This is a genomic window from Frigoribacterium sp. NBH87 (assembly GCF_014217665.1).
GTDB lineage: Bacteria > Actinomycetota > Actinomycetes > Actinomycetales > Microbacteriaceae > Frigoribacterium > Frigoribacterium endophyticum.
In genome coordinates, this window is record NZ_CP043650.1 from 285,780 (window position 1) to 1,199,580 (window position 913,801).

The following is a 913,801-nucleotide window of genomic DNA, read 5'->3' on the forward strand; positions in this document are numbered from 1 at the left end:
CAAGCTGGTCGACTGCCGGTCCAACGACGTCGCGAACAGCGAGCTCTTCATCGTCGAGGGCGACTCGGCCCTCGGCACGGCCAAGCTGGCCCGCGACAGCGAGTTCCAGGCGCTGCTGCCCATCCGCGGCAAGATCCTCAACGTGCAGAAGGCCTCGGTCAGCGACATGCTCTCCAACGTCGAGTGCGCGTCGATCATCCAGGTGCTCGGGGCGGGGTCGGGGCGGTCGTTCGACCTCGACGCGGCGCGCTACGGCAAGGTCATCATCATGAGCGACGCCGACGTCGACGGGGCCCACATCCGGACGCTGCTGCTCACGCTCTTCTTCCGGTACATGCGCCCGATGATCGAGCAGGGGCGCGTCTTCGCGGCCGTGCCTCCCCTCCACCGGGTCGTGGCCATCAACGCCGGCAGCAAGCCGAACCAGACCATCTACACGTACTCCGAGCAGGAGCTGAAGGGGGTGCTGGCGGGTCTCCGCCGGAGCGGCAAGCGCTACCAGGACCCGATCCAGCGCTACAAGGGCCTCGGCGAGATGGACGCCGAGCAGCTGGCGACCACCACGATGGACCGCAAGGGGCGCATGCTGCGCCGGGTCAGGGTCGACGACGCGGAGAACGCGGCGCGGGTCTTCGAGCTGCTGATGGGCAACGACGTGGCCCCCCGCAAGGAGTTCATCATCGACGGGGCCGGCCTCAGCCGCGACCGCATCGACGTCTGACGCCGCCGCCGGGGTCGGCCCGACCGCTCGCCGCGGGGGAGCCCCGCCGGCCTGGCCGGGCCGGTGGCTGCCCGTCGTCGGTCAGTCGACCGGCTCGGCCCCGGCCTCGGCCCCCGTGGCCGAGTCGGTGACGTGCGCGACCGAGGCCCCCACCGACGCGACGACGGCCGGGAGCGGTGCCCCCGAGGCGTCGCGCCGCACGAGCTCCTCGGGCAGCGAGCGCACGGCGCCGTCCGCCGCGACCGCCCGGGCGGGTCCCGGCCCCACCCAGGCGAGCGAGAGGCCGCCTTCCCCCTTGAGGAGGGCGTGGGCGCGGACGCCGCCGGTCGAGCGGCCCTTGGCCGGGAACTCGTCGAAGGCGCTGAGCTTCGCGCGGCCGGGGTCGACGCCGTCGATCGAGGCCGCACTGGTCGACACCGTCGCGACCACCGCCTCCTGCCCCTCCGGCACGGCCCCGAAGAAGAGGACGCGGGCGCTGTCGGGCAGGCTGACCCCGGCCACGCCGCCGCCGGCCGGTCCCTGGGGCCGGACGGACGCTGCGGGGAACCGGAGCAGCTGGGCGGCCGACGTGACGAAGACGAACTCGTCGTCGTCGGTGCCCTGCGCCACGCCGACCACCGAGTCGCCCGGCTTGAGCGTGACGACCGGGAACTCGGGCTTGGCCGGCCACTGGCCGGGGGCGACCCGCTTGACGACGCCGCGTGCCGTGCCGAGGGCGACCGGGCGGTCGGCGGTGAGGGAGACGAGCGCCAGCACCTTCTCGGTGGCGTCCGGCAGCCCGAGGTACTCGCGCACCGGAACGCCGGCCCCGAGCTGGACCGAGGTGGGCGGGACGGAGGGCAGGTCCACCGGCGTGAACCGGATGAGGCGACCGGTCGACGTCACGGCGCCGACCTCGCTCCGCGTGGAGGTGTCGATCGACGAGAGCACCGCGTCGTGGCTCGTGCGTCGGGCCGGGGGAGTCGGGGCCGCGGAGCCCGGCTCGGGGTGGTCGACCCTGAGGAGGCGCCCGGTCGTCGAGAGGAACACCCGCGTGGGCGTGTCCGCGATCTCCAGCACGGGCGCCTTGCGTCCACGCCCGGCCGTCGCGACGCTCGGGGCGGCCTCGGTGAGCAGGGTGCGTCGCGGGGTGCCGAACTGCTCCGCGATCTCCGCGAGCTCGGACGACACCAGCGCGCGCAGCCGGGCCGGGTCGGCCAGGAGGGCGCGGAGCTCCTCGATGGCGGCGACGAGCTCGTCGCGCTCCGACTCGAGCTCGATGCGGCTGAACTTCGTGAGCCGGCCGAGGCGCAGGTCGAGGATGTACTCGGCCTGGATCTCGCTGAGGTCGAAGACCTCCCGGAGCCGGGCCCGTGCGGCGGCCGAGTCGTCGCTCGTGCGGATGACCTGGATCACCTCGTCGATGTCGAGGATGGCGACGAGGAGGCCCTCGACCAGGTGGAGGCGGTCCTCCTTCTTGCCCAGGCGGTGGCGGCTGCGGCGCGTGACGACCTCGAGGCGGTGCCCCACGTAGACCTGCAGCATCTCCTTGAGGCCCAGCGTCCGGGGCTGGCCCTCCACCAGGGCGACGGCGTTGATGCTGAAGCCGTCCTCCAGGGGCGTGTAGCGGTAGAGCTGCTCGAGCACCGCCTCCGGGCTGAACCCGGTCTTGATGCCGATGACGAGCCGGAGCCCGTGCGTGCGGTCGGTGAGGTCGGTGACGTCGGTGATGCCCGTCAGCTTCTTCGCCTGGACGCCGTCCTTGATCTTCTCGATGACCTTCTCCGGGCCGACGAGGTAGGGGAGCTCCGTGACGACGAGCCCGGACTTGCGGGCGGTGATGCTCTCGACCTGGACCTTGGCCCGCGTCTTGAACGAGCCCCGCCCGGTCGCGTACGCGTCGCGCACCCCGGCGAGCCCGGAGATCGTGCCGCCGGTGGGGAGGTCGGGGCCCGGCACGAAGGCCATGAGGTCGTCGAGGCTGGCCCCGGGGTGGTCGATGAGGTGCCGGGCGGCACCGACGACCTCGACGAGGTTGTGGGGCGCCATGTTGGTCGCCATGCCGACGGCGATGCCGCTCGCGCCGTTGACGAGCAGGTTGGGGAAGGCCGCGGGCAGCACCTCGGGCTGCATCAGCTGGTTGTCGTAGTTCGGGACGAAGTCCACGACGTCCTCGTCGAGGCCCCGGGTCATGGCCAGGGAGGCCTCCGCCAGCCGGGCCTCGGTGTAGCGCGGGGCGGCGGGGCCGTCGTCGAGGGAGCCGAAGTTGCCGTGGCCGTCGATCAGCGGCACGCGCATGGTGAACGACTGGGCCTGGCGCACCATGGCGTCGTAGATCGCCGTGTCGCCGTGGGGGTGCAGCTTGCCCATCACCTCGCCGACGACGCGGGCGCTCTTGACGTGCCCGCGGTCGGGGCGGAGCCCCATCTCCGACATCTGGTACAGGATGCGGCGCTGGACCGGCTTGAGGCCGTCGCGGGCGTCGGGCAGGGCCCGCGAGTAGATCACGGAGTACGCGTACTCGAGGAACGACCCCTGCATCTCGAGGGAGACGTCGATGTCCTCGATCCGCTCACCGTCGCTGGCGCTGCTCATGTCGTTCGTCGTCGTGGTCATGCACTTCTCGCGGGAAGGAGGCGCGGGGCGCCTCGGCGGGGCCGGCACCCGGCTGCGGGGCGGCGGGACCGGCCAGACGGCGCTGTGCCAGACTGGTGCCGATGACGACCATCGTACCGGCGCGCCCGACCGGAGCCGTGAGCCTGGCCGACGTCCTGGAGTCGTCCGTCGCCGCCCTCACGGGCCAGGTCGGCGCCCTCCCCCTCCCCCCCGCCCGCTCGGCGGTCGTCCTCCTCGTCGACGGCCTCGGCTCGGCCTCCCTGGGGGCCCGCGCGGGCCACGCGCGCACCCTCACGGGCCGGAAGGGCAGCATCTGGTCGGGCTTCCCGACCACGACGGCCGCCGCCCTCGCGACGCTCACGACGGGTGCGCTCCCCGGCGAGCACGGGCTCGTCGGCTGGTCCGTCCTCGACGCGGAGAACGACCGGGTCGTCAAGCAGCTCTCCGGCTGGGACGACCGGATGCGCCCGAGCACCTGGCAGCGCCGGTCGACCGTCTTCGAGCGCGGCTCCGCGGTCGGGGTCCGCAGCTTCGCGGTCGGGCCTCGTCGCTACGCCACCTCCGGGCTCACCGAGGCGATCCTCTCCGGCGCCGACTACGTCACCGCCGAGACCGTGGCCGAGCGCTTCGCCACCGCGCGCTCCCTCGTGGCCGCGCCCGGCGCCTCCCTCGTGTACCTCTACGTGCCCGAGCTCGACATGATCGCCCACCGGGCCGGGTGGGAGTCGGACGAGTGGACGGCGGCCCTGGAGGAGCTCGACGGAGAGGTGCGGCGCCTGGACGAGGCGCTCGGCGCCGACGAGGGGCTGCTCGTCACGGCCGACCACGGCGTGCTCGACGTGGCCGAGAAGGGCCGCGTCGTCTTCGGCGGCCAGGCCGCGCTCGTCGACGGGGTGCGCCACGTGGCGGGGGAGCCGCGCTGCCTCCAGCTGCACTTCGAGCCCGACGCGAGCGACGCCCTGCGGGCCGCGACCGTCGCGGCCTGGCGCGAGGCGGAGTCGCACCGTTCCTGGGTCGTCACCCGCGAGGAGGCGGTGGAGGCCGGCTGGTTCGGCCCGGTCGACGAGGCGGTGCTGCCTCGCATCGGCGACCTGCTCGTCGCCGCCCGCAAGGGGGTCGTCTACTACGACGGCCGCTCCACCGGCGGTGCCGCGGGCAGCATGATCGGCCAGCACGGGTCCTGGTCGAGCGAGGAGACGCAGGTGCCCCTGCGCCGGTTCGGGGCCTTCGCCCGCTGAGTCAGGCGGGGCCCTCGTCGTCCGTCCGGGCACCGAACACGATCTCGTCCCAGCTCGGCATCGACGCGCGCCCCCTGCCCTTCTTCGGCGGGGTGGTCGTGGCGGAGGTCGGGATCGGGTCGCGACCGCGGCCTCGACGGGCCGAGCCGATGGACCGGGGCTCGGCCGGGGCGGGGGCCGGCGGGTCGACCTTCTCGGTCTCGTCGTCCCGGGGGGCGGGAGGGGCGCCCTCGGGCAGGCCGAAGTCGGTCAGGGGGACGTCGATGACCCGCATCGACCCCGTGGACGGGTGCGCCGAGCGCTCGTCGTCCGTGAAGCGGGCGGCCTCGCGCTCGCCCCGACGGCGGCGCAGGGCCTCGAGCAGGTCGGCCGTCTGGGCCTGCGACGACGGGGAGGTCGGGGCGGAGTCGCGGTTCGTGGCGGCCAGGGAGGCGGCGGACCGCGGGTCGACGCGGGGGCGCTCGGCGGCCGGGGACTCGACGACGGTGTCGTCGACGACGTCGGAGCGGTCGGGGGCGATCTCGAAGGCGCCGGTGTCGAAGCGGCCGCCGGCGTCCGAGTCGGCGTCGGACGAGTGGCCCACCGCGCGGAGGCGCGGGACGAGGGGGCCCGGGTCGGCGGAGTGGCGGGACAGCACGTGGGCGTCGCCCGAGTGGGGCGCCAGGGCGGTGCGCTTGGGGTCGAAGCGCCAGACGGCGTCGCGGGCGACCTCCTGGGTGACGTAGGAGACCCGCACGACCCAGCCGTGCTCGCCGTCCTTGTAGCTCGTCCACTCGCGGTCGGTCGCGTCGGCGGCGTCGAGGCGGGACTCGATGACCGCGCCGAAGGTGCCGGAGCCCGTGGAGGGAGCCACCTCGGTGGCGACGGAGACGGCCACGCGGAGGGCCGTCTCGAGGACGAAGGCGCGCTCCGCGAGGACGGGGCCCTCGAAGCGGTGGACGAACTCGACGTCGGCGCCGGTGAGCGCGGCGACCTCGGCCGACGAGAGCCCGGAGCGCACGAGCGACTGGATCTCGCGCGGCGGGGCTTTGCGCGTCGTGGCGGGCGTCTCGCCGCTCGCCGTGCGCAGCTGCGCGCGCAGCGAGTGCGTGACGGGGAGGCGGTACTCGACACCGGCGTCGGTGGTCAGGAGGAGCGCTCCGTCCTCGACTCCGTTGACCCTCAGATCCTGCATGTGGCACGCCTTTCGCCGTCGTGTTCCCGGGAGAAGAATCGCACGTCAGAGGCCGTCTGCCGGGAATGCGACGGGCGTGCCGCGGGTTCCACCGAGGCGGCCGAGAGGCCCCCCGCGGCGGGTTTGCTATTCGACAACGAGTGATGCAAACTGTGCCCGCCGAATCGGGCAACGATCAACACGAAGACTGGATGGGCATGGCCACCGACTACGACGCACCTCGCAAGAACGACGACGACTCGGAGTCGATCGAGGGCCTCAAGGAGCGCACCCCTGACAAGACGACCGGCGTCATCGACGACGACGCCGACAACCCCGGCTCGTTCGAGCTGGCCGGGCAGGACCTCTCCGACCTCGACCTCGACGTCGTCGTCCTCCCTCCCCAGGTCGACGAGTTCACCTGCGTGGAGTGCTTCCTCGTGAAGCACCGCTCGCAGCTCGACCACGAGACCAAGCTGGGCGCTATCTGCCGGGAGTGCGCCGCCTGAGCTCCTCCACCCGGCGCACGACCTCGTCAGGTCGTCGCGTCGACACCAACCAGTAAGGAGCGGGGTCGGACTCGTCGGTCAGCGTGATCTTCACGACCGGCCCCACCCAGCCCCGGAATAGGGTCCAGGCTCGCGCGTCGAGCCCGGGCCCTCTCTGCGTGGTGGCGGCGGAGCCCGTGAACCCCGTCACCTCGCCGATCTCGTCGGGGTGCAGCCGGGCCCGGCCGGCGTGGAACCCCTCGTCGTCCACACGGACGACCGGCGAGCTGACCACGAGCGCCACGACCGCGGCCGCGTAGAACAGCACGGCCACCACGACGCCCACGACGGGGTCGATGGGCAGGAAGACCAGCAGGGTCGCGGGCACCAGGAGCGCCGAGGCGAGGAAGACGGTGAGCGGCGGCAGCAGCCGTTCGCGGTAGGGGTTCATGGGTCCATTCGACCAGACTTCTGCAGTACCCTCGACACGTGACCCAGAGCCTCGACGTCCCCCTCACGGCCCGGAGGTCGCCCGCCGACCCGTCCACGGGCACGGCCGCCGTCGACCACACGCCGCGGTACGCCCACCCGGGCGACGCCGGCGCAGACCTCCTCGCGAGCGAGTCCGTCGTGCTCCTGCCCGGCCGTCGTGCCCTGGTCGGCACGGGGGTCTCGATCGCGCTGCCCGAGGGCCACGCGGCCTTCGTCATGCCCCGCAGCGGGCTCGCGGCCAAGCACGGCGTGACCGTCGTCAACAGCCCGGGCACCGTCGACGCGGGCTACCGTGGTGAGATCAAGGTCGCGTTGTTGAACACCGACCTCGAGGCCGAGCACCACGTCGCCGTCGGCGACAAGATCGCCCAGCTCGTCGTCATGCCCGTCGTCCGGGCCGAGTTCCTCCCCGTCGACGCCCTCCCCGAGAGCGTCCGCGGCGAGGGGGGCTTCGGCTCCACGGGCTACGCACACACCACCGGAGGCACCGCATCATGAGGAAGTCGAAGCGCGAAGCGCAGCAGCTGGCCACGACCGAGGTCGAGGTCGAGACCGCTGACCTCGACGACGTCGAGGTCAGCATCGAGTCCCTGGAGGACGCGGAGGTCGAGGTCTTCGACGACTCCAAGTCCGCTCCTGCCGACCGTGCCGACACGGGCCCGCTCGACGAGACCGAGGCCAGCCCCGTCCGCCCGTACGTCGACCTGGGCGGCGTGAAGATCCTGCCGCGCGACGGCCTGCACCTTCGCCTCGAGGTCGAGGAGGGCAGCAAGCGCGTCGTCGCCGTCGGGCTCGACTTCGCGAAGTCCACGCTCCAGGTGCAGCCGTTCGCCGCCCCCCGCAGCACGGGCCTGTGGAACGAGATCCGCGAGCAGATCACCGAGCAGATCCAGCGACAGGGCGGCACCACGGCCGAGGTCGACGGCCCGTTCGGCCCCGAGGTCAGGGCCGAGATCCCCGTGATGGGCGGCGACGCCAGCACGACCCGCCGAGCCCGCTTCATCGGCGTCGACGGCCCCCGCTGGTTCCTCCGCGGCGTCATCGCCGGCGAGGCGGCGGTCGACCCGGAGGCCGCGGAGAAGATCGAGGAGCTCTTCCGGAGCGTCGTCGTCGTCCGCGGCAGCACCCCGATGGCCCCGCGTGACCTCATCCCGCTGACCATGCCGAAGGCCGGCCCGACCGACGCCCCCAGCACGACGCCCTCGCGCGTCTGACGCGACCGAGCCCGTGAGCACGCCCGGCCTCGGCGACGCCGACGACCTCCGCGCGACCGGCACGCCCGTCGGCGACGGCGAGGCGTCGCCTCTCGACGACCCTCGCGTCTCGCTCTCGGCCCAGCTCCTCTCGGCGGCGCAGCGTGCCGGCATCGGGCAGGTCGCGCCCGGCGAGGTGCCCACGGCGTCGGCGCTCCTCTCGGCGATCGGCGGCGTCCGCGGCCTCGTCGAGTCGATCGTCCCCGGCCTGGGCTTCGTCGTCGTCTACGCCGTGACGCGCGACGTGCTCCCGTCGGTGCTGATCCCGGTCGTCGTGGCCTTGGCCTTCGTCGTCGCCCGCGCCGTGCAGCGGGGCCCCGTGGCCCAGGCCCTGGCCGGCGTCCTGGGCATCGCGATCTCCGCCGCGATCGCCCTGCTCAGCGGTCGCGCCGAGGGAAACTTCGTGCCCGGGCTCGTCATCAACGCCGTGTCGCTGCTCGCCCTCCTCGCGAGCGTCGTGGTCCGCTGGCCGCTGATCGGCGTCGTCGTCGGCCTCCTGACCAACGAGGGCTCCGCCTGGCGCGGCGACCGCGCCAAGCGTCGCGTCCTCACCCTCGCGACCGTCCTGTGGGCGGGGCTCTTCGCCGCCCGGCTGGCGGTCCAGCTCCCGCTCTTCTTCGCGGGCCAGATCACCGCCCTCGCGACCCTGAAGCTGATCATGGGCGTGCCCCTCTACGCGGGCCTGCTCTGGGTCACGTGGCTGCTCGTGCGGACGGTCTACCGCGGCCGAGCCGAGGCCGAGGTCGGCGACGCGGCCGCCGAGGGCGATCCGCAGCGCTCCTGACCGCTGTTCCGCGACTCCTGGTGGTACCGTTGTCTCGACATCGAGATACATCGACGGCCACGGCCGCTCGCGGTCGATCGACTTAGGCTGGCCTCGCTGGTGCGGCTCCGGGTCGGGCGACCATGATGAGGGCGTAGTCAGCAAGGGAGACGGCACGTGTCTGCAATCAACAGCTTCAGCTCGAAGGACAGCCTGACGGTCGGCGCGACCGAGTACGAGGTCTACCGCATCGACGCGGTCGACGGCTCGGCCAGGCTCCCGTTCAGCCTCAAGGTCCTCCTCGAGAACCTCCTCCGCACCGAGGACGGCGCCAACGTCACTCGCGATCAGATCACGGCCCTGGGGGAGTGGCAGCCCACGGCCGACCCCGACACCGAGATCCAGTTCACCCCGGCGCGCGTCGTCATGCAGGACTTCACGGGCGTGCCGTGCATCGTCGACCTCGCCACCATGCGCGAGGCCGTGTCGGCCCTCGGCGGCGACCCGACGAAGATCAACCCCCTCGCCCCCGCCGAGCTGGTCATCGACCACTCGGTCATCGCCGACCTCTTCGGCAGCGAGAACGCGCTCGAGCGCAACGTCGAGATCGAGTACGAGCGCAACGGCGAGCGGTACCAGTTCCTCCGCTGGGGCCAGACGGCCTTCCAGGACTTCAAGGTGGTGCCGCCCGGCACGGGCATCGTCCACCAGGTCAACATCGAGTACCTGGCCCGGGTCACGTACAGCCGCGACGTCGCGGTCGAGGGCGGCGGCACGGTCCTGCAGGCCTACCCCGACACCCTCGTCGGCACCGACTCGCACACCACCATGGTCAACGGCCTCGGCGTGCTGGGCTGGGGCGTCGGCGGCATCGAGGCGGAGGCCGCGATGCTCGGCCAGCCCGTGTCGATGCTGATCCCCAAGGTCGTCGGCTTCAAGCTCCGCGGCTCGATCCCCACCGGGGTCACCGCCACCGACGTCGTCCTGACGATCACGCAGCAGCTCCGGGCCCACGGCGTCGTCGGCAAGTTCGTCGAGTTCTACGGCGAGGGCGTCGCCGAGGTCCCCCTCGCGAACCGCGCCACGATCGGCAACATGAGCCCCGAGTTCGGCTCGACCGCCGCGATCTTCCCGATCGACGACGTGACCCTCGACTACCTCCGCCTCACCGGGCGCTCCGACGAGCAGATCGAGCTCGTCGAGAAGTACTCCAAGCTCCAGGGCCTCTGGCACGACCCGTCGGTCGAGCCGGTCTTCAGCGAGTACCTCGAGCTCGACCTGGCCACCGTCGTGCCCTCGATCGCCGGGCCGAAGCGCCCGCAGGACCGCATCGAGCTCACCGCGGCCAAGAGCCAGTTCGAGGTCGACCTCGAGAACTACGCGAAGACCGACCACTCGCACGTCGACGCCGCGGTCGAGGGCACCTTCCCGGCCTCCGACCCCATCGGCTTCACCGCCGAGGACGACGACGAGGCGCAGCCGCACAGCATCTCGCACACGTCGCACGCCCCGGCGAAGGTCTCGAAGCCGACGTCGGTCGAGCTGGGCGACGGCTCCACCTTCACCCTCGACCACGGCGCCGTCGCGATCGCGGCGATCACCTCGTGCACCAACACCTCGAACCCGTCGGTGATGCTCGCCGCGGGCCTGCTGGCCCGCAACGCCAGCCAGAAGGGCCTCAAGGCCAAGCCGTGGGTCAAGACCACCCTCGCGCCCGGCTCGAAGGTCGTCACCGACTACTACGAGAAGGCCGGCCTCACGACCTACCTCGAAGACCTCGGCTTCTACACCGTGGGCTACGGCTGCACGACCTGCATCGGCAACTCGGGCCCGCTCCTCGACGAGATCTCGTCGGCCGTGCAGGAGAACGACCTCGCCGTCACGGCGGTCCTCTCGGGCAACCGGAACTTCGAGGGCCGCATCAACCCCGACGTCAAGATGAACTACCTGGCGAGCCCCCCGCTCGTCATCGCCTACGCGCTGGCCGGCTCGATGAACTTCGACTTCGAGTCCGACCCCCTGGGCACGACGCCGGAGGGCGACGACGTCTACCTCCGCGACATCTGGCCCGACGCGGCCGAGGTCCAGTCGACCATCGACTCGTCGATCGACACGGGCATGTTCACCCACGAGTACGCGGGCGTCTTCGACGGCGACGAGCGCTGGAGGTCGCTGCCGACGCCCACCGGCGCCACCTTCGAGTGGGACTCCGAGTCGACGTACGTGCGGAAGCCCCCGTACTTCGAGGGCATGACCCTCGAGACGACGCCGGTCCGCGACATCAGCGGGGCACGGGTGCTCGCGAAGCTCGGCGACTCGGTCACCACCGACCACATCAGCCCGGCGGGCTCGATCAAGGTCGACAGCCCCGCGGGCCGGTACCTCGACGAGCACGGCGTCGACCGCAAGGACTTCAACTCCTACGGGTCGCGACGCGGCAACCACGAGGTCATGATCCGCGGCACGTTCGCGAACATCCGCCTGCGCAACCAGCTCCTCGACGGGGTCGAGGGCGGCTACACCCGCGACTTCACGCAGCCCGACGCGCCGCAGTCGTTCATCTACGACGCGAGCGCGCGCTACCAGGAGCAGGGCACGCCCCTGGTCATCCTGGGCGGCAAGGAGTACGGCTCCGGCTCGTCCCGCGACTGGGCGGCCAAGGGCACGAGCCTGCTCGGCGTCGCGGCGGTCATCACGGAGAGCTTCGAGCGGATCCACCGCTCGAACCTGATCGGCATGGGCGTCGTGCCGCTGCAGTTCCCCGCGGGCGAGAGCTGGGAGTCGCTCGGGCTCGACGGCACCGAGTCGATCAGCATCTCCGGCCTCGAGCAGCTGAACGAGGGCGTGACGCCGAAGACGGTCCGTGTCGTCGCCGAGCCGACCGAGCACTCCGCCGCCGGCGCTCAGACGATCGAGTTCGACGCCGTCGTTCGGATCGACACCCCCGGTGAGGCCGACTACTACCGCAACGGCGGCATCCTGCAGTACGTGCTGCGCAGCCTGGTCTAGCCCGCACGAGGAGCCCCCACCCGCGTCGCCGACGCCCGGTGGGGGCTTCCGGCGTTCTCGCCGGGTCGACGCATAAACTGAGCCCGGCTGCCTCCGGGTAGGCGGAAAGGAAGCCGGCATGAGCATTCTCGAGACGATCAGCGGTCCGCGTGACCTCCTCGCGTTGACCGACCAGCAGATGGTCGACCTCGCGACGGAGATCCGGGCGTTCCTCGTGGCGGAGGTCAGCAAGACCGGCGGCCACCTCGGGCCGAACCTCGGGGTCGTCGAGCTGACGTTGGCCATGCACCGCGTGTTCCGCTCGCCGCACGACGCGTTCGTCTTCGACACGGGCCACCAGTCGTACGTGCACAAGCTCGTGACGGGCCGACAGGACTTCAGCGGTCTCCGCCTCCGGGGCGGACTCGCGGGCTACCCGCAGCGCAGCGAGTCGGAGCACGACATCGTCGAGAGCTCGCACGCCTCCAGCAGCCTCTCGTGGGCCGACGGCATCTCGCGCGGCTTCGGCCTCACCGGCCAGTCCGACCGCCACGTCGTCGCCGTCGTCGGCGACGGCGCGCTGACCGGCGGCATGACGTGGGAGGCGCTGAACAACATCAGCGACGACAACGACCGCCGCCTGATCATCGTCGTGAACGACAACGGTCGGTCGTACGCCCCCACCATCGGCGGCATGGCGCGCTTCCTCAACACGGTGCGCACGCGGAGCACCTACCGCGAGATGCACATGGGCAGCGAGGCCATGTTCGACCGGCTCGGCCACCCGGGTCGCGCGTTCTACCGCGGCGTGCGGGGCGGGCTGCACGGCTTCCTCAGCCGCTTCACCAACAACGAGGCGCTCTACTCGAACCTCGACATCAAGTACATCGGCCCCGTCGACGGCCACGACCAGGTCGCGATGGAGGAGGCCCTCCACCAGGCCAAGAACTACGGGGCGCCGGTCATCGTCCACGCCATCACGGAGAAGGGGCGCGGCTACGACCCCGCCCGCGCCGACGTGGCCGACCAGTTCCACGCGGTCGGCCAGATCGACCCCGAGACCGGCGAGCCGCTCGAGACGACCGCCGCGCCCTCGTACACGAGCGTCTTCGCGGACGAGATGGTCGCCGTCGCCGCCGAGGACGAGACCGTCGTCGGCATCACCGCCGCGATGCTGCGGCCGGTCGGGCTGCACAAGATGGCCGAGCGGTTCCCCGAGCGGGTGCTCGACGTCGGCATCGCCGAGCAGCACGCGGTCACCTCCGCCGCGGGGCTGGCCTACGCCGGGCTCCACCCGGTCGTCGCCCTGTACGCCACCTTCGTCAACCGCGCCTTCGACCAGGTCCTGATGGACGTCGGCCTGCACCGGGCGGGCGTGACCTTCGTGCTCGACCGGGCGGGCGTCACCGGGCCGGACGGCCCGAGCCACCACGGCATCTGGGACTTGGCGCTGCTCCAGATCGTCCCGCACATCCGGCTCGCCGCGCCCCGCGACGCCACGCGCCTCCGGGAGGAGCTCCGCGAGGCCGTCGCCGTCACCGACGCCCCGACGGTCGTGCGCTTCTCGAAGGGCACGGTCGGCACCGAGCACGAGGCCGAGCGCCGGCTCGACGACGGCGTCGACGTCCTCTCGAGCGACGAGCGCCGCGACGTGCTGCTCGTCTGCGTGGGGCCGATGGCCTCCGTGGGGCTCGAGGTGGCCGAGCGCCTCGCCGCACAGGGCATCGGCGCCACCGTGGTCGACCCGCGCTGGGTCGTGCCCGTGGCCCGGTCGATCGTCGACCTCGCCGCCGACCACCGCCTCGTCGTCACGATCGAGGACGGCGTCCGGGTGGGGGGCATCGGCACCCGGGTCCGACAAGACCTCCGACAGGCGGGCGTCGACACGGCCGTGACCGAGCTGGGCCTGCCCGACGAGTTCCTCGAGCACGGCTCACGGGCCGAGATCCTCGAGGAGGCGGGCCTCACCCCCCAGCACATCGCGCGGGACGTCGTGGCGCAGGTCCTCGGGAGCAAGATCCCCGTGGCCCGCCCGCTCGACGACGCCGACGAGCGTCGGGTGGACGCCCAGCACGACTGACCGACACCGGCGTCCGCGCCGGCTCGGCTCTCCTTGGCGCCCGTCCGGCCTCGGCGGGCCGCGCCGACAGCGTCGGAGGGCCCGCCACGACCGTCGTCGTGGCGGGCCCTCCGATCGCCGTGCCCCGTGGCGTCAGGCGTCGACGTGCTCCGGCCCGACGATCATCGGGTCGTGGAATGTCGTGCCACGCACGCGGCGGGTCGCCCCCACACGGTCGAGGTACGGCGTCACCCCGCCCATCTGGAACGGGTACCCGGCGCCCAGGATGAGGCAGAGGTCGATGTCCTCCGCCGCCGACACCACGCCGTCGTCGAGCATCCGGCCCACCTCGTCGGCGAGGCCGTCCTCGATCCGGCGACGCAGCTCCTCGTCCGTCATCGCGGTGCCGGGCCCCGCGGCGAGGGCGACCGCCTTCTTGTCGAAGCCCTTGCGGCGGCCCTTGGAGTCCCGCTCGAAGATCGTTCCGTGCTCGGCGAGGCGGTGCAGGCCGTCGCTGGCGAAGAAGCGGTCGGGGAAGGCCGCGTGGTGCGTGTCGAGCACGTGGGCGCCGACCGTGAGGCCGACGAGCTCCAGGAGCTCGAACGGGGTCATCGGGAGGCCGAACGGGGCCGTCGCGCGGTCGACGACCTCGAACGGGGTGCCCGTCTCCACCGCGTGCATGGCCTCACCGAGCAGCTTCGCCAGGATCCGGTTCACCACGAACCCGGGGGTGTCGGCCGTGATGACCGCGTTCTTCCGGAGGGCGGCCGCCGTCACCATGGCGGTGCTGAGGGTGGCCTCGTCGGTGGCGGGCGTGCGCACCACCTCGACCAGGGGCATCACGGCCACCGGGTTGAAGAAGTGGAAGCCGACCAGCCGCTCGGGGTGGCGGAGGCGGGCCCCGATCGCCTCCACGCTGAGCGACGAGGTGTTCGTGGCGAGCACGGCGCCCTCCGCGACCACCGCCTCCACCCGCTCGAAGACGTCCTGCTTCACGCCGAGCTCCTCGAAGACGGCCTCGATCACCCAGTCGCAGTCGGCGAAGTCGGAGAGGTCGGTCGTGCCGGTCACGAGCGCGGAGAGCCGGTTCGACTCGTCGCCCGAGATGCGGCCCTTCGCCGCGAGCTCGACGATCTCGCCGCGGATCCGCTCGACGCCGGCGTCGACCCGGGCCTGGTCGAGGTCGGTGATGACGACGGGCACCTGGAGACGACGGACGAAGAGCAGGGCGAACTGGCTGGCCATCAGGCCCGCGCCGACGACGCCGACCTTGGTCACGGGCTTCGCCAGGTCGCGCGGGGGAGCGCCGGCCGGCTTCTTGGCCCGCTTCTGGACGAGGTCGAACGAGTACATGCTCGCGGCGAACTGGTCGCCCGCGACGAGCCCGGCGAGGGCCTCGTCCTCCGCGGCGAAGCCCGTGGCCCGGTCGGTCGACCGGGCGGCCTTCAGCAGCTCCAGGGCCGCGTAGGGCGAGCGCGCCACCGTGCCGATCTTGCCCTCGAGCGACTTCCGGGCGATCGAGACGGCGGCGTCCCACTTCACCGCACGCTCCAGGCGTCCGGGCACGTGGGGGCGGGCGACCTTCGTCGTGCCGGCCACGACGCCGTCCGCCCAGCGGATCGAGTCCTCGAGGAAGGCCGCCGGGCCGAACGCCACGTCGACGATGCCGAGCTCCAGGGCCTGCGCCGGCTTCAGCGTCCGGTTGTTCTTGAGCGGGTTCTCGATGACCACCCGGAGGGCGGCCTCGATGCCGATGAGGTTCGGCAGCAGCCACGCGCCTCCCCAGCCGGGGACGATGCCGAGGAAGACCTCGGGCAGCGCGAGGGCGGCGGCGGACGTGTCGACGGTGCGGTAGTCGGCGTGCAGGGCGATCTCGAGGCCGCCCCCGAGCGCGAGCCCGTTCACGAAGACGAAGGTCGGCACGCCGGCGTCGTGCAGCTTGCCGAGGGTGGAGTGGCCGAGTCGAGCGAGCTCGCGGGCGACCTCGCGGCTGGGGATCTGGCTGACCTTGCTGAGGTCGGCCCCGGCGGCGAGGAAGTAGGGCTTGCCCGTGACGGCGATCGCGGCGACCTCGCCGCGCGACGCACGCGCCCGGAGCTCGTCGAGCGTCGCGCCGAACTCGAGCAGCGTCGCCGGCCCGAGGGTGCTCGGCCGGGTGTGGTCCCGGCCGTTGTCGAGGGTCACGAGCGCGAGGACCCCGCCGGAGGGGAGGGGCACGTCGCGGACGTGGCTGTGGGTCACGACCTCGTCGTGGCTGAGCTCGGTGAGGGCCTCGAGGGGGGCGTTCGTGGTCGTGCTCATGCTCGTGCGGCCTTCCGGTCGAAGTGCGGGTTCTCCCAGATGACGCTGCCGCCCTGGCCGAGGCCGACGCACATCGCGGTGAGGCCGTAGCGGACCTCCGGGTGCTGCTCGAACTGGCGGGCGAGCTGGATCATCAGCCGCACGCCGGACGAGGCGAGCGGGTGGCCGACGGCGATGGCGCCTCCCCACGGGTTGACCCGCGGGTCGTCGTCGTCGACGCCGAAGTGGTCGAGCAGCGACAGCACCTGTACGGCGAACGCCTCGTTCAGCTCGAAGAGCCCGATGTCGTCGATCGTGAGCCCCGCCTTGCGGAGCGCCTTCTCGGTGGAGGGCACGGGGCCGATGCCCATGATCTCCGGCTCGACCCCGGCGTAGGCGAAGCTGACGAGACGCATCTTCGGGGCGAGGCCGTACTCGCGCGCGGCGTCCGTCGAGGCGAGCAGGCTGACGGTCGCGCCGTCGTTCAGCCCCGACGAGTTGCCCGCGGTGACCCGCCCGTGGGGGCGGAAGGGCGTCCGCAGGCCGGCCAGCGCCTCCATCGTGGTCTCCGGGCGCGGTGCCTCGTCCCGGGTCACGAGGCCCCAGCCCTCGGCCGACGGCACGGCGACCGGCACGAGGTCGGGCTGGATGTGCCCGGCGTCGTAGGCGGCCGCGAGCTTCTGCTGCGACCGCATCGCGAAGCGGTCGGAGCGCTCCTTCGTCAGCTGCGGGAAGCGGTCGTGGATGCGCTCCGCCGTCGACCCCATGTTGAGGGCGTCGCCGCTGACGAGCTTCTCGGTGAGGAACCTCGGGTTGGGGTCGGCGGCGAAGCCCATCGGGTGGCGGCCCATGTGCTCGACGCCCCCGGCGACGGCGACGTCGTAGGCGCCGAAGGCGATGCCGCCCGCGAGGGTCGTCACGCTCGTCATCGCGCCGGCGCACATCCGGTCGATCGCGAAGCCGGGCACCGACCGGGGGAGGCCCGCGAGGAGCGCCGTCGTGCGCCCCAGGGTCAGCCCCTGGTCGCCCTGCTGCGTGGTCGCCGCGACCGCGACGTCGTCGACGCGGTCGAGGGGGAGGGAGGGGTTCCGCTCCAGCAGCCCCTTCATGGCCTTGACCACGAGGTCGTCCGCCCGGGTGCCCCAGTAGACGCCCTTCTCCCCTGCCCGGCCGAACGGGGTGCGGACCCCGTCGACGAAGACGACTTCTGTTCTCTCGGCCACGTTGCCTCCAGTGCTCGGAACTGGTCCGATCCTAGGGAGGCGGCGGGGGCGGGCAGAATCCTTCGCGGATTGCTACGAAGGCTCGGCGGGCTGCGTCTCGGGCTCTTGGTGGGCGTCGACAAAGGCGTCGGCGAGGGGCCCGGCGACGGCCTCGACCTGCCAGGCGCGCGCCCCGAGCTCGGTGAGGGCCGCGGCGAGGGCCTCGGGCTCGAAGGGGATCGGCGGCTCCCAGCAGACCCGGCGGAGGAGCTCCGGCGTGAGGAGGTTCTCGACCGGCAGGTCGAGGCGCTCGGCGATCGCCGCCACGACGGGGCGGGCGTGCCGGTACCGGGCGTCCGCCATCGGCGACTTGTCGGCCCAGCTGCGCGGCGGGGGCAGCGTGTCGCCGGCCGGCCCGCGGTGCGAGGGCAGGTCGGCGGTCGCCTGGCCGCGCTCGACGGCGGCCCACCACCGGTCGAGCTCGCTCCGGCTCGCGCGGCCGACGAACTCGCGGAGGCCCGCCAGGGCGCGCTTGTCGGCCGGCAGCGCCTTCGCGGCGGCGACCAGGGAGGAGTCCGGCACGAGCCGGCCCGCGGCGGTGTCGACCTGCCGGGCGTAGTCGTCGCGCGCGGTCCAGAGTTCACGGGCGACGGCGAGGCCCCGCGACCCGCGCACGGTGTGCAGCCCGGTGAGGCGACGCCAGGGCTCGGCCTTGGCCGGCTTGACCTCGCGGGCGACCGTCGCCGCGAACTCCTGCCGGGCGATGTCGAGCTTGCCGTCACGCTCGAGCAGCTCGGCCATCGCGTCCCGGAGGTCGACGAGCAGCTCGACGTCGAGGGCCGCGTAGACCAGCCAGCTCTGGGGGAGGGGCCGGGTCGACCAGTCGGCCGCGGAGTGCTCCTTGGCGAGGTGGACGCCGAGGAGCTGCTCGACGACCGCCCCGAGGCCCACCTTCGGCAGCCCGGCGAGGCGGGCGCCGAGCTCGGTGTCGAACACGAGGTCGGGGTCGAGGCCGACCTCGCGCAGGCACGCCAGGTCTTGGCTGGCGGCGTGCAGCACCCACTCCTCGTGGCCGATGACTGCCTGGAGCTCGTCGAAGCGGCCGATGGCCGGCGGGTCGAAGAGGAAGACGCCCGAGCCGCGGCGGAACACCTGGATGAGGTACGCGCGCTGCGAGTAGCGGTAGCCGGAGGCGCGCTCCGCGTCGATCGAGATCGGCCCCGTCCCGGCGGCGATCGCCTCGACCGCGGCCAGGTAGCCGTCGCGGTCGTCGATGACGTCCACGTGCCCGTGGGCGGAGTCCGCCGTGGCGACGACGGGGGCCACGGTCACTCGGGGAGCGGCGGCGGCCTCGGGCGAGGGCGTCTCGCTCGGGTCGGGGGTGACGGTGTCCATGTCTCGGCGGTCCTGTTCTCGGCTCGGAGGTGTCGCGGTGGGCGACGGGTCAGTCGCGCCCGACGCGGCGCGACGCGAGGAGGGTGACGCCCTCGACGGTCGGCGGCAGGCCCGCGAGGGTGCAGATCAGTTCGCTCCAGGCCTCGAGGTGCGGTGCGAGGTCGGTGCTCGTCGGCGTCCAGGAGGCGCGCAGCTCGAGCTGCGCCCCCTCGCCCTGGTCGGCGAGGTCGCCGTAGCCGGTCGAGAGGACCTTCGTGGCGGTGCCGGAGGCGGAGTGGTGGGAGGCCCCGCCGGCGGCGAGGGAGTCGACGAGCCACGACCAGGCGACGTCGGCGACGAAGGGGTCGAGCGCGAGGTCGGCCTCGAGCGGCGCCTGGGCGAAGCAGACGACGCGGAAGACGCCGCCCCAGGCCTCCGGGGCCGACTCGTCGTACAGCAGGACGAAGCGGCCCGTGCCGAGGTCGGGGTCGGCGCGGCCCGAGGCGCCCACGACGTCGCCGGCGAGGGCGAGGGCGTGCGGCGCGAGGCCGCCCGGAGCGGGGATCTCGCTCACGGCGAGGTCGTCGCGGGCGACGGCTCGGCGCACGGACTCGACCGCTGCGGCGAACGCGGACGGGGTCGTCGGCGTCGAGGGGGTGTCGGACACCCCAGCAGACTAGGCTCCCAGCTGATCCCGAGGTGGGCGGCACGCCGCGTCCGCCCGCCGCCCCGTCGATCGGAGCTCCCGTGACCCGCCCCTCGACTCCGTCCCCCGACCTCGGCGCGCGTCGCGCCCGGGGCGTCGGCCTCGTGCTCTCGGCCTCCGTCGTCGCCACGGCCGTCGTCTCGGCGGCGGCCGTCGTCTCCGGCGCCCTGGTCATGGCCGACAAGGTCGTGACGCCGGCCCGGCGTCGCGCCGACGGCGTCCGGGTGCTCGGGCACGACCCGGCCGTCCCCTCGGTCACGCTCAGCTCCGACCCCGACACCCGCCTGCCCGGCCGCTACAGCTTCTGGTTCGACCACGGCCGGGGCCACGCCCGCGTCGGAGAGGTGCTGAGCGACGACGGCCATCGGGTGGTCCGGTCGGTCGAGGCCGTCGACGCGGGCGACCTCGCGTCGGCCCGGCGGGGGCGACTGGGGGGCTGGCTGTGGCGCACGCCGGCCGACGCCGGCCTCCCCGTCGTCGACGTCGAGGTCGGCACCCCGGTCGGGCCCGCCCCCGCCTGGCTCGTCCCCGCTCCCGGCGGCACCGACGGGCCGTGGCTGATCAGCGTTCACGGCCGGGGCGTCACGCGGGCCGAGACCATCCGCGCCGCGCCGGCCGCGCACCGCGCGGGCTGGACGTCGCTCCTCGTCTCGTACCGCAACGACGGGGAGGCGCCCCCGTCTCCCGACGGCCGCTACGCCCTCGGCGACCAGGAGTGGCGCGACGTGGAGGCCGCGATGGAGCACGCGGTCTCCTCCGGCGCGACCGCCCTCGTGCTCATGGGCTGGTCGATGGGCGGCGCGACCGTCCTGCAGGCCGTCACGCGCGCGAAGCACGGCGACCGCGTCGTGGGCGTGGCCCTCGAGTCGCCCGTCGTCGACTGGCGGACGACGCTGCGCTTCCAGGGGCGGGCCATGCACGTCCCGCGCCTCGTGCAGGAACTCGCGCTGCGCCTCCTGCAGTCGCCCGCGGCGGCGCGGCTCGGCCGCCGCGACGGGCCGATCGACCTCGACCGTCTCGACCTCGTGGCACGGGCCGACCAGCTCGACGTGCCGGTGCTCCTGCTGCACAGCGACGACGACGGGTTCGTCCCGTCGACCGCGTCGCACGCGCTGGCCGAGGCGCGGCCCGACCTCGTGCAGCTGGAGGTCTTCGCCGTGGCGCGCCACACGAAGATCTGGAACTACGACCCAGAGCGCTTCGAGCGGGTCATCGGCGAGTGGCTGGGCCGTCTGCCACGAGCCAGCGCGCGTACAGCGCGTCGTGGTCGTCCTTCAGCAGCTGCCTGAGCGAGAGGCGCGCGGGGTCGAACCTCTCGCGGCCGAAGACGGGCAGGCCGCTGCCGATCGCGACGGGGGAGGTGCTGAGGCAGAGCTCGTCGACGAGGCCGTCGCGGAGGAACTGCCCGGCCAGCGACGGCCCGCCCTCGCAGACGAGCGAGAGGAGGCGGTGGTCACGCAGCCGCCGGAGCACCGTCGCGGGGTCGAGACGCCCGTCCACGTCGTCGACCACCAGGACGGTCGCCGCCTCGGCGACCGCCGGCCCCAGGCTCGCGGCCACGGCGTCGGTCGCGCCGGCGGGGCACACGACGACGACGCGCTCGGCCTCCGCGGGGTCCATCCGGTGGCCCGACAGGTCGCCGGACGACGTGACGACGACGAGCCGGGAGGTCTTGGGCACCCGGTAGCCCTCGGCGCGGACGCTGGCGGCGCCGACCACCACGCCGTCCGCGAGGTCACGGACGACCGCGAGCACCGCCCGGTCGACCGCGTTGCTGAGGGTGTCGGAGGTGCCGTCCTCGCCGGCGGCGTCGCCGCTCACCGCCGCGATGAGGTTGAGGCGCAGCCAGGTCTCGGCCGGGGGAGCGTAGAGGCCCCGGAGGGTCTCGCGCCCCCCGTCGCCGTCGCCCTCCACCGGGACGAGGTCGCCCGCCGACGCGAGGGAGGCCGGGGCGGCGGTGTGCAGGACCCGGAGGCTCACGCGCCCGAGGCCCCCGGGGCGCCGGCGGTGTCGGCCTGCGCCGTCTTCTCGGCGATCTGGCGCTTGGCCCGCCCGAGGAGGGCGGTCATGCCCCGGACCCGCAGCGGGCTGACGGCCTCGACCAGGCCGATCGTCTGGGGGTAGTCGTCCGGCACGTCCCGGAGGACCTGCTGGGCGGTCAGGCCCGTGAGGCCCTGCGCCAGGATCGACGCGAAGCCGCGCGTCGTCGGCGCCTCACGGGGGGCCGTGGCGTGCATCGCGACGACGCCGTCGACGACCTCGACGAAGATGAAGACCGGCGACTGGCACTCCTCGACGCGCTCGAGCAGGTCGGGATGGCCCTCGTACTCGGCGGGCAGCGCCGGCAGCTCGTTCGAGAACTCGAGCAGCAGCTGGAGGCGGTCCCGCACCTCGAGGGCGAGGAACTCGTCGCGGATCTCGGCGAGCGAGGCGGGCAGGTCGCCCGCGCCGGCCGCGGTGTCGGCCACGGCCGTCATCGAGCCGGGACGGCGCCGGGCTCGGTGCCCTGCACGATCGGGACGCGCACGGCGCTGCCCCACTCGGTCCACGAGCCGTCGTAGTTCCGGACGTCCTCGAAGCCCATCAGGTGGTGCAGCACGAACCAGGTGTGGCTCGACCGCTCGCCGATGCGGCAGTAGGCCACGACGGAGTCCCCGTCGGCGAGGCCGGCGCCGTCGCGGTAGATCGCGTCGAGCTCCGCGCGCCCGCGGAAGCGGCCGTCGTCGGCCGCGGCCTTGCCCCACGGCACGTTCTGGGCGCTGGGGATGTGGCCGGCGCGCAGGGCGCCCTCCTCCGGGTAGGCGGGGGCGGTGGTGCGCTGGCCCGAGTACTCCTCGGGGGAGCGCACGTCGATGAGGGGCCGGCCGAGGTGGGCGAGCACGTCGTCCTTGTAGGCACGGATCACGGTGTCGTCGCGCTCGACCACGGGGTAGTCGGTCGGCTCCGGGCTCGGGGCCTGGGTGGTGTACTCACGGCCCTCCGCCTCCCACGCGGCGCGGCCGCCGTCGAGCAGGCGCACGTCCTCGTGGCCGAAGAGCGAGAACACCCAGAGGGCGTAGGCCGCCCACCAGTTGTTCTTGTCGCCGTAGACGACGATCGTCGAGTCGCGCGTGACGCCGCTGCGCGACATGAGCGCCGCGAAGGCCTCGCCGTCGACGTAGTCGCGCTGCACGGGGTCGTTGAGGTCGAGGTGCCAGTCGATCTTGACGGCGCCGGCGATGTGCCCGGTCTCGTAGAGCAGCACGTCCTCGTCGGACTCGACGACGACGAGCCCCGGCGTGCCGAGGTGCTCCTGCAGCCAGTCGGTGCTGACGAGGCGCTCGGGGTGCGCGAACTCCTGGAACTTCGGTGCTGCGTCGTGCTCGACGACCATGGGTGCCTCCTGCTGTGTCTCTCCGTCGCGGGGACGGAGCGCCGCCGGCGACGGCGGACGATCTCGGGTGCAGCGCGGCGGGCGCTGCGGTCGGGCGCCGGTGCCCGGTGGCTAGACTCGGGCCCGGGTCACCGTCGAGGCTACGCACACGGCGTGAGCGTCGTCCGGGCGCCCCTCAGACTCTGACACAGATCGCCCCGACGCACACCGCGGCCAGGCCCCCGACGTGCGTCGCCCCCTGGTCCCCTGCCTGCGAGGTCGCCCGATGTCACCCGATCCCCTCACCGCCCGCGTCGCGCTGACCGAGCGCGCCCCCACGATCACGGGCGCCGAGATCGTCGCCGAGCTCGTCCCGCCCCGGCAGTTCGACGGGGCGTCGCTCGAGAACTACGTGCCCGACGCGGCCTTCCCGTCGCAGGCGGAGGCGGTGGAGGCGGTGGCCGGCTTCGGCGGCGCCGCCGAGCGTCCCGCACGACGCGGCCTGTTCCGCCGACGCGCGGACTCTCCCGACGTGCTCCCCGGCCTCTACCTCGACGGCGGCTTCGGCGTCGGCAAGACCCACCTGCTCGCCGCCCTCTTCAACCGGACCACGGGGCGCCGCTACTTCGGGACGTTCATCGAGTACACGGCCCTGGTCGGCGCCGTCGGGTACGCGGGCGCCGCTCGCCAGCTGGAGGGCGCCTCCCTGGTCTGCATCGACGAGTTCGAGCTCGACGACCCGGGCGACACGATGATGATGACGCGGCTGCTCGGCGACCTCGCCGAGGGCGGGACGCGGATCGCCGCGACCTCGAACACGCCGCCGGCGGCCCTCGGCGAGGGCCGGTTCGCGGCGGCGGACTTCCTCCGCGAGATCCAGGGGCTCTCCGACCGCTTCCGCACCCTCCGCATCGACGGTGACGACTACCGCCGTCGGGAGGTCGAGGCGAAGGCCCACACGGTCGACGACCTGGACGCCGCGGTGGCCTCCCTGCCGGGCACGGTGTCGGTGGACGACTTCGCGGCCGTCGTCGCGCACCTCTCGTCGGTGCACCCGAGCCGGTACGTCAAGCTCATCGACGGCCTCGACGGGGTCGCCCTGCGCGACGTCCGGCCGTTCACGAGCCAGACGGACGCGCTCCGCTTCGTGGCCTTCGTCGACCGGCTGTACGACGCGCAGGTGCGCGTCGTCGCGTCCGGCGCACCGCTCGACACGGTGTTCAGCGACGAGATGCTGGCCGGCGGCTACCGGAAGAAGTACCTGCGGGCCACCTCGAGGCTCGTGGCGCTCACGTCGGCGCACTGACGTCGGGGGCGCGCGGCGACGTCGCCCCCTGGGCCCCGACCTCGGAGGCCTTCCCGAGGCGGGCGAAACACGTTGTTCACAGTCGCGCGATACGTGTTACATCCCCGAAACACGACGGCACACGACCCGAAACACCTCGTCGAGACACTGAGGGCGGCACCACCCGCATCGTCCCGCACAGCCCGTGGCACCCCCACGGTCGGGGCGGCCGGTGCCTCCCTGGCTTGTCAGAACTCGAGAGGTGACACACACATGGATCAAGGCAACACCGCCTTCATGCTGATCTGCGCGGCACTCGTGCTGCTCATGACGCCCGGCCTGGCGTTCTTCTACGGCGGCCTCGTCAAGGCCAAGAGCGTGATCAGCATGATGATGCTGAGCTTCGGGGCCATGGGCCTGATCGGCGTCCTCTGGGTGCTCTTCGGCTACTCCATCGCGTTCTCGAACGGCCCCCAGGGCCCCGCGGGCACCGACACCTACATCGGGTGGGACGGCGTCTTCGGCTTCGACCCGTCGATGTTCAGCCTCGACTCGCTCTTCCAGGAGAGCGCGGCGCCGGTCGGTGACTACCCGACCATCGCCTTCGCCGCCTTCCAGGCGACGTTCGCGATCATCACCGTCGCCCTCATCTCGGGCGCCATCGCCGACCGCGCCAAGTTCGGCGCGTGGATGATCTTCGCCGGCGTCTGGGCCACGGTCGTGTACTTCCCCGTCGCGAGCTGGGTCTTCAACTTCACCCTCGGCGAGGACGGCTCGGTCGTCGACGGCGGCTGGATCGCCAGCATGGGCGTCATCGACTTCGCCGGCGGCACGGCCGTCCACATCAACGCGGGCGCCGCCGCCCTGGCCCTCGCCCTGGTGCTCGGCAAGCGCGTCGGCTTCGCCAAGGGCGCCGACAAGCCCCACAACCCGCCCTTCGTGCTGCTGGGCGCCGGCCTCCTCTGGTTCGGCTGGTTCGGGTTCAACGCCGGCTCGGAGCTCGCCGCCGACGGCGTCGCCGCCCTCGCCTTCCTCAACACGATCGCCGCCCCCGCGGCCGCCATCCTCGGCTGGCTCGTCGTCGAGAAGGTCAAGGACGGCAAGGCCACCTCGGTCGGCGCAGCCTCGGGTGCCGTCGCCGGCCTCGTCGCGATCACGCCGGCCTGTGCCGCCCTGTCGCCGTTCTGGGCCATCGTGCTCGGCGTCGTCGCCGGCGCCGTCTGCGCCCTGGCGATCGACCTCAAGTTCAAGCTCGGCTTCGACGACTCCCTCGACGTCGTGGGCATCCACCTCGTCGGCGGCCTCCTCGGCACGCTGTACCTCGGCTTCTTCGCCAACGGCTCGGGCCTGATCTTCTCCGGCTCGTTCCGCCAGCTGGGCATCCAGGCGCTCTCCGCCCTCGCCGTCATGGCCTACTCGTTCGTGCTCGCTTTCCTGATCGGCCTGGCCATCGAGAAGACGATCGGCTTCCGCGTCAAGAACGAGGACGAGGTCGCGGGCATCGACCTCGCGCTGCACGGCGAAGAGGGCTACGTGCTCGAGAACTCGCGCGCCTAGCTCGTCACCGCTGCTCCACCAGGACGGCCCCGGTCACCACGACCGGGGCCGTCCTTCGTCTGTGGGTGGGGGAGCCCCGAGCCGCGCAGGCGGGCTGCTGCGCCCCGGAGGAACGCCGGGAGGCGCGCGAGGCCACCCGAGGGCGTTCGGTACGACGAGACATGCGGCGGACACGGCTGAGGCGGCTGAGGCGGACGGTGCCCTCGGGGGAGGACGGAACGCTCCTCGGAGGCCGACAGCCCATGAGATCGAGGAAAGCCCTCGGGAACGAACCAACCCCCGGGAACGACGAAAGCCCCCGGCGAACCGGGGGCTTTCTCTGTGTGAGCGATACTGGGATCGAACCAGCGACCTCTTCCGTGTCAGGGAAGCGCGCTACCGCTGCGCCAATCGCTCATGCATGTCGCCGAGGCGACGTATTCAGTTGATCACGACATCATAGACCGGAGTCTTGACGACATGGAGGTGGAGACGGGATTTGAACCCGCGTGAACGGCTTTGCAGGCCGGTGCCTCGCCTCTCGGCCACTCCACCATACGAGCAGCTCCCAGAGGGGGAGCCACCAGTCGGTGGACCACCCTCTGGTGAGCATTACACTCGAGCGGATGACGAGATTCGAACTCGCGACCCTCACCTTGGCAAGGTGATGCGCTACCACTGCGCCACATCCGCATTTCGCTTTGCATTTCTGCGTGCAAAAGAACAATACCCAGACCCGGGGCAGAATACAAATTGAGGCATGTTCGTGTCTTGGGGGCCCTGATCAGCAGGGTCGGACCTGCCCGCGCCGGGGCCTCGAATGGCGCCGGGCCGCCCCGATGCACTAGCATCGACGAGTCCCACAGGGGCGATTGGCGCAGTTGGTAGCGCGCTTCCTTCACACGGAAGAGGTCATCGGTTCGAGCCCGGTATCGCCCACACAGAACACCTCTCGACAGAGCATGTCGACAGAACCCCGGTCCGCCGGGGTTTTTTCATGCCCTCACCCGACATCACGGCCAGCCGCCCGTCACGGCGTGGGCGACTGCGGCGCCAGGAAGACGTCGGTCGACCGATCGGCCCCGTACGTGACCGAGATCGGCACCGCCTCCGCCGCGCTCCGCACGAGCGGGACGGGCACGTACTGCCCCGCCCACCACCAGCGCTGGTGCGACGCCGTCTCGACGCCCACCGTGTAGCGACCGCTCGGCACGATGAACTGAGCCACCTTGCGGGGGGAGCTCGTCGCGTCGAGGGCCTGCGTCATGACGGCCCCGGTCGCCGTGTCGGTGATGGTCACGACGGCGCCGTCGAGGTCCGGGCCCGGGGCGTTCACCGGGTCGGGCTCGTCGACGACGACCTGGAGGTCGTACGTCGTGTGGACGTACCGGGGAGCCGCGGCGACGTGGCTCGCCGGCGTCGTGGCGGTCTCGGCCTCGACGTCCTGGCGCCACACGGTCGGCACCGCACCCGGGGCGGCGACGACCGTGGCCGTGTAGAGGTCGGTGGGCATGCCGGAGAAGAAGTAGCGCCCCTCGGCGTCGGTGACGGAGGTGAGGGAGGTGCCGGTCCGGTTGCCGTAGACCTCGACCGTGAGCCCGGCCGGCGGCGTGGGCCACGGGCCGACCAGCCGGCCGCCGAGGGTGCCCCCGACGGGGAGCGTCACGTCGACCGCCGTCGGTGCGTCGGCCCGGACGGTGAGGTCGGTCGTCATCACCGGTGTCCGGCGACCGTGACCGGCGGTCGGCGGCGGGGTCACGGAGAGCCAGTAGCGCGAGCCCACGGGCACGTCGGCGAAGGTCAGGGCCCCGGTGGAGTCGGTGGTCGCGTCCCGCTCGAAGGGCCAGGCGCCGACGAGGCGGACCGCAGCCCCGGGAAGGCCGAGCGCCGTGCCCGACGACCGCAGCAGCCTCACGGAGACCGTGCCCGTCGCCGTCGTGGCCGGCACCGCGGCGGCCGACGACACGAGAGGCGGAGGCGCGGCCTGGGCCGAGGCCGGGGCGAGAGCTCCGAGGCCGACCGCGGCCACGAGCGAGAGCGAGACGACGAACCTGTCCACGGGGACCCCCTGTGCGTGCACCGGCCCGGCACGGTGCCGAGCCCGCCGGGTCCGGGCCTCCGGTGGCAGGAGCCTAGGCCCGCGGTGCCTCCGCCGCACCCGTCGTGGTCACCACGGCTCGACAGCGTCCACCGGGCGGGCCGACGTCGGCGCTCAGCCCTCCTTCGCGGCCCGCCGTCGCCGGATCGCCAGCACGGTCCGCACGCCGTAGACCACGGCGATGACCGCCCCGACGACGATGGTCACCCACGAGCCGTCGGGGGAGAGCAGCGCCTCCGCCGCGAAGACGAGGCCGAGGAAGGCGATGCCGGCGGTGATGGCCAACGACGCGGTGGTGGGGGCGGGAGGGGGCGTGTCGCTCATCCCGTGACCGTACCGTCACCCGCTCCGGGGGAGCAGCATCGGAGCATGCCCGCCGCCCCGCCGCTGCCGCACCGCCCCGTCACCCAGCACGACTGGCGCGACGTCGTCGGCCTGCACTGGGCGGTCGACCCCGCCCTCGCGGCGCCGCTGGTGCCCCGGGGCACGAGGCCCGACCTGCACGACGGGGCGGCCTGGGCGAGCCTCGCCGCCTACCGCTTCGTCGACAGCACCGTGCCGCCGCTGCCGCGCCTGGGGCGGCTCGGTACCATGACCGAGATCGTCGTCCAGCTCGCGACCGTCGACGACGAGGGCCGTCGGGGCATCGCGTACCGCTCGATCGACACCCAGCACGCGCCCGCCGTGGTCGCGGCTCGGCTGATCGGCCTGCCCTACGTCTGGGCCCGGGCCGGGAGCCGGGTGCGTGACGACGACGTCGCCCACCGCACGCAGCGCCGGGCAGGAGGCGCGGGCTCGGTCGTCCGGGTCGCCCTCGTCCCCGAGACGGTCGCCCCGCGCACGGCCGACGCCGACGAGACGACGAGGTTCCTCTCCGACCGCTGGGGGGTCCACACCGCACGCCGCGGAGTCACCGGCTGGTGGCGTCGCGCGCACGAGCCGTGGACCTTCCGCACGGGCACGGTCACGCGCCTCGACGACGGGCTCCTGGCCGCGGCGGGCCTGCCCGGCCTCGCCGAGCGCGAGCCCGACCGCGTGACGGTGTCACCGGGCGTCGTCGTCCGCTACTCGCGGGGCTGAGGGCGGCCCGCTCGGACGGCCACCCGGCGTCCACCGTCCCGTCACCGGGGCGCCGCCTCCTCGTCGTCCTCGCTCCCTACGGTGCTCGCGGGCCGGTCAGCACGACCGGCCGCACGACCGGCGGCCGCCCGCGGCCCCGCACCTGGAGGACACCGTGACCCCGACCCGCCCCCTCGCCGCCGCCGCGGCGCTCACCGTCCTCGCCCTCGGCCTCGCGGGCTGCACAGCCGCCGACGCCGCGGGCGACGACGCCGCCTCCGGCACCGCCGCGACCGCCACCAGCGCGGAGGACCTCGGGGGCATGGACGCCCTCGTCGCGGCCGCCGAGGCCGAGGGCGAGCTCAACGTGATCGCCCTGCCCGACACCTGGGCCAACTACGGGAAGATCATCGACGCCTTCGAAGCCGAGTACGACATCACGGTCAACAGCGACAGCCCCGACGTCTCGAGCGCGGAAGAGATCACGGCGGCGAAGAACCTCGCCGGGCAGGACACCGCGCCCGACGTCTTCGACCTGGGCTCGGCCGTGACGCTCGCGAACCTCGACCAGTTCGCGAAGTACAAGGTCGCGACGTGGGACGACATCGCCGACGACCACAAGGACGCGGACGGCGCCTGGGTCTACGACTACACCGGCCTGATGTCCGTCGGCTACGACGCGGACGCCGTGCCCGAGCCGGAGACCCTCGACGACCTGCTGGGCTCCGAGTACAGGGGGAAGGTCGCGATCAACGGCGACCCGACCCAGGCCGGCGCGGCCGCGGCGGCCGTCCAGTGGGCGGCGCTCCAGGACGGCGGCAGCGCCGACGACGTCAGCGCCGGGGTCAGCTGGTTCGGCGAGCTCGCCGACGCGGGCAACTTCCTGCCCACCGACCCGACCCCCGCCACGATCGCCTCGGGCGAGACGCCCGTCGTCTTCGACTGGAGCTACAACAACCTCGCGGCCGCGGCCGACGCGGGAGGGCGCGACTGGAGGACGGCCGTGCTGCCCGGGACGGCGCTCGGCAGCTACTACAACCAGGCCGTCAACGTCGACGCACCCCACCCCGCCGCCGCGCGCCTGTGGCAGGAGTTCATCATGAGCGACGAGGCCCAGAACCTGTACCTCGCCGCCGGGGCGTACCCCGTGCGCCTGGCCGCGATGACCGAGGCCGGCACCGTCGACCAGGACGCCCTCGACGCCGTCGGCGAGCAGCCGGCCGACACCGTGCAGCTGACGACCGAGCAGACCGAGGCCGCCTCCGCGCTGCTCGCCGGCACCTGGGCGCAGGCGATCGGCTGATCGTGGTCGCGCTCGTCGAGGGGAGGCCCCCCGCGGCCGACCGCGACCGCGTCGACGGCGCCCGGCCCCCTCGGGCCCGGCGCCGTCCGGCGGCGTGGTGGGCCCTGACCCCGTTCGCGGTCTACGTCCTGCTCTTCCTCGCCGTGCCCTGCGTCGTCGCGCTGGGCACCGGCTTCGTGACGGGCGACGGCCGACCCAGCCTCTCGGCGCTCACCGCCCTCGGCGAGCCCCTCGTGCTCCGCGCCTTCGGGAGCTCCGCGCTCGTGTCGGGGATCACCGCCGTCGTCGGCGCGGTCGTCGGCGCCGTCGTCTGCTGGGGACTCACCGCCCTCCGCCCGGACGGCCTCGTCCGCAGCCTCGTCGACTCGGCCGCGAGCGTCCTCGCGCAGTTCGGCGGCGTCATGCTCGCCTTCGCCTTCACGGCCACCATCGGGATCCAGGGCGTCGTCACCCAGCTGCTGCTCACCCGGCTGGGCGTCGACGTCTTCGCCGGCGGCGTCTGGTTCTACCAGGTGCCCGGGCTGCTGCTGCCCTACGTCTACTTCCAGGTGCCGCTCATGGTCATCACCTTCATGCCGGCCGTCACGGGGCTCAAGCCCCAGTGGCAGGAGGCGGTGGCCACCCTGGGCGGGACGCGGCGCGAGCACCTGCTCCGCGTCGTCGTGCCCGTGCTCGCACCGGCCTTCGTCGGCAGCGTGCTGCTGCTCTTCGCGAACGCCTTCTCCTCGTACGCGACCGCCGCAGCGCTGATCAGCCAGGGCGCCCAGATCGTGCCCCTGCAGATCCGCGCGGCGCTGGTCAGCGAGACGGTGCTGGGCCGCGAGAACGTCGCCGGCGTGCTCGCGCTCGGCATGGTCGTCGTCATGGTCGTGCTCATGACGCTCTACTCGCTGCTCCAGCGCCGCACGGAGCGGTGGCAGCGGTGACCCGCCGACGCGGGGAACCCGGGACGGCGCTGCGGAAGGCCGTCCTCGCCGTGGTCGGCGCCGTCTTCGCCGTCCCGATCGCGGCCATGGTCGCGTTCTCCCTCCGCTCGGCGGACGGGACGGGCCACGACCTGGGGCACTGGACCGCCCTCGCCGCCCCCGAGAACGAGAGGGCGTACCGCTCCCTCGTCGAGGGCGTCACGAACAGCCTCGTCCTCGCGGCGGTGACGGCCGTGCTCGTGCTCGTGCTGCTCGTGCCGACGATGGTCGTCGTGCACCTGCGGTACCCGGCGCTGGTGCGGCCCCTCGAGTTCGTCTGCCTCGTGCCCGTCACGGTGCCGGCGATCGTGCTCGTCGTCGGGCTGGCCCCGGTGTACTCGGTCGTCTCGCGGGTCGCCGGCTCGGGGGCCTGGACCCTCGCGCTGGCCTACGGGGTCACCGTCCTGCCCTACGCGCACCGCGCCGTCCAGGCCGACCTGGCCGCCACCGACCTCCGCACCCTCACCGAGGCGGCCCGGACCCTCGGCTCCGGCGGCGTCGCGACCCTCCTCCGTGTGGTGGTGCCGTCGCTCCGTCGCGGGCTCCTGGCCGCGGCGTTCATCACGGTGGCCGTCGTCCTGGGCGAGTACACGATCGCCAGCCTGCTGAACCGGGTGACGCTGCAGACGTCGCTCGTCCAGGTCTCGCGCAGCGACCCCTTCGCGGCCGTCATCCTCGCCCTGCTCGCCCTCCTGCTCGCGTTCCTGCTGCTCGCCGTCGTCGGCAGGGTCGGCTCCGCCGGCGCGGGCCGCCCCGTCCTCCCCGGCCGCGACGTCGCGGCCCCCGCCCCAGCTCCCGCCCGGAAGGCCCTCCCGTGACCGCCACCGCCCCCGTCGACCCGACCACCGCCTCCTCGGCCCCGTCACCGACCGGTCGAGGCTCCGCGGCCGCGGGCGCCCGGACGACGTCGACCGCGGGCGCCGCGGTCGCCCTCCGCGGCGTGGTCAAGGAGTACGCGGGCCACGTCGCGCTCCGCGGCGTCGACCTCGACCTCGCGCCGGGGGAGCTCGTCGCCCTCCTCGGCCCCTCGGGCTGCGGCAAGACGACGGCACTGCGCACCCTCGCGGGGCTCGAGACGGTCACCGAGGGCCGCATCACGGTGGACGGGCGCGACGTCGTCGACGTGCCGACGCACCGCCGGGACGTCGGCATGGTCTTCCAGGCGTACTCGCTCTTCCCGCACCTGACGGTGCAGCAGAACGTCGAGTTCGGGCTCCGCACGCGGCGCGTGGCGCGGGCCGAGCGGGCGACCCGCGCCGCCGAGATGCTCGACCTGGTGGGCCTCGGGGAGCTGGGCGGCCGGTTCTCTCACCAGCTCTCGGGCGGCCAGCAGCAGCGCGTCGCCCTCGCCCGGGCGCTCGTCACGCGGCCCCGCGTGCTGCTGCTCGACGAGCCGCTCAGCGCGCTCGACGCGCAGGTGCGGGTGCAGCTGCGCGAGGAGATCCGTCGTCTGCAGCGCGAGCTCGCCATCACGACCCTCTTCGTGACGCACGACCAGGAGGAGGCCCTGGCCGTCGCCGACCGGGTCGCCGTGATGCGGGCCGGCGCGATCGAGCAGATCGGCACGCCCGAGCAGCTGTACTCGGCGCCGGCGACGCGGTTCGTCGCGGAGTTCGTCGGGTCGAGCAACCGGCTGCGGGCCGAGGTCGTCGACGGGCGGGTGCGGCTGCCCGGGCAGGAGGTCGCCGCCGTCGGCTCCCCGGACGACGGGGAGGCGTGGGCCTACGTGCGCCCGGAGGACGTCACGTTCGCCGACCGCGGGGTCGCGGGCGTCGTCGAGTCGGTGTCGTTCCTCGGCGCGGTCTGCCGCACGAAGGTCCGGACGTCGCCCGACGACGTCGTCGTGCTCGACCACCGCGCGCACGAGCGGCGCGAGGTCGGCGAGTCCGTCCACGTGGCGTTCACGCCGCGGGCCGTCGCCGTCGTGCCGTTCGGCTGACGGCGCCGGCGGCCCCCGGGGTCAGGAGGAGGACGAGGGCTCGGTCGAGCCCGTGCCCTTCTTCGCCGCGATGGCGTCGCGCTCGCCCCGCAGCGAGCGCACGGTCTCGGGGTCGAGGAAGTCGACGAACGGGTTCGGCTGACCGGTCTTGTCGGCCACGACCAGCGTGTACTCGGCGGCCGCCTGGCGCACGCGCTCGGTGGCGCGCCCCGCTTTCTTCGCCGAGAGCGGCCGGTCTCCCATCACCTCGCCGTGGTGCTCGAGGGCCTTGACCAGGGTCTTGAGGGCTGCATCGATCTTCTTGCTCACGGGGGCATGGTGGCACACCGAGGTGAACGGGCGAGCCCGGGGCGCAGGAGCGGTCGTCCGCCGGGAGGACCACGGTGGTCCTCCGGGCCGATCCGGGGCGGGCGTCGCCGCCCGTAGCGTCGCCGACATGCCCGCCACGCCCGCCTCCGGCCCCCTGCCCGCCGGCTCCCCGACCGCGGGTCGCCGAGCGCCGTCCCGCGACCGGGCCGTCGAGGCCCTCCGCGACCTCGTCGCCTTCGCGGTGCAGCAGGCCCTCTCCTGCGCCTTCGCCGTCGCCGTGCTCGTCGGCCTCGCCGTCACCTCGGTCGTCGACGTGGGGATCCCGCGGTACGACGCGATGCTCGTCTGGTGCGTCGCCGTGCAGGCGGCCTTCGTCGTCGGGCGGCTCGAGAGCCGCCGCGAACTGCTCGTGATCTGCGCCTTCCACCTCCTGGGCCTCGGCCTCGAGGTGGTCAAGGTCGCCGTCGGCTCGTGGTCCTACCCCGACGAGGGGGTCCTCCGCGTGGCCGACGTGCCGCTCTACAGCGGCTTCATGTACGCGGCCGTCGGGAGCTACGTCTGCCAGGCCTGGCGGCGCCTCGACCTCCGGGTCGACCGCGTGCGGACGGGCCCGGCGCTGGCCCTCGCGGCCGCCTTCTACCTGAACTTCCTCACGAACCACTGGCTGCCCGACGTCCGGTGGCCGCTGATGGCGGTGGCCGTCCTCCTCCTCGGCCGGCACCGGGTCGCCTTCACCGTCCGGGGGAGGGTCCGTCGCATGCCGCTCCTCGTCTCGTTCGCGCTCATCGCCGTCTTCATCTGGCTCGCGGAGAACGCGGCGACCCTCGTCGGGGCCTGGGCCTACGCCTCCCAGGCCGACGGCTGGTCGATCGTGCACCCGTCGAAGATCGGCTCGTGGACGGTGCTCGTCGTCTTCAGCGTGGTGCTGGTCATCTGGCTGCACCAGCGCGCCGACGACGCCGCGGCACGGGCGGCCGCCTCAGGCGACGCCGCCACCGGCGAGGCCGAGGCGCCCCGTCGCGAGGACGGCGTCGAGCACGAGGTGCGCCACCTCGTCCTTCGTCCCGGCCAGGCGGCCGGCCTCCTCGCCCCCGGCGCCCAGCACGACGACGTCGGAGTCGTCGGTGCCGAACCCGGTCGACCAGCCGACCGGGTTGAGCACCAGCAGGTCGCAGCCCTTGCGGGCGAGCTTCCGCCGCCCGAGGTCGAGCAGCTCCTCGGGCGACGTGGCCGTCTCGGCCGCGAAGCCGACGACGACCTGGTCGGCCGGGCGTGAGGCGCTGAGGGCCGCGAGCACGTCGGTCGTCCTGACCAGGCGGAGCGTCAGCTCGTCGCCCCGGTCGTCCTTGCGGATCTTCGACGCGGCCACCTCGACGGGGCGGTAGTCGGCGACCGCCGCCGCCATGACGACGACGTCGGCCCCGATCGAGGAGGCGGTGGTCGCGTCGAGCAGCTCGCTCGCGGTGCCCGCCGCCACGACCTCGACGCCGGGGAGGAGCGCCGCCGCCCGGGCGACGTCGTCGTCCAGGTGCGCGGCCACGAGGGTCACGGCCGCCCCGCGGGACGCAGCGGCCCGGGCCAGGGCGAGCCCCTGTCGACCGCTCGAGCGGTTGCCGAGGAACCTCACGGGGTCGAGGGGCTCGCGGGTGCCGCCGGCCGTCACGACGACGCGGCGACCGGACAGGTCGCGGGGGCGCGCCTCCGCGACGACGGCCTGGGCGACGGCCGCGAGCGCGGCCTCGACGATCACGTCCGGCTCGCTGAGACGACCCGGCCCGCTGTCGCCGCCGGTGAGCGGCCCGTCGTCGGGGCCGACCACGACCACGCCCCGCGAGCGCAGCAGCTCGACGTTCGCGACGGTGGCGGCGTTCCGCCACATCTCGGTGTGCATGGCCGGGGCGACGACCAGGGGAGCCGTGCTCGCGAGGATCGTCGTGCCGAGGAGGTCGTCGGCGAGCCCGTGCGCGATCGCCGCGAGGGTGTGGGCCGTCGCCGGCGCGACGACGACGAGGTCCGCCGCCTGGCCGAGCGCGACGTGGCGCACCTGGGCGACGTCGTCGAAGACGGAGGTGTGCACCGGGTTGCGGCTGATGGCCTCGAAGGTGGGCAGGCCCACGAACCGCAGGGCCGCCTCCGTCGGGACGACGTGGACGTCGTGGCCCCGGACGACGAGGCCGCGGACGACGCTGACCGCCTTGTACGCGGCGATCCCGCCCGAGACGCCGACCACGACCGTGAGGCGCCGGGCGCCCTCGCCGTCGTCGTCTCGTCGGTGCTGGCCACGGTCGGTCTGTCCGGTCACGGTTCCCCTGACGTCGGGGGCCGTCGGGGAAGCGCCGGCGGCCCGGTAGCGTTGCTGCCTCCACGATGCCCCATCCCGGGGTGGTCGCGCCCCCGACCCGGCCGAGGAGCCTCCCCGTGTGCACAGTCGTCGTCTCCGTCGCCCCGTCCGGCCCCTGGCCCGTGGTGTTCCTCGGCCTCCGCGACGAGGCCGCCGACCGCCCGTGGGATCCTCCGGCCGCCTGGTGGCCCGAGCTCGGCGAGCGGGTGCAGGGCGTCCACGACCGGGAGGCCGGCGGTGCCTGGCTGGCCACGGCGACGGGCCCGGCCCGCGCCTCCGTCGTCCTCAACCGGCACGAACGGCCCCCGGAGCCGGAGGGCGGGTGGGAGACCCGGGGGGTCCTGCCGCTCCGCGCGGCGGCCGACGGCGACCTGCCCGTCGGCCGCCCGCGCCAGCGTCCCTTCACGCTCCTCACGGCGGACCGGGAGGGGGCGTCGGTGACCTCGTGGGACGGCTCCGCCCTCAGGGCCGAGCGGCTCGCCCCGGGAGTGCACGTGCTCACGCACGGAGCGGTCGACGACGCGGCGGTGCCGCGCGTGGCTCGCTGGGCCCCGTCGTTCCGCGCGGCGGAGGCGCCCACGGGGCCGCCGCCCGCCGAGGGCCGGGCGGACGGGCTCGGCGGTCTCGACGCCCTCGCCGACGCGGGCTCCTCGTGGGGGCCGTGGCTCGACGTGCTCCGCGAGAGCACGGCGCTCGACGAGCGCGACCCGGAGGCCCTGGTGCGCTCCGACCTGCTCGACGGCCGCTGGCTCGGGTCGCTGTCGCTCTCCCTCGTCGCGGTCGCCGACGACGACGTCCGGCACGTGCACGTGAGGCTCGACGACGAGACGCGGCGTCATCGGGAATCAGCGGGGGCGACGCGCGGTTAGTGTCGGGAGCCACGCCCGACCCGGGCGCAGGAGCACCCCCGACCAGGAAGTCCGACGTGAAGATCACCGCGCCCCGCACCCGCCTCGCCCGCACCGTCGCCCTCACCGGCGTCGTCGCCGCCTCCGTGCTCGGCCTCAGCGCCTGCGCCCCCGCGTCGACCGACGGCGTCGTCAGCGCGCCGACCGGCAGCAGCAGCGCCGCGGCGGGGGAGGGCACGACCCTTGCCGACGTGCAGGACGCCGGGAAGCTCGTCGTCGGCACCGAGGGCACCTACAAGCCGTTCACCTTCCACGAGGACGGCTCCGGCGAGCTCACCGGCTACGACGTCGAGGTCGTCACCGCCGTCGCCGAGAAGCTGGGAGTCACGCCCGAGTTCCAGGAGACCCAGTGGGACGCGATCTTCGCGGGCCTCGACGCGGGCCGCTTCGACCTCATCGCCAACCAGGTCTCGATCACCGACGAGCGCGAGGCCAAGTACGACTTCTCGGCCCCGTACACGGTGAGCCGCGGCGTGGTCATCGTGCCGGCCGACGACACCTCGATCACGTCGCTCGCCGACCTCGACGGCAAGACCACCGCGCAGTCGCAGTCGAGCAACTGGTACACCACCGCCAAGGACGCCGGCGCCGACGTCGAGGTCGTCGAGGGCTGGGCGCAGTCGATCGCCCTCCTCGAGCAGGGGCGCATCGACGCCACGGTCAACGACGAGCTGACCTTCCTCGACTACCAGCAGACCGACCCGACGGCCGCGGCCGCGGTCAAGGTCGGCGCCACCACCGACGACGTCTCCGAGAGCGCCTTCGTGGTCGCGAAGGGGTCCGACGACCTCGTCGCCGCGATCGACGACGCCCTCGACGAGCTGCGCGCCGACGGCACGCTCGCCTCGATCTCCGAGAAGTACTTCGGCAGCGACGTCAGCGAGTAGCCCGTGCCGTCGTCCGACCTCTTCTGGCGGTCGCTCTGGCCGATCGTGTCGGGCGCCCTCGTGGCCTCGATCCCGCTGGCCCTCGCCTCGATGGCCATCGGGCTCGTCATCGCCCTGGTGGTCGCCCTCATGCGGCTGTCGCCCACGCGGTGGCTGCGGTGGCCGGCCCGCGTCTTCGTCTCGGTCATCCGGGGCACGCCGCTCCTCGTGCAGCTGTTCGTGGTCTTCTACGGGCTGCCGTCGATCGGCGTGCGCCTCGACCCCTGGCCGAGCGCGATCATCGCGTTCTCGCTCAACGTGGGCGGCTACGGCGCCGAGGTGATCCGGGCGGCGATCCAGTCGGTGCCGCGCGGCCAGTGGGAGGCGGCGCACACGATCGGCATGTCGCGCTCGCTCGCGCTGCGGCGCGTCGTGCTGCCGCAGGCGGCGCGCGTCTCCGTGCCCCCGCTCTCGAACACGTTCATCTCGCTCGTCAAGGACACCTCGCTCGCCTCGCTGATCCTCGTCACCGAGCTCTTCCGGCAGGCACAGCAGATCGCGACGGTCTCGAACGAGTTCATGCTGCTGTACCTCGAGGCCGCCCTGGTCTACTGGGTCATCTGCCTCGCCCTGTCGACCGGCCAGGGCGCCCTCGAGAAGAAGCTGGACCGCCATGTCGCCCGCTGACGCCTCCGCCGCCGGCCCCGCCCGCGCCTCCTCGTCCGCCCCCGCCGTGCTGACCGTGACCGGGCTCACGAAGTCGTTCGGGGGCACGGCCGTGCTTAAGGGCATCGACCTCTCCGTCCGCCGTGGCAAGGTGGTCGCGATCATCGGGCCCTCCGGCTCGGGCAAGACCACGGTGCTGCGGTCGCTCAACAGCCTCGAGGTGCCCGACGGCGGCACCGTCGCCCTCTCGACCGGGCAGGTGCTCGACTTCGGGGCGGGGGCGTCGAAGCGCGAGCTGCTCGCCCTCCGCGACCGGTCGTCGATGGTGTTCCAGCACTTCAACCTCTTCCCGCACATGACCGTGCTGCAGAACGTCGTCGAGGGGCCGATCCGCGTCCAGGGGCGCGACCCGAAGGAGGCGCGGAGCGAGGCCCGGGGGCTGCTCGCGCGCGTGGGCCTCGGCGGCCGCGAGGATGCCTACCCCGTCGAGCTCTCCGGCGGGCAGCAGCAGCGCGTGGGCATCGTGCGCGCGCTGGCGCTCCGGCCCGAGCTGCTGCTCTTCGACGAGCCGACCTCCGCCCTCGACCCCGAGCTCGTCGGCGACGTGCTCACCGTCGTGAAGGAACTGGCGGAGGAGGGCTGGACGATGATCGTCGTCACGCACGAGCTCGAGTTCGCCCGGCGGGTGGCCGACGAGGTCGTCTTCATGGACGACGGCGTCGTGGTCGAGCGCGGCACGCCGGCCGACGTCCTCAACCGCCCGCGCGAGGCGCGCACGCAGCAGTTCCTGCGACGGGTGCTGCGGCCGCTCGACGACTGACGCCGACCGCGGCGTGCGCGGGCCGGGCGGCCTCCGGGAACACACGGCGCCCCCGCGTCGTTGCACGACGGTGCCGTGGTCGAGCCTCGGTACGATCGGCGAGAAGGGACACCGTGACCACCACCTCTACGACCGCCGGCCCCCGGGCCGCCGCGACGACCGCCTCCCCGGGGCCGCTCTCCGACGACGAGGCCGCGCGCCTCCGCGCCGACTTCCCGCTCCTCGCGCAGGAGGTCTCGGGCGAGCCGCTGGCGTACCTCGACTCCGGCGCGACCGCGCAGCGGCCCCGTGCCGTGCTCGACGCGGAGCGCGCCTTCCTCGAGACGACCAACTCGGCCGTGCACCGCGGCGCGCACACGCTCGCCGCCCTGGCGACCGAGGCCTTCGAGGAGGCGCGGGAGACCGTGGCCGGCCTGCTCGGCGCCTCCGCAGACGAGGTCGTCTGGACGGCGAACGCCACGGACGCCCTGAACCTCGTGGCCTACGGAATGGCGAACGCGACCCACGGCCGCGGCGGCGAGCCCGCCCGGAGGTTCGCCCTCCGGCCCGGCGACGAGATCGTCGTCACCGAGGCGGAGCACCACGCCAACCTCGTCCCCTGGCAAGAGCTAGCGGCCGTGACGGGAGCGGTGCTCCGTGCCGTCGCGGTCGACGACGACGGCGTGTGGACGGCCGCCGACGCCGCGGCCGTGATCGGGCCCCGGACGCGCGTCGTCGCCGTCGCCCACGTCTCGAACGTCACCGGGCTGGTCGCCCCCGTCGACGAGGTCGTCGCGCTCGCACACGCGGTCGGGGCCCTCGTCGTGCTCGACGCCTGCCAGTCGGTGCCCCACCGCCCCGTCGACGTCCGCGCCCTCGACGTCGACTTCCTCGCGTTCTCGGGCCACAAGATGCTCGGGCCCACCGGCATCGGGGTGCTCTGGGGGAGGGCCGAGCTGCTGGGCGCGCTGCCGCCCTTCCGCACGGGCGGGTCGATGATCACCACCGTCACGCTCGACTCGGCCGAGTACCTGCCCGCCCCGCAGCGCTTCGAGGCCGGCACGCAGCCGGTCTCGCAGGCCGTCGCCCTCGCCGAGGCCGTCCGGTACCTCCGGGCCGTCGGGCTCGACCGCGTCCAGCAGCACGAGGAGGCGCTGGCCGAGTCGCTCGTCAGGGGCCTCTCCGCGATCCCCGGCGTCCGTGTCGTCGGGCCGCCGGCGGGCGTGGCCCGCTCGGGCCTCGCCAGCTTCGTCGTGGACGGCGTCCACGCCCACGACGTCGGGCAGTACCTCGACGCCCAGGGCGTCGCGGTGCGCGTCGGGCACCACTGCGCCCAGCCGCTGCACCGCCGGCTCGGCGTCACCGCGACCACACGGGCCAGCACGTACCTGTACACGACCACGGAGGACGTGGCGCGGCTGCTGGCCGGGGTCGCCGGGGTCCGCGCGTACTTCGGCGCGGACGACGGCGTGGCGGCCCCGGCCGGGGAGGGAGACCGATGAGCGGCGCCCTCGACTCCCTGTACCAGCAGGTGATCCTCGACCACGCCAAGGCGCGGCACGGCGACGGCGACCTGCCCGGGGCCGGCGCGGAGCACTACGAACGGAACCCCACCTGCGGCGACGAGATCACCGTGCGCGTCGCGCTCGTCCCCGGCACGGACCGCGTCGAGTCGCTGCGCTGGCAGGGCGCCGGCTGCAGCATCTCGATGGCGTCGGCGTCCGTCCTCGCCGACCTCGCTCCGGGCCTGACGCTCGACGAGCTCCGGGGCCGGGTGGGGGCGTTCCGCGACATGATGCGGTCCCGCGGGGCGGGCGAGCCCGACGACGAGCTGCTCGGCGACGCCGTCGCCTTCCACGGCGTCTCGAAGTTCGTCATGCGCGTGAAGTGCGGCATGCTCGCCTGGGTGGCGGCGGAGGCCTGCGCCGTCGAGCTCGCCGCGTAGCGGGGAGGGGCGTCGCCCGCCGCTAAACTGGCCGCCGTCCCCCGAACGTCAAGGAGCACACGACCGTGTCTGACCAGCCTGCCCCCGACGCCAGCGTCACCCCCGACAGCGGCGCCACCGCCCGCCCGGAGACGGTCGAGGTGACGCAGACGACGACCGGCCTCGAGCTGTTCACCGACAAGGCCGTCGTGGCGATCCGCGTGGCGGGCGAGCTCCGCGACCTCGCGTCCGAGGTGCACGCCGGCGACGTCGTCGAGCCGGTCCTGATCGACTCGCCCGACGGGCTCTCGATCCTGCGGCACTCGGCGGCCCACGTCATGGCCCAGGCGGTGCAGGCGATCAACCCCGAGGCCAAGCTCGGCATCGGGCCGCCCGTCACCGACGGCTTCTACTACGACTTCGACGTCGCCGAGCCGTTCACGCCCGACGACCTCAAGGCGATCGAGAAGGGCATGGAGCGGATCATCCGCCAGGGCCAGCGCTTTCGCCGTCGCGTCGTGACCGAGGCGGAGGCCCGGGAGCTCCTGGCCGACGAGCCCTACAAGCTCGAGCTCGTGGGGCTGAAGGGCGGCACCGACGGCGTCGGCGACGACGGCGAGTCCGTCGAGGTCGGAGGGGCGGAGCTCACCGTCTACGACAACGTCGACCCGAAGACCGGCGACGTGGTCTGGTACGACCTCTGCCGCGGTCCGCACCTGCCGAGCACGCGACTCCTCGGCAACGCCACGAAGCTGATGCGCGTGGCCGCCGCCTACTGGCGCGGCTCGGAGAAGAACCCCCAGCTGCAGCGCATCTACGGGACGGCCTGGCCCACGAAGGACGAGCTGCGGGCCTACCAGGCCCGCCTCGAGGAGGCCGCGAAGCGCGACCACCGCAAGCTCGGCGTCGAGCTCGACCTGTTCTCGTTCCCGGACGAGATCGGCTCCGGGCTCGCGATCTTCCACCCGAAGGGCGGCATCATCCGTCGCGAGATGGAGGACTACTCGCGCCGGCGGCACGAGGCGGCCGGCTACGACTTCGTCTACACGCCGCACATCACCAAGGCCAGCCTGTTCGAGACCTCCGGCCACCTCGGCTGGTACAAGGACGGCATGTTCCCGGCGATGAAGCTCGACGAGGCACGCAACGACGAGGGCGAGGTCACGCGCCAGGGCGCCGACTACTACCTCAAGCCCATGAACTGCCCGATGCACATCCTCGCGTACCGGTCGCAGCCTCGCTCCTACCGCGACCTGCCGCTCCGGCTCTTCGAGTTCGGCACGGTCTACCGCAACGAGAAGTCCGGCGTCATCCACGGCCTCACGCGCGTCCGCGGCATGACCCAGGACGACGCCCACATCTTCACGACCCGCGAGAAGATGAAGGAAGAGCTGACCGGCACGCTCGCCTTCGTGCTGTCGCTGCTCCGCGACTACGGCCTCACCGACTTCTACCTCGAGCTCAGCACGAAGGACCCGGAGAAGTACGTCGGCGACGACGACATCTGGGAGACCGCGACGTCGACCCTGCGCGAGGTCGCGGAGGAGTCCGGCCTCGAGCTGGTGCCCGACCCGGGCGGGGCCGCGTTCTACGGCCCGAAGATCTCCGTCCAGGCCCGCGACGCCATCGGCCGCACCTGGCAGATGTCGACGGTGCAGCTGGACTTCAACCTGCCCGAGCGGTTCGAGCTGGAGTACGCGGCCGCCGACGGCACGCGCCAGCGCCCGGTCATGATCCACCGGGCCCTCTTCGGCACCATCGAGCGGTTCTTCGGCGTGCTCACGGAGCACTACGCCGGGGCCTTCCCGGTCTGGCTCTCGCCCGTGCAGGTCGTCGCGATCCCAGTGGCCGACGAGTACGGCGACTACCTCGACGGCGTCGTTGCGCAGCTGAAGGAGAAGGGCGTACGCGCCCAGGTCGACCACGGCGACGACAGGTTCCCGAAGAAGATCCGCACGCACACGAAGTCCAAGGTGCCGTTCCAGCTCATCGCCGGCGAGGAGGACCGCGCCGCGGGGGCCGTCAGCTTCCGCTACCGCGACGGCTCCCAGGAGAACGGCGTGCCCGTCGCCGACGCCGTCGCGAAGATCCTCGAGGCCATCGAGACGAAGGCCCAGGTCTGAGGGTGACGGCGAGCACGCCCGCCGGCTCCGGGGGAGAGGGCGCGACGCCCGCCCCCGGGGAGTCGGCGGGCGACTTCGCGGGCGTGCCCGACGCCTTCCAGCGACTCTGGACTCCGCACCGCGCCGTGTACGTCGCCGGCGGGCAGGGCGCGCACGACGACGACTCGTGCCCGTTCTGCCGTGCGCCGTCGCAGGCCGACGAGGAGGCGCTGGTCGTCGCCCGCGGCCGCCACGCCTACGTCCTCCTGAACCTGTTCCCGTACAACCCGGGTCACCTGCTGGTCTGCCCGTACCGGCACGTCTCCACCTACGACCTCGCGACTCCCGAGGAGGTCGCGGAGATCGGGGCGCTGACGCAGACGGCCATGCGCGTGCTCACCGAGGTGTCCCACGCGCAGGGGTTCAACCTGGGCATGAACCAGGGAGCCGTGGGCGGCGCGGGGATCGCGGCGCACCTCCACCAGCACGTCGTGCCGCGCTACGCGGGCGACTCGAACTTCTTCCCCATCGTGGCGGGCACGAAGGCGATCACGCAGCTGCTCGGCGACGTCCGCACCGCGGTCGCCGAGGCGTGGCCGCACGACGAGGCCACTTCGGCACCGGCGGCGTCACCGGGGCCCGCAGCCTGACGAGTGCGCCTAAACTAGGCGCATCATGAGCGACAGCACCCCGACCTCCGTCCCCACCTCCGCCTCCTCGTCGACCGCCGCCGGCACGACCGGCTCCGACCGGGTCAAGCGCGGCCTCGCAGAGATGCTGAAGGGCGGCGTGATCATGGACGTCGTCGACGTCGAGCAGGCGAAGATCGCGGAGGAGGCCGGCGCCGTCGCCGTCATGGCCCTGGAGCGCGTGCCCGCCGACATCCGCTCGCAGGGCGGCGTCGCCCGCATGAGCGACCCCGACATGATCGACGAGATCATCGCCGCCGTCTCCATCCCCGTCATGGCCAAGGCCCGCATCGGCCACTTCGTCGAGGCGCAGGTCCTGCAGACCCTCGGCGTCGACTACATCGACGAGTCCGAGGTCCTGAGCCCGGCCGACTACGTCAACCACATCGACAAGTGGAACTTCACCGTCCCCTTCGTCTGCGGCGCGACGAACCTCGGCGAGGCCCTCCGCCGCATCACCGAGGGCGCGGCCATGATCCGCTCGAAGGGCGAGGCCGGCACGGGCGACGTCTCCGAGGCGACCAAGCACATCCGCACCATCTCGAAGGAGATCGCGCAGCTCAAGGGCCTCGCGAAGGACGAGCTCTACGTCGCCGCGAAGGAGCTCCAGGCTCCGTACGAGCTCGTCGCCGAGATCGCCGCGACGGGCAAGCTGCCCGTCGTCCTCTTCACTGCCGGCGGCGTCGCGACCCCGGCCGACGCCGCGCTCATGATGCAGCTCGGCGCCGACGGCGTCTTCGTCGGCTCCGGCATCTTCAAGTCCGGCAACCCGCGTGAGCGGGCGGCCGCCATCGTCAAGGCGACCACGTTCTTCGACGACCCGCAGGTCGTGGCCGACGCGTCCCGTGGCCTGGGCGAGGCCATGGTCGGCATCAACGTGCCCGACCTGCCGGCGCCCCACCGCCTCGCCGAGCGTGGCTGGTAGCCCCTCGACGGAGGCGCGGGCCCCCCGGGTGGGGGTCCTCGCCCTCCAGGGCGACTTCCGCGAGCACCTCGCGGTGCTCACGGCCCTCGGTGCCGAAGCCGTGCCCGTCCGTCGCCCCGACGAGCTGGCCTCGGTCTCCGGCCTCGTCATCCCCGGCGGGGAGTCCACCGTGATGGACAAGCTCTCCCGGACCTTCGGCATGGCCGAGCCCCTCCGTGCCGCGGTGGACGGCGGCCTGCCCGTCTACGGCACCTGTGCGGGCCTCATCATGCTGGCCGACCACGTCGTCGACGGCACCCCCGGGCAGCGCACCATCGGGGGGCTCGACGTCTCCGTCCGCCGCAACGCGTTCGGCGGCCAGACCGACTCCTTCGAGACCGACCTCGACGTGCCCGTGATCGGCGGCCCTCCCGTGCACGCGGTCTTCATCCGCGCCCCCGTCGTCGACAGGGTCGGGTCGCTGGCCACCGCGGTGGGCGTGCTCGACGACGGCCGCGTGGTCGCGGTCGAGCAGGGCTCCCTGCTCGGCACCGCGTTCCACCCCGAGGTCACGGCCGACTACCGGTTCCACGCCCGGTTCCTCGACAAGGCCCGCGCCTTCGCCTCCCGCTGACCTCTCCGGCGGCGACGGCCGGTACACTGATCCGGATCATCTGCCGTAGGTAAGGAGCACCGTGTCCGGGCATTCCAAGTGGGCCACGACCAAGCACAAGAAGGCCGTCATCGACAGCCGTCGCGCGAAGTCGTTCGCCAAGCTCATCAAGAACATCGAGGTCGCCGCCAAGCAGGGCGGTGCCGACATGTCGGGCAACCCGACCCTGGTCGACGCGGTGCAGAAGGCCAAGAAGACCTCGGTGCCGAACGACAACATCGACCGCGCGATCAAGCGCGGCGCCGGCCTCAGCGGCGAGGTCGTCGACTACCAGACCATCATGTACGAGGGCTACGGCCCGAACGGCGTCGCCCTGTTGATCGAGTGCCTCACCGACAACAAGAACCGGGCCGCCGCCAACGTCCGCACGGTCATGTCGCGCAACGGCGGCACCATGGCCGACCCCGGCAGCGTGGCGTACAACTTCAGCCGCAAGGGCGTCATCGCGGTCATGAAGACCGACGAGCTGACGGAGGACGACGTCCTCGCCGCCGTCCTCGACGCAGGCGCCGAGGAGGTCACCGACCGCGGTGAGGGCTTCGAGATCGTGACGGAGCCGTCCGACCTCGTCCCCACCCGCACCGCGCTCCAGGACGCCGGCATCGACTACGACTCCGCCGACGTGGAGTTCGTGCCCGGCCTCAAGATCGAGGTCGACCTCGAGACGGCCCGCAAGGTGTTCCGGCTCGTCGACGCGCTCGACGACGACGACGACGTCCAGAACGTCTACGCCAACTTCGACGTTCCCGCCGACGTGCAGGCCGCGCTCGACGACGACGACGAAGACTGACGAGGCCGTGCCGCTGCGGGTGCTCGGCATCGACCCCGGCCTGACGCGCTGCGGCGTCGGCGTGGTCGAGGTCGACGCCCAGCGGCGCGCCACCCTCGTCGCCGTGACGGTCGTCCGGTCGGGCGTCGACGAGCCTCTCGAGCAGCGGCTCATGACGATCGGCCGGGGCATCGAGGCCCTCGTCGACGAGCACCGGCCCGACGCGATGGCGATCGAGCGCGTCTTCGCGCAGGACAACCTGCGCACCGTCATGGGCACCGCGCAGGTCAGCGGGCTCGCGCTGCGTGCCGCCGCCGAGCGGTCGATCCCCGTGGCGCTGCACACCCCCTCCGAGGTGAAGGCCGCCGTCACCGGCTACGGGTCCGCCGACAAGGCCCAGGTCGCCGCCATGGTGGCCCGGCTGCTCGGCCTCGCCGAGCCGCCCCGTCCGGCGGACGCCGCCGACGCCCTCGCCATCGCGATCTGCCACGCCTGGCGTCGCGACGGTCGCACGACCACCGTGCCGTCCGGCTCGTCCTCGGCGTCGGGCGGCACCGGAACGGCCGCCGGGCTGACGCCCGCCCAGCGGGCGTGGCGCGACGCGGAGAAGCGCCAGCGGGCTCCTAGGCTGGGGGCATGATCTCGTCCGTCCGGGGAACCGTGCTGTCCGCCTCCGGGACGACCGTCGTCGTCGAGGTCGGGGGAGTGGGCCTCCGCGTCGGCGTCACGGCCCAGCTGGCCCTGACCCTCCGGCCCGGCGAGACGGCGATGCTCCACACTGCCCTCGTCGTCCGGGAAGACGACCTCTCCCTCTTCGGCTTCGCCGACCGCGAGGAGCTCGAGGTCTTCGACCTGCTCCGCAGCGTGACGGGCGTCGGCCCGAAGAGCGCCCAGGGAGTGCTCGGGCACCTCAGCCCGTCGCAGGTCGCCCACGCCGTCGCCGACGACGACGACGCGGCGTTCCGTCGCGTCTCGGGCATCGGCCCGAAGACGGCGAAGCTGATCGTCCTGTCGCTGGCCGGCAAGCTCGACGTCGCGGCGTCCGCGCCCAGCGTCACCGCCGCCTCCAGCACGGCCGCCGACGTCCTCGTCGCGCTCGTCGGCCTCGGCTGGTCGGAGCGCGAGGCCCAGGCGGCGATCGACTCCGTCGTGGCCGCCCGGGGCGACGACGTCGCCGCGGCCGTGCCGCAGCTGCTCCGGGCGGCGCTCGGCCACCTCGGGCCGCAGAAGTCGCTCGGCGCCCGCTCGTGACCGACGCCGACCTGACCCGGCCCACCGTCGAGTCGGAGGCGGAGCTCGCCTTCGAGGGCGCGCTCCGTCCGACCTCGCTCGGCGAGTTCGTCGGGCAGGCGAAGGTCCGTGGGCAGCTGGAGCTGCTCCTCAAGGCCGCCGCGATGCAGGGGCGGTCGCCCGACCACATCCTGCTGGCCGGTCCGCCCGGGCTGGGCAAGACGACCCTGGCGATGATCGTGGCCCACGAGAGCGGCCGCCCCCTGCGCATGTCGTCCGGGCCGGCCATCCAGCACGCCGGCGACCTCGCCGCCGTGCTCTCGGCCCTGGTGCCGGGCGAGGTCCTCTTCATCGACGAGATCCACCGCATGGCGCGCTCCGCGGAGGAGATGCTCTACCTCGCCATGGAGGACTACCGGATCGACATCATGGTCGGCAAGGGCGCGGGGGCCACGAGCATCCCCCTCGAGCTCTCGCCCTTCACCCTGGTGGGGGCGACGACCCGCAGCGGGATGCTGCCGAACCCGCTCCGCGACCGCTTCGGCTTCACGGCCCACCTCGAGTTCTACGACGAGGCGGAGCTCGCCGAGGTGCTGCGACGCGCCGCCTCGCTCCTCGGCATCGCCGTCGACGGAGAGGCCCTGGCCGAGATCGCGGGCCGGTGCCGCGGCACGCCGCGCATCGCTAACCGCCTGCTGCGCCGGGTGCGCGACTACGCCCTCGTCCACGGCCGTGACGCCGACCTCGCGACGGTGCGCGCGGCGCTGGAGCTCTACGACGTCGACGACCTGGGGCTCGACCGCCTCGACCGGGAGGTCGTGAAGACCATCCTCACCCGGTTCGACGGGGGGCCCGTCGGGCTCGGCACCCTCGCGGTCTCCGTGGGGGAGGAGGCCGACACCATCGAGTCGGTCGTCGAGCCCTTCCTCGTCCGGGTGGGCCTCCTGGTCCGGACCCCGCGCGGGCGGGTGGCCACCGCGACGGCGTGGCGGCACTTCGGCCTGTCGCGCGGCTCAGGGGCGCTGTTCGGCGATGAACTATGATCTCCGGAGGTCGGTGAGGCCAGGGGCCCCCGCAGCACCGCCGCCGACGACAACCTCCTAGCTCCGAAAGGCAGTTCCTCATGGACGCCACATCGCTCATCATGGTCCTCCTCCTGGTGGTCCTCGTCTTCTTCATGTTCCGCAACAAGAAGAAGCGCGACCGCCAGCAGGCCGAGCTGCAGACAGCGCTCGTCCCCGGGGTCGAGGTCATGCTGACCTTCGGCGTCTACGGCACCATCGTCTCGATCGACGACGAGACCACCACGGCCGAGGTCGAGGTCGCCCCGGGCACCGTCCTGAAGGTGCACCGCCAGACCCTCGGCCGGGTCGTGACGCCCCCGGTCGCCGCCGACGACGAGACCGTCGTCGACGAGGCCGACGACGTCGACGGCCGTCCCGCCGCCGCACCGGTCGACCTGACCAAGCCCGCCTTCGGCGAGCGTGCCCCGGGCGACCGGGTCGACACCTCGGCCTCCGACGACGAGAACCCCCGCACCGTCTAGACCGCCGTCGCGGGGCCACGACGTGGCCTCGCTCGACCACCGGCGCGCGCTCCTCACCAGGGCGCGCGCTCCCATGAGAAAGCAGACTCCTCCGTGGCACGCTCGACGCCGGTCAAGAAGGCCCTTCGTTCCCTGACCTGGTTGTTGGTCATCATCGCGGGGCTGACCGCCCTCAACGGCACCGCCACCCTGCTGAACGGCAAGGCCGACTGGGCCGCCGGAGCCAGCTGGGTGCCCGAGCTCGCGCTCGACCTGCAGGGCGGCACGCAGATCACCCTCGCGGCACAGCTCGCGAGCGGCGAGTCCGTCTCGAGCCAGCAGCTCGACCAGGCCGTGACGATCATCCGCCAGCGCATCGACTCGGCCGGGGTCTCCGAGTCGGAGATCACCCGCCAGGGCTCGCAGAACATCGTCGTCTCCATCCCCGGCCGGCCCGACAACGCGACCCTCGAGCGCATCGAGGCCTCGGCGCGCCTGACCTTCCGCCCCGTCCTGTACACGGAGGCCGTGAGCACGGCCGCCGTCGGGGGCGACGACACCGACGGCGCGTCGGCGAGCCCGTCCGCCACGCCCTACACGCCGAACCCCGAGCTCAACTCGACCCCCACCGCCTCGCCGACCAACGCCTCCGACCTGGCGTGGATCACCGAGCAGCTGGCCGACGAGTACACGAACTACCAGTGCGCCGCCGACAACGACCTCGCCACCGCGCCGGACGACGAGCCGCTCGTCACCTGCTCGACCGACGGCACGTCGAAGTTCATCCTCGGCCCGGTCGAGGTGCAGGGCAGCGACATCAGCGACGCCACCAACGGCCTCGCCACCGACTCGCAGGGCAACTCGACGAACACCTGGGCCGTGAACCTCGAGTTCAACGGCCAGGGCTCGCGCGAGTTCAGCGACGTCACCTCCCGCCTCGTGACCCTGCAGGCGCCGCAGAACCAGTTCGCGGTCACGCTCGACAACCAGGTGATCACCGCCCCGTCCGCCAACGCCGCGATCACCGACGGCAAGGCGCAGATCACCGGCTCGTTCACGCAGGACACCTCGAAGACCCTCGCCGACCAGCTCAAGTTCGGCGCGCTGCCGATCAGCTTCACGGTGCAGAGCAACGAGAACATCACGGCGACGCTCGGCCAGACCCAGCTCGTCAGCGGCCTCATCGCCGGCCTGATCGGCCTCATCCTCGTCGTCATCTACTCGCTCGTGCAGTACCGGGCGCTGGCCTTCGTCACGATCCTGTCGCTGGTGATCGCGGCGACCCTGACCTACCTCGTCATCGCGATCCTCTCGTGGCGGGAGGGCTACCGGCTCTCGCTCGCCGGCGTGACGGGGTTGATCGTGGCCATCGGCATCACCGCCGACTCGTTCATCGTGTACTTCGAGCGCATCCGCGACGAGCTCCGTGACGGGCGCATCCTCGAGTCCGCCGTCGAGTCGGGCTGGCGTCGGGCCATCCGGACGATCATCGCGTCGGACACGGTCAACTTCCTCGCCGCCATCACGCTCTTCATCCTCGCGGTGGGCAACGTGAAGGGCTTCGCGCTCACGCTCGGCATCACGACGGTCATCGACCTGATCGTCGTGGCACTGTTCACGCACCCGATGCTCCAGCTGATCGCCCGCACGCGCTTCTTCGGCGAGGGCAACCCCCTCAGCGGGCTCGACCCCAAGGCCCTCGGCGCGGTCTACCGCGGCCGGGCACAGTTCCGCACCCCGGCACCCGTCGGGGCTCGCAAGGGCGCCGGTGGCCGCGAGGCCGCCAAGCGCCAGACCATCGCGGAGCGCAAGGCCGCCGAGAAGAACGGCGACCGTGTCGACGACACGACGCGCACTGACGGGAAGGACTCCTGATGGCCAGTTTCTCGAAGTTCGGGAACGACCTCTACACGGGGGCTCGCTCCTACGACATCGTCGGACGACGCCGTACCTGGTACATCGTCGCCGTCGTCGTCCTCATCCTGTCGGCCACGGTGCCCTTCCTCCGCGGCGGCTTCCACTTCGGCATCGAGTTCACCGGCGGGTCCGAGTTCCAGGTGGCCCAGCCCGCCTCCCTCGACCAGGACGTCGCGACCGAGACCGTCGAGGCGGCGGCGCCCGGCTCGACCCCCCGCGTGACGCAGGTCGGCTCCGACACCATCCGCGTGCAGACCTCGCAGCTGGAGCCGGCGCAGACGAACGACGTCGCCGACGCCCTGGCCGAGGCCTACGACGTCCCCGCCGACCGGGTCACGTCGTCGTTCATCGGGGCCTCGTGGGGCGCCGACATCACGGGCCAGGCCATCAAGGGCCTCGTGATCTTCCTCATCCTCGCCGCGATCGGCATGACGCTCTACTTCCGGACGTGGAAGATGTCGCTGGCCGCCATGGCGGCCCTGCTGCACGACCTCGTCCTGACGGCCGGCATCTACGGCATCGTCGGCTTCGAGGTCACCCCCGCGGCCGTCATCGGCTTCCTCACCATCCTGGGCTACTCGCTCTACGACACGGTGGTGGTCTTCGACAAGATCCGCGAGAACACCACGGAGGACGGCGAGAGCTCGAGGCGGACCTTCGCGCAGTCGGTCAACCTCGCCGTCAACCAGACGCTCGTGCGGTCGATCAACACGTCCGTGGTGGCCCTGCTGCCCGTCGCGGCGATCCTGTTCATCGGCGCGTTCGTCCTCGGGGCCGGCACGCTGCGCGACATCTCGCTCGCCCTGTTCATCGGCATCCTCGTGGGCACCTACTCGACGATCTTCATCGCGTCGCCGCTCTACGCGACGCTGCGGATGCGCGAACCGGCCCTGGCCGACCGCGACGCGAAGAAGTCGGCGGCCTCCGCCCCCGTCACCGCCGACGAGCGCGCCGAGGTCGGCTCGTGACCGCCGCGGCCGGCTCGTCCGACTTCCCCGACGTCACCGCCTCGGAGGCCGTCGCCCTCGTCGCCGACGGCGGCTATCTGCTCGACGTCCGCGAGCGCTCCGAGTGGGACGCCGGCCACGCGCCGCAGGCCGTGCTCGTGCCGCTCTCCGAGCTGGGGGAGCGCCTCGACGAGGTGCCGACCGACCGTGACGTGCTCGTCGTCTGCCACTCGGGGATGCGCTCGATGCGTGCCTCGGCGGCGTTGCGTCGGTCAGGTCGCCGCGCCGTCAACGTCGAGGGCGGCATGCTCGCCTGGCGCGACGCCGACGGCGAACTGACCCGCGACGGCGGGGGCCCGGCGTCGGTCGACTGACCGCGAGAGGGTAGCGTTGTCGGAGCGGGCCACCGCCACGGCCACCACCCACCCGACGGGGCCGAGGAGGCCCCAGGACGAGAGCGAGGCGCGGTCGTGACCGAGATCACCACGAGGAACGACGCGCCGCCCGAGCCTCAGGGCACGGCGTCGCTCCGCACCCTGCTGCCCCGGCTGTTCTCCCGCAGCCAGCCGGCCGGCGCCGTCGACCGCCTGGTCAAGACCGTCCGCATGCACCACCCGAAGGCCGACCTCGTGGTCATCGAGAGGGCCTACAGCGTCGCCGAGCGCGCCCACCAGGGGCAGCTGCGGAAGAGCGGCGAGCCGTACATCACGCACCCCGTGGCCGTCGCCCAGATCCTCGCCGACCTCGGCATCGGCTCCAAGACGGTCGCCGCCGCCCTCCTGCACGACACCGTGGAGGACACCGACTACACGCTCGACATGCTGCAGCGTGACTTCGGCGACGAGATCGCGATGCTGGTCGACGGCGTCACCAAGCTCGACAAGCTGAAGTACGGCGACAGCGCCCAGGCCGAGACGGTCCGCAAGATGGTGGTCGCGATGTCGAAGGACATCCGCGTGCTCGTCATCAAGCTGGCCGACCGCCTCCACAACGCGCGCACCTGGGGCTTCGTCGAGTCCGAGTCGGCGACGAGGAAGGCCACCGAGACCCTCGAGATCTACGCGCCGCTCGCGCACCGGCTGGGCATCCAGGCCATCAAGTGGGAGCTCGAGGACCTCTCCTTCGCCGTGCTCCACCCGAAGCTCTACGTCGAGATCGACAACCTCGTCAAGCAGCGCACCCCGCAGCGTGAGCAGTTCGTGCAGAACGTCATCGACGCGGTGAAGTCAGACCTCAAGTCGACGAAGATCCGGGGCGACGTCGTCGGCAGGCCGAAGCAGTACTACTCGATCTACCAGAAGATGATCGTGCGGGGCCGCGAGTTCGACGAGATCTACGACCTCGTCGGCATCCGGGTGCTGGTGAACTCCCTGCGCGACTGCTACGCCGTGCTGGGGTCCATCCACGCCCGCTGGAACCCCCTGCCGGGTCGCTTCAAGGACTACATCGCGACGCCGAAGTTCAACCTCTACCAGTCGCTGCACACGACGGTGATCGGGCCGAAGGGCCGACCGGTCGAGATCCAGATCCGGACGCACGAGATGCACCAGCGCGCGGAGTTCGGCGTCGCCGCGCACTGGAAGTACAAGCAGCGGATGAACGGCGGGCGTGACGACTCCAGCACGGGCGCGCGCACCGAGACCGACATGGCCTGGCTGGCCCACATCTCCGACTGGCAGGCCGAGACGGCCGACCCCGGCGAGTTCCTCGACAGCCTGCGCTTCGAGATCGGCGCCAAGGAGGTCTACGTCTTCACGCCGCAGGGCAAGGTCATCGGCCTGCCCTCCGGCGCCACGCCCGTCGACTTCGCGTACGCCGTGCACACCGAGGTGGGCCACCGGACGATGGGCGCCAAGGTCAACGGCCGCCTCGTGCCGCTCGAGAGCGTGCTCAACAGCGGTGACGTCGTCGAGGTGTTCACCTCGAAGAACCCGGACTCGGGCCCCAGCCAGGACTGGCTGAGCTTCGTCAAGAGCCCCCGGGCCCGGAACAAGATCCGTCAGTGGTTCACCAAGGAGCGCCGCGACGAGGCGATCGAGCAGGGCAAGGACGCCATCGCGCGGGCGATGCGCAAGCAGAACCTGCCGCTGCAGAAGCTGATGAACCAGGACTCGATCGCCGAGGTCGCCTCGCAGCTTCGACACGACGACGTCTCGAGCCTGTACGCCGCCGTGGGCGAGGGCCACATCTCGACGCAGTCGGTCATCGAGAAGGTGCTCGCCGCGGTGCAGCAGCAGAACGAGGTCGACGAGGGCGAGTTCGAGTTCCCGAGCAAGGCCGTCACGCGTCCGCTCCGCAACAGCGACTCGGGCGTGCTCGTCCGCGGGGCCCCCGACATCCTCGTCAAGCTCGCCAAGTGCTGCACGCCGGTGCCGGGCGACCAGATCGTCGGGTTCGTCACGCGGGGCCAGGGCGTCAGCGTGCACCAGGCCAACTGCCACAACGTGCAGGGACTGATGAAGGAGCCCGAGCGGATGATCGACGTCGAGTGGGCGCCGTCCTCGAAGAGCGTCTTCCTCGTCCAGATCCAGATCGAGGCCCTCGACCGCAGCGGCCTGCTCTCCGACGTGACCCGGGTGCTCTCCGAGCACCACGTCAACATCCTCTCCGCGAGCGTGTCGACGTCCGACGAGCGTCTGGCCCTCAGCCGCTTCGTCTTCGAGATGGGCGACACCACGCACCTCGACCGTGTCCTCAACGCCGTGAGGCGCATCGACGCGGTCTACGACGTCTACCGGGTGAGCGCCGGCTGACGGGCCTGCCCTCCGTCGACCCGGTGCCTCAGCCGAGCACCGGGTCGACGAGGGCTCGCAGGAGCGCCTGCGCCCGGGCGCGACCGACCGCCGACGAGTGGCGCCGCGAGAGCGACAGGACGGTACGCGGCTCCACCTCGTGCTCTGAGAGCACGCGGAGGGCGAGCTGCTCCGACCTTCCGCTGACGTCGTCCAGCCGGAGCAGGTCGAGCACCGTCCGCGCCGGCGACGTCACGAGGGCTCCGCCGAGGTGGACGACCTCGTCGTCGTCGATCCGCACCTCCGACACACGGCTGCCCGACGGGGCCCCGCGGCTCCGGGCCGACGACGACACGAGGCACTGGAGGTCGTGGGGAGGCGCGGCGCAGGCACCCCAGATCCAGGCAGCGGTGCGGCGGGCCGCGATCGTCCTCGACGACGACTCCGACAGGACCGACCGGGCCCGCGCCTCCGCGTCGTCGGGGTCGGCCACGGACGACCAGCGGTCACCGAGCGCGTAGAGCTCCCCGTCGAGCACGGCCGCCCGCAGCTCGGCCTCGGGGAGGTCCCGAGGGCTGAGGAGGCGGGGGAGCGGTCGGCGCACGGGCCCAGCCTGGCGCACCGGGGCCGCGACGACGGACCGCCCGCGCTCTCCTGTGGAGAGGGCGGGCGGTCGTGGTCGATCGGGGCGACGCGTCGCGGGCCGGTCAGGAGCCGAGTGCGTCCAGCCACACCCGGCGGGCGTCGAGGGCCTCGCGGGCCTCCTTGACGCGACGCGCGTCGCCGGACGCCTCGGCTGCCGTCAGCTCCTCTTGGAGCTTCGTGATGGCGTCCTGCAGCTGGCTCGCGAGGCCCTCCGAGCGGGCCTTGCGCTCGGGGTTGTTCTTCTCCCAGAACTGCTCGTCGAGCTCGCGCACGTGCGACTCGACCTTGCGCAGGCGGTCCTCCACCGAGCGGAGCTGCTCGCGGGGCACGCGGCCGATCTCGTCCCAGCGCAGCTGGACGGAGGTGAGCTGCTCGCGGGCCGGCACGCGGTCGGTCACCGTGAGGATCCTCTCGGCCTCGTCGAGCAGGGCCAGCTTGGCCGCGAGGTTGCCCTCGTACTCGACGTCGTCCTGCGCGGCGATCTCGCCCTTGGCGGCGTAGAGGACGTCGCCGGCGCGCTTGAAGCGCGCCCACAGGGCGTCGTCGTACTTCTTGCCGGCGCGGCCCGCGCGCTTCCAGTCGTCGAGCAGGTGGCGGTACTCGGGGATGCCGTCCGCACCGCGGGCCGCCAGGGCGTCCGCGGCCTCGACGAGGGCCTGCTTGCGCTGACGGGCCTCGCGGTGGGTGGAGTCGAGCTCGGCGTAGAACGCCTTGCGGTGCTGGTCGATGGTCGACCGGGCCGCGCGGAAGCGCTTCCAGAGGTCGTTGCCCTCGCCCTTGGGGATTCGCGGTCCGTCCTGCTGGTGCTTCTGCCAGCGGGCGAAGATGTCGTCGACCGAGGCGGTTACCTGCTTCCACTGCACGCGCGCGGGATCCTGCGCGGCGAGCGTCTCGGCCTCGACGACCAGCGACGTGCGGTAGGCGACGGCCTCGGTCAGCGCCTCCTGCGCCTCGGCGCTCTGCTTCTCGGTCATCTCGCCGACGGTCGAGTCGAGGGCGGCCACGCGCGTGCGCAGGGCCTCGATGTCGCCGACGGCGCTCGGCTCGACGAGCTGCTGGTGCAGGGCCTTCACCGTCTTCGCCACGTCGGAGGCGGAGGCGCCGCGCTTCACCCGCTGCTCGAGCAGGGTGACCTGCCCGTTCAGCTCGGTGTACTTGCGCTCGTAGTAGGCGAGGGCCTCGGCGGGCGTCGCGTCGGGGTACTGCCCCACGGCGCGCTCGCCCTCGCCCTCGCGCACGTACACGGTGCCGTCGTCGTCGACTCGGCCCCAGGGTGCCCGATCGTCAGTAGCCACTGTCATCCCTTGCTGGAGGTGCTCGTCGCGGCGCTCAGGACGAGCCCCCGCGATGGGTGCCCAGCCTATTGCACGAGGAGGCGCGGAGGACTACTCCAGGGAGGCGGACGTGATGGTGGTCGGCACCACCGGCGCGCCGTCCGTCTCGCTGGTGCCCGGCGTGAGCCCGGCGTCGGTGATGTTCGCGGTCAGCTGGTCGAGGCCGCTCGTCACCCGGCCCACGACCGTGTACCCGCCGGTCGAGGCGTCGAGGTAGGTGTCGCCGTAGGTGACGAAGAACTGGGTCGACTGCGAGTCGGGGCTCTCGCCCCTGGCCATCGCGATCGTGCCCGCCGGGTACAGGCCGTCGGACGGCACGTTCTCGAGCGGCCCGAAGGTGAAGCCGGCGTCGCCCGTGCCGTCGCCGTTCGCCGAGCCGCACTGGAGGAACTCGGCGGAGTCGGCGTCGCTCATGCGGTGGCAGCTCGTGCCGGTGTAGAAGCCCTTCCGCACCAGGTCGACCAGCACGGAGGTCGCCTGCGGCGCCGCGGCGCCGTCGAGCTCGACGCCCAGCTGCACGTCGTCGTTGAGGTCGAACTGCCCCGTCCAGGTGCGCCCCTCGGCGATCTCGGCGCTCGGGACGTCGCCGGTGCCGGTCGCCTCGGCCGTCGACGAGGCGCTCGGCGAGGGGGTCGACGCCGCCGTGCCGGGGTCGTCCTGGCCCCACACCACCTGCGTGAGCACGGCGAGGCCGACGACTACCACCACGGCCACGACGGCGAGGACGTCGTCGCGGCGGCGCCGGGCGACCTGGGCGGCGTGCACCTGCTGCCGGGCGGTGTACCGCCGCAGCCTGTCGCGGGACTCCCGGTCGTTCTTCGTCGCAGCCACGCGTGTCCTCCGTGCTCGGTCGTCGCTCGGCCCCGTGCGGACGAGCTCGTGCGGTGGGATCGACTGTATCGGGGCGGACGGCGGCGCCGACGACCGCTCCCGTGTCGGGGGCCCGGTCTAGCATGGGTGCCCATGAGCCCGCTCCCGCAGAGCTCGACCCCACTCGCGGTCCGCATGCGCCCCACCAGCCTCGACGAGGTCGCCGGCCAGCGACACCTGCTGCGGCCCGGCTCGCCCCTCGTCACCCTCGCCTCCGACACCACGGGGGAGCAGGGCGCGGTCTCGGTCATCCTCTGGGGCCCGCCCGGCACGGGCAAGACGACCCTCGCGCAGGCCATCGCGCACAGCTCCGGCAGGCAGTTCATCGAGCTGTCCGCCGTCACCGCGGGCGTCAAGGACGTCCGTCAGGTGATGGAGAAGGCGCTGACGAACCGGGACCTGTACGGCACGACGACGGTCCTCTTCCTCGACGAGATCCACCGCTTCACGAAGGCGCAGCAGGACGCCCTGCTGCCCGGGGTCGAGAACGGCTGGGTCATCCTCATCGCCGCGACCACCGAGAACCCCTCGTTCTCGGTCATCACGCCCTTGCTGTCGCGGTCGCTCCTCCTCACGCTCGAGCAGCTGAGCGACGACGACCTCGGCGACCTCGTCCGTCGCGCGGTCCACGACCCCCGGGGCCTCGACGACCGGGTCGTCCTCGACGACGAGGCGCTGTCGACGATCGTCCGGCTCGCGTCCGGCGACGCCCGTCGGGCGCTGACCGCGCTCGAGGCGTCCGCCCACGCCGCGACCGCGACGACGGCCGAGCTCACCGCCGCGGGCGCCGCGACCGAGGAGGTCGACGCCGACGCCGACTACGACCCCGACGCCGAGTACGGCGACGACGGCGACGGGGGCGACGGCCGACCGGTCATCACCGCCGAGACCGTCGCCCAGTCGGTCGACCGCGCCCTGCTCCGCTACGACCGCAACGGCGACGAGCACTACGACGTCATCAGCGCGTTCATCAAGTCCGTCCGTGGCTCCGACGTCGACGCCGCGCTGCACTACCTCGCCCGGATGATCGAGGCGGGGGAGGACCCTCGCTTCATCTGCCGGCGCATCATCGTCTCCGCCTCGGAGGACATCGGGATGGCCGACCCGAACGCGCTGACGGTGGCCGTCTCGGCGGCGACGGCCGTGCAGATGATCGGCATGCCGGAGGGGCGCATCCCGATGGCCGAGGCCGTCGTGTACCTCGCCACGGCGCCGAAGTCGAACCGCTCGTACAGCGCCCTGGACGCCGCCATCGCCGACGTCAGGGCGGGAGGCGCCGGCCCCGTCCCGAAGCACCTCCGAGACGCGCACTACCCCGGGGCCCGCCGCCTCGGGCACGGCAAGGGCTACAAGTACGCGCACGACTCCGAGTTCGGCGTGGTCGAGCAGCAGTACCTCCCCGACGAGATCGTCGACCGCACCTACTACGACCCCACCTCGAACGGCAACGAGCGCGACGTCGCCGCCCGGCTCGAGAAGCTGCGCCGCATCACCCGCGGCCGCTGACGCCCGAGCGCGACTCGCCGCCTCGGTCCTGTCGCGCAGCCGCAGCCGCTCCTGTATGCTCGTGGGGTTGCCTAGAACTCGGGTGTCGATGCGCGGCTGCTGAAGACGTCCCCGAGAGAGGTGCGACGACCTGTAGCCGGTCGCCACCGCGGCACTCACCCCTCTTGTTACGCCTGCCGGCGCTCGCGCGCTGGGCCGGCCCTCCATGATCCACGACAAGAACAGGACGACCGTGTCGACCAAGTCACGTACCCGCAGCAAGACCCGTCTCTCGCGTGCCCTCGGCATCGCGCTGACCCCCAAGGCCGCCCGCTACCTCGAGAAGCGTCCCTACGCTCCCGGCGAGCACGGCCGCACCAAGCGCAAGACCGACAGCGACTACGCCGTCCGTCTCCGTGAGAAGCAGCGCCTGCGTGCCCAGTACGGCATCCGCGAGGCCCAGCTCCGCATCGTCTTCAACGAGGCCCGCAAGGCCTCGGGCCTGACCGGTGAGAACCTGGTCGAGCTGCTCGAGACGCGTCTCGACGCCCTGGTCGTCCGTGCCGGCATCGCCCGCACCACGGCCCAGGCCCGTCAGATGATCGTGCACCGTCACATCCTCGTCGACGGCAAGCTCGTCGACCGCCCCTCCTTCCGTCTGAAGGAGGGCCAGATGATCCACGTCAAGCCCAAGAGCGAGAAGATGGAGATCTTCCAGGTCTCCGCCGCCGGTGGCCACGTCGACCTCCTCCCCAAGGTGCCCGCGTACCTCGAGGTCGAGATCGACAAGCTGCAGGCCCGCCTCGTGCGTCGCCCGAAGCGCGCCGAGGTCCCCGTGACCTGCGAGGTCCAGCTGGTCGTCGAGTACTACGCCGCCCGCTAGCACCTGCTCCACAGCGACTCCGGAGGGAGCGCGCCGCTCACGTGGCGCGCTCCCTTCGTCGTCCCCGGCGGCCCGGGGCCCGCGGCGGCGGGACCGCCCGCCGCAGGCCCCGTGCCCGACCGCCCGACCGTTCGAAGTAAGCTGACGTGTCGACCCGCGCCGTCCCGGCGCAGACCCGTGAGGAGCACCCGTGAAGAGCCTGATCCTGCTGTCCGTCGGCGTCGCCCTCGGGCTCGGCATCGCTCACCTCGCCGTCCGCACGGCCGGGGGGCAGCGCCTCCTCGACGACATCGACGGCAGCGTCACCTCGTTCCGCGCCGCGGTCGTCGACGGCTACAAGACCCGTGAGGCCGAGCTGCGCTCGGCGACCGACCCCACGACCGAGGGCTGACCCGGCCGGGGCCCCGCGCCTCCTCGTCCGCCCCCGCACATCACCGCAGCACCCCTGGGAGAACCATGCAGACCGCAGAGATCCGCCGCCGTTGGCTCGAGTACTTCGGTGAGCGAGGCCACACCGTGGTCCCGTCCGCCTCCCTGGTCAGCGACGACCCGTCGCTGCTCTTCACGGTCGCCGGCATGGTGCCGTTCATCCCTTACCTCACCGGCCTCGTGCCGACGCCCTGGCCCCGGGCTACCAGCGTCCAGAAGTGCATCCGCACCAACGACATCGAGGAGGTCGGCAAGACGCCGCGGCACGGCACCTTCTTCCAGATGAACGGCAACTTCTCGTTCGGCGACTACTTCAAGGACCGCGCGATCGAGTACGCGTGGGGGCTGCTGACCTCGAGCGAGGCCGACGGCGGGCTGGCCTTCTCGCCGGACGACCTCTGGGTGACCGTCTACGAGGAGGACGACGAGGCGATCGAGCTCTGGAAGCGCATCGCGGGGCTGCCCGACGAGCGGATCCAGCGCCTCGGGAAGGACACGAACTACTGGCACACCGGCCAGCCCGGCCCCGCAGGCCCGTGCTCCGAGATCTTCTTCGACCGGGGCCCGGCCTACGGCGTCGACGGCGGCCCCGCCACCGACGACGACCGCTACGTCGAGATCTGGAACCTCGTGTTCATGCAGTACCAGATCGAGAACGTGCGCTCGAAGGTCGACTTCGACATCGTGCGCGAGCTGCCCGCGAAGAACATCGACACCGGCATGGGCCTCGAGCGTGTCGCGTTCCTCAAGCAGGGCGTCGACAACATGTACGAGATCGACCAGGTCCGCCCCGTGCTCGACGCCGCCGCGGAGCTGTCCGGCCGCCGCTACGGGGCCGTGCACGACGACGACGTCCGCATGCGGGTCATCGCCGACCACGTGCGGAGCGCGCTCATGCTGCTCTCCGACGGCGTCCGTCCGTCGAACGAGGGCCGCGGCTACATCCTGCGTCGCCTGCTCCGCCGCGCCGTGCGGTCCATGCGCCTGCTGGGCGTGGAGGGGGCCACCTTCCCGGTGCTCTTCGCCGCTTCGCGGGACGCCATGAAGGCGGCCTACCCCGAGGTCGAGACCGACTACGACCGCATCTCGCAGCTCGCCGTCGGCGAGGAGGAGACCTTCCTCCGCACCCTGTCGGCCGGCACCGACATCCTCGACATCGCCGTGGCCGACACGAAGCGCCGCGACGAGGGCTCCGGCTCCCCGCGACTCGCGGGCGACACGGCCTTCCTCCTCCACGACACCTTCGGCTTCCCGATCGACCTGACGCTCGAGATCGCGGAGGAGAACGGCCTGACGGTCGACCGCGAGGCCTTCGACCGCCTCATGAGCGAGCAGCGGGCCCGCGCCAAGGCCGACGCGAAGTCGCGGAAGACCGCCCTCGCCGACCTCAGCGTCTACAGCGCGTTCCGTGCCCACGGCGAGACCGTGTTCACGGGGTACGACGTGCTCGACACCGAGTCGACCGTCCTCGGCATCATCGTCGACGGTGCCTCCGTCGACCGTGCCGTCGCGGGCGACATCGCCGAGGTGATCCTCGCGGAGACCTCGCTCTACGCGGAGTCCGGCGGGCAGGAGGCCGACGCCGGCAGCATCGTCGGCACGGGCTTCGACCTCGAGGTGCTCGACGTGCAGAAGCCGGTCAAGGGCCTGATCAGCCACCGCGTGCAGGTGCGCTCCGGCGAGGTCGGCGTCGGGGACGCCGCCACGAGCGTCGTCGACCCCGTGTGGCGCCGCGGCGCGACGCAGGCGCACTCGGCGACCCACCTCGTGCACGCGGCGCTCCGCGAGGTGCTCGGGCCGGAGGCGCACCAGGCTGGCTCGTACAACAAGGCCGGCTACCTGCGCCTCGACTTCAACTGGAACCAGGCCCTCAGCCCCGCCACGCGGTCCGAGATCGAGGAGATCGCGAACCGTGCCATCCGCGACGACCTCCAGGTCGTCACCCGCGAGATGCCCCTCGACGAGGCCCGGGCGATGGGCGCCATGGCCCTCTTCGGCGAGAAGTACGGCGAGACCGTGCGGATGGTCGACATCGGGGGCCCGTGGTCGCGGGAGCTCTGCGCCGGCACCCACGTCTCGACGAGCTCGCAGGTCGGGCTCGTGAACCTCGTGAGCGAGACCTCCGTGGGCTCGACCAACCGCCGGGTGGAGTCGCTGGTCGGCCTGGACGCGTTCCGCGAGTTCGCATCGGAGCGCGCGATCGTGGCCCAGCTCACGTCGTCGCTCAAGGCGCCGCGCGAGCAGCTGCCCGAGCGCGTGGGCGACCTGGTGGCGAGCCTCAAGGCCGCCGAGAAGCGGATCGCGGAGTTCGAGTCCGCCCAGCTCGCGACCCGGGTGCCCTCGCTCGCGGCGACGGCCGCTCCGGTCGGCGAGCTGACCGTCGTGGCCGAGGACGTCGGCGCGCTGCGCACCACCGACGAGCTGCGGTCGCTCGTGACGTCCGTGCGCGAGCGTCTCGGCTCCTCGTCCTCGTCCGTCGTCGCCCTGGCGGCCGACGTGCAGGGGAAGCCCGCCGTCATCGTCGCCACGACCGACGGGGCTCGTCGGGCCGGCGTGAAGGCGGGCGCCCTGGCTCGCGCGGCCGCGGGCGTGCTCGGCGGCGGGGGAGGCGGCAAGGACGACCTCGCGCAGGGCGGCGGCTCCGACGTGGCCGCCGTGCCGGCGGCGCTGGCCGGCATCGTCGCGGCCCTCCGGGGCTGAGGGTGCGTCGCGGGGTGCGGCTCGGCGTCGACGTGGGCCGTGCCCGCATCGGCGTCGCCCGCACCGACCCGGACGGCATGATCGCGACCCCGGTCGAGACCGTGCCGCGGGCGGCGGACGGCACCGCCGACGTCGACGCCATCCTCGCCCACGCCGCCGAGGCGTCGGCCTTCGAGATCATCGTGGGCCTGCCGTTGTCGCTGTCGGGCGGGGACACCCCGTCCACCACCGACGCGCGCGACTTCGCCGCCCTCCTCGCGGGCCGCAGCGGCGTCCCGGTCCGTCTCGTCGACGAGCGGTTGTCCACCGTCAGCGCACAGGGAGCACTGCGGGCCTCCGGGCGCAAGGGCCGTCGACAACGATCCGTCATCGATCAGGTCGCCGCTGTTATCATCGTCCAGCACGCGCTCGACCTCGAGCGGTCGAGCGGTCGCCCGCCCGGTCACCTCGTGGGCGCACCCGGCCCCGACGACGGCGCCGGGGCCCTCCCCGCACCCGACGAAGGACGATGACCGTGGCCGACGATCCCCAGTGGGACGACCTCTTCGCGTCGCCCCCGCAGTCCGACCCTCCCCGCGGCGCCGACGGCAGCCGCGCCTCCGCCGGTGCCCTCCGAGCCGGGGTCGCCACCGCCGAGCCCGCCGAGGAGGTGCCGGCCGCCTCCCGTCGTGAGCAGCGCGACCGGGAGCGCTCGCCCCGGGGTCGTGAGAAGCGCCCTCGCGGCAGCAGGAAGGGCGGCATCGTGCTGCTCGTGGTCCTGCTCGTCGTCGTGGGCGGCGGCGCCGCGGGCGTCGCCGCGGCGTGGGGCGCCGTGTCGCCCCTGATCGAGAAGCTCCAGGGCGAGCCCGCCCCCGAGGACTTCTCCGGCACCGGCAACGGCACGGAGGTGCAGTTCGCCGTGACCAGCGGGGAGAACGGCTCCGACATCGCGACGAACCTCAACGACGCCGGCGTCACGAAGAGCTACCAGGCCGCCTACTCGCTCATGCTCGCCGACCCCACCATCACGTTCCAGCCCGGCAGCTACACGCTGCAGCAGGAGATGAGCGCCGCCTCGGCCCTCGCCGCCCTGCAGGACTCCTCCAACCGGGTCACGGACCGCGTCGTCATCCCCGAGGGGACGGCCGCCGTCGACGTGTACACGCTGCTCGCCGACGCCACGGGCATCCCGCTCGACCAGGTCCAGGCCGCGGCCGCCGACCCCGCGTCGTTCGGCCTCCCCGCCGAGGCGACCAGCCTCGAGGGCTGGCTCTTCCCGGCGACCTACGAGCTCGACCCCGGCCTCGACGCGCGGGGCTACCTGCAGCAGATGGTCGACACGATGAAGGAGCGCCTCGCGGCCGCCGGCGTGCAGCCCGCCGACCAGCAGCGCATAGTCGTCTTCGCCTCGCTCATCCAGCGCGAGGCGGGCCTCGCGGCCGACTACCCGAAGGTGGCCCGGGTCTTCCAGAACCGCCTCGACCAGGGGATGCTGCTGCAGTCCGACGCGACCGTCGCCTACGGCACCGGCAACACGCACCGCGTGACGACGACGGACGCGGAGCGCGGCGACGCCGACAACCCCTACAACACGTACCAGCACGAGGGCCTCCCCGTCGGCCCCATCTCCAACCCGGGCGACCTCGCGATCGACGCGGCCGTCGCCCCGGCCGACGGCTCCTGGCTCTACTTCGTCACGACGAACCTCGACACCGGCGAGACGGCGTTCTCGACGACGTTCGCCGAGCACGAGGAGGCCGTCGCCGTCTGGCAGGCCTGGATGCGCGAGCACCCCGAGTACCAGTAGGCCCACGGCCGCGCCGTGCCCGCCGCCCGTCCTCCCCGCCCGGGGCGGCGGGCGGCGGACGGCCATGTCCTCGGCCTGTGCGAGGATTGCCGCATGCTTCGTTGGTTGACCGCAGGGGAATCTCACGGCCCCGAGCTCATCGCCGTCCTCGAGGGGCTGCCCGCGGGCGTGCCCGTCTCGATGGACGCCGTCCGCACCGACCTCGCCCGGCGGAAGCTCGGCTACGGCCGCGGCTCGCGCATGAAGTTCGAGCAGGACGAGCTGGCCATCTCCGGCGGCGTCCGCCACGGCCTCACCATGGGCAGCCCGGTCGCCCTCCGCATCGGCAACACGGAGTGGCCGAAGTGGGAGGAGGTCATGAGCCCGGAGCCCGTCGAGGTCAGCGACGCCTCCCGGGGGCGCAGCGCCCCGCTCACGCGGCCCCGCCCCGGCCACGCCGACCTCGTGGGCATGCAGAAGTACGGCTTCGACGAGGCCCGCCCCGTGCTCGAGCGCGCGAGTGCCCGCGAGACGGCCGCGCGCGTCGCCCTCGGCGCCGTGGCGCGCTCCTTCCTCGCCGAGCTCGGCGTCGAGCTCGTCAGCCACACGCTCTCCATCGGCCCGGTCCGCGTGCCCGAGGGCGCCGACCTGCCGCGACCGGGCGACGTCGACCGGCTCGACGACGACCCCCTCCGCTGCTTCGACCCCGCCACCTCCGCGCTCATGGTCGACGAGGTCGAGTCCGCGAAGAAGGACGGCGACACCCTCGGCGGCGTGGTCGAGGTGCTCGCCTACGGCGTGCCGCCCGGCCTCGGCTCGCACGTGCACTGGGACCGCCGGCTCGACTCCCGTCTGGCGGCCGCCCTGATGGGGATCCAGGCCATCAAGGGCGTCGAGGTCGGCGACGGCTTCGAGACGACGCGTCGCCGCGGCAGCGTCGCGCACGACGAGCTGCACCGCCAGGGCGGCGTCATCTCCCGCGACACCGACCGTGCCGGGGGCACCGAGGGCGGCATGAGCACCGGCACCGTCCTCCGCGTCCGCGCCGGCATGAAGCCCATCGCCACCGTCCCCCACGCCCTCGCGACGATCGACGTCGCGACGGGCGACGAGAGCAAGGCCCACCACCAGCGCTCCGACGTCTGTGCCGTGCCCGCCGCCGGCGTCGTGGCGGAGTCGATGGTCGCGCTCGTCCTGGCCGACGCGGTGCTCGAGAAGTTCGGCGGCGACTCCCTCGCCGAGACCTCGCGCAACCTCCGGGCCTACCTCGAGTCCATCCCCGAGACCCTCCGCACCGAGGCGGCGGCCTCCGGATCGTGACCGGTGCCCCGGAGGGCACGGCGTCGGGGCCTCCGGCCGCCGAGGCCGGGCCCGTCGTGCTCATCGGCCCGATGGGCGCCGGCAAGAGCAGCATCGGGAAGAAGCTGTCCCGGCGGCTCCACCTCCCCTTCGTCGACACCGACCGCGTCATCGTCCGTCGGCACGGGCCCGTCGCGGAGATCTTCGCCGTGCACGGGGAGCCCCGGTTCCGGGAGCTCGAGCACGACGTCGTCGCCGAGGCGCTGACCAGCCCCGGCGTGGTCTCGCTCGGCGGGGGAGCGGTGCTCCACCCCGACACGCGCGAGCGGCTCGCCGCGACGACCGTGGTGCTGCTGACGGTCACGCCCGAGGCGGTGGAGGCGCGGATCGCCGGGTCCGCTCGCCCGCTCCTGCAGACCGGCGGCATGGCCGCCTGGCGCGCGATCGCCGACGAGCGGGCGCCCCTGTACCGATCCCTGGCCGACGTCGAGCTCGACACGTCCGACCGGCCCGTCTCGACCGTGGTCGACGACATCGTCGTCTTCCTGGCCGGGCGCACCGACCACCAGACCGAGAGGCCCGCATGAGCGACACCCGCCCCCACGACAGCGCCCCCCAGGACAGCGCCCTCCACGGCGACTCCGCCCGCCACGACGACGACTCGACGACGATCCGCGTCGGCGGCGACGCCCCCTACGACGTGGTGCTCGGCCGGGGCGTCGCCTCGCGCATCCCCGCGCTGCTGCCGAGCGGCACCGCCAAGGTGCTGATCGTCCACGCGCCCACGCTCGGCCGGAAGGCCGGCGAGCTGCGCGAGAGCCTCGTGGCCGCGGGCTACGAGGCCCTCATCGCCGAGGTCCCCGACGCCGAGGACGCCAAGCGCGTCGAGGTGGCGGCCTTCTGCTGGCAGGTGCTCGGCCAGGCGGACTTCACGCGCACCGACGCCGTGATCGGCCTCGGCGGCGGCGCCGTCACCGACCTCGCGGGCTTCGTCGCCGCGACCTGGCTCCGGGGCGTCGCGCTCGTCCAGGTGCCCACGACCGTCCTCGGCATGGTCGATGCCAGCCTGGGCGGCAAGACCGGCATCAACACGGCCGAGGGCAAGAACCTCGTCGGCGCCTTCCACGCGCCCGTCGCCGTCGTGGCCGACCTCGACATGCTCGACACCCTCGGGCGCAACGAGATCCTGGCCGGGTTCGCCGAGGTCGTGAAGGCGGGCTTCATCGCCGAGCCCGAGATCCTCGACGTGATCGAGGCCGACGTCGACCGGGCGGTCGACCCGACGACCCCGGAGTTCCGGCGGGTCCTCGAGCTGGCCATCGGCGTCAAGGCGCGCGTGGTCGCGGCGGACTTCACCGAGCAGGGGCTCCGCGAGATCCTGAACTACGGGCACACCCTCGGCCACGCCGTCGAGCACGCCGAGCGCTACCAGTGGCGGCACGGCGCGGCCGTCTCGGTCGGCATGGTGTTCGCCGCCGAGCTGGCCCGCCTGAGCGGACGGCTCAGCGATGAGGTCGTCGACCGTCACCGCCGCATCCTCGAGTCCCTGACCCTGCCGACGAGCTACCCGCTCGGCCGCTGGAACACGCTGCTCGCGACGATGCAGCGCGACAAGAAGTCCCGGGCGGGCATGCTCCGCTTCATCGTCCTCGACGACGTCGCGAAGCCCACCGTCCTCACCGGCCCCGACGCGAGCCTGCTCTTCATGGCGTACCAGGAGATCGGCTCCTAGGCAGGCGCGTCCGCCCGTCGCCCTCCCCGCCGGAACGAGCGCGTCCGGTAGACTCGCTCGTCGGCCGGTCTCGGCCGCCTCACCAAGAACTCGGAACGGACCCCGCACGCATGGCGACCACCAACGACATCAAGAACGGCGCCGTCCTCAACCTGGACGGCCAGCTCTGGAACGTGATCGAGTTCCAGCACGTCAAGCCGGGCAAGGGCGGGGCCTTCGTCCGCACCAAGATGAAGAACGTCATGTCGGGCAAGGTCGTCGACAAGACGTTCAACGCCGGCACCAAGATCGACTTCGCGAACGTCGACCGCCGCGAGTACACGTACCTCTACGCCGAGGCCGACGGCTACGTGTTCATGGACACCAGCGACTACGACCAGATCAACGTCCCGGCGACGATCGTCGGCGACGCGAAGAACTTCATGCTCGAGAACCAGAACGTGCAGATGGCGCTCCACGACGGCACGCCCCTCTACATCGAGCTGCCCGCCAGCGTCGTCCTCGAGGTCACGTACACCGAGCCCGGTCTGCAGGGCGACCGCTCGACCGGCGGCACCAAGGCCGCGACGGTCGAGACCGGCTACGAGATCCAGGTCCCGCTCTTCCTCGAGACCGGCACCAAGGTCAAGGTCGACACGCGCGACGGCGGCTACCTCGGCCGCGTCGCCGACTAGTCGGCGCCGACAGCCTCCGTGAGCGCACGCACCAAGGCGCGCAAGCGCGCCCTCGACGTCCTCTACGTCGCCGACGTCCGACAGATCAGCATCAGCGACGCCCTGGTCGCCGAGACCACGCGGGCGATGGCCCAGCCCGAGCGCAGCTCCAGCTGGGGCTACGCCCGCGACCTCGTCCAGGGCGTCGTCGAGAACGGCTCCGAGATCGACGAGCTCATCGAGACGTACTCGCAGGGCTGGCCCCTGAAGCGCATGCCCATCCTCGACCGGGGCATCCTCCGCATCGCCATCTTCGAGCTGCTCCACGCCGACGACGTGCCCGACCACGTCGCGATCAGCGAGGCGGTCGAGCTCGCCGAGTCGCTGAGCACCGACGACTCCGCCACCTTCGTCAACGGCCTGCTCAGCAGCGTCGCCGCCAGCCGCTAGGCTGGCGGCACCGCGTCGCGGCCTGCGGGCCGGGTCGCGACGCACCACCCCGACGTCCTTTAAATTCCGTCCCGAGAGGCGGGGAAGGAGGTCCGATTGAGCACCCGTACCGTGCTGAGTCAGGCTGACATCACGCGCGCCCTGACGCGCATCTCCCACGAGATCCTCGAGTCGAACCGGGGCCCCGACGGGCTCGTGGTCCTCGGGGTCCCGACGCGGGGCGTCGCCCTCGCCGAGCGTCTCGGAGCGACCCTCTCGTCGATCGCCGGCGTCGTCGTCCCGGTCGGTGCCGTGGACGTCACGATGTACCGCGACGACCTGCGGCGAAACCCGACGCGGGCGAGCCACCCCACGAGCCTCCCGCCCGGCGGGATCGACGGCGCGGTCGTCGTGCTCGTCGACGACGTGCTCTACTCGGGCCGCACCGTCCGGGCCGCCCTCGACGCGCTCAGCGCGCTCGGGCGACCGCGGGCCGTCCGCCTCGCCGTCCTCGTCGACCGGGGCCACCGCGAGCTGCCGATCCGGGCCGACTTCGTGGGCAAGAACCTGCCGACCTCCTCGTCGGAGCGCATCTACGTGCACCTGTCGGAGGTCGACGGCGACGACGGCGTCGCCATCGAGGGAGGCGCGGGCGACGAGCCCGGCACCGCCTCCGCCGGGCAGACCGGAGGGCCCACCTCGTGAGGCACCTCCTCAGCACGGCCGACCTGAGCCGCGACGACGCCCTCCGGGTGCTCGACGTGGCCGAGGACATGGCCGACGTCGCCACCCGGCAGGTGAAGAAGCTCCCCACGCTCCGCGGCACCACCGTGGTCAACCTCTTCTACGAGGACTCCACCCGCACCCGCATCTCGTTCGAGGCCGCGGCCAAGCGCCTGAGCGCCGACGTGATCAACTTCGCGGCGAAGGGCTCCAGCGTGTCGAAGGGCGAGTCCCTGAAGGACACCGCCCAGACGCTCGCCGCGATGGGAGCCGACGGCATCGTCCTCCGGCACCCCGCCTCCGGCGCCCCTCGCGTGCTCGCCGACAGCGGCTGGGTCGACGCCGGGATCGTCAACGCCGGCGACGGCACGCACGAGCACCCGACGCAGGCGCTGCTCGACGCCTTCACGATGCGTCGTCGCCTCCACGGCGCCGCCAGTCGTGGCCGCGACCTCGACGGGGTGGAGGTGCTCATCGTCGGCGACGTGCTGCACTCCCGCGTGGCCCGGTCGAACGCCTGGCTGCTGCGGACGCTCAGCGCCCACGTCACCGTGGTCGCTCCGCCGACGCTGCTGCCCGTCGACGTCAGCCGCTTCGGGGTCGACGTCCACTACGACCTCGACGAGGCCATCGCGGCCGTGCGGCCCGACGTCGTGATGATGCTGCGCATCCAGCAAGAGCGCATGCACGAGGCGTTCTTCCCCAACGCCCGCGAGTACGCCCGCTCCTGGGGCCTCGGCGCCGCGCGGTTCCGCACGCTGCCGGAGACGACGATCGTCATGCACCCCGGGCCGATGAACCGCGGCCTCGAGATCAGCGACGAGGCCGCCGACTCGCCCCGCTCCACCGTGCGCGACCAGGTGACGAACGGCGTCGCCGTCCGCATGGCCGTGCTCTACCTGACCCTCGCCGGCGACCGGGAAGGGACCCCGTGACCACCACCTCCTACCTGATCCGCTCCGTCGAGGCCCCGGACGGCGGCCGCACCGACGTCCTCGTCCGCGACGGCGTCGTGGCCGAGCTCGGCTCCGGGCTCAGCCACCTCGGCGCCCGGGTCGTCGACGGCGACGGGCTGCTCGTGCTCCCCGGTCTCGTCGACCTGCACACGCACCTCCGCGAGCCCGGCGGCGAGGGCAGCGAGACGGTGCTCACGGGCTCCCGCGCGGCGGCGGCCGGGGGCTACACGGCGGTCAACGCCATGGCCAACTCGTCGCCCGTGGCCGACACCGCCGGCGTCGTCGAGCAGGTCCAGGCCCTCGGCGACCGAGCGGGCTACGTGACCGTCCGGCCGATCGGCGCGGTGTCGCAGGGCCTCGCCGGCACGCACCTCTCCGAGATCGGCGCGATGGCCCGGTCGCGCGCCGCCGTCCGGGTCTTCTCCGACGACGGCCACTGCGTCTCCGACCCGCTGCTGATGCGCCGCGCCCTGGAGTACATCAAGGGCTTCGGGGGGGTGCTCGCGCAGCACGCGCAGGAGCCGCGGCTGACCCAGGGCGCGCAGATGAACGAGGGCGCCCTCTCCGCCGAGCTCGGCCTGGGCGGCTGGCCGGCCGTCGCCGAGGAGGCGATCATCGCGCGCGACGTGCTGCTCGCCGACCACGTCGGGGCCCGCCTGCACGTCTGCCACGTCTCGACGGCCGGCAGCGTCGAGGTGGTCCGCTGGGCGAAGTCCCGGGGCATCGCCGTGACCGCCGAGGTCACGCCGCACCACCTGCTGCTCACGGAGGAGCTCGTCTCGAGCTACGACTCGCGCTACAAGGTGAACCCGCCGCTCCGGCGGCAGGAGGACGTCGAGGCCCTCCGCGCGGCCCTCGCCGACGGCACCGTCGACATCGTCGCCACTGACCACGCACCGCACACCTCGGAGGCGAAGTGCTGCGAGTGGGACGCCGCGGCCAACGGGATGGTCGGCCTCGAGTCGGCCCTCTCGGTCGTGCACCGCACCATGGTCGAGACGGGCATGATCGGCTGGGCCGACGTCGCCCGCGTCATGTCCACGGCCCCGGCCGTGATCGGGCAGGTCGCCGGCCAGGGCCGCCCGCTCGCGGTGGGGGAGCCCGCCGAGCTCACGCTCTACGATCGAGGGGTGACCCGCACCTTCGGCCTCGAGCACCTCGCGGGCAAGAGCACGAACTCGCCGTACCTGGGCGAACGGCTCCCCGGGCGGGTCGAGGCGACCTTCCACCAGGGCTACGCGACCGTCCTCGACGGGTCCGTGATCGACGCCGAGGCCGTCGCCCGGTCCGCCGCCGAGGTCTCGGCTCGCGCCGTGCTGGCCGCGGGGGAGGCGACCGACCGGTGACCTACTGGCTCATCGGCGCCGCCGTCCTCGTGCTCCTCGGCCTCCTCATGGCCGCGATGGTCCGCGCCTGGCGCGCCCGCGGGCGACGACAGTCGGAGGTGCCCGCCCCCGAGCGCGCCCCCGACGATCTCGGGCCCGCGAGCGTCGAGCGCGACGGGTTCTACGTCGCCACCACCCGGGCCGGCGACCCCCTCGACCGGATCGTCGTCCACGGCCTCGGCTTCCGCGGTCGCGCAGTCGTCTCCGTGCACCCCGAGGGCGTCCGGCTGGCCATCGCGGGCGAGCCCCCGGTGCTGATCCGCGCCTCCTCGGTCCGCGCCGTCGAGCGCGCCACCTGGGCGATCGACCGCGTCGTCGAGACCGACGGCCTCGTGGCGGTCACCTGGAGCCTCGGCGACACCGTCGTCGACACCTACCTGCGCTTCGCCGACGACCCCCGACCGGTCGTCGACGCCCTGCGCCCCCTCGTCCCCCCGGCCCCCGCGGCCGGCACCCCCACAGGAGAGAAGACCATTGACTGACGCGTCGAACACCCCCCGGGCCGTCCTCGTGCTCGAAGACGGGTCGCGCCACGGCGGCCGCGCCTACGGCGCCGTCGGGCGCACCCTCGGCGAGACCGTCTTCGCGACCGGCATGACCGGCTACCAGGAGACCCTCACCGACCCGTCGTACGCGGGCCAGATCGTCGTGATGACGGCGCCCCACGTCGGCAACACCGGCGTCAACGACGAAGACCCCGAGTCCCGCCGCATCTGGGTCTCCGGCTACGCCGTCCGCGACGCCAGCCGCGTCGTGTCGAACCACCGCGCCCAGGGCAGCCTCGACGACCAGCTCGTCGCCGACGGCGTCGTGGGCATCCGGGGCATCGACACCCGGGCCGTGACCCGTCGCCTCCGCGACGTCGGCTCGATGCGGGGCGGCATCTTCAGCGGGGCCGACTTCGACCTCGCCGACGACGAGCAGCTCGCCCTCGTGCGCGACTCGGCCGACATGCGCGGCCTGAGCCTGTCGAGCGAGGTCTCGACGACGGAGCGCTACGTCCTCCCGGCGGAGGGCGAGGCCGTCGGCACGGTCGCCGTGCTCGACCTCGGGGTCAAGACCTCGACCCTGCGCTACCTCGCCCAGCGCGGCTTCGAGGTGCACGTGCTCCCGCAGGACACGACACCCGAGCAGCTCCGCGAGCTCGCCCCCGACGCCCTGTTCTTCTCGAACGGCCCCGGCGACCCCGCGGCCAGCGACGCCCAGGTCGAGCTGCTCCGCGGCGCGCTGCGCGACGGGGTGCCCTACTTCGGCATCTGCTTCGGCAACCAGCTCTTCGGTCGGGCCCTCGGGTTCGACACCTACAAGCTGCCCTTCGGCCACCGCGGCATCAACCAGCCCGTGCTCGACAAGACCACCGGCCGGGTCGAGATCACCAGCCAGAACCACGGCTTCGCGGTCGACGCCCCGATCGAGGGCGTGCTCGACTCGCCCGCCGGCTTCGGCCGCGTCGAGGTCAGCCACTTCAGCCTGAACGACGAGGTCGTGGAGGGGCTCCGCGCCCTCGACATCCCGGCGTTCTCGGTGCAGTACCACCCCGAGGCCGCCGCGGGCCCGCACGACAGCAACCACCTCTTCGACCGCTTCCGCGAGGCGGTCGTCGCCCGGAAGTCCGGCCAGCCCGTCGACTTCGGCTCCGACCTGGAAAGCAGCAACTGATGCCCAAGCGCGCAGACATCAACTCCGTCCTCGTGATCGGCTCCGGGCCGATCGTCATCGGCCAGGCGGCCGAGTTCGACTACTCGGGCACGCAGGCCTGCCGCGTGCTCCGCGAGGAGGGCGTCCGGGTCATCCTCGTCAACCCGAACCCGGCGACGATCATGACCGACCCCGACTTCGCCGACGCGACGTACATCGAGCCGATCACGTCCGAGGTGCTCGAGGCGATCATCGTCAAGGAGCGCCCCGACGCGATCCTGCCCACGCTCGGCGGGCAGACGGCCCTCAACGCCGCCATCGCCCTCGACGCCGAGGGGATCCTCGCGAAGCACGGCGTCGAGCTGATCGGCGCCAAGGTCGAGGCGATCCAGAAGGGCGAGGACCGCCAGCTCTTCAAGGAGCTCGTGCTCGAGTCCGGAGCCGACGTCGCGAAGTCGTACATCGCGCACACGGTCGACGAGGCGATCGAGTACGCCGAGGACCTCGGCTACCCGCTCGTCATCCGCCCGTCCTTCACGATGGGAGGCCTCGGCTCGGGCTTCGCCTACACGCGCGACGAGCTCGTGCGCATGGTCACCGACGGCCTGCACCAGAGCCCCACCACCGAGGTCCTCCTGGAGGAGAGCATCCTCGGCTGGAAGGAGTACGAGCTCGAGATGATGCGCGACACGGCCGACAACACGGTCGTCGTCTGCTCGATCGAGAACGTCGACCCGGTCGGCGTGCACACCGGCGACTCGATCACCGTCGCCCCGGCGCTGACCCTCACCGACCGCGAGTACCAGAACCTCCGCGACATCTCGATCGACATCATCCGGCGCGTGGGCGTCGACACGGGCGGCTGCAACATCCAGTTCGCGGTCGACCCGACGAACGGCCGCGTCATCGTCATCGAGATGAACCCCCGCGTCTCCCGCTCCAGCGCCCTCGCGTCGAAGGCGACGGGCTTCCCGATCGCCAAGATCGCCGCGAAGCTCGCCCTCGGGTACCGGCTCGACGAGATCCCGAACGACATCACGAAGGTGACCCCCGCCTCCTTCGAGCCCACCCTCGACTACGTCGTCGTCAAGGTGCCGCGCTTCGCCTTCGAGAAGTTCCCGGCGGCCGACACCACGCTGAGCACGACGATGAAGAGCGTCGGCGAGGCCATGGCCATCGGCCGCAACTACGCCCAGGCGCTGCAGAAGGCCCTGCGCTCGCTCGAGAAGCGCGGGTCGAGCTTCCACTGGGAGGGCGAGCCGGGCGACGCGGAGGCGCTCCTCGCGCTGGCGCACACCCCCACCGACGGGCGCATCGTGACCGTGCAGCAGGCGCTGCGTGCCGGCGCGACGGCCGAGCAGGTGTTCGAGTCCACCGCCATCGACCCCTGGTTCATCGACCAGGTGGTCCTGATCAACGAGGTCGCCGACGAGGTCGCCGCGGCCGCGGAGCTGGACGCCGACCTGTTCGCCCACGCGAAGGACCACGGCTTCAGCGACGCCCAGATCGCGCAGCTGCGCGGCCTCGGCGAGCAGGAGGTCCGCGAGCAGCGCTGGGCGCTCGGCGTGCGCCCGGTCTACAAGACCGTCGACACCTGCGCCGGCGAGTTCCCGGCCCTCACGCCGTACCACTACTCGAGCTACGACGTCGAGACCGAGGTCGCCCCGAGCGACCGCCGCAAGGTGGTCATCCTCGGCTCCGGCCCGAACCGCATCGGCCAGGGCGTGGAGTTCGACTACTCGTGCGTGCACGCCAGCTTCGCGCTGAGCGACGCGGGCTACGAGACGATCATGGTCAACTGCAACCCCGAGACGGTCTCGACCGACTACGACACCAGCGACCGGCTCTACTTCGAGCCGCTGACCCTCGAGGACGTCCTCGAGGTCGTCCACGCCGAGTCGCAGAGCGGCGAGCTCGTCGGCGTCGTCGTGCAGCTCGGCGGCCAGACGGCGCTCGGCCTGTCGAAGGGCCTCGAGGCGGCCGGGGTTCCCATCCTCGGCACGACCCCCGACGCGATCGACTCCGCCGAGGAGCGCGGCCTGTTCTCGGCCATCCTCGACCGGGCGGGCCTCCTCGCGCCGAAGAACGGCACGGCGACCGACTACGAGAGCGCCGTCGCCGTCGCGGAGGAGATCGGCTACCCCGTGCTCGTCCGTCCGTCGTACGTCCTCGGCGGCCGCGGCATGGAGATCGTCTACGACAGCCCGTCGCTGGCCGACTACTTCGTCCGCGTGCAGGACGCGGCGATCATCGGGCCCGACGCGCCGCTCCTCGTCGACAGGTTCCTCGACGACGCGGTGGAGATCGACGTCGACGCGCTCTACGACGGCACCGAGCTCTACGTCGGCGGCGTGATGGAGCACATCGAGGAGGCCGGCATCCACTCCGGCGACTCGAGCTGCACGCTGCCCCCGGTCACGCTGGGCAAGGGCGAGATCGACCGCGTCCGCGAGGCGACCCTCGCGATCGCGCAGGGCATCGGGGTCTCCGGCCTGCTGAACGTCCAGTTCGCGATCGCCGCGGGCGTGCTCTACGTCATCGAGGCGAACCCCCGGGCCAGCCGCACGGTGCCCTTCGTCTCGAAGGCCCTCGGCATCCCCCTCGCGAAGGCGGCCTCGCTCGTGATGGTCGGCACGTCGATCCGCGAGCTCGTCGAGAGCGGCCTGCTGCCCGAGCAGGACGGCTCCGACGTGCCGCTCGACTCGCCGATCTCCGTCAAGGAGGCCGTCCTGCCCTTCAAGCGGTTCCGCACGAAGGAGGGGCAGATCGTCGACAGCGTGCTGAGCCCCGAGATGCGGTCCACCGGCGAGGTCATGGGCATCGACCGCGACTTCCCGCGCGCCTTCGCGAAGAGCCAGACCGCCGCCTACGGCGGGCTGCCCACGTCGGGCACGGTGTTCGTGTCGGTGGCCGACCGTGACAAGCGGGCCATCGTGCTGCCCGTGCTGCGCCTGCAGCAGCTCGGCTTCCGGATCCTCGCGACCGAGGGCACCGCGACCGTCCTCGTGCGCAACGGGATCGCGGCCGACACCGTGGCGAAGTTCAGCGCCGGCGGCGAGAGCGTCGTCGACCTGATCAACCGCGACGAGGTCGATATCGTGATCAACACGCCGAGCGGGTCCAGCGCGCGGGCGGACGGCTACGAGATCCGCGCCGCCACCGTCGCGGCCGACAAGGCGCTCTTCACGACGATCGCGCAGCTCGGCGCCGCCGTGGCGTCGATCGAGGCCGTGCACACCGACCTCGAGGTGACCAGCCTGCAGGACTACGGCATCGCCCGGGCCGCTCGCCGATGACCCCGACCGCGCCAGCGGCGCCCGCCCCCTTCGGCGACCGGCTCGCCGACGTCATGGCGAGCGTCGGTCCGCTCTGCGTGGGCATCGATCCGCACCCCTGGCTGCTCGACGAGTGGTCGCTGCCCGTGAGCGCCGCAGGCGCGCGGGAGATGGGCCTCCGCGTGGTCGAGGCGACCCGGGGAGGCGCGGGCATCGTCAAGCCGCAGGTCGCGTTCTACGAGCGGTGGGGCTCCGCGGGCTTCGCCGCCCTCGAGGCGGTGCTCGCCGCGGCCCGCGACGCCGACCTGCTCGTCGTGGGCGACGCGAAGCGCGGCGACATCGGCAGCACCATGGACGCGTACGCCGAGGCCTGGTTCTCGCCCGACTCGCCCCTGCGCGTCGACGCGCTCACGGTGTCGCCCTACCTGGGCTTCGGGGCCGCGGCCGGCACGATCGCCCTGGCCCGCGCCTCCGGTGCCGGGGTCTTCGTGCTCGGCGCGACCTCGAACCCCGAGGCGCAGGGCGTGCAGCGCGCCGGCTCCGCCGGGGCGGACGGGCGCGTCGTCACCGTCGCGGGCGGTATCGTCGACCACGTGCTCGACGACAACCAGACCGCGGGGGAGACCCGCCTCGGCTCGGTCGGACTGGTGCTCGGCGCCACCGTCGACCTCGCCGCCACCGGCATCGACGTCGCGCGGCTGACCACGACGCCCGTGCTCGCCCCCGGCTTCGGCCACCAGGGCGCCCGGTACGACCAGCTGCGCAGCCTGTACGGCCCCGCGGCCGACGCCGTCGTCGTCTCGACGTCGCGGGGCGTGCTGTCGGCCGGCCCCTCGGGCGTGGCCGCCGCTGTGCGCCGCGACCAGGAGGAGGTCCGCTCGTGCCTCGCATGACCCCGCCCCCGGTCGACCGGGCCGCCGCCGCCCGTGCCGCCGTCGCCGCCCGTCGGGCCCGCGCCGCCGTCAAGGCGTCGATCGCGGAGCGTCGTCGATCGGCGCTCGACGTGGCCGAGTCGGCCTGGGCCGGCGAGGCCACCGAGCCCGAGGCGACGCTCCGCGTCCGCGAGCTCCTCACGAGCATCCCCGGCATCGGGCCGACCCGGGTCGCGCGCATCATGGCCGACCTCGGCATCGCCGAGTCCAAGCGCGTCGGCGGCCTGGGCGTGCGGCAGCGCCGCATCCTCGGCGACTGGCTCGCCCACCGCGAGGCGAAGGGCCGGCAGCGGTCGCGCCTCGTCGTCCTCGCCGGCCCGACCGCCGTGGGAAAGGGCACCGTGTCGTCGTACATCCGCGACAACTACCCCGACGTCCACCTCTCGATCTCCGCGACGACGCGGTCGCCCCGCCCCGGCGAGGTCGACGGCGTGCACTACTACTTCGTCGACGACGCCGAGTTCGACCGCATGATCCGCGAGCGAGAGCTGCTCGAGCACGCCGTCGTCCACAACTCCTACCGCTACGGCACGCCACGGCCGCCGATCGACGCCGCGCTCCAGGACGGCCGGAGCGTCCTGCTCGAGATCGACCTCCAGGGGGCGCGCCTCGTCCGGACGGCGATGCCGGAGGCGGTGCTCGTCTTCCTGCTGCCGCCCACCTGGGACGAACTGGTCCGCCGTCTCATCGGCCGCGGCACGGAGGACGCCGCGGAGCAGCAGCGTCGCCTCGAGACCGCCAAGGTCGAGCTGGCCGCCCAGGACGAGTTCGACGTCAAGGTCGTGAACCACGACGTGGCAGAAGCGGCTCGTGAGGTCGTAGACTTGATGACTGCGTCCTGACCAGGCCGCCCCGCGCCTGACCGGCGCCACGATCTCCCGCCCCGGCCCCGGCCGCGGCGGCACCGCCACACGCAGCACCGCCACACGCAGCACTGCGACATGACAAGAGGAGCACCACATGGCCGACAAGAACCAGGGCATCATCGATCCGCCCATCGACGAGCTGCTCTCGAAGGTCGAGTCGAAGTACGCGCTCGTCATCTTCGCGTCCAAGCGCGCCCGCCAGATCAACGACTACTACGCCGACCTGCACGAGGGCAGCCTGTTCGACAACGTCGGACCGCTCGTCGACAGCACCATCGACGACAAGCCCCTCTCGGTCGCCATGCACGAGATCAACGAGGACAAGCTCGAGGTCAAGCCGCTCGCGGCGCCCGCCGAGTAGCGCCCCTCCCGCCGACCGCCGTCATCGACGGTGGTCGGTCGTACCATCAGACGAGGCCCCGCAGGAGTCGATCCCGCGGGGCCTCGCCCCGTCCCCGGGCACCCCCGGGGGCCCGTCCCGACACCCGGAGGACCCGTGACCCTGACCGACCAGACCACCAGCAGCCCGACACCGGCCGCGAGCAGCCTGCGGCTGTTCACGTCCGAGTCGGTCACCGAGGGCCACCCCGACAAGATCTGCGACCAGATCTCCGACGGCATCCTCGACGCCCTGCTGGCGGTCGACCCGGCGAGCCGGGTCGCGGTCGAGACCATGGTCACCACCGGGCTCGTGCACGTGGCCGGCGAGGTGACGACGAAGGGGTACGTCGACATCCCCACGATCGTGCGCGACCTGATCGTCGGCATCGGCTACGACTCGAGCGCCGTCAGCTTCGACGGGCGCACCTGCGGCGTCGAGGTCTCGATCGGCGCGCAGTCGCCCGACATCGCCCAGGGCGTCGACACCGCCCTCGAGGCGCGGGCCGGCACCTCCGACGACGTCCTCGACCGTCAGGGCGCCGGCGACCAGGGCATCATGTTCGGCTACGCGACGAACGAGACGCCCCAGTACATGCCGCTGCCCGTCTGGCTCGCCCACCGTCTCGCCGAGCGCCTCGCGCACGTCCGCAAGTCGGGCGAGCTCGACTACCTGCGCCCCGACGGCAAGACCCAGGTGACGGTCGGCTACGACGGCGTCGTGCCGAAGACGGTCGACACCGTGGTGGTCTCGACGCAGCACTCCCCGCGCGTGTCGATGGAGCAGCTCGAGGCCGACGTCATCGCGCACGTCGTGCGGCCCGTCCTCGACGAGGCGGGCCTCGACTCCCGCGAGACGCGGTTCATCATCAACCCCACGGGCCGCTTCGAGATCGGCGGCCCCCAGGGCGACGCCGGCCTCACGGGCCGCAAGATCATCGTCGACACCTACGGCGGCGCCAGCCGGCACGGCGGCGGCGCGTTCTCCGGCAAGGACCCGTCGAAGGTCGACCGCAGCGCGGCCTACGCCATGCGGTGGGTGGCGAAGAACGCCGTGGCCGCCGGCCTCGCCGACCGCATCGAGCTCCAGGTCGCCTACGCCATCGGCCGCGCCGCACCGGTCGGGCTCTACGTCGAGACCTTCGGCACGGGCCACGTCCCCGACGAGACCATCATCGAGGCCGTCACGGCGGTCTTCGACCTCCGCCCCGCGGCGATCATCCGCGACCTCGACCTGCTCCGCCCGATCTACGCCGCGACGTCGACCTACGGCCACTTCGGCCGCGAGCTGCCCGAGTTCACGTGGGAGGCCCTCGACCGGGTCGACGCCCTGCGGGCCGCCGCCGGGCTCTGACGGGTCCGACGGGCGTGGCGACGGCAGCGGTGTCCCCGTCGGCGGAGGAGCCTGCGTCGGGCGGGTCCGTCGACGTCGCCGCGCCCCGGGCGGTGGCCCGGGTCCTGGTCGAGTCGCCCCTGCCGCAGCTCGACCGGCTCTTCGACTACGCCGTCCCCGCTCACCTCCGCGCCGACGTCGCGCCGGGCGTGCGCGTCCAGGTGCCGCTCCGCTCGGCGGGGCGCATCGCCGACGCGTTCGTCGTCGAGCTCGACACGACGAGCGACCACCGGGGCGAGCTCAGCGACCTGGAGGACGTCGTGTCGACGGTCCCCGTGCTCGCCCCGGAGGTCTACCGCCTCGCCCGGGCCGTGGCCGACCGCGCCGGCGGCTCCGCGAGCGACGTGCTGAGGCTCGCGGTCCCGCCCCGGCAGGTGCGGGTCGAGAAGGCCCACCTCGCCGCCCTCGAGGAGGCCGCGGGCGTCGAGCCGGTCGCCGACGAGGCCGTCGAGGCGCACGCCGTGACGGGGTACTCCGCCGACGCCCTGGCGGGCCTCGTGCCGGCCAGGGGCCGCGCCGCCGTCGACGCCGTGCCGCTGCTCGCCGAGCTCCCCGACGGCACGTGGGTCGGCCGCTGGGCGGTCACGGCCGCCGAGCTGGCGACGGTGGCCCTCGCCGCCGGCGACGACGCGATCGTCGCCGTGCCCGACCACCGCGACGAAGACCAGGTGCTGCGCGCGCTGGCGGCCGTGCTCCCGCCCGACCGGGTCGTCCGGCTCGACTCTCGCCAGTCGAACGCCGATCGCTACCGGGCCGTCCTGCGGGCCCGGGGCGCGACTCCTCTCGTCCTTGTCGGCAACCGGTCGGTGCTCCTGGCGCCGTCCGAGCGCCTCGGGCTCATCGTGGTCTTCGACGACGGCGACCCGCTCTTCTCCGAGCCGCTCAGCCCCTACGTGCACGCCCGCGACACGGCGCTGCTGCGGCAGGCCCAGCAGGGCACCGCGCTGGTCTTCCTCGGGCACACGCGCAGCACCGACGTGCAGCGCCTCGTCGAGATCGGCTTCCTCGCCGAGGTGCGCCCCGACCCGCGCTACCAGCCGCACGTCGTCCCGACCTCGCAGCAGGCGGCCCGCGACGGCTTCGCCGCGCAGGCCCGGATCCCCTCCACGGCCTGGACGGAGGCACGGGCCGCGGTCGAGCACGGGCCCGTGCTGATCCAGGTCGCCCACCCGGGGTACTCGCCACGACTCGCCTGCACGGAGTGCGGCGACACCGCCCGGTGCCTGCGCTGCAACGGGCCCCTCGTGCAGCGGTCGCAGGGCGCCCAGCCGGCCTGCTCGTGGTGCGGCGCCCTGGCCGTCGGCTGGCGCTGCCAGACCTGCGAGGGCACCGTGATGAAGAGCGTGGGCACGGGCGCCTCGCGGACGGCCGACGAGCTGGGCAAGGCCTTCCCCGGCGTCCGCGTCATCGTCTCCGACGGCTCCCGCGAGATCGTCCGGGTCGACGACGAGCCGGCCATCGTCGTGGCCACCCGCGGGGCGGAGCCGATCGCCCCGGGCGGCTACCGCGCCGTCCTCCTCCTCGACGGCGAGCGGATGCTCGCGCGGGAGAGCCTGCGCGTCGCGGAGGACTGCCTCCGCTGGTGGGCCAACGCGACGGCCCTCGCCGCCCGCCGCGCGCCCGTGGTGCTCGTCGGCGTCGGGGGGGCGCTGGCCTCGGCGCTCGCCACGTGGCAGCTCGCCCGCTACGTGTCGGGCGAGCTCGCCGACCGGCGCGAGCTGCGGTTCCCTCCCGCCGTCCGCGTGGCCACGGTCACCGGCACCGTCGACACCGTCGCCCAGGCCCTCGAGGCGCTCCCGCCCGAGGTCGGCCGGGAGGTCCTCGGCCCGGTCGAGGTGCCCGACGCCGGCGTCCGGGCCATCGTCCGGTTCGACTTCGCCCGGGGCGCCGAGGTGGCCCAGGTGCTGCGCTCCCAGGTCATCCGCGCCGCGACCGGTCGACGCAAGGCGGTCGCAGGTCGTCGCGGCCGACCGCTCCCTACACTCAGGGTGCGCTTCGACGACGTCGAGCCGTTCACCGACTGACCCGGCCGCCGGCTGACCGGGCCGCCGTCCGGGTCGGCCCCGCGCCTCCCCGGTGCCCCGTCCGTCAGCAGCCCGTCACCTTCCGCCCACCGCCCACCGCCCACCACCACCGACCCCCAGGACCCCTCGTGCGCCTCGTCTTCGCCGGCAGCCCCGCTGCCGCAGTCCCGTCCCTCACCGCCCTCGCGGCGAGCGAGCACGACGTCGTCGCCGTGCTCACCCGCGACGACACGCCCCAGGGGCGACGTCGCGTGCTGACCGCCACCCCGGTCGCCGTCGAGGCGGAGCGGCTCGGCCTGCCGGTGCTCAAGGCGCGCCGGGTCACCGACGAGGTGACGGCCGCGATCACCGCGCTCGACGCCGACCTCGGCGTCATCGTCGCCTTCGGGGCCCTGCTCCGGGAGCCCCTGCTCTCCGCCCCGCGTCTCGGCTGGGTCAACCTGCACTTCTCGCTGCTGCCCCGGTGGCGCGGAGCCGCCCCGGTGCAGCGCGCCCTCATGGCCGGCGATCCCGTCACGGGAGCCGCCGTCTTCCAGCTCGTGCCCGAGCTCGACGCCGGCGAGGTCTTCGGCACGGTCGAGCGCCCCCTCGGCGGCGACGAGACCGCGGGCGAGCTCCTCGCCGAGCTCGCCGCCAGCGGCGCCGACCTGCTCACCGGCGTCGTCGACGCCCTCGCCGCCGGGAACGCCGTCGGCACGCCGCAGGTCGGCGAGGTCACGACCGCCCCCAAGCTCACGCTCGACGACGGCGCCCTCGACCTCGCGGCCCCCGCGCCCGCGGTGCTCGACCGGTGGCGCGGCACCACGCCCGAGCCGGGGGCCCACCTGCCCCTCGGCGAGGGCCGCCTCAAGGTGCTGGAGGCGCGGGTCGACGACACGGACGCGCCCGCCCCCGCGCCGGGCCGGCTCGAGCTCCGTGGTCGACGTCTCGTCGTCGGCACCGCGAGCTCGCCGGTGGAGCTCGTCCGCGTGCAGCCTCCCGGGAAGAAGCCGATGCCGGGCGCCGACTGGTGGCGCGGCCTGGCGTCCGACCCGGGGCCCCTGCTCCGCGCCGCGGCCCCCTCCGCGTCCGCCTCCGCCGCTGCCCCTTCCGCGTCCGCCCCCGCCGATGCCTCGACCCCCACAGGAGGACCCGCGTGAGCCGCGTCCAGCCCGCCCGCCAGATCGCCCTCGACGTGCTGCGGGCGGTGGACGAGGACGACGCCTACGCGAACCTCCTCCTGCCGCAGCGGATCGCCCGGGCCCGGCTGCAGCCCGCCGACGCCGGCCTCGCGACCGAGCTCACGTACGGCACGCTCCGGCTCCGGGGGTACTACGACCGCGTGATCGCGCTGGCCGCCCGGCGGCCCGCCGACGCCGTCGACCCCGCGCTCCTCGACGTGCTCCGCCTCGGGGTGCACCAGCTGCTCTCGACCCGGGTCGCGGTGCACGCCGCCGTCGACGAGTCCGTCGAGCTGGCGCGACAGGTCGGCAGCCGGTCGGGCACCGGGTTCGTCAACGGGGTCCTCCGGGCGGTCTCGCGCAGCACGCCCGAGGAGTGGCGGCAGCGGGTGCTCGACGCCGCCACCAGCGACGACGACCGCCTGTCGGCGGAGTGGTCGCACCCGACCTGGGTGATCCGGGCCTTCCGCCGGGCCCTCGCCGCGGAGGGCCGCGTCGACGAGCTCGCCGACCTGCTCGCGGCCGACAACGACGCCCCCCGGGTCAGCCTGGTCGCCCTGCCCGGCCTCGCCGAGGTCGACGAGCTCGGCCCGCCGAGCGGGAAGCTGTCGCCGCTGGCGGCCACGAGCGCCGGGGGAGACCCCTCGCAGCACCCGGCCGTCCGCGCCGGGCGCGCCCGCGTGCAGGACGAGGGCTCCCAGATGGCCGCGCTCCTCCTGAGCCGGCACCACCCGGCCGCGCCGGGCGAGCGCTGGCTCGACCTCTGTGCCGGCCCCGGGGGGAAGGCGGCCCTGCTGGGGGCCGAGGCCGCCCGCGCCGGAGCGACGCTCGTCGCCAACGAACTGGTGCCCGCGCGCGTCGGGCTCGTGCGGCAGGCCCTCGAGGTCGTGCCCGGGGGCGTCGAGGTGCGGGAGGGCGACGCGAGGCGCTTCGGCACGGAGGAGCCCGGCTCGTACGACCGCATCCTGCTCGACGCGCCCTGCACCGGGCTCGGCGCCCTGCGGCGGCGGCCGGAGGCGCGCTGGCGGAAGCAGCCGAGCGACGTGGGCGACCTCACCTCCCTCCAGGCCGAGCTCTTCGCGAGCGCGCTCGACGCCCTGGCCCCCGGCGGGCTCCTGGCGTACGTGACGTGCTCGCCGCACCTCGCCGAGACCCGGGCGATCGTCGAGACGGGCACGGCCCGCCGCGACGACGTCGAGGTCCTCGACGCCACCGCGACGCTCGCCGAGGTGGCCGGCCGGCCCGTCGACCTCGCCAGCGCGCCGTACGTGCAGCTCTGGCCGCACCGCCACGGCACCGACGCGATGTTCACGGCCCTGGTCCGCAAGCTCGGCTGAGGGGCGGCGGGGTCGGGGCCCTGCCGGGAGCGGGCCGGTAGGCTCCTCCCGTGCCCGTTCGCATCAGCCCCAGCATCCTCTCGGCCGACTTCGCCAACCTCGAGCGCGACCTCGGCCGCATCGCGACCGCCGACCTCGTCCACGTCGACGTCATGGACGGCCACTTCGTGCCGAACCTCACGATCGGGCTGCCCGTCGTCGAGCGGCTGCGGCAGGTCAGCCCCGTGCCGCTCGACGTCCACCTCATGATCGACGACGCCGACCGCTGGGCGCCCCGGTACGCCGAGCTCGGCGCCTTCTCCGTCACGTTCTCCGCGGAGGCCGCGGCCGACGCCGTGGCGACCGCCCGGGCGATCCGCAGCTCGGGCGCGCGCGCGAGCATCGCCGTGAAGCCCGGCACGCCGGTCGAGCCGTACCTCGAGACCCTCGACGAGTTCGACATGATCCTGGTGATGACCGTCGAGCCCGGCTTCGGCGGCCAGTCCTTCCAGGCCGACACGATGCCCAAGCTGGCCCGCGCCCGGGAGGCCGTGCGCGCCTCCGGCCTCGACGTCTGGCTCGAGGTCGACGGCGGCATCGACACCGAGACGATCGTGACGGCCGTCGCGGCCGGGGCCGACACCGTCGTCGCCGGCTCGGCCGTCTACGGGGGCGACCCCGCCGAGCGCATCGCGGCACTGCGGGCCGCCGCCGCGACGGTAGCCTTGTCGTCGTGAAGTCCTTCGACCAACTGTTCGCCGAGCTCAGCGACAAGGCCCGTGACCGGCCCGCGGGCTCCGGCACCGTCGCCGAGCTCGACGCCGGCGTCCACCAGATCGGCAAGAAGATCGTCGAGGAGGCCGCCGAGGTGTGGATGGCCGCCGAGTACGAGGGCGACGTCGCCACTGCGGAAGAGATCTCCCAGCTGATCTACCACGTGCAGGTGCTGATGATCGCCAAGGGCCTGACGCCCGACGACGTGTGGCGACATCTCTGAGCTCGTCCCCACCACCCGAGTCGCGCCGCCGGGCACGCCCCCGGCCGACCAGCAGCTCGCCGCCGACCCGCGGCGTCAGATCGGAACGACCCAGACCATGCTCCGCGTAGCAGTGCCCAACAAGGGCTCCCTCAGCGAGACCGCCTCCGCCATGCTCAGCGAGGCCGGCTACACCGGCCGTCGTGACACCCGCACCCTCCACGTGGAGGACCCGCGCAACGGCGTCGAGTTCTTCTACCTGCGCCCCCGCGACATCGCGACCTACGTCGGCTCCGGCGCCCTCGACGTCGGCGTCACGGGCCGTGACCTGCTGCTCGACAGCCACTCGCCGGCGCACGAGGTCGCCGCGCTCGACTTCGGCGGCTCCACCTTCCGCTTCGCGGGCCCTCCCGGCCGCTTCGGCGACGTCCGCGACCTCGAGGGCACCCGCGTCGCCACGAGCTACGCCGGTCTCGTCGGGAGCTTCCTCGAGCAGCACGGCGTCTCCGCGACGCTCGTGAGCCTCGACGGCGCGGTGGAGAGCGCCGTGCAGCTCGGCGTGGCCGACGCGGTCGCCGACGTGGTCTCGACCGGGGGCACCCTCCGCGCCGCCGGGCTCGAGATCTTCGGCCCGGTCATCCTCGAGTCGACGGCGGTGCTGATCGCCAGCGACCCGGCCGTCGAGGGCCTGAGCGTGCTGCACCGCCGCCTCCAGGGCGTGCTCGTCGCCCGCCAGTACGTCCTGATGGACTACGACGTGCCGCTCACGCAGCTCGAGGCGGCGACCGCGGTCGCGCCGGGCATGGAGTCCCCGACGGTCTCCCCGCTGCACGACCGCGACTGGGCGGCCGTGCGGGTGATGGTGCCGCGCGGCGACACCAACCAGGTCATGGACGCCCTCTACGACCTGGGCGCCCGGGCCATCCTGGTCAGCCCGATCCACGCCGCGAGGCTCTGACCGTGACGGCCTCCGATCCGTCGCTCGCCGTCCGGGTCATCCCGTGCCTCGACGTGGCCGCGGGCCGTGTCGTCAAGGGCGTCAAGTTCCTCGACCTGCGCGACGCGGGCGACCCCGTCGAGCTGGCGCGCACCTACTACGAGCAGGGCGCCGACGAGATCACCTTCCTCGACGTGACCGCCACGGTCGACGAGCGCTCGACGACCTACGACGTCGTGCGCGCCACCGCCGAGCAGGTCTTCATCCCGCTGACGGTGGGCGGGGGAGTCCGCTCCGCCGACGACGTCGCCCGGCTGCAGGCCGCCGGCGCCGACAAGATCGGCGTCAACAGCGCCGCGATCGCGCGCCCGGACCTCGTGGGCGAGATCGCCGACCGCTTCGGCGCCCAGGCGGTCGTCCTCTCCCTCGACGTCAAGCGATCGTCACGGACGGCGTCCGGCTTCGTCGTGACGACGCACGGCGGGCGGACCGAGACCGACCTCGACGCCGTCGCCTGGGCGCGAGAAGCGGTCGAGCGGGGCGCGGGCGAGCTGCTCGTCAACTCGATCGACGCCGACGGCACGAAGCAGGGCTTCGACCTCGAGCTCATCCGCCTCATGCGCGAGAACAGCCGGGTGCCCGTCGTGGCGTCCGGAGGCGCGGGTGCGGTCGAGCACTTCGCCCCGGCCATCGCGGCCGGTGCGGACGCCGTCCTCGCCGCCTCCGTCTTCCACGCCCGCGAGCTGACCGTCGGCGACGTCAAGCGCGAGCTGGCGGCGTCCGGCGCCGTCGTCCGATGACCCCGGGAGCCCCCATGACCGACCAGCCCACGCCTCCCGCGGACGGCCACGACGACCGCGCCGGCACGACGCTCACCCGAGAGACCGTCGAGCCCGTGGTCGCCCGCGCGCGCTTCGACGACGCCGGCCTGCTGCCCGCGATCATCCAGGACGCCGTGTCGCGCGACGTCCTCATGATGGGCTGGATGGACGCGGAGGCGCTCCGCAGGACCCTGACGGAGGGGCGGGTGACCTTCTGGTCGCGCTCCCGACAGGAGTACTGGCGGAAGGGCGACACCTCGGGCCACGCCCAGTTCGTCCGTGCCGCCGCTCTCGACTGCGACGACGACGCCCTGCTCGTCACCGTCGAGCAGGTCGGGGCGGCCTGCCACACGGGCGCCCGGTCGTGCTTCGACGTCGACCCGCTCGACCCCGTCACCGCCTCCGCCCCGGCCGCCGCGACCGGGCCGTCCGACGGAGCCGCCGCGTGAGCGGGCGCACCTCGACCACCCGGCCGGCGTTCGACGCCCTGCTGCCCGACCACCGGGTGGTGCCGGTCGTCCGTGACCTCTTCGGCGACGGCGAGACCCCGGTCGGCATCTACCGCAAGCTCGCCGCGGGCCGCCCCGGCACCTTCCTCCTCGAGTCCGCCGGGCAGGGCGGCATCTGGTCGCGCTGGTCGTTCGTCGGGGTCTCCTCGTTCGGCGTCCTCACGACCGAGGCCGGGCGCCCGCGGTGGCTCGACCACGGCCTCTCGGAGGAGCGAGCCCTGGGCGGCGCCACCGGGGCGCCCCTCGAGGTGCTGAGCGCGCTCCACGACCGGTGGGCGACCCCGCGCATCGACGGGTTGCCGCCCCTGACCGGCGGTCTCGTCGGCTTCGTCGGCTGGGAGGCCGTCCGTGAGCTCGAGCACCTGCCCGACGCCCCGCCCGCGGAGTTCGAGGTGCCCTCTCAGGCCCTCAGCTTCGTCTCGGAGCTCGTGGCGCTCGACCACCGCACCGGGGCCGTGCTCCTCATCGCCACCGTCCTGGCCGACGGCACCGACGACGCCGACACGCTCTGGGCCGACGCGCAGGCGCGGCTCGACCGCCTGCAGGCGGAGCTCGCGGTGCCCACCGAGGCGCACCTCTCCGACGTCGACCTCACCGTCGAGCCGACGCCGGTCCGCCGCTCGACCGACGAGGAGTACGCGGCCGCGATCGAGCGGTCCAAGCAGTTCATCCGCGACGGCGACGTCTTCCAGGTCGTGGTGTCGCAGCGCTTCGACCACGAGCTGACCGCCGAGCCGCTCGACGTGTACCGGGTGCTGCGCACGCTGAACCCGAGCCCGTACATGTACCTGGTCAGCCTCGCCGACGCGGCGGGGGAGCCCTACTGGATCGTCGGCTCGTCGCCCGAGGCCCTGGTCAAGGTGGAGGGCCGCCGCGTGTTCACGCACCCCATCGCGGGCTCCGCGCCCCGCGGCGACACGCCCGAGGCCGACCTCGCCTTCGCCGACCGCCTCGAGCACGACGAGAAGGAGCGCGCCGAGCACCTCATGCTCGTCGACCTCGCCCGCAACGACCTGCTCAAGGTCTGCACGCCGGGCACCGTCGAGGTCACCGAGTTCATGCAGGTGGAGAGGTTCAGCCACATCATGCACCTCGTGTCGAGCGTGGAGGGCGACCTGGCCCCCGGCCACGACGCCATCGACGCGTTCCGGGCGACCTTCCCGGCCGGCACGCTCTCGGGGGCGCCCAAGCCCCGTGCCCTCGAGATCATCGACGAGCTGGAGCCCGCCCAGCGCGGCGTCTACGGCGGCGTCGTCGGCTACTTCGACTTCGCCGGCTCGGCCGACGTCGCGATCGCCATCCGCACGGTCCTCATCCAGGGCGGCGTCGCCCGGGTCCAGGCCGGGGCGGGGCTGGTGGCCGACAGCGACCCGGTCGCCGAGAACCAGGAGGCGCGCAACAAGGCCGCGGCGCCCCTCCGGGCGGTCGCCGTGGCCAACGCCATGACGAGGCTCCGCTGATGCGGGGCGGGCGCCTGAAGCTCGTCTCGATCCTCGCCGGAGTGCTGTTCGCGGGCCTGGCGCTGCTCGCCTGGACCCAGCCGTGGTTCGACCTGGTGGTCCAGTCGCCGCAGGGCGGGGAGCTCCGGCTCACCGCGGCGGGCGACGTCGCCGCCGCTCCGCTCTCGGCCCTCGCGCTGGCCGTGCTCGCCTCGGCCGGGGCCCTGACGATCGCCGGTCGTGTCTTCCGGGTGGTCCTCGGCGCCCTGCAGGTGCTCCTCGGGGTGAGCATCGCGACCACCGCCTCCGTCGCCCTCGGCGATCCCGTCCGCGCCGCCGGCAGCGCCGTCACCGACGCCACGGGCGTCGACGGCGACGAGTCGCTGCACCAGCTCGTCTCGAACGCGGTGGCGACGCCGTGGCCGGCGGTGGCGCTGGTCGCGGGGGTCCTCGTCGCCGTGCTGGGCGCCTCCGTCGTCCTGCTCTCCGGGGCCTGGCCCCGGGCCGGGCGCAAGTACAGCGCCACTCGGCTCGTCGCCGCCGACCCCGCCGACGACCCGGCCGCCGCCTGGGACTCGCTGTCCGGGGGCGACGACCCCACGGGCGGGAGCGCCGACGAGGGCGTGGACGGCGACCCCCTGCGGCGTCCTGACCTCCCGGGGCACGACCGGTAGAGTGGGCCCGTCCCGTCTTGATCCAAGGAGCACCGTGAGCACGCAGACGAAGAACGACAGCACCGAGACCGCCGACGACCTCGGCCACGGCAACTCGCCCGCGGCCTGGACGGCCGTCGTGATCATGCTCGTCGCGTTCTCCATCGGCACCGTGGCCTTCTTCTTCGCCGTCGAGTGGGTCGTCTGGGCCGCCGCCGGCCTCGTCGTCGTCGGCCTGGTCGTCGGCCTCGTGCTCAAGCGCGCCGGCTACGGCGTGGGCGGTCACCGCTACGTGCCGAAGGCGCACAACTAGGTGCTCGACGACCTCTTCGCGGGCGCCCTGGCCGACGCCGAGGCCCGCCGCGCCACGCTGTCCCTCGAGCGGGTCGAGGCCGCTGCCCTCGCCCGCCCGCCCGCCCTCGACGCCCGGGCCGCACTGGCCCCGGCCGAGCGCGTCAAGGTGATCGCCGAGGTCAAGCGCGCCAGCCCGTCGCGCGGCGACCTGTCGGCCATCGCCGACCCCGCCTCCCTCGCCGCCGCCTACGCCCGCGGGGGCGCCAGCGCCATCAGCGTCCTCACCGAGGGGCGACGCTTCAAGGGCACGCTCGCCGACCTGGAGGCCGTCCGGGCCGCCGTCGACGTCCCCGTCCTCCGCAAGGACTTCATCGCCGAGCCCTACCAGGTGCTCGAGGCCCGAGCGGCGGGCGCCGACATCGTCCTGCTCATCGTGGCCGGCCTCGAGCAGGCCCGGCTCGTCGAGCTGCACGACCTCGTCCGCCAGCTCGGCATGACGGCCCTGATCGAGACCCACTCGGCCGACGAGGTCGCCCGCGGCCTCGACGCCGGGGCCGAGGTCCTGGGCGTCAACGCCCGCGACCTGGCCACGTTCGAGCTCGACCGCGACCTCTTCGGCCGCCTGTCCGGGCTCGTCCCCGACGGCGTCACCCGCGTCGCCGAGAGCGCCGTGGCGTCCCCGGCCGACGTGGCCCACTACCGCCGGTCCGGTGCCGACGTCGTGCTCGTGGGCGAGGCCCTCGTCACGCACGGCGACCCCGCGGCCGCACTCACCAGCTTCCTGGAGGTCTAGATGGCACTGCGCGACGAGACGGGGCCCTACTTCGGCTCCTTCGGGGGCCGCTTCGTCCCCGAGTCCCTGGTGGCGGCGCTCGACGAGCTCGACGCCGCCTACAAGGCGGCGGCGGTCGACCCCGAGTTCCAGGCGGAGCTCAGGGCCCTGCACGCCACCTACACCGGCCGCCCCTCGATCATCACCGAGGTGCCCCGGTTCGCCGAGCACGCGGGCGGCGCCCGCGTCATCCTCAAGCGCGAAGACCTGAACCACACGGGCTCGCACAAGATCAACAACGTGCTCGGCCAGGCCCTCCTGGCCCGCAAGCTGGGCAAGACCCGGCTGATCGCCGAGACCGGGGCCGGCCAGCACGGCGTCGCCACGGCGACGGCCGCGGCCCTCTTCGGCATGTCGTGCGTCGTCTACATGGGCCAGGTCGACACCGAGCGCCAGGCCCTGAACGTCGCCCGCATGCGCCTGCTCGGCGCCGAGGTGGTCTCGGTCACCACGGGCTCGCGCACCCTGAAGGACGCCATCAACGACGCGATGCGCGACTGGGTCGCCAGCGTCGACACGACGCACTACGTCCTCGGCACGGTCGCGGGCCCGCACCCCTTCCCGGCGATGGTGCGCGACTTCCACAAGATCATCGGCGAGGAGGCGCGTGAGCAGGTGCTCGCCCTCACCGGCGCCCTGCCCGACGCCGTCACGGCGTGCGTCGGCGGGGGCTCGAACGCCATGGGCATCTTCCACGCGTTCCTCGACGACCCGTCGGTCGAGCTCTGGGGCTACGAGGCCGGCGGCGACGGCGTCGAGACCGGCCGCCACGCCGCCTCGATCACGCTGGGCCGGATCGGCAACCTCCAGGGCACGAAGTCGTACCTCATGCAGGACGAAGACGGCCAGACACTCGAGAGCCACTCCATCTCCGCGGGGCTCGACTACCCGAGCGTCGGGCCCGAGCACGCCTGGCTCGCCGAGAGCGGCCGGGCGCACTACGAGCCCGTGACCGACGCCGAGGCCATGGCCGCCTTCAAGCTGCTCACGCAGACCGAGGGCATCCTCCCCGCCATCGAGACGGCCCACGCCCTGGCCGGCACGATCAAGCTCGGCCAGCGCCACCCTGACTGGACGATCCTGGTGTCGATGAGCGGCCGCGGCGACAAGGACGTCGCGACCGCCAGCCGGTACTTCGGGGTCCTCGACGAGGAGGCGCAGCAGCTGTGAGCGACGTCGCCTCCGCCCCCGAGACGGCCAGCAAGGTCTCCGCCGCCATCCGTGCCCGTCGCGACGCCGGCACCGGCGCCGTCATCGGCTACCTCCCGGTCGGCTTCCCCGACCTGCAGACCAGCATCGACGCCGCCGTCGTCCTCGCCGAGAACGGCGTCGACGTCATCGAGCTGGGCCTCCCGTACTCCGACCCCGTCATGGACGGCCCGGTGATCCAGGCGGCGACGCAGCGTGCCCTCGCCGAGGGCTTCCGCGTGCGCGACGTCTTCACCGCGGTGCGCGAGATCACCGCCCGCACCGCGGCTCCGGTCGTGGTCATGACGTACTGGAACCCCGTCGAGCAGTACGGCGTCCAGCGCTTCGCCGACGACCTCGCCGCCGCCGGCGGGGCCGGGCTCATCACGCCCGACCTCATCCCCGACGAGGCGGGCGCCTGGCTCGAGGCCTCCGAGGCCGCGGGGCTCGACCGGGTGTTCCTGGCGGCTCCGTCGTCGAGCGACGCGCGCCTCCGGCAGTCCGTCGAGCGCAGCCGTGGGTTCGTCTACACGGTCTCGACCATGGGCATCACGGGTGCCCGCACCGACGTCGACTCGGCGGCGCACACCCTGGTCGACCGACTGCGGGCCGCCGGGGTCGAGAACGCCTGCGTGGGGCTCGGCATCTCCACGGCGCAGCAGGTGCGCGAGGTCCTCGAGTACGCCGACGGGGCCATCATCGGCTCGGCGTTCGTCCGGGCCCTCGCCGAGGGTGGCCTCGACCGCCTCGCGACCGTCGCCGCCGACCTCTCCTCCGGCGCCGCCGTCCGTCCCTGACGGACGGCCGCGCTAGAGTCGTTCCGCGTCGGCCTGCCGACGTCCTGTCGTTCCCCCTGAAAGGCGCCCCCGCCCGTGTTCGTCCCCCTGAGCATCCCGAGCCCGTCCGCCGACTGGCAGTACTTCGACCTCACGAACTGGATCAACTCGACCTTCGGCGCCTCCGTGCCCGGGTCGCTGCGCATCCACGCCTACGCCATCTGCATCCTCGTGGGCATCGTCGTCGCGGGCCTCATCACGAACCAGCGCCTGCGCGCCCGCGGGGCCGAGAACGGCGTCGTCATCGACGTCATGCTGTTCTGCGTGCCCCTCGGCATCGTCGGGGGCCGCTTCTTCCACGTCGTCACCCACCCCGCCGACTACTTCGCGGGTCAGCCGCTGTGGCACGTGGTCGCGGTGTGGGAGGGCGGGCTCGCCATCTACGGAGCGCTCCTCTTCGGGGCCGTCGGGGTCTGGCTGGGCTGCCGGGCGACGGGTCTGCGGTTCTCGGTCTTCGCCGACTCGCTGGCGCCGGGCCTCCTCGTCGCCCAGGCCTTCGGGCGGCTCGGCAACTGGTTCAACCACGAGCTGTTCGGCACGCCGACCGACCTTCCCTGGGGCCTCGAGATCGAGCAGAGCAACGCCGCGTGGCCCACCGGGCTGCCCGAGGGCACGCTGTTCCACCCCACGTTCCTCTACGAGATCATCTGGATGCTCGCCGGCGTCGCCGTCCTGCTGCTGATCGAGCGTCGCACGCCGCTGCAGTGGGGCCGCGGGCTCGCCTTCTACCTGGTCTGGTACGGCATCGGCCGATCCGTCTTCGAGTCCATCCGCACCGATCCGAGCCTCCTGTTCCTGGGCATCCGCACCAACGTGTGGATGTCGTTCGCGGCGATCGTCCTCGGCGTCGTCATCTGGGTGGTCGCCTCACGCCGTCACACCGGCCGGGTGCCCGGCGCGTACCTCCCCGGGCGGTCGCCGGCCGAGCGTCAGTCTGAGGTAGACTCCTCCGACACGTACACGGAGGACGACGAACCCGAGCTGGTCTCCGCGGGGTCCTCGGCCGACAAGACCGAGACCACGCCACGTTCCTGAGCTCCGCGGGGCCGGTGCCGCCACAGGCACCTCCCGCTGACTGCTCACGAGCATCCTCCGCGTCGCACACCGCCTCACGACCGCCACAAGCGGTCCCGGGAAGCCTCTGCTGCGCCGCACGCCAGACGACCACACCTCGTCCGGCCAGCACCGCCGGCGTCTCGCGCTCTCGCGACGACGCCGCCCGCCCGGGCCGACGACGTCCCGACTCGTACAGGATCTCTTCGTGAGGACGGATCACATGGCGCTCACGCCAGCCCACCAGCAGTTCAGCACGGTCCCTGCGGCGCAGGGTCTCTACGACCCCCGCAACGAGAAGGACGCCTGCGGCCTCGCCATGGTCGCCACCCTCCGCGGCACCCCGGGCCACGACATCATCGACGCCGCCCTCGGCGCGCTGCGCAACCTCGAGCACCGCGGAGCCATCGGCTCCGACGCCGGCACGGGCGACGGCGCCGGCATCCTCTGCCAGGTGCCCGACGCGTTCCTCCGCGAGGTCGTCGACTTCTCCCTGCCCTCCGCCGGCGAGTACGCCGTCGGCATCGTCTACCTGCCGCTCGACGACCAGGAGCGCGCCGAGATGAAGACCGGCATCGAGCGCATCGCGGACCTCGAGCAGCTCGACGTCCTCGGCTGGCGTGAGGTGCCCGTGCGCCCCGAGCAGCTCGGCACCCTGGCCCGCAACGCCATGCCCGCGTTCGAGCAGGTCTTCGTCAGCAGCCGCCGTCGCGACGCCGACGGGGCTCCGCTCGCGGGCGTCGCCCTCGACCGTCAGGCGTACCGGCTGCGCAAGCGCGCCGAGGCGAAGCTGTCCGCGTACTTCACGTCGCTCGGAAGCCGCACCATGGTCTACAAGGGCATGGTCACGACGCTGCAGCTCGAGCCGTTCTACCCCGACCTCAGCGACGAGCGCTTCGCGTCGAAGCTCGCCATCGTCCACTCGCGGTACTCGACGAACACGTTCCCGTCCTGGCCGCTCGCCCAGCCCTTCCGCATGATCGCCCACAACGGCGAGATCAACACCGTCCGGGGCAACCGCAACTGGATGCGCGCTCGTCAGTCGCAGCTCGAGTCCGAGCTGATCGGCGACCTCAAGCCTCTGCTCCCGATCGTCAGCCCGGGCGCGAGCGACTCCGCGTCGTTCGACGAGGTGGTCGAGCTGCTCAGCCTCACCGGCCGCTCGCTGCCCCACTCGGTGATGATGATGGTGCCCGAGGCCTGGGAGAACCAGGTCGACATCGACCCCTCCCTCCGCGACTTCTACGAGTACCACTCGATGCTCATGGAGGCGTGGGACGGCCCCGCGGCCATCACGTTCACCGACGGCTCCGTCGTGGGCGCGACGCTCGACCGCAACGGCCTGCGCCCGGGTCGGTACCTCGTGACCGACGACGGGCTCGTCGTGCTCGCCAGCGAGATCGGCGTCCTGCCCGAGCTCGACCCCGCGAAGGTCGTCCGCAAGGGCCGTCTGCGCCCCGGAAAGATGTTCCTCGTCGACACCGAGGCCGGCCGCCTGATCGAGGACGACGAGATCAAGGCGGAGCTCGCCGCGTCCGCTCCCTTCGGCGAGTGGCTGGCCGAGGGCCGGATCCACCTCTCCGACCTGCCCGAGCGAGAGCACATCGTGCACACCCCCGCCTCGGTCACCCGGCGCCAGCGCACCTTCGGCTACACCGAGGAGGAGGTCCGCATCCTCCTCACCCCGATGGCGAAGACGGGCGCCGAGCCCCTCGGGGCCATGGGCAGCGACACCCCGATCGCCGTCCTCTCCGAGCGGCCCCGCCTCCTCTTCGACTACTTCACGCAGCAGTTCGCGCAGGTGACGAACCCGCCGCTCGACTCCATCCGCGAGCAGGTCGTCACGTCGTTGGCGCTCGGGCTCGGTCCGGAGAGGAACCTCCTCTCGGCGACCCCCGAGCACGCTCGCCAGGTGATCCTCGACTTCCCGGTCATCGACAACGACGAGCTCGCGAAGATCCAGCACATCGACCCCAGCCCCGGCTCGCGGGTCACGACGACGATCCGCGGTCTGTACCGGGCCGACAAAGGGCCGCGCGCCCTCGAGAAGCGCATCGCCGCGATGTGCAACGAGGTCGACGACGCGATCGAGGCGGGCGCGCAGTTCATCGTCCTCTCCGACCGCGACTCCAACCAGGACTTCGCTCCCGTCCCGTCCCTGCTGATGATCGCCGCGGTCCACCACCACCTCATCCGGACCGAGAACCGCATGAAGGTCGGCCTGATCGTCGAGGCCGGCGACGTCCGCGAGGTGCACCACGTCGCGACCCTGATCGGCTACGGCGCCTCCGCGATCAACCCCTACCTCGCCATGGAGACCTGCGAGAACCTCGTGCGGGCGGGCATGATCACCGGCATCACGCCGGAGGACGCCGTCCACAACCTGATCAAGGCGCTCGGCAAGGGCGTGCTCAAGATCATGTCCAAGATGGGCATCTCCACGGTCTCCAGCTACGCTGCCGCCCAGGCCTTCGAGGCCGTCGGCCTCAGCCAGGAGTTCGTCGACACGTACTTCACCGGCACGTCGACGATGCTCGGCGGGGTCGGCATCGACGTGATCGCGGCCGAGAACAAGGACCGCCACACGAGCGCCTACCCGACCGACGGCTCGGTCATCGCCCACGAGCGCCTCGCGACCGGCGGCGAGTACCAGTGGCGCCGCGAGGGCCCGCGCCACCTCTTCAACCCCGACACCGTCTTCCGACTGCAGCACGCGACCCGGACGCGTCGCTACGACATCTTCCGCGAGTACACCAAGCTCGTCGACGACCAGGCGGAGGAGCTCATGACGCTCCGCGGGCTCTTCACCTTCAAGCACGGCGTCCGCACCCCGGTGCCGCTCGACGAGGTCGAGCCGATCGAGTCGATCGTCAAGCGGTTCTCCACCGGGGCGATGAGCTACGGCTCCATCTCGAAGGAGGCGCACGAGACCCTCGCCATCGCGATGAACCGCCTCGGCGGCAAGTCGAACACCGGCGAGGGCGGCGAGGACGTCGAGCGGCTGCTCGACCCCGAGCGGCGCAGCGCGGTGAAGCAGGTCGCCTCGGGCCGCTTCGGCGTCACGAGCATGTACCTGACGCACGCGACCGACATCCAGCTCAAGATGGCCCAGGGTGCGAAGCCCGGCGAGGGCGGCCAGCTCCCGCCGACGAAGGTCTACCCGTGGGTCGCCCGTACCCGCCACGCGACCCCCGGCGTCGGCCTCATCTCGCCGCCGCCGCACCACGACATCTACTCCATCGAAGACCTCAAGCAGCTGATCTTCGACGTCAAGCGGGCCAACCCGGCCGCGCGCGTCCACGTCAAGCTGGTGAGCCAGTCCGGCATCGGAGCCGTCGCGGCGGGCGTCACGAAGGCCCTGGCCGACGTCGTGCTCGTCTCGGGCCACGACGGCGGGACGGGCGCCAGCCCCCTCAACTCGCTCAAGCACGCGGGCACACCGTGGGAGATCGGCCTCGCCGAGACCCAGCAGACGCTCATGCTGAACGGCATGCGCGACCGCGTGGTCGTGCAGGTCGACGGCCAGATGAAGACCGGCCGCGACGTGGTCATCGCCGCGCTCCTCGGCGGGGAGGAGTTCGGGTTCGCGACGGCCCCGCTGATCGTCGAGGGCTGCATCATGATGCGCGTGTGCCACCTCGACACCTGCCCGGTCGGCGTCGCGACCCAGAACCCGGAGCTCCGGGCCCGCTTCTCCGGCAAGCCGGAGTTCGTCGTGAACTTCTTCGAGTTCCTGGCGCAGGAGGTCCGCGAGATCCTCGCGTCGCTCGGGTTCCGGAGCCTCGACGAGGCCATCGGCCGCAACGACGTCCTCGACGTCGACCGCGCCGTCGACCACTGGAAGGCGTCGGGCCTCGACCTCGCCCCCGTCCTCGTCGGCCCGACCTTCGACGACGACGAGCCCCGCCGCAACCTGCGGGGCCAGGAGCACGAGCTGGACCAGCACTTCGACGTGGCCCTCATCGCGAGGAGCGCCGACGTGCTCGAGAACGGCGGCCACGTCGAGATCGACCTCCCCATCCGCAACACCGAGCGCGCCGTGGGCACCATGCTCGGCCACGAGGTCACCGTCCGGCACGGCGAGAACGGGCTGCCCGAGGGGAGCATCGAGGTGACGCTGACCGGGTCGGCCGGCCAGTCCCTCGGAGCGTTCCTGCCCTCCGGCATCACGCTCCGCCTCGAGGGCGACAGCAACGACTACGTCGGCAAGGGGCTCTCCGGCGGGTCGATCGTCGTCCGTCCCGACCGCGCGAGCACGTTCGTCGCGGAGGAGAACGTGATCGCCGGCAACGTGATCGGCTACGGGGCGACCCGGGGCAGCATGTTCATCCGTGGGATCGTGGGTGAGCGCTTCCTGGTCCGCAACTCCGGCGCCAGCGCCGTGGTCGAGGGCGTGGGGGACCACGCGCTCGAGTACATGACCGGCGGCCTCGCCGTCATCCTCGGCGACACGGGCCGGAACCTCGGGGCGGGGATGTCGGGCGGCACGGCCTACGTGCACCGGCTCCGCCCGGAGAGGGTCAACACGGAGTCGCTCGCCTCGGGCGAGCTCCAGCTCCACGACCTCGGCAGCGCCGACGTCGAGATCCTCTCCGACCTGCTCGCCCGGCACCTCGCCGAGACGGGCTCCCCGGTCGCGGAGCGCATGCTCGCGGACCTCGAGACGACCGTCTCCGAGTTCGTCAAGGTGCTGCCCCGCGACTACGCCGCCGTCCTCGCCACCCGGCAGACGGCCGTCGACGAGGGTCTCGACCCCGATGGCGACGAGACCTGGAAGAGAATCCTGGAGGTGACCGGTGGCTGATCCGAAGGGGTTCCTCAAGACCCAGAAGCGCGAGCTCCCGAAGCGTCGTCCCGTGTCCGTGCGGCTGATGGACTGGAAAGAGGTCTACGAACAGCAGGAGAGCGGCGAGCTCCGTCGCCAGGCCGGCCGCTGCATGGACTGCGGCGTGCCGTTCTGCCACCAGGGCTGCCCGCTCGGCAACCTGATCCCGGAGTGGAACGACCTGATGTGGCGCGGCGAGGGCCGCCAGGCCGTCGAGCGCCTGCACGCCACGAACAACTTCCCCGAGTTCACCGGCCGGCTCTGCCCGGCGCCCTGCGAGTCGTCGTGCGTGCTCGGCATCAACCAGCCGCCCGTGACCATCAAGCAGGTCGAGGTCAGCATCATCGACCAGGCGTTCCAGTCGGGCTGGGTGACTCCGCACCCCCCGGAGCGCCTCACCGGCAAGACCGTCGCCGTGGTCGGCTCCGGGCCCGCGGGCCTCGCCGCCGCCCAGCAGCTGACCCGCGCGGGGCACACCGTGGCCGTCTACGAGCGCGAGGACCGGATCGGCGGCCTGCTCCGCTACGGCATCCCCGACTTCAAGATGGAGAAGAAGCAGATCGAGCAGCGGCTCGCTCAGATGACCGCCGAGGGCACCCGCTTCCGCGCCGGCGTCGAGATCGGTCGCGACATCACCTGGGACGACCTGCGCGCGCGCTACGACGCCGTCGTGGTCGCCACCGGGGCGACGGTCCCGCGCGACCTGCCCATCCCGGGTCGCGACCTCTCGGGCATCCACTTCGCCATGGAGTACCTGGTCCAGCAGAACAAGGCCGGGGCCGGCGACACGGTGAGCGACCAGATCACGGCCGAGGGCAAGCACGTCGTCGTCCTCGGCGGCGGCGACACGGGCGCCGACTGCATCGGCACGGCGCACCGCCAGGGCGCCCTCTCCGTGACGAACCTCGCGATCGGCCAGCAGCCCCCGGAGGAGCGCCCCGAGGCCCAGCCGTGGCCCATGTTCCCGACCCTGTTCGAGGTGGCCAGCGCGCACGAGGAGGGCGGTGAGCGCATGTACCTCGCCTCCACCGTCGAGTTCCTGCGCAACGAGGTCGGCGAGGTCCGCGCCATCCGCGTCGCGGAGACCGAGTACGTGGACGGTCGTCGCGTGCCCCGCGCGGGCACGGAGCGGGAGATCCCGGCCGACCTGGTGCTGCTCGCGCTCGGCTTCACGGGCCCGGAGCGCGACGAGCTCGAGGCGCAGCTGCGGCTGCCCTTCGACGGCCGCGGCGTCCTCGAGCGCGACGCCCGCTACCAGACGACCCAGCCGGGCGTCTTCGTGACGGGCGACGCCGGTCGTGGCCAGTCGCTGATCGTCTGGGCCATCGCCGAGGGCCGGGCCACCGCCTCCGCCGTCGACGCCTACCTGGAGGGCACGACCGTCCTGCCGTTCCCCGTGAAGCCGACGGATCGCTCCCTCTCGGTCTGAGTCCGTCCACCAGCGGGAATAGGGTGGTGGCACGGGCCGGATCGTCCCACCACCCTCACCCCACCAGTAAGGAACCCATGAGACGCGCAAAGATCGTCGCCACCCTCGGGCCGGCGACGTCGAGCTACGAGAACATCCGAGCGATCATCGACGCAGGTGTCGACGTCGCGCGGATGAACCTCAGCCACGGCAGCTACGACGTCCACGAGGCCGTGTACGGCAACGTCCGCCAGGCCGCCGACGACGCGGGGCGGCCCGTCGCCGTCCTGGTCGACCTCCAGGGCCCCAAGATCCGCCTCGGCAAGTTCGCCGACGGCCCCCACGACCTCGCCGTCGGCGACGTCTTCAAGATCACCGTGGAGGACGTCCTCGGCACGAAGGAGCTCTGCGGCACGACCTTCAAGGGCCTCCCGCAGGACGTCGCCCCCGGCGATCCGCTGCTCATCGACGACGGCCGCGTCAAGCTGCGCGTCCTCGAGACCGACGGCACGGTCGTGACGACCGAGGTCGTCGTGGCCGGCACCGTGTCGAACAACAAGGGCATCAACCTGCCCGGCGTCGCGGTGAACGTGCCGGCCCTCTCCGAGAAGGACGAGGCCGACCTCCGCTGGGGCCTCCGCCTCGGCGCCGACTACATCGCGCTCTCGTTCGTCCGCGACGCCGACGACGTCACCCGCGTGCACGAGATCATGGCAGAGGAGGAGCGACGCGTCCCCGTCATCGCCAAGATCGAGAAGCCCCAGGCGGTCGACAACCTCGAGGCCATCATCGAGGCCTTCGACGGCATCATGGTCGCCCGCGGCGACCTCGGCGTCGAGCTGCCCCTCGAGGCCGTCCCGATCGTGCAGAAGCACGCGGTCGAGCTGTCACGCCGCATGGCCAAGCCCGTCATCGTCGCCACGCAGATGCTCGAGTCGATGATCTCCAGCCCGATCCCGACGCGGGCAGAGACGTCCGACGTCGCGAACGCCGTGCTCGACGGCGCCGACGCCGTCATGCTGAGCGGCGAGACGAGCGTGGGGGAGTACCCCGTCATCACGGTGCAGACCATGGCCCGGATCGTCGCCTCGACGGAGGAGCACGGTCTCGAGCGCATCCAGCCGCTCGGCACCCGCCCGCGGACCCAGGGCGGGGCCATCACCCTGGCCGCCGCCGACGTCGCCGAGTTCGTCGAGGCGAAGTTCCTCTGCGTCTTCACCGAGTCGGGCGACTCCGTGCGACGCATGTCGCGCCTCCGCCACCCCATCCCGATCCTGGCATTCTCGCCCAACGAGGCGACGCGCCGTCGCATGGGCCTCAGCTGGGGCGTGCGCTCGTTCCTCGTCGAGAACGTCACCCACACCGATGCGATGTTCGACCAGGTGGACGACATCCTGCTGGGCAACGACCTCTGCGCCGCCGGCGACAAGGTCATCGTGATCGCCGGGTCCCCTCCCGGGATCGCCGGCTCGACGAACGACCTCCGGGTGCACCGAGTGGGCGACGCCCACGGCGAGGCGGCTCCGGCCTACGCGGCCAAGACACCGCCGCCCGTCTCCTAGGCGGCACCGCACCGACCGTGAGGCCGGGTCCGAGAGGGCCCGGCCTCACGGTCGTCAGGGGGGCGGTCGACGAGGTCGATCGCCGAGGAGGTCTTCCTCTCGTCCGCCGGGCCCCGCAGTCGACGGGCGTAGTCTGCGCCCATGCCCCTCCCTCCCGGTCACCCCCGGTGCTTTCGCCTCGACGGGCGGCTGTTCGTCGTGCCCACGTGGAGCGACGTCTCCGTGGTCGAGGCCCGGGACGCCTTGTCGAGGTCGCTCTCGGTGGCGCGCCGTCCTCCACGGGGCACGCGCCGACGTGAGCGCTGGGGCCCGTCCGGGGCCGTGGTCGGAGCGGGGGCGATCGTCGTGGTCGCGGTGGCGGCGTGGCAGGTGACCTCCCTGCTCGGCCTCGCGGCGACGGGCGCATCGGGGGCCCTGGTCGGGGGAGTCCTCGCTGTGGGCGTCCGCCGTCTCGTCGTCGACGCAGGGGCCGGCGCGGCAGCCTCGTCGACGAGAACGGGGGACGCGGGGAGCGTGTCGACGAGCGACGGACAGGGACGCGGCGCCGGGGTGGCGGCGGTGGAGGTCCCCGACGACGTCGCGGCGTCCGCCCCCGACGACGCGACCGGCGACGAGCTCGCCCTCTGGTCGGCTCTGGTCATGAGGTACCGCGACGCCCGCGAGGCACTGCTCAGCGGTGCACGTCCCGGCTCCGCGGCGGACGACGCCGACACTGATCCCGCGGACGCCACGGCACGCATCCGCCGGGCCGAGGCCGACCTCCGATCAGCGGAGGCCGACTACGAGCCGGTCGCGCGCCTCCTCGGGCTCCCTGCCCCCTGAGGCCGCGGCCCGTCTGGCCCCGAGCGGCCGAGGGCATGCAAGAAGCCCCGACCTGCCGGAGCAGATCGGGGCTTCGTGTCGCTGACGACCAGGTCGTCGGCTGTCGGCGTCTCAGTGGACGCCGCCGAGTCAGATGACGCGGATGTTCTCGGCCTGGAGGCCCTTGTTGCCCTGAGCGGTCTCGAACTCGACCTTCTGGTTCTCCTCCAGGTTGCGGTAGCCGTCGCCGGCGATCGCGGAGAAGTGCGCGAAGACGTCAGTGGATCCGTCGTCGGGGGTGATGAAGCCGAAGCCCTTTTCGGAGTTGAACCACTTAACGGTACCTGTAGCCATTTTTCTTGTTCCTTCAATCAGAGTTGTCGATCCCGACTTCGGGATCGCTCGTCGCGGTGCCTTTTTGTCCGCTCCCTCTGAGAACGCCGCAGCCAGACCGTGCCCCTCGAGAGGAGCTCGCCCCGGCACGTCGCGAGATACAAATGCGTAACACAACAACCAGTCACTCCAGCGTAGTGCACGAGACCCCCGAGAACACCAACTCGGCCGACAAAGTCGTGGACGGGACCGACTCGGACAGTGCGCGTCGCTCACTGGACAGAGAACGAACCACGGCCAAGAGCGCCGGACACGCCCGGCCCAGAGGAGCGGAGGCGGGCCGCCGAGGTCACGAGGACGACTCGGTGCGGCCTGGTCGCGACGGTGCCGGATGCGGGGGTCGAACCCGCACGCCCTCTCGGACAGAGCATTTTGAGTGCCCCGCGTCTGCCATTCCGCCAATCCGGCTCACGACGACCGGGTCGAGAATACCGTAGGCTCTGCTTCGTGAGTGACCAGGAAGCAACCTCAGCAGCACCCCGTCGCGTCGTCGTGGCCGAAGATGAGTCCCTCATCCGGCTCGACATCGTCGAGATCCTCCGCGACAACGGATTCGAGGTGGTCGGCGAGGCCGGAGACGGCGAGACGGCCGTCGCCCTCGCCACGGAGCTCCGCCCGGACCTCGTCATCATGGACGTCAAGATGCCCAAGCTCGACGGCATCTCCGCCGCCGAGACGCTCAGCAAGAACCACATCGCCCCCGTGGTCCTCCTGACGGCCTTCAGCCAGAAGGAGCTCGTCGAGCGGGCGAGCGAGGCCGGAGCGCTGGCCTACGTCGTCAAGCCCTTCACCCCCAACGACCTGCTGCCCGCGATCGAGATCGCCCTCTCGCGCTACACGCAGATCATCACCCTCGAGGCCGAGGTCGCCGACCTGGTCGAGCGCTTCGAGACCCGCAAGCTCGTCGACCGGGCCAAGGGCCTCCTCAACGAGAAGATGGGCCTCACCGAGCCGGAGGCCTTCCGCTGGATCCAGAAGGCCTCGATGGACCGCCGTCTGACCATGCACGACGTGGCGCAGGCCATCATCGAGCAGCTCAGCGCGAAGAAGTAGCTCCACCCGGCTTCCCTCGACGAAGGGCCCGCCCCCACGGGGCGGGCCCTTCGTCGTCGAGGGGCGCCGAGCTCAGCCGCGGGAGTCGGTGAGGTAGTTCGTGATGCGGACGGTCGAGAGCAGCCGCCCGTCGTCGTCGGTCATGACCACCTGGTGCGTCGTCAGCGTGCGCCCGAGGTGGACCGCCGTGCACGTGCCGGTCACCCAGCCCGTCGCGGCCGATCGGCTGTGGCTGGCGTTGAGCTCGATCCCCATCGCGAGGCGCCCCGCGCCCGCGTGCACGTTCGCGGCCACGGAGCCGAGGGTCTCCGCCAGCACGACGTGCGCCCCGCCGTGCAGGATCCCCACCGGCTGCGTGTTGCCGGCGACGGGCATCCGGCCCACGGCCCGCTCCGCGCTCATCTCGAGGATCTCGATCCCCATCTTCTCGGCCAGGGCACCGACGCCCCGGCGACGGAACAGCTCCACGGCCTCGTCGCTGAGCACCGCCTCGGAGGACACGGTGCGGTCGGCGTCGGAGGCGGGCGCGGCAGGACGGGGGGAGGCGGGGGTCGCGTCGGTCACGGGGCTCCGGTCGATCGGGGGTCGGCCTCGGCGGAGCTCGTGCTCACGGACTCGGAGGCACGGACCCGGAGGCGCGGCCCGGACGACCGGGGAGCCTGTCGGACCTGGCCGCTAGGCTGACGGGGTGTCGGACGAAACGAAGCCTACCCTCCTGGTCATCGACGGTCATTCCCTGGCGTTCCGGGCGTTCTACGCCCTGCCCGTCGACAGCTTCGTGAACCGGGAGGGCCAGCACACCAACGCCATCCACGGCTTCATCTCGATGCTGCTGAGCCTGCTCAAGGCGGAGAAGCCCACCCACCTCGCGGTCGCGTTCGACATCTCCCGCTTCTCGTTCCGCACCCGCGAGTACCCCGAGTACAAGGGCACGCGGTCGGAGACCCCGGTCGAGTTCGTGGGGCAGATCCCCCTCCTGCAGGAGGCCCTCCACGCGATGGGCATCACGACCATCACGAAGGAGGACTTCGAGGCCGACGACATCCTCGCCACCCTCGCCGTGCGCGGTCGCGGCGACGGCTACCGCGTCCTCGTGGTCTCCGGCGATCGCGACGCCATCCAGATGGTCAACGACGACGTCACCCTCCTCTACCCGTCGGCGCGCGGCGTCAGCGAGCTGACCCGCTACGACCGCGACAAGGTCTTCGAGCGGTACGGCATCGAGCCCCACCAGTACCCGGAGGTCGCGGCCCTCGTCGGCGAGACCAGCGACAACCTCATCGGCGTCGACAAGGTGGGCGAGAAGACCGCCGTCAAGTGGATCACGCAGTACGGCAGCCTCGACGAGGTCATCGCGCACGCCGACGAGATCAAGGGCGTCGTCGGCGGGAAGCTCCGCGAGCAGAAGGAGCGCGCGATCCGCAACCGCCGCCTCAACCGCCTGGTCACCGACGTCGAGCTGCCCGTGGGCCCCGCCGACCTCGAACGCCGCCCGGTGGACGACGAGGCCGTCCGCGAGCTCTTCGACAAGCTCCAGTTCCGCACGCTGCTCGAGCGCGTGCTCAAGCTCAGCGAGGGCGAGGGGCCGGCCCGTCCCGACGGCTCCGCCGAGGGCACGGTCGTCGCCGCGCCGGCGGGCCTGCCCGTGGTGCGCACGCTGGTCGACGAAGAGCTGGCTCACTGGCTGCGGAAGAACGCCGCCGACCCGTCCTCGCCCGTCGGCCTCGCCGTCGAGTACGGCGCCGACGGCGTGGTCGGCCTGGGCATCTCGTCGCACGACGAGTCCGCGTACGTCCCGTGGGCCACGGGCCGCGGCGACTACGTGGCCCTCGAGGCCTGGCTCGACGACGCGTCGCCGAAGGTCCTGCACGACTCCAAGCGCGCCTACAAGGCCCTCTCCCGGGCGGGCCTCCGCCTCACCGGCATCGTCGGCGACACGCGCGTCGCCGCGTGGCTGCTCCGACCCGGCCGCACGTCCTTCGCCCTGACCGACCTCGTCTACGAGCAGCTGGGCGAGACGCTCCCCGTCGCCGACCCGAACCAGCTCGTCCCGGCCGACGAGCAGGTCAGCGTCGCGACGGAGGCCTGGTACACGCTCCGCCTCTCCGAGTCCCTCACGGAGGCGCTCGACGAGGGGTCGCGGTCCGTCCTCACCGATCTCGAGCTGCCGCTCGTGCCCGTCCTCGGCGACATGGAGCTGACGGGGGTCGCGGCGGACCGCGACGCGCTCGTCGCCCTCTCGAGCCGCCTCGGCGAGAGCGCCGGCGAGTTCGCCGCGGCGGCCTTCGCGGAGATCGGACGCGAGGTCAACCTCGGGTCGCCCAAGCAGCTGCAGGAGGTGCTCTTCGAGCAGCTGGAGATGCCCCGCACCCGGGCCACCAAGACGGGCTTCTCGACCGACGCCGCCTCGCTGGCCGACCTGCAGGAGAAGCACCCGCACCCGTTCCTCGGGCTCCTCCTGCAGCACCGCGACGTGACGAAGCTCCGGCAGATCATCGACACCCTCGAGAAGTCCATCGCCGACGACGGCCGCATCCACACGACCTACGACCAGACGGGCACGACGACGGGGCGCATCTCGTCCGTCGACCCGAACCTCCAGAACATCCCGGTCAAGGCCGCCGTGGGCCGGGAGATCCGGTCGACCTTCGTCCACGGGCCCGAGTACGAGACCCTGCTGACGGCCGACTACTCGCAGATCGAGATGCGGATCATGGCGCACCTCTCCGGCGACGAGGGGCTCATCGAGGCCTTCGCGGCGGGGGAGGACCTGCACCGCTTCGTCGGGGCGCGGATCTTCCACGTCGAGCCCGCCGACGTCACGCCCCTCATGCGCACGAAGGTCAAGGCGATGTCGTACGGACTCGCCTACGGCCTCAGCGCCTTCGGCCTGTCCAAGCAGCTGCGCATCGAGAGCGGCGAGGCGAAGCAGCTGATGACCGACTACTTCGCGCGCTTCGGCGCGGTCCGCGAGTACCTGCGCAACGTCGTCGAGAAGGCCAGGGAGGACGGCTACACCGAGACGATCTTCGGCCGCCGCCGCCCGTTCGCCGACCTCAAGTCGCCCAACCGGGTGCTCCGCGAGAACGCCGAGCGCGCCGCGCTCAACGCCCCGATCCAGGGCTCGGCGGCCGACATCATGAAGCGCGCGATGCTCGGGGTCCGGGCGGAGCTCGACCAGCGGGAGATGGCGTCGCGCGTCCTGCTCCAGGTCCACGACGAGCTCATCGTCGAGGTCGCCTCCGGCGAGGTCGACGTCGTCCGCGACATCGTGGAGCGCCGGATGAGCGGCGCGGCCGAGCTCCGGGTCCCGCTCGACGTCAGCGTCGGGCTCGGCGAGAGCTGGGACGCGGCCGCGCACTGACGTCACGCCCTCCGGGGCCTGACCCGCGACTCCTCTGCGTCCTGGCCGTCGGCGTGGGCGCAGCCACGGCCCTGGCCCTGTGGGGGACCTGATCTGTACCCCGAACCGGGCACGATCGGACACGACACGCCCGGGGAGCTTGACCTCCGGACCCGAACGGACTTGTATGACTCCGCCGGTCACGACCGGCGGGGCCGCGCCCCACCATCGCGCCCCCTTCCCTAAACCCCCTCACGGGCCAGCACGTCCGACAACGGAGTCCCGATCCATGTACGCACCCGAGCGTCACCAGCAGATCCTCGACACGGCGCGTCAGCGCGGCCGCGTCGAGGTCGCCGGCCTCGCCCGGGAGCTCTCCGTCACGCCGGAGACCGTGCGTCGCGACCTCACGGCCCTCGAGCGGCGGGGCGTCCTGCGCCGCGTGCACGGGGGAGCGATCGCCGTCGAGCGGCTCGGCATCGAGCGCCCCGTCGCCGACCGCGTGGGCTCGGCGGCCGTCGAGAAGGAGCGCATCGCGAGGGCCGCCCTCGACGAGCTCCCCGACGGGGGCTCCGTCATCGTCGACGCCGGCACCACCACCGTGCGGTTCGCCGAGCTCCTGCCGGACGACCGCGAGCTGACCGTCGTGACGCACTCGCTCGCGGTGGCGAACGCCCTCGTGGGCCGGTCGACGATCACGCTCCACCTCCTCGGCGGGCTCGTCCGGGCGAGGACCCTCGCCGCCGTCGGCGAGTGGACGCTGGCCCAGATCGCCGAGGTCTTCGCCGACGTGGCCTTCATGGGCACGAACGGCATCTCGGCCGAGCGGGGCCTCACCACGCCGGACATCGCGGAGGCGCGGGTCAAGAAGGCCCTGATGGCCGCCTCCCGGCGCACCGTCGTCCTCGCGGACCACTCCAAGTTCGGACGCGAGGACTTCGCGAGGGTCGCCCCCCTGAACGAGGTCGACACCGTCGTGACCGACGGCGCGGTCGACGCGGACCTCGCCGACGACGTCGAGCGCTCCGGCCCCCGCGTGGTGATCGTGTGACGCGCCCCGCGCGTCCCGTCGCCCCGTCCCCCTGACTCCCACCCCACCGCACCACCGCACCCTGCAGCACCGCACCACCCCACCCGCACCCCCATCGACACTCCGCAGTGAGCACGAAGGAGAACTGACAACCATGTCCGAATTCACCCCCACGGTCTCCGGGACCGGCGTCCGAGCGCGCGTCCAGCGCTTCGGAGGCTTCCTCGCGGGCATGATCATGCCGAACATCGGCGCGTTCATCGCCTGGGGCCTCATCACCGCCCTCTTCATCCAGACCGGCTGGACCCCGGTGCCCCAGCTCGGCGGCTTCGGCGAGATGTCCGACGGCACGCCGTGGCCCGGCCTCGTCGGTCCCATCATCAAGTACCTGCTGCCGATCCTCATCGCCTACACGGGCGGTCGCATGATCCACGGCCAGCGCGGTGCCGTCATCGGCGCCGTCGGCGTCATGGGCGTCATCGTCGCGACCGACGTGCCGCAGTTCCTCGGCGCCATGATCGTCGGCCCCCTCGCCGCCTGGCTGCTGAAGCAGTTCGACAAGCTCGTCGACGGCCGCATCAAGTCCGGCTTCGAGATGCTCGTCAACAACTTCTCGCTCGGCATCATCGGCGCCGCCGTGGCGGTCGGGGCGTTCTTCGGCCTCGCCCCCGTCACGACCTGGCTGACCGGCGTGTTCGGCTCCGGCGTCGACTTCCTCGTCGAGCGCGGGCTGCTCCCGCTCGCGTCGATCATCATCGAGCCCGCCAAGATCCTCTTCCTCAACAACGCGATCAACCAGGGCGTGCTGACCCCCCTCGGCGGCATCGAGTCGCAGGAGACCGGCAAGTCGATCCTCTTCATGCTCGAGTCGAACCCCGGCCCGGGCCTCGGCATCCTGCTCGCGTTCCTCTTCTTCGGACCGCGCGCCATCCGCCCCTCGGCCCCGGCCGCGATCGTCGTGCACTTCTTCGGCGGCATCCACGAGATCTACTTCCCGTACGTGCTGATGAAGCCCGTGCTGCTCGTCGCCGCGATCCTCGGCGGCGCCACCGGCATCACGGTCTTCTCGCTCTTCGGCGTCGGCCTGGTCGGCCCCGCCTCGCCGGGCAGCATCATCGCCTACACGCTCGTCGCCGCCCGAGGGGACATCCTCCCGATCTACCTGGGTATCCTGCTCTCGGCTGCGGTCTCGTTCGTCGTCTCCGCCTTCCTCATGGGCTTCGGCCGCAAGGAGAACCGCGAGGCGGCCGCCGAGGACGCGGCAGCGCAGGAGCAGGCCCTGGCCGACGCACAGGCGGCCACCGCCGCCAACAAGGCCACCAGCAAGGGGACGTCGGCACCGACGTCCAACTGACACCGCGGGGGGCCGGCCGATCGGCCGGCCCCCCGACCCCGATGAAACAAGGAGACTGACATGGCAACCCTCGACGGTTCCTCCATCAAGAAGCTCATCGTCGCGTGCGACGCCGGCATGGGCAGCAGCGTCATGCTCGCCTCGACGCTGAAGAAGCAGCTCAAGAAGAGCGGCGTCACCGTCGAGCACTCGCCCGTCGCCAGCATCCCGGCCGACGCCGACGTCGTCGTGACCCAGAACAACCTCGCCGAGCGCGCCCGCGGCGTCGTGCCGAACGTCCCCGTCGTCCCGTTCCAGCTCTTCATGGGCGACCCGAACGTCGCCAAGATCGTCAAGGCGATCCAGGACGGCTCGACGGTCGAGGTCTGAGCGTGAGCGACGAGCAGGCCCCGGCCCTGACGGCCCTCCTCGCGGAGTCGTCGATCCGCCTCGACGAGACCGCGGCCGACCGTGACGAGGCCATCCGGGCGACCGGTCGGGCCCTCGTCGAGGCCGGAGCCGTCGACGAGAGCTACGTCGACGCGATGTTCCAGCGTGAGCAGAGCGTCTCGACCTACGTCGGCGAGGGCGTGGCGATCCCGCACGGCACGCTCGCCGGCAAGGACAGCGTGAAGGCCGACGCCCTCGTCGTCCTGCGCTTCCCGACCCCGGTCGACTGGGACGGCAACGAGGTCAGCGTCGCGGTCGGCATCGCTGCGAAGGGCAATGGCCACATCGCCATCCTCAGCCAGCTGGCGAGCATCCTGATGGACCCCGACTCGGCCGCCGCCCTCCGCGGGGCGACGACGTCCGCCGAGGTCTACGAGCTCCTCGCCGCGACCGACGACGACGACGACTGACCCACGACGCCCCACCCCTGACGGCCCCGGCCGTCCACCCGACCGACGACCCGACCGGCTCGGTCGCGACCAAGGAGAAGAAATGCCCGAACGTACCGTCACCATCGCCTCGAGCGTCGGGCTGCACGCCCGTCCCGCCTCGCTCTTCAGCCAGGCCGCCGGCAAGACCGGCGCCAAGGTCACGCTGACGACCGCGGCCGGCAAGAGCGTCAACGCCGCGAGCATCCTCGGCGTGCTCTCGCTGGGCATCGGCCACGGCGAGCAGGTCACGCTGGCGACCGAGGGCGACAACGCCGACGCCGCCCTCGAGGAGCTCGCCGCGCTGCTCGAGACGGACCTCGACGCCGAGTAGCGCCACCCGCCCCGGAGGGCGTCGACGACCCCGGTCGTCGGCGCCCTTCGTCGTCCCCGGCCTGGCTAGGCTCGGCGCATGACCGTCGAGCCCACGCCCCCCGCCCGCCGCGCGCCCACGCAGGTCGACGCCGTCGCCGAGGGCTGGGTCGACACGCTGGTCGACCTCGACCCGACCGTGGCGACCTGGATCGGCCGTGAGGGCCGGACGGGCGAGTACGGCGACTACTCGCCCCGGGGCCACGAGCGCCGCGCGGAGGCGGTCCGCGCGGCCCTCCGCGACCTCGAGGCGGCACCGGCGGTCGACGACGTCGACCTCGTGACGCGCGACGACCTCCGGAGCGAGCTGGAGCTCGACCTCGAGCAGGCCGAGCAGCGGCTCGAGCTGCGTGACCTGAACGTGATCGCGTCCCCCGCCCAGGGCATCCGTGAGGTCCTCGACCTCATGCCGACCGACAGCGCCGAGGAGTGGTCCGACGTGGCCTCGAGGCTCGCCGGGGTCGACCGTGCCGTGGCCCAGTACGTCGAGACGCTCCGGCTCGGGGTGCGGGAGGGCGTCGTCCCGGCCCGTCGCCAGGTCGAGGCCGTGGCGGAGCAGTGCGCGCGGATCGGCGATCCGGAAGGCTTCTTCACCGAGCTGACCGCCCGACCTGTCCTCGCCGACGGGAGCGGCGCCTCCGACGGGCTCGTCCGAGACCTGCAGGAGGGCGCGCGCTCGGCGGGGGCCGCCTACCTCGGCCTGCGGTCCTTCCTGCTCGACGAGCTGCTGCCCGCCGCGGGCGTCGACGACGCCGTGGGCCGGGACGCCTACGCCCTGCACTCGCGACGTTTCCTCGGCGCGACGATCGACCTCGACGAGACCTACGAGTGGGGGCTCGACGAGCTCGCGCGCACGGCCGCCGAGCAGGAGGCGGTGGCCGGGCAGATCGAGCCGGGTGCCTCGGTGGCCCGGGCCATCGCCGTCCTCGACGAGGACCCCGCGCGGCAGCTCGAGGGCACCGACGCGCTCCAGCAGTGGATGCAGGGCCTCAGCGACCGTGCGGTGGCCGAGCTGGCGGGCACCCACTTCGACGTCCCGGAGCCCCTGCGCCGGCTGGAGTGCCGCATCGCGCCGACGAAGGACGGCGGCATCTACTACACGGGTCCGAGCGACGACTTCTCCCGGCCGGGCCGCATGTGGTGGTCGGTGCCCGAGGGCGTCACGCGGTTCAGCACCTGGCGTGAGACCACCACGGTCTTCCACGAGGGCGTTCCGGGCCACCACCTCCAGATCGGGCAGGCCGTCTGGGCCCGGGGCACGCTCAACACCTGGCGCCGTCAGCTCGCCGGCACCTCCGGCCACGCCGAGGGCTGGGCCCTCTACGCGGAGCGGCTGATGGACGAGCTCGGCCACCTCGCCGACCCGGGCGACCGCCTCGGCATGCTCGACGGGCAGCGGATGCGGGCGGCGCGCGTCGTCATCGACATCGGCGTGCACCTGGGCAAGACCGTCCCGGGCACGACGCAGCGGTGGGACCACGCCCACGCCCTGCGGTTCCTCACCGAGAACGTCTCGCTCGACGAGTCGTTCGTGAGGTTCGAGGTCGACCGGTACCTCGGCTGGCCCGGGCAGGCGCCCTCGTACAAGGTCGGGCAGCGCATCTGGGAGGAGCTGCGGGCCGAGCGGACGCGCCGCGCCGGGGGCTCCCTCGACGTCGTCGCCTTCCACCGCGAGGCGCTCCAGCTCGGGGGAGTGGGCCTCGACACGCTCCGACGCGCCCTCCTGCGCTGACAGGTGTCGGCCACCCGGGGGAGGCGCGGCGCGCGGGGCCTCGGTCGTTGCCGCGTGCCCGGGCACGGAGCTATGATGTGGAGGCGCTTCCTGCGCCGATCTGTCCGCCCGCCGTGGCCGACTCCCCCCGACGAGACACTCCTCGGGACGACCGCGGCCCGATCCATGCTTTCACTGGAGCACTAACTACATGACAACCGTAACGACCAAGGCACCCAAGCAGGTCGCCATCAACGACATCGGATCCGCTGATGACTTCCTGGCCGCGGTCGAGAAGACTCTGAAGTTCTTCAACGACGGCGACCTCATCGAGGGCACCGTCGTGAAGATCGACCGCGACGAGGTCCTCCTCGACGTCGGCTACAAGACCGAGGGCGTCATCCCCTCGCGCGAACTCTCGATCAAGCACGACGTCGACCCCACGGAGGTCGTCGAGGTCGGCGACACCGTCGAGGCCCTCGTCCTCCAGAAGGAGGACAAGGAAGGCCGTCTGATCCTGTCCAAGAAGCGCGCTCAGTACGAGCGTGCCTGGGGCGACGTCGAGAAGATCAAGGACGCCGACGGCGTCGTCACCGGAACGGTCATCGAGGTCGTCAAGGGCGGCCTCATCGTCGACATCGGACTCCGGGGCTTCCTCCCCGCGTCGCTCATCGAGCTGCGCCGCGTCCGCGACCTCACGCCCTACCTGGGCCAGGAGATCGAGGCGAAGATCCTCGAGCTCGACAAGAACCGCAACAACGTGGTCCTGTCGCGCCGTGCGCTCCTCGAGCAGACGCAGTCCGAGAGCCGCACCACCTTCCTCAACAACCTCCACAAGGGCCAGGTCCGCAAGGGCGTCGTCTCGTCGATCGTCAACTTCGGCGCCTTCGTCGACCTGGGCGGTGTGGACGGCCTCGTGCACGTCTCCGAGCTCAGCTGGAAGCACATCGAGCACGCCAGCGAGGTCGTCGAGGTCGGTCAGGAAGTCACCGTCGAGATCCTCGAGGTCGACCTCGACCGTGAGCGCGTGTCGCTCTCGCTCAAGGCGACGCAGGAGGACCCGTGGCAGGTCTTCGCCCGCACGCACGCCATCGGCCAGGTCGCGCCCGGCAAGGTCACGAAGCTCGTGCCGTTCGGTGCGTTCGTCCGCGTGGCCGACGGCATCGAGGGCCTCGTGCACATCTCCGAGCTGTCGGCGAAGCACGTCGAGCTGGCCGAGCAGGTCGTCGCCGTCGGCGACGAGGTGTTCGTCAAGGTCATCGACATCGACCTCGACCGCCGTCGCATCTCGCTGAGCCTCAAGCAGGCCAACGAGGGCGTCGACCCCGAGGGCACCGAGTTCGACCCGGCGCTCTACGGCATGCTCACCGAGTACGACGAGCAGGGCAACTACAAGTACCCCGAGGGCTTCGACCCGGAGACCAACGAGTGGCGCGAGGGCTTCGAGACCCAGCGCGAGAAGTGGGAGCAGGACTACGCTGCCGCCCAGGCTCGCTGGGAGGCCCACAAGAAGCAGGTCGCGGCGTCGCTCGCCGAGGAGACCACCTTCGACGTGCCGTCCGGTTCGACGTTCTCGAGCGAGTCGGCCGGCGCCGGCACGCTCGCCGACGACGAGTCGCTCGCCGCTCTGCGCGAGAAGCTGTCGAACAACAACTAGTCACGCCGCACCTGACGGTGCAGCAGACCTGACCACGAGGCGGTCCCCGAGAGGGGGCCGCCTCGCGGCGTTCCCGGGCTCGCCGGTGCCTCTCCGGGTAGCCTCGGCGGATGTTCGTCTGTGGGCTGACCGGGGGCATCGCCGCCGGCAAGAGCGTCGTGTCCCGTCGTCTCGCGGAGCGGGGCGCGGCCGTGGTCGACGCCGACCTCCTCGCCCGCGAGGTGGTCGAGCCCGGCACCCCCGGCCTCGCCGCGATCGCGGAGAGGTTCGGCGGCGGCGTCCTGGCTGCCGACGGCAGCCTGGACCGTCCGGCCCTCGGGGCCCTGGTGTTCTCGGACCCGGGGGCCCGCCGTGACCTCGAGGCGATCACCCACCCCGCCGTCCGGGAGCTCTCTCGCCGGCGCATGGCCGAGGCGGTGGCCGACGACCCCGCCCGAGTCGTCGTCTACGACGTCCCCCTGCTCGTCGAGACGCGGGGAGCAGGGGAGTTCGACGTCGTCGTCGTGGTCCACGCCCCTGCCGAGGACCGCGTCGCCCGGCTCGTGCAGCTCCGCGGGATGCCCGAGCAGGAGGCGCGGCGCCGGGTGGCGGCGCAGGCGGGCGACGACGAGAGGCTCGCCGTCGCCGACCTGGTCGTCGACTCCTCGGGGTCGCTGGAGCAGACCCTGCAGCAGGCCGACGCCGTGCTCGACCGGCTCCGTTCGCTGTCAGCGGCGAAGGCGGGGGCCGCCCCCGGGCCGTCTGTCGGTGGCGACTCGTAGACTCGGAGGCATGGAACCGACCCGAAGTGTCCGCCCGTTCGAGGTCGTCAGCGAGTACGAACCGAGCGGCGACCAGCCCGCGGCCATCGCCGAGCTGGCGGGTCGCATCAACGCCGGTGAGACCGACGTCGTCCTGCTCGGCGCGACCGGCACGGGCAAGTCCGCCACCACCGCGTGGCTCGTCGAGCAGGTGCAGCGTCCGACGCTCGTGCTCGCCCACAACAAGACCCTCGCGGCCCAGCTCGCCAACGAGTTCCGCGAGATGTTCCCGCACAACGCGGTCGAGTACTTCGTCTCGTACTACGACTACTACCAGCCCGAGGCCTACGTCCCGCAGACCGACACCTTCATCGAGAAGGACAGCTCGATCAACGCCGAGGTCGAGCGGCTCCGCCACTCGACCACGAACTCCCTGCTCAGCCGCCGCGACGTCATCGTCGTCAGCACCGTGTCGTGCATCTACGGCCTCGGCACCCCGGAGGGCTACCTCGAGGCCATGATCGCGCTCCAGGTGGGCCAGCGCATCGACCGTGAGACGCTGATCCGCCGCTTCGTCTCGATGCAGTACCAGCGCAACGACATCGACTTCTCGCGGGGCAACTTCCGCGTGCGCGGCGACACCATCGAGATCATCCCGATGTACGAGGAGCTCGCCATCCGCATCGAGATGTTCGGCGACGAGATCGAGGCGCTGTACGCCCTGCACCCGCTCACCGGTGACGTCGTCAAGACCCTCGACGCCGTCTCGGTGTTCCCCGGCTCGCACTACGTCGCGGGCACCGACGTCATGCACCGAGCGATCGGCACCATCAAGGAGGAGCTGGCGGGTCGGCTCGCCGAGCTCGACCAGCAGGGCAAGCTGCTCGAGTCCCAGCGCCTGCGGATGCGGACGACGTTCGACCTCGAGATGATGGAGCAGATCGGCTTCTGCAACGGCATCGAGAACTACTCTGCGCACATCGACGGTCGCGGTCCGGGGGAGGCGCCCCACTGCCTCCTCGACTACTTCCCGGACGACCTCCTGGTCGTCATCGACGAGTCGCACGTCACCGTGCCGCAGATCGGTGCCATGTACGAGGGCGACGCCTCGCGCAAGCGCACGCTGGTCGACCACGGCTTCCGCCTGCCCAGCGCTCTCGACAACCGGCCCCTGAAGTTCGAGGAGTTCCTCGACCGGGTCGGCCAGAAGGTCTACCTCTCCGCGACGCCGGGCAAGTACGAGCTCGGCATCACCGACAGCGTCGTCGAGCAGATCATCCGCCCGACCGGCCTCATCGACCCCGAGATCGTCGTCAAGCCGTCCGAGGGCCAGATCGACGACCTCCTGGAGGAGATCCGCACCCGGACGGAGCGCGACGAGCGCGTCCTCGTCACCACGCTGACGAAGAAGATGGCAGAGGAGCTCACCGACTTCCTCACCGAGGCCGGGGTCCGGGTCCGGTACCTCCACTCCGACGTCGACACCCTGCGTCGCGTCGAGCTCCTCACCGAGCTGCGTCAGGGCGTCTACGACGTCCTCGTCGGCATCAACCTGCTCCGTGAGGGGCTCGACCTGCCCGAGGTCTCCCTGGTCGCGATCCTCGACGCCGACAAAGAGGGGTTCCTCCGGTCGTCGACCTCGCTGATCCAGACCATCGGCCGTGCAGCCCGCAACGTCTCCGGCCAGGTGCACATGTACGCCGACGTCATGACCGCCTCCATGAAGCAGGCCCTCGAAGAGACCGATCGACGTCGCGACAAGCAGATCGCGTACAACACCGAGCACGGCATCGACCCGCAGCCGCTCCGCAAGAAGATCGCGGACATCACGGCGGCGCTGGCTCGGGAGGGCGCCGACACGGCGGCCCTCCTCGCCGGGCGCGACGGCAAGAAGCGGTCTCCCACCCCGAACCTCAGGCGCGAGGGCAAGGGCGCGGCGGCGGCCAACGGCATCGAGTCGATCATCGCCGACCTCAACGAGCAGATGCTCCAGGCCGCGGCCGAGCTGAAGTTCGAGCTGGCCGGGCGGCTCCGCGACGAGGTCGCCGACCTCAAGAAGGACCTGCGACAGATGGAGGCGGCGGGCCATGTCCGCTGACCGCCTCCGAGTCGTCGTCACGGGTGCGACCGCGGGGCTGGGCTACTTCGCCGCCGAGCGCCTGGCCGCCCAGGGGCACCGGGTCGTCCTCGCCGCCCGTGACCCGGAACGCGCCGTCCGCGCGGCGGACGCCGTCCGTGAGCGCGTCGCGGGGGCGGACGTCGAGACGGTCGACCTCGACCTCGCCGACCTCTCCTCGGTGCGCTCGGGGGCGGACGCCCTCGCCGCAGGCGGCCCCGTGGACGTCCTGCTCGCCAACGCGGGCGTCGTGGGCCAGCGGCGACGCCAGACGACGGCCGACGGCTTCGAGCTGCAGTTCGGCACGAACCACCTCGGCCACTTCGCCCTCGTCTCGCACCTGATGCCCGCGCTCGACGCAGCTCAGGCCGGCCGCGTCGTCCACCTCGGCAGCATCAGCCACCGGTGGGTGCGACTCGACCTCGACGACCCGATGATGGTGTCGAGCTACTCGAGCTACGTGGCCTACGCGCGGTCGAAGCTCGCCGTCATGTCGTTCGGCTTCGAGCTCGACCGTCGGCTCCGTGCCGCGGGGTCGAGCGTCACGAGCGTCGTGGCGCACCCGGGCTTCGCCTGGGAGAGCCTCAGCGATCCCCGCCCGCCCGTCGTCGAGCCCCGCCGCCCGCCGGCCGTGGTCACCTCCATGATGCACACCTTCTCGCAGGGCAAGGAGGTGGGGGCCGAGCCGCTCGTCCACGCCGCCACGGCCCCCGACGTCGTCGGAGGGGAATACTGGGGTCCGGCCGGCTGGTTCCAGCTGACCGGGGCGCCGGCCAGGGTCCCCGCGAAGCGGCACGCCCGCGACCCCCAGGCGGCCGAGCGGCTCTGGGCCGTCTCCGCCGGCCTCACCAAGACCCACCCCGCCCTGTGACGCAGGGCACGTCCTCCCACGGAGCAGGCCGACCGGCAGTGTCGGTGGTCTCCGTAGAATGGTAAGAGTGTCAATCTCTCCCGTAGATGGTTCCTCCGTGCTCAGCGTGCGCGGCGCCCGAGTCCACAACCTCGACAACGTCGACCTCGAGATCCCGAGAGACAGCCTCGTGGTCTTCACCGGCCTCTCCGGCTCAGGCAAGTCGTCGCTCGCGTTCGACACGATCTTCGCCGAGGGCCAGCGCCGCTACGTCGAGTCCCTCTCGGCGTACGCCCGGCAGTTCCTCGGCCAGGTCGACCGCCCCGACGTCGACTTCATCGAGGGCCTCAGCCCCGCGGTGTCCATCGACCAGAAGTCGACGAACCGCAACCCGAGGTCCACGGTCGGCACGATCACCGAGATCTACGACTACATGCGCCTGCTCTGGGCCCGCATCGGCATCGCGCACTGCGCGGTCTGCGGCGAGAAGATCAGCCGGCAGACCGTCCAGCAGATCGCCGACCAGCTGATGACCCTCGAGACGGGCACGCGCTTCCAGGTCCTGAGCCCCGTCGTCTCGAAGAAGAAGGGCGAGTTCGTCGACCTCTTCGCCGAGCTCGCGGCCGCGGGCTACTCCCGCGCGATCGTCGACGGGGAGCAGGTCCAGCTGTCCGCGCCCCCCGCCCTCAAGAAGCAGGTCAAGCACGACATCTCCGTCGTGGTCGACCGGCTCGTCGCCTCGCCCGAGGGCCTGACGCGCCTCACCGACTCGCTCGAGACGGCCCTCCGCCTCACCGACGGCCTGGTCACGGTCGACTTCGTCGACACCGACGCGGGCGCGGCGGGCAAGTACCGCACCTTCTCGGAGAAGCTCTCCTGCCCGAACGGCCACCCCGTGCAGCTGACCGAGGTGGAGCCGCGCACCTTCTCGTTCAACGCTCCCTTCGGGGCCTGCCCGGAGTGCTCGGGCATCGGCACCCGCATGTCGGTCGACACCGACCTCGTGCTGGGCGACCCCGAGCTGAGCCTGGCCGAGGGCGTCATCCTGCCCTGGACCAACTCGGGCAAGGGCCTCTACAACTACTTCCAGAAGCTCCTCGAGGGCCTGGCGATCGACCTCGACTTCAGCCTGCGCACGCCCTGGAAGGACCTGCCCGAGCGCATCCGCGAGGCCGTGCTCCAGGGCAACGACTTCGAGGTCACCGTGAAGTGGAAGAACCGCTTCGGCCGTGAGATGAAGTACTCGACGGGCTTCGAGGGCGTGATGCCCTACATCGAGCGCAAGTACGCCGAGGCGGAGACGGACAGCCAGCGCCAGCGCTACTCCGAGTACCTCCGCGAGATCCCGTGCACCGTCTGTGGCGGCAAGCGCCTCAAGCCGGAGGTGCTGGCGGTCACCGTGGCCGACCAGAGCATCGCCGACGTCGCCGACCTCAGCCTCGCCGACGCCTTCGCCTTCATGAACGGCCTCACCCTGACTCCGCGCGAGGCACGGATCGCCGCCCAGGTGCTCCGCGAGATCCGCGTGCGGCTCGAGTTCCTCCTCGAGGTCGGCCTCACGTACCTCTCCCTCGCCCGCTCGGCGGGCTCCCTCTCGGGCGGCGAGGCGCAGCGCATCCGGCTCGCGACGCAGATCGGCTCAGGCCTCACCGGCGTGCTCTACGTCCTCGACGAGCCCAGCATCGGCCTCCACCAGCGCGACAACCGGCGGCTCATCGACACGCTCGTCAAGCTGAAGGACCTCGGCAACACGCTCATCGTCGTCGAGCACGACGAAGACACCATCAAGACCGCCGACTGGGTGGTCGACATCGGTCCGGGCGCCGGGGTCAACGGCGGCCACGTGGTTCACTCCGGCAGCTACGAGGACCTCCTCGAGAACCGCGAGTCGTACACCGGCGACTACCTCTCCGGCCGCCGCTCGATCGAGACGCCGACGAGCCGTCGCCCCGTCGACCCCGACCGGGTCATCACGGTCGTGGGCGCCAAGGCGAACAACCTCAAGAACGTGACCGTCGAGTTCCCGCTCGGCGCGTTCGTCGCGGTCACCGGCGTCAGCGGCTCCGGCAAGTCGACGCTCGTCAACGACATCCTCTACAAGGTCATGGCCAACAAGCTCAACGGCGCCCGCCAGATCCCCGGCAAGCACCTCCGGGTCACGGGCCTCGAGGCCCTCGACAAGGTCGTGCACGTCGACCAGGCGCCCATCGGTCGCACCCCCCGGTCGAACCCGGCCACCTACACGGGCGTCTTCGACCGCATCCGCAACCTCTTCGCCGAGACGGTCGAGGCCAAGACGCGGGGCTACCTGCCGGGCCGCTTCAGCTTCAACGTCAAGGGCGGCCGCTGCGAGAACTGCGCCGGCGACGGCACGATCAAGATCGAGATGAACTTCCTGCCCGACGTGTACGTCGCGTGCGAGGTCTGCGGCGGTGCCCGCTACAACCGCGACACGCTCGCCGTCCACTACAAGGGCAAGAACATCTCCGAGGTGCTCGACATGCCGATCAGCGAGGCGGCGGTCTTCTTCGAGCCCATCTCGGCGATCTCGCGCTACATGAAGACCCTCGTCGACGTCGGCCTCGGCTACGTCCGCCTCGGCCAGAGCGCGACGACCCTCAGCGGCGGCGAGGCGCAGCGCGTGAAGCTCGCCACCGAGCTGCAGAAGCGCTCCAACGGCCGCAGCGTCTACGTGCTCGACGAGCCGACGACCGGCCTCCACTTCGAGGACGTCCGCAAGCTGCTCCTCGTGCTCAACGGCCTGGTCGAGAAGGGCAACACCGTCATCACGATCGAGCACAACCTCGACGTGATCAAGTCGGCCGACTGGCTCATCGACATGGGCCCCGAGGGCGGGGCGGGCGGCGGCTCCGTGCTGGCCACCGGCACGCCGGAGCACCTCGCGACGGTGCCGGAGAGCCACACGGGGGTGTTCCTCGCCGAGATCCTCGAGCAGGGCCACGCCGCACCCGGCCCCGCCGCCGCGAAGCGGCGCCAGGGAGCGGCCGCACGTCGCCGGGAGGCCGTCGAGGCCCGATGAGCAACACCGTCTCCTGGCGCCCCCCGGCGGGCGAGATCCCGACCGACCCCGGGGTCTACCGCTGGCGGGACGAGCGCGGCCGCGTCCTCTACGTGGGCAAGGCGAAGAACCTCCGCGCTCGTCTCAGCAACTACTTCGCGCCGCTGCCCACCCTGCACGAGCGCACCCGGCGCATGGTGCTCACCGCGCGGTCGGTGGAGTGGACGGTCGTCGGCAGCGACATCGAGGCGCTGCAGCTCGAGTACACGTGGATCAAGGAGTTCGACCCGCCGTTCAACGTCAAGTTCCGCGACGACAAGACGTACCCGTTCATGGCGGTGACCCTGGGCGACGAGGCGCCGCGGGTCATGGTGACGCGCAACCCCAAGATCAGGGGCGCGAAGTACTTCGGCCCGTACCCCAAGATCTGGGCCGTCCACGACACCATCGACCAGATGATCAAGGTCTTCCCGATCCGCACCTGCTCCGACAGCAGCTACAAGAAGGCCATGCAGACCGGCAAGCCCTGCTTCCCGGGCCAGATCGGGCGCTGTGGTGGGCCGTGCTCGCACCGGGTCTCGATCGAGGAGCACCGGGTCATCGTCGACGAGTTCGTCAAGTTCATGGGCAGCTACGACAAGCGCGTCATCGCCGAGAAGCAGAAGGCGATGAAGACCGCGGCCCTCGAGCAGCGCTACGAGGACGCCGCCCGGTACCGCGACCAGGTGCAGGCCCTCGAGGCCGTGCTCGACAAGTCCGCCGTCGTGCTCCGCGACTCCGCCGACCTCGACCTGTACGCCCTGGCGGAGGACGAGCTCGCCGCCGCCGTGCAGCTCTTCACCGTCCGCGGCGGCCGCATCCGGGGCTCGCGGGGCTGGGTCGTCGACAAGGAGATCGACATCTCCTCCGGCGACCTCGTCGAGCAGGTCCTCCAGGGCAGCTACCCGGCCGGAGCCGAGGTGCCCCGCGAGATCGTCGTCAGCGCCGTGCCCGACGACGTCGAGGCCCTCGAGGCCGTGCTGGGCGACGTCCGGGGCCGAGGGCGCGTGCAGGTGCGGTCGGCCCAGCGGGGGGAGAAGGCCGCGCTCATGCAGACGGCCATGCTCAACGCGCAGCAGTCGCTGATGCTGTACAAGACGCGACGGAGCGCCGACTTCGCCACGAGGTCGACCGCCCTGGCGGACATCCAGGAGGCGCTGGGCATGACCGAGGCGCCGCTGCGGATGGAGTGCTACGACGTCTCGCACCTCTCGGGCACCAACATCGTCGCGTCGATGGTGGTCTTCGAGGACGGCCTCCCGCGGAAGGACCAGTACCGCCGCTTCAGCATCCCGCAGTCCACCGACGACACCGAGTCGATCTACCAGACGCTCAGCCGTCGGCTGGCCCGCCTCGACGACGAGCTCGCCCCGGTGGAGGAGGTCGGCGAGCAGCGCAAGCGCTTCGCCTACCGTCCGAACCTCCTCATCGTCGACGGTGGCCAGCCCCAGGTGGCCGCCGCTCGCCGTGCCCTGGACGACGCCGGCGTGACCGACATCGCCCTCTGCGGCATCGCGAAGCGGCTCGAGGAGATCTGGCTGCCCGACGACGACTTCCCCGTCATCCTGCCCCGCAACTCCGACGCCCTGTTCCTCATCCAGCGCATCCGGGACGAGGCGCACCGGTTCGCCATCACGTTCCAGCGCCAGCGACGGAAGCGCGACGTCGCGACGCAGCTCGCGGAGATCCCCGGCCTCGGGCCCGCTCGCGTGGCGGGGCTGCTCAAGCACTTCGGCTCCGTCAAGCGGCTCAAGCAGGCCGACGTGGAGGAGATCTCGTCCATCCGGGGGATCGGCCCGACCCTCGCGGCGGCCGTCGTCGGGCGGCTCGGGTCGACGAGCGACGCCGAGGTCGCCGAGGCGGACGACGCCCGCCCCGAGCCGGACCAGGCCACCGCGGCCGTCTAGGATCACACCCACCCCGTGCCGACACGATCGAAGGTCACCTCCCCATGAGCGACGCGTCAGAACAGCAAGAGGTCCTCATCGTCTCCGGCATGTCCGGGGCCGGTCGCTCGACCGTCGGCAACGCCCTGGAGGACCTGGGCTGGTACGTCGTCGACAACCTGCCCGCCCAGATGCTCCGACCGCTGCTCGACCTCGCCGAGCGTGCGGGGGACTCCCTCCCGAAGATCGCCGCCGTCGTCGACGTCCGGGGCGGGCGCCTCTTCTCCGAGGCCCAGGAGGCGGTGCGCACGCTCCGCGAGAGCATGCCCAGCAAGGTGCGGGTCCTCTTCCTCGACGCGACCGACGCCGTGCTCGTGCGTCGGTTCGAGCAGGTCCGCCGGCCGCACCCGCTCCAGGGCGACGGCACGCTGCTGGACGGGATCCTCGCCGAGCGGGCCCGGATGGAGGAGCTGCGGGAGACGAGCGACGTGATCATCGACACGTCCGAGCTCAACATCCACCAGCTCGCGACGGCCGTGACGGAGCGCTTCGCTGAGTCCGAGCGACCCGGCGTGCAGGTGACCGTCCTCAGCTTCGGCTTCAAGTACGGCCTGCCCGCGGACGCCGACAGCGTGGGCGACGCGCGATTCCTCCCCAACCCGTTCTGGGTGCCCGAGCTCCGCTCGCAGAACGGTCTCGACGAGCCGGTCACGAGCTACGTGATGGCGCAGGACGGCGCCCGCGAGTTCGTCGACTCCTTCGCGGCGGCCCTCCGCCCGGTGCTCGCCGGCTATCAGCGCGAGAACAAGAGACACGCTACGATCGCCATTGGCTGCACGGGCGGCAAGCACCGATCGGTCACCCTCGTGGGCGAACTGGCTGCGATCCTGCGTGACCTCCCCGGCGTCGCCGTCAGCGTGAAGCACCGCGACCTCGGTCGTGAGTGAGCCGGCGTCCGCACCGACGGGCACCGGCCGTCCGTCCGACCTGACGGCGTCGCCACCAGCCCGACACCCCTCGACGACCGAGCCCCGGAGGCACGCCCCCGTGGCCTCGTCGACCATCGACAGAGACAAGGACCCGCACCTGTGGCACAGACCGCCGACGTCAAAGAAGAGCTCGCCAAGGTCGAGGTGACCCGCACGACCGTGCGCGCCGCCGAGGTGGCGACGATCCTGCGGTTCGCCGGCGGGCTGCACGTCATCTCGGGGCGCATCGCGGTGGAGGCCGAGCTCGACAGCCCTGCCATCGCCCGACGGGTCCGCAAGGACCTCGCCGAGCTCTACGGCGCCCGGAGCGACGTCTCGATGATCGGGGCCTCCGGTGCCCGGCGCACGGCGCACTACCTCGTGCGCGTCCACGAGGCGGGCGAGACGCTCGCCCGGCAGACCGGCCTGATGGACCAGCGTCGTCGTCCCGTCCGCGGGCTGCCGAACCGGCTGACGACGGGTTCGCGCGACGACCTGGCCGCGATCTGGCGCGGAGCCTTCCTCGCCCAGGGGTCGTTGACCGACCCCGGGCGCTCCGCCTCGCTCGAGGTGGTCTGCCCCGGCAACGAGGCCGCGATGGCCCTCGTCGGCGCGGCGGGTCGGCTCGGCGTGCCCGCGAAGGCCCGCGAGGTCCGGGGCGTGCACCGCGTCCTCGTCCGTGACGGCGAGGCGATCAGCGCCATGCTCGCCGTCATGGGAGCCCACAAGAGCGTGGGGGAGTGGGAGGAGATGCGCCAGCGCCGCGAGGTGCGTGCCACCGCCAACCGCCTGGTCAACTTCGACGACGCCAACCTGCGGCGCTCCGCCGAGGCCGCCGTAGCCGCTTGCGCCCGCGTCGAGCGCGCCATGCAGCTCCTCGGCGACGACATCCCCGAGCACCTCGCCTACGCGGGCCGCCTGCGCCTCGCCCACCGCGACGCCAGCCTCGACGAGCTCGGCCACCACGCCGACCCGCCGATGACGAAGGACGCCGTCGCCGGCCGCATCCGTCGCCTCCTGGCCATGGCCGACAAGAAGGCCTCCGACCTCGGGGTCGCCGGCACGGAGGCCAGCCTGCCCTCCGACCTCGACCTCCGCTAGGGGCACGGCCGGGGCACGTCTCATCACGACGCACACGCACCCCCGGCTGGTACTGTGACAAACGGTCCGGCTCCCCGACCGCACTGGTCTGAGAGCCCTCCGAGGGCCTGGTCGCCCGCCCCCTCCACGCGTCCCCGTGACGCCTGATCAACAGGAGTTCCCTTGACCGTCAAGATCGGCATCAACGGCTTCGGTCGCATCGGCCGCAACTACTTCCGCGCAGCGCTCGCCAAGGGCGCCGACATCGAGATCGTCGCCGTCAACGACCTCACCGACAACGCGGCCCTCGCGCACCTCCTCAAGTTCGACTCGATCACGGGCCGCCTCGACGCCACGGTCGAGCTCGACGGCGACTCGATCGTCGTCGACGGCAAGCCGATCAAGGTCCTCGCCGAGCGCGACCCCGCGAACCTCCCCTGGGGCGAGCTGGGCGTCGACATCGTCATCGAGTCGACCGGTTTCTTCACCAAGGCAGAAGACGCGCGCAAGCACATCACCGCCGGCGCCAAGAAGGTCCTGATCTCCGCGCCCGCCACGGGCGACGACGCGACCATCGTGCTGGGCGTCAACGAGGGCATCTACGACCCCGCCTCGCACCACATCATCTCGAACGCCTCCTGCACCACGAACAGCCTGGCGCCGCTGATGAAGGTGTTCCTCGACAACTTCGGCGTCGAGCGCGGCCTGATGACGACGGTGCACGCGTACACCGCCGACCAGAACCTCCAGGACGGCCCCCACAAGGACCCGCGTCGCGCCCGCGCCGCGGCCGTCAACATCGTCCCCACCTCGACGGGTGCGGCCAAGGCCATCGGCCTGGTCATCCCCGAGCTCGCCGGCAAGCTCGACGGCTACGCGCTGCGGGTCCCGGTGCCGACCGGCTCGATCACCGACGTCACCCTCGAGACCTCGACCCCCGTCACGGTCGAGCAGATCAACGCCGCCTACAAGGCCGCTGCCGAGGGCGAGCTGAAGGGCATCCTGGCCTACTCGGAGGACCCGCTGGTCTCCAGCGACATCACCACCGACCCGCACTCGTCGATCTACGACTCGGGCCTGACGAAGGTCATCGGCAACATGGTGAAGATCACGTCGTGGTACGACAACGAGTGGGGCTACTCGAACCGCCTCGTCGACCTCACCGAGTACGTGGCCGACCGCCTCTAGCCGGTCAGCGAACACCCCCAGCACGAACCCCCCGGAGGCGGTCAGGCACGAGCCTGACCGCCTCCGTCGCAGAGAAGAGAACGAGAATGACCCTCCGTACCCTCGATCAGCTCGGAGACCTGGGCGGGAGGCGCGTCATCGTCCGGTGCGACCTCAACGTCCCCCTCGCGGACGGCGAGATCACCGACGACGGCCGCGTCCGCGCGTCGCTGCAGACCCTGAACCAGCTCCTCGACCAGGGAGCGCGAGTCGTCGTCATCTCCCACCTGGGCCGACCCGACGGTCAGCCGGTCGAGAAGTACAGCCTCCGGCCCGTGGCCCAGCGGCTCAGCGAGCTGCTCGGCAAGAGCGTCGGCTTCGTCGCCCAGACGGTCGGCGACGAGGCCACCGCCGCGGTCGACCAGCTCGAGGACGGTCAGGTGACCGTCCTCGAGAACCTCCGCTTCAGCGCCGCCGAGACGTCGAAGGACGCGGGGGAGCGCCGTGCGTTCGCGGAGCAGCTCGCACAGCTGGGCGACGTCTTCGTCTCCGACGGCTTCGGCGTCGTGCACCGCGAGCAGGCCAGCGTCTACGAGCTCCCGCAGCTGCTGCCGAGCGCCGCGGGCACGCTCATCTCCGCCGAGCTCGAGGTCCTGGAGCGCCTGACCGAGAAGCCCGATCGCCCCTACGCCGTCGTCCTCGGAGGCTCGAAGGTCAGCGACAAGCTCGGCGTGATCGAGCACCTCCTGCCGCGCGTCGACTCGCTCCTCATCGGCGGCGGCATGCTCTTCACCTTCCTGGCCGCCCAGGGGCACCCGGTCGGCAAGAGCCTCCTGGAGGCCGACCAGCTCGACCGCGTCCGCGGCTACGTCGCCGAGGCGCAGGAGCGCGGGGTCCGCCTCGTGCTGCCCACCGACGTCGTCGTCGCCTCGGCCTTCGCCGCCGACGCCGAGCACACCACGGTCGCCGTGGACGGCATCGAGTCGTCCGAGCTCGGCCCGGAGGCCCTCGGGCTCGACATCGGGCCCGACACCGCGGCGGCCTTCGCGGAGATCATCTCCTCGTCGTCGACGGTCTTCTGGAACGGCCCCATGGGCGTCTTCGAGTTCGACGCCTTCGCCACGGGCACCCGCGTCGTCGCGCAGGCGCTGACGGAGGTGGACGGGCTGGCCGTCGTCGGCGGAGGCGACTCCGCCTCCGCGGTGCGCTCCCTCGGCTTCACGGACGACCAGTTCGGACACATCTCCACCGGTGGTGGAGCCAGCCTCGAGTTCCTCGAGGGCAAGAAGCTCCCCGGACTGGAGGTCCTCGGATGGTGACCACGCGCACGCCCCTCATCGCCGGCAACTGGAAGATGAACCTCGATCACCTGCAGGCGATCGCCTTCGTCCAGAAGCTCGCCTGGAGCCTGAAGGACGCCAAGCACGACTTCTCCTCGGTCGAGGCGGTCGTCTTCCCGCCCGCGACCGACCTCCGCAGCGTGCAGACGCTGCTCGACGCCGACAAGCTCGAGCTGGGCCTCGGCGCCCAGGACCTCTCGAGCCACGACTCCGGCGCCTACACCGGCGAGATCTCCGGGGCGTTCCTGCGGGCCCTCGACGTGCAGTACGTGCTCGTGGGGCACTCGGAGCGTCGCACCCTCCACGCCGAGGGCGACGACGTCGTCGCGAGCAAGGTCGCGGCGGCCCACCGCCACGGCCTCGTACCGATGATCTGCGTCGGCGAGACCGCCGCCGACCTGGAGGAGCACGGTCCGAGCGCGGTCCCCGTGGCCCAGCTCCGCGCCTCCCTGGCGGAGGTCCCCGCCGACTCCGAGATCGTCGTCGCCTACGAGCCGGTCTGGGCCATCGGCTCCGGTCAGGCTGCGACGCCCGAGCAGGCGCAGCAGGTCTGCGCCGCCCTGCGCCAGGCGCTCGTCGAGATCGCCGGCCCCGACCGGGCCGCCTCGACGCGCGTCCTCTACGGCGGCTCCGTGAAGTCGACCAACATCGCGTCGTTCCTGCGGGAGCCCGACGTCGACGGCGCCCTGGTCGGCGGAGCCAGCCTCGACGTCTCGGAGTTCACGAGCATCGTCCGCTTCCGCTCGCACGTCGGCGTCTGACGGGACGTCGGGTTCGGCAGCCCGCCCGCGCGGGCGAGCCGCCGGACCCGACGCTCCGGTTATACTCGTCTACGGTCTCACCGCATCGAAAGGCGTTCCGTGGAAATTCTCCAGGTCATCCTGCAGGTGTTGCTCGGCATCACGAGCCTCCTGCTGACCCTGCTCATCCTGCTGCACCGCGGTCGCGGCGGCGGTCTCTCCGACATGTTCGGCGGCGGTGTCACGAGCAACCTCGGGGCGTCCGGCGTCGCCGAGCGCAACCTGAACAGGATCACCGTGTTCCTCGGCCTGGTGTGGATCACCTGCATCGTCGTCCTCGGCCTCATCACCAAGTTCTCGGCGGTGAGCTGATGGCCTCCGGCGGCAGCGCGATCCGTGGCTCCCGCGTCGGTGCGGGCCCCATGGGCGAACAGGACCGAGGCTTCCACGCCGAGCGGGTCACCATCTCCTACTGGGACGCCCTCGGCAACGAGGTCGTCCGTCACTTCGCGGCCAACGTGCCCGACGACGAGATCCCCGAGACCGTCGACTCGCCGTCCACGGGCCTGCCCGCCGGTCGCGACAAGGAGAACCCGCCGACCGTCGCCAAGCTCGAGCCCTACAAGACGCACCTCGCCTACGTGAAGGAGCGTCGCACCGAGGAGGAAGCCGCTCAGCTCCTCGAGGAGGCGCTGCAGCAGCTGCGCGTCCGCCGCGGCAAGGCCTGACCCACCAGCGACACCACGACGAAGCCCCCTGTCCCGTCGGACAGGGGGCTTCGTCGTGGTCCGCGCCTCCCCGGCGGCGGGCGCCACGCCCCGACGAGGAGCGGACGCAACGACGCCCCGCCCCCCGCGAGGAGGGACGGGGCGTCGGCCGTGTTCCGTGTCAGTACGTGGAGGCGATGAGGTTCTCGGGCACCTCGGCGGCGGCGTCGCGGTCGACGAAGAAGACCGTGCGCTTCCGGCCCTTGACCCCGGCGACGGGCACCTGGTCTGCGCCGGCGCCGGCGAGGGCGAGCCCCAGCGACGAGGCCTTCTCGGCCCCGGCGAGGATCATCCAGACGCGCTGCGACTCGTTGATGACCGGCAGGCTCAGCGTGAGCCGCACGGGCGGGGGCTTGGGGGAGTCCTCGACGACCAGGACCGTGGGCTCCGTCATCCGCACCTGCGGTGCGTCGGGGAAGAGCGACGCGACGTGGCCGTCGGGGCCGACGCCGAGCAGGGTGATGTCGAAGCGCGGAGCGAGGTCGTCAGCCTGAGCGTGCTCGTGCAGCTCTCGGCGGTACAGCTCCGCGGCGGCCTCGACGTCGGCTGCGTCGCCGACGGCGGCGAACCGGTGCACGTTCTCGGGCAGCAGCCCGATGTGGTCGAGCAGGTCGATGCCGGCCTGGTGGTCGTTGCGGTCGGGGTGCCCCGCCTCGACCCACCGCTCGTCGGCCCACCAGATCGAGACCTTCGACCAGTCGACGCTGTCGCGGGCCGGCGACGCGTTGATGGCGGCGAGCACGAGGGTGCTCACCGAACCTCCGCTGACCACGACCGAGGCGTAGTTCTGCTCTTCGATCACGTCGATGATCTTGGTGATGAACCGCGCGGCCACCGAGGCGCCCAGCGATTCCTTGTCAGGGTGAACCAGCACCCGGCGTTCGTTCGTCACAGTGTCAGTCTGCCCTAGTTGCTCTCGACGGGGACGTCCAGCAGACGGACCCCGTTCCTCACGACGTTCCCGAAGAGGTCGTCGGCGTCGAGTCTACGGAGTTCCTCGGCGAGGCAGTCACGGAGCGACCGGCGTGGCAGCGAGAGGTCGTGCGTCGGCTGGCCGGGCTGTGTCAGCGTCGCCACGTCGACGACGGAGCGCTCCAGCTCGATGACGCCGGAGTCGCGGACGAGACGCACGCCGTGGATGCCGCTCGAGCCGGTGGCGCCGATCGTCTCGTCGCCCTCGACGGTCACCTGGAGCTGCAGGCGCAGCCACGCCGCGAGCAGCACGGTCGAGGGGGAGTCGGGCGCGCCGCTCACCTGGACTCCGATGACGGGCTCGTAGGGCGGCTGGTCCAGCACGGCGGCGAGCTGAGCGCGCCACAGCGTGAGCCGCGTCCAGGCGAAGTCCGTGTCGCCGGGGGCGTAGGAGCCGCCGAGGTCGATGATCGACTGTCGAGGGTCGGGCTGGCTGGCCGCGTCGGTGATGCGCCGCTGCGCGATGCGCCCCAGCGCCGACTCCGACACGACGTCCGGGTGCTCACGGGGCCACCACACCACGACGGGCGCGTCGGGCAGGAGGAGGCCCGTCACGAGGCCCTCCTCGTCGCTCGCGGTGTCGCCGTAGGCGCGCAGGAGGATGACCTCGCTGGCCCCGGCGTCGCCGCCCACGCGGATCTGCGCGTCGAGGCGCGCGTCGTCGGTGGTCTCCTCGCGGGACGTGGAGATGACGATGACGCGCATCGGGTGCTCGCGGGAGGCCTCGTTGGCCGCCTCGATGGCCTCTTCCTCCTCGCCGAGGTGGGTCGAGATGATGAGGGTCAGCACACGGCCGAGAGCGACCGCACCGCCCTCCTCGCGGATCTTGACCAGCTTCTTCTGGACGCGGCTGATGGTGCTGTCGGGCAGGTCGACGATCACGGACGCCTCCAGGTTCGGCCGTCACGGGCCATCAGGTCATCGGCGGACTGGGGGCCCCAGGTGCCGGGGCGGTACTGCTCGGGCTGGCCCTGGGTCGCCCAGAACTCCTCGATCGGGTCGAGGATGCGCCAGGACAGCTCGACCTCCTCGTGACGGGGGAAGAGCGGGGGATCGCCGAGCAGCACGTCGAGGATGAGTCGCTCGTACGCTTCGGGGCTCGCCTCGGTGAACGCGTGGCCGTAGCCGAAGTCCATCGTGACGTCGCGCACCTGGGTCCCGATGCCGGGCACCTTCGAGCCGAAGCGGAGGGTCACTCCCTCGTCGGGCTGGACGCGGATGACGAGGGCGTTCTGGCCGAGCGAGGTCTGCGTCCCGAAGATGTTCTCGGGGACCTGCTTGAAGACGACGGCGATCTCGGTGACGCGACGGCCGAGGCGCTTCCCGGCCCGGAGGTAGAACGGCACGCCCGCCCACCGCCGGGTCGCGATCTCGAGCTTGACCGCCGCGAAGGTCTCGGTGACGCTCTCGGGGTTCATGCCCTCCTCGTCGAGGAAGCCGAGGACCTTCTCACCGCCCTGCCATCCGCCGGAGTACTGGCCCCGCGCTGTGCCGGCCGCGATGTCCTCCGGGATGCGGACGGCCGAGAGGACCTTCTCCTTCTCGGCACGGAGGTGCGAGGCCTCGAACGTGACGGGCTCCTCCATCGCGGTGAGCGCGAGGAGCTGCAGGAGGTGGTTCTGGATGACGTCGCGCGCGGCGCCGATGCCGTCGTAGTAGCCGGCCCGACCGCCGACGCCGATGTCCTCGGCCATGGTGATCTGCACGTGGTCGACGTAGTTCGAGTTCCAGAGGGGCTCGTACATCTGGTTGGCGAAGCGCAGGGTCAGGAGGTTCTGCACCGTCTCCTTGCCCAGGTAGTGGTCGATCCTGAAGACCGAGTCGGGGTCGAAGACGCTCTCGACGACGGCGTTCAGCTCGCGGGCGGTCCTGAGGTCGCTGCCGAAGGGCTTCTCGATGACGACACGGCGCCAGGCACCGTCCTTCTCCTCCGCCAGGCCGGAGTTGCGCAGCTGCTCCGTGACCATCGGGAAGGCCTTGGGCGGGATCGACAGGTAGAACGCGTGGTTGCCCATCGTGCCCCGCTCACGGTCGAGCTCCTCGATGGTGTCCTTGAGCCGCGTGAAGGCCTCGGCGTCGTCGAAGACGCCCTGGACGAAGCGGAACCCCTCCTTGAGCTGACGCCAGACGTCCTCGTCGAAGGGGGTGCGCGCGTACTGCTTCACAGCCTCGTAGACGACCTGCTCGAAGTCCTGGCCCTCCCATTCGCGACGTGCGAAGCCGACCAGCGCGAAGCCCGGGGGCAGGAGGCCCCGGTTGGCGAGGTCGTAGACGGCGGGCATCAGCTTCTTGCGGGAGAGGTCTCCCGTGACCCCGAAGATGATGAGTCCGCTGGGGCCCGCGATGCGAGCCAGACGGCGGTCGGAGGGCAACCTCAGCGGGTTGGACTCCGGCGTGATCTCCACCGGTGACATCTGTCTCTCGTTCCTTGGTGATCGTGGTGTGCGTGCCGCTGACGGGTGGGCGGGCGCCGCGGCGCCCGCCCACCGTCAGCGGAGAGCGCCCCGCAGCGCGGGGAGCAGGGCCGACGGGTCGTCGACCGTGAGGGTGAGCACCGGCCGTCCGTGGGCGGCCAGCACCTCAGCGTCCCCCGCCGCCTGCGCGTGGAGGAGCTCGCCGAAGGTGAAGGGCGCGCCGGGCACGGCGAGGTCGTCCTCGGTGCCCTGGACGATCTGGAGGAAGACCCCCGTCGCCGGACCGCCCTTGTGGTACTGGCCCGTCGAGTGGAGGAAGCGGGGCCCCCAGCCGAAGGTCGTCGGCCGCTCGGCGCACTCGGCGGTCCACTCGCGGAGCGCGAGCAGGTCAGCGTGCGCGTGGCGGTCGACGTAGGCCTGGATCGCGACGTAGCCGTCCGCCGGCAGCTCCGCGAGCAGGGCGGCGACGGCGGACTCGAGCGAGCCACCGACGACGAGCCCAGACGAGGCACGCACGGCGACGCCGCCCGAGACGAACGCGGGGGGCACGGTCTCGGGCCGAGCGGTGAGCAGCTCCCGGGTGGCCTCCTTCGCCGACTCGACGTCGGGCTGGTCGAAGGGGTCGATGCCCAGGAGACGACCCGCGACGGCGACGGCGTACTGCCAGAGCAGGAAGTGGCCGCCCAGCGACGCGGAGACCTCGACCTCGCCCTCGGCCACGTCGAAGGTCTCCAGCTCGTCCGCCACGAGGCGGATGATCTGGACGTCGGCGAGATCGCCCCGGACCTCGCGACCACCAGGGCCGACGACGACGGGGAGGAGGCCGCGCCCGCGCTTGCCCGTCGACTCGGCGAGGAGCTGCTCGGCCCAGTCGGCGAGCCCGATGATGTGCGTCCCGTCGGCGACAAGCGCGATCTTGTCGCGGAGGGGAGAGGTGCCGGCGAGCACCGCGCCGAGCACGAGGCCCGGGTTGGTCTCGTCGTCCTGCGCCAGCTCGACCGAGACCGCACCGGCCTCGGACAGCAGCGACCGGACGTCGGCGCCGGCGAGACCGGCCGGGACGAGGCCGAAGGCCGTGAGGGCGGAGAAGCGACCGCCCACCGTGGGGTCGGCCAGGAACACGCGGTGCCCGGCCTCGCGAGCCCGGGCCTCCAGGGGAGACCCCGGGTCGGTGACGACGACGATGCGCTCGGCAGCGTCGAGGCCTGCCGCGTCGAACGCGGCGGTCCAGGCACGGAGGTGCGCGTCGGTCTCCACCGTCGAGCCGGACTTCGACGACACCACGAGGACGGTGCGGTCGAGACGATCGCCCAGGGCCCGTCGTACCTGCCCCGGTTCCGTGGCGTCGACCACCGTGAGCTCGACGCCCGCGGTCCGGGCGATCACCTCGGGAGCGAGGGAGGAGCCACCCATGCCCGAGAGGACGACATGGTCGAGACCACGAGCGCGGAGCTCCTCACGGAGCGACTCGATCTCGGCCAGGAGCGGCGTCGAGACGGCGACGGCCTCGGTCCAGCCGAGGCGCCGCGCCGCCTCGGGCTCCGCCTCGGGCCCCCACAGGGTGGGGACCTGAGCCGTGATGCCCGAGGCGACGAGGTCGCCGACCAGCTGCGGGACGATCCGCTCGACCGCGGCCGCGGCGTCGCCGCGGACAGCGATCGAGATGGTCACTCGGCGGAGCCGGCCGTCGGGACGGCTGCCTCGAGGGCAGCGCTGACGGTGTCTAGCAGCTCGTTCCAGGAGACGATGAACTTCTCGACGCCCTCCTTCTCGAGCAGCTCGGTGACCTCGTCGTACGAGACGCCCTGGGCCGCGATCGCGTCCATGACCTCGTTCGCCGAGGCGTACGACGACGAGATCGTGTCGCCACGGATCTCGCCGTGGTCGAACGTCGCCTCGAGCGTCTTCTCCGGCATGGTGTTGACGACGTCCTGCGCGACGAGCTCGACGACGTAGGTGGTGTCGAGGACGGCCGGGTCCTTGACGCCGGTCGACGCCCAGAGCGGACGCTGCTTGTTGGCGCCGGCGGCGAGCAGGCCCGCGGCACGCTCGGTCGCGAAGGCCTGGGTGTACACCTCGTAGGCCAGCTGGGCGTTCGCGACGCCCGCCTTGCCCTTGAGGGCCGTGGCCTCGTCGGTGCCGACGGCGTCGAGGCGCTTGTCGATCTCGGTGTCGACACGCGACACGAAGAAGGACGCCACCGAGTGGATCTCGCTGATGTCGATGCCGGCGGCCTTGGCCTGCTCGAGACCGGTGAGGTAGGCGTTGATGACGGCGCGGTAGCGCTCGAGGCTGAAGATCAGCGTGACGTTGACGCTGATGCCCTGCGCGATGACGGCGGTGATGGCCTCGAGGCCCTCGACGGTCGCCGGGATCTTGATGAGCGCGTTGGGGCGACCGACCTTGGCGGCGAGCTTGATCGCCTGATCGACGGTGCCCTTCGCGTCGTGGGCCAGGCCCGGCTCGACCTCGATCGACACGCGGCCGTCGAAGCCGTTCGTCGTGTCGTAGATCTCGCGGAAGATGTCGCTCGCGCGGGTGACGTCGTCCGTCGTGATCTCGAAGACGGCGTCGGTCACGCTGACGCCGGTCTTGGCGAGGAGGGCGACCTGGTCGTCGTAGGCCTCGCCCTTGGCGAGGGCCGAGGCGAAGATCGTCGGGTTGGTCGTGACGCCCACGACGTTGCGCTCGGCGATGAGCTTCTGCAGCCCGCCCGAGTTGATGCGCTCACGCGAGAGGTCGTCGAGCCAGATGCTGACGCCGGCGGCGGAGAGCTGTGCGGTGTTCGAATCGGTCATGTCGTTCTTCTCTTTTCTGCCGGCGCTCAGAGAGCGGCCAGCGAGTCCTTGGCGGCGGCGACGGCGGCTTCGGTGGTGATGCCGAACTCGCGGTAGAGCGTCTTGTAGTCGGCCGAGGCACCGAAGTGCTCGATCGACACGCTGCGACCGGCGTCGCCGACGATGCCGCGCCACGGCATGGCCACACCGGCCTCGATCGAGACGCGGGCCTTGACGGCCGCGGGGAGCACGGCCTCCTTGTACGCGGCGTCCTGCTCGTCGAACCACTCGAGGCTCGGAGCCGAGACGACGCGGGCGTTCACGCCCTCGCCACGGAGGACCTCACGGGCCTCGACGGCGATCTGGACCTCGGAGCCGGTCGCGATGAGGATCACGTCGGGCGTGCCGCCCGGGGCCTCGGCGAGCACGTAGGCGCCCTTGGCGACGTTGGCGGCGGAGGCGAAGGTCTCGCCCTCCGCGTCGCCGGTGCCGCGCTCGAAGACCGGCAGGTTCTGACGGCTCAGCGCCAGGCCGGCGGGGCCGCTGTGGCGGTCGAGGATGGTCTTCCAGGCCCACGCGGTCTCGTTGGCGTCGGCGGGGCGGACCACGTCGAAGTCGGGGATCGCGCGGAGGGCGGCGAGCTGCTCGATCGGCTGGTGGGTCGGGCCGTCCTCGCCGAGGGCCACGGAGTCGTGGGTCCAGACGTAGGTGACGGGCGACTTCATCAGCGCGGCGAGACGCACGGCGGGGCGCATGTAGTCGCTGAAGATGAGGAAGGTGCCGCCGAACACGCGCGTGTTGCCGTGCAGGGCGATGCCGTTCATGATCGAGCCCATGGCGTGCTCGCGGATGCCGAAGTGCAGGACGCGGCCGTAGGGGTTGCCCTGCCACTCGTGGGTGGACCACTCGGTGGGGACGAACGAGCCGCCGCCCGCGATGGTCGTCAGGTTCGACTCGGCGAGGTCGGCCGAGCCGCCCCAGAACTCGGGGACGACGCCGGCGATGGCGTTGATCACCTTGCCGGAGGCGGCACGCGTCGACACCTCCTTGTCGGCGGGGAAGACCGGGAGGGCCTCGTCGAGCCCCTCGGGCAGCTCGCCCGTGAGGACGCGGTCGAGGAGGACCTTCTTCTCGGGGTTGGCCGTGGCCCACGCGTCGAAGGAGGTGCGCCACTCGGCGTGCTGCGCCTGGCCACGCTCGACGGCGCCGCGGGTGTGCTCGAGCACGGCGGGGTCGACGTCGAAGGTCTTCTCCGGGTCGAAGCCCAGGACCTCCTTCAGGCCCGCGAGCTCCTCGGCGCCGAGCGCCGAGCCGTGGATCTTGCCGGAGTTCTGCTTCTTGGGCGAGGGCCAGCCGATGATGGTCTTGAGGACGATCAGCGAGGGCTTGCTCGTCTCGGCCTTGGCGGCCTCGATCGCCTCGAAGAGGGCGGCGACGTCCTCGACGTACTCGCCGGTCTTCTTCCAGTCGACGACCTGGACCTGCCAGTCGTAGGCCTCGTAGCGCTTCTGGACGTCCTCCGTGAAGGCGATGTTCGTGTCGTCCTCGATGGAGATCTGGTTGCTGTCGTAGATCACGACGAGGTTGCCGAGCTGCTGGTGGCCGGCGAGCGAGGAGGCCTCGCTGGTGACGCCCTCCTGCAGGTCGCCGTCACCGGCGATGACGTAGACGAAGTGGTCGAACGGCGAGGTGCCGACGGCGGCCTCGGGGTCGAAGAGGCCGCGCTCGAAGCGGGCGGCGTACGCCATGCCCACGGCGGAGGCGAGGCCCTGGCCCAGGGGACCGGTCGTGATCTCGACGCCGTCGGTGTGGCCGTACTCGGGGTGGCCGGGGGTCTTGCTGCCCCAGGTGCGGAGCGCCTTGAGGTCGTCGAGCTCGAGGCCGTAGCCGCCCAGGTAGAACTGCACGTACTGGGTCAGCGAGCTGTGGCCCACCGAGAGCACGAAGCGGTCGCGACCGATCCACTCGCTGTCGCTCGGGTCACGACGCATGACCTTCTGGAAGAGGAGGTACGCGGCGGGCGCGAGGCTCATCGCCGTGCCGGGGTGGCCGTTGCCGACCTTCTCCACGGCGTCGGCCGCGAGCACGCGGACGGTGTCGACGGCCTTGTTGTCGATGGATTCCCATTGCAGATCTGCCACTGGAAGTTGACCCTTCTTGTTGCGAACTGCGCGGGGTCGATGCGGACCCGCGCGGACATGCGCCTGCCGAGACGTCGTCGGCTGCGGCCGCACGTTCACAACGATGTGGAGATCAGGACAGGGAGGTGTTCGTTCCGGTGTCGGGAATCCAGCGCGGAGCAGACGTGCAACTGGCAAGCACCTGCCAGTATAGGGACGTACCGAGGTCGCGTGCCCGCAGGTGACGCCCGGTGCCGTGTCAACGCGGACGTTCATCGCCTAGACTCTCCTGGCACCCCGTTCGTCTCGTTAGAGGACTCATGACCGCAGCCATCGACACCCGCCCCGACACCGCACCCCGGGGCTTCCGTCGCAAGGCTCGAGCGTACGTGGCCCTCACCAAGCCCCGCGTGATGGAGCTCCTGCTCGTCACGACGGCCCCGACGATGTTCCTGGCCCAGGGCGGCGTCCCGAATCTCTGGCTCGTGCTCGCCACCCTCGTCGGCGGGGCGCTCAGCGCCGGCTCGGCCTCCGCGTTCAACTGCTACATCGACCGCGACATCGACCGCATCATGAAGCGGACCCAGGGCCGCCCCCTCGTCACCGGCGAGGTGACCGACCGCGAGGCGCTCGTCTTCTCGTACGTGGTGGGCGTCGCCTCCATCGTCTGGCTGGCCCTCACCGTCAACCTGCTGTCGGCGGCCCTCTCGCTCGGCGCCATCCTCTTCTACGTCGTCGTGTACACCCTCTGGCTCAAGCGCCGGACCCCGCAGAACATCGTCTGGGGCGGCATCGCGGGCTGCATGCCCGTCCTGATCGGCTGGGCTGCCGTGACGAACGACCTGAGCTGGCCTCCCGTCATCCTCTTCATGGTGATCTTCCTCTGGACGCCGCCGCACTACTGGCCGCTGTCGATGAAGTACCGCGACGACTACGCCGCCGCCGACGTCCCGATGCTCGCCGTCGTGCGGGGTCGTTCGCTGGTCGGACTCCAGGTCATCCTCTACGCCTGGGCCACGGTCGCCTGCTCGCTGCTCCTCGTCCCCGTGGCCGGCATGGGCGTGCTCTACACCGTGGTCGCCGCCGCGAGCGGTGCCTGGTTCATCTGGGAGTCCCACCGCCTCTACAGCCGTGCCATCCAGCAGGTCGCCGAGGTCCGTCCCATGCGCGTCTTCCACAGCTCCATCACCTACCTGACGCTGCTCTTCCTGGCCGTGGGCGTCGACCCGCTCCTGCCCTTCTAGGCCCGTGCCCGCCCCCGGCTGGTCCACGCGTCCGGCGCGCCCCGGCGACGTCGACGCCCTGGCCGACCTCAAGCTCCACGCCCTCCGCGACGACCTCGAGCGGGCGGGCGTCTGGCGCCCGTCGTACAACCGCGCCCGGTTCGTCCGCGAGTTCGTCCCGTCCGAGACCACCGTCGTCGTCGACGCCGAGGGCCGTGTCGTCGGCTGCCTCGCCGTCCACCCCGAGGGCGGGACGACCTGGCTGCGCCACTTCTACCTCCGTGAGGAGGCGCGCGGCCGGGGCCTCGGCACCCGTCTCGTCACCGAGGCCGTCGCCGCCGTCACCACGCCCACGGTCACCCTCGACGTGCTGACCGGGAGCCGCGTCGAGACGCTCTACCGCCGCCTGGGATTCGTCCCGGTCTCGGACGACGGGGTCGACACGATCATGCGGCTGGACCTGCGCCGCTGACGACGACGGCGCCCCGCCCCGAGACCGGGGCAGGGCGCCGAGGAGGCGGTGCGGGCGTCAGACGCGGAGCTCGGCCTCACGGACGGGCGCCTCGACCTCGTCGGGCTGCTGGTCGTTCGTCAGGGAGAGCAGCACGGCCGTCATCGCGGCGACGAGGAGCGCGGCCAGCACCATGTGGCTGCCGACGAGCACGGGCGGCAGCCCCGTGCGGGCCTGGAGCAGCCCGACGGCGATCTGCACGACCTCCACGGCGAGCAGCAGGAGCGGGAAGCGCCGGGGGAGGCCCGCGCGGAGGGTCCAGGCGACGAGCGCGACGGTGAGCAGCAGGGTCGCGTAGGCGGGCCAGCTGTGCACGTGCTCCATGACCTCGGGAGCGAGGCCGTTGCGGGGGGTCGCGGCGTCGCCGGCGTGCGGCCCGGCGCCGGTCGTGAGGATGCCGACGACGACAGTGACGGCCACGACGACGGCCGCCGCCCGCGCCAGGAGGGCGTAGCCCCGGGGAGTCGCGGCGCGGGTGCCGCGAGGACCGTGCAGCACCCGGTACACCAGCACCGTCGTCAGGGCGACCAGCACGACGGACACCACGAAGTGCGCCCCCACGATGTACGGGTTCAGGCCCGTCAGGACGGTGATGCCGCCGAGGACCGCCTGGAACGGGATGCTGAGTCCCTGGACGAGGGTGATGCGGAAGAGCTCAGGGCGCACCCTGCGGATGCGCAGCACGGCGAGGAAGGCGAGGATGACGACGAGCGTGAGCACGAAGGTCAGCAGCCGGTTGCCGAACTCGATGACGCCGTGGATGCCCATCTCGGGCGTCGACACGAAGGAGTCGTCGGTGCAGCGCGGCCACGTCGGGCAGCCCAGGCCGGACCCGGTGAGCCGCACCGCGCCTCCGGTGCCGATCAGCAGGACCTGGCAGACGAGCGACGCCCAGGCGATGAAGCGCACCCGCGAGTCGACCGTCGTGGGCAGCCACGCCCAGGCTCTCGACAGCACGCCCGGGGTGGTCTGGTCTGCCTTGCTCACAGTCTCCTGCCTTTCGTCGATTTCAGGACTCCGCCCTGTAGAATCGACGGGTTCAGGAACACAACCCGGCACGGCGTCGACGGAGACGCCGCGAGACAGCTGAGGCGGACGAGCACCACGGGGTCGAGAGGCACCGGGTGCGGGTCACAGTCTAGGCAACGCACCCTGGCACTCCGCTCGCGGAGGGCCCGCCGACCACCCGCGACGATCATCGCCCCGGGGGGCCGTCGACGGGGCGGCGATCGTCACGCGGACCGGGGTGTTCGACTCGCACCGCGAGGAACGGCCCGTCGTCGCCCGCGGCGAGCACCATGGGAATGGTGGCTCCGCGCACCGCGTTCGGTCCGTCAGAGAAAGAGGTACACATGTCAGACGTGCTGATCGACCGCCCCGAGCTGGACGGCCTGGGACAATACGAGTTCGGCTGGTCCGACTCCGACGCTGCTGGCGCCTCCGCGCGCCGCGGCGTCTCGCCCGAGGTCGTCACCGACATCTCGAACCTCAAGAGCGAGCCCGAGTGGATGCTCAAGAACCGCCTCAAGGGCCTCACGCTCTTCGAGCGCAAGCCGATGCCGACCTGGGGCGCAGACCTCTCGGGCATCGACTTCGACAACATCAAGTACTTCGTCCGGTCGACCGAGAAGCAGGCCACCACCTGGGACGAGCTGCCCGACGACATCAAGAACACCTACGAGAAGCTCGGCATCCCCGAGGCCGAGCGCAACCGCCTCGTCGCCGGCGTCGCCGCCCAGTACGAGTCCGAGGTCGTCTACCACCAGATCCGCGAGGACCTGGAGCAGCAGGGCGTCATCTTCATGGACACCGACACGGCGCTGCGCGAGCACCCCGAGTTCTTCCAGGAGTACTTCGGCTCGGTGATCCCCGCGGGCGACAACAAGTTCGCGGCGCTCAACACGGCGGTCTGGTCGGGCGGCTCGTTCGTCTACGTCCCCAAGAACGTCCACGTCGAGATCCCCCTGCAGGCCTACTTCCGCATCAACACGGAGAACATGGGCCAGTTCGAGCGCACGCTGATCATCGCCGACGAGGGCAGCTACGTGCACTACATCGAGGGCTGCACCGCCCCGATCTACAAGAGCGACTCGCTGCACTCGGCCGTCGTCGAGATCATCGTGAAGAAGAACGCCCGCGTGCGCTACACGACGATCCAGAACTGGTCGAACAACGTCTACAACCTCGTCACCAAGCGCGCCATCGCGCACGAGGGCGCGACCATGGAGTGGATCGACGGCAACATCGGCTCCAAGGTCACGATGAAGTACCCGTCGATCTACCTCGCGGGCGAGCACGCCAAGGGCGAGACCCTCAGCGTCGCCTTCGCCGGCCCCGGCCAGCACCAGGACGCCGGCGCGAAGATGATCCACATGGCGCCGTACACGACGTCGTCCATCGTCTCGAAGTCCATCGCCCGCGGCGGCGGTCGTGCGGGGTACCGCGGTGAGGTCCGGGTCGACGACTCGGCGCACCACAGCGCCAACACGGTGCGCTGCGACGCGTTGCTGGTCGACACCATGTCGCGCTCTGACACGTACCCGGCCATCGACATCCGCGTCGACGACGTGCAGCTCGGGCACGAGGCCACGGTCTCGCGCGTCAGCGAGGAGCAGCTGTTCTACCTGATGTCGCGCGGCATGGCGGAGGACGAGGCCATGGCCATGATCGTCCGCGGGTTCATCGAGCCCATCGCGCGGGAGCTCCCGATGGAGTACGCCCTCGAACTCAACAAGCTCATCGAGATGAGCATGGAAGGATCCGTCGGCTAGATGTCCGCCGTAGCACCCACCACAACGAGCACGACCCCCGAGGGCGTGCAGCACGGCGCGAAGGCGCACAGCGACGGAGGCTGGGGCGTCGTCCCGGTCCAGACCCGTTCCGAGCGCTTCCGCAGCACCGACCCGGCCGCGTTCCCCGCGGTCACCGGCCGCGAGGTCGACTGGAAGCTCAGCCCGGTCGAGCGTCTGCGCCCCCTCATCGACGGCCCCCTGGACGGGTCTCCCTACGCGTACCTCGCGCGGGAGACCGCCGGGGCGACGGTCGACTGGGTCGACCGGAGCGACTCCCGCGTCGGCCGGGCCGGCCAGCCCGAGGACAAGGCCTCGGCCTCGGCCTGGGCCGCGACCGAGAAGGTGCTGCTCGTGACCCTGAGCGGCGACGAGCCCTCGACCGTGACGATCGGGCGCTCCGGCCTCGACACGGCACCGCGTGCCGGCCACACCCTCATCCACGCGACGGCGAACTCGACGTCGCTCGTCGTGCTCCGCAACACGGGCGCCGCCCAGCTCGTCGAGAACGTCGAGATCGTCGTCGACGACGGGGCGCACCTCACCGTGGTGACGCTGCAGGAGTGGGACGACGAGGCGGTCCACCTCGCCAGCCACTTCGCGACCATCGGGCGCGACGCGCAGCTGAAGCACTTCGTGGTCTCACTCGGCGGGTCGGTCGTGCGGGTCAACCCCTCGGCGCACCTGGCCGGGCAGGGCTCGGACGCCGAGCTCTACGGCGTCTACTTCGCCGACGCCGGTCAGCACCTCGAGCAGCAGGTCTTCGTCCACCACGACGCGCCGAACAGCCGGAGCCGCGTCAACTACAAGGGCGCGCTCCAGGGCGAGGGAGCCCGCACCGTCTGGATCGGCGACGTCCTCATCGCGCGGACGGCGCCCGGCACCGACAGCTACGAGCAGAACCGCAACCTCGTCCTCAGCGAGGGCACTCGGGCCGACTCCATCCCGAACCTCGAGATCGAGACGGGCGACATCGCCGGGGCGGGCCACGCCAGCGCCACCGGCCGCTTCGACGACGAGCACCTCTTCTACCTCCAGTCGCGGGGCATCGACGAAGCCGAGGCCCGTCGCCTCGTCGTGCTCGGCTTCCTCAGCGAGGTCGTCCAGAAGATCGGCGAGCCCGAGCTGCAGCAGCGCCTCATCGACGCCCTCGAGGTCGAGCTGACCTCCGGCCCGTCCGTCGTGGAGCCCACCGCATGAGCACGCGCGTCTGCTCCTCCGACGAGATCACGCCCGCGCAGGCGCTCCGCGTCGTCGTCGACGGCGTGGCCGTCGCCGTCGTGAAGGACAGCGCCGGGGTCATCCACGCCATCGGCGACACCTGCACGCACGGCGACATCTCGCTCTCCGAGGGCTTCGTCGAGGACGACACCCTGGAGTGCTGGGCGCACGGCTCCAAGTTCGAGCTCACCTCGGGCAAGCCGTTGACCCTCCCCGCCTACGAACCCGTCCCGGTCTTCGCCGTCTCCGTCGTCGACGGCGACGTCTTCGTCGACACCACCGCGTCGCCCGCCGGCGTCGCACAGTAAGGAATGAACGCATGAGCACTCTCGAGATCCGCGACCTCAAGGTCAGCATCGACACCGACGCCGGCCCCAAGCCGATCCTCAAGGGCGTCGACCTGACCATCAAGGAGGGCGAGATCCACGCCGTCATGGGCCCCAACGGCTCCGGCAAGTCGACCCTCGCCTACACGATCGCCGGCCACCCGCGCTACAACGTCGACGGCGGCTCCATCCGCCTCGACGGCGTCGAGGTGCTCGACATGAGCGTCGACGAGCGCGCCAAGGCGGGGCTCTTCCTGGCGATGCAGTACCCGGTCGAGATCCCCGGGGTCACCGTCTCGAACTTCCTCCGCACGGCGAAGACCGCCCTTGACGGCGAGGCCCCGGCCATCCGTGGCTGGATCAAGGACCTGCGCGAGTCGATGTCGGCGCTCAAGATGGACTCGGCCTTCGCCGAGCGCAACGTCAACGAGGGCTTCTCCGGCGGCGAGAAGAAGCGGCACGAGATCATGCAGCTCGAGCTCCTCAAGCCGAAGTTCGCCGTCCTCGACGAGACCGACTCCGGTCTCGACGTCGACGCGCTCAAGATCGTCTCGGAGGGCGTCAACCGGGCGAAGGCCAACACGGGCCTGGGCCTCCTGCTGATCACGCACTACACGCGGATCCTCCGGTACATCAAGCCCGACTTCGTCCACGTGTTCGTCGACGGCCACGTCGCCGACGAGGGCGGACCGGAGCTCGCCGATCGCCTCGAGAACGAGGGCTACGACCGCTACGTCTCCGCTGCGGCGGCTGCGGCGGCCGTCGACGCCCCGGTGGGCAGCTGACCGTGGCGGTCGCTCTGGCCCCGGAGAAGTTCGACCAGGTCGCGGAGGCGCTCAAGGAGGTCGTCGACCCCGAGCTCGGGGTCAACATCGTCGACCTCGGCCTCATCTACGACCTCGCGATGGACGAGGAGCACGAGAACGCCCTCATCATCAGCATGACCCTGACCTCGGCCGGCTGCCCGCTGACCGACGTCATCGAGGCCGACACCGCGAACGCGCTGGACGGCGTCGTGGACGCCTTCCGGATCAACTGGGTCTGGATGCCGCCGTGGGGTCCCGACCGGATCACGGACGACGGGCGCGACATGATGCGCGCCATCGGCTTCTCGATCTGATCCACCCCGGCCGACGCCGGACACGACGACGGGCCCCGGTCTCCTGACCGGGGCCCGTCGTCGTGCGTCGGGGCAGCTGCGCTCAGCGCTCCAGGCGACGGAGCCCGCGCCACGCCAGGGGCAGCACCGAGGCGGCGATCAGCCACTTCGCCACGCCGCCCACGATGAAGGGGACGACGCCGACGGTCAGGACGGTCGCGAGGGTGACCTCGACCCCGAGGCTGCTGAGGACGACCGCGAGGTACGGCAGGCCGACCACGAAGGGCACGAGGCTGGCGAGGAAGAACGCGACGACCGACAGCAGCCACTTCTTGTCCCAGTCGCGCTGGGAGAGCCAGCCCACGAGCGCCGCCGCCGGGATGAACCCGACGATGAAGCCGAAGCTGGGCTTGAGGACGCTGAGGGGGCCGCCGGTGAACTCGGCGAAGATCGGGAGGCCGACGACGCCCAGCACGAGGTAGGTCAGCATCGACAGGGCCCCACGACGCGCCCCGAGGGTCGCACCGACGAGCATCACCGCAAGCGTCTGGCCCGTGACGGGGACGGGCCAGAGGGGAACCTGCACCTGGGCGAGGGCACTGGTGAAGGCCGCTCCGCCGAGGACGAGGGCGACGTCGGTGGCCCAGTTCCTCGTGACCAGGCGGTCGGCGAGGACCGGCCGTGAGATCGGTGCAGCAGTGTTCGTCATGCAGTCTCCTAGAATGGGTAGGTTGATCGGCCGAGCGGCTGGTCGGCAGCGCAGTGCTGCGACCCCCTCCACGCGATGTCTCATCCTAGAGGCGGCCCCTGCTCGGGCTGCGTTGTGGACATCCTCCCAATCGATTGGAATATTGCTGTGCTCTCCGTGCACGACCTCGAGATCCGCGTCGGCGCTCGCCTGCTGATGGCCGACGTGAACTTCCGCGTCGACAAGGGCGACAAGATCGGTCTCGTCGGGCGCAACGGCGCCGGCAAGACCACCATGACCAAGACGCTGGCGGGGGAGACCCAGCCGACCGACGGCAAGATCGAGCGCGGCGGCGAGATCGGCTACCTGCCGCAGGACCCCCGGAGCGGCAACCCGGAGGACCTCGCCCGCACGCGCATCCTCGACGCCCGCGGCCTCGGCCAGCTCCTGCTCGGCATCCAGGAGGCGACCCTCCTCATGGGCGACCCCGACGCCGACGTCGCCGCCCGCGCCATGAAGCGGTACGGCGACCTCGACGACCAGTTCAACGCGCTCGGCGGCTACGCGGCCGAGGCCGAGGCGGCGTCGATCGCCAGCAACCTCAGCCTGCCCGACAGGATCCTCGACCAGCCGCTCTCGACCCTCTCCGGCGGCCAGCGCCGACGCATCGAGCTCGCGCGCATCCTCTTCTCGGCCGCCGACACGATGATCCTCGACGAGCCCACGAACCACCTCGACGCCGACAGCGTGGTCTGGCTGCGCGAGTACCTCAAGACGTACCAGGGCGGCGTCATCGTCATCAGCCACGACATCGAGCTGGTCGAGGAGGTCGTCAACCGCGTCTTCTACCTCGACGCCAACCGCCAGGCGATCGACATCTACAACATGGGCTGGCGGAACTACCAGCGCCAGCGCGCCGCCGACGAGGAGCGCCGCAAGAAGGAGCGCTCGAACGCCGAGAAGCAGGCGTCGGCGCTGCAGAAGCAGGCCGCGCGCTTCGGCGCGAAAGCGTCGAAGGCCGCGGCGGCCCACCAGATGGTCGCCCGTGCCGAGAAGCTGCTCTCGGGCCTCGAGGAGGTCCGTGCCGTCGACCGCGTCGCCAAGCTGCGCTTCCCGACGCCGGTGGCCTGCGGCAAGACGCCCCTGATGGCCTCGAACCTCTCGAAGAGCTACGGCTCGCTCGAGATCTTCACAGCCGTCGACCTCGCCATCGACCGCGGCTCGAAGGTCGTGATCCTCGGTCTGAACGGTGCCGGCAAGACCACGCTGCTGCGCATCCTCGCGGGCGTCGACGAGCCCGACACGGGGCAGCTCGAGCCGGGCCACGGCCTGCGCGTCGGCTACTACGCCCAGGAGCACGAGACGATCGACGTCGCGCGCAGCGTGCTCGAGAACATGGTCTCGTCGTCGCCGAACATCACCGAGATGGAGGCGCGGCGCGTGCTGGGCTCGTTCCTCTTCACGGGCGACGACTCGGCCAAGCCGGCCGGCGTCCTCTCCGGTGGCGAGAAGACCCGCCTCGCCCTGGCGATGATCGTCGTCTCCGGCGCCAACGTGCTGCTGCTCGACGAGCCCACGAACAACCTCGACCCCGCCAGCCGCCTGGAGATCCTCGACGCCCTCGCCAACTACGAGGGGGCCGTCGTCCTGGTCAGCCACGACGAGGGAGCGGTGGAGGCGCTGAACCCGGAACGCGTGCTGATCATGCCCGAGGGCACCGAGGACCACTGGACCAAGGACTACAGCGACCTCATCAACCTCGCCTGACCGACGGGGCGGCACGCCGCCCGCGCCGGGTCAGTGGCCGGCGGCGTCGAGCAGCTCGTCCTCCGCGTCGTTGTCGGCGAGCGGCCGGGCAGCGCGCCGGCGGGCACGCTCGGCCTCCCGGACTCGGGCCTCGTCGCCGTCGGCGCCCTCCTCGTCGAGGGCCCGGTTGCGGCGCTCCTGCCGGAAGACGTAGAAGAGGAAGGCGAAGGCGCCGACCGCGAACATGATCCACTGCACGAAGTAGGAGAGGTTCAGGCCCGTGTCGATCTCGGGCGCGCTCGCCTTCACGGGAGCCTCGGCCGGCGCCGGCGTCTCGCTCTGCAGCAGGCCGTACGAGGCGCTGTAGATCGTGCCGCTCACCCGGGCCTGCACCTCGCTGAGCTGCACGGTGGCGATCTGGTTCGTGCCGGGGACTCCGGTGCGCGACCCCAGGGCGGGCTCGCCCGGCTTGAGGCGGGCGGTCACCGTGACCTCGCCCGCCGGGGGAGCGGGGACCTCGTCGGGGGCGTCCTGGTCGTTGCCCGTGGGCACCCAGCCGCGGTCGACGACGAAGACGTCACCGCCGGTGACCCGGAACGGCACGAGCACCTCGAAGCCGGGCTGCCCGTTGAGGGGCCGGTTGCGCACGAGCAGGGTCTCGTCGGCGGCGTACGTCCCGGTCATGCTCACCGGCTGCCACTCCAGCGCGGGGTCGTAGGAGTCGAGCGCGGGCAGGGCCTCGTCGAGGGGCACGGGGGCCGCGTCGTAGCGCTGCTCGAGCTGGTGGACGACGGCCATCTTCTCCTCGTGACGGCTCCACTGCCAGTGGGCGAGGAAGCCGCAGACGACGGCGAAGACGACGACCACGCCGAGGTAGCCCAGCCACTTGCGGGCGCCGGTGGTGCGCGCGTCGCTCACCGCGCCTCCTCGGGGACCCGGTCGACCGTGACGCCCGCGGCCGTCACGACGACGGGGAAGTCGCGCGCCCGGAGGAACTCGGCGAGGAAGTCGACGTGCTCGGCGCAGGCCGACCAGACCTTCACCCGGTCGAGCCCGTGGATCTTCGGGTTCCGCCAGTTGACCGCGGAGGCGGCGGAGGCGGTGCACCCGGCGCGCGAGCACTGGACGTCACCGGGGCCGTCGAGACCGAGGCCGAGCATCAGCGGAGGACGCCGTCGGCACCCGCCACGGGTGCGTCGTCGTCGGGCTCGTCGTCGACGACGACCGGCCGGACGGGCTCCGGGGCGGGGGCCTCGGCCTCGGGCTGCCACGCCGGGTCGGGACCGCGGTAGAGCTCGACGCCGCCGGGGCGCTCGACCTCCTGCCCGGACTCGTGGCCCACGTTGGCCAGGACGACGGCGACGTAGGGGATGACCACGGCGCCGAGGACGGGGAGCAGCGTCCACCAGGAGAGCGGGATGACGAAGCACAGGGCGATGCAGACGATGCGGATCCCGGTGGCCAGCAGGTAGCGGCGCATGCGGGAGTGGCGATCGTCGGTCGGCGACGGGGGGAGGGAGGTGATCGGCTGGGAAGTCTTCATGCACTCACGGGCTCAGAGCGCCACGGGCGGCGCGTGAGCCGATCTTAAGCCCGACAGCCGACAGTAGGCTGGTCGGCGGCCGCGAACGGCCACGACCTCCGGTCGCCCCCCACGCTGCGCCCGACGCACGACCCCGAGGAGACACCATGACCACGCCACGCACCGTCCTCGTCACCGGCGGAAACCGCGGCATCGGCCGCGCCATCGCCGAGGAGTTCGTCGCCCAGGGCCACCGCGTCGCGGTGACCGCGCGCAGCGGCCAGGGCCCCGAGGGCACGATGACGGTCGTCGCCGACGTGACCGACTCCGCCTCGGTCGACGCCGCCTTCACCGCCGTCGAGGCCGAGCTCGGCCCGGTGGAGGTCGTCGTGGCCAACGCCGGCATCACGAAGGACGGACTCCTCATGCGGATGACCGAGGAGGACTTCACCTCGGTGGTCGACACCAACCTCGGCGGCGCGTTCCGCGTCGTCAAGCGCGCCTCGAAGGGCATGCTCAAGGCCCGCTTCGGCCGGATCGTGCTCGTCTCGAGCGTCGTGGGCCTCTACGGCGGCCCCGGCCAGGTCAACTACGCGTCGTCGAAGGCCGCGCTGGTGGGCTTCGCGCGGTCGCTGACCCGCGAGGTCGGTGCCCGGGGCATCACGGCGAACGTCGTGGCCCCCGGCTTCATCGAGACGGACATGACGGCGGTGCTGCCCGACGAGCAGCAGGCCGAGTACCGCAAGACCATCCCCGCGCAGCGCTTCGGCACCGCCGGGGAGGTCGCGAAGACCATCGCCTGGCTGTCGAGCGACGACGCCGCCTACATCTCCGGCGCCGTCATCCCGGTCGACGGCGGCCTGGGCATGGGGCACTGACCCCGACCCCCGGAGGACGGGGCGTCGCGGCGGGGCCGGTCAGCCGCGGAGCCCCATCAGGGGCAGGAGCTCCGCGAGGTCGCACCGGGCGACGACGAGGTCGGCCTGCTCGCGGACGCGGGGCTTGGCGTTGAAGGCCACGGAGAGCGCGGCGGCCCGCATCATCAGCAGGTCGTTCGCCCCGTCGCCGACCGCCACCGTGTGCTCGAGGTCGACCCGCGACTCCTCGGCCCACTCGCGGAGCGCGGCGGCCTTGCCCTCGGCGTCGACCACGGGGCCGCTGACGCGACCGGTCAGCACGCCGTCGACGACCTCGAGGCGGTTGGCCCGCCAGTGGTCGAGCCCGAGGCGCTCGGCGACCGGGTCGAGGACCTCGTGGAAGCCGCCCGAGACCACACCGATCACGCTGCCGTGGGCGTGCAGGCCCGCGATCAGCTCCTCGGCGCCCTCGGTGACGCGGACCTGGGCGACGGCGTCGGCGAAGACGCCCTCCGACAGGCCGGCGAGGGTGGCGACGCGAGCCGTGAGGCTCTCGGCGAAGTCGAGCTCGCCCGCCATCGCCCGCTCGGTGATCCGGGAGACCTCGGCGTGCGACCCCGCGGCGTCGGCCAGGAGCTCGATCACCTCGTTCTCGATGAGCGTGGAGTCGACGTCGAGGACGGTGAGGAAGCGCGGCACGCCCCCACCATAGTGAGGGCGGGCCGCCCGCCGCGGACGCTGAGGTCACACGGCGTAGCGGCCCGCCCTCCCGGAACGGTCCCGGCCCCTACTGGTCGACGCGGACGCCCTTGCCCACGACGGTGATGCCGGAGGGCGTCACGGTGAAGCCCCGGGCCCGGTCGACCTCGGCGTCGACGCCGACGGAGGCGCCGGCCGAGATGACGACGTCCTTGTCGAGGATCGCGCGCTCGACGACCGCGCCCGGCCCGATGTGGGCTCGCTCGAAGACGATCGAGTCGACGACGCGTGAGCCCGAGTCGAGCGTGCACCAGGGCCCGAGGACGCTGCGCTCGACGTGCGCGCCCGACAGCAGCGACCCGAGGGAGACGACGGAGTCGATGGTCGTGCCGAGGTTGCCGTGCGCGTCTCGGACGAACTTCGCGGGCGGCGAGTTGAGCTGCTGGCTGAAGATCGGCCAGTCGGTGTTGTACAGGTTGAAGATCGGCAGCGCCGAGATCAGGTCGCGGTGCGCGTCGTAGAACGAGTCGATCGTCCCGACGTCGCGCCAGTAGTAGCGGTCACGCTCGGTGGCCCCGGGGACCTCGTTGCGGTTGAGGTCGTAGACGGCGGCGTCGCCCCGCGAGACGAAGTCGGGCACGATGTCGCCGCCCATGTCGTGGTTCGAGTCGGGCTTCTCGCCGTCGCGGAGCACGGCGTCGATGAGGACGTCGGCGTCGAAGACGTAGTTGCCCATGGACGCGAGGATCTCGCCGGGGGAGTCGGGCAGCCCCGTCGCGTCGGTCGGCTTCTCGAGGAACCGGCCGATGCGGGTCGGGTCGTCGCCGTCGACCTCGATGACGCCGAACTGGTCGGCGAGCGAGATCGGCTGGCGGATCGCGGCGACCGTGACGCCGGCGCCCGAGGCGACGTGCGCCTCGATCATCTGCGAGAAGTCCATCCGGTAGACGTGGTCGGCGCCGACCACGACGACGATGTCGGGCTTCTCGTCACGGAGGAGGTTGAGGCTCTGCAGGATGGCGTCGGCGCTGCCGGCGAACCAGCGCTTGCCGAGCCTCTGCTGGGCGGGGACGGACGCGACGTACGCACCGAGCAGCCCCTCGATCGACCAGGTCTGCGAGACGTGGCGGTCGAGGCTGTGCGACTTGTACTGCGTCAGCACGACGATCTGGCGCAGCCCCGAGTTGATCAGGTTGCTGAGCGCGAAGTCGATGAGGCGGTAGTTGCCACCGAACGGGACGGCCGGCTTGGCGCGGTCCGCGGTCAGCGGCATCAGGCGCTTGCCCTCGCCACCAGCGAGCACGATGCCGAAGATCTTCTTTGATGCCATGGGGCCAGGATGGCACGATTCAGCGCCGCGCGACTACGGTGATCAGCGTGCGAGTCGATGTCATCACCAAGGAATACCCGCCCAACGTCTACGGAGGGGCGGGAGTCCACGTCTCGGAGCTCGTGAAGGCGCTCCGGTCGTCGATCGACGTGCAGGTGCGCGCGTTCGGCACCGTCGACGCCGAGCCGGGCACGACCGGCTACCCCGACCTGGCCGAGCTGGCCGACGCCAACGGAGCCCTGCGCACCCTCGGCACGGACGTCCGCATCGCGCAGGACGTCGGCGGGGCCGACGTCGTCCACAGCCACACCTGGTACGCGAACGCCGCCGGCCAGCTCGCGCAGATGCTGCACGACGTGCCCCACGTGCTGACGGCCCACAGCCTCGAGCCGCTCCGGCCCTGGAAGGCCGAGCAGCTCGGCGGCGGGTACCGCGTGTCGAGCTGGATCGAGCGCCAGGCGTACGAGACGGCCGACGCCGTCATCGCCGTCAGCGAGGGCATGCGCCGCGACATCCTCCGGTCGTACCCGGGCATCGACGAGCAGAAGGTCAGCGTCGTCTACAACGGCATCGACCTCGACGGCTGGCAGCGCGTCGACGACGCCGAGGTCGTCCGGGGTCTGGGCATCGACCCCGACCGCCCCGCGGTGGTCTTCGTGGGCCGGATCACCCGCCAGAAGGGCCTGCCCTACCTGCTGCGCGCCGCGAAGCTGCTGCCGCCGGAGGTGCAGCTCGTGCTCTGCGCGGGGGCGCCCGACACCCCGGAGATCATGGCGGAGGTCACCGCCCTCGTCCGCGAGCTCCAGGAGGAGCGCAGCGGCGTCGTCTGGATCGAGCGCGTCCTGCCCCGCCACGAGCTGAGCGCCGTGCTCTCGGCCGCCACGACCTTCGTCTGCCCCTCGGTCTACGAGCCCCTGGGCATCGTGAACCTCGAGGCCATGGCCTGCGGCGTGCCGGTCGTCGGCTCCGACACCGGCGGCATCCCGGAGGTCGTCGCGGACGGCCTCACCGGCCGCATCGTGCCGCTGGAGCAGGTGCAGGACGGCACCGGCACCCCCCTCGACCCCGACCGATTCGTCCGCGACCTCGCCGGGGTGCTGACGGAGGTCGTCGGCGACCCCGGGCTCGCCCGGCTGATGGGCCGCGCGGGCCGGATGCGCGCCGAGGCCGAGTTCAGCTGGGGCCGGATCGCCGAGCGCACGCTCGGCGTGTACGAGGGGCTGCGTCGCTAGGCTGATGAGCATGTCGACCGTGTTGCAGCTCACCGATGTGTCCGTGGTCCGTGGAGGCTCTCCCGTCGTCGACGGCGTGAGCTGGTCGGTGCAGTCCGACGAGCGCTGGGTCGTCCTGGGGCCGAACGGAGCCGGCAAGACGAGCCTCCTGCAGGTCGCCGCCGCGCAGAGCCACCCCTCGTCGGGCACCGCCGAGGTGCTCGGCTCCGACCTCGGGTCGGTCGACCTCTTCGACCTCCGCCCCCGCATCGGCTTCGCCTCGACGACGGTTGCGCGCCGCATCCCGGCGAAGGAGAAGGTCGTCGACGTCGTGCTGACCGCGGCCTACTCGGTCACCGGGCGCTGGAACGAGGAGTACGAGACCGTAGACGTCCGCCGCGCGCACCGCGTGCTGGAGGAGTGGAACCTCGACCACCTCGCCGACCGCACGTTCGGCGAGCTCAGCGACGGCGAGCAGAAGCGGGTCCAGATCGCCCGCTCGGTGATGACCGACCCCGAGCTGCTGCTGCTCGACGAGCCCGCGGCCAGCCTCGACCTCGGCGCCCGCGAGGAGCTCCTCGGCATGCTCTCGGGCTACGCGTCCTCCGACGACTCGCCCGCCATCGTCATGGTCACCCACCACGTCGAGGAGATCCCGCGCGGCTTCACGCACGCGCTCCTCCTCGACCGCGGCCACGTCGTCGCCGCCGGGCTCCTCGACGAGGTCGTCACGGCCGAGACCCTCGGCGCCGTCTTCAGCCTCGACCTGACGGTCACGTCGGCGGACGGCCGGTACGCGGCACGCGCTGCCGGCTGACCCCCGCCTCCTGCGATCCGGGCCGCCCGTCTGGTATCGTTGACAGCTGGTCCGGGGCGTTCGTCGCGCCGGGTCCCCCCGACTCACACCACCACTCATCCGCTAGACCTAGGACTCTCATGAAGACCGACATCCACCCCGAGTACAAGCAGATCGTCTTCCGCGACCTCGCATCGGGCGCCACGTTCCTCACGCGCTCCACGACGACGAGCGACAAGACCATCGAGCTCGACGGTGAGACCTACCCGGTCATCGACGTCGAGATCTCGTCCGAGTCGCACCCGTTCTACACGGGCAAGCAGCGCATCCTCGACTCGGCCGGTCGCGTCGAGAAGTTCAACTCGCGCTACAAGAACTTCGGCAAGTAAGCAGCAGCTCTCAGCCGACAGAGGCGGTCCACTCCGGTGGGCCGCCTCTTCTGCGTCCGCCCACGGGGCGGGCCGTCGGCAGCCCCGGGGGAGTCGCGGGTCGACTGCCCGGGGGAGTCGCGGGTCGGCTGCCTGCGGGAGGCCGGCTCAGACGCCGGGCAGCGACCGGTGCGGCCACTCGCCCGACGCGGTGAAGGACGGGTCCTTCGTGCGGCGCATGTACTCCTGGAAGCTCGCGGCCTGGGTGCCGCACCAGCCGACCTGGAGGTCGTGGAGCTCGGTCGACGGGACGTCGAGACGGTCGGGGAACTTCTGGGCCATCGCCTGCGCCACCCGGCCCGCCGCGACGGCGTCCGCCCCCGCGTCGTGGGCGTCGTCGAGCACGACGCCGTAGACGCCCGCGGCGGCCTCGAGCGTGCGCTTGCCCTTGCGGTAGGTGTCGACGGCCTTGTCGATGACGAGAGGGTCGACGACGCAGCCGATCTCGCCGACGTCGCCGAGCGGCTCGAGGCCGTGGCGCCGGGCCTCACGGTCGAGCAGGGTGAGGTCGTACGGGGCGTTGTAGACGACCAGGGGCACGCCGCGCGCGAACACCGCACGGAGAGCGGCGATGATCTCGGCCACGACCTCGACCGCTGGCCGCCCCTCGAGCCGGGCACGCTCGGTCGAGATGCCGTGCACCGCGCTCGCCTGCTCCGGGATCTCGATGCCGGGGTCGGCGAGCCACTCTCCGTGGGCGATGCTCGCCCCCGTGGCGTCGATGAGCCCCACGTGCGCCGTGACGATGCGCGCCGTCTCGACGTCGATGCCGGTCGTCTCGAGATCGAAGACGCCGAGCGCCTTCCACCACGACGACGGGACTGGCCCCGGCTCGACGAGCCCGGCCGTCGCGGTCGCGGTCGGCTCAGGGGCGGACGGCGCGCCCGCGGAGACGGACGAGGCCTGTTCGGTGCTGCTCACGCCCCGAGCCTAGGAGGCGCCACCGACAGCCGGGCGCGTCACGACGGGCACGTCGCCGATGTGCAGCCAGAAGAACGCCTGGGTGCCGAGCGTCAGCGTCACGCGGCCCTCCTCGTCGAACGACGGGAACTGCGCTCCGCCGAACAGGTCGGTCAGCGTGCGCCCCGCGAACTCGGGTGCCGTGACCGTGACGGAGACGGGGTTGTGCGCGAACGAGAACACGCAGAGCACGTCCTCCGGCAGGTCGCCGACCTGCGAGCCGCTGCCCTCGTAGCTGCGCACGAAGGAGAGCACCGACTCGTGGTCGGACTCGACGACCTGCATGGTGCCGAGGCCGAAGGTCGGGTGGGCCTTCCGCACGTGGATGACGTTGCGCACCCAGTGCAGCAGCGAGCGCGACTGCGCCAGCTGCGACTCGACGTTCACGAGGTTGTAGTTGTAGACGAGCGACTGGACGACGGGCAGGAACAGCTTGCCCGGGTCGGCCGTGGAGAAGCCGGCGTTGCGGTCGGGCGTCCACTGCATCGGGGTGCGCGACGAGTCGCGGTCCGGCAGCCAGATGTTGTCGCCCATGCCGATCTCGTCGCCGTAGTAGAGGAACGGGCTGCCGGGCAGGGCGAAGAGCAGGGCGTGCACGAGCTCGAGCTCCGCACGGCTGTTGTCGAGCAGGGGCGCGAGTCGACGGCGGATGCCGATGTTGGAGCGCATCCGGGGGTCGTAGGCGTACCAGCCGTACATGGCCTGGCGGTACTCCTCGCTGACCATCTCGAGGGTCAGCTCGTCGTGGTTGCGGAGGAAGACGGCCCAGGCGGCGCCCGGCGGCACCTCGGTCGTCTCGGAGAGGATGCGGGTGAGCTCCTGGGCGTGCTGCGCGCGCAGCGAGTAGAAGATGCGCGGCATGACGGGGAAGTCGAAGGCCATGTGGCACTCGGGCTCCTCCTCCGTGCCGAAGAACGCGGCGGTCTCGGCGGGCCACTGGTTGGCCTCGGCGATGAGCACGCGCCCCGGGAACTCGTCGTCGACCATCCGGCGCAGCCGCTTGATGAAGTCGTGGGTGGCCGGCTCGCCCTCGCCGTTGCCCTCCTCCGTCTCGAAGAGGTAGGGGATGGCGTCGAGGCGCAGGCCGTCGACGCCCAGCGAGAGCCAGTGGCGGACGACGTCGAAGACGGCCTCCTGCACGGCGGGGTTCTCGAAGTTCAGGTCGGGCTGGTGCGAGAAGAAGCGGTGGAAGAAGAACTGGCGCCGCACCGGGTCGAACGTCCAGTTGGACTCCTCGGTGTCGACGAAGATGACGCGGATGTTCTTGTACTCCTCGTCGGTGTCGCGCCAGACGTAGAAGTCGCCGTACGGGCCGTCCGGGTCCTCGCGCGACTGCTGGAACCACTCGTGGGCGTCCGAGGTGTGGTTGAGCACCATGTCGATGACGATGCGCATGTTGCGCTCGTGGGCCTTCGTCACCAGGTCGCGGAACTCGTCGAGCGTGCCGAACTCGGGGAGGATCGCCTTGTAGTCCTGGATGTCGTAGCCGCCGTCACGCAGCGGCGACTGGAAGAACGGCGGCAGCCAGAGCGCGTCCACCCCCAGCCACTGCAGGTAGTCGAGGCGCGAGAGCAGCCCCTGGAGGTCGCCGGCGCCGTCGCCGTTGCTGTCGACGAAGGACCGCACCATCACCTCGTAGAACACCGCACGGCGGTGCCACTGGGGGTCGAGGGTCAGTCCGGGCTGCTGGATCGGGGCAGTGAAGCTCACCCGGCCAACTCTAGGACGCACGGGGCCCCGGCGCGCACCCTCTCCCGCGCGTCGGCACCCGCGCCTCCGTAGACTCGGCGGGTGATCGTCCGAGAGCCCCGCGTCGTCTCGCCCTACCGGGCCCTGCTCGCCGCCGTCCCCGTCCGCGAGGACGTCGTCCGCGTGGCCGGCAGCGAGACGCACGTCTGGACGTACGACCCCCCGGGGGGCGAGGAGGCGCGGGTCACCGTCGTCGCCGTCCACGGCTTCCGCGGAGACCACCACGGCCTCGAGCCGGTCGTGGCGCACCTCACGGGCGTGCGGGTCGTCATGCCCGACCTGCCCGGCTTCGGCGAGTCGACGCCGCTCGACGGCGAGCACAGCGTGGCCGCCTACGCGGCGTGGCTCCGCGAGCTCGTGGCGGCGCTGGGGCTGGGGCCGGACGTCGTCGTGCTGGGGCACTCGTTCGGCTCGATCGTGGCGTCGGCCGCGGTGGCCGGCGGGCTCCGCGCCTCCCGCCTCGTCCTGGTCAACCCGATCGCCGCGCCCGCCCTCTCCGGGCCCCGTGGGGTCCTGACGCAGCTGGCCGTCGCGTACTACAAGGCCGGCGCGGCACTGCCGGAGGCGGCGGGCCAGTCGGTGCTGCGGAACGCCGCGGTCGTCCGCATCACGAGCCTGGCGATGGTCAAGACCCACGACCGGGAGCTGCGCCGCTGGATCCACGACCAGCACGACTCGTACTTCTCGCGCTTCGCCGACCGCCGCGTCGTGCTCGACGCCTTCCGCGCCTCCGTCTCGAGCGACGTGAGCACGTACGCCGCCGACGTCGGCGTGCCGACCCTGCTCGTCGCCGCCGACCGCGACGACATCACGGCGCTGCCGGCGCAGCACGTGCTGCAGGGGCTCTTCCCCGACGCGCGGCTCGTCGTGGTCGAGGGCGTGGGGCACCTGATCCACTACGAGAAGCCCCGCGAGGCGGCCGCCTCGATCGAGGAGTTCCTCGCGTGAGGCTCGTCGTCGACTGCCGGTACGTGCGCGTGGGGCGCCACGACGGCATCAGCCGCTTCACCGCGGGCGTCGTCGGTGCCCTGGCGGAGCGGCACCCGCTGACCATGCTCGTCAGCGACCCACGGCAGCTCGAGTCGCTGCCCGACCAGCCGCACCTCCTGGTCAGCGACCCGACCAGCGTGCGGGAGCCCTCCGTGGCCCGGCAGGTGAACCGGCTGCGGCCCGACGTGGTCTGGTCGCCGATGCAGACGATGGGCTCGTGGGGCCGTCGCTACCGACTCGTGCTCACGCTGCACGACCTCATCTACTACACGAACCGGACGCCGCCGCCGGAGTTCGCGCCGCCGATCCGGCTGCTCTGGCGGCTGTACCACCTCGCCTGGTGGCCGCAGCGGCTGCTGCTCGACCGGGCCGACGCGGTCGTGACCGTGAGCGAGACGACGAAGGCCGAGATCGCCCGCCACGGGCTGACGCGCCGCCCCGTCACGGTCGTGACGAACGCCGCCGACCCGGTCGACGCCGCCCCGGAGCGGAGCCGCCCCGCCGGCCGCGAGCTCGTCTACATGGGGTCGTTCATGCCCTACAAGGACGTCGCGACGCTGGTGCGCGCCCTGCCGCTGCTCGACGGCGCACGCCTCCACCTGATGAGCCGGGTCTCCGACCGCGAGCGAGCCGCGCTCGTCGCGCTCGCCCCGGCCGGCTCGCTCGTCTTCCACGACGGGGCCAGCGACGAGGAGTACCGGGAGGTGCTGCTCTCGGCCACGGCGGTCGTCACGGCGTCCCGCGCCGAGGGCTTCGGCATCCCCCTCGTCGAGGGCATGGCCCTCGGCACGCCCGCGGTGGTGAGCGACATCCCGATCTTCCGCGAGATCGGCGGCGACGCGGCGCTCTTCTTCGACGTGGGGTCGCCCGCCTCGGCGGCGGCGGCCGTGCGGCGCCTGGAGGGCGAGTGGGAGGCGCGGTCGGCGGCGTCGCGCCGCCAGGCCGACCGGTTCAGCTGGCGCCGGTCGGCCGACGTGCTCCTCGACCTGCTCGAGCGCGTGGCCGGGTCGTCGAGCCGCTGACCTCCGTCGCACGACGGATGTCGCCTCGCCGTGCGGGCTCGTAGCATCGCTGCATGACCGCGACGCCGACCGACCTCGGAGCCCGCACCGAGGAGCTCTTCCGCCTCCTCGCCGACGACGACGTGGCCGCGGTGCGGTCGCGCATGACGCCCGGCACGGCCCGCGCCCTGACCCCCGAGCGGCTCGACGGCGTGTGGAAGCAGGTCGTGGCCACGACCGGCCCCCTGCGCGCCCTGCGCGACACGACGGCCACGACGCGCGACGGCCGGAACGCCCTCGCCCGCCTCCTGGCGTCGCGCTCGACCGGCACGGTCGTGCAGACGACCCTCGTGCACGAGGCGGGGGAGTGGACGGGGCGTGCGGCGTTCGACGGGCAGGGCCGCGTCACCGGCCTGCTGATCGTCGAGCCGGGCAGCACCGACCTGCCGTTCTGACCGCGGCGCCGCGGGCCTCGTCGGTCGGGCGTCGTCGGCGGGGCCTCGTCGCTCAGACCTCGTCGCTCAGGCCTCGTCGCTCAGGCCTCGTCGGCCGGCCCCTCGAGGGCGTTCTGGTACTCGAAGGCGTAGCGCCCCGCGCGCTCGGACTCCTCCTCGACCGGGTCGTCGAAGGTCCGCAGCTGGAGGCCGCCCTCGACGAGCTCGAAGGAGTGGATCGACCCGTTGCGGATCGGCACGCCCAGGTCCGCGGGCTCGTCGCTCGAGACGTGGTTGACGACCGCCCTGATGACGGCGCCGTGCGTCGCGACGACCACCGCGCCTCCCTCGCTCCGACCCGCGGCCTCGACGAGGGCGGGGAGCACGCGGGCGAGCAGCTCGCGACGGCTCTCTCGCCCGGGCACGCGGGTGCCGGCCGGGAACCTCTCCTCGACCTCGGAGCCGGTGAGGCCCTCGGCCTCGCCGTAGCGTCGCTCGGCGAGGTCCGCGACGTGCTCGGGGGCGGCCAGCCCGAGACGCGCGGCGATGATGGCCCCGGTCTCGGCGGCGCGGCTCAGCGGGCTGGCGACGACGGCGGAGACGGTGCGGCGTGCGAGCAGGTCGCCCGCCTCGGCGGCCTGACGGCGGCCGAGGTCGTTGAGGGGGATGTCGGTGGCGCCCTGGATGCGCCGGGCGCGGTTCCAGTCCGTCTCGCCGTGGCGGACGAGGTAGAGCAGCGTCATGGTGGCCTCCGGGTCGGCGCCCGCGTCAGGAGAGGCGGCGCGCCAGGGCCGTCAGCGTCTCCGACGTGCCCGCGTCGATCTTAACCGTGGCCCGGGGGTCGCCCTTCGTGACCCCGCGGTTCACCACGACGACCGGCATCTTGCGGCGGGTCGCCTGGTCGAGCAGGCGGATGCCCGAGTTGACGACCAGCGACGACCCGGCGATGAGCAGCGCGTCGGCGCCGACGACGAGCGAGCGCGCCTCGGCGAACCGCTCCACGGGCACGAACTCGCCGAAGAACACGACGTCGGGCTTGAGCATGCCCCCGCACACGGTGCACTCCGGCACGATGAAGGCGTCGATGTCGGCGACCTCGACGTCGCCGTCGGGCGCCAGGCGGACGCTCTCCGGCTCGTCGAGCCAGGGGTTCGCCGCGGAGAGGCGGGCGGCGACCACGTCACGGGCGAACGACTGGCCGCAGGTGAGGCAGACGACCCGGTCGACGGTGCCGTGCAGGTCGACCACGCGACGGGAGCCCGCCCGCTCGTGCAGGGCGTCGACGTTCTGCGTCACGACGCCGTTCGTGACGCCGGCCGCCTCGAGCTGCGCCAGGGCGCGGTGGCCCTCGTTGGGCGTCGCCGCGCGGAACGACCGCCAGCCGAGGTGGCTGCCGGCCCAGTAGCGCTTGCGGTAGCGCTCGCCCGACAGGAACTGCTGGAAGGTCATCGGGTTGCGCACCGGGGCGCCCTCGCCCCGGTAGTCGGGGATGCCGGAGTCGGTGCTCACGCCGGCGCCGGTCAGCACGGCGACCGTGCGCCCGCCGAGGAGGGCGACCGCCTCGTCGAGGGCGGCCGCGTCGAGTGACGGGGGCGTGGCGTTCGACACGGGCGGTGCTCCTTCGGGTGCGTGACGTTAGCCTAGACGTCGTCTCTGCCCCTCCCGTCCTCGTCGGTCGACCGACCGGGCGCCGCCCCCTGGAGCGCCGTGCGCATCACCCGCATCACCGACCTCGACCACGACGCCCTCGCCGACTACGCGAGGCTCACCGACGTCGCGCTCCGCCGCGTCACCGAGCCCGAGGGCGGCCTCTACATCGCCGAGTCGTCGAAGGTGATCGAGCGGGCGCTGCGGGCCGGGCACTTGCCGCGCTCGGTGCTGATGACCGAGCGCTGGCTCGCCGACATCGAGCCGCTCGTCGCCGACCACGACGGCGAGATCTTCGTGGGCGACGCGGCGCTGCTCGAGACCCTGACCGGCTACCACCTGCACCGGGGCGCGCTGGCGGCCATGCACCGGCCCGTGCTCCCGTCGGTCGAGTCGGTGATCGAGGGCGCTCGTCGGGTCGTGGTGCTCGAGGACATCGTCGACCACACGAACGTGGGCGCGATCTTCCGGGCCGTGGCGGGGCTCGGGGCCGACGCCGTCCTCGTGACGCCGCGGTGCGCCGACCCGCTCTACCGCCGGAGCGTCCGCGTGAGCATGGGGACGGTGCTGCAGGTGCCGTGGACGCGCCTGCCCGACTGGCCCGAGGGCGCGGACCTGCTCCGCGCCTCCGGCTTCGAGGTGGCGGCCCTGGCCCTCTCCGACGACGCCGTCGCGCTCGACGAGTACGCCGCGGCGCCCCCGGAGCGGGTGGCGCTCGTGCTCGGCACGGAGGGCGACGGGCTCAGCCCGGCCGCGCTGCGCGCCTCCGACCGCGTGGTCACCATCCCCATGCTGCACGGGGTCGACAGCCTGAACGTCGCCGCCGCCAGCGCGGTGGCGCTCTGGGCCCTGCGCGTGCCGGCCCCCGCCTCCGCCGCCGGGGCGGACGCCGCGTGAGCCGCGGCGCCCGACCGGCCCGACGTCGCCGACACGGCGTCCGGGCCGTGGTCGCGGGCGCCCTCGTGGTCGTGCTGGCCGCGCTCGTCTACGTGCCCGTCGTCCTGCTCGCCCCCCTCGCCCCGGCGACGGCCGCGGCGGCGGAGTGGACGGCGCCGGCCCAGCCGGGGGCCCAGCTGACGTTCCCGAGCTACGGCGCGACCGCCGTGCAGGCCGTCGGGTGGGACGAGAGCCTGACGACGAGCGGATCGACCACGCCCCTGCCGATCGCGAGCATCAGCAAGGTCGTCACCGCCCTCGTCGTGCTCGACGCCCGGCCGCTCGACGGGGGCGACGGTCCGTCGCTGACCCTCGACGCCGACGACGTCGCCCTGTACGAGGCCTACCGGTCGCAGGACGGCAAGGTGGCGCCGATGACCCTCGGCCAGCAGCTGACCGAGAAGCAGATGCTGCAGGTGTCGCTGATCGAGTCGGCCAACAACTACGCCGACGCCCTGGCCCGGTGGGCGTTCGGCGACACGGCCGGCTTCGTCGCCGCCGCGACGGCCTGGCTCGCCGAGAACGGCCTCACCTCGACCACGCTCGTCGAGCCGACCGGCATGTCGCCGTCGAACACGAGCACGGCGACCGACCTCGTGCGGCTCGGCGAGATCGCCCTGGCCGAGCCCGAGGTCGCCGCGATCGTGGCGACCCCGACGACGACCGTGCCGGGCGTCGGCGTCATCGAGAACTCGAACGAGCTGCTCGGGCTCGACGGCGTCGTCGGCATCAAGACGGGCACCCTCGACGAGGCCGGCGCCTGCCTGCTCTTCGCCGCCGACTACACGATCGCGGGGGAGCCCGTCACGGTCGTCGGGGTCATGCTCGGCGGCGTCGACCACGACTCCCTCGACGCCGACGTGCAGCGGCTGCTCACGAGCGTCTCCGGCGCGTTCCAGACCGTCACGGCCACGACGGCCGGCGACGTCTGGGCGTCGTACGAGCTGCCCTGGGGGGCGGGCACCGAGGCCGTCGCCGCGACGGACGCGAGCCGTCTCGTCTGGGGCGACGTGACGGTGACGGCCTCGATCGAGACCGAGTCGGTGACGACGGGGGCGGCGGGCGACGACGTGGGCCGGGTGCGGTTCCAGATCGGCGACGAGGAGGTCGACGTGCCGCTGGTGCTCGACCGGGCCCTCGCCGAGCCGGACGCGTGGTGGCGGCTGACCCACCCCGACGAGGTGCTGGCGGCGGGCTAGGGCTCGTCGCGGTACAGCACCGACGCGGCCTCGGGCCGCTTGGGCTGCACGCCGTCGCCGGACGACTGGTGGCGGAGGCGCCGGACGACCCACGGCACGAGGTACTCCCGGGCCCACCGGCGGTCCTCCGTCCGAGCCTGCCGCCACGGTCGAGGCGGCAGCGGCTCGGTGCGCCAGGGCTCGAGGTCGTTCTCCACCGCGAGGGCCTGCAGCACGGCGCGGGCGATGGTGTGGTGGCCGAGCGGGCTGAAGTGCAGACGGTCGGGCGCCCACATGCGGGGGTCGCCGAGCTGACGGAGGGCCCACATGTCCGCCACGACCGCGTCGTGCCGGAGGGCGATGGCGTGCACGTGCTCGTTGTAGATGGCGACCTTGCCCCGCAGGCGGCCGAGCACGGGCGTGAGGCCGATGTCGGGGCCGGTGAAGACGACGACCGTGGCTCCCTGCGACCCCAGCGTCTCGACGAGGCCCTCGAAGCCGGCGGCGACGGCGTCCGGGTCGGTGCCGGGGCGGATGATGTCGTTGCCTCCCGCCGACACCGAGATCAGGTCGGGCCGGAGAGCGAGGGCGGCCTCGGCCTGCTCGTCGATGATCTGCTGCAGCAGGCGCCCGCGCACCGCCAGGTTCGCGTAGGCGAAGTCCTCCGTCGACGCCCCGAGCACCTCGGCGACGCGGTCGGCCCAGCCCCGGTGGCCGCCCGGGGAGCGCTCCTCCGGGTCGCCGATGCCCTCCGTGAACGAGTCGCCGATCGCTACGTAGCGCGACCACGGGTGCTGCTGAGTCATGGCCTCCACGTTACCGCCCGCCCTCCGGCGGGCCGAGGGACTGACGCCCGGGGCCGCGCGTGGCTAGCCTCGACCCCGTGACCCCGACCACCCCGCCGACCTCGACCGCCTCCAGCCCCACGGAGGAGAGCCCCGAGGAGACGAGCCCCCCGCAGACGAGCCCCGAGGACATGCTGCCGGACGACCTCCTCGAGCGCTTCCGGGCCCGCGCCGCCGGCCTCGACCGGGAGGGCACCTTCCCGCACGACGACCTCGCCGAGCTGCGCGAGCGCGGGTACCTCCGCGCGTTCGTGCCCCCGGAGCAGGGAGGCGCGGGCTGGGGGCTCGAACGCGTCGCCGCCGCGCAGTCCCGCCTCGCCGCCGCCGCCCCGGCCACCGCGCTGGCCGTCGGCATGCACCTGGTCTGGACGGGCTGCGCCGCGGTGCTCGCGGCCCGCGGCGACCGGTCGCTCGACCTCGTGCTCGACGACGCGGCCCGGGGCGAGGTCTTCGCGTTCGGCGTCAGCGAGCCGGGCAACGACGCCGTGCTCTTCGACTCGCTCACCCGGGCGGAGCCGACGGGCGACGGCGGCTGGCGCTTCACCGGCGTGAAGTCGTCCACCTCGCTCTCCCCGGTCTGGACGCGCCTCGGCGTCTTCGGGCGCGACGACACGGACCCCGAGGCCCCCGTGCTCGTGCACGGCTTCGTCCACCGCGACCAGCCCGGCCACTCGTCGCTCGAGGACTGGGACACGATCGGCATGCGGGCGACGCAGAGCCACAGCACCCGCCTCGAGGGCGTCGAGGTGCCCGCCGAGCGCGTGGTGCGCGTGCTGCCCGTCGGGCCGAGCGGCGACCCGCTGGTCTTCGCGATCTTCGCCGTCTTCGAGACCCTCGTCGCCGCCGTGTACCGCGGCGTCGCCCGCCGGGCCGTCGAGCTCGCGGTCGAGAGCGCGACCGCCGGGCGCTCGCACCGGGCCGGCGGCGCTCCGCGCTCCCACGACCCGCTGGTCCGCTGGCGCGTCGCCGACGCGGCCGTGCTGCTCCAGGGCATCGAGCCCCAGGTCGACGCGGTGGCCCGCGACGTCGACGGGCTCGTCGACCACGGGGCCGCCTGGTCGGCGATCGTCGTCGGGCTCAAGACCCGTGTCACCGAGACCGCCCGGGCCGTCGTGGACCAGGCTGTCGCGGTCGCGGGCGGGGCGTCGTTCCGCTCGTCGAGCGAGCTGGGGCGGCTGCAGCGCGACGTGCTGGCCGGGCGGTTCCACCCGTCGAGCACGGACTCCGCCCACGCGACGGTCGCGAACTGGCTCCTCGGCCCCGACCACTGACCACGCGGGCGACCGGGCGGACCGGTCGTGGACGACGGCCGGACAGCCGGGGAGGCGCCCGCCGCCCGACGCTGTCGGTGGTGCGTGTGAGGATGCTCGGGTGAGCAAACAGGACGGCAGCGGGCGGCTGGTCACCACCGTCCCCACCGACGACGTGTCGGCCCCGATCCTGCACGTCGACATGGACGCCTTCTTCGCCTCCGTCGAGCTGCTCGACCGGCCCGATCTCCGGGGCCTGCCGGTCGTGATCGGCCAGAGGTCCGACCGCTCGGTCGTCACGGCCGCCACCTACGAGGCCCGCAAGTTCGGGGTGAACTCGGCGATGCCGATGGCGATCGCCCTGCGCCGGTGCCCCCAGGCCGTCGTGCTCGAGCCGCACTTCGAGAAGTACCGGTACTGGTCGCGTCGGGTGATGTCGATGTTCGACGACGTCACGCCGCGGGTCGAACGACTCGGCATCGACGAGGCCTTCCTCGACGTCTCCGGCGCCGTCCGGCTCATGGGGTCTCCGTTCGCCATCGGCACCGAGCTCCGCCGGCGCGTGCACGCCGAGACGGGCCTGCGCTGCAGCGTCGGGGCGGCGTCCACGAAGTTCGTCGCGAAGCTCGCCTCCAGCGTGGCGAAGCCCGACGGCATCCTCGTGGTGCCGCACGACCAGACCGTCGCCTTCCTGCACCCCAGACCGATCAGTGCCCTGTGGGGCGTCGGCGGCAAGACCGAGGAGGTCCTGGGCAACCTGGGGCTGCGCACCGTCGGCGACGTCGCCACCGCGTCGCTCGACACCCTCGTCCGGGCCGTCGGGCCCGCGGCCGGCGCCAAGCTGCAGGACCTCGCGTGGGGCCGCGACCCGCGTGTGGTCACCACGGGCACCGAGGAGAAGAGCGTCGGGCACGAGGTGACGTTCTCGACCGACGTCGTCGACCCCGAGGTCATCCGCCGCGAGCTGCTGAGGCTCAGCGACCGCGTCGGGTCGCGGCTGCGCGACGCCGGGCTGAGCGGCCGCACCGTCGTGCTCAAGCTCCGCACGTCCGACTTCACCACGATCACCCGGTCGCGCACGCTCGCCGACCCGACCGACCTCGGTCGCCGCATCTACGACGAGGTGCGCTCGGTGTACGAGACCACGGGCAAGCAGCACGAGCGCATCCGGCTGGTCGGCGTCCGCGTCGAGCAGCTCGGCGCCGGGGGAGGGGGCGGCTCGCTCGCCCTGTGGGACGACGACGCGGGCTGGCGCGAGGCCGAGTCGACGATGGACGCCCTGCGGGCCAAGTTCGGCTCGACCATGCTCACCCCGGCCTCCCTCCTCGGCGCGCGTCGACGTGACGGGCTCTCGGGCCCCGACACGGGCGCCGACGCGCGGGCGCCGCGGCGCGGCGCCTCGTCCGGCGAGGGCCGCGACGCGCCCGGGCCCGCGGGCCACGGGCCCCGTCGACCGGCCCCGCGGCCCGACCACCCCGGCCACGGCGAGTAAGATCGGGTCGAGTGAGCACAGCTAGCGCAACCGACCCGGCCGGGGGTGACGACACCGGCCAGCACGACGAGCTCGACCTGGGCGAGGTCGGCGCGACGGCCGGCAACTCGGCCGCCGAGCACCTCTCGCCGGCTTTCCCCGAGCGGGCTGCCTGGGGCACGGCCAGCAAGCTGCGCGCCTGGCAGGCCGAGGCCCTCGAGCAGTACTTCGCGACCTCGCCCCGCGACTTCCTCGCGGCGGCCACCCCCGGCGCCGGCAAGACGACCTTCGCCCTGCGGCTCGCCACTGAGCTGCTCTCGCGCGGCGAGATCGACCGCGTCGTGGTCGTCGCGCCGACCGAGCACCTCAAGCGGCAGTGGGCCGACGCGGCCGACCGGGTGAACCTGCGCCTCGACCCGATGTTCAAGAACGCCGACGTCACGTTCGGGCGGCACTACCACGGCGTCGCCGTCACCTACGCGCAGGTCGGCATGAACCCGCAGGTGCACGCGGCGATGACGGCGGCGGGCCGCACGCTCGTCATCCTCGACGAGGTGCACCACGGCGGCGACGCGCTCAGCTGGGGCGACGGGATCCGCGAGGCCTACGGCCAGGCGACCCGCCGGCTGTCGTTGACGGGGACGCCCTTCCGCTCCGACACCGCGCCCATCCCGTTCGTCACGTACGCCCCCGACGAGCACGGCATCCGCACGTCGAAGTCCGACTACGCCTACGGCTACGGCCGTGCCCTGGCCGACGGGGTGGTGCGGCCCGTGCTCTTCATGGCCTACGCGGGCCAGATGCGCTGGCGCACCCGGATGGGCGACGAGATGAGCGCCTCCCTCGGCGAGGCCGTCACGAAGGACATCACGGCCCAGGCGTGGCGCACCGCCCTCTCGCCCCAGGGCGACTGGATCCCCGCCGTGCTGTCCGCCGCCGACAAGCGCCTCACCGAGGTCCGCCGAGGCGTCCCCGACGCGGGCGGCCTCGTCATCGCGACCGACCACACCGCCGCCCGGCAGTACGCCGCGGTGCTGCAGAAGCTGACCGGTGAGCGGCCCACCGTGGTGCTCTCCGACGAGAAGGCCGCCTCCGACCGCATCCAGGCGTTCTCGGACGGCGACGCGCGCTGGATGGTCGCGGTGCGCATGGTGTCCGAGGGCGTCGACGTCCCGCGGCTCGCGGTCGGGGTCTACGCGACCAGCGCCTCCACCCCCCTCTTCTTCGCCCAGGTCGTCGGCCGGTTCGTCCGGGCCCGGCGACGGGGTGAGACCGCGTCGATCTTCCTGCCGAGCGTGCCCAGCCTGATGGCCCTCGCGGGGCAGCTCGAGCTCGAGCGCGACCACGCGCTCGACCGGCCGGAGACCGCGGACGACGGCATCTTCGCGCCCGAGGACGACATGATGGCGGCCGCGAACCGCGAGGAGAAGGCCTCGAGCCTGCTCGAGCAGCAGCCGTTCGAGGCGCTCGACTCGCAGGCCTCGTTCGACCGCGTGCTCTACGACGGCGGCGAGTTCGGCACCGGCGGCGAGATCGGCAGCCTGGAGGAGCTCGACTTCATCGGCATCCCCGGGCTGCTCGAGCCCGACGAGGTGCGAGCACTGCTGCGGCAGCGCCAGGCGAAGCAGGCCAAGCGCTCGGCCAAGAACGGCATGCCCACGACGGCGCCGGTCGAGGAGGCGCGGCCGATGTACCAGACCATCAAGGAGCAGCGGCAGGAGCTCAGCCGCCTCGTCTCGATCTGGTCGCGGCACTCCGCCGAGCCGCACGGCCTCATCCACGCCGACCTCCGCCGGATCAGCGGCGGGCCGGCGGTCGCTCAGGCCAGCACGGAGCAGATCCAGAAGCGCATCGACGTCCTGCGCGGGCGGATCGGCAACCGCAAGTAGCGCTGCCCGACCCGCACCCGGCCGCCCTCGCCGGGGCGCGCCTAGCGTGGGGCGGGTGCAGACGTTCCTCCCCTGGCCCGATCCCGTCGAGACCGCCAGGAGCCTCGACCAGGCCCGGCTGGGCAAGCAGCGGGTCGAGGCGCTGCAGGTGCTGCGGGCCGTCACCCTGCCCGGCTACGGCTGGCAGAGCCACCCGGCCATCGCCATGTGGCGCGGCCACCTGCCCGCCCTGACCTCGTACTCCCTCGCCATCACCGACGAGTGGCTCGCCCAGGGCCACGCCGACACCGTCCGGCCGCAGATCGCGGAGTTCGCCCCCGAGGTCGACGGCGTCCCGTTCGCGTCGCTCGAGCTGCCCCCGTGGCTCGGTGACGAGTCGGTGCACCGCAGCCACCGCTCGAAGCTCGTGCAGAAGCAGCCCGACTGGTACCGCGCGCGGTTCCCCGACGTGCCCGACGACCTCGACTACGTGTGGCCCCCGGCCGACCCGGCGGCGCCGCTCCCGTCGGACGAGCCGGCGCTGACGGCCGAGCGCCGAGCCTGGGTCGTCAGGCCGCTCACCGCCCGGCAGCACGACGACTGGGTCGACGCCGGCGTCGTGACCCTCGCCGAGTCGTCGCCCCGCGGCAAGGTCGGTGCCGTCTGGCAGGCCCAGGTCGAGCGCTTCACGACCCTTCCCGACGGGTCCGAGCTGCTCGTGCCGGATCGCGCACAGCAGTCGTTCCGCCGTGGTCGCGTGGTGGGGGAGGTCGTCTCGGCCCTCGACGACGACCGGGCGCCCGTGCTCCTGCGCCGGGTCGCCTTCGACGACTCCTCGCTCAGCCGGTCCGAGCTGCCCCGACCCGCCCTCGCGCAGGACCCGCGGTCGCTCTTCCCGATCGCGCTCGCCTGACCGGCCGCGTCGGTAGCATCGGAGGATGCTCGACCGCGCCGACGACGACCGACTGCTCGTCCGTGCCTCGCCGGAGGCGCCTCCCGAAGCCGTCGTCGAGAGGTTCGGCGGTGGCTGGCGCCTGACCCGGTGGTCGGTCGACCGGGCCGGCGACGAGTCGCTGGGGGTCTACACGGCCGCCGAGCTCGCCGAGGCGGCGTGGTGGCGGCACCTGGACCGCGACCGCGGTCAGCGGACCGCCACGCGCTCCGAGGCCGCCCGGCGGCTCGGCGACGCCTGACCGGCGGGCGCGACGGCGAGGGCCGCCATCGCCGACGCCGGGGCGGGCACGCCCGTCGGGGCCGTCTCGGACGCTCCGACGTCGGTCAGCACGTCGACCCCGTCGTCGGTGCAGGTCGCGACCGCACGGACGCCGCAGGGGCGGTCGTCGAGGCTCCGGAGCAGGGCGTCCCGCCACGCAGTGTCGGAGGCCCTGACCGCGCGGCTCCCGGTCCGCTCGACGACGAAGACCACGCGCGACGCCCCGAACTCGCGCGCCACGGCCTCGACGGCGTCCGCCCACCGGCCCACGGCCTCGGCGGCGGGCCGGAGCGGGATGCCCTCCAGGGGCACGACGACCGGCAGCGGGGCGTCGGCGGCGTCGAGGAAGAGGGTCCAGAGCTGACGCCGGATGGCCACCGGGAAGAAGTGCGTGAGCAGACGGTGCAGGTCGGGCGTCGTCCGGAGGGGCCGGTGGAGGTCGAGGGCGGGGCTGGCGGTGTCGGTCATGGGCACAGCCTCGCGGGGGAGCAGGCCGACACTGCCGTTCTCCCCAGCCCGGCCCCTCCGGCCCGGGCGGGAGCCCCCTGGGGAGGGACGGCGCGGTCCCTCCCCGGCGACGCGGTCGGCCTCAGGGCCGCGTGACGAAGCCCTTCTCGACCATCCAGTCGAAGGCCACGTCGGCGGGCTCCTCGCCCTCCACGTCCACGCGGCGGTTGAGGGTCCGGAGCTCCTCGTCCGTGAGCGACGGCGAGATGGCGTCGAACACGTCGGCGAGCTCCGGGGTCTCCTCCAGCGCCTCCGCCGAGAAGACGGGCGCGACGTTGTACGCGGGGAAGAAGCCCTGGTCGTCGTCGAGCACCGCGAGGTCGAGCGAGTCGATGCGGCCGTCGGTGGTGAACACCTCGCCGAAGTTGCAGCGACCACGGTCCGTGGCCTCGTAGACGGTGCCCGTGTCGAGGATGCTGACGTTGCTCGTCGGCACGCCGTCGGCCGCGCCCAGCTCCAGGCCGTAGCGCTCGAGCATCGGCGCGAAGCCGTCGGCCCGCGAGTTGAACTCGGCCTCGACGCAGAAGGTCCGCTGCTCGACGGGCAGGGCCGCGATGTCGCTCAGCGAGTCGACGTCGCCCAGCTCGGGCACCGCCTCCGAGCGGACGGCCATCGCGTACGTGTTGTTCAGCGGAGCCGGCGGGAGCCACACGAGGCCGTTCGCCACGTCCGCGTCGCGCACGGCGAAGTACTGCTCCTCCTGGTCGGGGATCCCCGCCGCCTCGCCGAGGTAGGTGAGCCACGCCGTGCCGGTGTACTCGTAGGTCATGTCGGCGTCGCCGTCGAGCATCAGCTGGCGCACGGCCACGCTGCCGGGCACGTTCGTCATGTCGGTGACGTCGAACCCCGCCGCCTTCGCGGCGAGGACGGCGATCTTGCCGAGGATGAGCTGCTCGGTGAAGTTCTTCGTCGTGACGGTCAGCGAGGCGTCGTCGGGCAGCCCTTCGATCGCCTCGATCGAGCCCGGCGCGACGGCGGGCACGAAGGCGGTGGCCGGCTGCAGGCCGCAGCCGGCGAGGAGGGCCGTCGAGGAGGCGGCCACGAGGGCCGTGAGGGAGGCGCGGCGCAGTCGGCGGCGCGGGGTCGCGGTGGTCGTCATCAGAGTCCCTTCGGACGGGCGACGTGCTCGACGACGCGGCCGAGCCAGTCGATCAGGAGCGCCAGGAGGGCGATCAGCAGGGCGCCCGAGACGAGGACCCGGGGCAGGAAGAGGTTGACGCCGGTCGTGATCAGCAGGCCGAGGCCGCCGGCGCCGATGAAGGTGGCGAGGGCGGCGGAGCCGACCAGCAGGACGAGCGCCGTCCGGATGCCCGAGAGCATGACCGGGACGGCCAGGGGCAGCTCGACCCGGAACAGCACGGCGAGCGACGACATGCCCATGCCGCGGCCCGCCTCGACCAGACGGCCGTCGACGCTCTGCAGCCCGATCATCGTGTTGCGGAGCACGGGCAGCATCGCGTAGAGGACGAGCGCGACCACGGCGGCCCAGAACGAGAAGCCCAGCCAGAACGCCAGGAGCACGACGAGGCCGATGGCCGGCGCGGCCTGGCCGAAGTTCGCGATGGCCAGGATCGGGCCCGAGACCCGGCGGAACGGCCCGCGGGTCAGCACGACGCCGAGCGGCACGGCGATCACGAGCACGATCACGGCCGAGACGAAGGTCAGCGCCAGGTGCTCGCCGGTGTAGCCGAGGAGGTCGGAGGGGTTCAGCGTCGTGCGCTCCGCCGTGGTGAGGTCGGCGGTCGTGAGCCACACGACGAACGCCCCGAGGGCGAGGAGCACGGCGACCGGCTGGACGACGAGGCCGAGCAGCCCCGGGCGGGCGGGGCGACGTCGCTCCGGCCGGGCCGGGGCGGCCACGGCGGGCTCCACGGCGGCGCTCACGCGACGTCCCGCGGGGCGGCCACGTCGGTCTCCGACCCGGCCGAGCCCCTGCCGCTGCCGGTGCCCCCGGCGACCGGCTCGGGGAGGACGGAGAGCGGCCCGGTGTTCGTGCCGACCGGCGCGTCGGTCGCGGCGATCGCCGCGGCCTTCCTGGCCCGGGTGATGGCGTCCATGACGACCTCCACGGTGATGACGCCGACGAACGCGTCACGACGACCGGTGACGAGGGCCGCCCCCGCGCTCGAGACGAGCATCGTGTCGAGCGCGTCGTTGAGGGTGGCGCCGCTGCCGACCACGGGCAGGTCGGCGTCGGGCGTCGCCGGGACGACGTCGACCCGCCGCAGCTGCCTCAGGGAGGGCCAGCTCACGGGCCGGTCGCGCTCGTCGACGACGACGGCGTGCGCGTGCCCGGCGGCCTCGACGCGGGCGACGACCTCGACACCGGGCTCCCCGGGGCGCGCGACCACCGCCTCCGCCAGGTCGACGTCGCCCACGCGGGCGAGGGTCAGCTGCTTGAGACCCGCCCCGGAGCCGATGAAGTTCTCGACGAACTCGTTCGCGGGCTCGGCGAGGATCCGCTCGGGGGTGTCGTACTGCACGATGTGGGCACCCTCGGAGAAGATCACGATCCAGTCGCCGAGCTTCACGGCCTCGTCGAAGTCGTGCGTGACGATGACGATGGTCTTCTGCAGCTCCTCCTGGATCCGCAGCAGCTCGTCCTGGAGGCGCTGCCGCGTGATCGGGTCGACCGCGCCGAAGGGCTCGTCCATGAGGAGCACGGGCGGGTCGGCCGCGAGGGCACGGGCCACGCCGACGCGCTGCTGCTGGCCGCCGGAGAGCTCCTTCGGGTAGCGGTCGCGGTAGGTGTCGGGGTCGAGCGACACGAGCTCGAGCAGCTCGTCGACGCGCGCGGCCACGCGCTCCCTGCTCCAGCCCAGCATCTTCGGCACGATGGCGATGTTGGCCGCGACCGTCATGTGCGGGAAGAGCCCGCCGGCCTGGATCACGTAGCCGATGCGCCGGCGCAGCTCGTCGCCGTCGATGCTCGTCACGTCGTCGTCGCCGAGGACGATGCGGCCCTCGGTCGGCTCGATGAGGCGGTTGATCATCTTCAGCGTCGTCGTCTTGCCGCAGCCCGACGGGCCGACGAGCATGACGATCTTGCCGGCCGGGATCTCGAGCGTGATGCCGTCGACCGCGGGGGCGGACTGCCCCGGGTAGCGCTTCGTGACGGTGTCGAGGAGGATGCTGCGGCCGGAGACGCCGGAGTCGGCGGTCGCGGCGGCGGGGGAGTCAGTTCTGGACACGGATGCCTCTCGGGATGGTCAGGCGGCCGAGGCCGACGAGGAGGAGGTCGAGCACGAGGGCGAGGACGACGACGCCCACCACCCCGGTGACCACGGAGGCGAGCGCGTTCGCGCCGCCGAGCCGGGAGAGCCCGGAGAAGATGAAGCCGCCGAGGCCGGGGCCGAGGGCGTACGCCGCCACGGCCGCGATGCCCATCACCATCTGGGCGCTGACGCGCACGCCGGTGAGGATGATCGGCCAGGCCAGGGGCAGCTGCACCTGGACGAGCGTGCGGAACCGGCCCATGCCGATGCCGCGCGCCGACTCCACGATCGCGTCGTCGACCTCGGTGAGGCCCACGACGGCGTTCCGGAGGATCGGCAGCGTCGCGAAGAACGTCACGACGATGACGGTCGGCAGGACGCCGAAGCCGACCGGGGCGATGAGCAGGCCGACGACCGCGAACGAGGGCAGCGTGAGGCCGACCGCCGAGACGCCGTTGGCGAGGCCGCGCAGCCACGGCACGCGGTGCACGAGGGCGGCCACCGTCACGGCGATCACCACGGCGAGCAGGAGGCACTGCACCACGAGCGAGAGGTGCTGCCAGGAGGCGAACCAGATCTGGTCCCACCTGTCGCTCACGTAGTCCCACGCCATGTCGTCTCGCCCCTCGTCACCAGTAGTCGTCCCGTTCACACGAACGCCCGGCTGAGCCGGGCGGACGACTACGACCATAACCACGACGCCCGTCGCTGTCACGGTGACGGGCGCCGCCGACGGGGTGCGGACGGCGTCGTCGTTACCGAACGAGTGTCGGAGAAGCCCCGGTCAGGAGGGGGTGGGCCGGAGGGGCGGCGACCGGAGTGTAACGATGTGGGGGACAACGCCGGAGGCGCGGTGCAGGACGTCCCGCACCGCGCCTCCCGAGGGCCCCTGCCTCACTCCGCGGCGGCTCGCGACCCCACCTTGTAGCGCGACCCGTGGTGCTCCGCGGGCAGCCGGTCGCCCCGGCCGAAGAGCTTCTGGCGGAGAGTGCCCGGCTCGTACTCGGTCGGGTAGACGCCCCGCGCCTGGAGCACGGGGACGACGTGCTCGACGATGTCCTCGAAGGTGCCGGGCGTGATCGCGTAGGCCAGGTTGAAGCCGTCGACGTCGGTCTCGGCGACCCACTCCTGCAGCTGGTCAGCGATCTCCTCGCCCGACCCCACGATGCGCGGCCCGAGCCCGCCGATGCCCGCTGCCTCGGCGATGTCGCGGATCGTCCACTCCTTCCCGGTGTCGCCCTCCTGGGCCTGGAAGTTCGCGAGCGCCGACTGGATGGCGTTGCTCTCGACGTCGCCGACCGGGTCGTCCAGGGAGTAGCTCGACAGGTCGACGCCCATCCAGCCCGACATCAGCGTCAGGGCGCCCTCGTGCGAGGCGTACCGGCGGTACTCCTCGTGCTTCGCCCGCGCGGCCTCCGGCGTCGCGTCCGTGATGATCGTGAGCAGCGTGTAGATGCGCGCCGAGTACCGGTCGCGCCCGGCCGCCTCGAGGGCGTCGCGGAGCTTCGTCACGGTCGCGGCGAGGCGCTCCTTCGTCGGCGCCGCGACGAAGATCGACTCGGCGTTGCCCGCCGCGAAGGCGATGCCCCGGGGCGACGCGCCGGCCTGGTAGATGACCGGCGTGCGCTGCGGGCTCGGCTCGGCGACGTGGATGCCGGGCACCTTGTAGTACGTCCCCTCGTGCCCGATGTCGTGCACCTTGCTCGGGTCGGTGAACACGCCGGTCTCGCGGTCGCGGACGACGGCGTCGTCCTCCCACGAGCCCTCCCAGAGCTTGTAGAGCACCTCGAGGTACTCGTCGGCCTGGTCGTAGCGCGTGTCGTGGTCGAGCTGGTCGTCGGCGCCCATGTTCCGGGCGGCGCTCGGCAGGTAGCCGGTCACGACGTTCCAGCCGACGCGGCCCTCGGTGAGGTGGTCGAGCGTCGACATGCGGCGCGCGAAGGGGTACGGGTGCTCGTAGGCCGTGCCGGCGGTGATGCCGAAGCCCAGGTGCTCCGTCGCGGCGGCCATGGCCGACACGAGGAGGATCGGGTCGCCCACCGGCGTCTGGGTGCCGTTGCGGAGGGCCGCGTCGTGGTCGCCGCCGTAGACGTCGTACGTGCCGAGCACGTCGGCGATGAACAGCCCGTCGAACCGGCCCCGCTCGAGGAGGCGCGCCAGGGAGGTCCAGTAGCTGAGCTTCGTGTAGTCGGGCGAGCGGTCGTCAGGGTGCCGCCAGAGCCCGGGGGACTGGTGCCCCACGCAGTTCATGTCGAAGGCGTTGAACCGGATGCGTCGAGTCATGGCTCGATGGTGGTCGACGACGGCCGCGGCCGCCTCCCTCGCGACACACGGCGTCACACTCCGGCCGTACCCTGGAGTCGTGCCCCGCCCCACCGACCCCGCCGCCGCCTCCGACCCGGCGGAGGCCCGGGGCACCGCCGCCGACGCCTCCGCCGACGACACCGCCGAGTCGAGGCCGACGGTCCGCCCGCGGCTCGGGCGCGACGTGGTGGTGCTCGGCGTCATCGCCTTCTTCGTCATGGTCGGCTTCGGCGTGGTCGTGCCGGTGCTGCCCGTCTACGCGCAGAGCTTCGGCGTCGACCACGTGCTCGTCGGCGCCGTGCTCTCGGCCTTCGCCCTGATGCGCCTCGTCGCGAGCCCCTTCGTCGGCCGACTGCTCGACCTCGCCGGCGAGCGGGTGGTGCTCAGCGTGGGCATCGGCATCGTCGCCCTGTCGAGCGCCCTCGCGGGCCTCGCCACCGACTACCCCCAGCTCCTGCTGATGCGCGGCCTGGGCGGCATCGGCTCCGCGATGTTCACGATCTCCGCCATGACCCTCCTGCTCGCGTCGACCCCGCCGACCCGACGGGCCCGCGCCGTGGGCTTCTACCAGGGCGGCTTCCTCGTCGGGGGCATGGCCGGGCCGGCCATCGGCGGCGTGCTCTCCACGATCTCGCTCACGGCCCCGTTCTTCTTCTACGCGGCGACGCTCGCCGTGGCCGGGCTGATCGGCGTCGTGCTGCTCAAGCCGGTGCCGCGCGGCGCGGCCGCGGAGAAGGCGGAGCCGCCGACCCCGCTCCGCGACGTGCTGGCCGACGTGCGGTTCCGCGCCGCCTGCATCGCGAACTTCGCGCAGGGCTGGTCGTCGCTCGGGGTCCGGAGCGCCCTGGTGCCCGTGCTCGTCGTCGAGGTGCTCCGCGGGCCGACAGCCTGGACGGGCGTCCTCTTCGCCGTCGCGGCCGTCGCCCAGACGGTCGCGCTCGCGCCGGCCTCGCGCTTCGTCGACACCGTCGGGCGACGCCCCGCCGTGATCGGCTCCTTCGCGGTCGCCGCCGTCAGCCTCGCCGCGGTTCCGTTCGCCTCGCACGTCGTCGTGCTCGGCGCCCTCCTCGCCGTCTACGGCGTGGCGACGGCCTTCATGGGCACGGCTCCGGCGGCCCTCGTCGGCGACGCCGCGGGCGCCCGCGGCGGCCGGCCGGTCGCGATCTTCTCGATGTGCTCCGACGTCGGGGCCATCGCCGGGCCCCTGGTGGCGGGCCTGCTCGTCGACGTGGCGTCGTTCCCCGTCGCGTTCGGCGTAGCGGCGCTCCTACTGGCGGCGGCCTCGCTGGCCGCCGTCCGCATCCCGCGCGAGCCACGCCCCGCCCTGGCCTGACCGACACGACGACGGAGGCGCGCCCCGGTCACCCGGGACGCGCCTCCGTCGTCTGCCTCGTCGCCCGCGGGCGAACCGACTACTTCGCCGGAGCGGCCTTCGCGGGGCTGGCCTTCGCCGAGCCCGCCCCCGCGTCGTCGCCCTTCGGCGCCACGACCGGGGTCACCTTGAGGAACCCGGCGCGCGGGTCGGCCAGGCCGACGAGCGGCGTCTGGTCGCGCCCGCCGACGAAGTTGGTGACCCAGCCGGTGAGGATGCGCCACTTGCGGTTGACCGTCGGCATCGCGTACAGGTGGTAGCCGCGGTGGGCGAGCCACGCCGCGACGTTCTTGACCTTGACGCCCTTGAGCACGCCCGCGCCCTTGCCGATGCCGTAGCTCGCGACGGTCCCGACCGACGCGTGGCGGTACTCCGCGAGCGGGGCGCCCGAGAGGGCGGCGATCACGTTGTCGGCCACGGTCACGGCCTGGCGGACGGCGTTCTGCGCGTTCGGCGGGTAGAACGCGGGCTGCTTCTCCGCGAGGAGGTCGGGCACCTGCGCGACGTCGCCGAGCGCCCAGATGCCGTCGAGCACCTGGCCGTCGTCGGTCTGCACCTGGAGGGTCGCCTTGACGTCGACGTGGCCCTTCGGGCCGAGGGGCAGGCCGAGGTCGGCGACGACGGGGTTCGGCTTGACGCCGGCCGTCCAGACGATCGTGCCGGCGGGGATGGTCTCGCCGTCGCTGAGGACGACGTCGCCGTCGATGCACGACGGCATCGTGGTGCCGAGGCGGATGTCGATGCCACGGCCGCGCAGGTGGCCGAGGGTCCACTTCGAGAGCTCGGGGCCGACCTCGGGGGCGACGCGGTCGAGGGCCTCGACGAGCACGAAGCGGAGCTCGTCGCGCGACAGGGTCGGGTACTCGTCGACGGCGGCCTTGGCCGCGTCGTCGAGCTCCGCCATGGCCTCGACGCCGGTGTAGCCGCCGCCGACGAAGACGACGGTGAGCAGCTTGCGCCGGGTCGCGGCGTCCTGGACGGAGGCCGCCTCGGCGATGTTGCCGAGGACGCGGTCACGGACGTACTGGGCCTCCTCCACGCTCTTGAATCCGACGCCGTTCTCGGCGAGGCCGGGCGTGGGGAAGGTGCGCGTGACGGCGCCGAGGGCGACGACGAGCTGGTCGTAGGGCAGCTCGGAGGCCACGCCGTCGGCGGTCGTGACCGTGATGGTCTTCGAGTTCGCGTCGAGCGCCGTCACGGCGGCCTCGACGACCTTGGTCTTCTTCAGCGCCTTGCGGAGCGGCACGGTGACGTCGCGCGGCGCGATGTGGCCCCCGGCCACCTCAGGCAGGAAGGGCTGGTACGTATAGTACGGAGACTGGTCGACCAGCGTGATGCTGGCGCTCTGCGGCGGCTGGCGCTTCTGGAGCTCGAGTGCCGTGGTGAGCCCGGCGGCGCCGCCGCCGAGGATGATGATTCGCTGTGTCATGGTTGTGTTCCTCCCTGGGTCGACCGTACTAGAGACACGCGGCGACGACCCGCCCTCCCGGGGGAGTCGCGGGTCGTCGCCCCGGGGACCGTCAGCGGTCGGCCGGGTTGTCCGAGTCGGTGTACGAACCGTCGGCCTCGCCGTCGTGCGGTCCGGTGGTCTCGCCGCCGTCGGCGGGGATGTCGCTGTCGACGTACGAGCCGTCCTGCTCGCTCGTGACGTCGGTGATCGTCGTCTCGACGTGCTCGGTGTGGACGTGGTCCTCGTGCTGGTGGTCGGACTCGTTGCCGTGGTGCTCGGTGCCCATGCTGGCGCCCTCCGTTCTGTCAGGTCGCGGAGCGTCGTCGCCCGCGTGCGGCTCACACTAGACGTGTGGGGGCGGCGCGGGTCAGAAGCCCTCGTTCTCCCTCGTGACGTACGGCGACTCGAGGGCGTCGAGCTCGTCGTCGGTCAGCCACAGGTCGACCGAGGCGACGGCGTCGTCGAGGTGCTGCATCTTCGTGGCGCCGACGATGGGCGCGGTGACGACCTCCTGCTGGCGGACCCAGGCGAGGGCCACCTGTGCGCGGGAGACGCCCCGCGCCTCCGCCACCGTCGCGACGGCCGCGGCGACCTGGCGGTCGGCGTCCTCTCGCTGGCGGTAGAGGGTGCCGCCGAACTGGTCGGTCTCGGTGCGGGCCGTGGTGTCGTCCCAGTCCCGGGTGAGCTTGCCCCGCGCCAGCGGCGACCAGGGGATCACCCCGACGCCCTGGTCGAGGCAGAGGGGGTGCATCTCGCGCTCCTCCTCGCGCTGGACGAGGCTGTACTGGTCCTGCATGGAGACGAAGCGCGTCCAGCCGCCGAGGTCGGCCGTGTGCTGCGCCTTGGCGAACTGCCACGCCCACATGCTCGAGGCGCCGATGTAGCGGGCCTTTCCCGACTTCACGACGTCGTGCAGCGCCTCCATCGTCTCCTCGATCGGGGTCTCCGGGTCCCAGCGGTGGATCTGGTAGAGGTCGACGTGGTCCGTCCCGAGGCGGCGGAGGCTGTCGTCGATCGCGCTCATCACGTGGGCCCGCGAGAGCCCCGCGCCGTTCGGGCCGGGGCGCATGCGGTTGAAGACCTTCGTGGCGATGACGACCTCGTCGCGGCGGGCGAAGTCGGCGAGGGCGCGCCCGACGATCTCCTCGCTCGTGCCGTCGGAGTAGACGTCGGCGGTGTCGAAGGTGGTCACGCCCTGCTCGAGCGCCCGCTGGATGAACGGGCGGGACTCCTCCTCGGGGAGGCTCCACGGGTGGGCGCCGCGCTCCGGGACGCCGTAGCTCATGCAGCCGAGGACGACGGCCGAGACCTGCAGCCCGCTCGATCCGAGACGTGTGTACTCCATCGTGTTCCCTCTCTCTGTCCGGTCGACTGCGACAGTAGACCGCGCGGGGGGTCGGGAACCGGACGACGACGACCGACGCCGCCCACGACGCCCACGACGCCACCGCCGGGAACGACATGGCAGGCGAAGGCACGGCCGGGAACGACGAAGGGCCCCGCCGGAGCGGGGCCCTTGCCGTGGTGCTGCACTGTCTCAACCAGTGTGTCGATCCGAGGATCGGTGTCCGAGGGGGGACTTGAACCCCCACGCCCTATACGGGCACTAGCACCTCAAGCTAGCGCGTCTGCCATTTCCGCCACCCGGACTGGATGGTGCCTGCCGAAGCCGACCACGAAACATTAGCACGGCTCCGAGGGCCTCGATGACCACGGGCAGGAGGGGGGCTCCGGGTAGCGTGGTCGGCATGACGACGACCCCTGAGTCCGAGCCCGCCACGACCGACCGCGAGGTCGAGCTCGACGAGACGGCGACCATCGCGCGCGACCTGATCCGGTTCGACACGTCGAACTACGGGGGCGGTCGGTCGAACGGCGAGGCGGACGCCGCCGAGTACGTGGCCGACGCGCTCCGGGCGCTCGACCTGGAGCCGCTCGTGTTCGAGTCCGAGCCCGGCCGCGTGAGCGTCCTCGCCCGGGTCGAGGGGGCCGACCGCTCCAAGCCGGGGCTCGTCGTGCACGGGCACCTCGACGTCGTGCCCGCCGACCCGGCGAACTGGTCGGTCGACCCGTTCGCGGGCGTCGTCCGCGACGGCATGCTCTGGGGCCGCGGCGCCGTCGACATGAAGAACATGGACGCCATGATGCTGTCGTCGCTCGGCGACATCATCCGGGCCGGTGAGCGACCCGCCCGCGACCTCGTCGTCGGGTTCCTGGCCGACGAGGAGGCCGGGGGAGTCCTCGGCTCGCACTTCCTGGTGACCGAGCACCCCGAGGTCTTCGAGGGCGCCACGGAGGCGATCAGCGAGGTCGGCGGGTACTCCACCTTCATCGACGGCCGGCGCTCGTACCTGCTGCAGACAGGCGAGAAGGCCCTCATCTGGATCAAGCTCCGAACCCGGGGCACGGCCGGCCACGGGTCGCAGATGATCGTCGCGAACGCCGTGACGCGGCTGGCCGAGGCCGTCGCGGTGCTCGGCCGGCAGCAGTGGCCCATCGCCCTCACCGACACGACCACGGCGCTCCTCTCCGAGGTGGCGCGCATCCTCGACGTCGACCTCGAGCAGACGTCGCCCGACGAGCTCGTGCTGCACACCGGGACGGCGGCCGGCTTCATCCGCGGGTCGCTGCGGACGACCACGAACCCCACGATGCTCACCGCGGGCTACAAGCACAACGTGGTGCCCGACACGGCGGAGGCGCTGGTCGACATCCGCTGCATGCCCGGCCAGGAGGAGGCCGTGCTGGCCGAGGTCCGCGCGCTGATCGGCGACGACGTCGAGATCGAGACGATGCACACCGACATCGGCCTCGAGACCCCCTTCTCGGGCCCCCTCGTCGAGGCGATCACGGGCACGCTCGAGCGGCACGACCCCGGGGCCCCCGTGCTGCCCTACCTGCTCTCCGGCGGCACCGACAACAAGGCCCTGAGCCTGCTCGGCATCGCGGGCTACGGCTTCGCGCCGCTGCGGCTCGACGAGGGGATGGACTTCCCCGCCATGTTCCACGGCGTCGACGAGAGGGTGCCGCTCGACGCACTATCCTTCGGGAGTCGCGTCCTCCGGGACCTGCTGGCGACGTACTAGCACCCCCGCACCAGAAGGGCCCCCGCGTGGAGCATCTCCTCCAGGCACTCCTGCTCGGCCTCGTCCAGGGCCTCACGGAGTTCCTCCCCGTCTCGTCGAGCGCCCACCTGCGGCTCGTCGGCCTGTTCTTCTCCGAGCCCGGCTCGGCCGCCGACTTCGACCCCGGCGCGACGTTCACCGCGATCACGCAGCTGGGCACCGAGCTGGCCGTCGTCATCTACTTCTGGCGTGACATCACGCGCATCCTCACCAAGTGGTTCCAGGGAGTCACGGGCAAGATCCCGAAGGCCGACCCCGACGTGCGCATGGGCTGGCTGGTCATCATCGGCACGGTCCCGATCGTGCTGGTCGGCTACCTCGCCCAGGAGTACATCCGCACGGTCTTCCGGTCGCTCTGGATCGTCGCCGTGGTGCTGATCGTCTTCGGCCTGCTGCTCGGGCTCGCCGACCGCCTCGGGCGCAAGGAGCGCTCCTTCGAGCAGATGAGCTACGGCCACGGCATCGCGGTCGGGGTCGCCCAGGTGCTCGCGCTGTTCCCCGGGGTGTCCCGGTCGGGCGCCACGACGACGACCGCGCTCGCCCTCGGCTACTCACGACCGGCGGCCGCCCGGTTCTCGTTCCTGCTCGCCGTCCCCGCGGTGTTCGGCAGCGGCCTCTTCGAGCTCGTCCAGAGCTTCAGCGACCCCGGCCCGTACTCGCTCGGCGAGACCCTCGCCGCGACGGTCGTCGCTTTCGTGGTCGGCTTCGTGGTGATCGCGTTCTTCATGAACTACATCTCGAAGCGCAGCTTCCTGCCCTTCGTCGCCTACCGCATCGTGCTCGGCGTCGTCCTGCTCGTCCTGCTCGGCACGGGCGTGGTGGCCGCGTGAGGGCCTGGACGCGGCCGACGGTCCCGGCGCTGCCCGGCTCGGCGCCCCTCCCCGTCCTGCACGACACCGCGACGGCCGAGCGCCGCCCGACCCGCGTCGTCGACGGCGCGGCCTCCCTCTACGTCTGCGGCATCACGCCCTACGACGCCACCCACCTCGGCCACGCGTCGACGTACCTCGCCTTCGACACCCTCGTGCGGATCTGGCTCGACGCCGGGGTCGCCGTCACCTACGCACAGAACACGACCGACGTCGACGACCCGCTGCTCGAGCGCGCGGCCGCGACCGGCGTCGACTGGCGCGACCTGGCCGCCTCGCAGACCGATCTCTTCCGCAGCGACATGCAGCACCTGCAGGTGCTCCCGCCCGACCACTACGTGGCCGTCACCGACGTCGTCTCGGACGTGGCCCTGGCCGCGGCGCGCCTCCTCGACCTCGGGCTCGCCTACCGGGTCGACACGCCCGGCTCGACCGAGGGCGACGACGTCTACTTCGACGTCAGGGCCGCCGAGCGGTCGACGAGCTGGCACCTGGGGCTCGAGAGCCGGTACGACCTCGAGACCATGACCCGCTTCTCCGCGGAGCGCGGCGGCGACCCCGACCGCCCCGGCAAGCGGGACCCGCTCGACCCGCTCCTCTGGAGGGCGGCGCGGGACGGCGAGCCCTCCTGGCCGTCCGCGCTCTCCGCCGGCCGCCCGGGCTGGCACATCGAGTGCACCGTCATCGCGCAGGCCCACCTGGCCGCTCCGATCTCCGTCAACGGCGGCGGCAGCGACCTCGTGTTCCCGCACCACGAGATGAGCGCGGCGCACGGGACGGCGATGACGGGCGAGCCGTACGCCGACCTGTGGGCGCACACCGGGATGGTCGCCTACCAGGGCGAGAAGATGAGCAAGTCGCTCGGCAACCTCGTCAAGGTGAGCGAGCTCGTCGCGGCCGGCCACGATGCCCGCGCCGTGCGGCTGGCCGTCGCGGGCCACCACTACCGGTCCGACTGGGAGTGGTTCGACGCCGACCTCGAGGCGGCCGAGGCCCGGCTCGACCGCTGGGCCCGCTGGGCCTCGGCGGCCGACGACGCGGCAGCCGACGACGAGCCGACGCCGCTCCTGGCCGCGCTCCGCCACGCGCTGGCCGACGACCTCGACACGCCCTCCGCCCTCGCGGCGGTCGACGCCCGGGTCGCCTCCGGCAGCACCGCCACCGCGGTCGACCTGGACGCGGTGCAGGCCCTCCTCGGCGTCGACCTGCGCCGCTGACCCGGCCGCGGCCCGCGCGGGCGGTGACGGAACCTCGCGACACATGACCGTCTGACATACTGACGGGGATGTCCTTCGTCGTGCCGCCTCCCCAGGACCCCGGGAGCGTCGATCGCCCGAGGCGTCGCCTCACGCGCCGCGACGCCCGGGTCGACGCCCTCGTCGCCCTCGGCCTCCTGGCCCTCGGGGCGCTCACCGCGGTGCTCGCCCTCGTCGTCGTCGACGGCGAGCCGACCGCGAGCACGGCCCCGGCCGAGACCTTCGCCTGGCTGGTCGCCCTGTGCGCCCCGGTGGCCCTGCGACGTCGACGCCCCCTGGTCGCCATGGTCGTGGTGGCCGCCGTCGTGGTGGGCGCCTCGCTCCGGGGCTACCCGGACGACCTGGCCCCGGCCCTCGCCCTCTTCCTCGTCATCTCCACCGCCAACGCCTGGGCCGCCTCCCGCCGTCGGGCGCTCGTGACGAGCGTCGTCGTCTCGGCCGCGCTCTTCGCCCTGCTGGTCGTCGGGCTCGCCCGGCGGGCGGGGGAGGTCGAGGGCGTGCCCGTCGGCCCGCTGACCGCCTCCGTCGTCTACTCCGTGGTGTTCACGGCGCTCTTCTTCGCGGGGGCCGTCCTGGTCGGGCGCTCCTCCCGCGTCTCGGCCGCGCGCCTCCACGCCCTCGAGCGGGCGGGCGTCGACCTCCGGGCGGCGCAGGAGGTCGTCGCCGACCAGGCCATCGACGAGGAGCGCTCCCGCATCGCGCGCGAGCTGCACGACGTCGTGGCCCACAACGTCGCCGTGATCGGCATCCAGGCGGGCGCCGCGCGTCGCACCCTCGACCGGCCCGACGTGGCCCGCGGTGCCCTCAGCGCCGTCGAGGCCACGGCGCGCACGACCGTCGAGGAGCTGGAGCGACTGCTCCGCGTGCTCCGCACCCGCGACGGCAGCTGCGCCGCCCCGGCGGGCCTCGCCGACCTCCCGCAGCTCGTGGACGACACCCGTCGGCTCGGGCTCGACGTCCGCTGGGGCGTGGAGGGCGACGTCGCCGACGTGCCCGAGAGCACGGGGGTGACGGTGTACCGCGTCGCCCAGGAGGCCCTGACCAACACGCTGAAGCACGCCTCCGCCTCCGTCGCGGTCGTCCGGCTCCGGCGTCACGACCGCACCGTCGAGATCGAGGTCGTCGACGACGGTCGGGGCTCCGGCGACCGCGGGTCGCCCGGGACGACGTCCGCGACGGGCGTGACGGGCACCGGGCTGGGGCACCGGGGGATGCGCGAACGGGTCGACCTGCACGGCGGCGAGCTCGAGGTCGGGCCGCTGCCCCGCGGCGGCTACCGCGTCCGGGCGGTCCTCCCGGTCGCGTCGTGCGCGGTGCCCGGCCGCGAGCCCACGCCGGCGAGCCCCGCGCCCCGGTCGTCCGGGGTCGCCCGGTGACGGCCCGGCAGCCCGTCCGCGTCCTCCTGGTCGACGACCAGGAGCTCGTCCGGGCCGGGTTCCGCATCATCCTCGACACGGCCGACGGACTCGAGGTCGTCGGGGAGGCCCGTGACGGGCTCGAAGCGGTCGACGTCGCCCGCGAGACGCGGCCGGACGTCGTCGTGATGGACATCGAGATGCCGCGCCTCGACGGGCTCGAGGCCACCCGGCGCATCCTCGCCGAGCGCCCCGTCGACGGACCCGCCGTGCTCGTGCTCACCACCTTCGGGCACGGCGACTACCTCTTCCGGGCGCTCCAGGCGGGGGCGAGCGGGTTCCTGCTCAAGACCTCGGGCCCCGAGGAGCTCATCGACGCGGTGGGCGTCGTGCACCGCGGCGACGCGCTGCTGGCCCCGGAGGTGACCCGCGACGTCGTGGCGCGCGCCCTCGCGGGGCCGGAGCGCCGCCCGCCGGCCCCGAGCTCGCGCCTCGCCCTCCTCACCGAGCGGGAGCGGGAGGTGCTCGACCGGCTCTCCGTCGGCGAGTCCAACGCGGAGATCGCCCGGGCGCTCTACCTCGGCGAGGCGACCGTCAAGACGCACGTCTCGAACGTGCTCGGCAAGCTCGCGCTGCGCGACCGGACGGCGGCGGTCGTCTTCGCCTACGAGAACGGCGTGGCCGTCCCCGGCGAGAAGCGCTGACGGCCCCGCCTCGCCGGGGCCTCGCTCAGACCGCGGGCGGGAACCGCGGGTCGTCGCGGCCGTCGCGCCCGTCGCCGGCCTTGCCGTCGCGTCGGCGCAGGTACCGCTCGAACTCCTGCGCGATCGCCTCGCCGCTCGCCTCGGGGGAGTCGACGGTGTCGCGGGCCTGCTCGAGCTGCTCGATGTAGCCGGCCATGTCGTCGTCGTCGGCGGCCAGAGCGTCGATGCCCTGCTCCCACGCGGCGGACTCGGCCTCGAGCTCGCCCCGGGGCACCTGCACGTCGGCGACCTCCTCGAGCTTCTCGATGAGGGCGAGGGTCGCCTTCGGCGACGGCGACGCGTGCACGTAGTGCGGCACGGAGGCCCAGATGGCGAGCGTCGGCACGCCCGCCTGCTCGAGGGCGTCGCCGAGCACGGAGAGGATGCCCACCGGGCCCTCGTAGCTGCTGCGCTCCAGCCCGAGCCGCGTGCGCACGTCGTCGTTGTCGCTGCTCACGAAGACGGAGATGGGCCGCGTGTGCGGGACGTCGGCGAGCATGGCGCCGAGGAAGACCACCGACGTGACGTCGTGCACGTCGACCAGGTCGACGATCTCGGCCGCGAAGCTGCGCCAGCTGCGCGACGGCTCGGCGCCGAGCAGCACGAAGACCTCGGTGCCCGGGGCGTCGACCGGGGCCGCCGCGAGCGACGTCGAGGAGTCCGGCGTGGCGTGCAGCTGGATGCGCGGCCAGACGAGGGAGCGCCCGCCGTCGTCGTCGAGCCCCACCTGGGGCCGGTTGAACTGGTAGTCGATGTACCGCTCGCCGTCGAGCTCGGCCACCGCCTCGAGCGACAGCGACTCGATGACGCTCCTGGCGACGCCGCTGGCGGCCTCGCCGGCGTCGTTCCAGCCCTCGAAAGCGACGACCAGGAGTCGTCCCGTCGCGAAGTCAGACGTGTCAGTCACCGTGTCCTCACCGAGTCGGGGAGAGGCCCTCGACGTCTCGGACCACGATAGACCGAGCACGAGGAGGCGCGGGTCGCCCGCCGGGGGAGCCCCCTCCCGTAGACTCCTCCGTCGTGACCGATCTCCTGCCTGCCGCCGTCCTCTGGGACATGGACGGAACCCTCGTCGACACGGAGCCCTACTGGTTCGAGTCCCAGGTCGCCCTGGTCGGCTCGTTCGGCGGCACCTGGACGAAGGCCGACGGCGACACGCTGATCGGCTCCGGCCTCTGGCACTCGTCGCGCGTGCTGCAGCAGCACGGCGTCGACATGTCGGAGGACGCCATCATCGACCACCTCACGACCGCGGTCCTCGAGCGCTGCGCCGTCCACGTCCCGTGGCGCCCGGGCGCGAAGGAGCTCCTCGCCGAGCTGCGGGCCGCCGGCGTGCCGACCGCGCTCGTCACGATGTCGATCCGCCGCATGGCGCTCTTCATGGTCGACGCCATCGAGTTCGACGCCTTCGACGCCGTGGTCGCGGGCGACGACGTGGAGCACGCCAAGCCCCACCCGGAGGCCTACCTCCGGGGGGCGGAGCTGCTCGGCGTCGACGTCGCCGACTGCGTCGCCGTCGAGGACAGCGTCCCGGGCCTCGCCTCCGCCGTCGCGGCCGGCGCGGTCGCGCTCGGCGTCGAGCACCACGCGCCCCTCGCCGACGACGCGGGCTACGTCCGCCGCACCACGCTGGTCGGCACCACCCTCGCCGACCTCCGCGAGCTGCACGCCGCGGGGCGCCGCCTGCGCGAGCAGCGCACGACCGACTCCTGACCCCCGGGGCGCACCGCGCGCCTCCTCGACGCCCCGGCCCGCCGGGCCGCGCACCGACCGAAAGCAGCACCGCATGACCGCCACCCGCCGCCAGTCCGGGCCGTTCCTCGAGGGCGACAAGGTCCAGCTCACCGGGCCCAAGGGCAAGATGAACACGGTCGTGCTGACGCCCGGCGCCGTGTTCCACACGCACCGGGGCATGATCGCCCACGACGACATGGTCGGCCTGCCCGACGGCTCGGTCGTCGCGAGCACCACCGGCGACGAGTACCTCGCCCTCCGGCCCCTGCTGAGCGACTTCGTGATGTCGATGCCCCGGGGCGCGGCCATCGTCTACCCGAAGGACGCCGCGCAGATCGTCGCCTTCGCCGACGTCTTCCCCGGAGCGACCGTCGTCGAGGCGGGCGTGGGCTCCGGCGCCCTGTCGCTGTGGCTGCTGCGGGCGATCGGCCCGGAGGGCCGGCTCGCCTCCTTCGAGCGCCGCCAGGAGTTCGCCGACGTGGCGCTCGGGAACGTCACGAGCTTCTTCGGCGCCGAGCCCGAGAACTGGTCGGTGACCGTCGGCGACCTCGTCGAGAGCCTGCCCGACGTGATGCCCGACGGGACGGTCGACCGCGTCGTGCTCGACATGCTCGCGCCGTGGGAGTGCGTGGAGGCGACCACCGCGGCCCTGAAGCCCGGCGGCCTGGTGATCTGCTACGTCGCCACCGCCACGCAGCTGTCGCGGGTCGCGGAGGCCCTCCGCGCCTCCGGGGCGTTCACCGAGCCCGACGCCTCGGAGACGCTCGTGCGCGGCTGGCACGTCGAGGGCCTGGCCGTGCGACCCGACCACCGCATGATCGGCCACACCGGGTTCCTCATCACCGCTCGTCGGCTCGCGCCCGGCGCGGTGCTGCCGCAGCTCAAGCGCCGCCCGTCGAAGTCGGACTACTCCGACGCCGACGTCGAGGCCTGGACGCCCGGCGCCCTGGGCGACCGCTCGGCCAGCGACAAGAAGCTCCGCAAGACGGCTCGTCAGGCACGCACCGCCGCCGACGCCGCGATCGGGGCCGCCGAGGCCGTCGCCGCGGGCAGCGCGCCCGACGCCGAGGCCGCAGCCCCGGCGAGCGAGGCGACCGACCCCTCGCGCGACGCCCAGTAAGCTGTCCGACGCATCCCGCGGCTCCCGGCCGCTCCTCGCGGCCCCGCCGCCCCCGAAGCACCCGCGGCCCGGCCGCACCATGGAAAGAGGCCCCGTGCGCACCATCCCCGCCCTCGTCGTCGCCGTCGGCCTGCTGGCCTCCCTGACCGCGTGCGCCGGCGACTCCGGACCGGGTTCGTCGGGCTGCCCGCCCACGGGCGACGCCGCCTCGGTGGTCACCGCCACCGGCTCGTTCGGGGAGAAACCCGACGCCGATGTGCCGAGCCCGATCGTCACCACCGAGACGCAGGTGTCGACCCTCATCGAGGGCGACGGCGAGCGTCTCGTCGACGGGTCGCCCGTCATCATCGACTACACGCTGTACGACGGCGCCACGGGGCGCGAGGTGGAGGACAGCGGCTACGACGGCACCGCCGCCAACCCCATCACGGTCGGCGGGCAGGCCCTCGCCCCGCTCGCGGCGGCGCTCGAGTGCTCGACCGTGGGCTCCCGCGTCGTCGTGGCCGTCAAGGCCTCCGAGCTCTCCGCCTCGATCCAGGGCTCGGCCGTCGAGCCGACCGACGACCCCGACGCCGCGTACGTCGCGATCGTCGACGTCAAGCAGGCCTTCCTGCCGAAGGCCGACGGCCGCCCCGTGCCCGGCGAGAGCGGCCTGCCGGCCGTCGTCACCGCCCCGAGCGGCGCTCCCGGCATCTCCGTCCCCGACTCCGACGCGCCGACCGCGCAGGAGACCCACCTCGTCCGTGAGGGCTCGGGCCACGAGCTGACCGCCGACGACACCGCCGTCGTGCAGTTCACGGCCGTCACCTGGGCCACCCCCTCGACGGTCTCGGCCTCCACCTGGAACAACGGCGACACGGCCACGACCGTCGACCTCGGCGACCCGGCCCTCCCGGCCTCGATCCGCGACGCGCTCGTCGGCCAGCAGGTCGGCTCGCAGGTCATGACGGTCATCCCGGCCGCCGAGGCCGGCGGCGCGGACAGCTACGTGTACGTCTTCGACGTGCTCGGCTCCCTCTGAGCCCGTCCGCGGCCCCGGAGGTCGGTGCCCCGCACGGCGGGTCGCCGACCTCGGCCGTGGCCTAGGATCGATCGCGTGCCCGCCGCCCGCGCCCCCCGGATCCCCGTCGAAGAGCGCCTGTTCAGCCTCGTGCTGGCCCTGCTCGCCACCGACACCGGGCTGACCAAGTCGGAGGTCCTGTCGACCGTCCAGGGCTACCGGCAGAAGTACTCCTCGGCCGGTGACAACGCCGCCCTCGAGCGTCAGTTCGAGCGCGACAAGGACGACATCCGCGAGCTCGGGGTCCCGCTCGAGACCGTCGACGACCCCGCGGCCTCCGGCAACAACCAGCTGCTCCGCTACCGGATCCCGCGCGGCAGCTACGAGCTGCCGCTCGACATCTCGTTCTCGCCGGAGGAGACGGCCCTGCTGACCCTGGCGGCCATGGTCTGGCGTGAGGGCACGCTCTCGGGCGAGTCCCGCCGGGCCCTCCTCAAGCTCCGCTCGCTGGGCGGGACGGCCACCGTGCCCGAGCTCGAGTACGCGCCGCGCATCCGGTCCCGCGACGCCGCCTTCGAGCCGCTCCGCACCGCCCTCGACCGCGGGGTCGTCGTGCGGTTCGACTACCTGAAGCCGGGGGAGGCCCTGCCCCGCCGCCGCGAGGTCGCGCCGTTCGCGCTCGTCCAGCACCAGGGGCGCTGGATGGTCCCGGCGATCGAGCCCGACACCGGCTCGCGGAAGAACTTCCTCCTCTCGCGCATCGTCGGCCCGGTGACGGTCACCGGCCGCTCCTTCCCGCGGCCGGCGGACGCGACCGCCGACTCCGCCCTCGCGGGGCTGGAGGAGCTGCGCCGGTCGAACACCGCGCTCGTGCGCGTGGTCGAGGCGTCGGACGCCGAGACCCGGCTCTCGAAGCGCCGGGGGACGGAGTCCCGGGGCGCCGACGTGCTGGCCGTCCACTACTCCGACGCGTCCATCCTCGCCGAGGAGCTCTCCTCGTTCGGCCCGGAGGTCACCGTCCTCGAGCCCGCGAACCTCCGCGAGCTGGTCGTGCAGCGACTGAGACGCCTGGTCGCCGACCACGACGACGACGCAGCGCGGCCCGTGGGCTCCTCGACCGAGACCGGGGCCCGATCGTGAGCGACCGCCGACCCGCCCTGCAGGCGACCGACAAGCTCGCCTTCCTGCTCGCCCTCGTCCCGTGGCTGATCGACCACGAGCGCGTGAGCGTCGCCGAGGCGGCCGAGCACTTCGCCGTCAGCACGGCGGAGATCCGGCGGGCGGTCGAGCTGATCGCGGTCTCCGGCATCCCCGGAGAGACATCGCAGTACCAGCACGGCGACCTCTTCGACATCGCGTGGGACGACTTCGAGCAGAACGACGTGATCGTGCTGACGAACCTCGTCGCCATCGACGAGTCGCCGCGGTTCTCGTCCCGCGAGGCGGCGGCGCTCATCGCCGGGCTCCAGTACCTGTCGTCCCTGCCCGACCACGCCGACCGGGCCGCCGTCGCCTCGCTCACCGCGAAGCTGTCCCGAGGCGCGTCGAGCGAGCCGAGCCAGGTGGCCGTCGCCGAGAGCGAGTCGGACGAGGCCCTCGCGGTCGTCGGCCGTGCGGTGGAGGCGGGGGTCCAGCTGGAGTTCGACTACGCCGGGGTCCGCGGCCGTGCCGAGCGTCGACGGGTCGACCCGCTGCGGGTCGAGTCCCTGGACGCCGACTGGTACCTCCGCGCCTGGGACCACGTGCGCGAGGGGCTCCGCACCTTCCGCGTCGACCGGATGTCACGACCGGCGCTCACCGACGCGCCCATCACGCACCGCGCCTCCGACCTCTCCCTCCCGGACACGCTCTTCGAGGGCTCTCCCGACGACGTCGTCGTCACGATCGAGATCGACGACGCAGCCGCCGCCCTGCTCGACGACTGGTCGCCGACCGACGTCGAGCGGGCGGACGAGGGCCGCACGCGCCTCTCGCTCCGGGTGTCGCACCACGGGACGGTGGCCCGCCTGGTCGCCGGGCTGCCGGGGCGGGCCTGCGTCGTGGCACCGCCGGAGGCGCGGAGGGCCGTCGCGGAGTGGGCACGTCGTGCCGCGGCCGAGTACGACGCCGAGGGAACCGCCGCGGGCTGACCGAGGCCGCCCAGGGACGGCACGGTACACTTGCCACTCATCCGTCCCGCGAGGAGGACCTCATGCTCGGCAACCTCACCGGCTTCCACCTGATCATCATCCTGGCGATCATCCTGCTGCTCTTCGGTGCGCCCAAGCTCCCCGGGCTCGCGAAGAGCATCGCCCAGTCGATGCGCATCTTCAAGAACGAGATCGGCGACGACAAGAAGACGGCCGACGACGACGTCCGCCGTCCGACGGTCGACGACGCACCGCGGTCGACGTCCTCGACGACCACCCGCCCCGTGCACGGGGACGATCTGCCGCCGAAGCTCTAGCGCGTGGCCGCGACCACCAGCACCGGCACGAGCGAGGGCGGCGGTGCTCCCCGTCAGCGGTCCCGTGACGGCCGGATGTCGCTCGGCGCGCACCTCGTCGAGCTCCGCAAGCGGCTGTTCCGGTCCGCCCTCGCGCTGATCCTCGCCAGCGTCGCCGGCTTCGCGCTCTCCTCCTGGGTGCTCGACGTGCTCCGGGGGCCCATCACGCAGATGGCGGTCGCGCGGGGCACCGAGGCGACGCTCAACTACCCGACCATCGCGGGCAGCTTCGACCTGCGCCTGCAGATCGCGGTCACCGTCGGCGTCATCCTGTCGAGCCCCGTCTGGCTCTACCAGGTCTGGGCGTTCATCGTCCCCGCGCTCGTCCGACGTGAGAAGGTCTACGCGGTCAGCTTCATCGGCTCGGCCATCCCGCTCTTCCTCCTGGGCTGCGCCAGCGGCTACTACGTCCTGCCGCACATCGTCGAGGCGCTCACCGGCTTCGTCGCGGCGGAGGACGCGGCGATCATCGACGCAAAGCAGTACTTCGACTTCGTCCTCAAGCTGATCCTCGCGGTGGGCATCGCGTTCGTCCTGCCGGTCTTCCTCGTGCTGCTCAACTTCGTCGGCGTCATCTCCGCCGTGGGCATCATCAAGGGCTGGCGCGTCGCCATCCTGCTCATCGCGCTCTTCACCGCGATCGCGACCCCGGCGGCCGACGTGTTCTCGATGTTCCTGCTCGCGATCCCGATGGTGGTGCTCTACTTCGCCGCGGCCGGGGTCGCCTGGCTGCACGACAGGCAGGTGGCGAAGAAGGTGGCGGCCCTCGACGCCGAACTCGCGGGAGGATAGCCAGATGACCAGCAGCGACCTCAGCCCCGCCGAACGGTTCGCCGCCTCGAAGACCCGGGTGCGGTCGCCGCAGCTGCAGTCGTTCCGCTCCCGTCTCGGCTTCGCGCTCGATCCCTTCCAGGAGGCCGCCTGCGCCTCCGTCGAGGCGGGCAACAGTGTGCTCGTGGCCGCGCCGACCGGGGCCGGCAAGACCCTGGTCGCGGAGTTCGCGATCCACCTCGCCATGCAGCACCCCCGCGACAAGGTCTTCTACACGGCGCCGATGAAGGCCCTGAGCAACCAGAAGTTCCAGGAGCTCGTCGCCGAGTACGGCGCCGGCGAGGTGGGGTTGCTGACCGGCGACACGAACGTCAACGCGCGGGCGCGCATCGTGGTCATGACGACCGAGGTGCTCCGCAACATGCTCTACGCGGGCTCGGAGATGCTCGACGACCTCCGCTACGTCGTCCTCGACGAGGTGCACTACCTCGCCGACCGGTTCCGCGGCGCCGTGTGGGAGGAGGTCATCATCCACCTGCCCCTCGACGTCCGCCTGGTGTCGCTGAGCGCGACCGTGTCGAACGCGGAGGAGTTCGGCGACTGGCTGCAGACCGTCCGCGGCGGCACGGACGTCATCGTCAGCGAGGACCGCCCCGTCCCGCTCGACCAGCACGTGCTCGTCGGGGGCAAGTTCCTCGACCTCTTCGACTCGAGCGGGCAGGCCGCCACCAACCGGGTCAACCCGGAGCTCCTGCGGGCGACCTCCATGTCGCGGCGGGGCGGAGGGCCCGGCGGGCGGGGCCGCGGCACGAGCGACCGCTGGTCGGGGCGCAGCCCCCGAGGCCACGTCGTGCCGCCGACCCCGCACCAGGGCGGCCGCCTCGACCGGTGGCGGATCGTCGAGATGCTCGACGACCAGAACCTGCTGCCCGCCATCTTCTTCGTGTTCAGCCGGGTCGGCTGCGACCAGGCCGTCAAGCAGGTGCTGCGCTCCGGCATCCGCCTGACGACCGCCGAGCAGCGCGACGAGATCCGCGAGATCGTCGAGGCCCGCTGCCGCACCCTCCGCGACGAGGACCTCGCCGTGCTCGGCTACTGGCAGTGGCTCGACGGGCTCGAGCGCGGGGTCGCCGCCCACCACGCGGGCCTGCTGCCCGCGTTCAAGGAGGTCGTCGAGGAGCTCTTCCAGAAGAAGCTCGTCAAGGTCGTCTTCGCGACGGAGACCCTGGCGCTCGGCATCAACATGCCCGCCCGCACGGTCGTGCTCGAGAAGCTCGAGAAGTTCAACGGCGAGGCCCGCGTGCCCATCACGCCGGGGGAGTACACGCAGCTCACCGGCCGGGCCGGCCGCCGTGGCATCGACGTCGAGGGCCACTCGTTGATCCAGTGGCAGCCGGGGCTCGACCCCCAGGCGGTCGCGAGCCTCGCCTCCCGCCGCACGTACCCGATGAACTCCAGCTTCCGGCCGACGTACAACATGGCCGTCAACCTGATCGAGCAGTTCGGCCGGTCGCGCACGCGCGAGATCCTCGAGACCTCGTTCGCGCAGTTCCAGGCGGACCGCGCCGTGGTCGACCTCGCGCGGAAGGTGCGAACGCAGCAGGAGAGCCTCGACGGCTACGCCCGCAGCATGACCTGCCACCTCGGCGACTTCGGCGAGTACACGCTGCTCCGGCGTGAGCTCGGCGACCTCGAGAAGCAGGGCGCGGCCCGCGCCGAGGCCCAGTCGCGCGGCGAGCACGACAAGCGCCAGCGGAAGCTCACCGAGCTGCGCAAGCAGCTGCGCCAGCACCCCTGCCACGCCTGCCCCGAGCGCGAGCAGCACGCCCGCTGGTCCGAGCGCTGGTTCAAGCTGAAGAAGCAGACCGACCAGCTCTCGGCCCAGATCCGCAGCCGCACCGGCGCGGTCGCGAAGGTCTTCGACCGCGTCACCGACGTGCTGCTCGACCGCGGCTACCTCGTGCCCGCGGCCTCCACCTCGGCCACGCCCGCCAGCCGAGGAGGCGCGGGGCGCGACGGGCGCACCGCCGAGGTGGCCGTCGCCCCCGCCGGCCGCACGCTCCGCCGCATCTACGGGGACCGCGACCTGCTCGTCGCCGAGTGCCTCCGGCTCCGGCTCTGGGACCAGCTCGACGTGCCGTCGATGGCCGCCATGGCCGCGACCCTCGTCTACGAGCCGCGACGCGACGAGGGGCAGCTGTCGGAGCGCTTCCTGCCGCGGGGCGCCTACCGCGAGGCCCTCGACGCGACACAGCTGCTCTGGGCAGAGCTCGACGACCTCGAGCAGGAGCACCGGCTGCCCGGCAGCACGCCGCCGGCTCCCGGCCTGGCCCTGGCCATGCACCGCTGGGCCCGGGGCGCGAGCCTCGACTCCGTGCTGGAGGACGCCGACCTCGCCGCCGGCGACTTCGTGCGCTGGACGAAGCAGACGATCGACCTGCTCGACCAGCTCTCCGTCGTGGCCGACCTCCCGGTGGGCCCCGTGGCGCGTCGGGCGCTCGACGCCGTGCGGCGCGGCATCGTCTCGTACTCGGCCGTCTGAGGCACGGGGCCGGGCGCCCGGGCCGACCCGCGCCTCCCAGCGACGGCCACCTAGAATCGCACGGTGCCCACCCGAGTGACCGCCCTCCGTCTGCCGCTCTGGCTCGCCCTCGTGGTCGCGGCCGGGTCGGGCGTCGTGCTCGACGCCGGGTTCCCCGACGGCGACGTGTGGCCCCTCACGTTCGTCGGCATCGGCCTGGTGCTCCTCAGCCTCCGCGGCCGACGGGCCGGGTCGGCCTTCCTGGTCGGGCTCGTCGCCGGGCTCTCGTTCTACCTCGTCCACATCTCGTGGACGAGCCTGTACCTCGGAGCCCTGCCGTGGGCGGCCCTGTCGACGCTCGAGGCCCTGTTCTTCGCCGGGGGAGCGGTGCTCGTCACGCTCGCGTACCGCTGGGTGCCCCGCATCTGGCCCGGGGCCGTCGGCACGACCGTGCTCCTCCCGGTGGTCGTCGCCGGCCTCTGGACCCTGCGCGAGTTCGTCGCCGGCAACTGGCCCTACGGCGGGTTCGCCTGGGGCCGTGTGGCCCTCAGCCAGTCGCAGAGCCCCTTCGGCCCGCTCGTCGCGTGGGTCGGCATCTCCGGCCTCTCGTTCCTCATGGTGGCGCTCGTGGCGGCGGTCCTCGAGCTGGCGCTCCGGGCCGACGTGCGGGCGTCGACGCGGGTCCTCGCCGGCGCGGTCGCCGTCACGGCCGTCCTCGCCGTCCCCGCGTGGCCGACGACGTCGTCGGGCACGGCCACGATCGCCGGCGTCCAGGGCAACGGGCCCGCGGGCTACTTCGACGAGCGCGAGCCCGGCGACCTGCTCAACTCGCAGGTGCTCGCCATGTCGGGGCTGCCCGCTGGCTCCGACCTCGACCTCATCGTGTGGCCCGAGGGCGGCAGCGACCGCGACCCCACCCGCGACGCCTACGGCCGCTACGTCTTCGACGCCGTCAGCGACGGGTACGACGCCCCGCTCCTCTCCGGCGTCATCACCCAGTCCGACGACGGCGAGGAGGCCTGGAACTCGTCGATCCTCTGGGAGGACGGCGCGGTCGCCGGCCAGTACGACAAGAAGCACCCCGTCCCCTTCGGCGAGTACGTGCCCGACCGCTCCTTCTGGCGGCCCTTCGCCCCCGACCTGATCGACCTCATCGCTCGCGACTACACGCCGGGCACCCGCCCGGAGGCGATGCCGATCGGCGACTTCGTCGCCGGCATCTCGATCTGCTTCGACATCGTCGACGACCAGCTCATCACGAACATGATGCGCGACGGCGCCCAGGTGATCGTCGCCCAGACCAACAACGCCGACTTCGGCGACACCGACGAGAACGCCCAGCAGCTGGCCATCACGCGACTGCGGGCCCTCGAGACGGCCCGGCCCGTGGTCAGCGTCTCCACGGTGGCCTCCAGCCGGGTCATCGACGCCGACGGGCAGATCGTGGCCGGCGTCACCGACTTCACCGCCGGCACCATGGTCCACACCGTCGACCTGGGCACCGGCACGACGCCCGCCGTCGTGGCCAGCCGCGCCGTCGAGCTGTTCGTCTCGTTCCTCGGGCTGGCGGCCCTCGTGCTCGCCCGGGTCATGATCGGTGGTCGCCGGTCGCGCCGACGCCGCGCCCTCGAGACCGCGGCCTGGCCCGAGCTGGCCGACCCGCGCCTCCGCCCGGGCCGTCGGCCGCGCTCGCTCGACGAGGAGCTGGACGACCCGAGCCAGTTCGACCTCCCTGCCCGGCGCTGACCATCCCGGCACCGACCGCCCCCGGGCACGACGACGCCCGGCCACCGTACGGTGACCGGGCGTCGTGGGGGAGCGGCGTCAGGCGCCGATCGTCGGGCGCCGAACTTCAGGCCCCGATCTTCACGCGCCGATCTTCTCCTGGCCACGCCGGGCCCGGAGGAAGGTCAGACGCTCCTGCAGCAGCTCCTCGAGCTCGTCGCGTGAGCGGCGCTCGAGCAGCATGTCCCAGTGGGTACGGGGCACCTTGACGACGCCCTCCTCGATCTCGACGGGCTTGCCGTCGGCCGACAGCAGCCGGCCTTCCTGCCCGCTCTTCGGCGACTGCCAGATCTCGGGCACCTCTGCCTCAGCAGAGAACACCATGTCGAACGTCTGGCCGTCCTCCGTCTGGTAGACGGCTTTCTTCCGGGGGGAGAACTCGACTCCCTCTTCGCTCTGGAGGCTCTGACTACCGAGTCTCATCCCGCGCAAACTGCGATCTGCCATGCGTGTGGTCTCCTCTCGCGGTGCGATCTCCCGTTCTAACGTCAGAGCGTGCCGTGATGTTTCAGGTGAGAGACATTCACAGTCTGTTCACAGAGGATCGGCAGCACCCCGGCCGACCTCGACGAGGGCGAGGTCGGCACGATCGGTGACGATGCCGTGCACGCCGAGGGCGAGCAGCCGGCGCATCACGGCGGGGTCGTTGACCGTCCAGACGTGCGTCTCGACGCCCACGGCCGCCAGGTCGGCGACGCGGGCCGCCGTCACGACGCGCAGCCGCCCCCAGCTCTCCGGCACCTGCACGGCGCCGCAGCCGCGCAGGACGCGCCGGAGCAGGGCGTGCCGCACGGCCGTGACCGGGACGAGGGAGGCGGCCATCACGCCCACGACGCCGGGGGAGGACGCCGAGGTGGCCACGCCGGGCAGCGCGTCCACCACGCGACGGCGGATCCGCTGGTCGAACGACGTGAGCAGCACCCGGCTCTGCGCACCCACTCGACGGATCGCGCGCACGGTCGGGTCGACCGCCTCCGCCACCTTGACGTCGATGTTGAAGCGGGTCTCCGGGAACGCGTCGAGGGCCTGCTCGAGCGTCGGCACCTCCTGGTCGTCGGGCAGGCGCACCAGGCTCAGCTCGGCGAGGGTGAGGTCCCGGACGCGCACGGGCCGGCCGGCGACGCGACGGAGGTCGTCGTCGTGACAGACCACGGCCACGTCGTCGCGGGTGGCGTGCACGTCGGTCTCGACGTAGTCGGCACCCGCCGCCACGGCCCGGGCGAACGCGAGCATGGTGTTCTCCGGCGCGTCGACCGCGAGGCCCCGGTGCGCGAGCACCCGGGGCCCGGTGGGGCCGAACCAGCCGGAGGCGCCGCCCGCCTCCACTACGGAGCGGCCGGGGCCGCCGGCGGCGTGGTGCCCTCGTCGGGCGTCACCGCGTCAGGCGCGGCCGTGCCGGTGGCCGAGCCCGAGCCGGTGCCCGTGCCCGTGCCCGTCGCGCCGGTCTCCGACCGGCTCGTGCTGCCCGGCGTGGTCGCGGTCGGGAACCCGAGGTCGGGCTCCGCCTCGAGGTCGACGGTCGTGGCGAGGTCGGGGGTGGTCGACATCTCCGAGACCTTCGTGGTCGGCTTCGGCGTCCAGCCGGGGGCGTCCGGGTTCTTCGGGGCGAAGAAGCCCTGGCCGATGCCCGACAGCGCCTCGGTCAGCTCGCTCGGGATGATCCAGAGCTTGTTGGCCGACCCCTCAGCCAGCTTCGGCAGGGTCTGCAGGTACTGGTAGGCGAGCAGCTTGGGGTCGGGGTCGCCCTGGTGGATGGCGTTGAAGACGGTGTCGATGGCCTCCGCCTCGCCCTGGGCGCGGAGCACCTGGGCCTTCGCCTCGCCCTCGGCGCGGAGGATGGCCGACTGGCGCATGCCCTCGGCCTCGAGGATCTGCGACTGCTTGGTGCCCTCGGCGGTGAGGATCGCGGCCCGGCGGCTCCGCTCGGCGCGCATCTGCTGCTCCATGGAGTCCTGGATCGAGGCGGGCGGGTCGATGGCCTTGAGCTCGACGCGGCCGACGCGGATGCCCCACTTGCCGGTCGCCTCGTCGAGGACGATGCGCAGCTGGCCGTTGATGTTGTCGCGGCTCGTCAGGGCCTCCTCGAGGTTCAGGCCGCCGACCACGTTGCGGAGCGTGGTCGTCGTGAGCTGCTCGACCGCCCCGAGGTAGTTCGCGATCTCGTAGGTCGCGGCCCGGGCGTCGGTGACCTGGAAGTAGACGACCGTGTCGATCGACACGACGAGGTTGTCCTCCGTGATGACCGGCTGCGGCGGGAAGGAGACGACCTGCTCGCGCATGTCGATGAGGGGACGGACCCGGTCGATGAAGGGCACGAGGAGGTTCAGCCCGGGGAGGAGGGTCTTGTGGTACTTGCCGAGCCTCTCCACCACGCCGGCGCTGGCCTGCGGGATGATGCGGACCGCGCGGAAGAGCACGACCAGGACGAGGACGACGACGATCGCGACGACCACGATCGTCGCGATGGTGCCGGCGCTGACGGAGGAGTCCATGCAGGGTCCCTTCTAGGCGGGGACGACCAGGGCGGTCGACCCCTCGATGGCGGTGACGACGACGGTGCTGCCGGTGTCGAGGACGGCCGGGGGCACGGCCCCGGCGGGCGCCTTCGCCGACCCGGTGGGCAGGAGGCGCGCCGTCCAGGTGTCGCCGTTGGTGAGCTTGACCTGCCCGGCGTCGGAGCCGAGCGCGACGACGACGGTGCCGCGCAGGCCGAGGAGGGCCTCGACGTTGCTCGGCGTCGGGTCGCCGCCCCGGCCGAGGGCGCGGAGCAGGGGAGGCCGGACGGTGAAGAGGAGGAGCACCGCGAGCACGGCGGCCACGACGACCTGCAGCCACCACGGTGCGCCGAAGAGGTCGGCGAGCAGGCCGCCCACGCTGCCGATCGCGAGCATGAGGAAGGTCAGCTCGAGGGTGGTGACCTCGACCACGACGAAGAGCAGGACCAGGGCGATCCAGATGATCCACGCGTACTGGGTGACGACGTCCACGTCGGCCTCCTTCGTTCCCTCGACGCTAGCGCACGTCGCCGACATCCGTCGGGCGGTACGCTCGGACGGGTCGTCCGACGACCCCGAGCCGCCACCCGGCGCCGCGACCGAGCCGGTGCCGCCCCACAGACTGGAGCCCCCGCCGTGTCCAACCCCCTCGCCGCAGGATCCCTCACCGGCACCCGCGCCCTGGTCACCGGCTCGTCCCGGGGCATCGGGGCCGACACGGTGCGCTACTTCGCCGAAGCCGGCGCGTCGGTCGTCGTGAACTACCGCAACAAGGAGAAGCGCGCCCAGCAGCTCGTCGAGAAGATCGAGGCCGCGGGCGGCACCGCCTTCGCGGTGGGCGCCGACCTCACCGACCCGGAGAGCGTCGACGCGATGTTCGCGACGGTCTCCGAGCGCCTCGGCGGCCTCGACGTCCTCGTGATGAACGCCTCCGGCGGCATGGAGAGCGGCATGGCCGAGGACTACGCGCTGAAGCTCAACCGCGACGCCCAGGTCGCCCTCCTCACCGCGGCGCTGCCCCTGCTGCAGCCGGGCTCGCGGGTCGTCTTCGTGACGAGCCACCAGGCGCACTTCATCCGCACCACCGAGACGATGCCCGAGTACCTCCCCGTGGCCCTCAGCAAGCGTGCGGGGGAGGACGCGCTGCTCGAGATGGTGCCGCAGCTCGAGGCCGCCGGCGTCGAGTTCGTCGTGGTCTCCGGCGACATGATCGAGGGCACCATCACGGCGACGCTGCTCGAGCGCTCGAACCCCGGGGCCATCTCGTCGCGCAAGGAGAGCGCCGGCAAGCTCTACAACGTCGCCGAGTTCGCCGCCGAGGTCGCCTCGGCCGCGGTCGACCCGGTGCCCGCCGACCGCACGCGCCTCGTCGGCGACACCTCCGACTTCGTCCCCGTCGCGTAGGCGGCGCCTCGTGACCGAGCGGATCGTCCGGCCGACGTCGCGCCTCCTCGTCCTCGACGAGCACGATCGACTGCTGCTCATGATGACGAAGGCGCCCGACACGAGCGGCGCGGCCCGCTGGATCACGCCGGGAGGCGGCGTGGACCCGGGGGAGTCGCACGAGGAGGCGGCGGTCCGGGAGCTGCACGAGGAGACCGGCCAGGTGGTCGCCGAGGTCGGCCCCGTGGTCAGGGTCGACGACTTCGATGTGCCCTGGGACGCCGCCGACCACACGCACGGGCACGCCGAGTTCTTCGTCGTGAGACTGCCTCATTTCGAGGTCGTCGACGACGACTGGACCGACGACGAACGGGTCGACATCCTGGAGTCGCGCTGGTTCAGCCTCGACGAGCTGGAGTCGACGACCGACCCCGTCGAGCCCGTCGACCTCGCCGCCACGGTGGCCGAGGCGCTGCGCGCAGGTCGCTGAGCGGCGTCCTGCACAAAGCGGGCTCTGACGGCGTCGACCCCACCCCTTCTGGCCGCTCTCGGTGTGACCGATAATGCACATTATGTCAGCTTGAACGTGAACGAGGAGCGCTCAGGCCCTCCCCGGGACCCTCACGGCATCTCGCGTGCCGCCTCCTGAGCGACCACGGCCTCGAGGTCGTCGAGCCCGCGCATCTGCCGCAGCGGGTTCCGCATGCGGGCGTTGTCGCGGAGCGCCGGCTCGGCCCGGTGCAGGAACGCCCAGTAGCCCGCGGTGAACGGGCACGCGTCATCGCCGACCCGCACGGTCGGCGAGAACCGGCACGAGCCGCAGTGGTCGCTCATCTTGTCGATGTAGCGACCGCCGGCCGCGTAGGGCTTGGTCGCGACGACTCCGCCGTCGGCGTGCTGCGACATCCCGACGATGTTCGCGGGCATCACCCAGTCGGTGCCGTCGACGAAGACGTCGGTGAACCACTCGGTCAGCTGGTCGGGCCGGTAGCCGCGCTGCAGCGACCAGTTGCCGAGGATCATCAGGCGCTGGATGTGGTGCGTCCAGCCGTGCCGCGAGACGACCTCGAGCGCGTCCGACAGGCAGGCCGCCTCGACCCCCGACGAGTCGAGACCGCGCCACCACACGGGCAGCTCCACCCGGGCGCCCAGGGCGTCGTTGTCGTCGACGTACAACTCCCCCAGGTGCCAGTAGAGGTGCCACACCCAGTCGCGCCAGCCGACCACCTGTCGGACGAAGCCCTCGACGCTGGTGAGCGGCGCGCCTCCCTCGAAGGCCCGCAGCACCCGCTCGACCACGTGGCGCGGGTCGAGCACGCCGAGGTTCATCGGCACGCTCAGCAGCGAGTGCGCCATCGTCCAGTCGCCCGACAGCATGGCGTCCTCGAAGGGGCCGAAGTCGCCGAGCCGCGTCTCGACGAAGTCCTCGAGCGCCGCCTCCGCCTCCTCGGCCGTGACGGCGAACCGGCGACGGTCGTCCTCCCCCACGAACGTCACGAGGCCGGCGTCGCGCCAGGCGTCGAGCTGCTCGCGTACCTCGGCGTCGATCTCGTCCTCGACGGGCCAGACGGGGTCGGGCAGGCCCAGGCCGGCCGCGCCGCGGGGAGGCGCGTGGCGGTTCTCGTCGTCGTAGCTGAACCGGCCACCGACCGGGGCGGGCCCCTCCATCAGGAAGCCCTCGCGCCTCCGGACGGCCTCGTAGAAGTCCTCCATGAGGAGGCGGCCGGGGCGGGCGGCGACCCAGTCGGCGAAGTCGGCCTCGCTGGTGACGAAGCCGCGGCTCGGCAGGACGACGACCGCCGGGGAGGCGGCGCGCACGACCGCGCGGAGGTGGCGGCTGGGCGGGTCCACCACCTCGAGGTCGCCGCGCCCGGCGAGGGCGTCGGCGAGGCGGTCGACCCGGACGTGCTCCGCGCGGTCGCCGAGCTCGGCGACCCGGTGACGGAGCGCCGAGAGCCAGAGGTGCGCCTTGGCCCGGTGCAGCGGGCGGCGGGAGAACTCGTCGAGGGCCTCGACGACGAGCACCTCTCCCCCGTCGTCGAAGGCGGGCCCCCACTGGCCGGGCAGCAGCAGCCGTCGTCGGGCGGGGCGGTCCGGGGTCGTCGTCACCCCGCGGACGCTACCCGCCGCCCCGGTGGTTGGGTCGGGTCATGGACGACGAGACCGCCCCCGTGACCCCCGGCTCCCCCGACGCGACGACCCGCGACTCCCCCGCGCCCGTGCCCGACGACGGACCGGACGACGCGCACGTCCGCCCGGCCAGCGTCGACGACGCCACCGTCGAGGCCCTCGGCAAGCTGTCGGAGGCCCTCGAGGCCGTGGAGCACGCCCGGGGCCTGCTCTACGGCTTCCACCGGCTGACCGGCACCGCCGACCTGGCGCTCGGCGAGGCCGTGGACCTCCTCCGCGAGGCGGGGCACCACGAGCACGCCGACCGGCTGGAGCGCGACGTGGTGGGCCGCAACGTCGTCGAGGGCCGCTGGACCTTCCAGCTCGTCGAGGACTACGACGCCGGCTACTGGAGCGCCCTCCGGGCGGGCGAGGCGGCCGTCCGCGAGGACCTCGTCGGCGGGCGCCGTCACCTCTTCGAGTCCGAGATGAAGGAGGCGCGGCGCAGCCACGGCCGACGCCACCACGAGTCGCGCCCGGGCTCCGACGGCTGACCGCCCCGCCGGTCGACCGCCCCCGGCCGCCCCGTCGGTCGAGGCCGGGGACGCCCGGCTGACGTCCGGCCGGGGGCCTGCGACACTGGCTGCATGAGCCACTCCCCCGTCGACCGGCCCCGCATCGAGGCCGCCGTGCTCGAGATCCTCGCGGCCGTGGGCGACGACCCGGGGCGCCCGGGCCTCCACGACACGCCCCGGCGCGTCGCGGAGGCGTACGCGGAGTTCTTCTCGGGGACGGGGACGGACGCGACCGAGCTCGTCCGCGCCTCCTCGGTGCCGGCCGAGCCGGGCCAGCTCGGCGAGGTGGTCGTCGTGCGCGACGTGCAGTTCCGCTCGGTCTGTGAGCACCACCTGCTGCCGTTCCTCGGCGTGGCCCACGTCGCGTACGTCCCCGGCGCCTCGATCGTCGGCCTCGGCAGCGTGCCCCGCGTCGTCGACGCCCTCGCCTCGCGGCCGCAGCTGCAGGAGAAGCTGGGCGAGGAGATCGCCGACGCCTTCGACGAGGGGCTCTCCCCCACGGGCGTGCTCGTCGTGCTCGAGGCTGTCCACGGCTGCGTGACGACGCGGGGGCCGCGCCAGACGCAGAGCTCGACCGTGACGCTGGCGAGCCGCGGCAGCCTCGGCGACGCGGCCGCCCGCACCGAGGCGATGGCGCTGATCGGGGCGCCCCGTGGCTGACCCGGCACCGCTGCCGGCCGGGCTGGGCACCGTGCCGCTGCGGGTGCCCGTGCGCCGCATCGGCCGTCGCACGTTCGACTTCTCGCGTCAGGTCGCGGTGATGGCGATCGTCAACCGGACGCCCGACTCGTTCTTCGACCAGGGGCGCACCTTCGCCCTCGACAGCGCGGTCGCGGCCGCCGTGGCCGCCGCGGGGCAGGGCGCCGACTGGGTCGACGTCGGGGGCGTGCCCTTCAAGCCGGGGCCCGAGCTCTCGGCGGCCGACGAGCTCGACCGCGTCCTGCCGGTGGTGGAGGCGCTGGTCGCCGAGTCGGACGTGGTCGTGTCGGTCGACACCTTCCGCCCCGAGGTCGCGGCCGCGGCGATCCGCGCCGGTGCGTCGGTCGTCAACGACACGACCGCCCTGCACGACCCGCGTCTCGCCGACGTCGTCGCCGACAGCGAGGCGACCCTCGTGGTGACCCACAGCCTCGCCCCGCCGCGCACCGCGTGGCCGCACCCCCGCTACGACGACGTCGCGCGCGAGGTCGTCGACCTCCTGTCCCGGCGCGTCGACCTCGCACTGGCCCGGGGGGTGCCCGAGGAGAGGATCGTCGTCGACCCCGGCCACGACCTCAACAAGGCCACCGTGCACACCCTCGAGCTGACCCGGCGCCTCGGCGAGGTCGCGGCCCTCGGCTTCCCCGTGCTGGCCGCCGTCTCGAACAAGGACTTCATCGGCGAGATGCTCGACCGCGAGAAGCCCGACCGCCTGGCCGGCACGCTGGCGGCGGCGACCGCGTGCGTGCTGCTCGGCGCGCGCGTCGTGCGGATGCACGACGTGCCCTCGGCGGTGGACGCCGTCCGCATGCTTGAGGGCATCCTGGGGTGGCGGGCCCCGCTGCTCGCCCGACACGACGTCTAGGAGCCCCCGTGCCCGACCAGCCCGCCCCCGACCCGGTCGCCGACCCGGCCGCCCTCCGCCGCCTGCTGCCGCCCGACCCGACCGGCGTCGACCTCGACGACGACCAGCTGCTGGCGATGATCGACCCCGGCGACCGCGCCGAGCCGCGCCTCCGCGTGAACTTCGTCTCGACGCTCGACGGCTCGTCCACGGCGGACGGCCTCTCGGGCAGCCTCGGCGGGCCGGCCGACAAGAGGGTCTTCGACCTGCTGCGCCGCGTCTCGGACGTCGTGGTGGTCGGGGCGGGCACGGTGCGCGACGAGGGCTACGGCCCGATGCGCCTCGACGACGCCTCCGTCGCGTGGCGCCGCGGGCGCGGGCTGCCCGACCACCCCGTCTTCGCGCTGGTCTCCGCGACGCTCCGGCTCGACCCCGGCAGCCCCGTCCTCCGCGACGCGCCGGTGCGCCCGGTCGTGCTCACCACCGACCAGGCGGACCCGGAGGCGCGGAGGGCCCTCGAGGGCGTCGCCGACGTCGTCGCGTGCGGCCGCGACCGCGTCGACCCGCGCCTCCTGCGCGAGGCCCTGGTCGCCCGGGGCCTCCGGCAGCTGCACTGCGAGGGCGGGCCGACCCTCTTCGGCGACCTCGTCGCCGCGGACGAGGTCGACGAGCTCTTCCTCACGCACTCGCCGACCCTGGAGGGCGGCGTCGGCCCCCGCATCGCCCGCTCGACGACCGGGGTCGCCGGCGACCTCCGCGAGCTCGAGCTGGCGCACGTGCTCGTCGCGGGCGACCTCCTGCTCACCCGCCACGTGCGACGGCGGGCGCCCCGGGCCTGAGCCCGGGACGCCCGCTGTCGGCGTCGTCGTCGGCGCCACCGTCGTGGTGGCGTGGCGACGTCGGGTCGGGTCAGCCCTCGCCGAAGCCGCCCTCGACCAGGGCCACGAGGTCGTCGACGGCCTGGGCCGCGTCGGGGCCGGTGGCCATGATCGCCACCGTCGAGCCCTTGCCGAGACCGAGGCCCATGATGCGCAGGAGGCTCTTCGCGTCGACGCCGTTCACCGTGACGTCGGCCTGGAAGCGCGACGCGTGCGTGACGAGGTCGGCGGCCGGCCGGGCGTGCAGCCCCGACTCGTTGACGAGGACGACCGAGCGCTCGACCGCGTCGCCGCCGCGGAGCTCGCGTTCGTCCCGGTGCGGGTCGGCGACCCCGGAGGCGGTGCGGGCGGCCGCGGCGACCTCCTGCAGCGTGCCGCCGGTCTCCGCCGAGACGGCCGCGGCGACGGTGCCTTCGACGACGGGCGCGTCGGCCAGCACGACCCGCGCGGCCTCCTCGTCGTCGAGGAAGTCGACGGCGGTCTCGGTGGTGAGGATCGCCGAGCCCAGGTCGCAGAGCACCACGACGCCCTGGCCCGTGTCGGCGGCCGAGAGCGCCGCGGAGATCTTGTCGAAGCTCGTGCCGAGGCCGCCCTCGTCGGTGCCGCCCGCGGCCACGAGGGTCGTGGTCGGCGCCATCTGGCGAGCGAGCTCGACGGTGCCCTCGGCGATCGCCGCGCTGTGCGAGACGACGACGATGCCCACGCCGGCCACGGTCACGCCTCCCCGGTGGTCGCGGCGGCGGCGGGGGTCGCGGCGGCCTCGGCGGCCGCGGCGAGGATGAGCGACGACGACTGCGCCCCCGGGTCGCGGTGCCCCACCGCCCGCTCGCCGAGGTAGCTGGCCCGGCCCTTGCGGGCGACGAGAGGCTCGGTCGACGCTGCGCCCTCCGCGGCGGCGTCGGCGGCGGCACGCAGCACGGCGGCCGGCTCGGCCCCGTCGCCCGCCGCGAGGCCGGCGGCCTCGACGGCCGGCGTCCACGCGTCGATCATCGTCTTGTCGCCCACCTCGGCCTTGCCGCGCAGCACGACGCCGTCCCGTGCCGCCGTGAGGAAGGCCACGACCGCCGCGGAGTCGAGCTCGGTCGCGTCGCCGAGGGCCGCGGCCCCCTTGAGGTACGCCGTACCGAGCAGCGGGCCGGAGGCTCCCCCGACGGTGGAGATGAGGGTCGTGGCGACCATCTTCAGCAGCTGGCCGGGCGTTGCGCCCTCGGGCTGCTGGCCGAGCTTGGCCCGCACGGCCGAGAAGCCGCGCTCCAGGTTCTCGCCGTGGTCGCCGTCGCCGATCTCGCGGTCCAGCTCGACCAGCGCGGCGCGCTGCTCGCGCACCACGTCGGCCGTCCGTTCGATGAAGGCGCGGGTCCAGGTCGCGTCAAGTGTCATGCGTCTCCTCCTCGTGGGGGTGCGGTGCGGGGGTCGGCGGTGCGGGGGGCGGCGGGGCGGAGCAGCGGGCTCACCGGCCCCACCGGAGGGCGGCCGTCTCGACCGGAGCGTCCCAGAGCTCGGTGAGCTCGTCGTCGAGACGGGTCACGGTGATCGACATGCCCTGCATCTCGAGCGAGGTGACGTAGTCGCCGACGAGCGTGCGGGCGACCTCGACGCCGCGCTCGGCGAGCAGCTCGGCCGCCCGGCGGAAGGCGACGTAGAGCTCGACGAGCGGGGTGCCGCCCATGCCGTTGACGAACAGCAGGACGCGGTCGCCGGAGGCGGTGCCCAGGTCGTCGAGGACGGCGCCGAGCAGGCGGTCGACGATGCGGTCGACGGGCTCGAGCGGCACGCGCTCGCGACCGGGCTCGCCGTGGATGCCGATGCCGATCTCGACCTCGTCGTCGGCGAGGGTGAAGCTGGGCTCCCCCGCGTGCGGCACCACGCCGGCGGTGAGCGCGACGCCCATCGTGCGGGTGGCGGCGTTCGTCCGGCGGGCGATCTCGGCGACCTGCTCGAGGCTGTGGCCGCGCTCGGCGGCCGCGCCGGCGGTCTTCTCGACGACGACCGTTCCGGCGACGCCGCGACGGCCGGCCGTGTAGGTGGAGTCCTTGACCGCGACGTCGTCGTCGACGACGACCGTCTCCACGGTGACGCCCTCTGCCCCGGCGAGGTCGGCTGCCGTCTCGAAGTTCAGGACGTCGCCGGTGTAGTTCTTCACGATGTAGAGGACGCCGGCTCCCCCGTCGACGGCCTGCGTGGCCGCGACGACCGGGTCGGGCGTGGGCGACGTGAAGACGGGTCCGGGCACCGCGGCGCTCAGCATGCCCGGGCCGACGAAGCCGGCGTGCAGCGGCTCGTGGCCGCTCCCTCCCCCGCTGACGATCGCGACCTTGCCGCTGACCGGGCCGGAGGCGCGGGTCACGAAGGTCGGGTCGTGAGACACCCGCAGGAGCCCCGGGTGGGCGAGGCCCATGCCGGCCACCGCCTCCTCGACGACGTCCTTCGGATCGTTGATGAGCTTCTTCATCGAAGTTCCTCCCTGGAACGGGCGGCGGTGCGCAGGCTCGCACCGTCCTGGTCAGAAGCTACCCCCCGAGCCGTGCGCACCTGCTCCGTGCACATATGTGCATCTCGGGTGATTCGGCTACCTTCCTGAGGGTTGCCCGGGTCTATGGTGAGGCCACACGCTCACCGCGGTGGTGCACAGTCGCACCCCGCCCGACGACTAAGGAAGGTCGACGTGGACCTGGGACTTATTTTTCTCTCTGAAGTGGTGGGCACGGCCATGCTCATCCTGCTCGGTGGCGGCGTCGTCGCCAACGTGGCCCTCACGAAGTCGAAGGGCTTCAACGGCGGGACGCTGATGGTCAACTTCGGCTGGGGGCTCGCGGTCTTCGCCGCCGTCACGGTGTCGTACTCCTCCGGCGCGGCCCTCAACCCGGCCGTCAGCCTCGCGCAGCTGATCCTCGGCAACATCGACTTCGTCGCGTTCCTCGTGTACCTGGCCGCCCAGATGATCGGAGCCGTCATCGGTGCCGTCCTCGTGTGGCTCGTGTACAAGAACCACTTCGACGAGGAGCCCGACCCCGCGGCCAAGCTCGGCGTCTTCTCCACCGGCCCTGCCATCCGCAACTACGGCTGGAACCTCGTCACCGAGATCATCGCGACGTTCGCCTTCGTGTTCGTGGTCATCGGCTTCACCAACGGCGGCACCCCGGCCGAGCTGGGCGCCATCCCCGTCGCCTTCCTCGTGATCGCGATCGGCGCCTCCCTCGGCGGCCCGACCGGCTACGCCATCAACCCGGCCCGTGACCTCGGCCCGCGCATCGCCCACGCCTTCCTGCCCATCAAGGGCAAGGGCTCGAGCGACTGGTCGTACGCCTGGGTCCCCGTGGTCGGCCCCCTGGTCGGCGGCGCCCTCGCCGCCGTGGTCTCGGGCGCGCTGCTGCCCCTGGCCGCCTGACCCCCACACCGACTCACCGCTGACCGCGGCACGGCCGTGCCCACCCGAGGCGCACCCGCCGTGCCGTGGTCGACACCATCAACGACGAAGGAGAACCACCCGTGAGCGACGACTACATCCTGGCGATCGACCAGGGCACCACCAGCACCCGCGCCATCATCTTCGACCACTCCGGGTCGATCGTGGCGACCGGCCAGAAGGAGCACGAGCAGATCTTCCCGCGCGCCGGGTGGGTCGAGCACGACCCCGCCGAGATCTGGGAGAACGTCCGCGAGGTCATCGGCCAGGCCCTGTCGCGCGCCGACATCACGCGCCACAACATCAAGGCCGTGGGCATCACCAACCAGCGTGAGACCGCCGTCGTGTGGGACAAGACCACCGGCAAGGCCGTCTACAACGCCATCGTCTGGCAGGACACCCGCACCCAGTCGATCGTCGACCGCCTCGCGGCGGACGGCGGCGTCGAGCGGTTCAAGCCGATCGTCGGCCTGCCGCTCGCGACCTACTTCTCGGGCACCAAGGTCGTCTGGATCCTCGAGAACGTCGAGGGCGCCCGCGAGAAGGCCGAGGCCGGCGACCTGCTCTTCGGCACGACCGACACCTGGGTCCTCTGGAACCTGACCGGCGGCACCGACGGAGGCGTGCACGTCACCGACGTCACCAACGCCTCGCGCACCCTGTTCATGGACCTCGAGACGCTCGAGTGGCGCGACGACATCCTCGAGGCCTTCGACGTCCCCCGCTCGATGCTCCCCGAGATCAAGAGCTCGTCCGAGGTCTACGGCACCGTCGAGGCCTCCAGCCTCCTCCGCGAGGTCCCGATCGCCGGCATCCTGGGCGACCAGCAGGCCGCGACCTTCGGCCAGGCGGCGTTCGACCAGGGCGAGTCGAAGAACACCTACGGCACGGGCAACTTCCTCATCTTCAACACGGGCGAGGAGATCGTCCACTCGAAGAACGGGCTGCTCACGACGCTGGGCTACAAGCTCGGCGACGCGGCTCCGCACTACGCGCTCGAAGGTTCCATCGCTGTCACCGGCTCGCTGATCCAGTGGCTGCGCGACAACCTCGGCATCATCGGCTCGGCCCCCGAGGTCGAGGAGCTCGCCAAGACGGTCGACGACAACGGCGGCGTCTACTTCGTGCCCGCGTTCTCGGGCCTGTTCGCCCCGTACTGGCGCTCGGACGCCCGTGGTGCCCTCGTCGGCCTCACGCGCTACGTCAACAAGGGCCACATCGCCCGTGCTGCGCTCGAGGCGACCGCCTTCCAGACCCGCGAGGTGCTCGACGCGGTCAACGCCGACTCGGGCGTCGACCTCACGGAGCTCAAGGTCGACGGCGGCATGACCGGCAACGACGCCCTGATGCAGTTCCAGGCCGACATCCTGAACGTGCCCGTGGTGCGTCCGGTCGTCGCCGAGACCACCGCCCTCGGCGCCGCGTACGCCGCGGGCCTCGCGGTCGGCTTCTGGGAGACGCTCGACGACCTGCGCTCGAACTGGCAGGAGGACAAGCGCTGGACTCCTGCCATCGAGTCCGACGAGCGCGACCGCACGCTCCGCCTCTGGAAGAAGGCCGTCACGAAGACCTTCGACTGGGTCGACGAGGACGTCAACTGACGTCGGTGCTGACGACACGGTGCTGACGACACGGCGCTGACGCGTCGACGGCAGGGAGAAGGGCCCGTTCCTCGGAACGGGCCCTTCTTCCGTACTCGGGGGCGTCGACCCCGGCGCTCGGCGGGTCGAGACGGTCCGGTCAGGACCCGGGGGTCAGGACCGTCGGGTCGCTGCGACCCACTCGTCGAGCTTGGCGGCGGCGGCGCCGCCGTCGATCGCCGCGCGGGCCACGGCCAGCTGCTCACGGAAGCGGGCGACGATCGGACGGTCGCGTTCCGACTGGTCGGCCGCCAGCCGGTAGCTGACGAGGCCGGCCGCGGCGTTGAGCAGGACGATGTCGCGGACGGGCCCGGTCTCCCCCGCGAGGACGCGTCGGGCGATCGCCGCGTTGTGCTCGGCGTCCCCCCCGACGAGGTCCGCGATGCGGGCCCGCGGGATGCCGAGGTCGAGGGGGTCGAGGTCGTGCTCGGTGACCGATCCGGTCGAGACCTCCCAGATGTGGCTGTGGCCGGTCGTGGTCAGCTCGTCCAGGCCGTCGTCGCCGCGGAACACGAGAGCGGTCGCGCCTCGGGTCTGGAACACGCCGACGATCAGGGGCACCTTGTCGAGCTGGGCCACCCCCACGGCGCTGGCCTCGGGCCGGGCGGGGTTGACGAGCGGGCCGAGGAAGTTGAAGACGGTCGGCACGCCGATCTCGCGCCGGACCGCCGCCGCGTTCCCGAAGCCGGGGTGGAAGGCCGCCGCGAAGGCGAAGGTGAGCCCGGCGTCGGCGAGCACCTCCGCGACGCGCTCCGCGCCCAGCGTGAGGTCGATGCCGAGCGCCGCCAGCACGTCCGACGACCCCGACGACGAGCTGGCGGCGCGGTTGCCGTGCTTGATGACGGGCACGCCCGTCGCGGCGACGACGATCGACGCCATCGTCGAGACGTTGACCGTCCCGAAGCGGTCGCCGCCGGTGCCCACGATGTCGACGGCCATGGACGGCACGGGCAGCGGCACGGCGTGCGCGAGGACGGCGTCACGGAACCCGACGATCTCGTCGACGGTCTCGCCCTTGGCCCGCAGGGCCACCAGGAAGGCCGCCAGCTGAGCCGGCGTCGCCTCCCCCGTCATGACCTGCTCCATGGCCCACGTGGCCTCGGTGATCGAGAGGTCACGACGCGCCAGGAGGGCGTCGATGAGGGCAGGCCAGGCGAGCTCGTGGGTCATGTGCCCAGGCTAGCGTCGGGCCGGAGCACGCCAAGTAGCTCGTCGTCAACAGAAATTCCCGGCGCGGAGTTTCCTGCGCAAACCCAGGGCGACTTACCAGGCATAATGGACGGCGTGACAAGTACCTCTCTCTCCAGGCCTTCCAGCGCGCCGGTCGTCAACCGCCCGAGCACGGTCGCCGTGGGCACCATCGTGTGGCTCGGCAGCGAGGTCATGTTCTTCGCCGGGCTGTTCGCGATCTACTTCACGCTGCGCAGCACGTCCCCCGGTCTCTGGGCCGCCGAGACGGCCAAGCTCGACGTCCCGTTCGCGCTCACGAACACCATCACCCTGGTGCTCTCGTCGGTCACGTGCCAGTTCGGCGTCTTCGCCGCCGAGCGCATGCAGGCCCGCCGCACCGGTCGCCTCTTCCAGGTCGGCAGCTGGGGCATGGTCGAGTGGTTCTTCCTGACGTACTCCATGGGCGCGGTCTTCATCTGCCTCCAGGTCTTCGAGTACGCCCACCTCATCTCCGAGCACGTGACGCTCAGCTCGAGCGCCTACGGCTCCGCGTTCTACATGACGACCGGGTTCCACGGCGCCCACGTCATCGGCGGGCTGATCGCCTTCCTCCTGACCATCGGTCGCGCGTTCGCGGCCAAGAACTTCGGTCACAAGGAGGCCACGACCGCCATCGTGGTCTCGTACTACTGGCACTTCGTCGACGTGGTGTGGATCGGCCTCTTCATGGTCGTCTACGTCCTCAAATAGGCATCGGAAAGTTCGCACAGCATGTTCACCAGAAGCTCCTCCTCGCGACGCACCGCCAAGACCGGCCGCCGCAGCCCCGTCGCCACGGCGTCGCTCCTCCTCGTGGGCCTGCTCACGACCGGCGGCGCCTACGCGCTCTTCTCCTCCACCGCCACCGCTGAGGAGTCCGCCCCCGCAGCGGCCTCGCAGCAGAGCGTCGACGAGGGGCAGAAGCTCTTCGCGTCCAACTGCGCCACCTGCCACGGCCTGTCGGCCGACGGCACCGGCGACGGCCCCAGCCTGATCGGCGTGGGCGCTGCCTCCGTCGACTTCCAGGTCGGCACGGGTCGCATGCCGATGGCGGCCAACGGCCCGCAGGCCGAGGAGAAGCCCGTCCAGTTCACCGACGAGCAGGTCTCCGACCTCGCGGCCTACGTCGCGTCGCTGGCCCCCGGCCCCGCCATCCCCGACGAGGAGTACCTCGCCGCGGACGGCGACACCACCAACGGCGCCGAGCTCTTCCGCATCAACTGCGCCATGTGCCACAACGTCGCCGGCGCCGGCGGTGCCCTGACGGAGGGCAAGTACGCGCCCTCGCTCAAGGGCGTCAGCGAGGCCCACATCTACGAGGCCATGCTCACCGGCCCGCAGAACATGCCGGTCTTCAACGACCTCAACCTCTCCCCGCAGGACAAGGCTGACGTCATCACGTACCTCAAGTACCTGGAGAAGAACCCGTCGCCCGGCGGGTTCGAGCTCGGCAGCCTCGGCCCGGTGGCCGAGGGCCTCTTCATCTGGATCTTCGGCCTCGGAGCGATCGTCGCCGTGACCATCTGGCTCACGGCCCGCTCCAACTAGCGGCCCTCCTCGTACTTCACTGAAAGGCAGCACCCATGGCACAGCACGACGACGAGGCCCCGGAGACGGGCTCGGCTGTCGAGAAGCACGAGCCCCGACGGGTCTCGGCCGGCACGGCCGTCCTGACGACGGACGTCTTCGAGAACCCGGGCGAGCCGCCGCACCGCGACCGCGTCACCGACATCGACCCGCGGGCCGAGAAGCGTGCGGAGCGCCAGGTCAGCACCTGGTTCTTCCTCTCGATCGTCGGCAGCATCGCGGCCATCGGCGCCTACGTGGCCTTCCCGATCACGTCCGGCGACTCGGGGTCCGTCCGGCTCAACAACCTCTTCCTCGGCCTCGGCATCGCTCTCGGGCTCCTGTCCGTCGGCATCGGTGCCGTCCACTGGTCCAAGACCCTCATGCCCGCCCGTGAGATCACGGAGATGCGTCACAGCACCCGCGGCACGGACGAGACGCGCGGGAAGGCCGTCGAGGTCTTCGCCCTGGGCAACCAGGAGTCCGGCTTCGGGCGCCGTGCGCTGATCCGCAACAGCCTCATCGGCGCGCTCGTCGCCACCCCGCTCCCCGCGGTCGTGCTCTTCCGCGACCTCGCTCCCGCCGAGGACCCGAACGAGGTCCTCCGTCACACGTTGTGGGAAGAGGGCATGCACCTCACCCGCGACCCGTCCGGTGCTCGCATCAAGGCCTCGGACGTCACCCTGGGCTCGGTCTTCCACGTGATCCCCGAGAGCCTGAACGAATCCGAGCACCTGCTCGAGGAGAAAGCCAAGGCTGCGATCCTCCTCATGCGTCTCAAGCCCGAGGACCTCAACATCCCCGAGGGACGCGAGGACTGGCAGTACGACGGCATCGTCGCCTACTCCAAGATCTGCACGCACGTGGGGTGCCCCGTGGCCCTCTACGAGCAGCAGACACACCACCTGCTCTGCCCCTGCCACCAGTCGACGTTCGACGTGACCAACAACTGCGAAGTGATCTTCGGGCCGGCCAAGCGCCCGCTGCCGCAGCTGCCGATCGCCGTGGACGCTGACGGGTACCTCGTCGCGCAGAGCGACTTCCACGAACCTGTGGGCCCGAGCTTCTGGGAGCGCGCCAAGTGACCACCACCACCCCTGCACCGGGTACCGACACGACGACCCCGTCGTCGCACGGCACCACAGTCTCCGCGCCGGCCTTCGCGCCGACCCGGACGAACAAGATCTTCGGCGCCACGGCGAACTACATCGACGAGCGCACGAGCATGTCGGGCCTCGTCCGCGAGGTCGGTCGCAAGATCTTCCCCGACCACTGGTCGTTCATGCTGGGCGAGGTGGCTCTCTACTCGTTCGTGGTGATCCTCCTGTCGGGCACATTCCTGACGTTCTTCTTCCAGCCCTCCATGGCTGAGGTCAACTACAACGGCTCCTACGTGCCGCTGAAGGGCCTCAACATGTCGGCCGCCATGGCGTCGACGCTCGACATCTCGTTCGACATCCGCGGTGGTCTGCTGTTCCGCCAGATCCACCACTGGGCGGCCCTGCTCTTCGTGGCGTCGATCATGCTGCACATGCTGCGCGTGTACTTCACGGGCGCGTTCCGCAAGCCGCGAGAGATCAACTGGGTCGTCGGCTTCACCCTCTGGGTGCTGGCCATGGCCGAGGGCTTCACCGGCTACTCCCTGCCCGACGACCTCCTCTCCGGCAACGGGGCGCGGATCATCGACGGCATGGTCAAGGGCATCCCGGTCATCGGCGTCTGGATCTCGTACCTCCTCTTCGGCGGCGAGTTCCCGGGCACCGACATGGTGGGTCGCTTCTACTCGCTGCACATCATGCTGCTGCCCGCCCTCCTGATCGCCCTGCTCGGCGTCCACCTGCTGCTGCTCATCATCAACAAGCACACGCAGTTCGCGGGCCCCGGCAAGACGAACGAGAACGTCGTCGGCGTCCCGGTCATGCCGGTCTTCGCGGCGAAGGCCGGTGGGTTCTTCTTCATCGTCTTCGGTGTCCTCGTCCTCATCGCGTCGCTCTTCACGATCAACCCGATCTGGAACTACGGCCCGTACGACCCCTCCCCCGTCTCCGCCGGCACCCAGCCGGACTGGTACATCGGCTTCGCGGACGGCGCCCTGCGCCTCGTGCCGCCGGGCTGGGAGTTCGTGGCGTTCGGCTACACCGTCTCGATGAACATCCTGGCTCCCATCGCCGTCCTGGTCGTCTTCATCCTGGCCGTGCTGCTGTACCCGTTCCTCGAGGCCTGGGTCACCGGCGACAAGCGCGAGCACCACATCCTGGACCGCCCGCGCAACGCCCCGACCCGCACGGCCATCGGTGCCGCCGGCATCGTGGTCTACGCAAGCCTCTGGGCGGCCGCCAGCTCCGACCTGATGGCGACGCACTTCCACCTCAGCCTCAACTACGTCATCCACACGGTGCAGGCCTGCCTCATCCTCGGCCCGTTCATTTCGTTCATGATCACGAAGAGGATCTGCCTCGCCCTCCAGAAGAAGGACCGCGAGATCGCCCTCCACGGCTACGAGTCGGGCCGCATCGTCCGCCTCCCCGGCGGCGAGTACGTCGAGGTCCACGAGCAGCTCGACGAGTACGAGCGCTGGAAGCTGCTCAACTTCAACGAGTACGAGCCCCTCATGGTCCGTCCGAACGCCAACGGGCAGATCACGCCCGTGCAGCGTCTCCGCGCCTCGGTGTCGTCGTTCTTCTTCGAGGACCGCATCGCCCCGGTGAAGCGCTCGGAGATCGAGTCCTCGCACCACGAGGCCGTCCCCTCCGGTGACGAGCGCCGGTCGATCGACCAGCACTGATCCCTGCACCACCGAGAAGGGCTCGACTGCTCCGGCAGTCGGGCCCTTCGTCGTTCATGGTCCACCGGGCAGTGATGCCGACGCCGTGACGCCTGCAACGCCACGGGTCTGCTGCAGCCGGCGACGGGCGCCCCGTGGCCCGTGACACGCGGCTCGGGCCTGCTCGAGCCTGCTCGGGCCTGCTCGGGCCTGCTCGGGCCTGCTGAAGCCCGCTCGGGCGGAGGCCGGACGGCAGAGCGGCCAGATGACCGTTTCCTCCCCTCGTCACCGCGGCGGGTCTGTGTCCCTCGCGGCGGGTCGACGCTGACGAGCCCGAGATGACAAGCCCGTCCACCCGTGTTCCACAGGTGACCCTCCACTGATGGGGCAGTGAATGGGCACCGGCTGACGGGCTCGAGTGTCGAGGCACGCAGGCACTCACCCGAGTGCTCCGGCCCTCTCTTCCTCGACGTTCACGAGCGGGAGAGCATGGACGGCGCCTCTCGATCCGACACGAGACGGGCCCGGCGCGGTCCCCTCCACTCGGCGCAGGTTGAGCGCGCGGCGGGCACGGACAGCCCCTGCTCCCCCAGTCACCGGACCGGACACTGCTGACCGCGGGAGTCCCGTGTTGCCTCTGGACCCCTCGGCGGGTCCGTGTCCCTCACAGTGGGTCGACGCTGACGCGCCCGCGATGACGGGAACCCGCCCCACCCGCGATGCAGCGACGTCAGTGCATCGCCTGAGCATCGGCTCAGCGGCTCACGTGGTCCTGCACCGCGGGCCCTCCGGCGTTCATGACCAGGAGAGCAGCGACGACGCCCACGGACCCGGGCCGTCCTGTGTTGCTCCCCGGTTCCTTCGGCGGGTCCACGTCCCTCCCTGCGGGTCAACGGTGACGCGCCCGCGATGACGGGAACTCTCCTCACCCCTGCAACAACGGCACCCCTGGACCGCTCAGCCCTCGCACGCCCACAAGCACACCCATGGAGGGACCCGAGGAGCGGGTCGGGCTCGAAGTGTCGACAGGCAACGGGCCCGCACACGGCGTCCGCGGTCATCCTGAGCGGCCACGGTGACCGTGCGTCCTCCACCAGTGCACCGACAGGGCTCAGGCGGTAGGCGAGACCGTTCCACCCCATGGTCAGGGGTCAGAGCCTGTCGCAGGCCCCCGCTGCCGACCCTGAGAGCGTCTGGGCACACGACGCCGACGGCGCCCACCCGGAGAGGGTGAGCGCCGTCGTCGTGGTCGTGCTGAGGGACTAGTGGGCGAAGTTGCCGCGGTAGTACTCGTAGACCCAACCGACCAGCGACACGGCGATCAGCGCACCGCCGATGTAGATGATCCACATGCCGACCGCCAAGGCCAGGAAGACCAGGCCGCACGAGAAGGCCAGCAGGATGGGCCACCACGACCACGGGCTGAAGTGCCCGAGCTCGGGGTCGCCGTCGTCGATGTTGGCGTCGAGACGGTCCTCGGGCAGCTCACCGCCCTGGGCGGCGTGCGAGCGACCCATGTAGAAGGCGAGGAACACACCCAGGGCGCCGGCGAGGCCGATGCCCATGGTGCCGGCCCACTCGACGCGGTTGACGTCGATGATGTTCCACACCGTGTACACGGCGCAGAGGGCGAAGAAGAAGATCGCGAGGATCCAGAACAGCGTGGCGTTGGTCTTCATCGGGGTCCTACTTCACCTTGTCGCTGGAAGCGTCGTACGTCGGGGCATCCGGGGCGTCCTTCGCCGGGCCGATGCCGACGGGGAGGCCGGCCTCGGGGTGGTTCAGGTCGAACGCCGGCGACTCCGACCGGATGCGCGGGATCGACGTGAAGTTGTGGCGGGGCGGCGGGCAGGACGTGGCCCACTCGAGGGAGCGGGAGTAGCCCCAGGGGTCGTTCACCTCGACCTTGGGCGCCCGACGAGCCGTGATGTACACGTTGTACAGGAACGGCAGGATCGAGATGCCGAGCAGCATCGAGCCGATCGTCGAGAGCTGGTTCATCCAAGTGAAGTGGTCCTCGGGCTGGTACGTCGCGTAGCGACGGGGCATGCCCATGACGCCGAGCCAGTGCTGGATGAGGAACGTGGTGTGGAAGCCGACGAACAGCATCCAGAAGTGGATCTTGCCGAGACGCTCGTTGAGCATCTTGCCCGTCCACTTCGGCCACCAGAAGTAGAAGCCGGAGAACATCGCGAAGACGACGGTGCCGAACACCACGTAGTGGAAGTGCGCCACGACGAAGTACGTGTCCGAGACGTGGAAGTCGAGCGGGGGCGAGGCGAGGATGACGCCCGTCAGCCCACCGAAGGTGAACGTGATGAGGAAGCCGATCGCCCAGAGCATCGGGGTCTCGAAGGTGACGGAACCGCGCCACATCGTCCCGATCCAGTTGAAGATTTTCACGCCCGTGGGGACGGCGATGAGCATCGTCATCAGCGAGAAGAACGGCAGCAGCACCGAACCGGTCACGTACATGTGGTGAGCCCACACGGTGACGGACAGGGCCGCGATCGAGATCGTCGCGTAGACGAGGGTCTTGTAGCCGAAGATCGGCTTGCGGCTGAAGACCGGCAGGACCTCGCTGATGATGCCGAAGAACGGCAGGGCGATGATGTAGACCTCGGGGTGGCCGAAGAACCAGAAGAGGTGCTGCCAGAGGATGGCGCCGCCGTTGGCCGGGTTGAAGACCTGGGCGTCGAACACCCGGTCGAAGCCGAGGCCGAACAGGGCCGCCGCCAGGACGGGGAAGGCCATGATCACGAGGATCGAGGTGATCAGCGTGTTCCAGGTGAAGATCGGCATGCGCCACATCGTCATGCCGGGCGCACGCATGGTCACGATGGTCGTGATGAAGTTGACCGAGCCGAGGATCGTGCTGAAGCCCGTCATGCCGAGGCCGAAGACCCACAGGTTGCCGCCGAGCCCTGGTGAGAACGTGGTGTCGGACAGCGGTGCGTACGCGAACCACCCGAACGAGGCCGCGCCCTGCGGGGTGAGGAAGCCGGCCACCGCGATGAGCGAGCCGAAGAGGTAGAGCCAGAAGGCGAAGCCGTTGAGCCGCGGGAAGGCGACGTCGGGGGCACCGATCTGCAGCGGCATGAGCACGTTGGCGAAGCCGGAGAACAGGGGCGTCGCGAACATCAGCAGCATGATCGTGCCGTGCATGGTGAAGAGCTGGTTGTACTGCTCCTTCGTCGCGACGACCTCGAGGCCCGGCGCGAACAGCTGCGCACGGATGATCAGCGCCATCACGCCGCCGAGGCAGAAGAAGAGGAACGACGCGATCAGGTACATGTACCCGATCGTCTTGTGGTCGGTCGACGTGAGCCAGCTCACGACGACGTTGCCCTTGCGGCCGACCTTGGAGGCCCCGAAGTCCTGACCTGAGGACGTCCCACCGGTGGTGGGACGCGTGGCGGTGGCTGTCATCGAACCGTGCCCTTACTTCTCGTCGGAGCCGGCGGCGACGGGCGCCTCGTTGTTCGGCTCGTTGGTGTTGGTGTTGTACTGGTCGCCCAGCAGGCCGGTGTTGCCCTGCTGCGCGAGGGTCGCGAGGTAGTCGTCGTACTCGGACTGCGACACGACCTTGACGTTGAAGAGCATCAGCGAGTGGTACTCACCGCAGAGCTCGGCGCACTTGCCGGTGAAGGTGCCTTCCTTCTCCGGCGTGAAGTACATGTAGTTCGTCTTGCCGGGGATCGTGTCCTTCTTGTAGAGGAAGTCGACGACCCAGAAGGAGTGGGCCACGTCGCGCGAGTTGAGGTCGATCTCGACCGACTTGCCGACGGGGAGGTACAGGACGGGCAGCTGGCTCTCGTCGATGTTGCCGTCGCCGAGCTCCTGGGCCTGGATGCCCTGGTAGTAGACGCTGTCGTCGTCGTTCTGCTGGTCGATGTAGTTGAAGTCCCACGCCCAGCGCTTGGCGTAGACGTCGATCTTCACGTCGGGGCTGGCGGTCGGCGCCTCGATGGCGGCCTGGTCGCGGGCCGTGAAGGCGAAGAAGCCGAGCACGAGGATCAGGGGCACGACCGTGTAGAAGATCTCGATCGGCATGTTGTAGCGCAGCTGGACCGGGAGGCCGGTCTGGCCCTTCCGACGGCGGTAGGCGATGCACGCCCAGATGACGAGGCCCCAGACGATGAGGCCGACGATGAGCAGCACGATCCACGACGTGACCCAGAGGCCGATGATGCTGTCGACGTGGTTGGTGGTGCCCGCGGTGGTGGGCAGCCACCCCTGGAGCTGGTCGGTCGTGCAGCCTGCCAAGACCAGGGCCATGACGGCGGCCACGGGGATGGCGGCCCAACGAAGACGGCGGTTAGAACGCACTGTTACCTCTCGGATGACACGACAGCAAGGGGGATCTCCCAGTCTAGGACGGGACTTCCCTAGCCTACTCGCAGGTTGCACCGTCGATCGAACGCAGCACGCCGTTCGTTCGACATCGAGACGGGAGCCCTGCTCACGGACGACGACGGGGACCGCCCCGGACGGGGCGATCCCCGAGATCGCGGTGCTGATGGTGGCCCGGACCGGCAGCCCGGTCGGGCGGGAGCGACCTAGTGGAAGCTGTCGCCGCAGGCGCAGCTGCCCTGGGCGTTGGGGTTGTCGATCGTGAAGCCCTGCTTCTGGATGGTGTCCTCGAAGTCGATGGCGGCACCGTCGAGGTAGGGCACGCTCATCTTGTCGACGACGACCTCGACGCCGTCGTAGTCGACGGTCGCGTCGTTCTCGAGCAGTCGCTCGTCGAAGTACAGCTGGTAGATGAGCCCCGAGCAGCCGCCGGGCTGGACGGCGACCCGGAGGCGCAGGTCGTCGCGCCCCTCCTGCATCAGGAGGCTGCGGACCTTGTCGGCCGCGGTGGAGGTCAGCTGGACGCCGTGGGCGGCGGCCTCGGCCGTGCTGGCCGTCTCGACGGGGGCGGTGGTCGCGGTGTCGGTCATGGTGTCTCCGTTCGGGCGGTGGGAGTGTCGGACACTCGTCGTCTACCAGTGTAAGCAGCACTCCCCTGGTTTTGTTCCTCGTACGGCGGACGACCAGGGAGGCGGGCCTCAGCCCCGGGCGTCGAGGCGCGCCAGCAGGATGGCCTCGCTGAGGACGGCCCGGTGCAGCACGCCGAGGTGCTGCGACTCGTTCGGGCTGTGGGCGCGCGTGTCGGGGTCCTCCACGCCGGTCACGAGGATCTGCGCCGCGGGGAAGGTCCGCACGAGGTCGGCGATGAAGGGGATGGAGCCGCCGATGCCGGTCTGGAGCGGCGCCTCGCCCCAGCCCTCGGTCATCGCCACGGTCGCGTCGGCGATGGCCCAGCCGGTGGTGTCGACCAGGAAGGGGTCGCCCTTGTCGACGTCGGTGATCTCGACGTGCGCCCCGAACGGCGCGCGCCCGAGCACGTGCGCCTCGAGCGCCTCGTAGGCGGAGTCCGCCGTCTGGCCGGGGGCGATGCGCGCGCTGACGCGGACGGAGACCTCGGGCAGGAGCGTGTTCGACGCGTTCGCCACCGACGGGGCGTCGATGCCGGTCACGGTGATGGAGGGCTGCGACCAGACGCGGCTGAGGAGGGGGCCCGTGCCGATCGGGGCGACCCCGTCGAGGAGGCCCGACTCCTCACGCAGGGTCTCCTCGGTCTGCTCGGGGTGCTCGGCGTCACGGCTCTCCAGACCCGCGACCGCGACGCTGCCGACCTCGTCGTGGAACGTGCCCAGGAGGCGGACCATGGCCATCATGGCGTCCGGCACCGCGCCTCCCAGCATCCCGGAGTGCGAGGCGTGGGCCAGCGTGCGGACGGTGAGGCGGAAGGTCACGTTGCCGCGGAGGCCGACCGTGATGGCCGGGACCGTCGTGCTCCAGTTGTCGGAGTCGGCCACGACGATGACGTCCGCCTCGAGGTCGTCGTGGTGCTGACGGAGGAAGTCGGCGAACGAGCGGGAGCCGAACTCCTCCTCGCCCTCGATGAAGAGGGCGACGCCGACCCCGAGGTCGTCGCCGAGCACCTCGTGGACGGCCCGGAGCGCGGCGACGTGGGTCATGACCCCGGCCTTGTCGTCGGAGGCGCCCCGCCCGTACAGCCGGTCGCCCTTGAGGGTGGGCTCGAAGGGCGGGGTCTCCCAGTCCGCGTCGTCGCCCGGGGGCTGGACGTCGTGGTGCGCGTAGAGCAGGACGGTCGGCTTGCCCTCGCGCGCCGCACGACGGGCCAGGACGGCGGGCTGCCCCGTCGTGCCGGAGTCGCCGATCGGAGCGCTGCTGACCCGGACCTCGTCGAAGAGGCCGGTGCTCCGCACGAGCTCGGCGACGGCGTCGGCGCTGGCGGCGACGTGCGACGGGTCGTAGGCGTCCCACGAGACCGAGGGGATCCGCACGAGCGAGCTCAGGTCGGCGATGGTCCGGGGCAGGCCGCCCTGCACGGCCTCCGCGAGTTCGCTGACAGTGCGGGGGTCGGTCGGGGAGACGGGATGCTGCGAGACGGTCATGCAGGTAATCTTAGGAACTCGACGAGACCCGAGGACACCGTGGCGAAGGCATCAGACAAGACCATCACGACGACGCAGGTCGCCGACCCCGAGTCGACGACGGCGGGCAAGGGCCGCCCCACCCCGTCGCGTCGCGAGCGGGAGCAGGCCAACGTCCGCCCCCTCGTGGCCAAGGGCAAGGAGGCGCAGAAAGCCCAGCGAGCCCGCCTGGCCGAGCAGCGCGACCGGGCCCGGATCGGCCTCGCCAACGGCGAGGAGAAGTTCCTCCCCGTCCGCGACAAGGGGCCGCAGCGCCGCTTCATCCGCGACTACGTGGACGCCCGGTACAGCGTCGGCGAGGCGATGATCCCGCTCATGGTGCTCGTCATCTTTATGAGCCTCGTCAACGTCACCGCCGTCCAGGCGGCCACCCTGTTCGTCCTCTGGGGCTTCTTCATCGTCGCGATCGTCGACTGCCTCGTCGCCGGCCACCTGGTCACGAAGAAGCTCACGGCGAAGTTCGGCGCCGACGCCGTCCAGAAGGGCAACCGCTGGTACGCCGCGATGCGCTGCATGCAGCTCAAGCCCATGCGCCTGCCGAAGCCGCAGGTGAAGCGCCGGGAGTTCCCCGTCCTCTGAGACGGGCCCGCGCCTCCTCGGGGGCGCCTGGACCACGACGACGCCCCGTTCCTCTCGAGGAGCGGGGCGTCGTCGTGTCGCCGGGGCGGGCGCCCCCGCGTCAGCCTCGGCGTCGGAGCGCCCGGAGGCCGCGGTTGACCTGGCGGGCCCAGAGCGGACCGCGGTACAGGAACGCCGTGTAGCCCTGCACGAGGGTCGCACCGGCCCGGAGGCGGTCAGCCACGTCGCGCGCCGTGCTGACGCCGCCGACCGAGATGACGCAGACCTCGGCGGGGAGCACCTCACGGAGCAGGCGGAGCACCTCCAGGGACCGCGCCGCCAGCGGCGCGCCGGAGACTCCCCCGGCGCCCGCGGCCTCGACCACGGACCCCGGCGTCGTGAGCCCCTCGCGGGACAGGGTCGTGTTGGTGGCGATGACGCCGGCGAGCCCGAGCTCGGTGACGAGCCCGCCGATGCGACGGACGCCGTCGTCGTCGAGGTCCGGGGCGATCTTGACGAGGACCGGCGTCCGGCCCGCGGCGTCGCGCACGGCGCTGAGCAGCGGCGAGAGCCGGTCGAGCTCCTGGAGGCCGCGGAGGCCGGGCGTGTTCGGCGAGCTGACGTTCACGGCGAGGTAGTCGGCCAGGGGCGCGAGGAGGCGCGTGCTGACCAGGTAGTCGTCGACGGCGTCGTCGACGTCGACCACCCGGCTCTTGCCGATGTTGACGCCCACCACGGGGCGGACGGCGGCACGGCGGGCCCGCGTGAGCTCCTCGGCGGCCTGCTCCGCGCCTCCGTTGTTGAAGCCCATGCGGTTGACGACCGCCTCGTCGGGCACGAGCCGGAAGAGACGCGGGCGCTCGTTGCCGGGCTGTGCCCGCGCGGTGATCGTGCCGACCTCCACGTGGCCGAAGCCCAGGGCACCGAGGCCGGCGATGCCCCGCGCGTCCTTGTCGAAGCCGGCCGCCACGCCGAACGGCGACGCGAACCGGAGCCCGAGCGCCTCGACGGCGAGCGAGGGGTGGGGAGCCGTGAACCGCCGCACCACGGGCGCGAGGCCGAGGCGCGGCACGGCACGGATGACGCGGAAGGCGAGGTGGTGGGCGTCCTCCGGGTCCATGCGCGCGAACACCACGTCGAAGAGGACCCGGTACGGCGTCCTCATTCGTCCACCGACCGGGCCGGACGCGGACGCGAGGCGTGCTCGGACCGGAGCTGCGAGATCGACGCCTCGAAGTCGTCGAGGGAGTCGAAGGCCTGGTAGACGCTCGCGAACCGGAGGTACGCGACCTCGTCGAGCTCGCGCAGCGGCGGCAGGATGGCGAGGCCGATGTCGTTCGCCTCGATCTGGGACGTGCCGGAGGCCCGGACGGCCTCTTCCACCTTCTGGGCCAGCAGGGCGAGGTCGCCGTCGGTCACCGGTCGCCCCTGACAGGCCTTCCGCACGCCCGAGATGATCTTCTCCCGGCTGAAGGACTCGAGCACGCCGTTGCGCTTGACGACGTTCAGGCTCGCCGTCTCGGTGGTGCTGAACCGTCGACCGCAGTTCGGGCACTGGCGTCGGCGGCGGATCGAGGTGCCGTCGTCGCTCGTGCGCGAGTCGACGACGCGGGAATCGGGGTGGCGGCAGAAGGGGCAGAACATGGTGCCCTCAGCGTACTGGCAGCGGGGACGGCCGACGGCGGAGCGACGGCGAGGGCGGTGACGGCCCTAGGGCCGCGAGAGGCGGGCCGCGACGGCCTCGCCGTGCGCCGGCAGGAGCTCCGCCCGCGACAGGGCGACGAGCCGGTCGGCGACCTCGGCGAGGGCGTGCGGCTCGTAGCGGACGATCTGCTGGGGCCGCAAGAACGTGTAGGCGCCGAGGCCGGACGAGAAGCGGGACTGGCCGCTGGTCGGGAGGACGTGGTTCGAGCCCGCGAGGTAGTCGCCGAGGCTGACGGGCGTGCTCGCGCCGACGAAGACGGCCCCGGCGCTCGTGATGCGCGCCAGGACGGCGTCGTCGTCGGCCGTCTGGATCTCGAGGTGCTCGGGCCCGTACGCGTTGCTGAAGTCGGTCGCAGCGGTCATGTCGTCGACGAGGACGATGGCCGACTGGCGGCCGTCGAGGGCGGTCTGCACCCGGTCGGCGCTCAGGGTGCGCGGGACGAGGCGCTCGAGCTCCGCCACGACCGCGTCGGCCAGCTCGGGCGAGTCGGTGACGAGCACGGCGGAGGCCACCTCGTCGTGCTCCGCCTGGCTGATGAGGTCGACCGCGACGAGCGTGGCGTCGGCGCTGGAGTCGGCGATCACGAGGATCTCGGTGGCGCCCGCGACCGCGTCGATCCCGACCTGCCCACGGACGTGCTGCTTGGCCGCCGCGACGAAGTTGTTGCCCGGCCCGGTGATGACCTGGACCGGCTCGAGGCCGATCTCGGGCACGCCGTAGGCGAGGGCCCCGACGGCGCCGGCCCCGCCGACGGCGTAGACCTCGTCGATGCCCAGGAGCCCGGCGGCCCCGAGGATGACGGGGTGCACCCCTCCCCCGTGCTCGCGCTGCGCCGGCGAGACCAGGGCGATCGACCGCACGCCGGCGACCTGGGCGGGGACGACGTTCATGACGACGCTCGACGGGTAGACGGCCTTGCCGCCGGGAACGTAGACCCCGGCGCGGTCGACCGGCTGCCAGCGCTGCTCGATGACCGCGCCGTCGGCGGGGCGGGTGACGCTGCCGGACGGCACCTGGGCCCGGCTGGCCTCGGTCACGCGGACGATCGACTCCTCGAGGGCGGCGCGGACGAGCGGGTCGAGCGCGTCGACCGCGGCGCGGACCGCCTCGACGGGCACCCGGAGCTGCTCGGTGCGGACGCCGTCGAACCGCTGGGCCTGGTCGCGGAGCGCGGCGGCCCCCCGCTCGCGGACGTCGAGGACGAGCTGCGCCGCCGACTCGGCGGCGGCGCTGACGTCGACGTGCGAGCGGGGCACGAGGGCGAGGAGGTCGGCGTGGGTAGGCTCGAGGCCCCGGAGGTCTGTGGTCTGGATCATGGCCCGGCCAGCCTAGTCACCCGCGCACGGCGGTGGCCCGGCCCGGGCAGACCCGCAGGAGGACCTCCCCCATGACCGACCAGCCCGTCCCCGAGCCCCCCGTCTCGCACGACCTCGACGCCTTCAAGCAGGCGTTCCGTCGACACGCCGCCGGGGTGGCCATCGTGACCGCGCGCGACGCGGGCGGCTCGCCCGTCGGCTTCACCGCGACGTCGCTGGCCTCCCTCGCCGCGGTGCCGCCCCTCGCGACCTTCAACATGGCGCGGACCGCGAGCTCCTGGCCCGCCGTCGCGGAGACGGACCACGTCATCGTCCACCTCCTGGGGCTGCGCAACCGCGACCTGGCGGCGAAGATGGCCGGCCCCGCCGCCGAGCGCTTCGTCGGCGACCACTGGGAGGAGGGACCTCACGGGCTGCCCCTGCTCCGCGGGGTGACGGCCTGGATGTCGGGCCGGGTCGTCGAGCGCTTCCCCGTCGCCGCCAACGCCGTCGTCGTCGTCCAGGTGGAGCAGGGCGACGTCGGGGTGGACGACGATGCCCTGCTCTACCACGACCGCCGGTACCTGCGGCCCCTGCACCTGGACGAGTAGCCGGAGCTAGACCAGGCAGCCAGGGCCGAGGAGGCTCTTCAGCTCGCCGAAGAGGTCGGCGGTCACGTCGACCGGCATCGGGATCTCGAACATGCGGGCGAGGTCGCCCTTCACCAGGCGGAGGCGGACCTCGGTCGAGCCGGAGTGCCGACCGAGGACGGCCGCGAGCTCCGTCACGGTGTCGGTCGTGGCCCGGTGCTCGGGCATCTGCAGGACGAGCGGGCCCTGGTTCACGCCGACCCCGAGATCCGGCGTGAACATGCTCGCCGCGTGCATGTTCATGCCGTCGTCACGCACGCTCACGCGGCCCTTGAGCACGATGATCGAGTCGCCGACCAACGACGGCCCGAACTCCTGGTACGTCTTGCCGAGGAACATCGCGGAGATCTCGCCGCCGAAGTCCTCGACGGTGATGATGCCGTACGGGTTGCCGGAGTTGCGGGCCACGCGGTGCTGGACGCTCGTGATGAGCCCTGCGATGGTCACGGTCTCGCCGTCGATCGTGGCGGGGTCGCTCGACAGCACGTCGGTGACGGTGGTGCTGGCGTGCTTGGCCAGCGGCAGCTCCAGGCCGGCGAGGGGGTGGTCCGACACGTAGAGGCCGAGCATGTCGCGCTCGAAGGCGAGCTTGTCGCGCTTGGTCCACTCCGGGCGCTCGGGCACGTGCTGCACGTCCTGCGGCTCGTCCCACAGGGAGTCGAAGTCGAAGCCGACCTGGCCGTTCGCCTCGGCCCGCTTCTCGCTGACGGCGGCCTCGACCGCGGACTCGTGGATCTCGACGAGCGCACGGCGGGTCGACCCGAGGCTGTCGAAGGCCCCGGCCTTGACGAGGGACTCCACCGTGCGCTTGTTCGCGACGGGCAGCGGGACCTTGCGCAGGAAGTCGTGGAACGACGAGAAGGCGCCCTCCTTCTGCCGCGCTGCGATGACGTGGTCGACGACGTTGAAGCCGACGTTGCGGACGGCGCCCATGCCGAAGCGGATGTCGTCGCCGACGGCGGCGAAGAACCCGATCGACTCGTTGACGTCGGGAGGCAGCACCTTGATGCCCATGCGTCGGCACTCGTTGAGGTACAGGCCGAGCTTGTCGCGGGAGTCGCCGGTCGAGGTGAGCAGGGCGGCCATGTACTCGGCGGGGTAGTGCGCCTTGAGGTAGGCCGTCCAGTACGAGACGACGCCGTAGGCCGCCGAGTGGGCCTTGTTGAAGGCGTAGTCGGAGAACGGCAGCAGGATGTCCCAGAGCATCTTCACGGCGTCGGGCGAGAAGCCGTTGTCGAACATGCCCTGCTCGAACCCGGCGTACTGCTTGTCGAGCTCCGACTTCTTCTTCTTGCCCATCGCGCGGCGGAGGATGTCCGCCTGGCCGAGGGAGAACCCGGCGACCTTCTGCGCGATCGCCATCACCTGCTCCTGGTAGATGATCAGGCCGTAGCTCGTCGAGAGGATCTCCTTCAGGGGCTCCTCGAGCTCGGGGTGGATCGGTGTGATCTCCTGCGCGCCGTTCTTCCGCAGCGCGTAGTTGGTGTGCGAGTTCGCGCCCATGGGCCCCGGGCGGTAAAGCGCGATGACGGCCGAGATGTCCTCGAAGTTGTCGGGCTTCATCAGCCGGAGCAGCCCCCGCATGGGGCCGCCGTCGAGCTGGAACACGCCGAGCGTGTCGCCGCGGCCCAGGAGGTCGTAGGCCGCGCGGTCGTCGAGCTCGAGGTCCTCCAGGACGAGGTCGAAGCCGCGGTTCGTCCGGATGTTGTCGAGGGCGTCGTTGATGATCGTGAGGTTTCGGAGCCCCAGGAAGTCCATCTTGATCAGCCCGAGCGACTCACAGGCCGGGTAGTCGAACTGCGTGACGATCTGGCCGTCCTGCTCGCGCTTCATGATCGGGATGATGTCGATCAGCGGGTCGCTCGACATGATGACGCCCGCGGCGTGCACGCCCCACTGGCGCTTCAGCCCCTCGAGCCCCAGCGCGGTGTCGAAGACCGTGCGGGCCTCGGGGTCGGTCTCCACGACCGTCCGGATGTCGCCCGCCTCCTTGTAGCGGTCGTGCTGCTTGTCGAAGATCCCCGTGAGCGGGATGTCCTTGCCCATGACGGCGGGCGGCATCGCCTTGGTGAGCTTCTCGCCCATGCCGAAGGGGAAGCCGAGCACTCGACTGCTGTCTTTCAGGGCCTGCTTCGCCTTGATCGTTCCGTAGGTGACGATCTGCGCGACGCGCTCGTCGCCGTACTTCTCCGTCACGTACTGGATGACCTCGCCCCGGCGACGGTCGTCGAAGTCGACGTCGAAGTCGGGCATCGAGACGCGGTCCGGGTTGAGGAAGCGCTCGAAGATGAGGCCGTGACGGAGCGGGTCGAGGTCGGTGATGCGCATGGCGTAGGCGGCCATCGAGCCGGCGCCCGACCCACGGCCGGGGCCCACCCGGATGCCGTTCTCCTTGGACCAGTTGATGAAGTCGGCGACGACGAGGAAGTACCCGGGGAACCCCATGCCCGTGATGACGCCGATCTCGTACTCGGCCTGCTTGCGCACGTCGTCGGGGATGCCCGCGGGGTAGCGGTACACCAGGCCCTTCTCGACCTCCTTGATGAACCAGGTCTCTTCGGTCTCGCCCTCCGGCACGGGGTACCTCGGCATGTAGTTCGCCGAGGTGTTGAACTGGACGTCGCACCGCTCGGCGATGAGCAGGGTGTTGTCACAGGCCTCCGGGTGGTCGCGGAAGAGGTGGCGCATCTGCTGCGCGGACTTCAGGTAGAACTCGTCGGCGTCGAACTTGAAGCGGTTGGGGTCGTTCAGCGTCGAGCCGGACTGGACGCAGAGCAGCGCGGCGTGGCTGGTCGCGTCGTGCTCGTGCGTGTAGTGCAGGTCGTTCGTGGCGACGAGGGGCAGACCGAGGTCCTTCGCGAGGCGCAGCAGGTCGCCCATGATCTGCCGCTCGATGCCGAGGCCGTGGTCCATGATCTCGGCGAAGTAGTTCTCGCGGCCGAAGATGTCGCGGAAGTCAGCCGCGGCCTTCACCGCCTCGTCGTACTGGCCGAGGCGGAGGCGCGTCTGCACCTCGCCGCTCGGGCAGCCCGTCGTCGCGATGAGGCCCTCGGAGTACTGGGAGAGCAGCTCGCGGTCCATGCGCGGCTTGAAGTAGTAGCCCTCGAGCGATGCCCGGGACGACAGCCGGAACAGGTTGTGCATGCCGGTCGTGTTCTCGGAGAGCAACGTCATGTGCGTGTACGCACCGGCGCCGGAGACGTCGTCACGCCCGCCGTCGCCCCAGCGCACGCGCGTCTTGTCGCCGCGGTGCGTGCCGGGCGTGATGTAGGCCTCGGTGCCGATGATCGGCTTCACGCCCGCCTCGGTCGCGGTCTTCCAGAAGTCGTACGCCCCGAACACGTTGCCGTGGTCGGTGACCGCGACGGCCGGCATGCCCTGGGCCGCGGCCTCCGTGATGAGCGGCTTGACCCTCGCCGCCCCGTCGAGCATCGAGTACTCGCTGTGCACGTGCAGATGGACGAATGAGTCTTCGTTCGAGGCCACTCGGCTCCCCGTCTCCTGGTGTTCCTGACTACTGGAGGAACAGCCTAACCGGCACGGAGGACATCGAGCGCGTGCTGCAGGTCGGCCGGGTAGGTCGACCGGTAGACCACGGGCTCACCCGTGCCGGGGTGCCGGAACCCGAGCTGGACGGCGTGCAGCCACTGCCGCGTGAGGCCGAGCTTGGCGGAGAGCGTCGGGTCCGCCCCGTAGGTGGCGTCGCCGACGCAGGGGTGCCGCTGGGCGGCCATGTGGACGCGGATCTGGTGCGTGCGACCTGTCTCGAGGTGGATCTCGAGGAGGGACGCGGAGGGGAAGGCCTCCACGGTCTCGTAGTGGGTGACCGACGGCTTGCCGTCGACCACGACGGCGAACTTCCAGTCCGACGACGGGTGACGCCCGATGGGCGCGTCGACCGTGCCGGTCAGGGGGTCGGGGTGCCCCTGCACGACCGCGTTGTAGATCTTCTCCACGGTGCGTTCGCGGAACGCCTGCTTCAGCTCGGCGTAGGCGCGTTCGGTCTTCGCGACGACCATGAGCCCGCTCGTGCCGACGTCGAGGCGGTGGACGATGCCCGCACGCTCGGCCGCGCCCGAGGTGGCCACGGTGAAGCCCGCGGCGGCGAGGCCGCCCAGCACGGTCGGCCCCGTCCAGCCCACGGACGGGTGCGCGGCGACGCCCACGGGCTTGTCGACGACGACGATCTCGTCGTCGTCGTGCACGATGCCGAGCCCGGGCACGTCGACCGGGACGACGGACGGCGCCTCCTTCGGGGCCCACGAGACCTCGAGCCACGCGCCGGCCTCGAGGCGGTCGGACTTGCCGACGGTGCGGCCGTCCACCTCCACGCCGCCGCTCGAGGCGACCTCGGCGGCGAAGGTCCGGCTGAAGCCGAGGAGCTTGGCGAGGGCGGCGTCGACGCGCTCACCCGCGAGGCCGTCGGGGACGGGCAGGGACCGCTGCTCGCTCATCGGGGCTCCGTCGTCGGGGTGGCCGCGACGTCGGCGTCGCCCGGGGAGGCGGTGGCCTGGCCCTCGACGGCGCGGTCGTCGGCCTCGGTGTGGCCCCCGCGCGGCGTCCGGCTGCCGTCGAGGCCGACGCCGAGCAGCGTCAGGAGGACGAGGAGGCCCATGCTGGAGACGATGAAGATGTCGGCGACGTTGAAGATCGCCGGCAGCAGCTTCGGGAAGTACAGGAAGTCGACGACGTGCCCCTGCCCGAACGACGGCTCCCGGAAGAGCCGGTCGGTGAGGTTGCCGAGGGTGCCGCCGAGCAGCATGCCCAACATGATCGCCCAGGCCACCGACCTGATGCGCTTCGCGAAGACGACGATGGCGACGACGACGGCCGAGGCGGCGAGGGAGAAGACCCACGTCGTGCCGCTGGCCAGGGAGAACGCCGCGCCGGGGTTCTTGACGAAGAGGAGCTGGAAGAAGGAGCCGAGCACGTCGACCGCCCGGCCCTCGACGAGGTCACGCGTGACGAGGTGCTTGGTGCCCTGGTCGAGGGCGTAGGCCACGACAGCGACGAAGGCCAGCGCCGCGATGACGCGGACGCTGACCTTCGCAGCGGGATCTCGAGGTGCCAAGACCCTAGTTGGAGCCGAAGCCCTGCGCGCTGGCGGGCTGGGGCTCAGAGGCGCCCTCGCCGTCGAGCTCGTGCAGCTGGCCCTCGATGTAGCTCTTCAGCTTCTGGCGGTAGTCGCGCTCGAAGGTGCGGAGGTCGTCGATGCGACGCTCCAGGCCCGTGCGCTCGCCGTTCAGCTGCTCGAGGACCTCGCGGCGCTTGGTCTCGGCCTCGCCCACGACCTCCCGCGAACGGGCCTCCGCGTCGGCGACGACCTCCCGCGAGCGGTTCTCGGCGTCGCCGACGAGCTCCGCGGAGCGCGCCTCGGCCTCGGCCACGACACGGGCGGCGGTCGACTGCCCCTCGGCGATGAGAGCGTCGCGCTTCTCCGCGCCTTCGCGGACGTGCTCCTCGTGGAGGCGACGTGCCAGCTGGAGCAGGCTGTTGGTGCTCTCGGTCTCGTCGGCCGACGGGCCGGCGAAGGCCGGGACGGGCGTGACCGCGGCGGGAGCCGCGGCGACCGGAGCGACGGGCTCCGGGGCTGCCACCGGCTCGGCCTTCTCGAGGACCGGCTCGGGCGCGGACGCCGGCTCGGGCACCGACGCGGGGGCCGGAGCGCTGGCGACCGGGGCCGCGACGGCGGCGTCACGCTGACCGTCGCCGGCGGCGGACTCCGCCGAGGCGAGGCGCTGGCGCAGCTCGTCGTTCTCCGCGCCCAGACGCCGGAGCTCGGCGACGACCTCGTCCAGGAAGTCGTCGACCTCGTCCTGGTCGTAGCCCTCGCGGAACTTGGTCGGCTGGAACCGCTTGTTGACTACGTCTTCCGGCGTCAAAGCCATTGCCGTCACCTCGTGAATCTGTTGGATCGTGTGATCGTGGTCTGGGTCGTGCACTACACCGTAGCGAACGATCGCCCGTCGGGACGGGGAGGGGCACCGAGGCCCCGCGGAGAGCCTACCCTCTCGGGCGGCGACGACGGGCGTCGCGCGCGGCGCCGTGTCAGATGCGGGCGAAGACGCCCATCAGGACGACGACCGCCAGCATGATGAGGCTCCAGCCGAAGTCGAGCGCGACCGAGCCGAGCCGGACCGGGGGCAGGACCTTGCGGACGGCCTTGATCGGCGGGTCGGTGACCGTGTAGGTCACCTCGGCGAGCACGAGCACGGCCCCCCGGGGCCGCCAGCCCCGGCTGAACGACTGGGCGAGGTCGAAGACGAACCTCGACCACATGAGCAGGAAGAAGACCAGGAGCGCGTAGTACACGATCGAGGAGATCAGGGAGACGATCATGGGGGTGTCATCAGCTCGCACGAGTCGGCGCGGCGGAGGCCGCGGGAGGGGGGCGGACGGCGGCTCGGCCGCACCCGGTCAGGACTGCGAGAAGAACGACGCCTCGATGTCGGACTCTACCTCAGCCTGCTCACCGCTCACTGCGATGTGGGCGGGCGACAGCAGGAACACCTTGTTCGTGACGCGCTCGATCTTGCCGAAGAGCCCCTGCGAGAGGCCGCTGGCGAAGTCGACGAGGCGACGAGCGTCGGCCTCCGTCATCTGGGAGAGGTTGATGATCACGGGGATGCCGTCGCGGAAGCTCTCGGCGATCGCCTGGGCGTCCTTGTACTCCCGGGGGTGGACGGTGAGGATCTCGTTCATGTCGTGGGGCACCGTGTTCTTCGTGGTCGGGGTCGTGGCGCGGCGGAGCGGCGTCACGGGGGCGCGAGTGGGGGTCGGGGCGGAGGCGGCGGCCGGCACGGCGACGGGGGCGACGGGCGACGGCGCGGCGGCGGGCGCGGCCGACCGTGCGGCAGGCTGGGCAGCGGCCTGCTGGGCGGGCTGCTCGTCGTACTCGAGCTCTTCGTCGGCGAGGCCCAGGTAGACCATCGTCTTGCGCAGGGGGTTGGCCATGGGGGTGTCCTCCGGATCGTGGATCGTCTAGACCGACATTAACCAGCGTCGGGCCGAGAACCCGTGATTGCCGTGCCGATGCGGAGGTGTGTCGCGCCCTCGGCGATCGCGTCGGCGAAGTCCTGCGACATCCCGGCGGAGATCTGGTCGGCGTCGGGCGCGACGGCCCGGACCCGCTCCGAGACGAGCCGGAGGCGCTCGAAGGCCGGGCGGGCCGGTGCGTCGAGCGGCGCGACGGCCATGACGCCCCGGAGCCGCAGGCCCGGGGTCGCGAGGACCCGCTCGACGAGCGCGTCCACCTCCGCCTCGGCGACGCCACCGCGACCGGGGTCGTCGGTGAGGTTGACCTGCACGAAGCCGTCCACCCACGTCCCGTCGTCCGACCCGAGCGCGTCGACGACGCTGGTGCGGTCGAGGGAGTGGACCGCCGCGGCGTAGCGCCGTGCCTGGCGGGCCTTCTTCGACTGCAGCTGGCCGACGGAGTGCCACCGGAGGCCCTCGAGGTCGGCCGTCTCCGCCGACTTGGCCTGCGCCTCCTGGTGTCGGTTCTCCCCGACGTCACGGACGCCGAGCGCGTGGAGCTCGCGCACGAGCGACGAGGGGTGGAACTTCGTCACGACGATCGTCGTGACCGAGGCCGGGTCGCGCCCGGCCGCCCGGGCCGCGTCGGAGACGCCGGAGGCGACACGGGCGAGTCGCTCGCCCGTGTCGCCTCCGTCTTCGGGGAAGCCCGTCACTACTTCAGGAAGTCGGGGACGTCGAGGTCGTCGTCGCCGTCGTCGAAGGCCGGGTCGGAGGCGCGGGTCGCCGCGGGCTCCTCCGGTCGACGCCACGAGTGCGAGTCCGAGCCGGCACCGCTGTCGGCGATGGCCGACACGCCGGGCACAGCGGCGGACGAGGAGCCCTCCGACTCGACGAAGCTCGATCGACGCTCCTTCGACTTGGCCTGCGGCTCTCCGCCGTCGAAGCCCGCCGCGATGACCGTCACGCGGACCTCGTCGCCGAGGGTGTCGTCGATGACGGCGCCGAAGATGATGTTGGCCTCGGAGTGGACGGCCTCCTGCACCAGGCGGGCCGCGTCGTTGATCTCGAAGATGCCGAGGTTCGAGCCGCCCTGGATGGAGAGCAGCACGCCGTGCGCACCGTCGATGCTGGCCTCGAGCAGCGGCGAGGCGACGGCCAGCTCGGCCGCCTTGATGGCCCGGTCGGCACCGCGCGACGAGCCGATGCCCATCAGGGCGGAGCCCGCCCCCTGCATGACCGACTTGACGTCGGCGAAGTCGAGGTTGATGAGGCCGGGGGTCGTGATCAGGTCGGTGATGCCCTGGACGCCGGCGAGGAGGACCTGGTCGGCGGTGCCGAAGGCCTCCACCATGGAGATGCCGCGCTCGGAGATCTCGAGGAGGCGGTCGTTCGGGACGACGATGAGGGTGTCGACCTCGTCCTTCAGGGCTGCGACGCCCGCCTCGGCCTGCGCCTGACGACGCTTGCCCTCGAAGCCGAAGGGCTTCGTGACGACGCCGATCGTGAGCGCGCCGATCGACTTCGCGATCCGGGCCACGACGGGTGCGCCGCCGGTGCCCGTGCCGCCGCCCTCGCCGGCCGTGACGAAGACCATGTCGGCCCCGGCCAGGGCCTCCTCGATCTCCTCCGCGTGGTCCTCCGCCGCACGGCGGCCGACCTCGGGGTCGGCGCCGGCGCCGAGGCCCCGGGTGAGCTCGCGGCCGACGTCGAGCTTGACGTCGGCGTCGCTGAGCAGGAGCGCCTGGGCGTCGGTGTTGATGGCGATGAACTCGACTCCGCGGAGCCCGAGCTCGATCATGCGGTTGACGGCGTTGACGCCACCGCCGCCGACACCGACGACCTTGATCACGGCTAGGTAGTTGTGGTTCGTTGTCACGTCCGGGCCTCCGCTGGAACCTTAACTCTGTGATTGAAGGTCAAGGTTGTACATTGTATTCGAGTGGGTCAGTCACAAGGTATGGGTCGCGCCTCACCGCCGACCACTCCGAGACGGGCGTGTCGCGAAGGCCGGTCTCAGCGAGTGCGGATGATGCCGTTGTCGGGCGCTGAGACGTCGTACTCGACCGAGGCCGCCGGGTCGCGCTTCGCCTGGTCGGCGACGAGGCCGGCGAGCACCTGCGCCTTCTTCTCCGAGTGCTCGGCGCTGCCCCAGACGACCTGCTCCCCCGAGGTGAGGGCGAGCGTGACGTCGTCGGCCGTCGACGCCGTGACCGTGTCCACGGTGCTGCGGAGCGTGAGCGGCAGGGCGAGGAGCACCTCCGCCGCCGACCGGAAGGCCGTGCCGTCGAGGGGCGCGCCGCCGACGTCGACCTGCGGCACGCCGTCCTGACGACCGTCGAGGCGCTGCACGACGATGCCCGCGGGGTCGACCAGGTCGACGCCGTCGGCCGTCGCCACCGTGGCGATCGGCTGGCGCTCGGTCACGCGGATGACGAGGGTGTGGGGCGGGGCGGTCTCGGTGACGTAGCTCGCGATGAGGGGGAACTGCTCCAGCTCGCCGGTGATGCGGTCGAAGTCGACGAGGGCCAGGGGCGTGCCGAGCTGGTCGTCCACGGCGGCCGTCACGGCGCTCGCGTCCACGCGGCTCGTGCCCTCCACCCGGATCTCCTGCAGGGAGAGGAGCGGCGAGAAGACGGCCACGGTCACCGACGCCACGAGGACGACGACGACCGCGCCGACGGCGGTCCAGGTGGCCCGCCGATGGCGCGAGCGGCGCGTGAAGCGACGCACCTCGGACTTCTCGACGCGGCGACGCTGACGCGAGGCCCGCCGGGCCGCACGACGCGCCTCCGCGGCTCTCTCGCGCGCGGCGGCCGCCGTCGTGTCGGCCGGCCCGATGCGCGGGGGCTCGGCCGGACGCACGGCCTCGGGGCGACCGTCCGCCGGGCGGGCGTCCGCAGGCCGAGCGACCTCGGGGCGCGCCGCGGCAGGGCCGGCGGCCGCAGGTCGGCCGATGCGGGCCGAGCGGGAGGCGCGGGGAGGCCCGGTGACGACGGACACGGGGCCCGTGTCGACGTCGTCCGAGGCCCCGGGGGCCGACGCCGGCGTCTCCGCGCCGCGGCGGCGCCGCGCCAGCCGGTCGGCGAGGGACGGTCGGCCGTGGCCGTCCGCCGGCGGCTCGGGGGCGGGCTCCGGGGGCGGCTCGAAGCCCTCGGGGCGCTTCACGCTCCGGTCTCCTCCGCGGTCGACGGGTCGGGGGCGGTGGCGGCGTCGAGCGCGCCGAGCAGCTGGGGCACGATGCGGTAGACGTCGCCGCAGCCGAGCGTGATGACGAAGTCGCCCTCCCGAGCGACCTCCGCCGTGCGGACCGCCGCGGACTGCCAGTCCGGCACGAAGTCGACGCGCTCGGGGTCGCGGAAGGCCCCCGAGACGAGCGCGCCGGTGACGCCGGGCTCGGGGTCCTCACGGGCCCCGTAGACGTCGAGGACGATCGTGTGGTCGGCCAGGCGCTCGTAGGTCTCGGCGAACTCGCCGGCCATCATCCGCGTTCGGCTGTACAGGTGCGGCTGGTGCACGGCGATCAGGCGCCCCTCCCCCACGACCGACCGGGCGGCCTGCAGCGCCGCGGCGACCTCGGTCGGGTGGTGGGCGTAGTCGTCGTAGACGCTGACGCCCCGCACGGTGCCGTGCAGCTCGAAGCGTCGCTCGGTGCCGCCGAAGGCCTCGAGCCCGCGGACGGCGGCCTCGGCCTCGACGCCGAGGCCCACGAGCACCGCGAAGGCGCCGGCCGCGTTCACCGCGTTGTGGTGGCCCGGCACGCGCAGCTGGACGGGCAGGCTGCGGCCGTCGTGGTGGAGCGTGAACGACACCGGCCCGCTCGACGCGACGTCGGTGATGCGGACGTCCGCCGACCCGTCGAGCCCGAAGGTCACGACCCGCGGGTGGTCGAGCGCCTCCGTGACCCGCCGGGCGCCGGCGTCGTCGCTCGAGATGACGACGAGCTCGGAGGCGGCGCCCGCGAACTCGACGAAGGCCCGGTCGAACGCCTCGTGCGACCCGTAGTGGTCGAGGTGGTCGGCGTCGACGTTGGTGACCAGCGCGATCGCCGTGTCGTAGAGCAGGAAGGAGCCGTCGGACTCGTCGGCCTCGACGACCACCAGCTCCTCCGAGCCGCCGGCGGCGCTCACGCCGAGCGACTGGATGACGCCGCCGTTGACGAAGCTGGGGTCGCGCCCGGCGGAGAGCAGCGCCGTCACGATCATCCCGGTCGAGGTCGTCTTGCCGTGCGCGCCGGCGACCGAGACCAGGCGCTGGCCGCCGATCAGGGAGGCGAGGGCCTGCGACCGGTGCAGCACGGGCACGCCGTCGGCGAGGGCCCGCTGGTACTCCGGGTTGTCCTGCCAGAGGGCGCCGGTGACGACGAGGGTGTCCGCGTCGCCGACGTTCGCGGCGTCGTGGCCGATCGCGATCTCGGCGCCGAGCTCGCGCAGGGCTGAGACCGACGCCGACTCGCGGATGTCGGAGCCGGTGACGCGGTGGCCCGCGGCCAGGAACACCCGGGCGATGCCGCTCATGCCCGAGCCGCCGATGCCGACGAAGTGGACGGCCCCGAGGTCGGAGGGGATCTGCTGCTGGAGGTCTGGCTTGATCATGCGTTCTCGGCGTCCGTCTCGGAGGGGCTGGTCGGGGTCGCCGTCGATCGGCCGCGCGCGTGGGCGGCGGGGCGGGACGACGAGGAGGCGCGGTCGACGGCGTCGAGGACGAGGTCGACCGTGCGGTCGGTCCCGTCCAGCACCCCCACCGTGGCCGCGCGGACCGCCATGTCGGCGATCGCGGCGCGGTCGAGCAGCAGGCGCACGAGCTCCCGGTCGACCCACTCCGGCGTGAAGTCGGCGTCGGCCACCAGCAGGGCGCCGCCCGCCTCGACGACGTCGGTGGCGTTGAAGCGCTGCTCGCCGTTGCCGACGGGGTACGGCACCAGGACGGAGGGCAGGCCGAGCGCGGTGAGCTCGCTGACGGTCGCCGAGCCCGACCGCGACACGACGAAGTCCGCGGCCGCGAGGGCGAGGTCCATGCGGTCGCAGTAGCGGAGCAGGTGGTGCCCGGCCAGCCCGGTCGACCGGAGGTCGGACTTCTCGCCGGTGATGTGGAGCACCTGCCAGCCGGCGCCGACGATGCTGGCGGCGGACCGCGCGACCGTCTCGTTGAGGCGACGGGCTCCGCTGGAGCCGCCGGTGACCAGCACCGTGGGCAGCGCGGGGTCGAGGCCGAACTCGGCCAGCGCCTCCTGACGTCGTGCCCGACGGTCGAGCGTCTCGATCTCGTCGCGGAGCGGCATGCCGACGCGACGTGCCCCTCGGAGCTTCGTCGACCGGAAGACGACGCCGACGTGGGGCGTGAGGAACGAGCCCAGCACGTTCGCCATGCCGGGCTTCGCGTTCGCCTCGTGCACGACCAGCGGGACGTGCTCGCGACGCGCGGCGACGTAGGCGGGTGCCGAGGCGTAGCCGCCGAAGCCGACCACGACGTCGACCGCGTGCTCGCGGAGCAGGCGACGGACGCCGTCGACGGCGCCCTTCAGCGCGGCCGGGAAGCCGAGCGCCGCCCGGGAGGGGCGTCGCGGGAAGGGGAGCCGCGGCACGGTGAGCAGCTCGTAGCCCCGCTGCGGGACGAGCCGGGCCTCGAGGCCCTCTGCGGTGCCGAGGACGAGGATCGTCGCGGTGGGCTCGCGACGCCGCAGACGGTCGGCCACGGCCAGGAGCGGGTTGACGTGCCCGGCGGTGCCGCCGCCGGCGAGGAGGTACGTGGTCATCGGAGAGACCCTACCCGCTGCCCGACGGGGGGCATGGGCACGGTCGGGTCCTCCGGACGACGGGCGAACGACAGGACGACGCCGATGGCGGCGAGGGTGACGATGAGCGCCGAGCCCCCGGCGGAGATGAGCGGCAGGGGGACGCCGAGCACGGGCAGCAGCCCGAGGACGACCGCGATGTTGATCAGGGCCTGGCCGATGATCCACGCCGTGACCGCGCCCGTGACGACCCGCACGAACGGGTCGTTCGTGCGGCGGATGATCTTGACGAACCCGACGGCGAGCACGACGAAGAGCGCGAGGACGACGATCGCCCCGATGAGACCGAGCTCTTCACCGACGATGGCGAAGATGAAGTCGTTGTCGGCCTCCGGCAGCCACGACCACTTCGACTTCGAGTTGCCGAGGCCGACGCCGAACAGGCCGCCGGAGGCCAGGGCCCAGGTGCCGTGCAGCGACTGCCAGCAGGCGGCCTGGTAGTCGCTCGAGTCGGTGCAGCCGGACATCCACGCGGCGATCCGCTCGTTGCGGGAGTCGGAGCCCGAGGCGATGATCGGCACCACGGCGAGCAGGAACAGCACGGGCACGGCGAGGAAGCGGAGGCGCACCCCGGCGAACCAGACGGCCGCGAAGACCAGGAGGAGCATGACCATCGTCGTGCCGAGGTCGCCGCCGAGGATGACGAGGCCCACCGACACCCCGACGACGGGCACGAGCGGGATCGCCAGGTGCTTCCAGTCGTCGAGGAGGTCGCGCTTGACGCTGAGGATCATGCCGAGCCAGACGGCCAGGGCGAGCTTGACCGCCTCGGACGGCTGCGCGCTGAAGGAGGAGCCGAGCTCGATCCAGTTCCGGTTGCCGCCGACCTCGTAGCCGAGGGGGGTGAAGACCAGGAGCTGGAGGACCACGGCCGCCAGCAGGATGTGCCAGGCCCAGCGCTTCCAGAACCAGATCGGCACGCGCGAGGCTATCAGCATGAGCGGCACGCCGATCGCGGCGTACATGCCCTGGCGGATGAAGGCGCCGAAGAAGGAGGTGTGCTTCGACGAGATGTACTGCTCGACGCTCGACGAGGAGAGAACCATGACGAGGCCCAGCACGACCATGAAGAGGGTCGTGCCGAGGATCAGGAAGAACGAGCCGGTCTCCGCGGCGAAGAGCTTCTTGACCGCGACGACGGCGGCGGCCTGCCGCACGTCGTGCGGGTGCGCGCCGTGCTCGCCCTCGCCGTGCCCCCGGGCCCCGCGCGCACCCGGGGGGCGGGCGGACGGCGGGGCTGCGGCGGGGGCCGACGGGGCGGCGGACCGGGTGCGCGGCGTCGCCGCGCGGGGACGCGACGCGTCAGTCGGTCGCCGGCGCGGGAGGCTGGACGGCAGGTCGGCCATCGGCGTCACCCCTCAGGTGCTCGTGGACGGCGGCGGCCCAGGCTCGGCCGCGTGCCGTGTAGTCGGTGAACTGGTCGAAGGACGCCGCGGCCGGTGCCAGCAGCACCGTGTCGCCCGGGAGCGAGGCCTCCGCCGCGAGGCGGACCGCCGTCGGCATCACCCGCTCAGTGTCGGCCTCGTCGACCTCGAACACGGGGACGTCCGGCGCGTGTCGCCGGAGAGCCTCGAGCACGACCTCGCGCTCGACGCCGATCACGACGACGGCACGGAGGCGGTCGGCGACGTCGGCGACGAGCGGGGCCGGGTCGACTCCCTTGAAGGTGCCGCCGACGACCCAGACGACCGCGGGCGCCGACGTCAGCGAGGCCCGGGCCGCGTGCGGGTTGGTGGCCTTGGAGTCGTCGACGAAGCGGACGCCCCCGGCCTCGGCGACGAGCTCCGTGCGGTGGTGGTCGACGCGGAAGCCAAGCACGGCCTCGCGGACGGCCGCGGGGTCGACGTCGACGGCCCGCACGAGGGCGGCGGCGGCGAGGACGTCGGCGACGAGGTGGTCGGCGCCGAGGCCGACCGCGTCGAGCTCGGTCGTGGTCGCGAGCTCGAGGGCCCGGTGACGCCGGTCGTCGAGGAACGCCCGGTCGACGAGGACGCCGGCGTCGTCGTCGCCCGCGACGACCCCGAAGTCGCTCGGGCCCGGCGCGGAGAGCCCGAAGCCCACCGCGCGGCAGCCCTCCTCGACGTCGGCCTCCTCGACCATGCGCAGCGTGGCGTCGTCGGCCTTGTTGTAGACGCAGGCCACGACCGTGTTCTCGTACACCTTGGCCTTGGCGTCGCGGTAGGCGCGGGCGCTCCCGTGCCACTCGAGGTGGTCGTCCTCGAGGTTGAGGCAGACGGAGGCGCGGGGCCGGAGGGCGCCCGGGCCGGCGGTCGGCAGCTGGTGCAGCTGGTGGCTCGACAGCTCGACGACGAGGACGTCGAACCCGTCGGGGTCGCGGACGGCGTCGAGCACCGGCACGCCGATGTTGCCGCACGCGGCGGCCCGGCGACCGCCCTGGGTCGCCATCGCGGTGGCGAGCTGCGTCGTCGTCGTCTTGCCGTTCGTGCCGGTGACGAGCAGCCAGTCGGCCACGCGCCCCGTCTTGTCGCGCAGGCGCCAGGCGAGCTCGACGTCGCCCCAGACGGCCGCGCCGCTGGAGGCCGCCCAGCGCGCGAGGGGGTGGTGCGGGGCGAAGCCGGGCGAGATGACCACGAGCTCCGGGGCGAGCTCGACGACGGCGGCCGGCGGCTCCTCCATCGCGGGGTCGAGCACCAGCTCAGCGCCGATGAGCGACAGCAGCTCGGCCCGGTCGTCGTCGACGGTCGGGGCCAGGACGACGACGCGCGCGCCGAGCTCGGCGAGCGTGTCGGCCACGGAGAAGCCGGTCACGCCGAGGCCGAGGACGAGCACGCGGAGGCCCCGCCAGTCGGCGTGCCAGCTGCTCAGGCCGTCGAGGCGCGCGGCCAGGGCGGGGTCGAGGGTCGCGTCGCTCACGAGGTGCGCGAGATCCACTCGAGGTAGAACACGCCGACGCCGGCCGCGACGAACAGGCCCGCGATGATCCAGAACCGCACGACCACCGTGACCTCGGCCCACCCCTTGAGCTCGAAGTGGTGGTGCAGGGGGCTCATCAGGAAGATCCGTTTGCCCTTGGTGATCTTGAAGTAGGCGCGTTGCAGGATCACCGAGCCCGTGACGACGAGGAAGAGGCCGCCGATCAGGACGAGGAGCAGCTCGGTGCGGCTGAGGATGGCGAGGGCGGCCAGCGCGCCGCCGAGGCCGAGCGAGCCGGTGTCGCCGAGGAAGATCTGCGCGGGCGAGGTGTTCCACCACAGGAACCCGATGAGACCGCCGCAGATCGCGGCCGCCACGACCGCGAGGTCGAGCGGGTTGGCCACCGTGTAGCAGGCCGACCGCGTGGTCTCGTCGAGGCGCGTGCTGAAGCACGACTGGTTGAACTGCCAGAAGCCGATGAAGATGTACGACGCGATGGCGAGGATGGACGACCCCGTCGCGAGGCCGTCGAGGCCGTCGGCCACGTTGACGCCGTTCGAGGTGCTCACGGTGATGAGCACGACCCAGATGAGGAAGAGCCCTCCGCCGATCACGCTGCCGAACACCATGAAGTCGAGCCACGAGATGTCGCGGATGCCGGAGATCGCGGTGGAGGCGGGGGTCAGGCCGTTCGCGTTGGGGAACGACAGCGCGAGGACGGCGAAGACGGCCCCGACCACGACCTGGCCGGCGATCTTCGCCCAGCCGCCGAGCCCGAGGCTCCGCTGGTTGCGGACCTTGAGGAAGTCGTCGAGGAACCCGACCGTGCCGAGCCCCACCATCATGAACAGCACCAGCAGCCCGCTGAGCGTGAGCTCGTCGCGCGCCACCAGGTGGCCCAGGAAGTAGCCGATGACGGTGCCGAGGATGAGGACGATGCCGCCCATGGTCGCCGTGCCGCGCTTGGTGTGGTGCGACTGCGGGCCGTCGTCGCGGATGAACTGGCCCCAGCCGAGGCGGTGGAAGAGCCGGATGAACAGCGGCGTCATGAGCAGGGTGAAGACCAGCGAGAACCCGCCGGCGATCAGCAGCGCGATCACTCGGTCACCCCCGCGAGGCGGTCGCCGAGGAAGCGCAGGCCCGCCGACTTCGACGACTTGACGAGCACGACGTCGCCCGGGCGCAGCTGCTCGCGGAGCAGCTCGTAGGCGGCGTCGACGTCGTCGACGAGGACGGACTCGCCGTCCCACGAGCCCTCGAGCCCGGCCGCGGTCGAGATGTGGCGGGCGGCGTGGCCGACCACCACGAGCTGGCTGACGTTGAGCCGCACGACGAGGCGACCGACACGGTCGTGCTCCTCGCGCGCGGCGTCGCCGAGCTCGGCCATCTCGCCGAGGACGGCGATCGAGCGGCCGCCCTCGGGAACGATCTGGACGAGGGTCTTGAGCGCGGCGGCCACGGAGTCGGGACTCGCGTTGTACGCGTCGTTGACGACGGTGACGCCGTCGCCGCCGTCGAGCACCTCCATCCGCCAGCGCTCGGCGCGGGCGACGCCCTCGAGCACCGTCGCGGCGCGGTCGAGGTCGAGGCCCCACTCCCCCGCGACCGCGAGGGCGGCGAGGGCGTTCATGACGTGGTGCTCGCCGAGGATGCGCAGCGACACCCGTCGGGTCAGGTCGCCGTGGGCGAAGGTGAAGGAGGTGCCCTCGGCCGTCACGTCGACGTCGGAGGCACGGTAGTGCGCCGACGAGGAGAGCCCGAAGGTCACCACGCGCGCGGCCGTGACGGACGCCATCCCGGCGACGCGGTCGTCGTCGGCGTTGAGGATGGCCGTCCCGGTCTCGGGGAGGTCGGTCACCATCTCGGACTTCGCGGCGCGGGTGCCCTCGATGCCGCCGAAGCCGCCGGCGTGGGCGAGGCCGACCTTGAGCACGACGCCGGTGTCGGGGCGGGCGATCTCGACGAGGCGGGCGATCTCGCCGGGGCCGGAGGCCCCCATCTCGACGACGAGGTACTCGGTGTCGTCGTCGATGCGGAGCATCGAGATCGGCGCACCGACGTGGTTGTTGAACGAGCCCTGGGGAGCGATCGTCGCGGCGACGTCGCCGAGGACGGCGCGGAGCATGTTCTTCGTGCTCGTCTTGCCGTTCGAGCCCGTCACGCCGACGACGCGCAGGGCGCCGCGGCGGCGGACCCGCTCGACGACCGCGGCGGCCAGGCGGGAGAGCGCCGTGACGCCGTCGTCGACCACGACGACGGGCACGTCCACGTCGACGGCAGCCTCGGCGACGACGAGGGCGGCGCCGCGCTCGACGGCGGACTCGACGAACAGGCGGCCGTCGGTGACCTCGCCGCGCAGGGCGACGAAGACCGAGCCGGGCTGGACCAGACGGGAGTCGGTCTCGACCGAGCCTGACACGACCTGCTCGGCCCGCGACTCCTGCCCGGGGGCGAGGGAGCCGCCCGTGATCTCGACGACCTCGGCGACGGTGAGGGCGATCACTCGGCCCACCCGGCCTCTCGCAGCGCCGCTCGCGCCTCGTCGCGCGCCGAGTACGGCGTGCGCTCGCCCCGGATGTCGCGGTAGTCCTGGTGGCCGGGCCCGGCCCAGAGGATCGAGTCGCCCTCGTCGGCCAGGCCGACGGCGGTGCGGATCGCGGCCTCGGGCGGGCTGACCTCGTGGATCTCGTGCTCCGGGAAGGCGGCCCGGGCGGCCTCGACGAGCGTCGTGCGGATCGCCTGCGGGTCCTCGAAGCGGGGGTGGTGGTCGGTGACGACGAGGACGTCGGAGCCCGCCGCCGCCACGCGCGCCATCTCGGCCCGCTTGGTCTTGTCACGGTCGCCGTCGGCGCCGAACAGCATGATGACCTTGCCGGGGGTGAACCGGCGCACCGCCGCGAGCGTGGTGAGGAACGCGTCGGGGCTGTGCCCGAAGTCGACGTAGACGCTGGGGCCCCGGTCGCCGGAGACGCGCTCGGTGCGGCCGGGCAGGTACGCCACGATGCCGTCGTCGGCCGCGAGGGCCTGCTCGATGGCACCGAGCTCGAAGCCGGCCTCGACCAGCATGACGAGCGCGAGGGCCGCGTTGGCGACCATGTGCCAGCCGATCAGCGGCACCCGGGTGACGAGCTCGCGGGACTCGGGGCCGGTGAGGCGGAACTCCGTCCACGCGGCCTGCTCGTCGAGGATCTCGACGCGCCAGTCGGCCTCGACCTCGGGGAGGATCGTGATCGTGGTCAGCGGCACGCGCGCGCTGTCGACGACGCGCTGCCCCCACGGGGAGTCGAGCGAGATGACCGCGCGGCGCGAACGGTCGGGCTGGAAGAGCGGCAGCTTCGCCTGGAAGTACTCCTCCATGTCGGCGTAGTCGTCGAGGTGGTCGTGGCTGAGGTTCGTGAACGCGGCCACGTCGAAGACGAGACCGTCGACCCGGTTGCGGCTGAGCGCCTGGGCGCTGACCTCGACGGCGACGGCGCGGACCTCGCTCTCGCGCATGCGGGCCAGCAGGGCGTGCATCTCGCTCGCCTCGGGGGTCGTGAGACGGCTGACGACCGTGAGGTCGCCGATGTGGCGCTCGGCGGTGCTGCTCAGCCCCGTCACGAGGCCGAGCTGACGGAGGACGCCCTCGAGGAGGTAGGAGGTGCTGGTCTTGCCGTTGGTGCCGGTGACGGCGAAGAGGAGGGGCGAGTCGGTGCCCTCGCCCGTGCGGTAGATCCAGGCGGAGACGTCGCCGAGGGCCGCACGCGGCGAGTCGACGAGCACGACCGGGAGCCCGACGTCGCGCGCGATCTCGAGGCCGCGGCGGTCGGTCATCAGGGCGACGGCGCCGCCGTCGCGGGCCTGGGCGGCGAACTCGGCGCCGTGCCGGTGCTCGCCGGGCACGCCGACGTAGAGGTCGCCCGGGTGCAGGTCGCCGGTGCTCAGCGTCACGCCGGTCACCTCGACGCCGTCGAGGGAGCCGTCGTGCTCGAGTCCGAACTCGCTGACCAGCTGGCCGAGCGACCTCGCGGACGGATGTTCCGGTCGGAGGACCGGGGGGATCCGGGCGTTCAAAGAATCCTCTTCTCTCACCAGGTCTGGGGGATGACCGGTGCGGGCTCCGTCGACGGAGGGACGCGGTACATCTCGAGGACCTGGGACATGATCTTGTTGAAGGTCGGAGCCGCAGCAGCCGACGTCTTGATGGTACTGGGCTTGGTGAACGTCACGACGACGACGTACTGCGGGTCCTCCGCGGGGGCGAGGCCGGCGACCGAGACGATGCGGTCGGAGCCGTACCCCGTGCCGTCGGACTTCGCGACCTCGGCGGTGCCGGTCTTGGCGCCGACGCGGTAGCCGGGGATGGTGAGGACGTCCTTGAGGTCGCCGTCGCTGACGACCTTCTCGATCATGTTCACGGTCGAGTCGGCCGCGGCGGGAGAGACCGCCTGGACGCCCTCGGTGCTCGGGGCCATCGTCACGGTGCCGTCGGGAGCGGTGCAGCCCTCGACGAGGGAGGTGGGGAGGCGCAGGCCGTGGTTGCCCAGGGTCTGGAAGATGCCCGCGACGTGCACGGCCGTCGTCTGGACGCCCTGGCCGAACATCGTGTTGATGCTCGTCTGCTGGTCCCAGTCGGAGGCGGGTCGGACGCCCGAGGTCGGCTCGCCGAGGAAGCCCACGGCGGTGGGCTCGTTCAGGCCGAACTTCACCATGTAGTCACGGCGCTGCTCCGCCGACAGGTTCTGGCCGAGCAGCGAGATGCCGACGTTCGAGGAGTCGCGGAGCACGCCCGTGAGGGTCAGCTGCTCGGTGGGGTGGAAGGTCGCGTCGTGGATCTCGCCGCCCCACGGGAAGGTGCGCGAGTAGGGGACGGTCACCCGGCTGGTGGGAGCGGCCTTGCCGGAGTCGAGGAGCATCGCGGCCGTCATCGCCTTGAAGGTGGAGCCGGGCTCGTAGGACGACGTGAACGCCTTCGAGCCGAGGTCCGCGACGTCCTTCGTGAGGTTCACGTCGTTGGGGTCGACCGCGGGCCAGTCGGCCACGGCGAGCAGCTTGCCCGTCTTGACCTCCTGGACGACCGCCGTGGCCGACTCCGCGCCGATCGCCTGGGCCTGCTCGGCGACGGCCTGCTGCGCCATGTACTGGAGGTCGGAGTCGATGGTGAGCGCCAGGGTGCCGCCGGGGGCCGCCTCCTGCGTGGTCACCGTGCTGCCGGGCAGCTGCACGCCGTCCGCGCCGCGCTCGTAGGTCTGGAGGCCGTCGGTGCCGGCCAGGCACTGGTCGGCGCTCAGCTCGAGCCCCGCCTGGGGGCCGTCCGTGCCGATGAAGCCGGTGAGGTTGCCGGCGACGGAGCCGTTCGGGTACGAGCGGGCCGACTGGCGCTCGTAGTAGAGCCACGAGACGCCGCTGTTCTTCAGGTCACGGACCGCGCGGAAGGCGTCGACGTCGACGCCCTTCACCAGGTAGGCGAAGTTCGCCTCGGGGTCGTCGGAGATGCTCTTCTGCATCGCGGCCTCGTCGCCGCCGGTGATGTCGGCGACGCGCGCCAGCACCTGCTCGACGGTGAGGGGCTGCTTGGAGGTCGTCCCGTCGGCCGCGGTCTCCGTGACCGTGACGTCCTCGGCGAAGGCCGGCGCGGCCGTGATGTTGTAGCGGGTGACGCTGCCCGCGAGGACGGTGCCGTCGGAGGAGACGATGTCGCCCCGGTCGCCGTAGGTGACCTGACGGATCTCGCGCTTGTTCAGCGACTGGGCGTTCAGCTCGGAGGCCTGGACGATCTGGATGTCGGCCAGCCGGACCACGAAGACGCCGACCAGCGCGATCACCACGGCCATCGCCAGGGTCGCGCGGAGTCGGCGGCTGCGGAGCTCGCTGTGCGGTCGGCCGCGACGGCCGCCGGTGCGGGGAGCAGGGTTCACGAGAGGTTCCTCACCGCGGACGGGCCGTCGTGCACCCACCGCTGTCGTCGTCCGGCACGCCCTCGCGGGCGCGCCGCTAGCGGGTCTCGGGAGCCGCCAGCTGGTTCGGGGCCGAGGCTACCGACGCATCGGCGTTCTGCGCGCCCGCCGCGCCCGGCGCGGCGGAGTCGGCGGCGGGAGCCGCTGCGGCGCCCGTGGCGTCGGCCAGGTCGGCCGTCGACGAACCGGCGGCGGCGCCGTCGGCGGCCTCGGCGGGGGCACCCGCCGGCGGCTGGGTGACGAGCGGGACGCCGTCGAGCAGCGTGTTCGGGATGAGGTTGTCGGTGCCGTCCGCCGCGCCGTCGGCGGGGGCGGGGACGCCGTGCACCGCACCGGTCGTCGGGTCGAGGTAGACCGGGTTCGAGTTGCGCACCATGCCGAGGCGCTCGGCGTTGTTCGCCACGTTCTGCGGCGACGACAGCACGTCGAGCTGCTCGGAGTACTTCTGCTGGTCGCGGGTCAGCTCGGACTTCTCGGCCTGCAGGTCGGAGATCGTGTAGGCGCCGTCGCTCAGGGCGATGCTGATGGCGAGCTGACCGAGCAGCAGGACGAAGAGCGCCGCCGTGGCCACGAGCGCGTAGGCGATGCGCGGGCGGGCCCGGCGCTGCGCCCGGGTGGTGACGATCTCGACCGGAGCCCGGCGGGGGGCGCGGGCGGGCTGCGGGATCGGGCTGACGGCCGCGGTGCTCATGCTGCTCTCCGGATTCGTTCTGCGGCGCGGAGCCGCACGGGTCGTGCTCGGGGGTTCTCGTCGATCTCGGCGTCGGTGGCCAGCTCGGCACCCCGCACGAGGAGCTTGAACTCGGGGCGGTGCTCGGGCAGCTCGACGGGCAGCCCCTGGGGGGCCGTCGACGTCGTCCGGGCCGCGAGCTCGCGCTTGACGAAGCGGTCCTCGAGCGACTGGTACGCGAGGACGACGATGCGCCCGGCCTCGGCCAGGCGGTCGAGGGCCGCCGGCACCGCGGCCTCGAGCGAGGCCAGCTCGCCGTTGACCTCGATGCGCAGCGCCTGGAACACGCGCTTGGCCGGGTGACCGGCCCGCTGCAGGGCCATGGGCGTCGCCGCGATGAGGAGGTCGACCAGCTGGCCGCTGCGGACGAGCGGCGCCTCGAGGCGCTGCTCGACGATGCGGCGGGCGTAGCGCGGGGCCAGCTTCTCTTCTCCGTACTGGTAGAAGATGCGCCGCAGCTCGGACTCGGGGTACTCCGCGAGGATCCGCTCGGCCGTCACCGGGGCGGTCGGGTCCATGCGCATGTCGAGCGGGGCGTCCTTGGAGTAGGAGAAGCCGCGCTCGACCCGGTCGAGCTGGAGGGACGAGACGCCGAGGTCGAAGAGGACGGCGTCGACGGTGTCGTAGCCGAGGCCGTCGAGGGCGTCGGCCACCCCGTCGTAGCGGGTGTGGACGAGGCGCGCCCGCCCGCCGAAGCCGGCGAGCCGCTCCCCCGCGATGGCCAGCGCCTCGGTGTCGCGGTCGAGGCCGACGACGGTCAGCTCGGGGAACCTCTGCAGCATCGCCTCGCTGTGCCCGCCCATGCCGAGGGTCGCGTCGACGACGACGGCGCCGGGGCGCGACAGGGCGGGGGCGAGGAGCTCGAGGGTGCGCTCGAGGAGGACGGGGGTGTGGATCTGTTCTGCCATGGCGACGACGGTCTCGGGCTCCCGGGGCCTGATCCCCATCCCTCACGACCTGGCACCGGGGAAGGTGCGCCAGGGCGGACGGCTGGGAGTCAGGCTCGAGGAACTAGAAGAGGCCGGGGATCACCTCCTCCGTGGTGTTGGCGAACGCGGCCTCCTGGGCCTCGTAGTAGGCGTCCCACGCCTCGGTGGCCCAGATCTCGGCACGGTTGCCCGCGCCGATCACGGTGAGCTCACGGCCGAGGCCGGCGTAGTCGCGCAGCTGCGCGGGGACGGTGACGCGGCCCTGCTTGTCGGGGACTTCGTCGCTGGCACCGGAGAGGAAGAGGCGCATGTAGTCGCGGCCCTCCTTGCTCGTGATCGGTGCCTGTCGGATGCGGTCGTGCATGCTCTCGAACTCGGCCTGGCTGAAGACGTAGACGCAACGCTCCTGGCCCCGGGTCATGACGAGGCCGGAGGCCAGCTCGTCACGGAACTTCGCGGGGAGGATGATGCGGCCCTTCTCGTCGAGCTTGGGCGAATAGGTGCCGAGGAACATGCCCTCTCCCCCTTCGCCCCCGCACCCGGTGGCACGTGCCTCCACTTTACTCCACATCGCACCACTCAGCAACGAGAAACGGCCCCGGAGGCGCGGGTCACCCCCTTCGATCCGCTCCAGTTCGGGGGTCACGAGAGTGGAGGACATCGGGCGTGCCCTGGGCGCGGCGGCGGGCCGGGAGCCCTCGAGCGGCCGCGGGTGCGCCCGCCGCAGGCGTCGGTGGAGCGAAGTGGAGGCGGGGTGGACGCGACGTGGAGACCCGTGGCCGGAGGCGACGCTCGCGACGACGCCCCGGACACGACGAAGGGGCCGGCCCGGAGGCCGACCCCTGAGGTCGTGGTGCGCCGCGTACGCGGGTGGGGCGTTACCGCCGGTCGCCGTCCTGTCGACGGTCCCAGCGGTCAGAGAAGCGGTCCATCATGCTGCTGCCACCGCCGCGCTGCGGGCGAGCCGCCGACGGACGAGCCGAGGTCGTGGGGGCCGGGGCGGGCGCGCCCCTGCGGCGAGGAGGTGCGATCGCGAACAGCGCGCCGGCGACGAGGATGACGAAGCCCAGGACGCCGACGAGCGGCCCGATCGGCGGGGTGCGGAGGATGACGCCGGTGACGATGACGGCGATGCCGACCAGAGCTGCGAGGACGCCCACGACGACCATCGTGTAGTTGGGACGGCCGCGGCCGCCGACCGTCGCCACGAAGTCGGAGTCGTTGCTGTAGAGGCTCCGCTCCATCTCTTCGAGGAGGCGCTGCTCCTGCTCGGAAAGCGGCATGGTGTTGTTCCCTTCGAACACAGGCCCCTCGGCCTCGGGATCGGCGCGATCGGTACGTGCGAGTGTATGCCTGGCCCCTGTGGCTAGGCTAGGCGCGTGGCTGAGAGTACGCGGTTAGTGGACGTCGTCCAAGAGCGCATCGACGCGTTCCTCGAGGGGCAGCGTCCTGCGCTCCGGAGCATCGCTCCGGACCTCGACCCGTTCGCCCTCTTCTCGAGCGATCTGCTCCGGGGCGGCAAGCGGTTCCGCGCGCTGTTCTGCTACTGGGGGTGGCAGTCGGTCGCCGGGCTCGACGTGGGCTTCGACCCGCTCGCCCGCAGTGTCGACGAGCGCTCCCTCGACGCCGTGATGGCCGCCTCCGTCGGCCTGGAGTTCTTCCACGCCGCCGCCCTCGTCCACGACGACATCATGGACAACTCCGACACCCGGCGCGGGCTGCCCGCGGCGCACCGCCGGTTCGAGGCCCTGCACCGCGACGGCGCGTGGCTCGGGTCGCCCGGGGCGTTCGGCACCTCCGGCGCCCTGCTGATGGGCGACCTGCTGCTCGCCTGGAGCGACGAGCAGGTGAGCGCCGCCCTCGACTCCCTCGCCTCCCGCGACGCTGCACGCTCGGCTCGCCGCGAGTTCAACCGGATGCGGACGGAGGTGACGGTCGGCCAGTACCTGGACATCCTCGAGGAGGGCGCGTGGCGGAGCGTGCCCGACGCGGAGCTCCTGCCGCGCGCCCAGCGCGTCATCGTCTACAAGTCGGCCAAGTACAGCGTGGAGGCGCCCCTCACGATCGGCGCCGCCATGGCCGGCGGGAGCGACGAGGCCCTCGCGGGCCTGCGCGCCTTCGGCCTGCCGCTCGGCATCGCCTACCAGCTGCGGGACGACATGCTGGGCGTGTTCGGAGACCCCGCCGTCACCGGGAAGCCCGCCGGGGACGACCTCCGCGAGGGCAAGCGCACCGTCCTGGTGGCGACCGCACGGCGCGAGCTGCCGTCGTCGGCGGTGCGGCTGCTCGACGAGCTGCTCGGCGACCCCGACCTCGACGACGACCAGATCGGGGTGCTGCAGGCCACGCTCCGCGAGAGCGGGGCGGTCGACGCCGTGGAGCGATCCATCTCGGACCAGGTGGAGCGGGCCCTGCAGGCCCTCGACCGCGCCGACCTGGCGCCGTCCGCCCGGTCGCAGCTGGCACGTCTCGCGGAGACGGTCACCCGCCGCGACTACTGAGCGTCGTCGCCGACCGGGAGGGCCCGCGAGCCGGGCGCGGCCGCGCTAGAGCAGGCTCTGGGCGACGCGCCGCACCTCGGCCTTCCGGCCGGCGCGCAGCGCGTCGACCGGGCTGGTGCCGAGCGACTCCTCGACAGAGAGCATCCAGTCGATCGCCTCGTCGTCGGTGAAGCCGTTGTCGGCGAGGACGGTCGCCGTGCCGCGCAGCTCGTGCATCGGCTCGCCGTCGACGACGAAGACCGCGGGGACCTTCGTGACGCCGCCGACCTTGGTCGCGAGCAGCACGTGCTCCTCGACGAGGCGGTGCACGCGGCTGACGCTGACGCCGAGCATCTCGACGAGGTCGGGGACGGTCAGCCACTCGGCGTCGGCGAACCAGGGCTTCTGGGAGAGATCTGTCACGTCACAACCTTGCCACGGCCGAGCCGCGGAGGGGAACGTCGTGCGCGCCGAGTCACATCCGTCACTCCCGTCACACTGATTGACTTGGTTCTCCTTCTGTGTCAGCTTGGTGCGATCGAGACATGTCGCCGGGGGCCAGGCCACGGCCGTGTCGGACTCCCCGAGCCGAGGATCACCTCATGAACGACAACGCCCCGACCGGCACGACCGCCGCCGCCACGACCACGGCGGGCACGGCCTTCGCGCGGCCCGCGCTCGTGCCCGACGACGGCCGGGCGATGAGCAGGGTCGCCCGCTCGATGCTCAACACCGTCCCGATCGTGCTCGCGGGCTCGATGGCCCTCGGGCTCACCGGCCCCGTCGCCTCGGTCGACCACGCGCCGCGCCCCGTGAAGGAGCCTCACGCGACCCCCCGCCCCACGCTGCCGACGACTCCCCCGGTGGCCGAGGCAGCGCAGGAGGCGGTGGTCCAGACCGCGGCCGCGACCGCCCCGTCGAGCTACACCGTGAAGTCCGGCGACACCGTCGCCAGCATCGCGGGCTCGTTCGGCCTCAGCACGGCCAGCGTCCTCGCGCTCAACGGCCTGAGCTGGAAGTCGACCATCTTCCCCGGGCAGACGCTGAGCCTGGTGGCCGGCGCCGTCGCGGCCCCCAGCGTCCCCGTGAGCAGCACCCGCGCCTCCTCGTCACCGACCCGCTACACGATCGCCCGCGGCGACACCCTCAGCTCCATCGCGGGAGCCCACGGCGTCAGCACGAGCGCGCTCCTGCAGGCGAACGGGCTCTCCTGGTCGAGCATCATCTACCCCGGCCAGCAGCTCGCCCTGCCCGGTGCCGCCGCCCCCGCACGCAGCACGCCGGCGCCGACCACCTCGACGCCGCCCGCCGCGTCGACGGGCTCCTCGTCGTACATCATCCGGTCGGGCGACACCGTGGCGTCGATCGCGGCCCGGACGGGCGTCAGCACGAAGGCGCTACTGGCCGCCAACGGCCTCAGCTTCACCAGCACGATCTACGCCGGGACGACGCTGACGATCCCCTCCACGAGCAGCACGGCGAGCGGCACGAGGTCGGCGCCCGCGACGACCGTCGTCGCCACGTCGGCGACGCCCCTCACGGTCGGCACCGCCCTCACCGCCGAGCAGCAGGGCAACGCCCGCACGATCATCCGCGTCGGCCGGGAGCTGGGCGTGGGCGACCGCGCGATCGTCGTCGCCCTGGCCGCGGCGGCGCAGGAGTCGAGCCTCCGGAACATCGACTGGGGCGACCGCGACTCGGTGGGCCTCTACCAGCAGCGACCCAGCACGGGGTGGGGCACGGTCGCGCAGCTGACCGACCCCGTCCACGCGACCAAGCTCTTCTTCGGCGGCCGCACCAACCCCAACGTCGGCAAGACCCGGGGCCTCCTCGACGTGAAGGGCTGGTCGGGCATGTCGCTCACCGCCGCGGCCCAGGCCGTCCAGCTCTCGGCGCACCCGACCGCGTACGCCAAGTGGGAGGGGCCCGCCGCCTCCTGGCTCGCGACCCTGGGCTGAGCCCCGCCGACGCGCGCGTTCTTGCTGCCCCGCCGGTGAGTCCGCGCTGCCCGCGCCGGGCGAGTCCGTAGAATCTGCGGGGTGAGCGTGAACCAGACTGACCCGATGATCGGCCGTCTCATCGACGATCGTTACCAGGTCCGCTCACGCATCGCCCGGGGCGGCATGGCCACCGTGTACCTCGCCACCGACCTGCGGCTCGAACGTCGCGTCGCGATCAAGATCATGCACGGCCACCTCGCCGACGACGCCTCCTTCAAGGAGCGCTTCATCCAGGAGGCCCGCTCGGCCGCCCGGCTCGCCCACCCCAACGTGGTCAACGTCTTCGACCAGGGGCAGGACGACGACAGCGCGTACCTCGTCATGGAGTACCTGCCGGGCATCACGCTGCGCGAACTGCTCCAGGACCACTCCGTGCTCACGAGCGAGCAGGCGATGGACATCCTCGAGGCGGTGCTGGCCGGCCTCGCCGCCGCGCACCGCGCCGGCATCGTGCACCGCGACCTCAAGCCCGAGAACGTGCTGCTGGCCGACGACGGCCGCATCAAGATCGGCGACTTCGGGCTCGCTCGCGCCGCCACCGCGAACACCGCCACCGGTGCGGCCCTGCTCGGGACGATCGCGTACCTGTCGCCCGAGCTGGTCACGCGCGGCATCGCCGACACCCGCAGCGACATCTACGCCCTCGGCATCATGCTCTACGAGATGCTCACCGGCGAGCAGCCCTACAAGGGCGAGCAGCCGATGCAGATCGCCTACCAGCACGCCAACGACACGGTGCCCGCACCGAGCCTCGTCGCACCGGGCGTGCCGGTGGAGCTCGACGAGCTCGTGCTCTGGGCCACGGCCCGTGACCCCGAGCACCGCCCCCGCGACGCCCGCGCGCTGCTCGAGCAGCTCGTCGACGTGCAGCGGGCGTTGGCCGACCCGGCGGGCGCGAGGCCCCCGCAGCGCACGATGGTGCTGCCGCCCGCCCCCGCGACGTCGCCGACCTCGGCGACGTCCGTCCTCCCCCACGGGGCGACGGGCGAGACGCACGTCCGCCCTCGGGCGCGCCACCGGACAGGGCCCGTCCCGCCCCCGCAGGCCGCCAACGTCGACAAGCTCGCCGCGGTGGCTGCCCGTCGTCGTCGCCGGGGCGCCGTGTGGCTCTCCCTCGTCGTCGTGCTCGCCCTGCTGGCCGGCGGCGCCGGCTGGTGGTTCAGCGCCGGACCCGGCGCGCAGGTCGCCGTCCCGGACGTCGCCGGCCAGGACCCGGCCACGGCGACGAGCGCCCTGGAGGCCGCGGGCCTCACCGTGGCGGGCGACCAGCGGCCCGACTTCTCCCCCACCGTCCCGGCGGGCCAGGTCACGGGGACCGATCCGTCGGCCGCCTCGCGCATCACGCGGGACCGCCCCGTCACGCTCCTCGTCTCGCAGGGCCCCGAGCAGCTGGACTTCCCCGTGGTCGTCGGGCTGTCCGAGGACGACGCCCGCTCCGCCCTCGGGCAGTTCACCGTCCAGGAGTCCGCCCGGCAGTTCGACGACTCCGCCCCGGAGGGCACCGTGCTCGCCGTCAGCGGCGTGGACGCCGCCGGCGCGCCCGTCGATCTCGCCGCCGCCCCGCAGTACGGCGATCAGCAGCCGGTGACCCTCACGGTCTCCGCCGGCGCCGTCCCGGACGTCAGCGGCCAGCCGCTGGCTGATGCCCAGGCGGCCCTCGCCGCCGTGTCGCTGACCGGGGTCGAGGCGGGCACCGAGTTCAGCGACACCGTCGCCTCCGGCTCGGTCATCCGCAGCGCGGCCCAGGGCGAGGGCGCCGTCGTCCCCGGCGCCTCGATCGACCTCGTCGTCTCGAAGGGGCCGGCACCGGTCACCGTCCCGGACGTCACGGGCAAGACCATCGACGACGCCGTGGCCGACCTGCGTGCCCTCGGCCTCCGCGTGACCTACGACAAGTGCACGAACTTCACCTGCGCCTTCTTCGACTGGGAGGCGCGCCTCACCGTCACCGCGACGGACCCCGTCGCGGGCGGCACCGCCTCTCGCGGCTCCACCGTCACCCTGAGCTACCGGGTCGAGTAGCTCACCCCCGACGCCTGACGCCCCGCCCTCTCGAGGAGGACGGGGCGTCAGGCGCAGGGGGATGCGGGAGGCGCGGGTCAGACGGCCGCCAGCTCCTCCGCGACGAGGAACGCGAGCTCGAGCGACTGCATGTGGTTGAGGCGCGGGTCGCAGAGCGACTCGTACCGCGTCGCCAGAGTGGCCTCGTCGATGTGCTCGGACCCGCCGAGGCACTCGGTCACGTCGTCGCCGGTCAGCTCGATGTGGATGCCGCCGGGGTGGGTGCCCGCGGCACGGTGCGACTCGAAGAAGCCCTTGACCTCGTCCATGATCTCCTCGAACCGACGCGTCTTGTAGCCCGTCGGCGTCGTGAGGCCGTTGCCGTGCATCGGGTCGCTGACCCAGAGCGGCGTGGCGTCGGCGGCCGTGATGGCCTCGAGGAGGGGCGGCAGGGCGTCGCGGATCTTGCCCGCGCCCATGCGCGTGATGAAGGTCAGGCGGCCGGGCTCGCGGTCGGGGTCGAGCACGTCGATCAGCCGCAGCATGTCGTCGGGGGTCGTGCTCGGGCCGAGCTTGACGCCGATGGGGTTGCGCACCCGGGAGAGGAAGTCGACGTGGGCACCGTCGAGGTCGCGCGTCCGCTCACCGATCCAGACGAAGTGCGACGAGAGGACGTAGGGCGTGCCCGTGCGGCTGTCGATGCGCGTCATGGGGCGCTCGTAGTCCATCAGCAGGCCCTCGTGGCTGGTGTAGAACTCGACGCGCTTGAGCTCGTCGAAGTCGGCCCCGGCGGCCTCCATGAAGCGGATGGCCTTGTCGATCTCACGGGCGAGGTTCTCGTACTGGGCGTTGGCGGGGTTCCGGGCGAAGCCCTTGTTCCAGCTGTGCACCTGGCGGAGGTCGGCGAAGCCGCCCTGCGTGAAGGCCCGGATGAGGTTGATGGTCGACGCGGAGGTGTGGTAACCCTTCACGAGCCGTGCGGGGTCGGCACGCCGGGACTCGGGCGTGAAGTCGTAGCCGTTGACGATGTCTCCGCGGTACGCGGGCAGGGTCACGCCGTCACGGGTCTCGTCGTCGCTCGAGCGGGGCTTGGCGAACTGGCCGGCCATGCGGCCCATCTTGATGACGGGCATCGAGGCGCCGTAGGTCAGCACGACCGCCATCTGGAGGATGGTCTTGACCCGGTCTCGGATCTGGTCGGCCGTGGCCCCGGCGAAGGTCTCGGCACAGTCGCCGCCCTGCAGCAGGAACGCCCGCCCCTGCGCCGCCGCCGCGAGGCGCTCGCGGAGGGTGTCGACCTCGCCGGCGAAGACGAGGGGCGGCAGCGTGGCGAGCTCGGCCGAGGCGGCCTCGACGGCCGCGCCGTCGGGCCAGCGGGGCTGCTGCTTGATCGGCAGGGTGCGCCAGCGGTCGAGGCCCTCGAGCACGTCGGCGTCGGCGATGGCTGCGAACGGTTCAGGGGGCTGGACCACGGTCGTCCTTGCGTCTCGGCGGGGCGGAGCCAGTCGGTTCCGACGAGCGAGCTTATCGCGAAAGGGCCGCGCGCTTCTCCTTGACCGAGGAGGCGTACACGTCGGCGTACTCCTGGCCGCTCAGGGCCGCCAGCTCGTACATGATCTCGTCCGTGATGGACCGGAGGATGAACCGGTCGCCCTCCATGCCCTCGAACCGGCTGAAGTCGAGCGGCTCGCCGAAGACGACCCCGACGCGGCGGATCTTCGGGATCTTCGTGCCGGTCTGCATCACCTTCTCGGTGTCGATCATGGCGACCGGCACGACCGGCACGTGCCCCTCGAGGATCATCCGGGCCACGCCGGTGCGGCCCCGGTAGAGGCGGCCGTCGGGGCTGCGCGTGCCCTCGGGGTAGATGCCCAGCTGCTCGCCCCGCGCCAGGACCGCCAGGCCCGTCGCGAGCGACGCCTCCGACGCCTTGCCCCCCGAGCGGTCGATGGAGAGCTGGCCGGTCGCGGTGAAGAACAGCCGCATGGCCCAGCCCTTGACGCCGCGCCCCGTGAAGTAGTCGCTCTTGGCGAGGAAGGAGATGCGGCGCTCGAGGGCCAGGGGGAGGAAGATCGAGTCGACGAACGACAGGTGGTTGCTCGCGAAGATGACGGCACCGGTCGCGGGCACGTTCTCGAGGCCGCGCACCCACGGGCGGAAGACGGTGAGGACGAGCGGGCTCGCCACGAACGTCTTGAGGAACCAGTACAGCATCGGGCGGAGCCTCTCTTCTCTGAGCGGTCGGAGCCTAGCGGCTCGCGGCGTGCACCCGCGCGAGGTCGGCGGCGCCGACGACGCCCGCGTCGTTGACGAGCTCGGCGATGACGAACTCGGGCTCGGGGTGGTAGCCGCGCGCCGGCAGGTGCTCGAGGTAGGCAGCGCGGACGGGGGCGAGCAGCAGCTCGCCGGCCTGCGCGACGCCTCCGCCGAAGACGAAGACCTGGGGGTCGAGGATGGCGCTCAGCGACGCGGCGGCCTGGCCGAGCCAGGTGCCGAGCTGTCGGAGGGCCTCGAGGGCGCCCGGGTCCCCCGCCGTGAGCAGGTCGCTCACGTCGTGGCCGGTGAGCTCGCCCTTGCGCGTGCGGACCTCGGCGAGGGCGCTGCCCACGCCGCCCTGGTCGGCGACCTCGCCGGCCATGCGGAGGAGTGCCCGGCCCGAGCCGTACTGCTCGATGCAGCCGCGGGCCCCGCAGCCGCAGGGCAGGCCGTCGGGGACGATGCGCATGTGGCCGAGCTCGCCGCCCGTGCCGAAGCCTCCGCGCATGAGGCGGTCCTGGGCGACGACCGCCCCGCCGACGCCGGTGCCGATGGTGAGCATGGTCATGTCGCTGGCGAGGCGCCCGGCGCCGAACCGGAACTCGGCCCAGCCCGCGGCGTTCGCGTCGTTGTCGATCGTGATCGGGAGGTCGATGCGCTCCGCCAGGCGGGCGCGCAGGGGCTCGTTCCGCCACGCGATGTTCGGCGTGTAGTAGACGGTCGACTGCGAGGCGTCGATGAAGCCGGGGGCGGCGACGCCCGCGGCGACGACGCCGGGGTGGGCGGCGCGGAGGGCGGTGATCATCTCGACCACGGCGTCCACGATGGCGGCGGAGTCGCCGGCCGGGGTCGGCACGCGACGCTCCTCGACGATCTCCCCGAGTTCGGTGACGACGCCACCCGCGATCTTCGTACCACCGATGTCGATTCCCATTGCCTGCACGAACAGGGAGTCTAGCCTCGCCCCGCCCCCGGGCTCGCCACCGGACGGGCCGGTCCGGCTAGGGTGTGGTGACCGTCGTTCGGTACCGAAGGAGCTGCCGTGAACGAGCACACCACCCCCCTGGCCGTCGAGCCGGACCCCGCCGCCAACGCCACCGACCTCCTGGTCGAGCGAGCGGCCCTCACCCCCGACGCTGCCCTCTTCGCCGTCCCCGACGGCGTCGGCGGCTGGCGTGACGTCACCGCGGGCGACTTCCTCGCCCAGGTCCGGGCCCTCGCGAAGGGCCTGGTCGCCGCGGGCGTCGAGCCCGGCGAGAAGATCGGGCTGATGTGCCGCACTCGCTACGAGTGGACGCTGGTCGACTTCGCGACGTGGTTCGCGGGCGCCCTGCTCGTGCCCGTCTACGAGACGAGCGCGCCGAGCCAGGTCCACTGGAACCTCAGCGACTCCGGGGCCACCGCGGTTATCGTCGAGACCGCCGACCACTTCGCCAAGTTCGACGAGGTCCACCCCGAGCTGCCCGACGTGCGGCACGTCTGGCAGATCGACCTCGGCGACCTCGAGAAGCTCGCGGCGTCGGGCGGGGGCGTGCCCGACGAAGAGATCGAGCGGAGGCGACGCCTGGCCACCGCGGCGGACGTCGCGACCATCATCTACACGTCGGGGACGACGGGCCGACCCAAGGGCTGCGTGCTGACCCACGGGAACTTCGTCGAGACGAGCCGCAACGCCGCCGTCGCCATGGGCGACGTCGTCGCACCCGGGTCGTCGACCCTGCTGTTCGTCACCACCGCCCACGTCTTCGCGCGCTTCATCGCCGTCCTCTCCGTGCACGCGGGGGTCAAGGTCGGGCACCAGGCCGACACGAAGCAGCTGCTCCCCTCCCTCGCGTCGTTCCGGCCCACCTTCCTCCTCGCCGTGCCGCGGGTCTTCGAGAAGGTCTACAACTCGGCGGAGCAGAAGGCGGAGGCCGGCGGGAAGGGCGGGGTGTTCCGGCGGGCCGCGGCCGTCGCGGTGGCCCACAGCAAGGCGCTCGACGCCGGCGAGGTGCCCCTCGGCCTCAAGCTCCGCTTCGCCCTGTTCGACCGGCTCGTCTACAGCAAGCTCAAGAAGGCGATGGGCGGCCGGATCCGGTACGCGGTCTCCGGCTCCGCCCCGCTCGGCACGCGCCTCGGGCACTTCTTCCGCAGCCTCGACATCCGGGTGCTCGAGGGCTACGGCCTCACCGAGACGACGGCCCCGGCGACGGTCAACCTCGTCTCGCGCTTCAAGATCGGCACGGTCGGCCCGGCCCTGCCGGGGGTCTCCGTCCGCATCGACGACGACGGGGAGGTGCTCGTGCGCGGCGAGAACGTCTTCGCCGGCTACTGGCGCGACGAGGCGGCGACCGCCGAGGTGCTGCGCGACGGCTGGTTCCGCACGGGCGACCTCGGCAGCCTCGACGACGAGGGGTACCTGACCATCACGGGTCGCAAGAAGGAGATCATCGTCACCGCGGGCGGGAAGAACGTCGCCCCGGCGGCCCTCGAGGACCCGATCCGGGCGAACCCGCTCGTCGGTCAGGTCGTCGTCGTCGGCGACCAGAAGCCGTTCGTCAGCGCCCTCGTGACCCTCGACGCCGAGATGCTGCCCGTCTGGCTCAACAACGCGGGCGAGGCGGCGGACATGCCGCTGGCCGAGGCCGCCCGGCACCCCAAGGTGCTCGCCGAGGTGCAGCGGGCCGTCGACGTGGCGAACGACGCCGTCTCGAGGGCCGAGTCGATCCGCAAGTTCGTGGTGCTGCCGGTGGAGCTCACCGAGGCCGCGGGCCACCTGACGCCGAAGATGAGCGTCAAGCGCGCGGTGGTCGTGCGCGACTTCGCCCAGGAGATCGCCGACCTCTACACGGTCTTCCCGACCACGGAGTCCGTGCGCACCGTCCCGGACGCCCCGACGGGGCGCCGGAGCCGCTGACGACCCGGGCCGGCGGCGCCGCGAGCTACACGCGCCACCAGTCGCTGGCCCGGATCTGGCGCATCGCGTCGCGCTTCGTCTCGGGCTCCAGGGTCATCACGTAGAGGGTGCCGGCCAGGTGGTCCGTCTCGTGCTGCAGCGCCTGGGCCATCAGGCCCGTGCCCTCCAGCACCACGCGGTCGCCGGCGAGGTCGACCCCCTCGACCCGGGCGTACGACCACCGCGGGGTGGGGAACCAGAAGCCGGGCACCGAGAGGCAGCCCTCGTCGACGAGCTCCCGCTCGCCGGAGGCCTCGACGACCACGGGGTTGAGCACGTAGCCGACCTCTCCGTCGACGTTGTAGCTGAAGGCGCGCAGGTCGACCCCGATCTGGGGCGCGGCCACGCCGGCGCGCCCCGGCTCCCGCACGGTGTCGAGGAGGTCGGCGACGAGGGAGTCGAGCCGGGGGTCGCCGACGACGACGGGGTCGGCCGGGGAACGGAGGACGGGGTCGCCGAAGAGGCGGATGGTTCTGACGGTCACCCCCCTACTCCACCATGCCGCGCCCCCTCCGCGCGTCCACCCGCCGCGTGCCGCGCGGACGACGTGCAGGCGTCTCGACGCCGGGGACGGTATCGTCGTGGTCGTGCATGTACTCAGCGTCAGTTCTCTCAAGGGCGGCGTCGGCAAGACGACCGTGACGCTCGGGCTCACGTCGGCGGCCTTCGCCAAGGGCCTCCGTACCCTGGTGGTCGACCTCGACCCGCAGTCCGACGTCTCGACGGGCCTCGACATCACCGTCGCGGGCCACCTCAACGTGGCCGACGTCCTCGCCTCCCCCAAGGAGAAGACCGTCCGCGCCGCGATCGCGCCGAGCGGCTGGACCAAGGGCCGCCAGGGCAAGATCGACGTCATGATCGGCAGCCCGTCGGCGATCAACTTCGACGGCCCGCACCCGTCGATCCGCGACATCTGGAAGCTCGAGGAGGCCCTGGCGAACGTCGAGGCCGACTACGACCTCGTCCTGATCGACTGTGCCCCGTCGCTCAACGCGCTCACCCGCACCGCCTGGGCCGCGTCCGACCGCGTCACCGTCGTGACCGAGCCCGGCCTGTTCAGCGTGGCCGCGGCCGACCGCGCGCTCCGGGCCATCGAGGAGATCCGTCGCGGGCTGTCACCGCGCCTTCAGCCCCTCGGCATCATCGTCAACCGCGCGCGCGTGCAGTCCATCGAGCACCAGTTCCGCATCAAGGAGCTCCGCGACATGTTCGGCCCCCTCGTGCTGAGCCCCCAGCTGCCGGAGCGCACCTCCCTGCAGCAGGCCCAGGGCGCCGCGAAGCCGCTCCACGCGTGGCCCGGCGAGAGCGCCCAGGAGATGGCCCGCAACTTCGACCAGCTGCTCGAGCGCATCATGCGCACGGCGAAGATCGGCGACTACGCGGAGCCCGCGGCCCGCTGATCGACGGCGCCCCTCCACGACGACGGCCCCCTCGCACCTCACGGTGACGAGGGGGCCGTCTCGACGTGGAGGCCGGCGGGCCGGTCAGCTGGCGCGGGTGCCGCGACGCGCCGCGAGCTCGTCGGAGGGGTCGGCGGCGGGCGTGCTGTCGAGCTCGACGAGACTGGTCTCCACCTCGCGGAGGACCTTGCCCACGGCGATGCCGAAGACGCCCTGGCCGCGGCTGACGAGGTCGATGACCTCGTCGTCGGACGTGCAGAGGTAGACGCTGGCGCCGTCGCTCATCAGCGTGGTCTGCGCGAGGTCGTTGACCCCGGACTCGCGGAGCTGGTTCACGGCCGTCCGGATCTGCTGCAGCGAGATGCCCGTGTCGAGGAGGCGCTTCACGAGCTTGAGCACGAGGATGTCGCGGAAGCCGTAGAGGCGCTGCGAGCCGGAGCCCGCGGCGCCGCGGATGGTGGGCTCGACGAGCCCGGTGCGGGCCCAGTAGTCGAGCTGGCGGTAGCTGATCCCGGCGGCGCGGGCGGCGACGGTGCCGCGGTAGCCGCTGTCGGAGTCGAGCTCGGGCAGGCCGTCCGTGAACAGGAGTCCCAGCTCGTAGCGGGAATCCTCGGGGGACCCTGACTCACTCATGCAGCTGCCTTCCACTGTTCTTCGTCCAGACCCGTAACGTTCAACATCGGGTTGATGGTTTGACCAAGACCCAAGGTACCCACACGAGGCGTCGGACGAGGCGACATCCGCCCGGAGCAGTCGGCGTGTCGAGGATATTCCTCCGCCGCCCCGCCGTCTACGTGTCGAGGCGCTCGAGGGCGGTGCGGAGCAGCGCGCCGCGGACGACATCGAGCTGCTCGGTGATCTCGCGCGAGAGCTCGGCGACACGGGCACGGCCGGCGGCGTCGCGGCGACGAGCGACCGACGAGAGCGCGTTCTCGACGAGGCCCAGGTCGCGTTCGACGGAGGATCGGACGCCCCGGAGGTGCCTCGGCTCGATGCCCGACCGCGACAGCTCGACGAGGGCGGAGAGCATCGTCACGGCGTCGTCGCCGTACATGTCGGACGGGGCCACGAGGGAGGCGCTGATCGCGTCGTCGAGGAGGCCCGCGGAGGCGCCGGTGCGGTCGAGCAGCTCGTCGCGCGTGACGCGGCGGGGGTGCGACACGATCGACACGGGGGCCGAGCCGGTGGGCAGCGAGGTGGGGCGGCCGGCGTCGAGGTCGTCGAGGTGCTGGCGGATGACCTTGAGCGGCAGGTAGTGATCGCGCTGCAGGCCGAGGATGAAGCGCAGGCGCTCGACGTCGGCCGGCGAGAACTTGCGGTAGCCGGAGGGCGTGCGCACCGGCGTGACGAGCTGGCGCTCCTCCAGGAAGCGCAGCTTGCTGTTGCTGAGGTCGGGGAACTCCGACTTGAGCCGCGCGAGCACCTGGCCGATGGTGAGCAGGTCGACGGGACCCGACTCGGCGGAGCGAGCGGCGGAGGAGCGGGGCACTACCCGATCGCCAGCTTGGCGAGGTCGACGCGCGAGGCGTAGAAGGTCAGACGGAACTTGCCGACCTGCACCTCGGCGCCGTCGCTGAGCAGGGCCTCGTCGATGCGGGTGCCGTCGAAGTACGTGCCGTTCAGCGAGCCGAGGTCACGGACGGTGAACGTCGTGCCCGAGCGGCGGAACTCCGCGTGCTTGCGGCTGACCGTCACGTCGTCGAGGAAGATGCCCGCGTCGGGGTGGCGACCGGCCACGGTGACGTCGGAGTCGAGGAGGAACCGGGCGCCGATGTTGGGGCCGCGGCGGACCACGAGGAGGGCGGACCCGGAGGGGAGGGCCGTGACGGCCTCGCGCTCGTCGGTGGAGACGCCGCCCTCGAGGGCGGCGAGCTGCGCCTGGAACTCCTCGTTGAAGCTGAGGGTCGTGTCGACCCCCGACGGTGCCGGGTCGGACGCGTGGCCCTGGTGAGCACGGGTGTGAACGTCGTCACCGTCGTGCGTGCCGGGGACGTTGTTGTCGGGCTCTGCCATCGTGGACCTCCTTCGGCGTCCCAGCGTATAGGAACTCGGACCGCCGACGGGAACCGGATCCGCCCTCGGAGGCCGCCCGGGGGCGACGGGGCGTCCGAGGGCGACGCCCTTCACGGCTCCTCCTCATGCGACTCCCGACGCGTTCATGGACTCGTCATCGGGAACGGACAGGGTGCCGACGTCTGATGGGGGCACGTCACCACGACAGCCACAGGAGGCACCCCATGGACCACCCCGAGCGCGACGAGAACGCCCGCACCGACGCCGTCACGGACGACGTCCGCCAGCCCACCCCGACGACACAGCCCGCCCCGACGCCGTCGGCCGCCGGCGACGGCTCGCCGACCGCCCACGTCCTCCCCCACGTCACGGGCTCGTCGGACGCCCGGTACGTCTCCGCGGCCCGCCCCGTGGCCGACGACGGGCACCAGTCGTACGACGCGGCTCCCGGCTCGGCCGTGCCGCCCACCTTCGCCGGGCCGGGCGCGTCGCCCGTCGCCGCGGCGGGCCGTCGCCGCTCGCGGCGCTGGCTCGCGCTGACCGGGGCCGCGGCCGCGGTCGTGCTCGTCGCCGGCGGCGCCGGTGCGGGAGCCTGGGCCGTCGGCCGCACGGCCGGCGAGGCCGCCGCGGCCTCCGCGGCGGCCCAGCGGCAGGCGCTCGAGCTCGCTCCGCAGCTGCTCGGCCCCCGCTCGGGCAGCACGGGCGGCTCGGGGAGCGCTCAGGGCGGCACCGGCAGCGCGCTGCCGGGCGACGGGACGCAGGGCGGGACGGGCACGACCGAGTCGTCGGCCGTGCCCGCGACGGAGGCGGAGACCGCGGGCGTGGTCACCATCGTCTCGACGCTGAACTACGACGAGTCGTACAAGTCGGCCGGCACGGGCATGGTCCTCACGGCGAACGGGCTCGTGCTGACCAACAACCACGTCGTGCAGGGGTCGACGAGCATCCAGGTGACCGACGAGGCCTCCGGGCGGACGTACACGGCCGACGTCGTCGGCACCGACGCGACGAACGACGTCGCCGTGCTCCAGCTGCGCGACGCGAGCGGGCTCACCCCCGTGACGTTCGACGACTCGGGCGACGTCGCCGTGGGCGACGCCGTGCACTCGACGGGCAACGCGGGCGGCACCGGAGACCTCGTGACGGCGACGGGCACGGTCCTGTCGACCGACGAGTCGATCCAGGTCCAGAGCGAGTCGGGCACGGGGACGGAGTCGCTGAGCGGGCTCATCGAGCTCCGGTCGGACGTCGTCTCGGGCGACTCCGGCGGGCCCCTCCGCGACGCCTCCGGCGACGTCGTCGGCATCGTGACCGCCGCCTCCTCGGGGACCACCCCGATCACGGGCTACGCGATCCCGATCGACGACGCGCTCGACATCGCGCGCCAGATCGAGTCGGGCACGTCGAGCTCGACCGTCCAGATCGGCCTCCCCGCCTTCCTCGGTGCCGAGATCGCCAGCACCGCCACTGGCGGCGTCGCCGGCGTGCCGATCGCCGGCACGGTCGACGGGAGCGCGGCCGAGTCGGCGGGCCTCGTCGCCGGCGACGTGGTGACGGCCCTCGACGGCACGCCCGTGACCACGGCCCAGGCCCTGACCGCGGCGGTGACGGCGCACGCCTCGGGAGACCGCGTGACGGTCACCTGGACCGACGCGACGGGCACCTCGCAGACCGCCACGGTCACCCTCGGGGACGGCCCCGCGGCCTGACCCGTGCGGCACCGCCGACGCGACGCCGTGTGCGCCCTCCGGGGCGACCACGGCGTCGCGTCGTCGTGTGCGGCGTGCGGTGAGCGGCGTTCAGTATGCGGCGTGCGGTGGGTCGCGTGCGGCGCCGCCGGCGCCTCAGCTCGCGGGCAGCGCGTCGAGGGCCGCGAGCAGGCGGCCCGGGCCCACCACGTCGGCCCCCCGGGCCCGCACCCTGGCGCCGAGCTCGCGGTCGGCCGTCACGACGACGACCTGCCCGCCGCCGGCGCGCAGGCGGTCGACGACCTCGACGATCGCGGCGTCGCCGTCGGCGGACGCCCGCACGACCGTGACGGGGTGGGCCGCGGTGCCCGGGGAACCGGCCTCGGGGCCGTCGGCGGTCTCCGCCGCGCCCCGCGCCTCCCCCTCGAGGACGACGGTGACGTGCGGCCACCAGGAGGTCGCGGCGCCCGCCCCGGTCGGGGGCTCCGCCAGCACGAGGTCGGCCGGCAGGCCCGTGCGGGCCGCGGCCGAGAGCGCCCCGAGGAGGCGCGTGGCGGCCCCGGCACGGTCGCGCCACCAGCCGTCCGGGCGAGAGCCCACGACGTTGGCCGCGTCGACGACGAGGTGCGGGGCGAGGTCGAGCTGGGCCTCGAGCCCCGGCCAGGACGCCGCGAAGCCGGGGTGCAGCGGCAGCGCCGCGACGTCGGCGCGGGGCACCCAGGCGAGCTCGATGCTCTCCGCGTCGGAGATCACGGCCTCGAACGGCCGCTCGACCCGGGCCACGACGGTCGTGTACGACCACGGCGGCACCTCGAGCACGGACTCGAACACGAGCCGCAGGGCGTCGCCGGGCACGGCGGCCTCCTCGCCGCTCTCGCGGAGGGCGCCCTCGACCGCGGTCTCGTCGAACTGGCGGGCGCCGCCCGGCAGGCCCCAGGTGCCGCCGTGGTGGCTCCACTCGACGCGGTGCTGCAGGAGGACGCGGTCGTCGGCGTCGACGACGAGCAGGCCGGCGGCGCCCGCCCGGCCCCAGAAACGTCGGCCGTCGGAGGTCTCGACCCAGCCGTCAGCGGGTCCGTGGATGGTCACCCCGCGAGCTTGCCACACGCCGCCGGGAGCGGACCCGGCGAGGTGGCGGGCACGACCCATCCGATCCGGCGGAGGCTCCGAACGAGAACCCGGGGGCTGGTCCGGAACCCGATGTCGGACCATCCCCCACCCTCCCGCCCGGGGCGGGGACGACGAGGTCGCCGCCCGGGGCCGGGCCAGGGCCGCTGGTCGACGCGTCAGCCGGGCGTTCCGTGGAACGATCGGGCGGCCGCCACGGCCTAGACGAAGCGGATGGACTGCTGCAGTCGCTCGCGCACCTCGAAGACGTCGCTGATCGAGGTCCGGTCGCCGAGCTCGGGCCCGTACGTCAGGACGTGCGCCAGCAGCGACCGACGCAGCACCCAGGTGGAGCCGCGTCGACCGCGGCCGACCTGCTCGAGGGCCGGCGGGAAGTCGTCGTCGGGCACCACGATCAGCTGGTGCGTGAACGAGACGCGCGTGGCACGTCGCACGGCGCGGGCCTGGCGGGTGAGGTCGCGCACGGGCTGCTCGTGCTCGGGCACGCCGCTGCCGACCAGCTCGCCCCGGGAGACGACGAGCTCGCTCCCCCAGTCGGACGACTGGACGGCGAACAGGCCCGACGGGCCGAGCACGACGTGGTCGAGCTTGCCCTCGTCGCCGGCGTCGACGTCGCTCCAGATCGTGTAGCCGATGCCCAGGCCGGTGACCACGGCCACGGTCGCCTCCTCGGCGAGCGCGTCCGCCAGGACGTGGCGGATCTCGGGCGGGGCGGTGCGGACGAGCTGCTCGTCGTAGGGGTCGTCGAGGGGCACGCCGCGACCGACCCACTCCCGCATGAGGTCGAGGTACCGCTCGCGGTTGGCGCCTCCGGGGTGGCCGTGCACGCGGGCACGCGGCTGGGAGCCCGTGCGCGGAGCGTCGCGGGCCGGAGGGGCCCAGCTGAACGGGGCGCCGCCGGCGGTGCCGGGCCCCGGGGCGCGGGACCCTGACGTGGCGGGGCCGCGGCGGCGGTCGTAGGCGGCCCGCGCCTCCGGAGTCCCGACCTGCTCCCAGGCGAGCTGGAGGGAGCGGAAGGCCGCCGCGCTGCCGCCGAGGTCGGGGTGCGTCTCGCGCGCGAGGCGGCGGTAGGCGCGGCGGAGCTCGTCGTCGCTGACGCCGGCGGGCACGCCGAGCACCTCGTACGGGGTCGCGGAGGCGGGGCTGGGCGTCACCTGACGGACTTTACCGGGAGGGGCCTGAACCGCGGGTCCCGGCCCGCCGGGAGGCGGCTGGGCGTCGCCAGGGGCCGTCCAGAGCCGCCGCGTACCGTCGGGCGCGACCCCGTCGAGAGAGGAAGACACGATGACCACACCGGTCCGCACCGTCATGAGCCCCGCCCGCTACGTCCAGGGGAAGGACGCGATCACCCGCCTCGGCGAGTTCGTCGCCGCCATCGGCTCGTCGCCCCTGATCGTCTCCGACGACGTCGTCTGGGGACTCGTCGGCGACGCCGTCGAGACGAGCTTCGGCGGCTCGGAGCTGCGCGTCGAGAGGGTCGGCTTCGGCCGGTTCGCGACCCCGGCCGCCATCGACGAGCTCGCCGGGCAGATCCGGTCGACCGAGGCCGACGTCGTCGTCGGCATCGGGGGCGGCAGCGCCATCGACGCGGCGAAGGCGGCGGGCCACCTCGCCGGCGTCCGGTGGGTGAGCGTGCCCACGGTCGCCTCGACCGACGCCCCGACCTCCGCCCTCGCCGTCGTGTACTCGGAGGAGGGCGAGTTCCTCGAGTACCGCTTCTTCCCCCGGAACCCGGACCTCGTGCTCGTGGACACCCAGCTCGTCGCGAACGCCCCGGAGAAGTTCCTGGTCGCCGGCATCGGCGACGCCCTGGCGACCTGGCTGGAGGCGCGGGCCTCGTCGCGGGCACACGCCACGACCATGGCGGGCGGCCTGGCGACGAAGACGGGCGTGGCGCTGGCCCAGCTGTCGTGGGAGATCATCCACGAGAACGCGTTCTCGGCCCTCGAGGCGGTGCGCGACCACGTCGTCACGCCGGCCCTGGAGGACCTCGTCGAGGCGAACACGCTCCTCTCGGGCCTCGGCTTCGAGTCGGGGGGCCTCGCCGCCGCCCACGCGATCCACAACGGGCTGACCGCGGCTCCGCAGACGCACGGCCTCACCCACGGGCAGAAGGTCAACGTCGGCTCGATGACGCAGCTCGTGCTGGAGGGCGCTCCCCGTCAGGAGATCGAGGAGTTCGTCGTCTTCACCACCCGCGTCGGCCTTCCCAACACCCTCACCGAGATCGGGCTCTCCGTCGACGACCACGACGAGCTCCGGGCGGTGGCGGAGGCCGCCACGGTGGAGTCGGAGACGATCCACTCGATGCCGTTCCCCGTGACGGCCGACGACGTCGTCGCGGCGCTCACCGCGATCGAGCGGCTCTCGCGGAGCATCCGCGCCCAGGCCGGCCTGCCCGAGCCCGTCGCGTACGTCGCTCAGCACTAGCCACGCCGACGACGAGGGGCCCCCTGCTCAGGCAGGGGGCCCCTCTCGTGCGTCGGCTGGACGGACGGGCGCGCAGCCTGCGCGGTGAGTCAGGCGGCCCGGGCGGAGCGGGCGACGCGCCAGGCCCGCCAGCGCAGGTGCAGCCGGCGGCCGAGCCGTCGCACGGCCTGCGTGACCCGGTGGGCCGCGGGGAACTCCGTGCCGAGCACGGCCACCCCGACGAAGACGATCAACCACCCCGGGCCGGGCAGCGGGACGAGCACGAGCCCGAGGGCCACGACAAGGAGGCCCACGAGCGCGACGAGCACCTTGTAGGCGACGCGGAGGCGCGGCCACGCGTCGAGGCGGGCCCTGGCCGCGACGTAGCGGTCGCGGGCCCGGGCGCGTCGGGTGCCGGAGGCGGTGGTGCTGCGGGTCGACATGCCCCGACGGTAGGCGATCGGGCTGGCAGGGCCCGCCGTGCCGCCTGCCAAGCGCCTGGGCACGCGGGGGTCAGCGGGCCCGCGGGCCGGCGCAGGTGGGGATCAGGCACCAGCTGTGAGCGGTCACCGGCCCGAGGGCGTAGCCAGGAGCCATGGACTACACACATCTGGGACGCACGGGGCTGTCCGTCTCGAGGGCGGTGCTCGGCACGATGAACTTCGGGCCGCAGACCTCCGAGGCCGACTCCCACGCGATCATGGACCGCGCCCACGACCTGGGCGTCAACTTCTTCGACACGGCGAACGTCTACGGCTGGCAGAAGGGCGAGGGCGTCACCGAGCAGATCATCGGCCGCTGGTTCGCCGGCGGCGGCGGCCGCCGCGAGAAGACGGTGCTCGCCACCAAGCTCTACGGCGACATGAGCGACTGGCCGAACGGCGGGAAGCTCAGCGCGCTGAACATCCGGCGGGCGCTGGACGAGAGCCTCACGCGGCTGCAGACCGACCACATCGACCTCTACCAGTTCCACCACGTGGACCGGGAGACGCCGTGGGAGGAGATCTGGCAGGCGATGGAGGTGGCCGTGCAGCAGGGCAAGGTGCTCTACGCCGGCAGCAGCAACTTCGCCGGCTGGCACATCGCGCAGGCGCAGGAGGCGGCGAAGGCCCGGCACTTCACCGGCCTCGTCAGCGAGCAGTCGATCTACAACCTCATCGTCCGCGACGTCGAGCGTGAGACCCTGCCGGCGGCCCGCGCCTACGGCCTGGGCATAATCCCGTGGTCGCCCCTGAACGGCGGCCTGCTGGGCGGAGTCGTCCGGAAGGCCGACCAGGGCGTCCGGCGCCTAGAGGGCCGGGCGGCCGAGTACGTGGCCGAGCACCGCGAGCAGCTCGAGCGCTACGAGGCCCTGGCCGACGACCTCGGCCACGCCCCGGGCGAGCTCGCCCTGGCGTGGCTGCTGCACCAGCCGGGTGTCACCGGGCCCATCACCGGCCCGCGCACGATGGAGCAGCTCGAGTCGGCCGTCGCGGCCGTCGACGTCCGACTCGACGACGACGCCCTCGGGCGTCTCGACGAGATCTTCCCCGAGCACCGCACGGCGCCCGAGGACTACGCGTGGTGAACAGGAGAACAGCATGAGGACACGGACCATCGGAGACGTCACCGTCAGCGCGATCGGCCTCGGGGCGATGCCCCTGTCGATCGAGGGCCGGCCGGAGGAGAAGCAGGCGGTGGCGACGATCCACGCCGCCCTCGAGCAGGGCATCACCCTGATCGACACCGCTGACGCCTACCACCAGCCCGGCGCGCACGAGGTCGGCCACAACGAGTCGCTCGTCGCCCGGGCGCTCGCGAGCTACCACGGCGACACGTCGGACGTGCTCGTCGCGACCAAGGGCGGCCACCTCCGCCCCGGGGCCGGCGACTGGTCGCAGAACGGCGACCCGGCCTACCTGAAGGAGGCGGCACGCGCGTCCGCGCAGCGCCTCGGCATCGAGACCATCGGCCTGTACCAGTTCCACCGCCCGGACCCGGCCGTGCCGTACGCGGACTCGATCGGGGCCCTGGCGGAGCTGCTCGACGAGGGCGTGATCCGCATGGCGGGCATCTCGAACGCCGACGTCGACCAGATCCGCCTCGCGAACGAGGTGCTCGACGGCCGTCTCGTGTCGGTGCAGAACCAGTACTCGCCGGCCTTCCGGTCGAGCGAGGTCGAGCTGGCGCTCTGCGACGAGATGGGCATCGCCTTCCTGCCGTGGAGCCCCCTCGGCGGCATCACCGACGCGGCCGAGCTCGGCTCGAAGCACGCCGTCTTCGCGGAGATCGCGAACGCGCGCCGTCTCAGCCCCCAGGTGCTCACCCTCGCCTGGGAGCTCTCGAAGAGCGAGCTCGTCGTGCCCATCCCCGGCTCGCGACGCCCGCAGACCATCATGGACTCGGCGACGGCGGCCACGGTCAAGCTGTCGGCCGACGAGATCCAGCGGCTCGACGCCGCGGCAGGAGGAGACGAATGAGCGACCCGCGCACGAACCCCTACGACAGCATCTCCGAGGTGCCGTCGTTCACGTTGACGAGCACCGACCTGGTCGACGGCGGGGTGCTGTCGACGCCCCAGGTGAGCGGCATCTTCGGCGCGGGCGGCGAGGACGTCAGCCCGCAGCTCTCGTGGTCGGGCGCCCCCGAGGGCACCAAGGGCTACGCGGTGACCGTGTACGACCCCGACGCCCCGACGGCGGCCGGCTTCTGGCACTGGGCCGTGGCCGACCTGCCCGCGACGACGACCTCGCTGCCCTCAGGGGCCGGTGACGACGACGGCTCGGGGCTGCCCGAGGGCGCCTACCAGCTGCCGAACGACGCGGGCCTCCGCCGCTTCCTCGGCGCGGCCCCGCCGCAGGGCCACGGGCCGCACCGCTACTTCGTCGCCGTGCACGCGCTCGACGTCGAGACGACCGGCGTCGACGCCGGCGCCACGCCCACCCTGTTGGCCTTCACCATCCGCGACCACACCCTGGCGCGCGCGGTGGTGCACGCCACCTGGGAAGCGGCCTAGCCGCACACGGGCCCTCGCGGCCCGCTCGAGGAGGCGCGACCCGGCACCCGGCCGGGTCGCGCCTCCTCGTGTCCGTGGCCGAGCAGCGCTGGTGGTCGGGCCGCCGCTCAGTGGTGGGGGTTGCGCATCATCACCGGCCGCTGGTCGGGCAGCAGGCCGGCCATGCCGTCGGGCAGCACGTGCTCGGCCAGCTCGCCGCTGAGCGGGCGGGCCGGGGCGAACCCCGACGGCGACCGGTGCACCTGACCGTGCAGCCGCAGCCCGCCCGACGCCAGGCGATCGGAGACCCCGCGGGCCCAGGTCGAGACGGCGAGGTCGTCGAGGTCGGACTCGAGGGCCCGCTGCCAGACCAGCGCCAGGCCGCGCGCGCGACAGGCCGAGGCCTGGTCGCGGAGCAGCCGCTCGAGCACGTCGACGTCGCGGCCGTACGGGAGGCGGGGCTGGCCGCGGAGGCGCAGCACGCTCTGGCAGGGCTCGCGCGCCACGTCGACGAGGACGACGTAGAGCAGGTCCTCGTCGCAGGGCTCGTCGCAGACGCCGGCCGCCCACTCCTCCAGGGTGGTGGCGGAGTCGCGGTCGGGCAGGCGGGGGACGGTTCTCTCGGTGGGGGTCATGCCGACCACCGTGGCGGCCCGGAGCCGAGGGCGGCGGTGGCCGCCGCACGCCCTGGGGACCACCCGCGCGGCGCCCCGGTGTGGAGGGACGCCCCTCAGCCGCCCTGGGGAGAGACCCCGGGGCCTGCCTACGCCTGCCCGGCCCCGGCCCCGGCCCCGCGCCGCCGGTGCTCGGCGTCGACGGCGTCCGCCCGCAGCTCGGCGAGGCGGGCGCGACGGGCCACGCGCTGCAGCACCGCCGCGACCACGGCAGCGAGGACGACGAAGGCCCCGTACGCGCTGAGCACGGCGTCGAGCCCGTCGACGGGGACGAACACGCCAGCGAGCACGCTCGGCACGCCGAACGCCAGGTAGCTCGCCACGTAGACGCTCGACAGCACGCCGGCCCTCGCGTCGACGGGCGCCTCCGCGAGCACGAGCCGCAGCGCCGCCTGGAACCCCGCGCCGAACCCGACGCCGCCGACCACGGCCGCCACGACGAACAGCGGCACGGAGGCCGTCCAGAGCGCCGCGACGATGCCGATCGGCCCGACGACGAGCGCCACGACCCCGACCCGCAGCGCCCTCGCGGCGTCGACACGCTGGATCGCGAGCCCCGTCAGCGCCCCCGACCCGGTGAAGAGCGCGATCGCGGCCCCGGTCAGCGCCGGGCTCGACACGTCGAAGGTCGTCCGCAGGATGGTGCCCGCGAAGGCGAGGAACATGCCGCCGAGGCCCCAGCTCGCGATCATGCAGCCGACGACGGCGACGAAGACGCGCCGCGCCTCCCCCGGCACCGTGACGGTGGGCACGAGCGACCGCAGGGCCCCGGAGGCGCGGGGCACGCGCTCGGGGACGAACGCCACCGCGACCCCGCACGCCACCATCGCGGCCGCCAGCACGAGGAAGACGAGGCGCTCGGGCAGCGGCCCGAACTCGACGAGGAGCCCGCTGGTCAGCGCCCCGACGGTGAGCGCGACCGGCGGGGTCACGCCGTTGAGGAAGGCCGCGAGGGCGGGGCGGGAGGCCGGCTGGTGGTCGATCATGCCGGCGCCGAGGGCCCCGGTCGCGAGGCCGATGGCGAGGCCCTGGAGCACGCGGGCGACGACGAGCGCCAGGTCGCCCGTGGCCACGGAGAAGACGAGCATCGCCGACACGGAGACCGCGAGGCCGGCCAGCACGAGGGGCCGACGCCCGACGTGGTCGGAGAGCCGGCCCGCGGTGAGCAGGGTCGCCAGCAGGCCCGCGACGTAGACCGCGAAGACCACCGTCAGCGCGAGCGGCGAGAGCGACCACTCCTCCTGGTAGATCGGGTAGAGCGGCGACGGGGCCGAGCCGCTCGCGACGAGCACGAGCAGCGTGAGGGCGTAGACGACCAGCCCCGCCGACCCTCCGCCGCCGCGGCCGCCGGGCCGCCGGGAGGCGCGGGGGCGGGGGACGCTGCCGGTGGCGGGCTGGGCTCGTTCTGTCGTCTGCACGGGGAGGGCCAACCGCCCGGCCCGCCCGCGTGTTCCCGGCGCAGACTGGTCGGGTGACCACGACCGCCCCGCCCACCGTGACCTTCCCCGACGGCCGCACCGCCCCCGCCCTAGGCCAGGGCACCTGGTACCTCGGCGACGACCCGCGCCGCCGCGCCGCCGAGCTGGAGGCCATCCGCACCGGGCTCGACCTCGGCCTCACGCTCGTCGACACCGCCGAGATGTACGGCGACGGGGCCGCGGAGGCCCTCGTCGGCGAGGCGATCGCCGGCCGCCGCGACGAGGTCTTCCTGGTCAGCAAGGTGCTGCCGGGCAACGCCAGCCGCCGCGGCACCGTCGACGCCTGCCACGCGAGCCTCCGACGCCTCGGCACCGACCGTCTCGACCTCTACCTGCTGCACTGGCGGGGCGGCCACCCTCTCTCCGACACGGTGGAGGCGATGGAGGCGCTGGTCGAGGAGGGCGCGATCGGCGCCTGGGGCGTCAGCAACTTCGACGTCGACGACCTGGACGACCTTTCCGTGGCGACCGGCGCCGGCGGCCCGGCCCGCGCCTCCGGCCCCCACACCGACCAGGTGCTCTACAACCTCGCCCGCCGCGGCCCCGAGTTCGACCTGCTGCCCCGGCTGCGCGCCGACGGCGTGCCGCTGATGGCGTACTCCCCCGTCGACCACGGCGAGCTGCTCGACCACCCGGTCGTCGTGTCGGTCGCCCGGGACCTCGGCGTGACGCCGGCCCAGCTGGCGCTCGCCTGGGTGCTGCGCCTCGCCCCGGACGTCTGCGTCGCCGTGAAGGCCGGCAGCGTCGCCCACACCCGCGAGAACGCGGCGGCGCTCGACGTCGACCTCGACGACCAGGCGTTCGTGCAGCTCGAGCGCGCCTTCCCCGCCCCGACCTCGGCTGTGCCGCTCGAGGTGCTCTGACCCGCGACCGGTCCGCGATCGGCCCCCGACCGACCCGACCGACCCGGCCCGCGTCGGCGACGCCCGGTACGCTCGGCCCATGTCGGTCGTGCGCGAGTTCGGGTCGGGCGCGGCCCTGCTCGGCCGCGGGCTGCGCCTCTGGGGCACGTCGCCGCGCCTGATGCTGCTCGGCGCCGTCCCCGCCGTGATCGTCGGCCTCGTCTTCGTCGGGCTGCTCGTGCTCGTCAACGGCTACGCCGACGACGTCGCCGTGGCGCTCACCCCGTTCGCCGACTCGTGGCCCGAGTGGGAGGCCCGGGTCGTCCGCCTCGTCATCGGCCTCGCCGTGGCGGCCCTCGCCGTGCTGCTCGCCGTGTTCACCTTCACCGCCGTGACCCTGCTGGTGGGAGACCCGTTCTACGAGAGGATCTGGCGGCACGTCGAGCGCCGCGAGGGCGACGCCCCGGCCGACCTCGGCACCGGGTTCTGGCGGGGGCTCGCGAAGAGCGTCGGCGACTCGCTGCGGCTGCTGCTCGCGACCGCCTCGATCGGCCTCCTCCTCTTCGTCGGCGGCTTCGTGCCCGTCGTCGGGCAGACGGTCGTGCCGGTGCTGGCCGCCGTGACCGGCGGGTGGTTCCTCACCGTCGAGCTGACCGGCTTCGCGTTCGACGCCCGCGGCCGGACCCTCCGCGAGCGGAGGCGCGCGCTGGGCCTCCGACGGGCGCACACGCTGGGCTTCGGCACCGTCACCTGGCTCTCGTTCCTCGTGCCGTTCGGAGCCGTGCTCGTGATGCCGGCCGCGGTGGCGGGGGCCACCCTGCTCGCGCGGGAGGCCGACGCCGCCGCCCGCGGTGCGGCGCCCGCGCTGTCCGCACCGCCCACGCCGCCGTCTTCGCCCACCCCGCCCGTGCCGACCGTGCCGCAGAAGGGCCGAGCGGGCTGACGCCCGGCCGGGCGGCCTGCCAGACTCGGTGGCACCACGCCCGCCGACGAAGGAGTCGCCCCGCATGAAGATCGACAAGGCCGAGGTGGTCGTCACCAGCCCCGACCGCAACTTCGTGACCCTCAAGCTCACGACCGACGACGGGGTCACCGGCCTCGGCGACGCCACCCTCAACGGCCGCGAGCTCGCGGTCGTCGCGTACCTCTCCGAGCACGTCGTGCCGCTCCTCCTCGGCCGGGACGCCGCCCGCATCGAGGACACCTGGCAGTTCCTCTACCGGAGCGCCTACTGGCGGCGCGGCCCCGTCACGATGGCCGCGATCGCCGCCGTCGACGTCGCCCTCTGGGACATCAAGGCGAAGGTCGCCGGCATGCCGCTCTACCAGCTGCTCGGGGGCGCCTCCCGCACCGGCCTGCTCGCCTACGGCCACGCCTCCGGCAAGGACCTCCCCGAGCTGTTCGACAGCGTGCGCGAGCACCAGGAGCAGGGCTACCGCGCGATCCGCGTGCAGACCGGCGTGCCCGGGCTCACGTCGATCTACGGCATCGCCTCGAACGCCACCTTCGACGCCAACGCCGGGGTGCGCTACGACCACGAGCCGGCCCAGCGCGGCGCCCTGCCGAACGAGGAGGACTGGGACACCCGCTCGTACCTGCGCCACGTGCCGACCGTCTTCGAGGCCGTGCGCGCCGAGTTCGGGCCGGAGATCCCCCTCCTGCACGACGGGCACCACCGCATGACGCCGATCCAGGCCGCGTCGCTCGGCAAGAGCCTCGAGCCCTACGACCTCTTCTGGCTCGAGGACGTCACGCCCGCCGAGAACCCCGAGGCCCTGCGCCTCGTGCGGCAGCACACGACCACGCCGCTCGCGATCGGCGAGATCTTCAACACCGTCTGGGACTACCAGCAGATCATCCGCGAGCAGCTGATCGACTACGTGCGGAGCGCCGTCACCCACACCGGCGGCATCACGCACCTCAAGCGGGTGCTCGAGTACGCCGCGCAGTACCAGATCCGGTCGGGCATGCACGGCCCGACCGACATCTCGCCGGTGGGCATGGCGGCGGCGATGCACCTCGGGCTGTCGATCCACAACTTCGGGATCCAGGAGTACATGCAGCACGGCTCGCGGACCGACAGCGTCTTCCGGCAGTCGTTCACGTTCGAGGGCGGCATGCTGCACCCGGGCGAGCAGCCGGGGCTCGGCGTCGAGCTCGACGTCGACGAGGCCGGGAAGTACCCGTACGAGAAGGCGTACCTGCCCTACAACCGCCTGGCCGACGGCACCGTCCACGACTGGTAGCCCCGGGGAGGCGCGGGTCGGGTCAGGTGCCCGCGTAGGCGGCCCGCAGGTCGTCGACCACGAGCCGGCCCATGCCCATCATGGCCGCCATGGCCCGGGCCGCCCCCTCCGGGTCCGGGCCGCCGAGGGTCTCGCCGAGGGCGCTCGGGACGATCTGCCAGGAGAAGCCCCAGCGGTCGGTGAGCCAGCCGCAGCGGCCCTCCTCGCCGCCGTCGGCGACGAGGGCGTCCCACAGGCGGTCGAGCTCGGGCTGGTCGGAGACCGGCACCGAGAACGACACGGCGTCGGAGGGGGCGTGCCCCGGCCCGCCGTTCAGCCCCTGGAAGCCCTGGCCGTCGAGCTCGAACTCGACCACGAGCGCCCGGCCGGCGAGGGCCGGGTCGGGGAAGTCGTCGGGGTACCGGGAGACGTCGGTGACACGGGAACCGGGGAAGAGCGAGACGTAGAACGTCGCGGCGACCTCGGCCTCGCCGTCGAACCAGAGCACGGGGGTGATGCGGGGCACGGTGCGCCTCCTCGGTCAGGGGCGGCAGCGTCGTCGCCGCCGCGTGCCGCCCACCGTACCGCCGCCCCGCTCAGCCGACCAGGGCCTCGATCGGGCCGCGCACGAAGTAGACGAGGAACCCCAGCGACACGATCCAGAGCAGCGGGCTGATCTCGCGCGCCTTGCCGGAGGCGGCCCGGACGATCACCCAGCTGATGAAGCCGACGCCGATGCCGTTGGCGATCGAGTAGGTCAGCGGCATGGTGATGATCGTGAGGAAGACCGGCAGGGCGACGGAGAAGTCGGTCCAGTCGACGTCCTTGATCTGCGAGACCATCAGCGCGCCCACGATGACGAGCGCGGAGGCTGCCACCTCGAGCGGCACGACCTGCGTCAGCGGCGTGAAGAACATCGCGAGCACGAAGAGCAGGCCGGTGACGACCGAGGCCGCGCCGGTGCGGGCGCCCTCGCCGATGCCCGAGGCCGACTCGACGAAGACCGTGTTCGACGACGAGCTGGTGGCCCCGCCGGCGATCGCGCCGACGCCCTCGATGACGAGCGCGCTCTTCAGGCGGGGGAAGGTGCCGTCGGGGCGGGCGACGTCGGAGGCCTTGGCGAGGCCGGTCATCGTGCCCATCGCGTCGAAGAAGTTCGTGAAGACCAGCGTGAAGACCAGCATCACGGCCGAGAGGACGCCGATGCGGGCGAAGGCGCCGAAGCTGATGTCGCCGATGAGCGACAGGTCGGGCAGGGCCACGATCTGGGTCGGCATGACGGGGGCGTTGAGGTTCCAGTCGTCGAGGTTCTGCCCGTTCGACGTCGGCACCTGGAAGATCGCCTGCAGCACGATCGCGATCACCGTGGTGGCCACGATGCCGATGAAGATCGCCCCGCGCACGCGGCGGGCCATCAGCACGCCGATCACGACGAGCCCGATGACGAAGGTGATGGTCGGCAGCGTCGCGACCGACCCGGCGGAGCCGAGCTGCAGGGGCGGCGACGCGGAGCCGCTGGTGCGGACGAAGCCGGAGTCGACGAGCCCGATGAACGCGATGAAGAGGCCGATCCCGACCGTGATCGCCGTCTTCAGCGCGGCGGGGACGGCGTTGAAGATCAGGCCGCGGAGGCCGGTGACGGCGAGGATCGTGATCACGAGGCCGTTGATGACGACGAGACCCATCGCCTCGGGCCAGGTGACGTCCTGCACGACGGTGACCGCGAGGAACGAGTTGATGCCGAGGCCGGCCGCGAAGGCGAACGGGAGGCGCGCCACCGCCCCGAAGAGGATGGTCATGACGCCCGCGGTGAGGGCGGTGACGGCGCCCACCTGGGCGTTCTGCAGCCAGCCGCCCGCGACGTCCTGCGCGGCCTGGTCGGCGCTGAAGCCGCCGAGGATCAGCGGGTTGAGGATGACGATGTACGCCATCGTCACGAAGGTGACGACTCCGCCGCGGATCTCGCGGGCCCAGCTGGAGCCGCGGGCCGTGACCTCGAACCAGGAGTCGAGGCGTCCGGCGACGCCGGAGCGGGGTGCCGGCGCGCCCGTGGGCGCGGACGACGACGAGACGGGAGAGGACATGGCGGCGGCTCCGGTGGTGCGGGGGACGGTGCGGGCACGCGCTCGGCTCTGGGCGCTCTCCCAGCTTACGGGGCCGTGACGTGTCCCCCGTCGTCGGGGCGGTCGACGGGGTCGTCCTCGCCGACGACGGCGGCGACCATCGCGGCCACGACCTCGACGTCGGCCAGCTCGGCGGGCAGCACGACGGGGACGCGGCGGCCCGCCACCTCGACCCAGGTGCGCAGGACGACGGGCGTGGCCCGCGCCTCCGGCGTCCGGACCGCGAGGCCGTCGAGCCAGGGGCACTCCGTCTCGATCCAGCGGGTGTGCACGGTCGGGGCCTCGTCGCCGGGCGGGGCGAAGGCGGGGTCGTCGAGGAGGCGGCGGTGGAAGGGCGCGGAGGTCGCGGGGCCGTCGACGACGAGGTCGTCGAGGGCGCGTCGGGAGCGGCGCAGCGCCTCGTCACGGTCGCGGCCCCAGACCGAGAGGGTCATCAGCAGCGAGTCGCGGCCGGGCGGGACGTCGTCGCCGGGGGCCACGCCGGCGTCGACGCGGACGCCCGGCCCGCCGGGGAACTCGAGACGGGCGACCGGGGCCGGGGCCGGCAGGAAGCCACGGCCCGGGTCCTCCGCCGTGACGCGGAACGAGAGGGCGTGCCCGAGCACCGGCGGGGCCGCGGCGACCTCGAGGGGCCGCCCGTCGGCGAGCAGCAGCTGCTGCCGGACGAGGTCGACCCCGGTCGTCAGCTCGGTGACGGCGTGCTCGACGGACAGCGCCGTGCCGACCTCGAGGAAGGACACCTGGCCGGACTGCGAGACGAGGAACTCCACGGTGCCGGCGCCGCGGTACGAGACGGCCCCGCAGACGGCCGTGCTGACGTCGACGACGACGGCCAGCTGCTCGTCGGTGAGGAAGGGCGCCGGGGCCTCGGCGAGGAGCTTCTGGTGCCGGCGCTGCACCGAGCACTCGCGCGTGCCGACGACGACGACCCCGCCCTCGCCGTCGCCGAGCACCTGGGCCTCGACGTGCCGGGGCCGGTCGAGGTACTGCTCGACGAAGCACTCCCCGCGGCCGAAGACGGCGACGGCCTCGCGCACCGCGCTGTCGTGCAGGTCGGCCACCTCGTCGAGGCGACGCGCGACGCGGAGCCCCAGGCCGCCTCCCCCGTTCGCCGCCTTGAGGGCGATCGGGAGCCCGTGGCGCTGGGCGAACGCGACGGCCTGGTCGGGCCGCCGGACCGGCCCGGAGGTGCCCACGACGAGCGGGGCGCCGACCGAGTCGGCGAGGGCGCGTGCGGCGATCTTGTCGCCGAGCACCTCCATCGTCGCGGGGTCGGGGCCGACCCAGGTGAGCCCGGCGGCGACGACGCGGCGCGCGAACTCGGCGCTCTCGGAGAGCGGGCCCGCGCCCGGGTGCACCGCGTCGGCGCCGCTGCGCACGGCGGCGTCGAGCATCGCCTGCATGTCGCGGTAGGCGTCGGGACGGCCGACCGGGAACGCGCCGGCGGAGCCGCCGCCGGGCGAGCCGCCGCCGGGGCCGACGGCCGGGTCCGCGCCGAGGGCGTCGGCGGCGTTGATCGCGTCGGCGGGCTCGAGCGCCCAGGCCTCGTCGGCCGCGCGCACGTGCAGGGCGGCCGCGTCGTCGGCCGTGTAGACGGCGACCGAGGGCAGCTGGAGGTCGGCGCAGGCGCGGGCGATGCGCACGGCGACCTCGCCGCGCTCGGCGATGAGGAGCTTGATCACCGTTCCGTCCCCCGCTCGGCCGCGAGGCGCTCGTCGAGGTGGTCGTCCTGCCGGTCGCCGCGGCGGCCCCGCCCGAGGTCGGGCCCGGGCACCACCCGGAACCGCACGCGGGCGCCGATCGGCACCTGGGCGGCCCGGTCGAGCTGGTCGCCCACGACGCACGCGACGACCGGGTAGCCGCCCGTCACCGGGTGGTCGGCCATGAAGAGCACGGGGTGGCCGGAGGGCGGCACCTGCAGGGCCCCCGAGACGGTCGCCTCGCTCGGCAGCTCGGCGGGCAGCCCGTCGGCGACGAGGCGCTCGAGGGGCCGCTCGCCCTCGAGCCGGAGGCCGATGCGGTTCGACTGCGCGGTGACGGTGAAGCGCTGCTCGGTCAGCAGCTCGACGGCCTCGGGCGTGAACCAGTCGTCCCGCGGCCCGAGCACGACGTCGAGGAAGGTCACCTCGTCGGGCGCCGAGACCGTGCGCTGCACGTCGGGCGCCGCCGCGGCGACGCTCTCGGCCCAGGCTCGGCCCACCGCGAGCTCGTCGCCGGGGCGCACCCGCTGCGGGCCGAGCCCGGCGAGCACGTCGCCCGAGACGCTGTCGAGGACGGGCTCGGCCTCCCAGCCGCCGCGGACGGCGAGGTACGAGTAGACGCCCCGGGGAGGCGCCCCCACGGTGAGCACGTCGCCGTCGTCGAGCGCGAACGCGGCGCCCACCACGGCAGGGCGCGGGCCGGCGGGCCCGGTGACCGTGATCGGCACGGGAGCGCCCGCCACGGCGAGCACGAGGTCGCCGCGCGCCGTCGCCTCGAGGCCGCCGTAGGCCAGCTCGAGCGCGGCCGAGCCGGTGGCGGCGCCGACGAGGCGGTTCGCCTCGCGGAGCGCCCGGTGGTCCATCGCCCCGGAGCGGGAGACCCCGAGGCCGGATCGGCCGGGGCGGCCGAGGTCCTCGAGGATCGTGTGCGGGCCGGGGCGGTCGACCAGCAGGGCCCGGTCGGGTCGGGACGGCGGCGCGACCGGCGACGACGCGGCCCGGACCGACGCGGAGCGCACCACGGCCCCGTCGGCCGGCGCCACGGCCGCGTCGGGGCGGTCGCCGGTGCCCGCCGTGACATCGACGAAGCGCACCCGCATGCCCGGCTGCAGCAGCGCGGGCACCCGCTCGGCGAGGTCCCAGAGGGCGACCTCGGTGCGGCCCACGATCTGCCAGCCGCCCGGGCTCTCGCGCGGGTAGACGCCGCAGAACTCGCCCGCGAGGGCGACGGCGCCGGCGGGCACGTGGGTACGGGGCACGGCCCGTCGCGGCACGGCGAGGGCGGGGTCGCCTCCGGATAGGTAGGCGAAGCCCGGCGCGAAGCCGGTGAAGGCGACGGTGTGGACAGCGCCGGTGTGGCGGCGGACGACCTCCTCGACCGTCAGCCCGCTGAGCTCGGCGACCTCGGCGAGGTCGTCGCCGTCGTAGTGCACCGGGATCTCGACGAGGCGCCCCTCGGTCGCGGCGTCGCGCGAGCTCGGCAGCGACCGGATCACCGAGAGCAGGGAGGTGACCGGCAGCAGCGCGGGCAGGAAGCGGACGGCGACGGTGCGCGGCGCGGGCACGACGTCGAGGATCCCCGCCACGGGCTGCGCGAGGAGCGCGCCGAAGAGGGCCAGCGACTCGTCGAGGTCGGCGGTCTCGATGAGGACCCCGTCCGTGCCGAGGGGCAGGATGCGCGGCTCCCGTGGGAGGCCGCCGTGCCGGTCGGCGGAGCCGGAGCGGTCGTCGCCGCTCACGCCGACGCCCCCGGGACGGTGACGAAGGAGCGCAGGGCGACCCCCGCCTCCTCGAGGCCGGTGCGGACGGCACGCGCGACCTCGACCGCGTCGGGCGAGTCGCCGTGCACGCAGACCGTGCGCGCGTCGACCTCGACCTCCTGGCCGTCGACGGAGGTGACCCGCCCCGTCTCGGCGAGCTGGAGGACGCGGTCGCGGATCTCGGCGGGGTCGTGCAGCACCGCCCCGGGCTCGCGACGGGGCACGAGCTCGCCCGACGCCGTGTAGGCGCGGTCGGCGAAGGCCTCGGGCACGGTGACGAGTCCCGCGGCGGAGGCGCGGCGGAGGAAGGCCGACCCGGCCAGCCCCACGACGGCGAGCGCCGGGTCGACCCGCAGCACGGCCTCGACGACCGCGTCGGCGTGGGCGGCTCCGCGGTCGTCGTCGCGGGCGATGGTCGTGTAGAGCGCCCCGTGCGGCTTGACGTACCGCACGGCCGTGCCGGCGGCCCGGGCGAGGCCGTCGAGGGCGCCCACCTGGTAGGCGACGTCGCCCACGAGCTCCGCGGGCGAGGCGTCGAGGTAGCGGCGCCCGAAGCCGGCGAGGTCGCGGTACGACACGTGCGCGCCGACGACGACGCCGCGCCGGTGCGCCTGCCCCACGACCCGGAGGAGCGACTCGGGGTCGCCGGCGTGGAAGCCGCAGGCGACGTTCGCGCTCGTGACGACGTCGAGCAGGGCCTCGTCGTCGCCCAGGGTCCACCGGCCGAAGCCCTCGCCGAGGTCGGCGTTGAGGTCGATGGTCGTCAAGGTGGGGCCTTCCGTGCGGCGGGGCCGTCGGTGGGGGGCGGGGTGGCCGGCGTGCGGTGCCGAGCGCCGGGCGGCCGGGCGGTGGTCAGCCCGGTCGGTCGGCGTCCACCGTACCGGCAGGCACGGCCGCGCCCGGTGGGAACGCGCTCAGCCGGCTCGCCGCACGAGCAGGGCCCGCGTCACGAGCGGCACCTGGAGCGGCAGGCGCACGAGGGTCACGACGCGGCGCACGCGGGAGGCGCGGGCGCTGTGCAGGGACCGCGTCGCCATCGACACGTTGGCCGGGAACACGGCGACGAACAGGGCCGCGGCGAGCGCGCCCCCGACGCGCCGGGTGGGGCGGGAGGCGAGCGCCGCCGCGACGACGAGCTCGGCGACCCCGGAGGAGACGGTCCAGAAGCGGGCGGGGCCGGGCATGCTGCGCGGCACGACGGCGTCGTAGGTCGCGGGTGCGACGAGGTGGAGGACGCCGCTGCCGCCGAGGGCCGCGGTGAGGAGGCGGGCGGTGCGGGCGGCGGAGGCGCGCTCGGTGCGGGCGGCGGCGGTGCGGCCGGGGCGACCGGGGCGGGGGCGTCGGGGGCTCATGCGGTCCATCTTCCTCGCCCGCGACTCCTCGGTGCCTGCCCCGCGCCTGCTCCGCGCCGGCCCGTGCCCGGGGCGTGCCTCAGACGGCGGGGGTGCGGCCCGAGCCGCCGAAGCGGATCGAGACGTCGAGGCGCCAGGCCTTCGGCTCGCCCGTGACGTGGGTCGTGCCGACGAAGCGCAGCCGGTCGCCCGCGCCGAGGCTCAGCACGCCGTGGACGTCCTCCCGGCCCTCGAGCCAGAAGGCGATGTCGTGCTCGTCGAGCAGGTCGTCGTCGACGGTCGCGCCGAAGGTGGCCCCGTCGAACTTCAGGGGCACGTCACGGAAGTGCAGGCGGGGCGGGGCGTCCGACCAGTCGACGTCGGCCGGCAGGCGCTCGGCGACCACGGTGGCGTCGACCACCCCGTCGCTCCCGAGCGTCACGGACGAGGCGCGCAGGTCGATGCCGAGGTCGTCGCCGTCGACACGGAATCGGTTCTCCACCCCGCCCACGCTAGCGGCGCGGCCCCGTCCCGTCACCTGTGCCGTCCGGACGGAATGGGGGCGGGCCCCGCGGGGTTGGCGCTGAGCATGGAGAAGAGCATCGGGTTCCTGTCGTTCGGGCACTACCAGGACGTCCCCGGGTCGAGGACCCCGACCGCCCGGGAGGCGCTGGTCCAGTCGATCGAGCTGGCGGTCGCCGCCGAGGAGATCGGCATCGACCAGGCGTCGGTGCGCGTGCACCACTTCGCGAAGCAGCTGGCCAGCCCGTTCCCGCTGCTGGCCGCCATGGCGGCGCGGACGAGCCGCATCGAGCTCGGCACCGGCATCATCGACATGCGCTACGAGAACCCGCTCTCGATGGCCGAGCAGGCCGCGGCCGCGGACCTGATCAGCGCGGGTCGCCTCCAGCTCGGCGTGAGCCGGGGGTCGCCCGAGACCTCGCTGCGCGGCTACGAGGCGTTCGGCCACGTGCCCGCCGACGGCGAGACCGACGCGGACATGGCGCGTCGCCACACCGCGCTGTTCCGCTCCGCGATCGCGGGCGACGCGGTCGCGACGAGCGACCCCCGCATGACGGGCTGGTCGAGCCCGCTCGCGATCGAGCCGCTCTCCCCCGGGCTCGGCGAGCGCATCTGGTGGGGCTCCGGCACCCGCGCGACGGCGACGTGGACGGCCGAGCAGGGCATGAACCTGATGAGCAGCACCCTCCTGACGGAGGACACCGGCGTGCCGTTCGACGAGCTGCAGGCGGAGCAGATCGCGCTCTACCGCCAGGCGTGGGCCGCCGCCGGGCACGCCCGTGAGCCGCGCGTCTCGGTGAGCCGCAGCGTCATCCCGATCACCACCGACGAGGACGTCCGGTACTTCGGCGTCCGCGCACAGCAGGACTCGCGCGACCAGGTCGGCCTGCTCGACGGGGTGCAGTCGCGCTTCGGCAAGAGCTACGTCGGCGAGCCCGACGTGATCGCCGCGCAGCTCGCCGGCGACGCGGCCGTCCGGGCGGCCGACACCGTGCTGCTCACCGTGCCGAACCAGCTCGGGGTCGACTACAACGCCCGGCTGCTGCGCACGGTGGCCGACCACGTCGCGCCCGCGTTCGGCTGGGCGCCGGCGCACGCGGCGACGCGCCCGCGCTGACGGACGCGCGGGCGGGCCACGCGTCGAGGTGACTCGTCCTTCGTCCTCACCGGCGCAGGAGCCCCGGGACGGGTCACCTCGACGGAGACGACGACGTCGGAGGCGCGTGGCTGGGAACAGCGCCGGGCCCGGGGTCGTTGACTGGCCCCATGAAGTCGATCATCTACACCGAGACCGGTCCCGCCTCCGACGTGCTGCACCTCGTCGACCGCGAGGTGCCCGAGCCCGCCGCCGGCGAGGTGCGCGTGCGCGTCGTCGTGTCGGGCGTCAACCCCACCGACTGGAAGTCGCGCCAGGGCTCCGGCCCCGGCGAGGCCACGCCGTACCCCGAGGTCACCCCGGACCAGGACGGCGCGGGCGTCGTCGACGCCGTGGGCGAGGGCGTCACCGACCTCGCCGTCGGCGACCGGGTCTGGTCGTTCATCTCCGCGAACGGCCACGCGACCGGCACCGCCCAGGAGTACACCGTCCTCCCCCGCGAGCGCGTCGTCCCCCTCCGCGACGGGGCCTCGTTCGACCTCGGCGCGAGCCTCGGGGTCCCCGCCATGACGGCGCACCGCGCGCTCACCGTCCACGAGGACGGCCCCAGGCGCCTGTCGCCCGGCGCGCTCGACGGCGTCACCGTCCTGGTCTCGGGAGGCGCGGGCGCGGTCGGCCACGCCGCGATCCAGCTGGCCGCCTGGGCCGGAGCCACGGTGATCACCACGATCTCGAGCGACGCGAAGGCGGCCCTCGCCCGCGCCGCCGGTGCCCACCACGTCGTGAACTACCGCGAGCAGGACGCGGCCGCCGAGATCCGCCGCCTCGCCCCCGACGGCGTGCGGGTGGTCGTCGAGGTGTCGATCCGGCAGAACGCGGAGCTGGTGGCCGCGGTCGTCGCGCCCCGCGCCTCCGTCGCGATCTACGCGAACGACGGCGGCGACGAGGTCTCGCTGCCGCTCCGCGCCAACATGGGCACGAACACCCGCTACCAGTTCGTGCTGCTGTACACGGTCGGCGAGGAGGCCCTCCAGGCCGCCGCCGAGGACGTCACGGCCGCCGTGCGCGACGGGGCGCTGCCCGTCGGCGAGGAGGCCGGGCTGCCGCTCCACCGGTTCCCGCTCGAGCGGACCGCCGCCGCCCACGAGGCCGTCGAGGCCGGCGTGACCGGCAAGGTGCTGGTCGACGTCGCCCCCGAGTGAGCTGACGCACGGCGAGGTGACCCGTCCTGGGCCCGGGGCAGCCCCGGCGGCCCAGGACGGGTCACCTCGGGGGTGCGGCGCCCGGGCTAGGCTCGCCGGGTGCCCGCTCCCGCCCCGATCAGCCCCGTGCAGGCCGAGGCGCTGCGCACCCGCACGCTCCCTCCCCTCGAGGAGGTGCGGCACGGCGTCTGGTCGCTGTCGTCGACCGTGGGCGACCGCGTCGAGGGCCACTCGTTCAGCTACCTGATCGAGGGCTCCGACGGCTCCCTCGCGCTGATCGACCCGGGCTGGGCCGGGCCCGATGCCGTCCCCCGGCTCGAGGCGGCGCTGCGGTCGGTCGACCACGAGCTCTCCGACCTGACGCTCGTCGTGGTCACCCACCTGCACCTCGACCACCTGGGGGCCGCTGACGACGTGCGCCGCGCCTCCGGGGCCCGCGTCGCGATGCACGCCCTCGAGGCCGCCGCCCTCGACCGGCGCGCCGCCGACGGGGCCGCCGCCGACGCCGACGTCGCCCGCTGGGGCGCCCCCCGGGAGCTGACGGAGGCGCTGGTCGCCTCCTGGGGGTCCGGTCGCGCCCTGCCCGCGGTCACCCCCGACCTGCTGCTCGCCGACGGCGACGAGCTGCCGGTCGCGGGCCGCCGCCTGCGGGTCGTGCACACGCCGGGCCACACCGCCGGCCACCTGTGCGTCGTGGAGCCCGAGCAGCGCCTCGTCTTCACCGGCGACCACGTGCTGCCGACGATCAACCCCGGCATCGGCCTCGGCGGCCGCACCGCGTCGAACCCCCTCGACGACCACCTCGCCTCGCTGCGGGCGATGGTCCCCCTCGACCGGCCCGGAGCGGACGCGCTCGAGGTCTGCCCCGGCCACGAGTACCGGTTCGTCGGCCTGGCCGAGCGGGCGGAGGCGCTGGTCGCGCACCGCGCCGACCGCACCCTCGACGCGGTGACCGCGCTCGACGCCCTGCACGCCGGGGGCGCGGGCGCGGCCTCCCCCACGGTCTTCGAGGTCGCCGAGCACATGACCGGCTGGCGCGGCGGCCTCCGGTCGATGACGGGGTTCGTGCTCGCCTCCGCGCTCGCGCAGACGGAGTGGCACCTCCGGTCGGCCGGACGCGGCGACGAGCTCGCGACGGGCTGAGGACGCCTCCCGGGCCGGAGTCGACGACCCGGGCCAGACTCGGCGCATGACCACCGACTCCCCCGCTCGCGACGCCGACGCCGACGCCGGCACCGACTCTGACGCCCGCGCCGCCGCCGCCGTCCCGTCGATCACCGACCCCGTCGCCCCGATGCTCGCGAAGGCCGTCGCCACCGTGCCCGACGCCGACAGCGTCGAGGGCGGCCTGTCGTACGAGCCGAAGTGGGACGGCTTCCGCGGCCTCGTCTACTTCGACGGCGAGACGGTGGAGCTCGGCAGCCGCGGCTCGAAGCCGCTCACCCGGTACTTCCCCGAGCTCGTGGCCGCGCTCGCCGAGGGGCTGCCCGGCCCGTGCGTGCTCGACGGCGAGATCGTGCTGCGGCAGGGCGAGCCCGGCGACGAGCGGCTCGACTGGGACGCCCTCTCGCAGCGCATCCACCCCGCGGCCTCGCGCGTCGCCATGCTCTCGGTCTCGACGCCGGCCTCGTTCGTCGCGTTCGACCTGCTCGCCGAGGGCGACGAGAGCCTCTCGGAGCGCCCCTTCGGCGAGCGCCGGGCCGCCCTCGAGCGCCTCCTCGCCGACGCCGCTGCCCCGCTGCACCTGAGCCGCACGACCACCGACGCCGAGGTCGCTCGCCGCTGGCTCGTCGAGTTCGAGGGCGCCGGGCTCGACGGCGTCGTCGCCAAGCCCCTGGCGAGCCCCTACCGGCCGGGGAAGCGCACGATGCTCAAGGTCAAGCACCACCGCACCGCCGACGTCATCGTGCTCGGCTACCGGGTGCACAAGAGCGGGCAGGGCGTGGGGTCGCTGCTGCTCGGGCTGCACGACGCCGACGGCGAGCTCCGGAACGTGGGAGGCGCCTCCGCGTTCTCGGACGCCCGTCGCCTCGAGCTCGTGGACGAACTGGCCGACCTCGTCGTGCACGACGACGACGGCGGGGTCGCTCACGCCGAGACCGACCGCAGCCGTTTCTCGTCGGGGAAGGACGTCTCGTACGTCCCGCTCCGCCCCGAGCGGGTGGTCGAGGTGCGCTACGACCAGATGGAGGGGCAGCGGTTCCGCCACACGGTGCAGGTGGCCCGGTGGCGGGCCGACCGCGAGGCGAGCTCGTGCGGCTTCGACCAGCTGGAGGTGCCGACGGCGTACGACCTGGGCGAGGTGCTCGTCCGGGCCTGACGCGTCTGCGAGGCGTCTGCCGGAGTCGACCCGCGACTCCTGCCGGCCGACGTGTCCTCCTACTCGGCCTGCTCGACAGGCGAAGCCTGGTCGCCCTGCGGCGCCGCCTTCGCGCGGCTGGGCTGGACGCGGGGCGGCTCGCCCGGCATCTTCGGGAAGTCGGGCGGGAAGGGCAGCTCGCCGAGGCCCGCCTCGACGTCGCGCTCCCACCAGCCGAGCAGCCCGTCGATCGTGCCGGGCTCGTCGTGCATGTGCTCCCACGGATCGCCCGTCGCGGCGAGGCGGCCCGGCACGGTGAGCACGGTGAGCACCGCCGGGTCGGTCGCGTCGAGCTCGCTCCACTCGAGCGGGGTCGAGACGGAGGCGCGGGCCAGCGCCCGGGGAGACCAGGCGCCCGCCATGGTGCGGTCGCGGTTCGCCTGGTTGTAGTCGACGAAGACGCGGCGGCCCCGCTCCTCCTTCCACCACTTCGTGGTCACGGCGTCGGGCATGCGGCGCTCGAGCTCGCGCGCCGCGGCGATCACCGCGTGCCGCACGTCGAGGAACTCCCGGGTCGGCTCGATCGGCGCGAAGACGTGCAGGCCGCGGTTGCCGCTCGTCTTCACGAACGCGGTCAGCCCGGCGTCGGCCAGCACGCGCCGGAGCTCATGCGCCGCGGGCACCGCGTCGGAGAAGTCGGTGCCCGGCTGGGGGTCGAGGTCGACCCGGAGCTGGTCGGGCAGGTCGCTCGCCCCGGCCCGCGAGGCCCAGGGGTGGAAGACGACCGTGTTCATCTGCGCCGCCCAGACGGCCCCGGCCGGCTCGTCGATGACGAGCTGGGGGTGCGAGCGCGCGCTCGGGTAGGTCACGACGACGCTGCGCACGTGGTCGGGAGCGCCGCGGGGCGGGTTCTTCGAGAAGTAGTCGTCGCCGTCGACGCCGCCGGGGAACCGCTGCAGCGAGATCGGGCGGTCGCCGTTCGCGCGGACGAACGCGTCGCCCACCTCGACGAGGTAGCGCGCGAGGTCGAGCTTCGTCACGCCCAGGTCGGGCCAGAGCACCCGGCCCGGGCTCGAGATCCGGACGTCGCGGTCGCCCACCTGCAGCATCGTCGCCTCGCTCGCCATGCCTCACCCTAGCTCCGGGGCCCCGGGCGGGGCCGGGCCGGCCAGGCGGGGCCGGGCGGGCAGGGCCGGGCGGACGGGCGGACGGGCGGGGCCGGGCGGCGCGGGGGCGCCCGCCGCGGGGCGGGTACGCTCGGGCGGTGACCTCCCCCCTCCGCATCGCGCTCGTCTCGCTGCACACCTCCCCCGGTGCCGAGCCCGGCTCGGGCGACGTGGGCGGCATGAACGTCGTCGTCCGCAACCAGGCCGAGGCCCTCGGCGCAGCCGGGCACCGGGTCGAGATCCTCACCCGGCGCTCGTCGCCCGACGGGCCCGACACCGTCGAGCTCTCGCCCGGGGTCACGCTGCGCGTCCTGACCGCCGGCCCGACCGAGCCCGTCACGAAGGGCCGCCACGAGGAGTTCGTCGACGAGTTCCGCGAGCGCCTGGCCGAGCAGGGCCCCTGGGACGTCATCCACTCGCACCACTGGTTCAGCGGCGTCGCTGCGCTGCCGGTCGCGCGCGAGCGCGGTGTTCCGCACGTGCAGAGCTTCCACTCGATCGCCGCGGGCGACGAGACGCCCCTCTCCGACGGCGAGCGCGCCGAGTCGCCCGGCCGCCTCGCCGGCGAGGCCCTTCTCGCGCGCGAGAGCGACGCGGTCGTCGCGATCAGCCGCGCGGAGGCCGAGACGGTCGCCACGCGGCTCGGCGGCGACCCGGCCCGGCTGTGGGTCGTGCTGCCCGGCGTCGACGCCGAGCTCTTCCGGCCGGCGACGCCGGGCGAGCCCCGCTCCGACCGGCCCTACGTCGTGGTCGCCGGTCGGCTCGAGCCGCTCAAGGCGCCCGACCTCGCCGTGGCCGCGGTCGCGGCGGTCCCGGCCGACCTGCGCCCCGAGCTCGTGATCGCCGGCGGCGCCAGCACCGAGCACGCCGGCTACGAGCACGAGCTGGAGGACCTCGCCGCCCGCCTCGACCTCGACGTGCGCTTCCTGGGGCCGAGGACGCGGGCGGGCCTCGCCGCCCTGCTCCGCGACTCCCGCCTGGTGCTCGTGCCCTCGCACTCCGAGACGTACGGGCTGATCGCCCTCGAGGCCGCCGCGAGCGGCGTCCCGGTCGTCGCCGCCGCGTCGGGGGGCCTTCGCGAGTCGGTCGTCGACGGCGTCACCGGGGTCGTGCTCGACAGCCGCGACCCGGCCCGCTGGGGCGAGACGCTGACCCGCCTGCTCGGCGACGGCGCGACCTGGCAGCGCCTCGCGACCGCCGCCCGGGAGCGCGCCCTCCAGCACCCGTGGTCGCTCTCCGCCGCCGAGCTGGCCGACGTGTACTGCCGCCTCACCGGCAGCGACGACTGCACCGAGCTCGTGGCCGCGGGCGGGCGGCGCTGACCTCGCCGCACCGCGCCGACGCCCACCAGGACGGCGCTCAGGCCGCCCTCCGGCCCGCGGCCCTAGGCTCGGGGCGGGCGACGACGCCCGCACCGCCCGACTCCCCGGAGGCACCCATGACCGACGACACGCTGCTGCGCACCCTCGAGGAGCAGGAGGAGCGCCTGACGTTCCGCCGCTTCACGACCGAGACCGCCCTCGACCTCGGCGCCCACGTGCTCGCCGAGGCCCGCCGCCGTCAGCTGCCCGTGGCGATCGCGGTGATGAAGGGCCGGCAGCGCGTCTTCCACGCCGCCCTGCCCGGCACCTCGCGCGACAACGACGAGTGGCTCGACCGCAAGGCCCGCGTCGTCGAGCGCTGGGGCCAGAGCTCGTACCGCGTCGGCGAGACCTTCCGCGTCGCCGGCTCGACCTTCGACGAGAAGTCGCGGCTCGACCCGGGCGTCTACGCCGCCCACGGCGGGGTGTTCCCCGTCATCGTGCGCGGCGTCGGCCCGGTCGGCTCGGTCGGGGTCTCGGGCCTGCCCCAGGCCGACGACCACGCCCTCGTCGTCGAGCTCGTCGAGGACTTCCTCGCCCACGGCTACGACAGCTGACCCGACCGACGACGGCACGACCGACGGCACGACACCGACCGAGGGAGGCGCGGTGAGCGACGACGAGGCCACGCGCGCGGCCGCGGCCCTGGCCGGGCTGCTCGGCCGCACGGTCGCCGAGCTGGCGGCCCGCGACGCCCGCCAGGAGTCGCTCGCGACCGTGAAGGCGTCACGACGCCTGCTGCTCGTGCACACGTCGGCGTCGCTGCTGCCGGCGGGCCGGGCCTGGCGCCTCGGGGTGCTGCTGCTCGGCCCCGAGGGGCAGGTCTGGGCGACCGGCACCATCACCCGCGCCACCGAGCCCAAGCGCGAGCAGCACCTGTCGGCCTCGGTCGAGGAGCGGCGTGACGCCCGACGGGCTGCGTCGCGGAAGTTCGCCGAGGGCGAGGTGGTCAACTACGGCCACGTGCCGGTGCGGACCGACGCCGAGGCCCTGCGCTCGGGTACGGCCGAGCCCCTCGTGCTGGTCGGCGACGCCGTGCACGTGCGCTGGGGCCGCGGCCCGGGCGAACTGCGCGAGCTCGGCGAGTACCTCGCCGACCGCGCCGACCTCCTCTGAGCCGCGGTCGCCCGCGCCCGCCCTGCCCCGCGCCTCCCCCGTCCCTGCCCCGCGCCTCCCCGATCCCTGCCCCGCGCCCGCCCTGCTCCGCGCCTCCGCCGCCCTGCCGCTCGGGCACCACGTCTTCGCAGGCGAACCACGCCGCGGCGTGGTTCCGGTGCGAGGACGTGGTTCGGCACGAGACGGAGCGACGGGCCAGCCCGCGCCGCTCAGCCCGTGGGCTGACCCGCGCCCGGCGCTGGCACGGTCTGCCAGCTGTCTCGCCTAGCATCGGGAGCGACCCTGGCCCGACCCCCTGGAGGACGCACCGTGCGCCGTCTGCTCATCGCCGCCTCCGTCGTGTTCTGCCTCGGGGCCGTCGGGCTCGTCGTCGCGGTCGCGATGGTCGTGTCGTCGCTGAGCGCTCCCCGTGACGAGCCGACCGCCGCCGCGGTCACGAGCCAGCCGACCTGCCCCGACGTGCCGCCCGTGCAGATCGGCACGATCTCGGTGCCCGCCGGCCCCGTCGCCGGCTACTGCCAGGACCGCCTCGTCAACGCCGCCTGGATCATGGAGGCCGCAAAGGCGCAGGGCATCGGCACCCACACGCAGGCCATCGGCGTGATGACCGCGATGGGCGAGTCGAGCCTCCGCAACATCGACCACGGCGACGACGTCGGCCCCGACAGCCGAGGGCTCTTCCAGCAGCGCGACAACGGGCTCTGGGGCACCTACGAGCAGCGGATGGACCCGTACACGGCCGCCACGATGTTCTTCACGAAGCTCGTGCGCATCCCCGGCTGGAAGGAGCTCTCGCCCACCGAGGCCGCCCACGCCGTGCAGGTCAACGCCGACCCCGACCACTACACGCGGTGGTTCGCCGACGCCGAGGTGGTCGTCGCCGAGCTGACGGCGCGCACGACGCCGTAGCCGCCGGACGCGGCGACCCGCACGACGTCGCCGGGGCCGCGGGCTCCGCTACCAGCCCATCGTGCCGGGCGCGCCCTTGAACGGGCCGACGACAGACGCCGTGATCCAGCCGCCGTAGAAGTCGCCCTCCTGGGCCTGGACGACCTCGCCGTCGATCTCGCACGAGTCCATCCGCCCCGGGTAGAGCGCGACGTGGTCGACGAGCACCTCGTAGCCCGCCCACGGGCTCGGGTACGTCCAGCCCGCCGAGGAGGCGCGGGCCCCGCCGCCGACCACGTCGACGTACTTCGCGCGGCCCTTGTACTCGCACATGCTCGTGCCGGAGGCCGGCTGCAGGGCCCCCTCCGTGAAGGCCGTGCGCGGCAGGTACCAGACCGGCGGGTGGCTCGTCTCGAGCACCCGGTACGCCGCGGTCGTGTCGGCGACGACCTGGCCGCCGAGGCGGACGACCACCCGCTCGGAGCGGGCCTCGACCCGCGGGGGCCGGGGGTAGTCCCAGACGGACTCCTGGCCCGGGCCGGGCTCCTGACGGCGGACGGGCTCGCGCTTCGCTCTCATGCCGCCATCATGCTCGCGGCGGCTCGGAGGCCGCTGCCCGGGCACCTGAGCTTGGGCTGCAGGTGTCGCACATCGGGCGGACCACCTGGTTCGGTCAGGTCTACCGTGCACCCCATGAAGGCACTCCAGTACACCCAGGTCGGACAGCACCCCGTCGTCGTCGAGGTCGAGAAGCCCTCGCCGGGGCCGGGGCAGGTGCTGCTCCGCGTCACCGCCGCCGGCGTCTGCCACAGCGACGAGTACGTCATGAGCCTCTCCGAGGAGGACTACACGGCGCAGGGCTACCCCCTGCCGCTCACGCTCGGGCACGAGGGCGTCGGCGTCGTCGAGGAGCTCGGCGAGGGAGTCGAGCACGTCTCGGTCGGCGACGCGGTCGCCGTCTACGGGCCGTGGGGCTGCGGGCGCTGCCACCAGTGCGCGCAGGGCAAGGAGAACTACTGCGTCAACGCCGCCGCCGAGGGCATCAAGCCCCCCGGGCTCGGCGCCCCCGGCTCGATGGCCGAGTACATGATCGTCGACGACCCGCGCCACCTCGTGCCGCTCGGCGACCTCGACCCGGTCGAGAACGTCTCCCTCACCGACGCCGGCCTGACCCCGTACCACGCGATCAAGGCGTCGCTGCCGAAGCTCGGGGCCGGCACCTTCGCCGTCGTCATCGGCACGGGCGGCCTCGGGCACGTCGGCATCCAGATCCTCAAGGCGCTCTCGGGCGCGCAGGTCATCGCCCTCGACGTCAACGACGAGAAGCTCGAGCTGGCGACGCACGTCGGCGCCGACCACGTCGTGATCAGCGACGAGCACGCCGCGGAGGCCGTCCGCGCCCTCACCGGCGGCGTCGGCGCGAACGCGGTGTTCGACTTCGTCGGCGCGCGCCCCACGATGGCCACGGCGGTCGCGGTGGCGGCGACGGAGGCGGACGTCACGATCGTCGGCATCGGCGGCGGCACGGTCGAGCTCGGCTTCGGCTCGATCGCGTACGACGCGGCCGTGCGGGTGCCCTACTGGGGCAGCCGCAGCGAGCTGATCGAGGTGCTCGACCTCGCGCGCGCCGGTCGGGTGAGCGTCGAGACGCAGCGCTACTCGCTCGACGACGCCCCGTCGGCCTACGAGGCGCTCGCGGCCGGCACGGTGCGCGGCCGGGCCGTCATCGTCCCGTAGGGGCGGGCAGGTCGGGGTCGGGCTGGCTGGGCGGGCCGAGCTCGACGGGCCGGTGCGGTCAGCCGGCCCGGCTCGGCCCCCCGAGCTGGTCGTCGAGCCACTCGGCGCAGTCGCGGGTCCACGCCGCGGCGGGCCCGGCTCCCTCGGCGAGCCCGAGGCCGTGCCGGCCCGAGGCGTAGACGTGCAGGGCGTGCGGCACGCCGGCCTCGGCGAGGGCCGCGCCCATCAGGTAGGCGTGCTCGACGGGCACCGTCTCGTCGTCGGCGGTGTGCCAGACGAAGGTCGGCGGGGAGTCGCGGGTCACCAGGGCGTCGAGCGACGTCGCGGCCCGGAGGTGGTCGGGGGCGTCGGGGCCGATCAGCGCCGCGCGCGAGCCGCCGTGGGTGGGCGTGCGCATGGAGACGACCGGGTAGGCGAGCACGACCAGGTCCACCCGCGCCTCCCCCGTGGCTCCGGGGGCGAGGGCGGCGAGGCCCGCGGCGTGGCCGCCGGCGGAGAAGCCGAGCAGGCCGACGCGCTCGTGGCCCGCCCCCCCGGGCGGCCCGGACGGCCCCGCGCACGTGCTCGAGGGGGCCGGGGTGCCGCGTGTCGAGCGGGTACCGGACGACCTCCGCGCTGTGCCCGAGAGACCGCAGCCACTCGGCCACCGGCTCGCCCTCGTGGTCGGCGAGGTGCTGGTAGCCCCCGCCGGGCAGGACGAGGACGTGCAGCGGGCGGGCGGTCGGCTCGGGGCTCCGGGCGTCGGCCGGGCGGTGGTCGGTCACGGGCAGGACGCTACTCGAAGCGGCCGGGCGGCGCCGCCCGGACGTGCATGCGCTCGCCCTGGCGGCCGAAGAGGCTGAGGAACTCGACGTCGCCGGGCCCCACCCGGCCGAACCAGTGCGGCGTGCGGGTGTCGAACTCGGCCGCCTCGCCCGCGGGCAGCACGAGGTCGTGCTCGCCGAGCACCACGCGGAGCCGGCCCTTCAGCACGTAGAGCCAGTCCCAGCCGTCGTGCGTGCGCAGCTCGGGGGTGCCCTCCGGCACCGACGCCGGGATGACGTGCTTGAACGCCTGCAGGCCGCTCCCCCCGCGCGACAGCGGCAGGATCGACCCGCCGCGCCAGGCGACGGCCTTGAGGTGCACCCGCGGGTCGCCCGTCTCCGGCGCGCCGACGAGCTCGTCGAGCGGCACCCCGTGCACCCGGGCGAGCGGCAGCAGCAGCTCGAGCGCGGGGCGGCGCTGCCCCGACTCGAGGCGCGACAGGGTGCTGACCGAGATGCCCGTCTCGGCGGAGAGCTGGTCGAGGGTCGCGTTCCGGGCGGTGCGCAGGGCGCGGAGACGCGGTCCGACCCCGGCGAGGACGGCGTCGGTGTCGTCGGCCGGGGCGGGGGCGGTCGGGCCGTGTCGGTGCGGGTCCATGCCCGCATCTTGCCACTTCGGCAAGAGAGCTTGTCACCGGCGGAGGCGCGGGGCGACCATCGAGGCAGGAGGTCACCACCATGACGAACGACCACAGCACCCCCGCCCCGAGCGGCTCCCCCGACCCTGCCCGTGACGCCGGTGACGCCCCCGACGTCGTCCGCGACGTGCTCGTCGTCGGCGGCGGCGCCGCCGGGCTCAGCGCGGGCCTCACGCTCGCCCGCGCCCGCCGCGACGTCGTCGTCGTCGACGCGGGCGAGCCCCGGAACGCCCCCGCCGCGGGCGTGCACGGCTTCCTCACCCGCGACGGGATCGCCCCCGCCGAGCTGACGCGCCTCGGCCGCGCCGAGGTCGAGTCCCACGGCGGCGAGGTCCGTGCCGGGACGGTCACGGCCCTCGACCGCGTCGAGCCGGCCCCGGGAGTCGCGGCCCGCTTCCGGGCGTCCGTCACGCACGCGGGCGGCCGGGTCGAGACCGTCCTCGCCCGGCGCGTGGTCGTCACGACCGGCGTCACCGACCAGCTGCCGCCCGTGGCCGGCCTGGCCGAGCGGTGGGCCCGGGACGCCGTGCACTGCCCGTACTGCCACGGCTGGGAGGTGCGCGACCGGCTGATCGGCGTGCTCGGCGGCGGGCCGCTGTCCGTGCACCAGGCCCTGCTCTTCCGGCAGTGGAGCGATCGCGTGGTGTTGTTCCTCAACGACGCGGTGGAGCCCACGGAGGAGGAGTGGGAGCAGCTCGCCGCGCGGGGCATCGGTGTCGTGACGGGAGCCGTCACCCGGGTGCTCGTCACCGACGACCGGATGAGCGGGGTCGAGCTCGCGTCGGGGCGCACCCGCCCGGTGGAGGCACTGGCGCTCGGGGCTGCCCTGCGCGTGAACTCGGACCTGCTGACCGGGCTGGGCGTCGAGCAGGAGCCCCACCCGCTGGGCGTCGGGCTCGTCGTGCCGTCCGACCCGGCCACCGGCGCCACGAGCGTCCCGGGCCTCTGGCTGGCGGGCAACGTCGCCGACCCGATGATGCAGGTGGTCGCGGCGGCGGCGTCCGGCGTGAGGGCGGCCGCCCTCGCGAACGCCGACCTCGTGGCGGAGGACACCGCCCTCGCCGTCGCGGCCCGGCGGGCTCCGTTCAGCGCGGCCGCCGAGTCGGCGGGCACCGCCCGGCTGCTCGGCGAGCGGCGGCACGGGGTCGCGTCCCGGTCCGGCGACGCCGACGGGCCCGCACCGGGCCGCCCCGAGCAGGAGGTCTTCGACCGCGCGTACTGGGAGGAGCGCTACGGCTCGGAGGGCTTCACCTGGAGCGGCGAGCCCAACGCCCAGCTCGTCGCCGAGACGGTCGACCTGACGCCCGGGCGGGCGCTCGACGTCGGCAGCGGCGAGGGCGGCGACGCGATCTGGCTGGCGCGGCGGGGCTGGACGGTGACCGGCACCGACATCGCGGAGGCGGCGCTCGCCAAGGCCGCCCGTCGCGCCGAGGCCACCGACCCGGCCGCCGCCGCCCGGATCACCTGGGAGCAGCACGACGTCACGGCCTGGGCACCCGAGCCGGGCGCCTTCGACCTCGTCTCGGCCCAGTTCATGCACCTCGCCGACCCGGAGCGGGCCGTGCTCTTCCGGGGGCTCGCGGCGGCGGTGGCTCCCGGCGGGACGCTGCTCGTCGTCGGGCACGACCTCACGGACGACCCGGAGCGCATGGCGCACCGGCGTGACCTCATGTTCACGGTCGACGACGTCCTCGCCGCGATCGAGGGCGAGGGGCTCGAGGTCGAGGTGGCCGGGGCGCGCGAGCGAGCCGCCACCTCGGCGCACCATGGAGGCGGCCCGATGCGTGACGTGGTCGTCCGCGCACACCGCGCCTCCTGAGCCCGGCCGCCGAGTGGTCGCGATCTGCTGCTCCCGGCGGGGGGACGAGCCGTTCGTGACCACTCGGCGTGCACGGTCCCGACCGACCGACCTCGCGTCGCCTGGGCTGCCGGGCTGCCGGGCTGCCGGGCTGCCGGGCTAGCCCAGCGCGCTGAGGCGGAGGCGCAGCGCGTGCGCGCCGGGGCGCAGCACGTGGGGCGCCGACACGTCGGGCCCGCAGGCCCGGGAGCCGAGCCCGTGCTGCGCGGCGTCGAGCCACAGGTGCGTGGCCGTCGGCGCCGGCAGCTCGTGCGGGTGCGCGGCCGCGTCGACCTGCTGCGCGGTGTGGCGGCGCAGCGTGAAGCCGGGGCGACGACCCGCCGTGTCGGGCAGGGCCTCGACGCGCAGCCACGCGCCTCCCTCGGCGGTGGCGAGGTCGAGCTGTCGGAGGTCGCTGCGGTGGCCGCTCTCCTGCGGGCGGGCGTAGTCGACGACGAGGTCGTCGACCCCCGACTCGAAGCGGCCGACGACGGCTGCGTGCCGCGAGTCGGGGTACGACTCGGCCGGTCCGGTGCCGAACCACGACGCCCGCTCGACGTCGACGGGCAGGTCGAGCCGCACGCCGACGCGGGGCCAGGTGACGTCCCAGCCCGCGGTCGGCACGAGGTCGAGGGCGAGCCAGACGTCGTCGCCGTCGAGCGTCCAGCGCTCGTCGACGGTGACGGCCTGACCGGCGTCGGCCGCCGCCCAGCGCGTGCGGACCTGCACCGAGGTCGGCGTCGTCGAGACGGCGAGCACGCGGCCCGTGAGGCGGTCGAGGCCGGCGCGGCGCCAGACCGTCTCGGCGCTCGGCTCGAGGCTCTCGAGGTAGCGGTCGCTGCGGTGCCGGTCGCGCATGACGTCGGCGTCGCGGTCACGAGGTGCCCACCAGTGGCCGCGGTCGTTGTCGGTGGGGGCGCGCCACAGCTCGAGGCGGGGCCCGTCGACCGGCCGGCCTGCCAGGGCCACCAGACGGCCGTCGACGAAGCTCGCGGGGCCGAGGTCGAGCCGACCGGAGGCGATGCCCGCCGCGGTGTCGAGGGCCGTCGCCACCGTGGGCCGCGGCGCGGCCGAGGCGACCGGGGCGGAGCCCGGCAGCGTGAGGTCGAGCTGCGCGGTCGAGACGACGTGGCCGGCCGGGGACCAGGCCGCGTCGGCGACGGTGACGACCTCGATCGTCAGCCAGGTCTCGCCGAGGGCCGCGACCGGCACCTCCGGCAGGGCGAGGCGCACGACCTCGCCCGCGGCGAGGGCCCCGCTGCCGAGGCCGACGACGTCGAGCACGCCCGAGGCCGCCTCCACGCCGTCGTGGGCGACCGACCAGCGGAAGGACACGTCGGAGGCGTCGGCCGAGTGCCGCCGGTTCGACACGACCACGACGGCCCCGCCGCCCTCGACGGCCTCGAACCGCACCCGCAGGGGCGCGACGACCTGGGCCCACTCGGCGAGCCCGGGCGAGGCCGTGTCGTCGCTGAGCACCATGCCGTCCATCACGAAGTTGCCGTCGTGCACCACCTCGCCGAAGTCGCCGCCGTAGCCGAAGAACTCGGTGCCGTCGGCCGCCCGCGTGCGGATGCCGTGGTCGCGCCACTCCCAGACGAAGCCGCCGTGCAGGCGGGGGAACTCGTCGACGAGGTCCTCGTATTCGTCGATCGCGCCGGGGCCGTTGCCCATCGCGTGGACGTACTCGCAGAGGAGGAACGGCTTCGAGCGCTGGCGGGCCGCCTCCGCCGCAGTGGTGCCGAGCAGGGGCACGCTCTCGTCGCCGGCGCCGATCGCGCGCGTCTCGTCGACGAACGAGTACATGCGCGAGTAGACGTCGGTGTAGGCGCCCGTGTAGTCGCCCTCGTAGTGCACCGGGCGGCCGGCGTCGCGGGCGTGGGTCCACGCGGCCATCGCGGCGAGGTTCTGACCCGTGCCCGCCTCGTTGCCGAGCGACCACATCACGATCGACGGGTGGTTCTTGTCGCGCTCGACCGTGCGCACCATCCGGTCGACCAGGGCGTCGTGCCAGGCCGGGTCGTCACTGGGGTTGCCGACCCAGGCGCCGCGCTCGAAGCCGTGCGTCTCGAGGTCGTTCTCGAGCACGACCCAGAAGCCGTACTCGTCGGCCAGGTCGAGGAGGCGCGGGTGCGGCGGGTAGTGCGACGTGCGGATCGCGTTCACGTTGTGCCGCTTCATCTGCTCGAGGTCGCGGCGCGACCACTCCTCGTCGAACACGCGGCCGCGGTCGGGGTGCGTCTCGTGCCGGTTCACGCCGTGGAACACGACGCGGCGGCCGTTGACGGTGAAGAGGTCGCCGTCGACGCGGACGGTGCGGAAGCCGAGGCGGAGCGAGATCGTCTCCGCTCCCCCGGCGCTCGTCACGGTCGCGTCGTACAGGCGGGGCGTCTCGGCGCTCCACGGCGCGACGCCGTCGGCGATCTCGACCGGGGCGACGTCGGCGGGCGACGACCAGGTCACCTCGACGCCCAGCTCGGGCACCGCGAGCACCACCGGCCAGGCCGCGGGGCCGGCCGTGACCTCGGCGACGATCGACGCGCCTCCCTCGGGCTCGCCCGCGGCGCCGTGCCACGGCGTCTGCAGCCAGACGTCGTCGAGGCCGCCGACCGGCCGCGCCTGCAGCGTGACGCTGCGGAAGATGCCGGGCAGCCACCACTGGTCCTGGTCCTCGACGTAGCTCGACGCCGACCACTGGTGCACGCGCACCGCGACGACGTTCTCGCCGGGGCGGACGACGTCGGTGACGTCGAACTCCTGCGCGAGGCGGCTGCCGACGCCCATGCCGACCTCGACGCCGTTGACCCAGGCCACGTAGCGGGACTCGACGCCCTCGAAGCGGAGCAGCACGCGCTCGGCGCCGGCGAAGCTCGCGGGCAGCGTGAAGCGGCGGCGGTGGTCGCCCGTCGGGTTGGCGTCGGGCACGGCGGGCGGCTCGGTCGGGAAGGGGAACTGCACGTTGGTGTAGATCGGCAGGCCGCGCTCGCCGTCGCCGGTCAGCACCCAGTGCGACGGCACCGCGATGGTCTCCCAGCTGGAATCGTCGTGGTCGACCGCGGCGAAGTCCGTCGGGCCCTCGCCCTCGGGCAGGACGCCCCGGCCGCCGGGCGTGCCGGGCGCGCCGGCCAGCAGGCGGAAGGCCCACTCGCCGTCGAGCGAGAGGGTCGGCGCGTCGGTGTGCAGCGCGGAGCGGGCGGGGCTGCGGAGGCCCATGCCGGGGCCCGTGTCGGTGAGGTACGAGGCGGTGTTCGTCACGGGACGAGTCCTTCCGGGGCCGCCGCGGGAGGGCGTCGACCGTGCTGAGGGGGCGGGCGGGGCGGCCGTCGACGACGACCGGGGCGCAGGCGCGGGCCCCCGGCGACGTGGGCGGGACGCGACGACGCTAACACAGTGTCGAGTGGTCGCTCGAAATTCGCGGGGCACGTCGCCGGGCGTCGTAGGCTGCCCCCCATGACCGCCTCGCCCGCCGACCCCGCCGCCGCGCCGGGCAGCGCCGACGCCCCGCGGGCTCGCCGGGGCCCGTACGCCAAGTCGGCGGAGCGCCGGGCCGCGATCGTCGCGGCCGCGTTCGAGGTCTTCGCGGCCCACGGCTACGCGGGGGGCTCGCTGCAGAAGGTCGCCGACGTCGTCGGCATGAGCCAGACGAGCCTGCTGCACTACTTCCCCACCAAGAGCCACCTGCTGCTCGCCGTCCTCGCGCGCCGCGACGAGGTCTCGGCGGGGCCGATGCCGGCGACGCCCGCCGAGGGCTCGATGGTCGAGGCCGTCGTGCGGCAGGCCCGCGCGAACGAGTCCGTGCCCGGGGTCGTCGAGCTCTACGCGGTGCTCTCGGGCGAGGCCGTCACGGCGGGCAACCCGGGCCGCGACTACGTCTCCGCCCGCCTCGCTGGGCTCCGTCGCGAGTTCGGCGACGCCTTCCGCGGGCTCGAGGCGGCCGGGCTCCTGCGGCCCGGCGTCGACCCCGACCGGGCCGCGACCGCCCTCGTCGCCCTCTGGGACGGCCTGCAGCTGCAGTGGCTGCTCGCGCCCGACGAGGTCGACGTTCCGGGGCAGCTGCGCGACCACCTCGAGCTCGTCGTCGTGCCGGAGGCGCCCGCCGCCCCCTGAGGCCGGCGTCGGCCGGGCCGGGGCCGGCAGGGTCGGTGGTGCGTGGCACCATGGCCCGATGACCGACACCGCCGCCCCCGCCGTGACCGACGTCGACGCCGAGGCCCTCGAGCTGCTGCGACGCCTGACCGGGCGTGACGACGCCGTCTTCCACGACGGCCAGCTCGAGGCGATCCGCGCCCTCGTCGCCGACCGCCGACGCGCGCTCGTCGTGCAGCGCACCGGCTGGGGCAAGTCCGCGGTCTACTTCATCGCCACCCTGCTGCTGCGCCGTCGCGGCACGGGGCCCGCCCTGCTCGTCTCGCCGCTGCTCGCGCTGATGCGCGACCAGGTGGCCGCGGCCGCCCGGGCCGGCGTGCGGGCGGTGGCCCTCAACTCGGCGAACGCCCACGAGTGGGCCGACGTGCAGCAGGCGCTGCTCGCCGACGAGGTCGACGTGCTGCTCGTGTCGCCGGAGCGCCTCAACAACCCGAGGTTCCGCGACGAGCAGCTGCCGCTGCTGGTCGACCGGCTCGGCATGCTCGTCGTCGACGAGGCGCACTGCATCAGCGACTGGGGGCACGACTTCCGCCCCGACTACCGGCGCCTCGCCGAGCTCATCCGCACGCTGCCGGCCGGCGTGCCCGTCCTCGCCACGACGGCCACCGCGAACGAGCGCGTCGTGGCCGACGTCGAGGAGCAGCTGACCGAGGGGCCGGAGACCTCGGTCCTGACGATCCGTGGCTCGCTGGCCCGCGCCTCCCTGCGGCTGGGGGTGCTCGACCTGCCCACCTCGCGCGACCGGCTCGGCTGGCTGCTCGCCCACCTGGGCGACCTCGCGGGCAGCGGCATCATCTACACGCTGACCATCTCGGCGGCCGACGACACCGCCCGGCTGCTGCGCGAGGCCGGCCACGACGTCCGCTCGTACACCGGCCGCACCGACCCGGAAGAGCGCGAGCAGCTCGAGCATCGCCTCAAGACCAACGACCTCAAGGCGCTCGTCGCGACGAGCGCGCTCGGCATGGGCTTCGACAAGCCCGACCTCGGCTTCGTGGTGCACCTCGGCGCGCCGTCGTCGCCGGTCGCCTACTACCAGCAGATCGGCCGCGCCGGGCGCGCGACCGACAACGCCGACGTGCTGCTGCTGCCCGGGCGCGAGGACCGCGAGATCTGGCAGTACTTCGCGACGGCGTCGATGCCCTCCGAGGCGCGCGCGAGCGCCGTGCTCGCTGAGCTGGGCGAGACGCCGCTCTCGACGCCGGCGCTGGAGGCGCGGGTCGACATCAAGCGCACCCCGCTCGAGCTGCTGCTCAAGGTGCTCGACGTCGACGGCGCCGTGCACCGCGTGCAGGGCGGCTGGGTCTCGACCGGGCGGCCGTGGGTCTACGACCGCGAGCGGTACGACCGGATCGCGACCGCCCGGCTCGCCGAGCAGGAGTCGATGATCCGCTACGAGGAGGGCGCCACCTGCCGCATGCAGATGCTCCAGCTCGACCTCGACGACCCCGCCGCGGTGCCGTGCGGCCGGTGCGACGTCTGTGCGGGCCCCTGGTACCCGAGCGACGTGACGAGCGACGCGGCCGCGTCGGCCGCCAGCTCGCTCGACCGCGTGGGCGTCGAGGTCGAGCCGCGGGCGCAGTGGCCCACCGGCGCCGACCGGGCCGGCGTGCCCGCCAAGGGCAAGATCGCGCCCGACGAGCGCGTCGAGCAGGGGCGGGCCCTCGCGCGCCTCACCGACCTCGGCTGGGGCACGACGCTCCGGGAGGTGTTCGCGCCGTCGACGCCCGACCAGCCCGTCACGCGGGCGCTCGTCGACGGCTGCGTCCGGGTGCTGGCCGACTGGGGCTGGGCCGAGCGGCCCGTCGGCATCGTCGTGATGCCGTCGCAGGGGCACCCGCAGCTCGTGGCCTCGCTGGGCGAGGCCCTCGGCCACGTCGGGCGGCTGCCCGTGCTCGGCCAGCTGACGCCGACCCGCCAGCGCTCGTCCGACGCCCCGCGCGGCGGCGGCAACAGCGTCTACCGCCTCGCCGACGTGTGGGGGTCGGTGGAGGTCGGCCCCGAGCTCGCCGCGGCCCTGGCGGCCACGCCCGGGCCCGTGCTGCTCGTCGACGACCTCGTCGACAGCCGGTGGACGGTCACCGTCGCGGGGCGCGAGCTCCGTCGGGCGGGTGCCTCCGCGGTGCTCCCGTTCGCGCTCGGGGTCGTCGCGTAGCGCGCGGGCCGGGCGGCGGGCCCGACGAGCGCCGGGCCCGACGAGCCCGACGAGCGCCGCGCTGGCCCGGCTCGGTGAGCGGTGGTCTCAGCGCACCGTGACCTGGTGCTCGTCCCAGCCCTCGGCGCCGTTCGGGGCGGGGGCCATGCGGGCCTCCCGCTGCACCTCGCCGTCGGCGCCGGTCGCCCGGACCCTCACGGTGTGCCGCCCGCTCGTCGCCTCCCAGCGGTGCACCCACTGCACCCAGGTGTCCGCCGAGACGGAGTCCGCGAGCTGGGCGTCGACCCACGGCTCCTCGTCGATCTGCACCTCGACGCGCGCGACGCCCGTGTGCGGGTGCCACGCCACGCCCGCGATCGGCACGGTGCCGGCGTCGACCGACGTGCCCGACGCCGGCACGTCGACCCGCGACTCCAGCTTGACCGGGCCGAGGGCGTCCCAGCCGCGGGGCGTCCAGTACCCCTCGGCGTCGGCGAAGCGGGTGACCTCGAGGTCGACGACCCACTTCGTCGCCGAGACGTAGCCGAAGAGGCCCGGCACGACCATGCGCACGGGGAAGCCGTGCTCCTGCGGCAGGGGCTGCCCGTTCATGCCCACGGCGAGCAGGGCGTCGGTGCCCTCGTCGGTGAGCACGTCGAGCGGGGTGCCCGCAGTGAAGCCGTCCTCGCTGGTGGAGAGCACCATGTCGGCGCCCGCCGTCGGCACGGCCCGGGCGAGCAGGGTGCGGATCGGGTGGCCGAGCCAGAGGGCGGTGCCGATCAGGTCGCCGCCGACCTCGTTCGACACGCAGCTGAGGGTGGCGAGGTGCTCCTCGAGGGGCAGGGCGAGCAGCTCGTCGAACGAGACGACGATCTCGTTCTCGACGAGGCCGTGGATGCGCAGGCTCCACTCGGCGGGGTCGATCGAGGGCACGCGGAGAGCCGTGTCGATGCGGTAGAAGTCCTCGTTCGAGGTCACGTAGGGCGTGATGCCGGGCACGTCGAGGGAGGCGCCAGCCGGCACGGGCTCGGCGGTGACGGCCGCCTCCGGGAGGGCGATGCCGTCGCGCAGGGCCGCGACGTCGGCGCGGCCCGCGTTGATCACGCGGGCGCCGGCGCCCACGACGACCGCGACGGCGCTCGTGAGCCCGATCGCGGTGAGGAAGCTGCGGCGCTCGACCGGGGCTCCGCCGAGCGGCGGCGTGGGCTCGGTCGCGGCGGCCCAGCCGGGGGTGGTCGAGAGGCGCCAGCGCCACAGCCGTCGGAGCAGGCCGGGCAGCACCACGACCGCCACCACCGTGCCGATCACAGCCGGGGCCGCGTCGAGGCTGCCGCTGCCGGCCCGGGTGAGCACCGCGGCGACCGCGAGGGCCCCGCCGACGCCGAAGACGACACGGCCGAGCGGCGGGCGGTGCTGCTCGGCGACGCCGGCGAGGCCCGTGACGATGACGAGCACCACGGCCATCAGCACGCCGAGGGCGACCTTGTCGCCGGTGCCGAACAGGCCCACCATCGTGTCCTTGGCGGCGGCCGGCGCGAGGTCGATCACGGCGGAGCCGACGGCGAGCAGCGGGCTGCCCCCGGGCCCGGTGACGACGGCGGCCGCCTCGGCGGCGCCGGCCCAGGCCACGAACGAGACGACGCCGGCGAGGGCGGCCCACCCCGAGGAGGCGCGGGGCGGCATCCCCGCGGAGGCGGGCTCGACGGGGGTCTCCAGGCGCACGGACATGCCCCGAGGCTAGGCCCGGGGACGGGGAGCCAGCTGACGGCGGCGCGAGCCGTCGGCGGTCGCGACGCCCTGGTGCTCAGTCCTCGTCGACGAGGCTCTCGGTCAGCTCGACGATGAAGGCGGCCGACGACTCCGACCCGGCGGCCGGCTCGACGTCATCGGGCGCGTCGACGACGAGCAGCGGGATGCCCGGGCCGAGCAGTAGCTGCGCCATGTGGGCCACGCCCTCGAGGCGGCAGGCGACCGGCACGCGGAAGGTGCGGTCGTCGTCGCTGAACTCCATCGCCGCGGCCAGCAGCACCTCGGCCAGCTCGTCGGTCACGACCAGCTCCTGGCCCGCGTAGTACAGACTCTTCATGCGCCCACTCTAGGGGCGGTGGCCCTTGCGCTGGAGTACACTCCAGCTCCTACGGTCGACCCATGAGGACCACGACCGCCCACGCCCTGCTCGCCCCCGGCGCCCCGCTGCAGGAGGTCGCGCTCGACCGCCGCGACCTCCGCCCCGACGACCTCGCCGTGCGGGTCGACTTCTGCGGCGTCTGCCACAGCGACCTGCACGCCCTCGAGCAGGCCCGGACCGGCCAGCTGCCGCTCGTGCCGGGCCACGAGTTCGTCGGCGAGGTCGTCGCCGTGGGCCCCGCCGTCACCGGGTTCTCCGTCGGCGACCCGGTCGCCGTCGGCAACATCGTCGACTCCTGCGGCACGTGCGAGAACTGCCTCGCCGACGAGCAGTCGCTCTGCGTGGAGTTCCCGACCCTCACCTACGGCGGGCGCGACCGCCACGACGGCAGCCGCACCCAGGGCGCCTGGTCGGGCGAGTACGTCGTCCGCGAGTCGTTCGCCTACCACCTGCCCGCGGGCCTCGACCCGGCGGCCGTCGCCCCGCTGATGTGCGCGGGCGTGACGACCTGGGCCCCGCTCGCCCGGGCGGGCGTGGGGCCCGGCGACCGGGTCGGCGTCGTCGGGCTGGGCGGCCTGGGCCACCTCGCGGTCAAGTTCGCCGTCGCCCGGGGCGCCGAGGTCTCCGTCTTCACGACGTCGCCGCGCAAGCGGTCCGACGCCCTCGCGCTCGGCGCCGTCGAGGTCGTCGTGTCGACCGACCCCGAGGCCATGGCGGCCGCCGCCCGGCGCTTCGACCTCGTCGTCGACACCGCCTCGGGCGACCACGACCCGTCGCCGTACCTCGAGACGCTGCGCCGCGGCGGCACCCTCTGCATGCTCGGCATCCCGCCGCGCTACAGCGTCTCGGCGATGAGCCTGCTGCCCCACCGGTCGTTGACCGCCTCGGGCAGCGCCGGCCGGGCCGACACCCAGGCGATGCTCGACTTCGCGGCCGAGCACGGCGTCGTCGCCGACGTCGAGGTGCTGCCGGCCGCCCGGCTCGCCGAGGCCCTCGACCGCCTCGCCCACAACGACGTCCGCTACCGGTTCGTCCTCGACCTGCGACCGGAGGCGGACCCGCAGGCGGCCGCGGCGGCCTCGCCCGCCTCCGCCGCCGACGCCGGGGGCGCACGGGCCTCGGGCCGCTGGGAGGACGGACGTACCCTGTGACGATGACGCTCGCGACGCCTCCCCCGCTCCGTCCCCTCGACGGCGAGGCGGGTCGCGCCCACGACGCGGCCGACCTCGACGACGTCCTCGAGGAGGCGCGGGTCGCCCCAGTCGGCATCGGTCGCGTCGCCGAGGCGACCGGCCTGAGCGTCGACGCCCTGCGCTGGTACGAACGGGAGGGGCTGCTCCCCCTCGTCGGGCGGGGCGGCGACGGTCGACGCCGGTACGGCCCGGCCGCCGTGCGGTTCGTCCGGCTCGTCCAGGCGCTCCGGCGGACGGGCATGCCCGTGGCGGACGTGCGCGCCTTCGTGCAGGCGGGCCGGGGCGAGCTGGCGACGCACCCCGTGCGGCTGGCCCTGCTCGAGGCCCAGGTGACCGCGATCGAGCAGCAGATGGCGCAGCTCCGGGCCGACCTCGGCGTGCTCACCGCGAAGTGCGACGACTACCGCGGCCTCATCGCGCGCGGGCTCGACTGCGAGGACGAGGTCGGGGACTGAGCGCGGGAGCATGCGCGGGCACGAGCGTGAGCGCGAGCGGAGTCGGCGACCGCCGCGGCCCCGGCAGCGCGCGGCCCCGACGCCGTGCCGTAGCCTCGGCCCATGGCTGACGAACGTGCACCGCAGATCGTGACCGGCGACCCCGACGTGACCCGCGCCTCCCTCGAGCTGAAGCTCCCGGCCGCGCTGCTGCCGGGGCTCGTGCGCCGGGCCGTGCAGTCGACGCCCGGCTTCAGCGTCACCTCGGCCGACGAGGAGGGCGCCGAGCTGCTGCGCCGCAGCGCGACGGCGAGCGACCGCGACGTCGTGCGCCTGGTGTTCACGCCGACCGACCAGGGCATCCGCGTGACCGGCGAGGTGCACTCCCCCGCCGGCACGATCGGCGCGAGCGTCAAGAAGCGCGACGCCGACACGACGGCGCTCTTCCAGGCGATCGCCTCGGCGGCCGGGCCCTTCTAGGCCGGGCTCCGCTTCCACGGAGGCATCGGCGCACGGGGCCGCGATCGGCAGGGACCGATCCGCACCGCGGGCCCAGCCCTCGACGCGACCTCGGGAGACCCGCCAGCATCGCTCATCCACTCCGGAGTGGATCAGCGATCCGGGCCAGCACCTCCCGCTGGCCCCGGGCCCGGGCCGCCTCGGTCGCGGAGCAGCCGTGGCTCGGGCCACCGCCAGCCCCCGGCGGGTGCGTGTCCTCGCCGGCCGGTCAGCGCCGGCCCGCCCGGGAGGACGGCGACCCGCCGCTACGAAGCGACCTCGTCGTCGTCGTACCGGTCGATGCTGATCGTCGGGATCGACGCCGTGATGACCGAGCCGTCGGCGCGCATCAGGCCGCGCAGGTCGCTCGTCGTCGGCACCTTCGTCGTGATGCGGGGCCCCTGGTCGTCGAGAGCCACGCGCACGGGGAGCTCGCCGACCTCCACCCGCTCGCCGCGGACGCCGACGCTCACGCCGGTGCCCTCCTCGACCGTGAAGACGATCTCGTGCTGCGCGAGGTCGACGCGCACCCGCGAGCCGTGGATGGTGAGCTTGAAGCTCAGCTCCTCCCAGTCGGCGGGCAGGCGCGGGTCGAAGGTGATGTCGCCGAGGTAGTCGCGCATGCCGCCGTAGCCGCTGACCAGCGCGCTCCAGATGCCGCCCGTCGAGGCGACGTGCACGCCGTCGGCCGTGTTGCGGTGCAGGTCGGCAAGGTCGACGTACAGCGACGACAGGAAGTACTGCTGCGACAGCTGGTGGTGGCCCACCTCGGCCGCGATGATCGACTGCACGACGCCCGAGAGGGTCGAGTCGCCGGTCGTCAGGGCGTCGTAGTACTCGAAGTCGCGGAGCTTCTGCTCGGCGGTGAACTCGTCGCCCTGGAGGAAGAGCGCGAGCACGACGTCGGCCTGCTTCAGCACCTGGAAGCGGTAGATGACGAGCGGGTGGTAGTGCAGCAGCAGCGGGCGCTTGCTGGCCGGCGTCGACTCGAGGTCCCACAGCTCCTTGTCGAGGAACTGCGCGTCCTGCGGGTGGATGCCGCGGTGCTCGTCGTAGGGGATCTCCATCGCCTCGGCGGCGACCTGCCAGCCGGCGACCTCGTGGTCCTCCAGGTCGAGGCGGGTGACCATCCTCGAGTAGGCGGCGGGCGACTCCTCGGCCAGGCGGGTCACGTAGCGGACGGCGGCCCGGAGGTTCGCGCGCGCCATGACGTTCGTGTAGAGGTTGTCGTCGACGACCGTCGTGTACTCGTCGGGGCCGGTGACCCCGTCGATGTGGAACCGCTGGTCGCCGTTCGAGCGCCAGAAGCCCAGGTCGGCCCAGAGGCGTGCCGTCTCGACGAGGATGTCGACGGCGCCGCGCTCGATGAAGTCGAGGTCGCCGCTCGCCTGCACGTACTGGCTGAGGGCGTGGCTGATGTCGGCGTCGATGTGGTACTGCGCGGTGCCGGCGGCGTAGTACGCCGACGACTCGAGGCCGTTGATGGTGCGCCACGGGAAGAGCGCGCCGCGCTGGTTCAGCTCGACCGCCCGGTCACGGGCCGCGTCGAGCATGCCGAGGCGGAAGCGCAGGGCGTTCCGGGCGACGTTCGGCGCCGTGTAGGTGAGGAAGGGCAGGACGTAGATCTCGGTGTCCCAGAAGTAGTGCCCGCCGTAGCCCGAGCCGGTGACGCCCTTGGCGGCGACGCCCTGGCCGTCGGTGCGCGCCGTGGCCTGCGCGAGCTGGAAGAGGTTCCAGCGCACGGCCTGCTGTACCTCGGGCTGGCCGCCGACGACGACGTCGGTGCGGGCCCAGTAGTCGTCGAGCCACGCGCGCTGCTTGTCGAACATCGCCGACGGCGGCTCCTCGGCGACGCGGTCGAGGGTGCGGTCGCAGCGGTCGGCGAGCTCGCGCGGGGGCACGCCGCGGCTGGTGTGGTAGGTGATCGTCTTGACGATGCGCGTCGAGACGCCGGCCTTGGCCCGCACCCGGTAGACGTGCTTGGCGAGGTCGTCGTCGATCGACGACGACTCGTCCCACTCGTTCTCGGTGTCCATGACGTGGTCGGCGCCGACCGCGATGGTCATGCCCGAGTTCGTCGTGCGGTAGCCGAGCACCGCGCGCTTCCCGCCGTTGCGCTTCAGCACCGGCTGGAGCACGCGCGAGTCGAAGGCCTCGGCACGGCGCGGGTCGAAGGCGCCGGCCGCGGCTCGCATGCCCGCGTGGTACTCGTCGCCCATGTCCTGTCGGTTGAGGATCTGGCTCGAGATGAGCAGCGACGCGTCGGCGTCGAGCACCGTCACCTCGTACTCGATGATCGCGAGGTGGCGGTCCTCGAAGCTGACCAGGCGACGGCTGGTGACGAGCACGCGCTTGCCCGAGGGGGTGCGCCACTCGACGTCGCGGGTGAGCACGCCGTCGCGGAAGTCGAGGCGACGCGTGTGGTCGAGGATGTCGGCCTCGAAGAGCACGAACGGCTCGTCGTCGACGTAGAGGCGGATCACCTTGGCGTCGGGCACGTTGACGATGGTCTGGCCGACGCGGGCGAAGCCGAAGGCCTCCTCCGCGTGGCGGATCGGCCACGTCTCGTGGAAGCCGTTGACGTAGGTGCCGAACGAGTGGCCGCCGCGCCCCTCGTCGGGGTTGCCGCGGAGGCCCAGGTAGCCGTTGCCCACGGCGAAGATCGTCTCGGTGACGCCCTCGTCGCCCTGCACGTACTCGTCCTCGACGAGCGCCCACTCGTCGACCGGGAAGCGGTGCCGGTCGAGCGGGTCGGTGGTGATGGTGTTCACGAGGGGTCCTCTGCGTCGCTGCTGGTCGTGTCGCTGCTGGTCGTGTCGCCGGAGCTGCCGGAGCCGGCGGAGTCGCGGGTCGCGCCGAGCGCGTCGACCACGTCGCCGAGGTCGTCGACGACCACGTCGGCGCCCGAGGCGAGCAGGGCGGCGTGGCCGGCCCCGCGGTCGACGCCCAGGACGAGGCCGAACGACCCGCGCCTCCCGGCCTCGACGCCGGAGGTGGCGTCCTCGACGACGACGCAGTCCTCCGCGGTGAGGCCGAGGCGGCGGGCGCCCTCGAGGTAGGTGTCGGGGGCGGGCTTGCCGGCGATGCCCTCGGCCGCGGCGACGGCGCCGTCGACGACGACCTCGAAGCGGTCGCGGAGGCCGGCGGCCTCGAGCACGGGCACGGCGTTGCGCGAGCTCGAGACGACGGCGACGTGCACGCCGAGCGCGATGGCCCGGTCGAGGAAGGCGACGCTGCCGGGGTAGGGCTCGACGCCGTTCTCGGCGAGCTCGGCGGCGAAGACGGCGTTCTTGCGGTTGCCGAGGCCGCGCACCGTCTCGGTGTCGGGGCTGTCGTCGTCGTGGCCCTCGGGCAGGGTGACGCCGCGGGCCGCGAGCATCGCGCGGACGCCGTCGAAGCGCGGTCGCCCGTCGACGTGCTCGAAGTAGTCGGCGTCGGTGTACGGGCCGAGGTCGTGGGCGGCGAACCACTCGGAGAAGAGGCGCGACCAGGCCCGCATGTGCACCTCGGCGGTCGGCGTGAGCACGCCGTCGAGGTCGAACAGGAGGGCCCGGAGCTCGCCCAGGCGCGAGGAGTCGCGGGGCAGGAGGGAGGACATGGCGCGGTTCCTTCGGTGGATCGATGTCGGTCGGGGCAGGTGCTCGGGAACGACGTCGGTCCGTGGCAGCTCTCGGTGCTCCGGCAGGGATCAGGCCGGGGTCGACGAGCACGGGGTCGGACTCGTCGCGACAAGTGTGGCACCCCGTGAGGGGCGCGCGCGCCCACCCGGCCGAGGGTCGTCCGCCCTCGGGACGACGACAGGGCACGACCGCGCCGGCGGTCGTGCCCTGTCTGGCGCTGGCGTCGCCCTGCGACTGAGCTTCACGGGCAGGGGTGCAGTGCGACACCGGCCGGTGGGAGCGCTGAACGCTTCCAGCCCGTGGAACGGTACGCCCTCACCCGCGGTGTCACCCAGGTCGCAGTCAGCGGGGTACGCGGCGCGCCCCGTACCGCCCCGAGCTGTCCCCCGTCGCGCCCTCGGGGCGTCACGCGGGCGGCGCCTTCAGCGGAGGGCGCGGACCACCTTCGCGACGCCCCGCACCGCGACCACCCCGGTGACGACCCACGGCCCGGCGACGATCAGCGGGTCGAGCCAGCGGTGGCGGCGGTCGACGCGGGTGCGGTCCCGCGACGTGGCCCGCGCCTCCTTCCGGGCCTCGGCCGTGACGCCGGTCTCGCGCAGCAGGCCGTCGGGGCGGCCGCTGACCAGCGACCGCAGGTGGGCGCCGGTCGAGTCGACCCGGTCGCCGACGACGAGCAGGAGCCAGTGCGCGAGCCGGCCCTCGCTGTAGCGGTCGTACGCCACGCGGCGGATCGCGCCCGAGAGCCCGTGCAGAGGCTGCGCCGTGCCGAAGACCGGCGTGACGAAGGCGTGCTCGATCGAGCGCTCCCGCCCCTCGCCGCCCGGCTGCCGCTCGGGGAACTCCCAGTGCGCTCCGGAGGCACCGGGCGCGTACTGCAGCTTCGGGTGCGAAGGGCGGTCGGCCGGGTCGAGGTCGGCGCCCCAGCCGGGCACGCGGGCCCGGAGCTGCTCCTGCGTCGGTACCGCACGGGGCTTCGAGGGGAGGTAGGCGAGGGGGACGTCGTCGTGGTCGCTCATGGGGGCCTCCAGGTGCAGGGATGTGGGGGTGGGTCGTGAGGGTCGGCGGGCGGAGTCAGGCGCCGGGGAGCACGAGGGTCTTGATGTTCCCGTCGAGCTTCGCGGAGAAGAGGTGGTACCCCTCGGCGATGTGCTCGAGCGGCACCCGGTGGGTGACGACGTCGCTCGGCCGGAAGTGCCCGGCGCGGATGTGCTCGAAGAGGCGCGGCCACTGGCGCTTGACCGGCGCCTGGTTCATGCGCAGCGTGAGGCCCTTGTTGAGGGCGTCGCCGAACTTGACGGCGCTCGGGAGGGGGCCGTAGGCGCCCAGGACGGAGACGGTGCCGCCCTTGCGGACGCCGTCGATGGCCCAGTTCAGGGCGACGGGAGACCCTCCCTGCAGCTTGGCCTTGGCGCTGGTCAGGTGCTGCACGAGGTCGCCGTCGGCTTCGGCGCCCACCGCGTCGATCACGACGTCGGCGCCGAGGTAGTCGGTCTGCTTCTTCAGCTCGACGACCACGTCGTCGTGCTCGGCGAAGTTGATCGTCTCCGCGTGGGCGAACGTGCGGGCCTTCTCCAGTCGGTACTCGAGGTGGTCGACGACGATCACCCGCGCGGCGCCCATGAACCACGCCGAGCGCGCCGCGAAGAGGCCCACGGGCCCGGCGCCGAGCACGACGACCGTGTCCCCCTGGCTGATCTCGCCGAGCTGCGCGCCGAAGTAGCCGGTGCTGAGCGCGTCGGTCATCAGCAGGGCGTCCTCGTCGGCGATGTCGTCGGGGATGATGCTCGGCCCCACGTCGGCGAACGGCACGCGGACGAACTCGGCCTGGCCGCCGTCGTAGCCGCCCGTGGTGTGCGAGTAGCCGTAGATGCCGCCGACGGCCGTGGCGTTCGCGTTGACGTTGTGGCAGTTGGACCACAGCCCGCGCGCGCAGAACCAGCACGAGCCGCAGTAGATGCTGAAGGGCACCATCACGCGGTCGCCCCTCTTCAGGGTCTCGACCGACGACCCGACCTCCTCGACGACCCCGATGAACTCGTGGCCGAAGGTGTGCCCGATCCGGGTGTCGGGCATGAGCCCGTGGTAGAGGTGCAGGTCGGAGCCGCAGATCGCCGCCAGCGTCACCCGGACGATCGCGTCGTTCGGGTGCTCGATGCGCGGCACGTCCTTCTCCTCCACGCGGATCTTGTACGGCCCCCGGTAGGTCATCGCTCGCACGGCTCGTCCTCCCTCGTCGTCGGGCCCGGCCCCTCGGCGCGGTGCCCCTGGTCGACGCCAGTGAACGACGGGAGTCGCGGTGAGGGCCGACCGCGCCGGGGGCCTTGCCTGCGCGGCCCGTCCCCGGTTACCATCCGCGGCGGCCTCGCCGAGGCGGGTGCGCGGCGGCGACGGGTGTCGGCGGTCGCTGCGAAGATGGTCGTCATGCCCCTCCTCGACGTCGCGCCGCTCGTCGACGCCGTCGACGTCATCCGGTTCGTCGGCCCGCGCCCCTTCGCCAAGGGGCGGCAGTACTCGCGCGAAGACCGGGTCCGCGACATCGCCTACGACCCCGTCGACCAGGTCGTCACCGGCACCGTCCGCGGCAGCAGCGCTGAGCCCTACCGGTGCGAGATCGTCCTCCAGCCGACGCGCGGCGAGCAGAGCCGCCCCTCGCGCAGCACCTGCACCTGCCCGCTCGGCGGCGACTGCAAGCACGTCGCGGCCGTGCTGCTCGCCAACAACGCGGCGGCGCTGGCCCCGCCCGCGGCCGCGCCGCTCGGCGGCGACGGCGACCTCCCTTCGCCCCGGGCCGGCGGCGGCGCGGCCGGCGACGCGGCCCCCTCCCCCGACGACTGGCGCGCCCGGCTCGGCGGCCTCACCGGCCGGCCGGCGCCCCGCGACGCCCGCACCACCTCCATGGGCCTGCTGTTCGAGCTGCGGCCGCGGGTCGCCCCGCCCCGCAGCGCCCGGTGGGACGTCCCGCGCGTCGACCGGCACGAGCGCTCGACGGGCGGGCTCGGCGGGGGCCTCGTGAGCGGCAGCTCCCTCGCGGGCGCGGGGGGCGCCTCCCCGGCTCCGGTCCGGCCGTCGGGGGCGGCGAGCTGGCGTCTGGGCGTGCGGCCGGTCAGCCTCAGCCCGACGGGCAACTGGGTGCGGGGCGACCTCACCTGGACGTCGCTGCCCTACCAGATGAACCGGCTCGCGATCGGGGCGGAGCAGCACGCCTGGTTCGGGCAGTTCGCCGCCCTGCACCGGTCGGTGCACGCCTCGTACGTGCCGGGCGAGGCGGACTGGCTGATGCTCGACGACTTCACGAGCCCGCTGCTCTGGCCCCTGCTCGCCGAGGCCCGCCGGCTCGGCGTCGCCCTCGTCACCGGCAAGCGCGCCACCGACGTCACGGTCGCCGCTGGGGCCCGCGTCACCGTCGACGCGCGCACCGATCCGGGCCGGGGCCTCGTGCTGAGCGCCGGGGTCACGGTCGACGGCGAGCCGCACGCCGCGGCCGACACCGGCACGATCGGCGACCACGGCGTGTACGTGGCGACGCCCCAGCCGCACCTCGCCGTCGTGCTCGCCCCGACCGTCGCCCCGCTGGCCCCCGAGCAGAGGCAGCTGCTGACGAGCACGGCCGAGATCACGGTGCCCGAGGCCGACGCCGAGGAGTTCCTCCGCGACTGGTACCCGGGCCTGCAGCAGGCGGTCGCCGTGACCAGCCGTGACGAGTCGGTCGCGCTGCCCGAGGTGCTGCCTCCCCAGCTCGTGCTCACGGCCTCGTTCAGCGCCGGCGACGCTCTCGCCCTGACCTGGCGCTGGGTGATCGCCGGCCGCACCGAGCCCTTCTCCGCGCACGAGACGTCGCTCGACCTGGAGGCGCTCGGCGTCCCCGCGCGCGGGGCGACCCTGAAGGGCGTCGCCGCCGCCGAGTTCGTGGCCACCCGCCTGCCCGAGCTCGAGGCGCGCGACGACCTCCGCGTCGTCGTCGACGGCGAGCGCCCCGACTACCGCGAGCTCACCGAGGCGCCGCACCTGACGGTCACCACGGTCGAGACCGACAAGAGGGACTGGTTCGACCTCGGGGTGCTCGTCACGGTCGAGGGGCGGACGGTGCCGCTCGTGCCGCTGCTCACGGCCCTCGCGAAGCGGCGCGACAAGATGCTGCTCGTCGACAAGTCGTACCTGTCGCTCGCCCACCCCGCCTTCGACGAGCTGAAGCGCCTGATCGACGAGGCCACCGGCCTCGACGAGTGGGAGGCCGGGCCGCGCATCAACCGCTACCAGGCCTCGCTCTGGTCGGAGTTCGACGACCTCGCCGACGCGACGGTGCAGGCCGACGCCTGGCGGAGCGCCGTGGGCGGCCTGCTCGAGCTCGCGGCCGGCGACCAGCTGCCGGGCGTGGCCGACACCCCCGTGCCGGCCGGCCTCGACGCCGAGCTGCGGCCGTACCAGCTCGACGGCTTCCGCTGGCTGGCGTTCCTGCACCAGCACGGCCTCGGCGGGGTCCTCGCCGACGACATGGGCCTCGGCAAGACGGTGCAGACGCTGGCGCTCGTCGCGCATGTGCGCGAGGAGGAGGCGCGGGCGCACGGGCGCGAGCGGGAGGCACCGGCGCACGTGCGCGAGGAGGAGGCGCGCGGGCGGGAGGCGCGGGCCGGGTCGGCGGGGCGCCCGCCGTTCCTCGTGGTCGCGCCGACCTCGGTCGTGCCGAACTGGGCGTCGGAGGCGGCGCGCTTCACCCCCGGCCTCCGCGTGCACGTCGTGACCGAGACCGAGGCGAAGAGCCGGCGGCGGCTCGCCGCGGTCCTCGCCGGCGGCGACGTCGACCTCGTCGTCACGTCGTACGCGCTGTTCCGGCTCGACGCGGCCAGCTACTCCCGGCACGCCTGGGCGGGGCTGGTGCTCGACGAGGCGCAGTTCGTCAAGAACCCCTCCTCGCAGGCGCACCGCTGCGCCGTCGAGCTCGACGCGCCGTTCAAGCTCGCGATCACGGGCACGCCGCTCGAGAACTCGCTGACCGACCTCTGGGCGCTCTTCCACGTCGTGGCCCCGGGCCTGCTCTCGACGCACGTCCGCTTCTCCGACGACTACGTCAAGCCGATCGCGACCGGTGAACGACCGGAGCTGCTCGCGCGGCTGCGGGCGCGCATCCGGCCCCTCATGCTCCGCCGCACGAAGGAGCTCGTCGCCGCCGACCTGCCCGCCAAGCAGGAGCAGCTGCTGCGCGTCGACCTCGCCCCGGCGCACCGCGAGCTGTACGACGCGTTCCTCCAGCGCGAGCGACTCAAGCTGCTCGACCTCATCGACGACCTCGACCGCAACCGGTTCATCGTCTTCCGGTCGCTGACGCTGCTGCGCATGCTCGCGCTCGACGCGGCGCTGATCGACCCCGAGTACTCCGACGTGCCGTCGGCGAAGCTCGACCAGCTGCTCGACGAGCTCGACGACGTCGTGGCCGAGGGGCACCGGGCCCTGGTCTTCAGCCAGTTCACCTCGTTCCTCGGGCGCGTGGCCGAGCGCCTCGACCAGCGGGGCACGGCGCACGAGTACCTCGACGGCTCGACGCGGCGACGGGGCGAGGTGATCGAGAGGTTCAAGGGCGGCGCCTCCCCCGTGTTCCTGATCAGCCTCAAGGCGGGCGGCTTCGGGCTCAACCTCACCGAGGCCGACTACGTGTTCATGCTCGACCCGTGGTGGAACCCCGCCTCGGAGTCGCAGGCCGTCGACCGCACGCACCGCATCGGCCAGACGAAGAACGTCATGGTCTACCGGATGATCGCGAACGACACCGTCGAGGAGAAGGTCCTCGCGCTGCAGCAGAAGAAGGCCGCGCTCTTCGACGCGGTCGTCGACGACGACGCCGTCTTCAGCTCGGCGCTGACGGCCGACGACATCCGCGGGCTGCTCGACTAGGCGGTCGCGCCCCGCCGTGCCAAGGCGTCACCGGCCGCCGCGCCCCGGTGCTTGCGTGGCAGCCATGTCTCCTCTGCGCCCCCGTGCCGTGCTGGACCGCGACGTCGCCCCCGGGGTGCACCGGCTCGAGCACGCCGACACGAACCTCTACCTCGTCGAGCACGGCGACCGCGTGCTCATCGTCGACGCGGGCCTGCCGGGGGTGTGGCCGCACCTCGTCGAGTCGCTCTTCGAGCTGGGCCACGGCCTCGGCGACGTCGACGGCGTGCTGCTCACGCACGCGCACTTCGACCACGTCGGCACGGCCCGGCGGCTGCGCCAGCAGTGGGGGCTGCCCGTCTGGGTGCACCCCGACGACGCCCGGTTCGCGCGGCACCCGTACTCGTACCGGCACGAGCGGCCCCGGTGGCGCTACCCGGTCGAGCACCCCGCCGCGGTGCCCGCGCTGACCCGCATGGCCCTGGCCGGCGCCCTCTCCGTGCCCGCCGTGCTCGACACGCGCCCGATCACGGAGGCGGCCCTGCCCGCGGGCGCCGTGCTGCTCGAGACCCCGGGGCACACCGACGGCCACGTCGCGCTGCACCTGCCCGACCGAGACGCGGTCATCGTCGGCGACGCCGTGGTGACGCTCGACCCGTACACGGGCCGGCGGGGCCCGCAGATCGTCGCGGGCGCGGCGACGGCCGACAGCGAGCTGGCCCTGGCGTCGCTCGACCGGATCGCGGCGACGGGGGCGCGGGTGCTGCTGCCCGGCCACGGAGCGCCGTTCCGGGGAGGCGCGGCGCAGGCGGTCTCGGAGGCCCGGCGCCGCGGGGCGCACTGAGGGCCCGAGCGCGCTGGGGTGTCGAGCGCGCTGAGGTCTCGGACTCGCTGACGCCTCGGACTCGCTGAGGCGCGTGCCGGGGCGACCGACCACGGGTCGCCGCTCCGCGCCTCCGAGGACGCCGACAATGCGAGGGACCCTCCGCGTAGCGTCACGCGCATGGACTCCGACGACTCGACCGCACCGCGCACGCCCGAGCAGGACGCCGCCGAGCTCGCGCTCGCGATCGTCTCGCACGCCACCGCCATCACGCAGGAGGACGACGCGGCCCTCGACGCGAGCGACGAGAACCTGCGGGAGGTCGTGGCGGGGCAGACCGACCAGCCCCTCACGGAGCGGCAGCAGGAGGTCGTCACGACCCTCGGCACGGCTGGCGGGGCCCTCGCGGCCGGCCTGAGCCACGCCCTGGCGGACGCCCGCGGCGTCGACGCCGCCGAGGTGCTCGGCGCGACGGCCCGCTCGGTCGTCGCCCACGCCCGCGACGGCGAGGCGCTCGACGACGCCGTGCGCGACGCAGCCGACGACGAGCTGCCGGCACGGCACGGCGGGGCCCCGGCGCCGTCGGACGACGACCTCGAGGCCGCCGACCCGCGCCGGGGCACGCTGCCCGAGGGCGAGGCCGACCCCCGTGACCTACACGACGCCGGCGACCGGGGCCAGCGCTCGTCGGGCAGCGACCGCCAGCACGGCGAGGGCGACTCCCCCCGCTGACGCTGCTCCCCCCGGCTCGCCGGCCGAGCGCCCGGCCCACCCCAGCCCGGCCTACCGAACCACCGACTGATCAACGAACCACGTCATGGCGTGGTTCGTTGATCAGTCGGTGGTTCGCCGGCGTGACGGGTGCGCCGATGGCGGACGAGGGGCGGTGGGCGGCGGGGCCGGGCCGGGCGCTACGCGGAGACGGGTGCGGGGGCGCGGGCCGCGTCGGCGACGACGGCCGACATCCGCCTCAGCAGCTCCTCACCGGCCAGCACGCCGTCGGCGTCGGTCACCGTGAGGTGCGACGCCGTCCAGCCGAGGTCGTGCAGCTCGCCGTGGGCGGGGCGGAAGGCGTGGTCGGCGACCTCCAGCATGCCCTGGTCGAGCAGCGAGTCGCCCGCGGCGAGCACGAGGTCGGCGCCCGTGCGGGCCCGCACCTCCTCGAGGGCCGCCGCCTTGGTGACCGGGCTCGGCACGCAGTAGACCTTCCGGCCCTGCACCGAGACCGTCCAGCCGAGCTCGTCGCAGCGCGCCGCCAGGTCGGCCACTGCCGTCTCGGGCATCTCGGCACGGTCGACGACCGCGTAGACGAAGAGGTCCTCCGCGACCTTGACCGAGAGCGTCCAGGTGCTCCAGTGCGCATCGGTCAGGAGGGCCTCGACCTGGGCGAGGGGCGCGCACTCCTCCGCGACGCGGGCGTCGAGGCGTCGTCGCCAGTCGAGGTCGGGCACGCCGTCGACGAGCAGCGCGCCGCCGTTGGTCGTCACGGCGTGCGTCGGCCGGACGCCCGGCAGCCGCACGCGCTGGTACTGGGCCACGGTGCGCGTCGTCACCGGGACGAGGTGCGCCGCGGCCGCGAGCGAGACGAGCAGCCCCTCGGAGGCGCGGGTCGTGAACGAGATCGGCACGCCCCCGTAGACCTCCGCCACGAGCAGGTCGGGCGCGTCGCGGTCGTCGCCCTGGAGGCGCAGCGCCGCGGCGGAGTAGATCAGGGTGCGGTCGAGGTCACAGGCGACGACCACGGGGGCGCGGCTCATCGGGCGCCTCCGTCGGTCGGGGCGGTCGGGGCTGGCTCGGCGCGCACGGCGCGCCCGTCGGCACCGGTCGCCCCGGCGGTGTGCACGGGGTGGATCAGCCCGACGCAGCTGTAGGGCAGCTCGTCGACGACCTCCACCGGCACGCCGCGCTGCTCGGCCAGCAGCAGCACGTGGCGGACCTCGTCGAGGGCGTCGGCGCGCACGAGCACCTTCCAGGGGATGCGCCGCAGCAGCACGCGGGTCGTCTCGCCCACGCCGGGCTTGACGAGGTTCACGTCGTGCACGCCCTGCTCGGCGCTGATGCGCTCGACGGCCTCCCAGCCGGCCCAGGTCGGGCCGGCGGCCCGGTCGGGCTCCGTCGCCGCGGCGGCGACGCGGCGGTCGACCTCGTCGACGACGGCGTCGAAGCGCGCCGAGACCGTGTCGACGAAGGCGCGCGACACGTCGGCGTCGGCGAGCTCCGAGTAGAACTTGCCGCCGTGGAAGTCGTGGTCGCCGATCAGCCGACGGTTGTAGACCGTGCGCGAGACGAGGCCCGAGACGGTCGAGTTGAGGCACGCGGACGGGATGAGGAAGTCGTCGCGGGTGCCCCAGGTCGACGCGCAGCGGCCCGGGTCGGCGAGCACGGCGAGGTCGTCGCCGAAGCGCACCCCGTCGGTCTCCTCGAAGCGCGCCAGCGCCTCGGTGAGCTCGCGGGTGATGGCGCCCTTGCCCGTCCAGCCGTCCACGAAGACGACGCGCGCCGGGTCGTGGTGGGCGACCAGCCAGCGCAGGGCGACCGGGTCGAGGCCCACGCCGCGCACGATGCTCATCGTGAGGTGCGGGGCGTCGACGCCGCGCACGCGGGCGGCCCAGCGGCGCATCAGCACCCCGACGGGGGTGCCGGCCCGCGCGAGCGAGACGAGCACCGGGGCCTGGTCGCGGGCGGCGAGCACGAGGTCGGTGACGACCCCGACGGCCGTCGCGACACGGTCCGCCGACCGAGCCAGCGCCTCCTCGTACAGGGCCTGGTACTCGGGGGTGGGCTGGTACTCGATCGGCAGCGACTCGGCGTAGTTGGCCGTCCCGCCCTGCAGCGTCGCCTCGCGCTCGTGCGCGGGCGCCTCGAGCTGCGCGTCGCCGAGGTCGGTGAGCAGCCACGAGACGTCGTCGGCGTCGTACGAGCCGAACGCCGGGCCGACGAGCGGCTCGGGCAGGCCGGGGCGCTCGGCCAGCTCGGGCAGCTCGTCGGCGGGGCGCGACGCCCCGGTCGGGGCGGCAGGGGCGGTGGAGGCGGGGCTGGGCTGCACGGCGGATCTCTCGGTGAGGCGGTCGGCGGGGCGGGCGGGCGCGGGGGCGGGGGCGGGGGCGGGGGCGTCGTCGGCCGCCGCGAGCAGCACGACGAGCACGTGCTCGGCGACCTCGCAGAGCGCCTCGGTGACGCTCCCGGCGCCGACGAGCTCGGCGGGGTCGGTGCCCGGCTCGGGCATCAGCACGACGACGCGCGGCCGCGCGCCGGCCCGCGACAGGTTGTAGGCGTGCCGCGGGCCGGGGCCGTCGAGGGTCACGTCGTGACTGCGGAAGGTGACGCCCGAGGCGACCGCGTAGTCGGGGCGGTCGAGCACGGCGATGGGCGACCGCGTGGTCGACGAGGCCCGTGTGGGCACGTGCCCGTCGAGCTCGTGCGCGACGGCGAGGGGGACGGAGAGGAACTCCTCGGTGCCGAGCACGACGACCGGGTCGTCGCCGCGGACGCCCTCGCGCAGCTCGGCCGGCAGGGCGTCGAGCACGGCCGCCACGACGCCGCGCACGTCGACGTCGGCCGTCGCGGCCGGGGCGTCGACCCCGAACCGCTCGCTCCGCACCGGGGCGACCACGTCGCGGAGGTCGAGCAGCGCGACGGCGTCGGCCGCCGAGGCACGGCGGAGGGTGGGCACGGCCTCGCCGAGCCCGGCCGCCACGTCGGCCCCGACGGTCAGCACGTCGGCGGGCAGCTCGACGCGCCCCTGCCCGAGCGCCACGACGTCGACGCGGGTGCCGAGCTCGCGCGCGACGGCGTCGAGCGCCGCCCGGTCGTCGTCGCCCCGGAGGTCGACGAGGGCCGCCACGACGAAGCGCTCCTGCGGCACCCGCGCGTGCAGGTCACGGACGGTGTCGACCACCGTCGCCCCGGTGCTCAGCTCGTCGTCGACGAGCACCACGGTGCCGCCGACGCGCAGCCGCGACGGGTCGGTCGGCAGCAGCCGGTGGCTGGTGGCGTGCGAGTGGGCCTCCTCGAACGCGCCGAACGCGACCGCGCCCGCGGGGTCGTGCCGGGTCGAGTGGAGATACCAGGAGCCGAGGGCGTCGGCGACGAGGCGCCCGAGCCCGGTCGCCGTCTCGGCGTAGCCGAGCGTCGCGACGCCGGGGTGCCCGGTGCGGAGGGCGGCCAGCTCACCGCGCAGGGCGGCGAGGTCGCCCCGGAGTCGCGCCCGCGCCTCCCCCTCGGCCTCCCGCTCGGCCAGCAGCCTGGTGAACTCGCCCGCCAGCCGCCGGAGCTCGGCACCGCGGGCGCCCGCGTCGCCCTCGCCGAGCGCGAGGTCCGCCGCCGTGCCGAGCAGCTCGCCCGCCACCACGGCGAGGCCGGGGACGGTCGGCACGTGCTTGGCGAGCACGGTGGAGACGAGGAGGTGCGCCCGTCGGGGGTTCCGCCGGAGCGCGAGGCCGACGAGGAGCTCGACGGGCACCAGGCCGTCGCCCTCGGAGCGCACGACGATGCCCACCCGGTCGTGCACGAAGCCGCTCTCGGGCGACATCGGAAGGGCGGGCGGCGTCGAGGGGGCGGCGGGTGCGGCGGCGGCGGGCGCGGCGGACCGCACCGCCTCGGAGACCGGCCCGGCGCTCGCGCTCACGCCGCGCCTCCGGCCAGGCTCAGCGAGGTCGCCCGCATGCTGAGCTCGAGCAGGTCGACGTACGTGGTCTCCTCCGCAGCCACCCCGAAGGCCGCGGCGCGCAGCAGCGTGCGCTCGGCCCAGGCGCGGTGCGGCTTCATCTCGTTCATCTTGTTGCGGTACGGCGAGGCGACCGCGCCGCCGCCCTGGCGATCCGTGATCGCGAGGGCGTCGTGGTACTCCTCGTGGCTGACGACGCTCATGGCGTGCACGAGCGCGACGTGCGACGGGTGGATGACGGTCTTGCCCGTGATGCCGTTCGCCTGGTCGAGCGCGATCTCGCGCAGCAGGCCGTCGAAGTTCTCGAGCAGCAGCCGGCGGCGCAGGTCGACGTCGTCGGCCTCGACGAACGGCGTCATGCGCAGCTGGGGGCGCAGGAGGCGCTCGGTGTCGGCGTAGTGCTCCCAGACCGGGCCGCTGATGACGAAGCCGCGGTCGTGGCGCCCCAGCCGGTTGACGATGTCGGCGATCATCGACGCGACGACGCCCACGTCGTAGATCGTGAGGTCGCGCGACCGGCGGAGGCCGAAGGCGCTCGAGAGGTCGGTCGCGCCGATGCGGACGGCGAGCACGTCGTCACGGTGACGCTGCAGCACGTCGGTGATGCCCTCGAGCGCCGCGGTGCGCGTCTCGGCGTGGATCATCACGGGCGACTCGAGGATGGGCATGACCCGGAGCCGCCGACGGGCCGCGTCGCCGCCCTGGTCGAAGCGCTCGTGGATCTCGTGCAGCACGGCGAAGAAGCGGTCGGCGTAGCCGTCCTGGTTCTCGAACTTCGGCAGCACGAAGCCGCTGAGCACGTCGAGCGCGGAGCCCGACCGCTCGGCCACGCGGAGCATCTGCTCGGGCGTGCGCACGCGCACGAAGAGCAGGGGCACGGGCAGCGGCGCGGCGTCGGGTGCGAGGTCGCCGGACTGCTCGCGGTGCAGCTCGGCCAGGGCCGCCACGACGGCGTCCTCGGCCTGGTCGACCTCGTCGTCGGCGACGCTGTCCTCCAGGCAGAGCACCATGCTCATCACGCCACGGGCCGCCTGCTTGTGCACCGCGCCGACGAGGTCGGGGCGCGTGCCGGGGCAGTAGAGCGTGGCCCCGAGGGCGACCGCGAGCAGCGGCGCGGGCGACGAGAGGTCGAGCCGCTGCGGGATCGTGTGGAAGACGAGCGACAGCTGCTCGTCGCTGAGGAAGCCGAAATGGCGCATGGGCGATCATCTCCCGTTCGGGGCGCTGTCACCGGGACGCTCGGGGATCGAGTACCCGAATCTCTGGTGGACGAGAGGTGGCGTGAGGGTGTCCGGCAGGGTCACCCGGCGCAGCTCGAGGAGGCCGTCGACGACGAGCATCGCCAGCGCGACCCGCTCGCCGGGCTCGGCCGGGTCGACCGACAGGCGGCGATCGCCGGGCAGCTCGACCTCCAGCCACGCGCCGTCGCCCGCGACGACCAGGGCCCGGCGCAGCTCGCGCACGTGCCGCAGGGTGACGAGCACCTCGTCGCCGTCGAAGGCCACGAGGGGGCGGTTGCCGCTGGTCGTCACGACGTCGCCCATGCGCTGGCCGGTCGAGAACGCTGCCCCGTCGACGAGCTCCGTGCTCTCCCACACGGCGTGCACGCCGCCGGTGACCACGAGCGTGCCGATCGCCGACCGCCGCGGCGAGAGCCGCACGACGGGCTGGTCGCGGCTCAGCTCGCGGACGTCGGTGACGTCGGGCGCGGGGAACGGCGCGGGGCGCGACGGGCGAGCGGAGCGAGCGGGGCGAGCGGGGCGGGTCGGGCCGGTCGCACCGGACGCGCTCGACGCGGCGGGCGGCGTCGAGCTGCGAGGGCCACCGAGCGACAGGCCCGAGGAGGCGCGCCCCGGGTCGCCGACCCGCGCCTCCGGAGCAGGGGCGGGACGAGCCACGGAGACCGGAGCCGAGACCGGCGCCGGTGCCGGCGCCGGCGCCGGCGTGGCGGGGAGGTCGGGCACCGCGACCTGCGGCTTCACCCGCCGTCGCAGGAAGACGAGGTCGGTGCGCGTCGGACGCTCGGCCACGGCTAGAGCGTGACCTTGTAGTCGCGGGCCACCCCGGCGAGGCCGGTGGTGTAGCCCTGGCCGAGGGCGCGGAACTTCCAGTCGTCGCGGTGGCGGTAGAGCTCGCCGAAGAGCATCGCGTTGATCGCGTGGTTCTCGTCGCTCGGCACGACGAAGCGGACGAGGTCGCGGCCGTCCTTCGTGGCGACGCGCATGCTCGCCTGGCGGACGGCCCCGAAGGTGCCGAGGCCGCGGCGGTCGGGGTCGACGTAGACGACGAAGACGATCTTGGCCACGTCGTCGGGCACGAGGGCGAGGTCGACGTCGATCTGCTCCTGGTCGGCGTCGCCGTCGAAGGCGACGGCGCCGTCGGCCGAGACCAGCTGGTTGAAGAAGACGACGTCGTCGCCGGTGCGGGCGGTGCCGTCCGCGCCGCAGAGCACCGCGAGGGGCACGAGCTCGGGCTGCGGGCCGCGGCTCGGCGTGGTCTGCCACGAGAAGCCGACGAGCAGCTCGTGCACGTCGGGGTTCTCGGCGGTCAGCGCGGCGTTGCTGCCGGGCACCATCTCGCCCATCAGGGTCCTTCCAGTCGGAGGGTCGGCTCATCGAACTTGGAGCGGAGGAAGCGGCCGTGGGTCGACAGCTCCTCGATCGCGCCGAGCCTGACCTGGTTGGTGAAGTCGAGCACGGTCTCGTGGACGATGCCTAGCTGCTCGACGAAGAGGGCGGTGGGGCGGGAGTCGTCGGCGCGGTCGGCCGCGGGCAGCGAGAGGTAGCGGCCGAGCGGCGTGGGCACGTGGTCCTCGACGAGCTGCTCCATGAGCACCCGCTGCTCGGTCGAGGCGCCCTGCGACTCGATCAGGGCCGCCGACTCGCGGAGCACGTCGACGATCTGGAGCAGGCGCGAGGTGACGAGGGTGGGCAGGCGGCCTCCGCCGGCGTCGATCGAGCGCGACAGCTCCTCGAGCCGACGGGCCTCCGGCGTCGTGGCGCCCTGCCCGAGCGCCGACGCGACGGCCTCCCCGGCCGCGGCCACCGCCTCCCCCGGGGTCGACGACGGACGCGCCGGGACGGAGTCGTCCCGGTCGCGCCCGAAGATCCTGCCGAAGACCATCGGCTAGGCCGAGGGGCCGCCCAGCGCCGGGCGGGCGGTCGCGCCGCCGAGCTCGGCGGCCTCGCCCTGGCGGCTGCGCTCCAGGTAGGGCTTGGCCCGGGTGATGCCGGCCTCGAGGGCGGCCACCGTGCCGGACATGTTCTGCGCGGCCTGCGAGCGGAAGGAGTCGATCGAGTCCATCGTCGCGAACACGTTGTCGAAGGCCTTCTGCAGCGTGTCGACGCTGACGCCCGACGACGACGCCTGCTCGTGGATGCGGGCGGTCTGGTCCTTCAGCATCTCGCTGGTCTGCAGGATCATGTTGTTCGTCGTGGTGTTGATGGCGTCGATCTGGTCGAGCACCATCTTCTGGTTGGCCAGGGCCGCCGCGACCGTGACGGCCGTGCGGAGGGCGGCGATGGTCGTCGTGCGGGCCCGGTCGACGCCCTTCACCAGCTCGACGTTGTTCTTACGGATGAGGTCCATGGCGAGATAGCCCTGCACCGACACCGCCAGCTGCGTGAGGATGTCCTGTCGGCGCTGGCGGATCGGGAAGAGGACGTCGGCCTCGAGCTTCTGCGCCTGCTCCAGCTGGCCGGAGGCGCGGGCGGAGTCGATCTTGGCGGTCGCGGCCTGGTCGAGGGCGTCGGCGAAGACGGCGTACTCGCTGAGCTGACCCATCGTCTCCCAGAGCTGCTGCTTCTCGCCGGCAAGGGCGGCGTTGTCCTTGAGGAGCTCGTCCTTGCCCGACATGAGCGACTTGATGATCGCGTCGAGCTGCGTCTGGGCCGACTCGTACTTCTGGAAGTACTTCGCCAGCTTGTTCCCGCCCGGGATGAACCCGAGGATCTTCCGGCCCACGCCGAGGTCGGCCTGGTTCGGCGTGAGGTCCTCCACCGTCGACCGCAGGTCGCCCAGGGTGTTCGCGACCTTGATCTGGGCGCTGTCACCGCCGCGCTTCGCCCCGGCGACCGACGAGCTCGACCGCTCGAGCATGCGCGTCGAGTAGCCGCTCGACGAGGTCATCTCGGCGCTGGCGAGGCTCGAGATGCCCTCGACCTTCTCGGTGAACTCGGGCGCCCGCGGGTCGAGCGTCGACACGTCGCGGATGAACTCCTGCGCCTGGCGCCGGATCTCGACCTGGCGCTCCTCCGGCACGGGGATCATGCCGGGCGCCGTCTCGGGCTCGACGATCGCCGGCGCCTCGGGTGCGCGCAGGACGAGCTCGCCGCTCTCGTCGGGGTCGGGAGGAGTGAGGGTCATGCTCATGGGTGATCCGATCCTGAGGTGTCGACGGGGTGGAACCGGGTGGTGGGGGCGGCTCAGCCGAAGGTGACGCCGAAGTCGCCGGCGATGCCCGCGAGGCCGGTGGTGTAGCCCTGGCCGACGGCCTTGAACTTCCACTCCGAGCCGCTGCGGTAGACCTCGGCGAAGACCATGGCGGTCTCGGGCGCGGCGTCCTCGCTGAGGTCGAAGCGGACGATCTCCTTGTCGTCCTGGTCGAGCACGCGGCAGTAGGCGCCGCGGACCTGGCCGAAGTTCTGGCGACGCTCGTCGGCCTGGTCGATCGAGACCGCGATGACGACGCGGTCGACGTCGGCCGACACGCTCTGCAGGTCGATCGAGATCTGCTCGTCGTCGCCGTCGCCCGCGCCGGAGCGGTTGTCGCCGAGGTGCTTCACCGAGCCGTCGGCGGCCTCGGTCTGGTTGTAGAAGATGAAGTCGGCCGACGAGCGGACCTTGCCGGCCGGGCCGACGAGGAGGGCCGAGGCGTCGAGGTCGAAGGCCTCGCCGCTGGTGGTGCGCGGGTCCCAGCCGAGGCCGACGGTGGCGACGGTCAGCCCGGGGCTGGTCTTCGTGAGCGAGAGGTTGTTGCCCTTGGCGAGCGAGAGTCCGGCCATGGTGTCGTCCTTCTGTCGTGGTGGTGCGCGTACGGGGTGCGGTGGTGCTGGCGGTGCTGGTGCTGGTGGTGGAGGGCGGTGCGGCCTTGGCTCAGTCGAGCACGATGCCGAAGTCGGTGGCGATGCCGTAGAGGCCGGTGGAGTAGCCCTGGCCCACGGCGCGGAACTTCCACTCGGCGCCGTGCCGGTAGATCTCGGAGAAGATCATGGCCGTCTCGGAGGCGGCGTCCTCGCTGAGGTCGTAGCGCACGACCTCCTGCCCCGTGTCTTCGTTGACGACGCGACAGAACGCGTCGCGCACCTGCCCGAAGTTCTGCCGACGGACGTCGCCCTGGTCGATCGTGACGCAGATGACGATGCGGTCGACGTCGGGGGGCAGCAGCGACAGGTCGATGCGGATCTGCTCGTCGTCGCCGTCGCCCTCGCCGGTGCGGTTGTCGCCGAGGTGGGCGACGGAGCCGTCGGGGGTGGCCAGCTGGTTGTAGAAGATGAAGTCGTCCTGCGACCGGACCTTCCCGTCGGCGCCGAGCAGCAGCGCCGAGGCGTCGAGGTCGAAGGCCTGGCCGGCGGTGGTCCGCGGGTCCCAGCCGAGGCCGACGACGGCACGGCTCAGGGTCGGGTCGGCCTTGGAGAGGGAGAGGTTGTGGCCCTTGGAGAGGGTGAGGCTCGCCATCGATGTGTTCCTTCCGTGCGGGGTGCCTGGTGCGGGGCGCTGTCGGCTCGACCGACGACCTAGAGCGCGGCGGCGGCGGGGCCGACGAGCTCGGGCACGGCCCGGCCGTTGGCCCGCTCGCCGATGGCGGTGAAGGTCCAGCCCTCGGGCGTGCGCGCGACCTTGGCCATGATCATGGCGGTGTGCGTGCCCGAGTCGGTCAGCTGGTAGCGCGCGACCTCGGGGCTGCCGGCGGTCGAGTCGTCGACGACGCGGCAGAACGCGTTCTTGACGAGGTCGAAGGTCTGGCGGCTGTAGCTGCTGATGACGAAGACGATCTGGCTGACGCTCGGCGAGACGCGGGTGAGGTCGATCATGATCGTCTCGTCGTCGCCGTCGCCCTCGCCGGTGAGGTTGTCGCCGGTGTGCCGGGCCGAGCCGTCCTTGCTCGCGAGCTGCTGGAACCAGACGAGGTCGAGCACCGCGCCGTTCGCGTCGAAGAAGATCGCCGAGGCGTCGAGGTCGACGTCGGCCTCCTTCTTGAGGCCGCCGAAGAAGCCCTTCTTGGCCGGCGTCGCGCTGTCCCAGCCGAGGCCGAGGCGCACCTTCGACAGCTGCCCGCCGTCGGCCTTCTTGAGGCTCAGCGACTGGCCCTTCTGCAAGCTCAGACCCATGATGTTCTCCTTCGATGATCGTGGTGGAGAGCTGCCGCGAGGCCCGCTCCTCCTGTTCGTTGCCTGTGTGACTGGTGACATCCTGTCCGAACGACCTGGGCTGGTGCTGACCGCGGGCGATGGAGCAGCTGTCGGAGCCCTGTGACCGGGGAGGCGCGGAACGGCCCCCGGAGGCCGCTAGCGGGAGGCCGTGACCGGCGCCTCCGCCGCCTCCTCGCGCGCCACGCGCCGGTTGCGCACCAGCGACGACGCGAACGCGGCGAGGATGAAGACGACCCCGATGAGTCCCGTGACGACCTCGTTGACGTGGACGCTGATCGACACGAGCAGGATCGTGGCCAGCGCGCCGATGGCCCAGTGGGCGCCGTGGTCGAGGTAGACGTAGTCGTCGAGCGTGCCGGCCCGGACGAGGAAGACCGTGAGCGAGCGGACGAAGATCGCGCCGATGAGGCCGAGGCCGAGCGCGATGAGGATGGGGTCGCTCGTGATGGCGAACGCGCCGATGACCCCGTCGAACGAGAACGACGCGTCGATGACCTCGAGGTAGAGGAAGAGCAGGAAGGCCGCCCGGCCCACGACCTTGCCGCCGGTGTTGCGCGGCCCACCGGCGCTGATGCGCTCGGCGCGTGCGGCGACCTCCTCGGGGTCGATGTCCTGGTCGTCGTCGTCGTCCGACACGTCGAACAGCGCGCCGAGGCCCGTGACGAGGAAGTACGCGACCATGCCGAGCGCGCCGGCGACGAGCACGACGGCCTGCTTCTCGCCCGCCGCGAGGGAGGCGACGACGAGGGCGACGAGGCCGATGACGACGGAGGCGCTGCTCAGCTTGCCGACCCAGGCGAACGCGAGCTCGGGGATCTTCAGCCAGCGGATGTCGCGGTCCTCGAACATGAAGTCGAGGAAGAGCATGAGCAGGAAGATCCCGCCGAAGGCCGCGATCTGCGGGTGCGCGTCGTTGAGGATGTACGCGTAGGTGCCGGGCTCCTCGATGCTGCCCTGCTCGAGCGCGAGGCGGATCGCCTCGACCGGGTTCAGCTGGGCCGTGACGGCGACGATCAGCAGCGGGAAGAGGATCCGCATGCCGAGCACCGCGATGAGGATGCCCACGGTGAGGAACATCTTCTGCCAGAAGGCGCTCATGCGCTCGAGGATGCGGGCGTTGACCACCGCGTTGTCGAAGCTGAGGCTGATCTCGAGGATGCCGAGCACCGCGACCAGGATCAGCGCCTCGACGCCGCCGTAGACGAAGCCCACCGCGAGGGCCAGCACCGTGACGACCAGCGACCCCGCGAACGTCTTGAAGAACACCTGGCGACTCCCCCTCGGCCGGTCGTGCCGGCCTGCTCGTGACCGTGCGGGCCCGGGCCCCCACGGGGTGCCCCGGCCGTCGGCCCGGGCACCCGCCGAGTATATGGGCGTGCCGCGGCCTCGGCACGGCGGTCGTGCACATCGTGCAGCCGGGCCGGGTCGGGCGGGGCCGGGCTGGGCCGGCCGGTCGTCGGCCGAGCCCGGCGGCGCTCGGGGCTACGGGATGAGGCGCGCCTCGCGGTAGCGGGTGAAGAGCCGGGCGAAGGCGGTCTCGGTGCGGACGAAGCCGAGGAAGCCGGCCTCGCGGCTCTTGCCCATGTCGGTCACGACCTCCATCTCGCGGCCGAGGTCGGCGTCGGTGTGCCACCACGAGGCGACCCGGGAGAGGTCGGCCTCCGCCAGGCCGAGGCGCCCGGCGATCTCGGCCCAGTCGGCCTCCCGCCCCGCGAACTGCTGCTCGAAGGGGCGCGGCGCCCCCTCGTAGCCCTGCACGAGGGCGGGGTCGACGCCGAGGTGCTCGGCGAGGCGCGGCCACATCCAGCGCCACCGGAACACGTCGCCGTTGACGACGTTGAACGGCTCGTCGGCGCCGGCCGGGTCGGTGGCGGCCCAGACCATGTGGTCGGCGAGCAGGCCCGCGTCGGTCATGTCGGTGAGCGAGTTCCACTGCGTCTCGCTGCCGGGGAAGGTGAAGGGCAGGCCGAGCTCACGGCTGAGCGTGGCGGCGGCCGCGACGGTCAGGCCCATGTTCATGGCGTTGCCGACGGCGTAGCCGATCACCGTGTGCGAGCGGTGCACCGACCAGCTGAAGCCCTGGCGCTCGGCGGCCGCGAACAGCTCGTCCTCCTGCGCGTAGTAGAAGTTCGGGGTGTCGAGCCGCGGCTCCTCCTCGTGGAAGGGCGTGTCGGGCATCTCGCCGGCCGCGTACGCCTCGAACGGCCCGAGGTAGTGCTTGAGGCCGGTGACGAGGGCGACGTGCTGGAGGGGCGCGTGCGCCAGGGCCGCGAGCAGGTCGCGCACCATGCCGGCGTTGACGGCGATGTTCTCGGCCTCGGTCTCCTGTCGCGACCACGCCGTGAAGAAGACGTGCGTCGGCCGTTCGTCGCGGAGCGCCTCGGCGAGGCTCTCCGCGCTGCGCAGGTCGGCGGCGACGCCGCGCACGCCGGGGGCGGAGGAGGCGCGGCGCGAGAGCGCGAGGACCTCCCACCCGTCGCGCGTGAGCGCCTCGACGAGCGCGGTGCCCGTGATGCCGCTGGCGCCGACGACGAGCGCGGTGCGGTCGGCCTCGCCGGAGGCGCGGGCGGGGCCGGGCCCCGCCTCGCCCTCGGTCGACGGGCCGGTGGTCGTGGGGGTGGTCGTGTTGTCGGTCACGTGTCGTGAAAGTACGCGGCGCCGCTCCGTGTTCCCCCACAGCCCCGCCCGGGCGCGTCACCCGACCGGCCGCCCCACGGTCGACGACCCGTCCCCCGGTCGCGCTTACAGTGGAGGGACGCCCCCGGGCCGACCCGCCAGACCGATCCGCTCGGTCGCCCGACCGAACGGAGCGCTGATCGCGCTGAGCACCACCTCGACGACCCTCGCCGGCCTCGGCGGCCCGACCCGCACCTCCTCGGGGGCCCGGCCGTGAGCGACGGCCCCCGCGCGTACGACCCGCCGCCGCGGCCGGTCGCGCCCGAGACGACCGCGCCCTCGCCCGCGACCGCGGTGACCCCGGCCGCGGGCGCGCCGCTCCGCGACCCGTCAGCGCCGCCGCCCCCGCGCCGGGAGGCCGCCTCACCCGCGGGCAAGCCCGCCGCCCGCCCGGCCCGACAGCGCCGCCGCCGGGTCAACCCGCAGGAGATGCGCGACGTCCGCGCCCGCCTGCGCGGCACCATCTACGAGGGCACGACCCCGCAGCACGGCCGGCTCGGCGACCTCTACTCGCCCCGCCAGATCGTCGACTTCTGCCTCGACCTCGGCGAGGTGATGCTCGCCTCCGGCGCCGACGTCCGCACGGTCGAGGTGGCCATCGTCGCCGTCAGCACCAAGTGGAACCTCGCCCCGCTCGAGCTCGACATCACGGGCACCGCGATCACGCTGCAGTACGCGCCGGCCGAGGGCCCGCCGCTCGTCAAGATGCGCGTGGTGAGCGCGGAGGGCAGCGACCTGCACCGGCTGTCGCTCGTCTACCAGATCGTCGACGAGCTGCTGCACGACGACCGCGACATGACGAGCGCCGTCGAGGGCCTGGTCGAGGTGCTGCAGTCGCCGCCGCGGTGGCCGTCGTGGATCACCGACGGGGCCATGGGCCTCTTCGGCGTCTCGGTCTCGCTGCAGGCCGGCGGCTCGATCGTCGGCGCCGTCGGGGCCTTCGTGCTGATGATCGGCGTCATGACGCTGGGCCGCTGGCTCGCGCGCAAGGGGATCCCGCAGTTCTTCGCGGTCGTGCTGCAGTCGGCCTGCGTCGCCGCCCTCGGCACCCTCGCGATCTGGGCGGGGGCGATGCCCGCGGGCAGCGCGGCGGCGATGGTGGCCGCGGTGGTCGTGCTCATCCTGCCCCACGTGACGATCGTCACCTGGGCGCAGGACGCCATCTCGGGGTTCCGGGCCATGGCCGTGTCGCGCGCCCTCGTGATCGTGCTGATCGTGGCGGGCATCGTCGTGGGGATCCCCGGCGGCCTCGCGCTCACCTCGGGCGTCGCGCTCGAGGTCGACCCGACCGACATCACCCTGCGGTCGCTGCCGATCTGGCTGCTGCTCATCACCACGTTCTTCGCCGCCGCGGCCACCGCGGTGACGCAGGGCGCCAACGCGCGCGTGATGCCGGTGGCGATCGGGGTCGCGATCGTCGGCACCGTGTCGCTCTGGGGGCTGAAGCAGCTCGGGCTGCCGCTGCTCGGCGCGACCTTCCTCGTCGCGGTGCTGCTCGGGGCGCTCAGCACGGTGGTCGCGGCGCGGCTGCGGGTCTCGGCGACGGCGATCGCGGTGCCGGCGTTCTGCGGCTCGCTGCTGCCCTCGCTGGCGGTGGCGTCGGCGCTGCTCAACTTCATGGCGGGCACCGACGGCGCCGCGGTCGACTTCGTCGCCTCGATGTCGACGACGCTCGCGATCGGCGCCGGGCTCGTGCTCGGCAGCCTCCTCGCGACGCCCGGCGCGCGGCGCTACCTGCGCCGTCGCACGAAGCGCGTCGTCGTGCAGTCGCAGCGGCTCGACACGTCGCCGATCGCGATCGTGCCGCCGGCGCCGGCCGTGCCGCCCGTCCCGCCGACCTGAGCGCGCGGCGCGTCGCGCGGCGGCAGCGGCAGCCCGCGGGCCGGCGGGCCTGGCCGGGCTGGTCGCCAGGCACCACGTCCTCGCCTGCGAACCACGCCGCGGCGTGGTTCCCCTGCGAGGACGTGGTTCGTCCCGCCCGGGACGTGTCCGGCCGGGCCGGGCAGCGGGGTCGCTAGCCTGGCGTCGGTCGTGCACCGCGGCGCGGCCGGACCCCCAGGAGGCGCTCGTGACCACCCAGCTCCGCGCCGCGACGGCCGACGACGCCGAGTTCCTGGCCGAGGTGCTGTTCCAGGCCTTCACCTGGCGGGGCCAGCCCGACGGCCTCGACCGCGCGGGCCTCCGTCAGAGGCCCGAGATCTGGCACTACGTGGCGGGCTGGCCGCGGGCCGGTGACGCCGGGCGCGTGGCGGTCGTGGACGGGCACCCTGCCGGTGCCGCCTGGTGGCGGACCTTCGACGAGCGCGACCGCGGCTACGGCTGGGTCGCCGACGACGTCCCCGAGCTCAGCATGGGCGTGGCGCCCGCGCACCGTGGTCGCGGTCTCGGCGGGCAGCTGCTCGACGCCCTCGTCGCCCACGCGCGCGAGGCCGGCCTGCCCGGCCTGAGCCTCTCGGTCGAGGACGGCAACGACCCGGCGCGTGCCCTCTACGAGCACCGCGGCTTCGTCCCCGCCGGCCGCGACGGCGACTCCGACACCCTCCTGCTGCGCCTGCGGTGATCGGGGAGGCCCGCAGAGCGGGTCTCCCGCGGCCCGGGCGGGCCCGGCCGGGCCCGCCCGGGCCGCGGATCGGGGCGCTGGAGTACAGTCCGCCCCGATCTCCCGGCACGCCCCGGTGTCGATCAGGACGTCGACCCTCTACCCTTGCAGGATGAGCCCCACCGAAACGCGCGACGAGATCGACGCCGACACCCCCGACTCTGCGCCGACCTTCTCCGACCTGGGGCTCAGCGATGCCGTCCTCAAGGCCGTGAAGGAGATCGGCTACGAGACCCCCTCCGCCATCCAGGCGGCCACCATCCCCACCCTCCTGTCGGGTCGCGACGTCGTCGGGCTCGCCCAGACGGGCACCGGCAAGACGGCCGCCTTCGCGCTGCCGATCCTCAGCCGCCTCGACGTCTCGGCCAAGAAGCCGCAGGCGCTCGTGCTCTCCCCCACCCGTGAGCTCGCGCTCCAGGTGTGCGAGGCGTTCGAGCAGTTCGCCTCCGGCATGCGCGGCGTCCACGTGCTCCCCGTCTACGGCGGCCAGGCCTACGGCGTCCAGCTGAGCGCGCTCCGTCGCGGCGTCCACGTCGTCGTCGGCACGCCCGGCCGCATCATGGACCACCTCGCGAAGGGCACGCTCGACCTCTCCGAGCTCAAGTACCTCGTGCTCGACGAGGCCGACGAGATGCTCAAGATGGGCTTCGCGGAGGACGTCGAGACGATCCTCGCCGACACCCCCGACGACAAGCAGGTCGCGCTCTTCTCCGCGACGATGCCGCCCCAGATCCGTCGCATCTCGAAGCAGTACCTCAACGACGCCGAAGAGATCACGGTCAAGCAGAAGACCACGACCTCGGCGAACACCACCCAGCGCTACCTGATGGTGTCGTACCCGCAGAAGGTCGACGCCCTCACGCGCATCCTCGAGGTCGAGAACTTCGAGGGCATGATCATCTTCGTCCGCACGAAGAACGAGACCGAGACCCTCGCCGAGAAGCTGCGGGCCCGCGGCTACTCCGCCGCCGCCATCAGCGGCGACGTGGCGCAGGCCCAGCGCGAGCGCACGGTCAACCAGCTCAAGAGCGGCAAGCTCGACATCCTCGTCGCGACCGACGTCGCGGCCCGTGGTCTCGACGTCGACCGCATCAGCCACGTCGTCAACTACGACCTGCCGATCGACACCGAGTCGTACGTGCACCGCATCGGCCGCACCGGCCGTGCCGGGCGCAGCGGCGCGGCGATCAGCTTCGTCACGCCCCGCGAGCGTCGCCTGCTCGGCGCGATCGAGAAGGCCACGCGTCAGCCGCTGACGCAGATGCAGCTGCCCACGCTGGAGGACGTCAACGTCACGCGTCTCGCGCGCTTCGACGACCAGATCACGGAGGCGCTGGCCCAGGAGAGCCGGATCGCCGCCTTCCGCGACATCATCGGCCACTACGTCGAGCACCACGACGTGCCGGAGGCCGACGTGGCCGCCGCCCTCGCCGTGGTCGCCCAGGGCGAGACGCCGCTGCTGCTCGACCCGAAAGACGAGCGACCGGCCCGGCGCGAGCGTGACGACCGTCCCGCCCGTGACGACCGCGGCGGCGACGACCGGGGCGGCCGCTTCGACCGCGACGACCGTGGCTCGCGCCCCGAGCGCGACCGCGGCCCCCGCACGTCGAAGCCGATGACGGCCTACCGCATCGAGGTCGGTCGTCGTCAGCGCGTCGAGCCCCGCCAGATCGTCGGCGCCCTCGCCAACGAGGGCGGCCTCAGCCGTGACGACTTCGGCGCGATCCAGATCCGCCCCGACTTCTCCGTCGTCGAGCTCGCCTCGGACGTCAGCAAGGAGATGCTCGACCGTCTCGTCGAGACCCGCATCAGCGGCGTGCTCATCGAGATCAAGCCCGACCGCCGTGGCGGCGGCTCCGGTGCGCCCCGTCGCGACGACCGCGACGAGCGCCCCCGCAAGCCGCGCCACTCGTAGGCTCGGCTCCGCCTCCCCGGACGGCGCCCGCTCGCAGGTGACTGCGACGGGCGCCGTCCGTCGTCCCGGCCCCGACCGGCCGTCCGTCCGTCCGTCCGTCACGTCGCCCTGGAGTACCCGTGGTCCCCCTCCTCGCTGCTGCACCGTCCGGCCCCACGGGCACGGGCGCCCTGTTCGGCGTCGTGCAGACGACGCTCACCATCGGCAGCGTCGTGCCGCTGCTGCTCGCGGTGGTGGCCCTCGTGCTGTGGGCCAGGATGCGGCTCCGTCGCCCCGACCTGGCCGGTGACGACGACGGCGGGCAGCGACGTCACGACCTGGGGCGGGTGAGCCTGCTCGGCGCAGCCTTCGCACTGGTGCTGCTCGCGATCGGCGAGGTCGTCGTCGGCTACGGCCGACCGGGCGGCGTCGTCGGGGCGTTCGGCGACGGCGTCTCGCCGCTCGTGCCGGTCGCGGCGGCCCTCACGGTCGTCGCGGCGGTCGTCTTCGCCATCTCCCCGGCGCCGCGGCGCTGACGAGCGCCGGCCTCCGGCGTCAGCGCCGCCGTCAGCCCTGTCGGCGCCCGGTCAGCCGTCGCACGCTCTGCACGACGCCGAGCACGCACATGGCGGGCGCCAGCCAGATGAGAACGCCGCCGAGCCCGCTCTCGGTCGACCCGAGGCCGGCCGGGTCCTGCGTGAGGAGGCGCGACACGACGAGCAGGACGACCCCGGCGATCGCGGTGAGCAGCGTGCCGACGGCGGCGAGCCCGAAGACGCGCAGCCCGCGACCGCGGATCATCGCGACGACGCCGTCGATGAGGAACGACGCGACGAGCGGTACGCCGACCGCGAGGGCGACCAGCCCGGCGATCATGAGGAGGACGGCGACGAAGCTCTCGGGGTCGAGCACGGCACACCTCCTTCGTCTGCGTCGACGTTAGCGAGGGCGTGCTGGGGGAACGCCCTCGGCGAGGCGACGGGTGTCGGCGGGGCGACCCGCGACTCCCCCCGTCCGGCCGCGCCGGGCACGGCGCCGGGGCGAGGTCAGCGGTCGGCGAGGTCAGCGGTCGGCGAGGGCGCGGAGCTCGTCGGGCGTGACGGCGACGGAGCGCTCCCCCGGCTCGACGACGACGCCGGCGTGCCCCTCGGCGAGCGCCGCGCCGGCCAGGTCGGCGAACGAGACCGCCCGGGCCGTGGAGCCGGGCGCCCAGGCCCAGGCGGCCGCCGGGGTGGTGTGGACGACCGACCAGGTCTCGCCCTGCTCGCCGGTGGCCGTGGCGACGACGGTCGAGGTGGCCTCGCCCCCCGCGTCGCGCTGCTCGACCTCGGCGACGTACAACGACGGCGAGGTGCGGAGCAGCTCGAGCATGTCGGGCCAGGCGATGGTGCGCTCGGCGAGCGCCCGGGCGACCGGGACGGAGGCGGTGACGTCGTCGCCGAGGCCTCGGCGGAGCTCGTCCGAGTACGCGATGAACTGCGTCTCGGGGGTGCCGGGGTCGAGGGCGAGCCCCTCGTACTCGCGCACGGCCTGGTCGACGACGACGGCCGCGGGCTGGGCGAACGGCACGGGGGTCTCCCCGTCGCGGTAGCGGGCGAGGCGGTCGGCGCTGGTGAAGGCGAGCAGGAGGCGCTTGCCGGCGTTGTCGGTCTGGTGAGCGATGGCGACGACGTCGCCGTGCTGGGGCCCCGCGGCGGGGTCGGCGAGGGTCGAGCGCGTGAGGTCGACCAGCAGCTCACCGGCGGTCAGCTCGGCCATGACGGCGCCCAGCGTGACGGAGTTCTTCTCCCGCCCCCACCCGGTCAGGGCCTGCTGCAGGGCGGTGTGGACGACGGGCCCCGAGGAGTCGCGGGTCGGCTGCCCACCCTCGGTCATCTCGGTCCCAGCGCGGCTGGCCTGCGCGGGGCCGACCTCGTCGGCCTGCGGCTCCGTGCTCGGGGGCGCCTCCGCGGGTCGGACTGACGTGCGGCGCGAGAAGAGACCCATGGAGACGAGCCTACGACGGGTGGGCGCGGGGCCCGGCCAGTCCGTGCCGGACGGCGACTCGCGGTCCTCGCCATCGTTCGACCGGCAGCAGCCAGCATCAGTAGGTGTCGTGGACCGATTCATCGTCGCGGAGCAGGAAGCAGCGGGACGCGGACGCGACGTGGAGTTCGTCCGCGTCGCTGACCCGGGCGACGAACGCCAGACCCTCGGGCCCGGAGACGAGGATGCGCTCGCGTTCTCCGTTGTCGTCGACCGTCGACCGGAAGCCCTCCTGGGACGTGAAGCCGGTCGCGACGGCGTCGAGGACGTCGTGCTCGGAGCGGCTGCCGTCGAGCTGGAAGGTGACGCTGCCTGCCCACTGGTGCGCGTCTCCACTGCGACGCCGCATGAGCCGGATCCGCCGTCGTGACACGCGCCCCGAGCTCGCTCTGCGACGTGGGCTGCACGCGAGGGGCTGGCGGTACTTCGTGGGCCGCCCCGTGGCGGGGGTCTCACGGTGTCGCCCCGACCTGCTCTTCCCGCGCCTCCGCCTCGCCGTCTTCGTCGACGGCTGCTTCTGGCACTTCTGCGTCGAGCACACGCACCTGCCGACCGCGAACGCGGCCTACTGGCACGCCAAGCTGCTCGCCAACCGGCGGCGCGACGCCGCCCACGACCACGAGCTCAGCTCGGCGGGGTGGGCGGTCGTCCGGGTGTGGGAGCACACGCCCCCGGCCGAGGCGATCGACGCCGTGGAGGCGGTGCTGCGGCGTGCGGCGGCGGACGTGTGACGCCGGTGCTCCACGACGTCCGCACCGAGAAGTGAGGATCGCAGGACCGACGGCCCTCTCGGATCGGTCTCCATGAGCTGCGAGCTCGACGCGACGACCACGAACCACTTCTTCGCAGGGGAACTACGCCGCGGCATGGTTCGGGTGTGAGAACGTGGTGCCGCTCGGGCCGAGAGGTCGGCCGCTCGCCGAGATGAACCCTGTTCTTGCAGGGGAACCCTGCCGCGGCGGGGTTCCCGTGCGAGAACGGGGTGTCCCACGGGCCGGAGCGGCGCGCGCCGCCCGCGGGACACCCGCGGGCCGGAGCGGCGCGCGCCGCCCGCAGGACACCCGCAGGCCAGCACGGCGCGCGCCGCCCCACCCGCTCCGCCCCGCGCGCGCGTCAGCGCCGCTCGACCAGCTCGATGAACCGCGACAGCGTGCCAAGCCCCGCGATCGACGTGGGCATCGAGCTGGCCAGCGCGGGCGAGTGCACGAGGTACGCCGCCCACTGCGCTCGGCTGATGCCGACGTTGAGCCGGTTGGGCATGAGCAGGAAGTCCAGGCCGCGCGGGATGTCGGCGGCGCTCGACGCGGCCAACGAGACGATCGCTACCACCGCCTCCCGCCCCTGGAAGAGGTCGACGGTGCCGACCGTCGTGCCGGTCAGCCCCGCGGCGTCGAGCGCGTCGCGGATCACGGCCCCCTGCGCGTTGTACGGCGCGACCACGATCACGTCGTCGTCCGTCAGCCGACGCGTGCCGTGCTCGTCCGACCAGGCGCGACCGACGACCGACCGCGCGAGGTCGACCACGCGTTCGGCCTCCTCGATCGACGACGTCGTGCTGCCCGCGTGCTCGACCGGTACGGCGTGCAGCCCGGGTTCGACGCCCTCGAGGTGCCGCTCGGGCGCCCGCGACTCGAGCGCGCCCTCGTACGAGAGCCGCGACACCGGCGCCGTCACGGCGGGGTGCATCCGGTACGTCCGCGACAGGAAGTAGCCGAGCTCCGGCGGCAGCACGTCGTGCCCGTCGGCGAGCCAGCCGAGCGACGACGTGTCGACGGGCTCGGGGTGCGATCCCTGGCTGACCTGCGGCAGCTGCTGCGGGTCGCCGAGCAGCAGCAGGCGCTGCGCGGCGACGGCCGACGCGATCGTCGGCGCCAGCGAGAACTGACCGGCCTCGTCGACGACGAGCAGGTCGAGCGAGTGCCGCGCGACGTAGTCCGGGTTGGCGAAGGTCCAGGCGGTGCCCCCGACGACTCCGCCGGTCTCGCCCGGGCCGGTGAGGAACTCGGCCAGGCCGGCCCCGTTCTTCACGGGCGTCCACGCGGCGGCCTCGACCGCCTCCGCACTCGCTCCGCTCTTCGGCACCTTGACGACCAGCGCGGGGTCGACGCCCTTGCCGACCACCGCCTCCAGGAAGTTCTCGACCACCGCGTGCGACTGGCCGACGACGCCCACGCGCCAGCCGTGCTGCCGCACCAGCCGCGCCACGACCGTCGACCCGACGTAGGTCTTGCCCGTGCCGGGCGGGCCCTGCACGGCGAGGTACGACCGGTCGAGGCCGAGCAGCGTCGCCGTGACGGCGCCGACGGTGTCGTCGCCGTCGACGGGCACGACCCCGCCCCGCGGGGGGACTCGACGCAGCAGGTCGAGCGCCGCGTCGTCGACGAAGGCGGGCAGGTCGTCGAGCACCGAGCGACCCCACTCGGAGATCGCCGCGGGCTGCGGGGCCGCGCGCGGGGGCGCCGCCGGCGTGATCGCGAGCGGGAACGCCTCGTGCGGGTCGGCGCCCCCGGGCAGCGACTCCTTCACGAGCATCACGACGCCGTCGTGGTCGGCGTCGACGTCGAGCACCGCGACCCGCGACGTCGCGCCGCGCAGGCCCGGCCCCGACGCCGTGATCGAGGGAGGCAGCGGGGCGTCGTAGACGAGGTGCGGCGCTCCCCCGGGCGTCAGCCGGCTGCCGGGCGCGAGCGAGCCCCTCAGTCGCAGGTCGCGCGACAGGGTGCGGGCGCGCGGCAGCTTCTCCCAGTCGCGGACCACCTCGGCCTGCTCGACGACGAACACGTCCCGCGTGTCGGCCCACTCGTCGAGCGGGTCACGGAGCCGCCCGAAGTGCTCCTGCCAGAACGTCTTCGCCTCGCGCCGGTGGTAGTCGATCGCGGCCGCGGCGAGCGCGAGGGCCGTCTGGTCGGGCGTGCGGTCGAGCGGGTCGACGTCGGCGAGCAGGGCCGACAGCTCGACGAAGACCGGGTCGGGCTCGGCGCGCACGCGCTCGTCGTCGACGAGGGCGACCGCCTCGTCGGTCGTCGACCCGGGCGGCACGAACGACAGCAGCCAGTCGCGCAGCCGGAGCGTCGACCGGCAGTCGTACTCGTTGTAGTCGGCGACCTGGTCGAGCCGCGCCTGCCCGGCCGGGTCGCCGGCCCGCACCGCCGCGATCGCCTCGACGTAGGCGGTGATGCTGTCGGCACCGTTGAGGACCCCGTCGCCGTCGCGGAGGTCGCCGCCCATGTACAGCGGCTCCAGCTTCTTGATCGAGTAGCTGCGCGAGCCGACGACGAGCGCCTTCCGCACCACCGGGTAGAGGTCGACGAGCACGCCGTCGCGCAGGAGGTCGTCGACCTCCTCCTCTCCGACGCCGTGCCGGGCGGCGAGCGAGAGCAGGTGGGTGCGCTCGTAGGAGGCGTAGTGGTACACGTGCATGCCCGGGTGCGCCGCCCGTCGCTCCCGCACGAACGCCAGGAAGTCGACGAGCGCCTGCCGCTCGGCCCGGAGGTCGTGCGCCCAGAAGGCGGTCGACCGCGCCTCGACGTCGACCAGCCCGAAGAGGTAGTCGAGGCCCCAGGTGCTGCCGTCGCCCTCCGTGTACAGCGGGTCGCCCTCGAAGTCGAAGAACACGTCGCCGTCGTCGGGGGCGGGGATCGCCGCGAGCGCCCCGGGGTCGACGAGACGCACCTCGGGCACGCCGCCCTCGCTCGCGACCTGCAGCTGCGCCTGGGCGCGCAGCCGCGACAGGGCGGCCCCGCCCACGCCCGGCACGCCGCCCGTGCTCCGAGCGAGGGCGTCGATGCTGTCGACGCCCGCCGCGATCAGCGCGGCACGCTGCCCGAGGCTCAGGCCGGCGACGAGCACGAGGTCGCGGTGCGCCTCGACCTGCGCCGCGCACTGCGAGCACCGGCCGCAGGCCGTCACCCCGGGTGCGCCCCAGGACAGGGCCGAGGAGGCGCGCTGCCGTCGCTCGACCGCGTCGCGCAGCCGAGACCGCTGGGCCCGGTGCACGGGGGCGATGTCGGCGAGCTCGTGCGTCGACCGCGACCCGTCGCCGAGCACGAGGTGCACCTGCGCCCCCACCGGCACCCCGAGCGCCTCGATCTGCTCGGCGTAGGCCGCGAGCTGGAGGAGGGCGGGGATCTTCGCGTGCCGGGCGAGCTTCGTGTCGTAGACCTCGTACTCGCCGGCGTCGTTGCGCACGAGGAAGTCGGAGAAGCCGATGAAGGTCGGGTCGTGGAACGTCGCCTGGTAGAGCACCGGCACGCCGTCGCGCATCGCCTGCTCGGCGGCCGCGGCCGCCGCCGGGTAGCCCTCCCGGGACGGGCGCTCGAACTCGACCACCTCGTGGCTCGCGCGCAGCTGCTCGAGGAAGCGCACCTCGTGGTCGTCGCCCATCCGCGCCGTCCGGTCGAGCATGGCGTCCGACACGGCGTCGATCCGGTCGATGCGCCCCAGGGCGGCGTCGAGCCGCCGGAGGAACGCCCACTCGCACGCCGCCCAGGTGGTGAGGTCGGACGGGCTGGTGACGACGAGGTCGGTGTCGGGGTCGATGTAGATGGCGGCCTCCTCGGCGGGCGGTGCGGGCGTGCGGGCGGTGCGGGCGGTGCGTGGCAGTGCGGGGCGGCGCTGTGCTGACGTTCAGGTCCGGCCCGGGCAGCGACCCGGCCGTGCTCGAACGCTAGCGGGCGCGACCGACAGCGGGGGCGACTCCCCCGGGCTCCCGGAGCCGCGGTCAGCGGGTCGAGCGTCCGTGCAGCAGCCGGGGCGCGAGCGTGACGCGGCGGGCGCCGCCGGAGTCGTCGCGGTCGCCGCTCGCCAGGGCGTCGAGCAGCAGCCGCACGGCCTCCCGGCCCATGGCGGGCCACGGGTGGCGGAGGGTCGTGATCTCGCGCTCGTCGTCGCCCTCGACCGACGACACGTCGAGCAGGCTCGCGACCTGCACGGCCCCCGGCACGTCGACGCCGTTGAGGCGGAGCACCGTGACCAGGCCGTGCGCCACGTCGTCGTTCGCGCAGACCACCGCGTCGAGCCGCGCGAGGTCGCCGCTCGCGACGAGCTCGTTCGCGGCGGCGACGCCGCCCGCGAGCTCGGCCCCGGCCGGTCGCGCGCCGCCGAACCGCACGCCGCGCAGCTCGCACGAGGCCCGCACGGCCGCGATGCGTCGCGCGTCGGCGGGGTCGGCCGGCGACAGGCCGACGGTCACGACCTCCGTCGTCCCGCCGTCCGCGAGGGCGCCGACGAGCAGGTCGGTCGCCCGGTTGTCGTCGAGCCCCACCGAGTCGGTGCCGTCGCCGAAGATGTGGCGGCCCACCTGCACGACGGGCACGCGGTCGGCGGCCGCGACGGCGTCACGGCTGACCTCCTCCGTCGGGGGGCAGATGACGAGGCCGTCGACGCGTCGGCTGAGGAGCGACTCCACCGTCCGGGCGTCGTGGTCGTCGCCCTCCGCCGAGTACCGCAGCACCAGCGAGAGCCCGGCGTCGTCGAGGGCCTCGCTGACCGACTCGATCAGGGCGGAGAGGAAGCCCGTCGTGTACCGGGGCAGGATGAGCCCGACCGTCTCGGTGCGCTGGCTCCGCAGGGCGCTGGCGACGGCGTTGTGCCGGTAGCCGAGCTCGGTGATCGCCTTCCGCACCGCGCGGGCCCGGGCCTCCGAGACGTGCTGGGCCCCCGAGAGCACGCGCGAGGCGGTCGCGATCGACACCCCGGCCTCCCGGGCCACGTCGACCAGGGTGGGGACGGACGTCGGGCTCACCGCGCCTCCGCCCGGCCCGCGAGCACGCCGGCGACGAAGTCGTCGAGGACGGCGAGGCACCCCTCCACGGTCGCGGCGAGCAGCCGCTCGCCCTTCTCCGCGGTCGCGAGGGCGGGGTCGCCGAACACGCCGCTGGGCGAGAACGGGTGCAGCGGCATCGGCGCGGTGCCGAAGTGCGACGGGAACACCGGGTAGCAGGCCTCGTACCGGTCGGGGTGGACGTCGTCGGGAGCGAGGCGCAGCATGATCGAGGTCTCGACCTCCTCCGCGTGGGCCAGACCGGGCGCCGCCGGGGCGCTCTCGCGCACCTCGTCGATCGCCTCGGCCATGCCGGGGTGGTCGAGCGTGACGACGGGCAGCACGCCCTCCTCCATGAGCTGCTGGGCCGCGACGAGCAGCGGCGCCCGGTTGCCCCAGTCGCCGTTCACGACGACGAGGCCGCCCGCGCCCGACGCGGCGAGCGCCCGCCCCAGGTCGACGACGATCGCGGTGACCGTCGCGGCCGAGAGCGAGAGCGTGCCCGGCCAGCCCGAGGTGCCCCAGGTCGCGCCGTAGTGCACCGGCGGCAGCAGCACGGCGTCGAGCCGCTCGGCCAGGCGGCGGGCGACCTCGACGGCGGTGGCCGTGTCGGTGCCGAGGGGCAGGTGCGGCCCGTGCTGCTCGTGCGCGCCGACGGGCAGCACGGCGAGGCCGGCTCCACGGCGGTGGGCGGCGGCCACGTCGGGCCAGGGCGTGTGGTCGGCGTCGATCATCACTAGGGAGCGTACGTCTGCACGGTGCGGCCGTGCGACCGGTCGGTCAGCCCGGGCAGGCGCTCGTTCATCTCGGTCATCAGCGGCCCGAGGTCGACGTCGACGAGGCGGCCGTGCTCGACGACGACCCGGCCGGCGACGATCACCGTCTCGACGTCGCTCGCCCGCACGCTGAGCACGAGCGCGGCGGCGAGGTCGTTCATCGGCTGGAGGTGCGGCTTCCACGGGTCGATCAGCACGACGTCCGCGGCGAACCCGGGCGCGAGCGACCCGAGGTCGTGCTCGCGCCCGATGACGGCGGCGCCCTGGCGGGTCATGAGGTCGAGGGCGTGGGCGCTCGTCATCCAGGTGGCGTCCCCCGTGTGGGCCTTCTGCACGAGGGCCATGGTGCGGGTGCTCTCGAGCACGTCGAGGGTGTTGCCCGACGCGCAGCCGTCCGTGCCGATCCCCACCGGCACGCCCGCGTCGTGCAGCAGGCGGATCGGCGTGGGCCCGTGCGTGTGCTTCTGGTAGACCTTCGCGCAGCACGCGACGCCGACCCGGTCGGCGACGGGCGCCAGCCACTGCAGGTCGCTCTCGACGATGCCCGTCCCGTGCGCGATCAGGGCCCCCGCGTCGAGCACCCCGGTGTCGTGCAGCACCTGGATCGGGGTCGCCCCGCGCCGGGCGAGCGACGACTCCGTCTGGTGCATCGTCTCCGACGCGTGGATGTGCGTCCGCACCCCGATCGCCCGGGCGGCCTCGGCCGTGCGGGCCAGGTCGGCGTCGTCGACGGTGTAGACGGCGTGCGGCCCGAGCATCGTGGTGATGCGCCCGCCGGCCGCGCCGTCCCACTCGGCCGCGAAGGAGGCGCTCCGGTCGAGGCCCTCCGCGCCCTGCGACGAGAAGAAGGTGCGGGCGAGCACGGCCCGCATGCCGCCCTCGTCGACCGCCGTGGCGATCTGCTCGGTCGAGAAGTAGTGGTCGGCGACCGTGGTCACGCCCGCGAGCAGCATCTCGGCGACCGCGAGGCGCGCGCCGAGCAGCACGTCGCGGTCGGTGAGGTTGACCTCCATCGGCCAGATGTGGTCGTTGAACCAGGAGGCGGTGGGCACGTCCTCCGCGGAGCCCCGGAAGAAGGTCATCGACGAGTGGCTGTGGGCGTTGACCAGGCCGGGGATGGCGACGCGGCCCGGCGCGTCGACCACCCGGGCGCCGGCGAGGTCGGCCGGGCCGAGGTCGGCGTCGGGCACGATCCAGGCGATGACTCCGCCCGTGACGCCGATCGCCTGGTCGGCCACGAACACGGCCGGGGCTGGTCGCCCGGGGTCGCCGGGGTCGAGGTCGGGGTACCCGACCGGCGGCCGGACGGTCGGCGCGAGCACGGTCACGCGACGGACGACGAGGTCGACGGGCACCGGAGCGGCGCCGGGAGCTGCGGGGGTCATGTCGCCAGCGTGCCACGGACGCGGGAGTCGCTGAGAACGTTTACCCGACTCCTTACGTCCCCGAAACACGTCGGTAACACGAGCGGGTCTACGGTTGCAGCACCCCTGCACCCCCTCGGAGCCGATCCTGCGAGCGCCCGAGGCCACCTGCCGTGAAAACGTTCACAGAACCGGAGCACCCCATGCCCCTGCGTCGCCCCCGTCGCCTCCTGATCGTCTCGGGAGCCGCGCTCAGCGCCACGCTCCTCCTCGCCTCCTGCTCCGGCCAGACGGCCGCGACGGCCCCCTCGGCCGACCCCGACGCCGCGACGGTCGCGCTGCTCTACGGCACGACGGGCGACTACTCCATCATGGACGGCGGCTACGCCGGCTTCACCGCGGCGCAGGAGGACCTGGGCTTCAACCCCCTCGAGCTGTCGAGCCCGAACACCGACGACTACCAGGACCGCCTCGACCTCGCCGTCTCGCAGGGCGCCGACCTCGCCGTCGGCATCGGCTTCCAGTTCGCCCAGCCGATGGGCGACACCGAGCACCCCGACACGGCGTTCGTCGACGTCGACACCGACATCGGCACCGAGATCGACGGCGTGACGACCATCTCGTTCGCCGCGAACGAGTCGTCGTACCTCGTCGGGGTGGCCGCCGCGCTGACCTCGACCACCGGCCACATCGGCTTCGTGGGCGGCGTCGACCAGCCGTCGATCCAGAACTTCTTCGTCGGCTACGAGGCCGGGGCGAAGAGCGTCGACCCCGACGTCGTCGTCGACTCCACCTACCTCTCGCCGCTCGGCGACTTCACCGGGTTCTCCGACCCGACCAAGGGCAAGGAGGCCGCCGCCTCGATGTACGCCGGCGGCGCCGACGTCGTCTACGCGGCCGCCGGCGGCTCCGGCCAGGGCGTCTACGAGCAGGCTGCGGCCGCGAGCACCGACTCCGCCAAGGTCTGGGCGATCGGCGTCGACGGCGACGCGTACGCGCAGGTCGACGACGACATCAAGCCGTTCATCCTCACCTCGGCGCTGAAGAACGTCGACGTGGCGGTCAAGGACGTCATCACCTCCTTCGACGAGGGCAGCCTCGAGCCCGGCGAGCAGGTCTTCGACCTGGAGACCGGCGGCGTCGGCTACTCGACGAGCGGCGGCTTCGTCGACGGCATCGCCGACCAGCTCGAGGCGGCGAAGACGGCCGTCGTCGACGGCGACGTCACCGTCCCGACGGCGCTCTGAGACCGTGGGGGCGCAGGAGGCGGCGGTCCGGCTGACCGGGATCGTCAAGCGCTTCGGGACGCTCACCGCGAACGACCGGATCGACGTCCTCGTGCGCCCCGGCACGGTGCACGCCGTCGTCGGCGAGAACGGGGCCGGCAAGTCGACCCTGATGAAGGTGCTCGCCGGCGAGGAGCGCCCCGACGAGGGCACGGTCGAGGTCGAGGGAGTCGCGCACGACTTCCGCTCGCCGCGCCAGGCCCAGCAGGCCGGCGTGGGCATCGTCCACCAGCACTTCCTCCTCGCGGGCGCCCTCCGCGTGTGGGAGAACGTCGTCCTCGCCGACGAGCCCGGCTCGGCCTGGCGCATCGACGCGGCGGCGGCCCGCCGACGCGTCGGCGAGCTGGCGTCGGCCAACGGCTTCGACGTCGACCCCGATGCGTTCGTGTCCGACCTCGGCGTCGGCGACCGGCAGCGGGTCGAGATCCTCAAGGTGCTCTGGCGCGAGGCCCGCGTCATCATCCTCGACGAGCCCACGGCCGTGCTCGTGCCGTCGGAGGCGACCGCGCTCTTCGCGTCCATCCGCGCGCTCACCGCGAGGGGCGCCTCCGTCGTCTTCATCTCGCACAAGCTCGACGAGGTGCTCGCCTTCGCCGACGACATCACGGTCATCCGGGCAGGGCGCGTGGTGGGGCGGACGACCGCGGCCGAGACCACGCCGCGCGAGCTGGCCGGGCTCATGGTCGAGGTCGCGATGCCGACGGTGGAGCCGCGCAGCACGCCGCCGGGCGACGACGTCGTGCTCGCCGTCGAGGGGCTCACCGTCGGCCGACCCGGCGAGCGCCCCCTGGTCGACGACCTGTCGCTCACCGTGCGCCGGGGCGAGGTCGTCGGCGTCGCGGGCGTCGAGGGCAACGGCCAGTCGGAGCTGCTGGCCGCGCTGCTCGGCCGGGTCGAGCACACGGGCAGCGTGTCGCTCGGCGGGCGCGTCATCGACGACCTGCCCACCCGCGAGCGCCGCGCGCTCGGGCTCGCGTACATCCCGGAGGACCGCCACCGCGACGGGGTCGTGCTCGACCTGAGCCTCGCCGAGAACGCCGCGCTCGGCTACCAGGGCCGGGCACCGATCCGTCGGGGCTGGTGGTTCAGCCGCTCGGCCGCCACGGCGGCGGCCGCCGAGATCATCCGGCGCTTCGACGTGCGGGGCGGCACCCCGTCGACCCGCGCCCGGGCGCTCTCCGGCGGCAACCAGCAGAAGTTCATCATCGGCCGCGAGCTCGGCTCCGACCCGACCGTGCTCGTGGCAGCGCACCCGACCCGCGGCGTCGACGTCGGCGCGCAGAGCGCCGTCTGGCGCGAACTCGTCGAGGCCCGCGACGCCGGCCTCGGCACGCTGCTCGTCTCGGCCGACCTCGACGAGCTGCTCGCCCTCAGCGACCGGCTGCTCGTCATGTACGGCGGCCGCGTCGTCGCCGAGCTCGACCCCCGACACGTCACCGCCCTCGACCTGGGAGAACACATGACCGGCGCCCACGCCCCCGCGACGGGAGGGGCGAGCTGATGCGTCGCGTCGTCGTCACCGCGGCCGGGCCCGTCGTCTCGGTGCTGCTGGCCCTCGCGGTCACCGCCCTCTTCCTCACCGTCGGCGGCTACAGCGCGTCGAGCGCCTTCTCGGTGATGTGGTCGTACGGCACGCAGCCGGCGTCGCTCGTCGCGAGCCTCGACTCGGCCGTGCCGCTCTACCTCGCCGCGGTCGCGGGTGCCTTCGCGGTGCGGATGGGCCTCTTCAACATCGGCGTCGACGGCCAGTACCGCATGGCCGCCCTGGCCGGCGCGGTGGCCGCCGCGTCGCTGCCCTTCCCCCTGGCGGTGCGCCTGCCGCTGACCCTGCTGATCTCCTGCGCCGTGGGCGCCGGCTGGGCCCTCATCCCCGCCCTGCTCAAGATCCACCGCGGCGTCAACGAGGTCATCACCTCCATCCTCCTCAACGCGGTCGCGACCACCGTCGTCGCCGTGCTGCTCAGCGGCGTCTTCCGGTCCGGCGGCGGGCAGAACACCGGCACGGCCATGATCGACGCCGGCGGCCTGATGCCCGCCCTGCCCGGCACGGGCAGCGGGCAGGGAGCGGTCTCGAGCTTCGTCGTCGTCGCCGTGCTGGTCGGCGTCGTGTACCACCTCGTCGTCGACCGCAGCCTCTTCGGCTACGGCCTCCGGGTCGCGGCCCGGTCGCCCGAGGCGGCCGAGTCGGCCGGCATCCGGGTCGACCGCAAGATCGTCCAGGCGATGCTCGTCAGCGGCGCCGTCGCCGGGCTCGTCGGGCTGCCCCACGTGCTCTCGGTCGCCGGCCGCTTCGACGGCACGCTGCCGACCGACCTCATGTTCACCGGGCTGGCGGCGACCCTCCTCGGGCGCCAGCACCCGATCGGCATGGCGCTCGGCGCGTTCGTGCTCGCCTTCGTCGAGCGCAGCAGCCAGGTGCTCGGCCTCGTGCAGCTGCCGACCGAGGTGGGCCAGGTCTTCCTCGCCGTCGTGCTGCTCTCGTCGGCCGTCGGGTACTGGCTCACCGAGCGCGTCGACCAGCGCGTCGCCCTCGCCGCCGCCGTGCGCCGCCGCCTCCGGGCCGCCCGCACCCCCGACGCCGCCCCGACCGGAGGAGCCTCCTGATGAGCACCGGCACCGATCCCCTCGCCGCCGTGACCCCCTCGGGGGCCGGGCCCGCCCGCGCCTCCGTCGACCGCCTCCGCCCGTCCGCGCGCCACGTGCGCGCCGCGCTCCGCTGGACCCTGCTCGGCCTCGGCCTGCTCATCCTCGCCCGTTACCTGGCCGACGCCCCCGGCATCACGGCGTCGGCGACCTGGGGCTCGGCCCTGCGGCTGACCGTGCCGATCGCCGTCGTCGCGATGGGCGGCCTCCTCTCCGAGCGCTCGGGCGTCATCAACGTCGGCCTCGAGGGCATGATGATCGGCGGCACGTGGACGGCCGGCCTCCTCGGCGCCGTCGCGGGCCCCTGGGCCGCCCTGGTCGGCGGCGTCGCCGGCGGGCTCGTCTTCGGGGTGCTGATGGCGGTGCTCTGCATCGAGATGGGCATCAACCAGCTGATCGTCGGCGTCTCGATCAACGTCATCGCGGCGGCCGTCGCGCGCTTCGCCTCCGACATCGTCTTCAGCGGGATGGACGGCGGCACCATCGCGCGGTCGCCCCGCATCGGCGCGGACGTGCCGCACCTGTCGCTGCCGTTCGTCAGCGGCGGCCTCGGCACGCCCGACCTCAGCCGTGCCATGGAGGCCTCCGAGCTGCCCGTCGTCGCCCAGGTCGGCGGCCTCGTCGGGGGCCTGACCCGCGACGTCTCGCTCGCCGCGGTGATCGGCCTGCTGATCATCCCCGTCGTCGCGTGGGTGCTCTGGAAGACGCCGTTCGGCCTCCGCTGGCGCGCCGCCGGCGAGGAGCCCGCCGCCCTGCAGGCGCTCGGCGGCAGCGTGCACCGCACGCGCTGGATCGCGGTGCTCGTCGGCTCGGGGCTCGCCGGCTTCGCGGGCGGCTACCTCACCCTCATCTCGCAGGGCTACATCGAGAACCAGACCGCCGGCCGCGGCTTCATCGGCCTCGCGACGCTGATCTTCGGCAACTGGACGCCGTCGGGCGTGTTCTTCGGCGCCGCCCTCTTCGGCGTCAGCGACGCCGTCGGCATCGGCCGGCCGGAGACGCTGCGGGCGCTCGTGCTCGTGCTCGCCGTCGTCTTCACGGCCCTCGGCCTGCTGCGGCTGCGCCGCACGGTGCCCGGCCGGAAGCTGCGCGAGGGCCTGCCGCCCCTGGTCGTGGGCGTCGTGCTGCTCGTCGTGTTCGTCGCGGTGCCGCTGCCCGCCGCGGTCTCCAGCGCGACCCCGTACGTCGTGACGCTGGCGGTGCTGGTCGTCGCCGGCACCCGCATGCGGCCCCCGGCGGCGCTCGGGCGGCTGGTGCCGCGACGCACGCGCCGCAGCTGACACCGCCCGGCCCGTCCTGCCACTGCCACTGCCCCTGCTCCTGCTCCTGCTCCCCCGACCTCTCGAGGACCCACCGTGCTCCACCATGCCTCCCCCACCTCCCTCGCCGGCGTCGACGTCTGGGACGGCCACGGCGCCCTCGGCCCGAGCACCGTCAGCTGGGGCCCCGCGCGGCCCGGCATCGCGACGGACGCCGTGGTCACCGAGGTGGAGCCGGCAGAGCCGTCGGCCCGCTTCGAGGGGCTGTCGCTCGTGCCCGGCCTCGTCGACACCCACGTCCACCTGATCGGGAACGCGGGAGGCGCCTCCTCGGGGTTCCTGACCTGGCCGCTCGTGACGCCCCCCACCGAGCAGGTGCTGCACGGCCTGGCCCACGCCCGGCGTGCCCTGGCCGGCGGGGTCACCACCCTGCGCGACCTGTCGGCCGACGAGGTGCAGTTCTCGCTGGCGCGCGCCGTGGAGGCGGGGCTCGTCGAGGCGCCGCGGATCCTCGCGCACGGCATGGTGAGCATGACGGGAGGGCACGGCGACATGTTCGTGCCCCCGGGGGTCGACCCGCGCCTCCGGAAGCCCACCGCCGACGGCGTCGACGCCTGCCGGGCCCTGGTGCGGACGCACGCGCGTGCGGGGGCGACGGGCATCAAGATCGCGACGAGCGGCGGGCTGCTCTCCGAGGGCGACGCCCCCTCCTGGCGCAACCACACGAGCGCCGAGATCGACGCGATCGTCGACGAGGCGCACGCGCTCGGCCTGCTCGTCGCGGCCCACGCCCACACCGCCGAGGGCATCCGCGTGGCCCTCCGCGCGGGCGTCGACTCGATCGAGCACGCCACACAGCTCGACGGCGACCTCGCCCGGCAGGTCGTGGCGGCCGGGCTGCCCATCGCCCCCACGCTGCTGATCAACGACGCCATCGCCGAGGGCTCGGTGCCCGTCTCGGCCGAGCAGCGCGAGACGGCGGCCGCGCTCGTCGCGACCCGCGACCCTGCGTTCCGCGCCGCCGCCGAGGTCGGCGTCGACTTCGTGCTCGGCACCGACGCCAACGGGTTCCACGTCGCGTTCGGCGACCAGATGCGCGAGCTGCGGCGGATGGGCGACGTGTTCGGCTGGTCGCCCGAGCGGGTGCTCCGGGCGGGCACGTCGCGCGCGGCGGCGGCGATCGGCCGGTCGACGCAGCTCGGCCGCGTGGCCGTCGGGGCCGCCGCCGACTTCGTGCTGCTGCGCGGGCGCCCGTGGGAGGACGCGGCGGCGCTCGACCCTGACGCGATCGTCGCGGTCGTCGCCCGCGGGCGGGTGGTCGCGGGGGCGCTGCCCGCGGCCTGAGGACGGCGCCGCCCGCCCTGTGCGGGCCGGCCCGGCCCTGACCTCAGCCCTTCCGCTGCGCCCGGTACCCGACCGGCGTCGACCCGTGCACCGCCTTGAACTGGCGCGAGAAGTAGAAGGGGTCGACGTAGCCCACCCGCTCCGCCACCAGCCCGACCGGCAGGTCGGTGGTGTCGAGCAGCTCCCGGGCCCGCGCCATGCGCAGCTGCGTCTGGTACCGCAGCGGGGTCGACCCGGTCTCCGCCTTGAAGCGCGCCGCGAAGTGCGACGGGCTGAGCCGGGCGAGGGCCGCGAGCTCCTCGACCGAGACGCGGTCGGTGACGTGCTTGCGCAGGTAGTCCTGCGCCTGCTCGACCGCCGACTCCCGCGGGCTGCCGACCCGCCGCTCCGAGCAGAGCAGGGCCATGAGGTGCCACGCGGCGCCCGACGCGGCGAGCACGCTGGCGAAGGTCTGGTCGCGCTCCATCGCCTGCACGACCTCCTCGATCAGCGCAACGACGCGGTAGACGTCGGTGAGCTGCCGCACCGGCGCCGACGCGGTCAGGCCGGCGACGCGGAGGAACTCGGCGAGGTCGCACCCGTCGAGGTGCAGCCACCAGAGCGTCCAGGGCGCCGCGTCGTCCGAGCCGTACTCGTGCGCCGTCTCGGGCGGCACGACGACGACCTGCCCGGCGCTGACGACGTGCCGCACGCCGCCGACCTCGCACCAGCCGCCGCCGCGCACGCAGACGAGCACGACGCTCTGCGGCACCCCGGCGGGGCGGGCCATGCCGTGCGCCCGGGCCTCGGGGAAGTACCCCGCGTCGGTCACGACCAGGTGCGACGTGCCCGGCTGCGTGAGGGCGGTGCGCACCGCCTGTCGGGGCATGACGAGCAGCCGCTGCCCGGGGAAGCCGTCCTCGATGGTCATGGTTCGATGATGGCCGGCGATCGTCGTTTCGTCCAGGGACGCCGGTGGATCGGGCGTTCCGGAGGCGCGGGTCGGCTCCGTACGCTGGCCCCATGCTCACCGCCGAGTCGAGGTTGACTCTTCCCCCCGTGCCCGCTGACCAGGCCTCGGCAGGCGTCGCCGCCTGGTCGGAGCCCCTCGTCGTCGACACCTACCTGCCGGGCGAACCCGACAGGTACCCGGCCTTCCTCGACTCCCGGGTCTACCAAGGATCGTCCGGGCGGGTCTTCCCGCTGCCGTTCCACGAGCGCATCGAGGCCGAGAAGCGGCCCCACGCGTGGGACGCCGTGCACCTCGAGAACGAGTGGCTGCGCCTCGTCGTCCTGCCGCAGCTCGGCGGCCGCATCCACGTGGCCTACGACAAGACGGCCGACTACGACATCTTCTACCGCAACAACGTCGTCAAGCCCGCGCTCGTCGGCCTCGCCGGGCCCTGGATCTCCGGCGGCGTCGAGTTCAACTGGCCCCAGCACCACCGCCCCGCGACGTTCCTCCCCACCGACGTGTCGATCGAGCGCGAGGCCGACGGGGCCGTCACCGTGTGGTGCTCCGACCACGACCCCTTCGCACGGATGAAGGGCATGCACGGCATCCGCCTGCGCCCCGGCTCCTCGCTGATCGAGGCCCGCGTGCGGCTCTTCAACCGCAGCGACGAGACGCAGACCTTCCTCTGGTGGGCGAACGTCGCCGCCGCGGTCAACGACGACTACCAGTCGTTCTTCCCGACCGACGTCCGCCACGTGGCCGACCACGCGAAGCGCGCCGTCGTCGACTTCCCCCGCGTCGCCGGCGAGTACTACGGCGTCGACTACCCGGGGCGCGTCGACGCCGACCACCCCGACGGCGACCGGCTCGACTGGTACCGCAACATCCCGGTGCCGACCTCGTACATGGTCACGCACACCGACGACGACTTCTTCGGCGGCTACGACCACGGCCGTCGGGCGGGCTTCGTCCACTGGGCCGATCGGGCGATCTCCCCCGGCAAGAAGCAGTGGACGTGGGGTAATGCTCCCTTCGGCTGGGCCTGGGACGACAACCTCACCGACGGCGACGGCCCCTACGTCGAGCTCATGGCCGGCGTGTACACCGACAACCAGCCCGACTTCTCCTTCCTCACGCCCGGCGAGACGAAGACCTTCAGCCAGTTCTGGTACCCGATCACCGAGATCGGCCCGGCTCACCAGGCGACGCGCGACGCCGCGCTGCGTGTCGACCTGCCCGAGGAGGGGCCCGCGGTGCTCCGCGTCGGCCTCGCCGTGACGCACGCCCACCCCGCCGTCGACGTCGTCGTCCGGGCCCGCGACGGCCGGGTGCTCGACCAGCACCGCGTCGCCGTCGCACCCGGCTCGCCCGCGGTGCTCGACCGCCCGCTGCCCGAGGGCACGGTGCTCGACGACGTCCTGGTGGAGGCGCGGGCCGAGGGGCGCGTGCTCGTCGCGGTCGACGGCCGCAGCGTGGCCGCCCAGCTCGACGCCGAGGCCGGCGCGGACGGCACCGACGGCACCGACGGCACGGGCACCGTCGACGCCCCGGCCGCCGCGGTCGCTCCGCCGGCCCCCGCCGACGTCGCCACCGTCGACGAGCTCTTCCTCGTCGGCCAGTACCTGCAGCAGTACCGCCACGCGACCCGGTCGCCCGAGCCGTACTGGAGGGAGGCGCTCCGTCGCGACCCCGGAGACGTGCGGGTCAACGTCGCGCTGGCGACGCTCCTGCACGACTCCGCCCGCTGGGGCGAGGCGCTCGACCTGCTGCGCACGGCCGTGACGCGCCAGCTGGCCTGGGCACCGAACCCCGCCGACGGCGAGCCGCTCTACCGGCTCGGCCTCGCCCTCACCCGTCTCGGCCGCGGGGCGGAGGCGCAGGAGGCGCTGGCGAAGTCCGCCTGGAACGCCGCCTGGGCCGGGCCCGCCTCGCTGGCCCGTGCGCGCCTCCTCGGCCGCTCCGACCCCGCCACCGCGGAGCAGCTGCTCCGCGCTGTGCTGCGCCGCGACGCCGACAACCTGCAGGCCCGCGACCTCCTCGTCCTGACCCTCCGCGACCTCGACCGACGCGAGGAGGCCGACGACCTGCTGCACGAGACGCTCGCGCTCGACCCGCTGGACCAGTGGGCCCGCCACCTCGCCGGCCGGGTCCTCTCCGACGACTCCCCCACCCTCCTCGACGTCGCCCTCGAGTACGGCTCGGCCGGGTACCTCGACGAGGCCCTCTCGGTGCTCGACCTCGCCCAGGCGCAGCTCCCCCGCGCCGCGCAGGGCCAGGTGAACGTGGGCCCCCTGCTCGGCTACCACCGCGCCTCCCTGCTGGCCCGGGCCGGCCGCACGGCCGAGGCCCGCCGCGCCCTCGTCTCGCTGCACGCCGTCGACGCCACCCGCTGCCTGCCGTCGCGGCTCGACGACGTCACCGTGCTGCTCGAGGCCGTGCAGGTGGTGCCGGCCGACGGCCTCGCCTGGTCGCTGCTCGGCAGCTGGTACTACGCCCACGGCCGCGGCGCCGACGCCGCCGACGCGTGGCGTCGGGCCCTCCAGGGCGACCTCGACGACGCCCAGGCCGCGGTCGTCGAGCGCAACCTCGGCGTGGCCGCCTACAACGTCGCCCACGACCCCGAGGCAGCGGCCGAGCACTACGCCGCGGCCCGCCAGCTCCGGCCCGACGACTCGCGCCTGCTCTTCGAGAGCGACCAGCTCGCCGAGCGCCGTGGCGTGCCCGCGGCCGAGCGACTCGACGCCCTCGAACGGCAGTCGGCCCTCGTGCTCGAGCGCGACGACCTCAGCGTCGTCCGCGCCCGGCTGCTCACCGCCGTCGGCCGTCATGACGACGCCCTCGCCGCGGTGCGCGCTCGTCGGTTCCAGCCCTGGGAGGGCGGCGAGGGCCAGGTGCTCGGCGCCTGGGAGGCCGCCTCGCTGGCGGCCGCCCGCGAAGCGCTCGCCGCGGACGACGCCGACACGGCGCACGACCACGTCGTCGCCGCGCTCGAGCCCCCGACGACCCTGGGCGAGGCGCGCCACCCCCTGCAGACGACGGCGGAGCTCCACCTCGCCCTCGGCGACGCCCTCGCCGCCCGCTGCGACGACGACGCCGCCCGGTGGGCCTGGCGGCAGGCGGCGGACGCCACGGGCGACTTCGCCGGCATGGCCGCCCAGGCCTTCACCGAGCGGAGCGCCGCGTCGGTCACCGCCCTGACCAGGCTCGGCGCCGACGACGAGGCGCGGGCCCTGCTCCGCCGGTTCGACGCGTTCGTCGACGAGCTGGCCGCCACCCCGGCCGAGGTCGACTACTTCGCCACCTCGCTGCCCACGATGCTGCTCTTCCAGGACGACCCGCAGCAGGGGCGCGACGCCGAGGTCACCCGGCTGCGCCACGTGGTCGCCGAGCTGTGGACGGGGCTGGGCCACGAGCCCTCCCCCGTCGACCCCACCACCCCCGACCCGACCGCCCCCGCGGTCACGTCCGGCGACGACGCCGGGCGCCCCTAGGAAGGAACCATGACCACCATGTCGACACCGATCAGGCCGAGGGCGCGACGCCGCGTCCTCTCCGCCGCCGCGCTCCTCGCGGCGGCCGCCGCCCTCGCGGGCTGCTCCATCCCCAGCGCCGACGGCGGCGAGGGCGGCGCCGAGCGCATCGGCGCCCTCTACCTCGACTCGCAGGGCTTCTACGGCGGCGTCAAGAAGGGCGTCCAGGACGCGGCGGACGCCGACTCGAAGAAGGTCGACTTCCTCGAGTCGACCTCGGCGGGCGACGTCTCGAAGGAGAGCTCGTTCATGAACACGCTCACCTCCTCCGGCGTCAGCGCGATCATCATGTCCGCGGTCTCGACCGACGGCAGCGTGCCCGCGGTGCGCCAGGCCAGCGAGGCCGGGATCCCGGTCATCTGCTACAACACCTGCGTCAGCGACGACGCCGTCGACCAGTACGTCACGGCCTGGGTGCTCGGCGACCCGCTGAAGTTCGGCGGCGACCTCGGCACGCAGGCGGCGGCGTACTTCACCGAGGCCGGCATCACGGCCCCGAAGATGGGCGTCATCAACTGCGAGCAGTACGAGGTCTGCCAGCAGCGCTTCAAGGGCTTCTCCGAGGCCCTGACCGCAGCGCTGCCCGGCACGGTCTTCGTCGCGAACCAGGAGGGCGCCGAGGTCGACCAGGCGGTCTCGACCGCCGAGCAGATGCTCAGCGCGAACCCCGACCTCGACGGGCTCTACGGCGAGGCCGGCGGCGCGACCGTCGGGGCCTACAAGGCCGTCCAGACCCGCGGCCTCACCGGTCAGGTCGCCGTCTTCGGCTCCGACATGACGTCCGACATCGCGGCCGAGCTCGCCGACGGCTCCGTGCTCAAGGCCGTCGTCGACATCAGCGGCATCGAGGCGGGCAAGCTCGCCTTCGCCGCCGCGCAGGACGCCATCGACGGGAAGACCCCCGACGAGAAGGTCGTCGCGGCGCCGATCGACCTCTACCTGCCCGCCGACGCGGCCGGGTGGACCGAGACCCACCCCGACGGTCTCCCGTGATCGGCACGGTGAGCCCGGCCCCCGCCGGGCTCACCGTCGCCCCTCTCATCCACCACCACCCGATCCCCGGAGGATCCCCTTGTCAGAGTCGACAGCCGACACCCCGATCGCGCCGCTCGATCCCGCCCGCGACCGCGGCGCCCCCATCGCCGAGGCCCGCGGCGTCAGCCAGGTCTACCCCGGCGTCACCGCCCTCGACGGGGTCGACTTCGCCGTCCACGCCGGCGAGGTCCGCGCCCTGCTCGGCCAGAACGGCGCCGGCAAGTCGACGCTGATCCGCCTGCTCAGCGGCGTCGAGACCCCCAGCGCCGGTGAGGTCCTGCTCGGCGGGCAGCCGCTCCGCGACGGCGGCGTCACCGCCGCCTCCGCCGCGGGCGTCGCCACGTGCTACCAGGAGCTCAGCCTCGTGCCCGGCGTCACCGTCGCCGAGAACCTCGCCATGGGCCGCTGGCCCCGCGGCCGGTTCGGCATCGACACCCGCGCGATGGTCGAGCGGGCCCGCGCGACCTTCGAGCGCCTCGGGGCCGACATCGACGTGCACGCCGAGGTCGCCGGGCTCACGCTCGCCCAGCAGCAGATCGTCGAGATCGGCCGTGCCCTGCAGGACGACCCGCGCCTGCTCATCCTCGACGAGCCGACGAGCGCGCTCGCGGCGGCGGAGGTCGACCTCGTGCTCGACACCGTCAAGCGGCTCGCCGCCCAGGGCGTCGCGGTGCTCTACGTCAGCCACCGGATGGACGAGATCCGTCAGATCGCCGACACCGCGACCGTGATGCGCAACGGCAAGGTCGTCGAGACCGTCTCCATCGCGGGCAGCGACACCGCCCACATCATCGAGCTGATGATCGGCGCCGACCCCGAACAGCGGGCCGTCGCGACGCGACCGGTCACCTCGGGCGAGGTGCTCCTCCGCGTCGACGACCTCGACGTGGCCCCGAAGCTCCGGGGCGTCAGCTTCGAGGGCCGGGCCGGCGAGGTGCTCGGCATCGCGGGGCTCCTCGGCTCCGGGCGCACCGAGCTGCTCCAGGCGATCGCGGGCTTCCGGCCGGCGACGGGCGGCACCGTCTCGATCGCGGGCTCCGTCGTCGACCGGCCCACCGCCTCCCGCATGCTGGCCCTCGGGGTCGGCATGACCCCGGAGGACCGCAAGGGCCGCGGCGTCGTGCCCGGCCTCGGCATCGACGAGAACATCGTCATGAGCGACTTCGGCCGGGTCACCCGGGGAGGCGCGCTGTCGGCCGGGGCGATCGCCACCGCCACGAAGGCGCTCGCCGACCGGCTCAGCATCAAGGCCCACGACCTCTCGCGCCCGATCAGCACCCTCAGCGGCGGCAACCAGCAGAAGGCGGTCATCGCCCGCTGGCTGCACGCCGACAGCCGCGTGCTCCTCCTCGACGAGCCCACCCGGGGCGTCGACGTCGAGGCGAAGGCGCAGATCTACGAGATCATGCGCGCCGTCGCCGACACCGGCAAGCTCGTCGTCTTCGTCTCGAGCGAGATCGAGGAGCTGCCCCTGGCCTGCGACCGCGTGCTCGTCCTCCGCGACGGCGGCCTCCGCGAGGAGTACCGCGCCCCCGACATCTCCCTGCCCGTGCTGCTCCAGGCCTCCATGGTCTCGAGCTGAAGAAGGACGACCCGATGACCTCCACGCTCGACCCCACCACCACCTCGGCCACGCCCGGCGGCCGCCCCCGCGGCGGCGCCGTCGGCCGCGTCCGCGACGCGTTCCGTCGCAACACGACCCTCGTCAACATCGTCGGCCTGCTGGTCGCGATCGTCGTGCTGTACCTCTACCTGATGTTCAACGCGGTGGGCTTCTTCACCGTCGCCAACCAGAGCGGGCTGCTCCGCGACGCCGCGCTGATCGGCATCGCCGCGACGGGCATGACCCTCGTGATCATCGCCGGCGAGATCGACGTGAGCACCGGCCCGGCCGTCGCCCTGTCGTCGGTCATCGTCGCCGTGGCGATGACGCAATGGGGGCTGCCCGCGCTGCTCGCCATCCTGATCACGCTCGTGGTCGGGGCGGGCTGGGGCGCCCTCGCCGGCGTGCTGCGAGCCCGCTTCCTCGTGCCGTCGTTCATCGCGACGCTCGGGCTCTGGAGCGTGCTGCGCGGCCTCGGCCAGTTCAGCACCGACGCGCTGCCCGTGCCGCTGCCCCTCGACGAGCCGGTCATGCCGTTCCTCACCGGCACCGTGCTCGGCGTGCCGACCCCGGCCGTCATCATGATCGTCGCCTTCCTGGTCTTCGCCTTCGTCGCCCGCAAGACGGCCTTCGGCCGCTCGGTCTTCGCCATCGGCGGCAACGCCGCGGCGGCCCGGCTCGCGGGCATCAAGGTCGCCCGGGTGCGGGTGCTGCTCTTCGCGATCATGGGCATGCTCGGTGCCCTGAGCGGCGTGCTGCTCGCCGCCCGCCTCGGCTCGGGCAACGCCGGTGCGGCCAACGGCCTCGAGTTCGACGTCATCGCCGCGGTCGTGATCGGCGGCACCGCGATGTCGGGCGGGCGCGGCAGCCTCGTCGGCACCTTCCTCGGCGTGATCTTCATCACGCTGATCGGCAACGGGCTCGTGCTGCTCGGCGTCGACTCCTTCCTCCAGAGCGTCGTGCGCGGTGTGATCATCGTGCTCGCCGTCCTGCTCAACGTCACCCTCTCCCGCAAGCGCGGGTCGATCGAAGAGAGCTAGGCCATGACCACCACCGTCCCCTCCCCCGAGGCCGCGACCCGCGCCTCCTCGCCCACCGGCACCATGCAGGGCGTGTTCCTGCCCGGCGACGGCACCGCCGAGCTGCGGACGCACGACGTGCCGACGCCCGGCCCCGGGCAGGTGCTCGTGCAGGTCGGCGCGAGCGGCATCTGCGGCAGCGACATCGGCTTCATCTACAACGGCTACAAGACGCACAAGGGCCTCGACGGCGCCCCCGCCTACAAAGGCGTCGTCGCGGGCCACGAGCCGTGCGGGCGCATCGTGTCGTCGGGGCCCGGGGTCACCCGTTTCGGCGTCGGCGACGACGTCATCGTCTACCACATCCAGGGCTGCGGCCGGTGCCGCAACTGCCGCGCGGGCTACTTCATCAGCTGCACCGACCAGCCGCACAAGGCGTCGTACGGCTGGCAGCGCGACGGCGGCCACGCGGAGTACGTGCTGGTCGACGAGTCGACCTGCGTGCCCCTGCCCGACGGACTCTCGTACGTCGACGGCGCGCTGATCGCCTGCGGCTTCGGCACGGCCTACGAGGGCCTCCGCCGCACGGGCGTCCACGGCGGAGAAGACCTGCTCGTCGTCGGCCTGGGCCCGGTCGGCCTCGCCGCCGCCATGCTCGGGCGGATGCTCGGCGCTCGCCGCGTCATCGGGGTCGAGCGATCGGCCGAGCGCATCGAGTTCGTCCGCGCGACCGGACTCGTCGACGACGTCGTGCTGGCCGACGGCGACGCCGTCGAGAACGTGCTCGCGCTCACCGACGGCGTGGGCTGCCAGGTCACGGTCGACTGCTCGGGCAGCACGCCCGGTCGCCTCACCGCGGTCGAGGCTGCGGCGGAGTGGGGCCGGGTGGGGCTGCTCGGCGAGGGCGGTCGACTCGAGACCGAGGTGTCGGACACGCTGCTGCACAAGCAGCTCACGATCACCGCGTCGTGGGTGACGTCGCTCCAGGGCATGGAGGACGTCGCGCGCATGATCGCCGAGGGCGGCCTCAGCCCCCAGATCGTCGTCTCGCACACGCTGCCGCTCACCGACGCCGACGAGGCCTACCGGATCGCGGCGGCCGGCGCGACCGGCAAGGTCGTGCTCGTGCCGGCCGGCGCCCCGGTGCGCGAGGAGCCCGCCGCCCGGGCCACGACGATCGGGCACCCGGCCTCGTGACGGTGCGGGTCGAGTCGGTCGGCGCCGGCGAGCACGGCGGCCTCCCGCTGATCAGGGTCGTGACCGACGAGCTAGCGCTCGCGTTCGCGCCGACCTGCGGGGGGCGCCTCCTCTCGCTCGTGCACGACGGCCGGGAGCTGCTCTGGCGCGACCCCGCCCTGCTCGACGGCGCGCTGCGGCCGGTCGTGCCGGTCTCGACCTGGCCGACCGGCGACGGCGGCATGTCGACCTGGGCGAACGTCGGCGGATCGAAGACCTGGCCCGCCCCCCAGGGCTGGTCAGGCCCCGACGAGTGGGCCGGGCCGCCCGACCCCGTGCTCGACTCGGGCACCTGGTCGGCGTCGTGGACGGTCGACGAGTCCGTCGTCGTGGTCACGCTCACCAGCCCCGACGACCCGCGTTCGGGCCTGCGGGTCACGCGCCGGTTCACCGTGCGTGACGGGTCGACGCGCCTCGACCAGCACGTCACCTTCGAGAACGTGTCGTCGACGACCCGGCGGTGGGCGATCTGGGAGGTCTGCCAGGCCGACACGGCCGCCGGCGCCGCCTCCCCGTCCGCCGGGTCGTCGGTGGTCGTGCCCCACGACCGGGCCGCCGACGAGCTCGACCTCGGCACGTACGAGGGCGAGCTGCCCAGCGGCCGACGCGGCCACGACGTCGTCCTGCCCCTCGGCACCGGCGTCGCCAAGCGGGGCTACCCCGGAGCCTCGGGGCCGGTCGCCCTGCACGACGAGGGCGGCCCCGTGCTCGCGCTGTCGACGACGCCCGCGACGACGGGCACCTGGCCCGACGGCGGCGCGAAGGTCGAGGTCTGGCTGCAGCGCCCGACGGCCGAGCCGATCGCGTCGCTGGAGGGGCTCCACCCCTCGGCGCACCTCGTCGAGCTGGAGGTGCTCGGGCCGCTCGAGACCCTGCAGCCGGGCGACGCGTCGACGCTCGAGATCGAGTGGCGGGTCGGGCCGGCGTAGCCGGCCGATCCGGGCCGAGGTGCGACGACGTCGCCGAGGTGCTCCGCTCGGGGCCCGACGCGGCGAGCACGTGCGCCCGCCCCGACGATCCGTGCGGGCGGGTCAGCGTCCCCCCGGGCGGGTCAGCGCCCCTCCGGGCGGGTCAGCGTCAGCGACGCCGAGCAGTGGGGCGGGTCCACGTCCCTCTGGGCGGGTCGGCGCCGACCCGCCCATGAGGACACCGACCCGCCGCACCCCACCACGAGCCACCCGACGGCCCCGTGACGGCACCGAGCGGGCCGCCCGCGTCCGGCGCCCCACCGCCCCCGCGGTATCGTCGTCCGTCGACGATCAGGGAGGCTGGGCAGTGGAAGAACCGTCGGGGCACGACGCCCTCAGCCGCGACGGCGTGCGCGAGGTGTTCGGCACCGACCCCACCTGGGCCCTGCTGCGCAGCTCGAACAGCCGCTGGATCCTCCCCCTCTTCTCCCGCCACCTCGAGCGCGCCGAGGGCCCCGTCTCGGCCGACTGGTTCCACCAGGCCGTCGCGGAGGCGCTGGCCGAGAACGCCGCGGAGGCCGCGGCTGGCGAGACGGCGAGCGCCAGCGACACCACCCCCGGGGAGGCGCCCGCCGGCCCCGCAGAGACCGCCGACCTCCCCGAGGCCAAGACCCCGGCGGACTACTGCCGCGGCTGGGTCGACAGCCGGTGGCTGATCCGCACCCGCGCCTCCGGCGAGGAGGACGGCCAGGCCGCCCGGGCCCGCTACCGCCTCTCGCCGCACGCCTTCAAGGCGCTGCGCATCGTCCGCGAGCTGGCCGAGGCCGACAACGCCGTCTCCGAGGCCCGCTTCGGCAGCATCGCGCACGCCGTCCGCCAGCTCGCCGGCCTCGCCGACCCCGACCCCGCGTCGCAGGTCGCCCGGATCGACGAGCAGATCGCCGAGCTGCAGCGCCGCCGCGACGAGGTCGAGCGGCACGGCCCCGTCCCCGCGACCGCCGACGTCGTGTCGCGCCAGGTGCGCGAGGTCGTGCGGCTGACCGCGTCGCTGCCCGAGGACTTCCGCCAGCTCAGCGCCATGGTCGAGCAGCGCCACCGCGAGGTCGCCCGCCGCGCGACCCACGAGCACGTCGGCAAGGGCGCGCTCGTCGAGCAGTACCTCCGCGAGAACGACCTGCTCGAGCAGACCCCCGAGGGCCGCGCCTACCGCGGCTTCGCCCAGATGCTCTCGTCACGCGAGATCGACGTGATGCGCGCCGACATCGACAAGGTGCTCTCGCAGCCCGGCGCCGCCGAGCACCTCACCGAGCGGCAGCGCGAGCAGCTCGAGCAGCTGATCTCGTCGCTGCTCGCCGAGGAGCAGTCCGTGCAGGAGACGTACGGGCGTTGGACGTCGTCGCTCCGCCGCTTCCTCAGCCGGTCGGGCGCCGAGAAGCACCAGCGCCTCCTGACCCTCGCCGAGCGCGCCCTGCACGCCGGCGCCGCCTGGGCCGAGCGTCGCCCCGGCGCCGCCGTGCTGCCCGAGGACGTGCTCGGCCTCGGCCCCGTCGACGTCGTCGACGTCAGCCAGGTGCAGCTCTGGAGCGAGCGCGGCCGCCCCACCGTCGAGGTGCGCGTGGCCGAGGGCGACGCCGCCCTGCCCGCCGCCGACCGCGCCGCGCTCCGCCTCACCGCGGGCACCAGCCCGGCGGCGGTCGCCGCGACGATCGACCGCCTGCTCGACGAGGGCGACGGCCGTGACGAGGTCACGAGCGCCGACGTCTACCGCGCCACCGAGCCCGAGTTCCGCCGTCTCGCGCTGGTGCTGAGCATGCTCGACCTCGCCGTCGAGCGCGGCGTCGTCACCGACGAGACCGAGTCGGTCGTGCTGACGCCCGACGACCCGTCCGGCACCGGGGCCGGAGCACCGCGGGGAGGCGCCCCCCGCGAGGTCACGCTGCCCCGGTTGGTCTTCACCCGGGACGCACCCCCGCCCGGCGCCGACGCCCCCGCCCCCGCCCCCGACGACACCGCCCGCACCCTCCAGGGAGACCCCGCATGACCGCCGCACCGACCGACGACCTCCGCCCGGCCGACGCGACGCCCGGCGAGGCGGCCGACGCGACGACCGACGCGACGCCCGACTCCGATGACGCCCCCGCCCGCCCCGTCTCCGACGAGCTCCCCCTCGCCGGCCGCAAGGCCCTGGTCACGCTGATGACGCACCGCTTCATCAGCCGCGCGACGCAGAAGGAGGCGTGGGCCGGCCTCCTGGCGCACGAGCCCGAGATCCGTGCCCGCCTGGCCGAGATGTTCCTCGAGCTCGAGGTCGACCGCGGCTACGAGGTCGCCTTCAAGCGCCAGGTCGGCGGCGACGACGCCCCCGTGCTGCTGCGGCGCGAGAAGCCGCTGTCGCGTGACGCGTCGTTCCTGCTCATCTTCCTGCGCCGCGAGCACGCCTACGCCGACGGCGACGACGACGCGGTCGTGGTCTCGCGCGACCAGGTCGCCGAGTTCCTCGGCCGGTTCCACGACGACACCGCCCACGACGAGGTGCGGGCCCTGCGCCGCGTCGACGCCGCGATCGCCGCGATGGTCGCCCGTGACCTGCTCGAGCCCGAGCCCGACGACCCGTCGCTCTTCGTCGTCGCCCCAGCGATCGTGCCGCTCGTCCGCCCCGAGCAGCTGCGGCACTTCGAGCGCGTGTACCTCGAGGCCGCGGGCGCCGAGCCGGAGGCCGGTGCGCCCGCGGCGAGCGCCGCCGCTCCGGGCGAGCTGGACGAGCCCGACGAGATGACCGACCTCGACCCCGAGGCCGAGCCGGACGACGGCGACGCACCGGGCTCCGGAGACGCCGCCGCGCCCCGCGCCGACGCGGACGGCGCCCCCGCCCCCGACGACGCGCCCCGCGCCTCCGACCCGGCCCTCGACCTGCCGCTCGACCTCCCCCTCGACCCGGAAGCAGACCAGGCATGACCCCCGCCTCCCCCGCCGACGCGCCCCGCGCCTCCCGCACGCCCGTCGAGGCCGGCACCGCCCCTGCCGTCGCCGCCGACGCGACGGCCGCCACCACGCCCGAGCCGCCCGTCACCCCCGCGCTCGACGTCGACGTCGAGCCCGACGCCGCGCCCGACCTCGGCATGTTCCACTCGGGCCAGTACCGCATCGAGCTCGTGCAGCTGCTCAACTGGGGCAGCTACGCGGGCCTGCACCGCATGCCCGTGGGGCGGGGCGGCATCGCCATCCTCGGCCCGACCGGGCGGGGCAAGTCGACGGTGCTCGACGCGATGGCCGCGGTCATCATGCCGAACCCGCAGGAGTTCAACCGGGCCGCCCGCGACGACTCGCGCCAGCGCTCCGAGCGCACCGTCTACAGCTACGCGCGGGGCAAGACCGACGAGGTGCGCGACGCCGACTCCGACCGCACGACGACGCGGTTCCTCCGCCCGCTGGGCGAGTCGTTCGCGAGCGGCGCCGCGATCACCTGGAGCACCGAGCTCGGCGAGACCCTCACCGCCGTGCGCCTCGCCTGGATCGGCCCCGACACCGCCAGCCAGGACGACGTCACGCAGGCGAGCGTCTACCTGCTCGTGCGCGGGCGCTTCGACCTCAGCCGGCTGACCGACGTCCGCCGCGACGAGACGAGCACGTCGCCGCTGACGAAGAGCTCGCTCACGCGGCTCGTCGACCCGGCGCACGACCTCGTCACCTACTCACAGCCCGAGCTCCGCGTGCAGCTCTGCGCGCGGCTCGGCATCGGCGGCAGCGACGAGTCGCAGCTGAAGGCGCTGACGCTGCTGCGGCGGGCGCAGGCGTCGAAGGGCGTCTTCTCGATCGACGAGCTGTTCAAGCAGTTCGTGCTGACGCAGCCGAAGGCGCTCTCGCGGTGGGAGACGACGCTGGCGACCTACCGCGAGGCGTCGCAGCTCTACGACGTGTTCGAGACGACGCGGCGGAAGCTGGACGTGCTCGAGCCGGTGCCGGGCCTCGCCGAGCGCTGGCGCACCGCGGGCGACGACGCGACCGCCAAGCGCCGTCTGCTGGCCGGCGGCGACGACGAACCGCGCCGGCTCGACGTCTGGCTGGCCGAGGCGGTCGGCAGCTGGGTCGGCGGCGAGGTCGACCGGGTGCAGACCGAGAAGCGCGGCCACGTCGAGACGAGGAGGCGCGCCGCCGAGGCCGCGGAGGCCGCCCTCCGTGCCCGCGAGCAGGCCCTGGCGCAGATCGCCGACCTCGGCGGCGACCCCTCGCACTCGCTCCGTGAGCAGGTGCGCTGGGCCGGGGAGGCGCTCGGTCGCGTCGAGAAGGAGCACCGCCGCTTCGCAGCCCCGCTCGAGGGCGTCGGCGAGCCGGTGCCCACGACCGCGGACGAGCTGGAGTCGCTGCGCACGCGGGCGACGGAGCTCGCGGCCGAGGAGGCGGCGGCCCGCCGCGAGCACGACGAACTGCGCGGCGACCTCGCGGCCCGGATCGCCGAGACGCGGCGGTCGGTCGGCGAGCGCCAGCGCGAGAAGGAGTCGTTCGAGCGGCGCCGCAGCAACGTGCCCGACGACGCGGTCGAGCGACGTCGGCGCATCGCCGACGGCACGGGCGTGCCGGTCGCCCGGCTGCCCTACGCGGGCGAGCTGTTCGAGGTCGCCACGGAGCACCGCGACTGGACGACCGCGATCGAGAGGGTGCTCGGCGACCTGGCCACGCACCTCCTCGTCGACCCCGACGACTTCGACGCCGTGCGCCGCTTCGTCGACCGGGAGGACATGCGCGGCCGCGTCACCCTCGTGCCCGCGACGCCGGGCCTGACGCCGACGCGCACGCCCGTCGCGCGCACCGTGCCGTCGATGCTCGTGTTCGACGAGGCGAGCCCGTTCGTGGGCTGGCTGCGCGACGAGGTCGTCGACGACCGCAGCGTGCTCTGCGTCGACGACGCGTCGGCGCTCGACGACCCGCTGCCCGTCGGGGCGAAGGGCGCCGTGACGCGCTCGGGCCTCCGCACCGGCTCACGTCGTCGGGTGACGAAGGACGACCGGCGGGTCCGCTCCTGGATCGGCCTCGACAACACCGGCCGGGTCGCCGAGCTGACGGCCGAGATCACTGCGCTGACGAAGTCGCTCGACGCGGCGCGCGCGGAGTGGGACGCCGCCGAGACGGTCGCCACCGCCCGCCGCACGGTCGTCGAGACCGTGGCGCGCGCCGCCGCGGTGGAGTGGTCGGACGTCGACCCCGCTCCGGCGCGGGCCCGTCTCGCCGACCTGCAGGCGCAGCTCGAGCGGGTCGCGGTCGAGCGCCCCGAGGTGACGGCGCTGCAGGCCGAGGCCGCGGCGCAGGACGAGGCGCGGCTCGAGGCCGTGCGTCGCGGGGCCGAGGTGCAGCAGGTGCTCGACCAGCTCGAGGCGACGCACGCGACCCTGGTCGACATCGAGGACGCGTTCAGCGACGCCTCGGGCGCCGACCCGCTGACCGACGACGAGCGGGTGCTGCTCGCGCCGCTGCCGTTCGCGGCGCCGCGCGAGGTGGCCGACGTCGAGCGGACGCGCCGTGAGGCGGCGGCGCAGCTGCGGGCGCAGGTCGACGCGCACGACCGTGAGCGGACGCAGCACGAGCTCACGCTCGAGCTCGTCTTCACGCGCTACCTCGAGCTCGACCCGAACGCCGGCTTCGACGCGTCGATCGAGAGCCTGCCGGCCGTGCTGGCGATCCACCGCACGCTGGTCGACGACGACCTGCCCCACGCGAAGCAGCGCTGGCTGGCGAAGGCCGGGGCGAGCGTGGGCGACAGCCTGCGGGCGCTGCTCGTGCAGATCGAGGAGGACGGGCACGTCATCCGTCGTGGCGTCCGGCCGATCTCGCAAGCGCTGGCCGCGATCGAGTTCCGGCAGGGGTCGACGCTCGACATCGAGCCGCGGCCGGTGTCGAACAGCGACCTGGCGGAGTTCAAGCGGACGCTGCGCGAGCACACGGGCGGCGGTGCCGGCGGCGGTTCTGCGGCTGGCGCGGGCGGCTCTGCGGCCTCGGCCGTCGATCCCCGTGACCCCGCCGAGATCGAGCGCCGCTTCCTGCGTCTGCGGCGCGACCTGGCCAGCCTCGAGGAGCGCTCGAAGTCGGGCGAGGCCTGGCGTCGTCGGGTGCTCGACGCGCGCGAGCACTACCAGTTCCGGGCGATCGAGACGAGGCGTGACGGCACGCAGATCGTGCACGAGGGAGTCGCGGGCAAGTCGGGCGGGGAGGGCCAGGAGCTGATCGCGTTCGTGCTCGGTGCCGCGCTGCGCTTCCGGCTCGGCGACGGCACCGACCGGGTGCCGACCTACGCGCCGATCGTGCTCGACGAGGGCTTCGTGAAGGCCGACACCGAGTACACCGGCCGGGCGCTCTCGGCGCTGCGGTCGCTGGGCTTCCAGCTGGTCGTCGGAGCCCCGCGAGACAAGGTGAACGCCTTCGAGCAGCACGTCGAGAGCGTCGCCTACATCTCGAGCGACCCGGTCAACCCCGAGCTGTCGCGCATCTACCCCCTCACGATCCGCGAGGCGATGGAGGTCGAGCGCCACGGCCTCGACCCCGCCGCCCTGGCCTAGCCCGCCGAGTGGTCGCGATCTGCGCCTCCCGCCCTTCGGGAGCAGCAGTTCGCGCCCACTCGCCCCGCGCCTCCCCCTCTCCCCCTCCCAATTTGAGAGGGACCTGTCCCCGCCGAGTGAACAGGCGTCCCGTCCCCTCCGAATTTGAGAGGGATCGGCGCCTGACGCACCGGCGAGCCTGAAGGAGTCGCGGGTCGGCACCCGGATCCCTCTCGCTCTCCGCAGACCCTAGGCTCGGCCCGTGCTCTTCTCCCCGCCGCCGGAACCGCCGCCGTCCGACCCGGCGCTGGTGGCGCCCACCCTGTACCGGGTGTCCCTGCCGGGCCGACCTGGGGTCGTGCGTGCTTGGTTGTCCGTCACGAGGCACTGGACCTGGGACGTCGAGGGACCGTGGTGGCGGAGACGGCGAGTGCGGCCCTCCATCTACCGGGAGTGGGCTGTCGACTGGTCGCAGGACGAGGGCACGGCCGACCTGTTCCCGGATGAGTTAATGGACCGCGAGCACGACTGCGGTGTCTCCTTCTACGGCCCGGACCTCGTCGAGGTCGACCGGGGTCAGTTCTTCTTCGGCGATGTCGCCTTCACGCTGGAGCCCGTCGACCCCCACGACGAGCCCGACGTCTGGCGGGCCCGCTGGGACTCCTGCGCGGGCTGATGCAAGTGCGGCCCGGCTGGCGGACAGGGTCGCCCGTCAGCTCACCGCCCGGCGACCTCGGCGTCCCGCTCGACGCGCCCCGCCGCCCGGTGCGCGGCGACCCCGCCCACGGCCGTCCCGGCGAGCAGCGCTCCGCACCCGGCGAGGATGCTCGCCGCCGCCTCCCCGTCGGTCCACCCCGTGACGAGCGGGAGCACCGAGGCGACCGTCGCGACGGCGCACCCGACGACGACCGCCGGCAGGGCGGCGCGGTGCCCGGCCTGCCAGGTGGCCGCGGACTCCATGACGGAGGGGATGCGCAGCCCGGCCAGGGCGTTCGGGGCGAGGCGCCCGCGGGCCGCGGCGACGACGACCGCCACGACGAGGACGTTGCTGAGGACGAGGATGACGACGGCGACCAGCATCGCTCCAGGCTAGGACCAGGCTCCGCGGTGGCGCCTCCCCCGTGCGATCGACCGGCAGACCGGCGGCTGCCGAACGCCAGGAGTCAGCAGGTCGGCATCGGGGCGGCCGCGGCGGACGCGATGCGCTCCTCGGTCCAGTAGGTCGGGCCGTTGACGGGGGCGGCCGTGGCCACGACGGGCCCGGCTTCGCCGTCGCTGACAGAATCCGTCGAGCCCCCGCCGCACGACGACCCGCCGAAGACGACCACCAGCACGACGAGCACGACGGCGACGACGAGCACGCCTGCGCCCACCCCGGTCACCACGCGCTGCAGCTGCATGACGCTGAGCCTAGGCGGCGGGAGCGGCGCCGTCGCCTGTCGTGCTGGTCTGCGGTGTCGTCGCGGGCTTCCCCTGTGACATCCACACCGCCCAGAAGGCGCCCGATGCTCCCCCGACGACGCCGACGACCACGCCGGCAACCGCTTCGCCAGGGTGGTACGACCAGAACTCGAACGCCCGGAGCAGGCAGGCGATGGACGCGCCCCCGAGCACGCTGGCGACCGTGACCGTCGCGACCGCCCGGCCCCGCGACTCCGGCCGGCCGATCGTCACGAGACAACCTGCTCCCCACGAGGCGAGTGCGGCGACGACCCCGACGAGGGTGCCCGCCACGAGGAACCAGAACGAGAAGTAGCTGAGCATGAGCGCGTCACCGCCGAGCGGATCGTCGGCGACGAGCAGCGACACGACGACGCCGGATGCTGCGCCCCCGAGCACCCCGCCCCACACGACGTGGCGCATCCGCAGCGGTCTCAGTCTCGTGCTCATGTCACCCCCGACCTCAGATCGTGACCGCGACGACCGCGGCCCCCATTCGACGTCCATGCTCACAGTCTCGACCGCGGGGCGTCCTGTCGTGGGCGCCGCGGCGAGACCGGTGCTCAGCGTCCGCCGACGCGGACCTCCTGGGCGACGGGCGCGACGACGGTCAGCTCACTGCGGAGCACGCGGCGCAGCTCCACCCCGTCAGCGGTGACGACGTCGTAGCTGCGGACGACGCTGCCCATGTGGCCCTCGTGGGTGACGACGGAGGTTCCCGAGTCGAGCTCCGGGTCGGTGTAGGTCGTGGTGGTGAACGCGACGGGCTCGGTGACATCGACGCGGGTCGTGGTGATGACGGCCCCGGGAGGCGCGGTGGGCGCGGCCGTGGAGGTCGCCTCCGGTGCCGTGGGGGCCGTCTCGGCCTCAGCGCTGGTCTGCGCTCCCATCGTCTCCGCGGTCGCGCTGACCCCGCCGCCGATGACGATGCACGCCGCCAGCACGCCGGCGCTGCGCAGCACACGGCTCTTGGTCGTCATGTCGTTCCACCACTGCATCACTGTCGTTCTCCGAGTATCTGACGACTGTCGGGTAGCCGTCCTCTCGATGCTGGTCGGTATGCGCGGCGGGCGGCACACCCCGTTCGGGTCGGGAGGCCGCGGGGCTGGCCCCAGTCCGGGGCAGGCGCGCTCGAGCCCTCGGCCGCACTGCGGTTCGGGCTCACGACCAGACGGCGCTCACCGCCGGAACCGCGCCCCCGTCTCCTGCTCCAGGAACACCCACATCCACTCCAGTGCCCGCCTCGGCGTCAGCCCCGGCGCCTTCTGCGCGAGCTGCGTCGCGACGCCGTCGCTGTAGGCGGCGAGCTTCAGCGCCAGCTCGGACGCGTCGTCGACGGCGAACGTTCCCGCCTCGGCACCGCGCCGGAGCGTCCGTGTGAGGCACGCCTCCCACACCCGGATGCGGTCGACGTACTCGGCCGCGACGGCGGGCTTGCGCGCCACGGCCGTCCAGTAGTCCGACCAGAGCCGCCAGTGCTCGTCGGTCGCGTCGGTGTCCTGGAAGAGCGGCTCGACGAGCATCCGCACCCCGTGGACCGCATCGGGCTCCGCGTCGACCGCCTCGATCACCGCGGCGTAGAAACGAGCGGTCTCGAGCACGACCACCTCGTTGAGGATCTCCGCGACGCTCTCGAAGTGGTACGTCACCGTGCCCACCGAGACGCCCGCCTCCGCCGCGATGTCGCGCAGCCGGGTCGCCCCGAGGCCCTCGCGCACGATCACCGCGCGCGCCGCCTCGACGATCAGCGCCCGCCGCTCGGCCGGCTTCCGCCGCGTCGCCGCCCCGGTCACCGGAGCAGGACCAGCACCTGCACCTGCACCCGCCCCGCTCACGCCGACGTCCTCGGCACGCGGTCCTCGAACCACCGCTCGGCCACGAGCACGACCTCCGCGTCCGGCCCGCCGTCGCGGGCCCACGCCCGCACGTCGTTCTCGACGACGAACTCCGTCGCCGTCGCGGTCAGCCGCGACGACGTCTCGAGCCACGCCTTCCACTCGGGCTTCTCGAGCCCGATCCGCCACTGCGACTCGGCGGTGGCCGACAGGGGGTCGCCGTCGACGATCCGGTACGTCTCGCGGCTGTCCTCGGTGAAGACGAGCCCGTCGGGGTACTCGCGCCCGCCGCCGTAGCCGGGGTCGACGTCGAGCGTCCACTCCCCCGTCTCGACGTCGTGCGTCACGCTCCGCTGCGGCAGCGACGACGCGGCGGGCAGCCTCCGCACGGCGAGCGGCTCCGCGTGCGAGGGCGGCGCGAACCGCACGCCGTCGTCGCCGGTCCGCGTCCACACCGGCAGCGTCACGGAGCTCCGCGCGAGGTCGACGACGAGCGTCGCCTCCTCGGGGCGCGGCCAGACCCAGGGCCAGTAGGTCGACGACAGGGCGATCCGGAGGCGGTGGCCGGCCGGGAAGGAGTGCCCGGTCGAGACCAGGGCGACGCTCACCACCTGCTCGACGCCCGCCTCCATCGGCACGGCCCGGTCGCGCCCGTGGCGCGCGTCGAGGTTGAGCACACCGCGGGTGACCAACGTCGAGCTGCCGTCGGGAGCCACGTCGCAGAGCCGGACGATGACGTGCGCGTGCGGCACGTCGCTCGTCACGGCGAGGTCCACGACGACGTTCCCGAGCACGTGCGGCGCCGCGCCCGCCCCGACGGGCAGGTCGAAGCACACCGACCGCCCGTCCTCCGCTCGCTGGTCGGGCGGCAAGTCCGTCGCGTTGCCGAACGGGAAGAAGCGCCCGGCGTCCATGCCGGTGCTCTGCGGCGAGCGCACGACCACGGTGCCGTCGGCGGACCCGGCGGACGGCGCCGCGAACGACCCCAGCGGCACCGCCCGTGCCTCCGTCGCCACTGACGGCCACGCCTCCGCGGCGACCCACCGCCCGGTCCGTGACGCGTAGTACGTCGCGGGAGGCTCCGAGTCGTTGATCCAGGCCCGCAGCGCCGGCTCGTCTTCCACGCCGTTGGGCTCGGCGAGCAGCCAGCGGTCCCACCAGCGGAGCGTCTCCTCCAAGAACCCGATGCCCGGGCCCGGAGCCAGCCCGCGGTCCGGGTACTGGTGCGACCACGCCCCGATGATCCCCTTGACCGGCGCGTCGAGGTTCGCCACCAGCCGCAGCACCGCGTCCCGGTACGGGTCGGCCCAGCCGCCGACGGCGAGCACCGCGGCCGTGATCGACGCGTAGTCCTCGCAGACGCTGCCGTGCCGCCAGTAGTCGTCGCGCTCCTGGTGCGCCAGCCAGGTCGGCGTCATCGGCACGTTGTGCTCGAGCCGTTCGCGCCAGCGGGCGATCCAGTCGGCACCGACCACCTCCGGCCTGGGCGGACGCGAGTTGAACGCGAACATCGTGCCGCCCCACGACGCCATGTCGATGCCGAGCACGGCGCCGCCGATGTAGTGCACGTCGTTGTCGTAGCGGTCGTCGGTCGAGCACACCGTCACGATCGCCTTGAGCGCGGCGGGAGCCCTGCCCGCGAGCTGGAGCGCGTTGAACCCGCCCCACGAGATGCCGAACGCGCCGACCGCGCCCGTCGACCAGGGCTGCGCGGCGAGCCACTCGATCAGGGCGATGCCGTCGTCGAGCTCCTGCACCGAGTACTCGTCGTCGAACAGGCCGTCCGACGACCCCGTGCCGCGGATGTCGACCCGCACCGACGCGTACCCCCGCGCCGCGTACCAGGGGTGCCGCTCGCTGTCGCGCGGAGCCGTCCAGTCGTCCAGCCGGTACGGCAGGTACTCGAGCAGCACCGGCACCGGGTGCTCGACGACCGGCGCCCAGATGCGCGCGTGCAGCCGCGTCCCGTCCGGCAGCGGCACCCACTCGTCACGCACGCGGACGTCGTACGAGGGGCGTGGGTCCTGTGGGAGGCGTGGGTCCTGTGGGAGGCGCCCGTCCGGTCCCGTGCCGACCCCCGCCTCCTCGCCGGCCGGCGTCCCCGGCAGCCCCGACCCGCTCACAGCGACTCCCAGCGCGCGACGCGGTGGCCGTCGCCGTGGTCGTCCCACCCGCCGGCGTCGCGCCAGCGCGGCCGGGCGTCGCCGACGGAGGGCAGCTCGGTGGTGCCCGGGTCGAGCGTCGCCTCGAGCAGCGTGCGTGTGTAGGGATGGTTCGGTCCGCGGAAGACGTCCTCGGTCGAGCCGATCTCGACGATGCGGCCGCCGGTCATCACGGCGACGCGGTCGGCGACGCCGCGCACGACGGCGAGGTCGTGGCTGATGAAGAGGCAGCTCAGCCCCTTCTCGTCGCGGAGCGTCGTCAGCAGGTCGAGCACCCCCGCCTGCACCCGCACGTCGAGGGCGGTCGTGATCTCGTCGGCGATGATCAGGTCGGGCCCCGCGGCGAGCGCCCGGGCGATGCCGACGCGCTGGCGCTGCCCGCCCGAGAGCTGGGCCGGCAGCCGCGCCGCGAAGTCGGGTGTGAGGCCGACCTCGACGAGCAGCTCGGCGACCCGCTCGCTCGTCGCGCTGCCCGTGAAGAGCTTCAGCGGGCGGGCGATCGCCGCGCCCACCGTGCGCCGCGGGTTGAGGGAGGTGTCGGCGTTCTGGAAGACGAGCTGCACCGAGCGTCGCAGGGCGAGGGTGCGCCGGGCGACGGGCTGCGTGAGGTCGCTCTCGACGCCGTCCGAGCCGTGGAACGCGAAGCTGCCCGACTCGGCGGGGATCAGCCCGGCGAGGGCGGTGGCGAGCGTCGACTTGCCGCTGCCCGACTCCCCCACGACGGCGAGGGTCTCGCGCCGGCCGATGTCGAACGAGACGCCGTCGACGGCCGCGGGCAGCGAGCGCCCGTACCGCACGACGAGGTCGCGCGCGGAGACCACCGGCGGTGCCGCCGGCGCGAGGTGCGACCCGCCTCCCCTCGGCTCCTCCGCGTGCCTCCCCAACCACCGCCTGATCGACGAACCACGCTTTGACGTGGTTCTTTGATCAGTCGGTGGTTCGGCGCCGGTTGAACCCGCGGCGGCAGCGCCCGACGCGCGCGGGATGCTCGCGAGCAGCTCCCGCGTGTACTCGTGCCGCGGGTCGGCGAACAGCTCGGCCGTCGGCCGGTGCTCGACGATCTCGCCGTCGCGCATCACGGCGATCTCGTCCGCCATCGTCGACACCACGCCCATGTCGTGGCTGACGAGCACGATCGCCATGCCGAGCTCGACCGCGAGGTCGCGGATCAGCGCGAGCACCGCCGACTGCGTCACGACGTCGAGCGCGGTGGTCGGTTCGTCGAGCACGAGCAGGCGCGGCCGGGCGGCGACGGCCATCGCGATGGCGATGCGCTGCTGCTGCCCGCCCGAGAGCTGGTGCGGGTAGCGCCGCACGATGGTCTCGGGGTCGGGCAGGCGCACGTGGCGCACGAGCTCGAGCACGCGGTCGTGGCCGCCGGGCAGGCCGTGGCTCTCGAGCGCCTCGCGCAGCTGCTGGCCGACGCGCATCGAGGGGGTGAGCGCCTGGCCGGCGTTCTGGGCGACGAGAGCCGCGGTGCCGCCGCGCAGGGCGCGTGTCGCCGCGTCGTCGAGCGCGAACACGTCCTGCCCGTCGACGGTGACGCTGCCGCCGACGATGCGCGAGCCGCGCCGCAGGTGGGCGAGCAGCGTACGGGCGACGGTCGACTTGCCGCTGCCGCTCTCGCCGACCAGGCCGAGCGCGCGGCCCGGCTGGACGGTGAAGCTGACGCCGCGCACGACGGGCACCTCGCGGCGCCCCGCGGCGTACGAGATCGAGAGGTCGTGGACGCTGACGACCGGGTGGGAGGCGGTGCCGGCGACCCGGCCCGCGCCTCCCGCGGTCTGGGGTGCGGTGGTCACGAGACGGCTCCCTTCTGGGCCCGGTCGACGCCGAGCGACTTGCTGAGGCCGTCGGCGCTGAGGTTCAGGCCGATGACGAGGGTGGCGAGCGCCACCACGGGGGCGAGCGTGCCGAGGGGCACGACGGTGAGGGCGGTGCGGTTCTCCTGCACCATGAGCCCCCAGTCGGGCGTCGGCGGGTTCGCGCCGAAGCCGAGGAACGACAGGGTCGAGATGAGCAGCACGATCCACGAGGCGCGCATCGCGTACTCGACGAGCACGACGTCGGTGACGTTCGGCAGGATCTCGCGGAACACGATGCTCAGCGGCTTCTCGCCGCGGGCGCGGGCGGCGGTGACGTAGTCCTGCGTGATGACCGTGCGGGCGGCGCCGCGCACGACGCGGGTCACGGCCGGGGCGTAGACGACGGTGACGGCGAGCACGATCACCCAGAGCCCCGAGTCGAACACGGTCACGACGACGAGCAGCGCGAGGATCGACGGCACGCTGAGCAGCGCGTCGACGATGCGCATGACGACCTCGTCGAACCAGTTGTCGGCGTAGGCCGTCACGCAGCCGAGCGCCGTGCCGATGCCGACCGCGATGGTCGTGGCGAGGAAGGTGACGAGCAGGGCGTAGCGGCCGCCGTTGAGCGTCCGCGACAGGATGTCGCGCCCGTACTGGTCGGTGCCGAGCCAGTGCGACCAGCTCGTGCCCGTGAGGGCGGCGGTCGAGTCGGTGGCGACGGGGTCGTGGCCGGCGATCCAGGGCGCGAGCACGGCGAGCACGACGTGCAGCGCGATGAGGCCGAGCCCCAGGCTGAGGGCCGAGGAGGCGCGGAGGCTGCCGGTCAGGCCGGTCGCGATGCTGCGCAGTCGCGTGCCGAGCGTTCTCGGGGCGGCGGGCTGTGCGGACGACGCGGCCCGCGCCTCCTCGGTGCGGGTGCCGGTGCTGCTGCCGCGGCCGGTGCTGGTGCGCGGGCTCATGAGCGGGCCTTCCGTCGGGTGCGGAGCCTCGGGTCGAGCGCGAGGGCGATGAGGTCGGCCGCGAGGTTGCAGACGACGTAGACGAGGGCGCTGACGACCGCGATGGCCTGGATGGTGGGCAGGTCGCGGGTGAAGACCGACTCGAGCATGAGCTTGCCCATGCCGGGGTAGTTGAAGACGTTCTCGACGACGACCACTCCCCCGAGCAGCCAGGCGACGTTGAGCGCGACGACGTTGAGGGTGGGCAGCAGCGCGCTCGGCACCGCGTGGCGCCAGACGACCTGGCGGGTGGTGAGGCCCTTGAGCTCGGCGGTGGTGACGAACTCGGAGGCCATCACGTCGATGGTCGACGAGCGGGCGGTGCGGACGATGTAGGCGGCCATGGCGAGCGTCAGCACGATGACGGGCAGCCACACGGCGGGCAGCAGCTCGGCGATCGTGGCGCTGTCGCCGCGCAGCACGACGGCCGGGAACACCGGGATCGCGACGGCGAAGAGCAGCACGAGGATGGTCGCGACCATGAACTCGGGCACGCTCATCACGATCAGGCTGATCAGCGAGATGGCGTGGTCGCTCGAGCGTCCGCGACGCACGCCGGCGATGACGCCGAGGGTGAGCGACAGCGTGACGCCGACGAACATCGCCGGCACCGCGATGAGCATGCTGTTGCGGAACGCGATGAGCAGGTCAGGCCCCACGGGCGCGCCGCTGACGAGCGAGACGCCGAAGTCGCCGTGGCTCGCGCCGAGCAGCCACTGGCCGTAGCGGGCCCAGACGTTCTGGTCGAGGCCGAGCGTCTCGCGGAGGGCGGCGACCGCGTCGGGAGTGGCGTCCTGGCCGAGCAGCTGCTGCGCGACGTCGCCGGGCAGGGCCTGCACGGCGAAGAAGACGAGGAAGGAGGCGAGCAGCACGGTGAGCAGGGCGGTGCCGACCCGGCGCGCGACGAGGGCGAGGGTGGCGAGGCCGGCCCCGCTGGGTCGGGAGGTGCTGCGGGGCGTCGGGGCGCCTCCTCGGCTGTCGGCGGGCGGGGCGCCCCGGCCGGTGCCGGTGCCGGTGCCGGTCGTGCCGGTGCGGGTGTCGGAGGTGCTCATGCGCGGAGTCCGATCTGCAGGTAGTCGAACTCGAAGCCGAACTCGCGGTAGTTGACGACGTCGCGGCCGAGGCCGACGAGACGGTCGCCGAACATCGGGGTCATGTCGGCGGAGTCGTCGACGATGACGCGCTGGGCGTCCTGGTAGAGCATGCGGCGACGGTCGTCGTTCATCTCTGCGCGGGCGGAGTCGAGCAGCCCGTCGAAGGTCGGGTTCGACCAGGCGCTCTCGTTGTACGACGAGCCGGTGCGGAAGATCTGGTTGAGCAGCTGGTCGATGGGTCGCCCGGTGAACCAGTAGCTGACCATGAGGGGCTTCTGCATCCAGATCTGCGTGTAGTACGAGTCGGAGGAGGCGTTGCGCACGACGAGGTCGATGCCCGCTTCCTTGACCTGGTCGCGATAGGCGACGGCCATGGGGGTGAAGACCGACTCGTAGCTGGACGTGTAGATCTCGGTGCGGAACCCCTCGCGGCCGGCCTGCTTGAGAAGCGCCTTGGCTTTCTCGGGTCGTAGGCGCGCTGCTCGTCGAGCCAGACCGCCTGGGTGGGAGGCACGGGGTTGTCCCAGCCGGGGCTGCCGGTCCCCTGCAGGGCCGTGTCGACGATGGCCTGGGGGTCGTAGGCGAGCTTCATGGCCTGGCGCACGAGGGGGTCGCTGAACTCGGCGGAGGTGTGGAGCATCGGGATCGTGTACCACTGCGCGTTGGCGGAGCGGGCGACTGTGGCGGTGCTGGAGGCGCTGACGACCTGGGCGGTGGCGAAGTCGAGGTTGGTCTGCGAGATGAGGTCGATCTGGCCGGCGAGGAGGGCGTTGACGCGGGCGGTGGTGTCCTGGATCGAGTAGAAGTCGATGCCGTCGAGCACGGGCCGTCCGGCGAAGTGGTCGTCGAAGGCCTCGACGCTGCCGGTGCCGGCGGGCTCGAAGGTGCTGAGCTTGAAGGGGCCGGTGCCGATGCCGGTGGTGCCGATCTCACCGGCGCTGCCCGCGGGGATGACGTAGCACTGGTACGCGGTCAGCAGCGAGGGGAACTCGGCGTTGGCGGTGAGCAGCTCGAAGCGCAGGGTCAGCGGGTCGGGGGCGCTCATGCTGCCCGGGCCGATCATGGCGGCGAGCACCTCGCCCTGGGGCGAGGCGGTCGCGGGGTCGAGGATGTGCTCGATCGAGTAGATGGCGTCGGCGGCAGTGAAGCGTCGGCCGTCGTGGAAGGTGACGCCGCGGCGGAGGCGGAAGGTCCAGGTGACGCCGTCGGGGGTGGCGGACCACTCCTCGGCGAGGTCGGGGACGGTGACGCCCTTCTCGTCGAGCTTGACGAGGCGGTTGTAGAGGGCACCGAGGTACTCGTAGGCCGAGAGGGAGCTGGCGGAGTCGAGGGTCTCGGCGGCGGAGGCGGCCGGACGAGCGATGCGGAGGCGTCCGCCCCTCTTGGCGGTGCCCGTCGCGGCGGCTTCGGGGATGGTCGGGGTGCTGCGGGCGGGGGTGCACCCGGCGAGGGTGAGCAGGCCGAGCCCGGCGAGCCCGGCGGCGCCGGCGATCACGGAGCGCCGGCTCGGGCCGCGGGCGTCTCTGCTCTCGGGGTGGTGTTCGGGGACGATCGGTGTCATTCGGGATGGCCTTCCGTTTATCGTTCGGGTGAACGATAGGGGAAGGTCGAGCCGGCGGCGAGGCCGCAGGAGCCCCGGAGGCGCGGGTGGGCTGCGCACTCTGCACCCCGCGATCCCCGCAGGCACGAGCCTCCGGCGTGCCCCGCGCCCTCCCCTCCAGCCCCCGAAGCTTCACGCAGTCGTTACACGGGCTCGGCGCAGCCAGGTCACGTCACGCCGACCGGGACGAGCGCGACCATGTACCTGAGGCATTGTCAGTGGTCGCTCGTAGCGTTCTGATGGGCGGCAACCCTGCCACCCGCCGAGACAAAGGAGTCACCCGTGCGAGTTTCGCCGTACTACTCGATCATCCAGACCGACCCTGACGTGCACCACGTCTTCGACAACTGCCCGAACGGCCAGCGGATCCCCGCCGCCAATAAGCGCCCTGGCAAGAACGACTGGCCGCTCTGCGGCAGCTGCGCCCGCATGTGAACGAAGGGCGGGAGGTGAGCTCGCTCACCTCCCGCCCTTTCATCGCGGTTCCTCCGTCACTCAGGTCATGAGCACGAGCCGCCCCGCGTCATCGCTGACTAAGCCCTCCGCGTGGACGCAACAACTAGACGCGCCTCATCGGTCGCACGCGATGCCGTCCCCGTCGCGGTCCAGGTCGTACACGTCGCTGCCCACGATCGTCACCGGGCCTTGCACGTAAGCCGGCCCGTTCCCGCTGCCCCCCGCGCAGTCGACGTCCGAGGCCACGGGCACACACGCTCCCGAGTAGTTGGCGTCACAGCCGGATGCGGCGGGGGCTGGGGCAGCGACGGGTGCCGGGGCGACGTAGGGAACACGGGTGCCGACGCTCGTGACCTGCTGCACAGGCGCAACGACGGCGGACTGACCCGCGAGAGTCCGTGACGTCTCGAGGCCGTTCGTGTAGGTCACGTCGTACGTGAGGACCATCGACCCGTTCTGGCCCGTGACGGTGACAGCGTCCTGACCGATGTCGCGAGTCGCGTCGTCGACCGAGACGGCGTCGAACGGCACGACCTCGGTGACGTCCTCCTGCTCGACCGTGACGACGGGAGTCGGAGACGGCGACGGCGACACATGGATGGCCGAGCCAGCCCGATCGCCCTCGGCCTGCGCCGCGTCGCCGCACCCTGTGAGCCCCAAGACCAGCAGGAGCCCCACAGTCACAGCAGCCCCCTGGACCGCGAGCTTCTCCATCGCGTTCGTCGTTCGTCGCTTCGTCATCGAAAGCCCCCGGATCTGACGGACACCACGATGACGTCCCGAGTGATCCTCACCCAAAAAGGGCGGCGGCGAGAACCCCCCTTACGAGTCCGGTCGCGACGACCACCAACAGATCGTCGTTCAACGGTCCCGACCCGCGACGAGGCGTCGACGGCGACCGCCGGCCGCGCCTGCTGGCGGCGCACAAGCAGCCGAGCGCAGCAGGGTGCAGTTCACCCCCGTGCGGTGTGGCCCCGGGTGTCGAGCATCACGATCGCGCGACAGAATCGACCCCATGCCCCTCGTCCGCGTCTCCCCCACCGAGACCACCGGAGCGGCAGCCCCGAACGTCGCGTCCACCCCGAGCACTGCCGCAGCCACCGACCTCGCCGACCTCCGCGCCTTCCTGGCCGCCGCCGACCTCACCCTCGCCGGTCTCGACGCCGCGTCACCGCGCCTCCACCTCTGGATCGACCGCGACCCCACCGGCACGATCGTCGGCAGCACCGGCTATGAGTCGAGCGCCGACGGCGCCCACGCCCTGATCCGCAGCATCGCCGGCGCCGCCACCGGCCGCACCTGCGGTGCCGGGTCCCGACTCGCTCGCCACGCCCTCGCCCAGGCCGCCGCGGCCGGAGCCGACCACGCCTGGCTCTTCTCTCGCCGCTCCGGACCCTTCTGGCAGAAGCTCGGCTTCACCCCCGCCGACCGCGACACCCTCGCCGCGGCCCTCCCCGACACGCACCAGGTGCAGCTCTTCCGCGCGACCGGCCAGCTCGCCCGCGAGGGCGCCTGGTCGCGCCCCGTCGCCGGCCTGCGTACAGGGCTTTTATAAAAGTCGGAAGGACCCGCCGACGAACCATCAGACCGCAGTGGCGCCATTTTTGCCAACGACTCGTCCGTGGCGCGTTCAGAACCACTCCGGCAGTCGCGAACAAGAAGCGCTCCAGCTACTCGCTCGACTCGTCGAATGACTAAATTCGCTACCGACTCGCCGCGACACGTGAGCAGATACCCCAAGCTGATCAGGTCCCGTTCGCGGAAGAACATTACGGGATGCGGTGGCCCACACGCTCGCCTAAGGGATCGACGACACCGACTTGCCCCAAGCGTCGCCGGAATCGCAGACGCTAGTCCAACCACGATCAACGCCTACAGAGGGGCCACGGCCATCTTTCTTGATCTTTGACTCGACCAATTGTCCATCAGTCATTGGATAAGAACTACGGTGAGACGCATGTCGAAACAAGTCTTGGATGACCTCGCGTCTCAGTTCAATCTCACACCAGAGAAACTGGCGTCGGAAATTGCGTTCGTCATCGGAGACGACGTCGACCCTAGCGAAAATTTCGACGACCTAACGACCGAGCGTCTCTACAGTTATTTCTATTCGGTTTACGGCTCACCGTCAAATATGTCGCCCGACGACGAAACAGAGACTTTCACTAACCTCATCATCCGCGACTGGCGGCAGTTCGCCAGCATAGACATTGACCTTTCATCCCGCCTCACCATTCTGACTGGAGAAAATGGAACGGGTAAGACCTCGCTACTACACCTTATAGGCCAATCTTTTGGCGAAATTGTTCCCTTTTTAGGAACACCCATCAGGGACGAGACAGGATTCCAATTTCGCCAAGGTCGACGCCGCCCAACGGGTGAATTTGAACAGATCGGTGTCATCCGGCTTCGATCGGGTGCAAGCACGAAGGTCGGGCTCAGGCAATGGGATGGCTCTAACGAGCCGTTCTTTCATCCAGAGTTGGCACCCTATCGAAGTATTCCTGGGCTTTATTTAGACGCACAACGCGTCATTGGACCCTATCAGCGTCTCGAATCCATTCCTCCACGTTTCAACTCGGCAAGGGAGATTGCAGATGCTTACAAGCAGCAACTGCGAAATATCTGGATACCCCACCAGTTAGTTAAAAGCCCCAGCTTACTTATCAAGGAGGCGCTGGTCGCGGCAGCTCTATACGGTGAGGGTAATTCAATGGTGGTTGGAGACCCCCGAGCCGCTCAGGTTTGGAATGGTTTCCAGGAAGTTTTACGTCGAACTTTCCCCGCAAGCCTTGAATTTTTAGGTCTGGTGGTAGACCAGGGGGAGCTTATAATCCGAACTAAGAGCGGTGATTTCGCCCTCGAGGCGGCATCCGGAGGTATCGCCGCAATAGTAAGTCTGGTATGGCAAATCTATCTGCACGCCGTTGACTCCCCAGATGCATTCACGGTCTGCTTCGATGAACCAGAAAACCATCTTCATCCTTCGATGCAGCGGACGCTGCTACCTGCACTAATGCAGGCTTTTCCAAACGTCAACTTTATCGTTGCAACGCACAGTCCTTTTGTCGTCACATCAACGAGAGATGCTTCCGTAGTCACGCTCCGACGCAATGACAAAGGGCTGGTGTACTCGGAGAAAATCGATCTGGGGACACATGCATTATCTGCAGACAGCGTTCTGGACGAAGTTTTAGGGGTCGGTGTAACAATGCCAGTTTGGGCCGAGGAGGAGCTAGGTCAGATTCTGGGCGAGTTCCAAACCGGACCTGGACACAAACCTCTTCACGAACTAATTGCAGCGCTCGAGGCTGCCGGTCTGGATATCAGCATTCCGGATGTGACGGAGGCAGTCGCGACTTCCATTGAGGGTTCCGGAGAAAGTAGCGACCATTGAGGCCCCTGAATAAGGGACCAGTTCCTACCGTCATCGCCGAGCGCGCCGAGATGCTGACCCGGTCCTTCATTAATTCGGGAGGCAAGACCAGCCCATGGGCGCACGAGGAGATTCGTTCAACATTGATGACCGAAACTCTGAGCAAGTGCGCCTACTGCGAGGCAAAGTTTCTCGCCGTCTCATTCGGCGACGTGGAGCATATGCTCCCGAAGAGTCTTTTTCCGGAGCACGTCTTGACATGGTCCAATCTCACACTGGCCTGCTCAAGGTGCAACGGTTCAAAAGGATCGAAATATAACGAACTACTTCCTTTCCTTGATCCTTACGAGGACGACATTTCGGAACACCTTTACTTTGCTGGACCGATGATTTATGCTCTAACGGATAGGGGAGAGTATACTATAACTGAATTAGATCTCATGCACCCGGCACGCATAGAGGCAAGGGACAGGGTGATAAAAGCCTTGGAATCCTTGTGTAGACGAAGAGACGGTGCAGAGTCTGACTATATCCGTGACAGACTTAACGCCCTCATAGTCGAGTTTGTTGAAAGCAGCGAGTACACCATGGCAGTGTCGTCGTACTTAGCCGGGCGAAAAAAGAGCCCTATTAACATGAAGTAATTCAGATACGCGCCTCTCTTTCCGCCGGGAATCGGCGCTGAGAGCACTATGGTGCGAGATTGTGAACGGAACAAGGAGAGAGCACAGGCTTTTGACAATGACTACTTTGCCTGTCCCTCGCCCAGGAAGGGGCGTTGACCGAGGATTGTAGGTAAATATGCGCGCGCGATCTAAGTCCCTGGCCCTGCGACCCTCGAAGTGTCCACGCTTTGCCGCGTCATTGAACGTTAGTGTGAGCGGGGAAAAACCCAGGGTACTTTCTGTTACGAGGCCGCCGGTCGATCTTTTCAGTGTGGCCCTAAACGAAGCACGCTCCGGACCTGTCTACGCAAGGTCGGAGCGTTCAGGGTGTCTTCTAAGATTCCGCGATCGGGTTGACTGGTTTTGAACCCGCGACCCCTTGACACCCTGGCAGGCCGGCGGTCTACCGCCAACGGGGACAGCTGACTGCTCACTCCAGTCGACGAGCGTCCGTTTCACCCTAGATCGCAGGCAGGCCGACACTCAAAAGTCGCTCTCTGGGGTCGTCTCCGACGAAGTCCAGCAGCTCAGCAGGCTTTGACCGGGCGTCGCTGAGCGCCTGCAAGTGCTCTTGCGCAACCCCGCTCGATCCGTCGTACAGGAGTATTAGTGGAAAGTTGGTTCGTCATCAGCCAACTCGGCGTTGGCTTTGACGTCAGAGAGCCGCCGCGACCTTGTCGAACTCGACGCCGCGCATCCAGGCCTCGAGGCGTTCACCTATGAATTCGAGATTTGCCTGCAGGTCGTCAGCACTCTCCGTCTCACGCTTGGATTCACTAGCAACCTCGTCCGTGGGGACCTCGGTTCCCAAGTCTCGAAGTCTTAGCGTTAGATGATTTACGGCCTGCAAGAGATCTGGATCATCGGGGCCACGCAGGCGAAGATGTGTGAAGTCGAAATACTGCGTTCGTGCAAAGAGAGCAAGACCTCGTCGTCGCAATCCCCCATGAGGCCCTCGACGGGAATGTATAGAATTGGCATGTCAATTTTTTAGCGCGCCATCGGCGGTGGCGCCATTGAACGCAAGGAGCTCGCGACAGCATTCGTCACTACGCACGAATAAATTTGTAATAACTGCCACGAAGAATGGGACCTGGCCAAGTGCCGCGTCAATGCGATCCCGCCAGATGTCACCCCCATTGGAGCGACTTCCGATCACCAAGCATCTCAAGATCATCACGCGTGCTCACCGCGAAATCATTAAGAAACGCATCCGCCACAGAAAGAACTCGGCCTTGCTGTCGTTCGTTGTCGGCGTGCGCGTAACTCCAAATTCCTGGTACCTATACGAGTCCATAAGGCCCTGGTCCGACAATTAGCGCTTCTCGACTGTCGACCACCCGGGAAAGTGATTCGAACTAACAGAAAGCTCTCTGAGGGCTTTTGGAGGGGCCTTCGATCTGGACGTGCTGGGAGTCTAGCGATTAACGGCTTCCCCTAGGCCTTGTTTGGTCGGGCTGACAGGATTTGAACCTGCGACCCCTTGACCCCCAGTCAAGTGCGCTACCAAGCTGCGCCACAGCCCGAGAATTCGATTCCGAAGAACCGAGTTCTTGGTGTTGCCCCGACCGAGGCAACCTGACAAGCATAGCGGATCGCGAGGGGTGCTAAGTGCACCCCCAGCCGGAGCCACGAGTTGGGGACGTGAGTGATGCGCGAGATCCCGCATACATGAGTCATGATCTTCTTCGTGGGGATCGCCGAGTGGACTCAAGGCGAGCATCAGCGACGCCTGACCCTGTGGAGCCAGCGCTCCGAGACCGGCACCACTACCGGCCTCGAGCCGTCCGCGGTCCGCGCCCTCGGCCTCTACGGCGGCCAAGCGGGCATCTTCTTCGATGGAAGCGGCGGCTGGACCATCGGCGGGCCGGGCCGCGTCGCTCTGACCCTGAAACACACCGGCCGCACGTACGCCGATGATCTCAGCGATGAACAGCTCGACTATGACTACCCGAACACCGAACGGCCTCCCGCCACGGACCGCAACGAGATCGAATCCGTCAAACGCACACAGTCGCTCGGCCTGCCCCTCTTCGTCGTGACGCCTAACGCCCTGCGTGAGCGACTCAAAGATGTCCGCCTCGGCTACGTCAAGGGATTCAACGACGACGAGGCCGTCTTCTTCGTCACTTTCGTCGAAGGGGTCCTGCCCCTCGCCCCAGCCCACGAGCTGCCCGACTCGGAACACGACGTCGACCTCTTCGGAGGGCTCCCCACGCAGACCCTTCGCCTCGTTCAGCAACGCACCCAGCAACGACGCTTCAAGATCGACGTGCTCAACCGCTACGGCACGACCTGCGCCCTCTGCAACATCGCCGCTCCTCGACTCATCCAGGGCGCTCACCTCATCCCCAAGAGCATCGGCGGCGCCGACGAAGCCGTGAACGGGCTCCCCCTCTGCCTCAACCATCACATCGCCTTCGACGCCTTCCTCCTGCGGATCGAGCCAGATGGCAGCCGGATCACCTACGCGCCGACCGTGTCGAAGCAGGCCCTCCAGGTCACCCGGGACGACCTCTCGCATCTCCCCGCTTCTCCCTCCCCCGCGGCCCTGAGGAAGTTCTACCGAACGGATGCGGCCCGAGCGGCCTTCGCCGAGTGGCCCTGATCAGGGAAGCATGTTGCGGCGGGTTACGCCGCCCTTAGGCACACACCCACCACGCACCTACCGTCGTGACATGCCCACCTCGACGACCCGCGCCTCCTCGGCCCTGCCGATCCGTCTGCGCGGCGTCGGGAGGCGCTTCGGCGAGCGCCCCGTGCTCGACGCCCTCGACCTCGACGTGCAGGCCGGCGAGATCGTCGCCGTGCTCGGCCCGTCGGGCTGCGGCAAGTCGACGCTGCTGCGCCAGATCGGCGGGCTCGACCAGCCCGACGTCGGCACCGTGCAGATCGCCGACGAGACCACCCGGCCCACCGACCAGCGGTGCGCGGTCGCGTTCCAGGAGCCGCGCCTCCTGCCCTGGCGCACCCTCCGCGGCAACGTCGCCCTCGGCCTGCCCCGTCGACGGCCCGACGGGTCGTCGCTGAGCAAGGCAGCGAAGGAGGCGCGCCTCACCGAGCTCCTCGACCTCGTCCAGCTCGGAGCAGCAGGCGACCTCCGCCCCCGTGAGGTCTCCGGCGGCATGGCCCAGCGCGCCAGCCTCGCCCGTGCCCTCGCCCGCGAGCCCGCGGTGCTGCTGCTCGACGAACCGTTCGGCGCCCTCGACGCCCTCACCCGCCTCCGCATGCAGGACCTGCTTCTCGACGTCCACACCTCCCTGCCGACCACGGTCGTCCTCGTCACCCACGACGTCGACGAAGCGCTCTACCTCGCCGACCGCGTCGTGCTGCTCGCCGACCTCGCCGCGAGCACCGGAGGCGCGACCAGCGTCCAGCGCATCGTGACCGTCCCGGGTGCCCGCCCCCGCGACCGCGACGCCCCCGAGCTCGCCGCCCTCCGGCAGGAGCTCCTCGAGGGCCTCGGCGTCCACCGCGCCCACGCCCGGACCGCCTGACCGGCCACCGCCCCGGCCGGCCCTCCACGACCACATCACCCCTACCACCCCACCAGACCCGCCCCCGACAGCACGGAGACGACCATGACCCGCCACCGCACCTCCCCCTCGCGCCGCACCCGCGCCTCCTTGGCGGCCCTCGGCATGACGGCCGTCGCGGCGCTGGCCCTCACGGGCTGCGTCGCCGGCGAGGACTCCGACGGCGACGCAGCGGCCGCGGCCGGCGGCGACGCCAGCGCGAGCACCGCCGAATGGAGCGCCGACACCCTCGACGTCGACTTCGCCACCTACAACCCGCTGAGCCTGATCGTGAAGGACCAGGGGTTCATCGAGGACGCCCTCGGCGACGACGTCACCGTCACCTGGACCCAGTCGGCCGGCTCGAACAAGGCCAACGAGCTGCTGCGCGCCGGGTCCGTCGACGTCGGCTCGACCGCCGGCTCGGCCGCCCTGCTCGCCCGCTCGAACGGCTCCCCCATCAAGACCATCGACATCTACTCGCAGCCCGAGTGGTCGGCCCTCGTCGTCCCCGGCGACAGCGCGATCACCGACGTCGCCGACCTCAAGGGGAAGACCGTCGCCGCGACCAAGGGCACCGACCCCTACTTCTTCCTGCTGCAGGCGCTCGAGGCCAACGGACTCAGCCCGCAGGACGTCACCGTGCAGAACCTCCAGCACGCCGACGGCCGCGCCGCCCTCGAGAACGGCAGCGTCGACGCCTGGGCTGGGCTCGACCCGATCATGGCCGCCAGCGAGGCCGAGTCGGGCACGAAGCTGCTCTACCGCAACGTCGACTTCAACACCTACGGGTTCCTCAACGCGACGGAGTCGTTCCTCGACGAGTCGCCCGACCTCGCGCAGGTCGTCGTCGACGCCTACGAGGAGGCCCGCACCTGGGCCGAGGAACACCCCGAGCAGACCGCCGACATCCTCGCCGGGGTCGCCAGCATCGACCCCGCCGTCGCGACGAGCGTGCTCGAGCGCACCCACTTCGACGTCGACCCCGTGCCCGGCGACGACCAGCGCGCCGTGCTCGAGAAGGTCGCGCCCATCCTCGTCGAGTCGGGCGACGTCGCCTCCGAGGGAGCCGTCGACGACGCCCTCGACTCCCTCTTCGACGACACCTACGCCAAGGCCGCGACGGCGTCGTGACCGACCAGTCGCTCCCGATCGACGGCCGCCGGGCCGAGTCGCTCGCCGTCGTCGAGGCCGCAGCCGCGGACGCGCGCGCCGGCGCTGCTGCAGGGTCCGGTGCCGGGGCCCGGTCGGGCTCGCAGGAGTCGCGGGCCGGCACCCCGGCACCGGCCCGCTCCCGGCGCCGCGGCCTGGCACTGCTCGGGGCGATCCTGCCCGTCGCCCTCGTGCTCGCGTGGGTGCTCGCCACCACGGTCGGCGACGTCCCGGCCTACAAGGTCCCCTCGCCGCTCGACGTCTGGACGGCGGGCGTGCAGCTCGCCGGCACCGGGCAGCTCGGCCAGTACGTCGCGATCTCGGTGCAGCGGGTGCTGATCGGCTTCGCGGTCGGCTCGGTCGTGGGGCTCGTGCTCGGCGCGGTGGTCGGGCTGTCGCGGGTCGGCGAGGCGCTGCTCGCGCCGTCGATCGCCGCGGTGCGCGCGGTGCCGTCGCTGGCCTGGGTGCCGCTGCTCATCCTCTACCTCGGCATCGGCGAGGACTCGAAGATCACCCTGATCGCGATCGGTGCGGCCTTCCCCGTGTTCACCACGGTCGCCGGCTCGCTCCGGCACGTCGACCCCCACCTCGTGGAGGCGGGCCGCGCCTACGGCCTCAACTCGGTCTCCCTCTTCGCCCGGGTGCAGCTGCCCGCCGTGCTGCCGTCGCTCGTGTCGGGGCTGCGGCTGGCACTGGCGCAGTCGTGGCTCTTCCTCGTCGCGGCCGAGCTGATCGCGTCGTCCATGGGCCTCGGCTTCCTGCTCAGCGACTCGCAGGCGAACGGCCGCGTCGACCGGATGTTCCTCGCGATCATCCTGCTCGCCGTACTCGGCACCCTGACGGACGCAGTGCTGAACCTCCTGCAGAGGGTCCTGCTCCGCCGCTGGCGCTAGCCGCGCCTCCCGCGTTCCGCACCCGCGCCTCCCGCACCCTCCCGCGCGCCGCCACCGCGCCTCCCGCAGCCTCACGTGCCCGTCGAACCTCGTTCCGGACAAAGAACCCCGGCGCGCGCGGGTGTCTTGTCCGGAACGAGGTTCGACGTCAGGCCGTTCAGGCCGCGGCGGCCTCGGTCAGCCCCCGCTCGATCGCACGGCGGGTCGCCAGGTACATCACTGCCCCGGCGACGAGCACGAGCACCTCGCTGACCGTCAGGGACCAGACGATGCCCGCCAGCCCGAAGACGGCGTCGCCGACCAGCACGATCGGGACGAAGAGCACCCCCTGCGCCATCGACAGCACGATGGCCGGCAGTGCCCGGCCCGTCGCCTGGAAGAGCGACGTCAGCAGCCCGGTGAAGCCGTTCGCGACCGCCGCGACGAGCTGCGCCGCGAGGACGGTCACGCAGATGCCCAACACCGAGGGGTCCGCCGAGAACAGCCCGAAGACCGGTTCACGGAAGACGAAGACGAGCGTCGAGAAGACTCCGATCACCAGGGCGACGGCCGTGAGGGAGGCGCGCAGCGCGCTCCGCAGACGAGCCGCGTCGCCCCGGCCGTACGCGTACGCGAGCAGCGGCAGCACCCCGAGCGTGACGCCCATGACGAGGAACTCGGGCACCTGGGCGATGCGGACGGCGACGCCCATCGCGGCGAGCGCGCCCTCGCCGTAGGCCGCGGCCAGGGTGTTGAGCACCAGCGACGTCACGATGAGGAACGACGCCTGGAGCAGCTCGCTCGCCCCGACCGAGAAGACCGGCCCGGTGACACGACGCCGCAGCGTGAACCACCGTCGGGCGAGGCTGACGTGCTCGCCGTTCCTGCTCAGCCACACGGCGAAGTAGACGATCGTCACCACGTTGGCGAGACCCAGGCCGAGCGCGGCACCGGCGACGCCCCAGCGCAGCACGAGGATGAACACGACGTCGAAGACGACGTTCGCGACCGTGGAGACGATGAGGCCGATCATGGCCTGGCGGGCCGGGCCGCCGGCGCGCACGATCTGCTCGAGGCAGAACGCCGCGGCGAGCACCGGCACGAAGGCGAGCAGCACCCCGACGTAGGTCGTGGTCTCGGGCACCGCCGCGCCGTCGGCGCCGAGCAGCGCGACGAGCGGATCGAGCAGCACGAGGCCCGCGGCCCCGAGCACCGCGCCGACACCGACCGATCCCCAGAGCGCGAAGGCCGAGACGTGGCGGATCTCCTCGGCCCGTGCGGGGTCGCTCTCGGACGCACCGAGCAGGCGCGCGATCAACGCGCCTCCGCCCGTCCCGAACACCCCGCCGACGGCCATGACGAGGCCGAGCAGCGGGCTGGCCAGGGTCACCGCGACGAGCATCGCGGTGTCGTGCTGGGACCCGATGAAGCCGGCGTTCAGGACGTTGTAGAGGGCGCCGACGAGCATCGCGGCGGCCATCGGCACGCAGAGGTGCACGAGGGCCCGCACGATCGGCGCCGTCGCGAGGTACCAGCGGTCGGTCCCGGCGACGGGTGCTGCCCCGGCGTCGAGGCCGGGGTCGGCCCCCGGGTCGACGGCGGGGTCGGGGTGGGTAGTGGCGGAGTGGATGACCGAGGGGTCGGTGACCGTGGGGTCGGTGGTGGCGGGGTCGGTGGTGCTCATGGCTGCTCCTCTCCGGGGCAGGCTCGAGCGCACGCCGACGAGCGCCGGCACGGCGGGGGGTGAGGTGAGGCGTGGGTGGGCACGGCGGAGCCGCGCGTCATCGACCGCGCCCGATCAGGTGCGTGCTCGGTGGCTCGTGGGGCGAGGAGGAACTCGAGGAGGCGCGGTGCCGGTCACGGCACCGCCGCGGTCACCGGGTCAGGGGCGGCAGCTGCGAGGAGACCTTGGTGAGCAGGGCCAGCAGCTGGGCGCGTTCGTCGTCGTCGAGCGGGGCGAGGATGCGGTCCTCGACCTCGGCCATGGCCTCGGCGAAGCCCGAGACGAGCTCGGCCCCCGCCGGGGTCGCGAAGACGCGCTTGCGGCGGTCGTCGCCCGCCTCGGCGCGGCGCTCGACGAGACCCCGTCGCTCGAGCCCCTGGAGCAGGCTCGACACGCTCGCCGCACTGGTGCGGGTCACGGCGGCGACGTCGCGCTGGATGGCGCCGGGCGCCGAGACCAGCCACCCGAGCACGAAGGCCTGCTCGCTGCTGAGGTCGCGGCTGCGCACCCAGTCGTCGCCGCCCTTGCGCTGTGCCCAGGTGATCCACCGCACGAGACCGAGCGGGGTGACCGGAGCCTGAGGGCTGCCTTCGCGTTCTTCCATGGTCAGGACTCTAACTGTTAGTCATCTAACTGTCAACGACCGACCGGGGCGTCACCGGCGGGGGCGCCTTGCATCCCCACCCATGGCCGTAGAACCCAGTTCCGGACAAAGAACTCCGGCGCGCCCGGGTGTTTTGTCCGGAACTAGGTTCGACAACAGTGTCAGCCCCCGACCAGCGCCCCTCATCCCCGAGAACGCCCGCCCTTCGCCGGCCGCGGGAACGCCTCGCGCATGTGGTCGCTGGTCAGCAGGTCGCCGATCCCGATCATGATCAGCGAGAAGACGATCTGCTCGACGACCATCCAGAACGGGTACAGCCCGGGGATGGTCGCGACGACGAGCGTCACGATCGGGAAGATGCGGCTGAACAGCCTCAGCCGGGCGTAGGCCCACCACCAGCCGAGCTGCGCCCGCCAGGCGAAGACGTAGAGCGTCGCGGTGAGGAAGAGCACGACGGTCGACCGGAACCAGACCGCCCACGGCACGTGCTCCCCGCGGGCCGTCAGCACGGCGGCGATGAAGATCGCCGTGAGGCCGACGACGGTCTCGGCGAGCAGCAGCCAGCGGATGCCCATGAACGCCCGCACCGTGCGCGGGTGCTCCCGCATGTCCTCGTGGATGACGTAGCTCGCCTGCCGCCCGCCCGCGAGGCGGTCCAGCCGGAGGCGCCGCCACAGCTCATCGGCCGCATCGCTCAGCCGCGTGGTCGCCTCGGCACCCTCCCGGGGTCGCACCACGCCGTCTCGCACAAGTCGCACGACCCCATCGTGCACCATCTCGCCCGCTACTCCGCGCGGATGTCCCACGCGTAGCCGTCGCGCTCGGGCACGAGCTCGAAGCAGGGCCCGAACGACATGATCTGGACGACGTCGCCGAGCATGCCGACCATGTAGCTCTGCGCCCCCGACCCCACGAGGTAGAAGCCGTCGCCGGCCTGGCGGGGGTCACCGACGACGACCGAGAACTCGGAGGCGCGCGCCCACGTCGCCCGGAGGCGCTCGGCCATCTCCTCGAAGTCGGGGGGCCGCGACACCCGCACCGTCGTGTGGCTCGCCCACGAGACGCCCCCGTTCGAGCAGTCCATGATGACGCCGCTCGTGTCGGGCTCGACGGCGAGCACCAGCTCGGCGGGCACGAACGAGGCCAGGTCGGCCTCGACGGCCTTGACGTCGACCTTGATCTCCGCGAGCGGCTGCCGCGAGATCGGCACCGGCGTCCGGTCGGCACGGGGCCCTGTCAGCATGGAACATCCTCCCGTCGCCACCGCGACCACCGAGGCCACGGCGACGACCGCGACCGACCTGCGCAGCGCCCTCATCGGGGCCACACGTCCTTGCGCTCGAGCTCCGCCAGCAGCTGACCGAGCACGAGCCTGTTCTCGACCTCGGTCGTCGCGACGAGGCCGTGGTTGGCCGCGAGCACCTCGAACCACTCCGTGACCGGCGAGCCGAGCTCGAGAGCGCGGTCGCCGTCGCTCTCGAACACCCGGTCCTCGAAGACCACCATCGACTGGGGGTCCCTCCCCGCGTAGACGCCGCCGGTCGCCTGGGCGAGCCCGAGGGCGTCGCGGTAGCGCAGCGAGTCGTACTCGGTCGACGGGTCGGGCTGCCAGTCGTCGACGGCGCCCGCCCCCGCGAGCGACACCACGTGGTCGTACCGGGCCCCGGCCACCTCCGAGGCCAGCACGTCGGCGAGGCCCCAGCTGTGCCCGACGGCGACCTCGACGGGCGGCGCCGACCGGAAGAGCGGGTCGGCGTGCAGGCCCCGCTGGAAGGCGGCCAGGCGGTCTCCCGACTCGCGGGCGTAGCCCTGGTCGTTCGCCTCGAGCAGGCCGGGCACGAGGCCCATCGTCTCTGTCGGGGCGACCACGCCGCCCCCTCCGGGGAAGCGGCCGTCCTTGTAGACGAAGGCGACGCTGTCGACGGAGTCGGTCTCGACGAGCCAGGTGCCCACCGACTGGGTGCCCCCGCTCTCCGCCCAGAACCCCGTCATCTCCGAGAACGTGCCGGGCACGTACGTGTAGACGCGCTCGGGCGGAGCCTCCCAGTCGCCGACCATCTCGACGATGCGGTCGCCCTCGCGGTCCCACGTGTAGAGCTGCACCGCCGGCGGCACCGCCGCGGCACGCGCGAGGTACTCGTTCTCCCTCCGCAGCGCCGTCACGAGCCCGTCCATCACGGCACCTCGCTCCGGGTCGTCGAGCACCCCCGCGATCGTCCGTTCGTTCTCGGCGATCTGTCGACGCGCGGCGATCCCGTTGGCCCGGACCCGCGCGCTCGGCGGCAGGCCGTCCAGCGCGCCGAAGAGGCCGGGCGCCCCCGCCAGCAGCGCCCGTTGCGCCGCGGAGAAGCCGTCCTCGTCGAGCGCGACGTCGACGCCGAGCGACTCCCACCAGCCGCGCACCTCCTCGGGCGACGCCTGGCCGACGAGCACGGCCAGCAGCGGCACGTCGGCCAGCAGCGACGCCAGCTCGAACGGCGTCAGCCCCGTCACGACCCCCAGCGCACCCTCCGGGCTCGTGACGCCGCGGGCGGCGTCGGCGGCCTCGACGAGCGCTCCGACCGCTCCCCCGCCGTGCAGGGCCGAGAGGAGGCGGTGGTCGGCGGCCCGCCGCCGGTCGACGAGCTCGGCCCACCGTCGCCCCACCACGCCGAGCTCGGCGACCGCGTCGACGATCCGCCGCTCGAGGGCCGACCGCTCGACGTGCCGGTGATCGGCGGGCGATGAGACCCCTGGCAGATCGACCCGCAGCTCGGCCTCTGCCTCGAGGACGACCAGGGTGGCCGACGCGTCGTCCCGCGCCTCCTCCGCCCTCGCCCGCGCCTGCTCGAGCAGCCGCTGAGCGGCGGCGATGTCGACGAGCTCCCTCGCGTAGCCCTCGAGGGCGGCACCGTGCTCGTCGACCGTCGACAGCAGCACGTCGAGCTCCCGCACGATCGCCTCGGCCTCCGCGACGAAGGCACGACCCGACTCGGCCTGCCACGAGGTCGCCGCCCACTCGCCACAGCGCACCGCGTGGTAGCGCCCGAGGTCGAGGTCGTCGACCTTCTCCCGTCGCCGGCGCGCGAGCCGCTCGACCTCGCCGGCGTCACCCCGCCCGGGGTCGCCCTCGTGCCCGGTCACCGTCGACCGCCCCCTGCCGCTCCCGCCGTGCCCGCCACGCCCGCCGTGCCCGCCGCCACGCCCGCCAGCGACTCGTCCACCGCCCGCAGCTCCTCCGCGAAGCGGCGCGGCAGCCGCGCCGCGTCCGTGATCGCCGCGACCAGGCGGTCGACCCGGCGCGCCAGGTGGCGGCTCACCTCCACGAGGGCGGCCGCGACCTCGCCCGAGCCGAGCGCCGCCGTGCAGTCGCCCGTCAGCTGGTGGGAGAAGGGCAGGTCGTCGCGCGCGTGCGCCATCACCTCGGCCATCTCGCCCAGCGCGTCGAGATCGACGCTCACCCCTGTCGTCATGCCGCAGCCCTTCACATCGTCGTCGATATACGTCATGTGACGTACGAACGACCCTAGCAACACGAACGCCCGGCGTGGACGGGGTCCACACCGGGCGTCGTGCTCCAGCGGCTGTGAGGGGAACGGCCCGGAGGCCGCCCGGTCAGGGGCGCTTGCGCTTCTCGCGCACCCGCATGTTCACCGTGATGGGCGTGCCCTCGAAGCCGAAGATCTCGCGCAGGCGACGCGTGATGAAGCGACGGTACTGCGGGTCGAGGAAGCCGGTCGTGAAGAGCACGAAGGTCGGCGGGCGGTTGGCCGCCTGGGTGCCGAACAGGATGCGCGGCTGCTTGCCCGAGCGCAGCGGGTGCGGGTGCTCCGCGACCAGCTCGGCGAGCAGGGCGTTGAACTTGCCGGTGGGGATGCGGGTGTCCCACGAGTCGAGCGCGAGCTCGAGGGCGGGCACGAGCTTCTCGAGGTGGCGCCCGGTGCGGGCCGAGATGTTGACGCGCGGCGCCCACGACACGTGGTCCAGGTCTTGCTCGATCTCGCGCTCGAGGTAGCGGCGGCGGTCGTCGTCGAGGAGGTCCCACTTGTTGAAGGCGAGCACGAGCGCGCGGCCCGACTCGAGCACCAGGTCGATGATGCGGAGGTCCTGCGTCGAGATCTGCTCGGTGACGTCGATGACGACGACGGCGACCTCGGCCTTCTCCAGCGCCGCCGACGTGCGGAGCGACGCGTAGAAGTCGGCGCCCTGCTGCAGGTGGACGCGCTTGCGGATGCCGGCCGTGTCGACGAAGGTCCACACGCGGCCGGCGATCTCGACCTGCTCGTCGACCGGGTCACGGGTGGTGCCGGCCAGCTCGTTGACGACGACCCGCTCCTCCCCCGCGGCCTTGTTGAGCAGAGAGCTCTTGCCGACGTTCGGGCGCCCGAGGATGGCGACGCGGCGGGGGCCGCCGATCTCCTCCTTCGCGACGGTCGAGACGGCGGGCAGCTTGGTCATGACCAGGTCGAGCAGGTCGGCCACGTTACGGCCGTGCAGCGCCGACGCGGGGAAGGGCTCGCCGAGGCCGAGCGACCAGAGCGCGGCGGCCTCCAGGTCTTTCCGGGCGTCGTCGCTCTTGTTGGCGACGAGGATGACGGGCTTGTGCGAGGCACGGAGCATGCGCACGACGGCCTCGTCGGTGGCGGTCGCCCCGACGTTGACGTCGACGACGAAGAGCACGGCGTCGGCGAGGTCGACGGCGATCTCGGCCTGGAGCGCCACGGACCGGTCGATGCCGATCGCGCCGGGCTCCCACCCGCCGGTGTCGACGAGGGTGAAGCGGCGCCCGCCCCACTCGGCCTTGTACGACACGCGGTCACGGGTCACGCCGGGCTTGTCCTCGACGACGGCCTCGCGGCGGCCGAGGATGCGGTTGACCATCTGGCTCTTGCCGACGTTGGGGCGGCCGACGATCGCCAGCACCGGCAGGGCCGGCGCGTAGGTGAGCGCGTTCGGGTCCCACTCGCCGCCGTCGAGCACGTCGAGGTCGGTGTCGTCGAGCTCGTAGTCGGCGAGGCCGGCGCGGAGGGCGCGGGCGCGCTGCTCGGCGTCCTCGTCGGGGATCGTCTGGATCCGCTCGACCATCGAGTCGTCGAGCGCGGGGTACTTGTCGTCGTCTGCCATGGAGGCTCCTAGGAAGTGGGGGTGCTCGTCTGCACGAGCTCGACCACGGCCTGCACGGTCTGGTCGAAGTCGAGGTGGGTGGAGTCGACCGTCGAGACGCCGGGGGCGGCGGTCATGAAGTCGACGACCTTGCTGTCGAGCCGGTCGCGGGTCGAGAGCTGCCGAGCGGTCTCCTCGGCGCTCTGCCCGGTGACCTCGGCTGAACGCCTGGCCATCCTAGCTTCTTCGCTCGCCGTCAGCAGGATCCGCACCTGGGCGTCCGGCGCGACCACGGTCGTGATGTCCCGGCCCTCGGTGACGATGCCGGCCTTGTCGGTCGAGGCGATCACGCGACGGAAGAGGTCGACCATGTAGCGCCGCACCTCCGGCACCTTCGCGACGTGGCTGACGGCGCCGGTGACGCGGGGCGTGCGGATCTCGTCGGTCACGTCGACGCCGTCGACGGTCACCGAGGAGGCGCGGTGCGGGTCGATCTCGATCGCGTACCGGAACGAGGGCAGCGCGCCCACGATCGCGTCCGCGTCGTCGAGGTCGACGGCCGTCTGCAGGGCGTGCAGGGCGAAGGCCCGGTAGGCGGCGCCGGTGTCCTGGTAGTCGAAGCCGAGGGCGATCGCCGAGGCGCGGCTGACGCTCGACTTGCCGCTGCCGGCGGGGCCGTCGACGGCGACGACGACGTGGCGGTGCACGGCCTCGGCGGTCTCGTCGCGCAGCTCGGCGGTGTGCGCCTCGCCGGCGGGGCCGCCGACGCCGTGCTCACCCGGCGAGCGCTCCACCCCGAGGTCGGCACCGGTCAGGTCGGCACCGGCGCCGCCGTCCGTGGCGCTCACGCGACACCTCCGACGACGGTCCAGCCGCGCTGCTGCAGCTCGGCGACGAGCCGGTCTTCTTGTTCGGGCACGATGGACACCTCCGCGAGTCCGACCAGCGCGCCGGGCGAGTGCTCCAGGCGCAGGTCTTCCAGGTTGACGCCGATCTCACCGATCTCGGTGAGCAGGCGGGCGAGCTGGCCCGGCGTGTCGTCGACCATGACGACCACCGAGCGGAACTGGGTCGACTGGCCGTGCTTGCCGGGCAGCCGTGAGACGCCGGCGTTGCCGGCTCCGATGAGGTCGGCCACGGCGCGACGCGCGCCGGGGGCCGAGGGGGCGTCGAGCGCCGCGACGACGCCGTCGAGGTCGTCGCGCAGCTCGCGGAGCACCGCGGCGACGCGCGGCGCGTTCGCCCCGAGGATCTGCACCCACAGGGCCGGGTCGCTGCTCGCGATGCGGGTGACGTCGCGCACCCCGCCGCCGGCCAGGGCGAGGGAGGCGTCGGGCGCGTCGCGCAGACGCGCCGCCGTGAGGCTCGCCACGACCTGCGGCACGTGGCTGACGAGGGCGACGCCGGCGTCGTGCTCCTCCGGCGTCATCTCGATCGGGGTCGCCCCGAGGTCGAGCGCGAGGTCCTCGACGAGGGCCGCGCGTCGGTAGCTGATGTCGTCGTGCCCGGCGATGACCCACGGGCGGCCGACGAAGAGGTCGGCGCGGGCCGAGACGGCCCCGCCGCGCTCGCGCCCGGCCATGGGGTGCGAGCCGATGTAGCGCGAGACGTCGGCGCCGAGCGCGACGAGCTCGTCGAGGGGCAGGCCCTTGACCGACGCGACGTCGGTGACCAGCGCCTCCGGGTGGGCCTGCAGCTCGCGGTGCACGATCTCGGCGGTGACGTCGGGCGGCACCGCGACGACGACGAGCACGGGGGCGTCGTCGTCGGCGGGCACGCGGCCGGCGCCGTAGTCGACGGCGAGCGCGCGCGCCGACGGCGAGACGTCGTCGAGCACGACGTCCACCCCGTGCTGGCGCAGGCGCAGCCCGATGCTGGTGCCGAGCAGGCCCGCGCCCACGACGCGCACCTGGCCGGCGAGGCGGCGGCTGCCGTCGACGAGGTCGCCGACGGTCACCGCCGTCGCCGGCTCAGGCAGCGTCGAGGAGTCGCGGGTCGGGTCGGTCACGACCGGCCGCCTCCCCGGGGCCCACGGCCGTCGCCGTCGGGGCGGCCGCGGTACGGACGGTCGCCGCCGCGGTCGTCGCGCCGGTCGTCACGGCCGCCACGGTCGTCGCGGCCCTGGTAGCCGCCGCGCGAGGGCCCGCCACGGTCGTCACGACCCTGGTACCCACCCCGCGAGGGCCCGCCACGGTCGTCACGACCCTGGTAGCCGCCCCGGTCGCCCGAGCGGTCGTCGCGACCCTGGTAGCCACCGCGCGAAGGCCCGCCACGGTCGTCACGACCCTGGTAGCCACCCCGCGACGGTCCACCACGGTCGTCACGACCCTGGTAGCCACCACGGTCGCCCGAGCGGTCGTCACGGCCCTGGTACCCGCCACGCGAGGGGCCGCCACGGTCGTCGCGACCCTGGTACCCACCCCGTGAGGGCGCACCACGGTCGCCCGAACGGTCGTCGCGACCCTGGTACCCGCCGCGCGAGGGGCCGCCACGGTCGTCACGCCCCTGGTACCCACCCCGCGACGGCGCACCACGGTCACCCGAGCGGTCGTCACGACCCTGGTACCCGCCGCGGTCGCCCGTGCGGTCGTCGCGGACGGGGTATTCGCGGCCTCCGCGGCCGGCTCCGGGGCCACCGGCGCGGACGCCGGAGGGACGGCCCGTGCGCGGGTCGCGGTTCGCGTCGCGGTTCGGGTAGCCCGCCGCGCGCTCCTCACCGGCGCTCAGCGGACGGTCGCCGCCCCGCGACGCACCGCCACGGTCGTCGCGGGAGACGAAGCCCCCGCGCTCAGGACGCGAGCCACGGTCGTCGCGCGACACGAAGCCACCGCGGTCGGGCCGCCCGCCACGGTCGTCGCGACCCTGGTAGCCACCACGGTCGGGTCGCCCGCCACGGTCGTCGCGACCCTGGTAGCCGCCACGCTCGGGTCGCCCGCCACGGTCGTCGCGACCCTGGTAGCCACCACGCTCGTCACGGGCCGGACGCCCGCCGCGGTCGTCACGGCCCTGGTACCCGCCACGGTCGTCGCGCGCGGCCGGACGGCCACCGCGGTCGTCGCGACCCTGGTACCCGCCACGCTCGTCGCGCGCCGGGCGTGCACCGCGCTCGTCGCGGGGCTCGCGGCGGCCGGCCTGCTGGCGGCGCACCTCGGCCCGGCGTGACGGAGCGGCCGAGGCGTCGCCCGTGAAGCCGGACGGCCCGCGGCGGCGCTTCGCGTCGCGGGCGTCGGTCTCGGGGTCGAACTCCTCGTCGTCCTCGTCGTAGTACTCCTTCTCGACCTCGGCCTCGTCGAGGGGCACCTCGACGACGTCGGCCTCGTCGACCGGCGCGTCGGCGCTCTCGGTGACGGGCATCGCGTCGACGCGGGGCGACGGGGAGGCGTCGCGCGAGATGGTGAGGATGGCCCCGAGCTCCGCCTTGTTCAGCGAGCGCATGTGGCCGACCTTGAGCGTGCCGAGGTGCAGCGGCCCGAACGACCGGCGCACCAGGTCGATGACCGGGTGCCCGACCGCCTCGAGCATGCGGCGCACGACGCGGTTGCGCCCCGAGTGCAGGGTGATCTCGATGAGCGACGAGTCGGCGGAGCGCGACAGCCCCGCGCCTCCCCCGACCACCGCGGCCTTGTCGGCCGCGATCGGGCCGTCGTCGAGCTCGACGCCCGAGAGCAGCTCGGCGATGACGGCCGGGGTCACGAGGCCCTTGACCTTCGCGATGTAGGTCTTGGTGACGCCGAACGACGGGTGGGCCAGCACGTGGGCGAGCTCGCCGTCGTTCGTGAGCAGCAGCAGTCCGCTGGTCTCGACGTCGAGGCGGCCGACGTTGAAGAGGCGCTCCTCGTAGTCGCTGGTGAACTGCGTCAGGTCGGGGCGGCCGTTCTCGTCGCTCAGGGTGCTGACGACGCCGACCGGCTTGTTCAGCATCACGTAGCGGCGCGTCGAGTCGAGCTGGACGGCCGTGCCGTCGACGACGACCTTGTCGGTCGCGGGGTCGATGCGGCGACCGGCCTCGGTCACGACCTTGCCGTTGACCGTGACGCGGCCGGCGGCGATCAGGTCTTCCGAGACGCGGCGCGAGGCGACGCCGGCGGCGGCCATGACCTTCTGGAGGCGCTCGCCCGAGGGCAGGTCGTCAGAGGTGGGGGTGGTGTCAGTGGGCATCGTCGAATCCTCCGGATCCGTCGGAGAGGAGCGGGGAGATCAGCGGGAGCTCGTCGAGCGAGCTGATGCCGAGGTGGGTCAACAGGAGTTCCGTCGTTTCGTAGGTGGTGGCGCCCGTCTCGGGATCGGTGGACGATTCCGTGACCAGGCCTCGACCCAGCAGCGTGCGGACGACCGAGTCGACGTTCACCGCGCGGATCTGCGCGATGCTGCTGCGGGTGATGGGTTGCTTGTAGGCGATGACCGCCAGCGTCTCGAGAGCCGCCTGCGACAGTCTGGACGGGTTCTGCGTCATCACGAAATCCCTGACGACGGGGTCGTGCTCCTCGCGGACGTAGAACCGCCAGCCGACGCCGACCTCGCGCAGCTCGAAACCGCGCCGCACGCCGCCGTCCACGCCGTCGAAGTCCGCGACCAGCGCCTCCACCGCACGGCGCACGACAGAGACGGGCTCGCCGACCGCGGTGGCGAGGTCGACGAGCGACTGCGGCTCGTCCGCGACCATCAGCAGCGCCTCCAGGCGTCGCTCGACGGCGACGGCGCCGGCGCCGTCGCCGGCGACCGCGACGGTCGTCACGGAGTCAGCCGTCATAGTCGGCCCCCAGCGCGGCGAGGCTCTCGTCCGTCCAGGTCTCGGCGACCCAGCGCACGCTGAGCTCCCCCAGCGGCTCGATCTGCTCGAACGACACCGACCCGTGCCGGTAGAGCTCGAGCAACGCGAGGAAGCGGGCGACGACGACGCCCTTGACGTCGACCCCCGAGACGAGCTCGCGGAAGGTCAGCAGCCCGCGCCCGCGCAGCAGCGCGACGACGACGGCGGCCTGCTCGCGGATGCTGACGAGCGGCGCGTGCAGGTGGTCGAGGCCGATGGTCGGCACCTCGGCCGGCGTCAGCGCGAGCGTGGCGAGGGCGGCGAAGTCGTCGGGGCTGAGGGTCCAGACGAGCTCCGGCGTCGTGACCCGGTACTTCTCCTCGAGGCGCACCGACCGCGCGTGCCGTGCGGCCTCGGCGACCGACCGCTCGGCGAACCACTCGGCGGCGAGCTTGAACGCGCGGTACTGCAGCAGGCGGGCGAAGAGCAGGTCGCGGGCCTCGAGCAGGGCCACGTCCTCCGCGTCGACGAGCTCGCCCTGCGGCAGCAGCCCGGCGACCTTGAGGTCGAGCAGGGTCGCGGCGACGACGATGAAGCCGCTGGCCTGGTCGAGGTCGGCGTCGGTGTCGAGCCGTCGGAGGTGGGCGAGGAACTCGTCGGTGACGGCGCTCAGCGCGACCTCGGTGACGTCCATCTCGCGCTTGCTGATCAGCGTCAGCAGGAGGTCGAAGGGGCCGGTGAAGTTGTCGAGGGCCACGGCGAAGCCGGGCACCTCCGGCGGCACGGGCGCGTCGCCCCGTGCCGAGGCACCGCCGTGCGCGACGTCGCTCCGCCCGGGAGCGACGTCGACCGTCACCGTCGTGGCCGGCTCAGGCTGCGGCACCACGCGCGATCAGCTCTCGGGCCAGCTGGCGGTACGCCTGGGCCGCGGGGTGCTCGGGCGCGAACTTCGTGATCGGGGTCCCGGCGACGGAGGCGTCGGGGAACTTGACGGTGCGGCCGATGACGGTCTCGAGCACCTCGTCGCCGAACGCCTCGACGACGCGCTCGAGCACCTCGCGGCTGTGCAGCGTGCGCGAGTCGAACATCGTCGGCAGGATGCCGTCGAGCTCGATGGCGGGGTTGAGCCGGTCGCGCACCTTCTCGATGGTCTCGACGAGCAGCGCGACGCCGCGGAGGGCGAAGAACTCGCACTCGAGCGGGATGAGCACGCCGTGCGCCGCGGTGAGGGCGTTGACGGTCAGCAGCCCCAGCGAGGGCTGGCAGTCGATCAGGATGACGTCGTACTCGGCGCTGACCTGGCGGAGGATGCGCGCGAGGATCTGCTCGCGGGCCACCTCGTTGACGAGGTGCACCTCCGCGGCGGAGAGGTCGATGTTGGCCGGCATGACGTCGAGGCCCTCGACGCGGGTCGGCACGATGACGTCGTGCGCGTCGCGGACGGCGCCGATCATGAGGTCGTAGATCGTCGACTGGTCGTGCGACTGCACGCCGAGGCCGGCGGTGAGGGCGCCCTGCGGGTCGAAGTCGATGGCGAGCACGCGGCGGCCGTACTCGGCGAACGCGGCGCCCAGGTTGATGGTCGTCGTGGTCTTGCCCACGCCGCCCTTCTGGTTGCAGAGCGTGATGATGCGCGCGGGGCCGTGGCTCGCCAGCACGTCGGGCGTCGGGAACTCGGTGCGGGGGCGCCCCGTCGGGCCGTTCGCGGGGACGGCCGCCGGAGCGCTCTCGAAGAGGGCGGGTGTGCTCGGGGTCGGCTTGGTGCTCACGGGCTCCATAGTACGAGCGCCCCCGAGCGGGGCGCGGCTGCCGCGCCCGGCCCGTGCACAGGAAGCCTCATGCGGCAGGTGAAGGTCTGACGGCCTTCCGGGCCCGGGGGTGGGCCGTCGAGTACATGTCGCGGAGGGCGTCGGCCGTGACCAGCGTGTAGATCTGCGTCGTGGCCACCGACGCGTGCCCGAGCAGCTCCTGCACGACGCGCACGTCGGCCCCGCCCTCGAGCAGGTGGGTGGCGAACGAGTGGCGCAGCGTGTGCGGCGACACGTCGAGGCCCAGCTCGGCCCGGTCGGCCGCGCCGCTGATCACCAGCCAGGCGTTCTGCCGCGAGAGCCGGGCGCCCCGCGCGCCGAGGAAGAGCGCGGGGGTCGCGTCGCCCCGGGCCGAGAACTCGGGCCGGCCGCGCACCAGCCAGGCGTCGAGCGCCCGACGGGCGTAGCTGCCGAGCGGCACGAGCCGCTGCTTGCCGCCCTTGCCGAACAGCCGCACGACGTCGCCCTCGACCACGTCGTCGACGTTCAGCGACACCGCCTCGCTGACCCGGGCACCGGTCGCGTAGAGCAGCTCGAGCAGCGCCTTGTCGCGCACGCGCGCGGGCTCGTCGCCGTCGGTCGCGGCGAGCAGCGCCTCGACCTGGGCGACCGAGATCGCCTTGGGCAGCCGCGACGGCAGCTTGGGCGGCCGGGTCGTGGCGGCCGGGTCGACCTCGAGCAGCCCCTCCTCGACCAGGAACCTGTGCAGGCCCCTCACCGACGACAGCACCCGGGCCACGCTGGAGGCGCCGAGCGGCTTCTCCGGCCGGGTCGCCAGCGCGACGGGGAACGACGCCACGTCGCCCGGCTCGACCTCGTCGACCGAGTCCCGCCCGAGCGCCGCCAGGTGCGCCTGCCAGAGCACGAGGTCGCGGCGGTAGGCCGCGGTCGTGTTCGGGGAGAGGCCGCGCTCGACGGTGACGTGGCGCAGGTACCGGGCCACCGCCTCCTCGACGGTCGTCACGGCCTGCCGCCCCGTCGGGCCGTCAGCGGGCCGCGACCGCGGCGAGCGCCGCGATGCTGAGGATGGAGTTGTGCAGCCGGCCGGCGAGCACGCCCTCCACGACCTCGTCGAGGCTGACCCACCGCGTCACGATGTCGGCCTCCTCGTCGGAGCGGTCGAACGCCCCCTCGGTCGCGCTGACGCCCGTGGCCCGGTAGACCGTGACCATCTCGTCGTTGCCGCCGGGCGAGGTGTGGAACGAGACCAGCTCGTCCCACGTGGTCGCCTGGAGGTCGGCCTCCTCCATCAGCTCGCGCTTCGCGGCGTCGAGCTTGCTCTCGCCCTCGGCGTCGAGCAGCCCCGCGGGCAGCTCCCAGTCGCGCGAGCGGATGGGGTGGCGGTACTGCTGGATGACGAGCACGCGGTCCTGGTCGTCGACCGCCAGGACGGCGACGGCGCCCGTGTGCGCGACGTACTCGCGCACCATCGGCGAGCCGTTGTAGTTGACGGTGTCGCGGACGACGTTCCAGACCGCTCCCTCGAACGCCGTCTCCGAGCTCGTCACCACGGGCGCGGCGGGCTCGTCGCGCAGCAGCTCGCCCTCGGCGCCCATCAGGCCACGACCTCGGCCGCGTCCGTCACGCCGGGCGTGGCGCCGTCCGCGTCGTCGGCGAAGAGCTTGCTCGAGTTCTGACGCTCGAGCGACGCCTCGACCAGGCCGCTGAAGAGCGGGTGGGCGTGGTTCGGGCGCGAGCGCAGCTCGGGGTGCGCCTGCGTGCCGATGTAGAACGGGTGCACGGCGCGGTCGAGCTCGACGTACTCGACGAGGGTCCCGTCGGGCGACGTGCCGGAGAAGACCAGGCCGGCGTCGGCGATCTGCTGGCGGTACTGGTTGCTGACCTCGTAGCGGTGGCGGTGGCGCTCCTCCACCAGCTCCGAGCCGTAGAGCTCGGCGGCGAGCGAGCCGGTCTGCAGAGCGGCCGGGTAGAGGCCGAGGCGCATGGTGCCGCCGAGGTCGCCGCCCGCGATGATGTCGACCTGCTCGGCCATCGTCGCGACGACGGGGAACTCGGTCTCGGGGTCGAACTCGGACGAGGAGGCGCCGGTCAGGCCCGCCTCGTTGCGCGCGTACTCGATGACCATGCACTGCAGCCCGAGGCAGAGGCCGAGCGCGGGCACGCCGTTCTCGCGGGCGAACTTCAGCGCGCCGAGCTTGCCCTCGATGCCGCGGATGCCGAAGCCGCCGGGCACGCAGATGCCGTCGACCTGGCTGAGCGCCTTCGCGGCGCCCTCCGGGGTCTCGCAGTCGTCGGAGGGGATCCACACGAGCTTGGCCTTCGCCTGGTGCGCGAAGGCGCCGGCCCGGAGCGCCTCGGTGACGGAGAGGTAGGCGTCGGGCAGGTCGATGTACTTGCCGACGAGGCCGATGGTGACCTCGTGCTTCGGCTGGTGCACCGCGTCGAGCACGGTCTGCCAGCCCGACCACTCGACCTCGCCGGCCTTCTCGGCGAGGCCGAGGTGGCGGATGATGTAGCTGTCGAGGCCCTGGTCGTTGAGCATCGACGGGATGTCGTAGATGCTCGCGACGTCCTTCGCGTTGACCACGGCGTCCTCGTCGACGTCGCACATCAGCGCGATCTTGCGCTTGTTGGCGTCGCTGACGGGACGGTCGCTGCGGAGCACGAGAGCGTCGGGCTGGATGCCGATCGAGCGGAGCGCGGCGACGGAGTGCTGGGTCGGCTTGGTCTTCTGCTCGCCCGAGGCGCCCATGTAGGGCACCAGCGAGACGTGCACGAAGAAGACGTTCGACCGGCCGAGCTCGTGGCGCACCTGGCGGGCCGACTCGATGAACGGCTGGCTCTCGATGTCGCCGACGGTGCCGCCGACCTCGGTGATGATGACGTCCGGCTTCAGCTCGCCCTCGGCCTGCTGCCGCATGCGGCGCTTGATCTCGTCGGTGATGTGCGGGATCACCTGGACCGTGTCGCCGAGGTACTCGCCGCGGCGCTCCTTGGCGATGACGGTGGAGTAGATCTGCCCGGTGGTGACGTTGGCGGCCTGGTCGAGGTTGATGTCGAGGAACCGCTCGTAGTGGCCGATGTCGAGGTCGGTCTCGGCGCCGTCGTCGGTCACGAAGACCTCGCCGTGCTGGAAGGGGTTCATCGTGCCCGGGTCGACGTTGAGGTACGGGTCGAGCTTCTGCATCACGACGCGGAGGCCGCGGGCGGTCAGCAGGTTGCCGAGGCTGGCGGCCGTGAGGCCCTTGCCGAGCGACGAGACCACGCCGCCGGTGACGAAGATGTGCTTCGTGACGGCCGCGGGAGCAGCTGCCGTGGACGAGGGGACCTCAGAAGGGCCACCCCCGTCGATCGAGGAGGAATCAAGGCCCGAGTTCTGTTCGTTCACCACGGGGTTCCATCCTATGTCACGCGGGGGCCCGTCGGCACCCCGCTGTCGGGTCACGGGCGCCGGTCGGCGCCGGCGGAGGCCAGCTGGAGGAGCTCGCGGGCGTGGTCGAGCCCGCTCGCGCTGTCGGGCAGGCCCGAGAGCAGGCGTGCCATCTCGGCCACGCGCTCGTCGCCGTCGAGCTGCTGGACGCTGCTCGCGGTGACCTCACCCGAGGCGTCCTTGACGACGCGGAGGTGGTTCGTGGCGAAGGCGGCGACCTGCGCGAGGTGCGTCACGACGATCACCTGGGCCCGTTCGGCGAGAGCCGCGAGGCGGCGGCCGATCTCGATGGCCGCGGCGCCGCCGACGCCGGCGTCGACCTCGTCGAAGACGAACGTCGGCACCTCGCTCGACCCGGCCATGACGACCTCGAGGGCGAGCATGACGCGCGAGAGCTCGCCGCCCGAGGCGCCCTTGCCGAGCGGGCGCGGCTCGCTGCCCGGGTGCGGGCGCAGCAGGAGCGCCACGGCGTCGGCCCCGGACGCGCCCAGCTCGCCGCGGGGCGAGACCTCGACGACGATCTCGGCGCCGGCCATCGCCAACGCGCGGAGCTCCGCGCTGACCCGGCTCGACAGGTCGGCTCCGGAGGCGCGGCGCAGGTCGGTGAGGACGCTCGCCCTGGCCTCCGCCTCCGCCCGGAACTGCTCGACCTCGTCGTCGAGCTGCGCCAAGCGGTCGTCGTCGCTGTCGAGCTCGACGAGACGGCGGCTGCCCTCGTCGAGCAGGCGCAGCGCGTCGTCGACGGTCGGGCCGTGCTTACGGAGCAGCGAGCCGATCTCGGCCCGCCGCGTCTGGACGACCTCCAGGTCGCCGGCCGCGTCGGCGTCGAGGCTGCCGAGGTAGCTGGAGAGCCGCGACGACGACTCGCTGACCTGGACGCTGACCTCGGCGAGCAGGTCGGCGATCGGCTGCAGCGCGGCGTCGTGCGGGGCCACCCGCTCGACCTGGCGCCGTGCCTCCTCGACGAGCGAGAGGACGTCGCGGGTGCCGTCGACCGCGTCGGTGGACAGGATCTCGTGGGCGAGCCCGGCGGCGAGCCGCAGGTCTTCGGAGTTGCTGAGCCGCTCGGCCGTGGCGTCGAGCTCGTCGAGCTCGCCCGCGACGGGCGAGACCGCCTCGATCTCGTCGATCGCCTCGCGCAGCGCCTCGGCCTCGGCCCGGCGGGCGTCGCGGTCGCGGGTGATCTCGTCGAGCTCCGCCCGGGCCGCTTGCCAGGCGTCGTAGGCCGACCGGTACGACGTGGCCGCCTCGGCGAGCGGGGCGCCGCCGTGGGCGTCGACGGCGGCGCGCTGCGCCTGCGCCGACTTCAGCCGGATCTGCTCGCTCTGACCGTGCACCACGACGAGGTGGTCGGCGAGGTCGCCCAGGACGCCGATCGGGGCGGTGCGCCCGCCCACGACGGCCCGGCTGCGGCCCTCCGCCGAGACGACGCGGCTGAGGAACAGCTCGCCGTCGTCGACGTCTCCCCCGGCGTCGCGCACGCGCGAGACCACCGAGCCCTCCTCGGGCACGACCCAGCGGCCGTCGACGACCGCCTGGGCGCTGCCGGAGCGGACGATGCCGCTCTCGGCCCGCTGGCCGAGCAGGAGGCCGAGGGCGGTCACGACCATGGTCTTGCCCGCGCCGGTCTCGCCGGTGACGGCCGTGAACCCGGGGCCGAGGGGCAGGGTCGCCCGCCCGATGACGCCGAGGTCGCGGATCGCGATCTCCTCGATCACTCGGCGGCCGCCTGGTCGGGCCCGCGCCAGCCGGTGACCGGGAGGTGGAACTTCGCCACGAGGCGGTCGGTGAACGGCCCCTGGCGGAGGCGCGCCAGCAGCACCGGCTGCGTCGAGCGGGTGCACTCCACCCGGGCCCCGGGCGGCAGGTCGTGCTCGCGTCGGCCGTCGCACCAGAGGATGCCCTTGGCGTCGGTGCGGTTCATCACCTCGACGGCGAGGGTGGAGTCGGGGCCCACCACGAGCGGGCGGGCGAAGAGCGCGTGGGCGCTCAGCGGCACGAGGAGCAGCGCCTGCACCTCGGGCCAGACGACGGGGCCGCCGGCCGAGAAGGAGTAGGCGGTCGAGCCGGTCGGGGTCGACATGACGACGCCGTCGCAGCCGAAGGAGGAGAGCGGCCGCCCGTCGACCTCGATGACGACCTCGAGCATCCGCTCGCGGGACGCCTTCTCGACCGTCGCCTCGTTCATCGCCCAGGTGCGGTAGACGACCTCGCAGTCGGTGGTGACCGTGACGTCGAGGGCGAACCGCTCCTCCACGTCGTAGTCGGCGGCGAGGACGCGCTGCACCGTCTCGGTCATCTCGTCGCGCTCGCTCTCGGCGAGGAACCCGACGTGACCGAGGTTGACGCCGATGATGGGCGACCGGGTGCCGCGCACGAGCTCGGCCGCGCGGAGGATGGTGCCGTCGCCGCCGAGCACGATGACGCACTCGAGCTGGTCGGCCAGGACGTCGTCGCCGAGGATGTGGACCTCGCCGACCTCGGGGGCCGCGACGCGGATGTCGTTCCACTCGTCGAGGGGCAGGACGGGCACGACACCGGCCGCGCGCAGGAGGCCGCAGACCTCCAGCGCCGCCCCGATGGAGTCCGGTCGCCCCGTGTGCGAGACGACGAGGATGTGTCGTGTCGAAGTGATCTCTCTCACGCTCCCGTCGTGGTGTCTGCCGTGCTCAGCCATTCTGTCGGATTCGTCCCGGTCGAGGCCGAGAAGTGCACCACGTACTCCTTGTTGCCCGCCGTCCCGACGATCGGTGAGGGGATGAGCCCCGCCGTGCCGAGGCCGAGGTCGTGGGCAGCCCAGAGCACGGTCGTCACGGCCTCGGCGCGCAGCGCCGGGTCGTGCACGATGCCCTCGCGGACGCCTTGGCGGCCGACCTCGAACTGCGGCTTGACGAGGAGGACGAAGTCGGCGCCGGTGCCGAGCGACGCGGTGAGCGCGGGGAGGACCATCGTCAGCGAGATGAACGAGAGGTCGGCCACGACGAGGTCGACGTCGTCGGCCCGGTCGGTGAGGCCGCGCAGCTGCTCGGCGGTGAGGTAGCGGGCGTTGACGCCCTCGACGACGGAGACGCGGCGGTCCGAGCGCACCGACGGCGACAGCTGCCCGTGGCCCACGTCGAGGGCGACGACGTGCTCCGCGCCGCGCTCGAGCAGCACCTGGGTGAAGCCTCCGGTCGAGGCGCCCACGTCGAGGGCGGTGCGACCAGTGGGGTCGACGCCGAACGCGTCCAGGGCGCCGACGAGCTTGTGGGCGGCGCGGCTGACGTAGTGGTCGAGGCCGGCGACCTCGACGCGGTCGGTGACCGAGACACGGGCGGAGGCCTTGACGGCGCCCGTGCCGTTGACGGTCACGAGGCCGTCGGCGAGCAGCCGGGCGGCGTGGGTGCGGGACCGCGCGAGGCCCCGGCGGGCGAGCGCGGCGTCGAGGCGCTCGTCGACGGCCTCGGCCGCGACTGGCTCGTCGGCCACGGGCTCGGGCGCCGAGGTGCCGCGTCCGGAGCGGAGGGGCTTCCCCGAGGCGTCGACCGTCACCGGGGGCCTGCCGCGCCGTCGGCCGTCGTGCCCTCGAGCACGCCACGGAGCTCGTGGTGGAGGGCGGCGAACGAGTCGGCCCGCGACTCCAGCGGGGACTCCTCGACCTGGCGGAGGCGCGCCTCCAGGCCCGGCACCGCCGGCGGACGGTCGTCCGTGCGCTCGTGCTCGGAGCGCTCGTGCCCGGGGTCGTCGATCTGCTGCATGGTGGCGTCCACCCTAACCGTCGGGGTGGAGGGCCGGGTCGATGTCGAGCCCGTAGATCGCCCGCCCCGTGCCCCACACGGCGGCCGCGCCGGCCCGGAGCAGGTCGACGGGGTCGGGGCCGGGCGTCATGACCCGGACGGTGCCGCCGCGCACGGCGACGCTCGCGCCGCGCACGGTGACGACGTGCACGTCCCCCTCGTCGTGCTCGACGACCTGGGGGTAGGGCTGCGAGAGCTCACGGAGGTCGCCGAGAACGAAGTCCGGCCGCGACCGCGCGTCGGCGGCGAGGAGCTGCTTCGCCCCGTCGATGCCGGTGAGCACCAGCACCGAGACGAGTCCGGCCTCGTTCGCCCCGACGACGTCGGTGTCGAGGCGGTCGCCGATGAACAGCGCCTTCGTGGCGCCGAAGCGCTCGACGGCAGCGTGGTAGATCGGGGTCTCGGGCTTGCCCGCGGTGACCGGCAGCCGGCCGACGGCCGTGTGCACGGCCGACACGAGGGTGCCGTTGCCGGGGGCGGTGCCGCGCTCCTGCGGGATGGTCCAGTCGGTGTTCGTGGCGATCCACGGGATGTCGGCGGCCAGGGCGTACGACGCCTCGGCGAGGTCGGCCCAGCCCACGTCGGGGCTGAAGCCCTGCACGACGGCCGCGGGGTGGTCGTCGGCCGACCGCGTGACGACGAAGCCCTCCTGCTCGAGCACAGAGGTCAGGCCGACCCCGCCCACGACGAGGACGGTCGAGCCGGCCGGCACGGCGTCCGCGAGGAGGCGCACAGCCGCCTGCGGGGAGGTCACCACGTCGTCCTCCCCCACCGTCAGCCCGTAGCCGGAGAGCTGCTCGGCCACCGTGGCCGCGGTGCGCGACGCGTTGTTGGTGATGTAGCCGACACGGTGGGTGCGGGAGGCGGCGGTCAGGCTCTCGACAGCGTGCGGCACGGCAGCGCGGCCCCGGTACACGACGCCGTCGAGGTCGGCCAGCACCGTGTCGACGCCGTCGAGCGGCGACGGACCGTCAGCCACGGTCGTCGGCCTGCTCGTCGTGGGACTGCTCGTCCTGGGACTGCTCGTCCTGGGGCTGCTCGTCCTGGGACTGCTCGCCGTCGCCGTGCTCGTCGCCGCCGTGGTCGTCCTCAGCGTCCTCGTCGTCCGCAGCCTCCTCGTCGTCAGCAGGCGAGTCGACGACGTCGTCCGTCCCCTGCTCGTCCCCGACGGGGGCGTCCGCGTCCCCGGGGTCCTCGTCGTCGGAGGTGACCTCGGCGGTCACGCCCTCGACGTCGATCCACTCGTCGTCGAGGTCGACCTCGAGCTCCTCCTCGACGATCTCGACGGTCTCGAGGTCGTCTCCGCCGGCCAGAGCGTCGAGAGCAGCGGACGCGCGCTCGGAGAGGGCACGCCACTCGTCGCCCTCGGACTCCCGACCGAGGTCGTCGAGCACCGTCGCGTACGCGTCGAAGAGCGCAGGGCTGTACGAGAAGGCCTTCTTGCGGTCGAGCTGGGGGATCTCGAGCTCACGCAGGGCGGCGTCGGGCTGACCGAGATCGAGGCGCGCGCCCGACATCGCGATGGCGAGCTGCACGCGGACGGGAACGTCGAGCGTGGCCACGTCGACCGAGCGGCCCAGCTCGAGGGCGCGCTCCGGACGCTCGAGGCCCCGCTCGCTGTCGACCATCAGGGGCAGGTGGTCGTCACGACCGGAGATGCGACGGTACGTGCGCAGCTCGCGGAGGGCCATGGCGTAGTCACCGACGGTGTAGGCCGTGATGGCGATCGTCTCGCGGACGACGCCGATGCGGCCCGCACGACGACCAGCCGAGAGGGCGTGCTTGTGCGCCTCCTCCGGGTACTCGTCGATGAGGCGACCTGCCATCACGAGGTGCTTGGCGACCCAGTCGGCGTTCTCCTTGCTCAGCGTCTTGAGCTCGCCACGAGCGACCTTGTCGAGGTCGCGGGGCTCCACGTCGTCAGGGACGTGGGCGACCTCCTGGGCCGGCCGGACGGACTTCAGTCCGTACGGGTCGCGCTCTTCCGGGGTCTGGCGATCCCGCGAGTTGAAGGAGTCGCGGCCACCACCACGACCGCCGGCTGCGGCCCCGCGGCCAGGCGCGCCCCGACGGTCGCCCCCGCCCGGACGGTCGGACCGCTGGGGGCGGTCGCCGTAGGACGGACGGTCCGAGCGCTGCGGGCGATCACCCGAAGGGCGGTCGGATCGCTGCGGACGGTCACCGTACGACGGGCGATCTGACCGCTGCGGTCGATCACCCGACGGGCGGTCGGACCGCTGCGGACGGTCACCGTACGACGGACGGTCAGAACGCTGCGGTCGGTCGCTGGACGGACGATCGGACCTCTGAGGCCGATCTCCCTGACGGGGGCCAGAACCCGACCGGCGGTCAGCCGAGCCGCGCTGCCCGTCGGAGCTGCCCTGTGCCGGGCCTCGCGCGTCACGGCGTCCGCCGGCACGACCGCTGCCGGAGCCTGTGGAGCCGCCAGAGGAAGGGGAACGTCGGGGCCGGTCGTCTCGGTCGTCGTCGCGGTCGCTCACAGAGGTTCTCCTCGGGTCTTCTGGCTGCTGTTGTGTTGTGGCGCCCCGACTCTATCTCAGGGCCATCGCCCGCGAAGGGCGGAGAAACACGAAAGGCCCCTCCTGTGGAGGGGCCTTTCGGTGTGCCAGTCATGCTGGGCACTAAAGGAAGTCCGGCGGTGTCCTACTCTCCCACAAGGTCCCCCTTGCAGTACCATCGGCGCTGAGAGTCTTAGCTTCCGGGTTCGGAATGGGACCGGGCGTTTCCCTCTCGCTATGGCCGCCGAAACATTTACCACACACACACCCAAAGGGCATGTGGTGAAGTCTGTTCCAGACCATGCCCACCACGAGGTGATGGGACTTGTCTGTTCTGTTGTCCCGCACCAGGGAACGGTGCCTGGTGGCGGGGTTGTTTCCGTAAAGAACGGGTCGTTACCGACCGTCTTCCGGGAACCACATAGTGGACGCGAAGCAATCTTTCTTCCCCTCTACAAGGGAAGAGTGTTGTCAAGTTATCGGCTTATTAGTACCGGTCAGCTCCATGGGTCGTTAGTCCCCACTTCCACATCCGGCCTATCAACCCAGTAGTCTAGCTGGGAGCCTCTCACCCCGAAGGGTATGGAAATCTCATCTCGAAGCCGGCTTCCCGCTTAGATGCTTTCAGCGGTTATCCGTTCCGAACGTAGCTAATCAGCGGTGCCCTTGGCAGGACAACTGACACACCAGAGGTTCGTCCATCCCGGTCCTCTCGTACTAGGGATAGATCTTCTCAAATTTCCTACGCGCGCAGCGGATAGGGACCGAACTGTCTCACGACGTTCTAAACCCAGCTCGCGTACCGCTTTAATGGGCGAACAGCCCAACCCTTGGGACCTACTCCAGCCCCAGGATGCGACGAGCCGACATCGAGGTGCCAAACCATGCCGTCGATATGGACTCTTGGGCAAGATCAGCCTGTTATCCCCGAGGTACCTTTTATCCGTTGAGCGACAGCGCTTCCACAAGCCACTGCCGGATCACTAGTCCCGACTTTCGTCCCTGCTCGACTTGTCAGTCTCACAGTCAAGCTCCCTTGTGCACTTACACTCGACACCTGATTGCCAACCAGGTTGAGGGAACCTTTGGGCGCCTCCGTTACCCTTTAGGAGGCAACCGCCCCAGTTAAACTACCCACCAGGCACTGTCCCAGAACCGGATCACGGTTCGTAGTTAGATATCCAAAGTGACCAGAGTGGTATTTCAACAATGACTCCACCTGAACTAGCGTCCAAGCTTCACAGTCTCCCACCTATCCTACACAAGCCACTCCGAACACCAATACCAAGCTGTAGTAAAGGTCACGGGGTCTTTCCGTCCTGCTGCGCGTAACGAGCATCTTTACTCGTAGTGCAATTTCGCCGAGTTCGCGGTTGAGACAGCTGGGAAGTCGTTACGCCATTCGTGCAGGTCGGAACTTACCCGACAAGGAATTTCGCTACCTTAGGATGGTTATAGTTACCACCGCCGTTTACTGGGGCTTAAATTCTGAGCTTCGCTTGCGCTAACCCTTCCTCTTAACCTTCCAGCACCGGGCAGGCGTCAGTCCGTATACATCGTCTTGCGACTTGGCACGGACCTGTGTTTTTAGTAAACAGTCGCTTCCCACTGGTCTCTGCGGCCTTTCCCGCTCCGGGAGTAAATCCCATCACGGTTCCGGCCCCCCTTCTCCCGAAGTTACGGGGGCATTTTGCCGAGTTCCTTAACCACGATTCTCTCGATCTCCTTGGTATTCTCTACCTGACCACCTGAGTCGGTTTGGGGTACGGGCGGCTTGAACCTCGCGTCGATGCTTTTCTCGGCAGCATAGGATCACTGATTTCCCCCAATCGGGGTACGCATCGGGTCTCAGGCACATTGACGACGGATTTGCCTATCGTCAGCCCTACATCCTTACACCAGGTTCACCTTACGGATACCATCGCCTGGCTCAGCTACCTTCCTGCGTCACACCTGTTAATACGCTAACCGCACCAGCATGGGGTCGAGCGTTAGACCGGCCGGCATCACCCCGAAGGGATCCGCTCAGCCGGGTTAGGACTCTTAGCACCACTGGATTAGCTTGGGCGGTTCTTCGCCGGTACGGGAATATCAACCCGTTGTCCATCGACTACGCCTGTCGGCCTCGCCTTAGGTCCCGACTTACCCAGGGCGGATTAACCTGGCCCTGGAACCCTTGGTCTTTCGGAGGACGGGTTTCTCACCCGTCTTTCGCTACTCATGCCTGCATTCTCACTCGTGTGGCCTCCACGGCTGGTTTACACCGCCGCTTCACTGGCCACACGACGCTCTCCTACCACTCCGTACGACTGAACCACGAAGGCTTGTCTATAATACGAAATCTACAACTTCGGTGGTGTGCTTGAGCCCCGTTACATTGTCGGCGCGGAATCACTTGACCAGTGAGCTATTACGCACTCTTTCAAGGGTGGCTGCTTCTAAGCCAACCTCCTGGTTGTCTATGCAACTCCACATCCTTTCCCACTTAGCACACGCTTAGGGACCTTAGTTGGTAGTCTGGGTTGTTTCCCTCTCGACGATGAAGCTTATCCCCCACCGTCTCACTGCTGCGCTCTCACTTACCGGCATTCGGAGTTTGGCTGACGTCAGTAAGCTTTTGGGCCCCATCGGCCATCCAGTAGCTCTACCTCCGGCAAGAAACACGCAACGCTGCACCTAAATGCATTTCGGAGAGAACCAGCTATCACGAAGTTTGATTGGCCTTTCACCCCTATCCACAGCTCATCCCCTCCATTTTCAACTGAAGTGGGTTCGGTCCTCCACGACGTCTTACCGTCGCTTCAACCTGGCCATGGATAGATCACTTCGCTTCGGGTCTAGGACATGCGACTGGATCGCCCTCTTAAGACTCGCTTTCGCTACGGCTACCCCACACGGGTTAACCTCGCCACATATCGCTAACTCGCAGGCTCATTCTTCAAAAGGCACGCTGTCACCCCTACAAGGAGGCTCCAACGGTTTGTAAGCAAACGGTTTCAGGTACTATTTCACTCCCCTCCCGGGGTACTTTTCACCTTTCCCTCACGGTACTTGTCCGCTATCGGTCATCTGGGAGTATTTAGGCTTATCAGGTGGTCCTGACAGATTCACACGGGATTTCTCGGGCCCCGAGCTACTTGGGATCCCCATTCAGCCAGCGCCAGCATTTCGGCTACGGGGTTCGCACCCTCTATGACCAGCCATTCAAAGCTGTTCGCCTATACTGCGCTGTAACTGTTCCTGTCCGGCAGAACAGGACAACGGGTCCCACAACCCCGACCATGCAACGACCGCCGTCTATCACACATGACCGGTTTAGCCTCTTCCGATTTCGCTCGCCACTACTCACGGAATCACTGTTGTTTTCTCTTCCTGTGGGTACTGAGATGTTTCACTTCCCCACGTTCCCTCTACCCGCCCTATATATTCAGGCGGGAGTCACCAGGTCAAAACGCCTGGCGGGGTTTCCCCATTCGGAAATCCTCGGATCAGGGCTCGATTATCAGCTCCCCGAGGCTTATCGCAGATTTCTACGTCCTTCTTCGGCTCCAGATGCCAAGGCATCCACCGTTTGCTCTTAGAAACTTGACCACAAAGTTGCCACCAGCCAAAGCTGGCAGCTCAGTGTTATCTCATTCGCCAACCCAACCCGAAGGCTGAGTTGGTCTAAGAAATTGCACTTAGTATCACAAACCCGGTCACCAACCCCCTAAAGGGCCAGCTCTTGATTTGCGACTAAGATGCTCGCGTCCACTGTGTAGTTCTCAAAATACGGGCGGCACCAGAATCACCCTGCGATACATGCAGGACTCTCCTGGCCCAGAGGTAAAACCCCACACCCCGAAGAGCGTGGAAGCTTGGTCCCTCAGGACCCAACAGCGTGCATACCGTTCCGCTTGTGCGCCACACCGTTCCACACCTCCGAAGAGATCGTACTAAGCACTGCGCCGTCACAAAACGACCATTGTCAATGTTCCACCCATGAGCGCCAGCCAGAGACATTCGCTCTAGTACTGACTTGACCAGATGATCCCTGTGTAAACAGCAGGGCTGGTACATGCTCCTTAGAAAGGAGGTGATCCAGCCGCACCTTCCGGTACGGCTACCTTGTTACGACTTAGTCCTAATCACCGATCCCACCTTCGACAGCTCCATCCCACAAGGGGTTAGGCCACTGGCTTCGGGTGTTACCGACTTTCATGACTTGACGGGCGGTGTGTACAAGGCCCGGGAACGTATTCACCGCAGCGTTGCTGATCTGCGATTACTAGCGACTCCGACTTCATGGGGTCGAGTTGCAGACCCCAATCCGAACTGAGACCGGCTTTTTGGGATTCGCTCCACCTTACGGTATCGCAGCCCTTTGTACCGGCCATTGTAGCATGCGTGAAGCCCAAGACATAAGGGGCATGATGATTTGACGTCATCCCCACCTTCCTCCGAGTTGACCCCGGCAGTCTCCTATGAGTTCCCACCATAACGTGCTGGCAACATAGAACGAGGGTTGCGCTCGTTGCGGGACTTAACCCAACATCTCACGACACGAGCTGACGACAACCATGCACCACCTGTATACCGACCTTGCGGGGCGACCATCTCTGGCCGTTTCCGGTATATGTCAAGCCTTGGTAAGGTTCTTCGCGTTGCATCGAATTAATCCGCATGCTCCGCCGCTTGTGCGGGCCCCCGTCAATTCCTTTGAGTTTTAGCCTTGCGGCCGTACTCCCCAGGCGGGGAACTTAATGCGTTAGCTGCGACACGGAGACCGTGGAATGGTCCCCACATCTAGTTCCCAACGTTTACGGCGTGGACTACCAGGGTATCTAATCCTGTTCGCTCCCCACGCTTTCGCTCCTCAGCGTCAGTTACGGCCCAGAGATCTGCCTTCGCCATCGGTGTTCCTCCTGATATCTGCGCATTCCACCGCTACACCAGGAATTCCAATCTCCCCTACCGCACTCTAGTCTGCCCGTACCCACTGCAGGCTGGGGGTTGAGCCCCCAGATTTCACAGCAGACGCGACAAACCGCCTACGAGCTCTTTACGCCCAATAATTCCGGACAACGCTTGCACCCTACGTATTACCGCGGCTGCTGGCACGTAGTTAGCCGGTGCTTTTTCTGCAGGTACCGTCACTTTCGCTTCTTCCCTACTAAAAGAGGTTTACAACCCGAAGGCCGTCATCCCTCACGCGGCGTTGCTGCATCAGGCTTTCGCCCATTGTGCAATATTCCCCACTGCTGCCTCCCGTAGGAGTCTGGGCCGTGTCTCAGTCCCAGTGTGGCCGGTCACCCTCTCAGGCCGGCTACCCGTCGTCGCCTTGGTGAGCCATTACCTCACCAACTAGCTGATAGGCCGCGAGTCCATCCTTGACCGAAATTCTTTCCAACTCCTAGCCATGCGGCTGAAGCTCGTATCCGGTATTAGACGCCGTTTCCAGCGCTTATCCCAGAGTCAAGGGCAGGTTACTCACGTGTTACTCACCCGTTCGCCACTAATCCCCCCAGCAAGCTGGAGTTCATCGTTCGACTTGCATGTGTTAAGCACGCCGCCAGCGTTCGTCCTGAGCCAGGATCAAACTCTCCGTAAAAGAAAAAACAGACCAACCGGAAAAAGGCCGGATCTGCTGAATTTGATGCTGACCAAAGAACAAAACAATCTGACGATTGTTGTTGTCCATCAATCTCAAAGAAACCTAAACACCACTCAGAACCGAAGTTCATCACGATGCCAGGGTATAATTTGGCATTTGACAATGTGCACGCTGTTGAGTTCTCAAGGACCAAACGCACCCGGAACCCGACCTATATAAAGGCCCTCGTCCGAGGCAGCTGTGAAACCTTAGCACCGATCTTCACCATGTAAGACCACCGCTCTTCGACCCCCGTAAGGAGCCGGTGTCGCTTTCGCAACGAGCCATGACGCTACACCATGTGGATCAGTGTTCGCAACCCACTTGGTCCGAGGCCGTGTAGGCAACTCGAGGACTTGGAGGCTGGTCAGCTTGAGGCCGGTGAAGCTTCGCTTCGCCGCACCGTTGTGGTGACAAGAAAGAACATTACAGGCACCACCCGCCCAACGTCCAAACCCCCACACATCCCGGGCGTGTCGCAACCACCAACCCCGGAAAATCAAGGGTCCAACACGTGAACACCCCGCAGACAGCCGCACACGGCCCCCCAGGGGCAAGTCTGCCGACGGGTGCACCCCTGCCGAACGGCCCCCGGCCGGCAGGGTCGTCTCGTCCCCGGAACGACGAGACCCGCCCACCGGCGTCTGCCGGGGGCGGGTCTGTGGACGGGTCGGAGGGCTAGGCGCTGACGCGCACTCCGGCGAGGGTCTTCTTGCCCCGGCGGAGCACCGCGACCCGACCGGGCAGGAGCGACTCCCCCACGAGGGCGTCGGCATCGGCGACCCGGGCGTTGTTCACGTAGACCCCGCCCTCGGTCGCCGCGCGACGGGCAGCGCCCAAGGACGTGACGAGCCCGGTGTCGACGAGCGCCTGCGCGACCGTCGCGTCGGCGGCGACCTCCGCGGTCGGCAGCTCCGCGATCGCGCTGGCGAGGGTCGACTCGTCGAGGGCGTCGAGGTCGCCCTGCCCGAAGAGCGCCGCGGCGGCGTCGATGGCGGCCTGGGTCGCGGCCTCGCCGTGGACCAGGCGCGTGACCTCCCAGGCCAGGGTGCGCTGCGCCTCCCGCCGGAACGGCTCCGTCGCGACGGCCTGCTCGAGACGCTCGATCTCGGCCCGGTCGAGGAAGGTGAACACCCGCAGGCGCGACACCACGTCGCCGTCGTCGGTGTTGAGCCAGAACTGGTACATCGCGTAGGGGCTGGTCAGCTCGGCGTCGAGCCAGACGGCGTTGCCCTCGCTCTTGCCGAACTTGGTGCCGTCGGTGTTGGTGATCAGGGGCGTCCCGATGGCGTGCACCGCGACTCCCTCGGAGCGACGGATCAGCTCCGTGCCGCTCGTGAGGTTGCCCCACTGGTCGCTGCCCCCGGTCTGCAGCACGCAGTCGTACGCGCGGTACAGCTCACGGAAGTCGAGGCCCTGGAGGATCTGGTAGCTGAACTCCGTGTAGCTGATGCCGGCGTCGGAGTTGAGGCGTGCGCTGACGGCGTCCTTCTTGAGCATCGTCCCGACGCGGAAGTTCTTGCCGATGTCGCGGAGGAACTCGATCGCCGAGAGCGGCGCCGTCCAGTCGAGGTTGTTGACGACCCGCAGGCCGTTCACCCCCTCCGGCGACAGGAACTTCTCGACGTGCACCCGGATGCGCTCGACCCACTCGGCCGTCTGCTCGGGCGTCTTCAACGTGCGCTCGGCCGTGGGGCGCGGGTCGCCGATCAGGCCCGTCGAGCCGCCGACGAGGCCGAGGGGCCGGTGGCCGGCCAGCTGGAGGCGACGCATGAGCAGCAGCTGCACGAGGTTGCCGAGGTGCAGGCTCGACGCGGTCGGGTCGAAGCCGCAGTAGTACGTGATCGGGGGCCCGGCGAGGAGGGCCTTGAGGGCCTCGGCGTCGGTCGAGACGTGGACGAGGCCGCGCCACTGCAGCTCCTCCCACACGTCGTCGAACGTCGGGTCGTTGCTCTGCCCGGCCAGGACGTCCGCGGTGGTTCCAGTGCTCACCCGAGAACGGTACCAGCGTCAGCGAGCAGGGCGGGCGCGCCGGACCGCGGGCCGCCAGGCCGACACCGTCGGGTCGCCCTCGAGGCTGAACCGCCACGGCCAGGCGTCCGTGCCCGCCGGGCCGGAGACTCCCACCCGGGGCCCGGCGACCACCGGTCCGACGGGCCCGGTCGGCAGCTCGAGCGAGAACCGGCCGGAGCCCAGACGCGACCCGTCGTCCGTCAGCTCGATCGCGAGGGCCGAACCCAGCCTCCCCGGCCCCCGGGCGAGCTCGACGTCCCGCCGCGCCGTCGCGCGTCGGCCCCGGGCGACCTCGAGGCCGTCGACGACCTCCCCGGCACGGAGCAGCAGCCCGGACCAGTAGCCCTCGTGCCCGCACACGATGTTGACGCACCGGTGGATCCCGTACGACAGGTACACGTAGAGCGTGCCCGCCTCGGCGAACATGCTCGCGTTCCGCTCCGTCGGCCCGCGGTGGGCGTGCGACCCGGGGTCGTCGCCCTGCCCGTGGTAGGCCTCCACCTCGGTGAGGCGGACGGCCACGTCGCCGACCCGGAAGACGGAACCGAGGAGTCGCGGGCCGACCTCGCGGGCCGGCCCGGAGAGCAGGCGGGTCACCTCGTCACCCGGCCCCGCGCCTCCCCCGGGGCCCTGCTGCCCGCTCAGAAGAAGCTCTGCCCGCTCGCCACGACGATGACGACGACGGCCACGAGGACGACGACGCAGACGGCCACGACCGTGGGGAGCACCCACGGCCGCGGCCCGGTCGGACGACCTCGGGTCACGCCGACACCGGGTCGAGCTCGCGCACCAGGCGCGCGACCTGCTCGGTGAGGGCCGCCGTCTGCTCCGCGACCCGCTCGGGAGCCGTGCCCCCGGCGCCGCGGCGGCTCGCGACGGAGCCCTCCACGGTGAGGACGGAGCGGATCTCCGGGGTGAGGTGCAGAGAGACCGCGGCGTACTGCTCGTCGGTCGGCTGGTCGAGGTCGAGCCCCGACTGCTCGCAGAAGCGGACGAGCTCGCCGCTGATCTCGTGGGCGTCACGGAAGCTGACGCCCTGCCGCACGAGCCACTCCGCGACGTCCGTCGCGAGGGAGAAGCCCTGCGGGGCGAGCTCGGCCATGCGCCCGACGTCGAACTCGAGCGTCGCGATCATGCCCGTGAAGGCGGGCAGCAGGACCTCGAGCTGGGTGACGGAGTCGAAGACCGGCTCCTTGTCCTCCTGCAGGTCGCGGTTGTACGCGAGCGGCAGGCCCTTCAACGTCGCCAGCAGGCCCGTGAGGTTGCCGATCAGCCGACCCGACTTGCCGCGCGCCAGCTCGGCGACGTCGGGGTTCTTCTTCTGCGGCATGATCGACGACCCGGTGGAGAAGGCGTCGTGCAGCTTGACGAAGCCGAACTCGCGCGTCGACCAGAGGATGACCTCCTCGGCGAGCCGGGAGACGTCGATGCCGATCGAGGCCGCGACGAAGGCGAACTCGGCGACCACGTCGCGGCTCGCCGTCGCATCGATCGAGTTCTCCGTCGTGCGGTCGAAGCCGAGCTCGGTCGCCACAAGCAGCGGGTCGAGGCCGAGCGAGCTGCCCGCGAGGGCCCCCGCGCCGTAGGGCGAGGCCGCCGCACGTCGCGACCAGTCGCGGAGGCGCTCGAGGTCGCGCACCAGGGGCCACGCGTGCGCCAGCAGGTGGTGGGCGAGGAGCACGGGCTGGGCGTGCTGGAGGTGGGTCCGACCGGGCATGACCGCCGTCGGGTGCGCCGCCGCCTGGGCGGCGATCGCGTCGACGAGCCCGACCACGAGACGGGCCACGGACGCGCCGTGGTCACGGAGGTACAGGCGCACCAGCGTGGCGATCTGGTCGTTCCGGCTGCGGCCGGCGCGCAGCTTTCCGCCGAGCTCGACGCCGGCGATGCCGATGAGGCCGCGCTCCAGGGCCGAGTGGACGTCCTCGTCGGTCTCCTGCGCCGCGAAGGCACCGGTCGCGACGTCGTCCTCGAGGCGGTCGAGGGCCTCGATCATGCTCGTCAGCTCCGCCTCGTCGAGGTACCCGGCCGCCGCCAGGGCCCGGGCGTGCGCCCGGGACCCGGCGATGTCGTACGGTGCCAGCTGCCAGTCGAAGTGCGTCGACCGGCTCAGCGCCGTCAGCTCGGGGGACGGACCGGAGGCGAACCGGCCTCCCCACAGTGCCCCCGCCTCCCCCGCCCTCTGGTTCGGGGCCGGCGTCGCGTCGGCCACTACTGCTGGGCCAGGTCGCGGCGCGCCGAGATCTTGCTCGGCAGCGACCAGATCTCGATGAAGCCCTTCGACAGCGACTGGTCGAACGTGTCGCCGGTGTCGTAGGTGGCGAGGTCGAAGTCGTACAGGCTCTGCTCGCTCTTCTGCCCGGTGACGACCGCGCGGCCGCCCTGCAGCTTGAGGCGGATCTCGCCGGAGACGTACTTCTGCGTGTCGTCGATGAAGACGTCGAGCGACCGCTTGAGGCCCGAGAACCAGAGGCCGTCGTAGACCAGGTTCGACCACTCGGCCTCGACGCCGCGCTTGTAGCGGCCCAGGTCGCGCTCGATCGTGAGGGCCTCGAGGGCCTCGTGCGCCTGGATCAGGGCGACGGCGCCGGGCGCCTCGTAGACCTCACGGCTCTTGATGCCGACGAGGCGGTCCTCGACGACGTCGATGCGGCCCACGCCGTGCGCCCCGGCCAGCTCGTTCATCTTCTGCACGATGCCGAGCGGGGTGTACGAGACGCCGTCGATCGCGACCGGCACGCCGGCCTGGAAGGTGATGACGACCTCGTCGGCGGGCTTGATGACCGAGGGATCCTGCGTGTACTCGTACAGATCTTCGATCGGCGGGTTCCACGGGTCCTCGAGGAAGCCCGTCTCGACCGCACGGCCCCAGACGTTCTTGTCGATCGAGTAGGGGTTGGCCGCGCTCTGGCGGATCGGCAGGCTGTGCTGCTCGGCGTAGACGATGGCCTTGTCGCGCGTCAGGGCGAGGTCGCGGACGGGCGCGATGCTGGTCAGGTCGGGGGCGAGAGCCGCGACGGCGGCCTCGAAGCGGACCTGGTCGTTGCCCTTGCCGGTGCAGCCGTGCGCGACGCTGTCGGCGCCGAGCTCCTTGGCGACACGGGCCAGGTGGCGCGCGATCAGGGGGCGGCTGAGGGCCGACACCAGGGGGTAGGTCTTCTGGTACATCGCGTTGGCCTTGAGGGCCGGCATCAGGTAGTCGGTGCCGAACTCCTCCTTGGCGTCGACGACGACCGACTCGACGGCGCCGCAGTCGAGGGCACGCTGACGGATGTCGTCCATGTCCTCCCCGCCCTGCCCGACGTCGACGGCGAGAGCGACGACCTCCTTGCCGGTCGCGTCGGCGAGCCAGCCGATGCCGACGGAGGTGTCAAGGCCTCCCGAGTATGCGAGGACGACGCGATCCGCCATGGTTCTCCTTGGGTGTGATGTGGGGTGAGAGTGTATCGGCGGCCGACCGGGCGGGGGCCCGGTCAGCCGGTGGGTCAGGTGACCCGGTGGTGCGGGAGGTGCTCCGGCGTCAGTGCGCGAGGAGCCAGGTGAGCAGGGCCTTCTGGGCGTGGACGCGGTTCTCCGCCTCGTCCCAGATGACGCTGGTCGGGCCGTCGATGACGTCGGCGTCGACCTCGTAGCCGCGGTCGGCGGGCAGGCAGTGCAGGAAGATCGCGTCGTCGGCCGCGTGCGCCATCAGCGCCTGGTCGACCTTGAAGCCGCCGAAGACGGCCACGCGCTCTTCCTTCTCGTCTTCCTTGCCCATCGAGACCCACGTGTCGGTGACCACCACGTCGGCCCCCGCCACGGCCTCGCGGGCGTCGGTCGTGACCTGCACCGCGCCTCCCGTGGTCGCGGCGATCGCCTCGGCGTCGGCCACGACGGCGGCCTCGGGCTGGAAGCCCTCGGGCGCGCCGACGCGCACGGTCATGCCCGCGGTGGCGCCGGCCAGCAGGTACGACTGGCCCATGTTGCTCCGCCCGTCGCCGACGAAGGCGACGGTGAGGCCGGCCAGACGGCCCTTGGCCTCACGGATGGTCTGCAGGTCGGCGAGGAGCTGGCACGGGTGGAAGTCGTCGCTCAGGGCGTTGACGACCGGGACCGTCGTGCCCGCCGCCATCTCCTCCAGGCCGGCCTGGCCGTAGGTGCGCCAGACGATGGCCGACACCATCCGCTCGAGCACGCGCGCGGTGTCGGAGGGGGTCTCCTTGCCGCCGAGCTGGCTGTTCGCCGTGGCGATGATCAGGGGGCTGCCGCCGAGGTCGGCGATGCCGACCGCGAACGAGACCCGCGTGCGCGTCGACGACTTGTCGAAGATGACCGCCACGGTCTGCGGCCCCTCGAGGGGCCGCTGCGACCAGCGGTCGCGCTTCAGGGCGTCGGCGAGGTCGAGGACCTCGAGCTGCTCGGCGGGGCTGAGGTCGTCGTCGCGGAGGAAGTGGCGGGTCATGAGAGACCTTTCAGGACGGTGCCGAAGATGGTGGTGAACTCGTCGATCTCGGCGTCGCCGACGATCAGCGGCGGGGCGAGACGGATGCTCGAGTCGTTCGGGGCGTTGACGATGAGCCCGGCCTCGAGGCACCGCGCCGCGATCTCGGCGGCGACGGGCTGGGTGAGGCCCAGGCCGATGAGCAGCCCGCGGCCGCGGATCTCGTCGACCAGCGGGGAGTCCATCGCCTCGATCGCCGCGCGCAGCTGGTCGCCGCGCACGAGGGCGTTGAGCACGAGCCCCGACCTCTCGATCTCGGCGAGGACGGCGTCGGCCGCGGCGGTCGCCAGCGGGTTGCCGCCGAACGTGCTGCCGTGCTGGCCCGCCTCGAACAGGTCGGACGCGTCGCCGAACGTGACGAGCGCGCCGATGGGCACTCCCCCGGCGATCCCCTTGGCGACCGTGACGGCGTCGGGCACGACGTCGAACTGCTGGAAGGTGAACCACGACCCCGTCCGGCCGACGCCCGTCTGGATCTCGTCGAGGATGAGCAGGGCGCCGTGCTCGGTCGCCAGCTCGCGGGCGAGCTCGAGGTAGCCGTGGGGCAGGTCGAGCACGCCGGCCTCGCCCTTGATCGGCTCGACGAAGATCGCGGCCACGTCGTCGCCCATGGCGTCCTCCAGGGCCTCGATCGACGTGTCGATGTGCTCGACGCCGGGGGCCATGGGCAGGAAGGGCTCGCGCAGCGCGGGCTTGCCGGTGAGCGCCAGGGAGCCCATGGTGCGGCCGTGGAACGAGTTGGTGAGCGCGAGGATGCGGGTGCGGCGGCCCCCGTCGCCGTTCAGCCGAGCGAGCTTGAAGGCCGCCTCGTTCGCCTCGGCGCCGCTGTTGCCGAAGTACACGCGGCCACGCTCTCCGGCGCCCGTGATCCGCTTGAGGCGCTCGGCGAGGGCGAGCTGGGGCTCGGTGGCGAAGTAGTTCGACACGTGCACGAGCTTGGCCGCCTGGTCGGCGATCGCCGAGACCAGCGCGGGGTGGGCGTGGCCCAGGGCGTTGACGGCGATGCCGGCGAGGAAGTCGAGGTAGCGCTTGCCCTCGACGTCCCAGACCTGGCAGCCCTCGCCGCGCTCGAGCATCACCTTCGGGGTGGACAGGGAGCCCATGAGCGCGTCGCCGAAGCGGCGCTGCCAGGTACCGCCCGGGGTCTGGATGATGGTCATGACTGTCCTTCCTTCTCGGTGCCGGCGTCGACGGACGCGACGGCGTCCTCGTCGACGACGGGGTAGCTGGTGACGACGATCGCGCCGTGGTCGGCGGCCCGGTCGTCGGGGACGACCTCGGTGCCCGACCCGCGCTGGGTGAAGACCTCGAGGAGGATCGAGTGGGGGATGCGGCCGTCGATGATGGTCGCTCCCCCGACGCCGCCCACGACGGAGTCGAGGCAGGCCGTCATCTTGGGGATCATGCCCGACTCGAGCGTCGGCAGCATGTCGCGGAGCGCCGAGACGGTGATCGCCTCGACCAGGGACTCCCGGTCGGGCCAGTCGCTGTAGAGGCCGGCGACGTCGGTGAGCACGACGAGCTTCGTCGCGCGGAGGGCGATGGCCAGGGCCCCCGCGGCCGCGTCGGCGTTCACGTTGAGGGCGAGCGCGGGGTCGGCCTCGTTCGTGGCGATCGACGACACCACCGGGATGCGACCGGCGGCGATCTCGGCGAGGACCGACGACGGGTCGACGTCGGTGACGTCGCCCACGTGGCCGAGGTCGAAGGTCTCGCCGTCGACGACGACCCCACGGCGTCGGCCCTCGAAGAGCGTGGACCCCTCGCCCGAGACCCCGCGCGCGAGGTCGCCGTGCTCGTTGATCAGGTCGACGATCTCTCGGTTGACCTCGCCGGCGAGCACGTCGCGGACGACCGAGATCGCCTCGGTGCTCGTGTAGCGGTAGCCCCCGCGGAAGTCGCTCGGGATGCCGGCGGCCTGCAGGGCCGCGGAGATCTGCGGGCCGCCGCCGTGCACCACGACGGGGTGGAGGCCGGCGTAGCGGAGGTACACCATGTCTTCCGCGAAGGCGCGCTTGAGCGCGTCGTCGACCATGGCGTTGCCGCCGAACTTGACGACGACGACCTTGCCGCTGAAGCGCTTGAGCCACGGGAGCGACTCGATCAGCGTGGCCGCCTTGACGGCGGCGAGCTCCTGTTCGTCGCCGAGGACGATCGCGGTGGAGGCCATCAGCTGGAGTACGCGCTGTTCTCGTGCACGTAGTCGTGCGTGAGGTCGTTCGTCAGGATCGTCGCCTCGGCGTCGCCGACCTGCAGGTCGACGAGCACGTGGACCGCGCGCGGGGTCAGGTCGACGCCGTCGCTCGGCTGGTCGGGCGCGCCGGCGTGGCAGACGCGCACGCCGTTCATGCTGACGTCGACGGCGTAGGGGTCGAACTCGGCGCTCGTGGTGCCGATGGCGGCGAGCACACGGCCCCAGTTGGGGTCGTTGCCGAAGACGGCGGCCTTGAACAGGGCGTTGCGGGCGATCGACCGACCGACCTCGACCGCGTCGTCGTCGTCGAGCGCGCCGATCACCTCGATGCGGATGTCGTGCGAGGCGCCCTCGGCGTCGGCCTGGAGCTGCTCGGCGAGGTCGGCGCAGAGAGCCGTCACGGCGGCGGTGAACTCGTCGTCGCCGGGAGTCGCTCCCGACTCGCCGCTGGCGAGGAGGACGACCGTGTCGTTGGTCGACATGCAGCCGTCGGAGTCGAGCCGGTCGAAGGTCACGCGGGTGGCGGCGCGGAGGGCTGCGTCGAGCCGGTCGGCCTCCAGGTCGGCGTCAGTCGTCAGCACGACGAGCATCGTCGCCAGGCCCGGCGCGAGCATGCCCGCTCCCTTGGCCATGCCGCCGACGACCCAGCCGTCGCCCCGGACGACGGCCTGCTTGGGCACCGTGTCGGTCGTCATGATGGCGGTCGCCGCCTCGAGGCCGCCGTCGGCGTGCAGGGCGGCCGCCGCGTCACGGGAGCCGGACAGGACCTTGTCACGGAAGACCTGGTCTCCGACGCCGATCAGGCCCGTGGAGCAGACGACGACGTCGGTCGCGGAGACCTCGAGGGCCTCGGCCACGGCCTCGGCGGTGGCGTGGGTCGTCTGGAAGCCGAACGACCCGGTGAAGCAGTTGGCGCCTCCCGAGTTCAGGACGACCGCCTCCGCCAGGCCGTCGGCCATGACCTGCTGCGACCAGAGGACGGGGTTCGCCTTGGCGCGGTTGCTGGTGAACACGGCGGCCGCCGACTTGCGGCGGCCCCTGTTGACGACGAGCGCCACGTCGGGCGCTCCGGTGCTCTTGAGGTGCGCGACGACGCCGGACGCGACGAATCCCTGGGCTGCGGTGACGCTCACGGTGCCACTCCGTTCACGGTGAGGCCGGTCGTCTCGGGGATGCCGAGAGCGATGTTGGCGGACTGGACGGCAGCTCCGGCGGTGCCCTTGGCGAGGTTGTCGATGGCGCTGACCACCACGAGGCGGTCGGCGTCGGCGTCGACGGCCAGCCCGATCAGGGCGGTGTTGGCGCCGACGGTGTCGGCGGTGCGCGGGAACTGCCCGGCCGGCAGCACGTGCACGAACGGCTCGGCCGCGTAGGCCTGCTCGTAGGCCGTGCGCACGTCGTGCTCGGAGACGCCGGGCGACAGCGTGGCCGTCGACGTCGCGAGGATGCCGCGCGACATCGGCACGAGCACCGGCGTGAACGAGATGCTGACGCGCTCGGCGCCCGCCACCACGAGGTTCTGCTGGATCTCGGGGACGTGGCGGTGCGTGCCGCCGACCCCGTACGCCGAGGCCGAGCCCATCAGCTCGCTGGCCAGCAGGTGGGGCGCCAGGGCCTTGCCGGCCCCCGACGGGCCGACGGCGAGCACCGACACCAGGTCGGTCGCGTCGACGAGGCCGGCCCGGACCGCGGGCGCCAGGGCCAGGGTCACGGCGGTGACGTTGCAGCCCGGCGCGGCGATGCGGCGGGCACCGTCGAGACGGTCGCGCTGACGGCCGCCGGTCTCGGCGAGGAGGAGCTCGGGCAGGCCGTAGGCCCAGGCGCCGTAGAACTCAGAGCCGTAGAAGCGCTCCCACGCCGCCTCGTCGGTGAGGCGGTGGTCGGCGCCGCAGTCGACGACGAGGACGTCGTCGGGCAGCTGGGCGGTGAGCGCGCCGGACTTGCCGTGCGGGAGGGCCGTGAAGACGACGTCGTGGCCCGCGAGGGCCTCGGGGGTCGTCTCGACGAGCGTGAGGTGCGCGAGGGAGCGCAGCTGCGGCTGGAGGGCGATGAGGGGCTGCCCGGCGTTCTGGTTCGCGGTGACGGTGGTCACCTCGAACTCGGGGTGGGCGGCGAGGAGCCTCAGCAGCTCGCCCCCGGCGTAGCCGCTCGCTCCGGCGACGGCAACGGTGTGTGGCATGGATGAACCCTACTGTTCGAGTCGGTCGAGGATCGAGGGCGGCGACGCCGGGCGAGTGTCAGTCGCGGAGCGCCGCCCCCGATCGCTCGGACGCGAGCCGGACGGCGCCCTGCTTGGCCTCGGTGGCCTCGGCCGCCGTCAGGGTGCGGTCGTCGGCGCGGAAGCGCAGGGCGAAGGTCAGCGACTTGGTGCCGTCGGGGAGCCCGGCGCCGCGGTAGTCGTCGACGAGGCGCGCCGACTCCAGGAGCGAGCCCGCCCCCTCGCGGACGGCCGCGAGCAGGTCGCCGGCGGAGACGTCGAGGTCGACGACGAGCGAGACGTCCTGCGTGGCCGCAGGGTAGGCCGAGATCGGACGCGGCGCGACGTCGACGCCCAGGGCGAGCACGCGGTCGAGGTCGACCTCGCCGACCGCGACGACGCGCGGGAGGTCGAGCTCGGCGGCGACCGTGGGCAGGAGCTCGCCCGCCACGCCGACCCGCTCGTCGCCGACGAGGAGCTCGGCGGTGCGGCCGGGGTGGAGCGACGGGTGGCTGCCCTGCCGCACGGTCAGCTCGACGCCCGCGGCGCGGACGGCGACCCGGAGCGCGTCGAGGACGTCGGCGAGGGAGGCCGCGACGGCGGCCTGGCCGGGCTGACGGTCCACGGCCGCGCCGAGCGCGAGGACGCCGAGGTGCCGCGGCTGGGGAGGCAGGCTCGCGGCCAGCTCGGCCAGCACGTCGTCGGTCGGACGCGCCGCACCGGCCGGCACCTCGGCCGTGCCGTAGCGGACCCCGGCCTCGGGCAAGAAGACGGTGCCGGTCTCGAAGAGCGCGAGGTCGACGAGGCCGCGCGACGCGTTGCGGCGCGCCACGTCGAGCAGGCCCGGCAGCAGCGAGCGCCGCAGCTGGGGCGCCGCGGTGTCGAGGGGGTTCGCCAACGTCACGGCGGGCACGGCCTGCCCGTCGGCGGACCCGAACGCGGAGTTCTGCGCCGGGGTGACGAACGGGTAGGCGGCGACCTCCACCAGCCCGGCCGCGGCCAGGGAGGAGGAGACCTGCCGGCGCAGCCGCTGCTCACGGGTGAGCCCGCGGCCGGGAGGCGCGACGGGCAGCACCGACGGGATGCGGTCGTAGCCGGTGATGCGCGCGACCTCCTCGACGAGCGACGCCGGGTCGACGAGGTCGGGACGCCACGTGGGCGGGGTCACGACGAGCACGTCGCCGTGGTCGACCACCGAGGCGCCGACGGCCGTCAGGGAGTCGACCACCTCGGCGCGGTCGTAGTCGACGCCCATCAGGCGGGCCGGCCGGTCGACGGCGAGCTCGACCGCGGCGGGCGCGACGGACTCGTCGAGGGCGGAGCCCAGCTCGTCGGCGGTGCCGCCCGCGAGCTCGACGAGGAGGTCGACGACGCGCTGGGCCGCCGGGGCGGAGACCGCCGGGTCGACCCCGCGCTCGAAGCGACGGGACGCCTCGCTGGGCAGCTTGTGGCGGCGGGCCGTGCGGGCGATCGACACCGGGTCGAAGGTCGCGGCCTCGACGAGGACGTCGGTCGTCGAGGCGCCCATCTCGGTGCGCGCCCCGCCCATGACGCCGGCGAGGCCGACGGGCCCCGCCTCGTCGGCGATCACCAGGTCTTCACGGTGCAGCGTGCGCACCTGGCCGTCGAGGGTCTCGAGCGTCTCGCCCGGGGCCGCGCGGCGGACGGTCAGGCCGCCGGTGACCGCGGAGAGGTCGTAGCCGTGGATCGGCTGGCCGAGCTCGAGCATGACGTAGTTCGTGACGTCGACCAGCAGCGAGATCGACCGGACGCCGGCCAGCCGCAGCCGGGACGACATCCAGGTCGGCGTCGGGCGCGCGGCGTCGACGCCGCGCACGACGCGGGTGACGAAGGTGGCGACCGCGGCGCGGTCGCGCACCGGCGCCTCGTCGACGACGGAGACGCTGAAGCCGCTCGCCTCGACGGGCGACACGGTCGTCGCGGGGTCGGTGAAGGTGGCGCCGGTGGCGTGCGAGTACTCGCGGGCCACGCCCCGGATGCTGAACGCGTAGCCGCGGTCAGGCGTCACGTTGATCTCGACCGCCGCGTCGTCGAGCCCGAGGAGGGGGATCGCGTCGGTGCCGACGACCGGGTCGAGACCCAGCGAGCTGAGCAGCAGGATGCCGTCGTGCTCGTCGCCGAGCCCGAGCTCGCGGCTCGAGGCGATCATGCCGTCGGACACGTGGCCGTAGGTCTTGCGGGCGGCGATCGGGAAGGGCCCGGGCAGGACGGCCCCGGGCAGCGACACGACGACCTTGTCGCCGACCACGAAGTTGTGGGCGCCGCAGACGATGCCGCGCACGTCGTCGTCGTCCGTCGCGTGGTCGGGGCCGACCGCGACACGGCACCAGTTGATGGTCTTGCCGTTCTTCTGGGGCTCGGGCGTGACCTCGAGCACCTGGCCGACGACGAGGGGGCCGGTGACGTCGCCGACGTGGACGGCCTCCTCCTCGAAGCCGACGGAGACGAGCGCCGCGTGGACGCTCTCGAGCGTGACGTCGCTCGGCAGCTCGACGTGCTCACCGAGCCAGCTCAGCGGAACCCGCATCAGACCACCATCCCGAACTGCTCGCTGAACCTGACGTCGCCCTCGACCATGTCGCGCATGTCGTTGAGGTCGTTGCGGAACTGGAGGGTGCGCTCGATGCCCATGCCGAACGCGAAGCCCTGGTAGTCGTCCGGGTCGATGCCCGCGGCCCGCAGCACGTTCGGGTTGACCATGCCGCAGCCGCCCCACTCGACCCACCGCGCGCCGCCCTTGGCGTGCGGCTGCCAGACGTCCATCTCGGCGCTGGGCTCGGTGAAGGGGAAATAGTTGGGGCGCAGGCGGATCTGCGCCTCCGCGCCGAACATCGAGCGTGCGAGGTGCTCGAGGGTGCCCCGCAGGTGCGCCATCGTGAGCCCGCGGTCGATCGCGATGCCCTCGATCTGCGTGAAGACGGGCGTGTGGGTCGCGTCGAGCTCGTCGGTGCGGAAGACCCGCCCGGTCGCGACGTTGTAGACCGGCAGCTGCTTCGAGAGCAGCGTGCGGATCTGCACCGGCGAGGTGTGCGTGCGCAGCACGAGGTGCTCGTCGACCGGGTCGACGAAGAAGGTGTCTTGCATGGCCCGCGCGGGGTGGTCGGCGTCGAAGGCCAGGGCGTCGAAGTTGAACCACTCGTGCTCGAGCTCGGGGCCCTCGCTGACCTCCCAGCCCATGCCGACGAAGAGGTCGACCATCTGCTCCTGCAGCAGGGCGAGCGGGTGACGGGCGCCGGCCCGACGGCGGGTCGGCAGGGCCGTGACGTCGACGGACTCGTCGGCGAGGCGCCGGGCCTCCTCCTCCTCGGCGAGGCCGGCCTCGCGGGCGGCGACGGCCTGGGCCACGCGGCCGCGCGCTCCGCCGACGAGCTTGCCGGCGGCCGCCCTCTGGTCGGCGGGCAGGTCACGCAGACCGGCGTTCATGCGCGCCAGCACGGAGGCCTCGCCCACGTGCTGGGAGCGAGCGGTCTTCAGCTCGGCGACCGACGCGGCGGTGGCGACGGCGGCGAGCGCCGCGTCGACCGCGGACGCGACGGCGTCTTCGGAGATGGGGACGGTGTCTGACACGAGAACCAAGCTTAGCGATCGTCGGGGAGCCGCATCGCGCCTCCTCGTGCCGTGGGGGCGAGGAGGCGCGGGTCGACGGGCTGGGGAGGGGCGGGCGAGCGGGTCAGACGGAGGCCCCGGTGGTGGCGTCCGTCTCGACGCGCCCGGGTCGGGCCAGGATGCCCGGCCCCCCGAGCCCGCCGCCCCTGCCGGCCCGACCGGCGCGGCGGAGCACGCCGTCGCGGCCCGTGCGGCGGTCCACGATGCGGACGACCCACGAGAACAGGAGGTTCGTGGCCAGGTACACCACGAGCACCACCGCGAAGAGCGTGAACGTGTAGGTGCTGCCGTAGTAGGTGCCGAGACGGGTGAGGCCCCCACGGGTCAGCTCGACGTACCCGACGATGTAGCCGAGCGAGGTGTCCTTCAGCAGCACGACGAGCTGGGCCAGGATGATCGGCAGCATCTGGCGGAACGCCTGCGGGAACTCGATCAGGAACCTCGTGGCGGTGGGCGTCAGGCCCAGGGCGAGGCCCGCCTCCTTCTGGCCCTTCGGCAGCGACGCGATGCCGGCCCGGAGGGCCTCGCCGATGAGGGCGCCGTTGTAGACGGCCAGTGCCGCCACCACGGCCCAGAAGGCGCCGGTCGAGAAGACCAGCAGGATGAACAGCATCATCAGCAGCACGGGCATGCCGCGGAAGAACTCGAGCACGACCGTCGTCGGCACGCGCACGACCGCCGACCGGGCGGTGCGGAGGAACGAGAACACCACGCCCACGATCACCGCGAGCACCGAGGCGACCGCCGCCGCCTGGATCGTGGCGAGCCAGCCGCGGCCGATCGCCCGCCAGAGGGCCAGGTCGGAGAGGATGTCCCACCGCGAGGGGTCGAGCACACCGGGCGTGACCGCCCCGTTCGCGCTGACGCGAGGGCGGCCGAGCAGGTACGCGAGCCACGCGACGAGTGCGAGCACGAGCACCACGCCGACGACGGAGATGATGCGCGAGGTGCGGCGGGCCTTCGGGCCGGGCGCGTCGTAGAGGACGGTGGTGCTCATCGGAGGACTGCGACCTTCTGCTCGACGACGGCGGCGACGCGGCCGAGCGTGACGGTGATGACGAGGTAGAACACGGCGACGGCCAGCAGCACGGTGACGACGGCGTCACCGCGGTCGTTGGCGATGTAGCGGCCGGCGGCGAAGAGCTCGCTGACGAAGAAGGCCCCGGCGACGGAGGTGTTCTTCGTGAGGGCGATGAAGACGTTGATCAGCGGCGGCAGCACCATGCGGACCGCCTGCGGCAGGATGACGTGCCCCAGCGTCTGGCCGAACCCCAGGCCGATGCTGCGGGCCGCCTCCGCCTGCCCGACCGGGACGCCGTTGACGCCGGAGCGGATCGCCTCGGCCACGAACGGCGAGGTGTAGGCCGTGAGGCCGATGACGGCGAGCGGGAAGTACGTGCCGAAGTCGACGCCGAGGTACGGCAGCACGAACGCGCAGAAGAAGAGCACCAGCGTGAGAGGCGTGTTCCGCAGCGCCTCGGTGTACGCCGTCGCGAAGACGCGGAACGACGAGACCGGGGAGATGCGCATGGCGGCGACGACGAAGCCGATCACCAGCGCCCCCACCCCGGAGAGCACGAGCAGCTGCAGCGTCGTGACGAAGCCGCCCCAGAAGCGGGGCCAGTTGTCGGTCACGGCGTCGAAGCCGGGGATGACGTCCAAGGGGTTCACGGGGGTGTCTCCAGGTCAGGGGCGACCGCGCGGGTCGAGCGGTCGTGCAGGGGCGCCGGGGAGGCGCGGGCGGGCACCGCGGGCGACGAGCGTCGCGGTGCCCGCCGGGCCGTCAGTAGCGGTCGATCGACGGCGGGGTCGGCGTGGGCAGGACCTTGCCGGCCGTCTTCTCCCACAGCTCGTCCCAGGTGCCGTCGTCCTCGGCGTCCTGGAGCGTGTCGTTGACGAACTCGCGGAAGTCGGTGTCGTCGAGCGCGAGGCCGATGCCGTAGGGCTCCTCGGTGAAGGGCTCGTTGACGACCTCGAACTCGCCCTCGTTCTGGTCGGCGAGGCCGGCCAGGATGACGTTGTCGGTGGTCACGGCGGCGACCGCGCCCGAGCGCAGCGGCTCGAGGCAGTTCGAGTAGGTGTCGGTCGCGATGACGTCGGTCGCGGCCGCTACGTAGGGGGCGATGTTCTTCTCGCTGGTCGAGCCGCTCACGGTGCAGACCTTCTTGCCCATGAGGTCGTCGACCGAGCTGATGCCCTCGGGGTTGCCCTCGAGCACGAGGAGGTCCTGGCCGGCCTGGTAGTACGGCCCGGCGAACGAGACGACCTCCTTGCGGGCGTCGTTGATCGTGTAGGTCGCGATGACGAGGTCGACCTGGCCGTTCTGGATGAACGGCTCGCGGTTCGCGGAGACCGTCTCGACCCAGTTGATCTTCTCGGGCTGGATGCCGAGCTTCGCGGCGATGAGCTTGCCCATCTCCGCGTCGAAGCCCTGGGGCACGCCGTCGGGGTCGGCGAGGCCGAAGAGGGGCTGGTCGAACTTCGTGCCGATGGTGATCTCGCCGGCGTCGGCCAGCTTCGCCATCGTGCTGCCCTCCGCGAAGTCGGCGGGCGTCTCGACGTCGACGGCCGGGGCCGACGAGTCGGTGCAGGCCGTCAGGCCGAGCACCATCGCGGCGGCTGCGGCAGCGGTGACGATTCCCTTGCTGAGTCGCATTCTGTTCTCCTTGCTGGGGGACCCGGTCGACGGTCGTCGCCCGGAAGTCTCGAGGGGGTGCTCCCCCGCGGTGCGGGGGGCGGGCCGGAGTCGCGGTGCCGGTCGGCGTCGTGGGCCTCGGCACCGCGAGCGGGCCGTCAGTGCGTGAGGATCTTCGAGAGGAAGTCGCGGGCGCGCTCGGACTTCGGCGCGGTGAAGAACTCCTCCGGCGTGGCCTCCTCGACGATCTGGCCCTCGGCCATGAACACGACGCGGTCGGCAGCCTTGCGGGCGAAGCCCATCTCGTGGGTGACGACGATCATCGTCATTCCGTCGGCCGCGAGCTGCACCATGACGTCGAGCACCTCGGTGATCATCTCGGGGTCGAGGGCGCTCGTCGGTTCGTCCAGCAGCATCACCTTCGGGTCCATGGCGAGGGCACGGGCGATGGCCACGCGCTGCTGCTGGCCGCCGGAGAGCTGCGAGGGCATCTTCTCGGCCTGGTCGGCCACGCCGACACGGTCGAGGAGCTCCATCGCGCGCTTCCGCGCCTCGGCCTTCGACCGACGGCGGACCTTGACCTGGCCGAGCATGACGTTCTCGACGACGGTCTTGTGCGCGAACAGGTTGAAGCTCTGGAACACCATGCCCACGTCGGCCCGCAGCTTGGCCAGCGCGGCGCCCTCCTCGGGCAGCCGGGTGCCGTCGATGCTGATGACGCCGTCGTCGATCGTCTCGAGGCGGTTGATCGCCCGGCAGAGCGTCGACTTGCCCGAGCCGCTCGGCCCGATGACGACGACGACCTCGCCGCGGCCCACCGTCGTCGTGACGTCCTTCAGGACGTGAAGCTCTCCGAAGTGCTTGTTGACGTGGTCGACCACGACGAGGGGATCCATGGAGCCACACAAACAGACACCCGGAGGGGGGTCAAATTCACGGCGGATTCGTAACAGAACCGAAATGCGTCGTACGACGGCTCAGCTGCGCTGGGCGAAGGCGCTCTCGTACAGGCAGACGGAGGCGGCGGTGCTGAGGTTCATGGACTCCGCCTGCCCGTAGATGGGCACGACCACGGCCCGGTCGGCGAGGGCGAGGTCGGCGTCGGTGAGGCCCCGGGCCTCGTTGCCGAAGAGCCAGGCGGTCGGGGCGCCGAGCAGGCCCTCCTGCCGGGCCTCGAGCAGGTCGTCGCCCTTGACGTCGGCGGCGAGCACCTGGACGCCGGCCTCGGCGCAGCGCGCGACGACGGACGCGAGATCGCCGCCCAGCGCCACGGGCACGTGGAAGAGCGACCCGGTCGTCGCCCGGACGACCTTGGGGTTGTAGAGGTCGACGCTGCGGCCCGTCATCACGACGGCGTCGGCGCCCGCCGAGTCGGCGGCCCGGATGATCGTGCCGGCGTTGCCCGGGTCGCGCACCTCCTCGAGGATGGCGATCAGACGGGGCCCGCCCTCCCCCGTGTCGGCGAAGACGTCCTTGACGCTGACCGGGAACTGCTTGCACACCGCGACGACGCCCTGCGGCGTCACGGTGTCGGCCATGACGTCGAGGACGGCCTCCGTGACGAACTCCGCCTCCAGGCCCGCCGCCTCCGCGGCCTCGCCCAGGGCGGGGTGACGCTCGAGCGCGGTGGGCGTGACGAACAGCTCCACGAGCAGCTCGGGTCGCCACGCCAGGGCTTCGGAGACCGCCTGGGGGCCCTCGAGCAGGAAGAGGCCGGTGTCGGTGCGGGCGTCGCGCTTGGCGAGCTTCGCCACCGCTCGGACTCGGGGCGAACGGGGGTTGTCGAGGAGGGGGCTGCGCACGCCACCACTGTGCCACACGACCCGGCCGGTGACGGCGGCGGCGCCGTCGCGCCGCGGACGCGGGAGAGGCCCCGACAGCGGTGCTGTCGGGGCCTCTCGGGCGGTGCAGGTGACGCGGTGGATCAGGCGGCGGCCTTGGGGGCCGACGTGTCGGCGGGCAGCGCGGCCTTGGCCGTGGCGACGATCGACGCGAAGGTGGCGGGCTCGTTGACGGCCAGCTCGGCGAGGATGCGGCGGTCGACCTCGATGCCGGCCAGGGCGAGGCCCTGGATGAGGCGGTTGTAGGTCAGGCCGTTCGCGCGCGACGCGGCGTTGATGCGCTGGATCCACAGGCGACGGAACTCGCCCTTGCGAGCACGACGGTCACGGTACGAGTAGACGAGCGAGTGGGTGACCTGCTCCTTGGCCTTGCGGTACAGGCGCGAACGCTGACCGCGGTAGCCCTCGGCGCGTTCGAGGACGACGCGACGCTTCTTGGCGGCGTTGACCGCTCTCTTGACTCTTGCCATTTTCTTGTTCCTCTACGTTCGTGTCAGCGGTCAGTGACCGAGAAGCTTCTTGGCGACCTTGGCGTCGGCGGGGGCGAGCACCTGGTCCTTGTTCAGGCGAGCCTTGCGCTTGGCGCTCTTCACCTCGAGGTTGTGGCGCATGCCGGCCTGCTGCTTCATGATCTTGCCGGAACCGGTGACCTTGAAGCGCTTCTTGGCGCCGGAGTGGGTCTTCTGCTTGGGCATCTCTACTTGCTCTCTTCTGTGGGCGCGGCCGGTGCGTCGGCCGGCGCCTCGTCGGACGTCGGGTGCTTCGGGCCCTTGGCGGCGACCTTGCGGGCCTCCGCCTCGGCCTTGGCCTCGGACTTGTTCTTGTGCGGACCGATCACCATCACCATGTTGCGGCCGTCGATGGTGGGCGTCGACTCGACGCTGCCGAGCTCGGCGACGTCCTCCGCGAAGCGCTGCAGGAGGCGGACGCCCTGGTCGGGACGCGACTGCTCGCGACCCCGGAACAGGATCATGGCCTTGACCTTGTCGCCGCCCTGGAGGAAGCCCTCGGCGCGCTTGCGCTTGGTCTCGTAGTCGTGCTTGTCGATCTTCAGGCGGAAACGGACCTCTTTGAGGATCGTGTTCGCCTGGTTGCGACGCGCCTCCTTCGCCTTCTGCGCAGCCTCGTACTTGAACTTCCCGTGATCCATGATCTTGGCCACGGGAGGCTTCGAGTTGGGGGCCACCTCGACGAGGTCGAGCTCGGCCTCGGCGGCGAGCCGCAGGGCCATGGCGATGGGGACGACACCGATCTGTTCTCCGGCGGGGCCGACGAGGCGGACCTCCGGGACGCGGATGCGGTCGTTCGTACGGGGATCGCTGATGCGGAACTCCTCTGTTGATGCTTCCGACACCACCGCGTCGGTGACACGGCGGGGAAAGAGGAGGTTCGTGGCCCACACGCCTCACGGCGCGACAGGACCACTGCACCCTGGCTGCCTGTCTCCGACCTGAGCCACCTGCGGGGCAGGTGAGCATCGGACGGACACCGACGGGGTGCCAACAACCCGGTAACCTCGTGTAACGGTCGAGCGCGGGTGGGAGAATCTCCACTTTCGCACGGAGCAGACGCTCCGAGCCTTGACGACTTTAGCAGAGGATCAGTTCGTGAGCCACTCCCCCCGAGACACCGCCGCCGCCTCCGACGACGCGCACACCCACCGCTTCGCCGACGACACCGCCCCGTCGGCGACGGGCGGCGCCGACGACGCCGTGCGCGACATCGCCGAGGTCAACGCCGTCGAGGTCATCAACACCGTCGCCGTCCACCTGATGAGCGCCGCCGCCGTCAAGGTCGGCCTGGCCGACGACCCCCAGGCGCAGACCGACCTCGACGAGGCCCGCAAGCTGATCACCTCGCTCGCGGGGCTCGTCACGGCCAGCGCGCCCGAGATCGGCGACCAGCACGCCCGGGCCCTCCGGGACGGGCTCCGGTCGCTGCAGCTCGCCTTCCGCGAGGCGAGCGCCATCCCCGACGCGGTGGGCGCCGGCCCCGGCGAGAAGCTCACCGGCCCGGTCAACTAGGGCCGGGGCGGCCCGCCGGCGGCGACGACCTTCACGGCCATGCCGTCGACCCGCTCCGCGATGACGGGGTCGGCCGACCAGGCGGCCTGCAGGCGGCCGAGCACGGCGCTGAGCTGCTCCTGGTCGAGACCCGGCCGGACACCGAGCTGCACGACGAGCTCGGGCGGGCCGAGCCGCGCCGACCGGTAGCCGGGCGCGACCGCCAGCGTGACCAGCGCCTCCTCGGAGGTCGACGCCGCCAGGAACGCCCGGAGCACGTCCGGGTCCTGGTGGCTGGGCAGCCAGCGCTCGTCCTGCGCGACGGCCCACAGGGCCGGCCGCCGCAGGCCGAACTCCGTCGCCGAGCCGGGGTCGAGCACGAGCCGGTCGGTGGACTCGGCCGCCGCCGCCAGGGCGATGCGCCGGGCGTCGGCGGGAACGGGGCGCGCCCTCGCGTCCCAGGCCCGCAGCGTGTCCACCGACGTGAACGCCGGCAGCACGTCGCGGCCGTCGGGGCCCGCGACCGTGACGATCGAGAGCTCCTGCGTCTTGTCGACGACGACGCCGTGCTCGTTCAGCCCTTCCTCGCCGGCGACCGCGACGAGCGGGATCAGCAGCCGGGCGGGGCGGAGGGCGTCCACCACCGCCACCTCGTCGGCCTCCCCCGCGTGGAACCGCGTCAGGGCCTCGAGGAGGCGCGGGTCGGCCGAGCCGTCGTCACCCGCGTAGGCCGTGTCGTGGTGCTGGAAGGTGCGGCCCGCCCACGGGCGGCCGGCGCTGTCGACCGGGGGCACGGGACGCCCGTCGTGGTCGTTGCGCCCCGCGTGCGCCGCGCCGTGGCCAGGACCCTCCGACGTCACGCCGAGGCGACGTCGAGTGCGGCGCCGAGCGTGAACGCGCCCGAGTAGAGGGCCTTGCCGACGATGGCGCCCTCGACCCCCCGGGGCACGAGCTCGCGGAGGGCCGCGATGTCGTCGAGGCTCGAGATGCCGCCGCTCGCGATGACGGGCTTCTCCGTGCGCTCCGTCACCTGCTTCAGCAGCTCGACGTTCGGGCCCTGGAGCGTGCCGTCCTTCGTGACGTCGGTGACGACGTAGCGCGCACAGCCGGCGTCCTCGAGGCGGGCGAGGACGGTCCAGAGGTCGCCGCCCTCCTGCGTCCAGCCCCGCGCGGCCAGCGTCGTGCCGCGCACGTCGAGGCCCACGGCGACGGCCTCGCCGTACTCCGCGATGACGTGCGCGGCCCACTCGGGGTTCTCGAGAGCCGCGGTGCCGAGGTTGATGCGCTTGACGCCGGTGCTCAGCGCGTCGTCGAGCGAGCGGTCGTCACGGATGCCGCCGCTGAGCTCGACGTTGATGCCCTTCACCTGGCGGATGACCTTCTTGATGATCGACCGGTTGTCGCCGCGCCCGAACGCCGCGTCGAGGTCGACGAGGTGCAGCCACTCGGCGCCCTGCTCCTTCCAGTCGTCCGCCGCGGCCACCGGGTCGCCGTAGCCGGTCTCGGTGCCGGCCTCGCCCTGGGTCAGGCGGACGGCCTGGCCACCGGCGACGTCGACGGCCGGGAAGAGGGTCAGGCCGGGGGTGGTGCAGAACTCGCTCATGCTGTCTCCCTCGCGGCGTGGCCGCGGGATCGTGCCCCCGTCGCGTCGGGACGACGCGCCTCTCGGGGCGGGGTCGGGATGGAGGCGGCGGCCGGCCGGGCGGTCGGGCCCGGCCGGCCGTCGCGCCGGGTCAGAGGGTGCCGAGCCAGTTCGACAGGAGGCGGATGCCGGGCTGCCCCGACTTCTCGGGGTGGAACTGGGTCGCCCAGAGCGGGCCGTTCTCGACGGCCGCGACGAACCGTCCGCCGTGGTCGGCCCACGTGACGTGCGGCTCGGGGAACGGGCGGATCACGTCGAGCGTCCACTCCTGCGCGGCGAACGAGTGCACGAAGTAGAAGCGCTCGTCGCGGACCCCGTCGAAGAGGACGCTGCCCTCGGGGGCGTCGACGGTGTTCCACCCCATGTGCGGGAGCACGTCGGCCTTGAGCTCGTCGACGACGCCCGGCCACTCGCCGAGCCCGCCCGTGGTCGTGCCGCGCTCGACGCCGCCCTCGAAGAAGACCTGCATGCCGACGCAGATGCCCATCACGGGGCGACCGCCGGCGAGGCGTCGGTCGATCAGCTCGCCGCCGCCCACCGACTCGAGCTGGCTCATGACGGCCCCGAAGGCCCCGACGCCGGGCACGAAGAGGCCGTCGGCCGACTGCACGCGACCGCGGTCGCGGGTCAGCTCGACGTCGGCGCCCGCGAGCTCGAGCGCCTTGACGGCCGAGTGCACGTTGCCGCTGCCGTAGTCGAGCACGGCGACGGTCGGCCGCGCCGTCACAGCGAGCCCTTCGTCGAGGGCACGCCCGAGACCCGGGGGTCGGGCTCGACGGCCTGGCGGAGCGCCCGTGCGAAGGCCTTGAACTCGGCCTCGGCGATGTGGTGCGGGTCGCGCCCGCCCAGCACGCGGACGTGCACGGTGATGCCGGCGTGCACGGTGATGGCCTCGAAGACGTGCCGCACGAGCGAACCGGTGAAGTGCCCGCCGATGAGGTGGTGCTCGAAGCCCGCGGGTTCGCCGGTGTGGACGAGGTAGGGGCGACCCGAGACGTCGACGACCGCCTGGACGAGGGCCTCGTCGAGCGGCACGAGCGCGTCGCCGTAGCGCGAGATGCCCGACTTGTCGCCGAGGGCCTCGCGCAGCGCGGTGCCGAACGTGATGCCGATGTCCTCCACCGTGTGGTGCGCGTCGATGTGCGTGTCACCGGTGGCGGTCACGTCGAGGTCGATCAGCGAGTGCTTCGAGAGCGCGGTGAGCATGTGGTCGAAGAACGGCACCGACGACGAGATGGTCGACCGCCCCGTGCCGTCGAGGTCGAGCGAGAGGGCGACGCTCGACTCGCTCGTCGATCGGGTCAGGGAGGCGGTGCGGGAGGCGCGCTGATCGGTCACGAGGAGAGCCTAATGTCGCGGAGGGCGTCGAGGAACGCGGTGGTCTCGGCCTCGGTGCCGGCGCTCACGCGGAGGTGGCCGGGGATGCCCAGGTCGCGCACGATGATGCCGCGCTCGAGGAGCCGCTCGAAGACGTCGGAGGGGTCGTCGACGCCGCCGAACAGGACGAAGTTCGACCAGGTCGGCCACGGCTCGTAGCCCATCGCGGCCAGCTCGCGCACGATGCGGTCGCGCTGGCCCCGGATGTCGTCGACCATGGCGAGCATCTCGTCGGCGTGACGGAGGGCCGCGACGGCGGCGGCCTGCGTCAACGAGGAGAGGTGGTACGGGAGGCGGACGAGACGGAGCGCGTCGGCCACGGCCGGGTGCGCGGCCAGGTACCCGACGCGGGCCCCGGCGAAGGCGAAGGCCTTGCTCATCGTGCGCGAGACGACGAGGCGCGGACGCCCCTCGAGGAGGGTCAACGCCGTCGGCTGCCCGGGCGGCATGAACTCGGCGTAGGCCTCGTCGACGAAGACGATGCCGTCGGTCGCGTCGTAGGCCGCCTCGACCGTGGCGAGGTCGAGGGGCGTGCCGGTGGGGTTGTTGGGGCCGCAGAAGAAGACGATGTCGGGGCGGACGCGCTCGATCTCGGCGACGGCGGTCTCGGGCGAGATGCCGAAGCCCTCGTCGCGGCGACCCTCGACCCAGGTGCTGCCGGTGCCGACGGTGATGATCGAGTGCATCGAGTACGTGGGCGGGAACCCGAGGACGGAACGACCGGGGCCGCCGAACGCCTGGAGCAGCTGCTGGATGACCTCGTTCGAGCCGTTCGCCGCCCAGATCTGCTCAGGCGTGACGCCGTGCCCGAGATAGGCCGCCAGCGCCTCGCGCAGGGCCGTGAACTCACGGTCGGGGTAGCGGTTGACCTCGTGCAGCGCCTCGGCGATCGACGCGACGATGTCGCGGGCCACGTCGGCGGGCACGGGATGCGTGTTCTCGTTGACGTTGAGGGCGACGGGCACCTTCTTCTGGGGGGCGCCGTACGGGGTCAGGCCGCGGAGGTCGTCGCGGAGGGGCAGGTCGTCGAGACTGAAGGACACCCCTCCATGGTAGGCGCGAGGCGCGCCCCGACCGTCACCGGGACGACGGCCGCTGCCGACGGGTCAGTCGGAGTACTTCGTCGGGACGGCGAGGGTCTGCCCCGCGCTGACCTCGGCGCTGCCGAGGGCGTTCAGCCGGACGATGTCGCTGACGACGTCGCGCGGGTCTTTCGTGGGGGCGATCTCGTGGGCGACCTGCCAGAGCGTCTCGCCGCCCTCGACCGTGACGTGCTCGAACGCCACGGCGGCCGAGCTGTCCGAGGCCTGCGCCCCGGGGCCGGCGAGCAGGACGCCGCCGACGATGCCCGCCACGCCCAGCGCGACGGTGGCGGCCACGACGCGACGCCCGCGGCGCGTGATGCGGAGACGGGTGCGGACGGGGGTGGCGGCGGGGGTGCCGTCGATGCTGGGGGCGATGCTGATGCTGCTGATGATGGCGCTCATGGGGTGGGTCCTTTCACCGCGAGAGAAGACTGCGAATTCGTGCCCGGCACTCGGCCGGGAATGCCGGACACGAAGACGTGTTCCGAACATACATTCGATCCGTGGTCGATTCAACCCCTCATCCCCCTCCGATGCCCTCCGGATCTGCGACACACTCGAACAGGTGTGTGGCTGGGGCGTCGTCATCGGATACGGTTTCGATCGATGGTGGGAGTCAAACAGCGACCACCGACATCCGACGTCAGGAGACAGATGAGCGACCCGCAGCGCGCGAGCGCGGCCGTGACGGCCCCCTCCCGCAAGGCACTGACGGCGAAGCAGGAGTCGATCCTGGCGGCCATCCAGGCGAGCATCGCCCAGAGCGGCTACCCGCCGAGCATGCGCGAGATCGGCGACGCGGTCGGCCTCCGCTCGCTGTCGAGCGTCACGCACCAGCTCAACCAGCTCGAGCTCGCCGGCCGCATCCGCCGCGACCCGAACCGGCCCCGCGCCCTCGAGGTGCTCGCCGACGAGTCGGCCCCCTCCGCTCCCGTCACCACCATCCTCACCAGCAGCGACGACGGCGACACCGCCCACGTGCCCATGGTCGGCCGGATCGCCGCCGGCGTGCCCATCACCGCCGAGCAGCAGGTGGAGGACGTCATGCCCCTGCCCCGCCAGCTCGTGGGCAAGGGCGACCTCTTCATGCTGCGCGTCGTCGGCGACTCCATGGTCGACGCCGCCATCTGCGACGGCGACTGGGTCGTCGTCCGCCAGCAGCAGAGCGCGGAGAACGGCGACATCGTCGCCGCGATGCTCGACGACGAGGCGACCGTCAAGGTCTTCCGCCAGCGCGACGGCCACACCTGGCTGCTCCCCCGCAACAGCGCCTTCGAGCCGATCCTGGGCGACCACGCCCAGATCGTCGGCAAGGTCGTGGCGGTGCTGCGCTCGGTGTAGCGGGCTGGGTCGCGGCGGCCTCGACGGCACGACCCGCGACTCCTGCACCACCGTCGACCACGACGACGAAGGCCCCCTGCCGAGACGGCAGGGGGCCTTCGTGCTGTGGCGGAGGGCCGGCGCTCAGCGCCGGGCGACCGCCGGCTGCACGAACGGTGCCAGGGCGGCCACGTCGCTCGGGTACACCCGGGCGTGGAGGCGCGTGCCGGCCTCCTCGTAGTCGGTCGAGACGACGCGGCCCGCGTCGTGCAGGTGCGCCACGACCTCTCCGCGGTCGTACGGCACGAGCAGGTCGACCTCGACCTCGGGCTCCGGCAGGAGGCCGGCGACGCGGTCGAGCAGCTCGTCGACGCCCTCGCCCGTCCGGGCGGAGACGAAGACCGCCGAGGGCTCGAGGCCCTGCAGCACGAGCCGCTGGTCGGCGTCGACGAGGTCGGCCTTGTTGAAGACGACGACCTCGGCGATGTCGTGGCCGTCGACCTCGGAGATCACCTGGCGCACGGTCGCCAGCTGCGCGGCCGGGTCGGGGTGCGAGCCGTCGACCACGTGCACGATGACGTCGCTCGCGGCGACCTCCTCGAGGGTCGACCGGAACGCCTCGACGAGCTGGTGCGGCAGGTTGCGCACGAAGCCGACCGTGTCGACGTACGTGAACGGGCGGCCGTCGGGCGTCGTGCTCTTGCGCACGGTCGCGTCGAGGGTCGCGAACAGGGCGTTCTCGACCAGGACGCCCGCGCTCGTCAGGCGGTTCAGCAGGCTGCTCTTGCCGGCGTTCGTGTAGCCCGCGATCGCGACGGAGGGCACCTCGTTGCGGTCGCGGTTCGCGCGCTTGGCGTCGCGCGCCGGCTTCATCTCCTTGATCTGGCGACGGAGGCGCGCCATGCGCGTGTGGATGCGGCGACGGTCCAGCTCGATCTTCGTCTCACCGGGGCCACGGCTGCCCATGCCGGCACCGGCGCCGCCGACCTGGCCACCGGCCTGGCGCGACATCGACTCGCCCCAGCCACGGAGGCGGGGCAGCAGGTACTCGAGCTGCGCGAGCTCGACCTGCGCCTTGCCCTCGCGGCTCTTGGCGTGCTGGCTGAAGATGTCGAGGATCACCGCGGTTCGGTCGATGACCTTGACCTTCACGACGTCCTCGAGGGCGCGTCGCTGGCTGGGCGCGAGCTCAGTGTCGGCGATGACCGTGTCGGCGCCGAGCGCGGCGACGGTCTGCCGGAGCTCCTCCGCCTTGCCCTTGCCGAGGTACGTGCTGGGGTCGGGGTTCGGACGCCGCTGCAGGAGGCCGTCGAGCACGACCGCACCGGCGGTCTCGGCCAGGGCGGCGAGCTCTCGCAGGGAGTTCTCGGCGTCGCCGAGCGACCCCTGCGACCAGACGCCGATCAGCACGACGTTCTCGAGCCGCAGCTGGCGGTACTCGACCTCGGTGACGTCCTCGAGCTCGGTCGACAGGCCGCCCACGCGCCGGAGCGCGGCGCGGTCGTCACGGTCGAGCTGCTCGCCGTCGGAGCCGGCGTCGGCCAGGGAGCGGGTCTGGATCGCCTGCGCGGGCGAGAAGACGGTGTACGCGGAGGAGCGGGCCGCCGCGCGCTCCAGCACCCGGGCGACGACGTCTTCGGGCAGCTGGTCGCCCTGCTCGGCGTCGAGCGGGGTGGAGGGAGTGTCTGTCATCGGTGTGATCGTAGCCCTTTCGTCAGGCAGGTCGCAGGGCGCCCGGACGGGCGGGCCCTGCATCTTCGGTAGGTTGTGGGTCATGTCGAGCGAGCACTACTTCTCCCCGAACCCGGAGAGCGAGCTGCGTCGTCGCACGATCACGGCGACCCTCGCGGGCCGTGAGCTCTCGATCACGACGGCCGCGGGCGTCTTCAGCCCCGGCCGGGTCGACCCCGGCACGTCGGTGCTGCTGGCCGGCACCCCGGCGCCGCCCCCGGTGGGCGACCTCCTCGACGTCGGGTGCGGATGGGGGCCCGTCACCCTGAGCCTCGCGCTGATGTCACCCGACGCGACGGTGTGGGCCGTCGACGTGAACGAGAGGGTCCTGCAGCTCGTGCGCGAGAACGCCCGGGCCGCCGGCCTCCACAACGTCAACGCCGTCACCCCGGACGATGTTCCCGACGACGTCCGCTTCGCGACCATCTGGTCGAACCCGCCCATCCGCGTCGGCAAGGCCGACCTGCACGGCATCCTCGAGCGCTGGCTCCCCCGGCTCGAGGAGGGGGCCGACGCCTGGCTCGTCGTGCAGAAGAACCTCGGCGCGGACTCCCTGCAGCGCTGGATCGGCGAGACCATGGGCGACGTCGTCGACGTGCACCGCGCCTCCACCAGCAAGGGGTACCGCATCCTCCGCGCCACCCGCAGCTGACCCCGGGGAGGCGCGGGTCGGCCCCCGCGAGGGAGCGCTGCGCCTCAGAGGGTCAGGGCGCCGCTGTAGACCAGCTCGGCCGGCCCGCTCAGCGAGACGTGCTCGCCGTCGGGGTGCTCCGTGACGCGGACGCCGACCACGCCGCCCGGCACCGTGACGAGCCAGGACGCCGGGGCGCCCGTGCCCGCCCAGTGGCGGGTCGCGAGGGCCGCGGCCGCCGCGCCGGTGCCGCAGGAGAGCGTCTCGCCGCTGCCGCGCTCGTGGACGCGCATGCGGATGCGGCCGACGCCGTCGACGACCAGAGGGTCGGAGGGGACGACGAACTCGACGTTGGCGCCGTCGCTCGGCACGGGGTCGAGCATCGGCGCGTAGCCGAGGTCGACCGCGTCGAGCTCGGCGTCGCCGGCCAGCGCGACGACGACGTGGGGGTTGCCCACGGAGAGCGAGAGGCCGGGGCGCGCGGCGTGCAGCTCGCGGGCGCGCACGGTCGGCTCGGCGTCGTCGAGGCGCCAGGCCCCGAGGTCGACGCGGAAGCCGTCGACGGACCGCTCGACCCAGCGGACCCCGGCGCGGGTGCCGATCGCGAGGCGCTCGCCCTCGGCGAGCTCGACGAGGCCGCGCTCGAGCAGGTAGCGCACGTAGACGCGGATGCCGTTGCCGCACATCTCGGCGACGCTGCCGTCGGCGTTGTGGTAGTCCATGAACCACTCGGGGGAACCGGCGCCGTCGTCGACGAAGGGCGCGGCGCCGCCGGGCAGCGACGCCGTCTTCACGGCCCGGATGACGCCGTCGCCGCCCACGCCGAAGTGGCGGTCGGTCAGCGCCCGGATCGTCACGGGGTCGAGGTCGACCTCGGCGTCGGCATCGGTGAACAACACGAAGTCGTTGCCGGTGCCCTGGCCCTTGGTGAACTGCAGGGTGGTAGTCACCCGAGGAGTCTAGCGACGGCCCGCTCGACGGCCCCGGCCTCCCCCGTCTCCGACCAGTCGACGTCGGGCAGGCGGCGGAACCAGCTGACCTGGCGGCGGGCGTAGCGACGCGTGAGGGCCTGCGTGGTCTCCACCGCCTCCTGCTGGTCGACCTCGCCCCGCAGCTGCGCCGCAGCCTGCGCGTAGCCGATCGCCCGGCGGGCGGTGACGCCCCGGTCGAGGCCGAGCGTCGTGAGGTGCGCGACCTCGTCGAGGAGCCCGCCCGCCCACATGGCGTCGACGCGCTCGTCGAGCCGCTGCACGAGGACGGAGCGCTCCTCGCGGAGGCCGACCACGTGGGAGTCGCGCCACCGGGGCGCCTCGTCGGGCAGGGAGGCGGAGAACGGCTCCCCCGTGATCTCCCCCACCTCGAGCGCCCGCACGAGCCGTCGGGCGTTGTGCGGGCCGATGGACTCGGCCGCGCGGGGGTCGGTCTCGCGGAGCAGCGCGTGGAGCGCCCGCGGCCCCCCGCTCTCGCCCAGCGCCTCGAACCGCGCCCGCACGACCGGGTCGGTGCCGGGGAAGCGGTAGTCGTAGAGCACGCTCGAGACGTACAGCCCGGAGCCGCCCACCAGGAGGGGCACGGCGCCGCGGGCCAGGACGGCGTCGACGGCCGCGCGCGCCTCCTTCTGGTACCACTCGACGCTCGCCTCGTCCGTCACGTCGAGGACGTCGAGGAGGTGGTGCGGCACTCCCCGGCGCTCGGCCGGGGGCAGCTTCGCCGTGCCGACGTCCATGCCGCGGTACAGCTGCATCGCGTCGGCGTTGACGACCTCCGCCGCCGCCCCGCGGGCGGCGAGGGCCTCGGCGAGGTCGAGGGAGAACGCGGACTTCCCCGTGCCGGTCGAGCCGACGATCGCGACCAGCACGTCAGCGGAGGTCGTCGGTCGTGCTGTAGATCGGCGTCGTCGCGACCCGGAGCGTCGGGATGCCCAGCGACACGCGCGGCGCGGCGGTCGTGCCGGAGGCGCCCCCCACGGTCGCGGGGACACCGCAGGACGCCGCCTGGGCGCGGTCCCACGCGTCGCCCGCCCGCGTGCGGCGGAGGCTCCAGGGGCGGCCGGGGCCCGCGTCGGCGATCAGGTAGAACGGCGCAGCGTCGGTGACCTGCACCGAGACGACGTCGCCGGGACGCGGGACCTCGGCGCCGCGCGGCACCTCGACGTGCACGAGGCGGCTGTCTTCGGCGCGGCCGGAGAGCCGGTGCGTCGCCGCGTCCTTCCGGCCCTCGCCGGCGGCGACCATGACCTGGACGAGCCGCCCGACCTGGGCACGGTTCTCCGCGGCGGAGATGGAGTCCTGCAGGGCGACGAGACGCTCGTAGCGCTCCTGCACGACGGCCTTCGGCAACTGGTCGGGCATCTCGCCGGCCGGGGTGCCGGGCCGCACCGAGTACTGGAAGGTGAAGGCGGACGCGAACCGCGCCTCCTCGACGACCCGGAGGGTCTCGGCGAAGTCGGCCTCGGTCTCGCCGGGGAAGCCCACGATGATGTCGGTGCTGATCGCCGCGTGCGGCATCGCGGCACGGACGCGGTCGAGGATGCCCAGGAACTTCTCGCTGCGGTAGCTCCGTCGCATGGCGCGCAGCACCCGGTCGGAGCCGGACTGGAGGGGCATGTGGAGCTGCGGCATGACGGTGGGCGTCTCGGCCATCGCCTCGATGACGTCGTCGGTGAACGACGCCGGGTGCGGGCTCGTGAACCTCACTCGCTCGAGGCCCTCGACCTGGCCCACCGCCCGCAGCAGCTTCGAGAAGGCGAGCCGGTCACCGAACTCGACGCCGTAGCTGTTGACGTTCTGGCCGAGGAGGGTCACCTCGATCACGCCGTCGTCGACGAGCGACCGGACCTCGGCGAGGACGTCGCCGGGCCGCCGGTCACGCTCCTTGCCCCGCAGGGTCGGGACGATGCAGAAGGTGCAGGTGTTGTTGCAGCCGACCGAGATGCTCACCCAGCCGCTGTGCGTGGACTCGCGCTTGGTCGGCAGGGTCGACGGGAAGACCTCGAGGGACTCCAGGATCTCGACCTGCGCCTCGTCGTTGTGCCGCGCGCGCTCGAGCAGGGCCGGGAGGGAGCCCGTGTTGTGGGTCCCGAAGACCACGTCGACCCAGGGCGCGGCCTCGAGGACGGCCGCGCGGTCCTTCTGGGCGAGGCAGCCGCCGACGGCGATCTGCATGCCGGCGTGCTTCCGCTTGACCCCGGCCAGCTGCCCGAGCGTGCCGTAGAGCTTCTTGTCGGCGTTCTCGCGAACCGCACAGGTGTTGATGACGACGACGTCGGCCTCCGCCCCCTCCGGGGCTGCGACGAGGCCGGACGCCTCGAGCGAGCCGCGCAGCCGCTCAGAGTCGTGGACGTTCATCTGGCAGCCGTAGGTGCGCACCTCGTAGGTGCGCGGACGGACCTCCGCCGGAGCGGCCGGGAGCGGGGCGGAGGTGACCGTCGTCATGGTGACCCAGTGTAGATCGGCGCCCCCGCCCCCTCGGTCACTCGAAGCGGACGCCGCCGCCCCGAGGGCTGCCACCGCGCGGCAGCACCTTCTCGATCGCACGCCGCACGACGTCGGAGCGGTAGCCGCGCCTCATCAGGTACCCGTTCAGGCGTCGCTCGGCGGTGGCGTGGTCGAGCCCGCGGAGGGACCCGACGCGCTTGCGGGCCCACTCGTCGGCCCGGGACTGCTCGTCGTCGTCGTCGATGTCGGCCAGGGCCTCCTCGACGACCGAGGCGTCGAGCCCGCGCTGCCGGAGCTCCGACGTCACGGCTCCCCGACCGAGCCCCTTGCGCTCCTGCTTGGAGCGGACGAGGTTCTCGGCGAGCTCGCGGTCGTTGAGCAGCCCGACGCCCTCCAGGCGAGCCACCTCGCCCAGCACGATCTCCTCGTCGAGGTCACGGCTGCGGAGCAGCGTCGTCATCTCGGCGGAGGACACGCCGCGGCGCGACAGGGCGTGGAGGCTGACGTTCTCGGCACGTCGCTGCTGGGCGTCGAGGTCCTCGGGCTCGGGCTCCGGCTCCTGCTCGGTCGCGTCCGCGTCGGGAACGATCGTGGGCTCGACGGCGCGGAGCCGTGACCGGCTGCGGGGCGAGCTGAACGCCGGCGGCTCCTCCGCGGTCGGCTCCGGCGACGTCGGGGCCGACCAGTGGGCGCTGATCGCAGCCAGCCGTTCGGCGGTCTCGGCGACGGGATCACCGGGAGTCGACGCCGTGTCGCCCTCCCCGAGGCTCGCCTCGTCGACGGCGGGAGCGCCGTCGACAGCGTCGGGTCGGCCGGACCCCGAGCCCAGCGGGCCGGAGACCGCCCAGCCCGTCACGGGGTCGAGCTGCACGTCGCCGTCGGGGTCGAGGGCCGCGTCGCCGTCGTCAGCGTCGAGCGACTCCGTGGTGACCGGCTCGACGGGGGGCACGACGTCGAGACGACGTCGCGGGGCCGTGGTGTCGTCGGCGAGCGGCGCGGGAGGCGCGTCGCTGGACACGGGCCGACGGCCCGGCCCCGCACCCCGGACACCGAAGAGCGGTGTCACGGGGGCGAGGGCCGAGCCGTCGCCCTGCTCGTCGTCGTGCGTCATGCGCCCTTGCGAGCGGCGATCTTCGCCTCGATCGACTCGACCGGGGCCGCCGGGGCCGCAGCAGCGCCGACGCCGAGCTTCGCGAGGATCTTCTGCTCGATCTCGTCGGCGACGGGCGCGTTCTTGATCAGGAAGTTGCGCGAGTTCTCCTTGCCCTGACCGAGCTGGTCGCCCTCGTAGGTGTACCAGGCACCGGACTTGCGGACGATTCCGTGCTCGACGCCGAAGTCGATCAGGCTGCCCTCGCGCGAGATGCCGACGCCGTAGAGGATGTCGAACTCGGCCTGCTTGAAGGGCGGCGCCATCTTGTTCTTGACGACCTTGACCCGCGTCCGGTTGCCGACCGCGTCGGTGCCGTCTTTCAGGGTCTCGATGCGACGGATGTCGAGACGGACCGACGCGTAGAACTTGAGCGCCTTGCCGCCGGCGGTCGTCTCGGGGCTGCCGAAGAACACGCCGATCTTCTCGCGCAGCTGGTTGATGAAGATCATCGTCGTGCCGGTCTGGCTCAGGCCACCGGTCAGCTTGCGGAGGGCCTGCGACATCAGGCGGGCCTGGAGGCCGACGTGAGAGTCGCCCATCTCGCCCTCGATCTCGGCACGGGGAACGAGAGCGGCGACGGAGTCGATGACGATGAGGTCGATGGAGCCGGACCGCACGAGCATGTCGGCGATCTCGAGGGCCTGCTCACCGGTGTCGGGCTGCGACACGAGGAGGGCGTCGATGTCGACGCCGAGCTTCTTGGCGTACTCCGGGTCGAGCGCGTGCTCGGCGTCGATGAAGGCCGCGATGCCGCCGTTGCGCTGGGCGTTGGCGATCGCGTGCAGGGTCAGCGTCGTCTTGCCGGACGACTCGGGGCCGTAGATCTCGACGATGCGGCCACGAGGGATGCCGCCGATGCCGAGCGCGACGTCCAGCGCGATCGAGCCGGTGGGGATGACGGCGACGGGAGCGCGCTCGTCGCTGCCGAGGCGCATGACAGCACCCTTGCCGAACTGACGGTCGATCTGCGCGAGAGCGGTCTCGAGGGCCTTCTCGCGGTTCTCTGCTGAGGGCATGCTGTTCTCCTTCGGGGTGATGTCCGTGCGCCTGTAGGCTGTCGCGTCGCTGGGCACCGGTGGGGCAAGGAGCTCAGCGTGACGACAAGGCTGGTGGCCCCGACGAGGGTCGGGACCGGTGGAACGTCGATGCAGTGAACGCTACGAGCCACCACCGACACCGGGTGTGCCGGCGTGGTGGCCGGTGGAGAACACGAGGCTTCGACGCCCTGGGGAGGACGCTACACCGATCCGAACGGATGTTCGACAGGGGCACGCGGCGTGTCGAACGCTCCGACGACCGGCAGCGCGACTCAGCGTCGGGGCTCGGGCAGCCCGACGCCGTGCCTCCGGGCGACGGGGACGCCCTCGGCGGCGCAGAGCGCCAGCCAGACGTCGCGCGGGGGCACGCCCTGGGCCACGGCCTCGTCGGCGGTGCGGTCGCCGAGCTCGGCGATGACCAGGTCGCGGGTCACGACGCGGCCGTAGGCCTCCCCGAACTCGTCGGCGACGGCACGACTTAACTCGCTCTTGCGCATCGCTCGAGGGTACCCGCGACGCCCCTCGCCCCGCACAGGACGAACGCCCCCGGCCTGGGCCGGGGGCGTTCGGGCGACGTGGTGAGCGGGAGCTCAGCGCACCGCGAGGTCGGTGTCGAACTCGGCGACGAGGTCGTCGGGCAGCGTGTCGGGGATCGGGTTGAGGCCCTCGATGACCGCCATGCGGTCACCCACCTCGCGCATGATCACCGAGATGGGCGTCTCGAGCGCGTCAGCCACCGACGCGAGGATCTCGGAGCTGGCCTCTTTCTGACCACGCTCGACCTCGCTGAGGTACCCGAGCGCGACGCTCGCCTTGCTGGCGACCTGTCGGAGCGTCCGGCCCTTCTGCAGGCGGAAGTCGCGAAGGACGTCACCGATTTCTTGACGAACCAGAACCATGGGACCCTCCTCCGGATGGACGACCCACCAGACGGACGTCAGTGGTGGGCGGGTGTATCTGCGCGACGATCGTTGTCACTGTAACCACCACGATCTGTACGACGCTTGTGAACCCGGCAGTTGTAACGAGACCGAAACGCGGATCATTCCCGCGTGTCGTCGAGCCACTCAGCCAGCAGTGACAGGAGTTCGGAGACGGTGCCCGATCGGATGGCTCCGCGGTCGCCCCGGAGGTCGAGACGCCGTACCCGACTGTCGTCGGCGGTGGCCAGCGCGATGTAGACCGTGCCCGCGGGCAGGTCTCCCTGGGGGCCCGGCCCGGCCACGCCGGTCGTCGCGAGGCCGAGGGTGGCCGGCGCCCCGGCGACGGCGAGGCGCTCACGCACGCCCGCGGCCATGGCCGCCGCGACGTCGGGGTCCACGGGCCCCGTCGCGGCGAGCCGTGCAGCGTCGACGCCGAGGACGGTGTGCTTGAGCTCGGTCGCGTAGGCCACCACTCCCCCGTGCACGACGGCGGACGCCCCGGGCACCGAGACCAGCTCCGCCACGACGAGGCCGCCGGTCAGCGACTCCGCGACGGCGACGGTCTGGCCGCGACGCGCCAGCTCGGAGACGACCGACGACGCGTCGGCGATCACGCTCCGCGCCCGTGCTTCGCGGCGACGCGCAGGTAGTCGGCTCCGGAGACGAGGGTCGCCACGAGGGCGGCCGTCATGAGGACGCCGTTCACCCAGTGCATCCCCTCGCCGAACACGTTCCAGAGCGGGAAGAGGGCGAGCGTGACGGCCACGGCCTGGAGGACCGTCTTGAGCTTCCCCCCGCGGGAGGCCGGCACGACGCGGTCACGGATGACGATGAACCGGTAGACGGTGATCCCGACCTCGCGGAGCAGGATCAGGGCCGTCACCCACCACGGCAGCTCGCCGAGGATCGTCAGCGAGACGAGCGCCCCACCGATGAGGACCTTGTCGGCGATCGGATCGACGATCTTGCCGAAGTCGGTGACGAGGTCCAGCCCGCGGGCGAGGGCGCCGTCGAGGCTGTCGGTGAGGATCGCCACGACGAAGAGCACCGCCGCCGCGATGCGCAGCGGCCCGTCGGCACCGTCGTCGACGAGCAGCCACGCGATGAACAGCGGGGCCATGAGGATCCGCACCACCGTCACGACGTTCGCGATGTTGGCCGTGCTCGCGGGCCCCGGGCCCTTGCTCGCGAAGCGCCCTCGGAAGGGGAACGTCGCCGGTGCGGGGGACGCGCCTCCGCTGCGGTCGTCGGTCATGGGTCAGTCCCTCCCGGTCAGGCCCCAGGCGTCTTCCGACCCCTCGTCGCCGTCGACCTCGTCGTAGCCCCGCGTCATCTCGGCGACGGGGTCGTCGTCGTAGCCCGGTCGCGGGCTCGACCCGGAGGACAGGCCGGCGGGCGCGCCCGCCCCGTGCTCGTCGTCGCCGCCGCGCAGCTTCGCCAGCACCCCCGGGAGCTGCTCGGGAGTCACGAGCACGTCACGCGCCTTCGAGCCCTCGGAGGGACCGACGATGTCGCGCGACTCCATCAGGTCCATCAGGCGACCCGCCTTGGCGAAGCCGACCCGGAGCTTGCGCTGCAGCATCGACGTCGAGCCGAACTGCGTGCTGACGACGAGCTCGGCGGCCGCGAGCAGGAGCTCGAGGTCGTCGCCGATGTCGCCGTCGATCTCCTTCTTCTCGACCACCGCGGCCACGTCGGGCCGGTAGTCGGGGCGCGCCTGGCGCGTGACGTGCGCCACGACCTGGGCGATCTCGTCCTCCTGGACCCAGGCGCCCTGCACGCGCATCGCCTTGGAGGCGCCCATCGGCAGGAAGAGCCCGTCGCCCTGGCCGATCAGCTTGTCGGCGCCCGGCTGGTCGAGGATGACGCGCGAGTCGGTGACGCTCGACACCGCGAAGGCGAAGCGGGACGGCACGTTGGCCTTGATGAGGCCGGTCACGACGTCGACCGAGGGGCGCTGCGTGGCGAGCACGAGGTGGATGCCGGAGGCGCGGGCCAGCTGCGTGATGCGCACGATGCTGTCCTCGACGTCGCGGGGGGCGACCATCATCAGGTCGGCGAGCTCGTCGACGACCACGAGGAGGTACGGGTAGGGCTTGAGGGTGCGCGCGCTGCCCGCGGGCAGGACGAGCTCGCCCGCGACCACGGCGCGGTTGAAGTCGTCGATGTGCCGGAAGCCGAAGCTGGCGAGGTCGTCGTACCTCATGTCCATCTCCTTCACGACCCACTGGAGCGCCTCGGCGGCCTTCTTGGGGTTCGTGATGATGGGGGTGATGAGGTGCGGCACGCCCGCGTAGATCGAGAGCTCGACGCGCTTCGGGTCGATCAGGACCATCCGCACGTCGGTCGGCTTGGCCCGCATCAGCAGCGACGTGATCATCGAGTTGACGAAGCTCGACTTGCCCGAGCCCGTGGCGCCGGCCACGAGCAGGTGCGGCATCTTGGCGAGGTTGGCGACGACGTAGCCGCCCTCGACGTCCTTGCCGACGCCGATCGTCATCGGGTGCACGCTCTTCGCGGCGGCTCCGGAGCGCAGCACGTCGCCCAGCGACACCGTCTCGCGGTCGGTGTTGGGGATCTCGACGCCGATCGCGCTCTTGCCGGGGATGGGCGAGAGGATCCGCACCTCGTTCGACGCGACCGCGTACGAGAGGTTCTTGCTGAGCGCGGTGACCTTCTCGACCTTCACGCCCGGGCCGAGCTCGATCTCGTAGCGGGTGACCGTCGGGCCACGGCTGAAGCCGACGACCTTGGCGTCGACCGAGAACTGCCGGAGCACCTCCGTGATCGAGCGCACGATCTCGTCGTTCGCCTCGCTGCGGGCCTTGGCGGGCGGGCCCACGGCCAGGGTGGAGGCGGCGGGCAGGCGGTAGGGAGCCTGCGGCGAGTCGTCGTCGACGTCGAGCGACGCGGGCGGCAGCTCGTCGTCGTCCGGGGCCAGCACCGCCGCGGCGACGTCGCTCTCAGCGAGGTCGGCGGGCGGCAGCGACGCGGGCACGCTCGGCAGCACCGTCGTCGCCGCGGTCGCGGAGTCGTCACGGACCGCGGCCGGAGCCGGGGCAGCAGCCGGGGCCGGGGGCACCTCGACGCCCCGGGCGCGGACGGCCTCCTCGGCCCGGTCGAGCTCGTCCAGCAGGCTGATGTCGAAGACGTCGGTGGCGCCCTCGTCGACGAAGCGGGGGCTCGTCGGCGCGGCCTCGACCGCGGCGGGGCCGGAGGCCCGGCGATCGCGCCGGGACGGGCGGGTAGACCGCTCGGGCGGCGCCTCGGTGAGGACGGGGGTGTCGTAGGCGGGGTCGTCTTCTCGACCGCTCTTGGTGCGTCGCCACCACGGGAGGCTCTCGGCGTCGTCGGTCGACCCGTCGGCGGCCTCGGCGGTGCCGGGCTCGGCCGCGGTCGCGCCGAACAGCCAGGCGTAGAGCTCGCCGAGGCGTCGACCGATGTGGTTCGGCGGGGTCTTGGTCGTGATGAGGACGGAGAAGACGAGGAGCACGACGACCACCGGGACGGCCACCCACTCGGTGGCCAGGGCGACCATCCAGGAGGCGACGAGCCAGCCGAGCACGCCGCCGCCGCCGGCGAGGGCGGGCAGGCCCTCCGCGGCCTGGGGCTGCCCGCCGAAGATGTGGCAGAGCGCGCTGATCGACACGATCATCAGGCCGAGGCCGATGCCCATCCGCGTGTTGTCGTGCACGGAGGCCGGGTGCCGGAAGAGCCAGCCCGCGAAGAGGACCATGATCACCGGCAGGGCATAGGCGACCCGGCCGACCAGCGCCCCGAACGTGTAGGCGTCGAGCGCCTGCGCGACGGGGCTCGTCGGGTTCAGCCACTCGACCGCGGCGCCCGCGACGGCGAGCAGGACGAGCAGGAACGGCACCCCGTCGCGGCGTTCGCTGGCGTCGAGCGCCTCGCGGCCGAGCAGGCGGAAGGCGCCGCCGGTGGCGTGCGCCAGGCCCATCCAGGCACGCGTGACGACGCCGGGGCCCGGGTCGACCGCCGCGGGAGGGGGCGTCGGGAGCTTCTTGGTGGCAGCCGTCGCGCCGCGGGCGCCGGACGCGCGGGAGCCGGAGCGCGATCGCGGGGTCTGCTTGGTGGGCGTGGCCATGGGCTCGAGGGTACCGCCCGCCCCCGACGCGGGTCGGAGGCGGGCGGCGCGTCAGCGGCGGGCGGGGTCAGTAGCGGATGGCGTCGATGACCTTGACGCGCACCGCGACGAGGGCCGGCAGGAGCCCGGCGACCGCGCCGATCACCGTCGCCGAGCCGAGGCCGATCAGGGCCGCCGTGATCGGGAAGGCCGGCAGGTCGTCGACCGCCCCCTGCGCGATGAACCCCTGCACGGTGCCGTTCTGCACGACCAGGACGGCCACCATCACGCCCACCACGCCGGCCACGACGGTGCCCGCGACGCTCTCCAGCATCACCGAGAAGAAGACCCGCGGGGCCGTCGCCCCGAACGACCTCCGCACCCCGATCTCGCGGATGCGCTGGCGGACCGTCACCAGGGCGATGTTGACGAGCCCGAGACCGCCGAGCAGCAGCACGAGCACCCCGACCCCGGTGATCGTCAGCTTGATCGGCAGGAAGGGATCGGTGTCGCCGGCGTACGCGGCGTAGTCCGTCCGGCTCACGTCCACCTGGACGTCGTCGCCGAGGGCGGCGGCCAGGTTGCCCTGCACCATCGCGCTGAGCTCGTCGCCCGACCCCGGCGGCAGCCACATCTCGTACTGCGGTGACTCCGGGTAGCCCCCCTGCGAGACCGGTACGAGGTCGAGCTCGTCGGAGGGGAGGAGGAAGATCGCGGGCCCCTCCCCCTCGTAGAGCGCGGCGGTCACGCCGACGACCACCCCCGTCGCCGAGTCGGCGCCGCGGAGCTGCAGGGTCGGGTGCGACGAGACGGGCGGACGGCCGAGCTGCTCCCACAGGGCCTCGTTCACGACGACCGCGGGCGCCATGCGACGCTCGTCGCCGTCGACGAACCACGACCCCTCGGCCAGGGCGACGCGGTGCATCTCGCCGTACTCGGGGTCGACGATCTGCGCCGACACGTCGGTGAGCCCGCCCGGCAGCTGCACGGAGCGCGTCGTGTAGAGGGCCTCCGACGCCCAGGTGACGTCGTACCGCGACATCGTCGAGCGGAACTCCCGGTCGACGAGGGCGGGGTCGAGCACCCCGGCGCCCGTCGTGTAGGCGGAGACCGTGTACGTGGCCGGTCGGCCCCCGGACTTCTCCGACGACTCCCGCGTCGACTGCTCGGCGAGGCTGCCGAGGCCGACCACGGCCGTCAGCGCCGCCACGGCGACCGCGACCCCGACGAGGCTGAGCAGCACGCGCAGCTTGTTGACCCGCAGCTCCGACCAGGCCTCGACGAACGCCCCCACGACGCTCGACAGCAGCCCGGTCACGCCGCGGGCTCCGCGGTCGCGGTCGCGGGCACGAGCGCCGACGGGCCGGCGAGCTCGCCGCCCAGCCGTGCCGCCGACAGCACGCCGGCGTCGAGCGCGTAGTGCCGGGCCGCGAGGCCCGCGACCGCGAGGTCGTGCGTGATGGTGACGAGGGCCGCGCCGGTGTCGGACGAGATGTCGTCGAGGAGGCGCATGACCGTCGCGCCCGTCTCGATGTCGAGCGCCCCCGTCGGCTCGTCGGCGAGGATGACGCGGGGGTCGCGCACCAGCGAGCGAGCAATGGCGACGCGCTGCTGCTCGCCCCCGGAGAGACGGTGCGGCATCGAGTCGACCCGGTCGCCGAGCCCGACCTTCTCGAGCATCTCCGCGGCGATCGACCGTCGCCGCCAGAACCGTCGGCCGCGCGCGTAGAGCAGCGGCGTCATGACGTTCTCGAGCGCCGTCCGCCCCTGGAGCAGGTTGAACTGCTGGAAGATGAAGCCGACCTGCTCGCCCCGCAGGCGGTCACGCGCCCCCGACCGGAGCCCGCTCACGTCGACGTCGTCGAACGAGTGCGTGCCCGTGGTCGGCGCGTCGATGAGGCCGAGGATGTTCAGCAGGGTCGACTTGCCCGAGCCGGAGCGGCCCACGATGCTCACGTGCTCCCCGGCGTCGACGACGAGGTCGACGCCGCGGAGGATGTCGAGGGCCGCCCCGTCGGCCAGGGGCACCGTCTTGGTCACGCCCTCGAGCCGGATCAGCGGCATCAGCAGAGGACCTCTCCGGTCATCGGGTCGACGCAGCCCTCCTGCGGGGCGACGGCGCCCGGCACGAACTCGAGCACCGTGTCGCCCTCGACGAGGCCGCCCGTCACCTCGACGGCCGTGCCGTCGTTGATGCCGAGCGTGATCTCGCGCTCCTCCTGCGTGCCGTCGGCGCCGACCACGGTCACGACGCCCTTGCCGGCCGCGCCCTCGACGGCGGTGAGCGGGACGGTCAGCACGTCGGTCGCCACGCCGGCGGGGATGGTCAACGTCGTCGCGAGCCCGGCGAACACCGTGACGTCGGCCGGCACGGCGCAGCTCACCGACTGACCGGAGGTGCCGGTCGCGGCGGGGTCGCCGCCGTCGCCCGACGTCGACGGCGCCGCGGCGCCGACGCCGCCCACGACGAGCGCCGTGCACGCGAACGGCGCCGGCCCTCCCGGGATCGACGCCGTGCCCTCCGTGGGGCGGCTGACGAGGCGGTACAGCTGGTCGGCGGCCAGCGAGCCCGTGACGTGGAAGGTGGGAGGCGCCACCTTCGCCACCGGGTCGCCCACGGCCACGATCTGGTCCTTGATCACGGGGAGCTCCGTGACGGTGCCGGCCACCGGGGCCGCCACCACGGCGGTCTTGACGACGGGGGCACGCTCGGTGACCGTCCCGTCCGCCGCGACGAGCGCCTCCTGCGGGGTCTCCGAGCGGAGCGTGGCGATCTTGTCGCCCGCCGCGACGACCTGGCCCTTCTCGACGACGACCGTCACGACGGTGCCGGCGAGGGTGGCCGGAGCGACGGACGCGGCGTCGGCCTCGACCGTGGCGTCGACGGTGACGTCGTTCGTGACGGTGCCGACCGCCACGGCGACCTGGGGCTCGACCGCCTCGCCGGTCGGGACGGCGACCGAGCCGGACGCGGCGTCCGGCGCGGCGAAGAACGCGAGCTTGACGAGGGCGACGGCGATCGCAGTGAAGATCAGGATGCGGAGGATCGGGAAGATCCAGGTCTTGGCCACGCGCACGGGCGACTCCCCCTTCGGAGCAACGGACGGAACGTGCTCACCCTAGGAGCGGGGGGACGACGGAGGCCTCCGTCGCCGGGATGACTTCCCGGCGGCGGAGGCCCCTCGTCCGTGGCGGCCCCGAGGCCCTACGCGCTGATGACGACCGGCACGATCATCGGGCGCCGACGGTGCTGCGTGTTGACCCAGCGACCGACCGTGCGGCGGACGACCTGGCTGAACTGGTGCGTGTCTCGCGTGCCGCCCTCGGCGGCCTCGGCCAGGGCCGCGATGATCTTCGGCAGCACCGCGTCGAACACCGAGTCGTCCTCCGCGAAGCCGCGCGACTGGATCTCGGGCCCGACGACGACACGGCCGGTCTGCGCGTCGAGGGCGACGAAGATCGAGATGAAGCCCTCCTCGCTGAGGATCCGCCGGTCTTTCAGGTCGGCGTCGGTGATCTCGCCGACGGTCGAGCCGTCGACGTAGACGTAGCCGAGGTCGAGCTGGCCGACGACGGTGGCCACGCCGTCCTTCAGGTCGACGACGACGCCGTCCTCGCCGAGCACGGTGTTCTGCTCGGGGACGCCGGTGCGGACCGCCAGGGCGGCGTTGGCGTACAGGTGCCGGTGCTCGCCGTGGACCGGCATGACGTTGCGGGGCCGGAGCACGTTGTAGCAGTACAGGAGCTCGCCGGCCGAGGCGTGGCCGGAGACGTGGACCTTCGCGTTGCCCTTGTGCACGACCTTGGCCCCGAGCTTCGTGAGCCCGTCGATCACCCGGTAGACGGCGTTCTCGTTGCCGGGGATCAGGCTCGAGGCGAGGATGACCGTGTCGTCGCGGCCGATCTCGATCTGGTGCTCCATGTTCGCCATGCGCGCCAGGACGGCCATGGGTTCGCCCTGCGAGCCCGTGCTCATGTAGACGATGCGGTCGTCGGGGAGGTCCTTCGCCTTCTTCGCGTCGATCAGCACGCCGTCGGGCACCCTCAGGTAGCCGAGGTCGGCGGCGATGCCCATGTTGCGGACCATCGAGCGCCCCATGAAGGCGACGCGGCGGCCGTTCGCGTGCGCGGCGTCGAGCACCTGCTGGACGCGGTGGACGTGGCTCGAGAAGCTCGCGACGACGACCCGGCGCGGCGCGCGGCGGATGACGTCGTCGAGGACGGGGCCGATGTCGCGCTCGAGCGCCGTGAACCCGGGGACGTCGGCGTTGGTCGAGTCGGGCAGGAAGAGGTCGACGCCCTCCTCGCCCAGCCGGGCGAACGCCCGGAGGTCGGTGACGCGGTCGTCGAGCGGCAGCTGGTCCATCTTGAAGTCGCCCGTGTGGAGCACGAGGCCCGCCGAGGTGCGGATGGCCACGGCGAGGGCGTCGGGGATGGAGTGGTTCACCGCGACGAACTCGAGCTCGAACGGCCCGAGGGTCTCGCGGCCGCCCTCGCGGACGGTCAGCGACCACGGCGTGATCCGGTGCTCCTTGAGCTTCGCCTCGATCAGCGCGAGGGTCAGCTGCGACCCGATCAGCGGGATGTCGGCGCGGAGGCGGAGCAGGTACGGCACGGCGCCGATGTGGTCCTCGTGGCCGTGCGTCAGCACGATGGCGAGGACGTCGTCGAGGCGGTCCCGCAGCGGCGAGAAGTCGGGCAGGATCAGGTCGACGCCGGGCTGGTGCTCCTCCGGGAAGAGCACGCCGCAGTCGACCACGAGCAGCTTGCCGTCGATCTCGTAGATCGTCATGTTGCGGCCGATCTCGCCGAGTCCGCCCACCGGCACGACGCGCAGCGTGCCGGGCTCGAGCGCGGGAGGGTCCTGGATCGTCGTGGTCATCGCGTGGTGCCGTGCACCTTGGGCAGGGCGCCGCCGGCCGCCGCGTTGCGGTCGGGGCGGAAGCGGCTGAGGTCGAGGCCGGGGATCTCGCCGACGTGCGACAGCTCGTCCTCGATCAGCGCGGCCTCGCTGTCCTCCGGGCCGACGAGCGGCAGGCGCACGCGCGGGCTGGAGATGCGGCCGAGGCCGTGCAGGATGTACTTGGCCGCGACCGTGCCGGGCACGTGCGTCATGACGGCGCGCACGAGCGGCTCGAGCATCTGGTGCGCCGCGGTGGCGGTGTGCAGGTCGCCCGCGTTCACGGCGTCCACGATCGTGCGGTACGGCGCGGCGGCGATGTTCGCCGTGACCCCGATCAGGCCGGAGGCGCCGATCGAGAGGTGCGGCAGGACGTTGGCGTCGTCGCCCGAGAAGTACAGGAGGTCGGTCTGGTTGATGACCCGGCTCACCTCGGCGAAGTCGCCCTTGGCGTCCTTCACGGCGACGATGTTCGGGTGCTTCGCGGCCCGCAGCAGCGTCTCGTACTTGATCGGGATGCCCGTGCGGCCGGGGATGTCGTAGAGGATCACCGGCAGGTCGGTCGCGTCGGCGATCATGCGGAAGTGCGTGAGGACGCCCGCCTGCGTGGGCTTGTTGTAGTACGGCGTGACGATCATCACGCCGTCGGCGCCCGCCGCCTCGCTCGCCTTGTAGAGCTGGATGGCGTGCGCGGTCTCGTTCGAGCCGCCGCCCGTGATGATCTTCGCTCGGCCGGCCGACACCGACTTGCCGACCTCGACGAGCCGGAGCTTCTCCGGGTCGGTCAGCGTGCTCGTCTCGCCGGTGGTGCCGGTGACGACGATGCCGTCGGCACCCGCGGTGATGCAGTCGTCGATGTGCTTCTCGGTCGCGGCCCAGTCGACCTCGCCGTCAGCGGTGAACGGGGTGACGAGAGCGACGAGGACCTGCCCGAAGGGGTTGCTGATGTCAGACACGTCGACCAGCGTACTGGCTCGCTCCGTCGGGGCGGGCGTGCAGGAGGCGCGACCGGCGTCGACGACGTCACCGCGCCTCCCCGGGGCGGCCGGCCCTACGGCGCGACGCGACCGTTCTTGCCGAACGCCGCGTAGGTGAGGGGCATCAGCTCGGCCCAGAGGTCCTCCATCTTCTCCGCGCACATCTCGATCTCCCGCTGCGGGAACGACGGGAAGTGCGTGCCCTCACGCTTGGTGCGCAGGCTGAGGAAGTTCATCAGCGAGCGGGCGTTCACCGTGACGTACATCGACGAGTAGATGTTGAGCGGCAGGACGATGCGGGCGACCTCGCGGGCGATGCCCTCGTCGAGCATGCGCTTGTAGGCGGCGTAGGCCTCCCGCGAGGTGCGCTCGGTCTCCGACCGCACGAGGGCCGACTGCTCGGGCGTGCCGGGCAGGAAGTCGTAGGCGCCCGGCTTGCCGACCTGCTGCAGGTTGCGCGTCTCGGCGGGCACGTAGAAGACCGGGTTGAGCTCGCGGTAGCGACCGCTCTCCTCGTTGTAGCTCGCCATGCGGTGCCGCATGAACTCGCGGAAGACGAAGATCGGCGCCTGGACGTAGAAGGTCATCGAGTTGTGCTCGAACGGCGAGCCGTGGCGGTCGCGCATCAGGTAGTTGATGAGGCCGGCGCCCTTGGTCGCCTGCTCGCCCTCGGCGGAGGCCTGCGCGCCCTCGAGGGTGAGCTCGCCCATCGTCGACACGCGCGCGGCGAACAGCACGTCGCTGTCGTGGGCGCTGGAGCGGACGAGCTCGACGGTCACGTCGGAGCGGAACTCGACGTCGTGCTCGACGGGGTGGTTCTCGGCGGACTGGATCACGGGGTCAACGGCAGCGGCATCAGACACGGCGACGACTCTACCTCCGCAGCCCCTCCCGCCGAGCGTCTCCCCGGGCGCCCTCCCGGCCGCCTCGCCCGTGCGCCTCGGGACGACCACCAGGAGGCGCGCCTACGCTCTCGGGGAGCACCTCCCTCCCCGCTCCCCCCGCACCGTGAAAGCCAGGGCCCCATGACCGACGCACCCCTCACCGTCCTCGTCTCCGGCGCCTCCGGCCTGGTCGGCACCGAGCTCACCCGGCAGCTGCGGGAGGCCGGCCACCGCGTCGTGGCGCTCGTCCGCGGCGAGGCCCGTGACGACGACCAGGTCACCTGGGTGCCCGCCGCCGGCATCGTCGACTACACCGTGCTCGACCGGGCCGACGCCGTCGTGAACCTGAGCGGCGCGAACCTCGGCCGCCTGCCCTGGACCCCGGGCTACAAGAAGGAGATCGTGGCGTCGCGCGTGTCGGCGACCCAGACCCTCGCGCGGGGCATGGCCCGGGCCGAGACGCCGCCGACGGTCTTCCTGAGCGGGTCGGCCGTCGGGATCTACGGCGACCGCCCCGGGGAGCGCCTGACCGAGGAGAGCCCCCGCGGCACCGGCTTCCTCAGCGACGTCGTCGCCGAGTGGGAGGCCGCGACCGCCGAGGCGCCCTCGGGCACGCGCGTCGCCCACCTGCGCACCGGCGTGGTCGTGGGCCCCGGTGGCGCCCTGAAGCCCCTCCTCCCCCTGACCCGCCTCGGACTCGGCTCGCGCCTCGGCACCGGCGACCAGTTCTGGCCCTGGATCAGCCTGCACGACGAGGCCGCCGCGATCGTGCACCTGCTCACCTCGACCCTCGAGGGGCCCGTGAACCTCGCCGGCCCGACGCCGGCCACGAGCGACGAGCTGACCCGCCGGCTGGCCGGTGACCTCGGGAAGCCCTACGCCCTCACCGTGCCCGAGTTCGTCATCTCCGGCGCGATGCAGGAGGCGGGGCGCGAGATGCTGCTGCCGAGCCAGCAGGTCGTGCCCGCCAAGCTCCTCGCCGACGGCTTCGCCTTCCGTCACCGCACCGTCGACGAGGCCGTCGACGCCCTGGTCTCGACCCTCTGAGGGGGAGGGCGGTCAGCGCGAGGAGGCCGCCGCCTCCCCGCGGAGCTTGATCGACCAGCGCAGGGCCTTCCGGGCCCGCCGTCGGTCGCCGCACGCGTCGTAGGCCAGCCCGAGCCGGAACCAGGAGCGCCAGTCGTCGGGCGACTCCGCCGCCTCCGCCGCCCACCGCGGGAAGGCCGCGTCGGCGGCCTCGCGGTCGTACCGGCCGGAGGCGCGGCGCGGCACGTCGTCGACGGGGAGCTCTCCCGAGGCGGTCAGTTCACGGACCATCTGCTGGGTCCGGGCGCCGAAGCGGAGCTCGACGACGAGCGCCCAGGCGCCGAGCAGCGGCAGCACCACGAGGGCGGCGCCGAGGACGACCGCGATCGGCTCGCCCGTCCGGAGGAAGAGGTACGCGCGCTGCGCGACGAGCACGACGTAGAGCAGCAGCAGCAGCGCCATGACGAGCGCGGCGACGCGGCCCTTCATCAGTCGAGGGGCAGCACGCGGTCGAGGCCGACCACGACGCCGCTGACGGTGGGAGCCGCCTCGATCGCGACCAGGAGGCCCTTCTCGTACGCGCTCTGCGACAGCGTGTCGTGGGTCAGCGTCAGGGTCTCGCCCGCGCCTCCCAGGATCACCGACTGCTGGGCGACCACGCCGCGCATCCGCAGGCTGTGCACCGGCACGCTGGCGACCTGCTGGCCGCGGGCGCGCTGGTCGGAGAACGGGGCGGCGACCGGGCCGAGGTCTCGCCGGGCCTCCGCGATGAGCTCGGCGGTGCGGACGGCCGTGCCGGAGGGCGAGTCGACCTTGCCGTCGTGGTGCGACTCGACGATCTCGATCGAGTCGTAGAACCGGGCCGCCATCGTCGCGAACCGCGTGGCCAGCACCGACCCCAGGCTGAAGTTCGGCACGACGAGGACGCCGGGGCCCGCGACGTCGGCGACGATCGTCGACAGCTTCGCGATGCGCTCGGCGCTCCAGCCCGAGGTGCCGACGAGCACGGGGAGGCCGGCCCGCACGACGTGCTCGACGATGCCGGGGCTCACGGCGGGGTGCGTCACGTCGACCACGAGGTCGGCGCCGAGGACGCCGTCGAGGTCGTCGCGCGACGACAGGCCGGCGTGCAGCTCGAGGCCGTCGGTGCGCTCGACGAGGTCGACGATGAACGAGCCGAGCGTGCCCGTGGCCCCGACCACGGCGATGCGGGAAGTCATGGGGACCAACCTACCGGCCGGGGCTCCCGGGGCGACCTAGCATGGTGCCCATGAGCAGGTTCCGCCCCGTCGACGTCACGGCGCCCGTCGCCGCCGAGCTGCTGACCGCCTACTTCGCCGAGCGGGCCCGCACCTTCCCCGGCGGGCCGGCGGCCTACGTGACCACGCTCCCCGACCCGGCCGCGTTCACGCCGCCCGCCGGCGTCTTCGTCGTCGCGGAGGAGGAGGCCGGCGCGGCGCCGGGCCCCGACGAGTCGGCGTCGCTCGGCTGCGGCGGCGTCCGCGCCGTGGCTCCGGGGCCCGGCGGCGAGGTGCGATTCGAGGTCAAGCACCTCTTCGTCTCCCCCGCCGGGCGGGGCCGGGGGCTCGGTCGGGCGCTCCTCGACGAGCTGGAGCGCCGGGCGCGCGACCTCGGTGCGGACGAGCTCGTGCTCGACACGAACGACAGCCTCGCGGCCGCCGGCAGCCTCTACCGCTCGTCGGGCTACGAGCGGATCGAGCCCTACAACGCCAACCCGAACGCGACGGCCTGGTACCGGAAGGCACTGGGCCGCACGGCTCCCCTGAGCTAGATCGGCTGCTCCACCGGGAGGCCGGTGCGGAGCTCGACCGGCAGGTGCCCGAGGTCGTTGTGGGTGACGAGCTCCGGCGGCTTCGCCGAGCGGACGCGGATGATCGTCAGGCCGGCGTTGGCCTGGTTGACGCCCATCCAGCGCCAGTCCGGAGCCCCGAAGACCTCGCGGACGAACCACCCGATCACGAAGTTGTGCGTGATGAGGAGGTCGTGGCGGTCCTCGCGGGCCGGGGTCAGCCACTCGGAGACGGCGTCGGCCATCTGCGCCTGCCCCGCCTCGACCTCCTCGTCGGTCACCCCGCCGAAGAACGGCTTGTAGGCCGCGGGCATGTCGGGCGTCGGGCCGGACGGCACGCAGTCGAAGAGCAGCGTCGAGGGCTGCGACTCGAGGGCCGGCAGCCGCTCGGTCATGATGCGGGCGGTCTCGGCGGCCCGCTCGAGCGGGGAGTGCCACGCGGCGTCGAACGGGACGCCGCCGAGGCGCTCGGCGATGAGCCGCGCCTGGCGCTTGCCCCGCTCGGAGAGCGGGCCGTCGGGCAGCCCGTGCTCGGCGTCCTGCTGTTCGCCGTGCCGGACGAGGTAGAGGTAGTGGGACACCGTCGTCTCCTGGTTCATGGGGTGGTGGCTGCCGGGCCGGGCACGTCGGGCGCGCTCGGCACGCCGAGGCCGGCGGCGTCGAGGTCGCCGACGACGACAGTCGAGAGGGCTCCGCCGCGCAGGGCCCCGGCGAGCTCGCGGACGTCGTCGGTGGTGACGCGGGCGATGCGGTCGAGCGAGGCGTCGAGGTCGACGAACTCGCCGAGCGAGAGCTCTGCCCGGCCGAGCCGGTTCATGCGCGTGTCGCTGTCCTCCAGCGCGAGGGCGGCGGCGCCGCCCAGCTGGCCGAGCGCACGGCGGTGCTCGTCGTCGGTGATGCCGTCGTCGGCGAGGCGGTCGAGCTCGTCGAGCATCAGGCGCGACACCCGACCGGCGTTCGACGGCGTGCAGCCGGCGTAGAGGCCGAACACGCCGGCGTCGGAGTAGCTCGACGCGAACGAGTAGACCGAGTACGCGAGGCCGCGACGCTCACGGACCTCCTGGAAGAGGCGCGACGACATGCCCCCGCCCAGCACGGAGTTGAGGACGGCCAGCGAGGAGCGACGCTCGTCGGCCGCGGAGATGCCGGGCAGGCCGAGCAGGACGGTGGCCTGCTCGAGCGGGCGCCGCACGATCGTGACGGGCTCGGCCGGCGTGGGCACGACCGCGGCCGTCGACCGCCGGGCGACGGGCGACGCGGCCTCCGTCGACCAGTCGGACCGGTCGAGGGCGGCCGTGAGGCGCTCGACGAGGTGGTCGTGCTCGACGGCGCCGGCGACGGTGACGACGAGGTCGCGGGGCCGGTAGTTCTCGAGCCAGTGGCGGTGCACGTCGTCGCGCGACGCGGCGCGGATGCTCTCGGGGGTGCCGCCGATGGGGCGGCCCAGGGGGTGGTCGCCGAAGACCGACTCGAAGAGGCGCTCGCCCGCGACGTCGGCCGGGTCGTCGTCGGCCATCGCCAGCTCCTCGAGGATGACCCCGCGCTCGGTCTCGAACTCGACGGGGTCGAGCGACGCCGACGTCAGCATGTCGGCCAGCACGTCGACGGCGTCGTCGAGGTCGACGTCGCGCACGCGGGCGTAGTAGCAGGTGTACTCCTTGGCGGTCGCGGCGTTGTGCTCGCCGCCGACCGACTCGAAGGCCACCGCGATGTCGAGGGCGGACCTCGTCGTCGTGCCCTTGAAGAGCAGGTGCTCGAGGAAGTGGGTCGAGCCCCGCTCGCCCTCCTGCTCGTCGCGCGAGCCCACCGCGACCCAGAAGCCCACCGTGGCGCTGCGCGCGCCCGGCATGCGCTCGCTGAGGATGCGCACCCCCGTCGGCAGGACGCTGCGGCGGACGAGGGCGTCGCCCGTCGCGACGAAGGAGAGCTCGACCGCGTCGAGGGGCAGGGAGACAGGACCGGTCATCAGAGCGAGCCTACGGGATGCCCTCCGGCGCCGTCACCCGAACTGGGGGACGTGGGTGTGGACAAACAGACGAGTCCGTCTGTCCTCATCGGTGCTACAGTGATCTCACCGACGGCGACACCACCCCCCTGATCAGTCGTCGTCGGCGGCTGTGGACGTCCTGGAGGTCCCGAGCACGCGTTCCCCCGACGCGGCTCGAGCCACCGAGTCCCAAGGAGCCACGCTGTGACGGTCGATTCCCCCCAACCGGCCGTCCAGCGTCTCCCTGGGCGTCCCCGCGCCGACCAGACCACGCCCGGCGCCCGCGCCCGCGTGCTGACGACGGCCGACCGCCTCTTCTCCGACGAGGGGATCCGCGTCGTGGGCGTCGATCGCCTCATCGCCGAGTCGAGCGTCACCAAGGCCACGTTCTACAAGCACTTCGGCGCGAAGGACACCCTCGTGCTCGAGTACCTCGCCGGCCGCCACGACCGCGACGTCGAGGCCCTGGCAGCCCTCGTCGAGGAGCACCCCGACGGCGTCGAGCGCATCCGGGCCCTGCTGGAGTCGGTGGTCGCGCAGCTGCAGGCCCCCGGCTACCGGGGCTCCCCCTGGGCCAACGCCGCGTCCGAGTTCAGCGACCCGACCCACGCCGTCCGCGCCAGCATCGCCGAGCACCGCGAGTGGCAGACGGACGCCCTCGTCGACCTCTTCAAGGACGCCGCGCACCCGATGCCCGGCGACGCGGCGGACGACCTCCTGCTCGCCTGGGACGGCGCACAGATCGGCGCCTACGCCGGCGACGCCATCGCGGCCGCCGCCTCCCTGCGCCGCACCGTCGAGCGCCTCCTCAGCGCCTGACCCCTGCCTCCCGGCTGTCGGCCTGTCGGCCTGCCGGCCTGCCGGCCCGGAGCCTCAGGCCGAGGCCCGGTCGAGCTCCAGCACCTGCGTGCGCGTGAGCCGGACCTGAGCCGCCTGGGCGAGCTCGGCAACCTGATCCACGCTCGTGGCGCTCGCCACGGGCGCCACCACGTTCGGCTTGGCGAGCAGCCACGCCAGGGAGATCGCGGCCGGCGACACGTCGTGCACCGCTGCGACCCGGTCGAGCTCGGCGAGGACCCGCAGGCCCTTCTTCGTCAGGTGACGCGACACGTCCTTGCCGCGGCGGGTGCGCGAGACGTCGGCCCGCGTGCGGTACTTGCCGGTCAGGAAGCCGCTCGCCAGCGCGAAGCGCGGCATGACGGCCAACCCGAGCTGGGCGGCGACCTTCGAGAGGCCGCCCTCGTACTCCGTGCGGTTCATGAGGTTGTACTGGTTCTGCAGCGCCACCATCGGGGCCACCCCGAGCATGCCCGCGGCGATGCGCGCCTCGTACAGACGGTTGCCCGAGTGGTGGGCACCCCCGAACCACCGGACCTTGCCGGCCCGGATGAGGTGGTCGACGGCGAGCAGCGTGCGCTCGAACGCCACCTCGGTGTCGTCGACGTGCAGGTAGAGGAGGTCGACGTGGTCGGTGCCGAGCCGTTCGAGCGACGCCTCGACGGCCCGCTCGACCGCCCGCGGGGTGAGCCCGGGGTGGTCTGCGCTCTTACCGATCTTCGTCGACAGCACGACGTCGTCGCGGGAGCGGCGGCGCTTCATCCACGAGCCGATCATGATCTCGCTCCGCCCGCCCGCGTACGAGTCGGCCGTGTCGACGAAGTTGCCGCCCAGGTCGTAGTACGCGTCGAGCACGGCCTCGGTCTCGGTCTGGTCGGCCGTCCAGCCGAAGACGTTGCCGCCGATCGCCATCGGGAAGACGCGCAGGTCGGACGTGCCGAGGCGACGTCGCGGCTGGATGACGCCGAGGTCGACGGGGACGGTCGCGTCCGTGACGGACGAGCGCCGCGGCGGGTGGGCGGGGGCGGCGCGGGGAGCCTCGGCACCGGTGGCGCGCGCCGTGGTCTCGCTCACTCGCGTCACCCCTCCGAGGCTGGTCTGGCGGCTCTCGTCGGGCACCGACGACAGGACCCCGCCGACCGTGGCGACCATCGGTCACGGCGAGCTGGATCGGGCCCTCACGTCGAGACTACGGGCCCGAGCGGTGCTCGGCACGCCGCCGCACCCGATCGTTACGAGAACATCCCTCAGATTCTCGGAGGGCGCCTCCTCGGGGCCTCAGGAGGCACGGCAGCACCGTCCGTCACACCTCCTGGGGGCCGTCCCGACGCCCTCGGAGACGACGAAGCCCGCCCCCGACCGAGGTCGGGGGCGGGCCGTGTCTGACGGTCAGCGACTAGCCGAGGTCGACCGACGCGTCGTCGCTCTCGCCGGCGGCGCCGCTCGAGTCGGTGTCGGCCTCGTCGGCCACGACCGGGGCGAGCGACAGCTTGCCGCGGTCGTCGATCTTCGTGATCTCGACGAGGATCTTCTGGCCGACCCCGAGCACGTCCTCGACGTTCTCGACGCGCTTGCCGCCGGCCAGCTTGCGGACCTCGCTGATGTGCAGCAGGCCGTCCTTGCCGGGGAGGAGCGAGACGAAGGCGCCGAACGACGCGATCTTGACGACCGTGCCGAGGAACTGCTCGCCCACCTCGGGGTTGGTCGGGTTCGCGATGGCGTTGACCTGGGCGCGAGCGGCCTCGGCCGAGGGGCCGTCGACGGCGCCGATGTAGACGGTGCCGTCCTCCTCGATGGAGATGTCGGCGCCGGTCTCGTCCTGGATCGCGTTGATCGTCTTGCCCTTCGGGCCGATCAGCTCGCCGATCTTGTCCTGCGGGATCTGGACCGAGATCACGCGGGGCGCGGTCGGGGCCATCTCGTCGGGCGCGTCGATGGCCGAGGTGAGCACGCTGAGGATGGCGGTGCGCGCCTCCTTGGCCTGCTTCAGCGCGGCGTCCAGCACGGCGGTCGGCAGACCGTCGAGCTTCGTGTCGAGCTGGATGGCCGTGACGAACTCGCTCGTGCCGGCGACCTTGAAGTCCATGTCGCCGAGGGCGTCCTCCGCACCGAGGATGTCGGTGAGGGCCGCGTAGCGGGTCTGGCCGTCGACCTCGTCGGAGACGAGGCCCATGGCGATGCCCGCGACGGGCGCGCGCAGCGGCACGCCGGCGTTGAGGAGCGACAGGGTCGAGGCGCAGACGGAGCCCATCGATGTCGAGCCGTTGGAGCCGAGGGCCTCGGACACCTGACGGATCGCGTAGGGGAACTCCTCGCGGCTGGGCAGCACCGGCACGAGGGCGCGCTCGGCGAGGAAGCCGTGCCCGATCTCGCGACGCTTCGGCGACCCGACGCGGCCGGTCTCACCGGTCGAGTAGGGCGGGAAGTTGTAGTGGTGCAGGTAGCGCTTCTTCGTGACCGGGCTCAGCGAGTCGATCTGCTGCTCCATCTTGAGCATGTTCAGCGTGGTGACGCCCAGGATCTGGGTCTCGCCGCGCTGGAAGATGGCGGAGCCGTGCACGCGCGGGATGACCTGGACCTCGGCGTCGAGCGGACGGATGTCGGCCAGGCCGCGGCCGTCCATGCGGACCTGCTCGGTGAGGATGCGGTCGCGGACGACCTTCTTGGTGGCCGTCTTGTAGGCGGCGGAGACCTGGCCGAGGGCGGACTCGGGCAGCGCGCCCGACTCGACCTTCGCCGCGACGGCGTCCTTGACCTTGCCCTTGAGCACGTCGTCGGCGTCCTGGCGCTCGATCTTGCCGGCGATCTTGTAGACCTCGGACAGCTCGGAGCCGGCGGCCTCGGTGACCGCGGCGAGGACCTCGTCGGTGTAGGGCAGGAAGACCGGGTAGTCGGCGATCTCCTTGAAGGCCTGCGCGGCCATCGCGGACTGCGCGTCGACCAGCTGCTTCAGGAAGGGCTTGGCGGCCTCGAGGCCCTGGGCCACGACGGCCTCGTCGGGCTTGGTGGCGCCGCCCTGGATGAGGCCCCAGGCGTGCTCGGTGGCCTCGGCCTCGACCATCATGATCGCGACGTCCTCGTTGCCGGCGGCGTCGGTGACGACACGGCCCGCGACGGTCAGGTCGAAGACGGCCTCGGCCAGCTGCGACGCCTTGGGGAAGGCCACCCACTGGTCGCCGATGAGGGCGAGGCGGACACCGGCGATCGGGCCGGAGAAGGGCAGGCCCGAGATCTGGGTGGAGGCGCTGGCCGCGTTGATGGCCAGGGCGTCGTAGAACTCGTCGGGCGCGATGCTCAGGACGGTGATGACGACCTGGACCTCGTTGCGCAGGCCCTCGACGAAGGAGGGGCGCAGGGGCCGGTCGATGAGACGGCAGACGAGGATGGCCTCGGTGGAGGGGCGGCCCTCGCGACGGAAGAACGAGCCGGGGATCTTGCCCGCGGCGTACGAGCGCTCCTCGACGTCGATGGTGAGGGGGAAGAAGTCGAAGTTGTCCTTCGGCTTCTTGCTGGCGCTCGTGGCGGACAGCAGCATGGTGTCGTCGTCGAGGTAGGCGGCGACGGCTCCCTGGGCCTGCTGGGCGAGACGACCGGTCTCGAATCGGATGGTGCGCTTGCCGAACTTGCCGTTGTCGAGGACGGCTTCGCCGAACTTGATCTCTGGACCCTCCATGTGGGGGCTACTCCTCTTTGTTTTGCATCGACGCCCCGTGTGGGCATCGATGTGCATCCGGAGCGGGCGGGGCGGCGGGCACGAAGGACGTGCACGGACGACGGCGCGGTGCGCCGGTCGCTCGTCTGGCCAACAGTGGGAACGGTCGGAGCCCCCTGCCCGACCGACGCTGACGAGCGCCGGGACCGGGGCGGGATCCGCCTGTCACCACCGGTGACCAGCAGCCGAGACCGGCCTGCTCCGTGCGCGATCCTAGCACCGGGGCCTCCGCGGGCCGGGAGGCGGGCGGGCTCCGCGGCTAAGGTCGACGCGTGACCCCGACCGCTCCCTCCCGCCGACCCGGCCGCGCCGCCCGCCGGGCGAGCCTCGTGGTCGCGACCACCGCCTCCCTCGCCCTCGTGCTGTCGACCCTGGCCGGGGCGGGCCCCGCGTCGGCGGCCGACGCCCCCAGCTGGGCCGACGTCGAGGCCGCACGGGGCGACGCCGCGGCGACCCAGGCGCAGGTCGTCGCCGTCACGGCGGCGCTCGACGGACTCGAGCGCACCGCCGCCGCACGGGGGGACGCCGCGGTGGCGGCGACCGCGACCAGCGCGGAGGCCGCCGCCGAGGAGGCCGCCGCCGGCACCCGGGCCGACCGCCTGCAGGCCGACGCCGACGCGGCGGTGGCCGCCGAGCAGGCGGCCCACGAGCAGGCGGGACAGCTCGCCGCGCGGCTCTCGCGGGTCGGCGGCCCCCAGGCGCCGTCGACGGAGCTGCTCGTCGCCACCGACCCGGACCAGGTGCTGTACCAGCTGGGGGCGCTCACCCAGCTGGGCGACCGGTGGCGCGGGGTCCTCGCCGAGGCGACGACGACGAGCGGCACGGTCGCCTCGCTGACCGCGCAGGCCCAGGTCGCGCGGGCCGAGGAGTCGCGGCTCGCCGACGAGGCCGCCGACCGGGCCGCCGACGCGACGGCCGCGCAGGCCGCCGCCGACGCGGAGGTCGCGTCGGCCACGACGCAGTCCGACCAGCTGTACGCCCAGCTCGCGACGCTCAACGACACCTCGGCCGAGGTCGAGCGGCAGTACCGGCAGGGCGAGGCGGAGAAGGCCGCGATCGCGGAGCAGGCGCGGGCGGCGGCGGCTGCCGCGGCTGCGGCGACAGCCGCCGCCGCCCGGGCGACCGCACCGGCGGCGGGCTCCGGCTCGGCGTCGCCCGGGTCACGCCCGGCGCCGGCTCCGGCTCCTGCTCCTGCCCCCGCACCGGCCCCTGCGCCCGCCCCCGCCCCCGGGGGCTCGACCGCTCCCCCGTCCGGCGCCGTGAACGACCCAGCCGGCGCGAAGGCCTACGCCGCGAGCCAGGTCGGTACCGGTGCCGAGTACTCCTGCCTCGTCCAGCTCTGGAACAAGGAGTCGGGGTGGCGGACCACCGCGACGAACCCGTCGGGAGGCGCGTACGGCATCCCGCAGGCCCTGCCGGGTTCGAAGATGGCCAGCGCCGGCCTCGACTGGCGGACCAACTACCGCACCCAGGTCGACTGGGGCCTCAGCTACATCCACGGCCGGTACGGCACGATGTGCGCGGCCTGGGCGCACTCCGTCGCGAACAACTGGTACTGACGGGCGCCTCGGCGGCCCCGGAACGAGAACGGCCCCCCTCCTGCGAGCAGGAGGGGGGCCGTCGTCGAGACGTGCGGTCGACTAGCGACGGAGACCGAGGCGACCGATCAGCGTGCGGTAGCGCTCGATGTCGACCTTGGACAGGTAGCCCAGGAGGCGACGGCGCTGGCCGACGAGGAGGAGGAGGCCACGACGCGAGTGGTGGTCGTGCTTGTGCTCCTTGAGGTGCTCGGTCAGGTCGAGGATGCGCTGCGTCATCACGGCGACCTGGACCTCGGGGGATCCGGTGTCGCCGGGGTGCGTCGCGTACTCTTCGATGATCGCAGTCTTGACTTCGGGTGCAAGGGCCATGTCTGGGATCCCCTTCCTCTTCGTTGCGCGGCGCCCGTCACAGGATGTGCAGGCTCTCTTGATCCGCGGCCGTTCTGACGGCAACCTGAGGAGCTTACCAGGCCGGGCTCTGCCGCGGCGACCGGCTGCGGCGACGCGACCGGCGACTCCTCGGCAGGACGAGGCCGACGACGGCCGCGCCGATCGCGGCTCCGAGGGTGTTCATCACGAGGTCCTGCGGGTCGGCGAAGCGCGTCGCCGACAGCACCGTCGCCTGGTACGACTCGATGGCCACGGTCGCGACGAGGCCGACCACGACGCCGACCCACCACGCCCGCTTCGGCAGCAGCAACGCCGGGAACATGCCCATCGGCACGAACATCGCGACGTTCGCGGCCGCCTCGACCCGGGCGAAGGTGATCCAGTCGGTCTCCTCGTGCCGGGCGGCGAGGTCGAGCACCCGCCAGAGCAGCTCGGAGGTGCCGTCGCCGTAGACGGTGGGTCGGAGGGTCATCCAGGCGACCCCGGCGAGGTACGCGAGGGTGGCGAGGAGGAGGACGGCGCGGCGCATCCCTCCATGGTGGGGCACGCCCGGCCGAGACAGCTGCCAGGCGGCCGAGGTTCATCCCTCGGACGGAGCCCGGGAGGCGCCTCCTAGGCTGGCCGGATGACCACCGCACCCGAGACCGTCGCCGACCTCTGGGCCCGGGTCGCCGAGCGCGCCGCGCCCCTGCCGCCGGAGTGGACGGCCGCGGCGGTCGCCGCCGGGGCGCTGCTCGTGCTCGTCCCGACGACCTGGCGCCTCGTGCGCCACGCGGTCACCGTCGTGCACGAGGGCGGGCACGGCCTGGCCGCGGTGCTCAGCGGGCGACGCCTCTCGGGCATCCGCCTGCACGGCGACACCTCGGGCCTCACGGTGTCGAGCGGGCCGCCGACCGGCCTCGGGATGGTCGTCACGCTGCTGGCTGGCTACCCGGCGCCCGCGCTCGCCGCGCTCGGGGCCTCGTGGCTGCTCGCCGCGGGGTTCGCGGCGGGGCTGCTCTGGGCGCTGGTGCTGCTTCTGGCTCTGGTGCTCGTGCAGATCCGCAACTGGTTCGGGCTCTGGGTCGTGCTGGTCGGGGCCGCCGTCGTCGGCGGCGTGACGTGGCTCGCCCCCGTGGTGTGGCAGCAGTCGTTCGGCCTTGCGCTCGTCAGCGTGCTCGGCCTCGGAGCCGTCCGTGCCTCGCTCGAGCTGCAGTCCAGCCGCCGCCGCAGCGCCCGCCGCGGCGGGTCGACGCAGTCGGACGCCGACCAGCTCGCCCGCCTGACGCACGTGCCGGGAGTGCTGTGGGTCGGCGTCTTCGTCGCGGTGACGGCGGCCTGCGTCATGGGCTGCGGCCTGCTGCTCTTCCCCGGCTGGCCCGCGCCGTAGGGCCCCGACCTAGGCCGGTGCGCTCGAGAGGGCGTGGACGGGCAGGCGGGAGGCGAGGCGGTCGCGGCCGGGCAGGCCGTCGAGCTCGAGCAGCACGGCGATGCCGACGACCTCGTAGCCCGCGCGCTCGAGGAGGGTGACGGTCGCCTCGGCGGTGCCGCCGGTGGCGAGCACGTCGTCGACGACGAGCACCCGCGTGCCCGCGGGCAGCTGGCTCGGGCGCAGCTCGAGGGTCGCCTCGCCGTACTCGAGCGCGTAGCTCTCGCTGAGCACCTCGCCGGGGAGCTTGCCGGCCTTGCGGACGGTGAGCACGCCGACGCCCTGCTCGATCGCGATGCCGCCGGCCAGCGCGAAGCCCCGGGCCTCGATGCCGGCCACGGCCTGGAAGGCGCCGTCGAAGGGCTCGCTCAGCGCGGCCGTCACCGTCGCGAAGGCGTCCGCGTCGGAGAACAGCGGGGTCACGTCGCGGAAGAGGATGCCCGGCACGGGGAAGTCGGGGACGACGGCGATCATGCGGTCGACCAGGGCGGAGGCGTCGGAGGCGGTCATCCGGTCAACGCTACCGGGGCGGGGCGGCCCCGTGCGCCGGGTCGCCGAGCGAGCGTGGGGCCGGCCGGTCGGAGGCGCGGCGCAGGCCTTCGGGAGGCGCGGTGCGGGCCCTCGGAGCGCCTCCCGTGACGATCGTGTGAACTGTCGGGCCGATGTCGGGGGCCGGTGCGAGAGTGCAGCCATGACCCGCTTCATCGTGCCGCCCTACCTGCTCGACCACCTCGCCCGGGCCGACTCGCCGCGCCTGTCACGGGCCCCCGAGGCCGCCCGCCAGGGCCTGCGGCAGATGGAGGAGGTGCGGGCGCTCCGCGCGGCGGTGCCTCCGGCCCGTCAGGGCGCCGTGGCCGTCGACGGCCCGCTCGAGCGCACGATCTCGGACGCCGGGGGCACCGAAGAGCTGCCCGGCCGCGTGGTGCGCCGCGAGGGCGAGCCGCCGACGGACGACGTCGCCGTCACCGAGGCCTACGACGCCCTCGGGGCCACGCACGCGCTCTTCCTCGAGGCGTACGGCCGGTCGTCGATCGACGGCTCGGGCCTGCCGCTCGACGCGACCGTGCACTACGGGCTCGACTACGACAACGCCTTCTGGGACGGCCGGCGGATGGTCTTCGGCGACGGCGACGGCGAGGTGTTCCGCCGCTTCACGGCGTCGGTGAGCGTCGTGGGCCACGAGCTCGCGCACGGGGTGACGCAGTACACGACGGCGCTCGAGTACCAGGGGCAGTCCGGGGCGCTCAACGAGTCGATCAGCGACGTCTTCGGCGCGCTCGTCGAGCAGCACCTGCTCGGGCAGACGGCCGACGAGGCCAGCTGGCTGATCGGTGAGGGCCTCTTCACCGACGAGGTGCAGGGGCGGGCGCTGCGCTCGATGGCCGCGCCGGGAACGGCCTACGACGACGACGTGCTCGGGAAGGACCCGCAGCCGGCCCACATGGACGACTACGTCGAGACGACGGAGGACGCCGGGGGCGTGCACCTCAACTCGGGGATCCCCAACAAGGCCTTCCACCTCGTGGCCACGGCCCTCGGCGGCCCCGCGTGGGAGCGCGCCGGGCAGGTCTGGTACGACGCGATCACGAGCGGCGACGTGTCGCCGACCTCGACGTTCGCCGAGTTCGCCGCCGTGACGGTCGCCGCCGCGGAGGCGCGGTGGGGCGCCGGGTCGAGCGAGGCCCGCGCGACGACCGAGGGGTGGCGCGGGGTCGGGGTGCTGCCCGCGGCCTGAGGCGGGGCGGCGGGTACGCTCCCGGCGCCCGGCGGGCGCCCTGCCGTCGCCCTCCCCTCGCCCTGCTGGCCCCGGGGCACCCGGGGTAGCATCGCGGCCATGATCGTCACCGTGCAGCGCACCGGCGGCTTCGCGGGCCTCACGCGGTCGTGGCAGGTCGACGTCGAGGCCGAGCCCGACACCGAGTCGTGGCTCGTGCTCATCGACGGCCTCCCCTGGTCGTCGACGCCGTCGACCGCCGACGGCGCGCAGCCCGACCGCTTCGTCTGGGTGATCGTCGTCGAGGCCCAGCCCGTGCGCGAGGCGACGCTGCCCGAGCAGCAGCTCACCGGACCGTGGCGCGAGCTCGTCGACCGGGTGCGCACGGTCGGGTCGGCCGTCGCACCTCACGCCGACGCGACCTCCGGCACGGGCGCCGGGGAACGATGAGCCCTTCCCGGCGGGCCCTCCTCCCCCTCGTCGCCAGCGCGCTCGTCGTCGTCGGCGGCGGGGTCGGCGTCGCGGTGGCCCAGTCGTCGAACCCCGCCCGCGTCGTCGGGGCCGAGACCGCCCCGCCGTGGCCGGTGCCCGACGTCGACGACCGGCCCGGGCGGGCTGAGCTCGCCGGCCTCGAGAACGTCTGGGGCCAGGACCTCGCCATGCACGTGCACAGCCACCTGTCGATCACCGTCGACGGCGAGCCGGTGACCGTGCCCGGCGACATCGGCCACGACTCGGGGACGAAGTTCGCGGCGCCGATCCACACGCACGACACGTCGGGGATCGTCCACGTCGAGTCGCCCCGCCGTGAGTCGTTCGTGCTCGGCCAGCTCTTCACGGAGTGGGGCGTGCACCTCGACCAGTCCGGCGTGGGCGACGTCGGGGGCGACGACGGGCGGTCGCTCACCGTGTTCGTCGGCGGGAGCCGCTACGGCGGCGACCCCGCGGGCATCCGGCTCAGCGACTTCGAGGACGTGGCGCTGGTGCTCGCGCCGGCGGGCGAGGCCGTCACCGCGCCTCCCGGGTTCACCTGGCCCGCCGACTACAACTGAGCCGGCCCCCTGCCCGACCCGACACGACGCCGACGGGGGCGACGGGGGCTGGTGCCGGGAGCCGCGACGCGGCACCCTGGGGGCCATGGACCAGAAGGAGACGCTGCAGCGCTACCTCTCTCGCCAGCGGGGCGACCTGCTCGGCAAGCTGGAGGGCCTCGGCGAGCACGACGCCCGTCGACCGCTCGTGCCGAGCGGGACCAACCTGCTCGGCCTCGTCAAGCACACGGCCCTCGTGCAGCTCGGCTACCTCGGCGACGTCTTCGGCCGGCCGTCGCCGCTCTCGCCCGCGTGGTCCGACGACGAGGTCGACCCCGACGCCGACCTGTGGGCGACCGCCGACGAGAGCCGCGCCTCGATCGTCGACCTGGCCCGGCACTCCGCCGAGCACGCCGACGCGACGGTGCGCGAGCTCGACCTCGACTCCCCCGGCCTCGTGCCGTGGTGGTCGGCGGGTCGACAGGAGGTCACGCTGCACACGGTGCTCGTGCACCTCTGCGTCGAGACCGCCCGGCACACGGGGCACGCCGACCTCGCCCGTGAGCTCGTCGACGGTCGCCTCGGCTCCGGGCCGGGCGACCCGAACGTGCCCGACCGAGACGCGACGGGCTGGCGCGCCCACCACGACCGGGTCGCCGAGGCCGCCCACCGGGCGGCCGGGCTCACGCAGCCCCCGCGCTAGCCGACGACGGTGAGGCGCTGCGTCGGGCGGGTCATCGCGACGTAGAGGCTGGCGGCGCCGCGGGCCGACGAGGCCCGCACGCCCTCGGGGTCGACGATCACGACGGCGTCGAACTCGAGGCCCTTCGACGTCGCGGGGCTGAGCACCGAGATCGGCTTGGTCAGCGACGCTGTGCCGGGGGCGACCTGCCCCGGGAACAGCTCGACGAGCCGGTCGACGAGCGGGCCCACCAGGCCCTGCGGGGCGATGACGGCCAGCGTCCCGGAGTCGTCGACGGCCCGGTCGGCGGCGACCGCCTCGACGCCGGCGGCGACGAGGGCGTCACGACCCGCGACTCCCCCTGCTCCTCCGGCCCCGACGGCGACCTCGCGCACGGGCCACTCGCTCGACCGGACGGAACGGCTGGGCGTGATGCGCAGCCCCGCCTCGATCGCCAGCCGCTCGGCGTGGTCGACGATCTGGCTCGGCGTGCGGTAGTTGACGGTCAGCTCCTCCCGGCGCCAGGGCGCCGAGGTGCCGGCGACCGACGAGCCCCGACGGCGACCGAGCAGGCTCTGCAGCGCGACGTCCCACGAGGAGGCCGCGGCGGGGCTCGACGCCTGGGCGATGTCGCCCACGACGGTGAACGAGCGCAGCGGGCAGCGTCGCGAGAGCAGGCGCCACTGCATCGGCGAGAGCTCCTGCGCCTCGTCGACGACGACGTGGCCGAAGGCCCAGGTGCGGTCGCCGGCGGCGCGCTCGGCGGTGGTCATCGACGCGGCGCGCTCGGCGAAGCCGCCCGCGATCTGCTCGGCCGAGACCATGCCCTCCACGCCCATGTTCTCGATGGCGCGCTCGGCGTTCTCGATGTCGCGCTTGCGCTGCTGCTTGCGGGCCAGCCTCTCGGGGTCGACGCCGGCCTGGAACTCGCCCAGCAGCTCGGCGGCCTCGTCGAGCAGCGGCACGTCGGAGATCGTGAACTCGGAGCCGCGGGGCCGCTGCAGCAGGGCACGCTGCCGCGGGCTCCAGCGCTGGGTGATCGTCGCGAGCCACCGCGGGCGCGCGTACAGGTCTTCGATCAGCTTCTCGGCCGACAGGGGCAGCCACGCGGTGTTCAGCAGCACCTTGACGTCGTGGGTCTGGCGGATGTCCTCGCGCAGCACGGCCTCGTCGGACTCGTCGACGGTCGTGCCGTGGTCGCGCATCTGCGCCACGAGCTGGCGGGTCAGAGCCGAGAGAGCCGCCTTGTTGAAGGTCACGCGGCCGACGTTGTGCTGCTTGCCGCGCTCCTGCGCCTTGCGCATCGCCTCGGCGACGAGCTCGGGCTGCACGACGAGCCGCTCGCCGTTGACGTCGATCGTCGTCGGCTGCGTCGGTCGCACCTGCCGCGACCGCACCGCCCGGCGGATCAGGTCGGCCATCTCGGCCGAGCCCTTGAGGGCCGCGACCTCTGGCGCGTCGTCGGTCTGCGCCTCGACGCCCGGGTAGAGCCCGCCGAGGCTCGAGAGCACGACGCCGGTCTCGCCGAGCGACGGCAGCACCTGCTCGATGTAGCGGAGGAACGACCGCGACGGGCCGACGACGAGCACGCCCGACCCGCGCAGGCGGTCGCGGTGCGAGTACAGCAGGTACGCGGCGCGGTGGAGGGCCACCGCCGTCTTGCCGGTGCCGGGCCCGCCCTGGACGACGAGCACGCCGTCGAGGGGCGAGCGGATGATGACGTCCTGCTCGGCCTGGATGGTCGCGACGATGTCGGTCATGCGGCCGGTGCGCTGCGCGGTGAGCGCCGCCATCAGGGCGCCCTCGCCCTGCAGCTGGACGTCGTCGCGGTCGAGCAGCTCGGGGTCGAAGACCTCGTCCTCCAGGCGCGTGACGCGACGGCCGTCGAGGGTCAGGTGCCGACGAGCCCGGGCGCCCATCGGCGTCGCCGCCGTGGCCTGGTAGAACGCGCTGGCGCCGGGCACGCGCCAGTCGAGCAGGATCGGGTGGTGCTGCTCGTCACGGAGGCCGATGCGGCCGATGTAGCGGTAGCGGCCGCCCGTGCCGGGCATCGCCACGGCGTCGCCCTGGCCCAGCTCGTCCGGCTGCTCGAGCTCGAGGCGGCCGAAGGCGAGGCGCTCGTCGACGGCGCCGAGCTGCGCGATGGTGTCTTCGTAGAGACGTGCGTAGGCGTCGCGCTCGCTGCGGCTCTGGTGGTTGCCGCCCACGGACTCGGCCCGGACGCGCTCGAGGCGCACGCGGGCGTCCTCCTTGAGCTCGTCGAGACGGGCGTAGAGCGTGCCCACGTAGGAGCGTTCGCGGTCGAGCTCGGATGATGTCACTGGCGGTCGCACCCCTCGGGAAAGTCGGCGCATCAGTCTACCGTCCACGCGACTCCCCCCGGCTCCACCCCCGGTGCCGCCGGGGCCGCGGGCACCACGACGAGACCGCACCGGCCCGGTGCGGGTCGGTGCGGTCCCGGGGTCGTGCCGGAGGCGCGGTGAGGGCCTAGAACTCCTCGTGCGTCTCCGGGTCGCCGTCCCACAGCCGGCCGCGCTCCAGGCCGCTGATCGCGACGACCTCGGCCTCGGTGAGCTCGAAGTCGAAGACGTCGAGGTTCTCGCGCTGCCGGCCGGGGTCGGCCGACTTCGGCACCGGCACGGCGCCCAGCTGGACGTGCCAGCGGAGGACGACCTGCGTGGGCGTCTTCCCGTGGGCACGGGCGATCTCGGTGACCACCGACTCCGTCAGGAGCTCGCTCTGCTTGGCGAGCGGGCTCCAGCTCTCGGTGACGATGCCCATCCGCTCGTGCACTGCGCGGAGCTCGGCCTGCGGGAAGTACGGGTGCAGCTCGACCTGGTTGACGACGGGCACGACGCCCGTCTCGTCGGCGAGGCGCTGCAGGTGGGCCTCGGTGAAGTTCGAGACGCCGACGGAGCGGACGAGGCCGTCCTCCTGCAGCTTCACGAAGGCGCGGAACGCGTCGACGTACTTGTCGACCCGGGGCAGCGGCCAGTGGATCAGGTAGAGGTCGACGACGTCGACGCCGAGCGTCGCCCGGCTCTCCTCGAAGCTGGCCAGGGCCTCCTCGTAGCCGTGGTGGCGGCCGGGCAGCTTGGTCGTGACGACGAGCTCGTCACGGGGCACGTCGACGCGGCGGATCGCCTCGCCGACGGCGCCCTCGTTGCCGTAGTTCAGGGCGGTGTCGAGGAGGCGGTAGCCCGACTCGATCGCGCCGGCGACCTGCGCCGCGCCCTCGTCGCCGTCCATGCCGTAGGTGCCGAGCCCCAGCGCGGGGATCGTGTGCCCGTCGGCCAGGCCGACCGACGGGGCGGGACGCAGGGCCATCAGCTGACGCCGAGGAGGTCGATGACGAAGATCAGGGTCTTGCCCGAGAGCGGGTGGCCGCTGCCGGCGGGGCCGTAGGCCAGCTGCGGCGGGACGACGAGCTGGCGGCGGCCGCCGACCTTCATGCCGGGGATGCCCTCCTGCCAGCCCTGGACGAGCGCGGCGAGGGGGAAGTTCACGGACTCGCCGCGGCTCCAGGAGGAGTCGAACTCCTCACCGGAGTCGAACTCGACGCCGAGGTAGTGGACGTCGACGGTCGAGCCGCGCTGGGCCTCGGCGCCGTCGCCGACGGTGATGTCGCTGATCTCGAGGTCGGCGGGGGCCGGGCCGGTGGGAGCGTCGATCTCGGGCTTGGTCTGGGGGTCGTGTGTCATGCCTCCCATCCAAGCACCCGACCCCGACACCACGGTGCGCGCGCGTGGACGATGATGGAGGCTTGTCCACTCCAGACCCCGCCCCCGAGACCGCGCCGTCCGAGGGCGCCCCGAAGGCCGCCGAGGCCCGCCGGCCGCTCTTCGTCGACACGACCCCGCTCCGGGCGAGCCCCGCCTTCGCACGGCTGTTCGTCGGCAACACGATCAGCGGCATCGGCACGCAGCTCACCCTCGTGGCCGTCGGGCTCGAGGTCTACGAGATCACGCGCTCGACGTTCTCCGTCGCCCTCGTCGGCGTCGTCTCGCTGGTGCCGATGATCCTCGCCGGCCTCTACGGCGGCATGCTCGCGGACGCCTTCGACCGCCGCAAGGTCGCGCTCGTCGCGGCCGTCTTCGCCTGGCTCTCGACCGGGGCGATCGCCCTGCACGCCTGGCTCGGCCTCCGCGAGGTGGTGCTGCTCTACGCCCTGACCTGCGTCAACGCGGTCGCGGGCACCATGATCGCGACCTCCCGGGCCTCGATCATCCCGCGCCTCCTGCCGGTCTCGCTGCTGCCCGCCGCCTCCGCCCTCAGCGGGATCGGCACGGGCCTGATGCTGACGGTCGGCCCGGCGCTCGCGGGGATCCTCGTCGCCGGCGTCGGCTTCCCGCTGACGTACACGGTCGACGTCGTCCTGTTCAGCACCGCCTTCCTCGGCATCGTCACCCTGCCGCCGATCCGGCCCGAGGGCGAGACGCAGCGGCCGGGGCTCTCGTCGCTGATGGTGGGCCTGCGCTTCCTCCGCCGCTCCCCCAACATCCGCACCACGTTCGTGCTCGACATCGTCGCGATGACCTTCGGCCAGCCGCGCGTGCTCTTCCCCGTCGTCGGGGCCGTGGTGATCGGAGGAGGCGCGGTGACGGTCGGCGTCCTCACCGCCTCGTACGCCGTCGGGGCGCTGCTGAGCAGCGTGTTCAGCGGCCGCCTCGGCCACGTGCGCCTCCAGGGGCGCGCCGTGCAGCGGGCCATCGCGGTCTACGGCGGGTTCGTCCTCGCCTTCGGCCTCGTGCTCCTGCTCGCGCCCGGCCACGGGTCGGGCGGCCTGACCGAGGGCCTGGCCGAGGCCGACCTGCTGCCGCTCGCGGCGGCGGCGCTGGCGCTGGCCGGCGCGGGGGCGGCCGACAACGTCAGCTCGATCTTCCGCTCGACCATCCTCCAGGCCGCCGCGCCCGACTCCATGCGGGGGCGGCTGCAGGGCATCTTCATCGTCGTGGTGACCGGCGGGCCCCGGGTCGGCGACCTCTTCGTCGGGCTCGTCGCCGTGGCCGGCGTCGCCTGGCCCCCGCTGCTCGGCGGCGCGCTGATCATGGTGCTGATGGTCGTCGCGGCCCGGCTCACGCCGTCGTTCGGCCGCTACGACGCCGCGCACCCGACGCCGTGACCGCCTGACGCCTGACCGCCTGACGCCTGACCGCCTGACGCCTCACCAGTGCGGCGGCGGGACCGGCCGACCCCAGGGGTCGGTCTGCGGCGCCGGGCCCCCGGGCTGCCCGCCCTGCCAGTACGAGCCCTGCCCGCCGCCGGCGGGCGGAGCGCCCCAGCCGGCCTGCGTCGGCGGCAGCTCGGGCCGCGGGGCGTGGCCCACGAAGGCGGCGGTCGGCGCCTGCAGGGCCGCCCGGCTGCGGGCGAGGGCCGTCAGCAGCTCGCCCTCGTCGCGCTGCGCCGACGGGTCGCCGCCGCGGCTGCCCTTGACCATCCGCTGCCGGGTGAACGCGAGGCGCGTGGCGTCGGAGACGAAGCGCTTCATGGCCGGCCCCACCCCCGCCGCCGCCGCCCAGCGGCGGGCCCGTCGACGACCGGCCGAGGTCGAGAGCATCGCGACCTCGTCGGCGCTGAACCAGCCCACGGCCGCGTACTCCGCGAGACGGGCGTGCGTCACGCGCCGCTCGTTGCGGCGCAGGAAGACCACGAGGCCGATCATCGCCAGGAAGATCGGCACCTGCACGAGCAGGTAGTAGACGAAGAAGGAGTCGCCCACCACGACGAGCGCGCCGTTCCAGAGCGCGTGCAGCAGCACCGCGGGCACGAGCCCGAGGAAGAAGAAGCCGATCGCGCCGTAGGGGCCCGTCCGCCGGGCCGCGTAGCCGAGCGCGATGCCCGTGCACGCGGTGTACATGACGTGGGCGAACGGCGACATCAGGGCCCGCACGACGAAGACGAAGACCAGCCCCTGGCTGCCGCTGAACAGGTCGTCGGTCACCTGCACCGCGAAGTACTGGATGTTCTCGACGAACGCGAACCCGGCCGCCACGGTCGCGGCGTAGACGATGCCGTCGACCGGCCCGTCGAAGTGGCGGCGGAAGATCCACAGCACCAGCAGCACGCCGAAGCCCTTGGCGGCCTCCTCGACGATGGGCGCCTGGACGACCGCGCCGAGCACCTCCGACCCGCTCGAGGCGCCGATGCCGACCAGCGACTGGACGGAGCCGACCACGAGGTCGACGATCAGGGCCGTGCCCACCGACACCGCGCCTCCCCACAGGAAGGCGAAGAGCAGGGCGACGCGGGGCTCGGGCTCCCAGCGGTCGACGAGCCAGATGCCGGTCAGCACGATCGCGAGCGGCACGAAGGCGAGCACGCTCGCCGCGACGATGACGGCCGGCTGCAGGAAGAGCAGGAAGTAGACGACCACGGCGAGCGCGAAGACGCCGATGACGGTGAAGCCGACCGCGAGCGAGACGGTGCTCGCCACGCGGCGTCGCGGGGGCGCCTGGGTGAAGACGGGCTGCACGGGGTACCAGACCGGGTCGGGGTTCGAGACCACGGGGCGCTGGGGGTCGTGGGGCCAGGGCTGCTGCCCGCGAGGGTCGGTCCAGGTCATGGCACGACCCTACGCACCCGGCACGGGGAGGGCGCGCCGCGACGGTACCCTCGGGGGATGCCGTCGACGAGGTCCCTGCCGGAGAACCCGTCGCTCACCCGCTACGTCGTCATGCGGGTCTGGCACGACTTCCTGCGGCACCGCACGATCGATGCCGCCGCGGCCCTCACGTTCTTCTCGACGCTGTCGATCCTGCCGACCGCCCTGGCGCTCGTCTCCGGCGTCGCGCTCTTCCAGGAGGGCGAGGAGGCGGTGGACGAGATCCTGGAGGTCGCCCGCTACGTGCTCACCCCGTCGGCGGTCGACACCCTCCGGGGCCCGCTGGAGCAGATGCTCAGCCTCTCGAACCCCGGCGTCGCGTTCGGCATCGGGCTGTGGCTGACCCTGTGGTCGCTCTCGTCGTACACGACCGCGTTCGGCCGGGCGATGAACACCGCCTACGACGTCGAGGAGGGGCGCCGGATCTGGAAGTTCCGGGGCCACATGATGATCGTCACGCTCGTGCTGATGGTGTCGTTCGCCGTCATCGCGACCATCCTGCTCGTCACGCCGACGCTCGCCCGCGGCATCGGCGACGCCGTCGGGTTCGGGGAGCCGTTCCTCACCCTCTGGAACGTGCTGAAGTGGCCGGTGCTCGTCGCGCTGGCGGTCTTCGCGGTGGCGATGCTCTACTACTTCACCCCCAACGTGCGCCCTCCCCGCCTCCGCTGGGTGTCGTACGGCGCCATGTTCGCCCTCGGCATCTGGGCGGTCTGCACCGTCGGGTTCGCCCTCTACGTGACGACCTTCTCGAACTACGACCGCTTCTACGGCTGGCTCGGCATGGTCATCGTCGTGCTGCTCTACTCGTACATCAGCAATTTCGTGCTCGTCATCGGCGGCGAGCTCGACAGCGAGGTGCTGCGGCTGCGGCAGCTGCGCCGCGGCCTGCAGGCCGAGGAGGTCATCCCCCTGCCGATGCGCGACACCGCCCGCAACCACATCCTCGCCCGCAACTCGGCGTGGGACGTCAGGGTCGGGCGCGCCATCCGCGAGCGGTCGCTCCGCGAGAACGGCGGCGTGCTCGACGCGGACGAGCTGCGGCACCTGCAGCTGCGCGGCGGGCGCCTGATCGGCGAGGGGACCCTCCGCCGCGCCTTCGGGCACGAGGACGAGCCCGAGGTCGAGACGGACTGAGGCCGGCGCCCCCGCGTCAGCCCGCGGTCTCGTCGCCGGGGTTCCGCGCACCCGACTCGGCGGCGGCGCGCGTGACGGCCTCGACCGGGTCGGCGTCGACGTCGATGACCGGGATGGCGCTCGTGACCGCTTCGAGCCCCGACAGCCGCGCCGGCGAGAGCACCTTGCGGACCTGCTCCTCGCTCATCAGCCCGGCCGCGACGACGAGCGTCGAGATCGAGGCGTTCGTCGTGAGGGCCGTGTGCGCGATCGAGGCCGCCGCCGAGTAGCCGATGTAGGGCGTCAGCGCCGTCACGCTGCCCACGTTGGTGTCGACCTGCTGGCTGAGGCGGGCGCGGTTCGCTTCGATGCCGTCGACGCAGTTGACCCGGAGGGTGCGGCAGGCCGCGGTCATCCACTGGAGGCTCTGCATCACGGAGTGCGCGATGACCGGCTCGAAGGCGTTGAGCTGGAGCTGCCCCGCCTCGGCGGCCATCGTGACGGTGACGTCGGCCCCGGCCACGGAGAAGGCCACCTGGTTGACGACCTCGGGGATGACGGGGTTGACCTTGCCCGGCATGATCGACGACCCGGCCTGGCGGGGCGGCAGCGTGATCTCGCCGATGCCGGCCTGCGGGCCCGACGAGAGGAGGCGGAGGTCGTTGCAGATCTTCGAGAGCTTGATCGCGCTGCGCTTGAGCGCCCCGCTGAGGGTCATGAACACGCCGGTGTCGCTCGTCGCCTCGATGAGGTCGGGCGCCGTGACGAGCTCCATGCCGCTGAGCTCGCCGAGGTGACAGCGCACGGCCTCGGCGTAGAGCGGGTCGGCGGTGATGCCCGTGCCGATCGCGGTCGCGCCGAGGTTGATCTCGCCGAGCAGCGGCACGACGTCGCGCAGCCGCTGCACGTCCTCGCCGAGGGTGTGCGCGAAGCCGACGAACTCCTGCCCGAGCGTCATCGGCACGGCGTCCTGCAGCTGCGTGCGGCCCACCTTGAGCACGTCGTGGAACTCGGCGCCCTTCGTGGCGAAGGCCGTCGCGAGCAGGTCGAGCTCGTCGAGCAGGCGGCGCAGCGTGAGCACCATGCCGATCTTGACCGAGGTCGGGTACGTGTCGTTCGTGCTCTGGCTGCGGTTGACGTCGTCGATCGGGTGCAGGTGCTCGTACTCGCCCTTGCCGTGGCCGAGGAGCTCGAGGGCGCGGTTCGCGATCACCTCGTTGCTGTTCATGTTCGTGCTCGTGCCCGCGCCTCCCTGGATGACCCCGACCGCGAACTGGTCGTGGAGCGCCCCGCCGCGGATCTCGACGCAGGCCCGCTCGATCGCCTCGGCCTTGCGGGGGTCGAGCACGCCGATCTCGACGTTCGCCCGGGCGGCCGCCTGCTTGACGAGCGCGAGGGCGACGACGAGGTCGGGGTAGACCGAGATCGGCCGCATGCTGATCGGGAAGTTCTCGAGCGCCCGGGCGGTGTGGATGCCCCAGTACGCGTCGGCGGGGACCTCCCGGCTGCCGAGCGAGTCGCTCTCGACCCGGGTGGCGGCCCGGGCCGCGCGGCGCGTGCGCCCGGCGGCCGCGGCGCCGGTCGCGGGCCCGGCCTCGTGCTCGGGCCCGGGCTGGGGCGCGCCCTCGAGCAGCGGCGGAGCCGCGTCGGGAGCGTCGAGGGGGGTCAGGTCGTCAGTCGTCACGGTCGTCGTGCCTCCGTCGTCGTGCGCCCCGCGGCCTCGTGAGCTGCGGTGGTCGGCCCTGCCGAGCCTAGCGAGACGAGGAGGCGCGGGTCGGGACTCCGGGCGATGATCGACAGCTGTCGGTCACCTCCCGAACTCGTGGGAAGCTTCTCGGGCCGGCGAACGTTGCAGTGCCTGCACCTCGACCCGCTCCACCGCCGCCTCCGGGCCCCTGCCGAGAAGACAGATGACGCTGACCCACGACGACGCCCAGCCGGGCGACCCCACCCCCACGGCCCCCTCCCGCTCGGCCTCGCAGGCCGACGCGACCGCCGCCTCCCCCGGGCCCTCCGCGGAGCCGGGCGACCGGCGCCGCGCCCGGGAGCGCGCCCGGCTGACGCGCACCCGCGACCCCCGCGTCGTGATCGCCGTGCTCGCCTTCTCGGGCATGGTGGCGGCGCTCATGCAGATGCTCGTCATCCCGATCGTGCCGTCGTTCCCGGAGCTGCTCGACGCCGACCCGGCCGACACCACCTGGATCATCACGGCCACCCTGCTCGCCGGGGCCGTCGTCACGCCGATCGCGGGCCGCCTCGGCGACCTCTACGGCAAGCGCCGCATCGTGCTCGTGCTCGTCGTCGTGATGGTGATCGGCTCGGTCGTCGCCGCCACGACCTCCGAGCTGGTGCCGCTGATCGTCGGCCGTGCCCTGCAGGGCACGGCGCTCGGCATCATCCCGCTCGCCATCAGCATCCTCCGCGACACGCTGCCGGCCGAGCGCCTCGGCGGCGCCGTCGCGCTCGTCAGCGCGACGCTCGGCTTCGGCGGCGCGATCGGCCTGCCGCTCAGCGCGTACATCTCGGTCACCTTCGACTGGCACGTGCTGTTCTGGACGGCCGCCGCGCTCGGCGTCGTGGTCTTCGCCCTCGTGGCGACGCTCGTGCCCGTCAGCACCCTCAAGACCCCCGGGCGGTTCGACCTCCCCGGGGCGATCGGCCTCGCCGTGGGCCTCACGGGCCTGCTGCTCGCCGTCTCGAAGGGCAACGACTGGGGCTGGGCGAGCACCTCCACGCTCGTCTCCGGCCTCGCGGGCCTCGTCGTGCTCGTGGCGTGGGGCGCCTACCAGCTGCGCGTCGCGAGCCCCCTCGTCGACCTCCGCGTCGCCGTCCGGCCCGCCGTGCTGCTCACCAACCTGGCGTCGGTCGCCCTCGGCTTCGCGCTCTTCGGCAGCAACGTCTCGCTGCCGCAGCTGCTCGAGCTGCCCGCCGAGACCGGGGTCGGCCTCGGCCAGACCGTCATGGTCGCCTCGCTCTGCCTCGCCCCCTCGGGCGTCGTGATGATGTTCATGGCCCCGGTGGCCGCCCGTGCCACCGCCCGCTTCGGCGCCCGGCTCTGCCTCGTCGTCGGCGGCGCCGTCATCGTCGTGAGCTACGCGGTCGCGGCCCTCGCCTTCCGCGAGGTGTGGCAGATCGTGCTCGTCTCGGTGCTGATCGGCTTCGGCATCGGGCTCGCCTACGCGGCCATGCCGACGCTCATCATGCACGCGGTGCCCGCGACCGAGACCGCCGCCGCGAACGGCCTGAACACCCTCATGCGGTCGCTCGGCACCACGAGCGCCTCGGCCGTCGTCGGGCTGCTGCTCACCGCGAACTCCGTGCCGTTCGGCGACGCGTCCGTGCCGACCGAGGCCGGCTTCCGCCTCACCTTCGTGCTCGGCGGGGCGGTCGCCCTGGTCAGCGTGCTGCTGGCCCTGGCCATCCCGCGGCGCGAGCCGGAGTACGAGCGCGTGGCGCTGCCGACCGGGCCGGTGCGCACGAGCTGACCCGCGCCTCCCGCACCACCGAGAGGGCCCCGACGTCGTCGACGTCGGGGCCCTCTCGCGCTGCCGCCGCCGCGGGGAGGCGGGGCGGCGGATGAGCGGTGCGGCGTCAGCCGTGCAGGCCGGGGACGATCAGGTAGATGCCGTAGAGCACGCCGAGGGCGCAGACCACGAAGCACGCGTAGCCGGCCGCCGCGCGCGCGGTGCTGCGGCCCTCGAGCGTCACGAGCCGCAGGCCCAGCGAGTACAGGCTGACGAGCGCGGCCGCCGAGAACAGCGAGACGAGCGCGACGACGACGAACGCGGACCAGTCGATCATCGGTTCTCCTCCTTGTCGGGGCGGGGGCCGCCCGAGAGCGTGCCGCGCGGGGCGACGGTCGGGGCCGCCTCGTCGAGGCGCACGAACGGGGCCTCGACGCCGGAGGCCGGCGTGTCGACGCGGCCCTTCTTCTCGAGCCGACGGGCCCGGCGGCGCGAGAGCACGCTCGTCGCGGCGACGTCGACCTCCATCGCGGCGCCCTGCTCGTGCGGGCGTCGCCGCGACAGCAGGAAGATGCCGCCGATCACGACGACGCCCACCACGGCGTCGACGACGAGGCCGGGCGTGCCGAGCGTCGCGATCAGGGCGGCGACGGCGCCGACGGCGGCCGAGGCGGGGAGGGTGATGAACCAGGCGGCGACGATCTTGCCGGCGGTGCTCCACTGGATCTTCGAGCCGCGGCGCCCGAGGCCCGCGCCGATGATCGAGCCGCTGGCGACCTGCGTCGTCGACAGCGCGAAGCCGAGGTGGCTCGAGGCGAGCACCGTGGCCGTCGTCGACGCCTCGGCCGCGAAGCCCTGGGTCGGCTTGACCTCGGTGAGCCCGCCGCCCATGGTCTGGATGATGCGCCAGCCGCCGGTGTAGGTGCCGAGCGCGATCGCGAAGGCGCAGACCACGACGACCCAGAGCGGCGGTCCGCTGCCGGCGCCGAGGGCGCCCGAGGCGATCAGCGTCAGGGTGATGACGCCCATCGTCTTCTGGGCGTCGTTGGTGCCGTGGGCGAGGGCGACGAGCGACGAGGTGAAGATCTGGCCGTAGCGGAAGCCCCCGCGCTCGCTCTTGTCGTCGCGGCGGCGCGTGATCGTGTAGGCCAGGCGGGTCGCGGTGTAGCCGACGAGGCCGGCGATCAGCGGCGCGAGGAGCGCCGGCAGCACGACCTTGGAGAGCACGACCGAGAAGTCGACCGAGCTGAGGCCCGCCCCGACGACCGCGGCGCCGATGAGGCCGCCGAAGAGCGCGTGCGACGAGCTGGAGGGCAGGCCCCGCAGCCAGGTGATCATGTTCCAGACGACGGCGCCGATCAGGCCCGCGAAGATCATCTCGGGAGAGATCTGCACGCCTCCGTCGCCCTCGCGGATGATGCCGCCCGACACGGTCTTGGCGACCTCGGTGCTGAGGAAGGCGCCGACGAGGTTGAGGACCGCCGCCACCGTGACCGCGACCTTGGGCTTCATCGCCCCCGTCGCGATCGGGGTCGCCATGGCGTTCGCCGTGTCGTGGAAGCCGTTGGTGAAGTCGAAGAACAGGGCCAGGGCGATGACCAGGACGACGATGAGCGTGAGATCCACCGGGGAACTCTCGCAGCATGGTGAACGCCGGTCAACTCGGAGGTGGACGGCGGGGTACAGGCAGGTGGACGACAGGTGTCCGCGCGTCGTCCGCAGGGCTGCCCGGACCGCCCACCCGCTCAGATGTGCGGCACGAACGCCTGCCAAGCCCGACGGCGCTCGCCCCGGGGGTCGTGCTCGACGCGGTCGCGCGCGTCGATGATCAGGGTGCGCCGTCGGAAGGGGTCGTACGGGGGCCAGCCGTCGACCTCGCCCGTCCGCACGAACTCGATCCACCGGGCGCGCATCCGCGCCGCCGTCCGCAGGAAGGCCCGTCGCCCGCCGAGGGCGCTCATCGCCCAGCCGAACGCCGAGCCCATCCGGTCGTGCAGGGCCATCAGCTCGAGCCCGTGGAAGGCGTCGACGCCCGCGACGGCGAGCATGCGCGGGGCGGCGTCGAACCGGTAGAAGTACACGGGCTGGTGCACGGCGTGCCGCTCGGCGACCTTGACGGTCGGGAACCAGAACGCGAAGTCGCCCCCGAAGTCGAGGGCGGCCCGGCGGTCGGCGGGCAGGCCGGGGTACTGCCGCTTGATCGCCTTCCGGCTCTTCTTCTCGGTGGCGGCGAAGATCGCGCGGATGCGCGGCTTGGTGGTCGCGAGGATGTCGCGACGCCCCGTGAAGACCGAGCCCTCGCGGTCGTTGGTGCCGATGATCAGCGGGACGGGGTGCGCGCGGCCCGCCTTGAAGGCGTCGAGCGGTCGCTCGGGCAGGAAGTCGCCGTCGATGACGGGGCTGAGGCTGATGGTGCCGGGCTGCTCGTCGGGAGTCCGCAGCTGCAGCTCGGCCGAGGCCCGCACGACCGCCGCGACGGGCGCCTCCGCCAGCATCCGCCCGGCGTCCTCGACGGAGGTCGACTCGAGGTCGTCGTCGCTGACCTGGTGCGTCAGCAGCTCCAGGAACTCCCCCGCCCAGCGGCGCGTGACGTCGGGCGGGTAGAGCGCGTTCGTCGGCGAGCTCTGGGCGATGGCACGGTGGAACAGCCCCCGCGCTGCCGGGACGGTCATCAGGGTGGTCACCGCGTTGCCGCCCGAGCTCTCGCCGGAGAGCGTCACGGCGCCCGGGTCGCCGCCGAACGCGCGGACCTCGTCGCGGACCCACTCGAGCGCGGCCACCTGGTCGCGGAGGCCGAGGTTCGACTCCAGCGGCCGCTCGGGCGTCGACCAGGCCGTGAAGTCGAGGTAGCCGAAGGCGCCCAGCCGGTAGTTGAAGCTCACGTAGACGATGCCGCCCTCGCGGACGAGCGCCTCCCCGTGCCGCGGGTGCTCCCGCGAGGAGCCGACGCTGTAGGCGCCTCCGTGCACGTAGACGAGCACCGGGAGGTCGTCGCCCGGGCGGGAGCCCTCGGGGGCGACGACGTTGATCGTGAGGCAGTCCTCGTCGGTCGGCGTCGTCGCGTCGACGCCGACGAACTGGCCGCGGTCCTGCGGGGCGGCCGGCCCGAAGTGCGCGGCGTCGCGGACGCCCCGCCAGGGCTGCGCGGGCACGGGCGCCCGGAAGCGCCGCGGGCCGGTGGGAGGCGCGGCGAAGGGCATCCCCCGCCACGCGACGACTCCGCGCTCGTGCACGCCGCGCACCCGGCCGTGCGTCGTGTCGCGCAGCAGGTCGGCGGCCTCGACGGCGGGGGCGGGTCGGGCGGCACGGGTCATCCCCCGACCCTACGACCCGCGGGCGCGGACGCCGGGGCGCTGCCGCCCGGGCGACGCCCGTCGTTCATCCGGCCGCCTCCCGCCGGTCGCCTGCGAGACTGGGTGCAGACCCTGCACCGAGCCGCGTCGAGCCGCGTCGAGCCGACCGGCTGGCGCCGCCGCACGCACCACCGCACCGCACCGCACCGCACCGCACCACGACCCCGGAGGACCCGCGCCGCATGGAGCTCGCCGAACTGCTGATCATCCTGAGCGGCTCGCTCCTCGTCACGGCGTTCGCGCGCTGGCGGGGCCTGCCCGCGCCCCTGCTCACGGTCGGCGTCGCGCTGCTGGTCTCGTTCGTGCCCGGGGTGCCCGACATCGAGATCGACTCCGAGGTGATCCTCACCGTCGTGCTGCCTCCCCTGCTCTACTCGGCGTCGCTCGACGTGTCGCTGCTCAACTTCCGCGAGAGCCGCGTGCAGATCCAGCGGCTGGGCATCGGCGCCGTCGTCGTCACGGCGTTCGTCGTCGGCGGCGTCGCGTACCTGCTCATCCCCGACATGACCCTGCCGGCTGCGATTCTCGTCGGCGCCGTGGTCGCCCCGCCCGACGCGGTGTCGGCGGCGGCGATCGGCCGCAAGCTCGGCCTGCCGCGCAAGGTGATGACCGTGCTCTCGGGCGAGAGCCTGATCAACGACGCGGCCTCGCTGACGCTGGTGAAGGTGTTCCTCGCGATCGTGGGGGGCGCCTCCCTCACCCTCTGGCAGGACCTCGGCATCTTCGGCCTCGCGATCGGCGTGGGGGTCGCGGTCGGCCTCGTGCTCGGCGTCGTGGCCCACCGGGTGCGGATGCGGATCGACGACCCGGTCATCGAGAACGTCATCGGGCTGCTGCTGCCGTTCGTCGCGTACATCCTCGCCGAGGAGCTCAGCGGGTCGGGCGTGCTCGCGGTCGTCGCCGCCGGCCTCTACGTCGGCTTCAACTCGCCCCGCACGGGCTACGCGACGCGGCTGCAGGAGCGGCCGTTCTGGGCCGCCGCCGACGTGCTGCTCGAGGGCTTCGTCTTCGCGCTGATCGGGCTGCAGCTGAAGACCGTCGTGCTCGACGTCGCCGAGAGCGACCGCGGGCTCGCGCAGAGCGTCGGGGTGGCGTTCGTCGTGCTCGCCGTCGTGGTGCTCGTGCGGCCGGCGTTCGTCTTCGCGAGCTACTACGCGGCCCGCGTGCTGCGGTACCTGCTGCTCGGCCGCCTGCTGCGCGGCCTGCGACGGGTGCCGGCCCTGCGCCGCCTGCGGTACCGACCCCAGCCTCGCCTCGACCGGCGGCAGCTCACCGTGATCTCGTGGACGGGCATGCGCGGCGTGGTGACGCTCGCGGCGGTCGTGTCGATCCCGGCCGTGACCGACAGCGGCGTGCCCGTGCCCGCCCGCGACACGATGTTCCTCATCGCGTTCGTCGGGACGGTGGGGACGCTGCTGCTGCAGGGGCTGACGCTGCCGGCCGTGATCCGCTGGCTCGGGGTGCAGGACACCACGCAGCGTGACCGCGACCTCGCGGCGCAGCTGGCGCTCCTCACGACGAGCACCGACGAGACCCTCGCGTACGTCCAGAGCCGCCGCCCCGCGTGGGAGGAGCTCTACGGGCCCGAGCTCACCGAGCGCGCGGTGCAGGCGACGACCGTGCGGCTCGTGCGCCAGTCGGAGGCGCTGCGGCGCGGAGCCCTCGAGGACGCCGAGGACCGCGAGCCGTCGAGCGCCGAGCGCGACCGACGGCGTGCGGTGCCCCGGGCGATCGGCCAGATCCGGCGCGAGCTGCTCGCGAAGCGCCGCGAGGTCGTGCTGCGCGAGCGCGACGCCGGGAAGCTCGACGAGGAGGTCATGCGGCAGGTGCTGCTCGGCCTCGACGCCGAGGAGCTCGCGATGGACACGAACGCGGTGTCGAGCACGCGCTCGTGAGGCGTAGCGTGGCGGCGTGATCGTCGGCCGCGGGGTCGGCGGCGCCGGAGGAGGACGAGGACACGTGACGCGAGGCCGGGCAGACGACGGGGCCACGGCCACGGGGGCGGGCGACACCGCCGGGGCCGCAGGGCCCGCAGGGACGCCCAAGCCGCCGGTCGGCGCGTTCCGCCGCTGGTACTCCACCCTCCACCCGTCCCTCCAGCTGATCGGCCTGCAGCTCTGGCTGCCGCTCTTCTTCATCGTCGGCTTCTGCCTCTGCTACATCGCGGCCTTCCACGCCCCGCACCCGCACGACGTGCCGATCGCCGTGGTGGGCTCGTCGTCGGCCGCGTCGACCCTGCAGGCCGACCTCGACGACGCACAGCCCGGCGTCTTCGACGTGCGCTCGTACGACGACCTCGACACGGCGCAGGAGGCGGTGCTCCGGGGCCAGGTGGCGGTCGCGGTCGACCCCGGCGACGCGCAGCTCTACAAGGCGAGCGCCCACCAGTACCAGGTCTCCGCCCTGATCCCCGCGATGCTCACGCCGGTGCTCACCGCCGGGGGCGACGCCCCGACCGTCGTCGACCTCGCCCCGCTGCCGGCCTACGACGAGTACGGCACGGTCTCGCTCTACCTGATGCTCGCCTGGTGCATCGGCGGCTACATGGTCGCCATGTTCATCGGGCTCATGGGCGCGCCCCTGCGGCACCGGACCCGCGTCACCGTGATCCTCGTCGGGGCCGCGGTCATCTCCCTCGTGACGAACCTGCTCGCGGGGCCCGTGGTGGGCGCCGTGCAGGGCCACTTCGCCGAGCTCGCCCTGCTCGGCTGGGCCTGGATCGTCGCCATCGGGCTCGCGGTCAACGGCATCAGCTACTTCGTCGGCCGCTTCGTCGCGCTGCCCGCGATGATCGTCTTCGTCTTCCTGTCGATGCCCGCGTCGGGCGGCGCGTACCCCGCGTGGTTCATGCCCCAGCCGTTCGCTGCCCTGAACGCCGTCGTCGTGGGCAGCGGGATCACCGAGATGCTCAAGCGCGTGCTCTACGACGTGGGGCCGGGGTACTCGCGCGGCCTCACGATGATGGCCTCGTACGCGGTGGCCGGCGTGGTTCTCATGCTCGTGGGCAAGCGGTGGTGGGAGGCCCGGCGCGTGCGGCGGATCGTCGAGGGGCGGACGACCATGTTCGCGGACGCCCAGACCGCGAACCGCGAGTTCCTCACCGCGGAGCGGGACGAGGTGCTCGCCCGCCACGGGCTCGTCGCGACCGACACGGGCACGATCCGCACCGTGCCCGACGACGAGCGGGCGCAGCTCGACGAGGGCGGCGACATGATGTTCGGCGCCGCGGGCGGCCTCGAGGCCGAGGAGCTGCCGACCCGCCCCGTGCGCGTGGTCGACGAGCGGGACGCCCGCCGGGGCTGAGCGGGCCCGCTAGAGGTCGACGCCGCCGCGGTGGGCGCCGTCGAGGTGGACGCCCTGCCACGAGGCGCCGTCGAGCTGCTCGGCGAGCGTGCGGGCGGCGGTGCGGTCGGCGCTCGCCGAGGCGAGGGCGGTGACCCCGAACCCGACCAGCAGGGCGAGGAGGCCGAGCGTCGAGACGAGCATGCCCGGCCCCCCGACGACGGCTCCGACGACGAACAGGCCGGCGGCGGCGGTCCAGGCGACCACGACGGCGGCGGTGCGGACGGCCGAGAGGAGACGCGAGGAGGCGGTGGCCCGGCGGCGGATCCGGGGGGCGTCGAGGGCCAGGCCGTCGTAGCTGCTCACAGGGGTCCTCCGCAGGGGTCGTGGGGGCGTTCTGTCACCCGGTGTGACGTCTCCCCTCGACACTACGGAGGGCCGCGGGGGCCGTCTGCCCCCTCTCCCGGTGACACCCGAGAGGGGGAGGGACAGGCCCGTGTCCCCCTTGTGGCCGACGGGTCAGCGGGGGTCGGACGAGCCTGCGGCGGCCTCCGAGACGACCGTCGCGAGGTCGGCCCCGAAGGTGTACGTCGCCGCGACGTGTCCCCCGGCGAGCACGCCGGGCAGCCAGCGCCGGGCGTCGTCCCACATGGCGTCGAGCGGCAGGGCGTCGACGTCGTGCCACGCGGGGTCGAGCTCGTCGGTCTCGACCGGCTCGCCCCGCCAGCGGCGCGCGACGAAGACGGACGACCGCTGGCTCCAGGCGGGCCGGTGAGGGAAGAGGTAGAGCAGCTCGCCGCGCGCCTCGAGGTCGGCCGGGTGCACCTCGACCCGCGCCTCCTCGGCGATCTCGCGGACGGCCGCCTCGACGGGCGTCTCGGAGCCCTCGAGCTTGCCGCCGAGGCCGACGTGGTAGCCGACGCCGAGCCCGGTCTTCTTGCGGCCGAGCAGCACCTGCCGGCGCCCGTCGACCTCGCGCAGGAGGTAGGTGACGCACACGTCGTAGGCCATGTCGGCAGGCTAGCGGTCGACCGGGTCGTCTGCCTGCCCGGCGTAGGCTCGACGGCATGCCCGAGACGCCCGACGCCCTCCGCGGCGGCGTGCCCGAGTTCCGCGGGGCGGGTCGCAGCCTCGAGGTGCTGCGCGCCGAGGCCCACGACGAGCTGGCGGCCCTGATCGAGCTCCGCTGCCGGGGCGGCGAGGACCCGTGGGACGTCATCCCGGGCCTCCCCACCGTCGACGAGCAGGTGGTCATCTCGCTGCGGGCCGACGCCCGCGGGGTCGACGGCGTGCCCTACGGGGGCGGCGGGGGCGCGGACGACGAGCTGCAGTTCCTCCGCGGCGTGGCCCTCTGGCACCCGGAGCTCTCCCGCGCGGTGTGGTCGCTGATGGGCCGCATCGACGCCGCCTCGCGCTGACTCCCCCTGTCGGTGGGCGGCCGTAGCCTGGCCGCATGCTCTGGACCGACGTCGTCACCGTCACGCTGGGCGCCTTCGTGGGCGCCGGCGCCGCCTTCGGCGCCAACCTGCTCGTGCGCTGGCTCGAGTCGCGGCGGGCCGAGGCCTCCGCGCTGAACGAGCTCGTCACCGAGATCCACTTCCGCCGCGTGCTGCACCGCGTCGTGCCGACGCGCAGCCCCGACGCCGAGACCGCCGACCCCGACTGGGCGACCGCGCGGCGCTCGATCGGCGGCCTGCGCGGCGTCGTCCGCTCGGCCCGGCGGCAGACCCGCCCGCGGTCGTCGGCGCTGCCGGTGCTCAACGAGATGACCCTCGCCTGCAACACCTTCCTCGACGACAGCGAAGACGCGCCCGACCTCTACCGTCTGCACCTCATGCAGCTGCACGCCCGGCTCAACGCCGGCGTGCGGCGGCTGCGCTCGCAGCGCCGCGCGATCGCCGACCTCGAGCCGGGCGAGGCGCGGCTCGGCCCGACCGTCGCGGGGCTCCGGGCGCCGACCGCGGTGGCCGACGGGCCGGCCGACACCGAGGCGGGGAGGCGCGGGTAGCGTCGGCCGCATGAGCGACGCACCCGAGACCCCCGCCCCCGCCGACGCCACCGCGACCGACCCCGTCGAGGCGGCCGACGAGCAGGCCCAGTTCGACGCCGCCCGCCTCGCCGCCGGAGAGGACGTCGACGGCACGGCCACGCTCTCCACCGCCTCCTCGGCCGCCGCGCCGGAGAAGGCAGGCACGCAGGACGCCCTCGACAACGCGGCCCGCGAGGCGGCCGCGCCCGACCCCGCCGACGTCCACGTGGCCTCCGACGAGTACCCGGAGCGCCCCCGCCTGGGCGGGATCACCGCGAGCGACACGCAGATCTGACCCGCGCCTCCCCGGGGGCCCTCGAGCCTCCTCGGGGCTCGGTGGCCCGTGCCCGCCCGGGTGGCGGCGACGGGGGCGCCGGCCAGGACGGGAGCGCTGGCTAGGCTGGGCAGATGGCCTCGTCCCCCGCGCCCCGCGCCCCCCGGAAGCCCGTCACCCGCCGCCACCACGGTCACGAGTTCGTCGACGACTACGAGTGGCTGCGCGCCAAGGAGGACCCGGAGGTCATCGCCCACCTCGAGGCCGAGAACGCCCACACCGAGGCCGAGACGGCGCACCTCGCCGCCCTGCGCGAGACGATCTTCGAGGAGATCAAGGGCCGCGTGCAGGAGACCGACCTCGGCGTCCCCGTGCGGGAGGGCGAGTGGTGGTACTACTCGCGCACCGCCGAGGGGGCCCAGTACGGCATCCACTGCCGGGTTCCCGTCGCCGACGCCGACGACTGGACCCCGCCGACGATCAGCCCCGACTCCGCCCCGGCGGGCGAGCAGGTGCTGCTCGACGGCAACGTCGAGGCCGACGGCCACGACTTCTTCTCGCTCGGCAGCTTCGACGTCTCGGCCGACGGCGGCCTGCTCGCCTGGGCGATCGACACCACCGGCGACGAGCGTTACGAGCTGCGCGTCCGCGACCTGACGACGGGCGTCGACCTGCCCGACCGGGTCGCCGACACCGCCCCCGGCGCCGTCTTCGACGCGACCGGACGCTTCGTCTTCTACCCGACGGTCGACGAGTCGTGGCGCCCCGACACCATCTGGCGCCACGAGGTCGGCGGCGGGGGCGACGACGTCACCGTCTTCACCGAGCCCGACGACCGGTACTGGATCGGCGTGGGCCTCACGCGGAGCCGCCAGTACCTCGTCGTCGACGTGGGCTCGAAGATCACCAGCGAGACCTGGCTGCTCGACTCGGCCGACCCGACCGGGGAGTTCCGCGTGGTGTGGCCGCGGCGCGAGGGCGTCGAGTACGACGTCGAGCACGCCGTCGTCGCCGGCAGCGACCGCCTGCTCGTCGTGCACAACGACGGCGCCGAGAACTTCGAGCTCGTCGACGTGCCCGCCGACGACCCGACCTCGGCCACCGACCGCCGCGTCGTCGTCGCCCACCGCGACGACGTGCGGCTCGAGTCCGTCGACGCCTTCGCCGGCCACCTCGTCGTCGAGCACCGCCGCGAGGCGCTGCCCCGGCTCTCCGTGCTGCCGCTCGGCCCCGACGGCTACGGCGACCTCGTCGAGGTCGAGTTCGACGAGCCCCTCTTCGCGGCGGGCGCGGGCGGCAACCCCGAGTTCGCGCAGCCCACCGTGCGCTTCGGCTACGCCTCGTTCGTCACGCCGTCGACGGTCTGGGACCTCGACGTGCGCACGGGCGAGCGCCGGCTGCTGAAGCGCCAGGTCGTGCTCGGCGGGTACGACCCCGCCGACTACGAGCAGGCCCGCGAGTGGGCGACGGCGGCCGACGGCACGCGCGTGCCGATCTCGCTCGTCTGGCGGCGCGACGCCGTCGCGCCCGGCGAGCCCGCGCCGCTGCACCTCTACGGCTACGGCTCGTACGAGCACAGCATCGACCCCGGCTTCAGCGTGGCGCGCCTCTCGCTGCTCGACCGGGGCGTCGTCTTCGCGGTCGCCCACGTGCGGGGCGGCGGCGAGATGGGCCGCGCCTGGTACGAGCGGGGCAAGACCCTGACGAAGACGAACACGTTCACCGACTTCGTCGACGTCGCCCGCCACCTCGTCGCAGAGGGGCGCACCACGCCCGAGCAGCTCGTCGCCGAGGGCGGCAGCGCCGGCGGCCTGCTCATGGGCGCGGTCGCCAACATCGCGCCCGAGCTGTTCGCCGGCATCGTCGCGGCCGTGCCGTTCGTCGACGCCCTGACGAGCATCCTCGACCCCGACCTGCCGCTGACCGTCATCGAGTGGGACGAGTGGGGCGACCCCCTGCACGACGCCGAGATCTACGAGTACATGCGCGGCTACTCGCCCTACGAGAACGTGCGGGAGGGCGTGCGCTACCCGCGCATCCTCGCGGTGACGTCGCTCAACGACACCCGCGTGCTCTACGTCGAGCCCGCCAAGTGGACGGCCCGGCTGCGCGACGTCGGCGCGCCGGTGCTGCTCAAGACCGAGATGTCGGCCGGCCACGGCGGCGTCAGCGGCCGGTACGAGTCGTGGCGCGAGCGGGCCTTCGAGCTCGCCTGGCTGCTCGACGTGCTCGGGCGGGCCTGAGGCGCGGAGGAGAGGGAGGCGCGGGGGCGCGGTCGTGGGCGAGGGCCGGGTGACGGCCGGGCAGCAGGCTGACGCACCCGCCGCGTCGGCGGGCGCCGTCGACCACGTCGCCCTCTGGCGGGGCATCAACGTCGGCACGGCGAAGCGCGTCGGCATGGCCGACCTGCGGGCCGTCGCGGCGGGCCTCGGCCTCGTCGCGCCGGCCACCGTGCTCGCCAGCGGGAACCTCGTCGCCGGCGTGCCGACCGACCGGGCCGGCGACCTCGCCGCCGAGCTGAGGGCCGCCGTCGCGGCGGCCACCGGGGTCGACGCGGCCGTGCTCGTGCTCACGGGCGACGCCTTCCGCGCCCTCGCCGCGGCGAACCCGCTCCGGCGCGACGAGCGCCCGCCGGCGCGGGTGTCGGTGGCGGTCGCGGAGGTGCCCGGTGCGCTCGCCGGCACCGCGCCTCCCGCCGTCGACCTCGGCGACGAGGAGATGGTCGTCGCTCCGGACGCCGTCTACCAGTGGCTGCCCGCCGGGGTGACGGGGTCGCCGGTGCCCGCCGCGTGGTGGCGGGGGCTGCCCACGACGGTCACGGCCCGGAACGACGCGACGGTGCAGAAGATCGTCGCCCTGCTCGACGCCCGGGCCGCGTCGAGGGGCTGAGCGAACCTGCCGCGAGCCCGCCGACGAGGGGGCTCACGCTGACCCGGCGTCGGGGCCGGCACCGGGCCGGCGCCGGGTCAGTCGCCGAGCCCGAGGGCGAGCTTGGAGCGGTGCACCGAGGGCCGGGCCCCGGCGGCGCGCAGCCGCGGCGCGAGCGCGTCGAGCAGGGCGTCGCCCTCGGGGCCGTCGACGCCGGGGCCGAGCTCGGCCTCCCACTCGCGCCAGGTGCGGACCCGCCCGTCGGCCACGCGCGTCGCGCGCACCCCGTCGTCGGCGACCTCGACGAGCTCGCGCCCCTCGCCGTCGAGCAGGTGGTGGACCGTCCGCCGCGTCTCGAGCAGGAGGACGGGCCGCAGCGCGGACGCCCCGTCGCCGTCGCCCCCGGTCGCGACCAGCGCCGCGACCCGGTCGAGCAGCGCGGCGGGCACCGGCTCGTCGTCGGCGCCCAGCGGGTGGTGCACCTCGCGGCGCCCGCCGCCCGCGACCTCGGGCGGCAGCTTGAGGTGCCAGCCCGCGTCGTGCCCGCCGGTGCGACGTCGGAGCGTCACCCGGGCCCCGAGGAGGCGGTGGTCGGGCGTGTCGTGGTAGGTCGCCGAGAGCGAGGCGGCCGGGTCGAGCTCGACGCGCGCGACCTCGAGGGCGCGACCCGCGCCTCCCCCGGCCCCGGCTCCGGCCCCGACGCCGACGCCGACGAGGTCGGGCACCGCGGCCTCGTCGTCGACGTCGTACTTGCGCTCGATCTCGATCTGCTCCGTGCCGGTCATCACCCCGTTGTAGTCGATCGGCCGGGCCCGCGTCGACGCGGACCGGGCCCGCGTCGACGCCGACCGGGCCGTCACCCCGCCGGTCGGCGTACTGTCGGGGCCATGAGCGATGTCGCCCCGAGTCTGGCTGGTTGGATGGCGCGACAGCGCTGGTACGCGACGAAGGGGCGCACGCCTGCGATCCGGGTGATCGGGTCGTTCGAGGCCGACCTCGACGGCGTGCTCGCGATCACGCTCCTCGTCATCGACGAGGCCCCCGACGTGCCCGTGCTCTACCAGGTGCCCGTCGTGGCCCGCCGCAGCCCCCTGCCCGGCGGCGACGCGGCCTTCATCGGCTCGGCCGACGACCTCTACCTCTACGACGCCCCCCACGACCCGGCGTACGCGCGGCACCTCTTCGAGCTGCTGTCGTCGACGAGCCACGTCGACGGGTCCGACGTCGCGGTCGACGGCACGCTGCACGTCGCCGCCGGCACCGTGACCCGCTCGCGCGTGCTCTCGGGCGAGCAGTCGAACACGTCGATCATCTACGACGTCACGGGCGGCCCCGTCGAGCACGCCATCGCCAAGGTGTTCCGCGTGCTGCACCACGGCGACAACCCCGACGTGACGACGCAGGCGGCGCTCACCGAGGGCGGCAGCACCCGCGTGCCCACGACCTTCGGCTCGCTGCACGCCACGTGGCCCGACCCGGGCCGCGACGGCGGCGTCGCGAGCGGCCACCTCGCCTTCTCGCAGGAGTTCCTGGCCGGCTCGGAGGACGCCTGGCGCGTCGCCCTCGACGCGGCGTCCGCCGGCCGGGGCTTCACGACCGAGGCCCACGACCTCGGCGTCGCCGTCGCCGAGGTGCACGCCACGCTCGCGCGTCAGCTCGGCACCGTCGAGGCCGACCAGGACGCCGTCGACGGGGCCCTCGTCAGCATGCGGCGCCGCATCACGACGGCCGCCCGCGAGGTTCCCGAGATCGCCCCCCACGCCGACGCCATCCTGCGGGTCTACGACGCGGCCGGTGCGCTCACCTGGCCGCGCCTCCAGCGGATCCACGGCGACCTGCACCTCGGCCAGGCGCTCCAGTCGCCGACGCGGGGCTGGACGCTGCTCGACTTCGAGGGCGAGCCCCTGCGGCCGATGCCCGAGCGCTCGCGCCCCGACCTGGCCTTGCGCGACGTCGCCGGCATGCTGCGGTCGTTCGACTACGTCGCGGGGTCGCTCGCGCAGCAGACGCCGCCGGTCGACGTCGGCACCTGGGCGCACGACGCCCGCGCTGCGTTCGTCGACGGCTACGTGGCGTCGTCGGGCGTCGACGTGCGGGCCCAGCGGGCCCTGCTCGACGCGTTCGAGATCGACAAGGCCGTCTACGAGGCGATCTACGAGAGCCGCAACCGCCCCGACTGGATCGGGATCCCGATCGCCGCGGTCGAGCGCCTCGTGGCGCGCTCCGCCCCCGCCGCCGGCAACTAGGCCGCCTCAGGCCGCTCTGGGCAGCCTCAGGCCGCGCACGGCCGCCCGAGTGGTCACCATCTGCCGCTCCCGTCACCGGGAGGAGCAGCTCGTGACCACTCGGCGCGCACCGCCGGAGGCGCGGGTCAGGGGCGCGGGACGTTGCGCAGGTTCGAGCGGGCCATCTTCACGACCTCGCCCGCGCCTCCGTTCATGACGATCTTCGACATCGCCAGCGAGAAGCCCTTCACCTGGGAGCCCGTGATCGCCGGCGGCAGCGAGAGCGCCTGCGGGTCGGTGGCGATGTCGATCAGCGCCGGGCCGTCGTGCTCGAAGACGGCCTCGAAGCCGTCGCGGAGGTCGCCCGGCTGGTCGACGTGCACGGCGTGGATGCCGATCGACCGGGCCACGGCCGCGTAGTCGACGTAGGGCACGTCGACGCCGAAGTCGGGGTAGCCGTCGACGAGCATCTCGAGCTTCACGAGACCGAGCGTCGAGTTGTTGAACACGACGATCTTCACCGGCAGCTCGTACATCTTCGCCGTGATCAGCTCGCCCATGAGCATCGAGAGCCCGCCGTCGCCCGACATCGACACGACCTGGCGGCCCGGGTGGGCGAACTGCGCGCCGAGCGCGTGCGGCAGGGCGTTCGCCATCGAGCCGTGCAGGTACGAGCCGAAGATGCGGCGGCCGGCCGTCGGGGTGACGTAGCGCGCCGCCCAGACGTTCGACATGCCCGTGTCGGCGGTGAAGATCGCGTCGTCGGCCGCGACCTCGTCGAGGATGGAGGCCGCGTACTCGGGGTGGATCGGCACGAGGGCGTCGGCCTTCTTCGTGTACGCCCCGACGACGCCGTTCATCAGCTTGTCGTGCTTCTTGAGCGTCTTGTCGAGGAACCTGCGGCTCTTCTTGTCTCGCACCAGCGGGGCGAGCGCCCGCAGGGTCGGGAGCACGGCCCCGTGCACGGGCACGTGGACCGTCGCGCGCCGCCCGATCACGGCGGCCTCGACGTCGACCTGGGCGATGCGCACCTGGTCGCCGTCGGGGAGGAACTGGGGGTACGGGAAGTCCGTGCCGAGCAGCACCAGCAGGTCGGCGTCGTGGATGCCCGCGTGCGCTGCGCCGTAGCCGAGCAGGCCGGTCATGCCGACGTCGTAGGGGTTGTCGTGCTGGATGACGTCCTTGCCGCGCAGGCTGTGCCCGATCGGCGCCCCCACCCGCCCGGCGAGCTCGATGATCTCGTCGTGCGCGCCGCGGCCGCCCTCCCCCACGAAGAACGCCACGGTGCCGGCCTCGTTGATCGCGTCGGCGAGGGCCTGGACGTCCTCCTGCGCGGGCACCAGCTCGGGCGCCCGGGTCGTGAGGTGCGGGGGCGTCGCGCCCTCGGCGTCGAGCTCGGCGACGTCGCCCGGCAGCGTCACCACGCTGACGCCGTGCCCGGCGAGCGTGTGGCGGATCGCCGCGGCGACCACCGACGGCGACTGCACCGAGGTCGAGATCATCTCGCTGTAGCCCGAGCACTCGACGAACAGCCGGTCGGGGTGCGTCTCCTGGAAGTAGTCCGAGCCGATCATGGCGCTCGGGATGTGGCTGGCGATCGCGAGCACCTTCGCGCGGCTGCGGTGCGCGTCGTAGAGGCCGTTGATGAGGTGCAGGTTGCCGGGGCCGCACGAGCCCGCGCAGACGGCGAGCTCGCCGCTCATCTGGGCGTCGCCCGACGCCATGAACGCCGCGGCCTCCTCGTTGCGGACGTGGATCCAGTCGATGCCGCCCGCCTCCGAGCCGCCCGTGCGGCGCACCGCGTCGACGATCGGGTTGAGGCTGTCGCCCACGATGCCGTAGATGCGGCGGACCCCCGCCTGGACGAGCTGCGCGATGATCTGGTCGGCGACCGTGTCTGCCATGGGGTGTCTCCTTCGTCGAGGTCGTGGGGCGATCGACGGCGGGCCCGCGGGGGCGCTCGTCGCGACCTGCTCCCAGCCAACTCCCCCGCGCCTCCCCGGCTCCTGGGCTTAGCCTTGGACGATGACCGACACCGCCACCTCCTACGTGCCCGACGCGGGCACCATCACCATGTTCAGCACCTCGTGGTGCGGCTACTGCGCGCGCCTCAAGCAGCAGCTCGGCAAGCAGGGCATCGGCTTCACCGAGGTCAACATCGAGGAGGTGCCGGGCACCGCCGAGATCGTCGAGAGCGTCAACGGCGGCAACCAGACGGTGCCGACCGTCATCTTCCCCGACGGCTCCACCGCCACGAACCCCTCGCTCGCCGACGTGCAGGCCAAGCTCGGCCTCTAGCGGGCCGACCGCGTCGCGCCCCCGAGGGCGGGCGCCGAGACGACACGACGCCCCGTGCCTCCCGAGGGAGGCGCGGGGCGTCGTCGCGTGCGGGTCGCGTCAGCCCTGCGGTGCGGCCGCGAAGAACTCGATCTGGTTGCCGTCCGGGTCCTTCACCATCAGCGTGGTGCCGAACTCCGGGTCCTCGAGGTGGGAGTCGATGCCGACCGAGCGGGCGTGCTCCTGCCAGGCGACGACGCCGTCGCGGTCGGCGACGGCGAGGCCGATGTGGTCGAGCCCCGGCACGGTCGGGTCGAACGGGACGGCCTTGCCCTCGGTGTAGGCGGTGACCCCGAGGATCTGCCCGCCGCCGACGGAGAACAACCGGCGGTCGAGGCCGTCGAGCTCGATGCGGCCGACCGGCGGGGCGCCGAGCAGCGACTCGTAGAACGCGAGGCTGCGGTCGAGGTCGGACACGGTGATGGCGACGTGGGCGTAGCCCTGGACTTCCGGCACGGGGTGCTCCTTCATTCGGGGTGGTCACCCCACCGAACGCGCCGCCGCTGGGAGCCGCACGGGCACGGGGCCCGCAGCGGCCCGCGGCGCGCCGGGCGGACGGCCCGGCGCGCTGCGCGGCTAGCCGCCGAGCGCCTCGGTGAGCAGCGCGACGAGCGCGCTGTGCTGGATGTCGGCCGAGTCCACGACCTCGCTGTCGTCGCCGTCGAGGGCACGGGCGGCGAGGCCGGCCTTGCTGTCGATGAGCTCGGCGATCTTCGTGTCGATCGTCTGGGCCGCGATGACGCGCCACGCGGTGACGGGCTCCTCCTGGCCGATGCGGTGCACGCGGTCGATCGCCTGGGTCTGCTCGGCGTCCGTCCACGACAGCTCGGCGAGCACGACGTTGGAGGCGACCTGCAGGTTGAGGCCGACGCCCGCCGCGGTGAGCGAGCACACGACGATCTCGACCTCGGGGTCGTCGACGAACGCGTCGATCTGACGCTGGCGCACGGCCGGCGTCTGGTCGCCGCGGATCGAGGCGTACTTGATGCCCCGCTTCGCGAACGTCTGCTCGGCGGTGTCCATCACGTCGATGTGCTTCGCGAAGAAGACGACCTTGCCGACGTTGCGGGCCAGCTGAGCGGTGTAGTCGGCCGCGAGGCCGGCCTTCGCCTGCCCGATGCGGCGCACCATGCTGAAGACGTTCTCGCCGCTGCTCGAGCTGCTGGCGTCCTCCAGCTCCCACTTCGCCACCTGGCGCACGAGGTCGTGGTCGATGCCCTCGACCCTGGCTCCGGAGGTGCGGGCCGCGAGGGCGGAGCGGTACCGGCTGACGAGACGGCGGGCCAGCTCGCGCTCGGCCTCGCGGATCGACCGGCCGGCCTCGTCGTCGAGCTCGACCGGGAGGTCGGCGACGCGACGGGCGGGGATGTCGGCGGCCACGTCGACCTTGCGGCGACGGACGATGCCGAGGTCGATGACGATCTCGCGGGCGGACGGGAAGAAGCCCGGGTCTGCGGGGGTGAGCCCCGCCTCCTCCAGCTGCTCCATGAGCTCGGCGGCCGGCTTCTTGTCGCCGATCCAGCCGAGGAACTGCCAGATCGCCCGGAAGTCCTCGATGTCGTTGATCAGCGGCGTGCCGGTCAGGGCCATCAGGAGGGGGTGCGCGGTGCGGGCGCGGATGCGCTCGGAGAGCTGCAGCACGTGCCGTGACCGCTGCGACTCCTTGTTCTTGATGAAGTGGGCCTCGTCGACGATCATGCCTTTGAAGCCGAGGTCGCCGAGCCAGCCGACGTGCCGGTCGAGCACCTCGTAGTTGACGATCACGACGTCGGCGAACGCGTCGAGGGTGTCGCCGTCGCCGTGGATGACGGTGGCGGTGCGGGTCGGGGTCCAGAGCTGGACCTCGCGGGCCCAGTTGGTCTTGACCACGTTCGGCACGACGACGAGCAGCGGGTAGGCCCCGGCGGCCTGCGCGGCGAGGAGCGACTGGGCGGTCTTGCCGAGGCCCGGCTCGTCGGCGAGCAGGTAGGTGCGGTGGCCCTGGCGGGCGGACTCGACGAGCTGCGCCTGGTGGTGCATGAGCGTCGCGCCGGCGGGGGCGTCGACCGTGCTGGGCTCGGGCAGCGGCATGCACGCCGAGCCACCGCCGGCGCCGTACTCGAACGCCTTGAACAGGGGCCCGAAGAGCTCCCAGTTGGCGAGGCGCACGGGGTGCACCTCGCGCGAGACCTCGGCGAGCGAGAAGTCGGGCGGCAGGAACGGGTTCGCCAGCTGGCGCGAGACGACCGACTGCGGCACGACCTGGCGCTCGGAGACGGGGGCGACGGGTGCGGCCTCACGCACGACGACCTGCTCCTCCGGGGCGAGCTCCATGCCCGCGGAGAGCTGCATGTCGCGCTTCAGCGCCCTGGCGCTCTCGGAGACGACGGCGTCCTCGCCGAGGAGGGCGATCAGCGACGTGTCGCGCGCGGCCGTCTTGGCGAGGATCTGCGCGACGCCGTCGAGGCGCTTCATCTGCTCGGCGCGCTCGCCGTCGGTGATGGCCTTGTCGACCTTCACCCGGGCGCGCTCCTCGCGCATCAGCAGGGCGATGACCTGGAACTTCGTGCGGCTGGAGGGCTTGACCTGCCCCCGCTGGGCCGCGGCCTCGACCTCGCGCACGGCGCGGGCGAGCACGGGGATGAGCCCGTCGTTGTCGACCTCGCGGCGACGGTGCGGACGCTGGGCGGTGCGGGTGCCGCCGGATCGGTTCTGGCCTGGTCGAGCCAAGGCTCCTCCTCGTGGTCGACGGTCACGTCGACGGTGCTGTGTCGTCGATGCGACGACGGGTGCTGCACCGGCCGACCCGCGGTGTGCGGGGGCCGGGACCGCGCACCGCGGCGATCGGGGCTGATCGCGGTCGATCTGGTGCGGCACGGGCGTACGACTGGGACGTGCGGGAGCGGACGGCCCGGAGGCCAGGCCCTCGCCCGGGGCACCGTCGCGCGAGGCGGGCCTCGAGGGCCGGCACGACGCTCAGATCTGCGCCTGTCGATCGGTCGGGGCACCGTGTCGGAGCCGACACGGACGGTGCTGCGCGCCACTTTACGCGGTCGACGGGGCCGGGCGCCACCTGCGCCGGGGCGTGTCCGCCGCTCAGACGGCGGCGACGGGGCGCGGCCAGAGCGTGCCGGAGGCGGCGCCCAGCAGCTGCACCGCCTTGCGGCGGCCGCTGTCGGTGCCGAGCGTCGCCTGCCCGCCCGCGTGCGCGAGCAGCTGTGACGCCACGGCGGGCGCGAGGCGGTCGGCGATCGCGGGCGCCTTCCCGACCCAGGTGCGGCTCACCTCGTCGGCGAGCCGCTCGCACGCACGGGCCTCGGCCTCGTCGCCGTTGCCGCGGTGCCACTGGCCGGTGACGACGAGGTGGGCGACGAGCGCGCCCGCGTCGCGCGCCGGGTGCCCCTGCCCGGCGGTGTCGATGTCGAGCAGGCCCGTGACGCGCCACGGCTCGGCCGGGTGCACGAAGAGCTGCTCGAGGTGCAGGTCGCCGTGGATCACGCGCCGCGGGTCGCCGGCCCAGGAGGCGCGGCGCCGGTCGATCTCGTCGTAGAGGCCGTCGATCTCGGCGGCGCGCTCGGGGAGGGCGCTGCGGAGCGTCGCGCGGTGCCACGCGCCGTGGTCGAGGGCGTCGGACTGCGCGCTCGACGTCACGTCGACCCGGGCGGTGCGGACGCCGAGCTCGACCACCTGCGCGACGAACCGCGGGTCGTCGGCCAGCTCGAGGACCTTCTGCCCGGCCGGCACGCCCGGCACGCGCTCGAGCACCAGGAGGCCGTCGGCCCGGGAGGCGAGCACCCGGGGCACCGGCAGCCCCTGAGCCCGGAAGGCGGCGTGCAGCGCGACGATCGGCGCGACCCGGTCGGGGCGGATCACCTTGAGGAAGAGCGTCGTCTCGGCGCTGTCGAGGCGGATGACGGCGCGCTTGCCGGGCCGGTACGCCGCGACGGCGAGCGTCGGCGCGGTGACCTCGATGCCGAGGGCGGCGAGCGACTCCTCGACGCGGTCGGGGTAGGTCACCCCGGCGAGCGCCGGCAGCAGCGGGTCGGCCGGGTAGGCCCACACGGCGAGGGGCTGGCCCGTGCCGGGGTCGGTGGTCAGCACGCTCGACGCGTCGGCGCCCGTGACGTCGGTGTCGATGAAGGTCAGGACGGTCGCGGTGACGCCCGCCGCGTCGACGGTGTCGACCTCGTAGCCGTAGAGGAACCCGTGGCCCGACGGCTCGACCGAGTGGGGGCGGAAGGCCACGACGGTGACCCCGGAGCCCTCGAAGGCCGCGGGGAGCACCTCAGCGGAGTTCGGCCACACGCGTCCATCAAAGCGCGTCGGAGGCGCGGCGGGCGCCAGGCGGGCCCGTCACGTCGCCACGGTGACCTGATCGTGATCTGCCGAGGCCTGGCTACGCTGGCCGCATGAGGATCGTCTCGCGGGTGCGCCAGACGAAGCGCACTCCCCTGCTGCAGGTGGTGAAGACCAGCGTCGCCGTCGTCGTGGCCTGGTTCGCGTCGATCGCGCTGGTGCAGCAGCCCCTGCCGATCTTCGCGGCCATCGCGGCCCTGCTCGTCGTGCTGCCCAGCGTCAACCAGTCGTTCGTGCGCGGGCTGGAGCGCAGCGTGGGCGTGATCGCGGGCGTCGTGATCGCCTACGGCGCGGGCCAGCTGCTCGGCGACGGCAGCGGCGTGGTGCTCGGCATCGTCGTGGTCAGCCTGCTCGTCTCCTGGGCGCTCCGCCTGACCCCGAGCTCGGCGAACCAGGTGCCCATCTCGGCGATGCTCGTGCTCGCCATCGGGGCGCAGACCCCCGACTACGCGCTCGACCGCATCGTCGAGACGATCATCGGGGCCGTCGTCGCGCTCGCCGTCAACGCGCTGGTCGTGCCGCCGGTGCTGCTCGCGCCGGCGCACCTGGCCGTGGGCCGCCTGGCGCGCGGCCTGGCCGGCGTGCTCGACGACCTCGCGGGCGTGCTCGAGGCGCCGACGGCGCCCGACGGCGTCTCGGCCGTGCTCACCCGGGCCCGCGACCTGCGCGACCTGCAGGCGCGGGCCGCCGCGGCCGTCACCGCCGGCGAGGAGAGCCTGATGCTCAACCCGCGGGCCAGCCGACAGCGCACGGTGCTGCAGGCCGACGCCGCGCTGCTCGTGCGGCTCACCGTGCTCGTCAACCGCGTCGTCGGCATGACGCGGTCGGTGCGCGACAACTACGAGCCCGAGCTGGCCGACGACCCGGTGGTCGAGGAGATCTCGGTCGAGCTGCGACGCGCCGCCCACGACGTGCGCCTGCTCGCCCGCGACGTCGAGGGCGTCCGGGCGACGCCGGCGGCGGGCACGGCCCCCGCCGCACCCGGGGGCCCCGACGACGCGCCCGCCCTCACCGCCCCGGTGCAGGTGCTCCGCCCCGACCCCGTGCACTGGGTGCTCGTGGGCTCCCTGCTCGAGGACATCCGCCGGGTGCGCGAGGAGATCATCGGTGCCTGACCCCGGCCGCGCGCCCTCGGCGTACGCGCCCTTCGGTCTCGACGACGACCCCGCGGCGCTCGGGCTCGCCCGACTGGTCGTCCCCACCCCCGACGGCGCGGTGCTCGTGCACCACCGGCGAGCAGACCCCGCCGACCCGGCCGACCCCGTGACGATCCTGCTGCACGGCGCGGCGGGCTCGTGGACGACCTGGACCCCGTACCTCCGCGCCGCCGCCGAGGCCGGCCGCCCCGTCGCGACCCCCGTGCTCGTCGACCTGCCGGGCTGGGGAGGGTCGCCCGCGCCGACGCCCGCCCTCGACGTCGACGCCGCCGCCCGGGTCGTCCTCGCGGTGGCCGACGCCGTCGGGGCCGAGCGGTTCGAGCTCGTCGGGCACTCCCTCGGCGCCCTCGTCGCCCTGCACGTCGCGGCGACGAGCCCGGGGAGGGTCACGCGGCTGGGGCTCGTCTCGCCGACGACCTTCTCGGCGCTCGAGGCCGCCGCACGCCCGTGGAGCGGGGTGCGGCGGCTGCCGGCCCTGGTGCTGCTGCGGGGCGTGTTCACGGTGCTGCCCCGCGCCTCCTCGGTGCTCCTCCGGGCCGCGGCCCGCGTCGGGCTGCTCACGGCGCTGGCGTCGCCGGTGTTCCGGCACGCCCGGCGGGTGCCGCGGTCGGTGCGGGAGGCGTTCGTCGCGGAGGTGCGACCGGTCGCCTTCGTCGTCGCCACGCGGTCCGCCCCGGGGTACGACACGGGTGCCTGGTCGGCCTACCGCGGGCCGGCCTCGGCCGTGGCGGGCGCCGACGACGCCTTCGCGGAGCTCGACGACCTCGTGCGCCTGCGGGCGGTGCTGCCGCAGTGCCGCACGACGCTGCTGCCCGAGTGCGGGCACTTCGCACACGTCGAGTGGCCCACCGCGACGGTCGACGCGCTCGCCTGACCGCGGGGCGGACCGGACGGCGCCCGCCCCGGTGCCTCGGTCAGCCCGCGTCGTGCGCCGCGGCGTCGGGCCAGTGCTCGACCGCGGCGACCACCATGTCGATGCACTCGGGGTTCCCGAGCGGACGGAAGTGGCCGTCGACGGGGAACGTCACGTTCGTCGCCCCGGGCAGGACGCTGCCCTCGGTCACGTGCGCGTCGAAGCCGGACGCCATCGAGGTGATGCGCGAGTTGGCCTCGAGCTGGTCGGCCAGGCGCAGCAGGTCGGCGTCGCGGGGCGAGAAGGCCTTGAGCGTCCGGTTCGGCAGGTACAGCGACCAGCGCGTGCCCGAGAAGGGGCTGTTCACGGTCACCATCCGGGCGAGGCGGCCGTCGCGGTCGGTGGAGACCATCATCGTCTTGCCGATCAGGCCGCCCTTGCTGTGCGCGAGCACGACCACGTCGCGCAGGTCGTGCGCGTCGACGATGCGCTGGGCGACGGTCGCGGTGGCGGCGATGGGCCGCCGGTTGTGGCCCATGCCCGGCACGACGACGATCGGGTGCCCGAGCTCGTGGAGGCGCTCGGCGATCGGGCGGAGGAACCGCCAGGTCTCGTAGACGCCCGGCAGGAGCAGCACGGGGGCGCGGTCGCCGCGGCGCCAGTCGGCCGGGACGCGGCGGGCGGACCGGGGCACGAGGTGCACGCGGACGACGTAGGGGTAGTCGAAGAGCAGCGTGCGGACGAAGCGCCGGAGGCCGAGCCGACGGTGCCCCTCGCCGCGGGTGGGAGTGGAGCTCATGGGGTCGACGGTAGGCGCAGGGAGTCGCCCCCGCCCGGAGTGCCGCCCCCTAGGCCACGCGGGAGGACAGGCCCTGGTCGCCCGCCGCCCCGGAGGCGCCGACCAGCGGCCAGCCCTCGGGCCAGGCCACGCACTCCACCGCCTCGATCGAGACGCGGAGCGCGTGCTCCCACTTCGTGCAGATGCCCGCCCACGGCGGGGGGAAGGCGAGCGCGTCGTGCAGGAGCGACAGCGCGGCCTCGCCCCACCCGGCCCGCGCCGCCGCGTTGGCCGCGTCGGGCAGGGCGCCGACGACGTACCGGACGACGAGCACGCGGTGCTCCCACGTCATCTCGTCGATCGCGTCGAACGCGCCCCAGGCGCTGTCGATCTCGCGCCGCAGGCGAGCGATCTCGTCGGAGTCGAACCCCGGTGTGCCGTTGATCATGCTGAGCCCCCCTCAGAGCAGATCGCCCGCCCCTCGGGGCGGCCGAGCGACGTCGCGGTCGCTCCCCGGAACATACCACCCGGACGGTACCCACCGGTATCCAGACGCGCCTCCGCGCACGTCCGGTCTGTCCCCCGCTGCCTGGACCCGGGCCGAGGGCGACGGTCTACCGTGCACCACGCACCCACCGGTGCGACGACTCCGCACTGACCCACGACGAACGGGAGAACCATGTTCCAGGGATCCGACACTCTCCGCGAGAACCTCCAGAAGGTCCTCGTCGACCTCATCGAGCTGCACATCCAGGGCAAGCAGGCCCACTGGAACCTCCTCGGCTCGAACTTCCGCGACCTCCACCTGCAGCTCGACGAGATCGTCGACGCGGCCCGCGAGTTCTCCGACGAGGTCGCCGAGCGCATGCGCGCCGTCTACCTCATCCCGGACGGCCGCTCGAACGTCGTCTCCGGCGGCACGAGCCTCCCGCAGTTCCCCGAGGGGCCGGTCGAGACGACCGCCGTCGTCGACCTGATCGTCGACCGCATGTACGCCGCGACCGACACCATCCGCACCGTGCACGACGACATCGACGACGAGGACCCGACGACGGCCGACGTGCTGCACGGCATCCTCGAGCGCCTCGAGCAGCTGGCCTGGATGACCGGCGCCGAGAACCGCCACCCGCAGCGCGACGCCGCCGACGCCGGCACCCGTCAGCGCGACGAGGAGGCGGCCGAGGAGGGCCTCGACCGCGTCGGCGCCATCGCCAACTAGCACCGCCTCCGCCCGTGGCACCACGGGCGCACACCGACTGGGCACCGCCCCGGAGATCCCCTACGCGACCTCCGGTGCGGTGCCCTCGCCACGACCAGGAGACGACCTTGACCGACACCACCACCCCCGACGGCGACGTCACCGCAGCCGCTCCCGTCACCGAGGCCTTCGACCACGTCGTCGTCGGCGGCGGCATGACCGCCGACGCCGCCGCGACGGCGATCCACGAGGCCGACCCCGAGGCGACCGTCCTCGTGGTCAGCGACGACGTCGACGAGCCCTACACCCGCCCCGCGTTGTCGAAGAAGCTCTGGATCGACCCCGACTACACCGAGGCCGACAACGACCTGGGCACCCGCGAGGCCTCGGGGGCCGAGATCCGCCTCCGCACCTCGGTGACCGCCGTCGACCGCGAGCACCGCACCGTGACGACCAGCGACGGGCGGACGGTGTCGTGGGGGCGCCTCCTCCTGGCCACGGGCGGCTCGCCGACGCGTCTGGACCTGCCCGAGGACGACCGCGTGGTCCACTTCCGCACGGCCGCCGACTACCGCCGCCTGCGGGCGCTCTCCGGCGACGGTCGCCGGGTCGTCGTCGTCGGCGGCGGCTACATCGGCACCGAGCTCGCCGCGGCGCTCGTGCAGAACGACACGCGCGTGACCCTCGTCACGCCGGACGACGTGCTCGGCGGCTCGGTGTTCCCCGCCGCCGTCGCCGCGCGCTTCCAGGCCGCCTTCGAGGAGGCGGGCGTCACCCTGGTGACGGGGCGTCGCGTCGAGGGCGGCACGGCCTCCGAGGCCGGGCTCGTGGTCAGGCTCGACGACGGCTCGACGCTCGACGCTGACGCCGTCGCGGTGGGCCTCGGCATCACGCCGTCGACGGAGCTGGCCGAGGCCGCGGGCCTGGAGGTCGAGGACGGCGTCGTCGTCGACGCCTCGCTGCGCACCTCCGACCCGGACGTCTTCGCCGCCGGTGACGTCGCCTCCTACCCCGACCGCATCCTGGGCCGCCGCCGCGTCGAGCACGTCGACAACGCCAAGGAGCAGGGCGCTCTCGTCGGCCGCGTCATGGCGGGCTCGGCCGAGGAGTACGACCACACGCCGTACTACTACTCGAAGGTCCTCGACATCTCGTACGAGGCCGTCGGCACGCTCGACGCGTCGCTCGAGACCGTCGTCGACGACGAGGGCGACGAGTCGACCGTCGTGTACTACCTCACGGACGGCGCGGTGGTCGGCGTGCTGCTCTGGAACGTCGAGGACGCCCGCGACGCCGCCCGGGCCGTGCTCGCCGAGGGCACGGCCGTCGACCGGGACGGGCTCGTGGGCCGGATCTGAGCCGGAGCGGCCTCAGCCGCGCGGGCCGAAGAGGAACGGCGCCCGCCCGGCCCGGTCGAGGTCGAGGGCGAACACCCCGCCGCTCAGGGGGTGCTCGGCGAGCTGCGCCTCGTCGAGCCCCTCGCGGGCGGAGAGCACGAAGAGGGTCCGCAGGTCGGCGCCCCCGAAGCCGATGCCCGTGAGCAGCGGCACGGGGAACTCGACGCGCTCGAGCACCTCCCCGTCGCGGTCGAGGTGGACGACCACGCTCTCGCCGTGCACGGCGCCCCAGAACTCGCCCCGCTCGTCGCGGGCGAGCCCGTCGTGCGAGCCGCCCGTCGAGAACGGCTCCAGCTCGCCGAGGGCGCCGTCGGCGCCCCACGAGGCCCGGTAGATGGTCTCGCGGTCGGTGTCGGTGAGGAAGATCTCGGAGCCGTCGTCGTTCCACTCGAAGCCGTTGGTGGTCGTGAAGTCGTCGCGCAGCGTCGTGACGTCGCCGTCGGGGCCGACGCGCCAGAGGCCCGCGACGGGCTCGCCGTCCGGGTCCATGGCGCCGACCACGAAGGCGCCGAACGGGTCGCACTTGCCCTCGTTGAGCCGCATGCCCTCCTTGGCGAGCTCGATCGTCGCGAGCACCTGGAGCGATCCGCCGTCGTCGTCGGTGAGGACGACCTGGTCCTCGAGGGCCGCCACGAGCCCGCCGCCGCGTCGTCGCTGGAAGCTCGGGAGGGGCGGGTCGACCGGCAGGGAGCGGTCTCGGAGACCGTCGGCGGAGGTGCGGTGCAGCAGCCCGGGGGTGATGTCGGTCCAGACGAGCTCCTGCGCGTCGACGTCCCACACGGGGCTCTCGCCGAGCGTCGCCCGGGCGTCGAGGAAGAGTCGGGGGCGAGGCGTGGCGCTGTCGGTCATCCCTCCCGTGTACGCGCCCGACCTGGCCACCCGCTCCTCCCCAGGGGTACGCGACGGCCCCCAGCACACAGCCTCCTGCGAGCGCCGAGCGCGAGGAGGCGCGGGAGAGCACCGTAGGAGGGGTGACCGACACCCTCGAGAGCGTCCACGAGACGACCGACTCCTTCCGCGACGAGCCCGACGCCTGGCAGGCGCCCGACCCCCGGGAGGACGGCTACGTCGCCCTGCGCTCCTACGGTGCCATCGGCGACGGCCGCACCGTCGCCCTCGTCGCCCGCGACGGGCAGATCGACTGGCTGCCGATGCCGTCCCTCTTCACCGACCCCGTGTTCAGCGGCATCGTCGACTCCCGCACCGGCGGGCGCGTCGAGCTGCGACCGGTCGACGACGACTTCACCGTGCAGCGGGCCTACGTGCCCGGCACCAACGTGCTGCGCACGCGCTTCCGCACCTCCACCGGCATCGTCGAGGTGACCGACGCCCTCATCACGGGCGTGGCCGGCCGGCTGCCCTGGAGCGAGCTGGCCCGTCGCGTCGACGGCCTGCGGGGCCGCGTCGAGATGCGCTGGGCCGTCGTGCCGGGCAACTCGTTCGGCACGCACCCGATCCGCCGCGTCGACACCCCGCACGGGCCGGTGCTGCGCGCCGCCGACATCAACCTGGCCCTCGTGGGCTTCGAGCACGGCCGCACCGACCCGACCGAGCCCGGCCACGGCGACGAGGCCGACGGCCCGCTCGAGTTCCGCGGGTCGTTCACCACGTCGCCCGGCTCGCGCTCGCTGCTCTGCCTCTGCGGCGTCGACGACGAGCCCCTGCACCTGCCCGACCCGCGGGTGGTCGACCAGGGCGTCGACCGCACGATCGAGAACTGGGAGAACTGGTCGACGGAGTTCAGCTGGGACGGCCCGTGGGCGAAGGCGGTGCACCGCAGCGCGCTCGCCCTCAAGCTGCTGATCTTCAGCCCCACCGGCGCGATCGCGGCCGCGGCGACGACGGCCCTGCCCGAGAACTTCACGGGCGACAAGAACTGGGACTACCGCTTCGCGTGGGTGCGCGACCTCGCCTACACGGTGAACGCGCTGCTGCGCTTCGGCCTCCGCGAAGAGACCCACGGTGCCGTCTCCTGGATGCTCAAGGCGCTCAAGGCGAACGGGCGCGAGATGCACATCTTCCTGCGCCTCGACGGCTCGGTGCCCGACGGCACCCACGAGACCGGCTCCGAGGGCTGGCGCGGCATCGGCCCGGTCTACAAGGGCAACCCCGCCGGCGAGCAGCTGCAGCTCGGCGTCTTCGCCGACATCCTCGCCGTGATGAGCCAGTACGCGGAGGGCGGCAACATCCTCGACGAGTCGACCGCCGACCTGCTGGCCGGCTTCGCCGACGACGCGTGCCGTCGCTGGCAGGAGAAGGACAGCGGCATGTGGGAGCTGCCGGAGGAGCAGCACTACGTGAGCAGCAAGATGGGCTGCTGGCAGGCCATCACCTCGGCCCTCGAGCTCGCGGAGCAGGGGCAGATGCACCCCGACCCCGACGACCTCGAGCACTGGAAGGCGAACCGCGACCTCATCGTCGAGTGGATCGACGAGCACGGCTGGTCGGAGGAGCGCGGCGCGTACCTGATGTACCCGGGCAGCGACGCGATCGACGCCTCGGTGCTGCTGCACGCGCCGAGCGGGTTCGACCGCGGCGAGCGCATGTCGCGCACCATCGACGCCCTGCGCGACGAGCTCGGCGCCGGCCCGCTGCTCTTCCGCTACAGCGACGTCGCGGAGGAGGAGGGCACGTTCGTGGCCTGCGCCTTCTGGCTCGCGGGCGCCCTCGCCTGCGTCGGCCGCGTCGACGAGGCCGTCGAGCTCATGGACCAGCTCGTCGAGCAGTCGAACGACCTCGGGCTCTTCACCGAGATGATCAGCGCCGACGACGGGCAGTTCCTCGGCAACATGCCGCAGGGCCTGAGCCACCTCGCCCTGGTCAACGCCGCGATCACCATCGACGAGATGCGTCGCGCGCGCGGCGAGGACGTCGACGACGCCTCGGACGACCGGGCCGACGAGGCCAGCCGCGAGCAGTAGCGGAACCGACACCGGCAGCACCGCCACCAGCAGCACCGACCCACCGCCAGGAGGAGAACCGATGAGCGACCACAGCGCGTCCCCCGCCGCCCCCGCGAGCCCCGCCACGCCCGACGAGCTCGAGCTCGTCGACGCGTGGTGGCGGGCGGCCAACTACCTGACGGTGGGCCAGATCTACCTCCGGGAGAACGCGCTGCTGACGCGCCCGATCGCGCGCGACGACATCAAGCCGCGCCTGCTCGGGCACTGGGGCACCTCTCCCGCGCTGAGCCTCGTCTACGCACACCTCAACCGGGTCATCCGCCGCGACGACCGCGACCTGCTCTACGTCTGCGGCCCCGGCCACGGCGGGCCCGCGATGGTCGCGAACACCTGGCTCGAGGGCACCTACAGCGAACTCTTCCCGGACGTCAGCCTCGACGCGACGGGCATGGAGCGGCTCTTCCGGCAGTTCAGCTCCCCCGGCGGCATCCCCTCCCACGCCGCGCCGGAGACGCCGGGCTCGATCAACGAGGGCGGTGAGCTCGGCTACTCGCTGAGCCACGCCTACGGCGCCGTGCTCGACGACCCCGACCTCGTCGCCGTGTGCGTGATCGGCGACGGCGAGGCCGAGACGGGCCCGCTGGCGACCAGCTGGCACGCGAACAAGCTGCTCGACGCCGTCCACGACGGCGCCGTGCTGCCGATCCTCAACCTCAACGGCTACAAGATCGCCAACCCGACGATCCTCGCGCGCATCCCCGAGGGCGAGCTGCTCGAGCTGTTCCGCGGCTACGGCTACCAGCCGATCGTCGTCTCGGGCGGTTTCGACGGCGAGGACCCGATGGTGGTGCACCGCCAGATGGCGGCGGCGCTCGACGAGTCCTTCCGGCGCATCGACGAGATCCAGCGGGAGGCGCGCTCCGGCGACGGCGTCGAGCGCCCGCGCTGGCCCATGATCGTCCTGCGCAGCCCCAAGGGCTGGACGGGCCCGAGGGAGGTCGACGGGAAGAAGGTCGAGGGCACCTGGCGTGCCCACCAGGTGCCGCTGAGCGGGGTCCGCGAGAACGACGAGCACCGGGAGCAGCTCGACGCCTGGATGCGCTCGTACGGCGCGGAGGGGCTCTTCGACGAGTCGGGGGCGCCGGCCGCGTTCCTCGACGCGCTGCGCCCCCGGGGCGAGAAGCGGATGAGCGCGATCCCGGTCTCGAACGGCGGCCTCGTGCGCCGTGACCTGTCGCTCACCGACCACCGCGCGCACGCCGTGGAGACGAGCGACGACCGCCGCACCACCGCCGAGGCGACCCGCGTGCTCGGCCGCTGGCTGGCCGACGTCGTCCGTGACAACCCCGAGACCTTCCGGCTCTTCGGGCCCGACGAGACGGTGTCCAACCGCCTCGACCCGGTGTTCGACGTCACCGACCGGGTCTGGGCCGCCGACATCGAGGCGGACGACGAGCACGTCGCGCGGAGCGGCCGTGTGATGGAGGTGCTCAGCGAGCACCTCCTGCACGGCCTGATGGAGGGCTACCTGCTCACGGGGCGCCACGGCCTGCTCAACACCTACGAGGCGTTCGTGCACATCGTCGACTCGATGTTCAACCAGCACGCCAAGTGGCTCGAGAGCGCCGCCGAGATCGAGTGGCGCGCCCCGATCTCGGGCTTCACCTACCTGCTCTCGTCGCACGTCTGGCGACAGGACCACAACGGCTTCTCGCACCAGGACCCGGGCTTCCTCGACGTGGTCGTCAACAAGCAGGCGCACCTCGTGCGGATCTACCTCGCGCCCGACGCGAACACGCTGCTGGCCGTGGCCGACCACGCCCTCCGCACCACCGACGTCGTGAACGTCATCGTGGCGGGCAAGCAGGAGGCGCCCGCGTGGCTCTCCCTGGAGGAGGCGGAGGCGCACGTCGCCGCCGGGGCCGGCATCTGGGAGTGGGCGGGCACGGAGGGCACGCCGGTCGAGGGGGTCGACCCCGACGTCGTGCTCGCGTGCGCCGGCGACGTGCCCACGCTGGAGACCGTCGCCGCCGCCGACATCCTGAAGGAGCGACTCCCCCAGCTCGTCACACGGGTCGTGAACGTCGTGGACCTGATGCGCCTGCAGGACGTGCGGGAGCACTCGCACGGGCTCACGAGCGACGACTTCGACGCGCTGTTCACGACCTCGGCGCCGGTCGTCTTCGACTTCCACGGCTACCCGTCGCTCGTGCACCAGCTGACCTACCGGCGCACGAACCACGACTCGCTGCACGTGCGCGGGTTCCAGGAGAAGGGCACGACCACGACGCCCTTCGACATGGCGATGCTCAACGACATCGACAGGTTCCGGCTCGTGCTCGACGTGCTGCACCGCGTGCCCGGCCTCGCCGACGAGCACCCCGAGCTCGTCGCCGAGTTCGAGGCGAAGCGCGAGGAGGCGCGGGCCTACGCCTACGAGCACGGCGAGGACCTGCCCGAGGTCGTCGAGTGGGAGTTCGGCCGCTAGCGGCCCGGGGCGCGCGGGTCGCGGGCGCCCCTGACCCGGGCTCCGCTCAGAGCTGACGCACCAGTGCCGGGATCCTCTCGCGGAACGGGAAGAAGCCGCGGGCGGCGTGGGGCCAGGCGGTGCCGTCCCACCGGCGGCGGACCGTCACGAGGGCGATGCCCTCGGCGTCGAGCACGGGGCGCAGCGCCTCCAGTCGCTCAGCGACGGGCCCGACCGGGGCGAACGGCACGACGACCGTGTCGAGGCCCTCGGCCCTCGCCCAGCTCAGCACCGTCGCGGGCGCCGCGTCGGCGAGGACCCGGGCCGGGCGCGCGCTCGCGTCCAGCGTGCGCGCCGCGGCGTCGGCCACGGCCCCGGCCGTGAAGGCGGCGACGACGGGTGAGACCCCCGAGGGGGACCGCGCACCGGCGTCGGCGCTCACGGCCGTGGCCAGGAGCGTGTGGACGAGGTCGGGCCGCTCGGCGAGCAGGCTGCCGGCCTCGAGGTCCTCCTCGTGCAGCAGCAGTCCGACCCGGTCGCCGACCCGCCCCACGACGTCGTCCGGGTCGACGGGGGTCCGGGCCGGCAGCGCCTCCTCGTCGAGGGCGCGGGCCGTCGTGGCCAGGCCGGCCGGCGAGAAGCGGCCGTCGGTGAACCGCGAAATGTTCGAGGCCGTCGCGAGGTACGTCTTGCCCCGCGTCTGCAGCCCGGCGACCCAGCGCCACGAGAGCGTGTTCGAGGCGGCGTCGCCGTCGAGCAGGTGCCGGTGGAAGAAGTCGGCGCCGAGCTGCCAGGGCAGGCCGAGCGTGAACACCCAGATGCTCGCGAACCACATGCGCGTGTGGTTGTGGAGGTAGCCGGTGTCGATCAGTTCGCGCACCCAGGCGTCCATCGCCTCGATGCCCGACCGCCCCTCGACGGCGTCGCTGTGGCCCGGGGGGAGGTCACCCGCCGTGAGCTCGGCGACGTCGTGACGGTACCGCCGCCAGACCTCGGGGTTCTGCTCCAGCCACCCCTTCCAGTACGTGCGCCAGAACACCTCCTGGACGAACTTCTCGGCGGCCCCGAGGCTGGTGTGGGCCAGGACGGCCTCCACGACCTCCTGCTCGGTCACGAGGCGGTGGCGCAGGTACGGCGACAGCCCCGAGACGTTGCTGCGGGAGGGCCCGTCGTCGTGGTTGCGGTCTCGGGCGTAGGCGGCGCCGGCGCGGGGGACGAAGTCCTCCAGCGCGTCGAGGCCGGCGGCTCTGGTGGGGGTGGGCACCGGCCCATCATGCGCCCCACGGGGTGGACGACGCCGGGGCGGCGGGACAGCGCGGCCGACGCGGCGTACGGTCACGGGCATGCCGAAGGACGAGACACCCCCGCAGCTGAAGAACCCGGACATGTACGAGGCCCTGCGCGAGGAGGGGAACTCGAAGGAGAAGTCGGCGCGCATCTCCAACGCCGCCGCGCAGAAGGGGCGCAGCGAGGAGGAGGTCGCGGCGAAGGGCGGCCGGTCGGGGTCGTACGACGACTGGACCGTCGACGACCTCCGCGGCCGCGCGAGGGAGCTGGGGCTCAGCGGGTACAGCGACCTCAAGAAGGACGAGCTGATCGAGATGCTGCGCGACCACTGAGGTCGCGGCGACGGCCCCGACGGGTCAGCTGGCCTTCTTCGTCGCCGCGGTCTTCTTCGCGGGCTCCTTCTTCGCCGGAGCCTTCTTCGCGGGCTCCTTCTTCGCCGGAGCCTTCTTCGCGGGCTCCTTCTTCGCGGGCGCCTTCTTCGCCGCCGCCTTCTTCGCCGCCGCCTTCTCGGCCGGGGCCTTCCCGCTCGCCGACCCCGCGCCTCCGGTGCGCTTCTTCGCAGGGGCGCGTGACGACCCCGCCGACCGGCTGCGCTCGACCGACTGGCGCAGCGCCTCCATCAGGTCGATGACCTCGCCGTCCGACCCGCCGTCGCCCTCCTCGTCGTCGTCGCCGCTGCGGCCGAAGGTCGCGTTGGTGTCGAGCGACTCGCCCTCCTCGAGCTTGGCGTCGATGAGCTTGCGCAGCTCCTCCTGGTAGTCGTCCTCGAACTGCGACGGGTCGAAGTCGTCGCCGAGCGACTCGACGAGCGAGCCCGACATGTCGAGCTCCTTCGAGCTGATCCGCACCGTCTGGTCGAGCACCGGGAAGCGCGCCTCGCGCACCTCGTCGTCCCAGAGCAGCGTCTGCAGCATCAGCACGTCGCCGCGCACGCGCAGGGCGGCGAGGCGGGTCTTCTGGCGCAGCGAGAAGTGCACGATCGCGGTGCGCTCGGTCTCCTCCAGCGTGCGCCGCAGCAGCACGTAGGCCTTGGGTGACGACGAGTCCGGCTCGAGGAAGTAGCTGCGGTCGAACATGATCGGGTCGAGCTGGTCGCTCGGCACGAACTCGAGCACGTCGATCTCGCGCGAGCGCTCCTCGGGCAGCGACTTCAGGTCGTCCTCCGTCAGCACGACCGTGCGGTCGCCGTCGTCGAAGGCCTTGTCGATGTGCTCGTAGTCGACGACCTTGCCGCAGATCTCGCAGCGTCGCTGGTAGCGGATCCGCCCGCCGTCGGCGTCGTGCACCTGGTGCAGCGAGACGTCATGGTCCTCCGTGGCGCTGTAGAGCTTCACGGGCACGTTGACGAGCCCGAACGTGATCGCGCCCTTCCAGATCGATCGCATGGGGTCATCATGCCTCCGAACGCACCCCGAACGACCGGGTTCGGGGTACAACGGCCGAGCACGGGGAGGCGTGCGGGAGCACGGTGGACCGCATGAGCCAGTACGACAAGAAGAACCCCGTCGACCTCTACCCCGTCCCGCCCTTCCCCGAGCAGGAGCAGTCGCTGCCGGGCGAGGCGCGGCGGATGGACCCGAAGCCCGACCACGGCGAGACCAGCTACGTCGGCAAGGACCGCCTCGTCGGCTACCGCGGCGTCGTCACCGGCGCCGACTCGGGCATCGGCCGCGCCGCCGCCATCGCGCTCAGCCGCGAGGGCGCCGACCTCGTGCTCAGCTACCTGCCCGACGAGCAGGCCGACGCCGAGGAGGTGCGCGACCTGCTCGAGGGCGAGGGCCGGAAGGCCGTGCTCTTCCCCGGCGACATCAGCGACGAGCAGTACTGCCACGACCTCGTGTCGAAGGCCGTCGAGGAGCTCGGCGGCCTCGACACGCTCGTGATGGTGGCCGGGCACCAGGAGAGCCACGAGGACATCCTCGAGATGACGACCGAGGGCATCGACCAGACGATCAAGACCAACGTCTACTCGCTCTTCTGGCTGACGCAGGCGGCGCTGCCGCACCTCGAGCCCGGCTCGGCGATCGTCACCACCGGGTCGATCCAGGGCACGCAGCCCTCCCCCGACAAGCTCGACTACGCCCTGACCAAGGGCGCCATCGGCGTGTTCACGGCGGGCCTCGCCCAGCAGCTCGCGCCGAAGGGCATCCGCGTCAACCAGGTCTCGCCCGGCCCGATCTGGACCCCGCTGCAGCCCGCCTCGCAGGACGCCGAGACCGTCTCCGAGTTCGGCATGCAGGCCCCGTACGGCCGCCCCGGCCAGCCCGCCGAGCTCGGTGCGGCGTACGTGCACCTCGTCAGCCCCGAGTCGAGCTACACGAGCGGCGCGACCATCACGATCGCGGGCGGCACCCCGGCCGTCTGACCGGCACCGCGCCTCCTGCCGGCCCGCCGTCCGCCCGTCGGACGGCGGGCCGCTCCGTGCCCGACGCGGCGCGGAGCGGGTAGAACGAGACCACCAGCCACGGACGACACGAGGAGGCGCGCCATGGGCCCGAAGGGACGCGGCGAGCGCGTGCAGGTCGGCGGCCACACGCTGCAGCTCAGCAACCTCGACAAGGTGCTGTACCCCGCCACGGGCACGACCAAGGGCGACGTGCTCGGCTACTACGCCGCCGTCGCCGAGTGGATGCTGCCGCACGTCGAGGGCCGCCCGGCCACCCGGAAGCGCTGGGTGAACGGCGTCGACGGTCCGGTCTTCTTCGAGAAGAACCTGCCCGACTCGGCGCCGGAGTGGGTGGCGCGTCACGAGATCCAGCACAGCGACCACGCCAACACGTACCCGCTCGTCAACGACCTCGCGACGCTGACCTGGCTCGGCCAGGTCGCCGCGCTCGAGGTGCACGTGCCGCAGTGGCGGTTCGGCCCGCGCGGCGCGCCGCGGAACCCCGACCGGCTCGTGCTCGACCTCGACCCGGGCGAGGGCGTCGGCCTCGCCGAGTGCGTCGAGGTCGCGCAGCTGCTGCGGCCGCTCCTCGAGGGCATGGGCCTCGAGCTCGTGCCGGTCACGAGCGGCAGCAAGGGGGTCCACCTCTACGCGCGGCTCGACGGCCGGCAGACGAGCGCCCAGGTCAGCGACGTCGCCCACGAGCTCGCCCGGGCCGTCGAGGCCGACCACCCCGACCTCGTGATCAGCACGATGGGCAAGGCCGACCGCCGCGGCAAGGTGCTGCTCGACTGGTCGCAGAACAACGGGAACAAGACCACCGTCGCGCCGTACTCGCTGCGCGGGCGCGAGCGGCCGACGGTCGCGACGCCGCGCACCTGGCGCGAGCTGGCGTCGAGGCAGCTGCGGCAGCTGGAGTACCCCGAGGTGCTGGCGCGCCTGCGGCGACGCGGTGACCCGCTGGCCGACGTGTCGAGCGGCACCCCCGTGCCGCCGGCGCGCTGGAGCTCAGAGGATCGCGAAGCGATCCCGCGACGCCAGCGCCGAGTGAGCGGAGCGAGCTCGGTTGATCAGCACGACGACATGCGCAACACCGAGTCGCCCGAGCACGATCCGTCGGGCGACGGCGAGACCCGCCAGCGCCACGACAGGCTCGCGACGTACCGCTCGATGCGCGACCCCGCGAAGACGCGCGAGCCCGTGCCCGCCGAGGCGCCGCCGACGAGCGACGGCCGCAGCTTCGTCATCCAGGAGCACCACGCGAGCCGCCTGCACTGGGACTTCCGCCTCGAGCACGACGGCGTGCTCGTCAGCTGGGCGCTGCCGAAGGGCGAGCCCGACGACCCCGGCCAGAACCACCTCGCCGTCCAGACCGAGGACCACCCGCTCGAGTACGGCACCTTCGAGGGCACGATCGCGAAGGGCGAGTACGGCGCGGGCGAGGTCACCATCTGGGACTCCGGCACGTACGAGCTCGAGAAGTGGCGGGAGGGCAAGGAGGTCATCGCGGTGCTGCACGGCGAGCAGCGCGGCAGCCGGCGGGTCGCCCTCATCCACACCGGGCACGGCGGCGGGTCTTCGGAGAAGAACTGGCTGATCCACCGCATGGCCGACGACGCGGGCGGTGGGGGCGCCGACGGGCACGGCGGCCACGGAGGCCACGGCGGGCACGGCTCGACGGGGGTCGCCGCAGGGAAGAAGAAGAAGGGCCGGACGGTGATCGGCTCGGGGGCCGGCAGCGGCTCCGCCCGCTCGACCCGCGACTCCTCGGGGTCGTCGCCCTCGTCGAGCGCCCGCGGCGACGCGGGCGACCTCGAGCCCGTCTCCCCCATGCTCGCCGTCGCCGGCACCGCGGCCGACGTCGACGACGACTGGGCCTACGAGATGAAGTGGGACGGCATCCGCGCGGTCGCCGTCGTCCAGGGCGACAGCGTCACCCTGACCAGCCGCAACGGGAACGACCTCACCCCCGCCTACCCCGAGCTGCAGGCGCTCGCCGCCCTCGTCGACAGCGAGGGAGGCGCGGTGCTCGACGGCGAGGTCGTGGCCGTCGACGAGACCGGTCGCCCCGACTTCGGCCTGCTGCAGACGCGGATGGGCCTGACGAAGCCGCGCGAGGTGGAGGCCGCGGCGAAGGGCGCGCCCGTGCGGTACCTGCTCTTCGACGTGCTGCACGCCGAGGGCAGGTCGCTCGTGCGACGCACGTACGACGAGCGCCGCGAGGTGCTCGAGCGCGTGGTGCGGCCGGAGGGCGCGGTCGACGTGCCGGTCGTCTTCGACGGCGACCTGGAGGCGGCGATGCGGACGTCGCAGCGCCTCCGGCTGGAGGGGGTCGTGGCGAAGCGCCGCGACGCGGCCTACAGCCCCGGCCGGCGCTCGCGGGCCTGGATCAAGATGAAGCACCACGCGACCCAGGAGGTGGTGATCGCCGGGTGGCGGCCCGGCAACGGTCGCCGCGCCTCCGGGGTGGGCTCGCTGCTGATGGGCGTGCCGGGCGACGACGGGCTGACGTACGTCGGGCGCGTCGGCACCGGGTTCCGCGACCGCGACCTCGACGAGCTGCTCACCGAGTTCCGCCGCGTCGAGAGGAAGACCAGCCCGCTCGTCGGCGTGCCGGCGGCCGACGCCCGCGACGCCCACTGGATCACGCCGTCGCGCGTCGGCGAGGTGTCGTTCGCGGAGTGGACGTCGACCGGGCGGCTGCGGCAGCCGTCGTGGCGCGGCTGGCGACCCGACAAGTCGCCGGGCGACGTGGTGCGCGAGAGCTGAGCCGCGCCTCCCCGCCGCGGGGAGGAGACTCGGGGCATGACAGACGCCCGCGGCCAGCGCATCGTCCTCGTGGTCGCGGTGCTCGCGTCGTTCGTGGCCTTCCTCGACGGATCGATCGTGACGGTCGCGCTGCCGGCCGTCGCCGGCGAGCTCGGCGGCGACCTCACGCTGCAGCAGTGGGTCGTCGACGCGTACCTGCTGACGCTCGGCTCGCTGATGCTCGTGGCCGGCTCGCTCAGCGACACCTTCGGGCGCGTCCGGGTGCTGCGCGCCGGGCTCGTCGCCTTCGCCGCCACGAGCGTGCTCGCGGCCCTCGCCCCCGACCCCGGCCTGCTCATCACGGCCCGCGCGCTGCAGGGCGTGGCCGCGGCCCTCCTCGTGCCGAGCAGCCTGGCCCTCATCACCTCGACCTACAGCGGCCCCGAGCAGGGCCGCGCCATCGGCCGCTGGACGGCCTGGACCGGCGTCGCCTTCCTCGTCGGCCCGCTCACCGGCGGCGCCCTCGTCGACACGATCGGCTGGCGCTGGGTCTTCGGGGTGGTGGTGCTGCCGGTGGCGGTGACGCTGGTGCTCATGACGCGCCTCCCCGGCGACGCCCACCGCGGCACGCCCGACGCCCCGGCCCGCGTCGACGTGGTGGGCGCCGTGCTCGCGGCGGTCGGCCTCGCCGGGCCCGTGTTCGCGCTGATCGAGGGGCAGCGCGTCGGCTTCGGCACCTGGTTGGTGCTCGTGCCGCTCGTCGTCGGCCTCGTGGCCCTCGTGGCCTTCGTCGCCTGGGAGCGACGCACGCCGCACCCGATGATGCCGCTCGACCTCTTCCGCACCCGCGAGTTCACCGTCGGCAACCTCGCGACGGTGGGCCTCTATGCAGCGCTCAACCTCGGCACGCTGACCATCCCGCTCGTCGTGCAGGAGCTCGCCGGCCTGTCGGCCACCGTCGCCGGGCTCGTCACCCTGCCGACGACGATCGTGTCGCTGCTCTTCTCCACCCTGTTCGGCACGCTCGCCGCGACGCACGGCCCCCGCCTGTTCATGACGGTCGGGCCGCTGATCACGGCGAGCGGGTTCGTCTGGATGCTGCTCGTCCGCGACCCGATCGACGTCTGGTGGCAGGTCGTGCCCGGCGTCGTGCTGTTCGGGTTCGGCCTCGCGGTGACGGTGGCGCCGCTGACCTCGGCGGTGCTGTCGCAGGTCTCGCCGGCCCGGTCGGGCATCGCCTCGGCGGTCAACAACGCGATCTCGCGCGTCGCCGGGCTCGTCGCCGTCGCCTTCCTCGGCGTGATCGCGGGAGGCGCGCTGACCGTCGACGGGTTCCACCGCGTCGTCGTCGTGGTCGCGGTGCTGCTCGGGGGGAGCGCCGCCGTGTCGTTCGTCGGTCTGCGGGGGTCGGGGGCGCGGTCGGGGTCGGGGTCGGGGTCGGGGGCGGGGTCGAGTGGTCACGAACTGCGCCCTGACCGGGGTGCGAGCAGCAGTTCGTGACCACTCGCGGCGGCGCGCTAGCGTCGTCGGGTGCTCACCACCGACCGACTCCTGCTGCGCCGCTGGCGCGACGCCGACCGCGCCCCGTTCGCGGCGATGAACGCCGACCCCGTCGTGATGGAGTTCTTCCCCTCGACGCGCACGCCCGCCGAGTCCGACGCGCTGGTGGACCGCATCGAGGCAGGCTTCGAGCGCGACGGCTTCGGCCTCTGGGCGGTGGAGCAGCGAGCCGACGGCGAGTTCGTCGGCTTCGTCGGCCTGTCGCGTCCGTCGTTCGAGGTCGTCGCCGGGGGCCGGGCCCTCGTCGATCCCGTCGAGATCGGCTGGCGCCTCCGTCGCGGCTCGTGGGGGCAGGGGCTCGCGACCGAGGCCGCACGCGAGGTGCTGCGGCACGCGCTCGACCCGGCCGGCGCCGACCTGCCCGGCGTCGTGAGCTTCACGGCGGCGCTCAACCTGCGCTCGCGGGCGCTGATGGAGCGGATCGGCCTGCGGCGCGACCCGGCCGACGACTTCGCGCACCCGGCCCTGCCGCCGGGCCACCGCCTCCGGCCCCACGTCCTCTACCGGGCGGATCGCACCTCGTCGGCCTAGCCCGGCGTCGCCCGGGTCGCGGTCGAGTGGTCACGAACGGCGCCTCGACCGGGGTCGGGGCGACAGTTCGCGACCACTCGGCGGGGCCCGACGGCCGTCAGGCCCGGTCGTGCAGGGTCACGTGGTACCCGTCGGGGTCGGCGAAGGTGAACGTCCGCCCGAACGGCCCGTCGACGGGCGCCGACACGATGCGGTGCCCGTCGACGACGAGCGCGTCGTGGATCTGCTGCACGTCGGTGGCGTGCAGCCACAGCGCGGCGCCGAGCCCCGGCTGCTCGACGGCGTCGAGATCGGTGCCGGGCACGAGGTCGCGCAGCGCGAACGCGATCGGCGTGGTCGTGAAGACCACGGCGTGGGGCGGGCCGGCCGGCGAGCGCACGAGGCCGAGGTACTGCTCGTAGAAGGCCTGGGAGGCGTCGAGGTCGCGGGTCTGCAGTGAGATGAAGTCGGGGCCGGTGACGGGCACGGGGGTCTCCTCGGGAGTGGTGGGTGAATGTCAGGAACCTGACATGGCGCAGCCTATGTCAGAATGCTGACATGAGTCCAGACCGAGACGGCATCGACCTCGAGACCTCCCTCGGCTACCTCCTCAAGGAGGCGGCGAGCGCCCTCCGCGCCGCCATGGACGATGCCCTCCGCCCCCTCGGCATGACGATCACGCACTACTCGTGCCTCGAGCTGCTGGCGCAGCGACCGGGCCTGTCGAACTCCGACCTGGCTCGCGGGGCGTTCGTCACCCGGCAGTCGATGAACGTGCTGCTGCAGTCGCTGGAGGCGGCCGGGTCGGTGGAACGACCGCCGGAGGCGCGGGTCGGCCGAGCCCTGCCGGCCCAGCTGACCGAGGAGGGCCGTCGCGACCTCGCCCGGGCCACGGCCGCCGTGCGGGCGGTCGAGCGTCGGATGCTCGACGACCTCACCGTCGCCGAGGAGGACGCAGCCCGGCGGGCGCTGCGCGCCATGGTCGGGTCGCTGCGCGGCGACGCCGCCTGACCCGGCGCCCGTTCACCGGCCGCCGACTCCCCCCGGCCGCACCCCGACCCGCACCGGCGCCCCCGGCGCGCTCGCGAGGCGCAGCGCGTCGTCGAGCTGCTCGAGCGGCACGACGTGCTCGACGAGCTCGGCGAACGGGTAGCGGTGCCGCTGTTCGGAGACGAACGCGACCGCGGCGACGAGGCTCGCGGGCGCGTAGTCGTGCACCCCGGTGAGGGTGAGCAGCCCCCGCTCCACCCTCTCCGGCAGCACCGGCACGGCCGCTCCGGGCGCGACCGGCCCGGCGAGCACGACCACCCCGCCCACGCCGACCGTGTCGACGAGCAGCGCCACGGCGGCGGAGCTGCCCGAGGTCTCGAGGGCGACGGTGCGGTGGCGGCCCGAGCGGTCCACCTGCGCGAGCGCGCGGGCGAGGCTCAGCGGGCCCCGCGACTCCCCCGGGTCCGCGACCGCGGCCGCTCCGAAGCGGCACGCGAGCAGCCGTCGGCACTCCGAGGCCTCGACGACCACGACCCGGGCCCCCGCCTGCGTCGCCATCGCCGTCGCCGCGAGCCCGCGCGCCCCGGCCCCCGAGACGACGACCACCTGCCCGCGGAGCGCCTCCGCCGCCGCCCCGCCGGCCGCCAGGGCCAGCAGCGAGGAGGCGCGGTGCACGGCCTCCGCGGCGGTCGCGACCGCGCACGACGCGGGGGCGAGCACCTCGTCGGGCACCGCGTCGTCGTCGACGACGACGACCGCGGCCCCCCGGCGCACGTGGACGTGGCTGGCGAACCCGCCGCCGAGCTCCCACGAGCGACGGACGGCCGCGTGCCCGTGCCGTTCGAGGCTCGCGCAGGCCTGCGGCAGCCCGCGGTGGCACTCGACGCACCGGCCGCACGCCACGACCACCGACCAGACGACGCGCATCCCCGGCAGCAGCCGGCGCCCGTCGACCGACCGCGCGTGCGGGTCGGCGTCGACGACGCGCCCGACCTGCTCGTGGCCGAGCACGCACGGGGTCGCGCCCGGCCGCCGCCCGGTGACGGTGTGCACGTCGGAGTCGCAGATCGTCGCGAGGTCGACCCGCACGAGCGCGTCGCCGCGCTGCAGCCGCACCCCCGGCACGGCGACGGCCTGCAGCGGGCGGCCCGGGCCCTGCCAGGTCATCGCGACCGCCGCCTCCGGCAGCACCAGGTCGCGCCCCGGCGGCAGCGTCACCGGCCCGGTCGCGGTGCCGCCCGCCCCCCGCGCCCCCGCGCGGGTCGTCGCCCTGTTCGTCATGCCGTGCCGCCCCCGTCGCGCGCCGCGGCTCCGGTGCCCGCGTCGTGCCCCCGACGCTACGGAGCGCCGGTGATCGGAGGGCGTCCGGCAGGTGAACGAGAGGAGGCGCGGTGCCGGTCAGCGGGTCGGCGAGAGCCCCAGCAGCCGGATGACGTCGTCGGCCTCCTGCTCGGGCGTCTGCGTCGCGTCGACGACGATGTGGCGCTCGTCGGCCTGCGGCGGCTCGAGGGTCGCGAGCTGCGAGTCGAGCAGCGAGGCCGGCATGAAGTGGCCGGGGCGCGCGGCCATCCGGCCGCCGATGAGGTCGTTGCTGCCCCGGAGGTAGACGAAGACGACGTCGAGCTCGCGCAGCACGTCGCGGTAGCTGCGCTTGAGCGCCGAGCAGGTGATGACGCCGGGCACGCCCTGCATCGCGTGCTCGATGATCCACGACGAGACGGTGTCGAGCCACGGCGCCCGGTCGTCGTCGTCGAGCGGCACACCGGCCGCCATCTTCGCGACGTTCTCGTCGGGGTGGAGGTCGTCGCCCTCGGCGTGGTCCCAGCCGAGGCGCTCGGCGACCAGCGCCGCCACGGTCGACTTGCCCGAACCCGAGACGCCCATCACGACGAGCACGGGGGCGCCCGACCAGCGGCGCGCGGTCTCGGGCACCTGCGCCGTGCCTCCGGTCGGCACGTCGCGGGAGGCGTCGTGGAGCACGGGGCCGGGGGCGGGGGTCGGGGAGGGAGAGGTCATGGTGTCGCGTCCTTCCGAGGACGCTTCTCTGCGACCTCGTCGTCTGGGGAGGGCCCGCGCGCACCGCCCGGCGGGGCGGCGTCGGTCGGCCGGTCGTGGAGGCCGGGGCTGCCGGTCTGCCATCCTGGGAGGACGCGCGGATCTGAATAATCAGATTAATCAGACCCCAGGAGTGTGCCACACGGCGACTCCCCCCGGCAAGACGCCCGCGAGGGCTCAGGAAGACCACGATGACGACCGGACTCCCCTCCGCCTCCCGCGACCGCGGGCTCCACGCCCGCGTCGTCGACGCGCTCGGCCAGGACATCGTCGACGGGCGCCTCGCCCCCGGCACGATCCTCAACGTCGAGGCGATGAGCGAGCGCTTCTCGGTGTCGCGGTCGGTGCTCCGCGAGGTGCTCCGGGTGCTGCAGTCGCTCGGGATGGTGGAGCCCCGGCAGCGCACCGGGACCCAGGTGCTGCCCCGCGCCTCCTGGGACCTGATGAGCCCGCAGGTGATCCTCTGGCGCGGCCGCGGCCCCGAGTACTTCACCCAGATGCGCGAGCTGCTCGAGCTGCGGCTCGGGCTCGAGCCGATGGCCGCCCGGCTCGGCGCGCTCACGCCCGACCCGCTGCAGGCCGCCGTCGTGCTGGAGGCCGCCCGCACGATGGTCGAGGCCGACGCCGCCGGCGACGGGCCCCGCTACCTCGAGGCCGACGTCGCCTTCCACACCGCGCTGCTGCGCGGCTCGGGCAACCAGGTGATCGGGCACTTCGCCACGCAGGTCGAGGCCCTGCTGCGCACCCGCGTCGAGGAGGCCCGCGCGACGATCACCGACTGGACGCCGGCCGCCGCCGCCGCGCACCTCGCCCTCGCGGAGGCGCTCGTGGCCGGCGACGCCGACGTGGCCTTCCGCGCCGCGTGGGAGCTGATCTCGGGCACGGTCGACGAGTTCGTCCGTGAGTCGGACGAGGAACTGCACTGACCGCAAGCGTTCACACGCCGTTCATCGCGGGCGGCCCGGCCCCGGCCTAGCGTCGGCCGGGCAGGGGGCGCGGCGCCGCCGTCGCGACGCACCGGCCGCCCCTCGGAGGGACGACGACGATGGACGTGCTCGTCACGGTCATGCTGGTGATCGTCGTGGCGCTCGTGTTCGACTTCACGAACGGGTTCCACGACACCGCGAACGCCATGGCGACCTCGGTCGCCACCGGGGCGCTGCGACCCAAGGTCGCGGTGCTCATCTCCGCCGTGCTCAACCTCGTCGGGGCGTTCCTCTCGACCGAGGTCGCGAGCACGGTCTCGAACGGGCTCATCCGCGAGGGCGAGGGCGGGGTGCAGGTCACGCCCGTCATGATCTTCGCCGGGCTCGTCGGCGCCGTGCTCTGGAACCTCGCCACCTGGTACCTCGGCCTGCCCTCGAGCTCGTCGCACGCGCTCTTCGGCGGCCTGATCGGCGCGGCGGTGATCGGCGCGGGCATCGGCTCGGTCGACTTCGCGGTCGTGCTGTCGAAGGTCGTGCTGCCCGCGATCATCTCGCCGGTCGTCGCGGGGGTGGTCGCGCTCGTCGCGACCTACGTGGCCTACCGCGTCACCCGGCAGGCGACCCTCCGCGGGTCGACCGCCGCCTTCCGTCACGGCCAGACCGTGAGCGCCTCGCTGGTGTCGCTCGCGCACGGGACGAACGACGCCCAGAAGACGATGGGCGTGATCACGCTCACCCTCATCGCGGCGGGCTACCAGGGCGCGGGCACCGGCCCGCAGCTCTGGGTGATCGTCGCCTGCGGGCTCGCGATCGCGCTCGGCACCTACCTCGGCGGCTGGCGGATCATGCGGACGGTCGGCAAGCGCATCACCGACGTCAAGGCCCCACAGGGCTTCGCCGCCGAGACCAGCTCGGCGGCCACCATCCTCATCTCGTCGCACCTCGGCTTCGCCCTGTCGACGACGCAGGTGACCTCGGGCTCGATCGTCGGGGCCGGCTTCGGCGCGAAGCTCGCGACCGTGCACTGGGGCGTCGTCGGCAAGATCGCCTCGGCCTGGGTCTTCACGCTGCCCGCGGCCGCTCTGGTCGGCGGGGTCTCCGCCTGGCTGGCCAGCACGAGCACGGCGGGCCTCGTCGTCGTCGCCCTGCTCGCCCTCGGCGGGGGCCTGGCCTTCGCGTTCCTCGCGCGGCGGCACCCCGTCACGCACGAGACCGTCAACGACGGCGACGAGGCTCCCACGGCTGCCCAGCCGGCCGGCGCCTCCCGCCAGCAGGGAGAGTGACCGTGTTCCTCGGAGTGGACTGGGGCGCCTTCGTGGTCGTCTTCCTCGTCGCCCTCGCGGCGACGGCCGTGATCGTCACGTCGTTCGCGCTGGGCATCCGCGCGTTCGCGGCCGGGGCGGAGGAGCCAGCGGGTGCTGGTGCGGGTGCTGGTGCCGGTGCTGGTGCGGGCTCCGACGGGGCGACGGCGGCCGTGGCCGCGGGCCCGGGCCCGGTCAGCCGCCCGGCCGCGGCCACCGCCGCGGGGCTCGCCTGCTTCGCCGTGGGCGTGGCCGCGGTGCTCTACGGGCTCTGGATGATCGTGCCGCAGTTCCACTGACGACGTCGAGGTGCCCCGCCCTGGGTCCTGCCGCACGGTGGGGGCCCAGGGCGGGGCATCTCGGTGCCCGGGCGGCGCCGAGGAGTCGCGGGTCGGGTCGACGACGAGTCGTCACGTCGCGTTCACGCGCGCGTCGCATCGGCGGCGCACCATCGACGCATGATCGCCATGAGCGCCCTCGTCCGGCCCACCGCCGGCATCCGCCCCGTCCGCCAGCTCGAGCAGAGCCTGCGACGGGACTACGAGAGCGTCCCGGTCACGCCCCACCGCTTCCTGGTGCGGTTCGCGGACGGGCCCGTGCTCATCACGGACGAGCTCGGCTCGCTGCGCGTCGACGTGGTCGTCTCGGACGAGCGGGCCGCGCGGCACTTCGAGGACTCCTTCCGCACCGAGATCGCGGTGCGGCTCGAGGAGGGCTCGCTGGACGTGAGCTGGTCGCGCCCCGCGACCGTGCCCCAGCCGCTCCGCTGACGGCCGCCGCCGCTGCGTGTGCCGATGCGCGCTCGACCCGTGCGATGATCTGGGCGACATGACAGCGACAGGCACACCGGCACCGGCACCGGCACCGGGATCGGCACCGGCACACCGCGACTCGACGACCGACGCGGCTCCGCGGGAGGTGACCCGGGCCTCCCTGGTGGCCGTGTGGGCGGGGCGGGTGCTGGTGCCGCTCACGGCGGCTCTGGTGGTCGCCACCCGGCTGACCCGGCCGTGGTGGGAGCGACAGGGCCTGGACGAGACCGGGTACCCCGCGCACTGGCTGCCGAACGTCACGTTCGCCCTCCTCCTCGCGGTGGGGATCCTGGCCCCGTGGCTCTGCGGCCTGGTGGCGTCGCCCTGGGCTGCTCGGCGGGACGGAGCGGAGATGGTCGTCACGTCGGTGACGGGTCGCCGCCGCTTCACCGTCGCGTCGTGCCGCGTCGTCGACTTCCGCGTCCTCAGCACCCCGTCGACCTCGCACGGCGCCGTCGTCGTGGGGCCGCGCGGCGGGGTCGTCGTCCTGCTGGCCGGGCTCCCCCACGGGGGCAGGCGACGCATCACCGCACTGCTCGGCGATCAGCCGCGCGACGGCCTCGGCCGCGCCGTCCGCGAGCACCTGCTCGGCCTGCCCCTGCTCCTCCTCACCGTCGCGCTGGCGTTCGGGGTCCTCGGCCTCGGCTCCTGGGCCGTCGGCGGCGTCCTCTGAGGCGCGGTCACCGCCGCTGCCCCGCGACCGGCGTCGCGCTCTGCGAAGATCACGTCATGGACCCCTCCGCGCCGGGCGCGCACGCCCGTGCGTCGAGCGGTCGGGGGCCCCTGCGGGAGCGACTGCACCGCGACGCGGGCGACCTCGACGCCCGGGCGGAGCTGGCCGGCCTGCACAGGGCCGCCGGGCACGCCGACCAGGCGGGCCGGTGGGCGCTGCTCGTCCCGGGCATGGCGACCGCAGCAGAGAAGCAGGCGTTCATCGACTGGATCGTGCGGAGCGGTGAGGCTGACCGTGACCGGCTGCTGCGGCTGCTCTTCGTCCCGAGGACGTTCTCGGCCGCCGAGGTCGACCCCGCCGGCGTGCTCCCCGGGTTCGTGGACCAGCTGCGCCGCGACGCGTCCACGTACGCCCGGGCGTCGTCGACGAGCATCCGGGGGTGGATCGCCGACACGGCCGTCGGCGTCGCGGCCGTCGTCGTGCTCGGCGCCCTCGTCGGAGGCGCTGCCTCGGCGGCCCACGCGGTCGCGCTGGCCATCGGGTCCGCTGTGCTGGAGTGGGGCATCTGGCCCGACAGCTGGGCCGGGCTGTGGACCGCCACGAGCGTGCTCACCCTGGGCCTGGCGGCGATCGTCACCCTGTGGTCCGCGGCGGCCCTGGCCGCCCGGCTGCCCGAGGTGATCACGGACCGGCGCCGGCGAGCGCGCCGCTCGCCTCGCCGCGACGGCAGCCGCAGCGCCGGCGGCCGCGGCTAGGGTCGGCAGGTGCGCGACGCCGACCCGCGCGACCTCGACCGCGGCGGCCACGACGACGACGACGCCGGCGGCGGCGGCGTGTGACACCGTGACCCACCCCCGCTACACGACCTCCCCCGCCCACTGCGTCGCGAGGTCCGGGTAGACGCGCAGCGCCGCGGCCGGCACCACCTCCCAGGTGCGACGGTCCTCCTCCTCGAAGCGAGCCTCCGCGAAGACCGGGTACTCGCCGGCCAGGCCCCGGGGCCACTGGTCGAACGGGTGGTCGTGGTCGCGCTGAGCCGTCCCCGACGCGCACAGCGCGTCGCGCTGCTCCGGCGACAGGGGCCGGAGGACGCCCGCGCCCTCGAGCCACTCGACGACGAGCGCGAGGCTCTCCTCGGCCCGGGCCTGGTCGGCGCCGGTGACCGCCCGCCAGCGGAGCTCGGCCTGGAGGGCCGTCTCCGCCGCGCCGACCGATGCCAGCCACGGCATGGCGAGGGCCGGGGCGAACGGGCCCCGACCGTTGACGGTCGCGGCCGTGAGCGGGGCGTCGGAGATCTCGACCAGCAGCCGGGCCTCGGCCGTCGCGAACCACTCCGCGACGTCGTCGGCGAGCGCCGGGTACGCGATGGTCGCCCTCCCCGCGGCCACGCTCGCCCGCTGCCGGGGGATCGTGCGGTCGCGGAGCGCGAGCGACGGCCGGTCGAGCCCCAGGTCGGCGGCGAGCTGCTCGACGCGCCCCTTCAGGTCGTCCCGGATCGTCAGGACGGCGAGCAGGTCGGCCCCGATCGGGTCGGGCACGTCCCAGTCGAGCACCGGGGTGCCGCGGGGCACGGGGAACGAGTCGGGGCAGCCGATCCGCACGACGAGGTCGGCCGCCCGCACCGGTGCCGCCATCACCTTCGCCGGCACCTGCTCCATCTCGACGGGAGCCTTGTCCATCCCCATCACGACGACCACCTCCCGCTGCACGAGCGGGCTCACGCGCCCCTCCTGCGGCGAGACGCCCCGAGCCTCGACCATGAACACGGCCCCGTCGAGCACCCGCAGGTACGCCGCCGCCATGACGCTCCGCCCGATGCCCCGAGGGCTCACGACCATCACGCGGGGGATGCGGTCGCCGTCGAGGACGGCAGCGAAGGAGGCGCGGTGCGCGGCGCTGAGGCGAGGTCGCCCCGGTGCGGCGGCGCCCCGGGCAGCGGCGGCGGCGCGCCGGCGGACGGCCCGGACGAAGCGGATCTCCCGGGCGTACAGCACCCCGAACGCGACGGAGAACCCGAGGCACAGGAGGGCGCCGACGTACCCGAGGACGACGCGGAACCAGAGCGCCCCCGCGACCGGCCAGCCCGCCGCGAGCTGCGCCCGCTGCTCGACGTCGGGGAAGAGCCAGGCGTCGGTGCTGATCACGGCCACGACGACGGCCATGAGGGGGAAGACAGGGAGGCACCACAGCATCGCGCGCTGCGCCTCGGTCACGACGACTCCCCTGGTGACGTCACGACGACCTGCCCTCCCCCTGCGGCAGGACCCGCGCCTCCCCCCGGACGATCCTGGCGGAGGCGCCCGCCCCGGTCGATCCCGCGTCAGGGGGCCATGCCGATGTCATCGGGACGATGCGCTCCGACGAGACGACCCCAGCGGAGGGTCAGCCCCAGATGCGGTCGACGATCGCGCCGAGGAGGTCGTCCGTCGGGTAGTTCGACTGGCGCACCGTGACGACGACGCCGTCGCGCACGAGGACGGTCTCGGCGAAGTCCGTGCCGTACTGCTCGTCCGTCGTCGTGTACTGGCACACGCTGCCGCCGAGGCGCTCGGAGCAGTCGTAGACGACGTCCGCGCCCCGCCGTTCGGTGTCGACCGTGGGGTCGGCGAGCCAGTCCAGGTAGGAGGCGGCGGCCGCGTCGTCCACCGTGGCCACGTCGACGTACAGGCCGGTGATGTCCGCCTGCGGGTCGCGCCAGCCGCAGGTCAGCTGCGTGGCGGCCACCACGGTCTCGTAGGGGTCGGCGCCCGCGGGTGCCGGGCTCGGCTGGAGCTGGCCCGTCGGGCCCGTGAAGAAGTCAGGGTCGTTGAGCGGCGTCTCGCCCATCGTCGCGGCGTAGGTGGCCGGGTCGACGATGTCGGTGCAGTCCGTCGGGATCGACGCGCCGGCGGGCTCCGCGGGCGTGGCCGACGGCATGGGGGCAGGGGCCGCCGATGCTGTGCTCGCCACGTCCGTCGCCGTGGGCGTCCCGTCCGGCGAGCCGTCCGCCTCCGTGCTGCACCCGGTCAGGGCGAGCGTGACAGCGGCGATGACGCTCATGGTCGTGGTGGCCCTGGTGGCGCGTGCGTGCCTCATGGTGGTGTCCCCCTCCGGACCGACCACGCCGGGCGTGCCCCGTCCGCGGTCGTGTGTCGACCCTACCGACGCTCGGTCAGCGCGTCCTCGTCGGCGGCGACGTCCTCCTGCACGGCGAACTGCGTCCGGTGCAGCTCCTCGTAGCGCCCGGCCGCGGCCAGCAGCTCCTCGTGCGTCCCGCGCTCGACGATCGAGCCGTCCTCGACCACGAGGATGAGGTCCGCGCTGCGGATGGTGGAGAGGCGGTGGGCGATCACCATCGCCGTCCGCCCCTCGAGGGCCTCGCTGAGCGCGGCCTGCACCGCCGCCTCCGACGTGGAGTCCAGCGCCGCCGTCGCCTCGTCGAGGATGACGACCTGCGGCCGGGCGAGCAGCAGCCTCGCGATGGTCATGCGCTGGCGCTCGCCGCCGGAGAGCCGGTAACCCCGCTCCCCCACCATCGTGTCGAGCTGGTCGGGCAGCGAGCGGACGAGCGGCTCGAGCCGCGCCCGACGAACGGCGTCCCACACCTCGTCCTCGGTGGCCTCGGGCCTCGCGAGCCGCAGGTTCGAGAGGATCGTCTCGTGGAACAGGTGGCCGTCCTGGGTCACCATCCCCAGGGTGTGCCTCAGGGAGGCGAAGGTCACGTCGCGGACGTCGGCCCCGGCCAGGCGCACGGCACCGCCGTCGACGTCGTAGAGGCGCGAGAGCAGCTGGGCGATCGTCGACTTGCCCGCCCCGGAGGTGCCGACGAGCGCGACGGTCTGGCCCGGCTCGATGCGGAACGACACCCCGTGCAGCACCTCGTCGCCGCCCCGGGTGTCGAGCGTCGAGACCTCCTCGAGGGAGGCGAGCGACACCTTGTCGGCGGACGGGTACGCGAAGCGGACGTCGTCGAACTCGACGCTCACCGGGCCCTCGGGCACGGAGGCGGCGTCGGCCTTCTCCCGGATGAGCGGTTCGAGGTCGAGCACCTCGAAGACGCGCTCGAAGCTGACCACCGCGCTCATGATCTCCACGCGCGCGTTCGCGAGGCCGGTCAGCGGCACGTAGAGGCGGGTGAGGAGCAGCGCCAGGGTGACGACCTCGCCGGTGTCGAGCTGGCCGGCGAGCGCGAGGGCACCGCCGAGCCCGTACACGAGCGCGAGGGCCAGGGCGGAGACGAGCGTCAGCGCCGTGACGAAGACGAACTGCAGCAGCGCGGTCCGGACTCCGATGTCACGGACGCGGGCGGCGCGAACCCGGAACTCCGCCGACTCCTCGTCCGGGCGGCCGAACAGCTTGACGAGGGTGGCGCCGGGCGCGGAGAAGCGCTCGGTCATCTGCGTGCTCATCGCAGAGTTGTGGTCGGCGGCCTCGCGACGGAGCGCGGCGAGTCGGCTGCCCATGCGTCGCGCGGGGACCAGGAAGATCGGGAGCATGACCACCGCGAGGACGGTCACGAGCCACGACGTGCTGAGCATCACGATCAGGGTCAGGACGAGTGCCACGACGTTCGTGACGACGCCCGACAGCGTGCCGCTGAAGGCCTGCTGGGCGCCGATCACGTCGTTGTTGAGACGGCTCACGAGGGCGCCCGTCCGGGTGCGGGTGAAGAACGCGATCGGCATCTTCTGCACGTGGTCGAAGACGGCGGTGCGGAGGTCGAGGATCACGCCCTCCCCGATCCGGGCCGAGTACCACCGCGTGACGAGCGAGACGCCGGCGTCGGCGATCGCCACGACCCCGATGAGGACGGCGAGCCGCACGATCGTGGAGACGTCGCCCCGCGCGACGATGACGTCGACCACGCGGCCGGCCAGCACCGGCGTCGCGACCGCGAGGAAGGCCCCGACCACCGAGAGGCTGATGAAGAGCACCAGCTTCGACCGGTAGGGCACCGCGAACGTCATGATGCGCCGGACGGACGCCCGTGAGATGCCGTGCGCGCCGTCGCGGGCTGACGAGATCTTGTAGAGCGAGCTCCAGGCCGCGCCTTCCATGCTCATGGCTGTTCCTTCCGTCGGTACCAGGCTCAACCTAGACGTCGGGCGACGCTCGACTCGCAGCCGGCCGAGCCAGGAGGAGTCGCGGCCTGACCGAGGCGGGGTTGCACCTGCCGCAGCGTCATGTGGTCTGCTCGGAGCACGTCCCGTCCCGCCCCGCTCCGAGAGGTCCGCCGTGCACTCCCTCCCGACTCCGCCCCGTCAGGTCATGATCGGCGACGCCGCAGCGTTCGTCGGCACCACTCCCCGGGCCATCCGCCACTGGCACGAGGTCGGCCTCCTCCCGGAGCGCGAGCGGGGCAGCGACGGCCGACGCCGGTACGGCTACGCCGAGATCATCCGGCTGCTCTGGATCCGACGGATGGCCGACGCCGGGATCGCCCTCGACGACGTCCGCGACGCGTTCACCGACGCCGCACCGGGCGGGGTCGAGGGCGAGGTCGCGAGCGTCCTCGCCCGGCTGGAGGACAGCCTGGCGGCGCAGGAGGCCGAGCTGCGGCGGAAGCGGGCCGCGGTGCAGCGCATGCGCGCCCGCGGCGACCGCCTGGGGCTGCTCGACGACATCGTCTCCGACCGCCTCCAGGCCGCACCCGAGGGCTCGCTGCGCCAGTACGACCTCGACACGCTGCTCGTCACCGAGCGCATCTTCGGTCCGCTCGGAGCGGTCGCGCAGGCTGGCCGGTTCCTCACGCTGGCCCTCCACCCCGAGCTGCGCGCCGAGTCCGACCGCGTCGACGCCGCGGAGGAGGCCCTCGACGACACGGTCGCCGTCGACGACCCGCGGGTGGCCCGCGTGGCGGCCGAGCGGCACGCCTTCGAGACCACGCTCATGCGGGTCATCGAGGAGTCCGGTCAGCTGGAGGAGGACGACGCCATCTTCGACGCCTGGGAGGAACTGCACCCACAGGGGGACGCGGACGTGGCGCCCGACCGGGTCGGGAGCTCGCAGGGCAGGAGCGCGGCGGAGATCATCCGGAGCCTGCCCTCCGACTTCTCTCCGGCCCGCCTGCGCTGCAGCGAGCTGGCGGTGCAGCTGGGGGCGTCCGCGGCGGCCTCGGCGCCCTGAGCCAGGCATGCGTCGGGGTCTGCTGAGGCCGGACCGCCCGTGCAGACCCGTCAGGGGGACCACGCCAGGGCCTCCCTCCCGCGGCGCGTCCGGTGTTCCGTGGACGACAGGACCGCGACGCGTGGCCCTCCACGACACGACGGACAGGAGAACCACCATGGCCGACCAGCCGATCCAGATCGGGGGCGGGCGCCGCACGTTCGGGGACTTCGCCCCCAAGCTCGCCGCCCTCACCGACGACGTCCTCTTCGAGGACGTCTGGAACCGCCCCGAGCTCTCCGCCCGGGATCGCAGCCTCGTCACCGTCGCCGTCCTCGCCGCCGGCGGGCACACGGGGCAGCTCGACTTCCACCTGGGCCGCGCCGTCGAGAACGGCGTCACCCGGGTGGAGCTGATCGAGGCGATCACCCACGTGACCCTCTACGCCGGCTGGCCGAACGGCATGGCCGCGATGGGCGTCGCGAAGGAGCACTTCACCACCGACGACCAGGAGTCAGCATGAACATCGAACCCGTCGCCCCCACGACCAAGAACCCGCCCGAGCAGTTCGCCGGCGACGTCTGGCTCGACCCGATCGCGATGCCGCACGAGGACGGCCAGCACATGGTCGTCGCCACCGTGCGGTTCGCACCCGGCGCCCGCACCGCCTGGCACTCGCACGAGAAGGGCCAGTACCTCCGCGTCACCGCCGGCGTCGGCCGCTTCGGCACCCGCGACGGGCACGTCATCGACGTCCACCCCGGGCAGACGATCTACACCCCGCCCGGCCAGGAGCACTTCCACGCCGCGGCCCCCGGGGTGTTCATGGAGCACCTCGCGATGCTCGAGAACGGCGACGACCCCTCCGCCACCACCACGTGGCTCGAGCACGTCACCGACGCCCAGTTCACCGGTGAGCCGGAGGACCGCGCCTCGAACCAGCGCCGGGGCTGAGGGAAGCGATGCCCCGGGAGGTCGTCGAGGTGCTCCGTCAGCCGGTCGTCACACGGGCAGTCGACTCCAGGACGAACTCGAGGGTCTGCGCCTGACGGGCCGGGGGCCACCGCTCAGGGTCTCCGGCGGCCAGGCTGGAGACTCCCTCGACGGCGGCGACGAGAGCTGCGGCTCGGACGCTCGCGTCGCCGCGATCGCCGCGATCGCCCTGGTCACCGGCCTCGAGCAGACGTGTCAGGCGGTCGACGAAGGCCCTGCTGTTGAGAGCGTGCCGCTCCTCGAGGACGGGATCGCCGAGCGCCGCCGCCAGGAAGCCGACCCAGACCCGCGCCTCCGCGAGCCGTTCTTGGTCCGTGGGAAGGGCTCCCAGCACCACCGCACGGACGGCGGCGACCGGATCGCCGGCCGCGGCCTCGAGCGCGTCGGACCGCACGCGGGTGCGGTCGTGCAGCACCTCTCGGGCGTGGAGGAGCAGAGCCCGCTTGTCCCGGAAGGTGTGCAGCACGAGACCCGTCGTGCACCCGGCGCGCTCGGCAACCGCCCGGAGGGTCAGCCCCGCCGGCCCACGGTCGGCGAGGGTCGTGAAGACGGCCTCGGAGAGGCGCTGCTGGACGCCCGACACATCTCGTGTTCTGCTCATCGCCTGATCGTAACGCCTGTTACGGTAACGAGCGTCACGAAAGGACGACCATGAGCTGGACCATCACGCGGACACCCTTCGACCACCCGGACGCCGACGGCCTCCGTCGAGCCCAGCGGGTCGAGCTCGACGCCCGCTACGGCAGCGACGACCACGAACCCGGCACGCCGCCGTCGGCGACCGACGTCCCGGTGTTCCTCGTCGCGCGGGCGGACGACGGTCGCCCGATCGCGTGCGGAGGGCTGCGGCCCCTGGCCGACACGGTGGTGGGACCAGCCACCGTCGAGGTGAAACGGATGTACGTCGTGCCCGACGCGCGGGGGTCGGGCGTGGCCTCCGGGCTCTTGCGGGCCCTCGAGGACGCCGCTCGCGAGCTGGGCACGCGACAGGTCGCACTCGAGACGGGCACGCTCCAGCCGGACGCGATCCGTTTCTACGAGCGAGAGGGTTACTCGCGCATCCCCCTGTTCGGCGCCTACGTCGGATCACCCGAGTCGGTCTGCTTCGCGCGGGACCTCTGAGCCTCCCCGCCGACCGGCTCGCACCCATGTCAGGCCGGGGTCGACCTCAGCAGCCGGGTCACCGCGATCATCGCTCCGCCCACCACGGCGGGGATGCCGCCGCCGGGGTGCACCGACGCGCCGACCCGCCACAGCCAGGGCCGCCACGGGTCGTTGTACGACGGGCGGTGGAACGGACCGCTCAGCCACGGCGGGCGCGCGGCTCCGTAGAGCGCGCCGTGCGGCTCGCCGCCTACGCCGTAGTACTGCGGGTCGAGCACCAGCTGCTCGTCGAGGAGGTCGGTGAGGGGCCCGTGGAGCCCCATCGCCGCGGAGACCCGGTCGACCTCGCGCCGCACGAAGGGGTGCTCGGCCGTGTAGCGACCGCCGTCGGCGGGCGCGGTGAGCAGGATGCCGACGGTGCTGCGCTGGTTGGGGTAGACCTCACCGGCGCGGTACTGGTTGACGAACACCATGGTGTCGGCGGGCTCGTCGCCCGCCTCGAGGCTGCGGTGGAGCGCCGCGGGCTTCGTCGGCAGCACCACGCCGTGCGTCGGGAAGTCCGCCGGCAGCTCCTCCCGCAGCACGCCGTACACCGCGACGGCGGAGCAGGAGAGGGCACGGGGGCGCAGACGGGGCAGCGTCGGCAGGCGGGACGGGCCGGTCAGCGTCGCGAGCCTGTCGGCGTCCAGGGCACTGACGACGAGGTCGGCGGCGTGGTGCCCGAGCTCGGTGGTGACGGATCCGCGCTCGATGCGGGTGACGGCCTCGCCGGTGCGCACCTCGACCCCGGCCGCCTCCGCCAGCCGGCCCAGCGCCAGGAGGACCTCGTAGACGCCGCCTCGCGGCACCCAGGCCCCGGTCTCGGCCATGATCGCCGGCATGCTCGCGTACAGGGCGGGGGTGCGCGAGGGCGAGACGCCCGCGTTGAGGGTGTGGATCGCGATGATCTCGCGCAGACCGTCCGGCAGCCACGGCAGGCCGTCGAGGTAGGCGCGGGTGGTGAGACGCGAGCCGTAGACGGCCAGCAGCCGGCGCAGGGCCGGCAGGGCAGCTCGGTCGAGCGGGTCCGAGAGCAGCAGCTCGGTCACGTCGTCGGCGAGGGGGGCGTGCAGGTCGGAGAAGCGTCGCCAAGCGGGGTACCACGGGTGCCCGGGCGCGACCGGCAACGAGGTCTCCTCGCCGTCGTAGTAGTAGCGCCCCACCTCGGGCATGCGCACGAGGTCGAGGTGGCCGTCGTCACGAGCACTGTCGGGAGCACGCCCGCCGTCGCCGAGCCGCCGCAGCAGCTCGTCCCACACCGCGGGGAAGGTCACCAGCGACGGACCGGTGTCGATGCGGTCCTCCCCCAGCTGGATGCGACGGCTCTTGCCGCCGAGCTCGGCCGAGGCCTCGAGCAGGGTGACGCGGTGCCCCGCGTGGGCGAGCAGCGCGGCGGCGGTGAGCCCGCCGATCCCGCCGCCGACGACGACCACGCGGCTCACGGCCGGCCCACCAGCACGATGGAGACCAGCAGCAGCACCCCGGCGAACGACCCCGCGATGTACGGGAACGCGACCGACAGTCGGTACAGGCGGTGGCCGGTCTCCGGCGACGGGTCGCGCAGCAGGCGCCCGACGAGGACGCCGGCGATCAGGAGGTTCAGGGCAGCCACCGGCACGCTCACCACGGCGAAGAGCGCCGTGGAGACGAGCCACCAGGCCCCGCTCCACAGGGCCGTCCCGCGGGCACCGAGCCGCACCGCGGTCGTGGTGATGCCGGCGTCGCGGTCCTCCACGATGTCCTGGACGGCGTCGAAGGCGTGCTTGGCCACGCTCCAGGCCATCAGGCCGAGGGCGGCGGGCCAGACCGGCGTCACCGAGAGGGCCGCGGGCACGATGACGAGCGGCAGCGCATAGGCCGCGTTGCTCAGCGAGTCGACGAAGGGCCGCGCCTTGAAGCGCAGCGGCGGCGCGGAGTAGAAGACGAACACGCCGACGTAGAGCAGGATCGCGGCGATCGCGAGCGGCGGCAGCGTGACGGCGAACCAGATGAGGAAGGGCACGTTGGTGACCGCGACGGCCCAGGCGATGAGCCGCACCTCGGACTGCTCGATCCTCGCGCCCTCGATCGAGCCCTTGCGGGGGTTGGCCGCGTCGGTGTCCTGGTCGTAGATGTCGTTGACGCCGTAGATGAGCAGGTTGAACGGCAGGGTGAGCCACAGGATGACCGGCAGCGCCCGCAGGTCGAAGAGCGCACCGGTGAGCCACACGGCGACGAGACCCGACCCGACGGTGTTGATCCACAGCACCGGGCGTGAGATCAGCACGAGGCGGCGCACGGTCGCAGCCCTCTCCGACGGCGCGACGCGCGACATCCGCTCAGCACCGTCAGTCACGAGACCGACCGTACGCCGCCCGCCGCGCTGCGGGCCCACGGCTCGCGGGCCCAGACTGGGCGGATGCGCATCATGCTGCTCACCGCCGGCACCCGGGGCGACGTCGAGCCCTTCGTCGCGCTGGCCCGACACGCCACGAGTCGCGGCCACGACGTCCGGCTGGCCCTGCCCGACGACGCGGGCGCGCCCGAGGGAGTGGGCACCGTGCCCCTCGGCCTGGACGCGCGGCGTGTGCTCTCCCCCGCCGGTCGTGCCCCGTGGGCCCTCGCGCGTCACGCCCTCGCCGAGGTGCGGCCCGCGATGCGGCGCATGCTCGCGGCCGCGGTGCGCGAGACGGTCGCGTTCGACCCCGACGTGGTGGTGCACCACCCGCTCGTCCTGACCGCGCCGATGGTGGCGGACGCGCTGGGCGTGCCGCGCGTGCTCGTGGAGTTCGCGCCGGTGGCCACCCCCAGCGCGCGCTTCCCCGCCGCCGGCGGCCCCACCGCCACCCGCGACCTCGGCACCCACAACCGGTCCACCTACGCCGTGCCGCGCGCCGCCGCCCGCCTCTTCGAGGGCGACGTGGCGCGCGCCGCCGCCGAGCTGCCGGGCGGGCGGCGCCCGTCCTGGCGCTCCCCGTCGCGCGCGACGCTGATGGCCGTAAGCCCGGTGCTGCTCCCGCGGCCGGACGACTGGCCGGAGCAGGTGCACCAGACGGGGGCCTGGCACGAGGAGGCGCCGGCCGCGTCGTGCGGACCGGTCGTCACCGACTTCCTGGCCGCCGGGCCCGTCGTCGTCGCCTCGTTCGGCTCCATGGCGACGGGCGACGCCTCGGCCCGCGGCGCGGCGGTCGTCGCGGCCGCCCGCTCGCACGGCCTGCGGGTGCTGCTCGTCACCGGGTGGGGCGGGCTCGCGCTGCCGCCGGAGCACCGCGGCCCCGACGTGCTGGCGGTGCCGTCGGTGCCCTTCGACGCCGTGCTGCCCCACGCCACGCTCGCGGTGCACCACGGCGGGGCCGGCACCTCCCACGCCGTCGCGCGGGCCGGAGTGCCCGCCGTGGTCGTGCCGGTCACGGCCGACCAGCCGTTCTGGGCAGCCCAGCTGCACCGACAGGGGGTGGCGGCCGCGGCGGTCCCGCTGCGCCGACTGACGGCCGGTGCCCTCGCGCCCGCGATGGGCGACGCCCTGACCCGTCGGGGGCGGGCCGCCGAGGTGGGCCGCCTCATGCGTCGAGAGCACGGCGTGCAGCGGGCGCTCGACGTGCTCGAGTCCCTCTGACGCGAAGATCATCCGCCAGGAGGAATCGCCGTCCCCTCGTCGCTGGGAGAGTTCAGGCGGACTCCCGGGTCCGCTGCCGAGAGGAGACGTCGTCGTGACGACACTGAGACGAACGCCGGCCCCACGGTCGTGGGCACTGCCGCTCGGCGGGCTGAGCGTCTCCGGCCCGCTCGTGGTGGCCGCCGGCAACGCCCCGGCCTTGATCGGCGCACCGCTGCTGCCCTGGGTGAGCATCCTCCTGGACCTCTGGGCCGTCGCGTCGGTCGCTCTCGGCGTCGCCGCGATCGTCGTCGCGCGCGACGACCTGGCGTCGCCCCGCGACCTCCGGCCGCGCTCCGCCGCTGTCGGCCTGACGCTCGGCACTGTCGGACTCGTGCTCAGCGGGTGCCTGTTCGTCCTCTGGCTGCTGACTCCCCTGCCCTTCTGACACCGCGCCTCCCTGGACAGCGTCGCGGGACGCTCTCGCTGCGACCTCTGCGACCATGACGGTGTGAAGACCGCTGCTCCGATGACCGTCCGCGTCGCGTCACTGGGGGTGGTCGTCGACGGGCTGACGAGCCTCTCCGGGTGCTCGACGAACGACACCGACACGCAGCGGACGACTCAGGGCATGGTGGCGACCGCGGAGGTGCTGGACCGCTTCGACGGCTACCTCGGCGTCGGGCTCAGGGTCGAGAACACGAGCGACGAGGCCGTCCTCACGGTCACCTCGATCAACGGCGGCTCGGTCACCTTCTCGACGAGGTGAGGCCCCTCACGTCGGTCAGCCGATCCGCCGCCGCATGGTCATGCGCGGAGGCTCAGAGAACTCGCCCGCACTCGCTCGGCCGAGCACGGCTGGCCGTGACGGCGGGCCCCGCGGCAGCGATCGCTGCCACCATCGCGAGCAGACTCGTCAGGTACAGCGGGCGAGCCCACGGTGAGTGGTCGTAGCCGCTGATGCCGAAGCCGTCGGCGAGCTGCATGCCCGGCGCGAAGGAGACGAGAAGCAGCGACGGCGCTCCCCCGACCAGGACGAGCGCCTGTGCCAGGACGACCTGACCGAGGGTGAGGCGCGAGCGGCGGATCGTCGACACCGCCACGACGACCGCGGCGCCCACGCCGAGCACGGCCCAGGCGATCACCGGTGCGGGTGAGAACGACTGGCCCACGCGGTCGAGCTCGCTGTGGATCTCCGACAGCGACAGGCGCGGGACCGCGGCGAGCGGGTTCCAGACGAGGACCTGGAGGGCACCCACCACGGCGTACGCCACGACGAGACCTGTTCCGACCGAGGCGGCGACGGCAGGAGGATCCGGACGGCTCATGCCGTCACCGTAGGAGAGGACCGCCCGCGGGTCGTCCGCCCCGAGGAGGATCTCCAGCCGTCCAGGACCCCCCTGCCGGGCGCACGGTGGTGCAGGACGCCGGTGAGCCGTGCCACGCTGCTCCCGTGGACGTGATCGATGACGTGGAGCGTGGCGACTGGCTCGCCGGACGAGTGCACGGCCGGACGAGCGTGGGCTCCGTCGCGGGGCACGGTGCCGACGCCTACGTCCGGATCCTCCACCCCCGGGAGAGCGGGCACGTCGACGACCGTCGGGGGTGGGGCGTGCCGCCGTCCGACGACTGGACGGCTCGGCGCTGGTCCGACGTCGCAGCCGCCTCCGGGCGGACCATGCACTCCCTCGTCCAGTGGGGCCGCCTCCTCGACGACCAGGACCCGAACGCACCGGGGACGTCCCTCGGTTCCCTGGACCCCGTCGTCCTCGCGGCGCTCGTCCCCCTCCTCGCCAGTGCGACGAGCACGCCGGACGACGTCGTCGCCGGCTTCTGGACCGGGCACGGAGGGATCGAGCCCACCAGCCGGAGACAGCTCGACCTGCCGGGACGCGAGTACGTCCTGACCAGCACGACCCTCGACGAGCTCGCCGACCCCGACTGGGGGTTCTCCCTCGGACTCGGGTGGTTCTCCCACGTCAGGTCTCCGTCCCTCCAGCTGCTGTGGCCCGACGACCACGCCTGGGTCCTGGCGACCGAGATCGACTGGGACTCGACGATCGTCGGCGGCACTCGGGCTCTCGTCGACAGCATCGTCCTCGACGGCCGCTTCGAGGCGTTCGACGTCGGCCCCGACGACGACCTCTCCTGGGACGGGGACACCACCAACGGCCCGGGCGGCGAGGCGACCGCGTGACGGCGTCCTGACTGTTGCTCGGCACGGCCGAACTGGGCTCAGCCGTCGGCGTCGGTCGATCAGCGAGCGCGACCAGCTCGACGACTCACCAGGACCAGGACGAGAGCGCCGAGGCCCAGGACGACGGTGCCCGCTGCGACGATCCTGCCGACCAGCTGGGTGACGAGCACCGACTCGTACTGCTCCTTCGTCGTGACGATCTCCGTGCCCTCCGGCACGGACCAGAAGAAGACCGGGGCCAGCGCACCGGCACTGACCGTGCTGACCACGCAGACGACGAGGGCCACGACGGCCAGGCCGCAGAGGACGAACGTCCATCGGTCCACGAGCGATCGATCGGTCATGGGGTAACGGTAGCGGTGCCGGCGGGCCTTGCCGGTCGTCAGCGCGTCTCGACCGAGCGATTCCTGAAGCTCGGCACCCAGAGCCTTCGACGTGGCTACGAGATCAGGGACATCCAGGACCGGAGCAACGAGCCCCCATCGTGCAGCTCCTGGGTCACTACGGTGAGTCAGTGCTCTCAACTCTCCTGGTGCAGGTGCCGTGGCTCCCCGTCGCCGTCCTGCTCCTCGCAGTCCTGACCGGCCCGTTCATCGCGGCCGCGATCGTGCCGCGGCCGCGACTGCTCCGGGCTCTCTTCATCGCCTCCCTCGTGATCCTCGCCGGCCTGACCCTCTACCCGGAGGGCGGGGTCGACCGAGACGTGACCTGCACCGTCGGGCTTCCCTACTTCGGGCTCCGAGCCGTCGAGACGGTGGCGAACGTGCTGCTGTTCATCCCCCCGGTCCTGCTTGCGGGCCTGCTCGTCCGGCGCCCCGTCCTGGCCGTCATGGGCGGCACTGCCACGTCAGCACTCATCGAGCTCGTCCAGGCGATCGTCCCGGCCCTCGGACGCGCCTGCGACACCGGCGACTGGATCACGAACACCATCGGCGCCGTCCTCGGCGGACTCCTCGCCCTCGCTGCCCTGGGCCTCGACCGTCGAGTCACAGCAGCACCGTAGGCCGATCGGCTACCGGGCAGAGCTCGAGGCCACGGCCTGCCGGAAGTACGCGTCGGTCGTGGCCCGGACCTCATCGGGGTGCTTCACGGCGGGATCCGTCTCGAAGTGGCTGGCACGCTGCAGCTCCACCTCGACGAACCGCGCGAGCTGCGGTGGCGGAGCCTGCGTGCCCATCTCCCGTGTCCGAGCCTTCGTGGCGATCAGCGTGTCAGCCGCGAGACGGACGTCGTTCGACACCTCGGCCTCGGCGAGCAGCGTCGGCAGGTCCATCGGGGGAACGGTCTCGTTCGGGTGGACGTGCAGCCACCGCAACGCAGTCGTCGTCCGGAGGACGTAGAAGAAGCGCTTGAGGGTGGGCTTGCCCGCCTGCTGTTTGTGAGCGACGTGGAGGTAGTGCCGCCCGACGGCCGCCCGCTCGACGACGTCGTCGGCGAGGGCGAGGAGCTCGTCCCGGAAGGACTCGTCGCCCGTGTAGACGATGGGCGAGCGCAGCCACTCGATCACGACGGCGTTGCCCTTGACGAGGAGGCGAACGGCTTTGGCGAGGTCCCACCCGTTCACGTCGAGGACGCTGTCGAGGGGAGTCTCGATGACGTCTCGCCACGGCCACAGCGACAGGTAGGCCTCCGGCGCGCGAACGTAGATGAACCGGCAGTCGTAGTCGCTGTCCGGCGACGGGAAACCCCACGCTCGACTGCCGCTCTCGATCGCCCAGGGCACACGGACGTCGTGTTCAGCTGCGACGCCCGCCAGACGACTGTCGATCTGTGTCACGACCGACGGATCGAGGCCCCCCGGGACTGCGCGCATGTCCAGACTCTACCCAGCCACTCGATGCGCCCAGACGAGACACCCGGTCAGTCCCGTCGTCGATCCTTCAGCGGGACGGTTGTGCCCTTCTCTCCCCGCAGCGACTCAGCGCAAGCCTCCTCTTCCTCCTCGTCACGGCCTCCCCGGCATGGCAGGGTCACGATCATGCAGATCACCGACGATGTGGAACGCGCGTCCTGGCTGGGGCGACGGATGTACCGGCAGGGCGGCTGGGCCCGGGTCGGCTCGATCGCCGGGTACGACTTCGAGGCCTACGCGCGCATCCTGCATCCGCGCCCCACCGGTAACGGCGCCTGGGAACACCGCCGCTGGGCCGATGTCGCGGCCACCGCCGGGAAGGTGATGCACCCCCTCGTGCAGTGGGAGCGACTCCTCGACCACGACGAGCCACAGGGAGGAACGAGCGACGTCGGGCGCCTCGACCCCCAGGTGCTCGCTGCCCTGGCACCACTGCTCGGCGACGCGACCACGACACCCGACGACGCCCTCGCGGCGTACTGGGTCGGCGGCAGCGGCCAAGACCTCATCGGCCACTCTGCGACCATCGATCGATACGACTACGTGCTCGCCCGGACCACCACCACGGAACTCGCCGAGCCAGGCTGGGGCGTCGACATCGGCTTCCGGACGGACGAGTCACCCCAGCTGCTCTGGCCCGAGGACCACGCCTGGGTGCTCGCCACCGAGATCGACTGGGACTCCACGATCGTCGCCGGCTCACAGGCGTTCGTCCACGCGATCCTCACCGACGGCCGCTTCGAGGCCTTCCCCGTCGACGAGGACTCCGACCTCTCCTGGGACGGCGACACGATCAATCGATCCACGACCTGACAGCTTGGAGAGCGATCCCCTCCCGGGACGTGATCACTCTGCTGCGTTGAGCTCGGCGCACCTGCCCGCGTGTCGGGCCGCCAGGACGTAGCCGCCGAGAGGCACCGGCCCCTCGGGCTTGGTCCCGTCCCCAGGAAGGACACCGGCTGAGCGACGGGCCGCGGCCACCGCACGGTCTCGGTCGACACGCAACGCACGGCCCTCGGGCGAACGGACCGGCATCAGGTCGGTGAGGCGGTACACGGCACGTTCATGCTCGACCTCGAGTCCGGACCGTGCCGCGGCGACCCGAGCCGTCGCACCCCCGGTCACCGCGAAGCGGCGCCGGTCTGCCCTCACCCACACGGCGAGCGCCACACCAGCGAGCACGAGGAGCAGCAACGACCACGCCCCGAGCCACGGCGCGACACGCTCGTTGACGGCCGTCGACTCGTCGAACACCGCGAGGACCGCTGACGGCATCGAGAACACAGCGGTCATTCCGAGGAGGTGCGGCGGCCGAGCCCCACCCGCGCACACGACCCCGACAACAGCGGCGAGCAAAGCCACCGCGGCCCACACGACAGCGACGACGTCGAGCCGATCCGGCACGGCAGCCGTGATGTTGGACACCGGGACACCCCGCGGAGCGAACCTCCCACCGGCCAGATTCTGGAGCACCACGACCGAGGCGATGAAGGAAAGGGCACCGGGAAGCCCCCGGACGCTCATGCGGTGCCTGGGACGCACCTCGCTGGCTCTCGTCACGTCCCCCGATCTGCGTCGCTGATCAACGAGGCGCGACGCTGAGGTCTCGTACTCAGCGAGCACTCCCCCGACGCGACGAAGGAGCTCAGGATGCTTCTCGAGAACGAGCCGTTCCGCATCCGCCGAGGCGCTGAGCACGCCGGCAGTCCTCGATCTCCGAGGCGGCGGCGACTCCACGGGCACGGTCATGCGCCCATCATCCGGCAACACCGCCGAGACTCACGACGTCGCCGCCGGTCCTTCGCCCAGCCTCGCGGCAGAGGATCGCATATCGGGCCGCGGACGTGTCAGGCGGCTCGGCGTCTCGGCCCAGGGCCGTCACTGAGCCCAGGAAGTTCGGAGGCGTCTCGTCGTCGACGAAGGAGACGGGGAACGCGTCGGAGACGGGCAGTGATCCGCTGACACGTGTGTCCGTGCGGAACCACACGGTCGGGACCTGCCGCTCACCGTCCTCGACCTCGCGAAGCGCCTCAGCCACCAGAGACGGCCACTTCGTTTCCTGGTCCGCCGAGACCGCCAGGGTCTGGCCGGCGATCATCATCACCCTCACCCCTCCATCCTGCTCTCGGCGCCGACCCCGGCCGATCCCGGTTGAAGAGACGCCCCTCAGGGTGTGGACTTCGATCAGAACTGCGCGGAGAAACCGCCATCGGCACGCAGGAGCTGCCCGCTGATCCAACGTCCTTCGTCCGACAGCAGGAACGCGGTGATGCCGGCGATGTCGCGGGGTGTCCCTGGCCGTCCCAATGGGTGGCACGCCGTCATCGCGTCCCGTGCTTCGTCATCCATCCATCCCGTGTCGATCGGTCCAGGATTCACGACGTTCGCAGAGATGCCCCTCGGGCCGAGCTCGCGGGCGGCAGAGATGACGATGCGGTCGAGAGCGCCCTTGGAGGCGCCGTAGGCCAGGTTGCCGGTGGTGTGGTCGCTCGTGAACGCGACGACAGCTCCACCGCCGGCGTCGACGTGACGGGCGAACGCCGCGATCAGGAGCAGCGATGCGCGGGCGTTGACCGCGACGTGCTGGTCGAAGGCCTCCGCGGTGGTGTCCAGCACGCCGGACTCGACGCCGTGCGCATGGCTGAGAACGAGTCCGCCGATCGTTCCGCGCTCGCTCGTAACTTGCTCTATGAGAGCGATCGGGGCGGTCGGGCTCGAGAGGTCGCAGGGGTAATCACCCGTGTCGAGGTCGCTGGTGACGACCTCCCACCCATCGGCTTCGAGCCGAGGGACGATGCCCGCAGCGATGCTGTTCGAACGCGCGGCTCCGGTGACGAGAGCAAGAGGCATGCCCCGACCCTAGGGCAGCGGTCGATTCGTTGAGCAAAAGCCAGTCTGGATAGGACCCTCGACTCGCGTAGGCGTGTCCGACAGATGATCGGTCACCGATCAACGGTGGAGGCCAGCCACCTTCCCGCAGCTACGGGGCGCCAGCTGTCCCGATGGGTCAGTCCGAAACTGATCTCGGTGAACGATCCCCTATCGGGCGCTCCAAGCACGCGCTTCTACAGGGCTGAACGTCGGCGCATGCTCGTGGTTGCATCAGGTTCGCGACCGCTTCGTGCAGCCGCATCAGTCGGCGGCCGCCGACTCCCTTTTCCGTTTCGACGAACGAGTGAGCAGGAGAAAGCATCATGAGCAACACCGTCATCCATGACTTGGTTTCCGAGATGCTGAGTCAGCTTCCGTCCGGTGGAGGCATCGTGGCTGTGGATGGCGATGCTGGCGAGCATCTCTCGGACATGGGCAGTCAGTTAGCTCGGGAGATCAGCGCGAGAGGCCTCACGTCGTCGGTCCGATCATTCACGGGCGCAGACTTCGAGTCTTCACCCGCCGGCACGGACGTGCTGTTGGTCGTCGGCGAAGGCGCGTTGCAGCCTGGCGTCCGGACGCGGTGGAACTGGACTCTGTGGGTCGAAGCCTCCGGGGTGCGTGATCCGGCGAGCAACGACCGCAGTGCGGTGGCGTTCGAGAGCTACCGGTCGCGTGACGAGCCCAAGGGCGCCGCCTCGGCCATCGTCGACGTCAGTGACCCCGAGGCCTATCGCCATGACTGGAACGACGCCTGTTCGATCTGAGCCACTCCCCCACGCACCCTCGTCGTCCGCGGTCAGGGCAGGGGACGGGGAGGCGCGAGGAGCGTTCCGCGTATGACGCTGCCGTGGAAGGTGCGCACGGCGACCGTGACCCAGGCCCCGACGAGCCCGATGTAGAACACGACCGCCAGTACCTGCAGCGCGACGAGTCCCGTGTGCAGGGCCAGACCGTTCAGGCCTGTCACGCAGGTGCCGACGGGGAAGGTGAACGACCACCAGGTGAGTGAGAACGGGAGCCCCTGGCGGATGGTGCGGCGGGTGATGGCCGATGCCAGTGCCGCCCACATCAGGGCGAATCCCAGAGTGGGCACACCGTAGACGAGCCCGAAGACGAACAGGGCGTGCGAGGTTCCCTGGTCGACGGCGAGGTGGGCGTTGCCACCGAGCAGGTTGGCCGCGGTGATCGACTGCCCCAGGGGACCGAGGACGATCCAGAGGGTCGGGACCATGCCGGCCGGGCCGATCTTGTGCTGGGCCAGGCGTGACCAGATCAGCGTGATGATCACGATCGACGCCAGCAACGACAACCCGAACATCGCGTAGCACCCCCAGAGCATGTTCTGCCTGGCCTGCCCCGCGGGCAGGAAGGGCAGCAGCAGCGCACCGGTCGAGGCAGACACCATCGGGGGAACCACGGGCATGAGCCAGCCGCCGAACGCACTGTCGGGGGCCGTGTCGTGCCGGGTGAACGTCAGGTACGGGACCGCGATCGCGCTGACGAGGCCGAGCACCGTACCGATGGTCCACAACACCCAGTCGATGCCGACCGCCAGGGGCGTACCGAGGACGTCTCTGCCCAAGAGCAGGGTGCCCGCGCCGACGGTCAGCAGCGCCATGGGCGGTGCCCCGTAGAAGTGCGCCATCACCGGATTGAGTCGATGCCCCCGCGCGGTGGCTCGGTAACGCACCCAGTGCATGACGGTCGCCGTGCTGAGAGCGACCAACAACACGCTGGCCAGTGCCCAGACGATGGTCGCGGCAGGGCGCAGCCCCGGGAACTGCAACGGCAGGGTCGCCGCGGCGTTGGCGACGATGCCGGTCCCCATGATCGACGCGAACCAGTTCGGGGTCAGGTTCGACACGATCTGCCCGCGGTGCTCGAGCTGGCGGAACAGACCGTGCGTGCGGGGAGGGGCGACAGTCGGTGTGATCGCGGCAGGCATGCCTCGATCTTCGTACGTGCGTCCGGCTGCCGATACGGGCGGATGCTTGTGGTGTCACAATCGATCCTTGTGACCGGACTCCCTGTTGATCTCGAGACGCTCCGACTGCTGGAGGCGATCTCGAGATCGGGCAGTCTGGGCCGGGCCGCGACATCGGTGGGCATCAGCCAGCAGGCGGCGTCGTCTCGCATCACGGGCGCCGAGCGGCGGCTGGGTCGTACGTTGCTCGTCCGCTCTCGGGCGGGCTCGGCGCTGACCGAGCACGGACTCCTGGTGTGCGAGTGGGGCCGACCCCTGCTCGAGGCGGCGACCACCTTCGAACGATCGCTGCACACCCTGATGACCGGCGCCTCCGACGCTCTCCTCGTCGCGGCGAGTCAGACGGTGTCAGAGGCGCTGATGCCACGCTGGATGACAGCGGCAGCGGATCGTGTCCGGGTACGCCTGGAATCGGGCAACAGCGACTGGGTCGTCGACGAGGTCCGTTCGGGGCGCGCGCACCTCGGGTTCACGGAGACCCCTGATGAGGCCGACGGGCTCGCCACGACCGTCCTGGGTGTCGACGAACTGCTCGTCGTCGTCTCGCCGAGGCACGCATGGGCATCGAAGTCCGAACCCGTGACGGCAGCGGATCTCGCATCCACACCGCTCGTGTCTCGGGAGTCGGGCTCGGGCACCCGCCGGACCCTCGAGCTCGCCCTGGGGATCGACCCTGCCCTGATGGCAGAACCCGCTGCGCAGTTGTCGTCGACGGGCGCCATCCGGGCGGCCATCGCCGGCGGTGTGGGTCCGGGAGTCATCAGCTCGTTGCTGGTCGAGGACGACCTCCGTGCCGGGCGCCTCGTCACCGTCCCGGCAGCCGTCGACCTGAGGCGCCCGTTCCGCGCCGTGTGGTCGGCCGGTCTGAGCGCCGGGGCGCAGGATCTCCTGGCCGTGATCGCCGCGTCGCAGCACAGCCCCGACTCCTCGCCGAGATGATCAGAGAAGCGAAGCGTGCCGTAGGGCCGTGACGGCCCGCAGGTGCTTCTCGCCGGCGCGGGTGGCGTTCGCCGGCGACAGATGGGGTGCCGCGAGCACGGGCACGACCCTCGCACGCGGTTCCAGGGTGAAGTACCTCATCACGCCCGTCAGGGCCGGAGTGCCGAAGGTCACGATCGCCCGCAGCTGCGGCAGAGAAACGAGCAGCTGAGCCAGGGCAGGGCGTGCCTCGTCGAGATCGGTGACGGTCGGCGCCCGACCAAGGGCCCACGGGACGATGTTCCATCGCAGGTAGACGTTCCTGCCCAGACCCGACTCGATCCGTGCTCGCCTGAACGCAGACGCCGTCGGCCCCGGGTTGTCCTCACTGCTGATCGCGTCCTCGCCCTGCTTGATCGTGGCAGGACCGGGTGATTCCATCAGCACGAGAACTGTCGCCGCTGCTCCTCCACCTGATGGGTCGAAGCCCGGCACGAAGCGCGCACGTCCTGGTCCGGAGCTCCGCCATTCCGATACGAGCTGATCGAGGCCCCTGGGCTGCTGCATCCCTAGACGCTACGACGTTAGGGACCGTTTCCGCCCACGCTCACCGACGACACGGAACGACCACGACGGCGTCCTCTCCGAGTGCGCTCGCCCCACAGCAAGTGATCCAGTGGGGGATCCCCTAGTGGGCAGGCTGCGGAAGCGGGTTAGCATCGCCCCTTGCCCGCAGATGGGCAGGGAACAGCCGACACCGTTATCGCCTCAACAGACCACCGTCTGAGTAAGGCTGAGGGGCGCATAAGCTCAACGCATGTCGGGGACCGATCCAATTCTTCTTGCTCTCGTTGCAGGGGCTGTGATCGGTCTCCTCCTCGGCGTGGTGGGGCTTGTGAAGACCGTCCGTCACCATGGATGGGGCAAGCAGACGTGGGCACCTCCCGCGAAGCCTTGGCTCGGCGCAAGTGCAGTCGTGCTCATCATGACCTTGGGCTGCGGCGTCCTCTGGGCTGCGTCGAGCTAGCTCATCGAGGTTGCTCTGTCACCCACGGTGCGAGTACCGACTGTGGCGTCCAGTTGTCGATCCCCTACTGAGACGATGCGTACAGCATCTCTGCGTGCTCTCGCGGCATGAACTCCTGGGCGAAGTCGCGTTCATTCGGAGCCCAGACGTCGGTCCACAACGCCTCGTGGCGTCGGCCTAGTTCCCTGTCGCGGGCCATGCCGCGGCTGACGGCGACGTCGAGCTCGACATCGCACCAGACCGTGACGTCGAGGGAAGGCAGGGCCTCAGGGTGGAAAAGGCCGATGAGATCGACGACGAGGATCTCGGCGCGAGGAACCGGCTCCGGAGCGCCGAGGGCCCCTACCGCCCAGTCATACCGTCGGAACTCGCCCTGCAGCTCGCCGCGGAAGGGCTCCAAGACACTCGAAACAAGACGTTGCCGATCCACTCCGTCCCAGTCTGCAGAGCGAAGGTGAGAGCGTGCGGGATCGAGAAAGTCGTCACCGCGCATCCTCACTGCGCCAGGCAGAGCCTCGACCATCCGGCGCGCAAGCGTGGACTTCCCCGACCCGCAGAAGCCCGAGATACCGACCACAACCGGGCGGCCTGCCGACCGGGCCCTAAGCGCGACATGCTCGACAACTTCGCCCTGATCCATGCAACGACCCTACGAGGTCGCCCCCGGTGGCCGATGGGCTAATGGACCAGTGTTGGGTCCTACAGGCCGTCGAACACGAAGCGTAGGAAGCGTTCAAAGAACCGCAGGACGGGCCGGACAAACCACCTCCACAGCCACAATGACGATCGAGGCCACCAGGCAGGAGCTCCACTGTTGGCGCGAGCCCGTCGCCACTCGTCTCGTTCAGCGCGTGTCCGCGGTGGCGCTGGACGGCGGCGGCCGTTCCTCAGCCGCTCTCGGCGGGGCGGTTCCGTTCTTCCGGGTGCCATCTAGGCCTGCTCTGCTCTTTGGATCGCTCGATAGACCGTCGACCGGGCAACGCCGAACAACTCGGCAATGTCGCTCGTGGTGTGCGCACCGGTGCGGTGCAGCTGCACGAGGTGCTTCTCCTGCGAGGCGGTGAGCTTGGGCTTGCGACCACGGAGCTTGCCGGCGGCCTTGGCGATCGCCATGCCCTCGCGGGTGCGGGCGCGGATGAGGTCGGCTTCGAACTCGGCGACCATGCCGAGGACGTTGAACAGGAGCCGACCGACGGGGTCGGTGGGGTCATAGACCGCTCCCCCGAGGTTCAGGGCGACGCCTTTTTTTGTCAGCTCGTCCGCAATGTCCGTCGCGTCGCGCAGCGACCGGGCAAGTCGATCAAGCTTGGTGACGACCAAGACGTCGCCGGCACGGCATGCCGCCAGCGCTTCCCGGAGGCCCGGGCGGGCTCGAGTTGTTCCCGACAGCCCGTGGTCCACATGCACGTGTTGATCGTCAACACCCAGTGCTGCAAGACCGTCACGTTGTGCTGCGAGATCTTGTCCCGAGGTCGACACACGCGCGTATCCGATGAGCATTCAAGGACTGTAGCGTTTGTACCCCCTTCACCGGGCATTTTTGCGGGACAGGCATACGCGAATCCGCAGGCCAGGCACCACTTGGCCTCAGCCGGCCGAACATGGTCGCGCAGAGTGTCCCGATGAACGACCGCTCACCGCACACCCCGGCACGCCCCGCCAGCCTGCGATCATGACGACGTGCCCCACTCCGTCCCCGCCGCCCACCACGGCGTCGACGTCTGGCTGATGCGCCTCGACGACACGGCGGCGGGGCTCGCCCGGGCGCACGGGCTGACGCTGCCCGCCGGCTCGTCCGCGTCCGCGTGGCTCGACGCCGACGAGCGGGCCCGGGCTGCCCGGCTGCACGACGCGACCGACCGGCACCGCTGGCTGCTCTCGCACGTCGCCACGCGCCTCCTCGTGGGCCTCGCGCTCGACCGCCACCCGGCCGACGTGACCTGGCGCCGCGAGCCCTGCCGGCGCTGCGGCGGGCCGCACGGGCGCCCCGTCGTCGTCGACAGCGACGACCTGCACGTCAGCCTCAGCCGCTCCGGCGACACCGCCCTGCTGGCACTCCGCTGGGGCCTCCCCGTCGGCGTCGACGTCGAGCAGGTGACGAGCGGCACCCCGCACGACGACCTGCACCGCTGGGTCCGGGCGGAGGCGGTGCTCAAGTCCTCCGGGGAGGGCCTGACCCGAGACCCCGCCGCGGTCGACGTGGGCGACCTGTCACGGGCGCGGTGGTCCGGCGAGGTCGAGGGGCTCGACCTCGGCCTCTCCGCAGCCGTCGGCACGGCCCCCGGCACCGGGGCCGACCCGCGCCTCCTCGCGGCCCTCGCGGGGCCCGCCCTGCACGGCTCGTCGCTCCGCGTTCACCTGCCGGTCACCGCGTCGACCTAGGTTCCGACCGACCCTGCGAGACCCTCGACGCCGAGGCCTCCCCCGCGCGCCCGCCGCGCGCCCGACCCGCGGAGACCCCATGCCCGACGCCGGCACGCCCCTCGACCCCTTCCTCCGCTCCGGCCGCGCCGCCGCCCCGCGCACCCTCGTCGACGTGCTCGAGACGACCACCGCCGCCCACCCCGAGGCCTCCGCCCTCGAGGACGAGCGCGGCGCCCTCAGCTACCGCGAGCTGTCGGCCCACGTCGCCGTCGCCGCGAGCGCCCTCGCCGCCGCCGGCGTCGGCCGCGGCGACCGGGTCGGCGTCCGGATGCCCTCGGGCGACCGACGGCTCTACGTCGCCATCCTCGCCGTGCTGACCGCGGGCGCCGCCTACGTGCCGGTCGACGCCGACGACCCGGAGGAGCGCGCCGACCTGGTCTTCGGCGAGGCGCAGGTCGCGGGCGTCGTCGGCGCCGGAGGGGTGTTCCGCACCGCGGGGCAGGACGAGACCCAGGGCGTGCCGCTCTTCGGCGCCCGGGCCCCGCACGCCAGCACCGCCGACCGCCGCGGGCCCGGCGCCCCGGCCCGGCCGCCGCGCCCCGAGCCCGCCGACGACGCCTGGGTCATCTTCACCTCAGGGTCGACCGGCACCCCCAAGGGAGTCGCGGCGAGCCACCGTGCAGCCGCCGCGTTCGCCGACGCCGAGGCCGAGCTCTTCCTCGCCGACGACCCGCTGGGCCCGCTCGGGCCCGGCGACCGCGTGCTCGCGGGCCTCTCGGTCGCCTTCGACGCCTCCTGCGAGGAGATGTGGCTGGCCTGGCGCAGCGGCGCCTGCCTCGTGCCCGCCCCGCGCAGCCTCGTGCGCACCGGCGCCGACCTCGGCCCCTGGCTCGTCACCCACGGCATCACCGTCGTCTCGACCGTGCCGACGCTCGCCGCGCTGTGGCCGGCCGAGGCGCTCGAGTCGGTGCGCCTGCTCGTCTTCGGCGGCGAGGCCTTCCCGCTCGAGCTGGTCGACCGCGTCTGCGGCGACGGCCGCGAGGTCTGGAACACCTACGGCCCGACCGAGTCGACGGTCGTCGCGACCGGCGCCCTCGTCGTGCCGGGCGAGACCGTCCGCATCGGCCTGCCCCTGCTCGGCTGGGACGTCGCCGTCGTCGACCCCACGGGCGACCCGGTCGCCGAGGGCGAGGTCGGCGAGCTCATCATCGGCGGCGTCGGCCTCGCCCGGTACCTCGACCCCGCCAAGGACGCCGAGAAGTACGCCCCGCACCCGCAGCTCGGCTGGTCACGGGCCTACCGCAGCGGCGACCTCGTCGTGCTCGACCGGGAGGGGCTCGTCTTCCGTGGCCGGGCCGACGACCAGGTCAAGGTCGGCGGGCGGCGCATCGAGCTCGGCGAGATCGAGTCGGCGCTCCAGGCGCTGCCCGGCGTCGCGGGCGCCGCCGCCGCCGTCCGCGAGACGTCGGCCGGCAACCGGGTCATCGTCGGCTACCTCGCCCTGCACGGCGGCGCTGGCACGGGCACCGGCGCGGGCACAGCCGCCGCACCCGCCCCGACGCTCGACCGCGCCGCGGCCCTCGCCCGCCTCCGCGAGGCGCTGCCCGCCGCCCTCGTCCCCCTCCTCACCGTCGTCGACGGAGACCTCCCCACCAAGACCTCCGGCAAGATCGACCGCGACGCCCTCCCCTGGCCCCTCGCCGACCAGGCCCCCGACGACGGCTCGGCGGGCACGGGCAGCGGCACGGGCAGCGGCCCGGGCGCGGGCGCCCTCGGGCCCGACGAGGCCCTGCTGGCGGCCGACTGGCAGGCCGTCCTGGGCCTCCCGATCGGCGACGCCTCCGCCGACTTCTTCGACCTCGGCGGCGGCTCGCTCGCCGCGGCCCAGCTGGTGGCGCGCATCCGCGAGCGCGACCCCGAGTACACCGTCGCCGACGTCTACTCGCACCCGCGCCTCGGCGCGATGGCCGACGACCTCGCCCAGAGACGGGCCGGAGTCGCGGGAGACCCGGCAGGTCCCTCCCGTACCGAGCACCACCGGTCGCTGCCCGTCCCCGCCCGCACCCAGTGGCTGCAGACGCTCCTCGGCCTGCCGCTGCACCTCCTCGCCGGCCTCCGCTGGCTGACGATCGCGCTGACCGCCTCCACCGTGCTGCGAGCAGCGGGCGGCTTCGACGTGCTGCCGCGGGTCGACGCCTGGCTGCTCGTCGTGGGGCTCGTCGTGTTCGTGACGCCGCCGGGGCGGATGGCGATCTCGGTGGCCGCGGCGCGACTCCTGCTGTCCGGGGTCGCCGCGGGCGACCACCCGCGCGGCGGCGGCGTCCACCTGCGGCTGTGGCTCGCCGAGCAGGTGCAGCTGCAGACCGCGGCGACCGGCCTCGCCGGCGCGCCGTGGATCAGCTACTACGCCCGCGCCCTCGGCGCGCGCATCGCCCCCGACGTCGACCTGCACACGCTGCCGCCCGTGACGGGCATGCTGCGCGTCGGCCGGGGCGCGTCGATCGAGCCCGAGGTCGACCTGTCGGGCTGGTGGGTCGACGGCGACGTGCTGCGCCTCGGCGCCGTCCGGATCGGGGCGGGCAGCACCGTCGGCATGCGCAGCACCCTGTTGCCCGGCACCCGCATCGGCAAGCACGCCACGGTCGCGCCGGGCTCCGCCGTCTTCGGTCGCGTGCCGGCGGGCCAGGCCTGGTCGGGCTCCCCCGCCGCCCGGGTCGGCAAGGCGCGCACCTGGTGGCCGGACGAGCGGCCCGACCGTGCCCGACGGTGGCTGTGGGCCTACGGCGTCTCGTCGCTGCTGATCAGCCTGCTGCCGGTCGCCTCGCTCTCCGCCGGCGGCGCCGTCGTCGCCGCGGGCGTGCGGGGCTCGGCCACGCTCGGCGAGGCCTGGTGGCGGGCCGTCGGGGGGGCGGTGCCCGGCACCCTGCTGGCCGGCGTCGTCGCGGCGCTCGTCGTCGTCGGGGCCGTCCGGCTGCTCGCCCTCGGCGTCCGCGAGGGCACCTGGGCCGTGCGCAGCCGCGTCGGCTGGCAGATCTGGAGCACCGAGCGCCTGCTCGACCTCGCCCGCACCTATCTCTTCCCGCTGTACTCGAGCCTCGCGACCCCGGTCTGGCTACGCCTCCTCGGGGCCCGCGTCGGCCGCGACGTCGAGGCCTCGACCGTGCTGCTGCTGCCGTGCATGACGACGATCCGCGACGGGGCCTTCCTCGCCGACGACACCCTCGTCGCCTCGTACGAGCTCGGCGGCGGCTGGCTGCGCGTCGCCCGGGCCGAGATCGGCCGCCGGGCCTTCCTCGGCAACTCGGGCATGGCCGGCCCCGGGCACGTGGTCCCGAAGGACGGCCTCGTCGCCGTGCTCTCGGCGGCCCCGCGCTCGTCGAAGGCCGGCTCGTCGTGGCTCGGCTCGCCGCCCGTCCGGCTGCGACGCACGGTCGCGGTCGCCGACGAGTCGCGCACCTTCCGCCCGCCGGCACGGCTCCGCGCCGCCCGCGTCGCCTGGGAGCTCAGCCGGGTCGTGCCCGTCGTCGTCACCGTGCTGATCGGCCTCGGCCTCGTCTTCGGCCTCTGGGCCGTGACCGACGCGCTCGGCCTGCTCGCCGCCTCCCTGCTCAGCGCCGTCCTGCTGCTCGCCGCGGGGGCCGTCGCCGCGGCCGTCAGCACCGCCGCGAAGTGGCTGCTGATCGGACGGGTGCGCGCCTCCGAGCAGCCGCTCTGGTCGTCGTTCGTCTGGCGCAGCGAGACCGCCGACGTGTTCGTCGAGATGTGCGCCGCGCCGTGGTTCGCCCGCGCGGCCAGCGGCACCCCCGCCCTGGTCTGGTGGCTGCGCAGCCTCGGCGCCCGGATCGGCCGCGGCGTCTGGACCGAGAGCTACTGGCTGCCCGAGGCCGACCTCGTCACGCTCGGCGACGGCAGCACGGTCAACCGGGGCTGCGTCGTGCAGACCCACCTGTTCCATGATCGAATCATGTCCATGGACTCCGTCACGCTCCGCGCCGGGGCGACCCTCGGGCCGCACGGCGTCGTGCTGCCCGCCGCCGTGATCGGCGAGCACGCGACCGTCGGCCCCGCCTCGCTCGTGATGCGCGGCGAGGGCGTGCCCGCCGGCAGCCGCTGGAGCGGCAACCCGATCGGCCCGTGGCGCGAGGTCACGTTCGCCGACTACCACGCCGTCACCTCGTGACCTCGTACGCCCCCGGCAGCGGCGACGAGACCTGGTCGGCCGAGTCGTACGACCTCGAGCTGGCCTACCGCGTGGCCACCAACCGGCTCGACGGCACGGCGACCGTGACCGCGGTGGCCGCCACGCGCCTCCGGAGCCTGCAGCTCGACCTCGTCGGCCTCCGCGTCGAGAAGGTCAGGGTCGACGGGGCCCGCGCCCGCTCGCGCCACACGGCCGGCAAGCTCACGGTCACCCTGCCCGAGCCGGTGGAGGCGGGGGCCCGGCTGGTCGTGCGGGTCGACTACTCGGGCACGCCGGCCCCCCGGCAGAGCCCCTGGGGCGAGCTCGGCTGGGAGGAGCTCGACGACGGCGTCATCGTGGCCGCCCAACCGACGGGCGCGCCGACCTGGTTCCCGTGCAACGACCGCCCGGCCGACAAGGCGAGCTACCGCATCAGCGTCTCGGCCGAGCACGGCTACACGGTCGTCTGCAACGGCGAGCTGACCGACCGCCGCACCACCGCCGGCAAGGTCACCTGGACGTACGTGCAGCCCGAGCCGACCTCGACCTACCTCGCGACCGTGCAGATCGGCCGCTACGAGACCGTCCCCGTCGCCCTCGGCACCGAGGCCGCCCCGGTCGCCGGCCTGATCGTCGCCCCGCCCGAGCTGCACGACCGCGCCGCGCACGACTTCGCGCCCCTCGACCGCATGGTGGGCTGCTTCGTCGACGCCTTCGGCCCCTACCCCTTCCCCGGGTACACCGTCGTCGTCACGGCCGACGAGCTGGAGATCCCGTTGGAGGCGCAGGGGGCCGCGGTCTTCGGCGCCAACCACGTCGACGGGAGGTCGGGCACCGAGCGGCTCATCGCGCACGAGCTCGCGCACCAGTGGTTCGGCAACAGCGTCGGCCTCGCCGACTGGCGCGACATCTGGCTCAACGAGGGCTTCGCCTGCTACGCCGAGTGGCTCTGGTCGGAGCACGACGGCGGCACCACCGCGCACGCGCACGCCCAGCGCACGCGGCTGCGGCTCGCCCTGCCGCCGCACGACATCGTCGTGGGCGACCCCGGGCCCGACGCGATGTTCGACGACCGCGTCTACAAGCGCGGAGCCCTCACGCTCCACGCGCTGCGGCTCACGATCGGCGACGACGCCTTCTTCACCGTGCTGCGCGAGTGGACGGCCCGCCACCGCCACGGCGTCGTCAGCACCGACGACTTCGTCGAGCTCTGCGACGAGGTCACCGACACGACCGACGACTCGCTGGCGCTGCTGTTCGCGGCCTGGCTCGATCAGACGGCGCTGCCGACGCTGCCGCGGCGGGGCGCCGGGGGCTGACCGTCCTGGGCTGACCCTCGCGAGCTCGGCTCGGGCTGCCGGGCTGGCTCGTCGGCGTTCGGGGGCGGGGCAGGCCTGCGGGAGGCGCGGGCCGGCTCAGCCCGCGGAGGCCCCGTCGTCGAGCGGGTCGCCCTCGGCCGCGGCGATCAGCCTCGTCATCGTGCGGTGCAGCACGACCAGCTCGTCGCGCGTCACGCCCAGGCGACGCATCATGCGGCCCGGGATCGCCTCGGCCTCGCCCCGGAGCGCCTGCCCCGGCCCGGTCAGCTCGATGGCCAGCGTGCGCTCGTCGTCGACGTGACGGCGCCTCGTGAGCAGGCCCTGCGCCTCCAGCCGCTTCACGAGCGGAGAGAGGGTGCCGGGGTCGAGCCGGAGGAGGCGCGCGAGGTCGCGGATCGACAGCGGGCGGTCGTCCGCGCCGGCCTGGCCTGGGGGGCCCTCACCGCGCCTCCCCCGGTGCTCCCAGAGGGCGAGCATGACGAGGTACTGCGGGTGCGTGAGACCGAGGGGCTCGAGCACGGGGCGGTAGGCGGCGACGACGCTGCGGGACGCGACCGAGAGGGCGAAGCAGATCTGGCTCTCGAGGGCGAGCGGGTCGACGGCGGTGGTGCCGGGTGCGCTCACGAGCCCGCGCCGGCCCGGGCGGCTCGGGGGGTGCCGGGGCAGTGCACCATCGTGCGGGGGCCGGAGCGGTCGACGACGTGCTCGTCCATGGGCGCGCCGCAGAGCGGGCAGGCTCCGCCGTGCGGTGGCGCCACCGGGGGCGCCTCGTTCTTGAGGCCGAGCTGCGCGCCGCCGATGTAGGGGCGCAGCCGGGCGTTCATCGACTCGACGAGGTCGCCGAAGCGACTGCCGTGCGCGTGCGGGTCGCGGGGTGCTCGGTCTCGGGGTGCTCGGGCCATGACGTCGAGTGTACCGATCGTTGGGGCACCAACGGAATCCCCGGGCTGGGCAGTGGGCGGCCGTCAGGGGCCGTCGAGCTCGACGTCGACCAGCGTCACGAGGTAGCCGCAGAACCACGCGCCACGCCCCCGGTCGTCCCAGTCGGCGGTGCCCAGCACCGAGGTGACGTTCCACGCCGCGGGTGCCGTCGCCCGTCCCCCGGGGCGCTGCAGCACGACGGCGACGGGTGCCGACGCCCGTCCGATCGCCGCGACGGTGCCCGTGACCGTGCTGACCCGGTGCACGGCGCCGTAGTGCTCGACGAGCAGGTCGGGGTCGGGGTCGGCAGGGGCGTGCAGCCCGGCCAGCCGGTCGGCGCCGGGGGCGGGCACCGTGACGGGCCAGCTCACCACGTCGGCGACCCGGAAGACGTCGTGCCCCTGCACCAGCTGCCACGCGTCGACCCACACCGTCACGCTCGTCGCCACCCCGCGCCTCCTCGCCGTCGCTCCGCAGGCCTCACCTGGTCGACCCGCCTCGTCGCCTCCACCGTGGTCGCCCACGGCGGCGCGCGGTGCCCCCTTGACAGCCCCCGGAGCACGTGGTGCGGAGGGGTACGGCACGGCGTCCCGGCAGGTGCGGGGCGTACGACGGAGGCATGACCAGCGACCAGTACACGTTCGACGACCCCCGCCACCGCTACCCCGTGATCAGCCCCGAGGTGCAGCAGCAGCCGGAGCCCGGCCTGCAGTCGGCGATGACCCCGGTGCCCGACCTCGGCGAGGCGACCTACCGCGGCACCGGCCGCCTCACGGGGCGGAGGGCCCTCATCACCGGAGCCGACTCCGGCATCGGCGCCGCGGTCGCGATCGCCTTCGCGCGGGAGGGCGCCGACGTGACCCTGTCGTACCTGCCCGAGGAGGAGGAGGACGCCCGCCACGTCGTGGAGCAGGTGGAGGCGGCGGGCCGGAAGGCCGTGGCCGTCCCCGGCGACCTGACCAGCGCCTCCTTCTGCCGGGAGCTCGTGGCGCGCGCCGTCGAGGGCATGGGCGGGCTCGACGCGATCGTCAACGTCGCCGGCAAGCAGGTCTGGCAGCCGACGATCGAGGAGATCAGCGACGAGCAGTTCGAGGAGACCTTCCGCACGAACGTCTTCGCGCCGTTCTTCATCGTCAAGGCCGCGCTGCCGCACCTCGCGCCCGGCTCGACCATCGTCAACACGGCGTCGCTCGAGGCGTACGTGCCCGCGCCCGACCGCCTCGACTACGCCACCACGAAGGGCGCGATCAACAACTTCTCGAAGGGGCTCGCGCAGCAGCTCATCACGCGCGGCATCCGCGTCAACGTCGTGGCGCCCGGGCCCACCTGGACGGCCCTGCAGGTCACGCGCGGCGTCGACCCCGAGACGCTGCCCGAGTTCGGCTCGAGCGAGTCGCCGATGGGGCGGGCCGCGCAGCCGGCCGAGCAGGCTCCGGCGTACGTGTTCCTCACCAGCGCCGAGTCGAGCTTCGTCGCGGGCGAGACGCTGAACGTCAACGGCGGGATGGTCACGCCGTAGGGGCTGCGGACGGAGACGACGGCGCCCGGCCCCTCGCGGGGTCGGGCGCCGTCGTGTGCGGTGCGGGGCCGAAGCCGGTGCCAGTGCTGGTGCCGGTGCCGGTGTCGGTGTCGCTGTCGGAGCCGGTCTGGCTACGCGACCTTGCGGCCGGTCGCGAGCACCTGGTGCGCACGGGCGGCGAGCTCGCCGCGCACGAGCACCTCGTAGCGCCCCGCCTCCATCGTCTTCACGGAGGAGAAGTCGCGGCGGCCGCGCGTCGCCGCGTGGCCGATGGCGCCCCACAGGGCGCCCCAGAGGGCACCGGCGCCGACGGCCACGAGCAGGACGCCGATCAAGGCCACGTTGCTCGCGAAGAGGCCGAAGAGCAGGCCGAGCAGGAGGCCGAACCACGCGCCACCACCGGCGCCGCGCACGGCGGCCTTGCCGGTGGTGAGGCGGCCTGCGACGTTCTCGACGGTGCGGATGTCGTGGCCGACGATCGAGACGCTCTCGACGGGGAAGCCCTCGTCGCTGAGCAGGTCGACGGCGGCCTGCGCGTCTTCGTACTTCGTGAACGTGGCGAGGGTCTGCGGGTGCCCGCCGCCGGCGAAGGCGCCGATGCCGGGGAGGCCCGGCGTCGCCTGGGGCGAGCTGCCGGCCGGGGCCTGGTAGCCCGGCTGCGGGGGCACGACGCCCGGGGCGGGTGCGGGAGCGGGGGCGCCCTGGGGAGCCTGGCCCTGCCCCGCGTCGGGGGCGGCGCCGCCCGCCGGGGTCGGGGCGTACTCGCCGTAGGCGGGGCGCGGTCGCGACTCGGGGGCGGGACCGCCGGAGGCGCGGGTCGCGTCGTCGTCGGGGGTCGGGCTCGGGACGGGCTGCTGGTCGGTCATGCCTGATGTCTACCCCGTCACGTCCCCGCATGGAGCCGATGCACAGCCCTCCCCCAGCAGCCCCCCGGCCCGCGCACGGGCACGCGCGCTCGCGCCGCGCCGCGCGTGGCAGCGCCACGACGAGGCGACCCGTCCTGGGCCCACACCCTCGCCCGGGCCCCACAACGCGTCACCTCGATGAGCGCCGCGGGAGCCGCGACGGCCACACCACGACGAGGTGACCCGCCCTGGGCCCTCACCACGGGCCATCCCCCAGAACGCGACACCTCGATGAGCGCAGCGCCCGCGCGCAACCTATGCGGGGCCGACGAACCCGCGCTGCCCCGCGTCGCGCGCCGAGGCCACGTGAGGCTCCTGGGGTGGAGAGAGGACGGCGCGCAGCGCCGGGCCATCCACGGCCCCACCACGACGAGGTGACCCGTCCTGGGCCCACACCCTCGCCCAGCACCCAGAACGCGTCACCTCGATGAGCGCGCCGCCCGGCCGCGACGGCCACACCACGACGAAGCGACCCGTCCTGGGCTCTCATCGACGCCCGGGCCCCAGGACGCGACACCTCGAGGGAGGCGCGCCCGGCCCCCCGCGGCGGGGCACACGCACCCCCAGAAACGAGAAGAGGCCCTCCCAGCGGGAGAGCCTCTTCGTACGGGTGGATCTGAGGGGACTCGAACCCCTGACCCCCTGCATGCCATGCAGGTGCGCTACCAGCTGCGCCACAGACCCATGTTCTGTTGTCGTTCCGTTGCCCCTTCCGAAGCAACTCGTCAACCTTACTACAGATTTCGAGGCCTCGAGTACACCTCCCCCCGACGGCCTCCCGGACGCACGGAGACCCGGCCGCAGCCGGGTCTCCGTCAGGTCGAACACCCCGGAGGGCGAGACGGGCTACGCCTCGGCAGGAGCCTCGGCCGGCTCAGCGGCCGCAGCCTCGGTCACGACGTCGAGCGGGATGGTCGGGCAGTCGCTCCACAGCCGCTCGAGCGAGTAGTACTGGCGGTCTTCGTCGTGGAAGACGTGGACGACGAGGTCGCCGAAGTCGAGGAGGACCCAGCGGCCCTCGGCCCGGCCCTCGCGGCGCAGCGTCTTGACGCCGTGCTCGAGCAGCTTGTCTTCGATCTCGCCGGCGATGGCGACGACGTTGCGCTCGCTGCGCCCGGAGGCGAGGAGGAACACGTCGGTGAGGGGCAGCGGCTCGGTGACGTCGAGCGCGACGAGGTCGTCGGCCTGCTTGTCGTCTGCGGCGCGGGCGGCGATCTGCAGGAGCTCGATGGCGCGAGGGGTGGCTGTCAAGGGATCCTCTGGGTAGGGACGGATGTGGTGGAGGCGACCGTCAGGGACGGCCAGTGTGTTCAGGAGGCGGTGGTCGGGTCGAGCCCGCCACCACGCCGACCCGGTGGGGGTCGGAGGTCAGCCGCCCAGGACTCCGGTCGAGAAGCCGTAGACGATGACACCGATGATACCAAGGCCCACGCCGCCCCCGACGATCCCGAGCACGAGCGGCAGCCGGTTGGCCGCCGGCTGGGCTGCGGCCAGCACGACCGAGCGGGTGGAGGTGTGCGTGCTGATGGCCTTGCTGGCCCGGACGGGCGCCGCGTCGGTGTCGGCCGACTCGGCGTCGCCGGCCTCCATCAGGCGGTCGATCTCGGAGTTGTCGATGCGGGCCTGCGACCCCGTGGCGCCGAGGCTGCGGGGCAGGTCGATGGAGCCGGTGATGATGATCTCGCCGGTGGCGTTCAGCGCCCCGGTGACGTCGGCGACCTGCTGGTCGGTGAGGATGAGCGCGTTCGTCTGGCCCGTGTGCGTGCCGAGCGCGCGACCGGGGGCGCTCTCGTCGTCGGGGGCGTCGACCTGCGTCGTCCAGTGCCCCACCGGCGGCACGAAGCCGGTCGGCTCGGGCACCGAGGCCGGGGCGGCCTCCACGACCGGGGTCGGGGCGACGGGGTCGAGCCCCGCCGGCCGCAGGGACGCGACGGGCTCGGACGGCGCCGACGACGGCCGCTCGTCGCTGAGGTCGAGCGGGAAGACCGTCGGGGTCGACGTGGGCGCGGGCGACGAGGCCGGGCGCACCTCGCCGGTGCGACGCGGCCCGGGGGCCGCACCGTCGTCGGCCGTCGAGTCGTCGTCGCGGGTCGGCAGCACCGACGGCGCGGAAGACACCGGCGGTCGCACCGACGCCGGGAGGTCGTCACCGGCGGGCGGAGCCGAGGCGGGCGCGGCAGAGGCCGCAGCGCCAGAGGCCGGAGCGGACGAGGCCGGACGTGAGCCCGTGGCCGCGCTCGTGCCCGCCGCGGAGCCGTCGCCCCCCTCGATCGGGGAGACGATCTGGTCGACCGTGTCGAGAGCCTCGGAGAGCGTGCGACGCGGCTCGGGGCCGGGGGCCTGCAGCGGCACGGGGCCACGGGCTGCCTCGGCGTCGCGCAGGGCGCGCAGCTGGCGACGGGTCAGCTGGCCCGGCTCGGCGACGGAGGCGGGCGGGCCCGAGACCGACGACGGAGCCGAGAGGGAGGAGGGGGCAGGAGCGGACGCGGGGGACGGTGCGGACGCGGCGACGGCCGGGCTCGACACCGGAGCCACCAGCGACGACGGAACGGGCCGCACGACCTCCTCGGTCACGGGCGCGGCCGAGACGGGCGAGGGGGCCGAGCCGGTCGGGGCCTCGGCGGCGGGCTGCTCGCCCGTGAGGGCGGCGGACCCCTGTCGGGCTCGCTCGAGGTCGCGGACCTGTCGCCTGGTGAGCGGCGGCTGGCCGTCGGTCGAACTCATGAGTGGCTCCTGTACAGGTGGTGCTTGGAGATGTACTGGACGACTCCGTCGGGGACCAGGTACCACACCGGGTGATCGCGACCGACCCGGGCGCGGCAATCGGTCGACGAGATCGCCAAGGCGGGGACTTCGAGCAAGCTTACGTCGCTCTCCGGCAATCCACCAACGCTCAGGTCGTGCCCGGGCCGGGTCACGGCGACGAAGTGCGCGAGGGCCCAGAGCTCCTCGACGTCCTTCCAGTCGATGATCTGGGCGACGGCGTCGGCGCCCGTGATGAAGAAGAGCTCGGCGTCGGGGTGCTGCGAGCGGATGTCGCGGAGGGTGTCGATCGTGTAGGTGGGGCCGCCGCGGTCGATGTCGACCCGGCTGACCGTGAACATCGGGTTGGAGGCGGTCGCGATGACCGTCATGAGGTAGCGGTGCTCGCTGTCGCTGGGCGCCGCCTTCATGTAGGGCTGGCCGGTCGGCACGAAGACGACCTCGTCGAGCGCGAACGACTGGGCTACCTCGCTGGCCGCGACCAGGTGACCGTGGTGGATCGGGTCGAACGTGCCGCCCATGATCCCGATGCGGGGTCGGCGGTGCTGCTCGTCGACGCCCTCGAGGGTCGCCGCCGGGGCGACCGCCACCACGCTCTCAGCCCGCCCGGTCAGTGCTGCTCGGGGTGGCCGAACTCGTCGACGGGGGCCTCGTGGTGCGCCTGCGTGGACGCCTTGCGCGGCGAGCGGTTGGCGACGTCGCGGTAGCTCCACACGACGTAGCCGAGGAACAGGAAGAACACGCCGAAGACCGCGGAGATGGCAGCGGGCGGCGCGATGAGCGGCGCCAGGTCTTCGTGGGCAGCGGCGAGGAGGGCGACGTCGAGCATGGGTTCTCCGTTCCGAGGGGTGATCCGGGCCAGTCTAGCCGCGCACCTGGCCGGTGCCGCGCACGAGCCACTTCGTGCTGGTCAGCTCGGGCAGCCCCATCGGCCCCCTCGCGTGCAGCTTCTGCGTCGAGATGCCCACCTCGGCCCCGAAGCCGAACTCGCCCCCGTCGGTGAACCGGGTCGACGCGTTGACCATGACGACGGCGCTGTCGACCTCGGCGAGGAACCTCTCCGCCGTCGCGTGGTCGGCCGTGACGATCGACTCGGTGTGCCGCGTCGACCAGCGCTCGATGTGCTCCATCGCCGCGTCGACGTCGGCGACGACGCGCACCGCCAGGTCGAGGCTCATGTACTCCGTCGCCCAGTCGTCGTCGGTGGCCGGCACCACGTCGGCGTCGACGGCGCGCACGCGCTCGTCGCCGTGGACGGTCACGCCGGAGGCGCGGAGGGCACCCAGCACCGCCGGCAGCAGGCGGTCGGCGGCCCGCTCGTGCACCAGGAGGGTCTCGAGGGCGTTGCAGACGCTCGGCCGCTGCACCTTGCTGTTCACGACCACGTCGACGGCGGTCGCCTCGTCGGCGCTCTCGTCGAGGAAGACGTGGACGACGCCCGCGCCCGTCTCGATCACCGGCACGGTCGACTCGCGGACGACGGTCTCGATGAAGGCGGCGCTCCCCCGCGGCACGAGCACGTCGACGAGGCCGCGCGCGCGCATCAGCTCGGCGGCGCCCTCGCGGCCGTGCTGGTCGATGGTCACGACGGCGTCGGCGGGCAGGCCGGAGGCGACCAGCGCCTCCCTGATGACGGCCACCAGGGCCGTGTTCGACCGACGGGCCGCGCTGCCGCCGCGGAGCACGGCCGCGTTGCCGCTCTTGAGCGCGAGGGCGGCGATGTCGACCGTGACGTTGGGCCGCGCCTCGTAGATGGCGCCGACCACGCCGAACGGCACGCGCACCTGGTCGAGGCGCAGCCCGTTGGGCAGCACCCGGCCGCGCACGTTCTCGCCGACGGGGTCGACGAGGGCGGCGACGAGCCGGGTGGCGGCCTCGAGCCCCTCGAGGCGCGCGAGGTCGAGGCGCAGGCGGTCGCGCAGGCCCGGGGCGACCCCGTCGCGCTCGGCCTGCTCGAGGTCGAGCGCGTTGGCGGCGAGCACGCGGTCGGCCTGGGCCACGACCGCGTCGGCGATCGCGTGCAGCGCGGCGTCCTTGCGGTCGCTGGTGAGCTGCGCCAGCACGCGCGACGCCGCCCGCGCCGCGACCAGCGAGTCGTGCACCGACGGCGAGCCGGCCGCGGGCGCGGGGCCGGCGGCCGACGAGGAGGCAGGGTCGACGGGCGTGGGCACGAGGGTCGTCATGCCGAGATCTTAAGCCCGCGGGCAGCCGTCAGGAGGCGCGGGGCACGGCCTCGAAGAAGGTCCCGACCGCGGCCCCCGACAGCGCGAGCGCCACGTTCGCCGTCGACGTGACGAGCACCGGCGTGCCCGCCGCGGCGGCGTGGCGGGCCGCGGCCACCTTGGTGCCGGCGCCGCCCGTGCCGACCCCGGCCGCGCCCGCGTCGCCGAACGTGACGCCGGCGAGGTCGTCGCCGACCGGGACGTCGACGAGCGCGACCGCGCCGGGCTCGTGCGGCGGCCGGGTGTAGAGAGCGTCCACGTCGCTGAGCAGCACGAGGGCGTCGGCGCCGATCAGCTCGGCGACCAGGGCGGCGAGCCTGTCGTTGTCGCCGAAGCGGATCTCGTGGGTCGCGACGGTGTCGTTCTCGTTGACGATCGGCAGGATCCGCAGCTCGAGCAGGCGGTCCATCGCGCGCTGGGCGTTGCTGCGCGGCGTCGGGTCGCGCATGTCGCCCGCCGTGAGCAGCACTTGCCCGGCGACGATGCCGTGCCGGCGGAGGCTCTGCTGGTAGCGGTAGATCAGGACGTTCTGGCCGACCGCCGCCGCCGCCTGCTGGGTCGCGAGGTCGGTCGGGCGGGAGTCGAGCCGCAGGTGCGGCAGCCCGGTCGCGATGGCGCCCGAGGAGACGAGCACGACCTCGGCGCCGCGCGCGTAGGCGTCGGCGAGCGCGTCGACCAGGGGCTCGATCTGGCCGACGTTCTCGCCGCTGATCGACGACGAGCCGACCTTGACCACGATGCGGCGGGCCCGGGCGATGCCGGCACGGTCGACCACGGGGGCGCCGTCGGGGCGCGCCGGGGTCACGAGGGGGCCCTCGGTGCTCATTCCCGCTCGTCGCCCTCCGTGACGAGGAAGCCCTCGTCGTCGGTCCAGAGGCCGGCCGCGCGCTCGCGCTGGAGCTCGGCCCGCGCCTCCGCCTTCGCGTCCATGCGCTCGAAGTAGTCCTCGCGGCGTTGGTTGCGGGTGGGGCGGTCGTTCTTGATCAGGCGCGGGTCGGTGCCGCGGGCCGAGGTCATCAGCTCGGCGGTCGAGGTGAGCGTGGGCTCCCAGTCGAAGACGATGCCGCCCTCGGGGCCGATCAGGACGGTCGAGCCGGCCTGCGCGCCCGCCTTGAACAGGGCGTCCTCGATGCCGATCGCGTTGAGGCGGTCGGCGAGGTAGCCCACGGCCTCCTCGTTGTTGAAGTCGGTCTGCACGACCCAGCGCTCGGGCTTCTGGCCGAGGATGCGGTACACGTTGCCGTACGTGCCGCCCTCGACCCTGATGACGAACGGCTTCTCGTTGACGGCGCGGGGGCGCATGACGAGGCGGGGAGGCGCGGGTCGGCTGGCGATCTCGGCGCGGCTGGCCTCGACGACCTCGGCCAGGGCGAACGAGAGGTTGCGGAGGCCCTCGTGGCTGACGGCCGAGATCTCGAAGACGCGGTAGCCGCGGGCCTCGAGCTCGGGCGTGACGAAGTCGGCGAGCTCGCGGCCGTCGGGCACGTCGACCTTGTTGAGGGCGATCATCTGCGGGCGCTCGAGCAGCGGCAGCTGCCCCTCGGGCACCGGGTAGGCCTCGAGCTCGCGGAGGATGACGTCGAGGTCGGTCAGCGGGTCGCGGCCGGGCTCGAGCGTCGCGCAGTCGAGCACGTGCAGCAGGGCGGAGCAGCGCTCGACGTGGCGCAGGAACTCGAGCCCGAGGCCCTTGCCCTCGCTGGCGCCCTCGATCAGGCCGGGCACGTCGGCGACCGTGTAGCGGGTATCGCCCGACTCGACGACGCCGAGGTTCGGGTGGAGGGTGGTGAAGGGGTAGTCGGCGATCTTCGGCTTGGCCGCGGAGAGCGCGGCGACGAGGCTCGACTTCCCGGCCGACGGGTAGCCGACGAGCGCGACGTCGGCGACGACCTTCAGCTCGAGCAGGACGTCGCCCTGCCAGCCCGGGGTGCCGAGCAGCGCGAAGCCGGGGGCCTTGCGCTTCGTCGACGACAGGGCCGCGTTGCCCAGGCCGCCGATGCCGGCCTCGGCCACGACGTAGCGCGTGCCGTGCTCGGTCATGTCGATCAGCTCGGTGCCGTCGGTCGACTTCACGACCGTGCCGAGCGGCACGGCGAGCTCGAGCTCGGTGCCCTGGGTGCCGCTGCGGTGGTCGCCCATGCCCGGGCCGCCGTTCTCGCTCGAGCGGTGGGGGGCGCGGTGGAACCCGAGCAGCGTGGTGACGCCGGCGTCGGCGACGAGCACGATGTCGCCGCCGTTGCCGCCGTTGCCGCCGTCGGGGCCGGCGAGGGGCTTGAACTTCTCGCGCTTGACGGAGACGCAGCCGTTGCCCCCGTTGCCTGCTCGGAGGTGGAGGGTCACGTGGTCGACGAAGGTGGCCATGGGTGTTCAGTCTCTTCTGGATCTGTGTGCCGGGGAAAGGTGCCCCGGGTCGAGGACGAGGGAGCGGGCTGTGCCCGCCGCTCGGTCGCGTCGCCGGACCGTCTGGACGGGCGACGCTGGTGCGGTGCGAGAGGACGTCGTGGGGCGGACGAGATCACGCCCGGGGATGCCGACACGACCGTGGGCCTGCGCGCACCGACCCTCCACGATACAGGGGGCCCTCGGCGGGCGTCAACGCGCGGGTAGCATCGGCGGCGTGACCATCCTGATCGACGAGGCCATCTGGCCCGCCCACGACACCCTCTGGGCGCACCTGGTCAGCGACGAGTCGTACGCCGAGCTGCACGCCTTCGCGGCGGCCCACGACGTGCCCCGCCGGGGCTTCGACCACGACCACTACGACGTGCCCGAGTCACGCCTCGCCGACCTCGTCGCGGCCGGCGCCGTGCCCGTCTCGGGCCTCGAGCTCGCCCGCCGCCTCGAGCGCAGCGGCCTGCGCGTCTCGCAGCGGGTCAAGCGCGGGCTGCCGGCCCGCCCGCGCCCCTAGCACCACGGGGCACGGCGGTGCCGGGTCGACCGCCGCCCGGGCGGCCGCCGCCCGGGCGGCCGCCGGCCCCTCACCAGGAGGCGGCGTGGCCGAGGAAGCTCGCCACGACCGCGCCCGAGGCGAGGTCGACGACGGTGGTCGTCACCTCGGCCGGCGTCGGGTCGATCGTGTAGGTGTAGTCGGTCGGGCTCGTGGCCGTGGCGGTCTCGACCGCGAGGAACTGCCCGTTCGGCGACACGGAGAAGCCCTCGATCTCGCTGGAGCCGCTCGGCGGGCGGAAGACGACCCGCGCCTCCTGCTCGTCGTCCAGCACGATGAGGCTGCTGAAGCTCGTGCCGCCGTCGGTCGGCAGCGCCACCTGCTGCACGTACTCCGTCGCGCCGACGGCGACGAGCTCGCCGCGGAACGGCGTCTGCCCCTCCACCGCCGAGAACGGGATGGGGGTCTGCTCCCCCGTCGACAGGTCGACCCGGAAGGCCTGCAGCGCCGTCGCCGCGACGATGCCCCGCCCGTCGAGCGAGACCCCCTGCAGCGCGACGAAGGTGCCGAGGGGCCGGGGAGGCGCGGCGCCGCTGAGGTCGAAGAGGGTCACCTGCTCGTCGGTCGCCTGGGCCACCACGCTGTCGAGCCCGGGGACGAACTGCCAGTCGAGCACCGTGAGGGGCTCCCCCGCGATCGACGTCACGGGGGCGACGGCCCGCTGGCCCTGGAGCGGCAGCGTGTAGAGGGTCTCCTGCTCGGAGCCCTCGGGCTGCCACGAGAACGCCAGCGTGGTGGTCGCCCGGTCGGCGCCGAGCTGCGTGACGAGACCGGGCCCGTCGGGCAGGGGCAGGGTCTCGGCGGCGACCCCGTCGAGCGAGACGAGGCTGAGGGTCGACTGCTCGCCGTCGTCGGTGAGCACGGCGACCGCGCTGTCGAAGACCTCGTACGCCTGGATCCGCGGCGCGCTCCAGACCGTGCGCCGCTCGGCCCCGCCCTTCAGGTCGGCCTGCTCGAGGGAGTCCTCCGCGCCGTCACGACCGTGCACGATGCGCCAGGTGACGGCCTGCTCGGTGCTGAACCGCGCCTCCAGGTCGGAGGTCTGCCGCTGGTAGATGCTCGACACCCCCGACACGCTCACCCGGTAGTCGGTGTCGTAGCGCAGCCGGTCGGTGAACTGCACCGAGACCACGTCGCCCGAGGTCTGCACGGTGAAGGGCGCCGCCGGGCTGACGACGACCTGGTCGGGGTCGACGTGCGCCAGGGCCTGGTTCGAGAACAGCCGCAGCTGCTGGCCCGACCGCTCGACGACGGCGCTCGCGTCGACCTGCACGTCGGTGAGCTTCGGCCCCTGCAGGTGGGTGAGCACGCCGAAGAGCCCGCAGACGACGGCGAGCACGGCGACGACCGCGACGAAGCGGCGACGCTGACGGAGGCGCAGGTCGGCCTCGTCGAGCGGGTCGCCGTCGCGCCCGCCCTCCGCCGACCACCGGTCAGTAGAGGTACGGGTCACTCGGCTGGCCGACCTTCTCGAGGCTGTCGGGGACGAGCGCGACCGGATCGGTCGACGCGCTGCTCTGGTTGGCCCGGAAGCCGCCGGAGACGTCGACCCACTCGTCGGGCTGGAGCTGGCTCTGCCAGTCGTCGAGCTGCACGGGCACGCCGACGGGCTGGGCGTCGACGGCGCAGCAGGTCACGACGAAGCGCGAGACGTAGAAGGTGTCGGGGTCGTCGCCGGCCGGCACCACGAAGCCGACGACGTCGGCGGTCTTGCCCTCGAAGAACGCGAGGTCGCTGGTCTGGCGCAGCAGCCCGGCCCAGTCGAGCACGCTGAACGACTTGTACGCGTCGGCGTCGCCCGCCTCGGCGTCGGCCACCGTGGTGCCGTTGAGGGAGGCCGTGGACGAGTTGACGTCGCGCTGCCCGGCCGTCGCGCTGGTCAACGTGGCGGGCGGGAGGACGACGAGGGCGACGGCGATGCCGACCGTGACGAGGGCGCCGACCGAGACGGCGGCCCCGCGGAGGCCGGCCCGGCCCCGTCGGCGACGACGCGGCCTGCGGGAGCCGGCGGGCGCCTCCCCGGCGGCCTCGTGCTCGTGGTCGTGGTCGTCGCGGGCCGGCACGAGGGCGAGCACGCCGAGCGAGAGCACCATGCCGATCGCGATCATGATCACCGTGAACACGACGTAGCGCGGGTGGATGTAGAGGATGAGCTGACCGGTCGCGGCGAGCCAGAGGGTCGAGACGCCCACGACGAGCGTGAGCAGCACCCCCTGCCACCGATCTGCGAGCGTGCTAAGCAAAGAAGTTCACCACCAGTCCGATCGCGGCGCTGGTCAGCGCCACCACGAGGGTCAGCTGCGCGAGCACCTTCGGCCGGTACGTCGTGCGCAGCAGGGCGAGCATCTTGACGTCGATGATCGGCCCGAAGACGAGGAAGGCGGCGATGCCGCCGGGCATGAAGGTCGTCGCGAACGGCAGCACGAAGAACGCGTCGACGTTCGAGCAGAGCGAGATGACGAACGCGAGCACCATCATCGCGAGCACCGACCAGACCGGGTTGCTGCCGAGCGTCACGAGCACCGAGCGCGGCACGGCCGTCTGGATGCCGCCGGCGATCGCGGCGCCGATGAACAGCGCGGGCATCATGGTCGACATCTCGCGGCGGAACAGCTCGACGCTCTCGCGGACGCGCCCGCCGCCGTGGGCGTGGTCGGTCGGCAGCGCGCACTCCGCGGCGAACGACTTCGTCAGCAGGCTCTCGGGGTCGGGGTGGCGGCTGTAGAGCCAGCCGATCAGGTTCGCGATCAGGAACCCGCCGAGGAGGCGCGCGACCAGGATCCCGTCGCTCCAGCCGAACGCCTGGTGCGTCGTGATGATCGTGATCGGGTTGAGGATCGGCGCGGCGAGGAGGAACGTCATCGACTCGGAGACCGTGAAGCCCTTGAGCACCAGGCCGCGGGCCAGCGGCACGTTGCCGCACTCGCAGACCGGCAGGAACATGCCGAGGAAGGAGATGACCGCGCGGCGCAGCAGCGGCTGGCGCGGCAGCCACGACGTGAAGAAGGCCTGCGGCAGCCACACCTGCACGATGATCGACAGCACGATGCCGAGGAGCACGAAGGGCATCGACTCGACGATGACGCTGATCGTCAGGGTGACGAAGTCCTGGGCCACGTCGGGCAGCAGGCCGGGGCCGAGGGCGGGCGACGCCAGGCGCACGACGAGCAGCAGGAGCGCCACCGCGCCGCCGACGACGAGCAGGGGCGTGCGGGAGGCGCGGCGCGGGCCTCGCCCGGGGCCCCGACCGGGCGCGACGACGCCGTGGTCGTGGTGGTCGTGCGACGGGTCGCGGTGCAGCAGGGGCGCGCTCACCGCTCGCCCTCGCCGCGGTCGGCGGGCGGCGCGAAGCGCGACCAGTCGTCGCGCGCGGGGTCGGCGGCGCGACGGGAGCGTCGGGGGGCGTCGGGTGCGGGCGTCGCCTCGGGCTCGACGGCGGACCGTGCGGGGGCGTCGTCGGCGTCGACGGGCGCGACGGCGACCGGCCGGAAGGACGCGTGGTCGACGGGGCCGGAGCGGGGCGCGCGCGACGGTCCGGAGACCCGGGCCGGTGCACCGGTCGCGTCGGCGTCGGCGTCCGCCTCGGCCTCGGCGTCCGACGACGTCGGCGCGGCGGGCACGACGACGGCCTGGGGCCGGGCGTCGGCCTCGGGGTCGGCCCCCGCCGGGTCGTCGCCCTCGCGACGCGCCCAGAGCCAGGCCACGACGGCGCCCACCACGAGCAGGGCCGTGTCGACGACTCCCGCCGCCAGCGGGATGGTCGTGACGTAGAGGACGAGGTTGGCCCAGGTGCCGCCGCTCTGCGAGAGCAGCACGCCCGGCACGACGCCGACGACGGCGAGGGCCAGGGTGCCCGCGGCGCCGGCCACGAGGGCCCGGCGCAGCACGGTGGCGAGGGGGGCGGCCGTCTCGAGCGGCCGCACCACCAGCAGCACGACGAACGCCACGACGTAGAACGGGAACGGGTAGAAGACGAAGCTGCCGAGGAACTGGCCGACCGGCGTCGCCGCGAACCCGCTCGGGAAGGCGGTGACGCTGAACCCGACGGCGGCCCCGACCATGGCGAGCAGGCCCAGCGCGAAGCGTGCCAGGAGCACGACGCCGACGGCCGTGGCGGCGGCGACCAGGCGGTCGCGCCCCGAGGTGCCGCGCAGCGAGACGACGGCAGCCCGGACGGTCGACCCTGGGGTCGGCTGTCCGGGCTGCGTCGAGGTCACGCAGTCACCCTAGACGAGTCACAGTTCGTCGGAGCTGACGCCCACGCCCAGGATGAACGGACCCGCGTCGCCCTCGGTCGAGCGGCCCTCGGTCGACTCCGTGGCCGCGGAGGCGACCGGTGCGGAGGTCGTGCCCGAGCTCGAGGCACGGCGCGAGCGGCTGCGGCCCTGGCCGGGCTGCTTGGGCTCGGGCAGTGCCCCGAGGACGGAGTCGAGCAGCTGCTCGGCGTCGTCCCGGCTGATCTTGCGGGGCTCGCGACGGGTCGTGGTGACCGGGATGTCGAGGATCGCCACGCTGGCCTCGGGGGTCGTCACGGTGACGCGCGACCGGCGGGACTCCGTGCTGCGCTCCGCCCGGGCGGGCGCTGCCTCGGCGGCGGGAGCCGTCGGGGCCTGGACGGGCTCGGCCACGGCCTGCTCCGCGGGGGCGGTCGTCGGCACCGTCACGACGGCGGCCTCGGCCGCCGGCGCGTCGGCCTGGTCGGCCTCGGCGCGACCCCGGCCCGTCTCGGTCGAGCTGTCGTCGGTCGACGAGCCCTCGGTCGAGTCGGCGTCACGGCCGCCGCGCGAGCGACGGCTCTTGCGGGCGCCACGGCCCCGGCGGGGCTCGTCGCCCTGCTGCTCGCCCGGCGCCTCGGCCGAGCCGCCGACCGACGCCGCGGCGGCGTCGATGGCCGCCTCGACGGCGGCGGCGGCCTCGACGGCGGAGTCGGTGCTCCGGTCGCCGTCCTCGGCGTGCGCGATCGTCGACGCCGCGATCCGCGACAGGGCGTTCTTGACGTCCTCGGTGATCGCGTGGGTGCCCGTGGTGGGGTGCGCGGCCGAGGCGGGCTGCTGGCCCCCGCGACCGGCGCCCGCGGCACCGGACTGGCCCGCGCCTCCGGACTTGGCGGCCGCGCCGCCGCGGCGACGCTGCTCCTGGCCCTGGCCGTTCTGGCCGCCCTGGCCGTTCTGGCCGTTCTGGCCGCGACGCGGCTGCTGCTCCTGCACGCGGGCGGCGCTGCCGGCCTCGGCGAACGACTCGGCGAGCCCCAGGCCCAGCTTCTTGCGGGTCATCTGCACGAGGCCGAGCGAGGTGACCTCGGCGACCTGGTGCTTGGTGCGGTCGCGGCTGAGGCACTCGACGAGACGGCGCAGCACGAGGTCGCGGTTCGACTCGAGCACCATGTCGATGAAGTCGACGACGATGATGCCGCCGATGTCACGGAGGCGCAGCTGGCGGACGATCTCCTCCGCGGCCTCGAGGTTGTTCTTCGTGACGGTCTCCTCGAGGTTGCCGCCGGAGCCGACGAACTTGCCCGTGTTGACGTCGACGACCGTCATGGCCTCGGTGCGGTCGATGACGAGCGAGCCGCCCGAGGGCAGCCAGACCTTGCGGTCGAGGGCCTTCTCGATCTGCTCGTTGAGGCGGTACTCGTCGAACGCGTCGCGCTCGCCCTCGTAGCGCACGATGCGGTCGATGAGGTCGGGAGCGACGGCCGAGAGGTACGACTGCAGGGTCTCGTAGGCGTCCTCGCCGTCGACGACCATCTCGTGGAAGTCCTCGTTGAAGACGTCGCGCACGATCTTGATCAGCAGGTCGGGCTCGGAGTGCAGCTGGGCCGGGGCGGCGCCCGTCTCGACCTTGGCGCTGATGTCGGCCCACTGGTTCGTCAGGCGCTTGATGTCGAGGGTCAGCTGCTCCTCCGTCGCGCCCTCGGCCGCGGTGCGGACGATGACCCCGGCGTTCTCGGGCAGCGCCTCCTTCAGGATCTTCTTCAGGCGGGCGCGCTCGGTGTCGGGCAGCTTGCGGCTGATGCCGTTCATCGAGCCGTTGGGCACGTAGACGAGGTAGCGGCCGGGCAGCGAGATCTGGCTCGTCAGGCGGGCGCCCTTGTGGCCCACGGGGTCTTTCGTGACCTGCACGAGGACGCGGTCGCCGGGCTTGAGGGCCAGCTCGATGCGACGGGGCTGGTTGCCGTTCGACAGGCTGTCCCAGTCGACCTCGCCGGAGTAGAGCACGGCGTTGCGGCCGCGCCCGATGTCGACGAAGGCGGCCTCCATGCTCGGCAGCACGTTCTGCACGCGGCCGAGGTAGACGTTGCCGATCAACGAGACGTTCTGTGCCTTGGCGACGTAGTGCTCGGCGAGCGTGCCGTCCTCCATGACGCCGATCTCGATGCGGTCGCCCGACGAGCGGACGACCATCTTGCGGTCGACGCTCTCGCGGCGCGCGAGGAACTCGGCCTCCGTGATGACGGTGCGGCGGCGGCCGGCGTCACGGCCGTCGCGGCGGCGCTGCTTCTTGGCCTCGAGACGGGTCGAGCCCTTGATGCGCTGCGGCTCGGTGATCAGCTCGACCTGGCGCTGCGGGCGCTCGCGCGGGCCGCGGTCGCCCTGGCGGGCCTCGGAGTCGCGCTCCTCGCGGTCCTGCGAGCGGCCGCGCGAGCGGCGGCGCGAGGCGGGGCGCTGGGGCTCGTCGTCCCAGCCGCCGTCGTCGTAGCCCTCGTCGTCGCGCTCGTCGAGGTCGTCGCGCTGGTCGCGGTGGTCGTCGCGGTCGTCACGGCGACGGCCGGGGCGGGCCGGGAGCGGCGTGATGACCGGGGCGTGGAAGATCAGGCTCGTCGTCGTCAGGTGCGCCGGGATGGGCGACGCGGACGGGTCGGCGGCCGGCTCCGAGCCGGTCGCGGGCGCCTCGGCGGCGGGCTCGCCGTCGGCGATGTCGGCCTCGACGGCCTCGACGTCGACCGCGGGGGCGACGTCGGACGCGGCGGCCCGACCAGCGTCGGGCGTGGCCTGGGCCGGGGCGGCGCTGTCGTCGGCGGGGGTGCTCGGGGCCTGGCCCGCGGAGTCGGTGTCGTGGGTCACGGTCTGTGCCTCCTGGGCGTCGTCGATGGGATCGGTCGGAGAAGAGGGGCGCTGTGCGCCGCTGGTGCGCGCCGCGGGCGGTGCCGCCTGGCGGGCGAGCAGGGCCCCGAACAGGCCCCGCTTCTTCTTCGGTCGACCGTCGGTCGTGTCGTCGTTGTTGTCCAGCACTGCTGGTGTGCTCCTCGCCCTGCCGAGGACGTGCCGTCGGCAGGTGGTCTCGTGTCGTGGCCGAGCGGTGCCGTGCACCTGCCCCCGGACCACCGTGCCCTCTCACGGCACGCCATGTCGGTCACGCGGCGTTCGGTCACGAGGTGAGCCGGACCGTCTCTGCGGTCGTCGCCACCCCGTGTCGTTCGTCGACGTGCGGTTCTTCGTTGCTGTCGGAACTGGCCATCCGACCTGGAGCGCCTGCGCCCCGTGCCCGGCTTCACCTGCACCCGCGCGACGCCCCTCGGGGCCGGTGCCACGCGGGCCAGCACGGCCCGGAAAGTCATGATCTCGGGGCTCTCACCCCTCGACTGGGTCGATTATCGCACGCATCGCAGCCGACCACGATCCGACGGGTGCGATGATCGGGGGGTGACGCTCACCGACACCGCCCCGAGCACGACGCCCGTCGGCCCCTCCGCGGGCCTGCCCCGGGGCCGCACCCCGGTGGTCGCCGCCGTGCTGCTGATCGTGGTCGGGCTCGTGGGGCTGCTGGGGTCGTTCGCCCTCACCGTCGACAAGTTCCGCCTGCTCGAGAACCCGACCGAGTCGCTCGGCTGCGACGTGAACCCGTTCGTCGGCTGCTCGCCCGTCATCAACAGCTGGCAGGCGTCGCTCTTCGGGTTCCCGAACCCGATCATCGGCCTGGTCGGCTTCGCGGCGCCGGTCGCCGTGGGGCTCGGCCTGCTCGCCGGCGCCCGCTTCGCCCGGTGGTTCTGGGTCGCGTTCGCCTCGGGCGTGTCGCTGGCCTGGGTCTTCATCACGTGGCTCTTCACCCAGACGGTCTTCGTCATCGGCGCCCTCTGCCCCTGGTGCATGCTCGTGTGGTCGGTCACCATCCCGCTCTTCTGGGTCTTCCTGACCTGGGGCACGGCGCGCGGGGTCCTCGTGCGGCCCGGCCGGCTGCAGCGGGCCGCGGCGGCCTTCCTGCCGTACTCGTGGGTGCTGCCCGTGCTCAACTACATCGTCGTCGCGACGGTCATCGTGGTGCAGTTCCCGCTGCTGCTGCCGACGCTCCTCGGCTGACGGCACCGCGCCTCCCCCGCCCGCACCGCGCCTCCCCGCAGCCTCGCGGTCCCAGGTTGTTCTTGGCCGGCGGCGCGACGCTGGCCGAGAGCGCCCGTCGGCGCCCCCCGACCCAGCGAGGACCGATGACCCCACCAGCCGTGCCCGGAGACACCAAGCGAGAGCGCCGCGAGGCCGCCCGCGAGAAGGCCCGCGTCGCCCGCGAGGCCGCCGCGAAGCGCCGTCGTCGCAAGAAGTGGGCGCTGCAGGGCGGCCTCGTGCTCGGCGTGCTGGCCGTCGCCGCCGTCGTCGTGCTCGTCGTGACGCGGTCGATGGCCCCGGGCGGCCCCGGGCCGCTGAACATGGCGAGCGACGGCATCGTGCTCTCGGGCGACGGCACCACGGTCTCGGCGACGACGACCGACGCGGTGCCGGCCGACGGCGAGCCGACGGCCTCGGCTCCCGGCACGGCCGAGAAGCCGAGCATCGTCGTCTACCTCGACTACATGTGCCCGTACTGCGGCCAGTTCGACACGGCCAACGCGGAGCAGCTGCAGACCTGGGTGAGCCAGGGGTCGGTCGACCTCGAGATCCACCCCCTGGGGTTCCTCGACAACGCCTCGCTCGGCACCAAGTACTCGACCCGCTCGGCGAACGCCCTGGCCTGCGTGGCGAACTACCAGCCCGACGCGGCCCTCGACGTCAACACGGCCCTCTTCGCGCAGCAGCCGGAGGAGAACACCAGCGGGCTGACGAACGACGAGCTGGTCAGCCTGGTCCAGGGAGCGGGCGCCGACGACGAACAGATCCCCGGGTGCGTCACGGGGGGCGAGTTCGACGACTGGGTGGCCTCGGCCACCGAGCGGGCGCTGAACGACCCGCTGCCGAACAGCGACCTCGAGAAGGTCACGGGCACCCCGACGGTGCTGGTCAACGGCCAGCAGTACCAGGGCTCGCTGACCGACCCGACGGTCTTCGCCCAGTTCGTCGCGGAGGTCGCGGGCGGAGCCCCCACCTCCGACACGAGCACCGGCACCGCCCCCGAGTCGTCCGCCCCCCCGCCCCCTAGGGCCGCCGGCGCAGAGCGCACCCCGGGGCAAGTCACGACCCCGGGGTGCGCCCCGGCCAGTCAGCCGCAGGGGCGGCGGCTGACCCCGATGTCGGCGAAGGCGGCTGCGAAGCCGGCGCCTGGAGCGCCCCCCGGGGCCAGAACTCGACCCCGAGCTGCACGCCCCAGCCGTCAGCCGCAGGGGCGGCGGCTGACCGAACGGTTCAGAACCAGAGCGAGAGCTCGCGCGCGGCGGACTCGGGGCTGTCGCTGCCGTGGACGAGGTTCTGCTGCACCTTGAGGCCCCAGTCGCGGCCGAGGTCGCCGCGGATGGTGCCGGGGGCGGCGGTCGTCGGGTCGGTGGTGCCGGCCAGCGAGCGGAAGCCCGCGACGACGCCGTTGCCGGCGATGCGGAGGGCGACGGTGGGGCCGCTCTCCATGAACTCGACGAGCGGCTCGTAGAACGGCTTGCCCACGTGCTCCTCGTAGTGCTTCGACAGGAGGTCGCGGTCGGCCTGCAGCATGCGCAGGTCGACGAGCTCGTAGCCCTTGGCCTCGATGCGGCGCAGGATCTCGCCGGTGAGGCCGCGGGCGACGCCGTCGGGCTTGACGAGGACGAGGGTCTCTTGGAGGTCGGTCACTGTGGTGCTCCTTCTGGTGTGGTGGCGGGAGGGTCGGTGTGGTCGGGTCGGCCGGGCCGGCTCACGCCGCGTCGCCGGGCCCACCGTAGCGGGCGGCGTTGAGGCGGTCGAGCTGGGTGCCCTTGATCAGGCAGTAGGTCCAGATGGCGACGAAGAGCGCCGCGACGACGTACATGACGGGGTCGAGCAGCCCGCAGGCCACGAGGCCCGCCTGCACGACCCAGCCGAGCGCGATGCCCCAGGGCCAGCGCGTCGTGCGCGAGACGAGCATGACGACGACGATGGCGGCGAACCCGCCGCCGAAGGCGACGGCCGTCGGCAGCAGGTCGCGGCCGTTGACGACGAGCATCACGAAGAACAGCGACAGCGCCTCGAGCACGAGCACGATCGAGAGCAGGCTCTCGGCCGCGCCGCGTCGGCGCCCGGGGCGTCGACCGCCCGGGCGGGTGCCCCCCGGGGGGCCCTCAGGAGGCGGCGCCGCGGTCACGAGAGACCGCCCGGGGCCTGCGCCAGCGCGAGCACGTCGCCGACCAGCGTGATCGACCCGGTGACGACCACGCCGCCGGGCTCGTCGCCCTCGGTCTCCTCCGCGAGGTCGCGGGCGGTGCGGAGCGCCGCGACGAGGTCGGTCTCGACCACGACGCGGTCGGCGCCGACGACGCCCACCGCGATCGCGGCGAGCTCGTCGGCGTCGACGGCGCGCTCGGAGTCGCTGCTCGTCACGACGAACTGCTGCACCGTGCCGGAGAGCGCCCGGACGATGCCGGCGGCGTCCTTGTCGGCGAGCACCCCGAGCACGGCCACGACGCGCCCGAACTGGAAGTAGTCGTCGAGCGCCTTCGCGAGGGCCCGCGCCCCGTGGGGGTTGTGCGCCGCGTCGACGAGGATGGTGGGCTCGTTGGCCACGATCTGGAGGCGACCGGGCGACGTCACGGCGGCGAGCCCCTCGGCCAGCACGTCGTGGTCGAGCGCCTGTGAGCCGCTGCCGAGGAACGACTCGACGGCGGCGATCGCGACCGCCGCGTTCTGCGCCTGGTGGTCGCCGAAGAGGGGCAGCAGGAGGTCGTCGTAGCGGCCGGCGAGGCCGCGGACGGTGATCAGCTGCCCGCCGACCGCGACCGTGGTCGACTCGACGCCGAACGCGGTGCCCTCGACCGCGAGCGTGGACTCGGTGAGGTCGGCCGCCCTCTGCAGCTCGGCCAGCGCCTCCGGCTGCTGGGAGGCGCTGACGACCGAGGCCGACGGCTTGACGATGCCGGCCTTCGTGCGGGCGATCGCGTCGACCGTCGAGCCGAGCCGCTGGGTGTGGTCGAGGGCGATCGGCGTGAAGACGGCGACCTGGCCGTCGGCGACGTTCGTGCTGTCCCACTCGCCGCCCATGCCGACCTCGAGCACGACGACGTCGGCGGGGGCGTCGGCGAAGCAGGCGAAGGCCAGCACGGTGAGCGCCTCGAAGAAGGTCAGGGGCTGCTCCCCCGCCGCCGTGAGCTCGCCGTCGGTCATCTGGAGGTAGGGCTGGATGTCGTCCCAGTTCGCCACGAGCAGCTCGTCGCTGATCGGTTCGCCGTCGACGACGATGCGCTCGTTGACGCGCGTCAGGTGCGGGCTCGTCATCAGGCCGGTGCGCAGGCCGTACGAGCGCAGCACGCTCTCGATCATGCGGCTCGTCGAGGTCTTGCCGTTCGTGCCCGTCACGTGGATCACCGGGTAGGCGCGCTGCGGGTCGCCCAGCAGCTCGGCGGCTCGACGCGTCGCCCCGAGCCGCGGCTGCGGGGCCTGCTCGCCGACGCGCGCGAGCAGCTCGTCGTAGACGCGGCGGGCGCCCTCGGCGAACTCTCCGCCGTCGGCCGCGCCCCCGCCCGTGCCCTCGGCGCCGCTCTTCTTCTTCTTCGGGCTCATGCTCGTCGGACCTCCACCGTCACGGCCGCGCCGGAACCGACGGCGACCCTCTCGTCGCGCGTCGCGACGTCGTCCTGCACGTCGACGACCAGCTCGGTCGTCAGGGTCTCGCCCGCGATCAGCGCGCGGTGCGCCTCGATCGCGGCGGCCGAGCCGGGCTCGACGACGAGGGTCGTGACGACCCGGTCGCCGACGTCGAGGCCGGCCGCCTTGCGGGCCTGCTGCACGGCCCGGACGACGTCACGCGCGAGGCCCTCGGCCTCGAGCTCGGGCGTGGTCGCGGTGTCGAGCAGCACGAAGCCGCCGTCGCCGACGAACGCGATCGCCGCCGACGGGTCGGCGACGGCCAGCTCGAGCGTGAACTCGCCGGGCAGCAGCTCGACGCCGCCCACGACGACCGTCTCGCCCCGCGCCTCCCAGTCGCCCTTCTTCGCGGCGGGGATGACCTGCTGCACCTGCTTGCCGATGCGGGGGCCGGCCGCGCGGGCGTTGACCGTCAGCTTGCGGGTGACGCCCCACTCGCCGAGGCTCTCCTCCGTCAGCGCGGTGAGGACGACGTCCTTGACGTTGAGCTCGTCGCGGAGGATGGCGCGGAACGGCTCGAGGCCCGCGGTGTCGGGCGCGACCACCGTGAGGCGCGCGAGCGGCAGGCGGACCCGCAGGCCGGTCGCCTTGCGCAGCGCGAGACCGGACGACGCGATGGCGCGCACGGCGTCCATCGCATCGACGAGCGCGTCGTCGGCCGGGAAGGCGGAGGCGTCGGGCCAGTCGGCGAGGTGCACGCTGCGGCCGCCGGTGAGGCCCTTCCAGATCTCCTCCGTGACGAGCGGGGCGAGGGGCGCCGCGACGCGGGTGAGCGTCTCGAGCACCGTGTACAGGGTGTCGAAGGCGTCGTGGTCGGTGCCGGCCCAGAAGCGGTCACGCGACCGGCGGACGTACCAGTTCGTCAGCACGTCGGCGAAGTCGCGGAGGGCCGCGGCCGCCAGGGGCGAGTCGAGCGCGTCGAGGTGGCCCTCGACCTCGGTGACGAGGCGGCGGGTCTTCGCGAGCAGGTAGCGGTCGAGCACGTCGGTCGAGTCGGTGCGCCACTGCGCGACGTAGCCGTCCGCGACGTGCCGACCCGCGCCTCCCGACCCGTCGGCCTCGGCCGCGTTCGCGTAGAGGGTGAAGAAGTAGTACGTGCTCCAGAGCGGCAGCAGGAACTGCCGGACGCCCTCGCGGATGCCCTCCTCGGTGACGACGAGGTTGCCGCCGCGGATCACCGAGCTCGACATCAGGAACCAGCGCATCGCGTCGGCCCCGTCACGGTCGAAGACCTCGCTCACGTCGGGGTAGTTGCGGAGGCTCTTCGACATCTTCTGCCCGTCGGAGCCGAGCACGATGCCGTGGCTGATGACGTTCGAGAACGCCGGGCGGTCGAACAGCGCGGTCGAGAGCGCGTGCATGACGTAGAACCAGCCGCGCGTCTGCCCGATGTACTCGACGATGAAGTCGGCAGGCGCGTGCGTCTCGAACCAGTCGCGGTTCTCGAACGGGAAGTGCACCTGCGCGAAGGGCATCGAGCCCGAGTCGAACCAGACGTCGAAGACGTCCTCGATGCGGCGCATCGTGCTCTGCCCGGTCGGGTCGTCGGGGTTCGGCCGCGTGAGGTCGTCGATGTACGGGCGGTGCAGGTCGGGCTCGCCCTGCTCGTTGAGCGGCAGGCGCCCGAAGTCGGCCTCGAGCTCGGCGAGCGAGCCGTAGACGTCCGTCCGCGGGTAGGCGGGGTCGTCGCTGCGCCACACGGGGATGGGCGAGCCCCAGTAGCGGTTGCGCGAGATCGACCAGTCGCGGGCGCCGGCGACCCACTTGCCGAACTGCCCCTCCTTGACGTTCTCAGGCACCCAGGTGATCTCCTGGTTGAGCTCGCCCATCCGGTCGCGGAACTCCGTGACGCGGACGAACCAGCTCGAGACGGCCTTGTAGATGAGCGGGTTGCGGCAGCGCCAGCAGTGCGGGTAGCTGTGCTCGTAGCTCGCCAGGCGCACCAGGCGCCCGTCGGCGCGCAGGCGCTGCACCAGCGTCTTGTTGGCCTCGAACACCTGGAGGCCGGCGACGCCCAGCTCGTCGAACATCGGCAGGAAGCGCCCGGCCTCGTCGACGGACACGATCACGGGGATGCCCGCGGCGGCGCAGACCAGCTGGTCGTCCTCGCCGTAGGCGGGGGCCTGGTGCACGATGCCGGTGCCCTCGCCGGTGGCGACGTAGTCGGCGACGAGGAGGCGCCAGGCGTTCTCGGTGCTCCAGGTCTCGGTGTCGGCGTAGACGTCCCAGATGCGGTCGTACTCGACGTCGGCGAGCTCGGCGCCGGCGAAGTGCGCCGTGACCGCGGCCTCCGCCGCCTCTGCGGACTCGTAGCCGAGGTCGCGGGCGTAGGCGGCGAGGGTGTCGGCGGCGAGCAGGAAGACGCTGCCGGTCAGCAGCTCCTGGTCGCCGGTGCGCTCGCCCGGCAGCAGGGCGTGGGGCACGGTCACGTAGTCGATGGCCGGCCCCACGGCGAGCGCCATGTTCGTGGGCAGGGTCCAGGGCGTGGTCGTCCAGGCGAGGGCCTCGACGCCGGTGAGGCCGAGCGACTCGGCCTTGGCGCCGACGAGCGGGAAGGCGACCGTGACGGTCTGGTCCTGGCGCATCTTGTAGACGTCGTCGTCCATGCGCAGCTCGTGGTTCGACAGGGGGGTCTGGTCGTGCCAGCAGTAGGGCAGCACGCGGAAGCCCTCGTAGGCGAGCGACTTGTCGTGCAGCTGCTTGAACGCCCAGAGCACGCTCTCCATGTAGCTGACGTCGAGGGTCTTGTAGTCGTCCTCGAAGTCGACCCAGCGCGCCTGGCGCGTGACGTACTGCTGCCACTCGTCGGTGTAGCGCAGGACCGAGCCACGGGCCGCGGCGTTGAACTCGCCGATGCCCATCTCGTCGATCTGGTGCTTCTCGGTGATGCCGAGCTGGCGCATCGCCTCGAGCTCGGCGGGCAGCCCGTGGGTGTCCCAGCCGAAGCGGCGGTGCACCTGCTTGCCGCGCATCGTCTGGTACCGCGGGAAGACGTCCTTCGCGTAGCCCGTCAGCAGGTGGCCGTAGTGCGGCAGGCCGTTGGCGAACGGCGGGCCGTCGTAGAAGACCCACTCGTCGCGGCCCTCCCGGGCACGGATCGACTCGCGGAAGGTGTCGTCGCCCTTCCAGAAGGCGAGGACGCCCTGCTCGACGTCGGGGAACCGGGGTGACGCGGGTACCGGCTGGTAGGCCATGGGAACTCCAGGTGGTGCGGATGTCCGTCCACGGGGACGACCGCCGAGGGGCCTCGGAGGTCGCGGTACCACCCCGCTTGCCGGCCCTCACGGGCCGACCACTCGCTCTGCGGCTGTGACGGGCCTGCCCCGCTCGGTTCTACCGGCGGCTGCCGGCCCCGAGGGGCAGGTCTCCGCGTTCTTCCGAGTGCTCCCCGGTGATGGCCGGATCGATGCACGTCACATCGTACGCGTCGAGGAGGCGCGGCGCGATCGGTGCAGGGCGTGCATCATCGAGTCCATGACGACAGCACCCCCGACCACCGACCCGTCGCCGGGCGCCGGCTCCGCCCCGAAGCCGGAGAGCTCGCTCACGGTGGTCGTCGCGTTCCTCGCGAACCTGCTCGTGGCGGTCGCGAAGACGGTCGCGGCGTTCCTGACCGGGTCGGCCTCGATGGTGGCCGAGTCGGCGCACTCCTGGGCCGACACGGGCAACGAGGTCTTCCTCTTCGTCGCCGACAAGCGCGGCGTGAAGCAGAGGGACGCCGACCACCCCCTCGGCTACGGCAAGGAGACCTACGTCTGGTCGATGTTCGCCGCGTTCGGCCTCTTCACCGTCGGTGCGGTGGTCTCGATCCAGCACGGCATCTCGCAGCTCGGCGCCGCGGAGGAGGCCGAGGACTACCTCGTCAACTACGTCGTGCTGGCGGTCGCGTTCGTGCTCGAGGGCGTGTCGTTCACCCAGGCCCTCCGTCAGGCCCGGGGCAGCGCCCGCGAGCGGCAGCTGCCGACCCTGCGCTTCGTGCTGCGCAGCTCGAACTCGACCCTGCGTGCGGTGTTCGCGGAGGACGCCGCGGCCCTGGTCGGCCTCGTCATCGCCTTCCTCGGGATCCTGCTCCACCAGCTGACCGGCTCGGCCGTCTACGACGCCGTCGGGTCCATCCTCGTCGGCGTGCTGCTCGGCGTCGTGGCCCTCGTGCTCGTCGACCGCAACCGGCGCTTCCTGGTCGGCGAGAGCCCGAGCGACGAGCTGGAGTCGACGGTGCTCGCCCGGCTGCTGGCCCGGCCCGAGATCGACCGCGTGACCTACCTGCACACGGAGTTCGTCGGGCCGGGCCGGCTCTACCTCGTCGCCGCCGTCGACATGCGCGGCGACGACACCGAGGAGCACGTCGCCGTCGCCCTCCGCCGCGTCGAGCGCGAGCTCGAGCAGCACGACGCGGTGGAGGAGGCGGTGCTGACGCTGGCTACGCCCGACGAGCCGAGCCTGCAGCCTCGTCGCTGACCGGAGCGGTCGAGGCCGGTGCTCCGGCGGACCCGCGACGGCGCCGGGTCAGCACCACCACAGCGGCTCCCGCCGCGGAGAGCAGCAGGCCCGCGGCGACGAGGGCACGGGCGGAGTCGTCGCCCGTGTGCGCGAGGCGGCGGTCACGACCGGCCGCCGAGGGCGCGGAGCCACGCCCCGTCGGGGCGCTCAGGGTCGGCGCCACCGACACGGCGGGCACGACGGCGGTCGGCACGGCCGGCGGCGCCGGGGCTGCCGGTGCTGCCGGTGCTGCCGGTGCCACCAGGGTGAAGGACCGCGCGACGGCGGGAGACAGCCTGGACAGCGGAGGGGCTCCGTCGCCCGGGGCGACGGGCGTGGGGTCGCCGGGGACGTACTGGGCGACGCTCGCGCTCCATCTCCCGGAGGGGAGCACGGTCCGCCAGGTCCAGGTGCCGTCGGCCCCGACCCGGCCGGGCTGGTCGTCCGAGCCCCATCCCTGCTGGTCGTCGAGCGCCTCGAACCGCACCGCGGGCTGCGAGCCGACGACGCCTCGGCCCGTCATCACGAACTCGACGGCACCACCGAGGTAGGGCGAGGCCGCGCCCACGACGACCTCCCCCTCCGCCGGCGCGACGACGGAGGGCGCAGGAGAGACCGGCACGTCGACCGTGAAGTCGACGGTCCGGCGCCCGACCTCGGCGCCACCGGCGTCGCTCAGCACGACGGTCGCCGACTGCTCGGCGACGGCGTCGTCGGCCAGGGTCACGCGGAGGCTGACCACGGGCCCCGAGACCCCTGAGACGCCGTGGACCTCGACGCCGTCCCGGTCGAGGACCGCGAGCGACCCGCCGACGACGTCGGTCTCCACCACGACCTCGTACCCGAGGGAGGTCGTCGTGCTCCCCGACACGGGGCTGACGAGGCGGAAGGTGGTCGTCGGCGCCGCCGCGACGGGGGGTGCCGGGGCGACGATCGGCGCCGGGGCGACAGGCGCGGTCGTGCTCGCCTCCGCCTCGGCGTCCGGTGCCGGGGGCGCGGCGGTCTCGTCGACCGGCACCGCGCCTCCCACGATCTGCTCGACCTGCTCGACCTGCTCGACCTGCTCGACCTGCTCGACCTGCTCGATCTGCTCGACCTGCTCGACCTGCTCGATCTGCTCGACCGCAGCCGGTGCGGCGGACGCCGCCGGTGCTGCCGTCAGGAGCCCCCCCAGGGCGATGGCGACGAGAGTCGGCAGCGCCACGGCGGCCGACACGTTCTTCTTCATGGTCTTCTCTCTCGTGTGGGCCGAGCTCGACGCGGCACCCCCGACCCACCCCGGGCAGCGCGCTCCGGCCCCGCACGGGCCGCTCGACACGACCGTACCCATCAGAGACGAGCCGACCTCACCCCGTGACCGTTCCGTGGCCGGATGTCATCCGCTCGGCGGACGGGGGTCATCACGCCGGGCGAGCTCGTGCCTGCCCGGGGCGCCGTCGGGAGGACGTCCCTGCGCCTCCGGTCGCGACCCCCGCGCCAGGGGGACAGTCCCGGCTCGCTCTTAGCCCGAGCGGGTACCGTGCCCCTCGTGCACTCGTTGATCCGGCTCGTGAAGGCCAACCCCTCCGTCCTCCGCTTCCTGGTGGTCGGGGGCATCGGCTTCGTCATCACGATGGTCATCAACTACGGCCTCAAGCTCTTCGTGATCCCCCAGCACCCGGTCACCGCGCTCGCGGTGGGGACGATCGTCGCGACCGTCGTCTCGTACGTGCTGAACAAGAAGTGGTCGTTCGACGACCGCGGCGACCGCCACACCGCCTACGAGATGCTCTTGTTCGTCATCGTCAGCGTCATCGGCATCGGCCTCAACTCGGCGCCCCTCTACCTCTCCCGCTACGGGCTCGACCTGGAGGTGCCGAACGTGACGCGGACCCACCAGGAGATCGCCGACTTCGTCAGCGGCCCCGTGATCGGCACCATGATCGCGATGGTCTTCCGCTACTGGGCCATGAACAAGTTCGTCTTCCCGAAGCGCGCCGAGCTCGACGATGTCCTGTCGCCGACGTCGCCCTCCACGGCGTCCACCCCGACCCCCGCCCGCTAGCCCGCGCGACCGGCACCCGGTCAGGCCCCGCCGGTCGGCGGCAGACGGTCGTCCAGGCCGTCCGCGACGGGGCCGAGCGCCCGCTCCACGACGTCGCCGAGGGCCGGCCTGCCGACGCCGGAGCCCGCCCACGTCACGACCGAGGTGGCCGCCGCCGCGAGCAGCACCGACGCGGCCACCTCGACGTCGAGGTCGTCCCGGGGGCGCCCGGCCGCCTCCGCCAGGTACGCCGCGACGACCGCCCTCAGCCGCACGCCCCTCACCGCCGCCGACGCCACCACCTCGTCGCCGAGGCCCATCGCGTCGGCCTGAGTCAGCGCCCAGGGCACCCGGTCGGCCGGGTGCTGCCGGGCGACGGCCACCAGCGCCGCCGCCACGGCCCGGACGGGAGAGAGCCCCGAGGAGGCGCGGAGCAGGTCGCCGAGACCGGCCGTGCTCGCGTCGAGGTCGACCCAGAAGAGGTCGGACTTCGCGTCGAACCAGTTGAAGAACGTGCCCCGGCTGACCCCGGCCCGCCGGGCGACGTGGTCGACGGTCGTGCCCGACCACCCGGCCTCGAGGAAGAGCTCCGCCGCGGCGTCGGCGAGCATCTCGGCCGACGACCGACGCGGGCGCCCGAGGGGCCGTGCCGGGGCGTCGTCGGGGCGTCGGAGGGCGTCGTCGGACATGGCCCCATCATGCCGGTACACTCGGTGGCGGCCCGTTTGTACTGAGTACAACAATGCCGCCCCTCCCCCGGCCACCCCGTGATCCTCCGGAGCACCATGCGCACGCGCCCCCTCCCCTTCCTCGCCCTCGCGACCGTCGGCGCCCTGGCGCTGGCCGGGTGCACCGCCGGGGCGGACGACGCCGGCGACTCCGCGGCTCCCGTCGAGGGCGGCACCCTCACCTACGCGACCGGCGACGCCGAGCCCACGTGCCTCGACCCGCACGTCGGCGGCAACTACCCGCAGGCCCTCATCTCGACCCAGTACGCCGAGTCGCTCGTGTCGAAGGACGCCGACGGCGAGATCGTGCCCTGGCTCGCCGAGTCGTGGACGGAGGCGAGCGACGGCCTGAGCTGGACCTTCACCCTGAAGCCCGACGTGACGTTCACCGACGGCACCCCCTTCGACGCCGCCGCGGTCGCCGCGAACGTGGCCCACGTGCAGGACCCTTCCACGCTGTCGTCGACGGGCTACCTCGCCCTCGCGAAGGTCACCGGCGTCGAGGCCGTCGACGACCTGACGGCCCGCATCGACCTGAGCACGCCCGACAGCGCCCTGCTCGAGTCGCTCACGCAGCCGTGGCTCGCGATGGAGTCGCCCGAGGCGCTCCAGCGGCCCCAGGAGGTCAACTGCGAGTCGCCCGTCGGCACCGGCCCCTTCGTCGTCGACTCGTGGACGAAGCAGGAGCAGGTCGAGCTGTCGCGCAACGACGACTACTCGTCGCCGCCCGCCGACGCCGACCACACCGGCCCCGCCCACCTCGAGAGCGTGGTCTGGCGCTTCATCCCCGACTCCGCGGCGCGCTACGCGGCCCTCCAGGCCGGCCAGGTCGACGTGATCGACAACGCCCAGCCCGACACCCTCGTCGCCGCGGAGAAGGACGACGCGATCAGCGAGATCGACGCCCCGCGGCCCGGCGCCTCCAACCGTCTCGAGCTGAACTCGGGCAAGGCCCCCTTCGACGACGAGCGGGTGCGCGAGGCGTTCGTCACGGGCGTCGACGTCGACGACGCGATCGACTCGCTCTTCTTCGGCACCGCCGAGCGCTCGTACAGCGCCCTGTCGAGCGTCGAGCCGCTCGCGTACTCCGACCCGTCGCTGTTCGAGGTCGACGCCGACGCCGCCGGCGACCTGCTCGACGAGGCCGGCTGGACGGGGCGCGACAGCGAGGGCTACCGCACCAAGGACGGCACGCGCCTGTCGCTGACCTTCCCGGTCAGCACGAACCAGTCCATCCCCGCCGAGCAGTCGCTCTTCGAGCAGATCCAGGCCGGGGCCAAGTCGCTCGGGTTCGAGGTCGTGCTGCAGCCCCTCGACCTCTCGAGCTGGTACGGCGCCCTCGCGACCGACGACTACGACCTGGTCAGCGCGCCGTACACGAAGGTCGGCCCCGACGTGCTCCGCATCCTGTTCGACACGTCGGGCATCACCCCGGCGCCGAGCGGCTACTTCGCCAACCACGCCCAGCTCTCCGACCCGGCCCTCGACGACCTGCTGACCCGCGCCTCCCAGACCTCCGACGCCGACCAGCGCGCCGACCTCTACCAGCAGGCCCAGCAGATCGTGCTCGAGAGCCGCACCGTGCTGCCCCTCTACGACCAGCAGAACCACTACCTCGTCGGCTCGTCGGTCACCGGCGTCCGCGCGCTGCCCCCGGTGCAGGCGGTCACCCTGTATGACGCCTCCGTCACCGGCTGAGGCCGGGGCCCGGGCCGGGTCCGGCTCGCTCGTCGCGCCTCCGTCGCCCCGACGGAACGGGCCCGGCGGCCGGTCGGGCAGGAGTCGCGGGTCGGCCGAGCGGGCCCTGCGGTGGGTCGTCGGTCGCCTGGCCGGCGCGGTGCTGGTGCTCTGGGCCGTGGCGACCCTCATCTTCTTCGCGGTGCGGCTCGTGCCGGGCGACCCGGCCGAGGCGATCCTCGGCGGGCCGGGCTCGCAGGCGTCGGCCGAGGCCCTCGCCCTCGTGCGGGAGCAGTACGGCCTCGACCAGCCCCTCGTCGTGCAGTACCTCCAGCAGCTGGGGCGTCTCGTCACCGGCGACCTCGGCACGTCGTGGTCGCTGCGGGCCGACGTGGCCGGGCTGCTCCTCGAGCAGCTGCCCGGCACGCTCGCCCTCGCGCTCGCGTCGCTCGTCGTCGCCTGGCTGATCGCCCTCGGCACGGCCTGGTGGGCGACCCTCGGCGGGCGGGCGGCCTCCGCCGTCTCGTCGGCGCTCGAGGTCGTCGCCGCCGCGGTGCCGCACTTCTGGCTCGCGAGCGTGCTCGTCCTCGTCTTCAGCACGCAGCTCGGCCTGCTGCCCCCGGTCAGCACGGGCACGCCCGTCGGCCTCGTGCTGCCGGTGGTGACCCTGGCGATCCCGGTGGCGGGGTTCCTCGGGCAGGTGACCCGCGACTCCCTGCTCGACGCGGCGTCCGCCCCGTTCGCCGTGACGGCGCGGGCCCGGGGCGAGTCGACCTCGGGGCTCTTCCGTCGGCACCTGCTGCGGCACGCCGCGCTGCCGGGGCTGGCCCTGTCGGGGTGGGCGTTCGGCTCGCTGCTCAGCGGCGCCGTCGTCGTCGAGTCGGTCTTCGCCCGGCCGGGCCTCGGGCGCACGCTGCTCGGGGCGGTGACGCTCCGCGACGTGCCCCTCGTCACCGGCGTGGCCCTGGCCTCCGCCCTCGCGTACGTCGTGGTCGTCGCGCTCGGCGACCTCGCGGAGCGCGCCGTCGACCCACGGGAGCGGGCCTCGTGACGGTGCTGCCCGTGCTGCCGGGGGCGCCGGGACCGTCGGAGCCGTCGGCGCCGCCCGCGCCGCCGCAGGCGGGCTCCGGCCGCCGGAGACCCCGGAGGCGCGTGCGGCCCGTCGAGGCCGTGGCCGCCGTCGTGCTCGCGGTGATCGTCGTGGCCGCGGTCGCGCCGGGGCTCCTGGCGCCCGGCGACCCCCTCGCCGTGTCGCCGGCCGACGCCTTCGGCGCACCGTCGCTCGCGCACCCCCTCGGCACCGACGAGTCGGGGCGCGGCATCTGGACGCGGATCGTGCACGGCGCCGGCGCGTCGCTGACGATCGGCGCCGTCGCGACCCTCATCGGCACCGGCCTCGGCGTGCTGCTGGGCGTGGCCGCCGGCTTCGGCGACGGGCGCTGGCCCGGGCGCGTCGCCGACGCCGGCGTCAGCCGCCTGCTCGAGGTGCTCTTCGCCCTGCCGGGCCTGCTGCTGGCGCTGGTCGTGATCGCCTTCACCGGGCCCGGCGCCGTGCCCGCGACGCTCGCCGTCGGCCTCGCCACCGCGCCCGGCTACGCGCGCATCGTGCGGACCCAGGTGCGCCGCGTACGGCGCTCGGCCATGGTCGAGGCCGCCGTCGTGCTCGGCCGCCGGCCGTCGACGGTGCTGCTGCGGCACGTGCTGCCGAACGCCCTCGCGCCCGTGGTCGTGCTGGCGACGCTCGGCCTGGGGCAGGCCGTCGTCTGGGCCTCCTCGCTGAGCTACCTCGGCCTGGGCTCGCCCCCGCCGGCGCCGGAGTGGGGCGCGATGCTCTCGGCCGGCCGCACCTACGTGCAGGTCGCCTGGTGGATGACCGTCTTCCCCGGCCTCGCGGTCGTCGTCACGGCGGCGGCGTCGACGATCGTCGGCCGCGGCCTCGCCCGACGCGGGGGCACCTCGTGAGCGGCTCGGCGCTGCTCGAGGTCGACGGGCTCTCCGTCGCCTTCGGCGGGCGGCCGGTCGTCGACGACGTCTCGTTCTCGGTGTCGGCCGGCGAGTGCGTCGCGATCGTGGGCGAGTCGGGCTCGGGCAAGAGCGTCACCGCACGGTCGCTGCTCGGCCTGAGCGGCGGCCGGGCCACGGCCCGGGGCCTCCGCCTCGGTGACACCGACCTCACGGCCCTCGGCGAGCGCGGCTGGCGTGCCGTCCGCGGGCCGCGCATCGGGCTGGTGCTGCAGGACGCGCTCGTGTCGCTCGATCCGCTGCGACCGATCGGCCGCGAGATCGACGACGCCCTCCGCCTCCACACGTCCCTCGGGCCGCGGGGCCGCCGGGAGCGCGCGCTGGAGGCGCTGGTCGAGGTGGGCATGCCCGAGCCGGAGGCGCGGCTCGGCCAGCGGTCGGGAGAGCTGTCGGGCGGGCTGCGTCAGCGGGCCCTGATCGCCGCGGCGCTCGTGCTGCGCCCCGAGCTCGTCGTCGCCGACGAGCCGACGACGGCCCTCGACGCCGAGGTGCAGGGGCTGGTCGTCGACCGCCTGGCGGCGCTCCGCGACGGCGGCACCGCGGTGCTCGCGATCAGCCACGACCTCGGCGTCGTGCGTCGGCTCGCCGACCGGGTGGTGGTGATGCGCGCCGGCGTCGTCGTCGAGACGGGGCCGACCGAGCAGGTGCTCGGCGACCCTCGGCACGACTACACGCGGCTGCTGCTCGCGGCCCTGCCGCGCGGCGTGGCCCGCGGCGCCCGGCTGTCGCCCGCGCCCTCCGCACCTGACCGCCCTGCGCCTCCCGCGCCCGTGCCCTCCGCACCTGACCGCCCCGCGCCTCCCGCGCCCGTGCCCTCCGCGCCTGCCCGCCCCGCGCCTCCCGCGCCGGTGCCCTCCGCCGAGGACCGCGTTCCGTTCCATGAACTGCGCTCCACCGCGGTCCATGGAACGGAACGCGGTTCATCGCGGGTCGGAGCCGGGCCGGCGCCGGAGGTGGTGCTCGCCGCGAGCGGGCTGCGCCGGGCGTTCCCGGTGCGGGGCAGCACGCCCCGCGTCGCCGTCGACGACGTCTCGTTCGAGCTGCGCGCCGGCGAGACGCTCGGCCTGGTGGGCGCGTCCGGGAGCGGCAAGACCACGACCGCGCGCCTCCTGCTGGGCCTCGACGACCCCGACGACGGGGCGGTGACGCTGCTCGGCGAGCCGTGGGCACCGCTGCGCGAGCGGGAGCGCCGGGGGCGACGAGCCCTGCTGGGGGCGGTCTACCAGGACCCGGCGAGCTCGTTCGACCCCCGCTGGACGGTGGGCCAGCTGCTAGCCGACGCCGTGACGAGCGGGCGCGTCACCCGGCCGGGGCGGGTGTCGACCGAGGTCGAGAGGCTGCTCGACCGGGTGGGCCTCGCCGCCGACGTCGCCGAGCGACGCCCCGGCACGCTCTCCGGGGGTCAGCGGCAGCGGGTCGCCGTCGCGCGGGCCCTGGCCCCCCGGCCCCGCGTGGTCGTCTGCGACGAGCCGGTGTCGGCCCTCGACGTCTCGGTGCAGGCGCAGGTGCTCGACCTGCTCGACGAGCTGCAGCGCGAGGAGGGGCTGGCGTACCTGTTCATCTCGCACGACCTCGACGTGGTCGCCCACATGAGCGACCACGTCGCGGTGATGCAGCACGGCCGGGTCGTCGAGCACGGCCCCACGGCCCCGTTGTTCGCTGCGCCGCAGCACCCGTACACGCGGGCGCTGCTGGCCGCCCGGCCCTGAGCCCGTCGCCTACGAGCGCGTCGGCTCCGCGGCGGCGGGCCGCCCGCCGAGCTCGCCCTCGCCCGTGCCGTCGCCCTCGCCGCCCTGGCCCTCCGGGCGGATCACGGCGATCGGCCCGGAGTCCGCGAACGCGAGGCCCCAGTCCGACCGCGCCACCTCGCTGGTCTCGTCGCGGTAGGCCTCGATCAGCTCGTGGGCCTCGGCCTCGGTGGCCACGGTCGGCCCCGAGCCGAGCAGCGGCTCGTTCGCGGTCTCCTTCGTGAACCACACGGCGACGAGGCCGATCACGGCGGCCGCCATCAGGTAGAAGGCGGGGATGTCGTGAGCCCAGCTGAAGCCGCGGCCCTCGGCCCAGACGACGAGCGCCTCGGTCGCGAGCGGGGTCGTGCCGCCGAAGAGCGACACCGACACGTTGAAGGCGATCGCGAGGGCGCCGTAGCGGATGATCGTGGGGAAGAGCGCGGGCAGCGTCGACGGCATGGTCGACGTGAACGTGACGAGCACGAGGCCGAGCACGAGCAGGCCCGCGAACGACAGCACGCCGTTCTCGCTCTGCACCATGCGGAGCGCCGGGAACGACAGCACCAGGAAGCCGATGCAGCCCGCGAAGAGCACGGGGCGCCGGCCGAAGCGGTCGCTGAGCCGCCCGCCGAAGGTGATGACGAGCATCATCAGCACCATCACGACGATGATGAAGAGCAGCCCGCTGGTCGCGTCGCGCCCGAGGGTGTTCGACAGGTAGGTCGGCATGTACGACAGCAGCATGTAGTCGGTGACGTTGAAGACGAGCACGAGGCCGACGCAGACGAGCAGGGCGCGCCAGTTCTCGCGGAAGAGCGACAGGAGCGGCACCTTCTGGTGCTCGCGCTCGGAGGCCTCCGCCTGCTGCTTCTGGAAGGCCGGGGTCTCCTCCAGCTTGAGCCGCAGGTACAGCCCGATCAGGCCGAGCGGGCCCGCGACGATGAACGGGATGCGCCAGCCCCAGCCGAGCAGGGCCTCCTCGCTCAGGCCGAGCTGCAGCGCGGTCACGAGGGAGGCGCCCAGCACGTAGCCGCCCAGGGTGCCGAACTCGAGCCACGAGCCCATGAAGCCGCGTCGCTTGTCGGGCGAGTACTCGGCGATGAAGGTGGCGGCGCCGCCGTACTCGCCTCCGGTCGAGAAGCCCTGCAGGAGTCGCGCCAGCAGCAGCAGGATCGGTGCCCACACCCCGATGGTCGCGTAGGAGGGGATCAGGCCGATCGCGAGCGTGCCCGCGGCCATCAGGATCATCGTCATGGCGAGCACCTTCTGCCGACCGATGCGGTCGCCGAGCGGGCCGAAGAAGGCGCCGCCGATCGGCCGGACGACGAAGGCGGCCGTGAAGGTGCCGAAGGTGAAGAGGATGTTCAGGGCGTCGTTCCCGGGCGGGAAGAAGACCTGGGCGATGGTGGTGGTGATGTACGCGTAGACGCCGAAGTCGAACCACTCCATGGCGTTGCCGAGGGCGGCCGCGCTGACGGCGCGCTTGAGCATCGACTCCTCGACGACGGTGACGTCGTCGGTGGTGAGTTCTCGACGACGGGGCGTCGGGGCGTTCTTCCTGGCTGACATGGTGCGAGTACCTCCGGATCGGGGGACGGAGCGCGACCGCGGTGTCGGGCAAAAACCCACGAAACCTAGCAGCGCTGCGCCGGAGCCGCCAGTGCGGTGACTGCAACCCTGCGCTGACCGCACGTTTCCCTGGCGGCCGTGTCGGCCCGCGTACACTGACCTGGTCCACATCCAGGCGTCTCACCACCGACACGGCGCCGCCCACAGAACCGGAGTCAGCCCATGACGTCACCGATGCCCGACAAGCCCGCCCTCGAGGGCCTCGAGTCCCGCTGGGGCCAGGTCTGGGAGACCGACGGCACGTACCGGTTCTCGCGCACCGAGGCGACCCGCGACTCCGTGTTCTCCGTCGACACGCCCCCGCCGACCGCCTCGGGCAGCCTGCACATCGGCCACGTCTTCAGCTACACGCACACCGACGTCAAGGCGCGCTTCGAGCGCATGCGCGGCAAGAGCGTCTTCTACCCCATGGGCTGGGACGACAACGGGCTGCCGACCGAGCGCCGCGTGCAGAACTTCTACGGCGTGCGCTGCGACCCGTCGCTGCCCTACGACGCCGACTTCACGCCGCCCTTCGAGGGCGGCGACGGCAAGTCGTCGAAGGCCGCCGACCAGGTGCCGATCTCGCGCCGCAACTTCGTCGAGCTCTGCGAGCGCCTGACGGTCGAGGACGAGAAGCAGTTCGAGGACGTCTGGCGCAAGCTCGGCCTCTCGGTCGACTGGACCCAGAGCTACCGCACCATCGACGACCGCTCGCAGGCCATGGCGCAGAAGGCCTTCCTGCGCAACCTCGCCCGGGGCGAGGCGTACCAGGCCGACGCGCCCACCCTGTGGGACGTCACCTTCCGCACCGCCGTCGCCCAGGCCGAGCTGGAGGACAAGGAGATGCCGGGGGCGTACCACAAGCTCGCCTTCCACCGCACCGACGGCCAGGGCGACGTGCTCATCGACACGACGCGCCCCGAGCTGCTGCCCGCCTGCGTCGCCCTCGTCGCGCACCCCGACGACGAGCGCTACCAGGCCCTCTTCGGCACCACCGTGCGCTCCCCCCTCTTCGACGTCGAGGTCCCCGTGGTGGCGCACCACCTCGCGCAGCCCGACAAGGGCTCCGGCATCGCGATGGTCTGCACCTTCGGCGACACGAACGACGTCGTGTGGTGGCGTGAGCTGCAGCTGCCGAACCGCGCGGTGATCGGCTTCGACGGCCGCTTCGTCAGCGAGGCCCCGGCCGCGATCGAGTCCGAGGCGGGCCGCGACGCGTACGCCCAGCTGGCCGGCAAGACGGTCTTCAGCGCCAAGCAGTCGGTGGTCGAGCAGCTGACGGCCTCGGGCGAGCTCGTCGGCGAGATCCGGAAGATCACGCACCCCGTCAAGTTCTTCGAGAAGGGCGACAAGCCCCTCGAGATCGTGTCGACGCGCCAGTGGTACATCGTCAACGGCGCCCGCGACGAGCAGCTGCAGCAGTCGCTGCTCGAGCGGGGTCGCGAGGTGTCGTTCCACCCTGACTTCATGCGCGTGCGGTACGACAACTGGGTCAACGGCCTCAACGGCGACTGGCTCATCTCGCGTCAGCGCTTCTTCGGGGTGCCCCTGCCCGTCTGGTACCCGCTCGACGCCGACGGCAACCCCGTCTTCGACGACGTGATCGTGCCCGACGAGGCGTCGCTGCCCGTCGACCCGTCGAGCGACGCGGCCCCCGGCTACGACGAGTCGCAGCGCGGCGTGCCCGGCGGCTTCCAGGGCGAGCTCGACGTGATGGACACCTGGGCGACCTCGTCGCTCACCCCGCAGCTCGCCGGCGGCTGGGAGACCGACCCGGAGCTGTTCGACCTCGTCTTCCCGTACTCGCTCCGCCCGCAGGGCCAGGACATCATCCGCACCTGGCTGTTCTCCACCGCCCTGCGGTCGCAGCTCGAGCACGGCACGGTGCCGTGGACGAACGCCTCCATCTCGGGCTTCATCGTCGACCCCGACCGCAAGAAGATGTCGAAGTCGAAGGGCAACGTCGTCACCCCGGCGGCCATGCTCGACGACCACGGCTCCGACGCGGTCCGCTACTGGGCGGCCTCGAGCCGCCTCGGCACCGACGCGGCCTTCGACCCGCAGAACCCGAAGCAGATCAAGATCGGCCGTCGCCTCGCGATCAAGGTGCTCAACGCCGCGAAGTTCGTGTACTCGTTCGAGCTGCCCTCGGGCGAGCACCGCGTCACCGAGCCGCTCGACCGCGACCTGCTCGCCGAGTTCGCCACGGTGATCGGCGCCGCGACGGACGCGCTGGAGGGCTACGACCACGCCCGTGCGCTCGAGATCACGGAGAAGTTCTTCTGGACCTTCTGCGACGACTACCTCGAGCTCGTCAAGGAGCGCGCGTACGGCGCGACGACGCCGGCCGAGCAGGCCTCGGCCGTGCTCGCCCTGCAGACCACGATCGACGGCCTGCTGCGCCTGCTCGCCCCGTACCTCCCGTTCGCGACGGAGGAGGTCTGGTCGTGGACCCACGACGGCTCGGTGCACCGCGCCTCCTGGCCCACGGCGGCCGAGCTCGGCGAGGTCGAGCAGCCCACGGGTCTGCTCGCGCTCGTCGGCGAGGCCCTGATCGGCGTGCGACGCGCCAAGTCGGACGCGAAGGCGTCGCAGAAGACCCCCGTGGTCTCGGCGACGATCGCGGCCCCGGCCGCCCAGCTCGCCGTTCTCCGCGGGGCGGCCTCCGACCTCGCGGCGGTCGGCAAGATCCAGTCGCTCGAGTTCGTCGAGGGCGAGGCGCTGGCCGTCGCGGCCATCGAGCTCGGCGAGCTGCCCGAGGCCCCGGCCCCGGCGGCGGGCGCCTGATGCAGCTCGGCACGCGGTGGAGCGTGGGAGGCGCGGCGCCGGCCGCCCTCCCCGCCCCGGTCGTCGGGGCGGTCGCCCAGGTCGAGCGCGAGCTCGCCGAGCAGGGCGTCGACGCCACGACCTGGCGCTGGACCCTGACCTACCTCGAGCACCGCCCGGTGGTCGAGCTCGACGACGGCACGACCATCCGCGTCGACGCCGTCACGGGCGAGGCCCGCATCCACGAGGCCGACGACGAGGGCGACGACCCCGAGGCCTGAGCGACGACCGGCCCGGAGCCCGGGGCGGGCGCCGGTCAGGCCTCAGGCGCGAGCGATCATCTCGCCGTGCGGCATCATGAGCACGCCGTCCGGGGCGTCCCGCCAGGCCCGCCAGGCGTCGGCGATCGCCTCGAGCTCGGCGGCGGTCGCGACGCCCCGCGCGACGGCGTCGGCCGCGAAGGCCGACTCCGTCGCCCGCGCCGCCCAGCTCTCGCCCCACCAGGTGCGCTCGTCGTCGGTCGAGAAGCACCACGAGGAGGCGGTGCACGAGACGTCGGTGAAGCCCGCCTCGAGTGCCCAGCCCCGCAGGGCCCGCCCCGCGTCGGGCTCGCCGCCGTTGCCGCGGTGCACCTGCTGGTAGACGTCCATCCACCGGTCGAGGCCGGCCGAGGCCGGTGCCCAGACGGTGCCGTGGTAGTCGACCTCGCGGGCCGCGACCACTCCCCCGGGCACGGTCACCCGGCGCATCTCGCGGAGGGCCGCGACGGGGTCGCCGACGTGCTGCAGCACCTGGTGCGCGTGCACGACGTCGAACGAGTCGTCGTCGAAGGGCAGCGCGAAGACGTCGGCGACGACGAACTCGACCGTGTCGACGCCCCGCTCGGCGGCGAGCGCCCTGGCCTGCTCGACGACGATCTCGGCCGCGTCGACGCCGACCACGCGGCCCGGCGCGACGCGCTCCGCGATGTCGACCGTGATCGTGCCGGGCCCCGACCCGACGTCGAGCACGCGGCGGCCCGGCACGAGCTCGGCCTCGAGGTAGGCGGCGCTGTTCGCCACGGTGCGCCACGCGTGGCTCCGCAGCACGCTCTCGTGGTGGCCGTGGGTGTACGTGGCGGGGGCACCGGGGCGTGAGCTCATGCGGGGACTGTACCGCGCCTCCTCGGGGCTGCCCTCCCCCGTGACGCCGCGCGGCCCGCCCGCCGCGGCGGGCGGGCCGCTCGTAGGGTGGGCGCATGACGAACCCGTTCCTCGAGCCGAGCCCGCTGCCGTACTCGCTGCCGCCCTACGCGACCATCACCGACGACGACTTCGCCCCGGCCTTCGAGGCGGGCCTCGCCGAGCACCGCGCCGAGGTCGAGGCCGTCGCCGCCGACCCGGCGCCCGCGACGTTCGAGAACACGATCGCGGCGCTCGAGCGCGGCGGGGCCGTGCTGACCCGCGTCGGGCACCTCTTCTTCGACCGGGCCTCGAGCGACTCGAACGCCACCACCGACGCCCTCGAGCTCGAGCTCGCGCCGAAGCTGGCGGCCCACGACGACGCGATCCGCCTCGACCCGCGCCTGTACGCCCGCGTGCGCGCCGTGGCCGACGCGGTCGAGCGCGGCGACGACGACGTGGCCGGCCTCGACGACGAACAGCGCTACCTCGTGCACCGCACGCTGCGGTCGTTCGAGCGGGCGGGAGCGGGCCTGGGCGACGCGGAGAAGGCTCGCCTGCGCGACCTCAACGGCCGCCTGTCGACCCTCACCACGCAGTTCGAGAAGCACCTCCTCGCCGACACGAACGACCTCGCCGTGGTCGTCGACGACGTCCGCCAGCTCGACGGGCTCAGCGACGGCCAGGTCTCCGCCGCGGCCGAGGCCGCCCGCGACCGCGGCCTCGACGGGCGCTGGGTGATCACCCTCGTGCTGCCGACCGGGCACCCGTGGCTGGCCGACCTCACCGACCGCGACCTCCGCGACCGGGTGATGCGCGCCTCCCTGGCCCGGGGCCGACGCGGCGGCGAGCACGACACCCGAGCCCTCCTGCTCGAGATCGTGCGGCTCCGGGCCGAGAGGGCCGAGCTGCTCGGCCACCGCGACCACGCGTCGTGGGTCACCGCCGGCGAGACGGCCGGCAGCCCGCTGACCGTCGCCGACCTGCTCGGCCGGCTCGCACCGCCCGCGGCCGCGAACGCCCGGGCCGAGTTCGTCGAGCTGCGGGCCGCCGCGGGCCGGCAGGAGGTCGCCGCGGCCGACTGGGCCTTCTGGGCCGACCGCCTCCGGGCCGAGCGCTACGACGTCGACACGACCGCGATGCGCGACTACTTCGAGGCCGAGCGCGTGCTGCACGACGGCGTGTTCTTCGCGGCGTCGCAGCTCTACGGCCTCGAGTTCGCCGAGCGCCCCGACCTGGTCGGCCCGCACCCCGACGCGCGGGTCTTCGAGGTGACCGAGGGGGGCGGCCGTCCCGTGGGCCTGTACGTCCTCGACCTGTACACGCGCGACTCCAAGCGGGGCGGGGCGTGGATGAACCCGCTGGTCTCGCAGTCGGCGCTGCTCGGGCTGCCGCCGGTCGTGGTGAACAACCTCAACGTGCCGAAGCCCGCGGCGGACTCGCCGACCCTGCTGACCCTCGACGAGGTCACCACGCTCTTCCACGAGTTCGGGCACGCCCTGCACGGCCTGCTCGCCCGCGTGACGTACCCGACGTTCTCGGGCACGAACGTCTTCCGTGACTTCGTCGAGTTCCCGAGCCAGGTCAACGAGATGTGGATGCTCTGGCCCGAGGTGCTCGAGAACTACGCCGTGCACCACGAGACGGGCGAGCGCATGCCGCAGGACCTCGTCGACCGGCTCGTCGCGTCGCGGGCCTTCAACGAGGGCTTCGCCACGAGCGAGTACCTCGCGAGCGCCCTGCTCGACCAGGCGTGGCACACGCTCACCGCCGCGGAGGCCGCCGCCGTCACCGACGTCGAGGCCTTCGAGCGGGAGGCGCTGGCCGCGGCGGGCCTGGACCTCGCGCCGGTGCCCCCGCGCTACTCGAGCACCTACTTCGCCCACACCTTCTCGGGCGGCTACGACGCCGGCTACTACTCGTACATCTGGAGCGAGGTGCTCGACGCCGACACCGTGGAGTGGTTCGAGGAGAACGGCGGGCTCAGCCGGGCGGGCGGCGACCGGTTCCGCGCGCGGCTGCTCGGCGTCGGTGGCTCCCGCGACCCGCTCGAGGCCTACCGCGACTTCCGCGGCCGCGACGCGCGGGTCGAGCCCCTGCTGGAGCGCCGCGGCCTCGCCTGACGCCCCGCGGCGCCGCCGGGCGCCCCGCGGCGCCGCCGGGCGCCCCGCGGCGCCGCCGGGCACCCCGCGGCGCTCAGGCCCCGTCGTGCAGCCGCGCCAGGGTGTTCTCGACGCTGCAGTAGACCGCGCGCGCCGTGGCCGTCCAGTCGTTGTCGACGAGGTCGAGCGTGCTGCCGCCGACCGCGGCGTAGAGCCCCACCGCGTCGGCACGGCTGCCGGGCGTCGCCACGTACCGGGTGCGGACGATGAGCGCCGAGTTGTCGTGGTGGCGGACGTCGATCACGCTCGGCCGCTGCGTCGTGCGGCTCGTCAGCCCGGTGACGAGGGTGTCGACGACGGTCAGGTCGTGGTTGCCCGTGTAGATGTTGAGCGCCCGGGCGATCGACCCGTTCAGCACCGAGCGGGCGACGACGAGCCCCGAGGTGAAGTAGACGCAGACCGCCGCGTCGAGGGTGTCTCCCCCGTAGCCCGTGACGGTGTTGTCGAGGATCGCCCCGGTGCCCTCCTCGACGGCCGTGCCCGAGCCGAACCCCGCGCCCTTGAAGACGATGCCGTTGCGCGGCACGGCGAGCGTGCCCGCGTCGACGGTGTTCGACGCGACCACGCAGTCGAGCGGCGCGTAGGTGGTGGCACCGTCGGGGCTCTTGCAGGGCACGACGGCGATCCCCACCGCACAGCCCGTCAGGCGGTTGCCGACGATCGTGACCTCCCGCCCGCCGTGCGTGTCGATTCCCTCCCAGAGCGGCACGTCCGAGACGACGTTGTCGGCCACCGTGATCCGCTCCGAGCGCGGCGCGACGTCGATCGACTGGTTCCAGTACCGGTTCACGGCGATGCCGTACGAGTTCGGGAACGACCCCGACTGGTGCACGCCCGTGACCTCGTTGCCCCGCACCGTGCCGTCGAGGCAGGAGAACAGCATCACGCCCGCGTACGCGAGGTCGGTGAGCACGTTGCCGTCGACCGTGAAGTCGCGCACGTGCTCGAGGTACACGGCGCCGTACGAGAAGCGCGAGATCGAGCAGCCCGACACGCGCAGCCGTCGCACGGGAGCCCCGACCGTCGCGACCACCTCGACCCCGCGGGCCTTCCCGCTCGTCGCGGAGCCGGACCCGACCACGGTGGCTCCCCGCAGCGTGACGTCGTCGGCCCGGACGACGAGGGCGCTGACGTCCCGGGTCGTCCGCAGCTCCACGCCGGCCTCGAAGAGCAGGGTCATCGGGCGGTCCACCACGACCGGCACCGCGGTCGTCTCGGACCGGTCGACGACGAGGGTGCCGTGAGCCTCCGTGCCCGCGATCGCCGCCGCGAGCGTCGCGGAGGCCGACGAGCGACGCACCCCCGACGGGGCCCCGGGAGTCGCGGTGCCCGCTGCGCCGGGAGCCCCGCTCGCCGGGGCGGTCGGCTCCCCCGCCGCGTGGGCCGCGTCGCCGCGACCGACCGGGCTGCTCGCCAGCACCCCGGCCCCGAGCGTGCCGAGCGCGGCGGCCAGCATCGCCCTCCGGCCGAGCCGGCCTCCCGTGTCGGCGCTGCCCCGCAGGTCGACCGGCCCCGAGGACGGCCCCGACATGTCGTCGGGTGCCGTGTCGGGGGTGACCCCGTGACCACGCCGCACATCGTCGACTCTTACATCACTCACGCTTTCATGCACGATCCACGCTAACACTGACCGTCGCGGCGGCGGAAGAGCCCCGAAGGGGGCAGGACGACGAAGAGCCCGACCTCGTCGGTCGGGCTCTCCGGGTGACGTCGGCCCGCAGGGCGGTCGACGTCGAGGGCTGCGCGCTAGGCGGACTTCTCCGTGCGCTGCTCGACGAGGCGCGGAACGATGGTCGGCGCCGCGTTCTCCATGACGGAGGCGCGAGTGACGACGACCTTGCCGACCGTGTCGTCGGAGGGCACGTCGAACATGATCGGCCCGAGGACCTCTTCCAGGATGGCCCGGAGCCCGCGGGCCCCCGTCTGGCGGAGGACGGCGAGGTCGGCGATCGCCTCGAGGGCGGCGCTGTCGAACTCGAGCTCGACGCCGTCGATCTCGAACATGCGCTGGTACTGGCGCACGAGGGCGTTCTTCGGCTCGGTCAGGATCTGCATCAGGGCTGCCTGGTCGAGCTGCGTGACCGTCGTCACCACCGGGAGGCGGCCGATGAACTCGGGGATCAGGCCGAACTTGTGCAGGTCTTCGGGGAGGACCTCGCTGAACAGGGCCGCCTCGTCCTCCTTGCTGTGGAGGGGAGCCCCGAAGCCGATGCCGCGCTTGCCGGCCCGGTTGCTGATGATGTCCTCCAGGCCGGCGAACGCTCCGGCGACGATGAAGAGGACGTTGGTGGTGTCGACCTGGATGAACTCCTGGTGCGGGTGCTTGCGACCGCCCTGCGGCGGGACGGACGCGACGGTGCCCTCGAGGATCTTCAGCAGGGCCTGCTGGACGCCCTCGCCCGACACGTCACGGGTGATCGACGGGTTCTCGGCCTTGCGGGCGATCTTGTCGATCTCGTCGATGTAGATGATGCCGGTCTCGGCGCGCTTGACGTCGTAGTCCGCCGCCTGGATGAGCTTGAGGAGGATGTTCTCGACGTCCTCGCCGACGTAGCCCGCCTCGGTCAGCGCCGTCGCGTCGGCCACCGCGAACGGGACGTTGAGGCGCTTGGCGAGGGTCTGGGCGAGGTACGTCTTGCCGCAGCCCGTCGGGCCGATCAGCAGGATGTTCGACTTCGAGATCTCGACCTCGTCGGCGAGCGACTCGGCCGCCGTCAGCGTCGACGCGGCACGGATGCGCTTGTAGTGGTTGTAGACGGCCACCGAGAGGGCGCGCTTCGCGGCGTCCTGCCCGATGACGTACTCCTCGAGGAACGAGTAGATCTCGCGGGGCTTCGGCAGGTCGAACTCGCTCGTGGGCTCTTCACCGGCCTCGGCCAGGCGCTCCTCGATGATCTCGTTGCACAGCTCGACGCACTCGTCGCAGATGTAGACCCCGGGGCCCGCGATGAGCTGCTGCACCTGCTTCTGGCTCTTGCCGCAGAAGGAGCACTTGAGCAGATCTGCGCTCTCACCGATCCGTGCCATGCCCGGCCTCCCTGTCAGCTGGTCGTCGACCCCTTTCGGCCGTCGTCCCCCGAGCCTAACCCGATCGTCCGACACTCCCGCACCCGCACCGCCCTCCGGGCCGGATCGACCCGCGCCGGGCGCACCGGGGAGGACGACGAAGGACCCCGGGCGCGTGCCCGGGGTCCTCCGACGTCGTACCTGACCGGCGGTGGCCGGTCGGTGCAGGGGTCAGCGCGTGAGCGCCGGCTGGTTCTTGCGCGAGGTGAGCACCTGGTCGACGAGGCCGTAGGCCAGCGCCTCCTCGGCACCCAGGATGTTGTCGCGCTCGATGTCGCGGTTGACCTCTTCCGGCGACTTGTTCGAGTGCTTCGAGAGGGTCTCCTCCAGCCAGGTGCGCATGCGGAGCACTTCCTTCGCCTGGATCTCGATGTCGGACGCCTGGCCGCCGCTGCTGCCGCCGGTCGCGGGCTGGTGGATCAGCACGCGGGCGTTGGGCAGGGCGAGGCGCTTGCCGGGCTGGCCGGCCGCGAGCAGCACGGCCGCGGCGGACGCCGCCTGGCCGAGGCACACCGTCTGGATCTCGGGGCGGATGTACTGCATCGTGTCGTAGATGGCCGTCATGGCCGTGAACGAGCCACCGGGCGAGTTGATGTAGAGAGTGATGTCGCGGTCGGGGTCCATGCTCTCGAGCACGAGCAGCTGGGCCATGATGTCGTCGGCCGAGGCGTCGTCGACCTGCACGCCGAGGAAGACGATGCGGTCCTCGAAGAGCTTCGCGTACGGGTCCTGGCGCTTGTAGCCGTAGGCCGTGCGCTCCTCGAAGCTCGGCAGGATGTACCGGGAGCTGGGGGCCTGCAGTCGACCCGCGCCACCCATCATCGGGAGTTCCATGAGTTCTTCTCTTTCTGTGCTGATGATCGGGTGGGGGCTAGTCCTGGTCGGTGCCGGCGCCGCCGATGACGTCGGTGGCCGAACCGCGGATGTGGTCGACGAAGCCGTACTCGAGGGCCTCCTCGGCGGTGAACCAGCGGTCGCGGTCGCCGTCCTCGTTGATCTGCTCGACGGTCTTGCCCGTCTGCGCCGCCGTGATCTCGGCCAGGCGCTGCTTCATCGAGAGGATGAGCTGGGCCTGGGTCTGGATGTCGGAGCTGGTGCCGCCGAAGCCGCCGTGGGGCTGGTGCAGCAGGACGCGGGCGTTCGGCGTGATGTAGCGCTTGCCCTTGGTGCCGGCGGTGAGCAGCAGCTGGCCCATCGAGGCGGCCATGCCGATGCCGACGGTCACGATGTCGTTCGGCACGAACTCCATCGCGTCGTAGATGGCCATGCCCGCCGTGATCGACCCGCCGGGCGAGTTGATGTACAGGTAGATGTCCTTCTCGCTGTCCTCAGCGGCGAGGAGGAGGAGTTTCGCGGCGATCTCGTTGGCGTTCTCGTCGCGCACCTCGGACCCGAGCCAGATGATGCGGTCTTTGAGCAGTCGGTCAAAAACACTGTTGGGCAGTGTCACGTCGGCCATGGTGGAGCTCCCATTCGTTGTCGCTTGCTGTTGAACCTATCGGGTGCAACGCGGCACTTCCGGACTGTTCGCCCACGGCAATAACTGACTGCCGGCCGCGCCCGGGAGACGACGGAGGGCCGGGTGCAGATGCACCCGGCCCTCCGGTCGTCACGCCCGATCAGGCGTGGTCGTGACCCTCGTGGTCGTCGTCGCCGCCGACGCCCGCCGTGGCGGTGAAGGCGGACAGGTCGACCTCGGCGCCCTCGCCGTCGACGACCTTCGCCTTCGACAGCACGACCGCCAGGGCCTTGCTGCGGGCGACCTCGCCGACCATGGCCGGGATCTGGCCGTTCTGGTCGAGCACCTTGATGAACTCGCCGGGCTCCATGCCGTACTGCGCGGCGCCCTGGATCAGGTACTGGGTGAGCTCGTCCTGCTCGACCTTGACCTCTTCCTTCTCGGCGATCGCGTCGAGGAGGATCTGGTTGCGGAAGGCCTTCTCGCTGCTCTCCTTCACCTCGGCACGGTGCTCCTCGTCCTCGAGGCGGTTCTCCTGCTCGAGGTGACGGTGCACCTCGTCCTCGACGAGCTTCTCCGGGACGGGGATCTCGACGGCCTCGAGCAGCTTCTCGACGACCTGGTCACGCGCCTGGGCTCCCTGACCGAAGGTCTTCGACTTGGCCAGCTGCTCCTTGAGGTCGCCCTTGAGCTCGTCGATCGTGTCGAACTGGCTGGCGATCTGCGCGAAGTCGTCGTCGGCCTCGGGCAGCTCGCGCTCCTTGACGGCGGTGACGGTGACGGCGATCTGAGCCGTCTCGCCCTCGCGGTCGCCGCCGAGCAGCTTCGACTCGAAGGTGGTGCTCTCACCGGCGGTCAGCGACTCGAGGGCCTCGTCGATGCCCTCGATGAGCTCGCCGGAGCCGATCTCGTACGAGATGCCCTTGGCCGAGTCGACCTCGTCGTCGCCGATGGTGGCGGTGAGGTCGATCTGGGCGAAGTCGCCCGTCGTCGCGGGACGGTCGACCGTGACGAGCGTGCCGAAGCGCGTGCGCAGGTTCGACAGCTCTTCGTCGACCTCCTCGTCGGAGATCTCGACGCTGTCGACCGTGAGCTCGAGGCCCTCGTAGTCGGGCAGGTCGAAGTCGGGGCGCACGTCGACCTCGACGGCGATCGTCAGGTCGCCCGAGAAGTCCTTGACGTCGGGCCAGGCCACGACGTCCGCCTCGGGGCGGCCGAGGACGCGGATCTCGGTCTCGGCGACGGCCTCGCGGTAGAACTTGTCGAGGCTCTCGCTGACCGCGTGGTTCAGGACCTCTTCGCGACCGACGCGCTGGTCGATGATGGGCGGCGGCACCTTGCCCTTGCGGAAGCCGGGGATGTTGATCGACTCGGCGATGTGACCGTAGGCGTGCGTGACGCTGGGCTTCAGCTCGTCGGGGGTGACGACGATGTTGAGCTTGACGCGCGTGGGGCTGAGCTTCTCAACCGTGGTCTGGACCAATGTAGGGCTTCTCCTGTGTTGGTGGCGCTGAACTCACGACCGAGACAGCGGGGGTAGACGACTGTCGGGGCGACAGGACTCGAACCTGCGATCTTCCGCCCCCAAAACGGACGCGCTAGCCACTACGCTACGCCCCGTGCATCACCTGACTCGGCCCGCCCCCGGTCACCCCGTTGAGGTCGGGTGGGAACAGGCCTCGGTGAGTCTAGCCGACCCACGGCCGCCCGTGACTGAGCGGGCCGAGCCCATGGTTTATAGTTGGTGCCACCGCTGCGGCACGGCCGCTCCGGGGATGTAGCTCAATGGTAGAGCCTCAGTCTTCCAAACTGATGGCGCGGGTTCGATTCCCGTCATCCCCTCGTATGGGTTCGACGCCTCCGGCGTCCGTCGCCTTCGGCGACGTGAATGAATCTTCCTCCGGGCGTTGTTCTGCCTCGTCCGTCGCGTAGGCGACGCCGATGTCGTGCTCGGTCGGCGCCTCCGGTGCAGGTCGCGTTCGCGCGACCCTGCGGGCCCTCGGTCAGTGGTCGAGGGGGGCGAAGTAGGCGTCGAGGGGGGAGGCGCGGAGGGCGTCGCCGAAGAGGGTCGCGCCGGCCCGGGTGAAGTGGACGCGGTCGGGTGACAGCAGGGCGCCCGAGTCGTCCGTGATCGGCGTGCGCCCGTCCCGCCACAGGGGGCTCCACGACACGTAGTGCTCGGCCGGCACGAGGGCCGACGAGCTCGCCTCGCGCTCGGCCACCCACCCCGGCAGCCGGTTCGTCAGGCCGGCACGGTCGTCGCCGCGGCGCTGCACCACCCAGTTGAGGTTGTCGCCGAAGTTCTTCGGCCCGCCGTAGAAGACCGCCTTGCCCTCCGCCGTCATGCTCGCGAGCTCGCCTCGCAGGCAGGGCTCGTACTCGTCGCCGATCGACACCAGCACCACGTTGGCGCCCGCCCAGAGCGCCGACCCCTCGAGCTCGGGGTTCGCGGCGCGGAAGCAGACCCCCGCGTCGAAGGACGGGCCGTGCAGGTGCCGCAGCTCGAGGTCGGCCCGCGGGTACGTCTCGAGCACGCTGTTCGCCAGGTCGCGCGACCAGCTGTCGCCCACCACGAGCACGTTCGTCGCGCCGGGCCGGTCGAAGGGCTCGCGGCCCGTCTCGCTGATCCGCCGGTTGTAGTCGATCGAGGCCTCGGCCGGGTCCTCGCCGAGCCGTGCGGGCAGGCCGCCCGACCCGGCGAGCACGGCTCCGGCGACGACGACCACCGCGACTCCCCCGCCCACCACCGGCACGAACCGTCGGAGCGACATCCGCGCGGGGCGGCGGAAGGGCTCCTCCACGAACCGCCACGACAGCCAGCCCACGCCCAGCGCGACGGCCATGAGCACGACGAAGAGCCAGGCCGGCGGGGCCTCGGGCGTCAGCACGCGGGCGAACACGAAGAGGGGCTGGTGCCACAGGTAGACGCTGAAGGTGACGACCCCCACCGCGACGAGCGGCCGGGCCGAGAGGAGGCGCGTCACCGGCGACCCGGAGCGCGCGAACGCGATGACGAGCGCCACGCCCGCCACGGCCGCCGCCACGACCGGCAGGCGGAACCCCTCCTCGGCCGGGGCCCCGACCAGCGAGGCCACGACGAGACCCAGGCCGAGCAGCGCGAGCCAGCGCGCCCGGCCGTCGGGCACGGCGACGAGCCAGCGCCACCCCCGACGAGCACCCACCGCGAGCAGACAGCCGACGAGGATCTCCCACGCCCGCGCGGGCAGGAGGTAGTAGGCCGAGTCGACGTCGACGAGCCCCTGGTGCAGGGCCAGGACGAGGCTGGCGAGCGTCGCCGCGACCAGCGCGATCGTCCGCACCCGGGCGGGCACCCGCGGAGCGACGACGAGCACGAGGGGGAAGAGCAGGTAGAACTGCTCCTCGACGCCGAGGCTCCAGGTGTGCAGGAAGGGCTTGAAGTCGGAGGCGAGGTCCCAGTAGCCGGAGGTCAGCCAGAGCAGCACGTTGTTGCCCGAGGCCAGCGTCGCCACCAGCGACTGCCCGTAGTTCTCGAGCTCGTCGGGCAGCATCACGAGCACGGCCACGGGCAGGGTCGCCAACATGACGACGACGAGGGCGGGGAGGATGCGGCGGGCCCGGCGGACGAGGTAGCGACCGACCCCGAAGCGCCCGAGGTCGCGGTCGCGCAGCGCGATGCTCGTGGCGAGGTAGCCGCTGATGACGAAGAAGAAGTCGATGCCCGAGCCGCTCAGCCCCCGGAACCCCGCGTGCGACCACATCGTCGTGAGGATCGCGACGGCCCGGAGCCCGTCGAGCTCGGCCCGGTAGCGGAAGGGGACCACGGTGGTGCTCCGATCGTCGTCGAGGCCCCGTCCGGACCCACAGACCCACCATCGTAATATGTCTCATGATGCTGACCGTGCCAGTGAGCGCAGATGTCATCCCGACGGTGTACGTGGAGGCTCCCGCGATGCGGCACGATCGACCCATGGACCGCGCGACCCCCGCCCGCGTCGCGCTCGTGGGCGCGGCGCTGGCCCTGCTGACGACCGGCTGCTCCGCGGGGGCCGTGACCACCGCCTCCCCCGCTCGGGTATCCGCGGCCGCGCCGGGCGCGGCCAGCACGCTCGTGCCCGTCGCGGCGGGCGACGGCCACGGCGTCCGGGTCGCGATCGTGGGCGACTCGCTCACGGCCGGCGGCGGTCGCCTGCTCAGCGACGGGCTCGACGCCGACACGTGGATGACGTACGCGCAGGGCGACGGCGTCGAGTACGTCGGCGGCTGGGCGCGGGGCGGCAGCACGGTCGAGCAGCAGGCCGCCGCCGTGCAGCCCGTCGCCGACGTCGACGTCCTCGTGCTGATGTCGGGCACGAACGACGTGCGCACGGGAGTCTCGTTCTCGGCGGCCCGGGCGTCGTACGAGTCCATCATCGACACCGTCGGCGCGCGCGAGGTCGTCGTGGCCGCCATCCCCCCGTACGACCGCGACCCCTCGGCCGCCGCCCGCTACGAGCGCGACCTCGAGCGCTGGGTCGCGACGACCGACCACGTCTTCGTCGACCCGTGGCGCACCGTGCGCTCGGGCGAGGCCTGGGTGCCCGGGGCCAGCGTCGACGGCATCCACCCGACCACGGCCGGCTACGAGCGGCTCGGCCGGTCGCTCCGCGAGACCATCCTCGACGTCGGCGCCGCCCCCGAGGTGCTCCGGGCCGACGAGGGGCCCGTCGAGGGCACGCCCGACGGGGTCGCGCCGGGGAGCGTCGACGGCGGCAGCTGACCCCCGGGGAGGCGCGGTGCGGGTCGCGCCCCGCCCGCCCCTAGCGCTGCAGGTAGGCCAGCACCGCCAGCACGCGGCGGTGGTCCGTCCCGCTGTCCTCCAGCAAGAGCTTCTGGAAGATCGACGTGACGTTCTTCTCGACGGCGCCCGTGCCGATCACGAGCTGTGCGGCGATCGCCGCGTTCGTGCGGCCCTCGGCCATGAGGGTCAGCACCTCGCGCTCGCGGGGCGTGAGGGCCGAGAGCGGGTCACTGCGGCGCCCGAGCAGCTGCGAGACGACCTGCGGGTCGAGCACCGTGCCGCCGGCGGCGACGCGCTCGAGGGCGTCGCGGAACTCGTCGATCGACGCGATGCGGTCCTTCAGCAGGTAGCCGACGCCGCCCGAGCCCGACTCGAGGAGGTCGCGGGCGTAGGCGACCTCGACGTACTGCGAGAGCAGCAGGATGCAGGTCTGCGGGCGCCGGCGACGGATCTCGATCGCCGCCCGCACCCCCTCGTCGGTGTGGGTCGGCGGCATGCGGACGTCGAGCACGGCGACGTCCGGGGCGACGGCGTCGAGGTCGGCGAGCAGCGAGTCCGCGTCGCCGAAGGCCCCCACGACCGCCACCCCCAGCTCGTCGAGCAGCCGCACCAGGCCCTCGCGCAGCAGCACGGAGTCGTCGGCGACCGCGACGCGGAGGGCGGGGTCGAGGGGGCCGTCGGTCATCCCGGCAGTCTAGGGAGCCGTCGACCCGCCCGTCGCGCCTCGACCTCGACCACGGCCCGCACCGCGGGGCAGCGGCTCGGTCACGGCGGTCGGCGACACGTCGGGCAGCGGTTCGGTCACGGCGGCGTACGGGGGCAGCGGCAGGGTGGGCGACGTGCCCGGCGTCGCCGCGGTCGGCGTCGGTTCCGCCGTGGTCGGGGAATCCGCCGAGGGAGGCGCGACAGAGCTGCCGAGGTCGGTCACCAGCGGGATGCTCACGGTCACGATGGTCGGGCCGCCCTGCGGGCTGGAGATGTCGAGGAAGCCGCCGAGCCCCACGAGGCGCTCCTGGACCCCGGCGAGGCCGTGCCCGTCGCGGAGGCCCGCGCCGCCGCGGCCGTCGTCGGTGACGACGAGCTCGAGCAGGGTGCCGACGCCGTCGGGGGCGGTGCGGGTGCGGAGCGCGAGGTCGGCCGAGCTGGCCTCCGAGTGCTTGCCGATGTTCGTCACGAGCTCCGACGCGATGAAGTAGGCGTTGCGCTCGATGTCGGCGGGCACCACCACGTGGGCGGGCACCCGGTTCACCAGCGTCGTCGAGATGACGGCGCGGTCGACGAGCGACTCGAGCGCGGCGACGAGGCCTCGGTCGAGCAGCAGCGGCGGGGCGAACCCGCGGGAGAGGGCGCGCAGCTCCTCGAGGGCCTCGCGGGACTGCACCCGCGCCTCCTCGATCAGGGCCTTGCTCTTCTCCGGGTCGCCGTCGACGGCGCGGGCGGCGGCGGCGAGGTCCATCTGGAGGCGCACGAGCCGCTGCTGCGGCCCGTCGTGGATGTCACGCTCGAGGCGACGGAGCGCCGTGCCCTCGGCGGAGAGCGCCGCGGTGCGCGAGATCTCGCGGTCGGCCAGCTCGACCTCGAGCTGCTCGGAGCGGAACCCGCCGAGCACGGCGGCGGCGATCGCCTGGTGCACCACGACCGCGGCGTGCACCACGTACGGGTAGACGAGCACCACGCCGGCGAAGACGGCGAGGGCCACGATCACCAGGGCGGCGGCCCCGCCGGCGCCGATCGCCGACGGCCAGTCGCCGAGCGGGAACGGGGTGACGGCGCCGAAGAACAGCACGATGCCGAGCACGAGCAGGAGGGGGCCGCCCAGCAGCAGGGCGAGCAGGAAGGTCGTCACGCCCGCGACGGTCGGGAAGATGATCAGCGCGTAGAGCAGGTACAGCCAGTAGTGCGGGTTCGCGAAGACCGACACGGCGCGGACGAAGCGCGAGCTCGACCGGCCCCAGGCCGTGTTCGGGGTCCAGTCCACGGGGCGGATCGGGCGGTCGCTCGCCCAGCGCAGCCGCAACACCTCGAAGGTGCCGAACCAGCGGGCCAGCCAGAGGGCGCCGAAGACGACCACGGCGAGGAAGAGGAGGGTGACGAGCGAGTCGCTCGAGCCGCTCAGCACGTGGAAGAACAGCGCGGCGCCCAGCGACACGATCACGACCAGCACCGCCGAGAGGGCCACGTAGCCGAGCTCGCGGGGCAGCTCGCGCCAGCGGCGACGGTAGCCGCCCGGGCGGGCGGGCGGCGACAGGTAGGGGTTCTGGACGGTGATGGGGCGCTCCTGGGTCATGGGACGAGCCTCGCGGGTCCGGGCCTCGCTCCCCATGGTGCCAGCGCCCGGACGCCCGGTGGGGTTATCCCCCGCTGCGACCCGGACGAGCGGCCCCGACGGGGCCGCGGCCGGCGCCGGTGAGGGCAGGCGACCCTCACGAAGTGCAGCCTCAGCTTGCTTGCGGAATCCCCTCAGCCGAATAGCGTTGCACCCATCGTCTAGGAAAGGACTCGTCATGACCGATCTCCGCATCACCGTTCCCCAGGGCTCCGTCGACCCGGACGTCGCCGCCGGCGTCGCCCAGTTCCTCAGCCCGATCGTCACCGACCTGACCGCCCTCTCCGTCAACGGCAAGCAGGCGCACTGGCACGTCCGGGGCATCGCCTTCGTCGCCGTGCACGAGCTCATCGACGTCGTCGTCGACCACGCCCGCGAGTGGGCCGACCTGGCCGCCGAGCGCGTCGTCGCCCTCGGCCTCCCCGTCGACGCGCGCATCGAGACCGTCGCCGCGAAGACCTCGATCCCCACGACGTCGCCCGGCTTCAACCAGATCGACCGCACGATCGCCGAGCTGGTCGCCCAGATCGACGCCGCCCTGGTCGGCGTCCGCACCGCCATCGACGAGCTCGGCGAGCTCGACGCCTCCAGCCAGGACGTCGCGATCGAGATCTCACGCGGCCTCGAGAAGGACCGCTGGTTCCTCGCGGCGCACGTCGCCGGCTGAGCCGACGTCGGCTGACCCCGGCACCTGCCTGACGAGAGGCCGCCGCCCCCACCGGGGCGGCGGCCTCCGTCGTCAGGGCGTGCGGTGCGTGAACCGGCCGCCGACGAGGGTCGCGGCGACCGGGAACCCGCGGAGGTCGTCGGCCGCGAGCGGGTCGGCCTCCGTGACGACGAGGTCGGCGACACGGCCCGCACGGACGAGCCCCTGCCCGTCGACCGAGGCGAGCAGCGCGGCCCGTGCCCCGATCCGCTGCTCGGGGTGCCAGGCGGCACGGCCGTCGCGCGACCGCGAGACGGCGGCCGCCATCGTCACCCACGGGTCGAGCGGAGCCACCGGGGCGTCCGACCCGAGGCGCAGCTCGACGCCGGCCGCGACGAGCGACGCCAGCGCGAAGGCACGATCGGTGCGGCCGACCCAGAGGGCGTCCGCGACGTCGCGGTCGTCCATCGCGTGCTCGGGCTGCACGCTGGCGACGACGCCGAGGCCGGCGAACCGCGCGACGTCGGCCCCGCTCAGCAGCTGCGCGTGCTCGACGCTGCCGCGGCAGCCCACGGCCTCGAACGCGTCGAGGGCCCGCTCGTTCGCCCGGTCGCCGATCGCGTGCACGGCCGGCACGAGGCCCGCCGAGGAGGCGCGGCGCATCCACGCGACGAGGTCGCCCTGGTCGTAGCTCGCGACCCCGCTCGCGCCCGGACCGCTCAGCCCCGGGTACGGGTCGTGGCACCACGCGGTGCGCGTGTTGAGCGACCCGTCGGTGATGATCTTCGCCGGCCCCACCGTGACGAGCCCCCGGGTGCCCGGCACCACGTCGCCCGTGCGGAGCCCCCGCTCGACGGCCACCTCGAGGTCGTGGGGGTAGACGCCGCAGCGCACCCGCAGCTGGTCGACGCCGCCCCGGACGCGACGGGCCCATCGGTCGAGCGAGAACGACATCTCGAGGTCGACGACGCCGACGACGCCCCGCGCGGCCGCGGCGGCGACGGCGTCGCCCACCCAGCCGTCGAGGACGGCGTCGCTGACCGCGCTGACAGCGGTCGACACGGCGAACGCGTCCTGCTCGCGCAGCAGGCCCGTCTCGTGGCCGGCGTGCCCGTGGGCGGCCAGCGCGGCGCTGTCGAGCCAGGCCGCGTGCAGGTCGGCGCTGACCAGCACGACCGGCACGTCGCCGCTGACGGCGTCGAGGAGCGCCCGGTGCGGCTGGTCGGGCCAGAGCGCGTCACGGAAGCCGTAGCCGACCAGGGGCTCCCCGGGCGCGGGCGGCGCCTCGCGGAGGCGCGCCCCGACGAGGGCCGCGGCCTCCGCGGCGCTGGTCGCCCCGCCGACGTCGAGGCGGCGGCGCACGAGCGCCCACTGGTCGAGGTGCGCGTGGGAGTCCCAGAGGCCGGGGCCGAGCCACCGGCCCTCGAGGTCGACGACCTCGGCGCCGACGGGCGACGCGAGCTCGCCCCGGGGCGCGAGCTCGACGACGACCCCGCCGTCGAGGAGGGCGTCGACGGGAGCGGAGCCGTCGGTGCCGACGAGGCGGGCGTTCGTCAGGAGGACGGCCCGCGCCTCCTCGGGCTCTGGGCTCATCGGGGGTGCACCCGGCGCATCTCGGCCGCGAGCGCCGGCTGCGCGTAGTGCTCGCCGTGCTCGAGCTCGGCGACGATGCGGTCGACGACCTCGGGCGGCTTGTTCTGGCTGAGCTTCAGGCGGGCGTCGAACCGGGTCACGCGGAGTCGGACGCCCACCGTGCCGCGGGCGACCCGGCGCGCCCCCTCCTCGTCGAGCTGCAGCGAGCTGGGCTCGGGCATCACGCGCTCGAAGTGGTCGACGAGCTCGCCGAGCACCCGGAAGTTCTCGTCGTCGGAGAGGATCTCGGGGGTGGCCCACAGATGGGCGGTGACGTGGTTCCAGGTCGGGATGATCTGCTCCGCCGGGTACCAGCCGGGCGAGACGTAGCCGTGCGGGCCCTGGATGATGATCATCACCTCGCCCTGGCCCAGCTCGAGGCTGCGCTCGTCGGGGCGGCCGACGTGGCTGACGAGCGAGAGCGACCCGTCGTCGGTCTCCTCGAGGACGACCGGGTAGTGCGACGCGACCAGGCCCTCCGCCGTGTGGGCCACGATCGTCGCCCAGGGGTTCTCGCGCACGAGGCGCGCGACCTCGGCGACGTCGGACAGCACGCAGTGCGGGGTGTGCCTCATGCGACCGAGCCTGTCAGACCTGGTCGACCGGGCACCAGTAGAGCTTCCGCCCCGCGGCCATCTCCATCACGACGTTCGTGCCGCAGACCCGGCAGGGCAGGCCCTCGCGGTGGTAGACCCAGTGGCGGTCGGCCCGGCTGCGCAGCGCCTTCGCGTGCTGCGCCTTCGTCAGGCCGTCCATCGTCATCATCTGGCCGAGCTCGACGCCGCTCTTCAGGAGCTTCGTCCAGTCCTTGTACAGGGCCCTCAGGACGTCCTCCGGCACCTGGTTGCCGGGGGTGTGCGGGTCGAGACGGGCGCGGAAGAGCAGCTCGGCCCGGTAGATGTTGCCGATGCCGCTCACGACGCTCTGGTCCATCAGCAGCAGGCCGATCGGCGTGCGCTTCTTCCGCACCGTCGTGACGAACCGGTCGCTGCCCTTCTTCGGGGAGTCGACCAGAGGGTCGGGGCCGAGCTTCGCGACGGCGGCGTCGACGCCCGCGTCGTCGAGGACCTCGCACTTGGTCGGGCCTCGCAGGTCGCCGACCGCCGTCTCGCTCAGCAGGCGCACCCGCACCTGGCCGACGGGCTCGGGCGGGAACGACTCGATGTCGTCCTCCGCCTTCTCCTGCTCGGCCATGCGCACGCGGCTGCGGCGCGGCGCCCCGATGCTCGCCATCGAGTGCTCGCCGTCGTCGTCGGGGGCGTTCTCGGCCTTGCGGGTGGCGGAACGCCGCGTGCGCGACTCCGCCATGGAGGCGCCGGTCGCGATGTCGCCCGCGAAGTCCCAGGCACCGTAGAGCCCGAGGTGCACGTGCAGCCAGAGCCCGTTGTCGAACTCGAGGAACATCTGCTTGCCGACCGCCTTCGCGTCGACCATGGTCGCGCCGTCGAGCTTCTCCGCACCGGCGGTGAAGCGGCCCTGGGGCGAGCTCACCGCGACGCGGTGGCCGACGAAGGTCTGGGCGAACTGGTTGGCGATGCGGTGGACGGAGTGGCCCTCGGGCACGCGTCGCCCCTAGTCGACCGGGTGGCCGGCGATGGCCCCGGTCGTCTCGTACTCCGCGAGCTGCGCGATGCGGCGGACGTGGCGCTCGTCGTGCGTGAACGGCTCGGCCACGAAGGCGTCGATGAAGGCCAGGGCCTCCTCCTCGGTGTGCTGGCGCGCACCGATGGCGATGACGTTGGCGTCGTTGTGCTGACGCGCCAGCTTCGCCGTGGAGTCGTTCCAGACCAGCGCGGCCCGGACCCCCTCGACCTTGTTCGCGGCGATCTGCTCGCCGTTGCCCGACCCGCCGAAGACGACGCCGAGGGCCTCGTGCCCCGCCCGCTGGTCGCGAACGACGGCGCGGGCCGCGGCGATGCAGAAGGAGGGGTAGTCGTCGAGGGGCTCGTAGCTCGTCGGCCCGTGGTCGGTGACGTCGTGGCCGGCCCGGCTCAGGTGCTCGATGACCGTGGTGCTGAACTCGAGACCGGCGTGATCGGTCGCGACGTGGATGCGCATGACCTCGATCCTAGGACGGCGTCAGTCGAAGATCGGACCGACGGTGCGGGTCCGCTTGATCTCGAAGAAGCCGGGGTACGAGGCCGCCGCGACGACGCCGTCCCACAGGGTCAGCGCGACCTCGCCCTTCGGGGCGGGCGAGATGACCGGGCCGAAGAACGCCGTGCCGTTCACCGCGATGACGGGCGTGCCGACGTCCTGCCCGACGCGGCCGATGCCGTCGAAGTGGCTGGCGCGCATCTGCTCGTCGAACTCGTCGGTGTCGGCGTGCCGGGCGAGGTCGGCGGGGAGGCCCACCTCGGCGAGCGCCGCGGGGATGACGACGTCGGCGTCGGTCTCGCCGCCCGGGTGGATGCGCGTGCCGAGCGCGTCGTAGAGGGGCTTGACCACCTGCTGGCCGTGGAGCTCGCCGGCCGCCGTCACGAGGCGCGTGTAGCGGAGCATCCGGGCGAACATCGAGCGGTACTCGTCGCTCACATCGGCGTCCTCGTTCAGCACCGCGAGGCTCATGACGTGGAAGGTGACGTCCAGGTCGCGGTGCGCGGCGACCTCGTCGACCCAGCGGCTCGTCATCCAGGCCCAGGGGCAGGAGGGGTCGAACCAGAAGTCGACGGTGGTGTGGGGGGCGGGGGCGACGGTGTCGGTCATTCGCCCAGTCAACACCTGTGCCGGAGGGCGCACCTCCGGGGGCCGGCGGCGCCCGCCGGGCCGCGGGCCCCAGGTCTAGGCTCGTCGGCGGACCACGAGTCCGCCATGGACACCTGAAGACGGATGGAGCAAGCGTGCCCGGAGAGAACCTGACCCGAGTCGAGGCGCAGGAGCGCAGGAGCGTCGTCGACGTCCAGTCGTACGAGATCGAGCTCGACCTCACGCGGGGTGCCGAGGTCTTCGGCAGCTCGACGACCGTGCGCTTCACCGCGACGCCCGGTGCCTCGACCTTCATCGACGCGCTGACGCGCACCGTCCACTCGGTCACGCTCAACGGCGCGGCGCTCGACGTGGCCGCGGTGAACGACGGCGTGCGGATCCAGCTCGCCGACCTCGCGGCCGAGAACGAGCTCGTCGTCGTCGCCGACGCCGAGTACACGAACACGGGCGAGGGCCTGCACCGCTTCGTCGACCCCGTCGACGGCGAGGTCTACCTGTACTCGCAGTTCGAGGTGCCCGACAGCCGCCGCGTCTTCGCGGTGTTCGAGCAGCCCGACCTCAAGGCGACGTTCCAGTTCACCGTCACCGCGCCGGCCCGCTGGGAGGTCGTGAGCAACCAGCCGACCCCCGAGCCCGCCGTCGACGGCGACGTCGCGACCTGGACCTTCTCCCCCACCCCGGTGCTCTCGAGCTACATCACCGCCGTCGTCGCGGGCCCCTACGACGTCGTGCGCAGCGAGCTCACCAGCTCCGACGGCCGGACCATCCCGCTCGGCATCTTCACGCGCCGGTCGCTCACCGAGCACCTCGACGCGGACTACATCTTCGAGAAGACGCGCCAGGGCTTCGCCTACTACGAGGAGAAGTTCCGGTACGCCTACCCGTTCGAGAAGTACGACCAGCTCTTCGTGCCGGAGTTCAACGCCGGCGCGATGGAGAACGCGGGCGCCGTGACGTTCGTCGAGACCTACGTCTTCCGCAGCAAGGTGACCGACGCGATCAAGGAGCGCCGGGTCGTCACGATCCTGCACGAGCTCGCCCACATGTGGTTCGGCGACCTCGTCACGATGAAGTGGTGGAACGACCTCTGGCTGAACGAGTCGTTCGCCGAGTGGGCCTCCACGATCTCGACGGCCGAGGCCACCGAGTGGACCGAGGCCTGGACCACCTTCCAGGCGATGGAGAAGAGCTGGGCCTACCGCCAGGACCAGCTCCCGTCCACCCACCCCGTCGTCGCGACCATCAACGACCTCGAGGACGTCCAGGTCAACTTCGACGGCATCACCTACGCCAAGGGCGGCTCGGTGCTGAAGCAGCTCGTCGCCTGGGTCGGCATCGACGCGTTCTACGCCGGCGTCGCCGCGTACTTCCAGAAGCACCACCACTCGAACACCGAGCTGAGCGACCTGCTCGTCGAGCTCGAGGCGACCTCGGGCCGCGAGCTCACGAGCTGGAGCGAGAAGTGGCTCGAGACGGCGGGCGTCAACACCCTCCGCCCCGAGATCGAGACGGACGCCGACGGCGTCGTCACGGCGTTCGCCGTCCTGCAGGAGGCGCCCGCCGACTACCCGACGATCCGCCCGCACCGTCTGGCGATCGGCCTCTACGACCTCGACGGCGACGCCCTCGTGCGTCGGCACCGGGTCGAGATCGACGTCGACGGGACCCGCACCGAGGTCCCCGAGCTCGTCGGCCAGCACCGCGGCGCGCTCGTGCTCGTGAACGACGACGACCTGGCCTACGCCAAGATCCGCCTCGACGAGGCCTCGCTGGCCACGGCCCTGGAGCACCTCGCGAAGATCAGCGACCCCCTGGCCCGCGCCCTCGTCTGGGGCTCCGTCTGGGACGCCACGCGCGACGCCGAGACCGCGCCGCGCGACTACGTGCGCCTGGTGCTCGACAACATCGCGACCGAGACCGAGTCGACGACCATCCGCACGACGCTCGCGCAGCTGGCGCAGACGGCGCGGGCCTACGTCGACCCCTCGACCCGCGCCTCCACCGTCACGGAGGTCGGCGACGGCCTCTGGGCGCTGGCGCAGCGGGCCGAGGCCGGCTCGGACGCGCAGTTCCAGTTCGTCAAGGCGTTCGCCGGCATCGCGTCGACGCCGGAGCACGCGGCGACGCTGCAGGGCCTGACGGACGGCTCGGTGGCGCTCGACGGCCTGACCGTCGACACGGACCTGCGCTGGGAGCTGCTCGAGGGCCTCGTGCTCGTCGGCGCCGCGGGCACGGCCGAGATCGACGCCGCGCTCGAGGCCGACAACACGGCCAACGGTGCGCAGGCAGCGGCCCGTGCCCGGGCGACCATCCCCACCACGGAGGGCAAGCTGGCCGCGTTCCGGTCGATCGTCGAGAGCTCGGAGCAGCCGAACGCCATCGTGCGCGCGACCGCCCAGGGCTTCGTCCACACGAACGACCCCGCGATCCTGCAGCCGCTCGTCGAGCCGTACTTCGCCGCGCTGACGACGATCTGGGAGTCGCGGAGCTACCACATCGCCGACACGCTGGTCTCGGGGCTGTACCCGTCGCCCCTGGCCGACCAGGCGCTGGTCGACAGCAGCCGTGCCTGGCTCGAGGCGAACCCGGGCGTGCCGGCCCTGCGTCGCATCGTGAGCGAGAGCGTCTCCGGCGTCGAGCGTGCCCTGCGCGCCCAGGCGGCCGACGCCTCCTAGCCGCGCCGGTCGCTCGCGGCCACCCGTCGGACGGCGGACCCTGCTCACAGGGTCCGCCGTTCGTCCGTCCAGGCCGCACACGGCCGACGTCGGACGGGCGTGCTTAGATCGTCGGCGATGATGCAGACTCTCCTCCTCGCCGCAGCCACCGCCCCCGACGCCCCCGTCGACTTCGACTGGGACGCCTTCTGGGCGATGTGGGGCGTGCCGATCCGCATCGCCGCCATCTTGCTGATCGCCGTGCTGCTGCGGATCGTGCTGCACTTCGCGATCCGACGGGTGGTCGACCAGGTCGTCTCGGGCATCAAGCGGAAGCAGAACGTCGACGACACGCAGGCGCTCGTCGCCTCGCCCCTCGCGGCGGTGCGGGTGGTGCAGCGCACGCGCACCCTCGGCAGCGTGCTGAACAACGTCGTGACCGTCGTCATCTCGGCGGTCGCCCTCGTGCTCGTGCTCGGCGAGCTCGACTTCGACGTCGTGGCGATCGTCGGCGCGGCGAGCGTCGTCGGCGCCGGTCTCGCGTTCGGCGCCCAGAACATCGTGAAGGACCTGCTCAACGGCATCTTCATGGTCGCGGAGGACCAGCTCGGCGTCGGCGACGTCGTCGACGTCGGCCCGGCCGTCGGCGTGGTCGAGGCCGTGGGCATCCGCGTCACCCAGGTGCGCGACGTGAACGGCGTGCTCTGGTTCGTCCGCAACGGCGAGATCCTGCGGGTGGGCAACATGTCGCAGGGGTGGAGCCGCGTCGTCATCGACCTGGCCGTCCCCTACGACGCCGACGTCGAGGCCGTGCAGGACGCCATGCTCGCGAGCGCGAACGAGCTCGCGGCGACCCCGAAGTGGAAGCGCTCGGTGATCGACGTGCCCGAGGTGTGGGGCATCCAGTCGATCTCCGACGAGCACGTGGTCATCCGGGTCGTCGTGAAGACGCGCTCGGCCGACCGCGACACCGTCGACCGCGAGCTGCGGGCACGGCTCAAGAGGGCCACCGACGCCATGGGCATCACGCTGCCGTCGCTGACGAGCGTCGTCCTCACCGGCTTCGACAGCGCCTCCTCGGTGCAGGGCTCCAAGCCGCCGCACACCGTGCCGACCCCGCACCAGCCCGCTCCCCGGGGGCGTCGGCGATGAGCGGCGGCATCCCCCTCACCCCGCGCCCTGCCGGTGACGGTGCCCCGCCGGGGGCCGGCGGCCCGGCTCAGCCCGCCGACTCGGCACAGCCGGTCACGCTGCGCCGGGGGCTCGGTGACGACGCCGCGCAGGGCGTCTTCTGGGAGCAGATCGGCGGCCGGGCCGCCTTCGAGCGGCTCGTGCGCCACTTCTACGAGGGCGTCCGCACCGACGAGCTGCTCTGGCCGATGTACCCGGAGCACGACCTCGAGGGCGCGATCCAGCGCCTCACCGGCTTCCTCGAGCAGTACTGGGGCGGCCCGACGACCTACAGCGACGAGCGCGGCCACCCCCGGCTGCGGATGCGGCACATGCCGTTCACGATCACGCCGGAGGCGCGTGACCGGTGGCTGCACCACATGCGGGCCGCTGTCGACGAGCTGCAGCTCTCTCCCCTCCACGACGCGACCCTGTGGGCGTACCTCGACCGGGCCGCCCACGCCATGGTGAACGCGATGCCGGCGCCCGGCGACCGCTGACGACCGGCGTCGGGCCGACCGGACCTGCGCCGGCCCCGGCGCCGATGCCGTGCTCTGCCCGCGGCTGCGGGTGAGGGTGCGGCTAGAGCAGGCCGCCGCGGCGCTTGACGAGCACGTGGCCCCGGCTCGTCGTGACCCGGGTCCACGGGCCGGTCTCGAGCACGGAGACGGGCTCGTCGTCGCCGAGGAACCCCAGGCTGAGCGCGGCGAACGCGGCCGCGGCGGGGAGGTGCTCCGCGCCGGGGACGGGGCGCGACCACACCTCGGAGCGCACGCGGGTGACGATCTGCTCGCCCGTCTCCGACCCGAGGGCCGTCGCGACCTCGTCGATGCCGGCCGTCGCGGTCTCGCGCAGCTGCGTCTCGTCGGCGGGCGCCAGCCGGCTCCAGCCGCCGCGCGGCGGTGAGATGGCGGCCCAGGTCACCGTGTTCACCTCGACGGGGAGCGTCGCCGTCACCGCGGCCGTGGGGTCGACGACGTCGTTCTGGAGTCGCACGAGGCGCTCGGTCAGCGACCGCACCGGCACCACGGCGTCGAAGCTCGGCCGGTCGACGAGCTGGAAGGTGCGCAGCCCCAGCACGGTCGGGCTCTGGTCGAGCAGCCCCGAGGGGTAGAAGACCGCGACGTACACGGCGAGCACGCCGTCGCCGGCGATCAGCCGGACCGAGCCGTCCTCGACGCGGGCGGCACGCCCCAGGAAGGTCGCGAGGTCGCTCAGGGACAGGGAGTCTGGGAGGGTGAATGTACGGCTCATCGGCCCCCTAAACTACATCGGATGACCGCCTCTCCCCTGCAGAGCCTCCTCTCGACCCTCGACCTCGCGCCGGCCGGCTCGGTCGACGGCCAGGACGTCTTCACGGGCACGTCGCAGCCCGAGCCGCTGGGCCGGGTCTTCGGCGGTCAGGTCATGGCCCAGTCGCTCGTCGCGGCCCAGCGCACCATCGGGCCGGAGCGCCCCGTGCACTCGCTGCACGCGTACTTCCTCCGCCCGGGCGACCTCACCGTCCCCATCACGTTCTCGGTCGACCGCATCCACGACGGTCGGTCGTTCGCGACCCGGCGCACCCAGGCGAGCCAGGACGGCGTGCCCATCCTGTCGATGATCGCGTCGTTCCAGACCCCCGACGACGGTCTCGACCACCAGGTCGACATGCCGGAGGGGCTGCCGGGCCCCGACGACGTGCCCAGCGACTCCGAGCTGCTCTCCGTCGTCGACCACCCCATCGCCCAGGCCTGGGCGAACGACCGCCCCTTCGACATGCGGCACGTGCCCTCGCCGGTGTACTTCCGCGTCGACGGCGCCCGGGTGGCGCACCAGGCCGTGTGGCTGCGCGCCACGGCGCCGATGCCCGACGACGCCGACCTGCACCGCGCGGCCCTGCTCTACGCGAGCGACTACTCCATCCTCGAGTCCATCTACCGGCGCCACGGCGTCGCCATGGTCACTCCGGGCCTCAAGGCCGCGAGCCTCGACCACGCGATGTGGTGGCACCGCGAGGCGCGCGTCGACGAGTGGCTGCTGTACGTGCAGGAGTCGCCGAACGCGATCGGCGGCCGGGGGCTCGCCCTGGGTCGCATCTACGACCGTGCCGGGCGGCTCGTCGCGAGCGTGGCCCAGGAGGGCATGGTCCGGGTGCCGCGCCGTCAGGTGGCGCCGGAGGCGTGACCTCGGGGTCAGAAACGACCCAGGGCTCAGCGCCCGCCGGTGATCAGCGTCGCCGGAAGCTCAGGGGCTCCTCCAGGTACGGCGACCAGGCCTCACGCTCGACGTCGGAGATGCGCCTCGGCCGGTTCGTCGCCGAGTCGACGAGCACGATGGTGGTGGCCGCCCGGGTGAAGAGCTGCGCAGGCTCGACGCCGACGGGCGACCAGACCTCGTAGCAGACCTCGAGGCTGGCGCCCCCGAGACGGCCGACCCAGAGCTGGACGTCGAGCGGCGCCCGCAGGTACGGGATCGGCACGAGGTACTCGAGCTCCTGACGGGCGATGAGCGTCATCGTCGCCGCGTCGGGCCGCCCGTCGAGCACGGCGGCGCTCGACAGCTCGTCGATGGTGCCGTCGGGTGACCAGAACGCGTCGATGCGCGCCTCCTCCAGGAGGCGCAGCATCGACGCGTTGTTCACGTGCCGGTACCCGTCGAGGTCGCTCCAGCGGACCCGGGTCGGCACGTGCAGGCGGGTCATCTCAGTCGCGCGTCAGCTTGCGGTACGTGGCGGAGCTGGGCTTCGCCGCGTCGGCGCCGAGACGCTCGATCTTGTTCTCCTCGTACGACTCGAAGTTGCCCTCGAACCAGTACCAGTTGGGGGTGCCGTCGTCGTTCAGGCCCTCCCACGCGAGGATGTGCGTGGCGATCCGGTCGAGGAACCACCGGTCGTGGGTGATGACCACGGCGCAGCCGGGGAACTCGAGCAGGGCGTTCTCGAGGCTGCCGAGCGTCTCGACGTCCAGGTCGTTGGTGGGCTCGTCGAGCAGCAGCAGGTTGCCGCCCTGCTTGAGGGTCAGCGCCAGGTTGAGGCGGTTGCGCTCACCACCGGAGAGGACGCCGGCCTTCTTCTGCTGGTCGGGCCCCTTGAAGCCGAACTGCGAGACGTAGGCCCGCGAGGGGATCTCCGTCTTGCCGACCTGGATGTAGTCGTGCCCCTCGGAGACGACCTCCCAGAGGTTCTTGTTCGGGTCGATGCCGCCGCGGCTCTGGTCGACGTACGAGATGTCGACCGTCTCGCCGACGCGCAGGTCGCCGCCGTCGAGCGGCTCGAGGCCGACGATGGTCTTGAACAGGGTCGTCTTGCCGACGCCGTTCGGGCCGATCACGCCGACGATGCCGTTGCGGGGCAGCGTGAAGGTGAGGTCGTCGATCAGCACGCGCTCGCCGAACTGCTTGTGCAGCTTCTTCGCGTCGATGACCTGCGAGCCGAGGCGCGGCCCGACGGGGATGACGATCTCCTCGAAGTCGAGGACCCTCGTGCGCTCGGCCTCGCTCGCCATCTCCTCGTAGCGGGCCAGACGGGCCTTGGACTTCGCCTGGCGGCCCTTGGCGTTGCTGCGCACCCACTCGAGCTCGGACGCGAGGCGCTTGGCCAGCTTGGCGTCCTTCTTGCCCTGGACCTGGAGGCGCTCGCCCTTCTTCTCGAGGTACGTCGAGTAGTTGCCCTCGTAGGGGTAGAGGCGACCACGGTCGACCTCGGCGATCCACTCGGCGACGTGGTCGAGGAAGTACCGGTCGTGGGTCACGGCGAGCACGGCGCCGGGGTACTTGCTGAGGTGCTGCTCGAGCCAGAGCACGCTCTCGGCGTCGAGGTGGTTGGTGGGCTCGTCGAGGAGGAGCAGGTCGGGCTTCTGCAGCAGGAGCTTGCAGAGGGCGACGCGGCGCTTCTCACCGCCGGAGAGGTTCGCGACCTCGGCGTCGCCCGGGGGCGTGCGGAGGGCCGACATCGCCTGCTCGAGCTGGGAGTCGAGATCCCACGCGTCGGCGGCGTCGATGTCCTCCTGGAGGGAGCCCATCTCGGCGAGCAGGGCGTCGAAGTCGGCGTCGGGCTCGGCCATCGCGGCCGAGACCTCGTTGAACCGGTCGAGCTTCTGCTTTATCGGGCCGACGCCCTCCTGCACGTTCTCGAGGACGGTCTTGGTCTCGTCGAGCTCGGGCTCCTGCATGAGGATGCCGACGGTGTAGCCGGGCGAGAGCTTGGCCTCGCCGTTGCTGGGGGTGTCGAGCCCCGCCATGATCTTGAGGATCGTCGACTTGCCGGCTCCGTTGGGGCCGACGACGCCGATCTTGGCGCCCGGGATGAAGGACATCGTGACGTCGTCGAGGATCAGCTTGTCGCCGACAGCCTTGCGGGCACGGACCATCGAGTAAATGTATTCGGCCATGGTGTCCAGTCTATGGGTCGAGCCGTGAGGCGCCGGGGGCGGGATGGGAGAGGTTCGGGGGCCGGCCCCCTGGGGGCCGGAGCGAGGAGGAGCGGGTGGTCACCAGTCGATGGCGCGGGTGGTGCCGACGAGGCAGCTGCCGTTGCCGAGCACCGGGGCGAGCTGGCTGCTGTAGCCCGCGCCGCTGGTCTGGCCGATGAGGCAGTCGCTGCCCCAGAGCACGGAGAACTGCACGGAGTCGGCGGCCCGGCCGATGGACGTGGAGTCGGGGGTGACCTCCATCGCCGCCTTGTCGAAGCCGGCGGCCACGAGGGTGTCGACCATCGAGCGCCCGTCGTTCGCGTCGACGTGCCCGCGAGCCACGAGGTCGAAGTACGCGTAGGCCTCGTCGCTCGTCGAGTCGGGCGTGATCGTCGGGTCGGCGGAGGGCTCGGCGGTCGCGGCGGCGGAGGTCGACGGCGCGGGGGCCGGTGCCTCCGTGGTGCAGCCGGTGAGGGCCGCTGCCAGCAGGGCCACGACGCCCAGTCGGAGGGCGACGGGTCGCGATCGGCTCACGGGGCACCTTCCTCGCCGCGGACCCGGGCCGGGTCGCTCTCGACCGATCGTAGCGGTCACCCGTGGCGCGGGCCCCGGCGGCACGGTGCGGGGTCGCCCGCGGCCGGGGCTAGAAGGGCGGCTCGTCGCCGCCCTCGGCGGGGTCGGAGGAGCCCGCACCTCCCCCGGCCCCGGCCGGGACGAGGGGTCCGTCCTCACCGACGGCGCCCCCGCCGGCCGACGACTCGTCGGGGCGCGCGGCGGCGACGGACGCCCAGCCCGGGGCCGCGGTGCCCCCGGCGACCGCCTCGGGGTCGGCGGGGGCCGGCGCGTCGCCCGCCGCGACTCCCGCCGGCGTCGCGGAGGCGAGGGCCCTGCTCCAGGACGACCGGCCCCAGCGCAGGTCGTGGCCGACCGCGTCGGCGTCGACCTCGACGGTCGTGCCCGACTTGTCGCTCGTCTCCCAGGGGCGGATGCGGAGGCGGCCCGTGACGACGAGCCGCTCACCCTTGTGGACGGAGGCGCCCACGTTGGCGGCGAGCGCCCGGAAGGCCGTGACGGTGTACCAGTTCGTGTCGCCGTCGACCCAGGCGTCACGGGCCCGGTCGAAGCGGCGCTGCGTGCACGCCAGGCGGAAGCTCGTGATGTCGAGCCCGGCCTCGGTCGTGACGAGTCGGGGGTCGGTGGCGACGATGCCGGTGAGGGTGATGGTGTCTGTCATGCCGGGAGTCTCGCGAGGGCGGGCGGGCCCCCCGGCCGGGCCCGCGCCTCCCTGGGGACGACGCGGGCCCGGGCCGCCCCGGGGAGGGACGGCCGGCGGGGGCTCCCCCTGCCGGCTAGTGCTCGCGGAACTCGGGGTACTCGGCGCCCGGCCCGAGCGCCGCGAACAGGGCACTCTTCGCGACGGCGAGCGTGGGGTACTCCCCGCTGAACTCGTCGCGGCCGGCGAGGCGCACGGTGAAGCCGTGGCTCGTGCGGTGGACGGAGCCGACGGCTCCGGCGGGCCCGAGGGCCAGCCAGGACTGCCCGGTCAGCTCGACCCGGTCGGTGGTCATGTGGTCGCTCATCGTCGAGCACCCTTCTCTCGGTGGCGCCCCGCACGGCGTGCGGGGCGGGTCAGGTGGCCAGGGCGTACCGGGCGTAGGCGCGGCGGACGGCGATGACCTTCGGCCGCGCCACCGCCACGCAGTACCCCTGGCCGGGGTTCTTCTCCGCGAAGTCCTGGTGCTCCTCCTCGGCGGGCCAGAAGCGGCCGAGCGGCTCGACGGTCGTGACGACCCCGCCGCCCCAGGTCGCGTCGGCACGCTCGCGGGCGCGCTCGAGGACCTCGCGCTGGGAGTCGTCGGCCGCGAAGGTCGCCGACCGGTACTGCGACCCGACGTCGGCGCCCTGGCGGTCGAGCTGACGCGGGTCGTGCACCGTGTAGAACACGTCGAGCACGACGTCGGCCGGCAGCACGGCGGGGTCGAAGGTGACGCGCACGGACTCCGCGTGCCCCGTCGAGCCCGTCACGACCTCGTCGTACGTGGGGTCGTGCGACGAGCCGCCCGTGTAGCCGGAGACGACCTCCGTGACCCCCTCCAGCGCGCGGTACACCGCGTCGAGGCACCAGAAGCAGCCACCGGCCAGGACGAACGTCGTCATGGGGCGCACGGTACTCCGCCGACCCGCGATCGACCAGGGGGCGCCGTCCCCCGATCGCTCGGGCCCCCGGCCGGGCCCGGCCCTAGGGTGAGGTCATGAGATCTCCCTTCACCCCCTACGTCGCCGACGACGAGCGGTACTCGAAGCTGGACTACGTCCGCACCGGTCGCAGCGGGCTCAAGCTGCCCCGCATCTCGCTCGGGCTCTGGAACAACTTCGGCACCGACCGTGCCCTCGAGACGCAGCGCGACATCGTCCTCCGCGCGTTCGACCGCGGCGTCACCCACTTCGACCTGGCCAACAACTACGGCCCGCCCTACGGCTCGGCCGAGGAGCAGTTCGGCCGCATCGTGGCCGCGAACCTGGTGCCCTACCGCGACGAGCTCGTCGTCTCGTCGAAGGCGGGCTACGACATGCGCCCCGGCCCCTACGGCGACGGCGGATCGCGCAAGTACCTGCTGAACTCGCTCGAGGCCAGCCTGGAGCGCACGGGCCTCGACTACGTCGACGTCTTCTACTCGCACCGCCCCGACCCCGAGACGCCGATCGAGGAGACGATGGGGGCCCTCGCGACCGCCGTGCACCAGGGCAAGGCGCTCTACGCCGGCATCTCGAACTACGGCCCGGAGCAGACGCAGGCGGCGATCGACGCCCTCGCCGACGAGGGCGTGCCCCTGCTGATCCACCAGCCGCGCTACAACATGTTCGACCGGAAGCCCGAGCAGGGCCTCTTCGAGACGCTGCTCGACAACGGCGTGGGCTCGATCGTGTTCTCGCCGCTCGCCGGCGGCCTGCTCACCAACCGGTACCTCTCGGGCAAGGCGCCGGCCGGGTCGCGGGCGGCCGAGGGCCGCTGGTTCACGGAGGACGCCCTGAGCGAGACCTACCTCGAGCGCGTGCGGGGCCTGAACGACATCGCGGAGGCGCGGGGCCAGTCGCTCGCCCAGCTCGCGCTGACCTGGGTGCTCCGTCAGCCCGCCGTCACGAGCGCCCTGATCGGTGCGTCGTCGGTCGCCCAGCTCGACGACAGCCTCGACGCCCTGCACGGAGCCGAGCTGACCGACGACGAGGTCACGGCCATCGAGCCGTTCGCCGTCGACGGGACGGGTCGCTGACGGAGCGGACACGGGCCTGACGGGCTCGGCGTCGGAGGAGGGGCGGGCCCGGTCGGGTCCGCCCCTCCTGCCGTCCCCGGCGCCGTCGTCGGGCTCCCGTCCCGGGTCGAGGCGATGTCGGTGGCAGCTCGTAGCGTCAGCCGTGTTCTCGACAGCATCGGCCGGATGACCTCAGGAGCACCTCATGACCAGCACCTCCGCGACCACCCTCCTCACGCCCCCGGCGACGCGTCCGGCGACGCAGCACCTCCCGCTCGCCGAGACCCGCGGGGGCCTGCGCCTCGTCCAGGTGCGCGACGACCTCTCCCGCGTCACGACGGCCTCGGGCGAGGTGCTCGGCTACGTCGAGAGGCACGACGACCCGCAGGGCGACCGGTGGCGGGCGAAGAGGTTCCTGGCCCGTCAGCGGCGCTTCGTCGAGATCGGCGACTTCTGGAGCCGCAGCGACGCGACCGACTGCTTCCGGTTCGCCTGAGCCTCGGCTCGCCCGCGACCGGGCCCCGGCAACCTTCGACCTCGGCTGTAGAGTTCGCGCATGCAGTGGTGGAACAGTCTCGTCCGGTGGGTCCAGAGCGATGACGGGTGGCGCGTCGTCTCCGAGGCGGTGGTGCCGTTCGTGGCGATCCTCGTCGCCGGCGTCGTCGCCGCCCTGATCGGGAGGGCCGCCCTGAAGCGCGTCGTCCGTCTGCACGACGACGAGGCGAAGGCCTCCGCGATCGCAGGCATCGTCGCGGCGTCGCGCAAGGCGGCGACGTGGAGCTCGCTCGGGGCGGAGGAGCGCACCTTCACGGACCACCTCGCCCAGGAGGCGGAGGTCCGTCTGCGCCTCCTGCCCGTGACCGGCTCGGGCCTCGCCGCCTCGTGGGCCGAGCACCAGCTCGGCGAGATCAAGCGTGACTCCGCCAGCTACGGCCACCAGCCCGAGCAGTCGCTGGCGGAGTTCCGCGACCGCCTGCTCGACTGGCAGAGCCGCCCGTCGCGGGCCAAGAAGCTCTTCCGGGCGGACCTGGAGCGGTGGCGCTACGAGGACGCCGAGCAGGCGACCGAGGCCGAGCAGCGTCAGCGCGACTGGAAGGCCGAGCGCGACGGGCAGAGAGCGGCACCGGCCTCCGGCTCAGGCCCCGCCGCCCCCGCCCGTCGGGCAGACGAGCCCGTCGAGGTCACGCCGTTCGTGCCGGAGCGACGGACGCCGACGGCGCCCACGCCGCTGACCGACGAGCACGCCGCCTTCCGCCCGACGTCGCCGGCCCGTCACGAGCCCGTGCGGCCCCGCGAGCAGGCGCCCACGGAGGCGATGCCCGCCCAGCGGGACTCGTCCGACGACGGGGACGACGACACCGACCGCTACGGCGACCCGGTCAGCGCGACGCAGGTCCGCGACCGGACGACACCCGACGCGTAGCGGGTGCCCTCGGCAGGGATCGAACCTGAGACCGGGAGATGAGAAGCACCACGAAGATCTCGTCACGGTGCCCTCGGCAGGGATCGAACCTGCGACCGGGAGATGAGAAGCACCACGAAGATCTCGTCACGGTGCCCTCGGCAGGGATCGAACCTGCGACCAAGAGATGAGAAGCACCACGAAGATCTCGTCACGGTGCCCTCGGCAGGGATCGAACCTGCGACCAAGAGATTAGAAGGCTCCTGCTCTATCCGCTGAGCTACGAGGGCGTGGGCCCCACGATACCGTGCCCGCTCAGACGGCCAGGGCGAGCGCGCCGAGCAGCTGGTCGAGCCGCGGCACCCCGGCGGCGCGGAACACCTCGCTGCCGGCCCGGTCGAGCACCACGATCGTCGGCGTGCTGCGGACGTCGCGGGCCTCCGCCTCGTCGGGCCGGGCGACGACGTCGGCCTCGTCCACCTCGAGCAGCGGCACCAGGGCCGAGGCCTCGGCCACGACGGCGCGGGCCGCGTGGCAGGGGCCGCAGAACGCGGACGTGTACAGCTCGACCTTCATGCCCCCGTACAACGAGGAGGCGCGGGGAGATGTTCCCCGCGCCTCCTCGTCCACCTGCCGTGGCGTCAGAACGTGCCGAACTCGTCGGTGCGGTCGCCACGGTTCTCGAGGGCGTCGACCGGGTCGCTGTCGGCCTCGTCGAGCTTGTAGTGCACCTGCAGCTGCTCGCCGTTCATCTTCGCCTCGCGCACCTTGTACACGAAGCCGGTCTCGATGCCCTCGACGAGCACGTAGTCGACGATCTCGTCCTCGTAGGAGCCGTTGAAGCTCGTGCGGGTGTCGGTGCTGCCGTCGCTCGGTCCGCCCTCGAAGAAGACGACGTACTCGGATCCCTCGGCCACGGTGGGCTTGCTGTCTGTCATGCCACCCTTCTACCAGGAGGCGCGGACCGAGCGCCCAGGAAGGTCGCGCCTCAGGGGCAGCGCCCGAGCCCGAGCGTGTCGGCCCCCGACGCTAGAGTGGCGGCATGGCTTCCACGAACGACCGGCTGGTCTGGATCGACTGCGAGATGACCGGGCTCGACATCGCGGTCGACGAGCTGGTCGAGGTGGCCGTCGTCGTCACCGACTTCGACCTCACGCCCGTGCACCCCGGCTTCACGATCGTGATCAAGCCCGACCAGTCGGCGCTCGACAACATGAACGAGTTCGTCACCGACATGCACACCTCCTCCGGCCTGCTGGAGGAGATCCCCGGCGGCGTCAGCCTCGCCGAGGCCGAGTACGAGGTGCTCGAGTACATCCTCAAGTACGTCCCCACCGAGCAGCACGCCCCCCTGGCCGGCAACACGATCGGCACCGACCGCGCCTTCCTCGCGAAGTACATGCCGCGGGTCGACGGCCACCTGCACTACCGCAGCGTCGACGTCTCCTCCATCAAGGAGCTCGCCCGCCGCTGGTTCCCCCGCGTCTACTTCAACGCCCCGCAGAAGCACGGCGGCCACCGGGCCCTCGCCGACATCCTCGAGTCCATCCGCGAGCTCGAGTACTACCGCCGTGCCGGCTTCGTCGCCGACCCCGGGCCCACCACCGACGACGTCCAGGCGATCTCGAAGGCCGTCGTGGACGAATGGGCCTCCCGGCTGTAGTAGAGTCTTCTCGTTGCGATCGCTCCGGCGGCCGCACATGGTGGGTATAGCTCAGCTGGTAGAGCGCCTGGTTGTGGTCTAGGAGGCCGCGGGTTCAAGCCCCGTTACTCACCCAAATAGAAAGGCCCTGCCCTACGAGGCAGGGCCTTTTTTGGGTTCAGTGCTTGTTCGGTCTCAGATGCGCGAGCGCATCTGAGACGCCAAATGGGAAGGCCCTGACCTACGAGGCAGGGCCTTTTTTGGGTTCCGTGCTTTTTGGTCTCAGATGCGCGAGCGCATCTGAGACGCCAAATGGAAAGGCCCTGCCCTACGAGGCAGGGCCTTTTTTGGGTTCCGTGCTTGTTCGGTCTCAGATGCGCGAGCGCATCTGAGACGTCGTCGATGGCTGGGCGGGCGGGTCGGTCACGAAAGGTGGCTGGGCGGACGGGTCAGTCATGAGTGGTGTCCGATGGGCGGGATGGGGGCGGGGCCGGTAGGACTGAGGGGTGAGAGACGCGGGAGGGGCGGGGCGCGAGGCGCCGGCGTCGTGGTGGGGGCTCGTCGTCGCGGGGGTGGCGTTCATCGCGCTCGGGGTCGGGGCGTTCCTGACGTACAGCTACTGGGGGTGGGACGGGCGCATCTCTGGCCTGATCTTCATCGGCCCGGTCCTGGGCGTCTGGTTCATCGTGTGGGGCGTGGGCAAGGGGGCCCGGGAGGCGGCGCACCGGATGCGCGTGGCGCGTGCGGCCGATCATCCGCCCGACCCGATGGGGGTCGACTGAGGGCTCAGGCGGGGTGTGGGAGCCTGAGCGGGTGAGCGACGACCGAGCAGCCGGCATCGACCCGTCCGAGGTGAGCGCCGAGCAGTTCGACGACATGGTCGTCGCCGAGCTCGACCTCCTGCCCGACGACATGGTCGACGGCCTCGACAACGTCGTCTTCGTCACCGAGGACCGCCCGGAGGACGGCACGCTCGACCTGCTCGGCCTCTACGACGGCGTCGCCCTCACCGAACGCGGCAGCTACGGCTTCGGCGAGCTGCCCGACCGCATCGTCCTCTACCGCGAGCCCCACCTCGCCGCCGTCGACCACGTCGACGAGCTGCGCGACGAGATCCACGTCACGCTCGTGCACGAGATCGCCCACTTCTACGGCATCGACGACGACCAGCTGCACCAGCTCGGCTGGGCCTAGCGGCGCCTCCCCGTGCCTCGATCTGGGCCCTGACTCGTGGCGAGGGCCCAGGACGAGTCACCTCGCCGGCGACGGCGACGGCGTCGGCACCGGCGTCACAGGCACCCGGACGACCACGTCGGCGAGCGACCGCGGCCGCTCAGCCGCGAGGTGCGCCTCCTCCTGCCCGGCCCAGACCTCCCACCACGGCTCGTAGGCCGCGCCGTCGCGGGCCAGCGCCCGTCGACGCCGCTCCCCCGCGTCGAGCTCCAGCCACACCGACAGGGTCGCGAGCCCCGAGGAGGCGCGGGTCAGCGACCCGGCGCCCTCCACCACCACCGAGACGGCCGGGTCGAGCGTCCGCCGCTCCCCCGGCACGTCGGCGTCCCAGTCCCACGTGGTCCAGCCCGGCTCGCGCCCGACGAGCAGCGACTCCTCGACGACCCGGGAGGCCGCCGCGAGGCCGTGCCAGCCGGGGTAGACGTCGTCGAGGTGCACCAGCTGGACCGGCCCGAGGGCACCGGGCCACGCCGCGACCAGGCGACGCGCGAGCGTCGTCTTGCCCGAGCCGGAGCGGCCGTCGACGAGCAGCACCACGCGGTCGGCGCCGACCCGCGACTCCTCGGCTCGCCGCAGCAGGGCGCCCACGAGGGCGTCGTCGACGGCCGCTGACCACTCCTCAGGCAAGGACGAACTCCCAGGTGCCGGCCACGACGGCCGCGGCGACCGCCGCCGCCGCGATGAGCACCCCGATCGCGACGAGCACGAGGTCGCGGCCCGCGACGCGCGACGGCCGGGCCCAGGTGCGCTCGGCGTCGGAGCCGAAGCCCTTCGCCTCCATCGCCGTCGCCAGCTTGCTGCCGCGGCGCACCGACAGCACCAGCAGCGAGAACGCCTGCCCGCCGAAGCGGCGCGCCGCCGCGACGGGGCCCCGGCCGTCCGCGACGCCGCGCGCCCGCCGGGCGAGGGCCAGCTGCCGCCAGTCGTCGGCGAACAGCCCGGCGAGCCGGAGGCCGGCGAGGCCGCCGAGCACGAACCGCGCGGGCAGGTGCAGCACCTGCGCGAGGCCGTCGGCGAGGTCGGTCGGGTCGGTCGTCGCGAGCAGGACGATGCCCGGCACGCCCACCGCCAAGATGCGCAGGCCGATGGCGAGGGCCAGCGAGAGCGACCCGTCGGTCACGCTGATCCACCAGACCTGCAGCAGCACGGCCCCCTCGTCGCGGCCGTAGAGGGCCGTGACGAGCACCGACGTCGGTGCGGCGATCCACAGCGGGGCGGTGCGACGCAGCAGCTGCCGCGCCGAGAGCCCCGCCCACGGCAGCAGCAGCAGCTCGAGCACGAGGGCGACCCCGGCCGAGACCGCGTCGATCGAGAGCAGCAGCACGAGCGACACGACCAGCGCCGCGAGCAGCTTCGCCACCGGGTTCAGGCGGCCGACGAGCCGGTCGGTCTCGACGGCCGCGAGCAGGCTCACGCGACGGCCTCGCGCCCGACGGGCCGCTCGAGGGCGACGACGTCGTCGGCGAGGGCGGCGACGAACTCGGCGTCGTGCGTCACGGCCACCACCGAGCGCCCCTCGTCGACGAGCTCGGCGAGCAGCGCGACGAGCTCACGCCAGGTGCGGGCGTCCTGCCCGAAGGTCGGCTCGTCGAGCACGAGGAGGCGCGGCCGCGACGCGAGGACGGTCGCGACGCTGAGCCGCCGCTTCTCGCCGCCCGAGAGCGTGAACGGGTTGGCGCCGGCGAGGTGGTCGAGGCGCAGGCGGGCCAGGAGCTCGTCGACCCGGGAGGCGACCTCCGCGGGCGACTCGCCCAGCGCCTCCGGCCCCACCGCCAGCTCACGGCGGACGGTCGCGGTGAGGAACTGGTGCTCAGGGTCCTGGAAGACCGTGCCGACCCGCGAGAGCAGCTGCCGCGAGCGCCACCGGGCGGGCGACGGCCCGGCGCCGGCAGCGAGCAGGTCGGTCGCCCGGAGCGCACCGCCCGCCGGAGGCAGCAGCCCGGCGAGGGTCAGGGCGAGGGTCGACTTGCCCGCGCCGTTCGGCCCGGTCAGCACGAGGGCGCGCCCGTCGTCGACGACGAGGTCGACGCCGGTCGCCACGGCGGGCCCGCGGGCCCCGCGGCGCCCCACGGCGAGGCCCGAGGCCTCGAGCAGGGGTCCGGACGAGGAGGCGCGGTGCCGGTGGGGCAGGGCCGGCGCGGCCCCCGGCACCCACACCCCCGCCTCCGTCAGCCGGACGCGCTCGTGCCCGAGCACGTCGTCGGGCCGGCCGTCGGCGAGCACGCCGCCCCCCGCGGCGAGCACGACGACCCGGTCGACGACGGGCAGCCAGACCGAGACGCGGTGCTCGACGACGACGAGGGTCGCGCCCGTGGCCTCGACGACGCGGGCCACGGCGTCGCGCACCTCGACGACCCCCTCCGGGTCGAGGTTCGCCGTCGGCTCGTCGAGCAGCACGAGGCCGGGCCTCATCGCGAGGGCCCCGGCGAGCGCGAGGCGCTGCTTCTGCCCGCCGCTGAGCTGGGCGGTCGGCCACGAGCGCGGCAGGTCGAGCCCGACCGCGTCGAGGGCCTCGTCGACCCGACGCCAGGTCTCGTCACGGGGCACGCCGACGTTCTCGCAGCCGAAGGCGACGTCGTCGCCGACGCGGGCGAGCACGACCTGCGAGTCAGGGTCCTGCAACACGAGGCCCACCCGCCCGCGCTGCTCGGCCGGCGGGCGGCCGTCGACCAGCAGCTCACCGGTCGCGTCCCCCTCCTCGTCGCCGCCCAGCACGCCGGCGAGGCCCGCGAGCAGCGTCGACTTGCCGGCGCCGGAGGCCCCGAGCAGCAGCACGCGCTCCCCGGGCTCGACGACGAGGTCGAGCCCGGAGACCGCCGGTCGCAGCCGGCCGGCGTGGCGCCACCCCCAGCCGCGGGCGTCGACCCGGGCCCCGGAGGCGGTCGTCACGTCGTCGGCAGCGGTCGGCTCAGACGCGGGCCTCGGCCGAGCGGCCCGAGGCGAAGCGGCTGAGGGCGCCGGTGCGGGCGAGGCCCCGCGCCGCGAGCCACGAGAGCAGGCCGGCGAGCAGCACGCCCGAGACGACGGCGCTGACGCCGTAGACGACCTTGTACTCGATCGCGGTGGCGGCGATCGACGAGAACGAGGTGTCGAGCAGCGCGACGACGACGCCCGCGCCGGCGCCGGCGAGCAGGGCCACGTGGAGGCGCCAGGTCGTGTACAGGAACGCCGCGAGCACCAGCTCGGCCCCGAGGCCCTGCAGCACGCCCCAGATCAGCGTCGAGAAGCCCCACTGCGTGCCGATCAGCATCGAGACGACGGCGGCCATGACCTCGGTGTAGATCGCGGCGCCGGGCTTGCGGATGACGAGCCCGCCGAGCACGCCGGCGAACAGCCAGCCGCCGGCGAGGAGGCCCGAGAGCCCCGGCAGGAACGACAGGGCGCTGTCGAGCGGGGTCCAGGCGAGGCCCCAGGCCCAGAAGACGACGCCGCAGGCGACGCCGATGACGCTCGCGACGACGATGTCGACGACGCGCCAGCGGCGCGACGGCTTCCTCGGCGAGGTGGCGGCCGGACGTTCGTCGCGGCTCGAGGACGACTCGTTCGCGGACACGGAAACAGACATGTTCTCTCCTCCCTGCGCTGGCATGATCCAGATCAGGTTCGACGGTCGAAGCGTGGATCGCTTCCTCTCAGCCCGGATCACCGGACTCCCGTGTGTGTGCCGCCGAGCATAGCCCAGTCGAGAGGGTCTGCTCGTTGCCATCTGGTATCACAGCAGATACCGTCGACTGCATGCCCATGACCCTCCGACTCGACGACCACGAGGCCGACGCGCTCCGCCGCCGCGCGGCGCTGGAGTCCCGGTCCATGCAGGACGTCGCACGCCAGGCCGTGAGGGAGTACGTCGACTCCCACAGCCGGGCCGACCTCCTGGACGACGTCCTCGACGACGAGCTCCCTCGCTACGCCGAGGCTCTTCGCCGACTCGGCGAGTGATCCACCTCACCTACGGCGAGCTGCTGCACGTCGCACGGCGCGCTGTCGCTCCCGACGTCGTCGTGCGCGACGCCGGCCTGCTCGAGTCGGCCCTCGCGAGGCCGCGGGCCTCCGTGCTCGGCGCGGACGCCTACCCGACCCTGGAGGAGAAGGCCGCGGCCCTCGTGCACTCGCTCGTCAACAACCACGGGCTGGTGGACGGGAACAAGAGGTTGGGGCTCGCAGGCCTGATCGCCTTCCTCGGCCTCAACGGTCGTCGGCTGACGATGACCGAGGACGGCGCCTACGACTTCATCGTCCAGATCGCCGAGGGCGTGCTCGACGACGTCGAGACGATCGCTGAGTGCCTCGTCCAGCACACCGAGCCCCGCCGGGTCAGGCGAGGGTGAGCTGCCCGTCGGCCCGCAGCCACTCGAGCCCCTCGAGCACCGCCTCGACGGTCGTCCAGCGCGGCGCGTAGCCGAGCAGGCGACGGGCCTTGTCGATGCTCATCGAGTGGCTGCGCGAGAGGTGCTCCCACGAGGCGTCGGCCGAGGCGGGGTCGCGCTGTGCGCGGAACTCGTCGAACGTCGCGAACTCGAGCCGCGCCTCCTGCCCGAAGGCCCTGGCGACCTGCTGGGCGAGGCCGCGCAGCGTGACCGCCCGCTCGCTGACGACGTGGAACGACTCGCCGACCGCCTGGGCCGGCCGCTCGACGGCCCGCTGGAACGCCTGGGCCACGTCGTCGGCGTGCACGTGGTGCACGGTCTCGAGGCCGAGGCCCGGCATGACGACCTCGCGGCCCGTCGCGAGCGCCTCCCACACGTCGAGGTCGAGGTTGCCGACCGGGTTGATCATCGGCCAGCCCGGCCCGGTGATGTGGCCGGGGTGCAGCACCGTGCTGGGCACCCCGCCGGGTCGACGCGACTCGGCGAGCAGCAGGCGCTCGATCTCGGCCTTCTGCGTGCCGTACTCGCCGAACGGCGTGCGCCGCGCCTCCTCGGTGACGGGCACCTCCTCCGACGGGCCGTGCACCCAGATGGTGCCGCAGTGCACGAGCACGGTGCCCGTGCCGCGCAGGGCCTCGACGAGGGAGAGCGCCGAGGCGCGGGTGAAGCAGATCATGTCGACGACGACGTCGGCCCCGAGCTCGGCGACGCGTCGGCCGAACGAGCCGTCGGCGTCGCCCGCCTCGCGGTCGAGCTGGACGCGCTCGACCTGCCGCCAGGCAGGGTGCTCGCGGTAGGGGGCGGACGTGCCCCGGCTCACGGCGACGACGTCGTGGCCGGCGAGCACGAGCCGCGGGACGAGGAACCCGCCGACGTGGCCGGTCGCCCCGATCACCACGACCCTCACGAGCGAGCCGCCCCGGAGGCGGCACCGAGGAGGCGCGGTGCGGGCGAGCAGGAGGCGGTGGCTGCCGACGTCGGCAGCGGTGCGGGCGTCATGCCCCGACGCTACCCGTCGGTCGGCGCCGCCGGGCCTGGCCCCCGACCGGGGGTCAGCGACGGTCCCCCCAAGTGCCCACTATCCGGTCACCCGCCGTTCTCCCTATGTTCAGCCTGAGCCGTCAGCGACGCCCGTCGTCCGCACCGACGCCGCCCGGCCCCACCCGACGAGGAGAACGATGTCCTTCAGCCCGATCACCGCCCGCACGCGCCGCCGCGTGCTCTCCACCTGTCTGGCCGTCTCGCTGGCGACGGGCCTCGGCCTCGCCGGCGCCGGCGCCGCGGTCGCCGCGCCCGGCGACGGCTCGGTCGTCGCCGCCCAGCCGGCCCCGGCCCTGCCCGTCGTCACCGGCCAGGTCATGAACTACGCCGTCAACGTCACGAAGGCCAACAACGGCCAGACCCGGAAGGCCGAGCGGGCCGTCACCGCCGCCGCCGGCACCGTCGTCGCGTCGTGGCCCGAGATCGGCGTCGTCATCGCTCAGTCCGACAACGTGAACTTCGCGGCCTCCGTCCGTGCCGACAAGTCGGTCGCCTCGGTCGGGGCGACCCGCACGGCGCCCGTCGCCGCCTCCGACCCGACGTGGAAGGGCGCGCCCGACACGGCCGCGCTGCAGCGCACCGGCGGCTCGGCCTCGCAGCAGTCCGTCGCCGAGCAGGAGGGCCTGGAGGCGGCGACCGCCGTCACGGCCGACCCGCTCGAGGCCCGCCAGTGGGACATGACCGCCATCAAGGCGGACCAGGCCCACCAGGTCACCGACGGCTCGAAGAAGGTGCTCGTCGCCGTGCTCGACTCGGGCATCCAGGGCGACCACCCCGACCTCGCCGCGAACATCGACCAGGGCCGCTCGGCCGGCTGCCTCAGCGGCACGCCCGACACCTCGTACGCCGCCTGGCAGCCCACGACGAGCGACCACGGCACCCACGTCGCCGGCACCATCGCGGCCGGCCGCAACGGCGTCGGCATCGTCGGGGTCGCCCCGGCCTCGAAGCTGAGCTCCGTCAAGGTCGTCAACGACGACGGGTTCATCTACGCCGAGGCCGCCATCTGCGGCTTCATGTACGCCGAGGCCACCGGCGCCGACGTCACGAACAACAGCTACTTCATCGACCCGTGGGAGTTCTGGTGCGGGTCGGACGTCGACCAGGCGGCCGTCAAGACCGCCGTCGACCGCGCCGTCCAGTTCACGCAGCGCAAGGGCGTCGTCAACGTGGCGGCCGCCGGCAACAGCGCCGTCGACCTCGCGAACAAGACCGTCGACACCGGCAGCCCCAACGACACCGTGCCGGTGACCCGCCAGCTCGACGAGACCTGCACCGACATCCCCGCCGAGCTCGACGGCGTCGTGACGGTCTCCTCCACCACCTCGACCGGCACCAAGTCGTCGTTCTCGAACTACGGCGACAGCGTCATCGACGTCGCGGCCCCCGGCTCGAGCATCCTGTCGACCGTGACCGGCGGCGGCTACGGCACCAAGTCGGGCACCTCGATGGCCAGCCCGCACGTGGCCGGCGTGCTCGCGCTGCTCAAGGCGACGCACCCCCGCGCCGAGGGCACGCAGCTCACCGACCTGCTGTACGCCCAGGCCGACGACGTCGCCTGCCCCGCCACCGCGGCGACCTGCGTCGGCTCCCCGGCCGACAACGGCTGGTTCGGCGAGGGCCTCGTCGACGCGCTCGACGCCGTGACGGCGCCGTGACCCGTCGCTGAGCCGACACCCGCACCGCCGGAGGGCGCCCCGTCGACGACGGGGCGCCCTCTGCCGCCCGAGGGCCGCCCCCGGCGGCCCTCGGACGGCCGCGGCCCCTAGGCTGAGCCGAGTTCTAGACGGAGGATCGATTGCACACCTGGCCAGGCAACCCCTACCCGCTCGGCGCCACCTACGACGGCGGCGGCACGAACTTCGCGATCTTCAGCGAGGCGGCCACGAAGGTCGAGCTGTGCCTCTTCGACGCCCAGGGCGTCGAGACCCGCGTGCCCCTCACCGAGGTCGACGCCTACGTCTGGCACGCCTACCTGCCGACGGTACAGCCCGGCCAGAAGTACGGCTACCGCGTGCACGGCGAGTACGACCCGGCCGCGGGCTGCCGTGCGAACCCCGCCAAGCTGCTGCTCGACCCGTACGCCAAGGCCACGAGCGGCGACATCGACTGGGACGAGGCTCTCTTCGCCTACGAGTTCGGCGACCCCGACTCGCGCAACGACCGCGACAGCGCGCCGCACATGATGCTCGGCGTCGTGATCAACCCGTTCTTCGACTGGCAGGGCGACCGCCCGCCGAAGTACAGCTACGACGAGACCGTCGTCTACGAGGCCCACGTGAAGGGCCTGACGCAGACGCACCCCGAGATCCCCGACGAGCAGCGCGGCACCTACGCCGGCGTCGCCCACCCGGCGATCATCGAGCACCTGCAGAAGCTCGGCGTCACGACGCTCGAGCTGATGCCCGTGCACCAGTTCGTGCAGGACAACACCCTCCTCGAGAAGGGCCTCAGCAACTACTGGGGCTACAACACCATCGGCTTCTTCGCGCCCCACGCCGCCTACTCGGCGACCGGCGACACCGGCCAGCAGGTGCAGGAGTTCAAGACGATGGTGCGGGTGCTGCACGAGGCCGGCATCGAGGTCATCATCGACGTCGTCTACAACCACACGGCCGAGGGCAACCACCTCGGGCCGACCCTGTCGTTCAAGGGCATCGACAACGCGGCCTACTACCGCCTGATGGACGACGACGCGACGTACTACATGGACTACACGGGCACCGGCAACAGCCTGAACGTCCGTCACCCGCACTCGCTGCAGCTGATCATGGACAGCCTGCGGTACTGGGTGACCGAGATGCACGTCGACGGGTTCCGCTTCGACCTCGCCGCCTCCCTCGCCCGCGAGTTCTACGAGGTCGACCGCCTGTCGACGTTCTTCGAGCTGGTGCAGCAGGACCCGATCGTGTCGCAGGTGAAGCTCATCGCCGAGCCCTGGGACGTCGGGCCCGGCGGGTACCAGGTCGGCAACTTCCCGCCCCAGTGGACGGAGTGGAACGGCAAGTACCGCGACACCGTCCGCGACTTCTGGCGGGGCGAGCCCTCCACCCTGGGCGAGTTCGCCAGCCGCATCACCGGCTCGGCCGACCTCTACGAGCGCGACGGGCGCCGCCCGGTCGCGAGCATCAACTTCGTCACGGCGCACGACGGCTTCACCATGCGCGACCTCGTCAGCTACGACGAGAAGCACAACGACGCCAACGGCGAGGGAGGCGCGGACGGCGAGAGCCACAACCGCTCCTGGAACTCCGGCGTCGAGGGCGAGACCGACGACCAGGGCGTGCTGGCCCTCCGCGAGCAGCGCCAGCGGAGCTTCCTGGCGACGCTGCTGCTCAGCCAGGGCGTGCCCATGCTGCTGCACGGCGACGAGCTCGGCCGTACCCAGCGCGGCAACAACAACACCTACGCCCAGGACAGCGAGATCAGCTGGATCGACTGGGCGAGCGCCGACCGCGAGCTGATCGAGTTCGTCGCCGAGGTCATCAAGCTCCGGCACGACCACCCGACCTTCCGTCGGCAGCGGTACTTCAACGGCCGCCCGGTCACCCGCGGCGAGGGCGAGCCCCTGCCCGACATCGTCTGGCTCACGCCCGAGGGCGACGCCATGCAGGAGGGCGAGTGGAACGAGTCGTACGCGAAGTCGGTCGGCATGTTCCTCAACGGCGACGGCATCCGAGGCCGTGACCACCGCGGCGGCCGCATCACCGACGTCAACTTCGTCCTGTACTTCAACGCCAGCGAGGAGACCGTCACGTTCGTGCTGCCTCCCGACGAGTACGCCGAGGGCTGGGAGGTCGTGGTCGACAGCACCGTCGCGCCTCCGGTCGCCCCCGCCACCGCGCCTCCCCGGTCGCTCCAGGCAGTCCGTGCCGCGACCACTCCCCAGCCCCCTTCCTCCCCTCAGGTCGTCCCGGCCCTGAGGGCCGGCGACCAGCTGCCCGTGGCCAGCCGGTCCCTGGTCGTCCTGCGCGCCACGGCTGAGGACCCTTCGTGACCCGACGCGACCACCCCCGCTCCACCTACCGCCTGCAGATCCGCGAGGCCTTCGACCTCGACGCCGCCGCCGCGGTCGTGCCCTACCTGCGCGACCTCGGGGCCGACTGGGTCTACCTGTCGCCCGTGCTCGAGGCCGAGCCCGGAAGCGACCACGGCTACGACGTCGTCGACCACAGCCGGGTCGACCCGGCCCGGGGCGGCGCGGCCGGGCTCGACGCCCTGTCGACCGCCGCGCACGACGCCGACCTCGGCGTGCTCGTCGACATCGTGCCGAACCACGTGGGCGTCGCGACGCCGAAGGCCAGCGTCTGGTGGTGGGACGTCCTGACCCACGGCCGCGAGAGCCGCTGGGCCGAGGCGTTCGACGTCGACTGGGCGGCCGGCGGCGGCAAGCTGCTGCTGCCCGTGCTCGGCGAGCCGGCCGCGGCCGACGGGACGATCGAGGGCCTCGAGGTCGTCGGCGACGAGCTTCACTACTACGACAACGTGTACCCGATCGCTCCCGGCACGGCCGCCGAGGGCGACGACGCGGCCGCCGTCCACGCCCGCCAGTCGTACGAGCTGGTGCACTGGAAGCGAGCCGACACCGACCTCAACTACCGCCGCTTCTTCGCGGTGAACACCCTCGCGGGCATCCGCGTCGAGATCCCCCGCGTCTTCGACGAGTCGCACGTCGAGATCGGCCGCTGGTTCCGCGAGGGGCTCGTCGACGGCCTCCGCGTCGACCACCCCGACGGCCTCGCCGACCCGGGCGGGTACCTCGACCGCCTCGCCGAGCTGACCGGCGGCGCGCACGTGCTCGTCGAGAAGATCCTCGAGGGCGACGAGCGCCTGGCCGAGGACTGGGCCACCGACGGCACCACCGGCTACGACGCCCTCGCCGACCTCGACCGGGTCTTCGTCGACCCCTCGGGCGCCGAGGCCCTCGGCGCGCTGGACTCGCGCCTCCGCGACGGTGACGGCCCCGACGACTGGCACGAGATGATCCTCGGCACCAAGCGGGGCATCGCCGACGGGATCCTCGGCAGCGAGATCCGGCGCCTCGCCCGGCTGCTGTCGGACGACGGCCGCGCTGACGACCGCGTCGTCGACGCCCTCGCCGAGCTCGCCGCGGCCTTCCCCGTCTACCGCAGCTACCTGCCGCAGGGCGCGGAGCACCTCGACGAGGCCGCCGAGGTCGCCACCGCGCACCGCCCCGACCTCGCGGCCACGATCGCCGAGGTCGTCGCCGTGCTGCACGACGCCGAGCACCCGGCCGCCGTGCGGTTCCAGCAGACGAGCGGCATGGTCATGGCCAAGGGCGTCGAGGACACAGCGTTCTACCGGTACAGCCGCCTCGCGACGCTGACCGAGGTCGGGGCCGACCCCGCCGAGTTCTCGCTCACGCCCGCGGAGTTCCACGACCGCCAGCAGCTGCGCCTCGCCGAGCGCCCGTTCGGCATGACGACCCTCTCGACCCACGACACCAAGCGCAGCGCCGACGTGCGCGCCCGCGTCTCGGTGCTCGCCGAGGTCGCCGAGGAGTGGGCCGCCACGCTCGAGCGGCTGCGGAGCCTCGCACCGGTCGGCGACGGCCCGTTCGAGAACATCCTCTGGCAGACGGTCGTCGGCGCCTGGCCGGCGTCGCGCGAGCGCCTGCACGACTACGCCGAGAAGGCCTCGCGCGAGGCCAGCAGCTCCACCACGTGGACCGACCGCACCCCCGAGGCCGAGGCCTTCGAGGAGCGCATGCACGCGGCGGTCGACGCCGCGTTCGACGACGACCAGGTGCGCCACGAGGTCGAGCGCATCGTCGACGTGCTGCGCCCCGCGGGCTGGAGCAACTCGCTCGGCGTCGCGCTGCTGCAGCTCACCGGGCCGGGGAGCCCGGACGTCTACCAGGGCGGCGAGCTGTGGGACTTCTCGCTCGTCGACCCCGACAACCGACGTGAGGTGGACTTCGAGGCGCGCCGCCGCCTCCTCGCCGACGTCGTCGCGGGCACCGTGCCGCCCGTCGACGAGACGGGGGCGGCCAAGCTGCTCGTCACGCACCGCGCGCTGACGCTGCGCCGCGACCGGCCCGAGCTGTTCACCCGGTACGCCCCGCTGCCCGTGCTCGGCGAGCGTCGCGACCACGTCGTCGCCGCCGACCGTGGCGGCGCTCTCGTCGTCGCCACGCGCCTCCCGGTGTCGCTCGAGCAGGCCGGCGGCTGGGACGACACCGTCGTGCTCACCCGCGGCGGCGCCTGGGTCGACGTGCTCACGGGCCGTCGCCTCGAGGGCGGCCACGTCCGCCTCGCCGAGCTGCTCGAGACGTACCCCGTCGCGCTGCTCGCCCCGGCGGACAGCCAGGTCTAGCCGGGCGCCGCACGACTACCGTCGACCCCTGCGGGTCGGCGGTCGTCGTCGTGCCCGCACCCCGCACCTCCCCCGCACCTCCCCCGCACACCGACCACCCGACACCTCCGAGGAGACCGATGAGCGTCTACGACGTCTGGGCCCCGACCGCCACCACCGTGCGACTGCACCTCGACGGCGAGGTGCTGCCGCTCGCGGCCGAGCCCGCCACCGGGTGGTGGCGCGCGCCCGCCGACCTCGACCGCGGGCCGGGCCACCGCTACGGCTTCCTGCTCGACGACGGCGACACGCCGCTGCCCGACCCGCGCTCGCGGCGCCAGCCCGACGGCGTGCACGGCCTCAGCGAGACCTTCGACCCGGCGGCCTTCGCCTGGACCGACGAGGCCTGGACGGGCCGCCAGCTCGGCGGCGCGGTGATCTACGAGCTGCACCTCGGCACCTTCACCCCCGAGGGCACGCTCGACTCGGCGATCGAGAAGCTGCCGCACCTCGTCGAGCTCGGCGTCGACCTCGTCGAGCTGCTGCCGGTGAACGGCGTCAACGGGCGCTGGAACTGGGGCTACGACGGCGTCGACTGGTTCACGGTGACCGACAACTACGGCGGGCCGGAGGCCTACCAGCGCTTCGTCGACGCCGCGCACGCCGCGGGCCTCGGCGTGGTGCAGGACGTCGTCTACAACCACCTCGGCCCCTCGGGGAACTACCTGCCCGTCTTCGGCCCCTACCTCTCGAGCAAGCACGCCAACACCTGGGGCGACAACGTCAACCTCGACGACGACGGCGCGCACGAGGTGCGCGAGTTCATCCTCGACAACACGGCGATGTGGTTCACCGACTACCACGTCGACGCGCTGCGCCTCGACGCCGTGCACGCGCTCCGCGACGACTCGCCGGTGCACCTGCTCCAGGAGATGGCCGAGCGCACCGCGGCGCTGAGCGCCCACCAGCGGCGCCCGCTGACGCTGATCGCCGAGAGCGACATGAACGACCCGCGCCTGATCACCCCGCGCGACGGCGGCGGCTCCGGCCCCGACCACCGCCAGGGCTACGGCCTCGACGGGCAGTGGAGCGACGACTTCCACCACGCCCTGCACGTGGCGCTGACCGGCGAGACCACCGGCTGGTACGCCGACTTCGCGTCGCTCGACTCGCTCGCCAAGGTGCTCACGAAGGGCTTCTTCCACGACGGCACCTGGTCGTCGTTCCGCGAGACCGACCACGGCTTCCCGATCGACGTCGAGCACATGCCCGGCTGGCGCCTGGTCGTGGCGAACCAGAACCACGACCAGATCGGCAACCGCGCGATCGGCGACCGCCTCGCGGCCACGCTCGACGACGGCCAGCTCGTCATCGCCGCCGCCCTCACCCTGGCGTCGCCGTTCACGCCGATGCTCTTCCAGGGCGAGGAGTGGGCCGCGTCGACCCCGTGGCAGTTCTTCACCTCGCACCCCGAGGCCGACCTCGGCGAGGCGACCGCGAAGGGCCGCATCGCCGAGTTCGCGAAGCTCGGCTGGGACGAGTCGACCGTGCCCGACCCGCAGGACCCGGAGACCTACCGGCGCTCGAAGCTCGACTGGTCGGAGGTCGAGCAGGGGCGGCACGCCCTCGTGCTGAGCGCGTACCGCCGCCTGGCCGCCCTGCGACGCGCCGAGCCCGACCTGACCGACCCGCGCCTCCCCCGCGTCTCGGTCGAGCACGACGCCGACGCCCGGTGGCTCGTGCTGACGCGCGGCTCGCTGCGGGTCGCCGTGAACTTCGCGGAGCAGGAGGCGCGGGTCGCCGTGCCCTGCACCGAGGTGCTGTTCACGAGCGACGACGCCGTCACCGCGGGCGAGTCGCTGCTGCTGCCGCCGCACTCGGTGGCGATCGTCCGCTGAGGCAGCCGGCCCGCGGGCCGGAGGAGACGAGAGGAGGGGCGGGTCGTGTCGCGACCCGCCCCTCCTCTCGTCCGTCCGCGGCGGCTAGCGCGCCCGTAGGCCCGCCAGCTCGCCCGGCCGCACGCGGTGCGAGGTGGCCCGCACGCTCGGCAGGCGACGGTGCCGCAGCACGAGCTCGACGACCGCGCGGCTGCGCCGGGTCAGGCCCCACCTCGTGACCTTGACCAGCGACTCCCGCACGATCGACCCGCTCATCTTGGACGCGCCGTGCACGCGCTCGGTGAACGTGATCGGCATCTCGACGACGCGGAGGCCGGCCTGCAGCGACCGCCAGAGCAGGTCGACCTGGAAGCAGTAGCCGCGCGACTCGACCTCGTCGAGGTCGATGCGCCGGAGGGCCTCGGCCCGGAAGGCCCGGAAGCCGCCGGTCGTGTCGGCGACCGTGATGCCGAGGGCGCCGCGGGTGTACCAGCTGCCGCCGCGGCTGAGCAGCCGGCGGCGCAGCGGCCAGTTCTCGACGCGGCCGCCGGGCACCCAGCGCGAGCCGAGCACGAGGTCGTCGTCGGCGAGCAGGGCGATCAGGGCGGGGAGGTCCTCGGGGTGGTGGGAGCCGTCGGCGTCCATCTCGACGAGGGCCGCGTAGCCGCGCTCGAGCCCCCAGGCGAAGCCGGCCAGGTACGCGGCGCCGAGGCCGGCCTTCCCGGTGCGGTGCAGCACGTGCACCCGGGGGTCGCGGGCGGCCCACGCGTCGGCGAGGTCGCCGGTGCCGTCGGGCGAGCCGTCGTCGACGACGAGCACGTCGACGGCGGCCCCGCTGTCGAGGGTGCGGCCGACGATCCAGTCGAGGTTCTCTCGTTCGTCGTAGGTCGGGATGATGACGAGTGCGTCGTTCACGGGGTGGTCCTTCCAGGTCGGGTGGGAGGGAGCGGGTCGGGTCGGGTCGGGTCGGGTCGGGTCGGGTCGGGTCTTAGCTGGGGCGGTGCGGTGCGGGGCGGTGCGGGTGGTCCGCGCCGGTCAGGTGGCCGACACGAGGTCGGCGAACACGATGAGGTTGTCGACGTAGTGGCCGGTCGAGCGGTCGAACGTGCCGTCGCAGGTGATGAGGCGGAGGCTCGCTGTCGGGGTCGCCCCGTAGACGTCGCTGGTCGGGAAGGTCGCCTTGGGGGTCCGCTCGCTGCCCGTCACGCGGAAGGTCTCGACGCTGCCGGTCGAGAGCGTCACCTGCACCTCCGCGCCCACGGCGAGGTCGGCCAGGTCGACGAACACGGCGGGGCCGCTGCCGGAGTCGACGTGCCCGGCGATGACCGCCGGACCGACGCCGCCCGGCACGACGCCGTCGCGGTACCAGCCGGCCGACATCCACTCGCGGGGCGGCTCGAGCTCGCCCTGCGCGCCGAGGCCGAGCGACTCGAGGCCGGAGTCGACGCCGATCGAGGGGATCTGGACCCGCACCGGGGTCGAGCCTGCGGGAGGCGCGGTGACGTACGGTGCCGCCGGGTCCTGGAACGAGCCGGCGGCCCCGCTGCCGGGGTCGAGCGCCGGGTCGGTGGCGGCCCCGCCCGGGGCGGCCTGCGAGGCGCCGGCGCCGGCCTCGGCGCCCGTGCCGGTCGAGCTGCCCCGGTCGGGCTGCGCCGCGACGGCGCCGACGGTCACGCCGGCCGCGACGAGGAGGACGACCGCGACGCCGACGGCGACGGCGGCCCGCCGGTGGGCGGAGATGCGCTGCACGAGGCTCATCGGGCCACCTCCAGCGGCGAGCACGCGCCGAGCGCGGACGCCTCGACCTGGAGCGCCGCGAGGGCGGCCCACGCGGTGCCGTAGTAGGTCGGGGTCGACTGGGCGAGGGCGTCGGCGCGTCGCAGGTCGGCGGAGGCCTCGTCGTGCTGACCCGCGCTCGCCTCGGCCGCGGCGCGGGCCGCGTAGGCGAGCGGGCTCTGGTCGGCACCGATCGACTGCCCGCCGAGGTCGAGCTGCATCGGCAGGTCGTCGTAGCGCTGCAGCACCGGCGCGAGCCGGGCGGCGAGGGCGACGTCGTCGGGGGTGCACGACTCGGCGTAGCGGAGCGCGAGGCGGGCCGCGTCGTAGCTGTACTGCACGGTGCCCGACGTGCCGTCGGCGCCCGGCAGGGGCACGACGCTGCCGCCGCGGCGCACCTGGGCCCAGTCGCTCGGCAGGGCCGTCGCGTCGAGCACGGCGGTCGTCACGGCGCGCGAGCCGGCCTCGAGCTCCGACCAGCGCGGGTCGCCGCTGGCCTCGGCCAGCTGGGCGAAGCTCGCGGGCGACGCGTACGAGGGGTTGTACGACCACGGGCCGTCGCCGGCCGCCCAGGGGCCGGGCAGCAGGATCCGCCCCACGTCGGTGACGGCGGTCATCTCGTCGAGCACGGCACCGCCGAGGTCGACGCCCTGCTCGGTGAGCGACGGGTCGCCGAAGGCCTCGCCGGCGAGCACGAGGGCCCGCGCGGCGTCGACGTCGGCGTCGCTGGCCGGCATGTCGTCGACGACGGCGCCGTCGGCCCAGCGCCAGGCCAGCAGGCCGTCCTCGCGCACGAGGTTCTCGCGGGTCCAGCGCCAGATCGCGTCGAAGCGCTGCTCGTCGCCGACGCCGACGGCGACGAGCATGCCGTAGGCCTGCCCCTCGCTGACGGTGTCGTCGCCCTGGTCGCGGCGCACGACGCGGCCGTCGTCGTCGACCCAGTCGTCGAGGAAGCCCTCGCCGATCTCGGTCGCCGTGCGGGCCTGCGGGGTCGGGGTGCCGGCGCCGGGCGTGCCGGTCGCGTCGGCGGCCGGCTCGTCGGACGACGGGCCCGAGGGGCCGACGACGAGCCAGGCGACGCCGGCCGTGAGGGCGACGGCCACCACGACGACGACGGCCAAGAGGGCCTTCGTTCTGCGGGTCATGCTGCTCTGCTCTCTGCTGGTGGGGCGGTGCGGTGCGGGAGCGGTGCCGGGAGGCGCGGCGCGCCTCCCCGGGTCACGCCCCGAACCAGCCGAGGACGGTCGCCCAGAAGCCCCGGGGCTGGTCGCCGTCGGCCGCGTCGGCCGTCGCGTCGGCCGCCCGGTGCTCGGCGACCCAGCCGCCGCCGGTCTGGACGCCGCCGACCGGCGCCTGCGCCGTCGCGGCGCTGTCGACGACGGGGACGACCGTGAGGCCGCCGTCGGAGTCGTCGAGCACGAAGAGCGTGCTGATGCTGCCCGCGGCGAGGTCGACCGAGCCGGAGCCGGTCACGTCGTCACCGGTGAGCGAGAGCTGCCACGGGCCGGCCGCGACCTGCGCGTACTGGCTGGCGCTGCCGAAGGGCGCGTCGGCGGCGATCGTCGTGCCCGTCGTCGTCGCGACCGAGACCTCGTCGCTGACCGTGGCGGCCTGCACGAGGCGCACCTTGGCCTGGCCGTCGGAGGGCGCGGTCAGGTCGTCCTTGAACACCTGGGTGCGCAGGTCGTCGTTCGGGCCGTACGCCACGGTCGTGATCGGCTGGCCGCTGTCGACCGTCACGTTCGTCGTGATGACCGGCTTCGTGCGGGCCGGCGAGTCGGCGGCCGTCATCGAGACCACGTAGGTGCCTGCCGGCAGCGCCTGGTAGGCGCTGACCTGGCCGTAGGTCACGTCGTCGAGGTCCATCACGACCTGCCCGCCCGAGAGCGAGGTGAGGGTGACGTCGACGGCCTTCGTGTCGGGCGACAGGTGGCCGACGCGCACCCAGCCGTCGCCGTCGGCGGCGTGGGCGGGCGAGGCGGCGACGAGCGACCCGGCGAGGGCGACGGCCGCCGCGGCGGCGAGGGCGAGCGGTGCCGCGAGGCGGCGCCGCGACGGGCTCGCCGCGCGGCCGACGGCGGCCTCGGGGGTTCCGGGGGCGGTGCGGGAGGCGGTGGTGCGGAGGGAGCGGATCGTGCGGATCACGGTGGTTCCTTTCCGGTCGGGGTGCTCCGCCCTGGCGGGCGGAGCCGGTCTGGAGGGTCGAGGCCCGCGGGGTGCGGGCCTCGACCGGGCGGTCACGGGGCGAGGAGCCCCTCGGGCGGCACGGCGGAGAAGGTCACGCGGAGGGCGTCGCCCTCCTGCTCGACCGACTGCGGCGCGTACACGTCGCCGAGGCCCTCGAGGGTGGCTCGGAGGTCGGCGAGGGACTCACCGCCGCCGGGCGTCACGACGAACTGGCGGAAGAGCGACTCCTGCTCGCCGGGCAGCCCCTCGGGGTCGGCGACGGAGACCGGGGCGATGGCGGCCAGCTGCCCGAGCACGATCACGGCGCGCGGGTCGAGGCGGCCGTCGGTCAGGGCCTGGTCGAAGGTCGACGACACCTGCAGGCCGGGGTTCTGGGCGAGCTCGGAGCCCGCCCGCGACCGGGCCGCGGCGGCCTCGTCGGCCGTGCGCTGGGCCTCCGCGGCCCCGTCACGGTCGATGCGGCGGACGGCGACCTGCTGGTCGCCCTCGCCGAACGAGGCCACGACGGTCGAGCTCTCGAGCGCCTGCCGGACGTCGGCCGAGGCCAGCCCCGAGGTGCGGACCGACTCCGTCTCGAACAGGTAGTCGCTGTCGCGCCAACCGTTCGGCGACTGCGCCTGGACGGCGCCGTCGGTGTCGATCTTGTAGAACCAGATGACGTTCTCCCGGGCGAACCCGGCGTTCACCAGGTCGACCCAGACCGCGTCGTCGACGAGCAGCCGGCTGTCGGTCGGCACGTTCTGCTCGACCCAGGTCTCGGCGTTCCGCATCGGGGCGTCGAGGTCGGCGTCGACGAAGCCGCGCAGCTGCACGGCCCAGAGCGGCACGACGGCGATGACGGCGACCGCCGTGACGGCCAGCCACGCGACGGCGCCCGTGCGGGCGGCGACGGTGGACGCGCGCCCGGCGCGGCGGGCCCGGACGGCCCGGACGGCGGCGTCGGTGGCGGCCGCGACGAGCAGGGCCGCGAACGGCAGCAGCATGATGACGTAGGGCACGGGCAGGTACCCGCCGGGCCGGAACATGAACGCGACCAGGAAGACGAGCATCACGGCGATCGGACGGACGCGACGGAGGAAGAGCCCCACCACCGCGGCCACGACGCCCAGCACGATCAGCACCGGGTCGAGCTGCCACCACTGCGAGACGGTCGCGAAGAAGAGGCTGCCGGTGTCGAACACGGAGCCGCTGGCCTCGCGGGTCGCGAGCTGGAACTGCACGCCCTCGAGCAGGCTCACCCGCCCGGCGCCGGGCAGCAGCTCGCCCTTGACGGCGGCGAGGGCGACGTACCCGAGGCCGACCAGCACGAGGAGGCTCGCGGCGATCGAGAGGGTGTAGCGGCGCGTCGACCGGTCGGCCCCGCGCCACATCGTCCACGCCAGGAAGGGCAGGGCGAGGAGGTACGTCTCCTTGCTCAGCACGGCGATGCCGAAGGTGAGCGAGGCGGCGGCGTACCCGGCCAGCTGGTAGCGCCGGCTCAGGGCGAAGACGAAAGCGGCGAGCAGCCACGGCGTCGCGATGTTGTCGAGGTAGACGGTGCGGTGGAACTGCAGCGCCAGGGGCGAGACCGCGAACACCAGGGCCGCGACGGCCGCCGCCGGCCGGCTCAGGCCGAGCTTGCGACCGAGCAGCCAGACGAGCACGACGGCGACGAGGGTGAACGCGAGCACCGCCTCCCGGGCGGCCAGCACCGCGATGTCGTAGCGCGAGAAGGCGCCGGTCAGCGAGGTGTAGGCCGCGATCTGCAGCCAGCCCACCGGCGGGTGGTCGTACCAGTAGGTGTAGTGGGTCAGCTCGCCGAGGTGCTGCACGGCCCAGGCCTGGGCCGTGTAGGTGCCCTCGTCGTCGATGCGCTGCGGCGACCCGGCCATGTTCCAGGCCTGCACGGTCGCGGCGATCGCCAGCACCGGCAGCAGCCAGGCGAGGCTCCGGCCGTGGCGACGGAACCACTCGCCGACGGGGGTCCGCCCGCGGCCCGGAGCGGGGTCGTGGACACGGGGCACGGCGGGGCGGACGGGGGCGGCGGGCCGCTCGATCGTGGCGGTCATCGGTCGCTCCCCACGGTCGCGAGGGCGTCGACGGGCTGGCCGACGACGACGGGCGGCGAGCTCGGGGCACCGCTGACGGAGGCGCCGGGCGCGACCGCGGGACGGTGCGTGCCCGAGTGCTCCGTCTTCTCCCACGCGTTCATCCCGCGCAGCTGGCGCCAGACGGCCCGCACGGCGGCGAGGGCGAGGAAGATCTGGTAGGGCAGGAGGCCCCAGACGAGGCGGGCGTAGTCGCGCACGCGGACCTTCTGGCCGTACGTCTTGCCGAACTCGTGCAGCCCCGTGAACTCGACGGCCAGCAGCACCAGCGTGGGTGCGAGCGGCACGAACGAGACGAGCGCGATGGCCGTCGGCACCTTGACGGTGAGGATGAGCACGACGCTGATCGGGATGAGCAGGCCGGTGGCCGCCTGGATGAACGGCATGGTGAGCAGGTAGCGGGCCATCAGGCGCTGACGCAGGGTCGGCAGCTGACGCCACTCCCCCTTGCCGTAGACCTGCATGAAGCCCTGGTTCCAGCGGGTGCGCTGCTTGAGCAGCGAGACGAAGGTGCCGGGCGTCTCCTCACGGGTGACGACCTCGGGGCTGTAGGCGACGACGACCTTCGCGCCGGCGCTCGAGAGGCGCACGCCGAGCTCGCAGTCCTCGGCGAGGCACGAGGCGTCCCAGCCCTCCGACCAGTCGAGCCACTCCTTGCGGACGAAGACCGTGTTGCCGCCGAGCGGGATGAACTTCTCCTTGGCGTGGAAGTGCAGCCGCGAGCGGAACCAGAAGTAGTACTCGAGCACGTTGCGGAGGCTCCACCAGCTGGACTGGAAGTTCATCAGCTGCACGCCGCCCTGGACGACGTCGGCGTCGGTCTCGGTGAAGCGCGAGTCGACGAGGGTCAGCAGGCGCGGGTGCACGTCGTCCTCGGCGTCGAAGACCCCGACGATCTCGCCCCGCGAGGTCTGCAGCGCCAGGTTGAGCGCCTTCGGCTTGTTCTTCGGCACGCTCGAGTCGACGATGACGCGGATGAGCTCGGGGTGCCGGGCGGCGGCCTCCCGGGCGACGCGCTCGGTGCCGGGGTCGTCGTGGCCGACGATGGCGATGATCTCGAAGTCGGGGTGGTCCTGCTGGGCGAGGCGGTCGAGCGTCTGGCCCATCACCTCCTCCTCGTGGCGCCCCGGGACGAGGAGCGTGAACGAGTGCGCCGCGTCGAGGGGCGAGTCGCTGAAGCGGCTGCCCTCGAGGGTGTCCTTGGAGCGCCAGGCGTGGAGCATCCACCACAGCGTCGAGACGGCGACCGCGGTGAGGAGGACGGTCACCAGGACGAGGCCCGAGTAGCCGATCCACTCGAGCGGGCTCCAGTCGGGCAGCGAGAAGCCGGGCACGCCGTCGCCCAGGCCGGAGGTGCTGCCGCGGTTGGGCAGCACCTGCGAGGGGTCGGCGGGCGCCTGGGGCGTCAGCAGCGGTTCCGGCTCGCCGGCGGCGAGGACGGAGGTCGCGAGGTGGGTCAGGGGGGACGGCACGGGTCGGTCTCCTGTCGGGTGTCAGGGTCGGGGGGAGTCGCGTCCACGTCGTCGGGGACCAGGTCGGGCGCGCTCGGGTCGGGTCGAGCGGTCGGGTGGGTCAGGTCGTGGTTCGGCGGCCCCCGGTCGGGGGGTTGGGTGCGGGGTACGGGATCCCGGCGAACTGCCAGGTGCCCGACACACGGCGTTCACACGACCCCCGGGCGGGGGCCAGGGCGTCGACACGCGCCTCCACGGAGCGACGGGTGGCGCGTACGGTGACGACATGGAATTCCGACACCTCGGCCGCAGCGGCCTCAAGATCTCCGAGATCACCTACGGCAACTGGCTCACCCACGCCTCGCAGGTCGAGAACGACGTCGCGACGCAGTGCGTCCGCGCCGCCCTCGACGCGGGCATCACGACCTTCGACACCGCCGACGCCTACGCGAACACCGCGGCGGAGCAGGTGCTCGGCGACGCCCTCGCCGGTGAGAGGCGCGAGAGCCTCGAGATCTTCACGAAGGTCTACTGGCCCACCGGCCCGCGCGGCCACAACGACGTCGGGCTGAGCCGCAAGCACGTGCTCGAGTCGATCGACGGGTCGCTCCGCCGCCTGGGCACCGACTACGTCGACCTCTACCAGGCGCACCGCTACGACAGCGCGACTCCCCTGGAGGAGACGATGCAGGCCTTCGCCGACGTGGTGCGGCAGGGCAAGGCGCTCTACATCGGCGTGAGCGAGTGGACGGCCGAGCAGATCCGCGCCGGCCACGAGCTCGCCCAGCAGCTCGGCGTGCAGCTGATCTCGAACCAGCCCCAGTACTCGATGCTGTGGCGCGTCATCGAGCAGGAGGTCGTGCCCGCCAGCGTGCAGCACGGCGTCAGCCAGATCGTCTGGTCGCCGGTCGCGCAGGGCGTCCTGAGCGGCAAGTACGCACCGGGAGCCGAGCTGCCCGCGGGCAGCCGGGCCACCGATGCCAAGGGCGGCGCCGACACCATCAAGCGGTTCATGACCGACGAGGTGCTCACCGGCGTCGCGGCCCTGAAGCCGGTCGCCGACGACCTCGGCCTCACGATGGCCCAGCTCGCCGTCGCGTGGGTGCTGCAGAACGACAACGTCGCCTCGGCGATCATCGGGGCCTCCCGCCCCGAGCAGGTGGCCGACAACGCCGCCGCCGCGGGCGTCCGCCTGCCGGCCGAGGCCATGACCGCGATCGACGCGGCCGTGGGCCACCTCGCCGAGACCGACCCGGCGAAGACGGTCTCCCCCGCCGAGCGCCCCGCCTGACCCTCGGCCCGATCTCCCGGTCGGCCGCCGCCCCGGCGACGGCCGACCGGGTCACAGCACCTGCATCGACGCTGTTCACCGATCAGCCACGCGGATCGGGAATGCTCGACCTGTCGATGCTCTTGCATATACTCGTACCACCTTCGGTGACACGTCACCGATCCACGACCACCTCACACGTCACCACCTCAAGGAGAACACCATGGCCATCACCGCAGAGAAGATCCCCGCCGGCACCTGGACCCTCGACCCCACCCACAGCGAGGTCTCGTTCAGCGTCCGCCACCTCGCGATCAGCAAGGTCAAGGGCTCGTTCGAGCGCTTCGACGCGAGCCTGGTCACCGACGACGACCACACCGCGAGCAAGGTCACGGCCTCGATCGACGTGGCCTCGATCAACACGAACCAGAAGGACCGCGACGGCCACCTGCAGACCGGCGACTTCTTCCTCGCCGAGGAGCACCCGCAGATGACGTTCACCTCGACGAGCATCGAGGAGAAGGGCGACGACGCCTTCCTCGTGCACGGCGACCTGAGCCTCCGCGGCGTCACCAAGCCCGTCACCCTCAAGAGCGAGTTCGGCGGCCTCGTCGTCGACGGCTACGGCCAGACGAAGCTCGGCTTCTCGGCCACGACGAAGATCGACCGCACCGAGTTCGGCGTCAGCTGGAACGCGGCGCTCGAGGCCGGCGGCTTCACGCTCGGCAACGACGTCACCGTCACGCTCGAGATCCAGTTCGTGCTCTCGGCGTAGTCACGACGCTCCCCGGAGGGCCCGCACCTGCTCAGGCAGGGGCGGGCCCTCCGTCGTTGCCTCAGACGGCCACCGCGCCTCCCCCGGTCCGCGGCGCCAGGGCCCGGCGGAGCACCGCCCGTTCGAGCAGGGTCCAGGAGGCGCTGGTCACGAGGTAGAGCGCGGCGGCCAGCGGGGCGAAGGCCGCGAAGACGACGCTGACGAACGGCAGCACCCGCAGCAGCCCCGTCATGCCCGGCACGGCGGCGGGGCCCGCGGCACCGGCAGCACCGGGCAGCGGTGCCGCAGTCGGCCCCGCCGCCCGCAGCGAGGCGCGCCGGGTCAGCTCGACGACGACCGCGAGCACGGCGAGCAGCACGAGGTACGGCCACACCGTCGCGAGGCCCGCGCCGAGGGCCACGGGCAGGTTCGCCCCCAGCACGGCCCCGCCCAGGGTGTGGCCCAGCAGCTCGTTCGCGTGGCCCGCGATCGTCGGGTGGGCGAAGAGCGAGTAGACGGCCGTCAGCACCGGGGCCTGGGCGAGGGTCGGGAGGCAGCCGGCGAGCGGCGAGACCTTCTCCGACGAGTACAGCTCCATGAGGCGCCGGCTGCGCTCCTGGGGGTCGGTGACGCGGCGGGTCAGCTCGGCGACGCGGGGCGCGAGACGGCGTCGGCCGATCTCGGCGCGCACCTGCGAGACCCCGACGGGCACCAGCACCAGCCGGACGACGACGGTGAGCAGGACGACGGCGAGCGCCGACGAGAGGTCGCCCACGGCTGGCTCGACCAGGGCGGCGAGCAGGGCGACGAACGAGTGGAGGCCGTCGAGGACGACGGCGACGGGCGGGAAGGCGGACAGGTCCACGGAGGGGCTCCTCGGTCAGAGAGACGGGTGACGTCGTCTGGCCGCCGCGACGGGTCGCGGGTGAGCGTCGGGTCAGGCGGCCGGGAGCGCCCGGCCCGGAGCGCGGGCGCGCACGTGCCCGTCCGCGTCGGGGTCGCGCTGGAACACGAGGAGGCGCACGTCGGCCCCCTCGCTGAGCACCCGTCGCGCGGGTGCGGGCGCGAGGCCGCACAGCGCCAGCAGGGCACGGCCCAGCCCGGTCGCCACGAGCACCGTGGCCGCGCCGAGCAGCGAGACGACGACCGCGGCGGAGGCCGGGTCGCCGCCCTGGGCGGCGAGGGCCTGCACCACGTGCTCGAGCGGCGCGAGCACGCGCGCCAGGAGCTCGAGCAGGGCCGTCATGCGAGCGACCCTAGCCGGTGAGGCGCTACCGTGGCGACTGTTCCGCTGAGGGCCGACCTCGGGAAGGCCGCCGCGCCTCCGGCGGTTGGGCCCCAGCAGACCGCGACACCGCTCCGCCGCCGGCGCCGTCGGTGGTCGTGACGCCCCTGCCTCGAGAGGACGCCCCATGACCGTCGACTGGATCACCCTGCAGCAGCGCGCGCACGACGAGTTCGCCCGACGGGTGGAGGCGGTGGCCGACTGGGACGCCCCCACGCCCGACACCGAGTGGCGGGTCCGTGACCTCGTCCGGCACGTGACCCGCGAGCAGCAGTGGGTGCCGCTGCTGCTCGACGGCGGCGACCCGTCGGCCTCCGAGCGCTCGATCGAGCCGCTCGACGACGACCTCGTCACCGCGTGGCACCGCTGGTCGTCGGCCGCGACGGCCGCCTGGGCCGAGGCCGACCCCGAGGCGCCCGTCCGCCTGAGCGCCGACGTCGTGCCGGCCCGGGAGTACCTCGCCGAGCAGGTCGCCGACGTCACCATCCACACCTGGGACCTCGCCCGGGCGATCGGCGCCGACGAGAGCCTCGACGACGAGCTCGTGGCGGCCGTGTGGACGGTCTTCGAGCCGCAGGCCGACGCCCTCGAGGCCTCCGGGCTGTTCGCGAGCCCCGTGCCGGTCGACGACGACGCCCCGCTGCACGTGCGGCTGCTGGCGCTGACCGGGCGCGACGCGCGCTGACCCGGCGCGACGCGCGCTGACCGAGGCGCAGTCCCGGTCCGCCCTCGGCGACCACGCAGCTTCCCCCGCCCCCCGGCTGGTTCGATGGCCGCATGAGCTCCGACACCGCGCCCGACCGCCCCTGGCTGCACAGCTACGCCCCGGGCGTCCCCGCCGACATCGAGCCCGTCACCGGCACCCTCGTCGACCTCATCGACGACGCCGTCGCCGCGCACCGCAGCCGCACGGCGCTCGAGTTCTTCGGGCGGGAGACGAGCTACCGCGACCTCGGCGACGAGATCGCCCGGGCCGCCGAGGGCCTCCGCAAGCTCGGGGTCGGGGCCGGTGACCGGGTCGCGATCCTGCTGCCCAACAGCCCCCAGCACGTCGTCGCGTTCTACGCGGTCCTGCGCCTCGGCGCGGTCGTCGTCGAGCACAACCCGCTCTACACCGACCGCGAACTGCGCCACCTCTTCGAGGACCACGGCGCGACCGTGGCGATCGCGTGGGACAAGCTGGTCGACCGCCTCCGGGCGCTGCCGAGCGACATCGGCTTCCGCTCGGTCGTCTCGGTCGACGTCACGCGGGCGATGCCGCTGGCGACCCGGCTGGCCCTGACCCTGCCGGTGCCGGCGGCCCGGAAGTCGCGCGAGGCGCTCACCTCCCGCACCCGCGGCGACCTCACCTGGCCCGAGCTCGTGTCGTCTCGCCCCCTGCGGCGCCGGCACCCCCGCCCCGCCCTCGACGACGTCGCCCTGCTGCAGTACACGAGCGGCACGACCGGCTCGCCGAAGGGGGCCGTGCTGACGCACCGCAACCTGCACAGCAACGCCGTGCAGGGGCGCGCCTGGGTGCAGGGCATCCGCGAGGGCGAAGAGACCGTCTACGGCGTGCTGCCCTTCTTCCACGCCTACGGCCTCACCCTGTGCCTCACCTTCGCGATGAGCATCGGCGCCCGCCTCGTGCTCTTCCCGAAGTTCGACGTCGACCTCGTGCTCAAGGCCGCGGCGAAGCACCCGCCGACGTTCCTGCCCGCCGTGCCGCCGATCTACCAGCGCCTGGCCGAGGCGGCGGCGGAGCGCGGCGTCGACCTGAGCAGCGCCCGCTTCGCGATCTCGGGGGCGATGAACCTGCCCCTGTCGACGGTCACCGCGTGGGAGGGCGTGACGGGCGGGATGCTCGTCGAGGGCTTCGGCCTCACCGAGACGTCTCCCGTCGCGCTCGGCAACCCGATGGGCCCGACACGACGCCCGGGCACGGTCGGCGTGCCGTTCCCGTCGACGGAGGCGCGGGTCGTCGACCGCGACGCCCCCGACCCCGAGCGCCCGGTGACGGCGGGCGCGGCCGGTGAGTTGATCCTCCGGGGCCCCCAGGTCTTCCAGGGGTACTGGAACCGCCCCGACGAGACCGCCGAGGCCTTCCTGCCCGGCGGCTGGTTCCGCACCGGCGACATCGTCAGCATGAGCGCCGACGGGTACGTCACGATCGTCGACCGCATCAAGGAGCTCATCGTGACCGGCGGCTTCAACGTCGCGCCCTCCGAGGTCGAGGAGGCCGTGCGCGGCGCCGCGGGCGTCGCCGAGGTCGCGGTCGTGGGCATCCCGCGCGCGGGCGGCGGCGAGGACGTCGTCGCGGCCGTCGTGGCGAGCCCGGGCGCGACGATCGACCCCGAGGCCGTCCGCGACCACGCCCGGGAGCAGCTCGCCGCGTACAAGGTGCCGAAGCGCGTCGTCGTCGTCGACGAGCTGCCGCGCTCGCTGATCGGCAAGGTGCTGCGCCGCGAGGTGCGCGACTCGCTCATCGCCGGGCGCTGAGCCGCGCCTCGGCTACAGCCCGCCCCAGCGGGAGATCGGCCAGACGATCACGAACGCCCGCCCGACGACGTGGTCGAGCGGCACGAACCCGTCGTAGGGCCCGCTCTGGTGCAGCCGGGAGTCGGCGGAGTGCGCGCGGTTGTCGCCCATCACCCAGATCGCGCCCTCCGGCACGGTCACGTCGAACGGGATGGTCGACGCGGGCCCCTCGGGGTCGGCCAGGTACGGTTCGTCGACCGGTTCGCCGTTCACGAGCATCCGCCCCTCGGCGTCGCAGCACGAGACCGTGTCGCCCGGCAGCCCGACCACGCGCTTGATCAGCTCGTCGTCTCCCCCGACGCTCCCGCCGGGCAGCCAGCCGCCCGGGTCGTGGAAGACGACGACGTCGCCGCGATCGAGGTCGACGAGGTCGGGCACGAGCTCGTTGACGATCACCCGGTCGTCGATCATCAGCGTGTCCTCCATCGACGCCGACGGGATGTAGAACGACCGCACCAGGAAGGTGCGGACGCCCCACGACACGAGCAGCGCCACGAGCACCACCACGACGATGTCGCGCAGCCAGCGCCACGACGAGCCGGGGCGGGCGGGAGGCGCGGCACCGGCCCCCGAGGTCGCTGCCGTCCCCGGGCCTGCCGTCTCGCTCATGCCGTCATCCTGCCAGGGCGGAGCCGCCCGCCGGCTGCGCGCCTGACGAGCCCGGACCACGCCGCACGGCGATGCTCAGGCGGCGGTCCAGCCGAGCCGCTCGAGACGCGCCAGCGCGTGCTCCTCCGCCACCGGGCGGGCGCCGAGAACGCCGCCGATCGCCCCGAGCATCGCCTGCGCCGGGCCGGCGGTCGGCAGCGCGACCGGGCCCAGGTGGGGAGGCTGCAGGTCGAGCAGCTCGCGGAACCGCGGCTGCAGGGTGCCGACGGCTCCGTTGAACAGCACGGGGTAGCCGAGCCGCAGCACGGGGAAGAGCGGCGGTCGCCGGATGAACCGGACCACCTCGTCGGTCCGCGCCGTGCACTCGAGCACGCCCCGGCGGTCGAACTCCATCAGCTGGTGCTGCATCTCGGCGACGGTGCGGGGCGGGTCGACGACCCCCATCAGCTCGCCGGCCGTGGCCCACTCGCGCACGTAGGCGTCGGGGCCGCCAGGCACCTCACCGTGCCCCCACTGCTGGAACGCCGCGAGGAAGGAGTCGGCGAAGGCCATGTGCACCCAGCTGAGCAGCTCGGGGTCGTTGGCCGCGTAGTCGTGGCTCACGCCGTGGCGGTCGTCGTACTGCCCGACGACCTTCGTGTGCAGCCGGGTGACCCAGCCCGACGCCCGCGTCGCCGCCTCGCGGCTGCCGTACGACACGGTGTAGATCCAGCGGATCGTGCCGGCCAGGCGCCCCAGGGGGTCGTCACGGAACCGAGAGTGGTCGTGCACCCCGGCCAGCGCCCCCGGGTGGAGGGCCTGCACGAGCAGCGCGCGGACGCCCGCGGCGATGGTCGACATCGAGCCGTGGACGGCCCAGACGGCCGACCCGGGCAGGAAGAAGCCCTCGTCGTCGCCCTTCTCGAGATCGGTCACCCACTCGGGCGTGCCCGTGTACTGGCCGTTGAACGTGTACTGCAGGCGGGCGCGGAGCGGCTCGGTGAGGGCGGGCATGCACCGATCATGCGCCGCACGTCTGGGCGCGGGGGCCACGCGGGCGCCTTCTGTCTCGACGTCGAACCGCCTGGCCGGCACCGCGCCTCCTCGACGGGCCCTCCGCGGTCGTGCGGGAGCCCGCGAGGAGGCGCGGTGCAGGAGGGGCGGCCGGCTCAGTTCCCGTGCGCCTCCTCCGCGACGGGCTGCCACTCGCGCCAGGTCGCGAGGCGATGCTCGTAGTCGGCCTCGGCGATGCCGAGGGGCGCCTTGCCGAAGAAGACGCGGAGGGGCGGCTGCTCGGCGTCGACGACCTTGAGGATCGCGCCGCGGGTGGCGTGCGGGTCGCCCGGATCGGCCGCCGACGGTCGCTCGGACGCAGCCTCGCGCACCTCGGCGTAGGCCTCGAGCTCGTCGCTGCGGGAGGCCGACGGGCCCGACCAGTCGGTCGAGAAGCCGCCGGGCTCCACCAGCGTGACGTGCACGCCGAAGCCGGCGACCTCCTGCGAGAGCGCCTGGCTCATGCCCTCGAGCGCCCACTTCGACGCGTGGTAGATGCCGACGGTGGGGAAGGCGCTGACGCCTCCGATGCTCGAGACCTGCACGACGTGGCCGCTGCCCTGGGCCCGGAGGATCGGCAGGGCGGCCTGCGTGACCCACAGCGCGCCGAAGAAGTTCGTCTCGAGCTGGGCCCTGGCCTCCTCCTCGGTGAGCTCCTCGACCATGCCGAAGTGGCCGTAGCCGGCGTTGTTGACGACGACGTCGAGCCGGCCGAAGTGCTCGGCGGCACGCTGCACGGCGGCGACGTCGGCCTCGCGGTCGGTGACGTCGAGCTCGATCGGCAGGAAGGCGTCGGGGTACTGCTGCACGAGTGCGTCGACGGTCTCGAGCCGGCGGGCGGTGCCCGCCACGCGGTCACCGCGCTCCAGCGCGGCCTCCGCCCACTCGCGGCCGAAGCCCTTCGACGCCCCGGTGATGAACCAGACCTTGATCACGGTGTTCCTCTCGTCGTGGTGACCGCCTCGGGTGGGGGCGGCCCCGATCATCCAACGCCGTAGAGTGGCCGGGTGACCATCGAGACCCCGCGTCCCTGGCTGACCTCCTACGCTCCCGGCGTCCCCCACGACATCGAGCCCGTCACGGGCTCGCTCCTCGACCTGGTGGAGGGCTCGGCGAAGAGCTACCCGCGGGCCGTGGCGCTCGAGTTCTTCGGGGCGACGACGTCGTACTCCGAGCTCGTCGAGCAGATCAGCCGGGCCGCCGAGGGCCTGCGTGGCCTGGGCGTCCGCCACGGCGACACCGTCGCCCTCGTCATGCCCAACAGCCCGCAGCACGTCGTGGCCTTCTACGCGGTGCTGCGCCTCGGGGCGATCGTCGTCGAGCACAACCCCCTCTACACGCCGCGCGAGCTGCGCCACCAGTTCGAGGACCACGGCGCCAAGGTCGTCGTCGCGTGGGACAAGGTGGTGGAGACCCTCCAGGACTTCCCCGCCGACGTCGCCCCCGACGCGATCGTGTCGGTCGACGTGACGCGCGGCATGCCCCTCGCCACCCGGGCGGCCCTCCGCCTGCCGATCTCGAAGGCCCGGGAGTCGCGCGCCAAGCTGACCACGAGCGTCCGGGGCACGACGCCGTGGGAGAAGATCGTGGGCTCGTCGCGCATCAAGGCGAAGCACCCGGCGCCCTCGACGGACGACCTGGCGGTCATCCAGTACACGAGCGGCACCACGGGCACCCCGAAGGGCGCCCAGCTGACCCACCGCAACCTGCTCGCCAACGCCGCGCAGTCGCGCGCGTGGGTGCCGACCATCGAGCGCGGCCGCTGCACCGTCTACGCGGTGCTGCCGATGTTCCACGCCTACGGGCTCACGCTCTGCCTCACCTTCGCGATGAGCATGGGCGCCCGCCTCGTGCTGTTCCCGGCCTTCGACCCGGCCCTCGTGCTCAAGGTCATGAAGAAGCGGCCGCCGACCTTCCTGCCGGCCGTCCCGCCCATCTACACGCGCCTCCGGAAGGCCGCCGACGACGCCGGCGTCTCGCTGCAGGGCGTCGAGGTCGCGATCTCGGGCGCGATGCCCCTCTCGGCCGAGGTCGTCGAGCCGTGGGAGGCCGAGAGCGGCGGCTGGCTCGTCGAGGGCTACGGCCTGTCGGAGTGCTCGCCCGTGCTGATGGCGAACCCGGTCGGGCCCACCCGCCGCGCCGGCACCGTCGGCCTGCCGCTGCCCGGCACCGAGGTGCGCGTCGTCGACCCGGAGAACCCGACCGTCGACGTGCCGGCCGGCGAGAGCGGCGAGCTGATCGTGCGCGGCCCCCAGGTGTTCAGCGGTTACTACCGCAAGCCGCAGGAGTCGAACGAGGTCTTCGTCGACGGCGACTGGTTCCGCACCGGCGACATCGTCACGATCGACCCCGACGGGTTCGTGCGCATCGTCGACCGCATCAAGGAGCTCATCATCACCGGCGGGTTCAACGTCAGCCCCTCCGAGGTCGAGGAGGTGCTGGTGCGCTTCGACGGCGTCACCGAGGCCGCCGTCGTCGGGCTGCCGAGCCCCGGCGGCGAGCAGGTCGCCGCGGCCATCGTCGTCGAGTCGGGCGCGAACGTCGACGTGCAGGCGCTCCGCACCTTCGCGCGGTCGCACCTGACGCCGTACAAGGTGCCCCGCCGCATCGTCGTGGTCGACGAGCTGCCGAAGTCGCTGATCGGCAAGACGCTGCGCCGCAAGGTCCGCGACCAGCTCGCCGACCGCTAGCCCGGGGCTGACCGGGCAGCCCCGGGGCTGGCCGCGCAGCCGGGCGCTGGCGGGCAGCCCGGGGCTGACCGGGCAGCCCGGCGTCAGCCGGGCAGCCGGCCGGCGAGCAGGGCGTAGAGCAGCGGCACGGCCGACGCGGCCATGAGCACCGTGCCGAGGCCGTCGTCGTCGGTGCGCAGCACGGCGCCGGCGATGAGCAGGCCCGCGAAGAGCACGGCCGCGAGCACCCGGCGGGCCGTCCGCTCGATGCGACCGAGCTGACGCTCGATGCGCGGGCTGCCGACCTCCAGCGTGCCGTCCTCCAGGCGCGTGACGAGGTGGTCGAGCCGACCGGGCAGCCGGACGGTGACGTCGGCCGCGGCGAGGGCCCGTCGCGCGACGTCCTGCACGGCGTTGCCGCGCTCGTCGCGCACGAGCTGCGCCGCGTAGGGCTCGACGGAGTCCCAGAGGTTGAAGACCGGGTCGAGGGCGCTGGAGACGCCGGAGGTGAGGGTGACGGCGCGGAGCACCAGCAGGAAGTCCTCGGGCAGCTGGAACGGCAGCGCGCGGATCAGGTCGCCGAACTGGCCGGCGAACTCGCGGTACTCCCGAGGGTCGACCTCGCGCAGCTCGGCGAACCCCATGCCGCCGAAGCGGGCGAAGGTCGCGCTGACCGCCCGCTCGAGCTCACGGGTGTCGGCGCTGGGCAAGAGCACCCCGAGGTCGCGCATCGCGTTCACCATGCCGCTGCCGTCGCGGGAGGCGGCGGCGATCAGCAGCGTGCGCAGACCGTTCCGGGTGCCGGTGGGCACCTCCCCCATCATCCCGAAGTCGATGAAGGTCAGCCGCCAGGGGCGTTCCCCCTCGGCGGCGGCCACCGGGGTGACGAAGATGTTGCCGGGGTGCGGGTCGGCGTGGAAGAAGCCGTTCGTGAAGAGCTGGTCGAACATCACCGCGGCGAAGACGGGGGCGACCTCGACCGGGTCGATGCCGGCGGCGCGGAGGCCGTCGACGTCGGTGATCTTGATCGCCGAGACGTCCTCGAGCACGAGCACCTTCCGCGTCGAGCGCTCCCAGACGACGTCGGGCACGCCGACCCGGTCGTCGTCGGCGAAGTCGGCCGCGAAGCGGGCCGAGTTCGCGGCCTCGTTGAGGTAGTCGATCTCTTCCAGGCTCGTCCGCGCGAACTCCTCGACGAGGGCAGGGGCGTCGACCCGGTCGGAGACCAGGCGGACGTGGCTCAGCCAGCCGCCCACCTTGCGGAGCGCGGCGAGGTCGACGTCGACGATCCGGTCGATGCCGGGCCGCTGCACCTTGAGCACGACGTGGACGAGCCCGGTGTCGGCGGAGTCGACCGGGCCGAGCGTCGCCCGGTGCGCCTGGCCGAGGGAGGCGGCGGCGATCGGCTCGGGAGAGACGGCGGTGAAGACGCGGTCGAGGGGCATGCCCAGCTCGGCCTCGGCGAGCGCCCGGATCTCGGGGAACGGCACGGGCGTCACCTCGTCTTGCAGACCCTCGAGCTCCTTCGTGATCTCGGGCGGGAGGACGTCCAGGCGCGACGAGAGGTACTGCCCGACCTTGATCATCAGCCCGCCGAGGTCGAGCGCCAGCGCGTGGAAGCCGCGTGCGAAGCGCTGCATGCGTCGGGCGCGGGTACGCTCGGCGACCCAGCGCAGGCCGAACCTCGGCAGCACCAGCTCGAACCACCAGGTCACGGCGAGGTGACGGGAGGCGAACCGGAGGATGCGCCGGTACCGGGCCCGCCCCGCGCGGTCGCGCAGGGCGTCGCCCGGCTCACCGGCTCGGGCTGAGGCTGTGGGGGTCGGGAGGGGGGCGGTCGGTGCCACCCGCGTCAGTCTCGAGCGAGGATCGAGTAGATGCGGCGACGGGCCTCGTCGAGGGCCGCCACCGCCTCGTCGATCTGCGCGGCGGTGCCGGTGCGGCCCACCTGCGCCGTGGCGCGGGCGAGCTCGATGCCGGCCTTGGGCAGGGCGGTGCGACGGTCGCCGGAGGAGCGCGGGGCGGACCACGGGTCGGACGGGTCGACGCCCGCGGCGGCGCGGCCCGTGTCGGTCAGCGAGTAGACCTTGCGGCCGTCGGTCTCCTCCGCGACGACGAGGCCCTCGTCGGCGAGCAGCTGGAGGGTCGGGTAGACGGAGCCCGCGCTGGGCTTCCAGTCGCCGCCCGTGCGCTCCTCGATCTCGTGGATGACCTGGTAGCCGTGCATCGGCCGCTCGGCGAGGAGGGCGAGGATCGCCGCGCGGAGCTCGCCGCGCGGGGCGCGGGCGCCGTCGCGGCGGTCGAAGGTCGACCGGAGCTGGTCCATGGCCTGCCACATGCCGTCGAGGTCGACGGGGAACGAACCGGGTGTGCGCGAGGTGCTCATGATGATCTCCAGTCGAGGGTCGAGCGATGCCCGAACGATATACCTGGCCCCCGACACGGAGCCGGGCGGGCGCTCAGGCTGGCACCGCGCCTCCCGCGCTCGGCCCCGCCGTCGCCCGAGCGGTCACGATCGGCGGCTCTCGCCCCCACCGGCAGCAGTTCGCGACCACTCGGGGGGCCTGTGACCCATCTCTTCTCACCCGGGGCTCGACGCCCTAGCGTGAGCTCGTGAACACACGTCCTGAGGTCGTCCCTCTCATCGACCACCCGGACCAGTACGCCGGTGAGGAGCGCGTCGCGATCGTGGCCACGCACGCCGCGTCCCCCGGGTCCGGCGCCGCCGCGGAGGCCCGCCGGCTGCGATCGTGGATCGAGTTCCTCTCCACGTGGCCGACCGCGATCACCGATCTCCGGCTCGCCTCTCGGGTGGGACAGGGACTCCTGGCCGCCGTGGCCGGCCAAGGGCAGCTGAGGTCCCTGGGCGTGAAGTGGGGCCCGTACGACGATCTGTCGCCCGTCGCCCAGCTCTCCTCGCTCGAGACGCTCGACCTGCAGGGCGCGAGCCGGGTCGAGAGCCTGACCCCGCTCCTCGGGATGGCGCGCTTGACACAGCTGACCTTGTCGCAGGTCCATCGCGTGCCTGACGTGGCCGTCCTCAGCGAGCTGGTGGGCGTCACCTCGCTCACCCTCGGCAACGTCTCGCCCGGCTCGGACACGGGGCTGATCGTGCCGCATCTCAGGTGGGTGCCCCGCCTGCGGCAGCTGCGGTGCCTCTCCCTGCCCGGCACGCGCCTCTTGGACCACGACCTGACGCCGTTGCTCGATCTGCCCGACCTGGTCGAGCTCACCCTGCCGCTGCGGCGGTCCTACCGTCGGCAGGTCTTCGCCCTGGCGGATCGGAGCCCGGTCTTCGCGAGCCTCGCGGCGGAGTACGAGAGCTACGACGCCTGGCGGGCAGCCTCCAGGACGTGACGACGAGCCGCTCAGGCCAGCACCGCGCCTCCCGCACTCGGCTTCGCCGTCGCACGAGTACCGAGTGGTCACGAACGGCGACCCGGTCCCCCTCCGGGCAGCAGTTCGCGACCACTCGGGGGCCCTCAGTCGCTCGGGACGAGATCCCGGTCGGCGTCGGGGTCGAAGCCGTCGTCGTAGCGGTCGACGTCGAGCTCGACGGCCTCGATGCGGAACTGGTCCAGGAAGCGTCGGAAGCCAGGGTCGAGGCGGAGGCGACGGGCGGCTCGGCGGGCCTCGCCCTCCGACCGGAAGAAGCCGATCTGCTTGACGTCGACGAGCGGCCACTCGGTGTGCGACCCCCGCGGGCGGAGGTGCGTCAGCGACCAGACCCTCGTCACTCCTCGCGCCCCTCGGCGTCGTACGAGAAGAAGCCGCCGACCCAGGCGGGTTCATCGACCGGCCACCTCTCGATGCGGAGGGGCTCCACCTCGTCGACGGCGCCGAGGCGCCCGTCGAAGCCCCGTTGGGTCCGGGCGCGGTCCGCGGCCGCCCGGGCGCGTGCCCTCGTCGAGTACACGCCGAAGAGGCGGGGGAAGGCGACCTCCTCGTAGTCGTGCACCGTGGCGGTCCAGTAGTGCACGACGGCCCACACGAGGCGCGGTCTCGGCGCAGCGGGCTCGGCGGGTCGGCTCATGCGCCCAGGGTAGGGCGACGGCGCGGCGGGCGACGACGGAGCGTGGGCTACGACGAGGGCAGGCCGGCGGCGAGCTCGTCGAAGAAGCCGGCCCAGCCGGCGGCGGTCGCGTCGCGCTGCTCGGCCGAGAAGCCGGGCGTCTCCTGCGTGAAGCGCATGCGCGTGCCGCCGTCCACCTCGGCGAGCTCGACCACCATCGTCGCGCGAGCGGGCGACGCCGGGTCGTCGGTGAGCGTCAGGACGAGGCGCTCGTCGGGCACGACCTCGACGAACTCGCCGGCCCAGCTGAGGGCGTTCCCGTCGGGCAGCACCATGGTCGCCGACCAGGCCCGCCCCGCGACGGCCTCGTAGTCGAGGGCGTCGAGCGGCACGTCGACGGCCGGTCCGCCGAACCAGCGGGCGAAGTCGGCGGCGGTCGTCCAGGCCGAGAACACCGCTGCGGGAGGCGCGGTGCAGGTCCGGACGATCTCGACGCCCTCGGCAGCCTGGTCGTTCATCGGGGTGCTCCTCGTTTCGGTGGCGGTGGCCGGGGCGGGCGACCTGCCGGAGTCGGTGGTCGGCCCTCGCAGGCCTGGTGGCAGTGTCCCAGGCCCCGGCCGGCCGCGCCAAGGCCGCGCGACGACGCACGCCCGGCGCTCTGCTCAGCCCACGGGTGGACACCGTCCCGCCCTGGGGAGGACGACGCCGGGCCACCCGCCCCGCGACCATGGGTCGTGCCCTTCACCCCCAGCCACGCGGTCGTCGCCCTGCCGTTCGTCCGGAGCCCGCTGCCCGCCGGGGCCGTCGCCGTCGGCTCGATGGCGCCCGACCTCCCCCTCTTCTTCCCCGTCGGGGTGACCTACGAGACCACGCACGGCGTCCCGGGCCTGCTCGTGGTCTCCGTGCCGCTCGGAGCGCTGCTCTACCTGGTGTGGCTCCGGGTGCTGCGCCCCGCCGCCGGGGTGCTGCTGCCCCCGGTGGTCGGCACGCGCCTCCCGCCGGCCTGGGCCGTGCCCGGGGCGACGTCGGCCGGCCGCCTCCTCGGGGTGCTGCTCGCCGTCGCCGTCGGCGTGCTGACGCACGTGGGGTGGGACGCCTTCACCCACCCCGGGCGGCTCGGCAGCACCCTGCTGCCCGCCCTGGCGGAGCCGTGGGGCCCCTTCGTTGGCACGCAGTGGACGCAGTACGGGTCGTCGGTCGTCGGGCTCGCCGTGCTCGCGGTCGCCGGGGCGCGGTACCTGCGGCGCGCACCCGTCAGCGCTCGGCCTCGACCGTCACGGTCGCGGACCGTCTCGTGGTGGCTCGCCGTCGCCGCCCTGGTCACGGGCCCCGTCGCCGTGGCGGTCACCCGCGGGCTGCCCTCCGACGTCGGGACGGCGAAGTCGTTCGTGTTCTTCGCGGGCACGGGCTCGGGCGCGCTCCTGCTGCTGCTGGCCGTCGGGGCGTCCATCGCCGTCCAGCTCGGACGACGCGCCGGAGGGCGCACCGAGGGCGTCGCGACCCCCGAGGAGCCGTTCGACGGTCGGGGCGAGGGCGCTGCACCATGACCGGGTGCCTGAACTCGACGAACTCCGCGCCACCGCCCACCCGGCACAGGCAGCCGGCCCGAGCTGCAGAACCCGACCACGCGCCTCCTGATGACCGGAAAGTCAGGTACCAGGACGCCGGGAGCAGGCGAACGGTCGGCAATTGCGACAGAGAGCGGCAGGGCACGGCGGGCGCGGCGGGGCAGGGCGGGGCAGGGCGGGGTGGGGGCGATCCGCCGGCCGGCGGGGCAACGGACGCCCAGGCCGAGAGGCGCGTCGTAGGCTCGGCCCGTGACCTCGACGACGACCACGCTGCCCACCCGCTCCCCCTCCGACCTGGGCGTCGACGCCCGGGGGCTGCTCGCCCTCGTCGACGGCCTGGAGGCGACGCCCGGCGTCGAGCCGCACGGCCTCGTCGTGGTGCACCGCGGCGCCGTCGTCGCCCGGGGCTGGTGGGCGCCGTACTCGGCCGAGCGCCCGCACCTCGTCTACTCGGTGAGCAAGAGCTTCACGGCCACGGCGGTCGGCATCGCCGCCGACGAGGGACTGCTGACGATCGACGACACGGTCATCAGCTGGTTCCCCGAGCTCGACGCCGAGGTGACCGACGACCGGACGCGCCGGATGCGCCTCCGCCACCTGCTCGCCATGGCCAGCGGCCACCGGACGGAGACGCTCGACCGCGCCGAGACGCTCGACCCCACGAACGTCGTCCGCGGCTTCCTGCTCACGCCGCCCGAGGCCGAGCCCGGCTCGGTCTTCGCCTACAACCAGCCCTGCACGTACACGCTCGCGGAGGTGGTGCGCCGCGCCTCGGGAGCGACGCTGGTCGACTACCTGCGCCCGCGCCTCCTCGACCCGCTCGGCATCGACGTGGCCGCGTGGCAGCGCGACGCGAGCGGCGCCGAGCTGGGCTTCAGCGGCCTGCACACGACCACCGACGCGGTCGCGGCCCTCGGCCAGCTGCACCTGCAGCAGGGCCGGTGGGGCGACGAGCAGCTCGTCTCCGCCGCCTGGGTCGCCGAGGCGTCGCGCCCGCACGCCTCGACGGCCCACGAGGGGTCGGCCGACTGGCAGCAGGGCTACGGCTTCCAGTTCTGGGTCTCCACGCACGGGTACCGTGCCGACGGCGCCTACGGCCAGTTCAGCCTGGTCGTGCCCGAGCACGACCTCGTCGTCGCGATCACGAGCCAGACCACCGACACGAAGGCGCTGCTCGACCTCGTCTGGGCCACCGTGCTGCCCGCCCTCGGCGCCGGCGGCAGCGCCGACGACGACGCCCGCCTCGCCGAGCGGCTGGGCGCACTGACGCTGCCCGGCGTCGCGGCCCCGACCGGCGACGGCGCGGCGGGCGACGACACGACCAGGGGCGAGGAGACGGTCGGCACCCCCGCCGCGGGCACCTGGACCGTCGCCGCGGGCGGCGACCAGCCCGGCCTCACCGCCGTCGAGGTCACGACCGAGGGCACGCCGACGCTCACCCTCGTCGAGGGCGACCACCGCCTCGAGGCCGCCCTGGGGCTCGGCGAGTGGCGCACCACCGGCCCGCTCGCCACCTGGGCCGAGCAGCACGGCGACCACCTGCTCGTCGACGTCGTCTTCGTGGAGACGCCCCACCGCCTCCACCTCGACGCCGACCGGGGCACCGGCACGGTGAGCGTCCGGTGGCGGACGGCGCCCCTGCACGGCCCCGACCTGAGGACCCTGCGGGCCCCCGGCCCCGACGACGTGGCGACGCGCTAGGGCCGGGCCGGGCCGGCCGTCGCTAGGGCCGGGCCGGCCGTCGGGAGTCGCGGGTCAGGTCGGGTGGACGGTGTCGCGCAGGCGCCCCTCGGCCAGCCAGGCGAGGCGCCGCAGCGCCTCGTGGTTGCGCCAGGTGAGCGGCACGTCGAGCACGGCGTCGGGCACGAGCGCGCCCGGGCCGCTCACGGCCTCCTCCGTCATCGTCACGAAGCAGCCGCCGGCACGGTCCGCGACGTCGATGCCGACCCGGGCCTCCCCCGCCGGCCAGCCACGGGCGAGGAAGACGGCCCGCCGCGGGGCGTCCCACTCGAGCAGCGTCGTCGAGTCGTCGATGACGAGCGGCCAGACGCCGAACGAGTGGTGGATCTTCGCGCCGGCCCGGGGCCACTCGCGCTCGACGTCGCGGATGCGCGACGCGCCGACGACCCAGCTCGGGAAGAGCCAGCCGTCGCTGAGGACGTCGAAGACGTCGCGCGGCGACGCCTCCAGGAACCGGTGCACGACGCTCACGAGTCGCCCCCTCCGTCGGGCCCAAGACGGGGCAGGTGGTCGATGCCGAACTCGTGGCGCAGAGCGCTCTGCGCGGCGTAGGCACCCCCCATGCCGTGCACGCTCGGGCCCGGCGGCACCGAGGACGACGCGAGGTAGGTGCCGGGCACGGCCGTCCGCCACGGGTCCGTCGAGAGCACGGGGCGCACGATGAGCTGCTTCAGGCTCGGGGCGCCGGAGGCGATGTCGCCCCCGACGTAGTTCGGGTCATAGGCCTCGAGCTCGTCGGCCGAGCGGGCGCTGCTGGCGAGGACCAGGTCGCGGAAGCCGGGCGCGAAGCGCTCGATCTGGCGGGTGATCGCCTCGGTCATGTCGACGGTGCTGCCGTTGGGCACGTGCGCGTACGTCCACAGCGAGTGCTGGCCGGCCGGGGCTCGGCTGTCGTCGACGACGCCGGGCTGGACGGCCAGGACGAACGGCTCAGCCGGGTGCACCCCGCGGGCGACGTCGTGCTCGGCCCGGGCGATGTCGGCCCGGGTGCCGCCCAGGTGCACGGTCGGTGTCCGCCGCAGCTCCTCCGCCGCCCAGGGCATCGGACCGCTGAGGGCGAAGTCCACCTTGGAGGCGCCTCCCCCGTACCGGAACCGCTCGAGACGACGTCGGTAGCCGGCGGGCATCTCGTCGCCCGCGATGGCGATCAGCTGGCGCGGGGTCACGTCGAGCAGTTTCACGCGCGCGTCGAGCTGGCGCAGGCTGGTCACGTCGACGCCCGTCTCGATGACGCCGCCGTGGGCTCGCAGGTCGTCGGCGAGCGCGTCGGCGATCACCTGGCTGCCGCCCCGGGGCACCGCCCAGCCGTAGCCGTGGCCGTGGACGGCGAGCGCGAGGCCCGCGGCGCCCGCCGACAGGCTCGGCATGGGGCGGATGGCGTGGGCCATCACGCCCGCGAGCAGCGCCCGCGCCTCCTCCGTGCGGAGCCCGGCGTCCCACCAGGGGCCGCCCTGGTGGAGGATGCGCAGCCCGAACTCGACCACCGTCTGCGGGTGGCGGGGCAGCTGGAGGATCGGCGACAGCGTGAACTGCGAGAGCTCGGCCTCGATGTCGACGAGGCGCGAGAACATGCGGCGCCAGGTCGCACCGTCACGGCCGAGGCCCTCGACGGTCCGCTCGAGGTCGCGGTGGGCGACCCCGGCGCGGCCGCCGTCGAGCGGGTGGCCGTACGAGACCTCGGGCACGATCATGTCGACGCGCTGCTCGAGGCCCCAGCGCCGGAAGAACCCGGACGCCATCGCCATCGGGTGCACGGCTGAGCAGACGTCGTGCCGGAACCCGGGCAGGGTCAGCTCCTTCGTGCGGGTGCCGCCGCCGACCGTGTCGTCGCGCTCGAGCAGCTGCACGCGCAGGCCGGCCCGGGCGAGGACGACCGCCGCCGCCAGGCCGTTCGGCCCGGCGCCGACGACGACCGCGTCGAAGGCGTGGCTCATGCGCCCTTGCGCCCTCCGACCAGGGCACGGACGACGGCGACGCCCGCGCCGACCGCCCCGGCGCCCGCCAGGGCGTAGCTGAGGCCGCGGTTGCGCGTGTACCAGACCTGGGGGCTGGTGCTGCGGGCCTGGTCGTCGAAGATGCCGTGGGCGCCGTGGTCGCCGCTGGTGGGCTGGTAGAGGTTGTCGGGCAGCATGGCCTCCGACTTCTCGGGGGCCTGCTGGCCCGAGTAGCCCGACTTGGCCAGGTAGACGTCGAGGAAGTTCGCCACGAAGCGGTTGCCGAGCACGGTCATCACCGTGGGCTCGCCGAGCCACGTCCGACGGCGCGGCTTGTCGGCCACATCGGCGATCGCGATCGCGCCCACCTCGGGCTGGTAGATCGGCGGCACCGGCTTGGGGTGGTGCGGCAGGCGCGAGCGCACCCAGTTGAACTGGATGGTGTTCAGCGCGGGCATGTCGACGGTCGAGATCTCGACGGCGCTCCCGTTGTGGATCAGCTCGGTGGTCACCGACTCGGTGAAGCCCTGCACCGCGTGCTTGGCCCCGCAGTACGACGCCTGCAGCGGGATGCCGCGGTGCGCGAGCGCCGACCCGACCTGGATGACGTGGCCGCGGTCGCGCGGCACCATGCGCGAGAGGGCGGCGCGGGTGCCGTTGACGAAGCCGAAGTAGTTGACCGCCGTGGCGCGCTCGAAGTCGGCCGGGTCGGTCTCGAGGAACTCCCCGAAGACGCCCACCATGGCGTCGTTGACCCAGAGGTCGATCTCGCCGAGCTCCTGCTCGACGCGCGTCGCGGCGGCCTCGACCTGCTCGCGGTCGGCCACGTCGGTCGGCACGGCGAGGCCGCGACGACCGGCGGCCTCCACGTCGGCGACGGCGCCGTCGAGGCCGTCCTGCCCGCGGGCGAGCACCGCGACGTCCCAGCCGCGCTCGGCGAGCTCGCGCACGATGGCCCGGCCGAGCCCGGCCGAGCCTCCGGTGACGACGGCGACGCGGGGCTTCGTGGGGGTGCTCTTCGACATGGTTCTCCTGGCTCGTCGGCGGCCCGCTGGCTCAGGCCGTGCCCGGTCGACGGTAGTCCGACCCCGCTGGGCGGCGTCCGCCCCGGGGGACGTCACGGGGACGACCGGCCGGGCGCCGCCCTGGGGAGGGACTGCAGGAGGCACGGTGTCAGATGTCGAAGCCGCCCAGGTCGCCGCCCCCGAAGTCGCCACCGCCGAAGTCGCCGCCGCCCCCGAAGTCGCCGCCGCCACCGCCGAAGTCGCCGCCCCCTCCCCCGAAGTCGCCGCCAGCGTCGGCGCCGTCCTGCCCGCCGTCGCCGCCGTCGCCGCCGTCGGCACCGCCCTCGCCCTCTCCGCCCGCGACGTCGCTGCCCGCGTCGGGCAGGAACGCGCCGACGAGCGCGGAGCCCACGACGTAGCCCGCGACGGTGCCGAGCAGCGACCCGCCGATGATCGAGCCCATGCCCATGCCCGGGCGGCCGCCTGCCTGCGCGCCCTGACCGCCGGCCGCACCGCCGCCTCCCAGGGTCCGTTCGAGGGTGCCCGGCTTCCGCAGCTCCGACCGGGTCGCCGCCTGCGCGAGCGACCCGGCGTCGTCGCCGCGGGGCTGCTCGCCCTGGCCGGCCTCACGGCTGAGCTCGTCGAAGACCAGCCGGCGCTGCTCGGGGCTCAGCTTCTCGAAGGCCTCGGCGTGCACCTGCTCGATGGTCTCGGGCGGCGCCGTGCGCAGCAGGTAGCGGTAGCGCTCGACGGCGATCTCGTCGTCGCTCCGCGCCGGTGCCCGCCCTCCCGGTGCCGGTGCCCGCCCTCCCGGTGCCGGTGCCTGCGCCTGCTGGCCCGCGGCCTCGTCGTCTCGTCCGAGCAGCCTGTCGAGGAATCCCATGGTGCCGTCCTGTCTGTCGGGTCGGGGCGTCGGCCCCGACGGGTCTCCGACAGTACGGACGACCGGCCGCCCGCGCCTGGACGCGCGGTGCGGATCAGCTGCGAGCGGAGTCGCGGTCGGCGGCCCGACGACGGCGCACGGCCCGCAGCACCAGCCACAGCACCACCCCGCCGATCGCCGCGTAGACCGCGTAGTCGAGGTACTTCGCGTAGCGGTCGATCAGCTCGTACTGGGTGCCGAGGGCCGCCCCGAGCAGGATGAGGAGGGCGTTCCAGAGTCCGCTGCCGACGACGGTGAAGAGCGTGAACGAGGCGAGCGGCATCTTCTCGGCGCCGGCCGGCAGCGAGATCAGGCTCCGGACGCCGGGCACGAGGCGCCCGAAGAAGACCGCCGACCGCCCGTGCCGGTGGAACCAGTCGGCCGCCTTCTGGAAGTCCTCCCGGTCGACGAGGGGGAGCTTCGACAGCAGCGTGATGCTCCGCTCGAGGCCGATCACGGCGCCCAGCCAGTACAGGACGAGCGCGCCCACGTAGGCGCCGAGCGTGCTGACCACGATCAGCAGCACGATGTTCATGTTCCCCTGCCCGGCGAGGAACCCGGCGAGCGGCAGCACGATCTCGCTCGGGATCGGCGGGAACACCGTCTCGACGAAGGTCAGCAGCCCCACGCCCCACTCGCCCAGGGCGTCGATGACGCGCGCCGCGACGCCGACGAGGCCGTCGAGCTCCTGCACGGACGAGGAGGCGCCCTGCGCGACGACCGTGGACGGCAGGCCCCCCGACGGGCCCGCGAGGGCGGCGGAGACGGACGGGGCGAGCACGGCGGTGGAGGTCATGGGTCCCTGGGTCGGTTCGGTGCCCGCGGTCGCCACGGGTCGGATCGGCTCCGTCGAGCATGCCAGCACGGGCTGGACGACCGCCCACAGGCTCGTGTCGCGTGCCGGACCGGGCCCGCCCGGCACGGTAGATTGGCGGACGACCGCATCCTCGCCTCCTCGTCCCCGGTGCGGAGCAGACGACAGGACTGAACAGGACTTCCATGGGATCGCTGATCTACGGCACCTCCGGCATCGAGGTCGAGTTCGATGACCGCGTGCTCGAGCACCTCCAGATCGTCATCGCCACGAAGCTCCGGCGCCGCGAGTCGTTCTTCTTCTCGTGGCGCGACACCCAGAAGGTCGGCGACGGGCGCAGCAGCATCTGGCTCGACCCGGGCATCCCCCTCTACTTCAAGTACTCCGGCGGCCGCGTGCCCGCCATCAACCGCGACTGGCTGACCGAGCTGACGGCCTCGTCGAACAGCTCGTCGGGCCTGGTGCTCACCGACGAGCCCAGCACCGACAACAGCGTCAAGCGCAAGTAGCGCGGGCAGGCCACCAGGCCGATCGACCGCCGGGCCCCGCGGAGTCGCGGAGCGGCCCTCGAGCCCTGCTCCGCCGCCGTCGTCAGCGCCGGGTGCGACCGCCCCGCCGGGCCAGCGCCGCGACGCCCCGCCACCCCAGCAGGAAGACGCCGAGCACGACGATCGTCACGACGACGAAGCTCAGCTGCACGCCCTGCCCGCTCGCGACCCGGAGCAGCACCCCGAGCACGGCCGTCGACACCCAGACGACCGCGCCGGAGGCGAGGCGCGGCAGCGGCCAGCGCACGCCGACCACGCTCAGCCAGCCCACGACGAGGCCGACCGCGAACGGCCAGAGCGTGGTGGCGAGCCCGGGCAGGTCGAGGCCCTCGGCGTGGCTGCGGCGGCCGATGACCACGAAGGCCACGACCAGGACGGCGTCGAGGGCGAGCGCCCACCACGGCGGACGGCGGGAGGGGGCGGCGGAGCGGGGCGTGGTCATGGTGTCCTCAGGGGGTGCGGGCGGGTCGGGCTCAGCGCGGCGGCTCGAGCGTGCGCGAGAGCTCGGCCAGCAGCTCCTCGACCTGCGGCTCGACGAGCCGATCGACGGCGTCGGCGATCCGCTCGCGCTGGGCGACGACCGCGAAGCAGAGCGCGGTGCCGACCGACTGCGCGTGCTCGTCGGCCAACGCGAGCTCGCGGCGCAGGGCCGCCTTCGCCTCGTCCGAGAACTCGGGCTCGTCGTCGACGCCGTCGGCAGCGTGGCGTGCGGCCTCCTCGGCGGCGAGGCCCTCGAGGGTGAACAGGAACGGCTGGCCGGGCTCCGGCTCGGGGTCGACGTCGAGGCCGTCGAACTCGAGGGCGAGGCCCTCGTCGGGCCGGTAGCCGTCGACGCCGACCTCGGCGGCCCGTCGGAGCTCGCGGGTCACGAGGGGCAGGTTGCGGGTGGTGTACGAGTCGACCTCGTCGTCGACGATGTGCCGGAGCCGGTTCAGCAGCGCGTGCTGCACGGCGTGGGGCACGTCGCCGTCGAACCCGGCGGCGACCGCGACGGGCGAGCCGAAGCAGACCCGGCAGACGCGCGTGCGGGCCCGGGCGGTGCCGATCCGCCACCGGGGCAGCCAGCGCAGCCAGGCGTCGACCGCCGTGCGCACCTGCCCCTCGAGGGAATCGACCATGACGACGAATCTAGGGCCCGAGGCCGGGAGACGCCCGACACGCCCGGGCGAGCCGTCAGCCCTGGTCGACGGTGACGAAGTCGATCAGCTGCTCGACCCGGCCGAGCAGCGCGGGCTCGAGGTCGCCGAAGGCACGCACGCGGCCGAGGATGCGCTGCCACGCCGCGGCGATGTCGGCCTGGTCGTCGTGGGGCCAGCCGAGGGCCTCGCAGACGCCGTGCTTCCACTCGACCGAGCGGGGCACCTCCGGCCAGCGCGTGAGCCCGAGGCGTGCGGGCACGACGGCCTGCCAGACGTCGACGAACGGGTGCCCGACGACGAGCACGTGACGGCCGTGCGGGCCCCTCGTGACCGCCTCCGCGATGCGGCTCTCCTTCGACCCGGGCACGAGGTGGTCGACGAGCACGCCGACGCGGCGCTCGGCGGTCGGCCGGAACTCCGCCAGCACCTCGGCGAGGTGGTCGACGCCCTCGAGGTACTCGACGACGACGCCCTCGACGCGCAGGTCGGCGCCCCAGACCTTCTCGACGAGCTCGGCGTCGTGCCGGCCCTCGACGAAGATGCGGCTCTGGCGGGCCACCCGCGCGCGGGCGTCGCCGACGGCGAAGGAGCCCGAGGCCGTGCGGGCCCGGCCCTGCGGCGCCGCCCTCGGCACCCGGAGCGCCACGGGCGCACCGTCGATCAGGAACGAGCCCGAGAGCGGGAAGGCGCGGACGCGCCCCTTCCAGTCCTCCAGCTCGACCGTGCCCGCCTCGACGCGCACGACCGCTCCCGTGAAGCCGCTCCGTGACTCCTCGACGACGAGGTCGCGCACCGCGTCGGTGGGGGTCGGCGCGGGGCGCGACGAGCGCTTCCAGTCGCCGCTGAGCACGTCTCGGCCGTACCGGTCGTCATCCACGGGTCGAGCCACCTCCCTGGTGGGGTCGTGAGCCCGGCGCACGGGGCGCCCGGGGTCGGGGCTGGTAGGGCCGGGGCGGGCCCGGGCGGTCGGCACCCGCGGCCGGAGCTGCACCGGCGCCGCGAGCCGTCGTCGAGGCCGGGCGCGCGGCCCGGGACGTCGCGGCGGGAGCGGCCGGCGCCCCGCCGGCGCGGGAGGGGCGCGAGGAGGCGGCGGTCGCGTCCGCCACGGAGCCGCGGCCCCCGGCGCGGGTCGGGGCCGAGGCCCGCGCCGGGGCCGCCGACGCGGCCGCCGCCGCCGCCGGACGAGCGTCCGGCGTGAAGCCCGCCGTGAACGCGACGACGAGCCCGCCGAGCAGCAGGAGCACGGTGAGCCCGGAGACCGCGGCGGGCAGCCACCACGTGGCGAGGGCGCCGCCGCGCTGCGCGAGCATGGTCACGACGAGCTCGAGGGCGACCGACCACCACGCGACGGCGAAGCCCCGGGCCAGCCAGGCCGCGAGCCGGCGACGCAGCTCGGGTCGGCGGCCCGCGGCCTTCCAGTGCTCGGCGTGGGGCACCAGCACGTGCCGGGCGGGAGTCCACGCGAGGAAGGCCGCGCAGACCAGGTAGGCGACGAGCGTGCCGACGAGCAGCAGGGCGACGACGAGCACGAGGTCGACCCGGCTCGCGGCGAACGCGACGGCTCCGGTCTCGGGCTCGTGCACGAGGCCGACCCGGTCGGGCAGCGCCCACCACGAGACGAGCAGGGCGACGCCGGCGACGGCCAGCGCGAGGCCGGCCGGCGCCGCGGCGCGGATCGTCGGCGGCACGGTCACGACGACCGGCCGCCGACGACGGGAGCGGGCGCGACGATCAGGCCTGGGCCCTCTCGAGCACGAGCTCGCGGACGCGAGCGGCGTCCGCCTGGCCCTTCATCGCCTTCATGACCGCACCGATGACGGCGCCCGCGGCCTGGACCTTGCCGTCGCGGATCTTCGCGAGCACGTCGGGCTGGCTGGCGAGGGCCTCGTCGATGGCGGCGATCAGCGCGCCGTCGTCGGAGACGACGCGGAGCCCGCGCGCCTCGACGACCTCGGAGGGAGAGCCCTCCCCGGCGACGACGCCCTCGAGCACCTGGCGCGCGAGGCGGTCGGTCAGCTCGCCGGTCTCGACGAGCGCGATCAGCTCGCTGACGTGGCGGGGCGAGACGAGGGTCGACGCGTCGACCCCGGCCGCGTTGGCGAGGCGGGCGATCTCGCCCGTCCACCACTTGCGGGCCGCCTGCGGCGAGGCCCCGGCGGCGACCGTCTCGACGAGCTCCTGGAGCAGGCCGGAGTTGACGACGTCCTGGAACTCGAGGTCGGCGAAGCCCCAGTCGGCCTTGAGCCGACGACGCATCGCGACGGGGGCCTCGGGCAGCGCGAGGCGCAGCTCCTCGACCAGCTCGCGCGACGGCACGACCGGCAGCAGGTCCGGCTCGGGGAAGTAGCGGTAGTCGTCGGCGTCGCTCTTCGGGCGGCCGGCGGAGGTGCGGCCGGTGTCCTCGTGCCAGTGCCGGGTCTCCTGCGTGATGGTGCCGCCGGCGGCGAGGATCGCGGCCTGGCGCTGGATCTCGTGACGGACGGCACGCTCGACCGAGCGGAACGAGTTGACGTTCTTGGTCTCGGTGCGGGTGCCGAGCTCCACCTGGCCGTGCGGCCGGAGCGACACGTTGGCGTCGCAGCGGAGGTTGCCGCGCTCCATGCGCGCCTCGCTCACGCCGAGGCCGCGCACGATGTCGCGGATCGTCGAGACGTAGGCGGCGCCCAGCTCGGGGCCGAGGGCCCCGGCGCCGATGATCGGCTTCGTGACGATCTCGACCAGCGGGATGCCCGCGCGGTTGTAGTCGACGAGCGAGTACTCGGCCCCCTGGATGCGGCCGGTCGAGCCGCCGACGTGCGTCAGCTTTCCGGCGTCCTCCTCCATGTGGGCGCGCTCGATCGGCACGTGGAAGACGGTGCCGTCGGGCAGCTCGACCTCGACCTCGCCCTCGTACGCGATCGGCTCGTCGAACTGGCTGACCTGGTAGTTCTTGGGGTTGTCGGGGTAGAAGTAGTTCTTCCGGGCGAAGCGCGAGCTCTCGGCGATCGAGCAGCCGAGGGCGAGGCCGAGGCTGATCGAGTACCTCACGGCCTGCTCGTTGACGACGGGCAGCGAGCCCGGGAGGCCCAGGTCGACCGGGGTGACGTTCGTGTTCGGGGCGCCGCCGAAGAAGTTCGGCGCGTCGGAGAACATCTTGGTCTTCGTCGCGAGCTCGACGTGCACCTCGAAGCCGATGACGACCTCGTACTTCTCGAGGGCCTCGTCGTAGTCCATCAGGTCTGCCTTGGCCATCAGATGACTCCCTCGGTGGCGGCGTTCTGTTCGGTGGCGCTGAGGTCGGGGGCACGGGAGATGAGCGTGTGGCCCCAGCCCTGCTCGAGCAGCTGCTCGAGCGCGGCGCCGTAAGTGTAGAGACGGGCGTCCTGGCGGGCGGGGGCCATGAACTGCAGGCCCGTGGGCAGCCCGTCCTCCTCGGCGAGGCCCATCGGCACCGTGATGCCGGGGATGCCCGCGAGGTTCGCCGGGATCGTCGTGATGTCGTTGAGGTACATCGACAGCGGGTCGTCGAGCTTCTCGCCGAGCGGGAACGCCGTCGTCGGGGCCGAGGGCGAGACGAGCACGTCGACCTGGTCGAAGGCCGCGGCGAAGTCGCGCTGCACCAGCGTGCGCACCTTCTGCGCGCTGCCGTAGTACGCGTCGTAGTAGCCCGCGCTGAGGGCGTAGGTGCCGAGGATGATGCGGCGCTTGACCTCGGGGCCGAAGCCGGCCTCGCGGGTGGCTGCCATGACGTCCTCCACCGTGCCCTTGCCCTCGGGCACGACGCGGAGGCCGAAGCGCACCGAGTCGAACTTCGCGAGGTTGGACGACGCCTCGGCGGGGAGGATCAGGTAGTACGCGCTGATGGCGTACTCGAAGCTGGGGGCCGAGACCTCGACGATCTCCGCGCCGGCGCCCGAGAGCAGCTCCAGGGCCTCGGCGAAGCGGGCCTTGACGCCGGCCTGGAAACCCTCGCCGTTCAGCTCGCGGACGACGCCGATGCGCACGCCCTGCAGCGCGCCTCCTGCCAGGCCTGCCCGGGCCGCCTCGGCGAACGAGGGCCACTCGTCGCGCAGCGAGGTGGAGTCGCGGGGGTCGTGGCCCTTGATGACGTCGTGCAGCAGGGCGGAGTCGAGCACCGTGCGGCTCACGGGCCCGACCTGGTCGAGCGAGCTCGCGAGGGCGATCGCCCCGTAGCGGCTGACCGAGCCGTAGGTCGGCTTGACGCCGACGGTGCCCGTGACGGCGCCCGGCTGGCGGATCGAGCCGCCGGTGTCGCTGCCGAGCGCGAGAGGCGCCTCGAAGGCGGCGACGGCGGCGGCCGAGCCACCGCCGGAGCCGCCGGGGATGCGGTCGAGCGACCACGGGTTGTGCGTCGGGCCGTAGGCCGAGAACTCGGTCGAGGAGCCCATCGCGAACTCGTCCATGTTCGTCTTGCCGAGGGGCACCATGTCGGCGGCGCGCACCTTGCGGACGACGGTGGCGTCGTACGGCGGCACCCACCCCTCGAGGATCTTGCTGCCCGAGGTCGAGGGCATGTCGAGCGTGCAGAGGACGTCCTTGACGGCGATCGGCACGCCGGCCAGGGCCCCGAGCTGCTCGCCGGCGGCGCGGCGACGGTCGACGTCGGCGGCGGTGGCGAGGGCCGCGTCGCTGACGTGGAGGAAGGCGTGGACGTCGCCGTCGACGGCGGCGATGCGGTCGAGGTGCGCCTGGGCGACCTCGACGGCCGAGACGTCGCCGGCGGTGAGCGCCGCGGAGAGGTCGGCCGCGCTGAGGCGGACGATCGAGGAGGCGTCGGTCATGGCTACTGCTCTTCTCCGAGGATCGCGGTCACGCGGAAGCGCGAGCCGTCGTGGTCGGGGGCGCCCGAGAGGGCCTGCTCGACCGTGAGCGTCTCGCCCACGACGTCGGGGCGGAACACGTTCTCGAGCGGGATGGGGTGGCTCGTGGCGGGGACGTCGTCGGTCGCGACCTCGGCGACCTTGGCGACGTTGTCGACGATGTGGCCGAGCTCCCGCGTCATGGTCTCGATCTCGTCGGGGGTCAGGGCGATGCGGGCGAGACCGGCGAGGTGCTGCACCTGCTCGCGCGTGATTTCAGACATGCTGCTCCGTCACATGGTGGAGTGGGGGCCCCGGTCGGGGCACCGGTCGATCTTACGGGGCTCAGTCGCGCAGGTAGACGTCCTGCGGGCGGACGAGCGCGAGCTCCGGCCCGTCGGGCCGCGGCTCGCCCGGGCCGCGCTCGTCGCCGTCGACCATGTCGCCGTGGCCGAGGGCGATGAGGGCCAGGCTCCTCATCGACTCCGTGCCGGGCAGGAGGTAGTCGTTGTGGCCGAGCGCGGCGCGGAGGGCGCGGCCGGTCACGGAGTCGTCACCTCCGCCGGTGTGCAGCAGCACCGCGCCGAATGCGCCCGTGCCCGGGTCGACCCCGAAGTACCCGCTGCCCGCCACCGGGTCGAAGCTGCCCGCGGCGGCGTAGACGTCGTCGTCGGCCACCGACAGCATCGCCGCCGTCGGCACGACGCTGCCCGGCGAGCCGAGCAGCGCGAGCGAGTCGACGCTCACCCGGCCCGACGACAGGGCCAGCGTCGCGGTGGTCGACCCGTACGAGTGCGCCACGACGGTCACCCGGGGGGCGTCGGAGGCGCGGGCCGCGTCGAGACCGCTGAGGGCGTCCTCGAGGTGGCCGGCCCCCTGACGGGCGAGGTCGAGCGTGTAGACGTTCGTGAGGTCGGGCGTGCGGTAGCCCATCCAGGCCACGACGGCGACGCTGTCGAGCGGACGGGCGTCGGAGCGCGCCAGGAGGTACGTCCAGGCGCGCTGCTCGTCGTGCAGCTGCCCCGCGGTCTCGGCCCAGTCGACCATCTGCCCCTGCACCGTGAAGAACATGCCGGGCACGAGCACGCTGACGTCGTCGGCGGTGTCGAGGCTGCCCACCGAGACGGCGGCCCGGCCGGGCATGACGGTGTCGAGGGCGATGAGCTGGCGGTCCTCGTCGCCCGCGCTCCGGTCGGCGAGCGCGAGCTGGACCTGCCCGAGCATGGCGGAGCGGGCGTCGTCACCGACCTGCTCGGCGGCGGTCTCGTCGCGGTCGTGGAGGGCCAGCGTCGCGGCGCCGAGGAAGAGCCGGTTGGCCTGGTCGCGCACGGAGTAGGGCACGCCCTCGAGCTGCCCGACCACGCCGGGCACGGCGGCGACGAGGCCGAGCCGGCGCGAGTCGTCGAGGCCGGCCCACCACGCCGCCGTGGTCGGTGCGTCGGCACCGGCCGTCAGCACCGCCGACAGGCGCGACGCGTCGTCGCCCACCGGGTCGAACGAGTCACCGAGGGCCGTGAGGGCCGGCGAGGAGGCGCCCCTCAGCTCGGCGAGGCACGCGGGCACCGTGAGGTCGGGGGCCGCGGTCGACGGCCGCGCGCCGGTCGTGGTCGACGGCTCGGCCGTGGCGAGTGCGCGGCAGACCGCGACCTGCTCGAGACCGGGCGTCGTGTCGACGGTCGCCGGCTCGTCACCGCGAGGCGGCGCGGCGGTGTCGGCGAGCGGAGGACCACCCGGCTCTCCGGGCGCGGTGACCGCGACCCCGGGCACGACGGGAGCATCGACCGCTCCGGCGAAGTGGATCGATGCAGAAAGGATGGCTGTGGCGAGGAACAGCACGTCGGGTGTTTCCCCCTCGATGGGTGCCAGTGCCCCTGCGCCCTACAGCAGAGGTCGACACGTGCTCACATCGTAGGAGGGGACCCGTTCGGGGGGCCAGTGATCTCAGGCCTCCGGGTCGTCGACGCCCCCCGAACTGGGGTCAGCGAACGCGGCCGGGCCCTCCTTAAGGAGGACACGGAACTGGTCCGCGTCGATGATCCGTACCCCGAGCTGTTCGGCCTTGGTGAGCTTGGACCCGGCACCGGGGCCGGCGGCCACGAAGTCGGTCTTCTTGCTCACGCTGTTGCCGGCCTTGCCGCCCGCCGCGAGGATCGCCTCCTGTGCCCCCTCCCGGCTGAAGCCCTCGAGGCTGCCCGTGGCGACGACGGTCAGGCCGGCGAGCACGCCCCCCGCCTCGACGGCGGCGCCGGGGCCGGGGTGGCCGGGGGTGTCGAACTGGACGCCCGCAGCGGCCCAGCGGTCGAGGATCTCGACGTGCCAGTCGACCTCGAACCACGCGAGCAGGGCGTCGGCGATGATGCCGCCGACGCCGTCGACGGCGGCGAGCTCGTCGCGGCTGGCAGAGCGCATCGCGTGGAGCGAGCCGAAGTGGTTCGCGAGCGCGCGGGCGGCCACGGGGCCGACGTGGCGGATGCTCAGCCCGACGAGGATCCGCCAGAGCGGGCTGGTCTTCGCCGCCTGCAGGTTGGCGAGCATCTCGATGGCCGTCTTCGACGGCACGCTGGTCTCGTCGCCGGCGAACTCGGCCGCCTCGGGGTCGAACGGGCCGTCGGCCTTGCCGCGGCGACGACGGAAGGGCGTGACGAGCTTGGGCGCGCCGTCGTCGCCGAGCTTCTCCATGCCGGTCTCGGAGTCGCGGACGACGACCTTGACGGGGAAGACGTCGGCCATCGTCAGGTCGAAGAGCCCGGCCTCGGTGCGGAGCGGCGGCTCGGCGGGCTCGACGGGCTGGGTCAGCGCGGCCGCCGCGACCTCGCCGAGCCCCTCGACGTCGAGCGAGCCGCGGGAGGCGATGTGCTCGACGCGCCCGCGCACCTGCGCCGGGCAGCTCTCGGCGTTCGGGCAGCGCAGGTCGACGTCGCCCTCCTTCGCCGGGGCCAGCGGGGTGCCGCACTCGGGGCAGTCGACGGGCATGACGAACTCGCGCTCGCTGCCGTCGCGGAGCTCGACCACCGGGCCGAGCACCTCGGGTATCACGTCGCCGGCCTTGCGGAGCACGACGGTGTCGCCGATCAGCACGCCCTTGGCGCGGACGACGTGCTGGTTGTGGAGCGTCGCCTGGCGGACCTCGCTGCCGGCCACCTCGACCTTGCGCATCACCGCGAACGGCGTGGCGCGGCCGGTGCGGCCGACGCTCACGACGATGTCGAGAAGCTCGGTGTTGACCTCCTCCGGCGGGTACTTGAAGGCCGTGGCCCACCGGGGCGCCCGGCTCGTCGCCCCGAGCTCGTCGTGGAGCGCGAGGTCGTCGACCTTGACGACGATGCCGTCGATCTGGTGCTCGACCGACGACCTCCTGACCCCGTAGTCGTGGATGAACCGGGCGACCTCGGGCACGGTGTCGTACACGCGGTAGTGCGTCGAGGTCGGCAGGCCCCACGACGCGAGCAGCTCGTAGACCTCGCTCTGGGCGCGGACCTCGGTGTCGCGCTCGAGCTCGCGGACGGGCCAGGCGCCGATGCCGTGCACGAGCATCCGCAGGCTGCGCAGCCGCGCGTCCATCAGCTCGCGCTTGGCCGGGCTCTTGCCCTCGATCTTCTGGCGCAGCGAGCCGGCCGCGGCGTTGCGCGGGTTCGCGAAGACGCGCTCGCCGGCCTCGCGCTGCCGGGCGTTCAGCTGGTCGAACTCGGCGACGGGGAAGAAGATCTCGCCCCGCACCTCGACGATCGCCGGGTGCCCGGTGCCGCTGAGCCGCTCGGGGATCGTGCCCATGGTGAGCACGTTCGCCGTGACGTCCTCGCCGACGACCCCGTCGCCGCGGGTGGCGGCCGTGACGAGCACGCCGTGCTCGTAGCGCAGGTTGATCGCGAGGCCGTCGATCTTGAGCTCGCAGAGGAAGCGCACGCGCTCGGCGCCGGCGTCGCGCTCGACCTTGCCCGCCCACTCGGCGAGCTCGTCGTCGCTGAAGACGTTGTCGAGGCTGAGCATGCGCTCGGCGTGCTCGACCGGCGCGAACTGCGTCGTCTCGGCCCGGCCGCCCACGGTCTGCGTCGGGCTGTCGGGCTTCTGCAGCTCGGGGTGGGCGCGCTCGAGGGCGTCGAGGCGACGCACGAGGGCGTCGTAGTCGGCGTCGCTCACCGTCGAGGCGTTGCCCTCGTAGTACTGGTCGCGCAGCTCGAGCACGCGCGACGTCAGCGCCTCGACCTCGTCGCGCGCGGTCGCGAGGTCGTCGGGCACCTCGGCGTCAGCGGCGGCGGCGGCGATGTCGGCCACCTCGAGCCCCCTAGGCCGAGACCGGCACGGCGCTGACCGTGCGGTCGATCGTGCACTGGCCGAGCACGCGGGTGCCGACGTAGACGACGGCGGTCTGCCCGGGGGCGACGCCGCTGAGGGGCTCGTGGGGAGTGATCACGAGCTCCTTCTTACCCTCGACCTCCGTCACGCGCGCCGTCGCGGGCTCGGGGTCGGAGTGGGCCCTGATCTGGACGTCGCAGGCGAACGGCACGGTGGGGTCGGCCGGGGCCGCACCCGCCCACGTGTACGAGCCGCCGGCGATCTCGGCGATCTCGAGCGCCTCCTTCGGGCCCACGACGACGGTGTTGTCGACCGGACGCACCTCGAGCACGAAGCGCGGCTTGCCGTCGTCGGACGGGAACCCGATGGCGAGCCCCTTCCGCTGCCCGACGGTGAAGGCGTGCGCGCCCTCGTGGGTGCCGATGCGGGCCCCGCTGCGGTCGAGGATGTCGCCGGTCTCGGCGCCGACCCGCTCGGCGAGCCAACCGCGGGTGTCGCCGTCGGGGATGAAGCAGATGTCGTGGCTGTCGGGCTTGGTCGCGACGCTGAAGCCGCGGGCGGCGGCCTCGGCGCGCACCTCGGCCTTCGACGGCGTGGCGCCGAGCGGGAACATCGAGTGCGCGAGCTGCTCGGCGGTGAGCACCCCGAGCACGTACGACTGGTCCTTCGCCCAGGCGGAGGCGCGGTGCAGCTCGCGCTGCCCCTGGTCGTCGGTGACGATGGTCGCGTAGTGGCCGGTGCAGACCGCGTCGAAGCCGAGCGCGAGGGCCTTCTCGAGCAGCGCGGCGAACTTGATCCGCTCGTTGCAGCGCATGCACGGGTTGGGGGTGCGGCCAGCCGAGTACTCGGCGACGAAGTCGTCGACCACGTCGAGCTTGAAGCGCTCGGAGAAGTCCCACACGTAGTACGGGATGCCGATCAGGTCGGCCGCGCGCTGCGCGTCCATGCTGTCCTCGATGGTGCAGCAGCCGCGGCTGCCCGTGCGGAGCGTTCCCGGCATCCGGCTCAGCGCCAGGTGGACCCCCACGACGTCGTGCCCCGCCTCGACGGCCCGTGCCGCCGCCACCGCCGAGTCGACGCCGCCGCTCATCGCTGCCAGTACCTTCATCCCTCCAGTGTAGGCAGCGCCCCCGACGTCGGGCGGGCGGCGCCGACGAGCCCGCGGGGCCGGGCATAGTGTGGCGGGCGTCATGTCGTCCCCCACCCCCGCCGCCTCCCTCCGGTCGGTCGCCCTCGCGGCGTTCCTGCCGGCCGCCCTCTTCGCGATCGGCGAGGGGGCGATCATCCCGATCATCCCGGTCGTCGCGAGCGACCTGGGGGCCAGCCTCCCGTTCGCCGCCTTCGTCGCGGCGCTCATCCTCGTCGGCGAGCTGATCGGCGACGTCCCGAGCGGGTGGCTGGTCTCCCGCATCGGCGAGCGCACCGCCATGATCTCGGCGGCCCTCGTGAGCACGGTCGGCCTGCTGACCTGCGTCGCGGCCCCGAACGAGTGGGTGCTGGCCCTCGGCGTCCTCCTGATCGGCCTCTCGACGGCGGTCTTCGCGCTGGCCCGGCACGCGTTCATGACGAGCTTCGTGCCGGTCGAGATCCGCGCGCGGGCCCTCTCGAGCCTCGGCGGCGTCTTCCGGTTCGGCTTCTTCGTCGGCCCCTTCCTGGCTGCCGGGGTCATCCACCTCACCGGCTCGACCCAGTCGGCGTTCTGGATCCACGTCGGGGGCTGCCTCGGCGCCGCGGCCGTCCTGCTCGTGCTGCGCGACCCCACGGCCGTCCTCGGCGAGCGCCGGGCCGCCGCGGCCGCCGCCGGGTCGCCGGTCGACCCCGCCGCCGGTGCGACGGCGGGCCCGACGCCCGGCGAGGTCGCGGTCGAGAAGGAGGCGCGGGGCCTGTTCGCGACGCTCGCCCGCCACCGTGGCGTCCTCCTCCGTCTCGGCAGCGGGGCGGCCCTGATCGGCGCCATGCGCGCGGGTCGCCAGGTGATCCTGCCGCTGTGGGCCGTCAGCATCGGCGTCGACGCCCCGCAGACCGCCCTCGTGATCGGCATCGCCGGCGCCGTCGACTTCGCGCTCTTCTACACGAGCGGCCAGATCATGGACCGCTGGGGACGGCTCTGGAGCGCGGTGCCCTCGATGGTCGGGCTCAGCGTCTCGTACCTGGCGCTGTCGCTCACCCACGACCTCGACGCGCGGGTGGGCTGGTTCATCGCCGTGGCGATGTTCATGTCGCTGGCGAACGGCATCGGCAGCGGGATCCTCATGACGCTCGGCGCGGACCTCGCCGACCGGGCCGACCCCGCTCCCTTCCTCGGCGCCTGGCGCTTCACCGGCGACGCGGGCAGCGCGGCGGCGCCGCTGCTCATCTCGGGGCTGACGGCGCTCGTGTCGATCTCCGTGGCCAGCGGGGTCATGGGCCTGCTGGGCCTCGCGGGGGCCGCGATCCTGCTGCGCTACGTGCCGCGGTACTCGCCGCACGTGCCGCGCGACCGCCGCTGAGGGCAGGCCTCCTGCGCGGGCCGACCCGCGACTCCCCCACGGCCAGCCGGTAGACTCTGCCCGCTCCGGCGGGAGTGGTGAAACTGGCAGACACGCAGGATTTAGGTTCCTGTGCTTTCGAGCGTGAGGGTTCAAGTCCCTTCTCCCGCACCAGGCGACCCGGGCACCGGGTGCTCTCGGCCACCTCCGAGCCGCGGGGCCCCGCGGGCCCACTACATTGTCCCCATCACCGGTCGACGGCCCTCGTCGGCCGCACCCGGTCGACCCCAGGGCCGCCCGCACCCGAAGAGAGACCGATGCTGCCCCTGGCGACCATCTCGTGGCTCGACCCCGAGTACCTCCTGTCGGCCTTCGGCCCCTGGGCCGTGGTGGGCGTCTGCCTCCTGGTCTTCGCCGAGACCGGGCTGCTCGTCGGCTTCCTCTTCCCCGGCGACACGCTGCTGATCATCACCGGCATCCTGGCCGCGACCAACCCCGGCGCCCTGGGGCTGCCCATCTGGCTGATCGCGATCTTCATCGCGATCGCCGCGTTCGCGGGCGGCGAGCTCGGCTACCTGATCGGCCACAAGGTCGGGCCCCGCATCTTCGAGCGGAAGGAGAGCGGGCTCTTCAGCGTGGCGAACGTCAAGCGCACCAACGCCTTCTTCGAGCGGTTCGGGCCGATGGCCGTCATCATCGCGCGCTTCGTGCCGGTCGTGCGCACCTTCGCCCCGATCATGGCGGGCGTGGCCCACATGAGCTACCGGCGCTACTCGCTCTTCAACGCGATCGGCGCGGTGGTGTGGGGCCTCGGCGTGACGCTCACCGGCTTCGGCATCGGCCACATCCCGCCGGTGGCCGACTTCGTCAGCGCCTACATCGACCTGATCCTGCTCGGCGCGGTGCTGGCGACGGTCATCCCCATCGCGATCCACTACCTCCACGGGGTGCACCAGGCGAAGAAGCACGAGGGCGACAGCGCCGCGACCGACGGCACGGCCGACGACGCGGCGCCCGTCGAGACGGCGCCGACGCAGGCCTGACGGCCGGGCCGTCAGCCCGCCGGGCCGTCAGCGCGCCGGGCCGTCAGCCCGCCAGCGCCGCCACGTGCGGCGCGATCGCGCGGAACGCGCGTGAGCGGTGGCTGACCGCGTTCTTCTCGTCCGGCGTGAGCTCGGCCGAGCTGCGGGTCTCGCCCTCGGGGCGGAACACCGGGTCGTAGCCGTGCCCGCCCGTGCCGACCCGCGCCTCCAGCACGGCCCCCGGCCACTCGCCGTACTCGACGTGCTCGAGCTCCGTCGAGCCGTCGGGGCCGGGCACCACCAGGGCCGCGGCGCACGAGAAGTGCGCCGCGCGGTCGGGCACGCCGACCAGGTTCGCCAGCAGGAGGTCGATGTTGTCGTCGTCGTCCCGCGTGCCGGCGTACCGGGCGGAGTGGATGCCGGGGGCCCCGCCGAGGGCGTCGACCGAGATGCCGCTGTCGTCGGCGAGCGACGGGAGGCCGGTGTGGGCCGCGGCCGCCCGCGCCTTGATGAGGGCGTTCGCGGCGAACGTGTCGCCGTCCTCGACGGGCTCGGGGCCGTCGTACGCCACGAGCTCGACGCCCGGCGCCGTCTCGGCGAGGATGCGTCGGAGCTCGGCGACCTTGCCCTGGTTGTGCGTCGCGATGACGACCCGGATCACGCGCCCAGCACCTCACGCTGGACGGCCGTCAGGTCGGCCCCGCCCGCGACGGCCAGGTCGAGCAGCAGGCCGAGCTCGCTGCGGTCGAAGGGCGCGCCCTCGGCGGTGCCCTGCACCTCGACGAAGAGCCCCGAGCCGGTGACGACGACGTTCATGTCGGTCTCGGCGCGCACGTCCTCGACGTAGGCGAGGTCGAGCATCGGGCGACCGTCGACGATGCCCACCGAGACGGCCGCGACGCTGTCGGTGAGCGGCGTCGCCTTCTGCGCGATGAACTTCTTCTCGCGGCCCCACTCGATCGCCTGCGCGAGCGCGACGTAGGCCCCGGTGATGGCGGCGGTCCGGGTGCCGCCGTCGGCCTGCAGCACATCGCAGTCGAGCACGATCGTGTTCTCGCCGAGGGCCTTCGTGTCGACGACGGCCCGGAGGCTGCGGCCGATCAGGCGCGAGATCTCGTGCGTGCGGCCGCCGATCTTGCCCTTCACGCTCTCGCGGTCGTTGCGCGAGTTCGTCGCGCGGGGCAGCATCGAGTACTCGGCCGTGACCCAGCCCTTGCCCTTGCCGGCCAGCCAGCGCGGCACGCCGTTCGTGAAGGAGGCGGTGCAGAGCACCTTGGTGCCGCCGAACGAGACGAGGGCGCTGCCCTCCGCCTGGGCGCTCCAGCCCTTCTCGATGGTGACGGGGCGGAGCTGGTCGAGGCGGCGGCCGTCGACGCGGACGGTCTCGGTGGTGGTGGTGTCGCTCATGGGGGTCCCCTGTCGGGTCGGTGCTGCGGAGGTCGGTGCTGCGGAGGTCGGTGCGGTGGTCAGGAGGCGCGGCGGGCGCGGGCGGCGCCGGGCAGCTCGATGGCCCCGGTCTCGAGGTGGCCCACCCTCGAGATCTCGGGCCCGAGGAAGCGCTTGGCGAGCCGGAGGAACGACGACTTGTCGGGTCCGGTCGCGTCGAACTCGTACCGCGGCGGAGCGGAGCCGGTGGCCTCGAGATCGTGGTCGACGAGCGTCCGGTACACGTCGGCGGCCGTCTCGTCCGCGCTCGAGACGAGCCGCACCTCCGGCCCCATCACGTACTGGATCGCCGCCGACATCAACGGGTAGTGCGTGCAGCCGAGCACGAGGGTGTCGACCCGCTCGGCGCGGAGGGGCGCCAGGTACTCCTCGGCCACGGCCCGGAGCTCGGCGCTCGAGGTGTCGCCCGCCTCCACGAACTCGACGAAGCGCGGGCAGGCCTGCGTGAAGAGCTGCAGGTCGGCGGCGGCCGCGAAGGCGTCCTCGTAGGCCCGGCTGTTGACCGTGCCCTCGGTGCCGATGACGCCGATCCGCTTCGTGCGGGTCTGCTGCACGGCGGAGCGGACGGCCGGCTGGATGACCTCGACGACCGGGATCCCGCTGCCGATCGTGTAGCGCTCACGGGCGTCGCGGAGCACGGCGGCGGAGGCGGTGTTGCAGGCGATCACGAGCAGCTTGACGCCCTGCGCCACGAGGTCGTCCATCACGGCGAGCGCGTAGCGACGGACGTCGGCGATCGGCTTGGGCCCGTAGGGCGAGTGCACGGTGTCGCCGACGTAAAGGACCGACTCGCGGGGCAGCTGGTCGATGATGGCCCGCGACACGGTCAGCCCGCCGACTCCGCTGTCGAAGACTCCGAGGGGTGCGTCCGTCACGCGTCGAGCCTACCGGGCCCTCCGCCCGTAGGCTGGGCCGCGTGACCAGTGCACTGCTGACCGACCGGTACGAGATCACCATGGTGGAGGCGGCCCTGCGGGCCGGCACCGCCCACCGCGAGAGCGTCTTCGAGCTCTTCGCGCGACGGCTGCCGGAGGGGCGGCGCTACGGCGTCGTCGCCGGCACGGGGCGCTTCCTCGCCGAGCTCGCCCGGTTCCGCTTCGGCGACGCCGAGCTCGAGTGGCTGCGCGAGGGCCACATCGTCGACGGCGCCACGCTCGACTGGCTCGCCGACTACCGGTTCTCGGGCACGATCCGCGGCTACGCCGAGGGCGAGGTCTACCTCCCCGGCTCGCCCCTGCTCGTGGTCGAGTCGACCTTCGCCGAGGGCGTGCTGCTCGAGACCCTGGCCCTGAGCGTCTTCAACTACGACTCGGCCGTGGCCAGCGCGGCGGCCCGCATGGTCTCCGCCGCCGACGGCCGGCCCCTCGCCGAGATGGGCTCGCGCCGCACCGGCGAGCGGAGCGCCGTCGCCGCCGCGCGCGCGGCGTACATCGCGGGCTTCGGCGCGACGAGCAACCTGGAGGCCGGTCGCACCTGGGGCGTCCCGACGATGGGCACGGCCGCCCACGCCTTCACGCTGCTGCACGACTCCGAGGAGGACGCCTTCCGGGCGCAGGTCGCGACCCTCGGCCCGGGCACCACCCTGCTCGTCGACACCTACGACATCGAGGCCGCCGTCCGCACCGCCGTCGAGGTGGCGGGCACCGGCCTCGGGGCCGTCCGCATCGACAGCGGAGACCTGCCCTCGCTGGTGGCCCAGGTGCGCCGCCAGCTCGACGACCTCGGTGCCACCGGCACCCGCATCACGGTGACGAACGACCTCGACGAGTACACGATCGCCGCCCTCCGCGCCGCCCCGGTCGACAGCTACGGCGTCGGCACGTCGGTCGTCTCCGGCTCGGGCCACCCCGCGGCCGGGATGGTCTTCAAGCTCGTCGCCCGGCAGGACGACGACGGCCGGTGGGTGTCGGTCGCCAAGAAGTCGGCCGACAAGGCCACGGTCGGCGGCCCCAAGTCGCCGGTGCGCACCCTGACGTCGGGAGTCGCGCAGCAGGAGGTCGTCCGTGTCGACGACGCCGAGCCCCGTGAGGGCGAGCGCGCGCTCCTGGTCGACCTCGTCGTCGACGGGGTGGTCGATGACCGGTGGCTGGGCGAGGCGGGCACCCGACGGGCGAGGGAGCACCGGGAGGCGGCGGTCGCGGAGCTGCCCGCGGGCGCCTTCCGGCTGGGTCGCGGCGAGCCCGTCCTGCCGACCGTCTACGAGTGAGGCGGTGAGGGCTACTCGCCCTTCATCTTCTCGTAGATCTCCTTGCAGGTCGGGCAGACGGGGAACTTCTCCGGGTCGCGCCCCGGGGTCCACTTCTTGCCGCAGAGCGCCTTGACGGGCTTGCCGCTCAGCGCCGACTCCATGATCTTGTCCTTCTTCACGTAGTGCGAGAAGCGCTCGTGGTCGCCCGGGTCGATCGCCTCCTCGGTGAGGAGCTTCTCGAGCTCGCGATCGAGGACGTCGAGGCCACCGCCGGTTTCCGTGTTGCTCATGGCGACCATCGTACGTCGAGGCGACTCAGCTGCGCAGCGTGAAGGCGAGCAGCTCCGGTGCGCGCCGGGCGAACACCCGCGCACCGACGACGACGCCCACGACCAGCGCGACGAGGCCCACGCCGAGGCCCGCCGCGAACGACCAGGCACCCGCCGGCTCGACGCCGGCGAGCAGGTGACGCCCGGCGAACCAGAACGCGGGGCCGGTGAGCAGCAGGGCCCCGCCGATCATCGTGACCTGGGCGGTGACGGCCGCCCCGCCGTTCGCCTGCGGCTGCTGGAACGGGTCGTCGTGCGGGCGCACCGCGGGGTACGGCATGGCGGCCGACACGACGCTCGACAGGCCGAGGCCGCTCAGCAGCAGCCCGGCACTGACGCCGAGCTCGGGCAGCAGGGCCGTCCAGTCGCCGAAGCCCCAGACCGCGACGAGCGAGCCCACCACGACCAGGGGCACGCCGAGCATCAGCGGGGGCGCGAGCCTCCCCACCCGGTCGGCGAGGCCCCGGGTGTCGGCCGCGACGTGCAGCCACAAGGCCGTGCTGTCGTAGGCGACGTCGTTGTGGGGCAGGAACCCGAGGATGAGGCACATCAGGGGCACGGGCACGAGCGCGAGCCAGTTCCAGCTGACGCCCGCGATGCCGAGCGGCAGCACGAGCAGCGGCAGGATGGGCAGGATCACGAGCGACATGCGGTAGCGGGCGTCACGCGCCCAGTAGGTGAGGCTGCGGGCCGCCACCGCCCCGGTGGGGCTCGCGACGACGAAGTCGAACCAGCCGAGGCCGGCCGCCTCGTCGGCCACGTCGGGCTCGGGCTGGTCGACGAAGGCCCGGGCCACGAGGAGGCGCCAGGCCAGCCACAGCAGGGCCAGCGTCAGCAGCGCGACGGCCAGGTCGGCGACGACCCGGCCCGTCTCGCCCGCGGCCGCGTGGCCCGGCAGCGCGAGCGCGGCGCCGAACGGCGTCCAGGCCAGCGAGTCGGCCACGACGCCCGTTCCCGACGCCCCGGGGAGGGACGCTCGGACGAGGTCGACGACCAGCGGCACGAGCAGCAGCGCCAGCACGACGCCGCCCGCGGCGAGGAACTGCCGCGACCGCTTCGTGGTCAGCACCACGGTGTTCACCGTCGAGGCGACGAGCAGCAGGCCGCAGGCCGTGAGCCCGGCCAGGACGGCAGCGACGACGGCCAGGCCGGCGACGTCGGCCCCGGAGTCCCATGACCGCACGTAGCCGGTCGACAGCACGAGCAGCGCGAGGGTCGGCAGGCCGACCAGGGAGCCCAGGGCGAGCCCGGCGGCGGCCGGCCCCTCCGGGACGCCCAGGACGGCCAGGCGGCGAGGGTCGCTCCAGGCCGGCCGGACGGTCGCGAACGGCACCACGGCGAAGCCGAGCATCAGCAGGGACCCGCCGCCCACGACGAGGGCCCGTGTGTCGGAGAGGGGGGAGTCGCGGAGGCTGCCGACGAGGCCGGCCAACGCGAGCGAGACGAGGAGGACGAGGAGGACCGAGACCACGGAGATCGTGAGGCGACGGGGGCCGAAGCGCACCGTGTTCGCGATCGTCTGCAGCCTCAGTCGGAGAAGCTCTGCAACCATTCCATGCCCTCCGTGACGGCGCGGCCGCCCGCGATCTCGACGAAGGCCTGCTCGAGCGACCGGCCCGCGCGGACCTCCTCGACGCTGCCGCTCGCCAGCACGTGGCCGTCGACGATGACCGCGACGCAGTCGCAGATGCGCTCGACGAGGTCCATGCTGTGGCTCGAGAGCAGGACCGTCCCGCCGCCGGCGACGTACCGCTGGAGCACGTCGGTGACGGTCGCCGCCGACACGGGGTCGACGGACTCGAAGGGCTCGTCGAGCACGAGCACCCGCGGCGAGTGGATGACCGCCGCCGCCAGCGCGATCTTCTTCGTCATGCCGACGGAGTAGTCGCTCACGAGGCGGCCGAGGGCGTCCTGCAGCCCGAACGCCGTCGCGAGGTCCGCCGACCGCTTGCGGGCCGTGGCGCCGTCGAGGCCCCGGAGGGTGGCGGAGTAGTAGAGGAGCTGCGCGCCGGTGAGCCGGTCGAACAGCCGGAGGCGGTCGGGCAGCACGCCGAGGGCGCGCTTGGCGGCGGCGGGGTCGCTCCACACGTCGGCGCCGAGGACGGTGACGCTGCCCTCGTCGGGGCGGAGGAGCCCGGTGACGATCGAGAGGGTCGTGGTCTTGCCGGCGCCGTTGGGGCCGACGATGCCGTAGAAGGAGCCGGCGCGCACCTCGAGGTCGACGCCCTCGACGGCGACGGTGCCCCCGTAGCGCTTGCCGACGCCCTTGATCGAGAGCACGACGGGGCGCTCGTCGGGGTCCGCCGCGGGCACCTCGTCGGCACGGGCGCCCGTCTCGGCGTCGGCGTCGGCATCGGTCTCGGCGTCGGCGTCGGCGTCGACGTCGGGCACGGGAGAGGCGCCGTCGACGTCCGGCTCCGGGTCGGTCGTGAGGTCCTGCTCGGGCTCGGGCTCGACGGCGGGCTCGAGCTCGGGCTCGACGATGGGCTCTGGCTCCGGCTCGGACTCGGGCTCGACGGCGGGCTCCGGCTCCGGCTCGACGGCGGGCTCGGGCTGGGCGTCGACCTCCGGCTCCGTCTCGACGACGGCCGCCTCCGTGGCTCGCGCCGCCACCGCGTCGTCCGCCCGGGCTGCGGCCTCGGCCTCCGCCTCCGCCTCGGCGGCCTCGGCAGCCGCGGCCGCGGCAGCCGCGGCGGCACGGGCGCGAGCGTTCGCGGCCCTCGTCGCGGCGGCCTTCTTCGCCGCCGCCGACCGGTCGGCGGCGGTCCGCGTCGACGCCGGCTTGCGCTTCGCGGCGGGTCGGGCCGTCCGCGCAGCAGCGGCGGCGGGGCGCTCGGCCGTGCCCGCCCCCGGCGTCGTGGCCTCCCCCGAGGCCTCGGCCCGCGCCTCCCCCGGCTCGTCGCCGGTCGTCACGTCGTCGCTCATGTCGTCCCCCCGGGGCAGCTCGGCGGCCCGTCCGCTCACGGTGGAGTCGGCATCGGCGACGTCGTCCTGATCGTCGCGCGCGAGGGCCATGTGCCCACCGTACCAACGCCCCGGTGCCCCGGCGGCCCGGCCGCGCGCATCACGGAACGGTCACGACTCGGGCTCCACGAGACGCCGGACGGGGTCTGCCGGTAGTCTGTGCCGAGCACGATGACGTGTCCAGATCGAAGCTCCGCGGTGAACACCGCTCGAACACGAGACGAGGATCGACGCCCGGGACGGGCCCGATCCCCACCGGCGGGGCACCGGGAGAACGGCGACCAGTCCGCTCTCGCCCCCCTCCGTCGCCAGATCACCGCCGACGGGGCAGACGCCAAGGAGACCCCGTGACCACGAACGCCTCGAGCAAGAACAGCAGCAGCGACCGCGCCGCCGAGCTCGCGACCCAGCAGGTCGTCATCCTCGCCGCCGGCCTCGGCAGCCGCCTCGGCCGCTCGCTGCCCAAGTCGCTCACCGAGCTGAGCGACGGCCGCACCATCATGCAGCAGCAGTTCGAGAACATCCACGCCGCCTTCGGCCCCCGTGCGCGCGTCACCGTGGTCGTCGGGTACAAGTTCGAGCACATCGTCGAGGCCTTCCCGCACGCGTCGTTCGTCTACAACGAGCAGTACGACCAGACCAACACCTCGAAGAGCCTCATGCGCGCGCTCCGCGCCAGCTCGGCGGGCGGAGTCCTGTGGATGAACGGCGACGTCGTCTTCGACCCCGAGGCGCTCCGCCGTGCCGCGCGCCTCGTGCGCGACGACCAGTCGTTCGTGACGGTGAACACCTCCAAGGTCTCCGACGAGGAGGTCAAGTACACGACCGACGCCGAGGGCTACATCGCCGAGCTCTCGAAGCAGGTCAAGCACGGCCTCGGCGAGGCCGTCGGCATCAACTACGTCTCCCGGGCCGACAAGCCCGCCCTGCTGCGCCAGCTCGGCAAGGTCGACGCCCAGGACTACTTCGAGCGCGGCATCGAACTGGCCATCGACCAGGACGGGCTACTCTTTGAGCCCGTGGACATCTCCGACCTCTACGCCGTCGAGGTCGACTTCGCGGAGGACCTCGAGCGCGCGAACCTGTTCGTCTGACCGTCAGCCCGACTGACCACCAGCACGTCGGGCGACCTGGCCGTCGAGGCTCGCCCTGCCCCCGAGGTGTCCCTGACCGCAGAGGACACCCGTGAGCACAGCCCAGGCCGAGCGCCCTCGGCGATCGTCGTCGGCGCGCTACCGCCAGACCCTGTGGCTCCTCACGAGCCGTGACCTGAAGGTCCGGTACAGCACCTCGGCTCTGGGCTACGTGTGGTCGATCCTCGACCCGCTGGTCATGGCGGGGATCTACTTCTTCGTCTTCCAGGTGGTGTTCCGCCGGTCGGTGGGCGACGACCCCTACATCGTCTTCCTCCTCAGCGGCCTCCTGCCGTGGATGTGGTTCACCGGTGCGGTCTCCGACAGCACCCGCGCGTTCCTCCGCGAGGCGAAGCTCGTGCGGTCCACGAAGATCCCCCGGACGATCTGGGTGCTCCGCCTGGTCGCCTCGAAGGGCATCGAGTTCGCCCTCAGCCTGCCCGTCCTCGCGCTCTTCGCCGTCCTCGGCGGCGCCCAGCTGCACTGGCAGGTCGTGTTCTTCCCGGTCGCGATGGCCCTGCAGGCGGTCCTCGTCGCCGGGGTGGGCCTCCTCGTCGCTCCCCTCGTGGTCTTCTTCCGAGACCTCGAGCGCGCGACGAAGCTCGCCCTGCGCTTCCTGTTCTACGCGTCGCCGATCATCTACGGCACCCGTGACCTGCCCGAGAGCCTCCACCTCCTCGCGGCCTTCAACCCGCTGAGCGGCATCTTCGGGCTGTACCGCTCCGCGTTCTTCCCCGAGCAGCTCGACCTGACGGAGGCCCTCGTCGGCGCCGGCATGTGCTTCCTGCTCCTCGCCGTCGGGCTCGCGGTCTTCCGCTCGAGCGAGCGCGCCGTCCTGAAGGAGATCTGATGACCTCGAGCACGCGGCCAGGGCGGGCGACCGTCGAGGAGGGCGACGCCCCCGTCATCCGGGTCGACGACGTCGGCATCCGGTTCCGCCGCAACAAGCGCGGCCGCCGGTCGTTCAAGGACCTCTTCTCCGACAGCAGCCGCCGGTCGCGCCCCGGCGAGTTCTGGGCGCTCCGCGGCGTCAGCTTCACCGTGCAGCGGGGCGAGGCGATCGGGGTCGTCGGGCGGAACGGGCAGGGCAAGTCCACGCTGCTGAAGCTCGTCGCGGAGGTGATCCTCCCCGACACCGGCACCGTCTCGGTCGTCGGCGGGGTGGCTCCGCTGATCGAGATCACCGGAGGGTTCGTCGCCGACCTGACGGTCCGCGACAACGTCTACCTGACGGCCGGCCTGCACGGCATGAGCCGGGCCGAGATCGACGAGCGCTTCGACGAGATCATCGACTTCGCCGAGATCTCCGCGTTCGTCGACACCCCCTACAAGCACCTCTCCAGCGGCATGAAGGTGCGCATCGCTTTCTCCGTCATCTCCCGGCTCGACGAGCCGGTCATCCTGGTCGACGAGGTCCTGGCGGTGGGCGACAAGGCGTTCCGCGAGAAGTGCTACGCACGCATAGAAGAGATGCTCGCCGACGGCCGGACCCTCTTCCTCGTCTCGCACAACGAGCGGGACCTCAAGCGCTTCTGCTCGAGGGGCCTGTACCTCGACGGCGGTCGGCTCGTCCTCGACGGCCCCCTCGACGAGGCGCTGGCCCGGTACGCCTCCGACCACCCTCCCCGCCCGGCGGCGTAGGCTCCAGCGATGCCCGACCAGACCGTGCCCGAGACCCCGCAGCCGCTCCCGCCCGTCCCGTCCGACGTCGTCGCCGAGGCCGACGGGTCCGGTCCGTTCACCGAGTCGCCGTGGCTCCGGCGCCTCGACGCGGTCCTCGCGGTGCAGCGGCCGGTGGCGGTCGCCCACGTGCGACGGCTCCGTCGTCGTCACCCGAAGGCGACGCCCGAGAAGCTCGTGCGGATGCTCGAGCGCGAGTACCTGACCGCCGTCACGGCGGGCGGGGCCGCGGTCGGTGCCAGCGCGGTCGTCCCCGGCATCGGCTGGGGCATCTCCCTGGCGCTCTCCGGCGTCGAGACCGCGGGCTTCCTCGAGGCCAGCGCCCTCTTCTCCCAGTCCGTGACGGAGGTGCACGGCATCGCCCTGACCGACCCCGACCGGGCCCGTGCCCTGGTCATGGCGATGCTGCTCGGGGCGCCGGGCGCCTCGCTCGTGCGCCAGTTCGCCGGAGAAGCCCTGGGCACCGCGCCGGCCCGCACGGCGTTCTGGGGCGAGCTCGTGACCCAGAAGCTGCCCAAGACCGCCATCGACGGCCTCATGGGCAAGGTGCGGAAGCAGTTCGTCCGCCGCTTCGCCGCCTCGCAGGGCGCCAGCATCCTCGGCCGTGCCGCACCGTTCGGCATCGGAGCCGTCGTGGGAGGCGCGGGCAACCACGCGCTCGGACGCAAGGTCGTGCAGAGCGCCAGGACGGCCTTCGGCCCGGCACCCGCCGCCTTCCCTCTCGAGATCCACAGCTAGCCACCCCGTCCGTCGCCGCCGTCCCTCCCCACGGCCCCGTCGCCCACAGGCTGACCGCACGAGTGTCGGCGGGACGACCTACGGTCACGCCATGGACACCACGACCGCCTACCCCGTCCCCCTCGCCGTCGACCGCTCTCGTGGCCCGCGGGTGCAGCGTCTCCTCAACGTGGGCGACGAGCCCCTGCTCGACCTCCGGGTGACGCTGCTCGACACCGGCCTCCTCGTGCCCGTGGCGACCTCGCGGCTCGAGCCCGGCGGCTCGATGAGCGTCAGCGTCATCGGCCCGGAGCTCGAGCGGCGGGGCATCGCCGTCGTCCGCTGGTTCCGCCCCGGCGGAGACGAGTACCTGTGGCGGTTCAGCTTCTGACGGCCGCCGAGCTCAGCGGCCGGAGCGGGCGCGTCGCTCGGCGACGTACTCGGCCGCGGTGAAGGTCTCGATCACGGGCGGCAGGTGCTCCGCGCTCATCCCCGTGACGAAGGTCGCCGGGTCGACGCCCAGCACGACGGCCAGGCGCACGATCGTGTGCAGCACGGGGTTGCCGACCCCTCGCTCGATCTTGCCGTAGTTCGACACGTTCATGCCGGCGAGGTGCGCCACCTCGTCCTGGCTGAGCCCCAGGCGCTGGCGCTCCTGGCGGACTCGATCGCCGAAGAGGTGGGCGGCGGGCGACGAGGGCTCAGGCATGCATCATGAGTACGCGTCCTGCGCACAGAACTCCAGATGCCGTGCCGCCCGGGCATGCATCACCGGTGACTGGATGCCCTAGAGTCCGTCGTCGCCGGTGTCCGACGGATCCGCCTCCTCTATGGCACGCGGGGGCTGGGGGTCCCGCGCGGCGTACTCGTCGCGCCGGGCCACGAGACGGGCGACGGCGGCCTCGAACCGCTGCGTCGCCGCCCCGGGGGCCGTGTCGCCGAAGTGGTGCCGCACCCAGTGCTGCAGGCGCCCCTGCGCCTCCGGGTCCGCCTGGACCCTGTCCAGGACCTCCACCACCTGCGACGCGTCGTCCGCGGTCAACCACTCCGCCGAGCCGAGGTAGCCCCGCTCGTCGACGTCCGCCAGCGGCGACGTGGGGCGGGTGACCACGAGGGGCCGACCGGTCGCCAGGCGGTCGTAGACCATCGCCGAGATGTCGCTGATCGCGACGTCGGCGACCGCGAGCTGCCAGCCGAGCTCCCCCCCGGCGTCGTAGACGTGCTGGGCCGTCGGATCGGCGGCGTTGGCCGCCGCCACGGCGGCGACGATCTCCTCGTGGGCCCGCCGGTAGTCGCGGTCCACGACACCGCTCCGCGGGTGCGGGCGGTAGATGACCCGGTGGCGGCCGCTGGCCAGCAGCGCCGGCACGAGCCGTGTGCCGTGGCTGGCGATGGAGCCGTAGGCCGCGGCCGCCCGGTCGCCCTCCCAGGTCGGCGCGTAGAGCACCACGGTGCGGTCGTCGGGCGAGAAGGGCACGTCGCCCGCCGTGTGGTCGGCCTGGGGTCGGCCGACCGGGACGGCCCTCGCGTCGAGGTCGTAGTCCCAGAGGGCCGCGGCGAGGCGCTCCCGCGCGGCGTCGCCGGCCACGAAGGCGTAGTCGTACGCCTTGAACTGGTTCGTGGTCATGTACATCTTGTCGCTCTCGCCGTGGTTGACGAAGACGTGCCACATGCGCCCGTAGCGCATCATCTGGAAGTTCTTGGCGTTCTGGTTGACGTAGAGCGTGACGGCCAGCGGGTGCGCCTCCACGAAGGCCTCCAGGTCGGCCACCTGGCGGGCGTACACCACCGGGACGGGCGACTCCTCCATCAGCGCGAGCATGGCCCCCGGCGACCGGGAGACGATGGCCACCGGGAAGGTCTCGGCGAGGTGCGCGAGCGGCGCGTACCACTGGCGGATCTGGTACATGTTCACGGACGTGTCCGCGAAGTAGACGGCGACCCTGACGGAGCCGGGCTCCGGCGCGCGACGGACCCGCTCGCGGTCGAGCCGCTCGAGTCGCCGCCGCTGCTGGCGCGAGCGGAACGCCCGACGGGCGAGTCCGCGGGCGAGTGAGAGATCTCGTCTCAGGGGCACGAGGTCGTCCTCCGATCGGTGGCGGTCCGGGCAGGGTGCCGACCGGGCTGATCCAGGCTAGATCACCGGCGGCCGACCCGCCCTCGCCATCCGGGCCACGGCGGCCCACCCGATCGAGCGGCGCCCGCCCGGGCTCGTGCGCCAGCCCTCGGCCCAGCCGCCGAACCACTGGCCGAGACGGACGGGCGTGCGGGCCCAGCGCAGCACCTGGACGATCGTCCACGAGGCCACGTAGACGGGCACGAGCGGCCACGGGAGGTTGCGCTTCGCCAGCCACACCCGGTTGCGGGCGTTCAGGCGGTGGTACTCGGCGTGACGGGCCGGGTCGACGGCGGGGTGGTGGGCGACCAGGTCGCCGTCGTAGCGCACGCGGAGGCCCTGCGCCCAGACGCGCCAGGCGAGCTCGATGCCCTCGTGGGCGTAGAAGTACGGCTCGCCCCAGCCGCCGCAGGCGTCGAAGACGTCGCGGGGCAGGAGCGTCGCGCCCTCCCAGACCGAGAAGACGTCGCCGCTGTCGGTGGGCTCGCCCTTGCGGATGCGCGGGATCCACCGGCGAGGCGACGTCGCCCCTGCAGGGTCGACGACCCGGGGCTGGAGGAGCCCGACGTCGCCCTCGCGGCGCACCACGGCGATCGCGTCGGCGAGGAACGTCGGCGAGGGGAGGGAGGCGTCGTCGTCGAGGAAGAAGATCCAGTCCCCTGAGACCTCCTCGGCGCCGCGGTTGCGGCCGGCGGGGATGCCCACGTTGTCGGGCAGCGCGAGCACGGCGACCCCGTCTGGCACGGGCCCCGGCCCGCCGCCGTTGCCGACGCAGACGACGTCGAGCTCGACGCCCTCCTGCCGGAGGAGCGACGTGAGCCCCGCCGTCAGGTCGGCCGGCCGTCGGCCCTGCGTGAGGCTGACGACCCCGACCCGGGGCAGGCCGGCCGCGCCGGCGCTCAGGACCTGACCCGCTTCGAGGCCATGATCGCGACGAAGTGCCCGACGAGCGCGAGCACCGAGAGCGGCAGCAGCACGGCGACGAGCACACGGTCAGCGCCCAGCGGGTCGCCCACGACCAGCCCGACGACGGCCGCCAGGACGGCCAGCATCGTCAGCTCGACCGAGTGGTAGAGCCGGTGGAACGGCACGAACCTCGCCGCCGAGCGGAGCCGGGCGAGGAGCCGGCCGGAGGGCACCGTGGCGCCGCCCCGCTTGTCGGCCAGGCGGTCGAGGCCCGCGGCCGCCCGGGCGACGTGGACCATGTCGTTGAGCGCCTTGTTCAGCACCACGACGAGAGCGAGCGCGCACCCGAGCGTGGTCCAGAGGTAGTCGGCGGGCGCGTCGAAGGGCCAGCCCGCGGCCCGCACCCCCAGCACGACGGGGATGAGCGCCTCGGTGGAGTAGTGGCCGACCTTGTCGAGGAAGACGCCCGCCGGCGAGCTCGTGCCGCGCCAGCGCGCGACCTCGCCGTCGCAGCAGTCGACCAGCATCTGCAGCTGGCCGAGCACCAGGGCGAGCATCGCGCCGCCGATGCCGGGCACCAGGAGGGCCGCCGCCGTGGCCCAGCCGGTCAGGATCATCAAGCCGGTCACGCCGTTCGCCGTGACGCTCGTCCGCAGCAGCCACCACGTCAGGTACGGCGACACGTCACGCAGGTACAGCGACGCCGTCCAGTGCTCGGCGTTGGCGCGGCTGCGCACCTCGGGGGGCTGGGCGACGCGGCGGAGCTCGTCGATGGAGGTCGGCCTCGTGGGCAGCGAGGTCATGGCGCGGCTACCTCCCGGTGTGAGCGGTGATGTTCTTCGTGAGCGACAGGAAGCCGAAGACGAAGCCGGATCCCCAGCCGAAGTGGATGGAGGGCAAGACTACGAGAAACCACAGCCGCGTGCGGAGGCTCTCGCCGCGCGCGGCGAGCACGGCCGCCGCGACCACGAAGAGCAGGTAGGCCCCCGGGGCCACGAAGCCGAGCAGCGCCCAGGCCCACGGGCTGCCCACGACCGCGCCGACGACGCCGACCAGGCCCACCACGAGGCCGACTCCCGCACCGACGACCATGGCCGGCGGCACGAGGTAGCGCAGCGTGTTCGCCTTCGGGAACCGTCGGGCGAGCTCGCCGCGCCAGAGCCCGGTCGCGACGAACTGCCGGACGAGCTTGCGGAGGCTCGGCCGGGGCCGGTAGGTCACGACGAGCTCCGGCGTGAACCAGACCGTTCCTCCGGTCGCCCGCAGCCGTCGGTTGAGCTCCCAGTCCTGGCCGCGCTTGACGTCCTCGTCGAAGAGGCCGACCTCGAGCAGGCGGGAGCGCACGAAGACGCCGAGGTAGGCGGTCTCGGCCGGCCCCTCCGCGCCTCCGACGTGGTGGGGGGTGCCCCCGAGGCCGACCCGGCTGCCGTACGCGCGCGCCACCGCCCGTTCGAAGGGGGTGCGCCCCTCGGCGAGCATGATGCCGCCCACGTTGTCGGCCCCGCTGCGCTGCAGGGCCGCGACCGCGAGCCGCGTGTACTCGGGGGGCAGGACGGAGTGCGCGTCGACGCGGACGGTGACGGGGTGCACCGAGGCCCGGATGGCGACGTTGAGGCCGGCCGGCGTCGAGCCGACCGGGTTGCGGATGCTCCGGATGCGCGGGTCGGCCGCCGACATCTCGGCGACGACCTCGTCGGTGCGGTCGACGCTCGGCCCGAGGGCGAGCAGCACCTCGAAGGGGCCCTGGTAGTCCTGCGCGACGAGGCTCTCGACGGCGGCGCGGATCTCCGCCTCCTCGTTGAGCACGGGCATCACGTACGAGACACCGGGGAGGGGCGTGTCGGGCAGTGCCATGGTGTCGGGCCTCGGGCTCACGGCGCTGGGCGCACGGTCGGGGACGGGGGATGCCGCCGGCATCCCCGCGAGCTTACCAACAGGCGAGGGCGGGCCCGGGAGCCCCGGGCCCGCCCTCGCGGCGTGCTGTCGCGGTGTGCGCCGCGCTCGGCCTCAGCTCGTGAGCGTGCCGAGCGTGACGGAGGCAGTGGCCGACTTCCCGTCACGGACGTACGTGAGGTCGGCGGTGCTGCCGCCCGCCAGGAAGCGCACCTGCGCGGTGATGTCTGTGCGGCTGGTGACCGGCACGCCGTTGAACTCCGTGACGACGTCGCCCTTGCGCAGGCCCGCCGCCTCGGCGGCTCCCCCGCTGCTGATCTCCACGATCACCGCTCCGACGCGGTCGGCGCCCTGCACGTTCGCAGCGTCGTCGACGCTCGCCCCGAGGAGGCCGTGCGACGCGGAGCCGTTGGCGATGATCTCGTCGGAGACGCGCTTGACGAGGTTCGACGGCACGGAGAAGCCGACGCCGATGCTGCCCGACGACTCGCCCGAGCTCGCGATCGCGACGTTGAGGCCGATCAGCTCGCCCTGCGCGTCGAGCAGCGCGCCGCCCGAGTTGCCGGGGTTGATCGAGGCGTCGGTCTGGATGACGGGCAGCGAGATGACGCTGCTCGCCTGGTTCTGCGTGCTGCCGTCGCCGTTGTTGAACGAGAACGGGCCCTGGCCGTTGTTGTCGTTCTGCTGGCCCTCGTCGGAGCCGTCGGTCGGGGCGGCCGACGACTGGACCGTGATGCTGCGGTTGAGGGTCGACACGATGCCGTCCGTGACCGTGTTCGAGAGCCCGAGCGGGGCACCGATGGCCACCGCGGTGTCGCCGACGTTGAGCTTCGACGAGTCGGCGAAGGTGATGGGGGTGAGGCCCGTGGCGTCGATCTTGAGGACGGCGAGGTCGACGGTCGGGTCGAGGCCGACCACGGTGGCCGGCAGGATGCGGCCGTCGCTCAGGGTGACCGAGATCGTGCCGGAGGCGCTGGCGCCGTCGAGCGTGACCACGTGCGTGTTCGTGACGAGGTAGCCGTCGTCGGAGACGATCACGCCGGAGCCGGTGCCGCCCGACTGGCCGGCCGTCACGTTGATGGTGACCACCGACTCCGTCGCCTTCGCGGCCACGGCGGTGATCGCCGTCGCGTCGGCGTAGTCGTTGACGGTCAGGTCGCGGGACTGGCCGACGACCGTCGAGCTGCCGCCGCCGGCCACCGCGCCGCCGACGACGCCGCCGAGGGCCCCGCCGCCGATCAGGCCGACCGCGAGGGCCGCCGCGACGACGCCCCGGCCACGGCGGGACTTCTTCTCCGTCGGCGCGGGTGCCGCCCAGGTGCCCTGCGGCTGCCCGTCGGCGGCCGGCCACCCGGCCTGCGGGGCCGTCTGCTGGTCGTGCCAGCCGGCCGTCTGCGGGTGCTCTCCGGCCTGCGCGTAGCCGGGCTGCTGGTACGACGCGGGCTGCTGGTAGCTGCCGGGCTGCTGGTAGCTGCCGGGCTGCTGGTACGACGCAGGCTGCTGGTACGACGCGGGCTGCTGGTACGAGGCCGGCTGCTGGTACGAGGCCGGCTGCTGGTAGCTGCCGGGCTGCTGGTACGACGCCGGCTGCTGGTACGAGCCGGGCTGCTGGTAGGGCCGCTGCTGCTGGTACGGCTGCGGGTGGTCGCCCGCCTGCTCGTGGCCCGCCTGCGGGTACGACGACTGCTGCCCGCCTCCCTGCTGACGGGACGCCTCCTCCTCGGCCAGCGACCTCGGGGTGCTACCCGGCAGGGGCGGGGCGCCGAAGCTCACGCGGGGCACGTCGTCCGACCCGCGCGGGGCCTCGGCGGGGTCACGCGGCGTGACCGGCTCCGTGGGGCGGGTGGCGTCGTCGGAGTCGTCGGTGCCTCGGGGGGTGTCGTTCATGGTCGCGGTGCTCCTTCCAAGCTCCGCCAGCCTGGCCCCTCTGCCTGTGGGGAACATATGGCGAGCCTGAGCGGGTCCTGCGGTCTCGGTATGCGCCCACCGCGCGTCGGGTCCGTGCCCGTCACCGGACGACGCGGGGCTGGCCGGTGTGCCGGGCGGCGGCTACGGTGTCGGGACCATGACTGCACCAGCCCCCTGGCAGCGCGTCGCCCGCGGCGCCCGGCTGCTCGACGACGACGGCCGCCTCGCCACCACGATCTTCGCCGAGATGTCCGCCCTGGCCGCCGCGACGGGAGCGATCAACCTCGGGCAGGGCTTCCCCGACGAGGACGGTCCGCGCGAGGTGCTCGACGCCGCGCACGCGGCCCTCGACGCCGGCCTGAACCAGTACCCGCCCGGCCGCGGCGTGCCCGTGCTGCTCGAGGCGGTCGCGGAGCACCAGGCACGGTTCTACGGCCTGCAGCTCGACCCCGCCCGCGAGGTCCTCGTGACGGCCGGCGCCACGGAGGCCCTGGCCGCGACCCTGCTCGCCCTCGTCGACGAGGGCGACGAGGTGCTCACCCTCGAGCCCTTCTATGACGCCTACGGCGCGGTCATCGGCCTCACGAAGGCGACCCACCGGACGGTCCCGCTCCGGGGCACGGACTTCCGCGTCGACCACGACGAACTCCGGGCCGCCTTCTCCGACGCCACGGCGGTCGTCCTCGTGAACGACCCGCACAACCCGACGGGCAGCGTGCTCGACGACGAGACCCGTCAGCTGCTCGTCGACCTGGCGATCCGCCACGACGCCGTGATCGTGACCGACGAGGTCTACGAGCACATGCTCTTCCACGGCCGCCGCCACGTCCCGATCGCGACGCTGCCGGGCGCTGCCGACCGCACGGTCACCATCTCCAGCGCGGGCAAGACGTTCAGCGTCACGGGCTGGAAGATCGGCTGGGCGACCGGCCCGGCCGAGCTGCTGACGCGCATCCTCACCGTCAAGCAGTACCTCACCTACGTCAACGGCTCGGTCTTCCAGCCGGCCGTCGCGGTCGGCCTCGGCCTGCCCGACTCCTACTTCGCGGGCCTCGCCGACAGCCTGCAGCGACGCCGCGACCTCCTCACGGCGGGGCTGACGGCCGCCGGCTTCGGGGTGTCGCCCTCGAGCGGCTCGTACTTCGTGGTGGCCGACTCCCGCCCGCTCGGCTTCGACGACGCAGCGCAGCTCGCCCGTCGGCTGCCGGAGCTCGCCGGGGTCGTCGCCGTGCCCGTGAGCGCCTTCTGCGGGCCGGAGCTCGCCCGCGAGCACTCGTCGCTGCTCAGGTTCGCCTTCTGCAAGACGACCGCGGTGCTCGAGCGCGCCGGCGACCAGCTCGCTCGCCTGCGGACCTAGTCGACCGGAGCGCTCGCGTCTCCCTCACGGAGGGCGGTCTCCCGGCGCGCGAGCTCGCGGCCGGCCTCGCGCAGCCACGGCTCCGGCCGGGCGGACGACTCGGCTGCTCCGCCGGCGAGCCCGGCGAGCTCCACGACGGCGTCGAACGAGCCGGTCTCCGTGGCCACGGACCCCGCGACGAGGGCGGTGCGCACCCCGGCCAGTGCGGCCTCCGAACAGACCCAGGCGACGACCTTGCCCTCGGCGGTCTGGGCGTCGTACCGGCCCTCCCCCGTGACGACGACGTCCGCGGCCTCGACGAAGGAGCGGGCACCGACGGCCTCCGCGACCGCCTCGGCACCGGACTCGAGGACGGCTCCCCAGAGCAGCAGGCCGAAGCCCGTGCCCCCGGCGGCCCCCGCGCCCGGGGTGGCCGGGTCGACGTCGACCAGCGACGCGAACGAGGCCAGCGCCGCCTCGAGCGCGAGCACGTCGTCGGGGCCCGCGCCCTTCTGCGGCCCGAAGACGGCGGCCGAGCCCCTCGGCCCCAGGAGAGGGCTGCGGACGTCGGTCAGGCCGACGACGCCGTCGACCGGCAGGGCGCGGAGCCCGCTGAGGTCGAGCCGCGACGCCGCGGCGAGGCCGTGGGCCCCATCGACGACGGGCTCCCCCAGGGAGTCGAGGAGGCGCGCGCCGAGCTCGGTCAGCATCCCCGCGCCGCCGTCGGTGGACGCGCTGCCGCCCAGCGCGACGAGCACACGTCGCGCCCCGGCGTCGAGCGCGGCCACCACGAGCCGACCCAACCCGCGGGTGTGGGCGTCGTACGGCTGCGGACGCGTCAGCAGGCCGAGGCCGCTCGCCGCGGCGAGCTCCACGACGGCCACCGCGCCCGGCAGCAGCAGCCAGGACGCCGTGACGGGCCGCCCGTCGGGCCCGGGGACGGAGAGCTCGTGCCGCACCGCACCCGGCACGGCCGACTCGAACGCGTCGAGGGTGCCCTCTCCCCCGTCGGCGAGCGGCAGGAGGCGCACGACGTCGTCGGGGCGGACCTCCCGCCAGCCCTGCGCGAGGGCGGCGGCGGCGGGCGCCGCGGCGATCGTGCCCTTGAAGGAGTCCGGGGCGACGACGACGGAGAGGGGCGACTGCATGTGCACACAGTGACACGTCCCGGCGCCCGCGGCGAGGGCGGCGTCGGCGACGGTGCCGACGTCGACGACGGAAGGGACCGCGAGGCCTGCCACACCGGCCTCCGGCAGGCCGCGACCCGTGCGGCGGGAACGACGAAAGCCCTGGTCAGGAGACCAGGGCTTTCGTGTGTGTCGCGTTCTCTGTTGCGGGGGCAGGATTTGAACCTACGACCTCTGGGTTATGAGCCCAGCGAGCTACCGAACTGCTCCACCCCGCGGCACAAGAAGAAACATTACCAGGCGATCTGCGACCTGTCCAATCGGCACGACCACCGACCCCGAGCCGCCGCCTGCAGGACGACCGACCGCCCCTCGACCGGGGTCGAGGGGCGGTGGTCGTCACCGGTGCAGCGGTCGGCGCTACTGGCCGGCGGTCGCGGCCTCGCTCGCGGTCACCGCGGCCTCGAGCGCGGTCTGGAGGCGCTCGTCGGCCTCGGCCGCGGCCACCAGGTCGTTCGACTGGTACGCCGCGCTGCGGTCCTCGAGGGCGGACTGCGCGTCGGCGAGGGCCTGGTCGAGCTGCGAGTTGCCCGTCGCGCCCGTGCCGGCGCCGGCACCGGCGTCCGGGGCGTCGCCCGCACCCGTGTCACCCGTGTCGCCCGTGCTGGTGTCGCCCTCCGGCACGCCCTCGTCGCCCGCCTGGGCGCCGGAGTTGCCGCCGAAGAGCGAGTCGAGCGCTCCGTTGAGGGTGTCCTCGAAGGCGATCTTCTCGCCGAACGAGACGAGCACCTTCTGCAGCACGGGGTACGACGTCTCGCTGTTCGACTTCACGTAGATCGGCTGCACGTACAGCAGGCCGCCTCCCACCGGCAGCGTGAGCAGGTTGCCCCGCACGACGCTGGTGTCGCCCCGGGTGAGCAGCGCCAGCTGGTTCGCCACGGCCGTGTCGGTGTTGAAGTTGTTCTGCACCTGGCCCGGGCCGGGGACGGTGTCCGTCTTGGGCAGGGTCAGCAGCGAGAGCTTGCCGTAGTCGGGCGAGATCTCGCCGGGCGTCGTGCCCGCGTCGGCGTTCGCGGCCAGGTACCCGGTCAACACGTTCCGCGCGTTCTCCCCCGACTGCTGGGGGATGTACGTCGAGTAGATCGAGAACGCCGGGTCCTGGTCGGGCAGCTGCAGGGTCAGGTAGTACGGCGGCTGCAGCGGCGGGTTCGCCGTGTTGCTCGTCGGCTCGTTCGGGGTCACCCACGCGTCGTCGCTCGAGTAGAACGAGTCGGCGTCGGTCACGTGGTAGGTGCCGAGGATGGCGCGCTGCACCTTGAACATGTCCTGCGGGTAGCGGACGTGCTGCATCAGGTCGACGGACATGTCGCTCAGCGGCTTCGTCGTGGACGGGAAGATCTTCTGCCACGTCTTCAGGATCGGGTCCTCGGTGTCCCACGCGAAGAGGTCGACCGACCCGTCGTAGGCGTCCACGGTCGCCTTGACCGAGTTGCGGATGTAGTTGATCTCGTTCGACGCGTAGACCGGTCGCTCGGTGTAGGTGTCGGCGATCGCGTCCGACAGGGCCTGCGGCTTCGAGTACGGGTACTCCGGGGTCGTCGTGTAGGCGTCGACGATCCACTTCACCCTCCCGTCGACGACGGCCGGGTACGGCGCGCTGTCGATGGTGAGGTACGGAGCGACCTTCTGCACGCGCTGGGCCGGGTCACGGTCGTAGAGGATCTGCGACTGGTCGTTGACCGCGTCGGAGAGGAACACCTGCTCCGACTGGAACTTGATCGCGTAGATCAGCTTCTTGAACGCGCTGTCGAGCTTCGGCCCGCCGTCGCCCTCGAAGGTCGTGGTCTGGTTCGTGCCGTTGTCGTTCGCGCCCGAGGGGTAGTCGAGCTCGATGTCGTCGCCGCCGTCGCCGCCGACGATCGAGTAGTCGGGCGACTCCTGGCCGAAGTAGATGCGCGGCTCGTACGAGTCCGAGTCGCCGAGGGCGCCCGTCACCGGGATGCCCGACTCGAGGAAGACGGGCTGGCCGTCGGCCGAGCGCTGGTTGCCGTAGGCCGCCACGACGCCGTAGCCGTGCGTGTAGACGAACGTCGTGTTGTACGGGGTCGCCGAGTTGCCGAGCTGGTCCGTGTTGAGCTCGCGCACGGCGATGACGGTGTCCTGCTGCTGGCCGTCGATCGTGTAGCGGTCGACGGAGAGCTGCTCGGGGAAGCTGTAGTACTGGCGGTACTGCTGCAGCTGGGCGAAGGCGTCGGTGACGAGCGCCGGGTCGATGATGCGGATGTTCGCGGTCGTGACCGCGTCGCCGGCGAGCGCGCCCGCCTCGGCGTCGCTCTGCGCGTCGTAGGACTGCTCCTCGACGTCGGCCACTCCGTACGCCTCCCGGGTGGCGTCGATGTTCCGCTCGATGTAGGTCGACTCGACCGTCCGCTCGCTCGGCTCGACCTGGAACCGCTGGACGATCCAGGGGTAGATGCCGCCGACGATGATGCTGATGATGATCAGCGCCGCGGTGCCGATGACGGAGAGGCGCCACTTGCCCACGACCGCGGTGACGATGAAGAGGATCGCCACGACCGCCGCGGCGAGCGCGAGGATCTGCTTGCCGGGGATGCCCGCGGCGACGTCGGTGTAGGTGGCACCGGTGACGAGCTTGTTCGTGCCGTCGGTGAGCGTCGCGTACTGGTCGAGCCAGAGGCTGAGGCCCTGGAGGGCCAGGTAGAGCGCGGCGGTGACGGCCAGCTGGATGCGCGCCACGCGGGAGATGCGCACGTCACGGCCCGAGAAGCGCAGCGCCCCGTAGAGGTAGCTCGTGGCCAGGGCCGCCAGGCCCGCGATGAGGACGACGGCCGACGCGAAGCCGACGGCGCCCTGGTAGAAGGGCAGCTCGAAGACGTAGAAGCCCACGTCGAGGCCGAACTGCGGGTCGGTCTCGCCGAAGGAGGTGCGGTTCAGCCACTGCAGGGTGACCTGCCAGCGCGTCGAGGTCGCGATGCCCGCGAACAGCCCGAGCACGATCGGCACGCCGAGCACCACGACGCGGCGGAGGGGCTCGATGACCTGCTGGTAGCGGTCGAGCTGCGAGTTGAGCTTCGCGTAGACGGGGCGGAACCGGAACGCCACGTCGATGCTGACCCAGACCGGGACGGCCATGGCGACGAAGCCCACGAGGAACATCACCGCGCCCGCGATCCACTGCGTCGTCAGCACGTTCGCGAACCCGAGCTGGTCGTACCAGAGGTAGTCCGTCAGCAGCGACGAGAAGATGAAGAACGCGATGACGAGGGCGGCGAGGATCGCCACCGTCACGAGGACCGGCGCTCGGGGCGAACGTCGCGGGGTGCGCGACGATGCAGGTGACGTCAAGAGGGTGCTCCTGGCTCAGGGGACGTGGACGGCCATCCTACGTGTCGAGCCTGACCGTTCCACCGTGCCCGCGCCTCCTCGCAGGGAGCTGTGCAGGGGCCCTCAGCCGGCCGTGCAGGTGGGCAGCGAGGCGGTGTCTCCCCCGTCGGCCACGGTCTCGAGCGCCGTCACGGCGTCGTCGAGGGTGGCGACCGCGTAGACGTCGAGGCCGGAGGGCACGTGGCCGACGACTTCGTCGCAGTTGCTGGCCGGCGCGAGGAAGACCGACGCCCCCGCGTCGCGGGCTCCGTACAGCTTCTGGCGGATGCCTCCGATCGCCCCCACGGTGCCCGAGGCCGTGATGGTGCCCGTGCCCGCGACCGTCTCGCCGCCGTTGAGCTCGCCGGGCGTCGTCTTGTCGATGATCCCGAGGGCGAACATCATGCCCGCGCTCGGGCCGCCGACCTTGTCGAGACGGAGCGTCACGTCGAAGGGGAACTCGTAGTCGACGCTCACGCCGACGCCCAGGAGCGGCGTGCCCTGCACCTCCTGCGGCGTCACCTGCTCGGTCACCTGCTGACCGTCGCGCTCGACGACGACGTCGGCGGGGCCGTCGGCCCCGTGGTCGGCGACCACGGCGCGGAGGGCGTCGACGTCGCCGTTGGTCGTGAGGTCGACGCCGTCCACGCTGACGACGACGTCGCCCTCGCGGAGCACGCCCGCCGACGGTCCGTCGTCGGAGACCTGGCTGACCGTGACGGTGCTGGGCACCTGGTACCCCTCGTGCACGAGGGCGGCCGCGACGGCGGACTTCTGGGAGTTCTGCATGTCGACGGCGTTCTGCTCGTCGACCTGCTCGTTCGAGACGCCGGAGGGGTAGATCGCCTCGACCGGCACGACGGCCCGGCTCGGCGAGAACCAGGCCTGGACGACGTCGAGCCAGCTGGGCCGGTTCGCGACGTCGCCGCGCACGCTGACGGTCAGCAGGTCGAGCGACCCGGCCGTCGGGTACGTCTCGGCGCCCTCGACGGTGATGAGCGGCTCGCTCTCGCCCTCGTAGTCGGCGCTGCCGAGGGTGTCGAAGACGGGGCCCGGCTGCTCGATCAGGTAGGGCGAGGGGAGGAAGGTGAGCGCGAGCCCGGCGACCAGGGCCACGACGAGCAGCCACCACCCGAGGGCGGCACGGCGACGGGGCTGCTCGACGGGTCGAGCCGGGGGCGTGAACATGGCCACGGACGGTCCTTTCGGTGTTCGCCACGGGCGCAGCGGCGGACCGGGAGGCGTCGGCCGGAACCCAGGCTGTTCCTGCGGCCAGCAGCTAGCGTAGTCAGCATGACTGATGAACCGCAGCGCGGCCCGGAGGACGAGTTCCGAGAGATGCTGCGCCAGTTCCTGGCGGGCGGCTCCGACATCGATCCGTCGAAGCTCGCGGGCGCGGCGGGGCTCCCGTCCGACCCGGCCTTCGTCGCCCGGCTGATGAGCCAGCTGCAGGACGCCGTGAGCCGCAGCGGCGACGGCATCGACTGGAGCGTCGCCACCCAGCAGGCGACCGCCGTCGGCACGGCCTCCGCCGTCGCCGCCGACCCGGCCGCCACCGCGGCCCTCGAGCGGGCCTTCACCCTCGCGGCCCTCTGGCTCGACGAGGTCACCTACGTGGCCGAGCTCACCGTCCCCCCGAAGCTCGTGAGCCGCGCCGAGTGGGCGCGCCTGACCATGCCGGTCTGGACGCAGCTGGCCGAGCCGGTCGCCGAGTCCATCGCCGACTCCCTCACCCGCGTGCTCTCCGAGCAGGCCCCCGACGAGATGCAGTCGCTCCTGGCCGGGGCGGGCCAGGTCATGCGCAGCGTGGGCGGCACCCTGTTCGCCCTCCAGCTCGGCCAGGTCGTCGGCCAGCTCTCGACCGAGGTCGTCTCGGGCGGCGACGTCGGCATCCCCCTGCTCGACGACCAGCAGGCCGCGATCGTGCCGCAGAACGTCGACGCCTTCGGCGAGGGCCTCGACATCGAGCGCGACCAGGTGCAGCTGTACCTCGCCGTGCGCGAGCTCGCGCACGCCCGGCTGTTCCGGCACGCGCGCTGGCTCCGCCTCCACCTCATCTCGTCCATCCGCGAGTTCGCCCAGGGCATCCGCATCGACACGAGCCGGCTCGAGGAGCTCGCGGTCGACTTCGACCCCGAGTCGCCCGAGCAGCTGCAGGACGCCCTCGCGAGCGGAGCGCTGATCCCCCCGAAGACGGACGAGCAGCTGGCCGCCCTGGCCCGCCTCGAGACGACGCTCGCCCTCATCGAGGGCTGGGTCGACGTCGTCACCGCCGAGGCGACCGCGCGCCTGCCGAAGGCCGGCGCGATCGCCGAGACCGTCCGCCGTCGCCGGGCGGCCGGCGGCCCCGCCGAGTCCGCGTTCTCGACGCTCGTCGGCCTCGAGCTCCGCCCCCGACGCCTCCGCGAGGCCGCGGCGATGTGGTCGGCCGTCAGCGCCGCGGTCGGGGCCGAGCAGCGCGACGCGCTCTGGGCCCACCCCGACATCGTCCCGACCGACGCCGACATCGACGACCCCCAGGCCCTCGTGGCGCGGCTGACCGCGTCCGAGCCCGCCTTCGACGACGTCGACCAGGCCATCGCCGACCTCCTGGCCGACACGGGCGACGACCGTCCCCGCGAGTCCACGGACGGCAGCGCGGTCGAGGCCGAGACCGACACCGACACCGACACCGAGCCCGACCGCGGCGAGGACGGCTCCCCCGACCGCGGTCCCTCCCCCGCTCGCTGACCGTGGGCCCGCCCGGGCGGGCCTGTGGACAACGCGGGGCGGTCGCTCCCGCTGCAGCAAGCTCGGGTCGTGCCCGCTCCTCGCCCCCTCCGCCTGCCCGACCACGTCCCCGTGCTGTGGCGTGATCCCGACACCCTGCAGATCGGGGTCGAGCGGGCCCTGGTCGTGCTCCGCGGCGTGAGCAGGCTCGAGGAGGCGGTGGTCGCCGCCCTCGTGGCCGGTCGCGGCGACGGGGGCGTCACCGCGCTCGCCGCTCAGCTCGGCGCCGATGCCGGGTCCGTCGCCGCCGCCGTGCAGCGGCTCGAGCCGGCCCTGCTCGTCGACGGGCCCCGCGCGACACTTCCGCTCGTGCGCCTCGCGGGGTCGGGGCCCCTCGCCGACGCCGTCGGGCGGCTCGCCCAGGCGGAGGGCCTCGGGGTGCTGCGGGTCGACGCCGAGAGCGTCGCGGGCTCCCCCGGCGACCCGCGGAGCGCCTCCTCGGTGCCTGCCGGCCTGGGCCTGGTCGTCTCGGGCCTCGTCCCCGACCCGTGCGTGACGGCCGAGTGGGTGCGCCACGACGTCGTCCACCTGGTCGTGCGCTCGGGCGACCGCTCGGTGCGGGTGGGGCCGGTCGTCGTGCCGGGCGTGACGGCGTGCGTCCGGTGCCTGCACCTGCACGACGGCGAGGCCGACCCGGCGTGGCCCGCCCTCGCCGGTCAGCTCGTGACGGCCCCGCCGACGCCCCTGTCGTCGCTGGTGGTGCACGAGGCGGCCGCGGCGGCGGTGCGGCGGCTGCTCGCCGTGGCCGAGCACGGAGCCGGCGACGACGCGGCGGCCGTCGACCGCGTCGACCGGGCGAGCGGCGAGGTCACGCGCTCGTGGACGACGCCGCGTCTCGACTGCGGGTGCGGAGCTCCTCCAGGAACCGGCTCGGTCGACGCTCGCCGCCCCGGCCCTGGCCCGCCGCGCCCCACGACAGCCGGAGGCGCTCCCGGGCCCGGGTGACGCCCACGTAGAGCAGTCGCCGCTCCTCGTCGATCGCCTCGAGCCCCTGCGCGTAGCTGATCGGCACGAGGCCCTCGCTGAGGCCCACGAGGTAGACGCTCCGCCACTCGAGCCCCTTGGCCGAGTGCAGGGTCGCCAGGGTGACGGCGGCCATCGTCGGCTCGTGCTGCCCCTGCTGACGGGCGAAGAGCTCGTCGACGAACTGCCGCAGCGTGGTGTCGGGGGGCGAGGCCTCGGCGAGCCCCATCAGGGCGTTCAGCGACTCCCAGCGGTCACGCACGGCGCCCCGCTGCTCGGGCGCCTCCTGCGTCCACCCCAGCGAGCGCAGCACGTCGCTGACCGTCTTGAACAGCGGCTCGCCCACGATGCTGACGGCCGCTCCCTTGAGCATCATCAGCGCCTCCTTGACCTCGCGCAGCTCGAAGAACCGCGTCGCGCCCTGGACCCGCGTCGAGACGCCCACGTCGGAGAGAGCGCGCTCGAGCGCCGCCGCCTGGACGTTGACGCGGTAGAGCACCGCGATCTCCTCCGGCGCGACGCCCGACGCGATCTCGTCGGCGATCGTCTGGGCCACGCCCCGCGCCTCCGCCATGTCGGTCGGGTACTGCGTCACCGGGGGCACCGGCCCGGTCGTCTCGACCGCGGGGTGCAGGTGGAGGGCGCCGGGCCGGCCGCGCATGAGCTGGTTGGCGGTGTCGACGATCTGGCGCGACGAGCGGTAGTTCTGCTCGAGGCGCACCACCGTCGCGTCGTCGTACCGGGAGCCGAACCCCAGGAGGTAGTCGGCGGAGGCCCCGGCGAACGAGTAGATGGTCTGGCTGGCGTCGCCGACGACGCAGAGGTCGTTGCGGTCGCCGAGCCACAGCTCGAGGAGGTGCTGCTGCAGGGGCGAGACGTCCTGGTACTCGTCGACGACGAAGAAGCGGTACTGCTCGCGGACCTGCTGCGCGACCCGGGGCTCGAGCTCGAGCATGCCGACCGTGGCCAGCAGGACGTCCTCGAAGTCGAGCTGGCGCCGTTCGTCCTTGATGTCCTCGTAGGCGGCGTGCAGGTCGAGCGCCGCCTCGACCGACACCGACTGCGGCAGCGAGCGCGAGGGCACCTTCAGCGCGTACTCGTCCATCGTGAGCCGGGAGACCTTGCGCCACTCGATCTCGCCGGCCATGTCGCGCAGCGAGGCGGTGTCGAGCTTGAGCCGCAGCCGCTCGGCGGCGTGCGCCAGCAGCTTGCCCTTGCCGTCGAGGAGGCGCGGCATCTGCCCGCCCATGGTCTGCGGCCAGAAGTACGACAGCTGCGAGAGGGCGGAGGCGTGGAAGGTGCGCGCCGAGACGCCCCCCGCGCCGAGGTGGCGCAGCCGCCCGCGGAGCTCGGCCGCCGCGCGGGAGGTGAAGGTGAGGGCCATCACGCGGTTCGGGGCGTACACGCCGGTCGCGACGCCGTAGGCGATGCGGTGCGTGATGGCGCGGGTCTTGCCGGTGCCCGCCCCCGCGAGGAGGCAGACCGGCCCGAGCAGCCGACGGGCCGCCTCGCGCTGCTGCTCGTCGAGCCCGGCGATGAGCTCAGCGGCCTCGGTCACTGGTCGAGCTCGCCGCCGAACCAGTCCTCGATGATGGCGCGGGCGATCGACGTGCGGCCCGGCAGGAGGACGTCACCGAGGCTCGCCGCGAGCTCGTCGCGGCTGAACCAGCGCAGGTCGAGGATCTCGGCGCCGTCGGGCTCGAGCACCCCCGGGTCGGCGGCGTCGACGACGGCCCGGAAGCCGAGCATGAGGCTCGCGGGGAAGGGCCAGGGCTGCGACCCGAGGTACTGCGGGTCGACGACCTTCACCCCGCTCTCCTCGAAGACCTCGCGCTGCACGGCCTGCTCGAGGGACTCGCCGGGCTCGACGAACCCCGCGAGGAGCGACCACCGGTTGGACTCCCACAGGGCGTTCGAGCCGAGCAGCAGACGGTCGTCGGCGTCGGTGACGCCGACGATGATCGCGGGGTCGGTGCGCGGGAACACCTCGTGGCCGTCGTCGGGGTCGCGCCGTACCCAGCCGGCCTTGTCGCTGACGAGCTCGCGGCCGGTGCGCGGGGCGAAGCGGTGCGAGTCGTGCCAGTTGGCGAGGGCGACGGCCTCGACGGCCAGGCCCACGTCGCGGGCGCTGAGCGTCGAGCCCGTGGCCCGCGGGCTGCTCCACGCGTCGTCGTCGGGCTCGAGGGCGGCCGCCTGGTCGTCGTCGAGCAGCGCCGCCACGACGGGGGTGCCGACGGGCTCGGCGGCTGCGGGGTCGAGCGACCGGCCGAGGTAGAGGTGGTCGCGGGCCTGGCCGAGGGCGGCGGGCTCGAGCAGGGCCAGCGCCGACGGCGTCGCCATCAGGGTCCGGCCGCGCCAGACGGGCAGCACCCTCGTGTCGGCGGACGACAGCAGCTCGGCGACCACGCCCGGACGCTCGCGGGTGAGGTAGTCACGGTCGACCTGCTGCCGGGACAGCGGGAGGCGGGGCGTGAGCGGCGAGGACATCGGACGACCAATCATCGCGAGTTGACAGCGTGGCGCGCGGAGTGGCACCGGGCGCGGCGGCCTACCCTGAGGGCATGGCCAGATCTCATCTCACTCTAGCCGCGTTGGCCACGGCCGCCGTCGCCGAGCTCGACGTCGTGACGGCGTCGCCGCACGGCTCCTCCCAGGGCGGCGACTACGACTCCGCGGTCGTGGGCAGCAGCGACGGCGAGCAGCTGATCGTGCGGGTGCCGCGCAGCCAGCGCGCCGAGGCCACCCAGTCCGCCGACCTCGTCGCGCTCCGCGCCCTGAGCGCCGGGGTCCGCGGCCGCCTCCCCTTCGCCGTCCCGCAGTACCGGGGCCAGGCGCCGATCGGCCGCACGCGCGGCATCGTCTACGACTTCGTGTCCGGGCGCCACCTCCGCAGCAACGAGGTCACCTCCGGCTCCGGCCTGCCCACCGCCCTGGGCCGCGGCATCGCCGCGATCCACTCGCTCCCCACGAGCTTCGTCACCGACGCCGGGCTCACGAGCCACACGCCCTTCGAGGCGATGCGGTCGTCGGCGGCCCTCGTCGACCGGGCCGCCTCGACGCGGCTGCTCCCCGCCGCGCTGCTGGAGCGGTGGGAGGCGGCGATCCAGGACAGCGTGCTCTGGCAGTTCCAGCCCACGGTCGTCAACGCCTCGCTCGAGGCGTCGTCGGTGCTCGTCGTCGACGACGCCGTCAGCGGGGTGCTCGGCTGGCACGACCTCCAGGTGGGCGACCCGGCACGCGACCTCGCCTGGCTGCTCGGCGCCCCCGGGCGCGAGGCGATCGACTCCGCCTTCGACGCCTACAACGCCGCCCGCGGCACCAGCGACCACCAGCTGCGCCACCGGGCCACGCTGTACCGCGAGCTCGACCTCGCCAAGTGGCTGCTGCACGGCACGAGCACGAAGAGCACCGCGGTCGTCGACGACGCCGTGGGCATGATGACCGACCTCGTCGACCGGCTGCAGGCCAGCTCGCAGGGCGGCATCGGCGCCGGCGGCACGGCCGCCCTCGACCCCGACGGCGTCGAGGAGCTGCTCGCCTCGACGGAGCGCCGGCACTCCTAGGCCGCCCCTAGGTCGCGGCCGACGTCGGACGCCCGGCCTCGACCGCCTCCCAGAGGGCGACCAGCTCGGCCCGGTCGGCCACGTGCCGCGGCTCGACGACCACGTCGTCGGCGACGAAGTAGAAGACCGCGTCGACGCTCTCGGCCGGCACCCCCCGGAAGCTCGCCCAGGCCTCGCGGTACAGGGCGAGCTGCAGCTGCCGGAGCTCGAGGTCGGCGGCGTCGACGGGCGCGGCGCCCGTCTTCCAGTCGACGACCTGCCAGCGCCCGTCGCGCTCGAAGACGGCGTCGATCTTGCAGATGACGGTGCGGCGACCGAGCGGCAGGTGCACCTCGAGCTCGACCTCGACCGGCTCGACGCCCGCCCACGGCGAGCGCTCGAACGTGCGCTGCAGCTCGACGAGGCGCCGCGCGTCGTCGGGGTCGACCAGGCCCGCCGTGCCGCCGACGCGCTCGTCGTCGAGGTCGATCTCGGTGGCCCAGGCGTCGAGGACCTCCGCTCGCCCCGTCGGCCGGTACCGCTCCTCCACCCACTCGTGGAAGAGGGTGCCGAGCCGGGTCGCCCGGTAGGGCCTCTCGGGCAGGGGGCGGCGGAGCGACGCCGCGACCGCGGCCGGGTCGCTGACGTAGTCCTTGAAGCGCGAGGCGGGGATGCGCTGCGGGAGGTCGATCGACCCCGCCCGCTCGCGGATCGCGTCGCGCTCGCGGAGCAGCAGGTCGATGTCGGCCGACCACGGTCCGTCGACGACGTCGGGGCGGTCGGGCTCGACCGCGCGGGCGGCGATCTCACGGCTGACCCGGGCCGCCGCTCCCTCGACGGCGGCCCGTCGCGGGCCGAGCGGGTCGATGGGCCAGGCGAGCTCCCGGGTCGTGTCGGCCAGGGGGTTCTCGTCGTCGTCGGGCAGCTCGGGCAGCGCGCCCGGGGGCAGGACCCCCGCGTCGACCAGCTCGCGCAGGTAGCGGCTCGCCGCCCGGGGCTTGACCGTGGTCGACCAGAACGACCCGCTCAGCAGCACGGCGTCGCGGGCGCGCGTGAGGGCCACGTAGGCGAGGCGCCTCTCCTCGGCGAGGTGCCGCTCGACGAGCTCGGCCCGGAACGCGGCGAGGCCCTGGTCGAACTCCTTCTGGTCGTCGACGCCCCGCCAGGCGAGCTGCGGCAGCTCGGCGGCGTCGCCGCGGAACTCGAACGGCAGCTCGCCGAAGCCGAGCCAGCCGACGCCCTCCCGCGAGGTGCCGGGCAGCTCCCCCTCGACGAGCCGCGGCACGGCCACGACGTCCCACTCGAGGCCCTTGGAGCCGTGGACCGTCAGCAGCTGCACGGTGCCGGGCTCGCCGTCCTCCGAGCGCGGGCCCATGTCGTCGCGTCGCTCGGCCGCCGCGAGCCAGGAGAGGAAGCCCCCGAGGGTCGCCGACTCGTCGGTGGCCACGTAGCCGGCCAGCTCGTCCTCCAGCGCCTGCAGCCAGGCTCCGCCGTGCCCCTGGCCGGTCGCGGCGCCGACCTCGACGTCGAGGAGCATCTCCTGCTGCACCAGGGTCACCAGGTCGACCAGGTCGAGACCGACGCGGCCGCGGAGGAAGGCGAGCTGCGAGCCGAGGCGCCGGAGACGCGCGAGCCCCTCGGGGCTGAACTCGGCGAGCTGGCGGTGGCCCTCGGGAGCGGTCGTCACGAAGTCGAGCGCGTCGACGATCGAGCCGTGCTCGCCCACGGCGACCGAGGCTCGGAAGCCCGCCGCGACGTCGTCGCCGAGCTGCTGCTGCGCGTGGTCGTGGGAGAAGAGCCACGACGACACCGACCGCAGCACGGCGATGTCGTGCAGCCCGACGCGCCACCGCGCGCCCGCCATCAGCCGGATCAGCTCGGAGCCCGCCGCGGGGTCGTGGAGAACGCGCAGGCACGACACCAGGTCGACGACCTCGGGCCGATGCAGCAGGCCCCCGACGCCGAGCACGTGGTACGGGACGCCGCGGGCGGCGAGCGCCTCGACGAACGCCGGCACGGTCTTCTTCGACCGGAAGAGGATCGCCGCCGTCCGCGGCTCGGCACCCCCGTGCCGTGCCGGGTCGAGCTCCCGCTGGAGCCAGTGGGCCACGCGGTCCGCCTCGGCGGGCAGCGTCTGCTCGAAGACGACCTCGACCCGGCCCTCGGGCGCCGCGGGGCGCGGGCTGAGCTCGGCGACGGCGCCCTCGGCCGCCGCGGCCAGCTCGGCGACGACGGCGTTGGCCGCGTCGAGCACCCGCGAGGCGTTCCGCCAGCTCGTCGACAGGCTGTAGAGAGCGCCCGGCGCGGCCCCGAAGTCGACCGGGAACCGCCCCAGGTTGGCGGCGGAGGCGCCGCGGAAGCCGTAGATCGACTGGTGAGGGTCGCCGACCGCCATCACGCCCGTGCCGCCGAAGAGGCGCGAGAGGAGGGTCGTCTGCACCACGCTGGTGTCCTGGTACTCGTCGAGCAGCACCACCCGGAAGCGTGCGCGCAGCTCGGTCACCACGTCGGGCGCCGTCTCGCAGACCTCGAGCGCGAGCGCGACCTGGTCGGAGTACTCCACGAAGCCGCGGCGCGCCTTCTCGTCCGAGAAGGCCCTCGCCAGCTCGAGCAGCGGAGGGAGGGCGGCGACGGCCGCCACGGCGTCGACCACCGACTTGTACGGCGTGCCCTTCGTCGACGGCAGGCCCGCGAGGTCGAGGAACCGCTCGGCGAGGTCGGCCACGTCGGCTGCGTCGGCGACGTTCTCGCTCAGCGCGTGGCTGAGCCTGAGGACGGCCTCGGTCAGCGAGTCGACGCTGCGGCCGAGCCCGGCGAGGCGGTCGTCGGTGCTCGCGACGACCAGCGAACGCGCCAGCTGCCAGGACGACGCCTCGCCGAGCACCTGGGCCTCGCTCTCGCGCCCGACCCGGAGGGCGTTGTCGCGGAAGATGCCGTTGGCGAAGGCGTTGTAGGTCGACACGGTCGGGGCGTCGAACGGGTCGACGTCGTCGCCGAGCAGCCCCGCGACCGAGAGCTGCTGCACGCGGCGCTCGATCCGTTCGCCGAGCTCGCCCGCGGCCTTCCGGGTGAAGGTGAGGCCGAGCACCTCGGAGACCCCGACCAGGCCGTTGGCGAGCAGCCAGACGACGCGGTTCGCCATGGTCTCGGTCTTGCCGCTGCCGGCGCCCGCCACCACGAGGGCCGGCTCGAGGGGCGCCTCGATGACGGCCTGCTGCTCAGCCGTGGGGCGGGGCAGGCCGAGCACCTCGGCGATCTCGACGGCCGAGCGGAGACCCCGTGCGGGGGCGGCCGGGGCGCCCGTCGTCGGGGGCGGGGCGGCGACGCTCACGAGCTGACCTCCCCGACGACGTGGATGCGGCAGGTGCCGCCGTTGCGCCCCTCGCAGTGCTCGTCGAGCCGGGCCACGAACACGCGCCCGGCCATGCCCTCCGCGGCGTCGGTCACCCGGTCGCGGAAGCCCTGGAGGGTCTCGGCGTCGAACGGCGCCTGGGCGGGCTCGCGGTACAGCTTGCCGCGCACCCCCGACGAGACGATGACGAGCTTCGCGCCCCCGGGTGCCGTGCCCTCGGGCACCTCCTCGATCGCCCCGTCGGCGAGCGCGACCTGGTAGCTGCCGAGCTGGGGGTGCTCCGCCACGGCCCGCGGCGAGGTGGGCACGGCTCGACCGGTCTTGAGGTCGACGATGACGGCCGCGCCCTGGGCGGTGCGCTCGACGCGGTCGATCGCCCCGCGGAGCCGGGCCGGGCCGATGTCGAGGGTGAACGACGACTCGGCGGCGAGCAGCTCCGCCCCGGAGGCCTCGAAGTCGCGCAGGTACGACGACAGGCTCTCGGTCATCTGCCGGGCTCGTCTCTTCTCGGCCTCGGCGATCCACGGCGACTCGAACTCGAGCTCGCCCCAGCGCTCCTCGACCGCGGCCCAGAGCGACTCGACGTCGGTCGCCGTGGCGTGCTCCATCACGTCGTGCAGCACCGTGCCGAGGCCCATCGCCGCGCTCGGGGCGGAGCCGCCGAAGCGGTCGACGAACCAGTGCAGGGGGCACTCCTCGAACGAGCCGAGCTGCGACGGCGAGACGGGCACGTGCGTCTCGGGCACCGCGAGGTCGACGAGCGGGGCCGTCGTCGTGGGCTCGGCCAGGCCGTACCACTGCCCGGGGTGGGCCCCCGCGACACCGGCCTCGGCGAGCTGGGCGAGCCCCCGGGCCGCCGCGTCGCCGCGGACGCCCCTCGGCGTCGTCACGAGCGCGTGGCGCAGGTGGCCCACGAGCCCCCGCAGCGACAGCGGGTGACCGCCGGAGGCGCGGGGCACGTCGGCGGGCAGCAGGCGGGAGAAGACGGACGGCCCCTCGGCGTCGTCGGCCGTCCACGACACGACGACCTGGCGGCGCGCCCGCGACACCGTCAGCGCGAACATTCGGAGCTCGTCGCTGAGGACGCCGGCGCGCGCGTCGGTCGGCGCGGCCGGGGCGGGGCCGTCCAGCTCGCCCGCGCGCAGCCGCTCGGCGGCGTCGACGAGCTCGTCGGGCCCGAGGAGGGCGCCCCGCACGCGGAGGTTCGGCCAGACGCCCTCCTGCACCCGGGCCGCGACGACCACGTCGACCTCGACGCCCACGGCGGAGGCGGGGGTGCAGACGAGGACGGAGTCGGCCGAGGCCTGGGGCGACAGGGTGTCCTCCGGCACCTCCGCGTCGAGCATGGCGTCGAGGAACCCCACGGCGGGCGCCTCGGGCGTGCGCTCGACGTACCGCTTGGCGGCGGTGAAGAGGGCGACGACGCCGTCGAGGTGGCGGTCGGCCTCGGCGGCGACGATGCCGCGCCCGGCCGACCGGGTCGACCACTCGGTCGCGAGGCCGCTGCGCTCCCACAGCCCCCAGAGGACCTCCTCGATGCTCGCGCCCTCGTCGGCCGCCCGCCGGGCGGCGTCGAGGCTGGCTGCGACCCGGCCGGCCCGGGCGGCCGGCCTCGAGTCGATCGTCACGAAGCGCCCGGGGGCGCCGAGGGCCTCCGCCAGCAGGGCGTCGGCCGATCGCGTGCCGCCGCCCGCGAGCTCCTCCGCCCGGAGGGCGAGGCGGAGGCGCCGGAGCGAGAGGGGGTCGAACCCGCCGAGCGGGCCGAGCAGCAGGTCGGCGGCCACGTCGGCCGTGAGCGGGTCACGACCGACCGCCACCGAGGCGGCGAGGAGGAGGTGCCGAGCCCCGTGCTCGTCGCGCACGGCCCGGCCCGCCACCGGGGTCCGTGTGGGCACCTCGGCGAGCTGGAGGCTGCGCGCGACCGAGGTCACCTGCCCGCCGCTGCGGACGACGACCATCATGCGCGCCCAGGGGACGCCGCGCAGGAGGTGGTGCTCGCGGAGCAGCCGGGCCACGCCCGACACCTCGTGAGCAGGGCTGTCGGCCTGCACGGTGACCACCGGCGGCACGTCGCGCCAGGGCCCCTCGTCCGCCGTCGGACCGGCGGCGTCGGCCGCGTGCTGCCGCCCGGCGGCGGCCGTGCCGATGCGGGCCGTGACCCGGCCGACGAGCTCGCGCAGGGCGTCGTCGTGCCGGTGCACCCGGGCCAGCCAGAGGGTCTCGACCCGGTCGAGGCCGAGCCGCGGCGCGAGACGGCCGAGCACGTCGGGGCTGCCGCCGCGGAACGCCGTCGTCGCGAGGTCGGGGTCGCCGAGGGCGACGACCGCGACGCCGCGCCGCACCAGGGCGCGGAGGAGGGCGACGGTCGACCGGGTGGCCTCCTGGGCGTCGTCGACGAGCACGACGCGGAGGCCGTCGACGGCGGGGGCCGTCTCGCCGCGGTCGAGGGCCGCCACGGCGAAGTCGACGAGCTCGGCCGAGTCGAGGCGACGGCCGGCCAGGCCGTCGACGACCGCGTGGTACTCGTCGGCGAAGTCGGCGACGGCCCGCCAGGCGGGCCGGTCGAGCCGGTCGCCCAGCAGGCGGAGGTCGTCGCCCGACAGTCCCTGCTCGGTGGTGCGCATCAGGACCTCGCGCAGCTCGGTGCGGAAGCCGCGGAGCGCTCGCACGCGCGGGCCGAGCTCGTCGGGCCAGGCCGGCCCGCCGCCGTCGGCGAGGTGCCCCTCCAGCACGGCACGGACGATGCTGTCCTGGTCGCCGCCGGTGAGCAGCGTCGGCGGCACCTGCCCCGCGAGGCGCGCGGAGTGGCCGACGACGTCGAAGGCGAGGGAGGCGACGGTGCGCGCCAGGGGGCCCGGCGTCGGCACCTCGACGCGCGCGGCCAGGACGTCGCGGAGGCGCGTGGCCGTCGTGCGGGTCGGCGACAGCGCCAGCACGGAGCCGGGGGCCCAGCCCCGCCGCTGCAGGCGATCGACGACGAACTCGACGAGCGTGGTCGTCTTGCCGCTGCCCGGGGCGCCGATGACCGCGGCGGACGCCCCGTCGGCCAGCTCGAGCACGGCGCGCTGGGACGCGTCGAGCTCGACGACGCGCGCTGCGCGCTCGTCGTCGGTCACCGGTCGGAACGCCGTCGCCACCATGGGGTCGACGCTACCGGCCGCCACCGACGGAGCGCGTCGGCCGGGCTGCTTGCGCCCTCAGTGAACGGGCACGCCCGACCCGGCGCCGTCGGATATCGTGACGTCGTGGACATCAGAATCGGCATCGCCAACAGCCCCCGTGAGATCAGCTTCGAGACGTCGCAGAGCGCCTCCGACGTCGAGGCCGTGGTCGCCCAGGCCCTCGACGGCGGCAAGTCGTACGTCACCCTCTCCGACTCGAAGGGCAAGACCTACCTCGTCCCGACCGCGTCGCTCGCGTACGTCGAGGTCGGCTCGGAGGAGAGCCGTCGGGTCGGCTTCGTCGGCTGACCCCGTGGAGCTCCTCTTCGTCTGCCTCGGCGGCGCCCTGATCGGCTTCGTGCTGCACGCCGCCCTGCCCGCGCGCGACACGCGCGGCGTGCTGCTCGTGCCCGGCGTCGCGACGGTGGTCGCCGCCGTGGCGTGGGAGCTCCTCCTGCAGCTGGGCTGGCGGGCCGACGGCGGCTGGATCTGGGTCGTCTCGCTCGCCCTCCCGGCGGTGGCCGGCGCCCTCGTCGCCCGGGGCCTCGTCGCCCGGCGGCGCCGGGCCGATGCCGAGCTCTACCAGCGGGTGGTCGCGGGCGCCTGACCGGTGTGCGCCGGTCGCGGCCGTCCGCAGCCCACGGGCTCCGCTCGGCGGGAGACGGTCAGGCCGTGAGGCCGAGCGCGTCCATCCGGCGCGTGTGCGCGGCGATGAGCTCGGTGAAGACCGGCTCGAGGCGCTCGTCGTCGGCCGAGACGTGCGCGGCGTCGATCGCGGCGCGGGCCACGAGCAGGGTGTCGCCGACCAACCGTCGGCCCCAGAGCGCCAGCCGCGAGGCCAGGGCAGGGTCGTCGCCGATCGCCCGGGAGAGCTCCTCGACGATGACGGCCTGGTCGTCGCCGGCCTCCAGCACGCGGACGATGCGGTCGCGGGGGTCGCCGTCGAGCCCTGCCGCGAGCCGGACGAAGACGTCGTTGAGCAGGCCGGCTCCGACGTACGCGCCGAGCACGGCCTCCGACCAGTCGGTGCCCTCGATGCGTCGGCCGAAGTCGTCGACGGCCGCGACGTGCGGCTCCATCAGCTCGGTCGGGTCGTCGCCGCGACGACGGATCTCGGCCACGAGCCCGCGGTGACGGTCGAGGGTGCTGCCGGCGACGTGGCCGGTGACCTCCCGGGCGCGGACGCTCGGGGCGACGGCGGAGGCCCGGGCCAGCGACTCGAAGAGCGCCAGCTGGAGGTACGCGGCCTGCCCCAGGTAGACGGCGAGGTCGGGCGTGAAGTCGCCGAGCTCGACCCGGTTGACGGCGACCGGACGCGACGCGGGTCGCGGCCACTGGAGGGTCGGGACGCCGCGCTGTGACCTACGGCCCATCCATGACACCACGCCGTCATCCTACGGGGTCCGGAGGGGCGCTCGCCCCGACCGGCTAAACTCCTCGCATCCCCCTATATGAGACAGGGCAACACTTTGACATTCACAGACCTCGCGATCGACCCCGACATGGTCGACGCTCTGGCGTCGAAGGGGATCCTCGAACCTTTCCCCATCCAGACCCAGACGATCCCCCTCGCCCTCAGCGGCCAGGACATCATCGGCCAGGCCAAGACCGGCACCGGCAAGACCTTCGGCTTCGGCCTCCCCATCATCCAGCGCATCGGGCTCGACCCGGCCCCCGGCGTGAAGGTCCTCGTGGTCGTCCCGACCCGTGAGCTGTGCGTCCAGGTGGCCGACGACCTCGAGGTCGCCACCGCCAACCGCGCCACCAAGGTCGTGAGCATCTACGGCGGCAAGGCCTACGAGGGCCAGGTCGAGCAGCTCAAGGCCGGCGCGCAGATCGTGGTGGGCACCCCCGGGCGCCTCCTCGACCTGGCTGGCCAGCGCCTCCTCGACCTGAAGAACGTGCAGGAGGTCGTCCTCGACGAGGCCGACAAGATGCTCGACCTCGGGTTCCTCAGCGACATCGAGAAGATCTTCCAGCAGGTCCCGGCGACGCGCCACACGATGCTGTTCTCGGCGACGATGCCCGGGCCGATCGTGGCGCTCGCCCGTCGCTTCATGACGAAGCCGATCCACATCCGGGCGACCGACCCCGACGAGGGGCTGACGCAGGCGAACATCAAGCACGTCGTCTACCGGGCGCACTCGCTCGACAAGGACGAGGTCATCGCCCGCATCCTCCAGGCCGAGGGCCGCGGCAAGACCGTCGTCTTCACCCGCACGAAGCGCGCCGCCGCCAAGCTCGTCGAGGAGCTCACCGACCGCGGCTTCAACGCCGCCGCCGTGCACGGCGACCTCAACCAGGAGCAGCGCGAGCGCGCCATGGCCGCGTTCAAGGCCGGCAAGAAGGACATCCTGATCGCCACCGACGTCGCCGCCCGCGGCATCGACGTCAACGACGTCACGCACGTCATCAACCACACCGTGCCCGACGACCACGACACCTACCTGCACCGCGCCGGCCGCACCGGCCGCGCGGGCAAGACCGGCATCGCGGTGACCTTCGTCGACTGGGCCGACATGCACAAGTGGGCGCTCATCAACCGCGCGCTCGACATGGGCCAGCCCGAGCCGGTCGAGACGTACTCGTCGAGCCCGCACCTGTTCACCGACCTCGACATCCCGGCCGGCACCAAGGGTCGGCTCGCGTCCGCCCCGAAGGCGGCCGTCGACGGCGGCTCCACCGCTCCCCGCGAGCGTGCCGCCGGGGCGTCGCGCTCCCGCGGTCGCGGCGGCGACTCGGCCCGTGCCTCCGACGGCCAGGGCCGTGACGGCCAGGGGCGCTCCGGCGGCCGGGGCGGCCAGGCCCGTGACGGCCAGGCCCGCACCGAGGCCCCCCGCGAGCAGGCTCCCGTCGACGGCGGCTCGGCCTCCACGACGGCCGAGGGCGACGCCCCTCGTCGTCGCAGCCGCGCTCGTCGTCGTCGCCCCGCGGGCGACGGCTCGGCGCCCGCCGCGCAGTAACGCTCCGCACATCGCCGAGAGCCCCCGTCGAGATCGACGGGGGCTCTCGGTGCACCCGGGGGCAGTGCGGGAGTCGCGGGTCGGGTCAGCCCCGGACGGGCGCCCAGCCGGTGGCCGCCTCGACGATCCGCTCCAGCTGCTCGGGCGCCGTGCTGTTCTCGCCGAGCCGGTTGGGCTTGCCCTCGCCGTGGTAGTCGCTGGAGCCGGTGACGATGAGGTCGTGCCGGCGGGCCAGGGCGCGGAGGCGCTCTGCCCCCGCGTCGGTGTTCTCGCGGTGCGCGATCTCGACGCCCATCAGCCCGGCCTCGACGAGCTCGTCGAACGCCCTCTCGGGGATGTTCGTGCCGCGGCCGCGGGTGGCGGGGTGCGCGATGACGGGCACTCCCCCGGCCTCGCGGACGAGCCGCACGCCGAGCAGGGGGCTCGGCGCCTCGTGCGGCTCGTAGTAGCCCGAGCGCCAGTGCAGGATCCCGGCGAAGGCCGCGCTGCGGTCGGGGGCGAACCCCTTCGCCACGAGGGCGTCCGCGATGTGGGGCCGGCCGAGCGTCGCGCCGCTCGTCGACTGGGCGAGCACGTCGCCCCACGAGATGTCGTAGTCGGCGGCGATGCGCTCGACGATGCGCTCGGCCCGGTGGAGGCGGCTGTCGCGGAGCCTCGCCGTCTCGGCCACCAGGGCCGGGTCGGTGGGGTCGAAGAGGTAGGCGAGCATGTGCACGCTGTCGAGCCCCAGCCGGGTGCTGAGCTCCATGCCGGGGACGAGCGTGAGGCCGGTGCCCGCGACGGCCCGGGTCGCCTCCGACCAGCCGGCCGTGGAGTCGTGGTCGGTGAGGGCCACGGTGCCGAGCCCGGCCCGCACGGCGGCCGCGACGAGCTCGGCGGGGGTCTCGGTGCCGTCGGAGACGCTGCTGTGGGTGTGCAGGTCGATCGGGCGGGAGGGCATCCTCCCATCGTAGGCGTCGCCCCCGAGCGTCGCCGTGGAGGGCCCCGTCACCTATGCTCGGCAGGGCCATGATCCGTCGTCTCGTCGCCCTCCTCCTCGTCCTCGCGGTCGCCGCCGCGCTGCTCCTCGCGCTCTGGCCCCAGGTGCTCGACCTGCAGCGCACCTGGCCGACCGCGCAGCTCGTGTCCTTCCGCGGCGCCGCCGCGGTCGTGGCCGCCGGCGCCGCCGTCGTGCTCTTCGTCGTGGCCCTGGTGGCCCGCCCGGTGCGCTCGCTCGCCTCGTCCGTCGCGGTGCTGCTGCTGGTCTTCGGGGCCGTCTCCGCCGGCTTCGTCGGTGCCCGGGGCCTCGGCCGCGACGACTTCGTCGAGGCGCAGCCGACCGACGTCACCGTGCTCGCCTGGAACACCCTGGGCGGGGCCCCGGGCGCCGACCGGATCGCCGCCCTGGCGGTCGAGGAGGGCGCCGAGGTCGTCAGCCTGCCCGAGACCGACGCCGAGACCGCGGCCGCCGTGGCGGCGGCCATGGAGGCGGCGGGCCTGCCCATGAGCGTGCTGACCGTCGCCTACGACGACGTGGCGAGCTCGAAGCCCACGTCGCTGCTCATCTCGACCGCCCTCGGGCAGTACGCGGTCGCCGTCGACGAGGCGGGCGTCGCCGTCGAGACGACTCCCCTGATGCCGTCCGTCGTCGCGACCCCCGTGTCGGGCACCGGCCCGACTATCGTGGCCGCGCACCCGCAGGCACCGACGCGCGACGACGTGCCGGCCTGGCGCGACGGCCTCACCGCCCTCGCCGACGCCTGCCGCACCGGCGACGTCATCATGGCGGGCGACTTCAACGCGACGGTCGACCACATGGCGGGCCTCGGCCGGGCCGGCGGCGCCCTGGGGCGGTGCCGCGACGCCGCGGTCTCGACCGCGAACGGCGGCCTGGGCACCTGGCCCGCCGACGTGGCTCCCCTGCTGGGCACCCCGATCGACCACGTCATGGCCACGCGCCAGTGGTACACCACCGGCTTCAAGGTCGTCACCGACCTCGACGACGCCGGCAGCGACCACCGCCCGGTCGTCGCACAGCTGAGCTCGACGGGCGCCTGAGGGGCTGACGGCGCCGGGCCCGATCGGGGAGAATGGCGGGCATGGCTGACGACACGGCGCCCCGCGCGACCACCAACCGATCCACCACCCCCGGGTCGGACCTCTTCCGCGACTACATCTCGTCGCAGTGGGCCGAGCACCCCGAGGTCCTCCCCGAGCCCCGCGAGGAGGCGCCGTGGGCCGCCGCCCGCCGGGCCCGGCTCTCCGCCCTGCACCCCGGGCAGCGGCTCGTCGTGCCGGCCGGGCAGGCGAAGGTCCGGTCGAACGACTGCGACTACCCCTTCCGCGCCCACTCGGGGTTCTCGCACCTGACCGGCTGGGGCGCCGACACCGTCCCCGGCTCGGTGCTCGTGCTCGAGCCCGTCGGCGACGGCCACGACGCGACCCTGTACTTCCGGGCCAGCGCCGGTCGCGACTCCGACGAGTTCTACGCGAACCCGGAGATCGGCGAGTTCTGGATCGGCCCGCGCCCGACCCTCGCCCAGGTCGGGGCCGACCTCGGCCTCGCCACCCGCGACCTGGCCGACTTCGAGGCCGTCGTCGGGCAGGTCGACGCCGACACGCTGCTCGTGCGCGAGGCCGACCCCGACCTCACGCGCCGCGTCGACGCCGTCCGCGACGAGGCCGACCTCGAGGCCCCCGCCTCCGAGCTGGCCGAGCGCGTCGAGCGCACCGACGACCTCGCCCGCGACCTCAGCGAGCTGCGGCTCGTCAAGGACGAGTGGGAGATCGCCCAGATGCGCCGGGCCGTCGCCGTGACCGGCGCCGGGTTCACCGACGTGATCGCCGACCTCGACGAGATCGTCGCGCACCCGCGCGGCGAGCGCCTGGTCGAGGGCACCTTCAACCGCCGGGCCCGCGCCGACGGCAACACGGTCGGCTACGACACGATCGCCGCCTCCGGCGAGCACGCGTGCGTGCTGCACTGGACGCGCAACGACGGCGTCGTGCGCCCCGGCGACCTCATCCTGATCGACGCCGGCATCGAGCTCGAGAGCCTCTACACGGCCGACATCACCCGCACCCTCCCGGTCAGCGGCCGCTTCACCGACGTGCAGCGCCTGGTCTACGAGGCGGTGCTCGAGGCCGCCGACGCGGCGTTCGCGATCGTCCGCCCCGGCATCCGGTTCCGCGAGATCCACCAGGCCGCGATGCGGGTCATCGCCGAGCGGACGGCGGAGTGGGGCTTCCTGCCCGTCACCGCCGAGGAGGCGCTCGAGCCCGACGCCCAGCACCACCGTCGCTACATGGTGCACGGCACGAGCCACCACCTCGGCATCGACGTGCACGACTGCGCCGCCGCCCGCCGGGAGCTCTACCTCGACGGCGTGCTGGAGCCCGGCATGGTCTTCACGATCGAGCCCGGACTGTACTTCCAGTCGGACGACCTGACCGTCCCGGCGGAGTTCCGCGGCGTCGGCGTCCGCATCGAGGACGACATCGTGGTCACGGCCGACGGCGCCGAGAACCTCTCGGTCGGCATCCCGCGCACGGTCGCCGAGGTCGAGGCCTGGGTCGCCCGCAGCTGACGACGCCCTGACGCTCCGCCCCGCCCCGCGGGTCGGAGCACGACGGCCCCGGCCCCGAGAGGGACCGGGGCCGTCGTGCGCCGTGGCACAGCGGAGGCTACTCCCCGCCGCCCCCGTCGCCGTCGTGGGCGGTGCCGGTGCCCGTCGCCGCGCCTCCGGCCGGTCGTCGGCGCGCGGTGACCAGCACGACCGCGACGGCGACGAGCGCCAGCACGACGATGCCCACGGCGATGCCGATGACGACGCCGAGGTTCGCCGGGTCGTCGTCGGCGGCGGCACCGTCGGAGCTGCCCCCGTCGACGGCCGACGCCGACGCCGACGCGCCGGAGTCGGGCTCGCCGGCCGTCGTGGTCTGCTCCGCGGTCGGGGTGCCGGCCGCCTCGGGAGCAACGGTCGCTCCGGTCGCCTCCCCCGCGCCTCCCGCCGCGTCGCAGACGGGCCGCTCGGCGGCCCCCGGCGCGGCCGTCGACCCGGCGGCCGGCTCGTAGCGGAACGGCACCGTGTCGGAGACCGTGTGGCCGTCCGCCGACACGGCCTGGTACGTCAGCGTGTAGTCGCCCGCCCCGCCGAGGGCGACCCCGGTCGAGAGGACGGGGCCCGCCGTCGTCGAGCAGCCGTCCTCGTAGTGCAGGCCGGAGGCGTCGGTCACCTCGAGGACGTTCGACGAGCCCGTGCCCGAGAGGTCGAGCACGACGTCGCTGAAGGTGATCGATGCCGTGTCGATCGACGTCGTCAGGGTGGACCCGGCGGCGGGGTCGCTGGTCAGGACGTAGTCGTGCGCCTGCGCCGCGGCGGGGGCCAGGGCGAGCGCGGCCACCGCGCCGGCGGCGGCCACGAGCGCACCACGGCGGACGAGCCTCGAGGAGGCGCGGGGCGCGGTCGGCGCGGTGGCCCGGGTCATCGTCCGGTCACCGTGCCCTCGGCCGAGGTGCGCGGACGACGCGTGAGCGCGACCACGCTCAGCACCAGGGCGACCGCCCCGAGGGCGAGCCCTCCGATGCCGAGCGCCAGCGCGACGGTGCCGCTGTCGCCGGAGGACGACGTCGTGGTCACGGCCGCCTCGTCGGACGCCGTGTCGGCGCCCGCGTCGTGCGACGAGCCGTGTGCGTCGGCGGGCGGCGCGTCGTTCACGTACAGGACGGGGGCGGGGTGCTCCGGCTCCTCGCCCGACGCGGGCGTCTCGTCGGCCCAGTCGACGACCGTGCCGTCGGAGTAGTGCTGGTGCGCCGGCAGCAGCACCGAGCCGGTGTCGGGCACGGCGCCCGCCGAGATCACGAAGCGCTCGAACTGGCCGGGCGCGACCTGGACGCCGGGGTCGGCCGTCCAGGTCACCGAGGTGGGCGCCTCGGTGACGGTCGCGTCGCCGACCTCCACCGGCGAGGGCAGCGTCGACGTGGTGACCTCGGTCGTCCAGCCGGGCAGCGGCTCGTACGAGACCGAGGTGAACGGGGTGTCGGTCGGGAGGTCGACCACGAGCTGGACGGTGCCGGCCGTCGCCGACTCGTTCGGCACCTTGAAGGTGAGCGTGGCGTACGAGCCGGCGTCGGCCTGGCCGGGGTCGACGCGGACGTGGGCGGAGGCCGACAGCGGGGCGGCGAGGGCCAGCAGCGCGGCCGCTCCGAGCGCGGCGGCTCCGCGGGCGGCGACGGCGCCGCGGCGCGAGGTGCGGGCGGTGCGGGACGAGGTGCGGGTGGTGGTGCGGTGGGTCACGAGGGTGTCCTGTCTCGGTGCGCGGTGCGCGACCGGGTCGTCGAGGTGCACGAGGGGCCCCGCCGCGAGCGGGGGCGTCGTGCGGCTCCGTCGACGGGCGTCGAGGGAGCGCGGGCTCAGGCGACGACGGGCGGACCGCGGCGGGGACGCGCGGTGAGGAAGACCAGGGGCGCGGGGCGCCGGGTGGCGACCTCCGTGACCGGCACGACCCGCGACTCCGGCACGGAGGCCGTGCCCGCGAGCAGGAGCCTCACGACGGTGAGACGACGCGCGGCGAGGCGCACGAGGCGGTCCGCGCACCGGGCCCCGTGGCGGAGGCCGAGGACGGTGAGGAGGGCGGCGAGGCCGTGCGCGAGCCACATCGTCGACGACGACATCGCCATGACGTGGTCGGCGCCGGCCGACGTCGCGACGCGGGAGGCGCCGTCGACGGCGGCCGTGAGCACGAGCGGGCCGTGGTGGCCCCCGGAGGCCGTCGGCCCCTGGCCCGCCGCCGGGGCGCCGACGGTGAAGAGCAGGTGGAAGGCGAGCTGGCTGAGGGCGACGGCCGGCAGGAGGCGCGTGGTCGACACCCGCCCGCGGGCCAGCGCGACGCAGAGGGGCACGCTGAAGGCCAGGGCCAGCACGACGCCGAGCAGCCCGGGTCGTTCGCCGCCGCCGGCGACGTGCGAGAAGGCGGCGACCACGACGGAGAAGCCGGCGGTCAGCCAGCCGCGGAGGAACCGCGTCCATCGGGTCGTCGTCACGTCGGTCTCTCGCTCGGGGGCGTGCAGAGGCGCGCCGGGGCGGGTGCCCGCGCGGCGCAGGGTCAAGGATACAGAGCCCCGCCGGGAGCGGAGCCGCGGGGGCCGGAGGAGGATGCCGGCGCCGGGGGCGGGAGCCCGGAGGCCCGGCCCGCCTCAGCGCCCGGCGTCGGGCCGGGAGAGGATCTCGCGGGCGCGGTGGCTGACGCCCGGGTCGACGACGATCTGGTAGCTGCGGGCCAGCACCTGGTGGGTGGAGGTGAAGTCGCGGCGCCGACGGCTCACCGCGAAGCTGGCGAGGCCGTAGAGCATGCCGAAGCCGGCGCCGATCAGGGCGGCGGCCACGACGGTGGTCACGGTCGCCGTCTCGGGCGAGAAGAGCAGCATCACGAGACCGAAGAACACCCCGAGCCAGAGCCCGGTCACCGCGCCGGCGAGCGCGGCGCGGCCGTAGCTCATGCGGCCCGTCACCCGTTCGACGGTCGTGAGCTCGTTGCCGATGATCGCGAGCTGCTTGATCGGGAACTCGGCGTGCGACAGCTTCTCGACGACCGCCTGGGCCTCGGGGTAGCTGTCGTAGGTGCCGAGCACGTCGCCCCGGGGGACGGTCGGCGGACCGGCCGAGCGGCGGGCCAGGGGGCTCTGGTTCGTCATGCCTGGATTACATCACGGGCCCGACCGGCGAGCGGCTAACGTGGACGGGTGAGCGCCACCAGAGTCTTCGTCGCCCGTCTCGCCGGGTGCTCCGTCTTCGACCCCGCCGGCGACAAGGTGGGCAAGGTCCGCGACGTGCTCGTCGTCTACCGCGGCTCGGGCGCGCCCCGCGTCGTCGGGCTGATCGTCGAGGTGCCCGGCAAGCGCCGCGTCTTCGTCAGCATCGGGCGGGTGACGAGCATCGGCTCGGGCCAGATCATCACGAACGGCGTGATCACCCTGCGCCGGTTCGAGCAGCGCGGCGGCGAGACGCGCGTCATCGCCGAGATGCTCGGCCGCAAGGTCACCCTGCTCCGCGACGGCGGCCACGCCACCGTCGAGGACGTCGCGATCGACGAGGTCTCCGAGGGCGACTGGGAGATCGGCCAGCTCTTCCTCCGCAAGCCCAAGGCGACGCCGTCGCCCTTCGGCAAGGGCCCCACCGTCTTCGCCGCGTGGGACGAGGTGTCGGAGGACGCCGAGACCGGCGAGGCCCAGAGCGCCGAGCACCTCATCGCCGCGTACTCCGACCTGCTGCCCGCCGACCTCGCCAACACCCTGCTCGACCTCACGGCCGAGCGGCGCCTCGAGGTGGCCTCCGAGCTCTCCGACGACCGTCTCGCCGACGTGCTGGAGGAGCTGCCCGAGAACGAGCAGGTCGAGATCTTCGCGCAGCTCGACGACCAGCGCGCGGCCGGCGTGCTCGACCACATGCAGCCCGACGACGCCGCCGACCTCATGTCGCAGCTCGGCGAGCAGCGCAAGGAGCACCTGCTCGGGCTGATGGAGCCCGACGAGGCCGACGACGTCCGCATGCTGCTGAGCTACGACGCCGACACGGCCGGCGGCCTGATGACCACCGAGCCGGTGATCGTCTCCGCCGACGCGACGGTGGCCGAGGGGCTCGCCCTCATCCGCCGCCACGAGCTCGCCCCCGCGCTCGGCGCGGCCGTCTGCGTCACCCTGCCGCCCTACGAGCCGCCCACGGGCAGGTTCCTCGGCATGGTCCACTTCCAGCGCATGCTCCGCTACCCGCCGAACGAACGGCTCGGCACGCTGCTCGACCAGCAGCTCGAGCCCGTCAGGGTCGACGCGACCGCCCTCGAGGTGACGCGCGTCATGGCGACGTACAACCTCGTCTCCGTGCCCGTCGTCGACGCCGCCCACCGTCTGGTCGGGGTGGTGACCATCGACGACGTCCTCGACCACGTGCTGCCCGACGACTGGCGCAGCCAGGATCCCGACCAGCCCCTGGGCAGGTCGCGCCCCCGCGCCCGACGAGCACCGCTGACCACGACCACGAGGAGGACACCCGGTGGCACGCGATAACCGCAGCACGGTCCGCCTCGACTCCCCCAAGGGCCTCCGCACCCGGGTGCTGCCCGGTCGCCAGCGCGTCAGCCGCGACCGGTTCGGCCGCGCCACCGAGGCGATCGCCCGCGCGATGGGCACGCCGCAGTTCCTGATCGCGCTCACGCTCTTCTGCGTAGCGTGGATGGGCTACAACGTGCTGGCCCCCGAGAGCTGGCGCTTCGACAGCGCCGCGATCGGCTTCACGGCGCTCACCCTCATCCTGTCGCTGCAGGCCTCGTACGCGGCGCCGCTCATCCTGCTCGCGCAGAACCGGCAGGACGACCGCGACCGCGTGCAGTTCGAGCAGGACCGCCAGCGGGCCGAGCGCAACCTCGCCGACACCGAGTACCTCGCCCGCGAGGTGGTCGCGCTCCGCATCGCGATCCGCGACATGGCCAGCAAGGACTTCATCCGCGCCGAGCTGCGCTCGCTGCTCGAGGAGCTCGACCGTCGCGACGCCGACGAGCACTCGGCCGACCGTGCCGCCGACCACGCGGCCGACGCCCGTGGCTGACGCCGCCGGCCTCGTCGAGCGCGTGCACGGCGCGCTCGGCCGGGTGCTCGACCCCGAGATCCGTCGCCCCGTCACGGAGCTCGACATGATCGGCGACGTCGTGGTCGACGAGGGAGGCGCGGCGACGGTCTCCGTGAAGCTCACGATCGTGGGCTGCCCGGCCGCCGACACCATCGAGCGCGACGTCCGCGAGGCGACCGCCTCCGTCGAGGGCGTCACCGCGGTGACGGTCGACGTGACGGTGATGACCGCGACCGAGCGCCACGCCCTCACCGAGAAGCTCCGGGCGGGCCGCGCCGCGAGGGGCATGCAGTTCGGCCCCGAGACCCTCACGCGCGTCTACGCCGTCACGAGCGGCAAGGGCGGCGTCGGCAAGTCGACCCTGACCGCCAACCTCGCCGTCGCCCTCGCCGCGCGCGGCCTGGCGGTCGGCATCGTCGACGCCGACGTCTACGGCTTCAGCATCCCGGGCCTGCTCGGCCTCGTCGACGCCGACGGCGCCTCCGTGAAGCCCACGCGCGTCGACGACATGATCCTGCCGCCCGTGGCCCACGGGGTGAAGGTGATCTCGATCGGCATGTTCGTCGACGACACCTCGACGGCCGTCGCCTGGCGCGGGCCGATGCTGCACCGCACCATCCAGCAGTTCCTCACCGACGTCTTCTTCGGCGACCTCGACGTCCTGCTGCTCGACCTCCCGCCGGGCACCGGCGACGTCGCCATCTCGGTCGGCCAGCTGCTGCCGCACGCCGAGGTGCTCGTCGTGACGACGCCGCAGCCCGCGGCGGCCGACGTCGCCGAGCGCAGCGGCCTCGTGGCCCGGCAGACCGGCCAGCGCCTCCTCGGGGTCGTCGAGAACATGGCGGGCCTGCCCCAGCCCGACGGATCGGTGCTCGAGCTCTTCGGCTCGGGCGGCGGCGCGGAGACGGCCCGGCGCCTGTCGGCCGGTCAGGAGGCCGAGGTGCCGCTGCTCGTCAGCGTGCCCCTCAGCCTCGAGCTGCGGCAGGGCGGCGACGACGGACGGCCGGTGGTGCTGTCGAGCCCCGGTGACCCCGCGGCACGGGCCGTCGACGCCCTCGCGGCTCAGCTGGCCGTGCGCGGCCGGGGGCTCGCGGGCCGCAAGCTCGGCCTCAGCGTCAGCTGACGACGCCGGGACGGCGCCAGCTGACGGTGTCGGGCCCGCGCCAGTTGGCAGGGCCCGGACGCACGACAGGGGCGCCCCGCTCGTGTGCGGGGCGCCCCTGCAGGGCGGTGGGCGTCGACGAGCCCCTCGGGGCGGCGCGTCGGCGCCCGGCGCGGCCTAGGACCAGCGCTGGTACGTCTTGGTGGGGATGGCGCGGAAGCCGTCGCGGGCGACCGAGACGACCGACCCGACGATGCCGACGAGGGCGGCGGCGGCGAGGACGATGATTCCGATGAACATGACTACTTCTTTCTCGGCGCGGTTCGTCGCGCGGTTCTGGGGAGGTGCGGGCCGACGACGGCAGGGCCGTCGTCGGGTGCTGACGCAGGCTGGACACCCACGGGCCCGGACCGTTCTTGCGCGGCTCGGGAGCGGGTGGCCCACCTGCGTCGATGCCGGCACTCGGGACCAGGTCGACCGAGTGGGGAGCGCATGGGGTCGCTCCGGACTCTTCTATGATGCGCCCGGAGATGCCTAAGCACAATCACTCTTTGCTACCGGAACAGCGTAGTCTCGCTACATGGACGTCAAGCGCCTCGAACTGCTCCGCGAGCTCGCCGAGCGCGGCAGCATCGCCGCCGTCGCCAAGGCGACCCACCGCACCCCCTCGGCCGTCTCGCAGCAGCTCAAGGTGCTCGAGAAGGAGGCCGGCGTCGCCCTGACCGAGCGGGTGGGCCGCGGCGTCGTGCTGACCGGCTCCGGCCGGGTGCTGGCGCAGACGGCCACCGACGTCGCCGTCGCCCTCGAACGGGCCCAGGCGGTCTGGACGGACTTCGTCGCGACCCCCCAGGGCGAGGTCACCCTCGCGACCTTCCCCACGGGGGGCCAGATGCTGCTGCCGGGCCTGCTCCGCACCGTCGCGGAGACCCCCGGCCTCGTCGTGGTGGCCACCGACCACGACCCGTCCATCCTCGAGTTCGCCGACCTCGCGGCCGACCACGACGTCGTCGTCGCGCACTCCCCCGACGGGCGCGCCTGGCGAGGCCGCGGCCTCGTGACGGTGCCGCTGCTCACGGAGCCCCTCGACATCGCGCTGCCGGCTGACCACCGGCTCGCGCAGCGCGCCTCCCTCTCGCCCGGCGACCTCGAGGGCGAGGCCTGGATCGGCGTGCCCACCGACTTCCCGTTCGAGTGGGTCTACCGCGAGATCGAGCGCGTCACGGGCAGCCCCGTCCGCGTCACGCAGCGCTTCAGCGACACGAAGGTGACCGAGGCCCTGGTCGGCGCGGGCCTCGGCATCGCCGTCCTGCCCCGGTTCACCGCGAAGGAGGCGCGGGACGACATGGTCCTGCTGCCCCTGGAGAGCATCCGCGCCGTCCGCTACGTCTCGGTGCTGATGCGCCGGGACCGCGCCGAGCGCCCGTCCGTCCGTCGGGTCGTGGACGCCCTGCGCGCGGAGGCGTCACGGGTCGCGGCGCTGCACGGCGGCGTCTAGCGACACCCGGGGCCTAGGTGGCCTCGGAGTCGTACGGCGGCGCCTCGCCGACGGCGAGCGGCACCACCGGGGCCCGGGTGCCGCCGGGCAGGCCCACCGACACCGCCGCCGCGGTCGCGCCGGCCATCGCCGCCGAGACGGGCTTGGTCGTGCTCCCGCCCGCCGGCGGGTCGAGCAGGGCGTCGCGGATGATGCGGCGCGGGTCGTACTGGCGCGGGTCGAGCTTCTGCCACTCGACGTCGTCGAACTCGGGGCCCATCTCGCTGCGCATGCGGTCCTTCGCGCCGTCGGCCATGGTGCGGACCGTGCGGACGAGCTGGGCGAGCTTGGAGGCGTAGTGCGGCAGCCGCTCCGGGCCCAGCAGGAAGACCGCGAGCACCCCGATGACGAGGAGCTTGTCGAAGGTCAGACCGAACATGGACATGCATGCACGATAACGTCATCGCCCCGAGGGCCAGCCCCTAGACTCGTCAGTCGAAGGAGGCGGTGTGTCGCAGATCGAGTCGAGCTGGAAGTTCGCGGAGGAGCTCGTCTCCGAGAGCGACCCCGTCGCCGCCGCACGACAGCACTCCCTCGAGCTCGGGGTCGAGCCCGTCTCCCCAGCCGTCGGCGCGCAGCTCGCCGTCGCCGCCGCGAGCTCGTCGGCGACGAGCATCATCGAGATCGGCACCGGCGTCGGCGTCAGCGGCCTCTGGCTGCTCGAGGGCGCCCCGCGCGCGACCCTGACGTCCATCGACCGCGAGGTCGACCACCAGCAGGCCGCCCGCGACGCCTACCTCTCCGCCGGCGTGCCCGCGGCGCGGTTCCGCCTGATCACGGGGCGGACGGCCGACGTGCTGCCCCGGATGAACGAGAACTCGTACGACATCGTCTTCGTCGACGCCGACCCCGCGGCCGTCATCGAGAACGTCGAGCACGGCCTCCGGCTCGCCCGGCCCGGCGGCCTCGTGCTCGTGGCGCACGCGCTCTGGCACGGCGCCGTGGCGAACCCGGCACGGCGCGACCCCGTGACCACGGGCTTCCGCACGCTGCTCACCGAGGTCTCCACCTCCCCCGCGGTCATCAGCTCGCTGTCGACCGCGGGCGACGGCCTGCTGCAGCTCGTCAAGCGCTGACGCGACCCGCGTCGTCGACCCGGCCCGCGCCTCCCGGGGTCGGCGGCACCGCCGACGGCTTCACCCTGCGCGTCGCCCGACCGCCGGGAGCCGGGTCAGGGGCGAGAGGGCTGCCGGGGCCCGGGCGCACGACGACGCCCCGGTGGTCGGGTGACCACCGGGGCGTCGTACGCGGCGCAGCCCTCAGGCTGCAGGACGTCGCTGACTAGGCGTCCACGACGCTGGCGAGGGCGTCGTGCAGCTCTTTGGCTTCGTCGTCGTTGACCGACACCACGAGACGGCCGCCACCTTCGAGCGGAACCCGCACGATGATGAGACGGCCCTCTTTCACAGCTTCCATAGGGCCGTCGCCGGTCCTCGGCTTCATGGCTGCCATCAGATAGTCCCCTTTCGCAAAGATGCAACTGCCATTATCCGTGTTTTCGCGGCCCAGACCTAAACAGCCCTGCCGGAGGCGCGGATCACGGCGGCGTCCAGTCGTACCCGTCCACCCACCAGCAGAGGTCGAGCCACACCCACTGGCCCACCACGCAGGCGACCACGAGGGCGATCCGGTACGTGCGGGAGCGCGGCAGGGCGAGGGCGCCCACCAGCGGGAAGAGCGGCATCAGCAGGCGGAACGTGCTCGACTGCGGGAAGAACACCGCCAGCAGGTAGAGCGCGTAGGCCACCGACCAGAGGCGCAGGTCGACCCCCAGCCGTCGGCCGGCAGGGCTCAGCAGCAGCACGGCGAGGGCGACCACGGAGATCACCAGCACGCCCACCCCCGCACCGCCCGGCAGCCACCAGTTCGCGCCCTCGATCCACGGGGCGAACGGCACCAGCGGGCCGTAGCCGACGTAGGGCGCGCGCCAGGCCAGCTCGGTCTCGGCGTAGGCGTTCGGCACGCCGGTGACCAGCCCGGCGACGACCGGCCAGGCCACGCCGAGCAGCGCCGTGACGACGGCCGTGACCGAGGCCTCGACCGCCTCCCGACGGGGGAACGGCTCGCGTCGACGCACCCACCAGCGGTGCACGACGTGCAGGCCCACCGCGAAGGCCAGGGCGAGGGCACCCGGCCGGGTGAACGACAGGACGGCGACGACCGGGAGCATCGCGAGGTAGCGCCGCTCGACGAGCAGCAACAGCGACGCGCAGAGCAGCAGGAGGAAGAGCGGCTCGGCGTACGCGACTTGGAGCAACGGCGACAGCGGCGCGACGCAGAAGAGCACGACGCCGAAGAGCGCGGTGCCCTCGGGCAGGACGTGGCGCAGCAGCCGGTGCAGCAGGAGGGCGGTGCCGGCCGCGGCGAGCACCGAGACCACGACGGCCGTCGGCGCGAAGCCCGCGCCGGTCAGCTCCGTGAGCCCCCGCACGAGCAGCGGGTAGACGGGCATGAACGCCCACGCGCTCTCGCCCACGTGGCCGTCGGCCGTGACGGGCACCGTCGACGGGTAGCCGACGGCCGAGATGATGTAGTACCAGTGGCCGTCCCAGATGGAGGCGAAGCTCGCGTAGTCGGGGCTCGCCAGCGTCCACGCGTTGGCGCCCTGGCGGGCCGCGAACGAGAGCAGCAGCGCCGTGCTGACGACGCGGGAGAGCGCGAAGACCACCAGGACCTTCGCCCACCAGGGCAGCAGCCGCCAGCGCACGAGCACCTGCCGGGGCGTCGTGGGGAGGCGACCGCGGGGCGCGCGACGGGCCGCGGCGGCCACCGCGGCCGAGCCGTGGGCCCGGCCCGAGGTCGTCAGGCCGTCAGCCACGCCCGCAGTCCGCGCTCGTTGTCGAGGATCTGCTGGACGGGCACGCGCTCGTCGTCGTGGTGGGCGAGGAGGGGGTCGCCCGGGCCGTAGTTCACGGCGGGGACGCCGAGGGCCGAGAACCGCGCGACGTCCGTCCAGCCGAACTTCGGCGTCGCCTCGCCGCCGACCGCGGCGAGGAACTGCTGGGCGAGGGGCGCGTCGAGGCCGGGGCGCGCGCCCGGGGCGAGGTCGACGATCGTCACGTCGAACCCGGCGAAGAGCTCGGTGACGTGGGCGACGGCCTCGTCGGCGCTGCGGCTCGGCGCGAAGCGGTAGTTGACGTGCACCATGCACTCGTCGGGGATGACGTTGCCGGCCACCCCGCCGGTGATGCCGACGGCGTTGAGGCCCTCGCGGTAGACGAGCCCGTCGACCTCGACCTCGCGCGGCTCGTAGGCCGCGAGCAGGTCGAGGACGGGAGCGGCGGCGTGGATGGCGTTCGAGCCGACCCACGACCGGGCGCTGTGCGACCGCCGCCCGAAGGTACGGACCTCCGCCCGGAGGTTGCCGTTGCAGCCGCCCTCGACCTTGCTCGCGGTCGGCTCGCCGAGCACGGCGAAGTCGGCCTCGAGCAGCTCGGGGCGCCGTCGGGCCAGCCGGCCGAGGCCGTTCAGGGCGTCCGAGACCTCTTCGTGGTCGTACCAGACCCAGGTCACGTCGACCGAGGGCTCGGTGAGCTCGACGGCGAGCCGGAGGTGCACGGCGCTGCCGGCCTTCATGTCGACGGTGCCGCGGCCCCAGAGGTGCTCGACGCCGTCGTCGTCGGTCTCGTAGCGCGTGGGCAGGTTGTCGTTGAGGGGCACGGTGTCGATGTGGCCGGCGATCACGACCCGGTGCTCGCGCCCCAGGGTCGTCCTGGCGACGATCGCGTCGCCGTCGCGGGTCAGCTCGAGGTGGTCGAGCCCCTCGAGGGTGGCCCAGATCGCGTCGACGACGGCCTTCTCGTCGCCCGAGACGGACTCGATGTCGCAGAGCTGACGGGTGACGTCCACGGGCGAGACGCTGAGGTCGATCTTCGGCATGACGCCGAGTGTACGGGGCCCGCCCTGCGGCTCGTCCTACGATCGGTGCATGACCAACGACGCCTCCGCGCCCACGCACGCCCACGGCTACGGGCTGGCCACCGTCTCGTCCGACGGCACCACCCTCGACACGTGGTTCCCCGCCCCCTCGCTCGGGCGCCTCCCCGCCGACCGCGACCCCGAGATCGTGCCCGCCGAGATCTCGGCCGCCGCCGGGCCGGACGCCCGCCGGGCCGTCGACCTCGTGCCGGCGACCGTCGAGATCGACCTGAGCGCGCCTCCCGCGTCCACCCCCGACGCGTACCTCCGCCTCCACCTGCTCAGCCACCTGCTCGTCGAGCCGAACACCATCTCGCTCGAGGGGCTCTTCGCGCACCTGCCCATCGTCGTCTGGACGAACGCGGGCCCCGTGCACCCCGACGACTTCTCGCGCCTGCGGCCGACGCTGCAGCGGGCCGGCATCGTCACGACGGGCATCGACAAGTTCCCGCGCATGCTCGACTACGTGATGCCCGACCGCGTGCGCATCGCCGACGCCTCGCGCGTGCGCCTCGGCGCGCACCTCGCCCCGGGCACGACCGTCATGCACGAGGGCTTCGTCAACTTCAACGCGGGCACGCTCGGGGCCTCGATGGTCGAGGGCCGCATCTCGCAGGGCGTCGTCGTCGGCGACGGGTCGGACATCGGAGGCGGCGCCTCCATCATGGGCACGCTCTCGGGCGGCGGCACCCAGCGCGTCACCATCGGCCAGCGCGCGCTGCTCGGCGCGAACGCCGGCATCGGCATCGCCATCGGCGACGACACCGTCGTCGAGGCGGGCCTCTACGTCACGGCGGGCACGAAGGTCGTCGTCGTCGGCGGCACCCCGACGTCGGACGGCCGCCCGCAGACGGTCAAGGCCGTCGAGCTGTCGGGCCGCCCCGGGCTGCTCTTCCGCCGCAACTCGGTCACGGGCGCGGTCGAGGTGCTGGCGCGCAAGGGCCACGGCGTGACCCTCAACTCGCAGCTGCACGCGTAGCGCCGACCGGCGCCCCGGCACCGGGGCGCCGCCGGACGACGCGACGACGGCCGGCCACCTCGAGAGGTGGCCGGCCGTCGTCGGGCGGGCGGGAGGCGCGGGCTAGCGGGCGGGCCAGTCGCGCTGGGTCTCGCCCAGGTACAGCTGCTGCGGACGGCCGATCTTCGTCGTCGGGTCGCCGTTCATCTCGCGCCAGTGAGCGATCCAGCCCGGCAGGCGACCGATGGCGAAGAGCACCGTGAACATGCGGGGCGGGAAGCCCATGGCCTTGTAGATGACCCCGGTGTAGAAGTCGACGTTCGGGTAGAGCTTCCGCTCGACGAAGTAGTCGTCGGCGAGGGCGATCGCCTCGAGCTCCATCGCGATGTCGAGCAGGTCGTCCTTCACGCCGAGGGCCTCGAGCACCTCGGTGGCGCTCTCCTTCACGAGCTTGGCGCGCGGGTCGTAGTTCTTGTAGACCCGGTGGCCGAAGCCCATCAGCTTGACGCCCTCCTCCTTGTTCTTCACGCGCTCGACGAAGCGCTCGACGCCCTGGCCGCTGGCCTTGATCTCGGCGAGCATCGTCAGCACGGCCTCGTTAGCGCCGCCGTGCAGCGGCCCGTAGAGGGCGCTGATGCCGGCCGAGATCGACGAGAACATGTTCGCCTGCGTCGAGCCGACGAGGCGGACGGTCGACGTCGACGCGTTCTGCTCGTGGTCCTCGTGGAGGATGAGGAGGCGCTCGAGGGCCTTCGAGAGGACGGGGTTGACCTGGTACGGCTCGGCCATCGTGCCGAAGTTGAGCTTGAGGAAGTTGTCGACGAAGCTCAGCGAGTTGTCGGGGTAGAGGAACGCCTGGCCCAGGCTCTTCTTGTGCGCGTAGGCCGCGATGACCGGCAGCTTCGCGAGCAGCCGGACGGTCTGCAGCTCGATCTGCACCGGGTCGGTCACGCTCATCGAGCCCTCGTAGAAGGTGCCGAGGGCGCCCACGGCGCTCGAGAGCACCGACATCGGGTGCGCGTTGTGCGGCAGGGCGTCGAAGAAGCGCCGCAGGTCTTCGTGCAGCAGCGTGTGGCGGCGGATGCGGGCGTCGAAGTCGGCCAGCTCGTCGGGGGTGGGCAGCTCGCCGTAGATCAGCAGCCAGGCCGTCTCGAGGTAGGTCGAGTGCTCCGCGACCTGCTCGATCGGGTAGCCCCGGTAGCGCAGGATGCCCTGGTCACCGTCGATGTAGGTGATCTTCGAGCGGGCGTTGCTGGTGTTCACGAAGCCCGTGTCGAGAGTCGTGTAGCCGGTCTGCTTGGTGAACGTCGAGATGTCGATCGACGAGGCACCCTCGGTGCTCGGCACGATCGGGAACTCGGCTGTTCCCCCCGGGAACTGCAGCGTGGCCTTCTGGGCGTCGTTGGCAGTAGTCACCCTGTCACCCTAGCGGTCGGGCCGTCGGGCGTCAGGTCGTCGGCGTCAGCTGTCGGGCGTCGGCCGTCGGGCGTCAGGCGGTGAGGCGCTCGACCGCGGCGTCGATGCGCTCGTCGGTCGTCGTCAGGGCCACGCGCACGTGCCGCCCGCCGTCGACGCCGTAGAACGTCCCCGGGGCGGCGAGCACGCCCCGCTCGGCCAGCCAGGCGACGCTGGCCTCCGCCGGCTCGTCGCGGGTGGCCCAGAGGTAGAGGCCCGCCTCGCTGCGGTCGATGCGGAAGCCGGCCGCCCGGAGCGCGGGGGCGAGCCGGTCGCGGCGGGAGCGGTAGAGCTCCTTCTGTGCCGCGACGTGGGCCTCGTCGCCGAGCGCGGCGCGCATGGCCTCCTGCACGGGGGCCGGCGGCATCAGCCCGGCGTGCTTGCGCACGGAGAGCAGCTGCTGCACGACGGCGGCGTCGCCGGCCACGAACCCGGCGCGGTACCCGGCGAGGTTCGACTGCTTGCTGAGGCTGTAGACGCTGAGGACGCCCTCGCGGTCGTCGCCGACGACGCGGGGGTCGAGGATGCTCGGCGTGGGGCGGTCGGCCCACTCGCCCTCCCAGCCCAGCTCGGCGTAGCACTCGTCGCCGGCGATCACGGCGCCGAGCTCACGGGCGCGCTCGACCGCGGCGCGGAGCTGCTCGACGTCGAGCACGGCGCCGTCGGGGTTGCCGGGGCTGTTCAGCCAGACGAGCCGCGTCGACCCGGGCCACTCGCCCGGGTCGTCGGAGGCGAGCACGTCGGCGCCGACGAGCGCGGCGCCGAGGGCGTAGGTCGGGTAGGCGGCCCGCGGGTGCACGATCGTGTCGCCGCGGCCGAGGCCCAGCCACAGGGCGAGGCCCGCGATGAGCTCCTTCGAGCCGATGGTCGGCAGCACCTCGGCGTCGGTGAGGCCGGGCACGCCGCGGCGACGCTCGTACCACTCCGCGATGGCGGCGCGCAGGGCGGGGGTGCCGGCCACCTGCGGGTACGCGTGCGCGTCGGTGGCGGCGACCAGCGCCTCCCTCACGACCTCGGGGGTCGGGTCGACCGGCGAGCCGACGGAGAGGTCGACGATGCCGCCCTCGTGGGCCCGCGCCGTCGCGGCGTGCGCGGCGAGGGAGTCCCAGGGGAAGTCGGGCAGGTCGAGCGCCACGGCCGGGCGCCTACTCGGCGGAGCCCTGGGGCGGCAGCACGGCGATCACGGGGTGGTCCTTCGCGATGACGCCGACCTTGGCCGCGCCGCCGGGCGAGCCGATCTCGTCGAAGAACTCGACGTTGGCCTTGTAGTAGTCGGCCCACTTGTCGGGCAGGTCGTCTTCGTAGTAGATGGCCTCGACGGGGCACACCGGCTCGCAGGCACCGCAGTCGACGCACTCGTCGGGGTGGATGTAGAGCGAGCGTTCGCCCTCGTAGATGCAGTCGACGGGGCATTCGTCGATGCAGGCACGGTCCTTGACATCGACACAGGGGAGGGCGATCACGTACGTCACGTCTGGGGGGTTCCCTTCGCGTCGGGCAGAGGTTCCATCCTATCCCCGAGCGGGCTGGACGCCGGAGGCGCGGGCGGCGTCGGCGCGCCCGTCGCGTCGCGGGGCGGCAGGGTCGGCCACGCGATCACGACCATGGCGATCAGCAGGGGCCCGAACGACCAGACGAGGCCGGCGAGGTTCGCGGGCACGAGCGCGGAGCCGCCGGCCCCGGGCTGGGAGAAGACGCCCGCCGTCAGCAGCAGCCCGAGCGCGGTCATCGTCGTGACCAGGCGGGAGCGGAAGACGAGGCGGAAGCCCACGAGCAGGGCGGCGGCCATCACGAGCGACAGGACGAGGCCGACGGGCGCGTCGACCCCCGCGACCGAGGTCGTGCCCTGGTGGGCGACCGTGCCGATCGCCCCGAAGACGACGCCCGCCGCGAGTGCGAGGGCGAGCGTGCCGAGGCGGCCGCCGAGGGTCATCTCGGCGAGCTCGGAGGTGGTGGCGGCCGCGTCGACCGTGCGCACCGGCTCGGGCACGGCCCGGAACGACTCGGTGTCGGGCAGCGGGTCGACGGCGCCGTGCGGGTACCGCACGCCCGCCCGGCCGCCCGGCAGGTCGACGACCTCGAGCTGCGTGCGGTAGCGGCGGAGCGCGGCCACGCGGCGCGGCGTCGTCGCCCGCACGTCGACCGTCGTCACCGTCGCGTCGGCCGCGAGCGCCTCGGCCTCGGCGCCCGTGGCCTGGTCGGCCCCGGCGACGACGGCGAAGAAGGGCACCTCGGCGAGGCGCGCGACGCGGACGGCCGCGCGGTTGGCGCGCACGTGGTCGGGGTGGTGGTAGCCGCCGTCCTCGTCGTAGCTGACGATCGCGGTGGGCCGCACGCTGTCGACGACGGCCTGCAGGTCGGAGACGATCTCGCCGAACTCGGCGGCGCAGAACGCCTGCGGGTGCAGGTCGGGCGTCGGCCCCGCGACGCCGTCGGAGCGCCACACCATGCCGCTGTCGCGGTACGCCCGCGACGGCAGGCCCGCGGTGCGGGCGGCCGGGTCGCCGAGGAACCTGTGGTCGCGCACGCCCAGCTCGCGGAGGGCCTCCGCGATCTCGCCCTCGCGGTGCACGGCCAGCCCCGCCTCGTCGCCGCGGAGCCGGGCGAGGTCGTCGGGCAGGACCTCGCCGAGCTCGCCGCGCGTGCAGGTCACGACCGTCACCTGGGCGCCGGAGTCGAGCAGGGAGGCGATGGTGCCGCCGGTCGTGATCGTCTCGTCGTCGGGGTGGGCGTGCACGAGCAGCACGTGCTCGCGGGCCGCGGGGCCGCTCGCGGGCGCGGCCGAGGAGGAGGCGCCGGGAGCCGGGCGGGGGTCGGCCGGGGCCGTGCCGGGAGGAGTCATCACTGGACAGGATATGCCGAGCGACACTAGGGTCGGTTCGCGCTGAGGCTCACCTTAGTTAGGCAAGCCTCACCATACCGGTTCGTCCGGTCGGACCCGCATCGACGCGACGGCCCCCGTCGCCCCGACGGACCGGCCCGCCGTCCCCCACCCGAAAGCCGCACCTGTGCTCGCGAACTACCTCATCGGACTCCGTGAGGGCCTCGAGGCCGCCCTCGTCGTCGGCATCCTCGTCGCCTACCTCGTCAAGGTCGACCGTCGTGACGTCCTCCCCCGGCTCTGGGCCGGCGTCGCCGCCGCCGTCGTCCTCTCGCTCGGGTTCGGCGCCCTCCTCACCTTCGGCGCCTACGGGCTGACCTTCCAGGCCCAGGAGATCATCGGAGGCGGCCTGTCGGTCGTCGCCGTGGCCTTCGTCACCTGGATGGTGTTCTGGATGGCGCGCACGGCCCGCAGCATGCGCGGCGAGCTGGAGTCCGGCCTCGACCGCGCGCTCGCCGGCGGCGCCTGGGCCGTCGTCGTGCTCGGCGTCGTCTCGGTCGGCCGCGAGGGGCTCGAGACGGCCCTGTTCGTCTGGGCGACCGTCCAGTCGACCGGCGGCGGCGACGCCCCCGTGCTCGGCGCCCTCCTCGGCATCCTCACCGCCGTCGCGATCGAGGTGCTGATCTTCCGCGGGGTCGTCCGCGTCGACCTCCGCCGCTTCTTCGCCGTGACCGGCTACCTGCTCGTCGTCGTGGCGGCCGGGGTGCTCGCCTACGGCGTCGGCGACCTCCAGGAGGCCGGCGTGCTGCCCGGCCGCACGGCCCTCGCCTTCGACGTCAGCGCCGCCGTGCCGCCGACCAGCTGGTGGGGCACGCTGCTGCAGGGCCTCGTGAACTTCACCGCGACTCCCAGCTGGCTGCAGGTGGGCGCCTGGCTCGCCTACCTCGCCGTGGTGCTGCCGCTCTTCACCGCCGCCACCCGCGGGCCCCGCCGGGCGCCCCGTGCCTCCGGCACCGCCGACGCCGTCGACCCCGACGCCGCGGCCACCGACCCCTCGACCACCGCCCCCACCACCGCAGGAGCCCCCCGATGACCGCTCGCCCCCTCGCCCTCGGAGCCGGAGCGCTGCTCACCGCCCTCGCCCTCACCGGCTGCGTCGCCAACTCCCCCGGCGGGTCGGCCACGGCCGGCGCCACGACCGTCTCCGTCCAGGGCGACGGCGACCGCTGCGAGGTCTCGGCGACCTCGGTGCCGAGCGGCCCCGTGACCTTCACCATGACCAACGCGGGCAGCGACGAGACCGAGTTCGAGCTGCTCGGCGACGACGGCCTCCGCATCGTCAGCGAGAAGGAGAACATCGGGCCGGGCACGACGGCCTCGATCACCGTCGCCGTGCAGCCGGGCGACTACTACACCGCCTGCATCCCCGGCCTCGTCGGCGAGGGCGTCCGTGCGCCGTTCACCGTCACCGACTCCGGCACGGCCGTGACGCCGGTCGGCACGGAGAAGGAGCAGGTCGACGCGGCCGCCGCCGCGTACGTCGCCTACGTCGACGACCAGGTCGGCCAGCTCGTGCCGGCGACCCAGGCCTTCCTCGACGCGTACCGCGCCGGCGACGACGCGACGGCCCGGTCGCTCTACCCCTCCGCGCGCGCCCACTACGAGCGCATCGAGCCCGTGGCCGAGTCGTTCGGCGACCTCGACCCGAAGATCGACTTCCGCGAGGCGGACGTCGAGCCGGGCACCGAGTGGACGGGCTGGCACCGCATCGAGAAGGACCTCTGGCAGCCGACGGCCGACGACAACGGCGGCGAGGCGTACGTGCCCCTGACGCCTGAGGAGCGAGGGCGCTTCGCCGACCTGCTCACCGCCGACACGGCCGACCTGCAGGCCGCCGTCACCGCCCCGGACTTCACCGTCGGCATCGACACGATCAGCAACGGCGCCGTCGGCCTGATGGACGAGGTGGCGACCGGCAAGATCACCGGCGAGGAGGAGATCTGGTCGCACACCGACCTCTACGACTTCCAGGCCAACCTCGAGGGCGCCCGCGTCGCCTACGAGGGCGTCCGCGACATCGTCGCCGAGAAGGACCCTGAGCTCACCGACCGGATCGACGGGAAGCTCGCCGCGCTCGAGGAGCTGCTCGCCTCGTACGGCAGCCTCGACGCCGGCTTCCCGAGCTACACGGAGCTCACCACGGCCGACACCAAGTCGCTCAGCGACGCCGTCAACGCGCTCAGCGAGCCCCTCAGCGAGCTCACCGCCGCGCTGGTGAGCTGACGGGCGGCCGGGCGTGACGGACGACGAGCGGCACGACGAGCAGCACGAGGGCACGGCCCCGGGCTCGGGCGAGGCACGCGCCCCCCGCGGCGGCATCTCCCGGCGGGGCCTGCTCGGCCTGCTGGGCACGGGCGTGGGCGCGGGGGTCCTCGGCGCCGGGGTCGGGGTCGGGGCCGACCGCGCCGTCCAGGCCCACGCGACGGGCGCCTCCGGCGCGTCCGCCCGCTACCCCTTCGCCGGCCGCCACCAGTCGGGCATCGTCACCGCTGCCCAGGACCGCCTGCACTTCGCCTCGTTCGACATGGCCGGGGGCACGACGCGTGACGACCTCGTGTCGCTGCTCCGCGACTGGAGCGCGGCGGCGGCCCGCCTGACCCAGGGCCTCGACGTGAGCGAGGCCGGCTCCGTCGGCGGGTCGCCGCTCGCTCCCCCGGACGACACCGGGGAGGCGCTGGGCCTGCCCGCGGCCGGGCTCACCGTGACCATCGGGTTCGGCCCGACCCTCTTCACCGACGCGACCGGCGCCGACCGCTACGGCATCGCCTCCCGACGGCCCGCCGCCCTCGTCGACCTGCCGCACTTCTCGGGCGACCAGCTCGTCGAGGCCCTGACCGGCGGCGACCTCTGCGTGCAGGCGTGCAGCGACGACCCGCAGGTCGCGGTGCACGCCATCCGCAACCTCTCGCGCATCGCCTTCGGCCGCGCCTCCCTCCGGTGGTCGCAGCTCGGCTTCGGCCGCACCTCGTCGACGACCCGCGGCCAGAGCACGCCCCGCAACCTGTTCGGCTTCAAGGACGGCACGGCCAACCTCAAGGCCGAGGACACCGCGGCGGTCGAGGAGGGCGTCTGGGCCGCCGGCTCGGACGGCAGCGCGTGGATGGACGGCGGCTCGTACCTCGTCGCCCGCAAGATCCGCATGACGATCGAGACGTGGGACCACGCGTCGCTCGCCGAGCAACAGACCGTCGTCGGCCGCGACAAGCGCGACGGAGCACCGCTCTCCGGCGGCGACGAGTTCACCGCGCCCGACTTCTCGGCCGCGGCGACGGACGGCTCGGGGCCCGCCATCGCGCGGGACTCGCACGTCGCCCTCGCCCACCCCGACCAGAACGGCGGAGCGACCCTGCTGCGCCGCGGCTACAACTTCGTCGACGGCAACGACCAGCTCGGGCGGCTCGACGCCGGGCTGTTCTTCCTGTGCTTCCAGCGCGACCCGCGGCGGCAGTTCGTGCCGATCCAGACGGCCCTGTCGCGGAACGACCGGATGAACGAGTACCTCAAGCACGTCGGCTCGGCGATCTTCGCGGTGCCGCCGGGCGCGTCGGAGGGCGGCTGGGTCGGCGAGACCCTGCTCGGCTGAGCGGCGCGGTCGCCCGGGGCGACCGTGACCGCGACGACTGCGGCGCCTAGACGGGCGTGACGACGTAGGTCGCGAGCACCGCGCCGTCGGAGGCCTGCGTCGTGATCGTGAGCACGACGCGGTACGTGGGGCCGGTGAACGTGCCGAGCGCGGTGTCGGCGTCGACGTTCACCCCCGCGGCGGAGTACCCGGCCGCCTCGAGCGCCGCCTGGGCCGTCTCGAAGTCGTCGAGGCTCGCCACGGCGAGCTGCGCGACCCAGCCCGAGCCGTCGGGCCCCGCGCCTCCCCCGCGCACCGTGCCGTCGAGCAGCGGCACCTCGGCGGGGAACGACTCGGGCAGCGTGCCGTCGGTCGAGACGCTCGCGCCGCCGAGGGCCTCGCTGACGGCGTCGCCGACGGCACCCTCGACCGTGCCGCGCACGCTCTCGACGCCCTGGTCGACGGCGCTGCCCACGACGTTGTCGAGCGAGCTGCAGGCGGTGAGCCCGCCGACGAGCCCGGCAGCGAGCAACAGGCCGGTGGCGGAGCGGACGAGGCGGGTGCGGGCGGGGCGGGCCGGTGTCGAGGTCACGCGACGACCGTAGCGGCCGCGACTGGGCGGCGTCGCAGAACGTGCGGCGGGTGCACCCACCGGGCCCCCGGACGACGGGAGGCGCCCCACCGGCCGGTGGGGCGCCTCCTGACGGCGTTCGGTGCGGAGCGCTACGCGTTCTGCTTCTTGAGGCGAGCGGTGCTGCGCTGGCGGGCGCTGGCGTCGAGCTCGACCTTGCGGATGCGGATCGCGTCGGGGGTGACCTCGACGCACTCGTCGTCACCGGCGAACTCGAGGGCCTCCTCGAGCGAGAGCACCTTGGAGGGCGTCATCGACTCGAAGTTGTCGGCCGTCGACTGACGCATGTTGGTCAGCTTCTTCTCCTTGGTGATGTTGACGTCCATGTCGTCGGCGCGCGAGTTCTCGCCCACGACCATGCCCTCGTAGACCTCTTCGGTCGGCTGCACGAAGAACGACATGCGCTCCTGCAGGTTGATGATCGCGAAGGGGGTGACGACGCCGGAGCGGTCGGCGATGATCGAGCCGTTGGTGCGGGTCGAGATCTCGCCGGCCCAGGGGCCGTAGCCGTGGCTGATGCCGTTGGCGATGCCGGTGCCGCGCGTGTCGGTGAGGAACTGCGTGCGGAAGCCGATCAGGCCGCGCGAGGGGACGATGAACTCCATGCGGACCCAGCCCGAGCCGTGGTTCGCCATGTTCTCCATGCGGCCCTTGCGGGCGGCCATCAGCTGCGTGACGGCGCCGAGGTACTCGTCGGGCACGTCGATGGTCATGTGCTCGAAGGGCTCCTGCAGCTTGCCGTTCTCGTCACGACGGGTGACGACCTGCGGCTTGCCGACGGTGAGCTCGAAGCCCTCGCGGCGCATCTGCTCGACGAGGATGGCCAGCGCGAGCTCGCCGCGGCCCTGGACCTCCCACGCGTCGGGGCGTCCGATGTCGACGACCTTGAGCGAGACGTTGCCGACCAGCTCGCGGTCGAGGCGGTCCTTGACCATGCGGGCGGTCAGCTTGTGGCCCTTGACCTTGCCGATGATCGGCGAGGTGTTCGTGCCGATGGTCATCGAGATGGCCGGGTCGTCGACCGTGATGGTCGGCAGCGGGCGGACGTCTTCAGGGTCGGAGAGGGTCTCGCCGATGGTGATCGTGTCGAAGCCGGCGACGGCGACGATGTCGCCGGGGCCCGCGCTCTCGGCCGGGTAGCGGCTGAGGGCCTTCGTCACCAGGAGCTCGGTGATGCGCGCGTTCTGGACGGTGCCGTCGGACTTGACCCAGGCGACCGTCTGGCCCTTCTGCAGGGTGCCGTGGAACACGCGGAGGAGCGCGAGGCGGCCGAGGAACGGCGAGGCGTCGAGGTTGGTGACGTGCGCCTGCAGCGGGTGCTCGTCGTCGTAGCGCGGCGCCGGCACGTGGGTGAGGATCGCGTCGAAGAGCGGCTCGAGGTCGTCGTTGTCGGGCAGCGAGCCGTCGGCGGGCTTGTTCGTCGACGCGGCGCCGTTGCGGCCCGAGGCGTAGACGACGGGCACGTTGAGGATGGCGTCGAGGTCGAGGTCCTCCACCTCTTCGCTCAGGTCGCTGGCGAGGCCGAGGAGGAGGTCCTGGCTCTCGGCCACGACCTCGTCGATGCGCGCGTCGGGGCGGTCGGTCTTGTTGACCAGCAGGATGACGGGCAGCTTGGCCGCGAGGGCCTTGCGGAGCACGAAGCGCGTCTGGGGCAGCGGGCCCTCGGACGCGTCGACGAGCAGCACGACGCCGTCGACCATCGAGAGGCCGCGCTCGACCTCGCCGCCGAAGTCGGCGTGGCCGGGGGTGTCGATGACGTTGATCGTGATCGGGCCGTCGGTCGCGTGGGCACCGTTGTAGAGCACCGAGGTGTTCTTCGCGAGGATCGTGATGCCCTTCTCGCGCTCGAGCTCGTTGCCGTCCATCATGCGGTCTTCGGTGTCGAAGTGCGCGTCGAACGAGTTGGTCTGCTTGAGCATGGCGTCGACGAGGGTCGTCTTGCCGTGGTCGACGTGGGCCACGATCGCCACGTTGCGCAGGTCGCTGCGGATGGCAGTCGCCATGGATGTATTCCTTACGAAAGAGTGAGGGGGGAAGTGGTCGGGACGAAGCCCGGCCCGATCAGTCTACGGCACGTGGTAAAGGGCCCCTCTCGCCGTGCGCGAACACGGCGGGAGGGGCCCTCTCCCGGTGGGGCGGGCTCGGCTCAGCGGCCGAACTCGAAGGCGGCGCCGGGGATCGCCTCGAGCAGCTCCCGCGTGTACTGCTGCGACGGGTTCGCGAAGATCTCGTCGGTGGTGCCGGACTCGACGATGCGGCCCTTCTGCATCACGCAGACGTTGTCGGCGATCAGCCGGACGACCGCGAGGTCGTGCGTGATGAACAGGTAGGTGAGGCCGAGCTCCGTCTGGAGGTCGGTGAGCAGGTCGAGCACCTGGCCCTGCACGAGCACGTCGAGCGCGGAGACGGCCTCGTCGAGCACGATCACGTCGGGCTTGAGCGCGAGCGCCCTCGCGACGGCGATGCGCTGCCGCTGGCCGCCCGAGAGCTCGCCCGGGTAGCGGTTGACCATGGAGACCGGCAGCGAGACCTGGTTCAGCAGCTCGTGCACGCGCGCCTGACGGCTCTTGCGGTCACCGATCCCGTGCGTGACGAGGGGCTCGGCGATCGTGTTGCCCACGCTGTACATCGGGTCGAGGGAGCCGTACGGGTCCTGGAAGACCGGCTGCACCCGACGACGGAAGTCGAAGAGGTCCTTGCCGCGGAGGGCTCCGACGCTCTTGCCGTCGATCGAGACCGTGCCCGAGGTGATGCTCTCCAGCTGCAGGACGAGCTTGGCGACGGTGGACTTGCCCGACCCCGACTCGCCCACGAGGGCCGTCGTCGTGCCGCGCGGGATGCTGAACGACACGTCGTCCACCGCCCGCAGCTCGGTCGTCTTGAAGCCGCCCTGGCGGATCGCGTAGACCTTCGAGAGGTTCTCGACCCGGATGTAGTCCGCGTCGGCCTTCCCGGCCTCCTCGCGCTGGCGCGCCCGGGCCATCAGCTCGGCGTCGTCGGCGCCCTCGTCGGAGATCTCGAGGCCGTGGGAGTGGCTCGGCGCGATGCTCGACTGGATGCGCTGGCTCGCGAGGCTCGGTGCGGCCGCCACCAGGCGCTGCGTGTAGGGGTGCTGCGGGTTGGCCAGGATCTCCTTCGAGGGCCCGGACTCGACGACGCGGCCCTTGTACATCACGACCAGCTTCTCGGCACGCTCGGCAGCGAGGCCGAGGTCGTGCGTGATGAAGAGCACGGAGGTGCCGTAGTCGCGGGTCAGGCTCTCGAGGTGGTCGAGGATGCGTCGCTGCACGGTCACGTCGAGGGCCGAGGTCGGCTCGTCGGCGATGAGCAGCTTCGGGCGCGACGACAGGCCGATGCCGATCAGCACGCGCTGGCGCATGCCGCCCGAGAACTGGTGCGGGAACTGCTTGAGGCGCTGGTCGGCGTCGCCGAGCCCGGCCTCCTTCAGCACCTCGATCGCCCGCTCGCGGACGGCCTGCTTGCCGGTCGCGACGCCGTTGGCCCGGATGGCCTCCTCGACCTGGAAGCCGATGCTCCAGACCGGGTTGAGGTTCGACATCGGGTCTTGCGGGACGTAGCCGATGTCGCGGCCGCGGATGGCCTGCATCTCGGCGGCGCTGGCCTTCGTGAGGTCCTTGCCCTCGAACAGGATCTGACCGCCGGTGACCTCGCCCGCGCCGGGGAGCAGGTCGATGATCGACGTCGCGGTGGTCGACTTGCCCGAGCCCGACTCGCCGACGATGGCCAGGCGCTCGCCCGGCATCATCGTGAAGTCGACGCCGCGGACGGCGTCCACGTAGCCCGACTGGGTCTTGAAGCCGATCTTGAGGCCCTTGATCTCGAGCAGGGGTGTCGTCGAGGAGGCGCGGGCCGGCTCGGGACGGGTGGAGGTGTCGGTCATCGACGAGCCCTCGCCTTCGGGTCGAGGGCGTCGCGCACGACGTCGCCCATCATGAGGAACGACAGGACCGTCACCGACAGCGCGGCGGCGGGCCAGATCAGGGGCATCGGGGCGACGCGGAGCGACGAGCGGGCCGCGTCGATGTCGTTGCCCCACGACATGACGCCGCTGGGGAGGCCGATGCCGAGGAAGCTCAGCGTCGCCTCGGCCACGATGAACGTGCCGAGCGAGACGGTGGCGACGACGATCACCGGGGTGATCGCGTTCGGCACCACGTGACGCAGCAGGATGCGGAAGCGCGAGACGCCGAGGGCCGTCGAGGCCATCACGTAGTCGCTGCTCTTCGCGCCGAGCACGGAACCGCGCATGATGCGCGCGATCTGCGGCCAGGCGAAGAGCGACAGCACGAGGGCGACCGTCAGCGGCGTGCGCGAGGGCAGCACTGACATGAGCACGATCGCGCCGAGCACGGTGGGGATGGCGAAGAAGATGTCGCCGATGCGCGACACGACGGCGTCGAGCCACCCGCCGTAGTAGCCGGCGAGCGAACCGATGACGATGCCGACGACGGTGACGATGACCGTGGCGAGGAGGCCCACCGTGAGGGAGGCGCGGGTGCCGTAGATCACACGGGCGTAGACGTCGAGCCCCTGGAGCGTGAAGCCCATGGGGTGCCCGGACTCCGGGCCGCCGTTGCTGTCGGGGAGGCTCGCCCCGCTGGTGGGCGAGGTCGACGTGAACAGCTGCGGGAAGACCGCGACGACGATGACCAGGAGGATCAGCACCGCGGAGATCCAGAACAGGGGCCGGGTCTTCATCGCGTCCCACGCGTCGTCCCAGCTCGAGCGGGGCTTCTCCGACTCGTCGACGGCGTCGACGGCGCGGAGCGGCGTGTCCTCGAGCGGCGCGACGAAGTGGTCGGGCGAGAGGCCGGGGGTCGTGTTACTTGGCATAGCGGATCCTCGGGTCGAGAACGGCGTAGAGCAGGTCGACGAGCAGGTTGGCCAGCATGAAGATGATGACCATGACGGCCACGAACGACACGACGGTCGGGCCCTCGCCGAGCTGGATGGCCCGGTAGACCGTGCCTCCCACGCCCTGGATGTTGAAGATGCCCTCCGTGACGATCGCCCCGACCATCAGCGAGCCGATGTCGACGCCGAGGTACGTGACCACGGGCACGAGCGAGTTGCGGAGGATGTGCACGCCGACGACGCGACGACGCGTGAGGCCCTTGGCCGTCGCCGTGCGGACGAAGTCGGCGCTCATGTTCTCCGAGACGGAGGCGCGGGTGAGCCGGACGATGTACGCGAACGACACCGACGCCAGCACGATCGCCGGGAGGACGAGCTCGCTCCACGGAGCCTGCGAGCTCACGGTCGTCCGGAACAGGCCGAGCTGGATGCCGAAGACGTACTGCAGCACGAAGCCGATGACGAACGTCGGCACGGAGATCAGCAGCAGGGAGACCACGAGGGCGCTGTTGTCGAAGACCTTGCCCTTGCGGAGGCCGGCGACCAGGCCCACGAGGATGCCCGCGACGGCCTCGAAGAGGAGGGCGAGCATCGCGAGGCGGAACGTGATCGGGAAGGCGCGGATCAGCTCGGAGACGACGGGGCGCCCCGAGAAGGTCGTGCCCAGGTCACCGGTGAACAGGCCGCCCACGTAGAGCAGGTACTGGACGATGAACGGCTGGTCGAGGTTGTACTCGGCGCGGATCGCGGCGATGACCTGCGGCGACGGCTGCTTGTCGCCGAAGAGGGCCGCCACCGGGTCGCCGGGGAGGGCGAAGACCATGAAGTAGATGAGGAACGTCGCCCCGAAGAAGACGGGGATCAGCTGGAGGAGGCGCCGGCCGGTGTACCAGAGCATCAGGCCGCCTCGGATTTCTGCGCGTGCATTGATCGATGTCGCAATCGTGTGGAGGTGGGGGTGGACGCCCGCCGGGGGGCCCGAGGCAGGATCATCCTGCCCCGGACCCCCCGGGAGCGCTGTGGGGAGCGGGCTCCCCGGTGTACGACCTAGCTCTTGGTGACCTCGTAGAAGAGGGGCACCGAGTTCCAGCCGAACTCCACGTTGTCGACGGTGTCGGCCCAGACGCCGGTCACGTTCGAGTACCAGAGCGGCACGACGGGCAGGTCCTTGAACAGGACCTCCTGCGCCTCCTGGAAGTCGGCCGTGGCGTCGTCGGCGCTCGTCGCGGCGGCACCCTGCTCGAGCAGGCCGTCGAACTCGGTGCTGGTGTAGCGGCCGTAGTTCGAGCCGGCACCGGTCTGGTACAGCGGCGACAGGAAGTTGTACAGCGACGGGTAGTCGGCCTGCCAGCCGGAGCGGAAGGCACCGTCCATGGCGTCGTTGTCCTCGTCGTCGAGCAGCTCGGCGAAGGTGGCGTACGACTTGCCCTCGGCCTTGATGCCGAGCGTGTCGGCGATGCTGTTCGTCGCGGCGTCGACCCAGTTCTGGTGGCCGCCGTCAGCGTTGTAGGCGAGCGTGAAGGTGGTGTCGCCGTAGGGGGCGATCGCCTCGGCCTGGGCCCAGAGGTCCTTGGCCTCCTCAGCGTCGTAGGTCAGGACGTCGGAGCCCTCGAGGTCGTCCGAGTAGCCGTCGATGACCGGCGAGGTGAAGTCCTTCGCGGGGGTGCGGGTGTCCTGGAAGATCACCTTCGTGATGTCGTCGCGGTTGATCGCCTTGGAGATCGCCGCGCGACGCAGCTTGCCCTCCTCCGTCGTGCCGTCGAAGTGCTCGAGGTACTGGGGGATGGTGAACGACTGGAAGATCGCCGCGGGCTGGTTGGCGAAGCGGTCCGGGAAGTCGCTCTGGTAGGAGGCGAACTGCGAGTCCGGCACCTGGTCGAGGATGTCGAGGTTGCCCGAGAGCACGTCGGCGTACGCCGCGTCCTGCGTCGTGTAGAACGTGATCGTCAGGCCGCCGTTGACGGGCTTGCGCGGGCCGTCGTAGTCGGAGTTGGTGACGAGCTTGATGTCCTGGTTGTGCGTCCAGGCGTCGGCGCTCGCCAGCTTGTACGGGCCGTTGCCGATCGGGTTCTCGCCGAAGGCCTCGGTGTCGTCGTAGAACGACTCGGGCAGGGGCGAGAAGGCGCTGTAGCCGAGGCGCAGCGGCCAGTCGGCGGCGGGGGCGGCGAGCTCGGCCGTGAACTCGGTGTCGCTGACCACGGTCAGGGCGAGGTCGCTGTCGGCCTCGGCGCTGTAGCCCGAGATGTTGTCGAAGAAGTAGCTGGCGCTCTGCGCGTTCGAGAACTGGGCGGCCCAGTTCCAGGCCTTCGTGAAGGACTCCGCCGTGACGGGGGTGCCGTCGGTGAAGGTCTGGCCCTCCTTGAGCTTGATGGTCCAGAGCTTGTTGTCGTCCGACTCGATCGACTCGGCCGCGTCCATCTCGGTCGCGCCCTTCGCGTTGTACGAGACGAGCCCGGCGAAGACGGAGTCGATGATCTTGCCGCCACCGGTCTCGGTGGTGTTCGACGGGATCAGCGGGTTCTGCGGCTCGCTGCCGTTGGTGGTGATGATGGCGCTGGAGTCGCCCGAGGCGGAGTCGCCCGAGTCCCCACCGCTGGCGCAGCCCGTGAGGACGAGTGCTGCCGTCCCCACGACGGCGATGGCCCCGAGGCCCATGCGCGTCTTCTTCAATGTTCCTCCTGATGCAAGAAAGGACGCAGCACAGCCCCCATGAGCCGTGCCGCGTTGGATGCAAGTACCCTAAGCACCGCCCGGAGGCATCACCAAACCTCACGGAGAACGGTTACACGACGGAAACCAACTCGCCGATTCGTTGCGTCGACGCACAGTTCGTTGCGCGTGGGGCCTGCATCTCGCATGGATCTGCTGCGAGGAATCCCCGAGGCTGCCGCTATCATCCCCGGCCCCGCACGACAGGTGTGGCCGTCCCGTACGATCAGCCGCGTGAGCGACGTGACGAGGGCCCGGCTGTCCGACGACGGCGGGCTGCCCTCCCGAGGGCGCGTGCGGGCCGAGATCGCGATCGTCCTCGCCCTGTCGCTCGGCGCCTCCGCGGTGTACTCGCTCCTGTCGCTGGCGAACCGGCTGACCCGCGACGTCGCCCTCTCGCAGCAGACCGCGACGCTCAACTCGTCGCTCAGCGACCGGCCGGTCTTCGACCTGCTCTACCAGCTGATGGGCATCGCCGTCGACCTCGTCCCGGTGCTGCTGGTGGCCTTCCTGCTCTGGCGGGAGGCCCGGCCGCACCTCGGCCGTCTCGGGGTCGACTTCTCGCGCGCGGGCCGCGACGTCGCGGGCGGAGCGGGCATCGCCCTCGCGATCGGCGTGCCGGGCATCGGCCTCTACCTCGTCGGGAAGGCCCTCGACCTCACGGTGACCGTGGTGCCCACCGACCTCGCGCAGCACTGGTGGACGGTGCCGGTGCTGCTGCTCTCGGCCCTGCGCGCCGGCGTCACCGAGGAGGTCATCGTCGTCGCCTACCTCTTCGCGCGCCTCCGCGACCTCGGCTGGCGGACCTGGCCCATCATCGTCACGGCGGCCCTGCTCCGGGGCACGTACCACCTGTACCAGGGGTTCGGCGCGTTCGTCGGCAACCTCGTGATGGGGCTGGCCTTCGGCTGGCTGTACGCGCGCACCGGGCGCGTGCTGCCGCTCGTCGTCGCGCACGTGCTGATGGACGCCGCGGTCTTCGTGGGCTACCCGTGGGCCGCCGCGACCTTCCCCTCGTTCTTCGGCCTGCCGAGCTGACGACGGCGCCCCGGCCGCTCCGCTCTCGCGGGGCGGCCGGGGCGCCGTCGGGCGGGGACGCGGTCGGTGGGCGCGGACGGCGCCTAGGCGAACGCCTCCACCGGCGGGCAGGCGCAGAACAGGTTGCGGTCGCCCCAGGCCTGGTCGATGCGGCGCACCGGCGGCCAGTACTTGCCGCGCACGAGCGACCGGACGGGGTAGACGGCCTCGTCGCGGGTGTAGTCGCGCGACCACTCCCCCGAGATGACCGACTCCGCCGTGTGCGGCGCGCCGCGCAGCGGGCTCTCCTCCACCGACCAGCGACCGGCGGCGACCTGGTCGGCCTCCGCCTTGATGGCGATCATCGCGTCGACGAAGCGGTCGATCTCGGCGAGGTCCTCGCTCTCGGTCGGCTCGACCATCAGCGTGCCGGCGACCGGGAACGACATCGTCGGCGAGTGGAAGCCGTAGTCGACCAGGCGCTTCGCGACGTCGTCGACCGTCACGCCGGTGGCGTCGCGGAGCGGGCGCAGGTCGAGGATGCACTCGTGCGCCACGAGGCCGTTCTCGCCCGAGTACAGCACCGGGTAGTGCTCGCGCAGGCGGGCGGCGACGTAGTTCGCGGCGAGCACGGCGGCGCCGGTCGCGGCGGTGAGGCCCTCCGTGCCCATCATCCGGACGTAGGTCCAGCTGATCGGCAGGATGCTCGGCGACCCGTAGGGGGCGCTCGAGACGGGGACGCCCCCGTGTGCGAGGCGCTCGCCCGCACCGGCGGCGGAGGCGCCGGTTCGGCGGTCGGCCTGCTGCGCGAGCGGGTGGCCGGGCAGGAACGGCGCGAGGTGCGCCTTCGCCGCGACCGGCCCGACCCCGGGGCCGCCGCCGCCGTGGGGGATGCAGAACGTCTTGTGGAGGTTGAGGTGCGAGACGTCGCCCCCGAACTCGCCGAAGCGCGCGACGCCGAGCAGGGCGTTGAGGTTCGCGCCGTCGACGTAGACCTGGCCGCCGGCCGCGTGGACGGCGTCGGTGACCTCGCGGATGTCGTGCTCGTAGACGCCGTGCGTCGACGGGTACGTGATCATCAGCGCGGCGAGGTCGTCGGCGTGCTCGGCGACCTTGGCCCGCAGGTCGGCGAGGTCGACGTCGCCCTGTTCGTTGCAGGCGACGACGACGACGCGGAGGCCCGCGAGGACGGCGCTGGCGGCGTTCGTGCCGTGCGCGCTCTGCGGGATGAGGCAGACCGTGCGGGCGAGGTCGCCGTTCGCGCGGTGGTACCCGCGGATCGCGAGGAGGCCGGCGAGCTCGCCCTGGCTGCCCGCGTTCGGCTGCAGCGAGACGGTGTCGTAGCCGGTGACCTCCGCGAGCCAGCCCTCGAGCTGACCGATCATCTCGAGGTAGCCCTCGACGTCGGAGGCCGGGGCGAACGGGTGGACCCCGGCGAACTCCGGCCAGGTCACCGCGGCCATCTCGGTCGCGGCGTTGAGCTTCATCGTGCAGCTGCCGAGGGGGATCATGCCGCGGTCGAGCGCGTAGTCCTTGTCGGCGAGGTGCTTGAGGTAGCGCATCATGCTGGTCTCGCTGCGGTGGGTGCGGAAGACCGGGTGCGTCAGGTAGTCCGAGGTGCGGAGGGCCGCCTCGGGCAGGACCTCGACCCGCGCCGCCGCGTCGAGCGGGGGCAGCGTGACGCCGAGCACGTCGGCCACCACCGCGACGTCGTCGCGGGTGGTCGTCTCGTCGAACGAGAAGCGCACGCAGTCGTCGTCGACGGCCCAGAGCAGGTAGCCGCGCTCGTGGGCGCTGGCGACGACCTCCCGGGCCCGGCCGGGCACGAAGACCTGCAGGGTGTCGAAGAACGTGTCGCGCTCGAGCTCGAGGTCGCTGGCCGCGATCGCCGCGGCGAGGTCGACGGCGTGGTCGTGCACGCGCCCGGCGATGTGCCGGAGGCCCCACGGGCCGTGGTAGACCGCGTACATCGAGGCCATCACGGCGAGCAGCACCTGGGCGGTGCAGATGTTCGAGGTCGCCTTCTCGCGGCGGATGTGCTGCTCGCGCGTCTGGAGGCTGAGCCGGTAGGCGGGGTGCCCCTCGGCGTCCTGCGAGACGCCGACGAGGCGCCCGGGCAGCTGACGCTCGAGACCGGTGCGGACGGCCATGTAGCCCGCGTGCGGGCCCCCGAAGCCCATGGGCACGCCGAAGCGCTGGCTCGTGCCGACGGCGACGTCGGCGCCGAACTCGCCGGGCGCCCGCAGCAGGGTCATCGCGAGCAGGTCGGCGGCGACGACCGCGAGGCCCCCGGCCGCGTGGGCTGCCTCGACGACGGGCTCAGGGTCCCACACGGCGCCCGAGGCGCCGGGGTACTGCACGAAGACGCCGAAGGCGGCCGGCAGGTCGGCGGGCGCGGTCGTCGCGAGGTCGAGCTCGACGATCTCGACGCCGACGGCCTCGGCCCGACCGGCCAGCAGCGCCTTCGTCTGCGGCAGCGCGTCCGCGTCGACGACGAAGACGTCGCTCGGCGCCTTCGACGCGCGGCGGGCGAGCAGCATGCCCTCGACGACGGCCGTGCCCTCGTCGAGCATCGACGCGTTGGCGGTCGTCAGGCCGGTCAGCTCGGAGACCATGGTCTGGAAGTTGATCAGGGCCTCGAGGCGGCCCTGCGAGATCTCGGGCTGGTACGGCGTGTAGGCCGTGTACCAGCTCGGGTTCTCGAGCACGTTGCGGCGGATCACGGCCGGGGTCACGGTGTCGTGGTACCCGAGGCCGATCATGCTGCGGGAGGCGCGGTTGCGGTCGGCGAGCCCGCGGAGCTCGGCCAGCGCCTCCTCCTCGCCGATCGGGGCGGGCAGCACCGAGCCCTCGACGGCGGACGCGTGGATGCTGTCGGGCACCGCGGCGCTCACGAGCGAGGCGACGCTGTCGTGCCCCAGCACGTCGAGCATGGCGCGCTGCTCGGCCGTGGTCGTGCCGACGTGGCGGTCGACGAAGCCCGTCGCGGCGCGGTCGGACCAGTCGCCGAACACGCTGCCCTCGGTCACGGCGCTCATTCGGCGGTCAGGGCGACGTACTCGTCGCGCGAGAGGAGGCCGACCTGGTCGTTCGACGACAGGGTGATCTTGATCAGCCAGCCCTCGCCGAACGGGTCGCTGTTGACGAGGTCGGGGCTGTCGACGACGGCCTGGTTCGCCTCGAGCACGGTGCCGAGCGCGGGGGCGAAGAGCTCGCCGACCGACTTGGTCGACTCGATCTCGCCGACGACCTTGCCGGTCTCGACCTCGGTGCCCTCGGCGGGCAGGTCGACGTAGACGACGTCGCCGAGCTTGTCGGCCGCGTAGTCGGTGATGCCGACGGTGGCGGTGTCGCCGTCGATGAGCAGCCACTCGTGCTCAGAGGTGTACTTCAGGGCGGTGAGGTCGGTCATGGCCGGGCCTTTCGTGGGGGCCGTCGTGCGACGGAGGCGGGGGCTGGGGTCGTGGGGGCGGTGCGGGAGGGCGGTGCGGGAGGCGCGGTGCCGGCCGGGCGGGCCGGCCGCGGGCGAGCGAGCGGCCGGGCTAGGAGCGCTTGTAGAACGGCAGCGGGACGACCGCCGCCGGGATCGCCGTGCCGCGCACGTCGACGGCGAGGCCGTGGCCCCGCTCGACGACCTCGGGGTCGACGAACGCCATGGCGACGGGGTGTCCGAGGGTCGGCGACAGAGCCCCCGAGGTGACCTCGCCGACGACCGTGCCGTCGTCGGTGACCACCGGGTAGCCGGCGCGGGCGGCGCGGCGGCCCTCGAGCGCGAGGCCGACGAGCACGCGGGCGTCGGGCGCGGGCTCGACGCCGGCCTTGCCGACGAACTCCTTCGAGGTGTCGACGACGCGGCCGAGCCCGGCCTGGGCGGGTCGCACGTCGAGGCCGAGCTCGTGCCCGTAGAGCGGCATGCCGGCCTCGAGGCGGAGGGTGTCGCGGCTGGCGAGGCCCGCGGGGACGACGCCGCGGGGCGCGCCGGCCTCGGCGAGCGCCGCCCACAGCTCAGGTGCGGTCTCGGGGTCGAGGTAGAGCTCGAAGCCGTCCTCGCCGGTGTAGCCGGTGCGGGCGATCAGGACGGGGGCGTCGTCGAACGTGCCCTGCAGCACGCGGTAGTAGCGGAGGGTCGACAGCGGCGCGTCGGGCTGGAGGCGGTCGCTCGTGACCAGCTCGTCGAGGACGCCCTCGGCCTCGGGCCCCTGGATCGCGATCAGCGCGGTGTCGTCGCTCTCGTCGTCGACCGTGACGTCGAAGCCGGAGGCGCGGGTCGCGAGGGCGGAGAAGGCCGCGTCGCGGTTCGAGGCGTTGGCCACGACGAGGAAGTCGTCGTCGTCGAGCCGGTACACGACCAGGTCGTCGACGATGCCGCCCTCGGCGCTGAGCAGCAGCGAGTACTTCGCGCGGCCGACCGCGATGGTCGAGAGGGTGCCGGCCAGCGCCCGGTCGAGGAAGGCCCCGGCCTCGGGGCCGGAGACGGCGATCTCGGCCATGTGCGAGAGGTCGAAGAGGCCGGCGGCGGTGCGCACGGCGTGGTGCTCGGCGAGGTCGGAGCTGTAGCGGACGGGCATCTGCCAGCCGGCGAAGTCGGTGAAGCTCGCGCCCGCCGCCACGTGGACGTCGTGCAGCGGGCTCAGCCGCTCGTCGGGCTCGTCGGCGGCGAGCGCCTCGGCCTCCGCGCCGTCGACGACCTCGAGGTCGCCGGCGCCCGGACCGGTCGCGACCCCCTCGGTGCCGTCGTCGCCGGTGACGACGTCGCCGACGGCCTCCGCGCCGACGGGGGGCTCGGGCTCGAGCTCGTCGTCGACGAGGTCGGCGTCGGTGGGGCCTGGGGCGGCGGGCAGGTTCGAGGACGCGTCGGACATCGGACTCCTGGAGGGACGGCCCGGCCGCGGGTGTCGCCGGCCGGGAGCGATGCCGTGCAGCACCTGCACGACGGGGTGGGCAGCGGCCAGCGTCGCTGGTCGCGGCTCCCCCTCTGTCATGGGCCTGAGAGCTTCACCGACCGAGGTCGGCTTTCACCGTGGGCGAGGAGGACGTCGGCCGACCTGACGACGGCGCGGTGCCTCCTGCTTTTCAGAGTGGCCAGTCCGTCGCGGTACGCGTACCTGAGAGATTGGCGGGGAGCTTGCTCCTTCGGTGCCCGGTCGGCGCAGCATCTGCGCACCGGAGCTCTCCCGCGACGTGTTCGTGGCCCGATGTTCGGTTGTGGGGGGCAGCCTACAGGCGGCGTGTGACGAGCAGGTTTCGTGGGGGCGAGCGGCTCAGCCGAGCCGGGCGGCCAGCCAGCGCACCGCGCCGGCCTCGTCGACGTAGGCCTCGTCGTCCTCCGCAGCCGCCGCGGCCCGGAGGGTCTCGCGGAACGCCGGCCCCGGCGTCAGCCCGGCGTCGATGAGGTGGCGCCCCGTAAGCAGGCCGCGCCCCGGCGTCGGCGGCGTCGCCGCGGAGACCTCCCGCCAGGCGTCGGCGGCCCCCCGACGGGACGCCCCGGCCCGCCCGCCCGCGTCGGCGTCGACGACCCGCGCCCAGTCGTCGAGCCCGGCCGGGGCGAGCCGTCGGCGCAGCCGTCGCACGGCGGGGCCGGAGGGACGCCCCGGCACCGAGACGTGGGTCATGTGCTCGCGGACCACCGGCAGCACCCGCTCCACGACGGCGCGGGGCGCCCCCATCGCGGCGAGCGTGCGCCGGGCGGGGTCGACCCCGGCCTCGGCGTGCCCGAGCGACCGCACGCGCCCGTCGTCGCCGAGCTGCGTGTGCGTGGCCTTGCCGAGGTCGTGCAGCAGGGCCCCGAGCACGGCCACCTCACGGTCGGCCGGGGCGGTGCCCTCCTCCTCGGCGGCCGTGGCCGCGGCGCGGGCCGCCAGCCCGAGGTGGGTCCACACGTCGCCCTCGGGGTGCCAGGCGGGGTCCTGCGGCACGTCGCGCACGGCCGCGAGGTCGGGCCACCGCGCGAGCCAGCCGGTCTGCTCCAGGGCGACCAGCGCCTCCGGCCAGTGGACCGCCCGGCGGGCGAGCTTCCGCCACTCGGCCCAGATCCGCTCGACGGGCAGGTCGGCCGCGGCGGGCAGCAGCTCGCGGCAGAGGGCGGCCGTCTCCGCGGCGACCGCGAAGCCGAGCCGGCCGGCCAGCTGCACGACGCGGAGGCCGCGCAGCGGGTCGTCGCCGAAGTGCTCGGAGACGTGCCTCAGCACGCCGCGCGCGAGGTCGGCCTCGCCGCCGTGCGGGTCGACGAGCTCGTGCGAGACCGGGTCCCAGGCGATGGCGCCGACGGTCAGGTCGCGACGGGCGGCGGCGGCTCGGTCGGCCTCGGCGACGCTCCGGCCCGCCACGAGCGGCTCGACCGACACCTCGACCTCCTCGCCGTCGACGACCACGGAGACGACGAGGAAGGCCGCGCCGCGGACGGCGACGGGGCCGAGCGGGGCGAGCGCGGCCCCGAGCACCTCGGTCGACACGTCGCCGTGCGCCTCGAGGTCGAGGTCGCGGGGAGGCTCGGGCGGCAGGCCGCGCCGCTCGGCGAGCAGCGCGTCGCGCACGGTGCCGCCCACCACGAGGGGGCGGAGGCCGAGGTCCGTCAGCACGCCGACGACGGCCGAGGAGGCGCGGGTCGGCACGACGAGGCCCGGTGCGGCCCGGCGGCCGCCCGCGTCGGTCACGCCAGGGGGCCGGTGAAGCGGCCGGGGAACGGCACCGGCACGTCGTCGCGCTCGTCGGCCGCGAGCACCGCGTCGCGCACGTGCGCCATGAGCACGGCGATGTCGGGCGGGAGCTGGGCCTGCGAGGCGCCCCCGTCGTCGACGACCTCGTCGAGCACGAGCACGCGCACCCCGGCGAGCAGCTCGGGCGGCGAGGGCACGGCCACGTACGTCGTGCCCGGCAGCAGCAGCCACTCACGCTGCCAGGGCTGCGACGAGAGCGCCGAGAGGTCGCGGCCCGTGCGCGTGACGACGGCGACGAGCGTCGGCCAGCCGAGGTTGTCGGAGGCCACCAGCGGGTCGAGGCTCGCGGGCGTCGGCACCGTGACGCGGAACGGCGTCGCGGGCAGCGCCTCCTCCGCGCTCGAGCGGAAGACGACCGCGGGCGACGGGGGCATCGCGAGGGCGGCGGAGACGACGTCGGTGGGCTGCGGCGTGGCGGAGGTCATGGTGCGCCGATCCTGCCACGGACGACGCCCCGGCCGCGGGGTCGCGGTCGGGGCGTCGGGGAGGTCGAGCCGGGGCGTCAGGCCTGGGCGGGCGTGCCGGGCTGCCCGGGCTCGGGCGAGCCGGCGGCCTGGTGGGCCGCCACCAGCGCGCGGACGTCGCCGGCGAGCTGGGCCACGCCCTCGGGCAGCATCTCGAAGCCCTCGGCGTTGCCGGGGTTCACGACGAGGCCGGTCTGGGCCGGGATGGCCTGCACGAGCTCGGCGGCGGGCAGCACGGCCGTGTACTGCGCCACGCCCTTCACCTGCTCGCCGACCATGTCGACGTGGGTGAAGGCGGCGAGCATCGGCGTGCCCTCGCGGTCGAACAGCACGGGCTGCAGGTCGTTGAGGGACTCCTGGGCGTCGGTCGCGGTGGGCACCACGACCTGCGAGTTGACGAACTCGGCGAGGACGGAGTTCATGTCTCCCTCCCCTGCCTGGCCCTTGCTGATGGCCTGCTCGAGGGCGGTCGGTTCGCGGTTCTCCGTAGCGGTCATCCGTCGATCCTGCCCGGTCGACCTCCGAGTCGGCTCCGTGAGGTCGGCGCGTCAGCCGACCCGCGCCTCCGACCGGCCCGCCACGACCGTCGCGTCGCGGTCGTCGTCGCGGTGCACGCGGGTGACGAGTCCGGCCGCGGCCAGCAGGGCCTCCGTGGCGTCGGCCTGCGCCTCGCTCGTCTCGACCAGGAGGCTGCCGCCGGGGGCGAGCCAGGCCCGCGCCTCCCCCGCGATCCTCCGGTGCAGGTCGAGCCCGTCGGCGCCGCCGTCGAGGGCGAGCACGGACTCGTGGAGGCGCGCCTCGGGCGGCATCGTCGCGATCGCGCCCGTCGGGACGTACGGCGCGTTGGCGACCAGCACGTCGACCCGGCCGAGGAGGCGCGGGGGCAGCGGCCGGAACAGGTCGCCCTCGAGCACCGACGCGCGGTCGCCGAGGGTGAGCCGGGCACGGGCGACCGCCGCGGGGTCGAGGTCGGCCGCCACGAGGTCGAGGCCGGGGCGGCGGTGCAGCAGGGCCGCGGAGACGGCGGCGACGCCGCAGCAGAGCTCGACGACGACGGGGCGGGCGGGGGCGCCGCGGCGGACGGGGGCTCCGGCGCCCGTGCCGTCGAGGAGGGCGTCGGCGACGTCGACGAGCAGCTCGGTGCGGCGACGCGGGACGAACACCCCCGGCACGACGGGGACGCGCAGGCCGTCGAAGGACGCCCAGCCGAGCACCTGCTCGAGGGGTTCGCCGGCGACGCGCCGACGGACCATCGCCTCGCGCTCGCCGCCGGTCGCGGCCTCGACGAGCAGCCGGGCCTCGTCCTCCGCGAAGACGCAGCCGGCGGCGCGCAGGCGGTCGACGACGTGCTGCTCGTCGCCCCGCCCCGCCCGCTGTTCGACCACGCCGCCAGCGTAGGCCCCGGGGTGCGGCGGGTCGCTGTCCTCCCCGGCAGTGGTGCGGCGGGTCGCCCTCCTCCCCGGCGGGCCATCGTGGGCCCGCCCACGAGGACGCGGACCCGCCGCACCCCCTGTTCCTCCTGCACCGAGCCCGCACGGGACGGGCCCCGGATCCGCTGATCCACTCCAGAGTGGATCAGCGGATCCAGACCGCCAGGTCCGGACCTCCCCCGGCACCGTGCCCGGCCAGGAGCCCGGGGACGGTCGGCGGGTCGCCGTCCTCCCCGGCGGGCCGGCGCGGGCACGCCCACGAGGACAGGGACCCGCCGCATCGGCACGGCACGCGCACACGCACCGCACCAGGCCCACGCCCGGCGGCGGCGCGGCCGGGCCGCGTAGGCTCGCAGCACCGACGGCACGAGGGAGAACATGAAGCCGCTGACCGAGTCCGACATCCGCGAGTCGTTCGTCAACGCCCTGCCGGGCGACCTGGACCGCCTGCCCATCCCCGGCCTGCACGAGATGCTCTGGAGCGAGCGCGAGTTCCTCGGCTGGCGCGACCCGCAGGCCCACCAGCGCGGCTACATCGTGCACTGGGTCGACGACCGCCCGGTGGGCCTCGTCGTGCGCTCCTCCGGTGCCTCGCTCCGCCCCGGCATCGCGGCGATGTGCTCGCTCTGCCACTCCCCCCAGCCGGCCACGCAGGTGCGGCTCTTCACGGCGCCGAAGGCGGGCGAGGCGGGAGCCAACGGCGACACCGTCGGCACCTACATCTGCGAGGACCTCGCGTGCTCGCTGCTGATCCGGGTCGCGCCGCCGCACCTCAACCCGCCCGAGCAGATCGACCGCCGGGCCGCGGGCCTCACCGAGCGCGTCCGCGGATTCACGGCGAACGTCATGAAGACGGCCTGACCACCGCCCTATCGTCGAGGAGGCGCGGTGCCGGTCGGCACCGCGCCCCACGAACCGCAGAGGGAGACCCCGTGTCCGTCGTCAAGATCAACGCCATCCACGTGCCCGAGGGGGCCGGCTCCGAGCTGGAGTCGCGCTTCGCCGCCCGCAAGCACTCGGTCGACGGGGCCCCCGGCTTCGAGGGGTTCCAGCTGCTCCGCCCCGTCGCGGGCGAGTCGCGGTACTTCGTCGTCACGACCTGGGCCGACGAAGAGTCGTTCCGCGCGTGGTCCGAGACGGGCGCGAAGGCCGCCCACGCCGGGCCTCCCGCGGACGGTGCCGAGGCCCCGCGCCGGCCCGTCGCCTCGGGCGCCGACCTGCTCGAGTTCGAGGTCGTCGACCTCTAGCCCGCGCCTGGGGAACCCCGTCCTCGCCGCGGAACCCTGCCGCGGCGGGGTTCCGCGGCGAGGACGTGGTTCGTCGGCACCGTGCGATGCACGAGGGCGCAGGGGCCGGGTGCCTCGACGTCGAACTGCCGTGCCCCGCGTCCCCAGTGGACTCCAGGCTTCCCGCGTAGCCTGCTGCCCAGTCGCCGACCCGTCCGGGTCGACCCGAGAGGTGTCGTCACCATGAAGAAGTCCGCCCGCTGGATCACCGCCGCGGCCGTCCCGGTCGCGGTCGTCGCCGCCGGGGTCGTCGTGCCCGCCGTCTCGGCGAACGCGGAGGTCTCGCTGCCCGACAAGTCGGCGTCGCAGATCCTCCAGATGATCGCGGGCAGCTCCGACGCCGCGTTCTCCGGCACCGTCGAGCAGACCAGCGACCTGGGCCTGCCCGAACTGCCGGGCTCGGCCTCGCGCGGGGGCTCGGGCGACTCCGTCTCGCAGGCCCTCGAGCTGCTGACCGGCAGCCACACCGCCCAGGTCTTCGTCGACGGCGCGTCGAAGCAGCGCGTCCAGGTCGTGGAGGACCTCGCCGAGCGCGACGTCGTGCGCGACGGCGACAGCGTCTGGGCCTGGGACAGCAGCACCAAGGAGGCGACGCACGCCACCCTGCCGGAGCACGAGGCCCGCGAGCTGCCGAGCACGCTGCCCGACGGCACCGCGGTGCCGCAGACGCCCGCCGAGCTGGCCGACGCCCTCGTGGCCGCCGTCGAGCCCAGCACGACCGTGACCACGAGCGACGACGTCTCCGTCGCCGGCCGTGACGCGTACCAGATCGTCCTCACGCCCGACGACGCCTCGACGCTCGTCGGCAGCGCCACGCTCACCGTCGACGCCGAGACCGGCGTGCCCCTCAAGGTCGTCGTGGCCGCGAAGGACCAGGCCGACCCGGCCTTCTCGGTGGGCTTCACCGACGTGGACTTCTCGACCCCCGACTCCGACGTGTTCGACTTCACGGCGCCCGCCGGGGCCGACGTCACCGAGGTGACGCCGCCCGCCGAGGGCACCGGCCACGACGGCCACGGCTCCGACGCCCAGGGCGAGCGCCCGACCGTCGTGGGGTCGGGCTGGAGCACCGTCGTCGGCCTGCCGGCCTCGACGTCGACGGACGCAGCCGTGGGCGGCCAGCCCGCTGACCAGGCCGAGGGAGACGCCGGCGACGCCGCCGCGCTGCTCGACCAGGTGACCACCGCCGTCGACGGCGGCCGCGTGCTGCAGACCTCGCTGGTGAGCGTCTTCCTGGCCGACGACGGCCGGGTGTGGGTGGGGTCCGTGGACGCCGACGCCCTCCGCACCGCCGCCGCCGGCCGGTGACCGACAGCCCGGTGACCGACGCCGCCGCCGAGGCCCCCGCCGACGACGCCCTCGCGATCGAGACGCGGGGGCTCAGCAAGGCCTTCGGTCGGCAGCGCGCCGTGGCCGACGTCGACCTCGCGGTGCCGCGCGGCAGCGTCTACGGGTTCCTCGGGCCGAACGGCTCGGGCAAGACGACCACCATCCGCATGCTGCTCGGCCTCACCTCCGCGACCGACGGCCAGGCGCGGGTGCTCGGCGAGTCGATGCCCGACCGGTCGCGCGACGTCCTGCCCCGCGTCGGAGCGCTCGTCGAGGGCCCGGCCTTCTACCCCTTCCTCTCGGGCCGGGCGAACCTCGCCCGCCTCGACTCGGGCGACCGGAGCGCGCCGTCGGCGACCCGCCGGGCCCGCGTCGGCGCCGCGCTCGACCGTGTCGGCCTCGGCCACGCCGCCGACAAGAAGGCCCACGCCTACTCGCTCGGCATGAAGCAGCGCCTCGGCCTCGCCGCCGCCCTGCTCATGCCGCGCGACCTGCTCGTGCTCGACGAGCCGAGCAACGGACTCGACCCGCAGGGCACGCGCGAGGTGCGCGGCCTCATCCGCTCCCTGGCCGACGAGGGCACGACGGTGTTCGTCTCGAGCCACCTCCTCGCCGAGGTCGAGCAGATGTGCACCCACATCGGCGTGATGAGCGCCGGACGCCTGCTCACCCAGGGCACGCTCGACGACCTGCGAGCCCTCGGCGCCCACCGGGTGCGGTTGCTGACCCCCGACCCCGGGCGGGCCCGCGAGGTGCTCTCGCGCCTCGGCCTCGCGCCCGACCCGGTCGGCGCGGCGCCGGGCACCGGGCCGACGCACGTCGAGGCCGAGCTGCCGCAGCCGGGCCCCTCGCCCGAGTCGATCGTCGCCGCCCTCGTGGCGGCCGACGTGCGCGTGCGCGGCTTCGAGGTCGCCGGCGCCAGCCTGGAGGACCGCTTCGTCGACCTGACCGGGGAGGGCTTCGATGTCGCCGGCTGACGCCCCCGCCCGCCCCGCCCGCCGGGGCAGCGGCCTCGCGCTGCTCGGCAGCGAGGTCGCCGTGCTCTTCCGGCGCGTGCGCACGATCGCGCTGCTCGCGGCCCTCGCGCTCATCCCCGTGCTGCTCGCCGTCGCCGTGCGCGTCACGACCGACGGGTCGGAGGGCGGCGGCGACGGCCCGGCCTTCCTCGGCGACATCACGCAGAACGGACTCTTCGTGTCGCTGACGGCGCTCACGGTGGCGATCCCGCTCTTCCTGCCGCTCACCGTGGGCGTGGTCGCCGGCGACACCGTCGCCGGCGAGGCCAGCCTCGGCACCCTGCGCTACCTCCTCGTGACGCCCGTGGGGCGGGTGCGCCTGGTGCTCGTCAAGTACGCGGGGGCGGCCCTCTTCTGCCTGGTCGCCACCCTCGTCGTGGTGGTGTTCGGCGCGATCGCCGGCGCCGCGCTCTTCCCCGTCGGGCCGGTGACCCTGCTCTCGGGGCAGACCATCGGCGTGGGCGACTACGTCGGCCGCCTGCTGCTGATGGCGCTCTACGTGACGATCTCGCTGCTCGGCCTCAGCGCGATCGGCCTCTTCGCGTCGACGCTCACGAGCGTGCCGGTGGGCGCCATGGCCGCGACCATCGTGCTCTCGACCGTGGCCCAGATCGTCGACGCCCTGCCGCAGCTCGACGCCCTCGACCCGTGGCTGTTCACCCACTACTGGCTCGGCTTCGCCGACCTGATGCGCGACCCCGTCTCGTGGGGGAACTTCGCCGACAACGCCCTGCTGCAGGCCGGCTACGTCGCCGTGTTCGGCGCGCTCGCGCTCGGCCGCTTCACCACGAAGGACGTGCTCAGCTGAGCTGAGCCGGTGGGGCACCGCTCAGAGGCCGAGGGCCCCGGTCGGCAGCACGGCGTGGACGCCCCAGGTCTGGTTCGCGACCTGCGTGACGCGGAGGTCGACGACGGCGCTGGCGAAGGCCAGGGCCGTCGCCCGGTCGACGTCGAGCAGCACGGCGAGCCAGGTCACCATCGCGTCGAGCGCGTCGCCGGTCGCGACGTCGAGGTCGGCGTCGAACCCGAAGGTGACGCGCCCGGCCGGGGTCTCGGCGTGGATGCCGTCGAGCGGGCGGTCGTCGACCAGGTCGACCCGCACCTCCGTCGTCATGGGGCACTCCACCGCCGTGCCGCCGACCTCGCCGTCGCCCTGCGCCGCGTGGCCGTCGCCGAGGTAGAGCAGGGCGTCGTCGACCTGCACGGGCAGGTAGAGGACGGAGCCCGCGACGAGCTCGCGGCAGTCGATGTTGCCGCCGGCCGTGGCGCGCGGGGGCGTCGTGGCGTGCTCGCCCGGCTCGGCGGGCGCCACCCCGGTGACGCCGAGGAAGGGCGCCGTGGGGACGGTGAGGCCCCGGCTCTCGGTGGCCGTGCCGGCGTCGGCGTCGATCTCCCACAGCAGCCAGGAGGGCTCGACGTCGGCGAGGCCGAGGCGGGTGGTCACGGGGGTCTCGCGGCCGCCGGCGACCGTCCAGCCCCACTCGCCGGGCCGCAGGTCGACGAAGGTGACGGCGAGCACCTGGCCGGGGCGCGCTCCCCGGACGGCCACGGGGCCGGTGAGGGCGTGGCCGCGGGCGGGCTCGAACAGGCGCGGGCGGAGCTCGCCCGGCGTCGTCTGGCGCTCGAGGTGGCCCGAGGCGTCGAGCGAGCCCACGACGACGGTGTCGCCGGGGTCGACCGTGAGCACGGGCCGGTGGTCGCGCGAGTAGACGTCGTTCGTCGTCTCGCGCGTGGGGTCGAGGCGGTGGGCGGTCACGCGGCGCCCTCCCCCGGGACGGGCGCGAGCGCGGGCGCGGGCGTGGGCGTGGCCCGGGCCGAGGCGGCCACCGCCGTCGCCCCGCCGACCGCGGTCGCACGCGCCGGGACGACGACGGGCGGCGTCGCCCGGAGCTCGTCGACGACCTCCGCCGGGGCCGTCCGGCTGAGGTAGCCGATGCGCGACTCGCGGACGTGCCAGCCCATCAGCTCGGCGGCCCGGTCGGCGTCGCCGGCGTCGATCGCCGAGAGGATGACCCGGTGGTCGGGCCAGAGCCGCTTGCCGCGCGAGAACGTGTCGAGGGCGTAGAGCCACTCGATCTTGCGCGAGAGCTGACGCAGCAGGGTCGCCAGAGTCATGCTGCCGCTCAGCTCGGCCACCCCGATGTGGAACCGCTCGTTGAGCTCGACGAGCCGGTCGAGGTCGCCGACCTCGATCGCGGCGTCGCCGTCGTCGAGCAGCTGCTCGAGGCCGCGGCGCACGCGCTGCCAGTCGTCGGCCGGCTCGTCGCGCGTGAAGAGCTGGCGCGCCCGGGCCGCGGCCCGACGCGCGGTCGAGATCTCGAGGGCCTCCCGCACCGCGAAGAGGTCGTCGGCCTCGTCGACGGGGATCTCGGCGACCCGCGACCCGACGTTCGGCCGTGACTCGACGAACCCCTCCGCCTCGAGGCCGCGCAGGGCCTCGCGCACCGGCACGCGCGACACCCCGTAGCGCTCGGCGAGCGCCGCCTCGGTGATGCGCGTGCCGGGCTGGAGGGCCCCGGCGACGATGTCGGCGCGCACGGCGTCGACGATGCTCAGCACGACGCCGCCGCTCGGGCGTGCGGCATGGGGTCAGACGGCCAGGCTGGCACCGGGGATCGCTCCTAGGAGGTGGTGGGTGTACTCGTCGGTCGGCGAGAGGAAGACGTCGTCGACGCTGCCCCGCTCGACGATGCGGCCGCGCCGCATCACCACCACACTATGGGCGATCTGCCGCACCACCGCGAGGTCGTGCGTGATGAAGAGGTAGCTCAGGCCCAGGCGCCCCTGCAGCTCGGCGAGCAGCTCGAGGATCTGCTCCTGCACGAGCACGTCGAGGGCCGAGACGGCCTCGTCGCAGATGAGCAGCTCGGGCTCGAGCGCGAGCGCCCGGGCGATCGCCACCCGCTGTCGCTGGCCGCCCGACAGCTCGCCGGGCCTGCTCTGCGCGACCGAGCGGGGCAGGGCGACCTGGTCGAGCAGCTCGGCCACCCGCGCCCGACGCGAGGCGCGGTCGCCGACGCCGAAGACGCGCAGCGGCTCGTCGACCAGCCGCTCGACGCTGTAGGTCGGGTCGAGCGAGCCGTACGGGTCCTGGAAGACGGGCTGCACCCGTCGTCGCAGGGCCCGCCGCGCGGCTCCCCGGCTGGCGGTGATGCCCTCGCCGTCGATCAGCGCGGTGCCCGAGGTCGCCGGCTCGATGCCGAGCACGATGCGCGAGAGCGTCGTCTTGCCCGAGCCCGACTCGCCGACCACCGCGGTCGTGGTGCCCCGCGGCACCTCGAACGAGATGCCGTCGACGGCGCGGACGGTCTCACCACGGCGACCCCGCAGGCGGTACTCCTTGACCAGGTCACGGACCACGAGGATGGGGTCGACCCGCGCCTCCTGCCCCTCCTGGCCCACCGGCTCCTCGGCCCGCAGCGCGGCGGCGGCCGCGACGGTCGGGGCGGCCGCCACCAGGCGCTTCGTGTACTCGTGCTGCGGGTCGAGCAGGATCTGCCGCGGCGTGCCCTGCTCGACGACGCGGCCGTCGAGCATGACGACGATGCGGTCGGTGCGGTCGGCCGCGACGCCGAGGTCGTGCGTGATGAAGAGCAGCGACGTGCCGTGGGCGTCGACCAGGGTCTGCAGGTGGTCGAGGATCTGCCGCTGCACCGTGACGTCGAGCGCGCTGGTCGGCTCGTCGGCGATGAGCAGCTCGGGGTCGCGGGCCAGGGCCACCGCGATCAGCACGCGCTGGCGCATGCCGCCCGAGAACTCGTGCGGGTACTGCCCCGACCGGCGCTCGGCGTCGGGGATGCCCGCCTCGGTCATCAGCTCGACGACGCGGCGGGCGACCGTGGCCCGGCCGCGCGCTCCCCCGGCGCGGAGGGCGTCGGCGACCTGCGCGCCGACGGTCATCGACGGGTTGAGGTTGGTCGACGGGTCCTGCGGGACGAGGCCGATGCGCGCCCCGCGCACGGAGCGCATGCGCGCCTCGCCCGCCCCGGTCAGCTCGTCGCCGCCGAGGTGCACGCTGCCCCCGGTGACGTGGCCGGCGCCGGGCAGCAGCTGCAGCACCGCGGCGACGACGGTCGACTTGCCCGAGCCGGACTGGCCGACGATGGCGACCCGTTCGCCGCGGGCGACGTCGAGGTCGACGCCGTGCACGACGTCGCGGTCGCCGAACGCGACCCGCAGCCCGCGCACGGTGAGCAAGGGCGAGGCGGGCGAGCCCGCGGCGGCGCTCGGGCCCGCGGCGCCGGTCGGGGTGGTCACGCGGTCAGCGTCCTGCGGCATAGGCCTGTGCTCCTCGGGGGTTGGCGGCGGCGCCCAGCACGCCGGTCGCGGGGTCTCGGGTGACGCTCGACAGCCGGCCGAGCGACCAGTCGCCGGCGCGGGTGACGACGTGGCCCCGGCGCTCGAGCTCGGCGATGACGTCGTCGCCGAGGCGGTCCTCGACGACGACGCCGCCGGGAGTCCAGGTGCGCGGCCAGAACGAGCCGGGGAAGGCGGTGGTGTGCAACGCGGGCGCGTCGATCGCCTGCTGCGGGGTCCAGCCGCCGACGAGGGTGCGCAGCAGCCAGAGCAGCTGCCACTGGTCCTGCTGGTCGCCGCCGGGCGAGCCCAGCGCCGCGACCGGCTGGCCGTCACGCAGCACGAGCGTCGGCGTCAGCGTGGTGCGGGGGCGGCGACCGGGCTCGAGCGTCGAGGCCGTGCCCTCCTCCAGCCACGACATCTGCAGGCGGCTGCCGAGGCAGAAGCCGAGCTCGGGGATCGTCGGCGACGACTGCAGCCAGCCCCCCGACGGCGTCGCCGAGACGATGTTGCCCCAGCGGTCGACGACGTCGATGTGGCACGTGTCGCCGCGCATCTCGCCGGTCGGCGCGACGTCGGGCTCGGCGCCCGGCTGGCGGGCGTCGTCGGCGGGCACCGCGGCGAACGAGCCGACGGTGGGCTCGCCGACGCCGCTGGCCGTGGTCTCGTGGTCGGTGCGCAGCGTCGGCAGCCGACCCGCGACTCCTGCCCCTCCGGGGTCGCCCGGCCGCAGCTCGAGCGAGGCGGCCGGGCCGATCAGGGCGCGGCGCTCGGCCGCGTACCCGGGCGACAGCAGCCGGTCGAGCGGCACGTCGCGGTCGCCGTACCAGGCCTCCCGGTCGGCCATCGCGAGCTTCTGGGCCTCGATGATCGTGTGCGCGCCGTCGGCGGTCGACGGGTCGAGCAGCTCGTCGGGCAGCTGCTCGAGCATGGCGAGCACCTGCAGCAGCGCCGGGCCCTGGCCCCACGCGCCGGTCTTGGCGACGACGTGGCCGCGGAACTCGACGGTCGCCGCCTCCTCCGTCGAGGCGCGGAAGGCCGCCAGGTCGGAGGCGCGGATCACGCCCGCGTGGTCGCCCCCGGTCGAGTGCCGGTGCGCGGCCCGCACGAACGCGTCGACCGAGCGCGCCACGAGGCCCTCGGCCCACTCGGTGCGGGCGGCGTCGACGCGGGCGCGACGGGCGGCCTCCCCGGCGGCGGGGCCGGAGCCCTCCTCGGCGACCGGCACCGCGCCTCCCGCGCTCACCAGCCCGTCGAGCACCCGGGCGTACGCCTCGTTGGTCACCAGCGAGCCCGGCTCGGGCGGGGCGCCGTCGACGAGCCAGCGGTCGGCCGACGTGGGCCAGTGCTCGGTGAAGAGGTCGGTGACCGCCGCGATCGTCTCGCTGACGCGGGCGGTGAGCGGGTGGCCGTCGCGGGCGTAGCCGATGGCGTAGGCGAGCACGTCGGCGAGCTCCCACGTGCCGTGGTCGCGGAGCAGCAGCAGCCACGCGTCGACGGCGCCGGGCACGGCGGCGGCGAGGGCGCCCGAGCCGGGCACGAGGTCGAGGCCCTCGGCGCGGTAGTGCTCGACCGTCGCGGCCGCGGGCGCGGGCCCCTGGCCCATCAGCACGACGGGGCGGCCGGGCTCGTCGGCGGTCGCGAAGACCGCCGTCATGTCGCCGCCGGGGCCGTTGAGGTGCGGCTCGACGACGTGCAGCACGAAGGCGCCGGCGACGGCGGCGTCGAAGGCGTTGCCGCCGCGCTCGAGCACCGACTGGGCCGAGGCCGTCGCGAGCCAGTGGGTCGAGGCCGTCATGCCGACGGTGCCCCGCAGGTCGGGCCGGGTGGTGAACGCCGGAGGCGCGGTGTAGGTCACGGGGTCAGTTCCGTTCGCGGGAGGTCGGGTCGAGGGCGTCGCGGAGCGCGTCGCCGACGAGGTTGAAGCCGAGGCAGATGACGGCGATGGCGAGGCCCGGCACGACGGCGGCGAACGGGGCGTTCGCGAGGTACTGCTGCGCGTCGGAGAGCATGATGCCCAGACTGGCCGTCGGCGGCTGGATGCCGAGCCCCAGGAACGACAGCAGCGCCTCCCCGATCACCGCGACGGGCATGATCACGGTCGCCTGGACGATGATCGCCGAGACGCAGTTCGGCAGCACGTGCGTGAAGATCACGCGGAGCCCGGTGGCGTCCATGGTGCGGGCGCTCAGCACGAAGTCGCTCGAGCGGATGCGCAGGGTCTCGCCGCGGACGACGCGGATCATCGTCGGGATCTGCGCGATGCCCAGGGCCACCACGGCGTTGCCGAGGCTCGGCCCGCTGATGGCGGCGAGCGCCACCGCGATGATGAGGAAGGGGAACGCGAGCATGACGTCGGTGAGCCGCGAGACGATCGCGTCGAGCCAGCGCCAGTACCCGGCGACGAGGCCGAGCGGGGTGCCGACGACGACCGCGAGCAGCACGCTGAGCACGCCGACGACGAGCGAGACGCGGATGCCGTAGACCGTGCGCGAGAGGATGTCGCGGCCGAGGTCGTCGGTGCCGAGCAGGAACCCGACGGTGCCGGGCAGCTGGAAGGGCGTGTCGAAGTGCACCTCGGCGGGGCCGTAGGGCGCGATCACCGGGGCGAGCACGCCGGCCACGACGACGACGAGCAGCATCACGGCCCCGGTGACGCCGAGCTTGTTGCGCCGCAGCTGGCCCCAGACGCGGCCACGGGCCGAGCCGAGCTCGTGGGTGGTGGGCACGAGGACGGTCATCAGGAGGCTCCTCCGACTCGGATGCGCGGGTTCAGGACGCTGTAGAGCACGTCCACCACGAGGTTGATGAGGATGTAGCCGAGGGTGATGACGAGCACGACGGCCTGCACCACCGGGTAGTCGCGGGTGAAGACCGCGTCGAGGGTGAGCTTGCCGAAGCCCGGCAGCGCGAAGATGCGCTCGGTGACGACGGCGCCCGAGATGAGCCCGCCGAGCTGCAGGCCGACGATCGTCACGACGACGATCATCGAGTTGCGCAGCCCGTAGCGGAGCAGCACGCGGCCGCGGCCGAGGCCCTTCGCCCGGGCGGTGCGGACGTAGTCGGTCGTCATCGTCTCGATCATCGACGCCCGCGTCTGCCGCATGATCACGGCGGCGAGCGACGTGCCGAGGATGAGCGCCGGCAGCGTCAGGTGCACGAGCGCCTGCCACGGGTCGTCGCTGACGGGCACGTAGCCGGAGGCGGGGAAGAGCCCCAGCCCGACGGCCAGCCACAGGATCGCCAGGATCCCGAGCCAGAAGTTCGGCACGCTGAGCCCGACGAGGGCGGCGGCGTTGGCCATCCACTCCGGCCAGCGGCCGCGCCAGCGCTCGGCGACGACGCCCAGGGCGACCCCGACGACGACGGCCACGACGATGGCGTAGAGCGCCAGCCACAGGGTCACCGGCAGGGTCGCCCCGATCAGCTCGGTGACCGGCGTGCCCGTGCGGGTGGACTGCCCGAGGTCGCCGCGGAGGAAGGCGCCGGCGAAGCGCAGGTACTGCACGACGAGCGAGTCGTCGAGCCCGAGGTCGGCGCGGATGGCCGCGACCTGCTCCGGGCTCGCCTCCTCACCCGCGAGGGCGAGGGCCGGGTCGCCCGGCAGCTGCCGCACGCCGAGGAAGACGACGACCGAGGCGAGCACGAGCGTCACGGCCGACTGCCACAGGCGGGTGAGGAGGTAGCGCGTCATGGCTCAGTCGGCCTCGACGAACGCGGCGGTGCTGAGGCGGACGACGCCGTCGGCGTAGGTCGACACCCCGGCGATGTCGTTCGACAGCGCGGTGAGGCTGCGCACGCGGTACAGGTAGATGATCGGGTCGTCCTCCTGCACCTTCTCGACGACCTGGCCGTAGAGCTCGGCGCGCTCGTCGACGTCGGTCGTCGAGGCGGCGTCGCCGAGCAGCTCGTCCACCTCGTCGTCGCTGTAGCCGCTGTAGTTGTTGCCGGCGCCCGTCGACAGGAAGTTGAACATGTTGCCGTTCGGGTCGATGCGGCCCGACCAGCCGAGCTGCAGCGCCTCGAAGTCGCCCTGCGTCTGCACGTCGAGCAGCGTCGAGTACTCGACGGGCGTGATGGTCAGCTCGAAGCCGCCGTCGGCGACCTGGGCCTGCAGCGCCTGGGCGAAGCGGACGGTGTCGGGGTTGTTGCTCACCTGCATGTCGATGGCGAGGGGCGTGTCGACGCCCTCGTCCTCGAGCATCTGCTTCGCGGCCTCGGGGTCGTAGTCGGGGCACGCGTCGCTCGCCTCGGTGGCGAAGGGGCTGCTCGGCGAGATCGGCGAGCAGGCCGGGTCGTAGAGGCCGCCGAAGACGGTCTTCACGAGCGCTTCGCGGTCGATCGACATCGAGAGCGCCTGGCGCACGACGGCGTTGCTCGCGAGCGGGGTGTCGATCTGCACGGGCTCGGTGCCGATGCCGTCCTGGTTGCCGATGTTGACGGTGAGGCCCTGGTAGCCGAGCGAGCCGACCTCGAGCACCGTCAGCGAGTCGTCCTCCTTGAGCGTGCCGACGTCCTGCGTCGACATCGAGTCGGCGACCTGGACGTCGCCCGACTGCAGGTTCGCGGCGCGGATGCTGGCGTCGGTGATGATGCGGTAGGTGATGGTGTCGAAGTGGGCCGACTCGGCGTCGTAGTAGAGCGGGTCGCGCTCGACGGTGATCGAGGTCTGCGGCACGCGCTCGACGAACTTGTACGGGCCGACGCAGACGGGCGCGTCGCCGAAGGCCTCGCCGGCGGAGGCCAGCGCGGTGGGCGACATGACCATGCCGGCACGGTCGGCGAGGGCGGCCGTCAGCGGGGCGAAGGGCTCGGAGTAGGTGACCTCGACGGTCGAGTCGTCGACCGCGCTGATGCCCGTGATCGGGCCGAGCTCGCTGCGCCGCGACGAGTCGTCCTTGTCGAGGCCGCGCTGCAGGGTCGTGACGACGGCGGCCGCGTCGAGGGGCGTGCCGTCGGCGAAGACGGCGTCGGTGCGCACCGGGAAGGTCACCGTCAGGCCGTCGTCGCTGACCTCGGGCAGCTCGGTCGCGAGCATCGGGACGATCTGCCCCTCCGCGTCGATGTCGTAGAGCTTCTGGCACATCGTCTCCATCACGTAGCGCGTGTAGAGCGACGAGGATGTGGTGGGGTCGAGCCGGTCGGGCTCGGCCGACAGCGCCATGACGAGGTCGCCGCCCTCGACGATCGTCGAGTCGCCGAGGGGCGCGGTCGACACGTCCTCACGGCTGCCGGCGGACGGGGTGTCGGTGGTCTGGACCTGCTGGCACCCGGTCACCGCGAGGGCGAGACCGAGGGCGGCGGCCGGCAGCGCGAGCGCGCGTCGCCGGGGGAACGAGGTGCGAGGCATGTGTGATCCGATGCTCGAGGGTGCGGGAGGGAGTGGATTGAATGCAATCAGCCGCACAGGCTCGGTTTCGTATACAACGCGTTACGACCATGTAAAACGTGCCCCGGACGAGGGGGGCGGGAGGCGCGGGTCGCCCCGGGCGGGCCAGGCCGGCCAGGCGCGGGTCGGGTCGGGGCGGGGCGGGCGGATCGGGCGGGTCAGGCCGTCCCGCGCACGACCATCTCGGTCGGCAGGGTGATCGTCGCCGGCTTCTCGCCCGCGATGACCTGGAGCAGCAGCCGCACCATCTCGGCGCTGATCCGGTCGAACGGCTGCCGCATCGTCGTCAGCGGCGGCTCGGTCTGCGCCGCCACGCTCGAGTCGTCGAAGCCGCCGACGGCGACGTCGTCGGGCACGCGCCGCCCGAGGTCGCGCAGGGCGTCGAGGGCGCCCGCGGCCATCCGGTCGTTCGCCGCGAAGACGGCGTCGAGGTCGGGGTGCACCGCGAGCAGCTCGCGCATCGCGGCGTCGCCGCTGGCCCGGCTGTAGTCGCCGTGCGCGACGAGGGTCGGGTCGTACTCGTCGCCGAGCTCGGCCCGGTAGCCGTCGAGGCGGATCAGCCCGCCCGGGGTGTCGGCCGGCCCCGTGATCGTCGCGACGCGGCGCCGCCCCCTCGAGCGCAGGTAGGCGACCATGTCGCGGGCGCCCTGCTCGTCGTCGGCCCCGACGTGCCCGAGCTTCTTCTCGTAGCCGAGCGGGATGCCGCAGGCGATCGCGGGCACGCCCGCCGCGACGACGTCGGCGAGCAGGCGCTGGCCGCTGTGGGCCGAGACGAGCAGCACGCCGTCGACGTGCCCCGCCTGGATGTACGCCACCGCGCGCTCCTGCTCGGCGACCGTGCCGGCCATGATCAGCACGAGCGACTTCTCGGCCGCGGCGAGGGCCGCCGCGGTGCCCTTGAGCAGCGCGGAGAAGTTCGGGTCCTCGAAGAGCTGCTGGTGGTCCTCGGTGAGGAGGAAGGCGACCGAGTCGGTGCGGTTCGTCGCGAGGCTGCGGGCGTGGGGGTTGACGCGGTAGCCGGTCTGCTTGATGGCCCGGTCGACCGCCCCCTTGGCGTCGGGGCTGACCCAGCGGCCGCCGTTGAGCACCCGCGAGACGGTGCCGCGCGAGACGCCGGCCGCGGTCGCGACGTCGTCGATCGTCGGTCGCCGGCCCGTCGCGCTGCTCACGCGGGACAGCCTAGGGGCGACCGCCCCGCCCGCCACGCCCCGCCGCCTACTTGACCGCGCCGGCGGCGAGGTCCACGCGCCAGAAGCGCTGCAGCACCAGGAAGATCGCGATCAGCGGGATGACCGAGAGCAGCGCGCCGGTGATGACGAGCGTGTACAGCGCCGGTGCCGAGGCCCCCTGGTTGAGCAGGCCGTTGAGGCCGACCGTGAGGGGGAAGAGCGAGTCGTCGCCGAGCATGATGTACGGCAGCATGAAGTTGTTCCAGATGGCGACGAACTGGAACAGGAAGATCGTGACGAGCCCGGGCAGCAACATCGGCACGGCGATCTCCGAGAAGATGCCCATCTCGGTGGCGCCCTCGGTGCGGGCCGCCTCGATGACGTCGGTCGGCACGGCCGCCGCGGCGTAGATGCGGGCCAGGTAGATGCCGTAGGGGCTGATGATCTGGGGCAGCAGCACGCCCCAGAACGTGTTGGTCAGGCCGACGTTCGCGAGCAGGAAGTACTGCGGGATGGCCAGGATCACGCCGGGCACCAGAACGCCCATGAGCAGCACGTTGAAGACGACCTTCTTGCCCGGGAACTCGAACTTCGCCAGCACGTAGCCCGAGAGCGCCGACACGTAGGTCGAGGCGATCGCCCCGATGCCCGCGTAGAGCGCGGTGTTGAGCATCCAGCGCCAGAACAGCCCGTCGCGGTACTGCGTCAGCGCGACGACGTTGTCGATCAGGTGGCCGCTCGGGGCCAGGGTGAAGGTCGAGAACAGCTCGCCGCCGTCCTTGGTCGAGGCCATCACGACCCACAGCACGGGGAAGAGGCAGTAGACGGCGCCCATCAGCAGCAGCACGGTCGAGACGACGCTCGGCCGCTCGGCGTGCAGGCGCGGGGCGGAGGGGTCGCGGCGCGGCCGCGCGGGGGCGACGGGGCGGGCGCCGGAGGCGCGGGTCGGGTCGGCCGGGGAGGCCGCGGCCTCGGGGGCGGTGTCGAGGGTGGTCATGGTCAGTCCTCCTGGCCGAAGGCTCGCTTCTGCACGACCCGGAGGAAGAAGAAGGAGACGATGAAGGTGGCGAGGGCGATGACGACCGAGGTCGCCGCCGCGGAGTAGATGTCGTCGCGGGTGAACGCGTCGCGGTAGACGAGCATCAGCGGCGACCAGCTGGTCGAGAGGCTGTTCGTCAGCGGGCGGAGGGTGGTCGGCTCGGCGAAGACCTGCAGCGTCGCGACCATCGAGAACAGGCCCGTCATGACGAGCGCCGGGGCGACCATCGGGATCTTGATGCGCAGGGCGATCTGGACCTCGCTCGCGCCGTCGAGGCGGGCGGCCTCGTAGACGTCGCTCGGCACGGCCCGGAGCGACGTGTAGATGACGATCATGTTGAAGCCGACGCCGCCCCAGAGGGCGATGTTGGCGATCGCGAACAGGACGGTGCCGGAGCCGAGCACGCTGTCGACGTCCCAGCCGAGGCGGTCGAACACCCAGTAGAACGGGCTCACCGCGGGCAGGTACAGGAACCCCCACAGCAGCGAGCTGATCACGGCGGGCACGGCGTAGGGCAGGAAGATCGAGACGCGCGAGAAGGTCACCGCGCGGGTGCGACGGGAGTCGAGCAGCAGGGCGAAGAGCAGCGCGAGGCCGAGCATGCACGGGATGAGCACGACGCCATAGAGCAGCACGCGCCCGACGCTGGCGCCGAACTCGGGGTCGGTCAGCGTGCCGACGTAGTTCTCGAGGCCGGCGAAGGCCGTGGTCTGGCCGCCCGAGCCGAGGCCGAGCCCGATCACCTGCTTCTTCTGGAAGCTGAGGAAGACCGTGTAGACGATCGGCGCGGCCATGAAGAGGACGAACAGCACGATGCCGGGGGCGAGCATCGCGTAGGGCGTGATCACCCGGCTGCGGACGTTGCCGGGTCGTCGACCGGTCGCCGGTCGGGTGGGGGTGAGCGTGTCGGCCATGCCGGTCCTGGTTCCTCGTGGGGGGGCGGTGCGGGTGCGGGGCGGGAGGGGCGGCCGGGGCCGCCCCTCCCGGGTGGACGGCTACTTGACCGAGAAACCGCTCTTGGTCAGGTCGTCGAGCGTGATCTCCTGCATGGCGTCGACGGCGTCCTCGAACGCGGACTGCGTCCGGGCGTCGGCGGCCTTCGCGAACTCGTCGTTGTAGGCGCTGAAGGCGACGTTGACGTTCGGCCCGTAGGTGAAGGGCTGCACGGCGTCGGAGGACGCCGCGGCGATGTCGTAGAAGTCGGCCTGCTGGCTGAAGAACTCCGGCGGGGTCGTCAGCGCGTCGGACGCCGCGTCGGTGGCGGCCGGGTAGACGCCGGAGATGTCGGCGAGCGCGGCGACGGCCTCGGGGTCGGTGTTCAGCCACGTCGCGAACTCGACCGCCGCCTCCTTCTTGGTCGACTGGGTCGTGACGGCCGTGGTCGAGCCGCCCCAGTTGCCGTCGGTCGGCTCCGAGGCGTCCCACTGCGGCACGGGCGCGGCCGTCCACTTGCCGGCCGTGTCGGGCGCGTTGCCGCTCAGCACGCCGGGGGCCCAGACCGAGCTGATCCAGCCGACCTGCGAGCCGTCGTTCAGGCCGGCGTTCCACTCGGGCGTGTACATCGGTGCGTTGTCGATCGCGCCGCTCTCGACGAGGCCGCCCCAGTACGACGCGACCTTCTCGGTCGGGTCCTCCGCGATGTCGACGCTCCAGCTCTCGCCGTCGTTGGACCACCAGGAGGCGCCCGCCTGCTGGGCGAGGCCGGCGAACCAGCCGGCGTCGTTCGCCGAGAAGGTGCCGAGGTACTTGGTCGGGTCGGCCGCGTGCAGCGCCTCGGCGACCTGCGCGTACTCGTCCCACGTGGTCGGCACGGAGAGGCCGTACTGCGCGAGGACGTCCTCGCGGTAGTACGCCATCATCGGACCGGAGTCCTGCGGGATGGCGTAGACGCCGTCGCCGCCGAGGGTGACCGACGACCAGGTGCCGGCCGAGAAGTCGCCCTCGAGGTCGCCGGCGCCCTGCTCGCTGATGTCGGCGAGCGCGTCGGAGGCGACGAGCGTCGGGATCTTCTGGTACTCGGCCTGGATGAGGTCGGGCGCGCCGCTGCCGGCCTTGATGGCCGTGAGCAGCTTGGTGATGGCGGGGTCGCCGCCGTCCTGCTTGTTGACCGTGACCTGGATGTCGGGGTTCTGGTCGTTCCAGATGTCAACGACCTTGTCGAGGTTCGGGGCCCAGGCCCAGTAGGTGAGCTCGACGGGGCCGCCGTCGGCGGAGTCCCCGCCGGAGGCGGAGCAGCCGGCGGTGAGCAGAAGTGCGGCCGTGGCGAGGGTGGCGACGCCGAGACGGCGGGATGAGCTGCGCATTCGTCCTCCTTGAGGAAAGCAAGAGCTGGGGTGGGGCGGCGCAGCCGTGCTTCGGAGAACCACGTCGCTGTGCCTGTGAGCGGTTACAGTTATGCACAGCCGAAATGGCTTGTCAACTGTGCGTCAGATGCGCGTGACGCACTATTTCGGCGGGGTGACCGTGTGCTAGAACTGGGAGCGCACACAGTCAAAGGAGATCACCGCATGTCACTCGAGCTCGAGACCCCGCCCGCCGCGCAGCCCGGTGAGCAGACCGGCGCCTCGCGCGTCCCCGGCCGTGCGGAGATCCGCTACGGCGGCGACTACAACCCGGAGCAGTGGCCCCGCGAGACCTGGCTCGAGGACATCGCCCTCATGGAGCAGTCGGGCGTCAACCTGGTCAGCGTCGGCATCTTCTCGTGGGCGCTGCTCGAGCCCCGCGAGGGCGAGTACGACTTCACCTTCCTCGACGACATCATCGGCCTGCTGCACGAGGCCGGCATCGACGTCGACCTCGCCACGCCCACGACGGTGCCGCCGGCCTGGTTCTGGGCCGCCTACCCCGAGTCGCACCCCGTCACCCGCGAGGGCACCGTCCTCGGCCGCGGCTCGCGCGGCATGGTCAGCCCGAGCTCGCCCGAGTACCGCCGCGCGGCCACGGCGATCACCGAGCAGCTCGCGAAGCGCTACGGCCAGCACCCGGCCGTCGTCATGTGGCACGTCCACAACGAGTACGGCGCCCCGATCAGCGAGGACTACGGCCCGCACTCGGTCGTCGCCTTCCGTCGGTGGCTGCAGGCGCGCTACGGCACCCTCGACGCCCTCAACGCGGCCTGGGGCACGCTCTTCTGGGGCCAGGTCTACGGCGAGTGGGAGCACATCGACGCCCCGCGCGTCTCGGCCACCGTCGTCAACCAGACGCAGCGCCTCGACTTCGCCCGCTTCACCTCCGACGCCTTGCTCTCGCTCTACGTCGCCGAGCGCGACGTGATCAAGGCGCACTCGCCGGGCCGCCCCGTCACGACCAACTTCATGTCGAGCAACTGCCCGTCGATCGACTACTGGGCCTGGGCCCGCGAGGTCGACGTCGTGGCGAACGACCACTACCTCGTCGCCGAGCGCCCCGACAACCACGTGCTGCTCGCGCTCGACGCCGACCTCACCCGCAGCTTCGCGCAGGGCCGGCCGTGGATGCTCATGGAGCACTCCACCTCCGCCGTGAACTGGCAGCCCCGGAACATCGCCAAGCGCCCGGGCGAGCTGGCCCGCAACAGCCTGTCGCACCTGGGCCGCGGGGCCGACGCGGTGATGTTCTTCCAGTTCCGCGCCTCCCGCTACGGCGCGGAGAAGTTCCACTCGGCGATGCTCCCCCACGCGGGCGCCTCGAGCCGCGTCTGGCAGGAGGTCGTCCGCCTCGGCGGCGACCTCGGCAAGCTGGCGAGCGTCCGCGACAGCCGGGTGGAGGCGCGGGTCGCGATCCTCTGGGACATCGAGTCGTTCTGGGCCCACGACCTCGAGTGGCGCCCCTCCGTCGAGCTCGACCACCGCGAGCGCGTCGTCGCGTACTACACGGCGCTCTGGCAGCTCGGCGTCACCGTCGACTTCCGCCACCCGCACGACGACCTGTCGGGCTACGACCTCGTGCTCGCCCCGTCGCTCTACCTGGTCGACGACCGCTCGACGGAGAACCTGACCGGCTTCGTCCGCGACGGCGGCACCTTCCTGGCGTCGTACTTCTCCGGCGTGGTCGACGAGAACGACGCGGTGCACGAGGGCGGCGCCCCCGGCGCGCTCCGTGAGGTGCTCGGCCTCTCGGTGCCCGAGTTCCTGCCCCTGCACGCCGACGAGCTCGTCTCGCTCGACGACGGCTCGACGGGCGCCGGCTGGTCGGACGACGTCGTGCTCGAGGGCGCGACCGCCGTCGCGAGCTACACGACCGGCCCCGCGGCCGGCGGCGCCGCCGTGACCCGCAACGCCCTCGGCGAGGGCTCGGCCTGGTACGTCTCGACCCGCGTCGAGGGCGGCGACCTCGAGCGTCTCGTGCAGCAGGTGCTGGCCGACGCCGGCGTCGCCGAGCGCGAGGGCCGCGTCGCGGGCGTCGAGGTCGTCGAGCGCCGCTCGGACGACGCGCTGTTCACCTTCTGGCTGAACCACACCGACGCCGAGGTCGCCGTCGTCGCCCCGACCGGCACCGAGCTGCTCACCGGCGAGGCCGTCGACGGCACGGTGACGATCGCCGCCGGCGGCGTCGCCGTGGTCCGCAGCGACCGCCGCTGACGCCCGGCCCGGGTCGCCGCCCACGGGGCGCGGCCCGGGCCCCCTGACCGCACCACCAGCACTGCCGCACCGCACCACGAGCACCGCAGCACCGCCAGCACCGCCGCACCGCCACCGCATCGCCCGCAGATCGTCAAGGAGGACGACCATGGCTCGACCCGCACCCCACCCCGCCCCCGGCGGCCGACGGAGGGCGCGGCTCGCCCTCACCGGCGGCGTCGCCGTCGCGGTCGTCGCCCTCGGCGGCGGCCTCCTGCCGACGAGCGGGGCCCTGGCCGCGTCGCCGACGGCGGTCGTGAGCGATCCCGGCTTCGAGCAGGGCGCCTCCGGCTGGGTCAGCAAGGGCTCGGGCACGACGTCGCTCGAGGCGGGCGGGCACGACTCCCCCACGCGCCTGACGCACTGGCTGCCCGCCGCCGGCGAGGCGGTCACCACGCAGAAGGTCAAGAAGGTCACGCCGGGCTGGTGGACGTTCAGCGCCTGGGTGAAGAGCGGCGGCGGGCTCGACGCGAGCGCGCTCGAGCTCGCCGGCTGCGGGCAGGGGTCGAGCCGGGCCGTCGCGGCGTCGACCGCGGTGCCCTCGACCGAGGCGGACGACGGCTGGGTGCGCCTCGCGGTCTCGGCCGAGGTCTCGCACAGCCAGTGCACGCTGACCTTCCGCACGACGGGCGCCGCGGGCGCCTGGGCGAGCATCGACGACGTGCAGTTCACGCCCGGCCGCGTCACCCGCGACGTGCGCGGGGCCGACGTGTCGGGCCTGCTGCGCAACGAGGACGAGGGGGCGGTGTACCTCGACGCGGCCGGTCAGCCGGCCGACGCGATCCAGCAGCTCGCCGACCACGGCGCGACGATGGGCCGCCTCAAGGTCTGGGTCGACCCGAGCGACGGCTACAACGACCTCGACGACGTCGTGGCGAGCGCGAAGCGGATCGACGCGGCCGGCATGCAGCTGCTCGTCGACTTCCACTACTCCGACCGCTGGACGGACCCGGGCGCGCAGACGATGCCGAGGGCGTGGCAGGGCTTCACGGCCCCGCAGGTCGCCCAGGCGATCCACGACCACACCCGGGCGGTGCTCGACGCGCTGGCCGCCGAGGGCATCACCGCCGACGCCGTCCAGGTCGGCAACGAGATCAACCCCGGCATGGTCTGGCCGCTCGGCCAGACCTGGGACGTCGACCCGACCGACGGCGTGACGGGCGCCCAGTGGGAGAACCTCGCGAGCTTCCTCACCGCGGGGGCCACGGCCGTCCGCGAGGTGTCGCCCGAGACGAAGGTCGTGCTGCACCTGACCAACATCAACGCCGGCGTCGACGGCCTCACCTGGTGGTTCGACGAGGTCAGCGCGCGCGGGGTGCCGTTCGACCTGATCGGCCTCTCGTACTACTCGTACTGGCACGGCAGCCTCGCCGACCTGCAGGGCGCCGTCAGCACCCTGTCGGAGCGCTACGACCGCGACGTGCTGATCGTCGAGACCTCCTACCCGTGGACCCTCGCCGACGACCCCGACCACGTGTGGGAGAACGTCGTCGCGCAGGCCTCGATGCTGACCCCCGGCTACCCGGCGACCCCCGAGGGCCAGGCGGCGAACTTCCGCGCCGTGCAGGACGTCGTGGCCGCCGCCCCGGGCGGCCGCGGCATCGGCGTCGTCGCGTGGGAGCCCACCTGGACGGCCGTCGACGGCGCCGGCTGGGACCCTGACGACCCGACCTCCGGCAACGCGTGGGAGAACCAGGCCATGTGGGACCACGACGGCCGCCCGCTGCCCGCGCTCGACGAGTACGCGGCCGACTAGGCCACAGGGCCGGGCGCAGCCCCGGGGAGGCGCGGTGCCGGTCGGTCGGCACCGCGCCTCCTGCCTGTCCCGGGAGCGCGCGCTCGGCCCCGCCGGGGGCGTCGTGGAGGCGACCCGCACCTCCTGGGGGCATGATCGTGGGTGGACCCCCGACCGGATTGGACACGCCTCCGTGAGCACCAGCGACGAAGTCGACCTGATCATCGACGCGTGGGCGCGCGTGCGCCCCGACATCGACTTCGCGGCGCTCGACGTCTTCTCGCGGCTGCGGCGCGTGTCGCGGCGCCTCGACCGCGTGCGCTCCGAGGCGTTCAGCCATTCCGGCCTCGAGATCTGGGAGTTCGACGTGCTCTCGACGCTCCGCCGCGCGGGCGAGCCGTTCGAGCTCAGCCCGAAGGAGCTGGTCGCCGCGACCATGGTCACGAGCGGCACGATGACGAACCGCCTCGACCGCCTGGTCGAGCGTCGGCTCGTCGAGCGCCGGGCCGACCCGCGCGACGGCCGCGCCGCCCGCATCTGCATCACCCCGGCCGGCATCGAGCGCGTCGACGCGGCCATGCTCGACCTGCTCGCCGCGGAGGAGTCGCCGCTCAGCTCGCTCGACCGCGCCCAGCAGGCGCAGCTCGCCGACCTCCTCCGGGTGCTCGGCGCCGAGTTCCCCCGCTAGGCCCCGCTCGCGGCGACCTGCCGGGCGGCGCTCAGAACGCCGTGCTCGGCAGGTCCTTCTCGCCGTCGGCGATCGCCTGCACGATGCGGGCCGCGACCGCGTCGGGGTCGAGAGCCGCGCCGAACGCCGGGGCGCTGCCCGCGATCGGGTGCTCGGAGAGGGCGGTGCCGGTGTGGCCCGGCCGCGCGTCGACCAGGCGGACGCCGCGGCGCCGGAACTCCCGGGAGGCGGCGCCCACGTACGCGGCGAGGCCCGCCTTGGCCGCGGAGTACGCGGCCATGCCCGCGGTCGGCGACTCGGCCACGACGCCGCTGATCGTCACCACGAACGGGTCGCGGCCCTCCGCGGCGGACGCGGCCAGCGCCTCCGCGCCGTGGCGCAGCAGTCGGATCGGCGCGAGCAGGTTCGTGTCGACCAGCTCGGCGAGGGTGTCGTCGGCGACGGCGTCGGCCGGGCCGAAGGCGACGACCCCGGCCGCGACGACGATGCCGTCGAGGCGCCCGTGGGCCTGGAGGGCCGCGGCGATCAGCGAGGCCGCCCCGGTCGGCTCGCGGAGGTCGGCGACGTAGGCGCCCGGGCCCTGGAGGCTGCCGCCGGCTCGGCCGGCACGCACCACGACGGCCCCCCGCTCGGTGAGCTGGGCGGCGAGGCGCGAGCCCAGCCCGCCCGAGGCTCCGGTCACCAGGACGACGGCACCACGCAGTTCGGTCATGCGGCGGAGCGTACCCGCGGCGGCTGGGCCCGCCTCCGGGCCCGCCTCCGGGCCGCCGACGAACCGCGTTCCGGGCGATGAACCGCACTGGAGTGCGGTTCATCGCACGGAACGCGGTTCAGGCCGAGGGGCGCCGGCGGCGCGGGACGACGAGCGGCGTGCCGGTGACCGGGTCGGGCACGACGACGCACGGCAGGTCGAAGACCCGCTCGACGAGCTCGGCGGTGAGCACGTCGGCCGGGGCGCCCGTCGCGACCACCTCGCCGTCGCGCATCACGATCAGGTCGGTCGCGTACCGGGCCGCCTGGGCGAGGTCGTGCAGCACCGCCACCACGGTGGTGCCCCGCTCGTGCAGCCGAGCGAACAGGTCGAGCAGGTCGTACTGGTGCGCGACGTCGAGGTACGTCGTCGGCTCGTCGAGCAGCAGCACCGAGGTCTGCTGCGCCAGCGCCGTCGCCACCCAGACGCGCTGCCGCTGCCCGCCCGACAGCTCGTCGACCGGCACGTCGACGAGGTCGACGAGGTCGGTCTCGGCGAGCGCGCCGTCGACGGCCTCGCGGTCGGCCTCCGACCACTGGCGGAAGAGGCCCTGGTGCGGGTAGCGCCCGCGCGCCACCAGCTCGCCGACGGTGATGCCCTCGGGGGCCGTCGACGACTGGGGCAGCAGGCCCACGGTGCGCGCCGCCTCCTTCGCGGGCACGCCGGCCAGCTCGCGGCCGTCGAGCAGCACGCTGCCCGACCGGGGCTTCAGGAGGCGCGCGAAGGCCCGCAGGAGGGTCGACTTGCCGCAGGCGTTCGGCCCGACGATCACGGTGAACGAGCCGTCGCGGACGCTCGCGTCGATCGACCGCGACACGGTGCGCCGGTCGTAGGCGAGGTGCGCGGCGCGGGCGGCCAGGCGAGGCGTGCCGGCCTCGCCGGGTGAGGCGCTGCGCCGGGGCGTGGCGGGCGGCTGGGGCGTGGTCACGACGACCTCCGGGATTCTCCGACGAGCAGCGAGACGAGGTAGGCGCCGCCGATCACGAGGGTGACGAGGCCGACGGGCACGGGCGAGGTGGTGACGTGCTGGGCGACGACGTCGGCGACGAGCAGCAGCAGGGCCCCGGCGAGCGCCGCCGCGCCGAGCGGCACGCCCGCCGAGCGCACGACGCGCCGGGCGAGCTGGGGCGCCGCGAGGGCGACGAACACGATCGGCCCCGTGCTCGCCGTGACGACCGCGGTCAGCGCGACCCCGACGACGACGAGCGCGAGGCGGGCCGGCTCGGTGCGCAGGCCGTGCGAGCGCGCGGCGTCGTCGCCGAGCTCGAGCTGGCGCAGCGGTCGCGACAGCACGGCGACCGCGACGCCGAGCAGCGCGAGCAGCGCCGCCGCGGGCACGAGCTCCGACCAGCTGACGAGCGCGAGGGTGCCGGCGCCCCAGAACGACGCCGTCAGCGCGACCTCGGCCTGGGCGCGCAGCAGCAGCCAGCTGTTGACCGAGTGCAGCACGGCGGTGACGCCGATGCCGACGATGATGAGCCGCAGCCCCTGCACGCCGCCGCGCCAGGCCAGCAGGTAGACCACGAGGGCCGTGCCGAGCCCGCCGACGAGCGCCCCGGCGGCGGTGCCGACGGTCGAGGTCGCGCCCGAGACGATCACGACGATCGCGCCGGTGTAGGCCCCGGTCGAGAAGCCGATGACGTCGGGCGAGCCGAGCGGGTTGCGCGTCAACGACTGGAAGACCGCTCCGGAGGCGCCCAGCGCGGCCCCGAAGACGAGTGCGGCCAGGACCCGCGGCAGCCGCCAGCCCAGCACGATCGTCGAGGCGGGGCCGTCGGCGCCGCCGAGGGCGCGCAGCACCTCGAGCGGGCTGAGCGGGTAGTCGCCGAGGCCGAGCGCGACGAGTCCGACGACGAGGGCGACGAGGGCGATCGCGGCGGTCGCCGTGACGCGGCGGCGGCGGAGGGCCGAGCGCGGCCGCGGGGCGCGGGCGGGCGCCGCCCGGCGCGTCGGCGTCCCCGTGCCGGACCCCGTGCCCGCACCCGTGTCCGTGCCCGTGCCCGCGGTCACCGCGCCCCTCCCGCCGTGCGGCGACGGGCCACGAGCACGAGCACCGGCGCCCCGAGGGCGGCGGTGACGAGGCCCGCGGCGAGCTCGCCGGGCGGGGCGGCGACGCGGCCGAGCACGTCGGCGAGCAGCAGCAGCACGGGGCCGAGCACGGCGCTGAGGCCGATCGTCCACGGCTGGCTCGCTCCGACGACGCCGCGGGCGGCGTGCGCGACCATGAGGCCCAGGAAGGCGACCGGGCCGACCACGGCGGTGGCGCCTCCGGCCAGCAGCGTGACGACGACGAGCGCGGCGACGCGCACGAGCGGCACCGAGACGCCGACCGACGAGGCGTGGTCGTCGCCGAGGGCGACCGCGTCGAGGGGCCGCGCGGCGACGAGGGCGACGACGACGCCCGCGACGACGAACGGCGCCACGGTCACGACCGGCGCCCAGCCGCGGTCGGCGAGGCTGCCGACCTCCCAGGCGCGGACCGCGTCGAAGCGCCGGGGGTCGGCGAGCACGATGGCCGAGGTCAGGCCGCTCAGCACGGCGCCGAAGGCGATGCCCGCCAGCGTCAGGCGCGCGGGGCTGCCGCCCGAGCGGCCGGCGCCGCCGATCAGCGAGACGGCGACGGTCGCGACCGCGGCGCCCAGCAGGGAAGGCCACACCCACCCGCTGGCCGCCGTGACCCCGGCGAACCCCACGGCGAGGGCGACGGCGAAGGCGCTGCCGGAGGTGACCCCGAGGAGGCCCGGGTCGACCAGCGGGTTCCGGGTCACCGCCTGCGCGACGGCGCCGGCGACCCCGAGCCCGGCGCCCGCGACGATCGCCGCGACCGTGCGGGGCAGCCGCAGGTCGACGACGGCGGTCGCGTCGCCCGCGTCGGGGGCGGCGGTCGAGCCGGTCGGGCTCCAGCCCGTGAGCAACTGCACGACGACGTCGAGGGGAACCGGACGAGCCCCGACGGCGAGGCTGAGCAGCACGGCCACGACGAGCAGGCCCAGGCCGGCGAGCAGCCAGGCGAGCCGCGTGCGGGTGCGGCGCACCACCCGGGTCGCCCGGACGTCGCCGGGCCGGGTGCTGATGGCCATGCTGAGGAGCTTAGGCTAGCCTTCCCTGAGTTCGACCCCGAGCGTCGCGCCCCCACCGCAGCGGGCCCGCCGGAGCGACTCCCCCGCACCCTGCACCGCACCCCGTCTCCCCTGCCCCGCCCCCGACTCCGAGGACCCCATGCGCACCCCCCTGAAGCTCGCCGCCCTCCTGGCCGCCGCCGCCGTCGCCCTGACCGGCTGCGCGGCCGGCAGCGCCTCCGACGACGCGACCGCCACCTCCTCCGCCGCCCCGGCCGCCGACTCCTTCCCCGTCAGCGTCGACACCAAGTTCGGCGAGGTGACCGTCGACCAGCAGCCCGAGCGCGTCGTCGCGCTCGGCTGGGGCGACGCCGAGACGGCGCTCGCGCTCGGCGTTCAGCCGGTCGGCGCCTCCGACTGGCTGGCGTTCGGCGACGACGTCGACGGCGTGGGCCCGTGGGCCCAGGGCCTCTACGACCAGTCGCCGGAGATCATCGGCACGCTCGACCCCTCCTACGAGGCGATCGCCGCGCTGCAGCCCGACCTCATCCTCGACACGAAGTCGTCGGGCGACCAGGACCGCTACGACCGTCTGTCGGGCATCGCCCCGACGATCGGCGTGCCCGAGGGCGGCGACAGCTACCTGACCACCTTCGAGCAGCAGATGGACCTCGTCTCGACGGCCCTCGGGCAGTCCGCGAAGGGCGACGAGCTCGTCGCGCAGAGCGAGGCCGAGGTCGAGGCCGCCGCCGAGGCGCACCCCGAGTGGAAGGGCCTCACCGTGACGGCCGCCACCAAGACCAGCGAGGGCTGGGGCGCGTACGTCGCGGGCTCGGAGCGCGTCAGCCTGCTCGAGTCGCTCGGCTTCGAGCAGAACCCGGAGGTCGCCGCCCTCGACGCGAACTCGGGCGGCTTCTCGGTGAGCATCTCGTCGGAGAACCTCGACGTGATCGACGCCGACGTGATCGTCGCCTTCCCGATCTACATCGACACCGCGCAGATCACCGACGACCCGCAGTGGCAGGCCCTGCCGGCGGTCGAGGCCGGGCACGACGTCGTCATCGACGGCGACGTCTCGTCGGCGTACTCGCTCGGCACCTCGCTGTCGCGCAGCTACGCCCTCGACGCCCTCGTGCCGCTGCTCGAGACGGCGACGAAGAGCTGACCGGGAGCGACCCCGTGAGCCCGACCGACGCCTCCCCCGCCCGCTCCCCGCGCCCGGTGCGCGCGCAGCACGTCTTCGTCGTCGAGCGCACCGAGCGCCTGACGCCGCACCTCGTGCGCGTGCACCTCGGCGGCGACGCCTTCGACGGCTTCGTCGAGGCCGGCGCCGCGCAGCTCACCGAGAGCGACCGCTACGTCAAGCTGCTGCTCGCCCGGCCCGGGCTCGGGCTGCAGCCGCCGTTCGACCTCGACCGGCTGCGCGGCGAGCTGGCCCCCGACGACCTGCCCGTGCGCCGCACGTACACGGTGCGCTCGGTCGACCACGACGCCCGCACGATCGCCGTCGACTTCGTCGTGCACGGCGACGAAGGCGTGGCCGGCCCGTGGGCCCTCGCGGCCCGGCCCGGCGACCGGCTGCAGATGTCGAGCCCGGGCGGCGGCTGGTCGCCCTCCTCCGACCCCGCCGTGCAGAACCTGCTGCTCGCCGACGACTCCGCCGTGCCCGCCGTCGCGTCGGCCCTCGAGGCGATGGGCCCCGACGCCCGGGGCCTGGCGCTGGTCGAGGTCGCGGGCCCCGACGACGAGGTCGCCCTGACCCCGCCCGCCGGGCTCGAGCTGCGCTGGCTCCACCGCGGCGAGGGCGCCCCCGGCAGCGCCCTCCTCGCCGCCCTCGGGGCCCTCGAGCCGCCGGTGGGCCCGGTCACCGTCTTCGCCCACGGCGAGCGCGGGGCCGTGAAGGAGGCGCGGGTCGTGCTCCACGACCGGTGGGGCCTCGATCGGGCGTCGCTGTCGATCAGCGCCTACTGGGCGCTCGGTCGCGTCGAGGACGCCTTCCAGGCCGAGAAGCGCGAGCCGGTCGGCGCGATCTTCGCCGACTGACGGGCGGCGCGGCGCGCTGCCGCCGCCGCCGCCGTCCGGACATCGAGGCGACGCGTCTCGGGCCCTCGCCGTCGACGAGGGCCCAGGACGGGTCACTTCGATCGCCCCGGTAGCCTGTCCACGTGAGGTTCTGCAGCAGGTGGGTCGTGCGCGACCAGTGGCACGAGGTCTGCCTCTACGAGGACTACTTCCTGTACCGCACCCGCGCGGCCGACAGCACCGCGCCTCCGGAGGAGCACCGCGTCGAGAACGGCGACATCGCCGACATCGGGGTCGACCGCGAGGGGCCGCTCTGGGGCATCACGCTCACGGTCACGAGCGGGGAGTCGCGCACGGTGCCGTGCCCGGCGACGATCGCCGCGCCGCTGCTGCTGCGCTGGCACGACCGCGACTGACCACCGGGCCTACGCGGCGCCGACCAGCAGCTCGCCCGGCTCGGCCCCCTCGGCGCCGAACTCGATGCGGCGGTTCGCGACCTTCTCGCTGAAGAACCGGTCGTGGCTGACGACGACGACCGCCCCGGGGAAGTGCACGAGGGCCCGCTCCATCACCTGCGTGCTGGCCATGTCGAGGTGGTTCGTCGGCTCGTCGAGCAGCAGCACGGAGGCGCCGGAGAGCAGGCACTGCGCCATCGCCACACGGGCGCGCTGACCGCCGGAGAGCGCGCCGATGCGCTGCTGGAGGTCGGCCTCGGAGAACTGGAACATGGCCAGGAAGCGCGCGACCGACTTCCGGGTGGCCTTCAGGGCCAGGCTGTCGGGCATCGCGTTGACCGAGTGCGTCACAGTGTCGGCGTCGTCGAGCTCGGCGAGCACCTGGTTGTACGAGACGACCTTCGCGCCGCCCGCCCAGTCGACGCGGCCGCGGTCGGCCGCCTCGGTGCCCTCGAGCACCCGCAGCAGCGTGCTCTTGCCGCTGCCGTTCGAGCCCACGACGACGATGCGGTTGCCCCTGCGCACCTCGAAGCCGAGGTCGTCGAAGAGCGTCTTCTCGCCGTACGCCTTGCCGAGCCCCTCGACGCGGCAGAGCACGTCCTTCACGTGCAGCCCGCCGTAGATCTCGGTGATGATCTGGTCGACGGGCCGCGGGGTGCGCTGCTTCTTGATCTTGGCGAGGTCCTTCGTGAGGCCGCCCGCGCCTCCCTGCTTCTGCGCCTTCGCGGCCTTGACGGCCTCGCGACGGTCGCTGATGCCCTCGGCCTCGAAGGCGAGCAGCTCGTTCTCGTGCGCGAACTGCTGCTCGAGGGTCTTCAGCCGGAACTGCTTCTGCACGACGTACTCGGCGAAGGCGCCGGGGTACTCGTGCAGGTGGAAGTTCTCGACCTCGACGATGCGGGTGACGACCGCGTCGAGGAACTGCCGGTCGTGCGAGACGACGATCGCGGCGCCGCGGAAGTCGCGGAACCACTGCTCGAGCCACTCGACGCCGGCCACGTCGAGGAAGTTCGTCGGCTCGTCGAGCAGCAGCACGTCGGGCGCCTCGAGGACGATCTTCGCGAGGGCCGCGCGGTTGCGCCAGCCGCCGCTCAGCGCGTCGATCGGGCTGGTGCGGTGCGCCGCGTCGAAGCCGAGCACGGTGAGGGCGGTGTCGACGTGACGGCGGTACTCCCAGCCGTCGAGCCGGTCCATCTCGGCGAAGAGCTCGGACTGCCGCTCGATCAGGCGCGTGAGCTCGTCGCCCTGGTCGGGGTCGACGGCGACCACCGCGATCGCGGCGTCGATCTCGGCGAGCTCGGCCTCCATGGCGCGGACGTCGTCGAAGAGCCCCTCGAGCACCTCGGTGACGGTGGCGGTGCCGTCGAGCTCGCTGAACTGCGAGAAGTAGCCGAGCCGCAGGCCGTCGTCGACGGTGACCGTGCCCTCGTCGGGCTGCACCTGGTCGAGGGCGAGCTTCAGCAGGGTCGACTTGCCCGAGCCGTTGCGCCCGATCAGGCCGACGCGGTCGCCGGGCTCGAGGCGGAAGAAGGCCTCGCGCAGCACCGGCCGCTGCTCGTAGCGCACGGTGACGTCGTTCAGGCGGATGAGGCTCATGCCCACCAGTCTCGCAGCCTGCGTCGGAACACTGGACCGGGCCGGGGCGTTGCACCCCCCGGAGCCGTGCGCACCACTCCGGGTGCGTCCCCGCTCCGAACTGGAGGCACCATGACCACCGACGACCACGACCACGCACCCACCCCCGACGCCCTCGCCCGCCTGACGCCCGAGCAGCGCCGCGTCACCCAGGGCGGCGGCACGGAGCCCGCGTTCCGCAACGAGTTCTGGGATTCCCACGAGGCGGGCATCTACGTCGACGTGGTCAGCGGCCAGCCGCTCTTCGCCTCCGTCGACAAGTTCGACAGCCGCACCGGCTGGCCGAGCTTCACCCGGCCGATCGACGCCGAGAACGTCGTCGAGCGCCGCGAGGGCATGTTCTTCGCGCGCCGCACCGAGGTCAGCTCGGCGGGCGCCGGCAGCCACCTCGGCCACGTCTTCCCCGACGGCCCCACCGCGACGGGCGGCCTCCGCTACTGCATCAACTCGGCGGCCCTCCGCTTCGTCCCCCTCACCGCACTCGAGACCGAAGGATACGGTTCGTACATGACGCTCTTCTCCCCTGAGTCCACCCCCGCCCCCAGCGGAACGACCGAGACCGCGATCCTCGCGGGCGGCTGCTTCTGGGGCGCACAGCAGCTGCTCCGTCGCCGACCGGGCATCGTCTCGACCCGCGTCGGCTACTCCGGCGGCCACGTCGCGAACGCCACGTACCGCAACCACGGCGGCCACGCCGAGGCCGTCGAGATCGTGTTCGACCCGGGCGTGACCTCGTACCGCGAGGTGCTCGAGTTCTTCTTCCAGATCCACGACCCGTCGACGAAGGACCGCCAGGGCAACGACATCGGCGACTCGTACCGCTCGGCGATCTTCTACACCTCCGACGAGCAGCGCGAGACCGCCCTCGACACCATCGCCGACGTCGACGCGTCGGGCCTGTGGCCGGGCAAGGTCGTCACCGAGGTGACCGCCGCCGGCGACTTCTGGGAGGCCGAGGAGGAGCACCAGGACTACCTCGAGAAGCTCCCCAACGGCTACACCTGCCACTTCGTGCGACCCGGCTGGGTGCTGCCGAAGCGCGAGCAGGCCGTCAGCGCGAGCTGAGCCCGGGCCCCGCGGTGCGGGGCCGCAGGCCTGCGGGAGGCGCGGTGCCGGTCATGCCGGCACCGCGCCTCTCGTGCGCGTGCGCGGCGACCGCCGCCGCACCTGGTAAGCAGGGGGCATGCCCCTCGACGTCGCCGCCCTCCGCTCCGCCTTCCCCTCGCTCGGCTCGGGCATCGCCCACTTCGACGGCCCGGGGGGCACCCAGACGCCGCTCGACGTCGGCGAGGCCATCGCCCGCGCCATGACCGGTCCCACGTCGATCCGCGGCACGAGCACCCTCGGCGAGCGCAACAGCGAGGCCACGGTCCAGGCCTTCCGTGCCGCCTACGGCGACCTGCTCGGCGTGCCGGCCCGCGGCGTCGTCCACGGCCGGAGCGCGACGCAGCTCACCTACGACTTCTCGCGCCACCTGTCAGCCGGCTGGGGCCCGGGCGACGAGGTCGTCGTCTGCCGGCTCGACCACGACTCGAACGTGCGCCCCTGGGTGCAGGCCGCCGAGGCCGTCGGCGCGACCGTCCGCTGGATCGAGTTCGACCCCGCCACCGGCGAGCTCGACCACGCCTCGGCCGCCGTCGCGATCACCGACCGCACCCGCGTCGTGGCCCTGACCGCCGCCTCCAACCTGCTCGGCACGCAGCCCGCCGTCCGGGCGATCGCCGACCGCGCGCACGCCGCGGGCGCGCTCGTCTGGGTCGACGCCGTGCACTTCGCGGCGCACGAGGTCGTCGACCGCGAGGCCCTCGGCGCGGACTTCGTCGTCTGCTCGCCCTACAAGTTCTACGGGCCGCACTGCGGCGTGCTCGGCGCCGACCCGGAGCTGCTGGAGGGCCTCCGGCCCGCGAAGCTCCTGGCGTCGACCGACGTGGTGCCCGAGCGGTTCGAGTTCGGCACCCTGCCCTACGAGCAGCTGGCCGGGGCCACGGCCGCCGTCGACTTCCTCGCCGGGATCGCCCCGGGCGACGCGACGACCCGCCGCGAGGCGATCGTGGCGTCGATGCGGGCCTGCCACGAGCACGAGGGCGAGCTGCGCGCCCGGCTGGAGGCGCGCCTCCTCGCCGTCCCCGGCCTGACCCTGCACTCGCGGGCGGCGCGGCGCACGCCGACCCTCTACGTGACGATCGACGGGCACCGCATGCGCGAGCTGTCGGCGCACCTCGCGACGCGCGACGTGCTGGCGCCGTCGGGGCACTTCTACGCGATCGAGGCCTGGCGCGCGATGGGTCTCGACGACGAGACCACCGGGCTGCGGATCGGGCTCGCGGCCTACACGGACGACAGCGACGTCGACCGGCTGCTCGCGGGCATCGAGGAGTTCGTCGCGGCCTGACGCTGCCTGCGCGGCCGTGGGTGCCCGAGCCGCACGGCGGGCCGGTGCCCCGGCCGCACGGCGTGCGGGTGCCCCGGCCCTCCGGCGGGCGTGTTCGACACCGACGGGCCGTCGTGCACGCCCGGCCGCGTCGAACTCGCCCGCCCGGCGAGAGCCGACACGCGGGACGTGCGACGGCCGTCAGCGCGAGGCGACTCCCCCGGGCGGTCGACGGGTCGGGGCCGCGGCGGCGCGGCGCTTGTCGACGACGGCGGTCACGGCCGAGCCGAGCAGCAGGACGAGGATGCCCAGGGTGACGACGGCGGCCCCCAGGACGATGAGCGCGATGATGAACGTTTCCACCCCCCGATCCTGACGGAGGCGCGGGCGCCGCGGCAAGGACCCGCGGCGGATGCCCAGGCCGACCGGCCCCTCAGGACCCGCAGGCCGAGGTGGCCGACAGGCTGAGACCCTCCGCCGTCCCGCGGATGGTCGCGCCGGCGACGCCCGACGCCCCGCTCCCCTGCGTCGCCCAGATATCGAGGCCGAGCGCCCGGTCGACTGGGCGCAGGCCCTGGTCGGTCCAGCTCGCCGTGACGGCGTCGAAGGGAACCTGGGCGTCGTCGACGTGGAGGAACACCGGCGCGACGACCCAGCCCCGCACGCGGACCCGCAGCGAGCCCTCGCACTGTTCGCGGCCGTCGACGGCGACGACCGCCTCAACGCCGGTGAGCGCGACCGAGGCGTCCAGGAACGCCCGCACCGCCGCCTCCTCCTCCGTCAGGTCGACGGCCTGCAGCTCGGCCTCGGTCAGCGGCGCCGGAGGGGCGTCGGGCGTGATCCGCGGGACGGAGGGCGGCGGAGGCGACCCGAGCGGGAGGCCCAGCCAGCCGTCCACGTCGCGGTCGACGTCGGCCACGCCCGGCGGGGAGACGGTGAAGCCGGTGCGGTCGCGGGTGCCGGCGTCGGCCTCCTCGTCGGTGGTCGCGGCGAGCTCCTCGGCGATCGACACGACCTCACGGGTCTCGACCCTGAGCGTCGGGCCGACGGGCCCGGCCACGGGGTCGGCGACGGAGAGGCTCAGCGACGTGAGACGACCCGCCGCCAGCTGGGCGTCGAGCCGGTCGAGCAGAGCCGGCCCCGGGCTCGTCCGCCCCACCCCCAGGTACGCGGAACCGCGGGTCAGGCTGGTGCGCAGCCCGTCCACCAGCGGCCGCACCGCGTCGACCGTGGCGCGGAGGCTCGCGGAGGCGGCGACCGTGACCTGGGCGGAGGACCGGTCGACGACGACCGACTCGACCTCCGGCACGCGTCGGAGCTCGTCAGCGAGGGTGACGGAGGCGGCGTCCAGGACGTCGAAGGTGGCGGCCGAGGTGCCCTCGCCCGCGGGCAGGTGCAGGTCGAGCACGAGCGCCGCCCGCGTCACGCCGCCGAACGCGGCGCCGTCGAGGTCGTCGGCGAGGTCGATGTCCGGCCCGTCGGCCGTCACGGCGACCCGGGCGATCCAGTGGTGGGGGTCGTCCTTGGCGTCGACCTGCGAGAGGTCGGTCTCGACGCCGGCGACGCCGTCCACCGCGCGGAGACGGTCGGCGAGGGCCGCGAGCGACTCCTCCGAGCCCTCCGGCGGCGGCACGAGCAGCAGGGAGCAGGCGCTCAGCGAGGCTGCGACGAGGGCCACGCCGACGGCCCCGGCGAGGGCGCGGCGAGCACGACGGAGGCGGGGCAGCGGCATCGCCTCAGCCTAGGAAGACGCGGGCCGCCCCTCGTCGCCCGGGAGGAGGACAGGCGTCCCCCTCCCGGTGGAACGCCGGGCTCAGCCTCGCCAGAACTCCCGCACGGCATCGAGCACCTCGTCCGCCTGGCGCCGCCCGGCCTCGGCCGCGGGGCCGCGGGTCGCGCCCGAGAGGGAGTTCCCGCCGAACGCCGCGAGCGCCGCGTCGTCGGCCTGGATCACCATGACCTCACGACCGGCCGCCTGACGCGCCGCCACGACGCCCGGCAGGGTCGGCCCGAGCGGCGACTCCGCCAGCTCGGGCCCGCACGACAGCACGAGAACGCGTTCGGCGGCGTCGGCGACGTCGGCGTTGGTGCCGGAGCGCACGCCGCCGTCCATCGTCGGCCGACCGTCGACCTCGACGGTCGGCCAGACCAGCGGCACCGAGCAGCTGGCCGCGACGGCCACGTGCAGGGGGACGCCGGAGTCGCGGGTCAGCACCCGGAACTCGCCGTCGGTCGCGTCGACGGAGCAGACCGCCAGGTCGCCCGCGGGCCACGGGGTGTCGGCACCGAGTCGCTCGCGCATGGTCGTCACCAGCTCCGGCTCGTCGCCGGTGACGGGCACCTGCCGGGCGAGCGCGCCCAGGCGGGCCCGCGCCTCCTCGGGGCTGGCGGCGCCGGCCACGGCCTGGCCGACGCGGTCCAGGAAGTCGCCGCCGTCGAGGGCGGCCTCGGGGGTCGCGCCGGCCGGCAGCAGCTGCTCGCGGTAGGCGTCGGCGACGCCGCCCAGGCGGAGCGTCGTGCCGACGACCGAGCCGGCGGACGTGCCGACGACGAGGTCGGCGTCGGCGAGGGGCACGCCGGCCTCGAGCAGGCGGGCGAGCACGCCGACCTCCCACGCGATGCCGGTGATGCCGCCGCCGCCGAGGACGAGGGCGGTGCGGGGGGTCGAGGGTGCGGTGTCGGTCACGGGGCTCCTCCAGACGATGACGGGGTCGCCGTCACGCTACGACCCCCGGCCGAGGAGCGCTCCCAGCGAAAGCGACCGGGCGGCCCCGAGACGGCCCCGGGTGCACCGGAGGGGGCCGGGCCACCCGAGGCCCGACCCCCTCCGGGCCTGTCAGCGCCCTGCGGGGCGCTGCTGACGAACCCCCCGAAGGGCCGTCAGACCGTCACCTCGTCCCGCAGGTCGGAGGCGAGGGCGACCGTGCGGGACTGCGCCGGGCGACCCAGCGCCCGGAACTCCCAGCCCTTCGCACGGTAGTCGTCGGCGTCGAGGGCGTGGCGCCCGTCGACGACGCGTCGGTGGCGCACGAGCTGCGCCAGGTCGTCGGGGTCGGCGTCGCGGAAGACCTGCCACTCGGTGAGGAGGGCCACGGCGTCGGCGTCGACGACGCAGGCCATCATGCTCGACGCGTAGGTGAGGTCCGGGTAGAGGCGGTGCGCGTTCTCGTTCGCCTCGGGGTCGTAGACCGTGACGGTCGCCCCCTCGAGGTAGAGCATGCGCGCCACGTCGAGCGCCGGGGCGTCGCGGACGTCGTCCGAGTTGGGCTTGAACGCGGCGCCGAGGCAGGCGATGCGCTTGCCGGCGAGGTCGCCGCCGACCATCTCGCGGATGAGGTCGACCGTGCGCACGCGGCGACGGTTGTTGATGCTGTCGACCTCCTTGAGGAAGGAGACCGCCTGGCCCACGCCGAGCTCGTCGGCGCGGTGCGCGAAGGCGCGGATGTCCTTCGGCAGGCAGCCGCCGCCGAAGCCGAGGCCCGGCTTGAGGAAGCGGCCGCCGATGCGGGAGTCGTACGAGAGCGACTGCGCGAGCAGGTTGACGTCGGCGCCCGTGGTCTCGCAGACCTCGGCCATCGCGTTGATGAACGAGATCTTCGTGGCGAGGAACGAGTTCGCGGCGACCTTGACGAGCTCGGAGGTCGCGAGGTCGGCGACGACCAGGGGCGTGCCCTCCTCGAGCACGGGCGCGAACGCCGCGGAGAGCTGGCGCTCGGCCCACTCCGACTGCACGCCGAAGACGAGGCGGTCGGGGTGCATGGTGTCCTGAACGGCGAAGCCCTCGCGGAGGAACTCGGGGTTCCAGGCGAGCTCGAGCTCGGCGCCCAGCGGCGAGAGCGACTGGACGAGCTCGGTGAGGCGGCTCGCGGTGCCGATCGGCACCGTCGACTTGCCGACGAGGAGCGCCTTGCGGGTGATCCGCTTGGCGAGCTCGCCGAAGGCCGAGTCGACGTAGCGCATGTCGGCGGCCATCGAGCCCGGGGTCTGCGGGGTGCCGACGCAGATGAAGTGCACGTCGCCGAACTCGGCGGCGGCGTCGAAGTCGGTCGTGAAGGTGAGGCGGCCGCTGTCGAGCGCCTCGCGGAGCTTCTCGGGCAGGCCGGGCTCGTAGAACGGCACGGTTCCGGCGGCGAGGGCCTCGACCTTGGCGACGTCGACGTCGACGCCCATGACCTCGTAGCCGAGGACGGCCATGCAGATGGCGTGGGTGGCGCCGAGGTAGCCGGTGCCGACGACGGTCAGGCGGGGCTTCTCGACGATGGGCAGCGGGGCGGAGCGGGTGATCGGGTCGGACAAGGGGTGCCTCCAGGCGGGTGTGGGTGAGCGGACCGTGCCGAGCAGTTCAGGTGCCCGGCAGGGTCACAGGAGGACGCCGTCGCCGGGCGTTCAGGGCGCCCGGCGGGGCGCGGTGCTGCGTTTCGGGCGCAGCGGGGGTGCATCGCGGGTGCGGTGCGGGTGGAGCACGGTGATCCGTGGTGCAGGTGATCGGGCGTGGCGGGTGATCTGGTGGTGCGGGCGGTGCGGGTGGTCAGGCGGTGCGGGTGATCGGGTGGTGCGGTCGGTGGCCCGTGGGGGCGGGGAGGGGCCGGGGCCCCGGAGGCGCGAGCAGGGTCAGCGCGCGCACTCCACGTTCCAGTCGCCCTCGCCGGCGCCGGAGACGGTGTTGTCGCACATCACGCGGTTGCCGAGCTCGGGGGTGAGCGAGAAGCCGAAGCCGGGCCCGTCGACCGCAGCCGTGTTGCCGCTGAAGACGTTGTCGGTGCCCCAGCCCTCGAGGAGCTCGTGGGTCTGGAAGCCGTCCATCGACGACGCGGTGCCGGTGTTGCCCTCGATGGTCCAGCCGTTGCCCTTGACGTCGACCCAGGAGTCGCCCTCGGTCAGCGAGGCGCCGTCGAAGCTGTTGCCGCGGACGACGCCGCCCGTGGTCCCCTCCTTGATGTCGATGTTCTCGGCCGTCGTGTCGGAGATGGTGTTGCCCTCGATGACGTTGCGGTCGGAGGTGTCGGGGTCGCCGCCGGTGATCTCGCCCCAGTTGTTCTTCGAGGAGCCGATGTAGATGCCCTCGCCGAACTTCTCCTTGCGGTTGCCGGTGTCGCTGATCGTGTTCGACGACACGACGTTGTCGGTGCTGCCGTCGCGGAGGTGGACGGCCTCGTCGCCGATGTGGTTCACGGTGAGGCCGGTGATCGTGCTGCCCACGGTGCCGTCGGCCATCAGGCCCTTCTGGCCGTTCGTGATCGTGAACCCCTCGAGGTGCCAGTACTCGGCGCCGTCGAGGTGCATCACGTAGCCCTTCTCGACGTCGTCGCCGTCGAGCACGGCGTCGGCCGAGCCGCAGAGGGCGATCGGCTGGTCGGCCGTGCCCGACTCCGACGCGACGAAGTTGCCGACGTAGGTGCCCGGCTCCAGCTGGATCACGTCGCCGGGGGCGGCGTCGGTGAGGGCCGAGGTGAGCTCGTCCACCGAGGCGACCGAGACGGTCGCGTCCTGGCAGACGTCGCTCGCCGTGGCCGGAGCGGCCGGGGCGCGGGTGGCGCTCGGGGTGGGCGACGCCTCCTCGAGGGGCGCCGAGGTGGCGCCGGCGGACGGAGCCCGTGACGCGCCTCCCTCGTCGTCACGACCGACGCCGATCGCCGTCACCGCGACTCCTCCCACGATCACGCCGGCCAGCACGAGGCCGGTCGCGGTCAGGGCGGGGTGCTTGCGGAACAGGTCGATCATGCGGTGCTTCCTCGAGGGGTGGAGGGCGGGCCGACCTCGTCGCGCGAGGCCTCCCCGCGGGTGAAGGTCGACAGCGGCGCGAGGTTCGCGTAGGGGTGGACGAACCCGCGGCGGTTGCGGCCGACGCTGGTGATGGCCGTGACGAGCAGGATGAGGCCGAGGCTCAGCCACATGATGGTCAGCGGCTGGAAGATCGACCGCAGGATCACGCTGAGCGGCTTGGTGCTGCGCCAGTCGCTGTCGTCGTTGTCGGCACGGACGGCGCCCTCGGTGCGGGCGGTGTCGATGGCGCTCGGGCCGCGGCCCGACACGACGTTGTCGCTGATGCTCGACCGGCCGGTGTCGCCGATCAGGGTGATGGCGTGGTTGCCGACGTCCTCGACGGTGTTGCGCGAGATCGTCGCGCCGGCGTCGCGGAGGTAGATGCCGATGTCGCCGCCGGAGATCGTGTTGCCCTTGATCGTGCCGCCGGTGCCCGCGTCGCGGAGCGCGATGCCCTGCAGCGCCGACTCCTCGATGGTGTTGTCGGTCAGGGCGACCTTCTCGGCGCCCTGGCCCACGACGATGCCGACCTCGTTGCCCGTCAGCGTGTTGCCGTCGACCTCGATGTCGGTGCCGCCGATGACCTCGACGCCGTAGCGGGCGTTGTCGCTCGACTTGCTGTTCGACAGCGAGTTGTTGCCGTAGACGCCGGTGGGCATGCCCGTCGCGCTCGGGCCTTCGGCGAGGGCGCGGCCGTTCATCGTGATGCCGTTGTGGCCGTTGCCGGTCGCCGTGAGGCGTTCGAGCACGATGCCCGAGGAGGCGCGGTTCACGTCGAACCCGTCGAGCGCGTTCCCGGTCGAGGTCGTGTTCTCGACCTCGCTGTTCGACACGTTGCGGTGGAAGACCATGCCGTCGACGAGGCTGTCCTTGATGGCGCTGTCGCGGACCACGACGCCGTCGGCGCTGGTGACGAACAGCCCGAAGGCGTTGCCGTCGAAGGTGACGTCGCGGACCATGGCCGAGACGTAGCTGTAGCCGCTGAGGTCGGGGTCCATGTCGAGCACGCTGGCCTCGTCGGTCGGCAGCAGCTCGGTGCCGAAGACCTCCGTGCTGGCGTCCTCCTCCGCGGCGGCCGCGGCCGCCGCCTCGTCGCTGGCGCTGGCGTTGGTGCCCTTGCGGGCCAGGGTGTCGGTGCCCTTGTCGGGGATGTCGGTGCCCGTCATCGAGACGCCGCCCGTCATGCCGCTCCAGAAGCCGAGGTCGGTGAAGAACGCCTTGCTGAGCTCGGCGCGGCCGCCGACGACGCGGATGTAGGCGCGGCCGTCGGAGGTGTCGGTGTCGACGGCCCCGGCGTCCGGGTCCCAGCTGCTGATGCGCGTGGGCTCGTCGTAGGTGCCGGCCACGACGAGGGAGCCGCCGAGGGTGACGATCGACGTGAACGCCTCCGAGTTCGACTGCAGGTGCAGCGTCAGGCCGTCCTTGTCGCTGAGGTCGAGCGTGGCGCCGTCCTCGACGACGATGTTCTCGCTGAGCAGCCAGCTGCCGTCGGGCTCGCGGCGGAAGGTGCGGGGCGCCAGCTCCTCCAGGTCGCTGAGCGTGTACGGCGCGTCACGGGCGACGAGCACCAGCGTGTAGAGGTTGCCGGTGGCGAGGCGGTACGGCTTGTAGTGCGCGACGCCGCTCCAGTCGGCGGCGTTCGCGATGGCCCGCACCTCGATGAGGCGGCGGTCCTCGGTGGCGGAGACCTGCGCCTCCGCCTCCGGGTCGCCCTCGTACGACGCGACGCCGCTGGCGTCGAGGCGCTCGGAGGTCGGCTCGGACGAGCTCGACGAGCTCGGCTCGGGCGACGCGGCGGAGGCGGTGCCCGCGCCGGTGAGGGCGATGCCGCCCGCCACGACGGCGGTGACGAGGACGGCGGAGGCGCAGCTCAGCGCGGTGCGGCGGCGGAGGGCGGTCATGCGGTCACCTCCTGGGCGACGGGAGCGGGCTGGGCGGGGACGGGCTGGGCGGCGACGGGCTGCGCGGGGACGTGCTGCGCCGTGGCCGGCTGGACGTCCGCGGTCGACGCGGCGACGGGCACGCCGACCGGCGGTGAGACCGGGGCGGGCGGCAGCGCGCCGTGGCGGCCGGCCGGGGTGACGGCCTCGTCGGCCGGGACTCCCTCGTCGGCCGGGCCGGCGGCGTAGGCCGCCTCGCTGACGAGCGACGACGCGGTCTGGCCGTCGCCGCCGATGCGGTCGGCGTGGCGGGTCAACCAGCCCTGCTTGTTCATCGTGATCAGCGCGAAGACCTTGATGGGCAGCGAGATGAAGATGACCACGAAGGCGACGACCGGCAGGATGAAGATGTCACCGGGGTTGCGCTTGAGGTGCGAGAACCCGCGCACGCCGCGGCTGAGCAGCACCCAGGCGAGCGTCGCGCCGATGCCGAGCGCCGTGCCGTCGATGCGACTGAAGGCGAGGTAGCCGACCGTGAGGCCCATGGTGACGGGCGTCAGGATGATCTGCATGACCGTCACCTTGGTGACGAAGGGCACCTTCCAGAGCCAGCCCTTCGCGATCGCCGTGAAGTAGGTGCGGTACGAGTTGCGGCTCCAGCGGACGCGCTGCTTGACGAAGGCGCTGAACGTGTCGGGGAACATCGACAGGGCCTTGGCCGACGACTGGTGCACGGTCTTGTAGCCGCTGGCGAGGACGAGCCAGGTGAGGCGCCCGTCGTCGCCCGAGATGCAGCGGCGGCCGAGGAAGAACTCGTTCTCGAGGTTCTCGAGCACGGGCATCACGGCGGAGCGGCGGTAGACGGCGGTGCGGCCGGAGATGATCGCGACGGCGCCGGCGGCGCCCATGGCTGGCACGTAGTTGTAGTACCGCAGGTTGACCAGCCAGTCGGCCACGCGCCTCCACACGCTCGTGCGGCGCTGGTACACGTTCTGCTGCGTGCTGACGCCGCCCACGAGCGGGTCGGCGAACGGCTTCTGCGCGTTCTCGAGCAGGCCCGGCGTCCACGACGTGTCGGAGTCGGTCAGGAAGAGGATCTCGCCCTGGGCCCGGCGGATGCCGGCGCCGAGCGCCGAGCGCTTGCCGACGTGGTGGAAGAGCACCGGGGTGACGCGCGGGTCGCCGAGGGCGATGATGCGGTCGTACGCCTCGGTGTCGATCAGGTCGAGGACGATGATGATCTCGTCCGGCCCCTGCTCGCGCCACGTCTGCAGGCAGCGCATCAGGATGTCGGGGTCCTCGTGGTACGACGGCACGACGAGCGAGGTCGTCGAGCGGAAGTCGCTCTCGATCGGCTTCGCGCGGGCCGACAGGATGACCCGGTAGAGCCAGAGCAGCCAGACGATCGTGCCGGCGATGGCGATGGGGAAGTAGGGCTGGACGGTGGTGAAGACGTCGACGACGGACTGCCAGTTCAGGGCGATCTGGAAGTCGGTCGACAGAGCTGTGCCAAGGCGCATGGGTGGCGGGTCCTCGATCGGGGTTCGGGTAGGCGCACCGGTGGCCGACAGCCTCGATGAGGCGTGCCGCGGTCGGCGGCCCCTTCAGGGGTCGCCGACCGGTGAACGACCTCTCACGAGGTGCGTGTGGTGACCGTGTCGGGATCGGGGGGAGTTCGGGCTCCCCCCGCACGGAGCGTCGAGGTTCGGGCCTCGACGCTGTGGGGTACCGGCGTCTGGTGCTCAAAGTAGGGACAGCGCTGTGACCACGTCAAGACTGTGCTGTGAGCCGGGCCGCGAACCATCCGCGGATGACCCGCGACCCCCGAACGGGTGATCCCTCCCCCTTCGGGGTACACGACCCTCACGTGAAGGGAGGATACCCGGGAGTATCGGCCGGACGGGGGGCAGGGCGGGGTACGGATCCGGTCCCCCACGGGCCGTCGATCGCGAGCGATGTGTACCCCGGCGGTCGTCCCCCGGTCCAGCTCCCGGATCGGCCCTCGTCAGCCGCGGGCGGTCGCCTCAGAGAGGCCCGACGCCGGGCTCCGACCCATCCGGGTGCCTAGTTGTTGAAGCGGAACTCCACCACGTCGCCGTCCTGCATGACGTACTCCTTGCCCTCGATGCGGGCCTTGCCGGCCGAGCGCGCCTCCGCGATGGAGCCGGTCTCGACGAGGTCCTCGAACGAGATGACCTCGGCCTTGATGAAGCCCTTCTCGAAGTCGGTGTGGATCACGCCGGCCGCCTGCGGGGCCTTCCAGCCCTTGCCGATGGTCCAGGCGCGGGTCTCCTTCGGGCCTGCCGTGAGGTAGGTCTGCAGGCCGAGGGTCTCGAAGCCGATGCGGGCCAGCTGGTCGAGGCCCGACTCCTCCTGGCCGGTCGACGCGAGCAGCTCGGCCGCGTCGTCCGGGTCGAGGTCGATCAGCTCGGACTCGATCTTCGCGTCGAGGAAGACGGCCTCGGCCGGCGCCACCAAGGCGGCCAGCTCGGCCTTCTTCGTCTCGTCGGTGAGGATCGACTCGTCGACGTTGAAGACGTAGATGAAGGGCTTGGCGGTGAGCAGCCCGAGCTCGCGGATCGGCTCGAGGTCGATGCCCGACGCCGACAGGGCCTCGCCGCGCTGCAGGGCGTCGCGGGCGGCGACGGCGGTCTCGTGCGTGAGCGGCTCGACGCGCTTGAGGCGGAGCTCCTTCTCGTAGCGCACGATCGCCTTCTCGACGGTCTCGAGGTCGGCGAGGATCAGCTCGGTGTTGATCGTGCCCATGTCGCCCTCGGGGTCGACCCGGCCGTCGACGTGCACGACGTCCTCGTCGACGAAGCCGCGCACGACCTCGGCGATGGCGTCGGCCTCGCGGATGTTGGCGAGGAACTTGTTGCCGAGCCCCTCGCCCTCGCTCGCGCCCTTCACGATGCCGGCGATGTCGACGAACGAGACCGGCGCGGGCAGCGTCTTCTCGCTGCCGAAGATGCCGGCGAGCACCTGGAGGCGCGGGTCGGGCAGGTTGACGATGCCGACGTTCGGCTCGATGGTCGCGAACGGGTAGTTCGCCGCCAGCACCTGGTTCTTGGTCAGGGCGTTGAACAGGGTGGACTTGCCGACGTTGGGCAGTCCGACGATCGCGATAGTGAGAGCCACGGTCAGCCATCGTACCGGCGCGGGGCCCGACGCACCGCCCGGAGCCGGGGAGGCGCGGGCCGGGCCGGCGACGTCGGGGGTGCGTGAGAGCATGGCCCGGTGCCCATCGACTTCACCGCGATCGACTTCGAGACCGCCAACGCGAGCAGCGCGTCGGCCTGTTCCGTCGGCCTCGTCAAGGTGCGCGACGGCGTCGTCGTCGACAAGGTCGGCTGGCTGATCAAGCCGCCCGCCGGCCACGACGCCTTCCTCGAGTGGAACACCCGCATCCACGGGATCGTCGCCGACGACGTCATCGGCGCCTTCGAGTGGGAGGAGCAGTTCGACCTCATCGCCGACTTCGCCGGCATCGACGTCTTCGTCGCCCACAACGCCGGGTTCGACATGGGCGTCATCCGCGCCGCCTGCCACGCCACGGGCATCCACCCGCCCGACTGGGCCTACCTCTGCAGCCTCCAGGTGGCGCGCAAGACGTACGCCCTCGACTCCTACCGGCTCCCGATGGCGGCCGCCGCCGCGGGCTTCACGGGCTTCTCACACCACGACGCCCTCGCCGACGCCGAGGCCTGCGCGGCCATCGTGACCCACGCGGCCGCGGTGCACGGCGCCGACGACCTCCGGCAGCTCGCCGAGGCCTCGCGCGTGACCATGAAGCGCCTCACACCGCTGTCGGGGGCTGCTGCGACACTGCGGGCATGACCTCACCGATCGCCGTCGTGGCCCTCGTCGTCCTCTCCCTCGCCGTCGGCGTCGTGCTGGGCGTGCTGGCGACACGGGCCCGGTCGGTCGAGTCGACGGCCCGTCTCTCGGCCGACCTCGCCGGCGCCCGCGCCACCGTCGAGGGGCACCGCGAGCGCCTCGCCGACCTCGACGAACTGCACCGCCGCCAGTCCGCCGACCAGGAGGCGCGCCTCCGTGAGTTCCAGGACCGCCTGCGAGACGTCCGCATCGCCGAGGCCGAGCGCACCCGCTCCGAGGGCCAGGTCATGACCGCGCTCAGCCCGGTCGCGCAGAGCCTCGCGGCCGTCCAGGCCAAGGTCGCCGAGCTCGAAGAGCAGCGGGCGCACCAGTACGGCACCCTGAGCGAGCAGCTGCGCAGCGCCGTCGAGTCGGAGGAGCGACTCCGGAGCACGGCGGAGTCGCTGGCCAGCGCCCTGCGCTCCAACAGCACCCGAGGCGTCTGGGGCGAGACCCAGCTGCGCAACGTGGTGCAGGCGGCCGGCCTGATCGAGCGGGTCGACTTCGACCTGCAGTCGAGCATCAGCTCGGACGCCGGTCAGGGCCGCCCCGACATGGTGGTGCACCTGCCCGGCGGCAAGTCCATCGCCGTCGACGCCAAGGTGCCCTTCTCCGCCTACCTCGAGGCGAGCACCATCCCGGCCACCGCCTCCGGCGAGGAGGCGGCCCGCCGCGACCTGCTCGTCAAGCAGCACGTGAAGGCCCTCCGGGCGCACGTCGACGCCCTCTCGGCGAAGACCTACTGGGCGGGGCTCGACTCCTCCCCCGAACTCGTGATCGCCTTCATCCCCAGCGAGTCGCTCGTCTCGTCGGCCCTCGAGGCCGACCCCGCCCTGATGGACTACGCGTTCCAGAAGCGGGTCGCACTCGCGTCACCCGTCACGCTGTGGTCGGTGCTCAAGACGGTGGCCTTCAGCTGGCAGCAAGACGTCGTGACCACCGAGGCGAAGGCCCTCTTCGACCTCAGCCGGGAGCTGCACGGCCGCCTCGCCACGATGGCCGGCCACGTCGACAAGCTCGGCCGGTCGCTGCGCGGGTCGGTCGTCGACTACAACCGCTTCGTGGGGTCGCTCGAGCGCACCGTCCTGCCGTCGGCCCGGCGCCTCAGCGTGCTCGACGAGTCGACGGTGCTGGCGGCCCCCGCGGTCGTCGAGGAGGTGCCCCGCGACCTCACCGCTCCCGAGCTGACGGCGGCGCTCGACGAGGCCGAGCAGCGCACCGGGCAGCCGCAGGGCGAGCACGAGCACCAGCACGACAGCCTCTGATCCCCCGCGAGCGGCGGCGCGGGGCAGACGGAGGGGCCGGGGCGAACACGTCGCCCCGGCCCCTCCGTCTGTCACTCGGTGACTAGGCGTTCTCGCCGTACCACTTCGAGACCAGGTGGTCGGCCTCGACGCGACGGATCGTGCCGGAGTGCGAGCGGAGCACGATGCTCGAGGTGCGGATCATGCCCTGCTTGCGCTTGACGCCCGCGACGAGCGCGCCGTCGGTGACGCCCGTGGCGACGAAGTAGGCGTTGTCGCCCTTGACCAGGTCGTCCTGGTCGAGCACGCGCGTGAGGTCGTGGCCGGCGTCGATGGCCTTCTGGCGCTCCGCGTCGTCCTTCGGGGCGAGGCGGGTGAGGATGAGGCCGCCGAGCGCCTTCACGGCGCATGCCGTGATGATGCCCTCGGGGGTGCCGCCGATGCCGACGCACATGTCGATGCGCGAGTCGGGGCGGGCGGCGTTGATGCCGCCGGCCACGTCGCCGTCGAGCAGCAGGCGGGTGCCGGCGCCGGCCGCGTGGATCTGCTGGATGAGGTCCGCGTGGCGCGGGCGGTCGAGGACAGCCACCTGGACGTCCTCCACGGCGAGGCCCTTGGCCTCGGCCAGGGCACGGATGTTGTCGCCGATCGGGCGGTCGAGGTCGATCACGCCGATGCCCTCCGGGCCGGTGACGATCTTGTCCATGTAGAACACGGCGCTGGGGTCGAACATGCTGCCACGGTCGCTGACCGCGATCACCGAGAGGGCGTTCATGCGGCCGGCGGCGGTGAGGCTCGTGCCGTCGATCGGGTCGACCGCGATGTCGCAGGCGGGGCCGAAGCCGTTGCCGACGTGCTCGCCGTTGAAGAGCATCGGGGCTTCGTCTTTCTCGCCCTCGCCGATGACGACGACGCCGTCGAAGGCGACGGTGCCGAGGAACTTGCGCATCGCGTCGACCGCGGCGCCGTCGGCGGCGTTCTTGTCGCCCTTGCCGATGAAGGGGGCGGAGCGGATCGCCGCCGCCTCGGTGGCCCTCACCAGCTCCATGCCGAGGTTGCGGTCAGGGTGCGAGTAGAGGTTCCCGGAGGACGAATCAGCCATTCCTCGAGTGTACTCGCCACGCCTTCCCCTCACGGCTGTCATGCGATATGTTCTCACCCGGCATGAGGCATGCATGCCCGACCGGAAGGCCTCCCTTGACCCCTCTCTCCTCTCCCCTCACCCGCGGGGTGACGGCAGCCGCCGTCGCCGCTGCGCTGATCGCGGCGGCCACCGTCCCCGCGGTCCCCGCCCGCGCCTCCTCACCGCCTCCCCCCGAGCCCGGGGGGCCGTCCACGACGGCCCTGCCGAGCGAGCGCTCCGAGGTCTCCGCCGACGGGCTCCGGCTCAGCGTGGCGGTCTCGTCGGACGGCCTCGGGCGCTTCAGCGACGACGACCGGCCCGGCGGCGACAGCGGTCCGCGCAACGGCGTGGTCCGCACGGCCGACGCCGTCGTCTACGCCGTCACCGTCGGCACCTCGGAGGGGTCAGCCACGGGCGGGGTGCGCCTCACGGCCGCCGAGGGCACCAGCTGGGCCGGGGTCCCCGACGAGTGCTCGGCCGGCTCGGCCGTCGTCGGCGACGTGCTGAGCTGCGAGCTCGGCACGCTGACCGGCGGTGCCCGGACGGTCAGCGCCGTTGCGGCGGTCTCGACGGCGCTGCCGCACGCGGCCGTGCTCGAGGCCGGGGTCGAGGCCCACGCCGTCGGGCTGGAGCCGGTCGAGGTCACGGCGCCCGCCGTCACCGTCTCCGCCGCCCCGCGCTTCGACGTGTCGATGTCGCGCACCGTGCCGGCGTTCTCGCCGTCGCTCGGCGCCGACGGCACGACGCCCGGCTTCTCGATCGTCTACCCGCTGCAGGTGCACTGGGAGTCGCTCGTCGAGGGCGGCGGACTGCTGGGCTACGAGCAGCTCGCCGACGGCATCACGCTCGTCGACGACGTGTCGCGCATGTACGGCTCGTCGCCGAGCCCCGCCGTGCTCCACTCGGTCGACGGCGCCCCGGCCTGCGGTGTGAACACCGGCCAGATCGCCGCCGCGCCGGGCGGCGTCGGCGGCGGAGAACGGGCGGTCGTCGACTCCGGCACCGTGACCTGCGAGCAGGCCGCCCCGGGCGAACCCGTCTCGATCACCGTCAGGGGCACCGACACGAGCCTCGCCTCGGTGCCGACCCGCAGCGTGTCGGGCGGGCAGATCGCCGGCGGCGTCGTGCCCTACGTCGTCTCGGCCTACGTCAGCCTCTGGGTCCCGGCCCCGCCGCTCGGCCAGTCCTTCACGGCCCGCAACACCTACCGCGACGTCGCCGCGACCTCCATCAGCGGTCGGGCCAACTACGACGGTGAGCCCGAGCCCGACCACGACAACTCCGTCGACCGGAACGTCAGCCAGAACGCCGGTGTCGGGGGCGTGACCCGCTACTACGGCTGGGACGCCGAGCGCTCCGCGTCGTTCCCGTTGTCGGGCAAGAACGACCTCCCCTACGTCACCCCCGCCCAGTCGATCCTCAGCAGCACGAGCCTCAACAACCGCGGCGTGGGCCCGTGGGGCGACACGGTCGTCTGCTCCGTCTTCGACAACACCGTGCAGACGCTGCGCGAGAACGCCCCGGGGTCGTGGGCGGCCAGCAACAGCGTGGGCACGACCGGCCGGCCGGAGTTCGCGGCCTTCGCCGGCGGCGACCAGGAGGCGGCCCGCAGCGCGACCTGCGACGACGACGACCTGGAGTGGCACGCCGACCCGCTCGACGTCGAGGGCGGCGCGGCGGCCGTCGGCGCCGTCCGCTGGTCGTACGACCACCCGGCCACGACGACCATCGGCTTCAACGTGCACCTGACGGTCGCCCCGCGGCTCGAGAACGACACCCGCGTGCGGACCTTCTCCAGCATGCGCACCTCGACCGACGGCGAGTGGACCCACGACCGTGCCGACGCGGAGAGCGCGAACGGGCCGTGGTCGGACTTCCTCACGACGACCAGCAACACCGCCCGCATCACGAGCGCGGTCGTCGACCCCGGCCACGACGCCGGCGACACCCCCGACCAGAGCGCCTTCGTCACGGCGGGCGGCACGGTCCGCTACGCCCTGTACCCGTCGGTGACGAACGCCAGCGACGACCGGGTGGCCGAGGTGCTGACGGTGCGGGACGTCCTCCCCGCCGGCGCCGAGTTCGTCCCCGGGTCGAGCTCGCCGGAGCCGGTGGTCGACGAGGTCGAGATCGACGGCGAGGCCCGCCAGCGGCTGACCTGGCGCTTCGACCCGGTGGAGGTCAATGCGACGATCGCGCCCCTCGTGTTCGACGCTCGCTTCACGAGCACGCGCGCGGGGGTCGAGGCCCTGAACCGCGCGACGATCGAGTCGAGCCGTGACGTGTCGGCGCCGTCCTTCCGCACCTCCGACCGGGCCCTCCAGGTGCTCGCCGGCAGCGGCTTCGACACGGAGGAGACCGTCGACCACCCGGTGCACGTCGTCGGCGACGAGGTGGTCTTCACGCTCTCGTACCGCAACGTCGGCTCCGAGGCGCTGCCCTCGAGCTCGTTGATCAGCACGCTGCCCCACCCCGGCGACGGCACCACCACCGCAGCGACGCAGCCTCGGCTCGTCGCCCCGGTGGCGGCGGACGGCGACACCGAGACCGTGAGCTACACCGGCGCCCCCTCGGCCGACGTCCACACCGACCCCGCCCACGGGTCGAACCAGCCGGGAGGCGCCACCACCTGGTGCCTCGAGGCGGAGCTCGGCCGGGCCGGCTGCCCCACGGGGCTCGACGACGTCACGGCCGTGCGCGTGCACCGTGACGGCCCCGTCGAACGCGGCGGCTCGGTGGAGCACGAGCTCGTCCTGACCGGAGCCGACGACTCCGCCGACTCCGACGTCTGGGCGTCGACCTTCGCCCTCCGGGTCGCCGGCATCGACTGGGCCACGACCTCGAACCGGGCCAGCACCCGGGTCGCCGCGGGCACGCTCGGCCACCGCGTCTGGACGGACGTCGACGCGGACGGCGTCCGCGGCGACGACGAGCCGGGTCGGCCCGGCCACCCGGTGCTGGTCACCGGCACGGACGACCGCGGCGACCTCGTCTCGCGGGCCGTCGAGACCGACGCGCTCGGTCGCTGGTCGACGACCGGCCTGCGCCCCGGCGACTACCGCGTCGACGTGGGCGCGGTGCCCGGCGGATGGACGACCCTCCGGGCCGGCGACGACCCCGAGCGCGACTCCGACGTCGACGCCGACGGGCGGGCCGTGGTGACGGTGAGCCGCGTGCTCGACGCCAGCGGTGCGCTCACGGGCGTCTCGCGACACGACCACGTCGACGCGGGGGCGCTGGCCGACCCGGTCGAGCCGCCCGTCGTGGAGCCCCCGGTCGTCGAGCCCCCGGTCGTCGAGCCCCCCGTGGTCGACCCGCCCGTGGTCGACCCGCCCGTGGTCGACCCGCCGACCGACGAGGGCGGCGCCTCGACCTCCCCCGGGGCCGACCCGGAGGAGCACCTGACGGCCGGGGCGCAGGAGCCCCGACCCGCCGTCCTGGCGTTCACCGGAGCACCCCTCGTGCTCGGCCTGACGGCGCTGGCCGCCCTGCTCGCCCTCGCCGCCGGGGGCGTCGTCCTCCTCGCCCGTCGACGCTGCGCGGAGCGGGACGACAGCACGCCGAGCTCAGTCTGAGGCGACCCGGCGGAGGGTCGGCACCCCCGGGTGTCGACCCTCCGCCGGCGCCTCCCGGGCCTGGGCCGACGCCGGGCCCGCTGACTAGGCTGGGCCGAGCAGAGCCGCACCCGCACCACCGAAGGAGAAGCCATGCCCGTCGCCACCCCCGAGCAGTACGCCGAGATGCTCGACCGAGCGAAGAAGAAGGGGTTCGCTTACCCCGCCGTCAACGTGTCGTCGTCGCAGACGATCAACGCGGTGCTCCAGGGCCTCACCGAGGCGGGCAGCGACGGCATCATCCAGGTGACGACCGGCGGTGCCGACTACTTCGCCGGCCACACCGTCAAGAACCGCGCCGCCGGGGCGATCGCCTTCGCGAAGTTCGCGACCGAGGTCGCCAAGAACTACCCGATCACGGTCGCGCTGCACACCGACCACTGCCCGAAGGACGCCCTGGACGGCTTCGTCCTCCCGCTGATCGCCGCCTCCGAGGAGGAGGTCAAGGCCGGCCGCAACCCGCTCTTCCAGTCGCACATGTGGGACGGCTCGGCCGTCCCCCTCGACGAGAACATCTCCATCGCGGAGGAGATGCTGAAGCGCACGGCCGCCATCAACGCCATCCTCGAGGTCGAGATCGGCGTCGTCGGCGGCGAGGAGGACGGCGTGCAGCACGAGGGCACGAACGACGCCCTCTACACGACCGTGGGCGACGTGACCCGCGTCGTCGAGGCGCTCGGCCTGGGCGAGAAGGGCCGCTACATCGCCGCCCTCACCTTCGGCAACGTCCACGGCGTCTACAAGCCCGGCAACGTCAAGCTCCGCCCCGAGCTGCTCGGCGAGATCCAGCAGGGCATCCAGGAGCGCTTCGGCACCGCCGAGAAGCCCCTCGAGCTCGTCTTCCACGGCGGCTCGGGCTCGTCCGACGCCGAGATCTCCGAGGCCGTCTCGAACGGCGTCGTCAAGATGAACCTCGACACCGACACGCAGTACGCCTTCAGCCGGTCGATCGCCGACACCGTGCTCAAGAACTACGACGGGTTCATCAAGGCCGACGGCGAGGTCGGCAACAAGAAGCAGTACGACCCCCGCGCCTGGGGCAAGGTCGCCGAGTCCGCCATGGCGGCGCGGGTCGTCGAGGCCACGCGGCAGCTGGGTTCGTTCGGCCAGTCGGGGAGCTGACCCGCGACTCCCCCGTGACGTCACGACGCCCCGTCGGCTCAGGCCGGCGGGGCGTCGTCACGTCCGTGCCGCGGGTCGACCGGGGCGGCGGGATCAGGGCCGGCTGCCCGCGTCCATGACCGACTGCACGAAGGCGGCGTCGCCGAGCACCACCGAGAAGACGGCCACGAGCTGCACGGCGGTCACGAGCACGCCCGCGGCGAGCGGCACGAAGAACGAGAGACGGCCGGCGCGCAGTCGGCGCAGCGACCACCAGAGCATCACGACGAAGACGACCAGCGAGGTCACCGCGATCACGGCGCCCGCCGTCTGCAGGCCCGCCTGCGACGTGAACGTGTCGACGTCGTAGCCGCTGCGCCGGAGCAGGTCGAGCAGGGTCGCCGAGAAGTTCGGCACCAGCACGACGTTGCCCACCACGTTGTAGACGGCGAGGCCGATCAGCGCGAGCGTCGCGATGCGGTCCACCCGGCGCCCCGTGCTCAGTCCAGCAGGAGTCGCCGGGCCCGCCGTCGGGGCGGCCTGCGTCGCCGGGGCTGCGCCCGGCCTGGCGTCCACGGCCCGCGACTCAGCGGCCTTCGCCGCCAGCTCTGCCTCCCGCGCTGCGGCCGCGTCGGCCACGGGGCTGACCCAGCCCTCGGGCGCGTACTCGCCGTACCGCGGGCGGGGACGGGCGTCGCGGGGAGCCGACGACTCGTCGGTCATCGGGTCCGTCCGCCGAGGGCCCGGCTGTCGACGGCGCCGGTGGAGTCGGTGCGGAGCTCCTTGGGCAGCGAGAACATGAGGTCTTCGTGGGCCGTGACGACCTCGGAGACGTCGAGGTAGCCCGCGTCGGCCAGGTCGTCGAGGACCTCCTTCACGAGCACCTCGGGCACCGACGCGCCGGAGGTGACGCCGACGGTCTCGACGCCGTCGAGCCACTCCTGCTTGATCTCGCTCGAGTAGTCGACGCGGTACGCGGCCTTGGCCCCGTGCTCGAGGGCGACCTCGACGAGGCGCACGCTGTTCGAGCTGTTGGCCGAGCCCACGACGATGACGAGGTCGGCCTCGACCGAGACCTTCTTGATGGCGACCTGACGGTTCTGCGTGGCGTAGCAGATGTCGTCGCTCGGGGGGTTCTGGATGGAGGGGAAGCGCTCGCGAAGGCGACGCACGGTCTCCATGGTCTCGTCGACGCTGAGGGTCGTCTGCGACAGCCAGACGAGGTTCTCGGGGTCGTCGACGACGAGGTCGTCGACCTCGTCGGGGTTCTGCACGAGGGTGGTCCGGTCGGCGGCGTGGCCCATCGTGCCCTCGACCTCCTCGTGGCCGGCGTGGCCGATGAGGATGATGTGGCGGCCCTGCGACCCGAAGCGGACCGCCTCGCGGTGCACCTTCGTGACGAGGGGGCAGGTAGCGTCGATGGCCTGCAGGCCGCGGTCGGCCGCGCCCTGCACCACCGCCGGCGAGACGCCGTGCGCGCTGAAGACGACGTGCGACCCCTCGGGGACTTCTTCGACCTCGTCGACGAAGATCGCGCCCTGGCTCTCGAGCGTCGAGACGACGTGGACGTTGTGGACGATCTGCTTGCGGACGTAGACCGGCGAGCCGTAGTGCTCGAGGGCCTTCTCGACGGCGATCACGGCGCGGTCGACACCGGCGCAGTAGCCGCGGGGAGCGGCGAGCAGCACGCGCTTGCGTCCGGCGACGGGGGTGTCCCGTAGCCTGTTGCGCACGGCGGGCACGCGGGGGGTCGGGAGGTCGACGGCGAGCGCGCCGTTCGTGATGTGGGCCACCAGGAGAGTGTAAGGCGCTCGACTGCCGACCCACTGGGAGCGGGGCACGCCCCGCGCCGCCGACCGAGCACCGACCACCACCCACGACCACCGGGAGCAGCATGACCATCGTCACCCCGCCGCCGACCGCCGAGGCCCCCTGGCCCGTGGGGCTGCTCGCCGCCAAGGTGCGCGACTGGATCGACCGCCTCGGCACGGCGTGGGTCGAGGGCGAGATCACGCAGTGGAACGTCTCGGGGGGCAACGTCTACGGCAAGCTCAAGGACCTCGAGCAGGACGCCACGATCTCGTTCTCGATCTGGTCGAGCGTGAAGTCTCGGGTGCCGGCCGACCTCAAGCAGGGCGACCGCGTCATCGCCGCGGTGAAGCCGAACTACTGGGTCAAGGGCGGCTCGCTCACCATGCAGGTGTTCGACATGCGCCACGTCGGGCTCGGCGACCTGCTCGAACGGCTCGAGCGGCTGCGCCGCCAGCTCACGGCCGAGGGGCTCTTCGGCGCCGACCGCAAGCGCCCGCTGCCCTTCCTGCCGCAGTGCATCGGCCTGGTGACCGGTCGCGACAGCGACGCCGAGAAGGACGTCCTGCGCAACGCGCAGCTGCGCTGGCCGTCGGTCGCCTTCCGGGTCGTGCACGCCGCGGTGCAGGGCGACCGGATGGTGGGCGAGGTGACCGCGGCCGTGCAGCAGCTCGACGCCGACCCCGAGGTCGACGTGATCATCGTCGCGCGGGGCGGCGGCGACTTCCAGAACCTGCTCGGCTTCAGCGACGAGGGCCTGGTGCGCGCCGTGGCGGCGTGCACGACGCCGGTGGTCAGCGCCATCGGGCACGAGGCCGACCGGCCGCTGCTCGACGACGTCGCCGACCTCCGTGCCTCGACGCCGACCGACGCCGCGAAGCGCGTCGTGCCCGACGTGTCGGAGGAGCTCCAGCGCGTGCAGCAGGCCCGCACCCGCATCGGCCAGCGGCTCACCTCCCTGGTCTCGACCGAGATCGACCGGCTCGAGCAGCTCCGCAGCCGCCCGGTGCTCGCGTCGCCCCAGACCCTCGTCGACGTCCGCGCCGACGAGGTCGTGCGGGCCGTGGCCCGCGGCGAGGAGCTGCTCGCCCGGGCCGTCGAGCGCGCCCACACGCGCGTGTCCGAGCTGACCGCGCAGCTGCGGGCCCTCTCGCCCCAGGGCACCCTGAGGCGCGGCTACTCGATCGTGCAGCTGCCGGGCGGCGGCGTGCTGCGCGAGCCCCACGACGCACCGGCCGGGGTCGAGCTCGTCGTCACCCTCGAGGGAGGCGCGGTGGGGGCCGTCAGCACCGGCGCCTCCTCCCCAGGCCCGTCGCCCTCCCCCGCCGGCGCGGGCCAGGGCCCCGCCGTCAGCTCTGCTCGGTAGCATGGTGCCCGTGACCACGACCCCCTCCGACTCCCCCGCGGCCAGCGCCGACTCCGCTCCCGACGTCTCGTCGCTGAGCTACGAGCAGGCCCGCGACGAGCTCGTCCGCGTCGTCGCAGAGCTGGAGCAGGGCGGGTCGACGCTCGAGCGGTCGCTGGCCCTGTGGGAGAGGGGCGAGGCCCTGGCCCGCCGCTGCGAGGAGTGGCTGATGGGCGCCCGCGAGCGCCTCGAGGCCGCTCGCCGCCAGGTGACCGCCGAATGAGCGGCGAGGGCAGGGGCCGACGCCCGAAGGAGCCCCGCGTCGTCGCCGAGCTCGGCCGCCCCGAGACGCCCGACGAGACGGCCCGGCGCAAGGCGGAGAACACCCGCAAGCACTACGCCAACCAGACGGCGAAGAACCTCACGCTCTCGATCCTCGCGTCGCTCGGCATCGTGCTGTTCCTCGTGCTCGTGGTCGTCCGCCCCGGCGGCACCGTCAACCGCCAGGTGATCGACTACCGCAGCGTCGCCGAGCAGTCGGAGGCCAGCGTCGACGTGCCGCTCGCCTCCCCCGCCCTGCCCGACGGCTGGTCGTCGAACCGTGCCGAGATCGACACGGGCACGGCCGACGGCGTCTCGACCTGGTACGTCGGCCTGATCACCCCGGCCGACCAGTTCATCGCCCTCGAGCAGGGCATCGACGCCAACGACACCTGGGTCAGCGCCGCCGTGCAGACGGCCGTGCCGAACGGCACCACGACGATCGGCGGGCTCGACTGGCTGGTCTACGACCAGCGCGACGCCGACGACCCCGGCAACTACGCCTACAGCCTGACGACCACCGTCGACCGCAGCTCGTACGTGCTGCACGGCACGGCCGACGACACCGAGTTCGAGACCCTGGCGACCGCCCTCGCCGAGCAGATCGCCGACGAGACGAGCACCCGATCGTGACCTCCCCCGAGACCGCCGCCACGCCCTCCGCCCCCGAGCACCTGACCCCCGGCCAGGCCTGGCAGCGCATGGCCGACGGCAACGACCGCTTCGTCGCGAACAGCCCCGAGCACCCCCACCAAGACAGCGACCGGCGGTCGCTGCTGGCCGGCGGCCAGGAGCCCGTCGCCGCCCTCTTCGGCTGCGCCGACTCGCGCCTCGCGGCCGAGATCATCTTCGACGTCGGCCTCGGCGACCTCTTCGTCGTGCGGAACGCCGGCCAGGTCGTCGGCGACACCGTCATCGCCTCCCTCGAGTACGCGGTCTCGGTGCTCAACGTGCCGCTCATCGTCGTGCTGGGGCACGACAGCTGCGGCGCGGTCGCGACGGCCATCGAGTCGATGACCTCCACCGCGCCTCCCGGGTCGCGGTTCCTCGGCGACCTCGTCGACATGATCGTGCCCTCGGTGCGCCGCGCCACGATCGACCTCGAGCCCGGGGCCGTGCTCGACCCCCGCTCGGTCGGCAAGCTGCACATCGAGGCCTCCGTCGAGACGCTGGTCGGCCGCTCGGCCCTGGTCGCGACGGCGATCGCCGAGGGGCGGCTGGCCGTCGTCGGGGCGAACTACGACCTCGCGAACGGCCGCGTCGACCGCTCGGTCGTCATCGGCCGCCTCTGAGACCACCCCCGGCGAGCCGGGGTCGAGAGCGCCCCACGAGGGCCACAGGAAGGGACCACGACGTCGTGACCACATCCGAGTACCGCATCGAGCACGACACGATGGGAGAGGTGCGGGTGCCCGCATCGGCGCTGTACCGCGCCCAGACCCAGCGTGCCGTCGAGAACTTCCCGATCTCGGGGGCCGGCCTCGAGCCGGCGCAGATCGTGGCGCTGGCGCGCATCAAGCGCGCGGCCGCGATCGTGAACGGCGAGATGGGCATCGTCGCCCCGGCCGTCGCCGACGCGATCGTCGCGGCCGCCGACGCCGTGATCGGCGGCGAGCACCACGACCAGTTCCCGGTCGACGTCTACCAGACGGGCAGCGGCACCTCGTCGAACATGAACATGAACGAGGTCCTGGCGACGCTGGCCGGCAGCGTCGACGGCACCCCGGTGCACCCGAACGACCACGTCAACGCCTCGCAGTCGTCGAACGACGTCTTCCCGACGTCGGTGCACGTCGCCGTCACGGGCGCTCTGCTCGAGCAGCTCGTGCCCTCGCTCGAGCACCTCGCCGAGTCGCTCGAGCGCAAGGCCGTCAAGTGGGCAGACGTCGTCAAGGCGGGCCGCACCCACCTGATGGACGCGACGCCGGTCACCCTCGGCCAGGAGTTCGGCGGCTACGCCCGCCAGATCCGGCTCGGGGTCGAGCGCGTGCGTGCCACCCTGCCCCGCGTCGCCGAGGTGCCGCTCGGCGGCACCGCGACCGGCACGGGCATCAACACGCCCGTCGGCTTCCCCCAGCGGGTCATCGCCGCCCTCGCGGCCGACAGCGGGCTGCCCGTCACCGAGGCCCTCGACCACTTCGAGGCCCAGGGTGCGCGCGACGCGCTCGTCGAGGCCTCGGGCGCCCTCCGCGTCGTCGCGGTGAGCCTGACCAAGATCAACAACGACATCCGCTGGATGGGCTCGGGGCCGAACGCCGGGCTCGGCGAGCTGCACGTCCCCGACCTGCAGCCGGGCTCGTCGATCATGCCGGGCAAGGTCAACCCGGTCATCCCCGAGGCCGTGCTCATGGTCTCGGCGCGCGTGATAGGCAACGACGCGACGATCGCCTGGGCCGGCGCCTCGGGGGCCTTCGAGCTCAACGTCGCCATCCCTGTGATGGGGACGGCGCTCCTCGAGTCGATCCGCCTGCTCTCGAACGGCGTGCGCGCCCTCGCCGACAAGACCGTCGACGGGCTCGAGGCCAACGTCGAGCACGCCCGCTCCCTGGCGGAGTCGTCGCCCGCGATCGTCACGCCCCTCAACCGCGTGATCGGCTACGAGGCCGCTGCCAAGGTCGCGAAGCACGCCGTGGCGCAGAAGCTCACCGTGCGCGAGGCCGTCGTCGACCTCGGCTTCGTCGAGCGCGGCGAGGTGACGGAGGAGCAGCTCGACTCCGCCCTCGACGTGCTGAGCATGACGCACCCGGGCTAGCTCGCCCCGCGGCCGCGACGGGCCCGGCCCGGGCGCCGTCGGCACCCCGGGCGGCGCTCCGAGGTGATCGGGGCCGTCACACGGTGGAGGCGCCGGTCGCCTCCACCGTGACGGTCGCCCACCACGCGGCGAGCAGCACGGGCCCGAGCGGGACGCCCCGCGCGAGGCTCGTGCCGCCCGTCGCACTGGCGGGCCGGGCCTCGCCCGGACCCCGGTCCCTGCGCGCGCGCCGGGCCGCGACGGCGACCGCGCAGGCTGCCGCGACGCTTCCCGTCGCGAGCACCGCTCCCCCCGCCAGCTCGGCCGTGGTGCCCGTGAGGGCCGTCGACGTCGCCAGGGCGGCGCCGAGCTTGACGTCGCCCATCCCGAGGCCGCCCCACCACGAGACCGCTCCCCCGGCGACGAGCACGGCGACGCCCACCGCCAGCCCCTGCAGCACCGACGGCCAGGAGCCCGCGCCCGTCGCGGCGTGGAGCGCCAGGCCCCCGAGCGTGGCCGCGGCGAGCGGGGCCACGAGCCGGTCGGGCAGCCGACGGGAGACCAGGTCGGTGACCACGAGCCCGGGCGTGACCAGCAGCGCGACGGCGACGACGACCGCGAGAGCCGGGGGCGGCGAGGACGTCAGCACCACGGCCGCCAGGAGCGCGGCAGGCGCGGCGGCGGCCACGACCAAGCTCCAGCGCCGGCGCACCGCACGAGGCCCGGCCACCGGTGGAGGGGCGAGAGCGGCGGGAGGGGGGTCCGGAGGCGTCGTCATGCGCCGAGGGTGCCGTGCGGCGGAGTCCGTCGGGCGCGCCGGGGTCGCCGATCGGGGACCGCGGCCCCCGTGACCGGGCTGGGGAGGACCAGGCGGCCCGCGCCTCCCCCGTGCCCTCCGGCCCCGGCGGCGGCGGCGACGCGGCGGGTCGTCGTCGGCCCCGGCGGGCGGGCGCCCACCCGCCGGGGAGGACACCGCCCCGCCGCACCCCGCAGGAGGCGGTGCGGCGGCCCGGCTCAGCTCAGCTCAGCTCGTTCGACTCCAGCAGCTCGGTGACGAGCGCCGCGATGGCGCTCCGCTCCGACCGCGTCAGCGTGACGTGCCCGAACAGCGGGTGCCCCTTGAGCGTCTCGATCACCGAGGCGACGCCGTCGTGGCGGCCGACCCGCAGGTTGTCGCGCTGCGCGACGTCGTGGGTCAGCACGACCCGCGAGTTCTGCCCGATGCGGCTCAGCACGGTGAGCAGCACGTTGCGCTCGAGAGACTGGGCCTCGTCGACGATCACGAACGCGTCGTGCAGCGAACGCCCGCGGATGTGCGTGAGGGGCAGCACCTCGAGCAGGCCGCGCTCGACGATCTCGTCGAGGACGTTCTGCGAGACCAGCGCGCCGAGGGTGTCGAACACCGCCTGGCCCCAGGGGTTCATCTTCTCGCCGGCGTCGCCGGGCAGGAAGCCGAGGTCCTGCCCGCCGACCGCGTACAGCGGCCGGAACACCATGATCTTCTTGTGCTGCTGCTTCTCGAGCACCGCCTCCAGCCCGGCGCAGAGCGCGAGCGCCGACTTGCCGGTGCCCGCGCTGCCGCCGAGCGAGACGATGCCCACCTCGGGGTCGAGCAGCAGGTCGATCGCGAGCCGCTGCTCCGCCGAGCGTCCGTGCAGGCCGAACACGTCCCGGTCGCCGCGCACGAGCCGCGCCTCGCCCCGGGCCGTCACGCGGCCGAGGGCCGAGCCGCGGTCGGAGTGCACGACGACGCCGGTGTTGACCGGCACGTCGCCGAGCGCGCGCGAGCTGAGCCGCTCCGTCTCCCAGAAGGTCGCCATCTGCTCGCTCGAGACGTCGAGCGCCATCTGGCCGGTGTACCCGCTGTCGACGACCTGCTCGGCGCGGTACTCCTCCGCGGCGAGGCCGATCGACGCCGCCTTGACGCGCAGGGGCAGGTCCTTCGAGACGACGGTGACGGCGAGGCCGTCGGCGGCGAGGTTGCTGGCCACGGCGAGGATGCGCGAGTCGTTGTCGCCGAGCTGGAGCCCGGAGGGCAGCACCGACATGTTCGAGTGGTTCAGCTCGACCCGGAACGACCCGCCGTCGCCGACCGCGACGGGGAAGTCGAGGCGGTCGTGCTGCACGCGCAGGTCGTCGAGCAGCCGCAGCGCCTGCCGCGCGAAGTAGCCGAGCTCGGGGTCGTGCCGCTTGCCCTCGAGCTCGCTGACCACCACGACGGGCAGGACGACGTCGTGCTCGGCGAAGCGGAAGACCGCCTGCGGGTCGGAGAGGAGGACGGAGGTGTCGAGCACGTACGTGCGCTGGGCGACCGACGTGCCGCGCGCCTCCCCGGCGCGGCTCTCGGCAGCTCTTCCGCGCCCGCGGTCGGTGCTCTGATCGGTCCGGGTCTCGGTGCGGGGCTCGTTCAGCGAGGTCACGACGACTCCATCTCCGGGTGCCTGGGCACCCGTTCCCTTGCGGCGGAGACGGCCGGAGTGCGACGCGAGGACGAACTTTCGTGGCCGCCTCGACCGGGCGACTTGCCCGGTGATGCGAACCTACGTCGAGCCCGGCGGCCGTGTCGACGGCGACGCGCCGCGTCGTGTGACGATCAGGTGAACGACCCTCACGCTGTGGTCGAGACCTGGACGACGGCTGCGAGGGCGGGCCCCGAGGAGTCGCGGTGCCGGTCGCCCGCGCCGGTCGCCGCTAGTAGGTGACGGCGCTCCCGAACGACGTCAGCGCCGCCCGCAGCATGTCGAACGACTCGTCGTCGTTCGACACGTGGGTGCTGAGCCGCACCGTCGTGTCCCGCACCGTCGCGGTGACGCCGTGGTTGATGAACGCGGCGGTGAGGGTCGTCAGCTGCGCCGGCTCGGGCTGGAGCACGACGATGCCGGCCCGCTCGGCCTCGTCGCGCGACGACATGACGGGCACCGCGGCCTCGTCGGCGAGGTCGATCAGCCGGGAGGCGCGCTCGGCGACCGCCGCCGCGATGGCCGGCACCCCGACCGCCGTGACGGCCTCGGCGGCTGTGGCGAGCCGGGCCTGCGCGATGGGGTCGGGGTTCGCGACCTGGAACGCGGCCGCGCCGGCCCGGACGGGCACCGGCTGGTCGTACCGGCCGCCGAGCGCGAGCTCGGAGCCCGCCACGCCCGTGAAGACCGGGGTGAGCTCCGTCGCGGCGCGCTCGCTGAGCGCGAGGAACCCCGTGCCCCAGCCGGCGCGGAGCCACTTCTGGCCGCCGGCCATGACGACGTCGGCGAGCGACCACGGCAGGTCGGCGACGCCGAGGCCCTGGATGGCGTCGACGATCAGCAGGCGGTCGCCGATGACCTGGCGGATGCCCTCGAGATCGGCGAGGTACCCCGTGCGGTAGTCGACGGCGCTCACGGCGACGGCCGTGGTCGACGACGTGAGGTGCTCCTGCACGAGGGCGGGCGTCACGGCGCCGTAGGTCGGGTCCATCCAGACCGGGTCGAGCACCCGCAGGGCCGAGGAGGCGCGGGTCACCGCGAGCGGCAGGCTCGGGTACTCGCGGGCCGAGAGGACGATCTGCCCGGTGAGGCCGAACATCGTGTGCAGCAGGCCCTCGCTGGTGTTGGGCTGGAAGACGACCTGGTCGGCGGGGAACCCGACGAGCGCCGAGACCGCCCGGCGCACGCGGCCGGCCTGCTCGTCGAGGGCGATCTCGGAGCCGTGCCGCGAGCGGGCCTGCAGGTCGACGAGGCCGCGCTGCTCCTCCGCGACCGGGGTCGAGATGGGGCCGTACTTGGCGAAGTCGAAGTAGCCGGGCTCGTCGGCGAAGCCGGCGGCGAACTCGTCGATGGTGGTCACGGTCGGCTCCTCGGGTGGGGGTCAGCCTCCTACGGTAGTGCGCGACGCGCTGGCGCGTCGCCCTCGGGCCCCCGTGCTGTCCGGGAGGAGGCGCGGGTCAGCGCCGGGAGGACAGCCCGGTCGTCAGCTCCCGTACCGCCGGTGCCGGAGCGCGAAGTCGCGCACCGCCCGGAGGAAGTCGACCTCGCGGAGGTCGGGGTAGAAGGCCTCGACGAAGTAGAACTCGCTGTGGGCGCTCTGCCAGAGCATGAAGTCGCTGAGCCGCTGCTCGCCCGAGGTGCGGATGACGAGGTCGGGGTCGGGCTGCCCGCCCGTGTAGAGGTGCTGCGCGATGAGCTCGGGCGTGAGCACCTCGGCGAGCGCGTCGAGGGTGCCGCCCGCGGCGTCGTGCTCGCGGACGATGCTGCGCATGGCGTCGGCGATCTCGCGACGCCCGCCGTACCCGACGGCGAGGTTGACGTGCAGCCCGCCGCGGTCGGCGGTGCTCGTCTGGGCCCGCGAGAGCGACTCGCGGAGCGACGGCGGCAGGTCGTCGGTCGACCCCACGTGCTGCACCCGCCAGTCGCGCTGCCGCGACAGCTCGTCGGCGACGTCGCCGATGATGCCGAACAGCTCGGTGAGCTCGTCGGAGGCGCGGTTGCCGAGGTTGTCCGCCGACAGGAGGTAGAGGGTCACCACCCGGATGCCCAGGTCGTCGCACCAGGTGAGGAACTCGCTGATCTTGGCGGCGCCCGCCCGGTGGCCGTGAGCGGCCGTCTCGAGCATGCGGAGCTTGGCCCACCGCCGGTTGCCGTCGACGATCATGGCGACGTGGTGCGGCAGCTCCGCGCCCTCGAGCTCGCGGCGGAGCCGACGCTGGTAGAGGCCGTAGAGCACGCCGCCGGCCAGGGGGGTGCGCCGACGGTTCTTCACGTGCCTACGTTAACGCACGCTCGGCGGGAGATTCCCAGCGCCTCGTCCCCCGCCTCCCCGGCCCCTCGCCTACGCTCGGGGGCATGAGCACGACCCCCGCGCGCGACGGCGTGGCCGAGGACGGCGGCGCCGACCTCCCGAACCTGCCCCTCCTCGACGACGCCCTCGACTACGCGTCCATCGAACGCAAGCCGACCTGGCGCGGCTGGATCCACGCCGCGACCTTCCCGGTGGCGATCGCCACGGGCGTGGTGCTCGTCGTGCTCGCCGACGGCACCGCCGCGACGTGGGCCTCGGCCGTCTTCATGACGACCTCGCTGCTGCTCTTCGGCATCTCGGCGACGTACCACCGGTTCCCGTGGAGCCCCGGCGCCAAGATGTTCCTCAAGCGGCTCGACCACTCGAACATCTTCCTGCTCATCGCCGGCACCTACACGCCCATCGCGGCCATCGCGCTGCCGCCCGGCAAGTCGCAGCTGCTGCTCGTGCTCGTGTGGACGGCGGCGGCCTTCGGCATCGCCTTCCGGGTCTTCTTCATCCACGCGCCGCGCTGGCTGTACGTGCCGCTCTACGTGCTGATGGGCTTCGGCGCGCTGGGGTTCCTGCCCGACCTCGTCGCGGCCAGCGTGCCGATGACGGTGCTCGTGCTGGTCGGCGGGCTGCTCTACATCGTCGGCGCGACGTTCTACGGCCTGAAGCGCCCGAACCCGGCACCGGGCCACTTCGGCTTCCACGAGTTGTTCCACGCCTGCACGGTGGCGGCGTACCTCTGCCACTGGAGCGGGATCCTCGTGCTGGCGCTGAACGCGCCGTCGTTCGGCTAGGTCCTGGGCCCGCCCTCGCGGTACGGCTCGTCGTCGCCCTGGCCGGGCCGCGCCTCCTCGTCCAGGCCCGCCGCGGCCTGGCTCGCCTCGGCCCGCTCGGCCTCGATGCGCTCGCGGACCTCGCCGCGGTAGCGCGTGCGGCGCACCCGACGCGTCATGTCGACGATGATCAGCACGGTGGCGATCGCCACGAACGCGATCGCGACGAAGCCCCAGACGCCGGGCGTGACGGCCTCGTCGGGCACGGTCGAGGCCGGCAGCGTCGGCGACGGGGTGGAGGGCTGCGCGAGGAGGCGCACGGTCGCCCCGAGGGCGAGGTCGCCGAGGGCGGTCACGAGCGCTCCGTCCCGACGAGGCCGGTGTCGGGGTCGACGACGCCGGCGAAGAGGTCGGTCTCGGGGAGGGTCGACTCGACGGTCGACTCGACCAGCTGGAAGTCCTCCGTCGGCCAGGCCCGCACCTGGAGGTCGTTGGGCCAGAAGAAGAACGCGCTGTCGAGCGGCACCTGGCTCGCGTGGGCACGGAGGGCGGCGTCGCGCACGGGGAAGAAGTCGGAGACCGGCACCTTCGTGGTCGCCAGGTCGGGGCGGTCGCTGAAGCGCTCGAGCATCTCGCCGAGGCGCTCGATGAGCGTCGACTCCGGATCGCTCTCGCGGAGGTGGCTGATCATCGCCTCGATGCGGCCCGTGCTGAACATCCGGTCGTAGTAGACCTTCTCGATCGACCACGGCTCGCCCGTCGCCGGGTAGCGCGCGGGATCGGCGGCGGCGCGGAAGGCCTCCATCGAGATCTCGTGGGTGCGGATGTGGTCGGGGTGCGGGTAGCCGCCGTTCTCGTCGTAGGTGATGAGCACCTGCGGGCGGAAGCGACGGATGACGGCGACGAGGGGCTCGGCGCTCGTCTCGAGCGGGATCGTCGCGAACGAGTTCACGGCGACCGGCTCGCCCTCGGCCGGCAGCCCGGAGTCGGCGTAGCCGAGCCAGACGTGGTCGACGCCCATCGCCTCCTGGGCGGCGCGCATCTCGTGGACGCGCAGGCCGGCGATGTCGCGCTCGGCGTGGTGCCGGGCCTCCAGCTGCTCGTTGAGGATGGAGCCCTGCTCACCACCGGTGCAGCTGACGACGAGGACCTCGACGCCGAGGCTGCGGTAGTGGGCGTACGTCGCCGAGCCCTTGCTGGACTCGTCGTCGGGATGGGCGTGGACGGCCAAGAGGCGCAGGGTCACGGGTTCCTCGCAATTCGTGCAGGGCAGACGTTGCTACCCTGTGACCAGGATAATCGGACGGAGTCCCGAGTGGCGTCCACGCCCCCCGCAGCATCTCCGGCGCCCTCGACGCCGGCCCCCGACACGGCTCGTTCGTCGCACCTCGACGACCGCTACGGCCGGTCTCCGGGCACGCGCCGCCGGCGCACGGTGGTCGCCGTCTCGGTCGCGGTCGCCTTCGTCGTGGTCTTCGCCGCCTGGGTCGTCTTCGCCGCCTTCGACGGCGACGGGTCGAAGCTCGAGAGCACCGACGTCGGCTACACGGTGCTCGACGACCGCTCGGTCGACGTGCAGTACACCGTCAGCGTGCAGCCGGGCACCGAGGTGAGCTGCGCCGTCCAGGCGCAGAACCAGAAGTTCGCGATCGTCGGCTGGAAGGTCGTCCACCTGCCCGCCGCGGCGAACCACTCGACCACGTACACCACCTCGCTGGCCACCAGCGAGCGGGCGGTGACGGGGTTGATCTACGAGTGCTGGCTTCCGTAGACTGCATCGGATCACCGGAGACCGGCCACTCGGCCGGTCTCCTTCTTTCGAGGGGCGTGCCTCGTCCGCCCCGCGGCTCCCCGCACGCGCGACGTGAGCACCCGTGACCGGACCACCCGCGCGGGCGACCGCGCGGCCGGGCCGCCACACGAACGGAGACACCATGAACGACGCCAACGACGCCACGACCTGGCTGACGCCCGACGCCCGCGACCGCCTCCAGGCCGAGCTCGCCACCCTGAGCGGCGAGGGCCGCAAGGAGATCACCGCCCGCATCGAGGCGGCGCGTGAAGAGGGCGACCTGAAGGAGAACGGCGGCTACCACGCCGCGAAGGACGAGCAGGGCAAGATGGAGGCGCGCATCCGGGTGCTCACCAACCTGCTGAAGAACGCCACGGTCGGCGAGTCCACCGCCGCCGCCGGCATCGTCGGCCCCGGCACCGTCGTCACCGCGACGATCGCCGGCGACCCCAGCACCTTCCTGCTCGGCAACCGCGAGATCATCGCCGCCGACAGCGACCTCTCGGTCTACAGCGAGACCAGCCCGCTGGGCCAGGCCATCAACGGCCTGAAGGTGGGCGACTCGACGAGCTACACGGCCCCCAACGGCAAGGAGATCGCGGTCTCCGTCACCGCGGTCGAGACCTACACGCCGTAGCCCTCGGCGCTGACGACGACGGCCCCCGCTCCTCGGAGCGGGGGCCGTCGTCGTCCTAGAAGTCGACGCGGGGCTCGTAGCCGGCGTCGCGGAGGCGCTGCAGCACGTGCTGGACGTGCTCGGGGCCGCGTGTCTCGACGCTGAGCTCGAGCTCCACCTCGCTGATCTGCAGCCCGCGGCCGTGCCGGGTGTGCAGCACCTCGACGACGTTCGCATTCGCGTCCGAGAGGATCTCCGACACCCGGGTCAGCTGCCCGGGCCGGTCGGGCAGGCCGACCCGCAGCTTGAGGTACCGCTCGGCGGCCGCGAGGCCTCGCCCGATCACGCGCTCCATCATCAGGGGGTCGATGTTGCCCCCGCTGAGGACGATGACGGTCGTGCCGAGGTCGCGCACCTGCTCGGTGAGCACCGCGGCCACGCCGACGGCGCCCGCCGCCTCGACGACGAGCTTCGCGCGCTCGAGCATGACGAGCATCGCGCGGGCGGTGTCGTCGTCGCTGACCGTGACGACCTCGTCGACGGTCTCGCGGACGATCTCGAAGTTCAGCACGCCCGGCTTCGCGACCGCGATGCCGTCGGCGATCGTCGGCAGGGCCTCGATGTCGGTGCGGACGCCGCGCTTCATCGACACCGCGTAGGGGGCCGCGTTGACCGCCTGCACGCCGATGATGCGGACGTCGCGGCCCGTGCGGGCGGCGTTCTGCTTGAGGGCGCTCGCGACGCCCGAGATGAGCCCGCCGCCGCCGATCGGCACGATGACCGTGTCGACGTCGGGCACCTGGTCGAGGATCTCGAGGCCGACGGTGCCCTGCCCGGCGACGACGTCGGGGTGGTCGAAGGGCGGGATGAAGACGGCGCCGGTGGTGGCCGCGAACTCCTTGGCGGCCATCAGCGACTGCTCGACGGCGTGGCCGCTGAGCACCACGTCGGCGCCGTAGTCGCGGGTGGCCTGCAGCTTGGGCAGGGCGACCCCGACCGGCATGAAGATGGTCGCGGCGATGCCGAGCTCCCGCGCCGCGAAGGCCACGCCCTGGGCGTGGTTGCCGGCCGAGGCGGCCACGACCCCCCGCGCCTTCTCGTCATCGGAGAGCTGCGTGAGGCGGTTGTAGGCGCCCCGGATCTTGTACGAGCCCGTGCGCTGCAGGTTCTCGCACTTGAGGTACACCGGCGAGCCCAGCACGTCGGCCAGGAACCGCGAGCTCTCCATCGGCGTGACGCGGGCGACCGTCGAGACGCGGACCCGCGCCTCCTCGATCTCGGCCAGGGTGGGCCCGGCGATGGTGAGGTCAGGCATCAGCGGCCTTTCGGGACGGAACGGAGCGAGCGGAGGCGGCGGCCGGGTCGGCCGCGGAGGGGGAGGTGGCCGCGGGGGACGTGGCCGAGGGGCCGACCACGGGGCCGCCCCTGGTGTTCGGGGCGGAGGCGCCGGCCGACGGGCCCGGGGGCACGCGACCCGGCGGAGCGGGCACCGATCGGGGCCCGTCGCGCCAGCTGCCGCCCGCGACGTACGACACCATGACGTTCAGCACCGCGACGACGGGCACCGCGAAGAGCGCGCCGGGGATGCCCGCGAGGAGGGCACCCGCCGCGACCGCGAAGACCACGGCCAGCGGGTGCACCTTGACGGCGCCGCCCATGACGAACGGCTGCAGCACGTGGCCCTCGATCTGCTGCACGAGGATCACGACCGCGAGCATCGCCAGCGCCACCACCCAGCCGTTGTAGACCAGCGCGATGACGACGGCGACGGTGCCTGTCGCGACCGCGCCGACCACGGGGACGAACGAGCCGAGGAACACCGCGATGGCGATCGGCGCGACGAGCGGCAGGCCCAGGAAGAACGCGCCCAGGCCGATGCCCACGGCGTCGACCGCGGCGACGAGGATCTGCACCTTGACGAAGTTGGTCAGCGTCGTCCAGCCGGCCCGGCCGGCGCCGTCGACGGCCGTGCGGGCGCGTCGCGGGAAGAGACGGACGAACCAGCGCCAGATGTCGCCGCCGCCGGCCAGCACGAAGATCGTCGAGAAGAGCACGAGCACGAGCCCGGCGCCGACGTGGCCGGCCGTCGTGCCGACGGAGAGGGCGCCGCGCAGGAGCGGCTGGCTGTCCTGCTGCAGGGCGGTCACGGCGTCGGTCACGTAGCCGTTCAGCTGCGCCTCGGTGAGGTGCAGGGGCGAGTCGAGCAGCACGCCCTTCAGCTCGACGTACGAGGCCACCGACCGGTCGCGCAGCTGGGGCCAGCCGTCGATGATCTGCAGCACGACGAGGTAGAGCAGCCCGGCCACGACGACGACGAAGCCGACGAGGCTGACGACGACGGCGAGCCACTTAGGCCAGCCGTGCCGCTGCAGCCACGACGAGAGGGGCACGAGCAGCGCCGCGATGAGCAGGGCCACCATGAACGGCACGACGATGATGCGCAGCTGGATGACCAGCCAGACGAAGACGGCGATGACGCCGACGATCGCGAGGACGCGCCACGACCACGCGCCGGCGACGACGACGCCGCGGGGCAGCGCACCGTCGAGGTCGCCCTCCGTGCGGCGCTCGGGAGCGACCTCCGGGCCCGTGACGGGGGCCGACGGGAGCGCCGCGGCGCCGGGCACGGGCTCGGCGGGCACGGGCGTCGCGACGTGGCTGCCCGGGGGGCGTCGGAGGAGCCGTCGGAGGCGGTTCATGCGCTCAGTGTAGGTGTCGCGGCCGACCGTGACGCCCGCGCCACATGCCCCTTCCGGCATGCTGACCCCGTCTCGGGCCCGGCTGCGTCGGCACCGCGACACGAGGAGGCGCGGGCCGGGTCGGCCGTGTCGGCGGCCGTCGGTAGGGTCGCCCCGTGACCCGCGACGCCCTCTCCCCCGCCCAGGCCCGCCGCACGGCCCTCGCCGCGCAGGGCCTCGGCCGGCCCGTCGCCGAGGCGGCGGGCCCCCGGGCCGTCGGTGCCCGCCAGCTCCACGGCGTCGTCGACCGCCTCGGCCTGCTGCAGATCGACTCGGTGAACGTCTTCGAGCGCAGCCACCACCTCCCCGTCTTCGCCCGCCTCGGCCACTACGACCGCGACCGGCTCGACGAGCTGCTGTTCGCCCCGCGCGGGCGGTACGTCGAGTACTGGGCGCACGAGGCCGCGCTGCTGCCCGTCGAGACCTGGCCGCTGATGCGCTGGCGCATGGACGACCACCGCGCCCGGGCAGAGGCCGATCCGGGGTCGTGGCTGTCGGCCAACGCCCGGACGGCCGCCTGGCTGCTCGACGAGCTGCGCGGCGAGGGCCCGCTGCCCGCGAGCCTCGTCGAGCACGACGCGAACCGGCGCACGGGGCCGTGGTGGGGCTGGAGCGACGTCAAGCGCGGGCTCGAGGCGCTCTTCCGCGTGGGGGCGCTCGTCAGCGCCGGGCGACGACGGTTCGAGCGGGTGTACGCGCTGCCCGAGCAGGTGCTGCCCGCCGAGCTCCTCGCCGTCGAGGTGGGGCGGGAGGAGGCCCACCGTCGGCTGCTCGCCCACGCGGCCCGCGCCTCCGGCGTGGCGACCACCGCCGACCTCGCCGACCACTGGCGCATGAAGACGGCCGACGTCGTGCCCGCCCTGCACGACCTGGCCGACCAGGGCGTCGTGACGCCGGTGACGGTCCCGGGCTGGCCGCGAGGCGGCTGGCTGCACCGCGACGCGGCCTTCCCCCGGCGGATCGCCGCCGACGCCCTGCTCTCACCGTTCGACCCCGTGGTCTGGACGCGGCCCCGGGCGGAGCGCCTGTTCGGGTTCCGCTACCGCATCGAGATCTACACCCCGCAGGAGAAGAGGGTGCACGGCTACTACGTGCTGCCGGTGCTGCAGGGCGACCAGCTCGTCGCCCGCGTCGACCTGAAGAGCGACCGGCAGGCCCGGGTGCTGAGGGTCCAGGCCTCGTGGCGGGAGCGCGACCTACCCGTCGACGTCGACCGGCTCGCGGCGCTGCTGGGCCGGGCGGCCCGCTGGCAGGGGCTCGAGCGGGTGGAGGTCGTCGACCGGGGCGACCTCGCGGCGGCGCTGCGGGGCGCCGTCGGGGCGGGCGACGTCAGCTAGGGGTCAGAACTGGACGCGCGGCGGCTCGGCGATGGTCGAGGGCTGCTCGACCTCGAAGAAGTCGCGCTGCGAGACGCCCAGGCGCGGGGCGAAGAGCCGGGCCGGGAAGCCGGCGGCCTTCGCGTTCAGCTCGCGGACGCCGCCGTTGTAGGAGCGACGGGCGGCCTGGAGGCCGTCCTCGGTCTCGACGAGCTCGGACTGCAGCTGCAGGAACGACTGGCTCGCCTGCAGCTGCGGGAACGACTCGGAGACCGTGAAGGCCCCGCGGAGCGCGGTCTGCAGGTGCCCCTCGGCGGTCGACGCGGCAGCCGGGGTGCTCGCCTCGAGGGTCTCGACCCGAGCCCGCTCGACGGTCTCGAGCGCCTTGGTCTCGTGCGATGCGTAGCCCCTGACCTGCTCGACGATCGTCGGCACCAGCTCGGCCCGGCGGCGCATCTGGACGACGATGCCGTCCCACGCCTCGTCGACCCGGGTGCGGAGCGCCACGAGCGAGTGGTACGACGCCCAGGCCCAGATGCCCGCGAGGAGCAGGAGGAGGACGACGACGCCGACGGCGACGAGGATGCCGGTGAGGCCGGGTTGCATGACGGGTGACTCCTCCAGGTGCGTGGCGACCCGCGGCCGAGCGGGGGGCTCGGAGACGTCGTCGGGTCGGGGCTCGGTCCGGAGAACACTATAAATGCGCCCGACGGGGCCTCCACGTCGACTGGGCGTTCTCGGAGCGAACTCACGACATGCGTCGTCGACCGGCGAGGAGGAGCACACGGTCCTCCTCCGCGCAGCGGATTGACTTGTCCCCCGCGGCCGTGCTGAATGGGTCTCAGTGATCGACCTCCTGCCCTCCGCCGCCCCGCGACGCCCGGCCCCGACCGGCCGCCCCGCGGGCCTCCGGCACGCCCCGGCGCAGGGCAGGGCCCGGGCGTCCGTCACCGTGGTCCTCGCGACCGTCCTGGGCCTCGCGCTGCTGCTCGCCGGGCCGTCCGCACCCGGCTGGGCGGCGGCGAGCCCGACCCCGTCGCCGGCGCCGCCCTCCCTCGGTGCCCCGCCCACGACTCCCCCGCCCACCGCCGAGCCCGTCGCGCCGACGATCGGCCCGGTGGGCGACAGCGCGACGGGCACGGTGCTCGTCAGCGGCACCGCGACCCCCGGCGCGCGCGTCAAGGTCTCGGTCAGCGGCTCGGGCACGTTCCGCACCCTCTGCGACGCGGTGACGGCCGACGCCGACGGGGCCTGGTCGTGCTCCGGGCCGGTGCCCACCGGCGCGGCCTGGACGGCGACGGCCCGTGACCTCGACCAGCCGAGCACGCCCGACGTCGACTCGGGCCCGTTCTCGGTGCTGACCCCGCCGACCGTCCGCGGCGGCCTCCTCGTGGGCGGCAAGCTCTCCGGCACGGCCGCGCCCGGCGCCACGGTGACCGTCACGGCCAGCGGCGGCGCCCGCGCCACGGCGACCGCCGGCGGCGACGGGTCGTGGACGACGACGCTGCCCGCCTCCGCCTTCCCCTCCGGCTCGTACACGGTGACCGCGACGCAGTCGTCGCCCTCCGTGCCCGACGTGCCCAGCTCCGCCGCCTCGAGCGCCGTCTCGGTGCGGGTCGACCGCGACGCGCCCGCCGCTCCGCGCCTCACCTCGCCGACGGCCGGGCAGCGGATCGCCGCGCAGCCCGTGACGGTCACCGGGAGCGGCGAGGCCGGAGCCCTCGCGACCGTCTACGTCGACAGCTCGCCCGTCTGCCAGGTCGTCGTCGGCGACGGCCCGTGGTCGTGCAGCACCACCGGCTCCGACCTCCCCCTAGGCTCGCACGTCGTCCAGGCCGCCCTCGTCGACCCGGCGGGCAACTACGGGCCCCCCTCGGCCGGCGTCACGGTGACCGTGGTCGACCCCGCCTCCGCCGTCGCGCCTCCCGTCGTGGGCCCGACGCCGCGACCCGGTGCCACGCCCGCCCCCACCGCCTCCCCGTCGCCCGCAGGCCCGTCGACGTCGGCCGCGCCGGTCGCCCCCGGGTCGCCCGGCGGCGACGGCGGACCTCCGACCGACGACGCCGCAGGAGGCGCGGGGGGCGACCCCGGCACCGGTGACGGCCCCCGGGGCACCTGGGCCACCGCCACCTCGTTCGGGGAGCACCTGCCGACGCTCGGCCAGACCCTCGGCGGCCCGGCCTGGGCGCTCGCCGGCGGGCTGGCGCTGCTGTTCCTCCTGCTCGTGGCCGCGCCGGCCCGCCTCGCGGCCGCGTCGCTGCGCGGGCGGCAGCGACGGCGCCCCGCCTCGCTGACCGGCCGCAACCGCGGCGTCGAGCTGCCCACGTCGTTCAGCGCGGCCACGATCAGCCCGTGGCTGCCGGTCGCCCTGGCCCTCGTGGCGGGCGCCGCCGTCACGGCCGTCGCCGCCGGGGTCGACGACGAGCTGCAGTACGCCCGCCTGGCGCTGGGGATCGTGATCGGGCTCGTCGTGATCAACGGGCTGGGCGTGGCGCTGCCCGCCCTGCTCGTCGCGCGGGCCCGGGGGCTGGCCCTCCGCGTGCGGATGTCACCGCGCCTCCTGCTGGCGGCCGTCGTCGCGTGCGCGGCCACGCGGGCCCTCTCGCTCGACCCGCCGCTCGTGCTGGGGGTGCTGCTCACGGGCGCCCTCGTCGCCGTGCCGTCGTCGTCCGGGCGACACCGCGGCGCGGAGGCCGCGCGCGAGCCCGACTCCCGTGACGTCGGCGTCGCGGCGGCCGCGCAGCTCGGGGCCCTCGTCGTGCTCGGCGGGGCGGCGTGGGTGCTCCACGGCGTCGTGCCCGGGGCCGCGGCCGGGGCCGGGGCCGGCGCGGGCGCTGAGCTCGCCCGCGAGACGCTGGCGACCGTGTGCCTGGCCGGGCTCGGCTCGCTCGTCGTCTCGCTCGTGCCGCTCGGCGGCCTGCCGGGGCGACGAGTCTGGGCCTGGTCGCGCGGCGCCTACGTCGGGCTCGTCGTGGTCGGCGTGAGCGTCGCCGCGGTGGTCTTCGTCGGGGCGCCGACGGCGGCGTTCCCGGTCGTGCCGCTCGTGGCGGCCAGCGCGGTCGCGGCGCTCGGGGCGGTCGCGGCCTGGCTCTGGCTGCGTGTGGTCGAGCCCGCGGGCCGCGAGGCCTGAGCCGCGCCCGTCGCCCGCGTCGGCCGCGTCGCCCTGACGGCGTGACCGTGCCCCCGCAGGGATTCGAACCCTGACTTGGACGATTTTAAGTCGCCTGCCTCTGACCAGTTGGGCTACGAGGGCCTCCCCCGAGCCTACGAGACGGCGGCGGCGGCCGTCGCACGGACACGACGACGCCCGCCGTGCTGACGAGCAGCAGGGCGGGCGTCGTGGTCGGCCGCTCGAGGCGGCCGGTGCCGTGACTACTCGGCGGCGGGCACCTTGTCGGTGCCGGCGACGTCGGTCGACGCTCCGGTGCCGCGGGCCGAGCCGCCGGCCGTGGCCCCGACCTTCTCGCCCTCGGCGGGCGCGCTGCCGTCGGCGTCGACCGGGTTCGCGTAGGCGGGGCCGGGCTCGCCGGCGGCCTTGCCGATCTCGGGCGCGGGCGCCGCTGCGGGCTCGTCGGCGGCCGGCTTCGGGCGCGACGCGAACGCCTCGAACGCGGCACGGGGGCGCTCACGGTCGTCGAGGGAGACGATGTCGCGGCCGAGCCAGAAGTTGTTCCACCAGCCGGTGACGACGCGGAACTTGCGCTCGAAGGAGGGCATCGCCATGCCGTGGTAGCCGCGGTGCGCGGCCCAGGCCGGGAAGCCCTTCAGCACGAACTTGCCGCTCTGGAAGACGCCGGTGCCGAGGCCCAGGCCCGCGACGGCGCCGAGGTTCTCGTGCACGTAGTCGACGGGCTCCTCGCCGCGGAGCACGGCGGTGATGTTCTTGGCGAGCTGCTTGCCCATGCGGACGGCGTGCTGGGCGTTCGGCACGCAGAAGCCGCCGACGCCCTTGCCCGTGAGGTCGGGCGTCGCCGCGACGTCGCCGCAGGCCCAGGCGCCGGGCACGACGGTCTCGCCGTCGACGACGCGGAGGTCGGCCTGCACCGTGATGCGGCCGCGCTGCTCGAGGGGGAAGTCGGTGGAGCGCACCATCGGGTTGGCCATGACCCCGGCCGTCCAGACGATGAGGTCCGACTCGAACGACTCGCCGGTCGACAGCTCGATCTTGCCGCCGACGGCCGACTGCAGCTGCGTGTCGAGGTGCACCGTGGCGGCGCGCTCGGCGAGGTTCTTCAGCACCCAGTGGCTCGTCTCGAGCGACACCTCGGGCATGATGCGGCCCATCGCCTCGACGAGGTGGAAGTGCGTGTCGTCGATGGTGAGGGTCGGGTACTTCTTCAGCAGGTCGCTGGCGAAGCTGCGCAGCTCGGCGAAGATCTCGATGCCGGCGAAGCCGCCGCCGACGACCGTGACCGTCAGCAGGCGGTCGCGCAGCGGGCCGGCGGGCAGGTCGGCCGCCTTCGCGAAGTTGGTGAGGAGCTTGTCGCGGATCGCCGCGGCCTCCTCGATGGTCTTGAGGCCGATGGCCTCGTCGGCCACGCCCGGGATGGGGAAGGTGCGCGACACGGCGCCGGCCGTCATGACGATCTGGTCGTACTGCATCGTCCACGCGTCGCCGACGGACGGGGTGATCGTCGCGGTCTTCGTGGCGTGGTCGACCGCGGTCACCTTGGCGGTGACGACCCTCGTCTTCTTGAGGTGGCGGCGGAGCGAGACCACGGCGTGACGGGGCTCGATCGAGCCGGCCGCGACCTCGGGGAGGAAGGGCTGGTACGTCATGTAGGGCAGCGGGTCGACGACCGTCACCGACGCCTCCCCCTGACGGAGGTGCTTCTCGAGCTTCCAGGCGGTGTAGAAGCCGGCGTAGCCGCCGCCGACGATCAGGATTTCAGGCACGGTGAAGGCTCTCCTCGTTGTGGGGTGTCGCAGGAGACTTTACTCCTGCCGACGGCCCCGCCCGTACTGCCGGGCGGCGCCGACCCCGACGAGCACCAGGGCCCCGCCGAAGACCGCGAAGACGATGAGCGGGACGCCCGTCGACCGCATCGTCTCGACCGTGGGCAGCAGGGCCGACAGCCGCTCGCCGTCGGGGGTCTCGGGGGTGGGCACCGGCGCCGGCTCGACGGGCACGGCCGACGAGCTGCCGTCGGGCACGACCTCGTCGGCGCGGCGGTGCACGCGGATCCACTCCGAGAGGTCGCCCATCGGGTTCGCCTCGACGTGCGGTACGTCACGGGTGACGGCCGCCGCCGCGTCGACGAGCCCGTAGCCGTAGAGGGGGTCGGGCTGGCTCGCGCCGCGCGGCTCGGCCGTCGCGACCACGCGGTTAATGACGTCGTCGGCGTCGAGCTCGGGGTGGGCGGCCCGCACGAGGGCGACGATCCCCGCGACGAGGGGCGTGGCCCCGCTCGAGCCGTTCCAGCTGTAGTGGACGTCGTCGGGGCCGACCCCGACGAGCTTCTCGCTCGGCGCGGCGACCCCGATGGTGATGCCCTGGCTCGACGCGTCGAAGCTCGCCGTGCCCGAGCGGTCGACGCCCGCGACGGTCAGCACGCCGGGCATGGTCGCGGGCGCGCCCACCTCGGTCGTGCCGCTGCCGCGGTTGCCGGCGGCGGCCACCACGACCACGTCGTGCTCCATCGCGTAGAGGAACGCGTCGTCCCAGCTGGTCGGCCAGTCGAGCGTGTTGCGGGTGAGCGACATGTTGATGACGTCGGCGCCATGGTCGACCGACCAGCGGACCGCGTCGGCGATCTGGGTGTCGGAGTCGACGGCGCCGGTGCCGAAGCCGACCGAGACCGACAGCAGGCTCGCCTCGGGCGCGACGCCGACGACGCCGTCGCCGCTGCCGGTGCCTCGGCCCGCGAGCATGGAGCCGACGAGGGTGCCGTGCGCCGGGTCGTCCGTCCCGACCGGGGTCTGACCGTCGGGGCTGCCCTGGCCGCTGACGTCCGTGCCCCCGACGACGGCGCCCTGGAGCTCGCGCACCGACCCGTCGACGCCGGTGTCGATGACCGCCACCGTGACTCCTGCGCCCCGGGTGGTCTGCCAGGCCTGCTCGATGCCGTAGTCGGCGAGCCAGTACTGCTGGTCGCGGATCGCGTCGGCACGCGCCGAGGCCGCGGGCAGCACGACGAGGGCGGCCGCGGCGACGACGGCCGCGACGCTGACGCCCCCTCGCCGCCGCACGGCGGTCAGGCTGCGCCGTCGGAGGCGGTGGTCGCCGGGGCGGACTCGTCGAGCCAGTCGGGGCAGCGGCAGACGTCGGGGCTCCACGACGCACGCTCGAGCGCGAGGTCGCCGATCGGGTTGACCCCGGGGCCCGCCGCGAGGGCGTGGCCGACGAGGGCGTGCAGGCACTTGACGCGCTCGGGCATGCCCCCCGCCGTGACGTGCGCGATCTCGGCGACGTGCTCGATGCCCTCGCGGTCGGCGAGGTAGGCGTCGTGGGCGGCGTGGTACTGCTCGCGCACCTGCTCGTCGCCGGCCAGCAGCTCGGTCATCTCGGTCATCACGCCGGTGGCCTCGAGGGTCGAGACCGCCGCCGTCGCCCCCGGGTGGCACAGGTAGTAGAGCGTCGGGAAGGGCGTGCCGTCGCCGAGGCGCGGCTTCGTCGCGACGACGGTGGGCGCCCCGCAGACGCAGCGCGCGGGGATGCCCACGACGTCGCGGGCGGGGCGGCCCAGCTGCGCCGTGACGATGCGCACGTCGTCGTCGGTGACCGGGTCGAAGGGAGGGGTCGTCACGGGGTGCCGCCTGTCGAGGTGGAGGACGGCACGGTCGCGCCGCCGAGGTCGGGCGCGACCAGCTCGGTCGCGGGGGCGTCGCTGAGGCCGGCGTCGAGCACGGACGACGTCATGGCCGCCACCCAGTCGACCTGGGGGGTCTGCAGCGAGTCGCTGATCGGGGCGGGCTGCGAGGGCTCGGCGCCGGCCGACTCGCCCATGACGAGGTAGCTGTACTCGCCCGGGTAGACGTAGAGCAGGCGGTCGCGGGCCTGGGCCTCGATGTAGGCCGGGTCGCTCCAGCGCGCGACGTCGCCCTGCAGGTCGTCGACGTCGGCCTGCTGGTCGCGGACCTCCTGCTCGAGGGCGGCGATCTGCTGCTGCTGCTGGATGAGCGTGCGGAGCGACGGCGCGAGGATGACGACGAAGAGCACGAGGATGACGAGCATCACGAGGCTGAAGCCCGACGAGCGGATGTTGCGGAGCCAGGCGCCCGCGGCCGAGTCGGCGGCCGGGAGGCTCACCGGCACGCGGCGGTTCGGGGTCTCACGAGGCATGTGTCGAGGGTAGACGACGCACCCGGGCGCCGGGTCACGGAACGCCGAGAGGCCCGCCCCCGGGCGGGGACGGGCCTCTCGGCGGGGCGCTGGCTAGGCCTGGAAGCGCGGGAACGCCGAGTAGCCGGCGTAGACCGCGGCCTCGCCGAGCTCCTCCTCGATGCGGAGCAGCTGGTTGTACTTCGCCACGCGCTCGCTGCGGGCCGGGGCGCCGGTCTTGATCTGGCCGGCGTCGGTCGCGACGGCGAGGTCGGCGATCGTGGTGTCTTCCGTCTCGCCGGAGCGGTGCGACAGCACGGTGGTGTAGCCGCTGCGCTGGGCGAGCGAGACCGCGTCGAGCGACTCGGTCAGGGTGCCGATCTGGTTCACCTTGACGAGGATCGAGTTCGCGGCGCCGGTCTGGATGCCCTTGGCGAGGCGGGTCGGGTTGGTGACGAAGAGGTCGTCGCCGACGATCTGCGTCTTGCGGCCGATCTCGCTCGTGAGGTGCGCCCAGCCCTCCCAGTCGTCCTCGTCGAGGGGGTCCTCGATGGAGACGAGCGGGTACGAGGCGACGAGGTCGGCGTAGTACGAGGCGAGGAAGGCCGAGTCGCGCGACTGCCCCTCGAACGTGTACGAGCCGTCGGAGTAGAACTCGCTCGAGGCGACGTCGAGGCCGAGCGCGATGTCTTTCCCGGGGGTGAAGCCGGCCGTGGTGATGGCCTCGACCAGCAGGTCGAGCGCGGCGCGGTTGCTCTCGAGGTTCGGCGCGAAGCCGCCCTCGTCGCCGAGGCCGGTCGAGAGGCCGGCGGCCTTCAGCTGGCTCTTCAGCGCGTGGTAGGTCTCGGCGCCCCAGCGGACGGCCTCGCCGAAGGTCGACGCGCCGATCGGCAGGATCATGAACTCCTGGATGTCGACGTTGCTGTCGGCGTGCGAGCCGCCGTTGATGACGTTCATCATCGGCACGGGCAGCGTGTGGGCGTTCGGGCCGCCGAGGTAGCGGAAGAGCGGCAGGTCGGCCGAGTCGGCGGCGGCGCGGGCCACGGCCAGCGAGACGCCGAGGATGGCGTTGGCGCCGAGGCGCGACTTGTTCTCGGTGCCGTCGAGCTCGATCATCGCCGCGTCGATCAGGCGCTGGTCGGTGGCGTCGAGGCCCTCGACCTCCGGGCCGATCTCGTCGATGACGGCCGCGACGGCCTTGAGCACGCCCTTGCCGAGGTAGCGGCTGTCGTCGCCGTCGCGGAGCTCGTAGGCCTCGAAGGCCCCGGTGGATGCGCCCGAGGGGACGGCCGCGCGCGACACGGTCCCGTCGTCGAGCAGGACCTCGACCTCGACGGTCGGGTTGCCCCGCGAGTCGAGGATTTCGCGGGCGCCTACGGCGTCGATTGCTGCCACGGAGAACTCCTTAGTGTGTCGTCAGGTCGTCGGGGCCTGGGCCCCGCCGCCTAGCCTAGCCGCGCCTCCGACCGGCGACGCGGGTGTTCAGCGGACGTTCGCCCGCCGTCGGTCAGCCGATCGGGCGGATCTGCAGCTCGTCGACGGACTCGCCCCCGCGCACGGAGGCGAACCGCCCGAAGCCGGCGGCCGCGAGCGCGGCGAGCTGGCCCCTGGCGTTCTTCGCGCGGCGCTCGAGCCGCACCCGGCCCTCGCCGCCGGCGAGCAGCGCCCGCTGCAGGGCGACCAGCTCGGCCGGCGGCACCGTCTTGTCGTGCAGCACGGCCAGGCCGTCGTCGTCGGCCCCGTCGAGCTCGACGAGGTCGACGATGCGCTCGAAGCCGAGCGAGAAGCCCGCGGCCGGCACGTCGGTGCCGAGGAACCGGCCGATCATCCCGTCGTAGCGACCGCCGCCGCCCAGCGAGTAGCTGAAGTCGGGGTGCGCCACCTCGAAGATGGTGCCGGTGTAGTAGCCCATGCCCCGCACCAGCGTCGGGTCGAGCACGAGGGTCGCGCCCGGCAGCGCGTCGCGGAGGGCCACGAGGTCGGCTGCGGCCTCGGCGTCGAGCCAGGCGGGAGGCGCGGAGCCGGTGATCGAGTCGAAGGTCGCCTCGCCGAGCTGGTGCAGCTGCGCCGCGAGGTCGTCGCCGCCGACGCCGAGCTCGCGCAGCTGCGTCGCCACGCCCTCGACGCCGATCTTGTCGAGCTTGTCGATCTCGACGAGCGCCCGGTCGGTCAGCTCGGGGGCGACGCCCCAGTGGGCGAGCACGCCGAGCAGCACGCGGCGGTCGTTGACGCGGATGGTCGTGCCCCGGAGCCCGAGGGCGTCGAGCACGTCGGTCGTGGCCGAGATCAGCTCGACCTCGGCCTGTTGCCCGGGCTCGCCGAGGATGTCGATGTCGCACTGGACGAACTGGCGGTAGCGGCCCTTCTGCGGCCGCTCGGCCCGCCAGACGGGAGCGATCTGCACCGAGCGGAAGACGGTCGGCAGCTCGGCCCGGTGCGACGCGTAGAACCGGGCCAGGGGCACGGTGAGGTCGAAGCGCAGCCCGAGGTCGGCGAGCTCGAGCGGCGACCCGACGGCGCGGACGGCGTCGAGGTCGAGCCCGCGGCGCAGCACCGCGAAGACCTGCTTCTCGTTGTCGCCGCCGAGGCCGGACCAGAGGAACTCGGCGCCCTCGACGACCGGGGTCTCGATCTCGTCGAAGCCCCGCGAGCGGTAGACGTCGCGCACGGTGGCCAGCACGCGTTCGCGGCGGCGCTTCTCGGCGGGCAGGAAGTCTCGCATCCCGCGCGGCGGGGTCACGTGTGAGGGCATCGCACCATCATCCCAGAGGGCAGCCCCGGGAGGCGCGCGGTCGAGCCCCGCGGGATTGCGCGTCATGTGACATGTCGGCTATGGTCGACGCAGGTCGTCGGCGCGAATCGGGTTGCGCACCGGCGACCGACCCCGGCGCCCTCCCTTCCCTGCGGTGAGGGCTCCACGACGGGCCAGGCGCCTCGCGCCTGGCCCGTTCATCAGCGCGGGGCGGGGCGGCTCCGCCCTGGGCCGGCCACGGCGTGACCGACCGTCACGGGACCGCTCCGGGCTCGACCCCGGCGTGCGGTCACGGCGTGGAGGCGAGCTGCGGCGCGCGGGCCACGAGGTCGTCGACGACGCGGGTGGCCGCGGTCGTGAGCGGGCGCACCTCCGCCGTGACGAGGGCGTCGTGCTGGAGGCCTCGGAGGGCGTCGACGGCGACCCGCGCCTCCGGCCCGGCCACCGCCTCCGGCACGCCCTGCGCCACCAGCCAGCGCGCGACGAAGTCGTGCCAGCGGGCGACCTCGCCCCGGGCCGGGCCCTGCTCGCCGGCGACGACCTCGAGCAGGGCCGCCTCGGTCTCGAGGCGCAGCAGGTCTCGGCCGCGCTCGCTGGTCGAGTCGGCCCAGGCGTCGAGCAGGTGCGACCGGAGCGCCCGGGCGTCCAGGGCGGTCGGGTCGACCGCCAGCGCGGCGTCGTGCCGCGCGACGACTCCGCGCACGATCTCGGCGACGAGCTCGGCGCGGTTGCCGAAGTGGTAGACGAAGACGTACGTGCTCACGCCGAGCGCGTCGGCGAGGGTGCGGAACGACACCGTGGCGATCGACCGGCTGCGGAGGTGCTCGATGATCTGCGCGAGCAGCTCGGGCTTGCGGGTCGGGTCGGGTCTGCGAGGCACGGGAGCCCCTCCTCTGCGAGGGCGAGCAGCCCGGCCCTGCGCCGGGTCGTCGGCCCGGTCGCACGATAACAGACGGCCACCGCGGCCCCCGGACGCCCCCGACGACACCGGCGGGCGGACTCGCCGGGGTCGACGAGCAGCGTCGACGACCACCGGCGACCGCCGACCACATGACACATCAGGGTTCCGTCTTTGACATGTCAGCACTCCACCCGGTACATTCGACGCAGTGCCGCACGATGCATCGGGGGTGATCCCCCTCGACGCAGTGCGGCGCCGACGTGCCCCTCGCCCGCGCGGCTGGTCCTCGACCGCCGTGTGGCCGGGCACGTGGGGGCGCCCGCCGTTCGGGTCGGTCGGGTGCCCTGTGCCGGGGTGTCCGCCGTTCGGGTCGGTCGGACCCCCGGCCCTCTCCCCTGTCTTCTCGCCCCGTGCCCTGTCCGTCCACGACGGCGACCTCGCGGCGGGGCCCCGTCCGACCCCGGCCGAGTGCCCTACGGCCGCGGGGCCTCGCCCGACCGCAGCTGCTGCTCCCGCTCGCGGACGGCTCGACGGAGCGCCCGCTCGGCGTCCAGCCCCTCCGTGGTCGCCGCGTCGACGCGGGCGAGGAGCTCACGCCCCCACGAGAGCTCGACGTCGGGCGCGCCGTCGACGGGGGCGGCGGGCGGCGTGACATGACCGGCCGACCGGCGCCGCGACTCCACCTTCTGTGCCCTCGCCAGGGCGGGCAGGCCGAGGGGCACGCCGTCGTAGGCACTGCGGCGGTCGGCTTTCTCCCGGGCCTTGGCGGCGGACCAGAGCCGGACGATGTCGTCGACGTCGGCGGCCTCGTCGCCGGCGAAGACGTGGGGGTGCCGACGCACGGTCTTCGCGGCGACGTCGCGGACGACGTCGGCCAGGTCGAAGCCCTCCCCCGGCGCCCTCGCCGCGATCGCAGCGTGGAGCACGACCTGGTACAGCACGTCGCCGAGCTCCTCCCGGCGGTCGGCCGGGGTGCCCGACTCGATCGCCTCGACGAGCTCCGACGACTCCTCGACCAGGTAGGTGACGAGGCTCTCAGGGGTCTGGGCGCGGTTCCACTCGCAGCCGCCCTCGTCGGCCAGCAGCGCCTCGACCACGCGGACGAGCGCCGCGAGCTCGGCGCCCGCGCGGCCGTCGACGCCGTCCGTCACGGTCGACTCAGCTCGCCGCGGCGGAGCTGTCGGCGGACGGGCGCGGCGCCTCGGCGCCGTAGATCGACGACATGAGCTGCTCGACCCAGGTGATCAGCTCGCCGTCGGGCAGGGCCTCGCCGTGCTTCCGCGGCAGGGGGACGCTCACCGAGCGCGTCTGGCCGAACCAGCGCGAGCCCGGGTACATGCGCTGCAGGCGCACCTGCATGCTGTCGGGCAGGTCGAGGCCGGCGACCCGGAGGTTGCTGCCCATGACGACGACCTCGCTGAGCCCCGCCTTCTGGGCGGCACGGCGGAGGCGCGACACCTCGATGAGCGCGAGCACGGACGCGGGCGGGGCCCCGTAGCGGTCGGTGAGCTCCTCGAGCACGGCGTCGATCTGCTCGTCGGTCGAGGTGGGCGAGCTGGCGGTCGAGAGCTTCTGGTAGGCCTCGAGGCGGAGGCGCTCGCTCTCGACGTACTCCTCGGGGATGTGGGCGTCGACGGGCAGCTCGAGCCGCAGCTCGGTCTGGCCCTCGGCGACCTCGCCGCGGAAGGCGCCGACGGCCTCGCCGATCATGCGGAGGTAGAGGTCGAAGCCGACGCCGGCGATGTGCCCGGACTGCTCGCCGCCGAGCAGGTTGCCCGCCCCGCGGATCTCGAGGTCTTTCAAGGCGACCTGCATGCCCGCGCCGAGCTCATTGTTCGCCGCGATGGTCTCGAGGCGGTCCTGGGCGGTCTCGCTGAGCGGCTTCTCGGCGTCGTAGAGGAAGTACGCGTAGCCGCGCTCGCGGCCCCGGCCGACGCGGCCGCGCAGCTGGTGCAGCTGGCTGAGGCCGTACTTGTCGGCCCGGTCGATGATGAGCGTGTTCGCGTTGGCGATGTCGAGCCCGGTCTCGATGATGGTGGTCGAGACGAGCACGTCGAACTTGCGCTCCCAGAAGTCGACCATCACCTGCTCGAGGGTCGACTCGGCCATCTGCCCGTGCGCGACGGCGACCCGCGCCTCCGGCACGAGCTCGGCGATCTGCGCGGCGACGCGGTTGATGCTCGAGACGCGGTTGTGGACGTAGAAGACCTGGCCCTCGCGGAGCAGCTCGCGGCGGATGGCGGCGGCCTTCTGCCGCTCGCTCTCGGGGCCGACGAAGGTGAGGATGGGGTGGCGGTCCTCCGGCGGGGTCGCCAGGGTCGACATCTCACGGATGCCGGTGACGGCCATCTCGAGCGATCGCGGGATCGGCGTCGCCGACATCGCGAGGATGTCGACGTTCGTCTTGAGCTTCTTCAGCGCGTCCTTGTGCTCGACGCCGAACCGCTGCTCCTCGTCGATGATGACGAGCCCCACGTCTTTGTAGACAATGCTCTCGCTGAGGAGGCGGTGGGTGCCGATGACCATGTCGACGGTGCCGTCGCCGAGGCCCGCGATCGTCTCGCGGCTCTCCTTCGCGGACTGGAAGCGGCTGAGGCTGCGCAGGTGCACGGGGAAGCCCGCGAACCGGTCGGCGAAGGTGTCGAAGTGCTGCTTGACGAGCAGCGTCGTCGGCACGAGCATGACGACCTGCTTGCCGTCCTGGATCGCCTTGAACGCGGCGCGCACGGCGACCTCGGTCTTGCCGTAGCCGACGTCGCCGGAGAGCAGGCGGTCCATCGGGATGGGCCGCTCCATGTCGGCCTTGATCTCGTCGATGGTCGTCAGCTGGTCGGGCGTCTCGGCGAAGGGGAAGGCCTCCTCCAGCTCGCGCTGCCACGGGGTGTCGGGCGGGAACGCGTGGCCCTTGGACGCCATGCGCGCGGAGTACAGCTTCACGAGCTCGACGGCGATGTCGCGGACGGCGCGACGGGCCTTGCTCTTGGCGCTGGCCCAGTCGCTGCCGCCCATCTTGCTGAGCGTGGGGGCCTCGCCGCCGACGTAGCGGCTGAGCAGGTCGAGCTGGTCGGTGGGCACGTAGAGCTTGTCGCCCGGGTAGCCGCGCTTCGACGGCGCGTACTCGAGCACGAGGTACTCGCGGCTGTTCTTCACGGCGTTCTTGCCGCCGGTGCTGACCTCGCGGCTGGTGAGCTCAAGGAACTTGCCGATGCCGTGCGTCTGGTGCACGACGACGTCGCCGGGCTTGAGCTGCAGCGGGTCGACGACCGCCTTGCGGCGGCTGGCGAGCTTCTTCACCTGCCGGGAGTCGTAGTTCGCCGAGCGGCCGTAGAAGTCGCTCTCGCCGAGCACGGCGACCTTGGCCTCGGCCAGCTCGAAGCCGGCCTCGACCCCGCCGGCGACGAGCAGGGCGACGCCCGGCTCGAGCTCGTCGGGCAGGTCGTCGAGCAGGCGCGCGGCCACGGCGCGCTCGCCGAGCACGTCGCGGGCCCGCTCGACGAGGCCGACGCCCCGCGAGGTCACCACGACGCTCCACCCGTCGCGGAGGCGCTGCACCACGTGGTCGACGGCGCCCTCGGCGTGGCCGCTGAAGCTCGGCACGCTCTCGGCCTCGACGCGCACGTAGTCGCCGGCCGACGCGGCGGCGTCCTCGTCGCTGAGCACCTCGCCGGTGTCGAACGAGCTCATCGTGAACCAGGTGCGGTCGCCCGCCGACTCGCGGAGCTGGCGAAGGGTGATGAAGTCGCCCGCGTCGAGGTCGATGGGCGCCTCGGCGCCGGCGGTCGCGGCGTTCCACGCCGCGGAGAGGAACTCGCGGTTCGTCTCGGCGAGGCTCTGGGCACGGGAGTTCACGCGCTCGGGCGACAGCACGGCGACGGAGGCGCCCGCCGGCAGGTAGTGCGTGAGCGGCACGAGGCCGTGGACGAGGGCGGGCGCGAGCGACTCCATGCCCTCGACGGGGATGCCCTCGGAGATCTTGGCGAGCATCTGCGCGAGGCTCGGGAACTCGTGCTGCATCTCGCGCGCCCGCTGCCGCACGTCGTCGGTGAGCAGCATCTCGCGGCTCGGCGGCAGCTCGACGCCGGCCACGTCGCCGTCGAGGCTCCGCTGGTCGGCGACCGAGAAGCGCCGGATCTGGTCGACCTCGTCGCCGAAGAAGTCGACGCGGACGGGGTGCTCGGCGGTGGGCGGGAAGACGTCGAGGATGCCGCCGCGGACGGCGAACTCGCCCCGACGGGTGACCATGTCGACCCGGGCGTAGGCGAGGCCGACGAGCGACTGCGAGATGGCGGTCAGGTCGTGCCCACGGGAGCCCACGGTCAGCTCGACCTGGTCGATGTCGGCGAGGTTGTCGGCCAGGGGCTGCAGGGCGGCACGGACGCCGGCCACGACGACGATCGGCCGCACGGCGTCGGGCGTCGCGGCGGCCTCGGCCGACCAGGCGGCGAGGCGCCGGAGCGCGTGGATGCGCTTGCCGACGGTCTCGGCACCGGGGCTGAGGCGTTCGTGCGGCAGGGTCTCCCACGCGGGGAACTCGATGACCTCGGCGTCTGGCAGGTAGCTCGCGAGGGAGCCGCGCACGGCCTCCGACTCGCGGCCGGTCGCCGTGACGACCAGCATCGCCTGAGGACCCTCACGGCGGGCCAGGAGGCCGGCGACGAGGGGGACGCGCAGACCGTCGACCAGGCTGTAGTCGGTGCTGCGACCGGCCCGGTCGAGGGCAGCGGAGAACGTGGAGGCGCGCGACAGCGCCGAGATCAAGCCCGCGAGTATCACCCGGCAAGGCTACTCGGCACGACCGACAGACAGCCCGCGGGTTCGCTGAGGGCTCAGCCCCGGCTTGCGACACCGCTCCCGGGAGGGAACTAGCTCTTCGCGGTGTGGAACGTCTAGCTCTTCGCCGTGTGGAACTTCAGCTGCGCCGCCGTCAGCCCGTCGGCCGCGATCATCTCGACCGCGTCGGCGGCGTCGGCCACGAGGATCGGCAGGGTCTGCCGCTCCGTGGGCGTGAAGTCGCGCAGCACGAAGTCGGCGGCCGGCTGGCGGCCCGGGGGGCGGCCGATGCCGACCCTGACCCGGAGGAACTCGTTCGACCCCGTCGCCGCGATGATGTCGCGCAGGCCGTTGTGGCCGCCGTGGCCGCCGCCCTGCTTGATCTTGAGGGTGTCGAAGTCGATGTCGAGCTCGTCGTGCACGACGATCAGCCGCGACACGTCGAGGTCGTAGTACTTGAGGAGGGCCGCGACGGGGCCGCCCGAGAGGTTCATGAAGCTGCCGGGCGCCGCGAGCACGAAGCGGGGGCCGCCCGGTGCCGGGCGGCCCTCCGCGACGAGCGAGTTCGTCTTGTGCTTCTTGAACCCCGCGGACAGGCGGTGGGCCAGCTCGGCCAGCACCATCTGCCCGACGTTGTGCCTGTTGCCGGCGTAGCCGGGCCCGGGGTTGCCGAGCCCGACCACGAGCCACTGGTCGCTCAGGGGGTCCTCCTCAGTGATGCAGGGGCGGGGCGTCAGACGGTGGTGCGGGTGTTACTCGGAGCGCTCTTCGTCCTCGATCGAGGGCACGTCGCCCTCGGCCTCGGCGGCCTCGCCCGACTCGTCGTCGACGGCGTCGGTGGTGAGGTCGAGCTGCGGCACGGAGACGGCCAGCACGAGCACCTCGGGGTCGGTGACCAGCGTCGCGCCCTTGGGGAGCGCAAGGTCGGAGGCGTGCACCTGCGAGCCCTCCTCGAGGCCCTCGATCGAGACGACGACCGACTGCGGGATGTCGGTGGCCGACACCTCGAGCGAGACGACGTTGAGCTCGACGACGTGGATCGTGCCGGGAGCCGACTCGCCCTCGACGTGCACGGGCACGTCGACGCTGACCTTCTCGCCCTGGCGGACGACGATGAGGTCGATGTGCTCGATGATCTGCTTCACCGGGTCGCGCTGGATGTCCTTGACGAGGGCGAGCTGCTTCGTGCCCTCGATGTCGAGCGTGATGAGCGCGTTCGAGCGACGCGTGATGAGCATCGTCTCGTGGCCGGGGAGGGTGACGTGCTGGGGGTCGGTGCCGTGGCCGTAGATGACCGCGGGGATCGCGTCGGCGGCGCGGATCTTGCGGGCCGCTCCCTTGCCGAAGCTGGTGCGCAGGGTGGCGGACAGGGTGTTGTCGTCGGACATGGTGGTCTCCGTTTCTGCAGGCCCTCGGGCCTGGGGGTGTGTGGTCGGTGTCAACTCGAACGCGCGTCGCGTGAGGAGGGACCCACAGCCGTGGAGCGACCACCCAGAGGGCGGTCTCGGGACTGAGTGCCTGCCTACCTCGTCGATCACGGATGCCGGGGCATCCCTCGCCGAAGTTCAGCTGCCCAGGTTACACGCGGCCCGGGCGTGTCGCCAACCGGTCGAGGACCTCGGCCACGATCTCGTCGGGGCCGGCCTGCACGTCGACGCTGGTGCCGGGCTCGTCGTCGGCGAGCGGCTCGAGCGCGGCGAACTGCGACTCCATCAGCCCGGGCGGCATGAAGTGGCCCTTCCGGGCCTTCTGGCGCTCGGCCACGAGCTCGCGGACCCCGGTGAGGTGGACGAAGCGGAGGCGGTCGTCGCCCGAGCGGAGGACGTCGCGGTACGAGCGCTTCAGCGCCGAGCACGCGACCACCACGCCGTCGTCGCCGGCCTCGCGGATGCGCCGGGCGACGATCTCGAGCCAGGGCCGACGGTCGTCGTCGTCGAGCGGGTGGCCGGCCGACATCTTGTCGCGGTTGGCCTTCGGGTGCAGGTCGTCGGCGTCGACGAACGGCACGCCGGCGCGCTCGGCCAGCAGCTCGCCGACGGTCGACTTGCCCGACCCGCTCACGCCCATCACGACGACGGGGGGCAGGGTGGTGGTGGTCATGCGGTGTCCTTCCGAGACGGGCGGGTCCCGACCAGCGTAGGCGCGCCTCCCCCCGTCCGCCGGGGGTGCCTGACGGTCCCTGTCAACCGGTGAGCGGCGAGGCATAGTCTGCGGTCCACCGACCTTGAGGAGGCACCGTGACCGAACACGGAGACACGAGCGAGCAGACCGCGCAGGCGAACATCGGAGTGGTCGGCCTGGCCGTCATGGGCTCCAACCTGGCGCGCAACCTGGCCAGCCGCGAGGGCAACACCGTCGCGGTCTACAACCGCTCCCCCGAGCGCACCGACACCCTGATGAGCGAGCACGGCGACGCCGGCTTCGTCGCGTCCAAGTCGATCGAGGACTTCGCGGCGTCGCTGCAGAAGCCGCGCACCGCGATCATCATGGTGCAGGCCGGGAAGGGCACCGACGCCGTCATCGACCAGCTCGCCGACCTCTTCGAGGAGGGCGACATCATCGTCGACGGCGGCAACGCGAACTTCCAGGACACGCGGAGGCGCGAGGCCGCCCTCAAGGAGCGCGGCCTGAACTTCGTGGGCGCCGGCATCTCGGGCGGCGAGGAGGGCGCGCTGAAGGGCCCGTCGATCATGCCCGGCGGCTCGAAGGAGGCGTACGAGACCCTCGGCCCCATCCTCGCCTCGATCGCCGCGGTCGCCGAGGGCGAGCCCTGCGTCACCCACGTCGGCAGCGACGGCGCCGGCCACTTCGTCAAGATGATCCACAACGGCATCGAGTACGCCGACATGCAGCTCATCGCCGAGTCGTACGACCTGCTGCGCCGCGTCGGGGGCCACGAGCCGGCCGCCATCGCCGACGTGTTCGAGGAGTGGAACCGCGGCGAGCTCGAGTCGTACCTCATCGAGATCACCGCCGAGGTGCTGCGCCAGACCGACGCGAAGACCGACGCCCCGCTGGTCGACTCGATCGTCGACCAGGCGGGCTCGAAGGGCACCGGCGTCTGGACGGTGCAGAACTCGGTCGGGCTCGGCGTGCCCGTCGGCGGCATCGCCGAGGCCGTCTTCGCCCGCGCCGTGTCGTCGAAGCCCGACCAGCGCGCCGCCGTGCAGGCGACGCTGCAGGGCCGACCCGAGGTGCAGGAGGCGGGCGACGGCTTCGAGGACGACGTGCAGAAGGCGCTCTACGCGTCGAAGATCGTCGCCTACGCGCAGGGCTTCGACGCCATCATCGCGGGCGCCCTGGAGTACGGCTGGGACATCGACAAGGGCGCGATCGCGAAGATCTGGCGCGGCGGCTGCATCATCCGCGCGCAGTTCCTGAACCGCATCGTCGACGCCTACGAGAAGGACGCGACCATCGCGACCCTGCTCGAGGACGACTACTTCGCCGCCGCCGTGCGCGACGGCGAGGACGCCTGGCGCCGCATCGTCGCCAAGGCGGCGCTGTCGGGGATCCCCGTGCCCGGGTTCGCGTCGGCGCTGTCGTACTACGACTCGCTCGCGTCGGAGCGCCTCCCCGCCGCCCTCATCCAGGGGCAGCGCGACTTCTTCGGCGCGCACACCTACGAGCGGGTCGGCGAGGAGGGTGTGTTCCACACCCTCTGGTCGGGCGACCGCTCGGAGATCGAGACGGAGCCGTCGACGCACTGAGTCGACGACTCACCGGGACGACGACGGGGCGACCAGCAGTGCTGGTCGCCCCGTCGTCACGGCGTGGGCTGGGTCAGGCGGCTCCGTCGAACATCGACGTGACCGACCCGTTGTCGAAGACCTCGTGGATGGCCCGCGCGATCAGCGGGGCGATCGGCAGGATCTCGAGCTTGTCGAACTTCTGGTGCTCGGTCAGCGGCAGGGTGTCGGTGACGACGACCGAGTCGATGAACTCGCTGGCGAGGATCTCGGGGGCAGGGTCACTGAACACGGCGTGGGTCGCGGCGACCACGACGCCGATCGCGCCGGCGGCCTTGAGGGCCTCGGCGGCCTTGACGATGGTGCGGCCCGTGTCGATCAGGTCGTCGACGAGCAGGCAGACGCGGCCCTCGACCTCGCCGACGATCTCGTGCACCGTCACCTGGTTCGGCACCAGCGGGTCGCGGCGCTTGTGGATGATGGCGAGGGGGGCGTCGAGCTTCTCGCTCCAGATGTCGGCGACGCGCACGCGGCCCATGTCGGGCGACACGACCGTGAGCGTCGAGTTGTCGAGCTTCGCGCGGAAGTGCTCGAGCAGCACCGGCATGGCGAAGAGGTGGTCGACGGGGCCGTCGAAGAAGCCCTGGATCTGCGGGGCGTGCAGGTCGACGCTCATGATGCGGTGGGCGCCGGCGGCCTTGAACAGGTCGGCGACGAGGCGGGCCGAGATCGGCTCGCGGCCGCGGCCCTTCTTGTCTTGCCGGGCGTACGGGTAGAAGGGGGCGACGACCGTGATGCGCTTGGCCGAGGCGCGCTTGAGCGCGTCGACCATGATGAGCTGCTCCATGAGCCACTCGTTGATCGGGGCCGAGTGCGACTGGATGACGAACGCGTCGGCACCGCGCACGCTCTCGTCGAAGCGGGCGTAGAGCTCGCCGTTGGCGAAGGTGCGGGCGTCGGTCGGGATGAGCTCCGAGCCGAGCTCCGCCGCGATCTGGTTCGCCAGCTCGGGGTGCGCACGACCCGAGACCAGGACGAGTCGGTTCTCCCCGGTGATCTTGATTCCGGACACGTCACTCGCTCTCCGGCCCCGAGGGGCCAACCCGACCGGCTCGCTAGTCGGTCGTTCGTTCGGCGCGGGCGGCGGCCTCGGCAGCCGCGGTGCCGGGGCGGTTCGCCTCGACCCATCCGCTCGCATTGCGCTGTGGAGCGATGCTCAGGGCCAGGGCACCTGCCGGCACGTCCTTCCGGACGACCGTTCCCGCACCTGAGTACGCTCCGTCGCCAATCCTAACGGGGGCGACGAACACGTTGTGCGACCCCGTCCTCACGTTCGAGCCGACCTCGGTGCGGTGCTTCGAGACGCCGTCGTAGTTGGCCGTGATCGTGCCGGCGCCGATGTTCGAGTCGGTGCCGACCTCGGTGTCGCCGATGTAGCTGAGGTGCGGCACCTTCGAGCCCGCGCCGATCTCGGCGTTCTTGGTCTCGACGAAGGTGCCGATCTTGCCGCCCTCGCCGAGCGTCGTGCCGGGCCGCAGGTACGAGAACGGGCCGACGGAGGCGCGGGCACCGATCACGGCGAGGGTCGCGTCGGTGCGCTTCACGACCGCGCCCTCGCCCACCTCCGTGTCGACGAGGGTGGTGTCGGGCCCGACGACGGCGCCGGCGGCCACGTAGGTCGCGCCCTTCAGCTGGGTGCCGGGCAGCAGCTCGACGTCGGGGCTGAGGGCGACGTCGCGGTCGATCCAGGTGGTCTGCGGGTCGACGATGCTGACGCCCTCGCGCTGCCAGTGCTCGACGATGCGGTCGTTGAGGCGGCGGGCGGCCACGGCGAGCTGCACGCGGTCGTTGATGCCCTCGAGGCGCCAGGTCTCGTCGACCGCGCGGGCGGCGACCTTCTCGCCGGCGCCGGTGAGCAGGCCGACGACGTCGGTGACGTACTTCTCGTTCTGGGCGTTGGCCGAGCCGACGCGGGGCAGCTGCGCGCGGAGGGCCGCGACCGTGAAGGCGTAGGTGCCCGAGTTGATCTCGCGGAGCGCCCGCTCGGCGTCGGTGGCGTCCTTGTGCTCGACGATGCGCTCCACGTCGCCCGAGGCGAGGCGCACGACGCGGCCGTAGCCGGTGGCGTCGGGGAGGACGGCCGACAGCAGCGTCGCGGCCGCCGCCTCCTCACGGTGCTGCTCGAGGAGGCCGCGCAGGGTGCCGTGGTCGAGGAAGGGCACGTCGGCGCTCACGACGACGACGTCGCCGTCGAAGTCGGCGGGCAGCGCCTCGACGGCCTGCTCGACGGCGCGGCCGGTGCCGGGCACGTCGTCCTGGTCGACGATCAGGGCTGTCGGCGTCGTCTCGACGATGCTCGTGACGACGAGGTCGCGCTCGTGCCGCACGACGGCGACGAGGTGCTCGGGCTCGAGCGCGGCCGACGACTCGAGGACGTGCTGGATCAGCGGGAGGCCGGCCAGGCGGTGCAGCACCTTCGGGGTCGCGGACTTCATGCGCGTGCCCTGCCCTGCGGCGAGGACGACGACGGCGAGGGTGCGTGCGGGCATGGTGCTCCTTGGTGAGGTGGGCGCGGCGTTCACCGCCGATCCTCCCACGCGGGGGCGGCGATCAGCGGGAGCGGACGACGGCGACCGAGCCGGAGACCGCGACGGCGTCCTCGACGAGCGCGACGACGAGGTCGGGCAGGCCGGTCTTCTCGACGACGGCCTTCCGGGCGACGTAGAAGAGCCAGCTGCCCGCGAGGGCGCCGAGCGCCCCGGCCACGGCGCCGGCGACGCGGTGGCCGTCGCCCGCGGTGGTGCTGATCGCGGCGCCGACGACGGCGCCGGAGGTGGCCCGGCCGAGGAGCGGGCCCGCGCCCACGCGGCTGGGCGTGGCGGGCAGCTTGTCGCCGACGAGCTCGCCCGCTCCGGCGGCGACGGCCACGCCGCGGCCGACGGGGCTGCGGAACAGGGCCCAGCGCTGCCAGCTGCCCCGCGACTCCGCGCTGTCGTGGTGGAGGGCGAGCACGGCGAGGGGCGTGGCGGAGCGGGAGCCGCTGAGGGCGCCGAGCAGGGCGGCCTTCACGAGCGGGCGGAGGGTGGCGGACGTCGACATGGGCGGCTCCTCGTCGTCGGGGCGCGGCGCTGACGCGGCCGGCCGGTGGACCTGGAGGCTACCGACGGAGCCGCACGGCGTCCGCCCCGCCCGGCCGACTCACGGCTCCGCCACCAGGATTCGAACCTGGACCTAACAGCTCCAAAGGCTGTCGTGCTGCCGTTACACCATGGCGGACCGCGCTCGCGCGCGAGGTCAAGTGTGACAGCGCGGTGCAGGCAGGGCAAAGCGGACCGGGTGCCATGATGAGGGGATGTCCGAGCCCGAGCGCACCGAGGGGCGCGACCAGCCCGCGGGGCCCGAGCCCCGCGACGAGGTCGACCGCATCGTCGACGCCTGGGGCCACGAGCGCCCCGACCTCGACTTCGCCCCGCTGCACGTGCTCTCGCGCGTCGACCGGCTCGCCAAGCACCTCGAGCGGGCCCGACGCGACGCCTTCGTCGCCAGCGACCTCGAGCAGTGGGAGTTCGACGTGCTCTCCGCCCTGCGCCGCGCGGGCGCCCCGCACCAGCTCAGCCCGAAGACCCTCCTGCAGCAGACGCTCGTCTCGAGCGGCGCCATGACCAACCGCATCGACCGGCTCGTCGCCCGCGACCTCGTCGAGCGGCGCACCGACCCGCACGACGGGCGCGGGATCCTCGTCACGCTCACCCCGTCGGGCGGCCGCGCGGTCGACGACGCCATCGAGCGGCTCGTCGAGGCCGAGCGGGCCCTGCTCAGCGACCTCGACGACCACGACCGCCGCCGCCTCGCCGGGCTGCTGCGCACCCTGAGCCTCACGCTCGGCGGCTAGGCCACCCGCGCGCGGCCCGAGTGGCTCGCTAGGCGAGCAGCTCGCTGAGCTCCAGCCAGCGGGCCTCGAGCTCGGCGGTCTTCGCGTCGAGCGCCGTGAGCTTCGCCTGCAGCGCCGCGAGGCCGTCGAAGTCGGACTGGTCGAAGGTCGCGAACTGCTCGAGCAGGCCGGCGCGGTCGCCGCCCGCCTTCGCCAGCTTGCGGTCGATCGAGCCGAGCTCCTTCTCCGCGTTGCGCTTCTCGGCGCCCGAGAGGCCCGACGCCGCGGCGGCCGCCGCGACCGAGCCGTGGGCTCCCTGGACCGCCGTCGGCCGGTCGGTGGCGCCTCCCTGGGCGTCGGTCACCTGCTTGCGGAGCGCCAGGTACTGGTCGACGCCGCCCGGCAGGTGCCGGAAGGCCCCGTCGAGCACGGCGTACTGCTGGTCGGTGACGCGCTCGAGCAGGTACCGGTCGTGCGAGACGACGAGCAGGGTGCCGGGCCAGCCGTCGAGGAGGTCCTCCATCGCCGCGAGCATGTCGGTGTCGAGGTCGTTGGTGGGCTCGTCGAGGATGAGCACGTTCGGCTCGTTCAGCAGGATGAGCAAGAACTGGAGGCGGCGCTTCTGCCCGCCCGAGAGGTCCTTGATGGGCGTCTGCAGCTGCGCGCTCGTGAAGCCGAGGCGCTCGAGCAGCTGGCCCGGCGTCATCTCCTTGCCGGCCGTCACGTAGGAGGTGCGCTGCCGGCCGATCAGGTCGTTCACCTTCTCGTTCGCGACGGCGTGCAGGTCGGCGAGCTGCTGGTCGAGGATGGCGAACTTGACCGTCTTGCCCTGCTTGACCCGCCCCTCCGTCGGGGCCACGACCCCGGTGACGACCTTCAGCAGGGTGGACTTGCCGGCGCCGTTGACGCCGAGGATGCCGGTGCGCTCGCCGGGCGCGATGCGCCACTCGACGTCGTGCAGCACGCGCTTGTCGCCGAACGAGACGCCGACCTCGACGAGGTCGACGACGTCCTTGCCGAGCCGCGCGGTCGCCATCTGCGACAGCTCGACCGAGTTGCGGGCGGGCGGCTCGTCGGCGATGAGCTCGTTGGCGGCGTCGATGCGGAACTTCGGCTTCGTCGAGCGGGCGGGGGCGCCGCGGCGCAGCCACGCCAGCTCCTTCCGCATGAGGTTCTGGCGCTTCGACTCGCTCGCCGCGGCCGAGCGGTCGCGCTCGACGCGCTGCAGCACGTAGGCCGCGTAGCCGCCCTCGAAGGGCTCGACGACGCCGTCGTGCACCTCCCACGTGTCGGTCGAGACCTCGTCGAGGAACCACCGGTCGTGGGTCACGACGACGAGCGCGCCCGACGAGGCCGACCAGCGACGACGGAGGTGCTCGGCCAGCCAGGCCACGCCCTCGACGTCGAGGTGGTTGGTGGGCTCGTCGAGGAAGAGGACGTCCCAGTCGCCGACGAGCAGGGTGGCGAGCGCGACACGGCGACGCTGGCCGCCGGAGAGGTCGCCGAGGGTGGCCTCCCACGGGATGTCGCTGGCGAGGCCGGAGATGACGTCGCGGATGCGGGCGTCGCCCGCCCACTCGTGCTCTTCCCGGTCGCCGACGATCATCGCGCCGACGGTCTCGTGCTCGGGCAGCACGTCGCGCTGGTCGAGCATGCCGATGGTGAGGCCGCGGCGGGTCGTGACGCGGCCGTCGTCGGGCTCGAGCCGGCCGGCGAGCACCGACATGAGCGTCGACTTGCCGTCGCCGTTGCGCCCGACGACGCCGATCCGGGAGCCCTCGTCGATGCCGAGGGTGACGCCGTCGAGGACGACCTTCGTCGGGAACTCGAGCCGGAGGTTCTCTGCTCCAAGTAGATGTGCCACCTGAGAAGAGTAGTGCGGCTCACCTGGACCCTCGGTCGCAGGCTCCCTCGGCGCTGGCGTCGCGCGCCGCTCCGCGACGCCTCAGCTCCAGCGCGCCAGCAGATGTGCCACCCGAGAAGAGTAGTGCGGCCCAGCTGGGCCCGCCGTCGCCGGCCGCGGCACGGTCAGCCGAGCGAGGCGACCCACTCGTCGGTGCCGTCGGTGAACTCCTGGCGCTTCCAGATCGGCACGCGCTCCTTGACCAGGTCGACGAGGTCGGAGCACGCGACGAAGGCGGCGGCCCGGTGCGCCGAGGCGACCGCGCAGGCCAGCGCGAGGTCGCCGACGTCGAGGTCGCCGACCCGGTGCTGCACGGCGATCGTCACCTCGGGGTGCCGCGCGGCGATCTGCTCGGCGACCTCGGCCATGACGTCGCCCGCCGACGGGTGCGCCTCGTAGTGCAGGGCCGTCACGCCCCGGCCGTCGTCGTGGTCGCGCACCACCCCGGCGAAGGCCACCACCGCCCCGGAGGCGCGGCTCGAGACCATCACGGAGCACTCGGTGGCCGACAGCTCGGTCGAGACCACCTCGGCGAGCACGACCCGCCCGCTCGGGCCGCCCGGCACGGGGACGTCGTCGTCGGGGCCGGCCGTCTCGGAGAGCGGGCCGTCGTCGTCAGTCATGTGCGCCTCCGGAGATCTGGTCGAGGGCGTGGTCGACGATCTCGTCGAGCACGGCGAGGCCGTCGCGCACTCCCCCGCGCGAGCCGGGGAGGTTGACGACGAAGGTGCGGCCCGCGACGCCGGCGACTCCGCGGGAGAGGACGGCCGTGGGGGTGGCGGCGAGGCCGCGGCGGCGCAGCTCTTCCGCGACGCCCGGCACCTCGAGGTCGAGCAGGGGGCGGGTCTGCTCGGGCGTGCGGTCGGTCGGCGTCAGCCCGGTGCCGCCGGTCGTGACGACGAGGTCGGGGCCGTCGGCGAGCGCCGCGGCGAGCGCCGCGCCCACGGGCGGGCCGTCGGCGACGACGACCGGCTCGGCGACGTCCCAGCCGCGGGCCTCGGCCCAGGCCCGGATCACGGGCCCGGTGAGGTCGTCGGCCCGGCCGGCGGCGGCCCGGGTGGAGGCCACGACGACCGCGACGCGGCGCACCGGCAGGGTGGTCACCGCGACCAGCGCCCCGAGGTGCCGCCCGACTTCTCGAGCACCTTCACGTCGCCGATCACGGCGAGGTGGTCGACGGCCTTGATCATGTCGAAGAGGGTCAGGGCCGCGACGGTGGCCGCGGTCAGCGCCTCCATCTCGACCCCCGTCACGCCGCGGGTCGCCACGCGGGCGACGACCGTGACGCGGTCGCGGGCGACCTCGAAGTCGACCGAGATCGCGCCGAGCGGCAGCGGGTGGCAGAGCGGGATGAGCGCGGGCGTCTGCTTCGCGGCCATGATGCCCGCGATGCGGGCGGTGCCGAGGGCCTCGCCCTTCGGCAGGGTGCCGTCGCTGAGCTGGGCGACGACGTCGGGCCGCGTCGTGATCACGGCCTGGGCGGAGGCCTCGCGCGTCGTCTCGGGCTTCTCGGTCACGTCGACCATGTGCGCGGTGCCGTCGGCCCGCACGTGGGTGAGGCCGCCGGGCGCCACGGGCGAGGAGGAGGCCGGGCGGAGGCGGTAGTGGTCGTCGGTCATCGCGGGCCCCTCAGTCGTCGAGGGCCCAGACTACGACCTCGTCGCCCGGCTGCACCCGGTCGACCCCGACCGGGAGGTGCACCAGCAGCGAGGCCGCCGCGTGGGCGGAGAGCAGGTGCGAGCCCGGGCCGCCGACGAACCGGACCCGGCCGTCGTCGTCGAGCCGGCCCCGGCGCAGCTGGTGCTTGCCGACGGGCGACTCGGCCGCCTCGGCCATCGGGGCCGACCACGCCCGACGCGGGGTGCCCGCCGACGTCTCGGCCTGGAGCACGGGGCGGAGGAACGCCTCGAACGACACCAGCGCACTGACCGGGTTGCCGGGGAAGCAGACGACCGGCAGGGCGGCCGCCCGGCCCTCGAGCCGGAGGCGCCCCAGGCCCTGCGGCCCGCCCGGCTGCATCGCGACCGACGAGAACACGACGCCCGCGGCCTCGAAGGCGTCGCGCACGACCTCGTAGGCCCCGGCGCTGACCCCGCCGGTGGTGACGACGAGGTCGACGTCGTCGGCCGCGGCGGCGACCACGGCGAGCAGCGCGCGGGCGTCGTCGGAGACGCGGCGCACCCGCACGTCGACGCCGACGTCGCCGAGGGCCGCGGCGAGGCTCGCGCCGTTCGCGTCGTGGATCGTGCCCGGCGCGAGCGCCGAGCCGGGCTCGGCGAGTTCCTCCCCCGTCGAGACGAGCAGCACCCTCGGGCGGCGCAGCACCTCGACCGTGGCGAGGCCCGCGGCGGCGACGACCCCCCAGCGGGCGGGCGTCAGCACCGTGCCCGCCTCGTGCAGGACGGCGCCGGCGGCCACGTCGCTGCCGGCCGCCCGCACGAACGTGCCGGGGGCGACGTCGCCGGGCAGCACGACGCGGGCCGCCGTGCCGGGCTCGGGGAAGGCCGCGGGCAGGGCCCGCTCGACGGGCACCACCGCGACGGCGCCCTCGGGCACGGGCGCCCCCGTCATGATCGGCGCGGCCGTGCCGGGCAGGAGTCGCGGGCCCGTCCGCCCCGCGGGGATCGGCTCGACGACGACGAGGTCGACCGGCCCCGCGCCCCCCAGGTCGGCAGCGCCCACGGCGAAGCCGTCCATCTGCGAGTTCGCGAAGGGCGGGAGGTCGATCGGCGCGGCGAGGGGCGCGGCGAGCACCCGGCGGCGGTAGCGCTCGGGCTCCGCCGCGAGGAGGGCGGGATCGACGCGGAGGACCTCGGGGGAACGGTCGGCGAGGGCGTCCCTCACCAGGGCCTCGACGTCGTGGCGGTGCTGCTCGACGGTGCGCACACGGCTCCTCTCGCGGTGGTCGCCAGTAGCGTAGCGAGCGTGACCGACACGACCGACGCGCACCGCGACTCCTCGACCTCCCCCTCCCCCGCCGGCTCCGCCGCGCCCGACGCCGCGGGCCTGCCCCGAGTGGACGTCGCCGTGATCGGCGGCTCGGGCCTCTACTCGCTGTTCGCCCCCGGCACGGCCACGAGCCACGTCGTCGAGACGCCCTACGGGCCCACCTCGAGCGAGGTCACGGTCGGGCAGCTCGGCGGCAAGACGGTCGCCTTCCTCACGCGGCACGGCAAGGGCCACTCGGTGCCGCCGCACCGCATCGACTTCCGCGCGAACGTCTGGGCGCTCGCGTCGCTCGGCGCGAAGGCCGTCGTCTCGTCGTCGGCCGTGGGCGGGGTCAGCCCGGAGTACCCGCCGGGCACGATGGTCGTCACCGACCAGTTCATCGACCGCACCTGGGGCCGCCCCGACACGTTCTTCGACGTCGCGGGCTCGGTGCAGCACCTCGTCGCGGCCGACCCGTTCGACCCGGTGCTGCGCGCCGCGGCCGTCGCCGCCCTCGAGCAGCAGGGCGAGCCGTTCGCCGCGACCGGCACCTGCGTCGTCATCCAGGGCCCGCGCTTCTCGACGCGGGCGGAGTCGCTGTGGTTCCGCGCCGCGGGCGCGCACACGATCAACATGACGATGTACCCGGAGGTGCCGCTCACGATGGAGCTCGGCATGGGCGCCGTCAACCTGTCGTTCGTCACCGACAGCGACGCCGGCATCTCGCCCGAGGAGGGCACCGACGACGACGCCGTCAGCCACGGCCTCGTGATGGAGCGCCTCGCCGCGGCCCAGCCCCGCATCGTCGCCGCCATCGAGTCCATCGTCGCGGCGCTGCCGGCCGACTACGAGCCGCGCGAGCTGATCCCGGCGGCGGCCGTGGCCGAGGTCCTCGCACGGCCCGTCGCGGCGGCACGGTCGTGAGCGACGCGACCCGCGACCCGTCGGCCCCCGGCCGGCTGCTCGTCACGGGCGGGGCCGGGTTCATCGGCTCCGCGATCGTGGCGCAGGCGCTCGACCGTGGCTGGACGGTGCGCGTGCTCGACTCGCTGCGCCCCGACGTGCACGGCGGGCCCCCGTCGCTCGACCCGCGCGTCGAGTTCGTGCACGCCGACGTGCGCGACGCCGCCGCCGTCGACGCCGCGCTCGTCGGGGTCGACGCCGTCTGCCACCAGGCCGCGAAGGTGGGGCTCGGCGTCGACTTCCAGGACGCCCCCGACTACGTCGACAGCAACGAGCACGGCACGGCCGTGCTGCTCGCGGCGATGGACAGGGCCGGCGTCGGCCGTCTCGTCGTCGCCTCGTCGATGGTCGTCTACGGCGAGGGCAGCTACCGCACGTCGACCGGCGAGACGGAGCGCCCGGCGCCCCGCCGCGTCGCCGACCTCGACGCGGGCGTCTTCGACCCGCGCGACGAGCACGGCGAGCTGCTGCAGCCGCAGCTCATCTCGGAGGAGGCGCCGCTCGACCCGCGCAACGTCTACGCGATCACGAAGCTGACGCAGGAGCACCTCGCCACCTCGTGGGCCCGCAGCACCGGCGGGCGCGCGGCGGCCCTGCGCTACCACAACGTCTACGGGCCCGGCATGCCGCAGAACACGCCGTACGCCGGCGTGGCCTCGCTCTTCCGCTCGTCGCTCGAGCGGGGCGAGGCGCCGCGCGTCTACGAGGACGGCGCCCAGCGCCGGGACTTCGTGCACGTGCGCGACGTCGCGTCGGCGAACCTCGCGGCGCTCGACTGGACGGCCGGGCAGGAGCCCGAGACCTCCCGCGCCTTCAACGTCGGCAGCGGCACCGTGCACACCATCGGCGAGATGGCGGAGGCGCTGGCCCGCGAGGCCGGCGGCCCCGCCCCGGTCGTCACCGGGCAGTACCGCGCGGGCGACGTGCGGCACGTCACGGCGTCGTCGGAGCGGCTGCGCGACGAGCTCGGCTGGAGCCCGAGCGTGTCGTTCGAGGAGGGCATGCGCGAGTTCGCGACCGCGCCCCTGCGGGCGGCCGTCGCCGGCTGACCCTGGGCCCGGTCACGCGGCGGCGGGGGGCGTCCCACCGCCGCCGACAGCGCTGGGCGGACAGGCGCGCACCCCGTTCGGGGCGGCACCGGCCGTTCCCAAGGCGGGCTCTCTACAGTCGGGAGGATGAGCTCTCCCCTGGTCGACGTCGTGCTGCCCTGCCTCGACGAGGAGGGAGCGCTGCCCTGGGTGCTCACGCGCATCCCCGAGGGCTGGCGCGCGATCGTCGTCGACAACGGCTCGACCGACCGCTCCGCCGCCGTCGCCCGCGAGCACGGTGCCCTCGTCGTCGAGGAGTCGCGGCGCGGCTTCGGCGCGGCCGCGCACGCCGGCCTCGAGGCCGCCACCGCCCCGTGGGTCGCCTTCTGCGACGCGGACGCCTCGATGGACCCGGGCGACCTGGTCGCCCTCGCCGCCCCGGTCCTCGCCGGCGACGCCGAGCTGGTGCTCGGCCGCCGACGCCCGACCACGCGCGGCGCCTGGCCGCTGCACGCCCGCCTCGCGAACCTGGTGCTGGCCCGCCTGATGCGCCGCGCCTCCGGCGTCGCCCTGCACGACCTCGGGCCGATGCGAGTCGCCTCCCGCGAGGGCCTCCTCGGCCTCGGCCTCGTCGACCGCCGCAGCGGCTACCCGCTCGAGATGGTGCTGCGCGGCTCGCAGGCCGGCTGGCGCATCGTCGAGCTCGACGCCCCCTACGCCCCGCGGGTCGGCCGCAGCAAGGTCACGGGCACGATCCGCGGCACCTGGGTCGCCGTGAAGGACATGTCGCGACTGCTGCGCGAGGTGGGCCGGTGACCACCCTGGTGCTGATCTGCAAGGAGACCGTCCCCGGCCGGGTCAAGACGCGGCTGCACCCGCCCCTGAGCCTCGAGCAGGCGGCCGAGCTGGCCGCCGCGGCGATCCAGGACACCCTCGACGTGCTCCGCGCGCTGCCCGCCACGCGACGCGTCCTGCTCTTCGACGGCAACCGGACGCCGCCCGGCTCCGAAGACCTCGATGTGATCCCCCAGACCAGCGGTGACCTCGACGAACGGCTCGGGGCGCTCTTCGACGCCGTCGACGGCCCGACCGTGCTCGTCGGCATGGACACTCCGCAGATGACCGCCGCCGACCTCGCGCCCGTGCTCGACTCGTGGCGCGACGGCCCCGGCGACGAGGTCGACGCCTGGTTCGGCCCCGCCAACGACGGCGGCTTCTGGGCCCTCGGCCTCGCCCGACCGACCGGCGACCTGCTCCGCGGCGTCCCGATGTCGCGCGCCGACACCGGCGAGCACCAGCTGCGTCGCCTCGCCGAGGCCGGCCTGCGCGTGCGCACCCTGCCCGAGCTCGCCGACGTCGACACGATCGACGACGCGCGCCTGGCCGCCGCCGCCGGCCCCGAGACCCGCTTCGCCCGCCTGCTGCACCGCTTCGAGGAGCCCCGCTCGTGACCATCGCCTCCGACCCCGGCCCCACCTTCGGATCAGGAGGCGCGGAGCCCTACGCCCGCGCCCTCCGCCGTGAGGGCCTGCTGCAGCTCGTCCGCTCCCCCGGCAGCACCCGCGAACGGGGCGGTCGCCCCGGCGACGCCGCCCGGGGCACCGCCCAGGCCGCCTTCGACGTCGCCCGCTGGAGCGCCGACGCCGACGCGGCCGACCTCACCACGATCGACGACGCGCGCTCGGTGCTCGACATCGGGTGCGGCCCCGCCCGGATGGTGCGCGCCGCCGTCGACCGCGGCCTCGACGCCCTCGGGGTCGACGTTTCCGTCACCGCCGTCGCGATGGCCGTGGACGCGGGCCTGCCCGTCGTCGCCGGCTCCGTCTTCGACGCGGGCCTGCCCGGCGAGGGGTCGTGGCACGTCGCCCTGCTGCTCGACGGCAACATCGGCATCGGGGGCGACCCGACCGCGCTCGTGCGCCGCGCCTCCTCGGTGCTGTCGACCGACGGCTCGGTCGTCGTCGAGACCGCTCCCGACGCGCGCGCCGACGTCGTGTACGACGCCCAGGTCGTCGACGAGCAGGGCCGCGCGAGCGCGACCTTCCCGTGGGCCGAGGTCGGCCGTGAGGCCCTCGGGCGGCACGCCGCCGCCGCGGGCCTGCGGGTGGCTCAGACCTGGTCGGCCTCGGGCCGGACCTTCTGTCGCCTGGTCACCGCGAGGTAGACGGCGATCGTCGCGGCGGCGAGCAGGGCGAGCACGAGCCAGAGCACCCCCAGCCGAGCGCCGTAGTCGAACGGCAGCACCGTGTCGTTCTTGGTGCCCTTCGCCTTCGCGATGATCTCGGGCACGACGACGATCGACAGCACGGCTCCGACGATGACGGTCGTCTGGACGATCGCCAGCACGGCCGGGCGCACCCGGCGGCCGGCCCGCCGCACGACGAGCGAGACGGCGACGACGAGCGGCGCGAGCACGGCGTCGTGGACGATCACCGAGCCGATCAGCCACACCAGCAGCCCGCCGTACCGGGTCGGGTTCACCGTGTCGGTGAGCACGTACCCGCCGAGGCCGATCAGCGCGACGCCGACGACGAGCAGCACGGCCCGGGCGACGCGGACGCCGCGACCGGTCGAGGCCGGCACGCTCGGGGCGGCGCTCGACGCGGTCATCGGACGACCTCGATCCGGCTGAGCCACTTGGTCTGCAGCACGCCGGGGCGGCCGGGGGCGATGACGCGGGCCGGGTAGCCGTGCTCGATGTCGAGGCGGCTCCCGTTCAGCTCGAGGGCGACCAGCGTGGTCGGGTCGGTGGCGTACTCGGGGCCCATCAGCATGATGCGGTACCCGCCCTTCTCCTCGAGGCTCGTGAACTTCAGGCGGGCGTCGGCCGGGGCGCCGACGGCGCCCATCAGGTCGACGAGGCGCACGCCGCGCCAGGCCGCCGTCTGGCTCCAGCCCTCGACGCAGGCGATCGGCAGGCGCTCGTCGCCCTGCCGCATCGCCTCGAGGTCGGCGGCGCTGAACGACAGCTCGCGGTCGCCGTTCGCGACGGTGAGGCGCCAGGCCGGGTCCATCGCGGTCTCGAGGACGCGCGCCGCCGCGGCCGTGCGGTTGATCGGCAGGTCGTTCGGGCCGAGGCCCGCCTGCCGCGGCCCGAAGGCGTTGAGCGGCGCGAGCGCGGCGAACGACTGCCCGGCGGTCAGCACCACGGCCCCGCCGGTGGCGACGCCGACGCCGGTGAAGAAGGCCCGGCGGGAGACGACGGAGGCGCGGGGCGCGTCGTGCTCGTCACGCGCGCCGTCGATCCACCGGGTCACGCGACCGACGAGGCCCGTGGGCTGCGGGGCGGCCGCGGCCTGCCCGCGCCGCGGCTCGGGGGCCGCCTGCCGGGCGCGCAGCTCGCGGGCCGCCGTGAACTCGGCGCGGGCCGGGTCGAGCTCGCGCGACGGCTCGACGAACCGGCCCTCGGCGTCGTAGCTGTCGCGGGCCCGCCAGTAGCGCGTGATGAGCGGCAGCTTCACCGCGATGTGCACCGCGAGCGACCCGATGATCACGAACGACAGGGCGAAGTGCACCTGCTTGAACGGGAACGGCCACGGGTACCACTGGTACGTGTTGAGCAGCCCCGTGACGAGCTGGAGGATCGAGCTCGCGACGAAGAGGGCGATGGAGGCGCGCTCGAGCAGCTGCACCGGGTGCCGCACCAGCGGCGTCTGGAACAGCTGCGGGAAGACCGCGTAGAGCTTGCCGAGCAGCAGCGGGACGCACGCGATGCCGGCCGTGATGTGCACGCCCTGGCTCACCTGGTACAGCCACACGGGCGAGGTCGGGAAGCGCATCCAGGCGGCGGGCTCCTGGAGGAAGTGGCTGTAGAGGCCGGTCAGCAGGCAGACGACGAAGGCCAGCCCGAGCAGCCGCCCGAGCACCGTCGCGGTGCGGGCCGTGCGCGTCGGCGAGGAGGCCGCCGTGCGGAGTGTGTCGAGCAGTCGTCTCATGGGGGCCGTCTCTGCGAGGTGCGGGAACGACCTCCCAGGGCGGAGTCGTCCAGACTGGTCGCGTGCGTACTCTATTCGCGGCCGTGGCCGTCTCCGGATTGGCGGCGACCGTGGCCTGGGGTGTGCTGGAGCTGGGCTTCCTCGAGAAGGACCTCCGCGACTCCTACGTGCTCTGGACGGCCGCGTGCTGGGCCCTCTTCGCGCTCGCCGTCGTGCTGCTGCGACGGGTGCCCCTGCGGGCCGTCACCGCCCTCGTGCTCGCCGGCACGGCGCTGCTCGGCGGCGCCGCCCTCGTGGGCCCGCCGAACACCAGCACCGACCCGGCCCGCTACGCCTGGGACGGCATCGTGCAGGGCGCCGGCACCTCGCCGTACACGTACACGCCCGACTCCGGCGAGCTGCGCGACCTGCGGCCGGAGTGGATCTTCCCGCCCGCGGCCGACTTCACCCGCGACGACGGCACGATCGGCCAGCGCTGCAGCCAGCCCGACCGGCAGATCCACCGCGCCTACGACACCGAGACCGGCGACGTGGTCTGCACCGCGATCAACCGGCCCGAGGTGCCGACCATCTACCCGCCGACCGCCGAGCTGTGGTTCTGGGCGGTGCGCTCGGTGGTGCCCGCCGACGTGGAGTTCCTGCCCTTCCAGCTCGCCGGGGCGCTGCTCGTGCTCGGCACGACGGCCGCCCTGCTCGTCGCCCTGCGGCGGCGCGGGCTCGACCCGCGGTGGGCGGCGCTCTGGGGCTGGTGCCCGCTCGTGCTCGGCGAGGGCGTGACGAACTCGCACGTCGACCTGCTCGGCGCCGTGCTCGTCGTCGTCGCCTCGCTGTTCGTCGCCCGCGGCGCGGGCTGGCGCGGCGGCGTCGCGCTGGGCGCCGCGATCGCGACGAAGCTCATCCCGGTCATCGCCGCGCCAGCGCTGCTGCGCCGCCAGCCGGTGCGGGTGATCGTCGCCTCGATCGTCACCTTCGCCGTGCTCTACGTGCCGTACGTCGTGTCGACGGGCATCGGCGTGCTCGGCTACCTGCCCGGCTACCTCACCGAGGAGGGCTACGAGGACGGCTCGCGATTCGTCTTCGCCTCGGCGTACCTCCCCGACTCCGTCGCGACGCCCGTGGTCGCCCTCGTGCTGCTCGTGACGGGCGTCGTCGTCTGGGTGAGGACGCCGTCCGGCGACCCGTGGCTCGGCCAGCTGGTGATGATCGGCGTGACCCTCGTCGCCGTCAGCCCCCGCTACCCCTGGTACGCGCTGCTGCTCGTGCCGTTCGTCGCGATGACCGGGCGGTGGGAGTGGCTGGCGATCCCGCTCGCGCTGCTCGTGCGGCAGCTCGAGCCGGGCCAGGCGCTCCAGAGGTCGTCGCTCGCGGCGGCGGTGCTGGTCATCCTGCTCGGGACGATCCTCCGCGCCGGGGCCGGCTGGCTCGACCGGCTGGCGGACCTGGCGGAGGCGGGGGGCCGGCGACTGCGCCACCCGCGCTGGCCGCGGGGCCGGGGCGGGCGTGCCGCCCTCGGGGGCGGGGGCGTCGCGGGCGCCCGGGGCGTCGGGGATGTCGGGGGCGTCGGGGGCAGCTCCGCCGGGGCGGCGAGGTCGACCGGGGCCGCCGGGCCGCCGGGGGCGTCGGCCTAGGATCGTCGCATGCCGACCCGGTCACGCGCACCCCGCCTCCTCGCCGCCGCCCTCGTCGGGCTCGGCGTGCTGGCCGCCTCCGCGGGGTGCTCCGCCAGCGACCTCGGTCAGGGCGACGACTCGACCGCGGGCACGACCGCCCCGGGCCGGGCGACGCCCGCGCTGTCGGGCGAGGTGACCGTGCTCGCCGCGGCCTCGCTGACGGAGACCGTCGACCGCCTCGCCGCCGAGTTCGAGGCGGCGAACCCCGGCACGACCGTGACGGTGAGCTACGGCGGCAGCTCGGCGCTCGCGCAGCAGATCGTCTCCGGCTCGCCCGTCGACGCCTTCCTCAGCGCGAGCAGCGCGACGATGCAGACCGTCGTCGACGCGGGGCTCGTCGAGGGCGAGCCGACCACGTTCGCGCGGAACGCCCTCGAGATCGCCGTGCCGGCCGGCGACCCGGGCGGCGTCGACTCCCTCGCCGACCTCGCCGACCCCGACGTCTCGGTCGCGCTCTGCGCCGTCGAGGTGCCCTGCGGCGCGCTCGCCCGGCAGCTGCTCGAGGCCGAGGGCGTCGACGTCGTGCCCGCCACCCTCGAGCCCGACGTGAAGAGCGCGCTGACCAAGGTCGAGCTGGGTGAGGTCGACGCCGCGCTCGTCTACGAGACCGACGTCGCGGCCGCCGGCGACCGCGTGCAGGGCGTCGACGTCGGCGGTGCCGACGCCCTGACGACGGCGTACCTCGGGGCACGCCTGCGCGACGCTCCCGACCCGACCGTGGCCGACGCCTTCCTCGCGTACGTGCTCTCCGACCCCGGGCAGGACGCCCTCGCCGATGCCGGCTTCCGGGTCGGCTGAGGCCAGGGCGGCCTCCGGGGCCGGCTCCGGGGCAGGGCCGGCCTCCGAGGCGGGGCGCGGCGCGGTCGCGACGCGGCCCGGGGCCCGTGACCGCCGCCTCCCGGTGCTCGTGCTCGTGCCCGCGCTCGTCGGCCTCGCGCTGCTCGTGCTGCCCGCCGTCGCCCTGCTGGTGCGGGCGCCGTGGGCGACGCTGGCGCCGCGACTCCTCAGCGAGGGCGTGCTCGACGCCCTGCGGCTCTCGCTGACCAGCGCCCTGCTGGCCACCGCCCTCAGCCTGGTGCTCGGCGTGCCGCTGGCCTGGCTGCTGACGACGAGCGACGGCTGGGCGGCGCCGTGGCGTCGCCTGCTGCGCGCCGTCGTGACCGTGCCGCTCGTGCTGCCGCCCGTGGTCGGCGGCGTCGCGCTGCTCTACCTGCTCGGGCGCCAGGGGCTCATCGGGCGGCCCCTCGACGCCGCCTTCGGCGTCACCGTGCCGTTCACCCTGGGCGCCGTCGTGATCGCGCAGACCTTCGTCGCGATGCCCTTCCTCGTGCTGAGCGTCGAGGGGGCCCTGCGCGGGGTCGACCGGGGGCTCGAGGCCGCCGCCGCGTCGCTCGGCGCGTCGCGCTGGTACGCCTTCCGGCGCGTGACGGTGCCGCTCGTGGCGCCCGGCGTCGCGGCGGGCGCCGTGCTCTGCTTCGCCCGCGCCCTCGGCGAGTTCGGCGCGACGATCACCTTCGCCGGCACCTTCCCCGGGCGCACCCAGACCCTGCCGACGAGCGTCTACCTCGCCCAGCAGAGCGACCCCGAGAGCGCCGTCGCGATCTCGCTGCTGCTGCTCGCGGTCGGCGTCGGGGTGCTGCTGCTGCTGCGCGACCGGTGGCTGACGACGGGGGCGCGGTGAGCGGGGGCGCAGCGGCCGCCGAGCTCGGGGCCGGGGCCGGGCTCTCGGCGCGGCTGCACGTCGCGCGCGGGGCGTTCCGGCTCGCCCTCGACCTCGACGTCGCGCCCGGCGAGGTGGTCGCCCTGCTCGGGCCCAACGGCGCCGGCAAGTCGACCGTGCTCGGGGCTCTGGCCGGGCTGCTGCCGGCCGACGGGTCGGCGGTCGTGCTCGACGGGCGGCCGCTGGAGGGCGGCTCGACGGCCGGCGGCCGGGCGGCGCAGGGCCCGGCGCGCAGCGTCCCCGCCCGCGACCGCGACGTCGGCACCGTCTTCCAGGACTACCGCCTCTTCCCGCACCTCACCGCCCTCGAGAACGTCGCCTTCGGCCTCCGCGCGCGGGCGTGCCGGCGACCCGCGCCCGGGCGCGCGCCCGCGACGAGCTCGCCCGCGTGGGGCTCGCCGACCAGGCCGGGCGTCGCCCCGGCGAGCTGTCGGGCGGCCAGTCCCAGCGTGTGGCGGTGGCGCGGGCGCTGGCGGCCGACCCGCGACTCCTGCTGCTCGACGAGCCGCTCGCCGCACTCGACGCCGGGGCGCGGGCCGAGCTCCGGGCGGCCCTCGCCGAGCTGCTGCGCGGGGTCGCCGTGCCGACGGTGCTCGTGACCCACGACCCGGTCGACGCGGGGGCCCTCGCGCACCGGGTCGTCGTGCTCGAGCGGGGAGCCGCCGTGCAGCACGGCAGCCCGACCGCCGTGCTGCTCGACCCGCACACCCCCTACGTCGCGTCGCTGACCGGCGCCACGGTGTGGTCGCCCACGGCGGTCCACGAGGGGCCGGGCACGCTGACCGCCGAGCTGCCGGGCGGGCTCGTGCTGACGTCGACGCGCCCGCGGGCCGCGACGGGGCCGCCCCGGGTCGCCTTCCCGGCCGAGGCGCTGGTGCTCTCCGCCCCCGGCCGCGGCGGGGCCGGCCGGGTGGCCGCCCCGGGGGACCTCCCTGCAGGAGGCGCGGCGCCCGCCGCCCTCGCCGCCCGCGTCGTCCGCACCGAGCAGCGTCTCTCGCGGCTGGCCGTGCTGGTGGCCACCGACCGGGGCGGTCACCTGGCCACCGCGGAGGTGCCCCTCGGCGACGCCGACCCCGCCGTGCTGCACGCCGGCGCCCCGGTGACGGTGACGGTCGACCCGGGCTTCGTCACGATCCGCTGACCGGCGGGCGTTCCCCGGTGCAGCGGGGGCCCGCACCGGCGAGGACACGGACCCGCCGACTCCCCCGGGACGACCCCCGACGGCCCCGCGCCGAGCCGGCGGCAGCGCGACCGGGCCTGTGCGCACCGCGGTCACCGCGCCTCCGGCCTGCGGCGTCCGCGTGGTTCGCCTACAGTCGTCGCATGACGGTCTCGCTCGGGTTGCCAGCCCTCCCCCGGCGCACCGGCGAGGTCGGAGCCGGCAGCGCCGACGCCGGCCTCCCCGCGCGCCCCTCCGCCGACCGGGCCCCCGGCCTGCTCGACCGCTTCGGGCGCGTCGCCAGCGACCTCCGGGTGTCGCTGACCGACAAGTGCAACCTGCGCTGCACCTACTGCATGCCGGCCGAGGGGCTGCCCTGGCTGCCGAAGGACCAGGCCCTCAGCGCCGACGAGATCGTGCGCCTCGTCGCGATCGGCGTGCGCGACCTCGGCGTGCGGCAGGTGCGCTTCACCGGCGGCGAGCCGCTGTTGCGGGCCGACCTCGTCGACATCGTCCGTCGCGTCGCGGCGCTCGAGCCCCGGCCCGACGTGTCGCTCACGACGAACGCGATCGGCCTGGCGCAGCGGGCCCAGGCGCTCCGCGACGCGGGCCTCGACCGCGTGAACGTGTCGCTCGACTCGCTGCACGCCCAGACCTTCACGCAGCTCACCCGACGCCCCTTCCTCGACAAGGTGCTCGCGGGCGTCGACGCCGCAGCCGCCGCGGGCCTCACCCCGGTCAAGATCAACGCGGTGCTGCTGCCGGGCGTCAACGACCACGAGGCCGCCGACCTGCTGGCCTGGGCGCTCGCCGGCGGCCACGAGCTGCGGTTCATCGAGCAGATGCCCCTCGACGCCGACCACACCTGGGAGCGCGACTCCTTCGTCACCTCCCTCGACATCCGCACGCGCCTCGCCGAGCGCTTCGTGCTCAGCCCCCACGCCGCACCGCGCGACGGCGCGCCCGCCGAGCGCTTCGACGTCGTGGGCCACGGCGCCGACGCCGGGCTGGCCGGCACCGTGGGCATCATCGCCTCGGTCAGCGACCCCTTCTGCGGCGACTGCCGCCGCACCCGGCTCACCGCCGAGGGCGGCGTGCGGAGCTGCCTGTTCGGCGACGCCGAGACCGGGCTCCGCGACCCGATGCGGGCCGGGGCCGACGACCGCGAGCTCGCCGACCTCTGGCGCGGGGCGATGTGGACGAAGCCCGCCTCGCACGGCATCGACCGACCCGACTTCGTGCAGCCCGCGCGGTCGATGAGCGCCATCGGAGGCTGACGTGACCCGAGCGACCCTGAGGTTCTTCGCGGCGGCCCGCGCGGCCGTCGGCCTCGACGAGCAGGTCGTCGAGCTGCCCGACGACGAGCGCGCGACCGTCGGGCGGCTGCTCGCCGAGGTGCGGCCGGTCGAGGGCACGTCGGCCGCCGACTGGCGCGACGTGCTGCTGCGCTGCTCGTTCCTCGTCGACGGGCTCACGACGCGCGACCGCGAGCAGCTCGTGGCGGACGGCGACGTCGTCGACGTCATGCCGCCGTTCGCCGGCGGCTGAGCCGGGCGCGCGGCGGCGCGGGCTGAGCCGACCGGGCGGGCGGCGCGGGGCGCGGAGTCGGGCGGCGGCTCAGTCGAGCGCGCGGCGGCGCAGAACGAGAGCATCTCGGTCGCCAGCACCGCAGGGCCGGGGCTCCGACCCTCGTTCTCACCGGATCACTCTCAAATTTGAGAAAATGCGCCGCCACCGGTCAGCGGGCGGGGACGTGGCGCGTCAGCTGCGGGCGGGGACGGGCGGCCTCAGCGACGGGCCGCGGCGTCGGCGCGCAGCTGCCAGCCGAGCATGCCGCCGTCGAGCACGGCCACGTCGAAGCCCTCCCCCGCGAGCAGGTCGGCGGCCGCCCGTGCCCGGGGCCCCCGTGCGCAGTAGACGATCACGGGCACCGCGGGGTCGAGCTCGGGCCGCTGCCGCGTCCGCACGCCGAGGCCGGGCGCCGTGACGTCGCCCGGCAGGTGCGCGAAGTCGTGCTCGTCGGGCTCCCGCACGTCGAGCAGGGTGAACTCGGCCACGCCCTCCTCCCGCGCCGTGAGCAGCTCGGCGAGGTCGTCGGCGCTCACGTCGGGCCCGACGGCCCGAGCCTCCGAGGGGGCGGCAGGAGCAGCCGGGGAGGCGGTGGTCACGACCGGGCCCGCCGACGCGCTCGGCTCGACCCGCGACTCCTCGGGGTCGGCCCGCCGCCGGGCCGCGGCCGCGCGCTCCCGCTCGGCCGCCCGGTGCGGAGCCCGCCGCAGCCGGCTCTCGCGCCACGAGCCGCCGAGGGCGTCGAGGGTGACCACGCGGCCGAGGAGGGGCTCGCCGACGCCCGTCAGCAGCTTGACCGCCTCGGAGGCCATGACGCCGCCCACGGTGCCGCAGAGCGGGCCGAGGACGCCGACGTCGGCGCAGGACTCGTCCCAGCCGGAGGCCGGCGGCGCCGGGTGCAGGTCGCGGTAGTCGACGGCCCGGCCGTCGGGGGCGGCGTCCCAGAAGACGGAGACCTGGCCGTCGAAGCGGGAGACGGACCCCCAGACGACGGGCAGCCCCCGGGCCGCGGCCTCGTCGGCGACGAGGTAGCAGGTGTCGAACGAGTCGCTGCCGTCGACGACGAGGTCGTACCCGTCGAGGAGCGACGCGGTCACCGCCGTGAGCCGCACGGGGTGCACGACGACCTCGACCTCCGGGGCCGCGGCACGGACGCGCTCGGCCGCGACGTGGGCCTTCGGCCGGCCGACGTCGCTCGGCGAGAAGAGCACCTGACGTTGTAGGTTCGAGCGGTCGACGACGTCGTCGTCGACCATTCCCAGCGTCCCCACACCGGAGGCTGCGAGATATTGGACGACTGGTGCGCCCAGCCCACCGGCACCCACGACCAGCACCCGCGCTGCCCGCAGCCGGCCCTGGGCGTCGAGACCGAAGCCCGGCAGGCGGACGCTGCGCGACCAGCGCACGTCGTCCTCCGGGGCGGTGGCCGACCCCTCCGGGCCGGCGACGGCCCGCGCGGCGGACACCCTGACAGACGACACGAGAGGGGGCAGTGACGACATGGCGGACCTCCTGAGACCAGCCGCGGGCGACGCGGCCGCGCCCACTGTATCCCCGACCACCGGCACCGCCGACGGCACGGCCCCCGGCACCGCCGACGGCCGTGCCGACCGCCCGGCCGGGCGCCCTCGCGGGGCCGTCGCGCGCCTCCTGCACGCCCGTCACGCCGACGCCGTCCTCATCGGCCTGCTCGCGACCGTGGTGTCGGGGGCCTTCCTCGGGGTGCCCTCGGTCTGGTACGACGAGGCCGCGACGGTCGTCTCGGCCACCCGCACCTGGGGCCAGCTCTGGACGATGATCCACACCGTCGACCTCGTGCACGCCACGTACTACGCCTTCATGCACCTCTGGTTCGACGTCTTCCCGTACTCGCCGACGTCGCTGCGCGTGCCGAGCGCCCTCGCGACGGGCGCCGCGGCCGGGTTCACGGTGGCCCTCACGCGCATCCTCGTGGACCGCCGCACCGCCGTCGTGGCCGGCCTGCTGTTCTGCCTGCTGCCCCGCGTCACCTGGATGGGCGGCGAGGGCCGCTCGTACGCCCTGTCGGCGATGTTCGCCGTCGCCCTGACCCTCGTGCTCGTCGTGGCCGCCCGCCGCACCTCGGAGGACGGCGTGGCCCGCACCCGCCGCTCGGTGGCGCTCTGGTGGGTCGCCTACGGGGTGCTCGCGGTCGTCGCCGCCGCGTTCTTCCTCTACCTGGCGCTGCTCGTCGTCGGCCACGCCGTGACGATGATCGTCCGGGTCGTGCGCGACCACCGTGACCAGCGCGACCAGGTGGGGCGCGTCGACGAGTGGGCCCGCACGGGCTCGGTCGTCGTCGTGCCGGCCGGCGCCGCCGCGGGGTCGGCCACGGGGCCGCTCCGCACCGCGACCCAGCTCGGCGGCGTCGTGCGCGACTCGGTGCGCTCGTCGCGCCGCGCCTTCGTCGGGTGGTTCGGCGGCGCCGTCGTGGCCGGCCTCGCCTGCCTCCCGCTCGCCTGGTTCATCTCGGGGCAGAACGGGCAGGTCAGCTGGATCGAGCGGCCGAACTTCGACACCCTGCGCGGCGTGCTGGTGACCCAGTGGTTCATCGGCAACGAGAACTTCGCCGTCTTCGCGATCCTCGCGATGGCGTCGACCCTCGTCGTGCTGGCGCTGCGCCTCGCCCCGGCCGCGCGCGGCTTCGCCGAGGTCGTGCTGCCCTGGCTCATCGTGCCGACGGTCGGGCTCGTCGGCGTCTCGCTGGTCGTCGACCCGCTGTACTCGCCCCGGTACCTGACCTTCGGCACCCCCGCCGTCGCCATGACGATGGCCGTCGCCGTGGCCGCGATCCCCTGGCGGCGCGTGATCGCCCTCGTGCTGCTCGTGGCCGTCGTGCTCACGACCCCCAGCTGGCTCGAGCAGCGCGAGCCCGAGGCCAAGGACTCCGCGGCCTGGGACCAGGTCGCGGCCCTCGTCGCCCGCGAGCGCGCGGAGGAGCCCGCCGGCACCGCGGAGGGACTCGTCTTCGGCCCCGTGCGGCGTCACCCCCACGCCACGTCGCGGATCATCCAGGACACCTACCCGGCCGCGTTCGAGGGCATGTCCGACTTCACCCTCGAGACGCCCGGCGCCGAGACCGACGGCCTGTGGGAGACCCAGCACGACCTCGGCGACGTGCTCGACCGCACGGCCGACCTCGACGTCGTCTGGCTGATCACGAGCGACAAGCAGGACTGGCGCCCCCGCGTCACCGACGAGCTCGGCAGCGTCGGGTTCCACCTCGACGAGGAGTGGTCGCTGACCCGCACGAACGTGCTGCGCTACACGCGCTGAGCGGTGGCGGGTGCCGCTGGTGGCGGCCCTGGTGGCGGGCGCCGCTGCGGGCCGACGCCGCCCCTGCTCCTGCTCCTGCTCCTGCTCCTGCTCCCAGCCTCTCTCCCTCCCAATGTGAGAGTGATCGGCCCGCGCGCGGCCTGAACGGCCCGATCTCAGGTCTGGGGAGCACGGATCTCTCTCGCATCGCGGGTCGAGGGGTCGCGGAGTCGGGGAGTCGCGGGTCGGAGAGTCGCGAGTCGAGGAGTCGCGGAGCGCGGGTCGTCCGGTTCCGACCTCGGCGGCGGAGAAACGGGGAGATCCGGCCGACGCGGGTCTCAAATTCGAGAGTGATCAGCCCGCAGGCGGCTGGGCAGCCCTGGTCTCGGGGCTCGGCAGAACGGATCTCTCTCGGATCGCCGTCTCGGAGTCAGGCGTCGAGGAGTCGCGGGTCGAGCCGACAGGTCCCGGTCCAGGTCCCGCTCCGGTCGGGCGAGAATGGTCGGCTCCGGCCGGCGCGGCTCTCACGCCCGCCTCAGTCGGCGACGACGCGGGCGCCGTGCACCGGCCCCGTCGCCCTCAGCACCGTGAGCCGTGCCGCGCTGAGCGCGATCTGCAGCTCGAGGGCGCTGTCGAGGTCGGCGGTGAGGAACGCCACGGTCGGCCCCGAGCCGGAGACGATGCCCGCCAGCGCCCCGTTGCTCTCGCCGAGCTCGAGCACCGCGGAGAGACCCGGCTCGAGGTGCAGCGCCGGCGCCTGGAGGTCGTTGTGCATGCTGTCGGCGAGCATGCCGGCGTCGCCGGCGCGCAGCGCCTGCAGCACCCCGGCGTCGACGACGGGCTGCCGCACCGGCGCGATGTCGCTCTGGTGGCGGCGGCGGTGCTCGTCGAGCTCGCGGTAGACGGTGGGGGTCGAGAGGCCGAAGTCGGCGAGGGCGAGCACCCACTGGAACTGCCCCTTGGCGAGGGCGGGGCTCAGCTCGTCGCCGCGACCGGTGCCGACGGCGGTGCCCCCGGCGAAGGCGAAGGGCACGTCGGCCCCGAGCTCGGCCGCGAGCCGCAGCAGCTCGTCGCGCCCCACGCCGGTCTGCCACAGGGTGTCGCACGCGAGCAGGGTCGCCGCCGCGTCGGCCGAGCCGCCGCCCATGCCGCCGGCGACCGGCACGGCCTTGTCGATGGTGAGGTCGACGCCGCCGGCCCAGCCCGTCGTGGCGGCGAGGAGGCGGGCGGCCTTGATGGCCAGGTTGCTCTCGTCGGTGGGCACGCCGGAGACGTCGACGCCCGGGCCCGCCGAGACGCGCACGGTGAAGTCGTCGGAGTGGCGCGCCCGCACGTCCTCGTAGAGCGAGACGGCCTGGTAGGCGGTCGCCAGCTCGTGGTAGCCGTCGCCCTGCAGGTCGCCGACGGCCAGGAAGACGTTGATCTTGCCGGGGGCACGCGTGTGGACCACGGTCGGGGCGGCCACGGTCGTCATGACTCCCAACCTAGTCAGATCTGCCGGTCGCTCACGACGCGGAAGGCCTTCGTGAGCTCCTGCTTGACGGGTTCGACCCGCTCGGGCAGGCGGAGCCTGCTGAGGGTCAGGCTGACGGAGCACTTGCCGCCCACCGGCGGAGCCACGGTGAGCAGCAGCGACTCGTCGCTCGGCAGCCGCCAGCGCGCCGTGGGGTGCTTCGCCGAGCGGCTCGTCGAGTCGGGCGGGCCGCCCGCGAAGGCGGCGAAGCGCTCGACCGCGAGGTCGAGCAGCTCGAGCTGGCCGCCGCGCAGGCTGCGGCTGACCGACACCGAGAACGTGCCGTCGGCCTGCTGACCGGGGAGGCGCATCCCCCTGGCCTGCTCGTACCGCACGGTGATGCTCTGAGCCCACCAGCCCGGCACCTCGTGCTCGTCGACCAGCCAGCGCGCGATCTGCGTGTGCGACCGCGTCGTGGAGCCCGCCGCGTCGAGGAGGGCGAACCACTGCTCGGCGCTGCGGCCGGTGCCGGCGCCGAGCCGGGCGTCGCTCATGGTCTGCTCGTGGCCGCTGACGCCGCGCGGGGGCACGCCTCCCGCGGCGGCTGAGGCTGCGGCGGCAGCGGTCGCGCCGTCGGCGGACCGGCGATCCGACGACGCGCGACGACGCGGCGTCGAGGGGTCGTCGTGGGTGCTCACGGGGTCAGTCTGCCTCGGGAGCGCCCTCGGCGACCGGGGCGGCGCCTCCCCCACGTCCGCTCGCGCGCACGATGCGGAGGAAGTCGTCGACGGTCAGCTGCTCGCCGCGCTCGGTCGGCTCGAGCCCGGCGGCGACCAGCGCCTCGGAGGCGGCCGCCGACGACCCGAAGACGCCCGAGAGCGACTGGCGGAGCATCTTGCGTCGCTGCTGGAAGGCGCCGTCGACCAGCTCGAAGACGGCGAGGCGCTCCTGCTCGGTGCCGCGGGGCTCGCGCCGGTCGAACGCGACGAGGATGCTGTCGACGTTCGGCACGGGCCAGAACACCTGGCGGCTGACCTGGCCGGCCGTCGAGAACTCGCCGTACCAGGCCGCCTTGATGCTCGGGGCGCCGTAGATCTTCGAGCCGGGCTCGGCGGCGAGGCGCAGGCCGACCTCGGCCTGGACCATGACGAGCCCGCGCTCGAGCGACGGGAAGTGCTCGAGGAAGTGCAGCAGCACGGGCACGCTGATGTTGTAGGGCAGGTTCGCGACGAGGTGCGACGGCTCGGAGGGCAGCGCGACGACGCGCATCGCGTCGTCGACGATCACCCGCAGGTCGGCGGCCGGCTGCAGCAGCTGGACGGTCTTCGGCAGCTGCTCGGCGAGGCGCTTGTCGATCTCGACGGCGACGACGTCGGCCCCCGCCTCGAGCAGGCCGAGGGTGAGCGAGCCGAGGCCCGGGCCGATCTCGACGACCGACATGCCGGCCGAGACGCCGGAGGCCGCGACGATGCGCCGCACCGTGTTGGCGTCGTGGACGAAGTTCTGGCCGAGCTTCTTCGTCGGCTGGATGCCGAGCAGGTCGGCGAGGTCGCGGATCTCGGCGGGGCCCAGCAGGGTCGAGCGCGACATCAGCCCTCGACCGTCACGGGCTCGTCCGTCCACGAGCCGTAGACCAGCTCGGTGTTCGACGAGATCTGGGCGGCGAGCATCGACACATCGGTGCCGATCGTCTCGGCCATCGACCGCAGCGTGTGCGGGATGAGGTACGGCGCGTTTGGCCGGCCGCGGAACGGCGTCGGCGTGAGGTACGGCGCGTCGGTCTCGACCATGACGAGGCTGCGGGGCAGCTGCACCAGCGCGTCGCGGAGGGGCTGCGCGTTCTTGAACGTGACGGTGCCCGCGAACGAGGCGTACCAGCCGTTCTCGGCGAGGATGCTCGCGAGCTCGGGGCCGCCGCTGAAGCAGTGGAAGACGGTCTTGTCGGGGGCGCCGACCTCGAGCAGCAGGTCGACGACCTCGTCGTGGGCGTCGCGATCGTGGATCTGCAGGGCCAGGCCGTGCTTCTTCGCGATCTCGACGTGGGCGACGAACGACTCGATCTGGGCGTCGCGGCCCTCCTCGCCGGTGCGGAAGAAGTCGAGCCCGGTCTCGCCGATCGCCCGCACGCGGGGGCGCGAAGCGAGCTCGTCGATCTCGGCGAGGGCGTCGGCCAGCTCGCCGCGGGCGGCGAGGGCGGGCGCCTCGTTGGGGTGCAGCGCGACGGCGGCGAGCACGCGCGGCTCGCGGGCGGCGATCGCGGCCGACCAGCGCGACGTCTCGAGGTCGGTGCCGACCTGCACGACCCCGCGGACGCCGACGCTCGACGCCCGGTCGAGGTGCTCGCGGTAGTCGAGCGAGTTCTCGCCGTCGGCGATCTCGAGGTGCGTGTGGTTGTCGTACACGGGCACGACGAGGGCCTGCGGACTCGGCGGGTACGTCAGGTCGCGCGTCTGCCCGCCGGACTCGGTGGAGGCGCGGTGGCGGACGTGCGCGGGAGCGTCGCCCCCGGGGGCGGCCGCGTCGCGGTCGGCGTCGCTCACGCCGCCGGCTCCGGCTGCTCGATGCGCGGGAAGAGCCCGGCGGCGAGCGGCACGACGGCCGGCGCGCTCGACCACTCGGCGGCCCGGTCGACCGGCTGGCTGGTCAGCGTGCCCTGGCCGATGGACTCCCACAGCGTGTGCGTCGCGGTCGGGATGAAGGGCGAGAGCAGCACGGTGAGCGTGCCGAGGCCGCGGAGGGCGGTGCTGAGCACCGTCGCGAGGCGCTCACGCTGGTCGTCGTGCTTGGCGAGGGCCCAGGGCTCCTGCTCGGTGATGTAGCCGTTGAGAGCGTCGACGAGCTCCCAGATGGACGCCAGCGCCTCGTTGATCGCGAAGCGCTCGATCGCGGCGTCGGCCGCGGCTGTCACGCGCAGCTCGGTCTCGCGGATCGCGAGGTCGGCGTCGGTCAGCTCGCCGGCGACGGGGACGACCCCGTCGAAGTAGCGGGTGATCATCGCGACGACGCGGGAGGCCAGGTTGCCGAAGCCGTTCGCGAGCTCGGCCTGGTATCGGGCCGCGATGTCCTCCCAGCTGAAGTTGCCGTCCTGGCCGAACGTGATGGCGCGCATGAAGTAGTAGCGGAACGCGTCGGCGCCGAAGACGTCGGTGATCTGCTGCGGGGCGATGCCGGTCAGCTTCGACTTCGACATCTTCTCGCCGCCGACGAGCAGCCAGCCGTGGCCGAAGACCGCCTTCGGCACCGGGAGGCCCGCGGCCATGAGCATGGCGGGCCAGATGACGGCGTGGAACCGGGCGATGTCCTTGCCGACGAGCTGCACGGCCGGCCAGCGTCGACGGAACTGCTCGTCGTCGACGCCGTAGCCGATGGCGGTGACGTAGTTGAGGAGGGCGTCGAACCAGACGTAGACGACGTGCTCCTCGTCCCACGGGACCTTGACGCCCCAGTCGAAGCTCTGGCGCGAGATGGAGAGGTCGCGGAGGCCCTGCCGCACGAACTGCACGATCTCGTTGCGCACGGTCTCGGGCTGCACGAAGTCGGGCTGCTGCTCGTAGAGGTCGAGCAGGCGCTGCTCGAAGTCGCTCATGCGGAAGAAGTAGTTGTTCTCCTTCAGCAGCTCGACGGGCTTCGAGTGGATCGCGCAGACCTGCTCGCCCTCGAACGGCCCGGTGCCCTCGACGAGGTCGCCGGGCTGCTTGTACTCCTCGCAGCCGACGCAGTACGAGCCCTCGAACTCGCCCTGGTAGATGAACCCGTCGTCGTACAGCTTCTGCAGGAACTTCTGCACGCCGGCCTCGTGGCGCTCGTCGGTCGTGCGGATGAAGTCGTCGTTGCTGATGTCGACGGTCTCGAGCAGCGGCTTCCAGGACTCGGTGACGAGCTTGTCGGCCCACTGCTGCGGGGTGACGTCGTGGCTGGTCGCGGTGCGCAGGATCTTCTGGCCGTGCTCGTCGGTGCCGGTCAGCAGCCACGTGTCGTCGCCGCGCTGGCGGTGCCAGCGCGCGAGCACGTCGGCCGCGACCTCGGTGTAGGCGTGGCCGATGTGCGGCACGTCGTTGACGTAGAAGATGGGCGTTGCGATGAAGAAGGAGTCGCCGGCGGGCATGGCCACCATCTTAGGTGCGGCCACCGCCCCCGTGACGCGGCCCGCGCCTCCCCCCGGGCCTCCTCAGGGCAGGTGCCGGGCCTCGGCGGCGCGCTCTCCTCGCCTCGCCGGCTGCGGCGGGTCGTCGTCCTCGTGGGCGGGTGCGCGACGACCCGCCCACCAGGACACGGATCCGCCGCACCTGCGCTCGACGGCGTCCCTCCCCAGGACGCGGGAGCGCCGGTCCCTCCGCAGCCCCACGGAAGGACGCCAGGGAGTCGCGGGTCGTCTCCCAGGATCACCTCCGTGGACCCCTCAGACCTGGTCATCGCGACCTCCCGCCAACTCGCCCGTCGCGGCGTCGACCGCAACGCGCAGAGCCGACTCACCCGGAGGGGCGTGCTCGTCCGGGTCGCCCCGGGGGCCTACCTCGAGGGAGACGTCTGGCAGGCCCTGGACGCGAGGGGGCGCTTCGTCGCGCGGGCACGTGCCGTGGTCGCCACGCGCCCCCGAGAACTCGTGGTGAGCCACCGCTCGGCGGCCGTCCTCTTCGGGCTGCCCGTCGTCGGCGGGCTCCCCGACCGGCTCGACGCGCTCCGCACCGAGGTGTCGGGCGGCCGGTCGGAGGCCAGCATCCGGGCGCACCGCTCGACGCTGCCCTGCGACCCGGTGCCGATCGGCGACTTCTGGCTGACGCCCCTGGCACGGACGCTCGTCGACGTCGCCCTCGCGCACTCCTTGATCGTCTCCGTGCCGATGATCGACCACGCCCTCCTCCACGGGATGGTCGAGCTGGACGAGCTGTCGGACGAGCTGGAGCGGCGCCCCCGCCATCCCGGCGCGCGGCGGGCGAGATCCGCACTGGGGCTGGGCACCCCGCTGTCGCAGTCGCCGCTCGAGTCGCTCGTCCAGGTCAGGTGCTTCGAGGGCGGCTGGCGTCGCCCCGAGCAGCAGGTGCGCCTCCGGCTGCTGACGGGTCGCCGGGCCGAGGTCGACTGCCTGTGGCGCGAGCTGCCGGGGTCGACCGGGCCCGGCCTGGTGCTCGAGGCGGACGGCCGGTACAAGTACGGGCCGGAGGCCGAGCTCATGACCGGAGACGAACACTGGGACGAGAAGGTCCGGGAAGACGATCTCCGGGAGCAGGGGTACGACTTCCGCCGCCCGACCTGGGACCGGGTCTGGAACAGGGCCGCGTTCGAGGCGATGATGCGCGGGACCACCGTGCCGCGGGACTGGTGAGCCGCGGTGAACGCTCGCTGTCGGCCATGGTCGGCGGGTCGACGTCCTCCCCGGCGGTGCAGCACGAACGGTGCGGCGGGTTCGTGTCCCTGTGGGCGGGCGGGCGCTCGCCCGCCCAGGAGGACACCAACCCGCCGCACTGGACAGGCCGGGCCGGCCGGGCGGGGGGCGCCGCGCCCCGGGGGCGGGTCAGGAGGGGCGGGGGGCCCGGGCGGCGAGGGCGGCCTGGTAGAGGTCGCGGCGGGAGAGGCCGGTGGCGGCGGCCACGTCGGCGGAGGCCTCCTTGAGGCGGGCGCCGTCGGCGACGAGCGCCTGCACCTGCGCGAGCCCGGCGGCGAGGTCGAACTCGCGCTCGGGGGCCCCCTCGACCACGACGCAGATCTCGCCGCGCACGCCGTCGGCCGCCCAGGCGGCGAGGTCGGCGGCCGACCCGCGCCGCACCTCCTCGTGCATCTTCGTCAGCTCGCGGCAGACGACGACGCGGCGGTCGGCGCCGAGGGCGGTCGCGACGTCGCCGAGCGAGTCGGCGAGACGGTGCGGCGACTCGAAGAACACCATCGTGCGGCGCTCGTCGACGAGGGCGCCGAGCACCCGCAGCCTGTCGCCCTGCTTGCGCGGCAGGAACCCCTCGAAGCTGAAGCGGTCGGTGGGCAGGCCCGACACGGCGAGCGCCATCAGCACCGCCGAGGGGCCGGGCAGCGCGGTGACCGTGACGCCGGCGGCGGCGGCGGCCTCGACGAGCGGGAACCCGGGGTCGCTGATGGCGGGCATCCCGGCGTCGGTCAGCACCAGGACGTCGGAGGCGCGGGCCAGCTCCACGAGCTCGCCCGCCTTCTCGCGCTCGTTGTGCTCGTGCAGGGCGATGAGCCGCGGGCGGTTCTCGACGCCGAGGGCGCGCATGAGGTGGATGGCCGTGCGGGTGTCCTCCGCGGCGATCACCTCGGCGTTGCGGAGGGCCTCGACGAGACGCGTCGAGGCGTCGCCGAGGTTGCCGATGGGGGTCGCGGCGAGAACGATCACCCGGTCATTCTCCCCCGGCGCGACGGAGCCGCTCGACGCGCCGAATACGATGGCCCGATGACGACCCCGGGCGAGCGCGAGTTCGACGCGCTCCTCGAGGCCGAGGGCGCGCCTCCCCGGGGCCCTGACGGCCTCGCGCAGGGCTCCGCCCCGGGCCTGGGCGAGGCCGGCGAGACCGCCCCGCCGCCGGCGCACGCCCCGCGCCTCACCCGCGTCGACGCCTGGTGGGGCCGGCTGCTCTCGACCCCCGGACGTCGCACCGCCTGGCGCTGGGGCGGCCCGATCGGCGTCACCGTGCTCGCGGCCCTGCTGCGGCTCTGGCACCTCGGGGTGCCCGGCACGCTCGTCTTCGACGAGACCTACTACGTCAAGGACGCGTGGACCCTCCACGAGCTCGGCTACGAGGGCTCGTGGCCGACCGACTACGACGCCTCGTTCGCGGCGGGCGGCGCCGACGGGTTCCTGACCAGCCCCTCCTTCGTCGCGCACCCCCCGCTCGGCAAGTGGCTCATCTCGCTCGGCATGGCCGCCCTCGGCCCCGGCGACCCGGCGGGCTGGCGGCTCAGCACGGCGATCGCGGGCGTGCTCGCGGTGGCCCTCGTCGCCGTCATCGGCACGGTGCTGCTGCGCTCGACGCTCGTCGGCACGATCGCCGGCTTCCTGATGGCGATCGACGGCCACGCGATCGTGATGTCGCGGGTCTCGCTGCTCGACAACTTCGTCATGCTGTTCGGGCTGCTGGCCTTCGGCGCCGTCCTGCTCGACCGGCGACAGAGCGCCGGCCGTCTCGAGGCCTGGCTGGCGAGGAGGCGCGGTGCCGGTCGGGACACCGCCTGGGGCCCTGCCCTGTGGTCGCGCCCCTGGCTCGTCACCGCGGGGCTGATGTGCGGCCTCGCGACGGCCGTCAAGTGGAACGGCCTCTACTTCCTGGCCGTGTTCGCCGTCTACACCGTCGTCGTCGACGTGCTGGCCCGACGCCGGGCCGGCGTCGAGTTCTGGCTGTCGGGCACCCTCTTCAAGCAGGCGCCGGTGAGCTTCCTCCTCACGGTGCCGATCGCCGTCGTGGCGTACCTGGTGAGCTGGACGGGCTGGTTCGTCACCGGCGGCGGGTACTACCGCGACTGGGTGCAGGAGACCGGCGAGCGCTGGACGGGCGCACTGGCCTGGGTGCCTGACGTCGTGCAGAACTTCTGGCACTACGAGGCCGGTGTCTACGCCTTCAACGTCGGGCTGCAGACGCCGCACGACTACCAGGCGAACCCGTTCACCTGGCTGCTGATGCTCCGGCCGACGAGCATGTACTACCAGGGCACCGACCTCGGGCAGGCCGGCTGCGACGTCGCCCGCTGCGGCGAGGCGATCACCTCGATCGCGAACCCGCTGATCTGGTACGCCGCGGTCGCGGCCTGCCTCTACCTGCTCTGGCGGGTGGTGCGGCACCGCGAGTGGCGGCACGGGGCGATCCTCGTCGGCATCGCGGCGGGCTACCTGCCGTGGCTGGCGTTCTCCGGCCGCACGGTGTTCCAGTTCTACACGATCGCCTTCGAGCCCTACCTCCTGCTCGGCCTCGCCGCGGTGATCGGACTGCTGTTGGGGCGCCGCACCGACGACCTCGACCGTCGCCGCCGCGGCCTCTCGATCACGGCGGGCTTCCTCGTGCTGGCCGTCGCCGTGTCGGTCTGGTGGTACCCGATGTGGACGGCCCAGCAGATGGACTGGGAGTGGATCCGCCTGCACTACTGGATCCCGTCGTGGAAGTAGGCGGCGCCTCCCCCGCCCCCGAGACCTGGTCGAAGTCCCCGGCCGGGCCGAGCCCCTCCGGCCGGGCCGCCCGCCGTCGCCTGGCCGCCGCCCGCTGCGAGGCCTGCGGCCACACGTGGACGGCACACCCGGGGGCGCACGAGCCGGTGGTCACGCGCTGCCTCGAGTGCGCCGCGCAGGGCGACGGTGACGCGGCCGACCCCGACGCCGATGTCGAGGCCGACGCCGCCGCGGACATCGAGCCGTGTCGCCGCAGGGTCCCGCGCCGAGTCCTCCGCCGCGCGTCGGCGCGGAGCCTCGAGAGCTCGGCGCCCTGGCACGTCAAAGCCGCCCACCGGGTCAAGCAGGTCCTGGGCGAGGCCATCGAGGCCGTCGTCGACGGGCTCACGAACCCGTTCTGACCCGTCGCTCGTCCCTCCCCACCCGCCGGAGGTGCGGGTCGACTGTGAAGTTCTGTGACCTCCCAGCCGGGGCCGTCAGGGGCAGCGGCTAGCGTGGCCCCATGGCAGATCGTGAGTACGGCTTCCGCACGCGGGCTATCCACGCGGGCAACATCCCCGACGCGGCGACGGGCGCCCGCGCCCTCCCCATCTACCAGTCGAGCGCCTTCGTCTTCGACGACACCGACGACGCCGCGGCTCGCTTCGCCCTGCAGAAGTACGGCAACATCTACAGCCGCCTGGCGAACCCGACCACCGCCTCCTTCGAGGAGCGCATCGCCAGCCTGGAGGGCGGCCTCGGGGCCGTGGCCACCTCGAGCGGGCTGAGCGCGCAGTTCATCACCTTCGCGAGCCTCGCGGGCGCCGGCGACCACATCGTGGCGAGCGCCAACCTGTACGGCGGGTCGATCACGCAGCTCGACGTCACGCTGCGCCGGTTCGGCGTCGAGACGACGTTCGTGCAGTCGAGCGAGCCGGCCGACTACGCCGCCGCGATCACGCCCGCGACGAAGCTGCTCTTCGTCGAGACCGTCGCCAACCCCTCCGGCGAGATCGCCGACCTCGAGGGCCTCGCCGAGGTCGCGCACGCCGCGGGCATCCCCCTCATCGTCGACTCGACCATCGCGACCCCCTACCTGAACCGCCCGATCGAGTGGGGCGCCGACGTGGTGATCCACTCGGCCACGAAGTTCCTCGGCGGGCACGGCACCACCCTCGGCGGCGTCGTCGTCGAGTCGGGCCGCTTCGCGTGGGACACCGAGAGGTTCCCGCTCTTCGACCAGCCGGTGGCGAGCTACGGCGGGCTGAACTGGTCGGGCAACTTCGGCGAGTACGCCTTCCTCACGCGCCTCCGTGCCGAGCAGCTGCGCGACATCGGGCCGGCGCTCGCCCCGCACTCGGCGTTCCTCCTCGCCCAGGGTGTCGAGACCCTGCCGTACCGGATGCGCGCCCACGTCGACAACGCCCGTCAGGTCGCCGAGTGGCTCGACGCCGACCCCCGCATCGAGCGGGTGCGCTGGGCCGGCCTGCCCGAGCACCCGCACCACGAGCGGGCGGCGAAGTACCTGCCCGAGGGGCCCGGCTCGGTCTTCACGTTCGAGCTCGCGGGCGGCCGCGCCGCCGGCAAGACCTTCATCGAGTCGGTCGAGCTCGCCAGCCACCTCGCCAACATCGGCGACGCCAAGACGCTCGTGATCCACCCCGGGTCGACGACCCACGCGCAGCTCAGCGAGCAGCAGCTGGTCGACGCCGGCGTGCTGCCCGGCTCGGTGCGCATCAGCGTCGGCATCGAGGACCCCGCCGACATCATCGACGACCTCGACCAGGCGCTGACCGCAGCCAGCAAGGGAGACCGGTCATGACCGACACCGTCACGACGCAGCTGACCAACGGGCTCACCTGCGAGCTGCCGTCGAGCTCGCCGCTCGCCAAGCTGCTGAAGTCGCAGCGCACCTGGGTCGGGCCGACCGCGAAGGAGCGCCAGGCGATCCTCCGCGAGGCGAAGTCCGTCGCGATCGTGGGCGCGTCGCCCAACGCCACCCGCTCCTCCTACTTCGTCGGCACGTACCTGCAGCAGTCCAGCGACCTGCGCGTGTACTTCGTCAACCCGAACGCCGACACGATCCTCGGCGAGAAGGCCTACCCCGACCTGGCGTCGCTGCCCGAGGTGCCCGACATCGTCGACGTGTTCCGCAAGGCGAGCGACATCGCGTCGGTGGTCGACGACGTCGTGGCGAGCGGCGCCCGCACGATCTGGGTGCAGCTGGGGATCTACGACGAGGAGGCTGCGCGGTACGGCGAGGAGAAGGGCCTCACCGTCGTCATGGACCGCTGCATCAAGGTC

829 protein-coding genes, 16 tRNA genes, 3 rRNA genes, 6 pseudogenes and 2 riboswitches (2 of these 856 only partly in view) are annotated in these 913,801 nt (G+C 73.2%); of the genes and pseudogenes, 382 read left to right on the forward strand and 472 right to left on the reverse strand.

The window, feature by feature from the left end; all coding sequences use genetic code 11:
* Positions 1–721, forward strand: the final stretch of a protein-coding gene (locus tag F1C15_RS01345) for a type IIA DNA topoisomerase subunit B (protein ID WP_167259114.1). The gene continues 1,376 nt to the left of window position 1, outside the view; only the last 721 of its 2,097 coding nucleotides appear in the window; its start codon lies off the left edge, out of view; the stop codon is at positions 719–721.
* Positions 722–802: 81 nt separating this feature from the next.
* On the opposite strand, the gene F1C15_RS01350 is transcribed toward F1C15_RS01345, so the two are convergent.
* Positions 803–3,316, reverse strand: coding sequence for a DNA topoisomerase (ATP-hydrolyzing) subunit A (locus F1C15_RS01350; RefSeq protein WP_255465397.1), 2,514 nt, complete (start codon positions 3,314–3,316; stop codon positions 803–805).
* Positions 3,317–3,417: 101 nt separating this feature from the next.
* Between F1C15_RS01350 and F1C15_RS01355 the strand changes: the two genes are divergently transcribed.
* A complete protein-coding gene (locus tag F1C15_RS01355) occupies positions 3,418–4,554 on the forward strand; it encodes an alkaline phosphatase family protein (protein ID WP_185232569.1) in 1,137 nt (378 codons plus the stop codon).
* A gap of 1 nt (position 4,555) precedes the next feature.
* Here F1C15_RS01355 and sepH read toward each other — a convergent pair whose 3' ends face one another.
* Entirely contained in the window at positions 4,556–5,728 is a 1,173-nt protein-coding gene (sepH, locus tag F1C15_RS01360) for a septation protein SepH (protein ID WP_185232571.1), read from the reverse strand.
* A gap of 197 nt (positions 5,729–5,925) precedes the next feature.
* Between sepH and F1C15_RS01365 the strand changes: the two genes are divergently transcribed.
* Entirely contained in the window at positions 5,926–6,216 is a 291-nt protein-coding gene (locus tag F1C15_RS01365) for a DUF4193 domain-containing protein (RefSeq protein WP_056055877.1), read from the forward strand.
* Here the strand turns inward: F1C15_RS01365 and F1C15_RS01370 are convergent.
* Entirely contained in the window at positions 6,191–6,646 is a 456-nt protein-coding gene (locus F1C15_RS01370) for a DUF3093 domain-containing protein (protein WP_056054551.1), read from the reverse strand. The two genes, F1C15_RS01365 and F1C15_RS01370, sit on opposite strands and share 26 nt — an antisense overlap.
* Before the next feature lie 38 nt (positions 6,647–6,684).
* Between F1C15_RS01370 and dut the strand changes: the two genes are divergently transcribed.
* From dut to dxs, 5 genes are all read left to right on the forward strand, one after another.
* Positions 6,685–7,185 carry a dUTP diphosphatase gene (gene dut, locus F1C15_RS01375; protein ID WP_056054554.1) on the forward strand — a complete coding sequence of 167 codons (501 nt, stop codon included), beginning with the start codon at positions 6,685–6,687 and terminating at the stop codon, positions 7,183–7,185.
* Positions 7,182–7,901: a DUF3710 domain-containing protein gene (locus F1C15_RS01380; protein WP_082514344.1), complete on the forward strand. Its 720-nt coding sequence runs from the start codon at positions 7,182–7,184 to the stop codon at positions 7,899–7,901. Before dut ends, F1C15_RS01380 begins: the two co-directional genes overlap by 4 nt.
* Before the next feature lie 13 nt (positions 7,902–7,914).
* A complete protein-coding gene (locus F1C15_RS01385; RefSeq protein ID WP_185232573.1) occupies positions 7,915–8,724 on the forward strand; it encodes a DUF3159 domain-containing protein in 810 nt (269 codons plus the stop codon).
* 156 nt (positions 8,725–8,880) lie between these two features.
* The gene (acnA, locus tag F1C15_RS01390; RefSeq protein WP_185232575.1) at positions 8,881–11,712 is read left to right on the forward strand and encodes an aconitate hydratase AcnA; all 2,832 of its coding nucleotides are present in this window, start codon (positions 8,881–8,883) and stop codon (positions 11,710–11,712) included.
* Between the two features lie 118 nt (positions 11,713–11,830).
* A complete protein-coding gene (dxs, locus tag F1C15_RS01395) occupies positions 11,831–13,771 on the forward strand; it encodes a 1-deoxy-D-xylulose-5-phosphate synthase (protein ID WP_185232577.1) in 1,941 nt (646 codons plus the stop codon).
* Positions 13,772–13,903: 132 nt separating this feature from the next.
* Here the strand turns inward: dxs and F1C15_RS01400 are convergent, their stop codons facing one another.
* From F1C15_RS01400 to F1C15_RS01415, 4 genes are all read right to left on the reverse strand, one after another.
* Positions 13,904–16,051 (reverse strand): 3-hydroxyacyl-CoA dehydrogenase NAD-binding domain-containing protein, encoded by a 2,148-nt coding sequence (locus tag F1C15_RS01400; RefSeq protein ID WP_185232579.1) that lies wholly within the window; start codon positions 16,049–16,051, stop codon positions 13,904–13,906.
* A complete protein-coding gene (locus tag F1C15_RS01405; RefSeq protein WP_056054573.1) occupies positions 16,048–17,253 on the reverse strand; it encodes a thiolase family protein in 1,206 nt (401 codons plus the stop codon). The genes F1C15_RS01400 and F1C15_RS01405 overlap by 4 nt, the downstream gene beginning before the upstream one ends.
* A 72-nt stretch (positions 17,254–17,325) precedes the next feature.
* A complete protein-coding gene (locus tag F1C15_RS01410; RefSeq protein WP_185232581.1) occupies positions 17,326–18,627 on the reverse strand; it encodes an HRDC domain-containing protein in 1,302 nt (433 codons plus the stop codon).
* Positions 18,628–18,676: 49 nt separating this feature from the next.
* The gene (locus tag F1C15_RS01415) at positions 18,677–19,273 is read right to left on the reverse strand and encodes a DUF3000 domain-containing protein (RefSeq protein ID WP_167259123.1); all 597 of its coding nucleotides are present in this window, start codon (positions 19,271–19,273) and stop codon (positions 18,677–18,679) included.
* An 80-nt stretch (positions 19,274–19,353) separates the two neighbouring features.
* On the opposite strand from F1C15_RS01415, the gene F1C15_RS01420 reads away from it, so the two are divergent.
* A complete protein-coding gene (locus F1C15_RS01420) occupies positions 19,354–20,601 on the forward strand; it encodes a S9 family peptidase (RefSeq protein WP_255465400.1) in 1,248 nt (415 codons plus the stop codon).
* Here the strand turns inward: F1C15_RS01420 and F1C15_RS01425 are convergent.
* From F1C15_RS01425 to F1C15_RS01435, 3 genes are read right to left on the reverse strand one after another with little or no spacing between them, the layout of a single operon-like run.
* Positions 20,522–21,292 carry a dihydrofolate reductase family protein gene (locus F1C15_RS01425; RefSeq protein ID WP_185232583.1) on the reverse strand — a complete coding sequence of 257 codons (771 nt, stop codon included), beginning with the start codon at positions 21,290–21,292 and terminating at the stop codon, positions 20,522–20,524. The two genes, F1C15_RS01420 and F1C15_RS01425, sit on opposite strands and share 80 nt — an antisense overlap.
* On the reverse strand, positions 21,289–21,780 hold the full coding sequence (locus F1C15_RS01430; protein WP_255465402.1) for a SufE family protein: 492 nt from the start codon (positions 21,778–21,780) through the stop codon (positions 21,289–21,291). The genes F1C15_RS01425 and F1C15_RS01430 overlap by 4 nt, the downstream gene beginning before the upstream one ends.
* 5 nt (positions 21,781–21,785) lie before the next feature.
* Entirely contained in the window at positions 21,786–22,685 is a 900-nt protein-coding gene (locus F1C15_RS01435) for a sulfurtransferase (RefSeq protein WP_056054586.1), read from the reverse strand.
* A 265-nt stretch (positions 22,686–22,950) separates the two neighbouring features.
* Here F1C15_RS01435 and zapE point away from each other — a divergent pair, with 265 nt between their 5' ends.
* Together zapE and F1C15_RS01445 are read left to right on the forward strand one after the other, a co-directional pair.
* Positions 22,951–23,970 (forward strand): cell division protein ZapE, encoded by a 1,020-nt coding sequence (zapE, locus tag F1C15_RS01440; protein ID WP_056054588.1) that lies wholly within the window; start codon positions 22,951–22,953, stop codon positions 23,968–23,970.
* Between the two features lie 252 nt (positions 23,971–24,222).
* Positions 24,223–25,506: an ammonium transporter gene (locus F1C15_RS01445; protein ID WP_056054591.1), complete on the forward strand. Its 1,284-nt coding sequence runs from the start codon at positions 24,223–24,225 to the stop codon at positions 25,504–25,506.
* A gap of 324 nt (positions 25,507–25,830) precedes the next feature.
* Here F1C15_RS01445 and F1C15_RS01450 read toward each other — a convergent pair.
* From F1C15_RS01450 to F1C15_RS01460, 3 genes are all read right to left on the reverse strand, one after another.
* Positions 25,831–25,902 (reverse strand) — tRNA-Val (locus F1C15_RS01450).
* 64 nt (positions 25,903–25,966) lie between these two features.
* A tRNA-Cys gene (locus F1C15_RS01455) sits at positions 25,967–26,040 on the reverse strand.
* 66 nt (positions 26,041–26,106) lie between these two features.
* Positions 26,107–26,178: transfer RNA gene (locus F1C15_RS01460), tRNA-Gly, on the reverse strand.
* A gap of 173 nt (positions 26,179–26,351) precedes the next feature.
* On the opposite strand from F1C15_RS01460, the gene F1C15_RS01465 reads away from it, so the two are divergent.
* Positions 26,352–26,424: transfer RNA gene (locus F1C15_RS01465), tRNA-Val, on the forward strand.
* 91 nt (positions 26,425–26,515) lie between these two features.
* Here F1C15_RS01465 and F1C15_RS01470 read toward each other — a convergent pair.
* The gene (locus F1C15_RS01470; RefSeq protein ID WP_185232585.1) at positions 26,516–27,544 is read right to left on the reverse strand and encodes a carboxypeptidase-like regulatory domain-containing protein; all 1,029 of its coding nucleotides are present in this window, start codon (positions 27,542–27,544) and stop codon (positions 26,516–26,518) included.
* A 153-nt stretch (positions 27,545–27,697) separates the two neighbouring features.
* Positions 27,698–27,907 (reverse strand): hypothetical protein, encoded by a 210-nt coding sequence (locus F1C15_RS01475; protein ID WP_185232587.1) that lies wholly within the window; start codon positions 27,905–27,907, stop codon positions 27,698–27,700.
* A gap of 45 nt (positions 27,908–27,952) precedes the next feature.
* Between F1C15_RS01475 and F1C15_RS01480 the strand changes: the two genes are divergently transcribed.
* The 5 genes from F1C15_RS01480 (at position 27,953) to F1C15_RS01500 (ending at position 32,849) form a co-directional block, all read left to right on the forward strand.
* The gene (locus tag F1C15_RS01480) at positions 27,953–28,663 is read left to right on the forward strand and encodes a YqjF family protein (protein ID WP_056054601.1); all 711 of its coding nucleotides are present in this window, start codon (positions 27,953–27,955) and stop codon (positions 28,661–28,663) included.
* Positions 28,664–28,817: 154 nt separating this feature from the next.
* Positions 28,818–29,945 carry an ABC transporter substrate-binding protein gene (locus tag F1C15_RS01485; RefSeq protein WP_056054604.1) on the forward strand — a complete coding sequence of 376 codons (1,128 nt, stop codon included), beginning with the start codon at positions 28,818–28,820 and terminating at the stop codon, positions 29,943–29,945.
* A 2-nt stretch (positions 29,946–29,947) separates the two neighbouring features.
* Entirely contained in the window at positions 29,948–30,871 is a 924-nt protein-coding gene (locus F1C15_RS01490) for an ABC transporter permease (protein WP_370543610.1), read from the forward strand.
* A complete protein-coding gene (locus tag F1C15_RS01495; RefSeq protein WP_255465403.1) occupies positions 30,868–31,728 on the forward strand; it encodes an ABC transporter permease subunit in 861 nt (286 codons plus the stop codon). Before F1C15_RS01490 ends, F1C15_RS01495 begins: the two co-directional genes overlap by 4 nt.
* On the forward strand, positions 31,725–32,849 hold the full coding sequence (locus tag F1C15_RS01500) for an ABC transporter ATP-binding protein (protein ID WP_185232588.1): 1,125 nt from the start codon (positions 31,725–31,727) through the stop codon (positions 32,847–32,849). Before F1C15_RS01495 ends, F1C15_RS01500 begins: the two co-directional genes overlap by 4 nt.
* A gap of 21 nt (positions 32,850–32,870) precedes the next feature.
* Here F1C15_RS01500 and F1C15_RS01505 read toward each other — a convergent pair whose 3' ends face one another.
* On the reverse strand, positions 32,871–33,158 hold the full coding sequence (locus tag F1C15_RS01505; protein WP_056054607.1) for a hypothetical protein: 288 nt from the start codon (positions 33,156–33,158) through the stop codon (positions 32,871–32,873).
* A gap of 127 nt (positions 33,159–33,285) precedes the next feature.
* On the opposite strand from F1C15_RS01505, the pseudogene F1C15_RS16075 reads away from it, so the two are divergent.
* Positions 33,286–34,020, forward strand: a pseudogene (locus F1C15_RS16075) (DUF817 family protein); the annotation flags it as partial.
* A gap of 117 nt (positions 34,021–34,137) precedes the next feature.
* Here F1C15_RS16075 and coaBC read toward each other — a convergent pair.
* Entirely contained in the window at positions 34,138–35,388 is a 1,251-nt protein-coding gene (gene coaBC, locus F1C15_RS01515) for a bifunctional phosphopantothenoylcysteine decarboxylase/phosphopantothenate--cysteine ligase CoaBC (protein WP_255465548.1), read from the reverse strand.
* A gap of 188 nt (positions 35,389–35,576) precedes the next feature.
* Here coaBC and F1C15_RS01520 point away from each other — a divergent pair, with 188 nt between their 5' ends.
* The 19 genes from F1C15_RS01520 to F1C15_RS01610 all read left to right on the forward strand — a co-directional run bounded on the left by F1C15_RS01520 (position 35,577) and on the right by F1C15_RS01610 (position 54,171).
* On the forward strand, positions 35,577–36,368 hold the full coding sequence (locus F1C15_RS01520) for an NRDE family protein (protein ID WP_185232592.1): 792 nt from the start codon (positions 35,577–35,579) through the stop codon (positions 36,366–36,368).
* A gap of 56 nt (positions 36,369–36,424) precedes the next feature.
* Positions 36,425–37,294: an amino acid ABC transporter substrate-binding protein gene (locus tag F1C15_RS01525; protein ID WP_255465404.1), complete on the forward strand. Its 870-nt coding sequence runs from the start codon at positions 36,425–36,427 to the stop codon at positions 37,292–37,294.
* 3 nt (positions 37,295–37,297) lie between these two features.
* On the forward strand, positions 37,298–37,960 hold the full coding sequence (locus tag F1C15_RS01530; RefSeq protein ID WP_056054613.1) for an amino acid ABC transporter permease: 663 nt from the start codon (positions 37,298–37,300) through the stop codon (positions 37,958–37,960).
* Entirely contained in the window at positions 37,947–38,759 is an 813-nt protein-coding gene (locus F1C15_RS01535; protein ID WP_185232594.1) for an amino acid ABC transporter ATP-binding protein, read from the forward strand. Before F1C15_RS01530 ends, F1C15_RS01535 begins: the two co-directional genes overlap by 14 nt.
* 113 nt (positions 38,760–38,872) lie before the next feature.
* On the forward strand, positions 38,873–40,240 hold the full coding sequence (locus F1C15_RS01540; protein WP_185232596.1) for an aminotransferase class V-fold PLP-dependent enzyme: 1,368 nt from the start codon (positions 38,873–38,875) through the stop codon (positions 40,238–40,240).
* Positions 40,237–40,683, forward strand: coding sequence for a Fe-S cluster assembly sulfur transfer protein SufU (sufU, locus tag F1C15_RS01545; protein ID WP_056054625.1), 447 nt, complete (start codon positions 40,237–40,239; stop codon positions 40,681–40,683). The genes F1C15_RS01540 and sufU overlap by 4 nt, the downstream gene beginning before the upstream one ends.
* A 140-nt stretch (positions 40,684–40,823) precedes the next feature.
* Positions 40,824–42,785: a threonine--tRNA ligase gene (thrS, locus tag F1C15_RS01550; RefSeq protein WP_056055891.1), complete on the forward strand. Its 1,962-nt coding sequence runs from the start codon at positions 40,824–40,826 to the stop codon at positions 42,783–42,785.
* A 2-nt stretch (positions 42,786–42,787) separates the two neighbouring features.
* Positions 42,788–43,414, forward strand: coding sequence for an HIT domain-containing protein (locus F1C15_RS01555; protein WP_185232598.1), 627 nt, complete (start codon positions 42,788–42,790; stop codon positions 43,412–43,414).
* 25 nt (positions 43,415–43,439) lie between these two features.
* Positions 43,440–44,378 carry a pyridoxal 5'-phosphate synthase lyase subunit PdxS gene (gene pdxS, locus F1C15_RS01560; protein WP_056054631.1) on the forward strand — a complete coding sequence of 313 codons (939 nt, stop codon included), beginning with the start codon at positions 43,440–43,442 and terminating at the stop codon, positions 44,376–44,378.
* On the forward strand, positions 44,368–44,991 hold the full coding sequence (pdxT, locus tag F1C15_RS01565) for a pyridoxal 5'-phosphate synthase glutaminase subunit PdxT (RefSeq protein WP_185232600.1): 624 nt from the start codon (positions 44,368–44,370) through the stop codon (positions 44,989–44,991). The genes pdxS and pdxT overlap by 11 nt, the downstream gene beginning before the upstream one ends.
* A gap of 61 nt (positions 44,992–45,052) precedes the next feature.
* The gene (locus tag F1C15_RS01570) at positions 45,053–45,820 is read left to right on the forward strand and encodes a YebC/PmpR family DNA-binding transcriptional regulator (protein WP_185232602.1); all 768 of its coding nucleotides are present in this window, start codon (positions 45,053–45,055) and stop codon (positions 45,818–45,820) included.
* 13 nt (positions 45,821–45,833) lie between these two features.
* Positions 45,834–46,439 carry a crossover junction endodeoxyribonuclease RuvC gene (gene ruvC, locus F1C15_RS01575; RefSeq protein ID WP_200931984.1) on the forward strand — a complete coding sequence of 202 codons (606 nt, stop codon included), beginning with the start codon at positions 45,834–45,836 and terminating at the stop codon, positions 46,437–46,439.
* Positions 46,436–47,050, forward strand: a complete 615-nt coding sequence (ruvA, locus tag F1C15_RS01580; protein WP_056054645.1) for a Holliday junction branch migration protein RuvA — start codon at positions 46,436–46,438, stop codon at positions 47,048–47,050. Before ruvC ends, ruvA begins: the two co-directional genes overlap by 4 nt.
* A complete protein-coding gene (gene ruvB / locus F1C15_RS01585) occupies positions 47,047–48,072 on the forward strand; it encodes a Holliday junction branch migration DNA helicase RuvB (protein ID WP_056054648.1) in 1,026 nt (341 codons plus the stop codon). Before ruvA ends, ruvB begins: the two co-directional genes overlap by 4 nt.
* Before the next feature lie 80 nt (positions 48,073–48,152).
* Positions 48,153–48,575, forward strand: coding sequence for a preprotein translocase subunit YajC (yajC, locus tag F1C15_RS01590; RefSeq protein ID WP_185232604.1), 423 nt, complete (start codon positions 48,153–48,155; stop codon positions 48,573–48,575).
* A 93-nt stretch (positions 48,576–48,668) separates the two neighbouring features.
* A complete protein-coding gene (secD, locus tag F1C15_RS01595) occupies positions 48,669–50,429 on the forward strand; it encodes a protein translocase subunit SecD (protein WP_185232606.1) in 1,761 nt (586 codons plus the stop codon).
* A complete protein-coding gene (secF, locus tag F1C15_RS01600; RefSeq protein WP_185232608.1) occupies positions 50,429–51,439 on the forward strand; it encodes a protein translocase subunit SecF in 1,011 nt (336 codons plus the stop codon). Before secD ends, secF begins: the two co-directional genes overlap by 1 nt.
* On the forward strand, positions 51,436–51,792 hold the full coding sequence (locus F1C15_RS01605) for a rhodanese-like domain-containing protein (RefSeq protein WP_185232610.1): 357 nt from the start codon (positions 51,436–51,438) through the stop codon (positions 51,790–51,792). The genes secF and F1C15_RS01605 overlap by 4 nt, the downstream gene beginning before the upstream one ends.
* Before the next feature lie 96 nt (positions 51,793–51,888).
* A complete protein-coding gene (locus tag F1C15_RS01610; RefSeq protein ID WP_370543611.1) occupies positions 51,889–54,171 on the forward strand; it encodes a bifunctional (p)ppGpp synthetase/guanosine-3',5'-bis(diphosphate) 3'-pyrophosphohydrolase in 2,283 nt (760 codons plus the stop codon).
* A 28-nt stretch (positions 54,172–54,199) separates the two neighbouring features.
* Here the strand turns inward: F1C15_RS01610 and F1C15_RS01615 are convergent, their stop codons facing one another.
* The 3 genes from F1C15_RS01615 to F1C15_RS01625 form a co-directional block, all read right to left on the reverse strand.
* Complete coding sequence (locus tag F1C15_RS01615; protein WP_185232612.1) at positions 54,200–54,754, reverse strand: hypothetical protein; 555 nt, start codon at positions 54,752–54,754, stop codon at positions 54,200–54,202.
* Between the two features lie 103 nt (positions 54,755–54,857).
* Positions 54,858–56,096 carry a DUF349 domain-containing protein gene (locus F1C15_RS01620; RefSeq protein ID WP_197981074.1) on the reverse strand — a complete coding sequence of 413 codons (1,239 nt, stop codon included), beginning with the start codon at positions 56,094–56,096 and terminating at the stop codon, positions 54,858–54,860.
* A gap of 84 nt (positions 56,097–56,180) precedes the next feature.
* Entirely contained in the window at positions 56,181–56,960 is a 780-nt protein-coding gene (locus F1C15_RS01625) for a peptidylprolyl isomerase (protein WP_185232616.1), read from the reverse strand.
* 132 nt (positions 56,961–57,092) lie between these two features.
* Between F1C15_RS01625 and F1C15_RS01630 the strand changes: the two genes are divergently transcribed.
* The 40 genes from F1C15_RS01630 to F1C15_RS01825 all read left to right on the forward strand — a co-directional run bounded on the left by F1C15_RS01630 (position 57,093) and on the right by F1C15_RS01825 (position 102,575).
* Positions 57,093–58,505, forward strand: a complete 1,413-nt coding sequence (locus tag F1C15_RS01630) for a replication-associated recombination protein A (RefSeq protein ID WP_082514460.1) — start codon at positions 57,093–57,095, stop codon at positions 58,503–58,505.
* A gap of 232 nt (positions 58,506–58,737) precedes the next feature.
* Entirely contained in the window at positions 58,738–59,367 is a 630-nt protein-coding gene (gene rpsD / locus F1C15_RS01635) for a 30S ribosomal protein S4 (protein WP_082514352.1), read from the forward strand.
* A gap of 190 nt (positions 59,368–59,557) precedes the next feature.
* Positions 59,558–59,758, forward strand: a complete 201-nt coding sequence (locus F1C15_RS01640) for a hypothetical protein (RefSeq protein ID WP_056054671.1) — start codon at positions 59,558–59,560, stop codon at positions 59,756–59,758.
* A 65-nt stretch (positions 59,759–59,823) separates the two neighbouring features.
* Positions 59,824–62,496: an alanine--tRNA ligase gene (gene alaS / locus F1C15_RS01645; protein WP_056054673.1), complete on the forward strand. Its 2,673-nt coding sequence runs from the start codon at positions 59,824–59,826 to the stop codon at positions 62,494–62,496.
* Positions 62,497–62,498: 2 nt separating this feature from the next.
* On the forward strand, positions 62,499–63,008 hold the full coding sequence (ruvX, locus tag F1C15_RS01650; protein WP_056054677.1) for a Holliday junction resolvase RuvX: 510 nt from the start codon (positions 62,499–62,501) through the stop codon (positions 63,006–63,008).
* A 2-nt stretch (positions 63,009–63,010) separates the two neighbouring features.
* Positions 63,011–64,282 (forward strand): endolytic transglycosylase MltG, encoded by a 1,272-nt coding sequence (gene mltG / locus F1C15_RS01655; RefSeq protein ID WP_255465405.1) that lies wholly within the window; start codon positions 63,011–63,013, stop codon positions 64,280–64,282.
* Positions 64,283–64,375: 93 nt separating this feature from the next.
* Positions 64,376–65,581: a chorismate synthase gene (gene aroC / locus F1C15_RS01660; RefSeq protein ID WP_185232619.1), complete on the forward strand. Its 1,206-nt coding sequence runs from the start codon at positions 64,376–64,378 to the stop codon at positions 65,579–65,581.
* 71 nt (positions 65,582–65,652) lie between these two features.
* Entirely contained in the window at positions 65,653–66,147 is a 495-nt protein-coding gene (locus tag F1C15_RS01665; RefSeq protein WP_185233965.1) for a shikimate kinase, read from the forward strand.
* Positions 66,144–67,292, forward strand: coding sequence for a 3-dehydroquinate synthase (gene aroB / locus F1C15_RS01670; protein WP_185232621.1), 1,149 nt, complete (start codon positions 66,144–66,146; stop codon positions 67,290–67,292). Before F1C15_RS01665 ends, aroB begins: the two co-directional genes overlap by 4 nt.
* A 110-nt stretch (positions 67,293–67,402) precedes the next feature.
* Positions 67,403–67,966: an elongation factor P gene (efp, locus tag F1C15_RS01675; protein WP_056054683.1), complete on the forward strand. Its 564-nt coding sequence runs from the start codon at positions 67,403–67,405 to the stop codon at positions 67,964–67,966.
* 18 nt (positions 67,967–67,984) lie between these two features.
* On the forward strand, positions 67,985–68,395 hold the full coding sequence (gene nusB, locus F1C15_RS01680) for a transcription antitermination factor NusB (RefSeq protein WP_056054687.1): 411 nt from the start codon (positions 67,985–67,987) through the stop codon (positions 68,393–68,395).
* A 96-nt stretch (positions 68,396–68,491) separates the two neighbouring features.
* Positions 68,492–69,079, forward strand: coding sequence for a bifunctional pyr operon transcriptional regulator/uracil phosphoribosyltransferase PyrR (gene pyrR / locus F1C15_RS01685; protein WP_056054690.1), 588 nt, complete (start codon positions 68,492–68,494; stop codon positions 69,077–69,079).
* Entirely contained in the window at positions 69,076–70,032 is a 957-nt protein-coding gene (locus F1C15_RS01690; protein WP_185232623.1) for an aspartate carbamoyltransferase catalytic subunit, read from the forward strand. Before pyrR ends, F1C15_RS01690 begins: the two co-directional genes overlap by 4 nt.
* The gene (locus tag F1C15_RS01695) at positions 70,029–71,399 is read left to right on the forward strand and encodes a dihydroorotase (protein WP_185232625.1); all 1,371 of its coding nucleotides are present in this window, start codon (positions 70,029–70,031) and stop codon (positions 71,397–71,399) included. The genes F1C15_RS01690 and F1C15_RS01695 overlap by 4 nt, the downstream gene beginning before the upstream one ends.
* Positions 71,396–71,920 carry a hypothetical protein gene (locus F1C15_RS01700; protein ID WP_185232627.1) on the forward strand — a complete coding sequence of 175 codons (525 nt, stop codon included), beginning with the start codon at positions 71,396–71,398 and terminating at the stop codon, positions 71,918–71,920. The genes F1C15_RS01695 and F1C15_RS01700 overlap by 4 nt, the downstream gene beginning before the upstream one ends.
* Positions 71,913–73,097 carry a glutamine-hydrolyzing carbamoyl-phosphate synthase small subunit gene (gene carA, locus F1C15_RS01705; protein WP_185232629.1) on the forward strand — a complete coding sequence of 395 codons (1,185 nt, stop codon included), beginning with the start codon at positions 71,913–71,915 and terminating at the stop codon, positions 73,095–73,097. The genes F1C15_RS01700 and carA overlap by 8 nt, the downstream gene beginning before the upstream one ends.
* The gene (carB, locus tag F1C15_RS01710; protein WP_167259164.1) at positions 73,097–76,372 is read left to right on the forward strand and encodes a carbamoyl-phosphate synthase large subunit; all 3,276 of its coding nucleotides are present in this window, start codon (positions 73,097–73,099) and stop codon (positions 76,370–76,372) included. The genes carA and carB overlap by 1 nt, the downstream gene beginning before the upstream one ends.
* On the forward strand, positions 76,369–77,244 hold the full coding sequence (gene pyrF / locus F1C15_RS01715; RefSeq protein ID WP_185232631.1) for an orotidine-5'-phosphate decarboxylase: 876 nt from the start codon (positions 76,369–76,371) through the stop codon (positions 77,242–77,244). The genes carB and pyrF overlap by 4 nt, the downstream gene beginning before the upstream one ends.
* Positions 77,241–78,125 carry a guanylate kinase gene (gmk, locus tag F1C15_RS01720; protein ID WP_185233967.1) on the forward strand — a complete coding sequence of 295 codons (885 nt, stop codon included), beginning with the start codon at positions 77,241–77,243 and terminating at the stop codon, positions 78,123–78,125. The genes pyrF and gmk overlap by 4 nt, the downstream gene beginning before the upstream one ends.
* Before the next feature lie 118 nt (positions 78,126–78,243).
* Positions 78,244–78,510, forward strand: coding sequence for a DNA-directed RNA polymerase subunit omega (gene rpoZ / locus F1C15_RS01725; protein WP_056054714.1), 267 nt, complete (start codon positions 78,244–78,246; stop codon positions 78,508–78,510).
* A 141-nt stretch (positions 78,511–78,651) separates the two neighbouring features.
* Positions 78,652–79,881: a methionine adenosyltransferase gene (gene metK / locus F1C15_RS01730; RefSeq protein WP_056055904.1), complete on the forward strand. Its 1,230-nt coding sequence runs from the start codon at positions 78,652–78,654 to the stop codon at positions 79,879–79,881.
* Positions 79,882–79,910: 29 nt separating this feature from the next.
* Complete coding sequence (locus F1C15_RS01735; RefSeq protein ID WP_185232633.1) at positions 79,911–81,944, forward strand: primosomal protein N'; 2,034 nt, start codon at positions 79,911–79,913, stop codon at positions 81,942–81,944.
* Positions 81,945–82,072: 128 nt separating this feature from the next.
* A complete protein-coding gene (locus F1C15_RS01740) occupies positions 82,073–83,083 on the forward strand; it encodes a methionyl-tRNA formyltransferase (RefSeq protein WP_185232635.1) in 1,011 nt (336 codons plus the stop codon).
* Positions 83,080–84,441 carry an RsmB/NOP family class I SAM-dependent RNA methyltransferase gene (locus tag F1C15_RS01745; protein WP_185232637.1) on the forward strand — a complete coding sequence of 454 codons (1,362 nt, stop codon included), beginning with the start codon at positions 83,080–83,082 and terminating at the stop codon, positions 84,439–84,441. Before F1C15_RS01740 ends, F1C15_RS01745 begins: the two co-directional genes overlap by 4 nt.
* 50 nt (positions 84,442–84,491) lie before the next feature.
* A complete protein-coding gene (gene rpe / locus F1C15_RS01750; RefSeq protein ID WP_185232639.1) occupies positions 84,492–85,157 on the forward strand; it encodes a ribulose-phosphate 3-epimerase in 666 nt (221 codons plus the stop codon).
* Positions 85,154–85,417 (forward strand): phosphoribosyl-ATP diphosphatase, encoded by a 264-nt coding sequence (locus F1C15_RS01755; RefSeq protein WP_056054725.1) that lies wholly within the window; start codon positions 85,154–85,156, stop codon positions 85,415–85,417. The genes rpe and F1C15_RS01755 overlap by 4 nt, the downstream gene beginning before the upstream one ends.
* A gap of 97 nt (positions 85,418–85,514) precedes the next feature.
* Positions 85,515–86,354 carry an ATP phosphoribosyltransferase gene (gene hisG / locus F1C15_RS01760; protein ID WP_056054728.1) on the forward strand — a complete coding sequence of 280 codons (840 nt, stop codon included), beginning with the start codon at positions 85,515–85,517 and terminating at the stop codon, positions 86,352–86,354.
* 2 nt (positions 86,355–86,356) lie between these two features.
* Entirely contained in the window at positions 86,357–87,133 is a 777-nt protein-coding gene (gene hisF / locus F1C15_RS01765) for an imidazole glycerol phosphate synthase subunit HisF (RefSeq protein ID WP_185232641.1), read from the forward strand.
* A gap of 14 nt (positions 87,134–87,147) precedes the next feature.
* A complete protein-coding gene (gene hisI, locus F1C15_RS01770; protein WP_185232643.1) occupies positions 87,148–87,603 on the forward strand; it encodes a phosphoribosyl-AMP cyclohydrolase in 456 nt (151 codons plus the stop codon).
* Positions 87,600–89,123, forward strand: a complete 1,524-nt coding sequence (locus F1C15_RS01775; RefSeq protein ID WP_185232645.1) for an anthranilate synthase component I — start codon at positions 87,600–87,602, stop codon at positions 89,121–89,123. Before hisI ends, F1C15_RS01775 begins: the two co-directional genes overlap by 4 nt.
* On the forward strand, positions 89,123–89,776 hold the full coding sequence (locus F1C15_RS01780; RefSeq protein ID WP_185232647.1) for a Trp biosynthesis-associated membrane protein: 654 nt from the start codon (positions 89,123–89,125) through the stop codon (positions 89,774–89,776). The genes F1C15_RS01775 and F1C15_RS01780 overlap by 1 nt, the downstream gene beginning before the upstream one ends.
* 34 nt (positions 89,777–89,810) lie before the next feature.
* Positions 89,811–90,068, forward strand: coding sequence for a DUF6704 family protein (locus F1C15_RS01785; RefSeq protein WP_056054745.1), 258 nt, complete (start codon positions 89,811–89,813; stop codon positions 90,066–90,068).
* Complete coding sequence (gene trpC / locus F1C15_RS01790; protein ID WP_185232649.1) at positions 90,069–90,842, forward strand: indole-3-glycerol phosphate synthase TrpC; 774 nt, start codon at positions 90,069–90,071, stop codon at positions 90,840–90,842.
* Positions 90,843–92,051 (forward strand): tryptophan synthase subunit beta, encoded by a 1,209-nt coding sequence (gene trpB, locus F1C15_RS01795; protein ID WP_167259173.1) that lies wholly within the window; start codon positions 90,843–90,845, stop codon positions 92,049–92,051.
* A complete protein-coding gene (gene trpA, locus F1C15_RS01800) occupies positions 92,048–92,866 on the forward strand; it encodes a tryptophan synthase subunit alpha (RefSeq protein WP_056054751.1) in 819 nt (272 codons plus the stop codon). The genes trpB and trpA overlap by 4 nt, the downstream gene beginning before the upstream one ends.
* 75 nt (positions 92,867–92,941) lie before the next feature.
* The gene (gene lgt / locus F1C15_RS01805; protein WP_056054754.1) at positions 92,942–93,940 is read left to right on the forward strand and encodes a prolipoprotein diacylglyceryl transferase; all 999 of its coding nucleotides are present in this window, start codon (positions 92,942–92,944) and stop codon (positions 93,938–93,940) included.
* 241 nt (positions 93,941–94,181) lie between these two features.
* A complete protein-coding gene (gltB, locus tag F1C15_RS01810; RefSeq protein ID WP_185232651.1) occupies positions 94,182–98,762 on the forward strand; it encodes a glutamate synthase large subunit in 4,581 nt (1,526 codons plus the stop codon).
* Positions 98,755–100,212, forward strand: a complete 1,458-nt coding sequence (locus F1C15_RS01815) for a glutamate synthase subunit beta (RefSeq protein WP_056054757.1) — start codon at positions 98,755–98,757, stop codon at positions 100,210–100,212. The genes gltB and F1C15_RS01815 overlap by 8 nt, the downstream gene beginning before the upstream one ends.
* 77 nt (positions 100,213–100,289) lie before the next feature.
* Positions 100,290–101,753 (forward strand): pyruvate kinase, encoded by a 1,464-nt coding sequence (pyk, locus tag F1C15_RS01820; RefSeq protein WP_185232653.1) that lies wholly within the window; start codon positions 100,290–100,292, stop codon positions 101,751–101,753.
* Between the two features lie 141 nt (positions 101,754–101,894).
* The gene (locus F1C15_RS01825; protein WP_185232655.1) at positions 101,895–102,575 is read left to right on the forward strand and encodes a hypothetical protein; all 681 of its coding nucleotides are present in this window, start codon (positions 101,895–101,897) and stop codon (positions 102,573–102,575) included.
* Between the two features lie 129 nt (positions 102,576–102,704).
* On the opposite strand, the gene F1C15_RS01830 is transcribed toward F1C15_RS01825, so the two are convergent.
* On the reverse strand, positions 102,705–102,908 hold the full coding sequence (locus F1C15_RS01830) for a cold-shock protein (RefSeq protein WP_056054766.1): 204 nt from the start codon (positions 102,906–102,908) through the stop codon (positions 102,705–102,707).
* 364 nt (positions 102,909–103,272) lie between these two features.
* Positions 103,273–103,355: transfer RNA gene (locus F1C15_RS01835), tRNA-Leu, on the reverse strand.
* Between the two features lie 39 nt (positions 103,356–103,394).
* Between F1C15_RS01835 and F1C15_RS01840 the strand changes: the two genes are divergently transcribed.
* Complete coding sequence (locus tag F1C15_RS01840; RefSeq protein WP_055797432.1) at positions 103,395–104,000, forward strand: ANTAR domain-containing response regulator; 606 nt, start codon at positions 103,395–103,397, stop codon at positions 103,998–104,000.
* 72 nt (positions 104,001–104,072) lie between these two features.
* On the opposite strand, the gene F1C15_RS01845 is transcribed toward F1C15_RS01840, so the two are convergent.
* Complete coding sequence (locus tag F1C15_RS01845; protein WP_082514462.1) at positions 104,073–104,423, reverse strand: PaaI family thioesterase; 351 nt, start codon at positions 104,421–104,423, stop codon at positions 104,073–104,075.
* A gap of 265 nt (positions 104,424–104,688) precedes the next feature.
* On the opposite strand from F1C15_RS01845, the gene polA reads away from it, so the two are divergent.
* From polA to F1C15_RS01945, 20 genes are all read left to right on the forward strand, one after another.
* Positions 104,689–107,364, forward strand: coding sequence for a DNA polymerase I (gene polA / locus F1C15_RS01850; RefSeq protein WP_185232657.1), 2,676 nt, complete (start codon positions 104,689–104,691; stop codon positions 107,362–107,364).
* Positions 107,365–107,632: 268 nt separating this feature from the next.
* Positions 107,633–108,394, forward strand: a complete 762-nt coding sequence (locus tag F1C15_RS01855; RefSeq protein WP_185232659.1) for a DeoR/GlpR family DNA-binding transcription regulator — start codon at positions 107,633–107,635, stop codon at positions 108,392–108,394.
* A 133-nt stretch (positions 108,395–108,527) separates the two neighbouring features.
* Positions 108,528–109,727, forward strand: coding sequence for a PTS mannitol transporter subunit IICB (locus tag F1C15_RS01860; RefSeq protein WP_167259181.1), 1,200 nt, complete (start codon positions 108,528–108,530; stop codon positions 109,725–109,727).
* A 60-nt stretch (positions 109,728–109,787) separates the two neighbouring features.
* Positions 109,788–110,096 (forward strand): PTS lactose transporter subunit IIB, encoded by a 309-nt coding sequence (locus tag F1C15_RS01865; protein WP_167259182.1) that lies wholly within the window; start codon positions 109,788–109,790, stop codon positions 110,094–110,096.
* A gap of 2 nt (positions 110,097–110,098) precedes the next feature.
* Positions 110,099–110,566 (forward strand): PTS sugar transporter subunit IIA, encoded by a 468-nt coding sequence (locus F1C15_RS01870; RefSeq protein WP_235491174.1) that lies wholly within the window; start codon positions 110,099–110,101, stop codon positions 110,564–110,566.
* An 82-nt stretch (positions 110,567–110,648) separates the two neighbouring features.
* Positions 110,649–110,918: an HPr family phosphocarrier protein gene (locus tag F1C15_RS01875; protein ID WP_185232661.1), complete on the forward strand. Its 270-nt coding sequence runs from the start codon at positions 110,649–110,651 to the stop codon at positions 110,916–110,918.
* 78 nt (positions 110,919–110,996) lie between these two features.
* On the forward strand, positions 110,997–112,688 hold the full coding sequence (locus F1C15_RS01880; protein WP_185232663.1) for a DUF885 domain-containing protein: 1,692 nt from the start codon (positions 110,997–110,999) through the stop codon (positions 112,686–112,688).
* Positions 112,689–112,878: 190 nt separating this feature from the next.
* Positions 112,879–114,324 carry a 30S ribosomal protein S1 gene (rpsA, locus tag F1C15_RS01885; RefSeq protein WP_056054793.1) on the forward strand — a complete coding sequence of 482 codons (1,446 nt, stop codon included), beginning with the start codon at positions 112,879–112,881 and terminating at the stop codon, positions 114,322–114,324.
* Positions 114,325–114,434: 110 nt separating this feature from the next.
* Complete coding sequence (gene coaE / locus F1C15_RS01890; RefSeq protein ID WP_185232665.1) at positions 114,435–115,085, forward strand: dephospho-CoA kinase; 651 nt, start codon at positions 114,435–114,437, stop codon at positions 115,083–115,085.
* Positions 115,086–115,095: 10 nt separating this feature from the next.
* Positions 115,096–117,162 (forward strand): excinuclease ABC subunit UvrB, encoded by a 2,067-nt coding sequence (uvrB, locus tag F1C15_RS01895; RefSeq protein ID WP_056054801.1) that lies wholly within the window; start codon positions 115,096–115,098, stop codon positions 117,160–117,162.
* Positions 117,152–118,051, forward strand: coding sequence for an SDR family NAD(P)-dependent oxidoreductase (locus F1C15_RS01900; RefSeq protein ID WP_185232667.1), 900 nt, complete (start codon positions 117,152–117,154; stop codon positions 118,049–118,051). The genes uvrB and F1C15_RS01900 overlap by 11 nt, the downstream gene beginning before the upstream one ends.
* Before the next feature lie 58 nt (positions 118,052–118,109).
* On the forward strand, positions 118,110–121,070 hold the full coding sequence (gene uvrA / locus F1C15_RS01905; RefSeq protein ID WP_156369928.1) for an excinuclease ABC subunit UvrA: 2,961 nt from the start codon (positions 118,110–118,112) through the stop codon (positions 121,068–121,070).
* Entirely contained in the window at positions 121,067–122,995 is a 1,929-nt protein-coding gene (uvrC, locus tag F1C15_RS01910; RefSeq protein WP_185232669.1) for an excinuclease ABC subunit UvrC, read from the forward strand. Before uvrA ends, uvrC begins: the two co-directional genes overlap by 4 nt.
* A 44-nt stretch (positions 122,996–123,039) precedes the next feature.
* On the forward strand, positions 123,040–123,921 hold the full coding sequence (rapZ, locus tag F1C15_RS01915; protein WP_056054810.1) for an RNase adapter RapZ: 882 nt from the start codon (positions 123,040–123,042) through the stop codon (positions 123,919–123,921).
* Between the two features lie 141 nt (positions 123,922–124,062).
* The gene (whiA, locus tag F1C15_RS01920; RefSeq protein WP_056054813.1) at positions 124,063–125,043 is read left to right on the forward strand and encodes a DNA-binding protein WhiA; all 981 of its coding nucleotides are present in this window, start codon (positions 124,063–124,065) and stop codon (positions 125,041–125,043) included.
* A gap of 162 nt (positions 125,044–125,205) precedes the next feature.
* The gene (gap, locus tag F1C15_RS01925) at positions 125,206–126,210 is read left to right on the forward strand and encodes a type I glyceraldehyde-3-phosphate dehydrogenase (RefSeq protein WP_056054816.1); all 1,005 of its coding nucleotides are present in this window, start codon (positions 125,206–125,208) and stop codon (positions 126,208–126,210) included.
* Positions 126,211–126,296: 86 nt separating this feature from the next.
* The gene (pgk, locus tag F1C15_RS01930; RefSeq protein WP_185232671.1) at positions 126,297–127,508 is read left to right on the forward strand and encodes a phosphoglycerate kinase; all 1,212 of its coding nucleotides are present in this window, start codon (positions 126,297–126,299) and stop codon (positions 127,506–127,508) included.
* Complete coding sequence (gene tpiA / locus F1C15_RS01935; RefSeq protein WP_185232673.1) at positions 127,502–128,290, forward strand: triose-phosphate isomerase; 789 nt, start codon at positions 127,502–127,504, stop codon at positions 128,288–128,290. The genes pgk and tpiA overlap by 7 nt, the downstream gene beginning before the upstream one ends.
* Before the next feature lie 99 nt (positions 128,291–128,389).
* Positions 128,390–128,641, forward strand: a complete 252-nt coding sequence (secG, locus tag F1C15_RS01940) for a preprotein translocase subunit SecG (protein ID WP_056054823.1) — start codon at positions 128,390–128,392, stop codon at positions 128,639–128,641.
* Positions 128,641–128,997 (forward strand): RNA polymerase-binding protein RbpA, encoded by a 357-nt coding sequence (locus F1C15_RS01945; protein WP_056054826.1) that lies wholly within the window; start codon positions 128,641–128,643, stop codon positions 128,995–128,997. The genes secG and F1C15_RS01945 overlap by 1 nt, the downstream gene beginning before the upstream one ends.
* Before the next feature lie 160 nt (positions 128,998–129,157).
* Here F1C15_RS01945 and pgl read toward each other — a convergent pair whose 3' ends face one another.
* From pgl to tkt, 6 genes are all read right to left on the reverse strand, one after another.
* Positions 129,158–129,928 carry a 6-phosphogluconolactonase gene (gene pgl / locus F1C15_RS01950; protein WP_056054829.1) on the reverse strand — a complete coding sequence of 257 codons (771 nt, stop codon included), beginning with the start codon at positions 129,926–129,928 and terminating at the stop codon, positions 129,158–129,160.
* Between the two features lie 14 nt (positions 129,929–129,942).
* Positions 129,943–130,890 (reverse strand): glucose-6-phosphate dehydrogenase assembly protein OpcA, encoded by a 948-nt coding sequence (locus F1C15_RS01955; RefSeq protein WP_185232675.1) that lies wholly within the window; start codon positions 130,888–130,890, stop codon positions 129,943–129,945.
* Positions 130,887–132,422: a glucose-6-phosphate dehydrogenase gene (zwf, locus tag F1C15_RS01960; protein ID WP_056054834.1), complete on the reverse strand. Its 1,536-nt coding sequence runs from the start codon at positions 132,420–132,422 to the stop codon at positions 130,887–130,889. Before zwf ends, F1C15_RS01955 begins: the two co-directional genes overlap by 4 nt.
* A gap of 75 nt (positions 132,423–132,497) precedes the next feature.
* Complete coding sequence (locus tag F1C15_RS01965; RefSeq protein ID WP_185232677.1) at positions 132,498–134,093, reverse strand: glucose-6-phosphate isomerase; 1,596 nt, start codon at positions 134,091–134,093, stop codon at positions 132,498–132,500.
* Positions 134,090–135,220: a transaldolase gene (tal, locus tag F1C15_RS01970; RefSeq protein WP_167259197.1), complete on the reverse strand. Its 1,131-nt coding sequence runs from the start codon at positions 135,218–135,220 to the stop codon at positions 134,090–134,092. Before tal ends, F1C15_RS01965 begins: the two co-directional genes overlap by 4 nt.
* Before the next feature lie 26 nt (positions 135,221–135,246).
* Positions 135,247–137,340, reverse strand: a complete 2,094-nt coding sequence (gene tkt, locus F1C15_RS01975; protein ID WP_056054840.1) for a transketolase — start codon at positions 137,338–137,340, stop codon at positions 135,247–135,249.
* A gap of 299 nt (positions 137,341–137,639) precedes the next feature.
* Between tkt and F1C15_RS01980 the strand changes: the two genes are divergently transcribed.
* Together F1C15_RS01980 and F1C15_RS01985 are read left to right on the forward strand one after the other, a co-directional pair.
* Complete coding sequence (locus tag F1C15_RS01980; protein ID WP_056054843.1) at positions 137,640–138,563, forward strand: heme o synthase; 924 nt, start codon at positions 137,640–137,642, stop codon at positions 138,561–138,563.
* A gap of 4 nt (positions 138,564–138,567) precedes the next feature.
* On the forward strand, positions 138,568–139,014 hold the full coding sequence (locus F1C15_RS01985) for a GNAT family N-acetyltransferase (protein ID WP_185232679.1): 447 nt from the start codon (positions 138,568–138,570) through the stop codon (positions 139,012–139,014).
* Positions 139,015–139,071: 57 nt separating this feature from the next.
* Here the strand turns inward: F1C15_RS01985 and F1C15_RS01990 are convergent, their stop codons facing one another.
* The gene (locus tag F1C15_RS01990; protein ID WP_370543612.1) at positions 139,072–140,040 is read right to left on the reverse strand and encodes a heme A synthase; all 969 of its coding nucleotides are present in this window, start codon (positions 140,038–140,040) and stop codon (positions 139,072–139,074) included.
* A 365-nt stretch (positions 140,041–140,405) separates the two neighbouring features.
* On the opposite strand from F1C15_RS01990, the gene sufB reads away from it, so the two are divergent.
* Genes sufB through F1C15_RS02015 form a run of 5 tightly spaced genes read left to right on the forward strand, consistent with a single transcriptional unit; the run spans position 140,406 to position 144,509 of the window.
* Positions 140,406–141,824, forward strand: a complete 1,419-nt coding sequence (gene sufB, locus F1C15_RS01995; protein WP_056054850.1) for a Fe-S cluster assembly protein SufB — start codon at positions 140,406–140,408, stop codon at positions 141,822–141,824.
* Entirely contained in the window at positions 141,825–143,042 is a 1,218-nt protein-coding gene (sufD, locus tag F1C15_RS02000) for a Fe-S cluster assembly protein SufD (RefSeq protein WP_185232681.1), read from the forward strand.
* Positions 143,039–143,371 carry a non-heme iron oxygenase ferredoxin subunit gene (locus tag F1C15_RS02005; RefSeq protein WP_056054855.1) on the forward strand — a complete coding sequence of 111 codons (333 nt, stop codon included), beginning with the start codon at positions 143,039–143,041 and terminating at the stop codon, positions 143,369–143,371. Before sufD ends, F1C15_RS02005 begins: the two co-directional genes overlap by 4 nt.
* Positions 143,372–143,382: 11 nt before the next feature.
* Positions 143,383–144,174 (forward strand): Fe-S cluster assembly ATPase SufC, encoded by a 792-nt coding sequence (sufC, locus tag F1C15_RS02010; protein WP_167259201.1) that lies wholly within the window; start codon positions 143,383–143,385, stop codon positions 144,172–144,174.
* A 2-nt stretch (positions 144,175–144,176) separates the two neighbouring features.
* Entirely contained in the window at positions 144,177–144,509 is a 333-nt protein-coding gene (locus tag F1C15_RS02015) for a metal-sulfur cluster assembly factor (RefSeq protein ID WP_056054862.1), read from the forward strand.
* A gap of 82 nt (positions 144,510–144,591) precedes the next feature.
* On the opposite strand, the gene F1C15_RS02020 is transcribed toward F1C15_RS02015, so the two are convergent.
* On the reverse strand, positions 144,592–145,197 hold the full coding sequence (locus F1C15_RS02020; RefSeq protein WP_185232683.1) for a biotin transporter BioY: 606 nt from the start codon (positions 145,195–145,197) through the stop codon (positions 144,592–144,594).
* Positions 145,198–145,344: 147 nt separating this feature from the next.
* Here F1C15_RS02020 and abc-f point away from each other — a divergent pair, with 147 nt between their 5' ends.
* Positions 145,345–146,943 carry a ribosomal protection-like ABC-F family protein gene (gene abc-f / locus F1C15_RS02025; RefSeq protein WP_056054864.1) on the forward strand — a complete coding sequence of 533 codons (1,599 nt, stop codon included), beginning with the start codon at positions 145,345–145,347 and terminating at the stop codon, positions 146,941–146,943.
* A gap of 30 nt (positions 146,944–146,973) precedes the next feature.
* Here abc-f and F1C15_RS02030 read toward each other — a convergent pair whose 3' ends face one another.
* Genes F1C15_RS02030 through F1C15_RS02040 form a run of 3 tightly spaced genes read right to left on the reverse strand, consistent with a single transcriptional unit; the run spans position 146,974 to position 148,465 of the window.
* Positions 146,974–147,840 carry an SURF1 family protein gene (locus F1C15_RS02030; RefSeq protein ID WP_185232685.1) on the reverse strand — a complete coding sequence of 289 codons (867 nt, stop codon included), beginning with the start codon at positions 147,838–147,840 and terminating at the stop codon, positions 146,974–146,976.
* Entirely contained in the window at positions 147,837–148,082 is a 246-nt protein-coding gene (locus F1C15_RS02035; RefSeq protein WP_185232687.1) for a hypothetical protein, read from the reverse strand. Before F1C15_RS02035 ends, F1C15_RS02030 begins: the two co-directional genes overlap by 4 nt.
* On the reverse strand, positions 148,082–148,465 hold the full coding sequence (locus F1C15_RS02040; protein WP_082514359.1) for a DUF3099 domain-containing protein: 384 nt from the start codon (positions 148,463–148,465) through the stop codon (positions 148,082–148,084). Before F1C15_RS02040 ends, F1C15_RS02035 begins: the two co-directional genes overlap by 1 nt.
* Before the next feature lie 146 nt (positions 148,466–148,611).
* Here F1C15_RS02040 and fabG point away from each other — a divergent pair, with 146 nt between their 5' ends.
* The gene (fabG, locus tag F1C15_RS02045) at positions 148,612–149,322 is read left to right on the forward strand and encodes a 3-oxoacyl-ACP reductase FabG (protein ID WP_185232689.1); all 711 of its coding nucleotides are present in this window, start codon (positions 148,612–148,614) and stop codon (positions 149,320–149,322) included.
* 39 nt (positions 149,323–149,361) lie between these two features.
* Here fabG and serB read toward each other — a convergent pair whose 3' ends face one another.
* Both serB and F1C15_RS02055 read right to left on the reverse strand, forming a co-directional pair.
* Complete coding sequence (gene serB, locus F1C15_RS02050; protein ID WP_056054879.1) at positions 149,362–150,000, reverse strand: phosphoserine phosphatase SerB; 639 nt, start codon at positions 149,998–150,000, stop codon at positions 149,362–149,364.
* Positions 150,001–150,088: 88 nt separating this feature from the next.
* Entirely contained in the window at positions 150,089–151,330 is a 1,242-nt protein-coding gene (locus tag F1C15_RS02055) for a glucose-1-phosphate adenylyltransferase (protein ID WP_185232691.1), read from the reverse strand.
* A gap of 47 nt (positions 151,331–151,377) precedes the next feature.
* On the opposite strand from F1C15_RS02055, the gene glgA reads away from it, so the two are divergent.
* From glgA to F1C15_RS02070, 3 genes are all read left to right on the forward strand, one after another.
* Positions 151,378–152,562 carry a glycogen synthase gene (gene glgA, locus F1C15_RS02060; protein ID WP_185232693.1) on the forward strand — a complete coding sequence of 395 codons (1,185 nt, stop codon included), beginning with the start codon at positions 151,378–151,380 and terminating at the stop codon, positions 152,560–152,562.
* Positions 152,563–152,572: 10 nt separating this feature from the next.
* Positions 152,573–153,358, forward strand: a complete 786-nt coding sequence (locus tag F1C15_RS02065) for an ABC transporter ATP-binding protein (protein WP_185232695.1) — start codon at positions 152,573–152,575, stop codon at positions 153,356–153,358.
* A 119-nt stretch (positions 153,359–153,477) separates the two neighbouring features.
* Complete coding sequence (locus F1C15_RS02070; protein WP_043594989.1) at positions 153,478–153,726, forward strand: type B 50S ribosomal protein L31; 249 nt, start codon at positions 153,478–153,480, stop codon at positions 153,724–153,726.
* A gap of 147 nt (positions 153,727–153,873) precedes the next feature.
* Here the strand turns inward: F1C15_RS02070 and F1C15_RS02075 are convergent, their stop codons facing one another.
* Both F1C15_RS02075 and treS read right to left on the reverse strand, forming a co-directional pair.
* The gene (locus tag F1C15_RS02075; RefSeq protein WP_185232697.1) at positions 153,874–154,686 is read right to left on the reverse strand and encodes a 3'-5' exonuclease; all 813 of its coding nucleotides are present in this window, start codon (positions 154,684–154,686) and stop codon (positions 153,874–153,876) included.
* A 9-nt stretch (positions 154,687–154,695) separates the two neighbouring features.
* Positions 154,696–156,435, reverse strand: coding sequence for a maltose alpha-D-glucosyltransferase (treS, locus tag F1C15_RS02080; RefSeq protein WP_056054884.1), 1,740 nt, complete (start codon positions 156,433–156,435; stop codon positions 154,696–154,698).
* An 81-nt stretch (positions 156,436–156,516) separates the two neighbouring features.
* On the opposite strand from treS, the gene F1C15_RS02085 reads away from it, so the two are divergent.
* From F1C15_RS02085 to F1C15_RS02095, 3 genes are read left to right on the forward strand one after another with little or no spacing between them, the layout of a single operon-like run.
* Complete coding sequence (locus F1C15_RS02085) at positions 156,517–157,422, forward strand: alpha/beta fold hydrolase (protein ID WP_255465417.1); 906 nt, start codon at positions 156,517–156,519, stop codon at positions 157,420–157,422.
* Positions 157,419–158,486 (forward strand): glycosyltransferase family 1 protein, encoded by a 1,068-nt coding sequence (locus F1C15_RS02090; protein WP_185232700.1) that lies wholly within the window; start codon positions 157,419–157,421, stop codon positions 158,484–158,486. The genes F1C15_RS02085 and F1C15_RS02090 overlap by 4 nt, the downstream gene beginning before the upstream one ends.
* A 53-nt stretch (positions 158,487–158,539) precedes the next feature.
* A complete protein-coding gene (locus F1C15_RS02095) occupies positions 158,540–158,920 on the forward strand; it encodes a hypothetical protein (protein WP_056054890.1) in 381 nt (126 codons plus the stop codon).
* An 80-nt stretch (positions 158,921–159,000) separates the two neighbouring features.
* Here F1C15_RS02095 and F1C15_RS02100 read toward each other — a convergent pair whose 3' ends face one another.
* The gene (locus F1C15_RS02100; protein ID WP_185232702.1) at positions 159,001–159,642 is read right to left on the reverse strand and encodes a histidine phosphatase family protein; all 642 of its coding nucleotides are present in this window, start codon (positions 159,640–159,642) and stop codon (positions 159,001–159,003) included.
* A 25-nt stretch (positions 159,643–159,667) separates the two neighbouring features.
* A complete protein-coding gene (locus F1C15_RS02105; protein WP_185232704.1) occupies positions 159,668–160,507 on the reverse strand; it encodes a Sir2 family NAD-dependent protein deacetylase in 840 nt (279 codons plus the stop codon).
* A 99-nt stretch (positions 160,508–160,606) separates the two neighbouring features.
* Between F1C15_RS02105 and F1C15_RS02110 the strand changes: the two genes are divergently transcribed.
* On the forward strand, positions 160,607–161,443 hold the full coding sequence (locus tag F1C15_RS02110) for an RNA methyltransferase (protein WP_185232705.1): 837 nt from the start codon (positions 160,607–160,609) through the stop codon (positions 161,441–161,443).
* Complete coding sequence (locus tag F1C15_RS02115; RefSeq protein WP_185232706.1) at positions 161,440–162,681, forward strand: D-alanyl-D-alanine carboxypeptidase family protein; 1,242 nt, start codon at positions 161,440–161,442, stop codon at positions 162,679–162,681. The genes F1C15_RS02110 and F1C15_RS02115 overlap by 4 nt, the downstream gene beginning before the upstream one ends.
* On the opposite strand, the gene F1C15_RS02120 is transcribed toward F1C15_RS02115, so the two are convergent.
* Positions 162,678–163,466, reverse strand: a complete 789-nt coding sequence (locus tag F1C15_RS02120; RefSeq protein WP_056054904.1) for an SGNH/GDSL hydrolase family protein — start codon at positions 163,464–163,466, stop codon at positions 162,678–162,680. The two genes, F1C15_RS02115 and F1C15_RS02120, sit on opposite strands and share 4 nt — an antisense overlap.
* Positions 163,467–163,636: 170 nt before the next feature.
* Between F1C15_RS02120 and F1C15_RS02125 the strand changes: the two genes are divergently transcribed.
* The 5 genes from F1C15_RS02125 (at position 163,637) to F1C15_RS02145 (ending at position 169,287) form a co-directional block, all read left to right on the forward strand.
* Positions 163,637–164,776 (forward strand): acyl-CoA dehydrogenase family protein, encoded by a 1,140-nt coding sequence (locus F1C15_RS02125; protein ID WP_185233973.1) that lies wholly within the window; start codon positions 163,637–163,639, stop codon positions 164,774–164,776.
* A gap of 100 nt (positions 164,777–164,876) precedes the next feature.
* Entirely contained in the window at positions 164,877–166,247 is a 1,371-nt protein-coding gene (gene dinB / locus F1C15_RS02130) for a DNA polymerase IV (protein WP_185232707.1), read from the forward strand.
* 77 nt (positions 166,248–166,324) lie between these two features.
* The gene (locus F1C15_RS02135; RefSeq protein WP_056055923.1) at positions 166,325–168,115 is read left to right on the forward strand and encodes a DEAD/DEAH box helicase; all 1,791 of its coding nucleotides are present in this window, start codon (positions 166,325–166,327) and stop codon (positions 168,113–168,115) included.
* A gap of 55 nt (positions 168,116–168,170) precedes the next feature.
* Positions 168,171–169,007 carry an MSMEG_6728 family protein gene (locus F1C15_RS02140; RefSeq protein WP_255465418.1) on the forward strand — a complete coding sequence of 279 codons (837 nt, stop codon included), beginning with the start codon at positions 168,171–168,173 and terminating at the stop codon, positions 169,005–169,007.
* A gap of 25 nt (positions 169,008–169,032) precedes the next feature.
* Complete coding sequence (locus tag F1C15_RS02145) at positions 169,033–169,287, forward strand: hypothetical protein (RefSeq protein WP_185232709.1); 255 nt, start codon at positions 169,033–169,035, stop codon at positions 169,285–169,287.
* Here F1C15_RS02145 and F1C15_RS02150 read toward each other — a convergent pair.
* The 6 genes from F1C15_RS02150 to F1C15_RS02175 form a co-directional block, all read right to left on the reverse strand.
* Positions 169,236–169,775 carry a hypothetical protein gene (locus F1C15_RS02150; RefSeq protein ID WP_185232710.1) on the reverse strand — a complete coding sequence of 180 codons (540 nt, stop codon included), beginning with the start codon at positions 169,773–169,775 and terminating at the stop codon, positions 169,236–169,238. The two genes, F1C15_RS02145 and F1C15_RS02150, sit on opposite strands and share 52 nt — an antisense overlap.
* A 121-nt stretch (positions 169,776–169,896) precedes the next feature.
* Positions 169,897–170,913 carry a glycine betaine ABC transporter substrate-binding protein gene (locus F1C15_RS02155; RefSeq protein WP_185232711.1) on the reverse strand — a complete coding sequence of 339 codons (1,017 nt, stop codon included), beginning with the start codon at positions 170,911–170,913 and terminating at the stop codon, positions 169,897–169,899.
* The gene (locus F1C15_RS02160) at positions 170,913–171,674 is read right to left on the reverse strand and encodes an ABC transporter permease (RefSeq protein ID WP_370543623.1); all 762 of its coding nucleotides are present in this window, start codon (positions 171,672–171,674) and stop codon (positions 170,913–170,915) included. The genes F1C15_RS02155 and F1C15_RS02160 overlap by 1 nt, the downstream gene beginning before the upstream one ends.
* A gap of 20 nt (positions 171,675–171,694) precedes the next feature.
* Complete coding sequence (locus tag F1C15_RS02165) at positions 171,695–173,005, reverse strand: ABC transporter ATP-binding protein (protein ID WP_082514363.1); 1,311 nt, start codon at positions 173,003–173,005, stop codon at positions 171,695–171,697.
* The gene (locus F1C15_RS02170) at positions 172,992–173,642 is read right to left on the reverse strand and encodes an ABC transporter permease (protein WP_056054917.1); all 651 of its coding nucleotides are present in this window, start codon (positions 173,640–173,642) and stop codon (positions 172,992–172,994) included. The genes F1C15_RS02165 and F1C15_RS02170 overlap by 14 nt, the downstream gene beginning before the upstream one ends.
* A gap of 281 nt (positions 173,643–173,923) precedes the next feature.
* Positions 173,924–175,312, reverse strand: coding sequence for an LLM class flavin-dependent oxidoreductase (locus tag F1C15_RS02175; protein ID WP_185232713.1), 1,389 nt, complete (start codon positions 175,310–175,312; stop codon positions 173,924–173,926).
* A 79-nt stretch (positions 175,313–175,391) separates the two neighbouring features.
* Between F1C15_RS02175 and F1C15_RS02180 the strand changes: the two genes are divergently transcribed.
* Positions 175,392–176,666, forward strand: coding sequence for an MFS transporter (locus F1C15_RS02180; RefSeq protein WP_255465420.1), 1,275 nt, complete (start codon positions 175,392–175,394; stop codon positions 176,664–176,666).
* A gap of 79 nt (positions 176,667–176,745) precedes the next feature.
* On the opposite strand, the gene F1C15_RS02185 is transcribed toward F1C15_RS02180, so the two are convergent.
* The 4 genes from F1C15_RS02185 to F1C15_RS02200 form a co-directional block, all read right to left on the reverse strand.
* Positions 176,746–178,134, reverse strand: coding sequence for an NAD(P)/FAD-dependent oxidoreductase (locus F1C15_RS02185; RefSeq protein ID WP_056054922.1), 1,389 nt, complete (start codon positions 178,132–178,134; stop codon positions 176,746–176,748).
* 91 nt (positions 178,135–178,225) lie between these two features.
* On the reverse strand, positions 178,226–178,441 hold the full coding sequence (locus tag F1C15_RS02190; protein WP_185232715.1) for a hypothetical protein: 216 nt from the start codon (positions 178,439–178,441) through the stop codon (positions 178,226–178,228).
* Positions 178,442–178,522: 81 nt separating this feature from the next.
* Positions 178,523–179,500: an aldo/keto reductase gene (locus F1C15_RS02195; RefSeq protein WP_056054929.1), complete on the reverse strand. Its 978-nt coding sequence runs from the start codon at positions 179,498–179,500 to the stop codon at positions 178,523–178,525.
* A gap of 220 nt (positions 179,501–179,720) precedes the next feature.
* Positions 179,721–179,805: transfer RNA gene (locus F1C15_RS02200), tRNA-Leu, on the reverse strand.
* Between the two features lie 98 nt (positions 179,806–179,903).
* Between F1C15_RS02200 and F1C15_RS02205 the strand changes: the two genes are divergently transcribed.
* From F1C15_RS02205 to F1C15_RS02225, 5 genes are all read left to right on the forward strand, one after another.
* A complete protein-coding gene (locus F1C15_RS02205) occupies positions 179,904–181,241 on the forward strand; it encodes a M20/M25/M40 family metallo-hydrolase (protein ID WP_056055929.1) in 1,338 nt (445 codons plus the stop codon).
* Positions 181,242–181,267: 26 nt separating this feature from the next.
* Complete coding sequence (locus F1C15_RS02210) at positions 181,268–182,110, forward strand: undecaprenyl-diphosphate phosphatase (RefSeq protein WP_056054933.1); 843 nt, start codon at positions 181,268–181,270, stop codon at positions 182,108–182,110.
* On the forward strand, positions 182,107–183,366 hold the full coding sequence (gene mshC / locus F1C15_RS02215) for a cysteine--1-D-myo-inosityl 2-amino-2-deoxy-alpha-D-glucopyranoside ligase (protein WP_185232716.1): 1,260 nt from the start codon (positions 182,107–182,109) through the stop codon (positions 183,364–183,366). Before F1C15_RS02210 ends, mshC begins: the two co-directional genes overlap by 4 nt.
* A 68-nt stretch (positions 183,367–183,434) precedes the next feature.
* A complete protein-coding gene (locus tag F1C15_RS02220; protein ID WP_185232717.1) occupies positions 183,435–184,781 on the forward strand; it encodes a sensor histidine kinase in 1,347 nt (448 codons plus the stop codon).
* Positions 184,778–185,464 (forward strand): response regulator transcription factor, encoded by a 687-nt coding sequence (locus tag F1C15_RS02225; protein WP_219731562.1) that lies wholly within the window; start codon positions 184,778–184,780, stop codon positions 185,462–185,464. Before F1C15_RS02220 ends, F1C15_RS02225 begins: the two co-directional genes overlap by 4 nt.
* A gap of 25 nt (positions 185,465–185,489) precedes the next feature.
* Here F1C15_RS02225 and F1C15_RS02230 read toward each other — a convergent pair whose 3' ends face one another.
* Positions 185,490–186,410, reverse strand: a complete 921-nt coding sequence (locus F1C15_RS02230; RefSeq protein WP_056054942.1) for a proteasome assembly chaperone family protein — start codon at positions 186,408–186,410, stop codon at positions 185,490–185,492.
* 113 nt (positions 186,411–186,523) lie between these two features.
* Here F1C15_RS02230 and F1C15_RS02235 point away from each other — a divergent pair, with 113 nt between their 5' ends.
* The 9 genes from F1C15_RS02235 (at position 186,524) to lnt (ending at position 196,880) form a co-directional block, all read left to right on the forward strand.
* Positions 186,524–187,216, forward strand: coding sequence for an HAD family phosphatase (locus F1C15_RS02235; protein WP_235491177.1), 693 nt, complete (start codon positions 186,524–186,526; stop codon positions 187,214–187,216).
* Between the two features lie 73 nt (positions 187,217–187,289).
* On the forward strand, positions 187,290–188,357 hold the full coding sequence (locus tag F1C15_RS02240) for a tRNA (adenine-N1)-methyltransferase (protein WP_185232719.1): 1,068 nt from the start codon (positions 187,290–187,292) through the stop codon (positions 188,355–188,357).
* 94 nt (positions 188,358–188,451) lie between these two features.
* On the forward strand, positions 188,452–189,378 hold the full coding sequence (locus tag F1C15_RS02245) for a hypothetical protein (protein WP_056054948.1): 927 nt from the start codon (positions 188,452–188,454) through the stop codon (positions 189,376–189,378).
* A 75-nt stretch (positions 189,379–189,453) separates the two neighbouring features.
* Positions 189,454–190,497 carry a YafY family protein gene (locus tag F1C15_RS02250; protein WP_185232720.1) on the forward strand — a complete coding sequence of 348 codons (1,044 nt, stop codon included), beginning with the start codon at positions 189,454–189,456 and terminating at the stop codon, positions 190,495–190,497.
* On the forward strand, positions 190,494–191,486 hold the full coding sequence (locus tag F1C15_RS02255; protein WP_167259230.1) for a YafY family protein: 993 nt from the start codon (positions 190,494–190,496) through the stop codon (positions 191,484–191,486). Before F1C15_RS02250 ends, F1C15_RS02255 begins: the two co-directional genes overlap by 4 nt.
* 62 nt (positions 191,487–191,548) lie before the next feature.
* A complete protein-coding gene (locus F1C15_RS02260; RefSeq protein WP_056054956.1) occupies positions 191,549–191,803 on the forward strand; it encodes a twin-arginine translocase TatA/TatE family subunit in 255 nt (84 codons plus the stop codon).
* Between the two features lie 75 nt (positions 191,804–191,878).
* Positions 191,879–192,634 carry a twin-arginine translocase subunit TatC gene (gene tatC, locus F1C15_RS02265; protein WP_056055936.1) on the forward strand — a complete coding sequence of 252 codons (756 nt, stop codon included), beginning with the start codon at positions 191,879–191,881 and terminating at the stop codon, positions 192,632–192,634.
* Positions 192,635–192,638: 4 nt separating this feature from the next.
* Complete coding sequence (locus F1C15_RS02270; RefSeq protein WP_185232721.1) at positions 192,639–195,155, forward strand: RNA helicase; 2,517 nt, start codon at positions 192,639–192,641, stop codon at positions 195,153–195,155.
* 63 nt (positions 195,156–195,218) lie between these two features.
* The gene (lnt, locus tag F1C15_RS02275; protein ID WP_185232723.1) at positions 195,219–196,880 is read left to right on the forward strand and encodes an apolipoprotein N-acyltransferase; all 1,662 of its coding nucleotides are present in this window, start codon (positions 195,219–195,221) and stop codon (positions 196,878–196,880) included.
* A gap of 120 nt (positions 196,881–197,000) precedes the next feature.
* On the opposite strand, the gene F1C15_RS02280 is transcribed toward lnt, so the two are convergent.
* The 4 genes from F1C15_RS02280 to F1C15_RS02295 form a co-directional block, all read right to left on the reverse strand.
* Positions 197,001–197,366, reverse strand: a complete 366-nt coding sequence (locus tag F1C15_RS02280; RefSeq protein ID WP_056054962.1) for an RNA polymerase-binding protein RbpA — start codon at positions 197,364–197,366, stop codon at positions 197,001–197,003.
* Positions 197,367–197,453: 87 nt separating this feature from the next.
* The gene (locus F1C15_RS02285; RefSeq protein WP_255465424.1) at positions 197,454–198,245 is read right to left on the reverse strand and encodes a glycerophosphodiester phosphodiesterase family protein; all 792 of its coding nucleotides are present in this window, start codon (positions 198,243–198,245) and stop codon (positions 197,454–197,456) included.
* Positions 198,245–199,411 carry an SPFH domain-containing protein gene (locus tag F1C15_RS02290; protein ID WP_185232725.1) on the reverse strand — a complete coding sequence of 389 codons (1,167 nt, stop codon included), beginning with the start codon at positions 199,409–199,411 and terminating at the stop codon, positions 198,245–198,247. The genes F1C15_RS02285 and F1C15_RS02290 overlap by 1 nt, the downstream gene beginning before the upstream one ends.
* Before the next feature lie 12 nt (positions 199,412–199,423).
* On the reverse strand, positions 199,424–199,906 hold the full coding sequence (locus F1C15_RS02295) for an NfeD family protein (protein WP_255465425.1): 483 nt from the start codon (positions 199,904–199,906) through the stop codon (positions 199,424–199,426).
* A gap of 144 nt (positions 199,907–200,050) precedes the next feature.
* On the opposite strand from F1C15_RS02295, the gene F1C15_RS02300 reads away from it, so the two are divergent.
* Both F1C15_RS02300 and F1C15_RS02305 read left to right on the forward strand, forming a co-directional pair.
* Positions 200,051–200,818, forward strand: a complete 768-nt coding sequence (locus F1C15_RS02300; RefSeq protein ID WP_167259235.1) for an SDR family oxidoreductase — start codon at positions 200,051–200,053, stop codon at positions 200,816–200,818.
* Between the two features lie 10 nt (positions 200,819–200,828).
* Positions 200,829–201,287, forward strand: a complete 459-nt coding sequence (locus F1C15_RS02305; RefSeq protein WP_255465426.1) for an NUDIX hydrolase — start codon at positions 200,829–200,831, stop codon at positions 201,285–201,287.
* A gap of 131 nt (positions 201,288–201,418) precedes the next feature.
* On the opposite strand, the gene F1C15_RS02310 is transcribed toward F1C15_RS02305, so the two are convergent.
* Entirely contained in the window at positions 201,419–202,906 is a 1,488-nt protein-coding gene (locus tag F1C15_RS02310; RefSeq protein WP_255465427.1) for a cryptochrome/photolyase family protein, read from the reverse strand.
* A 41-nt stretch (positions 202,907–202,947) separates the two neighbouring features.
* Between F1C15_RS02310 and F1C15_RS02315 the strand changes: the two genes are divergently transcribed.
* The 4 genes from F1C15_RS02315 to F1C15_RS02330 all read left to right on the forward strand — a co-directional run bounded on the left by F1C15_RS02315 (position 202,948) and on the right by F1C15_RS02330 (position 205,863).
* Positions 202,948–203,460, forward strand: a complete 513-nt coding sequence (locus F1C15_RS02315) for a hypothetical protein (protein ID WP_255465429.1) — start codon at positions 202,948–202,950, stop codon at positions 203,458–203,460.
* A gap of 93 nt (positions 203,461–203,553) precedes the next feature.
* Positions 203,554–204,141: a GTP cyclohydrolase I gene (folE, locus tag F1C15_RS02320; RefSeq protein ID WP_056054986.1), complete on the forward strand. Its 588-nt coding sequence runs from the start codon at positions 203,554–203,556 to the stop codon at positions 204,139–204,141.
* The gene (gene folP / locus F1C15_RS02325; protein WP_255465430.1) at positions 204,134–205,045 is read left to right on the forward strand and encodes a dihydropteroate synthase; all 912 of its coding nucleotides are present in this window, start codon (positions 204,134–204,136) and stop codon (positions 205,043–205,045) included. The genes folE and folP overlap by 8 nt, the downstream gene beginning before the upstream one ends.
* Before the next feature lie 8 nt (positions 205,046–205,053).
* A complete protein-coding gene (locus F1C15_RS02330; RefSeq protein ID WP_255465431.1) occupies positions 205,054–205,863 on the forward strand; it encodes a pyrimidine reductase family protein in 810 nt (269 codons plus the stop codon).
* A 70-nt stretch (positions 205,864–205,933) separates the two neighbouring features.
* Here the strand turns inward: F1C15_RS02330 and dhaM are convergent, their stop codons facing one another.
* The 3 genes from dhaM to dhaK all read right to left on the reverse strand — a co-directional run bounded on the left by dhaM (position 205,934) and on the right by dhaK (position 208,354).
* Positions 205,934–206,620 carry a dihydroxyacetone kinase phosphoryl donor subunit DhaM gene (dhaM, locus tag F1C15_RS02335; RefSeq protein WP_235491179.1) on the reverse strand — a complete coding sequence of 229 codons (687 nt, stop codon included), beginning with the start codon at positions 206,618–206,620 and terminating at the stop codon, positions 205,934–205,936.
* A complete protein-coding gene (gene dhaL / locus F1C15_RS02340) occupies positions 206,617–207,282 on the reverse strand; it encodes a dihydroxyacetone kinase subunit DhaL (RefSeq protein ID WP_185232729.1) in 666 nt (221 codons plus the stop codon). The genes dhaM and dhaL overlap by 4 nt, the downstream gene beginning before the upstream one ends.
* A 70-nt stretch (positions 207,283–207,352) precedes the next feature.
* Positions 207,353–208,354: a dihydroxyacetone kinase subunit DhaK gene (gene dhaK, locus F1C15_RS02345; RefSeq protein WP_185232731.1), complete on the reverse strand. Its 1,002-nt coding sequence runs from the start codon at positions 208,352–208,354 to the stop codon at positions 207,353–207,355.
* 258 nt (positions 208,355–208,612) lie between these two features.
* Between dhaK and F1C15_RS02350 the strand changes: the two genes are divergently transcribed.
* Together F1C15_RS02350 and glpK are read left to right on the forward strand one after the other, a co-directional pair.
* Positions 208,613–209,290 carry an MIP/aquaporin family protein gene (locus tag F1C15_RS02350; RefSeq protein WP_056055941.1) on the forward strand — a complete coding sequence of 226 codons (678 nt, stop codon included), beginning with the start codon at positions 208,613–208,615 and terminating at the stop codon, positions 209,288–209,290.
* Between the two features lie 101 nt (positions 209,291–209,391).
* Positions 209,392–210,909, forward strand: a complete 1,518-nt coding sequence (glpK, locus tag F1C15_RS02355; protein ID WP_056055003.1) for a glycerol kinase GlpK — start codon at positions 209,392–209,394, stop codon at positions 210,907–210,909.
* 153 nt (positions 210,910–211,062) lie between these two features.
* On the opposite strand, the gene trpD is transcribed toward glpK, so the two are convergent.
* Positions 211,063–212,118, reverse strand: a complete 1,056-nt coding sequence (gene trpD, locus F1C15_RS02360) for an anthranilate phosphoribosyltransferase (RefSeq protein WP_056055009.1) — start codon at positions 212,116–212,118, stop codon at positions 211,063–211,065.
* 105 nt (positions 212,119–212,223) lie between these two features.
* Between trpD and F1C15_RS02365 the strand changes: the two genes are divergently transcribed.
* The 4 genes from F1C15_RS02365 to F1C15_RS02380 are packed head-to-tail and all read left to right on the forward strand — an operon-like array spanning position 212,224 to position 216,508.
* On the forward strand, positions 212,224–212,868 hold the full coding sequence (locus F1C15_RS02365) for a heme-copper oxidase subunit III (RefSeq protein ID WP_082514370.1): 645 nt from the start codon (positions 212,224–212,226) through the stop codon (positions 212,866–212,868).
* 21 nt (positions 212,869–212,889) lie between these two features.
* Positions 212,890–213,705 (forward strand): c-type cytochrome, encoded by an 816-nt coding sequence (locus tag F1C15_RS02370; protein ID WP_167259243.1) that lies wholly within the window; start codon positions 212,890–212,892, stop codon positions 213,703–213,705.
* A 35-nt stretch (positions 213,706–213,740) separates the two neighbouring features.
* Entirely contained in the window at positions 213,741–214,808 is a 1,068-nt protein-coding gene (locus F1C15_RS02375; protein ID WP_185232735.1) for a ubiquinol-cytochrome c reductase iron-sulfur subunit, read from the forward strand.
* A complete protein-coding gene (locus F1C15_RS02380) occupies positions 214,805–216,508 on the forward strand; it encodes a cytochrome bc complex cytochrome b subunit (protein ID WP_370543613.1) in 1,704 nt (567 codons plus the stop codon). The genes F1C15_RS02375 and F1C15_RS02380 overlap by 4 nt, the downstream gene beginning before the upstream one ends.
* A 1,241-nt stretch (positions 216,509–217,749) precedes the next feature.
* On the opposite strand, the gene F1C15_RS02385 is transcribed toward F1C15_RS02380, so the two are convergent.
* From F1C15_RS02385 to F1C15_RS02405, 5 genes are all read right to left on the reverse strand, one after another.
* Entirely contained in the window at positions 217,750–218,166 is a 417-nt protein-coding gene (locus F1C15_RS02385; protein WP_056055023.1) for a cytochrome c oxidase subunit 4, read from the reverse strand.
* Between the two features lie 7 nt (positions 218,167–218,173).
* Positions 218,174–219,916: a cytochrome c oxidase subunit I gene (gene ctaD, locus F1C15_RS02390; protein ID WP_185232737.1), complete on the reverse strand. Its 1,743-nt coding sequence runs from the start codon at positions 219,914–219,916 to the stop codon at positions 218,174–218,176.
* A 12-nt stretch (positions 219,917–219,928) separates the two neighbouring features.
* Positions 219,929–220,816, reverse strand: a complete 888-nt coding sequence (gene coxB, locus F1C15_RS02395; RefSeq protein ID WP_255465432.1) for a cytochrome c oxidase subunit II — start codon at positions 220,814–220,816, stop codon at positions 219,929–219,931.
* Between the two features lie 230 nt (positions 220,817–221,046).
* On the reverse strand, positions 221,047–221,430 hold the full coding sequence (erpA, locus tag F1C15_RS02400; protein ID WP_056055034.1) for an iron-sulfur cluster insertion protein ErpA: 384 nt from the start codon (positions 221,428–221,430) through the stop codon (positions 221,047–221,049).
* Between the two features lie 108 nt (positions 221,431–221,538).
* Positions 221,539–222,954 (reverse strand): dipeptidase, encoded by a 1,416-nt coding sequence (locus tag F1C15_RS02405; RefSeq protein ID WP_185232741.1) that lies wholly within the window; start codon positions 222,952–222,954, stop codon positions 221,539–221,541.
* Between the two features lie 39 nt (positions 222,955–222,993).
* Between F1C15_RS02405 and F1C15_RS02410 the strand changes: the two genes are divergently transcribed.
* Positions 222,994–223,572: a DUF3043 domain-containing protein gene (locus F1C15_RS02410; RefSeq protein WP_255465433.1), complete on the forward strand. Its 579-nt coding sequence runs from the start codon at positions 222,994–222,996 to the stop codon at positions 223,570–223,572.
* A gap of 100 nt (positions 223,573–223,672) precedes the next feature.
* Here F1C15_RS02410 and F1C15_RS02415 read toward each other — a convergent pair whose 3' ends face one another.
* The 3 genes from F1C15_RS02415 to hisD form a co-directional block, all read right to left on the reverse strand.
* Positions 223,673–224,716 (reverse strand): quinone-dependent dihydroorotate dehydrogenase, encoded by a 1,044-nt coding sequence (locus tag F1C15_RS02415; protein WP_185232745.1) that lies wholly within the window; start codon positions 224,714–224,716, stop codon positions 223,673–223,675.
* Positions 224,713–225,195 (reverse strand): transcriptional regulator NrdR, encoded by a 483-nt coding sequence (nrdR, locus tag F1C15_RS02420; protein ID WP_056055048.1) that lies wholly within the window; start codon positions 225,193–225,195, stop codon positions 224,713–224,715. The genes F1C15_RS02415 and nrdR overlap by 4 nt, the downstream gene beginning before the upstream one ends.
* 66 nt (positions 225,196–225,261) lie before the next feature.
* Positions 225,262–226,572 (reverse strand): histidinol dehydrogenase, encoded by a 1,311-nt coding sequence (gene hisD, locus F1C15_RS02425; protein ID WP_056055051.1) that lies wholly within the window; start codon positions 226,570–226,572, stop codon positions 225,262–225,264.
* Positions 226,573–226,643: 71 nt separating this feature from the next.
* On the opposite strand from hisD, the gene F1C15_RS02430 reads away from it, so the two are divergent.
* Positions 226,644–227,162, forward strand: coding sequence for a flavin reductase family protein (locus F1C15_RS02430; protein ID WP_056055055.1), 519 nt, complete (start codon positions 226,644–226,646; stop codon positions 227,160–227,162).
* 6 nt (positions 227,163–227,168) lie between these two features.
* Here F1C15_RS02430 and dnaE read toward each other — a convergent pair whose 3' ends face one another.
* From dnaE to F1C15_RS02535, 21 genes are all read right to left on the reverse strand, one after another.
* On the reverse strand, positions 227,169–230,633 hold the full coding sequence (gene dnaE, locus F1C15_RS02435) for a DNA polymerase III subunit alpha (RefSeq protein ID WP_185233991.1): 3,465 nt from the start codon (positions 230,631–230,633) through the stop codon (positions 227,169–227,171).
* Positions 230,634–230,731: 98 nt separating this feature from the next.
* Positions 230,732–231,655: an RluA family pseudouridine synthase gene (locus tag F1C15_RS02440; protein WP_056055058.1), complete on the reverse strand. Its 924-nt coding sequence runs from the start codon at positions 231,653–231,655 to the stop codon at positions 230,732–230,734.
* Positions 231,652–232,272 carry a signal peptidase II gene (gene lspA / locus F1C15_RS02445; RefSeq protein WP_197981077.1) on the reverse strand — a complete coding sequence of 207 codons (621 nt, stop codon included), beginning with the start codon at positions 232,270–232,272 and terminating at the stop codon, positions 231,652–231,654. The genes F1C15_RS02440 and lspA overlap by 4 nt, the downstream gene beginning before the upstream one ends.
* A gap of 4 nt (positions 232,273–232,276) precedes the next feature.
* On the reverse strand, positions 232,277–233,089 hold the full coding sequence (locus F1C15_RS02450) for a DivIVA domain-containing protein (protein ID WP_185232747.1): 813 nt from the start codon (positions 233,087–233,089) through the stop codon (positions 232,277–232,279).
* A 160-nt stretch (positions 233,090–233,249) separates the two neighbouring features.
* On the reverse strand, positions 233,250–233,540 hold the full coding sequence (locus tag F1C15_RS02455) for a YggT family protein (RefSeq protein ID WP_056055064.1): 291 nt from the start codon (positions 233,538–233,540) through the stop codon (positions 233,250–233,252).
* A 78-nt stretch (positions 233,541–233,618) separates the two neighbouring features.
* Complete coding sequence (locus F1C15_RS02460; RefSeq protein ID WP_056055069.1) at positions 233,619–234,155, reverse strand: cell division protein SepF; 537 nt, start codon at positions 234,153–234,155, stop codon at positions 233,619–233,621.
* 38 nt (positions 234,156–234,193) lie between these two features.
* Complete coding sequence (locus F1C15_RS02465; RefSeq protein ID WP_185232749.1) at positions 234,194–234,892, reverse strand: YggS family pyridoxal phosphate-dependent enzyme; 699 nt, start codon at positions 234,890–234,892, stop codon at positions 234,194–234,196.
* Positions 234,892–236,055: a cell division protein FtsZ gene (gene ftsZ / locus F1C15_RS02470; protein WP_056055076.1), complete on the reverse strand. Its 1,164-nt coding sequence runs from the start codon at positions 236,053–236,055 to the stop codon at positions 234,892–234,894. The genes F1C15_RS02465 and ftsZ overlap by 1 nt, the downstream gene beginning before the upstream one ends.
* Positions 236,056–236,192: 137 nt before the next feature.
* The gene (locus F1C15_RS02475) at positions 236,193–237,344 is read right to left on the reverse strand and encodes an FtsQ-type POTRA domain-containing protein (protein WP_255465434.1); all 1,152 of its coding nucleotides are present in this window, start codon (positions 237,342–237,344) and stop codon (positions 236,193–236,195) included.
* Positions 237,341–238,771: a UDP-N-acetylmuramate--L-alanine ligase gene (gene murC / locus F1C15_RS02480; RefSeq protein ID WP_185232751.1), complete on the reverse strand. Its 1,431-nt coding sequence runs from the start codon at positions 238,769–238,771 to the stop codon at positions 237,341–237,343. The genes F1C15_RS02475 and murC overlap by 4 nt, the downstream gene beginning before the upstream one ends.
* A complete protein-coding gene (locus F1C15_RS02485) occupies positions 238,768–239,931 on the reverse strand; it encodes a glycosyltransferase (protein ID WP_185232753.1) in 1,164 nt (387 codons plus the stop codon). The genes murC and F1C15_RS02485 overlap by 4 nt, the downstream gene beginning before the upstream one ends.
* Positions 239,928–241,127, reverse strand: coding sequence for a putative lipid II flippase FtsW (gene ftsW / locus F1C15_RS02490; RefSeq protein ID WP_235491181.1), 1,200 nt, complete (start codon positions 241,125–241,127; stop codon positions 239,928–239,930). Before ftsW ends, F1C15_RS02485 begins: the two co-directional genes overlap by 4 nt.
* Positions 241,128–241,272: 145 nt before the next feature.
* On the reverse strand, positions 241,273–242,844 hold the full coding sequence (murD, locus tag F1C15_RS02495) for a UDP-N-acetylmuramoyl-L-alanine--D-glutamate ligase (RefSeq protein ID WP_185232757.1): 1,572 nt from the start codon (positions 242,842–242,844) through the stop codon (positions 241,273–241,275).
* On the reverse strand, positions 242,841–243,944 hold the full coding sequence (mraY, locus tag F1C15_RS02500; protein WP_056055088.1) for a phospho-N-acetylmuramoyl-pentapeptide-transferase: 1,104 nt from the start codon (positions 243,942–243,944) through the stop codon (positions 242,841–242,843). The genes murD and mraY overlap by 4 nt, the downstream gene beginning before the upstream one ends.
* Positions 243,941–245,347: a UDP-N-acetylmuramoyl-tripeptide--D-alanyl-D-alanine ligase gene (gene murF / locus F1C15_RS02505; RefSeq protein WP_185232759.1), complete on the reverse strand. Its 1,407-nt coding sequence runs from the start codon at positions 245,345–245,347 to the stop codon at positions 243,941–243,943. The genes mraY and murF overlap by 4 nt, the downstream gene beginning before the upstream one ends.
* Entirely contained in the window at positions 245,344–246,897 is a 1,554-nt protein-coding gene (locus tag F1C15_RS02510) for a Mur ligase family protein (protein WP_056055090.1), read from the reverse strand. The genes murF and F1C15_RS02510 overlap by 4 nt, the downstream gene beginning before the upstream one ends.
* Positions 246,898–246,911: 14 nt before the next feature.
* A complete protein-coding gene (locus F1C15_RS02515) occupies positions 246,912–248,741 on the reverse strand; it encodes a penicillin-binding protein 2 (RefSeq protein WP_235491182.1) in 1,830 nt (609 codons plus the stop codon).
* A 76-nt stretch (positions 248,742–248,817) separates the two neighbouring features.
* On the reverse strand, positions 248,818–249,471 hold the full coding sequence (locus F1C15_RS02520) for a hypothetical protein (RefSeq protein ID WP_185232761.1): 654 nt from the start codon (positions 249,469–249,471) through the stop codon (positions 248,818–248,820).
* A complete protein-coding gene (gene rsmH, locus F1C15_RS02525; RefSeq protein WP_082514472.1) occupies positions 249,468–250,418 on the reverse strand; it encodes a 16S rRNA (cytosine(1402)-N(4))-methyltransferase RsmH in 951 nt (316 codons plus the stop codon). The genes F1C15_RS02520 and rsmH overlap by 4 nt, the downstream gene beginning before the upstream one ends.
* Positions 250,419–250,521: 103 nt before the next feature.
* On the reverse strand, positions 250,522–250,953 hold the full coding sequence (mraZ, locus tag F1C15_RS02530) for a division/cell wall cluster transcriptional repressor MraZ (RefSeq protein WP_056055098.1): 432 nt from the start codon (positions 250,951–250,953) through the stop codon (positions 250,522–250,524).
* A 364-nt stretch (positions 250,954–251,317) separates the two neighbouring features.
* Positions 251,318–251,722 carry a DUF3040 domain-containing protein gene (locus F1C15_RS02535; RefSeq protein WP_185232763.1) on the reverse strand — a complete coding sequence of 135 codons (405 nt, stop codon included), beginning with the start codon at positions 251,720–251,722 and terminating at the stop codon, positions 251,318–251,320.
* A gap of 96 nt (positions 251,723–251,818) precedes the next feature.
* Between F1C15_RS02535 and F1C15_RS02540 the strand changes: the two genes are divergently transcribed.
* The gene (locus F1C15_RS02540) at positions 251,819–252,940 is read left to right on the forward strand and encodes a polyprenyl synthetase family protein (protein ID WP_056055101.1); all 1,122 of its coding nucleotides are present in this window, start codon (positions 251,819–251,821) and stop codon (positions 252,938–252,940) included.
* Positions 252,941–252,985: 45 nt separating this feature from the next.
* Here the strand turns inward: F1C15_RS02540 and F1C15_RS02545 are convergent, their stop codons facing one another.
* Entirely contained in the window at positions 252,986–253,273 is a 288-nt protein-coding gene (locus F1C15_RS02545) for an Rv2175c family DNA-binding protein (RefSeq protein ID WP_056055957.1), read from the reverse strand.
* A gap of 248 nt (positions 253,274–253,521) precedes the next feature.
* On the opposite strand from F1C15_RS02545, the gene F1C15_RS02550 reads away from it, so the two are divergent.
* Both F1C15_RS02550 and pknB read left to right on the forward strand, forming a co-directional pair.
* Positions 253,522–254,877, forward strand: a complete 1,356-nt coding sequence (locus F1C15_RS02550) for a LysM peptidoglycan-binding domain-containing protein (protein ID WP_185232765.1) — start codon at positions 253,522–253,524, stop codon at positions 254,875–254,877.
* Between the two features lie 105 nt (positions 254,878–254,982).
* On the forward strand, positions 254,983–256,941 hold the full coding sequence (gene pknB, locus F1C15_RS02555) for a Stk1 family PASTA domain-containing Ser/Thr kinase (protein WP_370543624.1): 1,959 nt from the start codon (positions 254,983–254,985) through the stop codon (positions 256,939–256,941).
* A 77-nt stretch (positions 256,942–257,018) separates the two neighbouring features.
* On the opposite strand, the gene F1C15_RS02560 is transcribed toward pknB, so the two are convergent.
* The 3 genes from F1C15_RS02560 to F1C15_RS02570 are packed head-to-tail and all read right to left on the reverse strand — an operon-like array spanning position 257,019 to position 260,119.
* Positions 257,019–258,392 carry a class II 3-deoxy-7-phosphoheptulonate synthase gene (locus F1C15_RS02560; RefSeq protein ID WP_056055107.1) on the reverse strand — a complete coding sequence of 458 codons (1,374 nt, stop codon included), beginning with the start codon at positions 258,390–258,392 and terminating at the stop codon, positions 257,019–257,021.
* A 52-nt stretch (positions 258,393–258,444) separates the two neighbouring features.
* On the reverse strand, positions 258,445–259,134 hold the full coding sequence (locus F1C15_RS02565; protein ID WP_056055110.1) for a 1-acyl-sn-glycerol-3-phosphate acyltransferase: 690 nt from the start codon (positions 259,132–259,134) through the stop codon (positions 258,445–258,447).
* 34 nt (positions 259,135–259,168) lie between these two features.
* On the reverse strand, positions 259,169–260,119 hold the full coding sequence (locus F1C15_RS02570; protein WP_185232769.1) for an ROK family glucokinase: 951 nt from the start codon (positions 260,117–260,119) through the stop codon (positions 259,169–259,171).
* Positions 260,120–260,218: 99 nt separating this feature from the next.
* On the opposite strand from F1C15_RS02570, the gene F1C15_RS02575 reads away from it, so the two are divergent.
* On the forward strand, positions 260,219–262,072 hold the full coding sequence (locus F1C15_RS02575; protein WP_185232771.1) for a long-chain fatty acid--CoA ligase: 1,854 nt from the start codon (positions 260,219–260,221) through the stop codon (positions 262,070–262,072).
* A gap of 25 nt (positions 262,073–262,097) precedes the next feature.
* Here the strand turns inward: F1C15_RS02575 and F1C15_RS02580 are convergent, their stop codons facing one another.
* The gene (locus F1C15_RS02580; RefSeq protein WP_185232773.1) at positions 262,098–262,595 is read right to left on the reverse strand and encodes a peptide deformylase; all 498 of its coding nucleotides are present in this window, start codon (positions 262,593–262,595) and stop codon (positions 262,098–262,100) included.
* Between the two features lie 103 nt (positions 262,596–262,698).
* Here F1C15_RS02580 and F1C15_RS02585 point away from each other — a divergent pair, with 103 nt between their 5' ends.
* A complete protein-coding gene (locus F1C15_RS02585) occupies positions 262,699–263,511 on the forward strand; it encodes a ParA family protein (RefSeq protein WP_056055961.1) in 813 nt (270 codons plus the stop codon).
* A gap of 84 nt (positions 263,512–263,595) precedes the next feature.
* Here F1C15_RS02585 and F1C15_RS02590 read toward each other — a convergent pair whose 3' ends face one another.
* The 3 genes from F1C15_RS02590 to F1C15_RS02600 all read right to left on the reverse strand — a co-directional run bounded on the left by F1C15_RS02590 (position 263,596) and on the right by F1C15_RS02600 (position 265,524).
* Complete coding sequence (locus F1C15_RS02590; protein WP_056055120.1) at positions 263,596–264,144, reverse strand: MerR family transcriptional regulator; 549 nt, start codon at positions 264,142–264,144, stop codon at positions 263,596–263,598.
* A gap of 157 nt (positions 264,145–264,301) precedes the next feature.
* Positions 264,302–265,000, reverse strand: a complete 699-nt coding sequence (locus F1C15_RS02595) for a MerR family transcriptional regulator (protein ID WP_185232775.1) — start codon at positions 264,998–265,000, stop codon at positions 264,302–264,304.
* A complete protein-coding gene (locus F1C15_RS02600) occupies positions 265,000–265,524 on the reverse strand; it encodes an FHA domain-containing protein (RefSeq protein ID WP_056055126.1) in 525 nt (174 codons plus the stop codon). The genes F1C15_RS02595 and F1C15_RS02600 overlap by 1 nt, the downstream gene beginning before the upstream one ends.
* A 224-nt stretch (positions 265,525–265,748) precedes the next feature.
* Here F1C15_RS02600 and F1C15_RS02605 point away from each other — a divergent pair, with 224 nt between their 5' ends.
* Positions 265,749–267,233 (forward strand): S1C family serine protease, encoded by a 1,485-nt coding sequence (locus tag F1C15_RS02605; protein ID WP_185232777.1) that lies wholly within the window; start codon positions 265,749–265,751, stop codon positions 267,231–267,233.
* Positions 267,234–267,368: 135 nt separating this feature from the next.
* On the opposite strand, the gene F1C15_RS02610 is transcribed toward F1C15_RS02605, so the two are convergent.
* Both F1C15_RS02610 and F1C15_RS02615 read right to left on the reverse strand, forming a co-directional pair.
* Complete coding sequence (locus F1C15_RS02610; protein ID WP_255465439.1) at positions 267,369–268,301, reverse strand: NUDIX hydrolase; 933 nt, start codon at positions 268,299–268,301, stop codon at positions 267,369–267,371.
* A 239-nt stretch (positions 268,302–268,540) separates the two neighbouring features.
* Entirely contained in the window at positions 268,541–269,494 is a 954-nt protein-coding gene (locus F1C15_RS02615) for a nuclease-related domain-containing protein (RefSeq protein WP_185232781.1), read from the reverse strand.
* Between the two features lie 130 nt (positions 269,495–269,624).
* Between F1C15_RS02615 and F1C15_RS02620 the strand changes: the two genes are divergently transcribed.
* Positions 269,625–270,770 carry a glycerol dehydrogenase gene (locus F1C15_RS02620; protein WP_185232783.1) on the forward strand — a complete coding sequence of 382 codons (1,146 nt, stop codon included), beginning with the start codon at positions 269,625–269,627 and terminating at the stop codon, positions 270,768–270,770.
* A gap of 89 nt (positions 270,771–270,859) precedes the next feature.
* Here the strand turns inward: F1C15_RS02620 and F1C15_RS02625 are convergent, their stop codons facing one another.
* The gene (locus tag F1C15_RS02625) at positions 270,860–271,192 is read right to left on the reverse strand and encodes a PGPGW domain-containing protein (RefSeq protein ID WP_056055136.1); all 333 of its coding nucleotides are present in this window, start codon (positions 271,190–271,192) and stop codon (positions 270,860–270,862) included.
* A gap of 152 nt (positions 271,193–271,344) precedes the next feature.
* Between F1C15_RS02625 and F1C15_RS02630 the strand changes: the two genes are divergently transcribed.
* Genes F1C15_RS02630 through F1C15_RS02640 form a run of 3 tightly spaced genes read left to right on the forward strand, consistent with a single transcriptional unit; the run spans position 271,345 to position 273,744 of the window.
* Positions 271,345–272,316, forward strand: coding sequence for an aldo/keto reductase (locus F1C15_RS02630; protein ID WP_185232785.1), 972 nt, complete (start codon positions 271,345–271,347; stop codon positions 272,314–272,316).
* A 13-nt stretch (positions 272,317–272,329) separates the two neighbouring features.
* Positions 272,330–273,208: an aldo/keto reductase gene (locus F1C15_RS02635; RefSeq protein ID WP_185232787.1), complete on the forward strand. Its 879-nt coding sequence runs from the start codon at positions 272,330–272,332 to the stop codon at positions 273,206–273,208.
* Entirely contained in the window at positions 273,205–273,744 is a 540-nt protein-coding gene (locus tag F1C15_RS02640) for a YbhB/YbcL family Raf kinase inhibitor-like protein (protein WP_056055145.1), read from the forward strand. Before F1C15_RS02635 ends, F1C15_RS02640 begins: the two co-directional genes overlap by 4 nt.
* A 107-nt stretch (positions 273,745–273,851) precedes the next feature.
* Here F1C15_RS02640 and F1C15_RS02645 read toward each other — a convergent pair whose 3' ends face one another.
* Together F1C15_RS02645 and F1C15_RS02650 are read right to left on the reverse strand one after the other, a co-directional pair.
* Positions 273,852–274,358, reverse strand: a complete 507-nt coding sequence (locus F1C15_RS02645; protein WP_185232789.1) for a hypothetical protein — start codon at positions 274,356–274,358, stop codon at positions 273,852–273,854.
* Positions 274,359–274,486: 128 nt separating this feature from the next.
* Positions 274,487–275,815 carry an MFS transporter gene (locus tag F1C15_RS02650; protein WP_185232791.1) on the reverse strand — a complete coding sequence of 443 codons (1,329 nt, stop codon included), beginning with the start codon at positions 275,813–275,815 and terminating at the stop codon, positions 274,487–274,489.
* Positions 275,816–275,868: 53 nt separating this feature from the next.
* Between F1C15_RS02650 and F1C15_RS02655 the strand changes: the two genes are divergently transcribed.
* The 3 genes from F1C15_RS02655 (at position 275,869) to manD (ending at position 278,963) form a co-directional block, all read left to right on the forward strand.
* On the forward strand, positions 275,869–276,738 hold the full coding sequence (locus tag F1C15_RS02655) for an aldo/keto reductase (protein WP_185232793.1): 870 nt from the start codon (positions 275,869–275,871) through the stop codon (positions 276,736–276,738).
* A 79-nt stretch (positions 276,739–276,817) separates the two neighbouring features.
* Positions 276,818–277,660, forward strand: coding sequence for an EI24 domain-containing protein (locus F1C15_RS02660; protein ID WP_185232795.1), 843 nt, complete (start codon positions 276,818–276,820; stop codon positions 277,658–277,660).
* A gap of 64 nt (positions 277,661–277,724) precedes the next feature.
* Positions 277,725–278,963, forward strand: coding sequence for a D-mannonate dehydratase ManD (gene manD / locus F1C15_RS02665; RefSeq protein WP_185232797.1), 1,239 nt, complete (start codon positions 277,725–277,727; stop codon positions 278,961–278,963).
* Positions 278,964–278,985: 22 nt separating this feature from the next.
* Here the strand turns inward: manD and F1C15_RS02670 are convergent, their stop codons facing one another.
* The 7 genes from F1C15_RS02670 to F1C15_RS02700 form a co-directional block, all read right to left on the reverse strand.
* Entirely contained in the window at positions 278,986–279,468 is a 483-nt protein-coding gene (locus F1C15_RS02670; RefSeq protein ID WP_185232799.1) for a VOC family protein, read from the reverse strand.
* 70 nt (positions 279,469–279,538) lie between these two features.
* Positions 279,539–281,026, reverse strand: coding sequence for an NCS2 family permease (locus F1C15_RS02675; protein ID WP_167259285.1), 1,488 nt, complete (start codon positions 281,024–281,026; stop codon positions 279,539–279,541).
* A gap of 65 nt (positions 281,027–281,091) precedes the next feature.
* The gene (locus F1C15_RS02680; RefSeq protein ID WP_185232801.1) at positions 281,092–282,747 is read right to left on the reverse strand and encodes a biotin carboxylase N-terminal domain-containing protein; all 1,656 of its coding nucleotides are present in this window, start codon (positions 282,745–282,747) and stop codon (positions 281,092–281,094) included.
* Entirely contained in the window at positions 282,744–284,504 is a 1,761-nt protein-coding gene (locus tag F1C15_RS02685) for a carboxyltransferase domain-containing protein (protein WP_255465440.1), read from the reverse strand. Before F1C15_RS02685 ends, F1C15_RS02680 begins: the two co-directional genes overlap by 4 nt.
* Positions 284,501–285,292 carry a LamB/YcsF family protein gene (locus tag F1C15_RS02690; protein WP_185232803.1) on the reverse strand — a complete coding sequence of 264 codons (792 nt, stop codon included), beginning with the start codon at positions 285,290–285,292 and terminating at the stop codon, positions 284,501–284,503. The genes F1C15_RS02685 and F1C15_RS02690 overlap by 4 nt, the downstream gene beginning before the upstream one ends.
* Positions 285,293–285,439: 147 nt before the next feature.
* Positions 285,440–285,877, reverse strand: a complete 438-nt coding sequence (locus F1C15_RS02695; RefSeq protein ID WP_185232805.1) for a hypothetical protein — start codon at positions 285,875–285,877, stop codon at positions 285,440–285,442.
* 79 nt (positions 285,878–285,956) lie between these two features.
* Entirely contained in the window at positions 285,957–286,358 is a 402-nt protein-coding gene (locus F1C15_RS02700; protein ID WP_056055167.1) for a hypothetical protein, read from the reverse strand.
* Positions 286,359–286,445: 87 nt separating this feature from the next.
* Here F1C15_RS02700 and F1C15_RS02705 point away from each other — a divergent pair, with 87 nt between their 5' ends.
* The 4 genes from F1C15_RS02705 to F1C15_RS02720 all read left to right on the forward strand — a co-directional run bounded on the left by F1C15_RS02705 (position 286,446) and on the right by F1C15_RS02720 (position 290,996).
* Positions 286,446–287,495 carry an LLM class flavin-dependent oxidoreductase gene (locus tag F1C15_RS02705; protein WP_185232807.1) on the forward strand — a complete coding sequence of 350 codons (1,050 nt, stop codon included), beginning with the start codon at positions 286,446–286,448 and terminating at the stop codon, positions 287,493–287,495.
* Positions 287,496–287,644: 149 nt separating this feature from the next.
* Entirely contained in the window at positions 287,645–288,676 is a 1,032-nt protein-coding gene (locus F1C15_RS02710) for an NADPH:quinone reductase (RefSeq protein ID WP_185232808.1), read from the forward strand.
* 99 nt (positions 288,677–288,775) lie between these two features.
* Positions 288,776–289,819, forward strand: coding sequence for an MBL fold metallo-hydrolase (locus tag F1C15_RS02715; RefSeq protein ID WP_185232810.1), 1,044 nt, complete (start codon positions 288,776–288,778; stop codon positions 289,817–289,819).
* A gap of 151 nt (positions 289,820–289,970) precedes the next feature.
* On the forward strand, positions 289,971–290,996 hold the full coding sequence (locus F1C15_RS02720) for an ATP-dependent DNA ligase (RefSeq protein WP_255465556.1): 1,026 nt from the start codon (positions 289,971–289,973) through the stop codon (positions 290,994–290,996).
* Positions 290,997–291,055: 59 nt separating this feature from the next.
* Here the strand turns inward: F1C15_RS02720 and ligD are convergent, their stop codons facing one another.
* Entirely contained in the window at positions 291,056–292,102 is a 1,047-nt protein-coding gene (ligD, locus tag F1C15_RS02725; protein WP_185232813.1) for a non-homologous end-joining DNA ligase, read from the reverse strand.
* 137 nt (positions 292,103–292,239) lie between these two features.
* Here ligD and F1C15_RS02730 point away from each other — a divergent pair, with 137 nt between their 5' ends.
* The 4 genes from F1C15_RS02730 (at position 292,240) to F1C15_RS02745 (ending at position 295,527) form a co-directional block, all read left to right on the forward strand.
* Positions 292,240–293,463 (forward strand): glycosyltransferase, encoded by a 1,224-nt coding sequence (locus F1C15_RS02730; protein WP_255465443.1) that lies wholly within the window; start codon positions 292,240–292,242, stop codon positions 293,461–293,463.
* Between the two features lie 116 nt (positions 293,464–293,579).
* Positions 293,580–294,059 (forward strand): heme-degrading domain-containing protein, encoded by a 480-nt coding sequence (locus F1C15_RS02735; RefSeq protein WP_056055189.1) that lies wholly within the window; start codon positions 293,580–293,582, stop codon positions 294,057–294,059.
* Between the two features lie 52 nt (positions 294,060–294,111).
* On the forward strand, positions 294,112–294,618 hold the full coding sequence (locus F1C15_RS02740) for a hypothetical protein (RefSeq protein ID WP_185232815.1): 507 nt from the start codon (positions 294,112–294,114) through the stop codon (positions 294,616–294,618).
* A gap of 309 nt (positions 294,619–294,927) precedes the next feature.
* Complete coding sequence (locus F1C15_RS02745) at positions 294,928–295,527, forward strand: hypothetical protein (protein ID WP_056055195.1); 600 nt, start codon at positions 294,928–294,930, stop codon at positions 295,525–295,527.
* A gap of 48 nt (positions 295,528–295,575) precedes the next feature.
* Here F1C15_RS02745 and F1C15_RS02750 read toward each other — a convergent pair whose 3' ends face one another.
* Positions 295,576–296,085 carry a DUF427 domain-containing protein gene (locus F1C15_RS02750; protein WP_056055197.1) on the reverse strand — a complete coding sequence of 170 codons (510 nt, stop codon included), beginning with the start codon at positions 296,083–296,085 and terminating at the stop codon, positions 295,576–295,578.
* Between the two features lie 114 nt (positions 296,086–296,199).
* On the opposite strand from F1C15_RS02750, the gene F1C15_RS02755 reads away from it, so the two are divergent.
* Positions 296,200–297,243, forward strand: coding sequence for an NAD(P)-dependent alcohol dehydrogenase (locus F1C15_RS02755; protein ID WP_056055201.1), 1,044 nt, complete (start codon positions 296,200–296,202; stop codon positions 297,241–297,243).
* Between the two features lie 58 nt (positions 297,244–297,301).
* On the opposite strand, the gene F1C15_RS16080 is transcribed toward F1C15_RS02755, so the two are convergent.
* Both F1C15_RS16080 and F1C15_RS02765 read right to left on the reverse strand, forming a co-directional pair.
* Entirely contained in the window at positions 297,302–297,751 is a 450-nt protein-coding gene (locus F1C15_RS16080; protein ID WP_255465557.1) for an alpha/beta hydrolase, read from the reverse strand.
* A gap of 266 nt (positions 297,752–298,017) precedes the next feature.
* Positions 298,018–298,644 carry a helix-turn-helix domain-containing protein gene (locus F1C15_RS02765; RefSeq protein ID WP_185232817.1) on the reverse strand — a complete coding sequence of 209 codons (627 nt, stop codon included), beginning with the start codon at positions 298,642–298,644 and terminating at the stop codon, positions 298,018–298,020.
* 80 nt (positions 298,645–298,724) lie between these two features.
* Between F1C15_RS02765 and F1C15_RS16280 the strand changes: the two genes are divergently transcribed.
* A complete protein-coding gene (locus F1C15_RS16280; protein ID WP_185232819.1) occupies positions 298,725–300,503 on the forward strand; it encodes an FAD-dependent oxidoreductase in 1,779 nt (592 codons plus the stop codon).
* A gap of 138 nt (positions 300,504–300,641) precedes the next feature.
* Here F1C15_RS16280 and F1C15_RS02775 read toward each other — a convergent pair whose 3' ends face one another.
* On the reverse strand, positions 300,642–303,776 hold the full coding sequence (locus F1C15_RS02775; protein ID WP_370543614.1) for a glycoside hydrolase family 2 TIM barrel-domain containing protein: 3,135 nt from the start codon (positions 303,774–303,776) through the stop codon (positions 300,642–300,644).
* Positions 303,777–303,971: 195 nt separating this feature from the next.
* Between F1C15_RS02775 and F1C15_RS02780 the strand changes: the two genes are divergently transcribed.
* Positions 303,972–304,628, forward strand: coding sequence for a TetR/AcrR family transcriptional regulator (locus F1C15_RS02780; protein ID WP_185232821.1), 657 nt, complete (start codon positions 303,972–303,974; stop codon positions 304,626–304,628).
* Between the two features lie 58 nt (positions 304,629–304,686).
* Positions 304,687–306,822: an ATP-dependent DNA helicase RecQ gene (locus F1C15_RS02785; RefSeq protein ID WP_185232823.1), complete on the forward strand. Its 2,136-nt coding sequence runs from the start codon at positions 304,687–304,689 to the stop codon at positions 306,820–306,822.
* Between the two features lie 87 nt (positions 306,823–306,909).
* Here F1C15_RS02785 and F1C15_RS02790 read toward each other — a convergent pair whose 3' ends face one another.
* Entirely contained in the window at positions 306,910–308,529 is a 1,620-nt protein-coding gene (locus F1C15_RS02790; RefSeq protein ID WP_185232825.1) for a molybdopterin-dependent oxidoreductase, read from the reverse strand.
* 76 nt (positions 308,530–308,605) lie between these two features.
* Complete coding sequence (locus tag F1C15_RS02795) at positions 308,606–308,887, reverse strand: hypothetical protein (RefSeq protein ID WP_185232827.1); 282 nt, start codon at positions 308,885–308,887, stop codon at positions 308,606–308,608.
* 62 nt (positions 308,888–308,949) lie between these two features.
* Here F1C15_RS02795 and F1C15_RS02800 point away from each other — a divergent pair, with 62 nt between their 5' ends.
* The 3 genes from F1C15_RS02800 (at position 308,950) to F1C15_RS02810 (ending at position 311,036) form a co-directional block, all read left to right on the forward strand.
* Entirely contained in the window at positions 308,950–310,080 is a 1,131-nt protein-coding gene (locus tag F1C15_RS02800; protein ID WP_185232829.1) for an NAD(P)-dependent alcohol dehydrogenase, read from the forward strand.
* A 2-nt stretch (positions 310,081–310,082) separates the two neighbouring features.
* Positions 310,083–310,577, forward strand: coding sequence for a MerR family transcriptional regulator (locus tag F1C15_RS02805; RefSeq protein WP_185232831.1), 495 nt, complete (start codon positions 310,083–310,085; stop codon positions 310,575–310,577).
* Positions 310,578–310,679: 102 nt separating this feature from the next.
* A complete protein-coding gene (locus F1C15_RS02810; protein ID WP_056055223.1) occupies positions 310,680–311,036 on the forward strand; it encodes a hypothetical protein in 357 nt (118 codons plus the stop codon).
* Between the two features lie 284 nt (positions 311,037–311,320).
* On the opposite strand, the gene F1C15_RS02815 is transcribed toward F1C15_RS02810, so the two are convergent.
* The 4 genes from F1C15_RS02815 to F1C15_RS02830 all read right to left on the reverse strand — a co-directional run bounded on the left by F1C15_RS02815 (position 311,321) and on the right by F1C15_RS02830 (position 316,894).
* Complete coding sequence (locus F1C15_RS02815; RefSeq protein WP_185232833.1) at positions 311,321–313,825, reverse strand: glycoside hydrolase family 65 protein; 2,505 nt, start codon at positions 313,823–313,825, stop codon at positions 311,321–311,323.
* A complete protein-coding gene (locus tag F1C15_RS02820) occupies positions 313,822–314,652 on the reverse strand; it encodes an HAD family phosphatase (protein WP_185232835.1) in 831 nt (276 codons plus the stop codon). Before F1C15_RS02820 ends, F1C15_RS02815 begins: the two co-directional genes overlap by 4 nt.
* A 444-nt stretch (positions 314,653–315,096) precedes the next feature.
* Positions 315,097–315,693 carry a hypothetical protein gene (locus tag F1C15_RS02825; protein WP_185232837.1) on the reverse strand — a complete coding sequence of 199 codons (597 nt, stop codon included), beginning with the start codon at positions 315,691–315,693 and terminating at the stop codon, positions 315,097–315,099.
* A gap of 55 nt (positions 315,694–315,748) precedes the next feature.
* On the reverse strand, positions 315,749–316,894 hold the full coding sequence (locus F1C15_RS02830; RefSeq protein ID WP_185232839.1) for a zinc-dependent alcohol dehydrogenase: 1,146 nt from the start codon (positions 316,892–316,894) through the stop codon (positions 315,749–315,751).
* Positions 316,895–317,098: 204 nt separating this feature from the next.
* Here F1C15_RS02830 and F1C15_RS02835 point away from each other — a divergent pair, with 204 nt between their 5' ends.
* The 3 genes from F1C15_RS02835 (at position 317,099) to F1C15_RS02845 (ending at position 322,097) form a co-directional block, all read left to right on the forward strand.
* Entirely contained in the window at positions 317,099–320,563 is a 3,465-nt protein-coding gene (locus F1C15_RS02835; RefSeq protein ID WP_185232841.1) for a DEAD/DEAH box helicase, read from the forward strand.
* Positions 320,564–320,627: 64 nt separating this feature from the next.
* Positions 320,628–321,386, forward strand: coding sequence for an MBL fold metallo-hydrolase (locus tag F1C15_RS02840; protein WP_197982291.1), 759 nt, complete (start codon positions 320,628–320,630; stop codon positions 321,384–321,386).
* A gap of 159 nt (positions 321,387–321,545) precedes the next feature.
* Positions 321,546–322,097, forward strand: coding sequence for a hypothetical protein (locus F1C15_RS02845; RefSeq protein WP_185232843.1), 552 nt, complete (start codon positions 321,546–321,548; stop codon positions 322,095–322,097).
* 179 nt (positions 322,098–322,276) lie between these two features.
* Here the strand turns inward: F1C15_RS02845 and F1C15_RS02850 are convergent, their stop codons facing one another.
* From F1C15_RS02850 to F1C15_RS02905, 12 genes are all read right to left on the reverse strand, one after another.
* Positions 322,277–323,122: an HAD family hydrolase gene (locus F1C15_RS02850; protein WP_167259313.1), complete on the reverse strand. Its 846-nt coding sequence runs from the start codon at positions 323,120–323,122 to the stop codon at positions 322,277–322,279.
* A complete protein-coding gene (locus F1C15_RS02855) occupies positions 323,119–325,992 on the reverse strand; it encodes a phosphoribosyltransferase domain-containing protein (RefSeq protein ID WP_185232845.1) in 2,874 nt (957 codons plus the stop codon). The genes F1C15_RS02850 and F1C15_RS02855 overlap by 4 nt, the downstream gene beginning before the upstream one ends.
* Entirely contained in the window at positions 325,989–327,230 is a 1,242-nt protein-coding gene (locus F1C15_RS02860) for an HpcH/HpaI aldolase/citrate lyase family protein (RefSeq protein WP_185232847.1), read from the reverse strand. The genes F1C15_RS02855 and F1C15_RS02860 overlap by 4 nt, the downstream gene beginning before the upstream one ends.
* Positions 327,231–327,236: 6 nt before the next feature.
* Positions 327,237–328,061 (reverse strand): hypothetical protein, encoded by an 825-nt coding sequence (locus tag F1C15_RS02865; RefSeq protein ID WP_185232849.1) that lies wholly within the window; start codon positions 328,059–328,061, stop codon positions 327,237–327,239.
* 2 nt (positions 328,062–328,063) lie between these two features.
* Positions 328,064–328,615 (reverse strand): TerD family protein, encoded by a 552-nt coding sequence (locus F1C15_RS02870; RefSeq protein WP_056055253.1) that lies wholly within the window; start codon positions 328,613–328,615, stop codon positions 328,064–328,066.
* Positions 328,615–329,154, reverse strand: a complete 540-nt coding sequence (locus F1C15_RS02875) for a hypothetical protein (RefSeq protein WP_185232851.1) — start codon at positions 329,152–329,154, stop codon at positions 328,615–328,617. Before F1C15_RS02875 ends, F1C15_RS02870 begins: the two co-directional genes overlap by 1 nt.
* A gap of 3 nt (positions 329,155–329,157) precedes the next feature.
* Complete coding sequence (locus F1C15_RS02880; protein WP_243861375.1) at positions 329,158–330,402, reverse strand: toxic anion resistance protein; 1,245 nt, start codon at positions 330,400–330,402, stop codon at positions 329,158–329,160.
* Positions 330,403–330,455: 53 nt separating this feature from the next.
* Positions 330,456–331,034 carry a TerD family protein gene (locus F1C15_RS02885; protein ID WP_056055259.1) on the reverse strand — a complete coding sequence of 193 codons (579 nt, stop codon included), beginning with the start codon at positions 331,032–331,034 and terminating at the stop codon, positions 330,456–330,458.
* 91 nt (positions 331,035–331,125) lie between these two features.
* Positions 331,126–331,707 (reverse strand): TerD family protein, encoded by a 582-nt coding sequence (locus tag F1C15_RS02890; RefSeq protein ID WP_056055261.1) that lies wholly within the window; start codon positions 331,705–331,707, stop codon positions 331,126–331,128.
* Positions 331,708–331,766: 59 nt separating this feature from the next.
* Positions 331,767–332,360, reverse strand: coding sequence for a TerD family protein (locus F1C15_RS02895; RefSeq protein WP_056055264.1), 594 nt, complete (start codon positions 332,358–332,360; stop codon positions 331,767–331,769).
* Positions 332,361–332,537: 177 nt separating this feature from the next.
* Positions 332,538–333,668 carry a DUF475 domain-containing protein gene (locus tag F1C15_RS02900; protein WP_056055266.1) on the reverse strand — a complete coding sequence of 377 codons (1,131 nt, stop codon included), beginning with the start codon at positions 333,666–333,668 and terminating at the stop codon, positions 332,538–332,540.
* A 216-nt stretch (positions 333,669–333,884) separates the two neighbouring features.
* A complete protein-coding gene (locus F1C15_RS02905; protein WP_185232853.1) occupies positions 333,885–335,039 on the reverse strand; it encodes an SDR family oxidoreductase in 1,155 nt (384 codons plus the stop codon).
* A 252-nt stretch (positions 335,040–335,291) separates the two neighbouring features.
* On the opposite strand from F1C15_RS02905, the gene F1C15_RS02910 reads away from it, so the two are divergent.
* The 4 genes from F1C15_RS02910 (at position 335,292) to F1C15_RS02925 (ending at position 340,107) form a co-directional block, all read left to right on the forward strand.
* Entirely contained in the window at positions 335,292–336,920 is a 1,629-nt protein-coding gene (locus F1C15_RS02910; protein WP_255465449.1) for a threonine/serine exporter ThrE family protein, read from the forward strand.
* Between the two features lie 226 nt (positions 336,921–337,146).
* Positions 337,147–337,638 (forward strand): GNAT family N-acetyltransferase, encoded by a 492-nt coding sequence (locus F1C15_RS02915; RefSeq protein ID WP_056055273.1) that lies wholly within the window; start codon positions 337,147–337,149, stop codon positions 337,636–337,638.
* A 151-nt stretch (positions 337,639–337,789) separates the two neighbouring features.
* Complete coding sequence (locus F1C15_RS02920) at positions 337,790–339,592, forward strand: DEAD/DEAH box helicase (protein ID WP_185232855.1); 1,803 nt, start codon at positions 337,790–337,792, stop codon at positions 339,590–339,592.
* Between the two features lie 119 nt (positions 339,593–339,711).
* Complete coding sequence (locus tag F1C15_RS02925) at positions 339,712–340,107, forward strand: hypothetical protein (RefSeq protein ID WP_185232857.1); 396 nt, start codon at positions 339,712–339,714, stop codon at positions 340,105–340,107.
* 31 nt (positions 340,108–340,138) lie between these two features.
* Here the strand turns inward: F1C15_RS02925 and F1C15_RS02930 are convergent, their stop codons facing one another.
* From F1C15_RS02930 to F1C15_RS02940, 3 genes are all read right to left on the reverse strand, one after another.
* The gene (locus tag F1C15_RS02930) at positions 340,139–340,483 is read right to left on the reverse strand and encodes a hypothetical protein (RefSeq protein WP_056055280.1); all 345 of its coding nucleotides are present in this window, start codon (positions 340,481–340,483) and stop codon (positions 340,139–340,141) included.
* Between the two features lie 150 nt (positions 340,484–340,633).
* Positions 340,634–341,557 carry an SseB family protein gene (locus tag F1C15_RS02935; RefSeq protein WP_185232859.1) on the reverse strand — a complete coding sequence of 308 codons (924 nt, stop codon included), beginning with the start codon at positions 341,555–341,557 and terminating at the stop codon, positions 340,634–340,636.
* 97 nt (positions 341,558–341,654) lie between these two features.
* Positions 341,655–341,945 (reverse strand): hypothetical protein, encoded by a 291-nt coding sequence (locus tag F1C15_RS02940; RefSeq protein ID WP_185232861.1) that lies wholly within the window; start codon positions 341,943–341,945, stop codon positions 341,655–341,657.
* Here F1C15_RS02940 and F1C15_RS02945 point away from each other — a divergent pair.
* Positions 341,944–342,327 (forward strand): very short patch repair endonuclease, encoded by a 384-nt coding sequence (locus F1C15_RS02945; protein ID WP_185232863.1) that lies wholly within the window; start codon positions 341,944–341,946, stop codon positions 342,325–342,327. The two genes, F1C15_RS02940 and F1C15_RS02945, sit on opposite strands and share 2 nt — an antisense overlap.
* Before the next feature lie 382 nt (positions 342,328–342,709).
* Here F1C15_RS02945 and F1C15_RS02950 read toward each other — a convergent pair whose 3' ends face one another.
* The 4 genes from F1C15_RS02950 to F1C15_RS02965 all read right to left on the reverse strand — a co-directional run bounded on the left by F1C15_RS02950 (position 342,710) and on the right by F1C15_RS02965 (position 349,518).
* Positions 342,710–346,012, reverse strand: coding sequence for a TM0106 family RecB-like putative nuclease (locus F1C15_RS02950; RefSeq protein ID WP_255465453.1), 3,303 nt, complete (start codon positions 346,010–346,012; stop codon positions 342,710–342,712).
* Positions 346,013–346,316: 304 nt separating this feature from the next.
* Positions 346,317–347,339: a LacI family DNA-binding transcriptional regulator gene (locus F1C15_RS02955; protein ID WP_185232865.1), complete on the reverse strand. Its 1,023-nt coding sequence runs from the start codon at positions 347,337–347,339 to the stop codon at positions 346,317–346,319.
* Positions 347,336–348,091 (reverse strand): creatininase family protein, encoded by a 756-nt coding sequence (locus F1C15_RS02960; protein WP_185232867.1) that lies wholly within the window; start codon positions 348,089–348,091, stop codon positions 347,336–347,338. The genes F1C15_RS02955 and F1C15_RS02960 overlap by 4 nt, the downstream gene beginning before the upstream one ends.
* A 2-nt stretch (positions 348,092–348,093) precedes the next feature.
* Positions 348,094–349,518, reverse strand: a complete 1,425-nt coding sequence (locus F1C15_RS02965) for an amidohydrolase (RefSeq protein ID WP_185232869.1) — start codon at positions 349,516–349,518, stop codon at positions 348,094–348,096.
* Between the two features lie 182 nt (positions 349,519–349,700).
* On the opposite strand from F1C15_RS02965, the gene F1C15_RS02970 reads away from it, so the two are divergent.
* The 5 genes from F1C15_RS02970 to F1C15_RS02990 all read left to right on the forward strand — a co-directional run bounded on the left by F1C15_RS02970 (position 349,701) and on the right by F1C15_RS02990 (position 356,029).
* The gene (locus F1C15_RS02970; protein ID WP_056055299.1) at positions 349,701–350,744 is read left to right on the forward strand and encodes a BMP family protein; all 1,044 of its coding nucleotides are present in this window, start codon (positions 349,701–349,703) and stop codon (positions 350,742–350,744) included.
* Positions 350,745–350,748: 4 nt separating this feature from the next.
* Positions 350,749–352,284, forward strand: coding sequence for an ABC transporter ATP-binding protein (locus F1C15_RS02975; RefSeq protein WP_185232871.1), 1,536 nt, complete (start codon positions 350,749–350,751; stop codon positions 352,282–352,284).
* Complete coding sequence (locus tag F1C15_RS02980; RefSeq protein ID WP_056055305.1) at positions 352,284–353,387, forward strand: ABC transporter permease; 1,104 nt, start codon at positions 352,284–352,286, stop codon at positions 353,385–353,387. The genes F1C15_RS02975 and F1C15_RS02980 overlap by 1 nt, the downstream gene beginning before the upstream one ends.
* Positions 353,387–354,706: an ABC transporter permease gene (locus F1C15_RS02985; protein ID WP_185232873.1), complete on the forward strand. Its 1,320-nt coding sequence runs from the start codon at positions 353,387–353,389 to the stop codon at positions 354,704–354,706. Before F1C15_RS02980 ends, F1C15_RS02985 begins: the two co-directional genes overlap by 1 nt.
* Positions 354,707–354,781: 75 nt before the next feature.
* Positions 354,782–356,029, forward strand: coding sequence for an amidohydrolase family protein (locus F1C15_RS02990; RefSeq protein WP_185232875.1), 1,248 nt, complete (start codon positions 354,782–354,784; stop codon positions 356,027–356,029).
* Positions 356,030–356,072: 43 nt separating this feature from the next.
* On the opposite strand, the gene F1C15_RS02995 is transcribed toward F1C15_RS02990, so the two are convergent.
* Complete coding sequence (locus tag F1C15_RS02995; RefSeq protein ID WP_185232877.1) at positions 356,073–356,939, reverse strand: AraC family transcriptional regulator; 867 nt, start codon at positions 356,937–356,939, stop codon at positions 356,073–356,075.
* 92 nt (positions 356,940–357,031) lie between these two features.
* Here F1C15_RS02995 and F1C15_RS03000 point away from each other — a divergent pair, with 92 nt between their 5' ends.
* The 10 genes from F1C15_RS03000 to F1C15_RS03045 all read left to right on the forward strand — a co-directional run bounded on the left by F1C15_RS03000 (position 357,032) and on the right by F1C15_RS03045 (position 373,497).
* Positions 357,032–360,454: a DUF5107 domain-containing protein gene (locus tag F1C15_RS03000; protein WP_185232878.1), complete on the forward strand. Its 3,423-nt coding sequence runs from the start codon at positions 357,032–357,034 to the stop codon at positions 360,452–360,454.
* A gap of 9 nt (positions 360,455–360,463) precedes the next feature.
* A complete protein-coding gene (locus F1C15_RS03005) occupies positions 360,464–361,486 on the forward strand; it encodes a substrate-binding domain-containing protein (protein ID WP_185232880.1) in 1,023 nt (340 codons plus the stop codon).
* 79 nt (positions 361,487–361,565) lie between these two features.
* Positions 361,566–363,110, forward strand: coding sequence for a sugar ABC transporter ATP-binding protein (locus F1C15_RS03010; protein WP_197981082.1), 1,545 nt, complete (start codon positions 361,566–361,568; stop codon positions 363,108–363,110).
* Between the two features lie 14 nt (positions 363,111–363,124).
* The gene (locus F1C15_RS03015; protein WP_056055320.1) at positions 363,125–364,171 is read left to right on the forward strand and encodes an ABC transporter permease; all 1,047 of its coding nucleotides are present in this window, start codon (positions 363,125–363,127) and stop codon (positions 364,169–364,171) included.
* Between the two features lie 3 nt (positions 364,172–364,174).
* On the forward strand, positions 364,175–365,347 hold the full coding sequence (locus tag F1C15_RS03020) for a zinc-binding dehydrogenase (RefSeq protein WP_219731563.1): 1,173 nt from the start codon (positions 364,175–364,177) through the stop codon (positions 365,345–365,347).
* A gap of 59 nt (positions 365,348–365,406) precedes the next feature.
* Positions 365,407–366,315 carry a hypothetical protein gene (locus F1C15_RS03025; protein WP_185232882.1) on the forward strand — a complete coding sequence of 303 codons (909 nt, stop codon included), beginning with the start codon at positions 365,407–365,409 and terminating at the stop codon, positions 366,313–366,315.
* 346 nt (positions 366,316–366,661) lie between these two features.
* The gene (locus F1C15_RS03030) at positions 366,662–368,335 is read left to right on the forward strand and encodes a DUF3375 family protein (protein WP_185232884.1); all 1,674 of its coding nucleotides are present in this window, start codon (positions 366,662–366,664) and stop codon (positions 368,333–368,335) included.
* Positions 368,332–369,249 carry a DUF4194 domain-containing protein gene (locus F1C15_RS03035; protein WP_185232886.1) on the forward strand — a complete coding sequence of 306 codons (918 nt, stop codon included), beginning with the start codon at positions 368,332–368,334 and terminating at the stop codon, positions 369,247–369,249. Before F1C15_RS03030 ends, F1C15_RS03035 begins: the two co-directional genes overlap by 4 nt.
* Entirely contained in the window at positions 369,246–372,842 is a 3,597-nt protein-coding gene (locus F1C15_RS03040) for an ATP-binding protein (protein ID WP_185232888.1), read from the forward strand. Before F1C15_RS03035 ends, F1C15_RS03040 begins: the two co-directional genes overlap by 4 nt.
* 409 nt (positions 372,843–373,251) lie before the next feature.
* Positions 373,252–373,497 (forward strand): hypothetical protein, encoded by a 246-nt coding sequence (locus F1C15_RS03045; protein WP_185232890.1) that lies wholly within the window; start codon positions 373,252–373,254, stop codon positions 373,495–373,497.
* Positions 373,498–373,538: 41 nt separating this feature from the next.
* Here F1C15_RS03045 and F1C15_RS03050 read toward each other — a convergent pair whose 3' ends face one another.
* The 11 genes and pseudogenes from F1C15_RS03050 to F1C15_RS03095 all read right to left on the reverse strand — a co-directional run.
* Positions 373,539–373,901 carry an SdpI family protein gene (locus F1C15_RS03050; protein ID WP_185232892.1) on the reverse strand — a complete coding sequence of 121 codons (363 nt, stop codon included), beginning with the start codon at positions 373,899–373,901 and terminating at the stop codon, positions 373,539–373,541.
* A gap of 83 nt (positions 373,902–373,984) precedes the next feature.
* A complete protein-coding gene (locus F1C15_RS03055) occupies positions 373,985–374,221 on the reverse strand; it encodes a hypothetical protein (RefSeq protein WP_185232894.1) in 237 nt (78 codons plus the stop codon).
* Positions 374,222–374,231: 10 nt separating this feature from the next.
* Positions 374,232–374,711: a hypothetical protein gene (locus tag F1C15_RS03060; protein ID WP_185232896.1), complete on the reverse strand. Its 480-nt coding sequence runs from the start codon at positions 374,709–374,711 to the stop codon at positions 374,232–374,234.
* Between the two features lie 113 nt (positions 374,712–374,824).
* Positions 374,825–375,241 carry a G5 domain-containing protein gene (locus F1C15_RS03065; protein ID WP_185232898.1) on the reverse strand — a complete coding sequence of 139 codons (417 nt, stop codon included), beginning with the start codon at positions 375,239–375,241 and terminating at the stop codon, positions 374,825–374,827.
* Positions 375,242–375,439: 198 nt separating this feature from the next.
* The gene (locus F1C15_RS03070; RefSeq protein ID WP_255465455.1) at positions 375,440–376,096 is read right to left on the reverse strand and encodes a TetR/AcrR family transcriptional regulator; all 657 of its coding nucleotides are present in this window, start codon (positions 376,094–376,096) and stop codon (positions 375,440–375,442) included.
* Entirely contained in the window at positions 376,093–378,093 is a 2,001-nt protein-coding gene (locus F1C15_RS03075; RefSeq protein WP_185232900.1) for a CocE/NonD family hydrolase, read from the reverse strand. Before F1C15_RS03075 ends, F1C15_RS03070 begins: the two co-directional genes overlap by 4 nt.
* A gap of 122 nt (positions 378,094–378,215) precedes the next feature.
* Positions 378,216–380,060: an ABC transporter ATP-binding protein gene (locus F1C15_RS03080; RefSeq protein WP_185232902.1), complete on the reverse strand. Its 1,845-nt coding sequence runs from the start codon at positions 380,058–380,060 to the stop codon at positions 378,216–378,218.
* The gene (locus F1C15_RS03085) at positions 380,057–381,025 is read right to left on the reverse strand and encodes an ABC transporter permease (RefSeq protein ID WP_255465456.1); all 969 of its coding nucleotides are present in this window, start codon (positions 381,023–381,025) and stop codon (positions 380,057–380,059) included. Before F1C15_RS03085 ends, F1C15_RS03080 begins: the two co-directional genes overlap by 4 nt.
* On the reverse strand, positions 381,022–382,116 hold the full coding sequence (locus F1C15_RS03090) for an ABC transporter permease (RefSeq protein WP_185232904.1): 1,095 nt from the start codon (positions 382,114–382,116) through the stop codon (positions 381,022–381,024). The genes F1C15_RS03085 and F1C15_RS03090 overlap by 4 nt, the downstream gene beginning before the upstream one ends.
* Positions 382,113–382,268 (reverse strand): hypothetical protein, encoded by a 156-nt coding sequence (locus F1C15_RS16085; protein ID WP_255465457.1) that lies wholly within the window; start codon positions 382,266–382,268, stop codon positions 382,113–382,115. The genes F1C15_RS03090 and F1C15_RS16085 overlap by 4 nt, the downstream gene beginning before the upstream one ends.
* Before the next feature lie 186 nt (positions 382,269–382,454).
* Positions 382,455–383,719, reverse strand: a pseudogene (locus F1C15_RS03095) (ABC transporter substrate-binding protein); the annotation flags it as partial.
* A gap of 321 nt (positions 383,720–384,040) precedes the next feature.
* Between F1C15_RS03095 and F1C15_RS03100 the strand changes: the two are divergent.
* Positions 384,041–384,193, forward strand: coding sequence for a hypothetical protein (locus F1C15_RS03100; RefSeq protein ID WP_185232906.1), 153 nt, complete (start codon positions 384,041–384,043; stop codon positions 384,191–384,193).
* A gap of 135 nt (positions 384,194–384,328) precedes the next feature.
* Here the strand turns inward: F1C15_RS03100 and F1C15_RS03105 are convergent, their stop codons facing one another.
* Entirely contained in the window at positions 384,329–384,955 is a 627-nt protein-coding gene (locus tag F1C15_RS03105) for a G5 domain-containing protein (RefSeq protein WP_219731564.1), read from the reverse strand.
* Between the two features lie 274 nt (positions 384,956–385,229).
* Between F1C15_RS03105 and F1C15_RS03110 the strand changes: the two genes are divergently transcribed.
* The 3 genes from F1C15_RS03110 to F1C15_RS03120 all read left to right on the forward strand — a co-directional run bounded on the left by F1C15_RS03110 (position 385,230) and on the right by F1C15_RS03120 (position 388,234).
* Complete coding sequence (locus F1C15_RS03110; protein WP_185232908.1) at positions 385,230–385,769, forward strand: GNAT family N-acetyltransferase; 540 nt, start codon at positions 385,230–385,232, stop codon at positions 385,767–385,769.
* A 402-nt stretch (positions 385,770–386,171) separates the two neighbouring features.
* A complete protein-coding gene (locus tag F1C15_RS03115) occupies positions 386,172–387,611 on the forward strand; it encodes an AAA family ATPase (protein ID WP_185232910.1) in 1,440 nt (479 codons plus the stop codon).
* Positions 387,608–388,234 (forward strand): HNH endonuclease, encoded by a 627-nt coding sequence (locus F1C15_RS03120; protein ID WP_185232911.1) that lies wholly within the window; start codon positions 387,608–387,610, stop codon positions 388,232–388,234. Before F1C15_RS03115 ends, F1C15_RS03120 begins: the two co-directional genes overlap by 4 nt.
* Before the next feature lie 676 nt (positions 388,235–388,910).
* On the opposite strand, the gene F1C15_RS03125 is transcribed toward F1C15_RS03120, so the two are convergent.
* Both F1C15_RS03125 and F1C15_RS03130 read right to left on the reverse strand, forming a co-directional pair.
* Positions 388,911–389,066 (reverse strand): hypothetical protein, encoded by a 156-nt coding sequence (locus tag F1C15_RS03125; RefSeq protein WP_185232912.1) that lies wholly within the window; start codon positions 389,064–389,066, stop codon positions 388,911–388,913.
* A 638-nt stretch (positions 389,067–389,704) separates the two neighbouring features.
* A tRNA-Pro gene (locus tag F1C15_RS03130) sits at positions 389,705–389,781 on the reverse strand.
* A 152-nt stretch (positions 389,782–389,933) separates the two neighbouring features.
* On the opposite strand from F1C15_RS03130, the gene F1C15_RS03135 reads away from it, so the two are divergent.
* From F1C15_RS03135 to F1C15_RS03150, 4 genes are all read left to right on the forward strand, one after another.
* Positions 389,934–390,863: an HNH endonuclease gene (locus tag F1C15_RS03135; RefSeq protein WP_185232913.1), complete on the forward strand. Its 930-nt coding sequence runs from the start codon at positions 389,934–389,936 to the stop codon at positions 390,861–390,863.
* A gap of 70 nt (positions 390,864–390,933) precedes the next feature.
* Positions 390,934–391,752 (forward strand): ABC transporter ATP-binding protein, encoded by an 819-nt coding sequence (locus F1C15_RS03140; RefSeq protein WP_185232914.1) that lies wholly within the window; start codon positions 390,934–390,936, stop codon positions 391,750–391,752.
* Between the two features lie 84 nt (positions 391,753–391,836).
* Positions 391,837–392,904: an aliphatic sulfonate ABC transporter substrate-binding protein gene (locus tag F1C15_RS03145; protein WP_185232915.1), complete on the forward strand. Its 1,068-nt coding sequence runs from the start codon at positions 391,837–391,839 to the stop codon at positions 392,902–392,904.
* Positions 392,901–393,815 carry an ABC transporter permease gene (locus F1C15_RS03150; protein WP_255465460.1) on the forward strand — a complete coding sequence of 305 codons (915 nt, stop codon included), beginning with the start codon at positions 392,901–392,903 and terminating at the stop codon, positions 393,813–393,815. The genes F1C15_RS03145 and F1C15_RS03150 overlap by 4 nt, the downstream gene beginning before the upstream one ends.
* A 157-nt stretch (positions 393,816–393,972) precedes the next feature.
* Here F1C15_RS03150 and F1C15_RS03155 read toward each other — a convergent pair whose 3' ends face one another.
* From F1C15_RS03155 to infC, 45 genes and pseudogenes are all read right to left on the reverse strand, one after another.
* Positions 393,973–395,478, reverse strand: a complete 1,506-nt coding sequence (locus F1C15_RS03155) for an MATE family efflux transporter (RefSeq protein ID WP_185232916.1) — start codon at positions 395,476–395,478, stop codon at positions 393,973–393,975.
* Positions 395,479–395,668: 190 nt separating this feature from the next.
* Positions 395,669–396,121, reverse strand: a complete 453-nt coding sequence (locus tag F1C15_RS03160; protein ID WP_185232917.1) for a MarR family winged helix-turn-helix transcriptional regulator — start codon at positions 396,119–396,121, stop codon at positions 395,669–395,671.
* A gap of 182 nt (positions 396,122–396,303) precedes the next feature.
* On the reverse strand, positions 396,304–396,798 hold the full coding sequence (locus F1C15_RS03165; RefSeq protein WP_370543625.1) for a hypothetical protein: 495 nt from the start codon (positions 396,796–396,798) through the stop codon (positions 396,304–396,306).
* 107 nt (positions 396,799–396,905) lie between these two features.
* Complete coding sequence (locus F1C15_RS03170; RefSeq protein WP_167259369.1) at positions 396,906–397,364, reverse strand: hypothetical protein; 459 nt, start codon at positions 397,362–397,364, stop codon at positions 396,906–396,908.
* A 71-nt stretch (positions 397,365–397,435) separates the two neighbouring features.
* On the reverse strand, positions 397,436–399,244 hold the full coding sequence (locus F1C15_RS03175) for a hypothetical protein (RefSeq protein ID WP_185232918.1): 1,809 nt from the start codon (positions 399,242–399,244) through the stop codon (positions 397,436–397,438).
* Complete coding sequence (locus F1C15_RS03180) at positions 399,241–399,573, reverse strand: hypothetical protein (protein WP_185232920.1); 333 nt, start codon at positions 399,571–399,573, stop codon at positions 399,241–399,243. The genes F1C15_RS03175 and F1C15_RS03180 overlap by 4 nt, the downstream gene beginning before the upstream one ends.
* Positions 399,574–399,715: 142 nt before the next feature.
* The gene (der, locus tag F1C15_RS03185) at positions 399,716–401,224 is read right to left on the reverse strand and encodes a ribosome biogenesis GTPase Der (protein WP_056055401.1); all 1,509 of its coding nucleotides are present in this window, start codon (positions 401,222–401,224) and stop codon (positions 399,716–399,718) included.
* 8 nt (positions 401,225–401,232) lie between these two features.
* On the reverse strand, positions 401,233–401,910 hold the full coding sequence (cmk, locus tag F1C15_RS03190; RefSeq protein ID WP_056056002.1) for a (d)CMP kinase: 678 nt from the start codon (positions 401,908–401,910) through the stop codon (positions 401,233–401,235).
* Between the two features lie 137 nt (positions 401,911–402,047).
* Entirely contained in the window at positions 402,048–403,160 is a 1,113-nt protein-coding gene (locus F1C15_RS03195; RefSeq protein WP_185234023.1) for a prephenate dehydrogenase, read from the reverse strand.
* 1,409 nt (positions 403,161–404,569) lie between these two features.
* A pseudogene (locus F1C15_RS16090) lies at positions 404,570–405,361 on the reverse strand (pseudouridine synthase); the annotation flags it as partial.
* Positions 405,351–405,953, reverse strand: coding sequence for an SMC-Scp complex subunit ScpB (gene scpB / locus F1C15_RS03205; protein WP_185232922.1), 603 nt, complete (start codon positions 405,951–405,953; stop codon positions 405,351–405,353). The gene scpB and the pseudogene F1C15_RS16090, both read right to left, overlap by 11 nt.
* Positions 405,943–406,737 carry a ScpA family protein gene (locus F1C15_RS03210; protein ID WP_056056006.1) on the reverse strand — a complete coding sequence of 265 codons (795 nt, stop codon included), beginning with the start codon at positions 406,735–406,737 and terminating at the stop codon, positions 405,943–405,945. The genes scpB and F1C15_RS03210 overlap by 11 nt, the downstream gene beginning before the upstream one ends.
* 85 nt (positions 406,738–406,822) lie before the next feature.
* Positions 406,823–407,731, reverse strand: coding sequence for a ParA family protein (locus F1C15_RS03215; protein WP_082514396.1), 909 nt, complete (start codon positions 407,729–407,731; stop codon positions 406,823–406,825).
* Positions 407,732–407,789: 58 nt separating this feature from the next.
* Positions 407,790–408,725 (reverse strand): site-specific tyrosine recombinase XerD, encoded by a 936-nt coding sequence (locus F1C15_RS03220; RefSeq protein ID WP_185232924.1) that lies wholly within the window; start codon positions 408,723–408,725, stop codon positions 407,790–407,792.
* Between the two features lie 22 nt (positions 408,726–408,747).
* Complete coding sequence (locus F1C15_RS03225) at positions 408,748–409,317, reverse strand: NUDIX hydrolase (RefSeq protein WP_185232926.1); 570 nt, start codon at positions 409,315–409,317, stop codon at positions 408,748–408,750.
* Complete coding sequence (locus tag F1C15_RS03230; protein ID WP_185234025.1) at positions 409,317–411,074, reverse strand: CTP synthase; 1,758 nt, start codon at positions 411,072–411,074, stop codon at positions 409,317–409,319. The genes F1C15_RS03225 and F1C15_RS03230 overlap by 1 nt, the downstream gene beginning before the upstream one ends.
* An 89-nt stretch (positions 411,075–411,163) precedes the next feature.
* A complete protein-coding gene (gene recN / locus F1C15_RS03235) occupies positions 411,164–412,870 on the reverse strand; it encodes a DNA repair protein RecN (protein WP_185232928.1) in 1,707 nt (568 codons plus the stop codon).
* On the reverse strand, positions 412,867–413,829 hold the full coding sequence (locus tag F1C15_RS03240; RefSeq protein ID WP_185232930.1) for an NAD kinase: 963 nt from the start codon (positions 413,827–413,829) through the stop codon (positions 412,867–412,869). Before F1C15_RS03240 ends, recN begins: the two co-directional genes overlap by 4 nt.
* Positions 413,793–414,620, reverse strand: a complete 828-nt coding sequence (locus F1C15_RS03245) for a TlyA family RNA methyltransferase (protein WP_185234027.1) — start codon at positions 414,618–414,620, stop codon at positions 413,793–413,795. Before F1C15_RS03245 ends, F1C15_RS03240 begins: the two co-directional genes overlap by 37 nt.
* A gap of 59 nt (positions 414,621–414,679) precedes the next feature.
* Entirely contained in the window at positions 414,680–414,889 is a 210-nt protein-coding gene (locus tag F1C15_RS03250; protein ID WP_185234448.1) for a hypothetical protein, read from the reverse strand.
* Between the two features lie 13 nt (positions 414,890–414,902).
* Positions 414,903–415,907 carry an HAD-IIA family hydrolase gene (locus tag F1C15_RS03255; RefSeq protein WP_255465464.1) on the reverse strand — a complete coding sequence of 335 codons (1,005 nt, stop codon included), beginning with the start codon at positions 415,905–415,907 and terminating at the stop codon, positions 414,903–414,905.
* Positions 415,900–416,844 (reverse strand): hypothetical protein, encoded by a 945-nt coding sequence (locus F1C15_RS16095; RefSeq protein ID WP_255465465.1) that lies wholly within the window; start codon positions 416,842–416,844, stop codon positions 415,900–415,902. The genes F1C15_RS03255 and F1C15_RS16095 overlap by 8 nt, the downstream gene beginning before the upstream one ends.
* A 735-nt stretch (positions 416,845–417,579) precedes the next feature.
* Positions 417,580–417,696 (reverse strand): 5S ribosomal RNA (gene rrf / locus F1C15_RS03260).
* A gap of 218 nt (positions 417,697–417,914) precedes the next feature.
* A 23S ribosomal RNA gene (locus tag F1C15_RS03265) occupies positions 417,915–421,038 on the reverse strand.
* Positions 421,039–421,515: 477 nt separating this feature from the next.
* Positions 421,516–423,037, reverse strand: a 16S ribosomal RNA gene (locus F1C15_RS03270).
* The 16S, 23S and 5S rRNA genes sit together here, the layout of an rRNA operon.
* Before the next feature lie 720 nt (positions 423,038–423,757).
* Complete coding sequence (gene tyrS / locus F1C15_RS03275) at positions 423,758–425,071, reverse strand: tyrosine--tRNA ligase (RefSeq protein ID WP_185232932.1); 1,314 nt, start codon at positions 425,069–425,071, stop codon at positions 423,758–423,760.
* An 18-nt stretch (positions 425,072–425,089) separates the two neighbouring features.
* A complete protein-coding gene (locus F1C15_RS03280; protein WP_185232934.1) occupies positions 425,090–425,689 on the reverse strand; it encodes a DNA-3-methyladenine glycosylase in 600 nt (199 codons plus the stop codon).
* A 44-nt stretch (positions 425,690–425,733) separates the two neighbouring features.
* The gene (locus tag F1C15_RS16100) at positions 425,734–425,856 is read right to left on the reverse strand and encodes a hypothetical protein (protein WP_255465466.1); all 123 of its coding nucleotides are present in this window, start codon (positions 425,854–425,856) and stop codon (positions 425,734–425,736) included.
* A complete protein-coding gene (gene argH, locus F1C15_RS03285; RefSeq protein WP_185232936.1) occupies positions 425,853–427,304 on the reverse strand; it encodes an argininosuccinate lyase in 1,452 nt (483 codons plus the stop codon). The genes F1C15_RS16100 and argH overlap by 4 nt, the downstream gene beginning before the upstream one ends.
* Positions 427,304–428,503 carry an argininosuccinate synthase gene (locus F1C15_RS03290; RefSeq protein ID WP_056056171.1) on the reverse strand — a complete coding sequence of 400 codons (1,200 nt, stop codon included), beginning with the start codon at positions 428,501–428,503 and terminating at the stop codon, positions 427,304–427,306. The genes argH and F1C15_RS03290 overlap by 1 nt, the downstream gene beginning before the upstream one ends.
* 109 nt (positions 428,504–428,612) lie before the next feature.
* On the reverse strand, positions 428,613–429,533 hold the full coding sequence (gene argF / locus F1C15_RS03295) for an ornithine carbamoyltransferase (RefSeq protein WP_167259524.1): 921 nt from the start codon (positions 429,531–429,533) through the stop codon (positions 428,613–428,615).
* Positions 429,530–430,732, reverse strand: a complete 1,203-nt coding sequence (locus F1C15_RS03300) for an acetylornithine transaminase (RefSeq protein WP_167259525.1) — start codon at positions 430,730–430,732, stop codon at positions 429,530–429,532. Before F1C15_RS03300 ends, argF begins: the two co-directional genes overlap by 4 nt.
* Complete coding sequence (gene argB, locus F1C15_RS03305; protein WP_185232938.1) at positions 430,729–431,742, reverse strand: acetylglutamate kinase; 1,014 nt, start codon at positions 431,740–431,742, stop codon at positions 430,729–430,731. The genes F1C15_RS03300 and argB overlap by 4 nt, the downstream gene beginning before the upstream one ends.
* Positions 431,742–432,899 (reverse strand): bifunctional glutamate N-acetyltransferase/amino-acid acetyltransferase ArgJ, encoded by a 1,158-nt coding sequence (gene argJ, locus F1C15_RS03310; protein WP_185232940.1) that lies wholly within the window; start codon positions 432,897–432,899, stop codon positions 431,742–431,744. The genes argB and argJ overlap by 1 nt, the downstream gene beginning before the upstream one ends.
* Positions 432,896–433,945 carry an N-acetyl-gamma-glutamyl-phosphate reductase gene (argC, locus tag F1C15_RS03315; protein WP_185232942.1) on the reverse strand — a complete coding sequence of 350 codons (1,050 nt, stop codon included), beginning with the start codon at positions 433,943–433,945 and terminating at the stop codon, positions 432,896–432,898. Before argC ends, argJ begins: the two co-directional genes overlap by 4 nt.
* Before the next feature lie 58 nt (positions 433,946–434,003).
* Positions 434,004–436,511, reverse strand: a complete 2,508-nt coding sequence (pheT, locus tag F1C15_RS03320) for a phenylalanine--tRNA ligase subunit beta (protein WP_185232944.1) — start codon at positions 436,509–436,511, stop codon at positions 434,004–434,006.
* Positions 436,511–437,551: a phenylalanine--tRNA ligase subunit alpha gene (gene pheS, locus F1C15_RS03325; RefSeq protein WP_056056184.1), complete on the reverse strand. Its 1,041-nt coding sequence runs from the start codon at positions 437,549–437,551 to the stop codon at positions 436,511–436,513. The genes pheT and pheS overlap by 1 nt, the downstream gene beginning before the upstream one ends.
* Positions 437,552–437,654: 103 nt before the next feature.
* On the reverse strand, positions 437,655–438,587 hold the full coding sequence (locus F1C15_RS03330; protein ID WP_185232946.1) for an amino acid ABC transporter permease: 933 nt from the start codon (positions 438,585–438,587) through the stop codon (positions 437,655–437,657).
* Positions 438,584–439,252: an amino acid ABC transporter permease gene (locus F1C15_RS03335; protein ID WP_167261200.1), complete on the reverse strand. Its 669-nt coding sequence runs from the start codon at positions 439,250–439,252 to the stop codon at positions 438,584–438,586. Before F1C15_RS03335 ends, F1C15_RS03330 begins: the two co-directional genes overlap by 4 nt.
* 121 nt (positions 439,253–439,373) lie before the next feature.
* The gene (locus tag F1C15_RS03340) at positions 439,374–440,246 is read right to left on the reverse strand and encodes a glutamate ABC transporter substrate-binding protein (RefSeq protein WP_167259531.1); all 873 of its coding nucleotides are present in this window, start codon (positions 440,244–440,246) and stop codon (positions 439,374–439,376) included.
* Positions 440,247–440,383: 137 nt separating this feature from the next.
* Positions 440,384–441,121: an amino acid ABC transporter ATP-binding protein gene (locus F1C15_RS03345; RefSeq protein ID WP_167259532.1), complete on the reverse strand. Its 738-nt coding sequence runs from the start codon at positions 441,119–441,121 to the stop codon at positions 440,384–440,386.
* Between the two features lie 81 nt (positions 441,122–441,202).
* Positions 441,203–442,027 carry an RNA methyltransferase gene (locus F1C15_RS03350; RefSeq protein ID WP_056056188.1) on the reverse strand — a complete coding sequence of 275 codons (825 nt, stop codon included), beginning with the start codon at positions 442,025–442,027 and terminating at the stop codon, positions 441,203–441,205.
* A gap of 122 nt (positions 442,028–442,149) precedes the next feature.
* Entirely contained in the window at positions 442,150–442,536 is a 387-nt protein-coding gene (gene rplT, locus F1C15_RS03355) for a 50S ribosomal protein L20 (RefSeq protein ID WP_056056191.1), read from the reverse strand.
* A gap of 30 nt (positions 442,537–442,566) precedes the next feature.
* A complete protein-coding gene (gene rpmI / locus F1C15_RS03360) occupies positions 442,567–442,761 on the reverse strand; it encodes a 50S ribosomal protein L35 (RefSeq protein ID WP_056056193.1) in 195 nt (64 codons plus the stop codon).
* Positions 442,762–442,763: 2 nt separating this feature from the next.
* Positions 442,764–443,390, reverse strand: a complete 627-nt coding sequence (gene infC, locus F1C15_RS03365; RefSeq protein ID WP_156370197.1) for a translation initiation factor IF-3 — start codon at positions 443,388–443,390, stop codon at positions 442,764–442,766.
* A gap of 283 nt (positions 443,391–443,673) precedes the next feature.
* On the opposite strand from infC, the gene F1C15_RS03370 reads away from it, so the two are divergent.
* Positions 443,674–444,090 (forward strand): DUF1844 domain-containing protein, encoded by a 417-nt coding sequence (locus F1C15_RS03370; RefSeq protein WP_370543615.1) that lies wholly within the window; start codon positions 443,674–443,676, stop codon positions 444,088–444,090.
* Here the strand turns inward: F1C15_RS03370 and F1C15_RS03375 are convergent.
* From F1C15_RS03375 to F1C15_RS03400, 6 genes are all read right to left on the reverse strand, one after another.
* Positions 444,087–444,863, reverse strand: a complete 777-nt coding sequence (locus F1C15_RS03375; protein ID WP_185232948.1) for an SseB family protein — start codon at positions 444,861–444,863, stop codon at positions 444,087–444,089. The two genes, F1C15_RS03370 and F1C15_RS03375, sit on opposite strands and share 4 nt — an antisense overlap.
* A gap of 62 nt (positions 444,864–444,925) precedes the next feature.
* Positions 444,926–445,672, reverse strand: a complete 747-nt coding sequence (gene priA, locus F1C15_RS03380; protein WP_056056198.1) for a bifunctional 1-(5-phosphoribosyl)-5-((5-phosphoribosylamino)methylideneamino)imidazole-4-carboxamide isomerase/phosphoribosylanthranilate isomerase PriA — start codon at positions 445,670–445,672, stop codon at positions 444,926–444,928.
* 130 nt (positions 445,673–445,802) lie between these two features.
* Positions 445,803–446,438, reverse strand: a complete 636-nt coding sequence (hisH, locus tag F1C15_RS03385) for an imidazole glycerol phosphate synthase subunit HisH (RefSeq protein ID WP_056056200.1) — start codon at positions 446,436–446,438, stop codon at positions 445,803–445,805.
* Positions 446,435–447,049: an imidazoleglycerol-phosphate dehydratase HisB gene (hisB, locus tag F1C15_RS03390; protein ID WP_185232950.1), complete on the reverse strand. Its 615-nt coding sequence runs from the start codon at positions 447,047–447,049 to the stop codon at positions 446,435–446,437. The genes hisH and hisB overlap by 4 nt, the downstream gene beginning before the upstream one ends.
* Positions 447,046–448,131, reverse strand: coding sequence for a histidinol-phosphate transaminase (locus tag F1C15_RS03395; protein WP_056056203.1), 1,086 nt, complete (start codon positions 448,129–448,131; stop codon positions 447,046–447,048). Before F1C15_RS03395 ends, hisB begins: the two co-directional genes overlap by 4 nt.
* 63 nt (positions 448,132–448,194) lie before the next feature.
* Complete coding sequence (locus F1C15_RS03400; protein WP_185232952.1) at positions 448,195–448,575, reverse strand: hypothetical protein; 381 nt, start codon at positions 448,573–448,575, stop codon at positions 448,195–448,197.
* A gap of 252 nt (positions 448,576–448,827) precedes the next feature.
* Here F1C15_RS03400 and lexA point away from each other — a divergent pair, with 252 nt between their 5' ends.
* Positions 448,828–449,514, forward strand: a complete 687-nt coding sequence (gene lexA / locus F1C15_RS03405) for a transcriptional repressor LexA (RefSeq protein WP_056056206.1) — start codon at positions 448,828–448,830, stop codon at positions 449,512–449,514.
* Between the two features lie 123 nt (positions 449,515–449,637).
* On the opposite strand, the gene hflX is transcribed toward lexA, so the two are convergent.
* Positions 449,638–451,185, reverse strand: a complete 1,548-nt coding sequence (gene hflX / locus F1C15_RS03410; protein ID WP_185232954.1) for a GTPase HflX — start codon at positions 451,183–451,185, stop codon at positions 449,638–449,640.
* 82 nt (positions 451,186–451,267) lie between these two features.
* On the opposite strand from hflX, the gene F1C15_RS03415 reads away from it, so the two are divergent.
* A complete protein-coding gene (locus F1C15_RS03415; protein ID WP_056056210.1) occupies positions 451,268–451,876 on the forward strand; it encodes a class I SAM-dependent methyltransferase in 609 nt (202 codons plus the stop codon).
* 44 nt (positions 451,877–451,920) lie between these two features.
* On the opposite strand, the gene dapF is transcribed toward F1C15_RS03415, so the two are convergent.
* The 16 genes from dapF to thyX all read right to left on the reverse strand — a co-directional run bounded on the left by dapF (position 451,921) and on the right by thyX (position 469,199).
* Positions 451,921–452,805, reverse strand: a complete 885-nt coding sequence (dapF, locus tag F1C15_RS03420; protein ID WP_056056212.1) for a diaminopimelate epimerase — start codon at positions 452,803–452,805, stop codon at positions 451,921–451,923.
* A complete protein-coding gene (gene miaA, locus F1C15_RS03425) occupies positions 452,802–453,713 on the reverse strand; it encodes a tRNA (adenosine(37)-N6)-dimethylallyltransferase MiaA (protein ID WP_056056213.1) in 912 nt (303 codons plus the stop codon). Before miaA ends, dapF begins: the two co-directional genes overlap by 4 nt.
* A gap of 1 nt (position 453,714) precedes the next feature.
* Positions 453,715–455,289: a tRNA (N6-isopentenyl adenosine(37)-C2)-methylthiotransferase MiaB gene (gene miaB, locus F1C15_RS03430; RefSeq protein WP_185232956.1), complete on the reverse strand. Its 1,575-nt coding sequence runs from the start codon at positions 455,287–455,289 to the stop codon at positions 453,715–453,717.
* A 37-nt stretch (positions 455,290–455,326) separates the two neighbouring features.
* Positions 455,327–456,403: a regulatory protein RecX gene (locus F1C15_RS03435; RefSeq protein WP_185232958.1), complete on the reverse strand. Its 1,077-nt coding sequence runs from the start codon at positions 456,401–456,403 to the stop codon at positions 455,327–455,329.
* Entirely contained in the window at positions 456,400–457,461 is a 1,062-nt protein-coding gene (gene recA, locus F1C15_RS03440) for a recombinase RecA (RefSeq protein WP_056058750.1), read from the reverse strand. Before recA ends, F1C15_RS03435 begins: the two co-directional genes overlap by 4 nt.
* A 293-nt stretch (positions 457,462–457,754) precedes the next feature.
* Positions 457,755–457,979 carry a DUF3046 domain-containing protein gene (locus F1C15_RS03445; RefSeq protein ID WP_185232960.1) on the reverse strand — a complete coding sequence of 75 codons (225 nt, stop codon included), beginning with the start codon at positions 457,977–457,979 and terminating at the stop codon, positions 457,755–457,757.
* A 93-nt stretch (positions 457,980–458,072) separates the two neighbouring features.
* Positions 458,073–458,381: a helix-turn-helix domain-containing protein gene (locus F1C15_RS03450; protein WP_055794896.1), complete on the reverse strand. Its 309-nt coding sequence runs from the start codon at positions 458,379–458,381 to the stop codon at positions 458,073–458,075.
* A 143-nt stretch (positions 458,382–458,524) separates the two neighbouring features.
* The gene (locus F1C15_RS03455) at positions 458,525–459,016 is read right to left on the reverse strand and encodes a CinA family protein (RefSeq protein ID WP_056058753.1); all 492 of its coding nucleotides are present in this window, start codon (positions 459,014–459,016) and stop codon (positions 458,525–458,527) included.
* Positions 459,016–459,660, reverse strand: a complete 645-nt coding sequence (pgsA, locus tag F1C15_RS03460) for a CDP-diacylglycerol--glycerol-3-phosphate 3-phosphatidyltransferase (RefSeq protein WP_056056221.1) — start codon at positions 459,658–459,660, stop codon at positions 459,016–459,018. Before pgsA ends, F1C15_RS03455 begins: the two co-directional genes overlap by 1 nt.
* A gap of 3 nt (positions 459,661–459,663) precedes the next feature.
* A complete protein-coding gene (locus F1C15_RS03465) occupies positions 459,664–462,510 on the reverse strand; it encodes a DNA translocase FtsK (RefSeq protein ID WP_185232962.1) in 2,847 nt (948 codons plus the stop codon).
* 67 nt (positions 462,511–462,577) lie between these two features.
* Entirely contained in the window at positions 462,578–463,807 is a 1,230-nt protein-coding gene (locus F1C15_RS03470) for an ABC transporter permease (protein WP_185232964.1), read from the reverse strand.
* On the reverse strand, positions 463,804–464,553 hold the full coding sequence (locus F1C15_RS03475; RefSeq protein ID WP_185232966.1) for an ABC transporter ATP-binding protein: 750 nt from the start codon (positions 464,551–464,553) through the stop codon (positions 463,804–463,806). Before F1C15_RS03475 ends, F1C15_RS03470 begins: the two co-directional genes overlap by 4 nt.
* Positions 464,553–465,566, reverse strand: a complete 1,014-nt coding sequence (locus F1C15_RS03480) for an efflux RND transporter periplasmic adaptor subunit (RefSeq protein WP_056056229.1) — start codon at positions 465,564–465,566, stop codon at positions 464,553–464,555. The genes F1C15_RS03475 and F1C15_RS03480 overlap by 1 nt, the downstream gene beginning before the upstream one ends.
* A 128-nt stretch (positions 465,567–465,694) precedes the next feature.
* The gene (locus F1C15_RS03485; protein ID WP_185232968.1) at positions 465,695–467,371 is read right to left on the reverse strand and encodes a ribonuclease J; all 1,677 of its coding nucleotides are present in this window, start codon (positions 467,369–467,371) and stop codon (positions 465,695–465,697) included.
* Positions 467,368–468,345: a 4-hydroxy-tetrahydrodipicolinate synthase gene (gene dapA / locus F1C15_RS03490; RefSeq protein ID WP_056056233.1), complete on the reverse strand. Its 978-nt coding sequence runs from the start codon at positions 468,343–468,345 to the stop codon at positions 467,368–467,370. Before dapA ends, F1C15_RS03485 begins: the two co-directional genes overlap by 4 nt.
* A gap of 95 nt (positions 468,346–468,440) precedes the next feature.
* Positions 468,441–469,199 carry an FAD-dependent thymidylate synthase gene (thyX, locus tag F1C15_RS03495; protein ID WP_056058756.1) on the reverse strand — a complete coding sequence of 253 codons (759 nt, stop codon included), beginning with the start codon at positions 469,197–469,199 and terminating at the stop codon, positions 468,441–468,443.
* A 192-nt stretch (positions 469,200–469,391) separates the two neighbouring features.
* On the opposite strand from thyX, the gene F1C15_RS03500 reads away from it, so the two are divergent.
* Positions 469,392–470,297: a TIGR01777 family oxidoreductase gene (locus F1C15_RS03500; protein ID WP_185232970.1), complete on the forward strand. Its 906-nt coding sequence runs from the start codon at positions 469,392–469,394 to the stop codon at positions 470,295–470,297.
* 12 nt (positions 470,298–470,309) lie between these two features.
* Here F1C15_RS03500 and F1C15_RS03505 read toward each other — a convergent pair whose 3' ends face one another.
* Together F1C15_RS03505 and dapB are read right to left on the reverse strand one after the other, a co-directional pair.
* Entirely contained in the window at positions 470,310–470,765 is a 456-nt protein-coding gene (locus F1C15_RS03505; protein WP_056056238.1) for a hypothetical protein, read from the reverse strand.
* Positions 470,765–471,496 carry a 4-hydroxy-tetrahydrodipicolinate reductase gene (dapB, locus tag F1C15_RS03510; protein WP_185232972.1) on the reverse strand — a complete coding sequence of 244 codons (732 nt, stop codon included), beginning with the start codon at positions 471,494–471,496 and terminating at the stop codon, positions 470,765–470,767. The genes F1C15_RS03505 and dapB overlap by 1 nt, the downstream gene beginning before the upstream one ends.
* 50 nt (positions 471,497–471,546) lie before the next feature.
* Here dapB and F1C15_RS03515 point away from each other — a divergent pair, with 50 nt between their 5' ends.
* Positions 471,547–472,068 carry a GNAT family N-acetyltransferase gene (locus tag F1C15_RS03515; RefSeq protein ID WP_185232974.1) on the forward strand — a complete coding sequence of 174 codons (522 nt, stop codon included), beginning with the start codon at positions 471,547–471,549 and terminating at the stop codon, positions 472,066–472,068.
* On the opposite strand, the gene F1C15_RS03520 is transcribed toward F1C15_RS03515, so the two are convergent.
* The gene (locus F1C15_RS03520) at positions 472,065–472,667 is read right to left on the reverse strand and encodes a histidine phosphatase family protein (protein WP_056058759.1); all 603 of its coding nucleotides are present in this window, start codon (positions 472,665–472,667) and stop codon (positions 472,065–472,067) included. The two genes, F1C15_RS03515 and F1C15_RS03520, sit on opposite strands and share 4 nt — an antisense overlap.
* 14 nt (positions 472,668–472,681) lie before the next feature.
* Positions 472,682–474,052: a pitrilysin family protein gene (locus F1C15_RS03525; protein WP_185232976.1), complete on the reverse strand. Its 1,371-nt coding sequence runs from the start codon at positions 474,050–474,052 to the stop codon at positions 472,682–472,684.
* A 225-nt stretch (positions 474,053–474,277) separates the two neighbouring features.
* On the opposite strand from F1C15_RS03525, the gene F1C15_RS03530 reads away from it, so the two are divergent.
* Positions 474,278–474,892, forward strand: a complete 615-nt coding sequence (locus F1C15_RS03530; protein ID WP_185232978.1) for a TetR/AcrR family transcriptional regulator — start codon at positions 474,278–474,280, stop codon at positions 474,890–474,892.
* A 54-nt stretch (positions 474,893–474,946) separates the two neighbouring features.
* On the opposite strand, the gene F1C15_RS03535 is transcribed toward F1C15_RS03530, so the two are convergent.
* Both F1C15_RS03535 and F1C15_RS03540 read right to left on the reverse strand, forming a co-directional pair.
* Positions 474,947–475,984 (reverse strand): aldo/keto reductase, encoded by a 1,038-nt coding sequence (locus tag F1C15_RS03535; protein WP_255465472.1) that lies wholly within the window; start codon positions 475,982–475,984, stop codon positions 474,947–474,949.
* 322 nt (positions 475,985–476,306) lie between these two features.
* A complete protein-coding gene (locus F1C15_RS03540; RefSeq protein WP_056056250.1) occupies positions 476,307–478,583 on the reverse strand; it encodes a polyribonucleotide nucleotidyltransferase in 2,277 nt (758 codons plus the stop codon).
* Between the two features lie 311 nt (positions 478,584–478,894).
* Here F1C15_RS03540 and F1C15_RS03545 point away from each other — a divergent pair, with 311 nt between their 5' ends.
* A complete protein-coding gene (locus F1C15_RS03545) occupies positions 478,895–480,181 on the forward strand; it encodes a lytic transglycosylase domain-containing protein (protein ID WP_255465473.1) in 1,287 nt (428 codons plus the stop codon).
* Positions 480,182–480,262: 81 nt separating this feature from the next.
* On the opposite strand, the gene rpsO is transcribed toward F1C15_RS03545, so the two are convergent.
* A complete protein-coding gene (rpsO, locus tag F1C15_RS03550; protein WP_056056254.1) occupies positions 480,263–480,532 on the reverse strand; it encodes a 30S ribosomal protein S15 in 270 nt (89 codons plus the stop codon).
* Positions 480,533–480,626: 94 nt separating this feature from the next.
* On the reverse strand, positions 480,627–481,082 hold the full coding sequence (locus tag F1C15_RS03555) for a VanZ family protein (RefSeq protein ID WP_185232983.1): 456 nt from the start codon (positions 481,080–481,082) through the stop codon (positions 480,627–480,629).
* Between the two features lie 96 nt (positions 481,083–481,178).
* On the opposite strand from F1C15_RS03555, the gene F1C15_RS03560 reads away from it, so the two are divergent.
* A complete protein-coding gene (locus F1C15_RS03560) occupies positions 481,179–481,922 on the forward strand; it encodes a M50 family metallopeptidase (RefSeq protein ID WP_185232985.1) in 744 nt (247 codons plus the stop codon).
* Between the two features lie 9 nt (positions 481,923–481,931).
* On the opposite strand, the gene F1C15_RS03565 is transcribed toward F1C15_RS03560, so the two are convergent.
* Positions 481,932–482,471 carry an adenine phosphoribosyltransferase gene (locus F1C15_RS03565; RefSeq protein WP_056056260.1) on the reverse strand — a complete coding sequence of 180 codons (540 nt, stop codon included), beginning with the start codon at positions 482,469–482,471 and terminating at the stop codon, positions 481,932–481,934.
* 181 nt (positions 482,472–482,652) lie between these two features.
* Between F1C15_RS03565 and F1C15_RS03570 the strand changes: the two genes are divergently transcribed.
* From F1C15_RS03570 to F1C15_RS03585, 4 genes are all read left to right on the forward strand, one after another.
* Positions 482,653–483,696, forward strand: coding sequence for a M4 family metallopeptidase (locus tag F1C15_RS03570; RefSeq protein ID WP_185232987.1), 1,044 nt, complete (start codon positions 482,653–482,655; stop codon positions 483,694–483,696).
* Between the two features lie 99 nt (positions 483,697–483,795).
* Positions 483,796–484,125, forward strand: a complete 330-nt coding sequence (locus tag F1C15_RS03575; RefSeq protein WP_185232989.1) for a protealysin inhibitor emfourin — start codon at positions 483,796–483,798, stop codon at positions 484,123–484,125.
* Positions 484,122–484,727 carry a hypothetical protein gene (locus F1C15_RS03580; RefSeq protein ID WP_185232991.1) on the forward strand — a complete coding sequence of 202 codons (606 nt, stop codon included), beginning with the start codon at positions 484,122–484,124 and terminating at the stop codon, positions 484,725–484,727. The genes F1C15_RS03575 and F1C15_RS03580 overlap by 4 nt, the downstream gene beginning before the upstream one ends.
* Positions 484,728–484,812: 85 nt before the next feature.
* Positions 484,813–485,409: a DinB family protein gene (locus F1C15_RS03585; protein WP_185232993.1), complete on the forward strand. Its 597-nt coding sequence runs from the start codon at positions 484,813–484,815 to the stop codon at positions 485,407–485,409.
* Here F1C15_RS03585 and F1C15_RS03590 read toward each other — a convergent pair.
* The 3 genes from F1C15_RS03590 to F1C15_RS03600 form a co-directional block, all read right to left on the reverse strand.
* Complete coding sequence (locus F1C15_RS03590; protein ID WP_185232995.1) at positions 485,406–487,742, reverse strand: UvrD-helicase domain-containing protein; 2,337 nt, start codon at positions 487,740–487,742, stop codon at positions 485,406–485,408. The genes F1C15_RS03585 and F1C15_RS03590 overlap by 4 nt on opposite strands.
* 133 nt (positions 487,743–487,875) lie before the next feature.
* Positions 487,876–488,715 carry an aldo/keto reductase gene (locus F1C15_RS03595; protein ID WP_185232997.1) on the reverse strand — a complete coding sequence of 280 codons (840 nt, stop codon included), beginning with the start codon at positions 488,713–488,715 and terminating at the stop codon, positions 487,876–487,878.
* Complete coding sequence (locus tag F1C15_RS03600; RefSeq protein ID WP_056056273.1) at positions 488,715–489,089, reverse strand: FKBP-type peptidyl-prolyl cis-trans isomerase; 375 nt, start codon at positions 489,087–489,089, stop codon at positions 488,715–488,717. Before F1C15_RS03600 ends, F1C15_RS03595 begins: the two co-directional genes overlap by 1 nt.
* Positions 489,090–489,151: 62 nt before the next feature.
* Between F1C15_RS03600 and F1C15_RS03605 the strand changes: the two genes are divergently transcribed.
* Positions 489,152–490,510 carry an MFS transporter gene (locus tag F1C15_RS03605; RefSeq protein WP_185232999.1) on the forward strand — a complete coding sequence of 453 codons (1,359 nt, stop codon included), beginning with the start codon at positions 489,152–489,154 and terminating at the stop codon, positions 490,508–490,510.
* 42 nt (positions 490,511–490,552) lie between these two features.
* Here F1C15_RS03605 and F1C15_RS03610 read toward each other — a convergent pair whose 3' ends face one another.
* Complete coding sequence (locus F1C15_RS03610) at positions 490,553–491,950, reverse strand: PrsW family intramembrane metalloprotease (RefSeq protein ID WP_185233001.1); 1,398 nt, start codon at positions 491,948–491,950, stop codon at positions 490,553–490,555.
* Between the two features lie 57 nt (positions 491,951–492,007).
* On the opposite strand from F1C15_RS03610, the gene F1C15_RS03615 reads away from it, so the two are divergent.
* Positions 492,008–493,126 carry a YihY/virulence factor BrkB family protein gene (locus F1C15_RS03615; protein ID WP_185233003.1) on the forward strand — a complete coding sequence of 373 codons (1,119 nt, stop codon included), beginning with the start codon at positions 492,008–492,010 and terminating at the stop codon, positions 493,124–493,126.
* A 16-nt stretch (positions 493,127–493,142) separates the two neighbouring features.
* On the opposite strand, the gene F1C15_RS03620 is transcribed toward F1C15_RS03615, so the two are convergent.
* Positions 493,143–494,789: an aspartate ammonia-lyase gene (locus F1C15_RS03620; RefSeq protein ID WP_255465475.1), complete on the reverse strand. Its 1,647-nt coding sequence runs from the start codon at positions 494,787–494,789 to the stop codon at positions 493,143–493,145.
* 226 nt (positions 494,790–495,015) lie between these two features.
* Between F1C15_RS03620 and F1C15_RS03625 the strand changes: the two genes are divergently transcribed.
* Positions 495,016–496,590, forward strand: a complete 1,575-nt coding sequence (locus F1C15_RS03625) for an MFS transporter (RefSeq protein WP_255465476.1) — start codon at positions 495,016–495,018, stop codon at positions 496,588–496,590.
* A gap of 106 nt (positions 496,591–496,696) precedes the next feature.
* On the opposite strand, the gene F1C15_RS03630 is transcribed toward F1C15_RS03625, so the two are convergent.
* The 3 genes from F1C15_RS03630 to F1C15_RS03640 all read right to left on the reverse strand — a co-directional run bounded on the left by F1C15_RS03630 (position 496,697) and on the right by F1C15_RS03640 (position 499,883).
* Entirely contained in the window at positions 496,697–496,906 is a 210-nt protein-coding gene (locus tag F1C15_RS03630; RefSeq protein WP_056056277.1) for a hypothetical protein, read from the reverse strand.
* Complete coding sequence (locus tag F1C15_RS03635) at positions 496,903–498,195, reverse strand: inorganic phosphate transporter (RefSeq protein WP_185233005.1); 1,293 nt, start codon at positions 498,193–498,195, stop codon at positions 496,903–496,905. Before F1C15_RS03635 ends, F1C15_RS03630 begins: the two co-directional genes overlap by 4 nt.
* Positions 498,196–498,314: 119 nt before the next feature.
* On the reverse strand, positions 498,315–499,883 hold the full coding sequence (locus tag F1C15_RS03640; RefSeq protein ID WP_185233007.1) for a carboxylesterase/lipase family protein: 1,569 nt from the start codon (positions 499,881–499,883) through the stop codon (positions 498,315–498,317).
* Positions 499,884–500,104: 221 nt separating this feature from the next.
* On the opposite strand from F1C15_RS03640, the gene F1C15_RS03645 reads away from it, so the two are divergent.
* Positions 500,105–501,817 carry a sodium:proton antiporter gene (locus F1C15_RS03645; protein ID WP_185233008.1) on the forward strand — a complete coding sequence of 571 codons (1,713 nt, stop codon included), beginning with the start codon at positions 500,105–500,107 and terminating at the stop codon, positions 501,815–501,817.
* 16 nt (positions 501,818–501,833) lie between these two features.
* A complete protein-coding gene (locus tag F1C15_RS03650) occupies positions 501,834–503,225 on the forward strand; it encodes an ABC transporter permease (RefSeq protein ID WP_185233010.1) in 1,392 nt (463 codons plus the stop codon).
* A gap of 9 nt (positions 503,226–503,234) precedes the next feature.
* Here the strand turns inward: F1C15_RS03650 and F1C15_RS03655 are convergent, their stop codons facing one another.
* Both F1C15_RS03655 and F1C15_RS03660 read right to left on the reverse strand, forming a co-directional pair.
* Positions 503,235–503,570, reverse strand: a complete 336-nt coding sequence (locus tag F1C15_RS03655; RefSeq protein ID WP_056056285.1) for a hypothetical protein — start codon at positions 503,568–503,570, stop codon at positions 503,235–503,237.
* Between the two features lie 153 nt (positions 503,571–503,723).
* A complete protein-coding gene (locus F1C15_RS03660; protein WP_185233012.1) occupies positions 503,724–504,215 on the reverse strand; it encodes an 8-oxo-dGTP diphosphatase in 492 nt (163 codons plus the stop codon).
* A 56-nt stretch (positions 504,216–504,271) separates the two neighbouring features.
* Here F1C15_RS03660 and F1C15_RS03665 point away from each other — a divergent pair, with 56 nt between their 5' ends.
* From F1C15_RS03665 to F1C15_RS03685, 5 genes are all read left to right on the forward strand, one after another.
* Complete coding sequence (locus F1C15_RS03665) at positions 504,272–504,622, forward strand: hypothetical protein (protein WP_185233014.1); 351 nt, start codon at positions 504,272–504,274, stop codon at positions 504,620–504,622.
* A 35-nt stretch (positions 504,623–504,657) separates the two neighbouring features.
* Positions 504,658–505,212 (forward strand): hypothetical protein, encoded by a 555-nt coding sequence (locus F1C15_RS03670; protein WP_185233016.1) that lies wholly within the window; start codon positions 504,658–504,660, stop codon positions 505,210–505,212.
* Between the two features lie 10 nt (positions 505,213–505,222).
* Positions 505,223–505,528, forward strand: a complete 306-nt coding sequence (locus tag F1C15_RS03675; protein WP_185233018.1) for a hypothetical protein — start codon at positions 505,223–505,225, stop codon at positions 505,526–505,528.
* A 113-nt stretch (positions 505,529–505,641) separates the two neighbouring features.
* Positions 505,642–507,750, forward strand: a complete 2,109-nt coding sequence (locus F1C15_RS03680; protein WP_185233020.1) for a S9 family peptidase — start codon at positions 505,642–505,644, stop codon at positions 507,748–507,750.
* Between the two features lie 34 nt (positions 507,751–507,784).
* Positions 507,785–508,396 (forward strand): DUF1697 domain-containing protein, encoded by a 612-nt coding sequence (locus F1C15_RS03685; RefSeq protein ID WP_185233022.1) that lies wholly within the window; start codon positions 507,785–507,787, stop codon positions 508,394–508,396.
* A gap of 77 nt (positions 508,397–508,473) precedes the next feature.
* On the opposite strand, the gene F1C15_RS03690 is transcribed toward F1C15_RS03685, so the two are convergent.
* On the reverse strand, positions 508,474–509,160 hold the full coding sequence (locus F1C15_RS03690) for a CYTH domain-containing protein (protein WP_185233024.1): 687 nt from the start codon (positions 509,158–509,160) through the stop codon (positions 508,474–508,476).
* A gap of 102 nt (positions 509,161–509,262) precedes the next feature.
* Here F1C15_RS03690 and F1C15_RS03695 point away from each other — a divergent pair, with 102 nt between their 5' ends.
* Positions 509,263–510,621 carry a hypothetical protein gene (locus F1C15_RS03695; RefSeq protein WP_056056300.1) on the forward strand — a complete coding sequence of 453 codons (1,359 nt, stop codon included), beginning with the start codon at positions 509,263–509,265 and terminating at the stop codon, positions 510,619–510,621.
* Between the two features lie 125 nt (positions 510,622–510,746).
* On the opposite strand, the gene F1C15_RS03700 is transcribed toward F1C15_RS03695, so the two are convergent.
* The gene (locus F1C15_RS03700) at positions 510,747–512,504 is read right to left on the reverse strand and encodes a pyruvate dehydrogenase (protein ID WP_185233025.1); all 1,758 of its coding nucleotides are present in this window, start codon (positions 512,502–512,504) and stop codon (positions 510,747–510,749) included.
* A 121-nt stretch (positions 512,505–512,625) separates the two neighbouring features.
* Here F1C15_RS03700 and F1C15_RS03705 point away from each other — a divergent pair, with 121 nt between their 5' ends.
* The gene (locus tag F1C15_RS03705; RefSeq protein WP_056056304.1) at positions 512,626–512,898 is read left to right on the forward strand and encodes a mycoredoxin; all 273 of its coding nucleotides are present in this window, start codon (positions 512,626–512,628) and stop codon (positions 512,896–512,898) included.
* A 99-nt stretch (positions 512,899–512,997) separates the two neighbouring features.
* Here the strand turns inward: F1C15_RS03705 and F1C15_RS03710 are convergent, their stop codons facing one another.
* The 3 genes from F1C15_RS03710 to F1C15_RS03720 form a co-directional block, all read right to left on the reverse strand.
* Positions 512,998–513,393 (reverse strand): VOC family protein, encoded by a 396-nt coding sequence (locus tag F1C15_RS03710; RefSeq protein WP_056056306.1) that lies wholly within the window; start codon positions 513,391–513,393, stop codon positions 512,998–513,000.
* A 120-nt stretch (positions 513,394–513,513) separates the two neighbouring features.
* Positions 513,514–515,646 carry a DEAD/DEAH box helicase gene (locus F1C15_RS03715; protein WP_056056309.1) on the reverse strand — a complete coding sequence of 711 codons (2,133 nt, stop codon included), beginning with the start codon at positions 515,644–515,646 and terminating at the stop codon, positions 513,514–513,516.
* 366 nt (positions 515,647–516,012) lie between these two features.
* Positions 516,013–517,221 carry a phosphotransferase family protein gene (locus tag F1C15_RS03720; RefSeq protein ID WP_056056311.1) on the reverse strand — a complete coding sequence of 403 codons (1,209 nt, stop codon included), beginning with the start codon at positions 517,219–517,221 and terminating at the stop codon, positions 516,013–516,015.
* Between the two features lie 104 nt (positions 517,222–517,325).
* On the opposite strand from F1C15_RS03720, the gene F1C15_RS03725 reads away from it, so the two are divergent.
* Together F1C15_RS03725 and F1C15_RS03730 are read left to right on the forward strand one after the other, a co-directional pair.
* Positions 517,326–518,387 (forward strand): aromatic acid exporter family protein, encoded by a 1,062-nt coding sequence (locus tag F1C15_RS03725; protein WP_056056313.1) that lies wholly within the window; start codon positions 517,326–517,328, stop codon positions 518,385–518,387.
* Positions 518,380–519,303: an alpha/beta fold hydrolase gene (locus F1C15_RS03730; protein WP_185233027.1), complete on the forward strand. Its 924-nt coding sequence runs from the start codon at positions 518,380–518,382 to the stop codon at positions 519,301–519,303. The genes F1C15_RS03725 and F1C15_RS03730 overlap by 8 nt, the downstream gene beginning before the upstream one ends.
* Positions 519,304–519,343: 40 nt before the next feature.
* Here the strand turns inward: F1C15_RS03730 and F1C15_RS03735 are convergent, their stop codons facing one another.
* Positions 519,344–520,081: a triacylglycerol lipase gene (locus tag F1C15_RS03735; protein WP_185233029.1), complete on the reverse strand. Its 738-nt coding sequence runs from the start codon at positions 520,079–520,081 to the stop codon at positions 519,344–519,346.
* Positions 520,082–520,130: 49 nt separating this feature from the next.
* Positions 520,131–520,508 carry a hypothetical protein gene (locus F1C15_RS03740; protein WP_185233031.1) on the reverse strand — a complete coding sequence of 126 codons (378 nt, stop codon included), beginning with the start codon at positions 520,506–520,508 and terminating at the stop codon, positions 520,131–520,133.
* A gap of 231 nt (positions 520,509–520,739) precedes the next feature.
* On the opposite strand from F1C15_RS03740, the gene F1C15_RS03745 reads away from it, so the two are divergent.
* Both F1C15_RS03745 and F1C15_RS03750 read left to right on the forward strand, forming a co-directional pair.
* Complete coding sequence (locus F1C15_RS03745) at positions 520,740–521,279, forward strand: Dps family protein (RefSeq protein ID WP_082514502.1); 540 nt, start codon at positions 520,740–520,742, stop codon at positions 521,277–521,279.
* Positions 521,280–521,386: 107 nt separating this feature from the next.
* Complete coding sequence (locus tag F1C15_RS03750) at positions 521,387–522,616, forward strand: NAD(P)/FAD-dependent oxidoreductase (protein ID WP_255465477.1); 1,230 nt, start codon at positions 521,387–521,389, stop codon at positions 522,614–522,616.
* A gap of 12 nt (positions 522,617–522,628) precedes the next feature.
* On the opposite strand, the gene F1C15_RS03755 is transcribed toward F1C15_RS03750, so the two are convergent.
* Positions 522,629–523,504, reverse strand: coding sequence for an SMP-30/gluconolactonase/LRE family protein (locus tag F1C15_RS03755; RefSeq protein WP_185233033.1), 876 nt, complete (start codon positions 523,502–523,504; stop codon positions 522,629–522,631).
* 122 nt (positions 523,505–523,626) lie between these two features.
* On the opposite strand from F1C15_RS03755, the gene F1C15_RS03760 reads away from it, so the two are divergent.
* Both F1C15_RS03760 and F1C15_RS03765 read left to right on the forward strand, forming a co-directional pair.
* Positions 523,627–525,576 (forward strand): glycoside hydrolase family 15 protein, encoded by a 1,950-nt coding sequence (locus tag F1C15_RS03760; protein ID WP_185233035.1) that lies wholly within the window; start codon positions 523,627–523,629, stop codon positions 525,574–525,576.
* Between the two features lie 61 nt (positions 525,577–525,637).
* Positions 525,638–528,046 (forward strand): phosphoketolase, encoded by a 2,409-nt coding sequence (locus F1C15_RS03765; protein WP_185233037.1) that lies wholly within the window; start codon positions 525,638–525,640, stop codon positions 528,044–528,046.
* A 46-nt stretch (positions 528,047–528,092) separates the two neighbouring features.
* On the opposite strand, the gene F1C15_RS03770 is transcribed toward F1C15_RS03765, so the two are convergent.
* Positions 528,093–529,289 carry an FAD-binding domain-containing protein gene (locus F1C15_RS03770; protein WP_219731566.1) on the reverse strand — a complete coding sequence of 399 codons (1,197 nt, stop codon included), beginning with the start codon at positions 529,287–529,289 and terminating at the stop codon, positions 528,093–528,095.
* A gap of 79 nt (positions 529,290–529,368) precedes the next feature.
* On the opposite strand from F1C15_RS03770, the gene F1C15_RS03775 reads away from it, so the two are divergent.
* Complete coding sequence (locus F1C15_RS03775) at positions 529,369–529,644, forward strand: Rho termination factor N-terminal domain-containing protein (protein WP_185233040.1); 276 nt, start codon at positions 529,369–529,371, stop codon at positions 529,642–529,644.
* Between the two features lie 24 nt (positions 529,645–529,668).
* Here F1C15_RS03775 and F1C15_RS03780 read toward each other — a convergent pair whose 3' ends face one another.
* Complete coding sequence (locus F1C15_RS03780; protein ID WP_185233041.1) at positions 529,669–530,697, reverse strand: Ku protein; 1,029 nt, start codon at positions 530,695–530,697, stop codon at positions 529,669–529,671.
* A gap of 92 nt (positions 530,698–530,789) precedes the next feature.
* On the opposite strand from F1C15_RS03780, the gene F1C15_RS03785 reads away from it, so the two are divergent.
* The 4 genes from F1C15_RS03785 to F1C15_RS03800 all read left to right on the forward strand — a co-directional run bounded on the left by F1C15_RS03785 (position 530,790) and on the right by F1C15_RS03800 (position 536,537).
* Complete coding sequence (locus F1C15_RS03785) at positions 530,790–531,677, forward strand: SDR family oxidoreductase (RefSeq protein ID WP_185233042.1); 888 nt, start codon at positions 530,790–530,792, stop codon at positions 531,675–531,677.
* 123 nt (positions 531,678–531,800) lie between these two features.
* Positions 531,801–534,467 carry an ATP-dependent DNA ligase gene (locus F1C15_RS03790; RefSeq protein ID WP_185233043.1) on the forward strand — a complete coding sequence of 889 codons (2,667 nt, stop codon included), beginning with the start codon at positions 531,801–531,803 and terminating at the stop codon, positions 534,465–534,467.
* A gap of 36 nt (positions 534,468–534,503) precedes the next feature.
* Positions 534,504–535,946 carry an MFS transporter gene (locus tag F1C15_RS03795; protein WP_185233044.1) on the forward strand — a complete coding sequence of 481 codons (1,443 nt, stop codon included), beginning with the start codon at positions 534,504–534,506 and terminating at the stop codon, positions 535,944–535,946.
* 30 nt (positions 535,947–535,976) lie between these two features.
* Positions 535,977–536,537: a GNAT family N-acetyltransferase gene (locus F1C15_RS03800; protein WP_185233045.1), complete on the forward strand. Its 561-nt coding sequence runs from the start codon at positions 535,977–535,979 to the stop codon at positions 536,535–536,537.
* A 97-nt stretch (positions 536,538–536,634) separates the two neighbouring features.
* Here F1C15_RS03800 and F1C15_RS03805 read toward each other — a convergent pair whose 3' ends face one another.
* The gene (locus F1C15_RS03805; protein WP_056056338.1) at positions 536,635–537,003 is read right to left on the reverse strand and encodes a VOC family protein; all 369 of its coding nucleotides are present in this window, start codon (positions 537,001–537,003) and stop codon (positions 536,635–536,637) included.
* Between the two features lie 71 nt (positions 537,004–537,074).
* Here F1C15_RS03805 and F1C15_RS03810 point away from each other — a divergent pair, with 71 nt between their 5' ends.
* Positions 537,075–537,527 carry a MarR family winged helix-turn-helix transcriptional regulator gene (locus F1C15_RS03810; protein ID WP_185233046.1) on the forward strand — a complete coding sequence of 151 codons (453 nt, stop codon included), beginning with the start codon at positions 537,075–537,077 and terminating at the stop codon, positions 537,525–537,527.
* 12 nt (positions 537,528–537,539) lie between these two features.
* Here F1C15_RS03810 and F1C15_RS03815 read toward each other — a convergent pair whose 3' ends face one another.
* Entirely contained in the window at positions 537,540–538,787 is a 1,248-nt protein-coding gene (locus F1C15_RS03815) for an alcohol dehydrogenase catalytic domain-containing protein (protein WP_255465478.1), read from the reverse strand.
* A gap of 117 nt (positions 538,788–538,904) precedes the next feature.
* A complete protein-coding gene (locus F1C15_RS03820; protein WP_235491316.1) occupies positions 538,905–539,390 on the reverse strand; it encodes a gluconokinase in 486 nt (161 codons plus the stop codon).
* A gap of 362 nt (positions 539,391–539,752) precedes the next feature.
* Between F1C15_RS03820 and F1C15_RS03825 the strand changes: the two genes are divergently transcribed.
* The 6 genes from F1C15_RS03825 to F1C15_RS03850 all read left to right on the forward strand — a co-directional run bounded on the left by F1C15_RS03825 (position 539,753) and on the right by F1C15_RS03850 (position 544,028).
* Complete coding sequence (locus F1C15_RS03825; protein WP_056056344.1) at positions 539,753–540,487, forward strand: FadR/GntR family transcriptional regulator; 735 nt, start codon at positions 539,753–539,755, stop codon at positions 540,485–540,487.
* Positions 540,488–540,606: 119 nt separating this feature from the next.
* Positions 540,607–541,770 carry an inorganic phosphate transporter gene (locus F1C15_RS03830; protein ID WP_185233049.1) on the forward strand — a complete coding sequence of 388 codons (1,164 nt, stop codon included), beginning with the start codon at positions 540,607–540,609 and terminating at the stop codon, positions 541,768–541,770.
* Positions 541,767–542,087 carry a hypothetical protein gene (locus F1C15_RS03835; RefSeq protein ID WP_185233051.1) on the forward strand — a complete coding sequence of 107 codons (321 nt, stop codon included), beginning with the start codon at positions 541,767–541,769 and terminating at the stop codon, positions 542,085–542,087. The genes F1C15_RS03830 and F1C15_RS03835 overlap by 4 nt, the downstream gene beginning before the upstream one ends.
* A gap of 159 nt (positions 542,088–542,246) precedes the next feature.
* Positions 542,247–542,558: a hypothetical protein gene (locus F1C15_RS03840; protein WP_056056350.1), complete on the forward strand. Its 312-nt coding sequence runs from the start codon at positions 542,247–542,249 to the stop codon at positions 542,556–542,558.
* A 148-nt stretch (positions 542,559–542,706) separates the two neighbouring features.
* Positions 542,707–543,273: a hypothetical protein gene (locus F1C15_RS03845; RefSeq protein WP_185233053.1), complete on the forward strand. Its 567-nt coding sequence runs from the start codon at positions 542,707–542,709 to the stop codon at positions 543,271–543,273.
* 56 nt (positions 543,274–543,329) lie between these two features.
* The gene (locus tag F1C15_RS03850) at positions 543,330–544,028 is read left to right on the forward strand and encodes a hypothetical protein (protein WP_185233055.1); all 699 of its coding nucleotides are present in this window, start codon (positions 543,330–543,332) and stop codon (positions 544,026–544,028) included.
* A 102-nt stretch (positions 544,029–544,130) separates the two neighbouring features.
* Here the strand turns inward: F1C15_RS03850 and F1C15_RS03855 are convergent, their stop codons facing one another.
* The 3 genes from F1C15_RS03855 to F1C15_RS03865 form a co-directional block, all read right to left on the reverse strand.
* Entirely contained in the window at positions 544,131–545,486 is a 1,356-nt protein-coding gene (locus tag F1C15_RS03855; RefSeq protein WP_185233057.1) for a hypothetical protein, read from the reverse strand.
* A gap of 169 nt (positions 545,487–545,655) precedes the next feature.
* Entirely contained in the window at positions 545,656–546,348 is a 693-nt protein-coding gene (locus tag F1C15_RS03860; protein WP_185233059.1) for a hypothetical protein, read from the reverse strand.
* A gap of 62 nt (positions 546,349–546,410) precedes the next feature.
* Entirely contained in the window at positions 546,411–548,315 is a 1,905-nt protein-coding gene (locus F1C15_RS03865) for an ABC transporter ATP-binding protein (RefSeq protein WP_185233061.1), read from the reverse strand.
* Positions 548,316–548,487: 172 nt separating this feature from the next.
* Here F1C15_RS03865 and F1C15_RS03870 point away from each other — a divergent pair, with 172 nt between their 5' ends.
* From F1C15_RS03870 to F1C15_RS03880, 3 genes are all read left to right on the forward strand, one after another.
* Positions 548,488–549,378 carry a MerR family transcriptional regulator gene (locus F1C15_RS03870; protein ID WP_255465479.1) on the forward strand — a complete coding sequence of 297 codons (891 nt, stop codon included), beginning with the start codon at positions 548,488–548,490 and terminating at the stop codon, positions 549,376–549,378.
* Positions 549,379–549,535: 157 nt separating this feature from the next.
* A complete protein-coding gene (locus F1C15_RS03875) occupies positions 549,536–549,880 on the forward strand; it encodes a carboxymuconolactone decarboxylase family protein (protein WP_185233063.1) in 345 nt (114 codons plus the stop codon).
* Positions 549,877–550,311 carry a cupin domain-containing protein gene (locus F1C15_RS03880; protein ID WP_185233065.1) on the forward strand — a complete coding sequence of 145 codons (435 nt, stop codon included), beginning with the start codon at positions 549,877–549,879 and terminating at the stop codon, positions 550,309–550,311. Before F1C15_RS03875 ends, F1C15_RS03880 begins: the two co-directional genes overlap by 4 nt.
* A 37-nt stretch (positions 550,312–550,348) precedes the next feature.
* Here the strand turns inward: F1C15_RS03880 and F1C15_RS03885 are convergent, their stop codons facing one another.
* Positions 550,349–550,951 carry a TetR/AcrR family transcriptional regulator gene (locus tag F1C15_RS03885; protein ID WP_185233067.1) on the reverse strand — a complete coding sequence of 201 codons (603 nt, stop codon included), beginning with the start codon at positions 550,949–550,951 and terminating at the stop codon, positions 550,349–550,351.
* A gap of 50 nt (positions 550,952–551,001) precedes the next feature.
* On the opposite strand from F1C15_RS03885, the gene F1C15_RS03890 reads away from it, so the two are divergent.
* Entirely contained in the window at positions 551,002–551,472 is a 471-nt protein-coding gene (locus tag F1C15_RS03890; RefSeq protein ID WP_185233069.1) for a GNAT family N-acetyltransferase, read from the forward strand.
* Between the two features lie 29 nt (positions 551,473–551,501).
* Here the strand turns inward: F1C15_RS03890 and F1C15_RS03895 are convergent, their stop codons facing one another.
* A complete protein-coding gene (locus F1C15_RS03895; RefSeq protein ID WP_185233071.1) occupies positions 551,502–552,935 on the reverse strand; it encodes an NAD(P)/FAD-dependent oxidoreductase in 1,434 nt (477 codons plus the stop codon).
* The gene (locus F1C15_RS03900) at positions 552,932–553,828 is read right to left on the reverse strand and encodes a UbiA family prenyltransferase (RefSeq protein ID WP_255465480.1); all 897 of its coding nucleotides are present in this window, start codon (positions 553,826–553,828) and stop codon (positions 552,932–552,934) included. Before F1C15_RS03900 ends, F1C15_RS03895 begins: the two co-directional genes overlap by 4 nt.
* 63 nt (positions 553,829–553,891) lie before the next feature.
* Here F1C15_RS03900 and F1C15_RS03905 point away from each other — a divergent pair, with 63 nt between their 5' ends.
* From F1C15_RS03905 to F1C15_RS03915, 3 genes are all read left to right on the forward strand, one after another.
* Positions 553,892–555,088, forward strand: a complete 1,197-nt coding sequence (locus F1C15_RS03905; protein ID WP_185233073.1) for a glycosyltransferase — start codon at positions 553,892–553,894, stop codon at positions 555,086–555,088.
* 94 nt (positions 555,089–555,182) lie between these two features.
* A complete protein-coding gene (locus F1C15_RS03910) occupies positions 555,183–555,515 on the forward strand; it encodes a hypothetical protein (protein ID WP_185233075.1) in 333 nt (110 codons plus the stop codon).
* A 63-nt stretch (positions 555,516–555,578) separates the two neighbouring features.
* Positions 555,579–555,836: a hypothetical protein gene (locus F1C15_RS03915; RefSeq protein ID WP_185233077.1), complete on the forward strand. Its 258-nt coding sequence runs from the start codon at positions 555,579–555,581 to the stop codon at positions 555,834–555,836.
* Positions 555,837–555,888: 52 nt separating this feature from the next.
* Here F1C15_RS03915 and F1C15_RS03920 read toward each other — a convergent pair whose 3' ends face one another.
* Complete coding sequence (locus F1C15_RS03920; RefSeq protein WP_185233079.1) at positions 555,889–556,395, reverse strand: hypothetical protein; 507 nt, start codon at positions 556,393–556,395, stop codon at positions 555,889–555,891.
* 125 nt (positions 556,396–556,520) lie between these two features.
* Between F1C15_RS03920 and F1C15_RS03925 the strand changes: the two genes are divergently transcribed.
* A complete protein-coding gene (locus tag F1C15_RS03925) occupies positions 556,521–557,264 on the forward strand; it encodes a hypothetical protein (protein WP_185233081.1) in 744 nt (247 codons plus the stop codon).
* 59 nt (positions 557,265–557,323) lie between these two features.
* On the opposite strand, the gene F1C15_RS03930 is transcribed toward F1C15_RS03925, so the two are convergent.
* Positions 557,324–557,608 carry a hypothetical protein gene (locus F1C15_RS03930; RefSeq protein WP_185233083.1) on the reverse strand — a complete coding sequence of 95 codons (285 nt, stop codon included), beginning with the start codon at positions 557,606–557,608 and terminating at the stop codon, positions 557,324–557,326.
* Between the two features lie 170 nt (positions 557,609–557,778).
* Here F1C15_RS03930 and F1C15_RS03935 point away from each other — a divergent pair, with 170 nt between their 5' ends.
* Positions 557,779–558,267: a VanZ family protein gene (locus tag F1C15_RS03935; RefSeq protein ID WP_185233085.1), complete on the forward strand. Its 489-nt coding sequence runs from the start codon at positions 557,779–557,781 to the stop codon at positions 558,265–558,267.
* 9 nt (positions 558,268–558,276) lie between these two features.
* On the opposite strand, the gene F1C15_RS03940 is transcribed toward F1C15_RS03935, so the two are convergent.
* Positions 558,277–559,077: a nucleotidyltransferase domain-containing protein gene (locus F1C15_RS03940; protein WP_185233087.1), complete on the reverse strand. Its 801-nt coding sequence runs from the start codon at positions 559,075–559,077 to the stop codon at positions 558,277–558,279.
* Between the two features lie 165 nt (positions 559,078–559,242).
* Between F1C15_RS03940 and F1C15_RS03945 the strand changes: the two genes are divergently transcribed.
* Positions 559,243–559,929: a hypothetical protein gene (locus F1C15_RS03945; protein ID WP_185233089.1), complete on the forward strand. Its 687-nt coding sequence runs from the start codon at positions 559,243–559,245 to the stop codon at positions 559,927–559,929.
* Positions 559,930–559,962: 33 nt separating this feature from the next.
* Here the strand turns inward: F1C15_RS03945 and F1C15_RS03950 are convergent, their stop codons facing one another.
* From F1C15_RS03950 to F1C15_RS03960, 3 genes are all read right to left on the reverse strand, one after another.
* Positions 559,963–560,865 (reverse strand): hypothetical protein, encoded by a 903-nt coding sequence (locus F1C15_RS03950; protein WP_185233091.1) that lies wholly within the window; start codon positions 560,863–560,865, stop codon positions 559,963–559,965.
* A gap of 7 nt (positions 560,866–560,872) precedes the next feature.
* Positions 560,873–561,226 carry a hypothetical protein gene (locus tag F1C15_RS03955; protein ID WP_185233093.1) on the reverse strand — a complete coding sequence of 118 codons (354 nt, stop codon included), beginning with the start codon at positions 561,224–561,226 and terminating at the stop codon, positions 560,873–560,875.
* A gap of 74 nt (positions 561,227–561,300) precedes the next feature.
* Positions 561,301–561,966, reverse strand: a complete 666-nt coding sequence (locus F1C15_RS03960; protein WP_185233095.1) for an SDR family NAD(P)-dependent oxidoreductase — start codon at positions 561,964–561,966, stop codon at positions 561,301–561,303.
* A gap of 344 nt (positions 561,967–562,310) precedes the next feature.
* Between F1C15_RS03960 and F1C15_RS03965 the strand changes: the two genes are divergently transcribed.
* A complete protein-coding gene (locus F1C15_RS03965; RefSeq protein ID WP_185233096.1) occupies positions 562,311–562,754 on the forward strand; it encodes a hypothetical protein in 444 nt (147 codons plus the stop codon).
* A gap of 32 nt (positions 562,755–562,786) precedes the next feature.
* Here F1C15_RS03965 and F1C15_RS03970 read toward each other — a convergent pair whose 3' ends face one another.
* Positions 562,787–563,935, reverse strand: coding sequence for a TDT family transporter (locus tag F1C15_RS03970; protein WP_043594582.1), 1,149 nt, complete (start codon positions 563,933–563,935; stop codon positions 562,787–562,789).
* Positions 563,936–563,986: 51 nt separating this feature from the next.
* Between F1C15_RS03970 and F1C15_RS03975 the strand changes: the two genes are divergently transcribed.
* On the forward strand, positions 563,987–564,913 hold the full coding sequence (locus tag F1C15_RS03975; RefSeq protein WP_167260826.1) for a LysR family transcriptional regulator: 927 nt from the start codon (positions 563,987–563,989) through the stop codon (positions 564,911–564,913).
* Here the strand turns inward: F1C15_RS03975 and F1C15_RS03980 are convergent, their stop codons facing one another.
* The 3 genes from F1C15_RS03980 to F1C15_RS03990 all read right to left on the reverse strand — a co-directional run bounded on the left by F1C15_RS03980 (position 564,914) and on the right by F1C15_RS03990 (position 567,419).
* Positions 564,914–565,459 carry a uracil-DNA glycosylase gene (locus tag F1C15_RS03980; protein WP_043594580.1) on the reverse strand — a complete coding sequence of 182 codons (546 nt, stop codon included), beginning with the start codon at positions 565,457–565,459 and terminating at the stop codon, positions 564,914–564,916. It lies immediately after the preceding gene.
* A gap of 524 nt (positions 565,460–565,983) precedes the next feature.
* On the reverse strand, positions 565,984–566,559 hold the full coding sequence (locus F1C15_RS03985; RefSeq protein ID WP_185233098.1) for a uridine kinase: 576 nt from the start codon (positions 566,557–566,559) through the stop codon (positions 565,984–565,986).
* Between the two features lie 290 nt (positions 566,560–566,849).
* On the reverse strand, positions 566,850–567,419 hold the full coding sequence (locus F1C15_RS03990) for a recombinase family protein (RefSeq protein WP_185233100.1): 570 nt from the start codon (positions 567,417–567,419) through the stop codon (positions 566,850–566,852).
* Between the two features lie 180 nt (positions 567,420–567,599).
* On the opposite strand from F1C15_RS03990, the gene F1C15_RS03995 reads away from it, so the two are divergent.
* The 3 genes from F1C15_RS03995 (at position 567,600) to F1C15_RS04005 (ending at position 573,782) form a co-directional block, all read left to right on the forward strand.
* Positions 567,600–568,301 (forward strand): 4'-phosphopantetheinyl transferase superfamily protein, encoded by a 702-nt coding sequence (locus F1C15_RS03995; RefSeq protein ID WP_185233102.1) that lies wholly within the window; start codon positions 567,600–567,602, stop codon positions 568,299–568,301.
* Positions 568,302–568,380: 79 nt separating this feature from the next.
* Positions 568,381–572,463 (forward strand): Pls/PosA family non-ribosomal peptide synthetase, encoded by a 4,083-nt coding sequence (locus F1C15_RS04000; protein WP_185233104.1) that lies wholly within the window; start codon positions 568,381–568,383, stop codon positions 572,461–572,463.
* Positions 572,460–573,782, forward strand: coding sequence for a M1 family metallopeptidase (locus tag F1C15_RS04005; protein WP_219731567.1), 1,323 nt, complete (start codon positions 572,460–572,462; stop codon positions 573,780–573,782). The genes F1C15_RS04000 and F1C15_RS04005 overlap by 4 nt, the downstream gene beginning before the upstream one ends.
* Before the next feature lie 96 nt (positions 573,783–573,878).
* On the opposite strand, the gene F1C15_RS04010 is transcribed toward F1C15_RS04005, so the two are convergent.
* The 3 genes from F1C15_RS04010 to F1C15_RS04020 form a co-directional block, all read right to left on the reverse strand.
* Positions 573,879–574,406 carry a MarR family winged helix-turn-helix transcriptional regulator gene (locus tag F1C15_RS04010; RefSeq protein ID WP_185233106.1) on the reverse strand — a complete coding sequence of 176 codons (528 nt, stop codon included), beginning with the start codon at positions 574,404–574,406 and terminating at the stop codon, positions 573,879–573,881.
* Positions 574,403–574,684: a hypothetical protein gene (locus F1C15_RS04015; RefSeq protein WP_185233108.1), complete on the reverse strand. Its 282-nt coding sequence runs from the start codon at positions 574,682–574,684 to the stop codon at positions 574,403–574,405. Before F1C15_RS04015 ends, F1C15_RS04010 begins: the two co-directional genes overlap by 4 nt.
* 63 nt (positions 574,685–574,747) lie before the next feature.
* Positions 574,748–575,152 (reverse strand): DUF6578 domain-containing protein, encoded by a 405-nt coding sequence (locus tag F1C15_RS04020; RefSeq protein ID WP_185233110.1) that lies wholly within the window; start codon positions 575,150–575,152, stop codon positions 574,748–574,750.
* 170 nt (positions 575,153–575,322) lie between these two features.
* Here F1C15_RS04020 and F1C15_RS04025 point away from each other — a divergent pair, with 170 nt between their 5' ends.
* Positions 575,323–576,222, forward strand: coding sequence for an SDR family oxidoreductase (locus tag F1C15_RS04025; protein ID WP_185233112.1), 900 nt, complete (start codon positions 575,323–575,325; stop codon positions 576,220–576,222).
* A gap of 131 nt (positions 576,223–576,353) precedes the next feature.
* Here F1C15_RS04025 and F1C15_RS16105 read toward each other — a convergent pair whose 3' ends face one another.
* The 9 genes from F1C15_RS16105 to obgE all read right to left on the reverse strand — a co-directional run bounded on the left by F1C15_RS16105 (position 576,354) and on the right by obgE (position 584,470).
* On the reverse strand, positions 576,354–577,088 hold the full coding sequence (locus F1C15_RS16105) for a general stress protein (RefSeq protein ID WP_197982097.1): 735 nt from the start codon (positions 577,086–577,088) through the stop codon (positions 576,354–576,356).
* 650 nt (positions 577,089–577,738) lie between these two features.
* Positions 577,739–577,811: transfer RNA gene (locus F1C15_RS04035), tRNA-Ala, on the reverse strand.
* Between the two features lie 162 nt (positions 577,812–577,973).
* Positions 577,974–578,378 carry a ribosome silencing factor gene (gene rsfS, locus F1C15_RS04040; RefSeq protein WP_056056424.1) on the reverse strand — a complete coding sequence of 135 codons (405 nt, stop codon included), beginning with the start codon at positions 578,376–578,378 and terminating at the stop codon, positions 577,974–577,976.
* A gap of 117 nt (positions 578,379–578,495) precedes the next feature.
* Complete coding sequence (locus F1C15_RS04045) at positions 578,496–579,851, reverse strand: hypothetical protein (RefSeq protein WP_185233114.1); 1,356 nt, start codon at positions 579,849–579,851, stop codon at positions 578,496–578,498.
* Positions 579,848–580,411, reverse strand: a complete 564-nt coding sequence (gene nadD, locus F1C15_RS04050; protein ID WP_056058783.1) for a nicotinate-nucleotide adenylyltransferase — start codon at positions 580,409–580,411, stop codon at positions 579,848–579,850. Before nadD ends, F1C15_RS04045 begins: the two co-directional genes overlap by 4 nt.
* An 89-nt stretch (positions 580,412–580,500) precedes the next feature.
* Entirely contained in the window at positions 580,501–580,719 is a 219-nt protein-coding gene (locus F1C15_RS04055) for a hypothetical protein (RefSeq protein WP_056056426.1), read from the reverse strand.
* A gap of 34 nt (positions 580,720–580,753) precedes the next feature.
* On the reverse strand, positions 580,754–582,073 hold the full coding sequence (locus tag F1C15_RS04060) for a glutamate-5-semialdehyde dehydrogenase (protein WP_185233115.1): 1,320 nt from the start codon (positions 582,071–582,073) through the stop codon (positions 580,754–580,756).
* Positions 582,074–582,101: 28 nt separating this feature from the next.
* Complete coding sequence (gene proB / locus F1C15_RS04065) at positions 582,102–582,938, reverse strand: glutamate 5-kinase (protein WP_185233116.1); 837 nt, start codon at positions 582,936–582,938, stop codon at positions 582,102–582,104.
* Positions 582,935–584,470 carry a GTPase ObgE gene (obgE, locus tag F1C15_RS04070; RefSeq protein ID WP_056056429.1) on the reverse strand — a complete coding sequence of 512 codons (1,536 nt, stop codon included), beginning with the start codon at positions 584,468–584,470 and terminating at the stop codon, positions 582,935–582,937. Before obgE ends, proB begins: the two co-directional genes overlap by 4 nt.
* 256 nt (positions 584,471–584,726) lie before the next feature.
* Between obgE and F1C15_RS04075 the strand changes: the two genes are divergently transcribed.
* Positions 584,727–585,017, forward strand: a complete 291-nt coding sequence (locus F1C15_RS04075) for a DUF4031 domain-containing protein (RefSeq protein ID WP_056056430.1) — start codon at positions 584,727–584,729, stop codon at positions 585,015–585,017.
* 70 nt (positions 585,018–585,087) lie between these two features.
* Here F1C15_RS04075 and F1C15_RS04080 read toward each other — a convergent pair whose 3' ends face one another.
* Genes F1C15_RS04080 through F1C15_RS04100 form a run of 5 tightly spaced genes read right to left on the reverse strand, consistent with a single transcriptional unit; the run spans position 585,088 to position 592,288 of the window.
* A complete protein-coding gene (locus F1C15_RS04080) occupies positions 585,088–586,509 on the reverse strand; it encodes a hypothetical protein (RefSeq protein ID WP_056056431.1) in 1,422 nt (473 codons plus the stop codon).
* Positions 586,490–587,266, reverse strand: coding sequence for a TIGR03943 family protein (locus F1C15_RS04085; protein ID WP_056056432.1), 777 nt, complete (start codon positions 587,264–587,266; stop codon positions 586,490–586,492). Before F1C15_RS04085 ends, F1C15_RS04080 begins: the two co-directional genes overlap by 20 nt.
* A 25-nt stretch (positions 587,267–587,291) precedes the next feature.
* Positions 587,292–588,371, reverse strand: coding sequence for a permease (locus F1C15_RS04090; RefSeq protein ID WP_369814269.1), 1,080 nt, complete (start codon positions 588,369–588,371; stop codon positions 587,292–587,294).
* A complete protein-coding gene (locus F1C15_RS04095) occupies positions 588,368–589,273 on the reverse strand; it encodes a hypothetical protein (protein WP_185233117.1) in 906 nt (301 codons plus the stop codon). The genes F1C15_RS04090 and F1C15_RS04095 overlap by 4 nt, the downstream gene beginning before the upstream one ends.
* Before the next feature lie 18 nt (positions 589,274–589,291).
* Positions 589,292–592,288: an Rne/Rng family ribonuclease gene (locus F1C15_RS04100; RefSeq protein ID WP_185233118.1), complete on the reverse strand. Its 2,997-nt coding sequence runs from the start codon at positions 592,286–592,288 to the stop codon at positions 589,292–589,294.
* A 411-nt stretch (positions 592,289–592,699) separates the two neighbouring features.
* Here F1C15_RS04100 and F1C15_RS04105 point away from each other — a divergent pair, with 411 nt between their 5' ends.
* Both F1C15_RS04105 and F1C15_RS04110 read left to right on the forward strand, forming a co-directional pair.
* Positions 592,700–593,353, forward strand: a complete 654-nt coding sequence (locus F1C15_RS04105) for a vitamin K epoxide reductase family protein (protein ID WP_235491242.1) — start codon at positions 592,700–592,702, stop codon at positions 593,351–593,353.
* Between the two features lie 125 nt (positions 593,354–593,478).
* The gene (locus tag F1C15_RS04110) at positions 593,479–594,681 is read left to right on the forward strand and encodes a thioredoxin domain-containing protein (protein ID WP_185233119.1); all 1,203 of its coding nucleotides are present in this window, start codon (positions 593,479–593,481) and stop codon (positions 594,679–594,681) included.
* Here F1C15_RS04110 and ndk read toward each other — a convergent pair.
* The 4 genes from ndk to ileS all read right to left on the reverse strand — a co-directional run bounded on the left by ndk (position 594,605) and on the right by ileS (position 600,198).
* On the reverse strand, positions 594,605–595,021 hold the full coding sequence (gene ndk / locus F1C15_RS04115; RefSeq protein WP_185233120.1) for a nucleoside-diphosphate kinase: 417 nt from the start codon (positions 595,019–595,021) through the stop codon (positions 594,605–594,607). The genes F1C15_RS04110 and ndk overlap by 77 nt on opposite strands.
* A gap of 61 nt (positions 595,022–595,082) precedes the next feature.
* Positions 595,083–595,406, reverse strand: a complete 324-nt coding sequence (locus tag F1C15_RS04120) for a DUF4233 domain-containing protein (RefSeq protein WP_185233121.1) — start codon at positions 595,404–595,406, stop codon at positions 595,083–595,085.
* A 98-nt stretch (positions 595,407–595,504) separates the two neighbouring features.
* Positions 595,505–596,920, reverse strand: coding sequence for a folylpolyglutamate synthase/dihydrofolate synthase family protein (locus tag F1C15_RS04125; RefSeq protein ID WP_185233122.1), 1,416 nt, complete (start codon positions 596,918–596,920; stop codon positions 595,505–595,507).
* Positions 596,917–600,198, reverse strand: a complete 3,282-nt coding sequence (gene ileS, locus F1C15_RS04130) for an isoleucine--tRNA ligase (RefSeq protein WP_185233124.1) — start codon at positions 600,196–600,198, stop codon at positions 596,917–596,919. The genes F1C15_RS04125 and ileS overlap by 4 nt, the downstream gene beginning before the upstream one ends.
* Positions 600,199–600,478: 280 nt before the next feature.
* Here ileS and F1C15_RS04135 point away from each other — a divergent pair, with 280 nt between their 5' ends.
* The gene (locus F1C15_RS04135) at positions 600,479–601,462 is read left to right on the forward strand and encodes a cation diffusion facilitator family transporter (RefSeq protein ID WP_185233126.1); all 984 of its coding nucleotides are present in this window, start codon (positions 600,479–600,481) and stop codon (positions 601,460–601,462) included.
* Here F1C15_RS04135 and F1C15_RS04140 read toward each other — a convergent pair.
* Positions 601,425–602,711, reverse strand: a complete 1,287-nt coding sequence (locus tag F1C15_RS04140) for an LPXTG cell wall anchor domain-containing protein (RefSeq protein ID WP_185233128.1) — start codon at positions 602,709–602,711, stop codon at positions 601,425–601,427. The two genes, F1C15_RS04135 and F1C15_RS04140, sit on opposite strands and share 38 nt — an antisense overlap.
* Before the next feature lie 300 nt (positions 602,712–603,011).
* Here F1C15_RS04140 and F1C15_RS04145 point away from each other — a divergent pair, with 300 nt between their 5' ends.
* Positions 603,012–603,527, forward strand: a complete 516-nt coding sequence (locus tag F1C15_RS04145; protein WP_197981312.1) for a GtrA family protein — start codon at positions 603,012–603,014, stop codon at positions 603,525–603,527.
* A 20-nt stretch (positions 603,528–603,547) separates the two neighbouring features.
* Here F1C15_RS04145 and F1C15_RS04150 read toward each other — a convergent pair whose 3' ends face one another.
* The gene (locus F1C15_RS04150; protein ID WP_185233130.1) at positions 603,548–604,195 is read right to left on the reverse strand and encodes a TetR/AcrR family transcriptional regulator; all 648 of its coding nucleotides are present in this window, start codon (positions 604,193–604,195) and stop codon (positions 603,548–603,550) included.
* A gap of 96 nt (positions 604,196–604,291) precedes the next feature.
* On the opposite strand from F1C15_RS04150, the gene F1C15_RS04155 reads away from it, so the two are divergent.
* The 4 genes from F1C15_RS04155 (at position 604,292) to F1C15_RS04170 (ending at position 609,642) form a co-directional block, all read left to right on the forward strand.
* A complete protein-coding gene (locus F1C15_RS04155; RefSeq protein ID WP_185233132.1) occupies positions 604,292–605,932 on the forward strand; it encodes an ABC transporter substrate-binding protein in 1,641 nt (546 codons plus the stop codon).
* Positions 605,910–606,962, forward strand: a complete 1,053-nt coding sequence (locus tag F1C15_RS04160) for an ABC transporter permease (protein ID WP_185233134.1) — start codon at positions 605,910–605,912, stop codon at positions 606,960–606,962. The genes F1C15_RS04155 and F1C15_RS04160 overlap by 23 nt, the downstream gene beginning before the upstream one ends.
* A 101-nt stretch (positions 606,963–607,063) precedes the next feature.
* The gene (locus F1C15_RS04165) at positions 607,064–607,873 is read left to right on the forward strand and encodes an ABC transporter permease (RefSeq protein WP_056056442.1); all 810 of its coding nucleotides are present in this window, start codon (positions 607,064–607,066) and stop codon (positions 607,871–607,873) included.
* Complete coding sequence (locus F1C15_RS04170) at positions 607,870–609,642, forward strand: ABC transporter ATP-binding protein (RefSeq protein ID WP_185233136.1); 1,773 nt, start codon at positions 607,870–607,872, stop codon at positions 609,640–609,642. The genes F1C15_RS04165 and F1C15_RS04170 overlap by 4 nt, the downstream gene beginning before the upstream one ends.
* A 9-nt stretch (positions 609,643–609,651) precedes the next feature.
* On the opposite strand, the gene proP is transcribed toward F1C15_RS04170, so the two are convergent.
* On the reverse strand, positions 609,652–611,232 hold the full coding sequence (proP, locus tag F1C15_RS04175; RefSeq protein ID WP_185233138.1) for a glycine betaine/L-proline transporter ProP: 1,581 nt from the start codon (positions 611,230–611,232) through the stop codon (positions 609,652–609,654).
* 222 nt (positions 611,233–611,454) lie between these two features.
* Between proP and valS the strand changes: the two genes are divergently transcribed.
* Both valS and F1C15_RS04185 read left to right on the forward strand, forming a co-directional pair.
* Positions 611,455–614,061 (forward strand): valine--tRNA ligase, encoded by a 2,607-nt coding sequence (gene valS, locus F1C15_RS04180; RefSeq protein WP_255465481.1) that lies wholly within the window; start codon positions 611,455–611,457, stop codon positions 614,059–614,061.
* Positions 614,061–614,321 carry a hypothetical protein gene (locus F1C15_RS04185; protein WP_185233140.1) on the forward strand — a complete coding sequence of 87 codons (261 nt, stop codon included), beginning with the start codon at positions 614,061–614,063 and terminating at the stop codon, positions 614,319–614,321. The genes valS and F1C15_RS04185 overlap by 1 nt, the downstream gene beginning before the upstream one ends.
* Positions 614,322–614,363: 42 nt before the next feature.
* Here F1C15_RS04185 and F1C15_RS04190 read toward each other — a convergent pair whose 3' ends face one another.
* Entirely contained in the window at positions 614,364–615,182 is an 819-nt protein-coding gene (locus F1C15_RS04190; RefSeq protein WP_185233142.1) for a methyltransferase domain-containing protein, read from the reverse strand.
* A 95-nt stretch (positions 615,183–615,277) separates the two neighbouring features.
* Between F1C15_RS04190 and F1C15_RS04195 the strand changes: the two genes are divergently transcribed.
* Positions 615,278–617,323, forward strand: a complete 2,046-nt coding sequence (locus tag F1C15_RS04195; protein ID WP_185233144.1) for a M3 family metallopeptidase — start codon at positions 615,278–615,280, stop codon at positions 617,321–617,323.
* A 73-nt stretch (positions 617,324–617,396) separates the two neighbouring features.
* Here F1C15_RS04195 and F1C15_RS04200 read toward each other — a convergent pair whose 3' ends face one another.
* The 6 genes from F1C15_RS04200 to F1C15_RS04225 all read right to left on the reverse strand — a co-directional run bounded on the left by F1C15_RS04200 (position 617,397) and on the right by F1C15_RS04225 (position 623,507).
* Entirely contained in the window at positions 617,397–618,962 is a 1,566-nt protein-coding gene (locus F1C15_RS04200; protein ID WP_185233146.1) for a right-handed parallel beta-helix repeat-containing protein, read from the reverse strand.
* Positions 618,963–619,108: 146 nt separating this feature from the next.
* Entirely contained in the window at positions 619,109–620,389 is a 1,281-nt protein-coding gene (clpX, locus tag F1C15_RS04205; protein ID WP_056056451.1) for an ATP-dependent Clp protease ATP-binding subunit ClpX, read from the reverse strand.
* A gap of 210 nt (positions 620,390–620,599) precedes the next feature.
* Complete coding sequence (locus tag F1C15_RS04210) at positions 620,600–621,262, reverse strand: ATP-dependent Clp protease proteolytic subunit (RefSeq protein ID WP_056056452.1); 663 nt, start codon at positions 621,260–621,262, stop codon at positions 620,600–620,602.
* Between the two features lie 37 nt (positions 621,263–621,299).
* On the reverse strand, positions 621,300–621,887 hold the full coding sequence (locus F1C15_RS04215; protein WP_056056453.1) for an ATP-dependent Clp protease proteolytic subunit: 588 nt from the start codon (positions 621,885–621,887) through the stop codon (positions 621,300–621,302).
* Between the two features lie 160 nt (positions 621,888–622,047).
* Positions 622,048–623,370 (reverse strand): trigger factor, encoded by a 1,323-nt coding sequence (gene tig, locus F1C15_RS04220; protein ID WP_056056454.1) that lies wholly within the window; start codon positions 623,368–623,370, stop codon positions 622,048–622,050.
* A 64-nt stretch (positions 623,371–623,434) separates the two neighbouring features.
* Positions 623,435–623,507, reverse strand: a tRNA-Pro gene (locus F1C15_RS04225).
* Between the two features lie 151 nt (positions 623,508–623,658).
* Between F1C15_RS04225 and F1C15_RS04230 the strand changes: the two genes are divergently transcribed.
* Positions 623,659–623,729 (forward strand) — tRNA-Gly (locus tag F1C15_RS04230).
* Between the two features lie 161 nt (positions 623,730–623,890).
* Here the strand turns inward: F1C15_RS04230 and F1C15_RS04235 are convergent.
* Positions 623,891–625,690, reverse strand: coding sequence for an acyltransferase (locus F1C15_RS04235; protein WP_185233149.1), 1,800 nt, complete (start codon positions 625,688–625,690; stop codon positions 623,891–623,893).
* 146 nt (positions 625,691–625,836) lie between these two features.
* Here F1C15_RS04235 and F1C15_RS04240 point away from each other — a divergent pair, with 146 nt between their 5' ends.
* Positions 625,837–626,625: an SGNH/GDSL hydrolase family protein gene (locus tag F1C15_RS04240; protein WP_185233153.1), complete on the forward strand. Its 789-nt coding sequence runs from the start codon at positions 625,837–625,839 to the stop codon at positions 626,623–626,625.
* A 40-nt stretch (positions 626,626–626,665) separates the two neighbouring features.
* On the opposite strand, the gene F1C15_RS04245 is transcribed toward F1C15_RS04240, so the two are convergent.
* Positions 626,666–627,331 (reverse strand): response regulator transcription factor, encoded by a 666-nt coding sequence (locus F1C15_RS04245; RefSeq protein WP_185233156.1) that lies wholly within the window; start codon positions 627,329–627,331, stop codon positions 626,666–626,668.
* A 9-nt stretch (positions 627,332–627,340) separates the two neighbouring features.
* The gene (locus F1C15_RS04250; RefSeq protein ID WP_185233159.1) at positions 627,341–628,933 is read right to left on the reverse strand and encodes a sensor histidine kinase; all 1,593 of its coding nucleotides are present in this window, start codon (positions 628,931–628,933) and stop codon (positions 627,341–627,343) included.
* Between the two features lie 217 nt (positions 628,934–629,150).
* On the opposite strand from F1C15_RS04250, the gene F1C15_RS04255 reads away from it, so the two are divergent.
* Positions 629,151–629,639 carry a Dps family protein gene (locus tag F1C15_RS04255; RefSeq protein ID WP_056056459.1) on the forward strand — a complete coding sequence of 163 codons (489 nt, stop codon included), beginning with the start codon at positions 629,151–629,153 and terminating at the stop codon, positions 629,637–629,639.
* A gap of 72 nt (positions 629,640–629,711) precedes the next feature.
* Here the strand turns inward: F1C15_RS04255 and F1C15_RS04260 are convergent, their stop codons facing one another.
* Genes F1C15_RS04260 through F1C15_RS04280 form a run of 5 tightly spaced genes read right to left on the reverse strand, consistent with a single transcriptional unit; the run spans position 629,712 to position 633,956 of the window.
* The gene (locus F1C15_RS04260) at positions 629,712–631,211 is read right to left on the reverse strand and encodes an amidohydrolase (protein WP_185233162.1); all 1,500 of its coding nucleotides are present in this window, start codon (positions 631,209–631,211) and stop codon (positions 629,712–629,714) included.
* Positions 631,208–631,825, reverse strand: a complete 618-nt coding sequence (locus tag F1C15_RS04265; RefSeq protein ID WP_185233166.1) for an FMN-binding negative transcriptional regulator — start codon at positions 631,823–631,825, stop codon at positions 631,208–631,210. The genes F1C15_RS04260 and F1C15_RS04265 overlap by 4 nt, the downstream gene beginning before the upstream one ends.
* A 13-nt stretch (positions 631,826–631,838) precedes the next feature.
* Positions 631,839–632,813, reverse strand: coding sequence for an Fpg/Nei family DNA glycosylase (locus F1C15_RS04270; protein WP_185233169.1), 975 nt, complete (start codon positions 632,811–632,813; stop codon positions 631,839–631,841).
* A gap of 9 nt (positions 632,814–632,822) precedes the next feature.
* Complete coding sequence (locus F1C15_RS04275; RefSeq protein WP_056056463.1) at positions 632,823–633,308, reverse strand: ribose-5-phosphate isomerase; 486 nt, start codon at positions 633,306–633,308, stop codon at positions 632,823–632,825.
* Between the two features lie 21 nt (positions 633,309–633,329).
* Positions 633,330–633,956: a DsbA family protein gene (locus F1C15_RS04280; RefSeq protein WP_056056464.1), complete on the reverse strand. Its 627-nt coding sequence runs from the start codon at positions 633,954–633,956 to the stop codon at positions 633,330–633,332.
* Between the two features lie 134 nt (positions 633,957–634,090).
* Here F1C15_RS04280 and pepN point away from each other — a divergent pair, with 134 nt between their 5' ends.
* The 3 genes from pepN to F1C15_RS04295 all read left to right on the forward strand — a co-directional run bounded on the left by pepN (position 634,091) and on the right by F1C15_RS04295 (position 638,280).
* The gene (gene pepN, locus F1C15_RS04285; protein WP_185233171.1) at positions 634,091–636,631 is read left to right on the forward strand and encodes an aminopeptidase N; all 2,541 of its coding nucleotides are present in this window, start codon (positions 634,091–634,093) and stop codon (positions 636,629–636,631) included.
* 117 nt (positions 636,632–636,748) lie between these two features.
* Entirely contained in the window at positions 636,749–637,762 is a 1,014-nt protein-coding gene (locus F1C15_RS04290; RefSeq protein WP_255465482.1) for a mechanosensitive ion channel family protein, read from the forward strand.
* Positions 637,759–638,280, forward strand: coding sequence for a globin (locus F1C15_RS04295; RefSeq protein ID WP_185233173.1), 522 nt, complete (start codon positions 637,759–637,761; stop codon positions 638,278–638,280). Before F1C15_RS04290 ends, F1C15_RS04295 begins: the two co-directional genes overlap by 4 nt.
* 82 nt (positions 638,281–638,362) lie before the next feature.
* On the opposite strand, the gene F1C15_RS04300 is transcribed toward F1C15_RS04295, so the two are convergent.
* Positions 638,363–639,034 (reverse strand): hypothetical protein, encoded by a 672-nt coding sequence (locus F1C15_RS04300; RefSeq protein ID WP_056056467.1) that lies wholly within the window; start codon positions 639,032–639,034, stop codon positions 638,363–638,365.
* A gap of 21 nt (positions 639,035–639,055) precedes the next feature.
* Between F1C15_RS04300 and F1C15_RS04305 the strand changes: the two genes are divergently transcribed.
* Positions 639,056–639,946, forward strand: a complete 891-nt coding sequence (locus tag F1C15_RS04305) for an acyl-CoA thioesterase II (protein ID WP_185233175.1) — start codon at positions 639,056–639,058, stop codon at positions 639,944–639,946.
* Between the two features lie 43 nt (positions 639,947–639,989).
* Here the strand turns inward: F1C15_RS04305 and F1C15_RS04310 are convergent, their stop codons facing one another.
* The 6 genes from F1C15_RS04310 to msrA form a co-directional block, all read right to left on the reverse strand.
* Positions 639,990–640,463: a thioesterase family protein gene (locus F1C15_RS04310; RefSeq protein WP_056056469.1), complete on the reverse strand. Its 474-nt coding sequence runs from the start codon at positions 640,461–640,463 to the stop codon at positions 639,990–639,992.
* 1 nt (position 640,464) lies between these two features.
* Positions 640,465–642,150 carry an energy-dependent translational throttle protein EttA gene (gene ettA, locus F1C15_RS04315; protein WP_056056470.1) on the reverse strand — a complete coding sequence of 562 codons (1,686 nt, stop codon included), beginning with the start codon at positions 642,148–642,150 and terminating at the stop codon, positions 640,465–640,467.
* A gap of 99 nt (positions 642,151–642,249) precedes the next feature.
* Entirely contained in the window at positions 642,250–642,705 is a 456-nt protein-coding gene (locus tag F1C15_RS04320) for a hypothetical protein (protein WP_185233177.1), read from the reverse strand.
* A 109-nt stretch (positions 642,706–642,814) separates the two neighbouring features.
* Positions 642,815–643,405: a single-stranded DNA-binding protein gene (locus F1C15_RS04325; RefSeq protein ID WP_056056472.1), complete on the reverse strand. Its 591-nt coding sequence runs from the start codon at positions 643,403–643,405 to the stop codon at positions 642,815–642,817.
* Between the two features lie 115 nt (positions 643,406–643,520).
* A complete protein-coding gene (locus F1C15_RS04330) occupies positions 643,521–643,751 on the reverse strand; it encodes a hypothetical protein (protein WP_056056473.1) in 231 nt (76 codons plus the stop codon).
* A 49-nt stretch (positions 643,752–643,800) separates the two neighbouring features.
* Positions 643,801–644,328: a peptide-methionine (S)-S-oxide reductase MsrA gene (msrA, locus tag F1C15_RS04335; RefSeq protein ID WP_185233179.1), complete on the reverse strand. Its 528-nt coding sequence runs from the start codon at positions 644,326–644,328 to the stop codon at positions 643,801–643,803.
* A gap of 95 nt (positions 644,329–644,423) precedes the next feature.
* On the opposite strand from msrA, the gene F1C15_RS04340 reads away from it, so the two are divergent.
* The 3 genes from F1C15_RS04340 (at position 644,424) to F1C15_RS04350 (ending at position 646,845) form a co-directional block, all read left to right on the forward strand.
* Positions 644,424–645,443: an aldo/keto reductase gene (locus tag F1C15_RS04340; protein WP_185233181.1), complete on the forward strand. Its 1,020-nt coding sequence runs from the start codon at positions 644,424–644,426 to the stop codon at positions 645,441–645,443.
* 184 nt (positions 645,444–645,627) lie between these two features.
* On the forward strand, positions 645,628–645,918 hold the full coding sequence (locus F1C15_RS04345) for a hypothetical protein (protein ID WP_082514516.1): 291 nt from the start codon (positions 645,628–645,630) through the stop codon (positions 645,916–645,918).
* 60 nt (positions 645,919–645,978) lie between these two features.
* Entirely contained in the window at positions 645,979–646,845 is an 867-nt protein-coding gene (locus tag F1C15_RS04350) for a hypothetical protein (RefSeq protein ID WP_185233183.1), read from the forward strand.
* 196 nt (positions 646,846–647,041) lie between these two features.
* Here F1C15_RS04350 and F1C15_RS04355 read toward each other — a convergent pair.
* From F1C15_RS04355 to F1C15_RS04365, 3 genes are all read right to left on the reverse strand, one after another.
* A tRNA-Arg gene (locus F1C15_RS04355) sits at positions 647,042–647,114 on the reverse strand.
* Between the two features lie 25 nt (positions 647,115–647,139).
* Complete coding sequence (locus tag F1C15_RS04360; RefSeq protein ID WP_056056477.1) at positions 647,140–647,400, reverse strand: thioredoxin family protein; 261 nt, start codon at positions 647,398–647,400, stop codon at positions 647,140–647,142.
* Between the two features lie 65 nt (positions 647,401–647,465).
* Positions 647,466–647,762: an oligoribonuclease gene (locus tag F1C15_RS04365; RefSeq protein ID WP_185233184.1), complete on the reverse strand. Its 297-nt coding sequence runs from the start codon at positions 647,760–647,762 to the stop codon at positions 647,466–647,468.
* A 104-nt stretch (positions 647,763–647,866) separates the two neighbouring features.
* Between F1C15_RS04365 and orn the strand changes: the two genes are divergently transcribed.
* From orn to F1C15_RS04385, 4 genes are all read left to right on the forward strand, one after another.
* Positions 647,867–648,487: an oligoribonuclease gene (gene orn, locus F1C15_RS04370; protein WP_056056479.1), complete on the forward strand. Its 621-nt coding sequence runs from the start codon at positions 647,867–647,869 to the stop codon at positions 648,485–648,487.
* 40 nt (positions 648,488–648,527) lie between these two features.
* A tRNA-His gene (locus F1C15_RS04375) sits at positions 648,528–648,600 on the forward strand.
* A 372-nt stretch (positions 648,601–648,972) separates the two neighbouring features.
* Positions 648,973–649,248, forward strand: coding sequence for a hypothetical protein (locus tag F1C15_RS04380; protein ID WP_185233185.1), 276 nt, complete (start codon positions 648,973–648,975; stop codon positions 649,246–649,248).
* A gap of 94 nt (positions 649,249–649,342) precedes the next feature.
* Positions 649,343–649,660 (forward strand): metallopeptidase family protein, encoded by a 318-nt coding sequence (locus tag F1C15_RS04385; RefSeq protein ID WP_056058815.1) that lies wholly within the window; start codon positions 649,343–649,345, stop codon positions 649,658–649,660.
* Between the two features lie 57 nt (positions 649,661–649,717).
* On the opposite strand, the gene F1C15_RS04390 is transcribed toward F1C15_RS04385, so the two are convergent.
* The 4 genes from F1C15_RS04390 to F1C15_RS04405 all read right to left on the reverse strand — a co-directional run bounded on the left by F1C15_RS04390 (position 649,718) and on the right by F1C15_RS04405 (position 653,264).
* Entirely contained in the window at positions 649,718–650,326 is a 609-nt protein-coding gene (locus F1C15_RS04390) for a hypothetical protein (RefSeq protein ID WP_255465484.1), read from the reverse strand.
* Positions 650,319–651,113 carry an energy-coupling factor transporter transmembrane protein EcfT gene (locus F1C15_RS04395; protein WP_185233186.1) on the reverse strand — a complete coding sequence of 265 codons (795 nt, stop codon included), beginning with the start codon at positions 651,111–651,113 and terminating at the stop codon, positions 650,319–650,321. Before F1C15_RS04395 ends, F1C15_RS04390 begins: the two co-directional genes overlap by 8 nt.
* Positions 651,110–652,588, reverse strand: a complete 1,479-nt coding sequence (locus F1C15_RS04400; RefSeq protein ID WP_185233187.1) for an ABC transporter ATP-binding protein — start codon at positions 652,586–652,588, stop codon at positions 651,110–651,112. Before F1C15_RS04400 ends, F1C15_RS04395 begins: the two co-directional genes overlap by 4 nt.
* A 19-nt stretch (positions 652,589–652,607) precedes the next feature.
* Positions 652,608–653,264: an ECF transporter S component gene (locus F1C15_RS04405; RefSeq protein ID WP_056056482.1), complete on the reverse strand. Its 657-nt coding sequence runs from the start codon at positions 653,262–653,264 to the stop codon at positions 652,608–652,610.
* A riboswitch (TPP riboswitch) is annotated at positions 653,256–653,366 on the reverse strand. (Overlaps the previous gene by 9 nt.)
* Before the next feature lie 68 nt (positions 653,367–653,434).
* On the opposite strand from F1C15_RS04405, the gene F1C15_RS04410 reads away from it, so the two are divergent.
* Both F1C15_RS04410 and F1C15_RS04415 read left to right on the forward strand, forming a co-directional pair.
* Positions 653,435–653,638: a ribbon-helix-helix protein, CopG family gene (locus F1C15_RS04410; protein ID WP_185233190.1), complete on the forward strand. Its 204-nt coding sequence runs from the start codon at positions 653,435–653,437 to the stop codon at positions 653,636–653,638.
* Complete coding sequence (locus F1C15_RS04415; protein WP_167259693.1) at positions 653,635–654,027, forward strand: type II toxin-antitoxin system death-on-curing family toxin; 393 nt, start codon at positions 653,635–653,637, stop codon at positions 654,025–654,027. Before F1C15_RS04410 ends, F1C15_RS04415 begins: the two co-directional genes overlap by 4 nt.
* Here the strand turns inward: F1C15_RS04415 and F1C15_RS04420 are convergent.
* A complete protein-coding gene (locus F1C15_RS04420; protein ID WP_185233193.1) occupies positions 654,014–654,973 on the reverse strand; it encodes an NAD(P)-dependent oxidoreductase in 960 nt (319 codons plus the stop codon). The two genes, F1C15_RS04415 and F1C15_RS04420, sit on opposite strands and share 14 nt — an antisense overlap.
* A 271-nt stretch (positions 654,974–655,244) precedes the next feature.
* Between F1C15_RS04420 and F1C15_RS04425 the strand changes: the two genes are divergently transcribed.
* From F1C15_RS04425 to treZ, 4 genes are all read left to right on the forward strand, one after another.
* Positions 655,245–656,765, forward strand: a complete 1,521-nt coding sequence (locus F1C15_RS04425; protein ID WP_185233196.1) for a S8 family serine peptidase — start codon at positions 655,245–655,247, stop codon at positions 656,763–656,765.
* 140 nt (positions 656,766–656,905) lie between these two features.
* A complete protein-coding gene (gene glgX, locus F1C15_RS04430) occupies positions 656,906–659,104 on the forward strand; it encodes a glycogen debranching protein GlgX (RefSeq protein ID WP_185233200.1) in 2,199 nt (732 codons plus the stop codon).
* A complete protein-coding gene (treY, locus tag F1C15_RS04435) occupies positions 659,101–661,443 on the forward strand; it encodes a malto-oligosyltrehalose synthase (RefSeq protein WP_185233202.1) in 2,343 nt (780 codons plus the stop codon). Before glgX ends, treY begins: the two co-directional genes overlap by 4 nt.
* 119 nt (positions 661,444–661,562) lie before the next feature.
* Positions 661,563–663,320, forward strand: coding sequence for a malto-oligosyltrehalose trehalohydrolase (gene treZ / locus F1C15_RS04440; RefSeq protein WP_056056486.1), 1,758 nt, complete (start codon positions 661,563–661,565; stop codon positions 663,318–663,320).
* Between the two features lie 84 nt (positions 663,321–663,404).
* Here treZ and F1C15_RS04445 read toward each other — a convergent pair whose 3' ends face one another.
* From F1C15_RS04445 to F1C15_RS04470, 6 genes are all read right to left on the reverse strand, one after another.
* Positions 663,405–664,214 (reverse strand): polyprenol monophosphomannose synthase, encoded by an 810-nt coding sequence (locus F1C15_RS04445; RefSeq protein WP_167259698.1) that lies wholly within the window; start codon positions 664,212–664,214, stop codon positions 663,405–663,407.
* 120 nt (positions 664,215–664,334) lie between these two features.
* Positions 664,335–665,057 (reverse strand): class F sortase, encoded by a 723-nt coding sequence (locus F1C15_RS04450; RefSeq protein WP_185233204.1) that lies wholly within the window; start codon positions 665,055–665,057, stop codon positions 664,335–664,337.
* Positions 665,054–666,220 (reverse strand): glycosyl hydrolase family 8, encoded by a 1,167-nt coding sequence (locus F1C15_RS04455; RefSeq protein WP_185233205.1) that lies wholly within the window; start codon positions 666,218–666,220, stop codon positions 665,054–665,056. The genes F1C15_RS04450 and F1C15_RS04455 overlap by 4 nt, the downstream gene beginning before the upstream one ends.
* Positions 666,221–666,293: 73 nt before the next feature.
* On the reverse strand, positions 666,294–667,220 hold the full coding sequence (locus tag F1C15_RS04460; protein WP_185233207.1) for a DUF4397 domain-containing protein: 927 nt from the start codon (positions 667,218–667,220) through the stop codon (positions 666,294–666,296).
* A gap of 92 nt (positions 667,221–667,312) precedes the next feature.
* Complete coding sequence (locus F1C15_RS04465; protein WP_185233210.1) at positions 667,313–669,310, reverse strand: glycosyltransferase family 39 protein; 1,998 nt, start codon at positions 669,308–669,310, stop codon at positions 667,313–667,315.
* Entirely contained in the window at positions 669,307–670,821 is a 1,515-nt protein-coding gene (locus F1C15_RS04470) for a glycosyltransferase (RefSeq protein WP_235491244.1), read from the reverse strand. The genes F1C15_RS04465 and F1C15_RS04470 overlap by 4 nt, the downstream gene beginning before the upstream one ends.
* A 265-nt stretch (positions 670,822–671,086) precedes the next feature.
* Between F1C15_RS04470 and F1C15_RS04475 the strand changes: the two genes are divergently transcribed.
* Together F1C15_RS04475 and F1C15_RS04480 are read left to right on the forward strand one after the other, a co-directional pair.
* A complete protein-coding gene (locus F1C15_RS04475) occupies positions 671,087–672,091 on the forward strand; it encodes an aldo/keto reductase family protein (protein WP_056056491.1) in 1,005 nt (334 codons plus the stop codon).
* 202 nt (positions 672,092–672,293) lie between these two features.
* Positions 672,294–672,845, forward strand: a complete 552-nt coding sequence (locus tag F1C15_RS04480) for a YceI family protein (RefSeq protein ID WP_056056492.1) — start codon at positions 672,294–672,296, stop codon at positions 672,843–672,845.
* Positions 672,846–672,906: 61 nt separating this feature from the next.
* Here F1C15_RS04480 and yidC read toward each other — a convergent pair whose 3' ends face one another.
* Positions 672,907–673,689, reverse strand: coding sequence for a membrane protein insertase YidC (gene yidC / locus F1C15_RS04485; RefSeq protein WP_056056493.1), 783 nt, complete (start codon positions 673,687–673,689; stop codon positions 672,907–672,909).
* Between the two features lie 72 nt (positions 673,690–673,761).
* Positions 673,762–674,070 (reverse strand): DUF6412 domain-containing protein, encoded by a 309-nt coding sequence (locus tag F1C15_RS04490; RefSeq protein WP_185233213.1) that lies wholly within the window; start codon positions 674,068–674,070, stop codon positions 673,762–673,764.
* Positions 674,071–674,236: 166 nt separating this feature from the next.
* On the opposite strand from F1C15_RS04490, the gene F1C15_RS04495 reads away from it, so the two are divergent.
* Both F1C15_RS04495 and F1C15_RS04500 read left to right on the forward strand, forming a co-directional pair.
* Positions 674,237–674,794, forward strand: coding sequence for a TIGR03086 family metal-binding protein (locus F1C15_RS04495; protein ID WP_056056495.1), 558 nt, complete (start codon positions 674,237–674,239; stop codon positions 674,792–674,794).
* A 92-nt stretch (positions 674,795–674,886) separates the two neighbouring features.
* Positions 674,887–676,587, forward strand: a complete 1,701-nt coding sequence (locus F1C15_RS04500) for a long-chain-fatty-acid--CoA ligase (protein ID WP_056056496.1) — start codon at positions 674,887–674,889, stop codon at positions 676,585–676,587.
* Between the two features lie 12 nt (positions 676,588–676,599).
* On the opposite strand, the gene lepB is transcribed toward F1C15_RS04500, so the two are convergent.
* From lepB to F1C15_RS04515, 3 genes are all read right to left on the reverse strand, one after another.
* Positions 676,600–677,235 carry a signal peptidase I gene (gene lepB, locus F1C15_RS04505; protein ID WP_185233216.1) on the reverse strand — a complete coding sequence of 212 codons (636 nt, stop codon included), beginning with the start codon at positions 677,233–677,235 and terminating at the stop codon, positions 676,600–676,602.
* Between the two features lie 75 nt (positions 677,236–677,310).
* Complete coding sequence (locus F1C15_RS04510; protein ID WP_185233218.1) at positions 677,311–678,228, reverse strand: oxygenase MpaB family protein; 918 nt, start codon at positions 678,226–678,228, stop codon at positions 677,311–677,313.
* A gap of 155 nt (positions 678,229–678,383) precedes the next feature.
* Entirely contained in the window at positions 678,384–679,202 is an 819-nt protein-coding gene (locus F1C15_RS04515) for an SDR family oxidoreductase (RefSeq protein ID WP_370543616.1), read from the reverse strand.
* 72 nt (positions 679,203–679,274) lie between these two features.
* On the opposite strand from F1C15_RS04515, the gene F1C15_RS04520 reads away from it, so the two are divergent.
* On the forward strand, positions 679,275–680,957 hold the full coding sequence (locus tag F1C15_RS04520; RefSeq protein ID WP_185233225.1) for a long-chain-fatty-acid--CoA ligase: 1,683 nt from the start codon (positions 679,275–679,277) through the stop codon (positions 680,955–680,957).
* An 83-nt stretch (positions 680,958–681,040) separates the two neighbouring features.
* Here F1C15_RS04520 and F1C15_RS04525 read toward each other — a convergent pair whose 3' ends face one another.
* A complete protein-coding gene (locus F1C15_RS04525) occupies positions 681,041–682,717 on the reverse strand; it encodes an AarF/ABC1/UbiB kinase family protein (protein ID WP_185234063.1) in 1,677 nt (558 codons plus the stop codon).
* Between the two features lie 71 nt (positions 682,718–682,788).
* Entirely contained in the window at positions 682,789–683,322 is a 534-nt protein-coding gene (locus F1C15_RS04530; protein ID WP_056056499.1) for a PadR family transcriptional regulator, read from the reverse strand.
* Between the two features lie 302 nt (positions 683,323–683,624).
* On the opposite strand from F1C15_RS04530, the gene F1C15_RS04535 reads away from it, so the two are divergent.
* Positions 683,625–684,293: a hypothetical protein gene (locus tag F1C15_RS04535; RefSeq protein WP_219731568.1), complete on the forward strand. Its 669-nt coding sequence runs from the start codon at positions 683,625–683,627 to the stop codon at positions 684,291–684,293.
* Between the two features lie 125 nt (positions 684,294–684,418).
* Here the strand turns inward: F1C15_RS04535 and F1C15_RS04540 are convergent, their stop codons facing one another.
* From F1C15_RS04540 to F1C15_RS04550, 3 genes are read right to left on the reverse strand one after another with little or no spacing between them, the layout of a single operon-like run.
* Positions 684,419–684,673 (reverse strand): hypothetical protein, encoded by a 255-nt coding sequence (locus F1C15_RS04540; protein WP_185233231.1) that lies wholly within the window; start codon positions 684,671–684,673, stop codon positions 684,419–684,421.
* Positions 684,670–684,969 (reverse strand): hypothetical protein, encoded by a 300-nt coding sequence (locus F1C15_RS04545; protein WP_156370048.1) that lies wholly within the window; start codon positions 684,967–684,969, stop codon positions 684,670–684,672. The genes F1C15_RS04540 and F1C15_RS04545 overlap by 4 nt, the downstream gene beginning before the upstream one ends.
* A 47-nt stretch (positions 684,970–685,016) precedes the next feature.
* Positions 685,017–685,466 carry an SRPBCC domain-containing protein gene (locus tag F1C15_RS04550; RefSeq protein ID WP_185233234.1) on the reverse strand — a complete coding sequence of 150 codons (450 nt, stop codon included), beginning with the start codon at positions 685,464–685,466 and terminating at the stop codon, positions 685,017–685,019.
* Positions 685,467–685,682: 216 nt separating this feature from the next.
* On the opposite strand from F1C15_RS04550, the gene F1C15_RS04555 reads away from it, so the two are divergent.
* Both F1C15_RS04555 and F1C15_RS04560 read left to right on the forward strand, forming a co-directional pair.
* Positions 685,683–686,495 (forward strand): DUF4184 family protein, encoded by an 813-nt coding sequence (locus F1C15_RS04555; protein WP_185233236.1) that lies wholly within the window; start codon positions 685,683–685,685, stop codon positions 686,493–686,495.
* 270 nt (positions 686,496–686,765) lie between these two features.
* Positions 686,766–688,217 carry a serine hydrolase gene (locus F1C15_RS04560; protein ID WP_185233240.1) on the forward strand — a complete coding sequence of 484 codons (1,452 nt, stop codon included), beginning with the start codon at positions 686,766–686,768 and terminating at the stop codon, positions 688,215–688,217.
* A gap of 54 nt (positions 688,218–688,271) precedes the next feature.
* Here F1C15_RS04560 and F1C15_RS04565 read toward each other — a convergent pair whose 3' ends face one another.
* The 5 genes from F1C15_RS04565 to F1C15_RS04585 all read right to left on the reverse strand — a co-directional run bounded on the left by F1C15_RS04565 (position 688,272) and on the right by F1C15_RS04585 (position 692,912).
* On the reverse strand, positions 688,272–688,727 hold the full coding sequence (locus F1C15_RS04565) for an SRPBCC domain-containing protein (RefSeq protein WP_056056505.1): 456 nt from the start codon (positions 688,725–688,727) through the stop codon (positions 688,272–688,274).
* Positions 688,724–690,190, reverse strand: a complete 1,467-nt coding sequence (locus F1C15_RS04570) for an NAD(P)/FAD-dependent oxidoreductase (RefSeq protein WP_185233242.1) — start codon at positions 690,188–690,190, stop codon at positions 688,724–688,726. The genes F1C15_RS04565 and F1C15_RS04570 overlap by 4 nt, the downstream gene beginning before the upstream one ends.
* Complete coding sequence (locus F1C15_RS04575) at positions 690,187–691,215, reverse strand: SDR family oxidoreductase (protein ID WP_185233244.1); 1,029 nt, start codon at positions 691,213–691,215, stop codon at positions 690,187–690,189. The genes F1C15_RS04570 and F1C15_RS04575 overlap by 4 nt, the downstream gene beginning before the upstream one ends.
* Positions 691,216–691,363: 148 nt before the next feature.
* Positions 691,364–692,077: a hypothetical protein gene (locus tag F1C15_RS04580; RefSeq protein WP_185233246.1), complete on the reverse strand. Its 714-nt coding sequence runs from the start codon at positions 692,075–692,077 to the stop codon at positions 691,364–691,366.
* Between the two features lie 94 nt (positions 692,078–692,171).
* Positions 692,172–692,912, reverse strand: coding sequence for a DedA family protein (locus F1C15_RS04585; protein ID WP_185233248.1), 741 nt, complete (start codon positions 692,910–692,912; stop codon positions 692,172–692,174).
* 203 nt (positions 692,913–693,115) lie between these two features.
* Between F1C15_RS04585 and F1C15_RS04590 the strand changes: the two genes are divergently transcribed.
* Entirely contained in the window at positions 693,116–693,439 is a 324-nt protein-coding gene (locus F1C15_RS04590) for a hypothetical protein (protein WP_056056509.1), read from the forward strand.
* A gap of 82 nt (positions 693,440–693,521) precedes the next feature.
* Here the strand turns inward: F1C15_RS04590 and F1C15_RS04595 are convergent, their stop codons facing one another.
* From F1C15_RS04595 to mnmA, 10 genes are all read right to left on the reverse strand, one after another.
* On the reverse strand, positions 693,522–693,920 hold the full coding sequence (locus F1C15_RS04595) for a DUF3054 domain-containing protein (RefSeq protein WP_056056510.1): 399 nt from the start codon (positions 693,918–693,920) through the stop codon (positions 693,522–693,524).
* Between the two features lie 31 nt (positions 693,921–693,951).
* The gene (locus F1C15_RS04600) at positions 693,952–694,596 is read right to left on the reverse strand and encodes a hypothetical protein (protein WP_056056511.1); all 645 of its coding nucleotides are present in this window, start codon (positions 694,594–694,596) and stop codon (positions 693,952–693,954) included.
* Positions 694,597–694,651: 55 nt separating this feature from the next.
* Entirely contained in the window at positions 694,652–695,494 is an 843-nt protein-coding gene (locus tag F1C15_RS04605; RefSeq protein WP_185233251.1) for a DUF3097 domain-containing protein, read from the reverse strand.
* Positions 695,487–696,311, reverse strand: a complete 825-nt coding sequence (locus F1C15_RS04610; RefSeq protein WP_185233253.1) for a hypothetical protein — start codon at positions 696,309–696,311, stop codon at positions 695,487–695,489. Before F1C15_RS04610 ends, F1C15_RS04605 begins: the two co-directional genes overlap by 8 nt.
* A 37-nt stretch (positions 696,312–696,348) precedes the next feature.
* Positions 696,349–697,848, reverse strand: a complete 1,500-nt coding sequence (gatB, locus tag F1C15_RS04615) for an Asp-tRNA(Asn)/Glu-tRNA(Gln) amidotransferase subunit GatB (RefSeq protein WP_185233255.1) — start codon at positions 697,846–697,848, stop codon at positions 696,349–696,351.
* Positions 697,848–699,398: an Asp-tRNA(Asn)/Glu-tRNA(Gln) amidotransferase subunit GatA gene (gene gatA / locus F1C15_RS04620; RefSeq protein ID WP_056056515.1), complete on the reverse strand. Its 1,551-nt coding sequence runs from the start codon at positions 699,396–699,398 to the stop codon at positions 697,848–697,850. The genes gatB and gatA overlap by 1 nt, the downstream gene beginning before the upstream one ends.
* A gap of 2 nt (positions 699,399–699,400) precedes the next feature.
* On the reverse strand, positions 699,401–699,700 hold the full coding sequence (gene gatC / locus F1C15_RS04625) for an Asp-tRNA(Asn)/Glu-tRNA(Gln) amidotransferase subunit GatC (protein ID WP_056056516.1): 300 nt from the start codon (positions 699,698–699,700) through the stop codon (positions 699,401–699,403).
* A 61-nt stretch (positions 699,701–699,761) separates the two neighbouring features.
* Positions 699,762–701,252: an alpha/beta hydrolase gene (locus F1C15_RS04630; RefSeq protein ID WP_185233257.1), complete on the reverse strand. Its 1,491-nt coding sequence runs from the start codon at positions 701,250–701,252 to the stop codon at positions 699,762–699,764.
* A 105-nt stretch (positions 701,253–701,357) separates the two neighbouring features.
* Positions 701,358–703,688: an NAD-dependent DNA ligase LigA gene (gene ligA, locus F1C15_RS04635; RefSeq protein ID WP_185233259.1), complete on the reverse strand. Its 2,331-nt coding sequence runs from the start codon at positions 703,686–703,688 to the stop codon at positions 701,358–701,360.
* Positions 703,689–703,698: 10 nt separating this feature from the next.
* Entirely contained in the window at positions 703,699–704,817 is a 1,119-nt protein-coding gene (mnmA, locus tag F1C15_RS04640) for a tRNA 2-thiouridine(34) synthase MnmA (protein ID WP_185233261.1), read from the reverse strand.
* Positions 704,818–704,899: 82 nt separating this feature from the next.
* On the opposite strand from mnmA, the gene F1C15_RS04645 reads away from it, so the two are divergent.
* The 3 genes from F1C15_RS04645 to F1C15_RS04655 all read left to right on the forward strand — a co-directional run bounded on the left by F1C15_RS04645 (position 704,900) and on the right by F1C15_RS04655 (position 707,220).
* A complete protein-coding gene (locus tag F1C15_RS04645; RefSeq protein WP_185233263.1) occupies positions 704,900–706,198 on the forward strand; it encodes an MFS transporter in 1,299 nt (432 codons plus the stop codon).
* 68 nt (positions 706,199–706,266) lie between these two features.
* Positions 706,267–706,351: transfer RNA gene (locus tag F1C15_RS04650), tRNA-Leu, on the forward strand.
* A gap of 143 nt (positions 706,352–706,494) precedes the next feature.
* A complete protein-coding gene (locus F1C15_RS04655; RefSeq protein ID WP_056056521.1) occupies positions 706,495–707,220 on the forward strand; it encodes a DedA family protein in 726 nt (241 codons plus the stop codon).
* Positions 707,221–707,263: 43 nt separating this feature from the next.
* Here F1C15_RS04655 and rdgB read toward each other — a convergent pair whose 3' ends face one another.
* From rdgB to murI, 3 genes are read right to left on the reverse strand one after another with little or no spacing between them, the layout of a single operon-like run.
* On the reverse strand, positions 707,264–707,860 hold the full coding sequence (gene rdgB / locus F1C15_RS04660; RefSeq protein ID WP_185233265.1) for an RdgB/HAM1 family non-canonical purine NTP pyrophosphatase: 597 nt from the start codon (positions 707,858–707,860) through the stop codon (positions 707,264–707,266).
* Complete coding sequence (rph, locus tag F1C15_RS04665) at positions 707,857–708,606, reverse strand: ribonuclease PH (RefSeq protein ID WP_185233267.1); 750 nt, start codon at positions 708,604–708,606, stop codon at positions 707,857–707,859. Before rph ends, rdgB begins: the two co-directional genes overlap by 4 nt.
* A 59-nt stretch (positions 708,607–708,665) precedes the next feature.
* Positions 708,666–709,520 (reverse strand): glutamate racemase, encoded by an 855-nt coding sequence (murI, locus tag F1C15_RS04670; protein ID WP_056056524.1) that lies wholly within the window; start codon positions 709,518–709,520, stop codon positions 708,666–708,668.
* An 80-nt stretch (positions 709,521–709,600) separates the two neighbouring features.
* Here murI and F1C15_RS04675 point away from each other — a divergent pair, with 80 nt between their 5' ends.
* On the forward strand, positions 709,601–710,851 hold the full coding sequence (locus F1C15_RS04675; RefSeq protein WP_255465568.1) for a nicotinate phosphoribosyltransferase: 1,251 nt from the start codon (positions 709,601–709,603) through the stop codon (positions 710,849–710,851).
* 11 nt (positions 710,852–710,862) lie between these two features.
* Here the strand turns inward: F1C15_RS04675 and F1C15_RS04680 are convergent, their stop codons facing one another.
* The 3 genes from F1C15_RS04680 to F1C15_RS04690 are packed head-to-tail and all read right to left on the reverse strand — an operon-like array spanning position 710,863 to position 714,177.
* Positions 710,863–711,123 (reverse strand): DUF3039 domain-containing protein, encoded by a 261-nt coding sequence (locus tag F1C15_RS04680; protein WP_185233269.1) that lies wholly within the window; start codon positions 711,121–711,123, stop codon positions 710,863–710,865.
* Between the two features lie 25 nt (positions 711,124–711,148).
* Entirely contained in the window at positions 711,149–712,714 is a 1,566-nt protein-coding gene (locus F1C15_RS04685; protein WP_156370056.1) for an ABC transporter permease, read from the reverse strand.
* Positions 712,690–714,177 carry an ABC transporter ATP-binding protein gene (locus F1C15_RS04690; protein ID WP_255465486.1) on the reverse strand — a complete coding sequence of 496 codons (1,488 nt, stop codon included), beginning with the start codon at positions 714,175–714,177 and terminating at the stop codon, positions 712,690–712,692. The genes F1C15_RS04685 and F1C15_RS04690 overlap by 25 nt, the downstream gene beginning before the upstream one ends.
* Before the next feature lie 368 nt (positions 714,178–714,545).
* On the opposite strand from F1C15_RS04690, the gene F1C15_RS04695 reads away from it, so the two are divergent.
* The 5 genes from F1C15_RS04695 (at position 714,546) to F1C15_RS04715 (ending at position 718,047) form a co-directional block, all read left to right on the forward strand.
* Entirely contained in the window at positions 714,546–715,220 is a 675-nt protein-coding gene (locus F1C15_RS04695; RefSeq protein WP_056058840.1) for an NTP transferase domain-containing protein, read from the forward strand.
* Positions 715,221–715,311: 91 nt separating this feature from the next.
* Positions 715,312–716,109: an ABC transporter permease gene (locus F1C15_RS04700; protein WP_056056527.1), complete on the forward strand. Its 798-nt coding sequence runs from the start codon at positions 715,312–715,314 to the stop codon at positions 716,107–716,109.
* Entirely contained in the window at positions 716,109–716,900 is a 792-nt protein-coding gene (locus F1C15_RS04705; RefSeq protein WP_056056528.1) for an ABC transporter ATP-binding protein, read from the forward strand. Before F1C15_RS04700 ends, F1C15_RS04705 begins: the two co-directional genes overlap by 1 nt.
* 9 nt (positions 716,901–716,909) lie before the next feature.
* Positions 716,910–717,677, forward strand: a complete 768-nt coding sequence (locus F1C15_RS04710) for a hypothetical protein (protein WP_255465488.1) — start codon at positions 716,910–716,912, stop codon at positions 717,675–717,677.
* 91 nt (positions 717,678–717,768) lie between these two features.
* The gene (locus tag F1C15_RS04715; RefSeq protein ID WP_056056530.1) at positions 717,769–718,047 is read left to right on the forward strand and encodes a hypothetical protein; all 279 of its coding nucleotides are present in this window, start codon (positions 717,769–717,771) and stop codon (positions 718,045–718,047) included.
* 12 nt (positions 718,048–718,059) lie between these two features.
* Here the strand turns inward: F1C15_RS04715 and F1C15_RS04720 are convergent, their stop codons facing one another.
* From F1C15_RS04720 to F1C15_RS04745, 6 genes are all read right to left on the reverse strand, one after another.
* Positions 718,060–718,365 (reverse strand): helix-turn-helix domain-containing protein, encoded by a 306-nt coding sequence (locus F1C15_RS04720; protein WP_185233271.1) that lies wholly within the window; start codon positions 718,363–718,365, stop codon positions 718,060–718,062.
* Between the two features lie 78 nt (positions 718,366–718,443).
* The gene (locus F1C15_RS04725) at positions 718,444–719,733 is read right to left on the reverse strand and encodes a CDP-glycerol glycerophosphotransferase family protein (protein WP_255465489.1); all 1,290 of its coding nucleotides are present in this window, start codon (positions 719,731–719,733) and stop codon (positions 718,444–718,446) included.
* Between the two features lie 57 nt (positions 719,734–719,790).
* Positions 719,791–720,675: a glycosyltransferase family 2 protein gene (locus F1C15_RS04730; protein ID WP_185234071.1), complete on the reverse strand. Its 885-nt coding sequence runs from the start codon at positions 720,673–720,675 to the stop codon at positions 719,791–719,793.
* The gene (locus tag F1C15_RS04735) at positions 720,672–721,481 is read right to left on the reverse strand and encodes a CDP-alcohol phosphatidyltransferase family protein (RefSeq protein WP_056056534.1); all 810 of its coding nucleotides are present in this window, start codon (positions 721,479–721,481) and stop codon (positions 720,672–720,674) included. The genes F1C15_RS04730 and F1C15_RS04735 overlap by 4 nt, the downstream gene beginning before the upstream one ends.
* Positions 721,482–721,488: 7 nt before the next feature.
* Positions 721,489–722,532 (reverse strand): glycosyltransferase family 2 protein, encoded by a 1,044-nt coding sequence (locus F1C15_RS04740; protein ID WP_185233273.1) that lies wholly within the window; start codon positions 722,530–722,532, stop codon positions 721,489–721,491.
* A 153-nt stretch (positions 722,533–722,685) separates the two neighbouring features.
* Complete coding sequence (locus F1C15_RS04745; RefSeq protein WP_185233275.1) at positions 722,686–724,458, reverse strand: S1C family serine protease; 1,773 nt, start codon at positions 724,456–724,458, stop codon at positions 722,686–722,688.
* A 178-nt stretch (positions 724,459–724,636) separates the two neighbouring features.
* On the opposite strand from F1C15_RS04745, the gene F1C15_RS04750 reads away from it, so the two are divergent.
* Positions 724,637–725,836 carry an aminotransferase class I/II-fold pyridoxal phosphate-dependent enzyme gene (locus tag F1C15_RS04750; RefSeq protein WP_185233277.1) on the forward strand — a complete coding sequence of 400 codons (1,200 nt, stop codon included), beginning with the start codon at positions 724,637–724,639 and terminating at the stop codon, positions 725,834–725,836.
* On the opposite strand, the gene F1C15_RS04755 is transcribed toward F1C15_RS04750, so the two are convergent.
* From F1C15_RS04755 to F1C15_RS04770, 4 genes are all read right to left on the reverse strand, one after another.
* Positions 725,833–726,963: a glycerate kinase gene (locus F1C15_RS04755; RefSeq protein ID WP_185233279.1), complete on the reverse strand. Its 1,131-nt coding sequence runs from the start codon at positions 726,961–726,963 to the stop codon at positions 725,833–725,835. The genes F1C15_RS04750 and F1C15_RS04755 overlap by 4 nt on opposite strands.
* A 183-nt stretch (positions 726,964–727,146) precedes the next feature.
* A tRNA-Met gene (locus F1C15_RS04760) sits at positions 727,147–727,220 on the reverse strand.
* A 142-nt stretch (positions 727,221–727,362) separates the two neighbouring features.
* On the reverse strand, positions 727,363–730,308 hold the full coding sequence (locus tag F1C15_RS04765) for a UPF0182 family protein (protein WP_197981315.1): 2,946 nt from the start codon (positions 730,306–730,308) through the stop codon (positions 727,363–727,365).
* Positions 730,309–730,410: 102 nt separating this feature from the next.
* Positions 730,411–731,514 (reverse strand): PDZ domain-containing protein, encoded by a 1,104-nt coding sequence (locus tag F1C15_RS04770; RefSeq protein WP_185234075.1) that lies wholly within the window; start codon positions 731,512–731,514, stop codon positions 730,411–730,413.
* Positions 731,515–731,619: 105 nt separating this feature from the next.
* Here F1C15_RS04770 and F1C15_RS04775 point away from each other — a divergent pair, with 105 nt between their 5' ends.
* On the forward strand, positions 731,620–733,056 hold the full coding sequence (locus tag F1C15_RS04775) for a zinc-dependent metalloprotease (RefSeq protein WP_185233281.1): 1,437 nt from the start codon (positions 731,620–731,622) through the stop codon (positions 733,054–733,056).
* 847 nt (positions 733,057–733,903) lie between these two features.
* Here the strand turns inward: F1C15_RS04775 and F1C15_RS04780 are convergent.
* On the reverse strand, positions 733,904–735,616 hold the full coding sequence (locus F1C15_RS04780; RefSeq protein WP_082514526.1) for an ATP-dependent helicase: 1,713 nt from the start codon (positions 735,614–735,616) through the stop codon (positions 733,904–733,906).
* A complete protein-coding gene (gene nudC / locus F1C15_RS04785) occupies positions 735,613–736,545 on the reverse strand; it encodes an NAD(+) diphosphatase (RefSeq protein WP_056056538.1) in 933 nt (310 codons plus the stop codon). The genes F1C15_RS04780 and nudC overlap by 4 nt, the downstream gene beginning before the upstream one ends.
* 74 nt (positions 736,546–736,619) lie before the next feature.
* On the opposite strand from nudC, the gene F1C15_RS04790 reads away from it, so the two are divergent.
* Positions 736,620–737,621: a phosphotransferase gene (locus F1C15_RS04790; protein WP_185233283.1), complete on the forward strand. Its 1,002-nt coding sequence runs from the start codon at positions 736,620–736,622 to the stop codon at positions 737,619–737,621.
* 7 nt (positions 737,622–737,628) lie between these two features.
* Here F1C15_RS04790 and F1C15_RS04795 read toward each other — a convergent pair whose 3' ends face one another.
* Together F1C15_RS04795 and F1C15_RS04800 are read right to left on the reverse strand one after the other, a co-directional pair.
* On the reverse strand, positions 737,629–740,931 hold the full coding sequence (locus tag F1C15_RS04795) for an ATP-dependent DNA helicase (protein WP_185233285.1): 3,303 nt from the start codon (positions 740,929–740,931) through the stop codon (positions 737,629–737,631).
* On the reverse strand, positions 740,928–744,092 hold the full coding sequence (locus F1C15_RS04800) for a UrvD/REP family ATP-dependent DNA helicase (protein ID WP_185233287.1): 3,165 nt from the start codon (positions 744,090–744,092) through the stop codon (positions 740,928–740,930). The genes F1C15_RS04795 and F1C15_RS04800 overlap by 4 nt, the downstream gene beginning before the upstream one ends.
* Positions 744,093–744,197: 105 nt before the next feature.
* Between F1C15_RS04800 and F1C15_RS04805 the strand changes: the two genes are divergently transcribed.
* Both F1C15_RS04805 and F1C15_RS04810 read left to right on the forward strand, forming a co-directional pair.
* A complete protein-coding gene (locus F1C15_RS04805; protein WP_056056541.1) occupies positions 744,198–744,422 on the forward strand; it encodes a DUF3107 domain-containing protein in 225 nt (74 codons plus the stop codon).
* Between the two features lie 4 nt (positions 744,423–744,426).
* Positions 744,427–744,720: a hypothetical protein gene (locus F1C15_RS04810; protein WP_185233289.1), complete on the forward strand. Its 294-nt coding sequence runs from the start codon at positions 744,427–744,429 to the stop codon at positions 744,718–744,720.
* A 58-nt stretch (positions 744,721–744,778) separates the two neighbouring features.
* On the opposite strand, the gene F1C15_RS04815 is transcribed toward F1C15_RS04810, so the two are convergent.
* Positions 744,779–745,498, reverse strand: coding sequence for a ferritin-like fold-containing protein (locus tag F1C15_RS04815; RefSeq protein WP_082514527.1), 720 nt, complete (start codon positions 745,496–745,498; stop codon positions 744,779–744,781).
* Positions 745,499–745,582: 84 nt separating this feature from the next.
* Here F1C15_RS04815 and F1C15_RS04820 point away from each other — a divergent pair, with 84 nt between their 5' ends.
* Positions 745,583–747,076, forward strand: a complete 1,494-nt coding sequence (locus tag F1C15_RS04820) for a DEAD/DEAH box helicase (RefSeq protein ID WP_185233291.1) — start codon at positions 745,583–745,585, stop codon at positions 747,074–747,076.
* A gap of 85 nt (positions 747,077–747,161) precedes the next feature.
* Here F1C15_RS04820 and F1C15_RS04825 read toward each other — a convergent pair whose 3' ends face one another.
* Complete coding sequence (locus F1C15_RS04825; protein WP_056058858.1) at positions 747,162–748,016, reverse strand: PHP domain-containing protein; 855 nt, start codon at positions 748,014–748,016, stop codon at positions 747,162–747,164.
* A gap of 68 nt (positions 748,017–748,084) precedes the next feature.
* Here F1C15_RS04825 and F1C15_RS04830 point away from each other — a divergent pair, with 68 nt between their 5' ends.
* The gene (locus F1C15_RS04830) at positions 748,085–749,113 is read left to right on the forward strand and encodes an endonuclease/exonuclease/phosphatase family protein (RefSeq protein WP_244634312.1); all 1,029 of its coding nucleotides are present in this window, start codon (positions 748,085–748,087) and stop codon (positions 749,111–749,113) included.
* A 41-nt stretch (positions 749,114–749,154) separates the two neighbouring features.
* Positions 749,155–750,642 carry an aminopeptidase P family protein gene (locus F1C15_RS04835; RefSeq protein WP_185233295.1) on the forward strand — a complete coding sequence of 496 codons (1,488 nt, stop codon included), beginning with the start codon at positions 749,155–749,157 and terminating at the stop codon, positions 750,640–750,642.
* 97 nt (positions 750,643–750,739) lie between these two features.
* Here the strand turns inward: F1C15_RS04835 and F1C15_RS04840 are convergent, their stop codons facing one another.
* The 4 genes from F1C15_RS04840 to F1C15_RS04850 all read right to left on the reverse strand — a co-directional run bounded on the left by F1C15_RS04840 (position 750,740) and on the right by F1C15_RS04850 (position 753,749).
* A complete protein-coding gene (locus F1C15_RS04840; RefSeq protein WP_185233297.1) occupies positions 750,740–751,543 on the reverse strand; it encodes a copper resistance CopC family protein in 804 nt (267 codons plus the stop codon).
* Positions 751,540–752,352: a YcnI family protein gene (locus F1C15_RS16110; RefSeq protein WP_370543617.1), complete on the reverse strand. Its 813-nt coding sequence runs from the start codon at positions 752,350–752,352 to the stop codon at positions 751,540–751,542. The genes F1C15_RS04840 and F1C15_RS16110 overlap by 4 nt, the downstream gene beginning before the upstream one ends.
* A 116-nt stretch (positions 752,353–752,468) precedes the next feature.
* Positions 752,469–753,098, reverse strand: coding sequence for a hypothetical protein (locus tag F1C15_RS16115; RefSeq protein ID WP_056056547.1), 630 nt, complete (start codon positions 753,096–753,098; stop codon positions 752,469–752,471).
* A 153-nt stretch (positions 753,099–753,251) separates the two neighbouring features.
* A complete protein-coding gene (locus F1C15_RS04850) occupies positions 753,252–753,749 on the reverse strand; it encodes a general stress protein (RefSeq protein WP_056056548.1) in 498 nt (165 codons plus the stop codon).
* A gap of 48 nt (positions 753,750–753,797) precedes the next feature.
* Here F1C15_RS04850 and F1C15_RS04855 point away from each other — a divergent pair, with 48 nt between their 5' ends.
* Genes F1C15_RS04855 through F1C15_RS04865 form a run of 3 tightly spaced genes read left to right on the forward strand, consistent with a single transcriptional unit; the run spans position 753,798 to position 756,799 of the window.
* Positions 753,798–755,117: a magnesium transporter MgtE N-terminal domain-containing protein gene (locus F1C15_RS04855; RefSeq protein ID WP_056056549.1), complete on the forward strand. Its 1,320-nt coding sequence runs from the start codon at positions 753,798–753,800 to the stop codon at positions 755,115–755,117.
* Complete coding sequence (locus F1C15_RS04860) at positions 755,104–755,655, forward strand: DUF1003 domain-containing protein (RefSeq protein ID WP_185233307.1); 552 nt, start codon at positions 755,104–755,106, stop codon at positions 755,653–755,655. Before F1C15_RS04855 ends, F1C15_RS04860 begins: the two co-directional genes overlap by 14 nt.
* Entirely contained in the window at positions 755,648–756,799 is a 1,152-nt protein-coding gene (locus F1C15_RS04865) for an Mrp/NBP35 family ATP-binding protein (protein ID WP_056058867.1), read from the forward strand. Before F1C15_RS04860 ends, F1C15_RS04865 begins: the two co-directional genes overlap by 8 nt.
* A gap of 156 nt (positions 756,800–756,955) precedes the next feature.
* Here F1C15_RS04865 and F1C15_RS16120 read toward each other — a convergent pair whose 3' ends face one another.
* Positions 756,956–757,078, reverse strand: coding sequence for a hypothetical protein (locus F1C15_RS16120; RefSeq protein WP_255354162.1), 123 nt, complete (start codon positions 757,076–757,078; stop codon positions 756,956–756,958).
* A gap of 280 nt (positions 757,079–757,358) precedes the next feature.
* Here F1C15_RS16120 and F1C15_RS04870 point away from each other — a divergent pair, with 280 nt between their 5' ends.
* A complete protein-coding gene (locus F1C15_RS04870; protein ID WP_056056551.1) occupies positions 757,359–758,273 on the forward strand; it encodes a LysR family transcriptional regulator in 915 nt (304 codons plus the stop codon).
* 13 nt (positions 758,274–758,286) lie between these two features.
* On the opposite strand, the gene F1C15_RS04875 is transcribed toward F1C15_RS04870, so the two are convergent.
* Positions 758,287–758,691, reverse strand: a complete 405-nt coding sequence (locus F1C15_RS04875; protein WP_185234077.1) for a Sec-independent protein translocase TatB — start codon at positions 758,689–758,691, stop codon at positions 758,287–758,289.
* A 70-nt stretch (positions 758,692–758,761) separates the two neighbouring features.
* Between F1C15_RS04875 and F1C15_RS04880 the strand changes: the two genes are divergently transcribed.
* On the forward strand, positions 758,762–759,388 hold the full coding sequence (locus tag F1C15_RS04880; RefSeq protein ID WP_056056553.1) for an O-methyltransferase: 627 nt from the start codon (positions 758,762–758,764) through the stop codon (positions 759,386–759,388).
* A gap of 205 nt (positions 759,389–759,593) precedes the next feature.
* Here F1C15_RS04880 and F1C15_RS04885 read toward each other — a convergent pair whose 3' ends face one another.
* The 3 genes from F1C15_RS04885 to dapE form a co-directional block, all read right to left on the reverse strand.
* Complete coding sequence (locus F1C15_RS04885; protein ID WP_082514530.1) at positions 759,594–759,764, reverse strand: DUF3117 domain-containing protein; 171 nt, start codon at positions 759,762–759,764, stop codon at positions 759,594–759,596.
* 85 nt (positions 759,765–759,849) lie between these two features.
* Positions 759,850–761,130 carry a hypothetical protein gene (locus F1C15_RS04890; RefSeq protein WP_255465490.1) on the reverse strand — a complete coding sequence of 427 codons (1,281 nt, stop codon included), beginning with the start codon at positions 761,128–761,130 and terminating at the stop codon, positions 759,850–759,852.
* Positions 761,115–762,191 carry a succinyl-diaminopimelate desuccinylase gene (gene dapE / locus F1C15_RS04895; RefSeq protein WP_185233309.1) on the reverse strand — a complete coding sequence of 359 codons (1,077 nt, stop codon included), beginning with the start codon at positions 762,189–762,191 and terminating at the stop codon, positions 761,115–761,117. The genes F1C15_RS04890 and dapE overlap by 16 nt, the downstream gene beginning before the upstream one ends.
* A 49-nt stretch (positions 762,192–762,240) precedes the next feature.
* Between dapE and dapD the strand changes: the two genes are divergently transcribed.
* Positions 762,241–763,209 (forward strand): 2,3,4,5-tetrahydropyridine-2,6-dicarboxylate N-succinyltransferase, encoded by a 969-nt coding sequence (dapD, locus tag F1C15_RS04900; RefSeq protein WP_185233311.1) that lies wholly within the window; start codon positions 762,241–762,243, stop codon positions 763,207–763,209.
* A gap of 102 nt (positions 763,210–763,311) precedes the next feature.
* On the opposite strand, the gene F1C15_RS04905 is transcribed toward dapD, so the two are convergent.
* The 4 genes from F1C15_RS04905 to F1C15_RS04920 form a co-directional block, all read right to left on the reverse strand.
* Positions 763,312–764,604, reverse strand: coding sequence for a citrate synthase (locus F1C15_RS04905; RefSeq protein ID WP_082514531.1), 1,293 nt, complete (start codon positions 764,602–764,604; stop codon positions 763,312–763,314).
* A 73-nt stretch (positions 764,605–764,677) separates the two neighbouring features.
* Complete coding sequence (gene dapC, locus F1C15_RS04910; protein ID WP_185233313.1) at positions 764,678–765,778, reverse strand: succinyldiaminopimelate transaminase; 1,101 nt, start codon at positions 765,776–765,778, stop codon at positions 764,678–764,680.
* A gap of 10 nt (positions 765,779–765,788) precedes the next feature.
* Positions 765,789–766,115, reverse strand: coding sequence for a ferredoxin (gene fdxA, locus F1C15_RS04915; protein WP_056056561.1), 327 nt, complete (start codon positions 766,113–766,115; stop codon positions 765,789–765,791).
* Positions 766,112–767,485, reverse strand: coding sequence for a PIG-L family deacetylase (locus tag F1C15_RS04920; protein WP_056056563.1), 1,374 nt, complete (start codon positions 767,483–767,485; stop codon positions 766,112–766,114). The genes fdxA and F1C15_RS04920 overlap by 4 nt, the downstream gene beginning before the upstream one ends.
* Before the next feature lie 166 nt (positions 767,486–767,651).
* Between F1C15_RS04920 and efeU the strand changes: the two genes are divergently transcribed.
* From efeU to efeB, 3 genes are read left to right on the forward strand one after another with little or no spacing between them, the layout of a single operon-like run.
* The gene (efeU, locus tag F1C15_RS04925) at positions 767,652–768,557 is read left to right on the forward strand and encodes an iron uptake transporter permease EfeU (protein WP_056056566.1); all 906 of its coding nucleotides are present in this window, start codon (positions 767,652–767,654) and stop codon (positions 768,555–768,557) included.
* Positions 768,554–769,747: an iron uptake system protein EfeO gene (efeO, locus tag F1C15_RS04930; protein WP_056056568.1), complete on the forward strand. Its 1,194-nt coding sequence runs from the start codon at positions 768,554–768,556 to the stop codon at positions 769,745–769,747. The genes efeU and efeO overlap by 4 nt, the downstream gene beginning before the upstream one ends.
* A gap of 13 nt (positions 769,748–769,760) precedes the next feature.
* The gene (gene efeB, locus F1C15_RS04935) at positions 769,761–771,107 is read left to right on the forward strand and encodes an iron uptake transporter deferrochelatase/peroxidase subunit (protein WP_167259759.1); all 1,347 of its coding nucleotides are present in this window, start codon (positions 769,761–769,763) and stop codon (positions 771,105–771,107) included.
* Between the two features lie 46 nt (positions 771,108–771,153).
* Here the strand turns inward: efeB and F1C15_RS04940 are convergent, their stop codons facing one another.
* The 6 genes from F1C15_RS04940 to F1C15_RS04965 all read right to left on the reverse strand — a co-directional run bounded on the left by F1C15_RS04940 (position 771,154) and on the right by F1C15_RS04965 (position 779,262).
* Entirely contained in the window at positions 771,154–771,678 is a 525-nt protein-coding gene (locus tag F1C15_RS04940) for a hypothetical protein (protein WP_185233315.1), read from the reverse strand.
* 131 nt (positions 771,679–771,809) lie between these two features.
* Entirely contained in the window at positions 771,810–773,720 is a 1,911-nt protein-coding gene (typA, locus tag F1C15_RS04945; RefSeq protein ID WP_056056572.1) for a translational GTPase TypA, read from the reverse strand.
* A 143-nt stretch (positions 773,721–773,863) separates the two neighbouring features.
* A complete protein-coding gene (locus tag F1C15_RS04950; RefSeq protein ID WP_185233317.1) occupies positions 773,864–775,618 on the reverse strand; it encodes an ABC transporter ATP-binding protein in 1,755 nt (584 codons plus the stop codon).
* Positions 775,615–776,571 carry an ABC transporter permease gene (locus F1C15_RS04955; RefSeq protein WP_185233319.1) on the reverse strand — a complete coding sequence of 319 codons (957 nt, stop codon included), beginning with the start codon at positions 776,569–776,571 and terminating at the stop codon, positions 775,615–775,617. Before F1C15_RS04955 ends, F1C15_RS04950 begins: the two co-directional genes overlap by 4 nt.
* Positions 776,561–777,490, reverse strand: coding sequence for an ABC transporter permease (locus F1C15_RS04960; RefSeq protein WP_185233321.1), 930 nt, complete (start codon positions 777,488–777,490; stop codon positions 776,561–776,563). The genes F1C15_RS04955 and F1C15_RS04960 overlap by 11 nt, the downstream gene beginning before the upstream one ends.
* A 149-nt stretch (positions 777,491–777,639) precedes the next feature.
* Complete coding sequence (locus F1C15_RS04965; protein WP_185233323.1) at positions 777,640–779,262, reverse strand: ABC transporter substrate-binding protein; 1,623 nt, start codon at positions 779,260–779,262, stop codon at positions 777,640–777,642.
* Between the two features lie 282 nt (positions 779,263–779,544).
* Between F1C15_RS04965 and F1C15_RS04970 the strand changes: the two genes are divergently transcribed.
* On the forward strand, positions 779,545–780,339 hold the full coding sequence (locus tag F1C15_RS04970) for a CPBP family intramembrane glutamic endopeptidase (RefSeq protein WP_255465571.1): 795 nt from the start codon (positions 779,545–779,547) through the stop codon (positions 780,337–780,339).
* 83 nt (positions 780,340–780,422) lie between these two features.
* On the opposite strand, the gene gcvP is transcribed toward F1C15_RS04970, so the two are convergent.
* From gcvP to F1C15_RS05005, 7 genes are all read right to left on the reverse strand, one after another.
* Positions 780,423–783,251 carry an aminomethyl-transferring glycine dehydrogenase gene (gene gcvP / locus F1C15_RS04975; RefSeq protein WP_255465572.1) on the reverse strand — a complete coding sequence of 943 codons (2,829 nt, stop codon included), beginning with the start codon at positions 783,249–783,251 and terminating at the stop codon, positions 780,423–780,425.
* 101 nt (positions 783,252–783,352) lie between these two features.
* Positions 783,353–783,730 (reverse strand): glycine cleavage system protein GcvH, encoded by a 378-nt coding sequence (gcvH, locus tag F1C15_RS04980; protein WP_056056584.1) that lies wholly within the window; start codon positions 783,728–783,730, stop codon positions 783,353–783,355.
* A 130-nt stretch (positions 783,731–783,860) separates the two neighbouring features.
* Complete coding sequence (gene gcvT / locus F1C15_RS04985; protein WP_185233329.1) at positions 783,861–785,180, reverse strand: glycine cleavage system aminomethyltransferase GcvT; 1,320 nt, start codon at positions 785,178–785,180, stop codon at positions 783,861–783,863.
* 221 nt (positions 785,181–785,401) lie between these two features.
* Positions 785,402–785,505: riboswitch (glycine riboswitch) on the reverse strand.
* 74 nt (positions 785,506–785,579) lie between these two features.
* Entirely contained in the window at positions 785,580–786,971 is a 1,392-nt protein-coding gene (locus F1C15_RS04990) for an HD domain-containing protein (RefSeq protein ID WP_185233331.1), read from the reverse strand.
* Entirely contained in the window at positions 786,968–787,459 is a 492-nt protein-coding gene (locus F1C15_RS04995; RefSeq protein WP_056056588.1) for a hypothetical protein, read from the reverse strand. Before F1C15_RS04995 ends, F1C15_RS04990 begins: the two co-directional genes overlap by 4 nt.
* A 77-nt stretch (positions 787,460–787,536) precedes the next feature.
* A complete protein-coding gene (locus F1C15_RS05000; RefSeq protein WP_082514536.1) occupies positions 787,537–787,995 on the reverse strand; it encodes an SseB family protein in 459 nt (152 codons plus the stop codon).
* Between the two features lie 51 nt (positions 787,996–788,046).
* Positions 788,047–788,883 (reverse strand): putative protein N(5)-glutamine methyltransferase, encoded by an 837-nt coding sequence (locus tag F1C15_RS05005; protein ID WP_185233333.1) that lies wholly within the window; start codon positions 788,881–788,883, stop codon positions 788,047–788,049.
* 423 nt (positions 788,884–789,306) lie between these two features.
* Between F1C15_RS05005 and F1C15_RS05010 the strand changes: the two genes are divergently transcribed.
* The 5 genes from F1C15_RS05010 (at position 789,307) to F1C15_RS05030 (ending at position 793,367) form a co-directional block, all read left to right on the forward strand.
* Positions 789,307–789,789, forward strand: a complete 483-nt coding sequence (locus F1C15_RS05010; protein ID WP_056056592.1) for an FBP domain-containing protein — start codon at positions 789,307–789,309, stop codon at positions 789,787–789,789.
* Between the two features lie 71 nt (positions 789,790–789,860).
* The gene (locus tag F1C15_RS05015; RefSeq protein WP_185233335.1) at positions 789,861–790,175 is read left to right on the forward strand and encodes an antibiotic biosynthesis monooxygenase; all 315 of its coding nucleotides are present in this window, start codon (positions 789,861–789,863) and stop codon (positions 790,173–790,175) included.
* 222 nt (positions 790,176–790,397) lie between these two features.
* Positions 790,398–791,522: a DUF2092 domain-containing protein gene (locus F1C15_RS05020; RefSeq protein ID WP_185233337.1), complete on the forward strand. Its 1,125-nt coding sequence runs from the start codon at positions 790,398–790,400 to the stop codon at positions 791,520–791,522.
* A gap of 11 nt (positions 791,523–791,533) precedes the next feature.
* Positions 791,534–792,520 carry an ABC transporter ATP-binding protein gene (locus F1C15_RS05025; RefSeq protein ID WP_185233339.1) on the forward strand — a complete coding sequence of 329 codons (987 nt, stop codon included), beginning with the start codon at positions 791,534–791,536 and terminating at the stop codon, positions 792,518–792,520.
* On the forward strand, positions 792,507–793,367 hold the full coding sequence (locus tag F1C15_RS05030; protein ID WP_056056599.1) for an ABC transporter permease: 861 nt from the start codon (positions 792,507–792,509) through the stop codon (positions 793,365–793,367). Before F1C15_RS05025 ends, F1C15_RS05030 begins: the two co-directional genes overlap by 14 nt.
* A gap of 21 nt (positions 793,368–793,388) precedes the next feature.
* On the opposite strand, the gene F1C15_RS05035 is transcribed toward F1C15_RS05030, so the two are convergent.
* The 11 genes from F1C15_RS05035 to F1C15_RS05085 form a co-directional block, all read right to left on the reverse strand.
* Complete coding sequence (locus F1C15_RS05035) at positions 793,389–794,315, reverse strand: acetamidase/formamidase family protein (RefSeq protein WP_056056601.1); 927 nt, start codon at positions 794,313–794,315, stop codon at positions 793,389–793,391.
* A complete protein-coding gene (locus F1C15_RS05040; RefSeq protein WP_305038472.1) occupies positions 794,312–795,118 on the reverse strand; it encodes a GntR family transcriptional regulator in 807 nt (268 codons plus the stop codon). The genes F1C15_RS05035 and F1C15_RS05040 overlap by 4 nt, the downstream gene beginning before the upstream one ends.
* A gap of 30 nt (positions 795,119–795,148) precedes the next feature.
* Complete coding sequence (locus tag F1C15_RS05045; RefSeq protein ID WP_185233341.1) at positions 795,149–796,837, reverse strand: ABC transporter ATP-binding protein; 1,689 nt, start codon at positions 796,835–796,837, stop codon at positions 795,149–795,151.
* A complete protein-coding gene (locus F1C15_RS05050; RefSeq protein ID WP_255465494.1) occupies positions 796,821–798,713 on the reverse strand; it encodes a gamma-glutamyltransferase family protein in 1,893 nt (630 codons plus the stop codon). Before F1C15_RS05050 ends, F1C15_RS05045 begins: the two co-directional genes overlap by 17 nt.
* A 4-nt stretch (positions 798,714–798,717) precedes the next feature.
* On the reverse strand, positions 798,718–799,596 hold the full coding sequence (locus F1C15_RS05055) for an ABC transporter permease (protein ID WP_185233343.1): 879 nt from the start codon (positions 799,594–799,596) through the stop codon (positions 798,718–798,720).
* On the reverse strand, positions 799,596–800,549 hold the full coding sequence (locus F1C15_RS05060) for an ABC transporter permease (protein ID WP_056056607.1): 954 nt from the start codon (positions 800,547–800,549) through the stop codon (positions 799,596–799,598). The genes F1C15_RS05055 and F1C15_RS05060 overlap by 1 nt, the downstream gene beginning before the upstream one ends.
* 3 nt (positions 800,550–800,552) lie before the next feature.
* A complete protein-coding gene (locus F1C15_RS05065) occupies positions 800,553–802,205 on the reverse strand; it encodes an ABC transporter substrate-binding protein (protein WP_185233345.1) in 1,653 nt (550 codons plus the stop codon).
* A 197-nt stretch (positions 802,206–802,402) separates the two neighbouring features.
* Positions 802,403–803,413 carry a LacI family DNA-binding transcriptional regulator gene (locus F1C15_RS05070; RefSeq protein WP_185233347.1) on the reverse strand — a complete coding sequence of 337 codons (1,011 nt, stop codon included), beginning with the start codon at positions 803,411–803,413 and terminating at the stop codon, positions 802,403–802,405.
* Between the two features lie 46 nt (positions 803,414–803,459).
* A complete protein-coding gene (locus F1C15_RS05075; RefSeq protein WP_185233349.1) occupies positions 803,460–804,410 on the reverse strand; it encodes a carbohydrate ABC transporter permease in 951 nt (316 codons plus the stop codon).
* A 2-nt stretch (positions 804,411–804,412) separates the two neighbouring features.
* A complete protein-coding gene (locus tag F1C15_RS05080; protein ID WP_185233351.1) occupies positions 804,413–805,366 on the reverse strand; it encodes a carbohydrate ABC transporter permease in 954 nt (317 codons plus the stop codon).
* A gap of 81 nt (positions 805,367–805,447) precedes the next feature.
* Complete coding sequence (locus F1C15_RS05085; RefSeq protein WP_056056617.1) at positions 805,448–806,755, reverse strand: ABC transporter substrate-binding protein; 1,308 nt, start codon at positions 806,753–806,755, stop codon at positions 805,448–805,450.
* A gap of 204 nt (positions 806,756–806,959) precedes the next feature.
* Between F1C15_RS05085 and F1C15_RS05090 the strand changes: the two genes are divergently transcribed.
* From F1C15_RS05090 to F1C15_RS05100, 3 genes are all read left to right on the forward strand, one after another.
* Positions 806,960–809,011 carry a beta-galactosidase gene (locus F1C15_RS05090; protein WP_185233353.1) on the forward strand — a complete coding sequence of 684 codons (2,052 nt, stop codon included), beginning with the start codon at positions 806,960–806,962 and terminating at the stop codon, positions 809,009–809,011.
* Positions 809,012–809,159: 148 nt separating this feature from the next.
* The gene (locus F1C15_RS05095; RefSeq protein WP_185233355.1) at positions 809,160–810,806 is read left to right on the forward strand and encodes a glycosyl hydrolase 53 family protein; all 1,647 of its coding nucleotides are present in this window, start codon (positions 809,160–809,162) and stop codon (positions 810,804–810,806) included.
* A gap of 172 nt (positions 810,807–810,978) precedes the next feature.
* Positions 810,979–811,473 (forward strand): MarR family winged helix-turn-helix transcriptional regulator, encoded by a 495-nt coding sequence (locus tag F1C15_RS05100; RefSeq protein ID WP_185233358.1) that lies wholly within the window; start codon positions 810,979–810,981, stop codon positions 811,471–811,473.
* A 31-nt stretch (positions 811,474–811,504) separates the two neighbouring features.
* Here the strand turns inward: F1C15_RS05100 and F1C15_RS05105 are convergent, their stop codons facing one another.
* From F1C15_RS05105 to F1C15_RS05120, 4 genes are all read right to left on the reverse strand, one after another.
* Entirely contained in the window at positions 811,505–812,185 is a 681-nt protein-coding gene (locus F1C15_RS05105; protein ID WP_185233360.1) for an SDR family oxidoreductase, read from the reverse strand.
* A gap of 118 nt (positions 812,186–812,303) precedes the next feature.
* Positions 812,304–813,152: an ABC transporter ATP-binding protein gene (locus F1C15_RS05110; protein ID WP_185233362.1), complete on the reverse strand. Its 849-nt coding sequence runs from the start codon at positions 813,150–813,152 to the stop codon at positions 812,304–812,306.
* Positions 813,149–814,234 carry an iron chelate uptake ABC transporter family permease subunit gene (locus tag F1C15_RS05115; RefSeq protein WP_185233364.1) on the reverse strand — a complete coding sequence of 362 codons (1,086 nt, stop codon included), beginning with the start codon at positions 814,232–814,234 and terminating at the stop codon, positions 813,149–813,151. Before F1C15_RS05115 ends, F1C15_RS05110 begins: the two co-directional genes overlap by 4 nt.
* Positions 814,231–815,304 (reverse strand): iron ABC transporter permease, encoded by a 1,074-nt coding sequence (locus tag F1C15_RS05120; RefSeq protein WP_185233366.1) that lies wholly within the window; start codon positions 815,302–815,304, stop codon positions 814,231–814,233. The genes F1C15_RS05115 and F1C15_RS05120 overlap by 4 nt, the downstream gene beginning before the upstream one ends.
* Before the next feature lie 139 nt (positions 815,305–815,443).
* Here F1C15_RS05120 and F1C15_RS05125 point away from each other — a divergent pair, with 139 nt between their 5' ends.
* The 3 genes from F1C15_RS05125 (at position 815,444) to F1C15_RS05135 (ending at position 817,721) form a co-directional block, all read left to right on the forward strand.
* Positions 815,444–816,448 (forward strand): iron-siderophore ABC transporter substrate-binding protein, encoded by a 1,005-nt coding sequence (locus tag F1C15_RS05125; protein ID WP_167259805.1) that lies wholly within the window; start codon positions 815,444–815,446, stop codon positions 816,446–816,448.
* 14 nt (positions 816,449–816,462) lie between these two features.
* Positions 816,463–817,326: a siderophore-interacting protein gene (locus F1C15_RS05130; protein ID WP_185233368.1), complete on the forward strand. Its 864-nt coding sequence runs from the start codon at positions 816,463–816,465 to the stop codon at positions 817,324–817,326.
* 122 nt (positions 817,327–817,448) lie between these two features.
* Complete coding sequence (locus tag F1C15_RS05135) at positions 817,449–817,721, forward strand: hypothetical protein (protein ID WP_185233370.1); 273 nt, start codon at positions 817,449–817,451, stop codon at positions 817,719–817,721.
* Between the two features lie 9 nt (positions 817,722–817,730).
* Here the strand turns inward: F1C15_RS05135 and F1C15_RS05140 are convergent, their stop codons facing one another.
* Entirely contained in the window at positions 817,731–819,356 is a 1,626-nt protein-coding gene (locus F1C15_RS05140; RefSeq protein WP_167259811.1) for an ABC-F family ATP-binding cassette domain-containing protein, read from the reverse strand.
* A 111-nt stretch (positions 819,357–819,467) separates the two neighbouring features.
* On the opposite strand from F1C15_RS05140, the gene F1C15_RS05145 reads away from it, so the two are divergent.
* Positions 819,468–820,460, forward strand: coding sequence for a bifunctional methionine sulfoxide reductase B/A protein (locus F1C15_RS05145; RefSeq protein WP_185233372.1), 993 nt, complete (start codon positions 819,468–819,470; stop codon positions 820,458–820,460).
* Between the two features lie 118 nt (positions 820,461–820,578).
* Positions 820,579–821,787 (forward strand): cysteine desulfurase-like protein, encoded by a 1,209-nt coding sequence (locus F1C15_RS05150; RefSeq protein WP_185233374.1) that lies wholly within the window; start codon positions 820,579–820,581, stop codon positions 821,785–821,787.
* A 180-nt stretch (positions 821,788–821,967) separates the two neighbouring features.
* Here F1C15_RS05150 and F1C15_RS05155 read toward each other — a convergent pair whose 3' ends face one another.
* From F1C15_RS05155 to ychF, 8 genes are all read right to left on the reverse strand, one after another.
* On the reverse strand, positions 821,968–822,129 hold the full coding sequence (locus F1C15_RS05155; RefSeq protein ID WP_156370064.1) for a hypothetical protein: 162 nt from the start codon (positions 822,127–822,129) through the stop codon (positions 821,968–821,970).
* A 70-nt stretch (positions 822,130–822,199) separates the two neighbouring features.
* A complete protein-coding gene (locus tag F1C15_RS05160; protein WP_185233376.1) occupies positions 822,200–823,498 on the reverse strand; it encodes a hypothetical protein in 1,299 nt (432 codons plus the stop codon).
* Between the two features lie 81 nt (positions 823,499–823,579).
* The gene (locus F1C15_RS05165; protein WP_185233378.1) at positions 823,580–824,452 is read right to left on the reverse strand and encodes a patatin-like phospholipase family protein; all 873 of its coding nucleotides are present in this window, start codon (positions 824,450–824,452) and stop codon (positions 823,580–823,582) included.
* A gap of 194 nt (positions 824,453–824,646) precedes the next feature.
* Positions 824,647–826,062: a UDP-glucose/GDP-mannose dehydrogenase family protein gene (locus F1C15_RS05170; RefSeq protein WP_255354163.1), complete on the reverse strand. Its 1,416-nt coding sequence runs from the start codon at positions 826,060–826,062 to the stop codon at positions 824,647–824,649.
* A 315-nt stretch (positions 826,063–826,377) separates the two neighbouring features.
* Complete coding sequence (locus F1C15_RS05175; protein WP_185233380.1) at positions 826,378–827,487, reverse strand: nitrous oxide reductase family maturation protein NosD; 1,110 nt, start codon at positions 827,485–827,487, stop codon at positions 826,378–826,380.
* Positions 827,484–829,430: a right-handed parallel beta-helix repeat-containing protein gene (locus tag F1C15_RS05180; RefSeq protein WP_056056642.1), complete on the reverse strand. Its 1,947-nt coding sequence runs from the start codon at positions 829,428–829,430 to the stop codon at positions 827,484–827,486. Before F1C15_RS05180 ends, F1C15_RS05175 begins: the two co-directional genes overlap by 4 nt.
* Positions 829,427–830,929, reverse strand: a complete 1,503-nt coding sequence (locus F1C15_RS05185) for a glycosyltransferase (protein ID WP_185233382.1) — start codon at positions 830,927–830,929, stop codon at positions 829,427–829,429. Before F1C15_RS05185 ends, F1C15_RS05180 begins: the two co-directional genes overlap by 4 nt.
* Before the next feature lie 544 nt (positions 830,930–831,473).
* Positions 831,474–832,547 carry a redox-regulated ATPase YchF gene (gene ychF, locus F1C15_RS05190; RefSeq protein WP_167259846.1) on the reverse strand — a complete coding sequence of 358 codons (1,074 nt, stop codon included), beginning with the start codon at positions 832,545–832,547 and terminating at the stop codon, positions 831,474–831,476.
* A gap of 99 nt (positions 832,548–832,646) precedes the next feature.
* Between ychF and F1C15_RS05195 the strand changes: the two genes are divergently transcribed.
* Positions 832,647–833,246: an exonuclease domain-containing protein gene (locus F1C15_RS05195; protein WP_167259848.1), complete on the forward strand. Its 600-nt coding sequence runs from the start codon at positions 832,647–832,649 to the stop codon at positions 833,244–833,246.
* The gene (rmuC, locus tag F1C15_RS05200) at positions 833,243–834,550 is read left to right on the forward strand and encodes a DNA recombination protein RmuC (protein ID WP_185233384.1); all 1,308 of its coding nucleotides are present in this window, start codon (positions 833,243–833,245) and stop codon (positions 834,548–834,550) included. The genes F1C15_RS05195 and rmuC overlap by 4 nt, the downstream gene beginning before the upstream one ends.
* 82 nt (positions 834,551–834,632) lie before the next feature.
* Here the strand turns inward: rmuC and glpX are convergent, their stop codons facing one another.
* Positions 834,633–835,631, reverse strand: coding sequence for a class II fructose-bisphosphatase (gene glpX, locus F1C15_RS05205; RefSeq protein WP_056056650.1), 999 nt, complete (start codon positions 835,629–835,631; stop codon positions 834,633–834,635).
* 95 nt (positions 835,632–835,726) lie between these two features.
* On the opposite strand from glpX, the gene F1C15_RS05210 reads away from it, so the two are divergent.
* Together F1C15_RS05210 and fbaA are read left to right on the forward strand one after the other, a co-directional pair.
* Positions 835,727–839,227, forward strand: a complete 3,501-nt coding sequence (locus F1C15_RS05210) for an SdrD B-like domain-containing protein (RefSeq protein WP_185233387.1) — start codon at positions 835,727–835,729, stop codon at positions 839,225–839,227.
* A 132-nt stretch (positions 839,228–839,359) separates the two neighbouring features.
* Positions 839,360–840,388, forward strand: coding sequence for a class II fructose-bisphosphate aldolase (fbaA, locus tag F1C15_RS05215; protein WP_056056655.1), 1,029 nt, complete (start codon positions 839,360–839,362; stop codon positions 840,386–840,388).
* Between the two features lie 93 nt (positions 840,389–840,481).
* On the opposite strand, the gene F1C15_RS05220 is transcribed toward fbaA, so the two are convergent.
* Both F1C15_RS05220 and F1C15_RS05225 read right to left on the reverse strand, forming a co-directional pair.
* Positions 840,482–841,090 carry a DUF6264 family protein gene (locus F1C15_RS05220; RefSeq protein ID WP_185233388.1) on the reverse strand — a complete coding sequence of 203 codons (609 nt, stop codon included), beginning with the start codon at positions 841,088–841,090 and terminating at the stop codon, positions 840,482–840,484.
* Positions 841,087–842,160: a 4-hydroxy-3-methylbut-2-enyl diphosphate reductase gene (locus tag F1C15_RS05225; RefSeq protein WP_167259856.1), complete on the reverse strand. Its 1,074-nt coding sequence runs from the start codon at positions 842,158–842,160 to the stop codon at positions 841,087–841,089. The genes F1C15_RS05220 and F1C15_RS05225 overlap by 4 nt, the downstream gene beginning before the upstream one ends.
* A gap of 101 nt (positions 842,161–842,261) precedes the next feature.
* Between F1C15_RS05225 and xseA the strand changes: the two genes are divergently transcribed.
* The 5 genes from xseA to F1C15_RS05250 all read left to right on the forward strand — a co-directional run bounded on the left by xseA (position 842,262) and on the right by F1C15_RS05250 (position 846,594).
* Positions 842,262–843,542 (forward strand): exodeoxyribonuclease VII large subunit, encoded by a 1,281-nt coding sequence (xseA, locus tag F1C15_RS05230; protein WP_185233390.1) that lies wholly within the window; start codon positions 842,262–842,264, stop codon positions 843,540–843,542.
* Between the two features lies 1 nt (position 843,543).
* Entirely contained in the window at positions 843,544–843,804 is a 261-nt protein-coding gene (locus F1C15_RS05235) for an exodeoxyribonuclease VII small subunit (protein ID WP_056056660.1), read from the forward strand.
* A complete protein-coding gene (locus F1C15_RS05240) occupies positions 843,801–844,475 on the forward strand; it encodes a DUF4245 domain-containing protein (RefSeq protein ID WP_056056663.1) in 675 nt (224 codons plus the stop codon). The genes F1C15_RS05235 and F1C15_RS05240 overlap by 4 nt, the downstream gene beginning before the upstream one ends.
* A gap of 68 nt (positions 844,476–844,543) precedes the next feature.
* On the forward strand, positions 844,544–845,134 hold the full coding sequence (locus F1C15_RS05245; RefSeq protein ID WP_056058904.1) for a carbonic anhydrase: 591 nt from the start codon (positions 844,544–844,546) through the stop codon (positions 845,132–845,134).
* A gap of 101 nt (positions 845,135–845,235) precedes the next feature.
* Complete coding sequence (locus F1C15_RS05250) at positions 845,236–846,594, forward strand: class II fumarate hydratase (RefSeq protein ID WP_255465576.1); 1,359 nt, start codon at positions 845,236–845,238, stop codon at positions 846,592–846,594.
* 76 nt (positions 846,595–846,670) lie between these two features.
* Here F1C15_RS05250 and F1C15_RS05255 read toward each other — a convergent pair whose 3' ends face one another.
* The 4 genes from F1C15_RS05255 to F1C15_RS05270 all read right to left on the reverse strand — a co-directional run bounded on the left by F1C15_RS05255 (position 846,671) and on the right by F1C15_RS05270 (position 851,304).
* A complete protein-coding gene (locus F1C15_RS05255) occupies positions 846,671–847,261 on the reverse strand; it encodes a prepilin peptidase (RefSeq protein WP_219731569.1) in 591 nt (196 codons plus the stop codon).
* A gap of 331 nt (positions 847,262–847,592) precedes the next feature.
* On the reverse strand, positions 847,593–848,993 hold the full coding sequence (locus F1C15_RS05260; RefSeq protein WP_235491254.1) for a PhoH family protein: 1,401 nt from the start codon (positions 848,991–848,993) through the stop codon (positions 847,593–847,595).
* 271 nt (positions 848,994–849,264) lie between these two features.
* Complete coding sequence (locus F1C15_RS05265) at positions 849,265–850,392, reverse strand: aminotransferase class V-fold PLP-dependent enzyme (RefSeq protein ID WP_185233394.1); 1,128 nt, start codon at positions 850,390–850,392, stop codon at positions 849,265–849,267.
* A 123-nt stretch (positions 850,393–850,515) separates the two neighbouring features.
* Positions 850,516–851,304 (reverse strand): isoprenyl transferase, encoded by a 789-nt coding sequence (locus tag F1C15_RS05270; protein ID WP_235491255.1) that lies wholly within the window; start codon positions 851,302–851,304, stop codon positions 850,516–850,518.
* A gap of 83 nt (positions 851,305–851,387) precedes the next feature.
* On the opposite strand from F1C15_RS05270, the gene F1C15_RS05275 reads away from it, so the two are divergent.
* A complete protein-coding gene (locus tag F1C15_RS05275; protein ID WP_185233395.1) occupies positions 851,388–852,128 on the forward strand; it encodes a hemolysin III family protein in 741 nt (246 codons plus the stop codon).
* Here the strand turns inward: F1C15_RS05275 and F1C15_RS05280 are convergent.
* On the reverse strand, positions 852,125–852,463 hold the full coding sequence (locus F1C15_RS05280) for a hypothetical protein (protein ID WP_185233396.1): 339 nt from the start codon (positions 852,461–852,463) through the stop codon (positions 852,125–852,127). The genes F1C15_RS05275 and F1C15_RS05280 overlap by 4 nt on opposite strands.
* Positions 852,460–853,353, reverse strand: a complete 894-nt coding sequence (gene mca / locus F1C15_RS05285; protein ID WP_185233397.1) for a mycothiol conjugate amidase Mca — start codon at positions 853,351–853,353, stop codon at positions 852,460–852,462. The genes F1C15_RS05280 and mca overlap by 4 nt, the downstream gene beginning before the upstream one ends.
* Positions 853,354–853,422: 69 nt before the next feature.
* Between mca and F1C15_RS05290 the strand changes: the two genes are divergently transcribed.
* Together F1C15_RS05290 and greA are read left to right on the forward strand one after the other, a co-directional pair.
* Entirely contained in the window at positions 853,423–853,878 is a 456-nt protein-coding gene (locus F1C15_RS05290) for a DUF4307 domain-containing protein (protein ID WP_185233399.1), read from the forward strand.
* A gap of 163 nt (positions 853,879–854,041) precedes the next feature.
* On the forward strand, positions 854,042–854,536 hold the full coding sequence (gene greA / locus F1C15_RS05295) for a transcription elongation factor GreA (RefSeq protein ID WP_056056674.1): 495 nt from the start codon (positions 854,042–854,044) through the stop codon (positions 854,534–854,536).
* A 55-nt stretch (positions 854,537–854,591) separates the two neighbouring features.
* On the opposite strand, the gene ilvA is transcribed toward greA, so the two are convergent.
* Together ilvA and F1C15_RS05305 are read right to left on the reverse strand one after the other, a co-directional pair.
* Positions 854,592–855,830 carry a threonine ammonia-lyase gene (ilvA, locus tag F1C15_RS05300; RefSeq protein WP_056056676.1) on the reverse strand — a complete coding sequence of 413 codons (1,239 nt, stop codon included), beginning with the start codon at positions 855,828–855,830 and terminating at the stop codon, positions 854,592–854,594.
* The gene (locus F1C15_RS05305) at positions 855,823–857,214 is read right to left on the reverse strand and encodes an AI-2E family transporter (protein WP_185233401.1); all 1,392 of its coding nucleotides are present in this window, start codon (positions 857,212–857,214) and stop codon (positions 855,823–855,825) included. The genes ilvA and F1C15_RS05305 overlap by 8 nt, the downstream gene beginning before the upstream one ends.
* A gap of 155 nt (positions 857,215–857,369) precedes the next feature.
* On the opposite strand from F1C15_RS05305, the gene F1C15_RS05310 reads away from it, so the two are divergent.
* The gene (locus F1C15_RS05310; RefSeq protein ID WP_185233403.1) at positions 857,370–858,590 is read left to right on the forward strand and encodes a winged helix-turn-helix domain-containing protein; all 1,221 of its coding nucleotides are present in this window, start codon (positions 857,370–857,372) and stop codon (positions 858,588–858,590) included.
* A 3-nt stretch (positions 858,591–858,593) separates the two neighbouring features.
* Here the strand turns inward: F1C15_RS05310 and F1C15_RS05315 are convergent, their stop codons facing one another.
* A complete protein-coding gene (locus F1C15_RS05315) occupies positions 858,594–859,175 on the reverse strand; it encodes a LemA family protein (protein WP_056056679.1) in 582 nt (193 codons plus the stop codon).
* A gap of 238 nt (positions 859,176–859,413) precedes the next feature.
* On the opposite strand from F1C15_RS05315, the gene F1C15_RS05320 reads away from it, so the two are divergent.
* Positions 859,414–861,699: a hypothetical protein gene (locus tag F1C15_RS05320; RefSeq protein ID WP_185233405.1), complete on the forward strand. Its 2,286-nt coding sequence runs from the start codon at positions 859,414–859,416 to the stop codon at positions 861,697–861,699.
* A gap of 48 nt (positions 861,700–861,747) precedes the next feature.
* Here F1C15_RS05320 and F1C15_RS05325 read toward each other — a convergent pair.
* The 13 genes from F1C15_RS05325 to F1C15_RS05385 all read right to left on the reverse strand — a co-directional run bounded on the left by F1C15_RS05325 (position 861,748) and on the right by F1C15_RS05385 (position 876,353).
* A tRNA-Leu gene (locus tag F1C15_RS05325) sits at positions 861,748–861,822 on the reverse strand.
* A 119-nt stretch (positions 861,823–861,941) separates the two neighbouring features.
* Positions 861,942–863,465, reverse strand: a complete 1,524-nt coding sequence (locus F1C15_RS05330) for an NAD(P)/FAD-dependent oxidoreductase (RefSeq protein ID WP_185233407.1) — start codon at positions 863,463–863,465, stop codon at positions 861,942–861,944.
* A gap of 39 nt (positions 863,466–863,504) precedes the next feature.
* Positions 863,505–864,758: a S8 family serine peptidase gene (locus F1C15_RS05335; protein WP_255465495.1), complete on the reverse strand. Its 1,254-nt coding sequence runs from the start codon at positions 864,756–864,758 to the stop codon at positions 863,505–863,507.
* 5 nt (positions 864,759–864,763) lie between these two features.
* Entirely contained in the window at positions 864,764–865,315 is a 552-nt protein-coding gene (locus tag F1C15_RS05340; RefSeq protein WP_056056684.1) for a DUF501 domain-containing protein, read from the reverse strand.
* Positions 865,312–865,851, reverse strand: a complete 540-nt coding sequence (locus tag F1C15_RS05345; protein ID WP_056056685.1) for a septum formation initiator family protein — start codon at positions 865,849–865,851, stop codon at positions 865,312–865,314. Before F1C15_RS05345 ends, F1C15_RS05340 begins: the two co-directional genes overlap by 4 nt.
* A 93-nt stretch (positions 865,852–865,944) precedes the next feature.
* Positions 865,945–867,225, reverse strand: coding sequence for a phosphopyruvate hydratase (eno, locus tag F1C15_RS05350; RefSeq protein ID WP_185233409.1), 1,281 nt, complete (start codon positions 867,223–867,225; stop codon positions 865,945–865,947).
* Positions 867,226–867,337: 112 nt separating this feature from the next.
* Positions 867,338–868,582, reverse strand: coding sequence for a HisS family protein (locus F1C15_RS05355; RefSeq protein WP_185233411.1), 1,245 nt, complete (start codon positions 868,580–868,582; stop codon positions 867,338–867,340).
* Positions 868,583–868,871: 289 nt separating this feature from the next.
* The gene (locus F1C15_RS05360) at positions 868,872–869,462 is read right to left on the reverse strand and encodes a TetR/AcrR family transcriptional regulator (protein ID WP_185233413.1); all 591 of its coding nucleotides are present in this window, start codon (positions 869,460–869,462) and stop codon (positions 868,872–868,874) included.
* Between the two features lie 494 nt (positions 869,463–869,956).
* The gene (locus F1C15_RS05365; RefSeq protein ID WP_185233415.1) at positions 869,957–870,634 is read right to left on the reverse strand and encodes a MazG nucleotide pyrophosphohydrolase domain-containing protein; all 678 of its coding nucleotides are present in this window, start codon (positions 870,632–870,634) and stop codon (positions 869,957–869,959) included.
* A gap of 7 nt (positions 870,635–870,641) precedes the next feature.
* Positions 870,642–874,256 (reverse strand): transcription-repair coupling factor, encoded by a 3,615-nt coding sequence (mfd, locus tag F1C15_RS05370; protein WP_185233417.1) that lies wholly within the window; start codon positions 874,254–874,256, stop codon positions 870,642–870,644.
* Positions 874,257–874,369: 113 nt separating this feature from the next.
* Positions 874,370–874,954 carry an aminoacyl-tRNA hydrolase gene (gene pth, locus F1C15_RS05375; RefSeq protein WP_185234087.1) on the reverse strand — a complete coding sequence of 195 codons (585 nt, stop codon included), beginning with the start codon at positions 874,952–874,954 and terminating at the stop codon, positions 874,370–874,372.
* Between the two features lie 51 nt (positions 874,955–875,005).
* Positions 875,006–875,641: a 50S ribosomal protein L25/general stress protein Ctc gene (locus tag F1C15_RS05380; RefSeq protein WP_185233419.1), complete on the reverse strand. Its 636-nt coding sequence runs from the start codon at positions 875,639–875,641 to the stop codon at positions 875,006–875,008.
* Between the two features lie 190 nt (positions 875,642–875,831).
* Positions 875,832–876,353, reverse strand: a complete 522-nt coding sequence (locus F1C15_RS05385) for a gluconokinase (RefSeq protein WP_185233421.1) — start codon at positions 876,351–876,353, stop codon at positions 875,832–875,834.
* Between the two features lie 206 nt (positions 876,354–876,559).
* Between F1C15_RS05385 and gndA the strand changes: the two genes are divergently transcribed.
* Complete coding sequence (gene gndA / locus F1C15_RS05390) at positions 876,560–877,963, forward strand: NADP-dependent phosphogluconate dehydrogenase (protein ID WP_056058923.1); 1,404 nt, start codon at positions 876,560–876,562, stop codon at positions 877,961–877,963.
* Between the two features lie 73 nt (positions 877,964–878,036).
* Here gndA and F1C15_RS05395 read toward each other — a convergent pair whose 3' ends face one another.
* The 4 genes from F1C15_RS05395 to F1C15_RS05410 form a co-directional block, all read right to left on the reverse strand.
* The gene (locus tag F1C15_RS05395; protein ID WP_056056702.1) at positions 878,037–879,014 is read right to left on the reverse strand and encodes a ribose-phosphate diphosphokinase; all 978 of its coding nucleotides are present in this window, start codon (positions 879,012–879,014) and stop codon (positions 878,037–878,039) included.
* A gap of 43 nt (positions 879,015–879,057) precedes the next feature.
* Positions 879,058–880,491 (reverse strand): bifunctional UDP-N-acetylglucosamine diphosphorylase/glucosamine-1-phosphate N-acetyltransferase GlmU, encoded by a 1,434-nt coding sequence (gene glmU / locus F1C15_RS05400; protein ID WP_185233422.1) that lies wholly within the window; start codon positions 880,489–880,491, stop codon positions 879,058–879,060.
* A 61-nt stretch (positions 880,492–880,552) separates the two neighbouring features.
* Entirely contained in the window at positions 880,553–881,041 is a 489-nt protein-coding gene (locus F1C15_RS05405) for a DUF4126 family protein (protein WP_185233424.1), read from the reverse strand.
* A 105-nt stretch (positions 881,042–881,146) separates the two neighbouring features.
* Positions 881,147–881,218, reverse strand: a tRNA-Gln gene (locus F1C15_RS05410).
* 76 nt (positions 881,219–881,294) lie between these two features.
* Between F1C15_RS05410 and F1C15_RS05415 the strand changes: the two genes are divergently transcribed.
* A complete protein-coding gene (locus F1C15_RS05415; protein WP_056056708.1) occupies positions 881,295–881,834 on the forward strand; it encodes a MarR family winged helix-turn-helix transcriptional regulator in 540 nt (179 codons plus the stop codon).
* Between the two features lie 28 nt (positions 881,835–881,862).
* Here the strand turns inward: F1C15_RS05415 and F1C15_RS05420 are convergent, their stop codons facing one another.
* The 6 genes and pseudogenes from F1C15_RS05420 to glp form a co-directional block, all read right to left on the reverse strand.
* A complete protein-coding gene (locus tag F1C15_RS05420; RefSeq protein ID WP_370543626.1) occupies positions 881,863–883,206 on the reverse strand; it encodes an ABC-F family ATP-binding cassette domain-containing protein in 1,344 nt (447 codons plus the stop codon).
* Between the two features lie 2 nt (positions 883,207–883,208).
* Positions 883,209–883,677: pseudogene (locus F1C15_RS16315) on the reverse strand (ATP-binding cassette domain-containing protein); the annotation flags it as partial.
* Between the two features lie 164 nt (positions 883,678–883,841).
* The gene (locus tag F1C15_RS05425) at positions 883,842–884,339 is read right to left on the reverse strand and encodes a molybdenum cofactor biosynthesis protein MoaE (RefSeq protein ID WP_167259900.1); all 498 of its coding nucleotides are present in this window, start codon (positions 884,337–884,339) and stop codon (positions 883,842–883,844) included.
* Positions 884,332–884,829, reverse strand: coding sequence for a molybdenum cofactor biosynthesis protein B (locus F1C15_RS05430; protein WP_197981390.1), 498 nt, complete (start codon positions 884,827–884,829; stop codon positions 884,332–884,334). Before F1C15_RS05430 ends, F1C15_RS05425 begins: the two co-directional genes overlap by 8 nt.
* Complete coding sequence (gene moaC / locus F1C15_RS05435; protein WP_185233428.1) at positions 884,817–885,335, reverse strand: cyclic pyranopterin monophosphate synthase MoaC; 519 nt, start codon at positions 885,333–885,335, stop codon at positions 884,817–884,819. Before moaC ends, F1C15_RS05430 begins: the two co-directional genes overlap by 13 nt.
* 10 nt (positions 885,336–885,345) lie before the next feature.
* Positions 885,346–886,602: a gephyrin-like molybdotransferase Glp gene (glp, locus tag F1C15_RS05440; protein WP_056056714.1), complete on the reverse strand. Its 1,257-nt coding sequence runs from the start codon at positions 886,600–886,602 to the stop codon at positions 885,346–885,348.
* A gap of 39 nt (positions 886,603–886,641) precedes the next feature.
* Here glp and F1C15_RS05445 point away from each other — a divergent pair, with 39 nt between their 5' ends.
* The 5 genes from F1C15_RS05445 (at position 886,642) to F1C15_RS05465 (ending at position 890,799) form a co-directional block, all read left to right on the forward strand.
* Complete coding sequence (locus tag F1C15_RS05445; RefSeq protein ID WP_255465496.1) at positions 886,642–887,568, forward strand: MTAP family purine nucleoside phosphorylase; 927 nt, start codon at positions 886,642–886,644, stop codon at positions 887,566–887,568.
* The gene (locus tag F1C15_RS05450) at positions 887,565–888,656 is read left to right on the forward strand and encodes an NAD(P)-dependent oxidoreductase (RefSeq protein ID WP_056056716.1); all 1,092 of its coding nucleotides are present in this window, start codon (positions 887,565–887,567) and stop codon (positions 888,654–888,656) included. The genes F1C15_RS05445 and F1C15_RS05450 overlap by 4 nt, the downstream gene beginning before the upstream one ends.
* Positions 888,657–888,782: 126 nt before the next feature.
* Complete coding sequence (locus F1C15_RS05455; protein ID WP_056056718.1) at positions 888,783–889,451, forward strand: glycosyltransferase family 2 protein; 669 nt, start codon at positions 888,783–888,785, stop codon at positions 889,449–889,451.
* Entirely contained in the window at positions 889,448–890,086 is a 639-nt protein-coding gene (locus F1C15_RS05460; RefSeq protein ID WP_056056720.1) for a DUF2064 domain-containing protein, read from the forward strand. Before F1C15_RS05455 ends, F1C15_RS05460 begins: the two co-directional genes overlap by 4 nt.
* Positions 890,083–890,799, forward strand: coding sequence for a bifunctional 2-polyprenyl-6-hydroxyphenol methylase/3-demethylubiquinol 3-O-methyltransferase UbiG (locus tag F1C15_RS05465; protein WP_255465497.1), 717 nt, complete (start codon positions 890,083–890,085; stop codon positions 890,797–890,799). Before F1C15_RS05460 ends, F1C15_RS05465 begins: the two co-directional genes overlap by 4 nt.
* Here the strand turns inward: F1C15_RS05465 and F1C15_RS05470 are convergent.
* Entirely contained in the window at positions 890,745–891,245 is a 501-nt protein-coding gene (locus F1C15_RS05470) for a hypothetical protein (protein WP_185233430.1), read from the reverse strand. The genes F1C15_RS05465 and F1C15_RS05470 overlap by 55 nt on opposite strands.
* Positions 891,242–892,570, reverse strand: a complete 1,329-nt coding sequence (locus F1C15_RS05475) for a molybdopterin-dependent oxidoreductase (RefSeq protein ID WP_056056724.1) — start codon at positions 892,568–892,570, stop codon at positions 891,242–891,244. Before F1C15_RS05475 ends, F1C15_RS05470 begins: the two co-directional genes overlap by 4 nt.
* A 62-nt stretch (positions 892,571–892,632) precedes the next feature.
* On the opposite strand from F1C15_RS05475, the gene F1C15_RS05480 reads away from it, so the two are divergent.
* From F1C15_RS05480 to F1C15_RS05505, 8 genes and pseudogenes are all read left to right on the forward strand, one after another.
* Positions 892,633–894,198 (forward strand): glycosyltransferase family 87 protein, encoded by a 1,566-nt coding sequence (locus tag F1C15_RS05480; RefSeq protein WP_185233431.1) that lies wholly within the window; start codon positions 892,633–892,635, stop codon positions 894,196–894,198.
* 9 nt (positions 894,199–894,207) lie between these two features.
* The gene (modA, locus tag F1C15_RS05485) at positions 894,208–895,038 is read left to right on the forward strand and encodes a molybdate ABC transporter substrate-binding protein (RefSeq protein ID WP_185233432.1); all 831 of its coding nucleotides are present in this window, start codon (positions 894,208–894,210) and stop codon (positions 895,036–895,038) included.
* On the forward strand, positions 895,016–895,921 hold the full coding sequence (locus tag F1C15_RS05490; protein WP_185233445.1) for an ABC transporter permease: 906 nt from the start codon (positions 895,016–895,018) through the stop codon (positions 895,919–895,921). Before modA ends, F1C15_RS05490 begins: the two co-directional genes overlap by 23 nt.
* A gap of 113 nt (positions 895,922–896,034) precedes the next feature.
* Positions 896,035–896,235, forward strand: a pseudogene (locus F1C15_RS16320) (ATP-binding cassette domain-containing protein); the annotation flags it as partial.
* Positions 896,236–896,348: 113 nt separating this feature from the next.
* Positions 896,349–896,414, forward strand: a pseudogene (locus tag F1C15_RS16325) (hypothetical protein); the annotation flags it as partial.
* A gap of 3 nt (positions 896,415–896,417) precedes the next feature.
* Positions 896,418–897,101: a hypothetical protein gene (locus tag F1C15_RS16330; RefSeq protein ID WP_370543633.1), complete on the forward strand. Its 684-nt coding sequence runs from the start codon at positions 896,418–896,420 to the stop codon at positions 897,099–897,101.
* Positions 897,102–897,283: 182 nt separating this feature from the next.
* Positions 897,284–898,396: a GTP 3',8-cyclase MoaA gene (gene moaA / locus F1C15_RS05500; protein WP_185233455.1), complete on the forward strand. Its 1,113-nt coding sequence runs from the start codon at positions 897,284–897,286 to the stop codon at positions 898,394–898,396.
* 1 nt (position 898,397) lies between these two features.
* Positions 898,398–898,667 carry a MoaD/ThiS family protein gene (locus tag F1C15_RS05505; RefSeq protein WP_056056735.1) on the forward strand — a complete coding sequence of 90 codons (270 nt, stop codon included), beginning with the start codon at positions 898,398–898,400 and terminating at the stop codon, positions 898,665–898,667.
* A 239-nt stretch (positions 898,668–898,906) separates the two neighbouring features.
* On the opposite strand, the gene F1C15_RS05510 is transcribed toward F1C15_RS05505, so the two are convergent.
* Positions 898,907–900,190, reverse strand: coding sequence for a ThiF family adenylyltransferase (locus F1C15_RS05510; RefSeq protein WP_185233457.1), 1,284 nt, complete (start codon positions 900,188–900,190; stop codon positions 898,907–898,909).
* On the opposite strand from F1C15_RS05510, the gene F1C15_RS05515 reads away from it, so the two are divergent.
* Positions 900,189–901,982: a hypothetical protein gene (locus tag F1C15_RS05515; RefSeq protein ID WP_185233459.1), complete on the forward strand. Its 1,794-nt coding sequence runs from the start codon at positions 900,189–900,191 to the stop codon at positions 901,980–901,982. The two genes, F1C15_RS05510 and F1C15_RS05515, sit on opposite strands and share 2 nt — an antisense overlap.
* A 514-nt stretch (positions 901,983–902,496) precedes the next feature.
* On the opposite strand, the gene F1C15_RS05520 is transcribed toward F1C15_RS05515, so the two are convergent.
* Genes F1C15_RS05520 through metG form a run of 5 tightly spaced genes read right to left on the reverse strand, consistent with a single transcriptional unit; the run spans position 902,497 to position 907,519 of the window.
* Complete coding sequence (locus tag F1C15_RS05520) at positions 902,497–903,435, reverse strand: 4-(cytidine 5'-diphospho)-2-C-methyl-D-erythritol kinase (RefSeq protein ID WP_056056739.1); 939 nt, start codon at positions 903,433–903,435, stop codon at positions 902,497–902,499.
* A 14-nt stretch (positions 903,436–903,449) separates the two neighbouring features.
* Positions 903,450–904,112 (reverse strand): DUF4287 domain-containing protein, encoded by a 663-nt coding sequence (locus F1C15_RS05525; protein WP_219731572.1) that lies wholly within the window; start codon positions 904,110–904,112, stop codon positions 903,450–903,452.
* A gap of 4 nt (positions 904,113–904,116) precedes the next feature.
* Complete coding sequence (rsmA, locus tag F1C15_RS05530; RefSeq protein WP_056056743.1) at positions 904,117–905,004, reverse strand: 16S rRNA (adenine(1518)-N(6)/adenine(1519)-N(6))-dimethyltransferase RsmA; 888 nt, start codon at positions 905,002–905,004, stop codon at positions 904,117–904,119.
* Positions 905,004–905,954 carry a TatD family hydrolase gene (locus tag F1C15_RS05535; RefSeq protein ID WP_167259921.1) on the reverse strand — a complete coding sequence of 317 codons (951 nt, stop codon included), beginning with the start codon at positions 905,952–905,954 and terminating at the stop codon, positions 905,004–905,006. Before F1C15_RS05535 ends, rsmA begins: the two co-directional genes overlap by 1 nt.
* Positions 905,951–907,519, reverse strand: a complete 1,569-nt coding sequence (gene metG, locus F1C15_RS05540) for a methionine--tRNA ligase (RefSeq protein ID WP_056058938.1) — start codon at positions 907,517–907,519, stop codon at positions 905,951–905,953. Before metG ends, F1C15_RS05535 begins: the two co-directional genes overlap by 4 nt.
* Positions 907,520–907,804: 285 nt before the next feature.
* Here metG and F1C15_RS05545 point away from each other — a divergent pair, with 285 nt between their 5' ends.
* A complete protein-coding gene (locus tag F1C15_RS05545; RefSeq protein WP_185233461.1) occupies positions 907,805–908,737 on the forward strand; it encodes a type IV toxin-antitoxin system AbiEi family antitoxin domain-containing protein in 933 nt (310 codons plus the stop codon).
* A 189-nt stretch (positions 908,738–908,926) separates the two neighbouring features.
* Here the strand turns inward: F1C15_RS05545 and rsmI are convergent, their stop codons facing one another.
* A complete protein-coding gene (gene rsmI / locus F1C15_RS05550) occupies positions 908,927–909,757 on the reverse strand; it encodes a 16S rRNA (cytidine(1402)-2'-O)-methyltransferase (protein WP_056058944.1) in 831 nt (276 codons plus the stop codon).
* A gap of 57 nt (positions 909,758–909,814) precedes the next feature.
* On the opposite strand from rsmI, the gene F1C15_RS05555 reads away from it, so the two are divergent.
* From F1C15_RS05555 to F1C15_RS05570, 4 genes are all read left to right on the forward strand, one after another.
* On the forward strand, positions 909,815–911,518 hold the full coding sequence (locus F1C15_RS05555; protein ID WP_185233470.1) for a dolichyl-phosphate-mannose--protein mannosyltransferase: 1,704 nt from the start codon (positions 909,815–909,817) through the stop codon (positions 911,516–911,518).
* A complete protein-coding gene (locus F1C15_RS05560) occupies positions 911,509–911,919 on the forward strand; it encodes a hypothetical protein (RefSeq protein ID WP_185233472.1) in 411 nt (136 codons plus the stop codon). The genes F1C15_RS05555 and F1C15_RS05560 overlap by 10 nt, the downstream gene beginning before the upstream one ends.
* 101 nt (positions 911,920–912,020) lie before the next feature.
* Complete coding sequence (locus F1C15_RS05565) at positions 912,021–913,319, forward strand: O-acetylhomoserine aminocarboxypropyltransferase/cysteine synthase family protein (protein WP_056056753.1); 1,299 nt, start codon at positions 912,021–912,023, stop codon at positions 913,317–913,319.
* On the forward strand, positions 913,316–913,801 hold the 5' portion of the coding sequence (locus F1C15_RS05570) for a CoA-binding protein (protein ID WP_056056755.1). The gene runs 78 nt beyond the window's last position; only the first 486 of its 564 coding nucleotides appear in the window; it begins with the start codon at positions 913,316–913,318; its stop codon lies beyond the right edge, outside the window. The genes F1C15_RS05565 and F1C15_RS05570 overlap by 4 nt, the downstream gene beginning before the upstream one ends.

Bases quoted from the DNA above. Each gene is read 5' to 3' on its own strand.
- F1C15_RS02290 (WP_185232725.1), bottom strand. From the start codon at position 199,411: ATGGACTCCTCCGTCAGCGCCGGCACCATCGCGACGATCGTGGTCGTC.
- F1C15_RS02545 (WP_056055957.1), bottom strand. From the start codon at position 253,273: ATGCTCGGCGTCAGCGTCAGCCGCGTGCACCGCCTCGTCGAGGAGCAC.
- F1C15_RS02350 (WP_056055941.1), top strand. From the start codon at position 208,613: ATGCTCATCCTGCTCGGTGGCGGCGTCGTCGCCAACGTGGCCCTCACG.
- argC (WP_185232942.1), bottom strand. From the start codon at position 433,945: ATGCCACACACCGTTGCCGTCGCCGGAGCGAGCGGCTACGCCGGGGGC.
- rpsO (WP_056056254.1), bottom strand. From the start codon at position 480,532: ATGGCCCTTGCACCCGAAGTCAAGACTGCGATCATCGAAGAGTACGCG.
- F1C15_RS02280 (WP_056054962.1), bottom strand. From the start codon at position 197,366: ATGGCAGATCGCAGTTTGCGCGGGATGAGACTCGGTAGTCAGAGCCTC.
- F1C15_RS04825 (WP_056058858.1), bottom strand. From the start codon at position 748,016: ATGCCCTCCCGCCCGATCGACCTGCACACCCACAGCAGCGTCTCCGAC.
- F1C15_RS04675 (WP_255465568.1), top strand. From the start codon at position 709,601: ATGGTGGAGGCGGCCCTGCGGGCCGGCACCGCCCACCGCGAGAGCGTC.
- F1C15_RS03450 (WP_055794896.1), bottom strand. From the start codon at position 458,381: ATGGTTCTGGTTCGTCAAGAAATCGGTGACGTCCTTCGCGACTTCCGC.
- F1C15_RS03920 (WP_185233079.1), bottom strand. From the start codon at position 556,395: ATGAGCCGTCCGGATCCTCCTGCCGTCGCCGCCTCGGTCGGAACAGGT.
- F1C15_RS02600 (WP_056055126.1), bottom strand. From the start codon at position 265,524: ATGGCAGAGCCCGACAACAACGTCCCCGGCACGCACGACGGTGACGAC.
- F1C15_RS02485 (WP_185232753.1), bottom strand. From the start codon at position 239,931: ATGACCACGTACCTCCTCGCCGGCGGCGGCACCGCCGGGCACGTCAAC.
- F1C15_RS05000 (WP_082514536.1), bottom strand. From the start codon at position 787,995: ATGACCGCTACGGAGAACCGCGAACCGACCGCCCTCGAGCAGGCCATC.
- F1C15_RS01355 (WP_185232569.1), top strand. From the start codon at position 3,418: ATGACGACCATCGTACCGGCGCGCCCGACCGGAGCCGTGAGCCTGGCC.
- F1C15_RS03225 (WP_185232926.1), bottom strand. From the start codon at position 409,317: ATGGGCGCCGAGGGCGAGCTGCTGCGCGACGAGCCCGCCGCGCCCGTG.
- F1C15_RS04580 (WP_185233246.1), bottom strand. From the start codon at position 692,077: ATGGGATTCCTCGACAGGCTGCTCGGACGAGACGACGAGGCCGCGGGC.
- F1C15_RS04735 (WP_056056534.1), bottom strand. From the start codon at position 721,481: ATGACCTCGCTGCCCACGAGGCCGACCTCCATCGACGAGCTCCGCCGC.
- F1C15_RS05315 (WP_056056679.1), bottom strand. From the start codon at position 859,175: ATGCAACCCGGCCTCACCGGCATCCTCGTCGCCGTCGGCGTCGTCGTC.
- F1C15_RS03970 (WP_043594582.1), bottom strand. From the start codon at position 563,935: ATGCCTGCCGCGATCACACCGACTGTCGCCCCTCCCCGCACGCACGGT.
- F1C15_RS02980 (WP_056055305.1), top strand. From the start codon at position 352,284: ATGCGTCGCGTCGTCGTCACCGCGGCCGGGCCCGTCGTCTCGGTGCTG.
- F1C15_RS03670 (WP_185233016.1), top strand. From the start codon at position 504,658: ATGCTCTGGACCGACGTCGTCACCGTCACGCTGGGCGCCTTCGTGGGC.
- F1C15_RS05425 (WP_167259900.1), bottom strand. From the start codon at position 884,339: ATGACTGACGACGACGGCCCGCTCTCCGAGACGGCCGGCCCCGACGAC.
- rplT (WP_056056191.1), bottom strand. From the start codon at position 442,536: ATGGCAAGAGTCAAGAGAGCGGTCAACGCCGCCAAGAAGCGTCGCGTC.
- F1C15_RS01475 (WP_185232587.1), bottom strand. From the start codon at position 27,907: ATGAGCGACACGCCCCCTCCCGCCCCCACCACCGCGTCGTTGGCCATC.
- F1C15_RS05275 (WP_185233395.1), top strand. From the start codon at position 851,388: ATGAGCACGACCCCCGCGCGCGACGGCGTGGCCGAGGACGGCGGCGCC.
- F1C15_RS02455 (WP_056055064.1), bottom strand. From the start codon at position 233,540: ATGATCGTCTCCCTGATCTCCTCGATCGTGTACTACGCGCTCCTGGTC.
- rph (WP_185233267.1), bottom strand. From the start codon at position 708,606: ATGAGCGACACCACCACCACCGAGACCGTCCGCGTCGACGGCCGCCGC.
- F1C15_RS03615 (WP_185233003.1), top strand. From the start codon at position 492,008: ATGCCGTCGACGAGGTCCCTGCCGGAGAACCCGTCGCTCACCCGCTAC.
- F1C15_RS05240 (WP_056056663.1), top strand. From the start codon at position 843,801: ATGAGCGGCGAGGGCAGGGGCCGACGCCCGAAGGAGCCCCGCGTCGTC.
- F1C15_RS05145 (WP_185233372.1), top strand. From the start codon at position 819,468: ATGACCACCGACGACCACGACCACGCACCCACCCCCGACGCCCTCGCC.
- hisD (WP_056055051.1), bottom strand. From the start codon at position 226,572: ATGATCCAGACCACAGACCTCCGGGGCCTCGAGCCTACCCACGCCGAC.
- F1C15_RS02885 (WP_056055259.1), bottom strand. From the start codon at position 331,034: ATGGCCGGACTCTCGCTCGCCAAGGGCAACAACCTCTCGCTCACGAAG.
- F1C15_RS01350 (WP_255465397.1), bottom strand. From the start codon at position 3,316: ATGACCACGACGACGAACGACATGAGCAGCGCCAGCGACGGTGAGCGG.
- F1C15_RS03000 (WP_185232878.1), top strand. From the start codon at position 357,032: ATGCTCACCGCCGAGTCGAGGTTGACTCTTCCCCCCGTGCCCGCTGAC.
- F1C15_RS02125 (WP_185233973.1), top strand. From the start codon at position 163,637: ATGCTGCCGGACGACCTCCTCGAGCGCTTCCGGGCCCGCGCCGCCGGC.
- F1C15_RS05555 (WP_185233470.1), top strand. From the start codon at position 909,815: ATGACGACCCCGGGCGAGCGCGAGTTCGACGCGCTCCTCGAGGCCGAG.
- F1C15_RS03055 (WP_185232894.1), bottom strand. From the start codon at position 374,221: ATGCAGCTGCAGCGCGTGGTGACCGGGGTGGGCGCAGGCGTGCTCGTC.
- F1C15_RS02145 (WP_185232709.1), top strand. From the start codon at position 169,033: ATGCTCGACCGCGCCGACGACGACCGACTGCTCGTCCGTGCCTCGCCG.
- pknB (WP_370543624.1), top strand. From the start codon at position 254,983: ATGATCGGCCGTCTCATCGACGATCGTTACCAGGTCCGCTCACGCATC.
- F1C15_RS03645 (WP_185233008.1), top strand. From the start codon at position 500,105: ATGGAGCTCGCCGAACTGCTGATCATCCTGAGCGGCTCGCTCCTCGTC.
- F1C15_RS02625 (WP_056055136.1), bottom strand. From the start codon at position 271,192: ATGTCGACCCGCAGCACCACCGCCTCCGGCACCCGACGCGCCCGGGCC.
- gcvH (WP_056056584.1), bottom strand. From the start codon at position 783,730: ATGACCGACCTCACCGCCCTGAAGTACACCTCTGAGCACGAGTGGCTG.
- moaC (WP_185233428.1), bottom strand. From the start codon at position 885,335: ATGACCGACGACCACTACCGCCTCCGCCCGGCCTCCTCCTCGCCCGTG.
- F1C15_RS02800 (WP_185232829.1), top strand. From the start codon at position 308,950: ATGAGGACCACGACCGCCCACGCCCTGCTCGCCCCCGGCGCCCCGCTG.
- F1C15_RS03415 (WP_056056210.1), top strand. From the start codon at position 451,268: ATGTCGAGCGAGCACTACTTCTCCCCGAACCCGGAGAGCGAGCTGCGT.
- F1C15_RS02315 (WP_255465429.1), top strand. From the start codon at position 202,948: ATGGACGACGAGACCGCCCCCGTGACCCCCGGCTCCCCCGACGCGACG.
- F1C15_RS02965 (WP_185232869.1), bottom strand. From the start codon at position 349,518: ATGACCCCCGCAGCTCCCGGCGCCGCTCCGGTGCCCGTCGACCTCGTC.
- F1C15_RS05150 (WP_185233374.1), top strand. From the start codon at position 820,579: ATGCCCCTCGACGTCGCCGCCCTCCGCTCCGCCTTCCCCTCGCTCGGC.
- F1C15_RS01875 (WP_185232661.1), top strand. From the start codon at position 110,649: ATGCCCGAACGTACCGTCACCATCGCCTCGAGCGTCGGGCTGCACGCC.
- F1C15_RS02880 (WP_243861375.1), bottom strand. From the start codon at position 330,402: ATGAGCATGACCCTCACTCCTCCCGACCCCGACGAGAGCGGCGAGCTC.
- F1C15_RS03885 (WP_185233067.1), bottom strand. From the start codon at position 550,951: ATGAGCAGAACACGAGATGTGTCGGGCGTCCAGCAGCGCCTCTCCGAG.
- F1C15_RS02940 (WP_185232861.1), bottom strand. From the start codon at position 341,945: ATGCGGCGTCGCAGTGGAGACGCGCACCAGTGGGCAGGCAGCGTCACC.
- F1C15_RS04705 (WP_056056528.1), top strand. From the start codon at position 716,109: ATGACCTCGAGCACGCGGCCAGGGCGGGCGACCGTCGAGGAGGGCGAC.
- F1C15_RS04305 (WP_185233175.1), top strand. From the start codon at position 639,056: ATGACCGCCTCTCCCCTGCAGAGCCTCCTCTCGACCCTCGACCTCGCG.
- F1C15_RS03840 (WP_056056350.1), top strand. From the start codon at position 542,247: ATGATCGCCATGAGCGCCCTCGTCCGGCCCACCGCCGGCATCCGCCCC.
- F1C15_RS03950 (WP_185233091.1), bottom strand. From the start codon at position 560,865: ATGACCGTGCCCGTGGAGTCGCCGCCGCCTCGGAGATCGAGGACTGCC.
- F1C15_RS03590 (WP_185232995.1), bottom strand. From the start codon at position 487,742: ATGCGCCGACTTTCCCGAGGGGTGCGACCGCCAGTGACATCATCCGAG.
- F1C15_RS02385 (WP_056055023.1), bottom strand. From the start codon at position 218,166: ATGAAGACCAACGCCACGCTGTTCTGGATCCTCGCGATCTTCTTCTTC.
- F1C15_RS02695 (WP_185232805.1), bottom strand. From the start codon at position 285,877: ATGAGCCCCCGACGCCCCCGCCCCGGTCGCCCCGGCCGCACCGCCGCC.
- F1C15_RS04055 (WP_056056426.1), bottom strand. From the start codon at position 580,719: ATGCTCGACGTCGCCCTCCTCGCCGCTGCCCACGAAGACCTGGCGCCG.
- F1C15_RS02535 (WP_185232763.1), bottom strand. From the start codon at position 251,722: ATGCCGCTTTCCGAGCAGGAGCAGCGCCTCCTCGAAGAGATGGAGCGG.
- mraZ (WP_056055098.1), bottom strand. From the start codon at position 250,953: ATGTTCCTCGGCACCTATTCGCCCAAGCTCGACGAGAAGGGCCGCATC.
- uvrB (WP_056054801.1), top strand. From the start codon at position 115,096: ATGGAACCGACCCGAAGTGTCCGCCCGTTCGAGGTCGTCAGCGAGTAC.
- F1C15_RS05455 (WP_056056718.1), top strand. From the start codon at position 888,783: ATGAGCTCTCCCCTGGTCGACGTCGTGCTGCCCTGCCTCGACGAGGAG.
- F1C15_RS01845 (WP_082514462.1), bottom strand. From the start codon at position 104,423: ATGGGGATCGAGATCCTCGAGATGAGCGCGGAGCGGGCCGTGGGCCGG.
- F1C15_RS03850 (WP_185233055.1), top strand. From the start codon at position 543,330: ATGGACCCCTCCGCGCCGGGCGCGCACGCCCGTGCGTCGAGCGGTCGG.
- F1C15_RS05095 (WP_185233355.1), top strand. From the start codon at position 809,160: ATGGCTCGACCCGCACCCCACCCCGCCCCCGGCGGCCGACGGAGGGCG.
- F1C15_RS04255 (WP_056056459.1), top strand. From the start codon at position 629,151: ATGACCGATCTCCGCATCACCGTTCCCCAGGGCTCCGTCGACCCGGAC.
- F1C15_RS02185 (WP_056054922.1), bottom strand. From the start codon at position 178,134: ATGACACAGCGAATCATCATCCTCGGCGGCGGCGCCGCCGGGCTCACC.
- F1C15_RS04875 (WP_185234077.1), bottom strand. From the start codon at position 758,691: ATGTTCGGTCTGACCTTCGACAAGCTCCTCGTCATCGGGGTGCTCGCG.
- F1C15_RS05120 (WP_185233366.1), bottom strand. From the start codon at position 815,304: ATGGCCATCAGCACCCGGCCCGGCGACGTCCGGGCGACCCGGGTGGTG.
- folE (WP_056054986.1), top strand. From the start codon at position 203,554: ATGAGCCACTCCCCCGTCGACCGGCCCCGCATCGAGGCCGCCGTGCTC.
- metG (WP_056058938.1), bottom strand. From the start codon at position 907,519: ATGCCCGCCGGCGACTCCTTCTTCATCGCAACGCCCATCTTCTACGTC.
- F1C15_RS02070 (WP_043594989.1), top strand. From the start codon at position 153,478: ATGAAGACCGACATCCACCCCGAGTACAAGCAGATCGTCTTCCGCGAC.
- F1C15_RS03580 (WP_185232991.1), top strand. From the start codon at position 484,122: ATGAGCCCTTCCCGGCGGGCCCTCCTCCCCCTCGTCGCCAGCGCGCTC.
- F1C15_RS04995 (WP_056056588.1), bottom strand. From the start codon at position 787,459: ATGACCTCCGCCACGCCGCAGCCCACCGACGTCGTCTCCGCCGCCCTC.
- F1C15_RS03960 (WP_185233095.1), bottom strand. From the start codon at position 561,966: ATGCCTCTTGCTCTCGTCACCGGAGCCGCGCGTTCGAACAGCATCGCT.
- F1C15_RS02620 (WP_185232783.1), top strand. From the start codon at position 269,625: ATGACCACACCGGTCCGCACCGTCATGAGCCCCGCCCGCTACGTCCAG.
- F1C15_RS04350 (WP_185233183.1), top strand. From the start codon at position 645,979: ATGCAGTGGTGGAACAGTCTCGTCCGGTGGGTCCAGAGCGATGACGGG.
- F1C15_RS02660 (WP_185232795.1), top strand. From the start codon at position 276,818: ATGTCGGTCGTGCGCGAGTTCGGGTCGGGCGCGGCCCTGCTCGGCCGC.
- F1C15_RS03690 (WP_185233024.1), bottom strand. From the start codon at position 509,160: ATGACCGGCACGGAGCAGATCGAGATCGAGCGCAAGTACGACGTCGAC.
- F1C15_RS03115 (WP_185232910.1), top strand. From the start codon at position 386,172: ATGTCGAAACAAGTCTTGGATGACCTCGCGTCTCAGTTCAATCTCACA.
- F1C15_RS04595 (WP_056056510.1), bottom strand. From the start codon at position 693,920: ATGACCACGCCCCGCTCCGCCGCCCCCTCCCGCCGTCCGCCGTGGTGG.
- zwf (WP_056054834.1), bottom strand. From the start codon at position 132,422: ATGTCACCGGTGGAGATCACGCCGGAGTCCAACCCGCTGAGGTTGCCC.
- F1C15_RS03985 (WP_185233098.1), bottom strand. From the start codon at position 566,559: ATGGATCAGGGCGAAGTTGTCGAGCATGTCGCGCTTAGGGCCCGGTCG.
- aroC (WP_185232619.1), top strand. From the start codon at position 64,376: ATGCTTCGTTGGTTGACCGCAGGGGAATCTCACGGCCCCGAGCTCATC.
- F1C15_RS04310 (WP_056056469.1), bottom strand. From the start codon at position 640,463: ATGACCCGCCTGCACGTGCCGACCCGGGTCCGCTGGAGCGACCTCGAC.
- gatC (WP_056056516.1), bottom strand. From the start codon at position 699,700: ATGTCTGAAATCACGCGCGAGCAGGTGCAGCACCTCGCCGGTCTCGCC.
- F1C15_RS04000 (WP_185233104.1), top strand. From the start codon at position 568,381: ATGCCCGACGCCGGCACGCCCCTCGACCCCTTCCTCCGCTCCGGCCGC.
- F1C15_RS03155 (WP_185232916.1), bottom strand. From the start codon at position 395,478: ATGAGCACCACCGACCCCGCCACCACCGACCCCACGGTCACCGACCCC.
- proP (WP_185233138.1), bottom strand. From the start codon at position 611,232: ATGTCAGCCAGGAAGAACGCCCCGACGCCCCGTCGTCGAGAACTCACC.
- F1C15_RS04960 (WP_185233321.1), bottom strand. From the start codon at position 777,490: ATGCTCTGGTACACCGGCCGGCGCCTCCTCCAGCTGATCCCCGTCTTC.
- F1C15_RS02635 (WP_185232787.1), top strand. From the start codon at position 272,330: ATGAGGACACGGACCATCGGAGACGTCACCGTCAGCGCGATCGGCCTC.
- xseA (WP_185233390.1), top strand. From the start codon at position 842,262: ATGACCATCGTCACCCCGCCGCCGACCGCCGAGGCCCCCTGGCCCGTG.
- nudC (WP_056056538.1), bottom strand. From the start codon at position 736,545: ATGTCCTCGCCGCTCACGCCCCGCCTCCCGCTGTCCCGGCAGCAGGTC.
- F1C15_RS03500 (WP_185232970.1), top strand. From the start codon at position 469,392: ATGACCGACGCACCCCTCACCGTCCTCGTCTCCGGCGCCTCCGGCCTG.
- F1C15_RS03215 (WP_082514396.1), bottom strand. From the start codon at position 407,731: ATGGAGCCCGTGAGCACCAAGCCGACCCCGAGCACACCCGCCCTCTTC.
- F1C15_RS03890 (WP_185233069.1), top strand. From the start codon at position 551,002: ATGAGCTGGACCATCACGCGGACACCCTTCGACCACCCGGACGCCGAC.
- F1C15_RS03445 (WP_185232960.1), bottom strand. From the start codon at position 457,979: ATGCGCAAGAGCGAGTTAAGTCGTGCCGTCGCCGACGAGTTCGGGGAG.
- F1C15_RS05125 (WP_167259805.1), top strand. From the start codon at position 815,444: ATGCGCACCCCCCTGAAGCTCGCCGCCCTCCTGGCCGCCGCCGCCGTC.
- F1C15_RS01945 (WP_056054826.1), top strand. From the start codon at position 128,641: ATGGCCTCCGGCGGCAGCGCGATCCGTGGCTCCCGCGTCGGTGCGGGC.
- F1C15_RS04450 (WP_185233204.1), bottom strand. From the start codon at position 665,057: ATGAGCCTCGTGCAGCGCATCTCCGCCCACCGGCGGGCCGCCGTCGCC.
- F1C15_RS03695 (WP_056056300.1), top strand. From the start codon at position 509,263: ATGAGCGATGTCGCCCCGAGTCTGGCTGGTTGGATGGCGCGACAGCGC.
- F1C15_RS03560 (WP_185232985.1), top strand. From the start codon at position 481,179: ATGACCACCGCACCCGAGACCGTCGCCGACCTCTGGGCCCGGGTCGCC.
- F1C15_RS04775 (WP_185233281.1), top strand. From the start codon at position 731,620: ATGACTGATGAACCGCAGCGCGGCCCGGAGGACGAGTTCCGAGAGATG.
- F1C15_RS04140 (WP_185233128.1), bottom strand. From the start codon at position 602,711: ATGAAGAAGAACGTGTCGGCCGCCGTGGCGCTGCCGACTCTCGTCGCC.
- F1C15_RS03675 (WP_185233018.1), top strand. From the start codon at position 505,223: ATGAGCGACGCACCCGAGACCCCCGCCCCCGCCGACGCCACCGCGACC.
- F1C15_RS02785 (WP_185232823.1), top strand. From the start codon at position 304,687: ATGACCGACACCGCCGCCCCCGCCGTGACCGACGTCGACGCCGAGGCC.
- F1C15_RS05405 (WP_185233424.1), bottom strand. From the start codon at position 881,041: ATGTCGACGTCCGCCACCCTCCGCCCGCTCGTGAAGGCCGCCCTGCTC.
- F1C15_RS04830 (WP_244634312.1), top strand. From the start codon at position 748,085: ATGATCCGTCGTCTCGTCGCCCTCCTCCTCGTCCTCGCGGTCGCCGCC.
- F1C15_RS02825 (WP_185232837.1), bottom strand. From the start codon at position 315,693: ATGAGCGACCACGACGACGTCCCCCTCGCCTACCTCCCCTCGAAGCCC.
- F1C15_RS01860 (WP_167259181.1), top strand. From the start codon at position 108,528: ATGTCCGAATTCACCCCCACGGTCTCCGGGACCGGCGTCCGAGCGCGC.
- F1C15_RS04480 (WP_056056492.1), top strand. From the start codon at position 672,294: ATGGCCATCACCGCAGAGAAGATCCCCGCCGGCACCTGGACCCTCGAC.
- F1C15_RS03795 (WP_185233044.1), top strand. From the start codon at position 534,504: ATGACAGACGCCCGCGGCCAGCGCATCGTCCTCGTGGTCGCGGTGCTC.
- der (WP_056055401.1), bottom strand. From the start codon at position 401,224: ATGGCAGACGACGACAAGTACCCCGCGCTCGACGACTCGATGGTCGAG.
- F1C15_RS05515 (WP_185233459.1), top strand. From the start codon at position 900,189: ATGGCGGACCTCCTGAGACCAGCCGCGGGCGACGCGGCCGCGCCCACT.
- F1C15_RS02850 (WP_167259313.1), bottom strand. From the start codon at position 323,122: ATGAGCCGCGCCCCCGTGGTCGTCGCCTGTGACCTCGACCGCACCCTG.
- F1C15_RS02920 (WP_185232855.1), top strand. From the start codon at position 337,790: ATGAGCCCCACCGAAACGCGCGACGAGATCGACGCCGACACCCCCGAC.
- F1C15_RS04160 (WP_185233134.1), top strand. From the start codon at position 605,910: ATGACGCCTCCGTCACCGGCTGAGGCCGGGGCCCGGGCCGGGTCCGGC.
- F1C15_RS02095 (WP_056054890.1), top strand. From the start codon at position 158,540: ATGACCGCGACGCCGACCGACCTCGGAGCCCGCACCGAGGAGCTCTTC.
- F1C15_RS02795 (WP_185232827.1), bottom strand. From the start codon at position 308,887: ATGAAGAGTCTGTACTACGCGGGCCAGGAGCTGGTCGTGACCGACGAG.
- F1C15_RS03705 (WP_056056304.1), top strand. From the start codon at position 512,626: ATGACCGACACCGCCACCTCCTACGTGCCCGACGCGGGCACCATCACC.
- F1C15_RS04475 (WP_056056491.1), top strand. From the start codon at position 671,087: ATGGAATTCCGACACCTCGGCCGCAGCGGCCTCAAGATCTCCGAGATC.
- F1C15_RS04720 (WP_185233271.1), bottom strand. From the start codon at position 718,365: ATGCCTGAGCCCTCGTCGCCCGCCGCCCACCTCTTCGGCGATCGAGTC.
- F1C15_RS01445 (WP_056054591.1), top strand. From the start codon at position 24,223: ATGGATCAAGGCAACACCGCCTTCATGCTGATCTGCGCGGCACTCGTG.
- yajC (WP_185232604.1), top strand. From the start codon at position 48,153: ATGGACGCCACATCGCTCATCATGGTCCTCCTCCTGGTGGTCCTCGTC.
- secF (WP_185232608.1), top strand. From the start codon at position 50,429: ATGGCCAGTTTCTCGAAGTTCGGGAACGACCTCTACACGGGGGCTCGC.
- F1C15_RS02020 (WP_185232683.1), bottom strand. From the start codon at position 145,197: ATGACGAACACTGCTGCACCGATCTCACGGCCGGTCCTCGCCGACCGC.
- F1C15_RS05060 (WP_056056607.1), bottom strand. From the start codon at position 800,549: ATGACGCGCTACCTCCTCACCCGCCTGTGGCAGTCGGCCGTGACGCTC.
- F1C15_RS04850 (WP_056056548.1), bottom strand. From the start codon at position 753,749: ATGACGAACCAGAGCCCCCTGGCCCGCCGCTCGGCCGGTCCGCCGACC.
- F1C15_RS04240 (WP_185233153.1), top strand. From the start codon at position 625,837: ATGGACCGCGCGACCCCCGCCCGCGTCGCGCTCGTGGGCGCGGCGCTG.
- F1C15_RS03660 (WP_185233012.1), bottom strand. From the start codon at position 504,215: ATGGCCTACGACGTGTGCGTCACCTACCTCCTGCGCGAGGTCGACGGG.
- F1C15_RS03755 (WP_185233033.1), bottom strand. From the start codon at position 523,504: ATGACCGACAGCGCCACGCCTCGCCCCCGACTCTTCCTCGACGCCCGG.
- F1C15_RS05175 (WP_185233380.1), bottom strand. From the start codon at position 827,487: ATGATCGACCTGTTCCGCAAGCACCCCGCCCTGACCGCGACCGGCCTC.
- F1C15_RS02170 (WP_056054917.1), bottom strand. From the start codon at position 173,642: ATGGCGTGGGACTACGTGAGCGACAGGTGGGACCAGATCTGGTTCGCC.
- recA (WP_056058750.1), bottom strand. From the start codon at position 457,461: ATGCCCTCAGCAGAGAACCGCGAGAAGGCCCTCGAGACCGCTCTCGCG.
- F1C15_RS04155 (WP_185233132.1), top strand. From the start codon at position 604,292: ATGCGCACGCGCCCCCTCCCCTTCCTCGCCCTCGCGACCGTCGGCGCC.
- trpD (WP_056055009.1), bottom strand. From the start codon at position 212,118: ATGACCCACGAGCTCGCCTGGCCTGCCCTCATCGACGCCCTCCTGGCG.
- F1C15_RS04015 (WP_185233108.1), bottom strand. From the start codon at position 574,684: ATGGCCCGAGCACCCCGAGACCGAGCACCCCGCGACCCGCACGCGCAC.
- F1C15_RS04770 (WP_185234075.1), bottom strand. From the start codon at position 731,514: ATGTTCACGCCCCCGGCTCGACCCGTCGAGCAGCCCCGTCGCCGTGCC.
- F1C15_RS05245 (WP_056058904.1), top strand. From the start codon at position 844,544: ATGGCCGACGGCAACGACCGCTTCGTCGCGAACAGCCCCGAGCACCCC.
- F1C15_RS04345 (WP_082514516.1), top strand. From the start codon at position 645,628: ATGACCAGCACCTCCGCGACCACCCTCCTCACGCCCCCGGCGACGCGT.
- F1C15_RS03725 (WP_056056313.1), top strand. From the start codon at position 517,326: ATGAGGATCGTCTCGCGGGTGCGCCAGACGAAGCGCACTCCCCTGCTG.
- F1C15_RS03105 (WP_219731564.1), bottom strand. From the start codon at position 384,955: ATGACGAAGCGACGAACGACGAACGCGATGGAGAAGCTCGCGGTCCAG.
- glpX (WP_056056650.1), bottom strand. From the start codon at position 835,631: ATGGCTGATTCGTCCTCCGGGAACCTCTACTCGCACCCTGACCGCAAC.
- F1C15_RS02750 (WP_056055197.1), bottom strand. From the start codon at position 296,085: ATGAGAGCGAAGCGCGAGCCCGTCCGCCGTCAGGAGCCCGGCCCGGGC.
- F1C15_RS03570 (WP_185232987.1), top strand. From the start codon at position 482,653: ATGACCCGCTTCATCGTGCCGCCCTACCTGCTCGACCACCTCGCCCGG.
- F1C15_RS03180 (WP_185232920.1), bottom strand. From the start codon at position 399,573: ATGACGACAGGGGTGAGCGTCGATCTCGACGCGCTGGGCGAGATGGCC.
- tatC (WP_056055936.1), top strand. From the start codon at position 191,879: ATGTCGCTCGGCGCGCACCTCGTCGAGCTCCGCAAGCGGCTGTTCCGG.
- F1C15_RS05510 (WP_185233457.1), bottom strand. From the start codon at position 900,190: ATGTCGTCACTGCCCCCTCTCGTGTCGTCTGTCAGGGTGTCCGCCGCG.
- obgE (WP_056056429.1), bottom strand. From the start codon at position 584,470: ATGGCCACCTTCGTCGACCACGTGACCCTCCACCTCCGAGCAGGCAAC.
- F1C15_RS03815 (WP_255465478.1), bottom strand. From the start codon at position 538,787: ATGACGAACAGGGCGACGACCCGCGCGGGGGCGCGGGGGGCGGGCGGC.
- F1C15_RS02810 (WP_056055223.1), top strand. From the start codon at position 310,680: ATGGCTGACGAACGTGCACCGCAGATCGTGACCGGCGACCCCGACGTG.
- pgk (WP_185232671.1), top strand. From the start codon at position 126,297: ATGACCCTCCGTACCCTCGATCAGCTCGGAGACCTGGGCGGGAGGCGC.
- F1C15_RS02520 (WP_185232761.1), bottom strand. From the start codon at position 249,471: ATGAGCACCGCGGCCGTCAGCCCGATCCCGCAGCCCGCCCGCGCCCCC.
- fbaA (WP_056056655.1), top strand. From the start codon at position 839,360: ATGCCCGTCGCCACCCCCGAGCAGTACGCCGAGATGCTCGACCGAGCG.
- F1C15_RS03825 (WP_056056344.1), top strand. From the start codon at position 539,753: ATGACGACCGGACTCCCCTCCGCCTCCCGCGACCGCGGGCTCCACGCC.
- pyrF (WP_185232631.1), top strand. From the start codon at position 76,369: ATGACCCCGACCGCGCCAGCGGCGCCCGCCCCCTTCGGCGACCGGCTC.
- F1C15_RS05385 (WP_185233421.1), bottom strand. From the start codon at position 876,353: ATGACCACCACCACCCTGCCCCCCGTCGTCGTGATGGGCGTGAGCGGG.
- F1C15_RS01400 (WP_185232579.1), bottom strand. From the start codon at position 16,051: ATGAGCACGACCACGAACGCCCCCCTCGAGGCCCTCACCGAGCTCAGC.
- F1C15_RS04885 (WP_082514530.1), bottom strand. From the start codon at position 759,764: ATGGCAGCCATGAAGCCGAGGACCGGCGACGGCCCTATGGAAGCTGTG.
- F1C15_RS03700 (WP_185233025.1), bottom strand. From the start codon at position 512,504: ATGGCAGACACGGTCGCCGACCAGATCATCGCGCAGCTCGTCCAGGCG.
- F1C15_RS04290 (WP_255465482.1), top strand. From the start codon at position 636,749: ATGATGCAGACTCTCCTCCTCGCCGCAGCCACCGCCCCCGACGCCCCC.
- F1C15_RS03145 (WP_185232915.1), top strand. From the start codon at position 391,837: ATGACCCGCCACCGCACCTCCCCCTCGCGCCGCACCCGCGCCTCCTTG.
- F1C15_RS03865 (WP_185233061.1), bottom strand. From the start codon at position 548,315: ATGAGCATGGAAGGCGCGGCCTGGAGCTCGCTCTACAAGATCTCGTCA.
- F1C15_RS01825 (WP_185232655.1), top strand. From the start codon at position 101,895: ATGCCCCTCCCTCCCGGTCACCCCCGGTGCTTTCGCCTCGACGGGCGG.
- carB (WP_167259164.1), top strand. From the start codon at position 73,097: ATGCCCAAGCGCGCAGACATCAACTCCGTCCTCGTGATCGGCTCCGGG.
- F1C15_RS02415 (WP_185232745.1), bottom strand. From the start codon at position 224,716: ATGAGGACGCCGTACCGGGTCCTCTTCGACGTGGTGTTCGCGCGCATG.
- F1C15_RS03595 (WP_185232997.1), bottom strand. From the start codon at position 488,715: ATGGCCCTGCGTCCCGCCCCGTCGGTCGGCCTGGCCGACGGGCACACG.
- F1C15_RS04425 (WP_185233196.1), top strand. From the start codon at position 655,245: ATGTCCTTCAGCCCGATCACCGCCCGCACGCGCCGCCGCGTGCTCTCC.
- F1C15_RS03250 (WP_185234448.1), bottom strand. From the start codon at position 414,889: ATGCAGCAGATCGACGACCCCGGGCACGAGCGCTCCGAGCACGAGCGC.
- F1C15_RS03780 (WP_185233041.1), bottom strand. From the start codon at position 530,697: ATGCGATCGATCTGGAAGGGCGCGATCACGTTCGGGCTCGTCAACGTG.
- F1C15_RS02260 (WP_056054956.1), top strand. From the start codon at position 191,549: ATGCTCGGCAACCTCACCGGCTTCCACCTGATCATCATCCTGGCGATC.
- F1C15_RS05470 (WP_185233430.1), bottom strand. From the start codon at position 891,245: ATGACCGCGTCGAGCGCCGCCCCGAGCGTGCCGGCCTCGACCGGTCGC.
- sufU (WP_056054625.1), top strand. From the start codon at position 40,237: ATGAGCGGCGCCCTCGACTCCCTGTACCAGCAGGTGATCCTCGACCAC.
- F1C15_RS03665 (WP_185233014.1), top strand. From the start codon at position 504,272: ATGCCCGAGACGCCCGACGCCCTCCGCGGCGGCGTGCCCGAGTTCCGC.
- F1C15_RS03630 (WP_056056277.1), bottom strand. From the start codon at position 496,906: ATGATCGACTGGTCCGCGTTCGTCGTCGTCGCGCTCGTCTCGCTGTTC.
- F1C15_RS02705 (WP_185232807.1), top strand. From the start codon at position 286,446: ATGGAGAAGAGCATCGGGTTCCTGTCGTTCGGGCACTACCAGGACGTC.
- F1C15_RS05235 (WP_056056660.1), top strand. From the start codon at position 843,544: ATGGTGCCCGTGACCACGACCCCCTCCGACTCCCCCGCGGCCAGCGCC.
- F1C15_RS03875 (WP_185233063.1), top strand. From the start codon at position 549,536: ATGGCCGACCAGCCGATCCAGATCGGGGGCGGGCGCCGCACGTTCGGG.
- F1C15_RS03485 (WP_185232968.1), bottom strand. From the start codon at position 467,371: ATGACCACGACGATCCAGGACCCTCCCGCGCTCGAGCCCGGCACGCTG.
- clpX (WP_056056451.1), bottom strand. From the start codon at position 620,389: ATGGCACGGATCGGTGAGAGCGCAGATCTGCTCAAGTGCTCCTTCTGC.
- F1C15_RS03785 (WP_185233042.1), top strand. From the start codon at position 530,790: ATGAGCCAGTACGACAAGAAGAACCCCGTCGACCTCTACCCCGTCCCG.
- F1C15_RS04495 (WP_056056495.1), top strand. From the start codon at position 674,237: ATGACCGTCGACTGGATCACCCTGCAGCAGCGCGCGCACGACGAGTTC.
- F1C15_RS05020 (WP_185233337.1), top strand. From the start codon at position 790,398: ATGAAGAAGTCCGCCCGCTGGATCACCGCCGCGGCCGTCCCGGTCGCG.
- F1C15_RS02205 (WP_056055929.1), top strand. From the start codon at position 179,904: ATGACGACGACCCCTGAGTCCGAGCCCGCCACGACCGACCGCGAGGTC.
- F1C15_RS01480 (WP_056054601.1), top strand. From the start codon at position 27,953: ATGCCCGCCGCCCCGCCGCTGCCGCACCGCCCCGTCACCCAGCACGAC.
- sufB (WP_056054850.1), top strand. From the start codon at position 140,406: ATGTCAGACGTGCTGATCGACCGCCCCGAGCTGGACGGCCTGGGACAA.
- moaA (WP_185233455.1), top strand. From the start codon at position 897,284: ATGACGGTCTCGCTCGGGTTGCCAGCCCTCCCCCGGCGCACCGGCGAG.
- F1C15_RS02735 (WP_056055189.1), top strand. From the start codon at position 293,580: ATGACCGACGACACGCTGCTGCGCACCCTCGAGGAGCAGGAGGAGCGC.
- F1C15_RS03820 (WP_235491316.1), bottom strand. From the start codon at position 539,390: ATGGGCGTCTCGGGTTCGGGCAAGTCGACCGTGGCGGCGCTGGTCGCC.
- F1C15_RS03090 (WP_185232904.1), bottom strand. From the start codon at position 382,116: ATGAGCACCTCCGACACCCGCACCGGCACGACCGGCACCGGCACCGGC.
- F1C15_RS02240 (WP_185232719.1), top strand. From the start codon at position 187,290: ATGACCGCCACCCGCCGCCAGTCCGGGCCGTTCCTCGAGGGCGACAAG.
- F1C15_RS03810 (WP_185233046.1), top strand. From the start codon at position 537,075: ATGAGTCCAGACCGAGACGGCATCGACCTCGAGACCTCCCTCGGCTAC.
- F1C15_RS03465 (WP_185232962.1), bottom strand. From the start codon at position 462,510: ATGGCCACGCCCACCAAGCAGACCCCGCGATCGCGCTCCGGCTCCCGC.
- F1C15_RS04455 (WP_185233205.1), bottom strand. From the start codon at position 666,220: ATGACCCGCAGAACGAAGGCCCTCTTGGCCGTCGTCGTCGTGGTGGCC.
- F1C15_RS03060 (WP_185232896.1), bottom strand. From the start codon at position 374,711: ATGAGCACGAGACTGAGACCGCTGCGGATGCGCCACGTCGTGTGGGGC.
- ettA (WP_056056470.1), bottom strand. From the start codon at position 642,150: ATGGCCGAATACATTTACTCGATGGTCCGTGCCCGCAAGGCTGTCGGC.
- fabG (WP_185232689.1), top strand. From the start codon at position 148,612: ATGACCACGCCACGCACCGTCCTCGTCACCGGCGGAAACCGCGGCATC.
- F1C15_RS03160 (WP_185232917.1), bottom strand. From the start codon at position 396,121: ATGGAAGAACGCGAAGGCAGCCCTCAGGCTCCGGTCACCCCGCTCGGT.
- F1C15_RS02840 (WP_197982291.1), top strand. From the start codon at position 320,628: ATGTCTCCTCTGCGCCCCCGTGCCGTGCTGGACCGCGACGTCGCCCCC.
- F1C15_RS04570 (WP_185233242.1), bottom strand. From the start codon at position 690,190: ATGAGCCACGCCTTCGACGCGGTCGTCGTCGGCGCCGGGCCGAACGGC.
- F1C15_RS03610 (WP_185233001.1), bottom strand. From the start codon at position 491,950: ATGACCTGGACCGACCCTCGCGGGCAGCAGCCCTGGCCCCACGACCCC.
- F1C15_RS05415 (WP_056056708.1), top strand. From the start codon at position 881,295: ATGTCCGAGCCCGAGCGCACCGAGGGGCGCGACCAGCCCGCGGGGCCC.
- F1C15_RS02005 (WP_056054855.1), top strand. From the start codon at position 143,039: ATGAGCACGCGCGTCTGCTCCTCCGACGAGATCACGCCCGCGCAGGCG.
- uvrA (WP_156369928.1), top strand. From the start codon at position 118,110: ATGGTAAGAGTGTCAATCTCTCCCGTAGATGGTTCCTCCGTGCTCAGC.
- F1C15_RS04500 (WP_056056496.1), top strand. From the start codon at position 674,887: ATGAGCTCCGACACCGCGCCCGACCGCCCCTGGCTGCACAGCTACGCC.
- F1C15_RS02440 (WP_056055058.1), bottom strand. From the start codon at position 231,655: ATGAGCGAGCAGCGGTCCCTGCCCGTCCCCGACGGCCTCGCGGGTGAG.
- F1C15_RS02985 (WP_185232873.1), top strand. From the start codon at position 353,387: ATGAGCACCGGCACCGATCCCCTCGCCGCCGTGACCCCCTCGGGGGCC.
- msrA (WP_185233179.1), bottom strand. From the start codon at position 644,328: ATGACGACGTTCGTCCTGGCCGGTGGCTGCTTCTGGTGCCTCGACGCG.
- aroB (WP_185232621.1), top strand. From the start codon at position 66,144: ATGAGCGACACCCGCCCCCACGACAGCGCCCCCCAGGACAGCGCCCTC.
- F1C15_RS03020 (WP_219731563.1), top strand. From the start codon at position 364,175: ATGACCACCACCGTCCCCTCCCCCGAGGCCGCGACCCGCGCCTCCTCG.
- F1C15_RS05085 (WP_056056617.1), bottom strand. From the start codon at position 806,755: ATGCGCAGCTCATCCCGCCGTCTCGGCGTCGCCACCCTCGCCACGGCC.
- murC (WP_185232751.1), bottom strand. From the start codon at position 238,771: ATGATCAAGCCAGACCTCCAGCAGCAGATCCCCTCCGACCTCGGGGCC.
- F1C15_RS04360 (WP_056056477.1), bottom strand. From the start codon at position 647,400: ATGAAGGTCGAGCTGTACACGTCCGCGTTCTGCGGCCCCTGCCACGCG.
- priA (WP_056056198.1), bottom strand. From the start codon at position 445,672: ATGAGCGAGTTCTGCACCACCCCCGGCCTGACCCTCTTCCCGGCCGTC.
- dhaK (WP_185232731.1), bottom strand. From the start codon at position 208,354: ATGAAGAAGCTCATCAACGATCCGAAGGACGTCGTCGAGGAGGCGGTG.
- F1C15_RS01665 (WP_185233965.1), top strand. From the start codon at position 65,653: ATGGGCGCCGGCAAGAGCAGCATCGGGAAGAAGCTGTCCCGGCGGCTC.
- F1C15_RS03170 (WP_167259369.1), bottom strand. From the start codon at position 397,364: ATGCTGACAGGGCCCCGTGCCGACCGGACGCCGGTGCCGATCTCGCGG.
- F1C15_RS03290 (WP_056056171.1), bottom strand. From the start codon at position 428,503: ATGGCGGATCGCGTCGTCCTCGCATACTCGGGAGGCCTTGACACCTCC.
- F1C15_RS03745 (WP_082514502.1), top strand. From the start codon at position 520,740: ATGTTCCAGGGATCCGACACTCTCCGCGAGAACCTCCAGAAGGTCCTC.
- ileS (WP_185233124.1), bottom strand. From the start codon at position 600,198: ATGGCCTACCAGCCGGTACCCGCGTCACCCCGGTTCCCCGACGTCGAG.
- F1C15_RS03930 (WP_185233083.1), bottom strand. From the start codon at position 557,608: ATGACCGATCGATCGCTCGTGGACCGATGGACGTTCGTCCTCTGCGGC.
- tal (WP_167259197.1), bottom strand. From the start codon at position 135,220: ATGACCGATTCGAACACCGCACAGCTCTCCGCCGCCGGCGTCAGCATC.
- efeO (WP_056056568.1), top strand. From the start codon at position 768,554: ATGACCGCTCGCCCCCTCGCCCTCGGAGCCGGAGCGCTGCTCACCGCC.
- F1C15_RS02630 (WP_185232785.1), top strand. From the start codon at position 271,345: ATGGACTACACACATCTGGGACGCACGGGGCTGTCCGTCTCGAGGGCG.
- F1C15_RS03475 (WP_185232966.1), bottom strand. From the start codon at position 464,553: ATGCCGCTGATCCGGCTCGAGGGCGTGACCAAGACGGTGCCCCTGGCC.
- F1C15_RS02755 (WP_056055201.1), top strand. From the start codon at position 296,200: ATGAAGGCACTCCAGTACACCCAGGTCGGACAGCACCCCGTCGTCGTC.
- rpoZ (WP_056054714.1), top strand. From the start codon at position 78,244: ATGGCCGACAAGAACCAGGGCATCATCGATCCGCCCATCGACGAGCTG.
- mnmA (WP_185233261.1), bottom strand. From the start codon at position 704,817: ATGAAGGTACTGGCAGCGATGAGCGGCGGCGTCGACTCGGCGGTGGCG.
- F1C15_RS02875 (WP_185232851.1), bottom strand. From the start codon at position 329,154: ATGGTCTTCGGCAGGATCTTCGGGCGCGACCGGGACGACTCCGTCCCG.
- nrdR (WP_056055048.1), bottom strand. From the start codon at position 225,195: ATGTTCTGCCCCTTCTGCCGCCACCCCGATTCCCGCGTCGTCGACTCG.
- F1C15_RS01980 (WP_056054843.1), top strand. From the start codon at position 137,640: ATGACCGCAGCCATCGACACCCGCCCCGACACCGCACCCCGGGGCTTC.
- F1C15_RS01880 (WP_185232663.1), top strand. From the start codon at position 110,997: ATGACCGTCGAGCCCACGCCCCCCGCCCGCCGCGCGCCCACGCAGGTC.
- hisI (WP_185232643.1), top strand. From the start codon at position 87,148: ATGACCGACCAGCCCACGCCTCCCGCGGACGGCCACGACGACCGCGCC.
- F1C15_RS01855 (WP_185232659.1), top strand. From the start codon at position 107,633: ATGTACGCACCCGAGCGTCACCAGCAGATCCTCGACACGGCGCGTCAG.
- F1C15_RS04840 (WP_185233297.1), bottom strand. From the start codon at position 751,543: ATGACCCGGGCCACCGCGCCGACCGCGCCCCGCGCCTCCTCGAGGCTC.
- F1C15_RS04340 (WP_185233181.1), top strand. From the start codon at position 644,424: ATGAGATCTCCCTTCACCCCCTACGTCGCCGACGACGAGCGGTACTCG.
- F1C15_RS02845 (WP_185232843.1), top strand. From the start codon at position 321,546: ATGGACTCCGACGACTCGACCGCACCGCGCACGCCCGAGCAGGACGCC.
- F1C15_RS04365 (WP_185233184.1), bottom strand. From the start codon at position 647,762: ATGACAGACAGCAAGCCCACCGTGGCCGAGGGATCCGAGTACGTCGTC.
- F1C15_RS04185 (WP_185233140.1), top strand. From the start codon at position 614,061: ATGCAGCTCGGCACGCGGTGGAGCGTGGGAGGCGCGGCGCCGGCCGCC.
- F1C15_RS05140 (WP_167259811.1), bottom strand. From the start codon at position 819,356: ATGAGCCTCATCCGCCTGAACGACGTCACCGTGCGCTACGAGCAGCGG.
- F1C15_RS04790 (WP_185233283.1), top strand. From the start codon at position 736,620: ATGGCCAGATCTCATCTCACTCTAGCCGCGTTGGCCACGGCCGCCGTC.
- F1C15_RS04325 (WP_056056472.1), bottom strand. From the start codon at position 643,405: ATGACAGACACCATCACCCTCACCGGCATCGTCGCCACCGACCCCCGA.
- F1C15_RS04715 (WP_056056530.1), top strand. From the start codon at position 717,769: ATGGACACCACGACCGCCTACCCCGTCCCCCTCGCCGTCGACCGCTCT.
- F1C15_RS03585 (WP_185232993.1), top strand. From the start codon at position 484,813: ATGGACCAGAAGGAGACGCTGCAGCGCTACCTCTCTCGCCAGCGGGGC.
- rapZ (WP_056054810.1), top strand. From the start codon at position 123,040: ATGAGCGACGCGTCAGAACAGCAAGAGGTCCTCATCGTCTCCGGCATG.
- F1C15_RS02860 (WP_185232847.1), bottom strand. From the start codon at position 327,230: ATGCGCCATTTCGGCTTCCTCAGCGACGAGCAGCTGTCGCTCGTCTTC.
- F1C15_RS03600 (WP_056056273.1), bottom strand. From the start codon at position 489,089: ATGACACACGACCCCCAGACCAAGCCCGAGATCGACGCTCCCACCGGC.
- F1C15_RS04245 (WP_185233156.1), bottom strand. From the start codon at position 627,331: ATGACCGACGGCCCCCTCGACCCCGCCCTCCGCGTCGCGGTCGCCGAC.
- F1C15_RS02995 (WP_185232877.1), bottom strand. From the start codon at position 356,939: ATGACCATCGAGGACGGCTTCCCCGGGCAGCGGCTGCTCGTCATGCCC.
- hflX (WP_185232954.1), bottom strand. From the start codon at position 451,185: ATGACAGACACTCCCTCCACCCCGCTCGACGCCGAGCAGGGCGACCAG.
- ilvA (WP_056056676.1), bottom strand. From the start codon at position 855,830: ATGCCTGACCTCACCATCGCCGGGCCCACCCTGGCCGAGATCGAGGAG.
- F1C15_RS05520 (WP_056056739.1), bottom strand. From the start codon at position 903,435: ATGACGACCGTGGCCGCCCCGACCGTGGTCCACACGCGTGCCCCCGGC.
- F1C15_RS04190 (WP_185233142.1), bottom strand. From the start codon at position 615,182: ATGAGCTCACGCCCCGGTGCCCCCGCCACGTACACCCACGGCCACCAC.
- pyk (WP_185232653.1), top strand. From the start codon at position 100,290: ATGAGACGCGCAAAGATCGTCGCCACCCTCGGGCCGGCGACGTCGAGC.
- F1C15_RS03640 (WP_185233007.1), bottom strand. From the start codon at position 499,883: ATGACCCGTGCCGCCCGACCCGCCCCCGCCGTCGAGGCCGCCGACCTG.
- F1C15_RS02710 (WP_185232808.1), top strand. From the start codon at position 287,645: ATGAAGTCGATCATCTACACCGAGACCGGTCCCGCCTCCGACGTGCTG.
- F1C15_RS03505 (WP_056056238.1), bottom strand. From the start codon at position 470,765: ATGAAGGGCCGCGTCGCCGCGCTCGTCATGGCGCTGCTGCTGCTGCTC.
- F1C15_RS05055 (WP_185233343.1), bottom strand. From the start codon at position 799,596: ATGACCGTCCTCGTGCCCACCACCCACGAGCTCGGCTCGGCCCGTGGC.
- F1C15_RS04025 (WP_185233112.1), top strand. From the start codon at position 575,323: ATGACCAGCGACCAGTACACGTTCGACGACCCCCGCCACCGCTACCCC.
- F1C15_RS02790 (WP_185232825.1), bottom strand. From the start codon at position 308,529: ATGTCCGTGCGCCTGGAGACCCCCGTCGAGCCCGCCTCCGCGGGGATG.
- gatA (WP_056056515.1), bottom strand. From the start codon at position 699,398: ATGACCGACGCCTCCTCGATCGTCCGCCTCAGCGCGGCCGACCTCTCC.
- F1C15_RS01380 (WP_082514344.1), top strand. From the start codon at position 7,182: ATGAGGAAGTCGAAGCGCGAAGCGCAGCAGCTGGCCACGACCGAGGTC.
- F1C15_RS02765 (WP_185232817.1), bottom strand. From the start codon at position 298,644: ATGGACCCGCACCGACACGGCCCGACCGCCCCCGCCCCGGCCGACGAC.
- F1C15_RS05065 (WP_185233345.1), bottom strand. From the start codon at position 802,205: ATGCCTCGCACCTCGTTCCCCCGGCGACGCGCGCTCGCGCTGCCGGCC.
- F1C15_RS03965 (WP_185233096.1), top strand. From the start codon at position 562,311: ATGAGCAACACCGTCATCCATGACTTGGTTTCCGAGATGCTGAGTCAG.
- F1C15_RS03905 (WP_185233073.1), top strand. From the start codon at position 553,892: ATGCGCATCATGCTGCTCACCGCCGGCACCCGGGGCGACGTCGAGCCC.
- F1C15_RS05080 (WP_185233351.1), bottom strand. From the start codon at position 805,366: ATGGCCGACACGCTCACCCCCACCCGACCGGCGACCGGTCGACGACCC.
- F1C15_RS03740 (WP_185233031.1), bottom strand. From the start codon at position 520,508: ATGATCAACGGCACACCGGGGTTCGACTCCGACGAGATCGCTCGCCTG.
- F1C15_RS05355 (WP_185233411.1), bottom strand. From the start codon at position 868,582: ATGCCCTCACACGTGACCCCGCCGCGCGGGATGCGAGACTTCCTGCCC.
- F1C15_RS02835 (WP_185232841.1), top strand. From the start codon at position 317,099: ATGCCCCTCCTCGACGTCGCGCCGCTCGTCGACGCCGTCGACGTCATC.
- F1C15_RS04250 (WP_185233159.1), bottom strand. From the start codon at position 628,933: ATGACCCAGGAGCGCCCCATCACCGTCCAGAACCCCTACCTGTCGCCG.
- F1C15_RS03340 (WP_167259531.1), bottom strand. From the start codon at position 440,246: ATGCGACTCAGCAAGGGAATCGTCACCGCTGCCGCAGCCGCCGCGATG.
- F1C15_RS04920 (WP_056056563.1), bottom strand. From the start codon at position 767,485: ATGACTCCTCCCGGCACGGCCCCGGCCGACCCCCGCCCGGCTCCCGGC.
- F1C15_RS05105 (WP_185233360.1), bottom strand. From the start codon at position 812,185: ATGACCGAACTGCGTGGTGCCGTCGTCCTGGTGACCGGAGCCTCGGGC.
- F1C15_RS02895 (WP_056055264.1), bottom strand. From the start codon at position 332,360: ATGGGTCTGAGCTTGCAGAAGGGCCAGTCGCTGAGCCTCAAGAAGGCC.
- F1C15_RS04195 (WP_185233144.1), top strand. From the start codon at position 615,278: ATGACGAACCCGTTCCTCGAGCCGAGCCCGCTGCCGTACTCGCTGCCG.
- F1C15_RS16280 (WP_185232819.1), top strand. From the start codon at position 298,725: ATGACGAACGACCACAGCACCCCCGCCCCGAGCGGCTCCCCCGACCCT.
- F1C15_RS05305 (WP_185233401.1), bottom strand. From the start codon at position 857,214: ATGAACCGCCTCCGACGGCTCCTCCGACGCCCCCCGGGCAGCCACGTC.
- erpA (WP_056055034.1), bottom strand. From the start codon at position 221,430: ATGACCGACACCGCGACCACCGCCCCCGTCGAGACGGCCAGCACGGCC.
- F1C15_RS03575 (WP_185232989.1), top strand. From the start codon at position 483,796: ATGATCGTCACCGTGCAGCGCACCGGCGGCTTCGCGGGCCTCACGCGG.
- F1C15_RS04210 (WP_056056452.1), bottom strand. From the start codon at position 621,262: ATGGAACTCCCGATGATGGGTGGCGCGGGTCGACTGCAGGCCCCCAGC.
- F1C15_RS05180 (WP_056056642.1), bottom strand. From the start codon at position 829,430: ATGACCGCCCTCCGCCGCCGCACCGCGCTGAGCTGCGCCTCCGCCGTC.
- F1C15_RS03330 (WP_185232946.1), bottom strand. From the start codon at position 438,587: ATGAGCACCACCGTCCTCTACGACGCGCCCGGCCCGAAGGCCCGCCGC.
- F1C15_RS03990 (WP_185233100.1), bottom strand. From the start codon at position 567,419: ATGCTCATCGGATACGCGCGTGTGTCGACCTCGGGACAAGATCTCGCA.
- F1C15_RS02035 (WP_185232687.1), bottom strand. From the start codon at position 148,082: ATGCTCGGCCTCGGTCTCGACGGCCCCGGTGACGTCCAGTGCTCGCGC.
- zapE (WP_056054588.1), top strand. From the start codon at position 22,951: ATGTCACCCGATCCCCTCACCGCCCGCGTCGCGCTGACCGAGCGCGCC.
- typA (WP_056056572.1), bottom strand. From the start codon at position 773,720: ATGGCGACTGCCATCCGCAGCGACCTGCGCAACGTGGCGATCGTGGCC.
- F1C15_RS04330 (WP_056056473.1), bottom strand. From the start codon at position 643,751: ATGAGCGACCACATGACCACCGACCGGGTCGAGCTGACCGGGCAGTCC.
- F1C15_RS01435 (WP_056054586.1), bottom strand. From the start codon at position 22,685: ATGGTCGTCGAGCACGACGCAGCACCGAAGTTCCAGGAGTTCGCGCAC.
- F1C15_RS04755 (WP_185233279.1), bottom strand. From the start codon at position 726,963: ATGCAGTCGCCCCTCTCCGTCGTCGTCGCCCCGGACTCCTTCAAGGGC.
- F1C15_RS04710 (WP_255465488.1), top strand. From the start codon at position 716,910: ATGCCCGACCAGACCGTGCCCGAGACCCCGCAGCCGCTCCCGCCCGTC.
- F1C15_RS03400 (WP_185232952.1), bottom strand. From the start codon at position 448,575: ATGAGCGCCATCATCAGCAGCATCAGCATCGCCCCCAGCATCGACGGC.
- F1C15_RS04745 (WP_185233275.1), bottom strand. From the start codon at position 724,458: ATGAACGACACCCCCCGAGGCACCGACGACTCCGACGACGCCACCCGC.
- glmU (WP_185233422.1), bottom strand. From the start codon at position 880,491: ATGCCCGCACGCACCCTCGCCGTCGTCGTCCTCGCCGCAGGGCAGGGC.
- F1C15_RS02150 (WP_185232710.1), bottom strand. From the start codon at position 169,775: ATGACCGACACCGCCAGCCCCGCCCTCGACCTCCACCGGCCCCTCCGG.
- F1C15_RS04870 (WP_056056551.1), top strand. From the start codon at position 757,359: ATGGACGTCAAGCGCCTCGAACTGCTCCGCGAGCTCGCCGAGCGCGGC.
- F1C15_RS03555 (WP_185232983.1), bottom strand. From the start codon at position 481,082: ATGCGCCGCGCCGTCCTCCTCCTCGCCACCCTCGCGTACCTCGCCGGG.
- F1C15_RS04950 (WP_185233317.1), bottom strand. From the start codon at position 775,618: ATGACCGACACCTCCACCCGTCCCGAGCCGGCCCGCGCCTCCTCGACG.
- F1C15_RS03980 (WP_043594580.1), bottom strand. From the start codon at position 565,459: ATGCAGCAGCCCAGGGGCCTCGATCAGCTCGTATCGGAATGGCGGAGC.
- rpsA (WP_056054793.1), top strand. From the start codon at position 112,879: ATGACAACCGTAACGACCAAGGCACCCAAGCAGGTCGCCATCAACGAC.
- rsmH (WP_082514472.1), bottom strand. From the start codon at position 250,418: ATGGCAGAACAGATCCACACCCCCGTCCTCCTCGAGCGCACCCTCGAG.
- rmuC (WP_185233384.1), top strand. From the start codon at position 833,243: ATGACCTCACCGATCGCCGTCGTGGCCCTCGTCGTCCTCTCCCTCGCC.
- miaB (WP_185232956.1), bottom strand. From the start codon at position 455,289: ATGACGACGGTCACCTCCGCCCCGCTCCCGGCCGCTCCGGCGGAGGTC.
- argB (WP_185232938.1), bottom strand. From the start codon at position 431,742: ATGGCCTCCACCGCGATCGTCCTCGGCGACGAACAGGAGCTCGCCGCC.
- F1C15_RS04600 (WP_056056511.1), bottom strand. From the start codon at position 694,596: ATGGTCGATTCCCTCGAGGGGCAGGTGCGCACGGCGGTCGACGCCTGG.
- gatB (WP_185233255.1), bottom strand. From the start codon at position 697,848: ATGGCCAAGGCAGACCTGATGGACTACGACGAGGCCCTCGAGAAGTAC.
- F1C15_RS04575 (WP_185233244.1), bottom strand. From the start codon at position 691,215: ATGTCGAAGAGCACCCCCACGAAGCCCCGCGTCGCCGTCGTCACCGGA.
- F1C15_RS02590 (WP_056055120.1), bottom strand. From the start codon at position 264,144: ATGAGTGAGTCAGGGTCCCCCGAGGATTCCCGCTACGAGCTGGGACTC.
- gltB (WP_185232651.1), top strand. From the start codon at position 94,182: ATGGCGCTCACGCCAGCCCACCAGCAGTTCAGCACGGTCCCTGCGGCG.
- F1C15_RS03015 (WP_056055320.1), top strand. From the start codon at position 363,125: ATGACCTCCACGCTCGACCCCACCACCACCTCGGCCACGCCCGGCGGC.
- F1C15_RS02370 (WP_167259243.1), top strand. From the start codon at position 212,890: ATGTTCACCAGAAGCTCCTCCTCGCGACGCACCGCCAAGACCGGCCGC.
- F1C15_RS03880 (WP_185233065.1), top strand. From the start codon at position 549,877: ATGAACATCGAACCCGTCGCCCCCACGACCAAGAACCCGCCCGAGCAG.
- F1C15_RS03005 (WP_185232880.1), top strand. From the start codon at position 360,464: ATGACCACCATGTCGACACCGATCAGGCCGAGGGCGCGACGCCGCGTC.
- F1C15_RS04465 (WP_185233210.1), bottom strand. From the start codon at position 669,310: ATGACCGCCACGATCGAGCGGCCCGCCGCCCCCGTCCGCCCCGCCGTG.
- F1C15_RS02970 (WP_056055299.1), top strand. From the start codon at position 349,701: ATGCCCCTGCGTCGCCCCCGTCGCCTCCTGATCGTCTCGGGAGCCGCG.
- F1C15_RS05090 (WP_185233353.1), top strand. From the start codon at position 806,960: ATGTCACTCGAGCTCGAGACCCCGCCCGCCGCGCAGCCCGGTGAGCAG.
- manD (WP_185232797.1), top strand. From the start codon at position 277,725: ATGAAGATCGACAAGGCCGAGGTGGTCGTCACCAGCCCCGACCGCAAC.
- F1C15_RS03525 (WP_185232976.1), bottom strand. From the start codon at position 474,052: ATGACCGGTCCTGTCTCCCTGCCCCTCGACGCGGTCGAGCTCTCCTTC.
- F1C15_RS04550 (WP_185233234.1), bottom strand. From the start codon at position 685,466: ATGAACGACCAGGCTGCCGAGGGCGTCGAGATCGTCCGGACCTGCACC.
- F1C15_RS02175 (WP_185232713.1), bottom strand. From the start codon at position 175,312: ATGACTCGACGCATCCGGTTCAACGCCTTCGACATGAACTGCGTGGGG.
- F1C15_RS03625 (WP_255465476.1), top strand. From the start codon at position 495,016: ATGACGCTGACCCACGACGACGCCCAGCCGGGCGACCCCACCCCCACG.
- F1C15_RS03065 (WP_185232898.1), bottom strand. From the start codon at position 375,241: ATGACGACCAAGAGCCGTGTGCTGCGCAGCGCCGGCGTGCTGGCGGCG.
- F1C15_RS04275 (WP_056056463.1), bottom strand. From the start codon at position 633,308: ATGCGCATCCACGTCGCGACCGATCACGCCGGTCTCGAGTTCAGCACC.
- lepB (WP_185233216.1), bottom strand. From the start codon at position 677,235: ATGAGCGAGACGGCAGGCCCGGGGACGGCAGCGACCTCGGGGGCCGGT.
- F1C15_RS01370 (WP_056054551.1), bottom strand. From the start codon at position 6,646: ATGAACCCCTACCGCGAACGGCTGCTGCCGCCGCTCACCGTCTTCCTC.
- F1C15_RS01865 (WP_167259182.1), top strand. From the start codon at position 109,788: ATGGCAACCCTCGACGGTTCCTCCATCAAGAAGCTCATCGTCGCGTGC.
- hisG (WP_056054728.1), top strand. From the start codon at position 85,515: ATGCTCCGCGTAGCAGTGCCCAACAAGGGCTCCCTCAGCGAGACCGCC.
- F1C15_RS04280 (WP_056056464.1), bottom strand. From the start codon at position 633,956: ATGACCGACACCGTCGCCCCCGCCCCCCACACCACCGTCGACTTCTGG.
- F1C15_RS02120 (WP_056054904.1), bottom strand. From the start codon at position 163,466: ATGACTCAGCAGCACCCGTGGTCGCGCTACGTAGCGATCGGCGACTCG.
- ruvA (WP_056054645.1), top strand. From the start codon at position 46,436: ATGATCTCGTCCGTCCGGGGAACCGTGCTGTCCGCCTCCGGGACGACC.
- F1C15_RS03680 (WP_185233020.1), top strand. From the start codon at position 505,642: ATGGCCTCGTCCCCCGCGCCCCGCGCCCCCCGGAAGCCCGTCACCCGC.
- gcvP (WP_255465572.1), bottom strand. From the start codon at position 783,251: ATGCTCGACGTGCTGGGGCACGACAGCGTCGCCTCGCTCGTGAGCGCC.
- F1C15_RS04800 (WP_185233287.1), bottom strand. From the start codon at position 744,092: ATGGTGGCGACGGCGTTCCGACCGGTGACCGACGACGAGCGCGCAGCG.
- F1C15_RS02430 (WP_056055055.1), top strand. From the start codon at position 226,644: ATGACCGACCAGCCCGTCCCCGAGCCCCCCGTCTCGCACGACCTCGAC.
- alaS (WP_056054673.1), top strand. From the start codon at position 59,824: ATGCAGACCGCAGAGATCCGCCGCCGTTGGCTCGAGTACTTCGGTGAG.
- F1C15_RS04490 (WP_185233213.1), bottom strand. From the start codon at position 674,070: ATGACGGCCCTGCTCGAGCTCCTGGCGCGCGTGCTCGCGCCGCTCGAG.
- F1C15_RS04835 (WP_185233295.1), top strand. From the start codon at position 749,155: ATGGCTGACGACACGGCGCCCCGCGCGACCACCAACCGATCCACCACC.
- F1C15_RS05475 (WP_056056724.1), bottom strand. From the start codon at position 892,570: ATGAGACGACTGCTCGACACACTCCGCACGGCGGCCTCCTCGCCGACG.
- F1C15_RS04110 (WP_185233119.1), top strand. From the start codon at position 593,479: ATGACCCCACCAGCCGTGCCCGGAGACACCAAGCGAGAGCGCCGCGAG.
- F1C15_RS04750 (WP_185233277.1), top strand. From the start codon at position 724,637: ATGACTGCACCAGCCCCCTGGCAGCGCGTCGCCCGCGGCGCCCGGCTG.
- F1C15_RS05220 (WP_185233388.1), bottom strand. From the start codon at position 841,090: ATGACCGACGAGTCGTCGGCTCCCCGCGACGCCCGTCCCCGCCCGCGG.
- F1C15_RS03085 (WP_255465456.1), bottom strand. From the start codon at position 381,025: ATGAGCCCGCGCACCAGCACCGGCCGCGGCAGCAGCACCGGCACCCGC.
- F1C15_RS05030 (WP_056056599.1), top strand. From the start codon at position 792,507: ATGTCGCCGGCTGACGCCCCCGCCCGCCCCGCCCGCCGGGGCAGCGGC.
- F1C15_RS02195 (WP_056054929.1), bottom strand. From the start codon at position 179,500: ATGGAGTACACACGTCTCGGATCGAGCGGGCTGCAGGTCTCGGCCGTC.
- F1C15_RS01900 (WP_185232667.1), top strand. From the start codon at position 117,152: ATGTCCGCTGACCGCCTCCGAGTCGTCGTCACGGGTGCGACCGCGGGG.
- F1C15_RS16085 (WP_255465457.1), bottom strand. From the start codon at position 382,268: ATGCTCTACCAGGACGCCCAGCGCGTCATCGTCGACGACTCCGCCGAC.
- sufC (WP_167259201.1), top strand. From the start codon at position 143,383: ATGAGCACTCTCGAGATCCGCGACCTCAAGGTCAGCATCGACACCGAC.
- F1C15_RS02450 (WP_185232747.1), bottom strand. From the start codon at position 233,089: ATGGCTTTGACGCCGGAAGACGTAGTCAACAAGCGGTTCCAGCCGACC.
- F1C15_RS02055 (WP_185232691.1), bottom strand. From the start codon at position 151,330: ATGGCATCAAAGAAGATCTTCGGCATCGTGCTCGCTGGTGGCGAGGGC.
- sufD (WP_185232681.1), top strand. From the start codon at position 141,825: ATGTCCGCCGTAGCACCCACCACAACGAGCACGACCCCCGAGGGCGTG.
- F1C15_RS01620 (WP_197981074.1), bottom strand. From the start codon at position 56,096: ATGACAGTGGCTACTGACGATCGGGCACCCTGGGGCCGAGTCGACGAC.
- F1C15_RS04405 (WP_056056482.1), bottom strand. From the start codon at position 653,264: ATGTCTGTTTCCGTGTCCGCGAACGAGTCGTCCTCGAGCCGCGACGAA.
- F1C15_RS04585 (WP_185233248.1), bottom strand. From the start codon at position 692,912: ATGACCTCCACCGCCGTGCTCGCCCCGTCCGTCTCCGCCGCCCTCGCG.
- proB (WP_185233116.1), bottom strand. From the start codon at position 582,938: ATGAGCACCGAGGGCCCCCTCGTGACCCCGGCGCGCCCCGACGGCGCC.
- F1C15_RS05250 (WP_255465576.1), top strand. From the start codon at position 845,236: ATGGGAGAGGTGCGGGTGCCCGCATCGGCGCTGTACCGCGCCCAGACC.
- orn (WP_056056479.1), top strand. From the start codon at position 647,867: ATGGCTTCCACGAACGACCGGCTGGTCTGGATCGACTGCGAGATGACC.
- dapE (WP_185233309.1), bottom strand. From the start codon at position 762,191: ATGCCGAAGATCGACCTCAGCGTCTCGCCCGTGGACGTCACCCGTCAG.
- F1C15_RS02640 (WP_056055145.1), top strand. From the start codon at position 273,205: ATGAGCGACCCGCGCACGAACCCCTACGACAGCATCTCCGAGGTGCCG.
- F1C15_RS03940 (WP_185233087.1), bottom strand. From the start codon at position 559,077: ATGCGCGCAGTCCCGGGGGGCCTCGATCCGTCGGTCGTGACACAGATC.
- ligD (WP_185232813.1), bottom strand. From the start codon at position 292,102: ATGGCGAGCGAGGCGACGATGCTGCAGGTGGGCGACCGCGACGTCCGG.
- F1C15_RS04125 (WP_185233122.1), bottom strand. From the start codon at position 596,920: ATGAGCCCGAAGAAGAAGAAGAGCGGCGCCGAGGGCACGGGCGGGGGC.
- F1C15_RS03240 (WP_185232930.1), bottom strand. From the start codon at position 413,829: ATGGCTGAGCACGGCAGACACCACGACGGGAGCGTGAGAGAGATCACT.
- F1C15_RS03540 (WP_056056250.1), bottom strand. From the start codon at position 478,583: ATGGAGGGTCCAGAGATCAAGTTCGGCGAAGCCGTCCTCGACAACGGC.
- F1C15_RS02890 (WP_056055261.1), bottom strand. From the start codon at position 331,707: ATGGCGAGCCTCACCCTCTCCAAGGGCCACAACCTCTCCCTCTCCAAG.
- lexA (WP_056056206.1), top strand. From the start codon at position 448,828: ATGAGCGACCCGCAGCGCGCGAGCGCGGCCGTGACGGCCCCCTCCCGC.
- F1C15_RS04045 (WP_185233114.1), bottom strand. From the start codon at position 579,851: ATGAGTTCGACCGACGGCCAGCCGCCGCTCACCAGGCGACAGGTCCGC.
- F1C15_RS03565 (WP_056056260.1), bottom strand. From the start codon at position 482,471: ATGACCGCCTCCGACGCCTCCGCCCTGGTCGACCGCATGATCGCCGTC.
- F1C15_RS16105 (WP_197982097.1), bottom strand. From the start codon at position 577,088: ATGACCGACCAGCAGCCCGTCCCGAGCCCGACCCCCGACGACGACGCG.
- F1C15_RS01410 (WP_185232581.1), bottom strand. From the start codon at position 18,627: ATGGACACCGTCACCCCCGACCCGAGCGAGACGCCCTCGCCCGAGGCC.
- F1C15_RS03765 (WP_185233037.1), top strand. From the start codon at position 525,638: ATGAGCGACCACAGCGCGTCCCCCGCCGCCCCCGCGAGCCCCGCCACG.
- F1C15_RS04690 (WP_255465486.1), bottom strand. From the start codon at position 714,177: ATGGCCCTCGCGCGCGACGATCAGGACGACGTCGCCGATGCCGACTCC.
- F1C15_RS02100 (WP_185232702.1), bottom strand. From the start codon at position 159,642: ATGACGCTGCTCTACCTCGTCCGCCACGGCGAGACGGACTGGAACCGC.
- F1C15_RS02550 (WP_185232765.1), top strand. From the start codon at position 253,522: ATGAACGACAACGCCCCGACCGGCACGACCGCCGCCGCCACGACCACG.
- F1C15_RS02805 (WP_185232831.1), top strand. From the start codon at position 310,083: ATGACGCTCGCGACGCCTCCCCCGCTCCGTCCCCTCGACGGCGAGGCG.
- F1C15_RS03300 (WP_167259525.1), bottom strand. From the start codon at position 430,732: ATGACCATCATCCAGACCCCGGGCGGTACCTGGCAGCGCCGCTTCGGC.
- F1C15_RS04260 (WP_185233162.1), bottom strand. From the start codon at position 631,211: ATGAGCCCAGAGCCCGAGGAGGCGCGGGCCGTCCTCCTGACGAACGCC.
- F1C15_RS03040 (WP_185232888.1), top strand. From the start codon at position 369,246: ATGACCCCCGCCTCCCCCGCCGACGCGCCCCGCGCCTCCCGCACGCCC.
- dnaE (WP_185233991.1), bottom strand. From the start codon at position 230,633: ATGCTCGACGGGGCGGCGAGGGTCAAGCCGCTCATCACGGAGGCCGCG.
- F1C15_RS03790 (WP_185233043.1), top strand. From the start codon at position 531,801: ATGGGCCCGAAGGGACGCGGCGAGCGCGTGCAGGTCGGCGGCCACACG.
- F1C15_RS04265 (WP_185233166.1), bottom strand. From the start codon at position 631,825: ATGAGGCACACCCCGCACTGCGTGCTGTCCGACGTCGCCGAGGTCGCG.
- F1C15_RS02365 (WP_082514370.1), top strand. From the start codon at position 212,224: ATGGACGGCGTGACAAGTACCTCTCTCTCCAGGCCTTCCAGCGCGCCG.
- F1C15_RS03860 (WP_185233059.1), bottom strand. From the start codon at position 546,348: ATGAGGCACGCACGCGCCACCAGGGCCACCACGACCATGAGCGTCATC.
- argF (WP_167259524.1), bottom strand. From the start codon at position 429,533: ATGACCCGCCACTTCCTCCGCGACGACGACCTCAGCCCCGCCGAGCAG.
- F1C15_RS01630 (WP_082514460.1), top strand. From the start codon at position 57,093: ATGAGCCCGCTCCCGCAGAGCTCGACCCCACTCGCGGTCCGCATGCGC.
- F1C15_RS04955 (WP_185233319.1), bottom strand. From the start codon at position 776,571: ATGCCAAGTAACACGACCCCCGGCCTCTCGCCCGACCACTTCGTCGCG.
- F1C15_RS02190 (WP_185232715.1), bottom strand. From the start codon at position 178,441: ATGGGCACCGAGCACCACGGCAACGAGTCCGACCACCAGCACGAGGAC.
- trpB (WP_167259173.1), top strand. From the start codon at position 90,843: ATGGCACTGCGCGACGAGACGGGGCCCTACTTCGGCTCCTTCGGGGGC.
- pheT (WP_185232944.1), bottom strand. From the start codon at position 436,511: ATGCGGGTTCCGCTGAGCTGGCTCGGTGAGCACGTCGAGCTGCCGAGC.
- F1C15_RS04510 (WP_185233218.1), bottom strand. From the start codon at position 678,228: ATGCCCGCCCTCACCGAGCCGCTCCGCGCCCGCCTGCAGTACACGTTC.
- dhaL (WP_185232729.1), bottom strand. From the start codon at position 207,282: ATGACACTTGACGCGACCTGGACCCGCGCCTTCATCGAACGGACGGCC.
- F1C15_RS03945 (WP_185233089.1), top strand. From the start codon at position 559,243: ATGCAGATCACCGACGATGTGGAACGCGCGTCCTGGCTGGGGCGACGG.
- F1C15_RS02870 (WP_056055253.1), bottom strand. From the start codon at position 328,615: ATGGGCGAGATGGTGCCCGGCAGCAACGCCGCGCTGACCGCCGAGAAC.
- F1C15_RS05490 (WP_185233445.1), top strand. From the start codon at position 895,016: ATGCCGGCTTCCGGGTCGGCTGAGGCCAGGGCGGCCTCCGGGGCCGGC.
- F1C15_RS03435 (WP_185232958.1), bottom strand. From the start codon at position 456,403: ATGACGCACGACGACGAGCAGGGCGACGGCTCGGCCCTCGCCCCCGTG.
- F1C15_RS02605 (WP_185232777.1), top strand. From the start codon at position 265,749: ATGGACCACCCCGAGCGCGACGAGAACGCCCGCACCGACGCCGTCACG.
- F1C15_RS04545 (WP_156370048.1), bottom strand. From the start codon at position 684,969: ATGAGCCGACCCGCCGAGCCCGCTGCGCCGAGACCGCGCCTCGTGTGG.
- F1C15_RS03775 (WP_185233040.1), top strand. From the start codon at position 529,369: ATGCCGAAGGACGAGACACCCCCGCAGCTGAAGAACCCGGACATGTAC.
- greA (WP_056056674.1), top strand. From the start codon at position 854,042: ATGAACGACGCCAACGACGCCACGACCTGGCTGACGCCCGACGCCCGC.
- F1C15_RS04150 (WP_185233130.1), bottom strand. From the start codon at position 604,195: ATGTCCGACGACGCCCTCCGACGCCCCGACGACGCCCCGGCACGGCCC.
- F1C15_RS02460 (WP_056055069.1), bottom strand. From the start codon at position 234,155: ATGGCCAACCCCCTGCGCAAGACGATGGTCTACCTGGGCCTCGCCGAC.
- gndA (WP_056058923.1), top strand. From the start codon at position 876,560: ATGGGCTCCAACCTGGCGCGCAACCTGGCCAGCCGCGAGGGCAACACC.
- F1C15_RS03735 (WP_185233029.1), bottom strand. From the start codon at position 520,081: ATGAGCTCCACTCCCACCCGCGGCGAGGGGCACCGTCGGCTCGGCCTC.
- F1C15_RS02645 (WP_185232789.1), bottom strand. From the start codon at position 274,358: ATGACCCCCACCGAGAGAACCGTCCCCCGCCTGCCCGACCGCGACTCC.
- F1C15_RS05075 (WP_185233349.1), bottom strand. From the start codon at position 804,410: ATGACCACCCTCGACACCGCCCCCGAGGCCGCGGCCTCCCCGGCCGAC.
- F1C15_RS04300 (WP_056056467.1), bottom strand. From the start codon at position 639,034: ATGAGCCGTACATTCACCCTCCCAGACTCCCTGTCCCTGAGCGACCTC.
- F1C15_RS02270 (WP_185232721.1), top strand. From the start codon at position 192,639: ATGACCAGCAGCGACCTCAGCCCCGCCGAACGGTTCGCCGCCTCGAAG.
- uvrC (WP_185232669.1), top strand. From the start codon at position 121,067: ATGAGCAACACCGTCTCCTGGCGCCCCCCGGCGGGCGAGATCCCGACC.
- F1C15_RS04685 (WP_156370056.1), bottom strand. From the start codon at position 712,714: ATGGTTGCAGAGCTTCTCCGACTGAGGCTGCAGACGATCGCGAACACG.
- F1C15_RS03035 (WP_185232886.1), top strand. From the start codon at position 368,332: ATGACCGCCGCACCGACCGACGACCTCCGCCCGGCCGACGCGACGCCC.
- F1C15_RS16120 (WP_255354162.1), bottom strand. From the start codon at position 757,078: ATGTTCATCGGAATCATCGTCCTCGCCGCCGCCGCCCTCGTCGGCATC.
- F1C15_RS02065 (WP_185232695.1), top strand. From the start codon at position 152,573: ATGTCGACCGTGTTGCAGCTCACCGATGTGTCCGTGGTCCGTGGAGGC.
- scpB (WP_185232922.1), bottom strand. From the start codon at position 405,953: ATGACGGCTGACTCCGTGACGACCGTCGCGGTCGCCGGCGACGGCGCC.
- coaE (WP_185232665.1), top strand. From the start codon at position 114,435: ATGTTCGTCTGTGGGCTGACCGGGGGCATCGCCGCCGGCAAGAGCGTC.
- F1C15_RS03110 (WP_185232908.1), top strand. From the start codon at position 385,230: ATGCCCCTCGTCCGCGTCTCCCCCACCGAGACCACCGGAGCGGCAGCC.
- F1C15_RS03345 (WP_167259532.1), bottom strand. From the start codon at position 441,121: ATGGATCCCCTCGTCGTGGTCGACCACGTCAACAAGCACTTCGGAGAG.
- F1C15_RS03515 (WP_185232974.1), top strand. From the start codon at position 471,547: ATGAGCAGGTTCCGCCCCGTCGACGTCACGGCGCCCGTCGCCGCCGAG.
- efp (WP_056054683.1), top strand. From the start codon at position 67,403: ATGGCGACCACCAACGACATCAAGAACGGCGCCGTCCTCAACCTGGAC.
- F1C15_RS02960 (WP_185232867.1), bottom strand. From the start codon at position 348,091: ATGATCGACGCCGACCACACGCCCTGGCCCGACGTGGCCGCCGCCCAC.
- F1C15_RS04655 (WP_056056521.1), top strand. From the start codon at position 706,495: ATGCTGCCCCTGGCGACCATCTCGTGGCTCGACCCCGAGTACCTCCTG.
- F1C15_RS02820 (WP_185232835.1), bottom strand. From the start codon at position 314,652: ATGTCCTCCCTCCTGCCCCGCGACTCCTCGCGCCTGGGCGAGCTCCGG.
- F1C15_RS05185 (WP_185233382.1), bottom strand. From the start codon at position 830,929: ATGCGCCTTGGCACAGCTCTGTCGACCGACTTCCAGATCGCCCTGAAC.
- F1C15_RS02220 (WP_185232717.1), top strand. From the start codon at position 183,435: ATGTCCTTCGTCGTGCCGCCTCCCCAGGACCCCGGGAGCGTCGATCGC.
- F1C15_RS04385 (WP_056058815.1), top strand. From the start codon at position 649,343: ATGGTCGTCGCCGAGCTCGACCTCCTGCCCGACGACATGGTCGACGGC.
- F1C15_RS01780 (WP_185232647.1), top strand. From the start codon at position 89,123: ATGCGGGGCGGGCGCCTGAAGCTCGTCTCGATCCTCGCCGGAGTGCTG.
- pdxS (WP_056054631.1), top strand. From the start codon at position 43,440: ATGAGCGACAGCACCCCGACCTCCGTCCCCACCTCCGCCTCCTCGTCG.
- F1C15_RS03050 (WP_185232892.1), bottom strand. From the start codon at position 373,901: ATGCTGGTCGCCGTCGTCATCCTCGTCCTCAGCAACGTCCTCGTCGTG.
- F1C15_RS02375 (WP_185232735.1), top strand. From the start codon at position 213,741: ATGGCACAGCACGACGACGAGGCCCCGGAGACGGGCTCGGCTGTCGAG.
- sepH (WP_185232571.1), bottom strand. From the start codon at position 5,728: ATGCAGGATCTGAGGGTCAACGGAGTCGAGGACGGAGCGCTCCTCCTG.
- F1C15_RS04410 (WP_185233190.1), top strand. From the start codon at position 653,435: ATGCCCATGACCCTCCGACTCGACGACCACGAGGCCGACGCGCTCCGC.
- F1C15_RS03135 (WP_185232913.1), top strand. From the start codon at position 389,934: ATGATCTTCTTCGTGGGGATCGCCGAGTGGACTCAAGGCGAGCATCAG.
- F1C15_RS04530 (WP_056056499.1), bottom strand. From the start codon at position 683,322: ATGAGCACCTCGCGCACACCCGGTTCGTTCCCCGTCGACCTCGACGGC.
- F1C15_RS02935 (WP_185232859.1), bottom strand. From the start codon at position 341,557: ATGGGTCTCTTCTCGCGCCGCACGTCAGTCCGACCCGCGGAGGCGCCC.
- gcvT (WP_185233329.1), bottom strand. From the start codon at position 785,180: ATGTCCGACGCGTCCTCGAACCTGCCCGCCGCCCCAGGCCCCACCGAC.
- F1C15_RS03830 (WP_185233049.1), top strand. From the start codon at position 540,607: ATGGACGTGCTCGTCACGGTCATGCTGGTGATCGTCGTGGCGCTCGTG.
- F1C15_RS04295 (WP_185233173.1), top strand. From the start codon at position 637,759: ATGAGCGGCGGCATCCCCCTCACCCCGCGCCCTGCCGGTGACGGTGCC.
- F1C15_RS05345 (WP_056056685.1), bottom strand. From the start codon at position 865,851: ATGCCTCGTGAGACCCCGAACCGCCGCGTGCCGGTGAGCCTCCCGGCC.
- F1C15_RS02040 (WP_082514359.1), bottom strand. From the start codon at position 148,465: ATGAAGACTTCCCAGCCGATCACCTCCCTCCCCCCGTCGCCGACCGAC.
- F1C15_RS05565 (WP_056056753.1), top strand. From the start codon at position 912,021: ATGGCAGATCGTGAGTACGGCTTCCGCACGCGGGCTATCCACGCGGGC.
- nadD (WP_056058783.1), bottom strand. From the start codon at position 580,411: ATGGGCGGCACGTTCGACCCGATCCACCACGGTCACCTGGTCGCGGCC.
- treZ (WP_056056486.1), top strand. From the start codon at position 661,563: ATGAGCGTCTACGACGTCTGGGCCCCGACCGCCACCACCGTGCGACTG.
- F1C15_RS04645 (WP_185233263.1), top strand. From the start codon at position 704,900: ATGTCGTCCCCCACCCCCGCCGCCTCCCTCCGGTCGGTCGCCCTCGCG.
- F1C15_RS05160 (WP_185233376.1), bottom strand. From the start codon at position 823,498: ATGCCGCTGCCCCGCCTCCGTCGTGCTCGCCGCGCCCTCGCCGGGGCC.
- F1C15_RS02945 (WP_185232863.1), top strand. From the start codon at position 341,944: ATGAGCCGGATCCGCCGTCGTGACACGCGCCCCGAGCTCGCTCTGCGA.
- F1C15_RS05010 (WP_056056592.1), top strand. From the start codon at position 789,307: ATGAAGCCGCTGACCGAGTCCGACATCCGCGAGTCGTTCGTCAACGCC.
- valS (WP_255465481.1), top strand. From the start codon at position 611,455: ATGACGTCACCGATGCCCGACAAGCCCGCCCTCGAGGGCCTCGAGTCC.
- F1C15_RS02720 (WP_255465556.1), top strand. From the start codon at position 289,971: ATGCTCGCGAAGGCCGTCGCCACCGTGCCCGACGCCGACAGCGTCGAG.
- F1C15_RS04060 (WP_185233115.1), bottom strand. From the start codon at position 582,073: ATGACGACCCTCGTGCCCACGCCCGTCGACCCTGCCTCCTCGTCGGCC.
- F1C15_RS05380 (WP_185233419.1), bottom strand. From the start codon at position 875,641: ATGTCCGACGACAACACCCTGTCCGCCACCCTGCGCACCAGCTTCGGC.
- F1C15_RS05045 (WP_185233341.1), bottom strand. From the start codon at position 796,837: ATGCCGCAGGACGCTGACCGCGTGACCACCCCGACCGGCGCCGCGGGC.
- gmk (WP_185233967.1), top strand. From the start codon at position 77,241: ATGACCCCGCCCCCGGTCGACCGGGCCGCCGCCGCCCGTGCCGCCGTC.
- dapB (WP_185232972.1), bottom strand. From the start codon at position 471,496: ATGACTTCCCGCATCGCCGTGGTCGGGGCCACGGGCACGCTCGGCTCG.
- rsmA (WP_056056743.1), bottom strand. From the start codon at position 905,004: ATGTCGCGCTCGACCCTGCTGGGCCCCGCCGAGATCCGCGACCTCGCC.
- F1C15_RS02565 (WP_056055110.1), bottom strand. From the start codon at position 259,134: ATGCTGTACTGGTTCCTCAAGACGTTCGTGGCGAGCCCGCTCGTCCTC.
- modA (WP_185233432.1), top strand. From the start codon at position 894,208: ATGCCGACCCGGTCACGCGCACCCCGCCTCCTCGCCGCCGCCCTCGTC.
- pgsA (WP_056056221.1), bottom strand. From the start codon at position 459,660: ATGACCGACGACCGCAGCGGAGGCGCGTCCCCCGCACCGGCGACGTTC.
- F1C15_RS04680 (WP_185233269.1), bottom strand. From the start codon at position 711,123: ATGAGCAACACGGAAACCGGCGGTGGCCTCGACGTCCTCGATCGCGAG.
- F1C15_RS04135 (WP_185233126.1), top strand. From the start codon at position 600,479: ATGACGACAGCACCCCCGACCACCGACCCGTCGCCGGGCGCCGGCTCC.
- F1C15_RS01365 (WP_056055877.1), top strand. From the start codon at position 5,926: ATGGCCACCGACTACGACGCACCTCGCAAGAACGACGACGACTCGGAG.
- F1C15_RS04590 (WP_056056509.1), top strand. From the start codon at position 693,116: ATGGGATCGCTGATCTACGGCACCTCCGGCATCGAGGTCGAGTTCGAT.
- F1C15_RS01535 (WP_185232594.1), top strand. From the start codon at position 37,947: ATGTCGCCCGCTGACGCCTCCGCCGCCGGCCCCGCCCGCGCCTCCTCG.
- F1C15_RS01830 (WP_056054766.1), bottom strand. From the start codon at position 102,908: ATGGCTACAGGTACCGTTAAGTGGTTCAACTCCGAAAAGGGCTTCGGC.
- F1C15_RS04215 (WP_056056453.1), bottom strand. From the start codon at position 621,887: ATGGCCGACGTGACACTGCCCAACAGTGTTTTTGACCGACTGCTCAAA.
- F1C15_RS02405 (WP_185232741.1), bottom strand. From the start codon at position 222,954: ATGACCGTCTCGCAGCATCCCGTCTCCCCGACCGACCCCCGCACTGTC.
- tpiA (WP_185232673.1), top strand. From the start codon at position 127,502: ATGGTGACCACGCGCACGCCCCTCATCGCCGGCAACTGGAAGATGAAC.
- F1C15_RS02155 (WP_185232711.1), bottom strand. From the start codon at position 170,913: ATGACGACCACCGCGACCCCGCGCCGCCGACTGCGCCGCGCCTCCCTC.
- dapD (WP_185233311.1), top strand. From the start codon at position 762,241: ATGACCAACGACGCCTCCGCGCCCACGCACGCCCACGGCTACGGGCTG.
- F1C15_RS02780 (WP_185232821.1), top strand. From the start codon at position 303,972: ATGACCGCCTCGCCCGCCGACCCCGCCGCCGCGCCGGGCAGCGCCGAC.
- rpmI (WP_056056193.1), bottom strand. From the start codon at position 442,761: ATGCCCAAGCAGAAGACCCACTCCGGCGCCAAGAAGCGCTTCAAGGTC.
- F1C15_RS03140 (WP_185232914.1), top strand. From the start codon at position 390,934: ATGCCCACCTCGACGACCCGCGCCTCCTCGGCCCTGCCGATCCGTCTG.
- F1C15_RS02675 (WP_167259285.1), bottom strand. From the start codon at position 281,026: ATGTCCTCTCCCGTCTCGTCGTCGTCCGCGCCCACGGGCGCGCCGGCA.
- ctaD (WP_185232737.1), bottom strand. From the start codon at position 219,916: ATGACAGCCACCGCCACGCGTCCCACCACCGGTGGGACGTCCTCAGGT.
- F1C15_RS04740 (WP_185233273.1), bottom strand. From the start codon at position 722,532: ATGGCACTGCCCGACACGCCCCTCCCCGGTGTCTCGTACGTGATGCCC.
- dxs (WP_185232577.1), top strand. From the start codon at position 11,831: ATGAGCATTCTCGAGACGATCAGCGGTCCGCGTGACCTCCTCGCGTTG.